At 61.7% G+C, this 922,746-nt stretch carries 784 protein-coding genes, 11 tRNA genes, 3 rRNA genes, 25 pseudogenes and 2 riboswitches (2 of these 825 running past the window's edge); of the genes and pseudogenes, 422 read left to right on the top strand and 401 right to left on the bottom strand.

Features of this window, described 5'->3' with window-relative positions:
* From gmhB to glyQ, 3 genes are all read right to left on the bottom strand, one after another.
* A protein-coding gene (gmhB, locus tag K5Q02_RS04390) for a D-glycero-beta-D-manno-heptose 1,7-bisphosphate 7-phosphatase (RefSeq protein WP_225836753.1) crosses the window boundary here: on the bottom strand, positions 1–444 show its 5' portion. It extends 87 nt beyond the left edge of the window; only the first 444 of its 531 coding nucleotides appear in the window; its start codon is at positions 442–444; the stop codon falls past the left edge of the window.
* Positions 445–519: 75 nt separating this feature from the next.
* On the bottom strand, positions 520–2,574 hold the full coding sequence (gene glyS, locus K5Q02_RS04385; RefSeq protein WP_225836750.1) for a glycine--tRNA ligase subunit beta: 2,055 nt from the start codon (positions 2,572–2,574) through the stop codon (positions 520–522).
* Complete coding sequence (glyQ, locus tag K5Q02_RS04380; protein ID WP_225836748.1) at positions 2,571–3,518, bottom strand: glycine--tRNA ligase subunit alpha; 948 nt, start codon at positions 3,516–3,518, stop codon at positions 2,571–2,573. Before glyQ ends, glyS begins: the two co-directional genes overlap by 4 nt.
* A 356-nt stretch (positions 3,519–3,874) precedes the next feature.
* Here glyQ and K5Q02_RS04375 point away from each other — a divergent pair, with 356 nt between their 5' ends.
* The 8 genes from K5Q02_RS04375 to K5Q02_RS04340 all read left to right on the top strand — a co-directional run bounded on the left by K5Q02_RS04375 (position 3,875) and on the right by K5Q02_RS04340 (position 10,228).
* Positions 3,875–5,503, top strand: coding sequence for a PepSY-associated TM helix domain-containing protein (locus K5Q02_RS04375; protein ID WP_225836746.1), 1,629 nt, complete (start codon positions 3,875–3,877; stop codon positions 5,501–5,503).
* Positions 5,500–5,796, top strand: coding sequence for a DUF3649 domain-containing protein (locus K5Q02_RS04370; RefSeq protein WP_225836744.1), 297 nt, complete (start codon positions 5,500–5,502; stop codon positions 5,794–5,796). The genes K5Q02_RS04375 and K5Q02_RS04370 overlap by 4 nt, the downstream gene beginning before the upstream one ends.
* Complete coding sequence (locus tag K5Q02_RS04365; RefSeq protein WP_225836742.1) at positions 5,793–6,614, top strand: DUF3325 domain-containing protein; 822 nt, start codon at positions 5,793–5,795, stop codon at positions 6,612–6,614. The genes K5Q02_RS04370 and K5Q02_RS04365 overlap by 4 nt, the downstream gene beginning before the upstream one ends.
* A gap of 262 nt (positions 6,615–6,876) precedes the next feature.
* Complete coding sequence (locus K5Q02_RS04360) at positions 6,877–7,440, top strand: DNA-3-methyladenine glycosylase I (RefSeq protein WP_225836741.1); 564 nt, start codon at positions 6,877–6,879, stop codon at positions 7,438–7,440.
* A complete protein-coding gene (locus K5Q02_RS04355; protein ID WP_225836739.1) occupies positions 7,437–8,051 on the top strand; it encodes a pyridoxamine 5'-phosphate oxidase family protein in 615 nt (204 codons plus the stop codon). Before K5Q02_RS04360 ends, K5Q02_RS04355 begins: the two co-directional genes overlap by 4 nt.
* Positions 8,052–8,139: 88 nt before the next feature.
* A complete protein-coding gene (locus K5Q02_RS04350; protein WP_225836737.1) occupies positions 8,140–9,027 on the top strand; it encodes a lysophospholipid acyltransferase in 888 nt (295 codons plus the stop codon).
* Positions 9,028–9,125: 98 nt separating this feature from the next.
* The gene (locus K5Q02_RS04345; RefSeq protein ID WP_225836736.1) at positions 9,126–9,392 is read left to right on the top strand and encodes a PilZ domain-containing protein; all 267 of its coding nucleotides are present in this window, start codon (positions 9,126–9,128) and stop codon (positions 9,390–9,392) included.
* 200 nt (positions 9,393–9,592) lie between these two features.
* Positions 9,593–10,228, top strand: coding sequence for a hypothetical protein (locus tag K5Q02_RS04340; protein ID WP_225836735.1), 636 nt, complete (start codon positions 9,593–9,595; stop codon positions 10,226–10,228).
* A 211-nt stretch (positions 10,229–10,439) separates the two neighbouring features.
* Here the strand turns inward: K5Q02_RS04340 and ehuA are convergent, their stop codons facing one another.
* From ehuA to ehuB, 4 genes are all read right to left on the bottom strand, one after another.
* A complete protein-coding gene (ehuA, locus tag K5Q02_RS04335) occupies positions 10,440–11,219 on the bottom strand; it encodes an ectoine/hydroxyectoine ABC transporter ATP-binding protein EhuA (protein WP_092371912.1) in 780 nt (259 codons plus the stop codon).
* 41 nt (positions 11,220–11,260) lie between these two features.
* Positions 11,261–11,923, bottom strand: a complete 663-nt coding sequence (ehuD, locus tag K5Q02_RS04330; RefSeq protein ID WP_225836733.1) for an ectoine/hydroxyectoine ABC transporter permease subunit EhuD — start codon at positions 11,921–11,923, stop codon at positions 11,261–11,263.
* Entirely contained in the window at positions 11,920–12,579 is a 660-nt protein-coding gene (gene ehuC, locus K5Q02_RS04325; RefSeq protein ID WP_225836732.1) for an ectoine/hydroxyectoine ABC transporter permease subunit EhuC, read from the bottom strand. Before ehuC ends, ehuD begins: the two co-directional genes overlap by 4 nt.
* 78 nt (positions 12,580–12,657) lie before the next feature.
* On the bottom strand, positions 12,658–13,509 hold the full coding sequence (gene ehuB / locus K5Q02_RS04320; protein ID WP_225836730.1) for an ectoine/hydroxyectoine ABC transporter substrate-binding protein EhuB: 852 nt from the start codon (positions 13,507–13,509) through the stop codon (positions 12,658–12,660).
* A gap of 250 nt (positions 13,510–13,759) precedes the next feature.
* On the opposite strand from ehuB, the gene ehuR reads away from it, so the two are divergent.
* The 6 genes and pseudogenes from ehuR to K5Q02_RS04290 all read left to right on the top strand — a co-directional run bounded on the left by ehuR (position 13,760) and on the right by K5Q02_RS04290 (position 20,165).
* A complete protein-coding gene (gene ehuR, locus K5Q02_RS04315; protein WP_225836729.1) occupies positions 13,760–15,157 on the top strand; it encodes a MocR-like ectoine utilization transcription factor EhuR in 1,398 nt (465 codons plus the stop codon).
* 199 nt (positions 15,158–15,356) lie between these two features.
* A pseudogene (gene eutB, locus K5Q02_RS04310) lies at positions 15,357–16,327 on the top strand (hydroxyectoine utilization dehydratase EutB).
* Between the two features lie 9 nt (positions 16,328–16,336).
* On the top strand, positions 16,337–17,314 hold the full coding sequence (eutC, locus tag K5Q02_RS04305) for an ectoine utilization protein EutC (RefSeq protein ID WP_225836727.1): 978 nt from the start codon (positions 16,337–16,339) through the stop codon (positions 17,312–17,314).
* A gap of 28 nt (positions 17,315–17,342) precedes the next feature.
* Entirely contained in the window at positions 17,343–18,533 is a 1,191-nt protein-coding gene (gene doeA, locus K5Q02_RS04300) for an ectoine hydrolase DoeA (RefSeq protein ID WP_225836726.1), read from the top strand.
* A 149-nt stretch (positions 18,534–18,682) separates the two neighbouring features.
* Positions 18,683–19,684 carry a N(2)-acetyl-L-2,4-diaminobutanoate deacetylase DoeB gene (gene doeB, locus K5Q02_RS04295; protein WP_225836723.1) on the top strand — a complete coding sequence of 334 codons (1,002 nt, stop codon included), beginning with the start codon at positions 18,683–18,685 and terminating at the stop codon, positions 19,682–19,684.
* Between the two features lies 1 nt (position 19,685).
* Positions 19,686–20,165, top strand: coding sequence for an Lrp/AsnC family transcriptional regulator (locus K5Q02_RS04290; RefSeq protein ID WP_225836722.1), 480 nt, complete (start codon positions 19,686–19,688; stop codon positions 20,163–20,165).
* Positions 20,166–20,172: 7 nt separating this feature from the next.
* On the opposite strand, the gene choX (K5Q02_RS04285) is transcribed toward K5Q02_RS04290, so the two are convergent.
* Positions 20,173–21,057 carry a choline ABC transporter substrate-binding protein gene (gene choX, locus K5Q02_RS04285; RefSeq protein ID WP_225839570.1) on the bottom strand — a complete coding sequence of 295 codons (885 nt, stop codon included), beginning with the start codon at positions 21,055–21,057 and terminating at the stop codon, positions 20,173–20,175.
* A gap of 357 nt (positions 21,058–21,414) precedes the next feature.
* Between choX (K5Q02_RS04285) and K5Q02_RS04280 the strand changes: the two genes are divergently transcribed.
* The 4 genes from K5Q02_RS04280 to K5Q02_RS04265 all read left to right on the top strand — a co-directional run bounded on the left by K5Q02_RS04280 (position 21,415) and on the right by K5Q02_RS04265 (position 25,921).
* Positions 21,415–21,957 carry a C40 family peptidase gene (locus K5Q02_RS04280; RefSeq protein WP_225836719.1) on the top strand — a complete coding sequence of 181 codons (543 nt, stop codon included), beginning with the start codon at positions 21,415–21,417 and terminating at the stop codon, positions 21,955–21,957.
* A gap of 296 nt (positions 21,958–22,253) precedes the next feature.
* On the top strand, positions 22,254–22,904 hold the full coding sequence (locus K5Q02_RS04275) for a 7-cyano-7-deazaguanine/7-aminomethyl-7-deazaguanine transporter (protein ID WP_225836717.1): 651 nt from the start codon (positions 22,254–22,256) through the stop codon (positions 22,902–22,904).
* Between the two features lie 132 nt (positions 22,905–23,036).
* The gene (locus K5Q02_RS04270; RefSeq protein WP_225836715.1) at positions 23,037–24,500 is read left to right on the top strand and encodes an NAD-dependent succinate-semialdehyde dehydrogenase; all 1,464 of its coding nucleotides are present in this window, start codon (positions 23,037–23,039) and stop codon (positions 24,498–24,500) included.
* 44 nt (positions 24,501–24,544) lie between these two features.
* Positions 24,545–25,921 carry an aspartate aminotransferase family protein gene (locus K5Q02_RS04265; protein ID WP_225836713.1) on the top strand — a complete coding sequence of 459 codons (1,377 nt, stop codon included), beginning with the start codon at positions 24,545–24,547 and terminating at the stop codon, positions 25,919–25,921.
* A gap of 159 nt (positions 25,922–26,080) precedes the next feature.
* Here K5Q02_RS04265 and K5Q02_RS04260 read toward each other — a convergent pair whose 3' ends face one another.
* Positions 26,081–27,373 carry an MFS transporter gene (locus K5Q02_RS04260; RefSeq protein ID WP_225836711.1) on the bottom strand — a complete coding sequence of 431 codons (1,293 nt, stop codon included), beginning with the start codon at positions 27,371–27,373 and terminating at the stop codon, positions 26,081–26,083.
* A 176-nt stretch (positions 27,374–27,549) separates the two neighbouring features.
* Between K5Q02_RS04260 and K5Q02_RS04255 the strand changes: the two genes are divergently transcribed.
* Positions 27,550–28,449, top strand: a complete 900-nt coding sequence (locus K5Q02_RS04255) for a LysR family transcriptional regulator (RefSeq protein WP_225836709.1) — start codon at positions 27,550–27,552, stop codon at positions 28,447–28,449.
* Between the two features lie 103 nt (positions 28,450–28,552).
* Here the strand turns inward: K5Q02_RS04255 and K5Q02_RS04250 are convergent, their stop codons facing one another.
* The 5 genes from K5Q02_RS04250 to def form a co-directional block, all read right to left on the bottom strand.
* On the bottom strand, positions 28,553–28,873 hold the full coding sequence (locus tag K5Q02_RS04250) for a tetratricopeptide repeat protein (RefSeq protein WP_225836708.1): 321 nt from the start codon (positions 28,871–28,873) through the stop codon (positions 28,553–28,555).
* Positions 28,874–28,885: 12 nt separating this feature from the next.
* Positions 28,886–30,259, bottom strand: coding sequence for a Trk system potassium transporter TrkA (trkA, locus tag K5Q02_RS04245; protein ID WP_225836706.1), 1,374 nt, complete (start codon positions 30,257–30,259; stop codon positions 28,886–28,888).
* Positions 30,256–31,572, bottom strand: a complete 1,317-nt coding sequence (rsmB, locus tag K5Q02_RS04240) for a 16S rRNA (cytosine(967)-C(5))-methyltransferase RsmB (RefSeq protein WP_225836704.1) — start codon at positions 31,570–31,572, stop codon at positions 30,256–30,258. Before rsmB ends, trkA begins: the two co-directional genes overlap by 4 nt.
* On the bottom strand, positions 31,569–32,510 hold the full coding sequence (fmt, locus tag K5Q02_RS04235; protein ID WP_225836702.1) for a methionyl-tRNA formyltransferase: 942 nt from the start codon (positions 32,508–32,510) through the stop codon (positions 31,569–31,571). The genes rsmB and fmt overlap by 4 nt, the downstream gene beginning before the upstream one ends.
* Positions 32,511–32,603: 93 nt before the next feature.
* Positions 32,604–33,110, bottom strand: coding sequence for a peptide deformylase (def, locus tag K5Q02_RS04230; protein WP_225836700.1), 507 nt, complete (start codon positions 33,108–33,110; stop codon positions 32,604–32,606).
* 151 nt (positions 33,111–33,261) lie between these two features.
* On the opposite strand from def, the gene K5Q02_RS04225 reads away from it, so the two are divergent.
* From K5Q02_RS04225 to K5Q02_RS04215, 3 genes are all read left to right on the top strand, one after another.
* Positions 33,262–34,287 carry a LysM peptidoglycan-binding domain-containing protein gene (locus K5Q02_RS04225; protein WP_225836698.1) on the top strand — a complete coding sequence of 342 codons (1,026 nt, stop codon included), beginning with the start codon at positions 33,262–33,264 and terminating at the stop codon, positions 34,285–34,287.
* Positions 34,288–34,370: 83 nt separating this feature from the next.
* On the top strand, positions 34,371–35,486 hold the full coding sequence (gene dprA, locus K5Q02_RS04220) for a DNA-processing protein DprA (protein ID WP_225836696.1): 1,116 nt from the start codon (positions 34,371–34,373) through the stop codon (positions 35,484–35,486).
* Positions 35,487–35,522: 36 nt separating this feature from the next.
* Positions 35,523–36,080 (top strand): L-threonylcarbamoyladenylate synthase, encoded by a 558-nt coding sequence (locus K5Q02_RS04215; RefSeq protein WP_225836694.1) that lies wholly within the window; start codon positions 35,523–35,525, stop codon positions 36,078–36,080.
* Positions 36,081–36,309: 229 nt separating this feature from the next.
* Here the strand turns inward: K5Q02_RS04215 and K5Q02_RS04210 are convergent, their stop codons facing one another.
* Complete coding sequence (locus K5Q02_RS04210) at positions 36,310–37,287, bottom strand: NADPH:quinone reductase (RefSeq protein WP_225836692.1); 978 nt, start codon at positions 37,285–37,287, stop codon at positions 36,310–36,312.
* 182 nt (positions 37,288–37,469) lie between these two features.
* On the opposite strand from K5Q02_RS04210, the gene hemF reads away from it, so the two are divergent.
* Positions 37,470–38,393 (top strand): oxygen-dependent coproporphyrinogen oxidase, encoded by a 924-nt coding sequence (hemF, locus tag K5Q02_RS04205; protein WP_225836690.1) that lies wholly within the window; start codon positions 37,470–37,472, stop codon positions 38,391–38,393.
* 58 nt (positions 38,394–38,451) lie between these two features.
* Complete coding sequence (gene aroE, locus K5Q02_RS04200) at positions 38,452–39,273, top strand: shikimate dehydrogenase (protein ID WP_225836688.1); 822 nt, start codon at positions 38,452–38,454, stop codon at positions 39,271–39,273.
* A gap of 230 nt (positions 39,274–39,503) precedes the next feature.
* Here the strand turns inward: aroE and K5Q02_RS04195 are convergent, their stop codons facing one another.
* The 3 genes from K5Q02_RS04195 to K5Q02_RS04185 form a co-directional block, all read right to left on the bottom strand.
* Positions 39,504–41,933, bottom strand: a complete 2,430-nt coding sequence (locus K5Q02_RS04195) for a TonB-dependent siderophore receptor (RefSeq protein ID WP_225836686.1) — start codon at positions 41,931–41,933, stop codon at positions 39,504–39,506.
* A gap of 79 nt (positions 41,934–42,012) precedes the next feature.
* On the bottom strand, positions 42,013–42,981 hold the full coding sequence (locus K5Q02_RS04190) for a FecR domain-containing protein (RefSeq protein ID WP_225836684.1): 969 nt from the start codon (positions 42,979–42,981) through the stop codon (positions 42,013–42,015).
* Positions 42,974–43,510 carry a sigma-70 family RNA polymerase sigma factor gene (locus tag K5Q02_RS04185; protein WP_225836682.1) on the bottom strand — a complete coding sequence of 179 codons (537 nt, stop codon included), beginning with the start codon at positions 43,508–43,510 and terminating at the stop codon, positions 42,974–42,976. Before K5Q02_RS04185 ends, K5Q02_RS04190 begins: the two co-directional genes overlap by 8 nt.
* 255 nt (positions 43,511–43,765) lie before the next feature.
* Here K5Q02_RS04185 and K5Q02_RS04180 point away from each other — a divergent pair.
* Positions 43,766–44,772: pseudogene (locus tag K5Q02_RS04180) on the top strand (Ldh family oxidoreductase).
* On the opposite strand, the gene K5Q02_RS04175 reads toward K5Q02_RS04180, so the two are convergent.
* The 5 genes from K5Q02_RS04175 to cobG all read right to left on the bottom strand — a co-directional run bounded on the left by K5Q02_RS04175 (position 44,765) and on the right by cobG (position 49,980).
* Positions 44,765–45,286: a hypothetical protein gene (locus tag K5Q02_RS04175; RefSeq protein ID WP_225836680.1), complete on the bottom strand. Its 522-nt coding sequence runs from the start codon at positions 45,284–45,286 to the stop codon at positions 44,765–44,767. The pseudogene K5Q02_RS04180 and the gene K5Q02_RS04175 overlap by 8 nt on opposite strands.
* Before the next feature lie 115 nt (positions 45,287–45,401).
* The gene (gene cobJ / locus K5Q02_RS04170) at positions 45,402–47,066 is read right to left on the bottom strand and encodes a precorrin-3B C(17)-methyltransferase (RefSeq protein WP_225836679.1); all 1,665 of its coding nucleotides are present in this window, start codon (positions 47,064–47,066) and stop codon (positions 45,402–45,404) included.
* A gap of 168 nt (positions 47,067–47,234) precedes the next feature.
* Complete coding sequence (locus tag K5Q02_RS04165) at positions 47,235–47,987, bottom strand: precorrin-2 C(20)-methyltransferase (protein ID WP_225839568.1); 753 nt, start codon at positions 47,985–47,987, stop codon at positions 47,235–47,237.
* Between the two features lie 8 nt (positions 47,988–47,995).
* Positions 47,996–48,628 carry a precorrin-8X methylmutase gene (locus K5Q02_RS04160; protein WP_225836677.1) on the bottom strand — a complete coding sequence of 211 codons (633 nt, stop codon included), beginning with the start codon at positions 48,626–48,628 and terminating at the stop codon, positions 47,996–47,998.
* Positions 48,625–49,980 carry a precorrin-3B synthase gene (gene cobG / locus K5Q02_RS04155; RefSeq protein WP_225836667.1) on the bottom strand — a complete coding sequence of 452 codons (1,356 nt, stop codon included), beginning with the start codon at positions 49,978–49,980 and terminating at the stop codon, positions 48,625–48,627. The genes K5Q02_RS04160 and cobG overlap by 4 nt, the downstream gene beginning before the upstream one ends.
* A 96-nt stretch (positions 49,981–50,076) precedes the next feature.
* Positions 50,077–50,414: riboswitch (cobalamin riboswitch) on the bottom strand.
* Positions 50,415–50,686: 272 nt separating this feature from the next.
* On the opposite strand from cobG, the gene cbiE reads away from it, so the two are divergent.
* From cbiE to K5Q02_RS04115, 8 genes are all read left to right on the top strand, one after another.
* Positions 50,687–51,892, top strand: a complete 1,206-nt coding sequence (gene cbiE, locus K5Q02_RS04150) for a precorrin-6y C5,15-methyltransferase (decarboxylating) subunit CbiE (RefSeq protein ID WP_225836665.1) — start codon at positions 50,687–50,689, stop codon at positions 51,890–51,892.
* Complete coding sequence (locus K5Q02_RS04145) at positions 51,889–52,614, top strand: cobalt-precorrin-6A reductase (RefSeq protein WP_225836663.1); 726 nt, start codon at positions 51,889–51,891, stop codon at positions 52,612–52,614. The genes cbiE and K5Q02_RS04145 overlap by 4 nt, the downstream gene beginning before the upstream one ends.
* Positions 52,615–52,653: 39 nt before the next feature.
* Positions 52,654–53,364, top strand: coding sequence for a (2Fe-2S) ferredoxin domain-containing protein (locus K5Q02_RS04140; RefSeq protein WP_225836654.1), 711 nt, complete (start codon positions 52,654–52,656; stop codon positions 53,362–53,364).
* 170 nt (positions 53,365–53,534) lie between these two features.
* Complete coding sequence (locus tag K5Q02_RS04135; protein WP_225836653.1) at positions 53,535–55,283, top strand: sensor histidine kinase; 1,749 nt, start codon at positions 53,535–53,537, stop codon at positions 55,281–55,283.
* Positions 55,284–55,376: 93 nt separating this feature from the next.
* The gene (locus K5Q02_RS04130; RefSeq protein WP_225836651.1) at positions 55,377–56,720 is read left to right on the top strand and encodes a sigma-54-dependent transcriptional regulator; all 1,344 of its coding nucleotides are present in this window, start codon (positions 55,377–55,379) and stop codon (positions 56,718–56,720) included.
* 603 nt (positions 56,721–57,323) lie between these two features.
* Positions 57,324–58,280 carry a TAXI family TRAP transporter solute-binding subunit gene (locus K5Q02_RS04125; RefSeq protein WP_225836648.1) on the top strand — a complete coding sequence of 319 codons (957 nt, stop codon included), beginning with the start codon at positions 57,324–57,326 and terminating at the stop codon, positions 58,278–58,280.
* Positions 58,281–58,398: 118 nt separating this feature from the next.
* Positions 58,399–60,462: a TRAP transporter permease gene (locus tag K5Q02_RS04120; protein WP_225836646.1), complete on the top strand. Its 2,064-nt coding sequence runs from the start codon at positions 58,399–58,401 to the stop codon at positions 60,460–60,462.
* A complete protein-coding gene (locus K5Q02_RS04115) occupies positions 60,459–60,857 on the top strand; it encodes a DUF1850 domain-containing protein (protein ID WP_225836643.1) in 399 nt (132 codons plus the stop codon). The genes K5Q02_RS04120 and K5Q02_RS04115 overlap by 4 nt, the downstream gene beginning before the upstream one ends.
* Before the next feature lie 167 nt (positions 60,858–61,024).
* Here K5Q02_RS04115 and K5Q02_RS04110 read toward each other — a convergent pair whose 3' ends face one another.
* Positions 61,025–61,837, bottom strand: coding sequence for an ion transporter (locus tag K5Q02_RS04110; protein WP_225836641.1), 813 nt, complete (start codon positions 61,835–61,837; stop codon positions 61,025–61,027).
* 153 nt (positions 61,838–61,990) lie between these two features.
* Positions 61,991–62,683: a GntR family transcriptional regulator gene (locus tag K5Q02_RS04105; RefSeq protein ID WP_225836639.1), complete on the bottom strand. Its 693-nt coding sequence runs from the start codon at positions 62,681–62,683 to the stop codon at positions 61,991–61,993.
* A gap of 327 nt (positions 62,684–63,010) precedes the next feature.
* On the opposite strand from K5Q02_RS04105, the gene K5Q02_RS04100 reads away from it, so the two are divergent.
* The 8 genes from K5Q02_RS04100 to K5Q02_RS04065 all read left to right on the top strand — a co-directional run bounded on the left by K5Q02_RS04100 (position 63,011) and on the right by K5Q02_RS04065 (position 70,208).
* Positions 63,011–64,147, top strand: coding sequence for an ABC transporter ATP-binding protein (locus K5Q02_RS04100; protein WP_225836637.1), 1,137 nt, complete (start codon positions 63,011–63,013; stop codon positions 64,145–64,147).
* Positions 64,147–65,481, top strand: coding sequence for an ABC transporter substrate-binding protein (locus K5Q02_RS04095; protein ID WP_225836636.1), 1,335 nt, complete (start codon positions 64,147–64,149; stop codon positions 65,479–65,481). Before K5Q02_RS04100 ends, K5Q02_RS04095 begins: the two co-directional genes overlap by 1 nt.
* Before the next feature lie 101 nt (positions 65,482–65,582).
* Positions 65,583–66,416 (top strand): ABC transporter permease, encoded by an 834-nt coding sequence (locus K5Q02_RS04090; RefSeq protein WP_442963989.1) that lies wholly within the window; start codon positions 65,583–65,585, stop codon positions 66,414–66,416.
* Positions 66,417–66,418: 2 nt separating this feature from the next.
* Positions 66,419–67,237 carry an ABC transporter permease gene (locus K5Q02_RS04085; protein WP_225836632.1) on the top strand — a complete coding sequence of 273 codons (819 nt, stop codon included), beginning with the start codon at positions 66,419–66,421 and terminating at the stop codon, positions 67,235–67,237.
* Positions 67,234–67,935 (top strand): aspartate/glutamate racemase family protein, encoded by a 702-nt coding sequence (locus K5Q02_RS04080; RefSeq protein ID WP_225836631.1) that lies wholly within the window; start codon positions 67,234–67,236, stop codon positions 67,933–67,935. The genes K5Q02_RS04085 and K5Q02_RS04080 overlap by 4 nt, the downstream gene beginning before the upstream one ends.
* A 54-nt stretch (positions 67,936–67,989) precedes the next feature.
* Positions 67,990–68,913 (top strand): allantoinase PuuE, encoded by a 924-nt coding sequence (gene puuE, locus K5Q02_RS04075; RefSeq protein ID WP_042553488.1) that lies wholly within the window; start codon positions 67,990–67,992, stop codon positions 68,911–68,913.
* Positions 68,914–69,089: 176 nt separating this feature from the next.
* Entirely contained in the window at positions 69,090–69,593 is a 504-nt protein-coding gene (locus K5Q02_RS04070) for a GNAT family N-acetyltransferase (RefSeq protein ID WP_225836629.1), read from the top strand.
* A gap of 84 nt (positions 69,594–69,677) precedes the next feature.
* Positions 69,678–70,208, top strand: coding sequence for a DUF3617 domain-containing protein (locus tag K5Q02_RS04065; RefSeq protein ID WP_225836626.1), 531 nt, complete (start codon positions 69,678–69,680; stop codon positions 70,206–70,208).
* Here the strand turns inward: K5Q02_RS04065 and cls are convergent.
* From cls to K5Q02_RS04020, 9 genes are all read right to left on the bottom strand, one after another.
* On the bottom strand, positions 70,205–71,644 hold the full coding sequence (gene cls, locus K5Q02_RS04060; protein WP_225836624.1) for a cardiolipin synthase: 1,440 nt from the start codon (positions 71,642–71,644) through the stop codon (positions 70,205–70,207). The genes K5Q02_RS04065 and cls overlap by 4 nt on opposite strands.
* A gap of 95 nt (positions 71,645–71,739) precedes the next feature.
* Positions 71,740–72,519 (bottom strand): IclR family transcriptional regulator, encoded by a 780-nt coding sequence (locus K5Q02_RS04055; protein ID WP_225836622.1) that lies wholly within the window; start codon positions 72,517–72,519, stop codon positions 71,740–71,742.
* A gap of 131 nt (positions 72,520–72,650) precedes the next feature.
* Positions 72,651–73,262, bottom strand: a complete 612-nt coding sequence (locus K5Q02_RS04050; protein WP_442963988.1) for a sarcosine oxidase subunit gamma — start codon at positions 73,260–73,262, stop codon at positions 72,651–72,653.
* 68 nt (positions 73,263–73,330) lie between these two features.
* Positions 73,331–76,228 (bottom strand): 2Fe-2S iron-sulfur cluster-binding protein, encoded by a 2,898-nt coding sequence (locus K5Q02_RS04045; RefSeq protein WP_225836618.1) that lies wholly within the window; start codon positions 76,226–76,228, stop codon positions 73,331–73,333.
* Positions 76,225–76,521: a sarcosine oxidase subunit delta gene (locus K5Q02_RS04040; protein WP_225836616.1), complete on the bottom strand. Its 297-nt coding sequence runs from the start codon at positions 76,519–76,521 to the stop codon at positions 76,225–76,227. The genes K5Q02_RS04045 and K5Q02_RS04040 overlap by 4 nt, the downstream gene beginning before the upstream one ends.
* A gap of 13 nt (positions 76,522–76,534) precedes the next feature.
* Positions 76,535–77,776, bottom strand: coding sequence for an FAD-dependent oxidoreductase (locus K5Q02_RS04035; RefSeq protein WP_225836614.1), 1,242 nt, complete (start codon positions 77,774–77,776; stop codon positions 76,535–76,537).
* Positions 77,776–78,654, bottom strand: a complete 879-nt coding sequence (gene folD, locus K5Q02_RS04030; protein WP_225836612.1) for a bifunctional methylenetetrahydrofolate dehydrogenase/methenyltetrahydrofolate cyclohydrolase FolD — start codon at positions 78,652–78,654, stop codon at positions 77,776–77,778. The genes K5Q02_RS04035 and folD overlap by 1 nt, the downstream gene beginning before the upstream one ends.
* Entirely contained in the window at positions 78,651–79,517 is an 867-nt protein-coding gene (gene purU / locus K5Q02_RS04025) for a formyltetrahydrofolate deformylase (protein WP_225836610.1), read from the bottom strand. The genes folD and purU (K5Q02_RS04025) overlap by 4 nt, the downstream gene beginning before the upstream one ends.
* A 668-nt stretch (positions 79,518–80,185) precedes the next feature.
* A complete protein-coding gene (locus K5Q02_RS04020) occupies positions 80,186–80,785 on the bottom strand; it encodes a helix-turn-helix domain-containing protein (protein WP_225836608.1) in 600 nt (199 codons plus the stop codon).
* A 245-nt stretch (positions 80,786–81,030) separates the two neighbouring features.
* Here K5Q02_RS04020 and glnT point away from each other — a divergent pair, with 245 nt between their 5' ends.
* The 5 genes from glnT (at position 81,031) to K5Q02_RS03995 (ending at position 85,771) form a co-directional block, all read left to right on the top strand.
* Positions 81,031–82,365, top strand: a complete 1,335-nt coding sequence (gene glnT, locus K5Q02_RS04015; RefSeq protein WP_225839565.1) for a type III glutamate--ammonia ligase — start codon at positions 81,031–81,033, stop codon at positions 82,363–82,365.
* A gap of 72 nt (positions 82,366–82,437) precedes the next feature.
* A complete protein-coding gene (locus K5Q02_RS04010; RefSeq protein ID WP_225836606.1) occupies positions 82,438–83,352 on the top strand; it encodes a class II glutamine amidotransferase in 915 nt (304 codons plus the stop codon).
* Positions 83,349–84,032, top strand: coding sequence for a protein glxC (locus tag K5Q02_RS04005; protein WP_225836604.1), 684 nt, complete (start codon positions 83,349–83,351; stop codon positions 84,030–84,032). The genes K5Q02_RS04010 and K5Q02_RS04005 overlap by 4 nt, the downstream gene beginning before the upstream one ends.
* A gap of 15 nt (positions 84,033–84,047) precedes the next feature.
* Entirely contained in the window at positions 84,048–85,370 is a 1,323-nt protein-coding gene (locus tag K5Q02_RS04000; RefSeq protein ID WP_225836602.1) for an FMN-binding glutamate synthase family protein, read from the top strand.
* A 65-nt stretch (positions 85,371–85,435) separates the two neighbouring features.
* On the top strand, positions 85,436–85,771 hold the full coding sequence (locus tag K5Q02_RS03995; RefSeq protein ID WP_225836600.1) for a DMT family transporter: 336 nt from the start codon (positions 85,436–85,438) through the stop codon (positions 85,769–85,771).
* A 339-nt stretch (positions 85,772–86,110) separates the two neighbouring features.
* Here K5Q02_RS03995 and K5Q02_RS03990 read toward each other — a convergent pair whose 3' ends face one another.
* The 11 genes and pseudogenes from K5Q02_RS03990 to K5Q02_RS03945 form a co-directional block, all read right to left on the bottom strand.
* Entirely contained in the window at positions 86,111–86,290 is a 180-nt protein-coding gene (locus K5Q02_RS03990) for a hypothetical protein (RefSeq protein ID WP_042553459.1), read from the bottom strand.
* A 48-nt stretch (positions 86,291–86,338) separates the two neighbouring features.
* The gene (locus K5Q02_RS03985; RefSeq protein ID WP_225836598.1) at positions 86,339–87,709 is read right to left on the bottom strand and encodes an ammonium transporter; all 1,371 of its coding nucleotides are present in this window, start codon (positions 87,707–87,709) and stop codon (positions 86,339–86,341) included.
* 252 nt (positions 87,710–87,961) lie between these two features.
* Positions 87,962–88,111 (bottom strand): annotated as a pseudogene (locus K5Q02_RS24505) (methyl-accepting chemotaxis protein); the annotation flags it as partial.
* A 114-nt stretch (positions 88,112–88,225) separates the two neighbouring features.
* Positions 88,226–88,462: pseudogene (locus tag K5Q02_RS24500) on the bottom strand (PAS domain-containing protein); the annotation flags it as partial.
* On the bottom strand, positions 88,438–88,698 hold the full coding sequence (locus tag K5Q02_RS03975) for a hypothetical protein (RefSeq protein WP_225836596.1): 261 nt from the start codon (positions 88,696–88,698) through the stop codon (positions 88,438–88,440). The gene K5Q02_RS03975 and the pseudogene K5Q02_RS24500, both read right to left, overlap by 25 nt.
* Before the next feature lie 273 nt (positions 88,699–88,971).
* A complete protein-coding gene (locus K5Q02_RS03970; protein WP_225836594.1) occupies positions 88,972–91,317 on the bottom strand; it encodes a DUF1989 domain-containing protein in 2,346 nt (781 codons plus the stop codon).
* A gap of 9 nt (positions 91,318–91,326) precedes the next feature.
* A complete protein-coding gene (locus tag K5Q02_RS03965) occupies positions 91,327–92,700 on the bottom strand; it encodes an NAD(P)-binding domain-containing protein (protein WP_225836592.1) in 1,374 nt (457 codons plus the stop codon).
* A 79-nt stretch (positions 92,701–92,779) separates the two neighbouring features.
* Positions 92,780–93,910, bottom strand: coding sequence for an aminomethyltransferase family protein (locus tag K5Q02_RS03960; protein ID WP_225836590.1), 1,131 nt, complete (start codon positions 93,908–93,910; stop codon positions 92,780–92,782).
* Between the two features lie 26 nt (positions 93,911–93,936).
* The gene (locus K5Q02_RS03955) at positions 93,937–94,953 is read right to left on the bottom strand and encodes a heme-dependent oxidative N-demethylase family protein (RefSeq protein ID WP_225836588.1); all 1,017 of its coding nucleotides are present in this window, start codon (positions 94,951–94,953) and stop codon (positions 93,937–93,939) included.
* Positions 94,954–94,968: 15 nt separating this feature from the next.
* Positions 94,969–95,895: a PDR/VanB family oxidoreductase gene (locus K5Q02_RS03950; RefSeq protein ID WP_225836586.1), complete on the bottom strand. Its 927-nt coding sequence runs from the start codon at positions 95,893–95,895 to the stop codon at positions 94,969–94,971.
* On the bottom strand, positions 95,892–96,419 hold the full coding sequence (locus K5Q02_RS03945) for a dimethylamine monooxygenase subunit DmmA family protein (RefSeq protein ID WP_225836584.1): 528 nt from the start codon (positions 96,417–96,419) through the stop codon (positions 95,892–95,894). The genes K5Q02_RS03950 and K5Q02_RS03945 overlap by 4 nt, the downstream gene beginning before the upstream one ends.
* A gap of 204 nt (positions 96,420–96,623) precedes the next feature.
* Between K5Q02_RS03945 and K5Q02_RS03940 the strand changes: the two genes are divergently transcribed.
* A complete protein-coding gene (locus tag K5Q02_RS03940; protein WP_225836582.1) occupies positions 96,624–97,247 on the top strand; it encodes a LuxR C-terminal-related transcriptional regulator in 624 nt (207 codons plus the stop codon).
* A gap of 105 nt (positions 97,248–97,352) precedes the next feature.
* On the opposite strand, the gene K5Q02_RS03935 is transcribed toward K5Q02_RS03940, so the two are convergent.
* The 9 genes from K5Q02_RS03935 to ribBA all read right to left on the bottom strand — a co-directional run bounded on the left by K5Q02_RS03935 (position 97,353) and on the right by ribBA (position 107,252).
* Positions 97,353–98,747, bottom strand: a complete 1,395-nt coding sequence (locus K5Q02_RS03935) for a purine-cytosine permease family protein (RefSeq protein ID WP_225836580.1) — start codon at positions 98,745–98,747, stop codon at positions 97,353–97,355.
* A gap of 273 nt (positions 98,748–99,020) precedes the next feature.
* On the bottom strand, positions 99,021–100,064 hold the full coding sequence (locus K5Q02_RS03930; RefSeq protein WP_225836578.1) for an LLM class flavin-dependent oxidoreductase: 1,044 nt from the start codon (positions 100,062–100,064) through the stop codon (positions 99,021–99,023).
* Between the two features lie 150 nt (positions 100,065–100,214).
* Positions 100,215–101,225, bottom strand: coding sequence for an ABC transporter substrate-binding protein (locus K5Q02_RS03925; protein WP_442963959.1), 1,011 nt, complete (start codon positions 101,223–101,225; stop codon positions 100,215–100,217).
* A 229-nt stretch (positions 101,226–101,454) separates the two neighbouring features.
* The gene (locus K5Q02_RS03920) at positions 101,455–101,940 is read right to left on the bottom strand and encodes a flavin reductase family protein (RefSeq protein ID WP_225836576.1); all 486 of its coding nucleotides are present in this window, start codon (positions 101,938–101,940) and stop codon (positions 101,455–101,457) included.
* Positions 101,941–101,986: 46 nt separating this feature from the next.
* Positions 101,987–103,135, bottom strand: coding sequence for an ABC transporter ATP-binding protein (locus K5Q02_RS03915; RefSeq protein WP_225836574.1), 1,149 nt, complete (start codon positions 103,133–103,135; stop codon positions 101,987–101,989).
* A 17-nt stretch (positions 103,136–103,152) separates the two neighbouring features.
* Positions 103,153–103,962 (bottom strand): ABC transporter permease, encoded by an 810-nt coding sequence (locus K5Q02_RS03910; protein WP_225836564.1) that lies wholly within the window; start codon positions 103,960–103,962, stop codon positions 103,153–103,155.
* A gap of 5 nt (positions 103,963–103,967) precedes the next feature.
* The gene (locus K5Q02_RS03905; protein WP_042553444.1) at positions 103,968–104,876 is read right to left on the bottom strand and encodes an ABC transporter permease; all 909 of its coding nucleotides are present in this window, start codon (positions 104,874–104,876) and stop codon (positions 103,968–103,970) included.
* Position 104,877: 1 nt separating this feature from the next.
* Positions 104,878–105,903: an ABC transporter substrate-binding protein gene (locus K5Q02_RS03900; RefSeq protein WP_225836562.1), complete on the bottom strand. Its 1,026-nt coding sequence runs from the start codon at positions 105,901–105,903 to the stop codon at positions 104,878–104,880.
* 242 nt (positions 105,904–106,145) lie between these two features.
* Complete coding sequence (gene ribBA, locus K5Q02_RS03895) at positions 106,146–107,252, bottom strand: bifunctional 3,4-dihydroxy-2-butanone-4-phosphate synthase/GTP cyclohydrolase II (RefSeq protein ID WP_225836560.1); 1,107 nt, start codon at positions 107,250–107,252, stop codon at positions 106,146–106,148.
* 74 nt (positions 107,253–107,326) lie between these two features.
* Between ribBA and K5Q02_RS03890 the strand changes: the two genes are divergently transcribed.
* Entirely contained in the window at positions 107,327–107,620 is a 294-nt protein-coding gene (locus tag K5Q02_RS03890) for a DUF1330 domain-containing protein (protein ID WP_225836558.1), read from the top strand.
* A gap of 106 nt (positions 107,621–107,726) precedes the next feature.
* On the opposite strand, the gene K5Q02_RS03885 is transcribed toward K5Q02_RS03890, so the two are convergent.
* The 9 genes from K5Q02_RS03885 to folE2 all read right to left on the bottom strand — a co-directional run bounded on the left by K5Q02_RS03885 (position 107,727) and on the right by folE2 (position 115,855).
* Positions 107,727–108,290 carry an NUDIX hydrolase gene (locus tag K5Q02_RS03885; protein WP_225836556.1) on the bottom strand — a complete coding sequence of 188 codons (564 nt, stop codon included), beginning with the start codon at positions 108,288–108,290 and terminating at the stop codon, positions 107,727–107,729.
* Between the two features lie 5 nt (positions 108,291–108,295).
* Positions 108,296–109,045 (bottom strand): GntR family transcriptional regulator, encoded by a 750-nt coding sequence (locus K5Q02_RS03880; protein ID WP_225836554.1) that lies wholly within the window; start codon positions 109,043–109,045, stop codon positions 108,296–108,298.
* A 37-nt stretch (positions 109,046–109,082) separates the two neighbouring features.
* Complete coding sequence (locus K5Q02_RS03875) at positions 109,083–109,481, bottom strand: carboxymuconolactone decarboxylase family protein (protein ID WP_225836552.1); 399 nt, start codon at positions 109,479–109,481, stop codon at positions 109,083–109,085.
* Positions 109,482–109,675: 194 nt separating this feature from the next.
* On the bottom strand, positions 109,676–111,127 hold the full coding sequence (locus K5Q02_RS03870; protein ID WP_225836551.1) for an NAD-dependent succinate-semialdehyde dehydrogenase: 1,452 nt from the start codon (positions 111,125–111,127) through the stop codon (positions 109,676–109,678).
* Positions 111,128–111,245: 118 nt separating this feature from the next.
* Positions 111,246–111,731 (bottom strand): flavin reductase family protein, encoded by a 486-nt coding sequence (locus K5Q02_RS03865; protein ID WP_042553432.1) that lies wholly within the window; start codon positions 111,729–111,731, stop codon positions 111,246–111,248.
* 20 nt (positions 111,732–111,751) lie between these two features.
* Positions 111,752–113,233, bottom strand: a complete 1,482-nt coding sequence (locus tag K5Q02_RS03860; RefSeq protein ID WP_225836550.1) for an aldehyde dehydrogenase — start codon at positions 113,231–113,233, stop codon at positions 111,752–111,754.
* Positions 113,230–114,063 carry an alpha/beta fold hydrolase gene (locus tag K5Q02_RS03855; RefSeq protein ID WP_225836548.1) on the bottom strand — a complete coding sequence of 278 codons (834 nt, stop codon included), beginning with the start codon at positions 114,061–114,063 and terminating at the stop codon, positions 113,230–113,232. The genes K5Q02_RS03860 and K5Q02_RS03855 overlap by 4 nt, the downstream gene beginning before the upstream one ends.
* 13 nt (positions 114,064–114,076) lie before the next feature.
* Positions 114,077–114,667 (bottom strand): amino acid synthesis family protein, encoded by a 591-nt coding sequence (locus tag K5Q02_RS03850; protein WP_225836545.1) that lies wholly within the window; start codon positions 114,665–114,667, stop codon positions 114,077–114,079.
* 291 nt (positions 114,668–114,958) lie between these two features.
* Entirely contained in the window at positions 114,959–115,855 is an 897-nt protein-coding gene (gene folE2, locus K5Q02_RS03845; RefSeq protein ID WP_225836543.1) for a GTP cyclohydrolase FolE2, read from the bottom strand.
* A gap of 78 nt (positions 115,856–115,933) precedes the next feature.
* Between folE2 and dksA the strand changes: the two genes are divergently transcribed.
* From dksA to K5Q02_RS03830, 3 genes are read left to right on the top strand one after another with little or no spacing between them, the layout of a single operon-like run.
* Positions 115,934–116,338: an RNA polymerase-binding protein DksA gene (gene dksA / locus K5Q02_RS03840; protein WP_225836541.1), complete on the top strand. Its 405-nt coding sequence runs from the start codon at positions 115,934–115,936 to the stop codon at positions 116,336–116,338.
* Positions 116,339–116,366: 28 nt separating this feature from the next.
* On the top strand, positions 116,367–117,569 hold the full coding sequence (gene zigA, locus K5Q02_RS03835; protein WP_225836540.1) for a zinc metallochaperone GTPase ZigA: 1,203 nt from the start codon (positions 116,367–116,369) through the stop codon (positions 117,567–117,569).
* Complete coding sequence (locus K5Q02_RS03830; RefSeq protein WP_225839560.1) at positions 117,569–118,213, top strand: DUF1826 domain-containing protein; 645 nt, start codon at positions 117,569–117,571, stop codon at positions 118,211–118,213. The genes zigA and K5Q02_RS03830 overlap by 1 nt, the downstream gene beginning before the upstream one ends.
* A 201-nt stretch (positions 118,214–118,414) precedes the next feature.
* On the opposite strand, the gene K5Q02_RS03825 is transcribed toward K5Q02_RS03830, so the two are convergent.
* Positions 118,415–118,768 carry an NADH:ubiquinone oxidoreductase gene (locus K5Q02_RS03825; RefSeq protein ID WP_225836538.1) on the bottom strand — a complete coding sequence of 118 codons (354 nt, stop codon included), beginning with the start codon at positions 118,766–118,768 and terminating at the stop codon, positions 118,415–118,417.
* 99 nt (positions 118,769–118,867) lie between these two features.
* Here K5Q02_RS03825 and K5Q02_RS03820 point away from each other — a divergent pair, with 99 nt between their 5' ends.
* The gene (locus K5Q02_RS03820) at positions 118,868–119,839 is read left to right on the top strand and encodes a CobW family GTP-binding protein (RefSeq protein ID WP_225836536.1); all 972 of its coding nucleotides are present in this window, start codon (positions 118,868–118,870) and stop codon (positions 119,837–119,839) included.
* 8 nt (positions 119,840–119,847) lie between these two features.
* On the opposite strand, the gene K5Q02_RS03815 is transcribed toward K5Q02_RS03820, so the two are convergent.
* The 3 genes from K5Q02_RS03815 to K5Q02_RS03805 form a co-directional block, all read right to left on the bottom strand.
* The gene (locus K5Q02_RS03815; RefSeq protein WP_225836534.1) at positions 119,848–120,276 is read right to left on the bottom strand and encodes a DUF3301 domain-containing protein; all 429 of its coding nucleotides are present in this window, start codon (positions 120,274–120,276) and stop codon (positions 119,848–119,850) included.
* A gap of 330 nt (positions 120,277–120,606) precedes the next feature.
* Positions 120,607–122,301 (bottom strand): YbaL family putative K(+) efflux transporter, encoded by a 1,695-nt coding sequence (gene ybaL, locus K5Q02_RS03810; RefSeq protein ID WP_225836533.1) that lies wholly within the window; start codon positions 122,299–122,301, stop codon positions 120,607–120,609.
* 188 nt (positions 122,302–122,489) lie between these two features.
* Positions 122,490–122,972 carry an acyl-CoA thioesterase gene (locus K5Q02_RS03805; protein WP_225836531.1) on the bottom strand — a complete coding sequence of 161 codons (483 nt, stop codon included), beginning with the start codon at positions 122,970–122,972 and terminating at the stop codon, positions 122,490–122,492.
* Positions 122,973–123,125: 153 nt separating this feature from the next.
* Here K5Q02_RS03805 and K5Q02_RS03800 point away from each other — a divergent pair, with 153 nt between their 5' ends.
* Positions 123,126–123,863, top strand: a complete 738-nt coding sequence (locus K5Q02_RS03800; RefSeq protein ID WP_225836529.1) for a tetratricopeptide repeat protein — start codon at positions 123,126–123,128, stop codon at positions 123,861–123,863.
* 283 nt (positions 123,864–124,146) lie between these two features.
* Positions 124,147–125,910, top strand: coding sequence for a cation:proton antiporter (locus K5Q02_RS03795; protein WP_225836527.1), 1,764 nt, complete (start codon positions 124,147–124,149; stop codon positions 125,908–125,910).
* Between the two features lie 229 nt (positions 125,911–126,139).
* On the opposite strand, the gene K5Q02_RS03790 is transcribed toward K5Q02_RS03795, so the two are convergent.
* The 9 genes from K5Q02_RS03790 to K5Q02_RS03750 form a co-directional block, all read right to left on the bottom strand.
* Positions 126,140–126,547 carry an SMI1/KNR4 family protein gene (locus tag K5Q02_RS03790; RefSeq protein WP_225836525.1) on the bottom strand — a complete coding sequence of 136 codons (408 nt, stop codon included), beginning with the start codon at positions 126,545–126,547 and terminating at the stop codon, positions 126,140–126,142.
* Positions 126,548–126,837: 290 nt separating this feature from the next.
* Entirely contained in the window at positions 126,838–127,695 is an 858-nt protein-coding gene (locus tag K5Q02_RS03785) for a Tim44 domain-containing protein (RefSeq protein WP_225836523.1), read from the bottom strand.
* Between the two features lie 204 nt (positions 127,696–127,899).
* The gene (locus tag K5Q02_RS03780; RefSeq protein ID WP_225836521.1) at positions 127,900–128,997 is read right to left on the bottom strand and encodes a TRAP transporter substrate-binding protein; all 1,098 of its coding nucleotides are present in this window, start codon (positions 128,995–128,997) and stop codon (positions 127,900–127,902) included.
* A 143-nt stretch (positions 128,998–129,140) separates the two neighbouring features.
* The gene (uvrD, locus tag K5Q02_RS03775) at positions 129,141–131,342 is read right to left on the bottom strand and encodes a DNA helicase II (RefSeq protein ID WP_225836519.1); all 2,202 of its coding nucleotides are present in this window, start codon (positions 131,340–131,342) and stop codon (positions 129,141–129,143) included.
* Positions 131,343–131,637: 295 nt separating this feature from the next.
* Positions 131,638–132,453, bottom strand: a complete 816-nt coding sequence (phnE, locus tag K5Q02_RS03770) for a phosphonate ABC transporter, permease protein PhnE (RefSeq protein ID WP_225836517.1) — start codon at positions 132,451–132,453, stop codon at positions 131,638–131,640.
* 11 nt (positions 132,454–132,464) lie between these two features.
* The gene (phnE, locus tag K5Q02_RS03765; protein ID WP_225836515.1) at positions 132,465–133,295 is read right to left on the bottom strand and encodes a phosphonate ABC transporter, permease protein PhnE; all 831 of its coding nucleotides are present in this window, start codon (positions 133,293–133,295) and stop codon (positions 132,465–132,467) included.
* The gene (gene phnC / locus K5Q02_RS03760; RefSeq protein WP_225836514.1) at positions 133,295–134,140 is read right to left on the bottom strand and encodes a phosphonate ABC transporter ATP-binding protein; all 846 of its coding nucleotides are present in this window, start codon (positions 134,138–134,140) and stop codon (positions 133,295–133,297) included. Before phnC ends, phnE (K5Q02_RS03765) begins: the two co-directional genes overlap by 1 nt.
* Positions 134,141–134,172: 32 nt before the next feature.
* A complete protein-coding gene (gene phnD / locus K5Q02_RS03755; protein WP_225836512.1) occupies positions 134,173–135,132 on the bottom strand; it encodes a phosphate/phosphite/phosphonate ABC transporter substrate-binding protein in 960 nt (319 codons plus the stop codon).
* Between the two features lie 62 nt (positions 135,133–135,194).
* The gene (locus tag K5Q02_RS03750) at positions 135,195–135,419 is read right to left on the bottom strand and encodes a hypothetical protein (protein WP_225836506.1); all 225 of its coding nucleotides are present in this window, start codon (positions 135,417–135,419) and stop codon (positions 135,195–135,197) included.
* A 128-nt stretch (positions 135,420–135,547) separates the two neighbouring features.
* On the opposite strand from K5Q02_RS03750, the gene bamE reads away from it, so the two are divergent.
* Positions 135,548–135,922 carry an outer membrane protein assembly factor BamE domain-containing protein gene (gene bamE, locus K5Q02_RS03745; RefSeq protein ID WP_225836505.1) on the top strand — a complete coding sequence of 125 codons (375 nt, stop codon included), beginning with the start codon at positions 135,548–135,550 and terminating at the stop codon, positions 135,920–135,922.
* 89 nt (positions 135,923–136,011) lie between these two features.
* Here bamE and K5Q02_RS03740 read toward each other — a convergent pair whose 3' ends face one another.
* Entirely contained in the window at positions 136,012–136,914 is a 903-nt protein-coding gene (locus tag K5Q02_RS03740) for an alpha/beta hydrolase (protein ID WP_225836504.1), read from the bottom strand.
* Positions 136,915–137,127: 213 nt separating this feature from the next.
* On the opposite strand from K5Q02_RS03740, the gene K5Q02_RS03735 reads away from it, so the two are divergent.
* Positions 137,128–138,378 (top strand): MFS transporter, encoded by a 1,251-nt coding sequence (locus K5Q02_RS03735; protein ID WP_225836503.1) that lies wholly within the window; start codon positions 137,128–137,130, stop codon positions 138,376–138,378.
* 238 nt (positions 138,379–138,616) lie between these two features.
* Here K5Q02_RS03735 and K5Q02_RS03730 read toward each other — a convergent pair whose 3' ends face one another.
* The 3 genes from K5Q02_RS03730 to betC all read right to left on the bottom strand — a co-directional run bounded on the left by K5Q02_RS03730 (position 138,617) and on the right by betC (position 143,108).
* Positions 138,617–140,182, bottom strand: a complete 1,566-nt coding sequence (locus tag K5Q02_RS03730; RefSeq protein WP_225836502.1) for a SulP family inorganic anion transporter — start codon at positions 140,180–140,182, stop codon at positions 138,617–138,619.
* A 387-nt stretch (positions 140,183–140,569) separates the two neighbouring features.
* Positions 140,570–141,499, bottom strand: a complete 930-nt coding sequence (gene choX, locus K5Q02_RS03725) for a choline ABC transporter substrate-binding protein (RefSeq protein ID WP_442963958.1) — start codon at positions 141,497–141,499, stop codon at positions 140,570–140,572.
* A 100-nt stretch (positions 141,500–141,599) separates the two neighbouring features.
* Entirely contained in the window at positions 141,600–143,108 is a 1,509-nt protein-coding gene (betC, locus tag K5Q02_RS03720) for a choline-sulfatase (RefSeq protein WP_225836500.1), read from the bottom strand.
* 112 nt (positions 143,109–143,220) lie between these two features.
* Here betC and K5Q02_RS03715 point away from each other — a divergent pair, with 112 nt between their 5' ends.
* From K5Q02_RS03715 to pbpG, 3 genes are all read left to right on the top strand, one after another.
* Positions 143,221–144,174: a choline sulfate utilization transcriptional regulator gene (locus tag K5Q02_RS03715; protein ID WP_225836498.1), complete on the top strand. Its 954-nt coding sequence runs from the start codon at positions 143,221–143,223 to the stop codon at positions 144,172–144,174.
* Between the two features lie 83 nt (positions 144,175–144,257).
* A complete protein-coding gene (locus tag K5Q02_RS03710; RefSeq protein ID WP_225836496.1) occupies positions 144,258–145,121 on the top strand; it encodes a carboxylate/amino acid/amine transporter in 864 nt (287 codons plus the stop codon).
* A 174-nt stretch (positions 145,122–145,295) separates the two neighbouring features.
* Positions 145,296–146,201, top strand: coding sequence for a D-alanyl-D-alanine endopeptidase (pbpG, locus tag K5Q02_RS03705; RefSeq protein ID WP_225836494.1), 906 nt, complete (start codon positions 145,296–145,298; stop codon positions 146,199–146,201).
* A gap of 5 nt (positions 146,202–146,206) precedes the next feature.
* Here the strand turns inward: pbpG and K5Q02_RS03700 are convergent, their stop codons facing one another.
* A complete protein-coding gene (locus tag K5Q02_RS03700; RefSeq protein ID WP_225836492.1) occupies positions 146,207–147,109 on the bottom strand; it encodes a LysR family transcriptional regulator in 903 nt (300 codons plus the stop codon).
* Positions 147,110–147,326: 217 nt separating this feature from the next.
* On the opposite strand from K5Q02_RS03700, the gene K5Q02_RS03695 reads away from it, so the two are divergent.
* Positions 147,327–147,938: an NAD(P)-dependent oxidoreductase gene (locus K5Q02_RS03695; protein WP_225836490.1), complete on the top strand. Its 612-nt coding sequence runs from the start codon at positions 147,327–147,329 to the stop codon at positions 147,936–147,938.
* A gap of 131 nt (positions 147,939–148,069) precedes the next feature.
* On the opposite strand, the gene K5Q02_RS03690 is transcribed toward K5Q02_RS03695, so the two are convergent.
* Positions 148,070–149,368, bottom strand: coding sequence for an Nramp family divalent metal transporter (locus K5Q02_RS03690; protein ID WP_225836488.1), 1,299 nt, complete (start codon positions 149,366–149,368; stop codon positions 148,070–148,072).
* A gap of 354 nt (positions 149,369–149,722) precedes the next feature.
* Here K5Q02_RS03690 and K5Q02_RS03685 point away from each other — a divergent pair, with 354 nt between their 5' ends.
* A complete protein-coding gene (locus tag K5Q02_RS03685) occupies positions 149,723–150,673 on the top strand; it encodes a 2-hydroxyacid dehydrogenase (RefSeq protein ID WP_225836486.1) in 951 nt (316 codons plus the stop codon).
* Between the two features lie 129 nt (positions 150,674–150,802).
* Here the strand turns inward: K5Q02_RS03685 and K5Q02_RS03680 are convergent, their stop codons facing one another.
* The 3 genes from K5Q02_RS03680 to trpB all read right to left on the bottom strand — a co-directional run bounded on the left by K5Q02_RS03680 (position 150,803) and on the right by trpB (position 153,423).
* The gene (locus tag K5Q02_RS03680) at positions 150,803–151,330 is read right to left on the bottom strand and encodes an REP-associated tyrosine transposase (protein WP_225836484.1); all 528 of its coding nucleotides are present in this window, start codon (positions 151,328–151,330) and stop codon (positions 150,803–150,805) included.
* Between the two features lie 75 nt (positions 151,331–151,405).
* On the bottom strand, positions 151,406–152,215 hold the full coding sequence (gene trpA / locus K5Q02_RS03675) for a tryptophan synthase subunit alpha (protein WP_225836482.1): 810 nt from the start codon (positions 152,213–152,215) through the stop codon (positions 151,406–151,408).
* Positions 152,212–153,423, bottom strand: coding sequence for a tryptophan synthase subunit beta (trpB, locus tag K5Q02_RS03670; protein WP_225836480.1), 1,212 nt, complete (start codon positions 153,421–153,423; stop codon positions 152,212–152,214). Before trpB ends, trpA begins: the two co-directional genes overlap by 4 nt.
* A 361-nt stretch (positions 153,424–153,784) precedes the next feature.
* On the opposite strand from trpB, the gene K5Q02_RS03665 reads away from it, so the two are divergent.
* The 10 genes from K5Q02_RS03665 to K5Q02_RS03620 all read left to right on the top strand — a co-directional run bounded on the left by K5Q02_RS03665 (position 153,785) and on the right by K5Q02_RS03620 (position 161,731).
* Positions 153,785–154,630 carry a transporter substrate-binding domain-containing protein gene (locus K5Q02_RS03665; protein WP_225836478.1) on the top strand — a complete coding sequence of 282 codons (846 nt, stop codon included), beginning with the start codon at positions 153,785–153,787 and terminating at the stop codon, positions 154,628–154,630.
* Positions 154,631–154,640: 10 nt separating this feature from the next.
* A complete protein-coding gene (locus K5Q02_RS03660; protein WP_172138472.1) occupies positions 154,641–155,297 on the top strand; it encodes an amino acid ABC transporter permease in 657 nt (218 codons plus the stop codon).
* Positions 155,298–155,308: 11 nt separating this feature from the next.
* Positions 155,309–155,944, top strand: a complete 636-nt coding sequence (locus K5Q02_RS03655) for an amino acid ABC transporter permease (protein ID WP_225836476.1) — start codon at positions 155,309–155,311, stop codon at positions 155,942–155,944.
* Between the two features lie 4 nt (positions 155,945–155,948).
* Positions 155,949–156,755, top strand: coding sequence for an amino acid ABC transporter ATP-binding protein (locus K5Q02_RS03650; RefSeq protein WP_225836474.1), 807 nt, complete (start codon positions 155,949–155,951; stop codon positions 156,753–156,755).
* A complete protein-coding gene (locus K5Q02_RS03645) occupies positions 156,752–157,984 on the top strand; it encodes a M20 family metallo-hydrolase (protein WP_225836472.1) in 1,233 nt (410 codons plus the stop codon). Before K5Q02_RS03650 ends, K5Q02_RS03645 begins: the two co-directional genes overlap by 4 nt.
* Before the next feature lie 27 nt (positions 157,985–158,011).
* Positions 158,012–158,722 carry a DUF1989 domain-containing protein gene (locus tag K5Q02_RS03640; RefSeq protein ID WP_225836471.1) on the top strand — a complete coding sequence of 237 codons (711 nt, stop codon included), beginning with the start codon at positions 158,012–158,014 and terminating at the stop codon, positions 158,720–158,722.
* 142 nt (positions 158,723–158,864) lie between these two features.
* Positions 158,865–159,473, top strand: a complete 609-nt coding sequence (locus tag K5Q02_RS03635; RefSeq protein WP_225836470.1) for a cupin domain-containing protein — start codon at positions 158,865–158,867, stop codon at positions 159,471–159,473.
* A gap of 97 nt (positions 159,474–159,570) precedes the next feature.
* Positions 159,571–160,239, top strand: a complete 669-nt coding sequence (locus K5Q02_RS03630) for a DUF3592 domain-containing protein (RefSeq protein WP_092368443.1) — start codon at positions 159,571–159,573, stop codon at positions 160,237–160,239.
* Position 160,240: 1 nt separating this feature from the next.
* Positions 160,241–161,134 carry a LysR family transcriptional regulator gene (locus K5Q02_RS03625; protein ID WP_092368446.1) on the top strand — a complete coding sequence of 298 codons (894 nt, stop codon included), beginning with the start codon at positions 160,241–160,243 and terminating at the stop codon, positions 161,132–161,134.
* Between the two features lie 96 nt (positions 161,135–161,230).
* A complete protein-coding gene (locus K5Q02_RS03620; protein ID WP_225836469.1) occupies positions 161,231–161,731 on the top strand; it encodes a DUF3060 domain-containing protein in 501 nt (166 codons plus the stop codon).
* A gap of 44 nt (positions 161,732–161,775) precedes the next feature.
* Here K5Q02_RS03620 and gloA read toward each other — a convergent pair whose 3' ends face one another.
* The 6 genes from gloA to K5Q02_RS03590 form a co-directional block, all read right to left on the bottom strand.
* Positions 161,776–162,303, bottom strand: coding sequence for a lactoylglutathione lyase (gloA, locus tag K5Q02_RS03615; protein ID WP_042555921.1), 528 nt, complete (start codon positions 162,301–162,303; stop codon positions 161,776–161,778).
* A 335-nt stretch (positions 162,304–162,638) separates the two neighbouring features.
* On the bottom strand, positions 162,639–163,097 hold the full coding sequence (locus tag K5Q02_RS03610; RefSeq protein ID WP_225836468.1) for a metallophosphoesterase family protein: 459 nt from the start codon (positions 163,095–163,097) through the stop codon (positions 162,639–162,641).
* A gap of 176 nt (positions 163,098–163,273) precedes the next feature.
* Positions 163,274–165,112, bottom strand: coding sequence for a dihydroxy-acid dehydratase (gene ilvD, locus K5Q02_RS03605; RefSeq protein ID WP_225836467.1), 1,839 nt, complete (start codon positions 165,110–165,112; stop codon positions 163,274–163,276).
* Positions 165,113–165,368: 256 nt separating this feature from the next.
* Positions 165,369–166,544: a ShlB/FhaC/HecB family hemolysin secretion/activation protein gene (locus tag K5Q02_RS03600; protein WP_225836466.1), complete on the bottom strand. Its 1,176-nt coding sequence runs from the start codon at positions 166,542–166,544 to the stop codon at positions 165,369–165,371.
* 240 nt (positions 166,545–166,784) lie between these two features.
* Complete coding sequence (locus K5Q02_RS03595) at positions 166,785–168,437, bottom strand: ShlB/FhaC/HecB family hemolysin secretion/activation protein (protein ID WP_225836464.1); 1,653 nt, start codon at positions 168,435–168,437, stop codon at positions 166,785–166,787.
* Between the two features lie 3 nt (positions 168,438–168,440).
* Positions 168,441–172,616, bottom strand: a complete 4,176-nt coding sequence (locus tag K5Q02_RS03590) for a GLUG motif-containing protein (protein ID WP_225836462.1) — start codon at positions 172,614–172,616, stop codon at positions 168,441–168,443.
* A 301-nt stretch (positions 172,617–172,917) separates the two neighbouring features.
* On the opposite strand from K5Q02_RS03590, the gene K5Q02_RS03585 reads away from it, so the two are divergent.
* Both K5Q02_RS03585 and K5Q02_RS03580 read left to right on the top strand, forming a co-directional pair.
* A complete protein-coding gene (locus tag K5Q02_RS03585; protein WP_225836460.1) occupies positions 172,918–173,601 on the top strand; it encodes a response regulator in 684 nt (227 codons plus the stop codon).
* 104 nt (positions 173,602–173,705) lie between these two features.
* Positions 173,706–175,418: a sensor histidine kinase gene (locus K5Q02_RS03580; RefSeq protein ID WP_225836459.1), complete on the top strand. Its 1,713-nt coding sequence runs from the start codon at positions 173,706–173,708 to the stop codon at positions 175,416–175,418.
* On the opposite strand, the gene K5Q02_RS03575 is transcribed toward K5Q02_RS03580, so the two are convergent.
* The 13 genes and pseudogenes from K5Q02_RS03575 to K5Q02_RS03515 all read right to left on the bottom strand — a co-directional run bounded on the left by K5Q02_RS03575 (position 175,415) and on the right by K5Q02_RS03515 (position 188,006).
* Positions 175,415–176,482, bottom strand: a complete 1,068-nt coding sequence (locus tag K5Q02_RS03575; RefSeq protein WP_225836457.1) for a protein-glutamate methylesterase/protein-glutamine glutaminase — start codon at positions 176,480–176,482, stop codon at positions 175,415–175,417. The genes K5Q02_RS03580 and K5Q02_RS03575 overlap by 4 nt on opposite strands.
* Positions 176,483–176,493: 11 nt before the next feature.
* Entirely contained in the window at positions 176,494–176,994 is a 501-nt protein-coding gene (locus tag K5Q02_RS03570; protein WP_225836455.1) for a chemotaxis protein CheD, read from the bottom strand.
* Positions 176,987–177,808 (bottom strand): CheR family methyltransferase, encoded by an 822-nt coding sequence (locus K5Q02_RS03565; RefSeq protein WP_225836453.1) that lies wholly within the window; start codon positions 177,806–177,808, stop codon positions 176,987–176,989. Before K5Q02_RS03565 ends, K5Q02_RS03570 begins: the two co-directional genes overlap by 8 nt.
* A gap of 1 nt (position 177,809) precedes the next feature.
* A complete protein-coding gene (locus K5Q02_RS03560) occupies positions 177,810–178,337 on the bottom strand; it encodes a chemotaxis protein CheW (protein ID WP_225836451.1) in 528 nt (175 codons plus the stop codon).
* A 3-nt stretch (positions 178,338–178,340) separates the two neighbouring features.
* Positions 178,341–179,999, bottom strand: coding sequence for a methyl-accepting chemotaxis protein (locus K5Q02_RS03555; protein WP_225836446.1), 1,659 nt, complete (start codon positions 179,997–179,999; stop codon positions 178,341–178,343).
* A gap of 38 nt (positions 180,000–180,037) precedes the next feature.
* Positions 180,038–180,550, bottom strand: a complete 513-nt coding sequence (locus tag K5Q02_RS03550) for a chemotaxis protein CheW (RefSeq protein ID WP_225836443.1) — start codon at positions 180,548–180,550, stop codon at positions 180,038–180,040.
* The gene (locus K5Q02_RS03545; RefSeq protein ID WP_225836440.1) at positions 180,547–182,718 is read right to left on the bottom strand and encodes a chemotaxis protein CheA; all 2,172 of its coding nucleotides are present in this window, start codon (positions 182,716–182,718) and stop codon (positions 180,547–180,549) included. Before K5Q02_RS03545 ends, K5Q02_RS03550 begins: the two co-directional genes overlap by 4 nt.
* Positions 182,719–182,723: 5 nt before the next feature.
* Positions 182,724–183,044 (bottom strand): STAS domain-containing protein, encoded by a 321-nt coding sequence (locus K5Q02_RS03540; RefSeq protein WP_225836438.1) that lies wholly within the window; start codon positions 183,042–183,044, stop codon positions 182,724–182,726.
* Positions 183,041–183,409 (bottom strand): response regulator, encoded by a 369-nt coding sequence (locus tag K5Q02_RS03535; protein WP_225836435.1) that lies wholly within the window; start codon positions 183,407–183,409, stop codon positions 183,041–183,043. The genes K5Q02_RS03540 and K5Q02_RS03535 overlap by 4 nt, the downstream gene beginning before the upstream one ends.
* A gap of 9 nt (positions 183,410–183,418) precedes the next feature.
* Positions 183,419–184,033: pseudogene (locus K5Q02_RS24495) on the bottom strand (methyl-accepting chemotaxis protein); the annotation flags it as partial.
* Between the two features lie 728 nt (positions 184,034–184,761).
* Complete coding sequence (locus K5Q02_RS03525) at positions 184,762–185,385, bottom strand: response regulator (protein ID WP_225836431.1); 624 nt, start codon at positions 185,383–185,385, stop codon at positions 184,762–184,764.
* Between the two features lie 2 nt (positions 185,386–185,387).
* Positions 185,388–186,122 carry a sensor histidine kinase gene (locus tag K5Q02_RS03520; protein WP_225836429.1) on the bottom strand — a complete coding sequence of 245 codons (735 nt, stop codon included), beginning with the start codon at positions 186,120–186,122 and terminating at the stop codon, positions 185,388–185,390.
* 687 nt (positions 186,123–186,809) lie between these two features.
* Positions 186,810–188,006, bottom strand: coding sequence for a class I SAM-dependent rRNA methyltransferase (locus tag K5Q02_RS03515; protein WP_225836427.1), 1,197 nt, complete (start codon positions 188,004–188,006; stop codon positions 186,810–186,812).
* Positions 188,007–188,302: 296 nt separating this feature from the next.
* On the opposite strand from K5Q02_RS03515, the gene K5Q02_RS03510 reads away from it, so the two are divergent.
* The 4 genes from K5Q02_RS03510 to K5Q02_RS03495 all read left to right on the top strand — a co-directional run bounded on the left by K5Q02_RS03510 (position 188,303) and on the right by K5Q02_RS03495 (position 192,379).
* Positions 188,303–189,115, top strand: a complete 813-nt coding sequence (locus K5Q02_RS03510; protein ID WP_225839556.1) for an HDOD domain-containing protein — start codon at positions 188,303–188,305, stop codon at positions 189,113–189,115.
* Positions 189,116–189,195: 80 nt separating this feature from the next.
* Positions 189,196–190,008 (top strand): bifunctional DNA-formamidopyrimidine glycosylase/DNA-(apurinic or apyrimidinic site) lyase, encoded by an 813-nt coding sequence (gene mutM, locus K5Q02_RS03505; RefSeq protein ID WP_225836425.1) that lies wholly within the window; start codon positions 189,196–189,198, stop codon positions 190,006–190,008.
* 116 nt (positions 190,009–190,124) lie between these two features.
* The gene (locus K5Q02_RS03500; RefSeq protein ID WP_225836422.1) at positions 190,125–190,466 is read left to right on the top strand and encodes a multidrug transporter; all 342 of its coding nucleotides are present in this window, start codon (positions 190,125–190,127) and stop codon (positions 190,464–190,466) included.
* A 95-nt stretch (positions 190,467–190,561) separates the two neighbouring features.
* Positions 190,562–192,379, top strand: coding sequence for a Na/Pi cotransporter family protein (locus K5Q02_RS03495; protein ID WP_225836421.1), 1,818 nt, complete (start codon positions 190,562–190,564; stop codon positions 192,377–192,379).
* A 12-nt stretch (positions 192,380–192,391) separates the two neighbouring features.
* Here K5Q02_RS03495 and ggt read toward each other — a convergent pair whose 3' ends face one another.
* From ggt to K5Q02_RS03455, 8 genes are all read right to left on the bottom strand, one after another.
* On the bottom strand, positions 192,392–194,083 hold the full coding sequence (gene ggt / locus K5Q02_RS03490) for a gamma-glutamyltransferase (RefSeq protein ID WP_442963957.1): 1,692 nt from the start codon (positions 194,081–194,083) through the stop codon (positions 192,392–192,394).
* A 2-nt stretch (positions 194,084–194,085) separates the two neighbouring features.
* Entirely contained in the window at positions 194,086–194,337 is a 252-nt protein-coding gene (locus K5Q02_RS03485; protein ID WP_042555940.1) for a YfhL family 4Fe-4S dicluster ferredoxin, read from the bottom strand.
* 152 nt (positions 194,338–194,489) lie between these two features.
* Positions 194,490–194,972, bottom strand: coding sequence for a pantetheine-phosphate adenylyltransferase (gene coaD, locus K5Q02_RS03480; RefSeq protein WP_225836420.1), 483 nt, complete (start codon positions 194,970–194,972; stop codon positions 194,490–194,492).
* Between the two features lie 115 nt (positions 194,973–195,087).
* On the bottom strand, positions 195,088–196,518 hold the full coding sequence (locus K5Q02_RS03475) for a coniferyl aldehyde dehydrogenase (RefSeq protein WP_225836419.1): 1,431 nt from the start codon (positions 196,516–196,518) through the stop codon (positions 195,088–195,090).
* Positions 196,519–196,632: 114 nt separating this feature from the next.
* Positions 196,633–197,634 carry a hydrolase gene (locus K5Q02_RS03470; protein WP_225836418.1) on the bottom strand — a complete coding sequence of 334 codons (1,002 nt, stop codon included), beginning with the start codon at positions 197,632–197,634 and terminating at the stop codon, positions 196,633–196,635.
* A 27-nt stretch (positions 197,635–197,661) separates the two neighbouring features.
* Positions 197,662–198,264: a 16S rRNA (guanine(966)-N(2))-methyltransferase RsmD gene (gene rsmD / locus K5Q02_RS03465; RefSeq protein WP_225836417.1), complete on the bottom strand. Its 603-nt coding sequence runs from the start codon at positions 198,262–198,264 to the stop codon at positions 197,662–197,664.
* Complete coding sequence (locus K5Q02_RS03460; RefSeq protein ID WP_225836416.1) at positions 198,264–199,754, bottom strand: M16 family metallopeptidase; 1,491 nt, start codon at positions 199,752–199,754, stop codon at positions 198,264–198,266. Before K5Q02_RS03460 ends, rsmD begins: the two co-directional genes overlap by 1 nt.
* A complete protein-coding gene (locus tag K5Q02_RS03455) occupies positions 199,747–201,102 on the bottom strand; it encodes a M16 family metallopeptidase (RefSeq protein ID WP_225836415.1) in 1,356 nt (451 codons plus the stop codon). Before K5Q02_RS03455 ends, K5Q02_RS03460 begins: the two co-directional genes overlap by 8 nt.
* Positions 201,103–201,369: 267 nt before the next feature.
* Between K5Q02_RS03455 and ftsY the strand changes: the two are divergent.
* From ftsY to rpoH, 4 genes and pseudogenes are all read left to right on the top strand, one after another.
* Positions 201,370–202,800, top strand: a pseudogene (ftsY, locus tag K5Q02_RS03450) (signal recognition particle-docking protein FtsY).
* Positions 202,800–203,471, top strand: a complete 672-nt coding sequence (gene ftsE, locus K5Q02_RS03445) for a cell division ATP-binding protein FtsE (RefSeq protein WP_225836414.1) — start codon at positions 202,800–202,802, stop codon at positions 203,469–203,471. The pseudogene ftsY and the gene ftsE overlap by 1 nt, the downstream one beginning before the upstream one ends.
* Complete coding sequence (gene ftsX, locus K5Q02_RS03440; protein ID WP_225836413.1) at positions 203,468–204,484, top strand: permease-like cell division protein FtsX; 1,017 nt, start codon at positions 203,468–203,470, stop codon at positions 204,482–204,484. The genes ftsE and ftsX overlap by 4 nt, the downstream gene beginning before the upstream one ends.
* Before the next feature lie 132 nt (positions 204,485–204,616).
* On the top strand, positions 204,617–205,471 hold the full coding sequence (gene rpoH / locus K5Q02_RS03435) for an RNA polymerase sigma factor RpoH (protein ID WP_225836411.1): 855 nt from the start codon (positions 204,617–204,619) through the stop codon (positions 205,469–205,471).
* A 370-nt stretch (positions 205,472–205,841) separates the two neighbouring features.
* Here the strand turns inward: rpoH and mtgA are convergent, their stop codons facing one another.
* Complete coding sequence (mtgA, locus tag K5Q02_RS03430) at positions 205,842–206,564, bottom strand: monofunctional biosynthetic peptidoglycan transglycosylase (protein WP_225836409.1); 723 nt, start codon at positions 206,562–206,564, stop codon at positions 205,842–205,844.
* Between the two features lie 149 nt (positions 206,565–206,713).
* On the opposite strand from mtgA, the gene K5Q02_RS03425 reads away from it, so the two are divergent.
* The 4 genes from K5Q02_RS03425 (at position 206,714) to trmB (ending at position 209,030) form a co-directional block, all read left to right on the top strand.
* A complete protein-coding gene (locus K5Q02_RS03425) occupies positions 206,714–207,085 on the top strand; it encodes a DUF423 domain-containing protein (protein WP_225836407.1) in 372 nt (123 codons plus the stop codon).
* Between the two features lie 82 nt (positions 207,086–207,167).
* Positions 207,168–207,368, top strand: coding sequence for a sulfur carrier protein ThiS (gene thiS, locus K5Q02_RS03420; protein WP_225836405.1), 201 nt, complete (start codon positions 207,168–207,170; stop codon positions 207,366–207,368).
* A 45-nt stretch (positions 207,369–207,413) separates the two neighbouring features.
* Positions 207,414–208,208, top strand: a complete 795-nt coding sequence (locus tag K5Q02_RS03415) for a thiazole synthase (protein ID WP_225836404.1) — start codon at positions 207,414–207,416, stop codon at positions 208,206–208,208.
* Positions 208,209–208,358: 150 nt separating this feature from the next.
* Complete coding sequence (trmB, locus tag K5Q02_RS03410; RefSeq protein ID WP_225839553.1) at positions 208,359–209,030, top strand: tRNA (guanosine(46)-N7)-methyltransferase TrmB; 672 nt, start codon at positions 208,359–208,361, stop codon at positions 209,028–209,030.
* A gap of 179 nt (positions 209,031–209,209) precedes the next feature.
* Here the strand turns inward: trmB and K5Q02_RS03405 are convergent, their stop codons facing one another.
* Positions 209,210–210,094: an EamA family transporter gene (locus K5Q02_RS03405; protein ID WP_225836402.1), complete on the bottom strand. Its 885-nt coding sequence runs from the start codon at positions 210,092–210,094 to the stop codon at positions 209,210–209,212.
* A 153-nt stretch (positions 210,095–210,247) separates the two neighbouring features.
* Positions 210,248–211,027 (bottom strand): exodeoxyribonuclease III, encoded by a 780-nt coding sequence (locus K5Q02_RS03400; protein WP_225836400.1) that lies wholly within the window; start codon positions 211,025–211,027, stop codon positions 210,248–210,250.
* A 93-nt stretch (positions 211,028–211,120) separates the two neighbouring features.
* Here K5Q02_RS03400 and pyrE point away from each other — a divergent pair, with 93 nt between their 5' ends.
* Positions 211,121–211,762, top strand: a complete 642-nt coding sequence (pyrE, locus tag K5Q02_RS03395; RefSeq protein ID WP_225836398.1) for an orotate phosphoribosyltransferase — start codon at positions 211,121–211,123, stop codon at positions 211,760–211,762.
* A 28-nt stretch (positions 211,763–211,790) separates the two neighbouring features.
* Positions 211,791–212,384, top strand: a complete 594-nt coding sequence (locus K5Q02_RS03390) for a DUF4124 domain-containing protein (protein ID WP_225836395.1) — start codon at positions 211,791–211,793, stop codon at positions 212,382–212,384.
* Positions 212,385–212,466: 82 nt separating this feature from the next.
* Here the strand turns inward: K5Q02_RS03390 and K5Q02_RS03385 are convergent, their stop codons facing one another.
* Complete coding sequence (locus tag K5Q02_RS03385) at positions 212,467–212,868, bottom strand: acyl-CoA thioesterase (RefSeq protein ID WP_225836393.1); 402 nt, start codon at positions 212,866–212,868, stop codon at positions 212,467–212,469.
* 288 nt (positions 212,869–213,156) lie between these two features.
* Here K5Q02_RS03385 and K5Q02_RS03380 point away from each other — a divergent pair, with 288 nt between their 5' ends.
* The 6 genes from K5Q02_RS03380 to K5Q02_RS03355 all read left to right on the top strand — a co-directional run bounded on the left by K5Q02_RS03380 (position 213,157) and on the right by K5Q02_RS03355 (position 221,061).
* On the top strand, positions 213,157–214,125 hold the full coding sequence (locus K5Q02_RS03380; RefSeq protein ID WP_225836391.1) for a PstS family phosphate ABC transporter substrate-binding protein: 969 nt from the start codon (positions 213,157–213,159) through the stop codon (positions 214,123–214,125).
* A gap of 166 nt (positions 214,126–214,291) precedes the next feature.
* The gene (locus K5Q02_RS03375) at positions 214,292–216,577 is read left to right on the top strand and encodes an ABC transporter permease subunit (protein WP_225836387.1); all 2,286 of its coding nucleotides are present in this window, start codon (positions 214,292–214,294) and stop codon (positions 216,575–216,577) included.
* A 13-nt stretch (positions 216,578–216,590) separates the two neighbouring features.
* A complete protein-coding gene (gene pstA / locus K5Q02_RS03370; protein ID WP_225836379.1) occupies positions 216,591–218,267 on the top strand; it encodes a phosphate ABC transporter permease PstA in 1,677 nt (558 codons plus the stop codon).
* An 87-nt stretch (positions 218,268–218,354) separates the two neighbouring features.
* Positions 218,355–219,188 (top strand): phosphate ABC transporter ATP-binding protein PstB, encoded by an 834-nt coding sequence (gene pstB, locus K5Q02_RS03365; RefSeq protein WP_225836378.1) that lies wholly within the window; start codon positions 218,355–218,357, stop codon positions 219,186–219,188.
* A gap of 102 nt (positions 219,189–219,290) precedes the next feature.
* Positions 219,291–220,019: a phosphate signaling complex protein PhoU gene (phoU, locus tag K5Q02_RS03360; RefSeq protein WP_225836376.1), complete on the top strand. Its 729-nt coding sequence runs from the start codon at positions 219,291–219,293 to the stop codon at positions 220,017–220,019.
* A gap of 142 nt (positions 220,020–220,161) precedes the next feature.
* On the top strand, positions 220,162–221,061 hold the full coding sequence (locus tag K5Q02_RS03355) for a response regulator (RefSeq protein WP_225836374.1): 900 nt from the start codon (positions 220,162–220,164) through the stop codon (positions 221,059–221,061).
* Between the two features lie 80 nt (positions 221,062–221,141).
* Here K5Q02_RS03355 and K5Q02_RS03350 read toward each other — a convergent pair whose 3' ends face one another.
* Positions 221,142–222,560, bottom strand: coding sequence for a DASH family cryptochrome (locus K5Q02_RS03350; protein ID WP_225836372.1), 1,419 nt, complete (start codon positions 222,558–222,560; stop codon positions 221,142–221,144).
* A gap of 171 nt (positions 222,561–222,731) precedes the next feature.
* Here K5Q02_RS03350 and K5Q02_RS03345 point away from each other — a divergent pair, with 171 nt between their 5' ends.
* Both K5Q02_RS03345 and K5Q02_RS03340 read left to right on the top strand, forming a co-directional pair.
* Positions 222,732–223,325: a MarC family protein gene (locus tag K5Q02_RS03345; protein ID WP_225836370.1), complete on the top strand. Its 594-nt coding sequence runs from the start codon at positions 222,732–222,734 to the stop codon at positions 223,323–223,325.
* Entirely contained in the window at positions 223,322–224,104 is a 783-nt protein-coding gene (locus tag K5Q02_RS03340; RefSeq protein ID WP_225836368.1) for an N-acetylmuramoyl-L-alanine amidase, read from the top strand. Before K5Q02_RS03345 ends, K5Q02_RS03340 begins: the two co-directional genes overlap by 4 nt.
* Before the next feature lie 56 nt (positions 224,105–224,160).
* Here K5Q02_RS03340 and K5Q02_RS03335 read toward each other — a convergent pair whose 3' ends face one another.
* Together K5Q02_RS03335 and algB are read right to left on the bottom strand one after the other, a co-directional pair.
* Positions 224,161–225,945: a KinB sensor domain-containing domain gene (locus tag K5Q02_RS03335; protein WP_225836365.1), complete on the bottom strand. Its 1,785-nt coding sequence runs from the start codon at positions 225,943–225,945 to the stop codon at positions 224,161–224,163.
* On the bottom strand, positions 225,942–227,285 hold the full coding sequence (gene algB / locus K5Q02_RS03330) for a sigma-54-dependent response regulator transcription factor AlgB (RefSeq protein WP_225836363.1): 1,344 nt from the start codon (positions 227,283–227,285) through the stop codon (positions 225,942–225,944). Before algB ends, K5Q02_RS03335 begins: the two co-directional genes overlap by 4 nt.
* Positions 227,286–227,512: 227 nt before the next feature.
* On the opposite strand from algB, the gene K5Q02_RS03325 reads away from it, so the two are divergent.
* The 6 genes from K5Q02_RS03325 to K5Q02_RS03300 all read left to right on the top strand — a co-directional run bounded on the left by K5Q02_RS03325 (position 227,513) and on the right by K5Q02_RS03300 (position 231,433).
* The gene (locus K5Q02_RS03325) at positions 227,513–228,364 is read left to right on the top strand and encodes a BON domain-containing protein (protein WP_225836361.1); all 852 of its coding nucleotides are present in this window, start codon (positions 227,513–227,515) and stop codon (positions 228,362–228,364) included.
* A gap of 84 nt (positions 228,365–228,448) precedes the next feature.
* A complete protein-coding gene (locus K5Q02_RS03320; protein ID WP_225836355.1) occupies positions 228,449–228,880 on the top strand; it encodes a PA2169 family four-helix-bundle protein in 432 nt (143 codons plus the stop codon).
* Between the two features lie 217 nt (positions 228,881–229,097).
* Entirely contained in the window at positions 229,098–229,379 is a 282-nt protein-coding gene (locus K5Q02_RS03315) for a hypothetical protein (RefSeq protein WP_225836353.1), read from the top strand.
* A 63-nt stretch (positions 229,380–229,442) separates the two neighbouring features.
* Complete coding sequence (locus K5Q02_RS03310; RefSeq protein ID WP_013789335.1) at positions 229,443–229,607, top strand: DUF1328 domain-containing protein; 165 nt, start codon at positions 229,443–229,445, stop codon at positions 229,605–229,607.
* A 3-nt stretch (positions 229,608–229,610) separates the two neighbouring features.
* Entirely contained in the window at positions 229,611–230,075 is a 465-nt protein-coding gene (locus K5Q02_RS03305; protein WP_225836351.1) for an inhibitor of vertebrate lysozyme family protein, read from the top strand.
* 128 nt (positions 230,076–230,203) lie between these two features.
* Entirely contained in the window at positions 230,204–231,433 is a 1,230-nt protein-coding gene (locus tag K5Q02_RS03300) for a nucleoside recognition domain-containing protein (protein ID WP_225836341.1), read from the top strand.
* Positions 231,434–231,443: 10 nt separating this feature from the next.
* Here K5Q02_RS03300 and K5Q02_RS03295 read toward each other — a convergent pair whose 3' ends face one another.
* The gene (locus K5Q02_RS03295) at positions 231,444–232,613 is read right to left on the bottom strand and encodes a DUF5924 family protein (protein ID WP_230411029.1); all 1,170 of its coding nucleotides are present in this window, start codon (positions 232,611–232,613) and stop codon (positions 231,444–231,446) included.
* A 332-nt stretch (positions 232,614–232,945) separates the two neighbouring features.
* The gene (locus K5Q02_RS03290; RefSeq protein ID WP_225836339.1) at positions 232,946–233,659 is read right to left on the bottom strand and encodes a murein L,D-transpeptidase catalytic domain family protein; all 714 of its coding nucleotides are present in this window, start codon (positions 233,657–233,659) and stop codon (positions 232,946–232,948) included.
* A 152-nt stretch (positions 233,660–233,811) separates the two neighbouring features.
* Between K5Q02_RS03290 and K5Q02_RS03285 the strand changes: the two genes are divergently transcribed.
* Complete coding sequence (locus K5Q02_RS03285; RefSeq protein ID WP_225836337.1) at positions 233,812–235,425, top strand: L,D-transpeptidase family protein; 1,614 nt, start codon at positions 233,812–233,814, stop codon at positions 235,423–235,425.
* Positions 235,426–235,501: 76 nt separating this feature from the next.
* On the opposite strand, the gene K5Q02_RS03280 is transcribed toward K5Q02_RS03285, so the two are convergent.
* On the bottom strand, positions 235,502–236,401 hold the full coding sequence (locus K5Q02_RS03280; protein ID WP_225836335.1) for a LysR family transcriptional regulator: 900 nt from the start codon (positions 236,399–236,401) through the stop codon (positions 235,502–235,504).
* 158 nt (positions 236,402–236,559) lie between these two features.
* Here K5Q02_RS03280 and K5Q02_RS03275 point away from each other — a divergent pair, with 158 nt between their 5' ends.
* Both K5Q02_RS03275 and K5Q02_RS03270 read left to right on the top strand, forming a co-directional pair.
* Positions 236,560–237,741: an acyl-CoA dehydrogenase gene (locus K5Q02_RS03275; protein WP_225836333.1), complete on the top strand. Its 1,182-nt coding sequence runs from the start codon at positions 236,560–236,562 to the stop codon at positions 237,739–237,741.
* Between the two features lie 76 nt (positions 237,742–237,817).
* A complete protein-coding gene (locus K5Q02_RS03270; RefSeq protein WP_225836331.1) occupies positions 237,818–239,041 on the top strand; it encodes a CaiB/BaiF CoA transferase family protein in 1,224 nt (407 codons plus the stop codon).
* Between the two features lie 23 nt (positions 239,042–239,064).
* Here K5Q02_RS03270 and hmpA read toward each other — a convergent pair whose 3' ends face one another.
* Entirely contained in the window at positions 239,065–240,246 is a 1,182-nt protein-coding gene (gene hmpA, locus K5Q02_RS03265) for an NO-inducible flavohemoprotein (protein WP_225836329.1), read from the bottom strand.
* A gap of 155 nt (positions 240,247–240,401) precedes the next feature.
* On the opposite strand from hmpA, the pseudogene norR reads away from it, so the two are divergent.
* From norR to rrf, 6 genes and pseudogenes are all read left to right on the top strand, one after another.
* Positions 240,402–241,963: pseudogene (norR, locus tag K5Q02_RS03260) on the top strand (nitric oxide reductase transcriptional regulator NorR).
* Between the two features lie 623 nt (positions 241,964–242,586).
* Positions 242,587–244,123, top strand: a 16S ribosomal RNA gene (locus K5Q02_RS03255).
* 66 nt (positions 244,124–244,189) lie between these two features.
* Positions 244,190–244,266 (top strand) — tRNA-Ile (locus K5Q02_RS03250).
* Positions 244,267–244,297: 31 nt separating this feature from the next.
* Positions 244,298–244,373 (top strand) — tRNA-Ala (locus tag K5Q02_RS03245).
* A gap of 259 nt (positions 244,374–244,632) precedes the next feature.
* Positions 244,633–247,527 (top strand): 23S ribosomal RNA (locus K5Q02_RS03240).
* Positions 247,528–247,667: 140 nt separating this feature from the next.
* Positions 247,668–247,783 (top strand): 5S ribosomal RNA (rrf, locus tag K5Q02_RS03235).
* Together the 16S, 23S and 5S rRNA genes with 2 tRNA genes alongside form the textbook arrangement of a ribosomal RNA operon.
* Positions 247,784–248,346: 563 nt before the next feature.
* Here rrf and K5Q02_RS03230 read toward each other — a convergent pair.
* From K5Q02_RS03230 to K5Q02_RS03190, 9 genes are all read right to left on the bottom strand, one after another.
* Positions 248,347–249,132: an HpcH/HpaI aldolase family protein gene (locus K5Q02_RS03230; RefSeq protein ID WP_225836327.1), complete on the bottom strand. Its 786-nt coding sequence runs from the start codon at positions 249,130–249,132 to the stop codon at positions 248,347–248,349.
* Between the two features lie 9 nt (positions 249,133–249,141).
* Positions 249,142–249,945: a carbon-nitrogen hydrolase family protein gene (locus K5Q02_RS03225; protein ID WP_225836317.1), complete on the bottom strand. Its 804-nt coding sequence runs from the start codon at positions 249,943–249,945 to the stop codon at positions 249,142–249,144.
* Between the two features lie 73 nt (positions 249,946–250,018).
* Positions 250,019–251,017, bottom strand: coding sequence for a TRAP transporter substrate-binding protein (locus K5Q02_RS03220; protein ID WP_225836315.1), 999 nt, complete (start codon positions 251,015–251,017; stop codon positions 250,019–250,021).
* A 26-nt stretch (positions 251,018–251,043) separates the two neighbouring features.
* Positions 251,044–252,327 carry a TRAP transporter large permease subunit gene (locus K5Q02_RS03215; protein WP_225836313.1) on the bottom strand — a complete coding sequence of 428 codons (1,284 nt, stop codon included), beginning with the start codon at positions 252,325–252,327 and terminating at the stop codon, positions 251,044–251,046.
* Positions 252,327–252,866, bottom strand: a complete 540-nt coding sequence (locus K5Q02_RS03210) for a TRAP transporter small permease (protein WP_225836311.1) — start codon at positions 252,864–252,866, stop codon at positions 252,327–252,329. Before K5Q02_RS03210 ends, K5Q02_RS03215 begins: the two co-directional genes overlap by 1 nt.
* Positions 252,867–253,402: 536 nt before the next feature.
* Positions 253,403–254,683, bottom strand: a complete 1,281-nt coding sequence (locus K5Q02_RS03205) for a TRAP transporter large permease (protein ID WP_225836308.1) — start codon at positions 254,681–254,683, stop codon at positions 253,403–253,405.
* Entirely contained in the window at positions 254,684–255,292 is a 609-nt protein-coding gene (locus K5Q02_RS03200; RefSeq protein WP_225836306.1) for a TRAP transporter small permease subunit, read from the bottom strand.
* Between the two features lie 71 nt (positions 255,293–255,363).
* Positions 255,364–256,419 (bottom strand): TRAP transporter substrate-binding protein, encoded by a 1,056-nt coding sequence (locus K5Q02_RS03195; RefSeq protein WP_225836304.1) that lies wholly within the window; start codon positions 256,417–256,419, stop codon positions 255,364–255,366.
* A 132-nt stretch (positions 256,420–256,551) separates the two neighbouring features.
* Positions 256,552–257,118 carry an RraA family protein gene (locus K5Q02_RS03190; RefSeq protein WP_225836301.1) on the bottom strand — a complete coding sequence of 189 codons (567 nt, stop codon included), beginning with the start codon at positions 257,116–257,118 and terminating at the stop codon, positions 256,552–256,554.
* A 213-nt stretch (positions 257,119–257,331) separates the two neighbouring features.
* On the opposite strand from K5Q02_RS03190, the gene K5Q02_RS03185 reads away from it, so the two are divergent.
* Positions 257,332–258,267 (top strand): LysR family transcriptional regulator, encoded by a 936-nt coding sequence (locus K5Q02_RS03185; protein ID WP_225836298.1) that lies wholly within the window; start codon positions 257,332–257,334, stop codon positions 258,265–258,267.
* Between the two features lie 200 nt (positions 258,268–258,467).
* Here the strand turns inward: K5Q02_RS03185 and K5Q02_RS03180 are convergent, their stop codons facing one another.
* The 3 genes and pseudogenes from K5Q02_RS03180 to K5Q02_RS03170 form a co-directional block, all read right to left on the bottom strand.
* The gene (locus K5Q02_RS03180; protein WP_225836296.1) at positions 258,468–261,791 is read right to left on the bottom strand and encodes a P-loop NTPase fold protein; all 3,324 of its coding nucleotides are present in this window, start codon (positions 261,789–261,791) and stop codon (positions 258,468–258,470) included.
* Positions 261,792–261,914: 123 nt separating this feature from the next.
* A pseudogene (locus K5Q02_RS03175) lies at positions 261,915–262,095 on the bottom strand (transposase domain-containing protein); the annotation flags it as partial.
* Positions 262,096–262,366: 271 nt separating this feature from the next.
* Positions 262,367–262,443 (bottom strand) — tRNA-Arg (locus K5Q02_RS03170).
* A gap of 347 nt (positions 262,444–262,790) precedes the next feature.
* Between K5Q02_RS03170 and gabD the strand changes: the two genes are divergently transcribed.
* The 7 genes from gabD to K5Q02_RS03135 all read left to right on the top strand — a co-directional run bounded on the left by gabD (position 262,791) and on the right by K5Q02_RS03135 (position 273,229).
* A complete protein-coding gene (gene gabD, locus K5Q02_RS03165; protein ID WP_225836295.1) occupies positions 262,791–264,239 on the top strand; it encodes an NADP-dependent succinate-semialdehyde dehydrogenase in 1,449 nt (482 codons plus the stop codon).
* 286 nt (positions 264,240–264,525) lie between these two features.
* Entirely contained in the window at positions 264,526–265,806 is a 1,281-nt protein-coding gene (gene gabT, locus K5Q02_RS03160) for a 4-aminobutyrate--2-oxoglutarate transaminase (protein WP_225836294.1), read from the top strand.
* Positions 265,807–265,934: 128 nt separating this feature from the next.
* Positions 265,935–267,149, top strand: coding sequence for an HDOD domain-containing protein (locus K5Q02_RS03155; protein ID WP_225836292.1), 1,215 nt, complete (start codon positions 265,935–265,937; stop codon positions 267,147–267,149).
* Between the two features lie 193 nt (positions 267,150–267,342).
* Positions 267,343–268,419, top strand: coding sequence for an FAD-dependent oxidoreductase (locus K5Q02_RS03150; RefSeq protein WP_225836290.1), 1,077 nt, complete (start codon positions 267,343–267,345; stop codon positions 268,417–268,419).
* A gap of 188 nt (positions 268,420–268,607) precedes the next feature.
* The gene (locus K5Q02_RS03145) at positions 268,608–270,182 is read left to right on the top strand and encodes a methyl-accepting chemotaxis protein (RefSeq protein WP_442963956.1); all 1,575 of its coding nucleotides are present in this window, start codon (positions 268,608–268,610) and stop codon (positions 270,180–270,182) included.
* A gap of 326 nt (positions 270,183–270,508) precedes the next feature.
* Positions 270,509–271,873: a glutamine synthetase family protein gene (locus K5Q02_RS03140; RefSeq protein ID WP_225836286.1), complete on the top strand. Its 1,365-nt coding sequence runs from the start codon at positions 270,509–270,511 to the stop codon at positions 271,871–271,873.
* Positions 271,874–271,927: 54 nt separating this feature from the next.
* The gene (locus K5Q02_RS03135; protein WP_225836284.1) at positions 271,928–273,229 is read left to right on the top strand and encodes an NAD(P)/FAD-dependent oxidoreductase; all 1,302 of its coding nucleotides are present in this window, start codon (positions 271,928–271,930) and stop codon (positions 273,227–273,229) included.
* A 209-nt stretch (positions 273,230–273,438) separates the two neighbouring features.
* Here K5Q02_RS03135 and K5Q02_RS03130 read toward each other — a convergent pair whose 3' ends face one another.
* Positions 273,439–275,394 carry an alkaline phosphatase family protein gene (locus K5Q02_RS03130; RefSeq protein ID WP_225836282.1) on the bottom strand — a complete coding sequence of 652 codons (1,956 nt, stop codon included), beginning with the start codon at positions 275,392–275,394 and terminating at the stop codon, positions 273,439–273,441.
* 111 nt (positions 275,395–275,505) lie between these two features.
* On the bottom strand, positions 275,506–276,183 hold the full coding sequence (locus K5Q02_RS03125) for a Crp/Fnr family transcriptional regulator (protein ID WP_225836280.1): 678 nt from the start codon (positions 276,181–276,183) through the stop codon (positions 275,506–275,508).
* Between the two features lie 87 nt (positions 276,184–276,270).
* Between K5Q02_RS03125 and K5Q02_RS03120 the strand changes: the two genes are divergently transcribed.
* A complete protein-coding gene (locus K5Q02_RS03120) occupies positions 276,271–276,792 on the top strand; it encodes an Mpo1 family 2-hydroxy fatty acid dioxygenase (RefSeq protein ID WP_225836278.1) in 522 nt (173 codons plus the stop codon).
* A 308-nt stretch (positions 276,793–277,100) separates the two neighbouring features.
* Here the strand turns inward: K5Q02_RS03120 and K5Q02_RS03115 are convergent, their stop codons facing one another.
* From K5Q02_RS03115 to oscA, 6 genes are all read right to left on the bottom strand, one after another.
* A complete protein-coding gene (locus K5Q02_RS03115) occupies positions 277,101–277,859 on the bottom strand; it encodes a sulfite exporter TauE/SafE family protein (RefSeq protein WP_225836275.1) in 759 nt (252 codons plus the stop codon).
* 107 nt (positions 277,860–277,966) lie between these two features.
* Positions 277,967–278,965, bottom strand: coding sequence for a sulfate/molybdate ABC transporter ATP-binding protein (locus tag K5Q02_RS03110; RefSeq protein ID WP_225836272.1), 999 nt, complete (start codon positions 278,963–278,965; stop codon positions 277,967–277,969).
* A gap of 61 nt (positions 278,966–279,026) precedes the next feature.
* Entirely contained in the window at positions 279,027–279,893 is an 867-nt protein-coding gene (gene cysW / locus K5Q02_RS03105; protein ID WP_225836271.1) for a sulfate ABC transporter permease subunit CysW, read from the bottom strand.
* A 10-nt stretch (positions 279,894–279,903) separates the two neighbouring features.
* Entirely contained in the window at positions 279,904–280,716 is an 813-nt protein-coding gene (cysT, locus tag K5Q02_RS03100) for a sulfate ABC transporter permease subunit CysT (RefSeq protein ID WP_225836269.1), read from the bottom strand.
* Positions 280,717–280,796: 80 nt separating this feature from the next.
* Positions 280,797–281,798, bottom strand: a complete 1,002-nt coding sequence (locus K5Q02_RS03095) for a sulfate ABC transporter substrate-binding protein (protein ID WP_225836267.1) — start codon at positions 281,796–281,798, stop codon at positions 280,797–280,799.
* Positions 281,799–281,956: 158 nt separating this feature from the next.
* A complete protein-coding gene (gene oscA / locus K5Q02_RS03090) occupies positions 281,957–282,139 on the bottom strand; it encodes a sulfur starvation response protein OscA (RefSeq protein WP_225836266.1) in 183 nt (60 codons plus the stop codon).
* A 317-nt stretch (positions 282,140–282,456) separates the two neighbouring features.
* On the opposite strand from oscA, the gene K5Q02_RS03085 reads away from it, so the two are divergent.
* Both K5Q02_RS03085 and K5Q02_RS03080 read left to right on the top strand, forming a co-directional pair.
* Positions 282,457–283,038, top strand: a complete 582-nt coding sequence (locus K5Q02_RS03085; protein ID WP_225836264.1) for an alpha/beta hydrolase — start codon at positions 282,457–282,459, stop codon at positions 283,036–283,038.
* Positions 283,039–283,138: 100 nt separating this feature from the next.
* A complete protein-coding gene (locus tag K5Q02_RS03080) occupies positions 283,139–284,089 on the top strand; it encodes a sigma 54-interacting transcriptional regulator (protein WP_225836263.1) in 951 nt (316 codons plus the stop codon).
* Positions 284,090–284,282: 193 nt separating this feature from the next.
* Here K5Q02_RS03080 and modC read toward each other — a convergent pair whose 3' ends face one another.
* The 7 genes from modC to K5Q02_RS03045 all read right to left on the bottom strand — a co-directional run bounded on the left by modC (position 284,283) and on the right by K5Q02_RS03045 (position 291,439).
* Positions 284,283–285,377 (bottom strand): molybdenum ABC transporter ATP-binding protein, encoded by a 1,095-nt coding sequence (modC, locus tag K5Q02_RS03075; RefSeq protein ID WP_225836261.1) that lies wholly within the window; start codon positions 285,375–285,377, stop codon positions 284,283–284,285.
* Positions 285,374–286,057: a molybdate ABC transporter permease subunit gene (modB, locus tag K5Q02_RS03070; protein WP_225836259.1), complete on the bottom strand. Its 684-nt coding sequence runs from the start codon at positions 286,055–286,057 to the stop codon at positions 285,374–285,376. The genes modC and modB overlap by 4 nt, the downstream gene beginning before the upstream one ends.
* 282 nt (positions 286,058–286,339) lie before the next feature.
* Entirely contained in the window at positions 286,340–287,098 is a 759-nt protein-coding gene (gene modA / locus K5Q02_RS03065) for a molybdate ABC transporter substrate-binding protein (protein WP_442963955.1), read from the bottom strand.
* Between the two features lie 197 nt (positions 287,099–287,295).
* Positions 287,296–288,156 (bottom strand): glycine betaine ABC transporter substrate-binding protein, encoded by an 861-nt coding sequence (locus K5Q02_RS03060; RefSeq protein ID WP_225836258.1) that lies wholly within the window; start codon positions 288,154–288,156, stop codon positions 287,296–287,298.
* Positions 288,157–288,371: 215 nt separating this feature from the next.
* Complete coding sequence (locus tag K5Q02_RS03055; protein WP_225836257.1) at positions 288,372–289,316, bottom strand: choline ABC transporter substrate-binding protein; 945 nt, start codon at positions 289,314–289,316, stop codon at positions 288,372–288,374.
* A 43-nt stretch (positions 289,317–289,359) separates the two neighbouring features.
* Positions 289,360–290,241, bottom strand: a complete 882-nt coding sequence (locus K5Q02_RS03050; protein WP_225836256.1) for an ABC transporter permease — start codon at positions 290,239–290,241, stop codon at positions 289,360–289,362.
* Position 290,242: 1 nt separating this feature from the next.
* Positions 290,243–291,439 (bottom strand): quaternary amine ABC transporter ATP-binding protein, encoded by a 1,197-nt coding sequence (locus K5Q02_RS03045; RefSeq protein ID WP_225836255.1) that lies wholly within the window; start codon positions 291,437–291,439, stop codon positions 290,243–290,245.
* 1,217 nt (positions 291,440–292,656) lie between these two features.
* Here K5Q02_RS03045 and K5Q02_RS03040 point away from each other — a divergent pair.
* Positions 292,657–293,757, top strand: coding sequence for a GlxA family transcriptional regulator (locus tag K5Q02_RS03040; protein ID WP_225836253.1), 1,101 nt, complete (start codon positions 292,657–292,659; stop codon positions 293,755–293,757).
* Between the two features lie 73 nt (positions 293,758–293,830).
* Positions 293,831–294,220 (top strand): hypothetical protein, encoded by a 390-nt coding sequence (locus tag K5Q02_RS03035; RefSeq protein WP_225836252.1) that lies wholly within the window; start codon positions 293,831–293,833, stop codon positions 294,218–294,220.
* Positions 294,221–294,232: 12 nt separating this feature from the next.
* Here K5Q02_RS03035 and K5Q02_RS03030 read toward each other — a convergent pair whose 3' ends face one another.
* From K5Q02_RS03030 to K5Q02_RS02995, 8 genes are all read right to left on the bottom strand, one after another.
* Positions 294,233–294,481: a hypothetical protein gene (locus K5Q02_RS03030; protein ID WP_131178302.1), complete on the bottom strand. Its 249-nt coding sequence runs from the start codon at positions 294,479–294,481 to the stop codon at positions 294,233–294,235.
* Positions 294,482–294,520: 39 nt separating this feature from the next.
* Positions 294,521–295,294, bottom strand: a complete 774-nt coding sequence (etfB, locus tag K5Q02_RS03025) for an electron transfer flavoprotein subunit beta (protein WP_225836250.1) — start codon at positions 295,292–295,294, stop codon at positions 294,521–294,523.
* A gap of 90 nt (positions 295,295–295,384) precedes the next feature.
* Positions 295,385–296,614 (bottom strand): electron transfer flavoprotein subunit alpha, encoded by a 1,230-nt coding sequence (gene etfA, locus K5Q02_RS03020; RefSeq protein WP_225836249.1) that lies wholly within the window; start codon positions 296,612–296,614, stop codon positions 295,385–295,387.
* Between the two features lie 123 nt (positions 296,615–296,737).
* A complete protein-coding gene (gene dgcB / locus K5Q02_RS03015; protein ID WP_225836247.1) occupies positions 296,738–298,696 on the bottom strand; it encodes a dimethylglycine demethylation protein DgcB in 1,959 nt (652 codons plus the stop codon).
* Positions 298,697–298,816: 120 nt separating this feature from the next.
* Positions 298,817–300,877 carry a dimethylglycine demethylation protein DgcA gene (dgcA, locus tag K5Q02_RS03010; RefSeq protein ID WP_225836245.1) on the bottom strand — a complete coding sequence of 687 codons (2,061 nt, stop codon included), beginning with the start codon at positions 300,875–300,877 and terminating at the stop codon, positions 298,817–298,819.
* Positions 300,878–300,961: 84 nt separating this feature from the next.
* Positions 300,962–301,492 (bottom strand): DUF5943 domain-containing protein, encoded by a 531-nt coding sequence (locus K5Q02_RS03005; RefSeq protein WP_225836242.1) that lies wholly within the window; start codon positions 301,490–301,492, stop codon positions 300,962–300,964.
* A gap of 168 nt (positions 301,493–301,660) precedes the next feature.
* A complete protein-coding gene (locus K5Q02_RS03000) occupies positions 301,661–302,638 on the bottom strand; it encodes a dipeptidase (RefSeq protein WP_225836240.1) in 978 nt (325 codons plus the stop codon).
* Positions 302,639–303,157: 519 nt separating this feature from the next.
* Entirely contained in the window at positions 303,158–304,120 is a 963-nt protein-coding gene (locus tag K5Q02_RS02995) for a GlxA family transcriptional regulator (RefSeq protein WP_225836238.1), read from the bottom strand.
* Between the two features lie 191 nt (positions 304,121–304,311).
* Here K5Q02_RS02995 and choX (K5Q02_RS02990) point away from each other — a divergent pair, with 191 nt between their 5' ends.
* The 4 genes from choX (K5Q02_RS02990) to K5Q02_RS02975 all read left to right on the top strand — a co-directional run bounded on the left by choX (K5Q02_RS02990) (position 304,312) and on the right by K5Q02_RS02975 (position 307,786).
* Entirely contained in the window at positions 304,312–305,247 is a 936-nt protein-coding gene (gene choX, locus K5Q02_RS02990; protein WP_225836236.1) for a choline ABC transporter substrate-binding protein, read from the top strand.
* 67 nt (positions 305,248–305,314) lie between these two features.
* Positions 305,315–306,202: a 3-keto-5-aminohexanoate cleavage protein gene (locus tag K5Q02_RS02985; RefSeq protein WP_225836233.1), complete on the top strand. Its 888-nt coding sequence runs from the start codon at positions 305,315–305,317 to the stop codon at positions 306,200–306,202.
* A gap of 145 nt (positions 306,203–306,347) precedes the next feature.
* On the top strand, positions 306,348–307,313 hold the full coding sequence (locus K5Q02_RS02980; RefSeq protein ID WP_225836231.1) for an L-carnitine dehydrogenase: 966 nt from the start codon (positions 306,348–306,350) through the stop codon (positions 307,311–307,313).
* 2 nt (positions 307,314–307,315) lie between these two features.
* Positions 307,316–307,786, top strand: a complete 471-nt coding sequence (locus K5Q02_RS02975) for a thioesterase family protein (protein WP_225836228.1) — start codon at positions 307,316–307,318, stop codon at positions 307,784–307,786.
* Positions 307,787–307,980: 194 nt separating this feature from the next.
* Here the strand turns inward: K5Q02_RS02975 and K5Q02_RS02970 are convergent, their stop codons facing one another.
* Both K5Q02_RS02970 and gbcA read right to left on the bottom strand, forming a co-directional pair.
* Positions 307,981–311,997 carry a hypothetical protein gene (locus K5Q02_RS02970; RefSeq protein ID WP_225836217.1) on the bottom strand — a complete coding sequence of 1,339 codons (4,017 nt, stop codon included), beginning with the start codon at positions 311,995–311,997 and terminating at the stop codon, positions 307,981–307,983.
* Positions 311,998–312,322: 325 nt separating this feature from the next.
* The gene (gbcA, locus tag K5Q02_RS02965) at positions 312,323–313,615 is read right to left on the bottom strand and encodes a glycine-betaine demethylase subunit GbcA (protein WP_225836215.1); all 1,293 of its coding nucleotides are present in this window, start codon (positions 313,613–313,615) and stop codon (positions 312,323–312,325) included.
* Between the two features lie 355 nt (positions 313,616–313,970).
* Between gbcA and gbcB the strand changes: the two genes are divergently transcribed.
* The gene (gene gbcB / locus K5Q02_RS02960; protein WP_225836213.1) at positions 313,971–315,071 is read left to right on the top strand and encodes a glycine-betaine demethylase subunit GbcB; all 1,101 of its coding nucleotides are present in this window, start codon (positions 313,971–313,973) and stop codon (positions 315,069–315,071) included.
* A 1,284-nt stretch (positions 315,072–316,355) separates the two neighbouring features.
* Here the strand turns inward: gbcB and K5Q02_RS02955 are convergent.
* The 4 genes and pseudogenes from K5Q02_RS02955 to K5Q02_RS02940 all read right to left on the bottom strand — a co-directional run.
* Positions 316,356–316,469: pseudogene (locus tag K5Q02_RS02955) on the bottom strand (threonine aldolase); the annotation flags it as partial.
* Positions 316,470–317,082: 613 nt separating this feature from the next.
* On the bottom strand, positions 317,083–318,069 hold the full coding sequence (locus K5Q02_RS02950) for a PAAR domain-containing protein (protein ID WP_225839955.1): 987 nt from the start codon (positions 318,067–318,069) through the stop codon (positions 317,083–317,085).
* Between the two features lie 66 nt (positions 318,070–318,135).
* Positions 318,136–318,231: pseudogene (locus tag K5Q02_RS24295) on the bottom strand (PAAR domain-containing protein); the annotation flags it as partial.
* A 278-nt stretch (positions 318,232–318,509) separates the two neighbouring features.
* A complete protein-coding gene (locus K5Q02_RS02940) occupies positions 318,510–319,550 on the bottom strand; it encodes a threonine aldolase family protein (RefSeq protein WP_225836211.1) in 1,041 nt (346 codons plus the stop codon).
* A 190-nt stretch (positions 319,551–319,740) separates the two neighbouring features.
* Here K5Q02_RS02940 and K5Q02_RS02935 point away from each other — a divergent pair, with 190 nt between their 5' ends.
* The 10 genes from K5Q02_RS02935 (at position 319,741) to K5Q02_RS02890 (ending at position 330,731) form a co-directional block, all read left to right on the top strand.
* Positions 319,741–320,040, top strand: coding sequence for a hypothetical protein (locus tag K5Q02_RS02935; protein ID WP_225836209.1), 300 nt, complete (start codon positions 319,741–319,743; stop codon positions 320,038–320,040).
* Positions 320,041–320,147: 107 nt separating this feature from the next.
* Positions 320,148–320,885 (top strand): TraX family protein, encoded by a 738-nt coding sequence (locus tag K5Q02_RS02930; protein WP_225836208.1) that lies wholly within the window; start codon positions 320,148–320,150, stop codon positions 320,883–320,885.
* Between the two features lie 168 nt (positions 320,886–321,053).
* On the top strand, positions 321,054–322,307 hold the full coding sequence (glyA, locus tag K5Q02_RS02925) for a serine hydroxymethyltransferase (protein ID WP_225836206.1): 1,254 nt from the start codon (positions 321,054–321,056) through the stop codon (positions 322,305–322,307).
* A gap of 98 nt (positions 322,308–322,405) precedes the next feature.
* Positions 322,406–323,656 carry a sarcosine oxidase subunit beta family protein gene (locus tag K5Q02_RS02920; RefSeq protein ID WP_042553863.1) on the top strand — a complete coding sequence of 417 codons (1,251 nt, stop codon included), beginning with the start codon at positions 322,406–322,408 and terminating at the stop codon, positions 323,654–323,656.
* 55 nt (positions 323,657–323,711) lie between these two features.
* Positions 323,712–324,038, top strand: coding sequence for a sarcosine oxidase subunit delta (locus K5Q02_RS02915; RefSeq protein ID WP_225836204.1), 327 nt, complete (start codon positions 323,712–323,714; stop codon positions 324,036–324,038).
* A complete protein-coding gene (locus K5Q02_RS02910) occupies positions 324,035–327,052 on the top strand; it encodes a sarcosine oxidase subunit alpha (RefSeq protein WP_225836202.1) in 3,018 nt (1,005 codons plus the stop codon). Before K5Q02_RS02915 ends, K5Q02_RS02910 begins: the two co-directional genes overlap by 4 nt.
* A complete protein-coding gene (locus K5Q02_RS02905; RefSeq protein WP_225836200.1) occupies positions 327,045–327,674 on the top strand; it encodes a sarcosine oxidase subunit gamma in 630 nt (209 codons plus the stop codon). Before K5Q02_RS02910 ends, K5Q02_RS02905 begins: the two co-directional genes overlap by 8 nt.
* Positions 327,675–327,892: 218 nt before the next feature.
* Positions 327,893–328,750, top strand: coding sequence for a formyltetrahydrofolate deformylase (purU, locus tag K5Q02_RS02900; protein ID WP_225836198.1), 858 nt, complete (start codon positions 327,893–327,895; stop codon positions 328,748–328,750).
* 212 nt (positions 328,751–328,962) lie between these two features.
* Positions 328,963–330,162: a formaldehyde dehydrogenase, glutathione-independent gene (gene fdhA / locus K5Q02_RS02895; protein WP_225836188.1), complete on the top strand. Its 1,200-nt coding sequence runs from the start codon at positions 328,963–328,965 to the stop codon at positions 330,160–330,162.
* Between the two features lie 134 nt (positions 330,163–330,296).
* Positions 330,297–330,731 (top strand): VOC family protein, encoded by a 435-nt coding sequence (locus tag K5Q02_RS02890; protein WP_225836186.1) that lies wholly within the window; start codon positions 330,297–330,299, stop codon positions 330,729–330,731.
* 25 nt (positions 330,732–330,756) lie between these two features.
* On the opposite strand, the gene K5Q02_RS02885 is transcribed toward K5Q02_RS02890, so the two are convergent.
* From K5Q02_RS02885 to ubiE, 10 genes are all read right to left on the bottom strand, one after another.
* Positions 330,757–331,650, bottom strand: coding sequence for an acyltransferase (locus tag K5Q02_RS02885; RefSeq protein WP_225836184.1), 894 nt, complete (start codon positions 331,648–331,650; stop codon positions 330,757–330,759).
* Between the two features lie 264 nt (positions 331,651–331,914).
* Complete coding sequence (locus K5Q02_RS02880) at positions 331,915–332,622, bottom strand: 16S rRNA (uracil(1498)-N(3))-methyltransferase (protein ID WP_225836183.1); 708 nt, start codon at positions 332,620–332,622, stop codon at positions 331,915–331,917.
* Positions 332,619–333,410, bottom strand: a complete 792-nt coding sequence (gene tatC / locus K5Q02_RS02875) for a twin-arginine translocase subunit TatC (protein WP_225836181.1) — start codon at positions 333,408–333,410, stop codon at positions 332,619–332,621. The genes K5Q02_RS02880 and tatC overlap by 4 nt, the downstream gene beginning before the upstream one ends.
* Positions 333,407–333,856, bottom strand: a complete 450-nt coding sequence (gene tatB / locus K5Q02_RS02870; RefSeq protein WP_225836179.1) for a Sec-independent protein translocase protein TatB — start codon at positions 333,854–333,856, stop codon at positions 333,407–333,409. The genes tatC and tatB overlap by 4 nt, the downstream gene beginning before the upstream one ends.
* A gap of 9 nt (positions 333,857–333,865) precedes the next feature.
* On the bottom strand, positions 333,866–334,132 hold the full coding sequence (locus K5Q02_RS02865) for a twin-arginine translocase TatA/TatE family subunit (protein ID WP_225836177.1): 267 nt from the start codon (positions 334,130–334,132) through the stop codon (positions 333,866–333,868).
* Between the two features lie 24 nt (positions 334,133–334,156).
* Positions 334,157–334,498, bottom strand: a complete 342-nt coding sequence (locus K5Q02_RS02860; protein ID WP_042553874.1) for a phosphoribosyl-ATP diphosphatase — start codon at positions 334,496–334,498, stop codon at positions 334,157–334,159.
* A complete protein-coding gene (gene hisI / locus K5Q02_RS02855) occupies positions 334,491–334,892 on the bottom strand; it encodes a phosphoribosyl-AMP cyclohydrolase (RefSeq protein WP_225836167.1) in 402 nt (133 codons plus the stop codon). The genes K5Q02_RS02860 and hisI overlap by 8 nt, the downstream gene beginning before the upstream one ends.
* Positions 334,893–334,954: 62 nt before the next feature.
* On the bottom strand, positions 334,955–336,562 hold the full coding sequence (ubiB, locus tag K5Q02_RS02850; protein WP_225836166.1) for a ubiquinone biosynthesis regulatory protein kinase UbiB: 1,608 nt from the start codon (positions 336,560–336,562) through the stop codon (positions 334,955–334,957).
* Positions 336,559–337,176, bottom strand: a complete 618-nt coding sequence (locus K5Q02_RS02845) for a ubiquinone biosynthesis accessory factor UbiJ (RefSeq protein ID WP_225836164.1) — start codon at positions 337,174–337,176, stop codon at positions 336,559–336,561. The genes ubiB and K5Q02_RS02845 overlap by 4 nt, the downstream gene beginning before the upstream one ends.
* Complete coding sequence (gene ubiE / locus K5Q02_RS02840) at positions 337,176–337,946, bottom strand: bifunctional demethylmenaquinone methyltransferase/2-methoxy-6-polyprenyl-1,4-benzoquinol methylase UbiE (protein WP_225836162.1); 771 nt, start codon at positions 337,944–337,946, stop codon at positions 337,176–337,178. Before ubiE ends, K5Q02_RS02845 begins: the two co-directional genes overlap by 1 nt.
* A 243-nt stretch (positions 337,947–338,189) precedes the next feature.
* Between ubiE and K5Q02_RS02835 the strand changes: the two genes are divergently transcribed.
* Positions 338,190–338,468: a polyhydroxyalkanoic acid system family protein gene (locus K5Q02_RS02835; protein ID WP_225836160.1), complete on the top strand. Its 279-nt coding sequence runs from the start codon at positions 338,190–338,192 to the stop codon at positions 338,466–338,468.
* A 70-nt stretch (positions 338,469–338,538) separates the two neighbouring features.
* Here K5Q02_RS02835 and K5Q02_RS02830 read toward each other — a convergent pair whose 3' ends face one another.
* Positions 338,539–339,012 carry a TIGR02444 family protein gene (locus tag K5Q02_RS02830; protein ID WP_225836159.1) on the bottom strand — a complete coding sequence of 158 codons (474 nt, stop codon included), beginning with the start codon at positions 339,010–339,012 and terminating at the stop codon, positions 338,539–338,541.
* Between the two features lie 50 nt (positions 339,013–339,062).
* On the opposite strand from K5Q02_RS02830, the gene K5Q02_RS02825 reads away from it, so the two are divergent.
* The 4 genes from K5Q02_RS02825 to K5Q02_RS02810 all read left to right on the top strand — a co-directional run bounded on the left by K5Q02_RS02825 (position 339,063) and on the right by K5Q02_RS02810 (position 342,823).
* Complete coding sequence (locus K5Q02_RS02825; RefSeq protein WP_225836158.1) at positions 339,063–340,973, top strand: ATP-binding cassette domain-containing protein; 1,911 nt, start codon at positions 339,063–339,065, stop codon at positions 340,971–340,973.
* A gap of 50 nt (positions 340,974–341,023) precedes the next feature.
* Positions 341,024–341,557, top strand: a complete 534-nt coding sequence (locus K5Q02_RS02820) for a mechanosensitive ion channel family protein (RefSeq protein WP_225839547.1) — start codon at positions 341,024–341,026, stop codon at positions 341,555–341,557.
* A 181-nt stretch (positions 341,558–341,738) separates the two neighbouring features.
* A complete protein-coding gene (gene rhtB, locus K5Q02_RS02815) occupies positions 341,739–342,368 on the top strand; it encodes a homoserine/homoserine lactone efflux protein (RefSeq protein ID WP_225836157.1) in 630 nt (209 codons plus the stop codon).
* A gap of 2 nt (positions 342,369–342,370) precedes the next feature.
* A complete protein-coding gene (locus tag K5Q02_RS02810) occupies positions 342,371–342,823 on the top strand; it encodes a YaiI/YqxD family protein (RefSeq protein ID WP_225836156.1) in 453 nt (150 codons plus the stop codon).
* 129 nt (positions 342,824–342,952) lie between these two features.
* Here the strand turns inward: K5Q02_RS02810 and elbB are convergent, their stop codons facing one another.
* Together elbB and K5Q02_RS02800 are read right to left on the bottom strand one after the other, a co-directional pair.
* Positions 342,953–343,612, bottom strand: coding sequence for an isoprenoid biosynthesis glyoxalase ElbB (gene elbB / locus K5Q02_RS02805; RefSeq protein ID WP_225836155.1), 660 nt, complete (start codon positions 343,610–343,612; stop codon positions 342,953–342,955).
* 149 nt (positions 343,613–343,761) lie between these two features.
* Positions 343,762–344,313 (bottom strand): DedA family protein, encoded by a 552-nt coding sequence (locus K5Q02_RS02800; RefSeq protein WP_225836154.1) that lies wholly within the window; start codon positions 344,311–344,313, stop codon positions 343,762–343,764.
* Positions 344,314–344,581: 268 nt separating this feature from the next.
* Here K5Q02_RS02800 and hemB point away from each other — a divergent pair, with 268 nt between their 5' ends.
* Both hemB and ppk1 read left to right on the top strand, forming a co-directional pair.
* The gene (gene hemB / locus K5Q02_RS02795; RefSeq protein ID WP_225836153.1) at positions 344,582–345,595 is read left to right on the top strand and encodes a porphobilinogen synthase; all 1,014 of its coding nucleotides are present in this window, start codon (positions 344,582–344,584) and stop codon (positions 345,593–345,595) included.
* 18 nt (positions 345,596–345,613) lie between these two features.
* The gene (ppk1, locus tag K5Q02_RS02790; RefSeq protein ID WP_225836152.1) at positions 345,614–347,827 is read left to right on the top strand and encodes a polyphosphate kinase 1; all 2,214 of its coding nucleotides are present in this window, start codon (positions 345,614–345,616) and stop codon (positions 347,825–347,827) included.
* Between the two features lie 180 nt (positions 347,828–348,007).
* On the opposite strand, the gene K5Q02_RS02785 is transcribed toward ppk1, so the two are convergent.
* Positions 348,008–349,810 carry an acyl-CoA dehydrogenase gene (locus tag K5Q02_RS02785; protein WP_225836151.1) on the bottom strand — a complete coding sequence of 601 codons (1,803 nt, stop codon included), beginning with the start codon at positions 349,808–349,810 and terminating at the stop codon, positions 348,008–348,010.
* A gap of 172 nt (positions 349,811–349,982) precedes the next feature.
* Between K5Q02_RS02785 and K5Q02_RS02780 the strand changes: the two genes are divergently transcribed.
* Complete coding sequence (locus tag K5Q02_RS02780) at positions 349,983–350,825, top strand: 23S rRNA (adenine(2030)-N(6))-methyltransferase RlmJ (protein WP_225836149.1); 843 nt, start codon at positions 349,983–349,985, stop codon at positions 350,823–350,825.
* Between the two features lie 33 nt (positions 350,826–350,858).
* On the opposite strand, the gene K5Q02_RS02775 is transcribed toward K5Q02_RS02780, so the two are convergent.
* The 6 genes from K5Q02_RS02775 to aceE form a co-directional block, all read right to left on the bottom strand.
* Positions 350,859–351,590, bottom strand: a complete 732-nt coding sequence (locus K5Q02_RS02775) for an alpha/beta fold hydrolase (protein WP_225836147.1) — start codon at positions 351,588–351,590, stop codon at positions 350,859–350,861.
* Between the two features lie 29 nt (positions 351,591–351,619).
* Positions 351,620–352,867 (bottom strand): HD-GYP domain-containing protein, encoded by a 1,248-nt coding sequence (locus K5Q02_RS02770; protein WP_225836145.1) that lies wholly within the window; start codon positions 352,865–352,867, stop codon positions 351,620–351,622.
* 88 nt (positions 352,868–352,955) lie between these two features.
* Complete coding sequence (msrA, locus tag K5Q02_RS02765; RefSeq protein WP_225836144.1) at positions 352,956–353,603, bottom strand: peptide-methionine (S)-S-oxide reductase MsrA; 648 nt, start codon at positions 353,601–353,603, stop codon at positions 352,956–352,958.
* A gap of 70 nt (positions 353,604–353,673) precedes the next feature.
* Positions 353,674–356,367 (bottom strand): EAL domain-containing protein, encoded by a 2,694-nt coding sequence (locus tag K5Q02_RS02760; RefSeq protein WP_225836143.1) that lies wholly within the window; start codon positions 356,365–356,367, stop codon positions 353,674–353,676.
* 332 nt (positions 356,368–356,699) lie between these two features.
* Positions 356,700–358,682: a dihydrolipoyllysine-residue acetyltransferase gene (gene aceF, locus K5Q02_RS02755; protein WP_225836142.1), complete on the bottom strand. Its 1,983-nt coding sequence runs from the start codon at positions 358,680–358,682 to the stop codon at positions 356,700–356,702.
* Positions 358,683–358,693: 11 nt separating this feature from the next.
* Positions 358,694–361,342: a pyruvate dehydrogenase (acetyl-transferring), homodimeric type gene (gene aceE / locus K5Q02_RS02750; protein WP_225836140.1), complete on the bottom strand. Its 2,649-nt coding sequence runs from the start codon at positions 361,340–361,342 to the stop codon at positions 358,694–358,696.
* A gap of 270 nt (positions 361,343–361,612) precedes the next feature.
* On the opposite strand from aceE, the gene glnE reads away from it, so the two are divergent.
* The 15 genes from glnE to K5Q02_RS02675 all read left to right on the top strand — a co-directional run bounded on the left by glnE (position 361,613) and on the right by K5Q02_RS02675 (position 379,752).
* The gene (gene glnE / locus K5Q02_RS02745) at positions 361,613–364,555 is read left to right on the top strand and encodes a bifunctional [glutamate--ammonia ligase]-adenylyl-L-tyrosine phosphorylase/[glutamate--ammonia-ligase] adenylyltransferase (RefSeq protein ID WP_225836138.1); all 2,943 of its coding nucleotides are present in this window, start codon (positions 361,613–361,615) and stop codon (positions 364,553–364,555) included.
* A gap of 49 nt (positions 364,556–364,604) precedes the next feature.
* Positions 364,605–365,636, top strand: a complete 1,032-nt coding sequence (waaF, locus tag K5Q02_RS02740; RefSeq protein ID WP_225836136.1) for a lipopolysaccharide heptosyltransferase II — start codon at positions 364,605–364,607, stop codon at positions 365,634–365,636.
* Between the two features lie 6 nt (positions 365,637–365,642).
* On the top strand, positions 365,643–366,644 hold the full coding sequence (gene waaC / locus K5Q02_RS02735) for a lipopolysaccharide heptosyltransferase I (RefSeq protein ID WP_225836134.1): 1,002 nt from the start codon (positions 365,643–365,645) through the stop codon (positions 366,642–366,644).
* A 20-nt stretch (positions 366,645–366,664) separates the two neighbouring features.
* Positions 366,665–367,786, top strand: a complete 1,122-nt coding sequence (locus K5Q02_RS02730; RefSeq protein ID WP_225839536.1) for a glycosyltransferase family 4 protein — start codon at positions 366,665–366,667, stop codon at positions 367,784–367,786.
* Between the two features lie 16 nt (positions 367,787–367,802).
* The gene (rfaP, locus tag K5Q02_RS02725) at positions 367,803–368,636 is read left to right on the top strand and encodes a lipopolysaccharide core heptose(I) kinase RfaP (protein ID WP_225836132.1); all 834 of its coding nucleotides are present in this window, start codon (positions 367,803–367,805) and stop codon (positions 368,634–368,636) included.
* The gene (locus K5Q02_RS02720) at positions 368,629–369,366 is read left to right on the top strand and encodes a lipopolysaccharide kinase InaA family protein (protein WP_225836130.1); all 738 of its coding nucleotides are present in this window, start codon (positions 368,629–368,631) and stop codon (positions 369,364–369,366) included. Before rfaP ends, K5Q02_RS02720 begins: the two co-directional genes overlap by 8 nt.
* Complete coding sequence (locus tag K5Q02_RS02715) at positions 369,363–370,112, top strand: lipopolysaccharide kinase InaA family protein (protein ID WP_225836127.1); 750 nt, start codon at positions 369,363–369,365, stop codon at positions 370,110–370,112. Before K5Q02_RS02720 ends, K5Q02_RS02715 begins: the two co-directional genes overlap by 4 nt.
* Positions 370,109–371,539, top strand: a complete 1,431-nt coding sequence (locus K5Q02_RS02710; protein ID WP_225836126.1) for a lipopolysaccharide kinase InaA family protein — start codon at positions 370,109–370,111, stop codon at positions 371,537–371,539. Before K5Q02_RS02715 ends, K5Q02_RS02710 begins: the two co-directional genes overlap by 4 nt.
* Before the next feature lie 78 nt (positions 371,540–371,617).
* Positions 371,618–373,387, top strand: coding sequence for a carbamoyltransferase family protein (locus tag K5Q02_RS02705; RefSeq protein WP_225836124.1), 1,770 nt, complete (start codon positions 371,618–371,620; stop codon positions 373,385–373,387).
* Between the two features lie 2 nt (positions 373,388–373,389).
* Positions 373,390–374,472, top strand: coding sequence for a polysaccharide pyruvyl transferase family protein (locus tag K5Q02_RS02700; RefSeq protein WP_225836122.1), 1,083 nt, complete (start codon positions 373,390–373,392; stop codon positions 374,470–374,472).
* Positions 374,473–374,780: 308 nt separating this feature from the next.
* Positions 374,781–375,914: a glycosyltransferase gene (locus K5Q02_RS02695; protein ID WP_225836120.1), complete on the top strand. Its 1,134-nt coding sequence runs from the start codon at positions 374,781–374,783 to the stop codon at positions 375,912–375,914.
* Positions 375,902–376,828 (top strand): glycosyltransferase family 2 protein, encoded by a 927-nt coding sequence (locus K5Q02_RS02690; protein ID WP_225836119.1) that lies wholly within the window; start codon positions 375,902–375,904, stop codon positions 376,826–376,828. The genes K5Q02_RS02695 and K5Q02_RS02690 overlap by 13 nt, the downstream gene beginning before the upstream one ends.
* A gap of 110 nt (positions 376,829–376,938) precedes the next feature.
* A complete protein-coding gene (locus tag K5Q02_RS02685; RefSeq protein ID WP_225836117.1) occupies positions 376,939–378,012 on the top strand; it encodes a CgeB family protein in 1,074 nt (357 codons plus the stop codon).
* 50 nt (positions 378,013–378,062) lie between these two features.
* Positions 378,063–378,863 carry a glycosyltransferase family 2 protein gene (locus K5Q02_RS02680; protein WP_225836115.1) on the top strand — a complete coding sequence of 267 codons (801 nt, stop codon included), beginning with the start codon at positions 378,063–378,065 and terminating at the stop codon, positions 378,861–378,863.
* A 28-nt stretch (positions 378,864–378,891) separates the two neighbouring features.
* A complete protein-coding gene (locus tag K5Q02_RS02675; RefSeq protein WP_225836114.1) occupies positions 378,892–379,752 on the top strand; it encodes a glycosyltransferase in 861 nt (286 codons plus the stop codon).
* Here K5Q02_RS02675 and K5Q02_RS02670 read toward each other — a convergent pair.
* A complete protein-coding gene (locus K5Q02_RS02670) occupies positions 379,733–380,989 on the bottom strand; it encodes a hypothetical protein (RefSeq protein WP_225836112.1) in 1,257 nt (418 codons plus the stop codon). The two genes, K5Q02_RS02675 and K5Q02_RS02670, sit on opposite strands and share 20 nt — an antisense overlap.
* Before the next feature lie 105 nt (positions 380,990–381,094).
* Here K5Q02_RS02670 and K5Q02_RS02665 point away from each other — a divergent pair, with 105 nt between their 5' ends.
* From K5Q02_RS02665 to K5Q02_RS02640, 6 genes and pseudogenes are all read left to right on the top strand, one after another.
* Complete coding sequence (locus K5Q02_RS02665; RefSeq protein ID WP_225836110.1) at positions 381,095–381,838, top strand: lipopolysaccharide kinase InaA family protein; 744 nt, start codon at positions 381,095–381,097, stop codon at positions 381,836–381,838.
* A gap of 141 nt (positions 381,839–381,979) precedes the next feature.
* Positions 381,980–383,806 (top strand): lipid A export permease/ATP-binding protein MsbA, encoded by a 1,827-nt coding sequence (msbA, locus tag K5Q02_RS02660; protein ID WP_225836108.1) that lies wholly within the window; start codon positions 381,980–381,982, stop codon positions 383,804–383,806.
* A 693-nt stretch (positions 383,807–384,499) separates the two neighbouring features.
* Positions 384,500–385,477: a glycosyltransferase family 9 protein gene (locus K5Q02_RS02655; RefSeq protein ID WP_225836105.1), complete on the top strand. Its 978-nt coding sequence runs from the start codon at positions 384,500–384,502 to the stop codon at positions 385,475–385,477.
* Positions 385,474–386,385, top strand: coding sequence for a glycosyltransferase family 2 protein (locus tag K5Q02_RS02650; RefSeq protein WP_225836103.1), 912 nt, complete (start codon positions 385,474–385,476; stop codon positions 386,383–386,385). Before K5Q02_RS02655 ends, K5Q02_RS02650 begins: the two co-directional genes overlap by 4 nt.
* Positions 386,378–387,523 carry a glycosyltransferase gene (locus K5Q02_RS02645; RefSeq protein ID WP_225836101.1) on the top strand — a complete coding sequence of 382 codons (1,146 nt, stop codon included), beginning with the start codon at positions 386,378–386,380 and terminating at the stop codon, positions 387,521–387,523. The genes K5Q02_RS02650 and K5Q02_RS02645 overlap by 8 nt, the downstream gene beginning before the upstream one ends.
* Positions 387,520–388,403: pseudogene (locus tag K5Q02_RS02640) on the top strand (glycosyltransferase). Before K5Q02_RS02645 ends, K5Q02_RS02640 begins: the two are co-directional and overlap by 4 nt.
* 150 nt (positions 388,404–388,553) lie before the next feature.
* Here K5Q02_RS02640 and K5Q02_RS02635 read toward each other — a convergent pair.
* Together K5Q02_RS02635 and K5Q02_RS02630 are read right to left on the bottom strand one after the other, a co-directional pair.
* The gene (locus K5Q02_RS02635) at positions 388,554–389,234 is read right to left on the bottom strand and encodes a polymerase (protein ID WP_225836100.1); all 681 of its coding nucleotides are present in this window, start codon (positions 389,232–389,234) and stop codon (positions 388,554–388,556) included.
* Positions 389,231–390,085 carry an O-antigen ligase family protein gene (locus tag K5Q02_RS02630; RefSeq protein ID WP_225839535.1) on the bottom strand — a complete coding sequence of 285 codons (855 nt, stop codon included), beginning with the start codon at positions 390,083–390,085 and terminating at the stop codon, positions 389,231–389,233. The genes K5Q02_RS02635 and K5Q02_RS02630 overlap by 4 nt, the downstream gene beginning before the upstream one ends.
* A 579-nt stretch (positions 390,086–390,664) precedes the next feature.
* On the opposite strand from K5Q02_RS02630, the gene K5Q02_RS02625 reads away from it, so the two are divergent.
* The 3 genes from K5Q02_RS02625 to hldE all read left to right on the top strand — a co-directional run bounded on the left by K5Q02_RS02625 (position 390,665) and on the right by hldE (position 394,494).
* Positions 390,665–391,561, top strand: a complete 897-nt coding sequence (locus tag K5Q02_RS02625) for a GNAT family N-acetyltransferase (protein ID WP_225836098.1) — start codon at positions 390,665–390,667, stop codon at positions 391,559–391,561.
* Positions 391,562–391,565: 4 nt separating this feature from the next.
* Positions 391,566–392,987, top strand: coding sequence for a PIG-L deacetylase family protein (locus K5Q02_RS02620; protein ID WP_225836096.1), 1,422 nt, complete (start codon positions 391,566–391,568; stop codon positions 392,985–392,987).
* A gap of 85 nt (positions 392,988–393,072) precedes the next feature.
* Complete coding sequence (hldE, locus tag K5Q02_RS02615) at positions 393,073–394,494, top strand: bifunctional D-glycero-beta-D-manno-heptose-7-phosphate kinase/D-glycero-beta-D-manno-heptose 1-phosphate adenylyltransferase HldE (protein WP_225836079.1); 1,422 nt, start codon at positions 393,073–393,075, stop codon at positions 394,492–394,494.
* A 90-nt stretch (positions 394,495–394,584) separates the two neighbouring features.
* Here hldE and K5Q02_RS02610 read toward each other — a convergent pair whose 3' ends face one another.
* From K5Q02_RS02610 to K5Q02_RS02595, 4 genes and pseudogenes are all read right to left on the bottom strand, one after another.
* Entirely contained in the window at positions 394,585–395,550 is a 966-nt protein-coding gene (locus tag K5Q02_RS02610) for a metal ABC transporter ATPase (RefSeq protein WP_225836077.1), read from the bottom strand.
* A 69-nt stretch (positions 395,551–395,619) separates the two neighbouring features.
* On the bottom strand, positions 395,620–396,453 hold the full coding sequence (locus K5Q02_RS02605; RefSeq protein ID WP_442963987.1) for an aldo/keto reductase: 834 nt from the start codon (positions 396,451–396,453) through the stop codon (positions 395,620–395,622).
* Positions 396,453–397,624 (bottom strand): annotated as a pseudogene (locus K5Q02_RS02600) (NAD(P)/FAD-dependent oxidoreductase). The gene K5Q02_RS02605 and the pseudogene K5Q02_RS02600 overlap by 1 nt, the downstream one beginning before the upstream one ends.
* 92 nt (positions 397,625–397,716) lie before the next feature.
* Positions 397,717–398,049 (bottom strand): DMT family transporter, encoded by a 333-nt coding sequence (locus K5Q02_RS02595; RefSeq protein ID WP_042553924.1) that lies wholly within the window; start codon positions 398,047–398,049, stop codon positions 397,717–397,719.
* Between the two features lie 86 nt (positions 398,050–398,135).
* Here K5Q02_RS02595 and K5Q02_RS02590 point away from each other — a divergent pair, with 86 nt between their 5' ends.
* Both K5Q02_RS02590 and waaA read left to right on the top strand, forming a co-directional pair.
* The gene (locus K5Q02_RS02590; RefSeq protein ID WP_225836074.1) at positions 398,136–399,023 is read left to right on the top strand and encodes a LysR family transcriptional regulator; all 888 of its coding nucleotides are present in this window, start codon (positions 398,136–398,138) and stop codon (positions 399,021–399,023) included.
* Between the two features lie 70 nt (positions 399,024–399,093).
* Positions 399,094–400,374 (top strand): lipid IV(A) 3-deoxy-D-manno-octulosonic acid transferase, encoded by a 1,281-nt coding sequence (waaA, locus tag K5Q02_RS02585; protein ID WP_225836073.1) that lies wholly within the window; start codon positions 399,094–399,096, stop codon positions 400,372–400,374.
* Positions 400,375–400,806: 432 nt separating this feature from the next.
* Here waaA and K5Q02_RS02580 read toward each other — a convergent pair whose 3' ends face one another.
* On the bottom strand, positions 400,807–402,240 hold the full coding sequence (locus K5Q02_RS02580) for a TolC family outer membrane protein (protein ID WP_225836071.1): 1,434 nt from the start codon (positions 402,238–402,240) through the stop codon (positions 400,807–400,809).
* A 151-nt stretch (positions 402,241–402,391) separates the two neighbouring features.
* Positions 402,392–402,498: riboswitch (TPP riboswitch) on the top strand.
* Positions 402,499–402,669: 171 nt separating this feature from the next.
* Between K5Q02_RS02580 and thiC the strand changes: the two genes are divergently transcribed.
* Entirely contained in the window at positions 402,670–404,556 is a 1,887-nt protein-coding gene (gene thiC, locus K5Q02_RS02575) for a phosphomethylpyrimidine synthase ThiC (protein WP_225836069.1), read from the top strand.
* A 46-nt stretch (positions 404,557–404,602) separates the two neighbouring features.
* Here thiC and K5Q02_RS02570 read toward each other — a convergent pair whose 3' ends face one another.
* Positions 404,603–405,361: an RsiV family protein gene (locus K5Q02_RS02570; RefSeq protein ID WP_225836067.1), complete on the bottom strand. Its 759-nt coding sequence runs from the start codon at positions 405,359–405,361 to the stop codon at positions 404,603–404,605.
* 170 nt (positions 405,362–405,531) lie between these two features.
* Here K5Q02_RS02570 and K5Q02_RS02565 point away from each other — a divergent pair, with 170 nt between their 5' ends.
* The 9 genes and pseudogenes from K5Q02_RS02565 to K5Q02_RS02525 all read left to right on the top strand — a co-directional run bounded on the left by K5Q02_RS02565 (position 405,532) and on the right by K5Q02_RS02525 (position 414,892).
* Positions 405,532–406,149 (top strand): NUDIX domain-containing protein, encoded by a 618-nt coding sequence (locus K5Q02_RS02565; RefSeq protein ID WP_225836065.1) that lies wholly within the window; start codon positions 405,532–405,534, stop codon positions 406,147–406,149.
* Complete coding sequence (locus K5Q02_RS02560; protein ID WP_225836064.1) at positions 406,140–406,592, top strand: DUF1249 domain-containing protein; 453 nt, start codon at positions 406,140–406,142, stop codon at positions 406,590–406,592. The genes K5Q02_RS02565 and K5Q02_RS02560 overlap by 10 nt, the downstream gene beginning before the upstream one ends.
* Positions 406,593–406,708: 116 nt before the next feature.
* Entirely contained in the window at positions 406,709–407,527 is an 819-nt protein-coding gene (gene cpdA / locus K5Q02_RS02555; protein ID WP_225836062.1) for a 3',5'-cyclic-AMP phosphodiesterase, read from the top strand.
* Positions 407,528–407,620: 93 nt separating this feature from the next.
* On the top strand, positions 407,621–408,202 hold the full coding sequence (locus K5Q02_RS02550; RefSeq protein WP_225836061.1) for a YqiA/YcfP family alpha/beta fold hydrolase: 582 nt from the start codon (positions 407,621–407,623) through the stop codon (positions 408,200–408,202).
* 45 nt (positions 408,203–408,247) lie between these two features.
* Positions 408,248–410,146: a DNA topoisomerase IV subunit B gene (gene parE, locus K5Q02_RS02545; protein ID WP_225836059.1), complete on the top strand. Its 1,899-nt coding sequence runs from the start codon at positions 408,248–408,250 to the stop codon at positions 410,144–410,146.
* A pseudogene (locus K5Q02_RS02540) lies at positions 410,146–411,145 on the top strand (esterase-like activity of phytase family protein). Before parE ends, K5Q02_RS02540 begins: the two are co-directional and overlap by 1 nt.
* Positions 411,142–411,666, top strand: a complete 525-nt coding sequence (locus K5Q02_RS02535; RefSeq protein WP_225836057.1) for a retropepsin-like aspartic protease family protein — start codon at positions 411,142–411,144, stop codon at positions 411,664–411,666. The pseudogene K5Q02_RS02540 and the gene K5Q02_RS02535 overlap by 4 nt, the downstream one beginning before the upstream one ends.
* A 7-nt stretch (positions 411,667–411,673) precedes the next feature.
* Entirely contained in the window at positions 411,674–413,929 is a 2,256-nt protein-coding gene (gene parC / locus K5Q02_RS02530) for a DNA topoisomerase IV subunit A (RefSeq protein WP_225836055.1), read from the top strand.
* Between the two features lie 258 nt (positions 413,930–414,187).
* Positions 414,188–414,892 (top strand): PqiC family protein, encoded by a 705-nt coding sequence (locus tag K5Q02_RS02525; protein WP_225836046.1) that lies wholly within the window; start codon positions 414,188–414,190, stop codon positions 414,890–414,892.
* Positions 414,893–414,902: 10 nt separating this feature from the next.
* Here K5Q02_RS02525 and K5Q02_RS02520 read toward each other — a convergent pair whose 3' ends face one another.
* Positions 414,903–415,835 carry a LysR family transcriptional regulator gene (locus K5Q02_RS02520; protein WP_225836045.1) on the bottom strand — a complete coding sequence of 311 codons (933 nt, stop codon included), beginning with the start codon at positions 415,833–415,835 and terminating at the stop codon, positions 414,903–414,905.
* 144 nt (positions 415,836–415,979) lie between these two features.
* Between K5Q02_RS02520 and K5Q02_RS02515 the strand changes: the two genes are divergently transcribed.
* Both K5Q02_RS02515 and sstT read left to right on the top strand, forming a co-directional pair.
* Complete coding sequence (locus K5Q02_RS02515; RefSeq protein WP_225836042.1) at positions 415,980–417,368, top strand: L-serine ammonia-lyase; 1,389 nt, start codon at positions 415,980–415,982, stop codon at positions 417,366–417,368.
* Between the two features lie 250 nt (positions 417,369–417,618).
* On the top strand, positions 417,619–418,881 hold the full coding sequence (gene sstT, locus K5Q02_RS02510) for a serine/threonine transporter SstT (RefSeq protein ID WP_225836041.1): 1,263 nt from the start codon (positions 417,619–417,621) through the stop codon (positions 418,879–418,881).
* 67 nt (positions 418,882–418,948) lie between these two features.
* Here sstT and K5Q02_RS02505 read toward each other — a convergent pair whose 3' ends face one another.
* Positions 418,949–420,085 carry an NAD(P)/FAD-dependent oxidoreductase gene (locus K5Q02_RS02505; protein ID WP_442964035.1) on the bottom strand — a complete coding sequence of 379 codons (1,137 nt, stop codon included), beginning with the start codon at positions 420,083–420,085 and terminating at the stop codon, positions 418,949–418,951.
* 352 nt (positions 420,086–420,437) lie between these two features.
* On the opposite strand from K5Q02_RS02505, the gene K5Q02_RS02500 reads away from it, so the two are divergent.
* Entirely contained in the window at positions 420,438–421,145 is a 708-nt protein-coding gene (locus tag K5Q02_RS02500; RefSeq protein ID WP_442963954.1) for a substrate-binding periplasmic protein, read from the top strand.
* Between the two features lie 10 nt (positions 421,146–421,155).
* Here K5Q02_RS02500 and K5Q02_RS02495 read toward each other — a convergent pair whose 3' ends face one another.
* The 3 genes from K5Q02_RS02495 to mdtD all read right to left on the bottom strand — a co-directional run bounded on the left by K5Q02_RS02495 (position 421,156) and on the right by mdtD (position 425,300).
* Entirely contained in the window at positions 421,156–422,391 is a 1,236-nt protein-coding gene (locus K5Q02_RS02495) for a diguanylate cyclase domain-containing protein (protein WP_225836034.1), read from the bottom strand.
* Between the two features lie 36 nt (positions 422,392–422,427).
* Positions 422,428–423,807 (bottom strand): ATP-dependent RNA helicase DbpA, encoded by a 1,380-nt coding sequence (gene dbpA, locus K5Q02_RS02490; RefSeq protein ID WP_225836023.1) that lies wholly within the window; start codon positions 423,805–423,807, stop codon positions 422,428–422,430.
* A gap of 77 nt (positions 423,808–423,884) precedes the next feature.
* Positions 423,885–425,300, bottom strand: a complete 1,416-nt coding sequence (gene mdtD / locus K5Q02_RS02485) for a multidrug transporter subunit MdtD (protein ID WP_225839953.1) — start codon at positions 425,298–425,300, stop codon at positions 423,885–423,887.
* A 96-nt stretch (positions 425,301–425,396) separates the two neighbouring features.
* On the opposite strand from mdtD, the gene torT reads away from it, so the two are divergent.
* A complete protein-coding gene (torT, locus tag K5Q02_RS02480; protein ID WP_225836021.1) occupies positions 425,397–426,413 on the top strand; it encodes a TMAO reductase system periplasmic protein TorT in 1,017 nt (338 codons plus the stop codon).
* Here torT and betA read toward each other — a convergent pair.
* From betA to K5Q02_RS02455, 5 genes and pseudogenes are all read right to left on the bottom strand, one after another.
* Positions 426,410–428,119, bottom strand: coding sequence for a choline dehydrogenase (betA, locus tag K5Q02_RS02475; protein ID WP_225836019.1), 1,710 nt, complete (start codon positions 428,117–428,119; stop codon positions 426,410–426,412). The two genes, torT and betA, sit on opposite strands and share 4 nt — an antisense overlap.
* A gap of 119 nt (positions 428,120–428,238) precedes the next feature.
* Positions 428,239–429,711, bottom strand: a complete 1,473-nt coding sequence (betB, locus tag K5Q02_RS02470) for a betaine-aldehyde dehydrogenase (protein WP_225836017.1) — start codon at positions 429,709–429,711, stop codon at positions 428,239–428,241.
* 412 nt (positions 429,712–430,123) lie between these two features.
* On the bottom strand, positions 430,124–430,726 hold the full coding sequence (gene betI / locus K5Q02_RS02465) for a transcriptional regulator BetI (RefSeq protein WP_225836015.1): 603 nt from the start codon (positions 430,724–430,726) through the stop codon (positions 430,124–430,126).
* An 81-nt stretch (positions 430,727–430,807) separates the two neighbouring features.
* Positions 430,808–431,490: pseudogene (locus tag K5Q02_RS02460) on the bottom strand (response regulator).
* Positions 431,483–433,015, bottom strand: coding sequence for a sensor histidine kinase (locus tag K5Q02_RS02455; RefSeq protein WP_225836012.1), 1,533 nt, complete (start codon positions 433,013–433,015; stop codon positions 431,483–431,485). The pseudogene K5Q02_RS02460 and the gene K5Q02_RS02455 overlap by 8 nt, the downstream one beginning before the upstream one ends.
* 167 nt (positions 433,016–433,182) lie before the next feature.
* Here K5Q02_RS02455 and K5Q02_RS02450 point away from each other — a divergent pair, with 167 nt between their 5' ends.
* Positions 433,183–435,057, top strand: a complete 1,875-nt coding sequence (locus tag K5Q02_RS02450; protein ID WP_225836009.1) for a potassium transporter Kup — start codon at positions 433,183–433,185, stop codon at positions 435,055–435,057.
* A 161-nt stretch (positions 435,058–435,218) separates the two neighbouring features.
* Here K5Q02_RS02450 and K5Q02_RS02445 read toward each other — a convergent pair whose 3' ends face one another.
* Positions 435,219–435,851, bottom strand: coding sequence for a class I SAM-dependent methyltransferase (locus K5Q02_RS02445; RefSeq protein WP_225836007.1), 633 nt, complete (start codon positions 435,849–435,851; stop codon positions 435,219–435,221).
* 102 nt (positions 435,852–435,953) lie between these two features.
* Here K5Q02_RS02445 and K5Q02_RS02440 point away from each other — a divergent pair, with 102 nt between their 5' ends.
* The 10 genes from K5Q02_RS02440 to K5Q02_RS02395 all read left to right on the top strand — a co-directional run bounded on the left by K5Q02_RS02440 (position 435,954) and on the right by K5Q02_RS02395 (position 446,376).
* Positions 435,954–438,311 (top strand): DNA polymerase II, encoded by a 2,358-nt coding sequence (locus K5Q02_RS02440; protein ID WP_225836005.1) that lies wholly within the window; start codon positions 435,954–435,956, stop codon positions 438,309–438,311.
* A 250-nt stretch (positions 438,312–438,561) separates the two neighbouring features.
* The gene (locus K5Q02_RS02435; protein WP_225836002.1) at positions 438,562–439,908 is read left to right on the top strand and encodes an OprD family porin; all 1,347 of its coding nucleotides are present in this window, start codon (positions 438,562–438,564) and stop codon (positions 439,906–439,908) included.
* A gap of 313 nt (positions 439,909–440,221) precedes the next feature.
* Positions 440,222–440,773 carry a sugar O-acetyltransferase gene (locus K5Q02_RS02430; RefSeq protein WP_225836000.1) on the top strand — a complete coding sequence of 184 codons (552 nt, stop codon included), beginning with the start codon at positions 440,222–440,224 and terminating at the stop codon, positions 440,771–440,773.
* Positions 440,774–440,934: 161 nt separating this feature from the next.
* The gene (locus tag K5Q02_RS02425; RefSeq protein WP_225835997.1) at positions 440,935–441,573 is read left to right on the top strand and encodes a peroxiredoxin; all 639 of its coding nucleotides are present in this window, start codon (positions 440,935–440,937) and stop codon (positions 441,571–441,573) included.
* A 9-nt stretch (positions 441,574–441,582) separates the two neighbouring features.
* On the top strand, positions 441,583–442,170 hold the full coding sequence (gene ssuE / locus K5Q02_RS02420) for an NADPH-dependent FMN reductase (RefSeq protein WP_225835995.1): 588 nt from the start codon (positions 441,583–441,585) through the stop codon (positions 442,168–442,170).
* Positions 442,171–442,279: 109 nt separating this feature from the next.
* Positions 442,280–443,257 (top strand): sulfonate ABC transporter substrate-binding protein, encoded by a 978-nt coding sequence (locus K5Q02_RS02415; protein WP_225835993.1) that lies wholly within the window; start codon positions 442,280–442,282, stop codon positions 443,255–443,257.
* A gap of 58 nt (positions 443,258–443,315) precedes the next feature.
* Positions 443,316–444,464, top strand: a complete 1,149-nt coding sequence (gene ssuD, locus K5Q02_RS02410) for an FMNH2-dependent alkanesulfonate monooxygenase (RefSeq protein ID WP_225835991.1) — start codon at positions 443,316–443,318, stop codon at positions 444,462–444,464.
* A 53-nt stretch (positions 444,465–444,517) separates the two neighbouring features.
* Complete coding sequence (ssuC, locus tag K5Q02_RS02405; RefSeq protein ID WP_225835989.1) at positions 444,518–445,312, top strand: aliphatic sulfonate ABC transporter permease SsuC; 795 nt, start codon at positions 444,518–444,520, stop codon at positions 445,310–445,312.
* Positions 445,309–446,109 (top strand): aliphatic sulfonates ABC transporter ATP-binding protein, encoded by an 801-nt coding sequence (ssuB, locus tag K5Q02_RS02400; RefSeq protein WP_225835987.1) that lies wholly within the window; start codon positions 445,309–445,311, stop codon positions 446,107–446,109. The genes ssuC and ssuB overlap by 4 nt, the downstream gene beginning before the upstream one ends.
* Before the next feature lie 51 nt (positions 446,110–446,160).
* The gene (locus K5Q02_RS02395) at positions 446,161–446,376 is read left to right on the top strand and encodes a TOBE domain-containing protein (protein WP_013793202.1); all 216 of its coding nucleotides are present in this window, start codon (positions 446,161–446,163) and stop codon (positions 446,374–446,376) included.
* 407 nt (positions 446,377–446,783) lie between these two features.
* On the opposite strand, the gene K5Q02_RS02390 is transcribed toward K5Q02_RS02395, so the two are convergent.
* A complete protein-coding gene (locus tag K5Q02_RS02390) occupies positions 446,784–448,307 on the bottom strand; it encodes an AhpA/YtjB family protein (RefSeq protein ID WP_225835986.1) in 1,524 nt (507 codons plus the stop codon).
* A gap of 179 nt (positions 448,308–448,486) precedes the next feature.
* Here K5Q02_RS02390 and serB point away from each other — a divergent pair, with 179 nt between their 5' ends.
* Entirely contained in the window at positions 448,487–449,701 is a 1,215-nt protein-coding gene (gene serB, locus K5Q02_RS02385) for a phosphoserine phosphatase SerB (protein ID WP_225835984.1), read from the top strand.
* Positions 449,702–449,738: 37 nt separating this feature from the next.
* On the opposite strand, the gene K5Q02_RS02380 is transcribed toward serB, so the two are convergent.
* From K5Q02_RS02380 to K5Q02_RS02360, 5 genes are all read right to left on the bottom strand, one after another.
* Positions 449,739–451,802 (bottom strand): EAL domain-containing protein, encoded by a 2,064-nt coding sequence (locus K5Q02_RS02380; RefSeq protein WP_225835983.1) that lies wholly within the window; start codon positions 451,800–451,802, stop codon positions 449,739–449,741.
* Positions 451,803–451,865: 63 nt separating this feature from the next.
* The gene (locus K5Q02_RS02375) at positions 451,866–453,665 is read right to left on the bottom strand and encodes a molecular chaperone (RefSeq protein WP_225835981.1); all 1,800 of its coding nucleotides are present in this window, start codon (positions 453,663–453,665) and stop codon (positions 451,866–451,868) included.
* Between the two features lie 130 nt (positions 453,666–453,795).
* Complete coding sequence (gene asd, locus K5Q02_RS02370; RefSeq protein WP_225839951.1) at positions 453,796–454,653, bottom strand: archaetidylserine decarboxylase; 858 nt, start codon at positions 454,651–454,653, stop codon at positions 453,796–453,798.
* A gap of 58 nt (positions 454,654–454,711) precedes the next feature.
* Positions 454,712–455,527 carry a rhodanese-like domain-containing protein gene (locus K5Q02_RS02365; protein ID WP_225835979.1) on the bottom strand — a complete coding sequence of 272 codons (816 nt, stop codon included), beginning with the start codon at positions 455,525–455,527 and terminating at the stop codon, positions 454,712–454,714.
* A gap of 68 nt (positions 455,528–455,595) precedes the next feature.
* A complete protein-coding gene (locus K5Q02_RS02360) occupies positions 455,596–457,104 on the bottom strand; it encodes an HDOD domain-containing protein (RefSeq protein ID WP_225835977.1) in 1,509 nt (502 codons plus the stop codon).
* Positions 457,105–457,226: 122 nt separating this feature from the next.
* On the opposite strand from K5Q02_RS02360, the gene motA reads away from it, so the two are divergent.
* Positions 457,227–458,078: a flagellar motor stator protein MotA gene (gene motA / locus K5Q02_RS02355; protein ID WP_225835975.1), complete on the top strand. Its 852-nt coding sequence runs from the start codon at positions 457,227–457,229 to the stop codon at positions 458,076–458,078.
* Between the two features lie 5 nt (positions 458,079–458,083).
* Positions 458,084–459,106: a flagellar motor protein MotB gene (gene motB, locus K5Q02_RS02350; RefSeq protein WP_225835974.1), complete on the top strand. Its 1,023-nt coding sequence runs from the start codon at positions 458,084–458,086 to the stop codon at positions 459,104–459,106.
* 50 nt (positions 459,107–459,156) lie between these two features.
* Here motB and rsgA read toward each other — a convergent pair whose 3' ends face one another.
* A complete protein-coding gene (rsgA, locus tag K5Q02_RS02345) occupies positions 459,157–460,188 on the bottom strand; it encodes a small ribosomal subunit biogenesis GTPase RsgA (RefSeq protein WP_225835972.1) in 1,032 nt (343 codons plus the stop codon).
* A gap of 118 nt (positions 460,189–460,306) precedes the next feature.
* On the opposite strand from rsgA, the gene K5Q02_RS02340 reads away from it, so the two are divergent.
* Both K5Q02_RS02340 and orn read left to right on the top strand, forming a co-directional pair.
* On the top strand, positions 460,307–461,122 hold the full coding sequence (locus K5Q02_RS02340; RefSeq protein ID WP_225835970.1) for a class I SAM-dependent methyltransferase: 816 nt from the start codon (positions 460,307–460,309) through the stop codon (positions 461,120–461,122).
* A 27-nt stretch (positions 461,123–461,149) separates the two neighbouring features.
* Complete coding sequence (gene orn / locus K5Q02_RS02335) at positions 461,150–461,692, top strand: oligoribonuclease (protein WP_225835968.1); 543 nt, start codon at positions 461,150–461,152, stop codon at positions 461,690–461,692.
* Positions 461,693–461,819: 127 nt separating this feature from the next.
* On the opposite strand, the gene queG is transcribed toward orn, so the two are convergent.
* Positions 461,820–462,887, bottom strand: a complete 1,068-nt coding sequence (queG, locus tag K5Q02_RS02330; protein WP_225835966.1) for a tRNA epoxyqueuosine(34) reductase QueG — start codon at positions 462,885–462,887, stop codon at positions 461,820–461,822.
* A 58-nt stretch (positions 462,888–462,945) separates the two neighbouring features.
* Between queG and K5Q02_RS02325 the strand changes: the two genes are divergently transcribed.
* The 13 genes and pseudogenes from K5Q02_RS02325 to K5Q02_RS24485 all read left to right on the top strand — a co-directional run bounded on the left by K5Q02_RS02325 (position 462,946) and on the right by K5Q02_RS24485 (position 478,099).
* On the top strand, positions 462,946–464,445 hold the full coding sequence (locus tag K5Q02_RS02325; protein ID WP_225835964.1) for an NAD(P)H-hydrate dehydratase: 1,500 nt from the start codon (positions 462,946–462,948) through the stop codon (positions 464,443–464,445).
* Positions 464,433–464,900: a tRNA (adenosine(37)-N6)-threonylcarbamoyltransferase complex ATPase subunit type 1 TsaE gene (gene tsaE / locus K5Q02_RS02320; protein WP_225835962.1), complete on the top strand. Its 468-nt coding sequence runs from the start codon at positions 464,433–464,435 to the stop codon at positions 464,898–464,900. The genes K5Q02_RS02325 and tsaE overlap by 13 nt, the downstream gene beginning before the upstream one ends.
* An 8-nt stretch (positions 464,901–464,908) precedes the next feature.
* Positions 464,909–466,336, top strand: a complete 1,428-nt coding sequence (locus K5Q02_RS02315; RefSeq protein ID WP_225839949.1) for an N-acetylmuramoyl-L-alanine amidase — start codon at positions 464,909–464,911, stop codon at positions 466,334–466,336.
* Entirely contained in the window at positions 466,333–468,207 is a 1,875-nt protein-coding gene (gene mutL, locus K5Q02_RS02310) for a DNA mismatch repair endonuclease MutL (protein ID WP_225835953.1), read from the top strand. The genes K5Q02_RS02315 and mutL overlap by 4 nt, the downstream gene beginning before the upstream one ends.
* A gap of 70 nt (positions 468,208–468,277) precedes the next feature.
* Entirely contained in the window at positions 468,278–469,234 is a 957-nt protein-coding gene (gene miaA / locus K5Q02_RS02305) for a tRNA (adenosine(37)-N6)-dimethylallyltransferase MiaA (RefSeq protein WP_225839947.1), read from the top strand.
* A 109-nt stretch (positions 469,235–469,343) separates the two neighbouring features.
* A complete protein-coding gene (gene hfq / locus K5Q02_RS02300) occupies positions 469,344–469,604 on the top strand; it encodes an RNA chaperone Hfq (RefSeq protein ID WP_225835952.1) in 261 nt (86 codons plus the stop codon).
* Between the two features lie 14 nt (positions 469,605–469,618).
* Positions 469,619–470,920 (top strand): ribosome rescue GTPase HflX, encoded by a 1,302-nt coding sequence (gene hflX / locus K5Q02_RS02295; RefSeq protein ID WP_225835950.1) that lies wholly within the window; start codon positions 469,619–469,621, stop codon positions 470,918–470,920.
* Between the two features lie 98 nt (positions 470,921–471,018).
* The gene (hflK, locus tag K5Q02_RS02290) at positions 471,019–472,206 is read left to right on the top strand and encodes an FtsH protease activity modulator HflK (RefSeq protein WP_225835949.1); all 1,188 of its coding nucleotides are present in this window, start codon (positions 471,019–471,021) and stop codon (positions 472,204–472,206) included.
* Positions 472,206–473,075, top strand: a complete 870-nt coding sequence (hflC, locus tag K5Q02_RS02285; RefSeq protein ID WP_225835948.1) for a protease modulator HflC — start codon at positions 472,206–472,208, stop codon at positions 473,073–473,075. Before hflK ends, hflC begins: the two co-directional genes overlap by 1 nt.
* A gap of 346 nt (positions 473,076–473,421) precedes the next feature.
* A pseudogene (locus tag K5Q02_RS02280) lies at positions 473,422–474,605 on the top strand (ATP phosphoribosyltransferase regulatory subunit).
* A gap of 79 nt (positions 474,606–474,684) precedes the next feature.
* Positions 474,685–475,977 carry an adenylosuccinate synthase gene (locus K5Q02_RS02275; RefSeq protein ID WP_225835947.1) on the top strand — a complete coding sequence of 431 codons (1,293 nt, stop codon included), beginning with the start codon at positions 474,685–474,687 and terminating at the stop codon, positions 475,975–475,977.
* Between the two features lie 559 nt (positions 475,978–476,536).
* Positions 476,537–477,193: pseudogene (locus K5Q02_RS24490) on the top strand (methyl-accepting chemotaxis protein); the annotation flags it as partial.
* 21 nt (positions 477,194–477,214) lie between these two features.
* The gene (locus K5Q02_RS24485) at positions 477,215–478,099 is read left to right on the top strand and encodes a methyl-accepting chemotaxis protein (protein ID WP_442964034.1); all 885 of its coding nucleotides are present in this window, start codon (positions 477,215–477,217) and stop codon (positions 478,097–478,099) included.
* A gap of 116 nt (positions 478,100–478,215) precedes the next feature.
* Here the strand turns inward: K5Q02_RS24485 and K5Q02_RS02265 are convergent.
* Together K5Q02_RS02265 and K5Q02_RS02260 are read right to left on the bottom strand one after the other, a co-directional pair.
* Positions 478,216–478,302 (bottom strand) — tRNA-Leu (locus K5Q02_RS02265).
* 83 nt (positions 478,303–478,385) lie between these two features.
* A tRNA-Leu gene (locus K5Q02_RS02260) sits at positions 478,386–478,472 on the bottom strand.
* Between the two features lie 201 nt (positions 478,473–478,673).
* Here K5Q02_RS02260 and rnr point away from each other — a divergent pair.
* From rnr to dnaB, 7 genes are all read left to right on the top strand, one after another.
* A complete protein-coding gene (gene rnr, locus K5Q02_RS02255) occupies positions 478,674–481,163 on the top strand; it encodes a ribonuclease R (protein ID WP_225835944.1) in 2,490 nt (829 codons plus the stop codon).
* Positions 481,160–481,909 (top strand): 23S rRNA (guanosine(2251)-2'-O)-methyltransferase RlmB, encoded by a 750-nt coding sequence (gene rlmB / locus K5Q02_RS02250; RefSeq protein ID WP_225835943.1) that lies wholly within the window; start codon positions 481,160–481,162, stop codon positions 481,907–481,909. Before rnr ends, rlmB begins: the two co-directional genes overlap by 4 nt.
* 185 nt (positions 481,910–482,094) lie before the next feature.
* Positions 482,095–482,517 carry a 30S ribosomal protein S6 gene (gene rpsF, locus K5Q02_RS02245; protein ID WP_225835941.1) on the top strand — a complete coding sequence of 141 codons (423 nt, stop codon included), beginning with the start codon at positions 482,095–482,097 and terminating at the stop codon, positions 482,515–482,517.
* A gap of 28 nt (positions 482,518–482,545) precedes the next feature.
* Positions 482,546–482,776 carry a 30S ribosomal protein S18 gene (rpsR, locus tag K5Q02_RS02240; protein ID WP_225835939.1) on the top strand — a complete coding sequence of 77 codons (231 nt, stop codon included), beginning with the start codon at positions 482,546–482,548 and terminating at the stop codon, positions 482,774–482,776.
* 36 nt (positions 482,777–482,812) lie between these two features.
* Positions 482,813–483,706 carry a hypothetical protein gene (locus K5Q02_RS02235; protein WP_225835937.1) on the top strand — a complete coding sequence of 298 codons (894 nt, stop codon included), beginning with the start codon at positions 482,813–482,815 and terminating at the stop codon, positions 483,704–483,706.
* Between the two features lie 21 nt (positions 483,707–483,727).
* On the top strand, positions 483,728–484,174 hold the full coding sequence (gene rplI, locus K5Q02_RS02230; protein ID WP_225835936.1) for a 50S ribosomal protein L9: 447 nt from the start codon (positions 483,728–483,730) through the stop codon (positions 484,172–484,174).
* Between the two features lie 115 nt (positions 484,175–484,289).
* The gene (gene dnaB / locus K5Q02_RS02225; RefSeq protein WP_225835933.1) at positions 484,290–485,684 is read left to right on the top strand and encodes a replicative DNA helicase; all 1,395 of its coding nucleotides are present in this window, start codon (positions 484,290–484,292) and stop codon (positions 485,682–485,684) included.
* Between the two features lie 3 nt (positions 485,685–485,687).
* On the opposite strand, the gene K5Q02_RS02220 is transcribed toward dnaB, so the two are convergent.
* Entirely contained in the window at positions 485,688–487,508 is a 1,821-nt protein-coding gene (locus K5Q02_RS02220; protein WP_225839945.1) for a diguanylate cyclase, read from the bottom strand.
* Positions 487,509–487,757: 249 nt separating this feature from the next.
* Here K5Q02_RS02220 and K5Q02_RS02215 point away from each other — a divergent pair, with 249 nt between their 5' ends.
* On the top strand, positions 487,758–490,061 hold the full coding sequence (locus tag K5Q02_RS02215; protein ID WP_225835926.1) for a YgiQ family radical SAM protein: 2,304 nt from the start codon (positions 487,758–487,760) through the stop codon (positions 490,059–490,061).
* A 172-nt stretch (positions 490,062–490,233) separates the two neighbouring features.
* On the opposite strand, the gene K5Q02_RS02210 is transcribed toward K5Q02_RS02215, so the two are convergent.
* From K5Q02_RS02210 to K5Q02_RS02190, 5 genes are all read right to left on the bottom strand, one after another.
* On the bottom strand, positions 490,234–490,959 hold the full coding sequence (locus K5Q02_RS02210) for a class I SAM-dependent methyltransferase (RefSeq protein WP_225835924.1): 726 nt from the start codon (positions 490,957–490,959) through the stop codon (positions 490,234–490,236).
* A gap of 71 nt (positions 490,960–491,030) precedes the next feature.
* On the bottom strand, positions 491,031–492,296 hold the full coding sequence (locus K5Q02_RS02205; RefSeq protein ID WP_225835922.1) for an Hsp70 family protein: 1,266 nt from the start codon (positions 492,294–492,296) through the stop codon (positions 491,031–491,033).
* Positions 492,297–492,363: 67 nt separating this feature from the next.
* Positions 492,364–493,317 (bottom strand): lysylphosphatidylglycerol synthase transmembrane domain-containing protein, encoded by a 954-nt coding sequence (locus tag K5Q02_RS02200; RefSeq protein ID WP_225835921.1) that lies wholly within the window; start codon positions 493,315–493,317, stop codon positions 492,364–492,366.
* A 212-nt stretch (positions 493,318–493,529) separates the two neighbouring features.
* Positions 493,530–493,970 (bottom strand): YqaA family protein, encoded by a 441-nt coding sequence (locus K5Q02_RS02195; protein ID WP_225835919.1) that lies wholly within the window; start codon positions 493,968–493,970, stop codon positions 493,530–493,532.
* A 12-nt stretch (positions 493,971–493,982) separates the two neighbouring features.
* The gene (locus K5Q02_RS02190) at positions 493,983–494,711 is read right to left on the bottom strand and encodes a VC0807 family protein (RefSeq protein WP_225839936.1); all 729 of its coding nucleotides are present in this window, start codon (positions 494,709–494,711) and stop codon (positions 493,983–493,985) included.
* A 307-nt stretch (positions 494,712–495,018) separates the two neighbouring features.
* Here K5Q02_RS02190 and K5Q02_RS02185 point away from each other — a divergent pair, with 307 nt between their 5' ends.
* The 3 genes from K5Q02_RS02185 (at position 495,019) to K5Q02_RS02175 (ending at position 497,243) form a co-directional block, all read left to right on the top strand.
* Complete coding sequence (locus tag K5Q02_RS02185; RefSeq protein WP_225835917.1) at positions 495,019–495,774, top strand: substrate-binding periplasmic protein; 756 nt, start codon at positions 495,019–495,021, stop codon at positions 495,772–495,774.
* Between the two features lie 207 nt (positions 495,775–495,981).
* Positions 495,982–496,845 carry an isocitrate lyase/PEP mutase family protein gene (locus tag K5Q02_RS02180; protein WP_225839934.1) on the top strand — a complete coding sequence of 288 codons (864 nt, stop codon included), beginning with the start codon at positions 495,982–495,984 and terminating at the stop codon, positions 496,843–496,845.
* Between the two features lie 131 nt (positions 496,846–496,976).
* On the top strand, positions 496,977–497,243 hold the full coding sequence (locus K5Q02_RS02175; RefSeq protein WP_225835916.1) for a DksA/TraR family C4-type zinc finger protein: 267 nt from the start codon (positions 496,977–496,979) through the stop codon (positions 497,241–497,243).
* Here the strand turns inward: K5Q02_RS02175 and K5Q02_RS02170 are convergent, their stop codons facing one another.
* The 7 genes from K5Q02_RS02170 to K5Q02_RS02140 form a co-directional block, all read right to left on the bottom strand.
* Positions 497,244–497,771, bottom strand: a complete 528-nt coding sequence (locus tag K5Q02_RS02170) for a GNAT family N-acetyltransferase (protein WP_225835915.1) — start codon at positions 497,769–497,771, stop codon at positions 497,244–497,246.
* A complete protein-coding gene (locus K5Q02_RS02165) occupies positions 497,768–498,286 on the bottom strand; it encodes a GNAT family N-acetyltransferase (protein ID WP_225835914.1) in 519 nt (172 codons plus the stop codon). Before K5Q02_RS02165 ends, K5Q02_RS02170 begins: the two co-directional genes overlap by 4 nt.
* 47 nt (positions 498,287–498,333) lie before the next feature.
* Positions 498,334–499,095: an SDR family NAD(P)-dependent oxidoreductase gene (locus K5Q02_RS02160; protein ID WP_225835913.1), complete on the bottom strand. Its 762-nt coding sequence runs from the start codon at positions 499,093–499,095 to the stop codon at positions 498,334–498,336.
* 59 nt (positions 499,096–499,154) lie between these two features.
* A complete protein-coding gene (locus K5Q02_RS02155; RefSeq protein WP_225835911.1) occupies positions 499,155–499,916 on the bottom strand; it encodes an amino acid ABC transporter ATP-binding protein in 762 nt (253 codons plus the stop codon).
* Positions 499,909–500,571, bottom strand: a complete 663-nt coding sequence (locus K5Q02_RS02150) for an amino acid ABC transporter permease (protein WP_225835909.1) — start codon at positions 500,569–500,571, stop codon at positions 499,909–499,911. Before K5Q02_RS02150 ends, K5Q02_RS02155 begins: the two co-directional genes overlap by 8 nt.
* 12 nt (positions 500,572–500,583) lie before the next feature.
* Complete coding sequence (locus K5Q02_RS02145; RefSeq protein WP_225835907.1) at positions 500,584–501,225, bottom strand: amino acid ABC transporter permease; 642 nt, start codon at positions 501,223–501,225, stop codon at positions 500,584–500,586.
* A gap of 94 nt (positions 501,226–501,319) precedes the next feature.
* Complete coding sequence (locus K5Q02_RS02140; RefSeq protein ID WP_225835906.1) at positions 501,320–502,225, bottom strand: transporter substrate-binding domain-containing protein; 906 nt, start codon at positions 502,223–502,225, stop codon at positions 501,320–501,322.
* Positions 502,226–502,416: 191 nt separating this feature from the next.
* Here K5Q02_RS02140 and pdxR point away from each other — a divergent pair, with 191 nt between their 5' ends.
* Positions 502,417–503,904, top strand: a complete 1,488-nt coding sequence (gene pdxR, locus K5Q02_RS02135) for a MocR-like pyridoxine biosynthesis transcription factor PdxR (protein WP_225839933.1) — start codon at positions 502,417–502,419, stop codon at positions 503,902–503,904.
* Positions 503,905–504,084: 180 nt separating this feature from the next.
* On the opposite strand, the gene K5Q02_RS02130 is transcribed toward pdxR, so the two are convergent.
* Complete coding sequence (locus K5Q02_RS02130) at positions 504,085–505,410, bottom strand: aspartate aminotransferase family protein (protein ID WP_225835904.1); 1,326 nt, start codon at positions 505,408–505,410, stop codon at positions 504,085–504,087.
* A 203-nt stretch (positions 505,411–505,613) separates the two neighbouring features.
* On the opposite strand from K5Q02_RS02130, the gene K5Q02_RS02125 reads away from it, so the two are divergent.
* Complete coding sequence (locus K5Q02_RS02125; RefSeq protein ID WP_225835902.1) at positions 505,614–506,396, top strand: aldolase; 783 nt, start codon at positions 505,614–505,616, stop codon at positions 506,394–506,396.
* Positions 506,397–506,569: 173 nt separating this feature from the next.
* Here K5Q02_RS02125 and urtE read toward each other — a convergent pair whose 3' ends face one another.
* From urtE to yrfG, 9 genes are all read right to left on the bottom strand, one after another.
* Positions 506,570–507,268, bottom strand: a complete 699-nt coding sequence (gene urtE / locus K5Q02_RS02120) for an urea ABC transporter ATP-binding subunit UrtE (RefSeq protein ID WP_225835900.1) — start codon at positions 507,266–507,268, stop codon at positions 506,570–506,572.
* Between the two features lie 107 nt (positions 507,269–507,375).
* Positions 507,376–508,215 carry an urea ABC transporter ATP-binding protein UrtD gene (urtD, locus tag K5Q02_RS02115; RefSeq protein ID WP_225835898.1) on the bottom strand — a complete coding sequence of 280 codons (840 nt, stop codon included), beginning with the start codon at positions 508,213–508,215 and terminating at the stop codon, positions 507,376–507,378.
* A complete protein-coding gene (gene urtC, locus K5Q02_RS02110; protein ID WP_225835896.1) occupies positions 508,212–509,300 on the bottom strand; it encodes an urea ABC transporter permease subunit UrtC in 1,089 nt (362 codons plus the stop codon). Before urtC ends, urtD begins: the two co-directional genes overlap by 4 nt.
* 109 nt (positions 509,301–509,409) lie before the next feature.
* On the bottom strand, positions 509,410–510,981 hold the full coding sequence (gene urtB / locus K5Q02_RS02105) for an urea ABC transporter permease subunit UrtB (RefSeq protein ID WP_225835895.1): 1,572 nt from the start codon (positions 510,979–510,981) through the stop codon (positions 509,410–509,412).
* Positions 510,982–511,120: 139 nt separating this feature from the next.
* Positions 511,121–512,386 carry an urea ABC transporter substrate-binding protein gene (urtA, locus tag K5Q02_RS02100; protein WP_225835893.1) on the bottom strand — a complete coding sequence of 422 codons (1,266 nt, stop codon included), beginning with the start codon at positions 512,384–512,386 and terminating at the stop codon, positions 511,121–511,123.
* Between the two features lie 61 nt (positions 512,387–512,447).
* Positions 512,448–513,170 (bottom strand): GntR family transcriptional regulator, encoded by a 723-nt coding sequence (locus K5Q02_RS02095; protein ID WP_225835891.1) that lies wholly within the window; start codon positions 513,168–513,170, stop codon positions 512,448–512,450.
* A gap of 1 nt (position 513,171) precedes the next feature.
* Positions 513,172–516,801 (bottom strand): urea carboxylase, encoded by a 3,630-nt coding sequence (gene uca, locus K5Q02_RS02090; RefSeq protein ID WP_225835889.1) that lies wholly within the window; start codon positions 516,799–516,801, stop codon positions 513,172–513,174.
* Between the two features lie 208 nt (positions 516,802–517,009).
* Positions 517,010–518,815, bottom strand: a complete 1,806-nt coding sequence (gene atzF / locus K5Q02_RS02085) for an allophanate hydrolase (RefSeq protein ID WP_225835887.1) — start codon at positions 518,813–518,815, stop codon at positions 517,010–517,012.
* A 505-nt stretch (positions 518,816–519,320) separates the two neighbouring features.
* A complete protein-coding gene (yrfG, locus tag K5Q02_RS02080; RefSeq protein ID WP_225835884.1) occupies positions 519,321–519,980 on the bottom strand; it encodes a GMP/IMP nucleotidase in 660 nt (219 codons plus the stop codon).
* A 136-nt stretch (positions 519,981–520,116) separates the two neighbouring features.
* On the opposite strand from yrfG, the gene nudE reads away from it, so the two are divergent.
* Positions 520,117–520,683, top strand: coding sequence for an ADP compounds hydrolase NudE (nudE, locus tag K5Q02_RS02075; protein ID WP_225835883.1), 567 nt, complete (start codon positions 520,117–520,119; stop codon positions 520,681–520,683).
* The gene (cysQ, locus tag K5Q02_RS02070) at positions 520,680–521,510 is read left to right on the top strand and encodes a 3'(2'),5'-bisphosphate nucleotidase CysQ (protein ID WP_225835881.1); all 831 of its coding nucleotides are present in this window, start codon (positions 520,680–520,682) and stop codon (positions 521,508–521,510) included. The genes nudE and cysQ overlap by 4 nt, the downstream gene beginning before the upstream one ends.
* Before the next feature lie 255 nt (positions 521,511–521,765).
* Here cysQ and K5Q02_RS02065 read toward each other — a convergent pair whose 3' ends face one another.
* The 13 genes and pseudogenes from K5Q02_RS02065 to K5Q02_RS02005 all read right to left on the bottom strand — a co-directional run bounded on the left by K5Q02_RS02065 (position 521,766) and on the right by K5Q02_RS02005 (position 536,190).
* Positions 521,766–523,667, bottom strand: a complete 1,902-nt coding sequence (locus K5Q02_RS02065; RefSeq protein WP_225835879.1) for a beta-ketoacyl synthase — start codon at positions 523,665–523,667, stop codon at positions 521,766–521,768.
* 277 nt (positions 523,668–523,944) lie between these two features.
* Complete coding sequence (dctM, locus tag K5Q02_RS02060; protein ID WP_225835878.1) at positions 523,945–525,225, bottom strand: C4-dicarboxylate TRAP transporter large permease protein DctM; 1,281 nt, start codon at positions 525,223–525,225, stop codon at positions 523,945–523,947.
* The gene (locus tag K5Q02_RS02055) at positions 525,222–525,854 is read right to left on the bottom strand and encodes a TRAP transporter small permease (protein WP_225835876.1); all 633 of its coding nucleotides are present in this window, start codon (positions 525,852–525,854) and stop codon (positions 525,222–525,224) included. Before K5Q02_RS02055 ends, dctM begins: the two co-directional genes overlap by 4 nt.
* A gap of 301 nt (positions 525,855–526,155) precedes the next feature.
* Positions 526,156–527,151, bottom strand: a complete 996-nt coding sequence (gene dctP, locus K5Q02_RS02050) for a C4-dicarboxylate TRAP substrate-binding protein DctP (protein ID WP_225835874.1) — start codon at positions 527,149–527,151, stop codon at positions 526,156–526,158.
* 328 nt (positions 527,152–527,479) lie between these two features.
* Entirely contained in the window at positions 527,480–528,865 is a 1,386-nt protein-coding gene (locus K5Q02_RS02045; RefSeq protein WP_225835872.1) for a sigma-54-dependent transcriptional regulator, read from the bottom strand.
* Positions 528,862–530,679: a sensor histidine kinase gene (locus tag K5Q02_RS02040; RefSeq protein WP_225835870.1), complete on the bottom strand. Its 1,818-nt coding sequence runs from the start codon at positions 530,677–530,679 to the stop codon at positions 528,862–528,864. Before K5Q02_RS02040 ends, K5Q02_RS02045 begins: the two co-directional genes overlap by 4 nt.
* A 75-nt stretch (positions 530,680–530,754) precedes the next feature.
* A complete protein-coding gene (gene rfbD / locus K5Q02_RS02035) occupies positions 530,755–531,669 on the bottom strand; it encodes a dTDP-4-dehydrorhamnose reductase (RefSeq protein WP_225835868.1) in 915 nt (304 codons plus the stop codon).
* Positions 531,666–532,213 (bottom strand): annotated as a pseudogene (gene rfbC, locus K5Q02_RS02030) (dTDP-4-dehydrorhamnose 3,5-epimerase). Before rfbC ends, rfbD begins: the two are co-directional and overlap by 4 nt.
* The gene (rfbA, locus tag K5Q02_RS02025) at positions 532,213–533,082 is read right to left on the bottom strand and encodes a glucose-1-phosphate thymidylyltransferase RfbA (RefSeq protein WP_225835866.1); all 870 of its coding nucleotides are present in this window, start codon (positions 533,080–533,082) and stop codon (positions 532,213–532,215) included. The pseudogene rfbC and the gene rfbA overlap by 1 nt, the downstream one beginning before the upstream one ends.
* Complete coding sequence (gene rfbB, locus K5Q02_RS02020; protein ID WP_225835864.1) at positions 533,079–534,146, bottom strand: dTDP-glucose 4,6-dehydratase; 1,068 nt, start codon at positions 534,144–534,146, stop codon at positions 533,079–533,081. Before rfbB ends, rfbA begins: the two co-directional genes overlap by 4 nt.
* 63 nt (positions 534,147–534,209) lie before the next feature.
* Positions 534,210–534,773: a hypothetical protein gene (locus K5Q02_RS02015; protein WP_225835862.1), complete on the bottom strand. Its 564-nt coding sequence runs from the start codon at positions 534,771–534,773 to the stop codon at positions 534,210–534,212.
* A 93-nt stretch (positions 534,774–534,866) separates the two neighbouring features.
* Positions 534,867–535,730 (bottom strand): KPN_02809 family neutral zinc metallopeptidase, encoded by an 864-nt coding sequence (ypfJ, locus tag K5Q02_RS02010; protein ID WP_225835861.1) that lies wholly within the window; start codon positions 535,728–535,730, stop codon positions 534,867–534,869.
* A gap of 25 nt (positions 535,731–535,755) precedes the next feature.
* A complete protein-coding gene (locus K5Q02_RS02005) occupies positions 535,756–536,190 on the bottom strand; it encodes a DUF411 domain-containing protein (RefSeq protein ID WP_225835859.1) in 435 nt (144 codons plus the stop codon).
* Positions 536,191–536,342: 152 nt separating this feature from the next.
* Between K5Q02_RS02005 and K5Q02_RS02000 the strand changes: the two genes are divergently transcribed.
* From K5Q02_RS02000 to K5Q02_RS01960, 9 genes are all read left to right on the top strand, one after another.
* Positions 536,343–536,759, top strand: a complete 417-nt coding sequence (locus K5Q02_RS02000) for a DUF4345 domain-containing protein (RefSeq protein ID WP_225835857.1) — start codon at positions 536,343–536,345, stop codon at positions 536,757–536,759.
* The gene (locus tag K5Q02_RS01995) at positions 536,752–537,204 is read left to right on the top strand and encodes a GNAT family N-acetyltransferase (protein ID WP_225835855.1); all 453 of its coding nucleotides are present in this window, start codon (positions 536,752–536,754) and stop codon (positions 537,202–537,204) included. The genes K5Q02_RS02000 and K5Q02_RS01995 overlap by 8 nt, the downstream gene beginning before the upstream one ends.
* A 420-nt stretch (positions 537,205–537,624) precedes the next feature.
* Positions 537,625–537,786 carry a hypothetical protein gene (locus tag K5Q02_RS01990; RefSeq protein ID WP_179539244.1) on the top strand — a complete coding sequence of 54 codons (162 nt, stop codon included), beginning with the start codon at positions 537,625–537,627 and terminating at the stop codon, positions 537,784–537,786.
* 141 nt (positions 537,787–537,927) lie between these two features.
* Positions 537,928–538,881 (top strand): SctD/MshK family protein, encoded by a 954-nt coding sequence (locus K5Q02_RS01985; RefSeq protein ID WP_225835853.1) that lies wholly within the window; start codon positions 537,928–537,930, stop codon positions 538,879–538,881.
* A gap of 1 nt (position 538,882) precedes the next feature.
* Entirely contained in the window at positions 538,883–539,251 is a 369-nt protein-coding gene (locus tag K5Q02_RS01980; RefSeq protein ID WP_225835851.1) for a hypothetical protein, read from the top strand.
* The gene (locus K5Q02_RS01975; RefSeq protein ID WP_225835849.1) at positions 539,248–539,589 is read left to right on the top strand and encodes a type III secretion protein; all 342 of its coding nucleotides are present in this window, start codon (positions 539,248–539,250) and stop codon (positions 539,587–539,589) included. Before K5Q02_RS01980 ends, K5Q02_RS01975 begins: the two co-directional genes overlap by 4 nt.
* Positions 539,586–541,724: a type III secretion system export apparatus subunit SctV gene (sctV, locus tag K5Q02_RS01970; RefSeq protein WP_225835847.1), complete on the top strand. Its 2,139-nt coding sequence runs from the start codon at positions 539,586–539,588 to the stop codon at positions 541,722–541,724. Before K5Q02_RS01975 ends, sctV begins: the two co-directional genes overlap by 4 nt.
* A gap of 17 nt (positions 541,725–541,741) precedes the next feature.
* Positions 541,742–542,998 carry a type II and III secretion system protein family protein gene (locus tag K5Q02_RS01965; RefSeq protein WP_225839932.1) on the top strand — a complete coding sequence of 419 codons (1,257 nt, stop codon included), beginning with the start codon at positions 541,742–541,744 and terminating at the stop codon, positions 542,996–542,998.
* Between the two features lie 14 nt (positions 542,999–543,012).
* A complete protein-coding gene (locus K5Q02_RS01960) occupies positions 543,013–543,408 on the top strand; it encodes a hypothetical protein (protein ID WP_225835845.1) in 396 nt (131 codons plus the stop codon).
* Between the two features lie 26 nt (positions 543,409–543,434).
* Here K5Q02_RS01960 and K5Q02_RS01955 read toward each other — a convergent pair whose 3' ends face one another.
* A complete protein-coding gene (locus tag K5Q02_RS01955; protein WP_442964033.1) occupies positions 543,435–544,235 on the bottom strand; it encodes a tetratricopeptide repeat protein in 801 nt (266 codons plus the stop codon).
* Positions 544,236–544,352: 117 nt separating this feature from the next.
* Between K5Q02_RS01955 and K5Q02_RS01950 the strand changes: the two genes are divergently transcribed.
* The 13 genes from K5Q02_RS01950 (at position 544,353) to K5Q02_RS01890 (ending at position 553,242) form a co-directional block, all read left to right on the top strand.
* Complete coding sequence (locus tag K5Q02_RS01950; RefSeq protein ID WP_225835842.1) at positions 544,353–544,982, top strand: type III secretion protein; 630 nt, start codon at positions 544,353–544,355, stop codon at positions 544,980–544,982.
* Positions 544,983–545,021: 39 nt separating this feature from the next.
* Positions 545,022–545,225: a hypothetical protein gene (locus tag K5Q02_RS01945; RefSeq protein WP_225835840.1), complete on the top strand. Its 204-nt coding sequence runs from the start codon at positions 545,022–545,024 to the stop codon at positions 545,223–545,225.
* 102 nt (positions 545,226–545,327) lie between these two features.
* Positions 545,328–545,648: a hypothetical protein gene (locus K5Q02_RS01940; protein WP_442964032.1), complete on the top strand. Its 321-nt coding sequence runs from the start codon at positions 545,328–545,330 to the stop codon at positions 545,646–545,648.
* Positions 545,649–545,650: 2 nt separating this feature from the next.
* Positions 545,651–546,430, top strand: a complete 780-nt coding sequence (sctJ, locus tag K5Q02_RS01935) for a type III secretion system inner membrane ring lipoprotein SctJ (RefSeq protein WP_225835837.1) — start codon at positions 545,651–545,653, stop codon at positions 546,428–546,430.
* Positions 546,427–547,053 carry a type III secretion protein gene (locus tag K5Q02_RS01930; protein WP_225835835.1) on the top strand — a complete coding sequence of 209 codons (627 nt, stop codon included), beginning with the start codon at positions 546,427–546,429 and terminating at the stop codon, positions 547,051–547,053. The genes sctJ and K5Q02_RS01930 overlap by 4 nt, the downstream gene beginning before the upstream one ends.
* On the top strand, positions 547,050–547,634 hold the full coding sequence (gene sctL / locus K5Q02_RS01925; RefSeq protein WP_225835833.1) for a type III secretion system stator protein SctL: 585 nt from the start codon (positions 547,050–547,052) through the stop codon (positions 547,632–547,634). The genes K5Q02_RS01930 and sctL overlap by 4 nt, the downstream gene beginning before the upstream one ends.
* Positions 547,631–548,953, top strand: a complete 1,323-nt coding sequence (locus K5Q02_RS01920; protein WP_225835831.1) for a FliI/YscN family ATPase — start codon at positions 547,631–547,633, stop codon at positions 548,951–548,953. The genes sctL and K5Q02_RS01920 overlap by 4 nt, the downstream gene beginning before the upstream one ends.
* Positions 548,950–549,429, top strand: coding sequence for a hypothetical protein (locus tag K5Q02_RS01915; protein ID WP_225835829.1), 480 nt, complete (start codon positions 548,950–548,952; stop codon positions 549,427–549,429). Before K5Q02_RS01920 ends, K5Q02_RS01915 begins: the two co-directional genes overlap by 4 nt.
* Positions 549,426–550,436, top strand: coding sequence for a type III secretion system cytoplasmic ring protein SctQ (gene sctQ, locus K5Q02_RS01910; protein ID WP_225835819.1), 1,011 nt, complete (start codon positions 549,426–549,428; stop codon positions 550,434–550,436). The genes K5Q02_RS01915 and sctQ overlap by 4 nt, the downstream gene beginning before the upstream one ends.
* A complete protein-coding gene (sctR, locus tag K5Q02_RS01905; RefSeq protein ID WP_042556778.1) occupies positions 550,433–551,092 on the top strand; it encodes a type III secretion system export apparatus subunit SctR in 660 nt (219 codons plus the stop codon). The genes sctQ and sctR overlap by 4 nt, the downstream gene beginning before the upstream one ends.
* A 3-nt stretch (positions 551,093–551,095) precedes the next feature.
* Positions 551,096–551,365 (top strand): EscS/YscS/HrcS family type III secretion system export apparatus protein, encoded by a 270-nt coding sequence (locus K5Q02_RS01900; RefSeq protein WP_042556779.1) that lies wholly within the window; start codon positions 551,096–551,098, stop codon positions 551,363–551,365.
* A 3-nt stretch (positions 551,366–551,368) separates the two neighbouring features.
* Positions 551,369–552,187, top strand: a complete 819-nt coding sequence (gene sctT / locus K5Q02_RS01895; protein WP_225835817.1) for a type III secretion system export apparatus subunit SctT — start codon at positions 551,369–551,371, stop codon at positions 552,185–552,187.
* Positions 552,187–553,242, top strand: a complete 1,056-nt coding sequence (locus K5Q02_RS01890; RefSeq protein WP_225835815.1) for an EscU/YscU/HrcU family type III secretion system export apparatus switch protein — start codon at positions 552,187–552,189, stop codon at positions 553,240–553,242. Before sctT ends, K5Q02_RS01890 begins: the two co-directional genes overlap by 1 nt.
* Positions 553,243–553,542: 300 nt before the next feature.
* Here the strand turns inward: K5Q02_RS01890 and K5Q02_RS01885 are convergent, their stop codons facing one another.
* Together K5Q02_RS01885 and K5Q02_RS01880 are read right to left on the bottom strand one after the other, a co-directional pair.
* Positions 553,543–554,514, bottom strand: a complete 972-nt coding sequence (locus tag K5Q02_RS01885; protein ID WP_225833059.1) for an IS110 family transposase — start codon at positions 554,512–554,514, stop codon at positions 553,543–553,545.
* Positions 554,515–554,802: 288 nt separating this feature from the next.
* Positions 554,803–556,536, bottom strand: a complete 1,734-nt coding sequence (locus K5Q02_RS01880) for an ATP-binding protein (protein WP_225835813.1) — start codon at positions 556,534–556,536, stop codon at positions 554,803–554,805.
* A gap of 703 nt (positions 556,537–557,239) precedes the next feature.
* On the opposite strand from K5Q02_RS01880, the gene K5Q02_RS01875 reads away from it, so the two are divergent.
* Positions 557,240–560,623 carry a hypothetical protein gene (locus K5Q02_RS01875; RefSeq protein WP_225835811.1) on the top strand — a complete coding sequence of 1,128 codons (3,384 nt, stop codon included), beginning with the start codon at positions 557,240–557,242 and terminating at the stop codon, positions 560,621–560,623.
* A gap of 196 nt (positions 560,624–560,819) precedes the next feature.
* On the opposite strand, the gene trmA is transcribed toward K5Q02_RS01875, so the two are convergent.
* Both trmA and K5Q02_RS01865 read right to left on the bottom strand, forming a co-directional pair.
* Positions 560,820–561,917 carry a tRNA (uridine(54)-C5)-methyltransferase TrmA gene (gene trmA, locus K5Q02_RS01870; RefSeq protein ID WP_225835809.1) on the bottom strand — a complete coding sequence of 366 codons (1,098 nt, stop codon included), beginning with the start codon at positions 561,915–561,917 and terminating at the stop codon, positions 560,820–560,822.
* A 267-nt stretch (positions 561,918–562,184) separates the two neighbouring features.
* The gene (locus tag K5Q02_RS01865) at positions 562,185–563,474 is read right to left on the bottom strand and encodes an NCS2 family permease (RefSeq protein ID WP_225835807.1); all 1,290 of its coding nucleotides are present in this window, start codon (positions 563,472–563,474) and stop codon (positions 562,185–562,187) included.
* A gap of 293 nt (positions 563,475–563,767) precedes the next feature.
* Between K5Q02_RS01865 and K5Q02_RS01860 the strand changes: the two genes are divergently transcribed.
* From K5Q02_RS01860 to K5Q02_RS01850, 3 genes are read left to right on the top strand one after another with little or no spacing between them, the layout of a single operon-like run.
* Complete coding sequence (locus K5Q02_RS01860; protein WP_225835805.1) at positions 563,768–565,459, top strand: molecular chaperone HscC; 1,692 nt, start codon at positions 563,768–563,770, stop codon at positions 565,457–565,459.
* Positions 565,460–565,464: 5 nt separating this feature from the next.
* The gene (locus tag K5Q02_RS01855; protein WP_225835803.1) at positions 565,465–567,000 is read left to right on the top strand and encodes a J domain-containing protein; all 1,536 of its coding nucleotides are present in this window, start codon (positions 565,465–565,467) and stop codon (positions 566,998–567,000) included.
* Positions 566,997–568,706: a J domain-containing protein gene (locus tag K5Q02_RS01850; protein ID WP_225835802.1), complete on the top strand. Its 1,710-nt coding sequence runs from the start codon at positions 566,997–566,999 to the stop codon at positions 568,704–568,706. The genes K5Q02_RS01855 and K5Q02_RS01850 overlap by 4 nt, the downstream gene beginning before the upstream one ends.
* Positions 568,707–568,772: 66 nt before the next feature.
* Here the strand turns inward: K5Q02_RS01850 and K5Q02_RS01845 are convergent, their stop codons facing one another.
* The 6 genes from K5Q02_RS01845 to K5Q02_RS01820 all read right to left on the bottom strand — a co-directional run bounded on the left by K5Q02_RS01845 (position 568,773) and on the right by K5Q02_RS01820 (position 578,203).
* A complete protein-coding gene (locus K5Q02_RS01845; RefSeq protein ID WP_225835801.1) occupies positions 568,773–570,014 on the bottom strand; it encodes an MFS transporter in 1,242 nt (413 codons plus the stop codon).
* A 252-nt stretch (positions 570,015–570,266) separates the two neighbouring features.
* The gene (locus tag K5Q02_RS01840; protein WP_225835800.1) at positions 570,267–570,560 is read right to left on the bottom strand and encodes a hypothetical protein; all 294 of its coding nucleotides are present in this window, start codon (positions 570,558–570,560) and stop codon (positions 570,267–570,269) included.
* Positions 570,561–570,763: 203 nt separating this feature from the next.
* Positions 570,764–572,875, bottom strand: a complete 2,112-nt coding sequence (locus K5Q02_RS01835) for an ATP-binding protein (protein WP_225835799.1) — start codon at positions 572,873–572,875, stop codon at positions 570,764–570,766.
* A 114-nt stretch (positions 572,876–572,989) separates the two neighbouring features.
* The gene (locus K5Q02_RS01830) at positions 572,990–575,380 is read right to left on the bottom strand and encodes a response regulator (RefSeq protein WP_225835797.1); all 2,391 of its coding nucleotides are present in this window, start codon (positions 575,378–575,380) and stop codon (positions 572,990–572,992) included.
* Positions 575,381–575,441: 61 nt separating this feature from the next.
* Complete coding sequence (locus K5Q02_RS01825; protein ID WP_225835795.1) at positions 575,442–575,927, bottom strand: response regulator; 486 nt, start codon at positions 575,925–575,927, stop codon at positions 575,442–575,444.
* Between the two features lie 20 nt (positions 575,928–575,947).
* Positions 575,948–578,203 (bottom strand): ATP-binding protein, encoded by a 2,256-nt coding sequence (locus K5Q02_RS01820; protein WP_225835793.1) that lies wholly within the window; start codon positions 578,201–578,203, stop codon positions 575,948–575,950.
* 329 nt (positions 578,204–578,532) lie between these two features.
* On the opposite strand from K5Q02_RS01820, the gene K5Q02_RS01815 reads away from it, so the two are divergent.
* Positions 578,533–579,468: an SdiA-regulated domain-containing protein gene (locus tag K5Q02_RS01815; protein WP_225835791.1), complete on the top strand. Its 936-nt coding sequence runs from the start codon at positions 578,533–578,535 to the stop codon at positions 579,466–579,468.
* Positions 579,469–579,617: 149 nt separating this feature from the next.
* Here K5Q02_RS01815 and K5Q02_RS01810 read toward each other — a convergent pair whose 3' ends face one another.
* The 5 genes from K5Q02_RS01810 to K5Q02_RS01790 are packed head-to-tail and all read right to left on the bottom strand — an operon-like array spanning position 579,618 to position 582,803.
* On the bottom strand, positions 579,618–580,181 hold the full coding sequence (locus K5Q02_RS01810; RefSeq protein WP_225835789.1) for a DUF4136 domain-containing protein: 564 nt from the start codon (positions 580,179–580,181) through the stop codon (positions 579,618–579,620).
* Positions 580,182–580,214: 33 nt separating this feature from the next.
* Positions 580,215–580,832: a DUF4136 domain-containing protein gene (locus K5Q02_RS01805; RefSeq protein WP_225835788.1), complete on the bottom strand. Its 618-nt coding sequence runs from the start codon at positions 580,830–580,832 to the stop codon at positions 580,215–580,217.
* A gap of 26 nt (positions 580,833–580,858) precedes the next feature.
* The gene (locus K5Q02_RS01800; RefSeq protein WP_225835786.1) at positions 580,859–581,608 is read right to left on the bottom strand and encodes a methyltransferase domain-containing protein; all 750 of its coding nucleotides are present in this window, start codon (positions 581,606–581,608) and stop codon (positions 580,859–580,861) included.
* Entirely contained in the window at positions 581,608–581,910 is a 303-nt protein-coding gene (locus tag K5Q02_RS01795; protein ID WP_225835784.1) for a MazG-like family protein, read from the bottom strand. The genes K5Q02_RS01800 and K5Q02_RS01795 overlap by 1 nt, the downstream gene beginning before the upstream one ends.
* 41 nt (positions 581,911–581,951) lie before the next feature.
* Positions 581,952–582,803 (bottom strand): MaoC family dehydratase, encoded by an 852-nt coding sequence (locus K5Q02_RS01790; protein WP_225835781.1) that lies wholly within the window; start codon positions 582,801–582,803, stop codon positions 581,952–581,954.
* A gap of 255 nt (positions 582,804–583,058) precedes the next feature.
* Here K5Q02_RS01790 and K5Q02_RS01785 point away from each other — a divergent pair.
* A pseudogene (locus tag K5Q02_RS01785) lies at positions 583,059–583,409 on the top strand (helix-turn-helix transcriptional regulator); the annotation flags it as partial.
* On the opposite strand, the gene K5Q02_RS01780 reads toward K5Q02_RS01785, so the two are convergent.
* Complete coding sequence (locus K5Q02_RS01780) at positions 583,410–584,765, bottom strand: 3-oxoacyl-ACP reductase (protein ID WP_225835779.1); 1,356 nt, start codon at positions 584,763–584,765, stop codon at positions 583,410–583,412.
* A gap of 161 nt (positions 584,766–584,926) precedes the next feature.
* On the opposite strand from K5Q02_RS01780, the gene K5Q02_RS01775 reads away from it, so the two are divergent.
* Complete coding sequence (locus tag K5Q02_RS01775) at positions 584,927–586,204, top strand: acetyl-CoA C-acetyltransferase (RefSeq protein WP_225835777.1); 1,278 nt, start codon at positions 584,927–584,929, stop codon at positions 586,202–586,204.
* Between the two features lie 81 nt (positions 586,205–586,285).
* On the opposite strand, the gene ada is transcribed toward K5Q02_RS01775, so the two are convergent.
* Positions 586,286–587,326 carry a bifunctional DNA-binding transcriptional regulator/O6-methylguanine-DNA methyltransferase Ada gene (ada, locus tag K5Q02_RS01770; RefSeq protein WP_225835775.1) on the bottom strand — a complete coding sequence of 347 codons (1,041 nt, stop codon included), beginning with the start codon at positions 587,324–587,326 and terminating at the stop codon, positions 586,286–586,288.
* Between the two features lie 176 nt (positions 587,327–587,502).
* On the opposite strand from ada, the gene K5Q02_RS01765 reads away from it, so the two are divergent.
* The 8 genes from K5Q02_RS01765 to K5Q02_RS01730 all read left to right on the top strand — a co-directional run bounded on the left by K5Q02_RS01765 (position 587,503) and on the right by K5Q02_RS01730 (position 599,392).
* On the top strand, positions 587,503–588,390 hold the full coding sequence (locus K5Q02_RS01765) for a PA4780 family RIO1-like protein kinase (protein ID WP_225835773.1): 888 nt from the start codon (positions 587,503–587,505) through the stop codon (positions 588,388–588,390).
* Between the two features lie 443 nt (positions 588,391–588,833).
* Positions 588,834–591,407 carry a nitrite reductase large subunit NirB gene (gene nirB, locus K5Q02_RS01760; RefSeq protein WP_225835771.1) on the top strand — a complete coding sequence of 858 codons (2,574 nt, stop codon included), beginning with the start codon at positions 588,834–588,836 and terminating at the stop codon, positions 591,405–591,407.
* A complete protein-coding gene (gene nirD / locus K5Q02_RS01755) occupies positions 591,407–591,787 on the top strand; it encodes a nitrite reductase small subunit NirD (RefSeq protein ID WP_225835769.1) in 381 nt (126 codons plus the stop codon). The genes nirB and nirD overlap by 1 nt, the downstream gene beginning before the upstream one ends.
* Before the next feature lie 104 nt (positions 591,788–591,891).
* On the top strand, positions 591,892–592,704 hold the full coding sequence (locus tag K5Q02_RS01750; protein ID WP_225835767.1) for a formate/nitrite transporter family protein: 813 nt from the start codon (positions 591,892–591,894) through the stop codon (positions 592,702–592,704).
* Positions 592,705–592,713: 9 nt separating this feature from the next.
* Complete coding sequence (locus K5Q02_RS01745) at positions 592,714–594,471, top strand: bifunctional protein-serine/threonine kinase/phosphatase (protein WP_225835766.1); 1,758 nt, start codon at positions 592,714–592,716, stop codon at positions 594,469–594,471.
* 234 nt (positions 594,472–594,705) lie between these two features.
* The gene (locus K5Q02_RS01740; protein ID WP_225835765.1) at positions 594,706–595,464 is read left to right on the top strand and encodes a TerC family protein; all 759 of its coding nucleotides are present in this window, start codon (positions 594,706–594,708) and stop codon (positions 595,462–595,464) included.
* Between the two features lie 420 nt (positions 595,465–595,884).
* Positions 595,885–598,359 carry a sensor domain-containing protein gene (locus K5Q02_RS01735; RefSeq protein WP_225835763.1) on the top strand — a complete coding sequence of 825 codons (2,475 nt, stop codon included), beginning with the start codon at positions 595,885–595,887 and terminating at the stop codon, positions 598,357–598,359.
* 274 nt (positions 598,360–598,633) lie between these two features.
* Positions 598,634–599,392, top strand: a complete 759-nt coding sequence (locus K5Q02_RS01730) for a type IV pili methyl-accepting chemotaxis transducer N-terminal domain-containing protein (RefSeq protein WP_225835761.1) — start codon at positions 598,634–598,636, stop codon at positions 599,390–599,392.
* A gap of 47 nt (positions 599,393–599,439) precedes the next feature.
* Here K5Q02_RS01730 and mapR read toward each other — a convergent pair whose 3' ends face one another.
* Positions 599,440–600,849 (bottom strand): GntR family transcriptional regulator MpaR, encoded by a 1,410-nt coding sequence (gene mapR / locus K5Q02_RS01725; protein WP_225835759.1) that lies wholly within the window; start codon positions 600,847–600,849, stop codon positions 599,440–599,442.
* Between the two features lie 282 nt (positions 600,850–601,131).
* Here mapR and K5Q02_RS01720 point away from each other — a divergent pair, with 282 nt between their 5' ends.
* The 3 genes from K5Q02_RS01720 to cyoB are packed head-to-tail and all read left to right on the top strand — an operon-like array spanning position 601,132 to position 605,322.
* A complete protein-coding gene (locus tag K5Q02_RS01720; RefSeq protein ID WP_225835757.1) occupies positions 601,132–602,802 on the top strand; it encodes a nitrite/sulfite reductase in 1,671 nt (556 codons plus the stop codon).
* Positions 602,799–603,314 carry a DUF934 domain-containing protein gene (locus K5Q02_RS01715; RefSeq protein ID WP_225835755.1) on the top strand — a complete coding sequence of 172 codons (516 nt, stop codon included), beginning with the start codon at positions 602,799–602,801 and terminating at the stop codon, positions 603,312–603,314. Before K5Q02_RS01720 ends, K5Q02_RS01715 begins: the two co-directional genes overlap by 4 nt.
* A 52-nt stretch (positions 603,315–603,366) precedes the next feature.
* Complete coding sequence (gene cyoB, locus K5Q02_RS01710) at positions 603,367–605,322, top strand: cytochrome o ubiquinol oxidase subunit I (protein WP_225835753.1); 1,956 nt, start codon at positions 603,367–603,369, stop codon at positions 605,320–605,322.
* Between the two features lie 71 nt (positions 605,323–605,393).
* Here cyoB and K5Q02_RS01705 read toward each other — a convergent pair whose 3' ends face one another.
* The 4 genes from K5Q02_RS01705 to K5Q02_RS01690 are packed head-to-tail and all read right to left on the bottom strand — an operon-like array spanning position 605,394 to position 608,759.
* Positions 605,394–605,678 carry a YciI family protein gene (locus K5Q02_RS01705; protein WP_225835751.1) on the bottom strand — a complete coding sequence of 95 codons (285 nt, stop codon included), beginning with the start codon at positions 605,676–605,678 and terminating at the stop codon, positions 605,394–605,396.
* Between the two features lie 57 nt (positions 605,679–605,735).
* Positions 605,736–607,043, bottom strand: coding sequence for an MFS transporter (locus K5Q02_RS01700; protein ID WP_225835749.1), 1,308 nt, complete (start codon positions 607,041–607,043; stop codon positions 605,736–605,738).
* Between the two features lie 50 nt (positions 607,044–607,093).
* Complete coding sequence (locus K5Q02_RS01695; protein ID WP_225835747.1) at positions 607,094–607,870, bottom strand: SDR family NAD(P)-dependent oxidoreductase; 777 nt, start codon at positions 607,868–607,870, stop codon at positions 607,094–607,096.
* Entirely contained in the window at positions 607,854–608,759 is a 906-nt protein-coding gene (locus tag K5Q02_RS01690) for a sugar phosphate isomerase/epimerase family protein (protein WP_225835746.1), read from the bottom strand. Before K5Q02_RS01690 ends, K5Q02_RS01695 begins: the two co-directional genes overlap by 17 nt.
* Before the next feature lie 126 nt (positions 608,760–608,885).
* Here K5Q02_RS01690 and K5Q02_RS01685 point away from each other — a divergent pair, with 126 nt between their 5' ends.
* From K5Q02_RS01685 to K5Q02_RS01675, 3 genes are all read left to right on the top strand, one after another.
* The gene (locus tag K5Q02_RS01685; protein WP_225835744.1) at positions 608,886–609,794 is read left to right on the top strand and encodes a LysR substrate-binding domain-containing protein; all 909 of its coding nucleotides are present in this window, start codon (positions 608,886–608,888) and stop codon (positions 609,792–609,794) included.
* A 198-nt stretch (positions 609,795–609,992) separates the two neighbouring features.
* Positions 609,993–610,436, top strand: a complete 444-nt coding sequence (locus tag K5Q02_RS01680) for a GNAT family N-acetyltransferase (protein WP_225835742.1) — start codon at positions 609,993–609,995, stop codon at positions 610,434–610,436.
* A 316-nt stretch (positions 610,437–610,752) separates the two neighbouring features.
* Positions 610,753–612,987 carry a TonB-dependent siderophore receptor gene (locus tag K5Q02_RS01675; protein WP_225835740.1) on the top strand — a complete coding sequence of 745 codons (2,235 nt, stop codon included), beginning with the start codon at positions 610,753–610,755 and terminating at the stop codon, positions 612,985–612,987.
* Positions 612,988–613,026: 39 nt separating this feature from the next.
* Here the strand turns inward: K5Q02_RS01675 and K5Q02_RS01670 are convergent, their stop codons facing one another.
* On the bottom strand, positions 613,027–613,512 hold the full coding sequence (locus K5Q02_RS01670) for a hypothetical protein (RefSeq protein WP_225835738.1): 486 nt from the start codon (positions 613,510–613,512) through the stop codon (positions 613,027–613,029).
* Between the two features lie 110 nt (positions 613,513–613,622).
* On the opposite strand from K5Q02_RS01670, the gene K5Q02_RS01665 reads away from it, so the two are divergent.
* Positions 613,623–614,036 (top strand): hypothetical protein, encoded by a 414-nt coding sequence (locus K5Q02_RS01665; protein ID WP_225835736.1) that lies wholly within the window; start codon positions 613,623–613,625, stop codon positions 614,034–614,036.
* Positions 614,037–614,054: 18 nt separating this feature from the next.
* Here the strand turns inward: K5Q02_RS01665 and K5Q02_RS01660 are convergent, their stop codons facing one another.
* Both K5Q02_RS01660 and K5Q02_RS01655 read right to left on the bottom strand, forming a co-directional pair.
* Entirely contained in the window at positions 614,055–614,927 is an 873-nt protein-coding gene (locus tag K5Q02_RS01660; protein ID WP_225835734.1) for a phosphate/phosphite/phosphonate ABC transporter substrate-binding protein, read from the bottom strand.
* A complete protein-coding gene (locus K5Q02_RS01655) occupies positions 614,915–617,230 on the bottom strand; it encodes a putative bifunctional diguanylate cyclase/phosphodiesterase (RefSeq protein ID WP_225835733.1) in 2,316 nt (771 codons plus the stop codon). Before K5Q02_RS01655 ends, K5Q02_RS01660 begins: the two co-directional genes overlap by 13 nt.
* Positions 617,231–617,405: 175 nt before the next feature.
* On the opposite strand from K5Q02_RS01655, the gene K5Q02_RS01650 reads away from it, so the two are divergent.
* Entirely contained in the window at positions 617,406–617,828 is a 423-nt protein-coding gene (locus K5Q02_RS01650; RefSeq protein WP_225835731.1) for an arsenate reductase ArsC, read from the top strand.
* A gap of 92 nt (positions 617,829–617,920) precedes the next feature.
* Here K5Q02_RS01650 and K5Q02_RS01645 read toward each other — a convergent pair whose 3' ends face one another.
* Positions 617,921–618,649 (bottom strand): TetR/AcrR family transcriptional regulator, encoded by a 729-nt coding sequence (locus K5Q02_RS01645; protein WP_228747495.1) that lies wholly within the window; start codon positions 618,647–618,649, stop codon positions 617,921–617,923.
* Here K5Q02_RS01645 and K5Q02_RS01640 point away from each other — a divergent pair.
* The gene (locus K5Q02_RS01640; protein WP_225835729.1) at positions 618,642–619,673 is read left to right on the top strand and encodes an NADP-dependent oxidoreductase; all 1,032 of its coding nucleotides are present in this window, start codon (positions 618,642–618,644) and stop codon (positions 619,671–619,673) included. The genes K5Q02_RS01645 and K5Q02_RS01640 overlap by 8 nt on opposite strands.
* Positions 619,674–619,882: 209 nt before the next feature.
* Here K5Q02_RS01640 and K5Q02_RS01635 read toward each other — a convergent pair whose 3' ends face one another.
* Positions 619,883–620,782: a LysR family transcriptional regulator gene (locus K5Q02_RS01635; protein WP_442963953.1), complete on the bottom strand. Its 900-nt coding sequence runs from the start codon at positions 620,780–620,782 to the stop codon at positions 619,883–619,885.
* 100 nt (positions 620,783–620,882) lie between these two features.
* Between K5Q02_RS01635 and K5Q02_RS01630 the strand changes: the two genes are divergently transcribed.
* The gene (locus K5Q02_RS01630) at positions 620,883–621,713 is read left to right on the top strand and encodes an SDR family oxidoreductase (RefSeq protein WP_225835727.1); all 831 of its coding nucleotides are present in this window, start codon (positions 620,883–620,885) and stop codon (positions 621,711–621,713) included.
* A gap of 116 nt (positions 621,714–621,829) precedes the next feature.
* Here the strand turns inward: K5Q02_RS01630 and K5Q02_RS01625 are convergent, their stop codons facing one another.
* Both K5Q02_RS01625 and K5Q02_RS01620 read right to left on the bottom strand, forming a co-directional pair.
* Positions 621,830–623,170, bottom strand: coding sequence for a sensor histidine kinase (locus tag K5Q02_RS01625; RefSeq protein ID WP_225835725.1), 1,341 nt, complete (start codon positions 623,168–623,170; stop codon positions 621,830–621,832).
* The gene (locus tag K5Q02_RS01620; RefSeq protein WP_230411028.1) at positions 623,167–623,808 is read right to left on the bottom strand and encodes a response regulator; all 642 of its coding nucleotides are present in this window, start codon (positions 623,806–623,808) and stop codon (positions 623,167–623,169) included. The genes K5Q02_RS01625 and K5Q02_RS01620 overlap by 4 nt, the downstream gene beginning before the upstream one ends.
* Before the next feature lie 269 nt (positions 623,809–624,077).
* Between K5Q02_RS01620 and K5Q02_RS01615 the strand changes: the two genes are divergently transcribed.
* The 6 genes and pseudogenes from K5Q02_RS01615 to K5Q02_RS01595 all read left to right on the top strand — a co-directional run bounded on the left by K5Q02_RS01615 (position 624,078) and on the right by K5Q02_RS01595 (position 631,091).
* Positions 624,078–624,689, top strand: coding sequence for an SDR family NAD(P)-dependent oxidoreductase (locus tag K5Q02_RS01615; protein ID WP_225835722.1), 612 nt, complete (start codon positions 624,078–624,080; stop codon positions 624,687–624,689).
* Positions 624,690–624,928: 239 nt separating this feature from the next.
* Positions 624,929–625,732 (top strand): annotated as a pseudogene (locus tag K5Q02_RS24480) (PAS domain-containing protein); the annotation flags it as partial.
* A 9-nt stretch (positions 625,733–625,741) separates the two neighbouring features.
* Positions 625,742–626,130: pseudogene (locus K5Q02_RS24475) on the top strand (methyl-accepting chemotaxis protein); the annotation flags it as partial.
* Between the two features lie 50 nt (positions 626,131–626,180).
* The gene (locus K5Q02_RS24470) at positions 626,181–626,321 is read left to right on the top strand and encodes a hypothetical protein (RefSeq protein ID WP_225835720.1); all 141 of its coding nucleotides are present in this window, start codon (positions 626,181–626,183) and stop codon (positions 626,319–626,321) included.
* Between the two features lie 1,105 nt (positions 626,322–627,426).
* On the top strand, positions 627,427–628,473 hold the full coding sequence (locus K5Q02_RS01600; RefSeq protein ID WP_225835718.1) for a HamA C-terminal domain-containing protein: 1,047 nt from the start codon (positions 627,427–627,429) through the stop codon (positions 628,471–628,473).
* Complete coding sequence (locus K5Q02_RS01595) at positions 628,470–631,091, top strand: DEAD/DEAH box helicase (RefSeq protein WP_225835716.1); 2,622 nt, start codon at positions 628,470–628,472, stop codon at positions 631,089–631,091. The genes K5Q02_RS01600 and K5Q02_RS01595 overlap by 4 nt, the downstream gene beginning before the upstream one ends.
* Before the next feature lie 988 nt (positions 631,092–632,079).
* Here the strand turns inward: K5Q02_RS01595 and K5Q02_RS24465 are convergent.
* The 10 genes and pseudogenes from K5Q02_RS24465 to K5Q02_RS01545 form a co-directional block, all read right to left on the bottom strand.
* On the bottom strand, positions 632,080–632,292 hold the full coding sequence (locus K5Q02_RS24465) for a DUF6216 family protein (protein ID WP_442963952.1): 213 nt from the start codon (positions 632,290–632,292) through the stop codon (positions 632,080–632,082).
* 208 nt (positions 632,293–632,500) lie between these two features.
* Complete coding sequence (locus K5Q02_RS01585) at positions 632,501–632,899, bottom strand: DUF6216 family protein (RefSeq protein WP_225835714.1); 399 nt, start codon at positions 632,897–632,899, stop codon at positions 632,501–632,503.
* Positions 632,900–633,163: 264 nt separating this feature from the next.
* A complete protein-coding gene (locus K5Q02_RS01580) occupies positions 633,164–633,502 on the bottom strand; it encodes a hypothetical protein (protein WP_225835713.1) in 339 nt (112 codons plus the stop codon).
* Positions 633,503–633,692: 190 nt separating this feature from the next.
* Positions 633,693–633,768, bottom strand: a tRNA-Thr gene (locus K5Q02_RS01575).
* A 290-nt stretch (positions 633,769–634,058) separates the two neighbouring features.
* Positions 634,059–635,288 (bottom strand): methyltransferase, encoded by a 1,230-nt coding sequence (locus K5Q02_RS01570; RefSeq protein ID WP_225835711.1) that lies wholly within the window; start codon positions 635,286–635,288, stop codon positions 634,059–634,061.
* A 33-nt stretch (positions 635,289–635,321) separates the two neighbouring features.
* Positions 635,322–636,012, bottom strand: a pseudogene (locus tag K5Q02_RS01565) (ABC transporter permease).
* Positions 636,009–636,704 carry an ABC transporter permease gene (locus tag K5Q02_RS01560; RefSeq protein ID WP_225835709.1) on the bottom strand — a complete coding sequence of 232 codons (696 nt, stop codon included), beginning with the start codon at positions 636,702–636,704 and terminating at the stop codon, positions 636,009–636,011. Before K5Q02_RS01560 ends, K5Q02_RS01565 begins: the two are co-directional and overlap by 4 nt.
* Before the next feature lie 46 nt (positions 636,705–636,750).
* On the bottom strand, positions 636,751–637,503 hold the full coding sequence (locus tag K5Q02_RS01555; RefSeq protein ID WP_225835707.1) for an ABC transporter substrate-binding protein: 753 nt from the start codon (positions 637,501–637,503) through the stop codon (positions 636,751–636,753).
* Positions 637,504–637,521: 18 nt separating this feature from the next.
* Positions 637,522–638,295 carry an ABC transporter ATP-binding protein gene (locus tag K5Q02_RS01550; protein WP_225835705.1) on the bottom strand — a complete coding sequence of 258 codons (774 nt, stop codon included), beginning with the start codon at positions 638,293–638,295 and terminating at the stop codon, positions 637,522–637,524.
* A 337-nt stretch (positions 638,296–638,632) separates the two neighbouring features.
* Positions 638,633–638,953 (bottom strand): response regulator, encoded by a 321-nt coding sequence (locus tag K5Q02_RS01545; RefSeq protein ID WP_230411042.1) that lies wholly within the window; start codon positions 638,951–638,953, stop codon positions 638,633–638,635.
* A 450-nt stretch (positions 638,954–639,403) separates the two neighbouring features.
* On the opposite strand from K5Q02_RS01545, the gene K5Q02_RS01540 reads away from it, so the two are divergent.
* The 5 genes from K5Q02_RS01540 to K5Q02_RS01520 are packed head-to-tail and all read left to right on the top strand — an operon-like array spanning position 639,404 to position 645,918.
* Positions 639,404–642,886: a response regulator gene (locus tag K5Q02_RS01540; protein WP_225835700.1), complete on the top strand. Its 3,483-nt coding sequence runs from the start codon at positions 639,404–639,406 to the stop codon at positions 642,884–642,886.
* A gap of 1 nt (position 642,887) precedes the next feature.
* Positions 642,888–643,706, top strand: a complete 819-nt coding sequence (locus K5Q02_RS01535) for a CheR family methyltransferase (RefSeq protein ID WP_225835699.1) — start codon at positions 642,888–642,890, stop codon at positions 643,704–643,706.
* Positions 643,703–644,290, top strand: coding sequence for a chemotaxis protein CheB (locus K5Q02_RS01530; protein WP_225835697.1), 588 nt, complete (start codon positions 643,703–643,705; stop codon positions 644,288–644,290). Before K5Q02_RS01535 ends, K5Q02_RS01530 begins: the two co-directional genes overlap by 4 nt.
* A complete protein-coding gene (locus K5Q02_RS01525) occupies positions 644,284–645,486 on the top strand; it encodes a hybrid sensor histidine kinase/response regulator (protein ID WP_225835695.1) in 1,203 nt (400 codons plus the stop codon). The genes K5Q02_RS01530 and K5Q02_RS01525 overlap by 7 nt, the downstream gene beginning before the upstream one ends.
* Before the next feature lie 57 nt (positions 645,487–645,543).
* Positions 645,544–645,918 (top strand): response regulator, encoded by a 375-nt coding sequence (locus K5Q02_RS01520; RefSeq protein WP_225835693.1) that lies wholly within the window; start codon positions 645,544–645,546, stop codon positions 645,916–645,918.
* A gap of 206 nt (positions 645,919–646,124) precedes the next feature.
* Here K5Q02_RS01520 and K5Q02_RS01515 read toward each other — a convergent pair whose 3' ends face one another.
* From K5Q02_RS01515 to K5Q02_RS01480, 8 genes are all read right to left on the bottom strand, one after another.
* Positions 646,125–646,310, bottom strand: coding sequence for a hypothetical protein (locus K5Q02_RS01515; RefSeq protein WP_225835691.1), 186 nt, complete (start codon positions 646,308–646,310; stop codon positions 646,125–646,127).
* A 273-nt stretch (positions 646,311–646,583) separates the two neighbouring features.
* Positions 646,584–646,823, bottom strand: a complete 240-nt coding sequence (locus K5Q02_RS01510) for a hypothetical protein (RefSeq protein WP_225835689.1) — start codon at positions 646,821–646,823, stop codon at positions 646,584–646,586.
* A 246-nt stretch (positions 646,824–647,069) separates the two neighbouring features.
* Positions 647,070–647,145, bottom strand: a tRNA-Phe gene (locus tag K5Q02_RS01505).
* Positions 647,146–647,234: 89 nt separating this feature from the next.
* The gene (locus K5Q02_RS01500; RefSeq protein ID WP_225835687.1) at positions 647,235–647,507 is read right to left on the bottom strand and encodes an oxidative damage protection protein; all 273 of its coding nucleotides are present in this window, start codon (positions 647,505–647,507) and stop codon (positions 647,235–647,237) included.
* Complete coding sequence (gene mutY / locus K5Q02_RS01495; protein ID WP_225835686.1) at positions 647,504–648,571, bottom strand: A/G-specific adenine glycosylase; 1,068 nt, start codon at positions 648,569–648,571, stop codon at positions 647,504–647,506. The genes K5Q02_RS01500 and mutY overlap by 4 nt, the downstream gene beginning before the upstream one ends.
* The gene (locus K5Q02_RS01490; RefSeq protein ID WP_225835684.1) at positions 648,568–650,799 is read right to left on the bottom strand and encodes an AsmA family protein; all 2,232 of its coding nucleotides are present in this window, start codon (positions 650,797–650,799) and stop codon (positions 648,568–648,570) included. The genes mutY and K5Q02_RS01490 overlap by 4 nt, the downstream gene beginning before the upstream one ends.
* Positions 650,800–650,866: 67 nt before the next feature.
* Positions 650,867–651,973 (bottom strand): NAD(P)/FAD-dependent oxidoreductase, encoded by a 1,107-nt coding sequence (locus K5Q02_RS01485; protein ID WP_225835681.1) that lies wholly within the window; start codon positions 651,971–651,973, stop codon positions 650,867–650,869.
* A 58-nt stretch (positions 651,974–652,031) separates the two neighbouring features.
* A complete protein-coding gene (locus K5Q02_RS01480) occupies positions 652,032–653,318 on the bottom strand; it encodes a winged helix-turn-helix domain-containing protein (protein WP_225835679.1) in 1,287 nt (428 codons plus the stop codon).
* Positions 653,319–653,607: 289 nt separating this feature from the next.
* Here K5Q02_RS01480 and K5Q02_RS01475 point away from each other — a divergent pair, with 289 nt between their 5' ends.
* The 13 genes from K5Q02_RS01475 (at position 653,608) to K5Q02_RS01415 (ending at position 663,312) form a co-directional block, all read left to right on the top strand.
* A complete protein-coding gene (locus K5Q02_RS01475; RefSeq protein ID WP_225835677.1) occupies positions 653,608–654,444 on the top strand; it encodes a hypothetical protein in 837 nt (278 codons plus the stop codon).
* Positions 654,441–654,977, top strand: coding sequence for a GTP-binding protein (locus tag K5Q02_RS01470; protein ID WP_225835674.1), 537 nt, complete (start codon positions 654,441–654,443; stop codon positions 654,975–654,977). Before K5Q02_RS01475 ends, K5Q02_RS01470 begins: the two co-directional genes overlap by 4 nt.
* Before the next feature lie 2 nt (positions 654,978–654,979).
* Positions 654,980–655,420: a roadblock/LC7 domain-containing protein gene (locus tag K5Q02_RS01465; protein ID WP_225835672.1), complete on the top strand. Its 441-nt coding sequence runs from the start codon at positions 654,980–654,982 to the stop codon at positions 655,418–655,420.
* A gap of 3 nt (positions 655,421–655,423) precedes the next feature.
* Entirely contained in the window at positions 655,424–655,783 is a 360-nt protein-coding gene (locus K5Q02_RS01460; RefSeq protein ID WP_225835670.1) for a hypothetical protein, read from the top strand.
* 250 nt (positions 655,784–656,033) lie between these two features.
* Positions 656,034–657,692, top strand: coding sequence for an OFA family MFS transporter (locus tag K5Q02_RS01455; RefSeq protein WP_225835668.1), 1,659 nt, complete (start codon positions 656,034–656,036; stop codon positions 657,690–657,692).
* A 316-nt stretch (positions 657,693–658,008) separates the two neighbouring features.
* Positions 658,009–658,602, top strand: coding sequence for an imidazoleglycerol-phosphate dehydratase HisB (hisB, locus tag K5Q02_RS01450; protein ID WP_042555462.1), 594 nt, complete (start codon positions 658,009–658,011; stop codon positions 658,600–658,602).
* Entirely contained in the window at positions 658,602–659,240 is a 639-nt protein-coding gene (hisH, locus tag K5Q02_RS01445) for an imidazole glycerol phosphate synthase subunit HisH (RefSeq protein WP_225835665.1), read from the top strand. Before hisB ends, hisH begins: the two co-directional genes overlap by 1 nt.
* The gene (locus K5Q02_RS01440) at positions 659,240–659,494 is read left to right on the top strand and encodes a DUF2164 domain-containing protein (RefSeq protein ID WP_042555460.1); all 255 of its coding nucleotides are present in this window, start codon (positions 659,240–659,242) and stop codon (positions 659,492–659,494) included. The genes hisH and K5Q02_RS01440 overlap by 1 nt, the downstream gene beginning before the upstream one ends.
* A gap of 38 nt (positions 659,495–659,532) precedes the next feature.
* Positions 659,533–660,270 (top strand): 1-(5-phosphoribosyl)-5-[(5-phosphoribosylamino)methylideneamino]imidazole-4-carboxamide isomerase, encoded by a 738-nt coding sequence (gene hisA / locus K5Q02_RS01435; RefSeq protein ID WP_225835664.1) that lies wholly within the window; start codon positions 659,533–659,535, stop codon positions 660,268–660,270.
* A gap of 43 nt (positions 660,271–660,313) precedes the next feature.
* On the top strand, positions 660,314–660,610 hold the full coding sequence (locus tag K5Q02_RS01430; RefSeq protein ID WP_225835663.1) for a chorismate mutase: 297 nt from the start codon (positions 660,314–660,316) through the stop codon (positions 660,608–660,610).
* Between the two features lie 22 nt (positions 660,611–660,632).
* Entirely contained in the window at positions 660,633–661,403 is a 771-nt protein-coding gene (gene hisF, locus K5Q02_RS01425) for an imidazole glycerol phosphate synthase subunit HisF (protein WP_131179645.1), read from the top strand.
* 213 nt (positions 661,404–661,616) lie between these two features.
* Complete coding sequence (locus K5Q02_RS01420) at positions 661,617–662,372, top strand: substrate-binding periplasmic protein (RefSeq protein ID WP_225835661.1); 756 nt, start codon at positions 661,617–661,619, stop codon at positions 662,370–662,372.
* Between the two features lie 187 nt (positions 662,373–662,559).
* Positions 662,560–663,312 (top strand): substrate-binding periplasmic protein, encoded by a 753-nt coding sequence (locus tag K5Q02_RS01415; RefSeq protein ID WP_225835660.1) that lies wholly within the window; start codon positions 662,560–662,562, stop codon positions 663,310–663,312.
* Positions 663,313–663,516: 204 nt separating this feature from the next.
* Here K5Q02_RS01415 and K5Q02_RS01410 read toward each other — a convergent pair whose 3' ends face one another.
* From K5Q02_RS01410 to gpmI, 3 genes and pseudogenes are all read right to left on the bottom strand, one after another.
* Positions 663,517–664,830 (bottom strand): S41 family peptidase, encoded by a 1,314-nt coding sequence (locus K5Q02_RS01410; protein ID WP_225835658.1) that lies wholly within the window; start codon positions 664,828–664,830, stop codon positions 663,517–663,519.
* Between the two features lie 32 nt (positions 664,831–664,862).
* Positions 664,863–666,111 (bottom strand): annotated as a pseudogene (locus K5Q02_RS01405) (murein hydrolase activator EnvC family protein).
* 121 nt (positions 666,112–666,232) lie between these two features.
* Positions 666,233–667,768, bottom strand: a complete 1,536-nt coding sequence (gpmI, locus tag K5Q02_RS01400; RefSeq protein ID WP_225835656.1) for a 2,3-bisphosphoglycerate-independent phosphoglycerate mutase — start codon at positions 667,766–667,768, stop codon at positions 666,233–666,235.
* Between the two features lie 211 nt (positions 667,769–667,979).
* Here gpmI and K5Q02_RS01395 point away from each other — a divergent pair, with 211 nt between their 5' ends.
* From K5Q02_RS01395 to secB, 3 genes are read left to right on the top strand one after another with little or no spacing between them, the layout of a single operon-like run.
* Positions 667,980–668,393 (top strand): rhodanese-like domain-containing protein, encoded by a 414-nt coding sequence (locus tag K5Q02_RS01395; RefSeq protein ID WP_225835654.1) that lies wholly within the window; start codon positions 667,980–667,982, stop codon positions 668,391–668,393.
* Between the two features lies 1 nt (position 668,394).
* The gene (grxC, locus tag K5Q02_RS01390) at positions 668,395–668,649 is read left to right on the top strand and encodes a glutaredoxin 3 (protein WP_225835652.1); all 255 of its coding nucleotides are present in this window, start codon (positions 668,395–668,397) and stop codon (positions 668,647–668,649) included.
* Positions 668,650–668,696: 47 nt separating this feature from the next.
* Positions 668,697–669,164: a protein-export chaperone SecB gene (gene secB, locus K5Q02_RS01385; RefSeq protein ID WP_225835650.1), complete on the top strand. Its 468-nt coding sequence runs from the start codon at positions 668,697–668,699 to the stop codon at positions 669,162–669,164.
* A 93-nt stretch (positions 669,165–669,257) separates the two neighbouring features.
* On the opposite strand, the gene trmL is transcribed toward secB, so the two are convergent.
* Positions 669,258–669,725 (bottom strand): tRNA (uridine(34)/cytosine(34)/5-carboxymethylaminomethyluridine(34)-2'-O)-methyltransferase TrmL, encoded by a 468-nt coding sequence (trmL, locus tag K5Q02_RS01380; protein ID WP_225835649.1) that lies wholly within the window; start codon positions 669,723–669,725, stop codon positions 669,258–669,260.
* Between trmL and K5Q02_RS01375 the strand changes: the two genes are divergently transcribed.
* The gene (locus K5Q02_RS01375; RefSeq protein WP_225835648.1) at positions 669,724–670,164 is read left to right on the top strand and encodes a copper resistance protein CopC; all 441 of its coding nucleotides are present in this window, start codon (positions 669,724–669,726) and stop codon (positions 670,162–670,164) included. The two genes, trmL and K5Q02_RS01375, sit on opposite strands and share 2 nt — an antisense overlap.
* A gap of 607 nt (positions 670,165–670,771) precedes the next feature.
* Here K5Q02_RS01375 and ntrC read toward each other — a convergent pair.
* The 5 genes from ntrC to glnA form a co-directional block, all read right to left on the bottom strand.
* Positions 670,772–672,208, bottom strand: a complete 1,437-nt coding sequence (gene ntrC, locus K5Q02_RS01370; protein WP_225835646.1) for a nitrogen regulation protein NR(I) — start codon at positions 672,206–672,208, stop codon at positions 670,772–670,774.
* Positions 672,205–673,290: a nitrogen regulation protein NR(II) gene (gene glnL / locus K5Q02_RS01365; RefSeq protein WP_442963951.1), complete on the bottom strand. Its 1,086-nt coding sequence runs from the start codon at positions 673,288–673,290 to the stop codon at positions 672,205–672,207. Before glnL ends, ntrC begins: the two co-directional genes overlap by 4 nt.
* A gap of 445 nt (positions 673,291–673,735) precedes the next feature.
* Entirely contained in the window at positions 673,736–674,362 is a 627-nt protein-coding gene (locus K5Q02_RS01360) for a DUF4124 domain-containing protein (protein ID WP_225835645.1), read from the bottom strand.
* A 5-nt stretch (positions 674,363–674,367) separates the two neighbouring features.
* Entirely contained in the window at positions 674,368–674,895 is a 528-nt protein-coding gene (locus K5Q02_RS01355) for a DUF4124 domain-containing protein (protein WP_225835644.1), read from the bottom strand.
* A gap of 171 nt (positions 674,896–675,066) precedes the next feature.
* Complete coding sequence (gene glnA, locus K5Q02_RS01350) at positions 675,067–676,473, bottom strand: glutamate--ammonia ligase (RefSeq protein ID WP_042554276.1); 1,407 nt, start codon at positions 676,471–676,473, stop codon at positions 675,067–675,069.
* A gap of 330 nt (positions 676,474–676,803) precedes the next feature.
* Here glnA and thiI point away from each other — a divergent pair, with 330 nt between their 5' ends.
* The 4 genes from thiI (at position 676,804) to K5Q02_RS01330 (ending at position 685,117) form a co-directional block, all read left to right on the top strand.
* Complete coding sequence (gene thiI / locus K5Q02_RS01345; protein ID WP_225835643.1) at positions 676,804–678,258, top strand: tRNA uracil 4-sulfurtransferase ThiI; 1,455 nt, start codon at positions 676,804–676,806, stop codon at positions 678,256–678,258.
* Between the two features lie 173 nt (positions 678,259–678,431).
* Entirely contained in the window at positions 678,432–680,252 is a 1,821-nt protein-coding gene (typA, locus tag K5Q02_RS01340; protein ID WP_225835642.1) for a translational GTPase TypA, read from the top strand.
* A 264-nt stretch (positions 680,253–680,516) separates the two neighbouring features.
* Positions 680,517–683,750: a DUF2339 domain-containing protein gene (locus K5Q02_RS01335; RefSeq protein ID WP_225835639.1), complete on the top strand. Its 3,234-nt coding sequence runs from the start codon at positions 680,517–680,519 to the stop codon at positions 683,748–683,750.
* A complete protein-coding gene (locus K5Q02_RS01330; protein WP_225835638.1) occupies positions 683,747–685,117 on the top strand; it encodes a DUF3999 domain-containing protein in 1,371 nt (456 codons plus the stop codon). Before K5Q02_RS01335 ends, K5Q02_RS01330 begins: the two co-directional genes overlap by 4 nt.
* A 54-nt stretch (positions 685,118–685,171) precedes the next feature.
* Here the strand turns inward: K5Q02_RS01330 and K5Q02_RS01325 are convergent, their stop codons facing one another.
* The 3 genes from K5Q02_RS01325 to K5Q02_RS01315 form a co-directional block, all read right to left on the bottom strand.
* Entirely contained in the window at positions 685,172–686,230 is a 1,059-nt protein-coding gene (locus K5Q02_RS01325; RefSeq protein ID WP_225835635.1) for a serine hydrolase, read from the bottom strand.
* Between the two features lie 10 nt (positions 686,231–686,240).
* Positions 686,241–687,311, bottom strand: a complete 1,071-nt coding sequence (locus tag K5Q02_RS01320; protein WP_225835633.1) for a serine hydrolase — start codon at positions 687,309–687,311, stop codon at positions 686,241–686,243.
* 97 nt (positions 687,312–687,408) lie between these two features.
* A complete protein-coding gene (locus tag K5Q02_RS01315; RefSeq protein WP_225835631.1) occupies positions 687,409–687,801 on the bottom strand; it encodes a YkgJ family cysteine cluster protein in 393 nt (130 codons plus the stop codon).
* A 361-nt stretch (positions 687,802–688,162) separates the two neighbouring features.
* Between K5Q02_RS01315 and K5Q02_RS01310 the strand changes: the two genes are divergently transcribed.
* Genes K5Q02_RS01310 through K5Q02_RS01290 form a run of 5 tightly spaced genes read left to right on the top strand, consistent with a single transcriptional unit; the run spans position 688,163 to position 692,368 of the window.
* On the top strand, positions 688,163–689,851 hold the full coding sequence (locus K5Q02_RS01310; protein WP_225835629.1) for a histidine kinase N-terminal 7TM domain-containing diguanylate cyclase: 1,689 nt from the start codon (positions 688,163–688,165) through the stop codon (positions 689,849–689,851).
* A gap of 35 nt (positions 689,852–689,886) precedes the next feature.
* Entirely contained in the window at positions 689,887–690,897 is a 1,011-nt protein-coding gene (locus K5Q02_RS01305; RefSeq protein ID WP_225835627.1) for a class 1 fructose-bisphosphatase, read from the top strand.
* Between the two features lie 9 nt (positions 690,898–690,906).
* Positions 690,907–691,506, top strand: a complete 600-nt coding sequence (locus K5Q02_RS01300; RefSeq protein WP_225839913.1) for a DUF924 family protein — start codon at positions 690,907–690,909, stop codon at positions 691,504–691,506.
* A 44-nt stretch (positions 691,507–691,550) separates the two neighbouring features.
* Entirely contained in the window at positions 691,551–691,805 is a 255-nt protein-coding gene (locus K5Q02_RS01295) for a lipoprotein (protein ID WP_042554284.1), read from the top strand.
* Positions 691,805–692,368, top strand: coding sequence for a lipocalin family protein (locus K5Q02_RS01290; RefSeq protein ID WP_225835625.1), 564 nt, complete (start codon positions 691,805–691,807; stop codon positions 692,366–692,368). The genes K5Q02_RS01295 and K5Q02_RS01290 overlap by 1 nt, the downstream gene beginning before the upstream one ends.
* 55 nt (positions 692,369–692,423) lie before the next feature.
* On the opposite strand, the gene K5Q02_RS01285 is transcribed toward K5Q02_RS01290, so the two are convergent.
* Entirely contained in the window at positions 692,424–692,855 is a 432-nt protein-coding gene (locus K5Q02_RS01285; RefSeq protein ID WP_225835623.1) for a hypothetical protein, read from the bottom strand.
* 102 nt (positions 692,856–692,957) lie between these two features.
* Here K5Q02_RS01285 and pip point away from each other — a divergent pair, with 102 nt between their 5' ends.
* The 12 genes from pip (at position 692,958) to K5Q02_RS01225 (ending at position 705,515) form a co-directional block, all read left to right on the top strand.
* On the top strand, positions 692,958–693,929 hold the full coding sequence (pip, locus tag K5Q02_RS01280; RefSeq protein WP_225835621.1) for a prolyl aminopeptidase: 972 nt from the start codon (positions 692,958–692,960) through the stop codon (positions 693,927–693,929).
* A complete protein-coding gene (dtd, locus tag K5Q02_RS01275) occupies positions 693,926–694,363 on the top strand; it encodes a D-aminoacyl-tRNA deacylase (RefSeq protein WP_225835619.1) in 438 nt (145 codons plus the stop codon). Before pip ends, dtd begins: the two co-directional genes overlap by 4 nt.
* Positions 694,364–694,572: 209 nt before the next feature.
* A complete protein-coding gene (locus K5Q02_RS01270) occupies positions 694,573–695,364 on the top strand; it encodes a transporter substrate-binding domain-containing protein (RefSeq protein ID WP_225835610.1) in 792 nt (263 codons plus the stop codon).
* Between the two features lie 84 nt (positions 695,365–695,448).
* Entirely contained in the window at positions 695,449–696,411 is a 963-nt protein-coding gene (locus K5Q02_RS01265; RefSeq protein ID WP_225835608.1) for an amino acid ABC transporter permease, read from the top strand.
* On the top strand, positions 696,404–697,138 hold the full coding sequence (locus tag K5Q02_RS01260) for an amino acid ABC transporter ATP-binding protein (protein ID WP_225835607.1): 735 nt from the start codon (positions 696,404–696,406) through the stop codon (positions 697,136–697,138). Before K5Q02_RS01265 ends, K5Q02_RS01260 begins: the two co-directional genes overlap by 8 nt.
* Positions 697,139–697,552: 414 nt before the next feature.
* Entirely contained in the window at positions 697,553–698,053 is a 501-nt protein-coding gene (rloA2, locus tag K5Q02_RS01255; protein WP_225835605.1) for a retropepsin-like aspartic peptidase RloA2, read from the top strand.
* Positions 698,054–698,159: 106 nt separating this feature from the next.
* The gene (locus K5Q02_RS01250; protein WP_225835603.1) at positions 698,160–700,190 is read left to right on the top strand and encodes a methyl-accepting chemotaxis protein; all 2,031 of its coding nucleotides are present in this window, start codon (positions 698,160–698,162) and stop codon (positions 700,188–700,190) included.
* A gap of 756 nt (positions 700,191–700,946) precedes the next feature.
* Positions 700,947–701,624, top strand: coding sequence for a two-component system response regulator CreB (creB, locus tag K5Q02_RS01245; protein ID WP_225835601.1), 678 nt, complete (start codon positions 700,947–700,949; stop codon positions 701,622–701,624).
* A 31-nt stretch (positions 701,625–701,655) separates the two neighbouring features.
* On the top strand, positions 701,656–703,077 hold the full coding sequence (gene creC, locus K5Q02_RS01240) for a two-component system sensor histidine kinase CreC (RefSeq protein ID WP_225835599.1): 1,422 nt from the start codon (positions 701,656–701,658) through the stop codon (positions 703,075–703,077).
* A 121-nt stretch (positions 703,078–703,198) separates the two neighbouring features.
* Entirely contained in the window at positions 703,199–703,636 is a 438-nt protein-coding gene (locus tag K5Q02_RS01235) for a CBS domain-containing protein (protein WP_225835597.1), read from the top strand.
* A 178-nt stretch (positions 703,637–703,814) separates the two neighbouring features.
* Positions 703,815–705,167: a cell envelope integrity protein CreD gene (gene creD / locus K5Q02_RS01230; RefSeq protein ID WP_225835595.1), complete on the top strand. Its 1,353-nt coding sequence runs from the start codon at positions 703,815–703,817 to the stop codon at positions 705,165–705,167.
* A 45-nt stretch (positions 705,168–705,212) separates the two neighbouring features.
* Positions 705,213–705,515, top strand: coding sequence for a hypothetical protein (locus K5Q02_RS01225; RefSeq protein ID WP_225835594.1), 303 nt, complete (start codon positions 705,213–705,215; stop codon positions 705,513–705,515).
* Positions 705,516–705,807: 292 nt separating this feature from the next.
* Here K5Q02_RS01225 and K5Q02_RS01220 read toward each other — a convergent pair whose 3' ends face one another.
* Positions 705,808–706,515 carry a 3'-5' exonuclease gene (locus K5Q02_RS01220; RefSeq protein WP_225835592.1) on the bottom strand — a complete coding sequence of 236 codons (708 nt, stop codon included), beginning with the start codon at positions 706,513–706,515 and terminating at the stop codon, positions 705,808–705,810.
* Positions 706,512–708,443, bottom strand: coding sequence for a putative nucleotidyltransferase substrate binding domain-containing protein (locus K5Q02_RS01215; RefSeq protein ID WP_225835590.1), 1,932 nt, complete (start codon positions 708,441–708,443; stop codon positions 706,512–706,514). Before K5Q02_RS01215 ends, K5Q02_RS01220 begins: the two co-directional genes overlap by 4 nt.
* Before the next feature lie 244 nt (positions 708,444–708,687).
* On the opposite strand from K5Q02_RS01215, the gene K5Q02_RS01210 reads away from it, so the two are divergent.
* Both K5Q02_RS01210 and K5Q02_RS01205 read left to right on the top strand, forming a co-directional pair.
* The gene (locus K5Q02_RS01210; RefSeq protein ID WP_225835588.1) at positions 708,688–709,728 is read left to right on the top strand and encodes a glycoside hydrolase family 5 protein; all 1,041 of its coding nucleotides are present in this window, start codon (positions 708,688–708,690) and stop codon (positions 709,726–709,728) included.
* Between the two features lie 86 nt (positions 709,729–709,814).
* Positions 709,815–710,858: an acyltransferase family protein gene (locus tag K5Q02_RS01205; protein ID WP_225835587.1), complete on the top strand. Its 1,044-nt coding sequence runs from the start codon at positions 709,815–709,817 to the stop codon at positions 710,856–710,858.
* A 150-nt stretch (positions 710,859–711,008) separates the two neighbouring features.
* On the opposite strand, the gene K5Q02_RS01200 is transcribed toward K5Q02_RS01205, so the two are convergent.
* Entirely contained in the window at positions 711,009–713,186 is a 2,178-nt protein-coding gene (locus K5Q02_RS01200) for a malate synthase G (RefSeq protein WP_225835586.1), read from the bottom strand.
* A gap of 313 nt (positions 713,187–713,499) precedes the next feature.
* On the opposite strand from K5Q02_RS01200, the gene K5Q02_RS01195 reads away from it, so the two are divergent.
* Together K5Q02_RS01195 and K5Q02_RS01190 are read left to right on the top strand one after the other, a co-directional pair.
* Positions 713,500–713,946 (top strand): GNAT family N-acetyltransferase, encoded by a 447-nt coding sequence (locus K5Q02_RS01195; RefSeq protein ID WP_225835585.1) that lies wholly within the window; start codon positions 713,500–713,502, stop codon positions 713,944–713,946.
* A 23-nt stretch (positions 713,947–713,969) separates the two neighbouring features.
* Entirely contained in the window at positions 713,970–714,488 is a 519-nt protein-coding gene (locus K5Q02_RS01190) for a glycine cleavage system protein R (protein ID WP_225835584.1), read from the top strand.
* Between the two features lie 77 nt (positions 714,489–714,565).
* Here K5Q02_RS01190 and K5Q02_RS01185 read toward each other — a convergent pair whose 3' ends face one another.
* The 7 genes from K5Q02_RS01185 to K5Q02_RS01155 all read right to left on the bottom strand — a co-directional run bounded on the left by K5Q02_RS01185 (position 714,566) and on the right by K5Q02_RS01155 (position 724,727).
* Positions 714,566–717,040 carry a TonB-dependent siderophore receptor gene (locus K5Q02_RS01185; RefSeq protein ID WP_442963950.1) on the bottom strand — a complete coding sequence of 825 codons (2,475 nt, stop codon included), beginning with the start codon at positions 717,038–717,040 and terminating at the stop codon, positions 714,566–714,568.
* Between the two features lie 86 nt (positions 717,041–717,126).
* The gene (locus K5Q02_RS01180) at positions 717,127–718,098 is read right to left on the bottom strand and encodes a FecR family protein (protein WP_225835583.1); all 972 of its coding nucleotides are present in this window, start codon (positions 718,096–718,098) and stop codon (positions 717,127–717,129) included.
* Complete coding sequence (locus tag K5Q02_RS01175) at positions 718,095–718,616, bottom strand: RNA polymerase sigma factor (RefSeq protein WP_225835582.1); 522 nt, start codon at positions 718,614–718,616, stop codon at positions 718,095–718,097. The genes K5Q02_RS01180 and K5Q02_RS01175 overlap by 4 nt, the downstream gene beginning before the upstream one ends.
* A 165-nt stretch (positions 718,617–718,781) precedes the next feature.
* A complete protein-coding gene (gene rarD / locus K5Q02_RS01170; protein WP_225835581.1) occupies positions 718,782–719,666 on the bottom strand; it encodes an EamA family transporter RarD in 885 nt (294 codons plus the stop codon).
* 89 nt (positions 719,667–719,755) lie between these two features.
* Complete coding sequence (locus tag K5Q02_RS01165; RefSeq protein ID WP_225835579.1) at positions 719,756–720,730, bottom strand: serine/threonine protein kinase; 975 nt, start codon at positions 720,728–720,730, stop codon at positions 719,756–719,758.
* A 228-nt stretch (positions 720,731–720,958) separates the two neighbouring features.
* A complete protein-coding gene (locus K5Q02_RS24460; RefSeq protein ID WP_442964031.1) occupies positions 720,959–722,002 on the bottom strand; it encodes a methyl-accepting chemotaxis protein in 1,044 nt (347 codons plus the stop codon).
* Positions 722,003–723,113: 1,111 nt separating this feature from the next.
* Positions 723,114–724,727 carry a diguanylate cyclase gene (locus K5Q02_RS01155; RefSeq protein ID WP_225835577.1) on the bottom strand — a complete coding sequence of 538 codons (1,614 nt, stop codon included), beginning with the start codon at positions 724,725–724,727 and terminating at the stop codon, positions 723,114–723,116.
* A 342-nt stretch (positions 724,728–725,069) separates the two neighbouring features.
* Between K5Q02_RS01155 and K5Q02_RS01150 the strand changes: the two genes are divergently transcribed.
* The 8 genes from K5Q02_RS01150 (at position 725,070) to K5Q02_RS01115 (ending at position 731,459) form a co-directional block, all read left to right on the top strand.
* Complete coding sequence (locus K5Q02_RS01150) at positions 725,070–726,137, top strand: DUF2333 family protein (RefSeq protein WP_225835576.1); 1,068 nt, start codon at positions 725,070–725,072, stop codon at positions 726,135–726,137.
* Between the two features lie 3 nt (positions 726,138–726,140).
* Positions 726,141–726,674, top strand: coding sequence for an NUDIX hydrolase (locus K5Q02_RS01145; protein ID WP_442963949.1), 534 nt, complete (start codon positions 726,141–726,143; stop codon positions 726,672–726,674).
* Between the two features lie 139 nt (positions 726,675–726,813).
* Positions 726,814–727,185: a translation initiation factor Sui1 gene (locus K5Q02_RS01140; protein ID WP_225835573.1), complete on the top strand. Its 372-nt coding sequence runs from the start codon at positions 726,814–726,816 to the stop codon at positions 727,183–727,185.
* Between the two features lie 117 nt (positions 727,186–727,302).
* Positions 727,303–729,216 (top strand): arginine decarboxylase, encoded by a 1,914-nt coding sequence (gene speA / locus K5Q02_RS01135; protein ID WP_225835570.1) that lies wholly within the window; start codon positions 727,303–727,305, stop codon positions 729,214–729,216.
* Positions 729,217–729,446: 230 nt separating this feature from the next.
* A complete protein-coding gene (locus tag K5Q02_RS01130; protein WP_225835567.1) occupies positions 729,447–729,866 on the top strand; it encodes a DUF4174 domain-containing protein in 420 nt (139 codons plus the stop codon).
* A 96-nt stretch (positions 729,867–729,962) separates the two neighbouring features.
* Entirely contained in the window at positions 729,963–730,412 is a 450-nt protein-coding gene (locus tag K5Q02_RS01125; RefSeq protein WP_225835564.1) for a GNAT family N-acetyltransferase, read from the top strand.
* A complete protein-coding gene (locus K5Q02_RS01120) occupies positions 730,409–731,023 on the top strand; it encodes an FMN-dependent NADH-azoreductase (RefSeq protein ID WP_225835562.1) in 615 nt (204 codons plus the stop codon). The genes K5Q02_RS01125 and K5Q02_RS01120 overlap by 4 nt, the downstream gene beginning before the upstream one ends.
* A gap of 4 nt (positions 731,024–731,027) precedes the next feature.
* Positions 731,028–731,459, top strand: a complete 432-nt coding sequence (locus K5Q02_RS01115; RefSeq protein WP_225835561.1) for a carboxymuconolactone decarboxylase family protein — start codon at positions 731,028–731,030, stop codon at positions 731,457–731,459.
* A gap of 189 nt (positions 731,460–731,648) precedes the next feature.
* Here the strand turns inward: K5Q02_RS01115 and K5Q02_RS01110 are convergent, their stop codons facing one another.
* On the bottom strand, positions 731,649–732,359 hold the full coding sequence (locus K5Q02_RS01110; RefSeq protein ID WP_225835559.1) for an NUDIX domain-containing protein: 711 nt from the start codon (positions 732,357–732,359) through the stop codon (positions 731,649–731,651).
* Entirely contained in the window at positions 732,356–732,937 is a 582-nt protein-coding gene (locus K5Q02_RS01105; protein WP_225835558.1) for an adenylyltransferase/cytidyltransferase family protein, read from the bottom strand. Before K5Q02_RS01105 ends, K5Q02_RS01110 begins: the two co-directional genes overlap by 4 nt.
* A 99-nt stretch (positions 732,938–733,036) precedes the next feature.
* Here K5Q02_RS01105 and K5Q02_RS01100 point away from each other — a divergent pair, with 99 nt between their 5' ends.
* From K5Q02_RS01100 to nadE, 3 genes are all read left to right on the top strand, one after another.
* Complete coding sequence (locus tag K5Q02_RS01100) at positions 733,037–733,690, top strand: nicotinamidase (protein WP_225835556.1); 654 nt, start codon at positions 733,037–733,039, stop codon at positions 733,688–733,690.
* Positions 733,683–734,888 (top strand): nicotinate phosphoribosyltransferase, encoded by a 1,206-nt coding sequence (gene pncB / locus K5Q02_RS01095; protein WP_225835554.1) that lies wholly within the window; start codon positions 733,683–733,685, stop codon positions 734,886–734,888. The genes K5Q02_RS01100 and pncB overlap by 8 nt, the downstream gene beginning before the upstream one ends.
* 154 nt (positions 734,889–735,042) lie before the next feature.
* Positions 735,043–735,870: an ammonia-dependent NAD(+) synthetase gene (nadE, locus tag K5Q02_RS01090; RefSeq protein WP_225835553.1), complete on the top strand. Its 828-nt coding sequence runs from the start codon at positions 735,043–735,045 to the stop codon at positions 735,868–735,870.
* Positions 735,871–735,999: 129 nt separating this feature from the next.
* Here nadE and K5Q02_RS01085 read toward each other — a convergent pair whose 3' ends face one another.
* Positions 736,000–736,764: a TOBE domain-containing protein gene (locus K5Q02_RS01085; protein ID WP_225835547.1), complete on the bottom strand. Its 765-nt coding sequence runs from the start codon at positions 736,762–736,764 to the stop codon at positions 736,000–736,002.
* Positions 736,765–736,821: 57 nt separating this feature from the next.
* The gene (locus tag K5Q02_RS01080) at positions 736,822–737,559 is read right to left on the bottom strand and encodes a ComF family protein (RefSeq protein WP_225835546.1); all 738 of its coding nucleotides are present in this window, start codon (positions 737,557–737,559) and stop codon (positions 736,822–736,824) included.
* A gap of 83 nt (positions 737,560–737,642) precedes the next feature.
* Between K5Q02_RS01080 and bioB the strand changes: the two genes are divergently transcribed.
* The 10 genes from bioB to K5Q02_RS01030 all read left to right on the top strand — a co-directional run bounded on the left by bioB (position 737,643) and on the right by K5Q02_RS01030 (position 748,575).
* Positions 737,643–738,698: a biotin synthase BioB gene (gene bioB / locus K5Q02_RS01075; protein WP_225835544.1), complete on the top strand. Its 1,056-nt coding sequence runs from the start codon at positions 737,643–737,645 to the stop codon at positions 738,696–738,698.
* Between the two features lie 68 nt (positions 738,699–738,766).
* Entirely contained in the window at positions 738,767–739,945 is a 1,179-nt protein-coding gene (bioF, locus tag K5Q02_RS01070) for an 8-amino-7-oxononanoate synthase (RefSeq protein ID WP_225835542.1), read from the top strand.
* On the top strand, positions 739,938–740,657 hold the full coding sequence (locus tag K5Q02_RS01065) for an alpha/beta fold hydrolase (RefSeq protein ID WP_225835541.1): 720 nt from the start codon (positions 739,938–739,940) through the stop codon (positions 740,655–740,657). The genes bioF and K5Q02_RS01065 overlap by 8 nt, the downstream gene beginning before the upstream one ends.
* Entirely contained in the window at positions 740,641–741,432 is a 792-nt protein-coding gene (gene bioC / locus K5Q02_RS01060; RefSeq protein ID WP_225835539.1) for a malonyl-ACP O-methyltransferase BioC, read from the top strand. Before K5Q02_RS01065 ends, bioC begins: the two co-directional genes overlap by 17 nt.
* The gene (gene bioD / locus K5Q02_RS01055; RefSeq protein ID WP_225835537.1) at positions 741,429–742,112 is read left to right on the top strand and encodes a dethiobiotin synthase; all 684 of its coding nucleotides are present in this window, start codon (positions 741,429–741,431) and stop codon (positions 742,110–742,112) included. The genes bioC and bioD overlap by 4 nt, the downstream gene beginning before the upstream one ends.
* Positions 742,113–742,202: 90 nt before the next feature.
* A complete protein-coding gene (locus K5Q02_RS01050) occupies positions 742,203–742,469 on the top strand; it encodes a hypothetical protein (protein ID WP_225835535.1) in 267 nt (88 codons plus the stop codon).
* Positions 742,470–742,513: 44 nt separating this feature from the next.
* Positions 742,514–743,257 (top strand): putative metalloprotease CJM1_0395 family protein, encoded by a 744-nt coding sequence (locus K5Q02_RS01045; RefSeq protein WP_225835534.1) that lies wholly within the window; start codon positions 742,514–742,516, stop codon positions 743,255–743,257.
* A 159-nt stretch (positions 743,258–743,416) separates the two neighbouring features.
* On the top strand, positions 743,417–745,222 hold the full coding sequence (locus K5Q02_RS01040; protein WP_225835532.1) for a phenylacyl-CoA dehydrogenase: 1,806 nt from the start codon (positions 743,417–743,419) through the stop codon (positions 745,220–745,222).
* Positions 745,223–745,400: 178 nt separating this feature from the next.
* Positions 745,401–746,690, top strand: a complete 1,290-nt coding sequence (locus K5Q02_RS01035; protein WP_225835530.1) for a GGDEF domain-containing protein — start codon at positions 745,401–745,403, stop codon at positions 746,688–746,690.
* Positions 746,691–746,796: 106 nt separating this feature from the next.
* Positions 746,797–748,575: an acyl-CoA dehydrogenase C-terminal domain-containing protein gene (locus K5Q02_RS01030; protein WP_225835528.1), complete on the top strand. Its 1,779-nt coding sequence runs from the start codon at positions 746,797–746,799 to the stop codon at positions 748,573–748,575.
* Between the two features lie 334 nt (positions 748,576–748,909).
* Here K5Q02_RS01030 and K5Q02_RS01025 read toward each other — a convergent pair whose 3' ends face one another.
* The 9 genes from K5Q02_RS01025 to K5Q02_RS00985 form a co-directional block, all read right to left on the bottom strand.
* Positions 748,910–749,299 carry a YkvA family protein gene (locus K5Q02_RS01025; RefSeq protein WP_225835526.1) on the bottom strand — a complete coding sequence of 130 codons (390 nt, stop codon included), beginning with the start codon at positions 749,297–749,299 and terminating at the stop codon, positions 748,910–748,912.
* A complete protein-coding gene (locus tag K5Q02_RS01020; RefSeq protein WP_225839910.1) occupies positions 749,296–750,429 on the bottom strand; it encodes an ABC transporter substrate-binding protein in 1,134 nt (377 codons plus the stop codon). Before K5Q02_RS01020 ends, K5Q02_RS01025 begins: the two co-directional genes overlap by 4 nt.
* A complete protein-coding gene (locus K5Q02_RS01015) occupies positions 750,429–751,202 on the bottom strand; it encodes an ABC transporter ATP-binding protein (RefSeq protein ID WP_225835524.1) in 774 nt (257 codons plus the stop codon). The genes K5Q02_RS01020 and K5Q02_RS01015 overlap by 1 nt, the downstream gene beginning before the upstream one ends.
* The gene (locus tag K5Q02_RS01010) at positions 751,199–752,251 is read right to left on the bottom strand and encodes a FecCD family ABC transporter permease (RefSeq protein WP_225835513.1); all 1,053 of its coding nucleotides are present in this window, start codon (positions 752,249–752,251) and stop codon (positions 751,199–751,201) included. The genes K5Q02_RS01015 and K5Q02_RS01010 overlap by 4 nt, the downstream gene beginning before the upstream one ends.
* A gap of 2 nt (positions 752,252–752,253) precedes the next feature.
* The gene (locus K5Q02_RS01005; RefSeq protein ID WP_225839908.1) at positions 752,254–753,528 is read right to left on the bottom strand and encodes a TonB-dependent siderophore receptor; all 1,275 of its coding nucleotides are present in this window, start codon (positions 753,526–753,528) and stop codon (positions 752,254–752,256) included.
* Complete coding sequence (locus K5Q02_RS01000) at positions 753,459–754,700, bottom strand: TonB-dependent siderophore receptor (protein WP_225835511.1); 1,242 nt, start codon at positions 754,698–754,700, stop codon at positions 753,459–753,461. The genes K5Q02_RS01005 and K5Q02_RS01000 overlap by 70 nt, the downstream gene beginning before the upstream one ends.
* A gap of 115 nt (positions 754,701–754,815) precedes the next feature.
* A complete protein-coding gene (locus K5Q02_RS00995; RefSeq protein WP_225835509.1) occupies positions 754,816–755,772 on the bottom strand; it encodes a FecR family protein in 957 nt (318 codons plus the stop codon).
* Positions 755,765–756,295: a sigma-70 family RNA polymerase sigma factor gene (locus tag K5Q02_RS00990; RefSeq protein WP_225835508.1), complete on the bottom strand. Its 531-nt coding sequence runs from the start codon at positions 756,293–756,295 to the stop codon at positions 755,765–755,767. Before K5Q02_RS00990 ends, K5Q02_RS00995 begins: the two co-directional genes overlap by 8 nt.
* A 123-nt stretch (positions 756,296–756,418) precedes the next feature.
* Positions 756,419–756,979, bottom strand: a complete 561-nt coding sequence (locus K5Q02_RS00985) for an NADPH-dependent FMN reductase (protein WP_225835506.1) — start codon at positions 756,977–756,979, stop codon at positions 756,419–756,421.
* A 212-nt stretch (positions 756,980–757,191) separates the two neighbouring features.
* On the opposite strand from K5Q02_RS00985, the gene K5Q02_RS00980 reads away from it, so the two are divergent.
* The 9 genes from K5Q02_RS00980 (at position 757,192) to K5Q02_RS00940 (ending at position 766,947) form a co-directional block, all read left to right on the top strand.
* Positions 757,192–757,350 carry a YqaE/Pmp3 family membrane protein gene (locus K5Q02_RS00980; RefSeq protein ID WP_042553324.1) on the top strand — a complete coding sequence of 53 codons (159 nt, stop codon included), beginning with the start codon at positions 757,192–757,194 and terminating at the stop codon, positions 757,348–757,350.
* Positions 757,351–757,779: 429 nt separating this feature from the next.
* Positions 757,780–758,934, top strand: coding sequence for a mandelate racemase family protein (locus K5Q02_RS00975; protein ID WP_225835505.1), 1,155 nt, complete (start codon positions 757,780–757,782; stop codon positions 758,932–758,934).
* Positions 758,935–759,003: 69 nt separating this feature from the next.
* On the top strand, positions 759,004–760,617 hold the full coding sequence (locus K5Q02_RS00970) for an ABC transporter substrate-binding protein (protein ID WP_442963948.1): 1,614 nt from the start codon (positions 759,004–759,006) through the stop codon (positions 760,615–760,617).
* 65 nt (positions 760,618–760,682) lie between these two features.
* Complete coding sequence (locus K5Q02_RS00965; RefSeq protein ID WP_225835503.1) at positions 760,683–761,720, top strand: ABC transporter permease; 1,038 nt, start codon at positions 760,683–760,685, stop codon at positions 761,718–761,720.
* Between the two features lie 50 nt (positions 761,721–761,770).
* Entirely contained in the window at positions 761,771–763,381 is a 1,611-nt protein-coding gene (locus K5Q02_RS00960) for an ABC transporter substrate-binding protein (protein ID WP_225835501.1), read from the top strand.
* A gap of 58 nt (positions 763,382–763,439) precedes the next feature.
* A complete protein-coding gene (locus K5Q02_RS00955) occupies positions 763,440–764,354 on the top strand; it encodes an ABC transporter permease (RefSeq protein ID WP_225835499.1) in 915 nt (304 codons plus the stop codon).
* A 9-nt stretch (positions 764,355–764,363) separates the two neighbouring features.
* Positions 764,364–765,203 carry an ABC transporter ATP-binding protein gene (locus K5Q02_RS00950; RefSeq protein ID WP_225835497.1) on the top strand — a complete coding sequence of 280 codons (840 nt, stop codon included), beginning with the start codon at positions 764,364–764,366 and terminating at the stop codon, positions 765,201–765,203.
* A gap of 10 nt (positions 765,204–765,213) precedes the next feature.
* Positions 765,214–765,978 carry an ABC transporter ATP-binding protein gene (locus tag K5Q02_RS00945; RefSeq protein ID WP_042553331.1) on the top strand — a complete coding sequence of 255 codons (765 nt, stop codon included), beginning with the start codon at positions 765,214–765,216 and terminating at the stop codon, positions 765,976–765,978.
* 234 nt (positions 765,979–766,212) lie between these two features.
* Entirely contained in the window at positions 766,213–766,947 is a 735-nt protein-coding gene (locus tag K5Q02_RS00940; RefSeq protein WP_225835495.1) for an oligogalacturonate-specific porin KdgM family protein, read from the top strand.
* A 229-nt stretch (positions 766,948–767,176) separates the two neighbouring features.
* Here the strand turns inward: K5Q02_RS00940 and K5Q02_RS00935 are convergent, their stop codons facing one another.
* The 10 genes from K5Q02_RS00935 to K5Q02_RS24455 all read right to left on the bottom strand — a co-directional run bounded on the left by K5Q02_RS00935 (position 767,177) and on the right by K5Q02_RS24455 (position 779,705).
* Positions 767,177–767,920, bottom strand: coding sequence for a FadR/GntR family transcriptional regulator (locus K5Q02_RS00935; RefSeq protein WP_225835494.1), 744 nt, complete (start codon positions 767,918–767,920; stop codon positions 767,177–767,179).
* A 331-nt stretch (positions 767,921–768,251) separates the two neighbouring features.
* The gene (locus K5Q02_RS24395; protein ID WP_329959551.1) at positions 768,252–769,811 is read right to left on the bottom strand and encodes a pilus assembly protein; all 1,560 of its coding nucleotides are present in this window, start codon (positions 769,809–769,811) and stop codon (positions 768,252–768,254) included.
* A gap of 261 nt (positions 769,812–770,072) precedes the next feature.
* Positions 770,073–772,025, bottom strand: coding sequence for a hypothetical protein (locus tag K5Q02_RS24390; RefSeq protein ID WP_329959550.1), 1,953 nt, complete (start codon positions 772,023–772,025; stop codon positions 770,073–770,075).
* Between the two features lie 299 nt (positions 772,026–772,324).
* Entirely contained in the window at positions 772,325–772,780 is a 456-nt protein-coding gene (locus K5Q02_RS00925) for a type IV pilin protein (RefSeq protein WP_225835492.1), read from the bottom strand.
* Positions 772,777–776,526, bottom strand: a complete 3,750-nt coding sequence (locus K5Q02_RS00920; RefSeq protein WP_225835490.1) for a pilus assembly protein — start codon at positions 776,524–776,526, stop codon at positions 772,777–772,779. The genes K5Q02_RS00925 and K5Q02_RS00920 overlap by 4 nt, the downstream gene beginning before the upstream one ends.
* An 8-nt stretch (positions 776,527–776,534) precedes the next feature.
* On the bottom strand, positions 776,535–777,179 hold the full coding sequence (locus K5Q02_RS00915; protein ID WP_225835488.1) for a pilus assembly PilX family protein: 645 nt from the start codon (positions 777,177–777,179) through the stop codon (positions 776,535–776,537).
* Positions 777,176–778,024 carry a PilW family protein gene (locus tag K5Q02_RS00910; protein ID WP_225835486.1) on the bottom strand — a complete coding sequence of 283 codons (849 nt, stop codon included), beginning with the start codon at positions 778,022–778,024 and terminating at the stop codon, positions 777,176–777,178. Before K5Q02_RS00910 ends, K5Q02_RS00915 begins: the two co-directional genes overlap by 4 nt.
* The gene (gene pilV / locus K5Q02_RS00905; RefSeq protein ID WP_225835484.1) at positions 778,021–778,587 is read right to left on the bottom strand and encodes a type IV pilus modification protein PilV; all 567 of its coding nucleotides are present in this window, start codon (positions 778,585–778,587) and stop codon (positions 778,021–778,023) included. Before pilV ends, K5Q02_RS00910 begins: the two co-directional genes overlap by 4 nt.
* A 14-nt stretch (positions 778,588–778,601) precedes the next feature.
* Positions 778,602–779,111 (bottom strand): GspH/FimT family pseudopilin, encoded by a 510-nt coding sequence (locus tag K5Q02_RS24385; RefSeq protein WP_329959549.1) that lies wholly within the window; start codon positions 779,109–779,111, stop codon positions 778,602–778,604.
* Positions 779,112–779,213: 102 nt separating this feature from the next.
* Positions 779,214–779,705 carry a GspH/FimT family pseudopilin gene (locus tag K5Q02_RS24455; protein ID WP_225835483.1) on the bottom strand — a complete coding sequence of 164 codons (492 nt, stop codon included), beginning with the start codon at positions 779,703–779,705 and terminating at the stop codon, positions 779,214–779,216.
* Between the two features lie 109 nt (positions 779,706–779,814).
* On the opposite strand from K5Q02_RS24455, the gene thiO reads away from it, so the two are divergent.
* Entirely contained in the window at positions 779,815–780,915 is a 1,101-nt protein-coding gene (gene thiO / locus K5Q02_RS00885; protein ID WP_225835481.1) for a glycine oxidase ThiO, read from the top strand.
* Positions 780,916–781,141: 226 nt separating this feature from the next.
* On the opposite strand, the gene K5Q02_RS00880 is transcribed toward thiO, so the two are convergent.
* The 4 genes from K5Q02_RS00880 to K5Q02_RS00865 all read right to left on the bottom strand — a co-directional run bounded on the left by K5Q02_RS00880 (position 781,142) and on the right by K5Q02_RS00865 (position 785,457).
* Positions 781,142–782,482: a sigma-54-dependent transcriptional regulator gene (locus K5Q02_RS00880; RefSeq protein ID WP_225835480.1), complete on the bottom strand. Its 1,341-nt coding sequence runs from the start codon at positions 782,480–782,482 to the stop codon at positions 781,142–781,144.
* Between the two features lie 4 nt (positions 782,483–782,486).
* Positions 782,487–784,079, bottom strand: coding sequence for a two-component system sensor histidine kinase NtrB (locus K5Q02_RS00875; protein ID WP_225835478.1), 1,593 nt, complete (start codon positions 784,077–784,079; stop codon positions 782,487–782,489).
* Positions 784,069–784,311: a PP0621 family protein gene (locus tag K5Q02_RS00870; RefSeq protein ID WP_225835475.1), complete on the bottom strand. Its 243-nt coding sequence runs from the start codon at positions 784,309–784,311 to the stop codon at positions 784,069–784,071. Before K5Q02_RS00870 ends, K5Q02_RS00875 begins: the two co-directional genes overlap by 11 nt.
* Before the next feature lie 144 nt (positions 784,312–784,455).
* On the bottom strand, positions 784,456–785,457 hold the full coding sequence (locus K5Q02_RS00865) for an outer membrane protein assembly factor BamD (RefSeq protein WP_225835473.1): 1,002 nt from the start codon (positions 785,455–785,457) through the stop codon (positions 784,456–784,458).
* Positions 785,458–785,604: 147 nt separating this feature from the next.
* On the opposite strand from K5Q02_RS00865, the gene rluD reads away from it, so the two are divergent.
* The 3 genes from rluD to clpB all read left to right on the top strand — a co-directional run bounded on the left by rluD (position 785,605) and on the right by clpB (position 790,287).
* Positions 785,605–786,579: a 23S rRNA pseudouridine(1911/1915/1917) synthase RluD gene (gene rluD / locus K5Q02_RS00860; RefSeq protein WP_225835472.1), complete on the top strand. Its 975-nt coding sequence runs from the start codon at positions 785,605–785,607 to the stop codon at positions 786,577–786,579.
* A complete protein-coding gene (gene pgeF / locus K5Q02_RS00855; protein ID WP_225835471.1) occupies positions 786,576–787,316 on the top strand; it encodes a peptidoglycan editing factor PgeF in 741 nt (246 codons plus the stop codon). Before rluD ends, pgeF begins: the two co-directional genes overlap by 4 nt.
* Positions 787,317–787,722: 406 nt before the next feature.
* A complete protein-coding gene (clpB, locus tag K5Q02_RS00850) occupies positions 787,723–790,287 on the top strand; it encodes an ATP-dependent chaperone ClpB (RefSeq protein ID WP_225835469.1) in 2,565 nt (854 codons plus the stop codon).
* Between the two features lie 213 nt (positions 790,288–790,500).
* Here the strand turns inward: clpB and K5Q02_RS00845 are convergent.
* The 4 genes and pseudogenes from K5Q02_RS00845 to K5Q02_RS00830 all read right to left on the bottom strand — a co-directional run bounded on the left by K5Q02_RS00845 (position 790,501) and on the right by K5Q02_RS00830 (position 793,952).
* Positions 790,501–791,129, bottom strand: a pseudogene (locus K5Q02_RS00845) (ABC-type transport auxiliary lipoprotein family protein).
* Positions 791,126–792,043, bottom strand: a complete 918-nt coding sequence (locus tag K5Q02_RS00840; RefSeq protein ID WP_225835466.1) for an MlaD family protein — start codon at positions 792,041–792,043, stop codon at positions 791,126–791,128. Before K5Q02_RS00840 ends, K5Q02_RS00845 begins: the two are co-directional and overlap by 4 nt.
* A complete protein-coding gene (locus K5Q02_RS00835) occupies positions 792,043–792,825 on the bottom strand; it encodes an ABC transporter ATP-binding protein (RefSeq protein WP_225835464.1) in 783 nt (260 codons plus the stop codon). The genes K5Q02_RS00840 and K5Q02_RS00835 overlap by 1 nt, the downstream gene beginning before the upstream one ends.
* The gene (locus K5Q02_RS00830) at positions 792,822–793,952 is read right to left on the bottom strand and encodes an MlaE family ABC transporter permease (protein ID WP_225835461.1); all 1,131 of its coding nucleotides are present in this window, start codon (positions 793,950–793,952) and stop codon (positions 792,822–792,824) included. The genes K5Q02_RS00835 and K5Q02_RS00830 overlap by 4 nt, the downstream gene beginning before the upstream one ends.
* A gap of 269 nt (positions 793,953–794,221) precedes the next feature.
* Here K5Q02_RS00830 and K5Q02_RS00825 point away from each other — a divergent pair, with 269 nt between their 5' ends.
* Entirely contained in the window at positions 794,222–794,824 is a 603-nt protein-coding gene (locus K5Q02_RS00825) for a nitroreductase family protein (RefSeq protein ID WP_225835458.1), read from the top strand.
* A gap of 114 nt (positions 794,825–794,938) precedes the next feature.
* Positions 794,939–795,361 carry an HPF/RaiA family ribosome-associated protein gene (locus K5Q02_RS00820; protein WP_225835456.1) on the top strand — a complete coding sequence of 141 codons (423 nt, stop codon included), beginning with the start codon at positions 794,939–794,941 and terminating at the stop codon, positions 795,359–795,361.
* A 121-nt stretch (positions 795,362–795,482) separates the two neighbouring features.
* Here K5Q02_RS00820 and K5Q02_RS00815 read toward each other — a convergent pair whose 3' ends face one another.
* Positions 795,483–795,986 carry a hypothetical protein gene (locus K5Q02_RS00815; protein ID WP_225835455.1) on the bottom strand — a complete coding sequence of 168 codons (504 nt, stop codon included), beginning with the start codon at positions 795,984–795,986 and terminating at the stop codon, positions 795,483–795,485.
* Positions 795,987–796,393: 407 nt separating this feature from the next.
* Between K5Q02_RS00815 and K5Q02_RS00810 the strand changes: the two genes are divergently transcribed.
* Together K5Q02_RS00810 and K5Q02_RS00805 are read left to right on the top strand one after the other, a co-directional pair.
* Positions 796,394–797,557 (top strand): iron-containing alcohol dehydrogenase, encoded by a 1,164-nt coding sequence (locus tag K5Q02_RS00810; RefSeq protein ID WP_225835453.1) that lies wholly within the window; start codon positions 796,394–796,396, stop codon positions 797,555–797,557.
* A gap of 87 nt (positions 797,558–797,644) precedes the next feature.
* A complete protein-coding gene (locus K5Q02_RS00805) occupies positions 797,645–798,079 on the top strand; it encodes an acyl-CoA thioesterase (RefSeq protein ID WP_225835451.1) in 435 nt (144 codons plus the stop codon).
* Positions 798,080–798,119: 40 nt separating this feature from the next.
* On the opposite strand, the gene K5Q02_RS00800 is transcribed toward K5Q02_RS00805, so the two are convergent.
* From K5Q02_RS00800 to K5Q02_RS00775, 6 genes are all read right to left on the bottom strand, one after another.
* Positions 798,120–798,554, bottom strand: a complete 435-nt coding sequence (locus tag K5Q02_RS00800; protein WP_225835449.1) for a glycine zipper domain-containing protein — start codon at positions 798,552–798,554, stop codon at positions 798,120–798,122.
* 204 nt (positions 798,555–798,758) lie between these two features.
* Positions 798,759–799,478 carry a TorF family putative porin gene (locus K5Q02_RS00795; RefSeq protein WP_225835447.1) on the bottom strand — a complete coding sequence of 240 codons (720 nt, stop codon included), beginning with the start codon at positions 799,476–799,478 and terminating at the stop codon, positions 798,759–798,761.
* 357 nt (positions 799,479–799,835) lie between these two features.
* Positions 799,836–802,157 carry an FdhF/YdeP family oxidoreductase gene (locus tag K5Q02_RS00790; protein WP_225835443.1) on the bottom strand — a complete coding sequence of 774 codons (2,322 nt, stop codon included), beginning with the start codon at positions 802,155–802,157 and terminating at the stop codon, positions 799,836–799,838.
* A 2-nt stretch (positions 802,158–802,159) separates the two neighbouring features.
* Positions 802,160–803,005 carry a formate dehydrogenase accessory sulfurtransferase FdhD gene (fdhD, locus tag K5Q02_RS00785; protein WP_225835431.1) on the bottom strand — a complete coding sequence of 282 codons (846 nt, stop codon included), beginning with the start codon at positions 803,003–803,005 and terminating at the stop codon, positions 802,160–802,162.
* 149 nt (positions 803,006–803,154) lie between these two features.
* Entirely contained in the window at positions 803,155–803,499 is a 345-nt protein-coding gene (locus tag K5Q02_RS00780; protein ID WP_225835429.1) for a PilZ domain-containing protein, read from the bottom strand.
* 9 nt (positions 803,500–803,508) lie between these two features.
* Complete coding sequence (locus K5Q02_RS00775) at positions 803,509–805,809, bottom strand: DUF1631 domain-containing protein (protein WP_225835426.1); 2,301 nt, start codon at positions 805,807–805,809, stop codon at positions 803,509–803,511.
* Between the two features lie 209 nt (positions 805,810–806,018).
* Here K5Q02_RS00775 and K5Q02_RS00770 point away from each other — a divergent pair.
* The 3 genes from K5Q02_RS00770 to K5Q02_RS00760 all read left to right on the top strand — a co-directional run bounded on the left by K5Q02_RS00770 (position 806,019) and on the right by K5Q02_RS00760 (position 806,261).
* Positions 806,019–806,093, top strand: a tRNA-Asn gene (locus K5Q02_RS00770).
* Positions 806,094–806,103: 10 nt separating this feature from the next.
* Positions 806,104–806,180: transfer RNA gene (locus K5Q02_RS00765), tRNA-Pro, on the top strand.
* A gap of 5 nt (positions 806,181–806,185) precedes the next feature.
* Positions 806,186–806,261: transfer RNA gene (locus tag K5Q02_RS00760), tRNA-Lys, on the top strand.
* A gap of 125 nt (positions 806,262–806,386) precedes the next feature.
* Here the strand turns inward: K5Q02_RS00760 and K5Q02_RS00755 are convergent.
* The 7 genes from K5Q02_RS00755 to pilB all read right to left on the bottom strand — a co-directional run bounded on the left by K5Q02_RS00755 (position 806,387) and on the right by pilB (position 813,263).
* Positions 806,387–807,685 (bottom strand): NAD(P)/FAD-dependent oxidoreductase, encoded by a 1,299-nt coding sequence (locus tag K5Q02_RS00755; protein WP_225835424.1) that lies wholly within the window; start codon positions 807,683–807,685, stop codon positions 806,387–806,389.
* 254 nt (positions 807,686–807,939) lie between these two features.
* On the bottom strand, positions 807,940–808,446 hold the full coding sequence (locus tag K5Q02_RS00750; RefSeq protein ID WP_225835422.1) for an MOSC domain-containing protein: 507 nt from the start codon (positions 808,444–808,446) through the stop codon (positions 807,940–807,942).
* Between the two features lie 55 nt (positions 808,447–808,501).
* Entirely contained in the window at positions 808,502–808,702 is a 201-nt protein-coding gene (gene yacG, locus K5Q02_RS00745; protein WP_225835420.1) for a DNA gyrase inhibitor YacG, read from the bottom strand.
* Positions 808,699–809,307 (bottom strand): dephospho-CoA kinase, encoded by a 609-nt coding sequence (gene coaE / locus K5Q02_RS00740; RefSeq protein WP_225835418.1) that lies wholly within the window; start codon positions 809,305–809,307, stop codon positions 808,699–808,701. Before coaE ends, yacG begins: the two co-directional genes overlap by 4 nt.
* A gap of 150 nt (positions 809,308–809,457) precedes the next feature.
* The gene (locus K5Q02_RS00735) at positions 809,458–810,330 is read right to left on the bottom strand and encodes a prepilin peptidase (RefSeq protein ID WP_225835417.1); all 873 of its coding nucleotides are present in this window, start codon (positions 810,328–810,330) and stop codon (positions 809,458–809,460) included.
* Positions 810,331–810,333: 3 nt separating this feature from the next.
* On the bottom strand, positions 810,334–811,554 hold the full coding sequence (locus K5Q02_RS00730) for a type II secretion system F family protein (RefSeq protein ID WP_225835416.1): 1,221 nt from the start codon (positions 811,552–811,554) through the stop codon (positions 810,334–810,336).
* Between the two features lie 2 nt (positions 811,555–811,556).
* A complete protein-coding gene (gene pilB, locus K5Q02_RS00725) occupies positions 811,557–813,263 on the bottom strand; it encodes a type IV-A pilus assembly ATPase PilB (RefSeq protein WP_225835414.1) in 1,707 nt (568 codons plus the stop codon).
* A gap of 258 nt (positions 813,264–813,521) precedes the next feature.
* Here pilB and K5Q02_RS00720 point away from each other — a divergent pair, with 258 nt between their 5' ends.
* From K5Q02_RS00720 to tfpZ, 3 genes are all read left to right on the top strand, one after another.
* On the top strand, positions 813,522–813,941 hold the full coding sequence (locus K5Q02_RS00720) for a pilin (RefSeq protein ID WP_225835412.1): 420 nt from the start codon (positions 813,522–813,524) through the stop codon (positions 813,939–813,941).
* A 78-nt stretch (positions 813,942–814,019) separates the two neighbouring features.
* Positions 814,020–815,393, top strand: a complete 1,374-nt coding sequence (locus K5Q02_RS00715; RefSeq protein WP_225835405.1) for an O-antigen ligase family protein — start codon at positions 814,020–814,022, stop codon at positions 815,391–815,393.
* A 487-nt stretch (positions 815,394–815,880) separates the two neighbouring features.
* Positions 815,881–816,615: a TfpX/TfpZ family type IV pilin accessory protein gene (gene tfpZ, locus K5Q02_RS00710; RefSeq protein WP_225835402.1), complete on the top strand. Its 735-nt coding sequence runs from the start codon at positions 815,881–815,883 to the stop codon at positions 816,613–816,615.
* Between the two features lie 361 nt (positions 816,616–816,976).
* Here tfpZ and K5Q02_RS00705 read toward each other — a convergent pair whose 3' ends face one another.
* A complete protein-coding gene (locus tag K5Q02_RS00705) occupies positions 816,977–818,560 on the bottom strand; it encodes a peptide chain release factor 3 (protein ID WP_225835400.1) in 1,584 nt (527 codons plus the stop codon).
* A gap of 153 nt (positions 818,561–818,713) precedes the next feature.
* Here K5Q02_RS00705 and K5Q02_RS00700 point away from each other — a divergent pair, with 153 nt between their 5' ends.
* The 5 genes from K5Q02_RS00700 (at position 818,714) to K5Q02_RS00680 (ending at position 822,226) form a co-directional block, all read left to right on the top strand.
* The gene (locus K5Q02_RS00700) at positions 818,714–819,151 is read left to right on the top strand and encodes a DUF192 domain-containing protein (protein ID WP_225835398.1); all 438 of its coding nucleotides are present in this window, start codon (positions 818,714–818,716) and stop codon (positions 819,149–819,151) included.
* A gap of 139 nt (positions 819,152–819,290) precedes the next feature.
* Positions 819,291–819,908 (top strand): GTP cyclohydrolase II, encoded by a 618-nt coding sequence (ribA, locus tag K5Q02_RS00695; protein WP_225835397.1) that lies wholly within the window; start codon positions 819,291–819,293, stop codon positions 819,906–819,908.
* Positions 819,905–820,321, top strand: a complete 417-nt coding sequence (locus K5Q02_RS00690) for an MFS transporter (protein WP_225835396.1) — start codon at positions 819,905–819,907, stop codon at positions 820,319–820,321. Before ribA ends, K5Q02_RS00690 begins: the two co-directional genes overlap by 4 nt.
* Positions 820,321–821,118, top strand: a complete 798-nt coding sequence (locus tag K5Q02_RS00685) for a helical backbone metal receptor (RefSeq protein ID WP_225835395.1) — start codon at positions 820,321–820,323, stop codon at positions 821,116–821,118. The genes K5Q02_RS00690 and K5Q02_RS00685 overlap by 1 nt, the downstream gene beginning before the upstream one ends.
* A 97-nt stretch (positions 821,119–821,215) precedes the next feature.
* Positions 821,216–822,226 carry an AI-2E family transporter gene (locus K5Q02_RS00680; RefSeq protein ID WP_225835394.1) on the top strand — a complete coding sequence of 337 codons (1,011 nt, stop codon included), beginning with the start codon at positions 821,216–821,218 and terminating at the stop codon, positions 822,224–822,226.
* A 210-nt stretch (positions 822,227–822,436) separates the two neighbouring features.
* Here K5Q02_RS00680 and K5Q02_RS24450 read toward each other — a convergent pair whose 3' ends face one another.
* From K5Q02_RS24450 to K5Q02_RS00660, 4 genes are all read right to left on the bottom strand, one after another.
* On the bottom strand, positions 822,437–823,156 hold the full coding sequence (locus K5Q02_RS24450) for a methyl-accepting chemotaxis protein (protein ID WP_225839902.1): 720 nt from the start codon (positions 823,154–823,156) through the stop codon (positions 822,437–822,439).
* 1,619 nt (positions 823,157–824,775) lie between these two features.
* A complete protein-coding gene (gene dxs, locus K5Q02_RS00670; RefSeq protein WP_225835392.1) occupies positions 824,776–826,662 on the bottom strand; it encodes a 1-deoxy-D-xylulose-5-phosphate synthase in 1,887 nt (628 codons plus the stop codon).
* A 120-nt stretch (positions 826,663–826,782) separates the two neighbouring features.
* A complete protein-coding gene (gene ispA / locus K5Q02_RS00665) occupies positions 826,783–827,670 on the bottom strand; it encodes a (2E,6E)-farnesyl diphosphate synthase (RefSeq protein WP_225835391.1) in 888 nt (295 codons plus the stop codon).
* On the bottom strand, positions 827,667–827,909 hold the full coding sequence (locus tag K5Q02_RS00660) for an exodeoxyribonuclease VII small subunit (RefSeq protein ID WP_225835389.1): 243 nt from the start codon (positions 827,907–827,909) through the stop codon (positions 827,667–827,669). Before K5Q02_RS00660 ends, ispA begins: the two co-directional genes overlap by 4 nt.
* Positions 827,910–828,050: 141 nt before the next feature.
* On the opposite strand from K5Q02_RS00660, the gene K5Q02_RS00655 reads away from it, so the two are divergent.
* The 4 genes from K5Q02_RS00655 (at position 828,051) to K5Q02_RS00640 (ending at position 832,499) form a co-directional block, all read left to right on the top strand.
* Positions 828,051–830,003 (top strand): DNA topoisomerase III, encoded by a 1,953-nt coding sequence (locus tag K5Q02_RS00655; RefSeq protein WP_225835387.1) that lies wholly within the window; start codon positions 828,051–828,053, stop codon positions 830,001–830,003.
* Positions 830,004–830,589: 586 nt separating this feature from the next.
* Positions 830,590–832,002: an amino acid permease gene (locus K5Q02_RS00650; RefSeq protein WP_225835385.1), complete on the top strand. Its 1,413-nt coding sequence runs from the start codon at positions 830,590–830,592 to the stop codon at positions 832,000–832,002.
* Between the two features lie 84 nt (positions 832,003–832,086).
* Positions 832,087–832,299, top strand: a complete 213-nt coding sequence (locus K5Q02_RS00645; RefSeq protein ID WP_225835384.1) for a DUF4177 domain-containing protein — start codon at positions 832,087–832,089, stop codon at positions 832,297–832,299.
* Positions 832,296–832,499, top strand: a complete 204-nt coding sequence (locus K5Q02_RS00640) for a hypothetical protein (protein ID WP_225835383.1) — start codon at positions 832,296–832,298, stop codon at positions 832,497–832,499. The genes K5Q02_RS00645 and K5Q02_RS00640 overlap by 4 nt, the downstream gene beginning before the upstream one ends.
* A 66-nt stretch (positions 832,500–832,565) precedes the next feature.
* Here K5Q02_RS00640 and K5Q02_RS00635 read toward each other — a convergent pair whose 3' ends face one another.
* Positions 832,566–833,618: an ABC transporter substrate-binding protein gene (locus tag K5Q02_RS00635; protein WP_225835382.1), complete on the bottom strand. Its 1,053-nt coding sequence runs from the start codon at positions 833,616–833,618 to the stop codon at positions 832,566–832,568.
* Positions 833,619–833,935: 317 nt separating this feature from the next.
* Here K5Q02_RS00635 and K5Q02_RS00630 point away from each other — a divergent pair, with 317 nt between their 5' ends.
* Entirely contained in the window at positions 833,936–834,859 is a 924-nt protein-coding gene (locus K5Q02_RS00630) for a LysR family transcriptional regulator (protein ID WP_225835381.1), read from the top strand.
* Between the two features lie 343 nt (positions 834,860–835,202).
* Here K5Q02_RS00630 and argE read toward each other — a convergent pair whose 3' ends face one another.
* From argE to K5Q02_RS00600, 6 genes are all read right to left on the bottom strand, one after another.
* Positions 835,203–836,366, bottom strand: a complete 1,164-nt coding sequence (argE, locus tag K5Q02_RS00625; RefSeq protein WP_225835380.1) for an acetylornithine deacetylase — start codon at positions 836,364–836,366, stop codon at positions 835,203–835,205.
* Positions 836,359–837,036, bottom strand: a complete 678-nt coding sequence (locus K5Q02_RS00620; protein WP_225835379.1) for a DUF1028 domain-containing protein — start codon at positions 837,034–837,036, stop codon at positions 836,359–836,361. Before K5Q02_RS00620 ends, argE begins: the two co-directional genes overlap by 8 nt.
* Positions 837,037–837,046: 10 nt before the next feature.
* A complete protein-coding gene (locus K5Q02_RS00615) occupies positions 837,047–837,472 on the bottom strand; it encodes a RidA family protein (protein WP_042554711.1) in 426 nt (141 codons plus the stop codon).
* Positions 837,472–838,773 (bottom strand): flavin-containing monooxygenase, encoded by a 1,302-nt coding sequence (locus K5Q02_RS00610; RefSeq protein WP_225835378.1) that lies wholly within the window; start codon positions 838,771–838,773, stop codon positions 837,472–837,474. Before K5Q02_RS00610 ends, K5Q02_RS00615 begins: the two co-directional genes overlap by 1 nt.
* A gap of 196 nt (positions 838,774–838,969) precedes the next feature.
* The gene (locus tag K5Q02_RS00605) at positions 838,970–840,208 is read right to left on the bottom strand and encodes a sensor domain-containing diguanylate cyclase (RefSeq protein ID WP_225835376.1); all 1,239 of its coding nucleotides are present in this window, start codon (positions 840,206–840,208) and stop codon (positions 838,970–838,972) included.
* A complete protein-coding gene (locus K5Q02_RS00600) occupies positions 840,120–840,506 on the bottom strand; it encodes a hypothetical protein (RefSeq protein ID WP_225835374.1) in 387 nt (128 codons plus the stop codon). The genes K5Q02_RS00605 and K5Q02_RS00600 overlap by 89 nt, the downstream gene beginning before the upstream one ends.
* Positions 840,507–841,165: 659 nt before the next feature.
* Between K5Q02_RS00600 and K5Q02_RS00595 the strand changes: the two genes are divergently transcribed.
* Together K5Q02_RS00595 and K5Q02_RS00590 are read left to right on the top strand one after the other, a co-directional pair.
* A tRNA-Ile gene (locus K5Q02_RS00595) sits at positions 841,166–841,242 on the top strand.
* A gap of 128 nt (positions 841,243–841,370) precedes the next feature.
* A complete protein-coding gene (locus K5Q02_RS00590; protein ID WP_225835372.1) occupies positions 841,371–842,465 on the top strand; it encodes a tyrosine-type recombinase/integrase in 1,095 nt (364 codons plus the stop codon).
* A 75-nt stretch (positions 842,466–842,540) separates the two neighbouring features.
* Here the strand turns inward: K5Q02_RS00590 and K5Q02_RS00585 are convergent, their stop codons facing one another.
* Entirely contained in the window at positions 842,541–843,299 is a 759-nt protein-coding gene (locus K5Q02_RS00585) for a hypothetical protein (protein ID WP_225835370.1), read from the bottom strand.
* Between the two features lie 125 nt (positions 843,300–843,424).
* Between K5Q02_RS00585 and K5Q02_RS00580 the strand changes: the two genes are divergently transcribed.
* The 6 genes from K5Q02_RS00580 (at position 843,425) to K5Q02_RS00555 (ending at position 848,186) form a co-directional block, all read left to right on the top strand.
* Positions 843,425–843,643, top strand: coding sequence for a hypothetical protein (locus K5Q02_RS00580; protein WP_027909889.1), 219 nt, complete (start codon positions 843,425–843,427; stop codon positions 843,641–843,643).
* 5 nt (positions 843,644–843,648) lie between these two features.
* Positions 843,649–844,437 carry a helix-turn-helix domain-containing protein gene (locus tag K5Q02_RS00575; RefSeq protein ID WP_225835368.1) on the top strand — a complete coding sequence of 263 codons (789 nt, stop codon included), beginning with the start codon at positions 843,649–843,651 and terminating at the stop codon, positions 844,435–844,437.
* Between the two features lie 584 nt (positions 844,438–845,021).
* Positions 845,022–845,180, top strand: coding sequence for a hypothetical protein (locus tag K5Q02_RS00570; RefSeq protein ID WP_225835367.1), 159 nt, complete (start codon positions 845,022–845,024; stop codon positions 845,178–845,180).
* A complete protein-coding gene (locus K5Q02_RS00565) occupies positions 845,177–845,464 on the top strand; it encodes a LasR-specific antiactivator QslA (protein ID WP_225835366.1) in 288 nt (95 codons plus the stop codon). The genes K5Q02_RS00570 and K5Q02_RS00565 overlap by 4 nt, the downstream gene beginning before the upstream one ends.
* A gap of 254 nt (positions 845,465–845,718) precedes the next feature.
* On the top strand, positions 845,719–847,374 hold the full coding sequence (locus tag K5Q02_RS00560; RefSeq protein ID WP_225835365.1) for an AAA family ATPase: 1,656 nt from the start codon (positions 845,719–845,721) through the stop codon (positions 847,372–847,374).
* A 2-nt stretch (positions 847,375–847,376) separates the two neighbouring features.
* Positions 847,377–848,186: a hypothetical protein gene (locus K5Q02_RS00555; protein ID WP_225835364.1), complete on the top strand. Its 810-nt coding sequence runs from the start codon at positions 847,377–847,379 to the stop codon at positions 848,184–848,186.
* Positions 848,187–848,940: 754 nt separating this feature from the next.
* On the opposite strand, the gene K5Q02_RS00550 is transcribed toward K5Q02_RS00555, so the two are convergent.
* Entirely contained in the window at positions 848,941–849,447 is a 507-nt protein-coding gene (locus K5Q02_RS00550) for a hypothetical protein (RefSeq protein WP_225835363.1), read from the bottom strand.
* Between the two features lie 303 nt (positions 849,448–849,750).
* Between K5Q02_RS00550 and K5Q02_RS00545 the strand changes: the two genes are divergently transcribed.
* Positions 849,751–850,317 carry a hypothetical protein gene (locus K5Q02_RS00545; protein WP_225835362.1) on the top strand — a complete coding sequence of 189 codons (567 nt, stop codon included), beginning with the start codon at positions 849,751–849,753 and terminating at the stop codon, positions 850,315–850,317.
* Positions 850,311–850,784 carry a Shedu anti-phage system protein SduA domain-containing protein gene (locus tag K5Q02_RS24445; RefSeq protein ID WP_225835361.1) on the top strand — a complete coding sequence of 158 codons (474 nt, stop codon included), beginning with the start codon at positions 850,311–850,313 and terminating at the stop codon, positions 850,782–850,784. The genes K5Q02_RS00545 and K5Q02_RS24445 overlap by 7 nt, the downstream gene beginning before the upstream one ends.
* Before the next feature lie 251 nt (positions 850,785–851,035).
* Here the strand turns inward: K5Q02_RS24445 and K5Q02_RS00535 are convergent, their stop codons facing one another.
* Together K5Q02_RS00535 and K5Q02_RS00530 are read right to left on the bottom strand one after the other, a co-directional pair.
* Positions 851,036–852,733, bottom strand: coding sequence for a hypothetical protein (locus K5Q02_RS00535; protein ID WP_225835360.1), 1,698 nt, complete (start codon positions 852,731–852,733; stop codon positions 851,036–851,038).
* 110 nt (positions 852,734–852,843) lie between these two features.
* The gene (locus K5Q02_RS00530; RefSeq protein ID WP_225835359.1) at positions 852,844–854,817 is read right to left on the bottom strand and encodes a hypothetical protein; all 1,974 of its coding nucleotides are present in this window, start codon (positions 854,815–854,817) and stop codon (positions 852,844–852,846) included.
* A gap of 1,362 nt (positions 854,818–856,179) precedes the next feature.
* Between K5Q02_RS00530 and K5Q02_RS00525 the strand changes: the two genes are divergently transcribed.
* Together K5Q02_RS00525 and K5Q02_RS00520 are read left to right on the top strand one after the other, a co-directional pair.
* On the top strand, positions 856,180–857,394 hold the full coding sequence (locus K5Q02_RS00525; RefSeq protein WP_230124800.1) for a DNA cytosine methyltransferase: 1,215 nt from the start codon (positions 856,180–856,182) through the stop codon (positions 857,392–857,394).
* Entirely contained in the window at positions 857,387–858,199 is an 813-nt protein-coding gene (locus K5Q02_RS00520; RefSeq protein WP_225835356.1) for an endonuclease, read from the top strand. The genes K5Q02_RS00525 and K5Q02_RS00520 overlap by 8 nt, the downstream gene beginning before the upstream one ends.
* Before the next feature lie 314 nt (positions 858,200–858,513).
* Here K5Q02_RS00520 and K5Q02_RS00515 read toward each other — a convergent pair whose 3' ends face one another.
* Positions 858,514–860,505, bottom strand: a complete 1,992-nt coding sequence (locus K5Q02_RS00515) for an AAA family ATPase (RefSeq protein ID WP_225835354.1) — start codon at positions 860,503–860,505, stop codon at positions 858,514–858,516.
* A gap of 178 nt (positions 860,506–860,683) precedes the next feature.
* The gene (locus K5Q02_RS00510; protein WP_225835353.1) at positions 860,684–861,112 is read right to left on the bottom strand and encodes a hypothetical protein; all 429 of its coding nucleotides are present in this window, start codon (positions 861,110–861,112) and stop codon (positions 860,684–860,686) included.
* 681 nt (positions 861,113–861,793) lie between these two features.
* Here K5Q02_RS00510 and K5Q02_RS00505 point away from each other — a divergent pair.
* Positions 861,794–862,429, top strand: a complete 636-nt coding sequence (locus K5Q02_RS00505; protein ID WP_225835350.1) for a LuxR C-terminal-related transcriptional regulator — start codon at positions 861,794–861,796, stop codon at positions 862,427–862,429.
* A 3-nt stretch (positions 862,430–862,432) separates the two neighbouring features.
* Here K5Q02_RS00505 and K5Q02_RS00500 read toward each other — a convergent pair whose 3' ends face one another.
* Positions 862,433–864,064, bottom strand: coding sequence for a hybrid sensor histidine kinase/response regulator (locus tag K5Q02_RS00500; RefSeq protein WP_225835341.1), 1,632 nt, complete (start codon positions 864,062–864,064; stop codon positions 862,433–862,435).
* A 175-nt stretch (positions 864,065–864,239) separates the two neighbouring features.
* Positions 864,240–865,871 (bottom strand): hybrid sensor histidine kinase/response regulator, encoded by a 1,632-nt coding sequence (locus K5Q02_RS00495; protein ID WP_225835339.1) that lies wholly within the window; start codon positions 865,869–865,871, stop codon positions 864,240–864,242.
* A 375-nt stretch (positions 865,872–866,246) separates the two neighbouring features.
* On the opposite strand from K5Q02_RS00495, the gene K5Q02_RS00490 reads away from it, so the two are divergent.
* Positions 866,247–866,459 (top strand): hypothetical protein, encoded by a 213-nt coding sequence (locus K5Q02_RS00490; RefSeq protein ID WP_225835337.1) that lies wholly within the window; start codon positions 866,247–866,249, stop codon positions 866,457–866,459.
* 205 nt (positions 866,460–866,664) lie between these two features.
* Here K5Q02_RS00490 and glyA (K5Q02_RS00485) read toward each other — a convergent pair whose 3' ends face one another.
* Positions 866,665–867,918 (bottom strand): serine hydroxymethyltransferase, encoded by a 1,254-nt coding sequence (gene glyA / locus K5Q02_RS00485; RefSeq protein WP_225835335.1) that lies wholly within the window; start codon positions 867,916–867,918, stop codon positions 866,665–866,667.
* Positions 867,919–868,055: 137 nt separating this feature from the next.
* A pseudogene (locus K5Q02_RS00480) lies at positions 868,056–872,233 on the bottom strand (sensor domain-containing protein).
* Between the two features lie 475 nt (positions 872,234–872,708).
* On the opposite strand from K5Q02_RS00480, the gene ettA reads away from it, so the two are divergent.
* From ettA to K5Q02_RS00460, 4 genes are all read left to right on the top strand, one after another.
* Complete coding sequence (ettA, locus tag K5Q02_RS00475; RefSeq protein ID WP_225835333.1) at positions 872,709–874,373, top strand: energy-dependent translational throttle protein EttA; 1,665 nt, start codon at positions 872,709–872,711, stop codon at positions 874,371–874,373.
* Positions 874,374–874,640: 267 nt separating this feature from the next.
* Positions 874,641–875,975, top strand: a complete 1,335-nt coding sequence (gdhA, locus tag K5Q02_RS00470; RefSeq protein WP_225835331.1) for an NADP-specific glutamate dehydrogenase — start codon at positions 874,641–874,643, stop codon at positions 875,973–875,975.
* Positions 875,976–876,241: 266 nt separating this feature from the next.
* The gene (locus tag K5Q02_RS00465) at positions 876,242–876,706 is read left to right on the top strand and encodes a hypothetical protein (RefSeq protein WP_225835329.1); all 465 of its coding nucleotides are present in this window, start codon (positions 876,242–876,244) and stop codon (positions 876,704–876,706) included.
* A gap of 244 nt (positions 876,707–876,950) precedes the next feature.
* Complete coding sequence (locus tag K5Q02_RS00460; protein ID WP_225835327.1) at positions 876,951–879,473, top strand: PepSY domain-containing protein; 2,523 nt, start codon at positions 876,951–876,953, stop codon at positions 879,471–879,473.
* Here K5Q02_RS00460 and K5Q02_RS00455 read toward each other — a convergent pair.
* The 6 genes from K5Q02_RS00455 to K5Q02_RS00430 all read right to left on the bottom strand — a co-directional run bounded on the left by K5Q02_RS00455 (position 879,470) and on the right by K5Q02_RS00430 (position 886,050).
* Positions 879,470–880,438, bottom strand: a complete 969-nt coding sequence (locus tag K5Q02_RS00455) for a peptide ABC transporter ATP-binding protein (RefSeq protein WP_225835325.1) — start codon at positions 880,436–880,438, stop codon at positions 879,470–879,472. The two genes, K5Q02_RS00460 and K5Q02_RS00455, sit on opposite strands and share 4 nt — an antisense overlap.
* Positions 880,438–881,412: an ABC transporter ATP-binding protein gene (locus K5Q02_RS00450; RefSeq protein ID WP_225835323.1), complete on the bottom strand. Its 975-nt coding sequence runs from the start codon at positions 881,410–881,412 to the stop codon at positions 880,438–880,440. The genes K5Q02_RS00455 and K5Q02_RS00450 overlap by 1 nt, the downstream gene beginning before the upstream one ends.
* A 70-nt stretch (positions 881,413–881,482) precedes the next feature.
* A complete protein-coding gene (locus K5Q02_RS00445) occupies positions 881,483–882,391 on the bottom strand; it encodes an ABC transporter permease subunit (protein WP_225835321.1) in 909 nt (302 codons plus the stop codon).
* 166 nt (positions 882,392–882,557) lie between these two features.
* A complete protein-coding gene (locus tag K5Q02_RS00440; protein ID WP_225835319.1) occupies positions 882,558–883,568 on the bottom strand; it encodes an ABC transporter permease subunit in 1,011 nt (336 codons plus the stop codon).
* A gap of 149 nt (positions 883,569–883,717) precedes the next feature.
* Positions 883,718–885,307 (bottom strand): ABC transporter substrate-binding protein, encoded by a 1,590-nt coding sequence (locus K5Q02_RS00435; RefSeq protein WP_442964030.1) that lies wholly within the window; start codon positions 885,305–885,307, stop codon positions 883,718–883,720.
* Between the two features lie 176 nt (positions 885,308–885,483).
* The gene (locus K5Q02_RS00430; RefSeq protein ID WP_225835301.1) at positions 885,484–886,050 is read right to left on the bottom strand and encodes a cupin domain-containing protein; all 567 of its coding nucleotides are present in this window, start codon (positions 886,048–886,050) and stop codon (positions 885,484–885,486) included.
* Positions 886,051–886,237: 187 nt separating this feature from the next.
* On the opposite strand from K5Q02_RS00430, the gene K5Q02_RS00425 reads away from it, so the two are divergent.
* A complete protein-coding gene (locus K5Q02_RS00425; RefSeq protein ID WP_225835299.1) occupies positions 886,238–887,467 on the top strand; it encodes a M24 family metallopeptidase in 1,230 nt (409 codons plus the stop codon).
* Between the two features lie 276 nt (positions 887,468–887,743).
* Here K5Q02_RS00425 and K5Q02_RS00420 read toward each other — a convergent pair whose 3' ends face one another.
* Complete coding sequence (locus tag K5Q02_RS00420) at positions 887,744–889,342, bottom strand: ABC transporter substrate-binding protein (protein ID WP_225835297.1); 1,599 nt, start codon at positions 889,340–889,342, stop codon at positions 887,744–887,746.
* Between the two features lie 244 nt (positions 889,343–889,586).
* Positions 889,587–890,297 carry an SIMPL domain-containing protein gene (locus tag K5Q02_RS00415; protein ID WP_225835295.1) on the bottom strand — a complete coding sequence of 237 codons (711 nt, stop codon included), beginning with the start codon at positions 890,295–890,297 and terminating at the stop codon, positions 889,587–889,589.
* Between the two features lie 252 nt (positions 890,298–890,549).
* On the opposite strand from K5Q02_RS00415, the gene K5Q02_RS00410 reads away from it, so the two are divergent.
* The 11 genes from K5Q02_RS00410 to K5Q02_RS00360 all read left to right on the top strand — a co-directional run bounded on the left by K5Q02_RS00410 (position 890,550) and on the right by K5Q02_RS00360 (position 906,822).
* Positions 890,550–891,809 (top strand): ATP-binding protein, encoded by a 1,260-nt coding sequence (locus tag K5Q02_RS00410; RefSeq protein ID WP_225835293.1) that lies wholly within the window; start codon positions 890,550–890,552, stop codon positions 891,807–891,809.
* 10 nt (positions 891,810–891,819) lie between these two features.
* Positions 891,820–892,380, top strand: coding sequence for a response regulator transcription factor (locus K5Q02_RS00405; protein WP_225835291.1), 561 nt, complete (start codon positions 891,820–891,822; stop codon positions 892,378–892,380).
* A gap of 122 nt (positions 892,381–892,502) precedes the next feature.
* Positions 892,503–893,444: an AEC family transporter gene (locus tag K5Q02_RS00400; RefSeq protein WP_225835289.1), complete on the top strand. Its 942-nt coding sequence runs from the start codon at positions 892,503–892,505 to the stop codon at positions 893,442–893,444.
* A gap of 606 nt (positions 893,445–894,050) precedes the next feature.
* On the top strand, positions 894,051–894,839 hold the full coding sequence (locus K5Q02_RS00395) for a YfaP family protein (protein ID WP_442964029.1): 789 nt from the start codon (positions 894,051–894,053) through the stop codon (positions 894,837–894,839).
* A gap of 30 nt (positions 894,840–894,869) precedes the next feature.
* On the top strand, positions 894,870–896,513 hold the full coding sequence (locus tag K5Q02_RS00390) for a DUF2138 domain-containing protein (RefSeq protein ID WP_225835287.1): 1,644 nt from the start codon (positions 894,870–894,872) through the stop codon (positions 896,511–896,513).
* Positions 896,514–896,539: 26 nt separating this feature from the next.
* Entirely contained in the window at positions 896,540–897,160 is a 621-nt protein-coding gene (locus K5Q02_RS00385; RefSeq protein ID WP_225839898.1) for a DUF1175 domain-containing protein, read from the top strand.
* On the top strand, positions 897,157–901,683 hold the full coding sequence (locus K5Q02_RS00380; protein WP_225835285.1) for an alpha-2-macroglobulin family protein: 4,527 nt from the start codon (positions 897,157–897,159) through the stop codon (positions 901,681–901,683). The genes K5Q02_RS00385 and K5Q02_RS00380 overlap by 4 nt, the downstream gene beginning before the upstream one ends.
* A gap of 52 nt (positions 901,684–901,735) precedes the next feature.
* Complete coding sequence (locus K5Q02_RS00375) at positions 901,736–903,334, top strand: DUF2300 domain-containing protein (protein WP_225839888.1); 1,599 nt, start codon at positions 901,736–901,738, stop codon at positions 903,332–903,334.
* A 4-nt stretch (positions 903,335–903,338) separates the two neighbouring features.
* Complete coding sequence (locus tag K5Q02_RS00370; protein WP_225835283.1) at positions 903,339–904,136, top strand: YfaP family protein; 798 nt, start codon at positions 903,339–903,341, stop codon at positions 904,134–904,136.
* A 339-nt stretch (positions 904,137–904,475) separates the two neighbouring features.
* Complete coding sequence (locus K5Q02_RS00365) at positions 904,476–905,606, top strand: HPP family protein (RefSeq protein ID WP_225835280.1); 1,131 nt, start codon at positions 904,476–904,478, stop codon at positions 905,604–905,606.
* 355 nt (positions 905,607–905,961) lie between these two features.
* Positions 905,962–906,822, top strand: coding sequence for a LysR family transcriptional regulator (locus tag K5Q02_RS00360; protein ID WP_225835278.1), 861 nt, complete (start codon positions 905,962–905,964; stop codon positions 906,820–906,822).
* Positions 906,823–907,046: 224 nt separating this feature from the next.
* Here K5Q02_RS00360 and K5Q02_RS00355 read toward each other — a convergent pair whose 3' ends face one another.
* The 4 genes from K5Q02_RS00355 to gatC all read right to left on the bottom strand — a co-directional run bounded on the left by K5Q02_RS00355 (position 907,047) and on the right by gatC (position 910,908).
* A complete protein-coding gene (locus K5Q02_RS00355) occupies positions 907,047–907,418 on the bottom strand; it encodes a septal ring lytic transglycosylase RlpA family protein (RefSeq protein ID WP_225835276.1) in 372 nt (123 codons plus the stop codon).
* 274 nt (positions 907,419–907,692) lie between these two features.
* Positions 907,693–909,141: an Asp-tRNA(Asn)/Glu-tRNA(Gln) amidotransferase subunit GatB gene (gene gatB / locus K5Q02_RS00350; protein ID WP_225835274.1), complete on the bottom strand. Its 1,449-nt coding sequence runs from the start codon at positions 909,139–909,141 to the stop codon at positions 907,693–907,695.
* Positions 909,142–909,153: 12 nt separating this feature from the next.
* Entirely contained in the window at positions 909,154–910,605 is a 1,452-nt protein-coding gene (gatA, locus tag K5Q02_RS00345) for an Asp-tRNA(Asn)/Glu-tRNA(Gln) amidotransferase subunit GatA (RefSeq protein ID WP_225835272.1), read from the bottom strand.
* A gap of 15 nt (positions 910,606–910,620) precedes the next feature.
* Positions 910,621–910,908, bottom strand: a complete 288-nt coding sequence (gene gatC / locus K5Q02_RS00340) for an Asp-tRNA(Asn)/Glu-tRNA(Gln) amidotransferase subunit GatC (RefSeq protein WP_225835271.1) — start codon at positions 910,906–910,908, stop codon at positions 910,621–910,623.
* A 354-nt stretch (positions 910,909–911,262) separates the two neighbouring features.
* Here gatC and mreB point away from each other — a divergent pair, with 354 nt between their 5' ends.
* The 8 genes and pseudogenes from mreB (at position 911,263) to tldD (ending at position 922,213) form a co-directional block, all read left to right on the top strand.
* Positions 911,263–912,300 (top strand): rod shape-determining protein MreB, encoded by a 1,038-nt coding sequence (mreB, locus tag K5Q02_RS00335; RefSeq protein WP_225835269.1) that lies wholly within the window; start codon positions 911,263–911,265, stop codon positions 912,298–912,300.
* A gap of 195 nt (positions 912,301–912,495) precedes the next feature.
* Positions 912,496–913,392 (top strand): rod shape-determining protein MreC, encoded by an 897-nt coding sequence (gene mreC / locus K5Q02_RS00330; protein WP_442964028.1) that lies wholly within the window; start codon positions 912,496–912,498, stop codon positions 913,390–913,392.
* Positions 913,389–913,877, top strand: coding sequence for a rod shape-determining protein MreD (mreD, locus tag K5Q02_RS00325; RefSeq protein ID WP_225835267.1), 489 nt, complete (start codon positions 913,389–913,391; stop codon positions 913,875–913,877). The genes mreC and mreD overlap by 4 nt, the downstream gene beginning before the upstream one ends.
* 34 nt (positions 913,878–913,911) lie before the next feature.
* A complete protein-coding gene (locus K5Q02_RS00320; protein WP_225835265.1) occupies positions 913,912–914,493 on the top strand; it encodes a Maf family protein in 582 nt (193 codons plus the stop codon).
* A 96-nt stretch (positions 914,494–914,589) separates the two neighbouring features.
* The gene (rng, locus tag K5Q02_RS00315; RefSeq protein WP_225835264.1) at positions 914,590–916,047 is read left to right on the top strand and encodes a ribonuclease G; all 1,458 of its coding nucleotides are present in this window, start codon (positions 914,590–914,592) and stop codon (positions 916,045–916,047) included.
* A gap of 31 nt (positions 916,048–916,078) precedes the next feature.
* Entirely contained in the window at positions 916,079–919,906 is a 3,828-nt protein-coding gene (locus K5Q02_RS00310) for a YhdP family protein (protein ID WP_225835262.1), read from the top strand.
* Positions 919,907–919,920: 14 nt separating this feature from the next.
* Positions 919,921–920,775: a carbon-nitrogen hydrolase family protein gene (locus tag K5Q02_RS00305; RefSeq protein WP_225835261.1), complete on the top strand. Its 855-nt coding sequence runs from the start codon at positions 919,921–919,923 to the stop codon at positions 920,773–920,775.
* Positions 920,772–922,213 (top strand): annotated as a pseudogene (gene tldD, locus K5Q02_RS00300) (metalloprotease TldD). The gene K5Q02_RS00305 and the pseudogene tldD overlap by 4 nt, the downstream one beginning before the upstream one ends.
* A 44-nt stretch (positions 922,214–922,257) precedes the next feature.
* On the opposite strand, the gene yjgA reads toward tldD, so the two are convergent.
* Positions 922,258–922,746, bottom strand: partial view of a ribosome biogenesis factor YjgA gene (yjgA, locus tag K5Q02_RS00295; RefSeq protein ID WP_225835260.1) — the 3' portion only. It continues 30 nt past the right edge of the window; 489 of the gene's 519 nt are visible here — the last part of the coding sequence; its start codon lies beyond the right edge, outside the window; the stop codon is at positions 922,258–922,260.

Genomic DNA, 922,746 nt, shown 5'->3' with positions numbered 1-922,746 from the left:
CTTGCCGGTTTTCACCAAAACGGGCTGACAGTCGACGGCGTGCGCGGTTTGCAGGTCACTGCCGCTGTCGCCGACGAACCAAACGCCCTGCAGCGATACACCATAGTACTTGGCGATCTGCAGCAGCATGCCGGGTTTCGGTTTGCGGCAATCGCAGCCGTCATCCGGTCCGTGCGGGCATTGCACGATCAGGCCGATTTCACCGCCCTGCTCTGCCACCAGCTCGCGCAGCCGCGTGTGCATGGAATCGAGCACCGCCAGCGGGTAGTAACCGCGGGCGATACCGGATTGGTTGGTGGCCACTGCCACCGTCCAGCCCGCTTTGCTCAGACGGGCGATGGCCTCGATGGAGCCCGCGATCGGGATCCATTCGTCGAGGCTTTTGATATAGGCGTCGGAGTCATGATTGATGACGCCGTCGCGGTCGAGAATGATCAGCTTCATAGCTGCAAGCTCCAAGCCTCAAGCTGCAGACCAAAGCTGCTACTTGCAGCTTGTGGTGTGCAGCTTGTGACTGCTTTAGCCGAGCACGGAGATATCGGCGACGCCCAGGAACAACCCGCGCAGACGCGCCAGTAGCGCGTAGCGGTTGGCACGTACCTTGGGGTCTTCGGCATTCACCAGCACCGCTTCAAAGAAGGCGTCTACCGGTTTGCGCAGCGAGGCCAACTGCGCCAGCGCTTCGCGATACTGCCGCGCCTGGGCCAGCGGTTGCACGGCGTTGTCGGCCTGCTGGATGGCGGCGTTGAGGGTGAACTCGGCCGGCGTATCGAAGTAATGCGCCTCGATGCTCGTGGCGATCAGACCGTCGGCCTTGCCCAGCAGGTTGGACACACGCTTGTTGGCGGCGGCCAGGGCCTCGGCTTCCGGCAGCTGGCGGAAAGCCTGAACGGCCTGTACGCGCTGGTCGAAGTCCAGCGGCGACAGCGGGTTCACCGCACGCACGGCCTGGTACACGGAGACATCCACGCCTTCGTCTTCGTAACGCGCACGCAGGCGATCGAAGATGAAGTCGAGCACCTGTGGCGCCAGACCCTGTGCCTTGATCTTGCCGCCGTACTGACGCACGGCGAAGTCGACGGTGGCACCGAGATCCAGATCCAGGCCTTTCTCGATCAGGATACGCAGCACGCCCAGTGCCGCACGACGCAGGGCGTAGGGATCCTTGCTGCCGGTGGGCAGCATGCCGATACCGAAGATACCGACCAGGGTGTCCAGCTTGTCGGCCAGCGCTACGGCAGCACCAGTCAGCGTGCTCGGCAGTTCAGCACCGGCACCGCGCGGCATGTATTGCTCGTTCAGCGCTTGGGCAACGTCTTCTGGCTCACCGTCGTTCAGGGCGTAGTAGTAACCGGCGATGCCTTGCATTTCCGGGAACTCACCGACCATTTCACTGGCCAGGTCGCACTTGCTCAACAAACCGGCGCGGGCGCTACGCTTGGCGTCACCGCCAATCCGTTCGGCGATGAAGCCGGCGAGGGCCGAGATGCGCTGGGCTTTGTCGTAGACGGTGCCGAGCTGGGCCTGAAAGACCACATTGGCGAGGCGCCCGTTGAAGCTTTCCAGCTTCTGCTTCTTGTCCTGCTTGAAGAAGAACTCGGCGTCGGTCAGACGTGGACGCACCACCTTCTCGTTACCGGAAACGATCTGCGCCGGGTCTTTGCTCTCGACGTTGGCCACGGTGATGAAGCGCGGCAGCAGCTTGCCGTTGGCGTCCAGCAGGCAGAAGTACTTCTGGTTGTCCTGCATGGTGGTGATCAGGGCTTCCTGCGGCACTGCCAGGAAGCGCTCCTCGAAGGAGCACACGAGCGGCACCGGCCATTCGACCAGGGCACTGACTTCCTCGAGCAGGGCGGGCGGCACGATGGCGGTGCCCTGTTGCTCGGCAGCCAGTTGTTCGATGCGCTTGGCGATCAGCGTGCGGCGCTCGGTGGCGTCGGCGATCACGTAGGCGGCGCGCAGCTCCTGGGCGTACATTGCAGGTGCCGAAATGCGCACTTCATGGTTGGCATGGAAGCGGTGCCCGCGCGATACGCGGCCGGCCTTTTGGGCGAGGATTTCGCAATCGATCACCTGATCACCGAACAGCATGATCAGCCACTGGGTCGGACGGACGAACTCGGTTTTGCGGGCACCCCAGCGCATGCGCTTGGGAATCGGCAGCTCGTTCAGCGAGGTTTCCACGATGCCCGGCAGCAGGCTCGCGGCGTTCTGCCCGGCAATGTGCTGGCTGAACTTCAGCTTCGGCCCACTCTGGTCGATCTCGGCCAGCTCCACGCCACACTTCTTGGCGAAGCCCAGGGCGGCCTGGGTCGGGTTACCGTCGGCGTCGAAGGCGGCCTGCAACGGCGGGCCATCGAGGTTGACGGTGCGATCCGGCTGCTGGGTAGCGAGTTGCTCGACCAATACCGCAAGGCGGCGCGGCGCGGCGTAGTAACGCACGCCGCTGTAATTCAGGCCGGCAGTCTTGAGGCCTTTTTCGACACCTGCCAGGAAGGCTTGGCCGAGGGTTTTCAGGGCTTTGGGTGGCAGTTCTTCGGTGCCCAGTTCAACCAGAAAATCGAGTGCACTCATTCTGCTGCCTCCAGCTTGGCCAGTACTTCATCACGCAGATCGGGGGCGGCGAGCGGGAAGCCGAGTTTGCGGCGCGCCTGCAGATAACTCTGGGCTACGGCACGGGCCAGGGTGCGCACGCGCAGGATGTACTGCTGACGTGCGGTCACCGAAATGGCGCGGCGCGCGTCAAGCAAATTGAAGGTATGCGAGGCCTTGAGCACCATCTCGTAGGTCGGTAGCGGCAGTTCCAGCTCGATCAGACGATTGGCTTCGCTCTCGTAGAAATCGAACAACTCGAACAGCTTCTCGACGTTGGCGTGTTCGAAGTTGTAGGTCGACTGCTCCACCTCGTTCTGGTGGAACACGTCGCCGTAGGTGACCTTGCCGAACTGGCCGTCTGCCCACACCAGGTCGTACACCGAATCGACGCCCTGGATGTACATGGCCAGGCGCTCGAGGCCATAGGTGATTTCACCGGTAACCGGGTAGCACTCGATGCCGCCGACTTGCTGGAAGTAGGTGAACTGGGTGACTTCCATGCCGTTGAGCCAGATTTCCCAGCCCAGACCCCAGGCGCCGAGGGTCGGCGATTCCCAGTTGTCTTCGACGAAACGGATATCGTGCACCAGCGGATCGATGCCGATGGCCTTCAGCGAACCCAGGTACAGCTCCTGGAAGTTCTCCGGATTCGGCTTGAGTACTACCTGGAACTGGTAGTAGTGCTGCAGGCGATTGGGGTTTTCACCGTAACGGCCGTCGGTCGGGCGACGCGAAGGCTGCACATAAGCGGCGTTCCAGGTTTCCGGGCCGATGGCACGCAGGAAGGTGGCGGTGTGGAAGGTACCGGCGCCTACTTCCATATCGTAGGGTTGCAATACCACACAGCCTTGCTCGGCCCAGTATTGTTGCAGGGCGAGGATCAAGTCCTGGAAGGTGCGCACGGCAGGCGTTGTCTGGCTCACGAAAAATTCACCTGTTAGGGCTGCGACAGAAAGCCGGGGAGTATACCCGAAGCAAGGCGCAGCCCGCATGCTGCGCCGTCTCTACAGACCAACGCACCACCCCGGCGGTGGCACTCTGCTGGCGAGTGCAGCTAGCTGCACGAAATACCCTGCCAATAATAATCAGTCGCGTTAAAATGCCGGTTTTCCTGCGTTCGTCCGTCTTACTTAGAGATGTGGCGATTTTGCCTACGGGCATCGCAGATGCTCGTGTCGTTTGCAGGGCTGCATCATTTTATCTACGGACAGCACCACGGTGGCAGGCCTGCCTCGCAGGCGGTCTGGCCGTGTTCATGACAATAAGCAGGGTAGTATCGATGAAAGAGGGATTTCGCCAGTCCATGGCCTGGCTGCATACCTGGACGGGGCTGGTGGTTGGCTGGGTGCTGTTTTTCGTGTTCGTGACCGGCACTGCCGGTTACGTGGACGATGAGATCACCCGCTGGATGCAGCCCGAGCGGCCGCTGCAGGTACGCGTCGAGGGCGTGGAGCGCAGCGAAATGCTCGAGCGCGGCCTCAAGCGCCTGGAGCAGGTCGCCAGCAATGCCAAGAGCTGGACTATCACCCTGCCGCATACTTCGCTGCGCCCGCGTGGCGAGCAGGGCCTGGCGATTGCCTGGGAAGACCTGCCCGAGCGTGGTCATGATTTCGGTCGGCGCGGTCGTGAAGAGCTGAACGCCGAGACCGGCCTGCCGCGCCAGGAAGTCGAGCCGCGCGCCACCGGTGGTGGCGACGCCCTGTACGAGATGCACTACATACTGCATTACATGCCCTACAACGTGGGCATCACCATCGTCGGCGTGTGCACCATGCTGATGCTGCTGGCGATTCTCACCGGGGTCATCACCCACAAGAAGATCTTCAAAGACTTCTTCACCTTCCGCCCTGGCAAGGGGCAGCGTTCCTGGTTGGATGCCCACAACGTGATCAGCGTGATGGCGCTGCCGTTCTTCCTGATGATCACCTACAGCGGCCTGATTTTCTTCGTCTTCAACTACATGCCGGCCGGTGCCGCCGCGGTGTATGGCACCGGAAACCTGCAGCAGCGCGCGTTGTTCGATGACCTCTTTGCCCGCGACAAGCGCGAGCATCTGCCCGCCAGCCGGCCACAGGTCTCGCTCGAGGAACTGGTGCAGCGCGCTGAAGCGCAATGGCCCGATCGCGGCGTGTCGAGCCTGACCATCAGCCAGGTGAAGGGCGAGCCAGCGCGTGTCGACGTGCAGCGGATCATCGGCGACTCTGTGAACATCTATGACCCGGTGATGCTGAGCTTTGCTGCTGCCGATGGCCAGTCGACGGTCTATCCGGACAAGACCCACGGCGCCGGCAAGACCCACCGCATGCTGATCGGTTTGCATGAGGGATTGTTCGCCGACTGGTGGTTGCGCTGGCTGTACCTGATCGCCGGCCTGCTCGGCTGCGGGATGATCGGTACCGGGCTGGTGCTGTGGACGGTCAAGCGGCGCAATCAGCACCTCAAGCGCAACGACGCTGCGGCGCTGTTCGACGCTTACGGCCTGCGCCTCGTGGAAGTGCTCAACGCCGGCACCCTGGTGGGGCTTCCGGTGGCGGTGGCCGCCTACTTCTGGGCCAACCGGCTGTTGCCGGTGGGCATGGGTGATCGCGCGGACTGGGAGATGCACTGCCTGTTCCTGACCTGGGGCTGGCTGTTCCTCTATGCCTCGCTGCGACCGCTGAAAAAGGCCTGGCTGGAGATGGCCTGGATGGCGGTGGCGGCCTACGGGCTGATCCCTGTGATCAACGCCCTGACTACCGACCGCCATCTGGGCGTGACCCTCGTCGAGGGTGACTGGGTGCTGGCCGGATTCGATCTGAGCATGTTCGGCCTGGCCGCGCTGTTCGCCTATGGCGCCATGAAGATTCGTCGCCGCTGGCTGAAGGCCGATGCGGCGGCTGCGTTGTCGGGCAAGGAGGCGCTGGCATGAAAGAAGGTTCTATGGCGCGTTATCGTTGGTTGGTCGTCTCGCGAGTGCTGGCTGCGGCGCTGGGTGGCTATGCCCTGACCTCCGCGCTGACCGTGTTGTTGTCGCTGGTCTGGCCGCTGCCGAAAAGCCAGGCCGTGCTGGCCGCCACGATGCTCAGCTTTACCCTGTATGCGGTGGCGGTGATCTGGGTGTTCAGCGTGCGTAGCGTGACCCGTGCCTGGCTGGGCATGCTGATCCCCACCGCGGTGATCGCATTGCTGTGCTGGGTGTTGCAATCGGGAGGTGCGGCATGAGCCTGAATCTCTCCATTCTGCTGGCGAGCCTCGGTGGCTTCATCGCCCTGGCGTTGGCGATGGAAAAACACTGCAAGCATCTGCTGCGCCGCGTGCTGTCACCGCTGTGGATGCAGGTACTGCGCGCCGCAGGCTGGTTGCTTTTGGCTCTGGCATTGGGCCTGAGCCTCAGTCACTGGGGCGTGAGCGTTGGTGCGGCGGCCTGGCTGGGCTGGTTGTCGGTCGCCGGTATCGTGTTGGTTTTCTACCTGCCAAGGTGGCCATGGCAGCCGTCACCGGGCAAGGCCGCGCCACGCCGCGAGAAGAAGCCTAAGGTGGTCGAGAGTCTCGTCGCACAGCCCGTCGAACGCCTGCACTGGATGCGCCGCGGGGCGACCGGCGTGTTGCTGCTGGTGCCCGTGGCGGTGGTCGGCCTGTTGCTCAGTGCTTCGCCGAAACCGCTGCACAGCGATGAAGCCGTGCAGGGTCAGGTCGGCCCTTGGTCGTTCACTCTGGCCGAGGCGCAACGCAAGGCGCCGCACCGTGTGCTGGGCACGCCGTTCAAGGCCTTCGAAGTACGCTTCTGCGAAACCTGCGATGACCAGATCCGCGCGGCCTATCTGAAAATCCGCAAGCCACGTTCACTGCGTGCAGCGGGCCTGGTGTTTTCTGGCAACCGCTGGGATCGCTGGGTGGAAATCCAGATTCCCGCCAAGGCCACACTCAGCGATCAGCTGTGGCTGACCGTGGAAGGCAAGGACGGCAGCGTGCATCACGCGGCGGTGGATATCGACAAGGTATCGCCCGAACTGGCGGCGTTTCTCGAACGCGAATCCTGAGTGACGGATGTGTAGGGGCCTATAGTTCCCACGCTCTGCGTGGGCATTCATCCTGTGGCGCTCCGCGCCACGATTTGCGAGCTCGGATAACGATGTACGGACGCAGAGCGTCCTGCCAATGCATTACCACGCAGAGCGTGGGAACGATCAACTGCTTCCCGGATTTCGCTGCGCTCTACCCAGGCTACAAGAGTCGGCGCTGGCTCACTCGTAATCGATCCCCGGTTATAGTCTGCCCTCGCCCATCGCCGAGCCGACTGCCATGCCTCGCTGTTTCTGGTGTAACGACGACCCGCTCTATCAGGCCTATCACGACAGAGAGTGGGGCGTGCCGTCCCGCGACCCACAGCATTTGTTCGAGATGCTGCTGCTCGAAGGTGCCCAGGCCGGATTGTCATGGATTACCGTGCTGAAGAAGCGCGAGCGCTATCGTCAGGTGTTGTTCGGTTTCGATGCCGAGCGTCTGGCGGCGATGAGCGATGACTACATCGAAACCCTGATGCAGGGCCCCGGCATCATCCGCAATCGTCTCAAGCTGCAGGCTGCGCGCAAGAACGCTCAGGCCTGGCTGCGCCTCGACGATCCGGTGGCGCTGCTCTGGTCGTTTGTCGGCGGCACGCCCAAGGTCAACCATTTCAGCGGGCGCGCAGATGTGCCAGCGGTGACGCCCGAAGCCGAAGCCATGAGCAAGGCGTTAAAGAAGGCCGGTTTCACTTTCGTCGGATCGACCATCTGCTATGCCTTCATGCAGGCCACCGGCATGGTCATGGATCACACCCGCGATTGTGATCGCTACGCAGAATTGCAACAGGAGGCACGCCCTTGAGTACGACCATCGACACTCTGGAACAACTGCAGGCGCTATACGGCGAGGCCCACGAGCGCTCGCTGCGCAAGGAAATCCCCTACCTCAGCGAGCCCTACCAGGCGCTGGTCGCCGCGTCGCCTTTCGTGGTGCTCGGCACCCACGGCCCCGACGGGCTGGATTGCTCGCCGCGGGGCGATGCGCCGGGCTTCGTGCGGGTTGTCGACGAGCGCACCCTGCTGCTGCCGGATCGCCCGGGCAACAACCGCATCGACAGCCTGCGCAATATCATCCACGACCCCCACGTGGCGCTGCTGTTCCTGATTCCCGGGGTCGGCGAGAGCTTTCGGGTCAACGGTCGCGCCACGATCTCTGTAGAACCGGCACTGCTGGAACAGTGCATGGCGCAAGGCAAGCTGCCGCGTAGCGTGCTGCGTATCAGCGTGGACACTTGCTACTTTCAGTGTTCCAAGGCGGTTGTGCGCTCCGGCCTGTGGGAGGCAGAGCGGCATGTTGAACGCTCCAGCCTGCCGTCGGCAGGCGATATCCTCAAGGCGGTCATGGATCCACAATTCGATGTGCAGGCCTATGAACGTGAGTTGCAGGAACGCCTGAAGACCAGGCTTTACTGAACGCCTCCTCGTTTCTGCGCATGTATGTAACAGCCACGCTGGTCCGAGGCGGTTACAATGCGCTCCCTTTTTCTGACGGGAGCAGCTTGTGGAAAAGCTCAAAGGCGCGTTGGTAGTCGGTTCCCTGCGCTTGTTCGCCCTGTTGCCATGGCGTGCGGTGCAGTCGCTCGGCGCGATGATCGGCTGGCTGATGTGGAAACTGCCATCGGGCTCGCGCGACGTGGTGCGCATCAACCTGGCCAAATGCTTCCCTGAATTGACTGCCGCCGAGCACGACAAGCTGGTCGGCCGCAGCCTGATGGACATTGGTCGCACGCTGACCGAAAGCGCCTGCGCCTGGGTCTGGCCGGCGCACAAGTCGCTGGCCCGGGTGCGTGAAGTCGAGGGCCTAGAAGTGCTCGAAGCCGCTCTCGCCTCTGGCAAGGGCGTGGTCGGCATCACCAGCCACCTGGGCAACTGGGAAGTGCTCAACCACTTCTACTGTTCGCAGTGCAAACCGATCATTTTCTACCGCCCACCAAAGCTCAAAGCTGTGGATGATCTGCTCCGCGAGCAGCGCGTGCAGCTGGGCAATCGCGTGGCGCCGTCGACCAAGGAAGGCATCCTTAGCGTCATCAAGGAAGTCCGCAAGGGCGGTTCCGTTGGCATCCCCGCAGACCCTGAGCCGAGCTTGTCGTCCGGGATGTTCGTGCCCTTCTGCGGCACCGTGGCGCTGACCAGCAAGTTCGTGCCGGGCATGCTTGTTGGGCACAAGGCGGTTGGCGTGTTCCTGCATGCGCTGCGTCTGGAGGATGGTTCGGGTTACAAAGTGATCCTTGAAGCCGCGCCGGAAGGTATGTACAGCGAAGACACCTACACCGCCGTGGCGGCGATGAGCGCCGTGGTGGAGAAGTACGTGCGCGCTTACCCCAGCCAGTACATGTGGAGCATGAAACGCTTCAAGAAGCGCCCTGAAGGTGAGGCTCGCTGGTACTGAAAGCCAAGGTGCCTCGCAATGAGGCCCGATGGGCTGGGCGTAAGCAGAAAATTGAGTTATTAACAGGGCAAATCTTTTTGCACGAGGCTGTTCAGGACATGTCCGCCAACCAGCGCCAGTATCCCCGCACACCGATGAAGTGCCGCATCAAGATCTGCCATCCGAGTTTCGGTGAGCTGGTCGCCCAGACTCGCGATCTTTCCGATGGCGGCGTTTACGTCCGGCATGAGGATTTGGCGGTGCTGGAGCTCGGTACGCGGGTGACCGGTCAGGTGCAGGACATGCCCTTCGAAGCACCGATCCTGGAAATGGAAGTGATGCGCGTCGACCCCGATGGCGTGGGGCTGCGCTTCGTCCGCGACTGACTGCTTTGCGCTGCAAGTTCCCTGCGTGCCCACCTCTGCGTGGGCACGCTGCTTTCACGCTTGTTGAATGAGTCGTGGTGTTTTTTTCATCGCTGAGTGCGGGTTTTCTCCGAGTTATCCGTCTTTGTAGATGAACCACCACTTTTCTTGCCCGTCGCTGGCGTCGGGCTTCTTGTTCAATCCCGTGAAAAGGAGTTCCCATGACCCCGTTCCGTGGCCGTCACGCCGCTTCCCTTGCCCTGCTGCTGGGCACTACTTTGGCCCTGCCCGTGGCCCAGGCCGAGTACCTGTGGATCGAGCGTGGCGCGGCCCCGCAAGCCAAGGCTTACCTGAGTGACTTTCAGCCTACCGAACAGCTGAGCCTGGGCAAGCTGCTGGAGCCGAGCATCAAGCAGGCCGATGGCAAGAACGCTGCGCTGCGCGCCAGTGGTGACGCCTACCCGATCGCCGATAGCGGTCAGGGTGATCTGCGCGTCAGTGCCAAGTTGCCGGAAGGCGACAACCTGGTGATCTACGAAGCCAAGGCCGGGCGCAGCGAGACCAAGGCGGTCAATGACCTGGAACTAGTGCCGACCGAGCCCAACGGCAATGCCTTCAAACTGCACTGGAAAGGCACCGTGGTGTCGGCCTCGCAGGTCAACGTCTACACCTCCGAACAGTGGACGCGCACCCTCAAGCCGGATGCCGAAGGCGTTGTGACCCTCGACCCCTCCTTCCCTGCCCGCTACGTGTTGGAAGTGACTGCCCAGGTCAACGGCGCCGCCACCGTCGACGGCAAGCGCTACGACAGCGTGGTGCACGTGGCGACCCTGTCGTTCGAAGTGCCGCGCCAGTAAGGCCTTGCCGAGAACGATTGGCTGGCCCTGGCTCGGATCGTTCCTCACGCCCTGCGTGGGAATGCCTTCTGGGACGCTGCGCTTCCGCTGTTGAGTGCCGCCGGTTAACCAGCAAATTTGGTGGGCTAAAGCCCACCCTACCTAGCGTACGCCCCCGTAGGGTGGGCTTCAGCCCACCAGCTTGGTTCGTCCCCGCCCCGTTGAGAAGGCCTCAGTGCGCCTCGTTCACTGCGCTGAGGAAGCTCTGTGTACGTTCCTGCTGCGGGTTGCCGAACAGTTCGGCCGGGGTGCCCTGTTCATGGATACAGCCCTGGTGGAAGAAGCACACGCGGTCGGCGAACTCGCGGGCAAAGCCCATTTGGTGGGTGACCATCAGCATGGTCAGCTTGTGCTCGCTGCCCAGACGGCGGATGACGTTGAGCACTTCGCCGCATAGCTCGGGATCGAGGGCCGAGGTCACTTCATCGAACAGCATCACCTTGGGGCGCATGGCCAGGGCGCGAGCGATGGCAACGCGCTGCTGTTGGCCGCCGGAAAGCTGCGACGGGTAGTGCTCGAGCTTGGCGCCCAGGCCGACCATGTCGAGCAGCTCCCGAGCGCGCTCGCTGGCTTCGCGCTTGTTCATGCCGAGCACCTGTACCGGCGCTTCGATGACGTTCTGCATGGCATTCATGTGCGGGAACAGGTTGAAACTCTGGAACACCATGCCGATCTTGCCGCGCACCTTGCGCTGATGGCCGGCGCTGGCACGTACCAGCCTGCCGTCGCGGCCAGGCATATGAGTCAGCGGCTGATCATCGACTTCGATCACCCCTTCGTCGATGTCTTCCAGGGTCATCAGGGCCCGCAGCAGCGTGGATTTTCCCGAGCCGCTGGGGCCGATGATGGCGACCTTCTCGCCAGCGGCGACTTCCAGGTTCAGGTGATTGAGTACGGTCAGGTTGCCGTAGCGCTTGGTCACGTCGGTGAAACGTACGATGGGCTGTGACATGGCGGGAATTCCGGCAGCGTTGGGGGAAAGATGCGGGGCGTTCATCGTGGCGCCTCCTCCATACGGTCTTCGAGGCGGCGCACGCACCAGGCGAGGCCGAGGCTGAGCAACAGAAAGAACAGGCCAACCATGGTGATCGGCTCCAGGTAGCGGAAACTCTCCGAACCAATGTTCTTGGCCTGCTGCATGATTTCCACCACGGTAATGGCTGACAGCACCGGGGTGTCCTTGAGCATTGCCACCAGGTAGTTGCCCAGGGCCGGCAGGATCGGTCGCAGCGCCTGGGGCAGGATGATGTTGCGGTAGGCGCTCAGCGGCGACAGATTGAGTGCGGTGACCGCTTCCCACTGCGCCCGCGGCACGGCGTCCAGGCCGGCGCGATAGACCTCGGCGGTGTAGCAGGCGTAATGCAGGGCGATACCGAGAATGCCTGCCTGCAAAGCGGTGAGGTTGAGCCCGTAATTGGGGAATACGTAGAACAGGAAGTACACCTGGATCAGCAGTGGCGTGCTGCGGATGAACTCGATCAGCCCGGTGGCTGGCCAGGATAGCCATACCTTGCGGCTGCGCCGTGCGATGGCCAAGAACAGGCCCAACACGATGGCGATGGCGAAACCACCGAAGGTGATCAGCAGGGTATTGAGCGAGGCCTGCAGCAGTTGCGGCAGGATGCTCCAGGCGAATGCCCAGTCGAAGAAATTCATGACAGGCCTCCGCGCATGCGGCCACGGGCCAGGCGTTTTTCCAGCCGGCGCATGCCCAGGTTGATCGCCTGGGCCATGACGAAGTACATCAGCAGCGCCAGGCCGAAGATTTCCAGGGTCATGAAGGTCGCCTGATCCAGCTGACGAGCACGGAAGGCCAGGTCAGACAGGGTGATCAGCGACACCAGCGAGGTGTTTTTCAGCAGCTCGATGAGCAGGTTGGTGCCCGGAGGAATCGCCGCCAGCAGCGCCTGCGGCAAGATGATTCGGTAGAAGCGCTTGGCGGGCGACATGTTCAGTGCCTGGCACGCCTCGTACTGACCCTTTGCCACGGAGCGAATGGCGCCACGCATCACTTCCGCACCATAGGCGCCGATGTGCAGGCCGAGGCCGACGATGGCCACTGCGTAGGCGCTCATCTCGACGTTGAACGGCGGCATCGGCAGCACGAAGTACAGCCAGAACAGCTGCACCAGCAACGAGGTGCCGCGGAACACTTCGATATAAGCGATGGCCAGCCAGCGTAGTGGGCCGATGGGTGAAAGCCGGCCAAGCGCGGCGATTACCGCCGAGACGACGGCCAGCAGCGAGCCCCAGAAGGTGATCTGTACGGTCACCCAGGCGCCTTGTAGCAACAGTGGGAGGAGATCGCCCATCAATGCAGTCCTATGTGGCGAAGGAAACTCGAAAATGCATTGCCCGTCCGCGCAAGCCGCTCGCGGGCACGCCCGCTCCTACTGGCAGAGCTCGGCAGCGGTCTTGTCGGTGATGTTGGACTTGTCGAAGCCGAACGGTTTGACAGTCGCCAGGTGCTCGTCGGTGCCGATCCACTTCTTCAGCTCGGCGTTGACCGCGTCGCGAAAGGCCTTGTCTTCGGGACGGAAGGCCAGGGCACCGTAGCCGGTGTGGGACGGGTCATCCTTGAAGTCGGCGATGGCTTCCACCGTGTCGCCGCCCTTCTCGGCCAGGTTCTTCATGGTCAGTTGCGTGCCCACGGCAGCGTCGGCGCGACCGGCGCGTACGGCCTGCAATTGTGCAGTGGTGTCCGGTACTTGGAGAATCTGCCCGTCGGTGATACCGGCATCGCGGGCGTAACCGAGGTTCACCGTGCCGGCCATGATCGCCACCTTGGCGCCGCTCTTGGCGATGTCTTCGTAACTGTGCAGGTTTTTCGGGTTGCCGGTCTTGGTCAGCAGGGTGTCGGGCAACTGGTAATGCGGGTCGGTGAACAGCACCTGCTTGCAGCGTTCCGGGGTGATGTACATGCCGGCGGCGATCAGATCGAAGCGGCTGGCGCGTAGGCCGGGGATCAGCGAGCCCCATTCGGTGAGCACCGGGTTGATGGTCTGCACGCCCATCTTCTCGAAGATCTTCTTGACGATTTCCGGTGACTCGCCGGTGACGCTGCCGTCCAGCGCGGTGTAGGCGAACGGCGTTTCGTTGGCGTAGCCGATGCGCACGCTGCTGTTTTCCTTGACCTTCTCCAGGGTGTCTGCGGCCTGTGCGACCGTGGCACCCAGTGCGACGAATACGCCGCAGGCAATGGTGAGGCGACGCACTGTGGAAGGAATAACGCTGCTTATCATGTGATTCTCCTGTTTCTTGTAGTCCGCTCGATGGAGCGGAGCGCTATGTTAGGAGGCAGGTTTTCAAGAGCATCTGGCCGCGTGCGGCCCGGGTGGATTCGCTATTTTTCTGGGCGCGTCGAGCGCCGGTTCCACCCTTGAGCCCGAGCATACAAAAGGCTTTTTGCCTGTGGCATTGCACTAGGACAATTGAATCCCAGGCTGACAGGCGGGATGCTGTACCCAACAGCCTCCAACCCGCGGGAGCAGTATGCACAACTGGAAGCAGGCACTGGGCAGCGCACGCCAGGGTGAGTCCAAGTACAAGACGCTGGTGCAGGCGATCACCGCCGATATCGAACAGGGCAACCTCACCGACGGCCAGCGTCTGCCGCCGCAGCGGCAGGTTTCCGAGGCGTTGGGCATCAGCGTGCAGACGGTAACCAACGCTTACAAGGAACTCGAACGCCAGGGTCGGGTGCGTTGCGAGGTAGGCCGTGGCAGCTTCGTGTCGCGGCGCACCAGCGAGCGGGTGGCCACCTCGATGCTCGATCACAGCGAACAGGCGCTGCTGGATTTTTCCATCGCCCGTATCGTCCACACCGCGGAGCATGATCGCCTGTGGCAGGCCACGTGCGGCGAGCTGGCGACCGAATCGGATCAGCCATGGATTCGCGCCTTCCGCCCCATCGCCGGCTTCGAGAGCCACCGTGACGCCGGGGTGCGCTGGTTGTCCCGGCTCGGCCTGGACGTCACCCGTGACGACCTGCTGCTCACCAACGGCGCGGCCCACGGCATCTTCCTGGCCCTGGCCTCGCTGGCCGGACCGGACGATGTGGTGCTTTGCGAAGGGCTGTCCGATCACGGCGTGATCGGCTCGTCCCAGGTGCTCGGTTTTACCCTCAAAGGCCTGGAGATGGATGAGCATGGCATCGATCCCGAGCACTTCGAAGATATGTGTGGCAACGAGCGCATCACTGCCCTGGTGTGTACGCCGAACCTGAACAACCCCACCAGTTGCCTGATGCCCGATGCACGCCGTCGGGAGATCGCCGAGATCGCGCGTCGCTATGGTGTGTACGTGATCGAGGACGACGTCTACGGCCCGTTGCTAGCCGGTCAGCAGCGAGCGCGGCCGATCAGCCATTACCTGCCCGAGTTGTCGTTCTACTGCACCAGCATGACCAAGTCGGTGCTGGCCGGCTTGCGTATCGGTTACCTGGCGATGCCCAAGCGCTTGGCGCTGCGCACCGAGAGCATCCTGCGGGTCAACAGCTGGATGGCCACGCCGCTGCTTGGCGAGATCGCTGCTCGCTGGATCAATGGCGGGCATGCCGAAGAGATGGTGCAGATGCAGCGCCAACTGTTGGCCAATCGACAGTCGCTGGTCGAGGCCGAGCTGGGCGAGTACCTGCTGCGCAACCATGCCTATTCACTGAATGCCTGGCTTGCGGTGCCAGAGCACTGGGAGCCGGACAGCCTGCTGCGCGAGCTGCGCCGTAAGCATGTGGCTCTGACGCTGCCCGATCCTTTCGTGCCGCCCGGCATGCCACGGCCCCGTGCGGTGCGCCTGTGCGTGGGCGCCGAATGCAGCGAGGCGCAGATGCAAAAGGGCCTGAAAACCATCCGCGAAGTCTTCGAGCAGTACCCGAAGATTCACGATTTCTAGCCCGATAGCGCCCTTGCGTGGGCCGGTTTTCTGATGAACTGGCGCCTTGCCAGGGCCTGCTGGCGTGCTCGTCAGCAGCATGGCAGCCCTGTGGAAAAGTCGAATGCGGCGGTATGAAAAAATATCGTCCTAGTACATTCGGTGGTGCATTTCTCCGCTCGTACACTCGGTCGCAAACACCAAGCGGGGAATGCGCGCCATGCCTTCGATCCACCTAGACGACCTGCTCCAGGCACGCCAGCGTATCGCCGGCCTGGTTCGGCAGACGCCGCTGGAAGCCTCGCCCTCACTGACCCGCCTGCTCGGTGTGCCGGTGTGGCTGAAGCTGGAGTCGCAGCAGGCCACCGGCAGTTTCAAGCTGCGCGGGGCCAGCAATGCCGTGGCGCAGTTGAGTGCCGAGCAGCAGCGTCTGGGCGTGGTCACCGCATCCACCGGCAACCATGGCAGAGCGTTGGCATTCGCGGCGTCGCAACTTGGCGTGAAGGCCACTGTGTGCCTGTCCGAACTGGTGCCGGCGAACAAGGTTCTCGCCATCCGCGAGTTGGGGGCCGAGGTGGTGATCAGCGGGCGCAGCCAGGATGATGCCCAGCTCGAAGCACTGCGCATCGCCCGCGACCAGGGCGCCACGTTCATTCCGCCGTTCGACCACCCCCATGTGATCGCCGGTCAGGGCAGCCTCGGTCTGGAAATCCTCGAACAGTGCCCGGACGTTTGCGACGTACTGGTTCCGCTCTCCGGCGGCGGTCTGTTCGCCGGCGTGGCGCTGGCGATCAAGGCCACTAGTCCAGCCATCCGCACCCACGGCATCAGCATGCGCCTGGGCGCGGCGATGCACGCCAGCCTGCAGGCCGGTCAGCCGATGGAGGTGGAAGAGCTGGCGACCCTGGCGGATTCCCTCGGTGGCGGTATCGGCCTGGATAACCGCTACACCTTTGGCCTGACCCGCGAGCTGTGCGATCAGCTGCATCTGCTCGACGAAGCGGCCATCGCCCGGGGCATCCGCCACGCCTACCGCGAGGAACGGCAGGTGGTGGAAGGTGCCGCTGCGGTGGGCATCGCCGCGCTGCTCGAAGGCCTGATCGAGCCTCGTGGTCGGTGGTCGTGGTGGTCAGCGGTCGCAACATCGATATCGACCAGCACCTGCGCGTGCTCAATGGCGCGCACGCCTGAGGAAGCCCCATGGCCAAGACTCTGATTCTCAACCAGACCGACCTGCGCGACTGCGTCGGCCTCGATGCCGACAGCCTGGCAGTGGTGGAAAACGCCTTTCGCCTGCTGGCCACGGCCGAGGTGGCGATGCCGCCGATCCTGCGGTTGGACATCCCCGAGCACAACGGCGAAGTGGACGTGAAGACCGCCTACCTGCCCGGCGTACCGCGCTTCGCCATCAAGGTCAGTCCGGGTTTCTTCGACAATCCCAGGCTCGGCCTGCCCAGCCTCAATGGTTTGATGATGTTGTTCTCGGCGCACACCGGCCTGGCCGATGCCCTGCTGCTCGATAACGGCTACCTCACTGCGGTACGCACCGCTGCGGCTGGCGCCGTGGCCGCCAAATGGCTGGCCCGCGAGGATGCCCGCGTGGTTGCCATTCTCGGCGCCGGTGAGCAGGCCCGCCTGCAATTGCAGGCGCTGCGCCTGGTGCGGGATGTACGCGAAGTACGCATCTGGGCTCGCGACGCGAGCAAGGCTGCTGCCATGGCCGCCGAGCTGGACGATGCCCGAGCGTTCGACAGTATGGCGGCTGCGCTGGATGGCGCCGATATCGCCATCACCACCACGCCGAGCCGCGAACCGCTGATCCTGCCCGAACACCTGCGCCCTGGCCTGCATATCACCGCCATGGGCTCGGATGCCGAACACAAGAACGAGATCGCGCCTGCCGTGCTGGCGCAGGTCGACGTTTACGTGGCCGACCGTCTTTCCCAGACCCGAGTCCTGGGCGAGCTGCATCACGCCATCGAAGCCGGCCTGCTTGGCCCGCAACAGACATTCGCCGAGCTGGGCCAGGTCATCGCCGGGCAACGGCCCGGCCGCTTGAGTAACGAGCAGATCACCCTGTGCGACCTCACCGGCACCGGCGCCCAGGACACTGCCATCGCCAACCTCGCCTACGAGCGGGCGACCGCAGCTGGCAAGGGCTTCACCTTCGATTCCTGAATCCGTTTCATCCTGGAGGGCAACCGCAATGTCCGAAATCATCGTCAACCTTCCCTTCAGCCGGGAAGAGTACGCCCAGCGTATCGCCAAGACGCGCAGTGCCATGCAGGCCAAAGGCATCGAGCTGCTGATCGTCACCGATCCATCCAATATGGCCTGGCTGACCGGTTATGACGGCTGGTCGTTCTACGTACACCAGTGCGTGTTGCTGGCGCTGGATGGCGAGCCTGTGTGGTTTGGCCGTGGCCAGGATGCCAATGGCGCCAAGCGCACGGTGTTCATGGAGCAGGCGAACATCATCGGTTACCCCGATCACTACGTGCAGTCCACCGAGCGGCACCCGATGGATTATCTGTCCAGGGACGTGATCGCTGCCCGTGGCTGGGACAGGCTCAGCATCGGTGTCGAACTGGACAACTACTACTTCAGCGCTGCGGCCTATGGGTCGCTGCAGCGCAACCTGGGCAATGCGCGTTTCATCGACGCCACCGCGCTGGTCAACTGGCAGCGGGCGATCAAGTCGTCCACCGAAATCGGCTACATGCGCATCGCGGCGAAGATCGTCGAGAAGATGCACGCCGCCATCTTCGAGAAGATCGAGCCGGGCTTGCGCAAGAACGAGTTGGTCGCTGAAATCTACCGCACGGGCATCCTCGGTGCCGACGGGCACGGCGGCGATTACCCGGCCATCGTGCCGCTGCTGCCCACCGGCGCGGATGCCAGCGCCCCGCACCTGACCTGGGATGACTCGCCGATGGTCAGCGGTGCCGGCACCTTTTTCGAGATTGCCGGTTGCTACAAACGCTATCACTGCCCGCTGTCGCGCACCGTTTACCTGGGCAAGCCGCCCCAGTATTTTCTCGAGGGCGAGAAGGCCGTGGTCGAAGGCATCGCGGCTGGCCTGGAGGCCGCCAAACCGGGCAACACCACCGGCGATATCGCCCGCGCGTTTTTCAAGGTGCTGGAGAAGTTCGGCATCCACAAGGACAGCCGCTGCGGCTACCCCATTGGTATCAGTTATCCACCGGACTGGGGCGAGCGCACCATGAGCCTGCGGCCGAGTGACGAGAGCGTGCTGCAGCCAGGGATGACCTTCCACTTCATGCCGGGCCTGTGGCTGGACGACTGGGGGCTGGAGATCACCGAATCGATCCTGATCACCGACCGCGGCGTGGAAACCTTCTGCGACGTGCCGCGCAAGCTGTTCGTGAAGGACTGACTGGCTATACCTCTATCTGGTAGGAGCCGGCTTGCCGGCGATGCTTTCGTAAAGTAGATCGCCGGCAAGCCGGCTCCTGCGGGGCGTTCCTCGGCGGGGCGCCGCGAAGCCTTTCCACAAACCTTTTACCCCGATGTTGGATGCCATTCATGACCCAACTCCGCGACAACCCCATCAGCCCCACCGTCGACTTCGACCGTGACGGCGTGCAGCATGGCTTCCTCAAGCTGCCCTACTCCCGTGATGACTCTGCCTGGGGGGCGGTGATGATTCCGCTTACCGTGGTGAAAAATGGCAGCGGCCCTACGGCACTGTTCTCCGGCGGCAATCACGGCGACGAATACGAAGGCCCGCTGGCCCTGAGCAAGCTGGCGCAGACCCTGCGCGCCGAGGATGTCAGCGGGCGGATCATCATTGTGCCGTTCATGAATACGCCAGCCGTGCACGCCGGTACCCGCACCTCGCCAATCGACAAGGGCAATCTGAACCGCAGCTTTCCCGGCAAGCCCGATGGCACCGTGACGCAGAAGATCGCCGACTACTTTCAGCGCACCCTGCTACCCATGGCCGATGTGGTGCTAGACATCCATTCCGGCGGCAGGACGCTGGACTTCCTGCCTTTCGCTGCCTGCCACGTGCTGGCCGACAAGACCCAGGATGCCTCCTGCGAGGCTGGCATGCGCGCCTTCGCCGCGCCCTACTGCATGCGCATGCTGGAGCTCGATGCGGTGGGCATGTACGACACCGCCGCCGAGGAACAGGGCAAGATTTTCGTCACCACCGAGCTGGGCGGCGGTGGCAGCAGTACGGCCAGGAGCCTGGCCATTGCCGAGCGTGGCGTGCGCAACCTGCTGATCCATTTCGGCCTGCTGGCCGGAGAAATCGAGGCACACGAGTCCGTGATGCTCGATATGCCCGACAGCGATTGCTTCGTCGCCAGCGAAGATGATGGCCTGCTGGAGATGTGCCGCGACCTTGGCGACGCTGTGGAAAAAGGCCAGGTGATTGCCCGGGTACATAGCGCCCGACGTACCGGCGCAGCGGCCATCGAGTACCGCGCCAAGCGCAGCGGCCTGCTCGCAGCCCGGCATTTCCCGGGACTGGTGAAAGGCGGCGACACCCTTGCCGTAATCGCTGACGTGGTCGGCTGATATGCACAAGCTCGATCGCTACGACCTGAAAATCCTGCGCATCCTTTCCGAGGATGGGCGGATCACCAAGTCAGCGCTTGCCGAGGCGATAAACCTTTCGGTGACCCCGGCCTGGGAGCGTGTGCGCAAGCTGGAGGCGGCCGGGCTGGTCAAAGGCTATCGCGCGCAGATCGACTGGGCCGCGCTGTTCAAGACCCAGCAGGTGCTGGTGGAAATCACCCTCGCCCGCCACACCGCCCAGGACATGCGGCGTTTCGAGCAGCGCCTGGGTGAGGCGCCGGAAGTCGCCTTCTGCTACGCCACGGGTGGCGGCGTCGACTACATCGCCATGATCCGTGCCCGCGACATCGATCACTATCAGCGTTTCGTCGATCAGCTATTGCTGGAAGACCTCGGTATCGAGCGCTATTTCACCTACATCGTCACCAAGACCATCAAGCAGGACAACGCTGGCGCGCCTTCCGAGCTTGGCGACGAGTGAGGCGCAATTACAGCTTGGCTTTTACCGCTTGCAGTGCGTCCCCGCCGTCTCGGGTGGTCACGCCGTCGAGCCAGCCATCGAGCACCTCGGGGTTGGCCTTGATCCAGGTCTTGATGGCCGTGGCATTGGCGACCTTGCCGTTCAGCACCTGATCCATGATGGTGTTCTCCATCTCCTGGGTGAACTTCAGGTTGGTCAGCAGTTTGCCGACATTCGGGCATTCGGCCACGTAGCCCTTGCGCGCCAGGGTGTTGACCGAGCCGGTGCTGCCGAAGAATTTCTCGCCGCCCTTGAGGTACTGCATGTCGTACTGGATGTTCATCGGGTGCGGTGTCCAGCCGAGGAACACCACGAACTGGCCGCGCTTCTCGGCCCGACCGACCTGCACCAGCATGGCCTGCTCGCTGGACTCGACCAGCTCCCAGTCGCCAAGGTCGAATTCGTTGTTGGCGATCATCTGGCGGATATAGTCGTTGGCCGGTGAGCCGGAGCCGATGCCGTAGATTTTCTTGCCGAAGCGCGCGGCGAATTTGTTCAGATCCTTGAAGTCCTGCACGCCTTCTTCGTAGGCATAGGTCGGCACGGCCAGGGTGTATTCGGTGCCACCGAGGTTCTCCACCACCTTGTCGACCTGGCCGCTGGTGACGTAGCGCTCGTAGTCGTGCTGACCGGCCGGCATCCAGTTGCCGAGGAATACATCGACCTGCCCCTTCTGCAAACCGGCGAAGATGATCGGCACCGCCAAGGTGCGGGTCTGCGGTTTGTAGCCGAGGCCGTCGAGCAGCAGGCTGGCGATGCCGTTGGTGACCGCGATGTCGCTCCAGCCTGGGTCGGCAAGGCTAACAGTGGCGCATTTGGCGTCTTCCGCCAGGCTGTGGAAGCTGGCACTCATGGCCAGCAGGCTGACAGCGATCACGGTCTTCAGAGGCTTCATCGGCATCGTCCTTTTGCATGGGGAGCCGTAACCCTAGGGCCGTCAGCACGGCAGTGCAAGCCAATTGGCGCTGAAAATCGGCAAGCCTGTATCGATCCTCTGGATTCATTCAGCAGTTGGACAGCAGGCTCCATGCATACTGTTAAACAGCATGACCGCTGGTCGAGGGGCTGGCGAAAAAATTGAACTTGCTGTCGATTTCACTTGTCCGTCCTGCGGGACGAGCGGAGTGCCCCCTCTCTATTTCATCAATGTTACAAGTGGCTGATTCAGGAAAGGATTCACGGCGGCTTGGGTATCTTCAAGGTCATCACGTTGAATAAATTTTTCCTTTCTCTGTTTCTCGGTGGCGCCCTGTGCTGCGCCGCTGTTGGTAATGCCTCCGCCAGTTTTCGTGTTCATCTGCAGGACGGCAGCAGCCGCGTGGTGCCGCCGGCCAAGGTCGAGCACACGCCGGCGCAAAGCGTGGTCAAACGAGCCATGACTGCATTGGGCACGCCCTACCGCTGGGGCGGTACCAGCCTGGAGCGTGGTTTCGACTGCAGCGGCCTGGTCAACTATGCGTTCAAGAAGGTCGACGACCTCGAACTGCCACGTACGTCTCGCGCCCTGTCCCGGGTCGATGGCCCTAAGGTGGCCAAGGGCGATCTGGAGCCTGGTGACCTGCTGTTCTTCCGCATCCGCGGGCGCAGCGTCGATCACGTCGCCATCTACCTGGGCAACGACCGCTTCATCCACGCGCCACGACGCGGCACCAACGTACGTATCGACAAGCTCAGCGACGGCTACTGGAAAAAGCATTTCCAGCTGGCTCGCCGCGTGATGCCGGAAGAAACCCAGCTGGCCAGCAACGGCTGACGGAGCTGGTGGAACGACTGTTGTAAGGTAGAAGCGGCCGGTCGCGATCTCGTGGGAGTGGCTTTAGCCGCGAGCTCTATTGAAGAGCAAAGAGCTCGCGGCTAAAGCCCCTCCTACAAAAAGAAAGCTCTGCTCACCGTCCGCTATCGCCACCAAGCCGCCACCGATGAAGCCGTCTGCCATCCGGCGGGCGGGCTGTCCTGGTGTGGGTGCAGGCGGTACACTGCGCGCCGCTCGTGGCCATGTCGGTCGCGGCAATGGGTTCCCTAACCCCATTTCACGAAAAAGGACATGCCATGACCCTGCTTCCTGCATCGGTCAGCCGCGCCGTATTGGCTGCGCTGATCGCGTTTCACATCCTCATCATCATCGCCAGCAACTACCTGGTGCAGCTGCCGATCACCATTTTCGGCTGGCACACCACCTGGGGCGCATTCAGCTTTCCGTTCATCTTCCTGGCGACCGACCTGACCGTCAGGCTGATCGGCAAGCACGCTGCGCGGGTGGTCATTGCCCGGGTAATGGTGCCGGCATTGGTCGCGTCCTATATCGTCTCGGTGCTCTTCCACGAAGGGGCGTTCGGCGGCGTGGCGGCCCTCGGCGAATTCAATCTGTTCGTGTTCCGCATCGCGCTGGCCAGCTTCCTGGCCTACGTGCTTGGGCAACTGCTCGATATCCAGGTGTTCGACCGCCTGCGCAGGTTGAAGCATTGGTGGGTCGCTCCTGCAGCCTCCAGCGTGTTCGGCCAGGCCATGGATACCCTGGCATTCTTCTCCATCGCCTTCTGGCAGAGCAGCGACCCTTTCATGGCGGCCAACTGGGTGGAGATCGCCGTGGTCGACTACGTGATCAAGCTGGCCGTCAGCCTGATGCTGTTCGTGCCGCTGTATGGCGTGCTGCTTGGCGCTATCGTGAAGCGGCTGCCACAGCGCAGCGTTTCTACCTGACGCGCGGCAAAAACCGGCTGCCTGCCCGGCGTCTTCAGAAAAAACTGCGGTAGCGCCACCCCGGCTTGGGAAAAACCCCAGGCCGCCCTTCTCTAGCATGTCTCCCATGCCCACCGGCCCGGAGACATCGCCATGCCCCTCGACCATCCCCTGCTGTTCAAATCGCTGTGCTACATCGATGGCCACTGGGTACACAGTGACGACGGCTCCAGTGTTGCCGTGCAAAATCCTGCCGACGGCAGCGTGATCGGCCATGTGCCGATGCTCGGCCAGCCCCAGATCGTCGCCGCCGTGGATGCCGCCCAGCGTGCCTTTGGCGCCTGGCGCGAGCAGAGCCTGGAACACCGCGGCGCTTTGTTGCGTCGCTGGGCCGAGCTGATCCTGCTGCATCAGGAAGATCTGGCGCGCATTCTCAGCGAGGAACAGGGCAAACCCCTGGCGGAGGCCCGTGGCGAGATCCGCTATGCCGCCAGCTTCATTCCCTGGTTCGCCGAAGAAGCGCGGCGCCTCTATGGCCAGACCATTCCCAGCCATATTCCCGGCGCTCACCTCGGCACGTTGAAGGAGCCGGTGGGCGTCTGCGCCCTGCTCACCCCGTGGAATTTCCCTAGCGCGATGATTACTCGCAAGGCCGCTGCCGCACTGGCAGCGGGCTGCACCGTGGTGGTCAAGCCGGCCCACGAAACACCCTACTCCGCCTTCGCCCTGGCGCAGTTGGCCGAGGAGGCGGGCTTCCCCGCCGGCGTGTTCAATGTGCTGCTCGGTGAGCCGCAGATGGCCATGGAAACGTTGGTCAGGGACGTTCGCGTGCGCTCGGTGAGCTTCACCGGCTCGACCCGGGTCGGCAAGCTGGTGCTGCAGGCTGCTGCTATGGATGTGAAGAAGGTGGCGCTGGAGCTGGGTGGCAACGCGCCGCTGATCGTCTGTGACGACGCCGATCTCGATCACGCCGTGCAGGTCGCCCTGGATGCCAAGTTCCAGACCTCCGGTCAGGATTGCTGCGCCGCCAACCGTATCCTGGTGCAGCGCCCCGTCTACGAGGCTTTCCTGAAGCGCTTCGCCAAGGCCGTGCGTGGTTTGAGCGTCGGCCCAGGCCTGGAGGATCGTCACGCAATCGGCCCGCTGATGCACCAGGCGGCCGTGGATGTAACGGCCGAACGGGTCGCCGATGCCCTGGAGAAAGGCGCGCGCCTGCTGGTTGGCGGCGAACCCCATGCTCTTGGCGGCTGGTTCTGGCAGCCGACGGTGCTAGCGGATGTCACCGACGCCATGCGCATCTATCGTGAAGAGAACTTTGCGCCCATCGCCGGTGTGCGCGCCTTCGACACGCTGGACGAGGCGGTGGCCATGGCCAATGACACCGAATATGGGCTGGCCGCCTACATCTGTTCCAACCGGCTGGACGTGGTGCAGCCGCTGATCCGCCGGCTGGAGCACGCTATGGTCGCGGTCAACGGCACCAAGTTCACCGGCCACCCGATTCCCTTTGGCGGCATGAAGGCTTCCGGCCTGGGTCGTGAAGGCGGCAGCGACGGCTTCGAAGCCTTCGTCGAGACCAAGTATTTCTGCATCCACCATCAGGGCCAGCGTTACTGACGCCCTGCCCCCGACTACCTACTCTGAATCCGATGGAGATCGCCATGACCGACTACCAGAAGCTGTTCGAACAGGATCGTGCCCATTTCATGCACCCGTCCACCCACGCCCATGACCATGCCAGCGGCGAGCTGCCAGGCAAGATCATCACTGGCGCGTCCGGTGTGCACATCCGCGATCATCAGGGCCGCGAATACCTCGATGCCTTCGCCGGGCTGTACTGCGTGAACATCGGCTACGGCCGTACCGAGGTGGCCGAGGCGATCTACAAGCAGGCCAAGGAGCTGGCCTACTACCACACCTATGTGGGGCACTCGAGCGAGGCGATCATCGAGCTGTCCAGCCGCATCATCGACTGGGCGCCGGCAGGCATGAAGAAGGTCTATTACGGCCTCTCCGGCTCCGATGCCAACGAAACCCAGATCAAACTGGTGCGTTACTACAACAACGTGCTCGGCCGTCCGCTGAAGAAGAAGATCATCTCTCGCCAGCGTGGCTACCACGGCTCGGGAATCATGACCGGCAGCCTTACCGGCCTGGCTGCCTTCCATCAGCATTTCGACCTGCCAGCAGCGGACATCAAGCACGCCGCCTGCCCGCACTTCTACAAGGCGCCGGCAGGCATGGACGAAGCGGCCTTCGTACGCCATTGCGCCGAGGATCTGGAGAAGCTGATTCTTGCCGAAGGTGCGGACACGGTCGCGGCATTCATCGGCGAGCCGGTGATGGGCACCGGCGGCATCATCGTGCCGCCCAAGGGCTACTGGCAGGCGATCCAGGCGGTGCTCGACAAATACGACATCCTGCTGATCGCCGACGAAGTGGTCTGCGCCTTCGGCCGCCTCGGCGACAAGATGGGCAGCCAGCGCTATGGCATGAAGCCTGATTTGATGACCACCGCCAAAGGCCTGACCAGTGCCTATGCGCCGCTTTCAGCAGTGATCGTCGGCGAGAAGGTGTGGAACGTGATCGACAGCGCTTCGACGCGTGACGGCGCCATGGGGCACGGCTGGACTTACTCGGGCCATCCGATCTGTGCCGCCGCAGCCCTGGCCAACCTGGATATCCTCGAACGGGAAAACATCACTGCCAACGCTGCCGATGTCGGCACTTACCTCAACGCGCAACTGCGCCAGACGTTCGAGGGACATCCGCTGGTCGGTGAAGTGCGTGGTGACGGCATGCTCGCCGCGCTGGAGTTCATGGCCGACAAGGACGCCCGCACGCCCTTCGACCCCGTGCTCAAGGTCGGGCCGAAAGTGTCGGCGGCCTGCCTGGAGCGCGGCATGATCGCTCGCGCCATGCCCCACGGCGACATTCTTGGTTTCGCGCCGCCGTTGATCCTCACCAAGGCGCAGGCCGATGAAGTCGTCAGTATCGCCAAAGCGGCGGTGGATGCAGTCGCTAACGACGTGCTTTGAGTCTATCCGTAGGGTGGATCGGGGCGCGTAGCCGACGCTTCATCCATCCACCGCCACGCCCTCTTGGTGGATGAAAAAAGCGTCATCCACCCTACCTGTACGGCCCAAACAAAAACGCCGGCGACCTGTGAAGGTAGCCGGCGTTTTCATTTGTGCGGCTTAGCCCCGCGATTGAATCGCCATCGGCAATGCCTGCAGACGCGACAGATGCAGGGCTACGGCCAGGGAGACCAGCAACAGCGAGCCGATGAACAGGCCCAGGCTGTCCCAGCCGCCAGCCTGCCAGAACACGCCGCCCAGGGTGCCAGCGACGCTGGAGCCCAGGTAATAGCAGAACAGGTACAGCGACGATGCCTGGCCCTTCGCCTGAGTGGCGCGGCGGCCGATCCAGCTGCTCGACACCGAGTGGGCGCCGAAGAAGCCGAAGGTGAACAGCAGCATGCCGACCAGGATTACCGGCAGCACGTCGAACAGCGTCAGCACCAGGCCGGCCAGCATCAGGCCGATCACCGCCCAGAGCACCTTGCGACGGCCCAGCTTGTCAGCCAGGGCGCCGATTTGCGCGGAGCTGTAGATGCCCGACAGGTAAACCACCGAGAGCAGGCCGATGCTGGTCTGGTCGAGTTTGAAGGGTGCTTCGATCAGGCGGTAACCGATGTAGTTGAACATCGTCACGAAGGCGCCCATCAGCAGGAAGCCCTGCAGGAACAGCCACGGCAGGCCGGCGTCGCGGAACTGCAGGGTGTAACCCTGCAGCAGGCTGCGTGGGCGCAGCGAACGGGGGCGGAAGTTGCGCGACTCGGGCAGCAGGCGCCAGAACAGCCCACCGGCCAACAGGCCCAGGCCGCCGAGCGTGCCCAGCACCGCGTGCCAGGACATGAAGTCCACCAGTACGCCGCTGAGCAAGCGGCCGCTCATGCCACCGATGGCGTTACCGCCGATATATACGCCCATGGCCAGGCCCAGATGCAGCGGGTCGATTTCTTCGCTCAGGTAGCTCATGGCCACGGCCGCCAGACCGCTGAGGGCCAGGCCGACCAGAGCGCGCATGACCAGAACGCCTTCCCAGGTCGGCATCAGCGCGCTGCCGACGGTGAACACAGCGGCGGCGAGCAGCGACACGACCATCACCGGCTTGCGCCCGAGCGCATCGGACAGCGGCCCGGTTATCAATAGGCCCACGGCGAGGGTGATGGTGGAAACGGACAGGATCAGGCTGCTTTGCGCGGCGCTGAGATCGAACTGCTGCGCCAACATCGGCATCATCGGCTGCACGCAATAGAGCAGAGCAAAAGTGGCGAAACCACCGGAACACATGGCGAGGATAGTGCGCAGGAAGGCGCGGGTGCCTTTCTGGATATAAACAGGCTCTGCGACAAGGCTGCGGGGAGCAGGCTCTTCAATGTTGGCGGGAACGCACTCGTTGGGTGCGTGTGGAACGGGCTGACTCATTACTACCTCTTGAACACTCATTTTTCCCAGGCGAAACGCTGCCGTATGCGCAGGCGAATGCCGGCATGGCTTGGTTTTTTGTAATTGGGAATGGTCACAAGGATAAATAGGCGAGCAAGTTCTTTCCAATATAATATTCGACACGATCGATATGTTTTACGACCTGTGGAGGATTCATGGAGCTGCGTCATCTGCGTTACTTCGTGGCCGTTGCCGAAGAGCTGCATTTCGGCCGCGCCGCCGAGCTGCTGGGCATTTCCCAGCCACCGCTGAGCCAGCAGATACAGGCGCTGGAACAGGAACTCGGGGTGCGTCTGTTCGAGCGCAGCAACCGCCATGTGGCGCTCACCGACGCCGGGCGACTGTTTCTCGAGGAGACTCGCCAGACCCTGGCCCAGGTCAGCAAGTCGGTGGATGTGGTGCGCCGCGCCGAACAGGGTGAGATCGGCGAGCTGCAGATCGGTTTCACCGCATCGGCGCCGTTCGTGTCGATCATCCCGCGGGCGGTGTTCGCCTTTCGCCAGGCGTTTCCAGCGGTGCATCTCAACCTGCAGGAAATGACCAGCCGCCAGGTCTGCCAGGCACTGCTGGAAAAGAAACTGCAGATTGGCATGATTCGCCCGCTGGAGCTGCCCGCCGAGCTGGACGCGGTGGAGCTGCTCAGCGAGCCGCTGGTGGCGCTGCTGCATGCGGGGCATCCGCTGGCTGGCGAGCAGGATCGCGGCTTGGCCTTGGCGGAGCTGGCTGATGAGCCCTTCGTGTTCTTCCCGCGTAGTTACGGCAGCGGCCTGTACGGCCAGTTGTTCAACCTGGCGCGGCAGGCCGGGTTCAGCCCGCGGATCACCCAGGAGGCACACGAAGCATTGACCATCATCGGGCTGGTGGCCGCAGGCCTTGGTGTGTCCGTGCTGCCGGCCTCGTTCCGACGCATCCGCATCGATGGCGTGGTGTTCCGCACCCTGATCGATGCCGATGCCACCACAGCGGTATGGCTGGTCAAGCGCCGCCAGGAGCGCTCGCCGCTGGCGCAGGCTTTTATCGATCTGCTGACCAGGGAAGTACAGACGCGCAAATAGCTGGGGCTCAATGGCTTTTGGTAGCCCGGGTCGAGCGCAGCGACACCCGGGAAAAGGTACCTGGGTATCGCTGCGCTCAACCCAGGCTACGGGGCGTCGTGATTCAAGCGCTGGCGTTCTTGTCCAGCTTGCGCAGGAATACGCTCATTTCCTTTTCCGCCTGCTTGTCGCCTTTGGCCTGTGCGGCTTGCAGGCCGCTTTGCCAGGCGCTGCGGGCGGCGTCCGGGTTGCCGGCGGCCTGGTGGGCTTTGCCGAGCAGTTTCCACGCGGCCGAATACTGCGGGTCGTGTTCCACGCAGCGCTGCAGGTGCTCGGCGGCCTTCGCGGCCTCGCCGGCATCCAGGTAACCCTTGCCCAGGCCGAAGCGCAGCAGCGAGTTATCCACACCCTTGGCGAGCATCTTTTCCAGTGCGTCGGTGCTCATTGTCGAGGCTCCTTAGAAGAACGTCAGACCGACCTGGAACAGCCGTTCCACGTCGCGAATGTGCTTCTTGTCCATCAGGAACAGGATCACGTGGTCGCCGGATTCGATCACCGTCACGTCATGGGCGATCAGCACTTCTTCGTCGCGGATGATCGCGCCGATGGTGGTGCCCGGTGGCAGCGAGATGTCCTTGATGGCCTTGCCGACCACCTTGCTCGAGCGCGCGTCGCCGTGGGCGATGGCTTCGAGGGCTTCGGCGGCGCCGCGGCGCAGCGAGTGCACGCTTTCGATATCACCACGACGCACGTGGGTCAGCAGGCTGCCGATGGTCGCCAGCTGCGGGCTGATGGCGATGTCGATCTCGCCGCCCTGAATCAGGTCGACGTAGGCCGGGTTGTTGATCAGCGTCATCACCTTGCGCGCACCCAGGCGCTTGGCCAGCAGCGAGGACATGATGTTGGCTTCGTCGTCGTTGGTCAGGGCCAGGAAGATGTCGGCGTCCTTGATGTTCTCTTCCACCAGCAGGTCGCGGTCGGAGGAGCTGCCCTGCAGCACGATGGTGCTTTCCAGGTTCTCCGAGAGGTAGCGGCAGCGCGCCGGGTTCATCTCGATGATCTTCACCTGATAGCGGCTTTCGATGGCTTCGGCCAGGCGTTCGCCGATATGCCCGCCGCCGGCGATCACCACGCGCTTGTATTCGTTCTCGGCGCGGCGCATCTCGCTCATTACCGCACGGATATCGGCCTTGGCGGCGATGAAGAACACTTCGTCGTCGGCTTCGATCACCGTATCGCCCTGGGGCATGATCGCCCGATCGCGACGGAAGATTGCTGCTACACGGGTGTCGACCTTGGGCATGTGCTCGCGGATCTGCTTGAGCTGCTGGCCGACCAGCGGGCCGCCGTAATAGGCCTTCACCCCGACCAACTGCGCCTTGCCGCCAGCGAAGTCGATGACCTGCAGGGCGCCGGGGTATTCGATCAGGCGCTTGATGTAGTTGGTGACGACTTGCTCGGGGCTGATCAGTACGTCGACCGGGATCGCTTCATTGTTGAACAGCGCTTCGCGGGTCAGGTAGGCCGCTTCGCGGACACGGGCAATGCGCGTCGGCGTGTGGAACAGGGTGTAGGCGACCTGGCAGGCGATCATGTTGACTTCATCGCTGTTGGTCACCGCCACCAGCATGTCGGCATCGTCGGCACCGGCCTGGCGCAGCACGGTCGGGAACGAACCCTTGCCCTGCACGGTACGGATGTCGAGGCGGTCGCCAAGGTCGCGCAGACGATCACCGTCGGTATCCACCACGGTGATGTCATTGGCTTCGCTGGCCAGGTGTTCGGCCAGCGTGCCGCCGACCTGGCCGGCGCCGAGGATGATGATCTTCATCGGGTTGCTCCAGCAGCTGCGATCTTGATCAGCTTGGCATAGTAGAAACCGTCGTGGCCGTCCTGCTGGGCGAGCAGTTGCCGGCCGTGGGGCTGCTGCAGGCCGAAGGGGCCGGCAATGTCGAGTTCACGGGCGCCTGGCGTACGTTCGAGGAACGCGCCGATAACTTCGGTATTTTCCGTCGGCAGGGTCGAGCAGGTGGCGTAGAGCAGCATGCCGCCGACTTCCAGGGTGGGCCACAGCGCGTCGAGCAGTTCGCCCTGCAGTTTGGCCAGGGCCGGGATGTCGTCGGGCTGACGGGTCAGTTTGATGTCCGGGTGGCGACGGATCACACCGGTGGCCGAGCAGGGCGCATCGAGCAGGATGCGCTGGAACGGCTTGCCGTCCCACCAGGCAGCCGTATCGCGGCCATCGGCAGCGATCAGCGTGGCATCGAGCTGCAGGCGGTCGAGGTTCTCGCGCACGCGCACCAGGCGCTTGGCTTCCAGATCCACGGCAACCACTTCGGTAAGCGCTGGCTCGGCCTCGAGCAGGTGGCAGGTCTTGCCACCGGGAGCGGCGCAGGCGTCCAGTACGCGTTGGCCGGGCGCCAGTTGCAGCAGCTCGGCGGCCAGTTGTGCGGCTTCGTCCTGCACGCTGACGTGGCCCTCGGCGAAGCCCGGCAGCAGGGTCACGTCACAGGCCTGCAGCAGGCGGATGCCATCGCGGCTGAAGACACAGGGCTCGGCTTCGAAGCCGGCCTGGCGCAGCCGGGCGAGATACTCATCACGGCTGCCGTGGCGACGGTTGACCCGCAGGATTAGCGGCGGATGGGCGTTATTGGCCGCGCAGATCGCCTGCCAGTGTTCGGGCCAGAAGGCCTTGAGCTGTTTTTGCAGCCAGCGCGGATGCGCGGTGTGCAGCACCGGGTCGCGATCCAGTTCTTTGATCAGGCTCTCGCTGTCGCGCTGGGCGTTGCGCAGTACGGCATTGAGCAGACCCTTGGCCGAGGTCTTCTTCAGCTTATCGACGCAGCCGACGGTCTCGCCGATGGCCGCATGGGCGGGAATGCGTGTGTAGAACAGCTGATAGAGGCCGATCAGCAGCAGGGCTTCGAGGTCGCGATCGCCATCCTTGAAGGGTTTGCGCAGTAGCTTGTCGGCGATCAGCGCCAAGCGTGGCTGCCAGCGCGCTGCGCCGAAGGCCAGATCCTGGGCGAGGCCGCGGTCGCGTGCCTCGACCTTGTCGAGCAGCGGCGGCAAGCTGCTGCCCAGCGAGGCCTTGCCTTCGAGTACCGTCGCCAGGGCGCGGGCGGCCGCCAGCCTGGGGTTCATACCAGCACCGTGCCGACGGCGAACTGCTCGCGGCGGCTGTTGTACAGGTCGGCGAAGTTCAGCGCTTTGCCGCCGGGTAATTGCAGGCGAGTGAGCCGCAGGGCGCCGTTACCGCAGGCAACGGTCAGGCCGTCCTTGCTGGCGGCGAGGATTTCACCGGGCTGGCCCTGGCCCTCACCGATGCTACCGGCCAGCACCTTGAGCGGCGCCTCGTTCAGGGTGCTGTGGCAGATCGGCCAGGGGTTGAAGGCGCGGATCAGCCGTTCCAGCTCTTCGGCGGGGCGTGCCCAGTCGAGGCGCGCCTCGTCCTTGTTCAGTTTGTGGGCGTAGTTGGCCAGGGCATCATCCTGCACTTCACCCATCAAGGTGCCACTGGCCAGACCGGCGATGGCTTCAATCACCGCAGGCGGGCCGAGCTCGGCGAGGCGATCATGCAGGCTACCGCCGGTGTCGTCGGCAGTGATCGGCGTACGTACCTTGAGCAGCATCGGCCCGGTATCCAGGCCGGCTTCCATCTGCATCACGGTGACGCCACTTTCTGCATCGCCAGCCTGTACCGCGCGCTGGATCGGCGCGGCGCCGCGCCAGCGGGGCAGCAGGGACGCGTGGCTGTTGATGCAGCCGAAGCGCGGGATATCGAGCACCACCTGCGGCAGGATCAGCCCGTAGGCGACCACCACCAGCAGATCCGGTGCCAGCGCGGCCAGCTCGGCCTGTGCCGCGGCGTCACGCAGGCTCGGCGGTTGCAGCACGGGAATGTCGTGTTCCAGGGCAAGCTGCTTGACCGGGCTGGGCATCAGTTTCTGCCCGCGGCCCGCAGGGCGATCCGGTTGGGTGTACACCGCGAGGATCTGGTGCGGCGTGTCGAGCAGCGCCTTGAGGTGGGCGGCGGCGAATTCCGGGGTGCCGGCGAATACGATACGCAGAGCTTCGGTCATGGTGTCTCGCGGTTGCTGGGAAGCGCTGGCCTGGCCGTGCGTCTCACCTGAAAAAGAAAAGGCTCGCGAAGCAAGCCTTTGGGTTGAATGCAATCAATCTTGCTGGCGATGCAGCTTTTCCAGCTTCTTCTTGATGCGGTCACGCTTGAGCGTAGACAGGTAGTCGACGAACAGCTTGCCGTTGAGGTGATCGCACTCGTGCTGGATGCACACGGCCAGCAGGCCTTCAGCGATCATTTCGAACGGCTTTCCGTCACGATCCAGCGCGTTGATCTTCACTTTCTGCGGGCGGTCGACGTTCTCGTAGAAGCCGGGCACCGAGAGGCAGCCTTCCTGGTACTGGTCCATTTCCTCGGTGAGCGATTCGAATGCCGGGTTGATAAACACCAGCGGTTCGCTCTTGTCTTCGGACAGATCCATGACGACCACGCGCTTGTGCACGTTCACCTGGGTCGCGGCGAGGCCGATACCGGGGGCGTCATACATGGTTTCGAACATGTCGTCGATCAGCTGGCGCAGGGCGTCATCGACCACGTCCACCGGTTTGGCGATGGTACGCAGGCGTGGATCGGGAAATTCGAGGATGTTTAAAATCGCCATATGCGTTTGTGATGCACTTGTGGAATAAATTCAAAATCCGCTGCTAAGATGGCGGCAGCATCGAAAAACGGCTTCACGCCGCGGTTTTACTGGGTTCTGTCGCGGCGCTAGGGCGCTTCACGCGAAGCCACATAATAAAGGGATTCACCGCATGAGGAAATCACTACTCGCCCTGTTGCTGGTCGCTGCTAGCGGCCTGGCGCACGCCGAGGTGCAGCTCAAGGAAGGCCACCCCGACCGTTACACGGTCGTGAAAGGCGATACCCTCTGGGATATTTCCGGCAAGTTTCTGCGTCAGCCCTGGAAATGGCCGGAAATCTGGCACGCCAATCCGCAGGTGGAAAACCCGCACCTGATCTACCCGGGCGACCTGCTGAGTCTGGTTTATATCGACGGTCAGCCGCGTCTGATGCTCGGTCGTGGCGAATCGCGCGGCACCATCAAGCTGTCGCCGAAAGTGCGCAGCACGCCGATGGCTGAAGCCATTCCGACCATTCCGCTGGAGGCGATCAACAGCTTTCTGCTGAAGAACCGTATCGTCGATACCCCGGAAGAGTTTCAGCGCGCACCTTATATCGTCGCCGGCAATGCCGAGCGTGTGGTCAGTGGTGCCGGTGACCGCGTTTACGCGCGCGGTAGCTTCGACCCGGACGCGCCGGTGTACGGCATCTTCCGTCAGGGCAAGACGTACACGGATCCGGATACCAAGGAATTCCTCGGTATCAATGCCGATGACATCGGTGGCGGTGAAATCGTTGCCGAGGAAGAGAACGTCGGTACCCTCAACCTGACCCGTACCACGCAGGAAGTGCGTAACGGCGACCGTCTGTTCGCTACTGAAGAGCGGGCCATCAACTCGTCGTTCATGCCCAGCGAGCCGACCACGGAAATCAAGGGCCTGATCCTCGATGTGCCGCGTGGCGTCAGCCAGATCGGTCAGTTCGACGTGGTCACCCTGAACAAGGGCGCCCGCGACGGCCTGGAGATCGGTAACGTGCTGGCCGTCTACAAGACGGGCGAAACCGTGCGTGACCGGGTTACCGGTGAGTCGGTGAAGATCCCTGACGAGCGAGCCGGTCTGCTGATGGTGTTCCGCACCTACGAGAAGCTCAGCTACGGCATGGTTCTCAATGCCTCGCGGCAGTTGGCAGTGATGGACAAGGTTCGCAACCCGTAACATCAAACCAGCCCCGCTTCTGCGGGGCTTGTGTTTTCTACTCCCGCCGCTTTGGCGGCGCGACCGATCAAGGATGATCAGCCATGTCGCAATTCCCCCGTGCATTGTCTCCCGCCGAACTTGAAGCCCGCCTGCGCCTGCATTGTCTGCCGGAGTTGGGGCCGAAGCGTTTCCACAAACTGCTCAGTGCGTTCGACAGCGCGTCTGCTGCGCTGAGCGCGCCGGCGACTGCCTGGCGCTCGCTTGGATTACCCGTGGCGTGTGCAGAGGCGCGGCGCAGCCCACAGGTGCGCGAGCGGGCGCGGCTGAGTCTGGAGTGGTTGCAGATACCGGGTCAGCAGGTGCTGATGTGGGATGACCCACATTATCCTGCCTTGCTGGGAGAAATCCCCGACGCGCCGCCGTTGCTATTCGTTGCCGGCGACCCGGCGCTGCTGGAGCGCCCGCAACTGGCCATGGTCGGCAGCCGCCGGGCGTCAAAGCCAGGCCTGGATACTGCGCACAGCTTCGCCCGCAGTCTGGCCCGTGGTGGTTTCGTGATCACCAGCGGGCTGGCGCTGGGCATCGATGGCGCAGCGCATCAGGGCGCACTGGATGTCGGCGGGCACACCATCGCCGTGCTCGGTACGGGTTTGCAGTGCCTGTATCCGGCCCGCCACAAGCGTCTGGCTCAGGACATCATCGAGCGGGGCGGGGCACTAGTCTCGGAACTGCCGCTGGATAGTCCACCCCAGGCCAGCAACTTTCCGAGAAGAAATCGGATAATTTCCGGCCTTTCATTGGGCGTGCTGGTGGTCGAAGCCAGCCCGTCGAGCGGCTCGTTGATCACCGCGCGCCTCGCGGCAGAGCAGGGCCGCGAGGTGTATGCGATTCCCGGCTCCATTCATCATCCGGGCGCCAAGGGTTGCCATCAGTTGATTCGTGACGGCGCTACCCTGGTGGAAAGCATCGACCACATTCTCGAAGCTTTACGCGGCTGGCAGGCATCCAGTGCTGAGCATTTGGCGGTTGCCGAGGCTGCCCCGCAGCCGCCAGCCCACCCGCTGCTGGCGTTGCTGCACGCCGCGCCCCACAGCAGTGAAGCATTGGCCCACTCCAGTGGCTGGGCGCTGCCCGAGGTGCTTGCCGCGTTGACCGAGCTGGAGCTGGACGGGCGCGTTGCCTGCGAAGCCGGGCTTTGGGTGGGCTGCAAGGCGTAATACACTGCGCCCCAGTGTTTTCCGGGGGAGATATCCATGATCACCAGTTGGCAGGTTCAGCAGGCAGCGCGTGTGGTTCGTGCCGGGGGCGTTATCGCCTATCCGACCGAAGCGGTCTGGGGGCTTGGCTGCGATCCCTGGGATGAAATGGCGGTGGATCGCCTGCTGGCGCTGAAGGAAAGGCCCGTGCGCAAGGGGCTGATTCTGGTGGCCGACAACATCCGCCAGTTCGACTTCCTGCTCGAGGATCTGCCCGAGCTCTGGCAGGGCCGCCTGGCCAGCACCTGGCCTGGCCCGAATACCTGGCTGGTACCGCATCAGAATCGCCTGCCGGAGTGGATCACCGGTGAGCACGACAGCGTTGCCTTGCGGGTTAGCGATCACCCGCGGGTACGCGAGCTGTGCGCCCTGACCGGGCCATTGGTCTCGACCTCCGCGAACCCCGCCGGCCGCCCGGCTGCGCGCTCGCGGTTGCGGGTTGAGCAATACTTTCCAAGGCAGCTGGACGCGGTGCTGGGCGGTGCCCTGGGCGGGCGCCGCAACCCCAGCGTGATTCGCGATCTGGTGACCGGCGACGTGCGTCGCCCGGCCTGATTAAAAAGCACCCGGGCGCGTTCTCTCTCATGCTCCCGGACGTTGGATTTGGTGGGCTAAAGCCCACCCTACGCCACGCGCACATGCCCTGTAGGGTGGGCCGGGCGGCGATCCGCTTCAGCCCACCGATTGGTCGCATCATTGCTCGCTTGCGGGGACGCAGAGCGCCCCTGAAGCTGAGCGTAGGGAGCGATTCGATGCCACCCCTACAGATCCCATGGCCGGGGTTTCAGGGCAACAGAATGGTCGAGCCGGTGGTCTTGCGGTCACTCAGTAGCGTCTGCGCCGTAGCAGCCTCGCTGAGCGGATAACGCTGGGCAATATCCACGTCGAGTTTGCCCTTGGCGATCATGCCGAACAGCTCATCGGCCATCTTCTGCAGGTGCTTTGGCGTGTCGGCATAGCTGGCCAGGGTTGGGCGGGTGACATACAGCGAACCCTTTTGCGAGAGGATGCCCAGATTGACCCCGGTCACCGCGCCGGACGCATTGCCGAAGCTGACCAGCAGGCCGCGCGGTGCCACGCAGTCGAGCGAGGTTTCCCAGGTGTCCTTACCGACGCCATCATAGACCACCGGGCATTTCTTGCCGTCGGTCAGCTCCAGCACGCGCTGGGCAACGTTTTCATGGCTGTAGTCGATGGTCGCCCAGGCGCCCTGTTGCAGGGCGCGCTCGGCCTTCTTGGCAGAGCTCACGGTGCCGATCAGCTTGACGCCCAGGGCCTTGGCCCACTGGCAGGCGAACGAGCCGACGCCACCTGCGGCAGCGTGGAACAGAATGATGTCGCCGCTCTTCAAATCGGCGGTCTGGCGCAGCAGGTACTGCACGGTCAGGCCCTTGAGCATAACCGCTGCAGCCTGTTCGAAGCTGATGGCGTCGGGCAGCTTGACCAGCTTTTCCGCTGGCAGCACGTGCAGTTCGCTGTAGCCACCCAGTGGCCCGGTGGCGTAGGCCACGCGGTCGCCGACCTGGAAGTCCTTAACCTCGGAGCCGATCGCATCGACGAAACCGGCACCCTCGGTACCCAGGCTGGACGGCAGCGAAGGCGGCGCATACAGACCATTGCGAAAGTAGGTATCGATGAAATTCAGGCCGATGGCCTGGTTGTGCACACGCACCTCGTGGGGGCCAGGGGCGGCGGGCTGGTAGTCGACGTATTCGAGTACCTCGGGGCCACCGTGGCGGCTGAACTGGATGCGTTTGGCCATCGTCTTGCTCCTGCGTGAAGGTGAGTGCAGATAGACCCCGAATCCACCGGGGCGTTGAACGGTTTTTTCTACAGCGGTCGAACGTCGCATCTGTCGTTGACCGGCGTCAACTGCAGAGCGCCGATACCCGGTGATATGCTGGCCGCCGATTTCACCCGACGTACGTGACACAAGGTGCCCCCGTGAGTAACCAGACCGAGGCCGTAAAAGCCTACCTGCTCGACCTGCAAGACCGTATCTGTGCCGCCCTGCAAGCCGAGGATGGCCAGGGCCACTTCATCGAAGACGCCTGGCAGCGTCCGGGCGGTGGCGGCGGGCGTACGCGGGTGATCGGCGACGGCGCGGTGATCGAGAAGGGCGGGGTGAATTTCTCCCACGTGTTCGGCGACAGCCTGCCGCCGTCGGCCAGCGCCCATCGTCCGGAGCTGGCCGGGCGTGGTTTCCAGGCGCTCGGCGTGTCGCTGGTGATCCACCCGCACAATCCCCATGTGCCGACTTCTCACGCCAACGTGCGTTTCTTCAGTGCCGAGAAGGAAGGCGAAGAGCCGGTCTGGTGGTTCGGCGGTGGCTTCGACCTGACCCCCTATTACGGCAACGAAGAGGACTGCGTGCACTGGCACCGGGTCGCCGAGCAGGCTTGTGCGCTTTTCGGCGCCGACGTCTATCCGCGCTACAAGGCCTGGTGCGACCGCTACTTCCATCTCAAGCACCGCGGTGAACCGCGTGGCATCGGTGGGCTGTTTTTCGATGATCTCAACGAGTGGGATTTCGACACCTGCTTCGCTTTCATCCGCGCCATCGGCGACGCCTACATCGAGGCTTACCTGCCCATCGTGCAGCGCCGCAAGGCCATGCCCTTCACCCCGGCGCAGCGTGAGTTCCAGGAGTATCGTCGCGGCCGCTACGTGGAGTTCAACCTGGTCTACGACCGCGGCACCCTGTTCGGTCTGCAGTCGGGTGGACGCACCGAGTCGATCCTCATGTCGCTGCCGCCGCAGGTGCGCTGGGGCTACGACTGGAAAGCCCAGCCGGGCAGCGAGGAAGCACGCCTGACCGAGTATTTCCTGACCGACCGTGATTGGCTGAACGACCAGAACCAGGCTTGAAGGTCGGCGCAAAAAGCTTCAGGCTTGCCGCCTTTGGCTTTTGCGCACGGAAATTTTCATGGATCGCTACGGTGTATTCGGCAACCCCATCGGCCACAGCAAGTCGCCGCTGATCCACCGCCTGTTCGCGGATCAGACCGGCCAGGCGCTGAGCTACGAAACACTGCTGGCGCCGCTGGATGATTTCGCAGGCTATGCCCGGGCCTTTTTCGCTGAGGGCCGTGGCGGCAACGTGACCGTGCCGTTCAAGGAGCAGGCCTACGCCCTCGCCGACAGCCTGACTGAGCGCGCCCGCCGTGCCGGTGCGGTGAATACCCTGAAGAAGCTCGAGGATGGCAGCTTGCTCGGTGACAACACCGACGGTGCCGGCCTGGTGCGTGATCTGACCGTGAATGCCGGCATCGACCTGCGCGGCAAGCGCATCCTGCTGCTCGGCGCCGGTGGTGCAGTGCGCGGCATTCTCGAACCTTTTTTGGCGCAGCAGCCGCAGACCCTGGTGATTGCTAACCGCACGGTGGAAAAGGCCGAGCAACTGGCCCGCCAGTTCGCTGACCTCGGCCCGGTGGTGGCTAGTGGTTTCGACTGGATCGATGCGCCGGTGGATCTAATCATCAACGGCACGTCCGCCAGCCTGTCCGGCGAGCTGCCACCGATCGCCGCCAGCCTGATCCAGCCGGGCCATACCTGCTGCTACGACATGATGTACGGCGCCGGGCCCACCGCCTTCAATCGCTGGGCCACGGAGCAGGGCGCTGCACGTACTCTCGATGGCCTCGGCATGCTGGTCGAGCAGGCCGTGGAAGCCTTCCACCTATGGCGCGGCGTACGTCCGGACAGCGCACCGGTCCTGGCCGAGCTCCGCCGCCAACTGGCTGCGTAGCACCACGCCCCGCCGCCGGTTTTTGCGTCTGGAGCAAGGCAGAAGCGGCCGGTGGATGCAGAGCTTTCTTTTTGTAGGAGGGGCTTTAGCCGCGAGCTCTTCACGCCTAGACAGGCACAATCGCGGCTAAAGCCCCTCCCACAAAAGCAGCAGCGCCCGATGACCGCTTCCGCCGTGATTCAGCCGGTCTGCCTCGTCCTTCCCTGGATCTTCGCTGGCGAGCTGCTTTCTCAGAAGCTATAGCGCGCCGTCAGCTTGAAATTACGCGGGTCGCCGTAGATGTCGTACGGGCTCCAACCGCCGTTGGCCACGCTGCTGTAGTAGGTACGGTCGAACAGGTTGTTGACGTTGACCTGCAGATCCAGCTGTTCGCTGGCCTTGTACCCGGCCACCAGGCCGACCACGGTGTAGGAACCCTGCTGGTTTTTCCAGGCGCTGGCACCGGTGCCACCCGAGGTGCGGATGCGGCTCTGCTGGTAGACATCGCCGCCAATGCGCCAGCGCTGCAGCTCACCGGGCAGGGTGTAGAGGGTCGACAGCTTGAACAGTTGGCGCGGTTTCTTGCGGTCGAAGTCTTCGCCTTCCCGGGCTGCGTTGGCGTCGCTGACGTATTGGGTCTGGGTATAGGTGTAACCGGCGGCGAGCTGCCAGTTGTCGGTCAGGGCACCCTGGATTTCCATGTCGATGCCGCGGCTGCGTACCAGGCCGGAAGCCTCGTAGCAGGCACTGGCGGGGCCTGAGCCGCACCCTTTGAAATCGGTCAGCTCCTGGGCGCGATTCTTCTGGTCGATTTGGAAAACAGCCAGGCTGGCGTTCAGTGCGCCACCAAAGTATTCGCCCTTGAGGCCGACTTCGTAGTTCTCACCCACTATCGGGGCGATCACCTTGCTGTCCAGGCCCTTGCTGTTCTGTGGTTTGAAGATATCGGTGTAGCTGACGTAGGCCGAGTGATTGGCATCCAGGTCGTAGACCAGGCCGGCATAGCGGGTCAGGTTGCGGGTGACCTTGTAGTTACCTTCGCTGTTTTCGCGGTCTTCGAGTTCGTACCAGTCGAGACGGCCGCCGAGAATCAGCGCCAGTGGTTCGCTCAGGCGCAGGCGGGTGCTGGCGTAGACGCTGTCCTGAGTGGTGGTCTCTGGAAGGCCGTAGCTGCCGGTGACGTAGTCCGGCTTGGCATGCGCACCTGGGTGCCACTCGAAGGGGTTGCTGCCCGCGTCGATGAAATCGCTCCAGGCCTTGCCGGAACGATAGTCCAGCTGGCGCTTGCTGACGCCTAGGGTCAGGTCGTGCTCTTGCCCGAGCAGCTGGAAGGGGCCGCTGAGCGCCAGGTCGTAGCCGGTTTCCTTCTGTTCCATGGCTTCCGTCCACAGATAGTGGCGGTCGTATTCCCATACCGAAGAGGCCAGCACGTCGGTGTCGGTTTTCGACTGCATGGCGGCCAGGCGCAGTTTCCAGTCGTTGGCGAAGGCGTGCTCCAGAGTGGCGAAGTAGCCGGTGGTGCGGTTGTCCGAGTACTCCCAGTCATGACCCAGGAAGGTGTCCCGTGGCAGTCCCAGATGACCGCCGCCACGGGCCATGGGCAAGCCGCCCCAGATGTAGTTGGTATGGTTCTTCTGCCGGTAGGCTCCGAGCGTCAGGGTGGTGCTGTCGCTGAGGTCGGCGTCGACCACGCCGTAGAACAGGTCGTGATCGTGTTCGACCGAATCACGGAAGCTTTTGGCGTCTTGCCGGGAGATCACCGTACGGGCGCGCAGGGTGCCGTTTTCATTGAGCGGGCCGCCGACATCCAGGGTGCCGGTGTAATCGTCCCAACTGCCGGCACTGCCGGTGAGCGTGCCCTGGAATTCATGGGTCGGACGCTTGCGCACCAGGTTGATGGCGCCAGCGGGGCTGCCAGAGCCCTGGGCCAGGCCAGTGGCACCGCGGACGATTTCCACCCGGTCATACATGGCCAGGTTGGCTTCGCCGCTGGGCAGGTAGGTCAGGAAGCTGGTGGGAAAACCATCGTACATGATGTTATCGACGTCGAAGCCACGGGCACTGAAACTCGGACGGCCGACGCCGCCGGAGCCGTTGAGGAAGATGCCCGGCGTGCTCTGGATCACGTCACTGATGCTGGTCATGGCCTTGTCGTCCATGCGCTTGCGCGTGACCACGCTGACCGACTGCGGCGTTTCGCGCAGGCTCAGGGGCAGTTTGGTGGCCGTCTGCATGGAGCCAGTGGTGTAGGAGCCGCTGTTCTCGGTGGTCGACGCCAGGCCTTGCCCGGTGATGCTGGTCGCGCCCAGCTCCAGGCTTGCGCCCGCTTCCTGCGGCGTCAGCAGGTACAGGCCGTTACCCTGCGGTGCAGCCTGCAGACCGGTGCCCTGCAGCAGTTGCCGCAGGCCGCCTTCCACGCTGGTGGCGGCGTTCAGGCCCGGGCTGCGTAACCCTTCCACCAGGCCCGGTTCGATGGGCAGGGTGATGCCTGCCTGACTGGCGAAGTCGGAAAGGGCACTGCTGAGGTTACCGGCCGGTACCTGATAGGCACGGCTCTGTTGGGCTGCCTGCTCGGCGGCTTGCAGCGAGGCCGCAGTCAGGCTGCCGCCTGCGATGATCAGACCCAGTGCGGCAGCGTGTACCGCCCGTGCCAGTGGTTGCATGCCCTGCGTCGTCGCCATGTTTCCGTCCCCGCCCTGTGAGAATGATGTGGTTACGGGAGGGACACGCAGCATTCATAAAACACGACAATGATTCTTCTTACGCGCTTGTACGCGCCGTGACGGTCACCCAATAGGCCGTGCGGTACTGGACGCTCACTGGCAATGTCTGGCTCAGGGCGCGGAGAATCTGGTCGGTGTCGCGCAGCTGGAAGGCGCCGGAGATCAGCAGCCCGGCCACCGCCGGATCGCAGCGCAGCAGGCCGGATCGATAACGATCCAGCTCGCTGATGAAGTCATCGAGGCGCATCTTTTCCGCGCGCAGCACGCCACTGAGCCAGTCGAGACGATGCTGTGCCAGTGTCACTGAGGGCTCTGCTGTGTGGGCGTTGACGTAGGTCTGCTGGCCGGCCGCCAGACGCAGCAGGCCGTCATCGCCTCGTGAGAGCCGCGGACGCACTTCGACAGCGCCCTCCAGCGCGGCGAGGTAGGTGCTTTGCGGGTATTGGCGCACCAGAAAGCGGCTGCCGAGCAGGGCGATTTCCGCTTCGGCGGTATCCACGATGAACGGCCGCCTGGCATGCTCGCGCGGCACCTCGACGAGCATCTCACCGGCGATCAGGCGTACGCGCCGCACGCTGTCGTCATAGGCGATATCGACCGCGCTACCGGTGTTCAGGCGAAGCTGGCCGCCGTCCGGCAGGCGCAGGGTGCGCTGCTCACCGGTAGCGGTGCGCTCGTCCGCCTGCCATTCGCGCCACGGCAGGCCGTGGTGTGCGGCGAGGCCGAGCGGGGCGGCGGCGATCAGCAGGGCAAGGGTCTTGAGCACCTGTCGCCGCTCCAGGCTACGCGGGTGCTCCAGTGCCGCTCTTGCGGCGCCTCCGGCAAGCTGCTGGGCGCGACCGCTGAAACGCTCGGCCAGTTGCCAGGCTCGTTCGTGATCGACGCTCCGTGCCCGCCACTCGGCGCAGGCAGCATGCTCGGCGGCGCTGGCGCCACTGTTCTGCAGGCGCACGAACCAGCCGGCCGCCTCACGGGCGACACGCCGGTCGATGGGCGACTCACTCATGCTGGGTGCCCAGGCTGGCGAGCACGATGCACTCCTCGAAGGCTCGTGCCAGATGGCGCTGAACCGAGCGCACGCTGATGCCGAGCCGGCTGGCGATCTCTTCCTGTGTATAACCTTCCAGCTGCGCCATCAGGAACGCTTGTCGGGCCTTGGCTGGCAGCACGGCGAGTACCCGGTCGACCTCGTCGAGGGCTTCGAGCACCAGGGCCTGATGTTCCAGCGATGGCGCCAACTCTTCCGGTATTTCCGCCAGCGCGGCCAGGTAGGCGTGCTCCAGCGAGCGGCGGCGGTAGAGGTTGATGGTCAGACGGTTGGCGATGGTGGCCAGATAGGCCCGTGGCGTCGTGAGGTTCAGCGGCTCGCCAGGCGCACTGCTGAGCAGGCGCACGAAGGTATCCTGGGCCAGATCCGCCGCATCGGCGGCATTGCCCAGGCGCTTGCGCAGCCACCCCTGCAGCCAGCTGTGGTGGTGGCTGTAGAGCTGATCGATGGCCTGATGCTGGTGGGGTGCCGATGAGGTCGAATGCACGGGATAGGATCGGTGGGAATGAGAATTCGTCGCATTCTATCAGTGTAACCCTGGGCTCGTGCAAACAAAGGCGTGGCTGGACTGCCTCCTGGGTATCGCCGCGCTCAACACCAGGCTACGGGCGATGTCAGTGTTGATCGGGCTATGCTGAATTCGTCATGTGCCGGGAGCAAAGGCATCAAGCCAGCGGCTGCTTCAGGTCTCACTGTATAACGTCAATATGGCCCTGCGGTCGCCGCAAACAAGGAGCTGAAGATGATTCGACTGACCCTGGCCGAAGCCGAAGAGCTGGCGCTTTCGATCATGCGCCATAACGGGTTCAGCGAGGCCCAGGCGCGTGCCGTGACCGCCACCGTGCTGGCGGGCGAGCGCGACGGCTGCGCCTCCCATGGTTTGTACCGTGTGCTGGGCTGCGTCAGCTCGCTCAAGGCCGGCAAGGTGGTGGCCGATGCCGAGCCCGAGGTGATCGACCAGGCGCCATCGATCGTCCGCGTGGATGCCCGCGGCGGCTTCTCGCAACTGGCCTTCCAGGCCGGGTTGCCAGTGCTCGAGGAGAAAACCAGGGCCAACGGCATCGCCGCGCTGGCGATCAACCGCTGTGTGCATTTCTCCGCATTGTGGGTGGAGATCGAAGCGCTCACCGAGGCCGGGCTGGTAGCCCTGGCCTGTAACCCCAGCCCCATGCCTGGGTCGCTCCGGCCGGTGGCAGCAAGCCGATCTTCGGCACCAATCCTATCGCCTTTGGCTGGCCGCGCGCCGGCAAGCACCCGTTCATCTTCGATTTCGCCACCAGCGCCATCGCCCGCGGCGATATCGAGCTGCACCGTCGTGCCGGCAAGGCCATCCCGGAGGGCTGGGGCATCGATGCCGACGGCCAGTCGAGCACCGACGCCGAGGCGGTCATGAACGGTGCCATGCTGACCTTTGGCGGGCACAAGGGCTCGGCGCTGGCCGCCATGGTGGAGCTGATCGCCGGGCCGCTGATCGGTGACCTGACCAGCGCCGAGTCCCTGGCCTATGACGCGGGCAGCAAATCATCGCCGTATCACGGCGAGCTGATCATCGCCCTCGATCCACAGCGCTTTCTCGGCGCGGCCGCCGATCAGCACCTGGCAAGGGCCGAGGCGCTGTTCGAGGGCATCGAAGGGCAGGGCGCGCGGCTGCCTTCGCAGCGTCGCTACGATGCCCGCGCCCGCAGCCTTACCGACGGCGTACAGATTCCCCAGGCGCTTTACGACGACCTCAAGGCGCTGCTCAATTGATGCTGTAGCCACGCCCACTCAGGCAGGCACCCAGGGCGCGCCGGTAGTAGTCGGTGGCGCTGGGGGCGGGTGCACTGATGGCGGTAGCCGGATCGAAACCGCTCTGGCTGACTGCCCAGCTGTGACACTCGTAGCGGTCGCGGGCCTGCAAGTCCGCGTTCTGGCCGCGGGCTGGATAGGCGATCACGTTGTAATTGGCCGCAGGGGCCGCCACGGCTACCGGCGGCGCCTCGACCACGATGTATTGCCTGCGGTCGGCGTTCCACATGTAGTAGCTGCCGGCGGCGACGAAGTACAGCGCGCTGCCGATCCACAGCTCACGGGCGTAGTCCGGCAGGCCATGACCATGCCGCGGGCCCGGGCCGCCCCAGCCTGGCCCAGGGCCGCCATGCCCGTGATATCCGCCTGGGCCCCCTGGGCCACTACCCGGCCCGCCGGGGCCAGCCACCGCGTTCAGGGAAAGCGTCGCCAGCAACAGTGCGGCAACGGCGGTACGGGGGAGACTTGCTTTCATCATGGGCTCCAGAGAATCGACAGCCCGACCAGATGGTTGGGCAGGATCGATTATCGGGAGGCCTGTGCAAGGTGACGTCAGGCCGATGTAAAGCTGGTGTAAACCCCGCGCGTTGCTACGGCTGCAGCTGTGGATAACTGCGCGGCGTGTACACCCACTCACCGCCATCGCCTCGGGGGAAGCGGCGGGTCTGGCTGGAGCCGATGATCACCAGGGTGCGCATGTCGACCATCTCTGGCGTCAGTTCACCAAGGCCGAGTACACGCAGGGCTTCGGCGGGGCGGCCGATGTCGCGGCCGAGCACGACCACCGTGTCGGGCGTGCGGTGCTGGCGGACGATTTCCAGGGCGCGGCCGAGCTGCCAGGGGCGGGCTTTGGAGATCGGGTTGTAGAAGGCCATCGCCAGATCCGCTGCGCCAGCATGGTCGAGGCGGGTTTCGATCACTGCCCAGGGCTTGAGGTTGTCCGACAGGGAGATCAGGCAGAAGTCGTGGCCCAGCGGCGCGCCGGCCTTGGCGGCAGTGGCCAGGGCAGCGGAGACACCGGGCAGAATTTCCAGCTCGACGCTGTTCCAGTCGACCGGTGCGCCCGCTTCTTCCAAAGCCTCCAGCACCGCCGCTGCCATGGCGAATACGCCGGGGTCGCCGGAGGAAATCACCACCACGCGGCGGCCACTGGCGGCCAGTTCGAAGGCATGGCGGGCGCGTTGCAGCTCTTCACGGTTGTCGCTGCAGTGGCGCACCTGTTCCGGGCGCAGCGGCTCGGCCATTTTCACGTAGGTTTCGTAGCCGAGCAGGTCTTCGGCTTCGTCCAGCGCGCGGCGTACCGCGGGGGTCATGTGCTCGGCGGCGCCGGGGCCCAGGCCGATCACGCTCAGGCGACCGCGGGGGCGGCCAATGCCTTGCGCCGCTTCAGGCGAGTCGGCCTGCAGCAACTGCAGGTTTTCGCTGTGATGCACCCGAGGTGGCAGTCCATCGTCAGCGCGGACGAAGCGCAGCGGTACGGCGAGGTCGCTGGCGACCTGGGTCAGGCGCTTGTCACCCATCAGCGCCTGGGGGGCTAGCAGGGCGGCCAGGGATTTCGGCGCTAGGCGCGAGTCTTCGAATGCCTGGCGGATGGGCGCGGCAAGGTCATCTGCCTGGTCGACCAGAACGAGCAGCGTGCGTGGATGGATCAGCAGTTCGTCAGCCTGCGCAGGGCGCTGTTCGGTGGTGATCCGCACGGTACGGCCGGCATCCTCGGCCAGTGGCAGGCTGGCTTCGTTCAGCCACGGCGCGGTGCCATCGATGCGCAGGCTTTCGCCGCCGAGCAGGTCGGAGACGAAGCGCTTGCCCTGCTCCAGGTCGGCCAGGGCATAACCGCTCGGCGGGTCGAGCAGGCAGGTGCCGAAGCGCAGTTCGCCACTGGTGGTGATGGCCGCGCTGGTTTCCAGCGTCGCGGCGATCTCCCTGGCCATGCGGTTGACGCCACCCAGGCCGCCAAGTAGCGGCACCACGGCGCTAGCGTCTTCGGCCACGGCCAGCACCGGTGGCTCGGCACCTTTGCTGGCGAGCAGCGGCGCCAGGCTGCGAATGACGATACCAGCGGCGCACAAGGCGATGATCGGCGTGCCGCTGCGGTACAGGTTGCGCAGGGTGTCGCCGAAGTCGTCGTAGGCCTGGTCGGCGTCTACCCGCTCACGCAAGCCATGGATAACGGCCTGTGGATAAAGTGCTTGGATGCGCCGTGCAGTGGCCAGCGCAGAGGTGCCGAGGATGACGATGGCGGGTGAAGAGATCATGGTTTATCCACTGTCAGGAACAGGCAGGCGAGTTCGCTGGAGTCATGTAGGAGCTGGCTTGCCGGCGAAGCGATCCGACCCGCAACACAACTATCGATTTGGCCATCGATATCGCCAGCAAGCTGGCTCCTACGGAAAAGGTGCTTACTGCGAGACAGCTGTTTCGGTTCAACCGCGCCACTTCTCACCGGGCACCACGATCATTGAAAAATACGGCGAGGCCATCGGTTCGACTTCATCCAGCGGCACGATGCGCTGGTTGGCCATGGTCGCCCGTTCCACGTAGTGAGCACGGTCGTGCAAACCAAGGTCCTGCAGCACGCGGCGGACTTTCTCGAAGTTGCGACCCAGCTTCATCACCACGGCGGCTTCGGCATCACGCAGGCGCTCGCGCAGCTCGTCTTCGGGCAGCACGCCGGAGAGCACCGACAAGCTCTGATTGCGGTACACCAGCGGCACGCCGAGCACCGCCGCGCTGCCGAGCATCGAGCACACGCCGGGGATCACCTGGGCCTCGTAGCGCTCGGCCAGGCGGTCATGCAGGTACATGTAGGAGCCGTAGAAAAACGGGTCGCCTTCGCAAATCACCGCCACGTCGCGACCAGCGTCCAGATGCTCGGCGATCTGCACTGCACAGGTGTCGTAGAAGTCGCTGATCACGCCTTCGTAAGTCAGCGGCGGTTCGAGTTTTTCGGTGGTTACCGGATACACCAGTGGCAGGCGCTGCTGGCTGTCGTCCAGGTGGCCTTCGATGATGCCGAAGGCGTTGCCGCCCTGGCCGACATTGGCCTTGGCCTTGGCCACGAAGTAGCCGACCACGGGTGACGACTTGAGCAGGCGCAGGGCCTTCAGGGTGATCAGCTCGGGGTCGCCCGGGCCTACGCCCAGGCCCAGCAGGCGGCCTTTGCCGGGGCGGTCCATACCGTTCATTACTCGACCTCCGTGGCCAGGGCGTTGACCGCGGCGGCGGCCATGGCGCTACCGCCCCGACGGCCCTGGACGATCACGTAGGGCACGCCATGCTCGGCAAAGGTGCTGGCGAGCAGATCCTTGGATTCCGCCGCGCCTACGAAGCCCACCGGGAAGCCGAGAATCAGCGCTGGCTTGGGCGCGCCCGCAGCCAGCATGTCGAGCAGATAGAACAGCGCGGTAGGTGCGTTGCCGATCACCACCACCGAGCCTTCGAGATGCTCGCGCCAGTGCTCCAGCGCCACCGCCGAACGGGTGTTGCCCAGCTTCTTGGCCAGCTCAGGCACGCCGGCATCGTTGAGGGTGCAGAGTACCGGGTTGGCCGCTTGCAGGCGCGCACGGGTCACCCCTTCGGCGACCATGCGCGCATCGCAGAGAATCGCCGCGCCATTGGCCAGGGCCTGGCGACCGGCTGCACCGGCACCCGCGGAAAAGCGCAGATCCTGCACCACATCGACCATGCCGCAAGCGTGGATGACCCGCACCGCGAGCTTCTCGAGATCCGCCGGAATAGCGCTCAGGTCGGCCTCGGCGCGGATGATGGAGAAGGAATGGCGATAGATCTCCTGACCATCGCGGATGTAATCGGTCATCGGGTGAAACTCCAGGTATCGGGAAGCGAGGCCAGCAGCTCGCTGGCTTCGTCGAGTGTCAGGTGGCGGGCCAGTGGCTCGCCGAAATTCGTGCTGTCCGCCTGGCGGGCGAACAGGTCGTAGCGGCCCTCGGCTACCGCCAGCAGGGTCACCGGCGCAGGGTGAGCGGCGGCGCAGGAGCGGCTGCAGCCGCTGAGATGAATACCCGCCAGCCGGCTGCGGGTCTTCAGCATCTCGGCCAGGCGGCGGGCATCGGCCTTGGTATCGGCCAGGCCTTTGGCACAACCGCTCGAGCCGGTACAGGCGATCACCCGTGTCAGCGGCGCATCGGCGTCGACCAACAGGCCGAGCCCCTCCAGCGCCTGGAGGGCTGCCTGTGCATCGGCCTCGGTAACATTGGGCAGCAACACGCTCTGCCAGGGCGTCATGCGCAGGCTGCCATCGCCCAGACGCCTAGCCAGAGCGGCGAGCCCAAGCAGCTGTTCGGCGTCGAGGCGGCCCAATGGAGGGACGCCGCCGACATACACGCGGCCAGGCTGGCGCTGGCCGCCGATACCGATATGGGCCTGGGACTCCGCCGGGCTGCGTCGCCAGTCATCCGCGCCCAGCAGCACGTCACCCAGGCGCTCCTTCAGGCGCTGCAGCAGCTCGGCGGCCGGGTGGCTGACCAGCAGGTGGCGCATGCGTGTCTGCTCGGGCGTGGCCAGTTCAAGAAACAGGTCGAGCAGCGCCAGCAGCAGCTCATCGGCATGGGCCTCGGGCACCACGGCCAGCGCGGGCACATCGCCAGGCGCTTGTGGCGGGCAACCGGCGAGACCGAACGCATAGCCGATGTGGCCCTCCAGCGGCAGGGCGCTGAGCCAGATATCGTGAGGGTGTTCGAGCATGGCCAGGCGTTCGCCGCCATCGAGCAGCAGGGCGAACTTGGCCGACAGCGCGTGCAGGCGCGGAGTGTTCTCCAGGGTCGTCAGCAGGCGTGCGGCCAGTGGCGACACGTCGACCAGCGCCGCCGGGTCGAGGCCAGCCGCAGGGCTGACCATCAGGTTGCGCACATCGTCGGCAGCGGGTGAGCGCGGGCCGAGGCCGGCGGCCAGCAGCTCGCCGATCAATGCGTCTTCACTGCCGGCGTGGATGCCGCGAATCTGCAGGTTGGCGCGGTTGGTGGCTTCGATCACGCCGCCTGCATGGCGTTGTGCGGCCTGGGCTATGCGCTCGGCTCCGGTGGCATCGAGGCGCCCGCAGGCCAGCTTGATCCGGCAGATGCCGCCATCCTTCGCCTGCACGATACGCAGCAACCCCGGACAGGCCGAGGGGCGAACAGCAGGGGATGGAATGCAAAAAGCCTGTTTCAACGGATCACCGGGGTCGGGTCACATGGGCATCCGTTCGAGGATAGGCCAGAGAAGGACGAGCTTCTATCACCGGAACACCCCGCCCGGTGTGGGCACATGCGACTGAATCCGTCGGCAGGTCTCCTGGCTCGCAGGTCATGGCGCGTGACCGGCCTTCCCGGTTTCCCAGTGGCGATTGGCACATGCGCTCGCTGCTACAGTTGCGGGGGCAGCCACGGCTGAAAACCTGCTCAATATCTGCTGCGCGTCGGCCCTGCTGCGTTAGAAAGCGACTCGAAATGCTCATTTACAGTCGTAAACTCCGCTTTCTCGCCCCTTTCTGCCTTGCATGGCTCTAGCTCGCTAGATATTGAACACGTTTTATATCGTGTTCCCTCTTAGGCCCGCGCCTACGTACCACGTAGCCGACGGACACCGACAGAGGCGCTATTATGCCCGCTTTGCCCGCCCGGATGAAAAGCCGCGTCGTCGGATACGAAGCAGAGCGAAGATCACTTTCGTTTTGGCATGAGAATGCAAAGGCTATTTTTGCCCCGTAGACGTAGGGTGAACGACGCTTGCCTACGCGGCCCGATCCGTCCACCGCCCCAGCGTTGCAAAGGTGGACAAGAGCGTTGACTGCGCGTCCCGATCCACCCTACAGAAAGCACGCTGGTGCCTTCATGGCTAATGAGTACGGGTAGTTCTGACAATTGAGGAAAGACGCATGACACCCTGGCTGACCGTCGTGGGCATTGGTGAAGACGGCTATGCAGGCCTCGGCAAGGCGGCGCGGCATGCGTTGCTGGCCGCCGAGCAGGTGTTCGGTAGCGAGCGCCAACTGGCACTGTTGCCGCACTGCATCCGCGCCACGCGCCTGCACTGGCCGAAGCCGTTTTCCCTGGCGCCGGTGCTGGAGCGCCGCGGCACGCCGGTTTGCGTGCTGGCCAGCGGTGACCCGATGTTCTTCGGCGTTGGCGCCAGCCTGGCCCGCGAGCTGCCGAGCGATGAGCTGCATATTCTGCCGGCGCCTTCCTCCTGCTCGCTGGCGGCGGCTCGCCTTGGCTGGCCACTGCAGAGCACAGCCCTGGTCTCGCTGGTCGGCCGCCCGTTGGCAGCGCTCAATGCGCAGGTTCATCCCGGCGTACGCCTGCTGGTGCTGAGCAACGATGGCGAGAGCCCGGCGGCCATTGCCGCATTGCTGCGCGAGCGTGGTTTCGGCCCCAGTCGGTTGAGCGTATTCGAACACCTAGGCGGTGAGCGCGAGCGGCGTATCGATGGCCTGGCTGATGGCTGGTCGCTGGCTCGATCTGCTGATCTGAACCTGGTGGCGATCGACTGCGTGGCCGGTGATGACGCCAGGCGCCTGCCGCTCACGCCGGGCCTGCCGGACGATGCCTATCGCCATGACGGACAACTGACCAAGCGCGATGTGCGCGCCATCACCCTGGCGCGTCTGGCGCCGCTGCCCGGCGAACTGCTGTGGGACGTGGGAGCTGGTTGCGGCTCCATCGGCATCGAATGGCTGCGCGCACATCCCGCTTGCCGGGCCATCGCCATCGAGGCTGACGAAGGCCGTCAGGAGCACATCGCCCACAACCGCGATGCCCTTGGCGTGCCGGGCCTGCAACTGGTGGCCGGGCGGGCACCCGAGGCGCTGGCCGGGCTGGCGGCGCCAGACGCCATCTTCATCGGTGGCGGGGTGACCGCGCCCGGCGTGCTGGAAAGTTGCTGGCGCGCGCTCAAGCCCGGTGGTCGGCTGGTGGCCAACGCCGTGACCCTGCAGAGCGAGGCGGCGTTGATCGCCTTTCGTGGCGACCAGGGCGGCGAGCTGACCCGTATCGAAGTGGCCCAGGCGCGCCCGCTTGGCAGTTTCGACACCTGGCGCGCCGCGTTGCCGATCACCCTGCTGCAGGTCAGCAAGCCGTTATGAGCCGCATCCTGCTACTGGGCGGGATCGGCGAAGCGCTGAACCTCGCCCGACGCCTCGGCCCCGCGCATGTCTACAGCCTGGCCGGGTTGGGCAAGGTGCCGGAAGACCTGGCTTGTCAGGTGCGCGTCGGTGGCTTTGGTGGTGCCGAGGGGCTGGCTGAGTTTATCCACAAGCAGGGCATCGATCTGCTGGTCGACGCCACCCATCCCTATGCCGCGCAGATCAGCTACAACGCCGCCCGCGCCGCGCGACAGGCCGGGATCGCCTGCTGGGCGCTGCGTCGTCCGGGCTGGCAGGCCTCGCCCGAGGATGACTGGCGCGAGGTGTTCGACTGGCCGAGCCTGATCGCCGCACTCGACGACTTTCAGCGCCCGCTGTTCACCCTCGGCCGCGAGCCACTGGAGCATCTGCACGAGATTCCCGCCCACCAGCACTGGACGGTGCGCTGCCTGCAGAGCCAGCCTGCCACGCCCCGTGCCGAAGTGATCGGCGCCCGAGGGCCGTTCAGCCTGGACGATGAGCGCGCGCTGTTCGAACGCCTCGATTGCGATGTGCTGGTGAGCAAGAACAGTGGCAGCGCCGCCACCGAGCACAAGCTGCAGGTCGCCCGTGAGCGTGGCTTGCCGGTGCTGGTGTTGCAGCGACCCTCGTTGTCCGCGGTGGATCGCGAGTTCACCGAACCCGAAGCGCTCTGGCAGGCGTTGCTGACCAATGGTGTCTAGCTCACTGCTAGACTGCCGCCTTTTTCTCGGAGCCTACCCATGACTACCACGCCCTACGCTCAGGTGCTGTTCGCCGGCACGGATCTGCTCGACGGCTCCTTTGCCGAGCTGTTTCGTGCCCGCCTGGTGGAGCTGCGTGGCGAGCCTGCGCTGGCCGAAGTCGTCGATACCGGTGCCGGTTATGACGGCCTCTGGCAGCGCGTGAAGGAGGGCAGCGGCAGGCTGCTGGTGATTGACCTGGAGGCGCAGAGCAGCAGCCAGCATGTCGACTGGCTGCGTAGCGAGCTGGCGAGCCTGACCGATCCTGCACGGGTCTTTGTCACCAGCCTGTTCGGCCAGCTCGATGCCGATGCCGCCGGGGCCGCCTGTGCACTGCTCGAGCGCCTGGAGCTGCATCTGGGCTGCGTCGATGTGCCGGCGCTGCCCGGCAGCCACGCCTGGTCGAAGATTCCCGCTCACCAGTACCGCGTGCTGCTGTGCAACGGCCCGCGCTGCACCCGCCGTGGCGCTCTGCCGCTGTGGAAAATGCTGCGCGAGAAGGTCAAGGCTGCTGGCCGCCTGGAGTGCGAGGGTGGTGTGCATATCACCCGTACCCAGTGCCAGTTCCCCTGCGATCAGGGCCCGACGCTGACGGTTTATCCGCCGGGCCACTGGTATCAGGTGCGCAGCGAGAGAGACGTGGTACGCCTGGTCGACGAGCAACTGGTCGCCGGCCGCGCGGTGCCCGAGCTGATGATGGCGCGGCCGTAGTCCGTAGCCTGGGTTGAGCACAGCGATACCCAGGGTCGGCCGATTACGCCGAGCCTATCGTCCCGGGTTACGCCTACGGCTAACCCAGGCTACAAAAGCCGCAGCATCCTCTACGCGACCCGCGCGCATTTCGGGCTAACATGCCGGCATCATAAAAATTCGAGTCGTGCATGACCGCCCTGTTTCTGCGTTATCGCATCGTCGCCATCGTGCTGTTGGTCATCTTCGGCCTGGCCGTCAGCCTGTGGCTGGCCAGCCGCTATGCCGAGCAGCGGGCCTGGGAGGATCGCAGCAGCGAGGCCCACGGCCAGTTGCAGCTGTATGCGCAATCGATCCAGACCCTGGTCGACCGCTTCCGCTCGGTGCCGCAACTGTTGTCCATGGACGGCGATATTCAGGCACTGCTGCAGGCGCCGGACGACCCGCAGCTGCGTGACAAGCTCAACCGCCGCTTCGAAATGCTCAACGCCGCGGCCGGCGCCAGCGTGCTCTACCTGATCGACCGCCAGGGCCATACCCTGGCAGCCAGCAACTGGAATGAGTGGAGCAGTTTCGTCGGCAGCAACTACGGTTTCCGCCCCTATTTCCAGGACGCCCTGCATCGCACCGCAGGCCGCTATTTCGCGGTCGGGGTGACCACCGGTGTGCCCGGCTACTTCCTCTCCCATGCGGTGTACGACGATAACGGCGCGGTGATCGGCGTACTCGTAGTCAAGCTGGAACTGGAAGAGTTGCAGCGCGAATGGGTCGGCCAACCTGGCGTGCTGCTGGTGGCCGACAGTTACGGCGTGGTGATTCTCAGCAGCCGGCCGGCCTGGCGTTTCCGCGCCCTGGATGAGCTCGACGAACTCGATCACGCCGAGCTGGTGGAGGTGCGCAAGTACGCTGAGCGTCCCCTGGAAGTGCTGTCCACGGAGCCTGGCCCGTATTTCGAAGGCAATGCAGACTGGATGAACATCGACGGCCCGGATGGCCGGCAGAGTTACCTGTGGCAGCGCCAGGAGTTGACCAGCGAAGCCTGGACGCTGCACCTGCTGATCGAGGAAAGCAGCCTGGGCGATACCGCCCGCAGCTATCGTCTGGCCGCGGCTGGCGTGTGGCTGACCCTGGTATTTCTGGTGCTGTTTCTGATTCAGCGGCACAAGAACCAGCGGCTGCAGGCGAGCATCCGCGAGAACCTCGAGCGTGAGGTGACCCTGCGTACCGCCGAGCTGCGAGAAGCCCAGGAGGGCCTGGTACATGCCGCCAAGATGGCGGCACTTGGGCAGATGTCGGCGGCCATGGCCCATGAGATCAACCAGCCGCTGACGGCCATTCAGATGCACCTGGGCAGCCTCGGCCTGCTGCTCGACAACGGCCGCGAGCGCGAGGCGCGCGAGGGCCTGATCCGCATCGATGGTCTGCTGCAACGCATGGCCAGCCTGACCAGCCACCTAAAGACCTTCGCCCGCAAGAGCCCCGCAGGGCTCAACGAGCGCCTGTTGCTCAGCGACGTGCTGGAGCAGGCGCTGTTGCTGCTGGCGCCGCGCCTGCGTAGCGAAGAGGTGGAATTGCGCCGCGAGATCCGCAGCGAGGCGCGGGTCTGTGGTGATGCGATCCGCCTGGAGCAGGTGATCCTCAACCTGCTCAACAATGCCCTGGACGCCATGGTCGACTGCCCGCGACGCATTCTCGGGGTAACCATCGAACTGCATGGGGACAGCTGTGTGCTGGAGGTCAGCGATGTTGGCGGCGGCATTCCCGAGGAGCATCTGGGTAACGTCTTCGAGCCGTTTTTCACCACCAAGCCGGTGGGCGAGGGGTTGGGGCTGGGGCTGGCGATTTCCTATGGCATCGTGCGCGATCTGGGCGGCAGCCTGGAGGCGCGCAACGGCGCCGATGGCGCCATCTTTATCCTGCGCTTGCAGCGCGTGGGGTGAACTGAGCGGGTTTGGCATTTCGTGTAACGACGCCGTGGCTGGCGGGCCGATGACCGGGCGCTACACTGCGCGATCCAAGAATAAGGAGGTGATATGGGTGGTCAGGTAATCGTCGTCGACGATGAGGCAGCGATCCGCGAAGCGGCGCAGCAATGGCTGGAACTGTCCGGGTTCAGCGTGCGCACCTGCGCCACTGCTGCCCAGGCGCTGGCCCTGATCGACGTCGACTTTCCCGGCGTGCTGATCAGCGACGTGCGCATGCCCGGCACCGATGGTCTGCAGCTGCTGGACAAGGTGGTCGCTTGCGACCGCGATCTGCCGGTCATCATGATCACCGGGCACGGTGACGTGCCCATGGCCGTGCAGGCGCTCAAGCAGGGTGCCTATGACTTCATCGAAAAACCCTTCACCCCCGATCGCCTGCTCGACACCGTGCGCCGTGCCCTGGAAAAGCGGCGCCTGGTCTGCGAGAACCGCGCCCTGCGCCAGCAGTTCGCCCTCAAGGACGGCATCGCCGCGCAGCTGCTCGGCGTGTCGCGATCCATGGAGCGTTTACGCCGGCAGATTCTCGACCTGGCCGGCACCTCCGTGAACGTGCTGATCCGCGGTGAGACCGGTTCCGGCAAGGAGCGCGTGGCGCGCTGCCTGCACGATTTCAGCGAGCGTGCCGACAAGCCGTTCGTGGCCCTTAATTGCGCAGCGATTCCCGAGCACCTGTTCGAGAGCGAGCTGTTCGGCCATGAGAGCGGCGCCTTCACCGGCGCCCAGAGCAAGCGCATCGGCCGTATCGAACATGCCGACGGCGGCACGCTGTTCCTCGATGAAGTGGAAAGCCTGCCGCTGGCGCAACAGGTCAAGCTGCTGCGCGTGCTGCAGGAAAAGACCCTGGAACGGCTGGGCTCCAACCGCAGTATCCACGTCGATCTGCGGGTGATCAGTGCCGTTAAGCCGGACTTGCTCGATGAAGTGAAGGCCGGGCGTTTCCGCGAGGATCTGCTCTATCGGCTGAATGTCGCCACCTTGCAGATTCCGGCGCTGCGCGAGCGTCGGGAAGATATCTCGCTGCTCTTCGAACACTTCGCCGAAGAGGCCGCACAGCGTCACGGGCGCACCCTCGAACCACTGACACCCGCCGAGCTTGCCGCCCTGCTCGGCCATGAATGGCCGGGCAACGTGCGCGAGCTGATCAACGCCGCTGAGCGGCATGCTCTGGGCCTGAGCGGCTCAGCTCAGGAGGAAGGCAGCCAGTCCCTCGCCGGGCAGCTGGAAGCCTTCGAGGCGCAGTGCCTGCACAACGCGTTGCTGCGCTGTCGCGGCAGCATCCTGCAGACCATGGAACTGCTGCAGGTACCCCGCCGAACCCTCAACGAAAAGATGCAGCGCCACGGCCTGCAACGCAGCACCTATCGTCCTGCCGGAAGCGGCGACGAGGACTGAGTAGCGTCTGATGGGCCGTTCTCTCTAGTCAGATCGTTCCCACGCTCTGCGTGGGAATGCCGCTTGGACGCTCTGCGTCCGATTCTCAATGCTGCCGGTTGGCTGAAAGCGGGCGCAGAGCGCCCAGGCCTGGGCTACCACGCTGGAGCGTGGGAGCCATCGATGAACCCAGCTTTGTAGGATGGATTAGCGAAGCGTAATCCGTCGTTCACCGCGAACAACGTTGCCGGCTTCATGCGGCGGATTACGCCTTCGGCTAATACGCCCTACCGAATCTGTCGGATCGCTCCCACGCTCTGCGTCCGCTTCTGAGAACCGTCGCTCTATCTGAGCGGAATCTTGCCGGTCGTCTACCGCGAATAAGCGGGGTTCCGCTGGTTTCATTCTCCCCCGAAACCCGCTACCGCTCTGGCCTGCGCATCTTCACCGCTGGCACGGCACCTGCAATGTCTCATGGGCAACCGGCCTCCAGCTCGGTGACCATAAAAAAGACAACAGGTCGTCTGCGGCAGAGTAATTTCCCTCTCTGTTCGCCGCTCTCCGTTCTCTCTGGTCATCGATCCCGAACCGGCTCTCTGACAAGAATAATCACGGAGAAACACCATGCGACTGACCAAGCGCTTCAGCCTCTTCGCCGCCGCTGCGGCCTTCACTGCCAGCACCGCGGTACTCGCCGCACCGACTTTCATCAACGTGCTGACCGGTGGTACCAGCGGTGTTTATTACCCGATTGGTGTGGCCATGTCGCAGCTGTATGGCAACGGCATCGAGGGCGCGAAAACCTCGGTACAGGCGACCAAGGCCTCGGTGGAAAACCTCAACCTGCTGCAATCCGGTCGTGGCGAAATTGCCTTTGCCCTGGGTGACTCGGTCGAGGACGCCTGGAACGGTGTGGAAGACGCTGGCTTCAAGGCGCCGCTGACCCGGATCCGCGCAATCGCCGCCACCTACCCGAACTACATCCAGATCGTTGCCAGCAAGGAATCCGGGATCAAGACCCTGGAAGACCTGAAAGGTAAGCGCATCTCCGTCGGCGCGCCGAAGTCTGGCACCGAGCTTAACGCCCGGGCCATCTTCAAGGCCGCCGGCCTGAGCTACAAGGACATGGGCCGGGTCGAGTTCATGCCGTACGCCGAGTCGGTCGAGCTGATCAAGAACCGCCAGCTGGATGCCACCCTGCAATCGTCCGGTCTGGGCATGGCGGCGATCCGTGACCTTGCGTCGATGGTGCCGATCACCTTTGTGGCGATCCCGGAAGACGTCGTGGCCAAGATCGACAGCCAGGCCTATCAAGCCAAGGTCATTCCGGCCGGCACCTACGACGGCCAGGATCAGGACGTGCCGACCGCCGCCATCGTTAACCTGCTGGTCAGCCACGAGAAGGTCTCCGACGAGGTGGCTTACCAGATGACCAAGCTGCTGTTCGACAACCTTGCCCGTCTGCGCACCGCGCATTCCGCAGCCAATGACATCGCTCTGGAAACCGCTACCGAGGCGCTGCCGATCCCGCTGCACCCGGGTGCCGAGCGCTTCTACAAGGAAGCCGGCGTACTCAAGTAACACGGATGCACGAGGGGCCGGGCCGGGTGTCCGGTTCCCTCTGTCATCGAATCGGCGCTCGGCCATTTCCTGAAAGGCAATGGCCCGCTGTTACTCCAGCTGCATCGAGAGTCTATCCATGAGCGATCATCCAGGTCTGACCGGCAACCCCAGTCAGTGGCCCAAGGCCGTGTTCTACGTCGCGATCCTGTTTTCGGTCTATCAGATCATCGGGGCCGCCTTCCATCCGTTCTCCAGCCAGGTGCTGCGCGCCGGGCATGTCGGCTTTGTTCTGCTGATGGTGTATCTGTGCTTCCCCCTGCGCGGCCAAGGACGCCCGTGGACGCCGCTGGCCTGGGTGCTGGGCCTGGCGGGATTGGGCACGGCGATTTATCAGTGGTACTTCGAGGCGGATCTGATCCAGCGTTCGGGCGACCTCACCACCTTCGACATGGTGGTTGGGGTGACCTTGCTGGTGCTGGTATTCGAGGCGGCGCGACGGGTCATGGGCCTGGCGTTGCCGATCATCTGCGGGTGCTTCCTGGCGTACGGCCTGTTTGGCGAGCACCTGCCCGGTGACCTGGCGCACCGCGGCTATGACTTCGATCAGATCATCAATCAGCTGTCCTTCGGCACTGAAGGTTTCTACGGCACGCCGACCTATGTGTCGGGTACCTATATTTTCCTGTTCATCCTGTTCGGCGCCTTCCTCGAACAGGCGGGGATGATCAGGCTGTTCACCGATTTCGCCATGGGCATGTTCGGTCACAAGACCGGCGGCCCGGCCAAGGTGTCGGTGGTTACCTCGGCCCTGATGGGCACCATCACTGGTTCGGGTGTGGCCAACGTGGTTACCACCGGCCAGTTCACCATCCCGCTGATGAAGCGCTTCGGCTACAAGGGCACCTTCGCCGCAGCGGTGGAGGCCTCGGCCAGCATGGGTAGCCAGATCATGCCGCCGATTATGGGCGCCGTGGCGTTCATCATGGCCGAGACCATCAACGTGCCGTACGTCGAGATTGCCAAGGCGGCGCTGATTCCAGCCCTGCTGTGGTTCGGCTCGATCTTCTGGACCGTGCACCTCGAAGCCCAGCGCCTCAAGCTGGTCGGCCTGCCGAAAGACGAGTGCCCGGATCCGTTCGCGGCGATCAAGGAGCGCTGGTACCTGCTGATCCCGCTGGGTGTGTTGGTGTATCTGTTGTTTGCCGGCTTCACCCCGATGTTCTCCGGCACCGTGGGCCTGGCCCTGACCGCTATCGTCATCCTCGGCACGGCGATCGTCATGCGCGCCAGCAACCTGTGGCTGAAGATCGCCTTCTGGATTGCTCTGGGTCTGGTCAGTTCCGGCTTCCTCAAGTTCGGCATTGGCGTGGTGTTCGGTGTGATCGCGGTGCTGGTCGCTGGCTGCTTCTACGTCAAGGGCGGGCGTGAAACCCTGCGCGCTTGCGTCTGGGCTCTGGCTGAGGGCGCGCGCCATGCGATACCGGTAGCGGTTGCGTGCATCCTGGTGGGCGTGATCATTGGTGTGGTCTCGCTGACTGGCATTGCTACCACCTTCGCGGGTTACATCATGGCCATCGGTGAGGACAACCTGTTCCTGTCGTTGGTACTGACCATGCTCACCTGCCTGATCCTCGGCATGGGCATCCCGACCATTCCCAACTACATCATCACCAGCGCCATCGCCGCGCCGGCGTTGCTGGAGCTGGGTGTGCCGCTGATCGTGTCGCACATGTTCGTCTTCTACTTCGGTTTGATGGCCGACTTGACGCCACCGGTGGCACTGGCCTGCTTCGCAGCCGGTTCGATCGCCAAGGAGAACGGCCTGAAGATCAGCCTGTGGTCGGTGCGCATCGCCGCCTGCGGCTTCGTCGTACCGTTCATGGCAGTGTATGACCCGGCGCTGCTGATGCAGGGTGATGACTGGGGCGCGATCCTCTACATGTTCATCAAGTCGGTATTTGCCGTCGGGCTGTGGGGCATGGCGGTGGTCGGTTACCTCTATGCGCCGCTGCGGGCCTGGGAGCGTCTGCTGGTGTTTGCTGCCGGTGCATCGCTGGTGATTCCGGCCTCGGTGTTCAGCTACGACCTGCTGGGTCTGTATAACGTGACCACCGATGAAATCGGCTTCCTGGTCGCGGCTGCGGTCATTGCCCTGCATGTGCTGCGCGTGCGTCGTCAGCCGGCGCTGGCGGCCGCTTGATCGGACTGTGCATGGGGTTGGCCGGGGTGGTCTGGGCGCAAATGCCCGTCCCGGCCTTTACCCTGGCCTGGGATCACAGCATCGAGAAGATTCGCTGGGAGGAGGATTACCGCGTCAGTGCCGAGGGGTTGTTGCTCGGTGAGGCGCGGGTCAAGGGTTCGGGCGCCGGCATGGAGATTCCTGACGGCGCGGTATTGCGTGGTGGTGCCTGGCACTACCAGCGTCAGTTGCCGCCTCTGCAACCGTTACGCCTCGGGCGTACGCCCGAGGCGGGCGACTATCAACTTTGCGATGCCCAAGGCTGCCAGCCTTTCAGCGAGTGGCTCGGCCCACCGACGGCAAGCCAGCCAGCGGTGGAGCTTTGGAGCTGTGAGGGGGCAGGGGGAAGGCGCTAGCGGACATTCGCGTAACTTGTGGGAGGGGCCGGGCGGCGATCCGCTTTAGCCGCGAGCTCTTTACGCCTAGCTAGGCACAATCGCGGCTAAAGCCCCTCCCACAAAAGCAGCAGCGCCCGATGTCCGCTCCCGCTACGAAACTGTCCCTCTACCCACGGCTTAGATGATCAACGGCTGCGGCGCATCTCTGTCAATTCAGTCCTCAAGGCTCGGAGTTCCTCAAGGATCATCTGTTCGCGCTGCACCCGTGCCTCCGCTTCGGCGTCTGGCCCCTGGGCGTCCTGCATGGCGTTGACGATCACCGCGATGAACAGGTTGAGCATCATGAAGGTGGCGATCAGTACGTAAGGGATGAAGAACACCCAGGCCAGCGGATAGACCTCCATGATCGGTCGCACCGTGCCGCTCGACCAGCTGTCCAGGGTCATCATCTGGAACAGCGAATACAGGCTAGCGGTCAGCGAGCCGAACCACTCGGGGAAGCGCTCGCCGAACAGCTGCGTGGCCATCACCGCCGACACATAAAAGATCAGACTCATCAGCATGATGATGCTGCCCATGCCAGGCAGCGATGCGAGCAGCGCTTGCACGACCTTGCGCATGCTCGGGTTGATCGACACCAGACGCAGCACCCGCAAAACGCGCAAGGCCCGCAATACGCTGAACGGCCCGCTGGCCGGAACCAGGGCGATGCCCACCACGATGCAATCGAACACCGCCCACGGATCACGCAACAGGCCGATGCCACGGGCCGCGAAGCGCAGCGCCAGCTCGATCACGAACACCGCGAGAATGAACATATCCACAGGCAACAGCAGCCAGCCCCACTCGCTGACGATCTCCGCCGAGGTCAGCATGCCGAGGATCGCGGCGTTGATCAGGATCAGCACGGTGATCAGACGCTGCACCGGGGTGCCGTCCATCACCTCGGCCAGTTTCAGGCGCCAGGCGGCGTTCGGGGAGGGTTGGGGGCTATTCATGGGCAAGCGTCAGTCGATGTCCGGTTCGGGCAGGAGGCTGATGATTCTAAGGTTTCAGGCTGGCAGTAATCAGGTGCAAGCGGCATTTCAGCAGGGATTTCGGGTTACGCATTGTTACGGCGGCCCGATCTCACGACCCCGGCAGCTCTCCGATTACCCGGATGACCGCTGGGCAAACACCTTGAACAGATCAACTTCTTCGCTCTCCGGTGGGGCCAGGCGCAAACGCTGTTCGATATTCAGCAGGTGTTCCTCCATGCACAGCGTCGCCTGCTGAATATTACCGTCGAGCAGGGCCGTGGCCAGGGCTTCATGCTCGTTGTGCGAGCACTGGATGCCGCTATGGTTTTCATACAGAGCGATGATCAGCGAGCTGCGGGCGATCAGGCCTTCGAGCATTTCGCCCAGGGTGCTGTTGCCGGCAATACGTGCCAGCAGGCGATGAAAGTCACCTGACAGACGTATGAACTCAGGTTTGGCCGGTTCGTGCCCGAGTGCCAACTCGGCCTTCAGGTGTACTTCGATGGCGCGGCGGTCGGGGGCTTGCATGCGCTTGCAGGCTTCTTCGATCAACGCCTTTTCGATCACCCGGCGGGCGGCGAACACTTCGCGGGCCTGTTGCGGCGTGGGCTCTTCGACAAAGGCGCCACGGTTCATTTCCAAACGCACCAGCTTGAGGTGAGCCAGATCGCGCAGGGCACTGCGGATGTGATTGCGATTGGCCTGGAACACCTCGACCAGATTGAGTTCGGTCAGGCGTGTGCCGGGCGGCAGACGCTGCTCGACGATGGCGTCGTAGATCGCGTTATAGATGCGTTGCACTTCAAGAATGACGTGACTGGCCATGGGCGATGCTCTTTTACAGGGGAAGCCAGGGCGGCTGGCGCTAGGGTGCAGTGTAATTGTTAACAATTCGGTGGCAAAGGGGGGAGCGTTGTACCAACTGGTGCACAGCTTTATCGGGTTGCCCTATTGTTGTGCGATTAGGCGGGAATTATCCCAGTAGCGTCGATGCGCGCAGACGTCTTTAGGCTGATAGAAAAACTATCCGGTTTTCAGCCGGATACACCGGGCAGCAAAATTACGGCACGTTTTATATGCGCTGGAATGAACGCATGGCACAGCGGTTGCTAACACTTGATTTGTAATTGTTAGCAATTTTAGGCGGCAAGCATGTCTGGGAAAGGTCAGGTCGAGCTCGTGGCGGTGCACAAGTCCTACGGTGCGCGGGTGGCGGTCAGTGATATCCATCTGAAGATACCCAGCGGCAGCTACTGCTGCCTGCTCGGCCCCAGCGGCTGCGGCAAGAGCACCACCTTGCGCATGCTGGCCGGGCACGAAGAGGTGAGCGAGGGCGATATCCTTATGGATAACCGCAACGTCACCGAGTTTTCGCCGACCCAGCGCGGCACGGCGATGATGTTTCAGAACTACGCGCTGTTCCCGCACATGAGCTGCCTGGACAACGTCGGCTTCGGCCTGCGCATCGCCGGCATGGCCAAGGCCGAGCGCCACGCCAAGGCCCGCGAGCTGCTGGCGCTGGTGAACATGCAGGACTACGCCGAGAGTTATCCCGAGCAGCTTTCCGGTGGTCAGCAGCAGCGCGTGGCACTGGCCCGTGCACTGATTACCCAGCCGGATGTGGTGCTGCTCGACGAGCCGCTGTCCGCTCTCGACCCGTTCTTGCGGATTCGCATGCGCAAGGAGCTCAAGGCGATCCAGAAGCAATTGGGGCTGACCTTCATTCACGTCACCCACTCCCAGGAGGAAGCCTTCGCCCTGGCCGATCTGGCGGTGGTAATGGACGGTGGCAAGATCCAGCAGGTCGCGCCGCCACGGGAATTGTTCGAGCGGCCGGCCACTCCTTTTGTCGCGCAATTCATCGGCGGCCACAGCCTGATGCGCGGCGAGCTGACTAAGCGCGAGGCTGATCGCGTGGTGCTCAGCGTCGAAGGTGTAGGGCAGGGCAGCCTGAGCCTGGCGCAACTGGGCGACGCCTATGCCGAGGCCACCGTAGGTACGCCGCTGGCGTTCTCGGTGCGCTGCGATCACCTGGACATCCTGCCGCCTGGCAGCGTTCCGCCGGCTGGGCAGTTTGGCCTGCCGGCAAGGGTCTGCGATGTCGAGTTCCAGGGCGCCTTCATCTATGTCGAATGCCAGACCGCCAGCGCTACGCCGCTGATGGTTTACCTGGCCGACCGCCAGTGCCAGGTACCCGAGGTGGGCGCCGAGGTCACCCTGGCCTGGGATGCCACGCACCTCAACCTGTTCTCCCCACAACACGCCAACCCGACCAAGGAGGTTCACTGATGAGCGAGCACGACGACAGCACCCCGCAACTCCCCGCCGAAACCCCGCAGGTGGAATCCGCCAAGGGATTGTCCAGGCGCAGCCTGATCAAGGGGCTGGGAGTGGCCTCGGCAGTGGCCGTGGGCTCCGGCGCGATCACTGGATTTCCGATGATCTGGGCGCAGAACATCAAGAACATCACCTTGCGTCAGTTCGGCACCGGGGTGTCCAACCTCAACGACATCGCCATGAAGGCCAAGGAAGATTTGGGTATCACCCTGCAACTCACCGCGCTGGACTCCGATGCGGTGGCGCAGCGGGCGGTGACTCAGCCACGCTCCTTCGACATTGCCGATATCGAGTACTGGATCGGCAAGAAGGTGTACCCATCCGGCACCATGCAGGCCATGGACACCCGGCGCCTGAAGAATTTCGACAAGATCTCGCCGCTGTTCATCAACGGCAAACTGAACGCCGATTCGGTGATCGCCCAAGGCACGGCGCCGCACACCGTTGGCTTCGTCGAAAGCGCCGATTCGCTGAAGTTCGCCAGTGAGCCGACCCGCTGGATGACGCTGGTGCCGACCATCTACAACGCCGACACCCTGGGCATTCGCCCGGATCTGGTCGGGCGCCCGATCAAGAACTGGCGCGACATCATGGATCCGGCCTTCAAGGGCAAGACCTCGATCCTCAACATCCCGTCCATCGGCATCATGGACGCGGCGATGATCTGCGAATCCATGGGTGAGATCACCTACGGCGACAAGGGCAACATGACCCAGGCCGAGATCGACAAGACCATCGCCATCCTCATGCAGGCGAAGAAAGACGGCCAGTTCCGCGCCTTCTGGAAGAGCTTCGATGAGTCGGTGAACCTGATGGCCTCCGGTGAGGTGGTGATCCAGTCCATGTGGTCACCGGCCGTGGCCGCCGTGCGCAGCCGCGGTGTGGCTTGCACCTACCAGCCGCTGGAAGAGGGCTATCGGGCCTGGGGCGGCGGCATTGGTCTGGCCAAGCACCTCAGCGGTCTGGAGCTGGATGCGGCCTATGAGTACATCGACTGGTACCTGTCGGGCTGGGTCGGTGCCTACCTCAACCGCCAGGGCTACTACAGCGCTGCGCCCGAGACCTCCAAGCAGTACATGAGCGCCGATGAGTGGGGCTTCTGGATGGAGGGCAAGGCCGCCCAGAGCGACATTCTCAGCCCGGACGGCAAGGTCATGGAAAAGGCCGGCGCTGTGCGTGATGGTGGCTCCTATGAGCAGCGCATGGGCAGCGTGGCTTGCTGGAACTCGGTGATGGACGAGAACCGCCACATGATCCGCAAGTGGAACGAATTCATCGTTTCCTGAGCCGGCCGTAGCGGTGGATGACGTTGTTTCATCCACCGCTACGCCTGCGACACCCTACTTTTCCGCAGCCTGGATTCGATATGCGCACCGGACTCGCCAACATCAGCCACCTGCAAGCCCTGCCGCTGGCGCTGACCCTGCTGCTGTTCCTGGTCTTTCCCATCACGGTGATCGTGGTGGTGAGCTTCTGGGACTACGACTCCTACCAGTTGATCCCGGATTTCATCTTCGGCAACTACCAGTACCTGCTGTCATCGCCGACGACCTTGCAGGCCTACCTGAATACCTTCAAGTACGCCCTGGTGACCTGGCTGATCACCCTGACGCTGGGCTTTACCGTGGCCTACTACCTGGCCTTCCACATTCGCAGCAACAAGGTGCAAACCTTGCTGTTTCTGCTGTGCACCATCCCGTTCTTCACCTCCAACATCATCCGCATGATTTCCTGGATACCGCTGTTAGGGCGCAATGGTCTGGTCAACAGCAGCCTGATCGGTGCCGGGCTGATCGACCAGCCGCTGGAGTTTCTGCTGTACAGCGATTTCTCCATCGTTCTGGCCTATGTGCACCTGTACACCCTGTTCATGGTGGTGCCGATCTTCAACACCATGATGCGTATCGACCGCCGCCTGATCGAGGCTGCGCGGGACGCCGGCGCGCAGACCTGGCAGATCCTCCTGCTGGTGATCGTGCCGCTGTGCAAGTCGGGCATCCTCATCGGCAGCATTTTCGTACTGACCCTGGTGATGGGCGACTTCGTCACCGTGCGCATCATGGGCGGCGGCCTGCATGCCTCGGTCGGCGTGCTGATCCACAACGAGATCAGCTTGCTGCAGTACCCGGCGGCTGCGGCCAGTGCCGTGGTGCTGCTGGCCACGGTGCTGCTGATGCTGGTGGTGATGTTCCGCCTGGTGGATATCCGCAAGGAGCTATGACCATGAAATCCACGGCACGGCCGTTGAGCTTTTATTGCCTGAGTCTGTTCTTTGGCCTGTTCGTACTGTTTCTCTACGGGCCGACCCTGACCATCGGCATTCTCTCGTTCCAGGGGCCTGACGGCGGGCTGACCTTTCCCATGAACGGCGTGTCCCTGCATTGGTTTCACAACCTGTTCCAGGCCCAGCAGGTGGGCGATTTCGCTGGCGCCTTCAGCCGCTCGATTCTCCTCGGCATCGCGGTGATGGCCTGCACCCTGGTGTTCTCGGTGCTCGCCGGGTTCGCTTACCGGCGCCCGTTCGCTGGCAGTCAGGCACTGTTCTACCTGACGTTGGCGAGCCTGATCATTCCGTCGATTCTGGTCAGCCTGGGCATTGGCCTGATGTTCGATCGCCTCGGCTGGGAGCCGATCTGGTACAGCTCGGCCTTTGGCGCGCACCTGACCTGGACCCTGCCGTTCGGCCTGCTGATCATGTTCGCCGTGTTCAACCGCTTCAACCGCGCCTACGAAATGGCTGCCCGCGACCTCGGCGCGAGCGCCTGGCAAACGGTACGCCTGATCGTTCTACCGCTGATTGCCCCGAGCCTGTTCGGGGTGGCGCTGTTCGGCTTCACCCTGTCCTACGACGAGTTCGCCCGCACCCTGATGGTCTCCGGCAGCTTCAATAGCCTGCCTCTGGAAATCTTCGGCATGACCACCAACGTCACCACGCCGGTGCTCTATGCGCTGGGCACACTGACCACACTGTTTTCCCTGGCGCTGATTGGTCTGGTGCTGCTGTTGATGAGTTTTAGCCAGCGTATGAGAAAACCCGTATGAAAATTCGCGTGATCAACCCCAATGGCTCGGCGGGTATGGCCCATTTACTGGAGGCAACCTGTCAGGGCATCAAGGCCGCGGATACGCAGTTGAGCGTGATCCATCTGCCCGGCTCGGTGGCGAGTATCGAGGGCGCGGCCGATGGCGTGTACGCGGCCTATCACCTGCTGGGGGCGATGCGCCAAGCTCAGGAAGAAGGCGTGCAAGGCGTTGTGATCGCCTGTTTCGACGACACCGGCCTGGACGCCGCCCGAGAGTTGGCCAGTGGCCCGGTGCTGGGTATCGGCGAAGCGGCCATGCACGCGGCGAGCATGCTGAGCGTGCGCTACTCGATCCTCACCAGCCTGCCGCGCTCGATCCATATCATCGAGCGCAACATGCACAGCTATGGCCTGCAGCGGCGCTGCGCGAATATCCATGCGGCGGATATTCCGGTGCTGGAGCTGGAGCGTGACCCTGCCCATTACCTGCGCCTGCGCGATCTGGGCCGGCAGATTCTGCGCGATGACCGCAGCGAATGCCTAGTGATGGGCTGCGCTGGCATGAGCCAGTGGGCGCAGCGCCTCCAGGAGGATCTTGGCGTGCCGGTGGTCGATGGGGTGCAGGTGGCGCTGAAGTGGGTCGAGGCGCTGGTGCAGTTGCGCCTGGGCAGCAGCAAGAGCCTGAGCTATGCCTGGCCGCGCGAGAAGGTGGTGTAGCGGCTGTGCCGCTGGCACATTTTCTATCACCTCTAAAGCAGCCTAAGGAAGAACATGACTCCACATTATCCCCGCGACCTGCGCGGATACGCAGGCAACCCGCCTCAGGCAAAATGGCCGGGGAATGCGCGAATCGCCGTCCAGTTCGTGCTCAATATCGAGGAGGGCAGTGAAAGTTGTGTGCTGCATGGGGATCCGCAGAGCGAAACGTTTCTTTCCGAGATCGTCGGTGCGCAGAGCTTTGCCGATCGGCATATGAGCATGGAGTCGATGTACGAATACGGCTCCCGTGCCGGTGTGTGGCGCATCCTCGATGAATTCCAACGCCGCCAACTGCCGCTTACCGCCTTTGCCGTCGCCATGGCCCTGGAGCGTTGCCCGGACATCACCCAGGCGTTGGTCGCACGCAACCACGAAATCGCCAGTCACGGCTGGCGTTGGTTGCATTACCAGAACACTCCGGCCGATCTGGAGCGCGAACACCTCGAGCGCGCGGTCGAGCTGATTACCCGCCTTACCGGCGCCGCACCGCTCGGCTGGTATACCGGTAGAGACAGCCCCAACACGCGGCGCCTGGTGGTCGAGCATGGCGGCTTTCTCTACGACAGCGATTATTACGGCGACGACCTGCCGCTATGGAGCACCGTAGAAACTCGCGACGGTACCCGTCAGCCTCACTTGATCGTGCCTTATACGCTCGACGCCAATGACATGCGCTTCTCGAGCCCGGGCGGATTCAACAGTGGTGACCAGTTCTTCGCCTACCTGAGAGATACTTTCGACGTGCTCTACGCCGAGGGCGAAACGGCGCCGAAAATGATGTCGATCGGTCTGCACGCACGGCTGATCGGTCGCCCTGGGCGTTTCCGAGCATTGCAACGCTTCCTCGATCATATCGAAGCCCATGATCGTGTCTGGGTGGCGCGTCGAGTCGACATCGCCCGGCACTGGGTCGAGCATCATCCTTACCAAGCGTAGAAACGCACTGCTTCGCCAGGGCGGTTGGCTGGGTATTTCGAAAGACGCCTGCAGCAGATAGGAATCAGGGTATCGAGAGCTGCCGAGCCTGAGCGGATTGCTGAATCCATCGAAGATCATTAGCCTGCGCTTTTTGCCTGGGCCGGGTGGCCCTGACCAACACGACGGATGACGGCATGAGCGAGCAGGGCGACAACATCACGTATTACCTGGAAATGCACAGCCCCGAGCAGGTGCGTGGCAAGGCGTTGCCGGATGATTTGCAGATCGTCGAATGCCGGATCAAGCAGTTCCAGCTCAACCGCTTTCTCTACCAGTTGGTGGGCGGGCCTTGGGAGTGGACGGACAAGCTGTCCTGGTCGGACGCGCAGTGGCGCGAGCTGGTCGAGACTGACACTCATCGTACTTGGGTGGCCTACCACCAAGGCGCCATCGCCGGTTACTACGAGCTGCAGCGTGACGCCGAGGGCTCGGTGGAAATTCTCTATTTCGGTCTGGCCGAAGCGTTCTTCGGCCAGGGCTTCGGTGGCCCGCTGCTGACCCACGCGCTGCAGTCCGCTTGGGCCTGGTCGGGTACTCGGCGGGTCTGGGTACACACCTGCACCTTCGATCACCCCAGTGCTCTGGCCAACTATCAGGCACGCGGGCTACAGCTGTATCACCAGGAAGTCGAAGGCTGATCAGGCATTTCTGTAGTGACATCCTGAGTGCGCTGCTGTCGGAGATTAGGCGAGCCACGTCGCGGTCACCGAACGGAGTCTTACATGCCGATGCCTAGTTTGAAGTTCCTGCCACTCTGCCTGCTGGCGCTGCCGTTCATGGCGACAGCTCAGCAGCAGATCCAGCCCGGTCTCTGGGAGATCACCTCGAAGAACATGCAGCTGGGCGGCAAGGCCCTGCCGAGCAGCGACGTGATGCTGCAGCAGTTCAAGAACCTGCCCCAGGCGCAGCGCGAGATGATGGAGCGGGCGATGGCCCAGCAGGGTATCCAGTTGGGCGAAAAGGGCGTGCAGTACTGCATCAGCCAGGCGCAGATCGATGCCCAGAACATCCCCTTGCAGGATCCCAACTGCCGCCAGCAGATCACCTCGCGCGACAACGATCGCTGGGTGTTCAATTTCACCTGTCCGCAGGGTCAGGGGCAGGGTGAGGCGCATTTCCTCGACGACAAATCCTTCACCTCCAAGGTCAGCGGCGAATTCGACAGCGGTGCCGGTCGTCAGCAGGGCAGCATGGAGTCGGACGCCCGCTGGGTGTCGGCCGATTGCGGCGCGCTAAAGCCGCGTCAGCCTTAAAGTATTGGCGAGATCAGCCGCGCTACGCGCATGCCCAGTTGTTGAAGGCGATGCACCTCGCGGCGGTCGGCGCCGACCAGTTCGCGGGACTGGCTGAAATCGTTCTCGAGCATGCTTTCGACCTGTCGGGCGAACTCTGCGTCGACCGTCACCAGAGTGATCTCGAAGTTAAGGCGAAAGGAGCGGTTATCCAGGTTGGCGCTGCCCACTACGCCGATATCCTGATCGATCAGCACGACCTTCTGATGAAGGAAACCCGGCAGGTAGCGAAAGATCCTCACCCCGGCGCGCAGCGCTTCCAACGCGAACAGGCTGGACGCTGCATAGACGATGCGGTGATCCGGCCGCGACGGCAGCAGAATACGCACGTCCACGCCGCGCAGCACGGCCAGGCGCAGCGCGGCGAACAGCGCTTCGTCGGGAATGAAGTAGGGGCTGGTCAGCCAGATGCGTTCGCGGGCTGCGTTGAGCATTTCCACGAACAGCAGTGAGCAGGTTTCCTGGGCGTCCGCCGGGCCGCTGGTGATCACCTGGCAGAGCATGCCTTCGTCCGGATAGCGCTCGGGCAGCAGCAGCGGCGGCAGTTTACGTGTGGCCCAGAACCAGTCCTCGGCGAAGGATTCCTGCAGGCAAACCACGGCCGGGCCGTGCACTTCGACGTGGGTGTCACGCCATGGCGAGAGGCTCTGCTTCTCGCCGAGATACTCGTCGCCAACGTTATGGCCGCCCAGGAATCCCCGCTCGCCATCTACCACCACGATCTTGCGGTGGTTACGGAAGTTCAGCTGGAAGCGATTGAACAGGCTGCCGCCGGTGGGAAAGGCGTGCATGTATACACCGCCTTCGCGCAGCCGTTTGATATAGCGCCGCGGCAGGGCATGGCTGCCGACTGCATCAAAGAGAAAGTGCACCTGCACGCCGGCAGCTGCGCGTTCGAGCAATACTTCCTGCAGGCGGCGCCCAAGCTTGTCGTCGTGGACGATGAAGAACTGGATAAGGATCACCTGGCGCGCCTCGGCCAGCGCCTGGAAGATCGCCTCGAAGGTCGCCTTGCCATCGATCAGCAGGCTCACCTGATTGTTTGCCAGGCAGGGCATGCGACCCAGCCGCGGCAAGGCGCGTAGCTTCCCGTAGGCTTCCGACTCACCAGCGGCGATGGCTTCTGCAACCCACGGTCGCCAGTCAAGGGCGGCCATGGCCTGGTGCATCTGTTTGTCCACCTGGCGGCGGGCTTCGATGTAGGCGTAAAAACGGCTACGCCCGAAGACCACGTAGGGCAGTAGCGTCAGGTAGGGCATGAAGAACAGCGACAACGCCCAGGCGATGGCGCCCTGAGCGGTACGTACGGTAAGGATCGCGTGCACGGCAGCTATCGCCCCGAGGCCATGAATCGCCGCGATCAGATAACCGAAGAAATGCTGTATGCCGAATTCCATTGCCGTTCGCTTATTGGCTGCTGTGCCAGCATAGACCACGCTATCGACACGACGTCACCGATAGAAATCAGCGTTTCACGTGAAGCCCGGGTGATTCATGCCGCCCGGTAGCCGGCGCTTCGGGATATCTGGGCCGCGCTGGTCAAAAGGGTTTCACGCAGGGTCTGGCGATTGGCTTCGTCGTCCATCACGGCATCCGGCCCGGACAGGTTGATGGCGGCGACGATATGCCCGCTGTGATCACGTACCGGAGCGGCGATGGCGGTGGAGTAGTCCGAGCGATGCAGGACGAAGCCACGGGCGCGATCCTCGTCGCTCATGCGCAGCAGCTCTGGCAACGTCTTCGGTGCGGGGGCCGGGTAGCCGTCCAGGCGTACGTGTGCGTAGAGCCCCGCCAGAGCGTTTTCATCCAGCTCGCTGAGCAGTACGCGGCCCAGGGCGGTGACGTGGCACGGCAGGCGTGTGCCGATCGGCACGTTGACCGACAGTCGCTGGGCGGCGAAGGCACGGTACAGATAGACCACCTCGGTGTGTTCGCGGATGCCCAGATGGCAGGACATCGAGGTACGGTCGCGAAGGGTGTTGAGGTGCGGCATGGCGATATCCACCAGGTCGCGACTGGCCAGGTAGGCGAAGCCGTCGCACAGCACCTGGGGGCCAAGTTCGTAGTTGTTGGTGCCTAGCTTGTTCAGGTAACCCATGTCGGTGAGGGTGACCAGAATGCGGTAGATGGCCGAGACGCTGACGCCCAGGCGTTCGGCGATGAGGTTGCTGCTCAGGCTGCGCTCGCTGGCATTGAACATCTGCAGGATGCCAAGCCCGCGTTGCAGCGCGGGGACGCGGTAGTCGGTCAGCTCTTCTTTATCGGCGGCCATGGGCGAATCTCTTTCATGGATGGCTCCCGCGTTCCGGCGTGGGAGTATCAGGTGCGTCACAGGGTCAGCAGCGGACGCGGAGCGTCCTTGGCAGGCGTTCCCACGCGGGAGCGTGGGAACGATCATCGGCCTTATTGCAGCGCTTCGATCCCCGCCGGCTTGCCACCGAACTCGTCCATGGCGTCCAGCAAGGCGCCCCACAGGTAGTGGGCGGAGGCGCGGTCGCAGAGAATGTGGAAGATCGGCAGGGCTTCCGTGCCGGCATTGACCACGATGGCATTGAGGCGCGCGATCGAGGTCTGTGCCACCGCGCCGATCGGAAAGGCGTCGGCGCGCAGGTCTACGCCGCAGACCTTGGCCAGCAGTTCCGGCAGGTGCGCACCGGTCAGTGCCAGCCAGGCGTGGCTATCCTGACGGGGCAGCAGATAGCAGGCCTGTTCGCTGTGCGTCCACGCCTGCTCTTCGGCGGCGATACGGGCGCCGCCATCGGTCAGGCTACCAAGCAGGAAGTACTCGGTCTGCGACAGCCGCAGCACCGCCTCGTCACCGTCCTGCACACGCGCCCGGTTGGGCATGTCCGGTAACTGATAGCCCCTGCCTTGCAGGTAGCTGGCGCTGTCGGCGCCACGGAAACCGACCCGTGGCAGGTTGCTCAGGTCGATCAGCGCGCAGCGTTGCAGTTGTTCGGTTTCGTCACCGCTGCCGTGGCGGGCAACGAAGAGCCGTTCACCGATCTGGGTCAGCTCGGCTTGGCCGTACAGGCTGTAGATAGGGCTGCGTTCGGCACAGCCCTGGATATTCAGGCTCATGGTCACAGCTCCTGACGCTTGGTTTGTGGATCGAAGAACGGCAGTTTCACCACGCTGGCCTGCACCACCTCGCCGCCTTCCACGCGAATTGGAATCTGCATGCCCGGCTCGGCCTGATCGGCGCCCGCGTAGGCCATGCCGATGATTGCGCCGACGGTTTCCGAGTACTCGCAGGACGTCACGTTGCCGCTGATATCCGGGCCCTTGAGCACCAGATGGCCTTCCAGCGGTTTGGCACTGCCCCTGGGCAGGGTGAAGCCCACCAGTTTGCGCTTGAGGGGCTGCGCTTCGAGGATCTCGATGGTGCGTTTGCCGACGAAGAACGGCTTCTTGCGGCCGATGGCCCAGCCCATGTCGATCTCCGCAGGGTGGGTCATGCCATCGGTGTCCTGGCTGATGATCACGTGGCCTTTTTCCAGGCGTAGCAGGCGCTGGGTTTCCACGCCGAACGGGCGGATACCCTCGGCCTTGCCGGCCTCCATCAGCGCATCCCAGAGGTGCTCGCCGAAGCGCGCCGGCACGTGGATCTCGTAACCCAGCTCGCCGACGAAACCGACCCGCAGCAGCCGCGCCGGTACCCCGGCAACGCTGCCTTCACGCACGCCGAGATAGGGGAAGCCCTCAGCGCCAAGGTCGACATCGCTGCAGACCTTTTCCAGTACCTGGCGCGACAGCGGCCCGGCCAGGTTGACCGCGGCGAAGGCGGCACTGACGTTGGCGATGTCGACGTTCAGGCGCCACTGCGCATTCCACTTGAGCATGCTGCGGTAGACGCGATCCACGCCGCTGGTGGTTGCCGATACGTAGAAGTGCTGCTCGGCCAGGCGGCAGGCCACCCCGTCATCGATCACCACGCCATCCTCGGCGGTCATCAGCGCGTAGCGGGTACGGCCGACGGCGAGCTTCTTGAAGCCGAAGGTATACATGCGTTCCAGCAGCTCGGCGGCATCCGGCCCGCGGATGTCGAGGCCGCCCAGGGTGGACACGTCGATCAGGCCGACCTTCTCACGCACATGGCGGGCCTCGGCCTGCATGCAGGCTTCACGATCTTCAGCCTTGCCGTAGAACGCCGGGCGCTGCCAGACGCCCGCGGGCATCAACCTTGCGCCGAGCTCGACATGGCGGCGGTGCATGGCGGTCTGGCGATAGGGGTCGAAGCCGCGGCCGGCGATGTGCGCGAGCTTCTCTGCCGAGAAGGGCGGGCGGGCCGTGGTCACGCCGGTTTCGCTGACGCTACGACCGGTGGCATCGGCGACCAGGCGCGCCGTGGGCAGCGCCGAGTGGCGCCCCTGGGACGGTCCCATGCCGACGGTGGAGAAGCGCTTGACCAGTTGCACGTCGCGGTAGCCGTGACGGGTGGCGTTGACGATATCGCGGATCTGCAGGTCTTCGTCGAAGTCGACGAACTCCTTGCCCTGGGGGTGGGCGAAGATCGGCCAGGGGAAGTTGACCCGGCTGTCGTCCTTGTCCGCGCCGTCTACCGGAGCGCCGCCCAGATCGAGGTCGACGAGGGCTTCGCTGGCGGCGCGCTGACCGTCGGCGATTACCCGTTGCAGGTCGTGGCGGCCGTTCACCGAGCCGGCTACGCGGAGAATCTTCGGCAGATTATGGATCGAGAACGCCGCATGTTCGTCGGCGTAACGCAGGCTGCCGCCCGCCTGGCAGAGCAACTGGTAGACCGGCATGTAACCGGCGGACATGCACAGCAGGTCGCAATCGATCCGCGTGCTGGCCTCGGCCACCTTGCCTTGAGCGCTGATACGCCTGACGTCGACAGCGCTGATGTGGCGCGCGTGCTTGTCGGCGAGCGCTTCATACACGGTGTGGCCGGCGTGACAGGGAATGCCCTTGGCCTGCACCGCAGTGACCAGGCCGGGGGTGTCGATACGCTCGCGCATGTCGACCACCGCGGCGACCTCCACACCCGCATCAAACAGGTCGAGGGCGGCCAGGTAGCCGTCATCGTTGCCGGTCAGTACCACCGCGCGTTTGCCCGGTTTCACCGCGTACAGGCGCATCAGGCGCTGGGCGGCGCTGGTCAGCATCACGCCCGGCAGGTCGTTGTTGCGGAAAATCACCGGCTGGTCGAAGGAGCCGCTGGCGATGATGCACTGCCTGGCGCGCACCTTGTACAGGCGGTTGCCCTGGATCACCGGCAGGTAGTTATCGGCGAACCAGGCGTTGCACAGGGCTTGGTCGAGCACGCGGATATTGGCATGGCCCTTCACCGCACTGACCAGTTCTTCACGCAGGCCCATGGCGGCGTTGGCGTCGAGGCCGAAGCGGGCGTAGGTCAGCGAGCCGCCGAGTACCGGGTTCTGTTCGATCAGCAGTACCTTGGCGCCACCGTTGGCCGCGTGCAGGGCGGCGGACAGGCCCGCGGGCCCGGAGCCGATCACTGCCAGGTCGCAGAACAGGTAGGCCTTGTCGTGATAGGTCGGCTCGAACTTGAGGTCGAGCACGCCGAGGCCAGCCTTCTTGCGGATCAGCGGTTCCCAGCGCTTCCACATGCCCTTGGGCTTGTAGAAGGCGCGGTAGTAGAAACCGACCGGCATGAACTTGGAGAACTTGCCGAGAATCGCGTCGCGGTCCTTCTCCAGGCTGCCATTGACGTTCTGTGGGGTGACGCTGATACCGGCAGCGATCGGGTGGTCGTCCGCCAGCACGTTGGGCTCGTCCGGTAGTTGCACCAGGGTATTGGCGTCCTGGCCGGCCATGGTCAGCGGGCCCCGTGGGCGGTGGTACTTGAACGAGCGTGACAGCAGCCAACGACCATCGCCAGCCAGAGCGCTGGCCACGGTGTCGCCGGCAAAGCCCTGGCACGAGCGGCCGTCGAAGCTGAAGGTCAGTGGTCTGTTGCGGTCGATCAACAACCCCATGGGGGCGGGCAGGCGGTTCATTGGGCGGCCTCCGGTGCGGCGAAATCGACACGCTGGTCGAACAGTTCACGAGGGTCGAAGGTACGCAGGATCTCGTCGCTGCCGGTGTGGCGCTCGGCCAGGAACCAGTAGCTCGACGGCGTGTGCATCCACCATTCGGTGACCACACCGAGCAGGTTCTCGCTGTTGAACACGTAGTCGGCCCATTGCGCGACGCTGCAGGTCGTCGGGTTGGGCATGTGCTTGAGTTCGCCGCCGTAGGTGAATTCGCTGATGTTGCGCGGCCCGTTGAGCGGGCAAGTCATGATCTTCATTGGCTGTAACCCGTCAGTGGCTGGCCGCCGTGGCGCCCATTTCGTTGACCTGCTGGAAGCGGCTGAAGCGATCCAGGCCGAACGGCGCGATCAGCTCCGGAACCTTGCCGCCGCTGGCGACCAGCTCGGCCATGGTCTTGCCGCAGATCGGCGTGGCCTTGAAGCCCCAGGTTCCCCAGCCAGCATCGAGGTAGTAGCCGTCGATGGGCGACAGACCCATGATCGGGCTGTAGTCCGGGGTCATGTCGGTGATGCCGCCCCACTGGCGCATCAGCTTGGCGTTGGCCATAAAGGGGAACATCTCGACTGCCGAGGCCAGCAGGCTTTCCTTGAGATCCAGGGTCGAACGGCTGTTGTACAGCGGGTAGGGGTCGGAACCTCCGCCAAAGACAATCTCGCCACGGCTGGTTTGCTGCACGTAGCAATGCAGGGCCGAGGAGCTCACCAGCGGATCGAGGAATGGCTTGAACGGCTGCGTGACCATCGCCTGCAGCGGATAGGTGTGGATAGGCGCCTTGATATTCAGCTTGTTCATCAGCAGCGAGCTGGTACCGGCCACCGCCTGCACCACGCAGCCGCACTGAATGGTGCCGCGGTTGGTCTTCACCGCGCGAATGCGCCCGCCCTCGACGACGAAGTCCTGTACCTCGGTGAGCTGGTGAATTTCCACCCCACGCTTGGCTGCGCCCTTGGCGTAGCCCCAGGCCACGGCGTCGTGGCGCGCGGTGCCGCCGTCGATGTGCCAGAGGCCGGCGAGCACCGGAATATGGCCGGGATCCAGATTCAGGCTCGGCACCAGCTTGCGGATCTGCTGGCGATCGATCATCTCGGTACGCCCGCCGAAGTGCTTGTTCACTTCGGCGCGCTGGCGGAACGCCCGCACGCTGGCGTCGGTGTGGGCCAGCGTGAGCTGGCCACGGCCGGAGTACATGATGTTGAAGTCGAACTCGTTGGAGAGGTTCTCGAACATCCGTACCGATTCGATATAGAACTTCACGCCCTCGCTGGTCAGGTAGTTGGAGCGGATCACCGCGGTGTTGCGTGCGGTGTTGCCACCCCCCAGGTAGCCTTTCTCCAGCACCGCGATGTTGCTGATGCCGTGGTACCGCGACAGGTAATAGGCGGTGGCCAGGCCATGCCCGCCGGCGCCGATGATGACCACGTCGTAGGAGGACTTGAGCTCCTTCGGTGCGGGCAGGTCGACCTCGACGGGATACTCCGACGACAGGCCGTATTTGAGCAGCGAGAAAGGCATCAGCGAGCCTCCTGAATGGCCTGGCCGGTCTGCTGACGGGCGGCGAGGACGGTGTTGTGCATCAACATGGCGATGGTCATGGGGCCGACTCCACCGGGTACCGGGGTGATGGCCGCGGCCACGGGCTGCACGGCAGCGAAATCCACATCCCCGACCAGGCGGCTTCTGCCGTCTTCCTCGATGCGGTTGATGCCGACGTCGATCACCACGGCACCGGGCTTTATCCAGCTGGCGCCGATCATTCTCGGGCGGCCGACGGCGGCGATCACGATGTCCGCCTGGCTGCACAGCTTCTGCGGCTCGATGCTGCGCGAGTGCACCACGCTGACGCTGCAGTTGGCCGCCAGCAGCAGCGCGGCCATTGGCTTGCCGACGATGTTCGAGCGGCCGACCACCACGGCGTGTTTGCCGGAAAGATCGCCCAGGGTGTCACGCAGCAGGCGCATGCAGCCGGCTGGCGTGCAGGGTGTCAGCACCGGTCGGCCCTGGTTGAGGCCGCCAACGTTCTCGCTATGGAAGCCATCGACATCCTTACTGGGGTCAATGGCTTGCAGCACGCGTACTTCGTCGATGTGTGTGGGCAGTGGCAACTGCACCAGGATGCCGTGCACGGCCGGGTCGGCATTCAGCGCGCCGACCACGTCCAGGACCTCGGCGGCACTGGCTTCGGCCGGCAGGCGATATTCGAGCGAGCGAATGCCGACTTCACCGGCGCGCAGCACCTTGTTGCGCACGTAGACGTGGCTGGCAGGATCGTCACCGACCAGCACCACGGCCAGCGCCGGCTCGACGCCCTGAGCGTGCAACTGCTCGACCTCTGCCCGTACGTCGGCGAGTACGCGGGCGGCCGCGGCCTTGCCGTCGATCAACGGGCTCATCGGAAGATCACCGTGCGGTCGCCATTGAGGAACACGCGGTGCTCGATGTGATATTTCACCGCTCGCGACAGCGCCACCGTTTCCGTATCGCGGCCAATGGCGACCAGATCGTCAGGCCTCAGGGCGTGATCCACGCGCTGCACTTCCTGCTCGATGATCGGGCCCTCGTCGAGATCCGAGGTGACGTAGTGGGCGGTGGCGCCGATCAGCTTCACGCCGCGCTCGAACGCCTGGTGGTAAGGCTTGGCACCCTTGAAGCCGGGCAGGAAGGAGTGATGGATGTTGATCGCCCGGCCAGCCAGCTGCTTGCACAGGTTGTTGGAAAGAATCTGCATGTAGCGCGCCAGCACCACCAGGTCGGTGCCGGTTTCATCGACGATCTTCATCAGCTCGGCTTCCTGCCCGGTCTTGGTGTCCTTGGTCACCGGCAGGTAGATGAAGCGGATGCCCTCGCGCTCGGCCATGGGGCGCAGGTCGAGGTGGTTGGAGACGATGGCGGTGATCTCCATGTTCAACTCGCCCTTCTGATGGCGATAGAGCAGGTCCGCCAGGCAATGGTCGAACTTGCTGACCATCAACAGTACGCGCGTGGGCTTGCTGGTGCTGTACAGGCCCCAGGTCATCTCGAAGGCGCTGGCCACCGCGGCAAAGCCTTCCTCGATCTTCGCCAGGTCATCGGTCACGCCGGTGTTGAAACGGAATACCGCGCGCATGAAGAAGGTGCTGCTGACCTCGTCGTCGAATTGCGACATCTCGCTGATGTAGCACTGATGCTCGGCAAGAAAGGACGCCACCGCGGCGACGATGCCCGACGTGGCCGGGCAACTGATCTTGATCACGTACTGATTCTGGGCGTGCTGCATGTCGGATCCTCTGAAGGGTCGGCGGCAGGGAATTCTTCATGGGTAAATGCGTGGTTCGTCTATAAAAATATTTTCTTGTGACGAATCTAATTTTCTTGATGGTGATTTTTATAAGCGAATGTTTTGTTCGTGTCCATGCCTGTGGAGAATTTATTTATCCCCACAGGAATTTATAGGATGTGGTCACGAGGATAATGGCGAGGACGTCATCGCTGTTCCCGGCGCCAGTCCGCAGCCAGGTCGCGGGTTCGTCTCTGAGGCGAGAAAACGGAAGGGGTATGGCGCCATCAGCCAACCAGCTCTGTTCGACCTGGAGGGCGCGCTGGAAGAAGGGCGTTGAGTGCGACGTGCGAAAGCGGCCGGTCGCGATCTCGTGGGAGGGGCCGGGCGGCGATCCGCTTTAGCCGCGAGCTCTTTACGCCTAGCTAGGCAAAATCGAGGCTAAAGCCTCTCCCACAAAAGCCCTGCTCACCGTCCGCTTCCGCCTGATGATGGCTCCCACGCTCCAGCGTGGGAGCCCAATCCAGGGCGCTCTGCGCCCGCAAGGCCTCGACATCGGACGCAAAGCGTCCCTGCAGGCATTCCCACGCGGAGCGTGAGGAACGATCAGATCGAACCCCGCAGCAGATGGCCGCTTGCGCCTTATAGCCGCCGAATGAACTCGGCCTTCACTCCTTGCCGTAGTTCATGATCGACAGCAGGCGGATCGGAACCTGCACCAGCTGTTCCGGGCCGTGGGGGACTTCAGCGTCGAAGGTCAGGCTGTCGCCGGCCTGCATGGCGTAGAGTTGGTTGCCGTGGCGATAGACCAGTTCACCTTCGAGCAGGTGCAGGAACTCGGTACCTGGGTGAGAGAAGGTCGGAAACTCCTCGCTGGCATCGTCCATGCTGACCATATAGGCCTCGAAGCTCTTCTTCGGCCCGCGGGTATGGTTCAGCAGATGGTAGGTGTGACCCTTCTCGGTACCGCGGCGCACCACTTCCAGGCCTTCTTCGGACTTCACCAGCAGTGCACCGCTACCTTGCTGATCGTATTGGCTGAACAGCTTGGACATCGGCATGCCCAGCACATCGCACAGTCGGCTCAGGGTATCGAGGCTGGTGGATACCTGGGCGTTCTCGATCTTGCTGAGCATGCCCTGGCTGATGCCGGCGATGCGCGCGACTTCGGCGATCTTCAGTTCCTGAGCCTGGCGCTGACGGCGAATCTGCATGCCCAGGTATTGCTCTAGTTTCAGGCGGGGTGGGATATCTGTCGGTTTGCTCATGCGAGGCCATTTTCTAATTATGAATAATAAATTCGCACCAGGAATGATCAGGCTGCTTCGCAACGGTGCACGCCGGGCGGTGTGAGATTCCTGCTATGAAAGCATTTTTCCTCTGCGGATAGAAGAAAACCCGCGCGGCAGCTGGCTCGCATGCGTTGTGCTGAAAATTGGCAAGTTGATTGCATTCTTATTGGGAAAGTTAATTTCCTAATCGGAATAATCATCGAGTCGACAGGAGGCACATGATGTTGCCAAGCGAAACCCAGCGGGTCATCGAGAAACACGCGATCAAGTATGTGCTTGCCCAGTTCGTGGATATCCATGGCTCGGCCAAGACCAAGTCGGTGCCGGTGTCGGGCCTCGAAGCGGTGGCGGAAGCTGGGGCAGGGTTCGCTGGCTTCGCCATCTGCGGCATGGGTATGGAGCCCCATGGGCCGGACTTCATGGCCAAAGGCGATCTGTCGACCTTGATTCCCGTGCCGTGGCAGCCGGGTTACGGCCGGGTGGTGTGCATCGGGCACGTCGATGGCGAGCCTTGGCCGTACGACAGCCGTTATGTCTTGCAGCAGCAGGTGGAGCGTCTCAAGGCGCGCGGCTGGACGCTCAATACCGGCCTGGAACCCGAGTTCAACCTGATGCGCCGTGACGCCAACGGCACCCTGCAGCTGGTCGACGCCAGCGATAACCTCGACAAGCCGTGCTACGACTACAAAGGCTTGTCGCGCTCTCGCGAGTTTCTGGAAAAGCTGACGGAAGCGCTGCAGCCGGTCGGCTTCGACATCTATCAGATCGATCACGAAGACGCCAACGGCCAGTTCGAGATCAATTACACCTACAGCGACGCCATGGAGTCGGCTGACCGCTTCACCTTCTTCCGCATGGCGGCCGGCGAAATCGCCAACGATCTGGGCATGATCTGCTCGTTCATGCCCAAGCCGGATCCGAAGCGTGCTGGCAACGGCATGCACTTCCACCTGTCCATCGCCAGTGCCGAGAGCAAGAACCTGTTCTTCGATGCCAGCGACAAGAACGGCATGGGTCTGTCGAAACTCGCGTATCACTTCGCCGCTGGCTTGCTGGCTCACGGGCCGGCGCTTTGCGCCTTCGCCGCGCCGACGGTGAATTCCTACAAACGCCTGGTGGTCGGCAACTCGCTGTCCGGGGCCACCTGGGCTCCGGCCTTCATCGCCTTTGGTGCCAACAATCGCTCGGCGATGGTGCGTGTGCCCTACGGCCGCCTGGAGTTCCGCCTGCCGGACGCCGGCTGCAATCCGTACCTGGTCAGCGCCGCGATCATCGCCGCTGGGCTGGACGGTATCGACCGGCAACTGATGCCCGATCAGATCTGCAACGAAAACCTCTACGCACTGGGCCTCGAAGCGATTGCCGCGAAAGGCATCAAGACCCTGCCGCAGTCGCTCAAGGAAGCCTGCGACGCGCTGGAAGCCGACCCGCTGTTTGCCGAAGTCATGGGCAAGGAGATCGTCGGTGAGTTCATCAAGCTCAAGCGCATGGAGTGGGTGGAATACAGTCGCCACGTCTCCGACTGGGAGATCAAGCGCTACACCGAATTCTTCTGATCCGACCTTCTCTTCAACCGTTTCCGGCGCCCGCCCGTGGGTAGGGCGCCTTCTGCCCAGGAGTTTTTAGCTATGTGTGGAATCGTGGGGCTTTACCTGAAAAATCCGCAGCTGGAATCGCAGCTCGGCAAGCTGTTCGAACCGATGCTCGAGGCCATGACCGACCGCGGCCCGGACAGCGCCGGCTTCGCTATTTATGGCGATGAAGTGGCCGATGGCTGGGTCAAGCTGACCCTGCAGGCGACCAGCGAAGGGTATGACTTCAAGGCACTGGTTGCCGCGCTGCAGGACAAGCTCGGTGCCGAGCTGGACTGGTTCCAGAACGCCAGCGCCATGGTTCTGAAAATCAAGGCCGAAGAGCCCGTGGTACGTGCCGCACTGGTCGAACTGGCGCCGGGCGTGCGCATCATGAGTGCCGGGCAGAGCATCGAAATTCTCAAGGGCATGGGCTTGCCCAGAGAGATTTCCGCGCGCTTCGGCCTGGCCTCGATGAAGGGCAGCCACATCATCGGCCACACCCGCATGGCTACCGAAAGTGCCGTGACCATGGAGGGCAGCCACCCGTTCTCGACCGGTGCCGACCTGTGTCTGGTGCACAACGGCTCGCTGTCCAACCACTTCCGTCTGCGTCAGGAACTGCGCCGCGAAGGTATCCACTTCGAGACCGAGAACGACACCGAGGTCGCTGCCGGTTACCTGGCCTGGCGTCTGCAGCAGGGCGACTCCCTGAAACAGGCGCTGGACAACTCACTGGAGGCCCTCGACGGCTTCTTCACCTTCGCCATCGGCACCCGCAACGGCTTTGCGGTGATCCGCGACCCGATCGCCTGCAAGCCGGCGATCCTCGCCGAGACCGATGACTACGTCGCCATGGCCTCCGAATACCAGGCGCTGTCCAGCCTGCCGGGTATCGACAAGGCCAAGGTCTGGGAGCCCGTTCCCGCCACCCTGTACATCTGGGAACGCAAGAAGGAGCACGCAGCATGAAAACTATCGACCTTTCCAGCGCCAGCGTGCGTGACCTCAATCAGGCGCTGCATGACCAGGTCAAGGCGGTCAGCGATCGCGAGTGGCTGGTAACCCACCCCAACGGCGCCCACAACCTCGCGGTTGGCGTCAACGAAGCCATCTCCATCGATATTCAGGGGCATGCCGGCTACTACTGCGCGGGCATGAACCAGAAGGCCTCGGTCACCGTGCACGGCAACGTCGGCGTGGGCTGCGCCGAGAACATGATGAGCGGCTACGTGCGGGTCAAGGGCAGCGCCTCCCAGGCTGCTGGTGCCACCGCTCATGGCGGCCTGCTGGTGATAGAGGGCGATGCCGGCGCACGGTGCGGCATTTCCATGAAGGGCATCGACATCGTGGTCGGCGGCAGCATTGGCCACATGAGCTGCTTCATGGGCCAGGCCGGGCGCTTGGTCGTATGTGGTGATGCTGGCGATGCGCTGGGCGATTCGTTGTACGAGACCAGGATTTTCGTCAAAGGCAGCGTGGAATCGCTGGGCTCCGACTGCATCGAGAAAGAGATGCGCCCGGAGCATCTGGAAGAGCTGCAGGTGCTGCTCAATCGCGCCGGTTTCAAGGAGAACGCCGCCGATTTCAAACGCTACGGCTCGGCTCGCCAGCTGTACAACTTCAAAGTCGATAACGCCAGCGCGTACTGATTCAGGAGCATCATCATGAGTGACAAACAACCTCCCGTTCTGCGCGAGTCGGCCACCTTCGATCGCCTGACCATCCAGGAAATCCAGCGCGCCGCCGAGACCGGTATCTATGACATCCGCGGTGGTGGCACCAAGCGCAAGCTGCCGCACTTCGACGACCTGCTGCTGCTCGGCGCCAGCGTGTCGCGTTATCCCCTTGAAGGCTACCGCGAGAAATGCGGTACCGACGTCATTCTCGGCAACCGTTTCGCCAAGAAGCCCTTGCACCTGAAGATCCCGGTAACCATCGCCGGCATGAGCTTCGGCGCGCTGTCGGCCAATGCCAAGGAAGCCCTGGGCCGTGGCGCCAGTATCGCCGGTACCAGCACCACCACCGGCGACGGTGGCATGACGCCTGAAGAGCGCGGTCAGTCCCAGCATCTGGTCTATCAGTACCTGCCGTCACGCTACGGCATGAACCCCGACGACCTGCGCAAGGCCGACGCCATCGAGATCGTCCTCGGCCAGGGGGCCAAGCCTGGCGGCGGTGGCATGCTGCTGGGCATGAAAGTCACCGAGCGAGTCGCCGGCATGCGTACCCTGCCGATTGGCGTGGATCAGCGCAGCGCCTGTCGCCACCCGGACTGGACAGGGCCGGACGACCTGGCGATCAAGATCGCTGAACTGCGCGAAATCACCGACTGGGAAAAACCCATCTACGTGAAGATTGGCGCCAGCCGCCCGTATTACGACGTCAAGCTGGCGGTGAAGGCTGGTGCTGACGTGATTGTCCTCGACGGCATGCAGGGGGGCACCGCAGCGACTCAGGAAGTGTTCATCGAGCACGTTGGTATCCCGATTCTGCCGGCCATTCCGCAAGCCGTGCAGGCACTGCAGGAGATGGGCATGCACCGCAAGGTTCAGCTGATCGTCTCCGGCGGCATCCGCAACGGTGCCGACGTGGCCAAGGCCATGGCGCTGGGCGCCGATGCCGTGGCCATCGGGACGGCCGCACTGATCGCCCTGGGTGACAACCACCCGCGTCTGGACGAGGAGCTGAAGAAGATCGGTTCAGCCGCCGGTTTCTACGACGATTGGCAGAATGGTCGCGATCCGGCCGGTATCACCACCCAAGACCCGGAGCTGTCCAAACGCCTCGACCCGGTCGAAGGTGGTCGCCGCTTGGCAAACTACTTGCGTGTACTGGTGCTGGAAGCGCAGACCATGGCCCGTGCCTGCGGCAAGTCGCACCTGCATAATCTCGATCCTGAGGATCTGGTGGCGCTGACCGTGGAATCTGCAGCCATGGCACGGGTACCGCTGGCCGGCACCAACTGGGTGCCTGGGCAGGGTTACTGATCACACCCATCAGCCGGCTTTTCTCAAGCAGAGAAGCCGGCTTTTGTGCACCTGAAGGAGTTCAAATGACTGCATCCTGGGCTTGGATGACACTGCTCGCCGCCGGCATCTGCGAAGTGATGTACGCCTCCGCCATTCCTCGTACGCAGGGCTTCACGCGGCTTTGGCCGAGCCTTTACTGCATCTTCTTCATCGCCCTGAGCATGTACCTGCTGGCGCTTGCGGCCCGCTACTTGCCGATGGGCACCGCCTATGCCGTATGGGTCGGCATCGGTGCGGTCGGCACGGCGATCTACGGCATCGTCTACCTCAACGAACCCGCCACGCTGGCGCGACTCGTTTGCCTGGTGCTGATCATCTGTGGGGTGGCTGGCCTGAAGCTGTTCAGCCCGGTGAGCTGAAGGCAGGCCTGGCTAATCGCAACGGCTGCAGTTTCTGCTGTAAGGCATGCCGTTCCTGGCATGCGTCAGCCTTTGTCTGCGACCAATGATCAGACCTCACACATTCTTCTGATGCACTGTTTCACCCTGTCGGCCACCGAATGCCTGGTTGACGCTGAGGCGCTTGGGCGGCCGCCATAGCCCTGCGGCTGGTCAGGCAGATGCCGTCATCGAGAGGAGGTTCGTTGTGTGAAGGCGATGCGCCGCCAAGCTGCTCGCTGCGGATAACTCGCGAGCGGTGGCTTCGAAAGAGTGGAGGGGCTGGGGGATGACCGGCGGCGGTTGCCGCCGGTCGAAGGGTTATTTCAGCTTGTCGAGTTCTTCATCAGGCAGCGCGTAGCTGTGCTTCTCGTGAATGATCGTCGCGATCAGGGCGTAGAGGCTGACGGCAGCCACCAGAAAACTGATGAAGATCAGGATGGCGGGCTTGTCGGCGAAGGTGAATACAGCGCTGGCACCTTCGTAGGTGGTGATACTCATGGCGATACTCCTTGAGATGAGCCGGCCGCCCTCGCGGCCGGCCAGGGGTCATTTGGCCGGGGCGGCAGTCAGAGGCGGCTGTGCGGAGTTGCCACCCACCGTGGTGCTCTGCCCGTACATGCTGCTCCACTCCGGATAGGCTTGGGCCGGCACTTCGGTCAGGTCGAGGCCACGCTCTTCGGCATGCGCCGGAACGCGCAGGATGCCGGCCTTCTTGAGGGCGTAGGAGATGCCGTAGCCGGGGAAGAAGCCCAGCGCTGCCATCACCAGTGCGCCGCCGAGCTGGCCGAAGAAGCTGATCTCCGGCATGCCGTTAACGTTCGGGTAACCGGCCAGGAAGATGCCGCTGATCAGCAGGCCGGCGAAACCGCCGAAGCCATGCACGGCGAACGCGCCGACGGCATCGTCCAGCTTGAACTTGAGCAGCAGGTTGTTGACCAGCGGTGCCAGGGCCGAAACGCCCATGCCGATCAGGTAGGCCAGCCCGGGGTGGTAGAGATCCAGGCCGGGTGCTACCGAGATGATGCCGACCAGGCCACCGGACATCATCCAGTAGGGTTCGCGGGTGGTCAGGTAGGCGCCGATCAGGCCGCCAGCGAAGCCCATCAGGGTGTTGAAGGAGAAGGCGGAGAGGTTGGTCGGCTGGCCGTAGATATTGATCCACTGAGCGCCCGAGTTGTAGATGATGCAGCCGCCGAGGAAACCGAAGAAGCCGACGATGATCAGCATCAGGCCGACCACACTCATCGGCATGCTATGGCCGACGATGGCATTGGCGCTGCCATCCGGGTTGAAGCGGCCGATGCGTGCACCGAGGTTGATCAGCACGCCGAGGGCGAAGAAGCCGGCGATCATGTGCACCACACCCGCTGCGCCGACGTCATGGTAGCCCCATTTGACGGTCAGCCAGCCTTCCGGGTGCCAGCCCCAGGCCGCTGCCAGCAGCCAGAGAAAGCCGCCGAGCACGATGGTCATGATGATGAATGCGCTCATCCGCGCACGCTCGATGATCGCCCCGGAGAGAATCGAACCCGTGGTGGCGGCGAACAGTGCGAATGCACCCCAGAAAATGCCGGTGGCGTTGTCCTGGATGTTCGGGCCCATGGATTGGCTCCACGGCATGCCGGCCATCAGGGCGTCCATGCGCGGTACCAGGCCATCGGGGAAGGCGTTATAGACCGCCCAGCCGAGCAGGAACACGCTGGGTACGATGAAGCCGAACGCGAGGATGTTCTTCACACCCGCCGCCAGGGCGTTCTTCAGGCGCGAGGCGCCGATCTCATAAGACAGAAAACCTGCGTGGATGCAGATCATCAACGCGGTACACCACCAATAGAACATCTCCATGTTCAGGGTGTTGGTCATTTCGATCAGAGCTTGCAGCTCTTCGAGCGTAGGCGGGGTCTTCTGTTCTTCCATCACTGAATCCTCGAAAGCGGTTTATTGGAATAAGTGGTGCGCAGGCAGGTCGAGTCGAAAGTTTTATTTTTGATAAACAAAGTTTCTTTTTGGGAAAGCAATGAGTGTGCCATCAGTAATGGCTATAACTGGGGTGATCGGTGGCGTTAGCGCCTTTTTCTGCACTTTTTCAGTTCGTTTTCATGGTTTGTTGCCTGAAGTTGGTTCGCCAGAGCGCTCCTTTTGCAACATGCCTTGAATCTGTTGCACCGATTCCTGTGTGCGTCGCGCCAGATTGCGCACTTCATCGGCGACCACGGCGAAGCCGCGGCCCTGATCGCCAGCCCGCGCCGCTTCGATGGCGGCATTCAGTGCTAGCAGATTGGTCTGCTCGGCAATGCTGCGAATCCCCCCGGCGACCTGAGCAATCTGCGTGTAGGTGGCCTGGATGTTGGCCTGTTCGCGCTGGTGCAGTGTGGCGGCGGTCTTCTCGTCGCTGATCTCGCGCACGGCGCCGGTGACATACAGCAGGTGGCCCTGGGCATCGCGCAGGCAGCGGCCGCGTTCTCGGTACCACACCTCGCCACGGCTCTTGTGGCGCATGCGGTATTCGACGGCATAGAAGCCATCACCGCCGGTGTCGACCATCGAGGCATTGAAGGCCTGCATGACCTGTTTCAGGTCATCGGCGTTGACCACCTTGAAATAGCTGTCCCAGCCATCGGGAAATTCCTGGGCGCTGTAGCCGATCAGCTCGCGGAACTGCTCGACCAACGAATCAGGTTCTGCGGATGGTCGGGGTCGCCAGCCACCACGTTCATCGCCCAGCTGCCTTCGGTGAGGGTACGTTTGGTCAGCTCCCAGACCTGGCGTTCTTCGTCCCAATGGGCGCGCTCGGCTTCCAGCTCGTGCAGGCGCCGCTGGCTGTCGTCACGGGCGTGGAGGAGTTCGCCGATCTGCGCCCGGGCCTCGGCGAGGTCCCTCCTTGAGTGCAGCGTACTCGTCTGCACTGCAGGGCGGCGGCGCCTGGCATTCGGCCTGCTGGCGGATGCGCTGCAACTCGTCCCAGTCGCTTTGAAGCCGTTGCAGGCTGCTGAGCAGCCGGGCATCGCGCTGCAGATGAGGCTGTGCGGCGGCCGTGCTGGGCTGGCCGTCGAACAGGCGGTTAAGCCACTGGCTGAGTTCATCGGCCAGGTTTCGGGACGCATTGCTGAACCACATGGGCCACCTCCGTGAGATCGAATGGCCATCACCAAGCAATTCTCTTTCCACAACCGGTTCGGTTATGCCCGTACCCTGCTCTTGTCCGGGTCGTAGGCGACGGTGCTGGCGCCGACCTGGGCGCGAATGCGCTTCTGCTGGCCATCGAGCTTGCCTATCTCGACGGCGGTACCCGGCTCGCAATAGCCAACATCCAGGCGACACAAGGCGATGTTGCGGCCCAGCACCGGTGAGCGCGTGGCACTGGTGATCACGCCGACACTGGCCCGGCCGTTGTAAACGCAGTCGCCGTGGGCCGCGGTTTCATTGCCTTCCAGCTGCAGGCCGACCAGCTTGTGGCGGGGGGCTGCGCTGCGCCTTGATAGGGCATCGCGGCCGATAAAGTCCGCCGCTTTGCTCTTGAGTGGCACACAGAAGCCAATGCCGGCCTCGAACGGATCGGTCTGATCGTCGAATTCGTGGCCGGCGAAAATCAGCCCCGCTTCGATACGCAGCATGTCCAGCGCTTCGAGGCCGAGCGGTACCAGGCCCAGGGGTTCGCCAAGCTGCCACAGGCGTTGCCACACCTGTAGCGCATCGTGCGGATGGCACCAGATTTCGTAGCCCAGCTCGCCGGTATAGCCGGTGCGCGACACCATCACGGGTGGGCCGTTGTAGTCATCCAGACGGCCGACCAGAAAGCGGAACCAGCCCAGCTCTTCCAGCGCTGGCTGGGTGCCGGGCGTCCAGATCATCTGCGCGAGCAGTTGGCGGCTCAGCGGGCCCTGCACGGCGACGTTGTGGATCTGCTCGGAGGCGCTCTTTATCCACACCTTCATGCCCAGCTTTTCGGCCTGCTCGCGCAGCCAGACGCCGGCGTAGTCCTCGCCACCGATCCAGCGAAACGCATCGGCGCCGAGGCGCAGCAGGGTGCCGTCGTCGAGCATGCCGCCGTGCTCGAAGCACATCGCCGAATACACCACCTGGCCGACCGCCAGCTTGCGCACGTCGCGGGTCAGGCAGTGGTCGAGCAATGCTTCGGCGTCGGGGCCGAGCACCTCGAATTTGCGCAGCGCGGAAAGATCCATCACCGCCACGCGTTCGCGGCAGCCGTGGTATTCATCGGTGGCGCCGTAGCCGTCGAAGCGGGTCGGTGTCCAGAAGCCCCGGTAGTCGACGAACTGCCGGGTGAGGGCCGAGGTGCCGGCGTGAAAGCCGCTTTCGCGGGTCAGCACCGGATCGGCATCTGCTGTTTTTCGAGTGGCCATGGCAAGACTGAAACGCTCCTTCTCGGAATACACGCGGATGTGGATATCGGTGGGCTGCCAGCCATTGGCGGGGTCGATGTCGTCCGGGCAGGAACTGCTGGCGCAGACCAGATCGGTCAGCGCCTTGAGCAGGACGTAATCGCCAGGGCGCGACCAGGGTTCGTCCAGCGTCAGGTGCTGGTGCGCGTCGATGGCGGTGTTGTAGAAGAAATTGATCGCCGGCCAGCCGGCGCGCGGGTGTACGCCGTGAGCGGCCATGGCGCGGCTGATGTTGTCGCTGCAGTTGGCGTGCCCGAAGTAGCCGTGCGCCTCGTAGTAGCGCGCCGCACAGGCCAGGGCGAAGGTATCGTGGCGGCCGACGGTATCGCGCACCACCTCCAGCATGGGTTGCATGTTGCGATCGTAGAAGCGGCTGAACAGGCCCGGCCCCGGGTAGGCGTTGCCGTTCAGGGTACGGGTGACGGTGGGGTCGAGGTCGATCTCGCGTCCGGTATCCAGGCCGGCGCGGTCGAAGGCGACGAAATCCGAACACTGGCGCCCGGCCACGTCGATCACCTGGACGAACTGCCCGGCTGCGACGAGGTAGTCGCGCGCGCTGCCGGGGTGGATGGTGAATTCGTCGATCACTTCGCCCAGCGGCGCGGGAAGTGGCGGCACCCAAAGCCTGCGCGGATTGGCGCGGTGCAGCAGCACACGCAGTTCACTGGCGCGCTGCTGGCTGTCCACTCCGCTACGCCCACCAGGGGCGGCTACGATCACGCATAGCGCAGCGTTGGCCAGCAGTTGGCGGCTGAAGCCTGCGGGTGTGGCGGCGGGCCACAGCCGGGCGGCGGCCGGCAGGCGGCGACAGTCCACACCACGACGAGTAAGCCCGTTGGTGACGTGAATCGACTCGCGGCTGCCGTCGTGCAGCAGACGGGCAATGGCATCGGCACCAGCGCTGGCTTGCAGGCCCAGTGCCGCCAGCGCTTCGCGGCCATCCTCGGCGAAGGCCAGCAGCTCGGCAGGCTGATCGCCCTCGAGGTCGATGACCTCCAGGCGATCACCCGCCTCCAGCGCGAACACGGTCAGCCCGCCAGGGGCTACGCGGTGGCGTTCCAGATCGGCGGCGCGGGCGAACAGCGCCGGCTCCAGTGGGCGGCTTGTCACAGGCAGGTTCATGGCGGCGCCTCAGCTGGCGGACTTCAGGCGGTCGGCCGGCGGCGTGTCGCTCAGATAGGTACCCAGCGAGTCGTCCAGTGCCTCCAGCCAGGGGGTGTGATGCGGGGTGGCCAGGGTGCCGGTGATCAGCGAGCGATAGCACTTGTCGCGGTAGCCCATGATGTTGTCGTACTTGTCTTTCTTCCACTGCAGGAAGGTGGCGTTGACCTCGGCGATGTCGAAGCTCGGGTAGTCGGTTGCGGCGATCAGCTGGCGGATGTATTCGCCCTGGAATTCGAACATCTGCTGGGCGGTTTCCAGCGCCTCCTCCTCCTGGCGCCAGGCCAGGTTTTCAGCGTGCATGCGCTCGAGTTCGGGCAGCGCGATGCGCCCGAGAATCACGTCGCGGGCATACCAGGCCTGGGCGTCGAACATGTTGAAGCTGTACCACTGATCCTGCATGCCGAGGTAGATCAGCCGCGGGTTCTGCTCCCAGCACACACCCTTGTAGAGGTTCAGCGGCCACAGGCGATTGCCTGTTTTCAGGCGCAGCGCTTCCGGCAGGAAGGGGAAGTGGTGCTTGTAGCCGGTGCACAGGATGATCGCGTCGATGTGCTTGCAACTGCCGTCGACGAAGAACGCGGTGCTGCCCTGCACGTGGCTGAGCAATGGGCGCTCCTCCCAGTTGGCCGGCCATTTGTAGCCCATCGGTGCGCTGCGGTAGCTGCTGGTGATGGAGCGGGCACCGTACTTGTAGCACTGCGAGCCGATGTCTTCGGCCGAATAGCTGGCGCCGACGATGAGCACGTCCTTGCCCTTGAATTCCAGGGCGTCGCGAAAGTCGTGGGCGTGCAACACGCGCCCGGCGAAGCGCTCGAAACCGGGGAAGTCGGGCACGTTGGGCGTGGAAAAGTGGCCGCTGGCGACCACCACGTAGTTGAAGGTTTCGCTGTAGGTGCGGTCATGCAGGTGATCGTGGGCGGTGACCGTGAACAGCTCGCTGGCGGCGTCGAAGGTGACGTCGCGCACCGCGGTATCGAAACGGATGTAAGGCCGCACGCCGGCTTTCTCGACGCGGCCCTTGATGTAGTCCCAGAGCACCTCACGCGGTGGGTAGGAGCCCATGGGCCGGCCGAAATGCTCGTCGAAGCTGTAGTCGGCGAACTCCAGGCATTCCTTCGGCCCGTTCGACCAGAGATAGCGGTACATGCTGCCGTGCACCGGCTCACCGTGTTCGTCCAGGCCGGTGCGCCAGGTGTAGTTCCACATGCCGCCCCAGTCGGTCTGCTTCTCGAAGCAGACCAGTTCGGGAATGTCCGCACCATCGGCCTGGGCCGATTGGAAGGCTCGCAACTGGGCCAGGCCGCATGGGCCGGCGCCGATGATGGCGACTCGTTGGTTCATGTTCGGTTCTCCGGTTGGCGAGGCGTCGCGATGCTCGGCGCTCCCCTGCAACGCCTGGGAGCGAGCCGGCGCGGGTTTATTAGCCCTTGGCGGTACGTTTCTTCTTTTCGGGATCGTCGAAGGGCAGGGTGTGGGCGATCGCGCTTACCTGCAGGCTGCCGCGCACCTGCAGCGGTACGCCCTGCTCGGCGATATCGGGTTCGACCCGGGCGATGGCCATGGAGCGTCCGCTCAGGCGCGAGTACATGGCGCAGGTGATCAGCCCGACCTGACGCCCTTCGTGCCAGAGGCTGTCGCCACCCTCGGCGGCTTGCTCGCCGTCGAGCAGCACACCGAAGATCCTGAAGCGTTCCTGGCCCTGGCGCCGGTAGTGCTCGGCGGCACCCCGGAAGTCGCGCTTGCCGGGCGACACGGTGAAGTCCAGGCCCAGTTCCCACAGCGTGTCGCCAGCCTTCTGGTCGGCGAAGGGGTACATCTGCGAGTTGTCATAGGGGAAGAACAGCAGGTAGCTCTCCACGCGCAGCCAGTCCAGGGCGGTGAAGGCGCAGGGGATGATGCCGTGGCCCTGGCCTTTTTCCAGGATGCCGTCCCAGATCAGCGGCGCATCGGCGGCCTTGCAGAAGATCTCGTAACCGCGCTCGCCGGTGTAGCCGGTGCGCGAGATCATCACCGGGCGGTCGAACAGCCGGGTCTGCAGGTGATGGAAGTAGGGCAGCTCGCGGATGCCGGGTACGTGCTCGGCGAGAAAGTCCACGGCTGCCGGGCCTTGCAGGGAAAGGTCGTGGAGGTCGTCGTCGAACAGTACCGCGACCTGACGACCCTGTGCCGAACGGATCAGCATCTCGTAGCCGGTGCCAGCGCCGTGCACCACCATGAAGGCGTTGGGGCCGGTGCGATAGACGATGCAGTCGTCGATGAAGGTGCCGTCCTCGTCGAGCAGGCAGGCGTACACCGACTTGCCGGGATAGAGCTTGGCCATGTCGCGGGTGGTGGCGTAGTCGAGCAGGCTTTCGGCGTGGGGGCCGACGTAGTGCACCTTCTTCAGGCCCGAGACGTCCATCAGCCCGGCGCGGGTACGGATCGCTTCATGATGGTCGGCCAGATCGCTGGCATAGGTCCAGGCGGTGCCCATGCCGTTCCAGTCTTCCAGGTTCGAACCAAGCGCCAGGTGGCGTTCGCGCAGGGCGCTGATGCGCCATGAGTTGGCCATGGGAAAATCCTCGTGTAGTGATCGGGTCAGGCTTCGGAGTCGAACTGGCGCAGCCAGTCCACCAGGGTCTGGCGGTAGCGGGTCATGCCCTTGTAGTCGGCGATGGCATCCGGCAGGTCGCGCAGCACGCGGTGCAGGCGGCGCGCCCAGGCCGGGTTGCTGACCAGTTCTTCCATGCTGATCAGGTAGGTGCGAATGCTGAACAGCACGGCGTTGGAGCGCGGCAGGCGGGCCATCAGCTGCAGCTCCACGCGCAGGTGCACCAGGCGGCCGACGTTGTCCGGGGTGACCGAGCCGCGGTCGCTGCCCCATTCGTGAAAGGTCTCCGGCGAGGTGTCCAGGCGCGGGTTGATGGTCAGCGTCCAGTTCAGTCGGCGCACCGGGTGGCCGACCTGAATGTTCAGCAGAAACTTCAGGGCGCGTTCGAAGATGCCCATCTGGTTGGCCATCGGTACGGGCGAGTGCCACTGTTTGAAGCTCATGCCGGCGTCGAAGCGTAGCGACCAGTCGGCCGGGCAGGTGACCATGCCGGCGTCCATGAACAGGTCACCGTCACGCTGGTCGAGCACGGCGAAATCGCCCTGCATCTGCCGGGTGATGTACTCCAGCGGCTCGCACGGCAGGCTGTCGGGGTCGCCGAAGGTGAAGGGCTGATCGATGCCCATGGCCAAGTTCTGCCAGCGCCAGGCGGTGCCGTTGCGCTCAAGCTGGAAGTGCTGCGGGTAGTCAACGGCCAGCTGCTGCATCAGCATTTCCAGCAGATCCCAGGCGGCCTGGGCCATGTGCGGCATCACCAGGCAGCGCTCGGGGTCACGCTCCAGAACGCGGGCGCGCTCGGCCATCTCCGACAGGTAATGTTCGTCCACATCGAAGCAGTGCTCGAACACCGAGCCCGGATCGCGCGATACCGCTGGCTCGATGTTCACCGAGTACATGTAGGCGTCTTCCGGGAACGGAAACGGGAACCGGGCGATAGCGGCCGGGCTGTTTCGGAAGCTGAAGTCGTCCCGGTAGGTTTCTGCCGGTTTGAAGATCAGGGGCATGGCACGTCTCCGGTATCAGATATCCAGCAGGATCGGGCTGCCGCAGCCACGCGAGACGCAGGGCATCAGGCTGGTTGCGCGCTCGGCGGCGGCGAGAAACAGGTCGCGGTGTTCCACGTCGCCTTTCAGATAGGGCGTCTGGCACTGGCCGCAGACGCCGCCGCGACACAGGTTGGGCAGCTCCACACCCGCGCACTCCAGGGCTTCGAGCAGGCTTTGCTCGGCGCCGACCGCCACCTGACGGCCACTGCGCGCCAGTTCCACGAGGAAGGGCACGCCCGGCTCCGGGGTGGCGAAGGCCTCCCAGTGCACCCGCGTCGCTGGCCAGCCGAGGGCCAGGCTTTGTTCGCGCAGGGCATCGAGCAGTGATTGCGGGCCACAGGCATAGACGTGAGTGCCGAGTGGGCGATGGCTTAGCAACTGCGCCAGGTCGAGACGTCGGTTGCTGCTTTCGTAGACATGCAGGCGCTCGCCCAGCCGCTCGCGCAGGGTCTCGACGTAGGCATCGTTGACCCCTGCGCGGTAGGCGTAATGCAGCTCGAAAGCGTCGCCTCGGCACAGCAGTTCGGTGCTGTAGGCAAGGAACGGAGTGATGCCGATACCGGCGGCGATCAGCACGTGCAGGCGCGCCGTGCTGTGTAACGCAAAGAGGTTGGCCGGCGGCGAGATCCGCAACCGATCGCCTGTCTGCAACTGTTCGTGCACGTAGCGCGAGCCGCCGCGTGATTGCGCCTGCTGGCGCACGGCGATCCGGTAGTGGCTGGTGTCGCTCGGGTCGCTGAGCAGCGAGTAGGCGTTGCGCTTGCCGTTCGGCAGGTGCACCTGCACGTGGCTGCCAGCGGAGAACGCCGGCAGCGTGCCACTCAAGGGCTGGAGCGACAGCTCGCGGATCACCGGGGTGATCATCCGGGTCTCACCGACCCGCACCTCGAAGGCGGTCATGGTCGGGCCTGCGCATAGGGCTGGTCGGCATCCGCGCAGACGCCGAGGTAGGCACCCAGGCGCTCGGAGAAATGCCGGCGCACTTCCAGCAGCACTGCGCAGTGGCTGCAGGCTTGCAGATCGGCGGATGTGCCCACCTGCAGGCTGGCGCAATGCACGCAGAACAGCATGCGTCGGCCGCTTTCGCTGCAGTGCAGGGTGATCTCGTCGGCCAGCAGGCCGGCTGCTCGTGCCACACCGCGCAGCGACCAGATGAAGGCTTCGTCGCCGTGCAGCTCGAGGTGCACCCCGATGCGGGCTTCGCTCAACAGCGTGCCCAGTGCCTCGCCCAGCGCGGCTTCGTCGGCGTATTGCGGCAGCGCCAGGTGGCGAAGTTCGCTGGCGTAGACGCGGGCCAGCAATTGCGCCTGTTGTTGCTGACCGGCGTCCTGGGTGACCAGTAGCTGAAAGGTCACCTGCTGGGCAGGGTCGCCGCTGGGGTATCGCGGCACGCTGAAGGGATGCAGCTCGGCTGTGCGGGTCATGGCGATCCTTGTTGCTCTGGATTGAAGCGATCAGGTCATATGTTGGTGCACGGCTGGTGTTTCTCTGTAGGCAAGATAATTTCCTGACACGCTTGCACGCTCAATCCACCTGAGGAGGTATGCCTAAAGGGGTAGTCACCCTGGTCGAGGCATGGAAGTTGCTGTCGGTAGTGGCCCAACACCGCAGAAGACGGGGAGGAGAACATGCGTGCAGCCGGTTTCGCCCCGGCTCCCGTGGCAGCGTCGAATGCGCTGACCGAACGTGAGGAGCAGACCCTGCAGTTGATCGCTGCAGGCAACAGCAACAAGCAGATCGCCCGCGAGCTGGGCATCAGCGACGGCACGGTGAAAATCTACGTGCGCAGCCTGCTGCGCAAATTTCACCTGCATTCGCGTCTGGAACTGGCCAGCTGGGTGCACCGGCATACCGGCAAAGCCTTGGCCGGTACCCAGGCCGCTGTTGGGCCAGGGGGTGTCGCAGGGCTGATAAACGATCTGCCGGTGCTGATCTATCGCGGCGACAATGCCCGCACCTGGTACATGGATTACGTCAGCGAAGGCTGCCTGCAACTGACCGGCTACTCGGCCGAATACCTGACCCGCGATCCCGCTCACAGCTTCGGCTCACTGATCCTCGCCGAGTACGCCGATTACGTCTGGTACTGCGTGCAATGCGCGTTGCTCAAGCACGAGCCGTTTCAGCTGCGTTACCGCATCTGCTGCGCCGATGGGCGAATCAAGGAGGTCTGCGAGACGGGCGTTGGCGTGTATACCGCCAGTGGCGAGGTGCTCGGCGTAGAGGGTGCGATCTTCGAGGTGGCGGGCTGAATTACCGTTGACCCTCAACGAAAGGCCCCCGCACAAGGGCGGGGGCTTTCTCATCAGCTATCTCTTTTCCCGGATCAGCCCAGTAGCCTGGCTTAGCCGCAAGCGTCAGGCCCGCGACAGGGTGGATATCTGCTTGCGCCGGTACACCGTGTCACGGCGCGACAGCAGCAGGTACAGCGGCAGGGTGACGATGATCGCTACCAGCCAGGACAGGTCGGCGCCATCCAGCTTGCTGGCCATCGGCCCGGTGTAGATCGGCGTGACCGCGAATGGCAGTTGCACCAGGATGCCCACTGCATAGGCGCTCACCGCATTGGGATTGAAGCGCCCGTAGATGCCGCCGTTGGCGTCGAACAGTGAAGGGATGTGGTAGCGCTGTTTCTGCACCAGGTAGAAGTCGGCGAGATTGATCACTGCCCAGGGCACCAGCACGATCATCATCGCCAGGATCAGCTGCATGAAGCGTGAGATGAAGTCCGCAGGCGCACTGACCGCAACCACGCAGCAGGCCACCAGCAAAATCGCCGAGAGCGCCACCCGGGCCTGACGGCTGGGCGCCCAGTCGGCGGCGAAGGTCTGTACAGAGGTGATCAGCGCCAACACCGCACCGTACAGGTTAAGGGCGTTGTGGCTGATGATGCTGAGGATGAACAGCACCATGAGTACCGGCCCGAACGCACCGGTGCTCTGCTTGACCGCGTCCATGGTGTCGGTGTCCGCGCTCACCGACAGCGCCACCAGGGTGCCGAACACGAAGCACAGCGAGGTACCGAAAACGGCACCGGTATAGGTGGCGATGAAGGGCTTCCAGATACCCACGTTCTTCGGCAGGTAGCGCGAGTAGTCCGAGGTGTAGGGCGCGAAGGAGATCTGCCAGATGGCGCCCAGCGAGGCCATCGCCAGCCAGCCGGCGAGGTTGAAGCCGCCACGGCTGGCGAAGTCCGCCGGCAGGCCGTTGGCGAACAGCGCGATGAAACCGGCGAGCAGGCCGATGCCCATCACCCAGGTACCAATACGGTTGAGTGTGTGGATGAAGTTGTAGCCCAGGATGCCGATCAGCGTCGCGGCGCAGGCACCGATCAGCACGGCGGCAGGCAGCGGCAGATCCGGTACCACGGTGTGGATCGACTTGCCGGCCAGCACGCAGTTGGAGATGAAGAAACCGATGTACAGGACTGCGGCGATCACCACCACCAGCAAGGCGCCGTAACGGCCGAACTGGCCGCGGCTCTGCAGCATCTGCGGCAGGCCCATTTGCGGGCCTTGGGCCGAAGCCAGGCCGAGCACGATTCCGCCGAGTAGATGACCGACCAGAATGGCGCAGATCGCCCAACCAAGGCTGAGATGGAACACCTGCACGGCCATGGCGCCGGTAACGATGGGCAGCGGCGCGATATTGGTGCTGAACCAGAGGGTGAACAGATCACGGACGCGGCCGTGACGATCGGCATCGGCTACCTGGCCAACGCTGTTGCTTTCGATGAGCTCTTGCTGGGACATGGACTGCTCTCCTGCGCAAATTGGCGACGGCACGCTGCTCCGCGTGAACGGGGCAGAACCGGAGGGGATGCGTGGGTGGTTGCGGCTGAGCGAGTCAGCTGCGCCTGTAGCGGGAGAGCCCGCAGACAGGGGAGAACGGGCAGGGGTAGAGCAGCAGGGCTGTGCGGAACACCATGGGGAAAACCTACTTCTTGTCTTTATTTGGATAGGGTTTACGTATCGCCGCAAGGGCGAGGCCGCTGCCCGGCATGGCCGTGGCAGCGGTTACGGGGCTCAGCGGAAGGCTGGCACCACGTGCTGGATGAACAGCTCCAGGGACTTTTTCTTCTCGGCGTGGGGCAGGCTGTTGTCAGCCCAGAAGCTGAATTCGTCGACGCCCAGCTCCTGGTAGTGGCGAATGCGCGCGATGATTTCCTCGGGCGTGCCGATCATGGTGTTCTTGCGGATGTTCTCCAGCTCGAACTCCGGGCGCTCTTTGAATTTCTCCTCGGGGCTCGGCTCCAGCAGGCCGTCGACCGGGGTGATCTTGTTGCCGAACCAGGCATCGAAGGTGCGGTAGAAGCGCGAGATCGCAGCGGCGCCTATCTTCCAGCCCTCGGGGTCGTCTGCCAGATGCACATGGGTGTGGCGCAGCACCATCAATTGCGGGCGTGGCACGTCCGGGTTGTTGGCCAGGGCGGTGTTGAACTTGTTGTTCAGGTCGACCACTTCCTCGTCGCCTTTCATTAGCGGTGTGACCATCACGTTGCAGCCGTTAGCCACTGCGAAGTTGTGCGAGTCCGGGTCGCGGGCGGCGATCCATATCGGCGGCAGCGGTTGCTGCAGCGGCTTGGGCGACGAGGTGCTGGTGGGGAATTTCCAGATTTCGCCGTCGTGGGCGTAGTCACCTTTCCACAGTGCCTTGACCACCGGCACCATCTCGCGCAGGTACTTGCCGCCATCACTGGCGGGCATGCCGCCGGCCATGCGATCAAATTCGTACTGATAGGCACCGCGGGCCAGACCGACTTCCATGCGACCGTTGCTGATCACGTCGAGCAGGGCGCATTCACCTGCCACGCGGATCGGGTTCCAGAACGGCGCGATAATGGTGCCTGCACCCAGACGGATAGTGCTGGTGCGGGCCGCCAGGTAGGCCAGGATTGGCATCGGGCTTGGTGAAATGGTGTATTCCATGGCGTGGTGCTCGCCAACCCACACGGTGCTGAAACCACCGGCCTCGGCCAGCAGGGTGAGCTCGGTCAACTGATCGAAGAGCTCACGGTGGCCGACTTCCTGGTCGTAGCGTTCCATGTGGACGAACAAAGAAAATTTCATGTCGCTTTCCTCGATTTTTTATAAAGCCCGGTGCGTTTGAGGCGCTGTCGGGACTGGCCGCCGTGCAGGATCACGAGGCTTATGGTTCATGGTATACCATAATATAAAATACTTTGGCGAGGGTCAGGCGACCGGTGTTATCGAAAAGCGTCAGTTACCCGCTGCCTGCCAGGCGCTCCAGCGTTGCGCGATGCGCTCGCCGTTGAGGCTCCAGTATTTGAAATCCAGCGTGATCTGCCCGGTTTTGTGGGCGCCGGGCTGGTTCTCCGCCAGCTTGGGATCCACCAGTGTCGAGGCGCCGAGGTTGACCGGCGCATAACCGGTCAGCGAGGAAAAGTCGGCCTGGGGTTTCGGGCTGGTGGCATGGGCGATGAAGGTGCGCGCTGCCGCAACATTGCGCGAGCCACGGGGTATCACCAGAAAGTCGCCGGCCACCAGGTTCTGCTGCCAGCTCATGCCCACCGGTGCCCCCTGATCGTGCAGCGCATTGACCCGGCCGTTCCAGAACATGCCCAGGCTGGCGGTGCCGGAGGCGAGCAACTGCTGTGATTCGTCACCGCTGCCCCACCAGGCGATATCACCCTTGATGCTGTCGAGCTTCCTGAAGGCGCGATCCAGATCCAGCGGATACAGCTGCGCGGGACTCACCCCATCGGCGAGCAGGGCGATCTCCAGCACACCTGGGCTCGGCCACTTGTAGAGCGCGCGTTTGCCCGGAAAAGTGCGGGTGTCGAACAGCGCCGCCCAATTCTGCGGCGCCTCGCGCAGCGCCTGGGTGTTGTAGCCGAGGATGAAGGAAAAGTAGAACGAGCCGGCGCCGTAGATGGTGACGAAACGCGGGTCGATGGTGCGCTTGGCGATCTGCTTGAAGTCCAATGGCTCGAGCAGCCCTTCACGGCCGGCACGCAGGGCGAAATCCGCCTCCACATCGACCACGTCCCAGGTGACCTGGCCACTCTCCACCATGGCCTTGAAGGCGGCGTAGTCGGTGGGCCCTGCCTGCTCGACACGGATGCCGGTCTGTTGGGTAAAGGGTTCGCTCCAGGCACGGGTCTGCGCTGCCTGGGTGGTGCCACCCCAACTGACGAAGGTGATGCTCTGCTCGGCGTGAGCGGTCGACAACAGCTGAAGCCCCAGCAGCATGGCCAGCAAAGTACGCATGGAAATCCCTCCCGAACGATGAAAACGCCTGGTGATGTACCCGCGCATCTGGACGGACGCGGTATACCGTAATAGCGCTTAGCAAAATGCGCTCCAACCGACCAGACGCGCGTGGCGTGGCTGCGCGTCTGGTCGGTAGAGCGTTGGGCTGGGAACTGCAGTACCACCGGCGCTGGCGGCAGACGTTACCGTCGTATCGGGCGTTACCGGGTAGCTGTTGGGGGACGGCTCACGCCAGGGCGGGCAGGGCGCCCATCTTGCCGCGGCAATAGACCATCGGGGCGACAGCTTCTTCAGGCACGATCAGGTTTTTCACCGCACCAACCAGAATGGCGTGGTCACCACCCTCGTATTCGCGCCACAACTCGCATTCGATGATCGCCGTGGCGCCTTTGAGCAGCGGGTTGCCCAGTGCGCTCAGAGTCCACTCGATACCGGCGGCCTTATCCTTGCCCTTGCGGGCGAACGCGTAGGCCTCTGCGCTCTGCTCGGCGGAGAGCAGGTGGATGGCGAAGCGCTTGCTGCGGATCAGCGCCGGGTAGGAGTCGGAGCTGTAGTTGGGGCAGAACAGCACCAGCGCGGGGTCCAGAGACAGCGAACTGAACGCGCTGGCGGTGAGGCCGGCGATCTGCCCGTCTTCATCCAGCGTGGTGATGATCGTGACGCCGGACGGGTAGGTGCCGAGGACGTTCTTGTAAAGGGTTGGATCGATCATGACAGTTACCTCTTCGGGGGCTTCACCCCCGTTTCTGCAGAATGTCTCAGTGGGCGCCAGCGGCCTTGTTCAGGTCGCTCTCGTTCCAGCTGTCGTACAGGCAGGCATCGCTTGCGGCCCAGCGTACGCGCGCCTGGGCGCCGGGTTGCAAGGGTTGCAGGCCGCTGCCCATGGTCTTGAGGGTCAGGTGGCAGCCACCGGGCGTGACCACGTGGCAGGTCAGGCTCTCGCCAAGGAACACCACTTCGGCGACCTGCACGGGGATCTCGTTCCAGCCGGCTGGCAGTGGCGTCTGCGCCGCGACTTGCTGTGGCAGCACCTGGGCTTTTTCCGGGCGCAGCATCAGCAGCACGTCCTGATCGTTCTTCAGATTGGCGGTCGGGGTGATCGACAGGCTCTGCTGCTCGAACTGCACGGCGGCCTGGCCACTGACCTTCGTCCGCAGGAAGTTGGAGTTGCCGAGGAAGGAGGCGACGAAGGCGTTTGGCGGGTTCTGGTAAAGGTCATAACCGCTGCCCAGACCGACGATCTTGCCGTGGCTGAAGATGGCGATACGCTGTGACAGGCGCATCGCTTCTTCCTGATCGTGGGTCACGTAGACGATGGTGATGCCCAGGCGCCGGTGCAGGTGACGCAACTCGTCCTGTAGGTCTTCACGCAGCTTCTTGTCCAGCGCGCCGAGGGGTTCGTCCATCAGCAGGATGCGCGGTTCGTAGACCAGCGCGCGGGCAATTGCCACGCGTTGCTGCTGGCCGCCGGAAAGCTGCGCCGGACGGCGGTGCGCGAACTCGCCGAGCTGCACCAGCTTGAGCATGGCTTCGACCTGACGCTGCTGTTCGGCGGCACTCAGTTTGCGGATCGCCAGGGGAAAGGCGATGTTCTGGCGTACGTCGAGGTGCGGAAACAGCGAATAGCGCTGGAACACCATGCCGATGTCGCGCTTGTGCGGCGGCACGTTGACCAGGGATTTACCCTCGACCAGGATCTCCCCGGAGCTGGGGCTTTCGAAGCCGGCCAGCATCGACAGCGTGGTGCTCTTGCCCGAGCCGCTGGAGCCGAGGAAGGTTAGGAATTCACCCTCCTGGATATCCAGGGAAATGTTATCCACAGCGGTGAAGTCGCCGTAGTGCTTGTTCAGGTTGCGCAGGCTGACCAGCGTCTGTGGCGCCCGGTTTTCTTGGATGACAGCACTCATGAAATTCTCCTCGGCACTCAGGCTTTGACGTCGGTGCGCCGGCGCACGATGGCGGCGATGACCATGACCAGCAGGGAAAGACCGATCAGCAGCGTCGAGGCGACGGCGATCACGGGGGTGAGATCCTGGCGCAGCGTCGTCCACATCTTCACCGGCAGCGTCTGCAGGCCGGGGCTGGCCATCATCACGCTGAGCACCACTTCGTCCCAGGAAACCAGGAAGGCGAACAGGCCGCCGGCCACCAGGCCCGGACGTATTGCCGGGAAGGTCACCTTGACGATGGCCTGCAGGCGCGTGGCGCCGCAGATCACCGCGGCATCCTCGATGGACTGATCGAACAGCTTCAGCGAGTTGATGATCGAGATGATGGTGAACGGCAGCGCGACGATCACGTGGCTGACCACGAAGGCGAACAGCGTGCCGGTGTAGCCGAGCTTGAGGAACAGCGCGTAGACCGCCACGGCGATGATCACCAGCGGCACGATCATTGGCAGGGTGAACAGCGCGTACAGCAGCTCACGGCCGGGGAAGCGGCCGCGTACCAGCGCGAAGGCGCTGGGCATGCCGATGGCGACCGCGCAAACGGTCGTCAGCATGGCCACCTTGAGGCTGACCAGCGCCGAGTCCATCCACTGCGCGTTGGAGAAGAACTGCCCGTACCACTTGAACGTCCAGCCCGGTGGCGGAAACACCAGCCACTGCGAGGAGCCGAACGACAGCAGCACGATGAACAGAATCGGTAGCAGCAGGAACACGGCGATCAGTGCGGTGACGGTATTGAGGCCGTAGCGTAGGCCGCGGCCCATGGCATTGGGTGACAGCAGCATGGCGTTTACCTCGCAGTGCTGGAAGCCACCGGCGATTCCGGTTGCAGCTTCAGGTAGACGTAGAACAGCACCAGCGTGATGAGGATCAGCAAGGCTGCCGCCGCGCTGGCAATGCCCCAGTTAAGGAACGATTGCACCTGCTGGATGATGAATTCGGGCAGCATCATGTTCTGTGCGCCGCCGAGCAGTGCCGGGGTCACGTAGTAACCCAGGGACATCACGAAGACCATCAGGCCACCGCTGAAAATGCCCGGCCTGCACAACGGCAGGAACACCTTGAAGAAGTTGCGCCACGGGCTGGCGCCGCAGATCGAGCCGGCCTGCAAGACCATCGGATCGATGGCGCTCATGGTCGCCTGCAGTGGCAGCACGATGAACGGAATCATGATGTAGCTCATGCCGATCACCACGCCGGTCAGGTTGTGCACCATCTCCAGCGGCTGATCGATGATGCCCATGGCCATCAGCGTCTTGTTCACCACGCCCGAGGACTGCAGCAGCACCAGCCAGGAGTAGGTGCGTGCCAGCAGGCTGGTCCACATCGACAGCAGGACGATATTCAACAGCCAGCGGCCCCAGCCGCGCGGCATCAGGGTGATCGCCCAGGCCAGGGGGAACCCCAGCAGCAGGCTGATCACGGTCACCAGCCCGGCTACCGCGAAGGTGTTGAACAGCACCTTGGAGTAGGCCGAATTGGCGAACAGTTGTGCATAGTTGCCCAGGCCCGGCTCCGGTTCCAGCACGCCGCGCAGCAGCAGGCCGATCAGCGGCGTCAGGAAGAACAACCCGAGGAACAGCAGGGCCGGCAGCAGGTACGGGGCGCCGCGCCAGCGCGCCGCCCGTTCCGCGTTACCGTCGGCGCTGTCGCGCCGACGGTTTGCTGCACCGACCTCAGGGGTACGGAGCGCGGTCATGTCACTTCACCAGCCATTCGTTCCAGCGGGTGGCGATGTCCGCCCCGTTCTTCGCCCAGTAGGCGTAGTCCAGGGTGATCTGATCGCTCACGTGCGCGGTGGGCAGATTCGGTGCCAGCACCGAGTCCAGACGCTGCACGCTGTCGACGTTGACCGGCGCGTAGGCGGTGAGGTTGGCGAAGTCGGCCTGGCCCTTGGCGCCGCTGGCGTGAGCCAGGAACTTCATGGCCGCGTCCTTGTTCTTGGCGCCCTTGGGGATGACCAGGAAGTCGGCCATGACCAGGTTCTGCTTCCAGCTTGCCGCCACGGGTGCGCCTTCTTCCTGCAAGGCATAGATGCGGCCGTTCCAGAACTGACCGATGCTCGCCTCGCCGGAAGCCAGGAGTTGCTGCGACTGTGCGCCGCCGCCCCACCAGACGATGTTTTTCTTGATGGTGTCGAGTTTCTTGAAGGCGCGATCCAGATCCAGCGGGTACAGCTTGTCGGCGGCAACGCCGTCAGCCAGCAGGGCCAGCTCGATCACGCCCGGGCTCGGCCACTTGTACAGCGCGCGTTTGCCGGGGTAGGTCGCGGTATCGAACAGTGCGCTCCAGTCTTCCGGCTTCTTGTTGCCGAGGCTGCCCTCGTTGTAGCCGAGCACGAAGGAGAAATAGAACGAGCCAACGCCGTGATCGGAGACGAAGCGCGGGTCGATCTTCTCACGCTCGATGACGCCGAAGTCCAGCGGCTCCAGCAGACCTTCGGCGGCGGCGCGCAGTGCGAAGTCGGCTTCCACGTCGACCACGTCCCACTGCACGTTGCCGCTTTCGACCATGGCCTTGAGCTTGCCGTAGTCGGTAGGGCCGTCCTGCACCACGGTGACGCCGCTGCTCTTGCTGAACGGATCTGCCCAGGCGGCCTTTTGCGCGTCCTGGGTGCTACCGCCCCAGCTCACGAAGTTGACGGTTTCGGCAGCGGCCGTGGTGGCGACTGCTGCACTCAGAATGCTCGCGGCGAGCACCGAGGTCACACCTTTGATAAACACCATCTTGCTTGCCCTCTTTGTTGTGTTTTTTCGCAAGCGAGCGTTGTGCCCGCTTAACCGGAGCAGTGGATCCAGGGGATCTGAATGGCGGCCAATATCGGTGCTGTCTTTGTGGTTTTCCCTCGCGGGGCACACGATAAACTGGCTGGCCTTAGGGATATCATATTATGGTATTCCAAACTTTCCGCAAGCGCTTTGCCACACTTCTTGTCTTGCTTGCGTGACCGGTCATCCGTGGTTTTCGATCACTCGAAGGGCACGGTCTCCACGACCTCAAGTTCATAGCCGGCAAGACCCGCGTACTTGAGCGGCGGGCCCAGGTGGCGCAGTTTGCCGACGCCGAGATCCTGCAGAATCTGTGCCCCGGTGCCGACCTCCGAATAGACCCTCGTCTGGCCGCGGTTGAACGGGCGCTGCGGCTGGGTCAGCTGTGGCACGCGCTCGAGCAGCGCCTGGGACGATTCGTGGTTGGCCAGCACCACGACGACGCCCTTGCCGTCGGCGGCGATGCGTTCCAGGGCAGCCCATAGCGTCCAGCTGCGCGGGCCGGTGTATTCGGCGCCTACCAGATCGCGCAGCGGATCGATGGCATGCACGCGCGCCAGGGTCGGCTCGTCATGGCGGATATCGCCCATCACCATGGCCATGTGCACGCCCCCGGCGATACGGTCTTCATAGGTGATCAGGCGGAACTCGCCGTGCACGGTGGGCAGCTCGCGTTCGCCGATGCGGGTAATCGTGTGCTCGGTGCTCAGGCGGTACTGGATGAGGTCGGCGATGGTGCCGATCCTGATGCCGTGGGACTGGGCGAAGGCCTCCAGCTGCGGGCGGCGCGCCATGCTGCCGTCCTCGTTCATGACTTCGACGATCACCGCCGCCGGGGTCAGGCCGGCCAGCCTGGCCAGATCGCAGCCCGCCTCGGTGTGGCCGGCGCGGGTCAGTACACCGCCTTCCTTGGCTCGCAGCGGGAATACATGGCCCGGCTGCACCAGGTCGGCCGCTGTCGCGCCGGGCGCAACGGCGGTGAGTACCGTGTGCGCCCGGTCGGCGGCGGAAATACCGGTGGTGATGCCGCTGGCGGCTTCGATGGAAACGGTGAAGGCGGTGGAAAACACGCTACCGTTACTCGGTACCATCTGCTCCAGGCCTAGACGCTGACAGTGCTCGTCGGTCAGGGTCAGGCAGATAAGCCCACGTGCTTCACGGGCCATGAAGTTGATCGCCTGAGGCGTGCAGAACTGCGCAGCGAGCAGCAGGTCGCCCTCGTTCTCGCGGTCTTCGTCATCGACCAACAGCACCATCTTGCCCTGGCGGAAGTCATCGATGAGTTCACGAATGGGATGGAAGGGCATGGCGGATCTCGTCGGCTGGGTTATTTTAAATTATGGTATACCGTAATACGAAATCAAATTAAAGGAGGTCAATCATGAAGGGTTACTGGATCGCGCACGTGGACGTCACCGACCCCGAGCGCTACGTGGAATACACCAAACGCGCCCCGGCGGCCTTCGCCGCCTTCGGTGGCAAGTTCCTGGCCCGTGGCGGTCGCTCCGAAGCCCAGGAAGGCCGTGCCACACCACAGCGTAGTGTGGTGATCGAATTCCCGTCGTACGACCAGGCTGTCGCCTGCTATCGCTCCGAGGCCTACCAGGAAGCCAGCAGCTACCGGGCCGGCGCAGCGCGCTCGGAAGTGATCATCGTCGAGGGCATGGAGCCCTGAGGGTTCTTGGATCATTGGTGGGCTAAAGCCCACCGTATGAAGTGCGCGGGCTGTAGGGGCTGTAGGGGCTGTAGGGTGGGCTTCAGCCCACCAAATCTGCTGAGTCTCAGCGGATGAAGTGCACCTTGCCGGTGTCGTCGCTGCCCATGTAGATCCCGTAGATGCCCGCTTCGCGTTCGGCGATGTAGCGTTCGAGAATCTGCCGGATGGCTGGGTAGTAGATCTGCTCCCAAGGGATGTCCTCGGGGGCGAAGAAGCGGCGGGCCAGGGTTTCACTGCCGAAGTAGCCGGTGTCGTGCAGCAGCCGGGCGCGGAAGATCAGGTACACCTCGCTGATTGAGGGCACGCTGAATACCGAATACGGGCAGAGGATTTCAGCGACCACGCCGGCTTCCTCGCGCACTTCACGCAGCGCCGCCTCTTCGGTGGTTTCGCCGTTTTCCATGAACCCTGCGGGCAGTGTCCAGGTGCCGATGCGCGGTGCGATGGCGCGTTGGCAGAGCAGATAGCGGCCATCCTGCTCGATGATGCAGCCGGTGATGATCTTCGGGTTTTCGTAATGGATATGCCCACAGCCAGCGCATATCAGCCGCGAATGGTCGTCGCCGGTCGGGCGGCGCCGTTCCAGCGTCGCGCCGCCGCATTGCTGACAGAAGCGCGGGCTGGGCATGTGGGTTAGCGCCCGATACGCGGGTCTTTCAGACCAATGGGGGCGACGATTTCACGCGCCTTGGCACCTTCCTGCTTGGCTTCCAGGTACTCCAGAGCGACCTTGGCCGCCGCACGCACGTGATCGACCGACGCCTGGTGAGCGGCCAGCGGATCGCCACTCTTGATCGCCTCGACCATGCGCTCCATTTCCTGATTGCTGGTGCTGCGCCGATTGGTCTGCGACACCGAGGTGGCGCGCAGATAGCTGATGCGCGCCTGCAACTGACGCAGCTGGGTGGCGGCGATGTCGTTGCCCGAGCCTTCCATCAGCACGTTGTAGAACTCCTGCACCGACTCCAGTACATCCGGCAGCTCGCCCTCTTCAAGAGTTTGGCGGTTGTTTTCCAGGGCGCGTTCCAGAGCACGGATGTCCTTGGCGCGGGCGCGCAGGGTGAACAGCTGGACGATCATGCCTTCCAGCACGCAGCGCAGTTCGTAGAGATCGCAGGCGTCTTCCAGGGTGATGATCGCCACGCGCGGGCCCTTGGCATCGGCGAACTCCACCAGGCCTTCTGACTCCAGATGGCGCAGCGCTTCGCGCACCGAGGTGCGGCTGACCCCCAGCCGATCGCACAGGTCGCGCTCCACCAGGCGGTCGCCGGGCAACAGCTGGAAATTCATGATGGCGCTGCGCAGCTTGTCCAGAACGATCTCCCGCAGGGTCACGGGATTGCGGTTGACCTTGAAGCTATCGTCGATCGGCTGGCGTTTCATGGTTAGGGCTCGAGTTATAGGTATGGGATCACTCAAACTATGCCTCGCCCTGCTGGGCCTCGGCATCCGCTTCGGCGAAAGCCTCACGGGCGATGCGGAAGCTGTCGACTGCGGCAGGCACACCGCAGTAGATGCCGACCTGAAGCAGAATCTCGCGAATCTGCTCGCGGCTGAGGCCGTTGCGCAGGGCGCCGCGAATGTGCAACTTCAGCTCGTGCGGGCGATTGAGCGCGGAAATCATGGCCAAGTTTATCATGCTGCGTTCCTGCATCGATAAGCCTTCACGCCCCCACACATGCCCCCAGCAGTATTCGGTGACCAGCTCCTGCAGCGGGCGGTTGAAGTCGTCGGCATTCTCCACCGAGCGCTTGACGTAATCCTCGCCCAGCACCTGGGTACGGATCTGCAGGCCCTTCTCGTACTTGTCGTTGCTCATGGTCGCTTTCCCGGTTTGATTCGCAGTAAGGCCGCTGTAAGGCAGAAGCAGCCGGTGGATGCAGAGCTTTCTTTGTGTAGGAGGGGCTTTAGCCGCGAGCTCTTTACGCCTAGCTAGGCAAAATCGAGGCTAAAGCCTCTCCCACAAAAGCTCTGCTCACCGGCCGCTTCCGCCACAACCCAGTCGCCTTAACCTCAAAGCCCACCCATCAAGGTGTATTTGATTTCCAGATAGTCGTCGATGCCGTAGTGCGAGCCTTCGCGGCCCAGGCCCGATGCCTTGATGCCGCCGAAAGGCGCCACTTCGGTGGAAATCAGCCCTTCGTTGATGCCGACCATGCCGTACTCCAACCCCTCGCTCATGCGCCAGGCGCGCCCCAGGTCGCGGGTGTAGCAATAGGCGGCCAGGCCGAATTCAGTGTCGTTGGCCATATGTAGCGCTTCGGCTTCGTCGCTGAAACGGAACACCGCGGCCAGCGGGCCGAAGGTTTCCTCGCGGGCGACCTTCATGCCGTTGGTGACCTCGGCCAGTACCGTGGGCTGATAGAAACCGTGGCCCAGCGCGTGACGCTCGCCGCCGCAGATCAGCCTGGCGCCTTTGCCCAGGGCATCAGCGACGTGATCGGCGACTTTATCCACAGCCCGATCGTTGATCAGTGGGCCTTGTTGCGCACCTTCGGTAAAACCATCGGCGACCCTCAGTTCGCGCACACGCTCGGCCAGGCGGGCGACGAAGGCGTCATGGATGCCGTCCTGCACCAGGAAGCGGTTCACGCACACGCAGGTCTGCCCGGCATTGCGAAATTTGGCGATCAGCGCGCCGTCCACCGCCCGCTCCAGATCGGCATCGTCGAAGACGATGAACGGCGCATTGCCGCCCAGTTCCAGGGAGACCTTCTTCAGGGTGCTGGCGCACTGCTGCATCAACAGCTTGCCGATCGGTGTGGAGCCGGTGAACGACAGCTTGCGCACCGTGGCGCTGGCGCACAGCTCGTTGCCGATGGCCACGGCGTCGCCGGTGATCACGTTGAAGATACCGGGCGGGATGCCCGCTTCCTCGGCGAGCACCGCCAGCGCCAGTGCGGAAAACGGCGTTTCCGGCGCCGGCTTGACGATGCACGGGCAGCCAGCGGCCAGCGCCGGGCCGACCTTGCGGGTGATCATCGCCGCCGGGAAATTCCACGGCGTGATCGCCGCAACCACGCCAATCGGCTCCTTGGTCACGACGATGCGTGCATCGGGCTTGTGGCTGGGAATGGTGTCGCCATAGATGCGCTTGGCTTCCTCGGCGAACCACTCGATGAAACTGGCCGCATAGAGGATTTCGCCCCTGGCTTCGGCCAATGGCTTGCCCTGTTCCAAGGTCAGGATCTCGGCCAGCGCGTCAGCGTTTTCCAGCATCAGCGCATGCCAGCGCTTGAGTACCGTACTGCGTTCCTTGGCGGTGCGCGCACGCCAGGCTGGCCAGGCAGCATTGGCGGCGGCGATGGCGCGCTGGGCTTCGCCGCTGCCCATGCCTGGCACCTTGCCGATCTCTTCGCCATTGGCTGGATTGAAGATGGACTGAGAGCTGCCGTCATCGGCAGCCAACCACTGGCCATCGAGGTAGGCGTGCTGACGAAACAGACGCGACGCTTCAGGTGTCATGGCGACTCCGAAATAAAACAGGCCGCGCTCGAGGGTGAGTGAACGCGGCCAAAAAGCTGGCTATTTACGGCGTGTCGGTCTGCAACTGCTACGACCGGCACGCGAAATCGCGGATTTGTCAGGCCAACGCCGGAAGGGCGCCGAGCTTGCCGCGGTGGTAGATCATCGGCACCGGGGCGACTTCAGGCAGGATCAGGTTTTTCACGGCGCCGACCATGATGGCGTGATCACCACCGTCGTACTCGCGCCACAGTTCGCACTCGATGATTGCGGCAGCGTTCTTCAGCAGCGGGTTGCCCTGTTCGCTCAATGTCCACTCGATGCCCGCGGCCTTGTCCTTGCCCTTGCCGGCGAAGGCATAGGCTTCGGCCTGTTGTTCGGCGGACAGCAGGTGAATGGCGAAGCGCTTGCTGTCGCGCAGCACCGGGTAAGAGTCGGAGCCGTAGTTGGGGCAAAACAGCACCAGCGCTGGGTCGATCGACAGCGCGCTGAAGGCGCTGGCAGTGATGCCGACGATGCCGCCATCCGGGCCCAGGGTGGTGACGATGGTCACGCCCGAGGGGAAGGCGGCCATGACGGATTTGTAGAGTCCGGGTTCGATCATTTGTGCTTTCCTCGATGCGCTCAGCGCATCACGAACGGGTCGGGCATCGGTGCTTGCGACAGGTTGATCCACACCGTTTTCAGTTCGGTGTAGGCGAGTACCGAGTCGATGCCGCTTTCACGGCCATAGCCGCTGTTCTTGAAGCCGCCGATCGGCGCCATGGCCGATACGGCACGGTAGGTGTTGACCCAGATGATGCCGGAACGCACGCCCTTGGCCATACGATGAGCGCGGCCCAAGTCGCGTGTCCAGATGCCGGCGGCAAGGCCGAACTGCGAGTCGTTGGCCATGGCCAGCGCTTCGGCTTCATCCTTGAAGCGGATGACCGAAGCCACCGGGCCGAAGACCTCTTCCTGCATGATGGTCATCGAATGGTCGTCGCATTCGAACAGGGTCGGCTCGTAATACCAGCCTTCGCCGTCGACCTGTGGGCGTTTGCCACCCAGGCGCAACGTCGCGCCTTCGGCGACGGCAGTGGCGACCAGACGCTCGACCACGGCCAGTTGCTGTGCGGTGGCCATGGGGCCCATCTCGCTGGCGTCGTCCTGCGGGTTGCCGATGCGGATGCGCTTGGCGCGTTCGACCAGGCGTTCAACGAATTCGTCGTAGATGCTGTCCTGCACCAACAGCCGCGACCCGGCCACGCAACTCTGCCCGGAGGCGGCGTAGATGCCGGCGACCACGCCATTCACGGCGCTGTCGAGATCAGCGTCGGCGAAGATGATGTTCGGCGACTTGCCACCCAACTCCAGCGACAGCTTGGCGAAGTTCTCCGCACTGGCGCGCACCACATGGCGTGCGGTGGCGGCGCCGCCGGTGAAGGCGATCTTGCGTACCAGCGGGTGACTGGTCAGCGCCGCGCCGGTGGTCGGCCCGTAGCCGGTGACCACGTTGACTACGCCGGCTGGGAAACCCGCTTCGAGTGCCAGGCGAGCCAGTTCGAGAATGGTCGCCGAGGCATGCTCCGAGGGCTTGAGCACCATGGTGTTGCCCGCTGCCAGTGCTGGCGCGAGCTTGATGGCCGTCAGGTACAGCGGGCTGTTCCAGGGAATGATCCCGGCCACCACGCCAATTGGCTCGTGGGTGGTGTAGGCGAACATGTCCGGCTTGTCGAGGGGCAGGGTGCCGCCTTCGAGCTTGTCGGCCAGGCCTGCGGTGTAGTGGAAGAACTCCGGCAGATAGCCGACCTGGCCGCGGGTTTCGCGGATCAGCTTGCCGTTGTCACGGCTCTCCAGCTGGGCCAGGGCTTCCTTGTTCTCGGCGATCAGGTCGCCGAGACGACGCAGCAGTTTGCCCCGTGCAGTGGCGCTCAGGTTGCGCCAGACCGGGTTGTCGAACGCTGCCTGAGCGGCCTGCACAGCGCGCTCGACGTCTTCGCCGGCAGCATCCGGAAGCACTGCCCAGGCCTGAGCGCGCGCCGGGTCGAGGCTCTCGAAGGTCTTGCCGGACTGCGCGTCGACCCACTGGCCGTCAATGCACATCTGATAGCGTGCGAGTGTCATGCGACGATCCCCTTTGCGGTGTTCTGCAGCTGGCTGGCTTCTCTGAGGAATTCCATCAGCATCTGGTTGACCAGGCGCGGCGATTCCACCGGCATCATATGCCGTTGTTCGGCCAGCACCACGGCCCTGGCGCCTGGAATGCACTGCGCCAGTTGTTCGGCCATCTGCGGTGTCGAGCCCGGATCGAGCTCACCGGTAGCGATCAGCGTCGGCACGCGGATATCAGCCAGATCGTCGGCGCGATACATGTCCTGAGTGGCGAACAGCGTATAGGTAGTCAGATAGCCCTGGGCATCGTTGCCGGCCAGGGTCTGGCGTATGGCGGCGATCTGTGCCGGGTTGGCAGCCTGGTACTCACGGCTGAACCAGCGCGACAGCGCGGCTTCGGCATTGGCGTCAGGGCCATGTTCGGCGGCCTGGGCCGTGCGCTCGATAACGCCTGCACGCTGTTCCAGGCTGCGGTTGAACACGCTGTTGAGTACCACCAGGGCGGCGATGCGCTGCGGGTAGTGCAGCGCGAAGGCGCGAGCGACTAAACCGCCCATGGAAAAGCCGATCACCGTGGCCTGCTGCTGACCGAGGTGATCGAGCAGTTCGCGCAACTGGTCGGCGTAACCGGCCAGGTCGGTGTCGATTGCCGGTCGCGGGCTATCGCCGTGGCCGAGCATGTCATAGACGATGACCTGGAAATGCTGGGCCAGGCCAACCACCTGGCCGCCCCACATGTCCTTGGTCAGGCCGACACCGTGGATCAACACCACGGGTTGGCCCTGGCCGATCACCCGGTAACTGGTGCCGGCGGGGGTACGTTCAGCGAGATGCCGAATCATGGCCTGCTCCCGATTACTGCGCCTTCTCGGCGGCCAGTTCTTCCAGATCGATGTAACGGTTACCGATGCGCGGGTGCAGGCGACCGCCATTGGCGGCACCCAGTACCACGACGATTTCGTCGGCACGCGGTGCATCTTCGATCTGCATTTCCAGGGTGATGTAGTGCGAGCGCAGGCCTTCATCGTCCTTGTGCATCATCGGAATCTGGATCGAAGTACCCGGGCCACCGCGCTTGTTGGTAAAGCTCAGGTAGCTCTTGGCCTTGACCGCTTCGCGGTAGTGATTGCCGAAGCGCAGGGTGTGGATAACGGCCGAGGCGTGCTCGATTTCACCATCGGCACCGACCACGGCAGCCTTGCCGTAGGCCTCGATCTTATCGGCACCGCCGATGGCGGCGATCAGGCGCGCGACCATCAGTTCACCCAGCTCGGAGCAGTTGGCCTTGATCACTGGCTTGAGGTCTTCGACGAAGCCGTTGCCAACCCACGGGTTCTTGATCACGACGGCCAGACCGACCATGGTGACCGGCTTGTCGGTGGCCTTGCCGCCTTCGATCAGGGTTTCTTCTACATAGCTGACGATCTTGCGAATCTCGAAACTCATGGCAGCTCCTTTGGCTGGTTGGTGTTGAGTATTATGGTATACCAGAATACGCAATATGCAAGCATCTCTGAACGTCAGGCACGGCGCCGCCTTGGCCGTAATCAGGGATGCGCCAATTGGGCAAAAAGGATTGTTTTTAGGCAGAGGAATGACTGAAGCCTAATGGCTCTCAGGCTTTACATGAGAGCCCAGCCTGGGCCGCTCCGCTGTCACTTCACTGAATATGCATTGGGCGCAGAGTGTCCTGCCGAGGCGTTCCCATGCGGAGAATGGGAACGATCCCTGTGTGTCTCAGCGCCAGTTGTGGCTGGCGCAGGCCACTGCATCATGGGCGTGCAGGCTTTCGGCGTGGGTGACCTGGATATGCAAGGCACTGATGTCGGGTGTAGCCAGTAGAGCGCTATGCAGGCGGCGTGCGGCGTCTTCGCAGAACATCAGGTTCTGACCGTTGGCCAGGGCGAAGGCCTGTTCATCGGCGCGTTTCACTGCAGTCTGTACGGCAGTACCGAGGGCAGCTTCCGCGCGCTCGAGCAGGTCGATGAAGGGCAGAGCGGTCGCATCGCTTTGCAAGCGAACGTGAATGTCGGCTTCGCTGCGCTGGCTGTGGGGCGTGGCGACGATACCCGCGCTGCTGCCGAGCCAGGCGTGCATCTCCTCGACATTCGGTTGGCGGTTGGCGAAATCTTCGCTGAAGCGCTGCTGGATAAGCTGCCGCGCCAAGGCTGCCGAGCAAGGGCAGGTCGATGAGTAGCTCAGCTGCAGCCTCAACTCCAAGTGCAGGCCGTCCGGGCCGAGGCGCGAGTGGATTGACAGCGGATAGGCCTTGTAGCCCGACAGCGGGCTGATCAGCGCAGGCCGCTGGATCAGCCAATCGCCGTACAGATCCAGATAGGCGTGCAGCGACAGCCTCTGGTGGCTGTCCAGAAAACGCTTCAGCACCCGCCGTAGCAAGACCGGTGACACGGGCTCCTGCTGCAGTTCGGCGAGGGCCAGGTAGAGGCGCGACATATGAATACCGCGCGTCTGGCCGTCGTCCAGGCTGACGCCGGCATCCACGCGGGCGTTGACGGCCTGCCCGTCGAGCTGCACCGGCAGGGCGATGCCGCGCATGCCCACCCAGTCGAGTGTGGCGGTGAAGTCGGTGCTGCGCTGGGCAGCTATATCGGGCAAGTTGCTTGGCTGGTTCATCGATTCCCCGGTAGGTAGTCTTACAATTTGGCTTTAAATGTTATGTTATAACAATTATAGTCAGCCTGTGAGATTGCCATGACCGTCGACGAACTGCTTGCCCTGCCGCCTCAGGCCTACATGAACGACGCTCAGCAGGATTTCTTCCGGAACCTGCTGGTTCAGCAGCGCCAGGAGTTGCAGGAGCGCATCGACGACGAGTTTGGCGCGCTGCGCGAGCAGGAGCGGCCCGCAGACGAGGCCGACATGGCCAGCCGTGAAGAGCAGCGGCAGTGGCAGCTGCGCCTGCTCGAACGGGAAAAGAAGCTGCTCGACAAGATCGACGAAGCCCTCGAGCGGCTAGCCCATGGCGAGTACGGCTGGTGCCGCGAAACCGGTGAGCCGATTGGCCTGCGTCGTCTGCTGCTGCGGCCCACGGCCAGCCTGTGTATCGAGGCGAAAGAGCGCGAAGAACAGCGCGAACGCCACAAACGCTCCGTGTAATGCCTGAAGCCCTGATGAGGAACCCGAGATGCCCAACCGTCTACCCGTAACCGTGCTGTCCGGCTTTCTTGGCGCCGGCAAGAGCACCCTGCTCAATCATGTGCTGAGAAATCGCGACGGCCTGCGCGTGGCGGTGATCGTCAATGACATGAGCGAAATCAACATCGATGGCAGCGAAGTGCAGCGCGATGTCAGCCTCAACCGCGCCGAAGAGAAGCTGGTGGAGATGAGCAATGGCTGCATCTGCTGCACCCTGCGAGAGGACTTGCTCGAGGAAGTCAGCAAGCTGGCTCGCGACGGACGCTTCGACTACCTGCTGATCGAGTCCACCGGTATCTCCGAGCCACTGCCGGTCGCCGAAACCTTCACCTTTCGTGACGAACAGGGGCAGAGCCTGGCCGATCTGGCGCGTCTCGATACTCTGGTCACGGTGGTCGATGGGGTGAATTTCCTGCCTGACTTCCAGGCTGCCCAGAGCCTGGCCAGCCGTGGCGAGACCCTTGGCGAGGAAGACGAGCGTTCGATCAGTGACCTGCTGATCGAACAGATCGAGTTCGCCGATGTGCTGCTGATCAGCAAGATCGACCTGATCAGCCAGGCCGAGCGCGAGGAGCTGACCGCCATCCTGCAACGCCTCAATACCCGCGCCAGGATCCTGCCGATGAGCATGGGTGCCGTGCCGCTCAAGGCGATTCTCGACACCGGCCTGTTCGACTTCGAACGCGCCGCCGAGTCGCCGGGCTGGCTCAAGGAAATGCGCGGCGAGCACGTGCCGGAAACCGAGGAATACGGCATCGCCTCCAGTGCCTACCGGGCACGTCGGCCGTTTCATCCGCAGCGTTTTTTCGACTTTCTCAACCGTGAGTGGGTCAACGGCCGGCTGCTGCGTTCCAAGGGCTTCTTCTGGTTGGCCAGCAAGTATCAGGAAGCGGGTAGCTGGTCCCAGGCCGGCGGCCTGATGCGCCACGGCCTGGCCGGGCGCTGGTGGCGTTTCGTGCCGAAGAGCCAATGGCCCCAGAATGAAGATGACCTCAAGGGCATCATTCGCCAGTGGGACGCCGCTAGCGGTGATTGCCGCCAGGAGCTGGTGTTCATCGGCCAGAATGTCGACTTCGCACGACTGCACGCTGAGCTGGACGACTGCCTGCTGAGCGATGCCGAGATGGCCACCGGCACTGAGGCCTGGAGCTTGTTGCCGGATCCGTTCGGCCCTTGGGTGGAGGCGGCATGATGCTCGCGTTCAAACACCGAGTAATGCCGCAGCAGGTCAGTGGTGAAGAGATCGACGTGCTCGGTGAGGCGTTGCGTGATGAGGTCAATCTGGCGGTCTGGCAGCGCAGGCTGCCGGAGCATCTTTCGGCATTTGCCAGCACCTTGCTGGCCCAGGGCGAGCCGCTGGCGCAATCGCTGTGCATCGACCTGAGCGACGCCTATGCTGAGCCAGCGTTGCCCGGCCTGCTCTCCGAGTACAGCGACATTCTTGGCCAGGCAGCTTTTCTTGCCGACGTGGCCTGGCTGATCCGCGCTTATGCCTTTCTGCTCGATGCTCGCAGCATCGGTTTGCGCCTGCGCGCGCTGGACGCTGCCATGTGTCCACGTTTTCATGTCGACAAGGTGCCGCTGCGGCTGATCACCAGCTACGCCGGCGTCGGGAGTCAGTGGCTGCGCGAGGGTGCAGTGTCACGTCAGCATCTCGGTGGGCCCCAGGCGCTGCCAGCGGAGAATGCCGTGGTCGAGCAGATAGGCTGCGGTCACGTGGCGCTGCTCAAGGGTGAGCGCTGGATCGGCAACGAAGGCCGTGGCCTGGTGCACCGTTCGCCGGCCTTGCCGGCGGGAGAGCGGCGCTTGTTGCTGACCCTGGACTGGCTGGCCTAAGAACCTGCTCAGGATCTGATGCGTGCCGGCCCTGCTGCGTTCAAACAGGCTCTAGCTCGCTAGACCGTGAACAGGTTTGAGCGCTGCCAATCTGCAGGCAAAAAAATGCTGCGCCTGGGCGCAGCGACATTGCAGCCGGGCCTGACCGACTGCGAAGAGAGGGTGTATTAACGCCGATAGAGATGACGATTGAGTGACGGCTCAGTAGGCCATCCACACGCCTTTGCTTTGCCGTTCGCAGAATGGCTTGAGGTAAGCGGCGTCGTTGGCCACGCCATAATAGTGAACGTCCTGCTGGTAGGGCGTGCCGCCCACCTTGGCGTTGCGGCACACGCCGAACGCGCCGGTGGGGCACTGCTCGACGAAGCTGACGTCGACCTTCTGGCCCTTGAGCTGTGGCTGACAGAAGCCGGTACGGAACAGATTCGGCGGGATGCTGCGGTTCTGCTGGCAAACCTTGACGTCCAGGCGCTCTGCCTGGCTGTGCACCACACAAGCTTCGCCCCAGGCCAGGCTGGACACACTACAGAACGCAAGCAGCAGCAAACGACGCATCGAACCAACTCCGGAAAATGTTGCGAAACTGTAGGGGCTATGGCGAGCTTATCGCAAGCTGCGCTTTTCCCTAAGGCCCTAACGTTGCACCATGGCGTCATGTTGAAACAGATACCCACCCACCTGATCGCCGGCCCGTTGGGCGCCGGCAAGACCAGCCTGATCCGTCAGTTGCTGGCGCAACGGCCTGCGCACGAGCGCTGGGCGGTGCTGATCAATGAGTTCGGGCAGATCGGCCTGGATGCCGCGTTACTGAATCGTGATGAGGACGGCCTGAGCTTCAGTGAGGTAGCCGGTGGCTGCCTGTGCTGCGTCAATGGCGTGCCCTTTCAGGTCGGCCTCGGCCGTCTGCTGCGCAAGGCCAAACCGGATCGTTTGTTTATCGAGCCTTCCGGCCTTGGGCATCCGCTGAATCTGCTGGAACAGCTGAGCCAGGCGCCTTGGGAGGGCGTGCTGGCCGTACAGCCATTGCTGATGGTGCTGGACGCCGCTGCTCTGGCTGCCGACGTGCCACTCGCTGATAGCCAGTGCGATGCTTTGCGCCATGCCGGGCTGCTGGTGCTGAACAAAAGCGAAGGGGTGGATGGCGCCGCGCGCGCTCGCATCGAGGAAAGGCTCCAGCAGGGGGTGTACTGGACGAGCCAGGGCGTATTGCCGTTCAGTCGTCTACCCATGGGCCCCGTGGCTGACGCTCTGGTTGGCAGCCGCTCTTTACCGGATGGCCCGCTACCCCCCGCGATGGTCTGGCACCGTGCCGAGGAGCCGATCTGTCTGATTCAGGATCAGCCCGAGGGCTGGAGCATCGGCTGGAGCATCGGCTGGCGCTGGCACCCCAGCCAGTGTTTCGATCTGCTGCGGGTGCAGCAGTGGCTAACGACACTGCCGTGGCGGCGCGCCAAGCTGGTGCTGCAGACCAACGCTGGCTGGCTGTCAGCCAATGCCCTGGAGGGACAACCTTTGCATTGGCAGAACAGCGAGTGGCGCAAGGATTCGCGGCTGGAACTGATCTTCAGCAGCCCGCAAGACGAGGCCTTGTTGCGCACGGGAATGGCTGCCTGCCGAATGGGTTGAGGGCTGTTTCAGTCCCGCGTGGACGGATGGTCGCGACGCCATTGCTGCAACTCGATCACCTGACCAGACTGCCTGGGTGCGGGTGCGGGTGCGGGTGTCGGAGGCAATACTGCCGGCGGCTCGCGGAACGGATAGGGATCCAGCTCGATACTGCCCAAGTGCGCGCCGAACATGACGATGCGGCCAGCATGGCGCTGCTCGCCAGTGACCGTAAACTCGAAGCCGTAGACCCGGGCAAAGCGTCGGTTGCCGCGGCCATCACGCACGATGCCGAAACGCTGGAAGGCGACGTTGCCGTCGAGCAGTTCGATATCCAGCTTGCCGCAGTGCTGCTTGACCAGCGTCAGCGCACGCTCACGAATGCCGTGGCCATGCCATAGCCAGGCGGCGGCAGCGGCCAGAAGCATAAGGATGAAGAGGTTGCCGAGGGTCAACATGGTGCACGGGCTCGGGACAGTGAGCGCTCAGCTTACCCGATCTACCGTGACAGTTGCCGCCCACGAATCGGCTGATTTATCGCGCTGTGCCCATTGCCTCATTTTCTGGGGCAAGAGGGCTGGAGCGGTCGCCGGCGAGGGCTCCTAAAGTGCGCCGGATTCGTAGGAGCCCGCTTGCGGGCGATGCAATAGCGTTCGTTCTGCAAAATTGCCGCGTGGCTGCCAATCGCCGGCAAGGGCTAGGCGCCCCCTCGGCTCCTACGCGATCGTGTGGATACCAGAGCCCGTGTAGGAGCCCGCTTGCGGGCGATTGGCGATATCGCGGCCGACCTACTGCGCGATCGGCGCCGGTGCCTGCAGCCCCAGGCGCTCGAACATCACCCGGGCGATTTCCCGTTCACCCATCACCACCAGGTCGGCGTTGTGCTCGCGCAGGTAATCGACTTCATCGTCAAAGTGGGCGCGGGCAATGATATCCAACCCGGCATTCGCCTGACGGCCATGCAGAGCGATCTGCCCGGCCTCCAGGCTGTTGGGGATGGCGATCATCAGCCAGCGCGCCTGGGCGACGTTGGCCAGTTCCAGTACATGGGTGCTGGCGGCGTTGCCGAGCACCACGCTGAAGCCTTCTTCACGCAGTTCCTGGGCGCGGGTTCGGTTGTCGTCGATGATCACCAACGGCACGCCTTCGTCACGCAGGCGCTTGCTGATTCGGCTGCCGACACGGCCGTGACCGATGAGAATGGCGTGGCCGACTTCGCTGATCGGGTGCAGGTCGTTGTCTTCGCTGTCCGCGGCGCTGACCTGATCGGCCGGCGTGGTGTGCTCGCGGCGATCCAGCCATGGCTGCAGGCGGTCGATCAGCAGGAACAGCAGCGGGTTGCAGAGGATCGACAGGATCGCGCCGGCCAGCACCAGGTCGCGGCCCGCTTCCGGCACCAGATTCAGGCCGATGCCCAGGCCGATCAGGATGAACGAAAACTCACCGATCTGCGCCAGGCTCACCGAAATGGTCAGCGCGGTGCTCAGCGGTTTGCGGAACGCCAGCACGATCAACATCGCCGCCAGGGATTTACCGAACACGATGACCAGGAAGGTACCCAGCACCAGCAGTGGCTGCTCGAGCAGGATCGACGGATTGAACAGCATGCCCACCGACACGAAGAACAGCACCGCGAAGGCATCACGCAGCGGCAGCGAGTCTTCGGCTGCCTTGTGGCTGTATTCGGACTCGTTGAGGATCATCCCGGCGAAGAAGGCGCCAAGGGCGAAGGACACCCCGAACAGCTGCGCCGAGCCGTAGGCGATGCCCATGGCGATGGCCAGCACGGCCAGGGTGAACAGCTCGCGCGAACCGGTGCCAGCGCTGCGCTCCAGCAACCAGGGAATGACCCGGCGCCCGACCACGACCATCAGCGCGACGAACGCGGTGACCTTGCCTAGGGTGATCAGCAACTGCATGCCGATGCTGCTGGAACCGTCGCCCTGAGGAATGCCGCCGAGCACGCCGGACAGCGCTGGCAACAGTACCAGGGCCAGCACCATCACCAGGTCTTCGACGATCAGCCAGCCCACGGCGATCTTGCCGCGGCGGGTATCGATCAACTGGCGCTCTTCGAGGGCGCGTAGCAGTACCACGGTACTGGCCACCGACAGTGCCAGGCCGAACACCAGGCCGGCGCCCCAACTCCAGCCCATCGCCCAGGACAGGCCCATGCCCATCACCGTGGCCACGGCGATCTGCACCACGGCGCCGGGAATGGCGATGTGTTTGACCGACATCAGGTCTTTCAGGGAGAAGTGCAGGCCCACGCCGAACATCAGCAGGATCACGCCGATCTCGGAGATTTCGTGGGACAGCTCCTTGTCGGCAACGAAGCCGGGAGTGAAGGGGCCGACGATCACGCCAGCGATCAGATAGCCTACCAGTGGCGACAGGCGCAGGCGGTTGGCCAGGCTGCCGAACAGGTAGGCCAGCACGAAGCCGGCGGCGATTGTCGCAATCAGGGGTGTGTGGTGAGGCATGCGTTCTCCCTATGAACAGAAGGGCCTGGCATGCCTGCACTGCAGGGGGATACAGCGCAGAACAGCGTAGCGGCCAAGGTCGGATTGCCCGACCGTAAAGACCGATAGTTTATATTAAAATATTGTTTATAACTAAAAGGTCTTTATACAAAATGTGTCTGCAGTCTGCCTGCGCGCTGTAAGCCGCGTCATGCCTCGCCTTTGAGCGCGCGGTAGCGGTTTTCCAGCTCCTGACGAATCTCGCGGCGCTGTTGGCCCTGTTCGAAACGCCGTTGCTCCTCCGAGGTCTGAGGTTGACGGGGCGGCACTTCGGTGGATTTACCGTTTTCGTCGACTGCCACCATGGTGAAGAAGCAGCTGTTGGTATGGCGCACCGAGCGCTCGCGGATGTTTTCGGTGACTACCTTGATGCCGACTTCCATGGAGGTGCGTCCGGTGTAGTTGACCGAGGCCAGAAAGGTCACCAGCTCGCCGACGTGCACCGGTTCGCGAAATGTCACCTGATCCACTGATAGGGTTACCACGTAGCGACCGGCATAGCGGCTGGCGCAGGCGTAGGCCACTTCGTCGAGATACTTGAGCAGCGTGCCGCCGTGTACATTGCCGGAGAAGTTGGCCATGTCCGGGGTCATCAGAACGGTCATCGTCAGTTGGGCGTTTCCGGGTTCCATAGTGTCTGGCTCATCAGGTTGAGGGGGCGCAATTGTCCGCGATGGGTAAGGCGCTGGCTGGTCGATTGTGTCTATGTACTCGATTGCTGCAACGTATGTAAGGGCATTTCACTCTCAGAGCCATGGCCATTTATTCACCCATGAGGAAGACACATGACGCGCACGCTTCTTTCCTTTGCCCTGTTGCCGCTGTTTGCCGTTGCCGCCCAGGCTGCACCGCAGCCCTGTGACAGCGTCAGCCTGTGCAACGCTGCCGGTACTGCAGCCTATCAGGCGGGCCGTTACGATGAGGCTGCAGGCAACTTCGAGCGCCAGTTGCGGCGTGCCGAGCAGGCTGATGACGCTGCCGCCCGCGAGCTGGCTCTGAACAATCTGGTGGTGACCAATCTGCGTCTCCAGGAGCCGGGCCAGGCAAGGGCCTGGTTGAACCTGGCGCTGCACGACGGTATGCAGGGCACGGCCACCCGCCACAACCTGCGCTCGGTGTCCGCGGCGCTGAACTACCAGGCCCTTGGTGCCAGCTTGGAGGGGCGCTATCTGCGCTACTCCGGAGCGGCAATGTGGAGCAGCCTGTACGTTAGCCGCCAGCCAGACGGTAGCTATCGCGCGTCTTTTGCCCCGTTGCGCGCAGGTGCAAAGATTGAAGAGTACGGCCCGGCTGCTGTCGGTTATCTGCAGGGAGCATTGCAAGGCGAGAAAGCCTATTTCCAACTGACGGCTGCGGATCTGCCCAAGGGCTGTGCTGTCGAGCTGTTTCACGAAGGGCTGGATATCCGTGTGCTGGAAGTCTTCGACCCGCAGTGCCAGCAATACGGCGGCGCCGGTATCAGCGTGGCCGGCGAATACCTGAAGGTCAGCACCGAGTCGCAGGAGCAAGAGCAAGAACGCTGATTGGATTCGCCCATGATAATTGCTCCAGGGTGCCGAGCCAGTGACCTGGAAACGCGACCGAGCGTCTTTTGGCGGTACCTGCGCAACCGCATGCGGCGTGCACTTTGTGGCAAATGTTTCTGAATATTGCCACGTCGCGACGTGTACGGCTCGGATGTTAACCTGCGGTCAAAGTGGCCCAGCAACGGGCCAATAATCCCCATTATCCAGCAGGCTCACGTGAGCCATCGAGCAGCCGCCCGAGCTCGCTTGTGCCTGCCCCAAAACAAGGAGCAGTTTCCTCATGCATGCCATCAGCTTCATCCAGGATCTAGCGGTGATCATGCTGGTGGCCGGCGTGGTCACCGTGCTGTTCCACCGCTTCAAGCAGCCGGTGGTGCTCGGTTACATCCTCGCCGGCTTCCTGATCGGCCCGCACACGCCGCCGTTCGGCCTGATCCACGATGAAGAGACCATCCGCACCCTCGCCGAGCTGGGGGTGATCTTCCTGATGTTCTGCCTGGGGCTGGAATTCAGCCTGCGCAAGCTGTTCAACGTCGGAGCCACGGCCTTTATCGCGGCGTTCCTGGAAATCATCCTGATGATCTGGATCGGTTTCGAGATCGGCCGCTACTTCGGCTGGAGCACAATGGATTCGCTGTTCCTCGGCGCGATCCTGGCGATTTCCTCGACGACTATCATCATCAAGGCGCTCGGCGACCTGAAGATGAAGAACGAGCGCTTCGCACAGCTGATCTTCGGGGTGCTGATCGTTGAGGACATCCTTGGTATCGGCATCATCGCGCTGCTGTCCGGTATCGCCCTGAGCGGTAGCGTGGAAACCGGCGAGGTGTTCGCCACCGTCGGCAAGCTGTCGCTGTTCATGATCGTCGCCCTGGTCATCGGTATCATCCTGGTGCCGCGCATCCTCGCCTATGTAGCCAAGTTCGAAAGCAACGAGATGCTGCTGGTGGCGGTACTGGGCATGTGCTTCGGCTTCTGCCTGCTGGTGGTCAAGCTGGAATACAGCATGGTGCTGGGCGCGTTCCTGATCGGCGCGATCATGGCCGAGTCGCGCCAGTTGGTGCAGATCGAGCGCCTGATCGAGCCAGTGCGCGACATGTTCAGCGCGATCTTCTTCGTCGCCATCGGCCTGCTGCTCGACCCCAACGTGCTGGTCGAATATGCCTGGCCGATCGCGGTGATCACCGTGGCGGTCATCGTCGGTAAAGTGGTTTCGTGCAGCGTGGGCTCGTTCATTGCCGGTAATGATGGTCGTACCTCGCTGCGCGTCGGCATGGGCCTGTCGCAGATCGGCGAGTTCTCTTTCATCATCGCCACCCTGGGCATGACCCTGCAGGTGACCAGCGACTTCCTCTACCCGGTAGCGGTAGCCGTGTCGGTGATCACCACCCTGACCACGCCGTATCTGATCCGCTCGGCCGATCCCTTGGCAGTGAGCCTCGGCAAGGTCATGCCGCAGCGCGTGTCGCGGGTGTTCTCGCTGTATGGCGAGTGGCTGCGCAGCATCCAGCCGCAAGGCCAGGGCGCGATCCTGGCTGGGATGATCCGCAAGATCGTCCTGCAGGTGCTGGTCAACCTGGCGTTCGTGGTGGCGATCTTCCTCGGCATCGCCTTCTTCGCCACGCAGATCGGCGCCTGGCTGGGCCAGTGGCTGGATCAGGAGAACCTGCGCAAGGCGGTAATCTGGGGCGCGGCCCTGATCCTGTCGCTGCCGTGCCTGATCGCGGCGTACCGCAAGATCAAGGCGCTCTCCATGCTGCTCGCCGAGATGGGCGTGCGCCAGGAGAAGGCCGGTCGTCATACCGCGCGGGTGCGCAAGGTGATTTCCGAGGTGATTCCGCTGCTCTCGCTGGTCGGCATCATGGTGCTGCTGACGGCGCTGTCGTCGAGCATCCTGCCGTCCAACGACATGCTACTGCTGGTCGGTGTCGTCGCCGCCGGTGTGGTGGCCGTGTTGTGGCGCTGGTTCATCCGCGTGCACACACGCCTGCAGATCGCCCTGTTCGAAACCCTCGACAAGCCCGAGACACCTGGGCATCACTGAAACGACAAGGGCGCCAATAGGCGCCCTTCTTGTATGTATTGCCGTAGCTTGGTGCGGATCGCTGTGATGCCCGGAATCTCCCCGGGTGTCGCTGCGCTCGACCCAGGCTACGAAAGCGGTTGGTGTGCTTCCTGCAGAGTTATCGAGTTACTCAACCCGTAGCCTGGCGTTGAGCGAAGCGATACCCAGGGCAACATTCCCCGAGCATCGCTGTGCGCTGCCGGAGCGATCATTCCTCCAACCAGACTTCACGTACCCAGTGCCAGACCGAGTCCCAGCTGTCGTCGGTAAGGTCTTCTTCTTCGCCATCCCACAGCAGCACGGTGCCGTCCTGCTCGACGCAGTAGTAGTTGCCATTATCTTCGCAGATCGGCACCAACTCCCGGGATACCCCCAGCGACCAGGCGACCGAGGCCACTTCTGGCAGGTAGGTGTGTGACTGCGGGTCGGTGGCCGTGACCGGCTCCAGGCGGCCGTAGACCACGTCGCTGACCTTGAGCAGGAATTCGCGCAGCTCGAACGGCAGGTTGATGAGGATCTGCTCCTCGATCTCTACCAGCAACTCTTCTTCCGGCAATTCCAGCGGCACCGGTACGGGTTCGTTCAGTTCACGCAGTTGTTCGATGACTTCTTCCACGGGCGGCTCCAGCAGAGGTCGGCGACTCTCATCAGGTTTTTGGAAAGCACAAAACAGACGAGCGCTAAGTCAGCTGCCGTCTGGTTGGTTATTCCTGTAATAGCGCAGCTTTTTACGCTGAATGGAAAATAGTCACAAGTCGCAAAAAGGCAAAATGCCATGTTGGTTGCGATATGGCCATTCCATAGGTCTCGGTGCGAATGACCGGGAGATGCAGCGCAGGTTCCAAAAGCTCAGGGCCGAGAAACACAAAACCCGGGCAAGCCCGGGTTTTGTCATCACGCGTGGGATCAGCCGTTTTGGCGGATACCGGCGACCAACCAAGGCTGGTTGTCGCCCGTCGGGCGCTCGAGACGCCAGCTTTCGCTGAACACTTCGCCCTGGTCGAAGCGCGAGGTCTTCGATACACCGCTGAAGGTCAGGGTGGCGATGGTCTTGTCGGCGTGGTCGTCGACACCGTCCAACTGCACGTCGAGGTTGTCGATGTAGGTGGACTGGAAGCCCTCACCCAGATCGGCACGTTCGCGTTTGAGGAACTCCAGCAGTTGCGGGGTCACGAACTCGGCGATCTTGTCCATCTCGTTCGCGTCCCAGTGCTGCTGCAGGCTCAGGAAGTGCTCGCGACCAGCATTGATGAAGCTCTGCTCGTTGAACCACGCAGGTGCGTTGATCACCGGCTTGATCGCAGCGGCGCTGCTACCACCGAAGATCGACGGCTGAGCCGGCTGCGGCTGGCCATGGGCTTCACGCTGGAAGGGTGCACCACCGGCAGCGGCGACATTCGGCTGCTGCTTCTGGCGACGAGCGGCCAGGAAGCGGAACAGCAGGAAGGCGATCAGGCCGAAGATCAGCATGTCCATGATCTGCAGGCCTTCAAAGCCGTCACCCATGAACATCGAGGCCAGCAGGCCACCGGCGGCCAGGCCAGCCAGCGGGCCGAGCCAGCGCGAAGCACCGCTAGCGGCGGCCGGAGTACGGCCAGGCGCAGCTGCGTTGGCGTTAGGCTGGGATGGAGGTGTGGCCTGACGGGTCTGGTGGCTCGGTGCGGAGCCAAAGGATTTGCCGCCGCCCATACGCTTGGCGTCGGCAGTTAAGCTGAAGGACAGGCCCAGACAAACTACCAGGGCGATACTGAGGAAACGCTGCATTATCGGTTTTCTCTTGGTTATTGAAACACTGACGAGCATCTTGCCCGTGGCCGGTCGGCATGACCAGCAACAGAATGTTTCGAGCTTTTGCCCAACGCAACGGCTGGCGCTGGTTAAGTCGTGCTTTAGGTGGACGTAAAACGGAACCCGAGGGTTCCGTTTTATTAACGGCTGCTGTCGATCCTTATTCGGGTCGACTGGCGCTTAGCGCCAGTTGTACAGCTCTTGCTCGGTCACTGCGCTCATCGGCGTGACTTCATCCTGGAAGGTCTTCATGGATTTCCAGATACGGCCGTTGAGATCGTTCTGGCCAGCGAGTTCTTCCAGAACGGCCTGAGACTCACGCTTCATGGCGTCCAGCACTTCGTCGGGGAAGCGCTTGATCGGTACGCCCTGTTCCTTCAACTGAGCCAGCGACTTGGCGTTGTGGAAGATGTAGTCGTCCATCATATCCAGGGTCGCGGCGCGGGCGGCTTCGACCACGATGGCCTGCAGGTCGGCCGGCAGGCTGTCGAAGGCCTTCTGATTGACCATGGACTCGACCACCGCCTGCGGTTCCTGCCAGCCCGGGAAGTAGTAGTACTTGGCGGCCTTGTGCAGACCGAAGGCCAGGTCGTTGTAGGGGCTGACCCAGTCGGTGGCGTCGATCACGTGGGTTTGCAGGGCGGTGAAGATTTCGCCGCCAGGCAGGTTGACGGTGATTGCGCCGAGTTTGGTCCAGACTTCACCACCCAGGCCCGGCATGCGGATTTTCAGGCCCTTGATGTCGTCCAGGGAATTGATTTCCTTGTTGTACCAGCCACCCATCTGCATGGTGGTGTTACCCGCCGACAGCGGTTTCACGCCATAGGGCGCGTAGGTCTCGTCCCACAGGGCCTGACCGCCGCCCTTGCTCAGCCAGGCGTTCATTTCCAGGGTCGACAGGCCGAACGGTACCGAGGAGAAGAACTGTGCGGCCGGAACCTTGCCCTTCCAGTAGTACGGCGTGCCGTGGCCCATTTCGGCGGTGCCGCGGGACACTGCATCGAACACTTCCAGCGCCGGAACCAGTTCACCTGCGGCGTAGACCTTGACGGTCAGGCGCCCGGCGCTCATCGCGTTGATACGCTCGGCCAGACGCTCGGCGGCGGTGCCCAGGCCTGGATAGTTCTTAGGCCAAGAGGTGACCATCTTCCAATGGAAGGTTTCCGCTTTTGCGGCAGTAGCGCTTTGCTGGGCAGCAGGTGTTTCTTCCTTGCAGCCGGCCAGGCCGATGGCAGCGAGCAGCGCCACAGCGGCGCCGAACAGGTTACGGCGGTTCATCGTGTTCTCCCTTGGGTGTTGAGCAGCGTGCCCAGATTGCTTTTTATTATTGGGCGTCGGCTTTAAGCGCTCGACGCCCGTTGGTTTAAAAAAATCTTATCAGCGCAGCAGGGGCGAGGTGCAGCCAGCTTTGAGCTGGCGCCTCAAAGTGCTTCCAACTTGGCGTAGGCCAGCATCAGCCACTTGGTGCCTTCGCTCTCGAAATTCACCTGTACCCGCGCCTGAGGGCCTGCGCCCTCGAAATTGAGGATGGTGCCTTCACCGAACAGCGAATGCTGCACGCGTTGGCCAAGGTTGAACGGGGTGTCCGGTACCGCGCTGCCGGCGAACAGATTGCTGCCGCTCATGCTGCGGTTGCCACTGCCATAGGGGCGGCTGACGCTATTGGACAGGCGCACTTCCTGCAGCAGGTGTGGCGGTACCTCACGCACGAAGCGCGACACCTTGTTGTAGGTCTCGTTGCCGTACAGGCGGCGGGTTTCCGCGTAACTGATCACCAGGTTGTGCATGGCGCGGGTGACGCCGACGTAGGCCAGGCGACGTTCCTCTTCGAGGCGGCCGGGCTCTTCCAGGCTCATTTTGTGAGGGAACAGACCTTCTTCCATCCCGACCAGGAACACCCGCGGGAACTCCAGGCCTTTGGCGCTGTGCAGGGTCATCAGTTGGATGCTGTCTTCGTTCTCGGCGGCCTGGGTGTCGCCGGCTTCCAGCGAAGCGTGGCCGAGGAAGGCGGCCAGCGGCGTCTGCTCCTCGTCACCTTCTTCACCCTCGTAGGAGTCGAAGGCGCGTGCGGCGGAGACCAGCTCCTCAAGGTTTTCCACTCGTGCCTGGGCCTTCTCGCCCTTCTCGTCGCGGTGATAGGCCAGCAGGCCGGACTGCTCGATGACCAGTTGCGCCATGCTGTGCAGCTGCATGCCTTCGACCTTGAGGGCCAGGGTATCGACCAGTTCGACGAAGGCATTCAAGGCACTGGCGGCGCGCCCACTGACGACCTTGGTACCCACCGCCTCGTGCAGTGCGGCCCACATCGACAATTCGTTGGCCCGGGCGAACTGGCGCAGGGTTTCCACCGTCTTCTCGCCAATGCCGCGGGCCGGTACGTTGATCACCCGCTCCAGTGCCGCGTCGTTGCCGCGCTGGTGGATCAGGCGTAGGTAGGCCATGGCGTTCTTGATTTCAGCGCGTTCGAAGAAGCGCTGACCACCGTAGATGCGGTAGGGAATCTTCTCGCGCAGCAGGGCCTCTTCAAGCACCCGCGACTGGGCGTTGGAGCGATACAGAATGGCGATTTCGCTGCGCTTGAGGCCTTCCTTGCGTAGGGCGTCCTCGATGGTTTCGACCACGTAGCGGGCTTCGTCGTGCTCGTTGAAGGCGGCATACAGGCTGATCAGTTCGCCGTCGCCGACATCGGTGCGCAATTCCTTGCCCAGGCGCCCCTGGTTGTTGGCGATCAGCGCGTTGGCGGCATTGAGGATGTTCGCCGTGGAGCGATAGTTCTGCTCCAGGCGGATGATCTCAGCCCCGGCGAAATCGCTGTCGAATTGCTGGATGTTCTCGATCTTCGCGCCACGCCAGCCGTAGATCGACTGGTCGTCGTCACCCACTACCATGAGGCTTTCGCCGCCCATGGCGAGGATGCGCAGCCAGGCGTACTGCACGGCGTTGGTGTCCTGGAACTCGTCCACCAGAATGTGCCGGAAACGGCGCTGGTAATGTTCCAGCAGGCCCGCATTGTTGCGCCACAGATCCAGGGCGCGCAGCAGCAGTTCGGCGAAATCGATGACCCCGGCGCGGGCACAGGCCGCTTCATAGGCCTCGTAGATGCCGCGCATGGTCGCCAGGAACAGATCACCGCTGGCCTGAATGCCCTGCGGGCGGATGCCTTCGTCCTTCTGCCCGTTGATGAACCACTGCGCTTGCTTGGCCGGCCAGCGTTGCTCATCAAGGCCCAACTCGCGAATCACCCGTTTGACCAGGCGCTGCTGGTCGTCGGAGTCGAGAATCTGGAAATTCTCGGCCAGGTTGGCCTCGCGCCAATGCGCGCGCAGCAAGCGGTGGGCCAGGCCATGGAAGGTACCCACCCACATGCCAGCCGGGCTTTGCCCGAGCACGTCTTCGATGCGATGGCGCATCTCGGCGGCAGCCTTGTTGGTGAAGGTCACCGACAGAATGCTGTGGGGCGAGACGCTCAGCCGCTGAATAAGGAACGCGATGCGGTGCACCAGCACGCGGGTCTTGCCGGAGCCGGCACCGGCCAGCACCAACTGATGGCCAGGCGGTGTGGTAACCGCATGGTGCTGGGCTGGATTGAGGGATGTGAGTCGCTGATCGAGGTCATTTTGCATCGCGGCATTCTAGGGGGGTAGGCACGCCATCACAAGCCATGTTGGCCGGGCGGGACGCGGCTTTCAGCCATTACGTGTCCGCGCATCAAGCAACATTTTCGTATAATCGTTCAGCCGCTTTTTCTGCCGATAGGCGACTCCACGGCCCTCAGGTCGTCGTAGCGATCAGCCGATTTTCGCTACAGGTAGGCCTTTCAATGCCCCTGACCCCAGCGCTGTTTTGGCGCTGCCGTCGAGCAGCAGTGGCGTGCCCAACAGGCTCGTCGAAGAATGCTGGCGCTCTTGGTCTTTAGCCTTATGAAAGCCTTTGACGCAGCCGTGCCGAGGCCCATTCGGAAAAGATCACCGTGGCGAAGATCAGGATGAAGATGATGCTCACCCGATCCCAGGCAAGGTTGTTGATGGCGGCGTCGAGCTGCAGCCCGATGCCGCCTGCGCCCACCAAGCCCAGCACTGTCGACTCGCGGATGTTGATGTCCCAGCGATACAGCGAGGTGCCTACAAAGGCCGGCATTATCTGCGGGACTACGCCGAATTGCAGCACCTGCAAACGCCCCGCCCCGGTTGCGCCAATGGCCTCTACCGGTGAGGTGCTGATTTCCTCGATCGCTTCGTAGAGCAGCTTGCCGACGAACCCAACCGAACGCAGGGCGATGGCGATGATCCCGGCAAGTACGCCGGGACCGAGCATCGCCACTAACAGCATCGCCCAGATCAGCGAGTTGATTGATCGCGACGAGACGATGATCAGCAACGCGGCGCTGCGGATGATCGGCGAGGGTGTGGTGTTGCGGGCGGCGAGAAAGGCCAGTGGAAAGGCCATCAGTACGCCGAGCGCGGTGCCCAGCGTGGCGATGTTGAGCGTATCCCAGAGGGGCTGCAGCAGGGCAGGTGTGTAGTCCCAGCGGGGTGGAACCATGCGCGCCAGCAGGGAGGCGCCCTGGCTACCGGCATCCTGGACGAACTCCCATAGGGTGTTTTCGGAGATGAAACGAGCGCACCAGACAAACAGCAGTGCGCCGGCGAACCAGACAAGCCAGTAGCCCCACTGTTGAGCGGTGGTGCGACGCCGCCATTGCGGTTGTGCCGTTGCGGCATGGATCACGGGCATGACAAAAAGCCTTACTGGAGCCAGCGACGTACGTGCCCGGAGAAATACTCGGAGGCCAGCACGATGGCGATGATGATCAGCAGCACGGCCGCGGCCGTGTTGTATTCGTAGCGATCCATGGCTGTGCCGAGCGTCGCGCCGATACCGCCCGCGCCAACGATGCCGATGATGGCCGACTCGCGAAAGTTGATATCGAGGCGGTACAGCGAGAGGCCGATCAGGCGAGGCATGATCTGTGGCTGCACGGCATGATTCATGACCTGCAACCAGCTGCCGCCCGTTGCACGAATGGCCTCTAAGGGGCGCGCATTGATGTCTTCGATCGCTTCAGCCAGTAGTTTGGCGATGAAGCCAATGGTGGCGAAGGCGAGCGTGGCGACGCCGGCCAGCGGGCCGAAGCCGAACATCACGACAAACAGGATGGCGATGATCACTTCCTGAAAGGTGCGCGAAATCATGATCAGCCCCCTGCAGAACAGGTAGACCGGCAGCGGCGACAGGTTGCGGGCGGCACCGAGGCCGACGGGAATCGACAGGGCGATACCCAGCACCGTGGCCACCAGTGTCATGGCCAGGCTTTCCAGCAGACCTTCAAGAATATCGCCGCCACGACTGGTGAAGTCCGGGTTAGCGAACCCGGACACAAAGGCCGCCCCGCGTGACCAACCTTCGGCAATGCGATTCCAGTCCAGGTTGATGCTGGCCCCGGCGAGCAGTAGATAAAGCAGCAGGCCAGCGACGACCAGGTAGCGCTGACCCCGGCCTGGCAGCAGCGAGGGCGGCTGCCAATACCCGGCACGGGCTCGGGCCAGGCGGTCGCTTGCAGGTACTTCACTGGCCATCAGCTGGCGATCTCTGCCCAGTTCGAGCGCGTTACCCGTGCCGTGGGCGGCTCGGGTAGCCGGTCTTCGTCTTGAGCCACTTCTTCCGTACTGGACTCCCAGTCTTCCTCTCCGTAGATGCGGGTCAGGGTGGGCGCATCGAGTGCGTCAGGCGAGCCGTCGAAGACGATGCGCCCGGCATGCAGCCCGACGATTCTGTCCGAGAAGCGACGCGCCAGATCGACGTCATGGATATTGATGATCGCCGTAAGGCCGCGCTCGTCGCAGAGCTCGCGGATCAGTCGCATGATCTGCCGTGAGGTCTTCGGGTCGAGGCTGGCAGTGGGCTCGTCGATCAGCATCAAGTCGGGGTTCTGCAACAAGGCGCGAGCGATGCCGACCCGTTGTCGCTGGCCACCGGACAATGCATCGGCACGTTTGTCGATTGCCTGGGCCAGGCCGACCCGGTCGAGCAAGCGGAAGGCTTCCTGTACATCGGCCTGGGGGTATCGACGCCAGACGCTGCGCCAAAACCCCACATAGCCCAGCCTTCCCGACAGGACGTTCTCCATCACGGTCAGCCGGTCGACCAGGGCATGATCCTGAAAGATCATGCCCATCCGCCGCCGCGCCTTGCGCAGTGCACCGGCGCGCAGCTTGGTCAACGACAAGCCGTTGAGCAGCACTTCGCCCTCGGTCGGCTCCACCAGGCGGTTGATGCAGCGAATCAGCGTACTCTTGCCCGCGCCGGATGGGCCGATCAGTGCCATGACCTGGCCCTTGGGCAGCACCAGGCGCACATCCGCGAGTGCCTGGTCGCCACTGGTGTAGCGTTTGCCCAAGCCGTTGATCTCGAGAAGGGGCATGCCTGGCATTTCCTTTTTTTCGCCAGTGCTGATCACTTGTCACACTGGTAGCTCACGTCCATGGCTTGGTCGATCTTGCGCACCACTTCCCAGTGCTGCTTAAAGGTAATCGGGATGAACTGCTCGCCATCGGAGCTCTTGAATTCTGCCTGCAGGGCCGAGCCTTCCCATTCAAACGTCTTGAAACCTTCCTGAATCTTCGCGGCCAGTTCTGGCTTGAGGTTGTAGACGTAGCCATAGCCGGTAGTGGGGAAGGTTTGCGAGGTATACAGCACCTTGTACTGATCAGGCTTGACCATGCCACGGGCCTGCATCTGTGCGAGCACCGAGTTGGCGATGGCGGCGGCGTCGTAATCGCGGTTCACCACACCCATGATCGAGTTGTCGTGTTTGCCGGAGAAGGCCGTCTTGAAGTCCTTGTCCGCTTCGAGGTTGAACTCGGACTTGAGCAGGGCCGAAGGCGCCTTGAAGCCGGAGTTCGAGGTGGGAGACGTGAACGCCAGGGTGTGGCCACGCAAGCCTGCCACGTCATCGATACCACTACCGTTGTGGGTGATGATTTCCATCTGGTAGCCGTAATTGCCCTGCTTGTCCGCCATCATGGTGAAGGGGACGAAACCGGCGCAGTTGACTGCCAACGGAACCGAACCAGTATTGAAACCGGCAATGTGCAACCGGCCTGCGCGCATGGCCTCGAGCTGGGCGGCGTTGGATTGAACCGGGAAGAACTTAACCTTCTTGCCTGTCACCTTTTCCATGTGTTGCAGAAACTCGTCCCACACCTTGGCATACACGGCTGGGTCTTCCACAGGTGTGTAAGCGAAGATCAGTGTGGCCGGATCGATCCACTTGCCTTCATCCGTCGGCACATCGGCGACCATATCGCCGTTGCTATCGGTGTAACGGGAGGACAGATCGGCAGCGTGAGCAGCGCCCAGCACCGGCAACAGCAGCGCGTAGAGCAGGCGGGAACAGGTAACGGAGCGCAGCATGGTTTGTATCCTTACAGGCTGGAAAACGACTCCGGCCACCATAATGCGACTTTGTGACGGTTTTACTTCGGCGCAGCAGAGCCTTGCTGCAGCTTGCTAAACGCTTTCGTTGAAGCGTTGCGGGATGTAACGGCGTTGCTGTTATGGGCGATCAGCAGCGGCACCTCGACGGTGATGACCTCGCTCAGCGAACCGAATTTCTGCGACAGCAGCCAGTGCACCGGTAGCGAGGTGTATTCGGCGGCCAGTCGGGGTGTGAAGTGTGGCGGTTGCGATCCAAGGCACATCATAGAAGTCGGGCTATGATTATCATCCCGTGATGAGTGACCGTTCCAAGGTTCTGGGGCTACTCAGCACTCTGTATACACATCAAGCCGCAACGCGGCATGGACTGATCGATTTAAGGATATCCATCATGAGAAAGACAACGCTCATTGCCGCTGCGGCCCTTGCCCTGACAATGCTGGCCGGTTGTGGTGGTCGTACACCACTGGATTACGAAACAGGCACCTACATCACGCCTGAGACGGTTCAACAACTGAAATCCTCCAGCGCCACTCAGGATCAGGTGCTCAAGCAGATCGGTTATCCGAACACCAAGTCCGAGCTGAGCGGCAAGGAAGTCTGGAAGTACGATTACACCCTGATCAGCGCACTGCCAGGCGCACCGAACAAGAACGAGTCGACCGTGTTCGAGTGGAGCAAGGCTGGCAAGCTGCTGGACGCTTACAAAACCAATGGTGGTGCCGGCTCGAACGGTAACCCGCTGTTGAAAGCGGCCGGTATGTAAGCGACATCTGTTGCTGAAACCAAAACGCCCGACATTCTGAATGTCGGGCGTTTTTGCATGTGGCGCAAAATCATCAGCTCAGAAACGGGCTACCCCTTGCTCACGGCCTTCGGCGCGAACAGGGTACGAATCGCTTCCCGGTACTCGCCGCTGCCGGTGCGTAGGCTGTTGTTGTGGTTGCCACCGTCGATCAGCAGCAGGCGTTTGGGTTCGTTGGCGGCCTGATAGAGGCTTTCGCTGAACCGCTGTGGGATATAGCGGTCATTGGTGCCGTGGGCGATCAGCACCGGAACCTTGACGGCGCCGATCTTGCTCAGTGAGTCGAACTTCTGCGACAGCAACCAGTGCACCGGCAGTGATGTGTACTCGGCGGCTACCTCGGTGGCGGCGTCGGCCAGGTTGGTGAAGGTCGATTCGATGATCAGCCCGGCCAGTGGCGGCGTATGGCGATCACGGCCCAGGGATTCGGTGAGGTTGACCGCTACTGCGCCGCCCAACGAGTGGCCGTAGACGAAGCGCTTGGCAGGGTCGGGCTGCAGTTCGGTGAGGCGCTGCCAGGCGATCTCGGCGTCTTCGTAGATGGTGCGTTCGGAGGGCAGTTCGCCGAGGCTCTCGCCGAACCCTCGGTAGTCGATGGCCAGTACCGAGAAACCCATGGCATGCAGCTGCTCGATGCGGAACATCTGGCCGGTCAGGTTCCAGCGCGAGCCGTGCAGGTACAGCAGCGTGGGGGCGTCCGCCTTCTGCGCGGGCCACCACCAGGCGTGAATGTTCTGCTTGTCTCCGAACTGCGGCGCGCTGAGGGTCATTTCCTCGACGCCGGCGGGCAGACCGCTGAACCAACTGGCGGTGCCGGGCTCGATGCGGAATACCAGCTCGCGTTCCTTCTGTTCCAGTTTGGCGCAGCCGACCGGCAGGCCGATGGCCAGGCACAGCAGCAAGCCGAGGCTGAACCAGCGGCGGCGCAGGGTGTGGATAAGTGATGTGGCCATGGATCTCCGCGTTGCTCGAAAACATGACGCCGCGCCCTGCACAGGGGCGGCAGCGTGGCGTTAAAGGGTGATAGGCGAGTAGACAGGAGCGCAGCGGCGATGTTCGTCTGGCGCGCGCTTTTCGGGTATCGAGTTGTTACCGGATCATGACATGGCTGCTGCCGCTTTCAAGCCTGCGCTATGCTGCGCCGCTCACCTGCTGCGGATTCGTCCATGTCGCCCACATCTCCCGATCTGCGCCGCCCGGCGGGTGCCACGTTGGTGCTGCTGGCGTCGTTGTATTGCGCCCAGGGTTTACCGTCCGGGCTGATCGCCCATGCGCTGCCGGTACTGCTGCGTCAGCATGGTGTGGATCTGGCGCTGATCGGCCTGCTCAAGCTGCTGGCGTTGCCCTGGCTGCTCAAGGTGTTGTGGGCGCCCTGGGTGGATCGGCTTTCGTCGCGCCGCCTGGGCCATCACCGTGGCTGGATTCTGCCGCTGCAGAGCGGCGTGCTGCTGATTCTGCTGGCGCTGGCGTTGCTTTCACCCGATGCCTTGTTCGGCGCCCATCTGCCGCTGCTGCTCGGTCTGCTGGTGCTGGTCAACCTGGCAGCGGCGACCCAGGACATCGCCACCGACGGCCTGACCGTGCGCCTGCTGCCGGAGCGCTGGCGCGGGTTGGGCAACAGCCTGCAGGTTGGTGGCTACAAAGTGGGGATGATCATCAGTGGTAGCGGCCTGTTGCTGGTCATCGACCGGGTCGGCTGGAACCTCTCGCTGCTCTGGCTGGCGGGCCTGCTGGCGCTGACGTTGGTGCCGATCTGGCGTTTCGCCGAATCGCGTCACTTGCCGCCGCGGGCGGCCTCCGTCGAACCTGTTGGGCCAGGCCTGCTGCTGCGCCATTATCGTGGGCTGCTGGCGCTGCCGGGCATGGGGTTGTGGCTGGCGGTGGTGCTGACCTTCAAGCTCGGTGACGCCCTGGGTTCGCCGATGATCAAACCGATGCTGGTGGACCAGGGCTGGAGCAACGCCGAGCTGGGGCAATTGACACTGATCAGCAGCCTGGTCGGCATCGGCGGCGCGCTGCTGGGTGGGCTGCTGTATGCGCGTCTGGGCGTGCTGCGCGCCTTGCTGATCTTCGGCGCGCTGCAGGCGCTGAGCCTTGCCACGTTGGCGCTGCTGGTGAGCCGTGGCGGTGATGCAACCCTGGTGTACGCGTTGACGCTGTTCGAGCAGGCGGCCGATGGTTTGTCCACGGTGGCCCTGTTTGCCGCGATGATGCGCCAGTGCCGCGCCGGCCACGAGGGGGCGGATTTCACCCTGCAGGCTTCCACGCAGATTCTGCTCGGCGGCTTCGTCGGCGCAACCAGTGGCGTGCTGGCCAAGGCGCTCGGCTATGACGGTCTGTTCATCTGCGCCGGGGCTCTGGGGCTGGCGGCGCTGGTATTGGTATGGCGTTATTTTCGCTGCTACGGCTGGCGTTAGCAGCGCTTGCCTTCCGTAGCCCGGTGGTGAGCGCGACGATAACCTAGAGGGGCTGAGATCATCTCGATATGCCCCGTAGGAGCCGGCTTGCCGGCGAGCGGCTGGAGATTGATCGCCGGCAAGCCGGCTCCTACAGGATCTTCGGTGCTAGGCGAAAACGGGGTTAGATCAATATCGCTTCCTGGTTATCGCTGCGCTCAACGCCAGACTACGGGGCAGTGATATTGGCGTGTGAGGCTCAATCCTCGAACTGCACGGGGCAGGTGGGGCCTTCGAGTTTCTGGATTTCTTCGATCACGTGGGGGCGGGCGTGGCGCAGAACCAGTTGGCGGTTCTGGGTGTGCAGGCGGCGGGCTTCCAGATGGAGCATTTCCACGCCGGCGTAATCGATGAAGTTGATGTGCCGGGCATCGACGACCACCCGTTCGCCACGGCTGAGTTGCAGCACCTGCTGTACGTAGTGGCAAGCGCCGAAGAAGATCGAGCCTTCCAGGCGCAGCAGTTCGTCGTCACCGTCGCGGGTGTATTTGAAGCGCGGTTGCGAGGTGCGCTTGAGGTAGAAGAACAGCGAGGCCAGCACGCCCGCGTAGATCGCCGTTTGCAGCTCCAGCACCAGGGTGGCCAGCAGGGTCAGCAGCATCACCACGAACTCCGCGCGGCTGACCCGCAGCAACGCGCGTACGCCGGCGACATCCACCAGCCCCCAGCAGATCAGCAGGATCGCCGCGGCCATGCTGGGCAAGGCAATGTGGGCGATCAGCGCGGCGCAGAACAGCGCGAACGCCGCCACCAGCACGGCGGAGAACACCCCGGCCAGTGGTGAAGTGGCGCCGCCTTGCAGGTTCAGCGCCGAGCGGGTGAAGGAGCCGGCCGACATCGAGCCGGAGAACCAGGGGCCGATGAGGTTGGACAGACCCTGGGCGCGCACCTCCTGATTGGCATCCAGCACCTGCTGGGATTTGCTTGCCAGGGAGCGGGCGATGGACAGGCTGGTGACCAGACCGAGCATGCCGCAGGCGATGGCAGCAGGCAGTAGTTGCAGCAGGCTGTTGACCTCGACGTGCAGGCTGGTGAGCGGCGGCAGTTTGCCTTCGAAGGCGTTGACCAGGGTGATGCTGGCGAAGAACCCCGGCAGGGCGGCGACCAGCAGGCTACCCGCGACTACGCCGATCAGCAGCGCTGGCAAGCGTGGCCACAGGCGCCGGCACAGCAGGCTCACCACCAAGGTGAAAACGGCCACCAGCACGGCGTGCCAGTCGGCCTGGCCGAGATGCTGGAAGAGGTTGAGCAGGGTTGCCACGGCAGTACGCTGGCTGTCGACCTGCAGGCCCAGCAGGTTGGGCAACTGACCGAGGGCGATCACCACGGCGGCGCCCAAAGTGAAGCCAAGCACCACCGAGGGCGAGACGAAGTTGACCAGGTTGCCGAAGCGCAGCAGCCCCAGCAGCCACTGGAAAAGTCCGGCGAGAAAGGTCAGCACCAGCACCAGCGCGACGAACTCCTCGCTACCGGGCCGGGCCATCGGGCTGACGCTGGTGAACAGGACGATGGAGATGGCCGCCGTCGGCCCGCCGATCAGGTGCCACGACGAGCCCCACAGGCAGGCGATGATCACCGGCACGATGGCCGCATACAGCCCGTACTCGGCGGGCAACCCGGCGATCAGCGCGTAGGCGATTGATTGCGGCAAAGCCAGAATGGCCCCGCTCAGCCCGACCAGCAGATCCGTACCCAGGGTGCGCCGAGTGACACTCGGCCACCAGAGCAGAAAGGGGAACAGGCTGTAACGGCTGGGTAAGCGCATGCGTTCGCTCAGTGGCGGTTGATCAGGTGGCAAGCAGAGTAACAGAGGCTTTAGTCATGATTTCCCGCACTGTTCGAGTGCATCGCGTGTATGGCCTTGGAAAGGCAGAAGCGGCCGGTGAGCAGAGCTTTTGTGGGAGAGGCTTTAGCCTCGATATTGCCTAGCTAGGCGTAAAGAGCTCGCGGCTAAAGCGGATCGCCGCCCGGCCCCTCCCACCAGATTGATGATGGCTCCCACGCTCCAGCGTGGGAGCCCCATCCAGGGCGCTCTGCGCCCGCCAGGCCTCGACATCGGACGCAGAGCGTCCCTGCAGGCATTCCCACGCGGAGCGTGAGGAACGATCAAATCGAACCCCGCAGCAGATGACCGCTTTCGCTTTTACCTGCCCTACAGCTTGGCCTTCACCGCCGCAATCGCATCGCCGCCATCGCGAGTGGTGACGCCCTGCAGCCAGCCGTCGATCACGTCGGGGTTGGCCTTGAGCCAGTCCTTCACCGCCTGGTCGTTACTGGCCTGTTTGCTCAACACCTTGTCCATGATGGCGTTCTCCATCTCCTGGGTGAATGTCAGGTTGCTCAGCAGTTTGCCCACGTTCGGGCACTGCGTCGCATAGCCCTTGCGGGCCAGGGTGTTGACGCTGCCGCTCTCGCCAAAGTACTTCTCGCCGCCCTTGAGGTACTTCATGTCGTACTGCACGTTCATCGGGTGTGGTGTCCAGCCGAGGAAGGCGACGAACTCATCGCGGCGCACCGCACGGCCGACCTGCACCAGCATGGCCTGCTCGCTGGACTCGACCAGCGTCCAGTCCTTCAGGCCGAATTCGTTGGCGGCGATGATTTCCTTGATCGACTCGTTGGCCGGCGCGCCGGACGCGATGCCGTAGATCTTGCGGCCAAACTTGTCGGCGTGTTTTTCCAGGTCGGCGAAGGTCTTCACCCCGGCGTCGTAGGCGTAGGTCGGCACAGCCAGGGTGTACTCGGTGCCGCTGAGGTTTTCGGCGACCTTGTCGACCTTGCCGTTGGCGACGAACTTGTCGTAGTTGGCCTGCTGAGCGGGCATCCAGTTGCCGAGGAACACGTCGACCTGGCTCTTCTGCAGGCCGGCGAAGATGATCGGCACGCCGAGGGTCTGGGTCTGCACTTTGTAGCCCAGCCCCTCGAGTACCAGGCTGGCGATACCGTTGGTCACGGCGATGTCGCTCCAGCCCGGATCGCCGAGCTTCACCGTGGCACAGCTAGCGTCTTCGGCGTGGGCTTGGGAGGCGAGGGCGGCGGCCATGAACAGGCTGCCGGCGACAGCCGTCTTGAATGTCTTCATGCCTATTTCCTTATGTTGGTTTTTAGAGTGGCAGGCTATGCGACGCAGGCCAGCGTGCCGGGTTCCCGCGGTTTTCCGCTGGGTCACCCGGCGCGCTGCATCACGGTTGGGGGAAACGAGCGCGGCGCTCCAGATCGTCGAGGTCGATATGGTTGCGCATGTATTGTTCGCTGGCGTCGACGATGGGCTGGTGGTCCCAGCTTTTCAGCGCGCCTTTGGTCAGCGCTTCGGCGACCAGACGGCGGCGGCGCTGACTGGCCAGGGTCGCCTGGTGGATGGCGGGAATGTTCCAACGGCCGCGCGCCTCCTCGAGGAAGGCCTCGACCTGCTGGCGATGATCCCACGACTGGGCCAGGTTCTCGCGCTCCTGGGGATCGTTCGCCACGTTGAACAGTAGCAACGGATCCTCTTCGGAGTAGATGAATTTCCACTCGCCGCGGCGAATCATCATTAGCGGGCTGGTGGTGCCTTCGGCCATGTATTCGCCGAGCACTTCATCGTGGCCACCAATGCCTTGCAGGTGCGGCAGCAGTGAGCGGCCGTCGAGCGCCAGGCCTGGCTCGACCTGGCCGCCAGCCAGCTCCACCAGGGTCGGCAGCAGGTCGACGGTGGACACCGACTGGCTGACCCGGTGCGCGGCGAAACGCGCCGGTGCGTGCACCAGCAGCGGTACCCGGGCGGCCATTTCGAACCAGTGCATCTTGTACCAGAGGCCGCGTTCGCCAAGCATGTCGCCGTGATCGCCGGAGAACACGATGATGGTGTCGTCGGCCAGCTTGCAGTCCTTGAGGGTCTTGAGCAGCTTGCCGATGTTGTCGTCGATGTAGCTGCAGGCGCCGAAGTAGGCACGCCGCGCATCGCGGATCTTGTGCTCGGGCAGCGGCTTGTCCCACAGGTCGATGACCTTGAGCAGACGCTGGGAATGAGGATCCTGCTCGGCCTGGTCGATCACCTGGCGGGGCAGGGGAATGTCGTCATCGCTGTAGCGATCCCAGTATTCCTCGGGGATGGTGTACGGGTCGTGTGGATGGGTCATCGACACGGTCAGGCAGAACGGCTGATCCGGCGTCACCCGCACATGGTCGTAGAGGTACTGCTGAGCCTTGAACACCACCTCTTCGTCGAAGTCGAGCTGGTTGGTACGCACGCAGGGACCGGCCTGCAGCACCGAAGACATGTTGTGGTACCAGCTGGCGCGTACCTCGGGCTCATCCCAGTTCACGGCCCAGCCGTAGTCGGCGGGATAGATGTCGCTGGTCAGGCGCTCTTCGTAGCCGTGCAATTGATCGGGGCCACAGAAGTGCATCTTGCCGGACAGCGCCGTGCGGTAACCGAGGCGGCGCAGGTAGTGGGCGTAGGTAGGCACGTCGGCGGGGAAGTCGGCGGCGTTGTCGTAAGCGCCGATCTGGCTGGGCAACTGGCCGCTGACCAGAGTGAAGCGCGACGGCGCGCACAGCGGGCTGTTGCAGTAGGCGGAATCGAACAACACGCCCTCGGCGGCCAGGCGCTGCAGGTTGGGCACCTTGATCGGCGAGGCCGGATCGTGCAGTGGCAACAGTGGCGCGGCCATCTGGTCGGCCATGATGAACAGGATATTCGGGCGTTTCATGGCGGTTGGTGTTCCATATAGTTGTTTTATGCGAGAGTGCTATTTCGATCATCCAGCCTCGCCAGGCATGGGTAAACCCGGATCAAGTACATGACTAGGATAAGCACAGCTTATGCTTAAGGCGCTCGACGGAGTTTCTCTGGACGTACTGCGGGTATTCGAGTCCGCAGCGCGCCACCTGAGCTTCACTGCCGCGGCAGCCGAGCTCGGTAGCAGCCAGCCGGCCATCAGCCAGCAGATCAAGCGCCTTGAGGAACAGTTGGCGACCCGCCTGTTCGACCGCGTGTACCGCGGAATCGTGCTGACCGAAGCGGGCGAAACCCTGCTGGGCCCGGTGCAGGAGGGGTTGGCGGCCCTGGAGGCTGGCCTGGAAGCAGTGGTCGGGCGACAGCAGCACGAGGTGCTGCAGGTGGCCACCGACTTCGCCTTCGCTGCTTATTGGCTGATGCCGCGGCTGCATCGTTTTCATCAGTTGTATCCGGAGGTCGATGTCAGCCTGGTCACCAGCGAGCGCGATATGACCAGCCTGCCTGCGGAGATCGATGTCGCCATCTCCTTCGGTGACGGACGCTTGAAGAACGGCCAGGTACACCTGCTGTTCAAGGAGGAGGTGTTTCCAGTGTGCAGCCCGCATTTGCTCAATGGCCAGAGCGCCTCGGCCAATCAGCTGCTGGCGCGCCTGCCGCTGCTGCACCTGCGCCCGGAGAGCCGCTCGCGCTGGTTCGACTGGAATGGCCTGTTCCGCGCCCTGGGTATCGCCGAAACGCCCAGCCCAGGTAGCCTGCGCTTCGACAACTACACGCTGCTGATCCAGGCGGCCATCGCCGGCCAGGGCGTCGCCATCGGCTGGCGGCATCTGGTCGACGAGCTGTTGGCCCAGGGGCTGCTAAGCCGCATCGACGGGCGCACGGTAACCTCGGAGTTCGGCTATTACGTGGTGCTGCCCGAGCGCAAACGGCGGGTGCGCCTGGTGCACAATTTCGTCGACTGGCTGCGTGACGAAATGCTGCGCGAGACGCTGACACCGCCGCAGGGCCCTATCGATCCCCGGGGAATCGCCATCTGAGCGATGTGCGCAGGCTTCGAGTGCTCTGACGCGCGCCCTCTGGCAGGGTATGATCCGCGCCTGATTTTCCAAGAGCCCGCGCCATGCCTTACCTGCTCGCCGTCACCGTCCTCTGGGCATTTTCCTTCAGCCTGATCGGCGAATACCTGGCGGGCCGGGTGGACAGCGATTTTGCCGTGCTAGCGCGGGTGGCCGTGGCGGCGCTGGTGTTCCTGCCGTTCACTCTCTGGCGCGGCTTGCCGCGGCGCTTGCTGGCGGGTTTCTGGCTGGCCGGGGCGTTGCAGTTCGGGGTGACCTACCTGTGTCTGTACCGCAGTTTCCAGGTGCTGACGGTACCCGAAGTGCTGCTGTTCACCGTGCTCACGCCGATCTACGTGACATTGCTCGATGACGCCTTGGCACGGCGCTTCAATCCCTGGGCGCTGGTCGCTGCACTGGTGGCGGTAGGCGGCGGGGTGGTGATCCGCTTCGAGCGTCTGGAAGGCGAATACCTGATCGGTTTCCTGCTGCTGCAGCTGGCCAACGTCACATTCGCGGCCGGCCAGGTGCTGTGCCGCCAGTTGCTGATGCGCTACCCCACCGAGCAGCCGCTGCATCGCTTCTTCGGCCATTTCTTCCTGGGCGCGATGGTGCTGGTGCTGCCGTCGTTCCTGCTCTTCGGCAACCCGGACAAGCTGCCGCAAACCGCGCTGCAGTGGGGCATCCTGCTGTGGATGGGGCTGTTCGCCACGGCCCTGGGGCTGTTCTGGTGGGTCAAGGGCAGCATCAGGGTGGATGCCGGCACCCTGGCGGTGATGAACGAGCTGCATGTGCCAGCTGGTCTGGTGGTGAACCTGCTGATCTGGAACCGCGATGCGGATATTCCGCGCCTGGCGCTGGGCGGCGCGATCATTCTCGCTTCGCTGTGGCTGAATCGTTTGGGGCGCAGGCGCACTATCGCTGCCTGATCCATTTATCGGAGAATGGGAACCCTGCTTGACGGGTGCTAACATCGCACCTTCAATTGCATACGCAATCAGCTGTTTTTCAAACCCTATTTACCTCTTATAGGGTCATGGATGACGTTCTTTCCACCGGCACGGATCGCCTCTTCAGCCATCTCTTGCCCAGTGAATGCCATCGTGAATATTCGTCGTCCTTTTGCCAGCCTCGCCCTGGCCTGTCTGTTCATCGTTTCCCCGCTGGCCGCCGACGCTGCCGCCCCCGCCAAGCAGGAACTCGCTTCCGGCAGCGCTCTGCTGGTCGACCTCACCACCGACAAGGTGCTGTATTCCAGCAACCCCGACATGGTGGTGCCAATCGCCTCGGTCACCAAGCTGATGACCGCCATGGTCACTCTCGATGCCAAACTGCCGCTCAACGAGCAGCTGCCGGTGATCATCCGCGACGTGCATGACATGCGTGGTGTGTATTCCCGCGTGCGCATCGGCAGCGAAATCAGCCGCCGTGAAATGCTCCTGCTGACCCTCATGTCGTCCGAGAACCGCGCCGCCTCTAGCCTGGCCCATCACTATCCGGGCGGCGTCACCGCTTTCGTCGCTGCCATGAATGCCAAGGCCCGCGCCCTGGGCATGACCCAGACTCGTTACGTCGAGCCGACTGGTCTGTCCGAGCACAACGTTTCCAGCGCCAACGACCTGGTGAAGTTGCTCAAGGCGACGCGTAAGTACCCACTGATCGGCGAGCTCAGCTCGACCGGCGAAAAGACCGTGGCTTTCCGTAAACCCAATTACACCCTGGGTTTCCGCAATACCAACGCACTGACGCGCAAGGCCGGCTGGGATGTGCAACTGACCAAGACCGGTTTCACCAACAGCGCCGGTCATTGCCTGGTGATGCGCACCACCATGGGCGGCAAGCCCGTGGCGTTCGTGGTACTCGACGCCTTTGGCAAGTACACCCACATGGCCGACGCCAACCGCCTGCGCAAGTGGGTGGAAACCGGCAAGGTCACGCCCGTGGCACCTGCTGCTCTGGCCTATAAACAGCAACGCGCCTCGCAGCGCCAGTTGCAGGCTGCGCAGTAAGTCGCCTAGCGCTTCTGCCAGAGCGGGTCGCTGGCCAGACGCTGGGCGATGAAATCCAGCAGGGTACGCAGCGCCGGCAGCATCTGCCGGCGTGATGCATAGATGGCGTGGATACCCAGTGACTGCGGTTGCCAGTCCGGCAGCAGGCGCACCAGGCGACCGTCTTCCAGCATGGCTGCGGTCGCATACAGCGGCTGCATGCAGATGCCCCCATCGTTGAGGGCAGCTTCCAGCAGCACTGCGGTGTCGTTGCTGCTGAGGTTGCCGTCCACCGCCACTTCCTCCTCGCTATCGGCCTGTTCGAAACGCCAGACGCTGCGCCCGAAGTAGCTGTAGGTCAGGCAATTGTGTTGGGCCAGATCCTGCGGTTGCTGCGGCACCCCGGCGCGCGCCAGGTAGCCTGGTGACGCGCACACCACCGAATGGCAGGTGCCCAGGTGGCGCGCCACCTGGTTGGGCTCCAGCTGATTGGTGATGCGCAGCGCCAGGTCGATGCGCTCCTCCACCAGATTCACTGCCTGGCTGTTGACCAGCAGATCGATCGAGGTATTAGGGTAGCGCGCCAGGTAGTCGACCAGCATCGGGCTCAGCCACAGCTGCGCGAAGGACTGGCTGCTGGCGATGCGCAGGTTGCCACTGGGCCCGTCAGTGGCCTTGATGCCGGTGGTGCGCATCATCTCTGCGGTGTGCAGCATCTCCCGGCAGTGCGGCAATAGCTCGTTACCCACCTGCGTCAGGCTCAGCTTGCGCGTGGTGCGGTGCAGCAGGCGTGCGCCGACCCAGCCTTCGAGGGCCGCCAGGTAGCGCGACACCATGGCCCGGGACAGATCCAGATGTTCCGCGGCGGCGGTCTGGCTGCCGCGATCCACCACTTCGACGAAAACGCGGGTTGCCGTGAGTCTGTCCATGATTCGCTCGATTCATGCAACTGAGTTGGGTCGATTATGCGGCTTTTTATGGCTTTTGCAGCGAGTAAGCTCAGTGCTCACTCATCGGCGGCGCTTAACCATGAATCGCTCAGCCCAATTACTCGGCGTTTTATCACTGCTGGCGTTTGCCGCTTTCGCCGCTGCCAGCAGCGAGCCGGCTGCCGATCGCTCATCACCCGTCAAATCGGAGAATTCCATGAAAGTCGTCGTACTTGGTGTCAGTGGGCGTGCAGGTTCGCGTCTGCGTCATGAACTGTTGCAACGTGGTCATCAGGTCACCGGGATCGCCCGTGACGTCAGTGCAGTGCCCGCGCAGGAAGGCCTGACCCTGGCCAGCGCCGATGTGGCCGATGTCGCGCGTCTGGTGCCGTTGCTCAAGGGCCACGATGCGGTCATCAGCTCTACCCGATTCGTGGGCAGCGATGCCGCCAGCCTGATCGAAGCGGTGGAGGCCGCTGGCGTTCCGCGTCTGCTCGTCGTTGGCGGTGCCGGGAGCCTTGAGATTGCACCGGGTGTCGCATTGATCGATACGCCTGAATTCCCTGCGGCTTATAAGGAAGAGGCAGGTGCTGGCCGTGACTTCCTCAACGTGCTGCGTGGCGAGAAAGAGCTGGACTGGGCCTTCCTGTCGCCATCGGCGCTATTCGAGCCAGGTCAGCGCACCGGCAAATTCCGTGTCGGCAAGGACAGCCTGCTGGTCGATGCACAAGGCAACAGCTCGATCTCCATGGAAGACTTCGCCATCGCCCTGGTCGATGAGCTGGAGCAGCCCAAGCACTCGCGTCAGCGCTTCACCGTCGGCTACTGAGGCTTGTCCTGGCTGCAGACTGAATAAAAAAACGCGGCTCAAGCACGTCCACATTCGGCAATAGTGGAGGTGACTTGGCCGCGTTGCAGGGCCTTGGCTTCATTCAAGGCAAGTTGCTAGGGAGTCCTGTATCAGGCCAGCAGTTGCATACCCAGCTGGATGGCAACCCAGACTGCCAGGATGGTGGCAGCGCCGAGCGCGATGTTCTCGAACCAGTTGTTGCAGTACTTGCCGAGCAGCTTCTTCTGGTTGGACATGATCAGCAGGCCCAGGGAGATTACTGGCAGACCGACGATGTTCAAGGCGTTGACCGCAATGGTCAGGGTCACGAAGTCCGGCATGCCCGGCAGCGACCAGACCAGCGGGGTGATCAATATGAACAGCAGGAACCACTTGTGCAGCGGGTCTTTGTGGAACGTGCTGCCATATTTCTCGCGACGCTTGGGCACGATGTGGTGCAGGGCATCGGTGATCAGCATTGGGAACGCAGTGGTCTTGCCGGCTACGCTGGCGAACAGTGTGGCGAATGCGCCGACGAAGAACAGATACCAGCCGGTTGGGCCGAAGAACATCTGCAAGGCCGTGCCCAGATCACCCAGAGTCTCGACCTGCAGGCCGTTCGGACGCAGGATTTCCGCACCCACTACCCAGATCGCCAGGTTGATGATGATGCCGACGAACACGGCGAACAGCAGATCATTGCGCTGGATACGCTTGTGTTCCGGGCCCGTCCAGCCTTTCTCTTTCATCACGTAGGGCAGTACGAAGTTGGCGATGGAGCCGGCTACCGCGCCGATCACCGATACGGCGACGATCAGCGCGCCGTGTACGCCCTCATCCGGCGGAATGCTGAAGCCGATGGTGCCGGCAGCGATGCCGCCCCAATCCGGGCCGGCCATCAGTGCCAGGGCAATGAATGCCAGGGTCATCAGGCACAGCAGGCCCTTCATCACCCCTTCGATCAGCGAGTAGATACTGCGCCCGACCAGCAGCCAGACCGCGATAGCGACGGCAACCGAGCACAGCAGTGGTGCATTCCAGCCGATCAGGGTGGCCAGTGCTTCACCGGCGCCCTTGAGCATGTAGGCGTTGGTCAGGTGGCCCATCAGCAGGGCGTAACCGAACATGAACCAGGCGAAGCCGGGGTGCAGTTGCGCATAACCCCCAAGGATGCTCATCCCCTGGTTATTGCACAGCTGGAAGCGCGCCATGATGTTGACGATGAGGAAGCGTAGGAGGAGGGAGACGGCCAGTACCCACATCATGGCGTAGCCATAGTTGGCACCTGCCACCGAAGAGGTGATCAGGTCGCCGGCACCTAGCCAGGAAAGTACGGCGATGATGCCGGGGCCGAGCATTTTGAGCAGTTTGCCGAGGGTAGAGCCAGAACTGCTTTCAGCAGTCTTGTCGAGGACTTCAGTGCGGGCCATGCGTGGGCCTCCGATTATTTTTGTTGGAATGACACCAGCTGGGTATTACGACATCACACAACTACACCGAGTTCAAGAGTGACCGAAATTTTTAGTATCATCCTATTGGTAGCGCTATCTATTTTTTCTATATTAAAAATCAATAAGTTATGATGAAAATTGATAGATGTTACTGAATGTTTTGTGGCGATGGACGGTCTTCTGGCGTTGCCATATCGCTTGAGTCGTAATACAACTTGATGAAATCAAGCCTTTCGCCTGCCTGACGCCGTTCGAGAAATTTCGCTTCGCCAGGCTGCGCGTATACGCTCCAGAGGCCGATAACGGCGCTCTACACGTTCAGAGGAGAGACCGATGACTGCTTCAAATGCGCGTCCGCAACTACTGATGATCGGGCCGTTGTTACCGAGTCTGGTGGAGAGGATCGCCGAACAGTACGAGATCCACCGCTACTGGGAATTGGCGGATGCCGATGCCTGGGTTCGTGACAATGGCAGCCGTATCGACGGTATCGCCACAAGCGGCGTATTCGGCGCCAAGGCCGAGCTGATCGAGACGCTGCCCAACCTCAAGGCCATCATCAGTTTCGGTGTCGGATATGATTCGATCGCCGTTGAAACGGCGAAGAAAAAAGGGGTAACGGTTACCAACACGCCTGGCGTGCTGGACAATTGCGTGGCCGATACCGCGGTGTCGATTCTGCTCGCGCTGGGCCGCCGAATCAGCGAGGCGGATCGCTTCGTGCGCAACGGCGAGTGGGAGAAGGGGCGCTTTCCGCTCTCCGGCAGCATTGGCGGCAAGGTGTGCGGCATCGTCGGCATGGGCAATATCGGCCGAGCCATCGCCAAGCGGGTTGAAGCGTTCGGCATGACAGTGGCCTATCACAACCGCCGTCGCCGCGATGACGTCGACTATGCGTATCACGAAACCCTGGAAGGCCTGCTCGAAGCGGCCGACTACGCCGTGCTGGTCGTGCCTGGCGGCAGCTCCACCGACAAGCTGATCGGTGCCGAGCAATTACGCGCGCTTGGCCCGCAAGGCTATCTGGTGAATATCGCCCGTGGCACCGTGGTAGACGAGCAGGCCCTGGTCGAAGCGCTGCAGAACGGCACCATCGCCGGTGCCGCTCTCGACGTGTTCGCCGAAGAACCCAAGGTACCTGCAGAGCTGCTGGCGCTGGACAACGTGGTGCTCACCCCGCACATCGGCAGCGGTACCCACGAGACTCGCCAAGCCATGGCCGACCTGTTCTTCGCCAACCTTGAAGGCGTGTTCAAGCACGGCAAGGCGGTTACCGCGGTTTGATCCCTATCAGGGTGGAGTGACCAGGTGGGCTGAAGCGGATCGCTGCCCGGCCCACCTTACGGCTGAGCGCAGGTTTCCTCAGGTAGGGTGGGCTTCAGCCCACCGGTCACCAATGAACCAGTTGCCTTTTCATTCTCCGAATCCCCCGTCGAGCTCAGTCCCGCCAGCCCAATCCGGCGGGTGAACGCCCTGCGTGACATAGCGATGAAAACTAGAATAGGGCCAGTCGCAAACTCGCTCCACCAAGCCGTGCCTGACTGGGTTGTAATGGATGTAATCGACGTGTCGTGCCAAGTCATCGTCATCACGAATTCGATGCTCCCAGAATCGACGTTGCCAGATGCCTTTTTCACGTCTGCGTAATTTGCTGGCGCCCAAGTCATCGGAAGCCGGCAAACTCCGGGAGAAACAACTCTTGATCAGACTCCAGCGTTGCGAGTACGCACTATCGCCATCAGGCAATCTCCAGACTGCATGCAGGTGATCTGGAAGCACACAGATGGCAATGGTCTGGAAGGGCATGCTATGGGCAGCATTACCGTAGGCTTGGCGTAAGACTTCAATGGCATCGGTCAGCAAAGTCGACCGCCGATCCGCCAGGGTCACAGTGAAAAAGTAGGTGCCGCCCGGCATCCATTCGCGGCGATAGTTCGACATGGGCAATCCTTTGCCTGAGGTTTCATGTTGAACTGGTGGGCTGAAGCCCACCCTACACGAGACGAAAACTGATCTTTAGCGGCGTGCGCTGCGCACGCCTTCGGCCAACTGGCTGCACAGGTTGAGAACGCCGTCGATGGCCTGCTGGTCGTTGTCGGCCTTGGCGATCTGGTCGATCAGTGCCGAGCCGACCACCACGCCGTCGGCCAAGCGGGCGATGGTCGCCGCGTGTTCCGGGGTGCGGATGCCGAAGCCGATGCTGATCGGCAGGTCGGTATGGCGGCGCAGGCGGGTGACCGCCTCCTGCACGTGTTCCAGAGTCGCCGAACCCGCACCGGTAACGCCGGCCACGGAGACGTAGTAGACGAAGCCCGAGCTGCCGTTGAGTACGGTGGGCAGGCGCTTGTCGTCGGTGGTCGGGGTAGTCAGGCGGATGAAATCGATACCTGCAGCCTGGGCCGGGTCGCACAGGTCGGCGTTATGCTCCGGCGGCAGGTCGACCACGATCAGGCCGTCGACGCCGGCTTCCTTGGCATCGGCGATGAAGCGCTCCACGCCGTATTTGTGGATCGGGTTGAAGTAACCCATCAGCACCAGCGGCGTAGCCTGTTCGGTCTCGCGGAATTCACGAACCAGTTGCAGGGTCTTGGCCAGGTTCTGCTTGGCTTCCAGGGCGCGGATGTTGGCGAGCTGGATCGCCGGGCCGTCGGCCATCGGATCGGTGAACGGCATGCCCAGTTCGATCACGTCGGCGCCGGCTTTCGGCAAGCCCTTGAGAATCGCCAGGGAAGCGTCGTAGTTCGGGTCGCCGGCGGTAACGAAGGTCACCAGGGCGGCGCGGTTCTGTTGTTTCAGCTCGGCGAAGCGCGTCTGCAGGCGGCTCATATGTGTTCTTCCTGTTCGTCGAAGTGGTGCATGACGGTCTGCATGTCTTTGTCGCCGCGGCCCGAGAGGTTGATCACCATCAGGTGATCCTTGGGCAGCGTTGGCGCGCGCTTGAATACTTCAGCCAGGGCGTGGGACGACTCCAGGGCCGGGATGATGCCCTCCAGGCGGCAGCACTGATGGAAGGCGGCAAGGGCCTCCTTGTCGGTGATCGAGGTGTACTCGACGCGACCGATGTCGAACAACCAGGCGTGCTCCGGGCCGATGCCCGGGTAGTCGAGGCCGGCTGAAATCGAGTGGGCGTCGATGATCTGGCCATCGTCGTCCTGCAGCAGGAAGGTGCGGTTGCCATGCAGCACGCCGGGGACGCCGCCATTCAGGCTGGCGGCGTGCTTGCCGGTTTCCACGCCATGACCGGCCGCTTCGACGCCAATGATCTGTACCGATTTGTCATCGAGGAAGGGGTGGAACAGGCCCATGGCGTTGGAACCACCACCGATGCAGGCGACCAGGCTGTCCGGCAGGCGGCCTTCCTGGGCTTGCAGTTGGTCACGGGTTTCCTTGCCGATGACGGCCTGGAAGTCGCGCACCATCGCCGGGTAAGGGTGTGGGCCGGCCACGGTGCCGATGATGTAGAAGGTGCTGTCGACGTTGGTCACCCAGTCGCGCAGGGCTTCGTTCATCGCATCCTTCAGGGTGCCGGTGCCGGCGGTGACCGGAATCACTTCGGCGCCGAGCAGCTTCATGCGGAAGACGTTGGCCTGCTGGCGATCGATGTCGGTGGTGCCCATGTAGATCACGCACTGCAAGCCGAAGCGTGCAGCCACAGTGGCAGTAGCCACGCCATGCATGCCGGCGCCGGTCTCGGCGATGATGCGCTTTTTGCCCATGCGTTTGGCCAGCAGGATCTGGCCGATGCAGTTGTTGATCTTGTGCGCGCCAGTGTGATTCAGCTCTTCGCGCTTGAGGTAGATCTTCGCGCCGCCGCAGTACTCGGTCAGGCGTTCGGCGTAGTACAGCGGGCTCGGACGGCCAACGTAGTCGCGCTGGAAATAGGCCAGCTCCTTGGCGAACTCGGGATCTTCCTTGGCTTTTTCGTACTCGGCGGCCAGCTCGTGGATCAGCGGCATCAGCGTCTCGGCGACGTACTGACCGCCGAAGCTACCGAACAAGCCGGTGGCGTCTGGGCCGTTGCGTAATGAAGTCATGGGATTCTCCTGTGAATTCGAAGGCTGGCGGCTTACCGCGAGCATCACGGGCGCTGCCCGTGAACGATGTGATGGCAGGCAGACTAACGCTCCGCGAGCATCGGGAAAAGCGAGTAGTTTGATTTTATATGTGAGCAAAACTCACGCGTCATCGTTTTCTGAGTCTATATCCATTGTGTTGCAGGGCGCACTGTCTCGGAACGCACGGGCTGCATTTGCGCGCAAACGGTGCATCAAGGCAGGGCTCAAAGCCTTGAATTGCTCTGTTTTCACGGCCGTGGCGGCTGGCATGCATCATGCTTATGTACTTTTATTCAAGTTACTTGAATAAATATCCATAGCTTCAAGAAGAGGCCTCGCCATGAACCGTCGTGCCGTGAAAAACCTGTCACTCGCTTTGGCCACATTGCTCGTCAGCTCGCTGGCTCAGGCTGACGATCTGCTGCAACGCATCCAGCAGGAAAAACAGATCACCATCGCTACCGAAGCACGCTTCGCGCCGTTCGAGTCGGTAGATAACGGCAAGATAGTGGGCTACGGCGTGGATCTGATGAATTACGTGTTGGCCGACCTGCCGGGCGTCAAGGTCAAGCAGCTGGATCTGCCGTTCCAGGGCATTCTGCCGGGCCTGGATACCGGCAAGTTCGATTTCGTGGTGACCTCGGTGACGGTCAACAAGGCGCGTTTCGAACAGTTCGCATTCACCGTACCGATCGCCGAGTCCACCGTTGCACTGCTCAAGCGTGGCAACGACGATTCGATCAGCAGCCTGAGCGATCTCAACGGCAAGGTGGTCGGCTCGCAGAGCGGATCCGGTCAGTTGCAGATTCTTCAGGCCTATGACCAGAAACTCAAGGATGCTGGCCAGCCAGGCCTCAAGGCCATTCGTCAGTACGTCAGCTTCGACGAGGCGTACGCCGATCTCGCGCTGGGTCGCCTGGATGGCGTTGCCCAGTCACTGTCCAACCTCGGCCCACTGATCAAGTCGCGGCCCGGTGTGTTCAGCACGCTCAGCGACATGCTCGGCCCGCAGACCTACTACGGTTGGGTAGGCCGCAAGGATGCCGACAGCGCCAGCCTGGTCAAACTGTTCAGCGACGGTATTGCCCGCGCCAACCGTGACGGCACCATGAAGACCCTGCAGGAAAAATGGTTCGGCTTCACCATGGATGTGCCGGCCGACGCCATGCCTGAGCCGAGCATCTGAGTCGCTGACCATGGATGACTTCGGCGTTCGCTTCGCACTTTACTGGCCTGCTCTGCTCGACGGCGCGCTCACCACATTGTGGCTGTGCCTGGCCGGGATGCTGCTGGGCTTCGTTCTCGGCGTGCTGATCTATCTGCTGGGCAGCAGTCACAGCCGAGGGTGCGTAGCGTTCGCCAGGGTCTATGTGAGCTTCTTCCGTGGCACGCCGATGCTGGCGCAGTTGCTGTTGCTCTTCTATTTGCCTGCCGGGCTGGGCATGGACGTGCCGGCGCTGGTCGCTGCCGGTCTGGCATTGGCCCTGAATACTGCGGCCTACCAGTCGCAGATCCTGCGCAGCGGTTTCGCTGCCATCCCGGCAGGGCAACTGGAGGCCGCTGCGGTGTTCAGCATCGGTCGCTGGCGCACGCTGGTGCATATCCAGTTGCCGCAAGTGGTACGCCTGACCCTGCCGGCGCTGATTTCCGAGCTGATTGATGTGATCAAGGTGTCGGCGGTGGTCTCGGTGATCTCCATCACCGACCTGATGCGGGTCAGCCAGCAACTGGTTTCGCAGACTTACCGTCCGCTGGAGGTCTATCTGGTCGCCGCACTGTTCTACCTGGCGCTGACCAGCCTGTTGGCGCTGCTTGGGCGCCAGCTTGAGCGTCGCTGGCAGGCGCGCAGCTGATGGAGAACTGGATGAATTACCTTCCCGATTTCGGTCAGGCGCTGCTGGTCACCCTGGGCATCAGTTTTGCCGGCGCGGCGCTGGGCCTGCTTCTGGGCTTTGCCCTCAATGCCCTGCGCCTGGCGGTACCGGGCTTCATTGGCCTTTATCGGTTGTATGTCTGGCTGGTGCGTGGCACGCCGTTCCTCGCGCAACTGCTGCTGATCTATTTCGGTCTGCCGGTGCTTGGCCTGACCCTGGACGCCATCGAGGCGAGCATTCTTGCCCTGTGCCTCTACAGCGCCGCCTATTTTGCCGAGCTGCTGCGCTCGGCCTGGGCCAGTGTGCCGATCGGCCAGCTGGAGGCGGCGCGGGTGCATGGCCTGAACGGCATCCAGACCTTCTGGCACATCCAGGCGCCCCAGGCGCTGGCGTTCGCGCTGCCGTTGCTGGGCAACCAGGTGATCCTGACCATCAAGGAAAGCGCGGTGACATCGATCATCACCGTGCCGGAGCTGACCATGACCGCCGGGCAGATCGTCTCCAACACCTTTTCCTATGTCGTGCCCTACGTGCTGCTGGTGCTCTCGTACTGGCTGCTGACGCTGCTGGTCGGTTTCGCCGCCGCTGCGCTCGGCCGTCGCGCAACGCGCTACCTGCGAGGATGACCCGATGAGCAAGCTTCCCCTTCTTGAACTGCGCGGCGTGGGCAAGTCCTACGGCGCCAATACCGTGTTGCAGGGTTTCGACCTGAGTGTGCGAGCCGGCGAGATCGTCTCGCTGATCGGCCCCTCCGGCTCCGGCAAGACCACTGCCCTGCGCTGCATGAATTTCCTCGAAGCCTATGACCAGGGCGAGGTGTGGATCGATGGCCAGCTGCTCGGCTACAGCGGCCCTGGGCGGCGCCCAGCCGACCAGGACAGCGCCGCCAGCATCGCCGAGGTACGTCGACCGCTGGCCATGGTGTTTCAGCAATTCAATCTGTGGCCGCACATGACTGTGCTGGAGAACGTCATGGCGCCTCTACTATTGGGCAAACGCCTGAACCGAACCGAGGCTCGCGCGCTGGCCGAGGCGGCGCTGCAACGGGTTGGTCTGGCAGCCAAGATGGGCGCTTACCCGGCACGACTGTCCGGTGGGCAGCAACAGCGCGTCGGTATCGCCCGGGCGCTGGCGGTGAAGCCGCGCCTGATGCTGCTCGACGAGCCGACGTCGGCGCTCGATCCGGAACTGGTAGAAGAGGTGCTGCAGGTGATTCGCAGCCTGGCCAACGACGGCATGACCATGGTCATGGTGACCCACGAGATGAGTTTCGCCGCACAGATATCCAGCCAGGTGGTGTTCATGGAAGCCGGACAAATCGTCGAGACCGGTGCGCCGGCGGCGATGTTCCAGGCGCCCGCCACCGACCGCCTGCGACAGTTCCTCAAACCCTGGTTCAACCGCAGCCTGACGCCACGCCAGGAGGTGTGCCAATGAATGCCGAGCGAGTGATGGCGGCGGTGTGTGCCGAGCGTCTGCATGGCCTGCTCGATACCCTGGCCGGGTTTGGCGCGCTACCGGCCGGCGGGATGAATCGCCAGGCGCTTTCTGCAGAGGACTTCGCTGCGCGCGCCTGGCTGATCGGCGAAGCGCAGCGTATCGGTTGCCGCGTGTGGACGGATGCCTGCGCCAACCTGTTCATACGCCGCGACGGCCTGGAGGATCTGCCGCCGGTGATGACCGGCAGCCACATCGATACCCAGCCCAGCGGCGGCCATCTGGATGGCTGTTACGGTGTGATGGCCGGTCTGGAGTGCCTGCTGGCGCTGCACGATCAGGGCCTGCGCACGCGCCGGCCGATCGAGCTGGTGGTGTGGACGAACGAGGAGGGCAGTCGTTTCAGCCCCGGCGCCATGGGCTCCAGCGCCTTCGTCGAACCGACCCGCATGGCTGCCTATCGAGATAGCCTGGATGCTTCGGGCGTCAGTGTCGGTGAGGCGCTGGATGCGCATGGCCGCCGTTTCGTCGGGCTACCGCTGCGCGAAAAGATCGCCGCGCATGCCTTCGTCGAACTGCACATCGAACAGGGGCCGGTGCTGGAGCGCGCGGGTGTGCCGCTCGGCGTGGTCTCCGGCATTCAGGGCGTGCGCTGGTATCAGGTGCGCTGCCGCGGTGCTTCCGCCCATGCCGGCACCACGCCGATGGACATGCGCCAGGACGCGCTGCTGCTGGCTACCGGCTGCCTGCCAGCCATCGACACTCTGGCCGAACGCCTGGCGGGCGCCGACAAACGCCTGACCTTCGGGCGCTGGCACGTGCTGCCCAATTCGATCAATACGGTGGCCGGAGAGGTGACCTTCAGCATCGATTTCCGGCATGCCGACAGTGCCGTGCTGAACGCTTTCGATACGGCGCTGGCCGATTGCCTGCCCGCGCAGGCCGAGCTGCAGATGCTCTTCAGTCATCCACCAGTGGCTTTCGATGCAGCTGTTGTCGATGTGCTCCAGCAGGCAGTCGAGGCCACTGGCGAAGCCTCCCTGAGCCTGCGCTCGGGCGCCTTCCACGACGCCATGTACCTGGCGACGCATTGCCCGACCGGCATGCTGTTCGTGCCAAGCCGCGACGGCATCAGCCACAACCCTCTGGAATACACCGAACCTTCCCAGCTCGAAGCCGGCGCCCGTGCGCTGGCCTGGAGCCTCGTCCAACTGGCTGAACAAGCCTGACCTGTCCTTGCCCAACTAGGAGCGACCATGAGCCATTCGAACCACGCCCACGATTACCCAGCCTGCTGCCAGCCTGACAACGGCGCGTCGCTGGGCCTCAACGCCACCCTCAACGAGCCACTGTCGGCCGACGGCACGCCGGAACTCGGCAAGACCTACACTGTGCCGGCACGCTGCGGCCGTGCCGTGCGCCTTAAGGCGGGTGAGGTCATCAAGATCATCAACACCCACGGCACCCAGGTGTGCGACACCTGGCTGTTCAATGCCGAAGACCTGAGCGAATTCCTCTCCATGGAGCATGCTCGCGCGCACATCGACCGCATCATTCCCAAGGCGGGTGACGAGCTGTTCAGCAACCGCCGCCGTACCATCGGTACCTTGCTGACCGACACTTCACCGGGTGTGCACGACACCCTGATCGCGGCCTGCGATCTGCATCGCTACACCAACCTCGGTGTCGAGGGTTACCACGACAGCTGCGCCGACAACATGCGCCTGGCCCTGCAGGCCATCGGTCTGCGCGCCCGCGAAGTGCCGCAGCCGTTCAACCTGTGGATGAACATCCCGGTCAAGGCGGATTACAGCATCGAGTGGCTGCCTCCCGTTTCCAAGGCGGGCGACTACGTGGAAATCCAGGCAGCCATGGATTGCGTGGTGGTGATGTCGGCTTGCCCACAGGACATCGTGCCGATCAACGACCTGAATCCGGTGGAAGTGCACTTCTCGGTTAGTCTCTGAGGTCGCCCTGCACACAAGAGTGGTTTGGTTGGTGTCAGGGGATTAATTACCCGTGTGCCTTCGGCGATACTGTGCGGCCAGCGGGAGAATTCGCTGCCGCACATGTGCCTTCAATACGGGTTATCCATTCATCGAGAAACGCATGCTCAAAGCTAGCCATACACCGCCGTCGAAAGCCAATCACACCGATGGTCTGCCCAGTCTGGGAGTGCGTCTGCGCCATGCTCGCAAGGTCGCCGGCCTGACCCTCAAGCAGGTGGCTACCGTTGCCGGGTGTTCGGAAAGCCTGATCTCCAAACTGGAAAACGACGCCGCTTCTCCATCACTGGCCATGCTCCACCGTTTGGCAGGCGCCTTGGGCAGCAACGTATCCACTCTGACGTCCGAGGAGTGGGTATCCGATGAGCCGGTGCTGCGCGCGGGTGAGCGCCCGGTCAAGCGCTTCGTCAAGCGTAACAAGGACGGCGACATCGGCCTGGAGCGCATCACCCACCTGCAAAAGGGCGGGCTGCTGCAGGGCAACATTCATATCGTCGCGCCAGGCGTGGCCAGCGATGGCCTGATCGAGCACCCCGGCGAAGAAATGGGCTATGTGCTCGAGGGCAGTATCGAGCTGACCATCGGTGAGCAGTGCTACAGCCTGGCGACGGGAGATGCCTTTCACTTCCCCAGCAACCTGCCCCACGGTTATCGCAACAGCGGCTCTACCGAGGCGCGCATTCTCTGGGTGAATACACCTGTGACGTTCTGATGATCGCTCTGACGTGATTCATTCGACTGGACTGCGCCGTTCGATGCCGGATAATCCTCGCCCTTGATGTGATGTATACGCACAGGTCGGAGGCGGTATGAAAACAGGATGGTTGTGGCTTTTCCCAGGTATCGGTGCGCTTCTGCTGGTGATCGCCATCGGCATTCAAATCGCTCGCATCAGCGCTGAGGCGAGGATGACTCTGATCGAGGGTTCGATCGTCGATCTCGAGGACGGCTGCCCGACGGTATCGTTCATGACCCTGGACGGCACCCTTGGCGAGTATTACAGCAGCACCTGCAGCACGCCGCCGTCCTTCGATATCGGTGAGCGGGTTGCACTCTATTACGACCCGCAAAGCCCTGAGCGGGCGCACATCGACAGCTTCGGCCAGAACTGGCTGGGTAGCCTGATCGTCGGTGGCATCGGCAGCGTATTTCTGGCGATCGGTCTGCTTTTCGTGCTGCCGCCGCTGTTCGCCAAGCGCCGCGCCGCTGAGTTGCGGGTCAGCGGCACAGCGGTGCAGGCCGAAGTGGTGGATGTCGAACTCAATGGCTCACTGAGCATCAACGGCCGCAACCCATACCGCATCGTCGCCCAGTGGCTGAACCCGCAGACCAACAAGCTGCATGTGTTTCGCAGTGAAAACCTGTGGTTCGATCCAGGCCCCTACATCAACGAGTCGCTGGTCACCGTAATGATCGACCCGAGCAACCCCAAGCGCTACAGCATGGACACCCGTTTTCTGCCCGAGTTGGTGGACTGAGATGGCCCAGGAGCTGCCCTCCCTGAATGCCCTGCATGCCTTCGAAGCAGCAGCACGGCTCGGCAGCGTAAGCCGTGCTGCGGTCGAACTGCATGTCACCCACGGCGCGGTGAGCCGGCAGATCCGCACCCTGGAAGAGCAGCTCGGGGTGGCGCTGTTCGTCAAGGACGGGCGCGGACTCAAACTGACCGAAGTCGGCATGCGCTTGCGTGATGTCAGCGGCGAGACGTTCACCCGGCTGCGTCAGGTGTGTGGTGAGATCCGCCAGCGGGAAGTCGACACACCCTTCGTGCTCGGTTGTCCCGGCAGCCTGCTGGCGCGCTGGTTCATTCCGCGACTGGATCGGCTCAACCAGGCCTTGCCCGAGCTGCGGCTGCAACTGTCCACCAGCCAGGGCGAACTGGATCCGCGCAGCCCTCAGGTGGACGCCACCCTGCTTTACGCCGAGCCGCCCTGGCCTGCGGACATGCAGGTCTTCGAGTTGGCGCGCGAATCCATCGGCCCCGTGGTGAGCCCAAGGCATGTGCGGTTTGCCGAATTGCGTGAGGCCGCGCCAGGCGCTTTGCTGCGCGAGGCCCTGCTGCACACCACCTCGCGACCGCAAGCCTGGCCGCAGTGGGCTGCAGCCATGGGGCTGGAACCGACGCAGATGCGTTTGGGCCAGGGCTTCGAGCACCTCTATTACCTGCTCGAAGCGGCGTCAGCGGGGCTTGGCGTGGCCATCGCACCCCTGCAACTGGTGGCCGATGACCTCGCGGCAGGGCGGCTGGCCGCGCCCTGGGGCTTCGTCGAAACCGAAGCGCAGCTGGCGCTTTGGGTGCCGGAGCGGCGCAGCGGCCGGCGCGCCGAGCAGCTCGCTCAATGGTTGAGAACCGAGTTGCAGCAAGCGAATTGAGTGGCTTGCAGGCGAGAACCTTCCCCGCTGTGCGCCGGTCATAGCATCGGCCCCACGGCATGTTCAGGGCCATCATCGACCAAGAGGGATGTACCCATGAACAAGATGCTGACGGCGGCTTGCCTGCTGAGCGCTATGGTGGCGAGTGCGGCTGCTCTGGCCGAGCCGCTGAATATCGAGGGGATCGGCCTGTCGCGCGACGTGTCCTGCAAAGGCCAGGACGTGAACATCACCGGCAATGCCAACGTCATTCACCTGACCGGTGAATGTGGCGCCGTGCTGGTCTACGGTTCCGAGCACAAGGTGACGCTGGAAACGGCCAGGTCGTTGACCGTATCGGGCGCCGAGATCGAGGTCGTTGCCGAGCATGTGAATGCCTTGAGCGTCGACACCAGCAACAACCAGGTTCGTACGGCCGTCATCGCGGGCGAGCAACCGGCAGTGGTCACGGTAGAAGGTGCCGAGCACGAGCTGGATCTGCAGTTCGATGGCGAGGCCAAACTGAGCGTTATCGGGGTCAGTCAGCAGGTGCGCTGGAGCGGCGATGAGCCTGAGGTGCAACTGGGAGGCATCGACAGCAAGGTCGAGCGCAAGTAATCGGGGCGGTCGCCCCGCCGGTCAACAGCGGGGCGGCGCGTTTTCTAGTCCACTTCAGTGAACTGGATGATTTCCACCCAGTAACCGTCCGGGTCTTTGATAAAGGCAATGTTGCTCATACGCCCATCGGTCAGGCGTTTCTGGAAGTCCACGCTCAGGTCTTCGAAACGCTGGCAAGCCGCCTTGATATCCGGCACCGCTACGCACAGGTGGCCGAAACCGCGTGGGTCGCTGTTGCCGCTGTGGTAGGAAAACTCCGGATCCTTCTCGGTGCCGTAGTTGTAGGTCAGCTCTAGCACGCCGGGGATGGACTTGCGCCATTGATGGCGTGCTGCCGGGTCGGCCGGGATCTGCGACTTGTCGGCAATCAGCGCGAGGAAGTACAGGCTGAACTCGGCATCCGGAAAATCCTTCTTCTCGAGCAGGGTGAAGCCCAGCACGCGGGTATAGAAATCCAGAGACTTCTGCAGATCCTTCACGCGGATCATGGTGTGGTTGTAGACGAAATCCGCCGTGGCGACGTCAGGCTTGCCGGTTACGCCGGGCAGGGTGTTGAGTTCATCGAGGGTCATGGGGGCTCCATCAGGCAGTGATTGGGCGTGTCGAAAAGTCTGTATCCATGTAGATGGCTTCGACCGGCGTGTTTTTCAAGGTTGTTGCATCGGCGGGACGTCTTGAAGGCGAAAGCGGATGGTGGGCAGAGCTTTTGTGGGAGAGGCTTTAGCCTCGATTTGCCTAGCTAGGCGTAAAGAGCTCGCGGCTAAAGCCCCTCCCACGAGATTGATGATGGCTCCCATGCTCCAGCGTGGGAGCCATCAATTGGTGGGCTGAAGCCCACCCTACCCAAGATGCGCGGCTGTAGGGTGGGCTTCAGCCCACCAAATCGAACGGCCGCTATCGCCTTGCATCAGACCTCCAGCGTAATCAGTTCGAAGCGCACTGCGTCGCCGTCGATATGCAGCAGGGCCACGCTGATCGGAAGCTTGAAGCGCCGAGGGCCGGCGCTGCCCGGATTCAGGTAGAGCACGCCGTCGCGCTCTTCATGCAGGGGCTTGTGGGAGTGGCCGGCGATCACCACGTCGATGCCCTTAGCCTTGGGGTCGATATCCAGTTGCTTGAGGTCATGCAGCAGATACAGGCTCACCGCGCCGAAGCGCAATGTCAGCCGCTCGGCAATGTCATCGGCCCAGGCGTTGACATCGTTGTTGCCACGCACCACCGACAGCGGCGCAATACGTTCGAGCTCGACGAGTATGTGCGCTCCGCCGATATCACCCGCGTGGATCAGATGATCGACGCCCTGCAGCGCGGCCAACGCCTCGGGGCGCAGCAAGCCGTGGGTGTCGGCGATCAAGCCAATCTTCATGCATCCTCCTGCCTAAACCTGTAGGAGCCAGCTTGCTGGCGATCCGTTCCGTGCAAAAACGTAGCCCGGGTAGAGCGAAGCGACACCCGGGACGCAATAGCGATGCGTCGCTGCCGGGCATCGCCAAAACAGAAAACCCGGCGCAGGGCCGGGTTTTCATGTGTCGCGCTACGGGATCAGCCGTCCAGCATTGCCTTGTCGCGTACCGCGCCCTTGTCGGCGCTGGTGGCGAGCAGGGCGTAGGCCTTCAGTGCGGTGGTCACTTTGCGAGGACGTTTTTCGACCGGTTTCCAGCCTTTCTTGTCCTGTTCGACCCGGCGTGCGGCCAGTTCATCGTCGCTGACCAGCAGGTTGATCGAGCGGTTCGGAATGTCGATCAGCACCTTGTCGCCATCCTGCACCAGGCCGATGGCGCCACCGGCGGCGGCTTCAGGCGAAGCGTGGCCGATGGACAGGCCGGAGGTGCCGCCGGAGAAGCGACCGTCGGTGAGCAGCGCGCAGGCTTTGCCCAGGCCCTTGGATTTCAGGTACGAAGTCGGGTAGAGCATTTCCTGCATGCCCGGGCCGCCTTTCGGGCCCTCGTAGCGAATGATGACGATGTCGCCTTCCTTCACTTCGTCAGCGAGGATGCCGCGTACCGCGCTGTCCTGGCTTTCGAAGATCTTCGCGTTGCCTTCGAACACGTGGATCGACTCGTCCACGCCAGCGGTTTTCACCACGCAGCCGTCGAGGGCGATGTTGCCGTACAGCACAGCCAGGCCGCCTTCTTGCGAGTAGGCGTGTTCGACACTGCGGATGCAGCCGTTCTCGCGGTCGTCATCCAGGGTTTCCCAGCGGGTCGACTGGCTGAAGGCGGTCTGCGTCGGGATACCGGCCGGGCCGGCCTTGAAGAAGTGGTGCACCGCTTCATCGTTGGTCTGGGTGATGTCCCATTTGGCGATGCCTTCAGCCATGGACGTGCTGTGCACGGTCGGCAGGTCGGTATGCAGCAGGCCACCACGGGCCAGCGAACCAAGGATCGAGAAGATCCCGCCAGCGCGGTGCACGTCTTCCATGTGGTACTTCTGGATGTTCGGCGCGACCTTGCACAGCTGCGGCACGTGACGGGACAGGCGGTCGATGTCGCGCAGGTCGAAATCGATCTCGGCTTCCTGGGCGGCGGCCAGCAAGTGCAGGATGGTGTTGGTGGAGCCGCCCATGGCGATGTCCAGGGTCATGGCGTTTTCGAACGCCTTGAAGTTGGCGATATTACGCGGCAGTACCGAGTCGTCGTTGTCGCCGTAGTAGCGTTTGCACAGCTCGACGATGGTACGCCCGGCCTGCAGGAACAGTTGCTCGCGATCGCTGTGGGTGGCCAGGGTCGAGCCGTTGCCCGGCAGTGCCAGGCCCAGGGCTTCCACCAGGCAGTTCATCGAGTTGGCGGTGAACATGCCGGAGCACGAGCCGCAGGTCGGGCAGGCGCTGCGCTCGTACTCGGCGACCTTCTCGTCGGAGGCGCTGGAGTCGGCGGCGATGACCATGGCGTCGACCAAGTCCAGGCCGTGGCTGGCCAGCTTAGTTTTGCCGGCTTCCATCGGACCGCCGGAAACGAAGATCACCGGGATGTTCAGGCGCAGGGCGGCCATCAGCATGCCGGGGGTGATCTTGTCGCAGTTGGAGATGCACACGATGGCGTCAGCGCAGTGGGCGTTGACCATGTATTCCACGGAGTCGGCGATGATCTCGCGGCTCGGCAGCGAATAGAGCATGCCGTCGTGGCCCATGGCGATGCCGTCGTCGACCGCGATGGTGTTGAATTCCTTGGCCACGCCGCCGGCTTTCTCGATCTCGCGGGCGACCAGTTGGCCCAGGTCCTTCAGGTGCACGTGACCGGGCACGAACTGGGTGAAGGAGTTGGCGATGGCGATGATCGGTTTCTTGAAGTCTTCGTCCTTCATCCCGGTGGCGCGCCACAGGGCACGGGCACCGGCCATGTTGCGGCCGTGGGTGGAGGTCTTCGAGCGGTAATCAGGCATGACGGATTCCTGCGGCTAATCAGGTAGGCATTGATAGGTGGGTGAGCGGATCAGCGGCAGATGACCGCGACGCAAGGTGGCATGGCGCACGACGGGATCTCCGTCTGCCTGCCTGGGCTCACAGGCCCGCCGAAGGGTGGGTGGCGGGAAATGCCCTGATTCTACGCCGCCGTAGACGCCAAGGGAAAGGCTGGTAGGCAACGCCCGGTGCGGTTGAGCGCTGTATCGCCCGGCGCGTCTTGGGCGATGTTCTATGTCAAAAGGCATACGCCAACTGTGCCCAGATACGTGGCTGGCGCTCGGTGTCGCTTTGCGCCGGGTGGTCGCCGACCTTCCAGCCGGCCAGTGCGCTAATGCTCCAGTGGTGATCCGACCAGCCTACGCCAAGGCCTGCCGAACTGAGGCGGCGTGGCGCGGTATCGGTGGCCAGGCCTGGGGTATTGACTCGCGCTTCGCCGTGATCGGCGAAGGCGACCAGTTGCCAGCTGTCGCTCAGGGCGTAGCGCAGCTCGGCGCTGGCCAGCCAGCCTCTGTCGCCGTACGCGGCGGTCTGGTGAGTGGAGCGCACGCCGAAGACGCCGCCGATATAGAGCTTTTCCGAGTCGTCCAGATTGTCATCGCTCCACTGACCCTCGGCGCGAAGGTACAGGGCCAGGCGCCCGCCCAGTTGTTGCAGACGTGTCAGATTGGCGCGCAGCACACTGAAGTGGCCGGCATCGGCCTTGCCGACCAGGGAGTAGGGCGAGCCGTCGATATTCAGGCTGCCCTCGCTCCAGCTCAACCCTAGGCTGGTGGTGGCGCCGTTCAGCAAGGAATCATGAGCAGTGGCGGAGAGACTGTAGTTGAGCACGCGCGAGCGTTTCTCACTGTCGATGCCGAGCAGGCCGATCTCGTCCTGTAGACGCTTGTCGTCGTACTGCAGGCGGGCCTTGAGGTTGAACGCCTGGTATTGCAGCAGTGGCTGGATGACGAAGGCACTGGCCGTGCGGGTTTTGCCTTTGGCGGCAAGTATTTCCAGCTCGTCTCCCAGTTCATAGGACAGATCCGAGAAGATTATGCCCAACCGGCTCGACCAGGGGCCGACTGCCAGGTGGTAGGCGCCCCAGTGATAATGGCCTTCCTCGGCCGAACCCATGCTGCGCAGGCTCAGCAGGTCACTCTGGTCGAGCAGGCCATGCAGATTGATGGCGCTGGCGAGCCGGCCTTTGTCGTCATGGCCACCGAAGTTATCCAGCGCCACGGCGCCGCTGAAGAATGGCATCGCGCTCAGGTCGTGCGGCGGTTGGTAGTGGGTGTCGCCCAGCGTCAGGCTGCTGCGTGACGGCAGATCGGCGATTTGCTGAAAGGGCAGCAAATCTGTCGCAGGGGGAGTGGCAAGGCAGGTGAGCGGCAGCACGGACAATGCGGACAACAGGCGGCAAGCCATGCGCATGGAGGAATACCGGAATGATCGTCGGGGGCGAAGCTCAGGATGGAGGAGTGAGCACGCGGTGGCGAGGCAAGATATGGCTTTGTGCTATCTGTGCGCAAGCCCCGCTGAGGTGAATCCGGGCCGCCCTCTGTGCATGGCAGCCCGGATTTACCAGGTTCTCAGAAGAGCTCGCGGCTGAAGCCGCTCCTATGGGGACACTGCTTTGCAGTGTGGGAGGGCTTTAGCCGCGGTGATTATGTTTTAGAAGAACCGCACCAGCTGTACCCATACCCGTGGACTGCGGTCGACGTCGCTCTGCGGGTCATCGTTGCCCAGCTTCCAGGCTGCCACGGCGTTGACCTGCCAGTCGTGCGCGGCCCAGCGTGCGCCTACGCCTGCCGCCGAGAGGCTGCGATGGTTTTCGCCATTGCTCCAGGTGTCCTTGTTCAGGCGTACCTGACCATGGTCGAGGAAGCTGCTCAGTTGCCAGCTATCGGTCAGCGCGTAGCGCAGCTCCAGGTTGGCCAGCCAGCCCTGGTCGCCGGATGCCTCGCCCTGCGGATAGGCGCGCACGCCATAGGCGCCGCCGAGGCTGATCTTCTCCGAGCTGTCCAGGTTGCCGTCGGCCCACTGGCCCTGCAACTGGCCGTACAGGCTGAAACGGTCGGTCAGGCGTTGCAGGCGCACCAGGCTCGGATTGAGCTTGTGGAAGCGGCCCTGGGTGCCGGCTGTCAGGTCATCGATGGCCTGATTCAGCTCGCCGTCGATATTCAGGCTGCCCTGGCTCCAGGCCAGGGCGAAGCTGTTGACGCCACCGCCGAGCAGGTTGTCGCGGCTGTTGCCGTTGAGGGTGGCGATGACCACACGCGAGCGCTTGTCGCTCTTGCTGTCGAACAGATCGATATCGTCCTTCAGACGCTTGTCGTCGAACTGCAGCTGGGCGTACAGGGAGAAGTCGCGGCTGCGCACCAGCGGCTGAATGGCATAAACGCTGGTGATCCGCGCATTGCCGTGGGCGTCGAGGTCGTCGAAGTCTTTGGCCAGTTGGTAATCCATATCCGAGTACGCCACGCCCACCTGGGTGGCCCAAGGGCCAATCGGCAACTGGTAGGCGATACGGCCGTACTGCTGGTCTTCATCCGAGCCCATGGCACGCAGCGACAGGCGATCACCCAGGCCCAGCGGGCTGTTGACGTTGAGCGTGCCGCCCAGGCGGTACTCGCCGGTGAAGCGGTTGCCGTAGTTGTCGGCATCGATGGAACCGGACAGCAGCGGGCCGGGCTGCACGTCCACCAGCAGGTCGGTGGCGCCGACCGAAGCGCCCGGCTTGAGGGTGGATTTCACTTCCACACCCGGCGTGTCGGCCAGCAGCAGCAGGCTGCGTTCCAGCGCTGCGGAACGTACCGCATCGCCCGACTTGAGTTGCGTGATCGGCGCCAGGGCGGCATCGCTGACCCGCGAGCTGTTGTTCAGGCCGACCTCGCCGTAACGGCCTTCCATCACCGCGATCTGCACCACGCCGCCGTCGATCTCCTGGGCTGGCAGGTAGGCCCGCGCCAAGGGGTAGCCACGCTCACGGTAGGCACGGGTGATGCGGTTGGCGCCGGCCTGCAGGTCGCCAAGGGAAACCGTGCGGCCTTGCAGATCGCTGAGTAGAACCAACAGCTCGTCGCTGGTTATGGCGCTGTTGCCCTGCAGGGTGAAACCGTTGACTTGCAGGCTCGGCCCGCTGGTGGTGGCCTCGGTTGCCGGCGCATCAGGCAGGTTCAGCTCCAGGCTCTGCTTGCCCGGCAATTGCAGCGGTTGCTGGTCGATAGTCTGTTGCGACTGGCCGGCGTCCGGCAGGGTGGCGGCCATCACGGACAGCGACAGCAGGGAAAGAGCGCTGCCGATCAAGGGGCGAACGAAACGCATGAATCAGATTCCTTCTGGCAGGCGGATGCCGTGGTTGATGACCTGCAGGTTCAGGTGTTCATCGAGTGGGGTGGTGACCAGCATGTCTGCGCTGATGGCGACAGACTCCTGGATTTGCAGGCTGGATTCGCTTGTCATGGTCTGACCGTTCGAGCTCAGCGCGCCGCTATAGAGTTGGCTGCTGAACGGGATCACGGCTGGCTGTACAACCGATACCTGCCAGATCGTGCTACTGCCACTGGGGCTCAGGCGGGGCTGACCCACTGGGCCGGCATTGGTGTTTACGGCAATGCTCCAGCCCAGATCGTTCTGGAAGAACGACAAGGTTTGCATCTGCGTTGTGGTCTTGGCGGTAACACCGGATGAGTCCCCGGTACCGACGCCTGCGCTCGTGCCGCTGGTTGCGCTGTTCCAGAAACTGTTGGTGATGGCGCTCCGGTTATCTCCGACCAGCGCGCCGGTGGAGGTGCCTGCCATTGTGGTTTTCACGCTGCCGGTTGCATAGGCGTTGCTGATGCGGCCAGTGTTCACTCCGACCAGCCCACCGAGTCCGTTCCACGCAGTCACTGCGCCGGTGGCGTAAGCGTTGGTGATGTCATTGGTGTTGTTTCCGACCAGCCCGCCGGTGTAGTCGATGCCCGCGACGCTACCGGTTGCATAGGCGTTGCTGATGATGCCATCGCTCCGTCCGGCCAGACCGCCGACGTTGCCGCTGCCCGAGACGCTACCGGTTGCATAGGCGTTGCTGATGCTGCCATCGCTCCGTCCGACCAGCCCGCCAGTGAAGGCGGCGCCCCTGACGTTACCGGTGGCATAGGCGTTGCTGATGGCACCCAAGCTGTATCCGACCAGCCCGCCGCCGAATCCGTATCCTCCTGTCGAGCTGCCGGTGGCATGGGCGTTACTGATGTCCTTGGTGCTGTATCCGACCAGCCCACCGATGTAGCGGTCTTTCCCTATCACGTTGCCGGTGGCATAGGCGTTGCTGATGGTGCCCTCGCTGTATCCGATCAGCCCGCCGACGTAGTCGCCTGTTCCTGTTCGTGGTTCTGGTGCTGTTCCTGTCACGTTGCCGGTGGCATAGGCGTTTTGGAGGGTGCTCTTACTGTATCCGGCCAGCCCGCCGAGGTAGCGGCCTGCCCCTGTCACGCTGCCGGTGGCATGGACGTTGTTGAGGGTGGCGGCTACGTTTCTGCCGATCAGCCCGCCGACGTAGTCGCCTGTTGCTGTCACGTTGCCGGTGGCATAGGCGTTGCTGATGCTGCCGTTGTTCAATCCGACCAGCCCGCCGACGCTGGTATCGCCCGCAACATCGCCGGAGGCATAGGCACTGCTGATGCTGCCGTTGTTGATGCCGACCAGCCCGCCGACAGATTCTAAGCCCGTTACACTGACGGTCGCGTAGGCGCTGCTGATGGTGCCGGTGTTGAGACCCACCAGCCCGCCGACATAGCCGCGGCCCTCGACGCTACCGGTGGCATAGGCATTACTGATGGCGCCTTGGTTGAAGCCGACCAGCGCACCGACAAAGTCGTTACCGCCGCTCGTCACGCTGGCATCCAGCAAACCGATATTACGGATAACGCTGCTGCTGTCGGTAAAGCCGAACAGACCCACATAAGGCCCGGACGCATTGATGGTCAGGTCGCTCAGGGTGTGGTTCTGTCCATCGAAGGTGCCAGCGAAGAAATCGGCGGCGCCACCCAACGTATTCCAGCCGGCTCCTCCATTGGCGGTGGCGCTGGCCAGGCTGTAATAGCCTTGGCTGTACTGGTTCAGATCGGCATTCAGGGTGAAATGCCCGCCCAGCGTGGTGGTGTTGAGATTGATGTTATGCAACTGCTGCCAGTTGGTTATTGCCCAGGGGTTGGCCTGGGTGCCGAGGCCTGAGTCGAAATACTGGTAGTCGGTCTTGCGCGTGACGCCTTGCAGCGTAGGCAGGCCGTAGAAGGCGTAACCGTCCGTGCCCGCGCCGGTGGCCGTCATGCGCCAGGTGTTGGCAAAGTCCCAGGTGGCGAAGGTGCTTGCGTCATTCAGTTCGGCCCAGGTTTTGCCAATGCCTTTGCCATTGTCGCCGTTGCTAATGGCGTTGCCATTGGCATCAGTGGTGGCATAGAAACTATTGGTGGTGGCACCGCGGCCTTCGCCCACCAGGCCGCCCAGGTAAGCGTCGCCAGTGACGCTGCCGGTGGCATAGGCGTTGTTGATGCTGCCGCCCCAGTTCAAGTCGTTGGTGCCGGCCAGGCCGCCTACATAGAAACGGCCGCTGACGTTGCCAGTGGCGTAGGCGTTGCTGATGCTGCCGCCCTCGTTGCCGCCCACCAGCCCACCCACGACCCGGCTGGTACCTCCGCCCGTGACGGTGCCGGTGGCGTAGGCCTTGCTGATGCTGCCGGTGTTGTAGCCCACCAGCCCACCGATGTTGTCCCCCCCATTGCCATTGACGTTGCCGGTGCTGAAGGCGTTTGTGATGCTGCCTTGGTTATAGCCCACCAGACCGCCCACGTTGGAATTGCTGCCATCAGCACCCGTGATGCTGCCACCCCCTAGGCCTATATCGCGGATGATGCCGCTGCTGACACCAAACAGACCGATGTAGCTGCTGCCGCTGGCGCTGATGGTCAGGTCGCTGATGGTGTGGCCGAGCCCGGCAAAGGTGCCGGTGAAACTGGAGCCGAACGATGTGCCGACCAGCGCGTGGTCGTAGGTGGTACCGCTGGCATCGAGGTTCTGCGCCAGCGCGTAATGGCCGGACAGGCCGGTGCTGTCGATATCGTCCAGCTGCGCCATGCTGTGGATCAGGGTGTATGCGGTGCCGTTTATGGCCAGGCTGGCGTTGGCGCCGCTGAGGGTGACCGGAGCGGCAACCTGATAATCGCTACCGCCGTAGTTCAGTACCAGCCCGGCCGATGCGCCGGTGGCGGTGATGGCCGAATTGATGTTGATGTTGCGCTCGGCAGTGAGGGTCAGCGTGTTGTTGCTGTTCCAGGTAATGGCGTCGTTGATGTGGATATCACCATCGCCCCCGGCCGTGCCCATGGTGGCGGTCTGGATTTCGAAGTTGTTGTTCTGTACCGCTGTCGACACCGCCGCGCCGGTCATATTGCCGCCGCTGGCCGCCACGGTGAAATCGTTGGGGTCGATCAGCCAGGTACCGGTCTTGCCGCTCTGTGCCTTGGTGGTGACTTTTGCAATGTCAGCCACCTTGACGTGGGCACCGGAGGTTTCGATAAAACCGCCGTTGCCGCCATTGGGTGCGCTGGCATCCAGGGTGCCGGCCACCTGCACGCTGCCGCCGTCAAAGCTGCCAAGCAGAACGATCTTGCCGTCCTTCTCGCCCAAGGTCTGCGCCTCGATCACCCCGGTGTTGTTGACCACGGTCTTGAGCAGCGCCTCACCGGCATTGGCGGTGAGCAGTACCTGGCCGCCGTCGGCCTTGATCAACTGGTGGTTCTCCACCAGCGCATCGAGCACGGCTTCATCGACCTGCACGTTAAGCAGGCCATCGCCGGCGAAGTCGAGGGTTACCGTATTGCCGGCCGCCAGGGCCACGCTGCCCTGGTTGGCGACGATCACGCCGTTGTTGCTCACCGTGCCGCCGAGCAGCGCCACCGCGCCGCCGTCGGCTGCAATGATCTTGCCGTTGTTGATCACGCTGGCATTGCTGCCGTTACCCTTGAACTGGTAGTTGCCGGCTTCGAAGTCGCTATTGCTGATATCCAGCGTCGAGGCGACCAGGCCACCGACGTTGACCTGGGCGCCCTGGCCGAACAGCACGCCGTTGGGGTTGATGATAAATACCCGGCCATTGGCATCGAGCTGGCCCATGATTTTCGAGCCATCGGCGCCGAGCACGCGGTTAAGCGCAATCGAGTCGCTGCCGGGTTGGTTGAAGGTCACCTTGTTTCCGGCAGCGATATCGAAACTCTGCCAGTTGATGGCCAGCTTGTTGCTGGCCTGGTCGATGATCATCTGATTGTTGGATGGTGTGCCAATCTGGCCATTGCCTGAGACCACCTGACCACCTGTCGGCAGGTCGGCAGCGAAGGCCATGACCGGCAGAAGCAGGGCTGCCACGAGTACTGCACCTGCGCCTTTGCCACGTCTACGGGCGTGCTCGTTGGCAACGCTCCAGGTGGCCAGGCTTGGGTTCCAGACGAGGGCATAGGTGCGGTTCATGCGATACTCCTTTAACGATCAAGACCGACCGGTTTGCCGATGCGCTGGGTGGCAAGGGGCGAGCCGGAAATTCAGAGCGCAGGCGCGTGCCGAGCAGCAGCCTGGTAAACAGGTATTGGACGTGAAGGTATTGGCCACTGGCTATCACTGAAACTAGGTAATTTCGGTCAATTTCTTGCGTCACGAATGCAGCGGCTCTGGCAGTTCTAAGCTGGGCTATACCTGATTCTGGTGATAGTCGAATGCCAGCATTGCTGCCAAACTCCGATCCTACGTTTACCCCACCGAGTTCCGTTCGCTGATGTCCACTGCCAGCCATACCCCTGATGATGCTCTGCTGCCGGCGCCGGTGCTGGTGGTCGAGGACGACCCGCTGATGCGCCAGCGGCTGTCGCGGGTGCTCGGCGAGATCGGCTATGCCAGTGATGCGGTGGCCTTCTCGGTGAACCTGGCCGAGGCGCGTACGCATCTCAGCAGCCAGCCCGTGGCCATGGTGCTGGTGGACCTGGGGCTGCCGGATGGCAATGGCATCGAGCTGATCCAGGAGTTGCGCGCACTCGACCCGGCGTTGTGGATTCTGGTGATCTCGGCCTGGAGCACCGAGGAGGCGATTCTCGGTGCGTTGCGCGCCGGGGCGACTGGGTACGTGCTCAAGGAGCGCGATGACCTGGAGGTGAGCCTGTCGATTCGTAGCGTGCTGCGTGGCGGTGCGCCAATCGATCCGTTCATTGCCCGGCGTATTCTGACCTTGTTGCCAGCTGCGCCCCGGTCTAACGAGTTGGCGGAGATTGAAACGCTCAGCGCCCGCGAGAGCGAAATTCTCGAATTGGTTTCCCGTGGGTTGAGCAACCGGGAAATCGCCGAACAGTTGACCATTTCCCGCCATACCGTCGAATGCCATATCAAACGGATTTACCGCAAGCTGGCCGTCTCCTCGCGCACCCGCGCGGTGAGCGAGGCCCGGCAACGCGGCTTGTTGTCCTGACGCTGCTGCTCGTTCTGCTGCCATGGTTTTCCAGCCTGGCGCAGGCGAGTTGCCAGCCGCTTATCAGCAGCGTGATGGCGGCCCCCGAACGGGCTGGTGATGGTGTGCGCCCGCTTGACGGCTGGCAGCCGGTGAGCCTGCCGGATCTATGGCAACGTCACTGGCCCGGCTTTCTCGGGCCGGTGTGGTATCGGCTGGATTGGCAGGCCGACTGCCCTGGCGAGCCGCTGGCATTGAATATCACGCGTATGGTCATGGCCGGCGAGGTGTGGCTCAACGACGATCTGATCTGGCGTGACGAGAGCCTGGTCGAGCCCTTGTCGCGTAGCTGGAACCTGCCACGCTACTGGCTGTTACCAGCCTCCGGCCAGCAGCAAAGCAATACCCTGTGGATTCGCCTGGTCGGCTCGGAGCATGCGGCGCCTGGTCTGGGTGCGGTGCGCCTGGGTATGTCCGAGCAGGTCTGGCCCGAGTACCGCCTGCAGTTGCTGCTGCAGCGCGAACTGATTTTCATCGGCCTGCTGATCTCCCTGGTACTGGGTGTGCTGTTCCTGACGTTCTGGCTGTTCCGCCGTCAGGAGCATGCTTTCGGCTGGGTCGCACTGGCTTCGCTACTGTGGTCGTTCGGCATCCTCAATATGCTGCTGACCTCGTCCTGGCCGTTCGCCAATGGCGAGGTTTGGGATCGCCTCAGCCTGGTGGCGTTGTCACTGTATTGCCCGGCGTTCTGCATGTTCATCTGGTCGCTCGGTAGCATGCGTTTTCCACGCTTAGGGCGTGTGCTCTGGGGCGTGACTATCGTGCTGTGCATGGCCACGCTGCTGGTGCCGAAGGCGCAGATTTCGGTGCTGCAGATGCTCTCTGCCTTTGTCCTCAGGGCTGCCTTGCCGGTGGTCTGCCTGCAACTGCTGTGGCATGCCTGTCGTGCACGTGAGGCCTACCTGATCCTGCTTGGCACGTGCATCTTTGGAGGGACTGTCTTCGAGGTTCTGGCTTTTACTGGTGTTTTGGGTGTTCCAGGAGTCTACGCGCTTCTGTCTGCACCGTTGATGTCGGTGGTGATGTTCCTGATCCTGGCCGCGCGCTTCTCCAGCAGCCTGCAACGCATCGAGCGTTTCAACGACGATCTGCAGGCCAGGGTCGACAGCACGCGCGCAGAGCTGACCCAAACACTACAGCGTGAGCACCAGTTGGAAGCCGACAACATTCGCCTCAACGAACGCCTGCGCCTGACCCACGATCTGCATGACGGTCTGGGCAGCTCGCTGATGCGCTCGATTACCACCATGGAACATGGTTCGGGGCTACGCGGTGAGCAGTTTCTGTCGGTGCTGAAGACCTTGCGCAGCGATCTGCGCGATGTGATTGACGGCTCCTCGGCGGTGCCCAGCTGGCAGTCACCGCAGGAGTGGCTGGCGCCGTTGCGTCGGCGCTTTATCGACCTGTTCGACGACCTTGGCATTGAGTCGCACTGGAGTCTGCCGGCGCAATGGCCGGGAGTATTCACGCCACCACAGTTGCTAGCCCTGACGCGCTTTCTCGAAGAAGCCCTGACCAACGTGCTCAAGCATGCCGGCGCCACCCGGTTGGAAGTGGGCGTACGCGCCGAGGCGGAGCATGGCCTGAGCCTGTGGGTTCGTGACAATGGCCGCGGCTTTGCCGTGGATGATGTGCTTGCTGCGGCCGCTGGCGTCGGCATGAGCAGCATGCGTATGCGCATCGAGCGCATGGGGGGGCAACTACGGATCGAGTCGGCCCCTGGTGAGACGCTGCTGACGGCGACTATCCAGGGCGACCAGGCGACTGCTCAGCACTAACCCCGCAGGATGGCAGTGGGGATCTGTTCCAGCGGTATCTCGCGGCTCACGGCGCCGAGTTTCATGGCCTCTCGGGGCATGCCGTAGACCACGCAACTGGCTTCGTCCTGGCCGAGGGTGAGGGCGCCGGCCTCGTGCATCTCGCGCAGGCCGCGGGCGCCGTCGTCGCCCATGCCGGTCATGATGATGCCCGTGGCGTTGGCGCCTGCAGCGCGGGCCGTTGAGCGGAACAGGACGTCCACCGAAGGCTTGTGACGACTCACCGGCGGGCCGTCGACCACCTCGACCAGATACTGGGCGCCGCTGCGTTTGAGCAGCAGATGGCGGCCACCGGGCGCTATCAGCGCACGGCCGGGCACCACCCGGTCGCCATGCCGTGCTTCCAGTACTTCCAGTTCGCAGAGGCCGTTGAGGCGTTCGGCGAAGGCAGCGGTGAAGCGTTCAGGCATGTGCTGGACGATGACCAGCGCAGGGCACACCCGTGGCAGGCGGGTGAGAATGTACTCCAGTGCCTGGGTGCCGCCGGTGGACGTGCCGATGGCGACGACACGTTCGGTGGTGCGCGCCATGGCGCCCTGGCCCGGCGGCAGAATGACGTCTGCGCTGAGCTTGCTCTGCACGGGCGCAGGCGGCGCGGCCTTGTTCTTTACCAGGCGGCTGACATTGGCGCGTGCCGCCGCCTTGACGGCATTGACCAGGTCATCGCTGGCATTGACGAGAAACTTGCTGAGGCTGGCCTGGGGCTTGGTGACGATACTCACCGCTCCGGCGGAGAGTGCCTGCATGGTGGTAGTCGCACCTTTCTCGGTCAGCGTCGAGCAGATCACCACCGGCGTAGGGCGCTCGGCCATCAGCTTCTTGAGGAAGGTGATGCCGTCCATACGGGGCATTTCCACGTCCAGCACTATGACGTCAGGCCACTCGCGCTGCATCTTGTCGAGGGCAAAAAGTGGGTCGGCGGCGGTGCCGATGACCTGGATCGCCGGGTCGCTGGCCAGCACCGAGGACAGCACCTGGCGTACCACGGCGGAGTCGTCGACGATCATGACTTTTATAGGTTTCATGCGTATCGCTCTCAGGTGTGACCGGATACGGCTGTTGGCGCCGTTTGTTTCAAGGCCAGATGGCCACTCCAGATGTCGAAGATCAGGTTGCGATGACCGACACCTCCCACATGTTCGCCGTGGCAACTGAGTTTCTTCTCGGTGATTAGACGCCTGGCCATGTCAACGTTCTGTAGACCCACATGCCGGCGGTTGCTATTCATGAGCGCGGGAAACATATGCCCGCCCCCGAAGATGCGTGCCTGGTAGTCGGACACTTTCGTACCACTGAGGCCTATGGCTTCGCACAGCAGGTTCATGACCTCATCGCCGTAGCGGCCGTCCGGATGGGCGGTTGGGCGGCCGCGCGTCGGCAACATGAAATGGCACATGCCGCCAAGGCGGGCATGGGGGTGCCAGAGCACCAGTGAAACGCAGGAGCCAAGCAGGGTTCGTACACGGGTGTAGGGGCCGCCGAAATGGTAGTCGCCGGGTTTCAGATAAACCTCGGCGATGGAGGGGGTGTTAGGCATCTGGTTTGCGGTAGATCGAAGGTTTGACGACCTTGAGCGTATCGTTGACGCCGTTCAGGCTCTCCGAGTGACTGATGAAGAAATGTCCGCCCGGGCGCAGGTGCTTGACCAGGCGAGCCACTACCTGGCGCTTGGTGTCAGCGTCGAAGTAGATCATCACGTTGCGCAGGAAAATTACATCGAACAAGCCCAGATCCGGTAGTGCGCTGTTCAGGTTGATCTGCTCGAAGCGGATGCGCTGGCGCAGCGACGGAGCGATCATCATGCGCCCCTGATTATCGTCGACGCCGCGCAGGCAATGCTTTACCAGCAGGTGGCGGGGGATGTTCTGGCTGTCTTCCAGGTCATAAACACCGCTGCGGGCCTGCGCGAGGATACGTTGGCTGATATCCGAGGCAAGAATCTCCCAGGGCCTTTCGCCGAGCCGTTCGGCCAGCAGCAGGGCCAGGGTGTAGGGCTCCTCGCCGCTGGAACAGGCGCCGCTCCATATGCGCAAGGGCCGTCCGCTGGGAATGGTGGCGGGGTTCTGCAGCAGTTCGCGCAGAAAGTCGAAATGCTTGGGCTCGCGAAAGAAATAGGTTTCGTTGGTGGTCAGCAGATCCACGCAGGTCTGCAGTTCCGCCGCGTCTTTGCTTATGCGGTTGAAGTAGTCGCCATAGCTGGCCATGCCAAAGGAGCGCAGGCGCTTGTTCAGGCGGCCGGCCACCAACGGTTTCTTAGCTTCGGAAAGGTGGATGCCGGCAATCTCGTGGATCAGGTGGCGGAACTGGCCAAATTCCCGGTCGGAAAGGGTGGCTTGAGTGGTTTCGCGCATATCAGCCCCGCGCGCCTTCGAGGCCATGCTGCTCGGCCTGGCTGAGCGCCGCATGTTCTTCAGCGGAGATGATCCGGCCGATATCGAGCATGACCACCAGCCGCTCATCGAGTTTGCCCATGCCACGAATGAAGTCGGCGCGGATGCTGCCACCGAAGCTGGGCGCCGGTTCGATCTGCTCGGCGTTCAGCTCGCGAACTTCGTTGACGGCGTCCACCACCATGCCGATCACCTGGGTACCGGTCTGGTTGAATATCTCCAGAATCACGATGCAGGTTCTCGGCCCGATGGCGGTGGCCCGGCCGCCGAAACGCTGACCGAGATCCATCACCGGCACCACGGCGCCGCGCAGGTTGATCACACCAAGAATGCTTGGCGGCATCATCGGCACCGTGGTCAGCCGGCCGTACTCGATAATTTCCCGCACGGCACGGATTTCAACCGCGAACAGCTCCTGAGCCAGGGTAAAGGTCAGGTACTGGCCCGACACCGCGGTAGCGTCGTCGAGCAGTCGGGTTTCGGCGCTCATGGCCTACTCCTGAAAGCGCACATAACCGGCCGGCAGGCCTGTTCCATGGCCCTGCTGGCCTTCGTCGCCGCGCAGTTGGCGAGCGGCATTGTTGCCACGGCTGTTCTGCTGCTTGTTGCGGGGTGGGTTGGCGGTCGTGATGCGCTCGCCACTGCCGCTGAGGCGGAAGAAGTCCATCAGTTGCTGCAGCTGTTCGGCCTGGCCGCTCATTTCTTCGGCAGTGGCGGCGAGTTCCTCGGAAGCCGAGGCGTTCTGCTGAGTCAGCTCGCTGAGCTGGTTCATGGCCGTGCTGATCTGGTTGACGCCGCTGCTCTGCTCGTCGGAGGCGGCAGCGATTTCCTGTACCAGGTCGGAGGTCTTGGCGATGGATGGCACCATCTCATCGAGCAGGGTGCCGGCACGTTCGGCCAGGGCCACGCTGTTCTTGGCGACTTCGCCGATTTCCTGAGCGGCTACCTGGCTGCGCTCGGCCAGCTTGCGTACTTCCGCGGCGACCACCGCGAAGCCTTTGCCGTGCTCACCGGCACGGGCAGCCTCGATGGCAGCGTTGAGGGCGAGCAAGTTGGTCTGGTAGGCGATGTCATCGACGATGCCGATCTTGTCGGCGATGGTCTTCATGGCGCGCACGGTGTCCTTGACCGCCTGGCCACCTTCACCCGCTTCGTTGGCGGCCTTGCTGGCCATGCCATCGGTCACCCGGGCGTTCTCGGTGTTCTGCGAAATGGAGGCGGACATCTGTTCCATCGAGGCACTGGTTTCCTCGACCGAAGCAGCCTGTTCGGAAGCGGCCTGGCTCATGCTCTGGGCGGTCGAGGAAATTTCCTCGGAGGCGCTGGACAGCGAGTCAGCGGAGCCACGGACTTCGGCAATGATCTGCGTGAGCTTCTCGCTCATATTACCCATCGATTTCAGCAACTGGCCGGTCTCGTCGCGAGCGGTGCTGTCCAGTTTCACACGCAGGTCACCTTCGGCCAGCAGGTTGGCGGCTTCCACCGCGCGGCTGAGTGGGCGGGTGATGCTGCGGCTGATCAGCAGACCGAGAACGATACCGATCAGCAGGCCGCCGATGATGACCGCGATCATCATCGTACGGCTCTGCAGATACAGCTCGGTGGTCTTGTCGTTGGCGATCCGGGCGTTGTTTGCCTTGTCTTCCGAGAGTTCGCCGATGATCTCATCGAGCTTGTCACCCTTTTCCCGTACCAGTGCCAGCTGGCGCTGCAGCTCCGGGTTCTCCGCGTACAGCTCCTGTGCTGCTGCGGTTTGCAGGGCCAGGGCCATGTTGCGCTGATACTCGACCCAGATGGTGTCGATTTCCCGGAAGCGTTCGAGGGAGCGCTCGTTGTAGAACAGCTCGCGGGATTCATCGATGTTCTTGCGGGCGGCCTCACTGTAGCGGGCGATATCGGCGAGGATGCGCTCGCGATCCTGCTCGGTTGTCGCCAGCAGGAAGTTGGAACGGGCACGGCCGATGAAGATGATATTGAGGTTGGCTTCCTTGATCTTGGAAAGCCCGACCAATTCCTTCTCGTACATGTTGTCCGCAAGGTCGTTCATGGTGGACGTATTGGCCAGGCCGATCATGCCAACCACGGCGCTGATACTGGCGACCAAGATGAACGCGACGATGAGCCGGGTACCGATCTTGAAATTGCTGAGCATGCTGGAGATCCTTTCGAATGGGAGAGTCGCTAGTGAGATCAAGGCCGTACGGTTCTGCCGACGTCGCTGGTGGTTGAGGTGCCAAGTGTTTCCAGATCGAGTACCTGGTCGAGCGCCAGGAGCGTGACGAAACGGTCGTCCAGACGAACGACACCCGTGATGAATTCGCTGCGCAGATGGCTGCCGAACGCCGGTGCCGGCTGGATCTCGTGCGGGCTGATCTCACGTACTGCGCTGACCGCATCGACCAGCACCCCGAGAGGTTGCGGGCGATCTTCGTCGGGTACGTCGAGGATGATGATGCAGGTGCGTTTGCCGAGCTCGGTACGCTTGCCGTTAAAGCGCGCCAGAAGGTCGATCACCGGCACCACGGCACCGCGCAGGTTGGTTGCGCCGCGTACCGTGGCCGGCATGCGCGGCACCGGGGTGAAGCGGGTGTACTCGAGAATTTCCCGTACGCTCAGGGTGTCGACGGCGTAGTGCTCGCCAGCGAGGATGAAGGTGAGGTACTGGTGCGCGGTTGACTCGTGCCCAAGTGTTGCCATGTTCATGCTTCGAGCCTCGCCCGGCGCGGGGCTTCCGGGGTGCTGGTGAGTTGGGTGAGCAGGCTGGGAATGTCGAGGATCAAGGCCACCGCGCCGTCACCGAGGATGGTGAAACCGCCGAGCCCCGGGCAGCTGGAGAACACCTTGCCCGGTGGCTTGATCACCGTCTGGAATTCACCGAGCAACTGATCGACGACCAGCCCGGCTCGCAGACCTGCCTGTTGCACCACCACCACGCTCTCGCGCCGCGGTGCCGGGCTGTCGTCCTCGAACAGCTCGCGCAGGCGGACAATGGGCAGCATCTGTCCGCGCAGTTCGAGATGGCCACCTTCCGGCAAGGTGTCGGCCTGCAGCTCGATGCATTCCTCCACTAGCTCCAGCGGAATCACGTAGCCAGCCTGGCCGACGCTGACCAGAAAACCGTCGATGATCGCCAGGGTCAGGGGCAGGCGGATACGGATGCGCGTGCCCTGGCCGAGGCTGCTGTCCAGCTCGATGGTGCCGCGCAGGGCGGCGATGTTGCGCTTGACCACGTCCATGCCGACGCCGCGTCCGGACAGGTTGCTGACCTGCTCGGCGGTGGAGAAGCCGGGCTCGAAGATCAGCGCGAAGATTTCCTTCTCGGTCAGCGTCTGGCCTTCGCCGACCAAGCCGCGTTCACGGGCTTTGGCGAGGATGCGCTGTGAGTCGAGGCCGCCACCGTCGTCGCTGACCTCGAGGATGATGCTGCCGGCATCGTGGTAGGCGTTCAGCGAGACGTTGCCCTGGGCGGGTTTGCCCCGTGCCAGGCGCGTGTCGACCGGTTCGATGCCATGATCCATGGCGTTGCGTACCAGGTGCGTCAGCGGGTCGGTGATGCGTTCGACCACGGTCTTGTCGAGCTCGGTTTCCCCGCCGCTGATGGACAGGGCGATGTCCTTGCCGAGCTCGCCGGATACGTCGCGCACCACGCGCTGGAAGCGGTTGAAGGTGCTGCCGATCTGCACCATGCGCAGTGGCAGTGCCGAGTCGCGCACTTCCTCCACTAGGCGTGACAGCAGCTCGGTGGCTTCGAGCATTTCCGGGTGGCCGCAGTTCTGCGCGGTCATCCGTGCGCCGGCGCCAGCGATGATCAGTTCGCCCACCAGGTCGATCAGCCGATCCAGCTTGCCGGCATCGACGCGGATCAGGCTGTTCTCGTTGCTGCGGTTTTCCTTGATCTGCTGTTGCTTGTGCAGCGCAGCGGCGATCACTGGTGGTTGCACCAGGCTTTCTTCCACCAGCACTCGGCCGATCGGGCGCGGCTCGTCACGCTCCTGGCCCTGCACCTGGGTGTGCAGCACGTCCTGCAGTTCGCTGGCGGTCAGGGTGCCGCAGCGCATGAGAATTTCGCCCAGGCGCATGTCTTCCTCGGGCAGGGCGCGGATCAGCTCCAGGTACTCGTCCGACTTGCTGTTGGGCGGCAGGATACGGATCAGGCTGTCTTCACGGACGAACTCGAAGGCGCCGTCGATGGTGGCCTTGTCGGCGTCACTGGCGAAGGCGACCTCGAAACCCAGGTAGCAGGTTTCTGGATCCATCTCGGCGGCTGCGGGGATGCGATCAAGCAGCGGCACGATGCTGATGATGCGCCCAAAGGTATTCAGGTAGCGGAACAGACCCAGCGGATCCATGCCGTTGCGCAGGGTGTCGGGGCCGAAACGCAGGGACAGGTGCCAGTGATCGGCACCAACGCCCGGGCCATGGCCGCGCTCGATACGCGTGGCGGCGGTCAGCACCTGCTCGGTGCCGGGCGCAGGTGGCAGATAATGTGTGAGGCGTTCGGCCAGCTGTTCGTGCAGCGCCTGAGTGTCGGGCTCCATGTTTGCCAGATCGATGCCGTCGTCGACCAGTGCGACCAGGCGCGCCAGGTGATCGCCCACCTGCAGGAAGAGGGCGGTCATCTCCGTGTCGAAGTGCAGCTCGCCGGTGCGTACGCGGTCGAGCACGCTTTCGGCGATATGGGTGAAGGCGACGATCACGTCGAGGCCGAACAGCCCTGCCGAGCCTTTGATGGTATGCGCCGCACGGAAAATGGCATTGATGGTGTCGGCATCGCCCGGGCTATTTTCCAGCTGTAGCAGGGCTTCTTCCATCTGCTGCAACAGCTCCTGGCTTTCGGCGATGAAGATCTGCAGCACTTCGTCCATATCCATGGTGACTACTCGCTCGCCGGCTTGATCAGAATGGGGTCGCCGAAAAAGGTGCCGAGCCCGCTCAGCTCGAAGGCTTCGATCACTGCCGGGCTGTGGTTGGTCAGGCGCAGGTCACAGGCCATGCGAGCCGCTTCCTGCTTGGCCAGAATCAGCAATTGCAGGCCTGCGCAGTCCAGTTCGTCGACGGCGCAGAGATCGAGCTCCACTTCCGTGTCCGGCGCGAGAACCTGCATCAACAGCTCCATGTGTTCGGCCGCGCTGTAGATGGTCAGGCCACCTTCCAGTGGCAGGATGCGGTAGAGGTTCTCGGCCGGCGCGTCGGTCATGGCAGAATCAGCTTGGACACGGCAGTGAGCATCTGCGCTGGCTGAAAGGGCTTGACCACCCAGGCCTTGGCGCCCGCTGCGCGGCCTTCTTCCTTCTTCGCTTCGCCGGCTTCGGTGGTGAGCATGATCACCGGGGTGAACTTGTAGGCGGGCATCTGCTTGACGTTCTTGACGAAGGTGATGCCGTCCATGTTCGGCATGTTCACGTCACTGATGATCAGGTGAACCTTGCGACCGTCCAGTTTTGTGAGGGCGTCCTTGCCGTCACAGCCTTCGATGACCTGATAGCCAGCCCCCCTGAGCGTAATGCTGACGACCTGACGGATGGAGGTGGAGTCGTCGACGATGAGTACGGTTTTGCTCATGGGGGAACCTCAGAAAAACGTGATTTCAGAATCGTTGCGCTTGGTGGAGCTGTCGCCGCGATGCACGTCGTGTTGCTCGGGCATGGTGTAGGTCTGCGCCAGTTCATACAGCCAGCGATCAACGTCCAGGGGCTCTGGGGTCAGGCCCTGGCGGCGTTGGGCGTTGCGCTCATGGAGATGGGCGAGCAGCTTGTCCTGGTCGCCGGCGATATGGCCGAGCATCTGGCTGGTTCGATCCTGGAACTGCAGCGCCACGAGCACTTCGGCGATGTCCTGGGCGACCGCTTCGCTCTGCGCGCGCATCGTTTCGTTGTGATTGACGATGTCGGTGGCGTTCTGGTTGAAGCGGTTGATTACCCCGGCGATCACTTCGCTGGCCTTGTTCAGGGTGGCCGTGTCGGTCTTGGTGTATTCCTGGGAAATGCTCAGGGTCTTGTGGATGGCGTCGTTGACGATCACCACGGTTTCGCCGATGCGCTGTCCGGTGTCACCTGACATCGACGAGAGCTTGCGCACCTCGTCGGCGACCACGGCGAAGCCGCGGCCGCTTTCGCCCGCCCGGGCGGCTTCGATGGCCGCGTTGAGGGCCAGCAGGTTGGTTTGTTTGGCGATGTTGGCGACATCCTGCGCCATGTCCTGCAACTGTTCGGTGAAGGTGGACAGTTGCATCACTTCCCTGAGCAGCGATTCCTTGCTGGCCAGTGCTTCGCGCAGGGCCAGGACGATCATGTCCAGTTCGTACTCACAGGTCGACAGCAGCGCCACCAGGCGTTTGCCTGCCTCGCGTTCGGTGTTGCCGCCCAGGCTGTTCTGGATGCGGGTGGCCAGTTGGGCAAAGCGTTCGCTGAGGGCGCTGATGGATTCTTCGGTGTGGCTGCGGGCCGTCTGGATTTGCTGCGACCAGAGCGGCAGCGTTTGCTCACACAAATGGCCGAGGTTGTCGACTTCGCTTGGCGCGGGCGTTTCGTGAGCTTGGGGGAGTTGTTGCACGGAGGCATTGCCTGGCAACGCCAGAATCGCCACCGCACCCACCACAATCAGGCCGGCCAATGCGGGCAGCGTACCCAGTGTTCCCTGGCCAACCAGTATTACGGCGGCGCTGCCGATGACCAGAATCAGCAAGGGGGCAATCAGGTGATGGATTCGCTCGCGCACTTCTTTGCTCCGCGGTGGGCTGGGATCAGGCTCCACGGAACGGGGATCGGGCGGGGGCTTCCTGCGCAGTGACCAGTCATTCCTTTGGACGCCCGCAGCATGCATTAACCTTCTTTGCTGAAGGCATCAGGGTTTGCTGGTTTATTGGCGCCAAAGTTCTTGCAAAAAGCTAAGGATATTCTTATCTGTTGTCGGATTCAGGAAAGGGTTGAGGCGAACTTGATCAAGTCTGCGTTGCTGGAGAAAGACATTTTCTCCATCAGATTAATCTTATGTGTGCTGACCGTTTTATTGCTGATCATCAACTGCTCCGCAATGTGATTCACGCTCAGGCCTCCGGCAAGTAGCCGCATGATCTGGAACTCTCGGTTGGTGAGGCTGTCGAGCCCGCTACGGGTGGACGGTTTGAGGCTGCTCAACGCGATGGGCTCGATTAGCTCGGGGTCGATGTAGCGGGCGCCAGCGCTTACTTTTCTCACCGCATCAATGAGCACTTCCGGTGATTGGCTCTTGGTCAGGTAACCGCCGGCTCCGCAGCGCAGCACGCGCATGGCGACCTGGGGATCGCTGTGCATGCTCAGCACCAGAATCGGCAGGGCCGGATGATGGTGGTGGACGCGTGTGATCAAGGCTTCGCCGCTCAGGCCGGGCATGCTGATGTCGAGCAGTAGCAGGTTCACCTTGGTGGTGCGCAGGCGTTCCAGGGTTTGCGGTCCATCGGCTGCTTCTGCGGCGATGTGGACGTCGTCGTAAAGCTCGAACAGGCGCTTCAGCCCTTCGCGCATGATCATGTGGTCGTCGGCGATCATCAGATTGATCATGGCTAGAGTCCTTGAGAGCGAGGTTTTACCGGGAATATCGCCTGCACGATGGTTCCCTGGCCGGGGTGGCTGAAGATGATGACTGGCCCGCCGAGGCGCTTGCCGCGCTCGCGCATGCCAGACAGCCCGGTTGAATCCGGCAGGGTATCGCTGAGAGTGAAACCGCAGCCGTCGTCGGAGATCTCCAGTACGTAGTCGTTGTCGCGGCGCTCGAGGCTGACGGCGGCCCAGCCTGCGTTGGCATGCCGCACGATGTTGGTCAGCGATTCCTGCACGATCCGGTACAGATGCGAAGCCTGCTCCGGTTTCAGGTCGATCGGTTTGGCCGGCAGGCTGCAGCGGCAGGGGATGCCAGACAGTCGCTTGAAATCCTCGGTAAGGTTTCGCAGGGTATTTTCCAGATCATGTCGCAGACGCCCGATGGGGCCCCCGAACTGTACGTCGCGTATGGCATTGATGGCACTGTGAGAGATGCTGATCAAGTGCAGGATCTGTTCGCTGAGATCCGGGCGCTCGCGCTTCAGGTGAATGCGCAGCACGCCCAGTCCCTGCTGCAATGCGGTCAGTTGCTGGCCCAGTTCGTCATGCAGTTCACGGGCTATGCGCTTGCGTTCCTGCGCTCTTGCCATGGCATATAGCTTGGCCTGGCGCTTGCGATGTCGGGCCGCATCGGTGTCCTTGTTTTGCTGCGTTCTGCTTTGGCTGCACTGCTGGGAGAGCATCGTTGCGTCGGTCACGTGGGCTCTTCTCTAATTTTTATGACGGGGTACCGCGCCTCAGCCACCGAAACGTATGCTCTGTGGTGGGTCGGTCTCCGGTACGGCAGAGCTGGCAAGAGGTGTCGGAGCGACGCGCCCAGTTATGGCGTGTGCGTTACCTGCTACCAACCCGGCGTGAATCATTCCCAGAGGCGCGTTCGTGTCATGCATCACACCAGACTTGGCCATGCGCGAAAGCAGATATCGCTGTCGCACCCGCCACACGAGTGTGGGCTGGCCTTGTTTGCGCCTGCCAGGTAAGCGTGGGCCGTGCTGTCAGCAGTTTTTGCTGGCACATGGTTGCCCACTGCGATCACTGGCGTGTGCAGGAGGTGGTGCGAGCGCCGTGACGATCAAACGTCGGGCGTTGCGAGAAGAGGAGTAGATCATCTGGCTATGAACTCTGTGCTGCTGAGAACTTAGCATATCGTCCACGCCGCTCGTGATAACAGAGGAAGATGCATCATCACGTAAATCCGGGCGTTTCAGATCTGCCCAGTGCAGACCGCAGTCGAGCGCGAGGGTTCGACGAGCCCCGGCCACCCACTGTTGGCGTAGGCTGTCTTCGACGCAGAAGACAGCCCTGTGCGCAGTGGTTCGCCGCTTAGTGAGGCCAGATTGCACGTGACAACGTGCTCTAACCCGCTACAGCCGGCAGGGCTGCTATCAGCTATTGGGCAGCAGGCGCACGGTCATGCTCTTGATGTAACGGGTTTCGCCGATAGCCGGATGCACCGGGTGATCCGGGCCCTGGCCGCCGCGCTCGAGCAGTTGGATGTTGCGATCCAGATGGCGAGCGCTGGTCAGCAGGATGTTCTGCAGGTTGTCTTCTTCCAGGTGCATCGAGCAGCTGGCGCTGACCAGTATGCCGTCCTTGTTGAGCAGGCGCATGGCTGTTTCGTTGAGGCGGCGGTACGCAGCCTCGCCGTTCTTGATGTCCTTCTTGCGCTTGATGAAGGCGGGTGGGTCGGCGATCACCACGTCGAAACGCTCTTCGGCCGACTTGAGCTCGCGCAGGGCGGCGAACACGTCACCTTCCACGCAGGTCATCTTCTCGGCGAAGCCGTTGAGCGTTGCGTTACGCTCGACACCGTCGAGGGCGAAGGCCGAGGCGTCCACGCAGAACACTTCACTGGCGCCGAACGCCGCAGCCTGCACGCCCCAGCCCCCGATATAGCTGAACAGGTCGAGCACGCGTTTGCCCTGCACATAGGGCGCCAGGCGGGCACGGTTCATGCGGTGGTCGTAGAACCAGCCGGTCTTCTGGCCTTCGATCACCGGCGCTTCGAACTTCACGCCGTTCTCTTCAAGGGCGACCCACTCCGGCACCACGCCGAACGCGGTATCCACGTAGCGCTCGAGGCCTTCGGCATCGCGTGCGGCGGAGTCGTTCTTGAGCAGGATGCCGCTGGGCTTGATCACCTGGATCAGCGCCGCCAGTACGTCATCCTTGTGGCGCTCCATGGTCGCGGAGGCCAGTTGCACTACCAGAATGTCGAAGAAACGGTCGACCACCAGGCCCGGCAGCAGGTCGGAGTCGCCGTACACGAGGCGATAGCAGGGTTTGTCGAACAGCCGCTCGCGCAGGCTCAGGGCCACGTTGATGCGGTGCACCAGCAGGGATTTGTCCAGCACGTGCTTGACGTCACGGGACAGCAGGCGGGCGCAGATCAGGTTGTTCGGGCTGACGGCGACGATGCCCAGTGGCTTGCCGCCGGCGGCTTCGAGGATCGCCTGGTCGCCCGCTTCGAAGGCGTTGAGCGGCGTGACGGCCACATCGATCTCGTTGCTGTAGACCCACAAATGGCCGGCGCGCAGGCGTCGGTCGGCATTGGCTTTCAGGCGCAGGCTGGGCAGGGACATGGTGGGCTCCGTCGTAAAAAACGCGCATTCTAAACGAGCAACCCGATGGGTGCTTGGTGACAGATGAAAAAGCTGGAAGCCGCTGATCTGCTTTGTCCCAGTGCTCGGCCTGTTCTATACCGCTTGGCTTTTTTGTTTAGCCCAGCCGATGGCCGGTAAATTTACTCTGTAACCGTCGGGTAAAAGTCATCTGCCACAGGGTAAACTGTGCACTCCATCACCTTTCATGCCCCGCCGCCCCTATGGAAAAAGAACTCTCCGCCGAGCAGATCCAGACGTTTCTGCAGGGCATCAGCGTGCCGCCGCAACCGCAGATCATGGTTGACCTGCAGTTCGAACAATACATGCCAAGCCCGGATCTCAAGGCCATTGCGCGGCTGATCAGTCAGGATCCGGGGCTCTCCGGGGCCTTGTTGAAAATCGTCAATTCGCCGTATTTCGGCCTGGCCAACCGTATCGGCTCGATCCAGCGGGCGGTCAACCTGCTTGGCAGCCGCTCGGTGATCAACATGGTCAACGCGCTGTCGATCCGTGGCGAGATGAGCGACGACACCATCGTCACCCTCAACCGCTTTTGGGACACCGCCCAGGATGTGGCCATGACCTGCCTGACCCTGGCCAAGCGCATCGGCTACGAGTCCGTGGACGAGGCTTACACCCTGGGCCTGTTCCACAACTGCGGCATTCCGCTGATGCTCAAGCGCTTTCCCGACTACATGACGGTGCTTGAAGAGTCCTACGCCAGCGCCAGTGCCGAGCGACGCATCGTCGACACCGAGAACCGCCTGCTCAACACCAACCACGCGGTGGTCGGCTACTTCACGGCCAAATCGTGGAACCTGCCCCTTCATCTCTGCGAGGCCATTGCCAATCATCACAACGCGCTGGCCATCTTCGCCGATGACAATGGTCGTGATGGGCAGCTGAAGAATCTGCTGGCGATCCTCAAGATGGCCGAGCACATCTGCCGCAGTTATCAGGTGTTGGGCAATCAGAGCGAGGATCACGAGTGGCAGAGCATCGAGCCGCTGATCCTCGATTATGTGGGGCTTTCCAACTACGACTTCGAGAGTCTGCGCGAGAGCATCCGCGACCTCGGCGCCGCCTGATCCGCCCCGCGCCCTACAGTTGACGTCACGACCTGGCAGCGCCTAGGGTGCTGCCTTGCCACTTTGCCGAACTAGCTGCCATGCCTGAATTGCCAGAAGTCGAAACCACTCGCCGTGGTATCGCGCCCCACCTCATCGGTCAGCGCGTCAGCCGAGTGATCGTCCGTGAGCGTCGCCTGCGCTGGCCGATCCCCGAAGATCTCGATGTGCGCCTGTCCGGCCAGCGTATCGAGGCTGTGGAGCGCCGCGCCAAGTATCTGCTGATCAAGGCCGAGGTCGGTACGCTGATCAGCCATCTGGGCATGTCCGGCAGCTTGCGTTTGGTCGAGGCCGGTTCAGCGGCGGCCAAGCACGAGCATGTGGACATAGAGCTGGAATCTGGTCTGGCACTGCGTTACACCGACCCACGGCGTTTCGGCGCGCTGCTGTGGAGTGAGCTACCACTCGAACATGAGCTGCTGGCACGGCTGGGGCCGGAGCCGCTGACCGATCTGTTCGATGGCGAGCGTCTGTATCAGCTGTCCCGCGGCAAGGCCGTGGCGATCAAACCGTTCATCATGGACAACGCCGTGGTGGTCGGTGTGGGCAACATCTATGCGACAGAGGCGCTGTTCGCTGCGGGGATTGATCCACGCCGCGCCGCCGGCACGGTGTCGCGGGTGCGGTACGTGCGCCTCGCCCACGAGATCAAGCGCGTGCTGGCCCACGCCATCGAGCGCGGCGGCACCACCCTGCGCGATTTCGTCGGTGGCGACGGCCAGCCCGGCTACTTCCAGCAAGAGCTGTTCGCTTATGGCCGTGGCGGCCAGTTCTGCAAGGTCTGTGGCAGTACGCTGCGCGAGGTCAAACTGGGTCAGCGGGCCAGCGTCTATTGCCCGAAGTGTCAGCGTTAGCCCGTTCGTTCATATGGAATGACCAGTTGCTCGGCGATTGACGGCCATCACGCTGACAATTGCCAGAGCACTGTTATAGTTAGCGCATCGTCCGTATATCTTCGAAGGATCGTCCCATGAAACTGTTTCGCTCTTGCGCTGCTGTTCTGGCGCTGACTGCAGCCTCGCTGGCGCTGACTGCCAACGCGCAAGAAGCGCAGCAGAACGCCAGTGGAGACCCGCTCTACACCGTCCAGGCTCCGGATGGTTTCGCCATGATCGGTGACCTGCTGATTGCCCGTCCGCTGCTGATCGGTGCCACGGCGATCGGTGCTGTCGCTTTTGTCGTCGCGCTGCCGTTCGCAGCCGCCGGCGGTGGTATCGGTGCTGCCGGTCGGGCGCTGGTGGTTGAACCCGGCAAGGCGGCTTTCGTCCGTTGCCTGGGTTGCACCGGTGATGGCTACAACCAGCGCCAGTAATCGCTGCGTTGCCAGACGGCCCCTTACTCTGCAAGAGTCAGGGGCCGTTTTCGTTTGGACGAAGGCAAAAGGAGATGCCATTGGGCAATAGGTCGATGCTGTTCATTTTGCCGCTGGTGGCACTGGGGCTAGGCCTGTTGTTCTGGTTCAGCGCGCCCTGGACGCAGCTCTGTGCCGGTCTGGCACTGTTCCTGTTCGGCATGCAGTGTCTGGAAGAGGGCCTGCGGCAGCTCGCCGGAAGCAAGCTCGAACAGTTGCTCGGGCGCAGTACGTCGACACCTTTCAGGAGCCTGCTGTTCGGGGTGGGCGGCACCTTCCTGTTGCAGTCCAGCACCCTGGTGTCGCTGCTGACCATCGCCTTTATCAGCACCGGGCTGATTCAACTGGCCGGTGGCATCGCCATCCTGTTTGGTGCCAACCTCGGTGCCACCAGCGGCATCTGGTTGCTGGCTATGGCCGGGCAGAACCTCAGCCTGTCGCCGCTGGCCCTGCCACTGCTGGTTTTCGGCGTGCTGGCGAGTTTTCTGGGGCCGCGCAGCAAGGCTGCCGGGCGTATCGTGCTCGGTATCGCGTTCATCTTTCTTGGTATTGATCAGATCAAGGACGGTTTCGCCAGTTTCGGCGACGGCCTGGATCTGACCGCCTATCAGGTGCAGGGCATCCTTGGCAGCCTGTTGTTCGCGACCATCGGCCTGCTGGTGACGGTGGTGCTGCAGTCCAGCCACGCCACGCTGATGCTGACCCTGGCCGCGCTAGCCGGGGGCCAGCTGGAGCTGAGCCAGAGCCTGGCCATCGCCATTGGTTCGAACATCGGCAGCAGCGTTACCACCGCATTCGTCGGCTCCCTTGGCGGTAACCGCAGCGGCCAGCGCCTGGCGCTGGCACACGTGCTGTTCAACGTAGTGACCGGTGTGCTGGCGTTCGTGCTGCTCGGCCCGCTGGCCTGGCTGGTGCATGCCATCGCCGGGCTCGTCGGCCTGGGCGACAACCCGCTGATCCAGCTGGCCATGTTCCATACCCTGTTCAACGCCATGGGCGTGCTGCTTTTCTGGCCTTGGCAGCGCCAGTTGGCGAAGCGGTTGACGCGCTGGCTGCCGGATCGCCAGGAGCCCAAGGTACTGATCACCGAGTTGGATCCCACCCAGGAGCCGGAACGCACCAAGGCGCGTTACCTGAACGAGCGTGCCCTGGACTCCGCCGATGCGGCGGCTGGTGCAGTGGTGCAGGAACTCGGTCACCTCGGGCGCCTGAGTCTGGAGGTAATCTGCCACGCCCTCTACCTGCCGGTGGATCAGTTGGCCAGGGCTCGCGTCGAACCGGCGTTGTTGCAGGCGCCGCCTGAACGCTTCCACTTCGATGCCGAGGCCCTGTACCAGCGCCATATCAAGGGCGTGTATGGCGATCTGCTGAGTTTCATGGGGCGTCTCGAGCAGCCGCTGGACGAGCAGCACCAACAGTTCTGGATTGCTTGTCAGGTAGCAGCACTGCAACTGGTGGATGCGGTGAAGGATGCCAAGCACCTGCAGAAGAATCTCGGCTATTACCTCGAGGCTGAGCCGTCGGCAGCCCGGGATGCCTACGTGGCGCTGCGCGGGCATCTGCTCACGGCGCTGCACGAGGTTCGTGAGCTGGCACGTTCAACGCTGGACGAAGAACCCTGGCGCGCACACCTGGATGCGCTGGACGCCAAGGCGGCGCGTTTCGATGGCGATTTTCGACAGCGTCTGTTCGCGCAGGTACGCAGCGGCCTGCTCGATGGCCTGCAGACCAGCTCGCTGATGAACGACCTGGGCTATGCCAGCCGGATCATCCAGAGCCTGCGCAACGCCCTGATGATCGGTGCGCAGCAGCCCTTGCTGCGCGAGCTTCGGCAATTGGGCAGTCAGGAGGCGTCGTCCATTGTCACCGAGTGACAGGGGCGCCGGTCAGCGTGGTTGCACGTCGCTGTTGCCAACCCCGCGTGGATCGCTGGCCGCCTCCACCGCCCCGGTGGTCTTGTTCCAGCGCAGCACCTGCTGGTTGCCGTATGTCCGCTCCAGCGCCTTCAGGCTGTAGCCGCGAGCCTGCAGGTCGGCGATCTGCGCGGCGCTGAAAGTCTGCGGTTCGTGTTCGATGACGTCAGGCAGGTACTGGTGGTGATAGCGCGGTACCGCCGGCCAGCGCTCGATGGGCTGGCCATCGAGGTACTCGAGGATCGACAGCAGCACCATACTGGGAATACGGCTGCCGCCTGGCGTGCCGAAACTGGTGAATTCGCTGGGGCTTTCCACGAAGGTTGGGCTCATGCTCGACAGCGGCCGTTTGCCGGCGGCGATGGCATTGGCGTGGCTGCCGGCCAGACCGTAGGCATTGGCGCCAGCCAGATCAGCGGCGAAGTCGTCCATTTCATCGTTGAGCAGCACACCGGTGCCGGGCACGGTGAAGGCGGCGCCGAATGGCAGGTTGATCGACAGGGTGGCGCTTACCGCGTTACCGCTGGCGTCCAGTACGGTGAAGTGGGTGGTGTGGTCGCCTTCCTTCCAGGTACCGGCGGGCGGCAGTTCGCTGCTCGGCGTGGCACGCTGCGGGTCGATGCTGTCGCTCAGGCGTTGCAGGTAGTCCGGGTTGAGCAGGCTGGCGGTAGGGCTGTCGACGAAATCCGGGTCGCCCAGCAGGCCGCGGTCACGGTAGACGCGGCGCAGGGTTTCCACTACCAGATGGCTGCGCTGTACCGGTTCTGCCTCGCGCCAGGGCAGGCGCTGCAGAATCAGCAGGCTCTGGGCCAGGGCCAGGCCGCCGGCCGAGGGTGGCGGTGCGCTGATCAGCTCGCGATTTTCGGCCAGCGGCACGCGAATGGGCTGACGCTGTACGGTTCGGTAGTCGGCCAGGTCTTGCAGCGTCCAGATCCCGCCCGCAGCGCGCACGCCGGCCACCAGCCGCTCGCTCACCGGCCCGGCATAGAAGCCATTGCGGCCTTCGCGCGCAAGCGCCAGCAGGGTGTCGGCCAGCTCCGGCTGGCGCAGCAGCGTGCCCTCTGCGGGCACCGCGCCGTCGCTCAGGAACAGCCGCGCGGTTTCTGCATCATCGCGCATGGCCGCCAGGCGCATCTCGGCACGTTCGCGGTACACGCGGTCGACCGGAAAGCCTTCGCGAGCGAGGCGGATGGCTGGGGCCAGGCTGTCGCGCAACGGCAGGCGACCGTGTCGCTCGGCCAATTCGACCAGCGCCGCAGGCAGCCCGGGAATGGCTGCCGCGAGGGCGCCATCGCGGGACAGCGCCGCCTGCACCTGCCCGTCACGTCGATAGAGGTCGGCATGGGCAGCGCCAGGCGCGCGTTCGCGGGCATCGAGAAAGTCGTAGCGGGCGTCGGCGTTGCGCAGCAGGAAGAAACCGCCGCCGCCGAGCCCTGACCCGTAGGGTTCGACCACAGCAAGGGCGGCACTGACGGCAACGGCGGCGTCAAAGGCGTTGCCGCCCAGCGCCAGGGTTTCCTTGCCAGCTACGGTGGCGGCGGGATGTGCGGTAGCGATGGCACTGCGCCCAGACTGTTCGCCGGCCTGCAGGCCGAGGCTGCAGAGCAGGAGCAGCGCACCGAAAAGCGCCGAGATAGCGTTACGGCTGTGGCCAGAACGGCCCACCCTCAGGCCTTGCCGGTAAGGATCTGGTACTTCTCCATCAACTGCTCCTTGCTCTCGACGTTGTTTTCGTCGAGGGGGATGCAGTCCACGGGGCAGACCTGCTGGCACTGGGGCTCATCGTAATGGCCTACGCATTCGGTACACAGGTTGGGGTCGATCACGTAGATCTCCTCACCCTGGGAGATCGCCGCGTTCGGGCACTCAGGTTCGCAGACGTCGCAGTTGATGCAATCGTCGGTGATGATCAGGGACATGAAAGGCAAGCTCCTGCCGGGCCACTGGCCGCGACACATTCAAACAGGAATGCAGGATTGTGCCGGATTGTCGTCGCCAGCGCACGCTCGGGTGCCGTACGGAGTGACGCCCCTGCGCAGCGTGTGGGATTGTCCGCGCGCTGCTCTCTGGATCACTGTGTCTTGAAGCGTTCGGTCAGGGCTTCGGCCACGGCGGGGTGGACGAATTTGGTGATGTCGCCACCCAGGTTGGCAATTTCCCGCACCAGGGTGGAGGAGATGAACGAGTACTTCTCCGACGGGGTGAGAAACAGGCTTTCCACCTCTGGAGCCAGCTGGCGGTTCATGTTGGCCAGCTGGAATTCGTACTCGAAATCCGAGACCGCGCGCAGGCCACGCAGAAACACGTTGGCACCTTGTTCCTTGGCAAACGAGGCCAGCAGCGTGGAGAAGCCGATGACTTCCACGTTCGGCAGGTGTTTGGTGACTTCCCGAGCCAGCTCCACACGCTGCTCCAGGGGGAACAGGGGGTTCTTCTTCGGGCTGGCAGCCACTGCAATAACCACGGTATCGAACAGGCGCGCCGCGCGCTCGACCAGATCGCCGTGCCCCTTGGTAATGGGGTCGAAGGTGCCTGGGTATAACACTCGATTCATCGTGACGTCCTGGCGGAATGCCGTTGGGGAGTCGGATGGTAGCGCAGCAAGCCAGCGTGGGCCAAGTCGAGGCCCGGTGAGCGGCAGCGGATGTGGGCGTTAATCGCGCCGCAGTTCAGCGGATGAACAGCTTGTAGACCAGCTTCTGCAGCGCCTTGCCATAGGGCGGGTAGATCAGCCTGGCGGGGTTGAAACGCTGCTTGATGAGCACGCCTTTGGCCTTGCTGAAGGTGAGAAAGCCTTCGTGGCCGTGATAGTGGCCCATGCCCGAGGCGCCGACGCCGCCGAATGGCATATCGTCCTGAGCGACGTGCAGCAGGGTGTCGTTCAGGCATACGCCACCGGAGTGACTGTGGTGCAGCACGTGTTGCTGCTCGCGGCGGTCGTAGCCGAAGTAGTACAGGGCCAGCGGCCGTGGGCGCGCGGCGATGTAGGCTAGCGCATCGTCGAGCCGGTCATAGGGCACGATCGGTAGCAGCGGGCCGAAGATTTCGTCCTGCATCACTAGCATGCTGTCGTCGACATTCAACAGCAGGCTATGGGGCATGCGCCGGTCCGCGCACTCGGCGGCCAGAGGAATTACCATCGCGCCCTTGTCCCGGGCGTCGGCCAGATAACCGAGCAGGCGCTGCTGCTGACGCGCGTTGATGATGCTGGTGTAGTCCGGGTTGCCCTCGAGCTGTGGATAGAAACGCTGCACTGCGCTGCGATAGGCATCGACGAAGCCATCCACCCGCTGGCGCGGTATCAGCACGTAGTCGGGGGCTACGCAGGTCTGGCCGGCGTTCAGGGTCTTGCCGAAGGCGATGCGTTCGGCGGCGTGTTCCAGCGGCACGTCGGCGGAGACGATGGCGGGTGATTTGCCGCCCAGTTCCAGGGTAACCGGCGTCAGGTTCTCGGCTGCGGCGCGCATCACGTGGCGGCCGATGCTGGTGGCGCCGGTGAACAGCAGATGATCGAAGGGCAGCTTCGCGAAGGCCATGCCGACATCGGCTTCGCCGAGTACCACGCTGACCAGGTCTTCCGGGAAGATACCCGCCAGCATGTCCTTGAGGCGCTGTGAGGTCTGCGGCGTGGCCTCGCTGAGCTTGAGCATCACCCGATTGCCAGCGGCTAGGGCGCCGACCAGCGGGGCGATGGCGAGAAACAGCGGGTAGTTCCACGGCACGATGATGCCGACCACCCCCAGCGGCTGATAGATCACCCGTGCCGAGGCCGGCATGAAGGGCAGACCGACACGCCGCCGCGAAGGCTTCATCCAGCGGCGCAGGCGTTTGCGTGTATAGCGGATGCCGTGCACGGTGGGCAGCATTTCGGCGAGCAGGGTTTCATCGGCGCTGCGATTGCCGAAGTCCTCGCTGATGCAGCGAATCAGCTCATCCTGATCGCTAAGCAAGCGTGCCTTGAGATTGTCGAGCCAGGCGATACGTTGGTCGGCTGAGGGCATCGGGTTGGCCATGAAGGCCTCGCGCTGGGTCTGAAAGCGCTGTTGCAGCACGGCTATGTCTCGCTCAGCGTGTTGCAGGATGCCTATTTCCGCGACCATTCATGACTCCTTGAAGAATTGAATCGCTACGCGGCGATTGTGGCAGGTGCGTGCGTGGCCAGGCGCGTATCGTCTCGGTTCATCAGTACGGTGTTTCGAGTCGACAGGTTCGCATCACGGTTTCGGTGTGCCTCGTGCGCTGGCCAGCAGCCAGGCGGGGATGCGTCTTTCCAGGTAATAGCCTGGCTGGCGCGCCGTGCCGTCGACGAAGCCGACGTGACCGCCTTTGGCGTGCAGTTCGAAGGTGATGCAGGGTGCCAGCTCATCGGCCTCGGGCAGGCTGTGCGGATACACGAACGGGTCGTCGCTGGACTGGATCAGCAGTGTCGGCGTCTGGATGCGCCCCAGGTAATAGCGGCTCGAGGAACGACGGTAGTAGTCGTCGGCGTTTTCGAAGCCGTGCAGCGGCGCGGTGATGCGGCCGTCGAAATCCCAGAAGGTACGCATGCCGTCCAGCGGGCCGAGTTTTTCCAGGATCGACAGACGGTCTGCCTGGCCCTGGTGGGCGAACAGGCGCTGTTTGTCTTTCACGTAAGCGACCATGGCGCGCATGAAGTGGGCCTGGTACACCCGCGAGAAACCCACGCCGATGCGGTCTGCACACTGATCGAGGCGAAACGGTACCGACACCGCCGCAGCGCCCTGCAGGTCGCTTTCAGCGCCGCTCTCGCCGAGGTACTTGAGCAGTACATTGCCACCCAGCGAATAGCCCACCGCATAGAGCGGCGCCATGGGCCGTTTGGCGCGCAGGTGTCGAATGGTTTCGGCAAGGTCTTCGCTGGCGCCGGAGTGATAGCCGCGCGGCAGCAGGTTGGGCTCGCCCGAGCAGCCACGCCAGTTGAGCGCCACGCTGGCCCATCCCTGGGTTGCCAGCTGTCGCTGGAGGCCGAGTACGTAATGGGAGCTCGATGAGCCGGTCAGGCCATGCAGCACCAGCACCAGAGGTGCGTGGGCGTCGTGAGGGCCGTGCCAGTCAAGGTCGAGGAAGTCACCGTCTTCCAGCCACAGGCGCTCGCGTTGGCGCTGCAGGGTGGGGGCTCGTCGACCCAACGAGCCCCACAAGGTTTGCAGATGAGGGCCAGGTAACCACCAGGCGGGGGAGAAGTCATTGGCCATTACAGCCCTCAAGGGTGTCGTCGCAGGTTATGCGCTTCTCTGCCACAGCGCGTAGTGCACCTGGCCGGCTTTCTGTTCGCGGTGCAGGCGCCAGTTACCGGGCATGCCCAGGCTCGACGGTGGCTGCTCGCTTTCGGTATAGACCCAGGCGTTATTGGCCAGCCAGCCGCGCTGTTCGAGCAGCTCGCAGGCCGGCAGGAGTAGATCCTGGCTGAACGGCGGGTCGAGAAACACCAGATCGAAGGGCGTTGCGGGCTGTGTCTGCAGGTAGGCGATGGCATCGCTCTGCAGTACCTGGCCGTTGTCGCAGCGCAGGGTCGCCAGGTGACCGCGCAGGCTGTTCACCGCCGCCGGGTTGAGATCCAGCGCTAGCGCGCTGCCAGCTCCCCGCGATAGCGCTTCGAGAAACAGCGCACCGCTGCCGGCGAACAGGTCGAGCACCTTGGCCGCTTCGACGTAGGGCGCCAGCCAGTTGAACAGGGTTTCCCGCACGCGGTTGGGTGTTGGGCGCAAGCCATGCGCCATGGGAAAGCCGAACTGCCGGCTGCGCCATTGGCCGGCGATGATGCGCAGTTGCCCGTCGCCACCATGGGCGGCGGGGGGCTTGGCGGAAGTGGGTCGTCTGGCCATCAGTGCTCCGGGACGCCAGTCGGTAATTCGGCGGGTTTGTCAGTGGGTGGTGGCAGCTCTTTCTGCTCGACCTTAGGCCCGGCCGTGACAATCACCAGCGCCTCAGGGTCGAGATGCTTGGCCATGGCGGTTTTCACCTGCTCGACGCTGAGCGCCTGCACCTGAGCCATGAAGTCTTCCAGATAGGTCAATGGCAGGTCGTAGAAACCGATGGCACCGAGCTGGCCGACGATGGCGGCGTTGCTTGCGGTGGACAGCGGAAAGCTGCCGGCCGTCTCGCGCTTGGCGGCGTCCAACTCTTCCTGGGTCGGGCCGTTGGCGATGAAGTCACCCAGCAGATCCTTGACCAGTTGCAGGGTGCCATCGCTGAGCTCGGCACGGGTCTGCAGGTTGATCATGAACGGCCCACGGGCCTGCATGGCACTGAAGCCGGAGTAGACGCCGTAGGTCAGGCCGCGCTTCTCGCGCACCTCGGTCATCAGTCGGGTACCGAAACCACCGCCGCCGAACACCTGATTGCCCAGGTACAGCGCGGCGTAATCCGGATCAAGACGGTCGATACCGAGCTGGGCGATCAGCAGGTGGGTCTGGTTGGACGGAAAGTCGATGTGGCTCAGGCCGGCTTTCGGCTCCTCGGGAGCGACGGTCTTTGCCAGCGCCGGGCCCTGGGGCAGTGCCGCGGAGACTTCCGCAGCCATGGCTTCGGCTTCCTCGCGGGACAGGTCGCCGACTACGGCGATCACCGCGTTGCCAGCGGCATAGGCCTTGGCATGGAACGCTTGCAGCTGTTCGCGGCTGATGCCGGGAACCGAGCTTGGGTTGCCTTCGCTGGGGTGGCCGTACGGATGGTTACCGTAGAGGCGCTCGAACAGCTCAAGGCTGGCCAGTTTGCCCGGGTTCTGCTTCTGGAATTCGAAACCGGCGAGCACCTGGTTCTTGATCCGCGCCAGGGAGTCGGCGGGGAAGGTCGGCTGGCCGATCACTTGCTCGAACAGCTGCAGAGCCGGCTGGCGCTGCTCTGCATCGCTGAGGCTGCGCAGACTGGTCACGGCCATGTCGCGGTAGGCGCCATTGCCGAACTCGGCGCCGAGGCTTTCGAAGCCCGCTGCAATGGCACCGACGTCCTTGCCGGGTACGCCTTCGTTGAGCATGGCGTTGGTCAGCATGGCCAGGCCCTGCACGTCACCATCCTGGCTGCTGCCAGCGGCATAGGTTAGGCGCAGGTCGAACATCGGCAGCTCGCGGGCTTCCACGAACAGCACCTTGGCGCCTTCGGCGGTCTGCCAGCTCTGGATGTCGAGCTTGCGCCGCTCGGGCGCCTTGCCATCCAGCTCAGCCAGAGATTGCAGCTGGGTGTCATCGCTCTTTGGCGCGTCGGCGGTGGCCGGTGCGGCGTCAGGGGCGCGCTGCACGGTGAAGGTCAGGGCCACCAGCAGGGCGATCAGGAACAGCCCCAGCAGGGCGTAGCGCGGGCCGTTACGCTTACTCATCGCGCTTCTCCTCGGGCAGTACATGGGCGACGCTGAGGCGGTCGCGGGTGAAGTAGGTCTTGGCGGCGTTCTGGATATCGGCCGGGGTCACGGCTTCCAATTCGGCCAGTTCCTTGTCGATCAATTGCCAGGACAGGCCAACGGTTTCCAGCTGGCCGATAGCGGTGGCCTGGCTGGTGATCGAGTCGCGGTCGTAGACCAGTTCGGCGATCAGCTGAGCACGCACGCGGGCCAACTCTTCGGCCGACGGCGGGTTCTTCTGCAGATCCTGCAGCTCGCGCCAGATGCCGGCTTCGGTCTGCTCAAGGGTCTTGCCGGTTTGCACGTTGGGCGTGGCTGAGATCATGAACAGACTGTCGCCGCGGGTGTAGCCGTTGTACCAGGCGCCGGCGCCGGAAACCAATTCCTCGCCGCGCTCCAGGCGGGTGGCCAGGCGCGCGCTGTAGCCGCCGTCGAGCAGGGCGCTGATCAGGCGCAGCGCATGCACTTCGCGCGGCGTCTTGGTCGTGGCCAGGCCGGGTACGTTGAAGCCCATCATCAGGCTTGGTAGCTGGGTCTTGAGGTGCAGGGTGATGCGTCGCTCGCCCGGCGCCGGCAGTTCCAGAGGAATCTTGGCAGCGGGTATCTCACGCTTGGGGATCGCGCCGAAGTAGCGCTGCGCGAGGGTCTTCACCGCGTCCGGGGTCACGTCGCCGACCACCACCAGGGTGGCGTTGTTGGGCGCGTACCAGGTCTGGTACCAGTGGCGCAGTTCGTCCACGGTCATGCGATCAAGGTCGGCCATCCAGCCGATGGTCGGGATGCTGTAGCCGCTGGCCGGGTAGGCCATGGCCTTGAAGCGCTCGAAGGCCAGGCCCGATGGTTTGTCGTCGGTGCGCAGGCGGCGCTCTTCCTTGATCACCTCGATCTCGCGGGAGAACTCGTCGGCCGGCAGGCGCAGGCTGGCCAGGCGATCCGCTTCCAGTTCGAAGGCGACGCCCAGGCGATCACTGGCCAGCACTTGGTAGTAAGCGGTGTAGTCGTCGCTGGTGAAGGCGTTCTCTTCGGCGCCCAGGTCGCGCAGCACACGGGAGGCTTCACCCGGGCCGAGCTTGCGGCTGCCCTTGAACATCATGTGTTCCAAGGCGTGGGACAGCCCTGTCTGGCCAGCGGTCTCGTAGCTTGAGCCCACTTTGTACCAGAGCTGGGACACCACCACCGGGGCGCGGTGATCCTCGCGGACGATGACCTTGAGGCCATTGTCGAGGGTGAATTCATGGGTCGGTTGTGGCGCCGCGGCCTGGGCTGCCAGGGGCAAGGCGCAGGCTAGCAGCAGGCCGGCGAGATGGCGGGCAAGTGAATTGGACAAACCTCTCTCCTCGTAGAACCACGTCGAGCGTGGCGATTGCGACGACGGCTGGGCCGCGGTCGTGCAGCAGGTACCGCGTAGCGCCAGTTGGGGTGCTTGGCTTAGCCGTGGCATGTGCGGAGGTGCTAGGATACGCATCCGTTTTACTGGCGACCACGTCTGTGCAGCGATGGTGTGCGAATCCCCTGCACGCCTGCCGCCAAGCACTGCCCTCAGCCCCACCGTGGGAGGGCCATGGCGTTCGCCCCTCTGAGATAGCCGTCCTCCATGTTTGGTTCAAAAGACGACAAGACCCCGGCCCCTGATGCCAGCGCCGAACAGGGCGCAGAGAAAGCCACTGAAAAGCGCGGCCTGTTCGGCTGGCTGCGCAAGAAGCCTGTGGAGCCCGCTCCCGTACAGCCTCAGGCTGAAACCGAGGCGCAGCCTGATGCGCTCGAAGCACCAGAGCCGGTTGCGCTCGAGGCGCCTGAGCAGCCTCAGCCGAGCGAGCCGGCTGTGGTTGAAGTCGCTGCGCCCGAGCCGGTTGCTATTACCGAGCCGGCGCCCGCGCCAGAACCGATCGTGGATCGACCCGCTGCCGACCCGTCACGGCCCCGAGGCGCTGGACGAGCCGGTCGCTGAGCAGCCTGCTGCCGCCCTTGAGCAGCCTGTCGAACTGGCCACCGGTAGTGACGTTCATCACACCGTGCCGGCGACCCCAGCTGCCGTGCTGGCTGCGCCCGTCGAAGTGCCCGCGCCGGTCGTCGAGCAGAACAAACCGTCGGACAACCAGGGTGGCTGGTTTTCCCGGCTGCGCCAGGGCCTGTCGAAAACCAGCGCCAGCCTGGGCGAGGGCATGGCCAGTCTGTTCCTTGGCAAGAAGGCCATCGACGATGATCTGCTTGACGAAATCGAGACCCGTCTGCTCACCGCCGACGTTGGCGTCGAGGCCACCACGGCGATCATCCAGAGCCTGACCCAGAAGGTCGCGCGCAAGCAGTTGACCGACAGTGATGCACTCTACAAATCCCTGCAGGAGGAGCTCGCGGCGCTGCTGCGCCCGGTTGAGCAGCCCTTGCGCATTGATACTGACAAGCAGCCCTTCGTGATCCTGGTGGTGGGCGTGAACGGCGCCGGCAAGACCACCACCATCGGCAAGCTGGCCAAGAAGCTGCAGGGCGAGGGCAAGAAAGTCATGCTCGCTGCTGGCGACACTTTCCGCGCCGCCGCAGTGGAGCAGTTGCAGGTGTGGGGCGAGCGCAACAAGATTTCTGTGATCGCCCAGCACACTGGCGCCGATTCCGCCTCGGTGATCTTCGATGCCGTGCAGGCTGCCAAGGCCCGCGGTATGGATGTGCTGATCGCCGATACCGCCGGGCGCCTGCACACCAAAGACAACCTGATGGAAGAGTTGAAGAAGGTGCGCCGGGTGATCGGCAAACTGGATGACACTGCGCCCCACGAAGTGCTGCTGGTGCTCGATGCCGGTACCGGACAGAACGCGATCAACCAGGCTAAACAATTCAACCAGACAGTGAACTTGACCGGTCTGGCCCTGACCAAGCTGGATGGTACGGCCAAGGGGGGGTGATTTTCGCCCTGGCCAAGCAGTTCGGCCTGCCCATTCGCTATATCGGCGTTGGCGAAGGCATCGACGATCTGCGCACTTTCGAGGCCGAACCCTTCGTTCAGGCGCTTTTCCAGCAACGGGAGCAGTGATGATCCGATTCGAGCAGGTCGGCAAGCGTTACCCCAACGGTCATGTCGGGTTGCATGAGTTGAGTTTCCGCGTCCGTCGCGGCGAGTTTCTGTTCGTCACCGGCCATTCTGGCGCCGGCAAGAGCACGCTGCTGCGTTTACTGCTGGCCATGGAGCGCCCGACGTCGGGCAAGCTGTTGCTTGCCGGTCAGGATCTGTCGCAGATCACCAATGCGCAGATTCCCTTCCTGCGTCGGCAGATCGGCGTGGTGTTCCAGAACCACCAACTGCTGTTCGATCGCAGCGTGTTCGACAACATCGCCCTGCCGCTGCAGATCCTCGGTCTTTCCAAGAGTGATATCGGCCGCCGTGTCGGCGCTGCGCTGGAGCGAGTCTCCCTCAGCGACAAGGCCGAGCTGTACCCAGGCGACCTGTCGACTGGTCAGCAACAGCGCGTTGGCATCGCCCGCGCCATCGTCCATCGTCCGGCCCTGCTGCTGGCCGACGAACCCACCGGTAACCTCGACCCGCGTCTGGCGGCGGAAATCATGGGCGTATTCGAAGACATCAACCGCCTTGGCACCAGCGTGCTGATCGCCAGTCACGACCTGGCCCTGATCGCCCGCATGCGCCATCGCATGCTCACCCTGCAGCGTGGCCGCCTGATCGGCGACGGGGAGGCGGCGGAATGAGTGCCTCCCGCGTACCACCACCGCAGCCCGCCCAGCGAGTCGGCGCGGCACCGAAGAACGCCGAGCCCCAGGGCCCGAACGACGAACCGGATTTCCGTACCCTCGCGCGCGCGTGGGTGGAAAACCACCGTGCCAGCCTGGTCGACAGCCTGCGCCGTCTTGGTAAGCATCCGATCGGCAGCTTCTTCACCTGCCTGGTGATGGCCGTGGCGCTGAGCCTGCCCATGGGCCTGTCGCTGCTGCTTGGCAATGTCGAGCGTCTTGGCGGCACTTGGGAGCGTGCCGCGCAGATTTCGGTGTTCCTCACTATCGACGCCAGCGATAGTCAGGGCCAGGCCCTGCGCGAAGAAATCGCCGGCATGGGCGACGTCGCCGAAGCCGAATGGATCAGCCGCGACAAGGCCTTGGAAGAGTTCCAGCAGCAGTCCGGGTTGGGCGAAGCCCTCAAAGAATTGCCGAACAATCCGTTGCCCGGCGCTGTGCTGGTAACGCCCAAGGAAGTCGACAAAGCCACTCTTGAGGCGTTGCGTTTGCGTTTGGCAGAGCTGCCCAACGTGCAGCAGGCACAGCTGGATTTGGTCTGGGTCGAGCGTTTGAGCGCGATCCTCAAGCTGGGCGACCGTTTCGTTTTTGGCCTCACGGTTTTGCTGATCATGGCGCTGCTGCTGGTGATCGGTAACACCATTCGCCTGCATATCGAGAACCGCCGCACCGAGATCGAAGTGATCAAGCTGGTCGGCGGTACCGACAGCTACGTTCGTCGTCCCTTCCTTTATATGGGCGCGCTGTACGGCCTGGGCGCCGGTGTGCTGTCCTGGCTGGTGCTGGCCTTCGGCTTGAACTGGTTGAACGATGCGGTGGTGCGCCTGTCCGGTTTGTACGGCAGTGACTTCGCCCTGGCCGGTGTGCCATCAGGGGACGGCTTCTCCCTATTGCTGGGAGCGGTGCTGTTGGGGTATATCGGTGCGTGGCTGGCGGTGGCGCGACACCTAAGGGAGCTTGCCCCCCGCTGAGGCTCTAGTTTGACGCCTCGCCAACTTATTGATTTGGTTGATATTGACTATTGATCGGGGAACCAGGATGGGGGCTTCCGGTCATATTGCGCAGTGCTACACTGCGTACGTTATGTGAATCGGAGGATTCAAATGTCCACTTCTTTGCAACCTGTTCATGCTCTGGTTCCAGGCGCAAACCTGGAAGCATACGTGCATGCAGTCAACAGCATTCCGCTGCTGACGCCTGAGCAGGAGCGCGAACTGGCCGGCAATCTCTTCTACAGCCAGGATCTTGAGGCCGCCCGCCAGATGGTGCTGGCTCACCTTCGTTTCGTCGTGCACATCGCGCGCAGTTATTCCGGCTATGGCCTGGCTCAGGCTGACCTGATCCAGGAGGGCAACGTCGGCCTGATGAAGGCGGTCAAGCGCTTCAACCCGGAAATGGGTGTGCGCCTGGTGTCTTTCGCCGTGCACTGGATTCGTGCCGAAATCCACGAGTTCATCCTGCGCAACTGGCGCATCGTCAAGGTCGCGACCACCAAGGCTCAGCGCAAGTTGTTCTTCAACCTGCGCAGCCAGAAGAAGCGTCTGGCCTGGTTGAACAACGATGAAGTCAATGCCGTGGCCGAAAGCCTGGGTGTCGAGGCGCGTGAAGTCCGTGAGATGGAAAGCCGTCTGACCGGCCATGACATGGCCTTCGACCCAGCCGCCGATGCCGACGACGACAGTGCCTTCCATTCGCCAGCTCAGTACTTGGAAGACCATCGCTACGATCCTGCGAGGCAGATGGAAGACGAAGACTGGAGCGACACCTCCAGCGCTAATCTGCACGAGGCTCTCGGGGCGCTCGACGAGCGTAGCCGCGATATCCTTCAGCAGCGCTGGCTGGCTGAAGAAAAGGCCACGCTGCACGAGCTGGCGGCCAAGTACAACGTTTCGGCGGAGCGTATCCGTCAGTTGGAGAAGAACGCGATGAACAAGCTCAAGGGCTCCATCGCCACCTGATTCTGACCCGCTGAAGCCAAAACGCCCCGACATTGTTCGGGGCGTTTTCGTTTGTAGGCCGTTTTGCGGATTGGCGCAAAGTGGCGGTAGCGGACATCACCGAGCTTTGTGGGAGCGCGCCATGCGCGCGAAATCACGGGTATGGCCCGTTTCCACAAAGCTCGGTGATAGCTCCACGCTCTCCGTCCGATCGGGTAGGGTGGGCTTCAGCCCACCATCACAACGCCCACAGCCCGAGGAGCTGAGCCGCATGCGCCACCGTCGGGTTGAATGGCTTTGGTGGGCTAAAGCCCCACCCTACGGTTCATGCCCCTGGGGACTTCAGCCCACCCATTGCTCGCATCGCGCCCGTTATGTATCCCGACCCAGCCTACTTCTCCCACCAGCCTGGCCGAGGTGCCTGTAGCTGGTTCAGGTAGTGGCTGCCGCCGAGTTGGCGCATCTGCCGGCGGATCCAGTTGGCGCGTTGGTTGACGTAGCCGCTGGGGCGGCCCGCATCGAGCTGTCGCGGGTTCGGTAGCACGGCTGCCAGCAGGCTGGCCTGGCGCGCCGAGAGGTAGGACGCGCCGGTGTTGAAATGATGCTGCGCCGCGGCTTCCGCGCCGAATACGCCGTCGGCCCATTCGGCGCTGTTGAGGTAAACCTCGAGGATGCGCTGCTTGGGCCACAGCAGTTCGATCAATCCGGTGAACCACACCTCGAAACCCTTGCGCAGCCAACTGCGGCCTGACCAGAGAAACAGATTCTTCGCCACCTGTTGGCTCAGCGTGCTGGCACCCCGCACCGAGCCACCCTGCTGGTTGTGCGATACCGCGGCCTTGATCGCGTCGACATCGAAGCCCCAGTGCTGGGCGAACTTCTGATCTTCGCTGGCGATGACCGCAATCTTCAGGTCGTCGGGCAACTGCTCCCAGGAACGCCAGCTGCGCTGCAGGTCAATGGGTTTACCGTCGATCCAGGATTCGATCTTGCGCTCGACCATCAGCGCCGTACCTGGTGGCGGAACCCAGCGGAAGGCGAGCACCAGCAGGACGGAACCGGCGATGAACCAGAACAGCAGCTTCAGCAGGACGCGGCGAATGGATCGGAGCATGCGCAGGGAGCCAGGCTTGATTGGCCGATCATTATACGGTTCCCAGCGCCCTTGCGGGCAACGCTGCCGCCGCTGCGGCAATTGCGAGCGCGCTAAGGGACGGTCGAGGGCGTAAACTGCCTCATCCCATGATGATTGGTGAGGACGCTATGGTTCGCCTGTGGTTGCTGTTGTCGGCGTTTGCCGGCTTTTCCGGTGTTGCTCTGGGGGCGTTCGCGGCTCATGGCCTGAAGAGCAGGCTGAGCCCCGAATACCTGGCCGTGTTTCAAACCGGTACCCATTACCAACTGATCCATGCCCTGGCATTGCTCGGCGTGGCGGTTCTCGCCTTGCTGGTGCCGGGCCGCCTGGTGAACCTGGCGGGTAGCTTCTTCGCCGTGGGCATCGTGCTGTTTTCCGGCAGCCTCTATCTGCTCACCCTCAGTGGCGTCAGCAAGCTGGGTATCGTCACTCCGTTCGGCGGCCTGGCTTTTCTGGCCGGTTGGGCGTGCCTGGGGCTGCTCGCCTGGCGCATGGCCTGAGACGAATGGCCGGTCAGTGCCTTGGTCATCGTCGGTGATCGGGCTAGAATGCCGGCCCTTTCTCCTGTTGTGACGTGTCGCCATGCATATCCAGTTGAACGGTGAAGCCCTCGAGTTGCCCGCAGGCGCCAGTGTCGCCGACTTGATCGAGCACCTGCAGCTGGCGGGACGCCGCGTTGCAGTCGAGCGCAACCTCGATATCGTTCCGCGCAGCCAGTACGCCAGCACGGCGTTGGCCGACGGCGATAGCCTCGAAGTGGTACACGCCATCGGCGGCGGTTGAGCCCTGCGCCACGCCCTTACAACTCTTCCGTGCAGAGGAATCCCCATGAGCCACGTTGTCAGCGACAAGCCCTTTACCCTGGCCGGCCGTACCTATCAGTCGCGCCTGCTGGTCGGCACCGGTAAATACAAGGATCTCGACGAGACCCGTGCAGCCATCGAGGCCTCGGGCGCGGAGATCGTTACCGTGGCGGTGCGTCGTACCAACATCGGCCAGAACCCGGGTGAGCCCAACCTGCTCGACGTGATTTCGCCGGATCGCTACACCATCCTGCCGAACACCGCCGGTTGCTACGACGCCGTCGAAGCCGTGCGCACCTGCCGCCTGGCCCGTGAGCTGCTCGATGGCCACAAGCTGGTCAAGCTGGAAGTGTTGGCCGACCAGAAGACCTTGTTCCCCAACGTGATCGAAACCCTCAAGGCCGCCGAAGTGCTGGTCAAGGAAGGGTTCGACGTGATGGTGTACACCAGCGACGACCCGATCATCGCCCGGCAACTGGCGGAAATGGGCTGCATCGCGGTGATGCCGCTGGCCGGCCTGATCGGCACCGGGCTGGGTATCTGCAACCCTTACAACTTGCGCATCATCCTTGAAGAAGCGACCGTGCCGGTGTTGGTGGATGCCGGCGTGGGCACCGCTTCCGACGCGACCATCGCCATGGAGCTTGGCTGCGAGGCGGTGTTGATGAACAGCGCCATCGCCCATGCCCAGCAGCCAGTGCTGATGGCCCAGGCCATGAAATACGCCATCGAGGCCGGCCGCCTGGCCTACCTGGCCGGGCGCATGCCGAAGAAGCTCTACGCCAGCGCGTCGTCGCCCCTCGACGGCATGATCCGCTAGGCCGTGAACAGACGCTAAGTTCAGCCTGCCACGCAGGTGCCGAACGGGGGCAGGCAGTCCCCGTTCGCGGTTTTCTCTTTCCCTTTTCCGTGTCCCGAGTACCCCATGAGCGATATCGAACAAACCCCAGCCGAAGAAACCCCACGGCACATGCGCGCCATCAAGAGCTTTGTGATGCGTGCCGGGCGCATGACCGAAGGCCAGCAGCGTGGCTTCGATCAGGGCCTGCCGAAGTTTGGCCTGGAGTTGAGCGATGGCCTGCAGGACTTCGACGCGGTATTCGGGCGTCAGGCGCCGCGCACTTTCGAGATCGGCTTCGGCATGGGCCACTCCACCCTGGAGATGGCCGCCGCAGCGCCTGAGCAGGACTTCATCTGCGTCGAAGTACACCGGCCAGGCGTTGGTGCGTTGCTCAACGGGGTGATGACCCAGAACCTCAGCAACCTGCGTGTGTACAGCTGCGATGCGCTGGAAGTGCTGCGTCAGTGTGTGGCCGACGCCAGCCTCGATCGCGTGCTGCTGTTCTTCCCTGACCCCTGGCACAAGGCGCGTCATAACAAGCGTCGTATCGTTCAGCCAGCATTCGCCGAACTGGTACGTCAGAAGCTCAAGGTCGGCGGCGTGCTGCACATGGCCACTGACTGGGAACCCTATGCCGAATACATGCTGGAAGTGATGAGTGTTGCCCCAGGCTATCGCAATCAGGCCGCCGATGGCCGCTGCGTAGAGCGTCCGGCTGAACGCCCGGTGACCAAGTTCGAGCGCCGCGGCGAGCGCTTGGGGCACGGTGTGTGGGATCTGAAGTTCGAGCGTATCGACTGATCGAGCGGATAACTGGCATCCGTCAAAGATCGCCGGCAAGCCGGCTCCTACGGAACTCGGATCGCCAGCAAAAATCTTCGTGCGCCGCACTTTGTAGGAGCCGGGGGACGTCTAGTCCTTCGGCGATAGCGGTTGCTGCGCGGATCTGGCATTCAGCTCGCGTCGCTATTATCCCGCCGTCAGGCTGACGCACCGCGCAATTGCTGCAACAGGCGCGCACCAAACACGTTGATCAGCAGCCCCAGCATGACGATGGCGGCGCCGACCCACTGTACGCTGCTTAGCCCTTCGCCCAGCAACAGCCAGGCTGAGCTGAGGCCAACCACCGGCACCAGCAGCGAGAAGGGTGCCACCTGGCTGGCCGGGTAGCGTGATAGCAGGCGGCTCCACAGGCCGTAGCCGAGCAGGGTGGCGACGAACGCCAGGTAGGCGATGACCAGCAGTGAGCTGAGGGAAATGTTGCGCAGCGCCGTTTCGATCTGCGCAGGCCCTTCGAGCATCAGCGACAACGCCAGGAACGGCAGCGGCGGAATCAGGCTGCCCCATACCACCAGGCTGACCAGGTTCACCTTGCCGATGCGCTTGGTGACGATATTGCCCAGCCCCCACATCGCCGCCGCACACAGGGTCAGTACGAAACCGGCCAGGGTGAAGCTACGCCCGCTTTCGCTGCCGATCAGCAGCAGCCCTGCGGCCGCCACGACCAATCCAATCAGGCTGCTGCGGCGCACCGTTTCGCCGATGAACAGCGCGGCGAAACCCAGGGTGAAGAAGGCCTGCGCCTGCAGCACCAGCGAAGCCAGGCCGGCGGGCATGCCGGCGTACATGGCCGAGAACAGAAAGGCGAACTGCCCCAGGGAGATGGTCAGGCCATACGCGAGCAGCCAGCGCAGCGGCATGTCCGGGCGGCGGATGAAGAGAATCGCCGGGAACGCCGCCAGTGCGAAACGCAGGGCGCCGAGCAGCATCGGCGGTACGCCTTCCAGGCCGACCTTGATGATCACGAAGTTGACGCCCCAGGCGACGATCACCACAGCTGCCAGCAGTATGTCCTTGGGTGTCATGGGCGCGGCCTCGTGTGGTGGTATGCGGACGCGCAGGCTAGCGCGGATGGTTCGCGCTGACACGCCACAGTTGGCGGCGTTTTTCCCCATACAGCACAGTACAAATGAAAACGCCCCGAACAGGTCGGGGCGTTTTTGTGTCGGCGACATCGATCAGACGGTGAGCGTCCAGTCGTAGTCGACGATCAGCGGCGCATGCTGAGAGAAGCGCGGCTGACGCGGCAGGCGTGCGGTGCGAACACTGCGGCGCATACCTGGTGTGAGCAATTGGTAGTCGAAGCGATAGCCCAGGTTGAGCATCTCCGCCTGTTCGTTGTCCGGCCACCAACTGAACTGGTCAGCCTCGCGGTTGACCTCGCGCACGGCGTCGACATAACCCATGGTGCCGGTGATCTCGTCCATCCAGGCGCGCTCGGGCGCCATGAAGCCGGGGGATTGCTGGCAGTCGCGCCAGTTCTTCACGTCCAGTTTCTGATGGGCGACATACAGCGAGCCGCAATAGATGTAGTCACGGCGCTTGCGGCGCTGCTTGTCCAGGTACTTGGAGAAATCGTCCATGAACTTGAATTTCTGATTCAGGTTCTCGTCACCGCCCATGCCCGATGGCATTAGCAGTGTGGCAATACTCACTTTGTCGAAATCTGCCTGCAGGTAGCGCCCGTAGCGATCGGCCGTTTCAAAGCCGAGTCCGCTGATTACCGCCTTGGGTTGCAACCGCGAGTAGAGTGCCACGCCACCTTGGCTTGGTACTTCTGCATCGCAGGCATAGAGGAAATAGCCATCCAATTGGAGGGCTTGGTCGTCCAGCTCAAAGGCGGAGGCACGGGTATCCTGCAGGCAGATCACGTCGGCATTCTGTGCTTGCAGCCAACTGAGCAAACCGCGCTCGACTGCAGCATGAATACCATTCACGTTCACACTGATGATCCGCATAAATGGCCCCCAAAAACACGTGCGTGTATGATACCTGAGCTAGACGCCATTTAGTAATTCCAAGCCACATCCAGTGCCGCCTCAGGGTCATTCATGCAAACGTATCAGCGCGATTTCATTCGTTTCGCCATCGAGCGAGGCGTTCTTCGCTTCGGTCAGTTCACCCTCAAGTCGGGACGCGTCAGCCCTTACTTCTTCAATGCCGGGCTTTTCGCCAGTGGCTTGGCGCTGGCTCGCCTCGGGCGCTTCTACGCGGCCGCGGTAGTCGACAGCGGTATCCAGTTCGACGTGCTGTTCGGCCCGGCCTACAAGGGTATTCCGCTGGCTGCCAGTACCGGTGTGGCGCTCGCCGAACATCATGATCTCGACCTGCCCTGGTGCTTCAACCGCAAGGAAGCCAAGGATCATGGCGAAGGCGGCACGCTGGTCGGCGCACCGCTCAATGGTCGCGTGCTGATCATCGATGACGTGATCACCGCCGGTACTGCGATTCGTGAGGTGATGCAGATCATCCAGGCGCAAAACGCTCAGGCTGCCGGCGTACTGATCGCTCTGGATCGCCAGGAGCGCGGTCGTGGGGAGCTTTCGGCGATCCAGGAAGTGGAGCGCGACTTCGCCATTCCGGTGGTGAGCATCGTTTCTCTGCAGCAAGTGCTGGAATATCTGGCCGATGATGCTGAACTGAAACAATACCTACCCGCTGTGGAAGCCTACCGGGCCGAATACGGTATCTGACCCCTGGCAAGCCGAGAGAACGTGCTTCATGTCGAAATCGCCCACCATGCGTCGCGCCCTCTGGCTTGGTCTGCTGCTGCCGCTATGGGCGAGCGCCAGCGAAATGTACCGCTACACCAATGCCCAGGGCATTACGGTGATAGATCGCCAGGGTGTACCCAGCGAGTTCATTGGTAAGGGCTATGAAGTGCTCAACGAGCAGGGTCGTGTCGTGAGGGTGATACCGCCAGCGCCAACGCCTGATGAAATGAAGAAGTTGCTGGCTGACCGCGCACGCGCGAAGTCCGATGTTCAACTGCTGCGCCTGTACAGCAGCCCCGAAGACGTAGACCGTGCACGCGCCCGCAAGCTGGCCGAGTTGGACGGCCTGATTGGCGTGGCCACAGGTAACTTGCAGTCGGCTCGCTTGCAGCAGGCCAACCTGCAAAAGCAGGCGGCGGATCAGGAGCGGGCGGGGCGTCAGGTGCCCGAGCAGTTGCTCGGGCAGATCGCCAGTCAGCGTGACGAGCAGGTTCGCCTGAAGAGGGAAATTGAACGCCATCAGGCGGTACGCAAGCAGGCGGAGAGCGGCTTTGCGTCAGATCGTGCGCGTGTTGGCGAACTGATCGGCCAGGGACGCTAGGCGCTCTCTGATTGAGGGTGTTTTGGTAGCCTGAGGCTAATCGGCGCGCCGTGATCACTACGCCTTTTGACCTGCCCTGCGCTCAGCGGCGCGGTGGTACCGAGCGGGTGCGGCCACTGCCGTCGATGGCGACGAACACGAATACCGCTTCGGTGACCTTGCGCCATTCGCTGGAAAGCGGGTCATCACTCCATACTTCTACCAGCATCTGTATCGAGCTACGGCCGATCTCCAGTGCCTGCGTATAGAAGGACAGCTGTGCGCCAACCGCCACCGGAACCAGGAAGGCCATGCGATCGATGGCCACGGTCGCGACGCGGCCAGCAGCGACCTTGCTCGCCATGGCCGTGCCGGCCAGATCCATCTGCGAGACCAGCCAGCCGCCGAAGATATCGCCGAAACCATTGGTCTCGCGCGGCAGTGCGGTGATCTGCAGGGCCAGATCGCCCTGAGGTATCGGGTCTTCCTGTTCGAAGTCTGTCATCTGTTCACGGCTCGCGGCGCTGTGGTGGCCCTGGAAAGTATACCGACTGGGTGGTCGCCTCGCGACCTTAGCGCGTTGCGCGCGCTCGTGCACTCGGATTTGCATCGCTGATGCTCATCTTGCGCCGTCATCCAACTGTCATATTGATTACATAGAGTGGTCACATCGGCTGACGATACTGAGCCCCGTTCCACCAACACGACCCCAATCGTGAGAAGGCGGCAAATCGGGCGCTACGACCACGGCACGCCGGCCTCTCAATGATTACCACTCTGCTAGGAGCAAGGCATGAAACTGAAGCGTTTGATGGCGGCCATGACATTTGTTGCAGCTGGCGTAGCCACTGCCCATGCGGTTGCCGCTGTCGATCCGGCTCTGCCGACCTATGAGAAGACTTCGGGCGTATCGGGCAACCTGTCCAGCGTCGGTTCCGACTCCCTCGCCAACCTGATGACCCTGTGGGCTGAGAATTACAAGCAGTCCTACCCGAACGTGAACATCCAGATCCAGGCTGCCGGTTCTTCCACCGCACCGCCCGCCCTGACCGAAGGCACCGCTAACCTCGGCCCGATGTCTCGCGCCATGAAAGACAGCGAGATTCAGGCTTTCGAACAGAAGTACGGCTACAAGCCGACTGCCGTTCCGGTCGCCATCGATGCCCTGGCCGTGTTCGTGCACAAAGATAACCCGATCAAGCAGCTGACCATGCAGCAGGTCGACGCCATCTTCTCCAGCACCCGTCTGTGCGGTGAGCCGAAGGAACTGAAAACCTGGGGTGAGCTGGGTCTGAGCGGCGAGTGGGCTACCAAGCCGATCCAGCTGTTCGGTCGTAACTCGGTATCCGGCACTTATGGCTACTTCAAAGAAGAAGCCCTGTGCAAAGGCGACTTCAAGTCGAACGTCAACGAGCAGCCAGGTTCGGCTTCCGTTGTGCAGTCGATCTCCAGCACCGTCAACGCCATCGGTTACTCGGGCATTGGCTACCGCACCGCCAGCGTCCGCGCCGTTCCCCTGGTGAACAAGAAGGGCGAGGTCGAAGAGGCCAACGAGAACAACGCACTGTCGGGCAAGTACCCGCTGGCTCGTTTCTTCTACATCTACGTGAACAAGGCGCCTAACAAGCCGCTGAGCCCGCTGGATGCAGAGTTCCTGAAGCTGATCCTGTCCAAGCAGGGCCAGGACGTCGTAGTCAAGGATGGCTACATCCCGCTGCCTGCCAAGGTAGTCGAGAAGACTCGCAAGGAGCTGGGGCTGTAAGCCTCTAGTAACAAGCAGCAATGAAGCCCGCCTCTCTCCGAGAGGCGGGCTTCGCTACGTCACCGTGCTGTAACTTTTCTGTCACACGAACGCGCTAAATTGGCCCGGCTCGTGAAACGCACAGAAAATACGGCGCGCTCATGGCCGCGCAGAGACGCTCTCCACTATGAATGACTTGGCAAGTGAACCCATGACCGCCTCTCCTAATTCCCTCGGGCTGGACTTCAACACTCCGGCCCTGCAACGCAAGCGCCGCATACGCGCCTTCAAGGATCGCCTGGCACGCTGGTGCGTGTCGATCGGTGGCCTGGCCGTGCTGGGCGCCATCACCCTGATCTTCTTCTACCTCGCCTATGTCGTGCTGCCGATGTTCCAGGGCGCTGACATCGAGAAGCGCGATGCCGTACAGCCGGCCTGGTTGGCCGATGCGGGCACCCCGCTGTTGATGTCCCTGGAAGAACAGAACCAAGTCGGCATGCGCCTGGCGAGCGACGGCAAGATCCAGTTCTTCGATGCCAGGAGCATGGAGGCACTGACCAGCGTCGAACTGCCTCTGCCTGCAGGCAGTGAAGTGGTGTCAGTTGGTGAAGATCAGCCTGGCAGCCACCGCGTTGCCCTCGGCCTCTCCAATGGCCAGGCGCTGGTGTTCGAGCACACCTATCGCATCTCTTACCCGAACGATGTGAAGACCATTACCCCGGCCATCGTCTATCCGTTCGGCGAAGCGCCGCTCGATATCGACCCGCAAGGCCGCCCGCTGGAGCACATGGGCATCAGCGTGAACAGCGGTACGCTGCTGATCGCGGGCTCCGTGGGTAGCGAGCTGCAGGTTCTGAGCCTGAGCCGTGAAGAGAACATGATGACCGGCGAAGTCAGCACCAGCGAGGAGCGCCTGGCGCTGCCGCAGATTTCCGAGCCGATCAAGGAATTGACCATCGACCCACGTCAGCATTGGCTGTTCGTGGTCAACGGTCGCGCCACCGCTGATGTATTCGACCTGCGCCGCAAGGCCCTCAACGGTCGTTACAAACTACTCAACGATGGCAACCGTGAAATCACCTATGCAACCTCGTTGTTGGGCGGCATCTCGCTGCTGACCGGCGACAGCGGCGGCGGCATCCAGCAGTGGTTCATGGTGCGTGACGAAGACGGCAATTCTTCGCTCAAGCCGGTTCGTGAATTCAAGATGGCCGACAGCCCGGTCACTCAGATCATTTCCGAAGAGCGCCGCAAGGGCTTCATCGCCCTGGACGACGCGGGCAATCTGGGCATTTTCCACAGCACTGCGCACCGCACCCTGCTGGTCGAGCCGGTCGCCGAAGGGCATAACATCGCCGCGCTGTCGCCGCGTGCCAACCGCGCCCTGGTCGAAGCCAACGGCAAGATCGAGCGCATCCTGATCGACAACCCGCACCCGGAGATTTCCTGGAGCTCGCTGTGGGGCAAGGTCTGGTACGAGAACTACGACAAGCCGGCCTACGTCTGGCAGTCGACCTCGGCGAACACCGATGCCGAGCCAAAGCTGAGCCTGGCACCGCTGGCATTCGGTACCCTCAAGGCGGCTTTCTACGCCATGTTGCTGGCCGCCCCGCTGGCCATCGCCGCGGCGATCTACACCGCATACTTCATGGCCCCGGCCATGCGCGGCAAGGTCAAACCGGTCATCGAACTGATGGAAGCGCTGCCGACGGTGATCCTCGGCTTCTTCGCCGGCCTGTTCCTCGCACCCTATGTGGAGGGACACCTACCGGGCATCTTCAGCCTGTTGATATTCACGCCGATCGGCATCCTGCTGGCGGGCTTCCTGTGGAGCCGCCTGCCTGAGTCGGTGCGTCTGCGTGTGCCGGATGGCTGGGAGGCGGCGCTGCTGATTCCGGTGATTCTGCTGGTCGGTATCGTTTCGCTGAGCATGAGCGGTTACCTGGAGAACTGGCTGTTCGATGGCAACATGCGCTCCTGGCTGAGCGATGACCTGGGTATTCCGTTCGACCAGCGCAACGCACTGGTCGTCGGTCTGGCCATGGGCTTCGCGGTGATCCCGAACATCTACTCGATCGCCGAAGACGCCGTGTTCAGCGTGCCGAAGAGCCTGACGTTCGGCTCCCTGGCCCTGGGTGCCACACCCTGGCAGACCCTGACCCGCGTGGTGATCCTGACTGCCAGTCCGGGCATCTTCTCGGCGGTGATGATCGGCATGGGCCGCGCCGTCGGCGAGACCATGATCGTGCTGATGGCCACCGGCAACACGCCGATCATGGACATGAACATCTTCGAAGGTCTGCGCACCCTGGCAGCCAACGTGGCGGTGGAAATGCCCGAGTCGGAAGTCGGCGGTACCCATTATCGGGTGCTGTTCCTCTCCGCTCTGGTGCTGCTGTCGTTCACCTTTGTCATGAATACGTTGGCCGAGCTGGTGCGTCAGCGCCTGCGCGTCAAGTACGCTTCGCTCTGAGGACTGCAAGATTATGTCCGTGAAAAAGCACAACATGAAATCCTGGTTCAAGAGCGGTTCGCCCTGGATCTGGATGAACGCCGGTGCGGTATCGATCGCCATCATCATGACCCTGGGTCTGCTGTCCGTGATCGCCACCCGTGGCCTGGCCCACTTCTGGCCGTCCGACATCATCGAGGCCACCTACCAGATCCCTGGTCAGGAAGCCAAGATCATGGCTGGCGAGGTGGTGCAGAAGGAAGAAATTCCACGCGCACGCCTGGCCTCTGCCGGTCTGCCGGTGAACGTCGACGGCGGCGAGTTCATGACTCGCGAGCTGCTCAAGGTTGGTAACCGCGATCTTTACGGCGCCGACTTCTCCTGGGTGGTTGGCGAGTGGCTCGGCGAACAGCGCAAGCCTGAAACCCTGACAGCTTTCGAGCGCCGCGAGTGGGGCAATTTCTACGGCTACCTGATCAACGTCAAGGAAGACGGCAAGCTGATCGCCGAAGGCGATGCCGCCTGGCCGGAGCTGCAGAAGCGCATTGATCGCGTCGACGATCTGCACAGCCAGATCGTGCAACTCGAGAAGCGTGACATCGGTCGCATCAACGCCGGTCTCGAGCGTGTGCGTCTGCAGACTCGCAAGCTCGAGCTCAGTGGTCAGCTGACCGAGACGGCCCAGGCTGACCTCGACGCCGAGCGTGCCCGCTGGGATGCCGAGTACAAGGTGCTGGAAGCCGAGCTCAATGCTCGCCACCAGCAGTTCAATCGCGACAGCATGACCGTGCGTTCCGCCGATGGCCGCGAGCAGGAAATCAGCCTCGGTAAAGTGGTTCGCGCGTTCCGCCCCAACGCCATGTCGAACCTCGACAAATTCAGCTTCTACGGTAGCAAGCTGTGGGAGTTTGTCAGCGACGATCCGCGTGAGGCGAATACCGAGGGCGGCATCTTCCCGGCGATCTTCGGCACCATCATGATGACCTTGATCATGGCCGTCATCGTCACCCCGTTTGGTGTGGTTGCGGCAATCTATCTGCGTGAGTATGCCAAGCAGGGGCCGCTGACCCGAGTCATTCGTATCGCGGTGAACAACCTGGCTGGTGTCCCCGCTATCGTCTACGGTGTGTTCGGTCTGGGCTTCTTCGTCTACGTGCTGGGCGGTTCGATCGACCGGTTGTTCTTCCCGGAATCGGCACCGGCACCGACCTTCGGTACCCCGGGCCTGCTGTGGGCATCGCTGACCCTGGCACTGCTCGCCGTACCGGTGGTGATCGTTGCCACCGAGGAAGGCCTGGCACGGATTCCGCGTGCGCTGCGTGAAGGTTCTCTGGCGCTAGGTGCCACCAAGGTCGAGACGCTGTGGCGCGTGGTACTGCCGATGGCCAGCCCGGCGATGATGACCGGTCTGATCCTCGCTGTCGCACGCGCTGCCGGTGAAGTAGCGCCGCTGATGCTGGTCGGCGTGGTCAAGCTGGCACCCAGCCTGCCGGTCGATGGCAACTACCCTTACCTGCACCTCGATCAGAAGATCATGCACCTGGGCTTCCATATCTATGATGTTGGCTTCCAAAGCCCTAACGTCGAAGCCGCGCGGCCGCTGGTGTACGCCACCGCGCTGCTGCTGGTAATAGTGATTGCGACGCTCAACCTGACGGCCGTTTACATGCGTAACCGTCTACGTGAGAAGTACAAGGCCCTGGATCATTAAGGCGGCTGTAGGCCGCAGCGCGTAGTGTCAGGCGAAAGCCGGCCAGCGCTGCAGCTTGAAGCCTGTAGCCCCCGAAGGAGATTATTTATGCAGCATGAAACCGCTACCCACGGCATCGACATCTCGGCCCTTGGCCGCGACAAGCAGAGCCTGAACCTGGCCAACGAAACCGTGGCCATCGAAGTGCCCGGCCTGAACCTGTTCTATGGCGACAAACAGGCCCTGTACGACGTCAAGATGAATATCCCCAAGCAGCGCGTGACCGCCTTCATCGGCCCGTCCGGTTGCGGCAAGTCGACCCTGCTGCGTACCTTCAACCGGATGAACGATCTGGTCGACGGTTGCCGCGTGGAAGGCGAGATCAACATTGATAGCCGCAATATCTACCGCAAGGGTGAAGACGTTGCCGAGCTGCGCCGCCGCGTCGGCATGGTGTTCCAGAAGCCTAACCCGTTCCCCAAGAGCATCTACGAGAACGTGGTTTACGGCCTGCGCATCCAGGGCATCAACCAGAAGCGCGTCCTCGACGAGGCCGTGGAATGGGGCCTGAAGAGTGCGGCGCTGTGGGATGAGGTCAAGGATCGCCTACATGAATCCGCTCTCGGTCTGTCCGGTGGTCAGCAGCAGCGTCTGGTGATTGCCCGTACCGTGGCCGTGCAGCCGGAAGTGCTGTTGCTCGATGAGCCGTGCTCGGCCCTCGACCCGATCTCCACGCTGAAGGTCGAAGAGCTGATTTACGAACTCAAATCCAAGTACACCATCGTCATCGTCACCCACAACATGCAGCAGGCCGCGCGGGTTTCCGATTACACGGCGTTCATGTACATGGGTAAGCTGATCGAATTCGGCGACACCGATGCACTGTTCACCAACCCGGCCAAGAAGCAGACCGAGGACTACATCACCGGTCGTTACGGCTGACAGCAATGGGCCGCCAGCGTCACGCGGCCATCCTGGGTGAATTCGCAGACAATGACTTGTAGCTTGAAGCTCGGAGCTTGAAGCCTTCGCGGAGCGAAACAGATGATCAACAAAGACAGCCTGACCCATCATATTTCCCAGCAGTTCAACGCCGAGCTGGAGGAGGTGCGCAGCCACCTTCTGGCGATGGGCGGCCTGGTCGAGAAGCAGGTCAACGACGCCGTCACTTCACTGATCGAGGCCGATTCCGGCCTGGCCCAGCAGGTGCGCGAGATCGACGACCAGATCAACCAGATGGAGCGCAACATCGACGAAGAATGCGTGCGCATTCTCGCCCGTCGCCAGCCGGCGGCCTCGGATCTACGCCTGATCATCAGCATCTCCAAGTCGGTGATCGACCTGGAGCGTATCGGTGATGAAGCGACCAAGATCGCCAAGCGCGCGATTCTGCTGACCGAAGAAGGCGAGTCGCCGCGCGGCTACGTTGAAGTTCGCCACATCGGCGATCAGGTACGCAAGATGGTGCAGCAGGCGCTAGATGCCTTCGCCCGCTTCGACGCCGACTTGGCCCTCTCGGTGGCGCAGTACGACAAGACCGTCGACCGCGAATACAAGACCGCGCTGCGCGAACTGGTTACTTACATGATGGAAGACCCGCGTTCGATCTCCCGTGTGCTCAATGTTATCTGGGCCCTGCGTTCGCTGGAGCGTATCGGTGATCACGCGCGCAATATCGCCGAACTGGTGATTTACCTGGTACGCGGTACTGACGTCAAACACATCGGCCTGACTCGCATGCAGGAAGAGGTACAGGGCGGCGCCAAGGAGTGATCCTGGCCGTACTGGTAGCCTGAGAACGCGTGGATGCCCGGTATAGGCTGGCCAGTTCCACGTGCTCCCTCGCATTACGCTTTAGTGTTGGCCTTAGGCCAGTGCTGGCGTCTATGCTAATGACCATTCGAGGGAGTGGTCGATGAGCAAAGTCAGTGTATTGGTGGTGGACGACGCCACCTTTATCCGCGATCTGGTGAAGAAGGGGCTACGTGACCATCTGCCCGGTATCCAGATCGAGGAAGCCGTTAACGGGCGCAAGGCCCAGCAGATGCTGGGCCGTAGTCCGATCGACCTAATCCTCTGCGATTGGGAAATGCCCGAGATGTCTGGTCTCGAGCTGCTGCAATGGTGCCGTGAACAGGAGTCGCTGAAGGGCGTACCGTTCATCATGGTCACCAGCCGTGGCGACAAGGAAAACGTCGTGCAGGCCATTCAGGCCGGTGTCTCGGATTTCATCGGCAAACCGTTCTCCAATGAGCAACTGATTACCAAGGTCAAGAAGGCCCTGCAGCGCAGTGGCAAGCTGGCAGGTCTGACCGCGGCTGCTCCGCCGAAGATGCTCAGCAGCGGGGCTTTCGCTAATGATTCACTGTCAGCGCTGACTGCCGGTAAGGCCGAGGTGGTACGGCCTGCTGGCCCAGCGCAGCCGGCGGCGTTCAGCGCCAGTCCGGCGGTTGCCAAAGCGGCACCGAGTACGCCGATGGGGCGCAGCCAGGGGCAACTGCGTTTGCCTGGTGGCACCATGGCTTGTGTGGTCAAGGCGCTGAGCCTCAAGGAAGCGCTGCTGGTGGTCAAACGCGGTGATCTGATTCCACAAGTGCTGGAAAGCGTGGTGATTGATCTGGAACAGGGCGAGTCGTCGGAAGTGGCGCGGCTCAACGGCTATCTGCACAGTGTCGCCGCCTTCGAGCCGAAGCCTGACAGCGAGTGGTTGCAAGTGGTGTTGCGCTTCGTGGATCGTGATCCACAAAAGCTGGATTACCTGTCACGGCTGATCGCGCGAGGCACCACTCAGAAGCACTTCACCCCAGGCGGCTGAGCCGCTCCAGCACCATCCTCGGTACGCAGGTCAACGCCGACAACCGCCGAGCAGTCCATCAGGTCTGCTCGGTTTTCCCGTCAGGCCACGGCGTGAAGATGCGGCTGCCAGGATTCGGGAATCTGTTCCAGCCTTGGATAGTTGATCGCCTCCAACTGCAGATGCGGTAGCAGGAAAGGCGTGTGGCGCAGGTGTTCGGGCAGGCTGCGCAGCTCCGGTATCCACAGGCTGACGTATTCCCCCTGAGGATCGTAGTGACGAGCCTGCTTGAGGGCGTTGAACATGCGCTTGAGCCGCGGATCGCTGCCGACGCCTGCCAGGTAGGCCCAGTTGCCCCAGTTGCTGGCCGGGTCATAGTCGATCAGATGCTCCTCGAACCAGGCCGCACCATGTCGCCAATCCTGCTCCAGGTCGCTGACCAGGTAGCTGGCTACCACCTGGCGCCCCCGATTGGACATGAAGCCCGTGGCGATCAGCTCGCGCATGTTGGCGTCGACCAGCGGCATGCCGGTACGCCCCTGAGCCCAGTGCTCGAAGCGCTCGTCGATCTGCTGCGGCGCGCGCTCGGTGGCTTTCAAGCCGCCGGCTTCGAACAGCGCCTGGCCATGGCGCTGCAGGGTGCAGCGAAAGAACTCGCGCCACAGCAGTTCCAGCCATAGCCAATAAGTGGATTCGTTGGCTCCATAGAGCGATTCATGGCGGCGCAGCTCAGCTGCTGTGCGGCGCGGCGACAGGCTGCCGTTGGCCAGCCAGGGCGAGAACTTCGACGAGTACTCGCTGCCGATCATGCCATTACGGGTCTCCTTGTAGCGCCTGACCCCCTGGCTGTCCCATAGGTAATCACGCAGCCGGGCCTGGGCCGCTGCCTCGCCACCCGAGAAGGGGAAGGCGCTCGGCGCGATGCTCAGGGCATCGCCAAGGCCGAACTGGGACTGGGTGGGTAGGCCGAACTCCGGCGCGTCGGCGCCATCTGGCAACGGTGGCAGTTGATCCGGCGCTGCTTGCGGCTGGAACACGTACTGGCGCGCATCGATCAGTGCGCGGAACTGGCTGTACACCTGAGGCAACTGCTCTAACGGGCAAGGCAGTTCGGCTTCGCTGAACAGGCTGTTGCTTTGCGCTGTGCGTAGGGGAACGCCACCAAGGTTGTCGCGAACACGAGCGAGCAGAGCGAGTTCCTGAGGGGCGATTTCGTCGAGGGTCAGCACCTGCTGCAGGTCGAACTGCTCGACCACCTGCACGACCACCTCTTCCGGCTTTCCGGTGATGACCAGAAGCTTCGAACCACGCTGGCGCAAGGCGCTATCGAGCGCTGTCAGGCTTTCCAGCAGAAAGCGTGCACGGTGCACGCCGATGCGACGGCTGCCGAACTCGTCGAGTTGCAGCAATGCTGGGTCGAGCACGTACAGAGGCACAAGATGATTGGCGCCGAGGGCTGCCTGCAGCGCGGGATGATCGTCGAGGCGTAAGTCCTGTTTGAACCAGAGCAGCGCACGCATGGAATGTTCCCTCATAGTGGACTCAGTATGGATCGCCAAGAGGTATGACAAGTTCAGCGCCGTCTGGCGCCGACCGGTGGCAGGCGTTGCCCGATAACACGAAGGCGCATTGCTGACTGACGGCGGCTCTCGCAGACACTAGACTGTGCGGCTGTTTTCAGGAGCCCGAACATGGACATCTTCAGCATCGCCGTGCTGCTCTTTCTGGTCACCGATCCGTTTGGCAACATCGCTATCTTCATTGCCGCCTTGAAGAACGTCGCCCCTGAGCGGCGCTTGCGGGTGGCCGCGCGCGAGCTGTTGTTCGCCCTGGGTTTACTGCTGCTGTTCCTTACCTTTGGTGACAAAGTGCTCAGTTCACTGGGCCTGTCGCGGGAGGCAACCGCGATCGCGGGGGGTATCATCCTGTTCGTCATCGCTATGCGCCTGATCTTTCCCAGCCCGCACGGCGTGCTCGGGGATGTTCCGGACGGTGAGCCGATGCTCGTGCCGCTGGCCACGCCAGCAGTGGCCGGGCCATCTGCACTGGCGGTGCTGATGACCTTGCGTAACACCCACGAAGGTGAGCTCTGGGAGCTCTACCTCGCGCTGATCCTGGCCTGGGCCGCGACAGCGTTCATCCTGTTGCAGGCTTCTTTCCTGCAGCGTTTCCTCGGCCCTCGCGGGCTGACCGCAGTGGAGCGGCTGATGGGCATGCTGTTGATCATGCTCAGCGTCGACATGCTGTTGGACAATCTACAAAGCGTATTGCATATCCAGCCATGAAATTCCTAAGTCTTGCCCTGTTCGCCCTCCTGCTCGCTGGCTGTGCCAGCGGGCCTCGCATTGATCACAGCTACACCTCCAGCGGCCAGAGCAGCCGTGTGCAGTACATCGTGCTGCACTACACCTCGGCCGACCTGCCACGATCCCTGGAGCTGCTGACCAAGGAAGAGGTCAGCGCCCACTACCTGATCAACGCTGTGCCGCCGACCATCTACCAACTGGTGGACGAAGACCGTCGTGCCTGGCACGCCGGCGTCAGCGAGTGGCAGGGCCGCACCTGGCTCAACGGCACCACCATTGGCATCGAGCTGATCAATCAGGGTTACTTCGACACGCCCAAGGGGCGTTACTGGCAGCCGTATGCCCAGCAGCAGATCGACGCGCTGATCGTGCTCCTCAAGGACATCATGCAGCGCCACCAGTTACCGCCTGGCAGCATCATCGGCCATAGCGATATCGCACCGCAGCGCAAGGTCGATCCAGGCCCGTTGTTTCCCTGGAAGCAACTGGCCGATGCCGGCCTGATGCCCTGGCCGGATGCCGCTGCAGTGGCGCGCGAGCAGGCCGTTTACACCCTCAGCCTGCCAGACGTCGCCTGGTTCCAGCAGCAATTGGCGGAGCAGGGCTACGTGGTGCCGAATAGTGGCGTACTCGATGAAGAGACCCGCAACGTGATCCGCGCCTTCCAGATGAAGTACCGGCAAACGCTATACAATGGCCAGCCGGATGCGGAAACCGCTGCGCTGTTGCTGGTGCTCAATCGCATGGGCAAGGCTTAACGCCAAGGTGATGAGCAGGGCGCCGTCGCCATGGCGCCCTTGCCTTGATTGACTGCTTACAGCGGCAAGGCCATATGAAAGCGCGCACCTTGGCCAGGCTGAGACTCAGCCCCGATGCGCCCGCCATGCAGTTGGACGATTTCCTTGCACAGCGCCAGGCCGAGCCCTGCGCCGCCTTTCTTGCGCCCGATCTGCACGAAGGGCTCGAACAACCTGGCCTGCTGGCCGTAGGCGATACCCTCACCTTCATCCTCGACACTGATCAGCAGTCGATCATCCTGACGTTGCGCCAATAGGCGGATGTTTCCGGCTTCAGGGCTGTGGCGCAGGGCGTTGTCGATCAGGTGGTCGAGCACGCGGTCGATTTGTGCCCGATCCAGGTGGATGCGCGGCAGCGCATCGCCTGTTTCCAGCGCCAGGCGAACCTGGCGCGTTTGAGCCTTGTCGGCGTGTCGTTTGGCTGCATGCTCGAGCAGATCGGGAATGTCGCAAGGTGCCAGCTCGAGTTTCTGCACGCCGCTCTGGTAGCGCGAGAAATTCAACAGATCCTCGATCAGGTGCACCAGACGTTCCATTTCCTCGTCGACGATGCGCACCAGATCCGCTTCGCGAGACTCTTCTGCGAACTTGCTGCGCTCGCGCAACAGGCCGAATGCCATATGCATGCCGGTGACCGGAGTGCGCAGTTCGTGTGAGGCGCGCAGCACGAACTCGTTTCGGGCTCGCTCGAAGGCGCGCTGCTCGGTGACGTCATGCAGCACCATCACGGCGCCGAGGATATGCCCCTGGCTGTGGCTGACCGGCGTCAGGCTATAGTTGAGCAGACGGGTTTCTCCATTCGCCTCGACCTGCAGATCCGCCAGCCGCTGCTCCAGGCTGTGTCCCTGTAATACGTGTTGCAACTGGTCATCCAGCTCTGGGCGCGCCAGTGCCTGGCTTGGGCTCTGACCGAGCGGTTGGTCATGCCAGCCGAGCTGACGCTGGGCGACTGGATTGAAATGCCCCAGTAATCCATCGCGGCCAAAAATCAGCAGGCCGTCATCGATGCTGTCGAGCACCGCCTGCAGACGATGCTGTTCGGCCATCAGTGCCTCGACGTTGCTGCTCTTGAGCTGGTTCAGGCTTTCCGCCATGAGGCCGAAACGGCGGCTTAGCGCGGACAGTTCGGCAACCGGGGTCACTGGCAGCGTTACCTGGAAATCCCCCCGACCGATCTGGTCGGCGGCACGGGCCAGGGCGTCGATGGGTTGGCCGACCCGGCGGGCGATGGTGTGTGCCGTGATGAATCCGATCACCAGCACCGCCAGCCCGACGAGTCCCAGTAGCCCGGCGATCAACCAGGCGCGTTCGCGGGCTTCGGCTTCCGACTGCTGCACGGCCGTCACATAACTCACCTGCAAGTCGTTGAGGCGGTCACGAACGGTTTCGATGGTCTTGGCGAAATCACCATTGGTGAGCAGCTCATGACGCACCGTCAGCGGGTCTTCGAGCAGGCGGCTGTATTTCTGGTAGGCGCTCTGGATCTGGGCGATTGCCTGGCGGTCACCCTCCGACGCGCTAGTCTTCAAACCGTTTTCGATCCACTCGCGGACGCGCTGGTCGGACTCCTTCAGGCTTTGCACTGTCTGCTGGTCGAAGTCCTCGCCGAGCATCAGAAACAGCTGTTTGCCCAGTTCCTGGCGCAAATCGAGGCTGTCGTTGATGACTTCCAGGTTGTGCGCCAGCGTGCGGTTTTGCGTCTGCGTGAGCTGCAGTACGCTGAAAATGCCGAGCATCAGGCCCAGCAAGGCGACGGTGAGCAGGGCGCTAGTGCTGAGAAATAGCTTGCTGCGAAGCTTCATAGGCCGAGCTGCTTTCGTTTTCGATACAGCGTCGAGGCGTCGATGCCCAACGTTTTGGCTGCCTGGTCGAGGGTATCGCTGTTGGCGAGCACTGCCGAGATGTGAGCCTTTTCCAGCTCTTCAAGGCTGAGGTCTGCCCCTACGCGTGGTGCGCTGTTGGTCGTTGGTGCGCTCATCCCCAAGTGACCGACATCCACCCATTCCCCAGGGCAGATGATGCTGGCGCGCTCGATCACATTGCGCAGTTCACGGATGTTACCGGGCCATTGATAGTCGAGCAGTGCCTTCAGTGCTTCCTCGCTGAAACCGCGTGCTGGGCGGGCGTAATCCTTAACGAAACGGGCGAGGAAGCGGTCTGCCAGGGTAAGGATGTCATCGGCACGTTCGCGCAGTGGCGGTAGGTTCAGGGTGATGACGTTCAGGCGATACAGCAGGTCTTCGCGGAAGTGTCCTTCCTTGACCATTTCGGCGAGGTCGCGGTTGGTCGCCGCGAGGATGCGCACGTCGGCGTGGCGGGTCACCGGGTCGCCCACGCGCTCGTATTCCTTGTCCTGAATGAAGCGCAGCAGCTTGGGCTGCAGGGTCAACGGGAAGTCGCCAATCTCGTCGAGAAACAGGGTGCCGCCGTCGGCCTGGTTGACTCGACCCAGGGTGCTTTCGCTGGCGCCGGTGAAGGCGCCGCGGCTGTGACCGAACAGTTCGCTTTCCATCAGCTCGGCGGTCAGCGACGGGCAGTTTATGGTCACGCAGGATTTCTTCGCGCGGCGGCTCCAGCCGTGGATGGCACGCGCCAGTTCGCCTTTACCGGTGCCGGACTCGCCGAGGATCAGGATATTGGCATCGGTAGCGGCTACCTGCCGTGCGGTTTCCAGAATCGCCATCATCGCCGGGCTGTGCGAGTCGATACCGTCGCTGGGCTTGCGCACCTCGCCTTCCAGGGCTTCCAGGCGTGCGGATAGCTGGCGCACCTCCAACTGCTTGGCCGCGGCCAGGCGCAGTTGATCCGGGCTGCACGGCTTGACCAGGTAGTCGGCGGCGCCGGCCTGCATCGCATCCACGGCGCTGTCGATGGCCGAGTGCGCAGTCACGATCACCACACGCATCCAGGGCGCGAGGATGCGCATCTGCGCGAGCACATCCAGGCCGTTTTCATCCCCCAGGCGTAGGTCGAGGAAGCACATATCAAACACCTGCCTCTGCAGCAGCGACTCGGTTTGCGCCGCGCTGTTGGCAGTGGTGACCTGATAGCCCTCGTCCTCCAGGCAATAGCGGAAGGTACGCAGGATAGCCGCTTCGTCGTCGACCAGCAGGATGCGCCCGCTCTGACCTGTTGCTTCCATTTACGTGCTCCATGGGGTGGATGGCAGAGATTAGTCCAGAAATCTTCGTGCAAGTTGCACGGCCAGTATGACGTGATCTTGCATCGTGCAAGCGGCCAGCTGCCATGACTTGGATTTAACCGGCTGATTTTAGTTGGTTTTTATTTTTTTGGCGGCTGGCATAACGCTTGCGACGTCCTTCTGACCGCATTGCTGCGGCATTTTTGAATTACAGGAGGAGGCGTTACATGCTGTTGAGACAATCCGCACTGGCCATGGCCATCACCGGTCTTATCACCCTGGCACCGCTTGCACAGGCGGCTGAGGAGGGAATTGACCGGCAGTTGAGCGATGCCCGGCAGCAGGGTGCCATCGATACGGCATTCGCTTTGAACCGACACCTGAGTCCTTTCGAGATAGTGGTCTCGGTGGAAGACGGCACCGCCACCCTGAAGGGCGCGGTGGAAAACTCTGCCGAGCGCGAGCTGGCTGCCGAGCTGGCGGGCAGTATCGAAGGCGTCCGTGAGGTGAGCAACGATCTTGAAGTCGACCCAGGCATCGAGGTTGCCGTTGTCGACGAGCAGGCGCGAATCACCACCGACAAGACGTTGGCCCAGCGTTTCGATGACGCCACCCTGGCAGCTACGGTCAAATCCAAGCTGCTATGGAACAGCAACACCGAGGGCCTGGACATTCAGGTGCGTGCCGAAAACGGCGTGGTCAGCCTGAGTGGTAATGCCGGTACGCCGGTGGCCAAGGAGCTGGCCGGTGAACTTGTCACCAATACCGAAGGCGTTCGTGAGGTGCACAACCACCTCAGCATCAACACGGCCGACAGTGCGTCAGCAGAGGCGCAGAATGCCGCCAACGATGCCGCTGCCTCGATCAGCGACACCTGGATCACCAGCAAGGTGAAGTCCAGCTTTCTGTACAGCCGCAACCTCGACAGCTTGAACATCAAGGTCGATACCCGTGAGGGCTTCGTGAGCCTCAGCGGCACCGTGCTGAGCAATGCCGAGAAGCGCCTGGCCGTCGAGACCGCGCGCAATATCCGTGGCGTGCGCGGGGTCGATGCCGACGCCTTGCGCATCGCCAGCTAAAGAGCAGCAAGGAGGTGGCCGCCAGCGGCCACCATTCTATGCAGGGCCGCTGACGGCACTGCCTATAAAGACAGGAATACCGCCATGAGCAACAAGACTGAGCAACTGAACGAACTGATCGCCATCATTCGTGATGGTCAGCGCTTCTATGAGCATGCCCATGATGAGGTCAAGGACGTACGCCTGCAGGCACTGTTCCGTGATATGTCGCAAACCAAGAACCAAGTGATTCAGGCCCTGTCGGTCAAGGTCGCTGCCAACCAGGAAGAGCCGACGCCCAGTGGCACGGTGGTGGGCAAGCTGCGCCAGGCCTATGCCGACGCGCGAGCCACCCTGTCCAGCGATGAAGAAGCCACTTATGTGGCGCAACTGGAAGAGGCGGAAGATCGCATCCTGCATGCTTTCGAGGATGCGCTGGAAAGTGCGGAGCCAGACGTGCGCGCATTGCTGGCCGTGGAAATGCCCAAGGTACGTGCCTGTCATGACCGTATGCGTGATCTGAAGCACGCCATGTAATCCGGTTGGCACAGGGATGTGCCGCCTTTGGCGTCGTGCAGAACGCCCGAGCTTTGTAACGTGATCGTGCAGGATGCCAATGATGGCACTTGGTTTTGTTTTTTAAGATGTTGATTTATAAGAGTTTTATTTTTTATTAGAGCTGGCACGCAGGCTGCAATTCTTAAGTCATGAAAAGAACGCTGAGCCGTTCGGCAACGACCTAAAGGAGCTTCAGATGAACCTTCACCGCGCCCACACCGAGATCCTGATCCTAGCGGTCGCCGCTGTCCTGGTTTTGTTGTTGAGCGTGTCGTTCAAGGCTCATCAGTCGCAAGCCGTCGAACCGCAAGTTTCCAGTCAGATCCATGTGCCAGCCACTGTTCAACCTGCTGCCATCTCTGCTGTTCCGGCCTCCTTTCAGACCGTAAGCCAGACCGCAAGCGCGCAGACCACAGGTGATTGGGTACGTGCCGATTCCGTGGAAGCGCCGGTCAAGCAGACTCGCTGGGTGTTCTGAAACGCCCTTACCGATTCCCAAGTGCTACACCCGTAAGACCTCAAAAAACCAAGGAGAAACGCCATGCTGAGTTGGGCCATTACCTTTCTGATCATCGCCATTGTCGCTGCCGTTCTGGGCTTCGGTGGTATCGCAGGCACTGCCACAGGTATCGCGAAAATCCTTTTCGTGGTGTTCCTGGTCATGTTTATCGTTTCGTTCATCATGGGTCGCCGCCCTCGGGGTTAGGCCATGACGATGAATCGATTCAAGACGCTCGTTGCCGCCCTAATGCTGGGCGGTAGCGCGGCGGCCTTGGCCGCCAACGATGGTGAATTCCGCCTCAACGATCTGCTCGGGAGCAATTCTGACTATCGTGAAGCTTGGAAGGAGCTCATCCAGGACGAGGAGCGTCTGCCCGAATGGGTGATCAATCTCAGCGGCGTTGCCACGCCAATGAAGACGCTGGAAGAAGACGGCGACCAGTACCTGGTCGGGCAGTTGTGCGAAACATCCAATTGTTTCAATCAGCGCCTCTACGTTGCCTTCACCCCGGACAAGGATGATGCGTACGCGCTCTGGGTGCAGTTGCCCGAAGGTTTACCTGAGGACAAGACTCCTAGTGAGCATGCTGATCTGCGTTGGCTCGGTGAGCCGGACGACGGAGTCAAGCAACTGCTACAGGAACAGTTGAAGAAAGACCCCAACTGGTACTGATGCTGACGGCGCCTTCTGGCGCCGTTGCTCTATTTGTCGTTCGACAAAATCTTTCCCCCCATCTCTCCCTTTCCACTTCCCTTGCCTAGCCGCGTTATCATCAGCCGCTATGTTCTAGGGGGTGACTTATGCTCAACGGCTTGTGGCTGAGCTTTTTCGTGGTAGCGGCAGTAGCGGGGCTCAGTCGCTGGCTGCTGGCTGACGACCCGGCAGTATTCGGTGCGATGGTGGAAAGCCTGTTCGCCATGGCCAAACTGTCGGTCGAGGTGATGGTGCTGCTGTTCGGTACCCTGACTCTATGGCTCGGCTTGTTGCGCATCGCCGAGAAGGCCGGCCTTGTGGACGCCTTGGCGCGGGTGCTCGGCCCGCTGTTCGCCCGCCTGATGCCTGAAGTGCCACGTGGCCATCCGGCCCTCGGCCTGATCACAATGAACTTCGCCGCCAACGGCCTGGGTTTGGACAATGCGGCCACGCCCATCGGCCTCAAGGCCATGCGCTCGCTGCAGGAGCTCAACCCCAGTAGCACCACGGCGAGCAACGCGCAGATCCTCTTTCTGGTGCTCAACGCCTCGTCGCTGACGTTGCTGCCCGTGACCATCTTCATGTACCGCGCCCAGCAGGGTGCGCCGGATCCGACACTGGTGTTCCTGCCGATTCTGCTGGCGACCAGCGTTTCCACCCTGGTCGGCCTGTTTTCCGTGGCCATCATGCAGCGTTTGCGTCTGTGGGATCCGGTCGTGCTGGCCTACATGATTCCCGGCGCGCTGCTGCTCGGTGGCTTTATGGCGATGTTGGCCGGCATGTCTGCCACGGCGCTGGCTGCGTTGTCATCGCTGCTCGGTAACCTGACGCTGTTCGGCATCATCATTGCGTTCGTGATAATTGGCGCGCTGCGCAAGGTGCAGGTCTACGAGCAGTTCATCGAAGGCGCCAAGGAAGGCTTCGACGTGGCCAAGAGCCTGCTCCCGTATCTGGTGGCGATGCTCTGTGCGGTGGGCGTGCTACGTGCGTCCGGCGCCCTGGAGCTGGCGCTGGACGGCATCCGCTGGGTCGTCGCCTGGGGCGGCTGGGACACCCGCTTCGTCGACGCGCTGCCGACGGCGATGGTCAAGCCATTCTCCGGCAGCGCGGCGCGGGCCATGCTGATCGAAACCATGCAGACTCAGGGCGTCGACAGCTTCCCTGCACTGGCAGCGGCAGTTATCCAGGGCAGTACGGAGACCACGTTCTACGTGCTGGCCGTTTACTTTGGCGCAGTGGGTATTCAGCGAGCGCGACATGCTGTGGGCTGTGCACTGCTGGCCGAGTTTTCCGGCGTGGTAGCCGCGATTGCCGTGTGCTACTGGTTCTTCGGCTGAGCGACGCTGCTCAGCTGCCCGCCGGGCTTGGGAGCTGATCTGCGTTCTGGGCATCCGGCTCGGCTTGCGGTTCAGCTTCAATGGCAGGTTCAGGTTCCGCTGCTGGGGCGGCCTGCGGCTCAGGCTCGGTTTCTGGCGTGGCAGCGGGCTCTTGCACTCCTGGCGGCGCCTGGTTGGAGCCTGTTGAGGGGCTCGCTGGCGTACCTGCATCGGGCGTTACTTCAAAGCGCAGCACGCCAATCATCTGCCCGGCTTCGGTCAGTACCTGAATTTGCCAGTCACCTTCCACGTTCTGCGGGAAGTTCTTCTTGTGCGTCCAGGCGCGGTAGCCTTTTTCGCGGCCACCGTGGATATCCAGAGCGATGCGTTCCAGCTCGCGACCTTCATGTTCCCAGACGTGGTAGATGCGCTCATCCAGCCCGCGCGGCGCATTGATCGCCGTGTAAGCGTACAAGCCACTGCTGCGCAACTGGCTGACGCTGAGTTCTTGGATGCCTTCGCCGGGCGAGCGATTCTGATTGTCGAATTCAGTGGTGATCGCCACTTCGGTCAGCCACAGCGTGGCCGGCGGCACCCAGGTACGCCCCAGCCAGCCAACGGCGCCGATGGCCAGTGTCAGGCCGATCAACAGCAGGCCGCGCCACCATTTGCGCACGGTAATGATGGTGAACAGGCTCGGGAACGACAGCAGCACGGCGGCTGCCAGCGAAAACTGATAACTCTCGGTGGTGTTGAGCTTGAAGATGATCGGCAGCGCCGTGAGTAACACGGCGAACAGGGCCAGCGTGTGGTACGCGAGAAAGATCCAGCGCCGTGGCGCCAGCCACTTGTAGTACAGCGGGTCGATGATCGAGACCAGTGCGGCAGCCGCCAGCAGCCCGCTGAACAATGCCTGGCTGCTGTTCCAGGTGGTGGTAATAAAGAAGAACGGCAGAACGAAAAACAGGCTTTCTTGGTGGATCATCTGCGTGGCGTAACGCAGCAGCGGCCGTGGTAGCTCGAAGCCGAAGCGGGCGGCGATGCGCTCGCGCAGCATGTTCTCGAGGATCAGCCAGAGCCAGCTGATCAGCATCACCAGTGCCAGCACCTTGGCCAGCCCGGCCTGACGATCGACCAGTACGAAGCTTGCGACCCCGGATAGAAAACCGAATATCGCGATGACGCCGGGATGGCGCTGCATCAGCGCGATGACCCGGAACACGAGGTTTTTACTGGAGGTGATAAGAGACAAGGCGGTTCTGGCAGTGACCAAGAGCGATCTGCAGGATACTGCATTTGCTCATACCTGAGGCCTCCGCCGATCAGCCATGGCAGATGTTCACTGTCCCTGCGCGTAAGCCGACTAAACGCAACAAGGCAATAGAGGCCGCTCCAGGGTGATGGGTGCCCAGGCTAGAGCGAGCTGTGCCCGTTTGGGCTAATCAGCAGCGTTCAACTTCGGGCGTAGCTCGATTCCCGCAAGGAGCTATCTGCGCGCAGAAATGCGAGCACCGCTATCGCCTGTGCAGCGTCTCAACCTTCCTTGGCACTGACGATACTGGCGACAAGCCCCGGCTTGCAGTTGATGAACGCCGACGACTGCAGCCAGCGCTTGTCCGGGTAGTACGAAAACATGAATTGGCCGCCCTTGAGGCTGTCTACCACCATGCGGGCAACTTCCGGGCGTACGGCAGGGCAGCCCTGGCTACGGCCGATACGGCCCTGGGTCTTGATCCAGGCTGGGTTCACGTAATCGGCAGGGTGTATGACGATGGCGCGCTGGCGGGCAAGGTCATTGAAGCCTGGCTCCAGGCCGTCCATGCGCAGCGAGTAGCCGTGCTTGCCGGTGTAACTTTCCTGGGTGCGGAACAGGCCGATGCTGGACTGGTGGCTGCCTTCGGTGTTGGAGAAGCGGGTGGCGAAGTTGTCACCGGATTGCTGGCCGTGGGCGACCAGGTCATGCAACAGCAGGCGCTTTTGGGTCAGGTCGAAGATCCACAGGCGGCGCTCGCTGGAGGGCTTGGAAAAGTCGATGACGGCGAGACGTTGGGCTGGTACGGCACCGTTATTGATGGCGCAACGCATGGCGTCGATGGCATGGTTAAGTACCTTGCGATCCAATGCTGGTGCTTTGGCAGACAGGCTTTCCAGAAGGGGATCGGGAGCCAGAGTGGCGGCCATAAGGGACGGAACGGGCAATGCCAGGCAAAGAAAGGCTAAGCAAATTCGCTGAATCGTGGTCATCATTTCAAGTCTCTGAGTTTCGGCCATCGATATGTCGGGCCTTCGCCAGGCGATGCGGGCACAACAAAGCCCGCGATTCTAGCAGCCGAAATCTTCTGACCCGCGGGCCAATCCGACGGGCTGTCATTCACTCTGTCGTAAATTGGAGCGGCGCTTTGTTTTCTCCCACTTCATCCGCCGCCTGGGCGTTGGTTCTGAGCGCTCCATTGGCACTGGCCGATGTCACGCCACCCAACCCCCTCCAAGAGCAGCTCGCCGAACCCAGCCTGACCTGCGTATCGCCGGCGCTGAGCCTTACTACCAAGGATCGTGAATGGCTGGAGCCCTTTTATCTGCTGCGCGGTTCGCAGTCGGTGTGGAGCGAGCAGAATCTGCCGGGGCTGTTCGCCGAGCTGGACGCGCTAGTGGACGATGGCCTTGATCCCCGCGCCTACCATCTGGAGCCGCTGCGTGAGTTGGCAGCGGTCGAAAGCCCATCGCCACGCCTTTCCGCCTGCGTCGAGGTGCTTGCCACTACAGCTTACCTGCGCGCATTACGCGATCTGGCCTATGGGCGCCTGGAGCAGTCCCAGGTCGAGCCGCTCTGGGAGCCCGAAAGCATGGCCATGGAGCAGAGCCAGGCACCGCTGCTGGCGATCGCCCAGGCGGGGGTGAGCGATCCAGTGCAAGCCTTCGAACAGGCCCGTCCGGATTTCGGCCCTTACCGGGAGCTGCGTCAGCGCTATGCCGATCTGCGTCGTCAAGCCTTGCCGCAATGGCTGGCGATTCCGGGCGGAACCCTGTTGCGTCCTGGCGCGGTGGACGGGCGCGTGCCCTTGCTCGAGCAGCGCCTGCAACTGCACGGCGATCTGTCCCAGGGCGCCCCGGCACTGGTCGCCGAGGAAACCTCGGTGTACTCCACTGCGCTGGTCGAGGCCGTCAAGGCCTTCCAGCGCAACCACTTGCTCAAGCCCGATGGTGTGGTCGGCCCCGGTACGCTGGCCGAGCTGAACCGCTCGGCCAGTGAGCGCATGGATCAGATTCGCATCAATCTGGAGCGGCTGCGCTGGCTGTCCCACGAGATCGAGCCGACCAGCGTACTGATCGACGTGGCCGGCGCCGAAGTGATGTTCTTGCGTGACCATGCGATCGCCTGGCAGGCGCGCACCCAGGTCGGCCGTCCGGCCCGGCCTACGCCGCTGCTGCGCTCGCGGATCACTCACCTGACCTTGAACCCGACCTGGACGATTCCGCCGACCATTCTGCGCGAGGACAAGCTGCCGGAGCTGCGCCGTGATGCCGCGGGCTATCTGGCTGCCAACCATATGCAGGTGATCGATTACGACGGTAATCCGGTGGATCCGCGCGGCGTCGATTGGGAACGCCCCGGCCGCGTGATGATTCGTCAGTCTGCTGGCGCTCACAGCCCATTAGGCAAAGTGGCGATCCGTTTCCCCAATCCCTTCTCGGTGTACCTGCACGACACACCTAGCCAGCGCCTGTTCGACAACCTGCCACGGCTGTTCAGCTCAGGCTGTGTGCGCATCGAGCGGGTAACCGAGCTGGTCGATCAGTTGCTCGCCGAAGCCACCCCAACCGATCGTTCGCGGATCGCCAGGCAGTGGGAAAGTGGTCGCACGCTGCGTGCCGATCTGCCGCGCCCGGTGCCTATCCTGATGGCGTACTGGACAGCCCAGGTCGGCGCCGACGGGCAGGTGCAGTTCCGCCCCGATATCTACGGCCACGACGCTCGCCTGCTCAAGGCGCTGGATGCATCCAACCGGATCTAGGGTGAGTGGCAGGTCGGCAGCAAAGCGAAAGCAGCTGATCGTAGGGCGGGCGCCAGGAGTAACCCGCCCCGTCCTCTCAGCCTACCGTCCGATACTGCTGGGCTTCACTCAACAGCCAATCGCGGAAGGCCTTAAGCGCCGCAGACTCGACTTTGCGCTCCGGCACGGTCAGGTAATAAGCGCGGCCGTTGTCCGGTACCGGGCGGTCGAGGGCGACTACCAGGCTGCCGTCGGCCAGTTCGCGCTGGATCAGAAAGGGTGGAATCAGCGCCACGCCCATCTCGTGGCAGGCTGCCTGGGCGAGCATCGAGAACAGCTCCAGGCGCGGGCCGGTCATGTCGCGGCCGACATTCAGCCCTTGTGCTGCGAACCACTGGCGCCAGGCGTAAGGCCGAGTGCTCTGCTGCAACAGCGGCAGTTCGGCGATCCGCTCGGCGCTCACCGTGCCACCGTCGAGCAGCGCCGGGCTACACACCGGCATCAGGTGTTCGTGCATCAGAAAGTGCGCCGCGGTGCCTGACCAGTCGCCATCGCCGAAGTAGATCGCCGCGTCGAAACCGGTATCGGCGAACAGGAACGGGCGGGTGCGGTTGGTCAGGTGCACGGTGACCTCTGGGTGCAGGCGCTGGAAATCCTTCAGCCGCGGCAGCAACCATTGCGTGGCGAAGGTCGGCACCACGGCCAGCTCCAGACTCATGGCGCCTTGAGCCCCCATCAGCGCCAAGGTTTCGCGCTCCACGGCATCGAGCTGAGCGGCGACCTTTCCGGCGTACGCCGTGCCCGCTTCGGTAAGCACTACTCCGCGTCGCGAGCGGCGGAACAGCTCCACGCCCAGGAACTCTTCCAGCCCGGCGATCTGCCGGCAGACGGCGCCCTGGGTCAGCGCCAGCTCGTCCGCTGCGCGGGTGAAGCTCTGATGGCGTGCCGAGGCCTCGAAGGCGATCAGCGCTGCCGTACTGGGAATCTTGCGGCGCATGTATGCGAACACCTCACTAATTGGTGCTTTTATCAGGTGGTCAGGCTATCTCGGAGTGAGCTAAGCGCACAACTGCGTGCGAATTACTCGTTTGCCGATAGGTCGGTAGCTGCCTAGGCTAAGCCCAACAAGAACTGTTCACGCACGAGGATTCTGCGATGGCCGCCAAGGCAAGCTTCAACTGGATCGACCCGCTGCTGCTCGATCAACAACTCACCGAAGAAGAACGCATGGTGCGCGACAGCGCCGAGCAGTTCGCCGCCGACAAGCTGGCGCCGCGGGTTCTCGAGGCCTTCCGTCATGAGAAGACCGACCCGGCGATTTTCCGTGAGATGGGTGACACCGGTCTGCTCGGCGCGACCATCCCCGAAGCCTATGGCGGCAGTGGCCTCAACTATGTGTGCTACGGCTTGATCGCCCGCGAAGTAGAACGTGTGGATTCCGGCTACCGCTCGATGATGAGCGTGCAGTCGTCGCTGGTGATGGTTCCGATCAACGAGTTCGGCAACGAAGCCACCAAGCAGAAGTACCTGCCCAAGCTGGCTTCCGGTGAGTACATCGGCTGTTTCGGCCTGACCGAACCCAACCACGGCTCCGATCCGGGCGCGATGATCACCCGGGCGAAGAAGGTCGACGGCGGCTACCGCCTGAGCGGCAGCAAGATGTGGATCACCAATTCGCCTATCGCGGATGTTTTTGTGGTCTGGGGCAAGGATGACGCCGGCGAGATCCGCGGTTTCGTGCTGGAAAAGGGCTGGGAAGGGCTGTCGGCCCCGGCGATCCACGGCAAGGTCGGCCTGCGCGCCTCGATCACCGGCGAGATCGTCATGGACAACGTGTTCTGTCCTGAAGAGAACGCCTTCCCGGACGTGCGCGGCCTGCGTGGCCCGTTCACCTGTCTGAACTCTGCTCGCTACGGCATCAGCTGGGGAGCACTGGGCGCCGCCGAGGCGTGCTGGCACACCGCGCGTCAGTACACCCTGGATCGTCAGCAGTTCGGCCGCCCGCTGGCCGCCAACCAGTTGATCCAGAAAAAACTGGCTGACATGCAGACCGAGATCACCCTGGCCCTGCAAGGCTGCCTGCGTCTGGGGCGGATGAAGGATGAAGGCACCGCAGCGGTGGAAATCACCTCGATCATGAAGCGCAACAGCTGCGGCAAGTCGCTGGATATCGCCCGCATGGCCCGCGACATGCTCGGCGGTAACGGCATCAGCGACGAGTTCGGCGTGGCGCGCCATCTGGTCAACCTCGAAGTGGTGAACACCTACGAAGGCACCCATGACGTGCACGCGCTGATTCTTGGCCGCGCGCAGACCGGCATCCAGGCGTTCTTCTGACTGTCGCTCGCTCCCACGCCTGGCGTGGGAGCGTCCCCCGTGACGCCGAGCGTCACGACTGCACGAGGCCTCTGCGATGTCCGGTGCCCTTTCCCATCTCCGTGTGCTCGACCTGTCCCGCGTACTCGCCGGGCCTTGGTGCGGGCAGAACCTCGCCGACCTCGGTGCCGAGGTGATCAAGGTCGAACGCCCCAAGGTCGGCGACGACACTCGCCACTGGGGCCCGCCTTACTTGCGCGACGATGAGGGGCGGGACACCTGCGAGGCCGCCTATTTCCTGTCGGCCAACCGCAACAAGCAATCGCTGACTCTCGACTTCACCCAGGCGGAGGGTCAGCGATTGGTACGCGAGCTGGCGGGCAAGTCGGACATCCTCATCGAGAACTTTAAGGTCGGCGGCCTGGCTGCCTACGGGCTGGACTACGCCAGCTTGAAGGCGATCAACCCACGGCTGATTTACTGCTCCATCACCGGTTTCGGCCAGAGCGGCCCTTATGCCAAACGGGCCGGCTACGACTTCATGATCCAGGGGCTCGGCGGGCTGATGAGCCTCACCGGCCAGCCCGATGGCGGGGAGGGCGGCGGGCCAGTCAAGGTCGGCGTCGCGCTGACCGATATTCTCACCGGGCTCTATGCCACGGTTGCCGTGCTGGCTGCCCTGGCCCATCGGGAAAAGACCGGTGAAGGCCAGCACATCGACATGGCGCTGCTCGACGTGCAGGTCGCCTGCCTGGCCAATCAGGCGATGAATTACCTGACTACCGGCGTGTCACCGAAGCGCCTGGGCAATGCCCACCCGAATATCGTCCCCTATCAGGCGTTCCCGACCGCCGATGGCGACCTGATCCTTACGGTTGGCAATGACAGCCAGTTCCGCAAGTTCTGCGAAGTGGCCGGGCATCCCGAGTGGGGCGTCGATCCGCGTTTCGCCAGCAATGGTCAGCGCGTCGCCCATCGTACTGAGCTGATCCCGCTGATTCGCCAGGTCACGGTATTCCGCACGACGGTCGAATGGGTCGGCCTGCTGGAAGATGCAGGCGTGCCGTGCGGGCCGGTCAACGATCTGGAGCAGGTGTTCGCCGATCCTCAGGTGATCGCCCGCGGCCTGCGTATCGATCTGCCACACCCCTTGGCCGGCAGCACGCCGCAGGTAGCCAGCCCGTTGCGCCTGTCGGCCAGCCCGGTTGAGTATCGCCAGGCACCTCCGCTGCTGGGCGAGCATACCGAGCGTGTGCTCGCCGAGGTACTCGGACTGGATGCCGGCCAGATCGAGGCGCTACGCGCTCAGGGCGTGATCTGACCCGCCACTATTAAGAGAGAGCGTCAGGCATCCAGCTCGGAGGCCGGGCCGAAGAACTCGTAGTGGCACTGCTCTGCCGGTACGCCCAGCTCCCCAAGGTGGCGCTTCACCTGAGCCATGAAGGGTTTCGGGCCGAGGAAGTAGGCATCCAGATCGCGCTCTTCAGGCAGCCAGTCCGCCAGTTGCTCGCGGTTGATCACGCCCTGGCCGTGTGGCTGGTCGCCATCGCGCGGCTCGCTGTAGCAGAACCGATAGCTGATCTGCGGGTAGTCGCGGCTCTGCTCCTCGATCCATTTCTTGAAGGCATGCACACCGCCATGGCGTGCGTAGTGAATGAAGTGGATGGGGCGTCCGTTCTCGCGGGCGGCTTCGACCATCGCCAGTGCCGGCGTGATGCCCACGCCTGCGGTGATCAGCGCCAGAGGCTTGTTCGAATCACGTAACACGAAGTCGCCGGCTGGCGGGAACAGCTCCAGGGTATCGCCTACCTGGATGTGGTCGTGCAGGTAGTTGGAAACCTTGCCGTCGGCCTCGCGCTTGACGCTGATGCGGTACTCACGGCCATTGCCCCGAGCGGACAGCGAGTAGTTGCGGCGCTGCTCCTTGCCATCGATAACCATGCGCAGACCGATGTACTGGCCGGGCTGCTGAATCAGCACGTCACCGCCATCGACGGGCGCCAGATAGAAGGAGGTGATCTCCTCGCTTTCCACGGCTCTGGCCACCACCTTGAAGTCCCGCGAGCCACGCCAGCCGCCCGGCGCCTGCTCGTGCTCAAGGTAGGCGCTTTCCTCGGCACCGATCAGAATGTCTGCCAGTTGCCCGTAAGCGGCAGCCCAGGCAGCGATTACCTCGTCGGTGGCGATCTCTTCGCCGAGCACTTCCCTGATGGCGCGCAGCAGGCAGGTGCCGACGATGGGGTAATGCTCCGGCAGGATCTGCAGGGATACATGTTTATTGACGATACGGCCCACCAGCGGGCCGAGTGCTTCGAGCTGGTCGATATGTCGGGCATACATGAGCACGCCATTGGCCAGGGCACGCTGCTGGTCGCCACTGGCCTGGTGAGCCTGGTTGAACAGCGGGCGAACCTGGGGATATTCGTCCAGCATCATGGCGTAGAAGTGCCGGGTCAGCGCTTCACCGCCGGTTTCCAGTAACGGGACGGTGGCTTTGATGAGGGTGCGTTGTTGGCTGGTCAGCATGGTGATGGTTCCTGTCGCAGGCATGAGAGTTTTCTGCTTTGGTCATTACAGATCCCGTGCCAACTCGCAAAGCCGCTGGATTACTGGGGTTGCGCGTGCTATGAGTCTTTTCGACTCTCGTTGATATGTGTCTATATGACTCTTTTGGTGTCTTTATGACCTCTAGCCCCTTACTCGTCGCTCTGCTGCCATTGGTCGATGACCTGTCTCGCGAGCTGCCCGAGAGTGAGCGCTATCGTCGGCTGCTTGCTGCACTGCGGCAGCTGTTTCCCTGTGATGCCGTGGCGCTGCTCAGGCTCGATGGCGATGTGCTGGTGCCGCTGTCGGTTGAGGGGCTGAGTGCCGACACCATGGGGCGGCGCTTCAAGGTGAGCGAGCATCCGCGTCTGCACGAGTTGCTGCAGCACCGTGGGCCCACTCGTTTTGCCGCGGACTGCGAACTGCCCGATCCTTATGACGGGCTGCTCGAAGGGCAGCATGGCCATCTCGAGGTTCATGATTGCCTGGGCTGTCCGCTCTATATAAAGGAGCAGCTCTGGGGGCTGTTGACCCTGGACTCGCTGCAGTCGAGCAGCTTTGGCCGTGTCGACCTGGGCATGCTGGAGGCTTTCGCAAGCCTCGCAGCCGCGACGGTGGCCGCCAGCGAGCGGATCAGTCTGCTGATGGGGCGTGTGGAAGACGAACAGCGGCGCGCCGAACTCTATAAACAGGCGGCCGACGCCGTGCGTCCTCGGGAGATGATTGGTCAGAGTCCGAGGCACAAGGCGCTGCTTCAGGAGATAGAGCTAGTAGGCGGCAGTGACCTGACCGTCCTCATCAGTGGCGAAACCGGTGTGGGCAAGGAGCTGGTCGCCGAGGCGCTGCATGCAGCGTCCACGCGTGCATCGCGGCCGATGGTCAGCATCAACTGTGCTGCGTTGCCGGACACCCTGGTGGAAAGCGAGCTGTTCGGTCACGTGCGCGGAGCGTTCTCGGGGGCCGTCAGTGAGCGGCGTGGCAAGTTCGAGGTGGCCGATGGCGCCACGTTGTTTCTCGATGAAGTGGGCGAGCTGCCTCTCGCCGTGCAGTCGAAGCTGTTGAGGGTGCTGCAGAGTGGTCAGCTACAACGGGTAGGCTCGACCGCGAGCATCGTGTAGATGTGCGGGTGCTGGCTGCCACCAATCGTGACCTGGCCGAAGAAGTACGTGCCGGGCGCTTTCGCGCCGACCTCTATCATCGCCTTAGCGTGTATCCACTCAAGGTGCCGACGCTACGTGAGCGGGGGCGTGATGTACTGCTGCTTGCCGGCTACTTCCTCGAAGACAACCGGGCGCGGCTGGGGCTGCGCAGCCTGCGTCTTTCGGCCGATGCTCAGAAAACCCTGTTGCAGCATGACTGGCCGGGCAATGTCCGGGAGTTGGAGCACCTGATTGGCCGTGCGGCCATCAAGGCCTTGTCAGCCTGTGGAGAGCGCCCGCAGATCCTCACCATCGATAGCCGTGCGCTGGATCTGCAGCCATCCCTGGCAATGCATATAGAAGAAGAGAACCCCTTGATCGCCAGCAGCGAGTTGCCGTCAGCGGGACTGGGCCTGCGCGATGCGGTAGATGAATACCAACGGCGCCTTATAGAGGCAGCACTGGTTCGCCATACCGGGCGTTGGGCCGAGGTGGCGCGCGAGCTGGATGTAGATCGCGCCAATCTGCAGCGCTTGGCCAGGCGCCTGGGCCTCAAGTAGCTGCCTCTGAAGTGCTGCTTATATAGAGGGAAGGCCGCCAGAGCAGTTTTATTGCAGTTAGATGAAATAAACGGTTGACCTGAGATTCTGGCTGCCTATAATGCGCACCACTTCCGGCGCAGCCTGATCTGAAAACTCCTTGTTAATCAGGAAGTTAGAAGAAAATAAGGGTTGCACGGACGGCGAATTCGAGTAGAATGCGCCGGCATCGACAGGGTGGTTTGAGTGGCTCTGTTGGTGGTTCGATCAGGTTTGATCGAAGGCGGTAAAGAGGGTGTTGACAGCAGGTTGTAACGCTGTAGAATGCGCCTCCCGCTGGAGAGAAGATGATCTGGTTGGGTGCTGCAAGGTGTTGAGAAGAAAGAAAAAATTCTTCAAAAACAACTTGACAGGAAATGAGGCTGCTGTAAGATGCGCGCCTCGGTTGAGACGAAAGACTTAACCAAACGTTCTTTAACAATTGAATCAAGCAATTCGTGTGGGTGCTTGTGAGCTAAGACTGAGGATCGCAAGATTATCAGCATCACAAGTAAACACTCGTAATAGAGAGTTTTTTCTTCTTAATTGAAGAGTTTGCGATTGCTGAGCCAAGTTTAGGGTTTTCTCAAAACCCATGCAGTATTGAACTGAAGAGTTTGATCATGGCTCAGATTGAACGCTGGCGGCAGGCCTAACACATGCAAGTCGAGCGGTTGACGGGAGCTTGCTCCCTGATTCAGCGGCGGACGGGTGAGTAATGCCTAGGAATCTGCCTATTAGTGGGGGACAACGTTTCGAAAGGAACGCTAATACCGCATACGTCCTACGGGAGAAAGCAGGGGACCTTCGGGCCTTGCGCTAATAGATGAGCCTAGGTCGGATTAGCTAGTTGGTGAGGTAAAGGCTCACCAAGGCGACGATCCGTAACTGGTCTGAGAGGATGATCAGTCACACTGGAACTGAGACACGGTCCAGACTCCTACGGGAGGCAGCAGTGGGGAATATTGGACAATGGGCGAAAGCCTGATCCAGCCATGCCGCGTGTGTGAAGAAGGTCTTCGGATTGTAAAGCACTTTAAGTTGGGAGGAAGGGCAGTAAATTAATACTTTGCTGTTTTGACGTTACCGACAGAATAAGCACCGGCTAACTCTGTGCCAGCAGCCGCGGTAATACAGAGGGTGCAAGCGTTAATCGGAATTACTGGGCGTAAAGCGCGCGTAGGTGGTTTGTTAAGTTGGATGTGAAAGCCCCGGGCTCAACCTGGGAACTGCATCCAAAACTGGCAGGCTAGAGTACGGTAGAGGGTGGTGGAATTTCCTGTGTAGCGGTGAAATGCGTAGATATAGGAAGGAACACCAGTGGCGAAGGCGACCACCTGGACTGATACTGACACTGAGGTGCGAAAGCGTGGGGAGCAAACAGGATTAGATACCCTGGTAGTCCACGCCGTAAACGATGTCAACTAGCCGTTGGGTTCCTTGAGGACTTAGTGGCGCAGCTAACGCATTAAGTTGACCGCCTGGGGAGTACGGCCGCAAGGTTAAAACTCAAATGAATTGACGGGGGCCCGCACAAGCGGTGGAGCATGTGGTTTAATTCGAAGCAACGCGAAGAACCTTACCAGGCCTTGACATGCTGAGAACTTTCCAGAGATGGATTGGTGCCTTCGGGAACTCAGACACAGGTGCTGCATGGCTGTCGTCAGCTCGTGTCGTGAGATGTTGGGTTAAGTCCCGTAACGAGCGCAACCCTTGTCCTTAGTTACCAGCACGTAATGGTGGGAACTCTAAGGAGACTGCCGGTGACAAACCGGAGGAAGGTGGGGATGACGTCAAGTCATCATGGCCCTTACGGCCTGGGCTACACACGTGCTACAATGGTCGGTACAAAGGGTTGCCAAGCCGCGAGGTGGAGCTAATCCCATAAAACCGATCGTAGTCCGGATCGCAGTCTGCAACTCGACTGCGTGAAGTCGGAATCGCTAGTAATCGTGAATCAGAATGTCACGGTGAATACGTTCCCGGGCCTTGTACACACCGCCCGTCACACCATGGGAGTGGGTTGCACCAGAAGTAGCTAGTCTAACCTTCGGGGGGACGGTTACCACGGTGTGATTCATGACTGGGGTGAAGTCGTAACAAGGTAGCCGTAGGGGAACCTGCGGCTGGATCACCTCCTTAATCGAAAGATCCCAGCTTATTCATAAGCACCCACACGAATTGCTTGATTCATTGCGAAAGACGATTGGGTCTGTAGCTCAGTTGGTTAGAGCGCACCCCTGATAAGGGTGAGGTCGGCAGTTCGAATCTGCCCAGACCCACCAATTGTTGAGGGTGCAGGCCTTGGAAGTATTTGGGGCCATAGCTCAGCTGGGAGAGCGCCTGCCTTGCACGCAGGAGGTCAGCGGTTCGATCCCGCTTGGCTCCACCACTTACAGCCTCGAGATTGTTGAGAATTAGAGTTCAGAAATGAGCATTCCTGTTTAGGCAGATGAGTGTTGATTTCTGGTCTTTGACCAGTCAGAAAAATCGTTCTTTAAAAATTTGGGTATGTGATAGAAGTGACTGATTAATTACTTTCACTGGTAATTAATTTGGTCAAGGTAAAATTTGCGTTGTTCTCAAGTGCAAATTTTCGGCGAATGTCGTCTTCACGTTATAGACAGTAACCAGATTGCTTGGGGTTATATGGTCAAGTGAAGAAGCGCATACGGTGGATGCCTTGGCAGTCAGAGGCGATGAAAGACGTTGTAGCCTGCGATAAGCTCCGGGGAGTCGGCAAACAGACTTTGATCCGGAGATCTCTGAATGGGGGAACCCACCTAGCATAAGCTGGGTATCATGCACTGAATACATAGGTGCATGAGGCGAACCAGGGGAACTGAAACATCTAAGTACCCTGAGGAAAAGAAATCAACCGAGATTCCCTTAGTAGTGGCGAGCGAACGGGGACTAGCCCTTAAGTTGATTAGAGATTAGTGGAAGGTTCTGGAAAGTTCCGCCGTAGTGGGTGATAGCCCCGTACACGAAAATCTCTTTTCAATGAAATCGAGTAGGACGGAGCACGAGAAACTTTGTCTGAATATGGGGGGAATTCATCCTCCAAGGCTAAATACTACTGACTGACCGATAGTGAACTAGTACCGTGAGGGAAAGGCGAAAAGAACCCCGGAGAGGGGAGTGAAATAGATCCTGAAACCGTATGCGTACAAGCAGTGGGAGCCTACTTTGTTGGGTGACTGCGTACCTTTTGTATAATGGGTCAGCGACTTATATTCAGTGGCGAGCTTAACCGAATAGGGGAGGCGTAGCGAAAGCGAGTCTTAATAGGGCGTTTAGTCGCTGGGTATAGACCCGAAACCGGGCGATCTATCCATGGGCAGGTTGAAGGTTGGGTAACACTAACTGGAGGAATCGAACCGACTACCGTTGAAAAGTTAGCGGATGACCTGTGGATCGGAGTGAAAGGCTAATCAAGCTCGGAGATAGCTGGTTCTCCTCGAAAGCTATTTAGGTAGCGCCTCGTGTATCACTGCTGGGGGTAGAGCACTGTTTCGGCTAGGGGGTCATCCCGACTTACCAAACCGATGCAAACTCCGAATACCAGCAAGTGTCAGCACGGGAGACACACGGCGGGTGCTAACGTCCGTCGTGAAAAGGGAAACAACCCAGACCGTCAGCTAAGGTCCCAAAGTTATGGTTAAGTGGGAAACGATGTGGGAAGGCTTAGACAGCTAGGAGGTTGGCTTAGAAGCAGCCATCCTTTAAAGAAAGCGTAATAGCTCACTAGTCGAGTCGGCCTGCGCGGAAGATGTAACGGGGCTCAAACCATACACCGAAGCTACGGGTTCATCTTAGGATGAGCGGTAGAGGAGCGTTCTGTAAGCCTGTGAAGGTGAGTTGAGAAGCTTGCTGGAGGTATCAGAAGTGCGAATGCTGACATGAGTAACGACAATGGGAGTGAAAAACTCCCACGCCGAAAGACCAAGGTTTCCTGCGCAACGTTAATCGACGCAGGGTGAGTCGGCCCCTAAGGCGAGGCAGAAATGCGTAGTCGATGGGAAACGGGTTAATATTCCCGTACTTCTAATTACTGCGATGGAGGGACGGAGAAGGCTAGGCCAGCACGGCGTTGGTTGTCCGTGTTTAAGGTGGTAGGCTGATTTCTTAGGTAAATCCGGGAGATCAAGGCCGAGAGCTGATGACGAGTTGTCCTTTAGGACGATGAAGTGGTTGATGCCATGCTTCCAGGAAAAGCTTCTAAGCTTCAGGTAATTAGGAACCGTACCCCAAACCGACACAGGTGGTTAGGTAGAGAATACCAAGGCGCTTGAGAGAACTCGGGTGAAGGAACTAGGCAAAATGGCACCGTAACTTCGGGAGAAGGTGCGCCGGTGAGTGTGAAGGGTTTACCCCGTAAGCACATGCCGGTCGAAGATACCAGGCCGCTGCGACTGTTTATTAAAAACACAGCACTCTGCAAACACGAAAGTGGACGTATAGGGTGTGACGCCTGCCCGGTGCCGGAAGGTTAATTGATGGGGTTAGCTAACGCGAAGCTCTTGATCGAAGCCCCGGTAAACGGCGGCCGTAACTATAACGGTCCTAAGGTAGCGAAATTCCTTGTCGGGTAAGTTCCGACCTGCACGAATGGCGTAACGATGGCGGCGCTGTCTCCACCCGAGACTCAGTGAAATTGAAATCGCTGTGAAGATGCAGTGTATCCGCGGCTAGACGGAAAGACCCCGTGAACCTTTACTATAGCTTTGCACTGGACTTTGAGCTTGCTTGTGTAGGATAGGTGGGAGGCTTTGAAGTGGGGACGCTAGTTCTCATGGAGCCAACCTTGAAATACCACCCTGGCAACCTTGAGGTTCTAACTCTGGTCCGTTATCCGGATCGAGGACAGTGTATGGTGGGTAGTTTGACTGGGGCGGTCTCCTCCTAAAGAGTAACGGAGGAGTACGAAGGTGCGCTCAGACCGGTCGGAAATCGGTCGTAGAGTATAAAGGCAAAAGCGCGCTTGACTGCGAGACAGACACGTCGAGCAGGTACGAAAGTAGGTCTTAGTGATCCGGTGGTTCTGTATGGAAGGGCCATCGCTCAACGGATAAAAGGTACTCCGGGGATAACAGGCTGATACCGCCCAAGAGTTCATATCGACGGCGGTGTTTGGCACCTCGATGTCGGCTCATCACATCCTGGGGCTGAAGCCGGTCCCAAGGGTATGGCTGTTCGCCATTTAAAGTGGTACGCGAGCTGGGTTTAGAACGTCGTGAGACAGTTCGGTCCCTATCTGCCGTGGACGTTTGAGATTTGAGAGGGGCTGCTCCTAGTACGAGAGGACCGGAGTGGACGAACCTCTGGTGTTCCGGTTGTCACGCCAGTGGCATTGCCGGGTAGCTATGTTCGGGAAAGATAACCGCTGAAAGCATCTAAGCGGGAAACTTGCCTCAAGATGAGATCTCACTGGAACCTTGAGTTCCCTAAAGGGCCGTCGAAGACTACGACGTTGATAGGCTGGGTGTGTAAGCGTTGTGAGGCGTTGAGCTAACCAGTACTAATTGCCCGTGAGGCTTGACCATATAACACCCAAACAATTTGGCTGTTAGACGGTAGAAGTCGACAGTAATGCCGAAAATTTGTAAAAGAACACGCAATACCAACTGATATCACATACCCAATTCGGGGAAGCGACCTAAACATCGACTCCCCAACCAGATTGCTTGACGACCATAGAGCGTTGGAACCACCTGATCCCATCCCGAACTCAGTAGTGAAACGATGCATCGCCGATGGTAGTGTGGAGTTTCTCCATGTGAGAGTAGGTCATCGTCAAGCTTCTACTAGAAACCCCAGATCTCGACAGAGGTCTGGGGTTTCGCCTTTTGGGCGCAGGAAAAGTGGGGGGAGTGGGGCGGCAACCCTGGCGACGTGATCTAAGGCGCACAGGGCGGGCTACAGACCGCACGTAGGAGCCGGCTTGCCGGCGAGCCTCGGTCAAAGAGCATCGCCGGCAAGCCGGCTCCTACAAAGGGCGGTTATGCGCACGCGAGGCTTTGGGTTTGAAGGCCTTCCCGGGTGTCGCTTCGCTCGACCCAGGCTACGGGGCGGAGCGGGCGAGAGCTGTGGTGGAAGGATGAGGCGTCTTCCACCCTACGATGCCTGAGGTGGCTTCTGTAGCCTGGGTTAGCCGAAGGCGTAACCAGGGGCCGCCTTGAGGTTTAACCTTCCGCCTATGCACAACGAATGTAGCGAACAGGCTGCAGGTCGCACGTAGGAGCCGGCTTGCCGGCGATGCTCTCTAGCCCGCTTCGCCAGCAAACCGGCTGCTACAAAGGCCCGTCCCACAAAAACGACGAAGCCCGCATATAGCGGGCTTCGTTTTTTGGCGCTTTACTCGGTTACTGCAACTGTTCTTTCACCGCAGCGATGCTGCGCCCGGCCTGGTTGAGCCAGGACAGGTCACTGCCCATCAACAGCATGTCGCTGCCCATCTCGAGCAGGCGTTTGGCGGTTTCGCCGTCGGCTGGGAAGCAGGGCACCATGACCTGGATCGAGCGGGCGTGGCACTTCTCGATCAGCAACTCCAGGCGTTGCAGCACTTCAGGGTTGCCCAGCCGATAGTCGACCGGCAATTGGCGCGACAGTGAGTAGTCGGCCGGGCCGAAGTGCACGGCGTCGATACCTTCGACGTCGAGGATCTCGTCGATGTTGTCGAAGAACTCGTAGCTCTCTGCCATCGGCACGATCACGCTGCGATCGTTCTCCGCCTGTGTATAACTGCCCCAATCGAAGTTCGGCCCTGCGTAGTTGGCCGAGCGTACCGAGCTGTCACCGCCACGGCGGCCCATGGGCGGGAACTTGCTGTAGCGGATAATGGTGCGCATCTGCTCGGCATTGTGCACCTGCGGAATGATCACCCCCGAAGCGCCCATTTCCAGCGCCTTGCGGATATCCCACTCAAGGGTGCCACGCACGCGCACCAGGCTATGGATGCCGGAGCACTTGGCCGCCAGGATGAGCTTTTCCATGTCGCGATCGATACTCAGCGAAGTGTGCTCGGCATCGATGAAAACGAAATCCAGACCCCAGTTTCCCGCTACCTCGATGGCCATCGACGACGTGCCGTAGATGTTCATGCCGTAGGTGTGCGAGCGGGCCATCAGCTGTTTGAGTGTATTGGTCATCAGGTCACCTCAGATGCGGTAGGTATCGGGGAGGCGATCGCGGAAAGGATGCACTTCGAACACGCCGGGTTCGCGGATCAGCGACTTGTTGCGGGCTTTCTCCACGTCGATCTCGACAGTGAACACACCATCTTCTGCGCCAGCACGTACCAGCGTCTTGCCGGACGGCTCGATGATGTGGCTCATACCGATGAACTGCATGCCGCCGTCCATATCGTTACGGTTCGGCGCCACGAAGTAGACGATGTTCTCGGCTGCGCGCACGGTGCTGAAGATGTCCGGCAGCATGCGCGCCTGCTCTGGCCAGGCGGCCGGCAGTACGACGATGTCGGCGCCTTCCAGGGCCAGGGTGCGTACCACTTCCGGGAAGCGGATTTCATAACAGATGGCCATGCCGATACGACCGATCTCGGTATCGAAGACCGGTGGCGTCCACTCATCCGGGGTATCGGTGAAGCGGTCACCGATCATGAAGGGCAGGTGACGCTTGCGATGCAGACCCACGATACCTTTAGGGCCAATCAATGCTGCAGTGTTGAAGATGGCGTCCGGGCGGCGCTCGTAGAAGCCGGCGATGATGTAGATACCGGTTTCCGCACTTACGGCCAGCAACGGCGCCAGTGCTTCGATCTCGATAGCGCCACGCTCCAGATCTTCACGGCTGTCGAACGAGCCGCCGGTGAGCAGGCATTCAGGGAAGGCGATCAGACGCGAGCCTTCGAGTGCCGTCTGGCGCGACAGCTCGGCGACTTTCTCGATGGTCTGGGTCGGGTTGCCGGGAACGGGGTGGATCTGCGCGACCGAAATTTTCATGGGTTTCCTCTATGACTGGCAGAACGCGCCCGAGTGATCGGGCGCGCTTGTTCGTGCAGCGACGCTGCGGTACTTAGGGCTGGGCGACGTCCATGGCCTCGTAAACTTTCTTCACGAGCTCGGGGTTGATCTTGGCGGCGTACTTCTCGACGACCGGGCGGATCTTTTCCTGGATGCGGGCGATTTCTTCATCCGGCACTGCGTTGACCGTCATGCCCGACGCTTCCAGTTCGGCGATGGCCTTGCTGTCCGCCTCACGGGAGATCTGCCGCTGCTCGAGGCGCACTTCCATGGCCACCTCGCTGAGCAGCTTCTTCTCGTCGTCGTTGAGCTTGTCCCAGAAGGTTTTGCCGATCAGGACGATCTGCGGGTTGTAGTTGTGATGGGTGAGACTCAGGTACTTCTGCACCTCGTTGAACTTGGACGCGAGGATCAGCGCGGCCGGGTTCTCCTGACCGTCGACCGTGCCGGTCTCCAGCGCTGTGTGCACTTCGGTGAATGGCAGTGGCGTCGGGTTGGCGCCGAGTGCCGACCACACATCGAGGAACAGCGGCGATTGCTGAGCGCGGATCTTCAGGCCGGCGATGTCTTCCAGCTTCGCCACCGGGCGCTTGTTGTTGGTCAGGTTGCGCACCCCCAGCTCCCAGAACGCCAGGCCGACCAGGTTCTGCGGCGGCAGCTGGTCGGTGAGCATCTTGCCGACTTCGCCATCGAGCATGGCGTCGACCTTGGCGGTGTCGGTGTACAGGAACGGGAAGTCGAGGATGCCGAAGTCGGTAACGTGGTTGAGCATCAGCCCGGCGTTCCAGGTCATCATCTCGATCACCCCGCCCTGCAGCGATGACAGTACCTGCACGTCACCGCCCAGCACGCCGTTGGGAAAGGTGCGCACCTTGATCTTGCCGCCACTGCGCTCACTGACTTTCTTGGCGAACAGTTCCATGCCGATGGCCGGCGGAGTGCCCTTCGGGCTGGTGGCGGCGAATTTGATGGTGTGCGAGTTGTACTCGGCGGCGAAGCTCAGGCTGCTGGCCAGCAGCAACGCAGCGAGTGCGGTCAGTTGCTTTTTCATGGTGGAGTCCTTTTTGTTGGCTGTTGTTATTTGGCGAACCATTGCGCGGGGACGGTGACCAGATCGGGGAAGGCCACGAGCAGGAACAGCACGATGACTTCGGCGATCAGGAACGGGAAAGTGCCCTTGAGCAGTGCTTCGTAGCGCATTCGTCCGATACCGCAGACGACGTTGAGCACCGTGCCCACGGGCGGGGTAATCAGGCCGATGGAGCAATTGATCATGAACAGCACGCCGAAATAGATCGGGTCGATGCCCGCCGCCGTCACCACGGGCACCAGGATCGGTGCGAGCAGCAGTACGGTCGGCGTCAGATCCATGACCATGGAGATCACCAGGATCAGCAGCATCAGCACCAGGATCAGCAGTTTCGGGTTGTCCATCACCGGCGCGATCAGGTCGATGATTTGGCCGGGAATGTCGGCGATGGTGATCATCCACGCCGGGATCGATGCCGCCGCGACCAGGAACATCACCGCTGCGGTGGTCTTGCCGGCACGCAGCAACAGCGCGTTGAGATCCTTCAGATTCAACTCGCGGTACACCAGTGCGGAAACCAGCAGCGCATAAACGCTGGCCACGGCGCCCGCTTCGGTCGGCGTCACCACGCCAAAGCGCAAGCCGACGACGATGATCACTGGCAGCATCAGTGCCCAGATGCTGTCGACAAAGGCCTTGGCGCGCTCCTTACCGGATGCTTTCGGGCTCAGCTTCACATCGGTGTCGCGGCGCGATACCAGCCACCAGGCCACGCACAGTGCAACGGCGATCATCAGCCCTGGAGCGATGCCAGCGAGGAACAGCTTGGTGATCGACAGGCCGGAAGCCACGCCCAGCACCACGAAGCCGATGCTCGGCGGGATGATCGAGCCGAGCACCGAGACCGAGGCGATCAGGCCACCGGAGCGGTTCTTGTTGTAGCCGGCGATGACCATCATCGGCAGCAGCAGCGCCGTCAGCGAAGCTGCGTCGGCCAGTGCCGAGCCGGACAGGCTGGACAGCAACACGCCCGCGAAGATGGTCACGTACCCGAGGCCGCCACGCAGGTGACCAACCATGGCGATGGCCAGGTTGATGATGCGTTTGGACAGCCCGCCGCTGTTCATCACCTCACCGGCGATGATGAACAATGGAATGGCCAGCAGGGGGAAGCTGCCGGCGGAGTTGATGATGTTCTGCGCGATGATCTGCCCATCGAACAGCCCCAGCAGCCACATCAGGGCAACGCCACAGAGAATCAGGGCGTAGGCGATGGGGGCGCCGATGAGGATGGCGGCCATCAGCACGCCGACGAAGACGGTGAGGGCCATTACTTCAGTACCCCTGGTTGGGTGGTGGGGGCGACGTGGATGTCGGGTTCGGCGGTCTGCGGCTTGTAGCTGCCCGCGGGTTTTCTCAGGTTGTCGATCATCTGCATGGTGATCAGTGCTGCGCTAAGTACCGAGAACACCAGGCCGGCGCCATAGAAGAGCGCCATGGACACGCCAGTCGATGGGGCGCCGACATGCAGGTTGATCAGCGTTTGCTTCCAGCTGCCCTCCAGGAACAGCCAGGTGACGTAGAGCATCAGCACCTGAGTGAGCAGCAGCAGGTATTTGCCGACGGTTGGCGATACGCGACTGGTCACGATATCGACGCCGATATGGCCGTTCTCATGGAGCATCAGCTGAGCCCCGGCGAACACCAGCCAGACGAATGCCAGCCGCGAGATTTCCTCGCTGAAGAACAGCCCGGAGTTGAAGCCGTAGCGCAGGACGACGTTGAAGAAGATCAACAGGGTGATACACACCAGGCTGGAAACGATCAGCACTTTCAGCGCGGCGAAGTAGATAGTCAGAATGTTTTTCACGGTGCTCTCTCCAGCGAATGGGCAGATGAGCGAAGTAAGGAAGTTGCTGGGTAATTGTTTTCGGCACTCGTGAAAGTTGCCGATACGGCAGCGTTGGCCGTGATGGAATAGGCGGGCATGTATCACCTTTTTGTTATTAGTCGTATGTTGTCATACGCGGTGATTGATTCTTTTCTCATTGCCCTTGAGTGTCAACGGCGCTACCCGAAGAGTCGGATTCAATGTTTTTATTAGGCTGATAAAAACGGCAGACACTGATGTTTATTGCACTTCCATAGCGCGCACGCACCAATAAGTAACGCGATTTAGCGCATTATTGTCTTGCAAATATAAGCAGTTTATAAACTGTCAGGCAGCCGAACGCCGCCGCGGGCTGGGCGGGCTGTGGTGAGTTGGCTGCGGTGGCCGGCAGGGTTTCTGATCGGCGTCGCGAAATAAAAGGGGTAATAGTGCAAATCCTTTTGCGGCGTGTCTTGTCTGCCCGTCGTTTTAATTTACCCAGTTTGTTCCCGCGCGTCGCGCACGTATCAATAACGTCACGCGAATTGTGGAAGCCACAGTGCAAGTTGTGGAAACAGGATCAATAGCGCAATAAGTAACAGCAGCACCAGGCAGAACGGCAGCGCCCCATAGATGACGTCAACGAAGTTGCCTTTGTTGCGAATACTCTGCACCACGAACAGATTCATGCCGAACGGCGGTGTTATCTGCCCCATCTCGCAGAGCACGATAAGGATCACCCCGAACCACAAGGGATCGAAACCCAGCGCCACGATGACCGGCACTACCAACGGCGCGGTGGTAATCAGCATCGCCAGGGTATCCATGAAACAGCCGAGCACGATGTAGAACAGGATGATCGCCAGCAGCGTGGCCATCGGCGACATGTCCAGGTCGGTAACGAAACTGACCAGCGTCGGCGTCAGGCCGATGGCCGACAACACGAAGTTGAGGAAGAACGCCGACAGGGTGATGAAGATGATCATTCCGCTGGTGCGCATGGTGGATTCGAACGCCTGGCCCAGGTTCTGCCAGGTGAAGGTACGGCGCCACAGACCGAGGCCGAACGCTGCCAGCACACCAAGTGCCGCCGACTCGCTGGCGGTGGCGAAACCGCTGTAGATCGCGCCGACCACCAGCACGAAGATCGCCAGCGGCGGCAGCAGGTCGGGGATGCTCGCCAGGCGTTCGGCCCAGGTGGCGTGCTGCCGAGTGCCGCCGAGTTTCGGCCAGATCATGCAGGTGATCACGATCATCGCCACGAACATCACGCAGAGCAGCAGACCGGGGATGGTCGCCGCCAGGTAGAGTTTGGGTACCGAGATGTTGGCGATCAACGCGAACAGGATCATGTTGATCGAGGGTGGAATCAGAATGCCCAGGGTACCGCCCGCCGCGATGGAACCGAGGAACAGCGGCGCCGGGTAGCCTTTGCGCTCCTGCTCGGGCAGGGCGATGGTCGAGATGGTCGCAGCCGTTGCCACGCTCGAGCCGCTGGTGGCGGAGAACAGCGCCGAGGCACCGATGTTCGAGTTCATCAGGCCGCCTGGCAGCCACGACAGCCACTTGTCGGCGGCGCTGTACATGCGTCCGGCTACGCCCGAGCAGACCAGCAGCTCACCCATCAGGATGTACAGCGGAATGGCCACCAGCAGGAATTCGGCGCCGGTGCTCCAGGCGATTTCGCCCATGGCGTTGCTCAGTGGCAGCGCCGAAAACAGCTCGGCCAGCGACATGCCCAGCAAGCCAACGCTGACCGCTGCGGCCACGCTCAGGCCGAGCAGGCCCAGCAGTACGACAAGCGTAAAAACCAACATCTAGCGGCCCTCCCGGGTGATGTCGTGAGGACGGGCGGAGTGCGATTCTTCTTCGATCTCCTCCTCGACGGAGTTGATGCCGATCAGTGCGTTGGCCGCCGCCCAACGTTGCTGACGCAGCTGAATCACGCTGTTGTAGGCCAGCACCAGAATGGTCGTGGCGAAGAACAGGTACCCGGCGAACCACAGTGACTGGGGAATCCACTGCGGCACCTGCAGCGGCGTGGTGGAAATCGAGCGATAGGCGATGGAATCCCACAGCACCCCGCCGACATGGAACAGCAGCGTGCCGACGAACAGTGCCATGCCGGCCAGTGCCAGCAGATCGAGGCCGACCTTGGGCTTGAGCGACAGGCGCGAGTAGATGATGTCCACGCGCAGGTGGGAACGTTTGAGCAGCGCGATGGGGAACGCCCAGGCGCTGACGATGGCCAGTACATAACCGGCGATCTCGTCGGCGCCGCCCATGGAAAAGCCGAACAGGCGGCGCAACAGCAGGTCGATGCTGATCATCAGGGCCGAGCCCATCAGGGCGATGCCGCCCACCCAGGCACTGACCTTGGCGATGCGATTGATGAGCCGCAGGCTCGAAGTATTGGTTTGTTGCATGAGCAGGTTTCTCCGCGAACGGTTGGAGGTCAGCGCGGCAAGCGCTGCATCGGGCGAGGCCTTCGCTGTGCTCAGGGATCTTTCAGGCTGACGCCAATCGCCTTGCCCGCCGTGGCGTTCCACTGCTGCACGCAGTCGGTGCCGCACCGCGTGCCCCAGTCATTGGCGATGCGCAGCACCACGGCGCGCAGCTTGGCGCGCTCCTCGTCGCTGGGCGCATTGGCCTGCATATCGGCAGGGTGATGAATCTGGCAGTCGCCCGCACCGGTGTTGCAGGCCAGCGCATAGCGGTTCTCCCTGGCGGTTTCCGTCCACAGGGCATCCTCCAGCACCTGAGCCTGGGTCTGCAGCAGTTGCTGCACGTGAGGGGAAAGCTGTTGCCAACGCTGCAGACCCATGGCGTAGAAGCCGATCGACCAGTCCACCGGCAGGTCGTAGACATGGCTCGCCACGTCGTACCACTTGGCGGCATTGCCCGAGCCCATGCCGGTTACCGCGCAGTCGATGACGCCGGTCTGCATGGCCGTGACCACCTCGGCGAAGGGCAGCGTAACCGGCGATCCGCCGAGTGCGCCGACCATGTCGGCCATGTTGCGGCCTCGTACGCGAACCTTGCGGCCCTTGAGATCGTCGAGGCTATTCACGACATCGCGGCAGAAGAACACCTGCGCGGTATAGGGCACGGTCGCCAGCAGCTTGACGCCGTGGCGTTCGGCCATGCGTGCCTCCAGCACCGGCTTGTAGGCATTGGCGATCTTGCGCGAAGTGTCGATGTCGGCGGCCATGCCGGGCAGGTCGATGCCCTCGAAGGCCGCATCGTCGCCCGCCACGAAAGCGAACACGCCCATGCCGATCTCGACCGCGCCGGAGCGCAGCACGCGAACCATCTCCGGCCCCTTGAGGCCGCTTTCCGACAGGCCCATCAGGCGTGCGCTGACCTTGCCGCCCGAGCTGGCGGGCAGAGTCTGATTCCAGAACGGGCGCTCGACGGCGCGAAAGGTGTAGTTGTGGCTACCGCCACCGACCACATTGAAATGGATGGACGACGCATCGTCCGCAAGCGCGCTGGCGCCGATCGAGCAGCCCAGCGCAGCCAGGATCACCCTGGGGAGCGAGTACAGTTTCATGGTAGTCCTGTTGTTCTTTTGGGGGAGCTACGGGGCAGAAACCTGATGAAAAGTGCAGCGGGTCAGTATTGGTATTGTCGTGGCGCCTGACCTTGCGCGCAGTGATGCCGGTCTATCGATGGAACTGCCGTATCAGCGTGCTTTGCCGATAGCCGCGTCGATCAGCGGGCGCGACCCCACCACGTCGGGAAACTTCTCGCCCTGAGCCAGGCGCGCCAGGGTGTGCTTCTCGTTTTCCTGGAACTCGATGGCTCGTCTGGCCAGGGCCAGTGCCTGGGCGGGTGGCAGGATGACGATGCCGTTCTCGTCGGCGATCACCGCATCACCCGGCCGAACTACGACGCCACCACATTGCACCGCGGTACAGAATTCGCCTTCCTCGCCTTTCACCCGCGTGGTGATGGCGCTGGCGCCCCAGGACCAGACCGGCACGCCGTGCTGGCGGATCTCACCCAGGTCGGTGACGTAACCGTCGATCACGATCCCGGCGATGCCCGCCTGCTTGGCGGCATAGGCCATGGCGCCGCCCATGGCAGCGGTCACGCTTTCGCCGCAGCGGTCGACCACCAGAAAATCGCCAGGCCTCGCGCAACCCATCGCGTAATGTAAGATCCCGCCGTCGGCGCCGGGCATCTTCACCGTGACAGCGGTGCCTACGGTGCGCAGGTTTTCGAAATGCGCCCGTATTTGTGGGCTCAATATGCCGGTGGTAATGAAATGCCCGATAGTCGCGGGCTCGGCTCGCAAAAGAACGGAAAGTTCTTCTGGATCAATTGCTTCAGGAAGTGCTTCGATAATATACATGCGCTATTTAATTATTCGTTTTGGGCAAGAAAGTTAGCCCGATCCTAGCAAGCATGTTTTTCTGGCGATAATAAAAATCAGCGAACAGAAGAGGGGAAGATTTTTATCATGCGTATTACCCTGATGCAGATCGAGGCCTTCTACTGGACTGCCCGATTGGGCGGTGTACATGCTGCATCACGCCACCTTCACCTCACCCAGCCGGCCATTTCCTCGCGCATTCGGGAGATGGAATCGCTGCTCAGCGTCAAGCTGTTCGACCGCAGCAAGCAGCGCATGACCCTCACCGCCGATGGCCATATCGCCCTGCGCCACGCCGAGCTGGCGCTCAACAACAGCGTGAAACTCGAGCAATTCGCCGCCAAGCAGAAGCAGCATCGCAGGCTGCGCCTGGGCGCCGACGAATGCTCGGCGATGGTCGGCCTGACCGCCGTGATCGCCGAGATCAAGGCGCACTTTCCCGAGATCACCCTGGAAATCACCATCGACGTCGGTGCCGTGCTCAACCGCAAGCTCAACGACCACGAGCTCGACCTGGCGCTGCTCACCAACCCCGCCACCCGCGAGGACGTCACCGACATCTTCATCGGCTGGATGACCTTCCAGTGGGTCGCCGCCCCGCAACTGGGCATCGACGCCGACCCCTTTCTGCCGGAACACGCCGCCGGCCACCCCATCGTCAGCCACTCCGCCCCCTCGACCCTCTACTCGGTAGTCGAGAACTGGCTGAAGGGCGGCAACGCACCCTCGGAAGCCTTTCACTCCAGCAACTCCCTGAGCTTCATGGCCAAACTGGTCTCCGCCGGCCATGCCATCGGCATCCTGCCCGTACCGCTGATCCGCGAAATGCTCGCCCTCAACCTGCTGAAAACCCTGCCCTGCGACCCACCCATCCCCCCGGCCCGCTTCTGCCTCTCCTACATGACGGAAATGCCCGACATGCAGATCGATGCGCTGGTCGCGATTACGCGGGAGACGTTATTGCGGCAGAAGTTTTTGGTGGGGGCGGAGGCGATTGATTCTGAGGAGTTGGCCACCCTCTGAGCGGGTGGCGGCCGGTTGGGACGAGCGGTGGAGATAAGAGATTGTTGTGAGGGACTGGAATTAATAAAGGTGGGGCAGTGACCTGATTAGCATCCGTATAGATGGGGCGCTCAAGGCCCACGTTTGAGGAGTGCCAGCGCATCCGACCTTAACACCTACTCAGCCTATTCCTTGGGAAAGTCACTGTGCGCGGAGTTTTTCTAGTCTGGATCGGCTTGAGTCGTTTTGCGATCAGGCCGCATCAGTTCTTTCAGCAACCCCTTGAAGCCCGTTTTCTTGGCAAAGGCCTGGAAAAGGTTTGGAGCGGTTTTGCTGAGTTTTGCCACAGCGATAGCCATGGCTTTACGAAGCTCTTGTGAGTATCTATACGCCGAGATCTGCCCTGCTCTGTTATCCAGAAACTTCAGCGTAGGCGCTGACTCATCTGGGCTCTCACTCAGGTAGTCCAGGATACCCATGAGCTTGCCAACCTCCATTGTGCTCGATGGCTGCACGTCTACAATTAGGTCGCCAAACGTCTCAAGTATCCAAGCAACCTGGCCACTGATACTGCCCTCGGAATAGATCAGCGTCCTGATGTCCGCCCCCAAGAGGTTTTTCTGACTTTGATCTATGGTGCCGATCACCGTCTGAATGGTGGCCACACTGTTCTTGTCGATATTAAAGGCCGGCGTGCTTGCCTTTTCTCTCAGAATGCCGACGATCGCTTTACGCGCCGAAGACGCCAGCTGGAATCCGTCCTTGGTCTTGAGCATATCGATCAGGACAGCATGGTTAGGACTAGCACTGCGCAGGATATCTGCCCACTCCTGTTCACTGCGTTCTTGAGATCTGTAGTATTCGAGGGCAGTGGATTTAGGCACTAGGTACTGCTGATCGGCACTAAACGTAAGCCTACGAACAAAATCGTTATCCATCGCTTCTACTGAGGCGAACGTGACGAACATGTGCCGCTGCCAGTCATTCAACCAATCAAACAGCTGCTGGGCAGCTACTCCGTAAGGTGCAATGGTGGATGCTATCGTTGCGAAGTGCCCTGAGACATAGGTGTGGCTGAGTCTCCAAATCGCGTCCTCTTTGACTGCCCATGCAAAGATCCTGGCGATTGCTTGCTCAACTTCTTCCTCTTCGAAGCCGGATGTGAGTGGTTCGGATGTGCCCCCAGATCTAAAAAACAATTTGAAGACATCGCTGCTTACGACCGAATCCAGATCTTCGATCTTGACCAGCTCTGAGTATTTCTGCGCGGCCAATAAAATTGCAGCGACAGCTGAATTCTGGCTGGTTGTCCGTCCCGTGAAGGGCTGGGCCACCAAGGTCGTCAAGATCGAGTCGTTTACCTCTCGATGAAGCGCGAAAGCGAAAAGCGCTCCATTGTCTGCCGGGTTACTCATGAAGGCTTTGGTAACCGCCTTCAATTCGACGTCACTAAGCTTACTGATAGCGTCTTGGCCTGACTTTTGACCAGAGTACGCAAACTCCAACAGATACTCGCGCTGCTCCTCTGTCAGAGAGATTATCGGCGCCGGTGTCTCAGGGCCGCTCGCAATGTGTTGCAATATGCTGGCACTACCCTGCTTGCTGAAGACGAAATGCGTGTGCTCGATCACTCTGAGGTCTTCTACTTGAGCGACGACATGAATGAAGTACGCGGCGTTATTTGCCGTCACGCTAGCAATAGTGGCGCCTAGTGCGTCAAGGCAGCGGTCGTACTCGACGAGTTTGTCCAAGTGAGCACTGAGGTCTTCATCCAGTACCGGTTCGTTCGCAGCCTTTCTGACAACAGCATCAAGGTTTTTCTTCAGTCGAGCAAAGCCGTCGGTACGCAGCCCGGCCTGCCTACAGGTCTTCAAGGCGTCGTAGAAAGCAAGGGCATCCTCACCAGGCTCGCCAACAAAGGCTTGCGGCTCGGTATCGATGATCGACGTCACCAGGCTCAGCTGTTGTTCATCCAGCGATTCCGCTGCTAGGTGGATCGTCTGGATAAGATCAGCCTGATACCCGCCGTTGTACAAATATCGTCTAAGGGCATCACGGAATCCAAACACGGTGACCAGCGAGGCGAATCGTTCGCCATTTTGTTCTTGGACTGCGAGGCTCAAAGGCTCATCAATCAGCTCAGCTATCGCGATATCACTGGTGGTGAGGAAGTGAATCTGAAGGAACTGGATCTGCCAGCCGCCTTCAATTTCCGAGCCAACGATCGCTCCCAAGAGCTGCTGAGTCGCCACCACGTCCTTGTCGTCGAGGTGTTCACTCGCGTTTTTATAAGCATCAGAAAATCCACCCGTCCTGATGACTTCCTGTAGAGGATGAGCGTTGTATTTGCACAGCAGCAGGTGTGCAGCTATGGATACGAGATTGATGTCGCCCCCAAGTGTCAGTGACGTCGTAGCGATATCGTTGATGAATCGCTTTTGCAAACGAGGCGTTACAAGCTTGCTCGCCATGGGGCTATGGCGTTGGAGCAGAAGCGCGCATTTCTCAGCAACGTCCCGATCGCCATCCGGGTAGGTGCTTTCCCAAAGCCTGTAGAATCCGTCCTTCCAACCTGCGGTGATGATTGGTGGAGCTCGGAAAACAACGGGGAATTTTTTGGCAATGAAATCTCTGGAGTCGTAGGTACGATCTTGATCGGCACTTAAATATTGGGCCACCTTGTTTGAGCAAAAAGGCACGATAGTCGTTAGGTTGTTTTCGGCTGACGCCCAAGTGAAAATTTCAAGATCGCTCCACACCGAGCGCAGACTGTCCTTAGGCAACCTGTCAAGGTTGTCCAAGATGACAATGTAGTGAGTGTCATTGAAGAGATTTAGATCGGCTTCAAGGATGCGTTTGAGGTCAAGAGGTGTCACCTCTTTCGCGACTTGGATTTTTTCTGTAATGGTATCGTCAGATCCACCTTTAAATAGATGAAAAACACTCCACCGCTGATCGCCGACCTTAGTATCTTTCAGTTGCCACCATGCACATCCCAAGGTAATGAGCGGACTCAGCAGCGAGAGGACGTGAAGCACGTAAATCCATGCGGGCACAGGATCCTTGAGCTTTGTGAGGGCGAACAGCTCTCTGAACGAGCTGGAAGAGAAGAAAAGCGTCACAACCAAAACCAGCGCCCAGGCACTGACCCTGCTGGTGGTGCTCTTGGAGTATGTAAAGTGGCGCCCAAGAGCTTTATCACGGCTATCGCGTAATTCCTTCTTTATCCCTTCGTCTGTGCCTGCGGTTTTTAGGAGCTCATCCGTGAAAAGCTCGATGAAATTACTCTTGATAGAACCTTGATAATTTTGCTCGCAATCGAAAAACCACACCTTGTACTTGGAGTCCAGGCCGCGCAGCTTGAGGTCGAGCATCTTAAGGATTGAGCTTTTGCCCGAGCCGAATTCGCCATCAAGGCCTATGACACGTGAATTTTGGTCGTCGGCAACATAGTTACAGATCGCCGTCGCGACCTTCTCATGGCTTCCGCCGGGGAACACATCCAGCTCGGATGGCTGTTCGCTCTGAAATGTGACACGTGACATTAGAAGTCCCTTTGAGATAGATCACGCTCAAAGATAGCAGAATGCTATCTACTCAGGAGTGAGAGCTACTTGGCCTCCTTAAGGCATTGGGTTTAAGCGCACGGGGAATACGTTTTCCTCAAGTCAGCCCGGCACCCACTGATGCGACAACAGCTGATCGATCTCACCGGCCTCTGCCTCGGGTCAGTACATCCTTTAGGTACATATACGGATAATGCCAATTCAAGCGCGCCGACTGGATCAAACTTATGATCGTCGCCGCTCGTTTACTGCTGCGCAGAGATCCTGCGAAGAACCAGGTCGACGCTACCCAGTGTGATTCAGGGCCGAGAGTGGGAGGGGCGGTGCTCCATTAACTATGCCCCAGCTAGAAAGCCTTCAAAAGCATGGGTGCTGTCTTCACCGCTATGATGGCAGCAAGGCAGGGTTAAGACTTCTAATCCATTTTGCGCCTCTCTGACTCATAGGCAATAAAAAGCCCCGCCTAAGCATACTTAGGCGGGGCTCTATCTGTGTCTAGCTATCATCACTTGGGATGCTGTCAGCTAGCTTTTGACTTAAGTCATTGAATTATTTGGCGCACCAGGCGGGATTCGAACCCACGACCCCTGCCTTCGGAGGGCAGTACTCTATCCAGCTGAGCTACTGGTGCGTTGCGGGGCGCAATCATACGCATGTCGCTGGCGTGCGTCCATGCTGCTGGCGGGGCGCGTTTGGTGGGTGGGGAAGGCGGGCTTGGGCTATAAAGAAGGGCTGTGCGAATGCCGGTGATCGGCTGGGCTGTTAATTTTCTCGAACGGCCTATTGCCCTTTAACCCCGCTGATCTTAGGATCTGTTTGATATTTCAAACGGTGCATGTAGTTACGCTGAACTCTGGGCGTTGCACGCCGTTCGAACGGCCAGGCAGTGGCTAATCTGTCGCTCCACCCTACCTGGGTTCGCTCCCAGCTTCTTTCGTCATCTCCTGGCGCCGTGGTGCCAGGATAGAGGAGACCGCCATGCAACTGAAAGACGCTCAACTGTTCCGCCAACAGGCTTTCGTCAACGGTGCCTGGGCTGATGCCGACAGCGGCCAGACCATCAAGGTGACCAACCCGGCCACGGGTGACGTGATCGGTACCGTGCCGAAGATGGGCGCGGCCGAGACTCGCCGTGCCATCGAAGCGGCCGACAAGGCGCTGCCGGCCTGGCGTGCACTGACCGCCAAGGAGCGTTCCGCCAAGCTGCGTCGCTGGTATGAGCTGATGCTGGAGAACCAGGAAGACCTGGCTCGCCTGATGACCATCGAGCAGGGCAAGCCGCTGGCCGAGGCCAAGGGCGAAATCGCCTACGCGGCGTCCTTCATCGAGTGGTTCGCCGAAGAAGCCAAGCGCATCTATGGCGACACCATCCCGGGGCACCAGGCCGACAAGCGCCTGATCGTCATCAAGCAGCCGATCGGCGTTACCGCGGCCATCACGCCGTGGAACTTCCCGGCCGCGATGATCACCCGCAAGGCCGGCCCTGCGCTGGCCGCTGGTTGCACCATGGTGCTCAAGCCGGCCTCGCAGACGCCGTACTCCGCTCTGGCCCTGGCCGAGCTGGCTACCCGTGCTGGTATCCCGGCTGGCGTGTTCAGCGTGGTGACCGGTAGCGCTGGCGACATCGGCAGCGAGCTGACTGGCAACCCGATCGTGCGCAAGCTGTCGTTCACTGGCTCCACCGAGATCGGTCGCCAGTTGATGGCCGAGTGCGCCCAGGACATCAAGAAGGTTTCGCTGGAGCTGGGTGGCAACGCGCCCTTCATCGTGTTCGACGATGCTGACCTGGACAAGGCCATCGAAGGCGCGATCATCTCCAAGTACCGCAACAACGGTCAGACCTGCGTGTGCGCCAACCGTATCTACGTGCAGGACGGCGTCTACGATGCCTTCGCCGAGAAGCTCAAGGTCGCGGTCGAGAAGCTGAAGATCGGCAACGGTCTGGAAGAGGGCACCACCACCGGCCCGTTGATCGACGAGAAGGCCGTGGCCAAGGTCAAGGAGCACATCGAGGACGCCGTTTCCAAAGGCGCCAAGATCCTCACCGGCGGCAAGACCCACGCCCTCGGCGGTACCTTCTTCGAGCCGACCATTCTGGCCGACGTACCGAAGAACGCGCTGGTCTCCAAGGACGAAACCTTCGGCCCGCTGGCGCCGCTGTTCCGTTTCAAGGACGAAGCCGAAGTGATCGCCATGGCTAACGACACCGAGTTCGGTCTGGCTTCCTACTTCTACGCCCGTGACCTGAGCCGCGTGTTCCGTGTGGCCGAGGCGCTGGAATACGGTATGGTCGGCATCAACACCGGCCTGATCTCCAACGAAGTGGCGCCGTTCGGCGGCATCAAGGCCTCGGGCCTGGGCCGTGAAGGTTCCAAGTACGGCATCGAGGACTACCTGGAAATCAAGTACCTCTGCCTGAGCATCTGATCAGGCAATGTAAAAACTACTGCGCTCGGTCAGGCGGCGTTAAAAACAGGCTCAACTGCTCATTTACAGCTCGTAAACTCCGCGTTTCGCCTGTTTTTGCCTTGTCTGACCGTCGCTCGCTACGTTTTTTACAAAGCCTGATCCGCGCTACTTTTTAGGTAACGCAAACACACGTTTCTCCCTGTATCCCGCAAGGCCCGGCAGTCGATCATCGCATGCTGCCGCGGCTGTACCGGGATGCGTCATCCTTGAACCACACCGACGATGAGCGGTGAATGAGGAAGCCATGAGCAAGACCAACGAATCCCTGCTGCAACGCCGCCAAGCCGCCGTACCGCGTGGCGTCGGCCAGATCCACCCGATCGTCGCCGAGCGTGCTGAAAACGCCACCGTGTGGGACGTCGAAGGCCGTGAGTACATCGACTTCGCCGGCGGTATCGCCGTACTGAACACCGGTCACCTGCACCCGAAGGTGGTCGCCGCCGTTCAGGAACAGCTGACCAAGCTGACCCATACCTGCTTCCAGGTGCTGGCGTACGAGCCCTACATCGAGCTGTGCGAAGAAATCGCCAAGCGCGTACCGGGCGACTTCGCCAAGAAGACCCTGCTGGTCACCTCGGGCTCCGAAGCCGTCGAGAACGCCGTGAAGATCGCCCGTGCCGCTACCGGCCGTGCTGGCGTGATCGCCTTCACCGGCGCCTACCACGGCCGCACCATGATGACCCTGTCGCTGACCGGTAAGGTGGCGCCGTACTCCGCTGGCATGGGCCTGATGCCTGCCGGTGTGTACCGCGCCATTGCGCCGTGCGAGCTGCATGGCGTGAGCGAAGACGAGTCCATCGCCAGCATCGAGCGCATCTTCAAGAACGATGCCCAGCCTCAGGACATCGCCGCGATCATCATCGAGCCGGTGCAGGGCGAAGGTGGTTTCTACGTCAACTCGCCGGCCTTCATGCAGCGTCTGCGCGCCCTGTGCGACCAGCACGGCATTCTGCTGATCGCTGACGAAGTGCAGACCGGCGCTGGCCGTACCGGTACCTTCTTCGCCACCGAGCAACTGGGCGTCGTGCCGGATCTGACCACATTCGCCAAATCCGTCGGCGGCGGCTTCCCGATCTCCGGCGTCAGCGGCAAGGCCGAGATCATGGACACCATCGCCCCCGGTGGCCTGGGCGGCACCTATGCCGGTAGCCCTATCGCCTGCGCCGCGGCCCTGGCCGTGCTGAAGGTGTTCGACGAAGAGAAGCTGCTGGATCGCTCCAACGCCGTGGGCGAGAAGCTCAAGGCCGGCCTGCGCGACATCGCCGCCAAGCACAAGGTGATCGGTGACGTACGTGGCCTGGGTTCGATGATCGCCATCGAGCTGTTCGAAGGCGGCGACCACAGCAAACCGGCTGCCGAGCTGACTGGCAAGATCGTCGCCAAGGCGCGCGACAAGGGCCTGATCCTGCTGTCGTGTGGCACCTACTACAACGTGGTGCGCTTCCTGATGCCGGTCACCATCCCGGACGCTCAGCTGGAAAAAGGCATCGCCATCGTTGCCGAGTGCTTCGACGAACTGGCGTAAGCCACGCCGTGAAAAAGACCCGCTTCGGCGGGTCTTTTTTTGCCTGCGTTTTCCCTGTTGGGCTACGGCAGAGCGCTTGCTGACCTGTCTATACTGAGCCTCTTACACCTATGTGAAGAGGTTTGTAGATGTCTGCAGCGGCCACCGCCCCTGAAGTTCTCATCGCCGATACCGATCCCTGGACGGCCGATCTGCTCGAGCAACTGGTGCTCGACGTGCGCTGCGACGCCGTGGTGATCCGTGTCAGCGATGGCCAGGCGGCCATGGCACGCTGCAAGCGGCGTCTGCCGGAACTGGTGATCGCCGACAGCGAGCTGCCGGGTGTCGATGGCCTGGAGTTGCTGCGCCAGTTGCGCCGCCATCCCCGTACCCCGGCGCTGCCGTTCATTCTCATCAGCGGGCGCCTGGATGCCAACAGCGTGCGCGCCGCCAAGCCGCTGGCGCCCACCGCCTACCTGGCCAAACCCTTCAACGCCGAAGCACTGCGCCAGCGCCTGGCCGGGCTGTTGCTCAGCGAGGGCGAGGAGTTGCTGTGCCCGATTCGGCCGCTGCTGGTGAACCGCCTCGAGGATTACCTGGATGCCATGCGCGAAGAGGGGCAGGGCGCGCCGCTGCTGGCCTCGGTGCGTGACTCGGTCAGCCAGTACCTGAACAGCAGCGAGCCGAGCCTGCGTGAGCTGGAGCAGGTGTTCACCCGTGACCCGCAGATCACCGCCTGCCTGATCGCCGCCGCCAACAGTGCCGCCCACCACAACGGTTCACCTTGCCAGACCCTGGCCCAGGCGCTGCCGCGCCTGGGGGTGGCACGCACCCTGAATCTGGTGCTGGGGCTTTCCGTACAGCGCAACGCGCGGCTCAGCGATCCACGTTTGGCCGAGCAGGGCGTGCGCACCTGGGCCGCCGCCCAGCGCAGTGCCGAGGTCGCTCACTGGCTGGCCTGCGAGCTGTCGCTGGATGCCGAGCTCTGCTACACCGCCGGCCTGTTGCACAACATCGGTGAGCTGGCGCTGCTGCGCTGCATGCAGGATTGGCAGGACGCCGGCGGCAGCCTCAGTGATGAGGAAATCGAACAGGCCATCCGCCTGCGCGCCGCCAGCTTCGGCTCGGCGCTGCGTATCCGCTGGCGCCTGCCCTTCGGGCTGCGCGAGCTGGTGGCGGCCTATTACAGCCTCAACAGCGGGGTGTTCTCCCGCGAGGCGCTGGTGCTCAACCTCGCTGGGCAAGTGGTCGCTCTCGGTGCCTCGCAAAGCCCCAGCGAGCTGCGCGAGGCCCGCTGCGTGCGCCTGCTGCGCCTCGATCTCGGAGTGCTCGAGCGCCTGCCTGCTCAGGCGTCTGTGGCGTGATCTCGGCATAAATCACGCCGCAAAAATGTGTCGAAAGCCTGCCTCAAGCGTCTCTTCTCTTGCTCGAAACGACCTGCTGCCGCCATGCTCGGGGAGCGCGGATCATTCCGCGCGTGTTTCGGTCAAAGCTCGTTCTGCTTTCCGCTGGGCGGCCCGCGCCGCTCTGCTCAGGCTCACAAGGATATCGGTGTAGATGACTGACTACGATCTGTTGCTGGTAGGCGCAGGCCCGGCCCATCTCGGGGTTCTGCGGCGCTGGGCGCTGATCGAGCGGCCGGCGGGTCGCATCGGCCTGGTGGCCAGTGCCGAGCACACCTGGCACGTCGGCATGCTGCCCGGTTTGGTGGCGGGGCGTTATGGCGCCGAAGACTGCCAGATCGAGCTGACTGCGCTGTGCCAGGCCGCCCAGGTCGAGCTGATCGTCGCGCCGGTGATGGCGCTGGATGCCGCTACGCGGCAGCTGAGCCTGGGCGATGGTCGCGTGCTGCAGAGCAACTGGCTGTCGCTGAATACCGGCGACCGCGTCGCCTGTCCGCCCCGCGAGGGCGACGCGATGGAAGTGCTGGCGGTCAAGCCGGTGGACAGCTTCATCGCTGGCTGGCAGGCCTGGCAGCGTGATCCCCAGCCGTTGGCGATTCTCGGTGGCGGCGTGGCGGGCGTGGAAATGGCCCTGGCGCTGGCCGATCAGGTGCCGCAGTTGGCGCTGTTCTGTGGCGAACCGCTGCTGGCCGGCCACTGTGCCGGTTTGCGGATGCGCGCCTGGGGCCATCTGCGCATGCGCCGGGTGCAGGTGCGCGAGCATTGCCCGATCAGCCGCATCGACGGCGATTGCCTGATCAGTGGCGACGCGGCGGTGTGGCGCGGCGGCCGGCTGCTGCTGGCCAGTGGCGCCCAGGCGTTCCCATGGATCGCCGACAGCGGCCTGAGCTGCGATGGCGATGGTTTCGTGCACACCGCGCCGACCCTGCAGAGCCATTCCCACCCGCAGATCTTCGCCGTGGGCGATTGCGCCAACCTGCCTGGCGTGCGCAAGAGCGGCCTGTATTCCATGCGCCAGGTACCGGTGCTTGCCGCCAACCTGAGCGCCGCGCTGCGTGGCGGGCCGCTGCGCGACTTCAAGACCAGCGGCCAGCGCCCGCTGCTGCTGGCCAGTGGCGATGGCGGTGCCTTGTTCGGCTGGCGTCAGTGGAGCGCGGGCGGGCAGTTCTACGGGCGCTGCAAGGACTACTTCGACCGCGCCTTCGTCAAACGCCACAGCCTCAAGCGCTGATCGGCACTCTCCCGGAAGTCGACCCTCTGCTACCAAAGTGCCATAGCCCGGCGCATGATGAGGTGGTCAACTCGGCCGGGCGGCTGCCGCACCTCTACAGATACGCCCCGCGCTGCCGATGAGCTTAAACAAGGCTCGGCCCTTGCCGGCGCGCCCGCTGCGCCCGACATCCCGGCACTATAAAAATAATGAGGTTCGCCATGGGTTCTGGTTTTACGCATGACCGGCTGGCATTGGCCCTGCACGTGCTCGGCCTGCTCGCGTTGCTGGTGGTCTGGCAGCAGGTGCATCTGCCGCCCTATCTTGGCGCCATTGCGCTGCTGTTGCTGGCGCTGTGGCCGTGGTTCGGGCCCTGGCGCAAGGCTGCTGCGCCCGCCGACGCTGCGCCAGCAGCCTCGCTGGATGAGCTGAGCCGTAGCCTGTCGCAACACACCTGTCATAACGCCCTGTCGGCAGCTCAGGTGGCCTTCAGCGTGCAGCAGCTGGCCGGCAAGCTGCAGTCGCAGTTGGCCGCGGTCGAGCAGATCGGCGAAGGTGCCCATGCCGTAACTCGCACCGAGCAGAGCAATGCCGAACTTGCCGGCCAGACACTGGGCGCCGCGCAAACCGTGCGTACCAGCAGTGCCAGCGGCCAGGCCGAGCTGCAGCAGGCGATCAGCCGCATGCAGCAACTGAGTGCACAGACCGCTGCCAGCCGCGAGCTGATCGACGGGCTCAGCGCCCGTACCGAGCAGATCGAGCAGGTCACCCAGGTGATCCAGTCCATCGCCAGCCAGACCAACTTGCTGGCGCTCAATGCCGCCATCGAGGCCGCCCGTGCCGGCGAGCAGGGCCGCGGTTTTGCAGTGGTCGCCGATGAGGTGCGCAGCCTGGCCGGTCGCACCGCCACCGCCACCGGTGAAGTCGGGCAGATGGTCGCCGATATCCGCCAGCAGAGCACTGCGGTTGTCAGCCATATCCAGCGCCAGGCTGATGAGCTGGAAGCGGCCGCCCGGCAGATCGAATTCACTGGCGAGCAATTGCGCGGTATCGCCGACCTGGCGGCCGATGTGGACACACAGGTAGCGCAGATCAGTGCCGGTACGGCGAGCAACCACGAACACTTGGCCGAGCTGCTGGTGGCGGTCGAGCAGTTGCGCGGTGATGTGCGCAGCAGCGAAGACCAGACCCGTCAGTTGGGCAAGGCGGCCGAGCAGTTGGTCGGCCAGGCGGAAACCGTCAGTGAGCGGCTCGCCAGTGTCGGCCTGGACAGTTACCACCAACGCATTTACGACCTCGCGCTGGAAGGCGCTGCGGCGATTGGTCGCCAGTTCGAGGCCGATATTCAGGCCGGACGTATCAGCCTGGCGGATTTGTTCGACCGCCAGTACCAGCCGATCCCCAATAGCTTTCCGGCCAAGTTCAAGACCCGTTTCGACGGCTATGCGGATCAGGTCTTGCCTATCCTTCAAGAGCCGCTGCTCAAGCGCCACGAAGGCCTGGTGTTCGCCATTTCCACCACCCCGGAAGGCTATGTGCCGACCCACAACGAGGCGTTCAACCATCCGCCCACCGGTGATCGCGCCGTCGACACGGTGAAGAGCCGCAGCAAGCGGCTGTTCAACGACCGTACCGGCATCCGCTGCGGCAGCCACAAGCAGCGCGTGCTGCTACAGACTTACATGCGTGACACCGGCGAGCTGATGCACGACCTGTCCGTACCGATCCATGTGCAGGGCAAGCACTGGGGCGGTTTACGGCTGGGTTACAAGCCGGAGCCTTGAAAGGTGATTGTTTAGCATGTGGCTATCTGAAGGTGCAGTAATAACGATTTAACGCGACTATTGCCGCGTGCGAGCCTCGTTGGCATGTCTAGCCCGCTTTGCAGTTCAGCCCCTGTCATCGTTCTGCCTGCCTTGCACTCGCGGGGGCGGGCGCCCGAACCCACGGCGCTGCCACAGACGCTCACCTTCTGGGCGCTCTGGCATTGCCGCCACGCCCGCCCGCCGGATGTTCTTCTCGCTTCGCTATGATGCCGGGCTGCCCATGCAGCCGATAATTCGATCCGGGTCACCCGTGACGGTCGCCCATGGCTATATGAGAAGTCATCATGCAATTCGCTCCGCTGCAGGACGCCGAGGATTTCCTCGCGCAGAACCCCGATATCGAGCTGTTCGAGCTGTTTATCATCGACGGCAATGGTGTGCCGCGCGGCAAGCTGTTGCATCGCGACGAGTTATTGGCCGTATACCGCAGTGGCCGACCACTGCCGAGCACCATTCTTGGTCTGAGTATCAACGGCGATGACGTCGAGGATTCCGGCCTGGTCTGGGAGGTTGGCGACATCGACTGCCGTGCCTATCCCCTCGCTGGCAGCCTGGTGCGCCTGCCCTGGCGGCTGATCCCCACGGCGGCGGTGCAGGTCAGCATGCACCCACAGGAAGGCATGCCGGCCAGCATCGCCGACCCGCGCCATGTGCTGGTGCAGGTGATCGAGCGGCTACAGGCCGAGGGCTTTCACCCGGTGATGGCCTGCGAGCTGGAGTTCTACTTGCTCGATGCCAAACGCGACGCTCACGGCAACCCGCAGCCGGCCCTGGATGCCGATGGTGGGCGGCCGCGCAGTACCCAGGTTTATGGCCTGCGCGAGCTGGAGCAGATCGAACCGTTTCTGGCTGACCTGTATGCCGCGTGTAAGGCTCAGGGCATCCCCGCGCGTACGGCGATTTCCGAGTACGCGCCGGGGCAGGTGGAAATCACCCTGGAGCATGGCGATGCGTTGCAGGCCATGGATCAGGCCGTGCGTTACAAGCGCCTGGTCAAGGGCGTGGCCCACCGGCATGGCATGCAGGCCTGCTTCATGGCCAAGCCGTTCGATCACCTGGCAGGTACCGGCATGCACATGCATGTCAGCCTGAACGACGCCTCGGGCCGCAACCTGTTTGCCAGCGAGGCGCCTGCGGGTACGCCGCTGCTGCGTTACGCGGTTGGCGGCATGCTCGCCAGCCTGCTCGACTCGTTGCTGCTGTTCTGCCCCAACGCCAACTCCTACCGGCGTTTCCAGGCCAACAGCTACGCGCCGCTGGCGCCGACCTGGGGTGTGGATAACCGCACCGTCAGCCTGCGCGTGCCGGGTGGCCCGGCGTTCACGCGGCATATCGAGCACCGCATCTGCGGCGCCGACGCCAACCCTTATCTGGCCGCAGCGGCGATCCTTGCCGGTATCCACCGGGGTATCCGCGAGGAGCTGGATCCCGGCGAGCCTATCGAGGGTAACGGCTATGCCCAGGCCAAGACCCTGCTGCCTACCGACTGGCTGACCTCGCTGTGTGCGCTGCAGACCTCGACCTGGGCACCCGATGCGCTGGGTGCGGAGTTTCTGCGCGTGTACCTGGCGGTCAAGTGCGAGGAGCAGCGGCGCTTTATGGGTGAAGTCGGCGAGCAGGATTGGCGCTGGTACCTGACTCAGGCGTGAGCGTGCACAACATGATTATCGTGGCGCGCTCAGGCGGGCCGCTAAGGAACTGACATGAAAGACACGGCGACGGCAGCCGAGCGCAGCCCATCTTATTACAGCGCGAGCATCGACCAGGACAGCGACTACCCGAGCGTGCAGGGTGAGGTGCGCGTTGATGTGGCAATTATCGGTGGCGGCTTCACCGGCGTGGCCACTGCGGTCGAACTGGCCGAGCGTGGCCTCAAGGTGGCCGTGGTGGAAGCCAACCGCATCGGCTGGGGTGCCAGTGGGCGCAATGGCGGGCAGGTCACCGGCAGCCTGTCCGGCGACACCGCCATGGCCAAGCAGATGCGCAAGCGGCTGGGCGGCGAGGTCGACGACTTCATCTGGAACCTGCGCTGGCGCGGCCATGACATCATCGAGCAACGAGTGCGTCGCTACGGCATCGCCTGCGACCTCAAGCACGGCCACCTGCACGCGGCGATGAAACCCGCCCACCTCAACGAACTGCGTGCCTCCCACGACGAAGCGCTGCGCCGTGGCATGGAGGCCGACGTGACTCTGCTGGATGCCAGTGGCGTACGTGCCCACCTGGCCAGCGACCTGTACCTTGGCGCGCTGAAGAACACCCGCAACTTGCACCTGCATCCGCTGAACCTGTGTCTGGGCGAAGCGCGGGCGGCCCATAGCCTGGGCGCGCTGATTTTCGAGCACTCGCCGGTGCTGGAGATCGTCCACGGCGCCACGCCGACGCTGGTCACGGCCGAGGGGCGGGTGGTCGCCAATCAGGTAATGCTGGCCGGCGACGTGTACCACAAGCTGGAGCCGGAAACGCTCAAGGGCATGATCTTCCCGGCCATGGGCGGCATCGTTACCACCGCGCCGCTGGGCGAACTGGCGGCGCAGATCAATCCTCAGGATCTGGCCGTCTACGACTGCCGCTTCGTGCTCGATTACTACCGCCTGACCGCCGATGGGCGCCTGCTGTTCGGCGGCGGCGCCAACTACTCCGGGCGCGACTCGCGGGACATTGCTGCCGAGTTGCGGCCCGGCATCGAACGTACCTTTCCGAGCCTGAAAGGCGTGCCCATCGAGTTCCAGTGGAGCTGCGCCATGGGCATCGTGGTCAACCGCATCCCGCAGTTGGGCAAGTTGTCGCCCAATGTCTGGTACTGCCAGGGCTATTCCGGCCACGGCATCGCCACCAGCCACGTGATGGGCGAGATCATGGCCGAAGCCATTAGCGGAGAACTGGCACGTTTCGAGACCTTCGCAGGGTGTTCACACATCAAGGTGCCGATGGGCGACGTGTTCGGCAATCCGATGCTGGCGCTGGGCATGTGGTACTACCAACTGCTGGAGAAGCTGCGCTAGACGATCTGGTAAGAGCACGCGTCGTGCGGCGGACGCCGTTTATGCAGGATGGCCGCAATCGCTTCGCCCCGAGGTCGGGGCTCCTACGGGTGTGATGACTCTCCGCGATCTTGTAGGAGCCGCGCCCCCGCGGCGAATGGTGGCCATGACGCGGAGTTGCAGAATGGCCAGCATCGCATCGCCCGCAAGCGGGCTCCTACAGGGGGCACTTATGCGCGCTTGGGTTCTTCGTTTGGCTCTGGGGCTTCGTCGCGGTCGTCGATGAATTCGGTGCGCGGCGAGCCGTTGGCGTTGTGTTGGAACACGCGGCTGGGCTGGCCTTCGGCGTTGAACAGCACCTGACCGAGGCCTGCGGAATTCCACAACCGCTCACCTGCCTTGCTCTGCTTGGGAATGTGCGGGAACACCTGCATGCGGCGGCGCTTGGTCAGCCAGTTGAGGGGCGACCAGGGTGCGTACAGCCAGCGGTTGAGGCGGTCGAAGAGGTTGAGCAGGCGTTCCGGGAATTCGTTCTTCACGCCGCTGCTGGTGATCTGCCAGATGGTCGGCCCTTGGCGGCGATCACGGATCTGTACCTCGTAGAAGAACGAGTAGTGCACGTCTCCGGACAGCACCACGTAATCACCGGGGGTGCGCGAGTGACGGAAGATGTTGAGCATGACTTGGGCGGCGCCGCGGTGCGCCATCCAGTTTTCCGCGTCGACCATCAGCGGGTGCCCGGCCCAGCTGAACACCCGCTGCACCGCTTCGATCAGCTTGACCCCGAACATCGGCGCCGGAGATACGATGATCGCGGCGGGGTGGTCGAGCAGATCCTGCTGAAACTCACTCAGGGCTTCCCAGTCAAGCAGCCCGGAGGGGCGTTTGATGTTGCGCTCACTGCGCCAGCGCCGGGTGCGTGTGTCGAGTACCAGCAGCGCCGGTGTGCTGGGCAGCACGTAGTGCCATTGTTGGAATTTCATCAACTCGTCGATCAGGCGATCCTGAGCCGGGCTGCCAAAACCCAGCTCCCTGGCCTGCTCGCACAATTCACGGGTATTGCTCAGCGGCTCGGCGAAGGCGTCGGGGTTATTGCCCCAGCCCTGGCACAGCAGATAACCGATCAGCGCGTTGCCGATGATGCGCTTGGAGAAGGGATGGCCGTAGGCGGTCTCTTCCCACTGTGCGGAGAGGTTCCAGTCATCGGTGATGTCGTGATCGTCGAAGATCATCAGGTTCGGCAGGTGCGCCAATACTCGGGCAACCGGACCCAGACTGTCGACGAAGCCATCGATGCAGACCTGCTCCTGACGGTAGCGCTCGGCGTCCTCTTCGCTCAGTTCCGGCTGATCGAGGTCGATCAGCGTCCAGGGCGTCGGCGACCAGACCAGCAGGTACATGGCCAGCACTTCGGCCAGCGTCACCAGATGGTTGTCGGCGTTGCTGCTGGTGAAGATGGGCTTTTCGGTACCGCCGAAGAAGCGCTCGCGCAGCGTTTCGTTGGTCTTCAGCGCCGGCAGCAGATCGGCACGATGGTAATAGCTGGCTGGGTGCACGTAGAGGTCGGCGCTGTCTTCGACCACCGCACCCTCGAGTTTCTCGTGGTACAGGCCCAGGCGTTCGATCAGCTTGTGGACGGCGCGCAGCATCGGCCCGGCGACGTCATCGGCGTACACCTGATCACCGCTGTGCATCAGCAGAGCGGGGCGCTCGTGCGGTGCGTGGGCGGTGGCCAGCAGGCGGTCAGCGCAGAGCAGGCCATCCTTGGACGGGTGATGAGGCTTGCGGCAGGAGCCGTGCAGCAGATTGTCGATGCGCGAGCGCAGCACGAAGTTGGGCTGCGTCGCGCCGTCGTACAGCAGGTGCGTGGCCCAGTCGGCGATGCCCTGTTGGTCGTCGACCAGCAGGTCGTAGTCGATCCGTTCGTCCTGGGGCAGCGGGGTGTCGAGGTGCAGGTCGATCAGGTGGATGACCGCGTGCTCGCCGATCACCAGGCGCTGACAAGCATCATCACCCAGCGGGTAATCACGAGCGGCCTGTTCACCCGACGCGAGGCGCAGGGTCAGTTGCAGCGCGCGGCTGCCTACCAGCCACAGCACCAGGCGGCCAGGCTCCAGGCGCCGGAGAATCGGGCCAGCGAGTACGGCAGGCAGGTCGGTGGAGTCTTGAGTTTCTGGCAACGGCATCCGGGATCGCTTCCGGCCAGCACGGGGTCAGCCGGCAGGCCTTTATTTCAAGGAATGAATAGGGACATGGCGCTTAGCCATTGGTTCGGCTGTCACAAAAGCTTCATGTGGTTACTGGGCGGCCTGTCGCAGGCCATCGAGGTCGAGAATCTCGATCTCGCCGTAGGTCAGTCGCACGATGCCGCGGGCCTGCAGATCCTTGAGCACGCCGTTGGCTGTTTGTCTCGAAATGGCCAGCATCGCCGCCAGTTGCTCCTGCGCCAGGTGAATGATGCGCCGAGGCCCCTGCGTTTCGCCATAGTCTTCGGCGATCAGCAGCAGGCGCCTGGCCAGACGCTGCGCAGCGGGCAGCAGGCTCATCTCTTCCAGGGCGATGAACGCCAGGCGTACCTTGTGGGCCATCAGCAGGGCGATGTCACGCCAGTAGGCGGGATTGGCCTCGAGGAGACTCAACAGGCCGGCCTGGGGCACGTGCAGCAGGCTGCTGGCGCCCTCGGCGAAGGCATCGTGAGTGCGTGGTTGGCTGTCGAACAGGGCGATTTCGCCGAACCAGTGCGGCGCTTCCACCAGAATCAGTAGCGCTTCCTTGCCTTGGGCATCCACCGTACCGACGCGCATGGCGCCGGACAGCACGGCATACAGGCCGCTGGGTGAGTCGCCACGGCTAAACAGACGTTGCCCGGCCTCCAGATGCAATTGCCGACCTTGGCTCACCAGCGCCTGCTGCAACGCCTGCGGCAGTGCGGCAAACCATTGGCCTTGAAGCAGAACGGCATGCAGATCGGTCATGGATGTTCCGGTTTGTCGGCTAGCTGACAGTGCTGGCGAGATGGCAGCGCCATTATGCGATGACACGCACCCGTGAGGATAACAACAATGAAAACCCTGGTGGATCACCTCGCCCAGTACGCGGCCTATCACCGCGATCGGCGCAATATCGTCACCCATTTCGTCGGCATTCCGATGATCGTCCTGGCGGTCACCGTACTGCTGTCGCGCCCGGGCGTGGCGGTTTCAGGGCTGTGGCTGTCACCGGCGTTGGCCGTGGCGCTGGTGACGACGCTGTTCTACCTGCGCCTGGACTTTCGCTTCGGTGTGGTGATGGGCGCGTTGCTGGGGCTGTGCGTCTGGTTCAGCGCCGGGCTGGCGATGGGCGGCACGGCACTGTGGCTGAGCGCGGGGTTGGGGTTGTTCGTGGTGGGCTGGATCATCCAGTTCGTCGGCCATTTCTACGAAGGCCGCAAGCCGGCGTTCGTTGACGACGTCATGGGGCTGATGATCGGGCCATTGTTCGTGGTCGCTGAAGCGGCTTTTTTGCTCGGCCTGCGCCAGGAGATTGAGCATGAAGTTGTCCAGCGTGCTGGCCCGACGCTGATTCGCGAGCGTGGGGTGGTTTGACCGGGCTTTTATAAGACGAAAGCGGTCATCTGCTGCGGGGTTCGATCTGATCGTTCCTCACGCTCCGCGTGGGAATGCCTGCAGGGACACTCTGCGTCCGGTGTCGAGGCCTAGCGGGCGCAGAGCGCCCTGGATTGGGCTCCCACGCTGGAGCGTGGGAGCCATCATCAAGCGGACGGTGAGCAGAGCTTTCTTTTTGTAGGAGGGGCTTTAGCCGCGAGCTCTTTACACCTAGCTAAGCAAAATCGAGGCTAAAGCCTCTCCCACAAAAGCTCTGCTCACCGGCTGCTTACGCCACATCTCAGCCGCTAGAAACCACCGCGCAGCGCCAGGTCTGCGCCGAGCAACAGCAGGCCGATAAAGAACCAGCGTTTGAAGCGCTCCGGGCTGATGCGGCGGCGCAGCCATTGGCCGCCGGCCATGCCCAGCAGGGCTGGCAGCAGTGCCAGAGCGGACATACCTAGCACTGCAGGTTGCAGCAGCTCGCCACTGTGGCCGAGGCTCAGGGCCAAGGCAATGGTCGACACGCTGAAGGAAATCCCCAGGGCCTGCACCAGATCGTCTTTTTCCAGGCCAATGGCTTGCAGATAGGGCACCGCCGGAATCACGAACACGCCGGTGACGGCGGTAATCGCTCCGGTAATGGCGCCGATCAACGGGGCGAGCCAGCTTTCATGAGCCGGCGTCACCGTGAAGCGCACCGATGCCAGCCCCAGTACCGCATAGAGGATCAGCGCCAGGCCCAGCCAGCGCGTGGCATTTGGCATGCTCTGGCTCTGCAGATAGAAGCCGATGACCAAGGTGCCGGCCACGATGCCCAGCAGCAGTGGCCATAGGCGGCGCATCATCGGCAGCGGGCTGCGACCATCACAGAGTTGCCAGATGTTGGTGACCATCGACGGGATGATCAGCAGCGCCGCTGCCTGCATCGGCGTCATCACCAGACCCAGCAGGCCGACCGCGATGGTCGGCAGCCCGAGGCCGACCACACCCTTGACCATGCCGGCGAGCAGGAAGGTGAGCAGAATCAGCGGCAGGTAGGTGACGAGACCGTCGAAGGTGAGCATGGGCGAGCGTCCGTTGCAGGTAGGCCCTTATGGTAGGCGAAGGCGCAAACAAAAACGCCCTGGCTGTTTGGCCAGGGCGTTTCGACTTGAAGCTTATCGCGTGCCGCTTATGGCTGAACACCCGTGCTGACCGGCTTGCCGCCCTTGGGTTTGAAGTACAGCGTGGTGCCGCGGCTGAGGTTATCCAGGCTGAGGTGATCCTTGGCCACTTCGGCTTCGATCAGTTCGTCCTGGCCTTCGACCTTCAGAGTGATGCGGGTGATGGCGCCGAGCAGGCGGATGTCACGCACTTCACCAGCCTGATGACCTTCCAGTGCCTCGGTCGACAGGCTCACTTCGTGCGGGCGGAACAGCACGTGGTGATCGTCGCCGACATACAGACGGTTGGCGTCACCGAGGAAGTGGTAGACGAAGTCGCTGGACGGCTTCTCGTATACCTCGGCGGGCGAGCCGATCTGTTCGACCACGCCCTTGTTCATCACCACGATGCGGTCAGCCACTTCCATGGCTTCTTCCTGGTCGTGGGTCACGAACACGCTGGTCAGGTGCACTTCTTCGTGCAGGCGCGCCAGCCAGCGGCGCAGCTCTTTACGCACCTTGGCGTCGAGGGCGCCGAAGGGTTCGTCTAGCAGCAGTACCTTGGGCTCCACCGCCAGGGCGCGGGCCAGGGCGATACGCTGGCGCTGGCCACCGGAAAGCTGTTCCGGGTAGCGGTCGGCCAGCCAGTCGAGCTGCACCAGGTCGAGCAGGTCGTGAACCTTCTTCTTGATCACGTTCTCGTTCGGGCGCTCGCCCTTGGGCTTCATGCGCAGGCCGAAGGCGACGTTGTCGAACACGGTCATGTGGCGGAACAGGGCGTAGTGCTGGAACACGAAGCCGACCTTGCGATCACGCACGTCTTGCTCGGAAACGTCTTCACCGTGGAACACGATGCTGCCGGTGTCCGGGACTTCCAGGCCGGCGATGATGCGCAGCAGGGTGGTCTTGCCGCAGCCGGACGGGCCCAGCAGGGCCACCAGCTCACCGCTGTTGATGTTCAGGTTGATGTCGTTGAGCGCCTTGAACTGGCCAAAGTGCTTGTTGATGCCTTGAACTTGAATACTCATGGGTTACACCTGTCGTTCTGTCTGGCCGGTTCGCGCAAGAGCGCGGCGCCGGCGGAATGATTCAATCGTCCTGATTCGTCTTGAGCTGCCGGCTCAAGCGCGCTTCGCTCCATTGGCGAAGCAGCAACACGACCAGGGCCATGACCAACAACAGGATGGCCACGCTGAACGCGGCGACGATGTTGTATTCGTTGTAGAGAATCTCGATGTGCAGTGGCAGCGTGTTGGTGTAACCGCGGATGTGCCCGGAAACCACCGATACCGCACCAAACTCGCCCATCGCCCGCGCCGTGCAGAGCACCACGCCGTAGACCAGCGCCCATTTTACGTTAGGCAGCGTGACATGCCAGAACATCTGCCAGCCATTGGCGCCGAGCAGGCGTGCGGCTTCCTCTTCGGTAGTGCCCTGTTCTTCCATCAGCGGGATCAGTTCGCGTGCGACGAAGGGGAAGGTCACGAAGATGGTCGCCAGGACGATGCCCGGTACGGCGTAGATGATCTGCAGGTTCTGATCCTGCAGGTACGGCGCCAGCTTGCTCTGCGCGCCGAACAGCAGCACGTAGATCAGACCGGCGACCACCGGCGATACCGAGAACGGCATGTCGATCAGAGTCACCAGCACGCTCTTGCCGCGGAACTCGAACTTGGTCACCGACCAGGCCGCCGCGACACCGAATACCAGGTTCAGCGGTACGGAAATGGCCGTGGCCAGCAGGGTCAGCTTGAGCGCGGAAATGGCGTCCGGCTCGCGGATCGCCTCCCAGAAAAATTCCAGGCCACGGCTCAGACCCTGGGTGACGACGATGTACAGCGGCAGCACGAGAATCACCGCGAACACCGCCCAGGCGATGACGATCAGGGTGATGGCGCCGGGGGGGCGGCGTACCGGGCGCGCAGCCGCGTTCTTGCTAAGGGTTGCAAGGCTCATGACGGGCTCCTCAGATTTGCGGCTGAATGCGGCGCTGCAGCAGGTTGATCAGCAGCAGCAGGACGAACGAGACCACCAGCATCAGCACGCCAATGGCGGTGGCGCTCGGGTAGTCGTACTGATCCAGCTTGGAGACGATCAACAGCGGCAGAATCTCGGTCTTCATCGGAATGTTGCCGGCGATGAACACCACGGAGCCGTACTCACCGACACCACGGGCGAAGGCCAGGGCGAAGCCGGTGATCCAGGCGGGCAGCAGGCTTGGCAGCAGCACGTGCCAGAACACCTGAAGAGGTTTGGCGCCCAGGCAGGAGGCCGCTTCTTCGACTTCCTTGGGGAAATCGGCGAGTACCGGCTGCAGGGTGCGCACCACGAACGGCAGGGTCACGAACACCAGTGCCAGGGTGATGCCCAGCGGCGTGTAGGCGATCTTGAAGGGGAACAGCGAGCCGATCATGCCGTTGGGCGCGTACAGCGCGGTCAGTGCGATACCCGCGACCGCAGTGGGCAGGGCGAACGGCATGTCGACCATGGCATCGATGATGCGTCGGCCGGGAAAGGTGTAGCGCACTAGTACCCAGGCAATGATGGTGCCGAGGATGCCGTTGAGCAGCGCCGCCGCCAGGGCGGTGCCGAAGGAAAGTTTGAGGGAGAACAGCACCTGGCGGTTGGTGATCAGGTTCCACCATTGCTCCAGCGACAGCTGCAGCGAGAACAGGAACATGGCACCCAGCGGAATCAGCACCACCAGCGCGAGATAGGTCAGGGTGTAGCCCAGAGTCAGCCCGAAGCCGGGTATGACCGAGGAGGTTCGACGAGACATGGAGAGTCCTTTTTAATCAGGTCGCAGAGCAAAGCCCGCCAATCCTTCAGGAGTGGCGGGCTTCGTCGATAAGGCGTGGCTTACTGATTGATCTTCTTGAAGATGTCGTCGAACACGCCGCCGTCGTCGAAGTACTTAGGCTGTGCGGAGGCCCAGCCACCGAAGTCCTTGTCGATGGTGACCAGATCCAGATCCTTGAACTGATCCTTGAACTCGGCTGCCACTTCGGCGTTACGCGGACGGTAGAAGTTCTTCGCGGCGATGCGCTGGCCTTCTTCGCTGTACAGGTACTGCAGGTAGGCTTCGGCTGCCTTGCGGGTGCCTTTGCGGTCGACGTTCTTGTCGACGACTGCTACCGGCGGTTCGGCGAGGATGGACAGCGACGGGGTGACGATTTCCAGTTGGTCGCCGCCTTCTTCGGCCAGCGACAGGTAGGCTTCGTTTTCCCAAGCCAGCAGCACGTCGCCCAGGCCACGCTGTACGAAGCTGATGGTCGCGCCGCGGGCACCGGTGTCGAGAACCGGCGCGTGACGGTACAGCTCGGTCACGTATTCCAGGGCTTTTTCGTCGCTGCCGTATTTCTTCTTGGCGTAAGCCCAGGCAGCGAGGAAGTTCCAGCGTGCACCACCGGAGGTTTTCGGGTTCGGGGTGATGATTTCGACGCCATCCTTGACCAGGTCATCCCAATCCTTGATGCCTTTCGGGTTGCCCTTGCGAACCAGGAACACGATGGTCGAGGTGTACGGGGTGCTGTTGTCGGCCAGGCGTTTCTGCCAGTCCTTGTCGATCAGCGGCTGGTTCAGGTTGATCGCGTCGATGTCGCCTGAAAGCGCCAGGGTCACCACGTCGGCCTGCAGGCCGTCGATAACGGCACGCGCCTGTTTGCCCGAGCCACCATGAGACTGCTGGATGGTCAGGGCTTCGTTGCCTTGTTCCTGCCAGTGCTTGTTGAAGGCCTTGTTGAATTCGACGTACAGCTCACGGGTCGGGTCGTAGGACACGTTGAGCAGGGTCTGGGCGGAAACCGGGCCGGCTACTAGGGCGCTGGCGAGTGCAGCGAGTGCGAAACGGCGAATGGACATGGTGGAGCTCCTCGATACTGAATACGGTGTTGGCGTGTTGGGCTTTGTTTTTTCGATGTCAGGTCTCAGCGCGACATTCGTGGGTTACATCGGCAGTAGCGATAGGGGTTCATGGTGAGTCTCATGTGCGGCCCGTCGTCGGGTTGGCGAAACAGCGATCAGGCGTTCTTGCTACCGGATGGCTGCAGGCGGAATTTTTCCTTGCGCTCGATCTGTACTACCTGACCGTTGTGCACGGTGATCTCTACCGAGCCGAACTTCAGGCCGTTCAGGGCGCTTTGGATCTCACGCAGGATGGTGGCGTCATCCTGGCCTTCCAGGTTGCGAAGGGTTGCGGTCATGGCTAAAGGCTCCTTGCCCTCGTTCTCGGTGCGACGGCTGTCGGCTGCGGGGCGTGGAGCGGATACTAGGGAATCTGAAATATTCTTAAAAATACTGTTTAAGAACATTTATATTTCTTCTGGGTATATAGCCGATTTATGGTCATCACAGATCGCTATTTGCTTATGAGGAATAAGCAAATAAGTTCTTATTCTTTTTGGTTTCTGTTTTGCCCTCCTACACTGCACGGCATGCAGAGGTGAATGCACAGGGTGCAGATGCAACTGCACACGATGCACTTACAGCTGCACGACATGCAGATACGGGAGGCGCCGCGATGCGCAGTGAAGCGATTCGATACCTGATAGTGCCGGGCTGGCAGGGCTCGGGCGACGACCATTGGCAGAGCCACTGGCAGCGCAGCCTGCCCAATAGTGCGCGGGTCGAGCAGCTGGACTGGCTGACGCCGCGCCGCGAGGATTGGGTTGCCGCTCTGGAGAGGCAGATCCTCGCCGACCCGAGGCCGGCGATTCTCATCGCCCACAGCCTGGGTTGCGTCACCGTCGCTCACTGGGCGGCGCAGGCGCCAGTGGCATCGCTGCGCCGGGTGCGCGGTGCGCTACTGGTCGCTCCGGCCGATGTACAGCGCCCCAATTGCCCCGAAGCGCTGCGCAATTTCGCGCCGATTCCTCGGCACCTGCTGCCATTCCCCAGCCAACTGGTCGGCTCCGACAACGACTCGGCGGCCAGTGCCGCGCGCGCCATCGAACTGGCCCGCGAATGGGGCAGCGAGACCGCCATCCTCAGCGGCGCCGGGCACATCAACGTGAAATCCGGGCACCAGCGCTGGGAGCAGGGCTTCGCCTATCTGTTCCGGTTGCAGAGCCGCATAGAGCAGCAGATGCGCCGCCGCGCCTGACAACTGCTGCCGCCGCGCCATACAGGGTGCGGCTTGAACGCGCTTTACCAAGCCCATTTTCCATCGGCCGTTCGCGGCCTGCCGTCAAAGAGAGTGATTTATGAGCCTGTCATCGGCTGGCGACCAGTCGCTGCTGATTTTTCCCGATGCGGACAAGAGCCCGCTGAGTATTCGTGCCAAGGCGCTGGTGTTCATCGACCCCCGAACCCGGCAATTGCGCGAAGAAGTCGAACGCCTGGCCGGTCTGCCCGTGCCGATCCTGATCCAGGGCGAAACCGGTACTGGCAAAGAGTTGCTGGCGCGGCACATTCACCGGGCCAGTGAGCGCCCCGGCCTGTTCGTCGCCCTGAGCTGCAGCGGTTTGAGTCTCAACCACGCCGAGGCCGAGTTGTTCGGCTACGTGGCCGGTGCCCATCAGGGTGCGCCGAGCAGCCGCGCCGGCTGGCTGGGCTCCGCCAACGGCGGCACCCTCTATCTGGACGAAATCGCCGACCTGCCGCTGCCCCTGCAGGATCAGTTGCTCAGTGTGCTGGAGACCGGCGAAGCCTGGCGAGTTGGCGCTGCACAGCCGACCCCGCTGGATGTGCGCCTGGTGGCCGCCACCAGCATCGACCTGTGGCAGGCCGTGAAGGCTGGCAAGTTCGACGAGCGCCTGGCCCATTACCTGAGCGATGGCCGCCTCGAGTTGCCGCCGCTGCGCGAGCGGGTTGGCGACGTGCTGCCGCTGGCCGAATACTTCCTGGGTATCTACGCCCAGCGTCTGCGCCTGCCGCTACCAGGCATCAGCCTCGCCGCCCAGGCCGTGCTCGAACGGCACGACTGGCCGGGCAACACCCGTGAGCTGGAGAACGTCGTGCACTTCGCGCTGCTGGTTTGCGGTGCCGACGAGATCGAGGCGCAACACCTCAACTTGCCAGCAGCAGCGCCGTTGAAACGCATCGAACACGCCCTCGAGCAGTTGATCGATGACGGCGACGCCGCCCAACTCGCCGCCCTGCGCGAATTGCTGCGGCGTGCTGAGGCAAGGGCGCCGGTGCTGGCGGCTTCCTGATACGACACTGTGTGAGCGGGTGGTTAAAAGGCGGAAGCAGACGTTCGCGTAACTTGTGGGAGGGGCTTTAGCCGCGAGCTCTTCACGCCTAGACAGGCACAATCGCGGCTAAAGCCCCTCCCACAAAAGCAGCAGCGCGCGATGTCCGCTTGCGCCCCCTCGTAGCCATTTGTATTACTGGGCCCGTTGCGCCTTACGACGCCAACAGCGATACCGATTTGACCTGCGCCCACAGCGGTCGCCCGGCGCGGATATCCAACTGGTCGAAGGAGTAGCGGGTGATGCGCGCAATGATGCGTTGCTCGCCGAGCTGCAGTTCGACCAGGCGGTGCGCTGGATTGGGCAGCTCGAACCAGCGTTCGACCGTCGCCGGCAGCAGGTTGAGCACGCTGCTGTCCCGGGCCTGTTCCAGGCTCAGGCTGACGTCACGGGCCTTGATCTTGATCCGCACCTGACGGCCTGCCGGCAACGGCGCGTGGGCCAGCCGCAGGCAGGCCGTGCTGCCAGGCAGCCTGATATCGAGCAGGTCGTAGTGCGCGTCGTGCCGCTCGACCTGGCCTTCGATCACTGCCTCGGCATCGTCCTCGAAGATGAAGGGCAGGTCGCTGCGGATCAGCGTTTCCTTGAGTGGCCCGCTGGCCGTGACCCTGCCTTCGTCGAGCACCACCAGATGATCGGCGAGACGCGCCACTTCATCCGGCGCGTGGCTGACGTAGAGGATCGGGATATCCAGCTCGTCGTGCAGGCGTTCCAGGTAGGGCAGCACTTCGCCCTTGCGTTTGAGATCCAGCGCCGCCAGTGGCTCGTCCATCAGCAGCAGGCGCGGGCTGGTGAGCAGGGCGCGGGCCATGCCGACGCGCTGGCGCTCACCGCCGGAGAGACGATCCGGCAGCCGCTCCAGCAAATGCTCGATGCCAAGCAGTTCGACCGCCTGCTCCAGAGGTACACGCCGCTCGGCCTTGGCGATGCGCTTGAAACCGAATTGCAGGTTGCGCAACACCGAGAGGTGGGGAAACAGGTTGGCGTCCTGAAATACGTAGCCGACCTGGCGCTGGTGGGCCGGCAGCCAGATGCCGCTGGCGCTGTCCTGCCAGGTCTCGCCATTGATCTGCAGGTAACCGCTGCCCGGTCGTTCCAGGCCGGCGACGCAGCGCAGCAGGGTGGTCTTGCCCGAACCTGAGTGGCCGAACAGGGCGCTGACACCGCGCCCGGGAAGCTGCAGGTCGACGTCCAAGGTGAAGCCGGGATGCGTCAGGCTGAAACGGGCGTGGATGCGGGAATCGCTCATGTCCAGGCCTTCTGGCCGCGGCGGCCGCTGGAGTAGAGCGCCAGCAGCACCAGGAAGGAGAACGCCACCATGCCGCCCGCCAGCCAGTGGGCCTGGGCGTACTCCATGGTTTCCACGTGGTTGTAGATTTGCACCGAAGCCACCTGGGTCTTGCCGGGAATGTTGCCACCGATCATCAGCACCACGCCGAACTCACCGACGGTGTGGGCGAAACCGAGGATCGCCGCAGTGAGAAAGCCCGGCCTGGCCAGTGGCAGCACCACGCTGAAGAACGTGTCCCAGGGGCCTGCGCGCAGTGTCGCGGCTGCTTCCAGAGGCGCACGGCCCATGGCTTCGAAGGCGTTTTGCAACGGCTGCACCACGAACGGCAGGGAATAGAACACCGAGCCAATCAGCAGCCCGGTGAAGGTGAAGGTCAGGGTGCCCAGGCCGAGTGCCTGGGTCAGTTGGCCGAAGAATCCGTTGGGTCCCATGCTGATCAGCAGGTAGAAGCCGATCACCGTCGGCGGCAGCACCAGCGGCAGGGCGACGATGGCGCCGATCGGTCGCTTCAGCCAGGAGTCTGTACGCGACAGCCACCAGGCGATGGGCGTGCCGACCAGCAGCAATAGCACCGTGGTCAGAGTGGCCAGTTCCAGAGTGAGGAGAATGGCGGCAAAGTCGTTGGGCCCCAGGGGCATGCAATGGCCTTTTAGCTGTGGTGGAGGGAAAAAGCGCCGGAGCCGGCTGCTGATCTTCCGACTTGGGCTCCGGCATTTCAAATCGATGGCTGCAAAGTGGCGATAGCGGCCGGTGAGCAGAGCTTTTGTGGGAGAGGCCGGGCGGCGATCCGCTTTAGCCTCGATTTTGCTTAGCTAGGTGTAAAGAGCTCGCGGCTAAAGCCACTCCTACAAAAAGAAAGCTCTGCTCACCGGCCGCTATCGCCTTACTGCATCCGCTCGCAAGGTCGTTAACAGGCCATTTTAGAGCTGGTAACCGTAGGCCTTGATGATTTCGGCGGCTTTAGGCCCTTTCAGGTAATCGACCAGCGCCTTGGCAGCCGGGTTGCTTGCGCCTTTCTTGAGGATGAGCGCGTCCTGGCGGATCGACTCGTACATCGTTTCGGGCACTACCCAGGCCGAACCGCTGGTGATCTGGCCATCCTTGTACACCTGGGAAAGCGCAACGAAGCCCAATTCGGCGTTGCCGGTGGAGACGAACTGCAGCGCCTGGGTGATGTTCTGTCCTTCGACGATCTTGCCCTTCAGGGCCTCGCTAAGGCCCAGTTTGGCCAGTGTCTGGGTTGCGGCCAGGCCGTAGGGCGCAGCCTTCGGATTGGCGATGGACAGGTGCTTGAAGTCGCCTTTCTCGAGCACGGCGCCCTGGTCATCGACGACGCCTGCTTTCGGCGACCACAGCACTAGCTTGCCAATGGCATAGGTGAAGCGCGAACCGTCCACGCTCTGGCCTTCTTTCTCGAGCTTGGCTGGGGTGCTGTCATCGGCGGAGAGAAAGACCTCGAAGGGCGCGCCGTTGCTGATCTGTGCGTAGAACTGTCCGGTGGCCCCGTAGGAGGCCTGCACGCTGTGCCCAGTGTCCTTCTCGAACTCGCTGGCAATCGCCTGCATCGGCGCGGTGAAGTTGGCAGCGACCGCTACCTGCACCTGATCGGCAAGGGCGTTACCCGCCATGGCCAGGCTGGCGCAAAGAACGAAAAGCGGACGAACGAGGCGGTTACGCATGGACGGCTCCTGAGGGTGTGGGCCACCAACGGCGGCCACTTGCGGTAACGCTATATACAAAAATATATGGCGATAGGGAAGTGAAACCGTCAGTTCGCTCATCACAGTGAGCCGATCTCTTTCAGTGCCAGAACGAAAAATGCCAGTCAGATCACCTGACTGGCATTTTCGAGACCACCCTATAGCGGGCTGTCAGATCACTTCAGCCATTCGGCGACGCGATCCGGGTTCTTGGCAATCCACTGCTTGGCCGCTTCTTCCGGCTTCACGCCATCACGAATGGACAGCATCACCGCGCCCACTTCCTCGGCGCTCCACGACAGCTTCTTGAGGAAGGCCGCGGCTTCTGGCGCCTTGGCTTCCAGGCCTGGGTTGGCCACGGTGTCGACGTGCTCGGCTTCGCCGAAGACGTTTTTCGGGTCTTCCAGGAAGCGCAGTTTCCATTGCGCGAACATCCAGTGCGGGATCCAGCCCGTCACCACGATTGGCTTCTGATCTTTCTCAGCGCGGGTCAGGGCGGTGGCCATGCCTGGGCCCGAGCTCGGCATCAGCTTGATGCTCTTGAGGTCGTACTCCTTGATCGCGTCTTCGGCGCGGCGCATCACGCCGGCGCCGGCATCGATACCGGTAATCTTGCCGTCGAAGTCCTTGGCGTATTTCTCCAGGTCAGCGATGGTCTTGGCTTCTACGTAATCCGGCACGATCAGACCGATCTTGGCGCCGTCGTAGTTGGTGCCCAGGACGGTGACCTTGTCCTTGAGCTTCTCGAAATATTCGCCATGGGTGGCTGGCAGCCAAGCGGAGAGGGTGGCATCGAGGTCACCGCGGGCCACGCCCTGCCACATGATGGCGGGTTCGACCGGCTGCAGGGTGACGTCGTAACCGAGTTTGGTCTTGAGAATTTCGCCAGCGACGTGGGTGACGGCGACGCTGTCGTCCCAGCCATTCACGTAGCCGATTTTTAAAGCGGGTTTGTCCGCCGCCATGGCGCTGGACATGCCCATGGCCAGGGCGGCGACGCCGAGGCTCTGCAGGCAGAGGCGTTTAAAGTTATGCATAGGTCTTGCTCCGTCAGTGAGTGGCAGTTCAGTTGGTTTACTGGCTCGTTCTGATTGCGGGCCTTGCGGCACCGGCTGTGCAGAGCAGGGCATGGCCCTGGTGAAACCGGGCGCATGGGAGGCACGCCTCCCAGCGGACGGGCGATGCATCTTGCGTCGCCTGTCTGTACCTGACCCGGCTGCCAGCAGTCGGGTCGCGGTGAGTGCGGACTCGTTTAAAGCCCGACGAATTTCTTCACGGCAGCAACGCCGTCTTTGCCGTCGAAAGTGGTCACGCCTTCCAGCCAGGCGTCGAGCGCCTGCGGGTTAGCCTTGATCCACTCCTTGGCGACGTCGGCCGGGTCTTTCTTCTCCAGCACTTTTTCCATCAGCTGGCTTTCGATATCGACGTTGAATTGCAGGTTGTTGAGCAGCTTGCCGACGTTGGCGCAGCGCTCTTCGTAATCGGGCGGTACCACGGTGTAGACCTTGGCGGCGCCATAATCCGGGCCGAACACGTCATCACCACCGGACAGATAGGTGATGTCCTGCTGAGTGTTCATCGGGTGCGGTGCCCAGCCGAGGAAGACCACTGGCTCCTTCTTGCGAATCGCGCGCTGCACCTGCACCAACATGCCGGCCTCGCTGGACTCGATCATCTTGAAGTCGCCGAGATCGAAGGTGTTGCCCTTGATCATGCCGTCGATCAACAGGTTGCCGTCGTTACCCGGCTCGATGCCGTAGATCTTGCCGCCCAGCTGATCCTTGAACTTGGCGATGTCCTGAAAGCTCTTCAGGCCCGCTTCGGCGGCGTAGGTCGGCACGGCCAGGGTGTACTTGGCGCCTTCGAGGTTGGCCTTGGGCAGTACCTTGACGCTGTTGTCCTTGGTGAACGGCTCGATCACCGAGTCCATCGACGGCGCCCAGTAACCGAGGAACACGTCGATCTGCTTGTTCTTCACGCCGGTGAAGGCGATTGGCACCGAGGCCATGGTCTTGCGCGGCGTGTAGCCGAGGCCTTCGGTCAGCGTCATGGCGACACCAGTGGTAGCAGCGATGTCGGCCCAGCCGATCTCGGCGAAACGCACCTGCTTGCAGCTGGCCGGCTCTTGAGCCCAGGCGCCCTGCATCAACACGCAGGACAGCACACCTACGCCCGCCACCTTGTAAAAGTTGTTCATCCGCGGATCCTTGTAGAGTTGAAAGAACGCTGAGTATGGCCGCTTACTGACGCTGCAGACGAGCGCTCAGCCAGTTGAACCAACCGGCACGGTTCGCCGCGGTTTGCGGGGTGCCGAAGCTCTCGGTGATACGGTCGAGGATGATCGCCAGTAGAACCACGGCCATGCCGCTTTCGAAGCCCAGGCCGATGTCCAGACGCTGGATACTGGCCAGTACGTCGTTACCCAGGCCGCCAGCGCCGACCATCGAGGCAATGATCACCATCGACAGGGCCATCATGATGGTCTGGTTGACGCCCGCCATGATCGACGGCATCGCGTTGGGCAGTTGCACCTTGAACAGCAGTTGGCGACCGTTGCAGCCGAACGACTGGCCGGCCTCGACGATTTCCTTGTTGACCTGGCGAATGCCCAGACTGGTCAGGCGTACCGCCGGCGGCATGGCGAAGATCACCGTGGCGATGATGCCGGGCACGCGTCCGAGGCCGAACAGCATGGCTGCCGGGATCAGGTAGACGAACGCCGGCATGGTCTGCATGAAGTCCAGAATCGGCCGAATGATGGTCGACACGCGCTCGCTCTTGGCCGCCCAGATGCCCAGTGGAATGCCCATCAGCAGGCTGATCAGGGTCGCCGAGAAGGTCAGGCCGAGGGTCACGACGGTCTGTTCCCAGAAGCCGGTCATGACGATCAGTACGAAGGCGATGGCGGTGAACACCGCGAAGCGAAAGCCGATGCGCCACAGGCCGAGGGCCACGAAGATGGCGATCAGCAGCCAGGCCGGGGGCAGCATGAGTACCGCCTCGATACCTTCGGAAAAGCCGCTGACCACGCTGCCGATGCTGTCGAAGGCGCCGCTGTAGTTATCCAGCAGGTGTTGTACCGAGTCATTGACCCAGCTGCCCAGATCCAGTTTCTCGCTCATGTCATTCTCCCTGCAGACGAGTCAAGAGGCGGCCTTTGCTGATGGCGCCGCTGTAATTGCCGTCCTGGTCGACCACCGGGATCGGCCCCTCGTTGTCCACCAGGCGACCGATCACCTGATCCAGTGGCATGTCCTCGGGAACCGGATTGATTTCCTTGAGAACAGCCTGATTCAACGAACAGGATTCACCGCCTTCGACCAGCAGGGCGATCTTCTCCAGGCTGATGGAGCCCTGGAACTTGTTGTCTTCGTCGACGATGAAGGCGTAGTGCTTGTCCTGCTCCTGCAACTCACGGCAAACGGTTTGCGCGTCGGGCGCTTTGCCGTTGTGCACGTAGATCGGCACGCTGTCCGACTTGAGCTGGCCAGCGGTGAGATAGCGGCTGGTGTCGACCGTATCGAAGAAGTTGCGCACGTATTCGTTGGCAGGATTGTCGATAAGTTCCTGCGGCGTGCCGACCTGAATCAGCTTGCCGCCTTCCATGATGCCGATGCGATTGCCGATGCGCATGGCCTCCTCGATATCGTGAGACACGAAGATGATGGTGCGGCGGTCGGTCTTCTGCAGCTCCAGGAGGATGTCCTGCATCTCGCGGCGCTTGAGCGGGTCGAGGGCTGAAAAGGCCTCATCCATGATGATCATCGACGGGTCGACGGCCAGGGCGCGAGCCAGGCCGACACGCTGTTGCATGCCGCCCGAGAGCTCGTGGGGGAATTTGTTGGCGAAGGTATCCAGGCCGACCTGGGTGAGCACCTGCATGGCGCGCTCTTCGCGCTCCTTGCGACCCTTACCGGCCACTTCGAGGCCGAAGGCGGCGTTGTCCAGAACGGTACGCGAGGGCATCAGTGCGAAGGACTGAAAGACCATGCTCATGTCGCGGCGGCGCAGTTCGATCAGTTGATCCTTGGGCAGCTTGGCGACGTTCTGCCCGTCGATGAAGACATCTCCGGCAGTCGGTTCGACCAGCCGATTGATCAGGCGGATCAGGGTCGATTTACCGGAGCCGGAAAGGCCCATCAGGACGAAAATTTCACCTTCCTCGACGCTGAACGAGACGTCGCTGACGCCGATGACGGCGCCTTTCTCGGCGAGAATTCTATCTTTGCTCCAACCCTGCTTTAGCAGGTCGATGGCTTCTTGCGGTTTGTCGCCGAACACCTTGTAGAGGTTCTCGACAACGATTTTTCCAGACTGCATGGGATGGTTCCCCTTCAGTAGACATCCAGAGCAGCTACACGCAGCCTGCCGCACGCCCACCGGGCACGCGTCAGGCAATGTCGACTGTTCTCGCTTGTGGGTATGGACACGGTTCCGAGGTTTGGACAGCGTTCTGCTACATGGCGTTCTGCTGGCACTCGCGCACGCTCCCGGAAACCTGCCAAGGCGGCTTGCAGCCCCCGGCATTCCTGGGTTACGTGTCGAATGAATAATGCGTTGCCGTGCTGCAAACTGCTTTCCAAACCCTCTGGCAGTGTTACGAAGCCCAGTCCTTTGGGAATTCACACCCCATCCGAGGTGTGCGTACATCCGAAATTTCTTGTTGGACTGGCGCCCTGTTGCGGTAGCCAGCACTTATCTGTTCTTCGGTCCGGAGCGGAGGGCTCCGGTCTGCCACTCTGGTCAAGAGCGACAGCGACGAAATCGGCTGACTCAACGATATAGTCTTGCGGTCGCGGCAATTATCGAATTGCGACCCTGACGTGTTGGGCGACGACACCAAGGTCTGTCGCCTAAAAAACCATAACAGATTTTTTCTACCCTTGGCCAAGGCTGAAAGCCTTACGCGGCGCGGTTTCCAGGTTTTTTGTAGGCCTTAGGCTAGGTGAGCCGCGGGCTGTAGCAGAATCAAAAAAAATCGTATGTAAGGCTGTCAGTCGAGGCAAAAAGACGCCGCGAGATTGGTTTTTTTGCACCGTTTTGGTTCTTATGTCCATTGCGGGAGGGTGGGATTTTCACCCAAACCGTCGCCGTTTGCATGGCCCACATAGCCGAATGAGTGGACGACTTTCATGGGCATCATGTGAGCGTTTTTTGCTCAAATCTCCGCCCATCCGCGAGCTTTTGGTGCAGGTTGGCCGTCTACCTGCGTGACCGGTCAGTCATGGCCGCCGTTACTGCCGCCAGGTAACCCTCTCAAAAGTACGGGAACACCCTCTCACAGCAGTGCTACCAAAATGCTCAGGCCCTTGTGGCATGGCACTTTGCGCCCATTTCACGAAGCATCCCAGCATCGCTCTGGATCGCTCTGTCGGGGGCGTTCCAGCCTGGGCGATATTTTTATTGAACGACCGTTCAATGTCGGCATGACCTTTGCGTTGTATAGGCCATCTGCTTGACTGCCTTGTGCCGTGAATACAAGAAAATCAGAGCCTCGCGATGAAGGCTCACAACGTGCTTAGCGTGAGGGTTCACCGATGTCACAGTTCAATCAGGGAGCGCAGCTCCAGAGCCGTGTTCCCCAATCCATCGGGTTTCTCCTGTTGGACAATTTCACCCTGATCTCCCTGGCGTCCGCCGTGGAGCCTCTGCGCATGGCCAACCAGCTTTCCGGCAAGGAGCTGTATCGCTGGCACACCCTGACCCTCAATGGCTTGCCGGTGTGCGCCAGCGACGGTCTGCAGATCACCCCGGATGCCTGCACGGCCAACGCGCCGGCCCTCAGTGCGGTGATCGTCTGTGGTGGTGTGGACATTCAGCGTAGCGTCACCCGGGAACACGTGCAGTGGCTGCAGGCCCAGGCTCGTCAGGGCCGGCAGATGGGCGCGGTGTGTACTGGCAGCTGGGCACTGGCCAAGGCCGGCTTGCTCGACGGCTACGATTGCAGCGTGCATTGGGAGTTTCTCGCCGCGATGCAGGAGGCCTTCCCCCGTGCAGCCATCACTACGCGGCTGTTCTCCATCGACCGCAACCGCAATACCTCGTCCGGTGGCACCGCGCCGATGGACATGATGCTGCACCTGATCGGTCGCGAGCATGGCCGCGAACTGGCGGCGGCGATCTCCGAGATGTTCATCTACGAGCGCATTCGCAACGAGCAGGATCACCAGCGCGTGCCGCTCAAGCACATGCTCGGTACCAATCAGCCGAAACTGCAGGAAATCGTCGCCCTGATGGAGGCCAACCTCGAGGAGCCCATCGACCTCGATCAGCTGGCGCTCTACGTGGATGTTTCGCGTCGTCAGCTGGAGCGTCTGTTCCAGAAGTACCTGCACTGCTCGCCGTCGCGCTATTACCTGAAGCTGCGCCTGATTCGCGCCCGGCAGCTGCTCAAGCAGACCTCGATGTCGATCATCGAAGTCGCCTCGGTGTGCGGCTTCGTCTCCACGCCGCATTTCTCCAAGTGCTACCGCGAGTACTTTGGCATTCCGCCGCGTGACGAGCGCGCGGGCAGCAGCTCGAACGTGATTTCCCTGGTGCCCATCCATGATGACTTGATGCACGAGTCGTCTTCCGCCATGTCCGCGCTCAGTCGTGCTAAGGGTGAGTCAACCTTTGCCAGCGTGCGCATCCTCTGATCCGGATGGCGGTGACGGCTTACGGCCGTTACCGCCAGATGCATCCTGAGCAAAAAATCGCCCGGAGCGATTTTTGACGTCGCTTGCGACGGCCCGAAGGGTGGCTGCCAGGGAGGGTGGGTACAAAAAAACACCAGCTGCTCGAGAGCCGCATGGCATCTGGCTTTCGGCGCTTTCCAAACAGCTTATCCACAGCCACGCACACAGTATTTGTGCGCAAGCTATTGGTGCTGGAGAAACCGTTGCTCGTTCTTTGCGATTATCACGGGAAAGGCCCTGGAAAGGGCTTCTCGGCGATCCCTTCGAAAGAAGCATGGACAAAAAACCGACAAACGCCTGCAGCGCCCGTGATAGCGGGCGGCTGGCAGTTATTCAACAGTTTATCCACAGGCGCATGCACAGTATTTGTGTGCAAATCGTGGTGTTTGCAGAGTACGGCGGGCTGCGCTGCAGCCTGCCCTAATTTTCAGTAGCCCTAGCGGCGTGGCACGAGCGCCGGCAGCAGGGTGCGCGAGATGGCTTCGCGCACGGTCGGCAGCACGGTGGCACTACCGGCGAGTATGTCTTCGACCATGTGGCGCAGGGCCACGGCGCGTTCCGGGCACAGGCCGGTGACCGCGTACTCGCAGGCCTGCTCGGCGCTGGCGCCGCTGGGAATGCTGATGCCCAGGGCTACCAGGCGTTCACGGAGATCTTCCTGGTCGATCAATTCGGCGTGCATCATCGTCCTGTCCTCGTGGAGTGTTTGAAGATCGGCGCCCCGTCAGCGCAGAACGCCTTCGTCCAGCAACAACTTGAAGATAGCCTCTGCGCCCTCCTGTGGCGAGACACCGTTGAGCACCTGACCGCCGCCGCCTGCGGCCTTGGCCGTGGCTGCTTTCATTCGTTCGGCGCCGGTCTTGGCCTTGATCACCTTCAGACGCTTGGGCCGCGGCCGGGCTGGTAGCCACTGAGCATCGGCGTAGAGCGGGTCGTCGATCAGTTCCACCGATTCATTGTCCAGAATGCCGCGACGTGCCGGGCCGAATGCGCTCTGGCGAGCGGCCGGTGCCGCACCGTCGACGCTGGCGACGAAGGGCAGGCGTACCTTGAGCCGGCGGCGTTGCCCGCGGGGTAGCGCCTGCAGTACCTGGGCGCTGCCGCCTTCGATGCTTTCCACTGCCGCCAGGCCAACGATCAGCGGCCAGCCCAGGCGCTCGGCCAGCAGGTAGGGCAGCATGCCCGAGCCTTCGCCGGTTTCCGCCTGGCTACCGGTCAGCACCAGTTGCGCCTTGGCCCGTTGCAGGTGTTCGGCGAGGGCTGGCAGGGCATCGGCCTCGCGAGTCTGTTCGAGCACGGTGAGGCCGGGCAGGCCCATGCCCAGGTAGGCGCGCAGGGTTTCTTCGTGCGGATTGCCGGCATGCACCACATTGAGCTTTTCACCTGCCAGTTTCAGACCCAGTTCCACGGCGCGGGCATCCTGCTCGGCGCGCCGCGGCCGCCCCGATGCCGGATGCGCGCCGATGGAAATCAGGGTCACCACGTTCAGTTCAGCCATGATGCGACTCCGCATGCGACGTGGGTGGGGAAGGCGATGTTTTCTTTCACGAAGGATTCACTGGTGAAGCGGCTGATCCAGGGCTGTGCTCTAAGCAGCATCGCGTTTTGCTCCCTGGCGGTGGGCTTCGACCCGTTCCATCAAGGCCTGGAGGATGGCGGCGGAGTCGCCGATCACCGCCATGTCGGCCCGTTTGATCATGTCGCAGCCGGGGTCGAGGTTGATCGCCACCACTTTGTCGCAGGCGCCGATGCCCTGCAGGTGCTGGATCGCGCCGGAGATGCCGACCGCCATGTACACGCGGGCGGTGACCCAGGTGCCGGTGGCGCCGACCTGGCGGCCGCGAGGCATATGGCCGTCGTCCACTGCCACCCGTGAGGCGCCTTCGGTGGCGCCGAGGGTCGCGGCGGCGCGATGGAACAGGGCCCAGTCCTTCACGCCGTTGCCACCAGAGAGGATGAACTCCGCTTCGGCCATGGGAATCTGTGCCGGGTCGACGGCCACCGAGCCAAGGTCTTCGATGCGTGGCAGGTTGCGCGCGACCTGCGCCGACAGCTCGACCAGTCGCGCTTCATGGCGACTTTCGCTGACCGGTTCGGCGCATTCCGCAGCAGCCAGAATCAGGCGCGGGGCTACCTGGGCGATATCCTCGCGGCCCGCGCCAGCACGGCCGGTACTTTGCCCGTCCTTGACCTGCCAGACGCGCGTCGCCGGGCGCTCGCCCAGACTGGCTGCCATGCGTCGGCCCAGTTCACCGCCGCCGTTGCGGCTGTCCGGCAGCAGCCAGTGACGCGGTGCGAACTGACTTTCCACCGCGCGCAGGGCAAGCACGCGCTGCTCAGGCGAGTAGCCTGCGTACTCTTCGCTGTCGAGGTGTACAAGACGATCCACGCCCGCGGTCTCGAATGTGCTTTCGCGGATTTCGCCAAACACCACGGCAAGCACTGCGCCGCCCTTGCCGGCCAGTTGGTGGGCGAGGCCGAGCAGATCCTTGTCGTGGCTGCTCAGGCGGCCGCCGACCATGTCCGGCACCACGGCGATGATGGATGCCGGTTGCTCGACGACGTGCAGTGGCAGTTGCACCTCCACGCGGGCGCTCTGGCGCTTGTTCGAGCCGCCCTGCTGCGCGCCGCTGCGGTCGATGCGCTTGAGCCCGGCCGGGCCGATGAAACCGGCGGCCGCGGCGTGCGGGTTCTTGCGCACCAGGCCGTTGGGGCCGACCCACTGGATCTGCTGAGTTTGCAGGGCAGCGTGCAGCGGATGCAGACGGTTGCGTGCGATCCATTCGGCGCGCGGGTCACGGCGGATCAGGTCACTCATGGCGGCATCTCCACGGCGCTTTTTGTAGGAGCCGGCTTGCCGGCGATGCGATCTCATTCGTACCGCGGACTGTGGTTACGACCGCCCGCAAGCGGGTTCCTACGCGAGTGGGGTGCTCCATCATCACTGCACCTCCGCCAGTTCGCGTCGCGGCGCCGGTTTGTTTTGCGGCACGTCGTTTTCGATCAGCACCTCGGCCACCAGCTCGGCGATGTCCTTGATCTGCGGTCGTGGTTCGACCACGCCCTCGAGCATCACGGTGCATTGCGGGCAGCCGACGGCCACCAGTTCGGCACCGGTTTCCTTGATGTCTTCCATGCGCATGTCGGGAATCCGCTGCTTGCCGGGGATGTCGGTGATCGGCGCGCCGCCGCCACCGCCACAGCAGCGTGAGCGGAAACCGGAGCGGGCCATTTCCCTGACTTCGATGCCGATGGCCTTGAGTACCGTGCGCGGCGCTTCATATTCGCCGTTATAGCGGCCCAGGTAGCAGGGGTCGTGATAGGTCACGCTGCCGCCCTTGTGTTGACCGAGAGGTAGCAGGTCGCGCTGCATCAACGATTCGATGAACGTGCTGTGGTGCATGACCTGATAATGGCCGCCCAGGGCGCCGTACTCGTTCTTCAGCACGTGAAAGCTGTGCGGGTCGCAGGAGACGATGGTCTTGAACTGGTACTTGGCCAGGGTGGCGATATTGCGGGTGGCCAGTTGCTGGAAAGTCGCCTCGTCGCCGAGACGGCGCGCCACGTCACCGCTGTCACGTTCCTCCAGGCCGAGCACGGCGAAATCCACCCCGGACGCCTTGAGGATCTTCACGAAGGCACGCAGGGTGCGTTGGTTGCGCATGTCGAAGGCGCCATCGCCGACCCAGAACAGCACGTCGGTGCGCTGTTTCTCGCTGAGCAGCGGCAGGTTCAGGTCGGCGGCCCAGTTCAGCCGTCCGCCCGGCGCGAAGCCGCCCGGGTTGTCGGTGGCGATGAGATTTTCCAGCACCTCGGCACCCTTGTTCGGCGTCGAGCCTTTCTCCAAGGTCAGGTGGCGGCGCATGTCGACGATGGCATCGACATGCTCGATCATCATCGGGCACTCCTCCACGCAGGCGCGGCAGGTGGTGCATGACCACAGGGTGTCGGCATCGACCAGCGCCTTGCCCTGCAGCGAGACGATGGGGTGATGCGGGCCGCCGCTGTGCTCACCGAGTGGTTTGCCTGGGTAGGGCGAGCCTGCGAACTTGGCATCGCTGCCACCGGCCAGGCCGATGACCATGTCTTGAATCAGTTTCTTCGGGTTCAGTGGCTGGCCTGCCGCGAAGGCCGGGCACATGGCCTCACACTTGCCGCACTGCACGCAGGCGTCGAAGCCGAGCAACTGGTTCCAGGTAAAGTCGGTGGGCTTTTCCACACCCAGCGGCGCTTTGGGATCGCTCAGGTCGAGTGCCTTGAGGCCGGTGGAGCGACCACCGCCAAAGCGTTCGCTGCGGCGGTGCCAGGCCAGGTGCAGGGCGCCGGCGAAGGCGTGCTTCATCGGCCCGCCCCAGGTCATGCCAAAGAACAGTTCGCACACCCCCCAGGCCACGCCCACGGCCAGGAGTGCCGCAAGCACCCAGCCGCCGAAGTCGGTGGGCAGAATGCCGGCCACCGGCAGCGTGGCGATGAAGAAGCTCGCGGAGAACATCAGCAGGCTTTTCGGCAGGCGCATCCACGGGCCTTTCGACAGCCGCGCCGGCGGATTGCGTCTGCGTTTGGCGACGAACAGGGCGCCAACGAACATGCAGGCCGTCGCGGCCAGCAGGGCGAAGCCGAGGATGCGGTTGTGCAGGCCGAAACCATGCACGACGATCGCCAGCACGGCGGCAAGCACGAAGCCGCCCGCCGTCGCCACGTGGGTTTTCGACATGTACGCGTCACGCTCGACCACGTGGTGCAGATCGACCAGATAGCGCCGCGGCATGTTCAGCAGGCCGCCGAGCCAGTCGACCTGGGCGGGCCGGCCACGGCGCCACATGAAGAAGCGTTTCGCGGCGCCGAGTATGGCCAGGCCGAGGGCGGCGAAGAGCAGGATGGGGAGAAGGGTGCCAAGCATGGTGAAGCTCCCGCAAGGGTCTTGTAGGAGCTGGCTTGCCAGCGATTCGGGCAGCGCGGTGTTGCGTGGCAGCCGCGTTATCGTTCATCGCCGGCAAGCCGGCTCCTACAGGGAGGCTGCTTAAAAATCTTTACAAAGCCGCAGCGCGTCATAGATCGCCGCATGGGTGTTGCGCTGGGCCACGCAGTCGCCGATGCGGAACAGCAGATAACCCTCACCGGCCTGGCTCAGCGCTGGCTGTGGCTGGATGGCGAACAGCGCGTCGATGTCCATCTGGCCCTTGTTGCGCGAGCCTTCCTTCAGCGCGTAGTACAAGCCCTCGTCCGGGCGCACGCCGTTCTCGACGACCACCTGATCGACCACGCGTTCTTCCTTGGCGCCGGTGTATTCGTTCTCCAGCACGGCAATCTTCTTGTCGCCCTCGGCGTAGACCTTCTCCAGCATCATGTCGCCGGTCATGATCACTTCCTTGGGGTACATGCTGCGGTAGTAGGTCGGGAAGCTGGTGCCGCCGATGGCCACGCCCGGCTTGATGTCGTCGGTGACGATCTCGACCTGGGCACCCTTGTCGGCGAGGAAGTCCGCCACCGACATACCGGTGAATTCGCAGATGGTGTCGTACACCAGCACGTTCTTGCCCGGTGCCACCTTGCCGCTGAGGATGTCCCAGCTGCTGACCACCAGGCCTTCGGCCGCGCCCCAGTGCTCGACCTGCTCGAGGAACGGGTGCCCGCCATTGGCGAGAATGACGATGTCGGCCCGCAGGTCGTTGATGGTATCCACGTCGGCCGCGGTACCCAGGCGCAGGTCGATGCCCAGGCGCGCCAGCTCCAGCTGATACCAGCGGGTGATGCCGGCGATCTGGTCGCGCTGCGGGGCCCTGGAGGCCAGGGTGATCTGCCCGCCGAGCTGCTCCTGCTTCTCGAACAGCGTCACGTCGTGGCCACGTTCGGCGCTCACGCGAGCGGCTTCCATCCCGGCCGGGCCGCCACCGACGATCACCACCTTGCGTTTCGGCCCGGTGGATTTCTCGATGATGTGCGGCAGGCCCATGTACTCGCGGCTGGTCGCGGCGTTCTGGATACACAGCACGTCCAGGCCCTGATACTGGCGGTCGATGCAGTAGTTGGCACCGACGCACTGACGGATCTGGTCGATCTGGCCCATCTTGATCTTGGCGATCAGGTGTGGATCGGCGATGTGCGCGCGGGTCATGCCGACCATGTCCACGTAGCCGCCTTCGAGAATGCGCGTGGCCTGGTTCGGGTCCTTGATGTTCTGCGCGTGCAGCACCGGCACGTTGACCACTTCCTTGATGCCGGCCGCCAGGTGCAGGAACGGCTCCGGCGGGTAGCTCATGTTGGGGATGACGTTGGCCAGGGTGTTGTGGGTGTCGCAGCCCGAACCGACCACGCCGAGAAAATCGAGCATGCCGGTTTCGGTGTAGTACTTGGCGATCTGCTTCATGTCGTCGTGGGACAAACCGTCCGGGTGAAACTCGTCGCCGCAGATGCGCATGCCCACGCAGAAATCGTCGCCCACTTCGGCGCGCACGGCCTTGAGCACTTCCATGCCGAACTTCATGCGGCCTTCGAAGCTGCCGCCCCATTCATCGGTGCGTTTGTTGACCCGTGGCGACCAGAACTGGTCGATCATGTGCTGGTGCACGGCGGACAGTTCGACGCCATCCAGGCCGCCTTCCTTGGCCCGGCGTGCGGCCTGGGCGTAGTTGCCGATCACCCGCCAGATTTCCTCTGGCTCGATGGTCTTGCAGGTGGCGCGGTGTACCGGCTCGCGGATGCCGGACGGCGACATCAGGGTCGGCCAGTGGCCGCCATCCCAGCGCGAGCGACGGCCCATGTGGGTAATCTGGATCATGATCTTGGCGCCATGCTTGTGCATGGCGTCGGCCAGGTTCTGAAAGTGCGGGATGATCCGGTCGGTCGCCAGGTTCACCGATGCCCACCAGTGCTGCGGGCTGTCGATGGCCACCACTGAGGAGCCACCGCAGATGGCCAGGCCGATGCCGCCCTTGGCCTTCTCCTCGTAGTACTTCACGTAGCGCTCGGTGGTCATGCCGCCGTCGGTGGCATACACCTCCGCGTGCGCGGTGGAGAGCACGCGGTTACGGATGGTCAGTTTGCCGATCTGGATCGGCTGGAACATTGCTTCGAAGGCCATGACCTTCTCCTCGGCGACTGCACAGCGTTCACGGTTGACGCGGGCAGAGGCACCTTTATTGGGTGGCGCCTCGTGCCCTATTGGTTACAGCGGGCGGGTGATGAACAAGCCATCGTCGTGGCCTTCTTCCGAGCCGCTGTATTGCTGCACGGAGACGGTGCGGATCGAGCTGCCTTTGGCGGCGAGAATCTGATCGATGGCGCCGGAGAACCAGCCGGTGAACATGTAGTCCACCTTGCGGCCGACCTTGCCGTAGACGTACACGAAGGCGGAGTGCTTGAGCTTCACCTCGGCATAGCCGGTTTGCAGATCGAGTTTCTGCGTTTCGAAAAGTCCCCAGCCACGCTGCGACAGGCGTTTCATGTAGTGCTCGAACACCGCTGCGCCTTCGATGCCGTGGCACTCGGCTTCCTTCTCGCACCAGTGCCAGGCGGACTTGTAGCCAGCCTTGTAGAGGATTTCGGCGTATTTGTCGGCGCCGAGCACTTCCTCGATGCCCATGTGGTTGTTGACGAAGAAATGCCGCGGCACGTAAAGCATCGGCAGGGCGTCGGTGGTCCAGACGCCCGTTTCGTCGTCGACCTGGATGGGCATTTCGGGGGCGTGGGTGGCCATGGGTTGAAGCTCCGGAATCAGGTTATTGATCGTTCCCACGCTCCGCGTGGTAACGCTTCACTGGACGCTCTGCGTCCGCTTCTGTGACGCAGAGCGTCACGGGCTGCATTCCCTCGCGGACGGTTCGACGCCTCGACGTGGGAACGATCAGCTTGGTGTGTTTGCCCCTTATTCGCCCCATACGTCTGCGAGGACGCGTACCCAGTTCTCGCCCATGACCTTGCGCACGGTGCGTTCGCTCATGCCGCGCTTGAGGAGGGTTTCGGTGAGGTTGGGGAATTCGCCTACGGTGCGGATGCCCAGCGGGTTGACGATCTTGCCGAAGCTGGTCAGACGGCGGGCGTAGCCCTTGTCGTGGGTCAGGTATTCGAAGAAGTCCTGGCCGTGGCCCTGGGTGAAGTCGGTGCCGATGCCGATGGCGTCTTCGCCGACGATGTTCATCACGTACTCGATGGCCTCGGCGTAGTCGTCGATGGTCGAATCGATGCCCTTGGCCAGGAAGGGCGCGAACATGGTCACGCCAACGAAGCCACCATGGTCGGCGATGAATTTCAGCTCGGCGTCGGACTTGTTGCGCGGGTGTTCTTTCAGGCCGGACGGCAGGCAGTGGGAATAGGTGACCGGCTTCTTGGATTCGAGGATGACTTCCTCGCTGGTCTTGCTGCCGACGTGGGACAAGTCGCACATCACCCCGACGCGGTTCATCTCGGCGACGATCTCGCGGCCGAAGCCGGACAGGCCGCCGTCGCGCTCGTAACAGCCGGTGCCGACCAGGTTCTGGGTGTTGTAGCACATCTGCACGATGCCCACGCCGAGCTGCTTGAAGATCTCCACGTAGCCGATCTGGTCTTCGAACGCATGGGCATTCTGGAAGCCGAACAGAATGCCGGTCTTGCCCAGCTCCTTGGCGCGGCGGATGTCGGCGGTGCTGCGCACCTGCATCACCAGGTCGCTGTTCTCGCGGATCAGTTTCTGGCTGGAGGCGATGGTGTCGATGGTTTCCTGAAAATCCTCCCAGACCGACACCGTGCAGTTGGCCATGGTCAGGCCGCCCTTGCGCATGTCTTCGAACAGTTCGCGGTTCCACTTGGCGATGATCAGACCGTCGATGACGATGCTGTCGGCGTGCAATTCGGCTGGGCTCATCAGGCTGCTCCCCTTGATTGGTGGCACCAGATTCGTTGCTGGCGCTTTGTGGGGAGCATATGCCTCGGCGCCCGATCGACCGGGTGCAAAAACGACTGGGGGATTGCCGAAAGCGTCAAGGCGAGGTCGTGAATGGATAAGCCTCTTTGGGCAGGCCTGTTCCAGGGCAGGGGATGACCGGCATGCAGCTACAAGGAGAAAGCAGCCGTTTGTTAAGTGCTTTTGTGGGAGAGGCTTTAGCCTCGATCTTGCCTAGCTAGGCGTAAAGAGCTCGTGGCTAAAGCGGATCGCCGCCCGGCCCCTCCCACGAGATCGCGACCGGCCGCTGATGATGGCTCCCACGCTCCAGCGTGGGAGCCCAATCCAGGGCGCTCTGCGCCCGCCAGGCCTCGACATCGGACGCAGAGCGTCCCTGCAGGCATTCCCACGCGGAGCGTGAGGAACGATCAGAAGCCCCTCCCGCGAGATCGCGAACGGCTGCTTTCGCCACTTTGCAGCCCGTAGGATGCTTGCGCCTTTTCACGGTCGCAGAGTGGGTGGGGCTGTTTCGTGTCGATCCTGCCGTGGGCTGACGGCGAAGCGGGTGCGGTAGCGGCGGGCGAAGTAGGATGCCGATTCGAAGCCGCAGGCCAGCGCCACTTCCAGCACGCTGAGGTCGCTCTGGCGCAACAGCTGACGTGCCTTGTCGAGCCGCAGGCCGAGGTAGAAGGTGATGGGCGTAGTGTCCAGATGCTGACGGAACAGCCGCTCCAGTTGCCGGGGGGTGATGCCCACCGTGTCGGCCAACTGCCTGGGAGAACGAGGTTCCTCGGTGCAGCGCTCCATCTCGGCGATCACCAGAGCCAGCTTCTTGTCGTGAATGCCATAGCGGCTGCTGACCTGCATGCGCTGGTGATCCAGCCGCGTGCGGATACGGCCGAGCACGAACTGCTCGGATACCTGAATCGACAGCGACTCGCCATGGTCGCGGCCGATCAGCCCGAGCATCAGGTCGAGGCTGCTGGTGCCGCCGGCACTGGTGATGCGCCGGCCATCGATTTCGAACAGCTCCTGGGTCGGCTGCAACTGTGGATAACGTTCCCGAAAGGCATCCAGCGCCTCCCAGTGCAGGGTGAAGCGCTGCCGTGCGTCCAGCAGCCCGGCCTCGGCCAGCACGAAGCTGCCGGTGTCGATGCCGCCCAGCACCCGGCACTCCCGGTCGGCGCGGCGCAAGCGGCTCGCCAGCTGCGGGTTGAAACCTGCCAGCGGATCGAAGCCGGCCACCACGAACAGGCTGGTGTCCGCCAGCTCCTCATCCAGGGCGCCGTCGACGTTGAGCGACATGCCGTTGCTGGCCGGTACGGCCTGGCCATCGTCGCTCAGCAGGCGCCAGCTGTAGTGCGGCGCGTGAAAGCGATTGGCGACCCGCAACGGCTCGATGGCGGACATCAGCCCCATCATCGAAAAGCCGGGCAGCAGGAAGAAACAGAAGTGGTGCGACATGGCGGAGCCCCCGCGTGTGGAATCCGCATCTAACGGCAGGAGCGCTCTCCGATCAAGTCGGTATGGTCTGGATTTGTGTCGATATAGTGCGAATCGCTTGCCGGGTATCTGCGTAAGGTGCATGCATCGGAATCACGCTTTTCCGGTCACGGTACTAAAAACCAGATCAAACCGTTGAGAGGAGCCTATCAATGAAAGCGCTTACCGCATTCGCAGCGTGCTGCACGCTTACCTTGTTGAGTACGCCCTTGCTGGCCGCCGACGAGGAGAGTTGCAAGACCGTTCGCCTTGGCGCCGTCGGCTGGACGGACGTAGTCGCCACCACCGCCGTAGCCAGCGAACTGCTGCAGGGCCTCGGTTATGAAACGACCCAGACCCAGGCGTCGCAGCAGATCATTTTCGCCGGTATCCAGAAGGGCCAGGTCGATGCCTTTCTCGGCTACTGGAAGCCGATCATGGACGACAACATCAAGCCCTTCCTCGACTCCGGCGCGGTGAAGGTGGCCGAGCAGCCCTCGTTGAACGACGCCGTGGCGGTACTCGCCGTGCCCAGTTACGCCGCCGAGCAGGGTCTCAAGACTCTGGCCGACATCCCGCGCTTCAAGAGCCAGCTGGACGGCAAGATCTACGGCATCGAGGCCGGCTCCGGCGCCAATATGGCGATCCAGAAAATGATTGACCAGAACCGCTTCGGTCTCGGTGAATTCAAGCTGGTGGAATCCAGTGAGGCCGGCATGCTCGCCGCCGTGGGCCGCGCCGTACGCAGCGAGAAGCCGGTGGTGTTCTTCGGCTGGAAGCCACACCCGATGAACCTGCAGATGCCGATCACCTACCTGAGCGGCACCGAAGGTGTGTTCGGCCCCAACGATGGCGCCGCCACGGTTTCCACCGTGACCTCGCCGGACTACGCCCAGCGCTGCCCCAACGCCAATCGCCTGCTGACCAGCCTGCGCTTCACCAGCGCGCAGGAGGCCGAGCTGATGCAGCCGATCATGGATCGCCAGGCACCGGACAAAGTGGCGCGTGAGTGGATTGCCGCCAACCCCGAGGCCGTCGCCGGCTGGCTGGAAGGCGTCACCACCCGTGACGGCAAGCCAGCCGCCGAAGCCCTGAACGCCACCCGCTAATCCCATCCCGTGTCGTTACCGTGCTTGCGCGGTGACGGCGTTCGCCCCGAAGAAGAGGAGATCGAACATGAATAATGAAGTCATCATCACCTGCGCGGTCACCGGCGCCGGCGATACCGTTGGCCGCCATCCGGCCATTCCGGTCACCCCGAAGCAGATCGCCGCTGCGGCCATCGAGGCCGCCAAGGCCGGTGCCACCGTCGCCCACTGCCACGTACGTGATCCGCAGACCGGCAAGCCGAGTCGCGACGTGGCGTTGTACCGCGAGCTGGTCGAGCGCATCCGCGAGAGCGACACCGACGTGATCATCAACCTCACTGCCGGCATGGGGGGCGACCTGGAGATCGGCCGGGGCGAACAGCCGCTGGAATTTGGCGCGGGTACTGATCTGGTCGGCCCACTGACCCGTCTGGCCCATATCGAGGAGCTGCTGCCGGAAATCTGCACCCTGGATTGCGGCACCCTGAATTTCGGTGACGGCGATTTCATCTACGTTTCCACCCCGGCGCAGCTGCGCGCTGGCGCCAAACGCATCACCGAGCTGGGGGTGAAGGCCGAGCTGGAAATTTTCGATACCGGTCATCTGTGGTTCGCCAAGCAAATGATCAAGGAAGGCTTGCTGGACGACCCGCTGATCCAGCTGTGCCTGGGGATTCCCTGGGGCGCACCGGCGGACACCACGACCATGAAGGCCATGGTCGACAACCTGCCTCCGGGCCTGACCTGGGCCGGCTTCGGCATCGGCCGCATGCAGATGCCCATGCTCGCCCAGGCCATGCTGCTCGGCGGCAACGTGCGCGTCGGCCTGGAAGACAACATCTGGCTGGACAAGGGCGTGCCGGCCAGCAACGGCTCGCTGGTCGAGCGTGCGACCGAGATCATCGAGCGTCTTGGCGGGCGGGTGCTGAGCCCCGCCGAAGGGCGCGAAAAGATGAACCTCAAGCGTCTCGGCTAACGCGGAACGCCGCCCGGCCCGTCCAACAGGTTTGCGCGGCTCTTGTGGGAGGGGCTTTAGCCGCGACAGCCGTAGCCCGGATGTGATCCGGGAGCATTCCCTAACGCCATTCCCCGGATTGCATCCGGACTACCGGAGTTCAACCATGACCTTCGTCACCGATATCAAGATTTTTGCTGCACTGGGCACCGGCGTGATTGGCGCCGGCTGGGTCGCCCGCGCCCTGGCTCACGGCCTCGACGTGCATGCCTGGGATCCGGCGCCGGGCGCCGAAGCAGCGCTGCGCACACGCATCGCCAACGCCTGGCCGGCCCTGCAGAAGCAGGGGCTGGCGCCAGGTGCTGCGCTGGATCGACTGAGCTTTTTCGATGACCTCGAGGCCTGTGTGGCCGATGCCGATTTCATTCAGGAGAGCGCACCCGAACGCCTCGACCTCAAGCTCGAACTGCACGCCCGCATCAGCGCCGCGGCGCGCCCCGATGTGATCATCGGCTCCAGCACCTCGGGCCTGCTGCCCAGCGAATTCTATGCCCAGGCGCGCTACCCGGAGCGCTGCGTGGTCGGCCATCCGTTCAACCCGGTGTACTTGCTGCCGCTGGTGGAGGTGGTCGGTGGCGAGCGCACCGCACCTGATGCCGTGCAGGCGGCAATCGCCATCTACAGCGCACTGGGCATGCGCCCGCTGCACGTGCGCAAGGAAGTGCCGGGTTTTATCGCCGACCGCCTACTCGAGGCGCTGTGGCGCGAGGCGCTGCACTTGGTCAACGATGGTGTGGCCACCACCGGTGAGATCGACGATGCGATCCGCTTCGGTGCCGGGCTGCGCTGGTCGTTCATGGGCACCTTCATGACCTACACCCTGGCGGGCGGCGACGCCGGTATGCGCCACTTCATGGCCCAGTTCGGGCCGGCGCTGAAGCTGCCCTGGACTTATCTGCAGGCACCGGAGCTGACCGAGGCGCTGATCGACGATGTGGTCGCCGGCACGGGCGAGCAGCAGGGCCAGCGCAGCATCGCCGAGCTGGAGCGTTATCGCGATGACTGCCTGCTGGCGGTACTCGATGCCGTGCGCCAGACCAAGGCGCGCCACGGTTTCACCTTCGAGGAATGAACATGCTGCCTGTTACCTACCGAACTGCGGTGCAGGCCGATTGGGTCGACTACAACGGCCACCTGCGCGATGCCTACTACCTGCTGATCTGCAGCTTCGCCACCGATGGGTTGATGGATTTTGTCGGCCTCGATGCGGCGGGCAGGGCGCGTACGGGGCATACGCTCTACACGCTGGAATGCCACCTCAATTTTCTCGCCGAGGTGAAGCTCGGCGTGGAGGTTCAGGTGCGCAGCCAACTGCTCGGTCATGATCGCAAGCGCCTGCACATCCATCACCTGATCGAGCGCTGCGCTGACGGGCAAACAGTGGCCGAAAGCGAGCAGATGCTGATGAACATCGACACCGCCAGCGGCCGCTCGGCGCCCTTCGATGAGCAGGTCGCCGGGCGCGTCGCCGAACTGGCCGAGTCGCAGCAAGGCATGCCGCGCTCCGCCTATGTCGGCCGGGTGATTGGGTTGCCGGTTAGATAGCGCTGCAAGACAGGCCTCAGCAGGGCGCTTGCGCCCTCGATCGCCCGCAAGCGGGCTCCTACCAAGCCTGCTGGGATTTACCCATGTAGGAGCCGGCTTGCCGGCGAGCATTCGCAAGCTCGACCAACCACCGGGGGTATTACGCTGAGCTACGGTTCGCCCGCTTGCCGATCGAATCGCGCATCAGTCAAGAATCAGCCGCGCATCACCCGCCAGGCCGGTGTGTTTTCGTTGGGGTTGTAGGTCAGTTCGCTCTTGTCGGTTTTTTCCACGCCGATGGCTTTCAACCAGGTTTCCAGGTCGCCGGTGCTGATCTTGCCGTCGCGTTTGTCGTTCTTGGCCAGGTTGTCGAGCTGGTCGAAGAAGCCCTGGTTGTCGAGCAGGAAGCGCGCAGCCTCTTTCTCGGCGTCGCTGCCATCGCCGTTGGCGATCTTCTCCAGGTCCTTCTTGCTGACGATGGCGTCCTTGCCGTTCCAGTCGTCCCAGCGATCACGGATGGTATCGATGACGCCCTGATGCTCGTCGAAGAAGGCGCGGTCGTACTGCTCTTCGTGGGCGCCGACCATTTTCAGCCAGGTATTGAGGTCGTTGGTGCTCACCTTATTATCATGGCCGCCTTTACCCCACTGGGTATCGAGTTGCGCCCAGAACTCACTGTTGTCGAGCAGGAATTGCGCGGCCGCCTTCTCTTCGTCGCTGCCGTCGCCGTTGGCGATCTTTTCCAGGTCCTTCTTGCTGACGATGGCGTCTTTGCCGTTCCAGTCATCCCAGCGCTCGCGGATGGTGTGCATGACCTCGCGATTGTCCTGGTAGAAGTCCCTGTCGAACTTGGCCAGGTGCAGGTCGTCATCCAGACGATTGATGGACGAGCCGCCCTCTTGCGGCGTGTCCTTGAAATTCTCCCATTCATCCTTCTGGTAGTCGTAGATGCTCTGTCCGGCGGGGGCGTCGCGGCCGTCGTATTCGTAAAAGCTGTAGCGCGCGTATTCGAGCTTGTCGCCCCAGTCTTCCTGGGTCATGCCGAGTTCGGCGAGATCCTTGAACCACTGGCCTTCCTTGTCGGTGGCTTTCTGTTTTTTCTCATGGTCGACGAAAATGCCAATGATGCCGGCAATCAGCCCAAGGCCCGCGGTGATCAGGAACAGCGGCCCGGTTGCGCCTGCCAGCGCGCCGATACTGGCGAACAGGCCGACGGTACCGATCACGCCAGCCGTTGTACCCGCTACGCCGCTAATGATCTGCAGCGCACCTGCCGCTTTGCCCATGTCGCTGTTGTTGGCAATGGCGTCCTTGATGGCGTAGCCGCCCATGACGATGTCCGCCACGCTGAGGATGTCCGGGGCCACGCCCAGTACTTTGGTCAGGGTGCCGCCAATCTTCGCCGCCAAGCCGGGTTTTATGGGCGGCACGTCCACCGCGCCGGTCGGGGTCAGCGCGTCGCGAATGGTCGCGCTATCGACGATGTTCGGCGTCGTGGGTGCGTTGCGGATCGAGTCGTTGACCTGCTCGATCGCGTCATCAACGATATCCGCGGCAGGCGGTGTGCGATTTTCCTGCTCGAACATCTCGTTGATGGACTCGCGATCCAACTCGAAATTGCCGGAGAAACCGTCGAATGGGTCGTTGCTCGCTGGCGTACTGCGGCCTGACTGCTGCTGACGTTCATCGAATACCCGGTCGAATGACTCACGACTCGGTGGCGTGATGTTGCGCTCTTCAAAATACTCCACGGCATCTTCGTAAATCGACGAAACGGCATCGTAGTAGGTCGTGCTGCCGGACGAGATCGAGGAGCTAACCGAGCGACTGGCAGCGTTTTCCAGGTGATCGGCAAATTCGCTGATCGAGGCATCATCCGGAACATTGCCCAGCCCGCTCGCGGTGCGCTGTTCGTTGATACTGTCGTTGATGGTCTCCTCGGTGATGTTGAGGTTCTGCTCCTGAGCAATCTCGTTGAGGCTGTTGTAGCGCGAGTAGTCTGCCGGTGGCGTTCCACCGGCGCGGGTAACGATGCTGTCGAGCAGTTGCCGGCTGCCAGCATCATCGAGGGAGCCAATGCCCGAGGCTTCGGCGGAAAGCCTGACTTGGTCAACGGCGTTACCGCCGCCACCACCGTTCAGCGAGCCCAGCTCAATGAGGCTGTTGGCGCGGTTTTCTACCGCATCGGGAATACCGGAGATGCCGCGTTCGCGTAGGAAGCCTTCGATCTTTTTACCGATCGTGCCGTTTTCTTTGCCCCAGATTTCCGGAAGGGTTTTGCTCAGTCCCAGCAATTCGGCAGTGTTGGTCTTGGTGAACAAGTCGAAGATCTTGGTCTTCTCGAACTGCGCCCCACCACTGAGGAAGGTGATGAAGTCCTTGGCGATGGCCAAGCGTTCCAGCGGTTCGTCGGACAGCTGGCCGTTCTTGGCCGAAAGCATGTAGATCGCTCCGCCCAGGGAGCCGAATGCGGAGAGAGTGCCGAGTACACCGTACTGGTTCAGCGTGCCGATGGCCCTGGTGAAATCATCCTTGCTGACTTCCGCCGGAATGTATTTGGTTTGTAGCTGCTGATCGAAATCAGCCTGGGTAATGGTGCCGTTGTTGAGCTGGTTACTGAGCTCGACGAAGTCGGCCATCTTGGTCTTGTCATTGAGCAGCTCGTTGTAGAACTTCTCGATACTGTCCTGTACGCGGCGCGGGATATCGGCGGACTTGAGAATGGTCTTGATCAGGCCGCCCAGATCCTTGTAGGCCATTTCCTTGTATTCGTCGGGAATCGCGCCAGGGTCGCCGACCAGGGTATCGATTTCGACCAGAATGCCGTTCTGCTTGAGCTCGGACTCAGCCTTGCGGGCGCGCTCCGGGTCGAGCAGCTCCAGGCTCGACGCAAGGCGGGCGACTTCCGCTTGGCCCTCGCTGTTCAGGCCCTGTTTCTTCATGTCGGCCAAGTATTTGACGAAGTCCAGGCTGGTCAGGGTGTCGTAAATTTCGTCTGCCAGCTTGGTCTTATCTTCGCCGCTGACCTTCTCGATGGCGCTGTCCAGCTCGGCCTGGAACTCTTTGCCGATCTTGTCCTTCTCGCCGTCGCCGCTGGTGAACATGTCGCTGAGCAGCTTATCCACCGAGTCGCCGTTGAGGATGTCCTGCATGTCCTCGGTACTCAGGGTTTCGCCATCGGTGTCGAACTTTCGCCAAGTGGTATCACCGCCACGTGGATCCTCGATGTAGGGCGTGATGCGGTGGCCGCTTTCCATCGACGCCTTGGCCTCGATGGCCTTGACCAGCTTGTAGATGTCGCTGTCTTTGCCGACCGTGCCGTCGTCGATGAGCTTCTTGTACTTGTCGAGCAGGTTCTTGGTGGCCAACTCGACCACCGTCATCTCTTCCTTGTCGTCCTTGTTGGCTTTCTCGCCGCTGCTCTGACCGAGCAGATCCAGCGTATCGAGATTGGGTAGGTCGTATTTGTCGCGCAGCGCCTGGATCGAGTCGCCGCCTTTGACGTGGTCGCTCCACATCCCCGCAACCCGGTCGTACATCTCCTTGTTTTCGTGCTGGGATACGACGTACTTCTTGCCGTCCTTGGTCTCGAACTGGATGACTCCATTGCCGAATTCATCTGGCCCGCCCCAAAGGGCAATATCATGCTCGGCCACGTAGGTGTCGGCACCCGCCACCTCACGACCATCGGCCGCGCGCTGTTCGAGGGTGTAGCGTGACAGGCCGATCTGCTGCACCGACGCGAACAGCTCGGGGGTCAGCGCCTTGGAGACGCTGACGTTTTCGCCGTCGGCGGTGATGTAGGTGATCACCTCGGCGTCTTCCAAATTGCCCTGCCAATTGAACTGGGTGTAGTCGCCCCAGTCCTGCACCTCGGTATTGCGGTCGGCGATGATGTGTTCTTCCCCCATTGCTGCGACGACCTGAGCCTTCTGCTCGGGGGATTGGTTGAGGGCGTGCAGGTTGACCAGGAATTTGTACAGCTCGGGGTTCACCGAGCGTTCGACCACCACGCCCTGACCGTTCAACTGGTAACGGATCTTGCCGTCCTTCGCCGCTTCGACCTGGGTTTTGTCCACTGGCGGCCACGTCTCATTGTCGGTGGCGATGCGGTCTTCCTTGGGCTTGGGGTTACCCTCGGCCTTCAGGCTCAGACGCATGATGCTGTCGAAACGCAGGCCGTCGCCGCCTGCCTGATCGTTGGGGCCTTTGCTCAGTGGTTTCACGCTCACGGTGGTTTCCTCGCGAAAATGGAAGCGCGTGGCCGGGCTGCTTCGCAGGGAAAGCCGCGTGTGTGCCTATGGCCGGGACTGCCTCGATTGTTTCGCTTACTGGCGTGAAATGCTGTGAAACATTCCGTTCATAAACCGAACGGGCAGGAAGAGGCCCTGGGGGGCATGGGTAGGTTAAAGGCGAAAGCAGCCGGTCGCGATCTCGTGGGAGGGGCTTTAGCCGCGAGCTCTTTGCTCTTCAATAGAGCTCGCGGCTAAAGCCACTCCTACAAAGAAGAAAGCTCTGCATCCACCGTCCGCTTCCGCCTTTTTGCAGCCCTTGTGTTTACTGCGCGTTGACGTCGCGCAGGTAGGGCGCCGGAGCCGCGCCGAGGTTGTTGAGCATGCGGCCGCTGTACCAGTCGATGAAGTTGACCACGCCGAACTCGTAGGTTTTCGAGTAGGGGCCGGGCTGGTAGGCGGTGGAGTTGATGCCGCGCTGGTTCTCTTCGGCCAGGCGGCGATCCTGGTCGTTGGTGGCGTCCCAGACTTCACGCAGGCGAGCAACGTCGTAGTCGACGCCTTCGACGGCATCTTTGTGCACCAGCCATTTGGTGGTGACCATGGTTTCCTGGGCGCTGATCGGCCACACGGTAAAGACGATGATGTGATCGCCCATGCAATGGTTCCACGAGTGCGGCAGGTGAAGGATGCGCATCGAGCCCAGATCAGGGTTCTGGATGCGCCCCATCAGCTTTTTGCTGCCCTGCTTGCCGTCCATGGTCATGGACACGGTGCCTTTGAGCAGCGGCATACGCACGATGCGGTTACGCAGGCCGAAGCCGGCATGCAGGTAGGGGATCTTCTCGGCCTCCCATTTGGCCGCGGATTCGGCGACGTGATCCTTGAATGACTGACTGGCACGCGGGTCGTTGGTGTCATCCCACTCCAGCAAGGTGTTGAGCAGCTCCGGGTGCGAGCCGTTGCAGTGGTAGCACTCGCGGTTGTTCTCCAGCACCAGCTTCCAGTTGGCCTTCTCGTACAGGTTGGTCTGCACCGCCACCTTGGTGTTTTCCATGTCGTATGGCTCCATGTAATGAGCCAGGGTGGCGAGGAATTCGTCGATCGCCGGCGGGTTCTCGGCCAGGGAAATGAAGATGTAGCCGCCAGCGGTTTTGCAGTTCACCGGTTTGAGGCCGAATTGCTTCATGTCGAAGTCGGCACCCATTTCGGTACCAGCGAACAGCAAGCGGCCGTCCAGCTCGTACGTCCACTGATGGTAGGGGCAGACCAGTTTGGCCACCTTGCCCTTGTCACTGGTGCACAGGCGCGAGCCGCGATGCCGGCAGACGTTGTGAAAGGCATGCACGACGCCATCGGCGCCGCGGATGACGAGAACCGGGTTGTTGCCGATCTGCAGGGTCAGGTAATTGCCCTTGCTAGGGATCTCGCAGGTCATGCCGGCGATCAGCCATTCCTTGTGGAAGATCTCCTGCATGTCGAGCTGAAACACGCGCTCGTCGTTGTAGAACGGCTGCGGCAGGGAAAAGGTGCGCTCGCGGTTCTGCAGCATGTCGGCGGCTGCGGCGCGGGCCGGTTCCAGCGGGTCGCCAAGGCTCAGTGTGGAGGTGACGGTCATCGGAGAACTCCTCGTGGCGAGCGCGCTGCGCTGGCCGTGAAAGTGGCTATTGCGGTGGTACGCAAGGTGGCGCATCGCACCCCTGATCGCCTGCCGATTGGCGCTTTGCAGAGAGGTTGCGGCTGGCGCTCTTATCCTGTTCGGCTGGGGGCGAGTGTGGAGCCGGGCGCAACGTGAACCTTATCCATGGGCGACATGGCCGAATCATTTCCCGACTCGGTAGGCCAGTGTCTACGGGGCAGGTCGCCGTTAGCATGCCGATGTCGCTGGCAGGTAAATGAACGACAGGTGCGTTGCGCACAATCGCGGCAGAGACAGGGCCGGTGAGCGGCCTGCGTGCGCGAGAGAAACGACCATGTCGAACGAATTCCTCTATCCCGTTACTACCCAGACCTGGAGCAATGGCCGCCACGTGGTGCGTTGCGTCAAGGTCATCCAGGAAACATGGGATGTGCGCACCTTCTGCTTCATGGCCGATCAACCGGTGCTGTTCTTCTTCAAGCCGGGCCAGTTCGTCACCCTGGAACTGGAGATCGAAGGCCAGCCGGTGATGCGCTCCTACACTATTTCCAGCGCGCCCTCGGTGCCTTACAGCTTCTCCATCACCATCAAGCGGGTGCCGGGCGGCAAGGTGTCCAACTGGCTGCACGACAACCTTTCCGAAGGCCAGGAGCTGGCGGTGCATGGCCCGGTCGGGCTGTTCAATGCCATCGATTTCCCGGCGGACAAGGTGCTGTTTCTCAGTGGCGGGGTTGGCATCACCCCGGTGATGTCGATGGCGCGCTGGTTCTACGACACCAACGCCAACGTCGACATGGTCTTCGTGCACAGCGCGCGCTCACCCAAGGACATCATCTACCACCGTGAGCTGGAGCACATGGCGGCGCGCATCAACAACTTCAATCTGCACGTGATCTGCGAGAAGCATGGCCTTGGTGAGGCCTGGTCGGGCTATCGCGGTTATCTCAACGAGCCCATGTTGCAGCTGATGGCACCGGACTACCTGCAGCGGGAGATCTTCTGCTGCGGGCCGACGCCTTACATGGCGGCGGTCAAGCGGTTGCTCGAGGCCAAGGGCTTCGACATGAGCCGCTACCACGAGGAAGCCTTCGGCCCGGTACCGGCGGACGTGCGCGAGGAGGTCAAGGAACTGGCCGAGCAGGCCGCCGATGCGCCGGACGTGCCAGCCGCCGACCTCAACCAGGTGGCATTCACCAGCACCGGCAAGAGCATTCAGGTCGGCCCGGGCGAGACCGTGCACGCGGCAGCGGCGAAACTCGGGCTGCATATCCCCAAGGCATGCGGGATGGGGATTTGCGGAACCTGCAAGGTGCTGAAGACGGCGGGCGATGTGGACATGGAACACAACGGCGGGATCACCGACGAGGACGTGGCCGAGGGATACATCCTGTCCTGCTGCAGCGTGCCGCGTAACGACGTGAGCATCGATTACTGACCGCTCGAGTCACTGATCAGAAAATAGCCAGCTTTGCCTAGGCCCTGCAGCGCCTGGGCTGTAGGCATTGTCGTACAGCTTATCCACAGCCGGGCACACAGCAATTGTGCGCAAGCTTCGTTGTTGATCATTGCACTATCCTCGGTTGATCACCTGCGATATCAACTGGCAGTCCTCATTTGGCGCGGCGACGCGGGAAGTGATCGAAAATGCACCACTATCCGACAGGCTTCGCAGGCATTGACATTTGAGCATCGCTGGACAGGTTATCCACAGCTGTATGCACAGCTATTGTGGGGAATCTGCGGCCTTGCTCAGGTTTGCAGCGGCCTTGGTGGACTTATCAACCTCATGAAATCGTTCGTTTTTTGATCGCTTGCCTGCAAGCGCCGTGGATACCGGCCTCTAGCGGAGTGGCGACAGGTTATTCACAGTTTGATCCACGGACTTTGGGGGAAAAGGCTTAGTAGGTTTATTCACCTGTACACAGCTCTAATGCCTATCGAGGTTTCTCGACGGCCTTGGCGCTGGGGGTTCGACTGGTGATCAGAAAGTGATCAGTCCGCCCCAAGTGCCATTCCCATTGGCGTGTAGCCTGGTCTGAACACTTTATGCACAGGTAAGCGCACAGCTTCTGTGTGTAGATAACTCTCCAACTTGTTGAAATCGAACGTTTTTCAATCGAATCCCAGCAGCCCTCTGTTGGCGAGGGATGTAGCGGTTTACCTACAGTTTATCCCCGTCATCATCCACGGATTATGGGGACGGCTGTCCACAAGGCGCCAGCAACGCTACCGAGGTGCTGTGGATGAATCGATCACTGGGTTGACTGATCAAATAACAATCAAGTCGCTACGAGGCCCGTGGTATATGGGTTGCAGCTATATATCCACAGCTTGTGAAAGGGGTGCTGCACAGTGAATGTGCGTAACCCGTAAGGCAACTTATTGAAATAGAACGTTTTTTGTACGAATCGCCAGAGGCGCCGAAGTGCCTGCCCTGCAGCCCGTTGCCGACAGCTTATCCACAGCATCGTCCACGTGATCTGGGGATGGTGTCAGTGATTATCCCCAGCCGCCTGAAATGGTCGCTTGTCAGTAGACGCTGTGCCACCAAGGATGTTGTCCCTCGCAAAACTGCAGCGTTGCTGTGCTGATGCCCGCGCACCGGCCAGCCGTGGCTTTTATCCACAGAGTCTGCCAAAGGTTGGAGGTTTGCGAGAAGGGTAGGTGGATCAGGCGAGCGCCGCGATCCACCTTATTTGCTTGTCTTCAGGGCGTGCGCTCAGCCGGCCATGACCTCGCGGATATCCGCTGCCAACTGGCGGACGCGGGCTTCTTCGGTGTCCCAGGAGCACATGAAGCGTGCGCCACCGGCACCGGTTAAGGTGTAGGTGCGCTAGCCGCCGCTCAAATAGCTTCGCGGTCAACGTAGATATCCGGCGCAAGGCCGGGGCGTCGCCCCTTGAGGGATCTTGGGGGAGGCACGAGTTGACCGCAGTTATGGTGTGGGCAAGGGCTTGCAGCGCCACTCATGTGTGCCCTCTATTCGTTCAGTGTCTCTAACAGACCAGTTGCCAGCCTCACCGATCAAACAGAAGCGCTTGTAGAACCACGCTCTTCGATGCTTCTGGTCGCCGGCCTGTAGAAAAACTTCGTAAATGTCTGGCTTGAGCGCTTGAGGTGGCACCTGGTTTTCTAAGGAAACAACAGGTTGGCCATATTCGATGCAGGTGTCCGATCGTAGTCGTAAGGTAGAACTTGTGGCACCGGGTGGTGTACTGGCTTCCCACACTTGAGCCGACGGACGATTGACTTGAACCGCATACAGCACTACATGATTTTCATCGAGGCGAGCCTTGCGGGAAAAGAAACCAGGCACCTCATAGGTTTCGTCGGCACCTATGCATAACGCGCCATTGCGTATCCATGCGCGCGCGTCACCATCGTGGTGTCGAGACATTGCATGCACGTCACATAGAAAGCCGAAGACCAGTACGGAGAGTAGAGCGCTACGGTAGCAATTTGCGGTCATTTGGATTGCTCAGGAAATCGCTAAGGACTCTCTTGTAAATATCTATGCTGGTTACTCGGCGACCGCTGGCGCTCCTCGTGGAGTTACCGGTCGACCAGCAATAGTAATCGGCGATGACATCGCCTTGCTGTTCCATATTGAAATCTTGCAGTTTATCGCCCGGCTTCAGTTCGTACTGATAAGGGTCACCCAGAAGCCCCCAAAGTTTGCCAGGGTGCAGCAGAAGACCATGTAGTTTCACCCAATACCCCAGTTGGTACTGCCATACATGCACCATCTCGTGCATGAACCAATGTCGGTCATGAGGAAGAAGGGAGAAGTCGTCTTTATAGTAGTCGGGGTTGAAATACATCTCGCCATTCGGGGTCATCGCAGTATTGTCTGGCTGTAGCCCGAAAGGTAGGTATTCCTCACTGTGGATCTTGATCTTGGTGTAATCGACCGAGTCTTTGAACAGGCTTTGCGCCATGGCTAGCTCGCCACTGGTCAGCACCCGAAAATTGTCGCTTTTGCTCACTGATAAAGGCGGTACTTTCGCTTCTGCACTTGCTGCGGTTTGCACGCCATGTAGAGGAATTGATAATCCATTCGATTGGGTGGGGGCATGCCGATCGCAGCAGTTCGTAGTGAGTGCCGGTGGCAGCAGGTGCACACTGGCTATGGCCATTTGCGTGAGTGTTCGTATCGTTTGGGTCGTGCCAGATGTATCGGTAATCCCTTTCTGAATCGAACCATCTTCTAGGGTCACCCTATAAGGTAGGCATGAATAGGGTTGGCCATTAGAGGCAGAGAGTTGCAACTGGCAGCTAAAGACTCCAGGCAGGGGGATAGGGGGAGTAAAGGGGGCAGGGACGTGCTGATTACCAACCAGTACATCTCCAGATCCCGTAATAATTGTGCCGCCATGGCTGGTCGAGCTGCCGAGAAAAGCGATGGGTAATCCGTTGACCAGAATAGTGCTCATGCCTTCGGCTACAGTGTCGCCGCAAGTACTTCTATCGCCTACGCGCAAAGCCGGTAGGCCGTTGATCAGAACGTCGGGGGAGCCGGTAACGGTAGGGTTAACGGCGTGTCCCGGGAGTGGACAGGAGTCTTGATCGCTTTGGCGAGCTGCGGGCTTGGACATGTATTTGCTTCCTGCAATAGGATCAGGCAGGCCTGGTTGGCTCCAGTGGCCCGCTTACTTGGTGTCTAGAACGTAGTGAATGTTGCCCAAACTACCGTTCTTATTCCATGACGTGTGTCGTTTTTCACCGAAGCAGGGGCGCAGCGGGCAATCTAGCGTGTGGCTATTTCGGTTTTAAGCTGCTTGCTATGCATCTGTGCAGCGTTATGGAGGGCGATTCGCTTGTCTGGACTGGCAGGGCGCAGTACGCCCTGCCGTGGCCGGCCGGAGCAATGGACTTAGGCGCTCATCACTTCGCGGATATCCGCTGCCAACTGGCGGACGCGGGCTTCTTCGGTGTCCCAGGAACACATGAAACGTGCGCCACCGGCGCCGATGAAGGTGTAGAAGCGCCAGCCACGGTCGGTCAGGGCGGCAATGGCGGGTTCGGACATCTGCAGGAACACGCCGTTGGCTTCCACCGGGAACATCAGGCTGACACCGGGCACGTCTTCCACCAGCCTGGCGAGCAGTTGTGCGCAGTGATTGGCGTGGTTGGCGTAGCGCAGCCAGGCGTCGTTCTGCAGGATGCCGACCCAGGGCGCCGACAGGTAGCGCATCTTCGAGGCCAGTTGCCCGGCCTGCTTGCAGCGGTAGTCGAAGTCTTCGGCCAGCTCGCGGTTGAAGAACAGGATCGCTTCGCCGACTGCCATGCCGTTCTTGGTGCCGCCGAAGCAGAGTACGTCGACACCGGCTTTCCAGGTCAGCTCCGCCGGGCTGCAGCCGAGGAAGGCGCAGGCGTTGGAGAAGCGCGCGCCGTCCATGTGCAGGTGCAGGCCGAGCTCCTCGCAGGTCTGGCTGATCGCCTGGATTTCTGCGGGGCTGTAAACGGTACCGACTTCGGTGGCCTGGGTCAGGGTCACTACGCGGGGTTTGGGGTAGTGGATGTCCTTGCGTTTTAGGGCTATCTCGCGGATCGACGCGGGCGTCAGCTTGCCCTGCTCGGTGTGGGCGGTGAGCAGCTTGGAGCCGTTGGAGAAGAATTCCGGCGCGCCGCATTCGTCGGTCTCGACGTGGGCGGTCTCTGAGCAGATCACGCTGTGGTAGCTCTGGCACAGCGCGGAGAGGGCCAGGGAGTTGGCGGCGGTGCCGTTGAAGGCGAAGAACACGTCGCAGTCGGTTTCGAACAGGCTGCGGAAGTGGTCGGCGGCGCGGGCCGTCCATTCGTCGTCACCGTAGGCGCGCTGGTGGCCTTGATTGGCTTCTGCCATGGCTTCCCAGGCCTCGGGGCAGATGCCCGAGTAGTTGTCGCTGGCGAATTGCTGGGAATTGTCGGGCATTGGAAAATCCTTGTCTGCTGCGCCCCAACCGGGCGTATGCCGCTACTTTAGCCCGCCTTGCCCAGGCTTAGAACTCGCTGGCGCGACATATTGTTCAGGGCAATCATTCTGAACTCACGGCGGTCTGTGGGCTCACAAAGCAGAGAGTCGTAATCAAAGACTCACCGATTCCACGCTACAGGAGCCCACCATGAGCTACCGTCATCTGATCGCACTTCTCGCACCGCTCGCCTTCGCCCTCCCGGCCGTGGCAGCTGAACCCTGGTCCCCTGAAGCCAAGTCGACCTTCGTGCAGGAATGCGTGAAAGGCGCTCAGTCCGGCCACTCTCAGGAACAACTCACTGCGTTCTGCGATTGCGCCGCGACCAAGGTCAGCGAAGAGTTCAGTGAGGCCGAAATGGCCGAGATGAGCAAGCAGGTTCCGCCGGATGCCGCGCTGCAGCAGCGCCTGGTCACGGCCTCGAGCAGCTGCAACGCCAAACTGCAGTAAGCCTCGAACTGGCGGCACAGGGTTCAGCCCTGCGCCGCCTTCTGATTTGCGTCGAGGCAGCCACAGCCTCTACCGTGCAGCCTCATCTCCCAGCGTGACGCGTGCACATGCCTCCAGCACCACTTGCTCAGCCAATGCCTTTCGGCCGTGACGCGGCCCTTGATCTGATCAAATGGCTGGCGCTGCTGACCATGCTGATCGATCACCTGCGCCATGTCTGGCCCTCCCTGTATTTCCTCTACGTACCTGGCCGCCTGGCCTTTCCGCTGTTCTGTCTGGCCATCGCCGCCAACGTCGCACGGCCGAGAGTGGGCGATTCCAGTGCTGTCTCGCTGAGTTATCTCGGCTGGTTGCTACTGTTCTCGCTGCTCTCCGAGTGGCCTTATCGGCTGCTGGTGCCCACGGCGGAATCGCTCAACGTGCTGCCGACCCTGGTGCTCGGCCTGCTCATCGCCAACGCTGTGCAGCGCCCGCAGCCCCAGGCCTGCTGGTTGGGTGGGGCTGCGCTTTTTATCGCTGCGTTCGGCCATGAGTGGCTGATGTTCGGCGCTTTCGGCGCGGTCTTGCCGGCGGCGTTCCTGCTGGCGCTGCGCAAGCCTTATGGCGCTTGGCTGCTGCCGATGTTGTGCTGCCTGGCGGCCAACTATTGGGCGCCTTTCTATCGCGACGCCGCTCGGGGCGACCCGTTCGCCTGGAGCGTGCTCGCCATCTGCCTGTTCGCCCCGCTGCTCGGCCTGCTGCTGTTGCGCACCCGTCCGCCATTCCCGGTACCGCCGGTACGACGCTGGGCCTATCTGTTCTATCCCGGGCACTTTCTCGCGCTGGTCGCACTGCGCTTCATCTGAGTTTGCGGCATGTGCAATTGCGACACTCGGTCATGTCGCAAACGCAATCTCCCGTGGCGTGCATAGGCATCTGGTTCTCGAGGGCGAGTCATACCATCGCTGCAACAAGACTCATATCGAGCAACCGAGCCAGATGCGGCGCCTCCAGGCGCTTCGGGGAGATACGTGATGTTCAGCAAGCAAGATCAGATCCAGGGCTACGATGACGCACTGCTCAGCGCGATGAATGCCGAGGAGCGTCGTCAGGAACATCACATCGAACTGATCGCCTCGGAAAACTACACCAGCAAGCGGGTGATGGAGGCGCAGGGCAGCGGGCTGACCAACAAGTACGCCGAAGGCTATCCGGGCAAGCGCTATTACGGCGGTTGCGAGCATGTGGACAAGGTCGAGGCGCTGGCCATCGAGCGCGCCAAGCAGCTGTTCGGCGCCGACTACGCCAACGTGCAGCCGCACTCCGGTTCTTCCGCCAACTCCGCCGTTTACCTGGCACTGTTGCAGCCCGGCGACACCATTCTCGGCATGAGCCTGGCCCACGGCGGCCACCTGACCCACGGGGCCAAGGTCAGCTCGTCCGGCAAGCTGTACAACGCCGTGCAGTACGGCATCGATACCGACACCGGGCTGATCGACTACGACGAGGTCGAGCGCCTGGCCCTCGAGCACAAGCCGAAGATGGTCGTAGCTGGCTTCTCCGCTTACTCCAAGACCCTGGATTTCCCGCGTTTTCGCGCCATCGCCGACAAGGTCGGCGCCTACCTGTTCGTCGACATGGCCCACGTTGCCGGTCTCGTTGCGGCTGGTCTGTATCCGAACCCGATTCCCCTCGCGGACGTGGTGACCACCACTACCCACAAGACCCTGCGCGGGCCCCGTGGCGGCCTGATCCTCGCCAAGGCCAACGAAGAGATCGAGAAGAAACTCAACGCTGCGGTATTCCCCGGTGCCCAGGGCGGCCCGCTGATGCATGTGATCGCCGGCAAGGCGGTGTGCTTCAAGGAAGCGCTCGAGCCTGGCTTCAAGGATTACCAGGCGCAGGTCATCAAGAACGCCCAGGCCATGGCCGAGGTGTTCATCGAGCGCGGTTTCGATGTGGTCTCCGGTGGCACCGACAACCACCTCTTCCTGCTCTCGCTGATCAAGCAGGGCATCACCGGCAAGGATGCCGACGCAGCCCTCGGTCGCGCCGGCATCACGGTGAACAAGAACGCCGTACCCAACGATCCGCAGTCACCGTTCGTGACTTCCGGCCTGCGTATCGGTACGCCAGCGGTCACCACCCGCGGCTTCAAGGAAGCTCAGTGCCGTGAACTGGCTGGCTGGATAAGCGACATCCTCGAGCACCTCGGCGATGCCGATGTGGAGGCTCAGGTGGCCGGCCTGGCTGCCGGGCTGTGTGCCGATTACCCGGTGTATCGCTAACGCATCGTCGTTGTCGTGGCAGCCGGCTTGGCGGCGATCGGTCTTACCGGTCGCCAGCGAGCCGGCTCCTACGTTGGAACAGAATTCAGGAGTCCCCCATGCAGCGCTATTCCGGCTTCGGCCTGTTCAAGCATTCCTTCAGTCACCACGAAAACTGGCAACGCATGTGGCGCAACCCGACTCCCAAACCGGTGTATGACGTGATCATCGTCGGCGGTGGCGGGCATGGCCTGGCTACCGCCTACTACCTGGCCAAGGAGTTCGGCGTGAAGAACGTCGCCGTGGTCGAGAAGGGCTGGTTGGGCGGTGGCAACACCGCACGTAACACCACCATCGTGCGTTCCAACTACCTGTGGGACGAGTCCGCGCACCTCTACGAGCACGCGATGAAGTTGTGGGAAGGTCTATCGCAAGACCTGAACTACAACGTCATGTTCTCCCAGCGTGGTGTGTTCAACCTCGGTCATACGCTGCAGGACATGCGTGACATCGAGCGCCGCGTCAGCGCCAACCGTCTCAATGGGATCGATGGCGAGGTGGTCGATGCCAAGCAGGTGGCGGAGATGATTCCCTACCTCGATTGCTCGAAGAACACCCGTTACCCGGTGCTCGGTGCCTCTCTGCAGCGCCGTGGTGGCGTTGCCCGTCACGACGCCGTGGCCTGGGGTTTCGCCCGCGCCGCCGACGCCCTGGGCGTCGACCTGATCCAGCAGACGGAAGTCATCGGCTTCCGCAAGCAGGACGGCGCGGTAATCGGCGTGGAAACCAGCAAGGGCTTCATCGGCGCCAAGCGCGTCGGCGTGGTCGCCGCCGGTAACTCCGGTCACCTGGCCAAGCTCGCCGGCTTCCGCCTGCCGCTGGAATCGCACCCGCTGCAGGCGCTGGTCTCCGAGCCGATCAAACCCATCATCGACACGGTGATCATGTCCAACGCCGTACACGGTTACATCAGCCAGTCGGACAAGGGCGACCTGGTCATCGGCGCCGGGATTGACGGCTACAACGGTTACGGCCAGCGCGGTTCCTATCCGACCATAGAACACACCCTGCAGGCCATCGTCGAGATGTTCCCGGTGCTCTCGCGCGTGCGCATGAACCGTCAGTGGGGCGGCATCGTCGACACCACGCCGGACGCCTGCCCGATCATCGCCAAGACCCCGGTGAAGAACCTGTTCTTCAACTGCGGCTGGGGCACCGGTGGCTTCAAGGCCACGCCAGGCTCGGGCAACGTGTTCGCGGCCAGCCTGGCCAAGGGCGAGATGCATCCGCTGGCCAAGGCCTTCTCCATTGAGCGCTTCCACAATGGTGCGCTGATCGACGAGCACGGCGCAGCCGGTGTGGCGCATTGATTTTGGCGCCCTCTCTCGCTGAGAGAGGGACGATGGTTTTCTGGAGGTACCGAACATGTTGCACATCTTCTGCCCTCACTGTGGCGAACTGCGTTCCGAAGAAGAATTCCACGCTGGCGGCCAGGCGCACATTCCCCGCCCGGTGGATCCGAACGCCTGCACCGATGCGCAGTGGGGCGAGTACCTGTTCTTCCGCGACAACCCGCGTGGCATCCACCACGAGCTGTGGATTCACGCAGCAGGCTGCCGTCAGTACTTCAACGTCACCCGCCACACGGTGAGCTACGAGATTCTCGAAACCTACAAGATCGGCGAGCGCCCCAGCGTCACTGAGGCTTCGCTCGCCGAGAAGAAGGCCGTCGACCAAGGAGTAACGGCATGAGCCAGGTCAATCGTCTTTCCCAGGGTGGCCGCATCGATCGCAGCCAGCCGCTGACCTTCAGCTTCAACGGCCAGACCTACCAGGGTTATGCCGGCGACACCCTGGCCGCCGCGCTGCTGGCCAACGGCGTCGACGTGGTCGGCCGCAGCTTCAAGTACTCCCGCCCGCGCGGCATCGTTGCCGCCGGCGCCGAGGAGCCCAATGCCGTGCTGCAGATCGGTTCCGCCGAAGCGGCGCAGATCCCCAACGTGCGGGCAACCCAGCAGGCGCTGTACGCGAACCTGACGGCCACCAGCACCAACGGCTGGCCGAGCGTCAACACCGACCTGATGGGGATTCTCGGCAAGGTCGGCGGCGGCATGATGCCGCCCGGCTTCTACTACAAGACCTTCATGTACCCGCAGAACCTCTGGCTGACGTACGAGAAGTACATCCGCAAGGCCGCCGGTCTCGGTCGCGCGCCGAAAGAAAACGACCCGGATATCTATGACTACCTGAACCAGCACTGCGACGTGCTGGTGGTCGGTGCCGGCCCTGCCGGGCTGGCTGCAGCCCTGGCCGCCGGCCGCAGTGGCGCCCGGGTCATTCTCGCCGATGAACAGGAAGAGCTCGGCGGCAGCCTGCTCTCTACCCGCGAGATGCTCGACGACATGCCAGCTGCCGAGTGGGCCGCCAAGGCCATCGCCGAGCTGCAGGCCATGCCGGAAGTGACCCTGCTGGCGCGTGCCACGGTCAACGGCTACCACGACCACAACTTCCTCACCATCCACCAGCGCCTCACCGACCACCTCGGTGAAGTCGCGGCAATGGGCCAACCGCGCCAGCGCCTGCATCGTGTGCGTGCCGGTCGCGTGGTGCTGGCCACCGGCGCCCACGAGCGCCCGCTGGTGTATGCCAACAACGACGTGCCCGGCAACATGCTGGCCGATGCCGTGTCGACCTACGTGCGCCGCTATGGCGTGGCGCCCGGACAGAAGCTGGTGCTGTCGACCAACAACGATTACGCCTACCGCGTGGTGCTCGACTGGCTCGACGCCGGTCGCCAGGTGGTGGCCGTGGCGGACGCCCGCAGCAACCCGCGCGGCAGCTGGGTCGAGGAAGCGCGGCGACGTGGCGTGCGCGTGCTCACCAGCAGCGGTGTGGTCGAGGCGCGTGGCAGCAAGCGTGTCACCGGTGCGCGCATCTGCGCCATCGACGCTGCCAGGCACAAGGTCACCAGCCCGGGCGAGACTCTCGACTGCGACCTGATCGTCAGCTCCGGCGGCTACAGCCCGGTGGTGCACCTGGCGTCGCACCTTGGCGGTCGTCCGGTCTGGCGTGAAGACATCCTCGCTTTCGTGCCGGGTGACGGTTTCCAGAAGCGTCATTGCGCTGGTGCCGTGAACGGTGTGTTCGGCATGGGCGACAGCCTCGCCGATGGTTTCGAAGCCGGTGCCAAAGCGGCCGCGGAAGTGGGCTTCCAGCCCGTGAGCGGTACGCTGCCGAAAGCCGAGAAGCGCATCGAGGAAGCGTCGATTGCACTGTTCCAGGTGCCGCACGACAAAAACACCGCACGTGCGCCCAAGCAGTTCGTCGATCAGCAGAACGATGTCACCGCCGCCGGTATCGAGCTGGCCACCCGTGAGGGCTTCGAGTCGGTCGAGCACGTCAAACGCTACACCGCGCTGGGCTTCGGTACCGATCAGGGCAAGCTGGGCAACATCAACGGTCTGGCCATTGCCGCCCGTTCGCTGGGCATCAGCATCGCCGAAATGGGCACCACCATGTTCCGCCCGAACTACACCCCGGTGACCTTCGGCGCCATCGCCGGTCGTCATTGCGGCGATCTGTTCGAGCCCAAGCGCTACACAGCCATCCAGAAGTGGCACCTGGAAAATGGCGCCGAGTTCGAGGACGTCGGCCAGTGGAAGCGCCCCTGGTACTTCCCGAAAAAAGATGAAGACCTGCACGCCGCGGTGGCCCGCGAGTGCCTGGCCGTGCGTAATGCGGTGGGCATTCTCGACGCCTCGACCCTGGGCAAGATCGACATTCAGGGCCCGGATGCTCGCGAGTTTCTCAACCGCGTCTACACCAACGCCTGGACCAAGCTGGACGTGGGCAAGGCCCGCTACGGCCTGATGTGCAAGGAAGACGGCATGGTCTTCGACGACGGCGTAACGGCCTGTCTGGCCGACAACCATTTCGTCATGACCACCACCACTGGCGGCGCTGCCCGCGTGATGGAGTGGCTGGAGATCTACCACCAGACCGAATGGCCGGAGCTGAAGGTGTACTTCTCTTCAGTGACCGACCACTGGGCGACCATGACCTTGTCCGGCCCCAACAGCCGCAAGCTGCTGGCCGAAGTTACCGACATCGACCTGGACAAGGACGCCTTCCCGTTCATGACCTGGAAGGAAGGCACTGTCGGCGGCGTGCCGGCGCGGGTCTTCCGAATTTCCTTCACCGGTGAGCTGAGCTACGAAGTCAACGTCCAGGCCAACTATGCCCTGGGCGTGTGGGAGAAGATCATCGCCGCCGGCCAGAAGCACGGCCTGACCCCATACGGCACCGAGACCATGCACGTGCTGCGTGCCGAGAAGGGCTTCATCATCGTCGGTCAGGACACCGATGGCTCGGTCACCCCGGACGACCTGAACATGGGCTGGTGCGTCGGGCGTACCAAGCCGTTCTCCTGGATCGGCTGGCGCGGTATGAATCGCGAAGACACCCTCAAGGAAGGCCGCAAGCAACTGGTCGGCCTCAAGCCGGTGGATCCGAACAAGGTACTGCCAGAAGGCGCGCAACTGGTCTTCGACCCCAAGCAGCAGATTCCGATGACCATGGTTGGTCACGTCACTTCCAGCTACATGAGCGCCGCGATGGGCCATTCCTTCGCCATGGCCCTGGTCAGGGGCGGCCTCAAGCGCATCGGCGAGCGCGTCTTCGCGCCGCTGGTCGATGGCAGCGTGATCGAAGCCGAAATCGTCAGCTCCGTGTTCTATGACCCGAAAGGGGATCGCCAGAATGTCTAACGCCAATCTTTATCAGCAACGCCCTGCCGACATCGCCGGGCAGTCGTCCCTGCACCATGCCGGGTTGCACGAATTGGCCGGCAAGGGCCGCCAGGGCGCTGGCGTCACCCTGCGTGAGAAGAGCCTGCTGGGCCATCTGGTCCTGCGTGGCGACGCCGACGATGCCAATTTTGCTGGCGGTGTACACAAGGCCCTCGGCCTCGAGCTGCCGGGCGCACTGACCTTAGTGGCCAACGGCGATACCTCTCTGCAGTGGCTGGGCCCGGACGAATGGCTGCTGATCGTGCCAGGCGGCAGCGAGTTCGAGGTCGAGCGCACGCTGCGCGAGACGCTGGATGGTCAGCATATTTCGGTGGTCAACGTCAGCGGAGGGCAGACCCTGCTGGAGCTGCGCGGGCCCAAGGTGCGCGAGCTGCTGATGAAGTCCAGCAGCTACGACGTTCACCCGAAAAACTTTCCGGTGGGCAAGGCGGTAGGCACGGTGTTCGCCAAGTCCCAACTGGTGATTCGCCGCACCGGCGAGGAGACCTGGGAGCTGCTGATCCGCCGCAGCTTCTCCGACTACTTCTGGCTGTGGCTGCAGGATGCCAGCGCCGAGTACGGGTTGGCTGTGGAGGCCTGAGACCGCGAGCAGGATAAAAGCAGTGACTAACTGTGGGAGAGGGCGGGGACGCCTAGTCCATGCCCGCGAAAAGTCACGGGCATGGCCCGTTCCCACAGACCGCCGCTCCTGCTTTGCTTTACCACTCCCAAAGGCTGCGTATGGACGCAGCCAATGACGCTCCACATCGTGCACTGCCGGCCGGCGCATGGGAGCGATCACCACAAGGAATCGCTTTCATGAGCCGCACCCCCGATACCTGGATTCTCACCGCCCATTGCCCGAGCCTGCTGGGTACCGTGGATGTGGTTACTCGCTACCTGTTCGAGCAGGGCTGCTACGTCACCGAGCACCACAGTTTCGATGATCGGCTGGCCAGCCGCTTCTTCATCCGCGTCGAATTCCGCGCCCAGGCCGGTTTCGACGAAGCGGCGTTTCTCGCCGGCCTTGATGAGCGCACCGCGCCCTTCGAGATGCGCACAGAACTGACGCCGCCGGGTTACCGCGCCAAGGTGGTGATCATGGTCTCCAAGGCTGATCATTGCCTCAACGACTTACTCTACCGCCAGCGCACCGGCCAGTTGCCGATGGATATCACCGCCATCGTCTCCAATCACCCGGATCTCAAGCCGCTGGCCGACTGGCACGGCATCCCCTATTACCACTTTGCCCTCGACCCCAACGACAAGCCGGCGCAGGAGCGCAGGGTGATGCAGGTGGTCGAGGACACCGGCGCCGAACTGGTGGTGCTCGCCCGCTATATGCAGGTGTTGTCCGCCGAGCTGTGCCGCAAGCTCGATGGCCGGGCGATCAACATCCATCACTCGCTGCTGCCCGGTTTCAAGGGCGCCAAGCCCTATCACCAGGCGTATCAGAAGGGCGTGAAGCTGGTCGGCGCCACCGCGCACTTCATCAACAACGATCTCGACGAGGGGCCGATCATCACCCAGGGGGTGGAAAGCGTCGATCATGCGCACTACCCCGAGGATCTGGTGGCAAAAGGCCGGGATATCGAATGCCTGACCCTGGCTCGTGCCGTCAGTTATTTCCTCGAGCGACGCGTGTTCCTCAACGCCAACCGCACCGTCGTGCTCTGACTGGCACGGGTGCCGCGCACAGAACGCTCGCTGTCGGTTTTGTCCCCATGGCAGCGCCAAGCGCTCGCTAGTCTGCCTAGACCGTTTGCGCCACCAGTCGGCGCGACCACTCGGTAGCCGTCCTGCCCTTACCGGCGGGTGCCGAGACAGACGCTTCAATACTCCATTGCAGGGCCTACGTGCCTTGTATCCACAACAAGAAGGAGATTCATATGTCTGGTAATCGCGGTGTCGTCTATCTCGGCACGGGCAAGGTCGAAGTTCAGAAGATCGATTATCCGAAGATGCAGGATCCGCGTGGTCGCAAGATCGAGCACGGGGTCATCCTCAAGGTGGTTTCCACCAATATCTGCGGCTCCGACCAGCACATGGTGCGCGGTCGCACCACCGCCCAGGTCGGCCTGGTACTGGGCCACGAGATCACTGGTGAGGTGATCGAGAAGGGCAGCGATGTCGAGAACCTGAAGATCGGTGATCTGGTGTCCGTGCCCTTCAACGTCGCCTGCGGCCGCTGCCGCTCCTGCAAGGAACAGCACACCGGCGTCTGCCTGACGGTCAACCCGGCGCGTGCCGGTGGCGCCTATGGCTACGTCGACATGGGCGACTGGACCGGAGGCCAGGCCGAATACGTGCTGGTGCCCTACGCCGACTTCAACCTGCTGAAGCTGCCGGATCGCGACAAGGCGATGGAAAAGATCCGCGACCTGACCTGCCTCTCCGACATTCTGCCGACCGGCTACCACGGCGCCGTCACGGCGGGCGTGGGGCCAGGCAGCACTGTATATGTGGCCGGTGCAGGCCCGGTCGGCCTGGCCGCAGCGGCTTCGGCGCGGCTGCTGGGCGCTGCAGTGGTGATCATCGGTGACGTCAATCCGGTGCGCCTGGCCCATGCCAAGGCGGTTGGCTTCGAGATCGCCGACCTGTCCAAGGACACGCCGCTGCACGAGCAGATCGCCGACCTGCTCGGTGAGCCGGAAGTGGATTGCGCCGTCGACGCGGTGGGCTTCGAGGCCCGCGGTCATGGGCATGCCGGCGCCCAGCACGAAGCGCCTGCCACGGTGCTCAACTCGTTGATGGGCGTGGTGCGGGTGGCCGGCAAGATCGGTATTCCCGGCCTCTACGTCACCGAAGACCCGGGCGCGGTGGACGCGGCAGCGAAGATCGGCAGCCTGAGCATCCGCTTCGGCCTCGGCTGGGCCAAGTCGCACAGCTTCCATACCGGGCAGACACCGGTGATGAAGTACAACCGTGCCCTGATGCAGGCGATCATGTGGGATCGCATCAACATCGCCGAAGTGGTTGGCGTGCAGGTCATCAGCCTGGAGGACGCGCCACGCGGTTACGGTGAGTTCGATGCTGGCGTGCCGAAGAAATTCGTCATCGACCCGCACAAGACATTCAGCGCGGCCTGAACAAGAAACGGAGCCTGAGGGCTCCGTTTTCATGTCAGCGAGCGTTGTCACGCTCACTTGGCCGCTTTGATTGCCGTGCGTGTCAGGCAGGCAATAGTTGCTAACCTGTCAGGCTAAACCTGCAGGAGCAACTCATGAGCTTTGACCGACGGATTTCCCTGATCACCCTTGGCGTGGCAGACGTACAGGCCAGCGCCGCCTTTTATGAACGGCTGGGTTGGACGCGCTCGTCCGCTTCCCAGGAAAAGATCGTGTTCATCAAGCTCAAAGGGCTCGCGCTTGGGCTGTTCTCGCGGGACGAACTGGCCAAGGATGCCAACCTGTCCGAGGCCGGGCCTGTGGGCTTCTCCGGCATCACCCTGGCGCACAATCTGGAAAGCCCCGAAGCCGTAGATGCGGCCATGGCGCTTGCTGTCGCCTCGGGCGGACGGCAGGTCAAAGCGCCTGAAAAGGTGTTTTGGGGCGGTTACTCCGGCTACTTCGCCGACCCGGACGGCCATCTCTGGGAGTTGGCGCACAACCCCTTCGCGCCGCTGGATGAGTCAGGTCATATGATCCTGCCGGACTGATGCACCGGGCCTGGTCGTAGCGGGTTCAGGCCGCGGTCTCCTGCTTCAATTGCTCGATCAACGCATCCTTCTCTTCCCATAAAGCGCTGACCCAGTTCTGCACGTACAGGCGGAATTCGGCATCGTTCTGGTAGTCGCCCTGCCAGAGCGCGGGATCGAGCGCGCGCGTACGAATATCCATGATGATCCGGGGTACCTGCCCGCTGATCAGCTTCCAGAAGCCGGGCGGCGTTTCTTCCGAGTAGACGATGGTGACGTCGAGGATGGCATCCAGCTGTTCGCCCAGCGCCGCCAGCACGAAGGCCACGCCGCCGGCCTTGGGCTTGAGCAGGTAGCGATAGGGCGAGCCCTGCTGCGCCTGTTTGGCCGGGGTGCAGCGCGTACCTTCCAGGTAATTGACCACGGTGACCGGCAGCTCGCGAAACTTCTCGCAGGCGCGGCGGGTGATATCTAGATCCTGGCCCTTGAGGTGCGGATACTTTTCCAGCTTGGCCTTCGAGTAGCGCTTCATGAACGGATAGTCCAGCGCCCAGAAGGCCAGGCCGAGGAAGGGCACCCAGATCAGTTGCTGTTTGAGGAAGAACTTGAAGTAGGGCGTCTTGCGGTTGAACGCCTGCACCAGCGCCGGAATGTCGACCCACGACTGGTGATTGCTGATGACCAGGTACGAGGTGTCCTGATGCAGTTCGCCGCCGCCGCGAATATCCCACCGGGTCGGGGTGAGCGCCGCGAAGATGCGTTTGCAGTTTTCGGCCCAGAACTCGGCGACCCACATCACCTGGCGTGAGCAGGCGGCCTTGAGTGCTTTGCCCGGCAGCACGAACTTGCCGATGGCGATAATCAGCATCGGCCCGATCAGGATCAGAGTGTTGAGCAAGAGCAGGAAAATAACAGTGAGGCCGGTGAGCAGACGGCGCATGGCAGCTCCTTGTGGGCACGAGGTGTTCATCATAGGCAGACAGCAGGCTGGCGCCAAATCGCTCTGCCGGACAAGGCGTTACTGGATGTCCCTTGAGCGGCGATGGCTTTGGTAAGGCAAAAGCAGACGGTAGGGGCAGAGCTTTCTTTTTGTAGGAGTGGCTTTAGCCGCGAGCTCTATTGAAGAGCAAAGAGCTCGCAGCTAAAGCGGATCGCCGCCCGGCCACTCCCACGACCGCGAGCGGCCGCTACCTCAAGTGCCCGCTCAGAACAACCTGGCCAATAGCGCGGTAACAGCCGTCTCTACCCGCAGAATCCGCTCACCCAGCTGCACCGGTTGCAGGCCCGCCTCGGCAAGCTTGTCGACTTCGTAGGGAATCCAACCGCCTTCTGGGCCGATGGCCAGGGTGACCGGCTGTTCGACGGCGCGCGGGCACGCCGGGTAGTTGCCCGGGTGGCCGGTCAGGCCGAGAGTTCCGGACGCTAACTGTGGCAGGCGATCCTCGACGAAGGGCTTGAAGCGCTTCTCGATGATCACCTCGGGCAGCACCGTATCGCGGGCCTGTTCCAGGCCGAGAATCAGCTGCTCGCGAATGGCTGTCGGCTCTAGAAAGGGCGTCTGCCAGAAACTTTTTTCCACCCGGTAGCTGTTGAGCAGGATCAGCCGTGGCACGCCCATGGCGGCGACGCTTTGCAGCACGCGCTTGAGCATCTTCGGTCGCGGCAGGGCGAGCAGCAGGGTGATCGGCAGCTTGGCGGGTGGTGGCTGGCCGAAGCTGACCTGCAGCTCTGCGCTGTTGGCGTCCAGCTGCAGCAACTGACCGCGACCCATGCCGCCGCCGAGGCGGCCGACCCGCAGGGTGTCGCCGTTCTCGGCGCGGTGCACTTCGTGCAGGTGGGTCAGACGGCGCCCATCGAGGCGTACACGATCGGCGGCGATGAAGTCGCCGTCTTCGAGCAGCAGCAGGTTCATGCTTGCGTGCTGGGCGGCTGGTCGGCCGGGGTTTCCTCGTCCTCGTCGGGCTCGCCGCGACGCGTACGGATCATGCTACCGGCAATGATGCCAAGCTCGAACAGCAGCCACATCGGCACGGCCAGCAGGGTCTGCGAGAAGATGTCCGGCGGCGTCAGGATCATGCCGACCACGAAGCAGCCGATGATCACGTAGGGGCGAATCTTGCGCAGGTATTCGACATCGACCACACCGATCCAGATCAGCAGCACCACGGCCACGGGGATCTCGAAGGCCACGCCAAAGGCGAAGAACAGCGTCATCACGAAGTCGAGGTAGCTGGCGATGTCGGTCATCATCGACACGCCTTCGGGCGTCACGCTGGCGAAGAAGTGGAAGATGATCGGAAAGACCAGAAAGTAGGCGAAGGCCATGCCGCTGTAGAACAGGATGATGCTGGAGATCAGCAGCGGGATGGCGATGCGCTTCTCGTGCTTGTACAGGCCCGGCGCGATGAAGCCCCAGACCTGATGCAGGATCACCGGCATGGCCAGGAACACCGCAACGATCATGGTCAGCTTGAACGGGGTGAGGAACGGCGAGGCCACATCGGTGGCGATCATCGTCGCGCCTTCCGGCAGGTACTGACGCAGCGGCGCCGAAACCAGCGTGTAGATCTGCTGCGTGAAGTAGAACAGGCCGGCGAAAAGCAGAAAGATAGCGCCTACGCAGCGCAGCAGGCGCGTACGCAACTCGGCAAGATGAGAAACCAGCGGCATTTCCTGGTCGTTGTCAGAGAGTCGACTCATGGTTGCGGCGTCTTGTCCTGGCTGGCGACGTGCGCCGGGGCTGGAGGTGTTGCAGAAGCTGGAGCAGGCTCAGCCGGAGCTACCGGAGCTACCGGAGCTACCGGAGCTACCGGAGCTACCGGAGCTACCGGAGCTGACTCGGCGACGGACGCCGATTGCTGCGCGGGCGCTGGCACTGCCGCTTGGGGGGCTGGCGGCAGGATGTCGTTCTTGACCGCCTGCATTTCCCGCTCGAGCTCGAGGATATGTTCGTTATGCAACTGGCGACGGATTTCGTCAGCGCCGATTTCTCGCTCGACCTCCGACTTGATCGCATTGAAGCTGCGCTTGATGCGCCCGATCCACAACCCTGCCGTTCGGGCAGCGCCAGGCAGACGCTCGGGGCCGAGCACCAGCAGGGCAATCAACCCGACCAGCAGCAGCTCGCTGAAACTGATACCGAACATGCTCTGGCCTCAGTCTTTACGCAGCGGTTCTTCGACCTTGCTGGCCTGGCCTTCCACAGTGTGCGGCTGGTTCAGCGGCGCCTGCTGCTGATAAGGCTGTTGGGGTTGCTGCGCTTGCGGTTCGGCCGGCTTGGTCTCGTCTTCGTTCATCGCCTTGCGGAAACCCTTGATGGTTTCACCGACGTCGGAGCCGAGGTTCTTGAGTTTCTTGGTGCCAAACACCAGCACGACGACGATAAGGATGACTACCCAGTGTTTCCAATCGAAAATGCCCATGCTGCATTGTCCTCGTCAGAGTCTTTATTGAGTGTCGCTGTCGCTTCGTGCGGCTTTTTCCGCATGCCCGGACAGGCCGAAACGGCGATCCAGTTCATCCAGCACCGCCTGTGGGTGCTGATCCAGCGCGGCCAGCATGACCATGCTGTGGAACCACAGGTCGGCAGTTTCGTAGATCAGATCGCTGCAGTCACCGCTGGTGGCAGCGTCCTTGGCGGCAAGAATGGTTTCCACCGATTCTTCGCCGACCTTCTCCAGGATCTTGTTCAGACCCTTGTGGTACAGGCTGGCCACGTAAGAGCTGTCTGGGGCCGCGCCCTTGCGCGACTCCAGCACCTCGGCCAAGCGCTTGAGGGTATCAGTCATGGCGGTGTTCCGGTGCATATATGGTGTGCGGATCTTTCAAGACGGCATCGACGGTCTTCCACGCGCCATTCTCGAATACCCGGTAGAAGCAACTTTCGCGCCCGGTATGGCAAGCGATGCCGCCGAGCTGTTCAACCTTTAACACGATCACGTCGGCGTCACAGTCCAGACGCAGCTCGTGGAGCTTCTGCACATGACCGGATTCCTCGCCCTTGCGCCACAGCTTGCCACGTGAGCGTGACCAGTAGATGGCGCGCTGCTCGCTGGCAGTCAGGGCCAATGCTTCGCGGTTCATCCAGGCCATCATAAGGATGCGCCCGGTCTGGTGATCTTGGGCGATGGCCGGCACCAGGCCGTCTTCGTTCCAAGTGACTTCATCTAACCAGTTGTTCATTGCTTTTCCGTATTCGAGACGCGGCGTTTCGTTGCAAGTGTGCCAGCCAGGGCGCTAGCTGGCTATCGGCGCACGATCAGGTACAGACCACTGGCGGTCATCAGCCAGGCGGGCCAGGCGATGGCCGGTTCACTCAGGTTGGCCATGCCCAGGGCCAGCACCACGCCGCCGCCGATCAGCGCGGCGCCGATCAGTCGTACCGCCCAGCCGTCACGCTCGCGCCATGGCGGTGGTGGATCTTTAGCGTGGGGCTGAGCCATGCGTTCGAGCAGGCTGCGGGTCATGTTGGCCAGGTGCGGCACTTGCTCGACCTGACTCTGCAGGTTTTGCAGCAGGTTGCGCGGGCTGACGCGTTGGCGCATCCAGCGCTCGAGGAACGGCTGAGCAGTCGTCCACAGATCCAGATCTGGGTACAACTGGCGGCCGAGACCCTCGATGTTGAGCAAGGTCTTCTGCAGCAGCACCAACTGCGGCTGGACTTCCATATTGAAGCGCCGCGCGGTCTGGAACAGGCGCATCAGCAGCAAGCCGAAGGAAATATCCTTGAGCGGGCGCTCGAAGATCGGCTCGCACACGGTGCGGATCGCCGCTTCGAAATCGTTGACCTGGGTTTCCTGTGGCACCCAGCCAGAGTCGATGTGCAACTGCGCCACCTTGCGGTAGTCACGCTTGAAGAAGGCCACCAGGTTGCGTGCCAGGTAATCCTGATCCTCGGGGGTGAGGCTGCCGATGATGCCGCAGTCGATGGCAATGTACTGCGGGTTCCAGGGCGTTCGCGTGCTGACGAAGATGTTGCCCGGGTGCATGTCGGCATGGAAGAAACTGTGGGTGAACACCTGGGTGAAGAAAATCTCCACGCCGCGTTCGGCCAGCAGCTTCATATCGGTGCGCTGGTCGGCCAGGGTGGCCAAGTCGGTGACCTGGATGCCATAGATGCGCTCCATCACCAGTACCTTGGGGCGGCACCAGTCCCAGTACACCTGCGGTACGTAAAGCAGGTCAGAGCCCTCGAAGTTGCGCCGCAACTGGCTGGCGTTGGCCGCCTCGCGCAGCAGGTCGAGTTCGTCGTAGATGGTCTTCTCGTAATCGCTGACCACGTCCACCGGGTGCAGGCGGCGCGCTTCGGCCGAGGCGCGCTCGGCCAGCTTGGCGAGCAGGAACAGCCAGGCCATGTCGGCGCGGATGATCGGCTTGAGGCCTGGGCGCACTACCTTGACCACCACTTCTTCGCCGCTTTTCAGCTGTGCCGCGTGCACCTGGGCGACGGAGGCGGAGGCCAGCGGCTCGGTGTCGAAGCGGGCGAACGCTTGGCTGACCGGCATGCCCAGTTGCTCTTCGATCAGTGCCAGTGATTTGGCCGGGTCGAACGGTGGCACGCGATCCTGCAGGTGAGTCAGCTCGTCAGCGATATCCGGCGGTAGCAGGTCGCGGCGGGTGGACAGCAACTGGCCGAACTTGATGAAAATCGGCCCCAGCTCTTCCAGGGCCAAACGCAGGCGCTGACCGCGATTGAGCGGCGACGCCTTGCGCGGCAGCCAGCGCCAGGGCAGCAGGAAGCGCGGTGCGCGCAGCCAGAAGGGCAGCGGCAGGGCGAACAGCAGGTCATCCAGGCGGTAGCGGATGACCACGTAGAGGATGCGCAACAGACGACGAACGGCAAGCAGCTTCATGCGATTGGCTTATGGCGTAGTACGAGGCGCTCGATGCGCGCGTCGAGACGGTCGAGGGAAAGTTTCAGGTCATCCAACTCGGCAAAGCGTGCCTCGGCCTCACGGTGGCCAACCAGCGTGCGTGATTCTTCGCTGAGGTAATCGGCCAGGCTCAGTTGCAGGCTGTGAATATTGTCTCGCGTCCAGCCGGCGCGGCTGCGCAGGTGGCCAGCGAGCAGCGGCGTGGCGATCGGGCCGAGCCAGCGTGACAGCTCGTATTCCCAGTCCAGCTCGAGATCCTGCAGGATGCCGGCCAGTTCCATCAGCGTGCCACTGTCGCCGTCCAGATCGACCTCAGGCTCATGCAGCACGGCCTGCTTGTCCTTGGCCAGCGCCAGGCGTAGCAGCGCGCTGGCTGGTGCGCGCAGCGTGCAGTCGATCTGGCCAGCCCATTGGCCTGCCAGCCGTAAGCCTTGGCCATCAGCGAGGATAAACAGCGCGAACGCAGGAGTCCGCGACTCGACCGCGATCACCCGGCCATTCAGCCGCGCCAGGCGTGGTAGGGCAGTGCTGTCCAGCGCGAGTACGCGATTGAGACCACGCTCGACGCCCGCGAACAGGGCCTGACTCAGCATCAGGGCTTGATACCGCGGTGCAGAGCGACGATGCCGCCGGTCATGTTGTGGTAAGTCACGCGGTCGAAACCGGCGGCTTCCATCATCGCCTTGAGGGTATCTTGATCCGGGTGCATGCGGATCGACTCGGCCAAGTAGCGATAGCTCTCGGCGTCGTTGGTGACCAGCTTGCCCACCAGCGGCATGAAGTTGAACGAATAGGTGTCGTAGACCTTGGACAGCAGGCTGCTCTTGGGCTTGGAGAATTCCAGCACCAGCAGGCGACCACCAGGCTTGAGCACGCGCAGCATGGAGGCGATGGCGGCATCTTTATGAGTGACGTTACGCAGGCCGAAGGCGATGGTCACGCAGTCGAAATGGTTGTCCGGAAAGGGCAGCTTTTCGGCGTCAGCCTGGACGAATGCGATGTTGCCCGACACGCCGCGGTCGAGCAGGCGGTCACGACCGACCCTGAGCATCGAAGCGTTGATGTCGGCCAGCACCACCTCGCCGGTCTCGCCGACGATGCGCGAGAACTGGCGGGCCAGGTCACCGGTGCCACCAGCGATGTCCAGCACGCGGTTGCCGCTACGTACGCCGGACAGCTCGATGGTGAAACGCTTCCACAGGCGGTGCATGCCGCCGGAGAGCAGGTCGTTCATCAGGTCGTACTTGGCTGCCACCGAGTGGAACACTTCGGCGACCTTGTCCGCCTTCCTGCTTTCTGGAACATCCTGGAAGCCGAAGTGGGTGGTAGGTTCGCTGTCGTCGTTCTTGCGCGGATCGTTCATGTCACCCTTTCCTGAAATCCGAGAGGCTTGGCGCCTATTTAAAAGCCTGCGAGCTAGAACCATGCAAGGCGTAACCGCCAGTGGGGCCATAGGCTGGCCTGCAGCACGGCGATAACAGGCTTTAGTAAGCCGAGTGCCCGCATTCTAAACCTAAAAGCTGGGTACAGGCTGCACGCGTGGTAGTGGGGCACTGGGTGCTTCTTGTATATTCCGCCGCCAGCGTTTTTAGTCAGGAGAGCCGTGATGGCCAGAATTACCGTCGATCGCCCCCACAACCTGGGGGTCGAGGCTGCACGGGGCAAGGCCGAACAACTGGCCGAGCGCTTGGCACGAGAATACGACGTGCGCTACCAGTGGAACGGCGACACCCTGGAGTTCAAACGCAGCGGCGCCGACGGGCGGATTGAGGTCAGCGAAGATCGCGTCCACCTGCAGCTCAACCTTGGCCTGCTGCTCTCGGTGATGAGCGGCAAGATCAAGAGCGAGATCGAAGAAGTCCTCGATAAGGAGCTGCAAGCCTGAACCCCTTCAGGGCTCAGCCACCCTTGTAGGGTGGATCCGCGGGGCGTGGTGATCCTGAGTAGCGCTGCGCTCAACCCAGGCCATTGCTCAGGCTCGCGCCATACAAGTGTTCGCGAGCCGCTGCGGCCGGCGCCGAGGAAGTTGCAGCCAGGGCATCCAGCCAAGCGTGCTGATGGCTGCTTGGCTGCCGGGCTCTGCCTTGAGCCATTGCCTCCAGGCGCATCAGTTGTTCTCTCTCGGCATCCAGCTCCAGCTGTTTGACCCGTTGCCGCAGTTCGGCGAGTGCCGAATCTTGCTGCGCTGGCGTGCGCCAGATCTGACGCAGAGCCCTGAGCGGGGTGACGACATCGTGCTGCCATTGTGTTGCCACTCGTCGCAATTGCGTTTCGAAATCGCCGTCATGGGGCGTGCCGCGGCGATCCATCCACAGGCCGCAGAGCAGCAGGCACACATCTGTACCGGCGTCTTGCTGGGTGAGGCATGCGGCTTCTACGCCAGGTTTGGTGTACAGCGTCGTGGCGAAACTCCACAGGTCAGTAGTCACGGTACGCTCCGAGTAAGCGGCGGGGGACTCTGGTAGAATCCGCCGCCATTATGATCCGACTTCTGAACCTTACCTTACAGCGTGGCCCGCAGCGTCTGCTAGAAGACGCCGAGCTGACCCTGCACTCCGGCCACAAAGCCGGCCTTATCGGTGCCAACGGCGCCGGCAAATCCAGCCTGTTCGCCTTGCTGCGCGGCGAGTTGACCCCGGACGCTGGCGATTGCCTGCTGCCCGGTGACTGGCGCATCGCCCATATGCGCCAGGAGGTCGATACCCTCGAACGCCAGGCCGTGGACTATGTGCTCGACGGCGACCATAACCTGCGGCGCGTGCAGGCTGATTTGGAGATCGCCGAGCAGCGCCAGGACGGCAGTGCCATCGCTCGCCTGCACAGCGAACTGGACAGCGCCGACGGCTACACCGCCGATGCTCGTGCACGCAAGCTGCTGGCTGGCCTGGGCTTCGACAATGCGCAGATGGATCGCCGGGTCGGCGACTTCTCCGGTGGCTGGAGGATGCGCCTTAATCTGGCCCAGGCGCTGATGTGCCCGTCTGACCTGCTGCTGCTCGACGAGCCGACCAACCACCTGGATCTGGATGCGATTCTCTGGCTCGAAGGCTGGCTGCAAAGCTATCCCGGTACCTTGCTGCTGATTTCCCACGACCGGGATTTTCTCGATGCGGTGGTCGACCACGTCGCCCATGTCGAGCAGCGCAAGCTGACACTATACCGTGGCGGTTACAGCGCCTTCGAGCGTACTCGTGCCGAGCGTTTGGCTCAGCAGCAGCAGGCGTACGAGAAGCAGCAAGTGCAGCGTGCGCACATGGAAAAGTACATCGCCCGCTTCAAGGCCCAGGCCACCAAGGCGCGTCAGGCGCAGAGCCGCATCAAGGCGCTGGAACGTATGGAAGAGCTGAGTGCGGCCCACGTCGACTCGCCCTTCGATTTCGTGTTCCGCGAGGCCGACAAGATTTCCACACCGCTGCTCAGCCTTGGCGAAGGCCGCCTGGGATACGCCGACAAGGCGGTGCTGCAGCAGGTCAAGCTGAGCCTGGTGCCGGGCGCCCGCATTGGTCTGCTTGGCCCGAACGGCGCCGGCAAATCGACGCTGATCAAGAACCTGTCTGGCGAGCTGCAGCCATTAAGCGGCAGCCTGACGCGTGGTGAGAACCTGGTGATCGGCTATTTTGCCCAGCACCAGCTCGACTCCCTCGACGACAAGGCCAGCCCGCTGCTGCACCTGCAGCGTATTGCCCCCGGTGAGCGCGAGCAGACGCTGCGCGATTTTCTCGGTGGTTTCGACTTCCGCGGGCCGCGTTGCGATGAGCCAGTGCTGAATTTCTCAGGCGGCGAAAAGGCCCGCCTGGCCCTGGCGCTGATCGCTTGGGGCAAGCCCAACCTGCTGCTGCTCGATGAACCGACCAACCACCTGGATCTGGAAATGCGCCTGGCACTGACCATGGCGCTGCAGGAATTCGCCGGGGCGGTGGTGGTGGTGTCTCACGATCGGCACCTGCTCAAGAGCACCACCGACGAGTTCCTGCTGGTGGCGGATGGCCGCGTGGCGCCGTTCGACGGTGACCTGGAAGATTACGCGCGTTGGCTGGTGGATTATCGTCAGCGCCAGGCCGCTCCAACGGCTGCGCCAGCGGTCAGCACGGGCAACGACAAGCGTGGCCAGCGCCAGGCCGCCGCTGCGCTGCGCCAGCAACTGGCGCCGCACAAGAAGGCGGCGGACAAGCTCGAGGCGGAACTCGGTCAGGTGCAGGGCAAGCTCGCCGCACTGGAAGAGCGCCTTGGCGATAGTGCCATCTACGAGGCCGCGCGCAAGGAAGAGCTGCGCCAGGCGTTGGCCGAACAGGCAGGGCTGAAGAGCCGTGAAGGCGAGCTGGAAGAGCAGTGGCTGGAAGCGTTGGAAACTCTGGAAGTGTTGCAGCAAGAACTGGAGGCAATGGCTTGAATTTCGATTTTACCGATCTGGCCTGGCTAACCGCCTGGAGCCAGCCACTGATGCTCGCTGGGCAGGTCGTGCTGATTCTGGTACTGGCCTGGCTGGCACAGCGGATTCTCACCCGTGGCATTAGCCGCCTGGGCCATCGCTATCCTCAGCTACCGGCAGAGCTGCTGGTGCCGTTGCGCGGCCTCACCCGCTGGCTGATCCTGGGTAGCGCCTTCATGTTGGTGCTGGAGCGCTTAGGCGTTTCGGCCCAGGTACTGTGGGGGGCGTTGACCGGCTTTGCCGCTGTGGCAGCCATCGCTTTCTTCGCCATCTGGAGCGTATTGTCGAACCTGTTCTGCGCGCTGCTGATCTTCGCCCTCGGGCCGTTCCGCATCGGCGACTGTGTCGAAGTGCTGGAAAGCGCCGACAAGCCGGGCGTGCGGGGTCGTGTATTGGACATCAACCTGTTCTATACCACCCTGGAAGACCTGACCGGCGACGCGCCGGGTACCTGGGTGCAGATTCCCAACAGCCTGTTTTTCCAGAAGGCCGTGAGGCGCTGGCGCAACGGTGATGTACCGGCAGCACGCAAGATCGAATCCTGATTAGATAAAGCAGCTTAAAACGTCGGCTAGGCAGGCAGCGCAAGGGCTAGGCGCCCCCACAAAAACGCGCGAGAAAGCGGAGTGTACGAGTAGTACATGAGCATTTTGAGTGCGGTTTTAACGCAGCGATGGCCACGCAGGTAGTTTTAACACCATCAATGAATCTTCTGAGGTCGTCATTATGGCTCTGGAAACCTGGCTCGCGTTCTTCGTCGCCTGTTGGCTGATCAGCCTGTCGCCGGGTGCCGGTGCCATCGCGTCGATGTCGGCCGGTCTGCAATACGGCTTTCTGCGTGGTTACTGGAACGCGCTTGGCCTGCAGCTTGGCCTGGCGCTGCAGATCGCCATCGTCGCTGCTGGCGTCGGTGCCGTGCTGGCGACCTCGGCATTGGCCTTTAGCCTGATCAAGTGGTTCGGCGTTGCCTATCTGGTGTACCTGGGCTGGCGCCAGTGGCGGGCGCTGCCTGCCGACATGACCGTCACTGGCGAACGCCCCATCGGTAGGCCGCTGAGCCTGGTGTTGCGCGGTTTTCTGGTTAATTTCGGCAACCCCAAGGCCATCGTCTTCATGCTTGCGGTGCTGCCACAGTTCATCAATCCTCACGCACCGCTGACCGAGCAGTATCTGATCATCGGCGTGACCATGGTGACTGTCGATCTGATCGTCATGGCTGGCTATACCGGCCTGGCCGTACGCGTTCTGCGCCTGCTGCGCACGCCGCGTCAGCAACGCATCATGAACCGCAGCTTTGGCGCGCTGTTCGTGGGCGCTGCGGCGTTGCTGGCTACCGTGCGTCGCGCACCGGTCTGAGCATGCGCGTATGGATCGATGCCGACGCCTGCCCACGGCTGTCGCGGGATCAGGTGGTCAAGTTCGCCCTCAAGCGTAACTTCGAGGTCGTCATGGTTGCCGGGCAAGCGCAGCCCAAGCCGGCTTTCGCCTGTGTGCGTTTGATCGTCGTGCCGAGCGGCCCGGATGCGGCTGATGATTATCTTGTGGAGCACGCCGTGCCAGGCGAGCTGGTGATCTGCAGCGACGTGCCGCTGGCTGATCGCTTGGTGAAGAAGGGTGTGCTGGCGCTGGATCCGCGCGGCAAGGAGTTCGACGAGCGCAACATGGGCGAGCGTCTGGCGGTACGTAACCTGTTTACCGACCTGCGTGAGCAGGGGCAGGTCAGTGGTGGTCAGGCTGCCTACGGCGACAAGGATCGGCAGGCGTTCGCCAATTCCCTCGATCGTCTGCTGACGCGCCTGTCACGCGGTTGAACGCCTCGTCGACCCGTAGCCTGGGTTGAGCAGCGCGATACCCAGATTGCCATTTCACGGGTATCGCTGCGCTCGACCTAGGCTACGGCAAGCGTTTAAGCCTATCGCCGCTGCGGGCGGCGATAATCTTTACTCGTGTGTCAGTTCCAGCACCCGATCCACCAATTTGTTGATCCCCGACGCGGCCTGCGAGATCGAGTTGGCCAGCATATAGGCCGGCGTGGTCACCAGCTTGCGCTGGGTATCTTCGACAATATCTTCAACGTTGCACTCGACGTGCTCGGCGCCCATTTTGGTCAGTGCTGCTGCGGTGTCGGCGTCATGGCCGATGGTGCAGGTCACGCCAGCGCCAAAGATGCGCGCCGCCAGGGCCGGGGCGATGCAGATCAGCCCGACGGGTTTGGAGGCACTGACGAACGACTGCGCAGCGGCCAGCACGTCGGCCTGCACGGTGCAATCGCCGCCAGCACTGGCGAAGTCGGAAAGATTCTTGGCGGCGCCGAAGCCACCCGGCAGGATCAACGCATCGAAGTCGTCGGCACGCAGTTCGCGCACGTCCTTGATGTTGCCGCGGGCGATGCGTGCGGATTCCACCAGCACGTTACGCGCCGGCTGCATTTCCTCGCCGCTCAGGTGGTTGAGTACGTGTGCCTGATCGATGTTTGGCGCGAAGCACTGCACTTCGGCGCCGCGTTGGTCGAGGCGCAGCAGGGTGATCACGCTTTCGTGGATCTCCGAGCCGTCATAGACGCCACAACCGGAAAGAATCACTGCGACTTTCTTGTTCATCGACCAACTCCTGATGAGGTACGAGCCGAGCCCGGATCTTGCGTCCGGCGGTCTCGCCTGGGGGTAACATGTCTTCTGTTATGACTGATCAGTCAGCCAATTGTTACAGGCTTTTGAACGTTTGTGAGGTCGTCGTCAATTGCAGTGCTTCAGGTGCGGCGCTGTCTACGACGGTACAGCCAGATGCCCAGGCCGATGATCAGCAAACCCGCGAAGACGTACAACTGAACCTGATGCAGCTCACCCAGCAGGCCTTCGAGTGCGCGGCCGAGTTTATAGGCGAGGGTGCCGAGCACGATGGCCCAGATCGCTGCGCCGATGGCATCGAGAATCACGTAACGGCGACGCGGATAGCCGGAGATACCGATGGCCAGTGGCATCACCGTGCGCATGCCGTAGAAGAAGCGGAAGCCCAGCACCCAAAGATCCGGATGACGGCGCAAGTACACCAGTGCCTTGTCGCTGAGCGCTTGCCACTGGGGACGATTATCGAGAATGCGTCGACCGTGACGGCGGCCCAGATGGAACCACAGTTGGTCGCTGGCATAGGTGCCGAGGAAGGCGAAGATTATCACCAGCTCGATCTGCAAGATGCCCCGCAACGCCAGATAAGCCGCCAGTAACAGCGACATTTCACCTTCGAGAAAAGTGCCCAGGGCCAGGGCCGGGTAACCGAAGTGCTGCAGCAAATTTTCCAGCATTGAAGATGACCGTAGAGGAGGGAACGCAAGGCTACGTGGTTCGACAACGTAAAACAGCATTTGTCGAAATACTGTGAAATAACCCCTGGCAGCTTTTGCTTGCAATGCTGGGGTGTTATGCCGATTGCGAACAATTTTGGTGCATCCGATGTGCCTTATCGGCTGCGACGTGCCGTCGCAGTATTCGTTATCGTCGTCATCATTTGGTCATAATGGCGGCTTATAACTGTCACACTTCGCCCGCTTGAGCGGGCCCAGGAGTCTGCACGTGAGCTTTACCCCTGCTAACCGCCTGTTCCCAGCCACCCGCCTGCGCCGCAATCGTCGCGACGAATTTTCCCGGCGTTTGGTGCGCGAGAACGTGCTGAGCACCAACGACCTGATCCTGCCGGTATTCGTGCTCGATGGCGAGAATCAGCGTGAGGCGGTGGCATCCATGCCCGGCGTTGAGCGTCTTTCCATCGACCTGCTGCTGCAGGAAGCGGAGAAGTGGGTGGCTCTGGGTATTCCCGCGCTGGCGCTGTTCCCGGTAACCCCCGCAGAAAAGAAAACCCTCGACGGCAGTGAAGCCTGGAACCCGGACGGCATCGCCCAGCGTGCCACCCGTGCGTTGCGCGCGCGCTTCCCCGAGCTTGGGGTGATCACCGACGTGGCCCTCGACCCGTTCACCACCCATGGTCAGGACGGCATTCTCGACGAAGAAGGCTACGTGCAGAACGACATCACCGTCGATGCGCTGGTCAAACAGGCACTGTCTCACGCGGATGCGGGTGCTCAGGTGGTGGCGCCGTCGGACATGATGGACGGGCGCATCCAGGCGATTCGCGAGGCGCTGGAGCTGGCCGATCACGTCAACGTGCGGATCATGGCCTACTCTGCCAAATACGCCAGCGCCTACTACGGCCCGTTCCGCGATGCGGTGGGCTCCTCGCTGAACCTCGGCAAGGCCAACAAGGCCTCCTACCAGATGGATCCGGCCAACAGTGACGAGGCGTTGCATGAAGTCGCCGCCGACCTCGCCGAAGGCGCTGATATGGTCATGGTCAAGCCGGGCATGCCGTACCTGGATATCGTTTCCCGGGTCAAAAGCGAATTCAAGGTGCCGACCTTTGTCTATCAGGTCAGTGGCGAATATGCGATGCACATGGCTGCCATCCAGAACGGCTGGCTCAGCGAAGCGGTCATTCTCGAGTCGCTGACGGCCTGCAAACGAGCGGGTGCCGATGGCATCCTCACTTATTTCGCCGTGCGTGCGGCCGAACTCATACGACAGGGGCAGTAGCCCCTCCAGGGTAATTCAATGAGCAACGAAGGACTCAGTGAGAACGAACAGCTCGATGTACCGGCAATCAGCCTGCCGGTGATCGACGAAGCGCCGGTGGAAACCATAGTGGAAACGCCAGTAGTCGAAACCACGGCGGTCGCCGTGCCAGTGCCCAGCCTGGATGACAGCAGCCTGTACATCCACCGTGAACTGTCGCAGCTGCAGTTCAACATCCGCGTGCTGGAACAGGCGCTGGACGAGTCCTACCCGTTGCTGGAACGTCTGAAGTTCCTGCTGATCTTCTCCAGCAACCTCGATGAGTTCTTCGAAATCCGTGTTGCCGGGCTGAAGAAGCAGATCAATTTTGCCCGTGAGCAAGCTGGCGCCGATGGCTTGCAGCCGCATCAGGCGCTCTCGCGCATTGCCGAACTGGTACACGAGCAGGTCGGCCGTCAGTACGCCATCCTCAACGATGTGCTGTTTCCGGCGCTGGCCAAGCACGGCATCAACTTCATCCGCCGCCGCTACTGGACGACCAAGCACAAGGCCTGGGTGCGCCGCTATTTCCGCGACGAGATCGCGCCGATCATCACGCCGATTGGTCTCGACCCCACGCACCCGTTCCCGCTGCTGGTCAACAAGAGCTTGAACTTCATCGTCGAACTGGAAGGCGTCGATGCCTTCGGTCGCGACTCTGGTCTGGCTGTAATCCCTGCGCCGCGTCTGCTGCCGCGGATCATCAAGGTACCGGAAGACGTCGGCGGCCAGGGCGCCAACTACGTGTTTCTGTCGTCGATGATCCATGCTCATGCCGATGATCTGTTCCCTGGCATGAAGGTCAAGGGTTGCTACCAGTTCCGCCTGACCCGTAACGCCGATCTGTCGGTGGATACCGAGGACGTCGAAGACCTGGCCCGTGCGCTGCGCGGTGAGCTGTTCAGCCGCCGTTACGGGGATGCGGTGCGTCTGGAGGTGGTCGACAGCTGCCCGAAACACCTTACCGACCAACTGCTCAAGCAGTTCGGCCTGTCGGAGCATGAGCTGTATCAAGTCAACGGCCCGGTCAACCTGACCCGCCTGTTCAGCATCACCGGCCTGGAAAGCCATCAGGATCTGCAGTACCCGCCGTTCACTCCGGTAATCCCCAAGTTACTGCAGAACAGCGAGAACATTTTCAGCGTGGTCAGCAAGCAAGACATCCTGCTGCTGCATCCCTTCGAGTCCTTTACTCCCGTGGTGGATCTGTTGCGCCAGGCGGCGAAAGACCCACACGTATTGGCCATCAAGCAGACGCTCTACCGCTCTGGCGCCAACTCGGAGATCGTCGATGCATTGGTGGAAGCCGCGCGCAACGGCAAGGAAGTTACCGCGGTGATCGAGCTGCGCGCGCGCTTCGACGAGGAGTCCAACCTGGCGCTGGCCAGCCGCCTGCAGGCTGCAGGTGCCGTGGTGATCTACGGTGTGGTCGGCTTCAAGACCCACGCCAAGATGATGCTCATTCTGCGTCGTGAGAACGGCGAGATCGTCCGTTACGCGCACCTGGGTACTGGTAACTACCACGCCGGCAACGCCCGTCTGTACACCGACTACAGCCTGCTCACCGCCGATGTGGCGCTGGGTGAGGATGTGTCCAAAATGTTCAGTCAGCTGATTGGCATGGGCAAGACCCTGCGCATGAAGAAGCTCCTGCATGCGCCCTTTACCCTGAAGAAAACCCTGCTCGACCTGATCGCCAAGGAAACCCACCTGGCCAGTGAAGGCAAGCCGGCGCACATCATCGCCAAGTTCAACTCGCTGACCGATGCGAAGATCATTCGTGCGCTGTACAAGGCCAGCCAAACGGGTGTGAGGATCGATCTGGTAGTGCGCGGTATGTGCTGCCTGCGGCCAGGGGTACCAGGTGTTTCGCACAACATTCAGGTTCGCTCGATCATTGGCCGCTTCCTGGAGCACACGCGGGTGTTCTATTTCCTCAATGGCGGCGAAGAGAAAATCTACCTGTCCAGCGCCGACTGGATGGAGCGCAACCTCGACAAGCGCGTGGAGACCTGCTTCCCGGTCGAGGGTAAAAAACTGATTCTGCGCGTGAAGAAGGAGCTGGAAGCCTACCTGACCGACAACACCCATGCCTGGGTGCTGCAGCCTGACGGGCGCTATCTACGGCTTTCGCCGACCGGTAACCAGAACTCGCGTAGCGCGCAAGCCAGCCTGCTGGAAAAGCTCAGCGCACCGGTGATTATCCCGCGCTGAGTGCGCGACGAAAAAGAAACGGGCCATTGTGCCCGTTTCTCGTTGTGGATAACTCAAGCCGTAGGGTGAGTTAGCGGCGCAATGCCCGATGATTTCAGGCGTGCGCCAGCTCGGCGCGTCGCGTAACCCACCAAGCGGTGTCAGGTGTTGCGCGATGGTGGGGTACTCGCTCGCCGTCGCTCAAAACCACGCCTCGCTCATCGCCAGGCAGGTTTCGTCACGCTGCTCCAGGATATCCAGATCGTGATGGCAGCCCGGTACCTCGCGTAGCAGGAAGTAGCGTGCGGCCTGCAGCTTGCCGCTGTAGAAGTCGGCGTCGGCCGCGTTGCCAGCCAGGCGCCCCTGTTCGGCGTGAACGGCCTGTTCCAGCCAGCGCCAGCCGATCACCAGATGGCCGAACACCTTGAGGTATAGCGCCGAGTCCGCCAGGGCGCCGTTCACGCGGCCCTGCTGCAGGTCGCCGAGCAAACCGAGGGTCACCTGCGACAGGCGCGCCAATAACGTTTCCAGCGGCTGACGTAGGGCGTCCAGTTCAAGGAAGGGCTCGGCGCGCTGGCAGGTATCGATGATCTGCCGGCTCAATACCTTGAGTGCTGCGCCGCCGTGCTGGCCGACCTTGCGCCCCAGCAGGTCGAGGGACTGGATGCCGTGGGTGCCTTCGTGGATCGGGTTGAGGCGGTTGTCACGGTAATACTGTTCCACCGGGTGATCGCGGGTATAACCGTGGCCGCCGAGAATCTGGATCGCCAGGGCATTGGCTTGCAGGCAATACTCGGACGGCCAGGACTTGGCCACCGGAGTCAGCAGGTCGAGCAGTTGCCCGGCCTGCTCACGCTGTTCGGCGTCCTCCAGCGTCTGGCTATCGTCGAACAGGCGAGCGCAGTACAGCCCGAGATCGAAGGCGCCTTCCACGTAGGCCTTCTGGGTCAGCAGCATGCGGCGTACATCGGCGTGCTCGATGATCGCCACCTGAGCGCTTGCCGGGCTCTTGCCGTCGGGCAGGCGCCCCTGCGTGCGCTGGCGTGCATATTCCAGGGAGTACAGATAGCCGGCGTAGCCGAGCATCACCGCGCCCATGCCGACGCCTATACGCGCCTCGTTCATCATCTGGAACATGTAGGACAGGCCTGCATGAGGCTTGCCCACCAGATAGCCGACGCAATTACCGTGATCACCGAAATTCAATGCCGTGGAGGTGGTGCCGCGCCAGCCCATCTTGTGGAACAGGCCTGCCAGGATCACGTCGTTGCGCGGGCCCTGGCTGCCGTCTTCGCCGATCAGGAATTTCGGCACGATGAACAGCGAGATGCCTTTCACCCCGGCAGGAGCGTCGGGCAGGCGGGCCAGCACCAGGTGGATGATGTTCTCGCTCAGGTTATGGTCGCCACCAGAGATGAAGATCTTGTTGCCCTTTAGGCGGTAGCTGCCATCAGCTACGGGCTCGGCACGGGTGCGGATATCGGCGAGGGAGGAGCCAGCATGGGGCTCGGTCAACGCCATGGTGCCGAAGAAGCGGCCTTCGATCATCGGCTGTAGAAAACGACGCTTCTGCAGTTCATCGCCAAAGGCTTCGATCAGGTTAGCGGCCGCCATGGTCAGCAGCGGGTAGGAGGCCGTGGCGATGTTGGCCGCCTGGAAATGCGCGAAACACGCCTGGGACAACAGGTTGGGCAGTTGCATGCCGCCTGCCTCGAAGTTTCTGGTCGCGTTCAGGAAGCCGGCATCGACGAAGGCCTGCAGCGCTGGCTTGACCTCGCCGATCAACTGGGCGGCGCCGTCGACATACTGCGGCTCATGCTCATCGCCCTTGCGGTTGTGCGTGGCGAACAGCTCTTCGGCGATGCTGCGCGCGGTATCCAGCGCCGCCTCGAAAGTTTCCCGGCTGTGCTCGCTGAACCGCTGGCGGCTGGTGAGCGCTTCGGCATTCAGCACTTCATAGAGTTCGAACGCTAGGTTGCGGGCGCTGAGCAAGGTCTCGGGCATGATGGCTCTCCGGTTGAATGAGGCCAGTCTAGGGAGCTGCGCGCGGCCCGCCAGCATCATCGACCGCCGTGATGGCGGGGAACAAGCCGGACACGGCCAGGGCCAATCCGATGCAGGCGCTGCAGCACGCGCGCAGGACGGCTACAATTCGCCTCCTGCTCAGGAGCCGATGATGAATTACCGCCACGCCTTCCATGCCGGCAACCACGCCGATGTCTTGAAACACCTGGTGCTGTGCCGCCTATTCGCCTTGTTGGCGCGTAAGGAGGCCCCCTATGCCTATCTCGATAGCCATGCCGGCGTTGGCCTGTACGACCTGACCGGCGACCAGGCCAGCCGCACCGGTGAGTGGCGCGAGGGGATCGGTCGTCTGTGGGACGCCACGGATGCACCGGAACCGTTACTCGATTATCTGGAAGTGATTCGTGCGATGAACCCCGATGGCGTGCTGCGCCATTATCCGGGCTCGCCCGAGTTGGCGCGTCTGCACACCCGCGAGCAGGATCGCCTGCACCTCAACGAGAAGCACCCGGAAGACGGGCAGTTGCTCAAGGAAAACATGGCCGGTGATCGGCGTGTGGCCGTGCACCTGGGCGAGGGCTGGCATCTGCCCCGTGCCCTGCTGCCGACGCGTGAGAAACGCGCGGTAATGCTGATCGACCCGCCGTTCGAAAAGGCCGATGAACTGGAGCGCTGCGTCACCTCGCTCAACGAGGCGATCGGGCGCATGCGCCAGACCATCGTAGCGATCTGGTACCCGATCAAGGACGAGCGTCAGCTCAAGCGTTTCTACCGCGACATGGAAAAGAGCGCGGCGCCGAAACTGCTGCGTGCCGAACTGTTCGTGCACCCCGCTGACGAGGCTCAGCGCCTGAACGGATCTGGCCTGCTGATCAGTAACCCGCCATGGGGACTGGAAGAGGAATTACGCGAGCTGTTGCCCTGGCTGGCCGAACGCCTGGCACAAAGCAAAGGCAGCTGGCGCCTCGACTGGCTGATCGCTGAGCAGAGCTGACGGCTCTTATCTGTATCGGTCGAAGGCCTGGTTTCAGAGGCTTGTGAGGGCGCTCACGAACTGCTCCGGGTCTTCCAGCATCATCAGGTGCCCACCGGGCAGGCAGGTAACGCTGGCGGCCTTTTCCAGCGCCCACGGTGGGAGGTTCCAACCTTCTTTCGAGCGCTCTCCGGCGATCAGGTGCACGGGTGTCGATCCTTCGAATATTTCCCTGACTGCCTGCAGGTAATCAGCATGGCCGGTTACCTCAACGACCGAGCGTGCGGTGGCCTGGATGGTCGATGCCGGCTGGTTGCCCAGGAGGCTCGATGCGCTTGCACGATGGCTCGCGGTGGTCGCGATCCCGGACTTTGCCAGCCAGCCATCCGGGTTCTCCCTGAATTGCGCCAGCATCGTATCAGCCTCATGGGGCGTCATCCGAGCCACGCTGGCTGACCAGAAGGCATCGGCCAGCGAGAAGTTTCCCTCGACACTGTAAATCGACGCGACCCTTGTCGGATGAGCCGTTGCGAACAGCATGGCGATTGCGCCTCCAACGGAGTGCCCTACCAGGTGCACACGCTCGATGTCTCTCTCCGTGAGCCATCGAGCAAGGTGCGCAACCTGCCCGGGTAGCGTGATGGTGGAGGGATCTACATGCTGCAGGCCGCCGTAACCGAGCAGGTCGGGCATGTGTGCCTGGATGCTCCGTGAGCGAAATAGCGGTGCCAGATCACGCAGGCTGCCAATCAGGCCATGAATGAGAAGATAGGGATACTCGGGCATCTGGGTGCATCCATGGATGACGGGCTGATCTACCTTCGCCGTGGATCGACGTAGTAGCTCAGTTGCTGACGCGGATTCAGGTACTCGCGGGCTTCGGGGGGCAGCTGCGAGGCGCGCACGCTGCTTGCGATGACCACTGAGGCGTCTGCTTCCAGATTGACGATCAGCGCTTCTTCCTTGGGCACCTGAGCATCGTAGATGATCAGCGTCGGCTTCATTGGCAGCGTTGGGTGCATACCCAGCACCAGGGCGTAGCGCTCGTCTTGCAACTGAACCAGGCTGCCCGGCGGGTAGACGCCCATGCAGCGAATAAACGCCTTTAGCGCGACCTCATCGAAACGCACTCGCTGCTGTGGCGAGTACATGCGTGCGAGAGCTTCGTGAGGGCTCAGGGCTGTGCGCGGGTCGAGTGGGTTGCACAGGTTGTCGAAGTGGTTGGTGATGCACACGATGCGGCTCAGGCGGCCGATCGATGCTTCGTGCAACTGCCGTGGATAGCCGCTGCCGTCACAATATTCATGGTGCTCGTGGATGATGCGCAGCACGTCGTCGTCGAGCATCAGCTTCTCGCCCATACGTCGGCCGAACACGGTGTGCATTTCCAGCAACTGTTGCTCGGCGTGGGTCAGGGGTGGTGGTTTGAGCAGTACCTTGCTGGGCACTTCCAGCTTGCCGATGTCATGCAGCAGGGCACCCATGCCGAGCATATGGCTGGCCTCGCTATCCAGGCCCAGCTGACGCCCCAGCATCACCGACAGCACGGTGACGTTCAACGAGTGCACGTAGGCGTCCTCGGCGGCCTTGCCGGTGATGCTGTGCAACGCTACGCCATCTTCGCCAAGCATGGTCTCGACTAACTCGTTGACCAGCGCACCGGCCTGTTTGACCGATTCCTCGGGCTGGTTGCGCAGGCTCTGGTTGAGTGTCTTGACCCGCTGGCTGGCCTGGGTGAAGGCGCGGTCGACCTCGGACAGCCGTTTGCGCAGCACGCTGAGTTGCTTGACCCGCACCTGACGCGCCTGTTCCTGAGGATCGGGCGGGGCTGGTGGTGCCTGTTCGACTACTTTGGTCGGCAATGCCAGGGGCCCGCAGTCACTACGCGCGGGGTCATAGCGCAGACGCTTCAGGCCTAGCGCGCGCAGTTGCTTGAGCTGGCCTTCGTCCTTGATCTTGAAATTACTGAAGGCGAACGAATGTTCCCACCAGCTCAGATCGAGTTGGACATAAAGCCCGACACAAAGCTGGTCGGGCGAAATGTACTGAGTGGTATCCGGCATTCCGTGCTTGATCTGCAAAGTGACTGTTGGCTAAGTCTAGCGCCGTCCTGGGGTTGTAGCATCCCGTCAGATAGGACTATTCCAGCCCTCAGGCGGGTAGGCACACACCGGTTCCTTTCAGGCCGCAATAGCCTTCCGGGTTCTTCGCCAGGTACTGCTGGTGGTAAGCCTCGGCGTAGTAGAAGGTCGGTGCTTCAGCGATCTCCGTGGTGATCTCGCCAAGTCCGGATTTCTCCAACTCGCTCTGGAACTGTGCCTGGCTATGGCGGGCAGCCTCAAGCTGTTGCTCGTCGGTGCAGTAGATGGCCGAGCGGTACTGGCTGCCGATGTCGTTGCCCTGTCGCATGCCCTGGGTTGGGTTGTGGACTTCCCAGAATACTTTGAGCAGCGCTTCATAGCTGGTCTGCTGCGGGTCGAACACCACCAGCACCACTTCGGCATGGCCCGTCAGGCCCGAGCAGGTCTCTTCATACGTCGGATTGGGCGTATGACCGCCGGCATAGCCCACAGCCGTGCTCCACACGCCAGGCTGCTGCCAGAAGCGGCGCTCGGCACCCCAGAAGCATCCCAGGCCGAACACCGCGGTTTGCAGGCCAGCAGGGAATGGGCCCTGCAGCGGGTTGCCATTGACGTAATGGGCTTCGGGCACTGAAATCGGTGTCTCGCGGCCAGGCAAGGCCTGTTCGGCGCTGGGCAGCTCGAGTTTGTGGGCGAGAATTTGCGAGCGTAAGACCATGAATCATGTTCTCCGAGTCGTTGCTGTTGTTTGGGGTAGACCGCAGCGGCCGTTGGCTGTTAGCGACCGTTCAGCGTGTGGGGCGCCGCGGGTAGCGCTTCAGGCTTTCTACCAGATCTCGGCCGGGTATAGGGCGGTCGAACAGGTAGCCCTGGCCGATATCGCAATGCTGACGGCGCAGGAAACCCAGCTGGGCTGCGGTTTCGATACCTTCGGCGACCACCTTGAGCTTGAGGTTGTGCGCCATGGCGATCACCGCCGAGGTGATTTCCATGTCGTCCTGATTCTCCGGGATGTCCTTGATGAAGCTGCGATCGATTTTGATCACGTCGATCGGGAATTTTTTCAGGTAGCTGAGTGACGAGTAACCCGTGCCGAAGTCATCCATGGCCAACGTCAGGCCCAATTGCTTGAGGCGGCTGAGCTGGCTGCGGGTACTTTCGGTAGCTTCCAGCAGGAGGCCTTCGGTGAGCTCCAGCTCGAGCATCTCCGGTGGCAACTGCTCTTCCTCCAGGATGGCGGCAATCGAGCCGACCAGATCCGGATCGCTGAACTGCTTGGGCGACAGGTTGATCGCCACCTGCAGATTACCCAAGCCGACGGCGGTGAGCTGCTTGCTCATGCGGCAGGCCTGACGCACCACCCATTTGCCGATGGGCACGATCAGCCCGGTTTCCTCGGCGACACTGATGAACTGATCCGGGCGGATCATGCCCTTTTCCGGGTGCTGCCAGCGCAGCAGCGCTTCCATCCCGAGCAGTTGCCCGGTCTTCAGGCACAGCTTGGGCTGGTAGTAGACCTCGAGCTCATTCTGCGTCAGGGCGCGGCGCAGGTTGTTTTCCACGAATAATTTGTAGTTGGCCTCGGCATTCAGGACATCGGTGAATACCTGCAACTGATTCTTGCCGTTGGCTTTGGCCTTGTGCAGCGCGAGGCCGGCATGCTTCATCAGTGTCTGCGGATCTTCACCGTGTTCGGGCGAGCAGGCCAGGCCAACGGAGCCGGTGACGTTGATCAACTGGTTATCGACGAACAACGGCTTGTCCAGCGTCGCCAGTACCTGTTGGGCGATGAGCTGGCCGCGCTCACTGTGGCAGTTGTCGAGCAGGATGGCGAATTCGTTGCTGGCGAAGCGCGCCAAAGTACCTTCGCCGCCGAAGCTGTTGCGCAAGCGTTTGGCCAGGCTCACCAACAACTTGTCACCAGTCTGGTGGCCAAGGGTGTCATTGATTCGCTTGAAGTTGTCGATATCGACCAGTAGCAGGCTAATCGGTGAGCTGCTGGTGGTGGTGAAGCGTTTTTCCAAGGCTCGAATAAACGCATAGCGATTGCCCAGGCCGGTCAGGTTGTCGCTGTAAGCCAAGCGTTCGATGCGCTGCTGAGACTGCTTGGTTTCGGTAATGTCTTCGTAAATGCCAATGTAGTGAGTCAGCGTGCCGTCGTCGGCATGTACCTTGGATATCGAGAACTGGCTCCAGTACGGTTCCAGGTTCTTACGCCGACTCTTGAATTCGCCCTGCCAGCTGTTCTGTTCGGCCAGCCCGGAGGTGCTGTCGAATAGCAGTTCGCTTAGGTTCTCCAGGGCGGGTAGCTCCGACAGCTGACGGCCCTGCACTTCGTCGGCGCTGTACTGGGTAATCGCCGTGAAACTCGGGTTTACATACTCCACCATGCCATCGCGATTGAGCAGGATGAAGGCGCTGGCGCTCTGCTCGACGGCGCGCTGGAACAGATACAGAGCGCTGGTGGCGTTACGACGTTCCTGATTGCTCAGCACGTTGGCGTATTGATCGGCCAACTCTCCGGCGAAGGTGACTTCTTCCGCCAGCCAGATCCGCGGCCCACCGGTGTGTTCCAGGCACAGCACGGCAACCAGCTCACCGCCGACCCGGATGCTGGCATCAAGTATCGCGGTGATCGCTTCGGGGCGTAGATAGTCGTCACGCAGCTCACTGGTACGCGGATCGCTCTCGGCGTCATGGGCGTTCAGCGAGCGACTTTCTTTCAATGCACGAAGGTATTTCGGGTAGCGACGACCGTCGATCGGCAAGGGGACTTCGTAATGCTCCTGATCGAGCAGGTATAACGCCACGGGATCGAGCGTGTCGCCATTGATATGCCAGATACCCGCTCTGGCAACGCCGTATATCTCGCAGGCGCTGCGGGTGATCAGTTCGGCGGCTTCACGCGTTGGATCGCTGCTCTGATAGCGCTGACTGGCCAGGCGCACGATGAGTTGCTGCTGCGCGAGAGCGCGCAATTGATGCTGCTGCAGTTCAGCCTGGCTTTGCTGAAATTGCTCTAGCGAGTCCAGCACCTCGGTATGCTCTGGTGGTGCTGGTGTGGGGAGGCTGTGGTTGTCTGCGAAAGTGTCGTCGGTGACCATCAAATAGCCGCGCAACAGGTGTCGTCCCCGTTGCTTGAATGGTTCGCCGAGCTCCATCAGCCTCAACGATCCGTGCGGCGTGTGCAGTGTGTAGTGCACCAGGTAGTGTGTGCTTTCAGACAATTGCTGCTGAATGGCATCGTGCAGCCGGTAGCGTGCTTCCGGTTCCATCAGGCTGGCGTAGGGAGTTTCCACCAGGGTGCAGAGGTCACTGGCGGCGATACCGAGCTGCTTTTCGCAAGATGCATCGATGAACAGCAGCAGCCAGTTCGCTTCGTTCATCCGCTCGAAACGCAGCATGCCGAGCCGAGAAGGCACGGGCAGTTGCGTCACGACCTCGGCCGCTAAACGGCTCGCGGCATCGGGATGGCTTTTCATCGAATGGCTGTATCCATCTGCTGGCGTAGGCAAACGCCGGGCATTTTCACTATAGCGCTAACAAGGGGTGCCGCCGTATCTCCCTGACCGCCGTGAAGCGGTAATGGCGCCTAGGTTGCACCATGGTGTGGCGGCTGACAAGAAATCTAATGGCATTGTGACGTCTTTATTTTAACTGTCTGATTTTTAACAAATAATTATTAAATTTTGATGCCTGTTTGACGCCTTTTCCAGGCGTTCGCTTGTGCTCGCTACTGTAAATGCAGGCAAAAAAAACCCCGCCTGATTGGGCGGGGTCGAGGTTACGAGCGTGGCGCTCGAAAACGTGTCGCTTACAGCAGCATAGTGCGGATGTCGTTCAGCACATCGCCCAGGCGCTTGGTGAAGCGTGCAGCAGCTGCGCCGTTGATCACACGGTGATCGTAGGACAGCGACAGCGGCAGCATCAGCTTGGGCTGGAAGGCCTTGCCATCCCAGACCGGCTGGATGGTTGCCTTGCTGACACCGAGGATCGCCACTTCCGGCGCGTTGACGATCGGTGTGAAGCCGGTGCCGCCAATGTGCCCGAGGCTGGAGATGGTGAAGCAGGCGCCTTGCATGTCGTCAGCCGAAAGCTTCTTGTTGCGCGCTTTCTCTGCCAGTGCAGCGGCTTCAGCAGCCAGCTGCAGCAGGCTCTTCTGATCGACGTTCTTGATTACCGGCACCAGCAGGCCATCCGGGGTATCGACGGCGAAGCCAACGTTCACGTACTTCTTGCGGATGATCGCTTTACCACTTGGCGCCAGCGAACTGTTGAAGTCCGGCAGTTCCTTGAGCAGGTAGGCGCATGCCTTGAGCAGCAGCGGCAGAACGGTCAGCTTCACGCCGGCTTTCTCGGCGACGGCCTTCTGGGCGACGCGGAAGGCTTCCAGCTCGGTGATGTCAGCCGAATCGAACTGAGTCACGTGTGGCACGTTGAGCCAGCTGCGGTGCAGGTTGGCGGCGCCGACCTGCATCAGGCGTGTCATCGGCACTTCTTCGATTTCACCGAACTTGCTGAAATCGACGGTCGGAATCGGCGGAATGCCGGCACCACCGGTTGCACCGGCAGCCGCTGCGGCAGGAGCCGATTTGGCTTTCTGCAGCTCGGCCTTGACGTAAACCTGCACGTCTTCCTTGAGGATGCGACCTTTCGGGCCAGTACCTGGCACGGCGCTCAGCTCGACGCCGAACTCGCGGGCCAGCTGGCGTACGGCCGGGCCAGCGTGCACTTTGCTGCCATCACGGCTTGGCGTGGCTGCCGGAGCGGCCTGCGGTGCGGCCTTGGCAGGTGCCGAGCCCTGAACGTTGGCCGCTTTGGCCTGTTCTGGGGCAGCAGCTGGCGCCTGAGCGGCGGCTGCAGGTTTGGCGGCGGCCTTGCCTTGGACTTTCAGAACCAGGATCAGATCACCGGTCTTGGCCTGATCGCCGACCTTGATGGAAATGCTTTCGATGACGCCAGCCTTGGGGGCAGGGATCTCCATGCTGGCCTTGGCCGATTCCAGCACGATCAGCGACTGTTCGGTTTCGACGCTGTCGCCAACCTTGACCAGTACTTCGATCACGCCAGCAGCGTCTTCGCCAATATCCGGAATACGCACTTCTTCACTGCTTTCACCAGCCGGTTCTTCGGCGGCCGCAGGAGCGGCGGCTTCGGCAGGGGCAGCAGCACTCGGTGCGGCGGCCGGAGCGCTGGCAGCCTGCTTCGGCTGTGCGCCCGCGGCGCCTTTGAGCACCAGGATCAGATCGCCGGTACCCACTTCGTCACCGACCTTGACCGATACGCTCTCCACCACGCCTGCAGCGGGCGATGGAATTTCCATGCTCGCCTTGTCGGATTCGAGGGTGATCAGCGACTGGTCGACTTCGATGGTATCGCCCGGTTTGACCGCTACTTCGATGATGCTGGCCTTGGCGCTGGAACCGATGTCCGGCACTTTGACTTCCTGAGGCTCGGCATTGCCAGCAGGCTCAGCCTGCGGCTCGGCGGCTGGTTGCGCTGCTGCGGCAGGTTCTGCCTGGGCAGGTGCCGGCTCTTGCTCGGCCGGGGCGGCTTCGGCATCGCCTTCCACGTCCAGTTCGAGCAGCTCGTCGCCTTCTTTCAGGTTATCGCCCAGCTTCACTTTCAGGCTCTTGACGACGCCGGCCTTGGGGGCCGGGATCTCCATGCTGGCCTTGTCCGACTCGAGGGTCAGCAGGCTTTGGTCGGCCTCGATGCGGTCGCCAACCTTGACGAACAACTCGATAACTTCACCCTCACCACCGCCGATGTCGGGTACGCGAATCAATTCACTCACAATGCGTCTCCTCAGCAGTCCAGTGGGTTGCGTTTTTCGGGGTCGATACCGAACTTGACGATGGCTTCAGCCACGGCCTTGCGTTCGATCTGACCACGATCGGCCAGCGCTTCGAGCGCAGCCAGAACGACCCAACGGCGATCCACTTCGAAGAAGTCACGCAGTTTGCGGCGGCTGTCGCTGCGGCCGTAACCGTCGGTGCCCAGAACCTTGTATTCCTTGACCGGAACCCACTGACGAACCTGTTCGGCGAACAGCTTCATGTAGTCGGTGCTGGCAATGACCGGGCCCTGACGGCCGCTCAGGCACTGCTCGATATAGCTCTTCTTGGGTTCCTGTTCCGGGTGCAGGCGGTTGCTGCGCTCCACGGCCAGGCCATTGCGACGCAGTTCGTTGAAGCTGGTAACGCTCCACACATCGGCGCCGATGTTGTAGTCGTTGCGCAGGATCTTCGCCGCTTCGCGAACTTCGTTGAGGATGGTGCCGCAGCCCAGCAGTTGCACGTGGTGGGCGGCTTCCTTCTTGTCCTCTTCGAGCAGGTACATGCCTTTGATGATGCCTTCTTCGACACCTTCGGGCATGGCCGGCTGCTGGTAGTTCTCGTTCATCACGGTGATGTAGTAATAAACGTTTTCCTGCAGGGTCATCATCCGGTGCGTGCCTTCGCGCATGATCACCGCCAGCTCGTAAGCGTAGGTAGGGTCATAGCTGCGCACGTTGGGGATGGTGCTGGCGAGGATGTGGCTGTGGCCGTCCTCGTGCTGCAGGCCTTCGCCGTTCAGCGTGGTACGGCCGGAAGTGCCGCCCAGCAGGAAGCCGCGGGTCTGGCCGTCGCCGGCAGCCCAGGCCAGGTCGCCGATACGCTGGAAGCCGAACATCGAATAGAAGATGTAAACCGGCAGCATCGGCGTGTTGTAGTTGCTGTAGGCGGTACCAGCAGCGATGAAGGAGGAGAACGCACCGGCCTCGTTGAGACCTTCCTGGAGGATCTGGCCGTCCTTCTCTTCGCGGTAGTACATCACCTGATCGCGGTCGACCGGCTCGTACAACTGGCCGACAGGCGAGTAGATACCCAGCTGGCGGAACATGCCTTCCATACCGAAAGTACGGGCCTCGTCAGCGAGGATCGGCACGATGCGGCTACCCAGCTCCTTGTCCTTGACCAGCGACGCGAGGATGCGACCGAAGGCCATGGTGGTGGAGATTTCGCGGTCGCCCGAGCCATCCAGAACGGCCTTGAGGGTTTCCAGCGGCGGCGTCGGGATGCTGATGTTGCCGCGGTTACGCTGCGGCAGGTGGCCACCAAGCTTTTCGCGGCACTTGCGCAGGTATTTCATTTCCGCGCTGTCTTCGGCTGGGCGGTAGAACGGCAGTTCTTCCAGCTGCGAGTCGTTCAGCGGGATATCGAAGCGATCGCGGAATTTCTTCAGCGACTCGATATCGACTTTCTTGGTGTTGTGCGCGGTGTTCTTGGCTTCGCCGGCACCGGTGCCATAACCCTTGATGGTCTTGGCCAGGATGACGGTCGGCTGACCCTTGTGGTTGACCGCCTGGTGGTAAGCCGCATAGACCTTGTACGGATCGTGGCCACCGCGGTTGAGGTTGAAGATTTCCTCGTCCGACAGTTTCTCGACACGTTTGAGCAGCTCTGGGTCGTGCCCGAAGAAATGCTTGCGCACGTAGGCGCCGTCTTTGGCCTTGTAGTTCTGGTACTCGCCGTCGATCGCCTGATCCATACGGCGCTGCATGCGGCCGTCTTCGTCCTGAGCGAACAGCGGATCCCACATGCGGCCCCAGATGACCTTGTTGACGTTCCAGTTGGCGCCGCGGAACACGCCTTCGAGCTCCTGGATGATCTTGCTGTTACCGCGAACCGGGCCGTCGAGGCGCTGCAGGTTGCAGTTGATGACGAAGATCAGGTTGTCGAGGTTCTCGCGGCCGGCCAGGGAGATGGCGCCCAGGGTTTCCGGCTCGTCGGTCTCACCGTCACCGATGAAGCACCAGACTTTCTGCTTGCCGGCCGGGATGAGGCCGCGGTTTTCCAGGTACTTCATGAAGCGTGCCTGGTAGATCGCGGTGATTGGGCCCAGGCCCATGGATACGGTCGGGAACTGCCAGAAGTCCGGCATCAGGTGCGGGTGCGGGTACGACGACAGACCGCCACCGTCCACTTCCTGACGGAACTTGAGCATCTGCTCTTCGCTCAGGCGGCCTTCCAGGAAGGCGCGTGCGTAGATGCCCGGAGAGGCGTGGCCCTGATAGTAGATCAGGTCGCCGCCGTGCTCTTCGGTCGGAGCCTGGAAGAAATAGTTGAAGCCGATGTCGTAGAGGGTCGCACTGGAGGCGAAGGTGGAGATGTGACCACCCAGATCCGGATCCTGCATGTTGGCGCGCATGACCATGGCCAGAGCGTTCCAGCGAACGATCGAGCGGATGCGGCGTTCCATGAACAGGTCGCCCGGCATACGCGCTTCGCGGGTTACCGGGATGGTGTTGCGATAGGGTGTGGTAATCGAATAGGGCAACTGTGTGCCGCTACGAGTGGCCAACTCACCCAGACGCGTCATCAGATAGTGGGCACGGTCTTCGCCTTCCTTGTCGAGGACGGATTCCAGTGCGTCCAGCCATTCCTGGGTTTCGATTGGATCGAGGTCTTGCATGGCTTGCTCCAGAGCGGAAAGGCTTCCAGAATCGGAAGCCAGGATGCGTGGCCGGCTTTTTGAGCGGGCACATTAATTCTTGGATATACCGGTTGGGTAGATCCGGCTTTGTGTAGTTTTACTACATTTCGCTGGCGATTTCAGCTCTTCCGAACGATTGAGTCGTACCAAAACTACAATCAAATCAGGCGTGAGCCAGACGCGGCGAGCCTTCGCAGGGGCTTCGTCGGTTTTCCAACAGGTTCCGTAGCCCGCCGAAAAGGATAGACCATGAGCTTGCCCGCGCTGGTTTCTTTGCCCGCCATCCTCCAGCCGCTGGCCCAGCGCGCCGAGCAGTCCCTGACTCAGGCCTTCAGCCAACTGTCTTCCCAGGCGGCTGCCGATTTCGCCACCTGGGCGCCGCTGCGCAAGGAGCATTTGCAGCGAGTGGCGGCCGCCAGTGACTTCGTGACCCAGCAGGGGCTGCGTGACCCGCAGATGCTCCTCGAACTGGCCGATAGCGGTGAGCTGGAGCGCCGGCTGGCGGCTGGCGAGTTGCGTGGGCAGTTGGCCGAGCAACTGAGCGAGTGCGCTGACGAAAACGCCCTGGCGCGCAGTCTGCGGCGCTTTCGCAATCGTCAGCAGGTGCGCATCATCTGGCGGGATGTCAGCCGTCAGGCGGATCTGGTGGAAACCTGTCGCGATCTTTCCGATCTGGCCGACGCCTGCATCGATCTGGCCTATCAATGGCTCTACCCCAGGCATTGCGAGCAGTTCGGCACACCGGTCGGGCGTCGCACTGGCGAGCCGCAGCACATGGTCATCCTCGGCATGGGCAAGCTCGGCGCCTTCGAGCTGAACCTGTCGTCGGATATCGACCTGATCTTCGGCTACCCCGAGGGCGGTGAAACCCAGGGGGTCAAGCGGCCGCTGGATAACCAGGAGTTCTTCATTCGCCTGGGCCAGAAGCTGATCAAGGCGCTGGACGCCATTACCGTCGACGGCTTCGTGTTCCGCACCGACATGCGCCTGCGCCCCTATGGTTCTTCCGGCGCGCTGGTATTCAGCTTCAACGCGCTGGAGCAGTACTACCAGGATCAGGGCCGTGACTGGGAGCGCTACGCGATGATCAAGGCGCGGGTGGTCGGCGGTGATCAGGAGGCCGGTGCGCAATTGCTGGAGATGCTGCGCCCGTTCGTCTATCGGCGTTATCTGGACTTCTCCGCCATCGACGCGCTGCGCACCATGAAGCAGCTGATTCAGCAGGAGGTGCGCCGCAAGGGCATGGCCGAGAACATCAAGCTCGGCTCCGGCGGTATCCGCGAGGTGGAATTCATCGCCCAGGCCTTTCAGCTGATTCACGGCGGTCGTGATCTGAGCCTGCAGCAGCGCTCGCTGCTCAAGGTGCTCGATACCCTCAAGGGGCAAGGCTATCTGCCGTCGCAGGCGGTCGACGAACTGCTCGCCGGTTATGCCTTCCTGCGTTACACCGAACACGCCCTGCAGGCCATCGATGACCGGCAGACGCAGATGCTGCCGGACAACGATGAGGATCGTGCGCGGGTGGCGTTCATGCTCGGTTTCGATGGCTGGGAAGCCTTCCATGAAAAACTGATGTACTGGCGTGGGCGCGTCGACTGGCACTTCCGGCAGGTCATCGCTGACCCGGACGAAGATCAGGACATCGGCGAGGAGCCCATGGTCGGCGCCGCCTGGCTGCCGCTGTGGAACGACGATCAGGATGAGGAAGCCGCCTGCCGGCAACTCGCCGAAGCCGGTTTCACCGATGCCCAGGGCGCCTGGCAGCGTCTGGTGGGATTGCGCAATGGCAATCAGGTGCGGGCCATGCAGCGCATCGGCCGCGAGCGTCTGGATGCCTTCATCCCGCGGCTGCTGGCCGCCACGGTCGAGCAGGAGAGGCCGGATCTGGTGCTGGAGCGCGTGCTGCCGCTGATCGAGGCCGTCGCGCGGCGCTCCGCCTACCTGGTGCTGCTCACGGAAAACCCCAATGCGCTGCTGCGCCTGCTTACGTTGTGTGCGGCGAGCCCGTGGATCGCCGAGCAGATCACCCGGTTTCCACTGCTGCTCGACGAACTGCTCAACGAAGGTCGGCTATTCAGTCCGCCCCAGGCCCCGGAACTGGCTGCCGAGCTGCAGGAGCGGCTGACGCGCATTCCCGAGGAGGATCTGGAGCAGCAGATGGAAGCGCTGCGCCATTTCAAGTTGGCCCACGGCCTGCGCGTGGCCGCATCGGAAATTACCGGGACGTTGCCGCTGATGAAGGTCAGTGATTACCTGACCTGGCTGGCCGAGGCCATCCTTGATCAGGTGCTGGCCCTGGCCTGGCGGCAGATGGTCACTCGGCACGGCACGCCGCAGCGGCCCGACGGTAGCCTGTGTGCGCCGGACTTCATCATCGTCGGCTACGGCAAGGTCGGCGGTATCGAGCTGGGCCACGGCTCCGACCTGGATCTGGTATTCATCCACGATGGCGATTCCCAGGCCGAGACCGATGGCGCCAAACCCATCGACGGCGCGCAGTTCTTCGCCCGCCTGGGGCAGCGCATCATTCACCTGCTGACTGCGCAGACCAACTCCGGCCAGCTCTACGAGGTCGACATGCGCCTGCGTCCCTCCGGCGCAGCGGGCTTGCTGGTCAGCTCGCTGGGTGCTTTCCGGCGTTATCAGGAAGGCGAAGCCTGGACGTGGGAGCATCAGGCGCTGGTGCGCGCCCGGGTGCTGGTTGGTTGCCCGCGGGTAGGTGCGGCTTTTGCCGAGGTGCGTACGGCCGTGTTGGCCCGTGGGCGTGATCAGGCCAGGCTGCAAGCCGAGGTCAGCGAGATGCGCGCGAAGATGCGTGACAATCTCGGCACTCGCGCTACCGCTGCCGGCACGGCGGACAATGCCTTCGACGCAGCGTCGGTGTTCGACCTCAAGCAGGACGCCGGAGGTATCGTCGATATTGAATTTATGGTGCAATACGCGGCTCTGGCGTGGTCGAAGCAGCACCCGGTACTGCTCGAATTCACCGATAACATTCGCATTCTGGAAGGCCTGGATCGGCTCGGTCTGCTCCGCGATGGCGAGGCGACCCTGCTGCAGGATGCTTACAAAACCTATCGCTCTGCAGCCCATCGACAGGCGTTGCAGAAGCAGCCCGGGGTAGTGGGTGGCGACCAGTTCCACGAGCACCGACGCAACGTGATGCGCATCTGGCGTGAACTGGGCCTCTGATGACCGTCACTCGCCACCGTGCCCCCTCAATCATTGCACCGCTGAGCTTATGAATATTCTGATCATCGGCCCTTCGTGGGTAGGCGACATGGTGATGGCGCAGACATTGTTCCAGTGTCTGAAAGTGCGCCATCCCGATTGCGCCATCGACGTGCTGGCGCCGGAGTGGAGCCGCCCGATCCTCGAGCGTATGCCCGAAGTGCGTGAAGCCCTGAGCTTTCCTCTCGGCCATGGCGTGCTGGAGCTGGCTACGCGGCGGCGCATCGGCAAATCCCTGGCCGGCCGCTATGACCAGGCGATTCTGCTGCCCAACTCGCTGAAATCGGCGCTGGTGCCATTCTTCGCGGGTATCCCCGTGCGCACCGGCTGGAAGGGCGAGATGCGCTACGGCCTGCTCAACGACGTGCGCACCCTGGACAAAGCCCGTTACCCGCTGATGATCGAGCGTTTCATGGCGCTGGCCTACGCGCCTGGTGCCGAGCTGCCGCAGCCCTATCCACGGCCTTCGCTGAGCATCGATCCGGCGACCCGTGACGCGGCGCTGGCGAGCTTCGGCCTGACTCTGGATCGGCCGGTTCTGGCCCTGTGTCCGGGCGCCGAGTTCGGTGAGGCCAAGCGCTGGCCGAGCGAGCATTACGCTCGTGTCGCCGAGCACAAGATCCGCGAGGGCTGGCAGGTCTGGCTGTTCGGCTCGAAGAAAGATCACCCGGTCGGCGAAGATATCCGTTCACGGCTGATCCCGGGGCTGCGTGAGGAAGTGGTCAATCTGTCCGGCGAAACCAGCCTGGCCCAGGCCATCGACTTGCTGTCCTGCGCGGCCTCGGTGGTCTCCAACGATTCCGGGCTGATGCACGTGGCGGCAGCGCTCAATCGCCCGTTGGTGGCGGTCTATGGCTCGACTTCGCCTGCATTCACTCCACCTTTGGCCGAACAGGTCGAAATTATTCGTCTCGGTATCGAGTGCAGCCCGTGCTTTGACCGTACCTGCCGTTTTGGCCATTACAACTGCCTGGTACAGCTCGAACCGCGCGTCGCCAACGATGCGCTGGATCGGCTCGTCGCCCGTCCGGTCGAGGTATAGCGGCGGATGCGAGTGCTGTTGATCAAGACTTCGTCGCTGGGCGATGTGATCCATACCCTGCCGGCGCTGACCGACGCGGCCCGAGCCATTCCCGGTATTCGTTTCGACTGGGTAGTGGAGGAGGGCTTCGCCGAGATTCCGGCCTGGCACCCGGCGGTTGCCCAGGTGATTCCGGTGGCCATCCGCCGCTGGCGCAAGCACCCGCTGCAGACCCTGCGTAGCGGTGAGTGGTCGCGCTTCAAGCAACGCTTGCGCGACACCCGTTATGACCTGGTTATCGATGCCCAGGGGCTGCTCAAGAGCGCCTGGCTGACTCGATACGTCAAGGCGCCAGTGGCCGGGCTGGATCGCAATTCCGCCCGCGAGCCGATTGCCACGCGCTTCTATGATCGCCGCTATAGCGTACCCCGTGCCCAGCATGCCCTGGAGCGCACCCGCCAGCTGTTCGGTCAGGCGCTGGGTTACAGCGTGCCCGCCGGTCTGGGCGATTACGGTTTGGATCGCGCCCAGCTTGCAGATCCGTCACCGCGCCCTTATCTGGTATTCCTGCACGGCACCACTTGGGCGAGCAAGCACTGGCCGGAAGCCTACTGGCGCGAGCTGGCCGAACAGGTCAGCGAGCAGGGCTGGTCGGTTCGACTGCCCTGGGGCAACGCGGTAGAAAAGGCGCGAGCCGAGCGTATTGCTGCCGGCATCGAGGGTGCTGCGGTGTTGCCGAAGCTCAACCTGGCCGGCGTCGCCAAGGTGATCGCCGGTGCCCAGGCCTGCGTTGCCGTGGATACCGGTCTCGGCCATCTGGCTGCCGCGCTGGATGTGCCTTGCGTATCGCTGTACGGGCCGACGTTGCCCGGCCGCGTTGGCGCCTACGGCCGTTCGCAGATTCACTTGTGTGCCAGCGGCCCGGATGCTGGCAAGGGCGATCGCGACAAGCCGTGTTTCGATGATTTGCTGCCGCAGCGGGTGTTCACCGAGTTGCACGCGCTGCTGCTGGACATGGGGATAGACTGATGCCACAGAGCGAAGGGCCGATGCGCCTGGCTTTCATCCTCTACAAATACTTTCCTTTCGGCGGTCTGCAGCGCGACTTCATGCGTATCGCACTTGAGTGCCAGGGCCGCGGTCACAGCATCCGCGTGTACACACCGATCTGGGAGGGCGAAGTACCTGAGGGTTTCGAGGTGGTCGTGGTGCCGGTCAAGGCGCTGTTCAATCATCACCGCAACGAAAAGCTCACCGCCTGGGTTCAGGCGGATCTGCGTCAGCGCCCGGTCGATCGCGTGGTCGGTTTCAACAAGATGCCGGGGCTGGATGTGTACTACGCCGCCGACGGCTGTTTCGAAGACAAGGCGCAGACCCTGCGCAACCCGCTGTATCGCCGCTGGGGTCGCTACAAGCATTTCGCCGAATACGAACGTGCGGTGTTCGCGCCCGAATCGAAAACCGAGATCCTGATGATCTCAGAGGTGCAGCAGCCGCTGTTCGTCAAGCATTACGCGACGCCGGCCGAGCGCTTCCATCTGCTGCCGCCGGGGATTTCCCAGGATCGTCGAGCTCCGGCCAATGCTGCCGAGATACGCGCCGAGTTCCGCCGCGAGTTCAAACTGGCCGATGACGATCTGCTGCTGGTGCAGATCGGCTCAGGCTTCAAGACCAAGGGGCTGGATCGCAGCCTCAAGGCGCTGGCCGCGCTGCCGCCCGAGTTGAAGAAACGTACCCGGCTGATCGTCATCGGCCAGGACGATCCCAAGCCCTTCCTGATGCAGATCACTGCGCTCGGGATCGGCGATCAGGTGCAGATCTTCAAGGGGCGCAACGATATACCGCGCTTCTTGCTGGGGGCTGATCTGTTGATTCACCCGGCTTACAACGAAAATACCGGCACTGTGCTGCTGGAGGCGCTGGTGGCAGGATTGCCGGTGCTGGTGACCGATGTCTGTGGCTACGCTCACTACATCAGGGATGCCGATGTTGGTCGCGTGGTGCCTAGTCCATTTGAGCAGGCCACGCTAAACCATACCCTCGCCCAGATGCTGGCAGACGCTGAAGGCCGTGCTGCCTGGCAACGCAATGGCCTGGCATTCGCCGACAGCGCTGATTTGTACAGCATGCCGCAGCGTGCCGCCGATGTGATTCTGGCGCCGCGTCCGTGATGAGGAGTGTCCAGCCATGAAGCTGTTTCTCGAACAGCCATTCGCCACGTTGTGGCAGGGCAAGGATGCCTTCCAGGAAGTCGAGCGCCTGCAAGGCCAGGTCTACCGGGAACTCGAGGCGCGCCGCACGCTGCGTACCGAAGTCGACGGCAAAGGCTACTTCGTGAAGATTCACCGTGGCGTTGGTTGGGGTGAAATCCTCAAGAACCTCGCCACTGCCCGCCTGCCGGTGCTCGGTGCTGGTCAGGAATGGAAAGCGATCCAGCGCCTGACCGACGCGGGTGTACCGACCATGACCGCCGTGGCCTACGGCGAGCGCGGTAGCAACCCGGCGCAACAGCATTCCTTTATCGTCACCGAAGAACTGGCGCCGACCGTCGATCTGGAGCAACTGACGGTCAATTGGCGTGAACAGCCACCACAGCCAGCATTCAAGCGTGCGCTGATTCGCCGTGTGGCTGAAATGACCGGGCGCATGCATGCTGCCGGCGTGAACCATCGCGACTGCTACATCTGTCATTTCATGCTGCACACCGACAAGCCCTTCAGTGCCGATGATTTCCGTTTGTCGGTGATCGATCTGCACCGCGCCCAGTTGCGTCCCGCCGTGCCGCGGCGCTGGCGCGACAAGGATCTGGCCGGCCTGTATTTCTCGGCGTTGAATATCGGCCTGACCCAGCGCGACTTTCTGCGCTTCCTCAAGGGGTATTTCGCTGCAGCCGGAAGTGCACGTTCGCTACGCCAGATTCTGCGCGACGAAGCCGCGCTGCTGGCCTGGCTGCAGCGCAAGGCCGAACGGTTGCTGTCGCGCTACGCACGTAAATACGAAACAGGGGCCAGTCATGAGTGAGTGGCGAGTCACCGCTCTGGCGACGCCAGGGGCTGCCAGAGCGTTTGCTACCCTTGACGCCGTGTTCGCCCTGGAGGGTGAGCCGATTACCCATGATCCGCTCTCGGATGTGATCCGTGTTGAATTCGATGGGCTGCGTTATTACGTCAAGCGCTACCACGGCGCGGGTAAGGGCGCTCGGCGCTTCATCGGCAGGCCGCGGGTCAAGGCCGAGTGGCAGAACCTCAAGCATTTCGCTGCCTGGGGCATTCCCACTGCGCCAATTGCTGCTTACGGTCTGGAGCGCAAAGGCACTTCCTTTGACCGAGGCGCGTTGATCACCCAAGAGTTGGTCAACACCATGGACATGTGGCGTCTCGCCGAAAGCGGCGATGCCCGTTTGCGCGACCGTACCTGGGTGCAAGACGTCAGCTGCCAGTTGGCCAAAGCCACACGCACCTTGCATGACCATCACTTCACGCACAACGATCTGAAGTGGCGCAACCTGCTGGTCGACGAGCACCGCCGCCTGTATTTCATCGACTGCCCGACTGGAGCATTCTGGTGGGGGCCGTTTCTGCGCCGGCGTATCGTCAAGGATCTGGCGTGCCTGGACAAGGTCGCCAAATATCACCTGTCGCGCACGCAGCGGCTACGTTTTTACCTGCAATACCGGCGTCGTGAGCGATTGAACGAGAGTGATAAACATCGTATCGGCCAAATCGTCCGCTATTTCGAGGGAAGAGAATGAAGGACTTCATCGACAGTGAGGATCGCTCGCTGCTCGAACGTCACAACTTGGCCAGCTTCGAGGCGCTGTGGGCGCTCGAGCTGCATGCAGTGGACGAGCCTAACAAGGCGCCCCGTGGAGGCTGGAGTTCGGTGTACCGGCTCGACCTGGATTGTCATGGCTACTACCTAAAACGTCAGAGCAACTACCTGACCCGCAGCCTGGAGCGCCCATTGGGCGAGCCAACGTTAGCGCGTGAATTTCGCAGCATCCGTCGTTACAGCCGCCTTGGCATCCCGGCCATGAGCGCATCGTTCTATGCCGAGCGGCGCATCGCTGGCGAGCGTCGGGCCATTCTGCTGACCCGGGCGTTGGACGGCTGGCAGGATCTCGACAGCTGGTTACCCGGCTGGACGGCACTTGCTGCCGAACAGCGCCTGGCCATCGTCAGCGCCTGTGGTGCACTGGCCCGCCAGGTACATGACAAAGGGCAATTGCATGGCTGTTTCTACCCCAAACATATCTTCCTGCAACCCCGTGGAGAGGGCTTTGCCGCTCAGCTCATCGACCTGGAAAAAACGCGCCCGCTGTTCTTCGGTGAGCGTGATCGAATCAAGGATCTCGAACCGCTGTTGCGCCGCGCCAACCCGTGGAGTGATGAGGATACGGTTGGCTTCCTGACGGCCTATCTGGGCAGTGAACAGCACGTCGATCATTGGTTGCAGCGCCTGACGGCGCGCTTCAAGGACAAGGCTCAGCGCGCATGAAACTGGCCTCTCTGACCGATGCGGGGCGTAGCCCCAAACTGCCGCTGCTGATCGAGGCACCGGCAAGCCAGCCTCTCGAGCTGCACAGCCTGCTGCGTGTGCTGCCAGGCCAACGCTATGTGGGCAGGGCGCAGTGGCAAGGGCGTGCGGTGCTGGCCAAGTTGCTGGTCGGCGGCAAGGCCGAGCGGCATTACGCCCGCGAGCTGCAGGGTGCCCAGTTGCTGGCGGAGCAGGGACTGTGCACGCCGCTGCTGCTCGAGCATGGAGCAATCTCCGGGGAGGGCGGCTGGCTGCTGTTCGAGTTTCTCGAGAACGCTCGCAGCCTGGCTGATGACTGGCAGGCAGTGGCCGATCAGCCTTGGTTGAGCGACCCTCAGCAGCAGGTGCTGGGCGAAGCCCTGGCGGTGATCGCCGAGCTGCACCGCAAGGGACTCTGGCAGGAGGATCTGCATCTGGACAATCTGCTGCGCCAGGATGGTCGCCTGTATCTGATCGATGGCGGTGGCATCCGCGCTGAAACTCCCGGGCAACCGCTGTCGCGGGACAAGGTGCTGGCCAATCTCGGGCTGTTCTTCGCGCAGCTTCCCGGGGCCGTCGACAGTTTTGTCGAAGAGCTGCTGGTGCATTACCTGCTGGTCAATGGCGAGCATGCGCTGCCGCTGGAGGCACTGCTCAAGGCCGTGACCAAGGCGAGGGCAACGCGCATGCAGGGGTACATGGCCAAGATCGAGCGTGAGTGCACGGCCTTTCGGGCCTCCAGCAGCGCCTCGCGCCTGCAGGTGGTGCGACGCGAGGACGACGCACTGCTGGCGCCATTGCTGGCCGATCCAGACGCGGCAATTGCCGCTGGGCAGCCGCTCAAACTGGGCGGCTCGTCTACCGTGGCCCGGGTCGAGCAAGCTGGCCGACAGTTGGTTATCAAACGCTACAACATCAAGAGCTTCGGACACTGGCTAAGGCGTTTCTGGCGGCCCAGTCGTGCCTGGCACAGCTGGTGCGAGGGCAATCGCCTGGATTTTCTCGGTATTGCCACGCCCAAGCCGCTGGCCGTGCTGGAGCGTCGTACCCTGTGGCTGCGCCGTCAGGCTTATCTGATTACCGAACACACGCCGGGTGTGGATATAATTGCCCGTTTCGCGCCCTACCAGGCAGACGAGTTGCCGCCCGAGGCGGATCTGCAGGCGCTTGAGACCTTGTTCGCGGCATTGCTGCGTGAGCGCATCAGCCATGGCGACTTCAAGGGCAACAATATCCTTTGGCAGGCTGGCCGCTGGGCGCTGATTGATCTGGATGCCATGCAGCATCACGGCACCGCCAGCAGTTTCAAGGCCGCCTATGCCCGGGATCGTGCGCGCCTGTTGCGCAACTGGTCGGCAGAAAGCGCCTTGTATCAGGAGCTGGATCGGCGTTTACCGATTATCACCTGAGTCCGCTCCAGGCAGGCTTGGCGAAACCAAACAATCGCGGTTGTCGGCGTCCGGCAAGCGCACTAAGAGGCTTTATCCGTGGCATTGACGATTCTTGGCCTTTCCGGCGCCCTCAGTCATGATCCATCCGCTGCGCTGTACATCGACGGCAAGTTGATCGCGGCTGCCGAAGAAGAGCGCTTCGTGCGCGACAAGCACGCGAAGAACCGCATGCCTTACGAGTCGGCCAAGTTCTGCCTGGAGCAGGCTGGCATCAAGCCGTCGGACGTCGACGTGGTGGCGATTCCATTCGCCCCGATCAGCCTGTTCGGCAAGGAGCGCTGGCACTACGCCAAGCGCTACTGGTACGCGCCGGATCGTGCCCTCGACGCTATCCTCATGGGTAACCGCCGTTACAAGCGCTACCGCAAGAAGATCGTCTGGTGCCTGGAGCAGCTTGGTTTCGACGCCAAGAAGATCAAGATCGAGCCAGTCGAGCATCACCTGGCTCACGCCGCCAGCGCCTATCACTGCTCGGGCTTTACCGAGAAGACCGCCATCCTCGGTATCGATGGCAAGGGCGAGTACGCCACCACCTTCTTCGGTTATGGCGAGAACGGCCGCATCCACAAAATCAAGGAATTCTACGATCCGGATTCCCTTGGCGGCCTGTATGGCGCGATCACCGAATTCCTCGGCTTCGAGATGCTCGACGGCGAATTCAAGGTCATGGGCATGGCGCCCTATGGCGATGCCAGCAAATACGATTTCTCCCGTCTGGCCAAGTTCGAGAACGGCGAGCTGGTGATCAACACCGACTATGCCAACGTCATCGGCCTGCGTCGCTACAAGGAAAAGGGCAAGGGCTTCTACTTCTCGCCCAAGCTGATCGAGTGGCTGGGGCCCAAGCGTGAAGGCGATATCGCCGACGATCCCTACATCCACTATGCCGCCAGCATGCAAGCGCTGTTCGAGAAGCTGGCGCTGGAAATGATGGACTACTACCTGGGCGACATCATCCGCGACACCGGCAAGATCGCATTCGCTGGCGGCTGCGCGCTGAACGTCAAGCTCAACCAGAAGATCATTGCCCGCCCCGAGGTCAAAGAGCTGTTCGTTCAGCCTGCTTCCGGCGACGCCGGCACTTCCGTTGGTGCCGCGGCCTATGTTTCCCACAAGCGCGGCGTGCCGGTCGAGAAGATGGAACACGTCTACCTCGGCCCGGCCTACTCCAACGAAGACGTCATTGCGGCATGCGCACGCCACCCGAACGCGCCGAAATGGCAAAAGATCGACGACATGCCGCAGCGCATCGCCCAGATCATGGTCGACGGCAATCCTGTGGCTTGGTTCCAGGGCCGCATGGAATTCGGCCCGCGCGCCCTCGGTGGTCGTTCGATCATCGGTTGCCCAAGCATCCCTGGTGTAGCCAACCGCATCAACGAACAGATCAAGTTCCGCGAGCGCTGGAGACCCTTCTGCCCATCGATGCTCGACACCGTCGCCGAGCAGATGCTCAAGGTCGACCACCCGAGCCCGTTCATGACCTTCACTTTCGAGGTCAACGATGAATGGAAAGAGCGCGTCAGCGAAGTCGTCCACGAAGACGGCACCTCCCGCGCTCAGGTTCTCAAGCGCGAATACAACCCGCGCTGGTACGACCTGATGCTGGAACTGGAAAAACTCACCGGTAACGGCGTGTCCCTGAATACGTCGCTGAACCGCCGTGGCGAACCGATGATCTGCTCGCCCACCGACGCCCTGAACATGTTCTTCGGCTCGGATCTGCAGTATCTGATCATGGAAGATGTTTTGGTGGTGAAGGACAGTGTCTTGAGCGGTGATGTGGTCAGCGGCGAGGAGTTGTAAGGGTGTCCGTTGCTCAGGTGCGATTGAAGGCGCTGCTGTTCAACGACACCTCCTCTGAAAATCATCACGGCTGCCAGCTGGTGATGAGGCAGATTTTCACATTGGCTGGGCAGGTGGGTATGGATATCCAGCGGTCCTGCCCAATGCACCATGACTGGCAGACAGACATTGATCTGCAGCGCGACATCCGCGCTGCAGATTTGTGCTTGGTCAATGGTGAAGGGACCATGCACGACGACGCCCCGCTGGCGCTGCGCTATGGTGCTCTTGCACGGTATTGCCAAGAGCATGATATTCCCTGCTTCCTGATCAATTCGGTGTGGCAGAACAACGATCAGCTCAACGCCGACGCCCACTGTTTTACCAAGCTGTTCGTGCGCGACACGATGAGCAAGGCCGCTCTGGCCGATGTGGGTGTATCTGCGGAAGTCGTGCCCGACTTGACCTTGTCTTACCAGCACACTGCGTCCAACAGCCTGCGCCACGGCATGCTGGTCAATGGCAGCGTGATCGATGAGCGGCTTCTTGAGGCGTGGCGTACGGTAAAGGACAGGCAAGATCTGCGCTACGTGAGTATTCGTACCCTGGCGCCTTTGCAACTGGGCAAGGGATTCGACTTCTATCTGCGCAAGAACCTGCGCAAGCGTTTGAAGGCGCTCCGGCGTATCGCTGCGAGTTACTTCTATTCCTATCCTGCACACCTGCCGGCTCCTCTGATCGACAGGCTGCGCTGGCGTTATGCAGTGCTGTCGACCCATCGATTTCTCAATCTTCTTGGTCGATCACGGGGTGTGATCACCGGGCGCTTTCACCTGGTGACGCTTTGCCTGGTCACTGGCACGCCATTTTTTGCTCTCCCTTCCAATACCCACAAGATCGAAGCCTTGCTGGCACAAGTCGGCCTGGCCGAGCGTCTTAAACCGTCATACGAGCAGGCTGTCAATGCCGCGGATAGGATCGCTTTCAGCGAGTCTGAGCTGACGAGCATCGGGAGTTTTCTGCAAGAGACTCGGATGCAGGCCGAGGCCATGTTCCGTGAAATGGCTCAGATTGCCAGAGCCGCTAACACCCCTGACCAGCGCTGAGGTCAGGCCTTCGACATTACTCACGGGCTGATGAACTTGTTCGTTTGCGCGGCCGATTCATCGGTGTTGTGAGGTGCACCCTTTATCCAAGCTTTCGAGCTTCATCCGCAGTTCTAAGACGCCTTATCGTTATCCATCGAAAACATTGAACCTGTCGGCCTTGTCAGTTTTCTCAACGACGTCAGTCCAAAAAAGTTTGACCAGGTATTTCGGGCGCCGTGGCCCGGGATCTAGATGCCTGTTTGAGCGCTGACTATCGCACGCCCTGCTTCGCAGTGCGTTTCGTCACCGTGACAGAGCCATAAACGATGAATACTAATAAGACGAGTCAGGCATGGGTGTTACAGATATGCCATGGCTACGACGGGCCTTTTCTAGATTGTGCCCGGCAGTACGGGGTGCTTTTCGCGAATACTCCATACAAGGTAATGACCGTTTACCTGACCGGCGAATACAACGCCGAGGTGGAGCAGGGCTCAGCCTCTGATGAAGTAGTATTTTTAGGTTATTCCAGCAAGGCCCTCAGAGGTCTCAAGCTTGGCGCAGTTCGTGCTATTCGTCGCATTGCTGCAGAGCGTAATTTTGCGCTGTGCATCGCTCATCGCTCTAAGCCGGCTTATGTTGCTCTGCTGGGTACGAAGCTTCCGGTAATTGGCATCCATCACGCGTTCGGAGACTACGAGCGCCGCTCTCGCCAGCTCTTCGCCAATCTGTTTCGTAAGCGCTTGTACTTGTTCGGTGTCTCCGACGCCGTGCGCGATGACCTGCGTGCTTGCCTGCCAGGCTGGCCATCGCAGCGAATTCAGACGCTCTATAACCGTATTGATCTGCAGGCCGTACAGGCCGAGCAACTGTCCCGCTCTGCAGCGCGCGAGGCTCTTGGGCTACCTGAGGGTGCGTGGGTAATCGGCAACGTGGGGCGGCTGCATCCAGATAAGGATCAGACAACGCTCATTCGGGCCTTCGCTGACGCGCTGCCTACGTTGCCGGAGGACAGTCTGTTGGTAATCGTTGGTAAAGGTCGCCTGGAATCCGAACTCAAGGCTTTGGTGGAAACACTGGGCATCAGTCAGCGGGTTCGCTTCCTTGGTCAGGTTCCCCAGGCTCGGCGCTACTTCACCGCTTTCGACGCATTTGCGCTCAGCTCGGATCATGAACCCTTCGGCATGGTTCTGCTTGAGGCAATGGCGGCAGGCCTGCCTGTGGTGTGTAGCGATTGCGGTGGCGGGCGTGAGGTGGTTGGTGAGAAAGGCCAGTTGTTCACCTTTGGAGATTGGCATGCGCTGTCCGAGAGTCTGCAAAAAGTCGCGTCTGTGAACCAGGATGAGCTTTGTCGCCTTCGCGAGGACATGCGTAAACGGCTGGAGAGTCGATTCGTCGACGCTGCCGTAGCACCTCATTTCTTCAATGCATTGTCTGCGTGGCCAGCATGTCGGCTTTGAACGAGGCGATGCGTTCCAGTCGTCCACTGGTCAGCGTCATCGTCCCTTGCTACAACTACGGCGCTTATGTGGGTGATGCGCTACGCAGCATTCTGCAGCAAGACTATGAAGCCATAGAGTTGATCGTCGTCGACGATGGTTCTACCGACGACAGCGCTTTGCGCATCGAGGTGGCTCTCCAGGGCTGGCGAGAGTATCCGAATATTCGCAGGGTCGAGTTCATCCGTCAGAATAATCAGGGTGTCAGCGCTGCCCTCAACAAAGGGCTTGAACTGGCCTATGGCGAGTTCGTGGCGACCTTCGATGCGGACGATGTGATGATTCCTGGGCGTCTAGCCTTGCAGGCCGAGCATCTTCTCGCGCATCCCGAGGTGGGCTGCCTGGGAGGACGTGCCTTGCGAATCGATCAGCAAGGGCAGGCTCTGCCAAAAAAAAACAAGGCTCGCCCGGTGCGGCGTTATGACTTTACCCAAGCGCTAGCCGCTGCACTGGTAGTCGGTGGCAATCTGGTGATGTACCGCCGCGAGGCAATGATCTCTGCAGGTGGATATGATCCGGCGCTACGCGTACAGGATTTTCAGATGACTCTGAAGATCGCCCATGCCGGTTACCTCATTGATGTGCTTCCCGATGCGGTCACGCTGTATCGCAAGCATGGCAATGGCCTGTCGGGGAATTATCTGGCCGAACACCGTTACGGTATGCAGTTGCTGGATCTTTATCGCGAACATCCGGCCTACGAGTCGGGAAAAGCGCGTCTGCTCACCAAAATACTTGGTCCAGCGGTCACGCATGACAAGCGATTCGCCTGGAGCCTGTTTGCCGAAATTCCCTTGCGTCAGTGGGATCGCCAGTTGCTCAAGCGTTTTCGCCATCTTCTGTTCAAGCGTCAGCGTGTTGAGCTGCATAGTTGAGCATCCGCTCCTCAGTGCGTGACTATTGCCCCTGCAGGGTGAAAGAATTCGATATGTCTGGCGCGGTCTTGTAACGCTGCAGCCCATAGCTTTTGGATGGATAACGACTCATGTTGCAGATGCCAACGGCTGATGCGCCGGTTACGAGCAAGCGCAAGTACCTGATTATCGACGGTATAGGTGGTGTGCCACTTGGCCGTGAACTATTCGACGCGTTTCTGCAGGCCGGCAGCCAAGCCGTCCACTGGGATGCGCTGAAGCAGAAGCCCAGACAGTTGTATGGACTGTCTTCGGCGCTCTTCAAGGCACGTAACAAGACGCGAGATCGGGAGGGATTCTCGCACCTGCCACGTCTGCCTTTGGAGCCACTGCGCCGATTGCTGGAGCGGGAAGCACCGACCCACGTACTGGTGGTCGGCTTTCTTTATAAGCACTATGACGTCGCCCAAGTGGCTCAAATGGTGCGCAGCGCAGGTGCCCGCTTCATCCTCTACGATACCGATAGTTGCAATCTCTATTCGAAGCGCCGGGAATTCCTGTATTTCATTGAAGAAGAGCTGCCTCGCTACGACCAGCTATTTTCGTTCTCTGAAACGACCACACGGTTTTTCCATGAAACGCTGGGTCTCGAAGCACTGCACTTGCCGTTTGGGGCAGTGGTGGTTCCCGAACGACAAATAGAGAAGGATCGTGACGTTTTGTTTGTCGGCAGTGCCGATTTGCGCCGGGTTTTCTTGCTGGAGAACATCCGCGAGAATCTGTCCATACGCGGCAATCGCTGGCGCCGCAATAACGCGCTCATGTCTTCGACGCTGCGCCAATGCGTCGATGATCGCCCTGTCTGGGGCGAAGAGCTTCAGACCTTGTTGCAGAGCTCGCGGATAGTACTGAACATCACCCGGTCGGATTTCTATGGTGCCGAGACTGGAGTGAATCTGCGAATCTTCGAGGCGTTAGCGGCGGGCTGTTTTCTGTTGACCGATTACTGCGATGAAATCGCTTCGCTGTTCACTCCGGGCCAAGACATCGAGGTGTTTCGTTCCGGAGCGGAGTTGAAAGACAAGGTCCGCTACTATCTGGCAAATCCGCAGGAGCGCGAGCGCATTGCGCAAAATGGTCGGGCACGTTTTCTCGAACAACATACCTGGGCGAATCGCGTCGGGCGTATTCTTGCCTGTGATTGACCCGTGGCTTTATCAGGCTTGCCCTGTACTTCCTGAGATTATGTTTTCTTATGACTGATTCCGTTGCGGGCTCGCCTGAGTTGCCCGCTTGTTTCGATGTGGTAATTCTCAGCTTCGCCAAGGATGAAGCTTTGCGCCAGGTAACTGAGCATTGTCTGGACTCGCTGGTCGCGTCGGAAGACTCGGCGAAGATTCGTTTCCGTATCTGGGTGCTCGAGTCGAATGCCGGCAGCCCGGTGTATCGGCAGCGTGGCGTTACGACTCTGTATCCCAACACGGTTTTCAACTATCACGCCTATATGAATCTGGGGATCAGAGAAGGTCAGGCCCCCTTCGTCGCCATCTGCAATAACGACCTGTCGTTTCATCCCGGCTGGGCATCCGAGCTGCTAGAGGTGTTCAACGGTGACCCTGGCGTCAGCAGCGCGAGTCCCGCCTGTTCCCTACACCATCCGCGCAATGGCTTTGCCCTTCATAGTGGTGTTTATCCCGGTTATGGCGTGTTGCGCGAAATCTCCGGCTGGTGCTTGGTGTTTCGTCGTTCGATTTTGGATGTCATTGGTGAGCTTGATGAGCGTTTCTACTTCTGGTACGCCGATAACGATTATGCGCTGACTTTGCAATCCCAGGGACTTAGGCACGTTCTTGTCACCTCGTCCGTCGTCGATCACCTCGATAGCCGGACCTTGAGTACGCATACTTCGGCCCGGCAATGGTTGATGACCAAGCGCTCCAAATACACCTTCGAAGAGAAGTGGCACGGCAAGGGCTGGGGTTATCTGACGCGTAAAAAACTCAAGTTGTATCTCAAATTCCCGCTCTACTATTTCGGATTGAAGAAAATCAAATGACAGGCTTTCCTCTCATGCGGAGCATCATTTGATCTCCGTCGTCATCTGCAGCGCCCAGGCGGCCCGTCTGCAGGCAGTTTCCCGCAACATTGCATCGACCATTGGGGTCGAGTACGAACTTATCGCGGTGGACAATAGCGTCGAGGGTCGCGGGCTATGCGAGGTCTACAACGAAGGCGCGTCCCGAGCCAGCCATGAGTTCATTTGCTTCGTTCACGAAGACGTCGAATTTCTTCGCGATGGATGGGGGCAGCGTGCCCTCTCTCATTTCGCGGCCGACGCCGAGCTGGCAATGATCGGCCTTGCGGGAAGTCGTTATAAGGCAAGAGTCCCGTCCGGCTGGAACAGCGGGGACGAAGAGGATCTGTGCATCAATGTGCACCACGGTGCTTCGCGTGACGTCGCGACACTTGCCTTCGCCAAGCCGGATGCTCATGCTGCCGCGAGCTGCGTTCCTGTCGTGGCGCTGGATGGTGTCTGGATGTTCGTCAGGCGCTCGGTCTGGGCGAGTGTTCGTTTCGACGAGCGTTTGAGAGGCTTTCATTTTTACGATGTCGACTTCAGTCTGCGCGTTGCCCAAGTCGGCAAGGTTGCCGTGGCTTTCGACATCGACCTGCTGCACTTTTCCCTGGGCAGCTTTCGTGAGGCCTGGGCGCTTCACGCGCTCGCTTATGCAGCGGATCCGCCCTTCCCGATGCCGTTGCACAATGTCTCTGAGATGAGCAACGTGCAAATCCGCCGCAAAGAAGCGTTGGCGGTGCGCTATTGGCTACGTTTGTTGAGGCGTGCTCAGATGCCGTTATCGATTCGCCTGCGATGGCTCGGAGGCGCGAGGATTCGGCGATATCCATCGCTCTGGCGTTTGGCGTTCAAGTTTCTGCTGCGTTAGAGCTTTGATGGGTAATTTCGCCGTAGCGAAAGAGCGAAGCGCCGAGGATGTAGTCGGCAAGCTTGCGGACATCAACCGGCGATCTAAGCAGGTCGACTATCTCCTCAGCACTTGAGAACGTGGGCAGATCCTGAGCATCAAGATTCAGGCTGGGTGCGCGGTACAGAGCGCACGGAACATCGAACAGCGTCACTTCGAACAGGCTGGTGGTGTTGAAGCCTACGGCCAGGTCATAACGCTGTCCGCATAGCGTGTCTGTCAGAGTCGCACTGTCGTCGAGCGTCGCGCGTGCAGGCAGTGCTGCGATGAGTGCGGCATTGCCTGCAAGCAGTGGGTGCAAGCGGATGGTCAGGTGGTAGCCCTCTGGTAGCCGGGCCAGTTCATTGAGAAGTTTCACGCAGTCCGCTACATAGCGTTTCCCTGGCAGTAGGCAAAGGACATGGGGGCCAGTCGCAGCAGAAGGCTCGTCTGTCATTGGTTGCCGTTGCGGAGGGTTGATGTAGCCAGCAACCTGCATGTCGAAATCGGCTACTTGGTCATGATCACGATGAAATGCATCTATTTCTGCTCGGCAGAACTCACTCCAGACCAGTAGCGTCTGCGCGGTGACATTTTCATAGTTGATGATGTCGATGGGACATTCGTTACGGTAGCGGTGATAGAGGCCATGTTGTAGCGAATAGGTCCTGATATCGCGCTGTCGACAGGCGCTGACAAGAAAGCACTCGGGTATATTCGCGCTGTTGTAGCTTATCAGCGAGGTTATCCGCTCCGTGATTCCATGTTTATCGATGGCTTTCATGTGCTTGATGGTGTAACAGGCCGCGCTGAATATATAGAGCCGTTCCACGAGGGGCTGTTTGCAGGTGAGGACTATCTTCAACGCCGCATACATGGCCGACCAGTCGAGAGATTTGTAGGCATCTTCCTTGATGGCTGGTACGTAGCTGGTGCTGAGCTTCCTGCCGGATGCCAGCTTGCCGCCTATATCCAGGGCCAGGCGCGTCTGGTCTTCCCGGTCGCAGTGCCAGATGTAGGTATCTCCCACCAGTTCGCCGCGACGGCTATAGCGCGGCGTCAAACGGATCAACTTGATGGCCCTGCGTATTTTTTTCAGGGAAGGTCGATTGTCGAAGAACAAGTGGGCCAGTACCGCTGAGGCAGGGTTGCATATACTGCGTCCTGCATAAGTGGCGAGCTTGAGATTTTCTTTCGTTTTAGCGTAGAGGCTGTACATGATTCGACCTGTGGGGCAGCGGTGCGCTGTAATCGAAAAAACTGAAGCGAAAAGCAGGACGTGTTCTTTCTTGCGAGATAAGGATGCTTTGCAAGGAGATGCTGCGTGGGGAAGGTAATAGTTTTTCAGAAGGGCAGTCTTGAGCGCAAACAAATCAACGCATTATTCACGCTTTTCGAGGGGCTGATCGAGTTTGCGCCTGGTCGGGCGGTGGCGAAAATATATCGTGAGAATGATTCGGTCTTCGTCAAACGCTACAGGCGTTCTATGAAGCCTTGGTGGAAGCGGATTCTGCGCAGGGGCTATCGTTCTCCACTACGAAGCGAGGCCATGCTGCTTTCTAGGCTGCAGGTTCTGGATTTTCCCGCACCGAAGCCGCTCATGTATGCAGAGTCTCGTCGCCCGGGGTTTCACGAAAGCTTGCTGCTGACCGGCTTTCTGCCGGGTGTGCCTCTTGCCACCCTCAGCGGAGATGAATTGTTGGTAGGCGCACGTCAGTCCTTGGCGTTGTTAGGGCAACTGCATGCTCATGGCATCGTTCACGGTGACTGCAATCCATACAACTTTCTAGTTTCAGAGCATGCTCATCTACTGGATTTCGAGCGGGCCGGAGATTTTACTCCGTATGGCGCTGTAGAGGATTTCAAAAAGATCATGCACCGGTTGGCTGATCTCGGGCTGGATGAGTCGAGTCTGTCCGAGGTCGCTGGCGCCTACAGTATTGGAGCCGGTGCGCCGGTGTTCGATGTGCAGGCTTCGCTGCTTGAACTGCGTGGTATGGCCTTTGTCCGAAAGCCGACACGTTGGCGCCCACCTCAGGAATTACGCATCGCTCCGCCTGTCCACTGAGTCAGTGGATCGTCGATCTGCTCTCCAGAGGCGGGACATCAATGCTGGCGCTGGACAACTTAGCCCACCTGCTTCCATGTCGATTTGGTTGCAGGTTCCCTGATGGTACAATCCTGCGCTTCGCCCCAGAGCCAGCATCTCATGCCTGATCCAAGCGCTAACCCGTCGTCCATCTCCAGCTTCAAGCTGTACATGCGGCTGTTGAGCTACATGAAGCGTTACTGGTTGATGTTCGGGATCAGTATGGTCGGCTACATCATCTTTGCCTCAACTCAGCCAATGCTGGCAGGCCTGCTCAAGTACTTCGTCGATGGGCTCGCCGCGCCTGAGGCCGGGGCGGTCGAGCTGCCACTGCTGGGTAGCATGCAATTGCTGTACGGCGTACCGCTGGCGTTGCTGCTGATCACCATCTGGCAGGGCCTTGGCTCTTTTCTCGGGGGTTATTACCTGGCTCGGGTTTCCCTCGGCCTGGTTCAGGATCTACGCATCGCGCTGTTCAATAACCTGTTGACCCTGCCCAATCGCTATTTCGACAACCACTCCACGGGCTATCTGATATCCCGTATCACCTACAACGTTGGCTCGGTGACAGGAGCTGCCACTGACGCGCTCAAGGTCATGGTGCGTGAAGGTCTCACGGTAGTATTCCTGTTTGGTTACCTGCTGTGGATGAACTGGAAGCTGACCATGGTCATGGTGGCCATTCTTCCGCTCATTGCCCTGATGGTGAAAAGCGCCAGCAAGAAATTTCGCAGCCAGAGCCGAAAGATTCAGAGCGCCATGGGCGAGCTGACGCACGTATCGTCCGAGACGATCCAGAATTATCGCGTGGTGCGCAGCTTTGGTGGCGAGCGCTATGAGCGCGAACGCTTTCATGAGGCGAGCGAGGACAGCACCCGCAAACAATTGCGAATGACCCGCACCAGTGCGATTTATACGCCCAGCCTGCAGCTCGTGAACTATGCAGCGATGGCGTTTCTGATGTTTCTGGTGCTGTTCCTGCGGGGTGACGCCAGCGTCGGCGACCTGGTGGCCTACATTACCGCGGCGGGGCTACTGCCCAAACCGATTCGTCAGCTGTCTGAGGTCAGCTCGACGATTCAGAAAGGTCTGGCTGGTGCTGAAAGCATCTTCGAGCAACTGGATGAACAACCAGAGCCGGATCAAGGTACCGTGGAGAAGGAGCAGGTAACCGGAGCGCTTGAGGTTCGTCAGCTCAGCTTCACATATCCAGGCACCGAAAAGGCCGTATTACAGGACATCAGTTTCACTGTCGAGCCAGGCCAGATGGTCGCTTTGGTCGGCCGCTCGGGGAGTGGCAAGTCGACATTGGCCAATCTGATCCCGCGTTTTTACCAGCACGGCCAAGGGCAGATTCTGCTCGATGGCACGCCGGTAGAAGAATATCGCGTGGAAAACCTGAGAAAGCATATCGCGCTGGTCACTCAGCAGGTCTCGCTGTTCAACGACACCGTACTAAACAACATCGCCTACGGTGACCTGCGGCGTTTGCCTCGCGAGGACGTCGAGACTGCTGCGCGGGCGGCTTATGCCAGTGAGTTCATCGAGTTGCTTCCGCAGGGCTTCGACACCCGGGTGGGGGAGAACGGAGTCATGCTTTCCGGTGGCCAGCGGCAGCGTCTTGCCATTGCGAGGGCGCTATTGAAAAGCGCCCCCCTGTTGATTCTGGACGAAGCCACTTCTGCCCTCGATACGGAATCGGAACGCTATATCCAGGCTGCTCTGGACAAGGTTATGGAGGGCCGTACGACGCTGGTGATTGCGCATCGGTTGTCCACTATCGAGAAAGCCGATCTGATTCTCGTGATGGATCAGGGCCGTATCGTCGAGCGAGGAACCCATGAGTCACTACTGGCAAGCAATGGCTACTATTCGCGCTTGCATGCAATGGGGCTTGATGACGACGAAAAGGGTGATGCCGAGGTTCTTGGACAGCCAGCGGGCTGAAGTCGGCACGCCGGTAACAACAGCTGATTGTCCAGGCGCCTCCTGGATGATGCTCCGTCGAGTATTGAGTTTGCTGGAAGTGAGTGCAGAGAGGTGGCGCCTTTTTTGGCATCCATCTTTGGGCACTACATTTTTTGATGGCGACTATGCACGTAAGATATGCGTAAGCGTTGCACTGATATCATTGCGCCGGGCTTAGCTCGCAGGCAGTTGTCGATTACGCAATCTGGGGCATCAGGGGCGTTAGCCCTTTTTCTGTCAAATTTCACGCGGAATTCACAATGAGTTATTCACCATTGCCGCCGCTTTTGATGAGCATGGTGATTTCTGCGTACAACAGAGCGTCGATATTGCTTCGTGTTTCCCTGTTCCAATCTGACCAGATTGGGGGCGCCAGTGTTCAACAGATCACTGAGGGTGGTCTCTCGCACGCCTTGCCAAGTGGGAGCAATACATTGCAATTTTCAAGTCCCGAGGCTTTCAGGATGCTTTGCGGGAAAATGGCAGCGCCACTGCACGCAGTTCCAGAACGTTCAGCTCCGGCATGAGCATGTTCTTCTGCGCGTATTTGCGCAGCCCGATCATGGAAGATATTCGGGTTATTTAGGAGTTCTGATGGCTGAGGTTATACAAGGGGCCAGTACTCGCTTAGCCGCATCGCCGGCTGACTGCAGGCTCGCTCTGGTTCCCTCGATGGGTCTAGGCGACGGGTGTATTTATCTGGTTCTGGCTGCCAATCTCGCCAGGGCCGGTTTTAACGTAACGGTGCTGAGCAACCACTTTGGCGCACTTAATGAATGGTTGCCGCTCTTCGACGCGCGCTGCCTGCCCGCTCCTGACGAAACTTTCGCCGTCCTGGACGATTTCGATCTGGTTATTTCCGATTTGGGCAGCATGCTGACGCGCCACGGCGAGGCTGCGAGTGAGCTCGCTCGGCGCTATGTATTCGTCGGTACGTTGCGTGTGGATTCTCGTTTCATCGAGCAACCCGCGACTGAGGCATTGGCTCGGCTGCCCGCGGAAAAGTCGCTTTTACTGGCACCTTTGACCGCAGCCGCCGGTCCGCTTCGTTGCCTGCATGATGACCGTGCCAGCATGGTCGAGCAGGCTGTGGCTTTTTGCCGTTCTCGATTGGGGCTCGCCGATGCCCATGACGATATCGGCATGCGTGTGCCTGTGACGCTCAGGCACCGTCGCCACGCGCAGCGCGTGATGCTTCATCCATTGTCTTACAACGCAAAGAAAAACTGGCCCGCTGAGAAGTACCTGGCGTTGGCCCGGCGACTACGTGCCGCTGGCTATCAGCCGCAGTTCGTCCTATCGCCCAAAGAAAGGGGCGATTATCTGCATCTATTCGAGCCTGAATTCGAAGTGCCTGAATTCTCCGATGCCAAGGCTCTTGCAGGCCACCTTTATGAATCCGGCTATGTGATTGGCAATGACTCTGGGGTTGGGCATCTGGCTTCTGCACTGGGTATTCCCGTTTTGACGCTGTACCGCAAACGCAGCGATGGGTTTTGCTGGCGTCCGGGCTGGGGAAGCGGTCGGGTGGTGCGCCCGGCCTTTTCTTTGAGTTTTCTAAGGGATCACTGGGCTTTTTTCATGAGTGTCAATCGGGTCGCTCGCGGCTTTCAGGCATTGAGTCAACAGGTTGAGGTGGGGCAGCGATGAGTGGTTCTACGGCGATCACCATCGTCATTCCTGCATATAACTACGCTTTTACTCTGGCCAGGACGGTTCGCTCCGTCATGCCTCAACTGGGCGACGATGATGAGCTACTTATCATCGATGATGGCTCTACGGACAACACCCCTGAGGTTGTCGAGGCATTGAAGGCGGAGTTTTCCGGTCGGTTCAGGTCGCTACGCAAGAGCAATGGTGGATTGGCGTCCGTGCGCAATCTCGGGATAGAACTGGCCCGTCACGACTGGCTGATATTCCTGGATGCTGACGACGAGATGGCGCCGGATAGCCTGTCGCTGATCCGAGCCCACCTTGCCCTGAATGATCAAACTCGCATGGTCATCGGTGGACATTGGTCGGTTGATCAGGAAGATCGCCGCCGCCGGCATTCTCCCGAACGTCTTCCTGATACGCCTCTACTGCGCGTTCGTGCTTACCTGCTGGACAAGACACTGAGCATTTCCAATGGCGCCTGTGTCATGCACCGCTCTATTTTTCAAGTGGGGAATTATCCTGAGCGGTTTCGTAACGCTGAAGATATCCCAGTATTTGCGCAAACACTGGCGACCTATCCCGTTTCACTTCTGCCAGAGCCATTGGCGATGATTCACAAGCACAGCGACAGCCTCCGCCATGACTTTGTTTCAAGTCTGGCAGGAGGCGTCGGGCTGGTCGATGAGGTCTTTGGTCGACTGCCAGCGGCGCTGCACGAGCTGCGCGCGCCATTTTATCAGCAGCGTTGCCTGTCATTGTTTCGCAGTGCCTATCTAGCCGGAGATTTTAGGACAGCTAAGCAGTTCTACTGCCAGGCAGTGACGAGTGATTGGCGGGTGCTGCTCAAGCTTTCCTACTCGCGGAAGGCGCTTCGTCTCTGGATGGGCCGACCTTATGGCTAAGGTTCTGAAAGTCCTGCAACTACAGACTCGCTACAATGCTGCGGATACCAATTCCGATTTGGGTGAGCAGATTCTGCAAGGATTGCCACCCGAGCGTTTCGACGTGGTCAACGCTTATCTCGAGGGGCGGCCGACAGAAGATACTCAGCATTGCGGTCGACGTCAGGTCTTCTTCGAGTTCAATGAGAAAGACATGAGTGGCCTGCGCCTCAAGGTGCGTAAGCGACTTCTGGCGTTCTGCCGAGAAGAGGGCTTCGATGTGGTGTTGTTGCACCGCTTCAAGACCGTCAATCTGTTCATGCACCTCAACAAAACGTTACGTATTCCACGCTGCATCGGCGTTTCTCACGGCTTTGGTGAGTACGATCGTTTCTATAGGCGCTGGCAAGCCAAGCGCTTGATCGATGAGAGTTGGCGCTTTATTGGTGTGTCCCCGGCTGTCGCCGATTATCTGATTTCCTTGCGCTGTGGCTTTACCAAGACCAATACGGTCGCGATCACCAATGCGCTGGATATTGATCTTGCTGAGTCGTTGCAGCTATCGCGCGACGAGGCGCGCAAGGCATTGGGATTATCGTCGGCAGCGCTGATCATCGGGGCTATCGGCCGTCTGGTACCGATAAAGGGGCATACTTACCTTATTCGTGCGTTCGCCACGCTCAGTCGCGATTATCCAGCCGCAAGGCTGGCCATTATTGGTGGTGGCCGAGAGGCTGAGAATCTTGCTGCATTGATCGACGAGCTGGGGTTGGCTGAGCGTGTGCACCTGTGCGGTACCCAGCCAGATGCCATGCGTTATGTGAAGGCGTTCGACGTTTTTGTTATGCCTTCATTGCAGGAGGGGCTTGGGCTCGCGCTATTGGAAGGAATGTGCGGTCGTCTACCTGTGCTCGGCTCGGATATTCCGGCGATGCGCCCGTTATTGAAGGGGGCTGGAGGGCGTTTGTTTGCTCCCGGCGACGTCTCGGCATTGGCCGAGCAACTGCGTGCATGCCTTGCCGACAGTGATGCTGTGCGTACCGAGCATGGTGAACACGCCTATCAGTATTTGCGGCGTGAACATGATATTCAGGACTTTCGCGACAAGTACCGCGCCATGCTTGAGGGTGATCAGCCGGTAACAGGGACGTCAATATGACTCACAGCCAAAACACGCTACCGCTAGTTTCAGTACTTATTTCGTCCTACAACCACGCTGACTTCATCGAAGCGAGCATCCGTAGTGTCTATGCGCAGGATTACCCCAACATCGAACTTCTGGTGGTCGATGATGGCTCGCATGACGACAGTGTGGCGGTAATAGGGCGGCTGCAGAAGGAACTCGGGTTCGATTTCCTGGTTCAGGCGAACAAGGGACTTTGCACCACGCTCAACGAGATGATCACTCGTAGCGCGGGCAGCTACATCGCTCCGTTAGGTTCGGATGACGTCATGCTCCCCGAGCGTCTGTCGTTGCAGATTTCATTCATGGAACAGCATCCTGAAGCAGGCATCTGTGCTGGTGGCATCGTGCTGATCGATGGCGAAGGTAAGCCGTTGCCTGACAAGAAGCAGCGCCATCGCCCCGCTCGGCGGCTTGATTTCGATGATTTGTTCATGGATCGCAAGCCTGGTCGCCGGCTCCGACTTTGCTATTTCGTCGTGAGGCGCTCGAGAAGGTCGGTGGTTTCGACCCCTCCATACGCATCGAAGATTATTACGTAGAGCTGCGTATCGCTCATGCTGGATATTTCATCGATATCCTTGAGGAGCCACTTGCCTTGTATCGCGTGCATGGAAGCAATACCTACAAAAACCGCCGCTTGATGATCGAAACGGAGCTGGCGATCTATCAGCGTTTTGCCGATCACCCAGGCTATCAAGCCACTCGCTTGCGCTACCTGAATGCGATGTTTGCCAAAGTAGCCAGCGAGGATAAGGCGCTGGCGGGTGAATTGCTCGCTCAAATTCCATGGCGCTCGCGCAATCTCAAAACGCTCAAGGGCCTCTGGCGCTACTGTTTCAAGCAGGTAGCTTGAGGTTAGAGCCTTGTTGCTCGAGATGGCTGCGGTGGGAGTGCGAGTGTCGTGATGCTAGAGGCCGAACTGTCACAGAAATGAATACCGCTCGTGAGTCCAGCGGTTACTGTTTCGATGTGATTTATCGTGACGCCGGGCCGGAAGTACTACTTATCTCACCGCATTTGACGTTGTGGCTGTGAGCCATTTTTTCAGGTCACGGGCAAAGCGCTCGGCGCTACGAGCACTGACGCTCTTGCCGTAGCCGGCCACCCAGTCCTCACGATGCTGCTCGGTCAGCCACCCGATATCTTCTGGGTATCTCAGGATGTGCTGCAAATTGCGCCGGCGCTTCCAGGGGGCCAACGCATTGCGCTCGAGTTTCATGTCCGACAGGTCGATCAGGCCGAAGCTGTCATCTGGCAGCAGCAGTACATTTCCCAGGTGCAGCGAGCGAAAGTACACGCCGGACTGGTGCAGTTCACCAAGAAAGGTTCCGAAGCGCATCACGTTCCGAGAGCGTGTCGCGGCATCTGACTTGCGCAGGTGATTGCGCAGCGTGTCGCCGGGCAATGGCTGATAGCGTACTGCGCTCAGGCGCCGCTCGCTGATCATCAGCACATCCAAGACTTTCGGTGCGGTGATACCCAGGCCTAACAGGCCGTTTGCATTGTCTGCAAACCGTTGCGCAGGCAGATCCCACAGATCGGAAGACAGCAGTCGCTTGCGTCGGTACAGCTTAAGGAAGTCGCCCTCCTTGAGTTGAGCGACCTTTATGCCCAGGCCGTCCTCTTCAATGGTTCTGGCGTCCTTGAGCAGTCTGTCTAGCTGTGCGGATTCGATACGCTTCATGCTTGCGACTGCCTATGCCGAATGGAAAGAGCGCATAGCAGCGCCAGTGGTATCCAGATCAGGAACCAGCTCTCGTTGGGGCGCGAGAGATAATTGCCGCCTTCGGTCAGCCCGGCGCACAGCCCGTAGACCAATAGTGCCGATGCGATCTGGAAGTGTGGTTGCGCACGAAGCCGCAAGCAGCGTAGAAGTGCGCATGCATACATGACAGCCCACAGGCCAAGGCCGATCAACCCCAGCTCGAGAAGCACGGCGAGCTCTACATTGTGGGGATCATGCAGTGGGTAGCCAATTCCGGGAATGTCGAATATGAATTTGCTCTCATAGCCCGCGCCAAGCCAGAGGTGCTGAGCCGCCTGACGTACCGCATCGCCCCAGAGTTCCGGGCGATATGACATGCCGCGCTGGAGAAGTATCTCCGGACATGCCAGGTATAAGGCGCCTGCCACGGCAAACAAGGCGCCTACCAGAAGCATCGCGCGTTTTCCGTTCACCAGCAGCATCCAGGCGCTGGTCAAGGCCAGGCCCATCAACGGAGTTCTCGAGCCGGTGGCGAGCAGTGCTGCCAGGAGTGGCAGTATCATGAGGATCGGCAACCAGTCATGGCGCTCACTGCGTGATAGCCATGCGGCCACCCAGTAAGTGCATAGAAAACCCAGCACATGGGATGTCAGCAAGGGATTGCGCAAGGCTCCAGTACCGATCAGGCGCTCACCTGGTGCTGCGTGCTGCAGGAACCAAGCGAAATTGATGAGAGCCGCCAGTGCGCCCAAGCCAGCACCGATCCGCAACGTTTTCAAAAGCAGGGCTTCGCTTTTGAGAGCTATCAAGGCGCAACCGGCGAACAGCATGAGCACATAAAGAGGCCGTTTGGCCAGGCTGCCGAAGTCGTCTTCGGCCCGGGTCAGCTCATGCTGATTAGCAACCAGGCGCTCAGAGCCAGGAAACTCAATAGAACAGGCTCACGGATGATGGGCCTGATCTGCCCAGGCATCAGTACAAGGCCGAGTAGGGCCGGGGCTGCGAACAATGCGTAATAAAATTTTGTGTAATGGCTGCCGTCATTTACCCAGAACAAACCGGTGAGCAAAACCAGATAGCCAAAGACGAGCCAGCGGCCAGCGATGAAATCATGTATCTGGGAACGTATGGGACTCGATTGTGAACTCGATAACTGCACTAGGGGGTTCCAGTGTGTCGACAAAAAAGGCGCTATCTTAATGCATCACAGCACTGCTGCGAGTGGATGCTGTGCTAATATTTCCGGCTTTTTTTGCCGCTACACTCGTGTGTGAATATCTTCCTTTTGAAACTATCCAGCTGTCTTCCTCAGGTACAAGTAATAACCTGCTGGCCAACATCTTCGACAGGCTAGTGCACGAATCGTGTGCCGCGCTATTCAATAACACCACTTCGGAGCAGGATGCCTGATGTTCAATCCGTTGCAGCGCTGGCGCGAACGTGGCTGGCGTTCGATCAGCGCTGAGTTGTACCGTCAAACCTGGTTGCGTTTAGGCGGCAGCGTAGCGACCCACCCTGAAGTTGTTGAGCGCCTTTCAGGCCTGGCTAATATTTCTGTGCGCTACCTCGGCTGGCCCCTGGATGGTGAGCTGCAGGCTGCCGTTCCCGTATGGGGGGGGCGTCTGGCCTTGTCACGCGATGTGCTCAAGCGCAACGGGCAGCGTGATCTGTTCGACCTTGGTAATGCTGAGGTGATTCTGCCAATTGCCAAGGGGGCAATGGCGCCTGTGCGGCACCGCATGCGCTACGTTTCAGCTCTGCATCAAGGCAGCATCTCGACGCTGTGCAAGCAGTCCGAAGAACTGGCGATCGCACGCGAGCCTGAGGAATACAGCAAGAAGTTTCGTTACAATCAGCGCCGCGAGTTAAGGATGCTAGAGGACGCTGGCGGGAAAATAGTGCCGGTTTCGCAGTTGTCTGCAGATGAGCTGGCCGCCATCTATACCGAGTTGTTCGAGAGCCGTTGGGGCTTTGGGGTACCCGGTAAAGGGCACCTTGCCGAGGTATTCGGGGCGCTGAGGGACTTTCTGTGGGGAAGCTATCTGCAGCTCGATGGCAAGCCCATTGCTGTTCAGATTCTGTACAGGGTCGAATCGCCAGACTGGATCAGCATCGAATACATCAATGGCGGCGTCGACCCCGCTTCCCGTGATTTCAGCCCGGGCAGTGTACTCAGCTTCATCAACACGCAAACTGCTTGGGAAGAGGCTCGCTCGAAGGGAAAAGCGTTACGTTACTCGTTCGGCCGTGCCGATGTTGAATACAAGGATCGTTGGTGTAATCGCCAATCCGTTTTTCGGGTGTAAGTGAATGGAAGCACGCAAGCAACAGTTGTTACGCCGGCATCGGCGCAACAAGCGCATTCTCATGGTCGTGGCCTTGCCAATGTTAGTGGCCCTGGACTGGTTCGGCTCGTGGGGAACAGCGCCGGTCGTTCTTTTGCTGGCCTGGATCGCTCATGAGGCCTGGTTTTCCGACCATCTGTTTTATTCGCCCAAAGACGACTATCGCTATGATTTCCCGGCCGACAGCCTGAGCAGGTCGGTGCGGATCGGACGCGACGGTAGTGTTTCGCCTGCCAACACCCCATTGCCTGACAGTGCCGAAACTCTGATGCTGGCCGTGCACGTTCGCAGTAGCTGGCTGGGCCGCTGGCTGGATCCGAATGTGCTGATCGGAGAGGGGGCGCATCTTGATCGTCAGGACTTCGAAAGGGGCGTCAACGGTTTGCGGTTCGTCAATCTGTCCGGTTGCTTACCAGCGCTTCGCGATGGTCGACTGAAGTTGCGCGGCCGTTTCTGCAGGCTGTCCAGCGAGGCCACTCTGCATTGTTTCAGCAACTCCGATTACGCCAGTCGTCGAGTGATGGTCATTGCGCCGCATGCCGATGATGCCGAACTGGCTGCATTTGGCCTTTACAGCCGGAGTATCGAAGCCTCTATCGTGACGCTGACTCAGGGTGAGATCGAGGCGAAGTTCTATCGGCGTCTTGGGCTGAGTGATACGGCTGCTGCGCGTCTGAAGGGCCGTCTGCGCAGCTGGAGCAGCCACGCCGTGCCTATGTGGGGGGGCGTGCCTCCCAGCCATTGTGTGCAGTTGGGCTATTACTGTATGCAGCTGACGAAGATGGAGGGCGAGCCCAGCATGCCTTTCGTGTCATTGGAATCGGGTGATTCGGACATCCGTAGCGTGCGGCGCTTTAACCCATTCAAGCTGCCCGGCGACGCAGATGGATCTCCTACTTGGAGCAATCTGGTGGCTGATATGGCTGCTCTGCTGCAGCATTTTCGGCCCGAGGTTGTGGTGTTGCCTCATCCGCAGTTGGATCCACACCCCGACCATATTCAGTCAAGCAGGGTGTTGCATCAGGCCATCGAAATCAGCGGATGGCGACCGGATGTGCAGCTGCTTTACGCCAATCATCTCGCCGATAATGATCGTTGGCCCATGGGCCCTGCCGGCAATGGTATAGCACTGCCGCCCTGTATCGAACCGTTGCCTGCCGACAAGCTGTGGAGCCCGCTGCTCGGTGATCAGGAGCTGGTAGACAAGAGCCAGGCGCTTGCGATGCAGCACGATCTGCAAACGCCGCTACCCTTCAAGAAGCGTTTGCGCCGCTTCATTCAATGGTGCCTGGCGGCGCGCCGCTGGCCTCAGGCAGGTGAAGACGAGTTCTTCCGCAAGGCGGTACGCCGGCACGAACTTTTCTGGGTGCGACCGCTCGATCGCTGAGCCTCACCATCGCAGGCTTGTCGCAGGGTGGCAAAGGGTCAATGTGCTATTCTCCGCGACGATTTTGCATTTCCGGAGTTTCCGCATGAAGTTATCCATGCCCCGTTTCGATCAGGCCCCCGTTCTCGTGGTGGGTGATGTCATGCTTGATCGTTATTGGCACGGCGCTACCTCGCGTATTTCGCCTGAGGCCCCGGTGCCGGTGGTCAAGGTCGAGCAGATCGAGGATCGACCGGGCGGTGCGGCCAACGTTGCGCTGAATATCGCTGCATTGGGCGCGCCTGCGGTGCTGGTGGGTGTCACCGGCGAAGACGAGGCGGCGGAAAGCCTGCGTCAGAGTCTCGAAGCCATTGGCGTGAAAACCTATTTCCAGCGCATCGAGAGTCAGCCGACCATCGTCAAGCTGCGGGTGATGAGTCGTCATCAGCAGTTGCTGCGCATGGATTTCGAGGAGCCCTTCCACACTGATGCCGATGCTTTGGCGCGACAGGTCGAGCAGTTGCTGGATCAGGTCAAGGTGCTGGTGCTGTCCGACTATGGCAAAGGTGCCCTGCAGAACCATCAGGTGCTGATTCAGGCTGCTCGGACGCGTGGTATTCCGGTGTTGGCCGACCCGAAAGGCAAGGACTTCTCCATCTATCGCGGCGCTAGCCTGATTACCCCGAACCTCAGCGAGTTCGAGTTGATCGTCGGCCGTTGTGAGGACGAAGCAGAGCTCGTCAGCCGTGGCGCCCGCTTGATGCGTGAGCTCGATCTGGGCGCGCTGCTGGTGACCCGGGGTGAACATGGCATGACCCTGCTGCGCCCTGACCATGCGCCACTGCACCTGCCAGCGCGCGCCCGCGAGGTGTTCGATGTAACCGGGGCTGGGGATACGGTGATCTCGACACTGGCGGCATCCATTGCTGCGGGTGAGGATTTGCCCCAGGCCGTTGCATTGGCCAACCTCGCTGCCGGGATCGTCGTCGGCAAGCTGGGTACGGCGGCAATCAGTACGCCCGAGCTGCGTCGTGCGGTGCAGCGTGAGGAAGGATCCGAACGCGGCGTGCTGAGCCTGGAACAACTGCTGCTGGCGACTGAAGACGCTCGCGCCCATGGCGAGAAGATCGTGTTCACCAATGGCTGCTTCGACATCCTCCATGCCGGCCATGTGACCTACCTCGAGCAGGCACGCGCCCAGGGCGATCGTCTGGTGGTGGCGATCAATGACGACGCATCGGTCAGCCGCCTCAAGGGGCCAGGCCGGCCGATCAACGCTGTGGATCGCCGCATGGCGGTGCTGGCCGGTCTCGGCGCCGTGGACTGGGTAGTGAGTTTCAGCGAAGACACCCCCGAGCGCCTGCTCAAACAGGTGCAGCCGGATGTGCTGGTCAAGGGCGGTGACTACGGCATTGATCAGGTGGTCGGTGCCGACATCGTGCAGGCCTACGGTGGCGAGGTTCGGGTCCTGGGGTTGGTCGAGAACAGCTCGACTACCGCCATCGTCGAGAAGATTCGCAGTCGCTGAGTACACGAAACCCCGCCATTCGGCGGGGTTTCGCTTTGTATCCTTTATTCCATTGTTGGCCTAAGCGGCGCCTGGCCAACGTGTCTGCTGTCAAACAGCGGCTGCAGTATCCAGGCGTACTCGGGGCGCCTGTACGGTGCCCGCGCGGATAGTGCCTGGGCCGGACTTGTGGGCCTTGGGCATGATGTTTTGCAGCGCCAGCCAGTCCTTCCAGCGAATGCGCTCATCGCGTACCAGCCAGCCATCTTGGGCGGCGAAGCTCTCGGCTAGCCACAAACCACGGGTATTGGCAGGTACCAGTTGGCCCTGGCGCAGGGTCATCAGTTCCGCCGTCGGGCGGCCTTGTTGCAGAGGAATCAGATAGAGATCCGGGCGGGCGTGATCCAGGCGGGCGATCAGCTTGCCGTTCTCCAGGTGCTCGTCAACGTGCAGCAGGCTGGGCTGTTTGGCTTCCTTGGGCAGGTCCAGGCGCAAGTCGTAGACCAACTGCAACGAGGCTGTTGGTACGTGCACGTAGGCGCGCGGGCGCTCCAGCAATGTCAGGTTGCCGCACTGCACGGGGCGCGCCGCACCAGAGAGTGGGCTGAGCCGGAAGTGCACGCCGTCGCGGTACTTGAGGGTGCCCTCGTAAGGTGCTGGCAGCCAGGTGTCGCCAAAGCGGCCGTGGAGCCAGCCTTCGCTGGTCTCCAGCAAGCACTCTTCGGCGACTTCCTGGATGGCCGTCATCAATGGCAAGTTGAGTTCATGGGCCGGTACGTAGCCGGAGATCAACTTGAGCACGACGTCGCCACGGTCGAGACGCCGCTGGCGCACCAGCACCCAGTACTCGCGGCCTTGCCAGTTCAGGGTCAGGCGTACCGAGACGCCAAGGTTGGCCAATTCCACCGCGAAGCGCTGACTATCATTCAGTTCGACTGGCTTGCGGCGTTCGAGCATTTCGCTGAAGTTCAGTGGTCTGCCCAGGCTCTGATAGATGATGCCGTCGGGCGAGGCCTCGACGAACAGGGGCAGCGTCTTGAAGGTGGCAGGGTCTTTTCGGGAAATGATGCGCGGCATGTCGGCTCCTTCTTGCGTCGGGGTCGGCCGCATAAGCGGCGTCAAGGGTGTGTCAGGCACACCCGTTCATCACTCTCCTGATCCTTTGTTACCGCTATTAGTGCCCACAATTACATCAGCGGCCATGGCGACGTTGTGCGCCAGGTGCAGCGGACTGATGGTGCCGACGATGGCGCTACCGACGCCGGGGTGCGCGAAGATCAGTTCGAAGCTTGCCCGAACCGGATCGACACCGCTTTCCAGGCAAACGTGCCCGCTGGCCAGGGCTTTCTTGATCAGGATGCCTTTGGCGTGACTCGCAGCATAGTCCAATACCGGGCGCTCATGCTGCTCACTGAGGTTGTAGGTCACCATCGCGCAGTCGCCGCGTTCGAGGGCCAGAAGGCCGCCCTCGACGGTTTTTCCGGAGAAGCCGAAGCCGCGGATAAGTCCGGCCTGCTTGAGTTCGGCAAGGGTGTCGTAGACGGCTTCGTCGCGCAGAATGGACAAGTCATCGCCGTTGGAATGCACCAGCACCAGGTCGATGTAGTCCGTTTCCAGACGTTTCAGGCTGCGTTCCACCGAGCGGCGGGTATGGGCGCTGGAAAAGTCGAAATGCGACAGGCCGTTGTCGAATTCTTCGCCGACCTTGCTGACGATCACCCAGTCCTGGCGCTGGCCTCGCAGCAGCGGGCCGAGGCGCTGTTCGCTGATGCCGTAGGCGGGCGCCGTATCGAGCAGATTGATGCCCAGCTCCCGGGCGAGTCCAAGTAGCTGGAGCGCCTGCTGATCATCGGGAATGGTGAAACCGTTGGGGTATTTGACCCCCTGATCGCGGCCGAGCTTGACCGTGCCCAGGCCTAGAGGGGAAACGATCAGGCCGGTCGAGCCTAGCGGGCGGTGCAGACCGTGCAGATTACGAATCAAAACGAGGTCTCCCAGGCGGTGCGGCCGATGGCTGGACGCGGCAGCTCGGGCAGCGAGGGATGAATGGCAGGGCGGATGCCATCGCGTTCGAGATTGGCCAGCACGCGGTCGAGAAATCCGGTGCCAGGGCCAGTTTGGTTGGCCAGCCGACCAGCAGCGCACCCTGGTCGCTGAGAAAAGCGTTGTCCGGACGCGCCAGACCGCTTTGTGCCGGCTCGGCACGTTCTACCCGCAGGGTGGCCCACTGGGCTGCCGACAAGTCGACCCAGGGCAGCAACTGCGTGAGCTCTTTGCGCGCCGCCTCGATCTGCGCCGCTTCGTCGCGTGCTACGCCATCGGCTTCGGCGAGGTCACCGCCGAGGTACCAGACCCATTCGCCATCGGCGCTTGGATGGCTGGTAACGGTGATCCGCGGCTTGGGGCCGCCGCCCAGGCAATGGGCGTACAGCGGTTTCAAGGTTGGGCCCTTGACCATCACCATGTGCAGGGGGCGCAGTTGCTGGCTCGGCTGCGCGACGTGCAGGCTGGCCAACAGCTCGGCATTGCCGCCACCGGCGCTGAGCACGATGCGTTGGGCGCGAATCTCGCGGCCGTCGACGCATAGGCCAACCAGTTGCCCGTTCTCTTGCAGCGGTTGGATATCGTCGGCGGCGAGCAGGCTGTCACCGGCGAGATCGGCCAGGCGTGTGATCAGGCTAGGCACGTCTACCACCAGTTCTGCCAGGCGATAGACCTTGCCCTTGAATTTCGGATGCTGCAGCGCAGGCGGCAACTGCTCGCCCTTGACCTGATCGACACGGCCGCGCACGGCCTTGCTGGCGAAGAAGCTGGTGAGGTTGCCCGCCAGGGTGCCGGGCGACCACAGGTAATGAGCATCGGAAAGTAGACGCACGCCCGACAGATCGAGTTCACCGCTGCCATCGAGTGCTTCGCGCCAGCGCCGCGGCATGTCGGCGATGGCTTCGGAGGCGCCGCTCAGGGCGCCATGCAGGGCATATTTAGCGCCGCCGTGGATGATCCCCTGGGACTTGACGCTCTGACCGCCCCCCAGGCTTTCCCGCTCCAGCAGCAGCGTGGCGTAGCCCTTGGCACGCAGGCGCGCATTCAGCCATAAGCCGGCGACACCGCCGCCAACGATCAGGACGTCTGTGCTCAGAGTGTGGGACATGCGGGCGCCTCTCGGGAAAACAGATGCGCAGTATAACCTTGGTGAGAGTGGCAAGCTTCAAGCGGCAAACCGTTGGAGAGCTCGCGGCTACCTCAGTGCCCGGTGACGCGGGAGAACAGTTGGATCACCACGACACCACTGACGATCAGGCCCATGCCCAGTACCGCGGGCAAGTCCGGTTTCTGGTCATAGACGAACATCGCCGCGATGCTGACCAGCACGATACCCAGGCCGGCCCATATGGCGTAGGCGATGCCTACCGGAATGGTGCGTACCACCAGAATCAGCATCCAGAACGCAATGCTGTAGCCCGCAATCACCAGCAGTAGCGGAAGCGGTTTGTTGAAGCCATCGACGGCCTTCATGGACGTGGTCGCAACCACCTCGGCAGCGATGGCCAGAGCGAGATAGAGATAACCATTCATCGGCAGCACTCCTATTAACATAGGACTGATTTTACGGATTCACTCTGTTAGGTAAACTCATTACCTATCTTGATTGGAGATAGGTTGTGCGCTGGACTCTTGAGCAACTTGAAGTGTTCGTAGCCGTTGCCGACGGCAACTCGTTTTCTGCCGTGGCGCGGCGTTTCGGTCGTGTGCAATCGGCCGTCAGCAACGCAGTGGCGGCGCTGGAGGATGATCTGGGCGTACGCCTGTTCGAACGCAGCAGCGGTCGTCAGCCGCGCCTGACCGAAGCCGGCCAGGCGTTGCTCGAAGAGGCGCGCGAGTTGCTGCGACAGTCCGAGCGGCTGGAGGGGCGAGCCCTTGGGCTGTCGCGAGGCGAGGAAGTGTGTCTGCGCCTGGCGCAGGATGAGGCGCTGCCGATGCCGCCGATACTCGACAGCCTGGAGGCCCTGGCCCAGGCGTTCCCGCGGGTCGAGGTGCAGATGACCAGCGGCGGCCAAGGCGTGGTGGCGCGTCAGTTGCTCGAACGGCGTGCCGACCTCGGCCTGCTGTTTCACCATGACGGCATGCCTGCCGAGCTGGAGCGTCGCCGCTTGGGCATGGTGGATATGGTCATGGTCTGCGGGGCCGCTCATCCGCTTGCGCAGCGACGCTCCGTCGACCGTCGTGAGTTGGCCCAGCACCGGCAGTTGTTGATAACTCTGCAGGATAGTCACTATCCCGGCAACGAGCGGATCAGCCCGACCGCCTGGCGTACCGACAGCTTTTACGTGATGGCCGAGCTGCTGATGCGTAACCTGGGTTGGGCGTGCCTGCCACGGCACGTGGCACAGTACCCGACCTATCAAGGGCATCTGATCGAGCTGAGCAGTGACTGGATCGCGCCGCCGTTGCCGGTGGAACTGGTGTTTCGCCGTGATGAAACGTTGGGCCCGGCCGCGCAGTGGCTGGTGCGCTATCTCGGTGATCGGCTGCGCTTACTGGAGCCTTGATGCGTGCGCTGGTGCTCGGCGTTCTGTGCCGGCTTGTGCTGCAACGCGGGCATCCCTAAGCTTCGCCGCCATGAACCGATATCTTTATAGCCTGCTGTTCCATCTCTGCCTGCCGTTGATCGGTCTACGCCTGGTCTGGCGGGCCTGGCGTGCGCCAGCCTATACCAAGCGTGTTGGCGAACGATTCGCCTTCCTGCCAGCCCTGCGCCCCGACGGCATCTGGGTTCACGCGGTATCGGTCGGCGAGAGCATCGCGGCGGCGCCGCTGGTGCGCGAGCTGCTGGCACGCTACCCGGATCTGCCGATCACCCTGACCTGCATGACGCCGACCGGCTCCGAACGCATTCGCGCGCTGTTTCCCGAGGCGCAGTTCGCCGGTCGCGTTCAGCACTGCTATCTGCCCTATGACCTGCCCTGGGCGGCGTCGCGCTTTCTCGAACGCGTGCGTCCGCGTCTGGCGGTGATCATGGAAACCGAGTTGTGGCCCAACTACATCCACCAGTGTGCCCGCCGAGGTATTCCGGTGGCGCTGGCCAATGGACGTTTGTCCGCACGCTCGGCCAAAGGCTACGGGCGCTTCGCCAAGCTGACGGCACCGATGCTCGCCGAGTTGAGCCTGCTCGCGGTGCAGAGCCAGATCGAGGCGGAGCGTTTTATCGCCCTTGGTGCTCGACCCGCCGCCGTTGAAGTAACCGGCTCGATCAAGTTCGACCAGCAGGTGGATAGCGCGGTGTCTGCGCGCGCCACGGCGCTGCGTGAGCAGTGGCATGCTCAGCAGCGGCCGGTGTGGATCGCTGCCAGCACCCGTGAAGGGGAAGATGCGCTGGTGATCCAGGCGCACCGGCAACTGCTCGCCAGCCAGCCGGATGCCTTGCTGATTCTGGTGCCGCGTCATCTGGAGCGTTTCGACACTGCCGCCGCGCAGTTGCGTGAGGCAGGCCTGACCTTCGTGCGGCGCTCTTCAGGCGATGGCGTTGGCCCTGATGTGCAGGTGCTGCTCGGCGACAGCATGGGCGAATTGATGTTTCTGTATGGCCTGGCCGATGTCGCCTTCGTCGGCGGCAGCCTGGTAGAGACGGGCGGCCATAACCCGCTGGAACCTATCGCGCTGGGGCTGCCGGTGATCATGGGGCCGCATCGCTTCAATTTTCAGGAGATCACCGCACAGTTGCTCGAGCGCGGCGCGCTCTGCGAGGTGGTTGATGCCAAGGCGCTCGGCGCCCAGGTCGCGTTGCTGTTGCGCGAGCCTGAACGTGCGGCGGCCATGCGCGAAGCCGGCCTGGCAGTGCTCAAGGCCAATCAGGGCGCCTTGCAGCGTTTGCTGGATGGGTTGGGAAGGCTGATCACTTAGCGGCTGCTTGAATCGTCGAAATAACGCGGAGCGCCGCCGAGGTCGCGCATCTGCAAAGCTCCGAACCGCATGTTCTGAACAGTCAGCCACCATCGGCGTTGAATGGCTTTGGTGGGCTAAAGCGCCACCCTACGGTTTATGCCCCTGGGGAGCAGATACCGTCTGCATGGCTCCCCGATGATCAGTCGGGAACTATCGCCTCTCGTAAGACAGTAGTCGCGATACAAGGGTGGGCTTCAGCCCTATTTCCTCAGACTCTGCGTGGGAATGCCTTCAGAGGCGCTTTGCGGCTGATGTCGAAAGCCGCTGGCTAGCCCGAGCGCTCCCACGCTGGAGCGTGGGAGCCATCAAAAATTGGTGGGCTGAAGCGGATCGCCGCCCGGCCCACCCTACGTCGCGCTGGGCAGGGTGGCGCAACCCCAATTGGTCTGCTTACTCGTCGCCTTGCAGCCGTGCTTCGGCGGCCTTGGCCAGATCTGAAGGAAGAAAGTCGCGATCCGGGTTGTAGTCCGGCTTCAGGTAACGGCCCAAGGCCTCCAGATCGGCCGGGCTGAGGGTGCCGGCAGCTTGTTTCAGGCGCAGGTTGTTGAGGATGTAGTCGTAGCGTGCGTCGTTGTAGTTGCGCACCGCGCCGTACAGTTGGCGCTGGGCGTCCAGGACGTCGACGATGTTGCGTGTGCCCACCTGATAACCGATTTCCGTGGCCTCCAGTGCGCTCTGGTTGGAGATGATCGACTGGCGGCGCGCCTGTACGGTTTCCACGTCGGTATTCACCGCGCGATACAGGTTGCGGGTGTTCTGTACCACCTCACGGCGCAGACCTTCACGTTGCTGCTCCGACTGGCTGAGGCGCTGGTAGGCCTCACGGGCCTGGGAGCTGGTCAGGCCACCGCTGTACAGCGGGATGTTCAGTTCCAGGCCGATGCTGCGCTGCGACACGTCGCTGCCGTAGTTCTGCCCGGTGTAGTTGGGGTTGCTCAGGCCCAGTGCGTCGTTGTCGCCGCGCTCGTAGCGGGCCACGGCATCCAGAGTTGGCGCATGTCCGGCCTTGCGCTGGCGCAGGGTTTCCTCGGCGGCATTGACGGCAAAGTTACTGGCCTGCAGGTTGAGGTTCTGCGCGGCTGCCGTATTGACCCAAGCGGTGGCATCGTTGGGCATCGGGGTGAGAATCGGCAGGCTGTGCTGGATACCTTCGATGCTGCGGTATTCGCGGTTGGTCAGGGTGATCAGGGCCTGGAAGGCATCGTCGACCTGACGCTGAGCAATGATACGGTTGGCCCGTGCGGTGTCGAAACCGGCCTGAGCCTGCAGCACGTCGGTCTTGTCCGAAAGGCCGACGTCGAAGCGCTCGTTGGCCTGGTCGAGCTGGCGATTGAAGGCGGCTTCTTCGGCTTTGGTCGAGGCCAGGTTGTCCTGCGCGCGCAATACCGAGAAATAAGCTTCGGCGCTCTGCAGGATCAGGTTCTGTTCGCTGGCGGAATATTCCAGAGCGGCTTGCTCGCTGACTGCCTCGGCTGCCTGCAGTTGGTACCAGCGGTCAGCGCGAAACAGTGGCTGGCTGAGGTTGGCCTGGTACACCGTACCGCTGCGCGACTGGGTGGCAGAAGGCTGTTGCAGGGCTGTGCGGGTGTCGGTCGTCCGTGCGCCGGCGCTGAGGTTCGGCAGCAGGCCGGCGCGGGCCTGCGGTACGCCTTCGCGGCGGGCCTCGAAGTCGGCACGGGCGGCGGCCAGATCGGCATTGTTGGCGGCGGCTTCCTGATACACCGACATCAGGTCGGTGCGCACCGATAGCGGGGCCGGATCTGCCCAGGCCGTGGCGGTTGAAGTGGCGGTCACGGCAACGGCCAGGGAGAGTCTGCGCAGCATGTCAGCGAATCCTAGAATGGGCAGTAGTCGGCGAGACTAAGCCCGGCCATCGGGGTGGTCAAGGCGCGCGGTGGTGGACAGGCAGGCGTCACTATCCGACCTGCGGGTCTTGTCGGCGTTGCTGCGGTTGGCAGGTGCCAGTAGACTGGCCGAGTTCTTGTCGGGGTGCCTCGAATCGGAGGCTGAGATCGGATAGTTCCGGATCCCGTTGAACCTGATCAGGTTAAGGCCTGCGTAGGGAACAAGAGGTATCCACTCCTGCAGTCTGCATTATGGATACCCCCGCACCGCGTTCGTGGTGCGCCCGCGCCCTGGCTGTTCGATCATGCCGGCGCTCTCACGAATCCTGCATGCTCAAACAGCCACGGCGTGGTGTTGCTTCATCGCGTCTATCAGGTTCGCTCCGACATTCAGCCGAGGAGCCAGCCGATGAGCAGCAAACAACAACAGCAAAATCTCAGTGAGTCCGCCCAGGTCGACCAGCAGTCGATCCAGCCCTTTCCCCGTTCGCAGAAAATCTACGTCCAGGGCTCGAGCCCGGACATTCGCGTGCCGATGCGCGAAATCAGTCTGGACGTGACACCGACAGACTTCGGTGGCGAGATCAACGCGCCGGTCACCGTCTACGACACCTCCGGCCCTTATACCGACCCGAGCGTGACCATCGACGTGCGTAAGGGCCTGGCCGACGTGCGCAGCGCCTGGATCGAGGATCGTGGCGATACCGAACGCCTCGAGGGCCTGTCCTCGGAGTTCGGCCAGCGCCGTCTGGCCGATGCCGAGCTGACCAAGATGCGCTTCGCCCATGTGCGCAACCCGCGCCGCGCCAAGCCCGGCAAGAACGTCAGCCAGATGCACTACGCGCGGCAGGGCATCATCACGCCGGAAATGGAATACATCGCCATCCGCGAGAACATGAAGCTCGCCGAGCACCGCGCTGCTGGCCTGCTCAAGGAGCAGCATGCCGGCAACAGTTTCGGCGCCAGCATTCCCAAGGAAATCACCGCCGAGTTCGTCCGTGACGAAGTGGCCCGCGGCCGCGCCATCATCCCCGCGAACATCAACCACACCGAGCTTGAGCCGATGATCATCGGCCGCAACTTCCTGGTGAAGATCAACGGCAACATCGGCAACTCGGCGCTGGGTTCGAGCATCGAGGAAGAGGTCGCCAAGCTGACCTGGGGCATTCGCTGGGGCTCGGACACGGTGATGGACCTGTCCACCGGCAAGCACATCCATGAAACCCGCGAGTGGATCATCCGCAACTCGCCGGTGCCGATCGGTACCGTGCCGATCTACCAGGCACTGGAGAAGGTCAACGGCGTGGCCGAAGACCTGACCTGGGAGCTGTTCCGCGACACCCTGATCGAACAGGCCGAGCAGGGCGTCGACTACTTCACCGTTCATGCCGGCGTGCTGCTGCGCTATGTGCCGCTGACCGCCAAGCGGGTCACCGGCATTGTCTCGCGCGGTGGTTCGATCATGGCCAAATGGTGCCTGGCGCACCATAAAGAGAACTTCCTATACACCCACTTCGAAGACATCTGCGAAATCATGAAGGCCTATGACGTCAGCTTCTCGCTGGGCGACGGCCTGCGTCCTGGCTCCATCGCCGACGCCAATGACGCCGCGCAGTTCGGTGAACTGGAAACCCTCGGCGAGCTGACCAAGATCGCCTGGAAGCACGACGTGCAGTGCATGATCGAAGGCCCCGGCCACGTGCCGATGCAGCTGATCAAGGAGAACATGGACAAGCAGCTGGAGTGCTGCGACGAGGCGCCGTTCTACACCCTCGGCCCGCTGACCACCGACATCGCGCCGGGCTACGATCACATCACCAGCGGCATCGGTGCGGCGATGATCGGCTGGTTCGGTTGCGCCATGCTCTGCTACGTCACGCCCAAGGAACACCTTGGCCTGCCCAACAAGGATGATGTGAAGACCGGCATCATCACCTACAAGATCGCGGCCCATGCTGCCGATCTCGCAAAAGGTCATCCGGGCGCGCAGATCCGTGACAACGCGCTGAGCAAGGCGCGCTTCGAATTCCGTTGGGAAGACCAGTTCAACCTTGGTCTCGACCCGGATACCGCGCGCAGCTACCACGACGAAACCCTGCCCAAGGATTCGGCCAAGGTCGCTCACTTCTGCTCCATGTGCGGGCCGAAGTTCTGCTCGATGAAAATCACTCAGGAAGTGCGCGAGTACGCCAAGGTCAATGGCCTGTCCGACGAGAGCAAGGCGGTCGAGGCCGGCTTCAAGGAGCAGGCCGAGCGCTTCAAGGAAGAGGGGTCGGTAATCTACCGGCAGGTGTGACACTCAACCGGGAGATCGGCAAGGTTGCCGATCTCCCGGCACTCTCTCAGCGTGCCGCGGCGCCGGGCATGTAGGCCGGGCGTAGGATGCTTTGCAACTGGCTGTAGGGGATCTTTATCTCGGGGTGGCCGTCTGAGTAGGGCGCCAGGCGGGCGACATCGTACTTGAGCATCACCGCGTCAGGATTGAGGGCGATGTTTGGCGTGCGCTCGAAGGGCCAAGTCTGAAGGTATTCAGCATCGTTGCCATGACCTTGGGTGATCAACCACGCCTGGTGGGCGCGTTGGGCGACTTGCCAGAACGCCGCTTCCTCGCCGGGAACGATGAAATCCTGTGGGCTCAGCACCGTGTTCAGCTCACGGTCATAGTTCAGGTAGGTGCGCCCCGGCACGCCATGGGCGCCGCCAATGAAGTGGTAGCTCGACAGTTCGATCACCACCAAGCGGTCATGTTGGCTGAGTACCTTGGCTTGCAGATAGCTGACCCAGCCAGGTTTGCCATTGGCGAGAAACTCACGCTCATGATCGGCCAGTGATTGTGGCCGGGCACCAGTCGCGGCACCCACCAGGCCAAGCAGGGTCGACTCGATTCGTGCATTGAGCTCGGGCTTATCGGTCAGACGCTGCAGTTCGATATTGACCAGCGGGCAGTCCTGGGCGGCGCAACCTGGCGCTTTGTGTTCCCAGCGCTCGTTGCTGGTCGCCAGCGCTGGCGGTGTAGCGGGTTTGGACAGGCTCTGGCAGGCACCGAGCAAAAGGGCGAGGCTGAGGATGGCGCCGAGGCGAGCAATGGTGGATGTTTTCATGCAGGAAAAGCCGTTGGCGGAGGACGGGGGTTCGACTGCCCGAAAGCAGTGGAGTTCGCGATTATTCGCCAATGCGAGCAGATCGGCCAGGGTTTCGATGCGTCGCTTGCGGGAGAGCCTTAACAGCCCCTAGGATGCATTCCATGTGCAGGCAAACGAGAGAAAAGCAGATGACCGAAACCTTCACCCCCGGCCCGGACGCGGTGGAAATCATCGAGCGTGAGGAGTGTTTCCGCGGCTTCTACCGCCTGGATCGCTTTCATCTGCGCTACCAGCAGTTTTCCGGCGAAATGGGGCCCGTACTGCGCCGTGAACTGTTCATCCGTCACGATGCCGTGTGCGTGCTGCCCTACGATGCGGTGACTGACAGCGTGGTGCTGATCGAGCAGTTCCGTGTCGGCGCCATGCATAAAGCGGCCAACCCCTGGTTGGTCGAGCTGGTAGCCGGGCTGATCGACAAGAACGAAGAGCCCGATGAGGTCGCGCTGCGCGAAGCCGAGGAAGAGGCCGGGCTGACGCTGACGTCGCTGTGGCCGATAACCCGCTACTTCCCGTCGCCGGGCGGCTCCGACGAATTCGTGCACCTGTTCCTCGGCCGCTGTGACAGCGCTGGCGTAGGCGGCATACACGGGCTCGAAGAAGAGGGCGAGGACATTCGCGTGCAGGTCTGGCCGTTCGAGGATGCCTTGCAGGCGGTCAGGGATGGGCAGATCAACAATGCGGCGAGCATCATCGCCTTGCAGTGGCTGGCGCTTAATCGCGCCGAGGTAAGGGGCCTATGGGGGTAAATCTGCTGCGTGAGCGCTATCGGGTCGATCTGATCGAACTGCAGGCGGCTTGCGAGGCCAATTATGCGCGGCTGATGCGGCTGCTGCCCGGCATGCGTGATGCGCAGGGCGCTCGACGTGTGGCGCTCAGTCAGGGTGAGCGGCAGCTTGGCGTGCTGGCGCTGGAAGTGGTGGAGACCTGTCCGTACACCTCCACCGTGCAGGTGCGCCAGGAACACAGCCTGCCCTGGCTGCCGGTGCCGCAGTTGGAAGTGCGTGTCTATCACGACGCACGCATGGCCGAAGTGACGGGGGCCCAGAGCGCGCGACGCTTTCGCGGCATCTATCCCTATCCCAACCCTGCTATGCACCAGCCGGACGAGAAAACCCAGCTCAATGTTTTTCTCGGTGAGTGGCTAAGCCATTGCCTGGCGTGCGGGCACGAGGTCGAGCCACAGGTTTGAGTGCGCGTGTCTGCACAAGAATGCTTCGGGTTTCTGTGAACTAGTCCCTATTAGCGGGTTTACCTAGCCCGTATCCCGATTCCATAATTTGCGTCTGCTTTCCAAGGAGAAGCACTTTGTCGAGTGCGGCCGTGTCTACCCCTGTTGATTCTTCGGTATTGCTGGTGCAGCTTACCGATAGCCATCTGTTTGCCGATACGGAAGGCAAGCTGCTGGGCATGGATACCGCCGACAGCCTGCGTCAAGTCATCGACCTAGTGCTCGAGGAGCAGTCGGTCATCGATATGATCCTGGCGACGGGCGATCTGTCCCAGGATGGCAGCCTGGCTTCCTATGCACGCTTTCTCGAAATGAGCGCGGCGCTGAATGCTTCGGCGCGCTGGATTCCCGGTAACCATGACGACATCCCGGCGATGCAGGCGGCCTGTGTGGGCCGTGATCTGTTAGAGCCCGTGGTGGATCTCGGCAACTGGCGGTTGATCATGCTCGATTCGTCGATCCCGGGGGCGGTGCCCGGTTACCTTCAGGAGTCGCAGCTGATGCTGCTCGAGCGGGCACTGAGCGAGGCGCCGGATCGTCATCACCTGATCTGCCTGCATCATCATCCGGTGGATATCGGTTGTCAGTGGATGGCGCCGATCGGCCTGCGTAATCCTGATGCGCTGTTCGCCGTGCTGGATCGTTTTCCGCAGGCGCGGGCGGTTCTTTGGGGGCACGTGCATCAGACCATCGATGAGATGCGCGGCAAGGTGCGTTTGCTGGCCTCGCCGTCCACCTGCGTACAGTTCACGCCCGGCAGTGAGGATTTTCAGGTCGACAGCACGGCTCCCGGCTACCGCTGGCTGCGTCTGCACGATGATGGCCGCCTAGAAACCGCGGTGTCACGGGTCAGCGGTATCGTTTTTGAGCCTGACTACAGTGTTCGCGGCTACTAGGGTCTGTTCTCGCGGCAACGCGGCTTGTGCTGAAACGTCATCAGACCCTAGCAATGCTTGCGGCTTGTAGGGCGGCGCTAGTAGCCTCCCGTCATGACTACGAGCATTCTTTATATCCATGGGCTCAACAGCTCGCCGGCCTCCACCAAGGCCAGCCAGTTGACCGCAGCCATGACCGCCATGGGGCTGCAAGCGCAACTGCGCGTTCCAGCCCTGCATCATCACCCACGCCAGGCCATCGCCGAGCTCGAGGCGCTGATTGCCGAGCTCGGTTCCCCTGTGCTGGTCGGCAGCTCCCTGGGCGGCTACTATGCGACCCACCTGGCCGAACGGCATGGCCTCAAGGCGCTGTTGATCAATCCGGCGGTGTGCCCGCACCGGTTGTTCGACGGCTACCTCGATCCGCAACGTAATCATTACAGTGGCGAAACCTGGGAGCTGACTGCCGATCACGTGACGGCACTGGCGGAGCTCGAAACACCGCCGCCCACTGATCCGGCCCGTTATCAGGTGTGGCTGCAGACCGCCGATGAAACCCTCGATTACCGGCACGCCCAGGCGTACTACCGGCATTGCGCGCTGCGCATCGAGGCCGGCGGTGATCATGGTTTCCAGGGCTTCGCCGAGCGCTTGCCCATGTTGTTCGCCTTCGCCGGCATCGCGCCCGTGTCCTGACCGGCCGCGTCCGAACCCCGATTAATCAGAGCATTTCAGAGACCTATGGCCCAGCAAAACGCCTACAACGCAGATGCCATCGAAGTCCTTTCCGGCCTTGACCCGGTGCGCAAGCGGCCGGGGATGTACACCGACACCAGCCGCCCCAACCACCTGGCCCAAGAAGTCATCGACAACAGCGTCGACGAAGCCCTGGCGGGCCATGCCAAATCCATCCAGGTGATCCTCCACGAGGACAACTCCCTGGAAGTGAGCGACGACGGTCGTGGTATGCCGGTGGACATTCACCCGGAAGAGGGCGTGCCAGGGGTCGAGCTGATCCTCACCAAGCTGCACGCTGGCGGCAAGTTCTCCAACAAGAACTACCAGTTCTCCGGTGGTTTGCACGGGGTCGGGATCTCGGTGGTCAACGCCTTGTCGACCCGTGTCGAAGTTCGCGTCAAGCGTGACGGCAACGAATATTCCATGGCCTTCGCTGACGGCTTCAAGGCCAGCGACCTGGCTGTGATTGGCACGGTCGGCAAGCGCAACACCGGCACCACTGTGCACTTCTGGCCGGACGCCAAGTATTTCGATGCGCACAAGTTCTCGGTCAGCCGTCTCAAGCACGTGCTCAAGGCCAAGGCCGTGTTGTGCCCCGGCCTGGCGGTGAGCTTCCACGACAAAGCCAGTGGCGAGCTGGTCGAGTGGCTGTACGAGGATGGCCTGCGCTCCTACCTGGTGGATGCGGTCAGCGAGTTCGAACGCCTGCCCAACGAGCCCTTCTGCGGCAGCCTGGCCGGTAACAAGGAGGCGGTGGATTGGGCGCTCTTGTGGCTGCCGGAAGGCGGCGACTCGGTGCAGGAGAGCTACGTCAACCTGATTCCAACCGCCCAGGGCGGTACCCACGTCAACGGCCTGCGCCAAGGGCTGCTGGACGCCATGCGTGAATTCTGCGAGTTCCGCAGCCTGCTGCCGCGTGGGGTCAAGCTGGCTCCTGAAGATATCTGGGAGCGCATCGCCTTCGTCCTCTCGATGAAGATGCAGGACGCCCAGTTCTCCGGGCAGACCAAAGAGCGGCTGTCGTCCCGCGAAGCGGCCGCGTTCGTTTCAGGCGTGGTCAAGGACGCGTTCAGCCTATGGCTCAACGCCCACCCGGAGTTTGGTCAGCAGTTGGCCGAACTGGTTATCAGCAACGCCAGCCGCCGCCTCAAGGCCGGCAAGAAGGTCGAACGCAAGAGAATTACCCAAGGCCCGGCATTGCCTGGCAAATTGGCCGATTGCGCAGGGCAGAACCCGATGCGCTGCGAGCTGTTTCTGGTCGAAGGTGATTCCGCTGGTGGCTCTGCCAAGCAGGCGCGTGACAAGGAATTCCAAGCGATCCTGCCGCTGCGCGGGAAAATCCTCAATACTTGGGAAGTGGACGGCGGTGAGGTGCTGGCCAGCCAGGAAGTGCATAACATCGCCGTGGCGGTCGGCCTCGATCCCGGCTCCAGCGATTTGAGCCAGTTGCGTTACGGCAAGATCTGCATCCTCGCCGACGCCGACTCCGATGGCTTACACATCGCCACACTGCTCTGCGCGCTATTCGTGCAGCATTTCCGCCCGTTGGTAGACGCGGGCCATGTGTACGTGGCGATGCCGCCGCTGTACCGCATCGACCTCGGCAAGGAAATCTACTACGCCCTGGACGAGCCCGAGCGTGACGGCATTCTCGACCGCCTGGTCGCCGAGAAGAAGCGCGGCAAGCCGCAGGTCACCCGCTTCAAGGGCCTGGGTGAGATGAACCCGCCGCAGTTGCGCGAAACCACCATGGATCCCAATACCCGGCGCCTGGTGCAGCTCACCCTCGAAGACTTCGAAGGGACTCGCGAGATGATGGACATGCTGCTGGCTAAAAAACGTGCCGGCGACCGTAAGTCCTGGCTGGAGTCCAAGGGCAACCTGGCCGAGGTTCTGCTCTGATGCGGCGACTGCTCGGCGCCGTGCTGTTTTCAATTATGACGCCGGCTCTGATGCCGGTGCTGGCCGATACCTCGCCACTCGAAGAACTCAAGTTGCTCAGCGAACACCCGGTCGCCGGGATGGACGCTGGCAATCTGTCTGGCCTGGCCTGGTGCGGTGACGCGTTGTGGGCGGTGTCCGACCGTGAGGATGATCGTCTCTACCGACTCGATTCTTCCGCGCGCATCTGGCAGGCCGAGGCAGAGCGCTTCGTCGCGCCGCCAGCGCCGGTAATGCCGCTGCCTTGGGGCTTGCGCATGCGCGCCTGGGCAGCCGGTCTGGTACGCGGCGGTCATCTGGATTTCGAAGGCATTGCCTGCGACGCCAAGGGCAATCGCTACCTGGTCAGTGAAAGCCGCGCTGCGGTGTTACAAGTGCCGCCAGCCGCCGATGCGCAGTGGCTAGCCCTTCCCGAAGGCTTGGTGCGCCAAGCGCGGGCCAGCGGCATGCTGCTGCATTTCAACTCGCTGTTCGAAGGGATCGCCGTTGACCCCTCCGGTGAGCGCCTTTGGCTGGCAGCGGAAAAGCAGCGCCGCGGCCTGCTGGTGGTGCATCACCGTCGTGCCATCTGGCGTTGCGAAGGTGGCTGCGTACTGCTTAGCGGAGGGCGGCCAAGAGGCTTCGCCCGAGGCGTTGGGCGGCGCGCTGGCCCCCGTGGATTTCTCCGGCTTGGCGTTTCACAGCGAAAAGCTTTTTACCCTGGAGCGCCAGGCTCATCGTATCTGCCGCCGTGATCCGGCGACCGGCGATACCGAGCGTTGCTGGTCGTTCGCCGCCGAAGCACTCACTGAAGAGCGTCGTTATCCCATGAGTTACGGCGTGGCCGAGGCGCTGGCGGTCGACGCCGAAGGTGCCTGGATCGGTGTCGACAATGGTGGCCACGGCCGTTCGGACGGCGAGAGTCGTCCGGTGGTCTGGCGCTTCGCGGCGCCTACCGGTGGTTGGGGTGCGACGCGGTGAGCGAGCAGACCTCCGGCCGTCGTGCCGGCCGGGTGATGTTGGTGCTGGCCTGGGGGGCGGGGCTGCTACTGGCCACGCATTTCTTCGGCAAATGGGAAGACGACAAGAGCCACCCCAACCGTCAGCCGCAGTCGGTACACGGCAGCGACTACGTCGAGGTGCGCCTGGCCAGCAGTCGTGGTGGGCACTATCTGGTCGATGGGCAGATCAACGGCGATCCGGTGACCTTTCTGCTCGATACCGGCGCCACTCAGGTGGCGATCCCCAGTCAGGTCGCCCGCAGCCTGGGCCTGCAGTCGGGCGCACCCGTGCAGATCAGCACTGCCAATGGTCGCGCCACGGCGCATCGCACGCGTCTGGAGCGTTTGCAGCTTGGCGATATCGTGCTGCATGACGTCTCCGCGCTTATCGCACCGGGCATGGATGGCGATGAAATCCTGCTGGGCATGAGCGCCTTGAAACAACTTGAATTCAGTCAGCGCGACGGCACCTTGATGCTGCGCCAATCCACTTTGCAATGAGGCACGCATGAGCGAAACCCTCGATCTGAGCCTGGACGGTGTCGAACGCCGCTCCCTTGCCGACTTTACCGAGCAGGCTTATCTCAACTACTCGATGTACGTGATCATGGATCGCGCGCTGCCGCACATCGGCGACGGCCTCAAGCCCGTGCAGCGTCGTATCGTCTACGCCATGAGCGAGCTGGGCCTGGATGCCGATTCCAAGCACAAGAAGTCGGCGCGTACCGTCGGTGACGTGCTCGGCAAGTTCCACCCGCACGGCGACTCGGCCTGTTATGAAGCCATGGTGCTGATGGCGCAGCCGTTCAGCTACCGCTACACGCTGGTAGACGGCCAGGGCAACTGGGGCGCGCCGGACGATCCCAAGTCCTTCGCCGCCATGCGTTACACCGAGGCACGCCTGTCCCGCTATTCCGAAGTACTGCTGACCGAGCTCGGCCAGGGCACGGTGGATTGGGTGCCGAACTTCGATGGCACCCTGAACGAACCGGCGACGCTGCCGGCACGTCTGCCCAACCTGCTGCTCAACGGCACCACCGGGATCGCCGTGGGCATGGCCACCGATGTGCCGCCGCACAACCTGCGTGAGGTAGCGGCCGCTTGCGTACGCCTGCTCGACGAGCCCACCGCAACGGTGGAGCAGCTCTGCGAGCACGTGCTCGGCCCGGATTACCCGACCGAGGCGGAGATCATCACCCCGCGTGCCGACCTGCTGAAAATCTACCAAACCGGTCGCGGTTCGGTACGTATGCGCGCCGTGTACAGCGTCGAAGACGGCGACATTGTGGTCACCTCGCTGCCGCATCAGGTGTCCGGCGCCAAGGTGCTGGAACAGATCGCTGCGATGATGCAGGCCAAACCGTCAAAGGCGCCGCAGATCGCTGACCTGCGCGATGAGTCGGACCACGAGAATCCCTGCCGCATCGTGATCATCCCGGCCAGCAGCCGCGTCGATCACCACGCATTGATGCAGCATCTGTTCGCCAGCACCGATCTGGAGTCCAGCTACCGGGTCAACGCCAACGTCATCGGTCTCGACGGTAAACCGCAGGTCAAGGATCTGCGCACTCTGCTGGTCGAGTGGCTGCGCTACCGCGTTGGCACCGTGCGCCGCCGCCTGCAGTTCCGCCTGGATAAGGTCGAGCATCGTATGCATCTGCTGGAGGGCCGCTTGATCGCCTTCCTCAACCTCGATGAAGTGATTCACATCATTCGCACCGAGGATCAGCCCAAGCCGGTGCTGATGGAGCGCTTCGGCCTCACCGAGATACAGGCCGAGTACATTCTCGAAACCCGCCTGCGCCAACTCGCTCGCCTGGAAGAAATGCAGATCCGCGGTGAGCAGGATGCGTTGGCCAAGGAACGCGACAAGCTGCTGGCGCTGCTGGGCAGTGAAGCCAAGCTGAAGAAGCTGGTGCGCAAGGAAATCATCGAGGACGCCGAGAAGTACGGTGATGACCGCCGTTCGCCGATCGTCGAGCGTGCCGAGGCCAAAGCGCTGTCCGAACACGACTTGCTGCCGAACGAAAAGATCACCGTGGTGCTCTCGGAAAAAGGCTGGGTGCGCTCGGCCAAGGGTCACGAAATCGACGCCACCGGCCTCTCCTACAAGGCTGGTGACGGCTTCCAGACCGCCGCGCCGGGGCGTTCCAACCAGTATGCAGTGTTCATCGACTCCACCGGGCGTAGCTATTCGCTTGCCGCTCACACTCTGCCATCGGCTCGTGGCCAGGGCGAGCCGCTGACCGGTCGTCTGACGCCGCCACCGGGTGCCAGCTTCGAATGCGTGCTGCTGCCCGAGGATGAGGCGCTGTACGTGATCGCTTCGGATGCCGGCTACGGCTTCGTGGTCAAGGGTGAAGACCTGCAGGCCAAGAACAAGGCCGGCAAGGCCCTGCTCAGCCTGCCCAATGGCGCGCGGGTAGTGGCGCCAAGGCCGCTCACCAGTCGCGAGGAGGACTGGCTGGCCGCCGTGACCACCGAGGGTCGTCTGCTGCTGTTCAAGGTCGCCGACCTGCCGCAACTGAGCAAAGGCAAAGGCAACAAGATCATCGGTATCCCCGGTGAGCGCGTCGCCAGTCGCGAGGAGTACCTGACGGGCCTTGCTGTGCTTCCACAAGGCGCCACCCTTGTTTTGCAGGCTGGCAAGCGTACCCTGTCTCTAAAGGCTGACGACCTTGAACACTACAAGGGCGAACGTGGCCGACGCGGCAACAAATTGCCGCGTGGATTCCAGCGCGTCGATGGCTTACTGGTCGAGTAGGGGGCTACTGGCAAGTGGCCTCCTACTGGAGTTGCAGGCCGGTTTGACGGATGATACAGCCCCTTGTGGGCCTACCTGACGGTGGGCCCTATGCCATCTTTTCGGGTCAAAGCGCTCGGTGGCAGGCGCATTGCATATGGACAGGGATTATTTGACACCTCGCCGGCGTTTGCCGACGCGGTGATTTACCTATTTTTTGTTTTTGACCCTTTACCTGTAGCCATGGTCGCTGGCGACACTGCCAGCTGGAAGACATTGATGATTGTTAAGCGGCTTCCTCTTACGCTTCTTCTGGCCGGTCTGCTGACGCTGACCGGTTGTTCGCATTTCATGCCCGTCTCGCTTTACCAGCTCGACGGTGGCAGCAGTGCCGCCAAAACCGCTGACAAGGATGGCATGAGTGTATTGCTGGGCCCTATTACCGTTGCCGATTACTTGCAGCGTGAAGCGTTGCTGCAGCGCCAGGACGACGGCAGCCTGAGCGCGGCTGGGAATGCTCGCTGGGCTGGCAGCCTGGCCACCGATCTGGATCGTCAGGTGTTGCGCCAGCTGTCGGGCCGGATCAATAGCCAGCGCCTGGTACTTGCTTCGGACAACCCGGGCTTTAAGGCTCAGGTTCAGGTGCTGCTGTCTGTAACCCGCCTGGACTCCGGCCCGCGTCAGCCTGCGATACTTGAGGCGCAGTGGCGGCTGGTCGGTCGGGAAGGGCAATTGCTCGATACCCGTTTGGTGCACCTCGAAGAGAAGCACCAGGGCGCGGTAGCCGATCAGGTACGCGCGCAGAGCGCGGTGGTGCAGCAACTGGTCGAGCAATTGGCGAGCGCGGTGAAAAACCACGGTAATACGCCAATCGCTACCGAGGAGCCGCGCAAGAAGGCGCCGACCCCGGCGGCGCGGCAGGAGCCACCGAAAATGCCGGTGGCCGAGCCTATCCGCATCGACGCGGAAGTGTTCCGCTTCTGATCCTGGCGAATCAGGCTTTGTCTTTCAGTTCGACTCTCTGATAGCCCTCTAGCACCCCCGCTGTCCGTATCGCCTCGTCGAGGAATACGGTCACGGCGGGGTGTTTGCGCTCGCCCTTGCGGTAGGCGAGGAATATCTTGCGTTGAATGGCCGGTGCCAGGCGCACAGCGGTGACGTTTTCGAGCGGGCGCACCAGGCGCAGTCCTGAGACCACCGAAATCGAATTGCCGGACGCGACCATCGCCGCGACCATTTCGAACCCGGCGCAGTGCGCGTTGATACGCGGTGCAAAACCGGAGCGGCGGCACAGGTTGCCGATGAATTCGCCGAACGAGCTGTTGGTGGAGTCCAGCGCCCAGGCCTCGTCCTGCAGGTCGGCGATGGTCAGGGTGCTGCGCGATGCCAGCGCGTGGCTCGTCGGTAGCAGCACGTGCAGGCGATCTTCGGTCAGTGGGATCAGCTCGTAGTGTTCCTGGCGCGACTTGGCCGCGCCGGCCAGGTCGTCGATCACTGCCACATCGATCTGCCAGGCGCTCAGGGCGCTGAGACTTTCCTGCGGCTCCAGATCCGCCACCACCACGTCCAAACGCGGATAGGCCTGGCGCAGGTTGCGCACGATGGGCGCGACCAGCGCTACCGCGATCGAAGGAAATGCGGCCACGCGCAGTTCCCCGGCAATTTCGCTGCGCATCTGCGCCAGCTCCGAACGGGCCTCGTCGAGGATCACCAGAATCCGCTCGACGTGCGCCACCAGCCGGCTACCTGCCGGGGTCAGCACCACGCCGCGGCCACGGCGCTCGATCAATGCCACATCGGCCTCGCGCTCCAGTTGCGTGATCTGCTGGGAAACAGCCGAGGGTGTCAGGTGCAGAAACTCGGCGGTGGCTGCCATGGTGCCGCAGCGGGCCAGCTCGCGAAGGGTGCGTAAACGGATCAGATCCATGGGGGAAATTCTTTAGGTAAAATTTTCTAATCAATGGGGTAAGAATAAATCAGTATACATAATGAAAGTGGGGTCTTAGATTTTTCCCATCGGCGGGTGCATGACCGGGCACCTGTCTTCACCTCATAAAAGAAAAATACCGCCATGGCCGTTAGCGTATTCGATCTGTTCAAGGTGGGCATTGGCCCATCGAGCTCGCACACCGTCGGGCCGATGCGTGCCGCGGCCCTGTTCACTCATGCCCTGGAGAACCAGGGGCACATGCCCAACGTCGTGCGGGTGGTAGCAGAGCTCTATGGCTCGCTGGGCGCTACCGGCAAAGGCCATGGCAGTGACAAGGCGGTACTCCTCGGCTTGAGCGGCTATGAGCCGGATACTGTCGATGTCGAGCAGATTGCCGGCTATATCGAGGCCATTCGCAGTGAGAAGCGCATCACGCTGCCGGGCGGCCATTCGGTCGCCTTCAACGAAAAGACTGACCTGAAAATGATTCGCAAGGCCCTGCCAATGCATGCCAACGGCCTGCGTTTCGCTGCGTTCGATGCGGCAGGGCTGCAAATGCACGAGGCCACCTACTATTCGGTAGGCGGTGGTTTCGTGGTCAGCGAGGCCGTCCTCGCCGATGGCTCCAAGCACAAGGTCATCGCCCCGGATGCCACTGCTCTGCCACTCCCGTTTCTTAGCGGCGCCGACCTGCTGCGCCTGACCCGCGAGCACGGCATCGGTATCGCCGAGGTGATGCGCCGCAACGAGCGCCACTGGCGCACCGACGAAGAGATCGACAGCGGTCTGCTGTCGATCTGGCGCGTCATGCAAGCCTGCGTGGAGCGCGGCTGTCGCACCGAGGGCATCCTGCCGGGTGGCTTCAAGGTGCGCCGCCGCGCTGCCATCCTGGCGCGCAAGCTGGGCGGCTTCCAGCGCAGCTATACGGAAGACCCACTACGCATGCTCGACTGGGTCAACCTCTGGGCGCTGGCGGTGAACGAAGAAAATGCCGCTGGTGGCCGGGTTGTCACCGCACCCACCAACGGCGCGGCGGGCATCATCCCCGCGGTGTTGCATTACTACGCCAACGCCATTTCCGGCGCCAGCGAGCGCGGCATCATCGACTTCCTGCTGACCGCCGGCGCGATCGGCATCCTGTACAAGGAAAACGCCTCGATCAGCGGCGCCGAAGTGGGCTGCCAGGGGGAGGTCGGTGTGGCCTGCTCGATGGCCGCCGGCGCGCTGTGCGCGGTGCTGGGTGGCACGCCGGAGCAGGTCGAGAACGCCGCCGAAATCGGCATGGAACACCATCTGGGCCTGACCTGCGACCCGGTTGGCGGCCTGGTGCAGATTCCCTGCATCGAGCGCAACGCTATTGCCTCGGTGAAAGCCATCAATGCCGCGCGTATGGCGCTGTACGGCGACGGTTCGCACCATGTGAGCCTGGACAAGGTCATCAAGACCATGCGCGAAACCGGCGCCGACATGCTGACCAAATACAAGGAAACCGCTCGCGGCGGCCTTGCCGTGAACATCGTCGAGTGTTGATGCGCTCGTCTGCTCGATCCACGGGATGTGCGGCCTGACGGGCCGTCATCCTGTTTCCACCGTCCCACAACAATAACAAGCGAGACCTACCTGCATGACCATCCCAACCATCTAATTGGCGCTGATCCCGTTTCCCTCCCTTATAATCGCGTGATGTCTTGGGGTGACCTGCCCGGTTGGCGTGGCTCGTGCCCCTTCTGACCTGTCCTCCAATGCCATCAAGCCTAGAATTCTGGACAGCGTCTACTACATGAATACTCTTAAACGCATTGCCTCCGCCTATTCCAATACCAGCCTGGTGCTACGCATTTTCATCGGCCTGGTACTGGGCATTCTGCTCGCTTACTTCTCGCCGGCCACCGCACTCAAAGTCGGCCTGCTCGGTGAACTGTTCATCCTCGCCCTCAAGGCGGTTGCGCCGATACTCGTGCTGGTGCTGGTGATTTCTTCCCTGGCGGCCCATCAGAGTGGCCAACCCACGCACATTCGTCCGGTACTGATGATGTACCTGATCAGCACCTTCAGTGCCGCAGCCCTGGCGGTGTGCGCCAGCTTCCTGTTTCCCACCATGCTATCGCTGGACATCAGCTCGGCCGAGGGCAACCCGCCCGGCAGCATCATTGATGTCTTGCACAACCTGCTGACCAGTATCTTCGTCGGCCCGGTGCAGGCGCTGAATACCTCCAACTACATCGCCATCCTCGCCTGGGCCGTGGCGCTGGGCATCTTTCTGCGGCACGCCGCGCCCGGCACGCGCACCATGCTGCATGACGTTTCCAATGCCTTCACCCAGGTGGTGCGCTTCGTCATCAATCAGGCGCCGATCGGTATCTTCGGTCTGGTCGCCAGCACCCTGGCCGACTCCGGCTTCGAGGCGCTGTACGGCTATGCGCGCCTGCTGATGGTGATGGTCGGCTGCATGCTGGTCGTGACCCTGGTGATCAACCCGCTGCTCGCCTACATCAAGATGCGTCGCAACCCCTATCCGTTGCTGTTCACCGTCTTGCGCGAGAGCGCGGTAACGGCCTTCTTCACCCGCAGCTCGGCGGCCAACATTCCGGTCAACCTGCGTCTGTGCGAGAAGCTCAAGCTGGACAAGGACACCTACTCGATCACCATCCCGCTGGGCGCCACCATCAACATGGCCGGTGCGGCGATCACCATTTCCGTGATGGCCCTGGCGACCACCCACACCCTGGGCATCAACGTCGATCTGCCGACGGCGCTGCTGCTCTGCGTGGTGTCGTCCCTGGCAGCCGCGGGCGTTTCCGGGGTGGCTGGCGGCTCGCTGCTGCTGATTCCGATGGCCACCAGCCTGTTCGGCATCGACACCGAAATCGCCATGCAGGTGGTGGCCATCGGCTTCGTCATCGGCGTGGTGCAGGATTCCTTCGAGACGGCTCTGAACTCGCACACCGATGTGGTCTTCACGGCGGCGGTCTCTTACGCCGGTGAGGAGCGCGGTGCTGCCGACCAGGCCACCCGCATCGATACCCAGGCGTCTCGTAGCTGATGACCCCGGACTGAAAAAAAACGCGCCTTCTGGCGCGTTTTTTTATGGGCGAAGCCTGGCTCGGTGATTACACATACTGTGCAGCGGCATAACCCGAAGCCCAGGCCCACTGGAAGTTGAAACCGCCCAGATGGCCGGTGACATCCAGCACTTCACCGACGAAATACAGTCCTGGTGATTTCAGCGACTCCATCGTCTTCGACGACACTTCCTTGGTGTCGATACCGCCAAGCGTGACCTCGGCGGTGCGGTAACCCTCGGTGCCGGCGGGCACCAGCTGCCAGTCCGCCAGGCGCTCGGCGATGGCCTTGAGCTCGGCGGGGGTGTACTGCTTCATCGGCTTGGAGGCGAACCAGTGTTCGGCCAGCAGGCCGGCCATCTTCTTGGTGAAGAGTTCGCCCAGCAGGGTCTTCAGTTCGCTGTTTGGCCGCTCGCGTTGCTGTTCCAGCAGCCACTCCGGCAAATCGATGTGCGGCAGCAGGTCGATACTGATGCTGTCGCCCGGTTGCCAGTAAGACGATATCTGCAGGATTGCCGGGCCGCTGAGGCCGCGATGGGTGAACAGGATATTCTCCACGAAGCTCTGGCCGTTGCAGCTGACTCGGCAGTCTTCCACCGAGGTGCCGGACAGCTCCGTGCATAGGGTTTTCAGTTGTGGATCGGTCAGCGTGAACGGCACCAGGCCGGCGCGCGTCGGCAGCAGGGTGTGACCGAACTGGCGGGCGATCTGGTAGCCGAAGCCGGTGGCGCCGAGAGTCGGAATCGACAGGCCGCCGGTGGCAATCACCAGGGATTCACAGTTCACCGGGCCCAGGCTGGTGGTCAGACGGTAGCCGTTTTCGCCACGCTCGATGGTGCTTGCCGAGGTATCCAGACGCAGGTCGACGCCCGCCTGCTCGCACTCGTCCAGCAGCATGCCGAGGATGTCGCTGGACTTGTGGTCGCAGAACAGTTGGCCGAGTTTCTTCTCGTGGTAGGGCACGCCGTGCTTGGCCACCAGGGCGATGAAATCCCACTGGGTGAAGCGCGCCAGGGCGGACTTGCAGAAGTGCGGGTTGTGCGACAGGAAGTTGCCCGGCTCACAGTACAGGTTGGTGAAGTTGCAGCGCCCGCCGCCCGACATGAGGATCTTCTTGCCGGCCTTGTTGGCATGGTCGAGCAGCAGCACGCTGCGGCCACGCGCGGCGGCGCTCATGGCGCACATCAGCCCGGCGGCACCGGCACCGATGATGACAACCTGGGGTGAAAGCACGGCAATGTCCTCGCATACGCTAGGCGCCAGGCATTGCTGCGGGCTGACGCGAAACGGTGCAGTTTACCTGAAGGTGTGATTCAGCTGTGGGCGCTGGCGAGTGCGCTGCGCTGGTGGAGTTTTTTACGAACTGGTCATTGCTCCGGCTGGTCTAGCGTTTATGCTCAGATGTAAAAATAAGCTGGCCATTAGCCATTTTTCGGTGGCTGCTATTGTGATTACTCTGCCTGCTTCGCCCTGGTGGCATGTCCCCTTTTCGCTTTCCCGAGGCCAACGACTATTGAAGAGCTGGCGAGCGTACTTCTTGTCTCTGCTGTTGCTGCCCTGCGGTGCTGGTGCGGAGCACCTACGTCTAGTCGCTGATACCTGGCCGCCGTTCACCGACCAGCGGCTACCCGGCAATGGTGTTGCGACGGAGCTGGTGACGACCGCATTGAGCCGTGCTGGCTATACCAGCGAGTACCGTGAGGTGCCTTGGGAACGTGCCATCCAGGGGCTGCAGAGAGCTGACTACGATGTGCTGGTGAACGCTTGGCACAGTGACGAACGTGCCGAATTCGGCCATTTCTCCGAACCCTATCTGATCAATCGCATTCGCGTGGTGCAGCGTAAGGGCGATGACATCATCTTCACGCAACTGGCCGACCTGTACCCATACCGAATCGCTGTGCTGCGTGGCTATGCCTATTCCAAGGCATTCAATGCCGACAAGAACCTGCACAGAGTCGGTGTCAGCAGTTTTGAGAGTGCCGCGTACATGCTGCAGCGCGGCCGGGTGAGCCTGGCCCTGGAGGATGAGTACGTCGCTCGGTTTCAGTTCAGTCACCAGCTCAAGGGCATTGCCGATCAACTGGAGTTCTTGCCAATGCCCTTGAGTGAAAACGGCCTGCACATTCTCATCCGCCTCACCCATGGCAACCACGCCGAAATCGCCAGGCGCTTCGACGCCGCGATTGCGGCCATGCGCGCTGATGGCAGCTATGCGGCGATCATGCAGCGCCACGGCTTGTGAACCGCGAACGTCACTGCCAGAGCGTGCGTGCGCGACCTTGCCGCTTGGCCTGATAAAGCTGCTGGTCGGCGAGGTGCAGGAGGCTTTCCAGGTCATCCGGTGCGCCGTGGTAGACGCCCGCACTGAATGACAGTGGCGGCGCACCGATGGCGTACTTGAGCTGCCCGCATTGCTCACGCAGGCGGTCGAGGGCAAGACTCAACTGTTCGGCGTTCTGCTGGCTGACCATGGCGAACTCTTCACCACCCAGACGGCCGAGCAAGGTATCCGGAAACGCCGCACTCAAGGCCCGGGTAAAGGCGATCAACGCGGCATCTCCACTGGCATGACCATGCTCGTCGTTGATCTGCTTGAAGAAGTCCATGTCGAGCATCGCCACGCTCAGATCGTGACCACTGCGCTGGGCCTGCTGGAACTGCTGGATGCCCTGTTCGTAGAACGCCCGTCGATTGTTCAGTCCGGTCAGGGCATCGAACTGCGCGGCCTGCTTGAGCGCGCGCATCATATCGCGGCGTTCCAGGGTGGAGATCACCCGGCAGTTCAGCTCTTCCGGGCAGAACGGTTTGCGCAGGAAGTCGTCAGCGCCATGCTTGATGAACATGGCGCTGAGCGAGCCCTTGGTGTCGGCGGACAGGCCGAGGATGATCAGGTCGTGGCGTTTCATCTTCTGGCGCAGCAGCTTGACCAGCTCGAAGCCGCTGATGCCAGGCATGCTGTGATCGACCACCAGCAGGTCGATATCCGGTTGTTCCTTGAGGATGCGCAGGGCTTCGTCGCCGTCGCGGGCGTCGATGATCTGGTAGCGATGGGGCGCCAGCACGTGACGGATGAAGTGCCGCGTGGCCTCGGAGTCCTCGGCGACGAGAATCTTCACCTGGCTGTTGCTTTCCAGCCGGTGCAGCAGGCGGAAGGCGTACTCATAAGAGTGCTGGCTTTCCTTTAGCACGTAATCGACCACGCCTTTGAGCAGCAGGTCGTCGCGACGCTTTTCGTTGTACGAGCCGCTGAGCACGATGCACGGCAGGGCGTAGCGCATGACCAGATCGACGCTTTCGCCATCCGGCGCATCCGGCAGATGCAGGTCGACGATGGCGGCGAAGAACAGCTCCGCCGAGGTTTCCAGCATGACCTCGGCTTCAGCCAGAGAGGCGCAGAATACGGGTTGCAGATCCGTTTCCTGGCGAAACAGGTGTTCGAGGATTTTCAATACCAGCGGGCTGTCTTCAATGACCAGAATATTGCGCACGGAACCCCCTGTGGCGGATCTGCAGTTTCCTTGAGTCTACAACGTGCGCACGCGCAATGAGCGGCCTTTGATCTTGCCTTCGCTGAGGCACTTGAGTGCTTGCACGGCTAGGCTGCGCTCAACGGCTACATAGGCCTGGAAGTCGAAAATAGCGATCTTGCCGACCTGCGCGCCAGGGATGCCGCCCTCGCCAGTGAGCGCACCGAGAATATCGCCGGGGCGCAGTTTGTCTTTGCGCCCAGCGCTGATGCACAGCGTCATCATGAGCGGCTGCAGCGGCGCCCCTCCTTGGTGTTTCAGGCTGCTCAGCGGGTGCCAGTTGAGTGGCGACTTTTGCAGGGTTTCGATGGCTTGGGCACGATGACCTTCGGCCGGGGCAACCAGGCTCATGGCCAGGCCTTTCTCGCCTGCACGACCGGTGCGGCCAACGCGGTGAATGTGAATTTCCGAGTCGCGCGCCAATTCGACGTTGATCACCATGTCCAGAGCGTCGATGTCCAGGCCACGCGCCGCCACATCGGTGGCGACCAGTACCGATAGGCTGCGGTTGGCAAACGTCGCCAACACTTGATCGCGGTCGCGTTGTTCGAGGTCACCGTGCAGGGCAGCGGCCGAGATGCCTTTGGCGGTGAGGTGGTCGACTACTTCCTGGCATTGTTGCTTGGTGAAGCAGAAGGCCACGCAGGATGTCGGACGGTAGCTGTTGAGCAGCTTGACCACGGCATCCATGCGCTCTTCAGGAGTGATCTCATAGAAGCGCTGTTCGATCTGGCTGTCGTCGTGCAGGGCTTCGACCTTGACCTGCTGCGGGTTGCGCATGAAGGTCGCAGACAACTGCTTGATGCCCGCCGGGTAAGTGGCCGAGAACAGCAACGTCTGGCGGCGCTCCGGGGTCTGCCCGATGATCTCGGCGATGCTGTCGTAGAAGCCCATGTCGAGCATGCGATCAGCTTCGTCGAGCACCAGGGTATTGAGGCCGTCGAGTTTCAGCGTGCCTTTGGCCAGGTGCTGCTGCACACGACCGGGTGTGCCGACGATGATCTGCGCGCCGTGCTCCAGGGAGCCGATCTGCGGGCCGAAGGGCACGCCACCGCAGAGGGTGAGGATCTTGATGTTGTCTTCGCCCCGCGCCAGGCGGCGCAGTTCCTTGGCGACCTGATCGGCTAGCTCGCGGGTTGGGCACAGCACCAGTGCCTGGCAGCCGAAGTAGCGCGGGTTGAGCGGTGCCAGCAGGCCGATACCAAAGGCGGCGGTCTTGCCACTGCCGGTCTTGGCCTGGGCGATCAGATCCATGCCCTTGAGCATGACGGGCAGGCTCTGGGCCTGGATCGGCGTCATCTGCGCGTAACCGAGGGACTCGAGGTTCGCCAGCATGGCGGGCGACAGGGCAAGCGAGGAAAAAGCGGTGGCGGTCACGGTACAGAGCCTAGGGGGAGCGTTTAGAGGCGCCTAGTGTAGCAGGCGCCGTGCCCAGTTCCGTGGCGATCGCTGCGTTACTCGTCGACGTCCACCTCCACCCGCCGGGCGCTGCGCCCGTCTTCCGGCGACAGCTGCAGGAAGATTCCCGCCGCCAGTATCGACAGCAGGCCGACGCACAGGTACGTGGCCTGGAAGGCGCCTAGTACGCCATCCGCAGCACCCTGGCTATCCAGATTGAAGCCGCCAAGCAGTGCCGCGGCGGCGGCGATGCCCATACTCATCGACAGCTGCACCACCACGGACAACAGGCCGTTGCCGCTGCTGGCCTCGCTGTCTCGCAGGTCGATCAGGGTCACGGTGTTCATGGCAGTGAACTGCAGGGAGTTGATGGCGCCGATCAGGGTCAGCTGAATGGCCAACTGCACATGGGAGGTCTGCCCGTCGACCAGGGCCATGCTGGCGATCAGCAGACCGAGCAGCACGGTGTTGCTGGTCAGGATGCGGCGGTAGCCGAGGCGGTCGATCAACGGCTTGGCCAGCGGCTTCATGGCCATGGCGGCCAGGGCCAGGGGAATCATGCTCATGCCTGCCTGGGCCGGTGAATAACCCATGCCCAATTGCAGCAGCAGCGGTGTAAGGAAAGGCAGGGCGCCACTGCCCAGGCGCGCGAAGATATTGCCGAGAATGCCCACCGCGAAGCTGCGGGTCTGGAACAGGCTGGGCGGAAACAGCGCGTTGGGCGTGCGCCCGGCGCGTAGCCAATAGGCCGCCAGGCAGGCCAGGCCGGCCAGCAACAGCAGCATCACCCGCACATGGGGCAAGTGCAGCTCACCGAGGCCTTCGAGTGCCATGGTGATCAGCAGCATGGCCGCGCCGAAGAGCAGGAAACCGGCCAGATCGAAGCGCGTGCGTTCGGGGCCGCGCAAGTCCGGCATGAAACGAAAGGCGGCCCAGCAGCCAAGGGCGCCGACCGGCAGATTGATCAGGAAGATCCAGTGCCAGCTGGTGTACTCCACCAGCCAGCCGCCCAGCGTTGGGCCGATCAACGGCCCCAGCAGGCCGGGCAGGGTGATGAAGCTCATGATCCGCACCAATTCGGTACGCGGGTAGGCGCGCAGCACCACCAGGCGACCCACCGGCATCATCAACGCGCCGCCGAGGCCCTGGATGATGCGCGCGATCACCAGCATGTTCAGCGACTGTGAGACCGCGCACAGCAGCGAGCCGAGGCTGAACAGCAGGATGGCGCCAAAGAAGATATGCCGTGTACCGAAGCGATCCGCCAGCCAGCCGGAGGCGGGAATCAGCAGCGCCACGGTGAGCATGTAGGCGATGACCACCGACTGCATGCGCAGCGGGTCTTCGGAAAGATCGGCGGCCATGCTCGGCAGAGCGGTATTGAGGATGGTGCCGTCCAGCGTCTGCATGAAGAACGCGATGGCGACGATCCAGGGGAGCAGGCGGGCAGTGCGGGCATCGAGCAGGGTCATGGTGGTCTCACTACGGGGTGTCATACTCTATCCATGCCGGTCATCCAGGTACGGGTGCTAGGATGAACCGTGGCCAGTGTACTAGGGAGGGGTCATATGCGCTGTCTGTTGTTGCTCGCTCTGCTCTGGTCGGGCCTTTCGGCGGCTGCGTGGTTTTCTCAGCCCGTTGTCGTCGATGGTCAGTTGCAGGTCTATCAGCCGGCGAGCGCAGCCAGTGAGCCCTGGCGCATTTGCGTGCTGATCCCGAATGCCAAGGATCGTTACTGGTGGGGCGTGGCCTGGGGGTTGCAGCAGGAAGCTCAGCGTCTGGGAGTACGGCTTGGCATCTACGAGGCGGGTGGCTACGACCATCCCGAGGTTCAGGTCAGGCAGTTCGACCATTGTGTCAATAAAGGCGCCGATGGCTTCTTGATCGCCGGCATCAATCCTTCCGACCTGTGTTCGCGTATCGCGGTTCAGCAAAGCGCCGGGCGCCCGGTGATCGACATGGTCAATGGCCTGGGATGTGAAACGCTGAGCTCACGCTCGCGAGTCGACTTCGCCGATATGGCCAGCGCGACCTTGGCCTACCTGATCAAGCTCAGTAACGGTCGACCAATACGTGTCGGCTGGCTGCCGGGGCCTGCCGACGCCGGCTGGATAAAGGACGCCGAGCGGGGCCTTAACGAAGCCCTGCAAGGTACGGTGATCACCCTGGTGCACGGAGGCTACGGCCCGTTGGACCGCAGCCGCCAGGCGAAACTGGTGCGTGAACTGTTCAAGACAGAACCGCCGCTTGACTACCTGATCGGTAATGCCGAGGCGGCGTTGTTCGCGACCGAGCTGGCGTATAGCAGTGGTTCGTCGACCCAGATCCTGTCGGTCTACGCGACGGATCGCGTGCTGCAGCAAATCCGCAGCGGTCGGGTGCTGGCAGCACCGACTGACTCGCCGGTGATCCAGGCACGTATTGCGCTGGATCTCGCCGTGCGTGGCCTGCAAGGCGAAAGGCTTCCCAGGCTGATCAGCCCGCAGATCGAAGTCCTCGATGCTGCCGCGCTGGAGCGTTTCGACCTGCAACGGCTGGCGCCGCCTGCAAGGTACCGGATGACCAGCCAGGAACTGCCGAACTAGCCGGCCGAGCGCATCTCTTCGACTGCGCGCCGCGGGGTACCACGTACCGGCTTGCCATTGGCGGTGTAGTAGGGCGCAGTGCTGCGCGGCAGGGCCTGATCGCCGCGAATACGGTCGGCGATTTTCTCGGCGATCATGATGGTGGTGGCGTTGAGGTTGCCGGTGATGATCTCCGGCATGATCGACGCGTCCACCACGCGCAGCCCCTGCACGCCATGCACGCGGCCCTGGCCATCGACTACCGCCATGGCGTCTTCGCCCATCTTGCACGAGCAGGACGGATGGAAGGCCGTTTCTGCGTGTTCGCGGATGAAGGCGTCCAGTTCGGCATCACTCTGCACATGGGCGCCGGGGCTCAGTTCGCGGCCGCGATAAGCATCGAGAGCGGGCTGGTTGATGATCTCGCGAGTCAGGCGAATGCCGTCGCGGAACTCCTGCCAGTCCTGCTCATGGGACATGTAGTTGAACAAGATGCTCGGGTGCTGGCGTGGATCCTTCGACTTGACCTGCACGCGGCCGCGACTTGGTGAGCGCATCGAGCCTACGTGGGCCTGGAAGCCATGCTCCTTCACCGCATTACTGCCGTTGTAATTGATCGCCACCGGCAGGAAGTGGTACTGAAGGTTCGGCCACTCGAACTCTTCCCGCGAGCGAATGAAACCACCCGCTTCGAACTGATTGCTGGCGCCGATACCGTCGCCGGCCAGCAACCACTTGGCGCCGATACCCGGCTGATTGAGCATCTTCAGGGCCGGGTACAGCGACACCGGCTGGGTGCAGGCGTACTGCACGTACACCTCCAGGTGATCCTGCAGGTTGGCGCCCACGCCGGGCAGATCGTGCACCACATCGATATCCAGGCTGCGCAGCAGCTCACCAGGGCCGACGCCGGAGCGCTGCAGGATTTGCGGCGATGCGATGGCTCCTGCGCAAAGCAGTACTTCGCGGCGTGCCGTGGCGATGATCGGCGTATTGCCGTTGCCCTGCAGGTAGGCAACGCCGTTGGCGCGCTTGCCGTCGAACAGGATGCGGTCGGTGGTCGCGTGGGTTGCGATGGTCAGGTTGGTGCGCTCGCGGGCCTGATCCAGATAGCCACGTGCCGTGCTGGCGCGACGGCCTTCCGGGGTCACGGTGCGATCCATCGGGCCGAAGCCTTCCTGCTGGTAACCGTTGAGGTCATCGGTACGCGGGTAGCCAGCCTGCACACCGGCCTCGACCATGGCGTGGAACAGTGGGTTGTTGTCGGCCTTGGGCGTGGTCACGCTGACCGGGCCGCTGTCGCCGTGATAATCGTTGGCACCGATGTCGCGGGTTTCCGCCTTGCGGAAATACGGCAGGCAGTCCAGATAACTCCAGTCTTCGAGACCGGGCTGCTTGGCCCAGTTATCGAAGTCCATGGCGTTGCCGCGGATGTAGCACATGCCGTTGATCAGCGATGAACCACCCAGGCCCTTGCCGCGCCCGCATTCCATACGGCGGTTGTCCATGTACGGCTCGGGATCGGTTTCGTAGGCCCAGTTATAGCGGCGGCCCTGTAGGGGAAAGGCCAGGGCGGCAGGCATCTGGGTGCGGAAGTCGAGGCGATAATCCGGGCCGCCGGCTTCCAGCAGCAGCACGCTGACGCTGGCGTCTTCGGTCAGGCGGGTCGCCAGTACGTTACCGGCCGAGCCGGCGCCGATGAGGATGTAATCGAATTCTTGGGACATGGTGGCCTCCTGGTAGGTGGCTGAGCCTTGGGCCAAGCGGATCGCAGGCCCGTGTCCGGCTCATGCAACAGGTTTGCAGCGCTGCCGGGACGCCGGTTGGCGCCGCCTGGCAAACGCAGTCAGAACACTGAGGCGTAATCGCCCAGCTCGACCTGCACGGATTTGATTCGGGTGTAATGGGCCAGCGTGGTCAGGCCGTTCTCGCGGCCGACGCCGGATTGCTTGTAGCCGCCCACCGGCATTTCGGCAGCTGATTCGCCCCAGGTGTTGATCCAGCAGATGCCTGCTTCCAGCTTGTGGATAACCCGGTGCGCACGATTCAGGTCGCGGGTGACGATGCCGGCGGCCAGGCCGTAGTCGGTATCGTTGGCGCGGCGGATGACTTCCTCTTCGCTGTCGTAGATGAGGATGCTCATCACCGGGCCGAAGATTTCCTCGCGCACGATGGTCATGTCGTCACGGCAATCGGTGAACACCGTGGGTGCCACGTAGGCGCCATTGGCATATTCACCCGTGGTCACCCGCTCGCCGCCGATCAGCAGGCGGGCGCCTTGCTGGCGGCCTGACTCGATGTAGCCGAGCACGCGCTCCATGTGGGCGAAGCTGACCAGCGGGCCGAAGTTGGTGTTGTCATCCTGCGGGCTACCCAGGCGGATGCGCTTGACCCGCTCCAGTACCTTGCTCTCGAAGCGTGCCTGCAGCGCGCGGGGTACGAACACCCGGGTGCCGTTGGTGCACACCTGGCCGGAACTGTAGAAGTTGGCCATCAGCGCGATGTCGGCGGCGCGATCCAGATCCGCATCTTCGAAAATGATCAGTGGCGACTTGCCGCCCAGCTCCATGGTCACTTCCTTGAGCGACGAGCTGGAGGCACTGGCCATGACCTTCTTGCCGGTGACCGTGCCGCCGGTGAAGGAAATCTTCTCGATGCGCGGGTGTTCGGTGAGCCACTGACCCACTTCGCTGCCGCTGCCGGTCAGCACGTTGAACACGCCATCGGGCAGACCAGCCTCGCTGTAGATTTCCGCCAGCTTGAGGGTGGTCAGCGAAGTGACTTCGCTGGGCTTGAATATCATCGCGTTGCCAGCGGCCAGGGCCGGAGCGGATTTCCACAGGGCGATCTGGATCGGGTAGTTCCACGCACCGATACCGGCGACCACGCCCAGCGGCTCGCGGCGGGTATAGACGAAGCTGGTGTCGCGCAGCGGGATTTGTTCACCCTCGATGGCTGGGATCAGGCCGGCGTAATATTCGAGCACATCGGCACCGGTAACGATATCGACGTAGCGGGTTTCACTCAGCGGTTTACCGGTGTCGAGGGTTTCCAGCTCGGCCAGCTCATCGTTGCGCTCACGGAGGATGTCGACGGCACGACGCAGGATGCGTGAACGCTGCATGGCGGTCATCGCCGCCCAGACTTTCTGGCCCTGCTCGGCACTGACGACGGCACGTTCGACGTCGTCCTGGCTGGCGCGCGCGATGTTGGCCAGCACCTCGCCATTGGCCGGGTTGATGCTTTGCAACGTGGCGCCGCTGCTTGAGTCGACGTACTGGCCGCCTATGTAGAGCTTCTGGTCTTCGAATCGAGCCATGGGGCGTTCTCCTGATCGGGCCAGGCGCTGTTCGTGCCCTGGCGGATGGATCGGCGTGAACGAGATGAAAAGACATGTCAGCCGATTTGGTTAAAAAACAGCCTACTTTATTTTTATTGATCGATCAATCAATAAAAATCCTGCGGGCGACGAGAAACCAGCCGAATACGACGAGTCGGCGCTTTTTCAGGAGGGATCATTCGCTGCATCTCTGATGCGCAGGCCGAAGACTATGCCTGCTATCGAGGGCCGCCGTAGGAGCCGGCTTGCCGGCGATAGCAGTGGCAAGATTGACGCATGGGTTGCGGCTGCAACCGTTTCGCTGGCAAGCCAGCTTCTACCAGGAAGGTGCCTGTCTGCGGTAACGGCTGGGTGGTCAATGGCTACCGCGTAGGAGCCCGCTTGCGGGCGATCAGCTGGGGCTGGCGTCGGCCTTGGCCAATTGCAGGTCTAGGTAGTCATAGGCGATCTGCGCCGCCTGGCGGGTATCGAAGCCTTCCCCGGACAGCGCGCCGCGCAGCCACAGGCCGTCGATCAGTGCGGCCATGCCACGGGCTGCGGCGCGGGCCTGAGGTTGCGGCAGCACGCGGCGGAACTGGCCGCACAGGTTGGAGTACAGGCGCTGGTCGTTGACCCGCTGCAGGCGCCGCAGGGAAGGTTGATGCATGCTGCTGGCCCAGAACGCCAGCCAGGTCTTCATCGCCGGGCCGCTGACCTGCGTCTCGTCGAAGTTGCCGTCGATGATCGCGCGCAGGCGCGCCTGTGGGGTGTCTTCGCGCAGCAGCCGATAGCGCGCGTGGACGGCTTCGCTGAGCGCCTGCATCAGGTGACGCATGGTCGCTTCCAGCAAACCGTTCTTGTCCTGGAAGTAGTGGCTGATGATGCCGTTCGACACACCTGCCAGGCGTGCGATGTAGGCAATGCTGGCATCGCTCATGCCAACCTGGTCGACGGCTTCGAGGGTTGCCGCAATAAGCTGCGAGCGGCGGATCGGTTGCATTCCGACCTTGGGCATCGGTGTCTCCGGCGGGGGCTGTGCGCCGAGTCTAACAGAGCCCATCGGGTTGGCGCCGTGGGCAACAGGCGCGGCAGACGATCAGGCGATCAGCCGGTAGCCGACTCCCGCCTCGGTGACGATCAACTGCGGCGCTGCCGAATCGTCCCCGAGCTTCTGCCGCAAATGGGCGATGACGATGCGCAAGTAGTGGCTGTGCTCGATGTGGGTCAGACCCAGATATCGCGCAACAGTTGCTGCTGGGTGACCACCATGCCCGGATGCCGGGCCAGGGTTTCGAGCACGGCGTATTCCTTGCGGGTCAGGCTGATTTCCTGCTCGGCCAGGGTAACCCGGCGAAACGCGAAGTCGACCCGCAGCCCGCCGCTGACCAGCGCCGCCGCGGGCTTTTCGCTGGCGGGGCGGGTGCGCAGCAGGGCGCGCACACGGGCGAGGAATTCCTGCACGCCGAAAGGCTTGCTGACGTAATCGTTGGCACCGCTATCCAGGGCCTGCACCTTGTCCTTTTCTCCGGCTCGTACCGAGAGCACCAGCACCGGTACGCTCGACCATTCGCGCAGCCGCGTCAGCACTTCCTGGCCGTCCATGTCGGGCAGGCCGAGGTCGAGTACCACGAGATCTGGTTGTTCCAGCGCCGCCAGACGCAGGGCGGCTTCCCCGCAGTCGGCCTCCAGTACCTGGTAGCCATGGGCCTGCAGGCCGATACGCAGGAATTTGCGAATCGCCGCCTCGTCGTCGACCAGCAGAATGCGTGCTTCAGTCATGGTTGCTGCCCTCATCGGGCCGTTGCAGTGGAAGTTGCAGAATCATGGTCGTGCCCTTGCCCGGCGTTGAATCAACCCTCGCGGTGCCCCCGTGGGCGTTGAGCATGCCCAGGCAGATCGCCAGGCCCAGGCCGGTGCCCTGGCCGCCGCGATCGCCACGGGCGGCGGTGTAGAACAGGTCGAATATGTGCGCCTGCTCGTCAGCTGGAATGCCTGGGCCCTGATCGCTGATGGTGAAGTACAGGTGTTCGCCGTCATGGCTGGCTTTGATGTCGATAGTCCCGTTCAGCGGTGAGAAGCGTGCCGCGTTATCCAGCACGTTGACCAGTGCCTGCTCGATCAATGCGCCCTGCACCCGTAGCAACGGCATGTCGGTGGGCACTTCGAGTCGCACGTGCAGGCTTTGCAACACCGGCTGCAGGCGCTGCACGGCGGCGGCGAGCAGGTCGCCTGCGGCCACCCAGTCGCATTCCAGGTGCAGGCCGCCGTGGCCGAGACGGGTCATGTCCAGCAGGTTCTGGATATAGCGATCCAGGCGCGAGGCTTCGCTAGCCGTGCTTTGCAGCAGGTCGTCGCGGGTTGCCTTGTCCAGGCTGTCGATGAACAGCTGCAGGGTTTCGATATTGCCGCGCATGGCGGTCAGCGGCGTGCGCAGATCATGGGACACCGAGGCGAGCAGGGCGCTGCGCAACCGCTCGGTTTCATGCTGCAGGCGCGTGTGCCCCAGGGTTTCGACAAGCTGCACGCGAGCCAGGGCGTGGGCCAGCAGCGGCAGCAGTACGCCGATCAACTGGCGTTGCTCGCCTGCCGGAGGGTCGCCCTGCACGGTGCGCATGCCCAGCAGCGCCAGGGGCTGGTCGCCGTCCATCAACGGCCACCACCACCAGTGCGGATGAGTCAGGCTGTGGCTGTCGTAACCGCGCGGGTGGCGGTTATGCCAGGCATGTTCGGCGCTGATGCGCTCCAGCTCACTGAGTTGCAATGGGCTGCCATCGGCCTGCTGCCACTGGTCTTGCGCGTCGCGGCTGAGCAGGCATAAGCGCTCGGCCGGCAAGTCCAGCTGGCTGTGCATGGCAGCGAGCAGGTCGCGCTGATCCTGGGCGCTGGACAGTCGTTCGGCGAAGGTCAGCAGGCTTTCGGTCTGCCGCTGGGCCACTTGCAGGTCACGAAACTGCTGGCGCTGGCGGGCGGCCAGGTTGCCGGTCAGCAAGGCGATCAACAGGAAGAACATCAGCGTGAGCACGTCCTGTTCACGGTGCACGACCACCGACCAGGTGGGCGGCAGAAAGAAAAAACCGTAAGCGGCGAATGACAGCAGCGCGCACAGCAACGCCGGGCCGACGCTGCTGCGGACCGCCACCAGGAGCACCACGGCGAGGAACACCAGGGAGATATTCGGCAGATCCAGCCAGCGTGAAACGGCCAAGGCCAGCAGCGAGCCCGACAAGGCCGCGAGGATGGCCAGCAGGTAATCGCTCGGTGGCGCGAGCGGTCGGCTGGTGAGGCGGTCGGCTGCGGAGGGCATGGTGGTTTTCCGGTGCATGGCGTGGACAGATCATGGCGCCGTGCAAGGTTGGCGTAAAGAAGCGTGGCGCCGCGTAAAAATGCCGTAAAAGTCAGCGGTGCAAGGCTGATCAGCGCGCAAACGCGGCGTATACCTGGGGCATCGTCATTCAAGGGATACCTCACAACGTGAGCACCACCACTCGCACCTCACCCATCGCGCTGCTGATCGGCGCCGTCGGTATCGTCTATGGCGATATCGGCACCAGCCCGCTGTACGCGCTCAAGGAAATTTTCTCACCGCACTACGGCGTCGGCCTGTCTCAGGCCAGCGTGCTGGGCATCCTGTCGCTGATCTTCTGGTCGCTGACGCTGGTGGTCACGGTCAAATACGTGATGTTCATCCTGCGCGCCGACAACGGCGGCGAGGGCGGCATTATGGCCCTTACCGCCTTGGCCCAGCGCGCGGCGGCCAGCTACCCGCGGCTGCGCACGGTACTGATCATGCTCGGCCTGTTCGGCGCCGCGCTGTTTTACGGCGACAGCATGCTCACGCCAGCTGTTTCGGTGCTCTCCGCTGTGGAAGGTGTCGGCCTGGTGGTCGACGGTATCGACCACTGGGTGGTGCCCGTGGCGCTGCTGATTCTGGTGCCGCTGTTCCTGTTGCAGCGCCACGGTACGGCGCGCATCGGCTATCTGTTCGGGCCGGTAATGGTGATCTGGTTCGTGGTGCTCGGTGCGCTGGGCGTGCATGGCATCGTGCAGCGGCCGGAAGTGCTGCTGGCGCTTAACCCCTATTGGGCGCTGGAGTTCTTTATCGTCAATCCGCTGCTCGGGGTGACGGTGATGGGCGCGGTGGTGCTGACCATCACGGGCGCCGAAGCGCTGTACGCGGGCCTCGGCCACTTCGGTCGCCGACCCATCGTGCATGCCTGGCTGTTCCTGGCCTTCCCCGGCTTGATCCTCAACTATTTTGGCCAGGGCGCAGTGCTGCTCAGCGACCCCGATGCAGTGCGCAACCCCTTCTATCTGCTGGCGCCGTCCTGGGCGCTGATCCCGTTGATCGGCCTGTCGACCCTGGCCACCATCATCGCTTCCCAGGCAGTGATCACCGGCGCCTTCTCGGTCACTCGCCAGGCGATCCAGCTCGGCTACGTGCCGCGCATGCAGATCCTGCACACCTCCAGCGCCGAGCAGGGGCAGATCTACATCCCGCTGATCAACGGCTTCCTGCTGATCGGCGTGGTGTTGCTGGTGATCGGCTTCCAGTCGTCCAGCGGCCTGGCCGGCGCTTATGGGGTGGCGGTGACGGGCACCATGCTGTGCACCACGTTGCTGGTGTCGGCAGTGATCCTGCTGCTGTGGCGCTGGCCGAAGATGCTGGCCGTGCCGCTGTTGGCTGTTTTTCTGCTGGTCGACGGGGTGTTCTTCGCCGCCAACGTGCCGAAAATCCTCGGCGGCGGTGCGGTGCCGATGATCGTCGGCATCCTGCTGTTCGGCCTGATGACCACCTGGAAACGTGGCCGCCAACTGGTGCTCGAACGCCTCGACGAACATGCGCTGGTGCTGCGCGATTTCATCGCCAGCATTGCCCTGCAGCCGCCCCATCGAGTCGCCGGCACGGCTGTGTTCCTGACCAGCCGGGTGGATGTGGTGCCCCACGCGCTGTTGCACAACCTGCTGCACAACCAGGTGCTGCACGAGCGGGTGATGCTGCTCACCGTGCTCTACGAGGATCGCCCGCGGGTGCCGTTGGCCGAGCGCTTCGAACTCGATGCCTATGACCAGGGTTTCTACCGTGTGCGCCTGCGCTTCGGCTTCCTCGAGGCGCCGGACATTCCCCAGGCATTGGCGCAGCTGAGCGAGAAGGGGCTGGATTGTCCGCCAATGCGCACGACCTACTTCCTCAGCCGGGAGACGGTGATTCCTTCCGAGCGAATCGGCATGGCGATGTGGCGCGAGCGGCTGTTCGCCGTGTTGCAGAAGAACGCCGGCAGCTCCCTGGGCTTCTTCCGCCTGCCGGTGAATCGGGTGATCGAGCTGGGTACGCAGGTGGAAATTTAGACTGTGAAGTGGCGGAAGCGGACGGTGAGCAGAGCTTTTGTGGGAGAGGCTTTAGCCTCGATTTTGCCTAGCTAGGCGTAAAGAGCTCGCGGCTAAAGCCACTCCTACAAAAAGAAAGCTCTGCATCCACCGTCCGCTTCTGCCTTATAGCAGTCACCGAGTCAGGCATCGCAGCGGCGCCATACGCTCGCCAGCCAGGGTTGTTGCTCGCGTGGCAGGCCAGCTGGGCGGTAGTAATGTTCCAGCTCGTCGAAGCCGGCGCCCGTGAGCAGTTGGCGCCAGCTTTCCAGGTCATACCAGGCGCCGTAGCGCTCGCCACTCCAGCCTTCCTGGTTGTCGCCTCTGGGGTTGGAGCTGAACAGTACGCCGCCTGGCTTCAGGCTGGCACGAAGTTCCCTGAGCACCCGTGGCAGCTCCTGGCTCGGAATATGGAACAGCACGGCGTTGGCGAAGATACCGTCGAAGCGTTCTGCCGGCAGATCCAGGGCGAGAAAGTCTTGCTGCCAGGCCTCGCAGCCACTGTCGGCGCGGGCCATGGCGACGAACTGCGGGCAGCCGTCGAGCCCGACCGGGCGATGACCGAGAGCCGCAAAGGTGCGCAGGTCACGACCAGGGCCACAACCGAAGTCGAGAATGCTCAGGGGCGCGGCTGTGTCGATGTGGCGCAGCAGCGCTTCGATGTTCTGGCTGACGTCATGGTCGCGGGTGCCCTCGCGGAAGCCTTCGGCGCTGGCCTGGTAGTGAGCCAGCGTGCGGCTGGTGATCTGTTGCAACTGATCGGGGTCGAGGGGCATGACGGGCCTCCGCAGAACGTGGGTGCCTATTTAACCGCATTGCGCGCGGGCCGTGACGATGCGCGATAACATCGCACCCTGAACAGGATTTGAGGTGACAGGGTGGATCTACAGCAGGGCTTCGTCCTGACCCGGCACTGGCGCGACACGCCGGCTGGTACCCAGGTGGAATTCTGGCTGTCGACCGACAGCGGCCCGCGTCTCGTCCGCCTGCCGCCGCAAACGTCGGTGGCCTTCATTCCCGTCGAGCAGCGCGCGCGTGCCGAGGCCTTGTTGGCCAAGGAGGCGGATTTCGAACTGCGCCCGTTGCAGTTGCGCGACTTCCATCAGCGGCCGGTGCTCGGCGTGTATTGCCGCCAGCAGCGCCCGTTGATTCAGCTCGAACAGACCCTGCGGCAGGCCGGTGTGGATGTCTACGAGGCCGATATTCGCCCGCCTGAGCGTTACCTGATGGAGCGCTTCATCACCGCTCCCGTGCTGTTCGGCGGTACGCCAACGCAGGAGGGCGTACTGATCGATGCGCAGTTGAAGCCGGCGCCGGACTATCGTCCGCAGCTCAAGCTGGTTTCCCTGGATATCGAAACCACCGCCCGCGGCGAGCTGTACTCCATCGCCCTGGAAGGCTGTGGCCAGCGCCAGGTGTATATGCTCGGGCCGCCGAATGGTGACGCCGACGTCGACTTCGATCTCGCTTATCTGGATAGCCGCGCCGAGTTGCTGGAGGCGCTCAATGCTTGGCTGGAGCGCTTCGATCCGGACGCCATCATCGGCTGGAACGTGGTGCAGTTCGACCTGCGCGTGCTGCACGAGCATGCCCAGCGTCTGCATGTGCCGCTGCGCCTTGGCCGCGGCGGCGAAGTGCTGAACTGGCGCGAGCATGGTTCCAAGCAGCATTTCTTCGCCAGCGCGCCGGGCCGGCTGATCATCGATGGCATCGAAGCCTTGCGTTCGGCCACCTGGAGTTTTCAGTCCTTCAGCCTGGAAAGCGTCGCCCAGCAACTGCTAGGCGAGGGCAAGGCGATCGACAACCCCTACCAGCGTATGGACGAGATCAACCGCATGTTCGCCGAGGACAAGCCGGCCCTGGCCCGCTACAACCTCAAGGACTGCGAGCTGGTGACGCGCATCTTCGCCAAGACCGAACTGCTCACCTTCCTCCTCGAACGGGCCACGGTCACCGGCCTGCCGGTGGATCGCAGCGGTGGTTCGGTCGCCGCGTTCAGCCACCTGTATATGCCGCTGATGCATCGACAAGGTTTCGTGGCACCCAACCAAGGCGAGCGTCCGCCGGAAGCCAGCCCGGGCGGCTTCGTCATGGATTCGCGGCCGGGGCTTTACGAGTCGGTGCTGGTGCTGGATTACAAGAGCCTGTATCCGTCGCTGATCCGTACCTTTCTGATCGACCCGGTGGGGCTGGTCGAGGGGCTGCGGCAAACCGAAGATGAACATTCGGTGCCCGGTTTTCGCGGTGCGCGCTTTTCGCGTACTCGGCATTGTCTGCCGGCCATCGTCGAGCGCGTGTGGCAAGGCCGGGAAGCCGCGAAGCGGGCAGGCAACGCGCCTCTCTCCCAGGCACTGAAGATCATCATGAACGCCTTCTATGGTGTGCTGGGTTCCAGCGGTTGCCGTTTCTTCGATACGCGCCTGGCATCGTCCATTACCCTGCGCGGCCATGAAGTGATGCGCCGTACGCGCGAGCTGATCGAGGCCGAAGGGCACGCGGTGATCTACGGCGACACCGACTCCACCTTCGTTTGGTTGCGCAGCGCCCATTCCGAGAGCGACGCCGAACAGATCGGCCGCGGCCTGGTGCAGCGGGTCAACGCCTGGTGGCGCGAGCATCTGCAGACCGAGTTCGGCTTGCAGAGTGCCCTGGAGCTGCAGTTCGAAACCCACTTCAGCCGCTTTCTGATGCCGACCATTCGCGGTATGGAGGAGGGCAGCAAGAAGCGCTATGCCGGGCTGATCCGCCAGGCCGATGGCCGCGAGGAGATGGTCTACAAAGGCCTGGAGACGGTGCGCAGCGACTGGTCGCCGTTGGCCCGGCAGTTTCAGCAGGAGCTGTATCTGCGCATCTTCAAGCGTCAGCCCTATCAGGATTACGTGCGTGACTACGTGCAAAGCACCCTGGATGGCGAGTTCGACGAGCGACTGGTGTACCGCAAGCGTCTACGCCGAAGGCTTGATGACTATCAGCGCAACGTACCGCCGCACGTGCGGGCTGCCCGCCTGGCCGATGCCCACAACGATGAGCAGGGACGCCCTCGCCAATACCAGAGCGGTGGCTGGATCAGTTACGTGATGAGCGTGGCTGGCCCTGAGCCCCTTGAGCTACGCCGCGCTCCCATTGATTACGGCCATTACCTGAGCAAGCAGTTGCAGCCGGTGGCCGACGCCATCCTGCCATTCGTGGATGACGACTTCACGGCGCTGATCGGTGGTCAGCTCGAGCTGTTCTGAGACGCGTACCGGAACTTTCGCAACTTTTTGCAAACATTCTTCTTTCGCCACGTGACCCGCGCTTGAGCCATGCGTCGAACAGACGCGGGCCGCAATCAGGCTGAAGTGCATATTCGAAAAAGTAATTTGTTAGTAATTATTGATTCTTTTTTGTTTTATCCGCCTTGGCTTAGCCTTGCACCTGCCAATAAGTAGCGCCTACGAGTCTGGCCCGAGCCAGCTTACGACCCATGCCCCTGGAGCATCACCCATGAATAAATCCACCCTGGCCCTGGCTGTCACGATCGCCACGCTGGCGCAGCAGGCCAACGCTGCTGGCTTTATCGAAGACAGCACCGCCAAACTCGATCTGCGCAATTTCTATTACGACCTGAATACCAAGAACACCGCTGACAACACTGGCGAAGCGAATGAGTGGGGCCAGGGTTTCATCTTCAATTACCAGTCTGGCTTTACTCAAGGCACCGTTGGCGTTGGCGTCGACGTGATCGGCCTGTATGGCCTGCGTCTGGATTCGGGTGGCAAGAACACCAAAGCTGGTCGTGATCGCACCCCAGGTGCCCTGTTCCCGCTGGAAAGCGACGGCAGCGCAGCTAACGATTACAGCAAGGCTGGCGCCACCGCCAAGTTCCGCCTCTCGAAAACCGAACTGCGCGTAGGCACCCTGCAGCCGAAGCTGCCGGTCGTGACCTTCAACGATGGTCGTCTGCTGCCGCAACTGTTCAACGGTGGCCAGGTCATCTCCAACGAGATCGACGGCTTGACCCTGACTGCCGGTCAGCTGGAACACACCAAGACCCGTTCCTCTACCGATGACGTTGGCTTGCGTATTGGTGGCGCGGCTCGCCCGACAGGCACCCCCGTTGGTACCCCGATTGCCGACACCAACAAGTTCTACTTCGCCGGTGGTGACTACAAGATCACCAAGGATCTGACCGCTCAGTACTACTACGGCAACCTGGACGATTTCTACAAGCAACACTTCCTGGGTCTGGTGCATAACCTGGCTCTGCCGGCCGGTAACCTGAAGAGCGACCTGCGTTATTTCAACAGTGGCTCCGATGGCAAGAACGGCAGCCTGGCGGGTCGTAACGAAGGCTACCGAAGCAGCGGCTACTGGGCAGCGGGCGACACCAAGAGCGGTGAAGTCGACAACCAAACCTGGAGCGCCCTGTTCACCTACAGCCTGAGCGGCCACGCCCTGAGCGCTGGCTATCAGCAGGTTTCCGGTGATAGCGCCTTCCCGTTCCTCAATCAGGGTGACGGCTCCAGCTCCTACCTGATCACCGACCGTCAGATCGGCAAGTTCGCCAGTGCCGGCGAGCGCACCTGGCTGGCCGAGTATGGCTATGACTTCGGTACCGTTGGCGTGCCAGGCCTGAAAGCTGTTGTCACTTACCTGAAAGGCGACAATATCGATGCAGCCGATGGCGATCGCAAAGAGTGGGAGCGCGACTTCCGTCTGGATTACGCCGTTCAGCAGGGTTCGCTCAAAGGCCTGGGCTTCTCCTGGCGTAATGCCTCGCTGCGTGGCAACAACGCCACCGACGCCGACGAGAACCGCCTGATCGTCAGCTACAGCCTGCCGCTTCTGTAAGGTTTTTCGGGCGGGGCGAAGCATTGCTTCCCTCGCCTTTTTTATTCGAGCCTGCCTGCCTCCATCTCCGGTTGCGGGTGCTCAGCGCGACGGCGGTTCGCCGCTCCTATCGCGTGCTTCCATTCCTCGTGGTGGAATCTTGCCGGGCATCTGCCCGGTTTTTTTTGCCTGCTTTTTGCCACGCCTCTATCCCGGCAATTCTCCGCCGTTGATGTGCCGCGAATTGATTTGCAAAGACCGCCTTGTCCGATCGCCGGAACCCATGCCTGTCCCGGGCGTTCTTTACTGAACATTCGTGAAGGGGCAACGCGCCATGACACTCAGTGAAAAACACAAAATGCTCATCGGTGAGCTCTATCTGGCCAGCGATCCTGAACTGCAAGCCGAAAGCGCTGCCACCATTGCCTGGCTGGCGCGCTACAACGGCAACTTGGGCCTATCGCCGGCCGAGCGCACCCAGGTGCTGGCCGAGCGCCTGGCGAGCATTGGCAGGGGCGTGGTGGTGCGTTCGCCGTTTCACTGCGATTACGGTTTCAATCTCACGCTGGGCGATGAGGTGTTCATCAACTTCAACTGCGTGATCCTCGACGTAGTGGCCGTGAGCATCGGCGACAAGACCCAGATCGGCCCCGGCGTGCAGATACTCACCGCGGATCATCCGCGTGCTCCCGCCGAGCGCGAGTCCGGTCTGGAGTTCGGCCGGCCTGTGAGCATTGGTCGCAACGTCTGGATTGGCGCTGGGGCGCTGATCCTTCCGGGAGTGACTGTCGGTGACGACGCGCTGATCGGTGCCGGCAGTGTGGTCACGCGCGATGTACCTGCCGGAGCGAAGGTCGCAGGTAACCCGGCGCGTGTGCTCGGATAGGGCCATCTCGCTGGACAGGCCCACCGTTGACGAGGCGCCGACACGTCTGGCGGCGCGTTTGTTTATTTGGTTATAAATAAATCATTATTTATTCTTTTTAATATTCTGTGTTCCTGAGCATAGTGAGCGCCACGCAACGACTCACTTGAGGAGCACACAGCATGAGCATCCGCCTTGGCGACATCGCCCCTGACTTCGAACAGGACTCCAGCGAAGGCCGTATCCGCTTCCACGAGTGGCTGGGTAGCCAGTGGGGCATCCTGTTTTCCCACCCGGCGGACTTCACGCCGGTGTGCACCACCGAGCTGGGCTTCACCGCCAAGCTGAAAGACGAATTCGCCAAGCGCAACCTCAAGGCCATCGCCCTGTCCGTGCACCCGGTGGACTCCCATGTGAAGTGGATCGACGACATCAACGAGACCCAGAACACCGCGGTCAACTTCCCGATCCTGGCCGATGCCGACCGCAAGGTTTCCGAGCTCTACGACCTCATTCACCCGAATGCCAACGACACCCTGACCGTGCGTTCGCTGTTCGTCATCGACCCGAACAAGAAGGTTCGCCTGACCATCACCTACCCGGCGAGCACTGGGCGCAACTTCAACGAAATCCTCCGCGTGGTCGACTCGCTGCAACTCACCGACAGCCACAAGGTGGCCACTCCGGCCAATTGGCAGGACGGTGACGATGTGGTGATCGTGCCGTCGCTGAAAGACGAAGACGAAATCAAGCAGCGCTTCCCCAAAGGCTATCGCGCCGTGAAGCCCTACCTGCGTCTCACCCCACAGCCGAATAAATAAGGACGTCCCATGTTGGTGGTTTTGCTGGGCGGCAGCCCAAGCCAGAAGTCGCGCTCCAACGTGCTGCTCGACAAGGCGCGACAGTGGCTGCAGTCCCATGGCGTTGAGGTAGTGAGTTACCAGGTGCGCGACTTCGAGGCCGAGGATCTGCTCTTCGCTCGTTTCGACAGCCCGCGGATTCAGGGTTTGCAGGCCCACGTGGCCGCTGCTGACGGGCTGATCGTAGCGACGCCGGTGTACAAGGCCTCGTTTTCCGGGGCGCTGAAAACCCTGCTCGACGTGCTGCCCGAGCGCGCCCTGCATCACAAGGTGGTACTGCCTATCGCCACGGGTGGCAGCAGCGCCCACATGCTGGCGGTGGATTATGCCCTGAAGCCTGTGCTGTCGGCGCTCAAGGCGCAGGAGGTGCTGCACGGGGTTTTCGCCGACGACAGCCAGATCGCCTACACCGACACCGGTGGGGATCTGGTGCCAATTCTGGAACAGCGTCTGGATGACGCCTTGCAACACCTGATTCAGGCGCTCAACCGCCGGCCACAGCCGATCGAGCCGGGGCTGTTGAATGAACGTCTGATCAGTGGGCGCTGGAGCGCCTGAACCAAGGATTCACACACATTTCCATGGGTGAGCGTTCACCCATCAACCACCTTACTAGCCCGACAACGAGGCGGCAGGTGGCCAAACACTCAATGCAGAGGAGAGCGTCATGCGCACTATCACTTTGCGTCGGAGTCTGGTCGCCTTGTTTGCCGCGGCCATTTCCTTCGGCGCCATCACCCAGGCCCAGGCCGAGACCTTGCGGATCGGTTATCAGAAGTACGGCACCCTGGTGTTGCTCAAGGCCAATGGCTCGCTGGAGAAGCGTCTGGCCGCCAAGGGCATCGACGTCAAATGGACCGAATTTCCCGGCGGGCCGCAGTTGCTCGAAGGTTTGAACGTCGGCTCGGTGGACTTCGGCACCACCGGCGAGACACCGCCGGTGTTCGCACAGGCCGCCGGTGCCGATCTTCTGTACGTCGCTTACGAACCGCCAGCGCCGACCAGCGAAGCGATCCTGGTGCCCAAGGATTCGCCGCTCAAGTCGGTGGCTGAGCTGAAAGGCAAGAAGGTCGCCCTCAACAAGGGCTCCAACGTGCACTACCTGCTGGTGCGTGCCCTTGAAGAGGCCGGTCTGAAATACAGCGACATCCAGCCGGTATACCTGCCGCCCGCCGATGCCCGCGCCGCGTTCGAGCGTGGCAGTGTCGATGCCTGGGTGATCTGGGATCCCTTCCAGGCCGCCGCCGAACAGCAGTTGCAAGCGCGCACGCTGGTCGATGGTCAGGGCCTGGTGAGCAACCATCAGTTCTACCTCGCGACCCGTCCCTATGCCGAGAAGCACCCGGAGGTGATCGAGGCCCTGGTCGAGGAAATCCGCAACATCGGCGAGTGGGTCAAGGCCCATAACGACGAAGCCACTGCACAGGTCGCGCCGTTGCTCGGCCTGTCGGCTGACATCACTCGCCTGGCTGTGCAGCGGCAGAGCTATGGCGCCCAGTTGATAAGCCCGCAGGTGGTCGAGGCACAGCAGAAGATCGCCGACACCTTCACCGATCTGAAGCTGATCCCCAAGAAATTGAGCATCAAGGACGTGATCTGGACTCCTCCGGCATCCCTCGCGGCTGCTCAGAAAACCCAGCAGTAAGGCATTCAGCTGCGTGGCCACGGGCCGCGCAGCGACCCCATCCCAAGGAGACCACTCCATGAGTCTGAACATTTTCTGGTTTCTGCCGACCCACGGTGACGGCCATTATCTCGGTACCTCGCAAGGGGCCCGTGCCGTTGATCACGGCTATCTGCAGCAAATCGCCCAGGCTGCCGACCGCCTCGGCTTTGGTGGCGTACTGATTCCCACCGGCCGCTCCTGCGAGGATTCCTGGCTGGTCGCCGCGTCGCTGATCCCGGTGACCCAGCGCCTGAAGTTCCTCGTCGCCCTGCGTCCGGGCATCATTTCTCCGACCGTGGCCGCGCGCCAGGCGGCCACGCTGGATCGTCTGTCCGGCGGCCGCGCGCTGTTCAACCTGGTCACCGGCGGTGATCCGGACGAACTGGCTGGCGACGGTCTGAACCTGTCACACGCCGAGCGTTATGAAGCGTCCGTCGAGTTCACCCGCATCTGGCGGCGAGTGCTGGAAGGCGAGGTCGTCGATTACGACGGCAAACACATCCAGGTGAAGGGCGCCAAGCTGCTTTATCCGCCGGTTCAGCAACCGCGTCCGCCGCTGTACTTCGGTGGCTCGTCCGAAGCTGCGCAGGATCTCGCCGCCGAACAGGTCGAGCTGTACCTGACCTGGGGCGAGCCTCCGGCTGCAGTGGCCGAGAAGATCGCCGCGGTGCGTGAGAAGGCCGCGGCCCAGGGGCGCGAAGTACGCTTCGGCATTCGCCTGCACGTGATCGTCCGGGAAACCAACGAAGAGGCCTGGAAGGCCGCTGACAAGCTGATCGCTCATGTTGACGACGACACCATCGCTCGCGCCCAGGCCTCCCTGGCGCGCTTCGACTCGGTCGGTCAGCAACGCATGGCCGCCCTGCACGGTGGCAGCAAGGACAACCTGGAAGTGTCACCCAACCTCTGGGCCGGCGTCGGCCTGGTGCGCGGTGGTGCCGGTACGGCGCTGGTCGGCGATGGCCCGACGGTCGCCGAGCGGGTCAAGGAGTACGCCGCTCTGGGTATCGATACCTTCATCTTCTCCGGTTATCCACACCTCGAAGAGTCTTATCGGGTCGCCGAACTGCTGTTCCCACACTTGGATGTGAACCGCCCTGCGCTGCCGGAAGGCGCGAACTATGTCAGCCCGTTCGGTGAAATGGTCGCCAACGACATTCTGCCCAAAGCGGCGTCGGCCAGTTGAAACACGCCGGGCCTGGATGCCCGGCTATTTCGTGATGATTGTTGAGGTATGAAATGAGCAACACGTCTTTCCATAACCTGGCTCTGCGCCTGGCGCCCTGGGCTCTGCCCGTGGCGCTGCTGGTCGCCTGGCAAGGCTCGGTGGCCCTGGGGTTGCTGTCCACGCGCATTCTGCCGGCGCCCAGCGCGGTGTTCGAGGCGGGCTGGCAGCTGCTTTCCAGTGGCGAGATCTGGACCCACCTGGCGATCAGCGGCTGGCGTGCAGGGGTTGGTTTCGCCATTGGCGGCGGCATCGGCCTGGCGCTGGGTTTCATCACCGGCCTGTCGAAATGGGGCGAGCGCCTGATCGATAGCTCGGTGCAGATGATCCGTAACGTGCCGCACCTGGCGCTGATTCCGCTGGTGATCCTGTGGTTCGGCATCGATGAGAGCGCGAAGATTTTTCTGGTCGCCCTTGGCACGCTGTTCCCGATTTACCTGAACACTTACCACGGCATCCGCAACGTCGACCCGGCGCTGGTGGAAATGGCACGCAGCTATGGCCTGTCCGGTTTCGCCCTGTTCCGTCAGGTGATCCTGCCCGGCGCGCTGCCGTCGATTCTGGTCGGCGTGCGTTTCGCCCTCGGTCTGATGTGGCTGACCTTGATCGTTGCCGAAACTATTTCCGCCAGCAGCGGCATTGGTTATCTGGCGATGAACGCCCGTGAATTCCTGCAGACCGACGTGGTGGTGCTGGCGATCCTGCTGTACGCAGTGCTCGGTAAGCTGGCCGACCTGGCAGCCCGTGGACTGGAACGTGCCTGGCTGCGCTGGCATCCGGCCTATCAAACCAAGGCAGGTGCCAAATGACCGCTTTGCATAGCCTCAATCGAGGCACGCCGCTGACCATTCGCGGTATTCAGAAGTCCTTTGGCGAGCGCCAGGTACTCAAAGATATTGATTTGCGCATTCCTTCGGGCCAGTTCGTTGCTGTGGTCGGGCGTAGTGGTTGCGGCAAGAGCACCCTGCTGCGTCTGCTAGCCGGCCTCGACCAGCCTACTGGCGGTGAGCTGCTGGCCGGTAACGGCACATTGGCGGCGACTCGTGACGATACCCGCCTGATGTTTCAGGAGGCGCGTCTGCTGCCCTGGAAACGCGTGATCGACAACGTCGGACTCGGCCTTACCGGTGACTGGCGGCCCAAGGCCCAGCAGGTGCTGGAAGCGGTTGGTCTGGGCGAGCGCGCCAACGAGTGGCCGGCGGCACTGTCCGGTGGCCAGAAGCAGCGCGTGGCCCTGGCCCGCGCACTGATTCATGAACCGCGCCTGTTGCTGCTCGATGAGCCGCTGGGCGCACTGGATGCCCTGACCCGTATCGAAATGCAGCAATTGATCGAGGGCCTCTGGCAGAAGCACGGTTTTACCGTACTGCTGGTTACCCACGACGTCAGCGAAGCCGTCGCGACCGCTGACCGGGTCATTCTCATCGAAGACGGCCAGGTTGGTCTGGATCTGGACGTGAACCTGCCACGCCCCCGCAACAAGGGCTCGGCACGCCTCGCTTCGCTGGAGGCCGAAGTACTCAACCGCGTTCTGCAACTGCCCGAGCTGCCACCGCAGCCCGATCCCGTTTCACCGCTCCCGACGCAACTGCGCTGGGCGCTCTAACCCTGACTTCATGCCCCATTCGGGGCTACTTGTTACCCTAGGAGACTCACCATGACCATTAAAGCCATCAACGTACGTAACCAGTTCAAAGGCACCATCAAGGAAATCGTCGAAGGCGACGTACTGTCGGAAATCGACGTACAGACCGCAGCCGGCATCGTTACCTCGGTGATCACCACCCGTTCCGTGCGCGAGCTGGAACTGGGCGTGGGCAGCGAAGTGATCGCATTCGTTAAGTCCACAGAGGTGTCCATCGCCAAGCTCTGATCGCTTAGCGTGGGAAAACGGCCGGCCTTGCGCCGGCCTTTTCGTGGGTGCTGCGTAATGCCTGAGAGGCTGCTACAAGGCGAAAGCGGTCTGCTGCGGGGTTCGATCTGATCGTTCCTCACGCTCCGCGTGGGAATGCCTGCAGGGACGCTCTGCGTCCGATGTCGAGGCCTGGCGGGCGCAGAGCGCCCTGGATTGGGCTCCCACGCTGGAGCGTGGGAGCCATCATCAATCTCGTGGGAGGGGCCGGGCGGCGATCCGCTTTAGCCGCGAGCTCTTTACGCCTAGCTGGGCAAAATCGCGGCTAAAGCCTCTCCCACAAAAGCTCTGCTCACCGGCCGCTTTCGCCCCCTTGCGGTCGAACATGATGCGTCTGCAGGTGACACGCAGCAGATTTGAGCAGGTTCCTAGCGCTCTTCGCGCAACCTGGCCATCTGCCGCTCGAGCAGTGCCGGATACGGATCGAGCAGGCGCTCGACGCAGCTGGCGCCCTCGGGGCTGGCGATGGCGCGGATGCGGGCGCGCTGGCGCAGCGTGGCATCTTCACCGACGCGGCGTTCGACCAGCAGCAGGTTGCGGCTGTGCTGAGACAAGGCCAGGGCATCCTGTGCGGTTTCGCTGAGCAGCAGGTCGCCTTGACTGAGGCCCTGCAGGTCTTCGCCGAGGGTCAGGCCGAGTTGCAGGTGCAAGGTGATGCCACTGTCGGCAACCTCGATCTGCAGGGCATGGCCCAGTGCGCGCAGCAGTTCACCGCAGCAGATGGCGTGGGTCAGGTAGTCGTCCCCGCTGTCCTGATGATGGAACAGCATCAGGCTGCTGCCATCGTTAAGGGTGTACAGCTGCGCCTTGTACAGCGTCGCGGCCTTGTCCAGGCAGTTACGATAGCTTTCCAGCAGCTCCATCAGGCGCGTGCGCGGCAAGCGCCGCAGTTGTTCCTGGGCGCCTAGCTGGACGGCCAGTACGGCACTTTTCTGTGGCGCAGCAGGTGCCGCCGGGGCGAGATGAGCAGGGGTTTCGTCGCTGTCATAGAGATCGGCGAAGGCGTCATCGTCGATGTCATCGCTACGTCGGCGGCTCGGCGGATCGTAGTCGTCGACGTCGAAGCGGGTATCACGCAGATCGCGGACTTCGAACTCGGGCTCGTCGTCGTGATCGGCATCCGCGTCATGCTGGAACTGCTCGTCCAGATCATCGAGGTCGTCGAATTCCGGTTCTGGCTCCGGTTGCGGTTCTGGTTTTTCAGGCGCCAGGCGAGCTTGCAGCTGGCGCGCCAGGTCGCCGATCTCGTCCTGGCGATTGGCGCCCGGAGCGTAGTCATCAGGGTCACGCAGCCAGACGCGCATCTGCATCAGTGGTGTGGAGATTTGCCGGCCGAGGCGCAGGCTCAGCGACAACGTCAGGGCCAGCAGGATAAGGCTGAGAATACCCATGCTCTGCAGGCTGATGGTCATCGGCTGCTCGAACTGCTGCATGTCCAGGCTGATGCGCAGCTGCCCGGCCATGACCTCCTGAAAGGTGATGGGTGTTGAGTACAAACCCTCGGTTTCGCCGAGCATGCTCTTGCTTGGGCGTGTGCCGGCCTCCGCGAGAATGCGGTTGTCGACGCTGTAGATGGCTGCATGGGCCACCAACGGATTCTTCACCAGGTTGTTGAGCAGCACGTTGAGGCTGAGGATGTCGTTGGACACCAGCAGTTCGGTCGCCGAGGCCGCCGTCTGCGTGATCAGGCTGCTGCCCAGTGCTTCGGCCTGCTGCTGCATGGCCTGCTTGAACTGCATGCCGATCACCCAGGCATAGATCACCAGCGCCATGGCCACCAGCAGCAAGCTGTGACTGACGATGCGCAATGCCAGCGGCACGCGACGTTGGCGCAGTGCACGGAAAAGCAGAAGGAAGAAGTTGTCGGGTTTTACGGGGGCGGGCCGGTTCACAGAGCTCGGCTCTCGTTGACTGGAGTGGCGCGCAGTATAACGAGCGACCCGCACAGGGCAAAGCGCCGAGCGTGTTCGGGACGCATTGAAAGTGGTTAGAATGTGTCCTTTTTCACCGGCCCTGCTGCACATCGCCGTTCGGCAGGCCGTTCATAGTCCTGCGAGCCCCGGAGTACGCCTTGCGCGAAATCGTCCTGATCAACATTACCGGCGAAGATCGCCCCGGCCTCACGGCTGCCATTACCGGTGTATTGGCCCAAGGTGGCGTGAATATCCTCGACATCGGCCAGGCGGTTATCCACGACACCCTGTCGTTCGGCATCCTGGTAGAGATTCCCGACACCGAGCGCGCGTCCTCGGTGCTCAAGGACATCCTCTTCACGGCCTACAAGCTCGACCAGCAGGTGCGTTTCACGCCGGTCTCGGAAGACGACTACCAGAACTGGGTCGCCGGCCAGGGCAAGGCACGCCACAGCGTAACGCTGCTGACCCGCAAGGTCACGGCCGAGCAGTTGCAGCGCGTCAGCGCGATCACTGCCAGGTACGGGCTGAATATCGACCATATCGACCGACTGTCCGGGCGCATGCCGCTGGACATGCCGGTGGAGCAGGGCAAGGGTTGCATCGAGTTCTCGGTACGCGGCGAGCCGAGTGATCCGGCCGCTCTGCGCGCTGAATTCCTCAGCGTTGCGCAGGAGTTGAACGTCGATATCGCCTTCCAGGCCGATTCACTGTTCCGTCGCAACCGCCGCCTGGCCGTGTTCGACATGGACTCTACCTTGATCGAGGCGGAAGTGATCGACGAGTTGGCCAAGGCCGCCGGCGTTGGTGAGCAGGTATCGGAAATCACCGAGCGGGCCATGCGTGGCGAGCTGGATTTCCGCGCCAGCTTCAAGGAGCGCCTGGCGTTGCTCAAGGGGCTTGATGTTGGCGTGCTGGACGAAATCGGCGCGTCGCTGCGACTGACCGAAGGCGCCGAGAACCTGTTCGCCGAGCTCAAGCGTCTGGGCTACAAGACCGCCATTCTGTCCGGCGGCTTCACCTATTTCGCCAAGCAGTTGCAGGCCAAGCTGGGTATCGACTATGTGTTTGCCAACGAGCTGGAAGTGGTCGACGGCAAGGTCACGGGTGTCGCCATCGAGCCTATCGTCGATGCGCAGCGCAAAGCCGACTTGCTCCGCGAGCTGGCGCACAAGGAAGGTTTGCGTCTGGAGCAGACCATCGCAGTCGGCGATGGCGCCAACGACCTGCCGATGCTGGCTATCGCTGGGCTGGGGGTGGCATTCCGTGCCAAGCCGCTGGTCAAGCAGTCTGCCAAACAGGCGATTTCTACCCTGGGCCTGGATGGCCTGCTTTACCTGTTGGGGTTCCGCGACCGCGACGGTCAGGCCTGATACAGTTGCAACGGGGCAGTCGATCTGCCCCGTTGGCTCAATCGTCTGACGAGAAGTTGTAGTTCATCGACTGACTCGGGCCCTGCAGGTAGTACCCCTGAATATAGTTCGTGCCGGCCTGCCACAGGGTCGCCAGTATGCTCGCCGACTCCACGAATGGCACGATGGTCAGCTTGGCCTGGCTGTGCAGGCTCGCCAGCATGACTTTCAAGGCTTCCTGGTTGGCCGGGTCGGTCAGATCCTTGGAGAAGGAGCCGTCGACCTTGACGAAGTCGACGGGCAGATGCCTGAGCGTGTTGAACGGGTTCAGCGCACAGCCGAACTGGCTCAGGGCGATATGGCAGTGCAGGTCCTTGAGGCCCTGAGCCAGCGCTTTTACCTGTTTCAGGTAGGCGATGGCGTCGGGTTCGCTGAACTGGAACACCAGTGCATCGGAAGGCAGGCGCGCGGCTTTCAGAGCAACGCTGAGCCAGGGCAGCAGTGTCTGATCCTGCAGGCTGGCACTGGATAGATGGACGAATAGCCGTGTCGCGTGACCTTTGGAGCGGTGATCGGCGAGCAGTTTGATCGAGCTGAGAATCACCCAGCGATCGATCTTCTCACCCATTCCAGCTTCCCTGGCCACAGCGAGGAATTCCCCAGGCGGAACTTCCTGCCCCGACGGGCTTAGCAGACGCAGCAGCACTTCATAGTGTTCGTGTTCATCACCACGCAGGCTGATGACCGGCTGGAACAACAGGCGGAAGCTGTTTTTCTCCAGCGCCTGCTGCACCATGGCCACGACGCTGCCGCGGCTGGCTGCGGCTGCCAGCTCCTCGGCAGGGTCGAACAGCTTGAGAGTGCCGGGCTCGTCGAGTTCATCGGCGCAGCGCTGGGCGCGGTCGATGACTTCGCCGGCCTTGGGCGTCGTTTCGTTGAGGCCAGCGACGCCGATCGACAGGGTGGTCTGCGCAGTTCGCCCGTTGATGTCGAACAGATGCGCTTCGGTTTTTTTCAGCAGGCCTTCGAGTTGTGGGCGTTGCTGCTGCGGCGACATGCCTGTCTGCAGAACGGCAAATACATCATCACCGAAGCGCGCCAGGTGTGCATCCTGTGGAAAGTACGCGCGCAGCAGGTTGGCCAAGTCGGTCAGTAGTAGGTCGATGGCGCCGAGGCCCATTTCAGCAAGCAGCGCGGCATAGCGGTCGACGCGGATGTAGGCCAGGCTGGCCGGTTGTTCGTCATTGACGGCGCGGTGCGCTGCGGCATCCATCAATTCGATGAAGTGAGCGCGGTTATACAGGCCGGTAACCAGATCCTGGCTGCTGATTTCTCGCAGTTTCTCTTCCAGCTCGGCATTGCCAGTTTCGGCGCGAATCACCATCTGGATGCAGGGTTCGCCATCGTACGCCGCTGGAGACAGGGTGATACGTGCCGAGAAGGTGCTCTCGTCGGTGCGTACGCCTGCACAGGCCAGTTCGTTGTTGTCCTGGTGCTGGTGATTCTTCAGGAAGTCCTTGAAGGCACCCTGGTCGGCGCTGCCGATCAGGTCGATCATCGGCAGGCCTTCCAGTTCTTCGGCGTCGTCGAAGCCGAACAGTTCGAGGTAGGCGCGGTTGGCATAGATATGCATGCCGTCGTGCACATAGGCGATGGCATCGACCGAGCTGTCGAGCAGCAGTTGGCAGCGCTTCTCCGCTTCGCGCAGGGCGACCTCTGCGGCGCGGCGCGCGCGACGTTCTTCGAGGTTTACCAGTTCGCGGCGAGCGACCAGTACCAGGCGCTCATCTTCGCCCTGGGGCAGTGCATCCTGGGCACCGAGCATAAGTGCTTCGGTGACGCTGTCGGGCTCGTTGTCGGCCAGCAGCAGAATGACTGGAATGTCCTTGCCCGCACGACGAATGGACGCGAGCGCTTCATGCGGTTCCAGGCATTCACTGAGCGGCGCGCAGATCAGCAGATCCCAGTTGCTCTTGAGGGCTTCAAGCAGGTCTTCGCTGGAGCTCAGGCGGTGCACGCGGGTGGCATTGCCAGCATTGCGGAACAGGCTGACGAGACGCTCGGCCTCGTTCTGCGAGTCTTCGAGAATCAGCAGGCGGATGGTTTTCTTTTCGATGGCCATTAGCGAGGTCGAATCTGCGATAAAACAGCAGAAAAAGGCGGTAAATAAAGGGTTTCCGGCAATCTACAGCGACTTCCAGAGTGAGTCAAAGTCTTCCTCCCCGGCCGGCCGGTGGGTTCCGGAGGCTGTGACAGAGGTCGCGTGATCCGCGCTTTTTTGCTCGAGGTCGTGGTATTCGAACTGGCTGAAACTACCCGTGCTGGTCTGCTTCTGGCTCAGCACCGCACGGCGTTCCTTGCCGTTGATATTGATCAGCACTTTACTGCCTTCCTGGAAGGGCAGTCGCGGGGTGATCAGTGTCGCCGGACGGGAAATGGCAGAGATTTCGGGCAGTAACAGGGCGCGTAGGTACTGGCTGTTCTGTTCGGCCTTGCGAACCAACTGCAGGCCGCAGGGTTGCGCGTGTGGGGCAACCAGTTCGATGCCCATCTGTGTGCCGCCGCCGCGCACCTGACGAATCCAGCGCACAACCGCCACGCTCCAGCCCTGTTGCGGGTTGTCACGGATGCCCAGCAGTTCACCGGCCTGCAGTTGGTTGGGAACTTCCTTGGGCCAGGACAGGCAGTAACCGCCCGGGCTATGGTTGACGATCGACAGGGTGTAGTTGGGGTAGCTTTCGCTGGCCGCCCCCGCTTGTTCCTGCTCGCCGGCAGGCTTGGGGTATTCGATTTCTTCGAACGGTAAGCCGTGCTCCCAATCGCTGTTTCGCTGGGCATCGTGCGCGCCGGCCCAGATATCGGGCTCACCACTGAGTGGTTTGAACGAAGCGATGGTGTCTCTCTGTTGCTTGAGTATCTCGCTGAACACCCGGCCATTGGCCAAGTAGTAGTTCAGTGCGCTCATGCCTATGCACAGGGTCATGCTGCCCGTGCCCTGGGTGCGCTGGAAGGTGCGTTCGGAAATGTCACCCCAGGCAGCGGCGGCGTGTTGCAGCATGTCGGTGGTGAAACCGTCCGGCACTTGCAAGCGGGACTGGGCTCGTTCCTCGGGCTGCAGTTGCAGATGATCCTTGATGGTGTCGACCAGTGGCGTCGGGTCGATACCCAGCGCGCCGAGCAACTCGCTCGGCTGGAACAGCGAGGTATAGCGCGGCGGATCGTCCAGTTGCGGCGCCACGGCGAAGATGCTCGATGGGTGACCGCCTGCTTGCAGGTTAACCAGCGCACTCCAAGGCTCCAGCGCCTCGGCTAGGCGGGCAATGGCGCTTTGGCGCATCTGGTTGCAGCGTGAGCAGCCAATCAGCAGGGCGACGACGTAGCCTTGCTCAGTACTCAGTCCTTGGGTGTGTCTGGCCAGAGGATCGCGGATCACCACCTTATGAAGGTCTTGTTGGCGAGCGATCAGGTAGAGCTGGTGCAGCTCCAGCCACAATCCCTCGGGCACTGGGCAATACAGTTGGCTGGTACGAATCAGTGGGCCGTTGAGGCTGTGGACAGCGCGTTGCAGTGCGGTGCCGAGCAGTTGGTTACGCTCACGGTTCGGCTGCGAAACCAGCTGCGAAATAATCAGCTTGTAACCGATCGCCAGGTGGTTCTGCAGGGCCTGGCACAGGTTGGCCACTTTGCGCGGGCGTTCGTCGAGGACGATAGCCTGGTTGAGGAAGTGGCGTTCCAGATGCACGCAGACGAAATACACCTCGGGGCGCAAGAGCTCCAGCAACTGCAGGCGGTTATCCGAGGGCGTCAGCAGCTGATTGAGCTCAATCAGCGCTTGATACAACTGACGTGCGGTTTCACCAATGTTGGCCTTGGGCAGGCCGGCAATCCAGCGTTTCAGGTCGCGTGGCGTGGCATCGCAGAAAGTCAGGCCCTGCTTGGTCGGCGTCGGGACGCGGAGCAAAAGGTGGGGGCTCTGTTTATCCATCTAACTTCTGTACTCCAGCGCCAGCTTGCGAGCGAATCGTTCGGTAATCGTGAGGCGACTCTAGCAGCATCTTGCCAGCGTCGCAGCCTTTGCGGCGACGCAGATGAAGGCTGCAAGTCACGCTCGTAGCTCATTGGCCCAGCAATTGGCCCATACGCACCGGACTATTGGCACCCAGTTCCTCGGCCCACTTCACCTGCTCGGGGCCGAACAGCACGATGGCGGTGGAGCCAAGCTTGAAGCGGCCCAGCTCCGCGCCTTTCTCGAGGCTGATCGGTGCCCGAGCGGCCTCGTCGTAGCTCACGGTCTTCAGTTCCCGCTTGGGCGGCGTGATCAGGCCGGCCCAGACGGTTTCGATGGACGCGACGATCATTGCGCCAACCAGTACCACGGCCATGGGGCCGCGCTCGGTGTCGAACAGGCAAACCACGCGTTCATTGCGGGCGAACAGCTCGGGAACGTTTTCGGCGGTGGTCTGGTTCACCGAGAACAGGCGGCCAGGCACGTAGATCATTTCCTTGAGGGTGCCGGCCAGCGGCATATGCACGCGGTGGTAGTCCTTGGGAGACAGATAGACGGTAGCGAAGTCGCCACCCATGAAGGGCGCGGCGCGCTCGCTGTCACCGCCCAGCAGCTCGGTCACGCTGTAGCTGTGGCCCTTGGCCTGGAATACGCGACCATGCTCGATGCGGCCAAGCTGGCTGACGGCACCGTCGGCGGGGCAGAGTACCGCGCCAGGCAGGTTGTCCAGCGGGCGGGCGCCTTCTTTCAGGGCGCGGGTGAAGAATGCGTTGAAGTGTTCGAATGCAGTCGGATCCTCGACCTGCGCCTCACTCATGTCGACCTGATACTGCTTGGCGAACCAGGTGATCAGGCGGTTCTTGAACCAGGGCGCTCGGCATTCGGCTGCACAGCCGATCAGGCGCGACAGCAGGTGATGCGGAGTCAGGTACTGGCTGAGGATAAACAGGCGTTCTTTCATCTTTATTCCTTGGCAGCCCGGCATCTCTTGCCGGGCGAATTACAAGTGGACAGTCAAGTCGCACTCACTGTTCGACAGGTGTATCGGAAAGATTGCCCCATTCGCTCCACGAGCCGGCATAGGCCTTGACCCGTGGATAGCCCAGGGCCTTGGCCACCAGATAGGTGAAACCGGAGCGGCGATGGCTCTGGCAGTGGGTGATGATTTCCTTGTCGGCGCTCAGGCCCAACTGGTTCAACTGCTGGCCGATATCCTCGCGGATGCGCAGGCCGCGAGCGGGATCCATGCCGGCCGTCCACTCGAAGTGGATGGCGCCGGGGATATGACCACCCCTGGCTGCCTGCACCTTCTCGCCGCGGTACTCCTCCAGCGAACGGGCATCCCAGATGGCCAGGTCGTCGGCGCCCAGGCGCGACTTCAGGTAATCGAGACTGGCCGTCGGCTCGTCACTCAGCGACAGCTGCACCGGTGTGCTTTTCGGCTCGGGAATATTCTGATCAAGCGGGCGCTGCTCAGCCTCCCAGGCGGTCAGGCCACCGTTGAGGAAGTGATAGCGTTGGTGGCCGATTACATCCAGCAGCCAGATGAAGCGCCCAGCCCAGCCGCCGCCTTCATCGTCGTACACCACATAGGTGGCGTCCGGATGATGGCCAAGCTCGCTGAACAACTGCTCCAGTGCCGCCTGCTGAGGTAGCAGGCCAGGTGCCGGCGGTCTGCCCAGTTGAGTGCGTTTAGTGTCGACGGAACGGGCGCCAGGGATGTGCCCAGCTTCATAACGAGCGCGGCTGCTCAGGTCGACCAGAATCAGGCTCGGTTCTTCCAGGCGCGTAGCGAGGTGCGCGGGCTCGATGACCAGCGGCAGTTCGTCGAAGGCAGTCATGCGGGCCTCGTTGGCAGAAATGAGTACGGGATTGTAGCGCAGCCAGGGCCGGGGAAAAGAGCCGCGGTTCAGCGCTTACGTTTGCTGAACGTGTCCAGGGCACGCTCTATGCATTGCGCGGTCTTGGTGAAGGCTTGCAGAGCGGTATCGCTGATCGGTTTCCCGTGCAGGTCGGCGAACAGAACCATCACCACTCGATCATTGCTGGCCAGTGATCGAATCAACAGATATTCACTGGGTAGCAGGGCTTTCAGGTTGCCTGGGAGTAGGGCGGAAAACTGAGCGATATTGGCCGGTGTCAGGTACAGCTGCGCGGGCGCCTGCAGCAGGCGACGCAGTACCTGGCTTTGCGCCGGATCAAGAGTCAGACCGCTGGCGCTGGCATCGACGCCTACATGTTGCTGCACCTGCAAGCGGCTGTGGCTGCGGTCAGCGAGCAACATGATCTGGCGTGATAGTCCGGTCGCTTGCAGCGCCTGACGAGCGCAACGGGTGAGCTGTTCCACGTTGCTGAATGCCGTCGGCTGGGTGAGCAGTTGGGTGCACAGTTGGCGCCAGTCGGTCACTTGTGGTGTCGGTGGTTTGTTCTCCCGCAAGTGCCGTGTATTCCAGGGCCACAACAGCGCCTCGGCAGGATGCCAGAGGCCTGTGGTTTCAACCTGTCGCGCACTTTGCGCTGCATTCTGGTGAATATGCTGGTGCAGCTCCGGCAGCGGCATCTGCAAGTACAGGCTATTGAGTGTTTGCCAGCGCCGGGTGTGACTACCGTTCCAGGCGTTGTGCGCTGAGACGGCCAATGCGTTAGCCAGCAAGATGCTGTTGGCCGGCTGCATGAGCCAGCGTTGCAGGGGTGGATCGCTGTCCAGCTCCTGTTGTTGCCTTAACGGGTTGTCGTGCTGGCGGGCCAGGTGCAGTGCTTTGGCGAGTAGGCGCCGGTCGTTAATCAGCAACTGATAACCCTGAATGATCCAGGCCGGCAGGCGCCAGTGCTCAGCCAGTGCCAGGCACAATTCAACGAGGGAAATACCCAGCAGGTCGCGTTCGACCCGTGCAGGTGGCTCGCCTTTGATCAGTACCCGTTGCTCCCAGGCTTCGAACAACTGCGGATAAGCCGCCAACAATGTCCACACTGGGGAGAGGAACAGCAAGCTGCCCCAGTGGACTTCCTGCCACAAGCGGGCGAGGCGGGCGGCGAACAGGCCATTGGCTTGCTGCGTGGCGTGCTGGCTGATCAGTTGGATTTGCCGCAGCGGCTGGGGAATATCGACAACAGCCTTGGCCGGTATGCGCATCAGCAGTTCTTCGGCGCGTTTGAGGCCCAGGCGATTGAGGGCGGTTTCCAGACTTTCTGCCGCTTCACCCATGCTGCTGCTCTTGCGATTGGCTTCGCGCATCACGCAGAGCACCAGCGCCGGGCTGTCCTGCATCAGGTCGGCGATCTCGCGCAGCGAGCGGCGGCTATCACCCAGCGCGCGGCGTACCTGCTGGTGATGCTGAGTCGGGATAGGCAGTACTTGGCCATCCAACTGCTTGAGCCAGGCATCGAGGGTGCGGGGTAGCGGCGTGCTTGCGACCATGGGGATATGCCAAAATGGCTTTTTTTAGACTTAACTGACTATAGTCTCGCCCATCTCTTCCGATAAGTAGAAGGGGTGTTTCGCGCGTCCCCCCTTTCTTTTCACTTTTTTAAGTTTCCTCTATGGCCAAAATCATCGGCATCATCGTTGTCTTCGCCTGCGTCTTCGGCGGTTTCGTCGCATCTGGCGGCAAACTCATGGCGCTGGTGCATCCTTTTGAGGTGCTGATCATCGGCGGCGCCGCGCTGGGGGCGTTCCTGCAGGCCAATCCAGGCAGTATGTTCATGATCGTCTTCAAGAAATCATTGAAGATGTTCAAGTCGAAGTTCACTCACGACTACTACCTGGAAGTGCTGCGCCTGCTCTACGAGATTCTCAACAAGGCGCGCCGTGAAGGAATGATGGCCATCGAGGCCGATCTCGAAGACCCTGCAGCCAGCCCGATCTTCAGCAAGTACCCGGCGGTGTTGGGTGATGAGCGCATGGTCGCTTTCATCTGCGATTACCTGCGCATCATGTCGTCCGGCAACATGGCGCCCCACGAGTTGGAAGGCCTGTTCGATATGGAACTGGTCGGGCTCAAGGAAGAACTCGACCATCCCGCCCATGCCGTGGCGAAGATCGCCGACGGTATGCCGGCGATGGGTATCGTCGCGGCGGTATTGGGTATCGTGATCACCATGTCGATTCTTGCCGAGGCGGATAACGCGCAGATTGGTGAGAAGGTTGGTACGGCGCTGGTCGGTACCTTTCTCGGGATTCTCGCCTCCTATGGCTTTTTCGGCCCACTGGCTGCCGCGCTCGAGCATGATGCCAAGGAAGAACTGAACGTCTACGAAGCCATCAAGGCGGGTCTGGTCGCCTCAGCTTCCGGGATGCCGCCGTCGCTGGCGGTGGAGTTCTCGCGCAAGACCCTCTACCCGGCGCACCGCCCAAGCTTCAGCGAGCTTGAACAGGCAATGCGCGGGAACTAAGCACCATGGAAAACAACCAGCCGATTATCGTCAAGCGGGTCAAGAAGGTCGCAGGGGGCCACCATGGTGGTGCCTGGAAGATCGCCTTCGCCGACTTCGCCACGGCGATGATGGCCTTCTTCATGGTGATGTGGCTGATGTCCTCGGCCACGCCCGAGCAGAAGAAACTGATCTCCGGCTACTTCAAGGATCCCATCGGCTTCTCCGAAAGTGCCAGCCCCTACGTGATCGACCTCGGCGGCTCACCGACCCCGTCGCCGGATCGCACCCTCAACGATCAGCCGCAGGAATCGCCGGGTGAGCAGGCGGACGTCGACCCCAAGGATCCGGCCGAGCTGGATGCCGAGCAGGCCGAGGCCAAAGCCGAAGAGGTGGAGCGAGAGCGTCTGGAGCTGCTGCTGCAGGAACTGCAGAACAAGGTCGAGCAGGATCCGCAGTTGCAGCGTTTCAAGGATCAGATTCTGTTCGAAATCACCCAGGACGGTCTGCGCATTCAGATCGTCGATGCCGAGAACCGGCCGATGTTCGCCTTGGGCAGCGCCCAGTTGCAGCCCTATTTCGAGGACATCCTGTTCGCGCTGACCGACACCATCAAGGCAGTGCCGAACAAGATCAGCGTCAGCGGCCATACCGATGCCAAGCCTTTCGCCGGCGCTGGCGGCTTCGGCAATTGGGAGTTGTCGGCCAACCGCGCCAACGCCGCGCGTCGAGTGCTGACCGCTGCAGGTTACGACGATGCCCAGGTGGCGCGAGTGGTCGGTTATGCATCTTCGGCGCTATTCGACCGCGACGACCCCTTCAATCCGGTCAACCGCCGCATCGATATCGTGGTGCTGACCAAGAAGGCTCAGCGCACGATCGAAGGCGAGCAGGGCGGCGGCGAGCTGGCGCCCGATCCGGCGCCGGAAGCACCAGCAGGCGGCGCGACTGGTGCGCCAGCCGCTGAGCCGTTATCCAATGATCAGATGCGCGAGCGGCTGAATATCTTCGAGGACGGCACGCTGCAGATGGATCAGCCCGCTGAGTGATCCCAGGGGCTCGGTGAGTTCGAGCGCCTTTGAGGCGCTCCTGCTTGCACTCAGTATTCCGACTCCGGCAGGCTGGCCAGAATATGCCGGTAGCTGTTCATCCGTTGCGGTTGAATGCGACCGTCTTCCAGTGCCTTGAGCAGCGCGCAGCCGGGCTCGCGGTCATGCTTGCAGTCGCGGAAGCGGCAATGGCCGAGCAACTCGGCGAACTCGATGAAGCCCGCCTCCACGTCATCACGGCTGACATGCACCAGACCGAATTCCCGGATACCCGGTGAGTCGATCAACTGGCCGCCACCAGGAAAATGGAACAGCCGCGCCGTTGTGGTGGTGTGCGTGCCCTTGCCGGTCAGCTCGGACAGTGGGCCGACTCGGGTATCGACGCCCGGCAGCAGGCTGTTGACCAGCGACGACTTGCCCACACCGGACTGGCCGACGAATACGCTGATATTGCCATCGAGCTGCTGCTTGAGCTGCTCCATGCCATCACCCTCCAGGGCCGACACTTCCAGCAGCGGGTAGCCTAACTGGCGGTACACGCCGAGCAGTGCGTTCAGCGCTGTTTCGTTCTGCGCATCGATCAGATCCGCCTTGTTGAGTAGCAGCAGTGGGCGGATGCCTGCATGTTCTGCCGCAACCAGGTAACGGTCGATCAGGTTGGCGTGAGGTTCGGGCAGCGGCGCGAAGACGATGACGATCAGGTCGACGTTGGCCGCTACCGGCTTCAACTGGCCACGGGTATCCGGGCGGCACAGCTCGGTGTCGCGTGGCAGCTGGGCGACGATCACGCCAATGCCCTGATTGCCGGGGCGCCACACCACGCGGTCGCCGGTAACCAGGGTCGGCAGGTTAGCGCGCAGGTGGCAGCGGAATATCTGGCCCGACAGCTCGCCGTCCGTGGCCTCGACTTCCACCTGCACACCGAAGTGAGCGATCACCAGGCCGGTCTGTTCCGGGCCCAGGTCGCCGCCTTCCAGAGTTTCCACCACGCGGGATTCGCGTTTGGCCGCACGTGCGGCACGTTCACCCTGGATTTTTTCGATGCGCCAGTTTTGCCGGCGGTTGAGTTGGCGTTTGGCCATGGGGCTTCCGAGTTTGTGATGCGCTGAAAATGGAGGCGAGTCTAGCATGCCCGCAGAGGCGGCAATTTACCGATGCTGGCGCTAGACTGGTCATCCGTCTTCAGTGAGCCCTATCGGCATGGCTGCTTCTTATCGCGTGCTGCATCGCCTGGGTGAGCGTTATCCGGCGTTGCTGGCTCTGTTGATCCAGCTCTCTGTCACCCTCTGTATGGGGTTGGCGATTGTCGCGGTTGCTCATCTGTCTAGCTGGCGGCCCGGCCCATTGGCAGCAGGCCTGTTGCATGGCTTGCTCACTGCCAGCCTGGCTCGATGGTTCGGGCTGTCGCGCTGGTGGTGGTGGCTGAACCTGGTATTCGTGCCGGCTCTGCTGCTGGCCAGTGGCGCACCGTTGCCGTCCTGGCTGTTCCTGCTCGGTTTCCTGCTGCTGTTGCTGCTCAACTGGAACAGTTTCGGTGAGCGCGTGCCGCTGTACCTCACAGGTGCCGGTAGCCGACGCGAGCTGGCGCGGTTGCTGGAGGAGCGCGGCGAGCGCTTCGCGTTCGTCGATCTCGGCTGTGGCCCGGCGGGCACCCTGTTATGGCTGGCGCGGCGTTTTCCTCAGGCCCAGTTCACTGGCGTGGAGACCGCGCCGCTTTCCTGTGCCATCGCCTGGCTGCGCAGCATCGGTCAGCGCAATTGCCGGATTCGTTACCAGAACCTCTGGCGCAGCGACCTTGCCGCCATCGATGTTGCTTACTGCTTCCTATCCCCAGCGCCCATGCTGGCGCTCTGGGACAAAGCCCGGCTCGAACTGCCAGCAGGTGCCTGGCTGATCAGCAATACCTTCGAGATTCCTGGTGTGGCGCCGCAGCGGGTGGTGGCGTTGAAGGATTGGCGTGATTCGCGCCTGCTGCTCTGGGAGATCGACGGCGCGCACGGCGCGACGATTAGCTAGAATGGCGGCACTACAGAGGAGCGCAGCATGCAGAATCCACAGAACCTGATCTGGATCGACCTGGAGATGACCGGTCTCGACCCCGAGACGGACGTCATCATCGAAATGGCCACGATCGTCACCGATACCGAACTCAATGTGCTGGCCGAAGGCCCGGTGATCGCCGTGCACCAGAGCGATGAGCGCCTGGCCGCCATGGACGAGTGGAACACGCGCACTCACGGCGAAAGCGGCCTCACCCAGCGGGTGCGCGAGAGCCGTATCAGCCAGGCCGAGGCGGAAGCGCAGACCATCGCCTTTCTGGAGAAGTGGGTGCCGAAGGGCAAGTCGCCGATCTGCGGCAACAGCATCGGCCAGGATCGCCGTTTCCTCTATAAGTACATGCCCGCCCTGGAGGCTTACTTCCACTATCGCTATCTGGATGTCTCGACCCTGAAGATCCTCGCCGAGCGCTGGGCGCCTGGGGTCAAGGATGGCTTCGTGAAAACCGGTACGCATCAGGCGCTGGACGACATTCGTGAGTCGATCGCCGAGCTCAAGTACTACCGCCAGCACTTGCTCAAGGTCTGAGGGCTGCAGCCACAAGCTTCCAGTAAAAGGCCGTAGCCTGGGTTAGCCGAAGGCGTAACCCGTGGCTCTTGGGTTATGTAACGTCCTGGGTATCGCTGCGCTCAACCCAGGCTATGGGATAGCGCTGCTAGGCGCGCTTTGCATGTTGTTCCAGCGCCCACTGCACGTGCTCGCGCACCAGCTCCGACGGATACTCGCGGCGGGCCTCCAGCGCCTCCAGCACCGGGATGCTCGACGGTGCGTTGCCCAGGCCGACGGCCAGGTTGCGCAGCCAGCGCTCGTAACCGGCGCGGCGCAGCGGTGAGCCCTCGGTACGGCTGAGAAATTCCTCCTCGCTCCAGCGAAACAGCTCGGCCAGTTCGGCGTTGTCCAGGCTGTGTCGTGGCTGGAAGTCACCCTGCTCGGTGGCTTTGGCGAAGCGGTTCCAGGGGCAGACCATCTGGCAGTCGTCGCAGCCGAACACGCGGTTGCCGATGGGTGCGCGCAGCTCCTCGGGTATCGGGCCTTTCAGCTCGATGGTCAGGTAGGAGATGCAGCGCCGCGCATCGAGCACATAGGGGCCAACGAAGGCGGCTGTGGGGCAAACGTCCAGGCAGGCGCTGCAGCGGCCGCAGTGTTCGCTGCCGTGGGGCGCGTCCTCGGGCAGGGGGATGTCGACGAACAGTTCGCCGAGAAAGAAGTAGCTGCCGGCCTTGCGGTTGAGCACCAGGGTGTTCTTGCCGATCCAGCCCAGGCCCGACTGCTCGGCAATGGCCTTTTCCAGCACCGGCGCACTGTCGACGAAAGCGCGATAGCCGAATGGCCCGATGGCCTGCTGAATGCGCTCGGCCAGTTGTTGCAGGCGTTTGCGGATCAGTTTGTGGTAGTCGCGGCCCAGGGCATAACGCGAAACGTAGGCCTTTTCCGGCTCTAGCAGGCGTTGCGCCATCTGCGTGTCGCCGGGCAGGTAGTCCATGCGCAGCGAGACCACCCGCAGGGTGCCGGGCACCAGTTCGTCCGGATGTGAACGTTTGCGGCCATGTGCGGCCATATAGTCCATCTCGCCCTGGTAGCCGGCATCCAGCCAGCGCTGCAGGTGCGCCTCGTGTTCGCCCAGCTCCAGGCCGCTGATGCCAACCTGCTGGAAGCCCAGTTCGCGCCCCCAGTCCTTTATGGACTGGGCGAGGCTGGTGAGGTCGGGGGTGGCGTCAGTCATGCTGGGCGGGAATCTGGGATAGTCGACGTATAATTCTGCCAGACATCGGAGCACAGGCATGCGGCATTCATCAGACGATCTTCCTATCGCACTCTACAGTGCCGCCCAGGTGCGGGCGCTGGACGCTGCGCTGATCGCTGCCGGCACGCCAGGATTGGTGCTCATGCAGCGCGCTGCACACGCCATCTGGCGGGCCCTGCGCCGCAGTTGGCCGGATGCCGGTGCGGTCACTGTCGTAGCTGGGCACGGTAATAATGCCGGCGATGGTTATCTGCTGGCAGCATTGGCACTGCGTGGTGGGTGGCAGGTTCGTGTGCTGGCAGTGGCAGAGCCGCAGCGCCTGCAGGGTGACGCAGCCCTGGCGCGCGATGAAGCCGTGGCCGCCGGAGTCGAGGTGATTGCATGGGAGTCAGGGCACGAAGCGCAGGGTGTGCTGGTCGATGCGCTGCTCGGCACCGGCCTGGCAGGTGCGGTGCGCGAGCCCTACGCTGCGGCCATCGAGTGGATGAATCACAGTGGTCACCCGGTGCTGGCGGTGGATATCCCCTCGGGTCTCTGCGCCGATACTGGCCAGGTGCTGGGTGTAGCGGTCGCCGCCCAGCTCACCGTGACCCTGATCGGTCTGAAGGTCGGCCTGTTTCTGGGCCAGGCGCTCGATCATGTCGGCCGTCTGCTGTTCGACGACCTGCAGGCCGACGCGCAGATTGTCGCGAATCAGCCGTGGGCGGCGCAGCGTCTGGCCGGCGATGTTCTGCCGCACCTTCCCGCACGGCCACCAACCGCTCACAAGGGCCAGCTGGGTCATGTGCTGGTGGTCGGCGGTGATCACGGCACCGGTGGCGCCGCGTTGCTGTCGGCGCAGAGTGCCCTGCGCAGCGGTGCCGGTATGGTCTCCCTGGCGACCCGCGGCGAGCATCTCGGTGCTGCGCAGGCTCGACTGCCGGAAGTGATGAGTCTGGCGGTCGCCTCGGCCAACCAGTTGCACGGGCTTGGCGGCAAAATCACCGTGTGGGTGGTCGGGCCAGGTCTCGGCCAGAATGCCTGGGCTCGCAGCTTGATTTCGGCTGCAGCCGCGTCACCAGCTGCTCAGGTATGGGACGCCGATGCGCTCAATCTGCTCGCCGCAGGTGCCGTGAGCATTGCCCCTGGTAGCGTGATTACCCCGCACCCTGGCGAAGCGGCCCGCCTGCTCGGGATCTCGAACCAGGCGTTGCAGGCCGATCGACCCGCCGCAGCCAGGGCTCTGGCCCAGCGCTATCAAGTGGTCTGCGTATTGAAAGGCGCCGGCACGCTGATCGCCGACCCAGCGGGGCACCTGCTGGTCTGCGACAGTGGCGACCCGGTGATGGCTGGTGCCGGCCTGGGGGATGTGCTGGCCGGGCTGATCGGCGCGCTGATCGCTCAGGGTTGCACGCCATGGCAGGCCGCAAGCCTGGGCGTCTGGCTGCATGCTGGGGCGGGTGAGTACCTGGCAGGAAAAGGAAATGGTCTGGCGGCGAGCGATCTGTGCGACGCTATCCGCCATTTGTTACAGGAGCGAGCCGCTTGTCGGAAATAGAACTGTTCGCCGCCGATGAGGACGCCATGCTGGCGCTCGGCGCGCGTATCGCCAATATCACCGAAGGGCGTGGGGTCATTTACCTCGAAGGCGACCTCGGCGCGGGCAAGACCACGCTCTCGCGCGGCATGCTGCAAGGCCTGGGGCACAAGGGCGCGGTCAAGAGCCCGACCTTCACGCTGGTCGAACCATACGAAATCGGCTCGATCCGTGCTTTCCATTTCGACCTGTATCGGCTTGTCGATCCGGAGGAATTGGAGTTCCTGGGTATTCGCGATTACTTCGAAGGCGATGCCCTGTGCCTGATCGAGTGGCCGCAACGCGGCGTTGGCGTTTTGCCAAAGGCTGACATGGACATTACCATTACCCCGCGAGCGGGTGGCCGGTCGCTGCTACTTCGCAGCCATGGTGCGAAGGGTGATAGCTGGTGTGCCGCGTTGGCTGCCAGAGCATGAACAAGAAAGTGGGGGCGGGTATGCGCATAGGCGCGCGATTGATCGCGGTCGGGCTGATGTTGGCGGTCATGGCTGCCGACGTGTGGGCCGCGTCGGATGTGCGCAGCGTTCGCCTCTGGCGTGCGCCGGACAACACGCGCCTGGTTTTCGACCTTTCCGGGCCGGTGCAGCACAGTGTGTTTACCCTGACGGCGCCGGATCGCATCGTTATCGATATCAGTGGCGCCAAGCTGGTGACTCCGCTGGACAATCTCGCGCTGAGCAACACGCCCATTACCGCCGTGCGCTCGGCGCAGCGCACTGCCGATGACCTTCGGGTGGTCATCGACCTCTCATCCCAGGTCACTCCGAAGAGTTTCACCCTGGCGCCGAATCAGCAATACGGGAACCGCTTGGTCGTCGATCTGTTCGATCAGCCGTCTGATGCTGCCCCGAACCTGCCCTCGACGACTACCGCCAGTGCGCCCGTGCCGGTCACGCCGACCCAGGCGCCGCCCAAGCTGGTGCCTGTGCCCGGTGGCAAGCGCGATATCGTGATCGCCATCGATGCTGGCCATGGCGGCGAAGATCCGGGTGCTCTGGGCCCGACCAAGGGCCAGTTCGAGAAAAACGTGACCCTGGCCATCGCCAAGGAGCTGCAGCGTCAGATCAATGCCGAGAAAGGCTTCCGTGGCGAGTTGGTACGTACTGGCGACTATTTCATCCCGCTGCGTAAACGCACCGAGATCGCCCGCAAGAAGGGCGCCGACCTGTTCGTTTCCATTCACGCGGATGCCGCACCTCGCGCTGCAGCTTTCGGCGCGTCGGTGTATGCCTTGTCGGATCGCGGCGCTACTTCGGAAACCGCGCGTTGGCTGGCCGATTCGGAAAATCAGTCTGACCTGATCGGTGGTGCCGGCAACGTCAGCCTCGAGGACAAGGATCGGATGCTGGCCAGTGTGCTACTCGATCTGTCGATGACGGCCTCGCTGTCGTCCAGCTTGAACGTCGGGCAGAAGGTCTTGGGGCAAATGGGGCAGATCACCCCGCTGCACAAGCGGCGAGTTGAGCAGGCGGGCTTCATGGTGCTGAAGTCTCCGGACATCCCCTCGATCCTGGTGGAGACCGGATTCATCTCCAACCCGAACGAAGCACGCAAACTATTTACGGCCTCGCATCAGCGCACGCTGTCGCGCTCAATCGTTACGGGCGCCAAGCAGTTCTTCGAGCAAAATCCGCCGCCTGGTACCTACATCGCCTGGCTGCGTGACAACGGCAAGATCGCCCAGGGGCCGCGCGAACATGTGGTTACTTCCGGCGAGAGCCTGGCGTTGATCGCTCAGCGTTACCAGATCAGCCTGTCCACGCTGCGCAGCGCGAACTCGCTGAAAAGCGACGTGATCAAGGTCGGCCAGACGTTACAGATCCCCGCTACTTCACTGGCTGCCCAGCCATGAGTGAAGCGATGCGCATCCAGCTGCTGAGCCCGCGGCTGGCGAACCAGATCGCCGCCGGTGAGGTGGTCGAACGCCCTGCCTCGGTGATCAAGGAGCTGCTGGAGAACAGCCTGGACTCTGGTGCCAGGCGGATCGAAGTAGATGTCGAACAGGGTGGCGTCAAGCTGCTGCGGGTGCGTGATGACGGTCGCGGCATCGCCGCCGATGACCTGCCTTTGGCCCTGGCTCGTCACGCCACCAGCAAGATTCGCGAGTTGGAGGATCTTGAGCAGGTCATGAGCATGGGCTTTCGCGGTGAGGCCCTGGCATCGATCAGCTCGGTCGCACGGTTGACCCTCACCTCGCGCACAGCCGATGCCGATCAGGCCTGGCAGGTGGAGACCGAAGGCCGCGACATGCAGCCGCGCGTTCAGCCCGCCGCGCACCCGGTCGGCACCTCGGTGGAAGTGCGTGACCTGTTCTTCAACACCCCGGCGCGCCGCAAATTCCTGAAGGCCGAGAAGACCGAGTTCGATCACTTGCAGGAAGTGATCAAGCGGCTGGCGCTGGCCCGTTTCGACGTGGCCTTTCACCTGCGCCACAACGGCAAAAACATTCTCTCGCTGCACGAAGCCAACGACGACGCCAGTCGCGCCCGGCGTGTGGCTGCGGTCTGCAGCTCTGGCTTTCTGGAGCAGGCGCTGCCCATCGACATCGAACGCAACGGCCTGCACCTGTGGGGTTGGGTCGGCTTGCCGACGTTCTCTCGTAGTCAGGCGGATCTGCAGTACTTCTATGTCAACGGTCGCATGGTGCGCGACAAGCTGGTCGCCCATGCAGTGCGTCAGGCATACCGCGACGTGCTGTTCAACGGTCGTCACCCGACCTTCGTGCTGTTTCTGGAGATCGATCCGACAGCGGTGGATGTGAACGTGCATCCGACCAAGCACGAAGTACGCTTCCGTGAGGGGCGCACGGTGCATGACTTCCTCTACGGCACCCTGCATCGGGCGCTTGGCGAAGTGCGGCCTGAGGATCAGTTGGCCACACCGGCCGCCGTCGAAACCATGCTGCGCCCTACCGGTCAGGCGGCTGGCGAGTTCGGCCCGCAGGGTGAGATGGGTCTGGCTGCCAGCGTGCTGGAGCGGCCTGCGGAGTCCGTCTGGCGTTCGCCGGGCGCCGGCTATCAGGGGCAGCGCAGCGAGTCGTCGCTACCTGCGGCGGAAGCTCAAGGTGTGTATCGGGAGTTCTTTGCGCCGATGCCGGCAGGCAGTGCGCCTGTCTCATTGCCGGAAGCACAGGGCGATATTCCGCCGCTGGGCTATGCCATCGCTCAGCTCAAGGGTATCTACATTCTTGCCGAAAGCGCTCATGGCCTGGTGGTCGTGGATATGCACGCCGCCCATGAACGCATCATGTACGAGCGTCTCAAGGTAGCGATGGCTAGCGAGGGGCTGCGCGGCCAGCCATTGCTGGTGCCGGAATCCATCGCGGTGAGCCAGCGCGAGGCGGATTGTGCCGAAGAGCATGGCCAGTGGTTCCAGAAACTGGGCTTCGAGCTGCAGCGCCTGGGCCCGGAAACCCTGGCGATCCGGCAGATCCCGGCGCTGCTCAAGCAAGCCGAGGCGACACGTCTGGTCAGTGATGTGCTTTCCGATCTGCTCGAATACGGTACCAGCGATCGTATCCAGGCTCACCTCAACGAACTGCTGGGCACCATGGCCTGTCATGGCGCGGTGCGCGCCAATCGCCGTCTCACCCTGCCGGAGATGAATGGCTTGTTGCGCGACATGGAGCAGACCGAGCGCAGTGGTCAATGCAACCACGGCCGGCCGACCTGGACGCAGATGAGCATGGATCAGCTGGACAAATTGTTCATGCGCGGCCAGTAACCCGCGCGCCGCGCTTGCGAGCGGCAATCCATGCCCTGAAAATGCGCCGCCGTTCATTCGAGTCTTGCCGATGTCCTTCCTTCCACCTGCGATCTTCTTGATGGGCCCGACCGCTGCCGGCAAGACCGATCTGGCCTTGGCATTGGCTCAGGTTTTGCCCTGCGAGCTGGTCAGCGTGGACTCCGCGCTGGTCTATCGAGGGATGGATATCGGCACGGCCAAGCCGGACAAGGCCACTCTTGAGGCGTTTCCTCATCACTTGGTCGACATCCGCGACCCCGCTGACGCTTATTCGGCAGCTGAATTTCGCTGCGATGCGCTGGCTGTCATGGCCGAGATCACCGCGCGCGGGCGTATTCCGCTGCTGGTGGGCGGCACCATGCTCTACTTCAAAGCCTTGTTTGATGGCCTGGCCGATATGCCAGCAGCCAATGCCGAGGTACGGGGCGAGCTCGATGCGCGTGGGCAGCGCGAAGGTTGGGGTGCGTTACATGAGGCGTTGCGAGCTGTGGATCCGCAGTCAGCGGCGCGTATTCACCCTAACGACCCTCAGCGATTGGTGCGTGCCCTGGAAGTCTTCCAGGTCAGCGGCATGACCATGACCGAGTTGCGTCGGCGGCAGAATGAAGCCAGCTCAGGAGAGGCGCGTTTCCCCTATACTGTGGCGCAACTGGCCATCGCGCCCGCCCAACGGCAGATGCTTCACGAGCGCATCGCACAACGATTTGATCTGATGCTGGAACAGGGCTTTGTTGCTGAGGTCGAACGCCTGCATCAACGTGGAGACCTGCACGCTGAGCTGCCGTCGATAAGGGCGGTGGGCTACCGGCAAGTATGGGAACATCTGGAGGGCCGCCTGAGTGCGCCGCTGATGCGTGAACAGGGTGTCATTGCCACCCGCCAATTGGCTAAACGGCAGTTCACGTGGTTGCGTAGCTGGGAGAATTTGCACTGGCTTGATAGTCTCGATTGCGACAATCTGCCACGTGCCTTGAAATACTTGGCGACGGTCTCCATATTGAGCTGAGACCTTGCCGCGGGCCGTCTATCCTTGAGGGTGGCGTGCCAAAGCTGTTCGTTGCTTAATCAAATGTTCAAAACCTATTTAATTATTGATCCATTAAGGAGTGCGGCACATGTCAAAAGGGCATTCGCTACAAGACCCTTACCTCAACACCCTGCGTAAGGAACGCGTCCCGGTTTCTATCTATCTGGTCAATGGCATCAAGCTGCAGGGGCAGATTGAGTCTTTCGATCAGTTCGTCATCCTGCTGAAGAACACCGTCAGCCAGATGGTTTACAAGCACGCTATCTCCACTGTGGTGCCGAGCCGTCCGGTTCGTCTGCCAAGTGTTTCCGATACTGATCAGGCTGAGTCCGAGCCAGGCAACGCTTAATCCAGGGGGCTGCATTGTTCTTCGAGCGCCATGAAGGGGGTGAACGGGCCATCCTGGTTCATCTGGATAGCCAAAACACCGAGGCGAGCGAGGATCCCCAGGAGTTTCAAGAGCTGGCACTTTCCGCTGGTGCCGATGCAGTGGCTTTTTTCAGTGTGCCGAATAGTCGGCCCACTGCGAAGTTCCTCATTGGCAGCGGCAAGGTGGAAGAGCTGCGTGATCAGGTAAAGGCACACGAGGCCGACCTGGTCATCTTCAATCATGTCCTTACGCCCAGTCAGGAGCGTAACCTCGAGCGTGTTTTCGAGTGTCGCGTGCTTGATCGTACCGGACTGATTCTCGATATTTTCGCCCAGCGCGCACGTACTCACGAAGGTAAGTTGCAGGTCGAGCTGGCTCAGCTCGACCACATGAGTACGCGTCTGGTACGTGGCTGGACTCACCTTGAGCGGCAGAAAGGTGGTATCGGTCTGCGTGGTGCAGGTGAAACCCAGCTTGAAACTGATCGACGCCTGCTGCGCGTGCGCATTCGCCAGATCAAGCAGAAGCTGGAGAAGGTGCGTAGTCAGCGCGAGCAGGCACGTCGTGGGCGCAAGCGCGCCGATATCCCCTCCGTTTCTCTGGTCGGTTATACCAACGCCGGCAAGTCCACGTTGTTCAACGCGCTGACCGAGTCGGATGTTTACGCCGCTGATCAACTGTTCGCCACCCTCGATCCGACTCTGCGTCGTTTGCAGCTCGACGATCTTGGGCCGGTGGTGCTGGCTGATACCGTGGGTTTCATTCGTCACCTGCCACATAAACTGGTCGAAGCCTTCCGGGCCACGCTTGAGGAGTCGAGCAACTCGGATCTGCTGCTGCACGTGATTGATGCTCACGAGCCTGAGCGTACCGCGCAGATCGAACAGGTGTTGGCGGTGCTGGGGGAAATCGGTGCCCAGAACCTGCCGGTGCTCGAGGTTTACAACAAGCTCGATCTACTGGAAGGTGTCGAGCCGCAGATTCAGCGTAATGCGGATGGTCGACCTGAGCGCGTCTGGTTGTCAGCCCGTGACGGTCGCGGTCTATCGCTGCTCAAGCAGGCTGTAGCTGAGCTGCTGAGTGATGATCTGTTCGTGGCTACCTTGCAACTGCCTCAGCAACTGGCGCGCCTGCGGGCGCAGTTCTTCGAGCTCGGAGTGGTGCAGCAGGAATCCTATGCCGATGATGGTAGCAGTCTCTTGCAGGTGCGCATTCCGCGAGTCGAATTGAACCGATTGGTCAGCCGCGAAGGTCTGCAGCCGCTAGAATTCATCGAGCAACACACTTTGCAATAAAGCCTGCGGCGGTGATTTTGCCGCTGGAAGCGGGCATTCTGTAGCATTGGCGGGCGCGCCGTCTGGCGCGTCTTTGCTTTATTAGTATGGAGAGCGCTATGGCTTGGAATGAGCCGGGTGGCAATTCGAACAATCAGGATCCCTGGGGTGGCGGCGGTCGTCGTGGTAACGGCGGCGGTGGCGGCGGTGACCGCAAGGGACCACCGGATCTTGACGAAGCCTTCCGCAAGCTGCAGGACAAACTCAATGGTTTGTTCGGTGGCGGCAAGAAACGCGGCAGTGACAACAATGGTTCCAGAGGCAAGGGTGGCGGTTTCGGCCTGCTGTTCGTTGCGCTGGCCGTCGTGGGCGCCTTTTGGCTGTACAACGCTATCTATGTGGTCGATGAGCAGGAACAGGCCGTCGTGCTGCGTTTCGGTAAATACCACGAGACGGTTGGCCCGGGTCTGAACATCTATTTCCCGCCGATCGATCGCAAGTTCCAGGAAAACGTCACCCGTGAGCGTGCCTACAGCAAGCAAGGGCAGATGCTGACCGAAGACGAAAACATCATCGAAGTGCCGCTGACTGTGCAGTACAAGATCAGCAATCTGCAGGACTTCGTACTGAACGTCGACATGCCGGAAACCAGCCTGCAGCACGCGACCGACAGTGCCGTGCGCCACGTGGTGGGTTCCACCGAGATGGATCAGGTGCTGACCGAAGGCCGTGAGCAAATGGCCGGTGACGTGCGTGAGCGTCTGCAGCGTTTCCTCGATACTTACCGCACCGGTATCACCGTGACTCAGGTGAACCTGCAGAGCGCCGCGGCGCCGCGTGAAGTGCAGGAAGCCTTCGATGACGTGATTCGTGCCCGTGAAGACGAGCAGCGTGAGAAAAATCAGGCTGAAACCTACGCCAATGGCGTGGTGCCGGAAGCTCGCGGTCAAGCGCAGCGTTTGATCGAGGATGCCAGTGGTTACCGTGATGAGGTGGTCTCGCGCGCTCAGGGTGAGGCGGATCGTTTCACTGCGCTGGTCGCTGAGTACCGCAAGGCTCCAGAGGTAACTCGTGAGCGTCTGTACCTGGACACCATGCAGCAGATGATGAGTAACACCAGTAAGGTGATGGTGACTGGCGACAAGGGGCAGAACAACCTGCTTTACCTGCCGCTGGACAAGATGATCGACAGTCGTGGTGGCAGCAGCACGTCCAATAGCGTCTCCGGCGCGGGTGCGGCAGATCTTGGCGCGCGCGTAGGTAACAATGTAGGGCCGAGCGACCCACGTACAAGGGAGGGCCGTTGATGAGCAATAAATCACTGGTGACCCTGATCGTAGGGGTTGTGCTGGCGCTGATCGCCTGGAGCAGCTTCTACATCGTGGCGCAAACCGAGCGTGCGGTGCTGTTGCAGTTCGGTCGTATTGTCGAGCCGGATGTGCAGCCTGGTCTGCACGTCAAAATTCCTTACGTCAACCAGGTACGCAAGTTCGATGCTCGTCTGCTGACGCTCGATACCGTCAATTCGCGCTTCCTGACACTTGAGAAGAAAGCGTTGATGGTCGATGCCTACGCCAAGTGGCGTGTGCTGGATGCCGAGCGTTACTACACCGCAACATCGGGTATGAAGCAGATCGCGGATGAGCGTCTGTCGCGTCGTCTCGAAGCATCGCTGCGTGACCAGTTCGGTAAGCGCACCCTGCATGAGTCGGTATCTGGCGAGCGTGATGCGTTGATGGCTGACGTGACTGCATCGCTCAATCGTGCGGCGCAGCGTGAGCTGGGTATCGAGGTGGTGGACGTTCGCGTCAAGGCCATCGACCTGCCCAAGGAAGTCAACCGCAGCGTATTCGATCGTATGAGTTCGGAGCGTGAGCGTGAGGCTCGCGAGCATCGCGCCAAGGGTAAGGAACTGGCTGAAGGTATTCGCGCCGACGCTGATCGTCAGCAGCGTGTACTGCTCGCTGAAGCCTATCGGCAGGCCGAGGAGCTGCGTGGTGAGGGTGATGCCCAAGCCGCTGCTATCTACTCCAAAGCCTACGGTCAGGATCAGGAGTTCTATTCCTTCTACCGCAGTATGAACGCCTATCGTGAGAGCTTCTCCGACAAGCGTGATGTGCTGGTGTTGGATCCGAGCAGCGAATTCTTCCGTTACCTGGAAAAATCGCGGCCCTGAAAAGGCGGCCACAGACGGCAAGCAGCAGGCGACGGTATGGCGGGTGACCGCTTGTAGCCTGAAGCTTGTGGCCTGTGGCCTCAGCCGTGGTATGATGCGGCAGCCGGGAAAATCCCGGCTTTTTTACGCCTGTGGGAATCATGCGGCACGAACTGAGCGTTACGTTCTGTCTTTCAAGGCTTTTGACCTTGCCCCTTTCCGCGCCGCTGGCGTGGGGGCTTCGTGCAATCAATTCACTGATCGTCTCGATGCCCGTTCCTGGAGCTGACCGGCCTGTTGCCGCGTTCGGCCTTCCATCCGCTTCACTGAAGGCTTGTGCCGCCCGAATCAAGAGGGAAATGGCGAAATGGCGACCGTAGACCGCTGGCTGCTGCCAGATGGGATCGAAGAAGTATTGCCTCCGGAAGCGGCGCGCATCGAAGTTGCGCGTCGTCAGGTGTTGGATCTGTTCCAGCGCTGGGGCTATGAATTCGTGGTAACCCCTCATATCGAGTACCTGGAGTCGCTGTTGACCGGCGCCGGGCAGGATCTGGATCTGCGCACCTTCAAGGTGACCGATCCGTTGTCCGGCCGGCAGATGGGCTTTCGCGCCGACATCACGCCGCAAGTGGCACGCATCGATGCGCATACGCTGCGTCGCGAGGGCCCGAGCAGGCTCTGCTATGCCGGTAGCGTGCTGCATGCGCAGCCGCGTGCGCTGACTACTTCGCGCAGTCCGATCCAGCTTGGCGCCGAGTTGTATGGCGATGCCAGCCCGGCCAGCGACGTCGAAGTGATCAGCCTGCTGGTCGATACCCTGGAGTTGGCCGAGGTGCCGGATGTGCACATGGATCTTGGTCATGTCGGTATCTACCGCGGTCTGGCGCGTGCCGCCGAGCTGTCCGGGGAGGTCGAGCAACAGCTGTTCGACGCCTTGCAGCGCAAGGCCATGGACGAGATCGATGCCCTGACCGACTCGCTCCCGGACGCACTGCGGCGCATGTTGCGTGCGCTCGGCGAGTTGTGTGGCGGGCGTGATGTGCTGGATCTGGCTCAGGCCTGTCTGGTCGAGGCGCCGGATGACGTGCACGCTGCGCTGGATGATTTGCTGGCCATCGCCGATGCGCTGGAGTTGCGTTATCCGGAGCTGCCGCTGTACTTCGACCTGGGCGAGCTGCGTGGTTATCACTACCACACGGGTGTGGTGTTCGCCGCGTTCGTGCCGGCCGTTGGCCAGGCGATCGCTCAGGGCGGCCGTTATGACGACATTGGCGCTGACTTCGGTCGCGCTCGCCCGGCCACCGGCTTCTCCACCGACCTGAAGACGCTGGTAAGTCTGGGCAATATGCCGCTCGGCGAAGAGCCCGCTGGCATCTGGTCCCGGACAGCCATGACGTTTACCTGTGGCAGGCGGTTCGTCGTCTGCGCGCCGAGGGTGAGCGTGTGGTACAGGCATTGCCGGGTCAGGAGCTGAGCGAGGCCGAGCAGGCCCGCTGTGATCGCCAACTGTTATTGCGTGACGGTCGCTGGCAAGTGCTGGCACTGGACTGAGCGACCGCTGTGGTCGTCTATTCTGAATTACTTTCGCCGGCCGTGACCGGCTCAAGCTTGCGCGAAGAGGACAAGTGTTATGGGTAAGAATGTCGTCGTCCTGGGCACCCAGTGGGGTGATGAGGGCAAAGGCAAGATCGTCGATCTGCTGACCGAGCATGCGGCCGCCGTAGTGCGTTATCAGGGTGGCCACAATGCGGGTCACACCCTGGTGATCGATGGTGAAAAGACCGTATTGCACCTGATTCCGTCGGGCGTGCTGCGCGAAGGCGTGCAGTGCCTGATCGGCAATGGCGTGGTGGTTGCCCCCGATGCTCTGCTGCGTGAGATCAACAAGCTGGAAGAGAAGGGCGTCCCGGTACGCGAGCGCCTGCGTATCAGCCCGTCTTGCCCGTTGATCCTGTCCTATCACGTCGCCCTGGATCAGGCGCGCGAGAAGGCCCGCGGCGAGTTGAAGATCGGTACTACTGGTCGCGGTATCGGCCCGGCCTACGAAGACAAGGTCGCACGTCGCGGTTTGCGCATCGGTGATTTGTTCCACCGCGAGCGTTTTGCCGCCAAGCTGGGCGAGTTGCTGGACTACCACAACTTCCAGCTGGTGAATTACTACAAAGAGCCGGCTATCGATTTCCAGACCACTCTGGATCAGTGTATGGAATACGCCGAGCTGCTCAAGCCGATGATGCTCGACGTCACTGCCGAGCTGCACAATCTGCGTCGTGCTGGCAAAGACATCATGTTCGAGGGCGCCCAAGGCTCCCTGCTGGATATCGACCACGGTACCTATCCGTACGTGACCAGCTCCAACACCACTGCTGGCGGTATCGCCACTGGTTCGGGTGTGGGTGCGATGTTCCTGGACTACATCCTCGGCATCACCAAGGCTTACACCACGCGTGTGGGTTCTGGCCCGTTCCCGACTGAGTTGTTCGACGATGTGGGTGCGTTCCTGGCCAAGCGTGGCCACGAGTTCGGTGCGACCACCGGCCGTGCACGTCGTTGCGGCTGGTTCGACGCGGTTATCCTGCGTCGTGCTATCGATGTGAACAGCATCTCGGGTCTTTGCCTGACCAAGCTGGACGTGCTCGATGGGCTGGAAACCATCAACATCTGCGTTGGCTACAAGAACCAGGGTGGTGCGGTGATCGACGCTCCGACCGACGCTGACAGCTACATCGGTCTGGAGCCGGTGTACGAAGAGATGCCGGGCTGGAGCGAGTCGACCCTGGGTGCCAAAACCCTGGAAGAGCTGCCGGCTAACGCTCGTGCCTACATCAAGCGTGTGGAAGAGTTGGTTGGCGCGCCAATCGACATCATCTCCACCGGGCCGGATCGCAACGAGACCATCGTGCTGCGCCATCCTTTCGCCTGAGTGTCGGCGGCTCCCCTCGGAGTCGTGAGCACGTCATGAAAACGGGTCGCCTTTGTGCGGCCCGTTTTCATTTTGCTGGCACTTATACTCGGGTTGATGTGGCGATGTGCTGTCATTCGGCACGCGCCTTGCTTTGTCATTATCCTACCTTGAAGTTGCCGCTGCTCTGGCGGTCGGAGGATTTCCCGTGGTTGCTGTTCTGTCGCTATTTCGCAGTCGTCTATTGCTGCCGGTGTTCATTGCGCTGGGTATCGCGCTGTTCGTTCAGGTGCTGCTGGTATTGGCGTTGACCCGTAGTACGGTAGACCGCCTGGTGACTGATCTGGAGCGGCAGCTGGGCAGCGATGCCGGGCGCCTTTCCAGTGAGCTGGAACAGGCTAATCAGGAGGTCTCTGCGAGTCTGGGCGGGCTCTCGGTGCGTACTCGGGAGAGTCTTTCTGCGGGGCTTTCGAGTCGGCTGGGTGACGAGCGTGTGCAAATACGTGCCAGTCTGGAGAAAAGCCTGAAGGATTCCGCCAATGATCTGGCGCAATTGCTCGCTGCTGTGGCGCCGCGAGCCATGTGGGATTCCGATGTGCCGGCGCTGTCCGAGTTCGCGCGGCGTGCGCAGCGTAACCCCAATGTGCTTTTCGTCATCTACGACGATGCCGAGGGTAACCATTTGACCCGTTACCTCAACCGCCAGAACGAGCAGGTCAAGGCCATGCTCGAGAAAGGGGCGGGTGAGCGCGCGTTGGATAAGGTCATCGACGCTGCCAAGAGCGATCCTACCGTGTACTTCGTCGAAGCCGGTATCAGTCCCAACGGGGTGGAGATTGGCAAAGTGCTGATGGGCGTGTCCACGTCCGCCATCGATGCCGAGCTGGCTGCTATCGATTCACGCTTCGAGGCGTTGCTGGCCAGCGGCGGTCAGTTGGTTGCCGATAGCCTTGCCGGTGCTTCCACCGATAGCGCCGCTGCATTGTCGGCGCGCCTGGCTGCGGCGCAGCAGGCGGCGCAAGGGATGTCGGCCAATACCAGTGCGGCAGTCGATGCGGCGGCCTCGAATTTGCGTTGGCGCATCGGGCTGGGGCTGGCTGTGGTCGGTCTGGGGGTGCTGCTGGCTCTGGCCATCGTGCTCGGTCGCCGCGTGGTGGTGCGTTTGCGTACCTTGATCGCCGCGCTCGACGACCTGGCGGCGGGCGAGGGTGACCTGACCCGGCGTATCGAGATCGACAGTCGTGACGAAGTCGGTGAAATGGCGTCGGCGGTCAATCGTTTCGTCGCCAAATTGCAGCCCATCGTGCGCGAGGCTGGCGAGGTGGCCGTGCGTACCGGTCAGGAAATCAGTGCGTTGACGGCGCGTAGCGCTGCGGCAGAGTCCGCAGCGAAAAGGCAGCGGGATGAGGTGGCGGCCAGCCTGCAGGCGCTGGCGGCGATGGCCGACGAAGCGCAAGCCGAGAGTCGCGCCATGCAGGAAGCTTTGCAGAGGGTCGAGGCGATTCGTCAGGCAACCCAGGAAAATGCCACCATCGCCAAGCGGGTCGGGGGTTCCATTGAGGAGCTGGTTCAGCGCGTTGATGCTGGCTCGGCGGTAATCGAGCGGCTGGCCAAGCAGAGCGAGCAGATTGAGGTGGTGCTGACGGTTATCCGCTCTATCGCCGAGCAAACCAACTTGCTCGCCCTGAATGCCGCGATCGAGGCGGCGCGTGCGGGGGAGAGTGGTCGCGGTTTCGCTGTAGTGGCTGACGAGGTGCGGGCGTTGGCCAGCAAGACTCAGCAGTCGACCGGCGATATCCAGTCGCATATCGTTGCCTTGCAGCAGGGCGCTCGCGAGGCGGTTAGTGCGATTGCCCAGGCCGGTCAGCAGGCTGATCAGGGGCTGGCGGCGCTGCGCGAAAGTGCGCGTATTCAGCAGGCTGTGCAGTGTTCCGTGGAGGACGTGCATGGCGCGATCAATACGGCGACCCAGGCGGCGGCTCACCAGGCCGAAGGCGCCGATGCGGTGCGCGGGCGAGTCGAGGTGATTCATTCCGAGGCTCAGCGTGCGGCCGAGGCGGTGGCCGCGACGGCCAATAGCGGTCGCGTGCTCGATGGTCTGGCAGGACAGTTGAAGGCCAGCCTCGGGCAGTTCAAGGTTTAAGCTGGCGTCGCTGTTGAAACGGGCCTGGCGATTGTCGGGCCTCTTCGTTATTGCCTGCAGCAAGCATTTTTCTGCAGGCAATAAAAAACCGAGCCATTGGCTCGGTTTTTTGAATTTGGTGCCCAGGAGAAGACTCGAACTTCCACGACCTTGCGGTCACTGATACCTGAAACCAGCGCGTCTACCAATTCCGCCACCTGGGCACTGCAGTAATGTTCACCGTTGCCGGTACGGATCATTACGTCCGTTATTTGCAAAGTAGGTTATCAAGCTACTTCACGAAATTTGGTGCCCAGGAGAAGACTCGAACTTCCACGACCTTGCGGTCACTGATACCTGAAACCAGCGCGTCTACCAATTCCGCCACCTGGGCACTGAAACGGATGATTGCTCATCTATTCCGTGTTACAACGTCTCCTCGACGCTGTGGGCGCGAACTATACGGTCGTGCTTTTACCTTGTAAACCCCTGTCAGCGAAAAATTAATCGTGTCGAAAGCTGACCCGAAGGGCGCTTTCGCGCTTCAATAGACACATGGCAAAACCGATTCTATAGATAAGGTGAACAGGTTCTAATGGCCGATTGGCAATCCCTCGATCCCGAGGCCGCTCGTGAAGCGGAAAAGTATGACAACCCCATCCCTAGCCGCGAGCTGATTCTTCAGCACTTGGCTGAGCGCGGCTCCCCCGCCAACCGTGAGGAGCTGCTCGACGAGTTAGGGCTGGCCAGCGAAGAGCAGGCCGAGGCGCTGCGTCGCCGGCTGCGCGCCATGGAGCGCGACGGTCAGTTAATTTATACGCGCCGCGGCACATATGCGCCCGTGGATAAGCTCGACCTGATCCTCGGTCGTGTCAGCGGCCACCGTGACGGCTTCGGCTTTCTGGTGCCCGATGATGCCAGCGATGATCTGTTTCTTAGCCCGGCACAGATGCGCATGGTATTCGATGGTGACCGCGCACTGGCCCGGGTTTCCGGCCTCGACCGCCGTGGTCGTCGCGAAGGCGCGATTGTCGAAGTGATCTCCCGTGGTCACGAGACCATCGTTGGCCGTTATTACGAAGAGAGCGGTATCGGCTTCGTGATCCCCGACAACCCGAAGATCCAGCAAGAAGTGCTGGTGACGGCGGGCCGTAATGGTGGCGCCAAGCAGGGGCAGTTTGTCGAAGTAACGATCACCCACTGGCCAACACCGCGCTTTCAGCCCCAGGGCGACGTGACCGAAGTGGTCGGCAACTACATGGCGCCGGGCATGGAGATCGACGTGGCGTTGCGCAGCTACGACATTCCTCATGTCTGGCCCGAAGCTGTGGTCAAGGAAGCGCGCAAGCTCAAGCCGGAAGTCGAAGAGAAGGACAAGGAAAATCGTGTCGACATGCGGCACATCCCCTTCGTCACCATCGATGGTGAAGATGCGCGCGACTTCGACGATGCGGTGTACTGCGAAAAGAACGGCGGCAACTGGCGGCTGTTCTCGGGCGGCTGGAAGCTTTACGTCGCTATCGCCGACGTCTCGCATTATGTGAAGGTCGGCTCGGCGCTGGATGCTGAGGCTCAGGTGCGTGGCAACTCGGTGTACTTCCCGGAGCGGGTCATCCCGATGCTGCCGGAAGAGTTGTCCAACGGCCTGTGCTCGCTGAATCCGCAAGTCGACCGTCTGGCCATGGTCTGCGAGATCACCATCTCCAAGACCGGCAAGATGACTGACTATCAGTTCTACGAGGCGGTTATTCACTCCCACGCGCGCCTGACCTACAACAAGGTCAGCGCCATGCTCGAGCAGCCGAAGAGCAGCGAAGGCAAAGCGCTACGCAACGAATATAAAGAAGTGCTGCCGCACCTCAATCAGTTGTATTCGCTGTATCAGGTGCTGCTGGCGGCGCGTCATGAGCGTGGTGCGATTGATTTCGAAACCCAGGAAACTCGCATCATTTTTGGCGCCGGACGCAAGATCGCGGAGATTCGTCCGACTCAGCGTAACGATGCTCACAAGCTGATCGAGGAGTGCATGCTGGCGGCCAACGTGGCCACTGCAGCGTTCATGCAGAAGCACGGCATTCCTGCGTTGTACCGCGTGCACGACGGCCCGCCGCCGGAGCGCCTGGAAAAACTCAAGGGGTTCCTCACCGAGCTGGGCCTTTCTCTGCACCGTGGCAAGTCCAAGGACGGCCCGTCGCCCAAGGACTATCAGGCACTGCTGGAGAGCGTCCGTGGGCGTCCGGATTATCAACTGATCCAGACCGTGATGCTGCGCTCGCTGAGTCAGGCGGTGTACAGCGCCGACAATCAGGGTCACTTCGGCCTGAATTACGACGCTTACGCGCACTTCACTTCGCCGATTCGTCGTTATCCGGATCTGCTGATTCATCGTGCTATTCGCAGCGTGATCCGCTCCAAGCAGGACACGCCTCACGTTCAGCGTGCCGGCGCGGTCAGCATGCCCAAGGCGCGTATCTATCCGTATGACGAGCCGATCCTTGAGCAGCTTGGCGAGCAGTGCTCGATGTCCGAGCGGCGTGCCGACGAGGCCACGCGTGACGTGGTCAACTGGCTCAAGTGCGAGTTCATGAAGGATCGCGTTGGGGAAACCTTCCCCGGTGTGATTACCGCAGTGACTGGCTTCGGTCTGTTCGTCGAGCTCAAAGATATCTACGTCGAAGGCCTGGTGCATGTCACCGCGCTGCCGGGCGACTACTACCACTTCGATCCTGTGCATCATCGCCTCGCCGGTGAGCGCAGTGGCCGCAGTTTCCGACTTGGCGACAGCGTTTCGGTGAAGGTCATGCGCGTCGATCTAGACGAGCGCAAGATCGATTTCGAGATGGCCCAGGGTGTTGATGAAGCGCCGGCAACTCGCAAGCGTAGTGCCTCTGGTCGAGACAGCCGTGGCAGCAAGAGTTCGCGAACTGGTTCTACCAGCAACACGGACGTGCAGAAAAGCCGTGATGTGAAGAAGGCGCTGCTGGCCGATTCCAAATCGGATAAGGGCGCCAGCAAGGCATCGGACAAGGGCGGTAAGCCGAGTCGGCATCGCAAGGGGCCATCGAAGAGCAAGGCCAAGTCATGAGTCAGTTGGAAAAGATCTACGGTTTGCATGCCGTGGAAGCGTTGTTGCGCCATCACCCTAAGCGTGTGAAGCAGATCTGGCTGGCCGATGGCCGTAGCGATCCTCGTGTTCAGCCTCTGCTCGAGCTGGCAGGTCAGGCGCGCGTCGCCGTCGGCCAGTGCGAGCGTCGCGAAATGGATGCTTGGGTCGAGGGCGTGCATCAAGGTGTGGTCGCTGAAGTCAGCCCCAGCCAGGTGTGGGGTGAGGCGATGCTCGAGGAGTTGCTCGACCGTTGCGAAGGCCCACCTCTGCTGCTGGTGCTCGATGGTGTGACCGACCCGCACAACCTCGGTGCCTGCCTGCGTACCGCCGATGCGGCTGGTGCGCTGGCGGTGATCGTGCCCAAGGACAAGTCCGCAACGCTGACGCCGGTAGTGCGCAAGGTGGCCTGTGGCGCTGCCGAAGTCATCCCGCTGGTTGCAGTGACCAACCTCGCACGCAGTCTCGAAAAGCTCCAGCAGCGCGGTCTGTGGATCGTCGGTACCGCGGGTGAAGCCGAGCAGGAGTTGTTCCAGCAGGATATGACCGGCCCGACGGTGCTGATCATGGGCGCCGAGGGCAAGGGGATGCGTCGCCTGACCCGTGAACACTGTGATTATCTGGTGAAGCTGCCCATGGCTGGCAGCGTCAGCAGCCTCAATGTGTCGGTCGCCACCGGTATCTGTTTGTTCGAAGCGCTGCGCCAGCGGCGTTCGCTCAAGAGCTGAAGCTTCCGGCCCGCTGTTCAAAATATCACCAGTTCACCTTGCGTGCGGTGGGGGGCTTCTCTAGAATGTCGCCCCTTGCCGTAGGGTCGGTGCGTTCGCGCCTTACCGTTTCAGCAAGTCAACAGTGTTATTCACTCCTTGTCTGATCGCATTTCGCGGCAGGCTACAACCCGTAAGGAGCATTCATGCGTCATTACGAAATCATCTTTCTGGTTCACCCGGATCAGAGCGAGCAAGTCGGCGGCATGGTCGAGCGTTACACCAAGCTGATCGAAGAAGACGGCGGCCAAATCCACCGTCTGGAAGATTGGGGCCGTCGTCAACTGGCCTACGCCATCAACAACGTTCACAAGGCTCACTACGTGATGCTGAACGTTGAGTGCAGCGGCAAGGCCCTGGCCGAGCTGGAAGACAACTTCCGCTACAACGATGCCGTGATCCGTAACCTTGTCATCCGTCGTGAAGAAGCCGTTATCGGTCAATCCGAGATGCTCAAGGCCGAAGAAAACCGCAGTGAGCGCCGTGAGCGTCGTGAGCGTCCTGAAAATGCCGAGTCCAATGACGGCGATGACAGTGACAACAACGACAGCGACAACGCTGACGAGTAATCCACGGATCTTTTGAGGAGCCAATCCCATGGCACGTTTCTTCCGTCGTCGTAAATTCTGCCGTTTCACCGCTGAAGACGTGAAAGAGATCGATTTCAAAGATCTCAACACTCTGAAAGCCTACATCTCGGAAACCGGCAAAATCGTTCCTAGCCGTATCACCGGTACTAAGGCTCGTTATCAGCGTCAGCTGGCTACCGCTATCAAGCGCGCCCGCTTCCTGGCCCTGCTGCCCTACACCGACGGTCACGGCCGATAAGATCGGACGATCGACAAGTAGTAAGGGATAAATCGCATGCGCGCCTTGGCAGAATTCATTATGCGCGGCCGTATGCAGGCCACTTTTGTAGTGGTCGCTTCTGCGGCATTGCCGCTGCTGTTCTGGTTGAGTGCCGCTGCAGGATGCCTAGTGCTTCTGCGGCGTGGTCTGGGTGATGCCGTTGGCATCCTCGTCTGGGCGTTACTGCCGGCCATTGGTTGGTGGTACTTCGGCGAGCCGCGCACCTTGTTGGTGTTGCTGGGCGCGCTGGGGCTGGCGTGCGTATTGCGCGCCAGTCACTCCTGGAGACGGGTGCTGTTGTTTAGCGTCGCACTGGGCCTGGTGTATGGACTGGTATTGGGGGCAACGTTTCGCGCGCCCATCGAAGCCATGGCGCAGGAGCTGATCAAGCTGCTGCCGCAAATGTTCGATGGCGTTCACCAGCAAATGTCGGTGGATGATCAGGCGCGCCTCCAAAGTCTTATTGCACCGGTGTTGACCGGATTGCTGGCAGCTTTGCTGCAGGTGGTCAGCTTGCTAAGCCTGATGCTTGGGCGGTTTTGGCAAGCGGCGTTGTACAACCCTGGAGGTTTCGGTTCCGAGTTTCGTGAACTGAGATTTCCGCCGATGCTGGCGATGTTACTGCTGGTCGGCATGCTGCTCGGGCCCAATCTGGGTGTCGAAATGGCGATGCTGACGCCGTTGTGCAGTGTTCCGCTGGCATTTGCGGGTATCGCCTTGTTGCATGGGCTGGTAGCCAAGGGTCGACTGTCCAAGTTTTGGCTGGTCGGGCTGTACATCACGCTGCTGCTATTCATGCAGCTGATCGTTCCCTTGCTGGTGGTGTTAGCCATCGTCGATAGTCTGTTTGATTTTCGTGATCGTCTGGCGGACAAGCCTGGTTCGGGCTCTGCCAACGGTGAAGGTTAAAAGTTAAGAGGTAACACCCAAATGGAAGTCATCCTGCTGGAAAAAGTCGCCAACCTGGGCAACCTGGGCGATAAAGTGAACGTTAAAGCCGGTTACGGCCGTAACTTCCTGCTGCCGCAAGGCAAAGCTACTGCTGCCACCGAAGCCAACGTTGCTACTTTCGAAGCACGTCGCGCTGAGCTGGAAAAAGCGGCTGCCGACAAGAAAGCCTCGGCTGAAACTCGCGCTGCTCAGCTGGCCGAGCTGGAAGTCACCATCACCGCTACCGCGGGCGATGAAGGCAAGCTGTTCGGTTCCATCGGTACTCACGACATCGCTGACGCACTGACCGCCTCCGGCGTTGAAGTGGCCAAAGCTGAAGTTCGTCTGCCGAATGGCACCATTCGCCAAGTTGGCGAATACGACGTAGCCGTGCACCTGCACAGCGATGTCGAAGCAACCGTTAAGGTTGTCGTAGTAGCTGCTTAATCGCGCTGCTCAGCGGGCTTGCACTCAGGTGCGATCCCGCTAACATCGGGCACGGCATTGCGAAAGCGATGCCGTGCCTTTTGTTTTTCAACGCACGCATATTTTCCAGGCTCCCATGAACGACATCAGCATCACTGAACAGTACGACCTGCAAACCTCTGCCCTGAAAGTGCCGCCGCACTCGATCGAGGCCGAGCAGTCGGTGCTCGGAGGCTTGATGCTCGATAACAACGCATGGGAGCGAGTGCTCGATCAGGTGTCCGATGGCGATTTCTATCGCCACGATCATCGCCTGGTGTTTCGCGCCATCCACAAACTGGCTGAGCGCAATCAACCCTTCGACGTGGTGACCCTGTCCGAACAGTTGGACAAGGAAGGGCAGCTGCCTCAGGTCGGCGGCATGGCCTACCTGGGTGAGCTGGCGAAGAACACGCCGTCGGTGGCCAACATCAAGGCCTACGCGCAGATCATTCGCGAGCGCGCCACGCTGCGCAAGCTCATCGGCATCAGCAATGAAATTGCCGACAGTGCCTATGCGCCCGAGGGCCGTACCGGCGAGGAAATCCTCGACGAGGCCGAGCGGCTGATCTTTCAGATTGCCGAGGCGCGGCCAAAGACCGGTGGCCCGGTGGGTATCAATGACATTCTGGTCAGGGCCATCGACCGGATCGACGAGCTGTTCAACAACGGCGATGCGATCACTGGCCTGTCCACCGGCTTCTCCGACCTGGACGATCTGACCAGCGGCCTGCAGCCAGCGGATCTGATCATCGTCGCCGGACGTCCGTCGATGGGTAAGACCACGTTCGCCATGAACCTGGTGGAAAACGCGCTGATGCGCAGCGACAAGTCGATTCTGGTGTATTCCCTGGAGATGCCATCGGAATCCATCGTGATTCGTATGCTGGCGTCCCTAGGCCGCATCGACCAGACCAAGGTGCGTGCTGGTCGCCTGGATGATGACGATTGGCCGCGGCTGACCTCGGCGGTCAACCTGCTCAATGACCGCAAGCTGTTCATCGACGATACCGCCGGTATTTCGCCGTCGGAGATGCGCGCGCGCTCCCGCCGCTTGGCGCGCGAGCACGGCGAGATTGGCCTGATCATGGTCGACTACCTGCAGCTGATGCAGATTCCCGGCTCCAGCGGCGATAGCCGGGTGAACGAGATTTCCGAGATCTCGCGCTCGCTCAAGGCGCTGGCCAAGGAATTCAACTGCCCGGTTATCGCGCTCTCCCAGCTCAACCGGGGTCTGGAGCAGCGGCCGAACAAGCGACCGATCAACTCCGACTTGCGCGAATCCGGTGCGATCGAGCAGGACGCCGACATCATCATGTTCGTGTACCGCGACGAGGTTTATCACCCCGAAACCGAGTACAAGGGCGTGGCCGAGATCATCATCGGCAAGCAGCGTAACGGCCCGCTGGGTACGGCGCGGCTGGCGTTCCTGGGTAAATACTCGCGTTTCGAAAACCTGGCGCCGGGCAGTTACCAGTTCGACGACGAATAAGCTTCACTGCGCGTCATTGCTGCCGTATACGGCGGTGCCTGAGCGCCCGGCTGCCTTGGCCTGATAGAGCGCCTGATCCGCGGCCTTGTAGAGGCTGGCGAACTGCTCGGCGTGTTGCGGGTAGAACGCCACGCCGATGCTGATGCTCACCGCCAGTGCCTGATCGCCATAGCTCACAGGCCTGGCCAACTCCGCGAGCAGGCGCTCGGCGACATCATGTGCATGGTCTTGCGCATCCGCTCCGCCTATCAGTACCGCGAATTCGTCGCCGCCTAGGCGTGCCACCGTGTCGCCCGCTCGCACATGTTCGCGTATGCGCTTGCCAATGTGCTGCAGCATCAGGTCACCGGCGTCGTGCCCGTAGCGGTCATTGATTGGTTTGAAATGGTCGAGATCGATCAGCAGCAGCGCCAGCGTTTCACCTGACTGCTGAGCTCTCTGTAGCGCACGCTCGCACTGTTCGACCAGGTGGCGGCGGTTCGGCAGCTCGGTGAGTGGGTCGTGGAACGCGGCGTGGCGTAGCTCCTGCTCTCGTTGTGACAGCTGCAGATTGGTCGCCTTAAGTTCCGCAGTGCGGTGTTCCACGGCCAGTTGCAGCTCGTCGGCGCTGGCCTGCACCTGTGCCAGGCGTGCACTTTTTTCTTGGCTGGCCTGCAGCAGTGCTTCGGAGCGCTGGTTCTTCAGCAACTGGATGCGGTAGGCCAGGGCGAAGGAGAACAGGATCGACTCGGCAGCCACCGCGATGGGAAATACGTAGGTGCTCCAGGCGGCAGGCTGAATCACTCCAGTGGCGCGTAGCAGCAGCAGGACGACGCTGGCCAGGATCATGCCGTAGCCGCAGAAGTACAGGCAGGCCGGAAAGTAGCCCTGGCGCCAGCGCATGAGGGAGGCCCAGAGTGCTGCGGGGATGGCCGTGAACGACAGCAGCACGAAGACCCAGGCGCCCACGGCGCGGTGGCCGAAACCATCGGCCATGACGGCAACCACGTACAGCACGCAGCTTATGGTCAGCAGGTGATGGGCCCAGGGCACATGGCGGCGAGTTTGCAGCAGCGTCTGGGTAAAGCGGCAGGCGCCAAAGCCCCATAGCGCTGGCAGGCTGATGCGATCGAGCCAGAAGGGTACCGCGGCGTTTGGCCATAGGTGCTGGAAGCCGTGCCCGGTCATGCCGAGGATCATCAGCAGAGCGCCCGTCGTGGTGACCACGTACCAGAAGTACGCCGAGTCGCGCAGGGCGAAGAAGATGAACAGGTTGTACAGCAGCAGGGCGGTGATCACCCCGTAAATGATGCCGAACCAGAGGTTCTCGTCGGCGCTTAGGGTGCTCAGGTCATCGAGTTGCCAGACCTTCAGCGGAAAGGAATTACCGGCGGGGTCGAAGCTGCGCAGGTAAAAGGTCAGTGGCTGCTCGTCCAGGGCCGGCAGTTGGAAGAGCATGCGCCGGTGAGCATGGTCACGGCCTTCGTCAAAGCTCACCACTTCTCCGGACTGACGCAGATGCCAGCCTTGTTCGCCGTCGGGCAGGAACAGTTGCAGATCGAGCAGGCTGACGGCAGCGACTTCCAGCCACCAGGGGCCAGGCGCCGCCTGGCTCGCCTGGAGGGTGACCTTCACCCACCAGGGGTTGGGGCTCTGGCCGACGCTTGCCTTACCCTTGGCGGCAACGAAGCGCTGCTGCACGGTCGGATCCGCCATATCCTCGATACTCAGGCGGGCGCCGGGATCTTCGAGTAGTTCGATGTGCGGATTGAGTGCCAGGCCGCTGCTGCCGGCATCGAGAGTGATGATGTCAGCCCGAGCGCTCAGGCTCAGGCCTGAGAGCATCAATAGCGAGATCAGGAATATGGCTAGCCGCTGCAAGCGGAGGCTCCTTGGTGGCCTGTGCACGACCGTTGTTGTTCTGCCCTGAGAGTATACCGAGGCGACACATTTTTGATGACTGTCCGCACTCATATTGCATGCCATCGGATAGACCGCCAAGCGACGTTTTACCCCAGCGCTACAGTCGGGTTTGGTCAAAATTTGTGCTATATTCCGCGACCGCGATTTTCCATCTCAACACCGGTCACCGTCATGCAAACAGCCAAGCCGTTATTTGACTATCCCAAGTACTGGGCCGAATGTTTCGGCCCTGCGCCATTCCTGCCGATGAGCAGGGAGGAGATGGATCAGCTTGGCTGGGATTCCTGCGACATCATCATCGTCACCGGTGATGCCTATGTCGATCATCCCTCGTTCGGTATGGCGATCATTGGCCGGCTGCTGGAGTCTCAGGGCTTTCGCGTCGGGATCATCGCTCAGCCCAACTGGCAGTCCAAAGACGACTTCATGAAGCTCGGCGAGCCGAATCTGTTCTTCGGCGTCGCGGCCGGCAACATGGACTCGATGATCAACCGCTACACCGCGGACAAGAAGATCCGTTCCGACGACGCCTATACACCTGGCGGCATGGCTGGAAAACGCCCTGATCGCGCCAGCCTGGTCTACAGCCAGCGCTGCAAGGAAGCCTACAAGCACGTGCCTATCGTGCTCGGCGGCATCGAGGCCTCGCTGCGCCGCATCGCCCACTACGACTATTGGCAGGATCGCGTGCGCAACTCGATCCTGATCGATGCCAGCGCCGACATTTTGCTCTACGGCAACGCCGAGCGCGCCATCGTCGAGGTCGCTCAGCGTCTCTCCTACGGCCACAAGATCGAAGACATCACCGATGTGCGCGGCACGGCGTTCATTCGCCGCGACACGCCGAAAGATTGGTACGAGGTCGATTCCACGCGCATCGACCGTCCGGGCAAGGTCGACAAGATCATCAACCCGTACGTGAATACCCAGGACACCCAGGCCTGCGCCATCGAGCAGGAAAAGGGCGCGGTCGAAGACCCGAACGAAGCCAAGGTCGTGCAGATCCTGGCGAGCCCGCGCATGACTCGCGACAAGACGGTGATCCGCCTGCCGTCCATGGAGAAAGTGCGTAACGATTCGGTGCTCTATGCTCACGCCAACCGCGTGCTGCACCTGGAAACCAATCCGGGTAACGCCCGTGCTTTGGTGCAGAAACACGGTGATGTCGACGTGTGGTTCAACCCACCACCCATTCCGATGACCACCGAGGAAATGGACTACGTGTTCGGCATGCCCTATGCGCGCGTTCCGCACCCGGCGTACGGCAATGAGAAGATTCCGGCCTACGACATGATTCGCTTCTCGGTGAACATCATGCGCGGCTGCTTCGGCGGCTGTACCTTCTGCTCGATCACCGAGCACGAAGGCCGCATCATCCAGAACCGTTCGGAAGAGTCGATCATTCGTGAGATCGAAGAGATTCGCGACAAAGTGCCGGGCTTTACCGGGGTGATCTCCGACCTTGGCGGTCCAACTGCGAACATGTACCGCATCGCTTGCAAGAGCCCGGAAATCGAATCCGCGTGCCGCAAGCCGTCCTGTGTGTTCCCCGGTATCTGCCCGAACCTGAACACCGACCACTCGTCGCTGATCCAGTTGTATCGCAGCGCCCGTGCGTTGCCGGGCGTTAAGAAGATTCTCATCGCTTCCGGTCTGCGCTACGACCTGGCGGTCGAATCGCCGGAGTACGTGAAAGAGCTGGTGACCCACCACGTTGGGGGTTACCTGAAGATTGCCCCGGAACACACCGAGGAAGGTCCGCTCAACCAGATGATGAAACCGGGCATTGGCAGCTATGACAAGTTCAAGCGCATGTTCGAGAAGTACACCAAGGAAGCGGGCAAGGAGCAGTACCTGATTCCGTACTTCATCGCCGCCCACCCCGGCACCACCGATGAAGATATGATGAACCTGGCCCTGTGGCTCAAGGGCAACGGCTTCCGCGCCGACCAGGTGCAAGCGTTCTATCCGTCGCCGATGGCGACTGCCACGGCCATGTATCACTCGGGCAAGAACCCGCTGCGCAAGGTCACTTACAAGAGTGACGGCGTGACCATCGTCAAGAGCGAGGAGCAGCGCCGTCTGCATAAGGCCTTCCTGCGCTACCACGACCCGAAAGGCTGGCCGATGCTGCGTGAAGCACTGACCCGCATGGGCCGGGCCGACCTGATCGGGCCGGGCAAGGAGCAGTTGATTCCGCTGCACCAGCCGGCAACTGACAGCTACCAGAGCGCCCGTCGCAAAAATTCGACGCCGGCCGGCAGTCATAAGGTCGCCAAGCAAACCACCACCAAGATTCTTACCCAGCATACCGGCCTGCCGCCGCGTGGCAGTGACGGCAGTAACCCGTGGGATAAGCGTGAGCAGGCCAAAGCAGCTGCTCAGGCGAGGAACCAGCAGGCTGCGCGTGAGCGCTCCGATGCCGCCAAGGGCAAAGGCAAGAAGCCGGCGAAGAAGCCTGCAGTGCCGCGTTAAACGAGTGGCTTAAAGGCGCAAGCGGCCGGTCGCGATCTCGTGGGAGGGGCCGGGCGGCGATCCGCTTTAGCCGCGAGCTCTTTACGCCTAGCTAGGCAAAATCGAGGCTAAAGCCTCTCCCACAAAAGCTCTGCTCACCGTCTGCTCTCGCCTTTTTTGCGGTCGCGCAGGCTCAGTCGACGCTGAAGCGGCAGGTCAGATAACGGTTGCTGGCGCCGTAACGCAAAATTGAGAAAAGCCGCTTGAACAGGTACAGCGGGTGGCTGCGGTAGTACGCCAGTACGGCGTTGCCGACGCCTTCCGAGCGGTGCTGGCGGGCGGCTTTCTTGGGCTTCTTGAACAACCCGGAAAACTCCCAGCGCTGGATCTGTTCGAAACGTTCCTGAGGTTTCAGGCCGTGGCGGCGGAACAGTGCGAAGAAGCTGCGCGGGCTGAAATCGTGGAGGTGATGGGGGTTGCCATCCAGGGTCGGTGTGGTCGGCACCGAGGCGATGATGCGCCCGCCCTTGGCCAGCAGGCTGGCGTAGTTGTTCACCAGGCGAACCGGGTCGGGCAGGTGCTCGATGGTTTCCAGGCTGACGATGCTGTCGAAACCCTCGCTGTCGGCGAAGGTTTCCGCGTTCGCACAGACGTAGCGCAGGTTGGCTTTCTGGTAGTTCGCCTGGGCGTAGGCGATCGCTTCGGGATCGATATCGATGCCGGTGATCTGCTTGTCCGGGTGCTGCTCGGCCAGCAACGCACTGCCGTAGCCGCAGCCGCAGGCCATATCGAGCACGCGCTGGCCATGCAGCGAGCGGCTGGCGAACTCGTAACGCTGCATGTGCAGGTCAAGAGTCGCTTGGTCGGCCGCCAGCCTTTCGTCCATTTTCAGCGGGTAGATGCGTTCTAGGGTGTGCATGGTGGCCGTCCATGGAGTGAGATCGCGAGAATATAAAGTAGTCGCGATCCCTTGTCCCTATCCGTTCGGCGTCAGCCGTAGCGCTTCTTCGCTTCGATGGCCAGCCCGCTGCCAATACTGCCGAAGGTATTGCCTTCCACGTGGCGGGCATTGGGCAGCAGTTCGGCCACGCTCTGACGCAATGCCGGTACACCGCTGGAGCCGCCCGTGAAGAACACCGTATCGACCTGCTCGAGGCCTACGCCGGCATCGGCGAGCAGCCCGGTCACACTGCCGCGGATGCGTTCGAGCAGTGGGGCGATGCTGTCTTCGAACAGTTCCCGAGTCAGTTCGGCGATCAGGCCTGCTTCGATCCGTTGCAGGTCGATGGAATGCCGAAGCTGTTCGGTCAGGGCGATCTTGCTGTCTTCCACCTGCATCGCCAGCCAATGGCCGGCGCGTTGCTCGGTCAGCTTGAACAGGCGATCGATGCCGGTCGGGTCGACGATGTCGTAACGCATGCTCTGCAGCGCCCGCTGCGACGCGGCCGCGTAGACCATGTTGATGGTGTGCCAGGTGGCCAGATTGAGGTGCATGCTGGTCGGCATCGGCGCGTCGCTCTTCATCCGGCTGCCGTAGCCGAATAGCGGCATCACGCCCTGCAGGCTGAGCAGCTTGTCGAAGTCGGTACCGCCGATATGCACACCGCCGGTGGCCAGGATGTCATCGTGACGCTCGGCCTGCTGACGGCGCTCTGGCGCCAGGCGCACCAGGGAGAAGTCCGAGGTGCCGCCGCCGATATCGACGATCAGCACCAGCTCTTCACGCTCGATGGTCGACTCGTAATCGAAGGCCGCGGCGATCGGTTCGTACTGGAAGGACACGTCCTTGAAGCCCAGCTTCTGCGCTACGGCGATCAGGGTGTTCTCGGCTTCCTGGTCGGCCAGCGGGTCGTCATCCACGAAGAATACCGGGCGGCCCAGTACCACGGCGTCGAACGGGCGCTCGGCAACCGCTTCGGCACGTTTCTTCAGCTCGCCGATGAAGAAACCGAGCAGATCCTTGAAGGGCAGGGCGCTGCCCATGACCGCAGTCTCGCTCTTCAGCAGCTTGGAGCCGAGCAGGCTCTTCAGCGAGCGCATCAGGCGGCCTTCGTAGCCTTCCAGGTACTCGTGCAGAGCCATGCGGCCATAGGCCGGGCGGCGCTCTTCGAGATTGAAGAACACCACCGAAGGCAGAGTGATCTTGCCGTCTTCCAGCGGGATCAGCGTTTCGCCGTCCGGGCGCAGCCAGCCAACGGTGGAGTTGGAGGTGCCGAAGTCGATACCGCAGGCGCGGGCAGGGGTGGAAAAGGACATTGACGCGCGGCTCCTGAAAAACGGCCGCGCATTCTAGGCGAAATGAAGCCGCTGTGCTGCCGCTTCGTCAGGGCAATGGGGGATTTTGTGCTTCAGTACGTTTGAGGCGCCATTGGCCCCATTCGAAGCCCAGCACCACGATCAGCGACAGGGCGAAGGGCAGCAGCAGGTAGAAGGCGCGGAACACGATCAACGCGGCCAGCACGTCGGAGGCGGGAATCTCCGGCAGTGCCGCGAGAAAGCTGACTTCCAGTACACCCAGACCGCCCGGCGCATGGGACAGCAGGGCGAGAGAGAAGGACGCGAGGAATACACCGAGCACGACCGGGTAGCCTGGGTTGTAGGCCTCCGGCAGCGCGAAGTAGATGATCGCCGCGGCGCAGGCCAGCTCCAGCGGGCCTGCCAGCAACTGGCGGCCAACGATGCGCAGGCGTGGGTATTCGACACGCAGCTTGCCAAAATTCCAGGGCTTGAACTGCAGCCACGAGCCCAGCACATACAGGCCAACCAACAGCAGCAGCAAGGAGCCGATGGCAATGGAGACCAGCGGCGTAACGTCCAGTACGCGGTGGATCAGATCGGGCTGCAGCACCAGTACACAGCCACTGGCGAACAGCGTGCCGAGGGCGAAGGTGAAAGAGCAGAAGACGATCAGGATGCCGATCTCATGGGGCGTCAGGCCCTTGGTGCGGTAGGCGCGATAACGAACCACTGCGCCGGAGAACACCGAGGCGCCGATGTTGTGGGCCAGGGCGTAGGTAGTGAAGGAGCACAGGGTGATGAAGCGCCAGGAAATCTTCTTGCCCAGGTGGGCGATGGCGATGCGGTCGTACCAGGCCAGGGCGCAATAGGCGCCAAAGGTCGCCGCGCCGGCAAGCAGCCAGTTGAGGTGCGGAATGGCCTTGAGGCTTTCAGCGATCTCGTCGAGGGAGATGTTGCGTACTTCGCGGTAGAGCAAGAAGCAGGACGCCACCACGGCACACAACCCGATCAGCGTCCAGATCAGGTCACTGCGTTTCATCGTGGGCTTGGTACCTTGCAACTGCGATCCCCTGTTTCACGTCTCTACGGACAGTTGGCTCTGCATTCGATGAGCTGTCACAGCCATCGTTCATTTCTTATCCCTGGGCGCATGTCCTTCAGGGTTGACGCTGTACAGGGTGCGCAGTATCACGGAGGCGGGCCGGTTGCTCAACTGGCACCGCTTTGCAGGCCGTTACCGAGTGTGTCCTTTCAACTGCTCAAACCCAGTGTCAGTGCGGCCACCACAGCATAACGTGCTGTTTTGGCGAGGGTCACGATAAGCACGAAACGCCACAACGGTTCACGCATGATACCCGCCACCAGGGTCAGCGGGTCGCCGACTACCGGTAGCCAGCTGAACAGCAGCGACCAGCGTCCATAGCGCCCGAACCAAACCTGCGCCTGCTGCAGGCGTTGGTCGCTGACCGGGAACCAGCGGCGCCCGCGAAAACGTTCGAGATAACGGCCGAGCCACCAATTGACCAGCGAGCCGAGCACATTGCCCGCGCTGGCCGCCAGGAGAAGTGCCCACACGGGCTGAGCGGCGCCGAGCAGCAGCGCTACCAGCAGCGCCTCGGACTGCAGCGGGAGCAGCGTCGCCGCACTGAATGCGGCGGCGAACAGCCCCAGATAAGCGTAGATGTCCAGCAAGGCGAGGCGTCGTCAGGACTTCTTGTCCGGCTCGGCATTGGCCATGATCTCTTCCAGCTTGAGGCCGGTGAGACCATTAATGGTGCGCCACAGGTAGTAGAAGATGGCCATCAGCATGATCATCGATGGAATGGCGATCATCGGGTAGCTGAGCAGCGTCATGCGCCCCAGCTCGTCGTTGAAGGCTTCGCTGCCGGCTGGGCTGGTGACGATCCACTTGGCCAGCACGTAGTTCATTGCCGACGAGAAGAAGAACGTACCGCTGAGCCAGTAGGTGGCAAGCATCAGGCGCGATTCGAAGCGCTCGGTATGGCCACCCTGTTCCAGGCGATCATGAATCTTGTCGACGTTGAGCACCGTCTTGTTGAACAGCAGCGTGCGGATCAACGGGTAACGGGTGCGCGTCGACACCAGCACGGCGATGCCGATCAGACCGGGAATTGCCGCTTCCTTTATCGCCAGCCACTGGTTGTCCAGGTGCAGCAGGCCGATGCCGCCGGTCAGCACTACGCTGACCAGGCCGAGCAGGGCCACGAAATTGAATTTGCGGTACTTGAGCAGCTCGAAAGCGCCCCAGCCCAGCGGGAAGGCGAGGGCCAGCACCAGCGCGCCGTCCGGGCCCAGGCGCGCTTCACCGCTGAGTTTCATGAGGATCAGCGAAGGGATCAGAATGCTGATCAGCAGATCGATGAATGGGCGAGGTTTATGTGTAGCTGGGGGCGTCTGAGTGGTGTCGGTCATGTCATTCGGTGTGGGTGGACGAGCACCGATGATCGCCTGCCTGACGCTCATGCGCCAGCCCGATTGTCGGCACAATCACCACAAAGTCCTTCGCCCCCGTCCTGCTGAGCAATGTCCGGTGGGCAACAATATGCCCGCTGATAGAGGCGCCGGCTTGTAGGGGCATAAGCACAGCGCTAGCTGAAATTGAGCAGGCACTGCGGTAAAGTCGACGCTTATTGCCGTCAGGTTTGCGTCGACAGACCACTGGTGCCTGCTTCTTGGTACCCGGCTGACTGATTTCTTGAAGTACCTATGGGGATGGCCAATGGGCCTGTTACGTCGCTACGGGGTGCTGTTTCTCGCTTTGCTGTTCTGTGCGCAGGCGGCCGCCGGGCTGCGCATCCTTACCGAGCCCGGCCCGCCGACGGCCTTCATGAAGGACGGCGAGTTGCAGGGCTTTGGCGTGGACGTAGTGCGCGAGTTGATAACCCGTACCGGGTCGCAAGCACAGATCGAAATGATGCCCTGGACGCGTGCCTACACCATCGCCCAGCGTGAGCCGGGCGTGGCACTGTTCGCCATGATGCGTACGCCCGACCGGGAGAAGCGCTTTCAATGGGCTGGCCCGATTCTGCATGGCAAGGTGCGCTTTTATTCGCTGAAGTCTAGCGGCTTGAAGGTGGACAGCCTCCAGGATGTCGCGGCCAGCGGGCCGCTAGCGGTGCCCAAGCAGTGGTACAGCTACGAGGTGCTGAAGGATCAGGGTCTGCAGAACCTCTACGGCGTACCAACGCCCGAAACCATGGTCACCATGTTTCGTCATGGTCGGGTCAGCCTGATCATGCTGGAGGATATCCTGCTGCGCGACATGCTTGCTCCAGCAGGGCTGACGCCTGCGGACGTAGAGCCGCAGATGGTGTTTATGGAGTCGTCGTATTACATCGCCTTCTCCCTGGACACCGACCAGGCGGTCGTCGCTGCCTGGCAGAGTGAATTGGCGGAAATGCGCCGTGACGGCAGCTTTTCGGCGATTTTCCGCCAGTGGTTGCCCGATGTAGAGCTGCCTGAGGCTCTCCGCTGAGTTGGCGGGATAATTGCTGCTGGGTGTCAGGATGCGCCGATGGCCGGTGGCATGAGACACCTACGGATGGCGAGCAGGCAGCCCACGCAGTGGCCACCGTGCATTCGTACCGGTAGCGGCATACACGAGAATTCGCTCAAAGCGGCCAGGAAAAGGCCGCTGGGCACCCGATTCATCTGACGTTTTGGACAATGCCTTATGTCGAACATGCAACGTGCTTCCCATCATGAGTTGCGGCGCGCCTTTCGTGCGCTGCTGGCTTCGGACTCCTGTTACCACACCGCATCGGTCTTCGACCCGATGTCCGCCCGGATCGCTGGTGACCTTGGCTTCGAGGTCGGTATCCTCGGTGGTTCGGTGGCCTCTCTGCAGGTGCTTGCCGCGCCTGATTTCGCGCTGATCACCCTCAGTGAGTTCGTCGAGCAGGCCACCCGTATCGGTCGTGTTTCCAACTTGCCGGTGATCGCCGATGCCGACCACGGCTACGGCAATGCCCTGAACGTTATGCGCACCGTGGTCGAGCTGGAACGTGCCGGTATCTCTGCGCTGACCATCGAAGACACCCTGCTGCCCGCGCAATTCAACCGCAAGTCGACGGATCTGATCAGCGTCGCCGAAGGCGTCGGCAAGGTGCGTGCAGCCCTCGAGGCGCGTGTCGACTCGGCGCTGGCGATCATCGCCCGTACCAACGCTGGCGTGCTCAGTGTCGATGAAGTGATCAAACGCACCGTTGCCTACCAGAAGGCGGGCGCCGATGGCATCTGCATGGTGGGTGTCGAAGACTTCGACCACCTGGAAAAGATCGCCGAACACCTCAGCGTACCGCTGATGCTGGTGACCTACGGCAACCCCAAGCTGCGTGACAACGCGCGCCTGGCCAAGCTGGGCGTGCGCATCGTAGTTAACGGCCATGCTGCCTATTTCGCTGCGATCAAGGCCACCTACGATTGCCTGCGTGAGCAGCGTAGTGCGGTCGGTATCGACCTCAGCGCTTCCGAGCTGTCGCACAAGTACACCCAGCCCGAAGACTACGTGGCCTGGGCCGACGAGTTCATGAACGTCAAGGAATAACACCCGCTTCACCCGCCACGCCGGACAGCGGCCGCGCAACGCGAGCCGATTAGTCCGCCGTCGGCTGCTGCTTGCCAATCCCGCCCGAGTGCTCCTATCTTCCAGCCAGCACCACCCATTGGGAGAGCGATATGGCCACCGGTTGGGCGCAAGACGGCGCCGTGCAGGAACAGATCGACAGCACCATCGAAGACGCCGTGCAACGCGCACGCAGTCAAATGCCCAAGGGCGAAAGCCTCAGCCACTGCGAAGAATGCGATGCGCCGATTCCCGAAGCGCGACGCAAGGCCGTTCCCGGCGTGCGGCTGTGCGTGAATTGCCAGGCGCAAGAAGACAGCGAACAGGCCAAGGCCGGCGGCTTCAATCGCCGTGGTAGCAAGGACAGCCAGCTGCGTTAGTCAGACTGGGAACAACGTCTTGTAATAGATGGCGTTGGCGCGGTACTGGCCGTCTGGCCCGCAGGCATAGTCCGGCAGGCCGCCGATACAGGTGTAGCCAAGGCTGTGATAGAGGTTTTCGGCGTCACTGCCGGCTTCGGTATCCAGGTAGAGCAGACCACGCTGCAAGGCCTTCGCGTGTGCTTCGAGGTGCTGCATCAGCAGGCGGGCGATGCCCCGGCGTCGGGCACTGCTCAGTACCAGCAGCTTCTGCACCTCACCACGATTGAGCCCGTTGGGCTTCAGGCACAGGCTGAGCTGCACCGAACCCAGTAGCTGCCCCTCGTCCTCGGCGACCCAAATCGCCAACGTACCGCTGTTCAGGTTGTGGCGAACCTCGCTGAAGTAACGGCCCGCCTCCGCTGTGTCGATACCGGCAAGAAAGCCTACCGACGCACCGTTGGCCACGGCATCGAGCAGCAGCGCAATCAAACCTGGCCGATGAGCGTCGAAGTCGGCTTCGTCGAGCTGGCGGATCTGCAGGGTCATGGCGTGCTCCGCTGTGGCGTCAGGACCAGTTGCATGAAGGTCAGATCCAGCCAGCGGCCGAATTTGCAGCCGACCTGCGGCATCTGTCCGGTGATGGCGAAGCCCAGGCGCTCGTGCAGGCGCACCGAGGCAGCATTGCCGCTTTCGATGGCCGCGACCATCACATGTTTACCGCCCTTGCGCGCCCGCTCGATCAGCGCCTGCATCAGCAGCGGGCCGAGGCCCTGGCCGCGCGTGTCATTGCGCACGTACACGGAGTGCTCGACCGTATTGCAAAAACCTTCGAATGGCCGCCAGTCGCCGAACGAGGCGTAACCCAGGACGTCCTGCGCCTCGTTGACCGCCACCAGGATCGGGTATCCCTGCGTGGCTCGGGCCTCGAACCAAGCCTGGCGGTTGGCCAGATCCACGGGGCGTTCGTTCCAGATTGCCGTGGTGTTGAGCACGGCGTCGTTGTAGATGGCGAGGATTGCAGGCAGGTCGCCAGCAACGGCATCACGGATAACAGCAGGCATGGTGCGTCTCTTATCGAGTGGGGCCAGCCGGCTGGCCCCGGATCAGGTTACTTGTCGCGGTCGACCGCGAACGGGCCCCAGGCCTGACGGCTGGGCATGATTTCCAGGCGGTTGATGTTGATATGGTCGGGCAGGGTGGCGACGTAGAAAATCTGCTCGGCGATGTCTTCCGCGCTTAACGGCGTGGTGGTGCTGTACAGCGCGTCGGAGGCGGCCTGGTTGCCCTTGGTGCGGACCAGAGTGAACTCGGTTTCTGCCATGCCCGGGGCGATGTCGGTCACGCGTACGCCGGTGGACACCAGGTCGCAGCGCAGGTTGAAGCTGAACTGTTTGACGAACGCCTTGCTGGCGCCATACACGTGGCCGCCTGGGTACGGCCACTCGCCGGCCACCGAGCCGATGTTGACGATGCTGGCACCCTTGCCGGTTTCCAGCAGTTTGGGCAGCACGGCGTGGGTGACGTTGACCAGGCCGGTGATGTTGGTGTCGATCATGGTGTGCCAGTCTTGCAGGGCCACCTTCTGTGCAGCCTCCGGCGCCAGGGCCAGGCCGGCGTTGTTGATCAGCGCGCGGATCTTGTCGAACGGCGCAGGCAGGCCGTCGACCAGCGCCTGTACGGCGGTGGCGTCACGCACGTCGAGGGTGGCGATATGTACCGGTACCTTGCCTTCCAGCTCGGCCTTGAGCTCGTCCAGGCGTTCCTGGCGACGGCCACTGAGTACCAGCGCCCAACCCGCTTCGGCGAAACGGCGGGCGGTGGCGCGGCCAAAGCCGGAGGTTGCACCAGTGATGAAAACTACCTTGGTCATGTTCTGCCTCTTGTCAGGGTGTCAGTAACAGCCGGCGCTTGCATGCGCCGGCCTCGTCGTCAGGCGGAGAGCTCGAGGAACTTGCGTACCCGCTCGGTCTCCGGGTTGCTGAAGAACTTTTCCGGGGTGGATTTTTCGATGATCTTACCTTTTTCCAGGAACACCACCTGATCCGATACCGCTCGGGCGAATTCCATTTCGTGGGTGACCACGATCATGGTGTAGCCCTCTGCGGAGAGGTTCTTCATCACCGTCAGCACTTCGCCGACGCGTTCGGGGTCGAGTGCCGAGGTAGGCTCGTCGAACAGGATCACCTCCGGGCTCATGGCCAATACGCGGGCAATCGCCACACGCTGCTTCTGGCCGCCGGAGAGGGTGTAAGGATAACTGTCACGCTTGTCGCCCATGCCGACTTTTTCCAGCAATTCTATGGCGATCGCGTGGGCTTGTTCCTTGGCCATGCCCTTGACCTGCACCGGCGCCTCCATGACGTTCTGCAGCACGCTGAGATGGGGCCACAGGTTGAAGCCCTGGAACACCATGCCGGTCTTGGCGCGGATGGCCGCCAGCTCGCGGTTGGTCATCTTGCGCCCGGCTTCTTCATTGATCCCGATGCGTTGCCCGGCGATGTAGATGCTGCCGCGATCCGGCTCTTCCAGCCAGTTGATGCAGCGCAGCATGGTCGACTTGCCCGAGCCGGAAGAGCCCAGCACGCTGACCACTTCGCCTTTGTTCACGGTCAGTTCGATGTCGCGCAGCACCTCGATGTCGGAGAAGCTCTTGGACAGGTTTTGAATGCGTACCGCCGGGATGTCAGCCATGTTCGAATCCTCGTTTCGCTCCGAAACGCGCCGCCCATTTGAGCGCCAGTTCCAGGCAGATGCTGATGAGCCAGTACAGAACGATCACCACCACGAAGGCTTCGGTGGGAATGAAGTAGGTGGCCTGTACCGAGTTGGCGGCGGCGGTCAGTTCCTGCACGGTGATGATGGTCAGGAAGGCGGTGTCCTTGAGGGCGATGATCAACTGGTTACCCAGCAACGGTCGGGTCTTGATCACCAGTTGCGGCAGGATGATGCGCATGAACAACCTGAAGGGCGTGAAACCATGGGCCTTGGCTGCCTCGACATAGCCCGCCGGCAGAACCAGGCGGCTGCCGCGCAGGATCTCGGTGAAGTAGGCGCCGTGGTAGACGATCAGGGCGAGTAGCCCGGCCGTCCAGGCGTCCAGGCGCAACCCCAGGCGCGGCAGGCCGTAGTACAGCAGGTAGGCAAGGATCAGGAACGGCAACATGCGCATGCCGTTGACCAGCCAGCGCACCACGATCGACAGCGGCGTGCGTTCTTCCAGGCTGTAAAGCATCGCGCAGCCGAGCACGAAGGCGCAGACGATGGACAGTGCGAACAGCGCCAGGGTGTTGAGGAATCCGTTGAAGAAGGCTTCGCGGGCGTCCCAGATAATGCTCCATTCGGTCATGCTGAAATGTCCTTACATGGCCAGTCGGTTGGCTTTCTTCTCGGCAATCGCCTGTAGCTTGAGCAGCACGCCGATGATCAGCATGTACAGCAGCGCGGCAGCGAGAATCGGCGGCAGCGGGTCGTAGGTGACGGCCGCGATACGGTTGGTCACTCGCGTCAGGTCGACGATGCCGATGATGGCGATCGCTGGGCTGCCCTTGATCAGGAAGGACATTTCGTTGACCAGGCCGGGCAGGCTGCTGGTGAGCATCTGCGGCAGCATGATGCGACGGAAGAACACGCCCTGGGTCATGCCGCAGGCCAGGGCTGCTTCCTTCTGATCACGGGAGAAACTGATGAATGCCGAACGCCAGATTTCCGCGTTGAAGGCGGTGGTGTTGAGCGTCAGGGCGAGGATGGCGGCGGTGTTGCGGTCGAGGTTGATGCCGAACATCGGCGCCGAGAGAAAGATGAACAGCACCAGGGTCACCAGCGGCGTGGCGCGTGCCAGGCTGGTGTAGAGAATCAGGAACTGTTCCAGAAAGGGGATGCGCGCCATGCGCAACAGGGTGATGCCGAGCCCGCAGAACACACCGATGGCAATGGCGATGCCGGATATCCACAGGGTCGTCCAGGCGCCCTCCAGCAGCAGTAGCCAGGCTTGTCCGTTCATGGCAGCTCCTTAGGGACGAAATGAGTGAGGCGAGCGAGTCAGGCGCGGCTGGTAAATCCCCGCACCTGTTCGCTGTCTGCCGTGATGCGTCGGGTTACTTCATGCCTGCCAGGGTATGGAACTGATCGACTTCGGTGATGGGCTCCTTGGGCATCGTCGGGAAGGCCTCGCCGAACCATTTGGTCTGCAGCTCGGCCAGGCGGCCGTTGTCGCGGATCTGATCCATGAAGCCGGTGATCAGCTTCAGCAGCACAGGGCTCTTCTTCGGCACCGGCCAGGCGGCGAAGCCGTCACCGGATACGGCGATGCCCTTGGCGAAGGTATCGCCGCGGGTCTTGACCAGGTCGTTGACCGAGATCAGCGCGTTGATCACGTAGTCCAGGCGGCCGTTGGCGAGATCGGCATAGGCTTCCGGGTAGGACTGATACTCGACCACGTCGCCGATTTCGCAGCCGGCATCGGCCATCATCTTCTTCAGTTCCGGCAGACGGGCGAGCAGTGCGCTGCCGGCCTGCAGGCCAGCGGTCTTGCCACACAGGCTGGCGATGTCGCTGAGGCTGTCATCGCCGGCACGCTTGACGTAGAAGTGCTGGGCCGAGGCGAAAGGCGGGGCGAAGTTGAACACGCGCAGGCGGTCGTCGGTGACCAGTGCGCCGGTGAAGGCCATGTCGTACTGCCCGGAAGACACCGAGGCGAGTAGGCCCGTCCACGGCAGGATTTCCTGCTTCACGTCGAAGCCTTTTTCCTTGGCGTAGGCTTTGAGGTCTTCGAGCAGCTCCTTGTGGAAACCCTCGGGCTTGCCGTCGACGATGTAGTTGAACGGCGCGTAGTCGTCCTCGGTGGCGACGCTCAGATAACCGCGTTTTTCGACGTCGGCCAGATCGGCGTGAGCGCTGGTGGCACCGGCCAGCAGACAGCCGGCCAAACCTGCGAGTGCCAGTTTGCGCAACTGGGCGAATCCGTTCATGGGCGTTGCGGTAGCGATGCCTGCATGGGTCATGGTCAGAGCTCCAGGGGTCGACAGATCGATTGGCTTGCGATGGGCGTGCCAGGTGGCTGTTTTTCACCATAGAGAGCGCAAAGCGTCGGGCAATAGGTGCAGTTCGGCGCATTCGCCTGGCCAGCCTGGAGCGCGGGCCATGGCTCACTAATTGCTTTGTGGTGGGTACAGCACGTGGAGCGGCAGTGACCATGATCGACCACTTCTACCACCTGAATTTCGACCAGCAGCGTGGGCTGCAGGAGCAACTGCGCGAGTCGCTGGTGTCCGCCATTCTTGCCGGCGGTTTTCCCCAGGACGAGCCCTTGCCGTCCTGCCGGCGCCTGTCCCAGCAGCTGTCGGTGTCCCGCAATACCGTGGCGCTGGTCTACGAGAGCCTGCTCGACAATGGCTACCTGGTCAGCCGTCCGCGCAGCGGCTATTACCTGCACCCGGATTACTGCGGTAGCCAACGTGAAGGCGCCCTGGCGCGCCTGGCGCCGGCCCATAGCGACGCCAATCCTCAGGCCGTTGGTGCACCAGGATGGAGCGGCAGGTTCAAGATCCAGCCGAGTATGAGGCACGGCGTGCTGCGCCCCAGTAACTGGCAGCGTTTCACTTATCCCTTCATCTACGGCCAGCCGATTGCCGACCTGTTTCCCCTGGAGCGCTGGCGCGAGGTGTCACGCAACAGCATGCGCAACGAACGCAACCCGGAGTGGCTGCGCGACAGCCATGACCAGGACGACGCCATGCTGATCGAGCAGTTGCGTACCCGGGTGTTGCCCAAGCGCGGCATCTGGGCCGGCGCCGATGAAATCCTCATCACCCTCGGGTCGCAAAATGCCCTGTATCTGCTGGCCACCCTGCTGATGAGCAAGGGCACCCGTGTGGCGCTGGAGAACCCAGGGTTCGGTGATGCCTGGAACGTGTTCGACCTGCAGGGCGCGGATATCCATCTGCAGGATGTCGACGAGCAGGGCATGCGCGTCGACGAGCGCCTCAACAGCTGTGAATACCTCTATGTCACGCCCGGGCATCAGGTGCCCACCGGGGTGAGCATGAGTGCAGCGCGGCGCAGCCAATTGCTGCAACAGATCCGTCAGCACGACCAGATCCTCATCGAGGACGACTACGACGCCGAACTGAATCTCGACAGCCATCCCCAGCCAGCCCTAAAGGCCAGCGACAGCAGTGGTCGGGTGGTGTACATGAGCAGCCTGTCCAAAGCCTTTTCACCGGGATTGCGGCTGGGTTACCTGGTCGCCGACGCGGAACTGGTCGAGGAGCTGCGGGCCTTGCGCCGCTTGATGTACCGCCACCCGCCACTGAACAATCAGCGCATGCTCGCTCAGTTCCTCGCCCAAGGGCATTACGATGCGCACCTGCGGCGTTTTCGCGAGGAGCACGGTCGCCGTCGTGAAGCGCTGCATGGCGCGCTGGATAGCGTTCTGGAGGGTTGTCGACATGTGAGCAGTGCTGGCGCTGGCGCCTTCTGGCTCAGTGCACCAGCCGGCATCGACAGCCAGCGGCTGGCCTGGGCGGCGGCTCAACAGAGTGTGCTGATCGAGCCGGGGGCGCAGTTTTTCTTCAACGAAGATCCGCCGCAGCGCTACTTCCGCATGGGCTTTCACGCCATCGACGTGCCGCTGATCGAACCGGGTATCCGTCTTCTCAATGAGGTGCTGCAGGGGCAGTGATGCCGCTGCAATCTGTGATAACCCACGATCTGCACCGCCACGGATATCGCTCGGTGGGTTACGCGGCGCTCCATCACCGTGTCGACTGAGCGTACAGAGCCCAGCGCCGCTAACCCACCCTACAGGATGTGTTCCCGGCGCCGGTAACCTGCGCCGCCCGGCTCATCCGGTTCGCGTCTGTCACAGGTACCTGGCGCTGAACTCGCCGATCACCTCGTCGAAGATCGCCAGCGCCTGCTGCACCTGGGCCGCGTTGACCATGCACGGCGGCACCACGTGAATGCGGTTCTCCACCACGAAGGCCAGCAACCCACGCTCCAGCAGCGCGGCTTTCATCTGCGCCATGATCGGCGCGGCCAGTGGCGTTTTCTTCAGCGGGTCGGCGACGAACTCCAGCGCCTGGAACAGGCCGATGCCGCGCGCTTCCCCGATCAACGGGTATTTGCCAGCGAGCGCCTTGAGGCCCGGGTCAAGCAGTTCCTGGCCGATCTGCCGGGCATTGTCGACCATGCCTTCCTCGGCCATGGTGTCGAGGGTGGCGACGATGGCCGCCATGGCCAGCGGGTGACCGGAGTAGGTCAGGCCACCGGGGAAGAAGTGGCTGTCGAAGTACTCGGCGATGGGCTGGGCAATCATCACCCCACCGGCCGGTACATAGCCGGAATTGACGCCCTTGGCGAAGGTGATCAGATCCGGCACCACGTCGAAATTGTCCAGTGCCAGCCAACTGCCGGTGCGGCCGAAGCCGGCCATCACTTCGTCGAGAATCACCAGAATGCCGAACTCGTCGGCCAGGGCGCGTACTCCCTGCATGTAGCCTTTCGGTGGCACCAGGATGCCGGCGGTGCCGGGAATGGTTTCCAGCAGAATCGCGGCGATCGAGGCCGGCCCTTCGCATTCGATTACCCGGCGCAGGTGCTGCAGCGCGCGGGTACATTCCTCTTCCTCGCTGGTGGCATTGAATTCGCTGCGGTACAGGTACGGGTTGAAGAAATGCACATGGCCACGGGCGAATTCATTGGGCACCCGGCGCGGATCGCCGGTGGCGACGATCGCCGAGCCGGTGCTGCCGTGGTAGGAGCGGTAGGCCGAGAGAATCTTGTCGCGGCCCGTATAGGTACGCGCCATGCGCATGGCGTTTTCGTTGGCGTCGGCACCGGCATTGGTGAAGAACACCTTGCTGAAGTTGGCCGGCGCGTGGGACAGAATGCGTTTGGCCGCCTCGCCACGCATCAGGTTGGCGGTGGCCGGGGCGATGGTCACCAACTGGTCGGCCTGGGCCTTGATCGCGGCAATCACCTTGGGGTGCTGGTGGCCGATATTGGTGTTGACCAACTGGCTGCTGAAGTCCAGGTACTCGCGGCCGTCGTAGTCCCACAGCGTGCAACCAGCGCCCCCGGCGATCACCAGCGGGTTTAGCGCGCCCTGGGTCGACCAGGAATGGAAAACGTACTGGCGATCCAGTGCATGGACATAGTCGTTGCTGATCTGCGTTGGGCTGCTCATGGCGACCTCGTGACGTGAAGAGCGCCTGCTGAGTTGCTGGCGACAGGCTCACCATAGAAATAAAGACGCGGCCCGCCGTAGGGCCAGATGCCTGGAGTCGACGGGTCAGCTATCTGGCCCGTCGACTGTCTCTATCTGTCCCTGGCGCGATGGGGGCAGCTTGCTAGGGTGCAGTCATCTGCACACTTGGAGGATCAGTACCCATGGCACATGCATTCGAGGTCAACGCCACGCCACTCGATCCGCGCCTGGTCGACAGCCCGGCGATCCGTCAGGCGCGTATCGACCTGGCTGCCTGCTTTCGCATGGCCGCTCGACTCGGTATGGGCGAGGGGATCTGCAATCACTTTTCCTTTGTGGTGCCTGGCCACGACGACCTGTTTCTGGTCAATCCCTATGGGCTGGCGTTCGCCGAGGTGACCGCCTCGTCGCTGTTGATCTGCGATTTCCATGGCCGTGTGGTGGCTGGTGAGGGCACGCCGGAAGCCACCGCGTTCTTCATCCACGCGCAGTTGCATCGTCTGCATCCGCGCGCCAAGGCGGCGTTCCACACCCATATGCCCAACGCCACGGCGCTGTGCATGCTCGAAGGCGATCCGTTCATCTGGGCGGGGCAGACGGCCTTGAAGTTCTATGACCGCATGCGCGTGGACGAGCGTTACAACGGCCTGGCACTGAGTAACGCCGAGGGCGAACGCATCGCCGGTGCCGTGGGTGAGGCGGATGTCGTGATGCTCAAGAACCATGGCCCGCTGGTGCTCGGTGGCTCCATCGCCGAAGCCTGGGACGACCTCTACTACCTGGAACGTGCCGCCGAAGTACAGCTCAAGGCCATGGCCAGCGGCCGGCCCCTGAAAGCCGTGCCCCATGAGCTGGCGCGCAAGGCCTGCCGGATCATGCTCGAAGGCAATGCCGAGAGTGCACGGCTGCACCTGGAAAGCGTGAAGCGCCAGATCGCCCGGCAGGAGCCGGATTTCGCCGAGTGAATCCGCCGGTAGAAGCGGTCGGTGTATGCAGAGCTTTCTTTTTGTAGGAGGGGCTTTAGCCGCGAGCTCTATTGAAGAGCAAAGAGCTCGCGGCTAAAGCGGATCGCCGCCCGGCCCCTCCCACGAGATCGCGACCGGCAGCTTCCGCCACTACGCCGCCATGACGGCGCAGGCTAGATCGCCACCAACCCGCGCACGCCATCCTTCTCCATGGTTTCGCCACGGCCCTGCTGGACGATTTCGCCGCGGCTCATCACCAGGTACTGATCGGCCAGTTCGGCGGCGAAGTCGTAGAACTGCTCGACCAGCAGGATGGCCATGTCGCCACGGGCGGCGAGCTTCTTGATCACCACGCCAATTTCCTTGATCACCGAAGGCTGGATGCCTTCCGTGGGTTCGTCGAGGATCAGCAAACGTGGCTGGCTGGCCAGGGCGCGGCCGATGGCAAGCTGTTGCTGCTGGCCGCCGGACAGGTCGCCGCCGCGGCGGTGTTTCATTTCCAGCAGCACCGGGAACAGCTCGTAGATGAAGGCCGGAACCTCCTTTGCCTGGCTGCCGGGAAAGCGCGACAGCCCCATCAGCAGGTTTTCCTCGACCGTCAGGCGGCCGAAGATTTCGCGGCCCTGTGGCACGTAGGCGATGCCGGCGTGCACCCGCTGGTGCGGCTTGAAGCCGGTGATCGGCTTGCCTTCCCAACTGACCTGGCCCTGCTTGGCCGGCAGCAGGCCCATCAGGCATTTGAGCAGGGTGGTCTTGCCCACGCCGTTGCGGCCGAGCAGGCAGGTGACTTCCCCCACCTTGGCCTCGAACGACAGGCCACGCAGGATATGGCTGCCGCCGTAGTACTGGTGTAGTTGTTGGACTTGCAGCATGTCGATGCCCTTTTTCATTTTGTGGGAGGGGCTGGGCGGTGATCGCTTTAGCCGCAACGCTTTTGATCTTTGAGAGCTCGGGGCTAAAGCCCCTCCCACGGTTGGCGTTAGCGGCCCAGATAAACCTCGATCACCCGTTCGTTGGCCTGCACGGCGTCCAGCGAGCCTTCGGCGAGCACGCGGCCCTGGTGCAGCACGGTGACGTGGTCGGCGATGGTGCCGACGAAGCCCATGTCGTGCTCGACCACCATCAGCGAATGCTTGCGTGCCAGGGACTTGAACAGCTCGGCGGTGAATTCGGTTTCCGCGTCGGTCATGCCGGCTACTGGCTCATCGAGCAGCAGCAACTGCGGGTCCTGCACCAGCAACATGCCGATCTCGAGGAACTGCTTCTGGCCGTGAGACAGCAAGCCTGCCGGGCGCTGGCGCGAGGCGTCGAGACGGATGGTGGCGAGTACCTCGTCGATGCGGTCGCGCTGCTCGCCGTTGAGCCGGGCGCGCAGGCTGGCCCACACGGACTTGTCGGTCTTCTGCGCCAGTTCGAGGTTTTCGAACACGCTCAGCGCTTCGAATACCGTTGGCTTCTGGAACTTGCGACCGATCCCGGCCTGGGCGATCTGCACTTCGCTCATCTGGGTCAGGTCGAAGGTCTCGCCGAAGTAGGCGACGCCGCTGTTGGGCCGGGTCTTGCCGGTGATCACGTCCATCAGGGTGGTCTTGCCGGCGCCGTTGGGACCGATGATGCAGCGCAGCTCGCCGACGCCGATGTACAGCGTCAGGTCGGTCAGTGCCTTGAAGCCGTCGAAGGAAACGTTGATGTCCTCCAGCGTCAGGATGGTGCCATGGCGCGTGTTCAGGCCACTGCCCGCACTCTGACCCAGGCCGATGGCATCACGGCCGCTGCCGGCCGGGTCGATCATCATCTCGGGAATCGGTGCAGCTCTCATGACTTGTCCCCTCGCTTGATAAGACCGATTACGCCCTTGGGCAGAAACAGGGTGACCACGATGAACAGCGCGCCGAGGGCGAACAGCCAATACTCGGGGAAGGCCACGGTGAACCAGCTCTTCATGCCATTGACCAGACCGGCACCGAGCAGCGGGCCGATCAGCGTGCCGCGCCCGCCGAGCGCCACCCACACGGCGGCTTCGATGGATTGGGTCGGGGCCATTTCGCTAGGGTTGATGATGCCGACCTGAGGCACGTACAGCGCACCGGCCAGGCCGCAGAGCACGGCGCTCAGCACCCAGATGAACAGCTTGTAGCCGCGCGGATCGTAGCCGCAGAACATCAGCCGGTTCTCGGCGTCGCGCAGGGCGGTCAGCACCCGGCCGAACTTGCTGCGCGCCAGGCGCCAGCCCAGGTACAGGCTGCTGACCAGCAACACGACGGTTAGAAAGAACAGCGTGGCGCGCGTGTTCGCGGCGGTGATCTCGAAGCCGAGGATGCTGCGGAAGTTGGTGAAGCCGTTGTTGCCGCCGAAGCCGGTCTCGTTGCGGAAGAACAGCAGCATGCCGGCGAAGGTCAGTGCCTGGGTCATGATCGAGAAATACACGCCCTTGATCCGCGAACGAAAGGCGAAGAAACCGAACACCAAGGCCAGCAATCCAGGCGCCAGCACCACCAGGCACATGGCCCAGAGGAAGTTGTCGGTGCCGTACCAATACCAGGGCAGCTCGGTCCAGGCGAGGAAGCTCATGAACGCCGGCAGGCCGTCGCCAGCGGCTTCGCGCATCAGGTACATGCCCATGGCATAGCCGCCGAGGGCGAAGAACAGGCCATGACCGAGGGACAGCAGGCCGGCGTAGCCCCAGACCAGATCGAGCGCCAGGGCGACGACGCAGTAGCAGAGGATCTTGCCGACCAGGGTCAACGTGTAAGCCGACACGTGCAGCGCATGATCACCGGGCAGCAGGTGCAGCAGCGGCATGGCGAGCAGCACGACGAGCACCAGCAGGCCGATGAAGAGAGAGACCTGCGGGCCGAGTCTTGCACTGGCTCGAGCCAGCAACGTTTGGTTGGCTGCGTTCATCGGTGAACCCCCTGTAAGCCGACCTGTGGGAGCGCGCCATGCGCGCGAACGATGGTGGGGATACAGTCGCTGGCATGGCCAGCTCCCACGGTGCAGAAGGTCATGGTGCTCAATCGATCACCCTCCCTTTCAAGGCGAACAAGCCTTGCGGACGTTTCTGAATGAACAGAATGATCAGCGCGAGGATGAGGATCTTGCCGAGCACGGCGCCGATCTGTGGTTCCAGGATCTTGTTGGCGATGCCCAGGCCGAAGGCCGCCATGACGCTACCGGCCAGTTGGCCGACGCCGCCGAGTACCACCACCAGGAAGGAATCGATGATGTAGCTCTGGCCAAGATCCGGGCCGACGTTGCCGATCTGGCTGAGGGCCACGCCGCCAAGGCCGGCGATACCCGAGCCGAGCCCGAAGGCCATCATGTCGACACGGCCGGTAGGCACGCCGCAGCAGGCGGCCATGTTGCGGTTCTGGGTGACGGCGCGCACGTTGAGCCCCAGGCGGGTCTTGTTCAGCAGCAACCAGGTCAGCACCACCACGGCCAGGGCGAAGCCGATGATCACGATGCGGTTGTACGGCAGCACCAGGTTGGGCAGCACCTGGATGCCGCCGGACAGCCAGTAGGGGTTGGCCACCTCGACGTTCTGCGCACCGAACAGCACGCGCACCAGTTGGATCAGGATCAGACTGATGCCCCAGGTGGCGAGCAGGGTTTCCAGTGGCCGGCCGTAGAGGTGACGAATCACCGTGCGCTCCAGCGCCATGCCGATGACGGCGGTCACGCAGAAGGCCACCGGCAGTGCCACCAGTGGGTACAGCGCCAGGGCCTCGGGGGCGTAGCGCTGGAACAGGATCTGCACCATGTAGGTGGAATAGGCGCCGAGCATCAGCATCTCGCCGTGGGCCATGTTGATCACCCCGAGCAGGCCGAAGGTGATGGCCAGGCCAAGAGCGGCGAGCAACAGGATCGATCCCAGGCTCATGCCGCTGAACGCCTGGCCGAGCAGCTCGCCGATCAGCAGCTTGCGCTTGACCTGAGCCAGGCTGGTTTCCGCAGCGGTGCGCACTCCTGCGTCGCTTTCCACGCCGGGCTCCAGCAGATTTTCCAGGCGGGTACGCGCCAGCGGCTCGCCGGTTTCACCGAGCAGGCGCACGGCAGCGAGGCGCACCGCAGGGTTGGCGTCGACCAGTTGCAGGTTGGCAAGAGCCAGGGTCAGGGCATCGCGAACGATATCGTCGTCTTCCTTCTCCAGGGTCTGGGCGAGCAGCGGCAGTTGCGCCGGCTGGGCGCTCTTTTGTAGCTGCACTGCAGCACTCAGGCGCTGTGCCGGTTCTTCGGCAAGCAGCTGATGGCTGGCCTGGGCGTTGGCGATCAGGCCACGCAGGCGGTTGTTCAGGCGCAATTTGCGCGGGTTATCCACAGGGGAAGCTTCACCTTCGGCAGCCTGGTAGCCGTCGTCGGTTTCGATGAACGCGGTCTTTTCGCTATCCGCAGCTACACGGCCCTGTTGCAGGGCGTCGAGCAGCGGTTGGCGCGCCAGGTCGGGCATGGCGGCCCAACTTTCCAGCAACTTTGCCTGCTGTGCCGGGCTGGCGGCGACGAAGTCGTCGGCCTCGCCCGCCTGAGCGGCGAACGGCAGCAGGAGCAGCAGGCTGAGAAATAGTCGGACAAAGGCGTAAGGCATGGGGATGTCCTAGATGGCAATTTGTAGGAGCCGGGGGGCGCCCAGCTCTTGTCGGCGATTGATCGTCAGGGCACTACGCGCTTCAAGATTGATCGCCGGCAAGCCGGCTCCTACAGGAGGAGCCGGGCGAGCCCGTGGATCAGTTCGACTTCACCGGGGTGTCGCCTTTCTTGTCGTTGCCTTCGATGTACGGGCTCCAGGGCTGGGCGCGAACCGGGCCGTCGGTTTCCCAGACGACTGAGAACTGACCGTCGTCCTGGACTTCGCCGATCATCACCGGCTTGTGCAGGTGGTGATTCTTCTCGTCCATCTTCAGGGTGAAACCGCTCGGTGCGGCGAACTCCTGGCCGGCCATGGCGGCACGCACCTTGTCGACGTCGGTGGTACCGGCTTTCTCGACGGCCTGGGCCCACATGTGGATGCCCACGTAGGTGGCTTCCATCGGGTCGTTGGTGACCACGGTGTCGGCGTTCGGCAGCTTCTTGGCCTTGGCGTAGGCTTTCCAGTCGGCGACGAATTTCTCGTTGACCGGGTTCTCCACGGACTGGAAGTAGTTCCAGGCGGCCAGGTGACCGACCAGCGGCTTGGTGTCGATACCGCGCAGCTCTTCTTCGCCTACCGAGAAGGCCACCACCGGCACGTCGGTGGCTTCGATGCCCTGGTTGGCCAGTTCCTTGTAGAACGGCACGTTGGAGTCGCCGTTGACGGTGGAGACCACCGCGGTCTTGCCGCCGGCGGAGAACTTCTTGATGTTGGCGACGATGGTTTGGTAATCGCTGTGGCCGAACGGCGTGTAGACCTCTTCGATGTCCTTGTCCTGAACGCCCTTGCTGTGCAGGAAGGCGCGCAGAATCTTGTTGGTGGTGCGCGGGTAGACGTAGTCGGTGCCGAGCAGGAAGAAACGCTTGGCAGCGCCGCCGTCTTCGCTGAGCAGGTATTCCACCGCCGGGATCGCCTGCTGGTTCGGCGCGGCGCCGGTGTAGAACACGTTCGGCGACATTTCTTCGCCTTCGTACTGCACGGGGTAGAACAACAGGCCGTTGAGTTCTTCGTAGACCGGCAGTACCGATTTACGCGACACCGACGTCCAGCAGCCGAAGGTCACCGCGACCTTGTCCTGGGTCAGCAACTGACGGCCACGCTCGGCGAACAGCGGCCAGTTGGAGGCCGGGTCGACCACCACCGCTTCGAGCTGCTTGCCGAGTACACCGCCCTTGGCGTTGATCTCGTCGATGGTCATCAGCGCCATGTCTTTGAGCGATGTTTCCGAAATGGCCATGGTGCCGGACAGCGAGTGCAGGACGCCGACCTTGATGGTCTCGGCGGCGTGGATGCTCCAGCTCAGGCCCATGGCGACGATGGATGCGGAAAGGGTGAAGGCCTTGATCAGGCTGCGACGTTGCATAGGACGATCTCCATTGACTGACGAGTTTTATGTTGTTGGCAGTGGATCAAGGGACACCACATCAGCCCTGCGCCTGTACGGCCCGCTCGCGGGCGTTGTGCAGCATGTGCAGGGTGATCTTGCGCACTTCCGCCTTGCTGACCTCTATGTGGGTCTTCAGCAACAGCTGTGCTTCTTCGCAACGACGCGACAGGATCGCGCCGAGGATGCGTGCGTGCTCTTCGTAGGTGGCTTCCACCCGAGGCGTTTTGGTGAAGTCCAGACGACGGACGATACGAATCTTTTCGCTGATTTCGCGGTGCAGGCGAGCCATCTCGCGGTTGCCGGTGGCCTCCACCAACTGGCAGTGGAAGCTTTCGTCGAGCAGCGACACTTCGCGGCCTTCTGGTGGGCGTTGCTCGGGCGGTGCCGTCCAGATGAGGCGCAGTTTTTCCAATTGCTCAGGCGTTTCACTCGCCGGGCGATCGCACAGGCGCCGAACCGCCGCCAGTTCGAGCACGATGCGCACGTCGTAGAGCTCCTCGAAATGGTGGAAGTCGAACGGCTTGACCTGCCAGCCGCTACGGAAATACACCTCCAGATAACCCTCGCGCTCCAGGCGATAGAGCGCCTGGCGCACTGGTGTGCGGCTGGCGGCCATGCGCTCGGCCACTTCACCTTCGCTGAAACGGTCGCCCGGCAGCAGGCGGAACTCGGAAATGTCGTCCTTGAGCTGCCCGTAGATACGCTCGGCGAGGTTCTCCGGGCGTTCCTTGCCGCGCTTGATCGGGTCGACCAGTTGCATGTCAGGCCGCCTCGCTCGGGTCGAGGATCAGCAGCACGTCGCCCGGGGTGACCGCCTTGCCCGGCTGGCAGCGCACGGCCTTGACCGTTCCCGCTACTGGCGCGAGCACGGCCAGCTCCATCTTCATCGCCTCGACCACCAGCAACGGCGTTCCGGCTTCGACGTACTGGCCCGGCTCGACCAGCACCTTCCAGACGCTGCCGCACATGTCGGCGCTGACGGCCTGACCATCGACGGCTTCGTCCTCCTCGCTGCTGGCAACTGGCGCGGCGTGGCTGTCGGCGTCGTCGTCGTCGCGCCACAGCTGCACTTCGGCGTCGAAGGCTTGCTTTTGCAGCTGCTGGAAGCTGGCGATGCTGCTGGCGTTGTCCGCCAGGAAGCGCTGGTATTCGGCGAAATCGAAGGTGCTCTGCTCGATCTTTATTTGCGCGCGGCCTTCACGGAAGGCGTCGCGGAATTCGTCGAGCTCGGCTTCGCTGACCGGGTAGAAACGCACCTGATCGAAGAAGTGCAGCAGCCACGGCTGGCCGCCCTCGAACTGGGCGTTCTTCACGAACTTGTTCCAGATCGGCAAGGTACGGCCGACCAGCTGGTAGCCGCCGGGCGAATCCATACCGTAGATGCACATGTACATGCCGCCGATACCCACGGTGCCTTCGGCGGTGTAGGTGCGTGCCGGGTTGTACTTGGAGCTGAGCAGGCGGTGGCGCGGGTCGAGTGGCACGGCACAGGGCGCGTCGAGGTAGACGTCGCCGAGGCCGAGGATCAGGTAGCTGGCCGCGAAGAGGATGTCGCGCACTTGCTCGCGGGTGGCCAGGCCATTGGCGCGCTGGATGAAATCGACATTATTTGGCAGCCACGGCGCCTGGCTGCGCACGGTCTCGCTGTAGCGGGTGACGGCAGCGAGGGTGGCGCTGTCTTCGAAGGCCATCGGCAGGTGGACGATGCGGGTCGGCACCTTGAGATTCGCCACGTCGCCCAGCTCGCGCTCGAGGCGCAGCAGGTGATCGAGCAGCGCCTGCTGATGCAGTACGCGGCTGTCGTAACGCAGCTGCAGCGAACGCACACCCGGCGCCAGCTCTTCCAGACCGGTGAGCGGAGTCGCCTTGAGCGCCTCCATCAGCAGGTGCACGCGCAGACGCAGCGCCAGGTCGAGCACGTTGTCGCCGTATTCGAGCAGGATGTAGGCATCGCCAGCCTGGCGGTAGACCGCGCGCGGGCGGCTGCCATCGGCCGGCAGCTCAGCCAGCACGGTGGCCGACACGGTGTCGCCTGGCTGCAGGCTGGGCGCCGGCAACTCTACGGCATTGACCGCGCTTAGGCTTTGCAGGCTACCCAATTGCGCCTGTTCCAGTGCTTGAGCTTGCTCGAAGCTGATGGGATGAAAGCGCAGGGTGTCGCCTGGCTTGACCTGGCCGACCTTCCACAGCTCGGCCTTGGCGATGGTTACCGGGCAGACGAAACCGCCCAGGCTCGGGCCGTCCTTGGTAAGGATCACCGGGAAGTCGCCGGTGAAGTTGATGGCGCCGATGGCGTATTCGCAGTCATGCACGTTGGACGGATGCAGGCCGGCTTCGCCGCCGTCGGCGCGTGTCCAGCTTGGCTTCGGCCCGCTCAGGCGCACGCCCAGGCGGTTGGAGTTGTAGTGCACCTGCCAGTCGGCGGCGAAGAACTGCTCGATCGCCTCGGCAGTGAAGAAATCCGGTGCGCCGTGGGGGCCATAGAGCACACCGATGTTCCAGGTCGCGCCGTACTCGGGAACCAGGCTGGCATCCAGCGCCTGGGGCTCGCTGACCGGCGCCGGCGTGGTGCAGGCGGGCAAATCCTGGGAGATGGCCAGCATGTCGGCGGTGCGCAGGGTACGCCCGGCATGGCCGCCGAACTGGCCGAGGGCGAAGGTCGAGCGGCTGCCCAGGTACACGGGCACATCGAAGCCGCCACGCACTGCCAGATAGGTGCGGCAGCCGCTGGTTGCGCGGCCGAGTTTGAGCACCTGGCCGGCCTTGATGGCGATTGGCGCCCAGTAGGGCACGCTTTCACCGTCCAGCTCGGCAGGGCAGTCAGCACCGGCGAGGGCGACTAGCGCATCGCTGTGGAAGCGCAGGCTCGGGCCCTGCAGGGTGAATTCCAGCCCGGCGGCGCTCTCGTGGTTACCGACGATGCGGTTGGCCAGACGGAAGGCGTAATCATCCATCGGCCCGGACGGCGGCACGCCGATGTCCCAGTAGCCGAGACGACCGGGGAAATCCTGCACGCTGCTGTAAGTGCCGGGTTCCAGCACTTCGACCACCTGCGCCGCGTAGCTGAAGGTGTCGAGCAGGCGAGTCCAGATCTGCGCGTCGTGAAAGCGTGGCTCGGCAACCACCTGACGCAAGTAATCGAGGTTGCTGGCGATACCGTGCAGGCGGGTTTCGCCCAGCGCTTTGCTCAGCTTGGCGATGGCCTCTTCACGCGTGGCGGCGTGGACGATCAGCTTGGCGATCATCGGGTCGTAGAAGGCCGAGACTTCGCTGCCGGTACTGACCCAGCCGTCGACACGGACGTCGTCCGGGAAGTGCACGTCGGTCAGCACGCCCGGGCTGGGCTGGAAGTTCTTCAGCGGGTCTTCGGCGTAGATGCGCACTTCGATGGCGGCGCCCTGCGGGGCGCGGCTCAGGGCGACCCAGTCCAGCTCGTCGCCTGCGGCCACGCGCAGCATGCACTCGATGAGATCCAGGCCGGTGACCATCTCGGTCACCGGGTGCTCGACCTGCAGGCGGGTGTTCACTTCGAGAAAGTAGAAGTCGTCGCGAGCGGCGTCGTAGATGAACTCCACGGTGCCGGCACTGCGGTAGCTCACCGACTCGCCCAACTCGACAGCAGCGGCATGCAGGCGCTCGCGGGTGGCTTGTGGCAGGTTCGGTGCAGGGGTTTCCTCGACCACCTTCTGGTTGCGCCGTTGCAGCGAGCAATCGCGTTCACCCAGGGCTGCCACGCGGCCTTTGCCATCACCGAATATCTGCACTTCGACATGGCGTGCCTGGTCGACGAAGCGTTCGAGAAATACCCCCGAATCACTGAAGAACTGCTCGCCCATGCGTTTGACACCGTCATAGGCGCTGGCCAGGGCCACGGCGTCGGCGCAGCGGGTCAGGCCGATACCGCCACCGCCAGCAGTGGTCTTGAGCATCACCGGGTAGCCGATGCCCTCGGCGGCAGCCAGGGCCTCTTCAAGGCTTTGCAGCAGGCCGGTGCCGGGCGCCATCGGCACCTGCGCTTCGGCGGCCAGCTCGCGAGCCCGGTGCTTGAGGCCGAACTCGCGGATCTGCGTCGGCGTCGGGCCAACGAAGGCGATGCCCGCGTTTTCGCAGGCCTCGGCGAATTCGGCGCTCTCCGAGAGGAAGCCATAACCGGGATAGATCGCCTGGGCGCCGGTCTCCTTCGCGGCGGCGAGAATCTTGTCGATACGCAGGTAGCTGTCGGCGGCCTTGTCGCCGCCCAGGGCTACGGCCACGTCTGCATCACGTACATGCTGGGCGTTGCGGTCGGCGTCGGAGTACACCGCCACGCTCTTCACGCCGAGATGCTTGAGGGTGCGGATGGCGCGGACGGCGATCTCGCCACGGTTGGCGATCAAGACTGTTTCAAACATGGCGGTTCTCCGTGGCGAGATCGCCATGACGGGCTACGCCCGTCCTGCAATTTGACTTCGTCGCTGCGCTGCTGCGCAGCTGGTCACTACGGTTGGCGATCAGTACGGTCTGGAACATGTTCGTGTCCTCAACGTAGGGTGGAAAACCGCGAAGCGTTTTCCACCAGCTGTTCGTTGGTGGATGGCTTCGGCCATCCACCCTACGGTTTCAGTTCTTGGCTGCTTGCTGGCTGGCAATAAAGGCGCGCCAGCCACCGAAACTGGTGATGTCTCGTGCATCACTCAGCGCCCAGGGCTCGCAGATGAAACCCTTCACGCTGCGCCCGTCCGCCAGGGTCAGGTTGCCGATACCCAGCGGTGCGGGGATTTCGGCGACGAATTCGCCGAAGCGCGCCAGAGGGATGTCCCACAGCTCGACGATGATCGACGTACCATCGCTGCTACGCGCCAGGCCCGGTTTGGGCGGCACGGTGCCGGCCAGGGCGTAGAGGCGATAGTCCGGCGAGGTCAGGGTCTGCTCGACCAGCACCGCGTTGCGGGTGGTCAGCTGGAAATTCAGCGGCATGCCGGTCAGGTGCGCGCCCACCACGGCGACTCGCACGCTGCCGGCCGGCACCGCTGTGGACAGCGTTTGTGGCGGCAGCGCGCGACCGGTGGCGCCGAGCGGCAGCTCCAGGCTGGCCTGCCAGCGTTTGCCGAAGGCCGCCAGGGCCAGGTCGTGCCAGGCGGGGGCGAGCAGGGTTATGCCCGCGGGCAGGCCGTCGTCGCGCAGGCCGGCGGGTACGGCCAGGGCAGAGAGGTCGGCGAGGTTGGTGAAGTTGGTGTAGGTGCCGAACTGGCTGTTGAACAGCACCGGCTCCTGACGCATTTCGTCGAGGCTGCGAATGGTCGGCGAAGTCGGCACTACCAGCGCGTCGAAACCTGCCAGCGCGTCGTTGATCTTGCGGCTCAGCTCGGCACGCAGGTACTCGGCCTTGTAGGCGTCGCAGGCGCTGTATTGGTGGCCGCTGTCGACGATACCGCGTACCACCGGGTCGAGATGCTCCGGCGCCACGCCCTCCACGGCGACGGTGCGCTCGGCGACCCAGGGGCCGTAATACAGCTGTTCGGCGAGCTCACGGAAGGGGCTGAAGTCGATGGGTTGCAGGGTGACGCCCAGGGCGCGCAGTTTCTCCAGCGCCTGCTCGAACACGGTCTGGGTCTGGGTATCGCCAAAGAACTCCAGGCTGTCGGGCACGGCAAAGGTCGGTGCGGACTTCATGCCGACCGGTGCGCTGTTGGGGTTGCTGCGCGAGTAGCCGTCGTCGGCGTCGTAACCGCCAGCGAGGCGCGCGACGGTTTCGGCGTCGCCGACCGTGAGGGCGAACACCGAGATGCAATCCACCGTACGGCAAGCCGGTACCAGGCCGGTGTTCGGTAGCCAGCCCTTGGTCGGCTTGAGCCCGACGATATTGTTGAAGCCCGCTGGCACACGGCCCGAGCCGGCCGTATCGGTACCCAGGGAGAACGGCACCAGGCCGCGCGCGACCACGCTGGCCGAGCCGGAGCTGGAGCCACCGCTGACGTACTGCGGATTGAAGCTGTTGGCGACCGCGCCGTGGGGCGAGCGGGTGCCGACCAGACCGGTCGCGAACTGATCGAGATTGGTCTTGCCGATCAAGATGGCCCCGGCGGCGCGCAGGCGCTCGACCACCGTGGCATCAGCCTCGGCCTGGTAGGCGAATTCGGGGCAGGCAGCAGTGGTCTGCCAGCCGGCTGCGTTGATGTTGTCCTTGATGGCGAACGGCACGCCGTACAGCGGCAGCTTGTCCTGCTGGCCTTCGGCCTTGTCGAGCAGGGCCTGCAGATTACTCAACTGGGCGTCGAGCTGGGTCGTGCTGGCCAGGCAGATCCAGGCGTTGTCGTCACGGCTCAGTTGCGCGAGCAGGGTGTGCAGCAGCTCGGCTGGTTGCGCGGCATCGCGGTAAGCCTGTTGCCAGTCGGCGAGGGTAAAAGCGAAGGAGGCGTTGGACATACTCTGAGATTCCATCTTGTATCCAAGTTGGAATTGCTAGAGCAAGAGCGATGCCAGTTTTTAACTAGATGATTTTTATGAGTTTTATTTTATTAGGAGGTTTTTTAGGACTATTCCTGCACCGTAGCGGAGCCGCGCTGAAGCCTTTTGGTGCGCAGACGACCGGCGTGGTGTGAGATGGGATAAGGGCAGGCGTCAGGCGAAAGCGGTCATCTGCTGCGGGGTTCGATCTGATCGTTCCTCACGCTCCGCGTGGGAATGCCTGCAGGGACGCTCTGCGTCCGATGTCGAGGCCTGGCGAGCGCAGAGCGCCCTGGATTGGGCTCCCACGCTGGAGCGTGGGAGCCATCATCAAGGCAGAAGCGGACGTTCGCGTAACTTGTAGGAGGGGCTTTAGCCACGAGCTTTTAATCAAGGCAAACAAAGAGCTCGCGGCTAAAGCCGCTCCCACAAAAGCAGCAGCGCTCTATGTCCGCTCCCGCCACTCACCAGCCGCTCTTGCTACCTACAGCCCGCTCAACAGCGCCCGATAATCCCGCACGGCCTCGAACTCTTCGGTGTCCTTCACGCCCTTGCGGCTATCCGGCTCATAGACCGCCAGCAGGTGCTTCACGCCGAAGCGTTGGGCGCTGCGCAGGATCGGTACGTTATCGTCGATGAACAGGCTGCGCGCCGGGTCGAACGACAGGTCTTGCTGCAGCGCGAACCAGAACTGCGCGTCTTCCTTGGGGAAGCCGTAGTCGTGAGAACTGATCAGGCGGTCGAAGTAGGGCGCCAGTTCGATGCGCTCCAGCTTCAGGGACAGCGAGTCGCGGTGGGCGTTGGTGATCATCACCACCTGCTTGCCGGCCTGGCGGATGGCGGCGAGGAATGTGTCGGCGTCCGGGCGCAGGGCGATTAGGTCGGCGACCTCGCGCTTGAGGTCACGGATCGACAGGTTCAGCTCGCGGCTCCAGAAGTCCGTGCAATACCAGTTCAGTTGGCCAGCGTGCTTCGTAAACAGCGGCTGCAGTTCAGCATCGGCCAGGGCACGGCTGACGCCGTGGTGCTCGGCGTAGCGCTGTGGCAGGTGCTCGAGCCAGAAGTGGTTATCGAAGTGCAGGTCGAGCAGAGTGCCGTCCATGTCCAGCAATACGGTGTCGATTTCGGGCCAGGGCAGGTTCATGGCAAGGCGGCTCTCTGAGATGGAAATGCGGTGGACGGGGCCTGCTAGTCGTCAAATGCGCGCTTTTAGAGCGCAGACAATCCAGGCAGGCGCGGTATGATAACCGTTCCGGTCAGCCCAGCAGCAGGACTCACCCATGCGTCAGAAGCCCACCGTCATCGCCCGAGAAATCGTCGCTAGCAGCCGCCTGTTTCGTGTCGAGGAAATCCAGTTGCGCTTCAGCAACGGTGCCGAGCGCACCTACGAACGGCTGGTCGGGCGCGGCACTGGGCATGGTGCGGTGATGATCGTGGCCATGGTGGATGACGAGCACGTTCTGCTGGTCGAAGAATATTGCGGCGGTACTGGCGAATACGAGATCTCCCTGCCCAAGGGGCTGATCGAGCCGGACGAGGATGTACTCGATGCCGCCAATCGCGAATTGCAGGAAGAGGCCGGCTTCGGCGCCCGCAAGCTGGAACATCTGACCGAGCTGAGCCTGTCTCCCGGTTATATGAGCCAGAAGATCCAGGTGGTACTGGCCCGTGATCTGTATCCTCAAACACTGCCCGGCGATGAGCCGGAGCCACTGCGTGTGGATAAAGTCAGCCTGCGTGAGCTGTCCGCCCTGATCCAGCATCCGCAGTTCAGCGAAGGCCGAGCTCTGGCCGCTCTGTATCTGGTGCGCGATCTGCTGGAGCAGCGTGGGGAACTGAGCCGATGAGCCATCCGTTACTGCCTGCGGTACTGGAACTGGTGCAGCAGGCGGGCGTCGTGATTCTGCCGTTCTGGCGCCAGGGTGTTCAGGTGATCGAAAAAGCCGATGCCTCGCCGGTGACCGCCGCTGATCTGGCGGCCCATCGTGTGCTGGCCGACGGCCTGCAGGCGCTCGACGCGAACATTCCCGTGTTGTCCGAGGAAGACGCCGATATTGCCCTGAGCCAACGGGCGGGCTGGGATCGCTGGTGGTTGGTCGACCCGCTCGACGGTACCAAGGAATTTATCGCCGACAGCGAAGAATTTACCGTCAACGTGGCGCTTATCGAACGTGGGCAGGTGGTGTTCGGCGTGGTCGGTATTCCCGCCTCGGGCGTCATTTATTACGGCGGCAGCGGCCTGGGCGCCTGGCGCGCTGAACCGGGTGGCGAACCGCAGGCGATTACCGTACGTGAAACCCCCGAGAGCGGTTTGAGTGTGGTGGCCAGTCGGCGTCATGGCAGCGCCGAGCAGGAGCAGTTGCTGGCCGCTCTGGTTGCGCGCTTTGGCGATATTGAACGAATCAGTGTCGGCAGTTCGCTGAAGTTCTGTCAGCTCGCCGAAGGCAGTGCAGACTTCTATCCGCGCTTGGCGCCGACTTCGCAGTGGGACACCGCTGCTGCCCAGGGCGTACTCGAGGGCGCTGGCGGTGTGGTGCTGACCCTGCAGGGCGAGCCGCTGCGCTACGAGGCGCGGGAGTCGCTGCTCAACCCTTTCTTTCTGGCCTTGCCGGCTGATGTCGAGTGGCGCGAAGTGCTGGTGGAAGAAGCCAAGCGGCTAACGCCAGTTAATTAGCGCCTCCCCGGTCACCGCTATTTGCCAAACATTGTAGGCGCCGCGCCCCCGCGGCGAATCGTCTGGCCAGCACGGAAATCGCGGTATGGCCACAATCGTTCGCGCCGAGGTCGACGCTCCTACGGGGTTGTGGCGATGCGCTTTCTGTAGGAGCCGCGACCTCGCGGCGAATCGTATGGGCAACGCGAAAATCGCGGTATGGCCGCAATCGTTCGTGCCGAGGGCGACGCTCCTAGATGGACAGTGGCTTACACCTCAGTCGAGCATGTCGCGGTAGCGGTCATCCTGCTTGAACACCAGCGGCTGGGCGAAGCCCGGTACCTTGATCTGCTCGCTGCCGATATCGATCTGCGTGTCGTCGATCAGGTCGTTGCCGAAGTTGTAGATGATATCCAGCTGACCTTTCAGTGCCTGCTCGTCGTAGGCCCGCGCCGTCGCGCGGGTTTGCTCGCGACGCTGCTGGTAGGCGCTGAAGGCTGCCTCGCCGTGGCGCTTGCGCAGCATGCGCTCGACCACGTGGGGGGCGAGCACCACGGCGCTGGCATTGTTGCCGCCAAAACCCTTGGAGTTGATGAAGCACACGTCCATGCGCTGGTCGTGGCGATCCACGTTGCTGATGCTCAGGTGCTGCTGGTGCACGTCCGCAGCCACTTCATCGATGGTTTTGATGCCAGGAATGATGCCGTACTTGAAGGTACCCAGCGCGGAGATCACCTGGTCGCCACTGGCGGTTGCCAGGGAGTGGCCGACGAACGCTTTCACTGCCGCTACTGGCCAGCTGTCGATGGCGAAAGCCGCCGCTACGCGATCCAGCAGTTCGGATTCGGTGACCCGGTTGGCTGGCGTGCTGGAGCCGTGGGCATGCACGAAGCTGCGCTGGCGCACGGCATCGACACCCAGCAGTTGCACAGCGCTGGCCACGGCCTTGGCGACGGTCAGGTAGTTGCCTGGGCCCGGCGCAGAAATGGATTTCTTGAAGCCATCGGCGTTGATGAACACGTCGGTGGCGGCGCCGTGGATGTCGGCACCCAGTTGCAGGGCTAGCTCGTCGTCCATCAGCACGATGAACTGGCAGGCTTCCGACAGGGTGAAACCGCAGTTGTCGCCGAACGGGCGGCTGGCACGGCGGAAGTCGACGTCATCTTTCCCTTCGATCAGGCGCAGGCCGTCTTCGGTAGCCAGTGCGCCCATGGCGCCATAGCCCTCGATGCACTCGGCGTTGATCGGCGCCTCGCTGTTGCCAACGATCACTACTCGCGCCTTGCCGGCATTGATTTGCTCGATGCCTTTCTGCAGGTTGTAGAGGAACGTGGCGCAGGCGCCGGTGACGCTGCCGGTGGTGCCGACGCTGCCCAGCACGTAAGCGTTGATGAAGTCCGCAGGCATGGTGTTCAGGCCCAGGGCCAACTGCTTGGAGCTGACGCGGTGGCCCTTGAGGCGCGACTGCATCAGACCGCCGAAGCCGTTCTCGTCGAGCTGGCTCATGATGCTGCCGGCGAATACTGCGATCTCGTCCGGCGCAACCTGGTCGACGATGGTCTGCCACGGCACACCAGTGGCGCGCAGGGCGTCGGTAACGCCAACCACGGCCATCTGCAGGCCACGCGGGTGGAAGCGCGAGTTGTACAGTTCGCCTGGCTCGAAGCCGGTCGGCAGCTGCCCCGCGGACTTCACCGGCAGGGCGCGGTAACTGTCGACCTTGAATTCACAGCTGTCATGCAGGGTGACGCGCACGTCGTTGCCTTCGAGTTCTTCGACCGACCAGTTGGCTGGCAGCGGCTCGGGCAATTGCTTGCGGGTGCTGACGAAGGTCAGGCTGCCGCCTTCGCCGTTCAGGGCGATGCTCTTGTGCCAGTGGGCAGCGTCGGGGTCGAGGTGCTGTTTCTCGATACGGCGCACCAGGGTGGAAGCCAGCACCTGCTCGCCATAGCGACGCTCGATCTCCACGCCGGACAACGGCTCGCCGTCCAGGCTCTGGTAGTCGCCGTCGACCACGCGTACCAGCTTGGTCATAACGGCCAGACCGATGAGGGTTTCGCGGCGTGCCTGTTCGTCCAGCGATTCGATCACCATGCGGCGGAAACCGTGGTGGAAGGAGCTGCGGCCGGCGGCATTGTAGCCACCGAAACCGACGATCACAGGCAAACGAGACTTCACGCGGACACTCCTTCAACTAATTAGATCAGCACGCGCCATTATCGAGCGGATGCCGGGTCAGCGGATCGAGGCGAGGCGCGCGTCTCTGGCGAGAGGCGCCATGATGGAAATTCAGGTGCCTATGCTGACGCGATCCATGACCCACGAGTCACGACTTGATACAAGGTTACCCGTTATCGGTTGCGGCGGCACGACTCGCATGCGATCCGCCTGAAACAAAAAAGCCCGGCACTGAGGCCGGGCGTAATGGGGGCGAACCCCCATAAAGTGGAACGTCTTACATGCCCAGGAAGTTCGGCAAGCCCAGCGAAATGAACGGCACGTAGGTGACCAGGATCAGGAACGCCAGCATCACCAGCAGCCACGGCGATACCGCGCGTACCACGCGGGTCAGCGGCATGCCGGTGACCGCCGAGGTGACGAACAGGTTGAGGCCTGTAGGCGGCGTGATCAGGCCGATCTCCATGTTCACCACCATGATGATGCCCAGGTGGATCGGATCGATGCCCAGCTGCATGGCGATCGGGAACAGGATCGGCGCCAGGATCAGGATGATCGCCGACGGCTCCATGAAGGTACCGGCAACCAGCAGCACGATGTTCACCACGATCAGGAACTCGATCGGGCTGAAGCCCTGATCGACGACCCAGGCGGTGATCGACTGCGGGATCTGCTCGGTGGTCAGCACGTGGGCGAACAGCATGGCGTTGGCGATGATGAACATCAGCACCACGCTCAGCTTGCCGGCCTCGACGAACACCTTGGGGCACTCGCGAACGGTCATGTCCTTGTAGATGAAGATCGCCACGAACGCCGCATACACCGCAGCCACCGCAGCGGCTTCGGTCGGCGTGAACATACCCGAGTAGATGCCACCGAGGATGATCACGATCAGCGCCAGACCCCAGCCGGCCTTGCGCCCGGCGGTGAGGATCTCGGCCATCGACGCGCGCGGCAGCGACGGCATGTTCTTCACCCGGGCGATGATGTAGATGGTGATCATCAGGAACACGCCCAGCAGCAGGCCCGGCACCACACCGGCCATGAACAGCTTGCCCACCGAGGTCTCGGTCGCCGTGGCGTAGACCACCATGACGATCGACGGCGGAATCAGGATGCCCAGGGTACCGGCGTTACAGACGATACCGGCAGCGAACTCCTTCTTGTAGCCCGAGCGCACCATGCCGGCGATGACGATCGAACCGACCGCCGCTACCGTGGCCGGCGACGAGCCGCTCAGCGCAGCGAACAGCATGCACGCCAGAATCGCGGCGATGGCCAGGCCACCCTTGATGTGACCGACGCAGGCGTTGGCGAAATCGATCAGCCGACGGGCCACGCCGCCGCTGGTCATGAACGCACCCGACAGCAGGAAGAATGGAATCGCCAGCAGCGTGTAGTGCTCGCTGGTCTCGAACAGCTTGATCGCCAGCGAACGCACCGAGTCGTTGCTGAAGAACAGGATGGTCATGGCCCCGGACAGCCCCAGGGAAATCGCCACCGGAATGCCGATGAACATCAGCGCGAACAGGGCGACGAACAGAAATGCGATGGTCATCGTTTAGCCTCCGTCTCTTCGGCGAGTTTGATGGCGTCTTCGACTTCGCCGTGACCACCAAAACCAATCTGCTTGTCCTGAATCACCCGCACCAACACCTGGGCGAAACGCAGGAACATGAGAGAGAAGCCAATCGGCACGATCATCACGATGTGCCACTGCTGAACGCCGAAGCGATCCAGATCCTCGGCACCGGTGCCGATGTTGAACAGCACCGCGACCCACTGCTCGCTGGAGTAGGCCATCAGCGCGCAGTACGCCAGGCAGATGACCAGCGCAAGAATCGCCACGGCCTTCTGCAGAGCGGGTTTGAACAGGCGCACTAGCAGGTCGACGCCGATGTGCGCACCGATGCGCACGCCCCAGGCCAGGCCGACGAAGATCAGCCAACCGAACATGGCCTTGGTCAGGGCCACGCTCCAGGTCATTTCCTGGGCGACATAAAGGATGCCGTCGCCGATGCTGAACATCGCATCGTTGGCGAACGGCAGGGAATCGCCGAGGGCGTAGAAAAGCCCGTAGAGGTTGTTGAACACCACGTACGAGAAGGTGACCAGGGTCATGCCTGCAAGCAGGAACGCCACCATCATCTCTTCGGCTTTGTTCCAGACACGAGCGACAGCGTGCATGGGTTATCTCCGTGTATAAGAGCGGTCGCGAAGCGACGTAAGAGACAGCGACACCTGGGGCTCGGCAGCGGCGCTGCAGCCATCAGGTGTCAGTGTCGGTAAAGCGGGCAGCGACCCCGCTGAGAGCCTGTTCACGATCTGCTGCGCGTCGGCCCTACTGCGTTAAAAACAGGCTCGGAATGCTCATTTACAACTCGTAAACTCCGCTTCCTCGCCTGTTTTTGCCTTGTATGGCTCTAGCTCGCGAGATCGTGAACAGGCTCTGAGCCGCCGCCGCCGGGTGGGCTATTACAGCCCGGCCTCAGTTGGCCTGGTTGGAAGCTTCGGCAGCCTTGATCAGATCAGCACCGATCTCGCCTTCGAACTTCTTCCACACCGGACGCATGGCTTCGCGCCACTCTTCACGCTGCTCAGGAGTCAGGGTAACGATTTCAGTGGTGCCGGCATCGATGATGCGCTGCTTGTCGTTCTGGTTCAGCGCTTCGGCCTGCTTGTTCACCTCAACGGTGACCTCGGCCAGGATCGCGGTCAGCTCGGTACGGATGTCTTCCGGCAGGCCGTCCCAGAACTTGGTGTTGGTGATCACCATGTAGTCCAGTACGCCGTGGTCGGACTCGGTGATGAACTTCTGCACTTCGTGCATCTTCTGGCTGTAGATGTTCGAGTAGGGGTTCTCGGCACCGTTTACAACGCCAGTCTGCAAGCCTTGGTACACCTCGGCGAAGCTCATTTTGCGCGGCGCAGCGCGCAGGGCCTTGAACTGTTCGTCGAGTACGGCGGAAGCCTGTACGCGGAATTTCAGGCCACGGGCATCTTTCGGCTCGACCAGTTTCTTGTTGGCCGACAGCTGCTTCATGCCGTTGTGCCAGTAGCCCAGGCCGGTGATGCCTTTGCTTTCCATGCTGGTCAGCAGGGATTTGCCTTCAGGGCTTTGCTGGAAGCGATCCACCGCGCTGATGTCGTTGAACAGGAACGGCAGGTCGAAAATCTGGATCTGCTTGGTGTAATGCTCGAACTTGGCCAGGGACGGGGCGATGATCTGTACGTCGCCGAGCAGCAGCGCTTCCATTTCCTTGCCGTCACCGAACAGCGAGGAGTTCGGGTAGACCTGCACGGTCACCTTGCCGTCCATACGCTCGTCAACGAGCTTCTTGAACAGCAGCGCGCCTTGGCCTTTCGGGGTGTGCTCGGCAACCACGTGGGCGAACTTGATGGAGATCGGATCGGCAGCCTGGGCCATACCGGCGATGCTCAGCGACAGGGCGCAAGCCAGTGCCTTGGCAGTGAATTTGAACATGCGATGCTTCCTCTTGTTGTTGGATATCGTGCTGGGCGCCGAGGCGCTGAAACGAGCGAACAAGAGCAAGTCGAGGATTGCCGCTTGAGCGGCAGGATCGGTTGGCAGCGATTGGGCCTGGACTTGTACTTGTTTTTCGCTAGTTAGCACTAGAGCAAGCGCTGTGCCAGCATGCGACGAAAAGGCGCAGGACAGCTTTGCGTCATGCGCAAAGCCACGTATGGCAAGGCCTGCTCGATTTCAGGCGGAAGCTCTTTGAACCTGGATGCTGGCGGTGATACGAGATGAGTGGCTGAGGATAAGGTTTGGTCGGCAAGAATCCGCTTATTTAGTCGGCGTCCTCTGGCGAGCTTCCGCCAGCATCAGCGAAATTGAGGCCATGCTTGCGCAATTTGTCGTGCAGGGTCTTGCGCGGTACGCCGAGAGCTTCGGCCAGGCTGCGCAATGAACCGTGATTGCGGGTCAGTTCGGCAGCAATCAACGCGCGCTCGAAGGCCTCTACCTGTTCGCTGAGGCTGCCTGCTAATGGCGCGCTATGCAGCTGGCTGTTGATCGACAGCTCCAGGCCGAGATCCAGCCCCAGGGCGAAGCGCTCGCCGGCATTTTGCAGCTCGCGTACGTTGCCCGGCCAGGGATGGCGCAGCAGCATGGCCCTCTGGCCAGGCTGCAACTCGTGCTGTGTGAGGCCGTGGCGGGTACTGGCGTTGTTGGCGAAGTGCTGGAACAGCACCAGAATGTCTTCGCCGCGTTCGCGCAGCGGTGGAATACGCAGTGGCGCGACGTTCAGCCGGTAATAGAGGTCGGCACGGAAACGGCCCTGGTCGGCGGCGGTGCGCAGGTCTTCCTTGGTCGCGGCAATCACGCGGATATCCAGAGGGATCAGTTGGTTGCCGCCAAGGCGCTCGACGACGCGCTCCTGCAGTAGGCGCAGCAACTTGACCTGTACGTCCAGGCTCATGCTCTCGATCTCGTCGAGGAACAGGGTGCCACCATTGGCGAATTCGAATTTGCCGATACGGCGCTTCTGTGCACCCGTGAAGGCGCCAGGCTCGTGGCCGAACAACTCACTTTCCACCACAGACTCGGCCAGGGCGCCAGCGTTGATCGCCACGAAAGGGCCGTCGCGCCGGTTCGACAGGTCATGCAGGGCGCGCGCTACCACTTCCTTGCCAGCACCGGTTTCGCCGAGGATCAGTACATCGGTGCTGATACTGGCGAGGGAGCCGATCTGCTCGCGCAGTCGCAGGATGGCGGGTGAGTGGCCGATCAGGCGGCCTGATAGCTGTTGCCGGTCGGCCAGGGCCAGACGCAGGCTGCGGTTGTCCAGTACCAGGCGGCGCAGAGCCAGGGCGCGGCGTACGCTTTCCAGCAGGTCTTCGCTGGCGAAGGGCTTCTCCAGGAAGTCGTAGGCACCGGCACGCATGGCTTGCACGGCCAGGGGTACGTCGCCATGGCCGGTGATCAGCAGCACCGGCAGCTCGGGATCCTGCTCGTGCAATTGCTGCAGCAACTGCAGGCCGTCGACGCCGGGCATGCGGATATCGCTGACCACCACGCCGGGCCAGTCGCGGTCGATACGCTCGGCGAGGCCTTTGGCATCGGCCAGGGTGGTGACCTTGAGCCCTGCCAGGTCGAGGGTCTGGCTGAGGGCCTGGCGCAGGTGCGGGTCGTCGTCGATCAGCAGAACCTGGGTGCGGGCGTCGATGGTGGTCATACGGCGAAGTCCTCGGGCGGCTGGATGTTCACGCCATTTTCGGCGGTGTGCAGGCGCAGGATCAGGTGAGCGCCCCCTTTGGGATGGTTGCTAAACAGCAACTCGCCACCCAGGGCGCGCATCAGGGTGTCGCAGATCGCCAGGCCAAGGCCGAGGCCCTGGGCACTGGTCTTGGTGGTGAAGAAGGGTTCCCGGGCGTGGGCCAGAGCGGTCTCGGAAAAGCCTGGGCCATTGTCGCGCAGGTGCAGCTCGACCAGGTTGTCGTGCAGCTCAGTGCTGATCCAGATGCGCCGCGGCTGCGCCCGTTCGCCAAGGGCGTCGAGGGCATTGGCCAGCAGGTTGCTGAGCACCTGGCGCAGGCGAGTTTCGCCGGCCTGTACCCAGAGCGTGGCATCGGGAAGGTCGCGGATCAGCTCCACGTCCATGGCGCGCCGGCGCTTGGCCAGCAGCGCCAGAGCATCGTCGATGGCCGGTTGCAGGGCCACGCTTTCCGGGGCATGGCGGTCGCGACGGGCGAAGGCGCGCAGGTGAGCGATGATCGAGGCCATGCGCTCGGTGAGCTGACTGATCAGCTTCAGATTGCCGCGAGCATCTTCGGTGCGCTGGTGATCGAGCAGCACGCCGGCGTTTTCCGCATAGCTGCGGATGGCTGCCAGTGGCTGATTGAGCTCATGGCTGATGCTGGCGCTCATGGTGCCCAGGGCCGTCAGCTTGCTGGCCTGCACCAGTTCGTCCTGGGCCTGTACCAGCTCCTGTTGGGCCTGCTCGCGCTCCAGTACCTCCTGTTTCAGGCGGCTGTTGAGGCGCTCCAGATCCTGGGTACGCTCCTGCACACGCTGCTCCAGTTCCTGACGAGCGCGGGTGCTGAGGGCGATGCGGTCGAGGTAGTGACGGCGCCGCTGCATCATCAGGCCAAGGAGCAGAATCAGCACCAGCAGGGCACCGCCGCCGATGGCCACCACGGTGCGTACCGAGCGGTCGAGCACCACGCGGGGGGCGAGAATGCTGACGCTCCAGCCGGTCTCGTCGAGCACCCGGCTTTGGGTCAGCCAGACATCGGCATCGAGGTGCAGGGGCGGCGGGGACTGGGTCGGATACGGCTGGATGGCGGCTATAGAGGCGCGCTCGGCCTTGTCCAGCGGGCGACTGGCGTGAAACCGCCAGTCCGGTCGCGAGGTGAGGATCACTACGCCATTGCCGTCGGTCACCAGCAGTTGCTCCGGGGTATTGCCCCACAGGCTCTCGGTGTGGTCGAGGTCGACCTTGATCACCATCACGCCAATCTTCTGGTTGCCATCGTAAACGGCGGAGGCGAAGTAGTAGCCACGCTTGCCAGAGGTGGTGCCAAGACCGAAGAAGCGCCCCAAGCGGCCGGCCAGGGCTTCCTGGAAGTAGGGCCGGAAGGCGAAGTTGCCGCGCACGAAGGTGTCCTGCTGATCCCAGTTGGAGGCGGCCAGGGTTTCCCCGGCGGGGTTCATCAGGTAGATCACGTCGGCACCGGTCTGCTGGCGCACCCGCTTGAGCAATTGGTTGGCAGCAGCCTGAGCGGCCTCGTCTCCTGGCGTCGCCAGTACGGTACGCAGGCCCGGCAGGTCGCCAAGAATCGGTGGCAGCACTTCGTAACGGCGTAAGGTGCCCAGCAGGTTGGCCACGTACAGGTCGAGGGTCTGGCGATTCTGCTCGGTCAGCTCGGTGCGGTAGTAGCGCTCGGCAATGTACTGCAGCGGCCACAGCAGCGGTGCCAGCAGCAGCGCCAGCAGGGCCAGGCTGCGCCAGCGTGGGCGTTTGGGCATGGTGGTGGGAATCGTGTTCATGAAATAGGCGCCAGAGAGACCTGCGCATTATGCACGCAAGTAGTCGTCACTGGCGCTCAGACGATCGGTTGCTGCTTAGCGAGGGTTACCCAGACACTCCAGCAATCCGTCTTGCCATTTCGGCAGGCGCACGCCCCAGTCGCGCTCCAGGCGAGTGCCGTCCAGCCGCGAATTGAGTGGGCGCTGCGCAGGTGTCGGGTAGTCGCTGGTGGTAATCGGCGTCAGGTGTGCGACGGATTTGCCTTGGGCCCGCAACTGCGCGGCGATGGCTTCGGCGAAGCCGAACCAGGAGGTCTCGCCGCGAGCGGTGAAGTGGTAGAGGCCCCAGGCTTCGGTTCGCTCAGTTTGCCAGCGCTCAATCAACTGCTGCGTGGCGGCGGCGATACTACCGGCCCAGGTCGGCGCACCGATCTGGTCGGCCACCACGCTGAGCTGCTCGCGCTCCTGCAGCAGGCGCTGCATGGTCAGCAGGAAGTTGCGCCCGTGCAGGGAATACACCCAGCTGGTACGCAGGATCAGGTGCTTGCCGCCGACTGCGGCGATGGCTTGCTCGCCGGCCAGCTTGCTGCGCCCATACACACCGAGCGGATTGGGCGTGTCCTCCTCGTGATAGGCGGCGGGGTTGCTGCCGTCGAACACGTAATCGGTGGAATAGTGGATCAGCGGCACGTCGAGGTCGGCCGCTTCCTCGGCGAGCACGCCGGGGGCGGTGGCATTGATCGCGAAGGCGGCGTCCGGCTCGCTTTCTGCCGCATCCACCGCCGTGTGCGCGGCGGCATTGACGATCAGTTCTGGGCGCAGATGGCGCACGGCCTCACGAATGCGCCCGGTATCGGCAAGGTCCAGTTGTTCGCGGCCCAGCACGATCAGCTCGTGCTCAGAAACTACCTGCGTTGCCGCTGCTTCGCCTACGTTTCTCAAAGGATTGTTGAGCAGCAATTGCAGCTCGCGGCTGACCTGGCCGTGCTGGCCGAGCAGAAGGATCTTCATGGAAACAGCTCGGCCTCGTCGAAGCGCAGACCCTGCTGATCCTTCGCCGAGAGTTTCGGGTCGCCTTGCAGCTGCCAGTCGATGGCCAGCTTGGGATCGTCCCAGCGGATGCAGCGCTCGTGGGCCGGCGCGTAGTAATCGGTGGTCTTGTAGAGGAATTCGGCGAACTCGCTGAGCACCAGAAAGCCATGGGCGAAGCCTTTCGGTACCCACATCTGCCGCTTGTTGTCGGCGGACAGGTGGGCACCGACCCACTGGCCGAAGGTCGGCGACTGGCGGCGCAGGTGCACACGGCGACGTCATACACCTCGCCTGCGCTGACGCGAACCAGCTTGCCCTGGGCCTGTTGCACCTGATAGTGCAGGCCGCGCAACACACCGCGCTGCGAGCGGGAATGGTTGTCCTGCACGAAGGTGGGGTTCAGGCCGGTCGCTTCGGTGAAGGCCTGGGCATTGAAACTCTCGAAGAAGAACCCCCGCTCATCCCCGAATATCTTCGGTTGCAGAATGAGTACATCGGGGATTTCGGTTTGGATGACTTGCATCAATTGTCCTCAGCCAGACCGAACAGGTACTGGCCATAGCCGGTTTTGCCGAACGCCTTGGCCTGCAGCAGCAAGCGGTCGCGGTCGATCCACTCCTGCCCATAGGCGATTTCCTCCAGGCAGGCGACTTTCAGACCCTGGCGATGTTCGATGGTTTGCACGTACTGCGACGCTTCCAACAAGCTGTCGTGGGTGCCAGTGTCGAGCCAGGCGAAGCCACGGCCGAGGCGTTCCACGCGCAGATCACCACGTTGCAGGTAGGCATTATTGACGTCGGTGATCTCCAGTTCGCCACGCGGCGACGGTTTGACCGCCTTGGCGATCTCGATCACATCGTTGTCGTAGAAATACAGCCCGGTCACCGCGTATTGAGAGCGCGGCTGGGCCGGTTTTTCTTCGATGGAAATGGCCTGGCCCTGAGCATCGAACTCGACCACGCCAAAGCGCTCGGGATCGCGAACCCAGTAACCGAACACCGTGGCGCCCTTGTCCGCGGCTGCGGCACGCAGCAGTTTTTCGGTGAAGTGCTGACCATGGAAGATATTGTCGCCGAGGATCAGGCACACCGAGTCGTCACCGATGAACTGCTCGCCAATGATGAAGGCGCGCGCCAGGCCGTCTGGCTCAGGCTGTTCGGCGTAGCTCAGTTGCAGGCCGAACTGGCTGCCGTCGCCAAGCATCTTCTGGAATTGCGGCAGGTCGTGGGGCGTGGAAATGATCAGGATCTCGCGGATGCCAGCCAGCATCAGCACCGACAGCGGGTAGTAGATCATCGGCTTGTCGTAGATCGGCAGCAGCTGCTTGGACACGCCCAGGGTGATCGGGTGCAGGCGGGTGCCGGAGCCTCCGGCGAGAATGATGCCTTTCACTGTGCTTGCTCCTTGGGGGCGCCGAGCCGTTCACGTTGATAGCTGCCGTCCTGTACGCGGCGGCACCAGTCGAGGTTGTCGAGGTACCAGCGCACGGTCTTGCGCAGGCCGCTGGGGAAGGTCTCTTCCGGCGTCCAGCCCAGTTCGCGCTCGATCTTGCTGGCGTCGATGGCGTAGCGCAGGTCATGGCCGGGGCGGTCGGTGACGAAGGTGATCTGTTCGCGGTAAGAGCCCGCCGCACGCGGTTGCAGCTCGTCGAGCAGGTCGCAGATGGCATGCACCACGTCGAGGTTCTTCTGCTCATTGTGGCCGCCGATGTTGTAGGTCTCGCCAACCGCGCCGCGAGTGACCACCTGCAGCAGGGCGCGGGCGTGATCCTCGACGAACAGCCAGTCGCGTACCTGCTGGCCGTTGCCATACACCGGCAGCGCCTTGCCATCCAGGGCATTGAGGATCACCAGCGGGATCAGCTTCTCCGGGAAGTGATACGGGCCGTAGTTGTTCGAGCAGTTGGTCAGCAGCACCGGCAGGCCATAGGTGCGCTGCCAGGCGCGTACCAGGTGATCGGAGGCGGCCTTGCTGGCCGAGTAGGGCGAGCTGGGTGCGTAGGGCGTCTGCTCGGTGAACAGGTCGTCGACGCCGTGCAGGTCGCCGTACACCTCGTCGGTGGAAATGTGGTGGAAGCGGAATGCCTGACGACGCTGTTCGTCCAGGCCCAGCCAGTAAGCGCGGGTGGCCTCGAGCAGCGCATAGGTGCCGACGATGTTGGTCTGGATGAACGCTGCCGGGCCGTCGATGGAACGGTCGACGTGGGACTCGGCAGCCAGGTGCATGATGGCGTCCGGCTGGAAGCGTTGCAGGGCATCGGCCACCGCGGCCTGATCACCGATGTCGGCCTGCAGGAAGCTGTAGCGCGGGTCGCTCTCGACCTGCTGCAAGGATTCCAGGTTGCCGGCGTAGGTCAGCTTGTCGAGGTTGAGCACTTCATGATCGGTATCGTTGATCAGATGACGAATCAGCGCGGAGCCGATGAAGCCCGCGCCGCCGGTGACGAGAATACGCATTGAAGATAGCCCGACGGTAAAAGTGTGAAGTATGCCTGCCCATCGGGTTTTGCGTACAGCCGGTCAGCCCTGGCCGATCTGCGGTGCAGTGATCGTGTCGCGCTCCAGCAGGGTTTCGAAATGATCCAGATCGAGCAGGAAAGAAGACTTGGCGTTGCCTTGGGTGTCGTGCATGCGGTGCGCGTAGAAGTGCTCTGGCGCGGACGCTTCGATCAGCTTGGCGAGCTGTGCAAAGGGCAGTCGATAGATGCCGGCCAGGTAATCGACACGGCCGAAGCGCGATTCGGTTTGCGTCCAATCGACCCAGTAATAGATGTCGATCTGTGGATAAAGCCGCGAATAGCGCTCGTAGTCCTTACGGTTGAATGTGACCGTGCGCCGTGGGTTCAGACCATAGCGGGCGCTGACGAAGAACGGCGTGTTCTGCACCTTTAGATCGGCCAGCCGACCCTCTACCAGTAGATCCGGGGCGTAGGGGTTGTGCGATTTTTCCGGGTTTTCCATCGCGGTTAGCCGCAGGTGGCGGCTACACAGCTCGACGAAGCTGCGCTCCAGATGCAGGCCGTGGTGGCACCACCAGCCTTTGTCTTCGGTGTTGTGGATGACGCGGTCGTTGCGGATAGGCATCGGTACATTCCTTGTCCGTGGAGTGGGGCGGTTGCCGATCCTGGCAACCGTGAAGGGCATGCGAGTAACCCACATGCCCTTCAGTCTAGACGCTCACAGCTGCGTGCTGGAAAAGGTGTCGCAGGCACTGACCTGGCCGCCTTCGAAACCGGTGGTGAACCAGCGCACGCGTTGTGCCGAGGTGCCGTGGGTGAAGGAGTCCGGTACCACCTGGCCGCGGCTTTTTTGTTGCAGGCGGTCGTCGCCGATGGCGTTGGCGGCGTTCAGGGCCTCTTCCAGATCGCCGGGCTCAAGCCAGTCCAGTCGACGCTGCGCGTGGTGTGCCCAGATTCCGGCCAGGCAGTCGGCCTGAAGTTCCTGGCGAACCAGCAGACCGTTGGCACCCTCCAGGCTCTCACCGCGCTGGCGCGCCGCATTGACCTTGGCGGAGACGCCCAGCAGGGTCTGCACGTGATGGCCGACCTCATGGGCGATCACGTAGGCCTGTGCGAAGTCGCCCGCTGCGCCGTAGCGCTGCTCCAGATCGCGGAAGAAACTCAGATCCAGATAGACCTGCTTGTCGCCTGGGCAATAGAAGGGGCCAACTGCCGAACTGGCGAAACCGCAGGCCGAGTTCACGCCGCCATCGAACAGCACCAGGGTAGGATCCTGGTATTGGCGATTGGCGGACAGGAAGATCTCGCGCCAGGTATCTTCGGTATCCCCGAGCACTGCCCGCACGAACTCCGACTGCTCGTCATTGGCGGCGGGATTATCCGTCTGACTGCTGGAGTAACCTCCCGATTGGCCCGCCAATTGACCCAATATCTGCAGCGGATCCTGGCCCATCAGTAGGCCGACCACCACGACAATGGCGATACCGCCCAGGCCCAGGCCGCGGCCACCACCGAAGCGCGACCCTCCGCCGCCGCGGGCATCCACCACGTTGTCACTGCGTCGTGCTCGTTTCCAGCGCATGGTGATGTCCTTTTAATGGGGCGATTCAGTTGCCCGGATAGCTACTGACCACGCTTTCGTCGCCTTGTGCGTCCAGGCCGATGACCTGATAGGCATCGCGAATATTGCCGCGTTCCATGCCCGGCGAGCCGGTGGGCATTCCAGGGGCGGCGATGCCGAGCAGATCAGGGCGCTCACGCAGTTTGAGGATGTCGGCCGCCGGGACATGGCCCTCGACGAATTTGCCGTCGATCACGCCGGTGTGGCATGAGCCCAGGTGCTCGGGCACGCCCAAGCGCTGCTTGACCGCGTGCATATCGGTTTCGACATGATCGTTGACTTGGAAACCGTTGGCCTGCAGGTGGCTGATCCAGCCTTTGCAGCAGCCGCAGTTGGCATCGCGGTGCACGTCGATGGTGGGCGGCTCGGCGGCCTGAACGATGCTGGCGAACAAGCCGGCGAGCAGAAGCAATGGGCGCATGCTGGAAATCCTCCATGGTGTTTCGCGAGCATAGCGCCGGGACGCAGTGTTTACCTCATTTGGATGGTTTGCTGCGGCCCGCTACGCCAACGCCTTCCAGCCGCCGCATTGAGTGGCCTATGCTCACTGCCTGTGATTAGAGGAGTTCTGCCATGTTGTTTGCCCGTGTTTTTCTCGCTGTGCAGATCCTGGTGCTCGCCGGCTTTGGCGTGGCTTATTTCCTGCGCCCGCAAGAGATGGGCGCAATCAGCGGCATGTTGCTGATGGAGGCGTCGGCGGTGACAGATGTAAGGGCCTATTACGGCGCCTTGCAGGTCGGTGTGGCGGTCTTTCTTGCGCTGGGTTTGTGGCTGCGCGAGCTGACCCGCCCGGCGTTGACGCTGCTGCTGGTGCTTTACGTCAGCCTGGCACTGGGGCGCATTGTCGGTATGTGGCTTGATGGCGGCGCGCAGCAGACCTTCAACCTTTGGGCAACGTTGTTCGAAGTGGTATCCGCCGGTCTTGCCGGGTGGGCGTTGCAGTGCTTGCGTGAACGTCGCCAGCCACAGGTGCGAGCAGCTGATGAATGAACTGCATATACGGGCAGCCTGCGCTGCGGATGCCGACGCGATCAGTGAGGTTATCGTCCAGGCTTTGCGGCAAAGCAATGCGCTGGACTATCCACCATCGGTGATCGAGCGCGTAGCGTGCAATTTTACGCCAGCTGCGATTGTGCAGCTGCTTGCGATCCGTTTAGTGCTGGTAGCTGAGATCGAGAACGCTATCGTCGGCACCGCCAGTCTGGATGGTGAGGTGGTAAGAACGGTTTTCGTAGCGCCTGCTGTGCAAGGGCGCGGTATTGGCCGGGCGTTGATGTGTGCGATCGAGCAGGCTGCGCTGCAGGCAGGCGTGCGACGGTTATCTGTTCCCTCCTCGCTGACGGCCCAGGCGTTTTATGTTGCGCAAGGCTATACCCTGGTTCGCGAGGTTGTGGACAATGATGAGCGCACGCTGGTGATGGCGCGTGACCTTTGATCAACCACTTTATTTCAGGCAATAAAAAACCCGCCGAAGCGGGCTTTTACTGACCAATGCCAACATCCTGTCGGCTGCCATCCTGGCTATGGTCACGTCATCCATGACCCCGAGCACGTCCTGTGCTGCGGGAATGTGGTTAGATTACGGTGTCATCGATCTGTCGGCGAGAGCGAACCCGCGCGTTGTCGTGTAAGCCTTTCGCTATAGCTGCGCTGGAGCATCGACCGGTTCACGGGCGCTCGCCCTGTTAAACACCTCCCTACAAGCTTTAACAACCTTTAACAACACCGCTCTGCCATCCCTCCCTAGGCTTCGAGTCGTTGCAGGAAAGCCCGCTCATCGAGGTGGTTTTCCTGAAACCGGTTATCACCGCTGGTGGTGCCGCCAATTACCCTTAGATTCGTTCGGAGATATCCCATGGCTGAGACTCCTGCAGTAAACAGTGGCAACTCAGACGCCGCCATCGACAAGATGTCCGCAGTGTTCGATATGGCGATCGAGAAATCCGCCAAGATCACCGAAATCACCACGGCCAAGAAAGCCGAGCTCGACGCGACCAAGCAGCGTCCGCAGAACTGACCCGGGCTGCAGGCGGCGCTCGGCGTCGCCTGCAACCTGCGTCTGCGCCGTTATCGGCACCTTTTCCATCGAGTGCATGGTCTGGCCGTTCTGGCTGGATATGTCGTTCGATAGCGCGATCCCCGAGCCCTGGTGAGTCCTATGACTGCGATAGCCTCTAGTTCCGTCCTGCCGAACAGCGGCGACCTGCCCCGTCTGGATGTGACCGCAGGCGTTCACCGTGGTGTTTCCCTGCCACTGGATGAAGCGGTGTACAGCATCGGCAGTGGCGCTGCGGCGAATCTGATGCTGCGTGACGCCGGGGTTGCGGAGCGTCACCTGACCCTGCGTTTCAGTGCCCGCCACGTCGGCGTCGAAGCCACTGGCGGCGACGTGCGGGTAATCCGCGCCGGTCGTGAAACCACAATCGCGCGCGGGCACGGCTACCGCGGCCGACTGCCAGTAGATATCCGCATCGGCGAAGCGACCCTGCGCCTCGCCATGCCCCAGCGCGGTGGCCCGGCTGCCAACCCCGTGTGGTACGGCAAGGCGCAATGGGCAATCGCCGCGCTGTTCATGTTCATTTGTGCGGGCGCGCTAGCGATGCTGCGCGACACCCCGATATACGCCTCTGAGCCCGAGTCGCTGCAGCGCCTGACTATTGCCGAGGAGCAGCCGGCAGAGGCGCCCAAGGCAGCGTCACTGCAACTGGCCCGCGCCGACCTGGCCAGCCAGGCCAAGGCCGCCGGGCTGAACAATCTCAAACTTGACGCCAGTGCCGGTCAGGTACGCGTCAGTGGCACTGTGGAGCCAGGACAGAAGCAGGACTGGCTGGCCCTGCAGCAGTACTTCGATGGCCGTTACGGGCGCCAGTACGTACTGCGCGGCGATGTCAGCGTGCGCGAAAACGCCGTCCGCCCACGGGTCAATTTCCAGGCCGTGTGGTTCGGCGACAACCCCTACGTGATCAATGCATCGGGTGCGCGCCTGTATCCCGGTGCACCGTTGGAAGGTGGCTGGAAGCTCGAACGTATCGAGGACGGTCAGGTGGTGCTGGCGCTTGGCGATGAGCGCTTCGCTCTCACACTCGGGCCTTCGCCAGTGCCTGAGGGCTAGCATGAAGATCGATTCACGCGCCCCACTGGCCCATGTCGATTCGGCTTCGCAGGTTAGTAACCGAGCCGATCTGCTACCCACATCGATAAAGCCTTCACCTGCTCCTCGTGAGCCTAGCCTGCCGCGCACGCCGCCGCTGCCGTCGGTGCAGGATGACCTGCAGGCGCTGGAGCTGGCTGCTGGTGTGGAGCCTGGGCTGTTCGCTGGCTCGCGACCCGCGGAAATTCTCGAGGACATTCTCGAACGTATCCTGCCGACGCTGCCGCTCGACGGCGAAACCAGAACGCTGGCCATGGCCCTCGTCCGCGAAGAGCTCGACACCCGTCAGGCTCTGGATCGGCAGCGGGTCGAAACCGAGACGGGGGAATGATGCCGCGCGACGATCATGATGCCGCCAAGCTGTTGCAAGGCCTGGGCGATCTCTATCTGCGGGTTGGTCAGGGGCAGCGCGCGCTGGTGCTGTTGCTGCTGGCCGTGCAACTAAACCCGGACGACCGCGTGCTGCTGGCCCGCCTGGCCGCTGCCTTCACTGCCATCGGCGATGGCGAGCGGGCGTTGCGTACCCTGGATCGCCTGCATGCGCTGCAGGGCGAATCGGCCGCCTGGCTGCTGCTGCGCAGCCGTGCCCTGTGGAGCACCGGCCAGCACGCCGAGGCCCGCACCTGTTTCGCCCGCTACCGGCAACTGCGCCAGGAGCGTGAAGCATGATGGCGCGCCTCAGTGCTCTGGCGAGCATGGCCGCGCAGCGCACCGAGGTGGTGGTCATCGCCTTTATGATGATGGCCATCGTGATGATGATCATCCCGCTGCCGACCTATCTGGTCGATACCCTGATCGGTATCAGCATCGCGTTGAGCATTCTGGTGCTGGTGGTGGCCTTCTACATCAGAAAACCATTGGAATTGTCGGCACTGCCGGCGCTGATTCTGCTCAGTACCCTGTTCCGTCTGGCCCTGTCGATCAGCACCACACGGCTGATTCTGTTGCACGCCGATGCCGGGCATATCATCGAAGCCTTCGGCAAGTTCGTGATTGCCGGCGAGGTGGTGGTGGGGCTGGTGATCTTCCTGATCATCACCGTGGCGCAGTTCGTGGTGATCACCAAGGGTGCCGAACGGGTTGCCGAGGTGGCCGCACGCTTCAGCCTGGATGCCATGCCCGGCAAGCAGATGAGCATCGACAACGACTTGCGTAACGGCGATATCGATGCCAACGAGGCCCGTCGTCGGCGCTCCGATCTGCAACGCGAGAGCCAGCTGTTCGGCGCCATGGACGGCTCGATGAAGTTCGTCAAAGGCGATGCCATTGCCGGCCTGATCATCCTTTTTGTCAACCTGATCGGCGGATTGCTGATTGGCATGCTGTCACGCGGTATGTCGTTCGCCGACGCGGGCCATACCTACTCGCTGCTCACTGTTGGTGATGGCCTGATCTCGCAAATTCCCGCGCTGTTGATCGCTGTCGCGGCCGGTACCGTGGTCACCCGGGTCAACAACGAGGCTGAGCAGGTCGACCTGGGTACCGAGATCATCCGCCAGATGGGCAATAGCCAGCGTGCGCTGACGATCACGGCATTGATTCTGCTCGCGGTAGCTTTTATTCCCGGTTTTCCAGCTGCGGTGTTTCTCGGTTTGTCAGCGGTGCTCGGCCTGTGCGCCTGGATGCTGCGGCGGCGTCAGAATCGTGAGCTGGAAGCCGACATGACGCTGCCCGAGGTGGTCGAGGAAACCAGCGAGGTCGAGCCCGAAAGCGAAGCGCAAGCGTCGTCCGCAGCGGCTGACTCACGTGTGCTCGTGTCCCTCGGCCCGGCGCTGGCCGAGGCTGTACCTCTGCAGCCCTTCAAGCAGCGCCTCGAGGTGCTCTGTCACGATTTACACAACGAGCTGGGCATCGAATTTCCGATGCCGTCGGTGCTGGTCGACATGGCCGCTCCGGCGGGCAGCTACCGTGTCGAACTGGAAGGCGTGCCGGTGGATCAGGGCGAATTGAACCCTGCCCAGGTACTGCTGCGCGACGACCCGGTGCACCTGCAACTGCTCGACATCCAGGGCGAGGAGCGCGCATCACCGCTGAGCAGCCGCCCAGGTCTGTGGATTGCCGGTGAACACCAGGCCGATCTGAGTGATGCCGGCATCGTCTATTTGCGGCCTGACGAAATTCTCCGTGACCTGATGGCGCGCACCCTGCGCCGTTACGCCGGGGACTTTCTTGGTATCCAGGAAACCCGCCAGTTGCTCGCCCATCTCGAGGAGAGCCACGGCGAGCTGGTCAAGGAAGCCCTGCGTGCCGTGCCCTTGCAGCGTATCGCCGATGCGCTGCGTCGGCTGGTCGCCGAAGGTGTATCGATCCGCAACCGCCGTGCGCTGCTCGAAGCGATGGTCGAGTGGGGTGGTCGCGAAGGTGACGTCGGGCGTTTCAGCGACCACCTGCGCAGCGCGCTGGCTCGTCAGATCAGCCATCAGCACGCCGATGAAAAACGGGTGATCGCCGCTTTTGTGCTGGGCTCGGCCCTTGAGGCTCAGCTGCTCGAGGCGGCGCGTCAGCAAGACACCGGCCGCGGTGAAATCCGCGCTCGGGAAGCTACCCGCGGCCTGCTCAAGGCGCTGCGTCAGCAGTGCGCGCAACTCCCCGAACAGATCAAACCGACCCTGGTGGTACACCCCGAGTTACGCCGTCGGATCTTGCGCCTGTGCATTCGTGACGAACTGGAGATGGCCGTGCTGTCCTTTACCGAACTGGCTCCGGAATACAGCCTGCAGGCGATCAAGGTGATCGGCACGCCGGCCACCACGCGGGCGGAAAGAAATGAACCCGCACCTGCTGCTCTGGCAGGTGCGACATGATGCGTGGGCTGTTGCTGATGCTCTGCTGCATGCCGTTGCTGGCCGTGGCGCAGGCGCCGCTGGGCGGCAGCATCGATCTGGCGACGGGGGAGGGGCGCATCATGCGTTTCGCCGAGCCGGTGGACGCGGTGATGGTCGCCGAACCGGGCGTCGCCGACCTGCAGGTGGTGTCACCTGGCGTCATCTACCTGTTCGGCAAGCGTGCCGGGCACACCACGCTGGTAGCGCTGGGCAGCGACGAGCGGGAGATCGCCTCGCTGCAGATCAACGTCGGCAGTAATGGCCGGCCGATCAGCAGCGCGCTGCGCAGCAGCCATCCGCAGAGCCGCACCGAAGTGAAGGGCGTGGGCAACCGCCTGGCGGCCCGCGGCCAGGTCAGCAGCGTCGGCGAGGCGCTGGATCTCAATGCCATGCTCGACCCTACCGGGCAGGAGTGGCAGGGCGCGGTGAACACCGCGACCTATCCGGGATCGGCGCAGGTCAACATTCGCGTGCGCTTCGCCGAAGTGTCCCGCGAGGAACTGCTGCGCTACGGCGTGAGTTGGAATGCGTTATTCAACAACGGCACCTTTTCCTTCGGCCTGCTCACCGGCGGCAACCTGGCTGCGGAAGCGGCGAGCGGCGCTTCCAATTTGATCAGTGCCGGTCTGGACAGCGGCAACTTCAATATCGACACCGTGCTCGAGGCGCTGCAGAGCAATGGTGTGCTGGAGATTCTCGCCGAACCCAACATCACCGCCATGACCGGTGAAACGGCGAGCTTCCTGGCGGGCGGCGAAGTGCCGGTGCCGGTGCCGGTGAACAGCGATCTGGTTGGCGTCGAATACAAATCCTACGGCGTGTCGCTGCTGTTCAGCCCGACACTGCTGCCCAATAACCGCATCGGTTTGCAGGTGCGTCCGGAAGTCAGCAGCCTGATGGGCGGCAGCACCCTGGAGGTGTCCGGGTTCCGCGTGCCGTCGTTCCGCGTGCGCCGCGCTGATACCCGTGTCGAGGTGGGCAGCGGGCAGACCTTCGCCATCGCCGGCCTGTTCCAGCGAGAGAATTCCCAGGATCTGGAGAAAGTCCCACTGCTCGGTGACATGCCGATCCTCGGCAACCTGTTCCGCTCCAAGCGTTTCCAGCAGAACGAAACCGAGCTGGTGATCCTGATCACGCCCTATCTGGTCGAACCGGTGCAGACCCAGGCCATGCTCACGCCACTCGACCGCACCGTCGGTGCGCGTGCCGATGCACCGGCGCGCAGCAGTTCTTTCGGGTTCCACGTGCAATGAACGGGAGTACCGCGATGACGCGTCTGAGCGTGTTGTCCATCTGCCTGCTGCTGGGCGCCTGCCAGACCGAGCTGCAGGCGCCGAGCTATTCCCACGGCTACCAGACCATCGTCGACGGTAGCGGCCAGACCTTGCTGGTGCCGGATGCCTGCCGTCGCGTCAGCGATGAGGGCCAGCCGGTCGACGAGCGTGAGCTATTGCCACTACCGCCCGGCTGCGCCAACAACGCCAATCTGCTGCAGATGGTCGAGCGCCGTGGTGACCTGCTGCGCGGCCGGCAGACCGGCCCGACGCTGGCCGCGCCGGTGGGGCGGGCGGCGCAGTCGTATCTTGAGGGCTACGAAACCGATGAGAAGCGCCGCCGCCGGCAGGAGCAGGCGGCGCAGAGCGATACCGGAGGCGGCCAATGAGCCTCGCCATCACACGGCAGAAGCCTCTATTTGCCGGCGCTCAGGCCCAGGGCACGCGCCCGTTCGGCAGGGTCGGTGATGGCGGCGATGCGCCGGGCTTCGGCGATCAGCACCTGGCGCTCAGCCGCGCTGGTGTCGTCGAGTTGCACGCTGGCCGGTTTGCCGCTCTTGCCAGCCAGCACCTGGATCAGCAGTGCATTGCGCTGGTGGCGCAGTTGCGCGGTGGGCGCGCGGTCGATGCCGTCGATCTCGCGCAGCGCATTGGCATTGTCGCCATTGAGGGCATAGGACAGCGCCAGGTTGCTGCGCGCATCGAGATCGCCGGGAGCCAGCTTGCGCGCGGTGGCGAAGGCACGTTGCATGGCGGCGATATTGCCCAGCTGCGCTTCGGCGGCGCCCAGGCGGGCGAAGGCCTGGGCGTCGGTGGGCAGCTGTTCGGCAGCGCTGGCAAGCAGCGGCTGGGCGCGTTCCGGGTAACCCAGGCGCAACTGTGCAGTGCCCAGGCCGAGCAAGCCGAGAGGGTTGTCCGGCTCCAGCGCGACGGCTTTCTGGTAGGCCTCTTCCGCGCCGCGGGTATTACCGCTGTCCAGCCGCGCGCGGCCCAGTCGCTGCCAGGCCTCGAAACCGGCGCCGGGCTGTTCGGCGGCGCGCTGATACAGAGTCGCGGCGGTACCGCGGTCACCGCGTGCCTCGACATCGTTGGCCAGTTTCATCAGGCGTTGGTAGGCGTCATCGCCCGCTGGCGCGGACGCATTGCTGGGCGCGTTGCTGCTGCAGGCGCCCAGCAGGGCGAAGCTGGCGAGCAGCAGGATGTGGCGGGGGGAAATCGACGGCAAAGGCGCTGCTCCTGGGTTGATCCGGCACGTGCTGGGCATTCTATAGAGCCATCTTCGGCGGGGTATGTGAAGCGGCTGCGAAATCTTGTGATTGTTGCCGGCCGGCGGTTGTTTCATCGCCCTGCCTGCGCCGATAGTGGTTTCGTCAGGCGTGGTCTGGCGCTGTCCCTGCTGTTGCTGGCGGGCAGTGCGGGGCTGGCACGCGCCGAGGCGACGCCGCAGTGGTACGAACAGCCCTATGCCTACGTGGTGATCAATCAGGATCTGCGCAGTGCGCTGGAAGCCTTCGGGCGCAACCTCGGTCTGCCTATGGCGATTTCCAACCGGGTCAAGGGGCGGGCGCAGAGCAATCTGCGGGCTTCCAGCGCAGGCGAGTTTCTCGACGCGCTGTGTGGCAACAGCGGCCTGACCTGGTTTTTCGACGGCAACATGCTGCACGTGAACAGTGAGGAAGAGATCGAGATTCGCCAGTTCGAACCCAGCGGTTTCCAACTCGACGAGCTGCAGGCCTCCCTGGACGAGCTGGGAGTAGCAGGCAAGCACCTGTCCCTGCGCAGCAGTTTTCACGGCGACGGCATGCTGATTTCCGGGCCGCCGCCCTACATGGCGCTGGTTCAGCAACGTATCGATCAACTGCAGAGCCCGGTGGTGGCAGAGCCCGAAGTGGTTCGCGAGCGGGGTGTGCGGGTGTTTCGCGGTAGTGCCGGCATCCAGGTGGTCAAGGGTGCGGACGAATAGCAGGTAGCTTTTCAATATTCAGGTGAAAGGAGAGATCCCATGGCAGTCAGTTCGGTAGATGGCAACAGCACGGTAGAGAACACCCCTGAGGCCGAGTTCGACCAGGCGCTCGAGAACGCACAGGCCGGGGACGACCTCACCGACGACATGATCACTCAGGCGATCATCCTCGGCGGCCAGTTCATCGTCATGCCGCGGGCCCAGGAGATCCTCAAGGAAGCCACCGCGGACGACGAAGAATAACCACGGGGATCGGCCATGACAGTCAGCGCAGCAGTTGCCACGGCGGCCCCTTCGGCCGCCGGCCAGGATGTCGCCCAGGTCTCGCAGAACCTGTTCGAGCACATGGCCAGCCAGGCCAAGGGTATGCCTCAGGGCGCCAGTCCGAACCAGATCGGTGAGAACCTGATGGAACGACTCAACGGTTTCATCGACCGCTCGCGGGGGTTCTCCGACGCAGCCGCGGTGGAGCGCACGCCCTACGTCAGCAGCTCGCCGGTGGACAAGGGCGCTGGTGTCGAGCCGGGTAAGGTCAACGAACAGCAGATCGATCGCCTGGTCGGCTCCCTCAGCCGGGTCTTCGATTACTCCATCGAAACCCAGATGGTGGTGCGTGGCGCCACGCAGATTTCCGGTTCTGCCAACACCCTGCTAAGGGGCCAGTGACCATGCGCGGGCATCCTTTTCGGCTGGTCGCGCTGTTGATGCTGACGCTGCTGCTGCAGGCCTGTGACGGCATGGTGCTGTACAGCAACCTGGGCGAGCGTGAAGCCAACAGCATGGTCGCTGCATTGCTGCGTGAGGGCATCGCCGCCCAGCGCCAGGTGCAGGAGGATGGCCGCATCACCGTCAGCGTGCCCCAGGAGCGGCTTTCCGACGCCGTGGCGCTGCTCGACGAAGCCGGCCTGCCGCAACAGCAGTTTTCCAACATGGGCGAGGTGTTCAAGAACAACGGGCTGGTGTCCTCGCCGGTGCAGGAGCGGGCGCAGATGGTTTATGCCCTCAGCGAGGAGTTGTCGCACACCGTGTCGCAGATCGATGGCGTGCTGTCGGCACGGGTGCACGTGGTATTGCCGGACAACGACCTGCTCAAACGGGTGATTTCGCCTTCGTCGGCATCGGTGCTGATCCGCTATGAGCCGGATACCGATGTCGACCAGTTGATTCCGCAGATCAAGACCCTGGTCGCCAACAGCATTTCCGGGCTGAACTACGACGGCGTCTCGGTCACCGCGATCAAGGCGGCGATGCGCAATCTGCGTGACGATGCCCGGCCGCCGCTGAGCTCCTTCCTGGGTATCTGGATGCTCGATGAAAGCGTGTCGCGGGCACGCACCCTGTTCTTTACAGGGCTGCTCCTGTTGCTCGGCATGGCCGGGGCATTCGCCTGGTACCTGTGGCGCGAACGCCAGGGGCAGGGCACCTACGTACTGAGGGAAAGCGAATGAGCCAGGCATTGCGCGACGCCTGGCGTGCGCTGCTGGCCCAACCGATGCAATTCGTCGCCGAAGACTGTCTGGAGGCCGCATTGCTCGGCGCGGTGCCCCGTGAACGAGTGATCGATCTGGCCAGGCAGCCGCGGTTCGCGGGGCGCATCGGCGGCTTGCTCGCTTCTTACTACGGGCTTGAACCGCTGGCGAGCGTCGGCCAGATCGCCGATGACGACCTGCCGGTGGTGCTTCTGCCCCAACAGCATTTCGCCCGTCTCGCTGTGACCTGCGGCGCCTGCCAGCACGCCGCCTCCCTGGCTCGGGAGATTCGCGGGCCGCTGGTGCAGAGGTTGCGCGCGCAGCTTGGTGACGAGGTCTACGATCTGGCCGTGAACTGGCGCGAGCCGCCAGTCGGCAAGCAGGCGATCATCGCGGGCGATGCGCTGCTCGCCGCCATCGACCAGGATGGACAGCGCTGCGTGGATGCCTGGCTGGGCGCACAGCCGGCCCCGTTGCAGGCCTGGCTGCGCCTGCGCTTCGATCTGGCTGCGCCGCTGTCGACAGGCAGCGCCGATGACATCCAACGGGTACGCCAGGTGGCCAGTGCCCTCACCGCTCAAGAAGAGCGGGGCGCGGTATGAGTACCCTGCCAGGCAAACCGGGCCAGCGCATCCTGCGTGGCGAGCAGGCCGCGCAATGGATCGACGGCTACGCCTTTCTGCAGGCCGCTCGCGAAGAAGCCGAAAGAACCTACGACGACTTGCAGCGCCTGCGTGATCAGGCACGAGACGAGGGCCTGGCGGACGGGCGTGCCGAAGGGCAACGCGAGGCCGCGGAGCTGCTGGCACGCACGGCGCTGCAGGTGGATGACTACCTGGCCGGCCTGGAAGCGCAGATGACCGATCTGGCCCTGGGCATCGCCCGCCAGGTGATCGGTGAGCTGGATGACGGCACGCGCCTGGCACTGTGCACGCGCCGGGCATTGTCGGCGTTCCGCGAGGGGCAGCGGCTGCGCCTGCAGGTTCGTCCCGATCAGCTCGACGCGGTACGTGGACAGTTGGCCGATCTCGGCGAACGCCTGCAGGTGGAAGCGGATGATGGTCTCTCCACCGGCCATGCCCGTCTGAGCAGCCCCCAGGCCAGCGTCGAGCTGGATCTGCATACCCAACTGCAGGGTTTGCGCCAGGCGCTGTTGCCCGGCGTGCTGGAGGGCGGCGCATGAATGCGCCCCTGAACGACCTGTTGCCGACCCTCAGCGCCCGCCTGGACGATGCGCAACCGCGGCCGTTGCGCGGGCGCATCCGCAGTATCCGCGGCACCCTGATCCAGGCCAGCGTACCGGACGTTGGCATTGGCGAACTGTGCCGTCTCAGCGATCCAGCCAGTGGCCGCGTGCTGACTGCCGAGGTGGTGGGGTTCGACGGCGATGAGGCGATTCTGTCCCCGGTCGGTTCTCTCGAGGGGCTGTCGACACGCACGGAGATCGTCGCCACGGGCGAGAACCAGAGCGTTCTGGTGGGCGACGCGCTGCTTGGCCGGGTGATCGGGCCGCTGGGCGACTGCCTCGATGGCGGCCCGCCGGCCAGTGGCCTGCAGCGCTATCCGTTACAGGCCGAGCCGCCTGCGCCGTTTTCCCGGCAATTGATCGAACAGCCGATGCCGCTCGGTATCCGTGCCATCGACGGTCTGCTCACAGTGGCTCGCGGTCAGCGCATGGGGATCTTCGGCGAGCCCGGCGTGGGCAAGTCGTCGCTGCTGGCGAGCATCGTGCGGCGCAGCGAGGCCCAGGTGATCGTCATCGGCCTGATCGGCGAGCGCGGGCGTGAGGTGCGCGAGCTGCTCGACGTCCACCTGGGTGCCGAAGCCCGTGCACGCACCGTCGCGGTGGTCGCTACCTCGGATCGCCCGGCCACCGAGCGGGTCAAGGCCGCACTGGTGGCCACCGCCCACGCCGAGTATCACCGTGATCAGGGCCGCCATGTGCTGTTGCTGCTCGACAGCCTGACCCGCTTCGCCCGTGCCCAGCGCGAGATCGGCCTGGCCATCGGCGAACCGCCGACCCGCCGTGGCTATCCACCGTCACTGTTTTCCGCCCTGCCACGCCTGCTGGAGCGCTCCGGGCCCGCGGCCACGGGCAGCATCACGGCGCTGTATACGGTACTCACCGAAGGTGATGCGTCCCTCGACCCGGTGGCCGAGGAAGTGCGCTCGATCCTCGACGGCCATCTGGTGCTCAGCGCCGAGCTGGCCCAGCGCAACCATTTTCCGGCCATCGACGTGCTGCAGAGCCGTAGCCGTTTGATGGATCGTGTGGTCGAGCCCGAGCAGCGGCAATTGGCCGCTCACCTGCGTGCACTGATGGCGCGGCATGCCGATATCGAACTGTTGGTGCGCACGGGCGACTACGTGCCCGGCAGCGATCCTCTGGCCGACGAGGCCATCGCCCGGCAGGCTGCCATCGAACAGTTCCTGCGCCAGGATGCCGCCGAACCTAGCAGCCTCGACGACACGCTGCGCGCGCTGCGCAAGGTACTGGCATGAGCAGCGCCCACGCCGTGCAGCAATTGGACGATCTGCGTCGCCTGCGCGAGCGTCGTGCCGAGGCGCAACTGACCAGCTGGCGCGTGCGTTGCCAGGAGGCGGCCCAGCGGCTGGCTGCAGCGCAAGCCGAGGTTCGCGAGGCGCTGGCGTTGCTCGAACAGGAAGCCGGGCAGCTGCAGACCCTGCTCAGCGAAGGCGCACTGCCGGTTGGGCAGTACCGCAACGCCCTGGATCTTCTCGACGCCCTTGAGGCGCAGCGCGGGCATCTGGCGGAGCAGGCCAGCGAGGCATCTCGGTATCTGGCCGAAGTGCAGGCCAGCCGTGATCAGGCTCACCAGCTCTGGTTGCGTCGTCAGCTGCAATGCGAGGCGCTGGAGCCCTTGCTGCAACGCCATTACCGCGCTCAGCAGCGGGCCGCCGAGGCCGTCGAGGAAAGCCTGGCCGAAGACCGTCCCCATGGAGCCACACGTCGATGAATTGCCATCAATCGTCGCTGCCCGCGCCCTTGCTACCGTTGCTGCCGCAGCTCGATGTCGCCCGGCAGGCGCTGCACAATCGTCTGTTGCGGCTCCGCCAGCCCTGGCAGGGGCAAGTGGCCGGCGAGCGGCTCGAGGTCAGCGTCAGCGGCCAGCCGTCAGCAATGGACGCGGCCATTGTGCTGCCTGCGCGGCTCGGAGCGGCGACGCTGCAACTGCATCTGGATGCGCCCCTGCTCGCACACCTGCTGGCCCCCCTCGATCTGCAACGTGATGTTCACAGCTTGCCGCAGCCCCTGCAGAGCGTGCTGCTCGAACAGGCGCTGTTGCCCTGGATTGCACCTCTGGAACAGGAACTGGGCGAGGCGCTGACACTGGATGCCGAGCCGCAGCCCTGGGATTTCATGCTGAGCCTGCAACTGAGTATCGCGGGTGCGCGGCTCGGCGTTCTTGGCCTCGGCCTCAGCGCCGCTGTCGGCGAAGCGGTGGCCAGTTTGCTGGAGCGCCACCTGCAGCCGGCGCGCCATGCTCTGCCCGCGTTGCAACTGGGCCTGGCGCTGCAGCGCGGCTGGCAGACCCTGAGCCTGGCCGAATTGCGCAGCCTGCAGCCGGGCGATGTGCTGATGCTCGATTGTCCGGCTGGTGCCGATGGTCTGCTGGTGCTCGCCAATGGCCACCGACAGGCCCGTTTCAAACGCCAGCAGTCCGGCCTGGAACTGCTCGAAGCCTTGCAACCGATCAACCCGAATACGGAGAACGCCATGGGGCAAGACGCCGATGATGCGCAACTGGACGATGTGCCGCTGACGGTGATCTGTCAGATCGGCAGCCTGGAGCTACCGCTGGGGCAGCTGCGCGAACTGGGCGAGGGCAGTGTACTGGCCCTGCCGCACGGCGATGCTCAGCGGGTCGAGCTGATGGTCAATGGGCGCTGCGTAGGGCGCGGCGAGCTGGTCGCCATCGGTGAGGGGCTCGGTGTGCGCCTGACCCGGTTCGCCAGCCTATGACGGATTACCAACCGAATCTGCTGGAAATCATTCTGGTCGTCACCACGATCGGTCTGATTCCCCTGGCGGTGGTGACCCTGACCGGCTTTCTGAAAATCTCCGTGGTGCTGTTCCTGATTCGTAACGCCCTGGGCGTGCAGCAGACGCCGCCGAACCTGGTGCTCTACGGTATCGCCCTGATCCTCGCCGTGTACGTGACCACGCCGCTGATCGGCGAAATGTACCGCGAGGTGGAGGGGCGCTCGATCAGCCTGCAGAACGCCGAGGAGTTGCGCGAGTTGGGTGACGCCCTGCACGCGCCCTTGCAGACGCACCTGTCACGCTTCGCCAACCCGTCCGAACGGGCTTTCTTCGTGCAGGCCACGGAGACCGTATGGTCAGAGGAGGCTCGCGCCGATCTGCGCGACGACGATCTGGTGGTGCTGATTCCGGCGTTCGTCAGCTCCGAGCTGACCCGCGCCTTCGAAATCGGCTTTCTGCTCTACATCCCGTTTCTGGTGATCGACCTGCTGGTGGCCAACGTGCTGATGGCCATGGGCATGATGATGGTGTCGCCGACACTGATCTCGATCCCCCTGAAGATTTTTCTATTCGTCGCCGTCAGCGGCTGGTCACGGCTGATGCACGGCCTGATCCTCAGTTACGGAGGAGGGTGAAGCATGGGCCAGGATGTATTTCTCTCGTTGATGAAGCAGGCGCTGATGACCGTGCTGCTGCTTAGCGCACCCGCGCTGGGCGTGGCCATCCTCATCGGCCTGGGGGTCGGCCTGCTGCAGGCGCTGACGCAGATCCAGGATCAGACCCTGCCGCAGGCGGTGAAGCTGGTGGCGGTACTGCTGGTGCTGGTGCTGATCGGCCCGTTGCTGGCGACCCAGGTGGCGGCGCTGGCGAGCCACGTGCTGGACAATTTCCCCGCCTGGACACGCTAGGGCATGGATGCCGACATCGGCCTGGGCATCGCCGAGATCGCCTACCCGGTGATCTCGGCGGCGGCCTTGGCGGTATGTCGGGCGCTGGGCTTGGTGTTCATCACCCCGGCATTCAACCGCCTGGGGCTGACCGGGATGATCCGCAGTTGCGTGGCGGTGGCGATCTCCGCGCCGATGTTCCTGCCGGCCTTCTCCGCGCTCACCGCACTGGAGGATTACGGCAGCTTCTTTCTCGCCGGTCTGATGGTCAAAGAGTTCCTTATCGGGGTGACCGTTGGGCTGCTGTTCGGCATTCCGTTCTGGGCCGCCGAAGTGGCCGGCGAGCTGGTCGATCTGCAGCGTGGTTCGACCATGGCGCAACTGGTCGACCCGTCTGGTGCCGGCGAGTCCGGGGTCACCGCGACCCTGCTCAGCGTGATGCTGATTACCCTGTTCTTCATGTCCGGCGGCTTCATTCTGATGGTCGATGGCTTCTATCACAGCTACCAGCTATGGCCTGTCACCGCGTTCACCCCGGTGATCGCCAGCTCGGCGCTGGAGGCGGTGCTGGCCATTCTCGACCAGGTGATGCGCATCGGCGTGCTGATGGTGGCGCCGCTGATCATCGCCCTGCTGGTGGCCGACATGATGCTCGCCTACCTGTCGCGCATGGCGCCGCAGATGAATATCTTCGACCTCTCGCTGTCGGTAAAGAACCTGATCTTCACCTTTCTGATGGTGCTCTACTGCGGCTTCCTGATCCCGCTGATGCTCGAACAACTGGCCGAATTCCGCGGCACTGTCGAGGTGCTCAAAACCCTGTCCGGCGCTGGTGAGCCCTAGTGGCGGGCAACAGCGGCAGCGAGGAAAAATCCCAGCCGGCCTCCGACAAGAAGCTGCGCGAGGCCCGCCAGAAGGGCCAGGTCTCGAAGAGCCAGGACATGGTCTCGGCGGTGGTGTTGCTCGGCTGCACGGTGTGCATCGCCTTTATCGCCGGCATTGCCGAGTCGCGGGTGCGCGGCTTGCTTGACCTGGCCGCGACCATCTACGTCGAACCCTTTGCCACGGTTTGGCCGCGCCTGTTGGAGAGTGCTCAACAGGTAGTGCTACGCACCGCCCTGCCGATCCTCGGGGTAACCGTGGTGTGCGTGATTCTTACCAATATCGTCACGATGCGCGGCATGCTTTTCTCCGGTGAATCAATAAAACCAGACATTGCCCGGATCAATCCGGTCGAGGGTGCCAAGCGCATCTTCTCGATGCGCAACGTCATCGAGTTTCTCAAAAGCCTGTTCAAGGTGCTGGTGCTGTCGATCGCCTTCTACGTGGTCGGGCGCATTGCCCTGCAGGCGCTGATGGAGTCGTCGCGCTGTGGCGCCGGGTGCATCGAGTCGGTGTTCTTCCTGCTGCTCAAGCCGCTGGTGGCCACGGTCATCGTCACCTACCTGGTGATCGGCATCGTCGACGTTCTACTGCAGCGCTGGCTGTTCCAGCGTGAAATGCGCATGACCCGCAGCGAACAGAAACGCGAGCGCAAGGACATGGACGGTGATCCGCTTATCAAGCGCGAACGTCAGCGCCAGCGCCGCGAAATGCAGGCCCTGAGCAGCCGCAAGGTCGGCATCGCCCACGCCACGCTGATGATCGGCAGCGAGGATGGCTGGCTGGTGGGCGTGCGCTACGTACGTGGCGAAACGCCGGTGCCGGTGTTGGTATGCATCGCCGCGGCGCAGGACGCGAAAGCCTTGCTGGCTCAATCGGTTAGCCTGGGCGTACCACGCAGCACCGATGCCAAGCTGGCTGCCGAGATCGCCAAGCGTGCGGTGAAAGGCGAACCGATCCCCGCCAATACCTTCCAGCCGGTGGCCGATGCGCTGGTCGCGGCGCGGCTGATCTGAAGGCCAGGCGTGACGTTGCAGCCGGATTCGTTGTGGGTCTGTAGATCAGATGGTTCCCGACGCTCCGCGTGGGAACCATCGATACTCGCCCTGGTGCTGGTGGGCTGAAGCCCACCCTACGGGTGGCTGGTTGTAGATACCGTCTCGCCTATTACCTCGCAAGCGCTAATTCGGCATCAAAAGGCATCCCCGATGTCAGGCCGTAGGGTGGACAACACTCTTTTTGTCCACCGTTGCATTCGGGTTGGTGGGCTGAGGCCCATCCTACGCAGGGGCTGGTTGTAGATACCGTCTTGCCCGCTACCTAGCAAGTGCCAATTCAACATCAAAAGGCACTCCCGATTTCAGTACGCCGTAGGCGATGCACAGCAACTTGCGCATCGCCGCACACACGATCTGTTTTCCGGTTTTGCCTTTGTCTCTCATGCGCTCAGCCATTGCCCGTATCGCGACGTTATGCGTTATGGACACCACGCCGGGCATGTACAGTCCCGCCCGCAAGGTGGCAGAGCCGGTGCGAGATATCCGCGTTTGGCCTTTGAATTTCCCAGACTCTTGAAGCCTGGGATTGAGCCCCGCATAGGCCGTCACAGCACGGCTGCCGTCGAACCTGTCCAAATCGCCCAGTTCGGCCAGCAGCAGCGCTGCCGTCTTGTCCCCCACGCCGTCGATACTCATCAACAGGTTCCGTTTGCCCCTGAGGTCATCGTTGTCGTCGAAGTGTTTCTTGATCGCCTCGAGCGTCTCGTCGATCTGCTGGCGGGTGTGCTCAAGCACCGATCTGATTGACTCCACTACCCGCGCATCGCTCGTGACATCCAGGCGGTTCTGCTCCATCTGTTCGAGCTCCTGAAGATCCTTCAAGCGACGTACCAGGGCCTTGAGGCGGCGAAGTGACGGTGGATCAGGTTTCCAGATACGTAGCTCGTCCTGATGCTTATCGCCGTAGCTGGCAATCAGCTTCGCATCGACCTTGTCGGTCTTCACCCGCTGTAACTGGCTGCGCGCGTAGTAGGCAATCTGCGCAGGATTGAGCACGCAGACGCGGTAGTTTCTCTCGTAAAGCCACTCGGCTAGCGCCTCGTGATAAATACCGGTCGCTTCCATCACGATCCAGGCCTGCGGATCGGCGTGCTTGAGCAGCCACTGCTGCAGGGCCTCGAACCCTGCCGGGTCATTGGCGAGCTTGGCCTTGGTGCGGTGCTTGCCGTTTGCCTGCACCGTGGCAATGTCGAATGAGTGTTTAGCGATGTCGATTCCGACTACAGACATGGTCCTCTCCTCTTTCTGTCTGATCGTCACTGCATCCGTCCAACCTTGCTGATGCGAGCTCGAGGCTCTGGATACCGTTCGGACTTATCAGGGTGAGTGTGGAGCCATGCAGCGCAATCTACGAAACAGGCTCAAGGCCTTAGGGTGGGCTCGACTTGCATGACTCCCCCGATGATCAGTCGGGGACTATCGCCTCTTGTGAGGCGGTAGTCGAGATACAAGGGTGGGCTTCAGCCCACCAACTGATCCCCTCGCCAGCCGTCCCTAACGCTTATAGAGCGCCGCTGCTCAACCAGCCTTACGCCGTTCTGACTGCTGATTCTTAGGCTGCTCCACCCGAGGCCGCGACGAGCGATCCCGATAGGGGCCAAGGCCTAGTGCTGCCAGGGTCAGCTCCAGGCCCAGAGACTGGTTGCCCTCGGTAGAGCAGGCCCAGGTCAGTGCCGAGCGGATGGTGTCGCTCTCCGCGCCGTAGAGGTTTTTCCACGCTTCGGGCACCACGATATCGAGCTGGCTTGCCGCCTTTTTCACCACCGCCAGTGCATAGGCCGCATGGCGCGCGACGATGCGTTGGGTCGTGCCGGTCTGGTCGAGTTTTTCCAGGGCATAGAGACGCTCGGTCTTGGGCATCTGGTAGAGCTTCAGGGCTTCGTCGCGGTGCGCGATCAGCAGGGATTTATCCACCAGGCTTTCGATCAACGGCAGCGGGTCGCCGGCCAGTTGTTCGTCGCCCTCGACAATGGCGCGCACTGCATTGAGGGTGAAGGTGCCGTTGAAGATCGCCACCAGGCGCAGCATTGCCTGCTCGGCAGGTGCCAGCGTCTGGAACGACCAGTCCAGCGTGGCGCGTAGCGAGCGATGGCGTGGCGGCGCGGTACGGCGGCCTTCCATTTGCAGCCGGAATTCGCCGTCCAGCAGTTCGGCCAACTGCGCCAGACCGAACGCGCTGGCGCGGGTCGCGGCGATTTCGATATCCAGCGGAATGCCGTCGAGCTTGCGGCAGATACTGATCACGTCTGCCACGTTGCCGTCGTTGAGAACGAAGGCGGTATCGCTGGCCTGCACCCGTTCGACGAACAGTTCGATGGCCGGGTAGGCCAGCGCTTGCTCGCCATTCGGGTGTTCACAGGCCGTCGGTAGCTGCAGTGGCAGCAGGCGCTCGACCTGTTCGCCCGCGGTGCGCAGCGGCTCACGGCTGGTGGTGAGAATGGCGCAGTCGGGCGTCCACTTGAGTAGGGTTTCCACCACCAGGGCGGTGCCATCCAGAGCCTGTTCGCAGTTATCCAGAATCAGCAATTGACGACGTTGCTGCAGGTGCTGCACCACGTCACGCAGGGGATCGTTGCCAGGCTGCAGGCCCAATGCTTCGGCTAGGGCGTGGGGGATTCGGCTATCATCGTCGATCTCGCTGAGGTCGACGAAACAGGTGCCATGGGGCATCTCGCCGGCCAACTGGTTGCCCAGTGCCAAGGCCACGGTGCTCTTGCCGATACCGCCGGGGCCGACCAGGGAGATCAGGCGAGTCTGCAGCAATTGTTCGCTCAAACGCTGCAGCACCGCATTGCGGCCCAATGGCCGGGTGATCAGACTGGGCAGCGACTGCAGGCGCTCTGTCACAGCAGGCTCGCTGGAGGCCTCGTAAGGCTCGGTACGGGCCACGAAGCGATAGCCGCGGCCGGGAACGGTGACGATGTATTCGAAGCCACTTTCATCCTCACCGAGCACCCGACGCAGCGCGACGATCTGCGCGCGCAGGTTGCACTCTTCGACGATGACCTTGGGCCATGCACAGGCGATCAGTTCGGATTTTTCCAGCAGCTCTCCGGAGCGTGAAGCCATCGCGATGAGCAGATCCAGCGCGCGGCTACCCAGGCTGACGGGCTCGCCGTTCTTCAGTAGCAGATGCTGGCGTGGGTAGAGGATGAAGGCTCCGAATCGCAAGGCGCCTTCGCTGCTGAATGGTGCATGGTCAAAAGGCGTCTCGGTCGGCGTGGTGGTGGTGCCGAGAGTGATCGAATACATGCCTATAGTCCCTCGAGGATTATGGTTGTTGTACGCACTGGCGACGGTTGCGCGTGAGCGCAGCAGGTCATACTCGGGTTCGGCTCGTGCGGCGGCCCGATGAAATGGGTGCTGACGAAACGTGCCAGTACGGCAGTTTGAATAGGCAAGAAGAAATCCCCCCAAACGTCGTTTGTTTTTGTATATCACCGCAGCGCTACAACGCGGTGTCGATCAGAGGCAGGGGTACACATCGCAATTAGCGTGCCGCGCCGCGGCGTGACTGGATAGTCGCTAACTGATTGATTGTGAATGGCCGGTACGGTTCACCCACGAGTGTGCGTTCGGTAACTCGGATAACGGCCGAAAGCGCGTTCGGAAATCCGTTCGCGGTGAGGTCGGTCGAACATGAATGAGCTGGCATGTCGCGGTACTCCTGACAGTCCGTTCAGCGCCGCCCCTGAATCCTGTTAAGGGCCATGTGCTGCTGTGAAAAGCTGCGAAATCCGTTGCGATCAGGTTGTTACATCAATGTGACGATTGCTTGAATGAGGGAGCAGCAGGTCGTGCTTTTTGCGTGCACTGTTCTCGTTTCCGCGAATCGACAAGTCGCCACGCGCAGGCCTGCGCCGTTCAACAAGTGCCATAGGCACTCTCTTTCGCACAAGGATTGCTGTCCATTTTTGCGACCTTGTCCACTTATCGAGCCGGAGCGCAGACCCCGATGAGCACCATCGATACAACACGACCAGAACGCGTGACCGGGCAGACCGGCGATAGCGATTTCGATGACAAGCTGCGTGAGGCGCAAAACAAGGGCGGGCAGCTCGATAAAGAAGGCATCGAAGCCTACAAGGAGCACCGCGGTCCTTACCTGGACGGCAAGCCGCCGCTGGCCGAGAGCAATCATCAGTGGAAGGAGGAAGACATCACCAACGTCGAGAGCGAATGGCTGTCCTCCAGCGGCCATCGCCTGATGCTATGGGACGACCTGCTACTGGTGACCATGAAAAATGGCGATCAGGTACTGGTGCACGCCGGCGTTAATCCGCGCCTGCATCAGGTCGCCAAGGAGAAGATGGACGCGGGCGACGTCAAGGGTGCACCGGCCTGGACGGAGAAGGATCTGTCCGACGAGCAGAAGCTCTGGCTCGGTCAGCGTGAGGCGGGCGGGTTCGAGGTGGTCACGTCGCCGGGCGACATTCCCGAACTGGGTGACCTGCGCTTCATCGAGGAAGGCTATCTCGACCAGAGTGCGGCGGTGTACCACCCGTTCAATGGCTTCCAACTGACCATTGACCGTGATGAGGGGGTGTACGGCGAGGATGGCACAGCACTATTCACCACGGCGGATGGTAAGAAATATGCGGTTTCCGAGGAGCTGTCGCCAGAGGCTTACAAGAAGGTCAAGGAACTTGCCGAGACCCGCGACAATATCGAGAAAAAGCTCGATGACGGTGGCTACAAGGTCATGAGTGCCCGCGATGATATTCCCGTGGTCACTGACGACACCAAGGTTGAGACATTGGCGCCCGGCGTCATCGCCGTGGAGACACCGCGACGCGGCAAGTTCATCGTCATCGATAGCCTAACCCCCGAGCACTTCGCCAATCTGGAGGGTACTCAGGTAGAGAAGCAGCAAGGCGCCGTGGATAAGGCCTTCGAGGATCGCGACCTGCCGCCAGCCAAGGAAACTGACCTGATGCTGGCCGAAACCAGCGAGAAAAAGGACGGCAAACCCAAGACCGTTGGCGAGCTGTATTACGAGAAACTCAAGGAGGAATACAAAGACAAGCCCGACGATTCCAAGGAAGCCAAGTACCTGCGCCTGCTCGAAGCCCGCGCCATGCTCAACGGCGGCTTCCAGTTCCTGCCCTATACGACCACCGACGGGGGCGTCTGGAATAGCACCTCTACCAGCTATGGCAAGGATCCCAAGGAGATGAGCCCGGCGGAAATGCGCGCACTGGTCGATGAGGGCAAGCTGGGTGAGGAGTTACTGGCGCTGATGACCGATGAGGATATCGCCGCCGACAATGACCGTCTGCTCAAGGAGGCTATCGACAAAGTCGCGGACAAGGACGGCTTCAAGGAAAAATTGGCCGATACCTTGCGCGACCCCGAGTACAAGAAGGCCATGGGAGCCCTGGAGAAGGACAACCCGGAAGGCGCAGCGGCGCGCTATTCCTCGGACATGCAGTCGCTGAGCCTTCTCGATCCCGAGCTGGCGGCGCAGATCGATACCGAGTTCAAGTTTGGCATTCCCATCGAACAGCTCAACGAGCTGTACAAGGATGGTGTCGAGGGCGTCGGCGAAGAGAACGTCGACAAAGCCACCACCGACATGGTCTCCACGCTGCTGACTACCTTAATGACTTCGGTGTTGGGCACCAAGCGCGGCACCGATGTCTACAACTACTTTTTTGGTGGTGGCAAGGAAAGCGGTCAGCCCAAGCCAGAACTCAGTACCGAGGAACAGAAGGTCGTCACGGCGGCGCAGGATTCTCGCGAGCCACTGACGCAACTCCTCAAGGACAAGGCCAAGGCGAGTATCAACGATCCATCGGGTCAGTCCGGCAAGGTCACCGCCGAGGATATCGAAAAGGCCGTAGCGAAAGTCCCCCTGGCCGAGCGTGACGGTGTGGCCGGCGTGCTCGGCAAACTCGGCAAGACCGGGGTGCTGAGCTCCAGCGCCGGACTGATCTCGATGGTCGCCGGCATCTATAAGCTGGCCGATGGCGGGCTGAATTTCGGCGAGACACCGGCCGAGCGCATCGAGGCGGCGAAGAACTTCGTCACCACCATCAGCATGATCTCGCCAATGGCCACCATGGTCACCGGTGCGTACGAAGAGCTGTTCCGCAAGCCGGGCGTAGCCGATTCTCTCGGGCTCGGCAAAAGCCTCAAGGAAACCGTCTGGGACAAACATTTCAAACCCAAGGAGGCATCGGGAACCGAGTCCATCGAGCTGAAGGAAATACAGAAAAAGCTCGATCAACTGCCGGAAATCGACTTTGGTAAAGCGTTCACGGCTGAAAGTTTCTGGAAGGACTTCGATACGCATACGCGCGATTCGCGCCCATCCGTCGAAGACCTGATCGAGCACTTGCCTCCAGAGCAGCAGGAGGCGGTGAAAAAGAATGTCACCAGCGTCGGTGGCAACGACCCCGACGTGAAGAAGCTTCCGGAGGCTGACCGTCTACGTTGGGTAGGTGGAGCACTGTCGACTATTGGTGGTATCGCCGATGTAGCCGGTGGGGTACTCGACCTGGTGCTCGGCGGCATGGGCATCGACAAGCTGCGCAAGGAGGGCGGAACGCCCGAGGAATTCGCGGCCAAGAGCCTGCAGTTGGTTGGCGGCACAGCCGGCCTGGTTATGGGTGGCGCTGGCTTGGCCGCTGCAATTGGCGTTGGTTCGGCGGCCGTTGCCGGGGTGGTTGCCGCTGCCGCCGGTGGAGTCGGTGCCGTGCTTGGCTTTATTGGCGCCATCATCGGAGGTGTGGTCGCGCTGAAGAAAAGCCAGGAAACGGTCGAGAAGGTGCGCGATTACTTCCGCGAACTGGATAAGGACGGTGTGCTCGAAAAGGAGTGGGGTGACAAGCTCAATTACCTGGTGCACATGAGCTACGAGTACAACTATTACGAGGGCAAATACGAGGATCGTTTCGACGCTTGGTACCCCGAGGATATTCCGGTGTGGGAGGCCCAGCCCGAGCATTACAAGGAGTTCACCGAGAATGTCGAGAAGAACGGAAAAATTGGTGACGACTGGTTTCGCGACAGCATGCCGGATCTGGTCACCTACAACGGCAAGTTCGACGCCGAGTTCTACCGCGAGAACAAGGACAAGATCGACCGCATCGTCGACAACTGGGAGCAGTGGCAGGGCAGCGACGATATCGTCAGCGACAAGGACTTCAACAAACTGCTCAAGGGCGACGACCGCTTCGACAACTCCAAGGAAGACATCGAGGCCGTGCAGTTCCTGATGGATAACAAGGAGTTCTTCGAATTCCTCGACACCATCCGCTTCCACCCCAACAACGTCAAAGCCGATGGCAAGATCAGCCGCAAGGACGTCGATAAGTGGCTGGAACAGGTGAGCTGATAAAGCGCTCACGGCCCGCACGCTGTGGCATACGGGCCATTGAGAGTGGCTGTTTAAAGGCGGAAGCGGACATAGAGCGCTGCTGCTTTTGTGGGAGCGGCTTTAGCCGCGAGCTCTTTGTTAGCCTTGATAAAAAGCTCGCGGCTAAAGCCCCTCCTACAAAAAGAAAGCTCTGCATCCACCGTCCGCTTCCGCCTTAATCGCGACGAACCAGCAGCACGCCTGATTCCATGTGGTGGGTATAGGGGAATTGGTCGAATAGGGCGCAGCGTTCGATGCGGTGGGTGTCGTGCAACTGGGCGATGTTCTGCGCCAGGGTCTCCGGGTTGCAGGAGATATACAGAATGCGCTCGAAGCGGCGGGTCAGCTCGCAGGTGTCGCTATCCATGCCGGCACGGGGCGGGTCGACGAACACGCTGCCGAAGTTGTAGCTCTTCAGGTCGATATCGGCCAGGCGACGGAACGGGCGAACCTCGTTGAGTGCTTCGGTCAATTCCTCGGCGGACAGGCGCACCAGGGTGACGTTGTCGATCTCGTTGTCGGCCAGGTTGGCCTGCGCCGCATTGACCGAGGTCTTGCTGATCTCGGTGGCCAGCACCTTGCGCACGCGGGTGGCCAGCGGCAGGGTGAAGTTGCCGTTGCCGCAGTACAGCTCCAGCAGATCGTCTTCTCGGTCGCCGAGTACGTCGTAGGCCCAACCGAGCATCTTCTGGCACACCTCGCCATTGGGCTGGGTGAAGGCACCCTCCGGCTGGCGATAGCGGAAGGTACGCCCAGCCACTTCCAGGCGCTCCTCGACATAAGGACGGCCGACGACAATACGCTTGCCCCGCGAGCGCCCGACTACGCTCACGCCCAGCTCTTCGGCCAGCACCTTGGCAGCGGCTTCCCAAGCGTCATCCAGCGGGCGGTGGTAGCACAGGGTAATCAGCGCATCGCCGTTCAGGGTGGTGAGGAACTCCACCTGGAACAGCTTGAAGCCCAGCGTGTTGCTCGCCTGCCAGGCGGCCTTGAGGCGCGGCATCAGCTCATTGATGCGCAGGCTGGCGATGGGGAAGTCTTCGAAGAAGATCGGGCTGTGCTTGTCGCCGGCTTCGAACATCGCGTAATGACGATTCTCGCTGCCGGCTTCGCGCCACAGGCGGAATTCGGTACGCAGGCGGTAGTACTCGCGTGGCGACTCGAACACTTCGGGCTCCGGGGCGGCGAACGGCGCCAACAGCTCCACCAGGCGGGCCTTCTTCTCGGCGAGTTGGGCGTCGTAGGTGGCGGGGTCGAATGCGGGACGGCTCATCGGTCACTCGTGCGGCAGGAAAACGGGGCGCCATTGTAGCGATTCCGCTGCCGGAGTGCCGTCACCGTCGATCATCTGTGCTGCGGGACGCGGAGCGTCCGGGGAGGCGTTCCCACGCAGAGCGTGGGAAAAGTACAGCAATCTAGAAGGCTAGCGAGCTAGAGCCATGCAAGGCAAAAACAGGCGAGGAAGCGGAGTGTACTTTTGTACATGAGCATTCCGAGCCTGTTTTTAACGCCGCAGGGCCGACGCGCAGCAGCCTTCTACTTAGAACAACGCCAGCTTGATCACGCAGAAGATAGCCAGCGCAATCAACATCCCGTTCAGCTCACGGAAACGTCCGGCCAGCGTCTTGGCGGCGACCCAGGTAATGAAACCGAAGGCGATACCGGTGGCGATCGAGTAGGTCAGTGGCATCGCCAGGGCGGTGACCACCACGGGGGCGGCCACGGTGATGTCGCTCCACTCGATCTCGGCCATGCCGGAAGCCATCAGCACGGCGACGAACAGCAGCGCCGGCGCCGTGGCGAAGGCTGGCACGCTACCGGCCAGCGGGGCGAAGAACAGCGCGAACAGGAACAGCACGGCGACCACGATGGCGGTCAGCCCGGTACGCCCGCCAGCGCTGACGCCAGCCGCCGACTCGATGTAGCTGGTGGTGGTCGAGGTGCCCAGCAGCGAGCCGCCCAGGGCTGCGGTGCTGTCGGCGATCAGGGCGCGGCCCATCTTCGGCAAGTGACCGTCCTTGCGCATCAGCCCGGCTTTCTTGGCCACGGCGATCAGGGTACCGGAGTTGTCGAACAGGTCGACGAACAGGAAGGCGAAAATCACGCTGATCAGACCGACGTCCAGCGCGCCGGCGATATCCAGCTGCATGAAGGTCGGTGCTAGGGAGGGCGGCATCGACACTAGGCCGCCGAACTCGCTGACCCCGAGCAGAATGCTCAGCCCGGTGACCACCAGAATGCTGATCAGCACCGCGCCGGTGATGCGCAGCGCCTCCATGCCGATGATCAGAAAGAAGCCGAGAATCGCCAGCAGCGCCGCGGGCGAGCCCAGGTCGCCGAGGCCGACCATGGTCGCCGGGTTGGCGGCGACGATGCCAGCGTTCTGCAGGGCGATCAGTGCCAGGAACAGGCCGATACCGGCGGCGATGGCCGAGCGCAGCTCAAGCGGAATGCTGTTGATGATCCACTCGCGGATCTTGAAGATCGACAGCAGAAAGAACAGGCACGCCGACAGGAACACCGCACCCAGCGCGACCTGCCAGGTGTGGCCCATGCCCAGCACCACGGTATAGGTGAAGAAGGCGTTGAGGCCCATGCCCGGCGCCAGGGCGATTGGGTAGTTGGCGATCAGGCCCATCACTGCGGAACCGAAGGCGGCCGCCAGGCAGGTGGCGACGAATACCGCGCCCTTGTCCATGCCCGTCTCGCCGAGGATGCTCGGGTTCACAAACAGGATGTAGGCCATGGTCAGGAAGGTGGTGACCCCAGCGAGTATTTCGGTGCGCACATTGGTGTTGTGCGCGTTGAGTTGGAACAGTCTTTCCAGCATGCGGGGGCTCCCGGGGCGGCGAACGGGCGTTGACAGAGGCAGAGGGCAAACAAAAGCACATCACGTGCCATCAAGGCCGGTATCCGTAGGTGGAGGCAGGCCCTGGCGTGTTGTCGATCCGCGAAAGCGCGGCATCATAGCAGCTCGCCGCTTGCCCCTGCAGCGAGTGTCGGCGGCTTCGCAAAGTCGAAGGAACGGGCTTTACCGCGGCCGGCCAGAGCGCTCTAATATCGCGCCTGGCCGGAGCGTACTGCTCCAGGGCCCCGGCTATGCACAGGGAGGCTGCGGCCAAGATGATCATCGGAATAGACCTCGGTACCACCAACAGCCTGGTTTCCGTCTGGGATGGCGAAGCCGCCCGGCTGGTGCCCAACGCCCTCGGCCGCCTGCTCACGCCCAGCGTGGTCGGCCTGGATAACGAAGGGCAACTGGTGGTAGGTGATATCGCCCGTGAGCGACTGCAGACCCACCCGCACCTCAGCGCGGCGCTCTTCAAGCGCAACATGGGCAGCGCCCAGAGCACGCGGCTGGGGTCGCGCAGCTTTCGCCCCGAAGAGCTTTCCGCGCTGGTACTGCGCAGCCTCAAGGAGGATGTAGAGCGCGCCTATGGCCAGCCGGTCAGCGAGGCTGTGATCAGCGTGCCGGCGTATTTCAGCGACGCTCAGCGCAAGGCCACGCGCATCGCTGGCGAGCTGGCCGGGCTGAAAGTCGAGAAACTGATCAACGAGCCAACCGCTGCGGCCCTGGCCTACGGCCTGCACCAGAAGGGCGAGGCGACCTTTCTGGTCTTCGACCTGGGCGGCGGCACCTTCGACGTGTCGGTACTCGAGCTGTTCGACGGCATTATGGAGGTGCGCGCCAGTGCCGGGGACAACTTCCTCGGTGGCGAGGACTTCGATGATGTTCTGGTCGCCCACTTCCTCAGTGCCATGAATGGCCAGGGCCTGCCCGATCACCAGCAGCCAGCGATTCATCAGCGCCTGCGCCGCGAGGCCCAGCGCGTGCGTCACGCCCTTGGGCAACAGCCCGAGGCCGTGTTCCAGCTGCGCGAGGATGGCCGCGAATGGACGCTGCCGCTGAGCCAGGACAAGCTGCTGAGCATCTGCGAACCATTGCTCGAACGCCTGCGGGCGCCCATTGAACGCGCCCTGCGTGATGCACGCATCAAGGTCGCCGACCTCGACGAAGTGCTGCTGGTCGGCGGCACCACGCGCATGCCGCTGGTGCGCAAGCTGGTGGCCAGCCTGTTCGGGCGCTTTCCGGCCATGCACCTGAACCCCGATGAAGTGATCGCCCAGGGGGCGGCCATCCAGGCGGCGCTGAAGGCTCGCGATGCCACGCTTGAGGAAGTGGTGCTGACCGACGTCTGCCCCTACAGCCTCGGCGTGGAAATCTCCAAGCAGGTCGGCTCGCAACATCAGGCCGGGCACTACCTGCCGATCATCGAGCGCAACTGCGTGGTGCCCGTCAGCCGGGTGCAGAGCGTGCAGACTCTGCAGGATGGGCAGAAGAGTGTCAGCGTGCGCATCTTTCAGGGCGAGAGCCGGCTGGTGGCCAACAACATCTTTCTCGGTGAGCTGGACGTTGCCGTGCCGCCGCGCCCTGCTGGCGAAGTCTCGCTGGATATCCGCTTCACCTACGACATCAACGGCCTGCTCGAAGCCCTGGTGGACACGCCGCTGACCGGCGAGAGCCACCGCCTGGTGATCGAGAACAACCCGGGCGTGCTCAGCCCGGAGGAGATCGCCGAGCGCTTCGCCGCGCTGGAGGCACTCAAGGTTCATCCGCGCGACCAGCAGGTCAACAGCGCGTTGATGGCACGTATGGAGCGCTTGTATCAGGAGTGCCTGGGCGACTTGCGCGAACATGTCGGGCAGCTGGCTGCACACTTCGCCAGCATCCTCGAGCGCCAGGACGAGCGGGAAATTCGCGAGGCGCGTGGTGAAGTAGCCGCACGCCTGGATGCCATCGAACAAGGGTATTGATTGGTATGAATCCATGGAAGCTGCTTGGCCTGGACGCCGACGCCGATACCCGCAGCATCAAGCGTCGCTATGCGCAATTGCTCAAACAGCACCGCCCGGACGAGGACGCCGAAGCCTTCCAGCGCCTGCGTGAAGCCTACGAGCAGGCGCTGGAGCATGCCGCCGCCCAGGATCGACTGCGGGATGCCGGCGCCGAGCAGTGGCAAGCACCTGTCGAGACTGCATCGCCCGTGGTGCAGCAAGAATCGCCGGCTGTGGCCGCTGCCGAACAGTCGCAGCAGTTGCGCATCGAGCAACTGCTGCAGGCCAGCGCGTCACTGGATGCCGCCTTGCAGCAGGCCCGTGAGCAGGGACTGGAGGCCGATCTGCAGCGTCATCTGCTGACGCGCTGCACCAATCTGGACGAAGAGGGGTTGAACATCCTGCGCTGGGGCATGCAGCGCTTGCATTGGCTGTCGCCGTGGCAGGCCGATTACCTGCCCTCGGCCCATCTCGACGCATTGGCCGCGCGCCTGCTGACTCTGGAGCTGGAAAGCCTGCAGCGCCAGTTGCAGGCCGGCGAGGAACGCGCCGTACTGGACGCGGCCGCCGCGCTGCTGGCCAGCGACTGGCTGCAAGCCTTCGACCGCCGCCGGCAATTGCACGACGGTATGGTCTGGATGCTCGAAGTCACCGAACACTGGTCGGCTGCGCTGTTCGAACGCCTTTGCCGGCTGTTCGGCTGGAACGAGGACAGCGGTGAGCTGCCGTGCTCCGTCGACCGCTGGAACTGGTTGTGCTGGCGCTGCGAGCGCCAGGCGGCGGGGCAGCGGCTGCTGCGCCAGCTAGAACTGGATTGGCCGTTGCGCGCTGAAGAACGGGCAGCGTGGCTGCTTCTCAAGCCCATGCAAGAGCAAGAGGCACGGATATTGGCCGATCATTTCGACGACGAGGACTGGCAGGCCTGCCAGGGGTTGGACGAGCTGCTTACCGAGCGTTATCCCGAGCTGGCGGAGCTGCCTGGCCTGCAGGTCGATGAAGATTGGCGGCGCTGGCAGCCGCGCCAATGGACGGTGCCGGCCACGGTCTACGCCTGGCTCCTGCTGCTCGCCGCCATGCTTGCAACCTCACTGCAGGAGGCGCAGCTCTCGGTATACCTGGAGCTGTCGGGCGGCTATCTCGGCCTGGCATTCAAGGATCTGCTCATCAGCGCCGTGGTGGTTGCCTGGATGGTGATGCTCGCGCGCGGCTGGGGCCGGCTGGCACGTTACCTGACGCGCCTCGACGTACCGCTTAGCCGACTGCTGCTGCCGGCTGCCTGGCGTGACCGTGGCGCCGGCATGCTGGTGCTGCGCCACGGCACGCCGGCCGCATTTTTCGCGATGATCGTCGCCGCCTTTGCGCCAAGTCTGATTTCCGGCTGGGCCACATTCGGCGCTGCCTTGCTGCTGGAAGTGCTATTCCTCGGCCTGGTCGGCAGCCGCCGCTCGCCCTGGCTGCGCTGGTCGATGTGGCGCAACGGCGCTTTTAAGGTCGACTACAGCAAGAAGGCCGAGTGGTGAGCCCCTGGGAGCTGCTCGGCCTGGACGCCGAGGCCGATACCCGCACCATCAAACGCCGTTACGCGCAGCTGCTCAAGCAAACACGGCCTGACGAAGACCCCGAGGCCTTCCAGCGGCTGCGCGAGGCGTATGAGTGGGCGTTGGATTGGGCGCAGCGTTTTCAGAACGTAGAAGCACCTGCTGCGGTCGACGAGCCTTTTACGCCAATGCCGATCAACGATGCACAGCAACTGACCGCACCGTTGACGGAAATCCAGCAACGACAGATCGACGAGCAGGCGTGGGTCGTCAATCTGCTGGACAGCTGCGCTTCGCTTGACGAGGCACTGCTCCAGGCACGTGAGGCCGGGCAGGAAAAGGCATTCGAATTGGAATTGCTGCGCCGGTCTCAGCTGTCCGGCGACCAGGCGGTTGAAACAGTGCACTGGGCCATGGCGCATCTGCATTGGCTGACGCCCTGGCAGGCTGATTATCTGCCGATGCCGGCGATGAACTTCCTGGCCGAGCGGCTGCTGAATGCCGAACTGTGGAAATGGCATTCGCAACTGGCAGATGGGCAGGAACATCTAGTTCTCGAGTCCATTAGGCAGTTGGCGAAGCAGCCCTGGGTACAGCCATTCGATCGCAGCAGTTATCTGCAGGAAGGCTTGCTGGACTTGCTTGAAGGCAAGGTTGGCTGGTCACTGAGCTTTTTCGATGAAATTTGCCGGCTGTTCGACTGGGACGAGGCACGTGGCCAACTGCCCTGTGACGACGAGCGGTGGGACGAGCTTTGTTTACGCCGCGACGCCATGGCGCTGCGCGCCGAGTTGCGCAAGTCGCTGAACGAAGAGCAGCCGGCCTCACCGTCGTCGCGTACAGTCTGGTTTTTGCTCAAACCGATGCCCAAAGGCGAGCGCCGCAAGTTGGTGGACGGCTTCGATGATGCCGACTGGCAAGCCTGCGAGGCGCTGGCCTGGCGCGTGGAGCATCATGACGATCTGCTGAACGACTTGGGTTTGGCTTGTCTGCCTCAGTGGCGTGACTGGCATCCGGGCAATGGTTGGGTGCAGCTGTATCCGTTGTTCTGGTTGGGCCTGTGCCTGATGATGTTCGTGCTGAGCGGCGCATCAGAACGCTCGAAGGGCCTGGCCGTATCGGTGGCTGCGGTGGCAGCTCTAGGCACAGCGTTGTTGTTCGTATTCCGGTTGCTTATCAAACTCTGGAACAGGCTGGCCAGGTGGTGCGTGGTTTTCGACGTGGGCATCAGTCTGCGGTTGATACCGCCGCGCTGGTTGCGCGGTGGCAGTGGCCTGCTGTTGTTGAGGCATATCGTGCCCAGTGCGGGGTTCGCCGCCCTGACCGCTTATTGGGCGGGTGACCCCACTGCGTCCACAGCGCTGGCGCTGACGACGTTTATCCTGTGCGTGCAGTTCGTCGATGTTGCCTCGCGGGGTGGCGCCCCGGCAGCGTGGCTGATTCGCGGCTGGCGGTTATTGGCATCGCTAGACAAGCTGATTCTGGGCTGGGGGATCTGTGCTGCCATCATGTTGCCGTTGTTCATGATGTCATCGTTGACTCTCAGTTCCAGCCCTGAAGAACAGCAGCCACAGCCCAAACCGCCAGTTGAAAGTTACACAGAGTGCCAACGACCCACCGATATGAATCGTGCGGAGTGTGCCCGTGCTATGAAAAGGGCTCTTGAAGCTCAGCGCCTCGTGGATTAGGTGCACTTGGAAAGGTATTGATGCCAGAGAAGACACCTAGGCCTGTGAGAAGCGTTCCAGCTTTCGCTAGGACGCTTTCTCATCCCCCACCAACGGATCATGAATCCGATCCCGGCTCGACAGCGCCGGGAACAGCTTGATCCACAACAGGCTGATGCCGATGGCGCCGACGCCGCCCATCAGCACGGCGGGTACGGTGCCGAACCAGGCGGCGCTGACGCCGGCGCGGAAGTCGCCGAGCTGGTTGGAGGCGCCGATGAACAGGCTGTTCACCGCGCCAACCCGGCCGCGCATCTCGTCAGGCGTCTGCAACTGCACGAACGCGCCGCGGATCACCATGCTGACCATATCTGCCGCGCCGAGCAGCACCAGGGTCGCCAGGCTGAACCACAGCGAGGTGGACAGCCCGAAGCCGATGGTCGCTACCCCGAAAATCGCCACCGAACCGAGAATCACCGGGCCGACCCGCCGCTCGATGGGATGGCGCGCCAGGTAGATCGACATCAGCAGCGCGCCCACCGCTGGCGCCGAGCGCAGCAGGCCGAGGCCCCAGGGGCCGGTGAGCAGGATGTCCTTGGCGAACACCGGCAGCAGCGCGGTGGCACCGCCGAGTAGCACGGCGAACATGTCCATCGATATGGCGCCGAACACTTCCGGTCGGCTGCGGATGAAGCAGAAACCGGCCAGCAGCGATTCCACCGAGATCTTCTGTTTCAGCGGCTTCTGCTGCGACGGTAGGCTGAGCATCATGCCCATGGCGATCATGTACAGCACCAACGCAGGGCCATAGACCCAGGCCGGCGCCACCGCGTAGAGCACGCCGCCGAGGGCGGGGGAAACGATGGTGGCGGTCTGCATCGCCGAGCTGGATGCCGCGACTGCGGCGGGGAACAGGCCGGGCGGCACGATGTTCGGCAGCAGCGCCTGGGTGGTGGGCATCTCGAAGGCCCGTGCCGTGCCCATCATGAAGGCGATGACGAAGATCATCTCGCGGGTCAGGCTGCTCGTGCTGCTGCCGATCAGCAGGGTGATGGCGACGGCAGCTTGGCCGCATTGGCACAGCGCGGCCACCTTGCGGCGGTCGAAGCGGTCGGCGACGTGGCCGGTCAGCAGGATGAAGAGGATCTTCGGCAGGAATTCCACCAGGCCGACCAGGCCCAGGTCGAGCACGTTGCCGGTGAGGCTGTACATCTGCCAGCCGATGGCCACGGTGAGCATCTGGAAGCCGCTGGCGGTGAAAACCCGCGCCAGCCAGAAGCGAATGAAGGGCGTGTGGTGACGCAGCAGCAACTGACCATGAACGGACATTGGAATACTTAGGCGACTAACGACGGCCGGTCAGACTAGCACGTCCTCTGTAACATTTGGATGCAAGAAGCCGCCAGCCCATAGCTCATAAGCCCTGAAGGAAACACGGCGTGCCTCGGCAGCGGCTCACCATCCTCCGAGCTAGAGCCTCACAAGGCCTCGGCGGCCCCACAAGAAAATAAGTAAGAAAGCTGGCTGGGCACCCAGTTTTTTACGCTTAGGGCTAGCGCGCAGCAGATGTTGAAGAGCTTCTTAGCGAATCAGACCACTGAGCAGCCACAGACCAAGAAGCAGCCAGATCAACCCGCCGATCACCGAGCCACGCATGAACGAACGCACCGCGCTGTAGAGCAGGATCAGGCCGATCAGCAGTACGGCGATGCTGAGTAGCGAGGGTGTGACGCCCAACGCACCGGCCATGCCATCGATAAAACCGGCAACAGCGCCGCCCAGCAGGTTGAACACGCCGCTCAGGGCATCGACGATAAAGCGGATGAACGAGCCGAATGCCTCACCGAGGGACTCGAAAAAACCTTCTACGCGCATAGAGACATTCCTGGGAAACAGAAAAAACAGTCAGAAAATGGCCGGGAGCGGTTTTTGACGTCGCTTGCGACGGCCCGCAGGGTGGCCGCCAGGGATGGTGGGCCACAAAATCGAAGTACTGTCCTATTGGGCTGTCAGGCGCTGGTGGAGTTCCACGATTTTGTGCCGGGCGTGCCGCTCGGCTTGGCGCAGGTGACGCGAGGTCAGTCGCTGAGCATTGCCTTGATCTTGCCCGCCAGCGCCTCGAACGAGAACGGCTTGGCGATCATCTCCATGCCGCTGCCCAGGTAGCCGTTGCGCACCTGCGCGCCTTCGGCGTAACCCGTGGCGAACAGCACCCTGAGATCCGGCTGGCGTTGTCGCGCGGCATCGGCGAGCTGGCGCCCGCTCATGCCCGGCAGGCCAACATCGGTGAGCAACAGATCGAGCGCCGGGTGTTGCTCCAGTAGACCCAGGGCGCTCTGCGCGTCGCCTGCCTGGAGCAACTGGTAGCCGAGATCTTCCAGCACTTCGACGATCAGCATGCGTACCACGGTGTCGTCTTCCACCACCAGAATTCGCTCGCCGGTTCCGTGTAGCGCTTGCGGTGGTGCAACCTGGATCGGCACCGCCGGCTCGATGTGCAGGCGCGGCAGGTAAAGGTTCAGGGTGGTGCCATGGCCGACCTGGCTTTCCAGGTGCAGATAGCCGCCGGTTTGCTTGACGAAGCCGTAGACCATCGACAGGCCAAGACCTGTGCCCTGGCCGATGGGTTTGGTGGTGAAGAAGGGCTCGAAGGCATGGCGAATCACCTCCTGAGACATGCCGCTACCGGTATCACTGACCGAGAGCCGCAGGTAATCGCCAGCAGGCACCTGGTAGCTCTGTGCGGTGGCCTCGTCGAGTTGCGTGTTGTGCGTTTCGATGCGCAACGTGCCGCCGTCTGGCATCGCATCACGGGCGTTGATGGCCAGGTTGATCAGCGCATTTTCCAGTTGGTGGCCATCGCTGCGGGTCAGCCACAGATCATTGGCGAGGTGAATCTCCAGGCTGATCTGCTCGCCCAGGGTGCGGGCCAGCAGCTCCTCGATGACGTGTACCAGGGTATTTATCTCGACAGGGCGCATGTCCAGCGACTGACGTCGGGCGAAGGCCAGCAGGCGATGGGTCAGGGATGCCCCTCGGTTGGCCGAGGCGATGGCTGCTTCGATGAACTTCACCAAGCCTGGATTTTCGCTGGCCGGCAGCTTGCGCTGGATCAGTTCCAGGCTGCCGAGTATGCCGGCCAGGAGGTTGTTGAAGTCATGGGCGATGCCGCCAGTGAGTTGGCCGATGGCTTCCATCTTCTGCGCTTGGCGTAATTGCTCCTCGGCCTGAATGCGCTGCAGCACGGCTTCGCCGACCCGCTCTTCGAGGGTCTGGGTCAGTTGGCGCAGGGCCAGCTCGGTCTGCTTGTGCTCTTCGATATCGATCAGCACGCCCGGAAAGCGCAGGGGTGTGCCGTCTGCCGCCAGTTCGCAGCGGCCGTTGGCCTCGATCCAGCGGTAGCTGCCGTCCGTTTGAATAATGCGGTACTCAGTGCGGTAGGCGCCGCCGGTCTGCATGGTCTGTTCGATCAGCGCCTTAACCTGTTCGCGGTCTTGCGGATGGATGGCTGGCGTGAGGTGGTCGAGCTTCATGCCGTTGCCAGCTTCCAACGGATCGACGGAGAAGGCGCGGGCGAAACGCTCATCGCCAGTGACGCTGTCGTTGGGGATGTCCCACACCCAGGTGCCGAGCACCGCACCGGCATTCAGCGCCAGTTCGATGCGCTCATTGGCCGCGCGCAATTCGGCTTCGGCCTGGGCGCGCTGCTGTGTGGCGACCATCTGGTTGGTGGTTTCCACGACGATACACATCATGCCGTGGGAGTGCCCTTGGGCATCGAGCAGCGGATTGAAGTACAGGTTCATCCAGGCGTCGTCTTGCAGGCCTGGGCGGCGCAGGGGCAGATGCAGGTTTTCCTGGGCAATCGACTTGCCGGCCATGCCCATGGCGATCACATGGCGATTCCACTCGGCGATTTCCGGCCAGGCCTCTTCTGCTGGCAGGCCGAAGATTTCCGGGTGGCGCATGCCGGCGAAGGTGGCGTAAGCATCGTTGTAGATCAGTACGCCGCGCGCGCCACAGAGCAGCACGATGGGCGTGGGGGACGAGAGGATCAAGCGCGTGGTGCTGATCAGTACATCTGGCCATTGGCTGATCGGGCCAAGCGATGTGGCGGCCCAGTCGAAGCGACGAATGATGTCGACGGTATCACCGGACTGGCCGGCAAACAGGCAGGTTTCTGAAGGCATGATCTAGGTCGCGGGCAATTATCGGGAGAGGCTAGCGTAACGGCGGCGCACTTGCATAGGCGCTGATCGGCCATGACCGATGACACGGTGTGTCCTCGGTCATGGCGTCTGGATTCAGCTAGGTTTGTTGCCGGCAAAGGCGTACTGCAGCTTTTCCGCCAGCTCTTCGCTGCGATAAGGCTTCTGCACGATAAAGGCTTCATCGGCGTCCAGCCCGCCCAGTTCGGCGTAACCGGTCACGAACACCACTGGCAGCTCCGGGTAGCGCTGACGCGCGATTTGGGCCAGCTCGGCACCGTTCATACCGGGCATGGCGAAATCGGCGAGCAGCAGGTCAATGTCGTCGTCGAGTTTGCTCAAGGCTGCGGCGCCGCTGTCGGCTTCGCGCACTTGGTAACCGAGGGCATCCAGCGTCAACGCGGTGACTTCGCGCACCTGTGGATCATCATCGACCAGCAGAATGGTGCGTTGTGCACCATGCTCTGCGACCGGCAGCGGCTGGCTGGAGATTTCGTCGGTGGCCGGCGTGACGTTGCGCAGGCCCGGCAGATACACCTTGACCGTAGTGCCGACGCCGATTTCCGTGAGGATGCGTGCGCCACCACCGGACTGCTTGGCGAAACCGAATACCTGGGCCAGGCCGAGCCCCGAGCCCTTGCCAATTTCCTTGGTGGTGAAAAAAGGCTCGAAGGCCTTGGCCAGTACAGCATCGCTCATACCGCTGCCGGAATCCTGTACCGACAACACCACGTAATCGCCGGGCTCTGGGTCTTCCGGGCGACGTGGGGTGTGGGTGATCACCTCGTTACTGGTGCTCAGTCGCAGGGCGCCGCCCACGACCATGGCGTCGCGAGCGTTGATCGCCAGGTTGAGGATGATCAGTTCGATCTGCGTCGGGTCGACCCGCGCGTGCCACAGGCCGGGCTCGGTCGTTGTTTCGATCAGTACGCTGCCGCCCAGGGTGCTCTTCAGCAGTTCCAGCATGCCGAGCACGGTTTCGCCCAGGTTGACCGCTTCCGGTACCAGGCGCTGGCGCCGCGAGAAGGCCAGCAACTGGCCGGTGAGCTTGGCGCCCCGCTCGCCGGCATCGGTGATGTTCTGCAGGCGACTGCGGGCTTTGTCCAGGTTGCCCTTTTCCAGATCGCGGATCAGGAAGCTGGTACTGGTCAGCACCACCGTCAGCAGGTTGTTGAAGTCGTGGGCCACGCCCGCAGTGAGCTGGCCGACCGCTTCGAGGCGCTGCATTTGCTGCAGGGTCGCCTCGACGCGTTCGCGTTCGGCGATCTGTTCGCGCAACTGGTGGTTGGTGGCGGCGAGCTCATCGACCACGGCTCGCTCGTGGGTAATGTCGCGCACCGCGGCGTAGAGCAGGTCGTCGTCGCGCACCAGAATCCAGGACAGCCAGTGGTAGTCACCATTGGCATGGCGCACGCGGTTGACGAAGCGTACGGAGACGTTATCCGAGGTTACTTGCTCGATCTGTTGCAGGGTGTCGGTGAGATCTTCGGGATGCACCAACTCCCAGAGCGGCCCCTGGATCAGTTCCTGACGCGACCAGCCGAGGGTCTGTTCCCATGCCGGGTTGAGCGCGCTGGGGTGCATGTCGAAACGCAGTACGGCGAGCAGGTCGCGGGACAGTTCCCAGTTGCGGTCACGCTCGCGGGTGCGTTTTTCGACGCGCTCACCGAGCATGTCGTTGAGGCGCAGCAGGGCTTCGTTGGCTTGCTTCTGTTCGGTGATGTCGTGCAGCACACCGAGGAAACGCGTGCAGGTGCCCTGATCGAAAAAGGCCTGGCCACGGGCGGAAATCCAGCGTTCGCTGCCATTGCTCAACGGCAGGCGGAATTCAGCCTGGAACTCGTTGCCGGTGTCTTTGGACAACGCTTCGGCGACTTGCTTGCGCAATTGCAGACGATCATCGGGATGGCAGCGTTCGTAGAACATCGCCATGCCGACGTCAGCATCGGCATCCAGCTCATAGAGCGCCCTGCAGCGCTCGTCCCAGATCATGCTGTCGGTCGCGGGTACGTAATCCCACATGCCCATGCGTGCTGCGCCAATGGCCATTCGAGCGCGTGCTTCGACGGCTTGCAGCGTGTCTTCGACACGCCGGCGTTCCTGGCGCTCATTGACCTCGGCCATGGCCCGGTCGACGGCCTTGGGCAGGAAGGGCAGGTTCTGCTTGAGGACGTAATCGACAGCGCCCAGGCGCATCATCTCTACGGCGTGTTCTTCACCGAACATGCCGGACAGGAAGATGAAGGGCGTTCGCGGTGCCAGCCGGCGTGCAACTTCCAGCGCTTGGGCACCTGAGGAGCCGGGTAATAGATAGTCCGAAAGGATCAGATCGAAGCTGCCTTTCTGCAGTGCGAGTTCGGCCGCTTGATGGTCATAGACCAAGGTGCTGTCGACGACCAGCCCATTGCGTTCCAGTGTCAGCAGGGCCAGTTCCGCATCACGCGGACTGTCTTCGATAAACAGCAGTTTCAGAGGCTCGAGCGGCATGGAAAGGTCATCAGTTACTGTCTGGATTAGGCCTGCGCTTCAAGCGAAACCGTGTTGGTCTTCAATCGCTGCCAGATTCCGGATCGGTCTCTGCGTTGCGTCGGTGCAGGCGCAGCGAACCAGGAGGCGGCTCGTTGAGTACTGCCCAAAAAATACCAAGATCGGAGATAGCGGAGACGAATGCCTTGAATTCGACCGGCTTGACCACGTAAGCGTTCACGTTCAATTCGTAAGCTCGCTGCAGATCCGGGCCTTCACGCGATGAGGTGAGCATGACAATCGGGATGCTGCGCAATTCAGGCGATTCGCGAACGGTCTCCAGCACTTGCAGACCATCGACCTTGGGCAGCTTGAGGTCGAGCATCATGATCGCCGGATTGCCGGGCAGGCGGTCGGCGTAGTCGCCACGGCGAAACAGGTAATCCAGCGCTTCTGCGCCGTCTCGCATGATGATTACGTCATTGGCTAGCTGACTACGCTCCAGGGCGATCAGGGTCAGTTCCAGATCGTGGGGGTTGTCTTCGACCAGCAGAATCGGTTTTAGCATTCAAGTCCTCTTCCCGTCATCTAAGCAGCGGGGTGGTTACGTTTGGGTAGGGCGAAATAAAAGGTAGCCCCTTGATCGACAGTTCCCTCTGCCCAGACCCGGCCATCGTGTCGCTCGATTATACGTCGCACGCTGGCCAAGCCTATGCCGGTACCTTCGAATTCTTCCATGCGGTGCAGGCGCTGGAAAACCCCGAACAATTTGTCGACGTACTCCATGTTGAAGCCGACCCCGTTGTCGCGCACGAACACCACGACCTCGTCGTCGTCCTCATGGGCGCCGATGACGATCACCGCCTGCTCGCGATCTCGGCTGTATTTGATGGCATTGGCCAGCAGATTGCGCAGCGCCAAGTGGAGAAAGACCGCGTCGGCAATCACGGCTGGCAGTGGCTGTACGTGCCATTCCAGGTTGCGCCCTTCGTAGTCGGGCTTCATCTCTTCACGAATCGAGTCGACCAGAGCCTGCAGGTTGACGTCGGAGAAGCGCAATGCAGAGCGGCCCATCTGCGAGAAGCTCAGCAGGTTATCCACTAAGGTGCCGGCGAAGCGTGCCGACTCGCTGATGTGCTCGAGAAAGCGCACGCCGCGTTCTGACAGTTTGGGGCCTTCGAAGTCACCGAGTAGCTCGGCGTAGCCCGCGATATGCCGCAGTGGTGCGCGCAGGTCGTGGGACACGCTGTAGGAGAACGCTTCCAGCTCTTTGTTGGATTTCTTCAGGTCGCTGGCCAACTGGGCCATTTCCTCGGCCTTGCGCAGTACGATGCCGAGTACCGCGTTGCGCAGCTCCAGGGCGCTTTCCGGCTCCTGTGGATGCCAGGGCGTGGAAAAGCCGCTTATATCTTCCTGCCAGCGCGCAAAACTGTTGCGCGGGTTGAGCGCGCCGCTGGCGCTGATGGATTTCTCAGGCTTCCCCGCCCAGTTGACGATGCGCGTCTGTTCCGGCTTGAACCAGATCAGGTAATGGGAGTGCAGCTCGGAAATGGCCACTGCCAGCACGCCGCCGACATGTTTGGCGAGCCCCGGCAGCTCCGGAATATCGCGACTGACGTTGTCGGTCTGGAATATCTCTTCACCGTTGCGGGCACCCAGCCACTGCACCAGTGCGTTGACTTGATCGCGGGGCGGCGTTTGCCCAAGCAGGTCGCAACGTGATGAGGAAATGATCGCTGCACCGCTGGCCTGAACGAAGTTCAGGAAGGTATCGGGCAGCGATAGCAAGCCTTCACTGACGCTGTCGCGGTCGGCCATGGCCGAGAGCATCTGCACGATGTACTGGCGCAATTGCAGCAGGTGCTGGGTGCGTGCCTGGGCGATCTTCGCTTCGATCTGCAGCGACAACATGCGACCTAACAGCTCGCAGGCCGTTCTGGTCTGGAAGCCGACCGGGCGCGCATGTGCGTGGTGGCAGGAAATCAGCCCCCAGAGCTGCCCTTCGACCACGATGGAGATCGACATCGAAGCGATGGTCTGCATGTTGCGCATGTACTGCAGGTGCACCGGCGACACGCTGCGCAGGGCCGCATAGCTGAGATCCAGCGGCTTGCCGGTCTGCGGGTTGAGCGACGGGCGCAGGGCGGAAGGCTGGTAGTTGGCGTCTTCGATCACGCGGATGCGATTGCCCACGTACAGGGCGCGCGCTTGGGGCGGGATATCCGCAGCGGGAAAGCTCAGGCCCAGGTAGCTGGGGTAATCAGGATCGATGCGTTCGGCAAGCACCAGGCCATTGCCCTCGGTATCGAAGCTATAAGCCTTGACCCGGCCGAACCCGGTGATGCGTTTCACTTCGTCCACTGACAGGCGGCACAACTCATCGACGCTGTCGGCGTCCTGCAGATGGCCGATGAACGTGCGCACCATCGGGTAGAGGTTGTTGTAAGCCGCGACCACATTGCTGGTCGGCTCGAATTCGGCAATCAGCACGCCGTCGTAGCAGTGCACCATCATGGCGATCAGTTGGCCGCTGCGGCTGCCTTCGCGGAAGCGCACATCGCCGATGTGAAACGGTGTGGTTTCATCGTGGGACAACTGCGCCAGGCGCTCGGTCAGCGAGTCGCTGTCTTCAAGCAGCCTGTTCAGGTGTTGGCCCAGCAGTTGATCCGGGTCGAGGCCCAGCCACTCGGCGACGTTCTCGCTCACCTGCAGCACCGTGAGCGCCTGCTTGTCGAACACCACCATGAATCCCTGAGGCTGAATGCTGCCGGGAATATGGATGGGTTCTTTGGCGCAGTTGGCGATCGCGCTGCTCAATGAGGTGATGGTTTCGCTGGTCGCCAAGCGTTTCTCCTTCGGTTCCCGGCCGATCTGCATGAACGGTCTCGAGGGCGGATGCCTTGGTGCGGTGGGAGGAGGGCCGCTACAGCCTAGGACAACGGCGCGTGGGGATTTTCTCCGTGAATCTGTTCTGTCTGCGCAGGCAGTCTGCACGGTCTCGAATGCCGGGTAAACCGTAGCGCGGCGTAATCAATGCGTAAGGCCATCACACCCTGACTGCCGGGTGTCTAGGAACTTAGCCGCGCCGTACACCTCTCATGATGCGGTCTGCCGTACCGACAGATTGCAACATTCCTTGGGCACACTGCCCGCATTTGAACACGAGAATCGCCATGATATCTGCTGCCAAGCGGGCTTTTTCCCGGCTGCCCGTCCTGCGCCCATGGGCGTGGCTGCTGTTGCTGATCCTGCTCGTTGCTGGTTATCAGATGCGGGCTCTGCACCTGGACGACCGTCTTTATTACTGGCTGACGACCCCGGCGGTCTCGGAATGGGCACCGAACAGCCTGCTTTCCCACAAGTACAAGGTTCAGATCGATGCCAAAGTAGTCAGCGGCGTAAGCGATAACCTTTCGGCCTTGAGCTACGACGACCAACGCGACCAGTTGTGGGCGGTGCTCAATAATCCCGAAGAGCTGCTGGCCATGAGCAAGGACGGTGAGGTGCTGGCGCGCTATCCACTGAGCGGCTTCAGCGACGTGGAGGGTGTGACCTACCTGGGCGACGGCATGCTGCTGCTCGCCGAAGAGCGCGCGCATGCGCTGGTGGTGGTGCCGGTTCCGGAACGCTCCGGGGCCTTGTTCCGTGAGGACTACCGCTCTCTGACCCTGGGCATCCAGCGTGACGGCAACCAGGGCTTCGAAGGCGTTGGCTACGACCGGGCGCGGGATCGCCTGTTCGTGGTCAAGGAGCATTCGCCCATGAAGCTCTACGAAATCCGCGGTTTCAAAGGCAGCGTGAACGGTAATTTCGGCCTGGAAATCATCGACCACGACGACTGGATTCGCGATTCGGTGTTCGCATCCGACCTGTCATCGGTGCACTTCGACGAGCACACCGGCAACCTGGCGCTGCTCAGTGACGAGTCCAAACGGATCATGGAACTGGACGGCGAGACCGGCGAGCTGATCGGTTTCCGCACCCTAGACAGCGACTTCGCCGGCCTCGGCAAGTCGGTGCCTCAGGGCGAAGGCATGACCTTCGACGATGAAGGCAATCTGTATATCGTCAGCGAACCCAATCTGTTCTATCGCTTCGGCCGTGGTTAGCAGCCGCCGCGCCGAGCATTTGTAGGAGCGCCGCCCCCAGTGCGACCCGACGGCAGCTTCATCGCCATATCGGGGCCGCCCGCACCCTTCGCCCCGGGGGCGGGGCTCCTACAATGAAATATCCTTGCCGCTCCCACTGCCTTGGCGCCCTAGCGCGGTGGATACTGGCTCAGCACCCGCCCCACGGTTTCACGGATTACCGTCTCGCGCTGCGCGGGATTACCCTCGTCGTTGCGCATGATGCGTTCGTCACTGCCGCGCCAGATCAGCTTGCCGTCCTTGCCATCGAATAGGTCGATCTGCACGGTGGCGACCTTGTAATCGACCGTGCGGGTTTCGTTGTAGGCCGGGCCGCCCCAGTAATTACCCCAGTAGCCGCCGAAACCGCCACCAAAGCCGGTGCTGACCTGCTGCTGGCGCTGGTCGACGATCAACCACACCTGTACGCGCAGATCCCCCGCGGCACCAGCCGCTGCAGGGCGCAGGCCGCGCTGGTCGAGCTGATCGCCCACTGCGCCGCGCAGACGCTGCTCGGTCAGGTCGCTGCGAATCCGTGGATCATCGGGCTTGTACTGCACGGCCGGTTCCTGCCAGCTCCAGCTGCGGTAGCCGGCGAAGTCGCGGCTGGCATCGAAGTCACGGTTGATCTGCTGGCTTTGGCAGGCGCCGAGCAGCAACAGGACGGGGATCAGTAGCAAAGGCAGGCGGCGCATAAGAGTTCTCCTGAATCAGTCAGACATCGAGGGTCATGCCGGCGGATATTCGCCCAGTGCGTCGCTTACCGCCTTGCGCAGGGCCTCGGCGCGTTCCGCCTGGCTGCCGCTGCTGCGCATTTCTGCCTGGCCGCTCCACACCTGTTCTCCGCTGCGGCCGTCAAAGAAGTCGATACGCACCACCACGACCTCTTCTTCATAGTTGCGAGTCAGCGGAACGCGGGCGCCCACGCCAACACCGTTGCCGTAATAACCGCGGTTGCCGTAGCTGCCATAGCCACCTCCATAGTAGGGATCGTAGCTGTCAGCGACCTGACGTACGCGGCGTTCCAGGCGCGTATCGGTGCGCACCTTGAGGTCGGCAGCGGCATTGCCCTGGGTGGGGCGTAAGCCCCGTTGATCGAGGGCATTGTTGAGGGCGTCCTGCACCAGATCCGCACTGGCCCAGGCGCTGCCCGCCGGGCGCTGCTGCCAGGCCCAGCTGCGATAGGCCGCGTAGTCGCGCGGCGCGGCGGGGTAGGCGCTACGGTCGAAATGGTTGGCCGCACCGGGCGGGGCCGGCGGTATTGGTACGGAATCCGTGGTGTACGGGTTCTGGCTCTGGCAGGCCGCCAGGGCAGTGGTGAGCAGCAACAGCGCGATGCGTTTCATGACGGTTCTCCTGGCAGAGCAGGCGTTCAGCGTGGCCGGCAAATCCAGTGCAGGTAACGTCCGAGTCCGGCGAATGCCGGGTGACGGCGGTGTGCCAATTCCATTTCCAGCAAGTCGGCGAGCTCGGCCTTGGCCTGGAATTCCCGAGGCATGTAATCATGGAAGACGCGTACGCCGCTCTCCTGTTCGACCTGCCAGTGAGCGGCAAGTTGCGACTTCAATTCGCGCGGATCGAGGGGGCGTTGCGGTGTCAGGCTCTGCTTTTCGCCGGCGAATTCTTCCTTGCGTAACTTGCGCAGGTGGCCCTTGAGCAGGTTGCGGTAGATCAGCGCGTCCTTGTTGTAGAAGGCCAGCGACAGCCAGCCATCGGTTGCGGTCAGGCCATGCAGCGCCGGCAGGATGGCGGCCGGCTCGGCCAGCCATTCGAGCACGGCGTGGCAGATGATCAGGTCGAAGGGCGCTTCGAAACGGCCTGGCAATTCCTGCCACGGCGCGTGAATGAAGGTTGCCTCGACACCCGCTTCGGCGAAGCGCTCGCGGGCGCCGGCCAGCATCGGTTCGGCAGGCTCGGCGAGGGTGACCTGATGGCCGCACTGCGCCAGCCACAGGGCCATATGGCCAAGCCCGGCGCCGACATCGAGCACCCGCAGTGGGCGCGCGGGCAGTGCCTCGGTGAGGTCGGCCTGCAACACGGCGAGGCGGATCGCGCCCTTGGCGCCGCCGTAGATCTTCTCGGCGAAGCGGGTCGCCAGTTCGTCGAAGTGCCGGTCGCTCATCAGCTGAACCGCCGTTCGCTGTCGGCGAGTTTGGCGCGCACCACCTGTTCCATATCCAGCCCCAACTCGCTGCACAGCAGAAGCAGATAAAGCACCACGTCTCCGACTTCCTGCCCGGCATGCTCGAGCTTGTCAGCCGGCAGGCTGCGTGACTGATCCTCACTGAGCCACTGGAATATCTCCACCAGCTCGGCCATTTCCACGCTGGCAGCCATGGCCAGGTTTTTCGGGGCGTGGAATTGGCGCCAGTCGTTGCGATCACGAATGGTGTGCAGGCGAGCGGTGAGTTCGGCGATGTTCATGCGGTGACCCTAGGCGGTAGCCGCGCATTCTTTCACGACGCCTATATGACCTGCCAGTAGCCGACCATATGCGACACATCCTCTTTGCCGAGCAAATCGAACTGGCCCTCTGCCGCGGGCAGGCTGGCGCGCATGCGCACGCTGCTCGGCAGCCGCACCGGCTTCTGGAAGCGCACTTCGACGCTGTAGCCCGAGGCGGGCAGGTGCGCCTGCAGCGCCGCCAGGGCTCGTGCCTTGTTCCACAGGCCATGGGCGATGGCGCGCGGGAAGCCAAAGGGCTTGGCGGTCAGTGCCGAAAGGTGGATGGGGTTGTAGTCGCCGGAGATCCGCGCATAACGTCGGCCGATATTGGCGGGTGCCTGCCATTGGGCCAGATCGTCCAGCGGTAGGCGGGTCGATTCGCTGCGGGCAATCGCCGGGCCGTCCAGCTTCATGCCTCGGCAGAGCAGGCGGCTATCACCTTCCCACAGCAGACCGAGTTGATCCTCGAGGCGGGTGATGACGCTGAACACTGCGCCCTTCTCATGAGGCACCAGGTTGCTGGCTTCCACGCTCAACGTGAAGGGGCCGAGCCCTGCGAGTTGGCGAATCACCCGGATACGATTTTCCAAGTGCACCAGGCCGAGCAACGGAAAGGGAAAGTCGGGCTCGGTGAGCAGTTTCATCTGCAGGGGGAAGGCCAGCACATGGGGATAGGTGGCTGGCAGCCGGGCATCGTCAGTAAAACCGCACAGCTCGCGGTAACGGGCGAGGTGGTTGGCATCAACGCTGAGCGAGCAACGTAGCCCTCGGTGCGGCAGCACCTTGCCGGTAATACCGCGACGCATCGCCGCGCGCAGGAGCAAGCCGGGCAGGGCCGGTGGTGTGTGCAAATCGAGCCATTCGGTTGCCATCGTGCGCTCCGGTGCAAAATGAGTTTCAGCGTACTCTCGCCGAGATTTAGGACAGTAGCCAGCCTGTATTGGTGCCCTCTGTCCGCGGGCTGAGCATGGATCGGCAAAGCCGCCTACGCTTGTTGTCATCCAGCCAGGCAAGGAAGACGCCAGCATGCATGACATTACCCTCCGGGCCGCACCCTGATGCGCTCGATCACGGACGCGCCGCAACTCTCGTACCTGCTCAACCCACTGGTACGACGCTCGCCTGGCGAGGCGCGCCTGGATCTGGTGCGCCAGGTGCGTGAGCTGATCGATCAGCTACTCACCGAAGGTGCCACCTTGGAGCAGGTCGCCGCTCGCCTGCAGATGCCTGCCCGACGTTTGCGCGAGCAGTTATCGCAGGCTGACGTGCGCTTTAACGACATGGTCAACGACTGCCGCTGCAGCCTGGCCCGACGTCTGTTGCTGGAGACCGACGAGCGCATCGAGCTGATCGCCGAACGCACCGGGTTTTCCGAGCCAAGTACCTTCTACCGCGCGTTCAAGCGTTGGGTCGGTGAGACGCCGGTGGAGTTTCGCCGCCACGGCCGGCTGCAGGCAGCCGAGCGCGGCGCATCCTGATCAGGCCCCCAGCAGGCTCTGCCCGCACACCCTCAGCACCTGGCCGCTGACGGCGCCGGAACCAGGCTGGGCGAACCAGGCCACGGCTTCGGCGACATCCTGGGGCAGGCCGCCCTGATTCATGGCATTCATGCGTCGCCCGGCTTCACGGATGGTGAAGGGAATGGCGGCAGTCATGCTGGTTTCGATAAAGCCTGGTGCCACAGCGTTGATGCTGATGCCGCGCTCGGCCAGCGTCGGCGCCCAGCTTTGAGCCAGGCCGATCAGCCCGGCCTTGCTGGTTGCATAGTTGGTTTGCCCGACATTACCGGCGATGCCGCTCAGCGATGCGATCAGCACCACCCGTCCGTTATCGCGCAAGGCACCGGCCTGCAGCAGGGCCTCGGTGAGCCGCTGTGGTGCGCGCAGGTTGACGTCGATCACCGACTCCCAGAGCCCTTCACTCATCTTCGCCAGGGTCTTGTCACGGGTGATGCCGGCGTTGTGCACGACGATATCCACACCTTGCGGCAGGGCCTCGACCAGTTTGCTGGGCGCGTCGTCGGCACAGATATCCAGCGCCAGGCTGCGACCGCCGAGGCGTGAAGCCAGTGCATCAAGAGCATCCTTGGCCTGAGGCACATCCAGTAACAGTACTTCGGCACCGTCACGGGCCAGGGTTTCGGCGATGGCAGCGCCGATACCGCGGCTGGCGCCGGTTACCAGTGCGGTCTTGCCAGCCAGTGGGCGTGTCCAGTCGCTGACCTGCTGCGCACAGGGCTGCAGGCGCAGCACCTGGGCCGAGACATAGGCGCTCTTGGGCGAAAGCAGAAAGCGCAGTGCGCCTTCCAGCTGATTTTCCGCGCCCTGATCGACGTGCAGCAGTTGCACGGTGCCGCCACGGCGGATTTCCTTGGCCAGGGAGCGGGTGAAGCCCTCCAGGGCACGCTGCACGCTGGAGGCCTGGGGATCGTCGAGCGTCTGCGGGGCGCGGCCGAGCACCACGACGTGCGGGCAACGACCCAGGTTCTTCAATGCGGGCTGGAAGAACTGACGCAGGGCATCGAGCTCATCGAAGCGGCTCAGACCGCTGGCATCGAACACCAACCCCTTGAGCTTGGGGCCGTGCTCGGCGATCCAGCGCGGCAGGCCGTACTGGTCATCGAGAGCCGCGAAGGTTTCGTCGGTCAGGCGGCTGGCAAAGGCTGCCACCGCAGTGCCCAGGTCGCCGTTGCCACCGATCAGCAACGCGCCCTCCAGAGGCCTGTTACGGCCCGCCACCCAGCGTTCCAGAGGCAGCGGAGCGGGCAGCCCGAGCGCGCCGACCAGGCGGCGTCCGGTAGGCGTATTGGCGAAGTTGAGGTAGCGATCAGACATGGAACAGACTCCAGGGCAGAAACTCAAAGAGGTTGACCACTGTACGCCATCACTCGTTTCATGCATCGACAGGGGCCGGCTGACCGGCCAATTCAGCGGTGATCAGCCACGCTAAAGTGCCGCACAATATTACCTGCAAGACTACCCGCAAGGAGTCGTACATGAGCCTGCCGCGCCGGGTCGCCATCGTTGGTGGCAACCGTATTCCCTTCGCCCGCTCCAACACTGCCTACGCCACGGCCAGCAACCAGGCCATGCTCACCAGCGCGCTGGAAGGATTGATCGAGCGCTACAACCTGCACGGCGAGCGCCTCGGCGAGGTGGTCGCAGGGGCGGTGCTCAAGCATTCGCGGGACTTCAACCTGACCCGCGAGTGCGTGCTCGGTTCGCGCCTGGCCCCCGAGACCCCCGCCTACGATCTGCAGCAGGCCTGCGGCACCGGGCTGGAGGCCGCGCTGCTGGTGGCCAACAAAATCGCCCTGGGGCAGATCGAGTGCGGTATCGCCGGTGGCGTGGACACCACCTCGGATGCGCCGATCGGCGTCAACGAAGGTCTGCGCAAGATCCTGTTACAAGCCAATCGCAGCAAGAGCACCGGCGACAAGATCAAGGCGCTGCTGCAGATACGTCCGCGACACCTGGCACCCTCGCTGCCACGCAATGGTGAGCCGCGTACCGGCTTGTCCATGGGTCAGCATTGCGAGCTGATGGCGCAGCACTGGGCCATTCCCCGCGACGAGCAGGATCAGTTGGCCGTGGAGAGCCACCGCAAGCTCGCTGCCGCCTACGCCGAAGGCTGGCAGGACGATCTGCTCACCCCATTTCTCGGGCTGACCCGCGATCAGAATCTGCGCCCCGATATCGACCTGGCCAAGTTGGCTACCCTCAAGCCGGTGTTCGAGCGTGGCCAGCGCGGCACCCTGACTGCCGCCAATTCGACGCCGCTGACCGATGGTGCGTCGCTGGTGCTGTTGGCCAGCGAAGAGTGGGCCAAGGCCCGTGGCCTGCCGATTCTTGCCTACTGGCGTGATGGCGAGGCAGCGGCGGTGGATTTCGTCAAAGGCAACGAGGGGCTGCTGATGGCGCCGGTGTACGCGGTGCCGCGCTTGCTGGCGCGCAACGGCCTGACCCTGCAGGATTTCGACTACTACGAAATCCACGAAGCCTTCGCCGCCCAGGTGCTGTGCACGCTCAAGGCCTGGGAGGACGCCGAGTATTGCCGCACCAAGCTGGGCTTGGAGCAGCCACTGGGCAGCATTGACCGCGCGAAGCTCAACATCAAGGGCAGCTCCCTGGCTGCCGGCCACCCTTTTGCCGCAACCGGCGGGCGTATCGTCGCCAACCTGGCCAAGCTGCTGTCGGTGGCAGGCGAAGGTCGCGGCCTGATCTCCATCTGTGCCGCAGGCGGCCAGGGCGTTACCGCGATTCTGGAGCGCTGATTCATCCCTCGTGCGCACCCTGGGCGCGCTGTCCTGGGTATCGCTGCGCTCAACGCCAGGCTACGGGGATAGCCTGCTCGATCAATCTTCGCGGCTGAGCGCCTCGGCTTCGGCCTTGAGCAAGGCTGACTTGCGTGCCACGCCCCAGCGGTAGCCGCCGAGGCTGCCATCGGCTGAGGTAACGCGGTGACAGGGCACCAGCAAACCCAATGGATTGCTGGAGCAGGCTCGGGCAATGGCCCGTGGGTGGCTGCCGAGGCTGGCGGCCAGTTGGCCGTAGCTGCGCGTCTGCCCCGTGGGAATGGCTCGCAAGGCCTGCCATACCAACTGCTGAAAGGCGGTGCCGCGTAGATCCAGTGGCAGGCGGGCGGCGCGTGCCGGTTCCTCGATCTGCCTCAGCACCTCGTGTAGCCAATCCTGCAGCGCCTCGTCATCACGTTGCAGCGTTGCGGCGGGGAAACGCTGGCGCAGCTCCGCCTCGACTACGTCCTCCGACTCGCCGAACAATAGGGCACAGAGCCCCTTGTCGCTGCTCGCCAGCAGCAGATAGCCGAGTGGGCTGGGCGCCACGGCCATGCGCAGCCGTTCCCCGGCGGCACCTTTGCGACGGCTGGCTGCGCTGACGCCATCGGCTCGTTCGTAGAGCGCTCGGGTACTGGAGTAACCACTGTTCAGCGCAGCATCGAGCAGCGAATCCGCCTGGGGCAGTTCGAGTTCCAGGCGCTCACGTTGGCGGGCGCTGACCCAGGCCTTGGGCGTCATCCCGGTGCGGGCCTTGAAGGCTCTGGTCAGGTGTGACGGGGATAGCCCGATGCGCGCAGCAAGCTCGACAAGTGTTGGCGGTTTGTCGGCCTCATCGAGCAGGCGACAGGCCGCGGCCACCAGTGCATCGAGTTGCTCGGCCGGGCTGCTGCCCTGTGGCGTGCAGCGTTTGCAGGGTCGATAGCCCGCTGCCTCGGCTTGCGCAGGTGTGGCATGGAAGCTGACATTCTCACGACGCGGCCGGCGTGCCGGGCAACTGGGTCGGCAGTAAATACCGGTCGAGCGCACGGCGAAGACGAATTGACCGTCCTGCGTCGCATCGCGCTCGCACACAGCCCGCCAGTGGCGTTCTTGCGGCATGTTCACCTCCTGTAACAGTGCCGCGATTGTCCGCAGTCGCCGTGTTCCACGCCAGTGCCAATCACGCTTTCAAACTTTGCGGCTGCTGCACATTTTCTGCAGAGGCTGGGCGCTGCCTCAGGATTGCCGTATAAAAGGGCCGCATAGACCACTGAGGAGGACCCTGATAAAAGCTGATGAAGACGCCAAAACGCATTGAGCCCCTGGTCGAAGACGGCCTGGTGGACGAGGTGATACGCCCTTTGATGAGCGGTAAGGAAGCAGCGGTCTATGTGGTGCGTTGCGGTACCGAACTGCGCTGCGCCAAGGTCTACAAAGAGGCCAACAAGCGTGGTTTCCGCCAGGCCGCCGAGTATCAGGAAGGGCGCAAGGTACGCAACAGCCGTGATGCAAGGGCTATGGCCAAAGGCTCCAAGTATGGTCGCAAGGGACAGGAAGACGCCTGGCAGAACGCCGAGGTGGCGGCCCTGTTTCGCCTGGCCAGCGCCGGCGTCCGGGTGCCCAAGCCCTATGACTTTCTCGAAGGTGTGCTGCTCATGGAGCTGGTCGGTGACGGCGAGGGTGGCGTAGCGCCGCGCCTCAACGACGTCGACCTGCACCCCGAAGACGCCCGCGAATTCCACGCGTTCATGATCGACGAAATCGTCAAGATGCTCTGCGCCGGCCTGGTGCATGGCGACTTGTCCGAGTTCAACGTGCTGCTCGGCCCGGAAGGCCCGGTGATCATCGATCTGCCCCAGGCGGTGGATGCGGCGGGTAACAACCACGCCTTCAAGATGCTCGAACGTGACGTCGGCAACATGGCCGCCTATTTCGGCCAGTTCGCACCGGAGCTCAAGTTCACCAAGTACGCCAAGGAAATGTGGGCGCTCTACGAAGACGGCAAGCTGACGCCCGATAGTGTGTTGACCGGTGAATTCGATGACCCCGAGGACGACGCTGACGTCGACGCTGTGCTGCGCGAGATCAAGGCCGCTCTGGCCGATGAAGCGCGTCGCCAGGCCGTGCTCAACGCCGAGGATGAGCCCAAGGACAGCGAGCCGCCTCCGCCCTGGGAGCGCTGAGTGTGGCCGGAGTTTAGTGGAGGTGGGCTAAAGCCCACCCTACCGCTGAAGCGGATCGCCGCTCGGCCCGCCCTGCTGTGTGATCGTGCCCTGAAACGGTGAGTTAAAGGGTGTGATGCTCTATTTTGGTTCGCTGTGTCAGTGTCTGTTTTAACTGTCTGCTGTCTTCATCCCTGTCTGAATTCCCCGCCATTGCTGAGCTGCAGCGTTTCTCGAAACGTTGGCATGCAACCTGCTATTCACTCCCTGTGACCTGCCTGACCGTGCAGGCACCCTGGCCGCTTCGGCTGCCAGCGGTGATGAGCCTGGGCAATGTGGCCCGCCATCCCCCAAAACTACATAACTGAATCCAAGGCAAAGACGCCTGAAGCTGACAACAGCTCCAGGCGTCTTTTTTTTGCGTTGCAGAAAACCGTGATACCGCAGCAGACAGAGGGCAGGCTATGAATTCCATCGTCACATCGATCAAGCGCGAGAACCTGATCGTCATCGGCAACGGCATGGTCGGCCACCACTGTGTGGAGCAGTTGATCGCCAGCGGTGCCCTGCATCGCTATCAGGTGCACGTGTATGGCGAAGAACGCCAGCGCGCCTACGACCGTGTGCACCTGTCCGAGTACTTCTCCGGCAAGGATGCCGAAGCCCTGGCCCTGGGCGAGCCTGATCTGTACGCCCGCAACGGCGTACACCTGCACCTCGGCGAGCAGGTGCTGGAAATCGACCGCGAGAACCGCGAAGTCGTCACCACCAAGGGCCGTCGCGGCTACGACCGTTTGGTGCTGGCCACCGGTTCCTATCCGTTCGTACCGCCGATTCCGGGCGCCGAGGGCAATTCGCGCCTGGTCTACCGCACCCTGGACGACCTCGACGGTATCCGCGCTGCCGCGACCAAAGCCCGCCGTGGTGTGGTGGTCGGCGGTGGCCTGCTCGGTCTGGAGGCGGCCAACGCGCTGAAGTCACTTGGTCTGGAAGCCCACGTGGTGGAGTTCGCACCGCGCCTGATGCCGGTACAGCTGGATAACGACGGTGGCGACGCACTGCGGGCGCGCATCGAGGCCCTTGGTGTGGGTGTGCATCTGTCGCGCGCCACCCAGGAGATCGTCATCGGTGAGGAATATGCCTACCGCATGAAATTCAGCGATGGCGCTGATGGTAAATGTGAGTATCTTGAGACCGACCTGATCGTGTTTTCCGCCGGTATTCGTCCGCAGGACGCCCTCGGCCGTGCCGCTGGCCTCGACATCGCGACCCGCGGTGGCGTGGTGGTCGACAACGACTGCCGCACCAGCGACCCGGCGATCTTTGCCATCGGCGAATGCGCGTCCTGGAATGGCATGGTCTTCGGTCTGGTCGCGCCGGGCTATTCGATGGCCCGCAATGTCGCCGCTCAGCTGGCTGGCGAGCCGCACGAACTGTTTACCGGCGCCGACATGTCGACCAAGCTCAAGCTGCTTGGCGTCGACGTCGGCTCCATCGGCGATGCCCACGCCGCCACACCGGGTGCCAAGAGCTATCGCTACATCGACGAAGCCAATGCCAGCTACCGCCGTCTGGTGGTCTCGCCGGATGGTCAGCACGTCATCGGCGCCGTGCTGGTCGGCGACAACAGCTATTACGACACCCTGCTGCAGTACGCCCAGAACGGCATCAAGCTGCCGGCCGATCCGTCCAGCCTGATTCTGCCGCTGTCCGACGGCGCGCCGACCCTGGGCGCCGATGCGCTGCCGGATACCGCGACCATCTGCTCCTGCCACAACGTCAGCAAGGGCGCGGTGTGCTGCCAGGTCGACGCCGGCATCACCGACCTCGGCGAGCTGAAGGCCATCACCAAGGCCGGCAGCGGTTGCGGTGGTTGCAGCGCCTTGCTCAAACAGGTCTTCGAGCATGAGCTGAGCGCCCGCGGCGTAGCGGTGGACAAGAGCCTCTGCGAGCACTTCGCCCATACCCGTCAGGAGCTGTACGCCATCGTCCGGGTGGAAGGTGTGCTCAGTTTCGAAGAACTGCTGGCCAAGCATGGCCGCGGCCACACCGGCTGCGATATCTGCAAGCCAGCGGTCGGCTCGATCCTCGCGTCGTGCTGGAACCAGCCGATCACCGACCCGTCGCTGATCCCGCTGCAGGACACCAACGACACCTTCATGGCCAACATGCAGAAGAACGGCACCTACTCGGTGGTGCCGCGTATTCCCGGTGGCGAGATCACCCCGGACGGGCTGATCGCCATCGGCGCCGTGGCGAAGAAATACGACCTCTACACCAAGATCACCGGCGGTCAGCGTATCGACCTGTTCGGCGCTCAGTTGCACGAACTGCCGGAAATCTGGAGCGAGCTGATCGCCGCCGGCTTCGAGACCGGGCATGCCTATGGCAAGTCGCTGCGTACCGTGAAGTCCTGCGTGGGCAGCACCTGGTGCCGCTACGGCGTGCAGGACAGCGTTGGCATGGCACTGCGCCTGGAGGATCGCTACAAGGGCCTGCGCTCGCCGCACAAGATCAAGTTCGCGGTCAGCGGCTGTACCCGTGAGTGTGCCGAAGCGCAGAGCAAGGACATCGGCGTGATCGCCACCGACAAGGGCTGGAACCTCTATGTGTGCGGCAACGGCGGCATGCGCCCGCGGCATGCCGAGCTGTTCGCCACCGACCTGGATGACGAAGCGCTGATCCGCACCATCGACCGCGTGCTGATGTTCTACGTGCGCACCGCCGACAAGCTGCAGCGCACCTCGGTATGGCGCGAGTCGCTGGAAGGCGGCCTGGATTACCTCAAGGCGGTGATCCTCGACGACAGCCTGGGCCTGGGCAATGAGCTGGAAGCGCAGATGCAACTGGTGGTCGACCGCTACGAGTGCGAATGGGCCGGTGCCCTCAAGGATCCGGAGAAGCTCAAGCGCTTCCGCACCTTCGTCAACGACAAGCGCGGCGATCCGGACATCCATTTCGTCAAGGAACGCGGCCAGCGCCGCCCCATGACCGCCAGTGAACTCCACCTGATTCCCGTTACCGAGGAGGTGCTCTGATGAGCCAGTCCAATGCCGTGCGCGCCCAATCGCTTCCCGCCACCGAGTGGCAACCGCTGTGCAGCAGCCAGGATCTGGTCGCCAATTCGGGCGTGGTGGCCTGGCTCGAGGGTGCGCAGATCGCCCTGTTCCATCTGCCCCACAGCGAGGCTGGCGAGCAACTGTTCGCGGTGGAAAACCGCGACCCGAAATCCGGCGCCAACGTCATCGGCCGCGGCCTGATCGGCCAGATCAAGGGGGATCTGGTGATCGCCTCGCCGCTCTACAAACAGCATTTCCGCCTGGCTGACGGCACTTGCCTCGAGTACCCGGAGCAGCGCCTGCGCGTTTGGCCGGTGCGGCTCAATGGCGACACCGTGGAAATCGGCCTGGCGAGCTGAACGCTCGACGACTTACCGCGAAGGCCGGAGAAGAACGCCAAGCAGGCGCCCCGGCCCATTCGCCCCCTCACTCCCGTTTGCATACCTGAAAAGAGAGCATCTCCATGTCCTACCTGGTTCCTGCCGAATTCGTCACAAAGATGGTGGATGCCGGCGAGTCGAAGATCTTCATGTCGACCCGCGATACCCTGATCCGCGCCTTCATGGCCGGTGCGATTCTGGCCCTGGCGGCGGTGTTCGCCATCACTATCACTGTCCAGACGGGTTCGCCGCTGCTTGGCGCAGCGTTCTTCCCGGTCGGTTTCATCATGCTGTACCTGATGGGCTTCGACCTGCTTACCGGGGTATTCGTCCTCGCTCCGCTGGCACTGCTCGACAAGCGTCCGGGGGTCACCGTCGGTGGCGTGCTGCGCAACTGGGGGCTGGTGTTCACCGGCAACTTCGCCGGGGCACTGACGGTCGCCGTGATGATGGCTTTCGTCTTCACCTATGGCTTCTCGACCAGCGCGGGTGAGATCGGCGAGAAGATTTCGCACATCGGCGAGTCGCGCACTCTGGGCTACGCCGAGTTCGGCACGGCCGGCTGGCTGACCATTTTCCTGCGCGGCATGCTGTGCAACTGGATGGTGTCCATGGGTGTGGTCGGCGCGATGATCTCCACCACCGTCAGCGGCAAGACCATCGCCATGTGGATGCCGGTCATGCTGTTCTTCTACATGGGCTTCGAACACTCGGTGGTGAACATGTTTCTGTTCCCCTTCGGGATGATCATGGGCGGCGATTTCTCGGTGATGGACTACATGATCTGGAACGAAATTCCCACCGCACTGGGCAACCTGGTTGGCGGCCTGGCCTTCACCGGCCTGACCCTCTACACCACTCACGTGAAAACCGCGCCCAAGCGTAACTACAACTGAGTACCGTCAATGGCCGCTGCTGCTGAAAACCTCTGGACGGGCAGGAAGAGCCACCTGCAGGTCAGCATCGGCCAGTGCTCGGACAAGGGCCGCAAGGCACGCAATCAGGACTTTCATGGCCTCTGCGTGCCCCATGAGCCGCAACTGAGCAGCAAGGGCATCGCCATCGCCCTGGCTGACGGCATCAGCAGCAGCGACGTCAGCCACATCGCCAGTGAAACGGCGGTGGCGGCGTTCCTCTCCGACTATTTCAGTACCAGCGAAGCCTGGTCCGTGAAGACCTCGGTCACCCGTGTACTCAGCGCCACCAATGCCTGGCTGCACGCCCAGACGCGACGCGGCCAGCATCGCTACGACATGGATCGCGGCTACGTATGCACCTTCAGCGCCTTGGTGCTGAAGTCGACCACCGCGCACCTGTTCCACGTCGGCGACACACGCATTTACCGCCTGCGCGACGGCTCCCTAGAGCCGCTGACCCGCGATCACCGCGTCTGGGTGGGCCAGGAAAAGAGCTACCTGAGCCGTGCCCTGGGCATCCAGCCGCAGTTGGAGATCGACTACCAAGCGCTGGCGATCGAGAGCGGCGACCTGTTCCTGCTGGCCACAGACGGCGTCTACGAATTCGTCGATTCGCGGTTCATGATTGATTGCGTCGCCGAACACGCCGACGACCTGCAACTCGCCGCCCGGCGTATCGTCGACCAGGCGCTGGCCAATGGCAGCGACGACAACCTGACTCTGCAACTGGTACGCGTCGACAGCCTGCCGCGCGCTGAGGCCGACGAGTTGCAGCACAAGCTCGGCGAGCTGCCGTGCCCGCCGATTCTGGAAGCGCGCATGCTCTTCGACGGCTACCGTATCGTTCGCCCGCTGCACGCCAGCGCGCGCAGCCACGTGTACCTGGCCACCGACGAAGACAGCGGCGCCACCGTGGTGATCAAGACGCCTTCGCTGGATCTGCAGCATGATGCCGGCTACCTAGAGCGCTTTCTCATGGAGGAGTGGATCGCCCGGCGCGTCGACAGCCCCCACGTACTCAAAGCCTGTGCGCCGACCCGCAAGCGCAACTTCCTGTACGGCGTCAGCGAATTCATCGAAGGCCAGACCCTGGCCCAGTGGATGATCGATCACCCGCGCCCGGATCTGGAGACCGTACGCAGCATCGTCGAGCAGGTCGCCCGTGGCCTGCGTGCCTTCCACCGCCTGGAAATGCTCCATCAGGATCTGCGCCCCGCCAACCTGATGATCGATGCCACCGGTACGGTGAAAATCATCGATTTCGGCGCCACCCGCGTGGCGGGCCTGCAGGAGATCGACAGCCGCCAGGCGGACGACCCGATACTCGGCACCGCGCAGTACAGTGCCCCGGAATACTGGCTCGGCGAGCCGGGCACGGTGCGCTCGGACGTGTTCTCCCTGGCGGTAATCGCCTACCAGATGCTCACTGGCCGGCTGCCTTACGGAGCGGGCATGGCACGGGCACGAACCCGCACGGCCCAGGCGCGGCTGCGCTACACGCCGCTCGGCCAGCCAGAACGCGAGCTGCCGCTGTGGCTCGATGATGTGCTGCGCAAGGCCTGCCATCCGGATCCGCTGAAGCGCTATGACGACCCTGACGAATTTGCCCATGCCTTGCGCCACCCGGGTCAGGCACTGCTGCGCCGTGGTCGGGTACCGTTACTGGAGCGCAACCCGCTGTTGTTCTGGCAAGTCAGTTGTCTGCTCCTGGCGTTGACGGTGGTGGTATTGCTGGCGCGCCAGTAGCTGAACGGGAGGCTGTACTGAGCGATGTTTCCGACGGTCGTCACTACAGCCCTTGGCCTTGCCTGGCCGCTGCGCATCCGCCATGCCGTGAAGCCGTGGAGACCCCGCCAGCGCACGCTTTCGGGGCGCTGATGGTGAGGTAACTTAATGAAATAATTTGTCGCAAATTGTCATATTTGTTCTTCTGGCAACAGGACAGAATGCGCCTTCTGTTCAGCCATAAAGTGCGTGATCGTGGACTATCTCCTGCAACTAGCTAGCGACCCAACTGCCTGGGTCGCCCTTGCCACTCTGGTGGTAATGGAAGTGGTACTCGGCATCGACAACCTGATCTTCATTTCCATCCTCACCAACAAGCTGCCCGAGCATCAGCGTGACAAAGCGCGGCGCCTGGGTATTGGTGCGGCGCTTGTGCTGCGTCTGGGCCTGCTCGGCACCGTGGCGTGGATCGTCCAATTGGTGGAGCCGGTGATCGAGCTGTTCGGCCAGGCGTTCTCCTGGAAGGACATCATCCTCATCGCCGGTGGTCTGTTCCTGCTCTGGAAGGCGACCAAGGAAATCCATCACTCCATGGACCCGGAGCCAGAAGGCGACATGTTCGTCGGCCGGGCCGCCAGCCTGGGTTTCGGCGCTGCCATCGTGCAGATCCTGCTGCTCGACCTGGTGTTCTCGGTCGATAGCATCATCACCGCCGTGGGCATGACGCCGCACGTGCCGATCATGGTCATCGCCGTGGTTGCCGCCGTCACCGTGATGCTGGTCGCAGCCAACCCGCTGGCGCGCTTCATCGCCAACAATCCGACCGTGGTGATGTTGGCCCTGGGGTTCCTCATCATGATCGGCATGACGCTGATCGCCGAAGGCTTCGGTGCCCATGTGCCGAAGGGCTACATCTACGCGGCGATGGCTTTCTCCGCCATCATCGAGGGGCTCAACATGTTGTCTCGCAGGAGTCGTCGCAAGGCGGCTGCCGAGGCCAACAAGGCGCCTTGAACCGGCACACCTCCCCCTGCCATGGCAGGGGGGTGGCTGAATGCTTCACCTCCCCGCTACTTCCCTTCTCGGCAAAGACTGACCGTTCAGTCATATTTTGCTGGCAGAGTGCCATCTTGCGCGGCAAAATCCCCCCACGACCAGTGAGTGGACGAGGCTGCATGTCCGTTCGAGCCAGGTAAAACAGTCGGCTCATACCCCATCCGCTCCTGCCGATACAGTTAATTGTCATTACCTGAACCGGGAAATGCCAAGGCGAATTCGCCTGTCAGCGAATCATCCATCGCTACCCTGTGGCGGCTTTCGAACAAGCCAGAGTGATGGTTCTTTCGTTGCTCGAACGACTTTTCGCGCACGCTCCATCTGGCTGAGAGAACGCCGTGGATCGCGCCTTTTCAGGATTTCCCCAGGACGGCTGCCATGCTCCTCACAAACCCCAACGCCGACGTGATGTATCGCCTGCTGGTGCAGAGCGTGGTGGACTACGCCATCTACATGCTCAGCCCCGAGGGGGTAGTGACCAACTGGAACGCTGGTGCCCAGCGTGCCAAGGGTTACCTGGCAGCGGAGATCGTCGGTCAGCATTTCTCGGTGTTCTACAGCGAGCAGGAGCGCGCCGCTGGCGTGCCGGAACGCGGCCTGCGGCAGGCTCGTGATACCGGACGCTTCGAGGCTCAGGGCTGGCGCCTGCGCAAGGACGGTAGCGAATTCTGGGCGCATGTGATTATCGATGCGGTACGTGATGACGATGGCCAGCTGATCGGTTTCGCCAAGATCACCCGTGATTGCACTGAACAGCGCCAGTTACAGATCGAGCAGCGCGAGCAGGAGCGACGTTTTCGCCTGCTGGTGCAGGGCGTCACCGATTACGCCATCTACATGCTCGACCCTCAGGGCCATGTGGAGAACTGGAACGCCGGTGCCGAGCGTGCCAAGGGTTATAAGGCCGAGGAGATCGTTGGCCAGCACTTCTCGGTGTTCTATACCCCGGAAGACCGCGCCGCCGGTTTGCCCAGCCGTGGCCTGGAAACGGCCCGTCGTGAAGGGCGTTTCGAAGCCGAGGGCGTGCGCGTACGTAAGGACGGCTCACCGTTCTGGACCAGCGTGGTGATCGATGCCATCTACGATGACGACCGCCAACTGATCGGCTTCGCCAAGATTACTCGCGATATTACCGAGCGCCGACAGAACGAACTGGAACTGCTCAAGGCCAAGGAACTGGCGGAAAATTACAGCGAGGAAATGGCGTCGTTGTCGCGCTTCCTCGACTCGGTGATTTCCAATATCCCGGCCAGCGTCATCGTCCAGGACACCACTAGCCGGCAGATCCTGCTGGCCAACCCACAGGCAGAGAAGCTGTTTGGCTGCAGCACCAAGGACATGCTCGGGCGCCGTGCCGACGAGTGTCTGGCACCTGCCATCGTCGACTATATCGAGCAACAGACGGAGCACTGCATTCGGATCGATGCCCTTCATCTTTCCGAAGATTGCCTGGATACGCAGATGGGCCAGCGCATGCTGCGCACTCGCGTGCTGCTCAGCAGTAGCATCGAGTACCAGACCAGCTACGTGCTACTGATTGCCGAGGATGTCACCGACGAGCTCGCCGCCCATGCGCAGATCCATCACATGGCCCATCACGATGCCCTGACCGGGCTGCCCAACCGCACACTGTTCGGTGAGCGTCTCGATGAGGCACTGCGTGATGGCGAGGAAAAAGGGCTGCTGACCGCGGTTCTTTGCCTGGATCTGGATAACTTCAAGAACATCAACGATGCCCTTGGCCATGCCTTTGGCGATCGCCTGCTGCGTTCCCTGGGCCAGCGCCTCAAGGGCGTGTTGCGCGAGCGTGACACCCTGGCGCGGCTCGGTGGCGATGAGTTCGCCGTGGTGCTTAACGGCCTGGAGAACGCCGAAGATGCGCAGCGCACCGCCAAGCGGCTGATCGCGGCCGTGGCGCCGGTGTTTCTGATCGACGGCCACAGCTTCTCGGTCGGCGTGAGTATCGGCATTGCCCTCTCGCCAGATGATCAGCAGCAGGCCGACCAACTGATGCGCTACGCCGACCTGGCGCTCTATGAGGCCAAGCGCAATGGGCGCAACCGTTACGAATGCTTCCACGCCGAATTGGACGTTGCAGCGCGGCGCCGCCGCACCATGGAGATGGATCTGCGCACCGCGCTTCACCTCGGCCAGTTGCAGCTCTATTACCAGCCGATCGTCGATAATGGCACTAACCAGATCTCCGGTTACGAAGCCCTGATGCGCTGGCAGCACCCGAGCAATGGTCTGATCATGCCGCTGGACTTCATTCCCATCGCCGAAGAAACCGGGTTGATCCACGACGTGGGCGCCCGCGCGCTCAATCTCGCGTGCCAGGAGGCCGCGAGCTGGCCAGGTAGGCAGACGGTGGCGGTCAACCTGTCGCCTGTGCAGTTCAAGAACAGCGACCTCGTCAAGGTCGTCCGCCTGGCACTCTCCGACTCAGGGCTGGAGCCCGAGCGCCTGGAGCTGGAGATAACCGAATCAGTGTTGCTGGAAAACAGCGAAGGCAACATCGACACCCTCAAGGCGCTCAAGGCACTTGGCGTAAACATCGCGCTCGACGACTTCGGTACCGGCTATTCTTCATTGGGCTACCTGCGATCCTTCTCCTTCGACCGGATCAAGATCGACAAGTCCTTCGTTCAGGATATGGGCGAAAGTCGTGAGGCATTGTCGATCGTGCGTGCAATCACTGGTATGAGTAGCAGCCTGCTGATCAAAACCACTGCCGAAGGCGTGGAAACTGATGCGCAGTTCGAGCAGCTCAAGGCGGAAGGTTGCTCGCACTTCCAGGGCTACCTGTTCGGCCGGCCGCAGCCGGCTGGTGAGCGTATCGAGGTGCTGGAGTAGGCCAGTAGGGGGCGGCCAGTGTGACGGGCGTCACCAATCTCCATGTTCGCCCGCCGGATGGTGATGTATCGCGTATCAGCGACACGTCAACGACGGGCGTATGGATTAGAATTCAAAAATCGCTGGCGTCGGAATCTTGGCAACCTTTGCTGCCTCCGCGCTCCAGTATTCACTCAGGTCAACCAGTGCCGCTTGCTCCGCTCTCTCGCGCGGTATTTGCATCGCTGGGTCGACCCTTAGAGCGCATGAGGATACCGAGTTGATTAAACGTTGCATGGGAACGCTCCTGTTAGGCCTCAGCCTGATCAGCTTCGCCAGCTGGGCTGAAATGAAGCCGTTGGAAGCGATGAACATGGCGGGTCTGCAGCGCAGTCTCGGCCAGATCATGGCCAAGGATTACCTGATGATCGGCTCCGACGTGAAGGTCGATGACGCCACCAAACAGCTCAACACCAGCATCGCGCTGTTCGAGGATCATCACGCCCAGCTCAAGGCTCACCCCACCAACGACGAAGTCCGCGCTGCGCTGGGCCAGGTCGAGGTGATCTGGACGGCCTACCGCGCCATGATCACCGCCACGCCGGACAAGGCCCAAGCACCGGCCATGCTGGCCAAGGCCGAGGAACTGGTGAAGCAGTGCCAGCACGTCACCGACCTGTTCGAGAAGCACAACGGTGACGCCGCCTCGCACGCGATCAACCGCAGTGGCTGGAACCGCGTGCTCACCCAGCGTACCGCGATGTTCTACATGGCCCGCGCCTGGGGTGTGCAGGCGCCCAATCTGGATGCCAACTTCGACGCCTCGGTGAAGGAATTCGACAGCATCATGAAGGAGCTGCAGGCCAACGGCGCGCCGAATGAGGCTATCGCCGCCGCGCTGCGCAAGACCGACGCGCGCTGGCAGTTCGCGACCAAGGCCTTCGCCTCCAAGGACTTCGTGCCGACCATCGTTGCCGTGAATGCCGAGTCGATGTTCCGCCAACTGAACGAAATGACCCGCCTCTACGCCGGCCTGCAGGGCGACCAGCTCTGATCCTGCGGTGCTCATCCCGCCCGGGATGAGCACCCGCTCGTGCACCCTCAGAACGAATCGATGATCCGCCCCAGCGTCGCCATGGCCTGCTCGCTCTGCGTGCTCCACGGGTGGCCGTGGTTGAGCCGTGCGCAATGGCCGAAACCTCGGGTTGCCGAGAAGATCGGCCCCGGCGCCAGGCTGATGCCCTGAGCCAGCGCCAGGCGGAACAGCTGCAGCGCATCGACCCGCTCGGCGAATTCGAACCAGAGAAAATAGCCACCGCTTGGCCGGGTCACCCGTGTGTCTGCCGGAAAGTGCCGCGCGGCCGAGGCCAGCATCGACGCCTGCTGGGTTTCCAGTTGATGGCGCAGCTTGCGCAGGTGGCGGTCGTAGCCGCCGTGCTGCAGGTAGTCGGCGAGGGCCGCCTGGGCGGGCACCGAGGGTGAGATGGTGGTCATCAGCTTGAGTCGGGCGATGCGCTGGGCGTAGCGGCCACCGGCGACCCAGCCGACCCGATAACCCGGCGCCAGGCACTTGGAAAACGAGCCGCAGTGCATCACCAGGCCTTCGCGGTCAAAGCTCTTTACCGGCTTGGGCGGTTGGGTGCCGTAGTACAGCTCGGCGTATACATCGTCTTCGATCAGCGGCACCTGATGGCGTTGCAGCAGGTCGTAGAGGCCGCGTTTCTTGTCGTCGCTCATGCTCGCACCGAGCGGGTTCTGCAGGCTGCTCATGAACCAGCAGGCTTTGATCGGCAAGTGCTCCAGGCTGCTCGCCAGGCTGTCCAGATCGATGCCTTCGCGCGGGTGCACGGGGATTTCCACCGCCTTGAGCTTGAGCCGTTCCAGCACCTGCAGGGTGGCGTAGAACGCCGGGCTTTCGATGGCCACCAGGTCGCCCGGTTCGGTCACCGACTGCAGGCACAGGTTGAGCGCCTCCATGGCGCCGGTGGTGATCACCAGTTCTTCCAGCGGCAGCCGCACGCCGCTGACCATGTAGCGCAGGGCGATCTGCCGGCGCAGATCCGGGTTGCCCTCGGTCATGTCAGCGATCACCGCGTGGCTGGGCATGTCGCGCACGCTCTGCGCCATGGAGCGGGCCAGGCGCGCCAGCGGGAACAGATCCGGGCTGGGGAAGGCCGAGCCGAAAGGTACGGTGTGCGGGTCCTTCAGCGAACCCAGCACCGAGAACACCAGTTCGCTGACATCGACATCGGTGGTCTGCGCCGTGCCCGCGCGTACTTCCGGCTCGTGCAGCGGGCGCTGGGCGTGCTCGCGGACGAAGTAGCCGGAGCGCGCACGAGCGTGGATCAGCCCGCGGTCTTCGAGCAGGTAATAGGCCTGAAACACGGTCGAGGGGCTTACCCCGTAAGTGCGGCTGGCGTGGCGCACCGAGGGCACCTTTTCGCCAGGCGCGAGCACGCCGGTGCGGATCAGCCCGGCTATTTCATCGGCGAATTTCTCGTAGCGTTTCATGCTGTCCTGGCCTGGCGGTTAGGAGGAGGGAGTCGCCGCTGCTCGGTGTGGCGTGGGCACCGATGATGGCCGCCTGACGACTTTGGTAACAGATTCAGCACTATCGATAAAGTACGGATCAGATCGAGAAGCGCTCTGCCATATGGGGATTTTAAGCCAGGGACAGTAGCAGTTTCTGCTTCTGATATGGTTTTTTCAGTTTTATCTGCGTCTGTTTCGAAATGCTCCCCTTGTCCATAGTGCTGGCCTGTATGCCGTGTGTGGCGGCAATGAGGTCCTTGCATGTATCACTACGACGAGTACGACCACGCACTGGTGCGCGAGCGCGTTGCGCAGTTCCGCGATCAGGTGCAGCGGCGCATCAGCGGCGAGCTCAGCGAAGAGGAGTTCCTGCCGCTGCGCCTGCAGAACGGTCTGTACATGCAGAAGCACGCTTACATGCTGCGCGTGGCGATTCCCTACGGCACCCTGTCGGCGCGGCAACTGCGCAGCCTGGCGACCATCGCGCGGGATTACGACCGCGACTATGGGCACTTCACCACGCGGCAGAACATCCAGTTCAATTGGATCGAGCTAGAGCAGGTGCCGGACATTCTCGAGCGCCTCGCCGAGGTCGAGATGCACGCCATCCAGACTTCGGGCAACTGCGTGCGCAACATCACCACCGAAGCCTTCGCCGGGGTGGCGGCCGACGAGTTGCTCGACCCGCGCCCGCTGGCCGAGATCCTCCGTCAGTGGTCGACGGTCAACCCGGAATTTCTGTTCCTGCCGCGCAAGTTCAAGATCGCCCTGTGTGCGGCCGAACAGGATCGCGCCGCAGTACCCATGCACGACGTCGGCCTGTACCTGTATCGCGATGCCGCTGGTGAGCTGCTGGCGCGGGTGATGGTCGGCGGCGGCCTGGGGCGCACGCCGATCCTCAGCCAGGTGATTCGCGACGGCCTGCCGTGGCGGCATCTGCTGTCCTACGTCGAGGCGATCCTGCGCGTGTACAACCGCCATGGTCGGCGCGACAACAAGTACAAGGCGCGCATCAAGATTCTGGTCAAGGCGCTGGGCATCGAAGCCTTCGCCAGGGAAGTCGAAGCCGAATGGCAGCACATCAAGGACGGCCCTGCCGAGCTGACCGACGCCGAGTACCAGCGCGTCGCCGCGGCCTTCGCGCCGCCAGCCTATGCTGCGCTGCCCCATGCCGACCTGGACTTCGGCACCGCCCTGGCCGCTGATGCCGCCTTCGCCCGCTGGGTGTCGCGTAACGTGCAGCCCCACAAGGTGCCGGGCTACGCCAGCGTGGTGCTGTCCACCAAACCGGGTGCCAGCCTGCCACCAGGCGACGTGACCTCCGGGCAGATGGACGCCGTTGCCGAGCTGGCCGAGCGCTATGGGTTCGGCGAAATCCGCGTGGCCCACGAACAGAACCTGGTGCTGCCCGACGTGCGCAAGGCCGACCTGCACGCGCTCTGGCAGCGTGCCGTGAGCATTGGCCTGGGCAGCGCCAATATCGGCTTGCTCACCGATGTGATCGCGTGCCCCGGTGGTGACTACTGCGCCCTGGCCAACGCCAAGTCGATTCCCATCGCACAGGCTATCCAGCAGCGTTTCGAGGATGCAGAAGCACTGCACGCCCTTGGCGACATCAGCCTGAACATCTCCGGCTGCATGAATGCCTGCGGCCATCACCACATTGGCAATATCGGCATCCTTGGCGTCGATAAGAACGGCAGCGAGTGGTACCAGGTGACCATCGGCGGCGCCCAGGGCAAGGCCAGCGCGCTGGGCAAGGTGATCGGCCCGTCGTTCAGCGCCGCTGAAGTGCCGGACGTGATCGAGCGCCTGGTCGAGACCTTCGATGAGCAGCGCGAAGGCGACGAGCGCTTCATCGACACCGTGCAGCGTGTCGGCATCGAGCCGTTCAAGGCGCGGGTCTACCGCAAGGCGGGGGAGCCGGCATGAACAACCTGATCACCCTGCGCGATGGTGCGGCACAGGTCGTCACCGACGATCCCTGGATGCTTCTGCGCGAAGACGATGGGCCCGCAGAAAGCCCGCTGATCCTGCCCTTCGCGCGTTGGCGCGAACGGCAGAACGAGGCTGTGCTGCAGGGCACCGAGGCCAGCCGCGACGGCCTGTGCCTGAGCCCCGACGACGATCCCGTCGAGCTGCAGACCTGGCTCGCCGTGCTGCCGCTGATCGCCATCGACTTCCCCAGTTTTCGCGACGGCCGTGGCTACAGCCAGGCCTACCTGCTGCGCACCCGCCTGAGCTGGCGTGGCGAGCTGCGTGCGGTTGGTGACGTACTGCGTGACCAGCTCAGCCATATGCGCCAGTGCGGCTTCGACAGCTTCGCCGTACGTGAAGACAAATCCGTGCACGACGCCCTCAAGGGCCTAGCCGGCATGAGCGTGCAGTACGGCCGCTCGGCCATCGAGCCAAGGCCGCTGTTTCGTCGTCGTTCATCCACCTGATTCCCACTGACCCAAGGAGCCCGTGCGCCGCCAGCCGGCGCCGATTCGACACATGCTCGGAAAACTGACCCTCGACGCGATACCCCTGCACGAGCCCATCCTCGTCGTCACCATGATCGCCGTGGCGCTCGGCGGCCTGGGCCTGTTCGCTGCGCTGACCTACTTCAGGAAGTGGGGCTGGCTGTGGCGCGAATGGCTGACCTCGGTCGACCACAAGAAGATCGGCGTGATGTACATCCTCGTCGCCCTGATCATGCTGCTACGCGGCTTCGCCGACGCCATCATGATGCGCACCCAGCTGGCCGTGGCCACCGGTGGTGACGGCGGCTACCTGCCGCCCCATCACTACGATCAGATCTTCACCGCCCACGGCGTGATCATGATCTTCTTCGTCGCCACACCGCTGGTGGTCGGCCTGATGAACATCGTCACACCGCTGCAGATCGGCGCCCGTGACGTCGCCTATCCGCTGCTCAATTCCCTGAGTTTCTGGCTGTTCGTCGGCGGCGTGCTGCTGACCAATATCTCGTTGTTCGTCGGTGAATTCGCCATGACCGGCTGGGTGGCCTATCCGCCACTCTCGGGCATCGAGTACAGCCCTGGCGTCGGGGTCGATTACTACATCTGGAGCCTGCAGCTCTCCGGCCTGGGCACGCTGCTCACCGGGGTCAACTTCCTGGTCACCATCCTCAAGATGCGTGCCCCGGGCATGACCCTGTTCAAGATGCCGATCTTCACCTGGACGATCTTCTGCACCAGCGTGATCATCGTCGCCGCCTTCCCGATCCTCACCGCCGCCCTGGCGATGCTGACCCTGGACCGCTATCTGGACTTCCACCTGTTCACCAGCACCGGCGGTGGCAGCCCGATGATGTACGTGAACCTGGTCTGGGCCTGGGGCCACCCGGAGGTGTACATCCTCATCCTGCCGGCCTTCGGGGTGTTTTCCGAAGTGACTGCGGTGTTCGCCCGCAAGCGCCTGTTCGGGTATGCCTCGATGGTCTGGGCGACCATCGCCATCACCTTCCTGTCGTTCGTGGTCTGGCTGCACCACTTCTTCACCATGGGCTCGGGGGCCAGCGTCAACGCATTCTTCGGCATCGCCACGATGATCATCGCCATCCCGACCGGGGTGAAGATCTTCACCTGGCTGTTCACCATGTACCGGGGCCGCCTGGAATTCACCACGCCGATCCTGTGGACCCTGGGCTTCATCGTCACCTTCTCCATCGGCGGCATGACCGGCGTGCTGCTGGCGGTGCCGGGGGCCGACTTCCTACTGCACAACAGCCTGTTCCTGGTCGCCCACTTCCATAACGTGATCATTGGCGGTGCAGTGTTCGGCTACATGGCCGGCATCACCTTCTGGTTCCCGAAAGTGTTCGGCTTCAGGCTCCACGAGGGCTGGGGCAAGGCATCGTTCTGGTTCTGGCTAACCGGCTTCTACCTGGCCTTCATGCCGCTCTACATTCTGGGCTTCATGGGCATGACCCGGCGCCTCAACAGCACCACCAACCCGGAATGGGAGCCCTACCTGAACGTGGCCGTGATTGGCGCTGTGCTGATCGGCCTGGGTATCGCCTGCACGCTGATCCAGTTCGCCGTGTCGATCATCAAGCGCAAGGAACTGGCCGACCACACCGGCGACCCCTGGAATGCCCGTACCCTGGAATGGTCGACCTCGTCGCCACCGCCGTTCTACAACTTCGCGGTCACCCCGCGTGGCGACCGCATCGACGAATTCCACGAGATGAAACGCGACGGACTCAAGCCCGCGCCGACCTCCTTCCGGCCCATCCACATGCCGCGCAACACCGGCATCGGCCTGATCGCCGCAGCGTTCATGACCCTGATGTGCTTCGCCCTGATCTGGCACATCTGGTGGCTGGTGGGCGTGACCTTCGTCGCCAGCATCGCCTGCTTCATCGTGCGCAGCTACGACGAAGACACCGACTACTACGTGCAACCCGACGAGATCGCGCGGATCGAGGCGGCCGGGCGGGGCTGACGATTAGATGTTGAACGCGAAAACCCCTTGTCGAGAGACAAGGGGTTTTCTGTTTTGCGGGGTAGTTGTTGTCAGCTCAGATTGAGCATCCGGATCTCGCGGATTTCGATGTGTTCCCATACGCGCTCCAGCACGTACGGCTCATCGTCCAGCCAGCGTTGCAGATCGCTGCGTTGCTCGAAGCCCAGGTGAACGTTCGAGCCAATCATCTTGCCCTCTTCGTTCAGCAATACCCCACCACCCAGCACCTTGCCTTCCCCGGCCAGAGCCTTCAGGCGAGCGAGGTGGCGTTCACGGCAGGCAAGTCGGCGCTCGAGGGCATCTGGGTAATCGTGAGCGATCAGTGCAAACGGCATGTTGGTTCCTTTCGATGATGGGTGACGCTGCACACCGTGCAGCGTCCGGATTGAGGGTCAACCGTGTGCGGCCAGAGGTCTGCTCGCCTGTTGCGGGGCTGCCTCAGCTGCGGGGCGTGACACCATGCCGGCGATGGCCGCAATCAGTGCCAGGCCACCGATGAAGTAGGCCACCGGCAGCCAGTCGGAGCCACCACCCAGGAGTGCATAGCACAGGCTCGGCGAGAAACCGGCGACGATGAAGCTGAGCTGAGTTGCCAGGCCTACACCGGTGTAACGCACCCGAATGCTGAACATCTCGGCGTAGAACGATGGCCACAGGGCGTTCGGTGCGCTGTAGATGATGCCTTTGAGCACTACGGTCGCGAAGATGATCAGGGCAATGTTGCCGGTGGTGATCGACCAGAGGAACAGGAACACACCAACGCAGCAGGCCAGGGAGCCGATCACGAAAATGCGCTTCTTGCCGATGTGATCAGCCAGCAGCCCGAATAATGGCTGACAGATCAGCGCCACTACCTGGCTGGCGGCAATTGCGGTGAGCATCGAGGAGCGGTCGACGCCCTGATTGTTCACGCCCCACGACAGTCCGAAGATCATCACCAGTGACGACACCGAGCAGATCAACGCGCAGCAGAACACCACAATGAACGCACGCCACTCCTTGCTGAACATTTCCACGACTGGCGCCTGTGCAACGTCGGCCTTCTTGGCGGCGAACTCCGGGCTTTCATCCACGCCGGCGCGGATGATCAGGGTCACGATGACCATCAGGGCGCTGAGCAGGAACGGAATGCGCCAGCCCCACGACAGCAGTTGTTCTTCGTTGAGCATCGACAGCGGGATGAACACCGAGGTCGCCAGGATCGAACCCATCGACGCTCCGTTGATCAACCAACTCGTGTAAAACGCCTTTTTCGTTCCGGGTGCATGTTCCATGGTCAGCAGGCTGGCGCCGACCTGTTCGCCGCCGGCTGACAGGCCTTGCAGCAGGCGGCAGGCGACCAGCAAACCGGGTGCCCAGGCACCGATGGTGGCGTAGGTCGGCAGCAGGCCGATGATGGTGGTGGCGAGGCCCATCAGCAGCAAGGTCATCATCAACACCTTCTTGCGACCGATGCGGTCGCCCAGGTGCCCGAACAGCAATGCACCGACAGGCCGGGCAATGTAGCCGACCCCGAAGGTGGCCAGCGCGGCGAGTGTGCCCGCCATGGGGTCGCTGGACGGAAAGAACAGCGTGCTGAACACCAGCGCCGCTGCCGAGCCGTAGATGAAGAAATCGTAGTACTCGACGACGCTGCCGAGGAAGCTGCCAAAGGCAGCCTTGCGCGCCATGCGCCGGTCTTTAACGGGGTGGGTATTCATGGGGCAACCTTTATTGTCTTTGTGATGGTTGAAGAGCGGGGGCGTGGTCGTCAGCCGCTACCGAAGGGCGCTAACTGACTGCCGCCGCACACGTGGATCACCTCTGCGGTGATGAACGCGGCGTCGGCGGAGGCCAGGAAGGCCGTGGTGTTGGCGATGTCTTCCGGCGTTGTCAGGCGTTTCAGTGGCGTGCTGTTGATAGAGCCTTGGGCCATCCGCTCGAAGCTCTCGGCATCACGCCCGTCCAAGGTGAAAGCCGAGGGCAGCAGGCCAGGAGCGATGGCGTTGACCGTGACCTGATAAGGCGCCAGTTCACGGGCCATGGAGCGCGTCAGGCCAACCAGCCCGGCCTTGCAGGCGACGTAGGCGGGCGGGCCACCCGCGACCCAGCAGCGCGACACCATGTTGATCACCCGACCACTGCCCTGGGCCTGCCAGTAAGGCGCTACCTTCTGGCACAGCAGTGCCGGGCCGCGCAGATTCACGGCCATCATGTGATCCCACTTGGCGGGATCGAAGTCGAACAGCGAACCGCGGTGGTTGACTGCCGCGTTGTTCACCACCACGTCGATGCGTGCGAATGCGGCGCCAGCCTGCTCGACCATGGCATCGATGGAATTCTTGTCGCCCATGTCGGCATGCAAGGCGATGGCGCGTTGATCCGCCTGGCAGTCCATGCTGTCCACCAGCGTCTGGGCGGCCGGCAGGTCAAGGTCGACGGCGATGACATGCATGCCGTCGCGGCACAGGCGCATGCAGATGGCGCGACCCAGCTCGCCAGCTGCGCCGGTGACCAGCGCGACGGGGCGTTTAATGGCAGTGTTCATTGGCAGTGTGCCTCGTGGCGGAGTGCAGATCAGGTTCGGAGTCGAGCCCCAGGTAGTGGCGAACCAAGTCACGATTACGGGATAGCTTCTGCAGGTCGCCGTAGGTCGTGGAGAAGTCCTCGATCGATATCCAGTCGGCGAAGCCGCTTGCGCCGAGGGTTTTCAACATGGCGGCCAACGGTAGTACGCCTTCGTCCGGCGGGCACCAGTCCCACTGCCAGCCCAGACCAGGGCCAAGCGGGCTGTAGGACACGTTCTTGACTTGCACGTGGGCGAGGTGCGGGCCCATCAGATCGAGGGACAGCTGCACGTCTTCCCGGCCTTCGATGGCGAGGTTGCCGATGTCGTAGATGATGCCAAGGCTGCTGGCTGGGTAATGCTCAGCCACGCGCATGGCCAGGGAAGGGCTCGAGCAGATGGTGCGCTGATGAACTTCCAGTACCAGTTGCACGCCTTGCGCCTCGGCACGCGGCAGGATCTGGTCGAGGAACCTGCGCATGCGCCCATAGGCTTCGGCGTAGCGCTCGCTGCCATAGTTCGGAGCCCAGAGCCTCAGCCGCGCCTGGCCGGCGAGGGCTGCCAGGTCGATCAGGCGGCTGGCCTGCTCCAAGTCGCCCACCGTAAGGTACGGGCTGAGGCCGATGATCTGCAGCCCAAGCGCCTGGCAATGACGCTGGATGCGTATGACGGCGGCTTCAGTGGGAGCGATGGTGCAGCGATTGTTCTGGCGGGCGTCCCAGGGATGGGCCGGGTCGAGATGACCGACATCGGCGACTCGCCATTCGACGCCCTGATAGCCCAGGCGGGCGAGTTCATCTGCCAGGTCCTCAGGGCTGAGGCTGGGCAGCGATGCACTGGAGGCCCCGAGGCGTGGAGTGGGCTGCATCATGAGTGAGTCCTGATTATCGTTATTGGAAACCTGTGGATGATGCTAAGTCATGCTTCAGGTTGATTAAATTGATAAAAAATCCCGTTGAAATTAACCTGTAGGTCAACCATCTGCTGGCCAACTACCGTGAGCCAATCCACCATCAGCCTTCGTCACTTGCGGGTCTTCTTGGCTGTCGTCAGCTCGGGCAGCCTCGCCACCGCCGCAAAACTTCTGCATATCACGCTCTCCGCCGTCTCCAAGAGCCTCAAGGAGCTGGAGCAGGAACTAGGTGTGCAATTGGTTATTCGCGGCCGCAAGGGCATGCAACTGACTCAGGCCGGAGAAACCTTCCACAAGCATGCGGCGCAAACGCTGGCGAGCTTTAGCCAGGCGATGGACCAGGCCCAGCGCTCTGCCGAAGCGCCCGAGCTGCTGCGTATCGGTGCATTGCCGACAGCGGCCGGTTACATGCTCGCACCGGTGATCGCGCAAATGCGCGAGCGCTACCCTCAGGTGCGGGTTCAGGTGCTGTCCGGTGTTTACGAATACCTGGTGGGTAAGCTGCGCACCCACGACATCGACCTGATCGTTGGTCGCCTGATCGGCAGGGACATGCTCGGCGTGGTGTTCGAGGCGCTCTACGAAGAAGACCTGCTCATGGTGGTGCGCAAGGATCACCCGCTCGCCGGGCGCGAGCACCTGCTGCTCGATGATTTGCGGCCCTACGTGTTACTCGCATCACCGCAAGGCACGCTGGTACGTACCAGCGTGGACAACTTCCTGCTGTCCGAGGATGCAGGCGAGGGCTTCCAGATTTTCGAATCGCTCAGCGAAACCTTCTCGCGCGTCTACGTGCAGGACTACGACGCCGTGTGGTTCGTGCAGCGCGGCGTGGTCGATCTGGATTTACGCCTCGGTATCGTCAGCCCACTGCCGTTCGCCAGCCCGCTGTTACGCGCGCCGGTTGGCCTGACCACGCCTACCGATCGCCCGCTCTCGGGCGCGGCGCAGCATTTCGCCCAACTGCTTCGTGGCTGGCGAGCTATTGAGTGAACGAGTGAGGTTGGTTAGCTGATTGCACGGCGCGTCCTTGCACCGAGCCCGATCACAAGCTGTACCTGGCGTTCGGCACCGAGCTTGGGCCTGTGCTCAGGTGTGGAAGCTGGCGTCTACTTCAGGCCGCTTCGAATCTGGAATCCCCTGGGCCGTGCGCTCTATCATGACCTCCCGCACATCACCCCGGAGGTTCGGATGGCGCTCACTCTCCGACCAGGCTGCATCACCGATCTTCCTCTGGTTTACCGGGGAGAGCAGTCCTACATTCAGACTTGGGAGCCTGCCCATGAAGATGCCTGGCGGCTGCAGATGGAGCGGCATCTCACCAGTTGGGTGGAGAACATCGACCGCCTCACGGTCGCCGAGGTGGACGGCATGTTCGCCGGCTATTCGCTGTGGATGCCCGAGCAGGATCAAGCCAAGCTCTGCACGATCAGTGTCAGCGAGGCTTACCGGCGAAACGGTATTGGCCGGGCACTGCTTGAGGCGTATATGGCTTCGGCAGCGGCACAGGGTTTCACCCGGTTAGGTCTGCATGTGCGCCCAGACAACCCTGCGGTCATCCTCTACGAGCGCGCAGGCTTCGTCCATGTCGGTGCCAACGCTCAGGGCTACCTTCACTATCAGCGGTCGCGTTGATTTAGCCTCGATTTGTTCAAGGTGGAGAGGCCCTTTCTTGAGCAGAAATCGAGAGTTGATACGCAAGAATGGCAATGCATCGCCTTTGCGATGAATTGCTATTTACAAATATAACTCATTTACATAGTCTCGCGCGGATTTTGCCGATGTCATCCCGACCTCGGTTCATGCCCAGCGTGAGCTTGATCGTTCCGGTACGGATAGCAGACCGGATGCGGTGATGCCTGCCCAGACAAAACCTTGTCTGCCAGCGAATCCCGCACATGTTTCAAGGAAGAGAGCGGTGATGCCCGAAGCGCTGTTGTCGGAGCCTCTCATGTCCCATAACAAAACTTCTCGTCAGCAGGATGCCGGTGCCAGCGCTTCGTGCATGAATGTCTGCTCCCTGGCGCTGGCCGTACGCCTGGTGGTTGCCGGTGTGCTATTCGGTGCTCCCGTTGCTTATGCTCAGCAGGCCGAGCAGAGCGCTCCGGTGGAGCTCGACGCAACCGCTATCACCGAAACCGTCAGCCGTGATGACGCAGCCGTGACCGAAGGCACCCAGTCCTACACCACGCGCTCGGCACGCACCGCTACGCCGCTTAACATGTCGCTGCGTGAAACGCCGCAGTCGGTGAGTGTGGTTACCCGTCAGCGTATGGAAGATCAGGACATGCGCACTATCAACGACGTGGTCAACAACACTGTCGGCGTGTCCATGAACCGTTATGAGTCTGACCGTGGCCAGATCAACGCCCGGGGCTTCCAGCTCAACTCCCTGATGATCGACGGCGTCTCCACCATCTGGGAACAGCCCTGGAGCTCGGGTGAGATCTTCAGCAGCCTGGCCATGTATGATCGGGTTGAAGTGGTACGTGGCGCCAACGGCTTGATGACCGGTGCGGGCGATCCCTCCGCTTCGCTGAACATGGTGCGCAAGCGCGCCAGCAGTCGTGAACTGACGGGCTCTGTCGAAGCCAGTGCAGGTAGCTGGGATACCTACGGCACCATGGGCGATATCTCCATGGCACTGAACGAGGCGGGCACCGTACGTGCGCGCCTGGTGGGGGAGGTGGAGGACGGCAACAGCTGGATGGACATGAAGGGCAACAAGCGTCAGACCTTCTACGGCACTATGGATATCGACCTGACGCCCGATACCACCCTGTGGTTCGGCCTCAGCCAGCAGGACAACAAAGCCAAGTCGCCAACCTGGGGTGCGCTGCCGATCTGGTACTCCGATGGTGGGCGTACCGACTGGAGTCGTTCCAAGTCCATTTCGGCCGACTGGAGCAAGTGGGACACCGGCACTGACACATACTTTGCCAACCTCGAGCACACCTTTGCCAATGACTGGCATGCCAAGGTTGGTTACAGCTACAGCGAGCGTAATGCCGACTCCTATCTGCTGTATCCGAATGGATTCCCGAACCGTACTACCGGTGAGCTGGAGGGCGCGTTCGCCGCTTACTCTGGTGGCGCCTACAAGGTGAAGACCACCCAGTACGATTATTTCGCGCAGCTCGATGGCCAGTTTCAGGCTTTTGGACGTAGCCATGATCTGGCGTTCGGTTACAACCGCAGCAGGCAGAAATTCGATGCTGATACCCGCGGCTACATCGGCCTCGGCACAGATTTTGACTTCAACAGCGATTTCGGCCACTCGATCCCTGAGCCGGCCTGGGGCGGCCTGACCGACAGCGACTCCAGCAAGACGACGCAGGACGGTGTTTTTGCGGCTACACGCCTGAACGTTGCTGATGACCTGAAAGTCATCCTTGGGGCTCGAAACAGCAATTACGAGAAGGATCAGTTGGGCTCCAAATTGGAGGCCAAGAATGAGCTGACGCCCTATGCAGGCGTTATTTACGATCTGACCGAGAATCTCTCGGCATACGCCAGCTACACAGAGATTTTTCTGCCGCAATCGCAGCGCGACAGTGATCGGAAACAGCTAGCTCCGATCATCGGTGAGAGCTACGAAACCGGTCTGAAGGCCGAGTTCCTCGACGGTCGTCTGAATGCCTCTGCTGCTATCTTCAAGATTAAGCAGGACAACCTGGCACAAAGCACCGGCTTATACATTCCCAACGTCACGCCTAACGAGTTCGCTTACGAGGGAACGGATGTCACCAGCGAAGGCTTCGAGCTTGAAGTCTCCGGCGAAGTGGCTGAGGGCTGGAACGCAACCGTAGGCTATACCCAGTTCAAAGTTAGAGACGCCGATGGTAAAGCGGCCAACACCATTTACCCGACCAAGCTGTTGCGTACATTCACCACCTACCGCCTGCCGGGTGTGTTTAACAAGCTGACTATTGGTGGTGGCGTGAACTGGCAGGACTCCATCTATACCTATGCGCCCAACCCTCAGGGCAACTCCGAGAAAATCACCCAGGACGCCTATGCTCTGGTCAATGTGATGGCGCGTTACGACATCACTGACAACCTGTCGGCGCAGCTCAATGCCGACAACCTGACCGACGAGAAGTACTTCGACGTTTTCGATTCCTTCGGTGCTCTGACCTACGGCGCCCCACGCAGTCTGACCGCATCGGCCAAGTATCGCTTCTGATGCAGCCCTAGCCCTGCGGCCCACTTGGCCGCAGGGCTTTTACTTCTGCTTCAACACCAGCGTCGTCCCAGGCCCCGGCACCTGGATCTCGGTCGCGCTGATCACCTCGATGGGTTCGCCGGTTCCGGGAAACAGCACGGCGTCGCCTTGCACCTTGCCGAAGGTCATCACCGAGCCCACGAAGTCATAAGCCGCTGAGCCCTTGAACTCGTAATTTTTGATATGAGCCTTCTTGGTGATGACCTGGTTGTCGCCAAAATCGAAGCTGATGGTCATCGGGTAGCCGTCCTGTTCGGCCTTGCCGGTGTACAGCCCCTGCGGTAGTTGCTCGGGCGTCGGCTTGGCCTTGTAGGTGTCGACGATGTCCATCTTCGCCTGGCTCACTGTTGGCGGTTGGCTGCGAAACGCGTCCATCGATTTTTTGTGCTCGTAGGGCACGTAGAGGGTGACGTAAGCACCCCAGCCAATGAGCGCGATGACCATCAGGCTGAACACATGGCCGGATCCGCGCTGTAACGTCTTCATCGTATTTTCCCCAGGTTGCTGACACGCTGCCCGCTGCATGGCGAGGCTTACTATCGTTTCGAGCCGATGGGCTAGGATATCAAGCGGTTTCACTCGCTGCAGGAGTCAGCATGACGTCGTCCCCTTATCAGTCACCGGGTACGGATCCCTACATTGAGCCAGCCGGCTACCTGAAGGGCGGCAAGCCGCTCTGGAAAGCATTCTGGTTGGTACATTTCCTTGGGCTTGTGCTCGTCTATGTGGTTCTTCGTTTCGGTGTGCTGGAGCACTTCGCCGTACCGATCCTTGAGCTGGTGCAACGCTGGGACGCGCAGTTTTTGGGCAGGGCAGGTTGGTACGTGTTTGCGCTCATCGCGCTGCCGCCGCTGTTGATATATGCCTGCTTCAGCCTGGTGGTGGTCTGGCGTTGTGGCCGCAATACCCGCTGGTTCGCCTGGACGATACTGGCGCGCACGGTGGTTGTGTTGACTGCCCTGTTTCTGGCCTGGGCGGTTGCGATGTGCGTCTGGAGGATTGTTTCCTGATCACAGGCGCTGCCGTGATCAGGGCGCGGGCGCCATCTGCATCATGCGTATCAGCGGTGCGTATTCGGCGTGGCTGACGGGGGTTATCCCTGATGCATCCTGGGAGGCGAGGAAGGTCGCCAGGCCATCCAGCTGGGTGAGCATGGCGGTGCGGATGAGGGCCTTGAGCGCTGGGCACAGGTTCGCACTGAAGACGTAAGGGTCGTAGTAGATGTCATCCGAACGCCACAGTACGTTGAAGGTGTCGCGCTGGATTTTTCCGCTGTTCAGGTAGTCATCGGCGCGCACGCTGGCGACGAAAGCGGCATCGACCCTGCCGTCCAGCAGCGCGTCCAGGGATTTGTCATGGGAGCCGGTGTAGACCACCGAGCCAAAGAACGTCGATAGCGGCACGCCTTGCTGCGCCGAGAACTCGGCATTGGGCACCACGCTGCCGGAGGTGCTGGCCGGATCGCTCAGGGCCACCCGTTTGCCGCGCAGTTCTGGCAGGTCTGTGGCGGTTTCACGACGTGTCAGCAGCAATGCCTGGTAGTGGTGGCCGGCGGGGGTGAAGTAGCCGGTTTTTATGGTCAGGCTGGCGAAGGGTTCGATGCGTGGATCGCGCTGGTGGGCCAGTACGTAGGAAGCCGGGCCGAGCCAGGCGATGTCCACACCACCCGAAACGATGGCGTCGACCACGCTTTCGTAGGACGACGCCGCAACGATCTCTACTGGCATGGCCACCACGTCGCTCAGGCGATCGAGCAGTGGCTGATGCTCCTTCATCAGCACTTCCATGCTCTTTTTGGGGATCACCCCGATGCGCAGGCTTTGCTGCGAACAGTTGGCCTGGGCATGAGTGGTCAGCGCTAACGCCAGCAGCAGGCCGACCATGTACTTTATTGTTCGCATGGGGGCTCCGCAGCGTTGATGAAAGGGGCGTATTCGCGCAGTTGTGCCGCCGTCATCGGGCGGCTGAAATGGTATCCCTGAGCGAGATCACAGCCAGCCAGGCGCAGGCATACCAGTTGCTCGCGGGTTTCCACGCCCTCGGCCACGACCTCCAGCCCAAGGCGTTTGGCGAGGATGATGGTGGACGTGACGATGGGGCTGTCGTCATGGCTATTGGAGAGCTGGGCGATCATCGTTCGGTCGATCTTCAATCGGTTGAGCGGCAACGACTGCAAGTGCGAGAAGCCGGCGTAGCCCTGTCCGAAATCGTCGAGGCTGATGCTCAGGCCGGCATCGCGCAGTCGACTGAGGTTCTCGATGGCCTGGCCTTCCTGATCCAGCACCGCAGTTTCAGTGATTTCCAGTTCCAGGCTGCCCTGCGGGATGCCGTAGCGCTGCAGCTCGCCCAGCAGGCGCTCGCTGAAATCTGCCTGGCGCAATTGCAGCGGCGAGACGTTGACCGCCAGCCACGCTTGCACCCCTAACGCTTGCCAACGAGCCAGTTCTTCATAGGCCAGGCGCAGCACCTCCCAGCCCAGGGCGACGATGAAACCGCTGCGTTCGGCCAGGGTGATGAAACGGTCCGGGTAGAGCAGGCCGAACTCCGGATGCTGCCAGCGCACCAATGCTTCGTAGCCTTCCACGCGCATTGAGTCGAGGCGAATCTGCGGTTGGTAGTGAAGGACGAACTGACGCTCCTTCAGCGCCAGGCCAAAGGCCTGTTCCAGCGAGAACTCCTCGATATCGACCTTGTTCAATGAGGGATCGAAGAAGCGGTACTGGCCGCGCCCAGCTTGTTTGGCGGAGTACATCGCGGCGTCGGCACAGCGGATCAGCTCGTCCACGACCTGGCCGTCACGGGGGCAGATGCTCACGCCAATGCTGGGGCTGGTGTTCAGCTCGTGTTCGTCCAGCGAGTAGGTTTCCGAGAGCTTCTTCACCAGGGTTCGTACCCAGGCGCCGATCTGCTCCTCGCTACGCTCGCCGGCCAGCAGGACGACGAACTCGTCGCCGCCAAACCGTGCGGCCTCGTCGCCCGGCTCGAGGGCGCGACTGATACGGCCTGCCACCGCCTGTAACAGCAGGTCGCCGACTTTGTGGCCCAAGGAATCGTTGATCGACTTGAAGCGATCCATGTCGATGAACAACGTTGCCATCAACTGACGTTTGCCGCGCTGTTCGGTGAGCGCCCGAGCCGCCACTTCCATGAACTGGCGACGGTTGTGCAGGCCGCTGAGGTGATCCGTGGCCGCGGCGTGGCTGCTATGTCGGTGCTCTTCCTCAAGGCGGTTGATCAGTTGCTGGTTGATCTGCTGGGCGTGCTCCAAGGCGATAAACGCCTCCTGACGCTTGCCCAGCACGCGCCAGGTCCAGAGCAGCCCGGTGAGGATCAGCAGTGTCATGCTCACGTTCAGCCAGAACTGGCGATCATAGGTGAGCCGCGATGGGGCGAGGATTTCCTCCTTGCGCTGGCTCATCGTTACCGTGAAGCCGCGTTGCGGTACGCGTCGGTAAAGGCTCTGGTATTCACCGTCAGCACTGAACTGGCGGTGCCGCCCCGATAGCTCGTCGCTGTCTGGCAAGTCAGGGGTCAGCGCTGCACCGTCCACCACCACGCCACTGCTGCTGATGCGCAGGCGCTCCCGTCCGGCGCTGTCTAGCAGGCGCATCAGGCCGCTGCCGCCGAGGTCGATGTTCTGCAGCAGCACGGCCAGATAACCGATATCCAGCTGCACCAGCAGAATACCCTCGAGTGAGCGTGTCGTCGGATCGGTAAGAGGCAGTAGGAAGGGCAAGCGCCAAGTAAGCTGCGATTCGCTTTTCAAGAGAGGCAAAAGCGGTTTGAAGCCATGGCGAGCGATATGCGCGTTCAGGAGCGTCAACCATTCTTCCGGCAGTTGCGGTGGCTCGTCGGTGTGGCTGGAAGAAAGCGCTCGACCCCTGCTGTCGTAGAGGCTCATGCGCTTGAGCACCGGGTCTTCGGCGAGCATGCGCACCAGGTTCCAATGGCTCTGTCTCTGGTCACGTAGATCGATCTGCGCGACTCGGCCAATGGCCTGAGCGCGATCCACCAGTTGGCTGAGATTTTCCGCAGCCATGGTCGACAGGTTCAGGTGTTCGGCGGCCTTGGCGGCGAGCGCTTCTTGCTGTGAGGTGTCTTTCTGCTGCAGATACAGGCCCCACAGAAAGGCGAGGGTGATGGCGCATAAGGCCAGGAGCATTAGCTGCAAGAAGCTCAGGGATGACACAAAACGACGGATCACCACTGTTCATCCCACTCAATCAGTGGTGGCAAATTAATACTATCTGATGACGTTTTCGTGACATATGGATAGGTCTCGGCTCACGAGCGGTCTACTGGGCTCGAGAGCATGCCAGGCATGGTCGTTTTCGATGCCTGTCGGTCGAATCACTGATGTGAGCACGGGAGGATGGAAAATGAGCGAAAAATTACGGGTCTTGTTCGTCTGCGTGGCCAACGATGCACGCTCGCCCATGGCCGAAGCGTTGTTACGTCACCTGGAGAGCGAGCACTTCGAGGCGCACAGTGCCGGCACCCAACCGGGGCAGCTCGATCCACGGGTCATCACGACGCTGGAGCACGCAGGTGTAAGCTCCGAAGGGCTGCGCAGCAAGTCGATAGACGAGTTTGCCGGGCAGCACTTCGACTACCTGATCGACCTGTGCGACAAATCCTCGGACGAGCCGCTGTTGTTGCCATCGTCCAAGGAAGCGCTGGTGTGGAATTTCGCCGATCCCACAGCTGACGAGCACGACGACGCCTTTCGCCACACCTTTCAGGAAATCAGCGAGCGCGTGCGCATGTTTACCCTGTTGAAGAACAAGGTCGTCAACGCCTAGCTGACGTGTTGGGTGTGGCAGGGGAGGCGCAGCCAGGGCTGCGCCTTTGGTGCGGGGGCTGCGACATGTGCCGCTTGCCCGTCATGACAGGCTCAGCGCCGCAAGCCGGATAGCAGCTCACGAAAGCTGGCGATCGCGTCTGCCGACGCCTGCTGTGGATCGTCCGCACCGGCAATCCACAGTGACGCATTCAGTGCTGCGCCGTTGACGAGGTAGGCGGTCGCCCGCGCATCCACCGGCTTGATGACGTTCTGCTCGATCAACGCCTCAATGCTCTGCATGGTGCTTATCAGGCACGCGCTGTGGCTGGCCGCCCGCGCCGGTTCGCCAAGAACGGCCGGGCCATCGAGCAGCACGATGCGTCGAATTTCCGGCTCGAGCGCCAGCCTGATCCACTCGACACTCTCCTCGACGAAGCCTTCCCAAGGCGAGCTCGCCTGCTCCACGACCGCTCGCAGCCGCGCAGATGATTCTTCGTCGATCTGGGCGATGACGGCTTCCAGCAGGCCTTTCTTGCCACCGAAATGGTGGTACAGCGCGCCGCGCGTCAGTTCGACATCGGCAGTCAGATCTTCCATGGCCGTATCGGCGTAGCCCTTCTCGGCAAAGGCCTTGCGCCCGGCAGCGATCAGCTTGCTGCGGGTTGCCGCGATCATATCCGCACGTTTTTGCCGCGCCATTGCGCTCTCCTTATCGATCGGTGCATTGACATGCAGTGTGTATGTTAATACATTAATTGCATACATTGTGTATGTGAGTGTGGCGACAAGCCGCTCAATCGGTAACGTGATCAACCCTGAGCAGGAGAACGAAATGAACATGGCATCGAATCAGCAGGTCGTGCTGGCCGCGCGTCCAGATGGAGATTTGCAACTAACGGACTTGCGTCTGGAGGATGTGGCAGTGCCAATTCCAGGGGAGGGCGAGCTGCTGCTGGAAACCATTTACTTGTCGATCGATCCCTACATGCGCTGGTGGATGAGGGCCGAGAAATCTTATAACGACCCTATCGAGATCGATCAGGTCATCGTCGGGGCGACGGTATCGCGTGTCAGGGAGTCCCGGCATCCCGACTGGCAGGCGGGTGATTGGGTGCTGGCCTTCTCCGGCTGGAAACGCTTTGCCCTCTCGGATGGAAGCGACCTGCGTCGCCTCGATCCGAACCTGGCACCGCCTTCCACCGCCCTGGGTGTGCTCGGCATGACCGGTTTCACGGCTTATGCGGGGCTGCGCAACATCGGCAAACCGAAACCCGGCGAGACCGTGGTGGTCGCCGCGGCGAGCGGGGCGGTCGGCTCCATGGTCGGACAAATCGCCCGCTTGCGTGGCGCCCGGGCAGTTGGCATTACCACCGGAGCGCACAAGCTCTCCTACACGAAGGACGAACTGCATTTCGATGCGGTGGTTGATTACAACGCGCCGGACTTCGCCGAACAATTGGCGAAAGCCTGCCCGGATGGCATCGATGTGTACTTCGAGAGCGTCGGTGGAAAGATTTGGGATGCAGTACTGCCGCTGCTGAATACTTACGCCCGCGTGCCTGTCTGCGGCGTTATCTCCCAGTACGAGAAGCCCTCCGGTGCACAGGAAGTCACCGATCGCCTGCCCAACACCATGGCTCAGATCATGGGCAAGAGCCTGACTCTGCGTGGTTTCATCCAGACGGAATACGCCGAAGAGCAAATGGCCGATTTTCTTCAGGAGGCGGGGCAGTGGGTTGCTGACGGCAAATTGAGCTATCGCGAGCAGGTTACCCATGGTCTGCACACGGCACCGCAAGCCTTGATCGACCAGCTCAAGGGCCGCAATTTCGGCAAGACGATCGTTCAGGTCGGCGAACCGTAAGCTGGCGCAACGGCTGTCGATGCGCAAAGCCGCCTGCATCGGTAAGTGGCCTGGTGGTCGATTGCAGAGCCGTATACAACTCAATGGGCGCCGTCATCGGCGTCTTTCTGACGCTAGGGGTCGGGTGGGTTCCGATCCGGCCAGAGTCTTCACGCCGCATGCGTAAGGGGTGGATAGAAGGAGAACCCGGATCCTATTCCACGGCTGCCTTACGACTCTCGCAGTATCTCTATGAACGCGCGCAGGCCTGCTGGCACGTGGCGGTTGTTGGGGTAGTAGAGAAACAGGCCGGGGATCGGCGGGCACCAGTCTTCCAGCACGCAGGTCAGCCTGCCGTCATCCAGGTAGGCTCGTGCGAAAGGCTCCGGCACGTAAGCGATACCCAGGCCGTCGGCTGCGGCCTCGACCATCAGCTGACTGTTGTCCAGGGTCAGAACGCCAGGCACATCGACTGCCACATCCCGGCCCTGCCTGTGGAATTCCCAGCGATACAGTTTGCCGCTGGGCAGACGCTGGCGGATGCATTGGTGCTGGCCAAGGTCATCCGGCGTTTGCGGCGCGGGCCGGGCGCGCAGGTAATCGGGCGAGGCCACGGCGAGAAAGCGCAGGTCGCTGCCTACAGGAATCGCGACCATATCCAGCGGCACCGCTTCCCTTAACCTGATCCCGGCATCGAAGCCCTGTTCGACGATATCGACGAGGCGCCCTTCGGCCACGAGGTCGAGTTCGACGCCGTCATGCCGGGCGAGAAATTCCGGCACCACGGTTTGCAGCAACAATCTGATCGCACCTTCGCTGCCATTGATGCGCAGCTTGCCGAGGATTCGTCCCTGTGGCCCGGCGACATCTTCGAGCGCCGCCTCCAGATCACTCAACAGCGGGGCCAGACGCAGGAGCAGACGCTCGCCACTCTCGGTCAGCGAAACACTGCGCGTGGTGCGGTGCAGCAGGCGAGTGCCCAGCCGCTGCTCGAGGCTGCGTACCGTATGGCTCAGCGAGGAACGGGTGACGCCCAGTAGATCCGCTGCACGGCGGAAGCTGCGGTGTTCGGCCACCGCCTGGAAAGCGCGCAGATCAGTGAGGGTTGGTTTGCTAATTGGTGATTTCATTTCACCTCTTCATGCTATTTGGTGGTTATTCACACAATAATAATAGTGCCATAGCCTGAGCCTTCTTATTAGCCACTCGCTTTGCTTCAGGAGGTTTCTCATGGCCAAGACATGGCTCATCACAGGTACATCGACCGGCCTCGGCCGCCTGCTCACCGAACGTCTGCTGGCGCGTGGCGACCGTGTGCTCGCCACATTGCGCCGACCGGGAGCGCTGGATGATCTGCTGGCGCTGCACGCCGATCGTCTGCAGGTGCTGACGCTCGACGTGACCGATACTGCGGCGATAAGGGCAGTGGTCGCCGAGGCGTTCGAGTCCGCTGGACGCATTGATGTTGTGGTCAGCAACGCCGGTTATGGGCTGTTCGGGGCGGCGGAAGAAGCCAGCGACGAACAGGTCGAGCGGCAGATTGCGACCAATATGCTCGGCTCGATCCAGCTTATCCGCGCGGTGCTGCCGCATTTGCGCGGGCAGGGCGGCGGCCGTGTCGTCCAGGTATCGTCGGAGGGTGGCCAGATCACTTACCCGAGCTTCAGCCTGTACCACGCCACCAAATGGGGGATCGAAGGCTTCGTCGAGTCTGTGGCCAAGGAGGTCGCGCCCTTTGGCATCGACTTCATCATCGCCGAGCCGGGGCCCACCGCCACCAACTTCGCGCAGGGGCTGGATCGCACCGAGATCATGGCCTGCTACGAGCAGACCCCGGCAGGCGACGTTCGCCGCGCCCTGGCGTCAGGCGACTTCGTCATCAAGGGCGACGCACTCAGAACCGTCGATGCCATGATCATGGCCGCAGACCTGCCTTCCCCGCCACTGCGCCTGGCGCTGGGCAGTACCGCCTATGCCTCTATCAGCCGGGGTCTGCAGGAAAGACTGGATGAGCTCGAAAGCACGAGAGACGTCGCGCTCTCGGCGGACGTTGCCTCCTGAATCGGAGCCAGGCAATTCATCGGTCTTGCTTGCGCAGGCGGCTTGAATCAGATGACACCACCAACCGAATCCATTCGAAGCTGCCAGCCGTCAGGAGACGGCCGGCGAATATCACCCTATGACGACACCACCGGCAGATACACCGTGAAAACGGCACCTCCCGCAGCGGCGTCTGTCACGGTGATACGGCCCCTGTGAGCGCGCACGATTTCCTCTACCAGATGCAGCCCGAGGCCATGGCCGGGTTTGTCGGTCTTGCCCCGGTAGAAGGGGTGGAAGATATGCTCGCGGTCTTCGCTGGCTACGCCTTTGCCCTGGTCGGTGACAGCCACGGTGCCGCGTGGCGTTACAGTGATGCTGATGGTGCCGGTGGCTTCGCCATGCACGAGGGCGTTCTGTACCAGGTTGGTTATCACACGGCTCAGTGCACTCGCCTGGCCAAGTACCCAAACGGGCTGGTCGGGCGCATTGAGTACCAGGTCATCACAACGGGACAGGGCCACGGGGGCGATGTCGGAAACGATGTCGCGGGCTAGTGCGACGAGATCGACGCGGACGAATTCGACCTGTGGGGACTGCAACCGCTGCAAATCCAGCAACTGTTCGGCGACGGTGGCCAGACGGCTCAGGTCGATGAGCAGAACCGGCTTCAGTGGGTGCGACGGCATACCGTCGATGCGTGCCATGAGCACGGCGATGGGCATGCGTAACTCATGGGCGGCGTCGCGCAGAAATCGGTCACGGGCGTGGTAGGCCTTGCTCAGCCGCTCCATGGCGGCATTGAAGGCGCTGACCAGCGGGCGGATCTCCCGGGGCACGGAGTCTTCCGTCAGGTGAGCATCCGGGGTGGATATATCGAGGGCGGAGGCCTCTTTGGTCACCCTCCGCACACCTCGGGTCGCGTGCAGCACGACGATGGGCGTCGCGAGCAGCGTGAACAGGATCAGCGGCGTCAGAAAGTAGGGGCTGAGCAAGCCGGTGGCGAGAAAGATCAGGTTCATGAAGTTCGAGGTCGCCACTCCGCCAACCATGATATGAACCTGCTGCCCTTGTATCGGCTTGACCTCGATGCGCATCGTCAGTTTGTGCTGCTCTGGCAGAGCACGCATTTGCGAGACACCCAGCAAGGGCAGGCTCTGTTCCAGGGCCTGATACTCGGATGGGACGCTGCCCAGTTGCTGGCGATGGCCATTGGCATCGCGGATGGTGACCCAGAGATCCGGGTTGGCGGCCTGCAAGTCACGCAGCTCAGCGGTGGGCTCGAACGACAGGCCCTGTGGTTGTACCGAAATGGCCCCTACCAGGGTGTCGATGACCGAGTCGTTCATGAAGGTGAATCGGTCGTCGATGATGTAGTACAGCGTGCCCGCAATCGAGGTCATCAGAACCACCACCTGCATGAGGCACAGCGACCAGAGCAGGCGGCCGATCAGTGAGGGGCTGTGCAGTACTTTCATTGGCCTTCCTTGAGCAGATAGCCGACGCCACGAATCACCGCGATCTCGACCCCTGCGTCGGCTTCCTTCAGTGCGCGACGCAGCTTCGAGACATGGGCATCGAGCGCGTTCGACTGGATTTCGTCGGCCAGGCCGTAGACCGCTTCATGAAGGTTTTCTCGCAGCACGGTTCGCCCTTGGCGATAGATCAGGGCCTCCAGAATCAGCAGCTGGCGCCGGGGTAGATGAAGCGGCAGGCCATCGACGATGGCCTCACTGGCGGTGAAGTCGAAAGACAGCGCGCCAAGGGTGGCGGTAGGCAGAATGACTGTTGCCGGGCGCCGAGCGATGGCCCTTATGCGGGCCAGGAGTTCGTCGGCGGCAACGGGTTTGACCACGTAATCGTCCGCCCCACCATTCAGGCCATCGACCCGTTCTGCGATTTCCCCGCGGGCGGTCAGCAGCACGATCGGCAGGGCGGGCGACAGGCGCCGGGCGGTGGTAATGAAGTCGAGACCATCGCCATCGGGCAGGCCGCGATCGAGGAGCAACAGATCGTGCACATGCAGGCGCAAGGTCATCGCCGCTGCGGCGAGCGAATGAACCATGTCCACGATCAAGCCATGGCGCCCCAACGCTGCCTGCAGGGCCTGGGCCATAGGTAAGTCATCTTCGACCAGAAGGATTCGCAAAGCCGCTTCACCGCACCGTTTCACCGAGGCGCCATAGTAGCGGAGCGCAAAAGTTTGCGACGCAATGTTCAGGCAATGTTCGGCGGTGACTATGCCAGGACAACTGCTCCCAGGGATCGGGGCTTCATGCGTCGCAGCGGCTTTCTCTGCCTAGCCGGTGCACAGATCCTGCCGGGACATGTGCTACCTGCAGATCTGTGCCAGCAGAGCACCGCAACTGTTAGGTAGGGCTGATCATGAGTCGGACTCTTGTGGTATTCGGTGCGCAGAACAGCGCAGGTGCATTGGCCGCTCGCCAGTACGGCAATGACGGCTACGACGTGGTGCTGGTGGCCGATGACGCGCAGTGCGTGCGCGCACTGACGACCGTGCTGGAAAGCGAAGGCATCTCGACACGAACCTTCACCGGCGACGTCTCCAGCCCCGAGCACGCCAAGGCGATGATCAGATCCATCCGCAGCACGGTCGGCCCTATCGATGCGGTGTACTACGGCCTCGATCCGCTCAATACAGCTGACTACGCCGCCGCATTGAACCCGGACAGCGCCACCGAAACATGCGCGCTTACCTACCTGAGCATGACTGCCGTGGTGGACGAAGTGCTGCCAGAAATGCGCTCGCGCAAGTCGGGCGCCATCCTGGTCGAGCGCAACGACACTGAAGTGGCCACACCGCCGAACCCTGGCGATAAAGACCCAGCGACCGCGGCGTGCAGCTATCTGCAAGGCCTTCGGCAGGAGCTGGCCTGCGAGGGTGTACATATCGGCATGCTCAGCATTGGCTCGCTACTCTGTCGGCATAATGCCGGTTTCACGCAGCAGAGCAGTGGCCTTCTCGCCAAGCCATGATCATGTAGCCTTGCAGGGGGCGAATCAGAAGATCCCCACATAGGCCTCACCTCCAAGGGGTGGTCGCCCGCCAGGCACGTTAAAACCGCGATAGCGACTGATGCTTCTTGCCCTTGCCAGGACGCCAACCCTGCATAGTTGCCTGCAGCGACAATCCAGCCTTACTCGCTGAGTGCTTATTGCAAGCGCAACCCTGTGCCTGGCCGCTGGCGTGCGAGCGATCCGTGCTCAAGAAGGCCATGTTCGGCAATACTCACTTTTCAAGATTCTCGTCCTCGGGCCGATGCAGTGATACCTACTCTGGAGTCCTTGTCGTGTTCAACTCTCGCCTCAAACAAATCAACAGTGAGCTGGAAGCTCGCTTAGCGATGCAGGAGGAGGTAAGGGAGAACCTCGAAAAGGAAATGATCATCATCCAGCTCAGCGCGGATGGCCGCATCGAGCGTGTCAACGAGCTGTTCCAGAACGAACTCGGCTACCGGGCCGGGGAAGTCGAGGGGCAGTACCTGACCCAGCTATCGCCGTCGGAACTGGCCCGTGACCCGCACCAGTTGCGCGCGCTCTCCGCGATCAAGGAGCGTCGCCATTTCAACGGTGCCTTGCGCTTGCTGGGCAAGGATGGCCAGCACGTATGGCTGCGTTCTGTGGTCATTCCCATGAGCGATCATTTGAGTGGCACAAAGCAGGTGGTCATCCACTCCAGCAACCTGACGCGCACCATCGAGGCGTCGCTGGAGAACGAGAGCCTGGTCAAGGCGCTGCTGCGCTCGACGGCGGTAATCGAATTCAGCCTGGACGGTACGGTCATCACCGCCAACGATTCCTTCCTGCGCGGCATGGGCTACAACCTCGCGCAGGTTGTGGGCAAGCACCACCGCATGTTCTGCACCGCCGAGGAGAGTGCCTCGGAGGGCTATCGTCAGTTCTGGGAGCGCTTGCGCCGCGGTGAATTCGTCGTCGCGCGCTTCCGCCGCATCGACAGCAGCGGTCGAGACGTCTGGCTGGAAGCCTCCTACAACCCCATCACCGATATTCACGGCAAGCTCTACAAGGTGGTGAAGTTCGCCACCGTGATCACCGAGCAGGTGAACCTGGAAAAAGCCGTCGCCCAGGCCGCCAACCTGGCCTACAGCACATCGCTGCAGACGGACACCAGCGCCAGCAAGGGCCGTGAGGTCATCCGTAATACGGTCGAAGTGCTGCATCGCCTGGCCAGCTCGATGGAGAACGCCACCCAGGGTATTCAGGCGCTGGATCAGCAGGGCCAGATGATCGAAGCCATCGTCAAAGCCATCAGCGGCATCGCCGACCAGACCAACCTGCTAGCGCTCAATGCCGCGATAGAAGCTGCACGTGCGGGTGAGCAAGGCCGTGGTTTCGCCGTGGTGGCAGATGAAGTCCGTCAGCTCGCTTCAAGGGCCCTCGAAAGCCACCCAGGAAATTGTCGGCGTGGTGCAACAGAACCAGGAGCTCGCCTCCAATGCTGTCGACGTGATCAACCGCAGCCGCGAGCTGGCCGATGAAGCACTGACCCTGGCCAACGACTCCGACACCGTGATCCAGGATATCCAGAAGGACGCCGAGTGCGTCGTCGCCGCCGTGAGCCAGTTCTCCAGCCAGGTCTCGAACTGACGCAAAGCGCTCGGTGAGGGCCTGCGGGTGACTCATCGAGCGCTTCTGATCGAGCCCGCCAAGCTTGGCAATACCCGACCCAGCCTTGAGTCGTTCGCTCTAGTGGACTTCTCGTGGGCGCTGCATAAGCAACTGCCAGAAACGACAAGGCCACGCATTTTTGCGGGGCCTTGTGTCGTATGGTGCGGCACCAAGAGCTAAAATTTATTTTATCTGTCTGATTTTAATGAAGTTTTCATGGTTGTTTATATCGTCTTATCCCTTCAAATATCCTTTATCCTGGCACTGATCGAATGCGTTCTGTTTAGCTATGCCTGAGCGTATTGGATTGCTTTACTAGGGTGTGGTGTAGACATGCTGACTCACTTCGTCAGATACGCTCAAAACACGATTTAGAGATTATTAATGGAAGAAGAAATCATCTTGGTACATGACGGCGTCGTTTATGCCGCGTCCTACACAGACTTAGGCGACGAAATACTGGTGCTGCTTCCAGACGGAACTCAGCGCACCACGATTCTACGAGGCCTCACTCCTGAGTCAGCTGCGATGACCCACCTGCGTGGCTATGTTAGCTCTCTGAACGTGGGGCCTAAGTGACGTTGATGATTAGTATGTTACGGCTGCGGCCCTGCGGGTTGTGCGAGAAATCTCGCCAGGCGTCGTTGGAGGACTTGGCAAGGGAAAACGCGGACGGCCAGTCCATTCCCCCACCTAGTGGATAGCTGCCTAGCCTGGCGAGATTTCTCGCAACAACGCGGCTCGGGTTGAAACGGCAACAGACCTAGAGCCGGTTGGTCACGGCAATCGCCTTGTTTCGAATACAGGCTTTTCCTGAGTGGACAGGAAGGTTCACTGGCAATCGTTCTCCACCATACCGCTCTGGAGAAATCCACCACGCTTACCAAGTCCCATCGACCACTTCTATCCATGCAGTGGCCCACTGATCGAGCGAAGCACGTCATGAATGCTTACCGAGTAGCTCGACGGGCGTCGTAAGGATAGTGGCAAATTGACTCTTTTCGAGTCATGATCAGACCTGTGTTTGTGCAAGCGCGTCAAACAGTGCCAGCCTATGCCTTAGGCAAAACCAAGGATCGGATCAGTGTCGTCACCTGCAGATAGTCCGCCGTCGCTCAGTAGTGTTATCCAGAAACTCTTGGATAAATCACCATTGGATCGTTTTGTTAAGTGTGTCGTGGATTTAACGAGCGTTCCTCCCTATAAGGCTCCACGGGTCGCACTTCTGCATGTACGATTCAAGGAAGATATTCCCAGTATAAGAGCTTTTTCCGACTTCCTTGGAAATCAAGCGGCGAATTATGCACTGAGTCGTCGACGCCGAGATGCATACCAAGCTCAGATGGCATCAGCGCAAAACGGCGATGTGTCAGCTGCGCAAGAACTCAGCCGGGCTGTTAGAAAGGCATTCATTGAGTTTCGACAGGCTAACCCATCTAGAGCCAGCGAGGTGGGTGAAGTACTCGCATACTGCGTCGCCGTACACCACCTTCAGGCCTCTCAACTAATTGCCAAGATGGCCTTGAAAACCTCCAATAACATGCCTGTTTATGGCCTCGATGGTATTCACGCATCCGTAGTCAACGGTGAGCTGAATGTTTTCTTTCTTGAGTCCAAGCTCGCAGGTACCGCCGCCAGTGGTACTGCTGACTATGCAGACTCCGTTTCTGGCTTTCTCAAAGATGACGGGCAATATGAGCATGAGTACGGGCTGGTAACCAGCTTAGGAAATCTTGATGTACTGGATCCAGCTGATAAAGATCTGATGCTAAATTATCTGGACGTATTTGGTAATCCCAATGCTCCCAAGCGTGAGCGATCTGTCGGGGTAGTCTGTTATTCAGAGGTCAAGCATTTTGCGAACAAGCTTGAAGTCGATGACGGCCCGTTATCCAAGCATGAGGATTATTTCGGGGAACTGTATAAAGGAGACTTAAACAGACATTTTACTAACCTCGATAACCAGCTAGGTGTTAAGGGAGTCGATCCAAATAAATGCATGGTTTATTTGGTGGCTGTACCTGATGTCGATGAGCTAAGAGAAATGTTTTACGAGTCGATAGGGATAGCGAGTTTGGATTCTGATGTCCCTCTAACTTCGCCCTCAGCAATTAAGGGTGGAAAAATATGAGTACTTTTGCAGCAGAACTCTCGTCGAGGTTTGCAACGAATGAGAAGTTTAAGTTTGCACTAAGCCATCTCCAAGCTTGTGGTGCGGCCAGTGTACTACCTGACTCAATTATACAACCCCATGGATTGCCTGATAATGACGCAATCGGAAAAATGCTTTATTGCGCATCAGTATTTGCACAATCTGGGGTTGAGTCGCATATCAGCTTGGCTCAAACGATAGCTTTTAATGCCATGTTAATATCGCAGGAACCGGGGGTGCTTGAACGGTGTGCGGCGATACTGACTGAAATTGGGAATTTTCCTAGTTTAATTTATGCTGAGGAGCGGTTCTCTACGAAGCCCTCAACCTTATTAGGAATGATCCAGAGGAATGTTGTCGAGCAGCTAAATACAGTTGAAGTAGCAGGGGCGGCCATTGCACTAACCGATTATCAGCGGAAGGTGTGGGGCTCTCTCCAGAGTGGGAAGTCTTTAGCTATTTCTGCACCTACCTCCGCTGGAAAGTCATTCTTGGTAATTGAGCATCTTTGTAGAGATGCCTTGACGCTTCCATCTTACGTGTTCGTCTACATTGCGCCTACGCGCGCCCTATTGTCTGAAGTTCAACTGAAAGTAAAAGAGCGGCTTTCAAGCGATTTGGCTATTCGTGTTACAGATATTCCTACTTTTGAGAACTTGCCGCGGCAAGTCTTCGTGCTTACCCAGGAGCGGTTCAAAGCCCTTCTTTCGATAACCTCATCCCCAATAAAACTTGTAGTCGTAGACGAGGCCCAAAATTTATCAGATGGGGCCCGAGGGATGATACTGCAGGATTGCATTGAACAGTGCTACTCCCGTGATCAGAAAACGCATGTGGTTCTGCTCGCACCCGGGGCTCAAGGTTTTGAAACTGCATTAGATAGTTTGGGGATATCTGGAGTTTCAGAAGTCAGCACCTCTGTGTCCCCCGTCCTGCAAAACCGTATCGTGGTATCAAAAACACCAGCTCTAAATCAGCTAGACTTTAAGTTACTCAACTCTCATGGAGGCTCTCATATAGGAAGTATGCCGTGCAGCGTTGGCCTTGACTTGGTTGAAAGCAGGCTCGCTGCTGTAGCACTAGAGTTGGGGCGCGGCGGTGGATCTTTGATATATGCAAAAACGCCTACTGAGGCCGCAACTATTGCCGGTTCAATTGCCATAGGTTTAGATCATGTTGACAATAATGAACTCGCCACCTTTATCAAGGAACATATACACCCCGAGTATCACTTAATAGGAATGGTTAAAAAAGGGGTGGCATTCCATTATGGGCAGATGCCATCCCTGCTGCGTGAAGCCATTGAGTCCGCGTTTCGTGCCGGCACGATCAAATTCCTTGTGTGCACTACAACCCTGTTTCAGGGTATCAATCTTCCAGCTCGAAATGTATTTATAAGTACGCCTGCCAGAGGGCGCGGTCATAGCGTGATGCTGGATCCAGCTCTGCTTTGGAATTTTGCCGGTAGAGCCGGGCGCATGGCCAAAGATATCGTCGGGAACGTATTCCTCATCGATTATGATGATTGGAGTGCTCAGCCAATGGACATTTTTTATAAGTTTACTATCAAGTCTGCGCTTTCTGAGTTTGTAACTGAAAACTACAAGGATGTTGTTACAGTGCTAAGTAAAGGGAAGCTTGAATCCAAACCTAGAGATGAGTATTCCCGTAATGCAGTTGCTTCAGCCGGTATTCTTGTTAGTAAATCTCGACAAGGAATAGTTAAGGAATATCTTGATAGGATCGCGCCGGACTTAAATTACTTTGAGTTGCAGGATCTTCAAAATGCAGCTGATGAAGCTTCTAACGACCTCAAGCTACCCCAGCACGTTATAGAAGGGAACTGGACATTAGATTTGTTCGCTCTGGATAGGTTGATGGCTCACCTCATCAAGCGGCTGAAGGATGGCACTATCGACGAAGTGGTACCTAAAAATCCAGCGGATTTAGGTAAGAAAGCCTTTGCTCATTACAAGGAAATATTCAATATACTTTTCAGGTATATAAAAGGGTTTGATAAAAATTTCGGTGGCTACGTAGCCCGTATTGCAGTTAAGTGGATGGAGGGAAAGCCCTATCCAGTAATTTTAAAGTATGAGGTGATAAGCGAAAGACGTCGGATTAACAAGAAACGTAACCTAGAGAAGCTTAATTTTAATACCATTCCAGGCTACAAGGCTAAGGTTATCGCAGATGCTAATCCGAGTAAGGTCATCAAGAGCGCGTTTGAAACCATTGAAGACGTCATTCGGTTTCAGCTTGTGCAGATGGGTAAGGCCTATACTGATATATTGATCCATGTATTTAATGATAATGGCCTGACTCACAGGGTTCCCGAAATTTTTGACTTCGCGCTGGCTCTGGAACTGGGCATCAGCACGAATACAGGGCGCGCATTTCTGGAGTTGGGACTCTCTCGCATTGCTGCTTCTGAGCTTCAAAGAATCATCCCTGATAGCAATCTTGATGTGGCAGCCGCAAGAGAAAAGCTTTTAAAGTTTGACTCGTCACCCTTCAAACTTAGCCCTGTAATTTTGGCAGAAATCGATAAAGTTATTTTTACCTTGAGAACTATTGATACCTTGGCTTCTAGTTAATTTTAGATGAAGAGTAGGAGCTCTTGGTAGCAGAAAATTCCTCGTTTGTGGGAGGAAATAGCAATAGAAAAAGGGGGCAGATTTATTTAATGGCACATCAACCAGCGCCGAAAAATAAATCGATCCCCTTTTCTGTGATTCAGGTACGGTAATTACGGTATATGATTGTCTTTAGTTTTGAATGTTTTATTTATTTATGTTGGACTACTTTTAATTTGATTTCATTTGTTCTTGCCTGCTCCGGGGTTGCCCTGATGGTTGTTTCGCTCGCCCTAGATTTATTTGGTGGGAAGGGTGGTGGGCTTTACTTTAGAGGTGTCAAGTTTTGTATTCCTGGGGCTCTAGTTCAGTTTAGTCAATGGTTGAATATCAATGCGGGTTATTTTCCGTCTCTGTAGATATATGGCACTTGGCTAGTTATGAGTCTTTGATGTTTTCAGGTCAGTGTGGAGAGTGGTGGTTTTGGTTATTTAGCCTTTATCGTTGTTTGGCGTAATTTTTAAAAGTTTCAGTCGGGGGCGTTAATCCCTGCTTCTTCTTCTTTTTGTTGTAGGTAACTTAGAGGAGGGGGCAGATTTATTTAATGGCACATCAACCAGCGCCGAAAAATAAATCTGTCCCCTTTTCTGCAGCTTGCCATACTGCTTGCACCTGCCGAAATGAAGTGTATGGGCAAAAGAATCCTATACCCCCCTTTCAGCACCAGATTTCTCTCCAAAGAGGAGGTGGGCGCAACTAATTCAATGACCATCAATATGGCTGGACGCTGGATCGTAGGATGTGAGCGCGTTGATTATATTTATGAGAAACGCGAAATTCCACTTCGGGGTAGCTAAATGCTACATCCTCACCGGCATGTCCGCTTCCCAATCACAAGCGGACATTTTTTCTGACGCTGCGAGAAGGTTGATTTAACTGTTCCTGAGACGGTTTATCTCGATGATCCAGATTAGCGCATATCCATTCGAACGAGAGCTTAGTCTTTTACTTAGAAAGGAAGCTGTTCTTGAAGTGGTTGATGAGCTAGAGCTCGCTCAAAGAGCGCATTTGCCTGTTTAGCAATCACCAGTGCCCGTACAGACACAAACGCTAAAAAACTGAAAATAGCCCAAAACATACCCCCAAAGATTTTCTGAGTCAGCATAGATGACTGTAGATGCTTCGCATTTTCTTCTTTAGTGAGGATGTCACAAATGACCATTTCGTCATGGGGATCTAACTTAATTTTCTCAATCTTCCCGTCAATGCAGTCCTCCTCCTTTTATTTGCCAGCCGTAGCCATTCCAATCTGTGACCATGGAGGTAGAAGCCCAGATTACAGTGTCTGTTTTCTTTATGGTCAAGAGCGCGGCAGGCAGAAAAGATAAAATAAAAATTATCGTTGCCCCGATGAGAAATGACATAGTAGTTCAGTGGCTGAGCCTATAGCCGAGTAGACATGGCTTATCAAATGAAATGAGGCTCGGATTAAAAAACCTCCTGACCCTAACAACTTCTTCTAACCCGATCCCACGCTCATGAAGCCAAACCAATGCCTCTGTGATCTTCCTTTGGCTTGGGAATCTAATGCCCGTGCTGTAATTGAATTTCTCATGATCGCTTAATTGGCTATATTCATTTTGAAGCATCGTGTTCTGATAGTCTTTCTTTCCACCAAGTAATCGCCAGAGACGATCGTGAATAAATCCTGCGGATCCAGCTCGGGCTCGGACATATAGAAAGGCAAATATCGATATTGTTATCGGGATAATGAAGGCGATGACATCTTTGATTTGAGATGCTGCGGAGAGAAATTCTTCGGTATTCATGCCAATTCCTATGTGATATTGATTGGGGGAAAAAGGGGACAGATTTATTTAATGGCACATCAACCAGCGCCGAAAAATAAATCTGTCCCTTTTCTGCCGTCCCCTTTTCTGCCTCAGAAGGACGCAGAGTGCGTCGTCGCTGCCGTAAGCCAGTTCTCCAGCCAGGTCTCGAGCTGACGCAAAGCGCTCGGTGTGGGCCTGCGGCTCTCATCGAGTGGCCGATTTAAAACATCAAGCCTCGCTTGGCCTGAACCTCGCCTTGAGTCATTCGAGGCGAGGGGGTACGCCTGTTTTTCTGCCGCACTTCAAAAGCCAAAAAAGTGTGAGCGCCGTCGGCCAGAACAGCGTGTTGATGATGTCGTGAATGCTGGCCTGCCAGCGCCAGTATCCGAGGCTTTCTATATCGTCTCGCCTGTCCACCCACTCGCCAGCACAGGCGATGATGAGAACACCCAGCCAGGCAATGTATGGCCTGAGTCGTCGTGTGAAGGCGATCAGCGCCAAATACACCGCCATGCCCACATAAATATGCAGTGCGTCCTTCGACAGCCCGGTTGCCGAGACGATAGCGAGCTTGATGCTTTGTGCGGTTGAGATGTCCACTTGATGTCCCTTGCAGGCAGGCGCCAGGTTTCGTTTTCACCCGGTAACCTTAGTCCTGATCAGCAACTGCGCTCATGCTTGAGTCATTGGCAAGTGTGGTGAGGGTTGCTTCGTGGGCATCTTGTGGGTGCTGCATAAGCAACCGCCAGAAACGACAAGGCCCCGCATTTCTGCGAGGCCTTGTGTTGTATGGTGCCGGCACCAGGAGTCGAACCCGGGACCTACTGATTACAAGTCAGTTGCTCTACCAGCTGAGCTATACCGGCATTTGAGGGTCGCCATTATATCCATTCGTTTGCATGAGTAAAGACGCTTGCGGCAGGTTTTTGCTGCTCTTTTTTTGGCGCCCTGGCGCGGCTTATGCACAAATGCGGGGCGGGTAGATCGTTTTGGCGATCTCTTACGCAGCGTTAAACCGATTTTACAAGAGATTGTTTTATATAGATTTTTCTTATGGTCAAAAAATGATCAGCTTTGATTGAGGCTTGTACAAGGTGGCTTGGCGGCTGTTGCTCAGAATTTGTGAACAGAGTTATCCACAGATTGTGTGCGCAACTCAGGCGCGTTCGGCGAGCAGTAGCAGGTTGCGTGGCGTGAGGTGCGTGGGGCAAAACTGGCCGAGGCGTACGGCATAGCCCTGTTCCTGCAGATACAGCGCGCGGTCGAGTACCAGCCAGAGTTCCAGTGGGCGACGGAACAGGCCGCGCAGCAATTCCAGATTGCGCACTTCGGCCAGGCGCTGCCAGCCGGCTGCTTCGAGAGCCTGCCAATCGCGCTCTTCGGGCGGTGGCAGCCCCTTCAGTTCGGCCAGGTCGCGGCAGTAAGCAGCGAAGCCTTTCTTCAGCCAGGCGGGGGGCAGTGAAGGGGTGGGCAGGTAGTCGTCCACGCCGCGCAATTCGCGCTGCAGCAGGTCGAAGGCCAGACGCCAGGCCATGGACTGATCGCGCTGCTGGCGCACACGGTTGCCGGCGGTGACGGTTTCGCTCATGGGCAGGGCCAAGTCGTCCAGCGACAGGTCGAGTGTCGATTCCTGCGCCGCTGTGGATAACGCCTGGTAGCTGCTCGCAGCGGTGCGGTTGTAGCAGCACGGAGCGATCGCCAATTGCTGGCAGCCTGCCGCGCTGGCCAGGTGCATCAGGCGCACGTGCAGGTCGCCACAGGCATGCAGGGCGACGGGGCTGTGCGTGGCGAGGACTCGTTCGCTGGCAGTGCTGGCGAGCACATCCTGTTCGATGTGCTGTGCAGTTATCCCCAGGCGCTGGCTAAGGTCGCTGCCGCTGACGACCAGGGCGGGATCGTACTCCAGGCAGGTCAACGCCTGGCCGCCATGAGCGAGCACGCGGCCCAGGTGGCCTTTGCCCGCGCACCAATCCAACCAATGCTGCGGCGGGCGATTGAATTGCAGGCTGTCGCTGAAGGCGCGTACCTGCTGCCACTTGCGGCCTGGTACATCTACCGAGAAGCGTGACGGCAGCTCGTGAGGCGCACGCTGGGGCAGGTCGCCAATTTCATTCAGCCATGCCGCCTCGGCGGCCAGCTCGGGAAAGGGCGCAGGAGCGGCCTGCAATGCGGTCGGCTGATTATGGGCTGCTTCGGCCTGTTCAAGCGTGCGACTGCGCAGCCAGTTGCCGAGCTCGGCGTGTCGGTTCTCCCAAGGCAATAGCCGATGGGTGAAGGGGCGTGGTTTCCATAGCGCCTGGTGCGCGCAGAGAAATGCGTCCAGCGCCTGGAAGCGCTGGAGCAGAGCATCGCCACCGAGTGGCTGGAGAGATTGGGATTCGCTCATGATGAAGGGTGGCGGGGCGTGAGCCCCGTCACTTCAGCGGCCCTGGCAGGCGTCGACGCGCAGCCAGCGTTCCAGCAGTTTGAAGACGTTGATCAGCACGAAGGTGATCACCAGATAGAACACGGCGGCGGTGAAGAAGAACTCCATGTTCACATAGGTCGCGCGCGTTTAGCGTGCGTGCCATGCCCGTCAAATCCAGCAGGGTTACGGTACTGGCCAGTGCACTGGCTTTGAGCATCAGGATGACTTCGTTGCTGTAGGCCGGCAGGCCGATGCGTGCAGCGCGTGGCAGGATGATATGCAGCATCGACTGCGCACGTGACATGCCAAGAGCCCTTGCCGCTTCGATCTCGCCCGGTGGCACGGCCTGGATAGCGCCGCGCAGGATCTCGGCGATATAAGCGGTGGTGTGCAAGGTCATGGTGATCACCGCGCACCAGTATGGGTCGCGCAGGTAAGGCCACAGCGGACCCCGGCGCACGGATTCGAACTGCGCCAGGCCGTAATAGATGAGGAACAGTTGCACCAGCATCGGTGTGCCACGGAAGAAGAAGATGTAACCGTAGGGCACGGCGCGCACGTACCACAGGCGCGAGGCGCGGGCGATGCCCATGGGCAGCGCAAGGATAAGACCAGCGATGACTGCCACAGCGAGCAGCTCGAGGGTCAGCAGCGCACCTTCAGCCATTTTCGGCAGGTGTTTGAGGATCAATTCCCAATTCATTGCGTGCTCCTTACGAAGCCGCGCGAGACTCTCTTCTCTAGAAGGTGCAGGCCGATCATGGAGATGATGGTCAGGCTCAGGTAGATGATGGCGGCTACCAGGTAGAAGGTCATGGCTTCCTTGGTTGCGGTGACGGCGATCTGCGACTGACGCATGATTTCAGTTAGGCCGATGACCGAAACCAGCGCAGTGTCCTTCATCAAGATCATGAACAGGTTGCCCAGCCCTGGCATCGCTATACGCCACATTTGCGGCATGGTCACACGCCATAGAATGCGGGTCTTGGACAGCCCCAGCGCCTGGCCGGCTTCGCTATGGCCCTTGGGGATCGCCAGAAGAGCGCCGCGAAACACTTCGGTGGAATATGCACCGAAGCACAGGCCAAGCGCGATAACGCCTGCGGCGAAGGGGCTCAGCTCCAGGCTGCCGACGCCCAGGCTTTCGCCCAGCTCGCGCAGTACGTTCACGGTGCTGAAGTAGATGAGCATCACCCACAGCAGTTCGGGAACGCCGCGCACGATGGTCGAGTAGGTGCCGCCAAGCCATTGCAGGGGCTTGTACGGAGAAGTCTTGGCTAAGGCGCCAAGCAGGCCAAGCACCAAACCGAGGCACAGTGCGCTGAGCGCGAGCTGGACGGTCATCAGGGTGCCGGCTGCCAGGGCTGGGCCGAATCCGGAAAGATCGAAATTCATGGAAACTCAAGCGCCCGCGCCGCCATTGGCGACGCGGGCAGGCTGCTTAGTAGATGCTGAAGGGGAAGTACTTGTCGTTGATCTTCTTGTAGGTGCCGTCGGCAACCACTTCTGCCAGCGCCTTGTTCAGGCGCTCGCGCAGGGCATCACCCTTGCGCACGGCAATACCGATCTTGTCGTTGTCGAATACCGGGTCGCCCTTGAACTCGAAGCTCTTGCCGGCATCGCTCTTCAGCCATTCCCAGTTCACGAAGGTATCAGCCAGCACGCCATCAACGCGGCCGGAGGCCAGGTCGAGATAGGCATTTTCCTGGGTGTCGTAGAGTTTCACGTCAACCACTCCGTCCAGGTTGTCTTCCAGCCAAGTACCGGCGATGGTCGCGCGCTGGGCACCGATCACCTTGCCTTTCAGGCTGGCTTTATCGCTCTTGAAGTCGCTGCTCTTCGGGGCGATGAACTGCAGTTTGTTGGTGTAGTACGGGTCGGTGAAATCGACCGCTTGCTGACGCTCTTCGGTGATCGACATGGAGGCGACCAGGAAGTCGAACTTCTTGGCGTTCAGGGCCGGGATGATGCCGTCCCAGTCGGAGGTGACCACTTCGCACTCGGCCTTCATCTTGGCGCACAGGGCCTGGGCGATTTCCACGTCGAAGCCGCCGACCTGGCCGCTGGCGTCGATGAGGTTGAAGGGCGGGTAGGCGCCTTCGGTACCGATCTTCAGTTTGTCGGCAGCGACGGCACTGGTGCCGAAAGCCAGAGTGGCGGCAGCTGCCAGCAGAATCTTTTTATAGCTATGCATGCGTGATTGCTCCGTGTTTTAACGATTGCTGGACATGAATTGTTTGCAGCGCGCCGATACGGGGTTGTCGAACACCTGTTGCGGCGCCCCCTGTTCCTCCACCAAGCCCTGATGCAGGAAAACCACTTCACTGGAAACCTGGCGGGCGAAGTTCATCTCGTGGGTCACCAACAGCATGGTGCGACCTTCGTCGGCGAGCGCGCGGATCACATTAAGCACTTCTTGTACCATTTCTGGGTCGAGTGCCGAAGTCGGTTCGTCGAACAGGATCACCTTCGGCTGCATGGCCAGGGTGCGAGCGATGGCCGCGCGTTGCTGCTGGCCGCCGGAAAGCTGGTTGGGGTAGGCGTGGCGCTTGTCGGCGATGCCGACCTTGGCCAGTAGCGCTTCGGCGATTTCGGTGGCTTCGGCCTTGCTCTTGCCGAGCACGCGGCGTGGCGCCTCGATGATGTTGTCCAGCACGGTCATGTGCGGCCACAGGTTGAAGTTCTGGAACACGAAGCCGATTTCGCTGCGCAGGCGATTGATCTGCCGGCTGTCAGCGGCGACCAGTTCGCCATTCTTCTGGGGTTTCAGCTTGAGCTCTTCGCCGGCCACGATGATCTGGCCCTGATGGGGATTTTCCAGCAGGTTGATGCAGCGCAGGAAGGTCGACTTGCCCGAGCCCGAAGAGCCAAGGATGGAAATCACGTCGCCATCGCGGGCCGTCAGGGAAATGCCCTTGAGCACGTCGAGGTCGCCATAGCGTTTGTGCAGATTGCGGATTTCCAGGGCGGGCGCGGCCTCAGCCATCGAGCAGTCCTCTCTTAATTCTTGTGCGGATAAGATCCGTGTGCGGCAGGGCTGTGGGCAGCAAACCTAGCATAGGCACCGGGGGGCGCCAAGGGTACTGCTGGCCCGCTGCCGCTACGGTCACGGGGGTGTCGCATCAGTGCAGTCTCTTGTCGCCCCGCCGCAAAAAACGACCGGGAGTCGTTCTGAGGTCGTGAATGACGGTGGCCGACAGGGCGTGCGGGCCGTAAAAACGGGGAGATGCAGACTACGTTTTCAAAAAGACGCGAACCCTACTCATATCCGCTTCGCAATTCCAGTGCCAAAAGGCGCTTTGGCCGATCTGGGGCCTGGGCTGTCAGTTGCCGAGCATGTCCTGCACCTTGTCGCGCAGGGCATCGAGAGAAAAAGGTTTACCGATGATGTCGGTACGGGTGGCCGGCTCGTTTTTGTCGATTTCGACGCTTTCCGCATAGCCGCTGGCGAACAGCACTTTAAGATTCGGGCGCAGTTGGCGTGCCGCGACGGCAAGCTCTTGGCCGTTCATACCAGGCAGGCCGATGTCGGTCATCAGCAGGTCGATGTGCTCATCGCTGCGCAGTATCTCCAGAGCCCGCTGCGCCTCGGCGGCTTCGCTCACGTGGTAGTCGAGTTCTTCGAGCACTTCCACGGTGAGCATGCGCACCACATCGGAGTCTTCCACCAACAGGATGCGCTGGCCGGTAGGCGATGTGTTGGGAGCTAGGTCTGACACGGCGTTACCTCGATAAAGGGTGGTGAAACTGCGTATCGAGGTGCGGGGCGGTTGGCCCGGTGTTCGATCGCGTTTCGACGCCGCGGGGGACGGCAGGCCGCCTAGCATGGCACGAATCAGGTGCCTGATCTGCACCGAGAAAGTGCCGCTGGGCTGAAAATTACCCTATGAACATCAGGGCCTTGGTGGGTGGCGGGGTATTTGCCCCGTCTCGGCTAAAAATAAGTCGAACCCTGAACCAAGGGGCACTATCCAATCGCGCGGTGCCACCGAGCGCGGACTGTTGGATAAAGTTCAGCCAGCGCATTAACATCGGCCGTTTACCGAATAACCATGCAGTTGCATGCATTTTCCAATCGTCGCCAGGGATTTCCGATGACCAACACCTCCTCTATCGATGAGAGCAGCTTCAAGCGCATTCTCAGGCGCAACGTTGCCTTGCCGCTTGGCGTCGGGGTGGTCAGCGCGATCTTCTTCGTGGTGCTGATTGGCTACCTGCTCAATGTACTTGGCTGGGTGCAGCACACCGACCGGGTGCTCAACAACGCCAATGAAGGCTTGAAGCTGTCTATTGACCAGGAGACGGGTTTCCGCGGTTATCTGTTGTCTGGCGATGTGCGTTTCCTGCAGCCGTTTGAAGTCGCCAAGCCCCGAATCAAAGCGGAGATGGAAATTCTCTCCGAGCTGGTCGCCGACAACCCGGTGCAGGTCGACCGCCTGCGCGCAATCGCCGCTTTGCAGGACGAGTGGAATAATTTCGCGCAGACGGCGATCACCGCCAAGCGCGAGGGCGGCAATTTCATCGATCCGGTGCGCGACGGTCGTGGCAAGCAACTGACCGACGCCATCCGCGCCGAATACGCAGATTTCGTCGCCCACGAGCAACGCCTGCGCAAGGAGCGCAACGACTCGGCCAGCAGCACGGCGACCGTTACCATCGGCCTGTTTCTGCTCTTCACGCTGTTGTTCAGCGGCTCGCTGGCGCTGTTCGGGCGTCGCGAACTGCTGAGCCTGACCAACACCTATGGCGCCATCCTCAAAAAGCAGGATGAGCACAACGAGCGCTTGCAGGCCCAGGCCTGGCTGCGCAACGGCCAGACCGAAATGTCTGAACGGCTGATCGGCCAGCAGGCGTTGCCGGTGCTGGGCCGCAACATGCTGGAGTTTCTGGCCAGTCATCTGGATGCCGCGGTTGGTGCTCTTTATGTGCGCGAGGAGCACGGCGGTTTGCGCCGTGTCGCGTCCTACGGGTTTTCCCGCGAGCAGGAGAATGCCGAGCAGTCGTTCTACAGCGCCGAAGGCCTGGTTGGGCAAGTGGCGCAAAGCCGCCGCCTGTTGACCCTCGATCAATTGCCCGCCGACTACCTCAAGGTTAGTTCCGGGCTGGGCAGCGGCGCGCCGCTGACCGTGGCGTTGTTGCCTACCGACAATGATGGTGAAGTCAACGGGGTGATCGAGTTGGGCTTCCTGCGCCCGCTGACCGAGCGCGACGGTGAGTTCCTCAGGCAGATCGCCTCCAGCGTTGGTGCTTCGGTCGAGGCTGCCCGCTATCGTCATCGCCTGCAGGAGATCCTTGCCGAAACCCAGCAGCTCAACGAAGAGCTGCAGGTACAGCAGGAAGAACTGAAAACCGCCAACGAGGAACTGGAAGAACAGTCCCGGGCGCTCAAGGAGTCCCAGGCGCATCTGGAAACTCAACAGGCGGAGCTGGAACAGACCAACGAGCAGTTGTCCTCGCAGCGTGACGCCCTAGATGACCGCAACAGCGCCCTGCGCGTTGCTCAGCAGCAGCTGGAAGAGCGCGCCGAAGAGCTGCAGCGCGCCAGCCGTTACAAGTCCGAATTCCTCGCCAACATGTCCCACGAGCTGCGCACGCCGTTGAACAGCTCGCTGATCCTGGCCAAGCTGTTGTCCGATAATCCCAAGGGCAATCTCGACGCCGAGCAGGTCAAGTTCGCGGATTCGATCTATTCGGCCGGTAACGATCTGCTCAACCTGATCAACGACATTCTCGATATCTCCAAGGTCGAAGCTGGCAAGCTCGACCTGCGCCCCGAGAACGCCAATGTGGTGCGCCTCGCGCAAAGCCTGGAGAGCACTTTCCAGCCGTTGGCCGGGGAGAAGCAGCTGGCCTTCAGCGTGCAAGTCGCCGACGACGTGCCGCGCTCGTTGTACACGGATCGGCTGCGTGTCGAGCAGATCCTCAAGAATCTGCTTTCCAATGCCGTCAAGTTCACCGAGCAGGGCTCGGTCAGCCTGAGTGTCAGCCGGGTCGACGAGGGCGTGGCCTTCGCCGTGCGCGACAGCGGTATTGGGATTCGCGGCGATCAGCAAGACTATATTTTCGAGGCTTTCCGCCAGGCCGATGGCACCACCAACCGACGCTTCGGCGGTACCGGTCTGGGCCTGTCGATTTCCCGCGATCTGGCCGTGCTGCTGGGCGGCTCGATCAGCGTTTCCAGCGTGCCGGGCGAGGGCAGCGAATTCACTCTGGTGCTGCCACAGAGCTATTTGCCTCTGGAGGCCGACACCGACGACTTGCCAGCCGCGCCGGCGGCCTTCGCGCGAAGCCATGTGCCGCGTGCGGTCGAGCCGGTGAAGCCTGTGAGTGACGCGGTAGTGACAAGCGCCGTGCCGACCTTCCCGGACGATCGCGGCATGTCGGTACTTGGTGGCCGCAGCGTGCTGGTGATCGAAGACGAACCACAGTTCGCTCATATCCTCTACGACCTGGCCCATGAGCTGGATTACCGCTGCCTGGTTGCCCATTGCGCCGAAGATGGCCTCAACCTGGCAACCACCCATCACCCTGACGCCATCCTGCTGGACATGCGCCTGCCGGACGTTTCCGGTCTGTCGGTGCTGCAACGCCTCAAGGAGAACCCGGGTACCCGGCACATTCCGGTGCACGTGATTTCCGTCGAGGATATGGCCGAAGCCGCGCTGCACATGGGCGCTGTGGGGTATGCACAGAAGCCGGCTACGCGCGACCAGCTCAAGGGCGTATTCAGCAAGCTGGAAGCACGCCTGACGCAGAAGATGAAGCGCGTGCTGGTGGTCGAAGACGACAAATTGCAACGCGACAGCATTGCCCGACTGATCGGCGACGACGATATCGAAATCGTCGCCGTCGAGTTTGGTGAGCAGGCGCTGGAGCAACTGCGCCATCACATCTTCGATTGCATGATCATCGACCTAAAACTGCCGGACATGCAGGGTGATGAGCTGTTGGCGCGCATGGGCAGCGAGAACATCCGCAGCTTCCCGCCAGTGATCGTCTACACAGGGCGTAACCTGACCCGCGCCGAAGAAGCCGAGCTGCTCAAGTACTCGCGCTCGATCATCATCAAGGGCGCGCGCTCGCCTGAGCGGCTGCTCGACGAGGTCACCCTGTTCCTGCACATGGTCGAGTCGGAGCTGTCCAGCGAGCGGCAGAGCATGCTCAAGACTGCGCGCAGCCGCGACAAGGTGTTCGAGGGCCGGCGCATCCTGTTGGTCGATGATGACGTGCGCAATATCTTCGCCCTCACCAGCGCTCTCGAGCAAAAGGGCGCCCAGGTCGAGGTGGCGCGCAATGGTCTCGAAGCCATTGAAAAGCTGGATGCGGTGGGCGATATCGATCTGGTACTGATGGATGTGATGATGCCGGTGATGGATGGCTACGAAGCCACTCGGCGTATCCGCGAGAATCCGCGCTGGCGCAAACTGCCGATCATCTCGGTGACCGCCAAAGCGATGAAGGACGACCAGGATCTGTGCATGAAGGCTGGCGCCAATGATTATCTGGCCAAGCCCATCGACCTGGATCGCCTGTTCTCGCTGATCCGTGTCTGGCTGCCGAAGCTGGAGCGCATCTGACATGTCCGACCGTACGCAGGATATCGAGCTGCGTCTGCTGATCGAGGCGATCTACCTGCAGTACAGCTACGACTTTCGCGACTACTCCGGCTCGTCGCTGAAGCGCCGCATGGTTCACGCCATGCGCCAGTTCGACTGCTCAAGCATCTCGGCCTTGCAGGCGCGAATCATCCATGACCCTGCGGCTTTCATGCAGCTGCTGCAATTTCTCACCATCCCGGTCAGCGAGATGTTTCGCGACCCGTCCTACTTTCTGGCCTTGCGCCAGGAAGTGGTGCCGTTCTTGCGTACCTATCCGTCGCTCAAACTGTGGGTGGCGGGTTGCAGCACCGGCGAGGAGGTGTATTCCCTGGCCATTTTGCTGCACGAGGAAGGGCTGCTGGAACGCTCGATCATCTACGCCACGGACATCAATCCGTACTCGCTGGAAAAGGCCAAGAAGGGCATTTTCGCCATCGACAACATGCGCCTGTACAGCGAGAACTATCAGCGCTCTGGCGGCAAGGGCTCGCTCTCCGATTACTACACGGCGGCCTACGATGGCGCGCTGTTCGAGCGTTTTCTGTGTGCCAATGTAACGTTCGCCGACCATAGCCTGGCCACTGACAGTGTGTTCTCGGAGACTCAGTTCATCTCCTGCCGCAATGTGCTGATCTATTTTAATAAGGCCCTGCAGGATCGCGCTTTCGGGCTGTTTCACGAGTCTCTCGGCCACCGTGGGTTTCTTGGCCTGGGCAGCAAGGAGAGCCTGGACTTCTCGGCGTATGCCGGGCGCTTCGAGGCGTTGAATAAGCAAGAACGGGTGTTTCGCAAGCTATGAGCGCGAATCTGCGTGAACTGGAGGCGGTGGTCGTCGGTGCCTCGGCAGGTGGTGTCGAGGCGCTGTTGATGCTGTTCGAGGGGCTGCCTGCCGACTACGGTTTGCCGTTGGTGGTGGTGCTACACCTACCTGACAACCGTGAAAGCTTGCTGCCTGATCTATTTGCTCGGCGCCTGGCGCTGCGGGTGAAAGAGGCGCAAGACAAAGAGCTGTTGCAGCCTGGAACGCTGTACTTCTCGGCGCCCGGTTACCATCTGTGCGTTGAGGCGGATCGACGTTTTTCCTACAGCCGCGATGAACCACTGCACTATTCGCGGCCGTCGATCGATTATCTCTTCGAGTCGGCCGCCGATACCTATGGCGCCAACGTGATGGGCATACTGCTGACCGGTGCCAACCAGGATGGCGCTGCTGGCCTGAATACAATAAAACAGCGGGGCGGTGTGACCGTGGTGCAGGATCCACTGGAGGCGCAGGTTCCGACCATGCCCGAAGCGGCGCTGGCACTGCATCGTCCTGATTACATTCTTTCTCTGCGGGGGATTCTCGCATTGCTAGCCGAACTGGACTCACGCGCATGTTGAGTAGCACCGGATGCAAACTACTGATCGTCGATGACCTGCCGGAAAACCTGCTGGCACTGGATGCGCTGATTCGCCGCGATGATCGGGAAGTATTCCAGGCGCAATGCGCCGACGATGCGCTGGTGCTGTTGCTCGAGCACGAGTTTGCCCTGGCCATTCTTGATGTACAGATGCCAGGCATGAACGGCTTCGAGCTGGCCGAGCTGATGCGTGGCACGGAAAAGACCAAGCACATTCCCATCGTCTTCGTCAGCGCTGCCGGGCGTGAAATGAACTACGCGTTCAAAGGCTACGAGAGCGGCGCCGTCGACTTTCTCTACAAGCCGCTGGATATCCAGGCGGTGCAGAGCAAGGTGGCGGTGTTCGTCGACCTCTATCGCCAGCGCAAGGTCATGGCGCAGCAACTCGACGCGCTGGAGCGCTCGCGCAAGGAGCAGGACGCGCTGCTCGCCGAGCTGCGCTCTACTCAGGGTGAACTGCAGCATGCGGTGCGCATGCGTGATGACTTCATGTCCATCGTCTCCCACGAGCTGCGCACACCGCTCAACGGTCTGATCCTCGATACGCAGCTGCGCAAGATGCACCTCGCCAAAGGCAACATGACTGCCTTCAGCGAAGACAAACTCGGCGCCATGTTCGACCGCGATGAGCGGCAGATCCATAGCCTGATCCGTCTGATCGAAGACATGCTCGATGTGTCGCGCATTCGCACTGGCAAGCTGTCGATTCGCCCGGTGGAGTTCGACCTGGCGCAAACCGTGCGTAACGTGGCCGAGAACTTCGCCCAGCAGATGGCCGTGGCTGGCTGCGACCTGCAGCTCGACAGCGATGAAGTGCTACGCGGCAGCTGGGATCAGTTCAGGGTCGAGCAGGTGATCAGCAACCTGCTCAGCAATGCCCTGCGTTACGGCTCGGGTCGCCCCATCGAAGTGCGTGCGCGCTCCGACGAGGGCGGCGTGCTGGTCGAGGTGCGCGACCACGGTATTGGTATCTCCCTGGAAAACCAACGGCGCATCTTCCAGCAGTTCGAGCGTGCAGTGAGCAGTGAGTCGGTGGCGGGCTTGGGCCTGGGACTATTCATCTCCGACCAGATCGTCAAGGCGCATGGCGGGCGTATCGAGGTGCAGAGCAGTCTGGGGCAGGGCTCGCTATTCAGCGTGTGGTTGCCGCAGGCCAAGCGCGCAGATATAGGTTGAACTCACTCCGCCGGCAAGGTCGAAGCGAAGGAGTAAAAGAGAGCCAGGAGCAGGGCAATGAACCAACCCACACGAACCGTACTGATCGTCGAAGACGATGCGCTCCTGCTCATGCTGCTGGCTGAATACCTGCAGGGCGAGGGCTATAGCGTGCTGAAAGCCGATTGCGCCACCGACGCCTTCGCCATCCTCGCCACCAAGCCGCACCTCGATCTGCTGATCACTGACTTCCGCCTGCCTGGCGGCGTTTCTGGTGTGCGTATCGCTGAACCGGCCTTGCTGCTGCGTCCGGAACTCAAGGTGATCTTCATTAGCGGCCACCCCGCCGAAGTCCGCGAAACCGGCAGCGCACTGCTCGACTCCGCGCCGCTGCTAAGCAAACCCTTCACGCTGGAAACCCTGAGCACACAGATCGCCCATCTGCTTGATTGAGGGGCGAGGCGTCCCCGCCCGCTCCCACAAACCCATCTCAGGTCGGCCTGATAGCCCGTAGGATGGGTGAAGGCGCTACCCGATCTGATGTCCTGTGCACATCTTCGCGCGCCGCGACCCATCAAGCATTCCAACGAATGCCCGCACCCTTCCCTATATAAATCCAACCCCGGGTATCGCTTCGCTCAATTCGGGCTACGTGTCGTTCAGCGCTTTTCCGGAGCAGGCTTCCCAGGTTCCTTGATCGGCCGCTGCGGGCTGAAGGGGCTATCCGGGTCGTCGACGATGGAGCCGGGGTCTTCGTTACCCGGATCGTTGATCGGCTCTTCATGAGGGTCGGCTGGGGGGAGCTTCGGATCGTTGGCGGCATTCAGGGCGATATTGAGGTGCATGGCTGGCTCCGGCTGCGTTCAGGCTCGGCACATAAGGCGCGAGGTCTGTGCATTTGGAGGAGGCGGGGCTGTGGCGTGTTCAGGCTGTCGGCTGGACGGTAGTTCCCTCATCGCGGCGAACCTATGCGCTGTGATCCAGAAGCAATACCTCAGCGGGCTGCGTAACCAGGATCAGATCAAAGCGCTTCGCGCCCAGGCTCGCGACCAGAAGTAAGTCGCTTTGCAGCAAAAAGCCCGGAATTATCCGGGCTTTTCTGGGCTATCGATCAGCCGTCACTCCGTCTTCGCGCTGCCTTCTTCCCGATCCGTCAGTGCGTCCTGATCAGAGCCTGGGTTGCCAGGGGGAGGAGTCCAGTCGACACGCTCCTTCTTGGCTTCTGCATCATCAGCGCCTTGCTTCGGCTCTGACTCGGTATCATCGAGCCCGGAGTCATGGCCCTGCCCAGCGTCGATATTTTTGCGGGATGGCCCTTGATAGGGGGCTTCGGGCCCATTGTTGTCTTCAACTGTCATGGCAGGTCTCCGGTGGCAGCGCAGAAAATCCGCGCCTATAAATCTGGAAACCCACCGAGCAGCGAAGTGCCAAGCCTTCGACGGGCGGCAATGGCAAGCCAGCTCTCTATTGCCAGCGGCAGTCCCGGCCGCCTGAACCGAAAACCAGAGATGAAGCCGTCCCAATCACAGACAACAAAAAGCCCGCACGAGGCGGGCTTTTTGTTTGCTTTCAGTTTGGCTTTGACACCACCTGAAAACGAAAGGTGGTGCCCAGGGACGGAATCGAACCGCCGACACGGGGATTTTCAATCCCCTGCTCTACCGACTGAGCTACCTGGGCAACGGGGCGTATTAGACGGTTTTCACCTTTTGCTGTCAAACTTTTTTTGGAAAATATTTAAATATTCCGGGTGGTTACGTTCTCAGGCCTCATTCGCTAGGGGGAACGTAGCCTTCCGCTTGTGCGTAGTCTTCACCAGAGAGGAACTTGTCCATCTCGGTTTGCAGGAATTTGCGATCTTCGCCATTCATCATGTTCAGGCGCCGTTCGTTGATCAGCAGGGTTTGGTGCTTTTGCCACTCATCCCAGGCCTGCTTGGAGACGTTTTGATAGATGTCTTCGCCTTTGGCGCCAGGGTAGGGCGCGCGATCCAGGCCGGGTAGTTGTTGTTTGTGCTTGCGGCACAGTACGGTGCGGGTCATGCCATTTCTCCTGTATTCAGTGCGTCGGCCGCGCGTTTGAGCAATTTCTTCACCGGGGCGGCGAGCCCCAGGCGCGGCGGGGTGGCGAGGTTATACCAGAGCCAGTCGGCCTCGGCCACGTAACCGGGAACGCCGTCGACTTCGATCAGCCAGGGTTCGATGGCCAACTGGAAGTGGCTGAAGGTGTGGGTCAGGCCGTCGAGCTGGCGGCGTTCACCCAGGCGCAACTGGTGCTGATCGGCGAGTGGTGCCAGGGCCTCGAGGTCTTCGAGCTCCGGGAGGCTCCACAAGCCGCCCCAGAGGCCGGTCGAAGGGCGCCGGTAGAGCAGGATGGCGCCATCGCGGCTGGCCAGGATCGGCATCAACGTGCGTTTCTGCGGCAACTCCTTGCGCGGCTTGGCAATCGGGTAGCGAATCTCCAGGCCGAGCATGTGCGCTTCGCAGCCGCTCTGCACCGGGCAGAGCAGGCAGGTGGGCTTGCTGCGTGTGCACAGCGTGGCACCCAGATCCATCATCGCTTGGGTGTAATGATTGACGCGCTCCTCGGGCAGGAAGCGTTCGGCCACGGCCCACAGCTGCTTGGCTACCTTGGGCTCGCCCGGATAGCCTTCCTGGGCCACGTAGCGGGCCAGCACGCGTTTTACGTTGCCGTCGAGAATCGGCGCCCGCAGGCCCATGCTCAGGCTGGCGATGGCGCCGGCCGTAGAGCGGCCGATGCCGGGCAGCTCGACAAGCGTTTCGACATCGCGGGGGAATTCGCCGCCGTGCTCGCGCATGACGATCTGTGCGGTCTTCTGCAGGTTGCGGGCGCGGGTGTAGTAACCCAGGCCGGTGCACAGGTGCAGCACTTCGTCTTCGGGCGCTTCGGCCAGGTCGCGCACGGTGGGCAGTGCGCTCATGAAACGGTCGAAGTAGCCGAGTACGGTGCTGACCTGGGTCTGCTGCAGCATGATTTCCGAGACCCACACGCGGTAGGGCGTGATGCCCTGCTGCCAGGGCAAGTCCTTGCGTCCGTGCGTGTCGTACCAACGCAGTACCGCGTTGGAGAATTGCTCGGGTGTCATCGGTTGAACAGGCCCTTGAGTGCGTCTTTCAATTCAGGGCTGACCTTGTCGCCAAGCTTCTCTTCGAGTTTCTCGTTGATGCGATCACCGGCCAGTTTGGCGGCGACCTTACCCAGGCCTTCCTGATCCAGGCGGCAAGCCTTGGCGCCGAGTTCCAGCGGGCCTCGGCAGTGCAGTGGCCAGGCGACACCCACATAGCGGCGATTGACCTCGCAGGCCGGGTCGGGCATTTCGCGTTGGTCGCCTTCGATGGTGATGCCGGCGCGGTAATCCAGGCCCAGTACGCGCATGTCGAGGTCGCCTTCGCCTGTAACGCTGAGGCCGGGTATGCGCGCTTGCAAATCCGGGTTGCTTGCTACGCCATTGCGGATGTTGAGGCTGCCCTGCAAGCGCTCGAATGGCGTGTCTTTACTGCGCGGATCGCTGCTCAGCGTTTTGCGGTTGAGGGTGGCGATGCCGCGGCACAGTTGCTGTTCGAGGTTGGCGTCGACCAGTACGCCGTCTTTGAGCAGGAAGCTGGCGGTGCCGTTGAGCGCGTCGATCCAGGCTTTTTGGCTGTTGCCACTGGTGGTCAGGTCGCTTTTCAGATCGAGCAGCCCCTTGAGCGGCGAGGGGCGCTGTTCATCCTTGAGGAATGGCTCGACCGGAATGCCGTTCAGTTGCGTATGCAGGCTGAGCACCGGCACGGCCGGGCGCACGTCGGCATCGGCCTTGAGGGTGAAGTTGCCGTTGCCGAGATTGCCACGCAGTTCTTCCAGATTCAGTGCGCCACCTTGGCTGCGAGCCTTGAGGCTGAGCTTGTCGAACGACTGTTTTTGGAATGTCAGTTGGTCGAGATTCAGCGTGGCTTGCAGGTCGAGTTTGCGCAGCGTGGGGATCGGCAGCACTTCGCTGGAGCTCCAGGCCTGCTGGGTCGGCGAATTGGGCACCGGCGTACTGCCGGCCTGCCCGGCGTTGGCGACGGTTTCACGCACTTCGGCCTTGCGCGCGCTGTCGCTGTCCTTCTTGTCCTTGCTAGCCGGTGGCAGGTAGCGGTCGAGGTTCAGCTTGTCGCCCTTGAGCTGCACGCGCAGCGCCTGCTTGGCGAAATCGGCGATGGCTATTTTGCCGGTAAAGGTGCTTTCGTCGAGCTTGAGGGTCAGCTCATCCAGCGACAGGCTGCTTGGCGTGCCACCGAGCTGGGTCACCAGTTCGAACTGCGACAGGGTCTTCTCGTCGCTCATCGGTGGCAGTTTCTGGCCGAGGCTGGTGAGGAATTCGCGCAGGTTGACCGGTGCGATGGACAGGCCGCCGGAGAGTTTCGGCGCGCTTTCCAAGTCACGGACTTTTAGCTCGCCCAGTGCGCGCAGTTGGTTGGCCGAGAGTTTCAGGCCATTCCACTCGGCAACCTGCGCCGCCAGATCGACCAGTAGTTGGCCCTGGGCGGCGTAGGTCAGGGTCTGGCCGTTGAACGGCTCGCCGGAGGCTTCACCGGACAGGCGCGCGTCTTCGAGCTGGTAGCGCTTGAGCGCACGGTCAAAGCGCAGCTCGCCTTGTAGCTCGGTGCGCGCGCGCATCACTGGCTGGTTACTGCCGAAGAAGGCACTGAGTTTGATCGGCACGCCAGCGCCTTCGCGAATCGCGCCGGTGGTGAGCTGGATGCTTTCGGCGCTGAATTGCTGGCCCTTCTGGGCGTCGCGGTAATCCACGCGGGCGCCATTGACGATCAGGCTGTCGATGTCGAGCTTGATCGGCTGAGCGTTACTTCCCTGTGCGGGCTCGGATTCTGGTTGCTGCGGGTCATTGGCAGCGGTCTGCTGAGTCTGGGTTTCGCCCGGCTTGTCTGCTGGGCGGCCAACGTCTTCCCAGTTGCCGTGGCCATTTTCGTCGCGCTGCAGGTCGAGGTTGAGGCCGTCGACGCGGATATCGCTCATCTGTACTTCTTTGTGCAGCAGCGGTAGCACACGCACTGACAGACCGAGCAGGCGCAGGTTGGCGAATGGTTTGTCCGGCGTGCTGGCGCTGGCCAGGGTGGCGTCGGTCAGCTCCAGGCCCAGCCAGGGGAACAGGCTCCAGCCGATATCGCCGTTGAGGGTCAATTCGAGGTTGGCCTTGTCCCGCGCCAGTTGGCGGATTTCATCCTTGTAATCGTTGGGATCGAATAGATGAGTCAGGGCAAAGCCCAATGCCACGATGATCAGCAGCAGTCCGAGGAAGAACAGACCCAGGATTTTGCCGAGCGCTTTCATGGACGAGTCCTTTGCAGTGACGAGAAATTTGAAGCCGCGAGTATAACGCGCGACGGCCTGGCTAGGGCTAAAGCCTGTGGGCGATGCGTTCGGCGATGGCCAGGCTGGCAGTCAGACCAGGCGATTCGATACCAAACAGATTCACCAGCCCTGGTAGACCATGATCTGCCGGCATTTGCAGCATGAAATCTTCCGCCGTAGTGCCAGGCCCGCTCAGTTTTGGTCGTATTCCGGCGTAGCCGGGCACCAGGCGCGTGCTGTCTAGCATCGGAAAGTAGCGGCTGATAGCGCTGGCGAAGGCGTCGCGCAAGGTTTCGTCGACGCGGTAATCGATGCTGCTTATATAGCGCGTATCGGGGCCGAAGCGCAGTTGGCCTGCCAGATCCAGGGTAGCGTGCACGCCAAGACCGCTGGTGTTGGCCTCCGGCATTGGGTAGACCAAATGGCTGAACGGCGATTTGCCGTTGTAGTTGAAGTAGTTGCCCTGACACATGTGCAGCGGCGGAATTTGTTGTGGCGCCAAGCCTTGAGTGCACAACGCTAATTGCTGGGCGAACAGGCCGGCAGCATTGATCACGCGCTGGGCTTTCAGGCTGAACGGCTCGCCAGCGCTGGTGCCGCTGGCGATCCAGCCATCACCGTCATGGGTGAGGCTGTCGACGCGGGTCTGCAATACCAGTTCGGCACCTTGGCGTTCGGCGCAGGCGAGTAGCGATTGCAGATAGGCGTGGCTGTCGATGATGCCGGTATTGGGTGAGAGCAGGGCGGCAACGGCCCGCACTGCGGGCTCCAGGACGCTGAGGCGAGCACTGTCGATGTCCTGCAGCTCGTCCACGCCACTGGCCAGGGCATTGTTGGCCAGGGCATCGAGCTTGCCGCGCTCCTGATCGCTCACTGCCACCAGTAGTTTGCCCAGACGTCGGTAGGGCACCTGCCATTGCTTGCACCAGGCATACAGGCGCTCGCGGCCTTCCAGGCACAGTTCGGCTTTCAGTGAGCCCGGCGGGTAGTAGATACCGGCGTGGATGACTTCCGAATTGCGGCTGGAGGTGTGGCTACCTACCAGCGCTTCCTGTTCGATGATCAGCATGCTGCGTCCCGGCTCTGCCAGGCGCGCGGCGCAGGCGAGACCAAGCACGCCGGCGCCGATTATCAGAGTGTCGATGCTGTCCATGGCTACCGTCCGGTCGGATGAGGTGCTGAGCGTAGCGAGCTGCCGTGAAGTTGAAGCGTCACGGCAGCCTGGCGAAAACACGTTGTTGCAATGCCGGGTATTCGGCCATGCGATGCAGGCCCGAAAGGGTGGGTGTGCGCAGAAGGAGCGGTAGAAAGCCGCAGTTCGCATGGGCCGCTTGCTGTACCACGAACATGGCTTCTTCAGGCTCATTGAGCAACAGGTAAGTTGAGGCCAGCAATGCCTGCAGGCTGCTGTCCACTGTTGCATGGCGTTCGATCAACTGGCGCGCTTCGTCATCGGCACCACAGCTTGCCAGCACAAAGGACAGGGAGGCGGTGGTGAACGTCCAGGTTTGTTCGTCTGGCGTGATCTTGCGTACTTGCTCCACCAGACCCGCATGCGGTGACTGAATGGCATCGCGGCTCAGGCGCCAGATGGCGGCCTTGGGGTTTTCCGGATGATCGCGATGGGCTTTGTCCACCCATTGGCTGAACTGCGGCTGATCGTTGGCAATCAAGCTGGCATGGGCTAGCAACAGGGTGATCTGCAGGGAGTACGGTGCCAGCGCCTGAGCACGTTCGAGCACTTGCATGGCAGGTTCTATTTCACCGCAGGCGATCAGGTGCCAGCCGTGGTGAAAGTGGCCTTTTGCATTCTCGGGACTGTTCTCTACGGCTAGCAGGTGCAGGGGGCGTGCCTCGTCGAATCGCCAGGCACAGTCGAGCAGGTGCGCTTTCAGGGTATCGATACCTGTCAGATCGGGCGACTCGCGGCCGACTTCGTCAAGCAATTCGATAGCCCGATCCAGTTCCTCCGGCGACAGATCGCGGCCACCCGCGACCATGTCCGCCAGGCACTGAGCATGGGCGACCTTGGCTTCCTGCAGGCTTGGGGCGTTTAGCATCACTTCACGGATCAGCCCGTCGGCCTTGGCCAGCGAAGCCTCGCTGCCGAGCTGCATGCGCTGGCGGGCGTAATCGAGGGTTTCCAGCAGGGCGACGTTGGTGCCTGTCTGCTGCTTGGCGCTCGAAGGCTGCGCCTCAATGATCAGTTGATAGCCGCGGCCGTAGACGGAGCGTATGCCCAGCCCCGCTATCGGGGTCAGCAGGCGCCGCAGGTTAGCCACCGCTCTGGCCAACCCCTCGTCGGTCATGCCGCCACGCCAGAGATGCAGGTCGAAGTCCTGCTTGGAAACCTGTGCCGGCCAATTGCGCAGCAGCAGGCGCAGTACGCCGCATTCCTTGGGTGGCAGTTGCAATGGCGTGCCATGTAGGCAGACATCGCCATTCATGGCGACCGTCAGTCCGGTTTTCTCAGGCGTGCGTGTTGGGGCAATAGACATCGATACGGCTCAAGTTGTCAGGCGGCTGGGGGGCGCTCCGCAGTGGTGGGTAATATTTAGCGCACTATTGATTGGCGAGCAGAGAACTTGGTTCCAAATTGCCATCGTCATGTTTTGATCAAGGTTGTTGTGTGATGGCCATTTAGCATCCTCCTTTTGGGCTGTCTTTCTGTTCGCTACGTCATTGGGTTTAGCGCGGGTCATCGGCCTTCACCACCTTCTCAGAAAAATCTCCATGCCTGCTGCACTGCGAATTGCCTGTAAAGGGCTGACATCTCACGAGCAGGGATTGCTTACTCAACAACTCAAAATGCTCAAGGGGCGTACGGCGCAGCCTTGGGTCTACGTGGGCGAAAGCGATCAAGCGGAGTTGCTGATCGTGCGCAGCCGTGATGAGCATGACGAGCGTGCACAGGTGCATCAGCGCGTTGGCGCCCAGCTGGAACCCGCGCGCTCCATCGAGTGGCCGTTGCGGCTCTTCGGCCTTCTTGAATTGCTGGTCGAATACGAAAAACAGCCGCAGTTGGGCGAGGCAGCTGTCGTCGAGCTCTGCGAGCAATTGGCAGGTTTGTCCGCCGAGAGTCTCTACCGCATTAGCGACACTCTGATCATCGTGCCCAGGGATGACTTGGTGTTGACTCGGCACGCTGACTTCGATGCGGCCCTGCAGTGCCTGGCTGCGGCTGGCGCCGACCTAAAGCCAGAGGTGCTTGTTCCGCTTGGCGAGCTCTCGCAATTTCCACAGCGATTTTCCTTCAAGAGCCTGCTCTGGTCATTGGCGCTGGTGCGTGGTGAGCGGGTTGGCGGCGATTTGCGCGCTACCGATGCGACCTTCCGACTGGGTGCCTGGCCACTGTTGAGCGAATGGCAGAGTTCGCCGCCCTTGTTGCGCCTGGCGGCTCTGTATACCAGGCAGTTCGCGAGCATCGAGCGCGGCGTGGCGTTCTCGGGCGCAAGCAGAGAGCAGGTGCAGGCTTTTCTGTTCGCCTGCAAATGTTGCGGCATTGGCCTCGAAGCCCAGGTTGAGCGGCAGGCTGTTCCCGTAGCCGCTCCCGCTGAAAAAACATTATTGCAACGCCTGCGCCTGCGTCTCGGGTTGGGCTACGGGAAATCGAGGCAGGCATGAAGATCCTTTTTATCGGCCCCATGGGCTCGGGTAAGACGACTGCTATCAACGCTGTCAGCGATATCGTCACGGTTTCCACCGAGGCCGAGAACAATGACCTGGAGGTCAATGCCAAGGCGACCACTACCGTGGCCATGGACTACGGCGAAATTCACCTGAGCGATGGCGAAACCGTCGCCCTGTACGGCATTCCCGGGCAGGCGCGCTTCGATTTCATGTGGACGATCCTGGCCGAAGGTGCGATGGGCGCGGTGTTGCTGCTCGATCACGGTGACGAGAATGCCTGCGGCCAACTGGCCATCTACCTGGATGCCTTCACCGAGCTGGCCGAGCGCGGCGCGCTGGTCATCGGTATCGGCCACACGCGTCTGTCCGCGGCCGAAGTGCTAGGCCCTTACCAGCAGTTATTGCTCCAGCGCGGCCTGGCACTGCCGCTGTTTCTCACCGACGTACGTGAGCGCAGCAATGTGCTGCTGCTCATCGAGTCACTGATCGCCAATGCCGAAGTCAATCAACTGATGGAGAACCTCTGACCATGTCTCAGGATACGCCCACGCTGCGCAGCCTCTGCCTGCAGCATCTTCAGGAACTGAAGGAAGGCACGGAGCACCTGGTGATGGCGGCGGTGTCTTCTGCCGATGGTTTCCCCATCGCGCTACTCGGCGCCGAGCCGCAGTTGGGGCGCAAGGCGACTGCCATGGCGGCAGCGCTGGATGGCCTGAGCAAATCGATCGCCAAGGAGTTCGCTCTGGGCGGCCTGGAGGGCACGGTACTGGAGTGCGATTCGGGCCTAGTGCTCTGTCGGCAGGTGCACACGCCCAAGCGCAACCTGGTTCTGCTCATGGTCATGAGCAAGGACGTGACATACGGACACGCCCTCTGGGCAATCAAGAACGCGGCCAGAGCCATGGCCACTTCACTGCAGGCGTCCATCGAAGTTGGCGTCGCAGCTTCACTCACCAGCATCAAGGAATAACCTGTGGCCAGCATTACTGAAAATCTCAACCAGTTGCTCGAAATCGATGGCGCACTCGCTGCTGCCGTTGTGGACTACTCCAGCGGCATGCTGCTGGGCTCGGTCGGGCAGGGAATCGACCTGGATATCGCCGCCGGTGGCAACACCGAAGTGGTACGCGCCAAGCTGAAGACCATGAAGATGTTGGGCCTCAATGAAAACATCGAGGACATCCTGATCACCCTGGGTACCCAGTACCACCTGATCCGCCCGCTGGCCAGCACTCAGGAGCTGTTCATGTACTACGTATTGGATCGTTCCAAGGCGAATCTGGCACTGGCGCGTCGCAAGCTTCAGGCCGTCGAAGGTCAGATCGCCATCTGATTTCCGATCAGTCGACAGCTCTAGGGAGCTGTCGACTGTCGGGAAGCCTGAGAAAGGCGTCTCAGACGTGGAAAAGTGCTGTTTTGGTGGCTGCACAAGCGCTATGGCTATGTGACACAATGCCGCGGGAACTCTAGCAATCTGCTAGCTGCGAATGACTCGCTGAAATATATTTGCTGTGTAGTGAGGCCTCTATTCCGGGCCTCACAAGTAATCGTCTGTTTGCCAACCTAAATCAGAGAAGAAAAAAATGACTGATGCCATCGTGCAAAACGGTGCTTCAGCGACCCCTGCGTTCCTTTCCAAGGCGCGCATCATCGCTAAGCCCGGTTTCAACCGCTGGCTGGTTCCGCCAGCTGCCCTCGCCATCCACCTGTGCATCGGCATGGCCTACGGTTTTTCCGTATTCTGGCTGCCGCTGTCGAAAGCCATCGGTATCGATACTGCCGTCGCCTGTGCGCCGGATATCGGTTTCTTCGAGCAGATCTTCGCCAGCAACTGCGATTGGCAGATCTCCATGCTCGGTTGGATCTACACCCTGTTCTTCGTTTTCCTGGGTTGTGCGGCTGCCGTGTGGGGCGGCTGGCTGGAACACGCTGGCCCGCGTAAGGCTGGCCTGGTTTCGGCAGTATGCTGGTGTGGCGGTCTGCTGATCTCCGCGTTCGGCATCTATACGCACCAGATCTGGTTGATGTGGGTGGGTTCCGGCGTGATCGGTGGTATCGGTCTGGGCCTGGGCTACATCTCCCCGGTATCGACCCTGATCAAGTGGTTCCCGGACAAGCGCGGCATGGCGACCGGTATGGCCATCATGGGCTTCGGTGGCGGTGCGATGGTCGGTGCACCTCTGGCTGCAGCGCTGATGGGCCACTTCTCCAGCGAAACTGACGTCGGTGTATGGCAGAGCTTCGTGGTGATGGCGGTGATCTACTTCGTCTTCATGGTTGGTGGTGCTCTGTCCTACCGCGTTCCGCCGACTGGCTGGAAGCCGGCTGGCTGGGTTGCTCCGGCAGCCAAGGCCAACAACGCCATGATCACCAAGGGCCACGTACACGTGAACACCGCGTGGAAAACCCCGCAATTCTGGCTGGTCTGGGCTGTTCTGTGCCTGAACGTATCCGCTGGTATCGGCATCATCGGCATGGCTTCGCCCATGCTGCAGGAAGTCTTCGGCGGCAAGCTGATCGGCGTGAACGTGCCTTTCAGTGAGCTGAGCAAAGAGCAGCTGATGCAGATCGCGGCAATCGCTGCCGGCTTCACTGGCCTGCTGAGCCTGTTCAACATCGGTGGCCGTTTCTTCTGGGCATCGTTCTCCGACCTGATTGGCCGTAAAGCGACCTACTTCGTGTTCTTCGCGCTGGGTTTCACCCTGTACGCGCTGGTTCCGTGGACCGGTCACCTGGGCAGCATCGCGCTGTTCGTGTTCGCCTTCTGCCTGATCCTGTCCATGTACGGCGGTGGTTTTGCAACCGTTCCGGCCTACCTGGCGGATCTGTTCGGTACTCAGATGGTTGGCGCCATCCACGGTCGTCTGCTGACCGCTTGGGCCTTCGCTGGCGTGCTGGGTCCAGTACTGGTGAACTACCTGCGTGAGTATCAACTGAGCATCGGCGTCGAGCGCGCTGCTGCCTATGACATCACCCTGTACATTCTCGCCGGCCTGCTGGTTGTGGGCTTCGTCTGCAACCTGCTGGTTCGCCCGGTGGATGCCAAGTACTTCATGACCGAAGAAGAGCTGGCTGCTGAGCGTGCCCATGGCGAGAAGTCCGCGCCGAGTGCCGCAGAGCTGGAGTGGGCTGCCGATCCGTCGAGCAAGCCGCTGGTGATCGCTGCCTGGCTGGCCGTAGGTCTGCCGCTGGCGTGGGGTGTGTGGGTAACCCTGCAGAAGACCGTCGTTCTGTTCCAATAAGCACGATCTGCTGCGCGTCGGCCCTGCGGCGTTGAAAACAGGCTCGGAATGCTCATTTACAGCTCGTAAATTCCGCTTCCTCGCCTGTTTTCGTGGGGCCGCCTAGGCCTTGCAGGGCTCTAGCTCGCGAGATCGTGAGCTGTTTACAGAAATCCCGCTGGCGCCCCGTGCGCCAGCGGGATTTTTTATGTCTGGTGCTTTTTGGCCGCCGGGCCTCGAGCGTTTTTCGTCCATTTTTGCCGTGTGGCTTTATAGGTTCGCTGCTTATCAGCCTATAATGGCGGCCCTTTCGCCCAACGATTTTGTGGAGCAGGTGATGGCCGAACGTACGGCATCCGTCGAGCGCAATACCCTGGAGACCCAGATCAAGGTCTCGATCAATCTGGATGGTACCGGTAAGTCCAAGTTCGATACCGGTGTGCCGTTTTTCGAGCACATGCTTGACCAGATCGCCCGCCATGGCTTGATCGACCTCGACATCTTCTGCAAGGGTGACCTTGAGATCGACGATCACCACACCGTCGAAGACGTCGGTATCACCCTCGGCCAGGCCTTCGCCAAAGCCGTCGGCGACAAGAAGGGCATGACCCGTTACGGGCATTCCTACGTGCCGCTGGATGAAGCGCTGTCGCGCGTGGTCATCGATTTTTCCGGTCGCCCGGGCCTGCAGATGCACGTGCCGTTCACCCGTGCCGTGGTCGGTGGCTTCGATGTCGACCTGTTCCAGGAATTCTTCCAGGGCTTCGTCAACCATGCCCAGGTCAGCCTGCACATCGACAACCTGCGTGGCGTGAATACCCACCACCAGATCGAAACCGTGTTCAAGGCCTTCGGGCGCGCGCTGCGCATGGCCGTGGAACTTGACCCGCGCATGGCCGGGCAAATGCCATCGACCAAGGGCGTGCTCTGATGCAGACGGTTGCAGTCATCGACTATGGCATGGGCAACCTGCACTCGGTGGCCAAGGCCCTGGAGCACGTCGGTGCTGGCCGGGTATTGGTGACCAGCGACGCGCAAGTGATTCGTGAAGCTGACCGCGTGGTGTTCCCCGGTGTTGGTGCGATCCGCGACTGCATGGCCGAGATCCGCCGCCTGGGCTTCGATGAGCTGGTGCGTGAAGTCAGCCAGGATCGCCCGTTCCTGGGCATCTGCGTAGGCATGCAGGCGTTGCTCGAGCGCAGCGAAGAGAACGATGGCGTCGACTGCATCGGCCTGTTCCCCGGTCAGGTGCGTTTCTTCGGCAAGAACATGGTTGAAGACGGCGAGCCGCTCAAGGTTCCGCATATGGGCTGGAACGAAGTGAGCCAGGCGGTCAATCACCCGCTGTGGCACAGCATTCCGGATCTGGCGCGCTTCTACTTCGTGCACAGCTATTACATCGAAGCCGGCAAGGCGCAGCAGGTCGTTGGCCGTGGGCATTACGGCAAGGATTTCGCTGCTGCCCTGGCCGATGGTTCGCGCTTCGCCGTGCAGTTCCACCCCGAGAAGAGCCACACCCACGGCCTGCAACTGCTGCAGAACTTCGCCGCCTGGGATGGTCGCTGGTAATGGCCAGGCTCAAGAGCCCGATCCTCACGCTCACGCCCGAGCAGGAAAGCGATGCGGTGCACAAGTTGCAGCGCTTCCTGGCTGACCGCTACGAGCTGGAGCTGGGTTCCTTCGAGGTGCTGGAGCTGCTCGAACTGTTTGGCCGCGAAGTGGCGCCGCATTACTACAACCGGGCGGTCAACGACGCGCACGGCCTGCTGCGCGAGCGCTTCGAAAGTCTCGAAGTCGACCTGTGGGCGCTCGAGAAAGATTGATTCCAGCCAACGCTGATTGAACTGAACAAGGTGTGCAGATGCTGATTATCCCCGCTATCGACCTCAAGGACGGCGCCTGTGTGCGTCTGCGTCAGGGCCGTATGGAAGACTCCACGGTGTTCTCCGATGATCCGGTGAGCATGGCTGCCAAGTGGGTCGAGGGCGGTTGCCGCCGTCTGCATCTGGTCGACCTCAACGGCGCGTTCGAAGGCAAGCCGGTCAACGGCGACGTGGTCACTGCCATCGCCAAGCGCTACCCCAACCTGCCGATCCAGATCGGCGGTGGTATCCGCTCGCTGGAAACCATCGAGCATTACGTCAAGGCCGGCGTCAGCTACGTGATCATCGGCACCAAGGCGGTAAAAGATCCGCAGTTCGTGACCGATGCGTGCAAGGCCTTCCCGGGCAAGGTCATCGTTGGCCTGGACGCCAAGGACGGTTTCGTCGCCACCGACGGCTGGGCTGAAGTCAGCACCGTACAGGCTACCGATCTGGCTCGTCGCTTCGAGGCCGATGGCGTCTCGGCGATCGTCTACACCGACATCGCCAAGGACGGCATGATGCAAGGCTGCAACGTCGAGGCCACCGCGGCCCTGGCTGCCGCCAGCCGTATTCCGGTGATCGCCTCGGGCGGCATCCACAACCTGGGTGATATCGAGAAGCTGCTGCTGGCCCGTTCGCCAGGCATCATCGGCGCCATCACCGGCCGCGCTATCTACGAAGGCACCCTGGATGTCGCCGAGGCTCAGGCCTTCTGCGACTCCTTCAAGGCTTGACGTTACCTCAGGCGACAGCCTGGCTCGGTACAAGGAACTTGCAATGATCGAATGCCATTCAATCGATGAAGTGCGTACGCAGATCGATGCCCTTGATCGGCAGATCGTCCAGTTGCTGGCTGAGCGCGGTGGCTATGTTCGTCAGGCCGCTCAGTTCAAAGCTGACAGCGATGCCGTGCGTGCGCCGCAGCGGGTCGAAGAGGTGGTGGCCAAGGTCAGAGAGCTGGCGCGTGACTCGGGGGCCTCTCCCGAGGTTATCGAGCACGTCTACCGGGCCATGATCGCTGCTTTCATCGAGACCGAATTGACCGAGCACGCCGGCTTGAATCCATCCGCCTGACGTCGTATTCCGGAGAAACACCATGGCATTGGCCAAACGCATCATCCCCTGCCTCGACGTGGACAACGGCCGTGTGGTCAAGGGCGTCAAGTTCGAGAATATTCGCGATGCCGGCGACCCGGTGGAGATCGCCCGTCGTTATGACGAGCAGGGTGCCGACGAGATTACCTTTCTCGATATCACCGCCAGCGTCGATGGCCGTGACACCACGCTGCACACCGTCGAGCGCATGGCCAGCCAGGTGTTCATCCCGCTGACCGTGGGCGGCGGCGTGCGTACCGTGATGGACATTCGTAACCTGCTCAATGCCGGTGCCGACAAGGTCTCGATCAACACCGCCGCGGTATTCACGCCCGAGTTCGTTGGCGAGGCTGCCTCGCGCTTTGGCTCGCAGTGCATCGTTGTCGCCATCGATGCCAAGAAGGTCTCCGGCCCGGGCGAAACGCCACGCTGGGAAATCTTCACCCACGGTGGTCGCAAGCCCACTGGCCTCGATGCGGTGGCCTGGGCACAGAAGATGGAAGGCCTGGGCGCTGGCGAGATCCTCCTGACCAGCATGGATCAGGACGGCGTGAAGAGTGGTTACGACCTGGGCGTGACCCGTGCCATCAGCGAAGCCGTGGGCATTCCGGTGATCGCTTCCGGCGGCGTCGGTAACCTGCAGCACCTGGCCGATGGCATCATCGAAGGCAAGGCTGCTGCGGTATTGGCAGCGAGCATCTTCCACTTCGGTGAATACACCGTGCCCGAAGCCAAGGCCTACATGGCCAGCCGCGGTATCGTGATGCGTTGAGCGCCTCATGCGCCAGCTGGATGTGTCATGCGTCCAGTTTGGTGCATTTGCGCTTTTGGATGCCCGCTAATGGCGCTAAGCTAGCACCCGTGTGACAGGGATTGGTCGAGCCAGGGCGTCTAGCCCGGTATTTCCGATTGAATCGTCTGGTCGCTCCGGGCGTGACCTTTCTGGCCGCCCGTCAACGCTTTGAATTGACAGGTAGTCGAGTACATGTGGAAACGTCTGTGGTTGGCAGCGGCGGGTGCCCTGCTTTTGATGACATCGGCAGCACGCGCCGAAATCGACCCGAACTACAACGTGGTGTTGCTGACGGAAAACTTCCCGCCGTACAACATGGCGATCAATGGCAAGAACTTTGCGCAGGAAGACAATATCGACGGTATCGCCGCCGATGTGGTGCGCGAGATGTTCAAACGTGCTGGCGTGTCCTACACCCTCACCCTGCGGTTTCCCTGGGATCGCATCTATAAACTTGCACTGGAAAAACCCGGCTACGGCGTGTTCGTGACCGCGCGCTTGCCTGAGCGCGAGGACTTGTTCAAATGGGTTGGCCCCATCGGCCCGGACGACTGGATAATGTTGGCGCGCAGCGACAGCACGCTGGTGGTCAACAACCTGCAGCAGGCCAAGCAATACCGTATTGGCGCCTACAAGGGTGATGCCATCGCCGAGCACCTCGAGAAAGAGGGGCTGCAGCCGGTCACTTCGTTGCGCGATCAGGAAAATGCCAAAAAGCTCGAGAATGGTCAGATCGACCTGTGGGCTACCGGTGATCCTGCTGGTCGTTATCTGGCGCGCCAGGAAGGTATCAGCGGCCTGAAAACCGTGCTGCGTTTCAACAGTGCGCAACTCTATCTGGCCCTTAACAAGGAAGTGCCGCACGAGGTGGTACAGAAGCTGCAGTCGGAATTGGACAAGATGCGCGCTGAGGGTTACGTCGACAAAATCCTCAACAGTTATCTTTAGGCATGAAGGTCATTTAGCTGCACATCGCGAGCGCTACAGAGGGGGCGCTCGCGTGGTCAAGATCTGGCGTTCATGCTGCATGCAGCGTGCCTTTGGCACGCGGTAGTCATTGCCATGGAAGGTGGTGGTGCGGGGATTCGGCAGGAAGCCGCCAATCATAATCATAACCACGCGGCGGGGACGACTGATGTTGAACACTTTGAAAGCGCTTGTGCTATTGCTCACGTTCGCGGCATTTGCCGCCAGGGCCGAGCTGCCACCTGACTACAAGATGGTGTTGCTGACCGAGAATTTCCCGCCGTTCAACATGGCGGTCGACGACAAGAACTTTGCCCGTGACGATGGCATTGACGGCATCAGCGCCGAAATCGTTCGTGCGATGTTCAAACGTGCCGGCATTGAGTACACCCTGACCTTGCGCTTCCCCTGGGATCGCCTCTACAAGCTGACCCTCGACAAACCCAACTACGGCTTGTTCTCCACAACCTTCACGCCTGAGCGCCAGCCGCTGTTCAAGTGGGTCGGCCCGCTGGCCAAGACCGGCTGGGTATTGCTTGCCGCGCCTGGCAATAACCTGACCGTCAACAGCTTGAAGGAGGCCAGTCAGTACACCATTGGCGCCTACAAGAACGATGCCGTGAGTCAACACCTGGAAAGCCAGGGCCTGGCTCCGGTCAACGCCTTGCGTGACCAGGAGAACGTGAAAAAGCTCACCAGTGGCAAGATCGATCTGTGGGCCACCACCGACCCGGTCGGCCGCTATCTGGCCAAGCAGGAAGGCGTCAGCGGCCTGAATACCGTGCTGCGTTTCAACGAAGCCGAGCTATACCTGGCGCTGAACAAGGACACCCCGGACGAAGTCGTGCAGCGTTTGCAGAAAGCGCTCGACGAACTGCGCAACGAAGGCTTTATCGACGAGATGACCAACAGCTACTTGTAAGGCTGTGGTCTAGAAAGCCCGGTACAGCAGTGCGCTGTGCCGGGCTTTTTTGCAGCACACGATGTATGTAGGCAGTCGTTCAGTGGCAGGCGCTGTGTACGTCGATCGTCTGAGCCGCTTGGCGCTTCGGCCGGCCATCGTCGGCCAACAACAAAAAGCCCCATTGCAGTTGCCTGCAATGGGGCTTTTTGTTGCGTCTTAGGCTTAGTCGGCGCGGGTGACGTTCAAGCCCTTGAGCAGGTTCAGCGCCTGGCTCAGTTGGTAGTCGTCATCTTGCGGGCGAGCCGGCTTGCCGGCACTGCCCTGGCTTGGCCGGTCGGCGCCGCCATTACCGTTGCCCAGGTGGCCCTGCAGATCGGCTTCTTTGAGGCTCGGGTCGTCGCTTTCGCGGGTCAGCTTGGCGCGTGCTACTTCGACGTCCGGGACGATACCTTGGGCCTGAATGGAGCGGCCGTTGGGGGTAAAGTACAGCGCTGTGGTGATCTTCAGCGCGCGGTCGTTGTTCAGTGGCAACACGGTCTGCACCGAGCCCTTGCCGAAGCTGTCGGTACCCATCACCACGCCGCGCTTGTGATCCTGCAGGGCGCCGGCGACGATTTCCGAGGCCGAGGCACTGCCACCGTTGATCAGCACCACCAGCGGAACGCCTTCGCTGGCGTCGAGCGGGTCGGCGGAGAAGCGTAGCTCCGAGTTAGCGATACGGCCTTTGGTGTAGACGATCAGGCCCTTCTTGAGGAAGTGATCCGCTACCTCGACAGCAGACTGCAGCACGCCGCCTGGGTTGTTGCGCAGATCGAGTACCAGGCCGCTGAGTTTCTTGCCATTCTCCTTGCGCAGTTTGTTCAGCGCTTTGCCCACTTCCTCGCCAGTGTTGACCTGGAACTGAGTGACGCGGATGTAACCATAGCCCGGGTCGATCATCTGGCTACGCACGCTGGTGACCTTGATCACCGCGCGGGTCAGCTCCACGTCGAACGGCTTGCCACCTTCACGCACCAGAGTCAGGAGAATCTTGCTGCCGGCCTTGCCGCGCATCTTCTCCACGGCTTCCATCATCGACAGGCCCTTGGTCGGCTGACCATTGATCTTGATGATCAGGTCACCGGGGTGGATGCCGGCTTTGGAGGCTGGGGTGTCGTCGATCGGCGAGACCACTTTGATGAAGCCGTCTTCGGTGCCGACCTCGATGCCTAAACCGCCGAACTCGCCGCTGGTGCTTTCCTGCAGTTCAGCGAAGGCTTTGGGATCGAGGTATGCCGAATGCGGGTCGAGGTTGCTGAGCATGCCTTTGATGGCATTCTCCAGCAGTTCCTTGTCGGTGACGGGCTCCACGTAGGCAGCTTTGATGCGATCCATCACCTCGGCGAAGGTGCGCAGCTCGTCGAGCGGCAGCGGCGCTACGTTTTCGTCGGCGGTCGGCGCAGGGCTGATCGGCGCCTGGTCGGCATGCAGCACAGGTGCGCCAACGAGCAGGGCAATCGCCAGGGCCAGGGAGGTGAGGCGAGACAGTTGCGGCATTCGAACTAACTCCTACGACAATGAGATGGCGCTTATCCTTGCGCCCGACACCATTGGGCCGGATCGCTGGCGCGGCCCTGCTGGCGAATCGCGAAATACAGGGCCGGCGTATCCTGCCCGCCGCTGGTACCAACGGTGGCGATGGGGTCGCCGGCCTTGACGATATCTCCGGCGTCCTTGAGCAGGCTCTGGTTATGCCCGTAGAGGGTCAGGTAACCGTTGCCATGGTCGAGGATGACCAGAAGCCCGGATCCGCGCAACCAATCTGCGAAGACCACCCGACCACCATGCACAGCGCGTACCTGACTACCGGCGGCGGCGCCGATCAGTACGCCGTCCCACTTAGTCCGAGCGTCTTCGCCGCGAGGGGTTCCATATCTCGCCACCAGACGACCGTTCACCGGCCACGGCAGCTTGCCCCTGGCATTGGCGAAAGGGCCGCCATAGCTGGCGCCGGAGCTGACCAGCGGGCCATCTGCGGGTGCCTTGGCGGCAGCGGCAGGTGCTGCGGGCTTTTCACGAGCAGCGGTGAGCGCGCGTTGGCGTTCCTGCTCGGCCTCGCGGGCCTGGCGGGCGAGGGTTTCCTCGATGGTTTTGAGTACCCGGCCGAGCTCGGCCTGTTCCTGCTCGCGGGCCTTGAGGCGCTCACCGCGGGCGGCGTAATCCTTGTTCAGCTTGGCCAGGGCGAGCTGACGCTCCTTGCGCACGGCTGCCAGCTCGTTGCTGCGCGTATCTAGCTGCGTTTTCTGTTCCTGTAACTGAGCCTGGTGGTGGCCGATGTCTTTCTCGACGTTGGCTAGCTGGCGCAGCGTTTCGTTGAAGGCCGTCAGTTGTTCCATGCGGGCTTCAGCCAGGTAATCGTAGTAGGTCAGGGTGCGGGAGAATTTCTCCGGGTTCTGCTGGTTGAGCAGCAGCTTGATGTACTCCTGGCGGCCACCCTGATAGGCGGCTCGAGCCTGAATACCGATCAGTCGTTGCTGTTCAATACGCGCGTCCTGGAGTTTTTTTCTCCTGATCGAGACGCTTGAGTTCCTCTTCGCTCTCCTGCAGCTCATCGCGCAGGCTCTTGACCTGGTTTTCCAGATCGCCCATTTCGGTTTCGGTGGACTTGAGCTGCTTCTGCACGCCGGATTTTTCCTGCTGCAGCTGCTCGAGCAGTTTCTTCAACTCACCGACGTCGGCGCGTGCGGCGTCCAGCTGCTTTTGCGTGTCAGCTTTCTGGTCGGCGAAAGCTGGCACCAGCAGGCTGGTCAGGAAGATAAGGATGAGGGCACGAAACATGGGGCAGGCGGTACCTGGCGGGGAACGGGCCTAGTATGCCCGTGGTGCGGGTTAAAAAGAACGCCCCGGATCGCGGATTGCGACCCAAGGCGCGGCGCTGTCGACCGATGGCCGATGTCGGTCAGTTGAAGGTGACGATGCTGGTGCCGGTCATTTCCTCTGGAATCGGCATGCCCATCAGCGTCAGCAGGGTTGGCGCCACGTCGGCCAACACACCGCCTTCGCGGATGCTGACGTCGCGCTTGCCGACATAGATGAACGGCACCGGCTCGCAGGTGTGGGCGGTGTGCGCCTGGCCAGTGCACTCGTCCTGCATCTGCTCGACGTTGCCGTGGTCAGCGGTGACAAGTGCTTCGCCGCCGACCTTGTCGAGGGCTTCGACGATGCGCCCGACGCAAGTATCCAGGCACTCGACGGCGGCCACGGCGGCTTCGAACACGCCAGTGTGGCCAACCATGTCACCGTTGGCGTAATTGACCACGATCACGTCGTAACGCTGGTTCTCGATGGCATCGACGATCTTGTCGGTGACTTCGGGAGCATTCATCTGTGGCTGCAGATCGTAAGTAGCAACGTTGGGCGACGGGATGAGGATGCGTTCTTCGCCGGCGAAGGGCTCTTCACGGCCACCGGAGAAGAAGAAGGTCACGTGGGCGTACTTCTCGGTCTCGGCGATGCGCAGTTGAGTCTTACCGTTGTTGGCCAGGTACTCGCCTAGCACGTTGACCAGCGGGGCCGGCTTGTAAGCGCTCGGCGTGTCGATGCTCGCCGCATACTGCGTGAGCATTATGAACCCGGCGGTCTGCGGCACGCGGGCGCGTTCGAAGGCATCGAAGCCCGGCTCGACGAAGGCGCGGGTCAGTTCGCGGGCGCGGTCGGCACGGAAGTTCATGAACACCACGGCGTCGCCGTCTTCGACGCTGACCGCGTCGCCGATGCTGGTGGCCTTGACGAACTCGTCGCTCTCGCCACGGGCGTAGGCGGCTTCCAGGCCGGCCACGGCGGTGTCGGCGCTGAACTGGCTCTGCCCGGCGGCGATCAGGTTGTAGGCCTGGGCGACGCGATCCCAGCGATTGTCGCGATCCATGGCGAAGTAGCGGCCGATCAACGAGGCAATGCGACCCTTGCCGAGTTTGGCGAAAGTGGCGTCGAGCAGTTCGATGGAGCCCTGGGCGCTTTTCGGCGCGGTGTCGCGGCCGTCGAGGAAAGCGTGCAGGTAAATCTTCTCGGCGCCGCGGCGGGCTGCCAGTTCTGCCATCGCCACCAGGTGATCCTGATGGCTATGCACGCCGCCGTCCGACAGCAGGCCAAGGATGTGCACGGCTTTGCCGGCGCCAACGGCCTTGTCCACCGCGCCGGTGATAGCCGGGTTCTCGAAGAACTCGCCATCGCGTATCGCTTTGGTCACGCGAGTGAAGTCCTGATACACCACACGGCCGGCACCCAGGTTCATGTGGCCGACCTCGGAGTTGCCCATCTGCCCGTCCGGCAGGCCAACGTCCATACCGCTGCCGGAAATCAGCCCGTGGGGCTGGGTGGCACGCAGGCGGTCGTAGACCGGCGTGTTGGCGGCGAAGATTGCGTTGTGCTCGGGTGTGTCGCTGTGGCCGAAGCCGTCGAGAATGACCAGAACCAAGGGTTTGGGCGTTGCGCTCATACTGGGCTCGCTCTGCTTGAGGACCAAAAGATTGCCGGAAGCGATTTTACGTCGCCCGCGACGATCCGGAGGATGTTCGCCAGATGGCGATACACCAAAAAAGATCAGACATTCTACGGCCAAGGAAAGATCCCGTCACCGCCGTACGGCCTTTGGTGGACCTACGGGCCTGTGTATACTGGCCGGCATTTTACAGCCCCGGAAACGCGTGATGCTTGCCAACCTGATTGAATTCGCCACGACCCACTTCATCCTCAGCGGTCTGTTCGTGATCATCCTCTCGCTGCTGATCTTCACTGAGCTGCAAAAGGGTGGTCAGAGCCTGAGCAGCCGCGAAGTCACCGCGCTGATCAATCGCGACGAAGGCGTGGTGATCGACATCCGCAACAAGAAGGACTTCGCCAGCGGCCATATCGTTGGCGCCCTGAACATCCCCAACGACAAGCTGACTTCGCGCATCTCTGAGCTCGAAAAGCACAAGGCCAAGACCCTGATCATCGTCGATGCCCTGGGCCAGCAAGCTGGCACCGCCGCACGCGAACTGAAAAAGGCCGGCTTCACTGCGGCGCGTCTGGGTGGCGGCATCGCTACCTGGCGCAGCGACAACCTGCCTGTGGTGAAGTGAGATGGCCAAGGTCGTCGTCTACTCCAGTGATTGGTGCCCGTACTGCATTCGCGCCAAGCAGCTGTTGACCAACAAAAGCGTGGCGTTCGACGAGATCCGCGTCGACGGCAAACCGGATCTGCGGGCAGAAATGACTCGCAAGGCCGGTCGCACTTCGGTGCCGCAGATATGGATCGGTGAGACCCATGTGGGTGGTTGCGACGACCTGTATGCCCTGGAACGGGCAGGCAAGCTCGATGCACTGCTCCGTGCCTGATAGACCCAGAACCTTTCTTTAAGTCCATACAGCAGAAGGCTTTGCCCATGACCGAACAAGTTACCGGTGCCGCCCAAGGCGAGCAGAATCCCCAGTTCTCCCTGCAGCGCATTTACGTGCGTGACCTGTCTTTCGAAGCGCCGAAGAGCCCTGAGATCTTCCGTCAGGAGTGGACCCCGAGCGTCGCGATGGATCTCAACACCCGTCAGAAAGCTCTGGAAGGCGACTTCCACGAAGTGGTGCTGACCCTCTCGGTGACCGTGAAGAACGGTGAAGAAACCGCGTTCATCGCCGAAGTGCAGCAGGCGGGTATCTTCCTGATCAAGGGGCTGGATGCCGGCTCCATGAGCCACACGCTGGGCGCGTTCTGCCCGAACATTCTGTTCCCATACGCGCGCGAAACCCTGGACAGCCTTGTGGTACGCGGTTCGTTCCCAGCGCTGATGCTGGCTCCGGTGAACTTCGATGCTCTGTATGCTCAAGAGCTGCAGCGTCAGCAAGAAGCTGCCAACTGAGTTATCGGCTGCTGCAGAAAAAACGCCCTTCGGGGCGTTTTTTTATGGGGCCAGGCTACAAAGCTGCGTATCAAGCTTTGAGGTTCTCTATTTTTAATCGTTGCCCATGCTGAAACCGTGCTGCCGCCATGCTTCATAGACGGCCACCGCTACCGTATTGGACAGGTTGAGGCTGCGACAACCCTCGCGCATCGGCAGGCGCACACGCTGCTCTTCTGGCAGGGCGTCACGGATATCCGCGGGCAGGCCGCGGCTTTCTGGGCCGAACAGGAAAGCGTCGCCCGGCTGATAGGCGACTTCGTGGAAAGGCTGCGAGCCCTTGGTGGTGAAGGCGAATACCCGTGGTTGGCCGAGGCTTTCCAGGCAAGCTTCCAGGCTGGCGTAGCGCTGCAGCGTGGCGTATTCGTGGTAATCCAGCCCAGCGCGGCGCAGGCGCTTGTCATCCAGGTCGAAGCCGAGCGGCTCGATCAGGTGCAGGTGACAGCCACTGTTGGCACAGAGCCTGATAATGTTGCCGGTGTTGGGCGGGATTTCCGGTTGAAAAAGGATTACATGAAACATGCACGGCTCCGAGCCAGAAGACGGTGCGCATTCTACGCCTGATAAGTCGTCAAGACCGCGTCCGTGGCTTCGGGTCATCTGCTCGCTGGCTATCTTCGGCTTTTTGATCGGGTTAATGATCGGCCGCCTATTTCATCCCGACGCGATGCACCTGAAAGCCGTAGATGCCGCACCTGATCAACTGGTGCTGTGGTTCAACGTTGAGCCACAGGTGCAGGTCAGCGACTTTCAGGGCGCGTTCGTGCTGCGTTTTGAGGGGTTGGGACGTGAGCAGCAGGGCCAGTTGCAGGTCGCTGGGCGAGCCGCCAATTGGCGCGTGATGCGTGATGGACGAGAGCTTGAGGTTCGTATCCTGGCGGCTCGCCCATTGCGGGCTGAATTGAATGCCGAGGAAGTCGATGGTCGCTGGCGCCTGACGATTCGTCTGGCGCTGCGGTAGTCAAGAAAAGAGGGAGCACTCAGCCTGCCTGTACCAAGGCTCCCGAAGAAAAGGGGGATTCTCTGATCTGCCTGTACCAGAGTCCCCGAAGAAAGAAGGGAGTTCTCGGCCTGCCTGTACCGAGGCTCCCAAAGAAAGAGGGGAATCCCCGGCCTGCCTGTACCAAGGTCCCGAAACTGGGTTATCTGTACCATTGCAGATGGCGTGCCAGTTTTTGTTTTTCTCTAGATGCCCCGTAGTTACTGGCCTCTGGCCCACATGGCGGACTTTTACCGCGCGCTGTGCATGAGGCTGAATGTTCCGCTCGGGTGCACAGGCACGCTTTCTGTGCGCTGAACGCGTGCATTTTCATGGCTAGCCTGCGGCTGCCGTATCACCGCTGCGCTATTGATCACAGGCGTGTCGTGATCGTGGGCAACGCCCCTGCGGTGGCAGAAATCTCACCTAGCCCGTGGTTGAGCACCGCGACGCCCAGGCGAGGGTGCTCTGGGTTTCCGCAGGCTGCGGTGTTGCAGGCTCAATAGCGCCGTGGTCATAACGAACGACACACCATAAAAAAACGCCGCGCCCTGATCGGGGCGCGGCGCTCTGTCGTCACGGCCGTGGCTTAATTGTCGTCGCTGTCGTCCTCTTCGGAGCTGTCGACGTTCATGCCCAGTTCCTTGATCTTGCGGGTCAGGGTATTGCGACCCCAACCAAGCAGGATGGCTGCATCGCGACGCCGCCCTGCGGTGTGCTTGAGAGCCGTCTCGATCATGATTCGTTCGAATGCCGGTACGGCACTGTCGAGCAGGTTCGACTGGCCACGGCCCAGGGCCTGATCAGCCCACTGGCGCAGTGCCTGTTCCCAGTTGCTGACCGGTGCGTTGTCCTGAGGCTGGACGAGCAGCTCCGGCGGCAAGTCGTCGACATGCACTTCGCGCCCCGAAGCCATCACCGTGATCCAGCGGCAGGTGTTCTCCAGCTGTCGCACGTTGCCCGGCCAGGGCAGCTGTTGCAGGTAATCCTCGGTTTCGCTCTTTAGCAGCTTGGGCTCGACCGCCAGTTCGGTGGCTGCGCGGCTGAGAAAGTGCCGGGCCAGCGTTGGGATATCTTCGCGACGATCCGATAGGCGTGGGATATGGATGCGGATGACGTTGAGGCGGTGGAACAGGTCTTCACGAAACTTGCCGGCGGTTACCAGGCTTTCCAGGTTCTGGTGGGTGGCGGCAATGATGCGTACGTCCACTTTTACCGGCGTGTGCCCGCCAACCCGGTAGAACTCACCATCGGCCAGTACGCGTAGCAGGCGGGTCTGGGTATCGGCCGGCATGTCGCCGATCTCGTCGAGAAACAGGGTGCCGCCGTCGGCCTGCTCGAAGCGCCCGCGGCGCTGGTTGGCTGCGCCGGTAAAGGCGCCTTTTTCATGGCCGAACAGCTCGGACTCCATCAAGTCCTTGGGAATCGCTGCCATGTTCAAGGCAATGAATGGCGACGCGGCACGCGGACTGTGGCGATGCAAAGCATGGGCGACCAGCTCCTTGCCGGTGCCGGACTCACCATTGATCAGTACGGTGATATTGGAATGCGAGAGTCGGCCTATCGCGCGGAACACCTCCTGCATCGCTGGCGCTTCGCCGATGATTTCCGGGGTGCGCGCCTGTACTACCGGCACATGCAGGCCTTGCTGTTCCTGGGCGTGCTGGTTGGCACGCTTGACCAGCGATACCGCCTCGTCGACGTCGAAAGGCTTGGGCAGGTACTCGAAAGCGCCGCCCTGGTAGGAGGCGACGGCGCTGTCCAGATCGGAATGGGCTGTCATGATGATCACGGGCAGCCGCGGATGCATCTCACGGATTCTGGCCAGCAGTTCCAGGCCGCTGGAGCCGGGCATGCGAATGTCGGAGATGATCACATCCGGCTGCTGACGGCTGAGGCGGCCGAGCACGCCGTCGGCGCTGTCGAAGCTCTGGGTGGTCATGCCTTCCTGTTGCAGGGCTTTTTCCAGTACCCAGCGGATGGAGCGGTCGTCGTCAACGATCCATACGGTTTCACTGCGGCTCATGTCGGAGTTGCTCCTTGTTCCAGCGGCAGAAAGATCGAGAACACGGTATTGCCAGGATGGCTCTCGCATTCGATCAGGCCTTGATGCTGACTGATGATGTTCTGGGTGATCGCCAGGCCCAGGCCAGTGCCGTCGGCACGCCCGCTGACCATGGGATAAAAGATGGTTTCCAGTAGCTCTGTCGCGATGCCAGGGCCGTTGTCGATGATCTCGATCTTGGTCACCAGGCGATGGCGGATGTAGCCAATCGTGAATTGCCGCAAGGTACGCGTGCGCAGGGTGATGCGTCCGGGACGCAGATCCGGCTTGGAGCCGATCGCTTGCATGGCGTTGCGCACGATATTGAGCACGGCCTGAATCATCTGTTCACGGTCGATGACCAGATCTGGAATGCTCGGGTCGTAGTCGCGCACCAGCACGATGCTGCCCTGGCTTTCGGCCTCGACCAGACTGGCGACGCGCTCCAGCACTTCGTGCACGTTGGTGACCGCCAGGGAGGGCAGCTTGTTGGAGCCGAGCATGCGATCGACCAGGTTACGCAGGCGATCCGACTCTTCGATGATGACGTTGGTGTAATCCTTGAGGCTTTCTTCCGGCAGCTCGCGGGCCAGCAACTGGGCCGCGCCGCGAATGCCGCCAAGCGGATTCTTGATCTCGTGGGCCAGGCCGCGTACCAGCAGTTTGGTGGTCTCCTGCTTGGAGAGCTGGGCCTCTTCCTTGGTGATGCGTAGCAGGCGATCACGCGGATGCACTTCGAGCAGCAACATGGTTTCGCCGCGGCTGAGCACTGGCGTGACGGCGTAGTCGACGGTCAGGCTCTGCCCGGTCTGGGTGGTCAGCAGCGCCTCGCGCTTGTTGAATGGGTGCGCTTCGGCGACCGCCTGGCGCAGAGCGCCCAGGGCCTCACGGGTTTCGGTGAACAGCTCGCTGATGAACTGGCCATGGCTGCGTTGACCGCTGACGGCCAGAAGCATTTCCGCAGCAGGGTTCATGTATTCCAGGCGCAGGTCGGCATTGAGCAGCAACGTGGCTGTGGTCAGATTGTCGAGCAGCAGGCGATGCAGGGCTTCATTGATTATCATCGGGCAAGCTCCAAGGGCTTGGCCTCAGCGCATCCGCCAACAGGGGATGTCTGGACAAGGCGATGGCCGTTGTCTGGCAACGTGGCGCAGCTTGGCGTGTCTCGTTGCGGGTGTGGGCCAGCCAAAAGTCGTTCCTCGTGCGGTTTGCAGCAGAAGGGCCGGTTGGGTATGGCGGGCGAGGCGCACCTCGGGCCATCCGGCAGTGCGAGAGAAAATGCAAGAAGCAAACCAAAGCCCCCTAAAGACGCGCGCAAAGGCGCAATGGGCCGGATTTGGCAACTTTTCGGCGCAACGATGAAAATCGTTGTGTGCCAATTTGGGACGAGTATAGAAATCGGTGCGTCGCAGTGCACTTTTTTGGTGCTAACTGCTTTGTAACGAGGCGCGTGCGTGGCGAGTGAGTTTTGGCGCTGCCCAACTGCAGCGCTTTGTTCAGGCGGGAGAATTACAGGAAGGGGAGGATGCTGATGATGCCCTTGTCTTCTTCCTTGGGCTTGTCCTTGAGCGGGCATTCCGGGCGTACGCCGTAATCGTCCTTTTCACAGGGGCGAACCTTGCGCTTCTGGGCCAGAGAAACACGCTTCATGTGGAAGGGCTGGCTGGGCGTGCGCTCGACGATGATGCCGCCCTCGGTGATGATTTCTACGGCAATCTGGTGGGTGCCACGGTCGACGTCTTCCAGCGGGAACACCGGGCTGCGCCCGGCGCTTCCGGCTGGCTGGCCGTCCAGCAGCAGGCGGTAGCTGTGTCCTGGATGCAGGGCTGGTTCACTGTTGACGGTGACGATCAGGTTGCCAGCGTTGTCGTTGATGGTCGCATCCGGTTGCGGAATGGTGATTCTCAGCAGTTCATAGCTGAGTACTGGCAGCGGCGGCGTAGCAGGTGTGGTCGGCGCAACGCTACGCGCTTGCGGTGGCTCGATACGGTTGGAGGGCGCCATCTGCACTTGCTGGGCATTGCCGTCTCGCGGTTTGTCGGTGAACACACGGTTACCCTCGGCATCCACATAGGTGTAAACCTGGGCGAAGCCGGGCAGGGCGATCAGCAGAAGACCGAAAAGCAGGGCGCGCATGTTGATCACTTACCTCGGGCCGGGCTGTTGGTGCTGACGCGTTGCACCGTGAAGGTGCGTGTTTCGCTCTGCTGGACGATCTGCTCGCCCTGCATGACGGCAACGGCCAGGCTGTGTTCGCCGCGATCAATTTCGTTCAGTTGCAGGCGTGGCACGTTGCTACGCGGGCCGTAGGGTTTCCCATCCAGTATCAGCTGCAGGCTATGGCCTGGGCCCAGGCGTGGCTCGATGGTAACGCCGACCGAGAAGGTGCCGTTGTTGGCGCGCATCGCTTCATCGTTGGGCAGGTCGCGTAACGCCAGCATCTGATAAGGGTTTTGCGGCATCTCGCTCAGTCTGGGCGTGGTGGGCTGCGCAGGCGCCGCTGTCGGCCCCGTGGTATTGATCGGCTTCAGCTCGATACTCTCGGCCTTGGTGCCCTCGGGAGGCTGATTGGTGAACACCGTGTTGCCGTTGGCATCGGTGTACTTGTAGATCTGTGCGCTGACCGGCAGGGCCAGTATCAGCAACAGGCAAGCGAGCGTACGGCGCATTGGGCCGGTCTCCGATCTGGATGATGTGAGTAGCCTTGCACTGCGGCGACGTGCTGGCAAGCATGCTGCTTCGAGGATTTGCACTTGCCCATGAAATGGAGGGCATAAAAAAACCTCCCCGGCAAAACCGGAGAGGTTTTTCGTCACGCTGCTAGGCGCAGCGAGGCTGGCTTAGACGCTGTAGTACAGGTCGTATTCCAGCGGGTGCACGAAGGTGCGCACTTTGATTTCTTCTTCCGATTTCAGCTCGATGTAGGCATCGATGAAGTCGTCGGAGAACACGCCGCCCTTGGTCAGGAACGCACGGCCCTTGTCCAGCTCTTCCAGGGCTTCTTTCAGGCTGCCGCAAACCTGCGGGATCAGCTTGCCTTCTTCCGGCGGCAGGTCGTACAGGTTCTTGTCCGCAGCGTCGCCAGGGTGGATCTTGTTCTGGATGCCGTCCAGGCCGGCCATCAGCAGAGCTGCGAAGGCCAGGTAGGGGTTGGCAGCCGGATCCGGGAAGCGAGCTTCGATGCGGCGGGCTTTCGGGCTGGAAACGTACGGGATACGGATCGAGGCGGAACGGTTACGAGCCGAGTAGGCCAGCATGACCGGCGCTTCGAAGCCTGGAACCAGACGCTTGTAGGAGTTGGTCGACGGGTTGGTGAAGCCGTTCAGGGCCTTACCGTGTTTGATGATGCCGCCGATGAAGTACAGAGCGGTTTCGGACAGACCGGCATAGCCTTCACCCGCGAAGGTGTTCTTGCCGTCTTTGGAAACCGAGATGTGTACGTGCATGCCCGAGCCGTTGTCGCCATACAGCGGCTTCGGCATGAAGGTAGCGGTTTTGCCGTAGGCATCGGCCACGTTGTGCACGCAGTACTTCAGGGTCTGAGTTTCGTCAGCCTTGGCTACCAGGGTGTTGAACTTCACGCCGATTTCGTTCTGACCGGCAGTCGCCACTTCGTGGTGGTGAACTTCGATGACCAGGCCCATTTCTTCCATGGCATTACACATGGCAGTACGGATTTCGTGGTCGTGGTCGCACGGCGGAACTGGGAAGTAACCACCTTTAACGGCTGGGCGGTGGCCCTTGTTGCCGCCTTCGATGTCGGCGTCGGTGTTCCAGGAGCCTTGTTCGGAGTAGATCTTGAACATGGACCCAGAGATGTCGGACTTGAACTTCACTTCGTCGAAGATGAAGAACTCTGGCTCCGGGCCAACGAATACGGTGTCACCGATACCGGTGGTCTTCAGGTATTCCTCGGCGCGACGAGCGATGGAGCGCGGGTCACGATCGTAGCCTTGCATGGTGCTCGGCTCGATGATGTCGCAGACCAGGATAAGGGTCGGCTCTTCGGTGAACGGATCGAGAACGGCAGTGCTGTCGTCTGGCAGCAGGATCATGTCGGAGGCTTCGATGCCTTTCCAGCCATGAATGGAGGAACCGTCGAACATCTTGCCGACTTCGAAGAATTCGTCGTCCAGGGCATCACGGGCCGGCATGGTCACGTGGTGCTGCTTGCCCTTGGTGTCGGTGAAGCGCAGGTCAACCCACTTCACGTCGTGTTCTTTGATTAGTTGAACAGCCTTAGACATGTTGTCCTCCAGGTGGATAGGGTCTTCTATTAACCCTTCTTTGAGTTCGTGACGCCGGGCAAGATGGTCTGCCAGGACACCCTGCCTCACAAGGGAGCAATTTGCATGCCAGTGCCCCGTGATGGGCTTATGCCCTGAAAACCAGCGCTGGCGCGGGTATCCTTGCATCGACGGAGTGTGAGAAGGCTCCTTATTGGTGCGATAAAATAAGATGGCGCACTTCTTTGGTGCGAGCCAGGAATGTTTTAGGATTTTTGATCAAAGCTTGAGCAATTTCCGCTATAATCCGCGCCCCTGTTTTTCAGGCACTGGTGCCCGACATTTGCTCCCATGAAATTGATCGTCAAAGTCTTTCCGGAAATCACCATCAAGAGCCCGCCGGTTCGTAAGAACTTCATCCGGCAGTTGGCCAAGAACATCCGTGCAGTCACGCGTGATCTCGATCCGCAACTGCAGGTGACCGGTGTCTGGGACAATCTGGAAGTGAAGACCGAGGTCACCGAGGCCAAGCTTCTGCACGAGCTCGTGGAGCGCCTGAGCTGCGTGCCGGGCATCGTGCATTTTCTGCAGATCGACGAATACCCGCTGGGCGACTTCGACGATATCGTCGAAAAGTGCAAGCTTCATTACGGTGACCTGTTGCCGGGCAAGATCTTTTCGGTGCGCTGCAAGCGCGGTGGCCGGCATTCTTTCTCCTCTATCGATGTCGAGCGTCATGTCGGCAGCCAGTTGCGCCAGCAATGCGGCGCTGCGGGTATCGATCTGAAGAAGCCCGAGGTCGAGGTGCGCATCGAGATCCGCGATCAGCGCCTGTTCGTCATTCATCATCAGCATCCGGGCATGGGCGGTTATCCGCTGGGCTCGCTGGAGCAGACTCTGGTGCTGATGTCCGGTGGTTTCGACTCCACCGTCGCCGCCTACCAGATCATGCGTCGCGGCCTGATGACCCATTTCTGTTTCTTCAATCTCGGTGGTCGTGCCCACGAACTGGGTGTGATGGAAGTCGCCCATTATCTGTGGCAGAAGTACGGTCGCTCGCAGCGCGTGCTGTTTATCAGCGTGCCGTTCGAGGAAGTGCTCGGCGAGATTCTCGGCAAGGTCGACAACAGCTACATGGGTGTGACCCTCAAGCGTATGATGCTGCGCGTCGCCAGCCGACTGGCCGACCGCCTGCAGATCGATGCGCTGGTCACCGGTGAAGCGATCAGCCAGGTATCCAGCCAGACCCTGCCAAACCTCTCGGTGATCGATTCGGTTACTGACAAGCTGGTGCTGCGTCCCCTGATCGCCAGCCACAAGCAGGACATCATCGACACCGCCGAGGCCATCGGTACTGCCGAGTTCGCCCGGCACATGCCTGAGTACTGCGGCGTGATCTCGGTGAACCCGACCACCAAGGCAAAGCCGCATCGCGTCGTCCATGAAGAGCAACAGTTCGACATGGCGGTGCTTGAGCGCGCGCTGGAGCGGGCACGCCTGCTGCCGATAGATCGGGTGATCGAAGAGCTGGGCCAGGATATTCAGGTCGAGGAGCTGGCCGAGGCACTGCCCAGCCATGTGGTCATCGATATTCGTCATCCCGATCTGGTCGAGGATGAGCCGCTGCAACTGCCTGGCGTCGACGTGCAGGCCATGCCGTTCTATGCACTGAACAACCGTTTCAAGGAGCTGGATGCGAGCCGCCAGTACCTCCTTTACTGCGACAAGGGCGTGATGAGCCGCTTGCATGCTCATCACCTGCTGAGCGAGGGACATGCCAATGTGCGCGTTTATCGTCCGGCATAAAACGCCTGGGCTGAATGGCGGCAGTATCCGCCACCGACCTCCCGACCCGATTCGCGGCGGCATTGTCGCCACACATTGTTAACGTTCTGCCTTTATCCTTAATCCCGATTTTTCGCGTTGGGCCGCTGAATGCAACTGCTGGGTAGCCCGACCCAACCTACGAGACCACTACTGTGATCGAGAATCTACGCAACATCGCCATCATTGCCCACGTTGACCATGGCAAAACCACCCTGGTCGACAAGCTCCTGCGTCAGTCCGGCACCCTGGAGCGCAACGAGCTCAACGACGAGCGCGTGATGGACAGCAACGACCAGGAAAAAGAGCGTGGCATTACCATTCTCGCGAAGAACACCGCGATCAACTGGAACGGCTACCACATCAACATCGTCGACACCCCCGGCCACGCCGACTTCGGCGGTGAAGTAGAACGCGTGATGTCGATGGTCGACTCCGTACTGCTGCTGGTCGATGCTCAAGACGGCCCGATGCCGCAAACCCGCTTCGTGACCAAGAAGGCTTTCGAAGCTGGCCTGCGTCCGATCGTGGTCATCAACAAGGTCGACCGCCCAGGCGCGCGTCCAGACTGGGTTCTGGATCAGATCTTCGACCTGTTCGACAACCTCGGTGCCACCGAAGAACAGCTGGACTTCAAAGTCGTCTACGCCTCGGCCCTGAACGGCATCGCCGGTCTCGACCACACCGAGATGGCTGAAGACATGGCCCCGCTGTACCAGTCGATCGTCGACAACGTACCTGCGCCAAAAGTTGACCGTGACGGCCCGTTCCAGATGCAAATCTCGGCACTGGACTACAACAGCTTCCTCGGCATCATCGGTGTAGGCCGTATCGCCCGTGGCCGCGTCAAGCCGAACACTCCGGTAGTCGCCATCGACGCCGACGGCAAACGCCGCAATGGTCGTATCCTCAAGCTGATGGGTCACCACGGCCTGCACCGCGTTGACGTCGAAGAAGCCTCTGCCGGTGACATCGTGTGCATCAGCGGTATGGATCAGCTGTTCATCTCCGACACCCTGTGCGACATCAACAATGTCGAAGCGATGAAGCCGCTGACCGTCGACGAGCCGACCGTTTCCATGACCTTCCAGGTCAACGATTCGCCGTTCTGCGGTAAAGAAGGCAAGTTCGTCACCAGCCGTAACATCAAGGAGCGTCTGGACAAGGAGCTGCTGTACAACGTTGCTCTGCGCGTTGAAGAAGGCGACTCGGCTGACAAGTTCAAGGTCTCTGGCCGTGGTGAGCTGCACCTGTCGGTACTGATCGAAAACATGCGTCGCGAAGGTTTCGAAATGGGCGTTGGTCGTCCGGAAGTGATCATTCGCGAAGTGGGCGGCGTCAAGCAGGAGCCGTTCGAGAACGTCACCATCGACATCCCTGAAGAAGCTCAGGGCAAGGTCATGGAAGAGATGGGCCTGCGTAAGGGTGACCTAAGCAACATGGTGCCGGATGGCAAGGGCCGTGTACGCCTGGAATACAACATCCCGGCGCGTGGTCTGATCGGTTTCCGTAACCAGTTCCTGACCCTGACCAACGGTGCTGGCATCCTGACCTCGATCTTCGACCGTTACGACGTGATGAAGTCGGGCCACATGTCTGGCCGTCAGAACGGCGTACTGGTGTCGATCGATACCGGCAAGGCACTGACCTACTCCCTGGAAACCCTGCAGGCGCGCGGCAAGCTGTTCGTCGAGCACGGCCAGGAAATCTACAACGGTCAGATCGTCGGCCTGAACAGCCGCGACAACGACCTGGGCGTCAACCCAACCAAAGGCAAGAAGCTCGACAACATGCGTGCTTCGGGTAAAGACGAAACCATCGCCCTGGTTCCGCCGGTTCGCTTCACCCTGGAACAGGCTCTGGAATTCATCCAGGACGACGAGCTGTGCGAAGTGACCCCTAAGTCGATCCGTCTTCGCAAGAAGATCCTCGACGAAGGCGAGCGTACCCGCGCTGCCAAGAAAGCCAAGAACTGATCCAGTTCTAGCTGACTAGAAAGCCCCCGCCGGCGCGAGCCTGCGGGGGCTTTTCTTTGTCTGCCATTCGGGCCGAAACACGGTCTTCCGCCTGCGGCGGGAGATCAGAAGTGACGGCCAGCCATTTCGTCGTTTGGGCCAAGACGCCAACCGTTGATTGCAATTGTGAGCGGCTCCAGTACCAATCCGTCTGGAGCTCATATACTGCAGCCTCGGTCAGCCCGTGGGTCGGCATGGATCGTTTCTCATCAAGGATTTGAGTGCATGCAATGGATTTTCATGCTGATAGGGCTGGTGCTTGGGGCGCTGGTGCTCGGCGCGACAACGGGAGAGACGATGGCGGGGGCGGCGCTGGGCGCCGTGCTCGGTCTGGCAGCGGGGCAGGCGTTTACGCTGCATGCGTTGCGGCTTCAGAATGAGGCGCTGCGCAAATCCCTGGCGGATCTGATTGCCCGCTTCAACCATGGTACTGGCGACCTGCACGAGCGTCTGGTGCGCCTGGAGCAGGAGGCTGCGCAGCCGCGCACCGATACGGCGCCTGAACAGGCGGAAGTGCCGCCGATTCAGGCCCCAGTGGAGTCTGCCGCAGCGGCGCCTGTCGAGCGTGAGTGGGAGCTTGAGTTGGTGCTGCCTGCCGTCACGCCGCCAGCACAGCCGAGCCACAAGCCAGCCGTAGAGCTACCTGCCGCGCCGCCCGTAGCGGCTGCCGCACGCGTCATCGAGCTGCCAGCACCGACCTGGATCGACCGTGGCGTCGCTGCGGCGCGAACCTGGCTGCTCGGCGGCAACACCGTCTTGCGTGTGGGCCTGGTGCTGCTGTTCCTGGGCCTGGCCTTCCTGCTGCGTTACGCCTCCGAGCGTGTGGTGGTCGCCATCGAGTTGCGCTACGCCGGTGTGGCGCTGGCGGCGATCGCTCTGCTGGCGCTGGGCTGGTGGCTGCGTCAGCGGCGGCCTGCCTATGCCTTGCTGATGCAGGGCGGCGGTATCGCCGTGTTGTACCTGACGGTATTCGCGGCCATGCGTCTGCATCCTCTGCTTTCCCCGCAAGTGGCGATGGGGCTGCTGGTGGTGGTGACCCTCTGCTCGGCCGTGCTGGCCATCCTGCAGGACGCTCGTGGTCTGGCTGCCGCGGCGGCGCTTGGCGGTTTCGCCGCACCGATCCTGGCCTCCAGTGGTGGCGGCAGTCACGTCGCCCTGTTCAGCTATTTTGCCTTGCTCAACGCCGGGATCTTCGCCATTGCCTGGTTCAAGGCCTGGCGCGAGCTCAATCTGATCGGTTTCGTCGGCACCTTCGGTATCGGCCTGGCCTGGGGCCTGCGCTCCTACACCACGGATCTGTGGCCCAGCACTCAGGCCTTCCTGCTGCTGTTCTTCCTGATGTACGTAGCCATCGGCCTGTTGTTCGCCCGACGGCGTCTGCTCGAAGCACCGAGTGAACCGGAAAACGATTCCCGTGAGGCCCTGCTCAAGTGGTCGGCGCGTCAGGCCGGTTACGTCGACGGCAGCGTGCTGTTCGGCACACCACTGGTGGGCTTCGGTCTGCAATACGCGGTGGTTCAGCACCTGCCGTTCGGCCCTGCATTCAGCGCTCTGGCCATGGGCATGCTGTACATGCTGCTGGCCCGGCTACTGGTTGCGCGTGCGCCAGGGCGCGCTGTGCTGCTGATGGAAACCTGTTTGGCGTTGGGTGTGATCTTCGCCACCCTGGCCATTCCTTTGGGCCTGGATGCGCGCTGGACGTCCGCCGCCTGGGCGGTCGAAGGCGCTGGCCTGTACTGGCTGGCGTTGCGTCAGCAACGGCTGTTCGCGCGTCTGTTCGCCCTGCTGCTGCAGGTGGGCGCGGCAGTGGCATATCTGTGGGGCGTGCGCTCTGGCGATGAAACCTTGCTCGAGGGTTCGGCACTCGGCGCACTGATGCTCGGTGCGGCACTGCTTTTCAGTTTTATGCAGCTGCGTGGTGCGGGAGCCCAGGTGGCGGATCGCGAGCGTCGCCTGCAACCCATGTTGGCTTATGGCGGCCTGGCATTCCTCTACCTGATGGCTCCACTGAGCTTCGGCCCCTACGGCACCGCTGCCGCCTGGGCCGTGGCGGGGGTGGCGACGCTACTTGCCGGGTTGTATCTGGGCGCGCGCAGTGTGCTGATCAGCGCCTTCGTCGTGCAGGTACTGGGTGGGGTGATCTACCTGATCTTCAGCGATGGCCTCGATCAGGCCATGGTCGCTGAGACCCTGCGACCGCTGGCCCATCTGACGTTCTGGGCGCCGACGCTGCTGGCGTTGGCGGGCCTGCTCTGCGCCTGGCGCCTGTACCTTGCCGGGCGCGTGGCCCGCTCCGATCTGCTGCCGCTGGATCTGCAGGAGCTGTCGCATGTGGCGTTGTTCTGGTGCGCGGCCTGGTGGCTGTTGGCGGCGCTGAGCGAAATTTCGCGCTTCGTGCCGGCCGAACTGCAGGGGCATGCATTCCTACTGGTTGCCGTGGTCAGCCTGGCTGCCACCACCCTGTTCGCCCTGCGTCAGCGCTGGCCGGCATTGGCGGTGTTCAGCCTGGCGCTGGTGCCGTTGGGGTTCGGCACCGTGCTGCTCAGCTGGCACCTGGGCTATCAGCCATTGGCAGCGCTCGGCTGGCTTGCCTGGCCAGCGCTGTTCGCCGTGCATTTCCTGATGCTGCGCCGCGTTCAGGGGCTGGCGCCGGAGGCGTTGATCCGTATCGGTCACGTGCTCGGTTGCTGGCTGCTGCTGGGCGTACTGGCGCTGGAGCTGCGCTTCCTGTTCTTCGCCTTGGCCGAGCGCTACAACGCCTGGCGCTGGCTGGGCTGGGTACTGGTGCCATGTGCCTTCCTGATGCTGATGAGCCTGCGTCGCACACTGCCCTGGCCCGTGGCGGCCTATCCGCGGGAGTACCGCAGTTACGCGGCTTTACCGGTGGCCGTCCTTCTGCTGGTCTGGTTCTGGCTGGTCAACCTGCTCAGTGACGGTTCTGCCGAACCGCTGCCTTACGTGCCGCTGATCAACCCGCTGGAGCTGGGCATGCTGTTTGTGCTCTTCGCCGTGCAGCGCTGGGCCCGAGACGGATTGTCCGCGCTGGCTATCGAGCCAAGGCAGATGCAACTGGCAGCACAGGCGGTGATCGGTGTTTCGTTGTTCGCGCTGTTGACCATGATGGTCTGTCGCACCGCATTCCATTGGGGGCAGGTGCCGTTTCAGGTGGATGCCTTGATCGATTCGCGTCTGGTGCAGGCCGGCCTATCCATCGTCTGGACACTGATTGCCCTGAGCCTGACCATCGCCGGGCACCTGCGCGCTCGCCGTGATCTATGGATGGCCGGCGCGGTGCTGATCGGCGTGGTGGTCGTGAAGCTGTTCTTCGTCGATCTGGGCAACAGCGGCAGCCTGGAACGGATCATCTCCTTCATTGGCGTCGGCGTACTGTTGTTGGTGGTGGGCTATTTCGCCCCGCTGCCGCCCCGCCAACCGCGTGAAACGGAGGTGTCGACATGAGCCTGCGTATCGCAGCTGCGCTGGTCACGCTGGGCGTGAGCCTGGCTGCAGTGGCAGCCGAGGTCATTGAAAGTCCGGGCGATTATGCTGTGACCGTGCCACTTACCCTGAGTGGAGAGGGGCCCTGGTATCGGGTGCAATTGCCGATGGAGGCTCATCTCGCCGCCAGGTATGCCGACTTTCGCGACCTGCGCGTATTCAACGGTGAAGGCGAACGCTTGGCTTACAGCCTGATTCCCGGTGCAGAACGCTTCGCCGAGAGCCAGCAGCGTGCCGATTTACGCCTGTTTCCGTTGCGTGGCCCGGCGGGGCGCCGCGATGCTGTGCCGACATTGCGCGTGCAACGTGGTGATGACGGCTCGATCATCGAGCTCAACGCTGGCGCCGAGGCCTCTGCCACTGCCGATGTATTGCGAGGCTGGCTACTGGATGCCAGTACCGCCGACTTTCCACTGCAGCGCCTGCACCTGCAGTGGAGTGCCGAAAGCGAGGGTTTCCAGCGCTTCAGCATCGAGGCCAGCGATGATCTGGATCGCTGGCGGCCACTGGGCGAGGGGCAGATCGCCCAGTTGAGTTTCAATGGCGAACGTATCGACAAGAGCGAAGTGGAATTGCCGCCCACCCGGGCGCGCTACCTGCGTCTGCTCTGGCTGGCGCCGGAGCAGGCGGTGAGCCTCAGCGCTGCCAGCGTCAGCGGCACCCGCAGTCGCGCCGAACCCGCCGCGCTGATCTGGTCCGCGGTGCTGAAAGGGCAGGCGGGTGAGCAGGGCGTTACCTGGGCATTGCCGCTGGCCTTGCCCCTCGAGCGTTTGCGTATCGAGGTCGAACAGGCCAACAGCCTGGCGCCGGTGTTACTGCAGGGGCGTGGAGACAGCACTGCGCCGTGGACGCCCCTGGCGAGCTCGGTGCTCTACCGTTTGCCCGTCGATGGTCACGAGGTAGTTCAGGATCAGGTCGAGCTGCCGCAATTGCCGGTCAGTCAGTTGCGCTTGCACGTCGACAGCCGCGGTGGCGGTCTGGGGCAGGGCGAGCCGCGTCTGAGCGTGGCCATGCGTGCGACCGAGCTGCTGTTTCTGGCGCGCGGCAATCCACCCTATCAGTTGGCTCTTGGCCGGGCGGATGTCCAGGCTGGCAGCCTGCCGGTCACCATCCTGGTACCCGGCTTCACCCCGCAGCGCCTGGAGAGCATGGGCCAGGCCGCCATCAGCGGCAGGATCCCGCAAGTCGAGGTGGCGGCCGTGGTCGTCCCTGCGAAGCCTGGGGTCGACTGGAAGCGCATCGGCTTGTGGGCTGTGTTGCTGGTGGGTGTCGGTGTGCTGGTGCTGATGGCGCTCAGCCTATTGCGCGCGTCTACAAAGCACTCCTGAGAGGGGATATCAGGGGCGCAGGGGATCGCTTTCGCATGATTGGGAGCGAGCTGATCATGCCCTGCTTGCTGCGTCGTTCAGCAGCAGCTCCTGAATGGCCTCTCCGACCTGCTCGAACAGCTTGCCGGCCTCTTCGTTCTCATCGAGATCCTCGGCGCAGGCGACGATGACCAGGGCGTTTTCATCCTGCGGGTTGGCGATACCCATGTGGCAAGCGCGGTGCTGCTGGGTGCCGGTTTTCTGGATGAAGGGCAGATCCTTGTCCAGTCCGGCCTCCAGGCGATAAGCATCGTAGCTACCCAGCCCCATGATGTCGTGCAGCAATGCCGAGCTGTCGTTGCTCAGCAGATCGCCTGTCGCCAGTTTGCTCAGCAACTGACCGTATGCAACCAGGCTGGCGCTGTTCAGGCCGCTGTCGTAGTAGCGGGCGTAGGCTTCATCGAGGTCGCTGATCTCGAGCTGATCGGTTTTCAGGTCGAGCACATTGGCCACTGCCTCGACACGTTGGGGGCCGAGCGGGGCTGCGGCGATTTCGACGATCTGGCGGTTTTCCAGCGAGCGGGCGTCCGGATGCAGCTGTCCGTACAGTTCGTGGCGCACCCGCAGCAGCGTGGTGATCTGGCCGAAATCGCCTCCTGCCGCGTCGTTGATGCGACGGTTGAGTGCGTCCTCGCCGACCACCCGAATCAGCATGTCTGCGGCGGTGTTATCGCTCTCCTGGAGCATTTCGCGGAGCAGCTCGCGCACGCTGTAGCGGGCGCCCGCATCCTCCCAGACCAGGCCGCCGGAGCCATCCACGCGGTCGGTTTCCTCCAGGGTTATCTGCTGATCGAGCTGCAGCTTGCCGTCATCGACTTCCTGCAGCACGGCGATGGCGATCGCCGCCTTGGTTGCCGAGGCCAGGTACCACGGGCGATCCGCGTTGTAGCTTATCGCGCTGCCGTCGGCGGGGCGTAGCAGGTAGACGCCGAGCTGCCCGGGGGAGGCCTCATCGAGTTCGCCAAGGCGCTGCTGCAGTGCGTCGAATCGTTCGTCATGTTGAGGGGCGGCCCAGAGCCACAGGGAAACGGCCGCACAACCGAGCAGAGCAGTACCAGCCAGCCATACCTTCACGTGGATATCCTCAATCGAGTGCGTCACGTTGCAGCACGCCGGACTCGGTCAGTGCTTCGCCAACCTGGCGCAGGCTGCGTTCGGCCTTGGCCAGGGACGGTTCGCCCTGCACGCAGGCGACGATCAACACCGGTTCGGCCGAGCCGCGAGCGGGCGTCTCGATCAGCCCCGCATCGCAGATGCGCTCGCGCTGGGTGCCGGTCTTGTGGGCGAAACGGGCATCGTCTGGCAGGCCGGCGATGATGCGCTTGCTGCCGGTTTTCACCCGACCCATGACGCCAAGCAGGTATGCCGTTTGTTCGGCACCCAATGCCTGGCCGTCGGCCAATCGCTCGAGCAACTCGCCATAGGCGCTGAGCCGCGCGGCATTGAGGTTGCTGCGGTAGTAGTTGGCGTAGGCGGTATTCAGGCTGATCGGCGCCAGTTCCTTGCGTGGTAAGCCGAGCAGCGATGCGAGCCTGTCCAGCCGCTCACCATCCTTGCGGGCCTGGCGCAGGCGCAGCAGGTCACGCCCGCCAAGGTGCTCCGCCGAAGGGTGCAGCTCGCGGTAGATATGCCGGCGCACATCGCCCAGCGTGGTGATGGGCTCGAAGCCTTCGGACACCAGTTCGCCGACCAGTGTGTTCACCGCATCCAGGCCAGCCAGGCGAATCAGGCGGTCGGTGGCGGTGTTGTCGCTGTAGATGATCATCTGCTCGAGCAGAAAGCTTACGCTCAGGCGTTCGCCCGGCCCGTGCTGGTTGGTGCTGCCAGCACCATCGACGAAGTCATCGGCGGCGAGTGTCAGGCGGCTGTCGAGGTTCCAGTCGCCACGCTCCACGCCCCTCAAAACGGCAATGGCCACCGGCACCTTTATGCCGGAGGCCATGTACCAGAGTTCTTCGGCGTGCAGCGTGACGGCCAGGTTGCTGTGCAGATCCTTCACATAAACGCCGAGTTCGCCGTCCTGTTTGGCGGCCACTACCTGCAAACGCTCCAGCAGCGGCTCTTGCCAGCCCGGCCGCTCGCTGTCAGCCGATGCAGTGCCGGTCAGCAGGGCAAGGGCGATGAGCGCGGGGTATATGAGTGGGCGGTGGTGCATGCGAATCCTCCGGGTGGCGGTGCGAGCCGGGTGTGGAGGATTCGAGGCGCTAGCGCGCCGGGGTGTTCAAGCAGGCGGGTAACCGGAAGTTGCAGACCTACTTCGGTCGCCAGGCGCAGTAGCCCGGGCGTGGGCCAATTTTAGGGTGATTGCGGCAGGTATCCGGGCGGCGTTCGTAGATGGTGCACAGCCGGCTCTTGCGATCCAGGTAGTAGCAGTCGTTGTTGCTCATGCGCGTCAGGGTGAAGATCCCGGTCTTCTGGCTGAAGCGCTCGACCAGGCCGTCTTTCTGCAGGCGCTTGGCGATGTTCTTCGGCGGATCGCCGCGCTCGAATTCGTCGACCACGCCAATGCGGATCAGGTCTGCGATGCGTACCTCGACCGGCAGCTGACAGCAGCTGGAAATGCAGCTGTGGCACATGTCGGCGTTATAGCGCGCCCAGGTATCGAGGCGGTCTATTTCCGCAGCGGCGATCAGATTGCTTTTCATCTCGGGAGGTTTCGCGTGGTTGGCGGCGCGCGATAATAACGATGTTGGCGAATTTGTGAACAGGCTTCCGCCGGTTGGTTCGTGCGCGCACGCATTTTCAGCCCGGTTAGCCGATAAAAACCTGCTGGAAATCAGGTGAATTGCAGTATCTTAGCGCCCACATTCCGTCATGCCGATCTGCCACCTCAACGGTTTGCGGCTGGTGTGGACTGTACGACGCCAGGCAGCGTGCCCTGGCCTCTACCCCGAGTCGTGTTGCAATGGATATTTCTTCCATGTTTGCCCCCGTTTCGCGTTGCCCAGGCGCAAGCCGCCCACGTCGACTCGTCGCAGGCTGTCGCGTGGCGGTCGGAGTCTGGTGATGAACGCCTGCATCAAGTCCGCCTGGCAATTCGATACCGCTGTCCTGTTGACCGCTGTGGTATGCATCGGCGCTTTGCTGTTGGCGCGCTGGGTCATCCATCAGCGTGATTTTCCAGGCCGCGATACGTTCATCCTGATGCACCTGGCGAGCATGTGGTGGATGGCCATGGCTGGCCTCGAGGTTGCGGCGGTGGCGCCCGACTGCAAACTGTTCTGGGGCACCATGTCCTGGCCAGGGATCGTCTCCGTACCGACATTCTGGTCGGTGTTTCTCTGGCAGTACGTCAGCAGCGTGCGCAAACCTCTGCCCAGGCGTTCGGTACTTGGGCTGATCGTCGTGCCGGTGCTGATCTGGTTGGTGGTGCTGAGCAACCCGTGGCATGGCCTGTTCTATGGCGCTGAAACCGGGCCGATATCTGCCGAGCCGGGGGCGCCGATTCGTTATCAGCATGGTCCGCTGTTCTACGCCACGGCGGTGTACGTCTACCTGTTCATGAGCTTCAGCCTTGGCGTGGTGCTGCGCGCGGCCCTTACCAGTCACGGTGTGCACCGGCGCCACTACCTGGCGTTCGTGCTGGTTACTGCGTTGCCCTGGTCGGCCAATATCGCCTACGTAGGCTTCGGCGTGGTGGTGTTCGGCGTCGACCCAACGCCATTCAGTTTCGTCTTCACCCTGGTCGCGTTCTCCTGGCTGATTCTTGGTGTGCGCCTGTTCGACCTGCTTCCCGTTGCTCGGCACCTGCTGCTCGACGCGCTGATTGACCCGGTGCTGGTCATCGATACGCAGGGGCGGGTGATCGAGGCCAATCAGGCAGCACTCAAGTTCGGCGGGCTCGATCCTGACTGGCAAGGCCGCAAGCTGGAGGCGTGGCCGGTGTTTGGCCGGGAGCTGCAGGCGCTGTTGCTGGAAACCAGTACGCAGCAGGAGCAATTGCTGGTATTGCCTGAAGCGCAGCTCTACTTCGAGGTGCGTGTACGCGCCATCGAGCGCCTGACTCGCCAGGGCACCTTGATATTGGGGCAGATGCTCTACCTGCGTGACGTTACCCAGCGTCAACTCAGCAAATTGAAGCTGGCCGAGGCGCTGGCGCTTAGCGAGGAGCGCCTGCGCACCATCACCAGCCTGCACGAGCAGTTGCGTGAACAGGCGCTCTGCGACCCGTTGACCGGTCTCTACAACCGGCGCTACCTGGACGAGCTGTTCGGCCGTGAACTGGCCCGAGTCAGGCGTGAAAATGCACCGTTGTCGCTGGCGCTGATCGATCTGGATCACTTCAAGCAGCTCAACGACGAGCACGGTCATCTCGACGGCGACGATGTGCTCAAAAGCGTGGCTCAGCATCTGCTGGTGAACTTGCGCAGTTCCGATACGGTCTTTCGTATCGGCGGCGAAGAGTTCCTGTTGATTCTCCCCGGTGCCGATGCCATCGAAGCGAGTAAGCGGCTCGAGGACATCTGCCAGGGGCTGGCACAAAAACAGATCGAGACCCGCAGTGGTGTGCGTCATATAACCCTCTCGGCCGGCCTTGCGCTGTGGCCCGATCAGGGGTTGGTGCTTGATGAATTGCTACGGGCGGCTGATGCCGCCCTGTACGAAGCCAAACGTGGCGGGCGTAACCGAGTCAGCAGCCTGTTGCCACGCGCTACGGCGCTGGTCGCTGAAGCGCCTGTTTCTGGAAAGGGTTAAACTCCTTCCGATTACCTTCCTTCCCGGAGTCCTTCATGTCCCGCGTTACCCTGAGTCGTTACCTCATCGAGCAGACCCGTAGTCAAAATACCCCGGCCGATCTGCGCTTCCTGATCGAAGTAGTGGCGCGTGCATGCAAGGAAATCAGCCATTCGGTATCCAAGGGTGCCCTTGGCGGCGTACTGGGCAGCATGGGCACCGAGAACGTACAGGGCGAAGTGCAGAAGAAGCTCGACGTGATTTCCAACGACATTCTGCTCGAAGCCAACGAGTGGGGCGGTCACTTGGCCGGCATGGCCTCCGAGGAAATGGACAACGCCTACCAGATCCCCGGCAAATACCCGAAAGGTGCCTACCTGCTGGTATTCGACCCACTGGATGGCTCGTCGAACATCGACGTCAACGTGTCGGTCGGTACCATTTTCTCGGTGCTGCGTTGCCCGAATGAATACCTGAGCCAGAACGAAAGCCTAGACGAGAAGGCCTTCCACCAGCCAGGTACCCAGCAGGTCGCCGCCGGCTACGCGATCTATGGCCCGCAGACCATGTTGATCCTGACCCTGGGCGACGGCGTCAAGGGCTTCACCCTGGATCGCGAGCTGGGCAGTTTCGTGCTGACCCACGACAACATTCGCGTTCCGGAAACCACTGCCGAGTTCGCCATCAACATGTCCAACCAGCGCCACTGGGAAGCCCCGGTGCAGCGTTACGTGGACGAGCTGCTGGCCGGCAAGGAAGGCCCGCTGAACAAGAACTACAACATGCGCTGGATCGCCTCGATGGTTGCCGACGTTCACCGCATCCTGACCCGTGGCGGCCTGTTCATGTATCCGCGTGATGCCCGTGAGCCGGAAAAGCCCGGCAAGCTGCGCCTGATGTACGAAGCCAACCCGATGTCCTTCATCATCGAACAGGCCGGCGGCGCCTCAACCGACGGCGTGCAACGCATCCTCGATATCCAGCCGACCTCCCTGCACCAGCGTGTGCCGGTCTTCCTGGGTTCCAAGGAAGAAGTCGAGCGCGTGACCGGCTACCACAAGGGCTGATCGATGCAGATGCAGCCCTGGCAGCCGTTGCTGGACTGGTGGTTCGGTTCCTCCAGTTCAGCGGTGGAAAGCGCCGCAACGCGAAATGCGCTGTGGTTCGGCAAGCGCGACGAGCAGGATGCCGAGGCGCGTGAGCGCTTTGGTGTACTGGTCGAACAGGCGCTCGCTGGCGGGTTGCAGGAGTGGTCGGCCGACCCTCGCGGTTGGCTGGCCAAGGTGCTGCTGCTCGACCAACTGCCACGCATGATCTATCGCGACACGCCCCTGGCTTTTGCTGGTGACGCGCTGGCGCAGCCGCTGGTCGAGGAAGGCGTCACTCTGGGCTGGGATCGTCAGTTACCGGCGATCCAGCGGGTATTCATCTACCTGGTTTTCGAACACGCCGAGAGCGTCCCTCAGCAACTGCGTGCCATGCAGTTGTTCGGCGAGCTGAGCGAGTCTGCAGCAGACGCCGAGCGCGAGCTGTTCGCCGGCTTTCTCGACTACGCTGAACGGCATCTGCGCATCATCGAGCGCTTCGGGCGCTTCCCCCATCGCAACGAAACCCTCGGGCGCAGCAGTACCGACGTGGAGTTGCGCTTTCTGCTGGAACCGGGCTCGAGCTTCTGACGTCGAACCGGCATGTGACAACTGGACTACTGGAGTTACCCCTCATGCGCTTGCGTTCTCTCGTGCTGCTGGCGACCTGTGTCGTTCTGGCGGCCTGCGGCAAGGTCAATCAGGACAATTACGCCAAACTCTACTCGGGCATGACCAAGGCTGAGGTCGAAGACTTGCTCGGTACCGCCACGGAATGTTCCGGCGCGCTGGGCATGTCCAGCTGTACCTGGGGCGATCAGGTGAGCTTCATCAGCGTTCAGTACGCCGGTGACAAGGTAATGATGTTCTCTGCCAAAGGGTTGAAGTGATGAACAAACTTGCGATGGGCTGCCTGGCGCTGGGCGCCATATTGTTGGTCGGCTGTGCCAATTCGGGCACTGGCGTGGCGCCACCGAAGACCGTCGAGTCGGTCGACCTCGAGCGCTATCAGGGTACCTGGTACGAGGTGGCGCGCCTGCCGATGTTCTTCCAGCGCAATTGCGTGGAGTCCGAAGCGCGTTACGGTCTGCAGGACGATGGCAGTGTCTCGGTGACCAACCGTTGCCGCAATGCCGATGGCGAGTGGCAGCAGGTCGAAGGTCGCGCCGTACCTCAGGTCGAGGGCAAGACCGACAAGCTCTGGGTCACCTTCGACAACTGGTTCAGCCGCCTGCTGCCGGGCGTGAGCAAGGGCGAGTACTGGGTGCTCGACCTGGATGACGAGTACCAGACCGCGCTGGTCGGCCACCCGAACCGCAAGTACCTGTGGTTGCTCTCGCGCACCCCGAAAATCTCCAATGAAGTTCGCGACGAACTCCTCTCGGTGGCACGCGCCCAGGGGTACGACACCGACGAGCTGATCTGGCGCGAAGGTGCCAAGCCAGCAGAATGATAGTGCTCTCGGGTTCTACTAAACCTCGTAGAACCCTACGGGACGGCTTTCTACCTTACTCCCACTCCAGCCTTGCCAGCTTCCATTCGCCGTCGTCCTGCCACCATTCGAGCTTCACGCTGAAATGCCGTGCGCTGTCGGGGATCAGGCCCTCGGCGCCGGTCAGCGCCACTTGCGCGTCGGTGTAGCCTTTGTCGCGGTAAGTCGTATCAATACGACTGTTCTTGCTCAGCGCGAGTACCTTGACGTTGTTGTGGCGCAGGAACAGCAGGGTCATGGTGCGTTTCGCCCAGTCCCGATCATTGACCTGCTGGGCGAGAAACTCGCCGTGCAGTTGATCGAGCACGGCAGCGGTCTTCTTCGCCTCCAAGTTGTCCTGCAACTGCTGTACGGCTGCTTCGAGCGAAGCCTGTGGGTCATCGTCTGTGCGGCACCCTGCCAGTAGCAGGGCGAACAGCAGGGACAGGGCAAATTTCCGCATCGGCATGCTGAATTCCTTTTTCATGGTTATGATGCCCGGACGAGCGCAACAGCCCGTTCGACGTGCGGGCGGCCCGAGCCTACCTCAAATCTTCCTCAGGAGCGCACCATGCAGACGCTGTACCCGGAGATCAAACCGTACGCCCGTCACGAGTTGGCGGTAGACGCCCCGCACGTTCTCTATGTCGATGAGAGCGGCTCGGCGGATGGTCTGCCGGTGCTGTTCGTGCATGGGGGCCCTGGCGCTGGTTGCGATGCGGCGAGTCGCTGCTACTTCGACCCCAACCTGTATCGCATCGTCACCTTCGATCAACGCGGCTGTGGCCGCTCCACGCCCCACGCCAGCCTGGAGAAGAACACCACCTGGGATCTGGTGGCCGACATGGAGCGTATCCGTGAGCACCTGGGCATCGACAAGTGGGTGCTGTTCGGTGGTTCCTGGGGCTCGACCCTGTCGCTGGCGTATGCCCAGACCCATCCGGATCGCGTGCATGCGTTGATTCTGCGCGGCATCTTCCTGTGCCGTCCGCAAGAATTCAAATGGTTCTACCAGGAGGGCGCCAGCCGGCTGTTCCCCGATTACTGGCAGGATTATCTGGCGCCGATTCCCGCCGAAGAGCAGGGCGACCTTATGCAGGCGTTCTACAAACGCCTGACCGGCGCCGACCAGATCGCGCAGATGCATGCGGCCAAGGCTTGGTCGTGCTGGGAAGGGCGCACCGCCACGCTGCGGCCCAACCCTCAGGTGGTCGACCGTTTCGCCGAAAGCCTGCGCGCGCTGTCGATTGCCCGTATCGAGTGCCACTACTTCGTCAACGATGCCTTCCTCGAGCCTGATCAGCTGCTACGTGACATGCCGAAGATCGCCCACCTGCCGGGCATCATCGTGCATGGCCGCTATGACGTGATCTGCCCGCTGGACAACGCCTGGGCGCTGCATCAGGCGTGGCCCAACAGCGAGCTGCAGATCATCCGCGAGGCGGGCCACGCGGCTGCCGAGCCGGGCATCGCCGATGCGCTGGTGCGCGCCGCCGACGAGATCGCTCATCGCCTGCTCGACCTAGCACCGGACGAAGCATGAAGGCACTGCTGCAGCGAGTCGCCAGCGCTCGTGTCGAGGTCGCCGGAGAAACCGTCGGCGCCATTGACCAAGGCCTGTTGGTGCTGGTCGGTGTCGAGCCGCAGGACATCGAGGCCAGCTGCGCCAAGCTGCTGCACAAGCTGCTCAATTACCGGGTGTTCAGTGACGAGGCGGGCAAGATGAACCTGTCGCTCAAGGATGTCGGTGGTGGTCTGTTGTTGGTTTCCCAGTTCACCCTGGCTGCTGACACCCGCAGCGGCCTGCGCCCCGGCTTCTCCACCGCCGCACCGCCCGCCCAGGGTGAGGCGCTGTTCGATCATCTGCTCGAACAGGCCCGCGCGCAGCATCCACAGGTTGCCAGCGGGCGTTTCGGCGCAGACATGCAGGTGCACCTGATCAACGACGGCCCGGTAACCTTCCTGCTGGAAACCTGAAGTCTCTGCTACTGCCTGGCCTGCTTCTTGCCTTCTCGTTCGCCGCTGGCTGGCACAGTTTGTCGCTGATCAGGCGTTGATATCTCGCTATCGGCGTCGATCACGGTTAGCATGCCGCGCCGCCTTTCCGCCCATGGCTTGTCGCCTGCACCAGTACGGTGCGTGACGCTATTCGGGCGCTCATGACTGTCTGCCCCTCAGGAGCAAGAATGAAAAAGCTTGTCGCCTCACTGTTGTTATCCATCTGCGCCTTCACCGGCCTCGCTCAGGCTGGTGTCATCGACGACGCGGTCAAGCGCGGTACCCTGCGCGTGGGCATGGATCCGACTTACATGCCCTTCGAAATGACCAACAAGCGTGGCGAGATCATCGGCTTTGAAGTCGACCTGCTCAAAGCCATGACCAAGGCCATGGGCGTCAAGCTGGAGCTGGTGTCCACCTCCTATGACGGCATCATCCCGGCACTGCTGACCGACAAGTTCGACATGATCGGTTCGGGCATGACCCTGACCCAGGAGCGCAACCTGCGCATCAACTTCTCCGAGCCCTTCATCGTGGTCGGCCAGACCCTGCTGATCCGCAAGGAGCTGGCAGACAAGGTCAAGAGCTACAAAGACCTGAATAGCGCCGATTACCGCATCACCTCGAAGATCGGTACCACCGGTGAGATGGTCGCCAAGAAGCTGATCGCCCAAGCCAAGTACAGCGGCTTCGACAACGAGCAGGAAGCGGTGATGGACGTGGTCAACGGCAAGGCCGATGCCTTCATCTACGACGCGCCGTACAACGTGGTGGCGGTGAACAAGGCCGGCGCCGGCAAGCTGGTGTTTCTCGACGAGCCCTTCACCTTCGAGCCGCTGGCTTTTGGTCTGAAGAAGGGTGACTACGACAGCATCAACTGGATCAACAATTGGCTGCACCAGATCCGCGAAGACGGCACCTACGATCGCATTCATGCCAAGTGGTTCAAGAGCACCAACTGGCTCAAAGACATGGAGTAAAGCCTCCGGCTTTACTTCGCTACACCCGGCGCGCGGCTAGTCCGCGCGCTGTCATGTTTGCAACTCAATGGGTAGACACTCACCGTGGCTAAACAGAAGAAAGCCCAGTGGCCCTGGCACCTACTGACCGGTCTGATCCTGGTCGTGGGCGCCTTGCTGATCTGGTATTCCACCTCGCTGATTTCCTATGAGTGGCGCTGGAATCGCGTTCCCCAGTACTTCGCCTATCACGCTGAAGAGGCGCAGCGGGCGGCTGACTACAGCCGTGTCGAGAGCGTCAGCCGGCAGGGTGACGATGCATTGGTCACGCTGCTTGGCGAAAGCGGTGAGCAGCAGCAACTGAGCGTGGCAAGCGACAGCCTGCAGTTCAGTGAAGGTGACGATGTCGCCGAGGGCGATGTTATCGGCGTCAATCGTCACTGGGCCGCCGGGCCGCTGCTCTGGGGTCTCTGGACGACCCTGTGGATATCCGTGGCGGCGGGTGTATTCGGCCTGTTGATCGGGATGATCACCGGCCTGTGCCGGCTTTCGGCCAATCCGACGCTGCGTCATCTATCGACGGTCTACGTCGAGCTGGTACGCGGCACGCCGCTGCTGGTGCAGATTTTCATCTTCTATTTCTTCATCGGCACGGTGCTCGATCTGTCCCGCGAGTTCGCCGGGGTAGCGGCGCTGGCGCTGTTCACCGGCGCCTACGTGGGCGAGATCGTTCGCGCTGGCGTGCAGTCCATCGTCCGTGGTCAGGACGAGGCAGCCCGCTCGCTCGGGCTAAGTGCGGCGCAGTCGATGCGCCACGTGATTTTGCCGCAAGCCTTCAAGCGTGTACTGCCACCACTGGCCGGGCAGTTCATCAGCCTGGTCAAGGACACCTCGCTGGTCTCGGTGATCGCCATCACCGAATTGACCAAGAGCGGCCGCGAAGCCATTACCACCTCGTTCTCCACGTTCGAGATCTGGTTCTGTGTGGCCGCACTCTATCTGGTGATCAACCTGCCGTTGTCGCAGATCGCCAACCGCCTGGAACGGAGGCTCGCGCAAAGTGATTGAAGTTCGTGATCTGATCAAGGTATTCGACGCCCGAGGCCAGCAGGTTCGCGCCGTCGACGGTGTGACCACCCAGGTGGCGCGTGGTGAAGTGCTGGTGGTGATCGGCCCGTCTGGTTCCGGCAAGTCGACCTTCCTGCGCTGCCTCAACGGTCTGGAAGAGCTGGATGACGGTTCGGTGAGCATCGACGGCCTCGACCTGGCCAACCCGAAAACCGACATCAACGCCTACCGCCGCGAAGTCGGCATGGTGTTCCAGCACTTCAACCTGTTCCCGCACATGACTGTGCTGGAAAACCTCTGCCTGGCGCAGAAAGTGGTACGCAAGCGCGGCAAGGCCGAGCGCGAAGCCAAGGCCCGTGCGCTGCTGGACAAGGTCGGCATCGGTCAGAAAGCTGGCGAATTTCCGTCGCGGCTGTCCGGCGGCCAGCAGCAACGTGTGGCCATCGCCCGGGCCCTGTGCATGGACCCCAAGGTGATGCTGTTCGACGAGCCGACCTCGGCCCTCGACCCGGAAATGGTCGGTGAGGTGCTCGATGTGATGAGGCAGCTGGCCGTCGAAGGCATGACCATGGTCTGCGTTACCCACGAAATGGGCTTCGCCCGTGAAGTGGCAGATCGCGTGTTGTTCTTCGACCACGGCAAATTGCTGGAAGACGCACCGCCTGCAGAGTTCTTCGCGCAACCGAAGGATCCACGTGCACAGGCGTTTCTGCGTCAGGTGCTGTAGCGCGACGGCCAGGGTCGCTTTAAGGCAGAAGCGGTCACCTGCTGCGGGGTTCGATCTGATCGTTCCTCACGCTCCGCGTGGGAATGCCTGCAGGGACACTCTGCGTCCGATGTCGAGGCCTGGCGGGCGCAGAGCGCCCTGGATTGGGCTCCCACGCTGGAGCGTGGGAGCCATCATCAATCTCGTGGGAGGGGCCGGGCGGCGATCCGCTTTAGCCGCGAGCTCTTCATGCCTAGACAGGCACAATCGCGGCTAAAGCCCCTCCCACAAAAGCAGCAGCGCCTGATGGCCGCTTCCGCCTTGTTGCGGCCCCTCAGGCGCCGCTTCGAATAAATATTGCCAGGGTAGGTTTTTAGAACCATCCGCTCCTGCCTCAGTCCCAATGCTCTCTATTCAGCATAAGGACTTTCAGGCGTGAAAACCGTTCTAGCCCTGCTGGCAGCTGTCGTTACTCTGCCGGCAATGGCCAATCAACCGACCCTGTACGGGCGCTACGAATACATCCAGCTGCCGCAGATCGGCCAGACCCTCAAGGCCAAGATGGACACGGGGGCGATGACCGCCTCGCTGTCGGCCCGCGATATTGAACAATTCCAGCGTGACGGTGAGGACTGGGTGCGCTTTCGCCTGGCCATCGACGACGCTGACGACCAGTTCTACGAGAAGCCCCTAGCCCGCGTGACCGAAATCAAGAACCGTACGGAGGAGGGCAGTTCCGATGCGCCTTCCTACTCCGCGCGGCCGGTCGTCGATATGGATATCTGCCTGGGTGAGGAGAAGCGCACCATCGAGGTCAACCTCACGGATCGCAGCCACTTCGACTATCCGTTGCTGATCGGCGCGAGTGCCATTCGCACGCTGGATGCCGCCATTGATCCGGCCAATCGCTATACCGCCGAGCGGCCCAAGTGTTGAATCACTAGTCCGCACTTCCATTATTGGTTATCCGGTGTGATTCTTGCCTCGAAATGGCACATTGCCACAGCGTTGTGTGTCTGTGGCACCTGTTTCGAGGTGGGTTATGTGGGGATTGCTCAAACCGGGTGTACGCGTGCTGGAACGCGTCAGTTTTGCCCGCAAGTTCCAGTTGCTGTTCGTGCTGTTCGTGATTCCCCTGGGCTATGCCCTGTGGGTGATACTGAGCAGCAACCTGGAGCGTATCGACGTCCTGAATCGCGAGTTTGACGGCATGCAGGGTGTTCAAGCCCTTGGTGTGGTTGAGCAAGAACTACTCGAACAGCGCTTCTTGTTGGCCCGTTGGAAGGGTAACGACAAGGCTGCCGAAGGCCTGCTGCGTGAACGCAGCAGCAAGCTCGGCGAGGCTCTGGCTGCGGCTTCCGAGCAACTGAAGCTGACTCCTCTGGGTGACGAAACCGAGCGCCAACTGGACGCCTTGCAGGCGTCGCTGGCTGAGCTGGATCTGGCCGTGCTGGGTAAAATGGCACTGCTCGATGCGCTGGAGCGTTACCAGAACACGCTCTCGCGGCTGGTGGTGCTACGTGAGCTGGTCGCCACCGACAGCGGCCTGATACTCGATCCCTATCTTGATACCTACCTGATGATGGAGCAGTTGACGCTGACGTTGCCGCGTCTGGCCGAAAACCTTGGCAGTTTCGCCAGCCAGGGGTATGGCTCGCTGGTTGCCCAGCATTTCACCCTGCAAAACCGTGTGGTCGTACGTGACCTGCGCCGCTCGTTGGAGCAATCAGGCGCACAGATGGCCAAGGCGCGCACCGCTTTGGAGCGTACCTCCGCAAAAGCGATGGTTCGTTTGCAACAGCCCTTCGCGCAAGCCGAACAGGGCCTGCAGAGTTTCCTCGGCGAGATCGACCGTGACATGTTCGAAGCCAGCCCCATGGTGCTGCAGCCTGCACAGTTCGTGCAGCAGGTGCAGACCCTGCAGGAGCAGTTGCTGGCGCTGCGGCAGGCGGTGTTCGAGCAGTTCAACGCCAGCCTTGGCGATTACCAGGATCAGGCTCGGCAGGACATGCTGCAAACCGTGCTGATCTTCGCAGCGCTGACCATCCTGGCGCTGTATCTGCTGCTGTGCCTCAACGCCTCCATCCGCCGTAGCACCACCGGCATCATCCAGGCCACTGAAGGCTTGCGCGACGGTGATCTGCGGGTGCGCATGCAAGTGCATGGCGCCGACGACCTGGCGGCGATCTCGACGGCGCTGAACAGTGCGGTCGCCCAGTTGCGCGATTCGATGCAGGGCGTCGGCCGCGAAGGTCAGCAGCTCGATCAGACGGTTCAGGGCCTCGGCAACCAGGCCAGTAGCTCCTTGGCCGCGGTCGAGCAGCAGCAGGCGCAGATGAGCCAGATCGCCACGGCGGCTACGCAAATGGCGGCTACCGCCCAGAGTGTCGCGCAGAGCTGCGAGCAGGCCGCCCAGGAAGCCGGTCAGACTCGTGAAATCGCCAACCAGAGCAACCAGCGCAGTGCCCGGACCAGCGCCAGCATGCGTGAACTCAGCAGTCGCTTGGCCGGCAGCGCGACAACCCTGCAGCAACTGCGCAAGCAGACCGAGCAGATCACCCGAGTGGTCGACGTGATCAAGGGCATCGCCGAACAGACCAACCTGCTGGCGCTCAACGCGGCCATCGAGGCCGCGCGCGCGGGTGAGCAGGGGCGTGGCTTTGCCGTGGTCGCCGATGAAGTGCGCTCACTGTCGCAACGTACCCAGAACTCCACTGCGGAAATCGCCAAGACGGTGGGCGATCTGCACAAGGTGGTCGGCCAGTCGGTCACCGAAATAGAGCAAGCCATGCACCAGGCCGAGGGGGATGTGGGCAACGTACTGGCGATGAGCGCGGATCTCGATGGCATCGTCGAATCTGTGCAACGAGTCAGTGATCGCCTGGCGCAGATCGCCACCGCTGCCGAGCAGCAGGCCGCTACTGCGGATGAGGTCAGCCACAATATCCAGCAGGTCGACCACGCAGCCACTTCGCTGCTCGACGGCGCACGCATGGTCAGTAACGCCAGCGAGCAACTGCGCCGTGGCAGCGAAAGCCTGGCGCAGAACACCGGGCGTTTCCGGGTGGACTGATCGCGCCACGGCTGCACTGCTCAGAAAGTGAGCGCTTCTCTGCAGGCCATGGGCGACATGGCCTGCAGCGACTATTCCCATGGTTGTCCACAGGTTCGTCCACGATAACTGTGTATAGCGAATAACCCTGTGATACTGCGTTTAGGCACCTACCTGATCAGGTAAAGTCAAGCAAATACAGCGGCTTGTAAGGCTTCATGCATATCTGTTCGAAAATTGAACAGCGCGCTGGAGGCCGCGCCCGACATGCCTCGCCGCTGCTCATCCCAAGGTTATCAACAGATTACTCCACTACAACTGTGCATAGCTGTGTGCGTGGTTTGATGTCCGTTGCTTGGGTTAACTGCTAAATTCCAGATTTCCAACTATTTTCATGGGCTTAGTTGTTCTGTTCATAAAATGTACGACGCCTTGCAGGCCACGTATCACGTGGTGCGGCGCTGTTCATACAAGGATTATCCACAGCTTCGTCCACGTAAATTGTGCACTGATAGATGATGCCGAAAATGCATTTGTCTGTTGACTAAAATTCTTTGTTTACAATGGTTTGGCAGAAGCCTGTTTGTGGGTAAGTATTTGGTCAAATAATGATCGCTTGGCCGTGGCGCCCAGTATCCGAGGGCTGTAGCGCTTCATGCCAAGCTTATCCACAGATTGATCCACGTCTTTTGTGCATAGCCGTTGGAGGTGCTGACTATTGACGAGGACGGTGGGCTCACGCAGGCTCCGCAACCCAAGTGCTGCAAGGATGCCATCATGGCGACCATCCTGATCGTCGAAGATGAAGCCGCGATTGCCGATACGCTGGTGTATGCCCTGCAAGCCGAGGGTTTCGCTACCCGTTGGTCGACCCTGGCCGGTGAAGCGTTGACGCTGTTGGAACGTGAAGCCTTCGATCTGGTGATTCTCGATGTCGGGCTACCGGATATCAGCGGTTTCGAAGCCTGCAAACGTCTACGGCGCTTTTCCGAGGTGCCGGTGATGTTTCTCACTGCGCGCAACGATGAGATCGACCGCGTGGTGGGCCTGGAAATCGGCGCCGACGATTACGTGGTAAAACCCTTCAGCCCCCGCGAAGTGGCTGCTCGGGTCAAAGCTATTCTCAAGCGCGTCAGCCCTCGCGAGGTTGCCAGCAGAGCCGTCGATGGGCCGTTCCGACTCGACAGCGAGCGGGTGCGCATCGACTATCACGGTCATACCCTGAGTCTGACCCGTTTGGAGTTCCAGCTGCTGCAATGCCTGCTGGGGCAACCGGAGCGCGTGTTCAGCCGCGAGCAGCTCCTCGATGCCCTGGGCGTCGCGGCGGATGCCGGTTACGAACGCAATATCGACAGCCACATCAAGAGTCTGCGTGCCAAGCTGCGGCAGATCGCGCCCCAGGCCGAGCCGATCCAGACGCACCGTGGCCTGGGCTACAGCCTGAAGCTGGAGTAGGCCTGATGCTCACCTCTCAGGAGTTTCGCTGATGCCGCTCGGGGTCCGTATCTTCCTGGTGTATTTCCTGTTCGTCGGTTTGTCCGGCTGGTTCGTGCTGAGCACGGTGATGGACGAAATCCGCCCTGGCGTGCGCCAGTCCACCGAGGAAACCCTGGTCGATACCGCGCACCTGCTGGCGGAGATCCTTCGCGAGGACGTCAAGTCAGGTCACCTGACCCAGGGGCGACTGCCCGGGCTGCTCAAGGCCTACGGGCTGCGTCAGCCCCAGGCGCAGATCTGGGGCGTGCCGAAGAATCAGGTCAACCATCGTATCTATGTCACCGACGATCAGGGCGTCGTGCTGCTTGACTCCAGCGGCCTGGCGGTGGGCCAGGACTACTCGCGCTGGAACGACGTCTATCTGACGTTGCAGGGGCGCTACGGTGTGCGCTCGACCCGTGAAGATCCCAGCGACCCGGACTCTTCGGTGATGTATGTGGCGGCGCCGATCATTGACGACGGGCGCATTCTCGGCGTGGTGTCGGTGGCCAAGCCGAATCGTACGCTGCAGCCTTACATCGAGCGGTCGCAACGGCGGCTTGGCTGGCTGGGAGCGGGGCTGATCGGTCTGGGCTTGCTGATCGGCGGGCTGCTCAGTTGGTGGCTCAGCGGCTCGCTGCGTCGCCTGACCCGTTATGCCCAGGCGGTCAGCGAGGGGCAGAGAGCAGAGTTGCCCTCGGTGCGCGGCGGTGAGCTCGGACAGTTGGCCCAGGCGGTGGAGCGCATGCGCACCGAGCTGGAGGGCAAGGCCTATGTCGAGCGCTACGTGCACACCCTGACCCATGAATTGAAAAGCCCTCTGGCAGCGATCCGTGGCGCAGCCGAGCTGCTGGAAACCGATATGCCCGAAGCCCAGCGCCAGCGTTTCGTGGCCAATATCGCGGAGGAGGGCGAGCGTTTGCAGAACCTCGTCGAGCGCCTGCTGCATCTGGCTCAGGTCGAGCAGCGTCAGGGGCTGGAGGAGCGCGTGGCGGTGCCGCTTCAGCCGCTTATCGACAGTCTCGTGCAGGCGCAGGTGGCGCGAATCGAGCGTAACGCTTTGCATGTGGATAACCTTGTGACGCCCAACCATACGGTGCCGGGCGAGCGGTTTCTGTTGCGTCAGGCGCTGGCCAATCTGCTCGACAATGCCCTGGACTTCACCCCTGCGGGCGGGCTGATCCGCTTCTCGGCCGAAAGCGACGATAACCACCTGCTTGTGCGTCTGTTCAATCAGGGGCCGGCGATACCGGACTACGCACTGCCGCGCCTGACCGAACGCTTTTACTCCCTGGCGCGGCCAGCTACCGGGCGCAAGAGCACCGGTCTGGGGCTCAATTTCGTGCAGGAAGTGGCCGACCTGCACGGCGCGACGCTGAGCATCGCCAATGTCGCCGATGGCGTGGAAGTGAGTCTGCGCTTCGCCTACTGAGCCTGCTGCCACGACGCCGACCATGCAGGCAGCGACGCGCACACGATCCACTTCGCACAGATGCCTGCGCTTTGGCTATTCTGAAGCGGATCGCCAATCGACCGGGACAGGAAGAACGCGCATGAAAAAGACCGTGGCCGAAGTACTGAAGAGCAAGCCGATTTCCAACGTATACAGTGTCGCTCCTGACAGCAGCGTTTTCGCTGCGGTGAAGCTGATGGCCGAAAAGGGTATCGGCGCCCTCGTGGTACTCGAAGGCGAGCGCCTGGCTGGCATCGTCAGCGAGCGCGACTATGTGCGCAAGGTGGCCGTGCAGGAGCGTTCGCCGGCCAACCTCAAGGTCAGTGACATCATGACCAGCAAGGTGATCACCGTGACCAGCGCAGAAGACAGCCGACGCTGCATGGAGCTGATGACCAGCGGCCGCCTGCGTCACCTGCCGGTTGTGGACGACGGCCAACTGATCGGCCTGCTGTCGATTGGTGACCTGGTGAAGGACATCATCAGCGCCCAGGAAGACCTGATTCAGCACCTGGAGCAGTACATCCGCGGTGAGTGAGTCTCGCCATCGCCAGCGGCCGGTGAGCACCGGGATTTCTCGAAAACGGGCTTCCCGCCAGAACACTTAGGCGTCTGGCGGCTCGCACAATTGCCACACAATCTCCATCTCTACTCCACGCTGCCTCCATGGGGCGTGGCCAGACTGCGTGCATCCCAACTGCACGGAGCGCTGTGCCATGAACCGAAGCCTGATGTTGAAACTGGGCACCATTGCCCTGCTGATTCTGCTGTTGATGATTCCCCTGTTGCTGATCGATGGCCTGGTCAATGAGCGCCAGAGCCTGCGTAACGACGTGCTGCGCGATATCGCCCGTAGCTCCAGTTACGCCCAGCAGATCACCGGGCCGATTCTGGTGGTGCCCTATCGCAAGAAAGTGCTGACCTGGAAAACCCGCAAGGACAGCGAAGAGCGTTATCAGGAAGAATCGATCGAACAGGGCCGCCTGTACTTCCTGCCGGAGCGTTTCAGCCTCGATGGTGACGTGCGCACCGAGCTGCGTTATCGCGGTATCTATCAGGCGCGCCTGTATCACAGCGATAGCAAGGTAAGCGGCGAGTTTCGGGTGCCGGCCAACTACGGTGTCAGCGACGTCGAGGCGTTCCGTTTCGGCGATCCTTTCGTGGCCGTCGGCATCAGCGATGTGCGCGGCATCGGCAATGATCTCAAGCTGCAGCTCAACGGAGCCAGCCTGAGCTTCGAGCCGGGCAGCGGCGACGAAAGCTTCGGCAGCGGCGTACACGTACCGCTACCCACGCGTGACAGCCGTGACGAGCAGGCCTACACCTTCGCCTTCGACCTGAAACTGCAGGGCACCGAGCAATTGAGCATCACCCCGGTCGGCCGCGAAAGTCAGGTAACCCTGCGTTCGGACTGGCCGCACCCGAGCTTCGTCGGTGAGTTCCTGCCGAGCCAGCGCGAAGTGACCGAGCAGGGCTTCACCGCCAAATGGCAGACCAGTTTCTTCGCCACCGACATGCAGGATGCCTTGAGTAGCTGCGTTAGCGGCTCCTGCTCGGCCATGCAGAACCGCGCGTTCGGAGTGAGCTTCATCGAGCCGGTAGACCAGTACCTCAAGGCCGACCGGGCCATCAAGTACGCGCTGCTGTTCGTCACCCTGACCTTCGCCGTGTTCTTCCTCTTCGAGGTACTCAAGCGCCTGGCCGTGCACCCGGTGCAGTACGCCCTGGTGGGCCTGTCGCTGGCGCTGTTCTACCTGCTGTTGCTGTCGCTGTCCGAGCATTTGGGGTTCGCCATCGCTTATGGGTTGTCCGCTCTGGGCTGCGTGGCGCTGAACACCTTCTATGTCAGCAGCGTGTTGCGTAGCTGGTCGCGAGGTGCTGCCTTCGGCGTGTTGCTGGCGGCCTTGTACGGGCTGCTCTACGGCCTGCTCGGCGCCGAAGACTACGCCCTGCTGATGGGCTCGCTGCTGGTGTTCGGCGTACTGGGCTGCGTGATGGTGCTGACCCGCAAGCTGGACTGGTACGGCGTAGGCCGCCCGGCCACCAGCGAAACTCAGCCAACCCCCTGATCAACTTGCTGGGGTGTGCGGTTCGCACGCCCCCTGGAGACCGCCATGCGCCTGTTACTTCAATTCTCCGCCTGCTTCGCCCTTGGCCTGTGTATCGCCGGTGTGCTGCTGATCGCCATGATGTTCGTCGGCCGCTTCGATTGGATCGAGCTGCTGATGCTCAGCGGCTGGCCCTTCGCTCAGCTTGGTCTGCAGCTGTTGCCCGAGCCGTTCTGGAACACGCTGACCGGCGTGACCGATGCGGCGGCGAACAGCTCTGTGCAGTCGTTTCTGCAACTGTGCGTGGCGATGATGCAGATCGCCCTGCTGTTCGGGCTGGGTTTCTTCCGCCTGTGGTACCGGCGATGAGCGGGCGTGTCGGGTTGCGCGAGGAGCGCAACGCTGGGCGGCAACTGGCGCGCTGCATCGCCCAGTTGTTTCCCGCACCTTGGCCGATAAGCATCGATGGCCGGCGGTCGCCCAAGCCGCTTGGGCGCACGCCGTCATAGGCACAGATCATTGGGGCGCTGGAATGCCAGCCGCTGGGAGTACGACGTGCAAGCGGCAGGTGAGACGCCATCCTGGGTATCGCTGCTTTCGATCACAGGCTACCAGCCTGGGCTCCGTCGCCTGGGGCGAGCGAAGCGATGCCCGGGAGCGATTACAACGACGGCGCCTGCTGCCGCCTACGCCAGCCGGCGAGGCGTTGTTCCAGGGCCTTGAGGCTGTCGATCTGCTGTTTACGAGCCCGGCTGAACAGGATCAGCGCGAGTTCGGCGGTTACCAGGGCATCGGCGCTGGCGTGGTGGCGTTGCTGCACCTGCAGGCCGAAATGTTTCGTCCAGTCGTCCAGGCCGCCGTTGCGGATTTCTGCCTGGGGGCAGAGCAGAGGGGCCAGTTCGGCGACGTCGAAGAAGGGATGACGCAGGCGCAGGTTCAGGGTCTCTTTCAGGGCGCGGGCGAGCATGCGTTGGTCGAAACCGGCGTGAAAGGCCAGCAGCGGGCTGTCGCCAAGAAACTCCATGAATGCCAGCAGCGCTTCACCCGGCTCGATGCCGGCGGCAATGGCGCTGGGCGCCAGGCCGTGGATCAGCACGCTGGCGCTGACTCGATGATCGTCGCGGTGCAGGGTGCATTCGAATTGCTGGCCAAGCTGGATGGCGCCGTTGTCGATGACGATGGCACCGATCGACAGCACCTGGTCGCGCTTCATGTCCAGCCCGCTGGTTTCCAGATCGAGCACCACCAGGCGTTGCTGCGCCAGCGGTGTTTCATCCACTACGGCGGGAGCGGGCAGTGCATCGCGGCGGCGTTGCTGTTCAGGAGGCAGGGTCGAATGGCGGCGGGTCAGCCAGGTGAGTGCATTCATAACTGGTAGCGTAGCGTCAGGCTGCTTTGCAGGCGCTGGGCCTGACGAAAGGATTCACGAAGGATGCGCCGATCCAGATGATTGAGGCTGTCCGGGTCGAGGCGGTTGGAATACGGCTGGGACTGGCGAGCCTGCAACTGGTGCTGTTGCAGGCGCGTCTGCTGGATGAAGTGATAAGCCTCTTCGTAGGCCGCGCCATCCAGCGGATCGATGATTTCTCGGTCGATCAGTTCGCGCAGGCGCTGCTGGGTATTGCAGGCCTTGATGCCATGGGCCAGGGCCAGCAGGCGGGCGCCGTCGACGAAGGGCGTCAGTCCCTGGGACTTGAGATCCAGGGTGTCCTTCTCGGCGCCGCGACGGGCCACCACGAAATCCCGAAAGCGCCCAACGGGCGGCCGCTGGCGCAGGGCGTTCTCGGCCATCATGCGCTGGAACAGGCGGTTGTCGGCGATCTGCCCGAGCAACTCGTCGCGTAGTTTTTCGCAGCCGCTGGCATCGCCCCATACGGTGCGCAGGTCGAAGTAGATGGTCGAGGCCAGCAGGTTCTCCGGCGAGGCTTCACGCACGAAACCGGCAAAGCGTCGCGACCATTCCTGGCGCGACAGGCACAGTTGCGGGTTGCCGGCCATGATGTCGCCCTTGCACAGGCTGAATCCGCATTGCGCCAGGCGTTGATTGATCTCCATGGCCAGGGGCAGCAGGCGACCGCGGATCGCTGCGGCTTCTGCACCGTCTGCGGCCTCGAAGAGAATGCCGTTGTCCTGGTCGGTGTGCAGGGTTTGCTCGCGACGCCCCTCGCTGCCGAAACACAGCCAGGTGAACGCAATGCCGGGGTCGCCCAGGTCTTCGAGGGTCAGCTCGATCACCCGGCACACGGTGTGGTCATTGAGCAGGGTGACGATATGGGTGATCTGGCTGGCGCTGGCGCCGTGGGCAAGCATGCGGTCGACCAGTTGGCGGATGTCTTCACGCAGTGCGGCGAGGGTTTCCACCCGGCCGGCGTGGCGAATGGTGCGGGCCAGGTGCACCAGATCGACGCGCTGCAGGGAAAACAGGTCGCGTTCGGAAACCACGCCGCAGAGCTTGCCCTGTTCGACCAGGCAGACGTGGGCGATATGACGCTCGGTCATGGCGATGGCGGCATCGAAGGCGCTGGCACTCGGCGGCAGGTGGAACGGCGACTGGGTCATCAGGCTGTCGATAGGCAACTCCAGCGAACTGCCGTCCGCCACCGCACGACGCAGGTCACGCAGGGTGAAAATGCCCTGTGGGCGCAGGCCGGGATCGACGATGACGATGCTGCCGACCTGCTGTTCGTGCATCAGCCGCACGGCATCACGCAAGGGCATGTCCGGTGCACAGGCGATCGGTTGGCGCATGGCCAGCTCGCCCAGGCGGGTATCCAGCGAATACTGCGAGCCGAGGGTTTCCACCGCGCGCATCTGCACCTGCTGGTTGACCTGATCGAGCAGGCTGCTGACGCCGCGCAGGGCGAAATCGCGCAAGGGTGTGGACTGCGCGAACAGACGGGCGAAGGCGGCCTTGTCGAGCAGCAGGCAGAAGGTGTCTTCGGCGGCCAGGTGAGCGGTGCGCGTGGCCCGTTCACCGATCAGCGCGGCCATGGGAAAGCACTCGCCGCTGGTGATCTCGAAGGTGGTTTCCGTGCCGCGCCGCGCCGAGTGCGGGCGCTGGCCATGCACGCGACCCTGCTTGACGATGTAGAGGTGCTGCACCGGGCCATCGTCCGGGTGGATGATGGTGTCGCCCTCGCCATAGAAACGCAGTTGGCAGTGTTCGACCAGATAGGCGAGGTGGGCGGTATCCATCTGGTTGAACGGTGGAAACTTCTGCAAAAACTCCATGGTGCCGTGGATGTTCTGCTGCACCGCGGTCTTGCCGGCCAGGGCGAAGTCGTCCGCTGGTTTCATCGCTCGCTTATCCTTTTGTTCTTGTAGCGACATGGTGGCGGCCTGGGCCGCGAATCGACATAGGACGTAAGTCTAGGATGCCCTGTTGGTGCCCTGCGCTTTATCGATTGTCACGAGATTACACCGGCCGGTCTTGAACCTCTGCGGTCATTTGGCGTCCTGTTTTGTCTGGGACGCATTTTGTCTGAGACGCATTTTTAATCCGGAGCGCTTCGTTCCATTCCGGAGACAGAGGAGAGGCACCATGAGCAGCAACCTTCTTGGCCGAGCCTTGGCCCTTGGGCTCGGCGTCATGCTGACATGCAGCGCCAGCGCGCAGCAGAAGCCCATCGAGCTGATCGGCATCAACGTGGCGGGCGCGGCATTCGCCAGTTCGCACATTCCCGGCAAGCACGGCACCAATTTCTTCTTCCCGCCGCCCGGCTACTACACCAAGTGGCAGCAGAAAGGCATCAGCTGGGTGCGCTTCTCCATCCAGTGGGAGCGCCTGCAGCCCAAGGCCAATGGCAAGTTCGATGAAAGCTACGCCAAGCTGATCGACAAGACCCTGACCGAAGCCCACCAGAGCGGCATCGAGGTGATGCTCGACGTGCACAACTACGGGCGTTACTACGGCAAAGTGATCGGCACTGACGATGTGCCCATCTCCGCTTATCAGAATCTAATGGAGCGCATTGCCGAGCGCTGGGGCGATAACCCTGCGGTGTATTCCTACGACCTGATGAACGAGCCCTACGGCGCGGCCAACAAGTTCTGGCCGGAGGTGGCCCAGGCCGGCATCGACGGGGTGCGCAAGCACGATTCGAAGAATGCGGTGTACGTCGAGGGCGCCCAGTATTCGTCGGCGACTCAGTGGCCGAAACTCAACGATGCGCTGCTGGATCTGAAAGACCCGGCGAACAACATCGTCTATTCCGCACACATGTACATCGACCCTGACAGCAGTGGCAGCTACAAGCAGGCCCTGGCGCCCAATCTTGACCCGCAGATTGGCGTCAAGCGTATCGAACCGTTCGTCAACTGGCTGATCAAGCACAACAAGAAGGGCCATATCGGCGAGTTCGGTGTGCCGGCCGACGATGAGAGCGGCCTGAAGGCGCTGGATCAGACCCTTGCCTATCTGCAGAAGCACTGCATCCCGTTCACCTACTGGGCGGCTGGCCCTTCGTGGGGCAAGCACAAACTCTCGATCGAGCCGATCAAGGGTGTCGACCGGCCGCAATGGGCAGTCTTGCAGAAGTACCTGGGTGGCGGTAACTGCACCAGCATCGGCCCGGGAACCTGAGGCTCGCGTTGGTGCTCTGATGAGCGGGGCGACACGCTTGCTGTCGCCACCGTCCCCTCGCTGTACCTCATCTCAAGGATGCACACATGACAAACCGCAATCTGTGGGTGGATTACGCCAAGGCAATCGGCATTCTGCTGGTGGTCTATGGCCATGTGGTGCGCGGCCTGCTCAACGGTGGAATCATCACCGAGAACGTGGCCTTCCATGAGCTGGTGGACAGCATCATCTACACCTTTCACATGCCGCTGTTCTTCTTCCTCTCCGGGTTGTTCTTCTGGCATTCGCTGAACAATCGCGGCAGTGGCGGGCTGTTCTGCAACAAGATCGATACCATTTTCTATCCCTTCGTATTGTGGTCGCTGCTGCAGGGCAGTATCGAGGTGGTACTGGCGCGCTACACCAATGGTGGCGTGGGGATGGGCGAAGTGCTGGCGCTGCTGTGGTCGCCGCGAGCGCAGTTCTGGTTCCTGTATGCGCTGTTCGCCGCCTTCTGCCTGGCGATCCTGCTCTATCGCCGTTTTTCCACGCGGGCGTTCCTGCCGCTGCTGGTGCTCAGCGCGCTGTTCTACCTGCTGCAACAGTGGACGCCACGTGTCGCTGCTCTGGTGTTCCTGGCGCAGAATTTCGTGTTCTTCGCCCTTGGCGTCTGGTTCAACCAGATCCGTGATGGCATCGAGGCGCGTGCTTCGGCATTCACGCTGGGCAGCGGCCTGGCTTTCGTCGTGGCGCAGTATCTGTTCCACGGCCCACTGGGGCTGACCTACGCGGATCGCGGTGCGGCATCGCTGGTGGTGGCGTTCATCGGCATTCTGTTCACCGTCAGCCTGTGCATGGTGCTGGCGCGTCGCCCGCTGGGCTGGGTGCTGACCCTGGGCGCGCTGTCGATGCCGATATTCCTCATGCACATCCTCGCCGGCAGTGGCATGCGGGTGATCCTGAGCAAGTTTCTGGGCATCAACGACGACACCCTGCATATCGTCGCCGGCTGCCTGGCTGGCGTAGTGCTGCCGATCATCGCGGCGAAGATTCTCCAGGCGCTGGGCATCAACTGGCTGTACGAAGCGCCTAAACGTTTCTCCGCCTATCGCTGGCAGCAGCGTCGGGTTGCGGTGCAGCCGGCTGGGTGAAGACTTGGGTATCGCTGTGCTCAACCGCAGGCTACGGAGCGATTTTGTAGCCCGGCGTCGAGCGAAGCGACACCCGGGTTAGTGACGACGCGAGCCTTGCTGGACGCAAAAAAAAACCGCCTTTCGGCGGTTTTCTTTTTGCGTGGGCGCTTAGCGTGCCTGACTGGCTTTCAGCTCGCGGCGGCGGCGGTGCAGTACGGGCTCGGTATAACCGTTAGGTTGTTTTGTGCCTTCCAGCACCAGTTCCAGAGCAGCCTGGAAGGCGATGTTGCCGTCGAAATCCGGCGCCATTGGGCGGTACAGCGGATCGCCTGCGTTCTGCCGGTCGACCACCGGGGCCATGCGCTTGAGGCTTTCCAGCACCTGCTGCTCACTGACCACGCCATGGCGCAGCCAGTTGGCCAGCAACTGGCTGGAGATACGCAGGGTGGCGCGGTCTTCCATCAGGCCTACGTCGTTGATGTCTGGTACCTTGGAGCAACCGACGCCCTGATCGATCCAGCGCACCACGTAACCGAGAATGCCCTGGGCGTTGTTGTCCAGCTCGTTGCGGATTTCCTCGGCACTCCAGTCGGTGCTTGGCGCCAGCGGAATGCTGAGGATTTCGTCCAGCGACGCTGGTGTACGCTTGGCCAGTTCGGCCTGGCGAGCGAACACGTCGACCTTGTGGTAGTGCAAGGCGTGCAGGGTGGCAGCGGTCGGCGAGGGCACCCAGGCGGTATTGGCGCCGGCCAGCGGGTGGCCGATCTTCTGTTCGAGCATGGCCGCCATCAAGTCGGGCATGGCCCACATGCCCTTGCCGATCTGCGCACGGCCCTGCAGGCCGGTGGCCAGGCCAACGTCGACGTTGTTATTTTCGTAAGCGCCGATCCACTTCTCGCTCTTCATGGCGGCCTTGCGCACCACGGCGCCGGCTTCCATGGAGGTGTGGATCTCGTCGCCAGTGCGGTCGAGGAAACCCGTATTGATGAACACCACGCGTTCACTGGCTGCGGCGATGCAGGCCTTGAGGTTAACGGTGGTGCGGCGCTCCTCGTCCATGATGCCGACTTTCAGGGTGTTGCGCGGCAGGCCCAGCACCTGTTCGACACGACCGAACAGCTCGCTGGTGAACGCCACTTCCTCGGGGCCATGCATTTTCGGTTTGACGATGTACACCGAGCCGGTGCGGGTATTGGCGCGGCTGCTGTTGCCGTTGAGGTTGTGCAGCGCGGCCAGGCTGGTGCAGAGCGCATCGAGAATGCCTTCCGGCAGCTCGTTGCCGCTGGCGTCGAGTACCGCCGGGTTGGTCATCAGGTGGCCGACGTTGCGCACGAACAGCAGGCTGCGCCCGTGCAGGGGCAGCTCGCCGCCATCCGGGCGGGTATAGACGCGATCCGGGTTCATGGTGCGGGTGAAGGTGCTGCCGCCCTTGCTGACCTCCTCGCTCAGGTCGCCCTTCATCAGGCCCAGCCAGTTGCGGTAGACCAGGGTCTTGTCGTCGGCATCGACGGCGGCTACCGAGTCTTCGCAGTCCATGATGGTGGTCAGTGCGGACTCCATCAGCAGGTCTTTCACGCCGGCGGCATCGGTGCTGCCGATCGGGCTGCTGGCGTCGATCTGAATTTCGAAGTGCAGACCGTTGTGCTTGAGCAGAATGGCGATTGGCGCGCTGGCCTCGCCTTGGAAGCCGACCAGTTGGCTGGCATCGCGCAGCCCGCTGATATCACCATTGTTGAGGGTGACCAGCAGCTTGTCGCCTTCGATGCGATAGCCCGTGGTATCGACGTGGGAGCCGGTCGCCAGCGGCGCGCTTTCATCGAGAAAGGCGCGGGCGAAGGCGATGACCTTGTCGCCGCGTACCTTGTTATAGCCTTTGCTCTTTTCGGCGCCGGCCTCGAAGCTGATCGCGTCGGTGCCGTAGAGCGCGTCGTACAGCGAACCCCAGCGTGCGTTGGAGGCGTTCAGCGCGAAGCGCGCGTTCATCACCGGCACGACCAACTGCGGGCCTGCCATGCGGGCGATTTCGTCATCGACGTTTTCGGTGCTGGCCTGCACCTGATCGGGCTGCTGCTGCAGGTAGCCGATCTGCTGCAGAAATGCCTTGTAGGCCACCGCGTCGTGTGGCTTGCCGGACTGCTCACGGTGCCAGCCATCGATCTGCGCCTGCAACTGATCGCGCTTGTCGAGCAGGGCACGGTTTTTCGGTGCCAGGTCACGGAACACCGCATCGGCGCCGGCCCAGAATGCCTCGGTGGTGACGCCGCTGCCGGGAATGGCTTCGTCATTGATGAAATCGAACAGCACCTTGGCGACCTGCAGGCCACCGACTTGAATACGCTCAGTCATCTCTCGCCTCTCTGCTTCGCTTAGCCACTGTAACGGCGGGGGAACCCTCGGTGCTGCGCAGACATATCGCTATCGGGGCCGTTGTAGACGGCTGCCCTTTGTCGATGCGGCATGTCTGGAGATGCTTCGTGAGCGGGGTTTTCCACAACCAGCAGGACTGGGGTTGGATTATGTAGTGGGTTTTTTCAGATACTACATGAACGAGTCGGGAAAAACAGTCCAGAAATGGTCGTCGCTACCTTGGTCGTACTCAAGGCTGCAGGCCGAGATGGCGAGACGGCCTATACTGCAGACCACCTGCGAGGAGTCGATCATGCCGATACGTGTTGCCGCCACTGCCGATCTTGATGACCTGGCGCCGCTGTTTGCGGCCTATCTGCATTTTTATGCCGTGGCCAAGAGCGCTGCACAGGTGCGAGATTTCCTGGCGGCGCGTCTCGAACGGGGCGACTCGACGATCTTTATCGCCCGTGATGAACAAGGGGTTGCTCAGGGCTTCGTGCAGCTCTACCCGCTGTACGCCTCACTGGCTTTGCGCCCAAGTCTGTTGCTGAGCGATCTGTACGTCGCCGATCGCGCGCGGCGCCAGGGCATTGGCGAACAGATGCTCGACGCTGCCCGGCAGCATGCACTGAACACCGGCGCCTGCGGGTTGCAGTTGGAAACGGCAAGAACCAACCTGACGGCGCAGTCCCTCTACGAACGCCTCGGTTATGTCCGGGATGCGGTTTACCTTACTTACTGGCTCGACCTGAGCTGAGCACCAACGACGAGGACGTGAGCATGGATCATCTGATACTGACCGTTATCGCCCAGGATCAACCCGGCCTGGTCGAGCGTGTCGCACAGTGCGTGGCGAAGCATGGTGGCAACTGGCTGGAAAGCCGCATGTCGCGTATGGCAGGACAGTTCGCGGGAATCCTGCGGGTGGACGTTCCAGCCGCATCACACGGCGCGCTTATGGAGGCCTTGGGCGAGCTGAGCGCCCAGGGTATTCGTGTTCAGCTTGCGTCGGCTGGCGCCGAGCCAGACTGCACCTGGAAATCGATCCATCTCGATCTATTGGGCAATGACCGCCCGGGTATCGTGCGCGATATCACGCAGCTGCTGGCGGCCAACGGCGTCAACCTGGAAAGCCTGGTCACCGACGTGACGCCCGCGCCCATGAGCGGCGAGCCACTGTTCCACGCGCAGGCGACCCTGGCAGTACCGGAAGGCCTGCCGCTGAGTACGCTGCAGACCTCGCTGGAAACCCTGGCGGACGATTTGATGGTGGAGTTGAAGTTGCGGATGGAGGACTAGTCTTGCGTCACCAATGAGGGTGATCGAAACGACAAGGCCGCCCAATGGGGCGGCCTTGTCTTTACAGGGCTAGCGGATCACCATTTGTAGTCGACGCTGGCGACCACGCTACGCGGGTCGCCGTAGTAGCAGTAGAAACCATCGCAGGTCGACAGGTATTCCTTGTCGAACAGGTTCTTGGCATTCAGGGCAACGCTGGCGCCTTCCAGGGTATTGTTGAATCGGCCCAGGTCGTAACGCAGTGCAGCATCGTAGACGGTATAGGAGCGGGTGTGGCCGTCCGAGACGTCGCGTACGAAGCCCATGCTGCCGACGGCAATGTTGTTGGTTTCGCCGATGTAGCGTGCGCCGAAACCAACACCAAATCCGGCTAATGTGCCGTCATTCCAGGTGTAGTCGGCCCATATCGATGCCTGGTTTTCAGGCGTCAGGGGCAGCGCCCTGTTCTTGTCCCGCGGGTCGCCGACTTTGGTCATCTTGCTGTTTGCGTAGGTATAGGCGGCCGTGATCTTTAGGTTGTCATTGACGTTACCCACTGCCTCCAGCTCCAGGCCACGCACCTGCACTTCCCGAACCGGTTCGGTGGCACCGGCTGTGCTGGTCGTGATGATGTTCTGCCGCTTCAGGTCATAGGCCGCCGCTGTAAACAGCATTTCACTGCCTGGCGGTTGATATTTGATGCCCAGCTCATACTGCTTGCCCGTACTGGGCCGGAAGGTACGACCGCCACTGCCTCCTGCCTCTGCCTGGAATGATTCGGCGTAAGACACATAAGGGGTGAAGCCGGAGTCGAATACGTAACTCAGCGCGGCATTGCCACTGAAGGCGCTATCGCGGCGACTGTCTTCGGCATTGCCTGCGTTGTAGAACGTGGTGTCGCTGCTGAGCCAATCCTGACGACCGCCCAATGTCAGGCGCCAGTTGTCGAGGGCGATCTGATCCTGGAGATACAGACCCGTGCTGTGGCGTTTCTGGTTGTAGTCCTGAAACGCGCTGTAGGAAACGTTGCTGAAATCCTGGCCGTAGATCGGTGTGATGATGTTGCTCTGCGGTACGTTGATACCAATGATGTTGAAGTTGGCGTCGTACAGATATGCCCCGCCGAATAACCACTGGTAGTTGGTATTCACGCGTTGGTAGTCCAAGCCCATTAGTAGGGTGTGCTTCAGCGCACCAGTATCGAAGTCGGCCTGCAGGTTGGTGTCTACCGCAAACTGGCTGACATCCTCGTTGACTACGTTGGCACCACGATCCAGGGTGCCGTCATCAGCGACCGAGAAAGCATTGCCACCCGCCGTAATGCTCTGAAACTCCAGATCGCTCTTGGTATAACGCAAGTTCTGACGGAACTGCCACATATCGTTGATGCGATGCTCGAAGGCGTAGCCCAGCGCGTAATAGTCCTTGTCATAGAACTCCCAGTCCGGATCGCCGAGATTCTTGTGGTAGTCCACCTTGCCAGCCGGTGTGGCTAGCTTGGTGCCTTGCAGCGGCAGGAACTGGCTGGTGGTGCCGGTATCGTCACGGTTGAACTGGCTGAGGAAGGTCAGCTTGGTGTCGTCGGCTATGTTCCAGGTCAAGCTGGGCGCGATGTTGAAACGTTGATCGTCGATATGCTCGATCGCCGTACCGCTGTCGCGCAGTACACCACCGATACGGTAAAGGAAGCGCCCCTCGTCATCGAGGCGGCCGGTGCTGTCGAAGCTGATCTGCTTGTGCTGGAAGGTGCCGACTTGCAGCTGTATCTCGTTGCTGCTGACATTCTCCGGGCGCCGACTGACCATATCCAGCAGACCGCCCGGAGGTGTTTGGCCGTAAACCGAGGAGGCCGGGCCGCGAAGCAGGGCGACGCGCTCCAGGTTCCAGGTTTCCAGCTTGGGCATCACGTAGGTGCCCTTGGGCAGCGGCAGGCCGTCGAGCATCTGGATTGGCTCGAAGCCACGAATCTTCATCCATTCAGTGCGGCTGTCACTGCCATAGCTGCTGGCGATCACGCCGGGCATGTAACGCACGGCATCATCCAGATTCTGAACCTTGCGATCCTGCATCTGCTCACGTGTCGCCACGGAGATGGAGCGCGGTGCTTCGAGAATCGACGTATCGGTCTTGGTACCCGCCGCCGTGCGGGTTGCCAGATAGCCCGTGGTTGGGCCCCAGGCACTTTCCACGCCGCTGCCGGCGCTGATGGTGGTCTCAGGCAATGCCACCGCGGCATTGTCCGCCACGGGCTGCACGCTGTAAGTGCCTCCCGTACCGGGTACCAGCATCAGGCCCGTGCCGGAAAGTGCCTGACGCAGGGCGCCAGCCGTGTCGAATTGGCCTTGTACTGGTTGCGCGCTCTTGCCGGCGGTCAGGCCTGGGTCGATGCTCAGCACCACACCGGCCTGGCCGGCGATTTGATTAAGGGAGCTGGCCAGCGGTGCAGCGGGCAGCTGGTAGGTGCGCACGCTTGAGTCAGTCGACTGGGCCAGACTGAGGGCGGGCAGGCTGACCAGCGCCATGGCGGCGACCAGCATGCTCGGACGGAACGGGGTACGGCTGAACATCTGCATCGCAGGTGGCTCCTACAGGGAAATGAGTCTCGATTTCCTATTGCCGAAGCAGATGCAGAAAGTGATAGGGCCAGCGCGAACTATTTTTACTGCGGCGTTTGCGGCTGTGGCACGACCTTTATCCACCAATTGGTATAGCGCTCCACGCTTACCGGCAGGCTGGCGGGTAGCGCGGCAAGTGCCAGATCCAGGTTACGCAGCGGAAAACTGCCGCTGATGCGTAGATCGGCGATGCTGTCGTCGACCCCCAGATGGCCGTTCTGATAGTCGCCGAGGCGCTCCAGCAGGTCGGCCAGGCGCACGTTTTCCACCACCAGCATGCCGTGCATCCAGGCGTCTGCGGCGGCCGGCGCCGGCTGACTGACACCCAGAGCGTCGCTGCTCATCAGCACTTGCTGACCCTCCGGGATCACCCGCTCGTCGTTGGTGTGCCGTGGATGTGCAGCCACTGCGGACTGCAGCACGATCAGCTGGGTGCCCTGATCTTCCTCGCGCACCAGGAAGCGGGTGCCCAGGGCGCGCAGGGTGCCGTGCCTGGTATCGACCAGGAACGGGCGCGGATCGCCGTGAGCAGTTTCCACGAGAATCTCGCCGCTGCGCAGGAACAGCCTGCGCTCTTCGGGATTGAAATCGATATCTACGGCACTGCGACTGTTGAGGCGCAACCGACTGTGATCTGCCAGTTGCAGTTCGCGCTGTTCGCCAGCAGCGGTCACTTCATCAGCCAGCCAGTCGCTTAGCGGGCGCTGCTGGTTGAGCAGGCCAAGGCCAAGCACGCCGGCCAGCAATACACCGAGCAGGCCGCTCACGTTGCGCCGCTGGCTGCCAGCTGGGCGACGCAACAGGGCCTTGCGCGCTGCGGGTGCCGCCGCTACAGCGAGTTGCTGATCCAGGCCGGTCAGTTGTTTCCAGGCGCGCACATGTTCGGGGTCACTGGCCAGCCAGCGCTGGAATTCGACTTTCTCCCGCTCGCTGGTCATGCCCGAGTCGAGGCAGAGCTGCCAGTGGATGGCGGCTTCCAGTACCCGATTACTGACCGGCGCAGAGGCGGCGATCATGCCGTCGGTTCTCCGTACAGGGCGATGTAGCACTGCCGCGCCGCCTGGGCGAGATACTGGCGCACGCGCGGAACCGATACGCCGAGACGCTCGGCGATCTCGGCGTGACCGAGGCCGTCCAGGCGGTTGTAGAGGAAAGCACTGCGCGCCTTGAGCGACAGCGTGCCGAGCAGACGATCAATTTCGTGCAGGGCTTCGAGCACCAGCGCCTGTTCTTCCGGGCTGGCGTGCACCGCTTCAGGGGTATGACTCAGCTCTTCCAGGTAGGCGCGTTCAACTGCGTTGCGGCGGAAGTGGTCGATCAGCAGCCCGCGGGCAATGGTGCCGAGCAGAGCGCGGGGTTCGCGCAACTGTTGCAGATCCGGCTTGCCGAGCACACGGACGAAGGTGTCCTGGCTGAGGTCTTCGGCTCGCTGTGGGCAGCTCAGGCTTTTACGCAGCCAGCCGAGTAGCCAGTCGCGATGATCGCGATAGAGCTGGCCCGTCAGTTGCTGATGCGTGGATTCCCCGACCGACACAAGTAGCTCCGCGAATAAGGAGAAATAAAGCAATAACTATTCGCATATGATTGCAGGATGCAACTACGCCCTGCAATCGCTTGTGGTCGGTTTTGTGTGTAAAGGATCGTTTTCGACATGCGGCAAGAACCTGCAGGTGCAGATTCTTGCCCTCGACAGTGCTGGCTAGCGCTTGCGCAGAGTCAGCCAGGCATCGACGCTATACACCGCCAGGCCTGCCCAGATGAACACGAAGGCGACGATCTTGACCGGGTCGAGGTGCTCGTCGAAAACGAACACGGCCAGCAGCAGCACCAGGGTCGGCGCCACGTACTGCAGAAAGCCCAGGGTGGTGTAGGGCAGGTGGCGCGCGGCCGCGTTGAAGCACACCAGGGGAATCAGCGTGACGGGGCCGGCCGCCATCAGCCACAAGGCCTCGGTGGTCGTCCAGAATGCCGGCTGGTTGCTCATCGCTGCAGGGTGCAGAAGAATCCAGCCAATGGCCAGCGGCAACAGTAGCCAGGTTTCCACCACCAGCCCCGGTAGCGCAGCGACGGGTGCTTTCTTGCGGATCAGGCCGTAGGCGGCGAAGCTCAGCGCCAACGCCAGCGACACCCAGGGCAGGCTGCCGACTTGCCACAGCTGTTGAGCGACGCCAGCTGCTGCCAGCGCGACGGCTACCCATTGCAGACGACGCAAGCGCTCACCGAGGATCAACATGCCGAGCAGCACGTTGACCAGCGGGTTGATGTAGTAGCCCAGGCTGGCTTCGAGCATACGTCCGTTATTCACCGCCCAGACATAGACCAACCAGTTGCCGGCGATCAGCGAGCCGCTGATGGCCAGCACGGCGAAGCGTTTGGGGTGGTCGATCAACTCGCGCAGCCAGCCCGGGTGCTTCCATACCAGCAACAACAGTGCGCCGAACACGGCAGACCAGAGCGCCCGGTGAACGATGATCTCGAGCGGTGGAACAGCCTGGATTGCCTTGAAATAGAGCGGGAAGAGGCCCCAGATGACGTAGGCACAAAGGCCCAGGATGTAGCCGCGGCGCAGGTCTGCGGTGGCCATGTAAGTCCTTGATAAGGCGGTGGAGGGTTGCACCATTCTAGTGCTTGAGTTGTCCGTGTGTTCAGCTTTTTATAGCTGGCGCAGGCGGCTCAAAACAATTTCAACGGCTCTTCGTTCAAGGCGGCGATCTGTTCGCGCAGCATCAGGATCTGCTCACCCCAGTACCGCTCGCTGCCAAACCAGGGGAAGCTCTGCGGAAAGGCCGGATCGTCCCAGCGGCGCGCCAGCCAGGCGCTGTAGTGCATCAGCCGCAGGGAGCGGAAGCCTTCGATCAGGGGCAACTCGCGCGGGTTGAAGTCGTGGAACTCCTGATAGCCGTCGACCAGCTCGGCGATCTGGCCAAGCCGCTCGTGGCGTTCGCCGGCGAGCATCATCCACAGATCCTGAATTGCCGGGCCCATGCGGCAGTCATCCAGGTCGACCATATGGAAGGTCTCGTCACGGCACAGCAGGTTGCCTGGGTGGCAGTCACCATGCAGGCGGATGGCTTTTACCGGATTTTCCGCGAACAGCTGATCCAGACGCTTGAGCAGATCACGGGCGACCGACTCGTAGGCCGGCAGCAGGCTGCGCGGTACGAAGTTGCCCTCCAGCAAGGTCGCCAGGGAAGCATGGCCGAAGTTGTCCACACGCAGGGATTCGCGATGGGCGAACGGGCGCAGGGAGCCGACTGCATGCAGGCGCCCGAGCAGTTGCCCGAGTCGATAGAGCTGATCCAGGTTGCCGGGCTCCGGCGCACGACCACCACGACGCGGGAACAGCGAGAAGCGGAAGCCGGCGTGTTCGAACAGGGTTTCGCCATCGCGCTGCAGCGGCGCCACCACGGGCACATCGCATTCGGCCAGCTCGGCAGTGAAGGTATGTTCCTCGCGGATCGCCTCATCGCTCCAGCGCTGAGGCCGGTAGAACTTGGCGATCAGCGGGGTTTCCCCTTCGATGCCTACTTGATAGACGCGGTTCTCGTAGCTGTTCAGCGCCAGCACACGGGCGTCGCTGAGATAGCCGAGGCTTTCGACGGCATCCAGAACCAGGTCGGGGGTGAGGGCGGCGAAAGGATGAGACATGGGCAGCTCCGTCGGTTGGCCGCAGAGTGTAACGCCTGGGGCCATTCGGCACGGTCACTATTCGTGTTGGGTACCTTTGAGGTGCCGTTTTTGGGGCTGACTGGGTGATGAGTTCGGCGACTGCATTTTCTTAACGGACTTGGTTGCCCTGGGTATCGCCGCGCTAGCCAGGCTTTGGGGCGCCAGGTGCCAAGTAGGTAAAATTGAGCCCATCAGGGCTCAATTGTTCTACACGCGAAATGCCTGCACTGCCTGGTTCAGTTGGCCACTCAGCGCCTGCAGCTCGCCGCTTTGGGCACGCCCTTGGCTGATGCGCAGCAGGTTGTCGCTGCCCAGTTGATGGATGCGTTCGCTGTGGTCGCGGATTTCGCTTACTGCGCCGCCCTGATAAGCGGTGGCGTCGGCGATGCGCCCGGCCATGCTGGTGATGGTGCGGATTGCACTGACGATTTCATCCAGAGCACCATCTGCCGTCCGCGCCTGGTTGGCAGTCGCTTCGGCGTGTTCGACCTGGCTGCGCATGGCCACCAGCGACCCATTCGCCGCTTTTTGAAGGCGCCCGATCACATCCTGAATCTGCGTGGTGGCTGCGCTGGTACGCAATGACAGCGTGCGTACTTCGTCCGCCACTACGGCAAAACCGCGACCAGCCTCGCCGGCTCGGGCTGCTTCGATGGCGGCGTTGAGGGCGAGCAGATTGGTCTGCTCGGCGATGCTGTGGATAACCGTCAGCACGCTGCCGATAGTGCCCGTTTCCTCCGCTAGGCGCTCAATGGATTGGGCGTTGCCCTGCACTTCCTCAACCAGAGCATGCAAGCCTGTCAGGCTGTTGCCGATCACCTGCTGACCCTGCGCTAACGCTCTGTCGGCGTCGCGGCTGGCGGTAGCGGTCTGGCTGGCGTCGTCTGCGACCTGAAGGATGGTCGCTTCCAGTTCACCGAGTGCGTCGCGAATCTGCGCGGTATCGCTGGCCTGGCGTTCGGCGCCGTCGTGCAGACCGCCGCTGAGATCGGCCAGCGTGCGGCTGGAAGCCGACACCTGGCCGGCGTGCTGGTGGATGGTACCGACCAGATCGACCAGGTAGGCGCGCAGGCGATTCAGCGACTCCTCGATATCACGCAGCTCGCGGGTGTTGGTGGCCAGGTGAATCTCGCGGCTGAAGTCGCCAGCGGCCCATGCCGAGAGTGCCGGCACCAGGCGCTCAAGCAGACGGCTGAGGCGGCGCTGCAGGGTATCGATGATCAGCGCGATAAGCAGGATCAGCGCCACCATGGCGCCGAGGATCAGGCGCACTTCACCCTGGATACGACCATGCTCGGCACGCACTTGCGGCTCCAGCGTAGTGAACGACTGTTGCACCGCATCCAGGCTCGCGCGGGTGGCCGCAGCCAACTGGCCGCGCTGCTCAATCAGCGTTCGGGTACGCGTCAGCTCGCCCGGGTAGCGGCCGAGCAGGCTGTTGAGCTCACGTTTGAGGGCGATACCGCGATCTTCCGCCTCGCTCTCCTGGCTGTCGCTGTCCAGCCCCATCAGCGAGGCGAAGGCGTTACCGCCTGATGCCGCTTCATCGGTGACGCCGAGCAGCGCCAGGTTATCGATGGTTTTCGCCAGCTCCTGCAGCGAATGCACTTCACGCTCCACGTCCGCTGCCAGTTCGCTGCGCCCGCTACTGACCAGCTTGTCGCGTGCCAGTGCCAAACGGGCGAGGTGTTGGGACGCCTCGAACAAGGGGCGGCCATAGGCTTGCGCCGCCTCGCCCTGACCTTCATCGGCATACTTGGCGATTTGTGATAACGCGCCGGCTATTTCCCGCTCGGCCTGGATCAGTAGCCCTTGGGGATCACCGGACAGTTTGCCGGCTGCGAGCAGTTCATCAGCCGTGAAGGTTTTCAGGTCATTCAGGCTGTTACCGAGATCGCCTGCGAGGTTGGCAGGCAGTTGGGCGATGTTTTGCTGTAACGCATCGACGCCCTGCAGGGCGGCGCTGTGGCGCAAGGCGTCGCCGCTTTCCAGGTAGCCTAGGATGTTGCCTGCGGCCTCACGTTGGAATTGCTGGGAAAGGCTCAGGTACTGCTCCATCAGTACATAAGGGCGCTCCAGTGCCCGCTGTGACCACCATAGCGTGCAGGCTAAGGCGATACCGACACCGACCAGCAGCAGGGTGTTGAGATTGGTAAGAGATTTAAGGCGCATGGGACTCGACCGACGACTGAACGGTGATGGCACTGCGCCATGCAGTGCGGCGGTGTCGGTAAGTTATTGCACCTTCATGACAGGGGTGTGACGCCGTGCGCTGTGTCACATAGGGGCGTCATCCAAGCGACCGGCGGCTGTGGTGGTTCTGAGCGCGTACTCGTGTCAAACAGTCGCGCTAGAGTTCAGCTCAGTCGTACACCTCGACGCGGTTACGGCCGCCATTCTTGGCGCGGTACAGCGCCTCATCGGCGCGCTGTGACAGGTTCTTGCTATCCAGATCGTCACGTAGTTCGGCGATACCGCAGCTGAATGTACAACTGAGATCCTGAGGATGCGCGGGGTAATGGATTTCGGCGAAACGCTTGCGCACTTCATCGATCACCTTGGCGGCGGTGCGTGCGTCGGTATTGGGCATCACCACGGCGAACTCTTCACCGCCATAGCGGCCGATGCAGTCGCTCTTGCGTAGCCGCTGCTTGAGGAACAGCGCCAGGCTCTTGATCACCCTGTCGCCCATGGGGTGGCCGTAGTTGTCGTTGACCTTCTTGAAAAAGTCGATATCGATCATGGCGAAGCTCAGCGGCTGCAAGTCGCGCTGGGCACGGAAGCGCTCATCTTCGAGCAACTGCAGCGTATGGGTGTGATTGAACAGACCGGTGAGGCTGTCACGCACCATGCGCGCCCTGAGGTTGCGAGCACGATCGGCACGGTTGCGCACGGTGGCGATCAGGTGCCGCGGCTTGATCGGTTTGGTGAGGAAGTCGTCGCCACCTTCGCTCATGGCGTCGAGTTGCTTGTCGAGATCGTCTTCGGCAGACAGATAAATGATCGGCACGCTGACATAGCGATCGTTGTGGCGGATCACCTTGGCCAGCTCGGTGCCGCTGCAGGCCGGCATGTACATGTCGAGGATGATCAGATCCGGCTGGAAATCGGCCAGTTCGGCCATGGCCTGAATTGGCTCGGTGAGGGTACGGGTGACGATGCCGGCACTGTTGAGCACTCGCTCGGTGTGGGTAGCCTGGGCACGGGAATCATCGATGATCAACACGCGGTACGGTTCGTACTGGGCGACGTGGGTGAGCACTTCGATGCGTTCCAGCAGGCTGGAGGCGTCCAGTGTGCCGCTGAAGAATTCGCGGCCGCCAACGCGTACAGCAGCCAGGCGGGTTGGGGTATCGGTATCTTCATGGCTGTAGAACAGCAGCGGAATCTTCTCTTGCAGTCCTTCCTGTACATCCTGCGCCAGGAGCAGGCCGTTGCCGCTGCCGGCGAAGTCGATTTCCATCAGGATGGCCGCTGGGTGGCGTTCGAGCATGGCGGCGCGGAAGGCATTGGCAGTGTCCAGCGGCTTGGCGCTCATGCCGAAGAACTCCAGCTGTTGAGCCAGGCGTTCGGCGCGTTCCAGGTGCTGCAAGGCCAGGTAAACCGGTTTGCGCAGCGGCGGCAAAGTGGTCTGTTCGAAGCGGTCGCCATGGCGCAGGCCTGTGCGCGAAAGGCGCTGCATCAATTGGTTGAGCTCGCTGATCACCTCACTGTTGAGTCGCCCGCGGTTGGCATCCACAGCGCTCAGGCAGGCGACGATGCGTTGCGCCAACTGGCGGTGCTCGGCCTGCTCGAAGCGCTCGGCATAGCGCTGCAGCAGTTGTGCCGCTTCATGCAGCTCCTGCATACCCGCATCGTTCCATTCGGCGTGCTGCAGGCGCTGCCAGACTTCCAGAACCTGGCGAGCCTGGTGGATGACGCGCTGGGCGAAGTGCTGCTTGAGCCGGTCGCGGCTGGGATCTTCGTGCTCGGTCATGGGCCTTTAATCTGCATGGGGCGGCGAATCGCTACCGAGTGATGGCGCCATGCTATCACTGGGTGATTATTTTGCCATTCCTTTGGCATTAATGCTGTGAATCGCCCCGCACGCGAGGACATATGCGCTCGGCAGCTTTATGCCGATCGATTGACATGTTGATGGTTCCTGGCGCGTTGTCACGTCGTGAACAGGTTGTGACGCTGCGCAGCGCAACAGCCTTCCCTTATAGTGAACAGCGTAGGCTTGCTCGTGAGCTCGTTGGGTCGCAAGTATTAGCGCAACCCTCCTTTCGGCCTGTGGTCGAAGCTCTGATATGTTGCAGATCAAAGGATAATCGCCATGCTTGATTGGAAGAACCGCACCTCGGGTACGCACAGTGCCAACGATGGCGCTACCGCTGGATCACGCCGTCGCGTCGGCGGCCGGCTTGGTGGCCTGGTCATCGGTTTGCTGGGTGCCTACCTGCTTATAGCGCTGATCGTCGGCTGGTATTGGAGCCAGGAACCGGACATGTTCCCGGTGCAGCAACGTGTGCAGGCTGCAGCCGAAAGCAGTCAGCGCCAGGTGGTCGACGGTTATACCTCGGTGGAAACGCTCAAGCAGGTCGCCGAGACCCTGCTCGACAAGCCGGGCGGTTTCCTGTCCAACGACCTGGCTCCGCCGGGCCTGTGGCTCGACAACATGCCGAGCTGGGAATACGGCGTGCTGGTGCAGGTGCGTGACTTCTCCCGTGCGCTGCGCAAGGACTTCGCGCGTTCCCAGTCGCAGTCCACCGAAGATGGCGACCTGGCCCGCGCCGAGCCGCGCTTCAACTTCGATCACCGTAGCTGGGCGCTGCCTGCTGCCGAATCGGAATACCGTGACGGCATCAACTCTCTGGATCGCTACCTGGCTCGTCTGTCCGAGCCGGGGCAGGGTGGCGCGCGTTTCTACACCCGTGCCGATAACCTGAACAACTGGTTCGGCGATGTCGCCACCCGTCTCGGCTCGCTGTCACAGCGGCTGTCGGCCAGCGTTGGCCAGGTGCGCCTGAACACCGAAATCACCGAGACCACTCAATTGGCGGAAGGTCAGGTGCCCGAGGTGACTGAGCGCACCTACGAAACGCCATGGCTGCAGATCGACAACGTGTTCTACGAGGCACGGGGTCAGGCCTGGGCGCTGTCGCACCTGCTGCGTGCCATCGAGGTAGATTTTGCCGACGTGCTGGCGAAGAAGAACGCGACCGTCAGCGTTCGGCAGATCATCCGCGAGCTGGAGGCGGCCCAAGCCACGCTGTGGAGCCCGATGGTGCTCAATGGCAGTGGCTACGGCATCCTCGCCAACCACTCGCTGGTGATGGCCAACTACATCTCGCGTGCCAACGCCGCGGTGATCGATCTGCGCCAACTGCTCTCCCAAGGTTGATTGGTGGCTATCGCCGAAGCCGAGGTGGCGCATCGCGCCGCCTCGGATGCCGAGCTGATCGCCTGGGTCGACGAGCAGGATCAGCTGCTGGGCGCGCTCCCTCGCGCCGAACTGCGCAATCGCGGCCTGATCGGCCGCGGCACCTTTATCCTGCTGTTCAATTCGGTCGGTGAGCTCTGCGTGCATCGACGTACCCTGAGCAAGGCGGTGTATCCCGGTTATTGGGATGTGGCGGCTGGCGGCATGGTCGCGTCCGGCGAGAGTTATGAGCAGTCGGCCGAGCGCGAGCTGGCAGAAGAGCTGGGTATCCGTGATGCGGTGCTGCGTGATGAAGGGCGATTCTTCTTCGAGCAGCCGGACAATCGCTTGTGGTGCGCCGTGTTCTCGGCGGTATCCGATGCGCCCTTGGTACTGCAGCCTGAGGAGGTGCTGGAGGCCCGTTTCGTCACGGTGCAGGCCGCATTGCTCGATACGCAGAGCAAACCTTACTGCCCCGACTCGTTGCAAGCCTTGCAGCACTATCTGGCCAATCGATAGACGCGTGATCAGGGCGGCTCGCGCGACTGATTGAGCGCGGGTCGCCAATCCATCAGCCTGTGGCGCATTTCGGTTCTTAGCACGGGGCGGCTTTGTCGTTACACTGCGCCGCTTCGCCAATCCACTGAGGAAAAATGCGGTGGCCAATAAAACCTCTTCGTTCGCTGGGCTCGGTGGCCTGGTCTATTCCACTGACGCCGGCCGGCATTGTCCGGATTGTGGGCAGCCAGTGGATGCCTGCACCTGCTCGCGTACGGCGATCCCGGAAGGCGATGGTATTGCCCGGGTACGCCGCGAGACCAAAGGCCGTGGCGGCAAGACGGTGACCACCATCAGCGGCGTGCCGCTGGCCGAAGAGCCGCTCAAGGAGCTGGCGTCGGTGCTGAAGAAGCGTTGCGGCTGCGGTGGCTCCCTGAAAGATGGGGTGATCGAGATTCAGGGCGACCACGTGGAATTACTGCTCGCCGAACTGCTCAAGCGTGGCTTCAAGGCGAAGAAGTCCGGCGGCTAACTTTCTAAACTTACCGAATGCTCGGCCAGTCCACTGCCGAGCATTCGTCATTTTCAGGCTTTATGCTCGCTCGACTCTTTCGACAGCATCAGCCCATTTGCAACAAGGGAGACCTCAATGGCCGCACGACGTACACGCAAGGACGATGGGAGCCAATGGACGGTGGCCGACAGCCGCAGCGTCTATGGCATTCGCCATTGGGGCGCGGGTTATTTCTCGATCAATGAGGCCGGCCGTGTCGAGGTTCGCCCCAACGGGCCGGGCAGCACGCCCATCGACCTCCACGAGCAGGTCGAAGAGTTGCGCCAGAGCGGTCTGTCGCTGCCATTGCTGGTGCGTTTTCCGGACATCCTGCAGGATCGTGTGCGTAAGCTGACCGGCGCCTTCGACGCCAGCATCGCGCGTTTGGAATACAACAACCGCTACACCGCGCTGTACCCGATCAAGGTCAACCAGCAGGAAGCGGTGGTGGAAAACATCATCGCGACGCAGAACGTCTCTATCGGCCTTGAAGCCGGTTCCAAGCCAGAACTGCTGGCGGTACTGGCGTTGGCACCGAAGGGCGGCACCATCGTCTGCAACGGTTACAAAGATCGCGAGTTCATCCGCCTGGCGCTGATCGGGCAGAAGCTCGGCCACAACGTATTCATCGTTATCGAGAAGGAATCGGAAGTCGCCCTGGTGATCGAGGAGGCCGCTGAACTCAAGGTAGCGCCGCAGATCGGTCTGCGTGTGCGTCTATCGTCCCTGGCATCCTCGAAGTGGGCTGATACCGGCGGTGAGAAGTCCAAGTTCGGCCTGTCTGCAGCGCAGCTGCTGTCGGTGGTCGAGCGCTTCCGCCAGGCTGGCCTGGATCAGGGCATCCGCCTGCTGCACTTCCATATGGGCTCGCAGATCGCCAACATCGCCGACTACCGCAAGGGCTTCCGTGAAGCCATCCGTTATTACGGCGAGCTGCGCGCGCTCGGCCTGCCGGTCGATCATATCGATGTCGGCGGCGGCCTGGGTGTGGACTACGACGGTACCCACTCGCGCAACGCCAGCTCCATCAACTACGACATGGAAGACTACGCCGATGCGGTAGTCGACATGCTCAAAGAGTTCTGCGATCGCCAGGAAATCCCCCATCCGCACATCTTCTCCGAGAGCGGCCGGGCAATGACTGCGCATCACGCGGTGCTGCTGGTGCAGGTGACCGATGTCGAGCGCCACAACGACGAGGTGCCGGAAATCGACCGCAGCGTCGAGCAGCCGGAAGTGCTGCAGGTGCTGATCGACCTGCTCGGTGACAGCGATCCGGAAATGGTCGCCGAAAGCTACTGGCGCGCCACTCACTACGTCAGCGAAGTGGCTGCGCAATATTCTGCCGGCAAGCTCGACCTGCCGCAGAAGGCCCTCGCCGAGCAGTGCTACTTCTCCATCTGCCGCCGTCTGTACAACCAGTTGAAGGCGCGTCAGCGTTCGCACCGCCAGGTGCTCGACGAGCTCAACGACAAGCTCGCCGACAAGTACATCTGCAACTTCTCGGTATTCCAGAGCCTGCCGGACACCTGGGCAATCGGCCAGATTCTGCCGATCCTGCCGCTCAATCGCCTGGACGAAGAGCCGTTGCGCCGCGCCGTGCTGCAGGATCTGACCTGCGACTCGGATGGCAAGATCAACCAGTACGTGGACGAGCAGTCCATCGAAACCAGCCTGCCGGTGCATGAACTGCGCGATGGTGAGGATTACGTGCTGGGTATCTTTCTGGTCGGTGCGTATCAGGAAATTCTCGGCGACATGCATAACCTGTTCGGTGACACCGATTCGGTGAACATCTACCAGAACCAGGACGGCAGCGTTTACCACGCCGGCATCGAAACCCACGACACCATCGAGGACATGCTGCGCTACGTGCACCTGTCGCCCGAGGAGCTGATGACTCACTATCGCGACAAGGTCGCTAGCGCCAAGATTACCGTGCGCGAGCGTACCCAGTACCTCGACGCCTTGCGTCTGGGCCTGACGCGTTCTTCGTACCTGTCGTACTGAGAACCGGTGATTGGTCAGGACTCGCTTGCGAGTGATGACTGTTCTGCAGGCCGGCTTGATGGCGACTAAATCGCCGGCAAGCCGGCTCCTACGGGATCGGATAGGTTGCGAAATTGTAGGCGCTCGCTTGCGAGCGATGCGATGGCAGCCGTTCTGCGGAGGTGGCCTTGTGGTCACCAATCCAGCCGTCTGCCGCTTGTATTCCGATCACCTGTAAAGGAGGCGTCGCGATGAAAGCCATTCTGGCTGCACTGCTCTCGGCACTCGCCATCACTGGCCACGCTGCAGACAACCCGCTACAAGCCGAACTCTGGAAAACCCGCCCGTTGATCCTTCTCGCCGACGATGCCAGCGATCCGTTGCTCGTTCGGGTGCGTGAAGCCTTGGCGCAACCCGCCAACCGCGAAGCCTTCGTCGAGCGCGACATGGTGCTCTACACCGTGGTTGGCAAACAGGGCCAGCGTAACGATCAGCCCCTGGATGCCATCGCCACCAAACGCCTGTTGTTGGCGCTGGATGCAGGTAGCGAGCGGCCGCAGATCATTCTGGTCGGCAAGGACGGCGGCAAGAAGATCCAGGAAGGCGCCGATGCGGACTTGCAGAAAATCTTCGCCACCATCGACCGGATGCCCATGCGCCAGGGCGAATGATCCGCTGATGGATCAATGATTTTTACCGGTCTTGGCTCTATGGGTAGGGCCAAGCTGTCTTTAAGGTAGCGTCCATCTGATGCAGAGGACGCCAGCATGTCTCGACCTGTCACCCTTCGTACCGTGCAAGGCAAGGCCGAGTGCCTGGCCTGCTTTTCTGTCATGCGCGAGCTTCGGCCGCACCTGAACGACGCCAATGCATTCGCGCGTCAGGTGCAGCGTCAAGCTGGCCAAGGGTATCGCCTGCTTGCCGCGTGGCGAGGCGATCGGGTCGTTGCGCTGGCCGGCTATCGGCTGCAGGAAAACACCCTCTACGGACGTTTCGTCTATATCGATGACCTGATTGCGCTGCCCGACGAGCAGCGTGGTGGGCTCGGCCAGTTGCTGATCGATGCGGTGCGGGCGCACGCCATCAGTACGGGCCATGCCTACCTGGTTCTGGACACCGCGCTGGGCAATGCCCTGGCCCAGCGATTCTATTACCGCCAGGGCCTCCTGGCGCGTGGCATGCACTTCGTTCAACCGCTGTCAGAGGAGGCCGCATGAAACGTATTCTGTTGCTCGAGTGCAGTCCGCATCGGCAAGAGGCCAGCGGCAGCCAGATGGCGCGGCAACTGATAGCGCGGCGCTGGCCAAGTGCCGAGGTGATCGAGCGCGATCTGGCTGGTGAGCCGCTGCCACCGGTCAGTGCCGAATACGCATCGGCGCTGACCGGCTCCGCACCTTTCGATGATCCTGCCTTCGCCTGCTCCGAAGTGTTGATTGCCGAGCTGGAGGCCAGCGACTGCCTGATCATCGTCACCCCGATGCACAACTTCAACGTGCCCGCCGCGCTCAAGCTGTGGATCGATTACGTGCTGAGAATCCACCGCAGTTTCACCACCTCGGCGCAGGGCAAAGTCGGTTTGCTGCAGGATCGGCCCACTCTGGTGCTGGTGAGTGCCGGCGGCTTCTATCACGGTGAGCAGGCGCGTCAGTCGGATTTTCTCAGTGCCTACCTGCGTCATGTGCTGAGCACCCTGGGTATCACTCAGGTCGAGTTCGTCCACCAGCAGGGCATGGCCCTGGGCGCCGAGTCGGTGCAGGCAGCCCTGAATGCGGTGCTGCCACAGTTGGAAAAAACAACAAATTTCTTCTCTAGCCCTCCACGGAGATAACGCCATGACCACCTTGCGCCTGCCCTACAGCCAGCTCTCACCCGACGCCTACAAAGGCCTGCTGGCCACCAAGAACGCCCTGGCTGCCAGCAGCCTGGGCCTGCCACTGATCGAGCTGGTGTACCTGCGCATTTCGCAGATCAACGGCTGCGCCTTCTGCCTGGAAATGCATGCCAAGGCTTTGCGTCAGGGTGGCACCACGCAGGTCAAACTGGACAGCCTGGCCGGCTGGCGCATCAGCGCGCACTTCAGTGATGCCGAGCGGGCGGCGTTGGCCTGGGCCGAGTCGCTGACCGACATCGCGCAGACTCACGCGCCGGATGAGGTCTTCGAGCCGCTCAAGGCGCATTTCGACGATACGCAGATAAGCGACCTGACCTTTGCCATCTCGCTGATGAACGCCTTCAATCGGCTGGCGATTGGCATGCGGCAGTAGCCCGCAGACGCTAAAAAATTAAAGCGGACATCCCTCGTGGGAGCGGCTTTAGCCGCGAGCTCTTTACGCCTAGACAGGCACAATCGCGGCTAAAGCCGCTCCCACAAAATCAGCAGAGCCCGATGTCCGCTTACGCTACTCTGCTGCCCTTCATAATCAGCAGCATTCGAGTCGCTCCGAGCGGCGAGATCAAATACCTGTGCGCTCCGCCAGCAGGCTGCGGTCGAACACGAACACGCCGTTGGCCTGCTCGGTCAGCTCCCAGAGCTGCTGGGGGCGGCCCATTTTCGGGAAGTTCTTTTCCCCGGTGTCGCGAATCCAGCCGGCTTCCTTCATGCGCTCCAGACGTTTGCGCAGCGAGGTGTTGTTGATCGTCGTGCCCAGGCAGGCCTGGGCTGCATTCAGGGCGTCGAGCACGGTGAAGCGTGGCGGGGCGAGGTACAGGGGCAGGCTGGTGTACACCGATTTGCCCGCCAGGCGCTCCAGGCTGAGGCGCACCAGATCCCCGTGGTCGAAGGGCAGGGCGATGCGCCCGTCCAGCACCTCTTCCAGCGGCACGAAACGCAGGCCGTCATCGGCCGTTTCGGTGTCCGGGGCCAGCAGCGCCAGGTAGTAGGTGCTCATCGACCAGCCCCGTGGATCACGGTTGGCGCTGCCCTCGGTGCCGACCTGTTCCAGGTGCCGAGGCACAACCTGGGCCTTGTCACGCAGTACGCGGTGGGCAGCGGCCTCCAGGTTCGCATCCTGAGTGCTGCCGTTGACGATCACCCCTGGCAGCGCCCATTGCCCGAGGAAGGGCTCCCGCTCGCGGCGGTGCAACAAAAGGTGCAGCTGCCGGCTCTCGGCATCCATGCGCAAGGCGATCAGGTCGACACTCGCCAGTACTTCCGCAGAACTCACATCGCCCTCCTGTAAATCGTCATGTCGGCCTGGATTTCCGGCAGCTGCCAGGCCTCAGGGATCGTTTGCCCGGCAGCGATCATCGCGCGAATCGCGCTGCTGTGCACGGTCATCTCCACATTCGCCACCAGCAGGCCGAACCGCTCGCGCAATTCCGCTGCCCGGTAAAAGGTGGTCAGGCGAGTGAGGTTGTCCTCGCCGATCACCAGTGCCAGGCGATGCGCTGGCAACTGATGCTGCCGGGCGATGTGGTTCATCAGGTCGTAGCTGTAGATCACGTTGCCATCAGCACCCAGCTGGCGCTCCACGGTAGAGCACACCACGCGTTCGCCGAAGCGTTCCGCCAGACGTTCGACCCAGGTACAACGCAGCTCGAAGGCCGCCATGCGCTTGGCATCGGCGTGCCGGTAGCTGGGCACCACCACCACTCGATCCGCTACGTCCAGCGCGCGTTGGATGACGCTGGCGTGGCCGGCGTGGGGCGGATCGAAGGCGCCACCGTATATGGCCATGGCGAAGTGTTGCGGTGTTGGCTGGGCACTGGCCGCGGCAAAGGTCTGGAGTGATGACGACAGCATCGCGAATCTCCTCGTGAGCAGGTGTTGACAGATATAATACACCTGGTGGAATATGTTTCCACCCCGCAGCGATGCGGCTCCACCAGTAGGAGGTGTCAGATGAAGATCGCCACGTTCGATGTCGATGCACAAAAGGGCTTCACCAACCTGTGCCCCGATGAACTGCCTGTGGCCGGCGGCCATGAGATCGCCGCGCCGCTCAACGACATGGCGCGTCGTGGCACCCTGCGTTTGGGCAGCAAAGACGCCCATGCCCCCAACGCCATCTGGGTGGTGGAGCGTCATGAGCAGATGCTGCAGCCCCTGAGCCATGCCAATGCCGACCTGACTTGGGTCAGCCACTGCGTACCGGGTACGCCTGGCTTCGAGCTGTTGGACGGACTGCCTGCACCGATCGACTACGACTTTTTCGTCTGGAAGGGCGTCGAGCCCGATCTACACCCCTACGGCGCCTGCTTCCACGACCTGGCCGGCAAGCGCAGTACGGGCGTCATCGAATACCTGAAGGTCGCCGGTGTGGATGCACTGGTGGTCGGCGGCCTAGCCCTGGATTTCTGCGTGCAGAACACCGCATTGCAATTGCGCAGCGCCGGCTTCCAGGTGTTGCTGTATCTTCCGGCCTGCCGGGCCATTTCCGAAGCCGGCGCAACGCAAGCCATCGACCAGATGCGCGCGCAGGGCATCATCATCTGCGCCGACAGCGGAGCGCTCGACAACGAGTTGGCCCGCCTCGAGGAGAGTGACCATGAGTGAGAGCGTATTCGCCCCCAGCATCATCCAGAACCTGCTGGACACCGACTTCTACAAGCTGACCATGATGCAGGCGGTGCTGCACAACTACCCCAACGCCGAAGTGGAGTGGGAGTTCCGTTGCCGCAGCAACGAGGATCTGACGCCGTATCTGGCGGAGATCCGCTACCAGATCGAGCAACTGGTCAACACCTCGATCACCCCGGATCAACTGGCCTACCTGGAGAAGATCCCCTTCATCAAGGCCGACTTCATCCGCTTCCTCAGCCTGTTCCGTTTCAACATGCGCTACGTGCACGTCGGTACTGACGCAGCCGGCCAGTTGGCGATCCGGGTGCGCGGGCCCTGGCTGCACGTGATCCTCTATGAGATCCCGCTGCTGGCCATCGTCTCGGAAGTGCGCAACCGCTACCGTTACCGCGAAGTGGTGATCGAGCAGGTTCGCGAGCGGCTCTACGAGAAGCTCGACTGGCTCAAGGGAGAAGCCTCGGCCGCTGAGCTGGCAGATTTCCAGCTTGCGGATTTTGGCACGCGTCGGCGCTTTTCCTACCGGGTGCAGGAAGAGGTGGTACACATCCTCAAGCGCGATTTCCCGGGCCGCTTCGTGGGTACCAGCAACGTGCACCTGGCCCGTGAATTCGACCTCAAGCCGATCGGCACCATGGCCCACGAATGGTTCATGGCGCACCAGCAACTGGGCCCGCGGTTGATCGACAGCCAGAAGGTGGCGCTGGAGTGCTGGGTCAAGGAATACCGCGGCCTGCTCGGCATCGCCCTGACCGACACCATCGGCATGTCCAGCTTTCTCGAGGACTTCGATCTGTACTTCGCCAAGCTGTTCGATGGCTTGCGTCACGACTCCGGTGACCCTTTGCAGTGGGCCGAAAAGGCCATCGCGCACTATGAGAAACTCGGCATCGACCCGCAGGGCAAGACGCTGATCTTCTCCGACGGTCTGACCATGCCCAAGGCTCTGGAACTGTATCGCGCGCTGCATGATCGCATTAACGTCAGCTTCGGCATCGGTACCAACCTGACCTGCGACATTCAGGGTGTCGAACCGATGAACATCGTCATCAAGATGATCGACTGCAACGGCCAGCCGGTGGCGAAGATCTCCGATACACCCGGCAAGACCCAGTGCCGCGACCCGAACTTCGTGACCTATCTGAAGCATGTTTTTCGCCTCGAAGCGAACTAATAACCTATTCAGGATCAGCTGCGCGTCGGCCCGGCGGCGTCAAAAACAGGTTCGGAATGCTCATGTACAAAAGTACACTCCGCTTCCTCACCTCTTTTTTCCTAGCCGGGCTCTAGCTCGCAAGATCCAGAACACGTTCTAAGGGAGAGACACCATGAGCAACCGACAAGCCGAAATCGCCACCGCCCTGGGCGTCATCGCCCCGTTCTCCTCGCCGGCCGATGTGGACGCCGAGATCGCCGGGCGTATCGCGTTCATCAAGGCCACTCTGGCCGCCTCGCACACCAAGGTGCTGGTGCTGGGAATCAGCGGCGGCGTCGATTCTTCTACCGCCGGGCGCCTGGCACAGCTCACCGTTGAGCAGTTGCGCAGCGAAACGCAGGATCAGAGCTACCGTTTCGTCGCCATCCGCCTGCCGCACAACGTCCAGCACGACGAGGCCGATGCCCAGACCGCGCTTGCCTTCATCGCCGCGGACGAAGTGCTGACCATAGACATCGCTCCGGCAGTGGCAGGGCTGGCCGGGCAGATCCCCGAACTGGGCGTGCTGGCCTCGTCGCGCCGTGACTTCGTGCTCGGCAATACCAAGGCGCGGATGCGCATGCTGGCTCAATACACCGTGGCCAACGCGCGCAATGGCCTGGTCATCGGCACCGACCATGCGGCGGAAGCGGTGATGGGCTTCTTCACCAAGTTCGGTGACGGCGCCTGCGACCTGGCGCCATTGAGCGGTCTGGTCAAAGGCCAGGTGCGGCAGATCGCTGAACGCCTCGGCGCTCCGGCAGCGGTCTTCTCGAAGGTGCCGACAGCGGATCTGGAAGACGAACGCCCCGGCATTCCGGATGAGCAGGTGCACGGCGTCAGCTACGAAGACATCGATGCCTTCCTGCAGGGCAAGCCCGTCAACGAGTCGGCCTATCAGGCCATCGTGCAGACCTACGACAAGACCCAGCACAAACGCGAGCTACCGCTGGTGCCTTGAGGATCCTGCCGTAGAAAAGCCCGCTGCCTGCGGGCTTTTTTATATGCGCTTGTAGGTAGATGGGCTTCACCCAACTACCAAGGCGACCTGTTTCGGCTCGATGGCTTTAGCCCGGCCATTGCAGGTGCTCTAAATTTGCGTGCCCAACAACACATGGCCGGCGGCGAACTGCGCCCGCACCGGGCTCCCTATTAGCAAATGCTGACTGGCGAGCTGCTCCGCATAGGCCTGGGCGCACAGCGTTTGCCCATTGGGTAGGGCAATGCGCACTTCGCAGGGGCCGTCGACCTCGAGCAGAATCTGCTCGATAGTCCCCTGTAACTCGTTGAGATTCGGATCGGCCTCCTGGCTTGGCGCACTGAGCTGCAGCCAGCCGGCCTTGATCAACACCATCAAGGGAGCATGGGGCTCTAGCTGCAAATGCTGGGTGCTGCTGCGGGTGATCTGTGCCTGGATCGACGAGCCTCCGGGCAGCTCGATGTCGATCAGATCGTTACCGCCTTGCGGCTGGATCGTTCTTACCCGACCGCTGAGCTGGTTGCGCGCGCTGGTACGCAGCATCAGGCGGCCGAGCACCTGCAGGTCGGTGTCGTCTTCGGCGGCCTGCAGCACTTCGGCTTGAATGGCCTGCAGGCGCTGGTGCAACTGCAGCAGGCGTTCACCGGCCGGCGTCAGCCTTGCGCCGCCACCGCCTTTGCCGCCCACGCTACGGGCTACCAGTGGCTGATCGGCCAGGTTGTTCAGCTCGTCGATGGCATCCCAGGCTGCCTTGTAGCTCATACCCGCCGCCTTGGCCGCGCGGGTGATCGAGCCCTGCTCGGCAATCTGTTCGAGCAAGGCGATGCGTTGCGGGCGGCGGGTCACGTGCTGGGCGAGCAGAGAGAGGGTGGTCATGGGCAGGGCAGTGCTAATCACGAGGGTTGGCCACTGTGCGTGACGCTCCAGCCCTCGTCAATGATCACCCGGCGCAGGTGTACGCGCCAGGCAGTAGACATCCACGCGCGCCGCGCCGGCGCGGATCAGCAGGCGGGCAAGCTGCTGCGTCGTGGCACCCGTGGTCAGCACGTCATCGATCAGCGCCACGTGCTGTGCGTTCACCTGCGCTTTGGGCAGCACCGCAAAGGCACCGCGCAGATTACGGCGACGGGCTGCTGCATCGAGTTTCTGCTGAGCCGGGGTGTCGCCAATACGCTGTAGCCAGTCGCTGTGCTGGGGAATCTGTAGCGTCTGACCGACCACCTGGGCCAGCATCTGTGCCTGGTTGAAACCGCGCTGGCGCTGCCGTTTGGGCGATAGCGGTACGGGTAGCAATACGTCGGGCCTGGGCAGCCCTTCGCTGAAGGCATGCGCCAGATGGCGAGCGAGCAGGTCGCCGAGCAGCCGGCCCATGGGCCAGCGAGCCTGATGCTTGAAGCGATTGATCAGCGCATCCACAGGAAAGCCATAACGCCACGGCGCTTCGACACGGCTGAATGCAGGTGGGCGTTTCAGGCAGCCGCCGCAGGTAAGGCCGTCGACGGCAAGGGGCAGGGCGCAGACCTGGCAGTGTGGGCCGAGCCACGGGAGCTCGGCATCGCATTCCGTGCACAGTGGCAGGGCGGCGTCGACAGGATCGTCACACAGTGAACAGGTTTGTTTTATTTTTAACCAGTTGTAAACCTTTATAAATGTCGATGGTTGACAGTGCATGACGCTTCCTTAACTATGCCGCACATCCGTGTTGGGTCTGCTTACGACTGTAGCAGGCCGCCTGTAGATAAGGACTTGCCCCCATGAGCGCTAGTACCGCCGCCACTCTGCGTCACGATTGGAGCCTGAAGGAAGTTCGGGCGCTGTTCGAGCAACCGTTCAATGACCTGCTGTTCCATGCCCAGACCGTGCACCGTGCGCATTTCGATGCCAACCGTGTGCAGGTCTCCACGCTGCTGTCGATCAAGACCGGGGCCTGTCCTGAAGACTGCAAGTACTGTCCGCAGTCCGGCCACTACAACACCGGCCTGGACAAGCAGAAACTGATGGAAGTGCAGAAGGTGCTGGAAGCGGCTGCCGAGGCCAAGGCCATCGGTTCGACCCGGTTCTGCATGGGCGCGGCCTGGAAGCATCCGTCCGCCAAGGACATGCCCTACGTGCTGAAAATGGTCGAAGGCGTGAAGGCCCTGGGCCTGGAAACCTGCATGACCCTGGGCAAGCTCGACAAGGAGCAGACCGCCGCCCTGGCTGAGGCGGGCCTCGACTACTACAACCACAACCTGGATACCTCGCCGGAGTTCTACGGCAGCATCATCACCACCCGCACCTACTCCGAGCGCCTGCAGACGCTGGCTTATGTGCGCGACGCCGGCATGAAAATCTGCTCCGGCGGCATCCTCGGCATGGGCGAGTCGCTGGATGACCGCGCCGGCCTGCTGATCCAGCTGGCCAACCTGCCGGAGCACCCGGAGTCGGTTCCGATCAACATGCTGGTCAAGGTCGAGGGCACGCCGCTGGCCAACGAGGAAGATGTCGATCCCTTCGACTTCATCCGCATGTTGGCGGTGGCGCGCATCATGATGCCGAAATCCCATGTGCGCCTGTCCGCCGGGCGTGAGGCGATGAACGAGCAGATGCAGGCCCTGGCGTTCTTCGCCGGCGCCAACTCGATTTTCTACGGCGAAAAACTGCTGACCACCGCCAACCCCCAGGCCGACAAGGACATGCAGCTGTTCGCACGCCTGGGCATTCAGCCCGAAGCGCGCGAGGAGCACGCCGACGAGGTGCACCAGGCCGCCATCGAGCAGGCGCTGGTTGAGCAGCGCGACTCGCGGCTGTTCTACGACGCCGCAGTCTGATAGTTGCCGCAGGTCTCGGGCCGGCAAAGACGTTGCCTGCCCGACGCCTGCCGCCCGGAGCTTTTCTGATGCCTTTCGATCTTGCCGCTCGCCTGGCCGAGCGTCGTGCCGCCGATCTCTATCGCCAGCGCCCCCTGCTGGGCAGCCCGCAAGGGCCGCTGGTGGAGGTGGACGGTCGCCAGTTGCTGGCGTTCTGTTCCAACGATTATCTCGGCCTGGCCAACCATCCGCTGGTGGTCGAGGCCTGGCGGGCTGGCGCCCAACGTTGGGGCGTTGGCGGCGGCGCCTCGCATCTGGTGATCGGCCACAGCACGCCGCACCATGAACTGGAAGAGGCCCTGGCCGATTTCACCGGGCGACCCCGTGCATTGCTGTTTTCCACCGGCTACATGGCCAACCTGGGCGCCGTCACGGCGCTGGTCGGCAAGGGTGACACGGTGCTCGAAGACCGCCTCAACCATGCCTCGTTGCTGGATGCGGGCCTGCTCAGCGGCGCGCGTTTCTCGCGCTACCTGCATAACGACCGCGGCAGCCTCGCCACGCGCCTGGACAAGGCCGAGGGCAATACCCTGGTGGTTTGCGACGGCGTCTTCAGCATGGACGGCGATATCGCGGATCTGCCTGCACTGTGCGCCGAGGCACGCAGCAAGGATGCCTGGCTGATGGTCGATGATGCCCATGGCTTCGGCACCCTGGGCGCAACGGGCGGTGGTGTGGTCGAGCATTTCGGCCTTGGTATGAACGACGTTCCGGTGCTGGTCGGCACCCTTGGCAAGGCGTTCGGCACTGCTGGCGCCTTCGTCGCCGGCAGTGACGATCTGATCGATACGCTGGTGCAGTTCGCCCGGCCGTACATCTACACCACCAGCCAGCCACCAGCGTTGGCTTGTGCCACCCTGAAGAGTCTCGAACTGCTGCGCCGCGAGCACTGGCGACGTGAGCACCTGGCCGCGCTGATCCGTCGATTTCGCGAAGGGGCGGGGAGCATCGGCCTGCAACTGATGGATAGCGACACGCCGATTCAGCCGATCCTGATCGGCGACAGTGGCCGCGCCGTCGCTTTGTCTCAGGCGCTGCGCGAGTGCGGCATTCTGGTCACCGCGATTCGCCCGCCCACCGTGCCAGCAGGCGGCGCTCGGTTGCGAGTCACCCTGTCTGCCAGCCATGAGCTCACCCAGGTCGATCGCCTGCTGGAGGCACTCGCCGATTGTTGGGCGCAGATGCCGGGAGAGCGCGGTGATGGCTGAAAGACTGATTCTGCTACCCGGCTGGGGGCTTGGCAGTGCGCCATTGCAGCCGCTTGTCGATGCACTCGGCTCGCAGTTGCAGGTCGATATCGAACCGCTACCACCGTTTGAACATGGGCAGCTGGAACTTTGGGTCGACCACCTGGACGAGTGCCTGCCTCGGGGTGCCTGGCTGGGTGGCTGGTCACTGGGCGGCATGCTCGCCAGCCTGTTGGCAGCACGGCGGGCAGGGGATTGTCCTGGTCTGCTGACGCTGGCCAGCAATGCCTCCTTCATTGCCCGCGAGGGTTGGCCGGCAGCGATGGGGACAGCTACCTTCGAGGCGTTTCACGAGTCGTATCGCCAGAACCCGAGCGCAACCCTCAAGCGCTTCGCCATGCTCTGCTGCCAGGGTGCTGCCGATGCGAGGGGACTTTCCCGCACATTGCTGGCGCAAGCTGGCGGCGTCGACTCGCTGGCCGGGCTCGATCTGCTTGCTACCCTCGATACCCGAGTCGCACTGCTGCAGTTCCAGGGGCCGCAACTTCACCTGTTCGCCACTGCCGATGCGTTGGTACCGGCGGCTGCCGCTGCTGCTGTTCAGGCATTGCAGCCTGCTGCCCGGGTGCTCAGTGTCGAGGGCGCGAGCCATGGGTTCGCTGTGGAGCAGGCCGAGCACGTAGCGGCCATGCTGCTCGGTTTCATGGAGGCGCAAGGTGAACGAGCTGCCTGACAAGCGCCGGGTGGCGGCGTCCTTTTCCAGAGCCGCTGGCAGTTATGACAGCGTCGCCGAATTGCAGCGCGATGTGGGTCGCCGGTTGTTGTGGCGGCTGCCATTGTCCACACAGCCGGGGCGATGGCTCGACCTTGGTTGTGGTACTGGCCACTTCAGCCGGGCGCTGGGCGAATGGTTCCCCCTCGCACAAGGTATCTCTCTGGACATCGCCGAAGGCATGCTGCAGCACGCCCGGCAGCAGGGCGGCGCGCAGTGTTACGTGGCCGGAGACGCCGAGCAGTTGCCACTACGCGATCAGAGTTGTGATCTGATTTTCTCGAGCCTGGCCTTGCAGTGGTGCGCCGACTTCCAGGCTGTGCTCAGCGAGGCACGCAGGGTATTGCGACCGGGCGGTGTGCTGGCGTTCAGCAGCCTGTGCATTGGTACCTTGCAGGAGCTGCGTGACAGCTGGCAGGTCGTGGACGGCTTCGTGCACGTCAACCGCTTCCGTCGCGTCGAAGACTATCAGGCGCTATGCGCTGCCAGCGGTATGCAGGTGGAGGCGTTGCAGATCCAGGCGCACCGCCTCCACTACCCGGATCTGCGCAGCCTCACCTACGGTCTCAAGGCATTGGGCGCACACAATCTCAACGATGGCCGCCCAGCCGGGCTGACCGGGCGCGCACGCTTGCGCGCGCTCGACGAGGCTTACGAACAGCTGCGTCAGCCCGAGGGGCTGCCCTGCACCTATCAGGTCATCTATGGCGTACTGCAAAAGGAGCAGCGCTCATGAGTGCAGCCTATTTCGTCACGGGCACCGATACCGAAATCGGCAAGACCACCATTGCAGCGGGCCTGCTGCACGCGGCTCGCCGCGCCGGGCTGTCGACGGCTGCGGCCAAGCCGGTAGCCTCTGGCTGCCTGCTTACCGCAGAGGGGCTGCGCAACGACGATGCTTTGGCACTGCTTGCCCAATGCAGCCTGCCGCTGCGCTATGACGAGGTGAACCCCAATGCCTTCGCTCCGGCAATCGCGCCGCATCTGGCGGCGCGCGACGAAGGGGTGCTGCTCGAGGTGCCGGCTTTGAACGCCGCGGTTCGGGTGATTCTGGGCAAAGGTGCGGACTTCACTCTGGTCGAAGGTGCTGGTGGCTGGCGCGTACCACTGACCGGCGCGGCCAACCTGTCGGATTTGGCTCGCGCACTGGAGCTTCCGGTGATTCTAGTGGTGGGCGTGCGCCTGGGTTGCATCAACCATGCGGTGCTGACCGCCGAGGCGATCCTCGCGGACGGCCTGCCGCTCGCGGGCTGGGTAGCCAATATCGTCGACCCCCATGCCGCGCGACTGCAGGACAACCTCGATACCCTGAGCGAGCGCCTTCCAGGGCCCTGTATTGGCCAGGTGCCGCACCTGCAACCGGCCTCGCCAGAGCAGGTGGCGAATTACCTCGATTTATCGCGAATGATGCTATAAAGCCAGCTCATGCATTATTTTTGGCTGTACATTTTTTAAGCGGCTTCTGCTTAAATACACGCCATGTAGTTGCTGCAGCAGGAGACGTCCATGCAGATTTCATCCACCAGTGCCTTTACCTCTGGTATCAACACCATTCAGTCCGGGCAGCGCCGCGTCGAACAGGCAGCCGGCGAGATCGCCAGTGCTCCAGTGACTGCCGAGCGTGCCCAGGCCAACGAGCCGTCCGCCGCCCGTGCCGATATTGCCGACAACATGGTCGAGATGCGCGTCGGTCAATATGAAGCCCAGGCTGGTGCTCGTGTCGTGCAGACTGCGGACAAGGTGCTCGGCACCTTGATCGACGTCACCGCCTAATCGCAGCGCCTTTTTAGGCGCTCGACTCCAGGAGGGAGAACGACATGCAAGTTGCTGGTTTTTCCTCCTCTTACTATCCCTCCCTGCCGTTATCGGCTGCCGCCCCTCGCCCTGTCGAATCCGCCAGTTCTCCTGAATTGGCCCGCGCCGCTTTCGCGCCCGTGGCACCTGGTGCTGAGCCTGAATCATCCAACGCTGCAACGGCGCAGGAAGAACAGGACAAACCAGAAGAGCCATCGGCCAGCGCAAATCCAGGCGAGCCTCGTACCCCCCAGGAAGAGCAGGAGTTGCAGCTCGTCATCTCCGAGCTGGCCAACCGTGATCGTGAAGTGCGCACCCACGAGCAGGCACACGCTGCAGTGGGCGGTGTGCATGCCGGGGCGCCCACCTACACTTACACCCGCGGGCCGGACGGCAAGCGCTACGCCTCCGGTGGCGAGGTAAGCATCGACGTTGGTGCGGTCGCCAATGATCCGCAGGCCACGCTGAGCAAGATGCAGATCGTGATACGGGCTGCATTGGCGCCAGCGGAGCCTTCGGCTCAGGATCGCAGCGTGGCCAGTCAGGCCCAGGCGCAAATGGCCGTGGCTCGCGCCGAACTCGCTGCCATGCAGCGTGGTGAGGTGGAAGAGTCGAAGGCGCCTGCCGACGAAGAGGCTAAGGAAAGCGACGACCCGTCAGTCACGGCGGACGATCCAGCAAAGCCGCCAGCGCCAGCTGGCATCAGCCTTTATGCCGCATCAGCGGCTGATCAAACGCCATCCGGGTTGCTCGATCTTCGCGCTTGAGTCAGCAGAAGCGGCCTTGACAGTGATTGGGCGTAAACGTATGTTTCAAACATGTGTTTGAGTTGCTGCATTGGCAGCCGACTCCATATATGACCATCCTGCAAACGACCGCCCATCGGTCATCCCAAACATAAGAGACCACCCGCAGAGGTACCCGCTATGCCTGAATACAAGGCCCCCTTGCGTGATATCCGTTTCGTTCGTGACGAACTGCTCGGCTATGAAGCGCACTACCAGAGCCTGCCCGGCTGCCAGGACGCTACGCCAGACATGGTCGATGCCATCCTCGAGGAAGGCGCCAAGTTCTGCGAGCAGGTGCTCTCTCCACTGAACCGCGTGGGCGATACCGAAGGCTGCACCTGGAGCGAATCCGGTGTGAAAACGCCCACCGGTTTCAAGGAAGCCTACAAGCAGTTCGTCGAAGGCGGCTGGCCGAGCCTGGCCCATGATGTCGACCACGGCGGCCAGGGCCTGCCGGAGTCGCTGGGCCTGGCTGTCAGCGAAATGGTCGGTACCGCCAACTGGTCGTGGGGCATGTACCCGGGCCTGTCCCATGGCGCGATGAACACCATCTCCGCTCACGGCACGCCCGAGCAGCAACACACTTACCTGACCAAGCTGGTCTCCGGCGAGTGGACGGGCACCATGTGCCTGACCGAAGCCCACTGCGGCACCGACCTGGGCATGTTGCGCACCCGTGCCGAACCTCAGGCGGACGGCTCCTACAAAATCTCCGGCACCAAGATCTTCATCTCGGCCGGTGAGCACGACATGGCCGATAACATCGTGCACATCGTGCTGGCTCGCCTGCCAGATGCACCGGCTGGTACCAAGGGTATCTCCCTGTTCATCGTGCCGAAGTTTTTGCCCAGCGCCGAAGGCGGCGTCGGTGAGCGCAACGCAGTGAACTGTGGCTCCCTCGAGCACAAGATGGGCATTCACGGTAACGCCACCTGCGTGATGAACTTCGACGCGGCCACCGGCTTCCTGATCGGCCCGCCGAACAAGGGCCTGAACTGCATGTTCACCTTCATGAACACCGCCCGCCTGGGCACTGCTCTGCAAGGCCTGGCGCATGCCGAACTGGGCTTCCAGGGTGGCATCAAGTACGCCCGTGATCGCCTGCAGATGCGCTCGTTGACTGGCCCGAAAGCGCCGGAAAAAGCCGCCGATCCGATCATCGTGCACCCTGATGTTCGCCGCATGCTGCTGACCATGAAAGCCTTCGCCGAGGGCAACCGGGCGATGGTCTACTTCACCGCCAAGCAGGTGGACATCCTCAAGTACGCCCAGGATGAAGAGCAGAAGAAAGCTGCAGATGGCCTGATGGCTTTCCTGACGCCGATCGCCAAGGCGTTCATGACCGAGGTCGGCTTCGAGTCCGCGTCCCACGGCATGCAGATCTACGGTGGTCACGGCTTCATCAGCGAGTGGGGCATGGAGCAGAACCTGCGCGACTGCCGCATCTCGATGATGTACGAAGGCACCACCGGCGTTCAGGCCCTCGACCTGCTCGGCCGTAAGGTGCTGATGACCCAGGGCGAAGCGCTCAAAGGCTTCACCAAGATCGTCCACAAGTTCTGCCAGGCCAACGAAGGTAACGAAGCGGTCAAGGCATTCGTCGAGCCGCTGGCCAAACTGAACAAGGAGTGGGGCGAGCTGACCATGAAGATCGGCATGGCCGCCATGAAGGATCGCGAGGAAGTCGGTGCCGCCTCGGTGGATTACCTGATGTACTCCGGTTACGTCTGCCTGGCTTACTTCTGGGCTGACATGGCGCGCGTGGCTGCCGAGAAGATCGCCTCGGGCGAGGGTGACCAGGCTTTCTACAAGGCCAAGCTGCAGACCGCGCAGTTCTACTACGCGCGCATCCTGCCGCGTACCCGCACTCACGTTGCGACCATGCTCTCCGGCGCAAGCAGCCTAATGGACATGAACGAGGAAGACTTCGCTCTGGGCTACTGATACTCCTTGCGTTGAAAGAACCGCGGCCCATTGGGTCGCGGTTTTTTTATGGCTGCTATTTTCCACACCGTCCTTGATTGCTGCAGTTGCCTTTCGCAGTTATGTGCGCAGATGCCGTGCGTTAGTTGCTGAATACAGGCAAAATGCCAGTCCCTCACGATCGATAGTGGAGTCGCTCTTGTCGCGCCTAGCCGCCCTGCGCTTGGGACACTTTCTACCGGCTTTGTTATTGCTTGGCGGTGGATTGCTGGCTGCGACTCTGCCGACGTTGACCGACTTCTTCACGTCCCTCTTCAATGTGCTGCCTACCCTGTTGCTGCTTCTTGGTGGCACCTTCTGCGTGGTCTATGGCCGGCAACGCGAGCTGTTCCTGCTGCTGGTGCTTTATCTGGGCTACTTCGTGCTCGACGAACAGGCCGATCATTACCGCGATTTTGGTCAGGTACGCGATGATGCGGCACTGGTCTTTCACCTCAGCAGCCTGCTGTTGCCGCTGCTCTACGGGTTGTTCGCACTGTGGCGCGAGCGCACCCACCTGATCCAAGATCTGATCGCCCGCGTTGCGGTACTGCTGGCGGTTTGCGCCGTGGCTGCAGCGCTCGCGCGGCGTTATCCACAGGCGCTCGAACAGTGGTTGTCGGTGATCCGCTGGCCCGCGCTGCATGCCGAATGGATGAGCCTGGTGCAGTTGGCCTATCCGCTGTTCCTGCTGGTGATCGTCGCGCTGCTGGTGCAGTACCTGCGCACGCCGCGCCCGGTACACGCGGTGCAGTGCGTCGGGGTGATCGCCCTGTTGTGGATGCTGCCCAATACCTTTATTCAGCCCCATGCACTGCAGGTGATGTCCAGCGTGGTGATGTTGATGATCGTCGTCGGCGTGGCGCACGAGGCCTACCAGATGGCCTTCCGAGACGAGCTCACCGGGTTGCCGGGGCGTCGGGCGCTTAACGAGCGGCTGCAGCGGTTGGGGCGCAGTTACGTGCTCGCCATGGCAGATGTCGACCACTTCAAGAAATTCAACGATACCCACGGTCACGATGTCGGCGATCAGGTGCTGCGTGTGGTCGCCAGCCAACTGAGCAAGGTCGGCGGTGGCGGCAAGGTCTACCGCTACGGTGGTGAGGAATTCACCCTGGTGTTTCCCGGCAAGACCATCGAGCAGTGCCTGCCGCATCTGGAGGCCATACGTGAGGCCGTCGAGCGCTATCAAATTCAGTTACGTGATGGTCAGCAGCGCCCGAGTGATGACCAGTTGGGGCGTCAGCGCCGCCGGGGTTCTGCAGCTACTCATGTGTCAGTGACGGTGAGTATCGGCGTAGCCCAGCGCGGTGATGAACAGCGCAGTGTGGAAGAGGTGCTCAAGGCTGCCGACAAGGCCCTTTACGGCGCCAAGAGCGCGGGGCGTAATTGCGTAAGCAGCCAGGTGCAGCGGCGCGGAGCCGTCAAGCTGAAGGCTGGTCGCGCCTGATTGTCTGCGTGATCGATCAGTGGCTGACCGGTCACGACACGACCCTATGTGTCTGAAAAATTGTTGGGCTAGACTCGGGGTCTGAACGTGCTACCGAGGATTTCCCATGGCCGATTACAAAGCTCCCCTGCGTGACATGCGCTTCGTGCTCAACGAGGTTTTACAGGTTTCAACACTGTGGGCGCAGCTGCCGGCCCTGGCCGATGTGGTCGATGAAGAGACCGCCAATGCGATCCTCGAGGAAGCCGGCAAGATCACCGCAGGCATGATCGCGCCATTGAATCGGGCGAGCGATGAAGAAGGCTGTTCCTGGGCCGATGGTGTGGTTACTACGCCAGCCGGATTCATCGAGGCCTACAAGGCGTATGCCGAGGGCGGCTGGGTCGGTGTCGGTGGTGATCCGCAGTTCGGCGGCATGGGCATGCCCAAGGTGATCTCTGCCCAGGTCGAGGAAATGGTCAACTCGTCGAGTCTGTCGTTCGGCCTGTATCCGATGCTGACCGCGGGCGCCTGTCTGTCGATCAACGCGCATGCCAGTGAAGAGCTGAAGCAGGCTTACCTGCCGAACATGTATGCCGGCGTCTGGGCCGGTTCCATGTGCCTGACCGAGCCGCATGCGGGTACCGATCTGGGCATCATCCGCACCAAGGCCGAGCCTCAGGCCGACGGCAGCTACAAGGTCAGCGGCACCAAGATCTTCATCACCGGTGGCGAGCACGATTTGACCGAAAACATCATTCACCTGGTGCTGGCCAAGCTGCCCGACGCACCGGCTGGGCCCAAGGGCATTTCGCTGTTTCTGGTGCCCAAGTTCATGGTCAATGCCGATGGCTCGCTGGGTGAGCGCAACGCGCTGTCCTGTGGCTCGATCGAGCACAAGATGGGCATCAAGGCGTCGAGCACCTGCGTGATGAATTTCGATGGTGCCACTGGTTACATCATCGACGCACCGAACCGCGGCCTGGCCGCCATGTTCACCATGATGAATTACGAGCGCCTGGGTGTCGGCATCCAGGGCCTGTCGACCGGTGAGCGTTCCTACCAGAGCGCCATCGAGTACGCTCGCGAGCGTATCCAGAGCCGTGCGCCAACTGGTGCCGTGGCCAAGGACAAAGTGGCCGACCCGATCATCGTTCATCCCGACGTGCGCCGTATGTTGCTGACCATGAAGGCGCTCAACGAGGGCGGGCGCGCCTTCTCCAGCTACGTCGCTATGCAGCTCGATACCGCCAAGTTCAGTGAAGAGCCGACCACCCGCAAGCGTGCCGAAGACCTGGTGGCGCTGCTGACCCCGGTGGCCAAGGCGTTCCTCACCGATCTCGGACTGGAAACCACCCTTCACGGCCAGCAGGTTTTCGGTGGGCACGGTTACGTACGTGAGTGGGGCCAGGAGCAACTGGTTCGTGACTGCCGCATCACGCAGATCTACGAAGGCACCAATGGTATCCAGGCGCTGGATCTGGTCGGCCGTAAGGTGGTTGGCAGTGGTGGCGCCTTCTCCCAGCATTTCACCGATGAGATTCGTGCCTTCGCCAGCGCCGCGGATGCACCACCTGCCGAGTTCAGTGAGCCGCTGCTGGCTGCGGTCGCCATCCTGGAAGCACAGACTACGGCACTGCTCGAGCGCGCACGGAGCAATCCCAACGAGATCGGCGCGGCCTCGGTGGAGTACCTGCATCTGTTCGGTTACACCGCCTACGCCTACATGTGGGCAATGATGGCCAAGGCGGCGCTGGGCAAGGAAGGGCAGGAGGATTTCTACGCCAGCAAGCTGGGCACCGCACGTTTCTATTTCGCTCGCCTGCTGCCACGCATCCATTCCCTGAGCGCGTCGGTGAGCGCTGGCAGTGAAAGCCTGTACCTGCTCGATGCCGAACAGTTCTGACAAGCTGTAGGCCTCGGATTTACTGGAGTGCCGCGTGTAGGTGATTGCTTACGCGCGGTTCTGCTTTTAGCCACTATTGGCACTCAGAGGCGGAGCGTAATCTTCACTCCAAGGACTTAGCGCAGGAAGCGCACTGAAACAGACAGGGATACGTGGGACGCGGCCAGGATGCTGCGCTGATCAAGGATGTCAGAATTGAGTCTGTAAAAACCCCGCCTCGGCGGGGTTTTCTTTTTGGTGGCGGATAAACGCTGTCGCCCAAGTGACAAGCTTGACGGTGCCTGCACATCTCCTCTCGAGTACTGCCAGCTCGTCTGCTCAAGCGGGGCTGTCGTCATGCCTGCAGCCAGCGCCAGATCAGCACAGCGAGCAGCGCCCAGACCAACACGATGATTGCCGCCGCCACCCAGCGGCCACGCCCGCCGATGCGCGTATCGGCCAGGCGTTCGGCTTGCGGGCGGCAACGCTGGATCAGTTCGGCAGGTGTCAGGCGCACGGCCAGAGCGATGCCCAAGGGCAATAGCAGCAAGTCATCGAGCAGGCCGAGTACCGGAATGAAGTCCGGGATCAGATCCACCGGGCTGACGGCATAAAGCACCACGGCGATGCCCACCAGTTTGGCTGGCCAGGGCATGTCCGGCTGACGGCAGCAGAGCCAAAGCAGGATGATTTGACGTTTGAGTGCCTTGGCCCAGGCGCGCAGTGTGCTCAGCAGTTTTTTCATGGAGTCGCTTCATCGATGCCGCAATGGCGGGCGGAGAATACCAGTGGTGCGTCGGGCAGTCCGGTGAAACGGGTGATCCAGGCGCGATAGCTGGCGTCCGGATCGAGATCGGCGAAGGCTTGCGGCCACAGCATGCCCGCCAGGTATTCGACGCCAATGACGTTGAACATGCTGTTGTAGAACTGATGGTAAAGGCCGTGCACGCAGTGGTTCGGGGCCTGGCGAATGCGTTCGAAGCCCGGGCGCTGCAACAGCCGTTGAAGATGTTGCTGCACGGCGCCTGCGTCGGCGTGATAGCCGAACGGCAGGGCGCCCACGCCGTCGCGCAGGCGTTGGGTGCCCGTCATCACGTAATGATCCGGTTTGCTGCGAATGAGCATTTCCAGGGCGACGTCGCCGGAGTCGCCAAGCAGCAATTGTGAGCCGAGATTGGTCGCGCCGAGCGCGTTGACCAGCGCTCCCCAGCCCTTATCGCCTTGGGTGTGGCAACAGGCGCCGCTGCCGGCCTGGCCCGCCCGGGCTTCGATGAATACCCGCGGTTTCGGTAGTTCGCGGCTGCGCCGCTGCAGCTCGTACAGTTTGCCTTGATAAGCGTCGACGTAGGCTTGTGCGCGGGCCTGACGATCCAGTACGTCGCCAAGCAGCAATAGGCTGCGTGGCACGTTGCGCAGCGGCTCGTCCTGGCTGTCGACGTAGATCAGCGGGATACCCAGGCGTTCGAGCAGGCTTCCAAGCACGCTGCTTTCCACGGCCGGCCTGGCCTCCAGGCGCACCACCAGCAAGTCAGGGTGAAGGCGAATGACCCGCTCGATATCCACGTCTCCAGCGGAGGAGAAGCCCAGTGTCGGTATCTGGGCAGCGGCCGGCCAGCGGTTTACCAGCAACTGCCAGAGGCTGGGGTCGGAGCCGCGAAGGTTGTTGTTGAAGGCCACCACACGGGCCAGTGGATCTTCACGTTCGAGAATGGCCAGGGCCAACAGGTCGTTGCTGTCCTGCAGCAGGATGCGTTGCGGCGGTGCCTCGATACGTACCTCGCGGCCGGCCAGATCGATCACGGTGCGTGGATAGCCATCGGCCTGGGCGGCGGTAGTTGCCAGCAGCAGGATCATCGCCAGCGCAGCACGAAGCATCACAGCGAAGCATCCACGGCAATCTGCAGGTGCCCACGGCTGCAGGTTTCGACCCGCGCATCGACCTTGTAGACATCCGCCAGCAGCGCCGGCGTCAGCGTCTGTTTCGGGCTGCCGCTGGCTTGCACCCGACCGTTGGCGAGCACCACCAGGCGATCTGCCCAGCGAGCGGCGAGGGCGAGGTCGTGCAGCACCACGACGACAATGCGGCCTTGGTCGGCGAGGCTGCGCACGGTGCCCATTACCCGGTTCTGATGATGCAGATCCAGGGCGCTGGTGGGTTCGTCGAGCAGCAGCAGCGATGGATCGCGAATCATCGCCTGGGCCAGGCTCACTAATTGCCGCTGACCACCGGACAACTGCTCGAGCGGGCGCATGGCCAGGTGCACGATGCCAAGATGCTCCAGAACGCCATGGGCTCGCTTTACAGCGTCAGGGGTGTGTCCCGTCTGGCCGGCATGCAGGGCGCCGAGCAGGGTTTCCAGCACGCTCATGGCGATGCCGTCGGGCAGTTGCTGGGGCATGAAGCCCAACTGCCGCGCGCGTTCGCGGCGCGAGCAGCGCAGCAGGTCGAGTTCACCAAGATGAAGGCTGCCGGTCGTGGGCAAAAGGCCCGCCAGGCTACGCAGCAGTGTGGACTTGCCGGCACCGTTGGGGCCGACCAGTGCCACCAGCGTGCCCGGCTCGATGGCGGGCAGGTTGATGCCATGGAGAATCTGCGTGCCACGGCAGTGCACCTGCAGCCCGGCAATCGTCAGGGCTGGCGCAGTCATGGGCGCCGCCCCTGGCGCAGCAGCAGCGTCATGAACAGCGGCACGCCGATCAGGGCGGTAACGATGCCCACCGGCAGGATGACGCCAGGAATCACCAGTTTGCTGGCGATCGAGGCGAGGGACATCACCAGCGCACCGACCAGGGCGCTGACCGGCAGGAAGAAGCGGTGATCCTCGCCGATCAGCAGGCGTGCGATATGCGGGCCGACCAAGCCGATGAAACCGATGGTGCCGACGAAGGCTACCGCCGTGGCGGCCAGCAGGCTGATGCGCAGCAGCGAGCCGAAGCGCAGTCGGCCGACATCGATACCGAGAGTCAGCGCGCGTTCTTCGCCAAGACGCAAAGCAGTCATCGGCCAGGCGGCGCGCAGGCTGAAGGGAATGGTCAGTAGCACCACCAGCGCCAGGGTCTGCACGGCAGGCCAGCTGGAACGGGTCAGGCTGCCAAGGCTCCAGAACACCAGTTGCTGCAAGGCATCGGGTGAGGCGATGTATTGCAACAGGGCGACCAGCGCGTTGTAGCAGAACACCAGGGCGATGCCGAACAGCAGCAGGGTCTGCACGCCGCCGGCCAAGCGCGCGACGCCCTGCAACAGGAGCACCGAGGCGAAGGCGAAGAAGAAGGCGTTCAGGGTCACCAGGGCGCTGTCCGGTACACCGGGAATGCCCAGGTTGAGGACGATGGCCAGTGCCGCACCCAGCGAAGCGGCGGAAGACAGGCCGAGCGTGAAGGGGTCAGCCAGGGGGTTACCCAGCACCGTCTGCATCTCCGCACCGGCCAGCGACAGCGCCACGCCGACCAGCACCGCCATCAGCGCGAAGGGCAGGCGCAGCTCGCGGACGATCACCAACGTATCGATATCCACCGTCTGGGGTGTGAACAGCGCGCCCAGCACTTCACCTGGCGAAAACAGCGTGGAGCCGATGGCGATATCCAGCACCAGGCTGATGAACACCGCCACCAGCAGTGCCGCGCAGATCAGCAGACGCTTGTGCAGCACCCGCCCGTATGCCGCGGCCAGCTCCTGGGCCGTGAAAGAGTCGTGCATGGTTAGAATTTCGCGCTGATGGTGGCCAGCAGCGAGGCCGGTTCGCCGTAGTAGTTGCCATCGGTGGAGGCGACGGTTTCCAGGTACTCGCGATCAGTGAGATTGCGTCCGTTGAGCGAGACGCGAACCTTTTCGCTGAGGTCGTAGAACAGGCTGGCGTCGAAGCGGGTGTAGCCGGAGACGTCGTAGCTGTTCTCCAGATTGCCCTCGCGGGCGCCAACGGCGATCACCCCGGCACCGAAGCCCAAGCCTTTCAGGCTGCCGGATTGCAGTTGGTAGCTGCTCCACAGCGAACCGCTCAGGGTCGGTACGCCCTGCAGTTTGTTGCCTTCACGCACCGGTGAGTCAGCGGTGGGCGTGTGCTTGGTCAGCTCGGCGTTGAGCACGCTGGCGTTGGCGATGATGTGCCAGCCGTCCAGCGGTTCGCCGACGATATCCAGCTCGACGCCGCGCACGCGCTGCTCGCCAGTCTGGATGGAGCGATCCTCATTTTCCGGGTCGGTACTGGCGACGTTTTCGCGGGTCAGCTGGAACGCTGCCAGCGTGGCGCTCAGGCGCTGTGGAATCAGCTCGACCTTGGCACCGACTTCGAACTGCTTGCCTTCCTCTGGATCCAGCGGCCGACCGGAGCGGTCGATATCGCCCTGAGGGACGAACGAGGTGCTGTAGCTGGCATAGAGCGACAGTTGATCGTTGGGCTGGTAGACAAGGCCGATGCGCGGGGAGACATTTTCGGGATCGAGGCTGGTAGGAACCTCGCTGTAGTCGTTTTCGATGGTCAGGTTTTTCTGCCGGGTACTGTCGTAGCGTGCCCCGACCAGCAGTTTCCACTGGCTGCTCAGATCGATCTGATCCTGCAGGTACAGGCTCTGGGTTTCCAGCTCGTACTCCGAGCCGCCGCCGTAGCTGAACGTACCGGGTACCGCGCCGTAGACCGGCTGGTAGATATCGATGTCAGCCAATTCGGCGCGGTCGCTGCCTGCATGGCGGTCGCCTTCGAGGTATTCGAAGCCGACCAGGGCCGTATGCTGCAGGCCGCCAGTGGCGAAGCGGGCGATGGCCTCGAACTGCATGTCCAGGGTGCGTACGGCTTCCTTGCCGTCGGTGGCGCGGCGGCGCAGGGTGCGACCGTCGGCGCGCATATCGCGTAGGTCGACGACGTAACGCTGTTTGTCCGACTCGTCCCAGCGGGTCGCCTGACGCAGGGTCAGCCAGTCATTGACGTCATGCTCGACACGCCACCAGGCAGCGACCTTTTTGGCGTCGTCGTGGACCAGGGCTCGTGCAGGAAGCGCTCCGGCTTCATGCTGATGCGGCCGTCTTGCGGGATCACGCCGCGGTCGAACTGGCTGGTCTGGTTGGTGTATTCCAGGCCGCCATCGACCCGCGTGTATTCGGACGGCTCCCAGCGCAACGTGGGGGAAATGTAGGTGTGGCGGTTGTCGCGAAAGGTATCGCGGAAGCTGCTTTCGGTCTGCCCGGCAATGGCGATCCGCCCGGCCAGGGTTTTCGCTTCGTCCAGCGGGCCGCTGGCGTTGACCTCCAGGCGATAGAAGTCTTCGCTGCCGGCCTGGGCCTTGATCCGGGTCTCCGGCGTGAAGGTCGGTTTGCGGGTCACCAGGTTGATCAGTCCGCCGGGGTCGCCCTGGCCGTAAAGTACCGAGGCCGGGCCCTTGAGCACTTCCACGCGCTCGACGTTGACCAGATCGCTGATTACTTCAGGGCGCGATACCAGCGGGTTCATCAGCATGCCGTCGACCGCGTAGGTACGAGAGTGGAAACCACGCACCACGAAGCTCTCGGTGGAGCCACCGTGGGAGTTGCCGCGCTGCACGCTGCTGACGTTGACCAGGGCGTCAGCCAACTGGTTGAGCTGCTGATCCTCAAGAACCTGGCGTGGCACCACCTGAATGGACTGTGGAATGTCGCGCAGGGCGCTGTCGGTCTTGCTGCCAGTGGCGCTGCGGGTGGCGCGGTAACCGCTGACCGGACCATCGGCATACTCGATCTCACCGGCGGCGCTGATGGTCGATGGCGCCAGGGCGAGTGAGCCGCTGTTGTCCTGCGCGAACAGCAACAGCGTGCGCTCCGGGGTCAGCGTCCAGCCCAGGCCGGAGCCTTGTAGGAGCAGGGTGAGTGCCTGTCGCTCGCTGTAGTTGCCCTGCACCGCGGGAGCGCTCAGGCCTTCGGCAAGGCGCGCGTCGAAACTGACCTGGATGCCGCGCTGGCTGCCGAAAGCGCTGAGTGCCGAGGCCAGTGGTTGGCTGGTGATGGAGAAGGTGTGGGGTTGTTGATCTTCGCTGCTGCCTGACGCCTGCACCGTGCTCTGTGCCATGGCCAGAGGTGAGCCGAGTAGCAGGCCGGGGGCGGCGAAGCAGCCGATGCCGAGACGCAAGACGAGTCGGGGAGAAAAGCGCAAACGCGGCACCAGCATGCTGTCGTCCTTCATACATATCGTTAACGTTTGAGAGGGATTCTCAAATTTACGATTGTAAAGACGACACCCTCGGCGAATTTTTTCATCGACGAGGGATTTTTTTATGATTGCCTGCCGCGCGGCGCGATCAAGGCGTTCCCAGCACCCGAATCCAGGGTGTCATGCGCCGGCTGGGTACCGATAGCGATTGAGCCAAAGCGCCGAGGGCGCGATCCGGGTCGCGCATGTCGTAGATGCCACTGAGACGGCGCTGCGCCAGAGCCGGGTCGGCGAGCACGATCCAGCCCGGGGTATAGCGGCGCATCTGTTCGAGGATTTCGCCAACGCTGGCGTTCTCCACGAACAACTGGCCGTGCCGCCAGGCGGCCACGCGCTCACTGTCGAGACGCAGATGCTGCAGGGTGCCGCTGAGCCGGTTCTGACGCAGGGCTTCGCCGGGGCGCAGGTCATCCTCGCTGCTGGCGCCATCGAGCTGGCTGCTTACGCGCACCAAGCCGCGTTGTACGGCAACCTCCAGATAACGTTCGCCCAGGTCGACTTCGAACGCGGTGCCGAGTACCCGCACTTCGCTGCTGCCGGCCTGAACCACGAAGGGCCGGTCGACATCACGCTGCACATCGAAGAACGCCTGGCCGGCCAGTAGCTGCAGGTCACGGCGCTCGCTACGGTAATCGCTGCGCAGGGCACTGCGCGGGCCAAGCGTGACCTGTGAGCCGTCGGCCAGGGTCACTGTGCGAGTTTCCCCTGCGGCGGTGATGTAGTCCGCCTGCCAGTGCAAGGCGGCCTGGGGGTATGTGAGGATCGCCAGCGCCGCGATACCGGCCGCTAGTGCTGCGGGCAGCCAGCGGCGTTTGCGTCGCGTCTGCAGGGCGCTGGCAGGGCGAGCGCTTTGCGTCGGGGTTTCGCGCAGTTGAGCGATGCCACCCCATACCCGTTCGATCTGTTGCCAAGCATGGCGATGCTCCGGGCTCTGCGTCAGCCAGCGCTCGAAATCCGTTCGTGCGTCTGGCGTTTCGCTGAGGCGCAGGTGCCAGTCGGCGGCCTGTTCGAGCAGGTCATCCGTGTTGCCCGGGGAGTCAGTCACGCTGCTGTTCCCGCGCGTCATCACCGGGCAAGGCGCGGGCCAGGCGTACCAGTGCATCGCGCACCAGACGATGAGCCGTGGCCAGTGATACGCCCAGCTGTTCGGCGATCTGCGCCAGGGTTTTGCCGCCCAGACGATGCATCTCCAGAGCGCGACGGCTTTGCTCCGGCAGATCCGCCAGAGCACTGGACAGCTGCTCCAGTTCGTCGCTGTGCAGGCACGCTTCTTCAGGGCTGGCGGCCAAGGTCGGCAGCAGCCAGTCAGGTGGCATGGCGTGGCGCCGCTGTTCGCGAGCCTCGCTCAGGCGCATGTCGAGGGCAAGGTTGCGCACGATGCGATAGAGGTAGGCGACGGGTTGTTCGATGGCTTGCAGTTCGGGGCGCTGCAGGGGATGCAGGCGCAGATAGGCTTCCTGAACGACATCCTCGGCACGATCCCGATCCTGGGTGATCTGCGCCGCATAGTTGACCAGTGCCCTGCGGCAGGACAGGAAGATATCCAGCTTCTCGGCCGAATCGTTCATGGTTGCGCCTCGTCGTACTGCAGACGCAAATCGTCTGGCCCGGCAAAGGCGGTACTCTAGACCTAATTGAGAGTCTTTTACAATTGGAAGGGGGCCGGCAGTCGGGCCCCCTGTCGGCAGGGCTCAGCCTTTGGCGGTCTTCTCGACCCAGGCGGCATAGGTGTCGATGAATGTCTGCAGGAACGGCTTGATGCCGTCGCTCAGCTTGCCGCTTTCATCGAAGAAATTACCGGCGCCGCCCAGGTAGGCTTCCGGCTGTTGCAGCAGCGGCATGTCGAGAAACACCAGCGCCTGGCGCAGTTGGTGGTTGGCGCCGAAACCGCCGACGGCACCCGGCGAGGCGCTGACCACGCCAGCTGGCTTGCCGCTGAATACGCTCTGGCCGTAGGGGCGCGAGCCCACGTCAACGGCATTCTTGAGAGGGGCGGGGATCGAGCGGTTGTATTCCGGAGTGATGAACAGCACGGCGTCTGCCGCTTTCACTTGGGCGCGAAAGCTGCTGTAGGCAGCCGGTGCCGGATCGACGTCGATGTCTTCGTTGTATAGCGGAAGATCACCTATTTCGACGATTTTCAAGCTCAGGTTCTGCGGTGCCAGATCGGCCAGCGCCAGGGCGAGTTTGCGATTGATAGATGCCTTGCGCAGGCTGCCGACCAATACGGCCACGTTATAGGTCTTGCTCATGAGGATTCCCTTGATTAGGAGTGGAAGGGGGTGTTGGCAAGTCAGAACACTATAGCTGCCTCTTGGTTGCTACGTGATACCTGCTCAAGGAGGCGCGGCAGGGCATTGCACGGGATTGATGGCAATGTGATTTTCCTTGAACCGGATGCCGATGGCGCCAGTCGATTGTGGGGTATCGCCCAGCCGGGCCAACTTCTAATAGGACGTACACCATGGATCTGATCCGCATTCTGATCGCCATTCTTCTTCCGCCTCTCGGCGTTTTCCTGCAGGTCGGCTTCGGCGGTGCCTTCTGGCTGAACATCCTGCTGACGCTGTGCGGCTATTTCCCGGGTATCATTCACGCGGTGTATATCATCGCCAAACGCTGATTCCAGGCTGCACCAGAAACCGCGCTCTGCGCGGTTTTTTTGTGCCTGCGATTCCCAGCATGTGAGTCCTTGCTGTACGACAACATGTCTAGGTTGTCCTTTTTCGGCGGACTTCCTCAGCTTTGCTTTTTCGATGGAAAGCCCGCTTTTACAAAAAAATGTTGGCAGGCAGGCGTTGCAGGATACTTGCCAGTAGCCGCTTTTTATTCAGGGTTATAGGTAATTAAATTATTGAATTTATTGTATTTTATATTTTTTATATCAATGGGGCTCTGTTTCCGTGATGGCCATTTCGCATGATTGTGAGCGGTAATTTTCTTCTTTACAGGTTCTTGACAGCGTTTGGGATTGGCGCAATTATCGGCTCATTCGCTGTATGACAACATACATCGGGCCACTCAAATAATCACAAGATCCAAGGCGCGTTCAATGAAGATCACTCAGGTCAATGTCGAGGTTTTCACCTATCCCACTCGCCGCAGCGTCGACGCTGCCGGTCATGCCCACCCAGGCGAAGAATCCCTGGCCAAAATGGCGTTGCTGCGCATCGCCACTGAAGACGGCACCGAAGGTTATGCCTTCGGCGCTCCCGAACTGATTCGTCCGCACATCATCGACAGCTTCGTGCGCAAGGTGCTGATCGGGCAGAACGTCATGGATCGCGAGAAGATCTGGCAAGACCTCGCCCACTGGCAGCGCGGCAGCGCCAGTCAGTTGACCGACCGCGCGCTGGCGCTCGTCGAGCAGGCGTTGTGGGATTGGGCAGGGCGCAAGTTCAAGCAGCCGGTTCACAAGCTGATTGGCGGCTATCGCGACAAGGTGCTGGCCTACGGTTCGACCATGTGCGGCGATGACCTGCCGGGCGGTCTGTCTACGCCGGAAGAGTACGGCCGCTTTGCCGAGCAACTGGTCGCCCGCGGCTACAAGGCGATCAAGCTGCATACCTGGATGCCGCCGATCTCCTTCGCGCCGGACCCGAAGATGGACGTGCGTGCCTGCGCTGCGGTGCGCGAAGCGGTCGGCCCGGATATCGCCCTGATGCTCGACGGCTATCACTGGTACAGCCGCACCGACGCCCTGTACATCGGTCGCGAGCTGGAGAAACTCAACTTCGCCTGGTTCGAAGAACCGATGATGGAAGAGTCTGCCGAGTCCTATGCCTGGCTGGCGGCCAATCTCGACATCCCGGTGCTCGGCCCGGAATCCCTCGGTGGCAAGTACATGAGCCGTGCCAGTTGGGTCGGGCAGGGCGCCTGTGACATCCTGCGCGCCGGCGTGGCCGGGGTCGGTGGTATTGCGCCGTGCCTGAAGGTTGCGCACCTGGCCGAATCCTATGGCATGCATTGCGAGATTCACGGCAACGGCGCCGCCAACCTGGCAGTGGTCGGCGCGATCAAGAACTGTGACTGGTACGAGCGCGGCCTGCTGCACCCGTTCCTCAACTACGACGACGTGCCTGCCTATCTGAACAGCATCGTCGACCCGATGGACAGCGAGGGCTACGTGCACCTGCCGGATCGTCCGGGCCTGGGCGAGGACATCAACTTCGCCTACATCGAGACGAACACCGTCAACCGGTACTGATGCACCGGCGCGCAGCCGTACGCGGCTGCGCTGTTTCTGAGAGTCGAATAACTATAAGAAGGCTATCTCATGATCAAACCAATTCCGCATCTGGTAGCGGGCCTGCTGGCCGCTACCCTGGCTCTGGGCTCCGTGACCACGGTGCAGGCCAAAACCCCTGCCGATCAGCTCATCGTCGGTATGAGCATGATCAACCTGCTGTCCCTCGATCCGGCTGCCGCTACTGGCCTGGACGTGTCCGAAGTCAACGCCAACCTGTACGACATGCTGCTGGTGCAGGACGCCGCCGCACCGGACAACCTGGTACCGGCCCTGGCCGAGCGCTGGGAAATCAGCGATGACCACAAGACGCTGACCTTCCACCTGCGCAGCGGCGTCAAGTTCCACTCCGGCAACGAGTTGACCGCCCAGGACGTGATCTGGTCGCTGCAGCGTGTGCTCAAGCTCAACCTGGCGCTGGCGTCGACCTGGAAGGCCTACGGCTTCACTGCCGATAACGTCGAGCAGCAGATCCGCGCCCCCGATGACCACACCGTAGTGGTCGAGCTGGCTCGCCCAACCGATCCGATGCTGGTGCTCAATACCCTGGCCACCTCGCCCAGTGCGTTCATCCTCGACAAGAAAGAGGTGCTCAAGCACGACAAGAATGGCGACATGGGCGGTGCCTGGCTGACTACCAATGCGGCGGGCAGTGGGCCGTTCGTGCTCAACGCCTGGCGCGCCAACGACGTGATTCTGATGACCCGCTTCGAGGAATACTGGGGTGGCCCGGCCAAGCTCAAGCGCGTGGTGATGCGCAACATGACCGAGTCGCAGTCGCTGCGCCTGATGGTCGAGCGGGGTGACCTGGATATCGCCCGCGGCATGTCCGCACCGGACATCACGGCCCTGAGCAGCTCGGACAAGGTCAAGACCCAGACCGTGCAGCGCGGCACTCTCTACTACGTGGCGCTGAGCACCAAGCAGCCGATGTTCGCCGACGCCCGCGTGCGCAAGGCGGTGCGCTCGCTGATCGATTATCAGGGCATCAACGATGTGGTGATGCCGCATTACGGCACCATCAACCAGCGCCCGATGCCGCTCGGCCTGCCCGCGCGTCTGGATGATCCTGGCTATCGCCTGAACGTCGAGGAAGCCAAGAAACTGCTGGCCGAAGCCGGCTACCCGGACGGTTTCCAGACCACTATCCGTGTACTTGCGGAACCACCGTTCATCAACATCGCCTCCAGCGTGCAATCGACCCTGGCCCAGGCCGGCATCAAGGCGCGCATCGTCACCGGCACCGGCACTCAGGTGTACGGCTCCATGCGTGAGCGCACCTTCGACATCATCGTCGGCCGCGGCGGTGGCGGCGCTGAACGTCACCCGCATTCCAGCCTGCGTACCCTGGTTTACAACCCGGACAACCGTGACGAAGCCAAGCTGAGCAACTTCCAGGGCTGGCGTACCTCGTTCTACAGCCCCGAGCTCAATGCGCTGATCGAAAAGGCCGAGGTAGAGCCGGACAAGCAGACCCAAATGGATCTGTACCACCAGTTTCAAAACCTCTACGACGAGCAGGTCGGCGCCATCATGCCGATCTCGCAGATGACCGACACGGTGGTGATCTACCACGACGTCGTCGGCTACATCGGTCACAGCGCGGCGACCACGCGCTACAAGGATGTGCACAAGGATCGTTGAGCCGCCGGGCGGCGTAGCGTCGCCCCTGCTTAGACGAACGAGCTGCGATCAATCGGGAGCCTGTTATGTTTGCTTCAACTGCGTCTTTCTTCGGCACGCGGATGGGCGGTACTTCACGCCGTTTCGGTGCGGTGCTGATGACCTTGCTGGGCTTGCTGGCGATGACTTTCTTCATCGGCCGCGTGATGCCACTCGATCCTGTGCTGGCGGTGGTCGGCCCGGATGCCGACAGTTCCACCTACGACCAGGTTTATCAGGCCATGGGCCTGGATCGGCCGCTGCTGGTGCAGTTCGGCTACTACCTGCGCGACCTGGCCCAGGGCAATTTCGGTAATGCGCTGCTCACCGGTCACCCGGTCATCGAGGACATCGCCCGGGTGTTCCCGGCGACCATCGAGCTGGCCACGCTGGCGATCATCTTCGGTGTGGTGCTCGGCCTGCCGCTGGGCGTCTTCGCGGCGGCCAACCAGGGCCGTGTCGGTGATCACCTGGCACGTGTGGTGACCCTGTTCGGCTACTCCACGCCGATCTTCTGGCTGGGCATGATGGGGCTGCTGGTGTTCTACGCCTGGCTCGGCTGGGCGGGCGGCGCCGGGCGCATCGACTTGGCCTACGACGGCATGGTGCCCTCGGTGACCGGCATGCTGCTGATCGACAGCGCCCTTGCCGGCGACTGGGATGCCTTCTCCAGTGCCCTCAAGCACATCCTCCTGCCGGCACTGATCCTGGGCCTCAACTCGGTGGCCTACATCAGCCGGATGACCCGCAGCTTTATGCTCGAGCAGCTTTCCCAGGAGTACATCCTCACCGCTCGGGTCAAGGGCCTGTCGCGGCGCAAGGTGATCTGGGGCCATGCGTTCCGCAACATCCTCGTGCAACTGCTCACCGTGGTGGCGCTGGCCTATGGCTCGTTGCTCGAAGGTGCGGTGCTGATCGAGACGGTGTTCGCCTGGCCTGGTTTCGGCCAGTACCTGACCAGCAGCCTGCTGCTCGGTGACATGAACGCGGTGATGGGCTGCGTGCTGGTGATCGGCTTCATCTTCGTCGGTCTCAATCTGCTCAGCGATGCGCTGTACAAGGTGTTCGACCCGCGCACCCGCTGACCCGACCCAATCGATTGCAGCCCTTCAATAATTACAATAGGGACATCCGCATGAAATCGTTTCGCTCCACGCTGCTTTGCGGCGTGCTCGGTGCGCTGCTGTGTACCGCTCCGCTGCTGACCGCCCAGGCCAAGACTCCGGACGATCAACTGATCGTCGGCATGAGCATGGCCAATCTGTTCTCCATCGACCCGGCCAACGCGCCTGGGCTCGATGCCTCGGGCATCAACGCCAACCTGTACGACACCCTGGTGTTGCGCAAGGACGGCAGCCCCGATGCGCACATCCCGCAATTGGCCGAGCGCTGGGACGTCAGCGAAGACGGTCGCCGGCTGACCTTTCACCTGCGCGATGACGTGCGCTTCCATTCCGGCAATGCGCTGACCGCCGAAGACGTCGCCTGGTCGCTGTATCGGGTGCTGAAACTCAACTTCGGCCTGGCCACCACCTGGAAGGCCTACGGCTACACCCTGGACAACATTGGGCAACTGATCCGCGCCGAGAACGATTCGACGCTGGTCATCGAGCTGCCTCAGCCGACCGACCCGCTGCTGGTGATCGACACCCTGGCCACTTCGCCAAGCGCCGTGGTGCTGGATCGCAAGACCGTGCTCGAACATGAAAAGGACGGCGATCTGGGCGCTGCCTGGCTGGTCACCAACGAAGCGGGCAGCGGCCCGTTCACCCTCAGTTCCTGGCGTGCCAACGACACCCTGGTGATGACCGCGTTCGCCGATTACTGGGGCGGCGCCACTAAGCTCAAACGCGTACTGATCCGCCATATCACTGAATCGCAATCGCTGCGCCTGATGCTCGAGCGCGGTGACCTGGACATGGGCTACGGCATGGCCGCCTCCGACGTCCAGGCGCTGGCCGCCAAGGGCAACATGCAGATCCAGACGCTGCAGCGCGGCACCATGTACTACGTCGCCATGAGCATGAAGCAGGCGCCGTTCGACGACATCCGTGTGCGCAAGGCCGTGCGTTCGCTGATCGACTATCAGGGCCTGGACAAGGTGGTCATGCCTTATTACGGCAAGCTCAACCAGCAGCCCATGCAACTGGGGCTGACGGCGCGCCTGCCAGACCCTGGCTACACGCTGGACGTCGACGCCGCCAAGGCGCTGCTCGCCGAGGCCGGCCACCCGCAGGGGTTCAAGACCACCATCCGCACCCTGGCCGAGCCGCCCTTCGTCAACATCGCCTCGAACCTGCAGTCGACCCTGGCCCAGGCCGGCATCCAGGCGAGCATCGTCACCGGTACCGGTAATCAGGTGTACGGCGCCATGCGTGCGCGCAACTTCGAGATCATCGTGGCCCGCGGCGCCGAGCGTTATCCGCATCCGTACTTCAGCCTGCGCACCTTCGTTTACAACCCGGACAACCGTGATGACGCCGGTATCGCCAACTTCCAGGGCTGGCGCGCGGCGTTCCAGGACGACGAGCTCAACAGCCTGATCGACAAACTCGGCGTGGAGCGCGACGCCGCCGCCAAGCTGAGCATGTATCACCGCGTGCAGCAGCGTTACGACGAGCTGGTGGGGCCGATCATGATGATTTCGCAGATGACCGATCCGGTGGTCAGCGCGGCTGACGTCAAAGGATTCCAGGGTGCCGACGCCGAGGCGACGCGTTACCTGGGTGTGTACAAGCAGCGTTGAGTGATCGGGCGCGGCAGCGCGCCCGGCATCGACCCGAACCGAGTTCCGGAGGCATACGATGATTGCCAACATCTCTTCATCTTCATCCATCAAGCGCACGGGCGAGCAGACACCCGTCTCGGCGTTCCAGGCGTTCTGCCACAGCAGCGTGCGGGTGATGCAGCACCTGCTGCGCAACCCCATGACGCTTATGGGTTCCAGCGTGGTCATGCTGTTGATCCTGGTGGCCGCCTTCGCGCCGTGGATCGCCACCCACGACCCGATCGTGCAGAACCTCAGCAACGCCCTCAAGGCGCCGAGCGCGGCACACTGGTTCGGCACCGACGAGTACGGCCGCGACGTGTTCAGCCGGCTGGTCTACGGCTCGCGCATCACCCTGTACATCATCGGTCTGGTGACCATCATCGTCGGCCCCATCGGCTTGCTGGTCGGCACCATTTCCGGCTACTTCGGTGGCTTCGTCGATGCGCTGTTCATGCGCATCACCGACATCTTCATCTCGTTCCCCAGCCTGGTGCTGGCGCTGGCCTTCATCGCTGCACTGGGCCCAGGCCTGGAACATGCGGTCATCGCCATCGCGCTGACTTCCTGGCCGCCCATCGCGCGCCTGGCCCGGGCGGAAACCCTGTCGCTGCGCAACGCCGATTTCGTGGTCGCGGTACAGCTGCAGGGCGCCTCGTCGTCACGCATCATCTTTCGCCACATCATGCCGATGTGCATGTCGTCGGTGATCATCCGCCTGACCATGAACATGGCCAGCATCATTCTCACCGCCGCCGCGCTGGGCTTCCTCGGTCTCGGTGCCCAGGCGCCGCTGCCAGAGTGGGGCGCGATGATTTCCACCGGGCGCCGCTACATGCTCGAGTGCTGGTGGCTGGTAGCTGTTCCGGGGGCGACCATCATGTTGGTCAGCCTGGCGTTCAATCTGTTGGGGGACGGTCTGCGCGACGTTCTCGATCCGCGCAGCGAATAAGGAGGCCTCATGTCCGCTATCAAACTGGAAGTAAACGACCTCTGCGTACGCTTCACCAGCGGCCGCAAGGAGGTCGACGCGATCCGCAACGTGTCCTTCAGCCTGGGCCGCGAAAAGCTGGCCATCGTCGGTGAGTCCGGCTCTGGCAAGTCCACCGTGGGGCGCAGCCTGCTGCGCCTGCATCCGGCCAGCGCGCGTATCACCGCGAAGACCATGACGCTTGGCGAGGTCGACCTGCTCGGCGCCAGCGAAAAACAGATTCAGGCCATTCGCGGCAAGCGCATCTCGATGATCATGCAAGACCCCAAGTACTCGTTGAACCCGGTGGTGCGCGTCGGCGAACAGATCGCCGAAGCCTACCTGGCGCATCACCGCGCCAGCCGTGCCGACGCCCGCGAGCGGGTGCTGGACATGCTCGACAAGGTGCATATCCGTGATCCCAAACGGGTCTACGGCCTCTACCCGCACGAAGTCTCCGGCGGCATGGCGCAGCGCATCATGATCGCCATGATGGTGATCACCGACCCGGAAATCATCGTCGCCGACGAGCCCACCTCGGCGCTCGACGTCTCGGTGCGCCGCCAGGTGCTCAGCGTGCTCGATGAACTGGTCGGGCAGCGTGATCTGGGCCTGATCCTGATCAGCCACGATCTCAACATGGTGCGCAGTTTCTGCGACCGGGTGCTGGTGATGTACGCCGGCCGCGTGGTCGAGGCACTCGACGCCGCCGACCTGGACAACGCCAAGCATCCCTACACCCAGGGCCTGCTGGCCGCTTTGCCGAACATCGACCGACCTCGTCCGCGCCTGCCCAATCTGCAGCGCGATCCCCTCTGGCTGACCCATTGAGTACGCACCCATGGCCATGATCGAAGTGGATTCACTCAATCTCAGTTTCGGCGTCAGTGCGGCGCGCAATCAGGTGCTCTACGACGTCGCCCTGCGCGTCGAAGAGGGCGAATCGTTTGGCCTGGTCGGCGAGTCCGGCTCGGGCAAGACCACGGTGCTGCGTTGCCTGGCCGGTCAGTACCGGCATTGGGAAGGGCATCTGAGCGTTGCTGGCCGTGGCCTGCGCCACAAGCTGGATCTGGCGCACTTTCGCCAGGTGCAGATGGTCTTTCAGGATCCCTACGGCTCGCTGCACCCGCGTCACACCATCGACTCGGCGTTGAGCGAACCGCTCAGCGTGCACGGCATCGGTGATCGCGGGGATCGGGTTACCTCGATCCTCAACAAGGTCGGCCTCAACGACAGCTTCCGCTATCGCTACCCCCACCAGTTGTCCGGTGGCCAGCGTCAGCGGGTGGCCATCGCCAGGGCGCTGATCCTCGAACCGCGCGTGCTACTGCTCGACGAACCGACCTCGGCCCTCGACGTGTCGGTGCAGGCGGAGATCCTTAACCTGCTCTCCGATCTGCGCGAGCAGGAGGGGCTGACCTACCTGCTGGTGACCCATGACCTGGGTGTGGTCGCCCACCTCTGTGACCGGGTTGCCGTGATGCAGCACGGGCGCATCGTGGAAACCCTCGACACCGGCCTGCTGGCGCAGAACCGTGCCGAGCACGCCTACACCCAACTGCTGGTCGATGCCAGCCGTGACATCGGTGCCGTTGCACCGCCTTGATGGCGTAACCCGCAAGCCTCAGGTGTCTGCCGGCACCTGACGCTCTGCACCGCGCAATAGCGCGAGCTCCCCTGCCAATTTTCTGAAACGGGCTTCCAGGCCCGCGGCACGGACTCGCCTGCGCGATGGCAAACACAGCAATTCGAACATGCGGACAAAGCGCTGCAGGGCGGCGCTTTGCCTGAAAACCGGGCAACACAAACTCAACCCATAGAAAACAACAAGAAGATCATCATGAATAAAAAAACTCTCACTCTGCGTCTACTCGTTTGCCTGCTGTCCACTGCCGCTGCGGGCAGTGCTTTGGCCGATAGTGCCTCGATCAACTATCGCCACCAGTTTCTCGACGATGACCGTATGCACTCCGACCGGGTCAAACTCTCTTACCGCATGGACAACGGCCTGGGTTTCGAAGGCGAGCTGAAGTACCGCACCGCCGGCGATCGCAAGGACGTCGCCTTCGATAACACGGTGTCGAGCGGCCACGAGCTGACCACCAGCTACCAGTACAAATACAGCGCGGTGTCGACCTGGCAGCCTGCGATCCAGCTGGACAGCAACGAGAACGGCACGACCTACAAGTTCGGCCTCAAGTACACCCGCAAGCTCAATGATCAGTTCTATGTCGCCGCCCGCTACCGCTTCGATGCGCTGAAGCTCAATCGTGACCGGATCGACGAAGACGTTCCGGATCGTGGCTCCGACAATCGCAACACGCAACGCTATGAGGGCTGGCTCGGCTACACCCCGGCCGGCAAACTGTCCTACGAGTACCAGTACATCTACTTCGATACCGACTACATCCGCTACGACAACAAGAAGAGCGACTACGAGCAGAATCTGATCGTCAAATACAAGCTGGACAAAGCCTGGGCACCCTTCATCGAAATCGGTGACATACGCGTCAGCCCTACCGAGGACGACCGCCAGATGCGTTTCCGGGTTGGCGTGCAGTACAACTTCATGTAAATGAAAAACGCGCCTAGGTGCGAATAACGGACGCCCGAGGGCTCTGCATCTTGAGATGAAGAGTCCGGAGGCGTCCGTTGCGTTTTGCCTGCGATGAGCTGGGCGTATAGCCGCCAGTGTAGGAGCCCGCTTGCGGGCGAGGCGATGTTGGCCGCGCCCTGCTATCGAGGTTGCCGGTTTATTCGCCGTCAGAGGCAGGCCGCACGTTTTGTGCAGCAGTCGCGGCGAATCAGCCTCGACGCTGAGCCTTGAGTAGGCGCTCGCGACTGTTGATCAGATGCAGTTGCATGGCGGCACGGGCGCAGTCGACATCGCCACGGGCGATGGACTCGTAGATCATCTCGTGCTCGATGCTCAGGTTATCCTTGTACGCCTCGCCGTCCTCGTGTGCCTTGTAGGCCGAGTTGAACTTGTTGCGCGGAATCTGCTTGGCACCGAGGTGCTTCATGATGTCGAGCAGGTGAGAGTTCTGCGCGGCCTTGGCGATCTTGATGTGAAACTGAAAGTCCGCGCTGATCGGCAGGCCAGCCGGCAATTGCACAGCGCCCTGCTGCAGGGCATCGAGTGCGATACGGATCTCCAGGAGTGACTCTGGCGTGCGTCGTTGCGCAGCCAAACCTACCGCGGCCACCTCCAAACTCATGCGCAGTTCCAGCAGTTCCAGTACATCCTGGGCCGTACTGATCGTCGCAGGCCCAAGCTGCAGCTCCGGCGCTGCCGGCATATCGCAAACGAAGGTACCGACACCCCGTCGAGTCTCCACCAGGCCCGCCACCTGCAGGCGTGACAGCGCATCACGCACCACCGTCCGGCTGACCCCTTCGGCCCTCATGATATCCAGCTCGGCCGGCAGCTTCTCGCCACGCTTGAGCGTACCGTCACGCATGTGCTGGGAAATCTTTGCCACCAGGTCTTCAGCCAGGCGGCTGCGCTGCTTGCGCGGTGGAAGCGTCCAAATCGGGTTGTCCTGCATCATCGATCCGTTGTTGTTTCGTTATCGGCATACGACCCCAGTACTGGCAATTTGGTCGCATCGAATGACAAGCGGAGATAGTAGCAGTAGCGGGGAAGTGTAGTCCGCAAGGCGCCGCATTTTGCGCAATACGGCCATGATATTCAGGACGCCTTGCCATATGAACAGCGTGATGCTGGTTCATGTGCTCTCAGATGGACGCTGCCGATTGCCCATGCTCGCAAGTCTGATCCATTGATAGGGTGATGGGAGTCACTCTTATCCTATCGAGCAGATAAGCGACCTACTCGATAGGGATGCCGGTCTCGCTTCAGAGGTTTCCGAAAACGTCTCACTCTCGTTCTTCCACGCGGCGCCAGCTCTGTCGACCGATACTCGAAGGATCCGGGTAGACGGTGACGCAATCTTGCCCGGTACAGTATTGGTAGGTGTTGTCCGGATTCTGAGCAAGGGTGCCCCCCCCTTCCCCATCATGACGAATAGCTGATACGACAGAAGTGCCGAGATTGCTTGCAGTCGTGGTGTAGTCGAACGCTCGCTGGGAGGTTCTACCCCCCGTAAACGGATTGATGGCATAGGTCCAACTGCTGGCACCGTCACCGCATGGGTCGCTGTTCGGCGTCAGGGACTGAAAAAAGATTGTGCGACCGAGCTGCGACATGTTCTCTACCACCATCTCGCCATCGCTCTGTATCAGATTCAGGTACCAGCCGTTTTGTGCGGGTAGTGTCGAGCCACCGGAGGTCGTTGCTTGCCAGCGCACGTTATTATTACTGATGACTCGAGCCTGACGGGTTGAGTCATCGCTAGAAGTCGCTGTCACCGTGTTAGTTATGGTCTGTTGCTGCAGGCTGCTGCGGTTGATCGAAGGGTTGTTCGCTACTTCGCCCAGTGTCTGCTTGTCCCAGATGCCATAAACTGTCTGGGGCATGCTCTTGTCGCCATCCTTGTCGTCGCTATCGAAGAAGCGGCCGGTGCCGAATACCACCATATAACCGATACCGGTTGGGTGAGCGACCAGGCTTGGCGCCGAGGTGATCGGCTGGCGTTGCGTGCCGGCATTGTCCGCACTCGCCTTGAACAATGGGTTGCCGCCGAAGCCGACCTTGAATTCGCTGGCTGCTGCAGCTGCGTCATCAGTGGTTGTGAAGGGTGTTGTGCTGTTGCGGTTGCTGCGCAGCAGATCGAAGCGCCACATGTTGCCCTGCAGGTCGCCAGCATAGGCGTAGTCGGCTACACCATCCGCGTTGTAGTCAGCCAGCTTGGGCGTAGAAAGGCCATTGGCTATGCCATTGGTGCCCTGTACCTCCAGGCGGCTGAGCACTGTCCCCTGCATGGCGTCGAGAACGAACAGGGCTGCCTTGCCGTTGGTGTTGCCCGCACTTTCATAGCCGTTGCCGAAAACCACCCCCCATTTGCCATTGTGCAGGCGAGCAATGGTCGGTTGGGAAAAGCTGTAGCCCATTTTCACGGCGCTGGCGGCTGTGATGCTGTTCTCGTCGAACTGCCAGAGCAATTTTTCACTGCCCGGTGTGGTGACGTCCAGCGCGAAGATGGATTTGCCTCCGCCCTTCAGCGTGCCGACCAAAATGGTTCGCCATTGTCTGGTGGCGCTGTCGTATACGTCAGCGACCACTGGCGAGCCGTCTACATAGAATTCGTGGGAGTAGTTGGAGCCGGTCAACTTGTTCAGTTTCGAGAATACCGAGGAGGGAATGAAGGCGAACTCCTCGACGCCCGTCAGAGCATTGAAGCCATGCAGCATGCCTGCGTTGCCGCCTACGTAGATACGGGGTGTGCGACTGGCAATGCTGGCCTTGAAGGTGGTGTAGGCCGTATTGCTTTCCAAGCGATTGGAGAATTGCTCCAGATAGCGAGCGCCCGAGACCACGGCTGGGCTGGAGGAATAGAAGTCGCCAAGCAGGCCGCTACGGCGCCGGAACGTGGTGCCTTCTCCCGTTCGGTTACCACGCAGGTAGTCGACTCGCGAGGCGGACAGAGTATCCGTTAGGCCGTTTTCCGGGTTTCTTGTCAGATAGGCGAGCAGGGTACTGCCTGAATACAGGCTGAGTGCCGCATTGGCGGCATTGAAATCCTGAAGGCCGCTCGTGTTGATCGAAGTTGGACTGGCGATTTTTATCCGGCGTTGGGATCAGGCCGGTACCTTGGTTTTCGCGCTCCAGACTTCGACGGTATCGATGGTATTGGTCACCGAATTCCAACGTTTCTCGAAGCGTTTTACATCGCCTGACCAGTTGTCATCGCTGGCGTAGGAGGTTTGATAAGACACGGTTTGTGTGGTGCTTTCATCCGAACTGACCTGACCCGAGTTGATGGCGGGGCGCGCTGCGCTGGATTTTCGGTCGGCAATGCGCGAAAGAATATCCGCAAAGGCCTGAACCATGGCTTCAGGGCTGTCCACGCTGAAGAATTCGCCCCGTGAATTGATCGCGGCATGCCACAGATCGTAGACGTTGGCGTCCGTTGCGTTGGCAGCTGCTGCTGGCCAGGCCGTACCCGCTGCAAGCGCGGCATATCCGCTGCCGGCAAATGTACTTCCTCCCCAGGGAATGTTGCTCTGCGTCAGTGATTGGGTCAGCCCCAGGCCCATGGTGAAGTTGGTCATATGTTGCCAGGTCGCCGGATCGTTACGCGGATCCCAGTAGTCGATGGTGGTATCACCCGCCTTGTAGGGGATGTAGGCCGTGATGTCATTGCTCAGGTTGGGGTTCAAGTCGCTTGCCCAATAATGCATGGCCAGGTCAGCCAGCGTGTTGGCGGTACTGTCGTAGTAGGGCGCACGCTGAATGAATGCCCTGCCATCGGGGAGCGTGAAGGTCGCTGCATCATGGCGGAAGTTGCTGGGCGCACTGGCCGCTTCGTTCCACTGCCCATCGGTCATCATGATGTGATAGCTGGCGCGACAGGCGTAAGTGTTCTGGGTGGTGTTGGTGCTGGCGGCGTTGGGAAATGCCTGCCAAGGGGTGGTCGTTCTGTAGAACTCCCCCGCCCGTTTCATCGCTGCCGGAAGGTAGGTGCTTTGATCGAAGGCGATGTTTTGCAGCCAGGCGTATAGCTGACCCTTGTGTGCCGGCGTATATGCCTTGAAGGCGTTGTTTCTGCAGTAGGTGGTATCGCTGCCGTCGAACGTGGTGCAGCGGCCCAGACCCTGCCAGCTCAGTCGCACGGATGGCGAGAGATTGTAGAACGCCAGAGCTGCTGCAGAGATGGTCGAAAGTGCCCGATTACGATAGAAGGAGTACCAGTTCGCGAAGTTCGCCTGCTCACCGCTACCGACGAATCGCAAGGTATAACAACTGTCGTTGCCGGCGTTGCAATTGTTGGCTCTGCTCGAATCGTAGATGTAGTAGTAGGCGGGAACCGCTCGCCTGACCAGCGTTGCTGTGTAACCGGTGGCCGTTCTACTGCAATCGGCTGTGAGCCCGGAAAAAACACCGGGATAGCTGGCCACTGCCGTACAGCCGAGTACGCCGATCAGGATCGGCGTAATGGTGAATTGGATGCCACCGGGCGATGTCGCCTGGGTGGCGAACAGCGTGCCAAGGCCGACCGTGGCGGAGAAGTCGGCGCTCGGGTTGTCGGCCAGCCTGGAGACTGTGCCTGTCGGCTGAGCGTAGTTGCTGACGTCGCCATAGTTGTAGCTGGCACTTCCAGGAACTGTGGTAATGGGGACGTCCCAGGCGACTCGGTAGCCCGCACCACTCAGATTGGTCGAACCTACGGTCGTTCTGAAGCCGTTATGCCAAGCCTGGGTGAACGTCGTCGCTAATTGCTGTTCATTGCCGGCTGCATCAAAGACTACTGGTGCATCGTAAGTCGCAGCAGGATTGTAGTAGATCGGGTTGTAGGCACTGGATTTGGCGCGACGAGTTGCAGAGTCCGTGCTGAGTCCGTCCGGTGCGAACCCCCAGCGCATGCTTCCTGAGTCATCCAGCGTCAGCAGCATATTAGGGGGAACGCCTACCGTCAGGCTCAACGGGCTTTGCGAAACGGCTGCGTAGCTTTCTGCGGCGCTCAGCAAGGAAATACCGAAAAAGGCATGGAAGAGCGTTTTAACGCTAAAGATGGCAGGCAGGCGTTTCATCCGCGGCTCTCCATTGCTCGACTTCGTCAGGTGTAGGCTCACCTGTGCTACAGATAGTTCTGCTTAATCCAGAACCTCCCGTCGGTTGTAACGTTATGCTGATCGTTGGGAGGTGTCGTGCCGGCTGACCGTTCAATTTCTTTAACTATAGACAGTGATCTCCGTCACGTTTGGCTCGAGAGTGTTTCCCTTGCCGCATGTTTCCGGGTTGTTCACGCCGCGCTGTAAATGCGGAGATAGAATTTGCGAGCAAAAAAAACCGCGCTAGGCGCGGTTTCTTGGTTTGTGTCGCGGAGTCGTCAACGCCAGCAATCGCTTACGCTTGCTCCTGAGGCGGTAGCTCCTCGGACACCGTTTGCGGTCAAGGTCAGGTTGCCACACTTGGTATCGCTGAACTGCTGGGTGGCAGTCACTGTATAGCCACCATCACCAGTGGCCTTGCTCACCGAGAATACATATTTCCCAGTGGCCGACTTGTTGCTTGTAAGATTCATGCCCAATTTACCGATATCAGCAGCAGCAGTAACGTAAGCGTTGTTCTGATTGAAATAGCGCTCTTGTCGGGCTGCCGCATCACTCAGTAACGCTTGGCCTTCGGTACGATTGCCCCGTTTCACGTACTCGGTATAGCTTGGATAGGCAATGGCAGCCAAGATGCCGATGATTGCCACTACGACCATCATTTCTATCAGGGTGAAACCGGCTTGTCCTATACGGCGAGCCGATAACCCTGCACTACTCGTAGCGCGGTTCATTCCTTTTCCTCCGTACGGCGCCAGGCTTGACGACCTATGCTGGTTGGGTCTGGATAGATGTTGATACATGACTGGCCAGTGCAGTACTGATAAGTATTGTTCGAGTCCTGCGATACGGTACCACCACCCTCACCATCCTGGCGTACGGCAGAAACCAACTGGGTGCCCACGTCCGTGGTTGGAGTGTAATCGAATGCCTTTTGTGTAGTCCTGCCGCCGGTGAAGGGATTGATTGCGTAGGTCCAATTGGCTGCGCCGTCTCCGCAAGGATCATCGTTGGGCAGCAACGACTGGAAGAATATGGTACGGCCCAGCTGCGACATATTCTCCACGACCATTTCGCCGTCCGCCTGCACCAGGTTTAGGTACCAGCCATTCTGGGCCGGAAGTGTTCCACCCTGGCCGTTCTGCGTTGCCTGCCAGCGAACAGTGTTATTGCTCAGGATGCGCCCCTGGAGACTGCGGCCATCAGCGCTGACCGTGGTGGTATTGGTAATGGTCTGTGCCTGCAGGGTCGAGCGAGAAATATTGGGGTTGCTGGCAATCTCGCCCAGCGTCTCCTTGTCCCAGATGCCATAGACGCTCTGCGACATGCTCTTGTCGCCTTCCTTGTCTCCCGTGTCATAGAAGCGGCCTGTACCGAAGACAACCAGATAGCCTACTCCGGTAGGGTGCGCCACCAGGCTTGGTGCGGATGTGATTGTCTGACGCTGATTACCCGCGTTGTCTGCACTGGCTTTGAACAATGGATTGCCGCTGAATCCAACTCTGAAGTTGCTGGCTGGGACGTTATTGGTCACTTTGAAGGGTGCTGTCACGTCCCGGGTCGTGCGAAGCAGGTCAAAACGCCACATATTGCCTTGCAGGTCGCCAGCGTAAGCATAGTCTGCAGTGCCGTCACCGTTATAGTCTCCGAGTTTTGGGGTCGATAGGCCGTTGGCTACGCCACCGGTACCCTGAACCTCCAGGCTTCTTACTAGCGAACCATCCATGGCATCGACGATAAACAATGCAGCCTTGCCGCTGCTATTGCCGGCGCTTTCGTAGCCATTGCCGAATACCACAGCCCATTTACCGGTATGCAGACGTGCAATGGTCGGTTGAGAAAAGCTGTAGCCCATTTTCACCGCGTTGGTGCCCGTGATGCTGTTGTCGTCGAACTGCCACAACAACTTTTCCTGGCCCGGCGTGGTGACGTCCAGGGCGAATATCGATTTGCCACCAGCTTTCAAGGTGCCGACCAGAATGGTACGCCACTCGGTTCCTGTGTACACGTCCGCCACCACGGGCGAGCCTTCCACATAGAACTCGTGGCCATAGTTGGTGCCGGTCAGCTTGTTGAGCTTCGGAAACACTGCGGATGGAATGAAAGCGAACTCTTCCACACCGGTAAGTGCGTTGAAACCATGCAACATACCGGCGTTGCCACCTACATAGACACGTGGAGTACGAGTAGCAATGGCGTTCTTGAAGTCCGTATAAGCAGTATTGCCTTCGAGTCGGTTGGTGAACTGCTCGAGATATCTTGGTGTATTCAGAACAACCGCCGGGGTCGAAGAGTAGAAATCACCGAGTACGCCACTGCGTCGGCGATAGGTACTGCCTTCGCCGGTGCGGTCGCCACTGAGGTAGTCGATGCGGGCTCCAGCCTTGGTATCGACGGCGTTGGCGTTTTCCGGATCCCTGTTGAGGTAGGTGGCCAGGGTAGTGCCGGAATAGCTGGTCAAACCGGCGTTGGCAAGGTTGAAAGCTGCAAGGCCGGAGTTATCAGTGCCTGCAATCTTGATACGACGAGCTGCAGGTGCCGGCACGTTCGCTTTGGCACTCCAAACTTCCGTCGTCTCGATCGTACTCGTTGCAGGATTGAATTTTTTCTCAAAGCGTTTTACATCGCCAGACCAGTTGTCATCACTGGCGTAGGAGGTCTGATAAGAGACCGTCTTCACCGTGGAGTTGCCATTTTCTTCTGAGCTGACTTGCCCAGAGTTGATCGCGGGGCGCGCAGCTGTGGATTTGCGATCAGCGATACGAGAGAGAATGTCGGCAAATGCCTGCACCATCGCCTCTGGGCTATCTACGCTGAAGAAGTCGCCGCGTGAGTTGATGGCCGCGTGCCACAGGTCATATACGTTATTCGCCGAGCCTGTACTTGCTTGAGGCCATTGAGCAGTCCCCGCTTTCAGCGCCTCATAGCCTGCACCGGTATGGGTGCTGCCTTCCCATGGGATCGCGCTGTTGGATAGTGATTGAGTCAGACCAAGGCCCATCATGAAGTTGGTCATGTGCTGCCAGGTGGCCGGGTCGTTGCGCGGATCCCAGTAATCTGTCGCGGTAGTACCACTTTTGAACGGTATGTAGGCCGGTACCTTGTTCGCGAGATTGGGATTCAGATCGGTCGCCCAGTAATGCATCGCCAGGTCGGCGAGGGTGCCGTTGAAGTTGTCCTTGAAAGGGGGTTGTCCTGTGTATCTCTGCCCGTCGGGCAAAGCAAAAGTGTTCGAGTCGGTGAGATAGTCCGATGGGTTCTGGGAGAGGTTGCCGCTCCACATTCCATCAGTCATCAGGATGTGGTAGCTGGCCCGGCAGGCGTAGGTGTTTGCCGTTGTATTGCCAGTGCCGCCCGGATTCTTTTGCCACGGCGTTGCCGTTTTGAAGAATTCTCCTGCGCGGTACATTGCATCCGGCAGTGGTGTACCACCGTTGAAACTGAGCCCTTGCATCCAAGTGTACAGTTCGCCCTTGTGTTGCGGGGAAAATGCCTGGAAGGCATTGCTGCCGCAGTTCCTGCCTCTGCCATCAAATGATTGGCAGCCGCTCAGGCTTTGCCAGCTCAAGCGAACCGAAGGCGACAGGTCATAGAAAGCCAGAGCCGCAGCGCTGATGGTGGCCAGGGCGCGGTTGCGGTAAAACGAAAACCAGTTGGCGAAGTTGGTTCGCTCTGTTTCACCGACAAAGCGAATGGAGTAACAGCTTTCATTGGCTAACGTACAGTTGTTGGCGCCAGTAGGGTTATACACATAGTAGTAAGCAGGTACTCCCTGTTCTTCAAGGGACGCTTTGTACTCGTTGTTATTAGTTCGCGTGCAGTTTGCATCATAAACCGCGGGCCAGGATGGGTGGCTTGCCGTCGCCGTGCAGCCACTGTTGTTGTTGCTGTTGCTACGCGTAATAGTGAAGGTAATATCGCTGGCAGCGATACGCTGCACTGCAGGGGTGTTACGCCCCGACGACGTGATCGTCGCGGTCGCAGTGAAGTCCGCCTCGGCATTTTTGGAGAGTCTGTTATCGGTATTGCTATACCCGTATGCAGTCGGATGCCCAGTGGTAGTGTTATAGGCCCAGTTTACTTTGTAGTCGGTGGATAGATTTACAGTGCCCCGCGCGCTGCTGTAGCCATTTACCCGTGCACTGGTAAAGCTTGATGGCAGTTGAGTTTCGCTACCGTCAGTCTCGAAAACTATAGGGGCAGCATAGGTTGCTTGGGGGTTGTAATAGATTGGGTTGAACGCACTGGATTTACTGCGACGTGCCGGCCCAGTTCCGTTGATCGAATCTGGCGAAAAGGCCCACGTCATACTACCCGAGTTATCCAGAGTTAGTAGCATGTTGGGTGGTACACCAACAGTTAGACTCAGCGGAGTCTGCGAGACTGCAGCATAACTGGTTGCGCCATGTAGCAACGTAATGCCGAATAGGGCGCAAGAGAGCGACTTGACATAAAAGGCGTGTTTTGAATATTTCATCATGCCGGCTCTCAATTGTTCAGCCCCAGATAGATATTGGCGTGAGTCGACTGCAGGTAAACCTGATCGTCCGCCTTTGCATTGTTGAGGTAGTAGTAGGTGCCTTGCCCTTCGGCAACCATGCCGTACTCCGCATTGACTGCGTTGTTGCCGACTGTCACCGCTCGTGTGCTGTTCCAGAGAGTCGTCAGGTTCGAGCTTGTTTCCCGGTTACCAGCTACGGTTGCGTTGGACGCATCCGTTCCCCGATAGGGCATCCACAGCAGGCCGCCAGCCGATTCACTCTTTAGGAATTGTGCGTTAGCCGTACTGGGGGCCTCCACGAATGCCAGGAGATTTTCATCTTTTACGGCAAGCAGGCAGGGCTTGTTAATGCCATTGCTCTTCAGAGTATTACTCAGCGCGCAGTTGGTAGCTTTGCCCTCAAGCTTGTCGGCCAGGTTGGCTGGGCCGTAATAGCGGAATTCGGCTTCACGCAGAGCTGCGTCTGCTGCGTTTTGCTGTTGAGTATCGTGGGCTCTGTTTGCAGTGATACGGCTTTCCAGGGTGGTGCCGCGCATGCTGCCCACGGCCATTAGGGTCAGTACAAGTAACATGACCAAGGCTATAACGAGGACTGCCCCGTTTTGCGAGTGGCGATCAGAAAGTTGAGTCATGGCATAAGATTCCTGACGGTCTGGGTACTTCCAACAACTTGATAAATACGCTTGCTGTCACCGCTCTGTATGCGTGTTTTAGTGTCGGCAGGGGCCGACGCTAGCCAGTCCGTGAGAATTTTGGAGTCGTCGCTATCGCGTTGACCTGTACGGCTGGCCAGCAGCAGGGAATAACGCACGCTGCGGATGCCTCCAGAGCTGGTTGTCCAGGCGCTTTGCGTCACGTAAGACGTGACTTCTTTCGACAGTACATCGGTGCTACCAACGCCGAAGTCCACGCGCATATCGGCGATGCCTGTGAGCTGTTCGGTAAATTGAGGTGTGGTGGCGTTCAAGCTCTTGCAGAGAAGCTTACCGTTCTGCAGCTCGGTAGATGCTCCCGGTTCGTACTTGAAGGCCAGTACGATGAGGTCGCTCGCTGTGAGGTTAGGCGGAAAGGCTTGCGTGAAAGTGGTACTGCTGGCCACACCCTGGCAATCGAGATCACCACTTACCTGCGGCTGATAGCGTATGCAGAAACCGGTACCTTGAGATGCATCCAGGCTGGTGACAGATGCGCCGGCACTGAAGGCCATGCACCCCCCCGATGCTGCGCGTTCCGGAAAGGACGTTTCCAGCAGGCTCGATGGCGTGCGGCGATAGCCTGCTTTACCCAGATACTGGTCGAGCAGCAATGCTGCGAATCGACCACTGTCCAGATTGCCGCTTTGGCTCTGCTGGAACAGGTAATGGCGCTGGTTATCGATATAGACCTGAGTAATGCCCAGAATCAGGAAGCTGCTGATCGCGAGCGCAATCAGCAGTTCGATCATTGACAGACCACATTGGCGCTTCATGTCGCTCATGGCTGCACTCGCACGGTGTAGGTACAGATGGTGGAAGAGTTATCGGTGTCCGCCGCGTCCAGGCACGTGCCTTCGCGAACCTGCCAGGCAAGGCGGATTTCGACCATAGAGCCTTGGCTGTTGCAATTGCCTGCGCTACTGCTGCGGCAAATGTATGAGTCACTGGTGAATACGGTCGAGCCTCCCGGCAGGAGCGCTTTGGCTTTGCTGGCCCAGCAGTCACGTTGTTCCTTCGCTGTTTTGGCAATCACGGTAGCGCTTGCGACACAATCTCCAGGGCTGGAGAAGTCTCCTGCCTTTGCTTTGTAGAAAATCGAGCTGGACTTGAGTCCGCTGTTCATTGGGAACTGCGGTGCGGCGTTGCTGAAGGTCTCGCCCGGATTGGCTCGGATTATCTCGACCAGTTCGGTGACCAGATCTACCGCCACGTTACGCTGCACGGAGTCTTGCGAGTACTGAACGCTACGGCCTTGCAGTGCGACCATGCCCAGCACGCCCACAGTAGTCAGTAGCAGTGCCACCAGCACCTCGATCAGACTGAATCCCTGATTGTGCGTCTTCATTGCCATTTTCCCCTTCACTGGCAGTTGCTCATATCGCTGCTGGCTCCGTTTTTGCCTCGTGGCCAGCTCTGGATGCTGCCGCTAGCTTTAACATCTATGGTGAAGCCGTTGGCTGAATCGGTACCCTGACAGGTAATTAGGCTCGCCTCTGTACCCGTGCCGTTGTACCTGAACACCACTTCGCTGACTGAGGTGCTTACCGTGCTGCCGGAGGGGATATCCAGCTGGCGCAATGCCTCGGCGCCATCGGTACAGGTTTTCTTCACTGTCCATAGGCCGGTTCCCTTGCAGGCTTTTATGAATGTTCTTTGCTCAACTGCCGTGGTGCGGGCGTATTGCAGTAGTGCAAGCAGTTCGCTGTTCAGCGACTGCGTACGGTTTTTATTGATGAACTGGGTAAAGTTCGGAATCGCGATAGCGGCAAATATCCCGACCAGAACGATGACGATCATCAGCTCAATCAGGGTGAAGCCGCGCTGCGCGCGCAGGCAGTTTGAAGATTGGCTGTCCGAGAATCTTGGCATGGTTGTCCAGTCTGAATACACGAGGGCAAGCGAATCCTGACGGCTATGCTGGCGCCTGTCTTCTGACGGGGGATGATCGGTTCTGATGCGCGGATGACTGGTCTAACAGCATGTGGAGTTGTGACTGGTGACCACTTTCAAGCGGCCTTGGCGATTGAGAACTAGTTGGTGGTGAGGGCCATTAGTATTGCAGATGGAAAAAGTACCGTTGCTGGCCCAGCTAGTGCCGTTGGCATGAAAACGGATGCTGTCGCTACTAAACCCTACCCAACACAGTCTTTTAGTCGGCGCGGGTTGCTGGAGAACGATCTCTGGCTCTGGGCCAGTAGTGGTGATCAACCAGTAGCTACCCCAGTCGGCATCGCAGCTTTTTCCGTCGCTGGATCCACACAGCTGGTGGGGCCTCCCGAGGGTAATCGCGCGGGCTCGTGTTTGTTGGATATGACTCGCCAGTAGATCGCTGGAAGATTGCAAGTGTAGGTTCTCTTGGAATCGAGCGAGTGCCGGAACGGATAGGCTGACGAGAATCGTCACTAGCGCGATAGCTACAAGCAACTCGACGAGATTGAACGCCTTCTGTTGATCTCTATTCATTGCCCAATTCCCTTTGCGCGTATGATTGGCGGCCTTCCTGGCCTGCCTTTTCTGTTTAGACCCTGAGGTGTCGCTGTCAAGGTTTGCCGTTCATGCGATGGGGTGAGTTGTGCATTCGGATGTGATCGTTATCGGGGGCGGGGTCATTGGGCTATTGTCGGCGTATCAGTTGGCGGCGGAGGGCAAGCGGGTCACGCTGCTCGATCGCGGTCCTGCTGGTGGCGAGGCCTCTTGGGCGGGGGGCGGGATCGTGTCGCCGCTGTATCCCTGGCGTTACAGCAGCGCGGTGACGGCGCTGGCCCATTGGTCTCAGGATTATTATCCGGGGCTTGGTGAGCGACTGTTGTCGCAAACAGGCTTGGATCCTGAGGTGCATGTCACTGGGCTGTACTGGCTGGATCTGGACGATCAGACCGACGCTTTGGCCTGGGCGCAGCGTGCGGGAAGACTGTTGCACGAAGTACCCGTCGAGTCTGCCTATGCGGCGGTGCCGCAGCTGGGGGCAGGGTTCGAGCGGGCGATCTATATGCCTGGCGTAGCCAATGTGCGTAATCCGCGGCTGGTCAAGGCGTTACGCGCGGCGCTGCTGGGGATGCCCATGGTTACCGTGCTCGAGCACAGGCCGGTCGAGGGGTTCATGAGTGAGGGCACTCGAGTCGTCGGTGTGCGCATGGGCCATGAAGAACTGTTGGCCGATCAGGTCGTGGTGGCGGCCGGGGCCTGGAGTGGGGAAATACTGCAGAGCCTGGGGTTGGCGCTGCCGGTGGAGCCGGTCAAGGGGCAGATGATCCTGTTCAAGTGCACCGAGGATTTTCTGCCCAGCATGGTGCTGGCCCGAGGGCGCTACGCGATCCCCCGTCGCGACGGTCATATTCTGGTGGGCAGCACGCTGGAGCATGTCGGCTTCGACAAAACACCTACCGAAGATGCCCTGGCCAGTCTGCGTGCCTCGGCCGAAGCGTTGCTGCCGGCGCTGAAGGATGCCGAGGTGGTGGGGCACTGGGCGGGATTGCGGCCTGGGTCGCCTGAGGGCATTCCCTTTATTGGCGAGGTGCCCGGCCGCGAAGGGCTGTGGCTGAATTGCGGGCATTACCGCAATGGCTTGGTGTTGGCGCCGGCGTCCTGCCAGTTATTGGTGGATCTGATGCTGGGGCGTGAGCCGATTATCAATCCGGCGCCTTACTCGCCTGCGATGCGATTACAGCTTTGAAACCTGTTTTAGATCTGCTGCGTTTCATATACGACCGCAAAGGTGCAAGGAGCCGCTCGTAGGATGGCGTTGAGCGAAGCGATACCCATCGACATGAGCGCCGCAGCCCTATGATGGGTATCGTCGCTGGGCTCCTCAACGCCATCCTACAAAATCGGTCGTTTTGGCCTTGTGGTTTCCCCTGCGTGCACCGATCCAACCTGCGGCTTGCGCAAATTGTGGTTGATCAGTCGATCCCCAGCTTCTTCAGACGATAGCGCATCGAACGAAAGCTCAGGCCCAGGCGCTGGGCTGCGGCGGTGCGATTCCAGCGGGTTTCTTCGAGGGCCTGCATGATCAGTTTGCGCTCGACGTCTTCCAGGTAGTCTTCGATGTTGTCGATCTGCGCCAGGCTGGCATCGCCGTTTTCGCCTGCCGGTGCGGCGTCGGCCAGGCGCAGGTCGTTGGCGCAGATCACGTCGCCTTCACACAGGGTGTAGGCGCGCTCGAGCATGTTTTCCAGTTCGCGCACGTTACCGGGAAAGCGGTAGCTCTTGAGCTTGTCGAGGGCTGGCCCATCGAGCTTTACGGGTGGCAGGCCGATGCCTTCGTTCAGGCGTTTGAGCATCACATCGGCCAGCAGTGGAATGTCCTCGCGACGTTCGCGCAGTGGCGGCACGCGCAGTTCGATGACGTTGAGGCGGTAGTACAGATCCTGACGGAAGCGCCCGGCAGCGACTTCGGCGGCCAGATCCTTGTGGGTGGCGCAGAGGATGCGGGTGTCGACCACGACCTCCTGCTGGCCACCAACGCTGCGGACGGCTTTCTCCTGGATCGCGCGCAGCAGCTTGACCTGCATGGTCAGTGGTAGGTCGGCCACTTCGTCGAGGAACAGGCTGCCACCGTTGGCGGCCTGAAACAGGCCCTGCTTGTCTTCGATGGCGCCAGTGAAGCTGCCTTTCTTGTGACCGAAGAACTCGCTTTCCATGAGCTCTGAAGGGATGGCGCCACAGTTGACCGGTACGAAGGCGCGTTCGCGGCGTGGCCCTTGTTCGTGAATCAAGCGGGCCACCAGCTCCTTGCCGCTGCCGGACTCGCCGCTGATATACACCGGTGCCTGGCTGCGTGCCAGTTTCTGGATCTGCGCCCGCAGGGTGCGCATGGGCGGTGATTCGCCGAGCAGCCTGCTTGCGCCTGGTTGTGCGTCTTCATCGTCACCTTCACGCAGGCGCAGGGCGGTGGTCACCAGTTCGCGCAGGCGGCCTAGATCGACAGGTTTGGTGAGAAAGTCAAAAGCACCAGCCTTGAGAGCGTTGATCGCGGTATCCAGGCTGCCGAAGGCAGTGATCATGGCCACTGGTGTTTGCGGATAACGCTGCTGGATATGCAGCACGATATCCAGGCCGGTTCCGTCGGGTAGGCGCATGTCGGTGAGGCACAGATCGAAGGGCTCCTTGGCCAGCCATTCGCGCGCCTCTTTGACGTTACGGGCGCTGCGCGTATCAAGTTTCATGCGCCCGAGGGTGATCTCCAGCAACTCGCGGATATCGGGTTCGTCGTCGACGATCAGGGCTCTCTGGCGGTTCATCGGTTCAGCTCATCTTTCGCGGATGCGCGAAGGTAATGCGGAAACAGGCTCCGTTGCCTTCGCGTGATTGGTAGTGAAGGTGAGCCTGATTGCTTTCGCAAAGCTCGCGGGAAATATACAGGCCTAGACCGGTGCCTTTGTTTTCCGTGGTGTAGAAAGGCTCGAAGATGTGATGCAGTTGGTCTGGCGGCACGCCCGGGCCGTCATCTAGCACCTCGAGCACCGGCAGATCACTGTGCGGGTCGCGGAACAGTTTCAGCCACACCTGGCCCTTGGGATTGTGCTGGGCGCTATAACGCAGGCCGTTCTGTACCAGATTGGTGATCACCTGGGTTAACTGGTTGGGATCCATGCGGGTCTGGATGCTGCTGCCTTCGATAGCCAGGTGGAGGATTTTCGAGGCCGGCGCCGTGCTGCGAAACTCGGCGGCGAAGCGATGTAGCCAGTATTTGAGATCCAGCAGTTGTGGCTCTGCCTGACGCCGTCGGGAGAGCTGCAGAACGTTCTCGATGATCAGATTCATGCGCCGGGAGTGATCCTGGATGATCTGCGCCAGGCGCAGATCCGGCCCATGCAGGTCTTCGGATTCCTGCAGCAGTTGTGCGGCGTGGCTGATGGCGCCCAGCGGGTTACGAATCTCGTGGGCGATGCCTGCGGTCAGCCGGCCCAGAGCCACCAGTTTGAGCTGCTGAGCTTGCTGGGCGATCTGTGAAATATCGTCGAGCAGGATCAGTGTGTGGCGCTGCCCGCCTCGTTGCAAGGCGATGAAGCTGGGCTGCAGGGTTGGGCCGTCGGCGCGCGCCTGCAAGCTGGCTGGGCGTAGGCTGGTGTTTTCCAGCCAGTACTGCAGGCGTTTGACCAACTCGGTGCAGTGCGGGTCGAGAATCTTGCCGGCCAGGTGTTCTCGCCCGAGCAGGCTCAGGGCTGCCTGGTTGGCCAGCAGCACGCGGTGCTGTTCGTCGACCACTAGGATGCCGGTGCGCATTCGTTGCAGGATCAGGTTGTTCAGGGCTTCCAGGTCCGCCACATCTGCTGCACGTTGCTCAGCGAGGTTCTCGCTGACTTGCAGGCGCCGGGTCACACCTTGTACGAACAGCGCTGCAGTGAAGCACAGAGCGCCCAGTGCGCCAGCCTGCACGTACTGGCTGCTGGCCTGCGGATGGCCGAGGCTGAGATAGAAGGTCAGGTAGATCAGGCCTATCGCCGCGCTTGCCGCGATCAATATGCCGATTCGCCCGCGCAGGAGGATATTGGCGATCGCCACTGCAACGATCAGCAGGTTGCCAATACCACTTGGTGTTCCGCCGCCGGCATAGAACAGGGCGGACAGCAGGATCACGTCGGCCAGGGCTACGCCAAACACTTGAACCAGACTGCGCGGGTTATGAGCGATCAGTGCGACAAAAATGTTGAGGATTAGATACAGCCAGCTAGCGCCCCGGAAGAGCGGCACGTGCGCCAGCTCGAGCAGTTCTGCATCCAGGTCTGCGGAGACAAGCAGAACCAGCAAAACGCCGATCAGCAGCCGGTAGAGGTGATACAGCCTGAAAATACGCCGTCCCTGAAGGCCGCTTAGCGCGAGAGCTCTAGTGGGCACCGGGTTTCGGGCCTTGTTCGAGGTGTGCCTGGCTGCAGTACCAGCGCTGCGCCAGTTGTATGGCGTGCTGCTGCGGCGTGTGCACGCCGCAGTGGGCGCAGCGCACCATCGGTGCCGTGGTTTCCGCTGGCGGGGGTGCCTGGCGTCGACGTGTTGCACCAAAGAAGCGGCGCCACACCCAGATGGCGGCGAAAATGATGGCAATCCAGATCAGCAGGCGGAACAGGCCCATGGTGCTCTCTTCGTGTCGAGTGATGTGCCAGTTTAGCTAAGGACGGGGTGGGCGGACAGTTGCCATTATCAGCGTTTTGCTAGGCTGAAATGCACGATGCCAGTCGGGTGACTGGCATCGTAGGCAAACGCACTGCGGATATGATCAGTCGAACAGGCCGAACGTCATGTAGCTGAACCAGGAGCGCTTGCTGCCTTGCGGCTCTTCGCTTTGCTCGGTCTGGTTTTCCGGTTTCAGCTCGGCAGGGATCTGATCCGAGGCTTCTTCGTACTGACGAATCACGTCCTGGCTCGCCTGGGTCTGGCTAGGCGGAGGGGGCACGTCGCTTTCGATCAGGCCCAGAGTGGCCTTGGCCAGCCAGGAGCGATTGTCGGCATCTTCTTCGCGTGGCACGAATTGACCGTCGACCAGGCTTGAGTGATCCGGATAGTTGAGCTTGAGCGTTTCCAGGCTGGTAGCGGCCAGGTCGTCCAGAGTCAGGCGCTGATAGGCCTCGACCATGACTGCCAGGCCATCGCCGACGGAAGGGGTTTCCTGAAAGTTTTCCACCACGTAGCGGCCACGGTTGGCAGCGGCGACGTAGGCTTCACGGCTCAGATAATAGTGGGCCACATGAATTTCGTAGGCTGCCAGCAGGTTGCGCAGGTAGATCATGCGCTGCTTGGCATCCGGCGCGTAGCGGCTATTCGGGTAGCGGCTGGTGAGCTGGGCGAACTCGTTGTAGGAGTCGCGGGCGGCACCCGGGTCACGCTTGGTCATGTCCAGTGGCAGGAAGCGCGCCAGCAGGCCACGATCCTGGTCGAACGAGGCCAGACCCTTTAGGTAGTAGGCATAGTCGACATTCGGATGCTGTGGGTGCAAGCGAATGAAGCGCTCAGCAGAGGAGCGTGCAGCTTCCGGCTCGGCGTTCTTGTAGTTCGCGTAGATCAGCTCGAGCTGCGACTGTTCGGCATAGCGACCGAACGGGTAGCGGGACTCCAGGGCCTTGAGTTTGGTGACGGCGCTGGTGTAACTGCCGTTGTCCAAATCTTGCTGAGCCTGCTGATAAAGTTCTGCCTCGCTGAGGTTTTCATCCAGGACTTCCTTGGACGAACAGGCGGCGGTGAGTGCGAGGATGGCGATCAGCAGCAGGTGTTTCACTTGCATGGCGGCTTGCGTCCCTGGGACGGCGGCTGTCTTGGGCAGGGCCGTCCTGTTATGATGAGCGCCCCCGGTACCCCTGGGGCAAAGACGCCGTATTTAACCACAAGCGTGTAGCTGAAACCAAAGGCTATGCCCCCTCCGTTGCCGAGCATGTCATCTATTAATAAGCAGGCTATTCAGTTATCCGCCGAGGTGCCCTACGATCTGGGCGGTCAACGCCTCGACCAAGTCGCCGCCCAGCTGTTCGCCGAGCACTCGCGCTCGCGCCTGTCCGGCTGGATCAAGGAGGGCAATCTGACCGTCGATGGTCAGGTGCTACGCCCCCGTGACATCGTTCACGGCGGTTCCGTGTTGGCCCTTTCAGCCGAGCAGGAGGCCCAGGGTGAATGGGTCGCCCAGGACATTGCGCTCAATATCGTCTACGAGGATGAGCAGATTCTGGTGATCGACAAGCCCGCCGGGCTGGTCGTGCATCCGGCTGTCGGTCACGCCGATGGCACTTTGCTCAATGCGTTGCTGCACCACGTGCCGGATATCATCAACGTGCCACGGGCTGGCATCGTGCATCGCCTGGACAAGGACACCACCGGTCTTATGGTGGTGGCCAAGACCATCGAGGCACAGACCCGGCTGGTCGATCAATTGCAGAAACGCACGGTCAGCCGCATCTACGAATGCATCGTGATTGGCGTGATCACCTCGGGTGGCAAGATCAGCGCGCCCATCGGCCGTAGTTCCTCGCAACGCCAGCGTATGGCCGTTACCGATGGCGGCAAGCCAGCTGTCAGCCATTACCGCGTGCTCGAGCGTTTCCGTTCGCATACCCACAGCCGGGTCAAGCTAGAAACGGGGCGCACTCACCAGATTCGTGTGCATATGAGCCACGTCGGCTACCCGTTGGTTGGCGATCCGGTGTATGGCGGGCGGTTCCGTATTCCGCCAGCGGCCAGTCAGACCATGGTGCAAAGCCTCAAGGAGTTTCCGCGCCAGGCTCTGCACGCCCGTTTCCTTGAGCTGGATCATCCGCTTACCGGTGAGCGGATGAAGTGGCAATCGCCGTTGCCCGATGATTTCGTCTGGTTGCTGACGCTGCTGCGTCAGGATCGCGAGGCGTTTATTGGATGAGTGACAAGGCCCATGACTGGCTAACGCCGCATTGGCCCGCTCCCGAGTGGGTGCGCGCCTGCGTGACCACGCGCGCGGGTGGCGTGAGTGCGGCTCCCTACGACAGCTTCAACCTCGCCGCGCATGTCGAGGATGATCCGCAGGCTGTGGTCAAGAATCGTCAGCGGCTGCTGAGCCAGTTGGGGTGCCGCCCGGCCTGGTTGCAGCAGGTGCACGGCATCGCTGTCGCTCACGCTGATCCGGAAAGCGTCGAGGAAGCCGATGCCAGTTGGACGGCTACGACGGGCGTCGCCTGTACGGTGATGACCGCAGACTGCCTGCCTGCATTGTTCTGCGATCGCGCCGGCACTCGTGTGGCGGCCGCTCATGCTGGCTGGCGTGGGTTGGCCGGTGGTGTGCTGGAGGCCACGCTTGATGCCTTGGCCGTCGAGCCTGAGGAGACATTGGTGTGGCTAGGCCCCGCCATTGGCCCACAGGCATTCGAGGTCGGCGCCGAAGTGCGTGAGGCCTTCGTCAGCGGGCATCCCCAGGCGGCCGGTGCCTTTTTGCCGAGCGAGAATGTCGGGCGCTTCATGGCGGATATCTACCAATTGGCGCGCATCCGTCTGGCTGCTCGCGGTATCAATGCCGTGTATGGCGGTGGGTTCTGCACCGTCAATGATTCACGCTTCTATTCCTACCGTCGCGCCGCCCAGACCGGCCGCTTCGCCTCGCTGATCTGGTTGGCAGATCGCTAAGATTTCCGTAGAAGCCTGTTAGCGATTTTTCGACGAGACTCCGCGTGCAATGGCAGTAAAGTGGCGAAAGCGGACGTTTGCGTAACTTGTGGGAGGGGCTTTAGCCGCGAGCTCTTTGCGCCTAGCTAGGCAAAATCGAGGCTAAAGCCTCTCCCACAAAAGCTCTGCTCACCGGCCGCTTTCGCCTTTTACCGTCGATCCATAGGGGTACGGTTCCTATTTGCCAAGTGCACAGATCGTGAATAGGTTCTGAGGTCTGCCCAGTCTTTTGGCGCGTCCCTGACCACTATCAACACCCGCCTGCTTGAAACGCGCACAATCGGCCTCATCTATTCTCCATCTCGGCAGGTTATTGGGTTAGGCGCATGCACCGCGCTGGCCTGCCCTATAAAGGAAGGATGACGCTATGCGAATCGACCGTTTGACCAGCAAGTTACAACTTGCCCTTTCCGATGCCCAGTCGCTGGCCGTCGGCCATGACCATTCCGCCATCGAGCCACTGCACCTGATGCAGGCGCTGCTCGACCAGCAGGGCGGTACCATTCGCCCGCTGCTGATGCAGGTGGGCTTCGATGTGAACAGCTTGCGCGAGGCCTTGAGCAAAGAGCTCGATCACCTGGCCAAGATCCAGAACCCTACTGGCGATGTGAGCCTGTCTCAGGATCTGGCACGTCTGCTCAACCAGGCCGACCGCCTGTCGCAGCAGAAAGGGGATCAGTTCATCTCCAGCGAACTGGTGCTGCTCGCCGCCATGGATGGCAACACCAAGCTGGGCAAGCTGTTGCTCGGTCAGGGCGTTAGCCGCAAAGCTCTGGAAAACGCGGTCAACAACCTGCGTGGCGGCGATGCGGTGAACGACCCCAATATCGAAGAGTCCCGTCAGGCGCTGGACAAATACACCGTCGACCTGACCAAACGCGCCGAAGAGGGCAAGCTCGACCCGGTGATTGGCCGTGACGATGAAATCCGCCGGACCATTCAGGTGCTGCAGCGGCGTACCAAGAACAACCCGGTGCTGATCGGTGAGCCCGGTGTGGGCAAGACGGCCATTGCCGAAGGTCTGGCCCAGCGCATCGTCAACGGTGAAGTACCGGACGGGCTCAAGGACAAGCGCCTGCTGTCATTGGATATGGGCTCGCTGATTGCTGGCGCCAAGTTCCGTGGCGAGTTCGAGGAGCGCCTCAAGGCGGTGCTCAACGAACTGTCCAAGCAGGAAGGCCGCATCATTCTGTTTATCGACGAGCTGCACACCATGGTCGGCGCCGGCAAGGCCGAGGGCGCCATGGACGCTGGCAACATGCTTAAACCGTCGCTGGCGCGTGGCGAGCTGCACTGCGTGGGGGCCACCACCCTGAACGAGTACCGCCAGTTCATCGAGAAGGATGCCGCGCTGGAGCGTCGTTTCCAGAAGGTGTTGGTCGACGAGCCGAGCGAGGAAGACACCATCGCCATCCTGCGCGGCCTCAAGGAGCGTTACGAGGTGCACCACAAGGTGGCGATCACCGACGGCGCGATTATCGCCGCGGCCAAGCTCAGCCATCGCTACATCACCGATCGTCAGTTGCCGGACAAGGCCATCGACCTGATCGACGAAGCGGCCAGCCGCATCCGCATGGAAATCGACTCCAAGCCGGAAGTGCTCGACCGCCTGGATCGTCGTCTGATCCAGCTCAAGGTGGAAGCCCAGGCGTTGCGCAAGGAAGAGGACGAGGCCGCCAAAAAGCGCTTTGCCAAGTTGCAAGACGATATCGCCAAGCTGGAGAAGGAGTATTCCGACCTCGATGAAATCTGGAAGTCGGAGAAAGCCGAAGTTCAGGGCTCAGCGCAGATCCAGCAGAAAATCGAACAGTCGCGCACCGAGCTCGAGGCGGCACGCCGCAAGGGCGATTTGAACCGCATGGCCGAGCTGCAGTATGGGGTGATTCCCGATCTGGAGCGCAGCCTGCAAATGGTCGACCAGCACGGCAAGACTGAAAACCAGTTGCTGCGCAGCAAGGTGACCGAGGAGGAGATTGCCGAGGTGGTCTCCAAGTGGACAGGCATCCCGGTGTCGAAGATGCTCGAAGGTGAGCGCGACAAGCTGCTGAAAATGGAGGGGCTGCTGCACCAGCGCGTTATCGGTCAGGACGAGGCGGTGGTTGCCGTGGCCAATGCGGTGCGTCGTTCACGCGCTGGCCTGTCTGACCCGAATCGCCCAAGCGGCTCGTTTCTGTTCCTCGGCCCGACCGGCGTCGGCAAGACCGAGCTGTGCAAAGCGCTGGCCGAATTCCTCTTCGATACCGAGGAGGCACTGGTGCGTATCGACATGTCCGAGTTCATGGAGAAGCATTCCGTGGCTCGCCTGATCGGTGCGCCACCTGGCTATGTCGGCTATGAGGAGGGCGGTTACCTGACCGAGGCGGTGCGCCGCAAACCTTACTCGGTGGTGCTCCTGGATGAGGTCGAGAAGGCTCACCCGGATGTCTTCAACGTGTTGCTGCAGGTGCTCGAAGATGGCCGCCTGACCGATAGCCACGGCCGCACCGTGGACTTCAAGAACACGGTGATCGTGATGACGTCCAACCTGGGGTCGGCGCAGATTCAGGAGTTGGTCGGCGACCGTGAGGCGCAGCGCGCAGCGGTGATGGATGCGGTGGGCAACCATTTCCGTCCGGAGTTCGTTAACCGTATCGACGAAGTGGTGGTGTTCGAGCCACTGGCCCGTGAGCAGATCGCCGGTATCGCACGTATTCAGCTCAGCCGCCTGCTGGAGCGTCTGGCCGAGCGTGAGCTGAGTCTGGAACTGTCCGATGAGGCCATGGATAAGCTGGTCGCCGTGGGGTATGACCCGGTATACGGCGCCCGTCCTTTGAAGCGTGCAATCCAGCGTTGGATCGAAAACCCGCTGGCGCAGATGATTCTGGCGGGCAAGTTCAATCCGGGTAGCACCGTGATCGGCAAGGTGGAAGGCGAGGAAATCGTCTTCGCCTGACGTCTGCGGTAGCGGCAAAAAACGGCCGGTGTGAGCGATCACACCGGCCGTTTTGTTATGACGTCACGTAGCCCGCGGGCGAGCGAAGCGATACCCGGGGAATTCGCAGGCTCTCTAAACACGACAAGCCTGATAACACGCTCCCGCTCGAGGGCGATTGTGCGTGTTGTACTTCCCGGGTATCGCTGCGCTCAACGCCAGGCTACGGGGCAGTCAGGGCTTACTGGCGTTCGGCGCGTTGCGCTGGCCTTGCTCAATTACCCAGTCGATCAACTGGCGCGAGAGCTGGTCGTTGGCGGTACCGAACGTCTTCACGACCGACTCCACGGCGACATCGCTTGCGATCTGGCGCACTTCGAAGCGACGGCTGGCGAGGATGCGCTGGTTGCCTCCCTGCACCAGTCGGGCGTCTAGCAGAATGTGCACCTCCGGCCGGCCATTGCGGTATTCGGTCTGGAACGCACGCAAATCACTGCTCAGTTCGAGGTCGGCCTGCAGGCGGCCTTCGTCGCTGCTGACGGCGCCGACGCGGCCATCATCGAGAAAGGCGCCGATCAGCCGATCACGAAACAGGGCGGGGGCACGGTCGCTCCAGCGTGCGCCTTGATAAGCGCTGATCAGATCGCCCTCGGGCAATACGGCAATACGTGGGCTGTCGAGCAACTGGCTGCTTTGCGGGCGGTTGACCCGCAGGACCAGTCCTGCTGAGGCGCATCCGAGGCGCGTACCGGCAAGTTACTGGGCAGCAGGTAAACGTTCAGCGCTTCCCCCGAGGGAAGAATCGAGCAGGCGCTGAGCAGACCGGTCAGCAGCAGGGCACCAACGGTGGCGAATGCTTTCATGGTTGGAACTCCTTGATGCTGTCGCTGCGCAGCAGGTAGCCGGCGGGGTCTTCTTCCAGTCGTCGCGAGAACGAGCGCAGCGAGCCGAGGGTGTCACGCAGTTCGTTGATGGCCGGGCCCAGCTCGCCAATGCCCTGCATACCGCCGTCCAGGGCGGCGCGGTTGTCCTGCAGCAGTTGTTCGATGTTGCTGCTGGTGCGCTCCAGCGAGGTCACCAGACGTTCTGCACTGTCCAGGGTGTTCTGAGCCGGGCCGGTAAACAGCTGGTTGGCGTTTTTCATCAGGGCAGCCGCTTCGCGCCCCGCGGTGCTCATCTGGGTCAGCGCTTCACGCAACTCGTCGCGTTGCTCGGAGACGCTGGCGGTTATCTGCTCGAGGTTGCGCAGGGTCTTGGCGATATTTTGCGTGTTCTCACGGGAGAACATGGCATTGGCGCGATCCAGCAGGCGAGTGACACTCACCATCAGGTCTTCGCCGTTGGCCATCAGCCGTGACAGTGGCGAGCGGTCGGCGATGATCACCGGCGTATCACCATTGCTGGCTTTTAACGTTGGGCTTTCGGGTGAGCCGCCGTGCAACTGGATCACCGCGCCGCCAGTGATGTTGGTGATGGTCAGGCGCGCGCGGGTGTCTTCTTTGATGGGTGTGGAGCTGGTGATGCGGATGTTCGCATGCACCTTGCGCGGATCCTGTGGGTCGAGCGTCAGGCTGGTCACGTCGCCGACGCGGATGCCGCTGTACTGCACGGCGCTACCCTGAGATAAGCCGCTGACCGCTTCGGCAAAGACCACTTCGTAATAGTTGAACTGCTTGTCCGCACTGGATTTACCCAGCCACAGGGCGAACAGCAGGATGGCGCTTACGATCGCCACCGTGAACATCCCGATCAGTACGTGATGGGCGCGCGGTTCCATTAAAAGCTCCTAGGCACAGCGGCCTGCTCGGCTGCGCGTCCGCGCGGCCCGTGAAAATAGTCGTGAATCCATGGGTCATCGGTAGCGGCCACCACTTCAAGGGTATCAGCCACCAGCACGCGTTTCTGCGACAGCACTGCAACCCGGTCGCACAAGGTGTAAAGGGTATCCAGATCGTGAGTGACCAGGAAAACGCTGAGGCCCAAGGCATCGCGCAGGGTACGGATCAACTGGTCGAAAGCCGCGGCGCCAATCGGGTCGAGGCCGGCCGTCGGCTCATCGAGAAACAGGATGTCCGGCTCCAGTGCCAGGGCGCGGGCCAACGCGGCGCGCTTGATCATGCCGCCGGACAGCTCGGTGGGATACTTGTCACCCGCATGGCTGGGCAGGCCGACCAGCGCCACCTTGGATTCGGCCAGGCGCTCGGCATGAGTGCGGTTGAGCCCGGCGTGTTCGATCAGCGGCAGAGCGATGTTTTCCAGTACGGTGAGCGAGGAAAACAGGGCGCCGCGCTGGTAGAGCACGCCGAAGCGACGTTCCAGTTCGGAGCGACGTTGCGCCGATAGCATCAGCAGATCCTCGCCGAATACCCGCACCGTGCCGGCGTTGGGCTGGCGCAGGCCGACGATGGTGCGCAGCAGCACGGATTTTCCGGTGCCCGAGCCGCCCACTACGCCGAGCACTTCGCCGCGGTACAGATCCAGGTTCAGGTGTTGATGCACCACTTGCGGGCCGAACTGATTGGTCAGGTCGCGTACCTGAATGATCGCGTCGTCACTCACCAGCCCATCTCCATCAAAAATAGCGCGGCCAGGGCGTCTACCACGATTACCACGAAGATCGATTGCACCACGCTGGACGTGGTGCGCTCACCCACTGACTGTGCGCTGCCCGTGACCTTGAAGCCTTCCAGGCAGCCGATCACGGCAATCAGAAAGGCGAAGATCGGCGCCTTGAGCATGCCCACCAGAAAGTGGTTGATCGGGATATTTTCCTGCAGCACGTTGATGAACATCGTCGGCGAGATATCCAGCGTCAGCATGCACACCATGGCGCCGCCGACCATGCCGCACAGCATGGCGATAAAGGTCAGCAGCGGCAGGGCGATGAGCATGGCGAACACCCGCGGCAGCACCAGCAGCTCCATGGGATTGAGGCCCAGAGTACGGATCGCGTCGATTTCCTCGTTGGCCTTCATCGAGCCGATCTGCGCGGTGAAGGCGCTCGCCGTGCGGCCGGCCATGAGAATGGCGGTGAGCAGCACACCGAATTCGCGCAGGAACGAGAATGCCACGAGGTCGACCGTGTAGATGGTGGCGCCGAAGTCGGTCAGGATGGTCGCGCCGAGGAACGCCACGACGGCACCCACCAGAAACGTCAGCAGGGCGACGATAGGTACCGCATTGAGGCCGATCTGTTCCAGATGCGAAGCCAGGGACGTCAGCCGCCAGCGGCGTGGGTTGAACAGAATCAGCAGCATGGTGCTGAGCGTGAGGCCAACGAACCCCAGCAGCCCGACGGCCTTGTGCCAAACACCCTCCACTACTTCGCCGATATGGCCGAAAAACTCGCGGTGGGTCGAGCGGGTAGGGTGCTCAGGTGCTTGCTGATCCTGCTGCATGGCCGTGGCTACGGTGTGTAGCAAGGCGCGGCGCTCTTTGCTGAGCGTCGCCGCGGGAAGTATCCGGATCAGGCGTTCGGCACCGAACAACTCGACCAGCAAGCTGGCGCCGGCTGTATCCAGGGTGTCCAGTTCGTTGATGTCTGCATGCAGATCATCCGCCAGGTTGCGCCTGATTGCGTCTACCTGAACGACCAGCGCGCCGTAATGGGCGAGCGTCCAGTCTCCCCCCACCTTCAGTGTGGCAGCGTCAGTAGTGGGAGCCGAAATGTAAGGCGTGTGGGTCATGGTCGACAGCTTAACGCTCGAACGTTCGTATGGAACAGCCGTAATAGAGCCTCAGGGATATCTTGTAAACCTTTGCCGTAATAGTAGGGCTCAGCGCGTGTGCAAGGTAGACGTTGGCCGTAGGTTATGGGTAATCGACTGGCTAAGCCGAGTGGGGTTCGAATAAATCGTTGCAGGCGATGAATTGCATCGCAAAAGCCCAGTGGCTTTGTCTCGGCTGCTTACCTAGCATGGCGGAGAATTTTCCATCACCGTTTCCGGAGTTATCCATGCATATCGACGAAGCCATCCGCAGCCGCCGCGCCATCAAGGGTTACGACGCAGGGTTCACCCTCAGCAACGATGAGAAGAGCGAGCTGTTGCAACTGGCTCTGCTCGCCCCATCGGCTTTCAACCTGCAGCATGTACGCCTGGTCGAGGTCAGTGATCCGGCGCTGCGCCAGCAGATCCGTGAAGCGGGCTGGGGACAGGCGCAGATGACCGATGCGTCGATGCTGGTGGTGATCTGCGCGCAGGTCGATAGCTGGGAAAAGAATGTCAGCCGCGTGTGGGAAGGCGCGCCGGTGGAGGTGCAGCAGTACATGGCGGGTGCCATCGACACCTATTACCGCGACAAGCCCCAGGTGCAGCGCGATGAAACCATGCGCAGCTGTGGCCTGATGGCGCAGACGCTGATGCTGGCCGCACGCGGCAAGGGCCTGGATTCCTGCCCCATGGACGGCTTCGATTTCGATGCCGTGGGCAAGCTGATCAACCTGCCGGACAACCACGTGATCGGCCTGATGGTCGCGGTCGGCAAGAAGGCCATCGACGCCAAACCGCGGATCGGCAAGCTGCCGTTCGATGAAGTGGTTATCCGCGATCGCTTCTGATCATCCTTTCACTGTTTGCCCTTGCTGCGTATCTTGGCGTTAGGGCAAACAGCAGGAACCTAGTTCTGATCTGTTGCCTCCAAGCTTGTAGACCCGTCAAAAGCGAGGAATCACATGCAAGTTCAAGTGAACAGCAACCATATCGAAGGCAGTGCGCGTCTCCAGGAATGGGTGGGCGCATCGGTGGCGGATCGGCTGGAGCGTTACGAGGAGTTTCTGTCGCGTGTCGAAGTGCACATCAGTGACGAGAACGGCAGCAAGAGCGGCGCCGATGACAAGCGCTGCCAGATCGAAGCGCGGCCCAAGGGCCATCAGCCGCTTTCGGTCACCCATAAGGCTGAATCGCTGGATCAGGCTGTAGAAGGCGCCGCCGAGAAAATGCGCCATGCGCTGGAGCATCTGGTCGGCAAGCTGGAAAGCAAAGCGGTCGGTACCGGGCATCTCGAGCAGGAACTGGACGCCGGCGAAGCGGAGAACTCCGATGCGCTGTTGCAGGAAGAGTTTCTGGAGCGTCAGGAGGCGCTCGGCAAGGAGTGATCCTTCGATGCGCTTACTCCCTTGAGTAAGCGCATGATCCTCAAAGCTCTATCCCGCATATAAAAAACAGGCCCTTTGTGGCGTCGCTTGGTGTGACGCTACACAGGGCCTGTTTCGTTTATCAGGCAACCAGGCTACGACCGATAAAGTCTGGTGACTCGGTCTGCCGGTAAGTCGAGATGGCTTGCTCGGCTAATCGCGGGCTGACCTGATAACCGTTGCTGGCCGCTGGAACAGTTTCCAGCTGCGTCCGCTGCCTTGCCAGACTCTCGGCCGATAGCGGGTTGAGCGCTTCCTGACGCTGTTCCTGCAGAGCCTCAAGGCGCTGTTCACGTAGCTGCTCGTTGAGCGCTTGCACTGCGTCTTGACGTTCCTGGCGTAATTGCAGGGCGCGTTCTTGCTGTTGATCCTGCTGGGCAATGCGCTCGTCACGCGCCTCACGCAGTTGCTCCTGACGATCCTGTTCAAGACGCTGGCGTTCCAGCAAGCGCTCCTGAGCATCGTCCAGCCGCTGAGTGGCAGGTGCCACTCGCTCCAGTTGATTGGTTTGCAGACCATTACCAACGTTGCCGACTGGGCGATAGCTGTACTGCCCGATATTCATGCCGTCGATAGAAAGGGGCATGAGTCACCTCCATCTTCTTCGTGTCGATGTTTCCAGTCTAAGCCCGGAGAAACGTCTTCCTTAGGCGGATGTGTCATAACTCCAAGAACCGGATGGACTAGCACTTTTTCGGCAGCAGAATGTCGCCCAGCGGCGTCGATATATGTCGATGAGCGCCAAAGGCGCATAGTTACTGGGCTGTGGCAATCCAGCCAAAATGCAAAGGCAAGATGCTTGAAAGACAGCGTGCGGCCACCTGGCCTGTGAGCCAGCATGAAGTAGTCGACGAGCGGCAGCGAAGGCTGGCTCCACGAGGCAGATGATGTTTCCCGACCTACTATGAGTACATGGGCCTTGCCAGGGTGACAGCACAAGGAGCATGGCCTTCACGCGCACATTCGCGCGCATCACAAGAAGAGGAAAGCGTCATGCAGCCATTCAGTTTTGCTACAGCCGCCCATCTCATCTGCGAACCGGGAGCCGTGCAACGGCTCGCTCCCTTGTGTCGAGCATGGGGAGCGCGCTCGGTGGTGCTGATCACCGATGCCGGTGTAGCGCGGCTCGATTTTTTCGAAGAGGTACGGGCAGCTTTCGCAGGCATTGATTTGGCGCTGCACGTATTCGACGGTGTGACGGCCGGTGCCCCGGAGAGCGTGGTAAGCAGTGCGGCGCAATTCGCCAAGAACGTACAGGCGAGTCTGATCGTCGGTTTCGGTGGTGGCAGCTCGCTGGATGTGGCCAAGCTGGTTGCCTTGTTGGCGCACCCGGATTGCCGGCAGTCGCTAAGTGATTTGTATGGTGTCGACAAGGCCGTTGGGCAGCGGTTGCCGTTGATCCAGGTGCCGACTACTGCAGGTAGCGGCTCCGAAGTTACGCCCATCGCGGTGGTTACCACGGCCCATTCAACACGTATTGCGGTGGTGTCGGCTCGTCTGCTGCCAGATCTGGCGCTGCTCGATGCCGATCTCACTCTGCAATTGCCTGCACCCGTAACCGCAGCCTGCGGCATGCTGGCGATGGGGCATGCGGTGGAGGCCTATACCGGCGCGCGGCGCAAGAATCCGCTGTCCGACATGCTCGCTCGCGAGGCCCTGCGCCTGCTCGGTGCCAATCTCGACGAAGCGGTGCATAACGGCGGCAATCTCGAGGCACGGCAGGCCATGCTGCTGGGTTCCTGCCTTGCCGGGCAAGCATATGCCAACGCGCCGCTGGCAGCCGTGCACGCCCTGGCCTATCCCCTTGGCGGCCATTGCCAAGTACCGCATGGCGTAAGTACGGCGGTACTGCTGCCCCATGTGCTGGGCTTCAATGCGTCCGTCGCAGCGCCGCTCTACGAGGAACTGGCGCCGCTGCTGCTGGGGGAGCGGCTTCGTTCAGGCGATGCCACGGATCACACCGAGCAGTTCATCATCGAACTGGCCGACCTCAGCGAGCGCAGTGGCCTGCCTGCGCGTCTGCGCGATATAGGCGTTGACCAGTCTCTGCTGCCGCGCTTGGCGACCGATGCCATGCTGCACGAGCGTCTGCTGGCCAATAATCCCCGGGAGATGACCCAGGCCCATGCGCTGGCGATCTATCAGGTCGCTTACTAACCGAGCTGCGCGGCTCTCGCTGTAGGTTGTCAGCGTCGATGAGGGCCGGCACCATGCCGGCTTCTCCCTTATCCGAGGCGTCGTCCCATGCAGCAGCCACAGCACCTGCGCGAGCACTATCGCCACTTCCAGCCGATCACTACGCGCTGGCATGACAACGACCTGTACGGGCACGTCAATAACGTCACCTATTACAGCTATTTCGACAGCGCGGTGAACACCTACCTGATCGAGGTGGGTGGGCTGGATATTCATCGCGGTGAAATCGTCGGGTTCGTGGTGAGTTCGAGCTGCGACTACTTCGCGTCGATTGCCTTTCCCGAGCGCATCGAGATCGGCTTGCGAGTCGGCAATCTGGGCAACAGTTCGGTGCAGTACGAGCTGGCGGTATTCAAGGAAGGGGAAGAGCAGGCCTGCGCCGCTGGGCGCTTCGTGCATGTGTTCGTCGACAGGTCGAGCAACCGGCCGGCTGCGATACCTGAAACATTGCGGTTGGCGATGGAGGCGTTGAAGGTCTCTTGAACGACCAAGGGCGCTGAAGGCGCCCTTGGTTGTATATGGATTAACGGTGACGGTGTTTGTGATGGCGTTTGTGGTGCTTCTTGCCATGACGATGGCCGTTATCGCGGTAGCGGGATTCGTTGCGGTTGCTGTCGGCCATCTCGTTGGCCAGAGCACCACCGGCTGCGCCGCCCAGGCCTGCGCCAATGGTCGATGCGGTGCCGCCACCGAACTGGTTGCCCAGCACGGAGCCCGCGGAGGCGCCCAGGCCGCCGCCCAATGCGGCTTCGGTCTTGTTGCGTGAGCTGATGGCGCCACCGGCAGCACCGCCGAGGCCGGCGCCGATCGCGGCACCTGTGCTGCCGCCCAGATGCTGGCCGACGATATTGCCGAGCGCGCCACCCACACCGCTGCCAATGGCGGATTTGGTGGTATCGGCGTTGGCCAGGGGAGAAACCAGTGCACTGAAAGCGAGTGCGGTAAGGAATGTACGCATCGCGCAACCCTCGAAAAATACCCTTGCGGGCGTAGTCATGGCAGTGCCATGGATCATGCGGTCGCCCGTACTGTGCCGGTGACACAAGCTTAGAGCCTGATCTGCAAGGAAATTCCCGAGATGGGGATTAAAGATACATGGGTGAATGTATCAAGATGTGTGTGATGCGGGGCTCGCCCAGCGTGGCCGCGGGTGGGCGGCTGTTTAGAACAGTGAGCGCGATGCTTTGATTAGGAACCAGCCCTCACACTCGGTGTTGTGGCCTGAATAGGCCGAGCATGCATCACCGCTCAAGCTGGAATCCGAGTAGGAAAAATCGAAGTCGATTCCTTTCCAGGGCCGCGACAGGCTCAGCGACCAGTCGTTGAAGGAGCTGACCTGCCCACCACCGGAAATATTTTTGGGGTTGTCGAGCAGGTGATTGCCGTAGCGCACGACGACGGCCATGCCCAGCAGGCTGACACGGCCCAGGTCGGCCAGCACCGTACTGTTGAAGCGGCTGGGGTCATTGCTGAAGGAGAAACCGAAGCGGCGCGCGTCATACGTCAGGCCTGCGTAAACGTCCTGACTGTCGAGGTAGGTGTAGCCCGGATGGCTGTAGCGAATCGTGCCGACTTCGTAGCCGAGCGAATCGACGAAATGCTGTCGATAGCCGACATAGCTATTGAGCTCCATGCGACTACCCGGACTGATCCCCAGGTTGGGCGACCATTGACCGAGGTACCAGCCGCTCGGGTGGCTCAGGTCGAGGCCGCCGTGGAAGGTACCGCCACTCTCTGGCTTGACCAGCCCCTGAGCCATGCTGCGGCTTGGCGTGGTGCCCAGATTGAGCTCGTAGTCACCCAGTTCCCGCTCCAGGATCGCCGCCTGGGCTTGAATGCTCAGCAGAGCCGCCCCTAGCAGGACGGCAGATGGAAAACGCATGGAATTCCTCCCGTTGCAGGCGAATGACGTCAGCTGCAGAGCTGCTCAATGGCGCGGCTCGGCGGATCATTCGCACGGTGTTGCTCGTCTGGCAGAAACCCGAAGGGCCACATCGTGGCTTGGGCAAGAAACGCTATGCGCTTCGGTTGAGCGCTTGGTCTGGCACGTTAACTGACGAAAGTAACGGCAAAGGGACATCAGTTGGCATTTTTACCGATGTGTTTGGCAGATTCCGACGAAATGCAGCAACTTCGGCCGCTATCCGGTGCCACGCCACGCCGAAGGGGATGCTTCGGCTGAGTATCGCCTCCATCTCACCCAGGTCGAGATGCTTGGGCGAGATGGAGGCGTTACCGATTACAGGATGCGCGCAGTCTGCCCGGCAGTGTGCAGGCGAATGGCAACGAACTTGGATGTCGGCGTGTGGCTGCCCAGACCGACGCTTTCCAGCGGCACCAGTGGGTTGGCCTCGGGGTAATAGGCTGCCGCTTGGCCGGCTGGAATGTCGAATGCCAGCAGGGTAAAGCCAACCACTTTGCGCTCGATACCGTCGTCCCACAGCGAAGTGATGTCGACTTTCTGCCCGTGCTTGTAGCCAAGTCGCGTAAGGTCGGCCTCGTTGACGAACAGCACGTCACGCTGACCACGAACGCCGCGGTAGCGGTCGTCCAGGCCGTAGATGGTGGTGTTGTACTGGTCGTGGGAGCGCATGGTCTGCAGGATCAGATCCGGCGTTTGACCACTGTTACGCACCTGCACAGGCAGCAGATCGGCGAGCAAGGTGTTGGACTTGAAGTTGGCCTTGCCGGTGGTGGTTTTCCACTGACGGGCGCCAGCCGAGTTGCCCAGGTAGAAACCACCTGGGTGCTGCACGCGCTGGTTAAAATCCTGGAAGCCGGGAATGGTGTCGGCGATCAGCTCTCGGATCTGGTCGTAGTCGGCGATCATGGCGTCCCAGTCGACCGGGTGGTTACCCAGTGTGGCTTTGGCAATGCCGGCGACGATCGAGGGTTCCGAACGCATTTGTCGGGACAGCGGCTCCAACTGGCCGTTGGACGCGTGGATCATGCTGAACGAGTCTTCTACGGTTATCGCCTGCGGGCCGGTGGCCTGATGATCGATATCGGTACGGCCCAGGCACGGCAGGATCAGCGCATCGGTGCCGGTGGTCAGGTGGCTGCGGTTGAGCTTGGTGCTGATCTGTACGGTCAACTCGCAGTTCTGCAGCGCTTTATGGGTGCGCGGGCTGTCCGGCGTAGCCTGGGCGAAGTTGCCACCCAGGGCGATGAACACCTTGGCCTGGCCATCGACCATGGCGTTGATCGCTTCGACGGTGTTGTGGCCGTTTTCGCGGGGCACCTTGAACTGGAAGCGCTTCTCGATGTTGTCGAGCAGCACCACTGGCGGGCGATCATTGATGCCCATGGTGCGGTCACCCTGCACGTTACTGTGGCCACGTACCGGGCACAGGCCAGCGCCAGGGCGGCCAAGGTTGCCACGTAGCAACTGCAGGTTGACGATTTCCTGGATGGTAGCCACCGAGTGCAGGTGCTGGGTGATGCCCATTGCCCAGCACATGATGACCTTCTCGGCGCGACGATACATCAGCGCAGCCTGCTCGATGTCTTCGAGGGTCAGGCCTGACTGCTCAACCAGCGACTCCCAGGATGTCTCATCCAGCGCCGCCAGGTAGGCGTCGACACCATCGGTGTGTTCGGCGATGAAGGCATGGTCGAATACCGGTTTGTCACCCTTGGCGACCGCTTCGCGCTCCCATTGCAGCAGGAACTTGGCGATGCCGCGCAGCGCCGCCATATCGCCACCCAGTGCCGGGCGGAAGAACGCGGTGTTGAGTGGTTCGGAACCGTTGGTGAGCATTTCCAGAGCGTGTTGTGGATGCTGAAAGCGCTCCAGGCCACGCTCCTTCAGTGGGTTGAAAGCAACGACCTGGGCGCCACGCTTGACCGCCTCACGCAGCGGCTCGAGCATGCGGGGATGGTTGGTGCCTGGGTTCTGGCCAAGGACGAAGATCGCATCGGCGTGCTCGAAGTCGGCAAAGGTCACGCTGCCTTTGCCGATGCCAACGCTCTGGGTCAGTGCGACACCGCTGGCCTCGTGGCACATGTTCGAGCAGTCGGGGAAGTTGTTGGTACCGAATGCCCGCACGAACAGCTGATACAGGAACGCCGCCTCGTTGCTGGCCCGGCCCGAGGTGTAGAACTCGGCCTGGTTGGGGCTTTCGAGGTTTTTCAGGTGTTTGGCGATCAGGCTGAAGGCATCGTCCCAGGAGGTGGGCACGTAGCGATCGGTGGCGGCGTCGTAGCGCATCGGCTCGGTCAGGCGGCCCTGATACTCGAGCCAGTAGTCGCTTTGCTCGCGCAGCTGGCTGACGGTGTACTTGGCGAAGAACTTCGCGTCGACACGACGTTTGGTGGCTTCCCAGTTAACCGCCTTGGCGCCGTTCTCACAGAACTTGATGTGTCCGTCTTCCGGGGAATCGCCCCAGGCGCAGCCGGGGCAGTCGAAACCACCGTTCTGGTTGGTCTTGAGCAGCGCGCGCAGGTTCTTGAACGGCTGTTTACTGTCCAGCCAGAACTGGGTGACGCTGATCAGCGCACCCCAACCGGCGGCAGCGCCTTTATAGGGTTTGTAACGCGGGTTAACGGGTTGCAGGCTCATGGTTATTCTTCTCTGGCAGGCGGCGCGGGGCTGTAGACCCGGGGCGCGCTGTGGTGGGGCAGATGGATCAGGTTGAGGTTGTGCCGGCGCGCCCATTGCACGGTAAGGGCGGTCGGGGCCGAAAGGCTGACCAGGTTGCCGATGCCGGCTCTGACCGCCTTGTGAATAAGCTCCAGGCTGCAGCGGCTAGTCACCACCGCGAAGCCCTGGCGTACATCCTGGCGCTCGCGCAGCAGTGCGCCGATCAGCTTGTCCAGCGCGTTGTGCCGGCCGATGTCTTCCCGGCAGGCGCGTATCTCGCCACTGCCATCGACATACAGCGCGGCATGCAGGGCGCCGCTACGACGGGCCAGATCCTGCACGGCGGCGATCCGCTCGCGTAGGTTAACCAGGTGCGCCGCCTCGGGCAGTTCAGCCTGGGTCAGCGTGGCCAGTTGCGGCAGCGCCTGATCGAGCGCTTCCACGCCGCACAGGCCGCAGCCACTGGTGCCGGCCAGTTGCCGACGTTGTTGTTTCATCGCCCAGAAGGCGCGACTGCTGATCTCGACGTCGGCATTGATCGCCGCGCCGAGGTGGCGCAAGCGGATGTCATAAATATCGTCGATGGAGTCAACCACTGCGCTTGTCACGCTGAAGCCGGTAATGAAGTCTTCCACGGCCGTAGGCGAAACCATCATCACCGCATGGCTGATGCCGTTATAGCTGATGGCCAACGCGCTTTCCTGCGCCAGAACGGCAGAATCAGTGGCTTGTGGGTTACCAAGCTGCGCAAAGGCATAGCCTTCCGGCTGCGGTGCAGCGGGCTCGTTGGAATCAGGAACGGTAGAACTCTCGGCTAACCGGGGCACGGCAAGCTCCCCTGCGACGGATTGACACAGAGAAGCCTAGGCGCTTGCTCCGGCGGCGTCTAATCGCTGTTACCGATATGCTGATCGACGCGATCTATCGGCTTGCTCGCCCAGGCTCTGCAATAAGGGTTTTGGTGTGGACTAACGCGTCAGACTGATGCCTGGAAATGCTGCAGCAGCGCATTCAGCGCTTTCGTGTTGGTCTGATCGATATCAATGATGCGATAGCCTGCCCAGCATTGCTGGCCCGGCTCGCCCATACGGCTCCACAGGCAATCTCCGATAAAGTGCAACTCGCCAACACCGTTCAGTGGTATTGAGCAAACCAGTTGGCACTCCACCAGCGTATCCGCAGGCTGAGGTACCGTGCAGCAAAGCATAAGGCCGTCGCTGGATATATCAGCGACGCGTCCGAGGTAGCGACCGCTGTGTTGCTCGAATACTTCGAGCAGCGAGGTGGTTTGGTAGCGGCTGTGTTGGCGACGATCATCCATACGCGGTTCTCATTGAGTACGGCCGGTGAGCTGTTGCAGAACACGGTAAACGGCGGTTAGCGCGCGATCGACCATCGGCGCTGCCCGATCCGGCTTACTGAAGCGGGCTGTGCCCTGTTCCATTTCCTGGGCCAACTGGCTGACCGATTTGACCGCAGCACGCTGACCGTTCGGGTCAACGAACATGTAGTTGTGGGTTGTCGGGCTGTACCAGGACAACTTCAGCGTCTGACGTTCATCGCCTTTGATGAATTCGAACCACGTCCCGAACTCGACCTTCTCAAGCTCGCGCACCAGGCGCAGGCCATTCTTTGAAAGTGCAGTATCGGCCAGGGATGGGTCGAGCAATGCAGCCTCATCTCCCAGCATGGCACCCAGCTGGCTGGGGCTGGGCGGCAATGTCATGCCTGAGGCGAGTTCGGGTTGCCCCGCCTGAACGGCATGCTGACAGGCAACCAGATCCTGGAGTAGACGGCGGATGTCGTCTTCGTGGTAGCCGCCCAGCAGCATCAGACCTTTACGCAGTTCTTCGAGCATCTCTATACGCAGGTGCTGCAGTCGATCGCGTTGCATGGCGTCGAGCGGTGTTCCGCTCCAGGCCAGCTGTTCGGCTGCTTCGCTGGCGCGCTGCCATTCGTTACTGGATGGCCCATGACGCAACTGGATGAAAACCAGTACGTCAATCCAGGTGCGCTCCAGGAAGTGCCTGATGATCGGCGGTGGTGAGCGTTTGGCCAGGCTCTGGGCTATGACCTGGGCAGAGCGATGTCGGGCGCCAAGCAGCTTGTCGCGGCCTTTGGCCGTTTCTACCGTCCGCCGTTCCTGGAGGTCTACACGCTGCTTGAGGGTGCCAGTGAGCTCGTTGAATTCCTTGAGCAGCTCGTCGAACAGGCGCAGGTCGCCGGCAAAGTGTTGAATCACTTGTTTCACGACCCAGTGCACCTTGGCCAACAGGCCATGGGCTTCATCCGGTGCACCATAAAGAACGCCGGCTTTCGCCATGGCATTGATCAGCTGGCGCGCGGGATGGTGTTGTTGGGTGAACAGGGCTTTATCCAGCAGCGCCACTTTCAGGTAGGGCGTATGCAGGTGAGAGAGGGCTATTTTGTAGGGCTGCGGCAGATTGTCGTCATCGAGGATAAAGTCGAACAGCATGCCTACCAGATCGATGACATCGGTTTCCCTGTTGCCCAGGCGATGCTGCTGGGGTTCTTCGCTATGGCTGGCCAGTTGCCGCTGCAGATCCGCCTTCAGCCCTGCAACCTGCTGCGGTTGCTCCAGCCGCTGTGCTAGCTCGATAGCGGACGTTTGCTGCATGCGGTTCAGGGCCGCCAGCAGATCGGCTGCATCATAAGTCCGTCTTGCGCCTTCGGGCGCGAAGCTGGCCATGCTTGGCGTACCGCTTGGAGGGCTGATAGCGCTCTGTTGCTTGCGGTATTCGGCGAGCAGGGCACCCAGACCTTCGACCAGTTGCTCCATATTGGCTGGCGGGGCGGCATCAAGATCGAGCAGTGGGGGCTCGTTATGAGGTTCACTCGTCGGGGTGTTGGCGGCGTGTGGCGCCATCCCCGTCTGCGCAGGTGAGGGCGGCTCTGGGGTACGTGTTGAGGTGTATTTGAGATTGGGCAGCACGCCGGCATTTATCAGGCGCTGGTTAAGCGCGTCATAGAGCTTGTCCAGCTCGTGCATGAGCTGTTTATCGAAGAGGCTGTACAGCACCAGTTTGATTCTCAGGGGCAGTCCACAGGGGCCAAGGGCCGTGAGGAATGCCTGGGCTATCGTTTTGGGTGCGAGCGGATTGCTGCCTTCCGGCAGCGGTTGGCCGTTATTGAGAAGTGCAAGGCGCTGCTCTAGAGCGAACAGTGCCTGAGCGCAGCGGGCCTGAACCCGGCTGGCCATATTGGTCACCTGGAGGATTTCTTCGTAGTCCTCGTTTTGCACCAGCGCCAGATCCTCGGCGTGTATATCGGTAGGTGATACAGCACTAGCAACCAGCTTGCCGTCGAGAAAGTCGGCGATGCTTTGGGAGATGCTCAGGTGATAGTGGCGTTCAATCTGCGGGCGCAATGTGCGGATGCTGCGCATGCTTTCGAAGAACAGTGCCTGAACCTGATTGTTCTCCGCTTTCTCTGCGCATTGGAAGAGGGTGTCGTCGACCAGGGCGAAGGTGCGCGCCAGGTTGTCCGCCAGATGATTGAGTACCAGCTTGCGACAGCTTTGCGCCAGCTCACTGAAGCGTGGCTGAATGCCTCGGCTTGCCAGTGTGCGCGAACCATTTTGGGGTGGCGGCGGCGTGCCTTGAGTGGTCATCGGTATTCCTGGGTGAGACCTCACTGCGGCGCTTCAAACAGTGCAGGTATTCGGTGAAGGTATAGCAAATGGCCATTCTTTCGCAAAGCATTGTCATAAAAGCAATTTAGGGGGTTGACAGCTGCTCGCGGAACCGTAAAATGGCGCGCCTCAGCTACGGCGACTGGCGAAAGCCAAACGCTAATAGCAGAGACTGAAAGAAGCATAGTTCCGCGATAGCTCAGTCGGTAGAGCAAATGACTGTTAATCATTGGGTCCTGGTTCGAGTCCAGGTCGCGGAGCCAATCTTTCCTTCGGGGTGTAGCGCAGTCCGGTAGCGCGCCTGCTTTGGGAGCAGGATGTCAGGAGTTCGAATCCCCTCACCCCGACCATTTTTGGGTCGTTAGCTCAGTTGGTAGAGCAGTTGGCTTTTAACCAATTGGTCGTAGGTTCGAATCCCACACGACCCACCATTTCAAGCTCTGCTTGAGTAAAAAACCCGCCTAGTGCGGGTTTTTTGCTTTCCGGGCTATGCAGATAACATTTCTGAAGCCATCTATTAGGGGGCGCCGAGTTCTCACCCGGCGCCCCTTTTAGATTAATGCAGCTTTAGTCGCGGATCGGTACTGCGCCCGATACGGTCGCTAAGCATCAGCAGCAGGGTGCGGAAGGGGCCATAAAGCGCCATCTGGTGCATGCGATACAGCGATATGTAAAACATGCGAGCAAGCCAGCCTTCCAGCTTCACGCTGCCCATCAGGTTGCCCATCAGATTGCCAACGGCGCTAAAGCTCGACAGCGAGATCAGCGAGCCGTAGTCCTTGTAGGTGTAGGTGGGCAGCGGCTGGTTCTGCAGGCGTAGGGTGAGTGATTTGACCAGTAGCGAAGCTTGCTGGTGAGCCGCCTGCGCACGCGGCGGTACATTGCGCTCGCTGCCATCACCCATCGGGCAGGCGGCGCAGTCGCCGAAGGCGAAGATGTTCTCATCGCGGGTGGTTTGCAGGGTCGGCGTGACAACGAGCTGATTGATCCGATTGTTTTCCAGGCCGTCGAGATCCTTGAGAAAGGCCGGCGCGCGGATGCCTGCGGCCCAGACTTTGAGGCTTGCTGGAATCTGCTCGCCGCTGGCGGTGAGCAAGCCATCGGCAGTGACTTCTTTCACCGCTGCGTTGGTCATCACGGTTACGCCGAGCTTCTGCAAGGTGCGGTGAACGGGGGCGCTGATGCGTTCCGGCAGTGCCGGCAGTACGCGCGGGCCCGCTTCGATCAGGGTGATGCGCATGTTCTCGGGGCGAATGCGATCCAGTCCATAGGCTGCCAACTGATGGGCGGCGTGGTGCAGTTCGGCTGCCAGTTCCACGCCGGTGGCGCCGGCACCGACGATGGCGACGCTGATCTGATCGTTGTCGCCGTTGCCGGCATGGGCGCGCAGGTAGTGGCTGAGCATCTTGCGGTGGAAGCGCTCGGCCTGTTCGCGGGTGTCGAGGAAGATGCAGTGGTTGGCCGCCCCTTCGGTGCCGAAGTCATTGGTGGTACTGCCTACCGCGATCACCAGGGAGTCGTAAGCGAGTTCGCGTGCGGGTACCAGTTCGCGGTTGTCCTCATCCAGCGTTGCGGCAAGCTGGATGGTTTTGCGTTCGCGATCCAGTCCACTCATGCGGCCGATCTGGAACTCGAAGTGGTTCCATTTCGCCTGAGCAACATAGTTGAGCTCGTTCTCCGTGGAGTTCAGCGAGCCGGCGGCTACCTCATGCAGCAGCGGTTTCCAGATGTGCGTCAGGTTGGCGTCGGCAAGGGTGATATGGGCTTTACCGCGCTTGCCCAGGGTTCTTCCCAGGCGCGTAGCGAGTTCCAGGCCGCCGGCTCCGCCGCCAACGATTACGATTCGATGGGTCATCGATACTTCTCACAAGGCTAAAAAAACGGTGTTGAGTCCGGGCGAGCAAGGCTCAAAGCGCCAGGCGACTCAGGAGTGTGGCTCGGCCGGCCGGGTAAAGCTGACGCACGGTACGATGCTGAGAGCCACTCAGGTATTCATCGACTCGACGTTGATCGCCAAGGTTCAATCGGCCGGGCATGCACGCCTCGCATAATGCGCTCAGTCTAGCAGGGCGCCACTGAGCGCGGATCGCGATATAAGGCTGGTTGCCGCTATTCGAATTGTTCCAGAGGCTCGACCTCAAGCGAGTCGCTCAGGCGGATAATCCCGCCGTGCAGTACACGTGCGGTGATGCCGCCATGGCCGCGCACGGCCTGGAAAGTCCCGAGGCCCAGGCGCTCCTCCAGGCGTGCACAGGGTTGGCACCAGCCGGTGGTTTCCAGAATTGCCTGGCCAATACGAAAGCGCCGACCCTTGAGGCTGAACAGGTTGATACCGCTGATGGCGATATTGCGCCTGAGATCCTCTGGCCTTATCGCTTGCTGGGGATCGCGGCCCAGCAGTGCGCTGACAACGGCCAGGTGCTCCCACTGAATCAGCGTGACCTGTCGTGCATTGCGCGGTCCTGGGCGAGCGTGATCGCCGGTCAGCCCTGCTTCGCGGCGTGCTTCCACGGCCTCGAGTGCGAGCATCTCACCACGCGATTGCGGGCGCACGCCGATCCAGCGCACTTCTCCGCGTTGCGGCACGGCGGCGATCAGGGCTTGCAGTGGGCTCATTGAGGCTCCGTTACGTGTGCCGTTCTGTCAGGTGAGCCGGTGAGCGGTAATTCAATCAATGCTGGCGTGGCGGCAGGTCATCGGAAAAAAGATCATCTTCCAGCTCATTTCCGGGAATGGCATGTTCTTCCGAAGCCCAGGCGCCAAGATCGATCAGTTTGCAGCGCTCGGAGCAAAAGGGTCGGCTCGGGCTTTGCGGGCCCCATTCCACTGGGGCGGCGCAGGTCGGACAGGCGACGAGGGTAGGGGTGCTCATGGTTGGCCTCCATTCAAGGTCAGATAAAAGGCATGCAGGCGTTCGACTTCGCTTCTTATCCACGCCATGTCACGGTCGTTGCTCAGTACGTCATTGGCGTGGCGCAGGCGTTCCTCGCGTGTCGCCTGAACGGCCAGAATGGCCTGCACCTGTTCAGCCGACAACTGATCGCGGCGCATGGTGCGCTCGATCTGCAGTTGCTTGGGCACATCGACCACCAGCACGCGCTGTGTCAGCTTGTATTGGCCGGACTCGATCAGCAGCGGCGACACCAGGATCGCATAGGGCAATTTGGCGGTACTCAGGAATAGTGCCACCTCCTGAGCGATCAGCGGGTGCAGTAGATTTTCCAGCCAGCGGCGCTGTGCGGGATCTGCAAAAACTCGCTCGCGTAGTGCCGAGCGATTCAGCTGGCCGTCCGCTTGCAAAACCTGCTCGCCAAAATGTTCGGCAATGGCCGCTAAGGCCGGTCGGCCAGGCTCCACGACCCAGCGTGCTGCCTGGTCTGAGTCGATCAGATCAACGCCCAGTGCGACGAAATGCTCGGCAACGGCGCTCTTGCCACTGCCGATACCGCCGGTAAGGCCGAGCGTCCAGGGTTTCATGGTGTACGCGTGCCCATGCAATCAATAGGGGCGGCATTATAAAGGAGTGAGGGGGCTGTGGTGAAAGCCTTGGCTCTGCAAGGCCATATCCAGCAGAGCCCTAAGCGTCATCGACCAGTAGGCGCCAGCGTACCGGCCGTGACCTTTTCGCTAATTGAACCCTGCAAACTGCAAATAGCCATCGGTGATCTGCTTGCCCCAGAGCAGCGCGATAAACCCTGCAATGGCCAGGTAAGGGCCGAAGGGAATAGGCGTGCTGGTATTCGCATCGCGCATGCACAGCAGTATTACACCCAGCACTGCGCCGACCACCGAAGACAGTAAAATAGTCAGCGGCAAAATCTGCCAGCCACCCCAGGCGCCGAGCATGGCCAGCAACTTGAAATCGCCGTAACCCATGCCTTCCTTGCCGGTAACCAGCTTGAATAGCCAAAACACCGACCACAAGCTCAGGTAGCCAGCTACTGCGCCCCACAGGGCATCTTCAAGGCTGGTGAACAGACCAAAGTGGTTGACGATCAAGCCCAGCCACAGCAGTGGCAGCACCAAGGCGTCGGGTAAGAGCTGATGATCCGCATCGATCAGGCTCATGGCCAGCAACCCCCAGGCCAGTAGCAGCATGCCGCCTGCTTGCCAGCTAAAGCCAAAATGCCAGGCGCTGTAAGCCGATAGCAGTCCGCAGCTTAGCTCGACCAGTGGGTAGCGCAGGCTGATTTTCGCCTTGCAGCCCGAGCACTTGCCACGCAGAAAGAGATAGCTGATAACCGGGATATTCTCCCAGGGGCGAATTTCGTGCTTGCAGTGTGGGCAACTGGAGTGGGGGAGTACCAGATTGTAGGTTTCGCCCTCCGGCTCCGCCGGCAGCTCCAGTACTTCACGCGCTTGCGTGCGCCAGTCACGGTGCATCATTTTGGGCAGACGGTGGATAACGACGTTGAGAAAACTGCCGACCAGCAAGCCGACAGCTAGCGAGCAGAAAACAAAGGCTGGCGTATTGCCGGCCAGGAAGTCGATTACGGGCATGGATTAAACAACGCCACCCAATTGGAAAATTGGTAGGTACATAGCGATGATGAGGCCGCCAACCAGGACGCCCAGAACCGACATGATTAGCGGCTCCATAAGTGCCGTAAGGCCATCCACCGCATTATCCACTTCCGCCTCGTAGTAACTGGCCACCTTGTCGAGCATGCTGTCGAGAGCGCCAGATTCCTCGCCAATTGCCGTCATTTGCACGGCCATGGCCGGAAACGCGTTAGTCGAGCGCATCGAAAAATTCAGCTGCATTCCGCTGGTGACATCCTGTTTAATCTTGTTGACGGCGTTTCGAAATACAACGTTACCCGTGGCGCCTGCTACCGAATCTAAGGCCTCTACCAGAGGTACACCGGCTGCGAAGGTGGTAGAGAGTGTTCTCGCATACCGTGCGACTGCAGCCTTGTAAACGATATTGCCTACGATGGGCGCCTTCAGTACGGTGCGATCTAGTGCATCTCGAAATTTCTCCGAGCGTTGTTTGGCCTGCATGAATGCGTACCCAGCAGCTACAAAAATTATCAGGACGATGAACCACCACTGCTGTAGTGCCTCAGATATACCGATAACAAACAGTGTGAAGGCCGGTAGCTCAGCTCCAAAGCCTGCAAAAACTTCCTGGAATTGAGGCACCACTTTAATCAGCAAGATACAGGTGACAATTACTGCAACCACAACCACTGCGATTGGATAGTTCATTGCCTTTTTGATTTTTGCCTTGAGTGCTTCTGTCTTTTCCTTGTACGTGGCGACCCGATCAAGCAATGTTTCCAGTGCACCGGACTGTTCACCTGCCTCGACGAGATTGCAGAACAGGTCGTCGAAATATTCCGGTTTTGTCCGCAGTGCTGCGGCGAAGCTATTACCCGCAGCAACATGTTGCTTCAGCTCATCTACCAGCTTACGCATGCTGGGTTTTTCAACCCCATCGGCGATAATGTCGAACGACTGAAGCAGCGGTACGCCGGCCTTCATCATGGTGGCCATCTGTCTTGCGAACAGAGCAATATCCAGCGGTTTGACCTTCTTACCGCTACCGCTAAGGCTGATGCCCTTCTTACGCACTTTGGTTGGGTTGATGCCTTGCTTGCGCAATTGCGCCTTGACCAAGGCAGGGTTTTGCCCGTTGAGTTCGCCTTTGATGCTGCTGCCCCTACGATCCTTACCTTCCCAGATAAAGGTGCTGGTCTTGGGCGCTTTTGCTGCTGCCATGGTTAATCCTTGGTCACGCGGTTGACTTCCTCAAGGCTGGTAACGCCTTGCATGGCCTTCAGCAGCGCTGAAGTACGCAGGTCGTTGAAGCCGTCTTTTCGCATCTGTATGGAAATATCGATGGAGTTGCCTTCCTCCATGATAATCCTCTGCAGGCTCGGCGTGTTTTTAACCACTTCATAAATACCGACACGACCTTTGTAACCGTTCTTGCAATTTTCACAGCCAACCGGGCCGTAAATTTTGAAGGTTCCAAGCTTGTCCTGGGGGAAACCTTCCTCCAGCAAAGCCTCGTCAGGAATCGGTATTTCTTTCTTGCAGCTATTGCAGAGCTTACGCGCCAAGCGCTGGGCAATGATCAGGTTTACCGAGGTGGCGATGTTGAAGGAGGGCACGCCCATATTGCGCAAACGGGTCAGGGTTTCCGCTGCGCTGTTGGTGTGCAGGGTCGACATCACCATATGGCCGGTCTGTGCGGCCTTGATAGCAATGGAGGCCGTGTCCAAGTCGCGAATCTCGCCGACCATGATGATGTCAGGGTCTTGGCGCAGGAACGCACGCAGTGCCTGAGTGAAGTCCATGCCCTGCTTGGGGTTGACGTTGACCTGATTGATCCCTTCCAGGTTGATCTCCACCGGATCTTCCGCCGTGGAAATATTCACGTCCGGGGTATTGAGGATGTTGAGGCCAGTGTAGAGAGAGACCGTTTTGCCAGACCCTGTTGGGCCCGTTACCAGAATCATTCCCTGTGGTTGCTTGAGTGCAGCCATATATAGGTCTTTCTGGCTTTCCTCGTAGCCCAGGGCATCGATCCCCATTTGCGCGCTGGAGGAATCGAGAATCCGCATCACGATCTTCTCGCCCCACAGGGTGGGCAGAGTGTTGACGCGGAAATCGATGGACTTGCTTTTGGATATTTTCATCTTTATACGGCCGTCCTGCGGCTTGCGCCGTTCGGAGATGTCCAGGCCAGCCATAACCTTCAAACGTGCAGATATACGCGGTGCCAACTGAATCGGCGGGCGTGCCGTCTCATGCAGAATGCCGTCGGTACGAAAACGCACGCGGTAAGCTTTTTCATAGGGTTCGAAGTGGAGATCGGATGAGCCGCCTTTGATCGCATCGAGCAGCATTTTATTGACGAAGCGCACCACTGGCGCATCATCAGCATCCTGGCCGCTGCCATCGTTGATCTTCTTGTCATCTTCGACCGACTCGGTCTCTAGGCCATCGAGATCTACATCGCCCAGATCGTCCAAGCCGCTATGGGCGGTATCGAAGAACTTATCGATGGCATCGCCCAGCTTGTCATCCTCGACCAGCAGCGCTTCCGTGGAAAGGCCAGTACTGAACTGAATGTCCGTGACGGCTTGATGATTTGACGGGTCTGATATACCTACGAACAACTTGTTGCCACGCCGCCAAAGGGGCAATGTTCGATGCTGGCGGACAAGCTTTTCGCTGACTAGATCCTTGGGCTGACTTTCCTTGTCCAGTGCGCTGAGGTCGAAATAAGCTACGCCAAACTGATCTGCGGCTAGCTCCGCGAGCGCGCGACTCTTTACCAGTTTGTTCTGTGCAAGGTAGGTGACCAGCGACAGTTTATTGCGCTTGGCCTGCGCTTGCGCCTGCTGAGCGGCCTTCTCGTCCAACAGCTCAGCCAGTACCACCTGCTTGGCCAGGCCGGAAAGTGGAATGTTCTCGCTCATGGGCACCTCACGTCTTTGAATGGGTGCGTTATAGCGCAGATGCCGTGGGCTGCCAAACGGCCGGCAGCAATATGACGAAAAATGTCACAAGCTGCGCAACAGCGCTAGAGGGCTCGGGCTTTTAATGTGCTCTAGATCCGCGCTTCTTTTGATTCCTTTAGTTATGCTCCCCACAACGTTAGGTTTCGGGAAAGTTGGCATGGCTTCTGCTTTCTGTTTGGCAGGCTTGTCTGCCTGACCTTAACACTGGAGATACACATGAAAGCTCAAATGCAAAAAGGTTTTACCCTGATCGAACTGATGATCGTTGTTGCGATCATCGGCATCCTGGCTGCTGTTGCAATCCCTGCCTACCAAGATTATACCGTTCGCTCGAACGCAGCTGCTGCTCTGGCCGAAGTTACTCCTGGTAAAGTAGGCTTTGAGCAAGCTATCAATGAAGGTAAGACGCCGTCGTTGACCTCCACCGATCAAGGTTACATTGGTATTTCCTCCTCTACCTCGTACTGCGATGTTACTCTGACTACAACTGCTCCGTTTGCGATTACTTGCGCCACTAAAGGTGGTAATGCTACCAACTTTAATACAAAGAACATTGTTCTGACTCGTACCGCAAATGGTGTGTGGGGCTGTACCAGTACTTTGGATGTCAAGTACAAACCAGGCAAGTGCTCTTGATCTAGTTTGTTGCTGAGGCCTCTTTAAGAAAGAGGTTTAGAGAGCGGCTTATGTCGCTCTTTTTTTTGGGTGGTTAATGTGTTTAAAGATTTTTTTGCTCCTCTTTTAGTACTCGTATCAATTTGCTTTTTCTCTAGCACGGCTGTGGTTTATTGGTTTTTTTCTAATAGCTGGCTTGAGCAACAGCGTATTTTCCAATTGCTGTTGCTTCTGGTTGTGTTATCAGTATTTTTGGTTCTTGGTCGGGCGCGCCTAGACGAAAAGCTTTGCGTGCCTTGGATGCTCGTTTTTATGCTCGGTGCTGTTTCATCAATTTTCGCGCAATATCCAATCTATGGGTTTTATGAATGGTCTAAAGCGGTTGGGTTGTTTTTCTTGGTTTTGACGGGAGGAACTTTTTTTTCTGAGAAAAGATGGCTGGTGGCGGTGCTGTTTGTTGCGAGCATTCTGTGCTTTTTACTGGCGTACCAATTTATATTATTTTACCTGATGGCGTTTGTTAGTGGCGAGCTCGATCTGAATCCCTATGTCTTGTATCCAGGGTTTGATAATCCTAGGTTTTATTCTCAAGTTGTAATTATTCTGTTGCCGTTACTTGTGTGCTTGGCTGCTTTATGCGCTGAGAAAGGTCGGCGTTCAGTTGCTTGTTTTATTTTTTTTGTCTGCATAGTTCAATGGTCGCTTCTGATCGCCTTGGCAGGGCGTGGTTCTTGGCTTGCTGTGGCTCTCGCAAACTTAATAGTTCTATTGTTCTTTAATCGTTTCCGGAAGTTTTTATTACTAAACTTGTATGCGGTGATTGGAGGCTTTCTTTTATATCTGTTAATGTTTTTTTTGATTCCATGGTCTCTAGGACTTACGCATGATTTCCCCTCTGGCTTGCGAGGTGGATTGTCCGCCCGTGATGTACTCTGGTCAAAAGCGCTAGAGATGACCTTCGCAAACCCATGGCTGGGTGTAGGCCCTATGCATTTTTCTGCGGAGTGGAACCATATTGCGGCTCACCCACATCAAATGGTGCTGCAGTGGGCGGCCGAGTGGGGCATTCCGGCAGCTTCTATCGCCATAACGTTGATTGCTGCTGGAATGTGGCGGGGATTTCAGCATATTCGAACATCAAGCAGGGCTCATGAGTTCGATGTGGCCGTGTGGGTCTCATTGTGTTCCGCTCTGGTACTCGCTCAGGTTGATGGTGTATTCGTTATGCCTTTTACCGAAGGGTGGCTCGCAGTTGTAGCGGGTGTAGCTTTGTCCCGCTGGAGCAAGAGTCAAGCGCCTTTCGGTGCACATATCGTTATGCTAAAGGTGCTTGCTCTGCCTGCCTTGCTTGTGATTGTTTTTCTGTTGATTGTGGATGTTCCCCATATTTACGAGAAACAAGTTCGATTTTGGGAGATTGAAAAGATTGGTAGTCCGCCAAGGTTCTGGGATCAAGGATGGATTCCCATGTAGCCAATTCAAGTAATGTTCTATTTTTTAAAGCTTTGAGGGTAGGTGCTTTGAGGAATATTGTAATTCGTGATTTTAGCTTGGTTGAGGTAATGACGGTTGTGACCCATCTCTCTGCCTTGTTATGAGAGTTATTTGCTTGGTTCACAAATAAAAAAGGCGCATGGCGAACTATTTTTTATCGAGAGAGGGGGGGCACAAGGTCGCGCCGCTATGAGTAATCCTGAGCTCGGTTATATGCCATCTAGTGTGGTCGTTTCCAGTACTATATGGCAAGGATTTAGCCAGATAGTACTGTTGTGTTTGGTGTTGTAATGGGCGCAGAAGCCAGTCGTTCGCTACTAATGGGGTAAAGACTTCAGAAGTTCGCGAGGTCGGAGGGTGGTGGCGATGCGATGGCGATTCCGATGTGGGGTGGAAAAATAGCTATCGTCCCAAAGGATGTTAATTCACTTCTCATGCATTGTTGATTTTTTTGAGGTTATTTTTCGTGCAGGATCGAATTAGGGCGTTTCTTGTTCATTTTTTCTTGTCAACCATTATTGTGTCGATAGCGATTTTTTTTGTTTGTTATTTATGGTATCCCGCTCCGCTGGGGAGAGCCATTGGTGTGTGGGATGTTTTACTTTTAATAGCGGTTGTAGATATCGTTCTGGGGCCGGTTCTCACATTTGTGGTGTTTGATAAGAGTAAAAGTAGCCTGTTTTGGGATTTGTCTTTTATAGCGTTGCTGCAGCTGTCTGCATTGTTTTATGGCGTTTGGACATGTTTTGAGGGGCGCCCGGCTTGGATCGTTTTTGACGAGAAAAGGTTTGAGTTGGTACGCGCATTAGACCTTGATCATCGCGGTCTTGATGAGGCGTTGCCTCGCTACCAAAAACCGAGTTCCTGGGGCGTGCAATGGGTAGCAGCTATAGAGCCTGCAGAGGTTAGTAAGAGAAACGAGATATTGTGGGAGTCTGCGTTAATTGGAGTTGAGCTTTCCATGCGCCCGGAATTTTATCAAGAGTTGAGTGCCGCAGAGCTTACTATCTCTTCGGCTATGAGAGGTCTTGAAGAGTTGAAGCTATTCAATAAACCTGGTGATGTCGCGATTGCTCTTAGAAAATGGCCAAAAGCGCAGGCATGGTTACCTTTGAAGGCAAATAAACACTCAATGACTGTACTGCTAGATGACCATAGTAAGCCACTGGGGGTAGTTGATCTAAAGCCTTGGGACGAGTGACAGCTTTTTAGTTGCACTATCTCCGTATGGCGTGTGACCTTGAAATGCGTTAGTCGTATTATCGCGATATGACGGGGGCGTAGGATGGATTAGCCGAAGGCGTAATCCGTCGGCTACCGCGAACCTGCTGCCCCCCTCCCCGACTTGTGCGGGGCTGCTTGGAGTTTGTTTTGTGCCGGGTTCTGGCGGCGGATAACGTCTTTGGCTAATACGCCCTACGATCTGAATCGTAGTCTAGTGTTGAGCGGTGTGATCCCTAGAGGCAAGTGCAGAGAATCCGCCAGACATGCCGTCTAACGCGCAAAAGAACCGGCTCTAAGTGGGCCGGTTCTTTTATATCCCGACTTCACGTATGCACCAATCAATGATGCTCGCGTGTCGCGCGGAATTTCACGTCGGGCCAGCGTTCTTCCATCAGGCTCAGGTTGACGCGGGTGGGCGCCAGGTAGGTGAGGTGGCCGCCGCCGTCGAGAGCGAGGTTTTCTACGGCCTTGTTGGAAAATTCTTCCAGCTTCTTCTTGTCGCTGCATTCGATCCAGCGGGCTGACCAGACGGTGATCGGCTCGTAGCCGCACTCGACCTTGTATTCCTCTTTCAGGCGGCTGGCGACCACGTCGAACTGCAGCACACCGACGGCGCCGAGGATAATGTCGTTGCTGCGTTCGGGGAAGAACACCTGGGTCGCGCCTTCTTCGGCGAGCTGCTGCAGGCCTTGGCGCAGTTGCTTGGACTTGAGTGGATCCTTCAGACGTACGCGGCGGAATAGTTCCGGAGCGAAGTGCGGAATACCGGTGAAGCCCAAGGTTTCGCCTTCGCTGAAGGTATCGCCGATCTGGATGGTGCCGTGGTTGTGCAGGCCGATGATGTCGCCGGCCCAGGCTTCTTCGAGCATTTCACGCTCGGAGGAGAAGAAGGTCAGGGCGTCGCCGATGCGCACGTCCTTGCCGGTGCGCACGTGGCGCATCTTCATGCCTTTCTCGTACTTGCCCGAGCAGATGCGCATGAAGGCGATACGGTCGCGGTGCTTGGGATCCATGTTCGCCTGGATCTTGAACACGAAGCCGGTGAATTTCTCTTCAACTGGCTGCACGGTGCGCTCGTTAGCGACGCGGGCCAACGGGCGCGGTGCCCAATCGACTACGGCATCGAGCACATGGTCGACCCCGAAATTGCCCAGCGCGGTGCCGAAGAACACCGGGGTCAACTGACCATTAAGAAATTCTTCCTGATTGAATGTGTGGCAGGCGCCCTGTACCAGCTCCAGTTGCTCGACGAAGCGCTCGTACTCATCGCCCAGGTGGGCACGGGCTTCGTCGGAGTCGAGTTTCTCGATGATCTTGGTCGCGGTGCGCTCGTGGCCATGGCCCGGCGTATAGACGATGATGTAGTCATCGGCGAGGTGGTAAACGCCTTTGAAGTCGCGGTAGCAACCGATCGGCCAGGTGATCGGCGCGGCCTTGATCTTGAGAACCGCCTCGATCTCGTCGAGCAGCTCGATAGGGTCGCGGATATCGCGGTCCAGCTTGTTGATGAAGCTGACGATTGGCGTGTCGCGTAGCCGGCAGACGTCCATCAGGGCGATGGTGCGTGGCTCGACACCTTTACCGCCGTCGAGCACCATCAGCGCCGAGTCCACCGCGGTCAGGGTGCGGTAGGTATCTTCCGAGAAGTCTTCGTGGCCGGGGGTGTCGAGCAGGTTGACCATGTGCTCGCGATAGGGGAACTGCATCACCGAGGTGGTGATGGAAATCCCGCGCTGCTTCTCCATCTCCATCCAGTCGGAGGTCGCGTGGCGGTCGGACTTACGCGACTTGACCGTACCTGCAACGGCGATTGCCTGCCCCATCAGCAGCAGCTTCTCGGTGATGGTGGTTTTACCGGCGTCGGGGTGCGAAATGATGGCGAAAGTACGGCGCTTGGCGACTTCGGCGGCCTGAATGGTCATGGATACGTGCCTGCTTGAAAGCGTTGGCGGGCCGAGTAAGCCCGTAAAAAGGCGCGATTATAGCGGTAATGCAACGGCACTGGGGGCATCTGCAGTGCCGCAAACGGACGCTTGTCGGTAGGATCACCTCTTTATTCAGGTTCGAGGTCACTCATGGTACGCCGGGTTCTGCGCAGCATCATGATTGGCGCCTTGGGGCTCACGTGTTCTGTCGCCCAGGCGAGCCTGCCCGAGTGTCACATCCGTTTCCCCAATGGCATGAGCTTGGCTTTGCCGCTTGCAGCGACAACGGAAGCGCGCACGGTGGGGCTGTCTGCCCGTGACGACATCGGCAGCGGCATGCTCTTCGCCTGGCCGGAGGAGGGGATGCGCGAGCTGTGGATGAAAGACACCCGTGTGCCGCTTTCGGCGGCCTTCATCGATGCCCGCGGCGTGGTACGCAGAGTGGTCAATATGCAGCCCTATAGCCTGCAACGGCATGGCTCGAAGGAGCCGGTGCGCTACATCATCGAAGTGGGCAAAGGCGGCTTCGGCGAACTTGGTGTGGTGGTGGGGAGCCGCGTCGGGATCGATTGCCCACAGGGTGGGTAAGACGTTAAACAGCTGAAAAGACGGCGCACATATTTGGCTGATCCTTTTGATCGGTAATTCGGCTGACAGTCCCGTAGGCGCTGCTGTTACACTATCACCCCTCGCAAATTCGCATCCTTTCCGATACCAGGAGCATCCGGTGCCTGTCGTGTTCGTCGCCGCCTCCCAACTGCCGACCCCGTTCGGCGTGTTCACCATGCATGGCTTTCTCGAAGAGGCCACTGGCAAGGAGCATGTCGCTCTGACCTTCGGCGATGTGGCCGACGGCGAGCCGGTGCTGGGGCGCTTGCATTCCGAGTGCCTGACCGGCGATGCGTTGTTCAGCCTGCGCTGTGATTGCGGCTTCCAGCTGGAAGGTGCGCTGCGCGCCATCTCCGAAGAGGGGCGCGGCGTATTGCTCTACCTGCGCCAGGAAGGCCGCGGTATCGGGCTGCTCAACAAGATCCGTGCGTACGAGCTGCAGGACGCTGGCGCCGATACCGTCGAAGCCAACGAGCGCCTGGGCTTCGGCGCGGACATGCGCGACTACGCGATCTGCCTGCCGATGCTGCAGCATTTGGGCATCTCTTCGCTCAAGCTGATGACCAACAACCCGCGCAAGGTCAAGGCGCTGGGCGACATGGGCATTCCAGTGGCCAATCGCGTGCCGCTGCAACTGGGCCAGAACCCGCACAACAGCAAGTACCTGGCCACCAAGGCCGGTAAGCTCGGGCACATGCTCGGCAAGCTGCACCAGGGTGAGGTCGAGCGGCCTTGACCCGTGCCGCGGTCAAGCGCCGGTTGGCCCTGCTCTGGTGGCGGCAACTGGCACTGACCCTGGCTCCGCTTCTGCTGATCAATTTTGCGTTTGGGGCTGGCCGCCAACCTGGTGTGCTGGCTATGCCGCTGTTCGTCGCGGGATTGGCCTCGCTGTTCGTCAGCCTGCCGCTGTTCGGCGGCTACAAGCGCGCCCTGTTCGCCACCGCCAAGGCGCTGGACTCGGCTGACGAGCCCGCCGCCTGGCTGACCCTGGCCGAGCGCCGCCGCGCTGCCTTTCTGGGCGCTGGGCTACCGGCCTGGATCGCCGCCCTCGCGGTTTTTGCAGGGCTGGAAGCCGTGCCACTGGTGTTGCTGGCTCTGGCCAGTGTTGTGCTGCTCTACCTCTATCGAATTCCCCGGCAGCTGGGCTGATGCTGCGCTTTTTACTTGCGCTGTTGATGATGCAGATGGCGCCGCTGTCGGCTGCCGAGCGTGTGGTCAGTCTGGCGCCATCGCTGAGTGAAATCGTCCTCGAACTGGATTCCGCCGATCTGCTGGTCGGCGTGCTCGATGGTGGCGAGCGCCCGGCGGCGTTGGCTCATCTGCCTTCCGTAGGGCGCTATGGCCAACTCGAAATGGAAACCCTGCTGGCCCTGCAACCCGATCTGCTGCTGTTGTGGCCGGGCAGTGTCAGCGCCGCGCAGCGCGAGCAACTGAAAGCCTTTGGTATTCCCATGTTGGTGCTCGAGCCCCACTCGCTGGATGAGCTGGCTCGGCAGTTCGTGGAGATCGGCGAACGTCTTGGCCGGGCGGAGCAGGGGCAGCGCCTGTATCAGCGCTTCGTTGCCGGGCTTGCCGAGTTGCGTGAGCGCTACCGCCGTGAGCGCCCCGTGCCCGTGTTCTATCAGGTGTGGGATGCGCCGCTGTATACCCTTGGTGGTGGGCAGGTCATCAGCGACGCGCTGCAGGCCTGCGGTGCGCGCAACGTGTTTGCCGATCTGCACCTGCCGGCCCCGCAGGTGAGCGTCGAAGCCGTGCTACAGCGCGATCCGGCGGTGATCATCGCCGGCGACCGCAGGCAGCTGCAGGCCTGGCAGCGATGGCCGCAGCTTTCAGCCGTGCAGCGCGAGCAGTTGCTGGTATTGCCGGACAAGGGCCTGGAGCGCCCCAGTTTCCAAATGCTCGACGCCACAGCCAGGCTCTGCGAGCTGCTGGCCCCCACTCGGTGATGGCCGTCACAACGCCGCTGTCACCGGCAAGCGATGACGCTGGTAAAGCGTGCTGGCAACTGGCAGATTGTCTGCCTTCCTGGTTGTTGCAGATGTTATGAAAGCCCCTGTCTCCCCTTGGTTTTCCCCCGCCAGCGCAGTGATCGTTGGCGCCGCGCTACTGTTGGTCTTCCCGCTGAAACTGCTGCCGAGCCTGCTGGCCGGTTTGCTGGTGTTCGAGCTGGTCAACCGTCTGGCGCGTCCCATGCAGCGGCTATTCGCCGGGCAGCTCGGGCGTTTGCTGGCGGTTGGCCTGCTCAGCGTGCTGGTGATTGCCGTGCTCGGGTTGGTGTTCGCCGGTGGTTTTTCGCTGGTGATGCACGAGCTGAATAACCCCGGGCGGTTGATGGGCAAGTTGCTTGGCGTGATCGACCGCGCCCGCGAGCAGTTGCCGGAAGCGCTGGTGGCTTATCTGCCAGCCAACGTCGACGATATCCGTATCGCACTGCACGACTGGTTGCGCGGGCACATCAGTGAGCTGCAACTGCTCGGCAAGGGCGCGGTGCACATGTTCGTCACCATACTGATCGGCATGATTCTCGGCGCGGTGATCGGCCTGCAGAACGTCCCTGAACCGAGCCAGCTCAAGCCGTTGGCCGGTGCGTTGCTGATTCGTGTCGGACATTTTGTCGATGCCTTTCGCAACGTGGTGTTCGCGCAGATCAAGATATCCCTGCTCAATACCACCTTCACCGCGATTTTCCTGATGGGTGTGCTACCGCTATTCGGTGTGCACCTGCCGCTGACCAAGACGCTGATCCTCATCACCTTCGTGGCCGGCTTGTTGCCGGTGGTCGGCAACCTGATCTCCAATGCGGCGATCTTCGTGGTCGGCCTGTCGCTGTCGATCTGGGTAGCACTGGGGGCGCTGGCCTACCTGATCGTTATCCACAAGGTTGAATACTTCCTCAACGCCCGTATCGTCGGCGGCCAGATCAAGGCGCGCGCCTGGGAGCTGCTGCTGGTCATGCTGGTGTTCGAAGCCGCGTTCGGCATTGCCGGCCTGGTCGCCGCGCCGGTTTACTACGCCTACCTGAAGAGCGAGCTAAAGGCTCAAGAGTGGGTCTGACTCGTGCTCGATGATGTGCCGGGCTCTACATTCGTAGCCCGTGGTTGAGCGCAGCGATACTCGAGAGAAGGTAACCTGGGTATCGCTTCGCGCAACCCAGGCTACGAGTCTTTGACTTTCGAAAGCGACCTCTCTGTAGGAGCCCGCTTGCGGGCGAACCCGCGATCCGCAGCCTGACTCAAGCGTGCCGTTTCCTACGAGCCTGCCGCGCTAGTGCGCAACGGCGTTGAACTTGAACGCAGCGGCCTGACCGAAGACTGGCGCGCCGGGTGATGCGCTGTTGCCGCCGAGGCTTTCCTGGCGGCTGAGTCTGCTGGCGGTTTTGTGCAAGTCGAGCACCAGTTGCGCCAGTGACTGTGCTGCCTGCAGCGTTTCATCGGCGCTCTGGCTACTGCGCTCGGCGGCCCCGGTTATTGCCTGAGCCTGCCCGTTGACGGCCTGCACCTGACTCAGTTGCGACTTCATGGCCTGGCTGATCTGGTCGAGTCGCCCCTGCATGCCTGCCACTTCCTGCTGAATGCGCTCGAGTGCATCGGTGGCTTCGCTCGAGCGGGTCACGCTGCGTTGCGCGGCTTCCTGGCAGCTCTGCATGGCGGTCTGAGTATCGAGTGTCTGCTGGCGCACGCTGCCGAGGGTCGTGGCGATCTCTTCGGTGGCCTGGGCGGTTCGCCTGGCCAGGTTGCGCACTTCGTCGGCAACCACCGCGAAACCGCGCCCGCTGTCGCCTGCCCGAGCAGCCTCGATGGCGGCGTTGAGGGCAAGCAGGTTGGTCTGCTCGGCAATGCTGCGGATCGCTTCGGTGATGTGCTGGATTTCCTCGGTCTTTTGGCTCAGGGCTTCGAGTGCCTGGCTCGATTGCTCGATGCGGCTGGCCAGTTGCGCGACATCTTCGGCGTTCTGCTGCACGGCCGCGCCACCTTTCTGGGTCATGGCCAGGGCCTGGCGCGAGGCGCTTTCGCTGTCGACGATATGCTGGGTGGCTTCGCCGATGCTGTGGTTGACGTCGAGCATCGCGCGCGCCGTGGACACCGCCGCCGCCTGGCCCTGGGCCGCGCACAGGCTGGCGTTGGCTGACGTTCGGGTCAGCCCCGTAGACGTCTGCTGCAGGGCGCTGCCGGCAGTGACGATACCTTGCATGGTGTGATCCATCTTATCGACGAAACTGTTCACCCAGCCGGCCAGGGCGCCTGCCTCGTCACTGGAAAAACGCTCCAGTGCCAGTCGGTTACTCAGCGGCGCGCCACACTCAGCGGTATCCAGGAAGAAGTCCGAGAGCGACTGCAGCGTGCGGGTGCGGCGGCGCAGGCTGAAGGCCCAAAAACCGAACAGCAGTACGCCGGCTGCGGCGAAGGTCAGTGATGCGGCATGCTCTGGCAGATGCTGTTCCAGCAGCCATTGCAGGCCGCCCAGCAGGAACAGGCCGCCGAGCAACTGGCTGGACAGCGAATAGCTCAGGCTGCGCTGGCGGTAGACCTCTTCCAGATCGCCCTCGCACATCATGCCCCAGGTATCCGGTGAGCCGGGCAGACGCAGAGTCAGGCCGGCGCCGATCACCGGCACATGGCGGTAATCGGGATAGCCCGGGTAAAGCACGAACAGGTTGCTGCCATGGCGAATGGTTTCACGCACGCCAGGATGCAATTCGCCGCTCGCCGGCGCGGTGAAACGTAACTCGAATTCGGTGTGCTTCTGCACCCGGACGGTGCCGAAAGGCGTTTTCACGCCCTGTTTGAGGTTCTCGCCGCCGGTGAAGGCGCCATCCTCGAAGCGTGAGCGTGACAGGGCGGTTCCCGGGCTTATTTTCGGGTCATGGGCGCTTTGCACCATGAACAGGTAGTTGTCGCCGGAGTCGCGGTAGACGTGCCCAGCCTCGCGCTGAATCAGGTCGCTCATCACATCGTTGGGGATACGTGCGCACAGGCAACCGACCACTTGCCCGCCGTGGCTGAGTGGCTGGTGAAACAGCAGCGTGACGGCATCGTGGAACTTAGACGTGGTCGGCCCCAGTTGCTGGGTCAGCTCATCGATATAGGGGCCAAGCAGAAACTGCCCACTGAGGCCAGCCGCCAGAGCCGCGCCATCGTGGCGCTGGCCCTGGCGTGGCGCATGGGTCGAAGCGAGTATGCGTCCGGCGGTGTCGACCACGAACAGTTCGGACACTTCGGGCATATGCGCCAACGCCCGCTGCAGTACGGCATCCGGCAAGGCCGGCCACGCTGGGGTGAGTGCAGCACTCAGCAGTTCGAGCTCCTGCCAGTGCTGGCGTGCCCAGTTGGTGAGCAGGTCGACGCGGGTCAGCGCCAGGCCGGAGAAGGTCTTTTCGACCCGTTCGGCCTGACCGGCATTGAGCAACCAGGACCAGCGCATGGCCAGCTTGCCTGCCTTGCCGAACCAGGGCAGCCAGCGGCGCTCGCGGCCCTTGAAATCCATCTTGTGGCTACGCAACTGCATACGAGCTCCCGGCCGCTATCGGCGGTCCATACATGCTCAATCCCAACTGGAGATTACTGCAATATATGGGCCGACGATATATGCCGGTCGGGGGAGTATCAGCGTGCCAGTTTTGCTCGTATGGCCGCTTCGATCCCGGCTTCGTCCAGGCCACACTCGGCGAGCATCTGCTCGGGCCGGGCGTGCTCCACATAACTGTCGGGAAGGCCCAGGTGCAGCATCGGCGTCAGGGCGCCGCTCTGGGCGAGGAATTCGCTGACTGCGCTGCCTGCGCCGCCCATCACGCTGTTTTCCTCGATGGTGACCAGTAGCTCGTGGCTGGCGGCCAGTTCGCTGATCAGCGTTTCGTCCAGCGGTTTGACGAAGCGCATGTCGACCACCGTGGCGTTCAGCGTTTCGCCGACGCGTAGGGCTTCGGCCAGTTGCACGCCAAACACTAGCAGGGCGACGCCGCTGCCCTGGCGGCGGATCACGCCTTTGCCGATTGGCAGGGCGTTCAGCGCGCGGTCGATCGGCGCGTTCGGGCCGCTGCCGCGTGGGTAGCGCACTGCCGCCGGGCCGGCGAACTGGTAGCCGGTGGTGAGCATGTGGTGCAGTTCGTTCTCGTCACTCGGCGTCATGATCAGCATGCCGGGAATGCAGCGCAGGTAGGAGAGGTCGAAGCTGCCCGCGTGAGTGGGGCCGTCTTCGCCAACCAGGCCGGCGCGGTCGATGGCGAACAGCACATCAAGGTGCTGCACCGCGACATCGTGGATCAGTTGATCGTAGGCGCGCTGCAGGAACGTCGAGTAAATCGCCACCACCGGCTTGGCGCCTTCGCAGGCCATGCCGGCAGCGAGGGTCACCGCGTGTTGCTCGGCGATGGCCACGTCGAAGTAGCGATCCGCAAAGCGCTCGCTGAATGTCACCAGGTCGGAGCCTTCCTTCATGGCCGGGGTGATCGCCATCAGGCGCTCGTCGCTGGCGGCCATGTCGCACAGCCACTGACCGAACACGCTGGAGTACTTCGGCCCGGACGGTTTTTTCGCCTTGGCGGGCGCGTTGATCGGCTCCAGCTTGGTGATCGCGTGGTAGACAATTGGGTCGACCTCGGCAGGGGCGAAACCCTTGCCCTTCTTGGTCACTACGTGGAGGAATTGCAGGCCCTCCAGGTCGCGCATGTTGCGCAAGGTGGCCAGCAGGGTCGGCAGGTCATGGCCGTCGATGGGGCCGATGTAGTTCCAGCCCAGCTCTTCGAACAGCGTGCCGGAGACCAGCATGCCCTTGGCGTGCTCTTCGGTCTTGCGGGCGATTTCCCAGGCACCGGGCAGCTTGGACAGCACTTTCTTGCTGCCCTCACGTACGTTGGCATAGGTGCGGCTGGAGAGGATCTTGGCCAGGTAGTTGGACAGGCCGCCGACATTCTTGGAGATCGACATATCGTTGTCGTTGAGCACGACGAGCATGTTGGCTTTAACGTCTGCCGCGTGGTTGAGCGCTTCGAACGCCATACCCGCGGTCAGCGCGCCGTCACCGATCACCGCCACCGATTTACGTTTGCTGCCTTGGCGCTGGGCGGCGATGGCCATGCCCAGTGCGGCGCTGATCGAGGTACTGGAGTGACCGACGCCAAAGGTGTCGTACTCGCTTTCCGAGCGGCGCGGAAAGGCGGCGATGCCGTCCTTCTGGCGCAGGCTGCTCATGCGCTCGCGGCGGCCAGTGAGGATCTTGTGCGGATAAGCCTGATGGCCGACGTCCCACACCAAGCGGTCATCGGGGGTATCGAAGACGTAGTGCAGGGCGACGGTCAGCTCGATCACCCCGAGGCCGGCGCCGAAGTGCCCGCCGGTCTGGCCGACCGTGTAGAGCAGGTACTGGCGCAATTCGTCCGCCAGGGTCTCCAGCTCGGCCTCGCCAAGGCGGCGCAATTCATCCGGCGTGTTGGCGCGGTCGAGCAGCGGCGTCAGCGGGCGTTCGCGGGGAATCTCGTGGAAAGTCGTCGGCATCAGGCGAGTCGTTATAAGAATTCAAAGAATGGGGCAGTTTACCTGATGCGATGATCCGTGCCCAAGGTAGGTATGGGTCATCGCAGCGGTCGTGCCAGATGAGACAGCGAGGGCGTGGTTTCAGTTGCGCCTTTCTACGATGTAACGGGCCAGCTCGCGCAGGGGCTCGGCGGCATTATTGAACGGGCGCAGGGCATGCAGGGCCTGATCACGCAGTTCGAAGGCGTAACGCTTCGCCGCATCCAGGCCAAGCAGGGCCGGGTAGGTGGGCTTGTCGTTCGCTTGGTCTTTGCCCTGAGTCTTGCCCAGCGTGGCGGTATCGCTTTCCACGTCGAGGATGTCGTCTTGCACCTGAAAGGCCAGGCCGACGGCGCGAGCATAGGTGCTCAGCGCCGCCAGGGTGCGCTCGTCGGCGCGGCCGCTGGCCAGGGCGCCGAGGCGCACACTGGCTTCGATCAGCGCGCCGGTCTTGTGGCGATGCATCACTTCCAGAGCCGGCTGCTGCAGTTGTTGGCCAACCGAGCCGAGATCGATGGCCTGGCCGCCGACCATGCCGGCGGGGCCTGCTGCTTCGGCCAGTGCACTGAACATGCTCAGGCGAATTTCCGCGCTGTGCGGATTGCGCGTTTCGCTGGCCAGCACCGCAAAGGCCAAGCTCTGCAGGCCGTCGCCCGCAAGAATCGCCGTGGCCTCGTCGAAGGCCTTGTGCGTGGTCGGCTGGCCGCGACGCAGGTCATCGTCGTCCATGGCCGGCAGGTCGTCATGCACCAGGGAATAGGCGTGGATCAGCTCCACCGCGCAGGCCGCGCCGTCGGCCTGCTGCGCCGTGCCACCGAGGGCTTCGCAAGCGGCGTAGGCGAGCAGCGGGCGAATGCGTTTGCCGCCGTTGAACACGCTATAGCGCATGGCGGCATACAGGCGTTCGAGTTCGACACGCGGCGCCGCGAACAGCGGCTCCAGAGCTGCGTCGACCTGCTTCTGGCAGCGAGCCTGGTAGTTGGCGATCATAACGGCTCGTCCGTTTCGAACGGTGCCGCCTGCAGTTCACCATCGCGCTCGAGCAGAATCTGTACTTTCTGCTCGGCCTGAGTCAGCGAGGCCTGGCAATCACGGGTCAGGCTGATGCCTTGCTCGAAGGCGCTCAGCGACTCCTCCAGCGAAAGTTCGCCGTTTTCCAGGCGTTCGACGATGGTTTGCAGGTCGGTCAGGGATTGCTCGAAATCGAGCGCGGCTTTCTTACGGGCCATGGCGGGAATTCTCAGGCGGGGTTCGCGGTTCGGCGGGACACTAGCAGAGCCCCGGTTCGCGGGCAATCGACTACGGCGTAGCGTGGCTGTATCGATATACAGTATCGTGTCGGCTGTTAGCCACTTTTGTAGCCGTGCCCCATGCGTCTGTTTCTCTGCGAAAAGCCCTCTCAAGCCAAGGATATCGCCAGTGTGCTCGGTGCCACTCGGCGCGGCGACGGCTGCTGGCTGGGCAACGGGGTGACGGTGACCTGGTGCATCGGCCACCTCCTGGAAACCGCGCCGCCGGATGCCTACGACGCGCGCTACAAACGTTGGGTACTGGACGATCTGCCCATCGTGCCGCAGCAGTGGAAGATGCGCGTCAAACCCAAGACTGCCGCGCAGTTCAAGGCGGTCAAGCGGCTGCTCGGTGAGGCCGATGAACTGGTGATCGCCACCGATGCGGACCGTGAGGGCGAGATGATTGCCCGCGAGTTGCTCGACCATTGCCGCTACCGCGGATCGATCCAGCGCCTGTGGTTGTCGGCCCTGGACGATACGTCGATTCGCAAGGCGCTGGCTGCGCTCAAGCCCGGCGCCAGTACCTACAACCTTTATCAGTCGGCACTTGGTCGCTCGCGGGCCGACTGGTTGATCGGCATGAACATGAGCCGCCTGTTCACCCTGCTGGGGCGCAAGTCCGGGTATCAGGGCGTGCTGCCGGTCGGCCGCGTGCAAACGCCGACCTTGCGGCTGGTGGTGGATCGCGACCGCAGCATCGCCGCCTTCGTGCCCGTGCCGTTCTGGGCGATCGATGTGGGGCTCGACGGCAACGGCACGCCCTTTACCGCCCAGTGGCGTGCCCCTGAAGCGCAGTGCGACGAGCAGGGGCGCTGCCTGAAGCAGGAGGTCGCGCAGCGCGCCGCTGCAGATATCCAGGGCGCCGAGCAGGCGCTGTTGCAGCAACTGAAGACCGAGCGCATGCGCGAGGCGCCGCCTCTGCTCTTCGACCTCGGCACGCTGCAGCAGGTCTGCTCGAAGAAGCTCGGCCTCGGCGCCCAGGAAACCCTGGATATCGCCCAGAAGCTCTATGAGACCGACAAGCTGATCACCTACCCACGCAGCGACTGCGGCTATCTGCCGCTGAGCCAGCACGCCGAGGCGCCAGCCATTCTGGCCGCCCTGGGGCAGGCTGATCCGGGCCTGCGCGAGGTACTGGCGCATACCCAGGCACAGCGCCGCTCACGGGCCTGGAACGACGCCAAGGTCAGTGCGCACCACGGCATCATTCCTACCTTGGCCGCGGGTGGGCTGGCACGCTTGAGCGGCCGCCCGCGAGCCGTCTACGAGCTGATTCGCGCCCGCTACCTGGCGCAGTTTCTGCCCAACCATGAATATGATCGTACCCAGGCCGACTTCGACTGTGCCGGGCACAGCTTGCGTGCGGTCGGTAAGCAGATCGTCGAGCCCGGCTGGAAGCGGGCGCTGCCCGAAGCCCTGGCGCCAGCCAAGGGGCGTGAAGCTCCGGCGCCTCAGGCTTTGCCGAGCCTGCGCGAAGGGCAGCAGTGCGTGGTGCGGGAGGTTTCGCTGAAGGATCAGCATACTCAGCCGCCCAAGCCGTTCACCGAGGGCGACCTGATCCAGGCCATGAAGAACGTGGCACGGCTGGTCGAAGACCCACGGCTCAAACAGAAGCTCAAGGACACCACCGGCATCGGCACCGAAGCCACCCGCGCCGGCATCATCCAAGGGCTGCTCGACCGCGGCTACCTGATCAAGCAGGGCAAGACCCTGGCCGCCACCTCGGCGGCGTTCGGCCTCATCGACGCGGTGCCGCGGGCCATCGCCGACCCCGGCACCACGGCCATCTGGGAGCAGGCGCTGGACATGGTGCAGAGCGGCGAGATGCCGCTGGAAGAGTTCGTCGCCAAGCAGTCGACCTGGATGGGCAAGCAGATCGAGCGCTGCCTCGGCCTGCAACTGAATATCAGCGGCCCGCCTCCCAGCAAAGGCCGTGGTGCTCCCTGGAAGGGCAAGCGCAAGGCCGCCTCGCGTAAAGGTGCACCCGCCAAGCGGGCCGGCACTGGCGCCACAAAGGCCAAGCCGAAGTAGGCCGGTTGCTGGCTGCCCGGCGAGGGCGGTACTGGAGTAGAGCGTCCCCTGAGGTACTCCCAACGATCTGAAAGATGCCGCCCATCCGGTCTTTACGCGGGCGGAGTATTCCCAAAAGCAGATTTTCCGTTACCATCCGGCGCGTTGAATTTAATGAACAGGTTTCATTCGCCTGCTCGACGCCTGGACATACCCTTCCATTCGTCGATTTTTCTGAGGGTAATCCCTCTAGAACGGTGCATTTAGCCCTATCGATAGTTTGGGTTCGGCTCTCCTCGGGCTGGGCTGGTTGTGGAGTAAAACGAACATTCAAGCCGGTGGGCCGGGTTTTCTTCTGGCTACACCGCTGCAGTAATGGCTCAGAACGTCACGCGAGTGAGGCTGGGTCGTCCTCTGATTCAACCGGATGGATTTCGGCAAGGATTGTTGCCCGAGACCGGCCTACGCCGGATCCGGAAACGCTGATAGGGAACGCGATCACGACAACGCCTGCGTGTGGCAGGCCCGTTGCCGCGTTTCGTGCATCTGGAGCAGAGACGACCTGGCCTCAACGGTTTCCAGCAAAATCAATAAGAGGTAGTCCTTTATGGATGCGGTATCAGCCGACAAGGCAAAGCAGGAGCACGAGAGCAAGCTCAGTGCATCATTGAAGCCCCGGCACCTCACCATGATGTCGATCGCCGGTGTCATCGGCGGCGCGCTGTTCGTCGGCTCCGGCAGCGTGATCCACAGCGCTGGCCCAGCTGCCGTACTGGCCTACCTGGCCGGTGGCATTCTGGTGGTGCTGATCATGCGTATGCTCGGTGAAATGGCGACCTCCTCGCCGGACACCGGCTCCTTTTCCACCTACGCCGAGCGCGCCATCGGCCGCTGGGCCGGCTTCACCATCGGCTGGCTGTACTGGTGGTTCTGGGTCATTCTCATGGCCTGGGAGGCCTACGTAGCGGGCACCATCCTCAATGGCTGGTTCCCAGAAGTCAGCGTCAACGTCTTCGTACTGGCCACCACGCTGTTGCTGATCAGCATCAACTTCTTCAACGTCAAACACTACGGGGAGTTCGAGTTCTGGTTCGCGCTGATCAAGGTGGTGGCGATCATCTGCTTCCTGGTGGTCTGCAGCATGGCCGTGCTCAGCCTGTGGCCGACCGGTGAAGTGCGCGGCTTCAGCAACCTGACCGCCCAAGGCTTCATGCCCAACGGTATCCAGGCTGTAGTAGTGGCCATACTCGGGGTGATGTTCGCTTTTCTTGGCGCGGAGATCGTTACCATCGCCGCCTCGGAAGCCAAGGATCCGTCGACGCAGATCGTCAAGGCGACCAACTCGGTGGTCTGGCGCGTATGCCTGTTCTACATCGGCTCGATCTTCCTGATCGTCTGCCTGGTGCCATGGAACGACCCGCTGATGGCTCAGTCCGGCTATGGCTCCTACCGCCGTACCCTGGAGCTGCTGGGCATCCCGTATGCCGAGCTGCTGATGAACTTCGTGGTGCTGACCTCGGTGAGCAGCTGCATGATCTCGGCGCACTACACCGCCTCGCGCATGCTGTTCTCGCTGTCCACCCGTGGTGATGCACCGCGATTCCTGAAAATCACCCGCTCGGGGACTGGCGTGCCGGTGTTCGCGATCATCGCCTCCTGCTCGGTGGCCATCTTCGTGGCGCTGATCAACTTCAGCGAAACCCTGCGCCCGAAAGACGTGCTCGACACGTTGATGAACACCACCGGCATGATCGCCCTGCTGGTCTACCTGGTGATCGCCTTCTCGCAACTGAAGATGCGCCGCAAGCTGGAAACAGAAGGCAAGGACATCCGCCTGAAAATGTGGCTGTTCCCCTGGCTGACCTACCTGGTCATCGTGTTCATCGTCGGCTGCCTGGTGACCATGGCATTCGTAGAGGAATACCAGGTGTTGGTCATCTCCACTGGCGCGGCAGCGGCCGTCGTCGTGGCATTGGGTGTCATGGTTCACATGCGCGCTGCAAAGAAAATCGCACGCTGATCAGTTCGGTATGATTGGCAAAGGGGCGCACTCGCAAAGAGGCGCCCCTTTTTAATATCAATCGTTCATAGGCAAAGGAAGCAGATGAAAGAGTACAAGGTCGCTATCTATCAGGAAGGCATGCTGGGGTCGTTGTTGCTCGGCGCTGCCAAGGTCAATCCGCTGCGTTTTACCGAATTCCTCAACCGCAATGCTCGTGAAGGCTGGCGCGTGGTCACCATGGAAAAGGACATTCGCCGCATGTTGCTGCTGTGGCGCCGAGAGGCGTACGTGGTGGTGATGGAAAAGGACGTATGAAATTCGCCGGTGTCGGTGCGCTGCTGATTTTCGTCGGCTGGTCGTTGCTGGCTATCGTGCAGCTGTGGGCGGACGTGTTGGCTGCTGAACACTTCCTCAAGGTGACCATCACGGCGGGGATTCTGCTGCTGGTGCTTATCGCGGTACGTGGGTACAGCTCGGAGCGCAAGCTGAAGGATGACGGCTTTCTTGATGGCTGAGCAGTGACATGCCATGAATGAAAACGCGGGCCAAGGCCCGCGTTTTTCGTTTCTGCAATTAGCCGCTCAGCGCGCCGCCCAGCCATTGAAGCGCTCTTCGAGCTCTTCGCCGTGGTCGATCCAGAACTCGGCGTTCACCAGTTGGGCGCCGGCCATGTTGGCTTCGGCGGTTGGCAGCTGCGCCTGCACATCGGCGGGCAGTTGCGGCAGGGTCTGCTTGTGTACCGGGCCATACGGAATCTGGCTGGAGAACACCTTCTGGGTGTCCGCCTGGCTGGCGAACTTGATGAAACGCTCGGCCAGTGCCTTGTTCGGGCTGCCTTTGACGATGGCCCAGTGTTCCGGGTCGTACAGGCTGCCGTTCCAGGAAATCTTCAGGTTGGCGCCTTCCTTTTGGGCTACGCCGATGCGGCCGTTGTAGGCGGCGGACATGGCCACGTCACCGGCCAGCAGCCATTGCGGCGGCTGGGCACCCGCTTCCCACCACTGGATGGAGGATTTGATGGCGTCCAGCTTCTTGAAGGCGCGGTCGACGCCTTCGGGCGTGCTCAGCACCTTGTAGAGTTCGTCGCGGCTTACGCCATCGGCCAGCAAGGCCGCTTCCAGGGTGTACTTGGCGCTTTTACGCAGGCCGCGCTTGCCTGGGAATTTCTGCAGATCCCAGAAGTCGGCCCAGGAGGCCGGCGCGGTTTTCAGTTTGTCGCCGTTGTAGGCCATCACCATCGACCAAACATAGGTGGCCACGCCGCACTCACTGACGGTGCCCGGAATGTACTGGCTGGTGTCGCCGAGAATGGCCGGATCCAGGCGCTCGAACAGGCCCTCTTCACAGCCGCGTTGTAGCTCCGGGCTTTCCAGTTCGACCACGTCCCAGGTCACCTGGCCGACGTCGACCATAGCTTTGACCTTGGACAGTTCGCCGTTGTACTCGCCAGCGATTACCTGACCGGCACCGCTCTGCTCGAAGGGTTTGAAGTAGGCGGCGGTCTGCGCGACCTTGGTGGCGCCACCGAAGGAAATTACCGTCAGGCTGGATTCGGCCTGTGCCGAGGCGCTGGCCCCGGCCAGGATGGACAGGCCGATGGCGGCCCGGATGCATGGACGCAAGTGCTTGAACATGGAAACTCCCTCGCTTTTTTACGTTGTAGGTCTGAGGCAGTAATGGCCGAATCGGCGAACCTGCGCGTCGTGTCACGCGTCAGGGAATCTCTGTTGTTATGGGCGTCCGCTCGGTTGGGGAGCGTGAACGGCAATCCGCTCAGGTCGTCGTGGCGACCCGTGGGTTGTTCGAGTGAGGGCCATGGTGCGTCAGTCTGGCGAGAAGGAAAATTAGTAAAAATATGCTCGAGACATACGAAAAAACTTTGCAAGCGGCGGCCCCGTAACAGCGCATTACTGGAGTAAGGTGCAGGGAGTAATGGCGTTGAGATCGACACGTGGCTTCCTACACACTCCGGCAACTCAAGTACTTCGTCACTACGGTGGAAGCCGGCAGCGTGGCCGAGGCCTCGCGGCAGCTGTACATCGCCCAGCCGTCCATCTCTACGGCAATCAAAGGCCTTGAAGAAAGCTTCGGCGTGCAGCTGTTCATCCGCCACCACGCCCAGGGTGTATCGCTGACGCCCAGCGGCGCGCGCTTCTACGAGAAGGCCCAGCAACTGCTGCGCATGGCTCGCGAATTCGAGCAGAACGCCCTGGCCGACAACGACATCGTCGCCGGGCAGATCGATATCGGCTGCTTCGAGACCGTGGCGCCGCTCTACCTGCCACAGCTGATCGCTGGCTTTCGCGAGCGCTATCCGGGGGTGGACATCCGCATCCGCGATGGCGAGCAGCAGGAACTGGTGCAGGGCCTGACCGCCGGCTCCTTCGACCTGGCCTTTCTCTATGAACACGACCTCGATGGCACCATCGACACCGAGCCGTTGATGCCGCCGCAGAAGCCCTATGTGCTGTTGCCCGAGCACCACCGTTTCGCCAGCCAGGCCCAGGTATCGCTACGCGATCTGTGCCTGGAGCCGATGATCCTGCTCGACGTGCAACCGAGCCGCACCTATTTCGTCAGCCTGTTCCACGAGCTGGGGCTGACCCCCAATATCGTCTTCAGCTCACCTTCGATCGAGATGGTGCGCGGCATGGTGGGCCAGGGCTTCGGCTTCTCGCTGCTGGTCACCAAGCCGCACTCGGAATGCACCTACGACGGCAAGCGTGTGGTCACCGTTGACATCACCGAACCCGTCGCCACCTCCGGCCTGGTGGCGGCACGCCTCAAGCGTGGCCAGCTCACCAAACCGGCGCAACTGTTCGTCGACTTCTGCCGGGAGCGGTTGAGCCAGCTTAGCGAGAGTGCCGGGCTGTAGAGCCGAGTAAACGCGGATATTGGCTATCGCCACTGTGGGAGCAGGCCAATCGTGGTTGATGCACGGTGCACGGTGCACGGGTGACGCGTCGTCCGACCTGCGATTTTCTCGTAGGGTGGCGCTTTAGCCCACCGTTGCGGGGGTGGGTTCGCGCTGACTTGCGGGGTTTTGGTGGGCTGAAGCCCACCCTACGCCATTGTGGGAGCGCGCCATGCCCGCGATTTCGCGCGCATGGCGCGCTCCCACATAAAGAGGGCCAATCGTGGTTGGTGCACTGTGGACGGGTAAGGCGTCGTCCACCCTACGCTACGCTCTCTTCTGTGGCGCACCGAACAACCGGGAATCACACCGGCTCGCGCAGGTAATCCACCAGCCTCGAAAGCATCGCATCACACCCCTGCAATTGCTCCACGCTGACGAACTCGTCGGGCTTGTGGCCCTGATCCATGCTGCCAGGGCCGCAGACCACGGTGGGGATGCCGGCGCCGTCGAACAGGCCGCCTTCGGTACCGAAGGCCACGGTGCCGAAATCACTCGAGCCGCAGATCCTCGTCAGCAGGCGCGCGGCCTCGCTGTCGGGCGGTGTGGCGAGGCCGGGGTAGGCGCTCAGCGCGTGCAGGCGGATATCGCTAGCAGTGCTCACCGCCTGCATCTTCGGCAGCAGTTGCTGGGCGGCGTAGCTTTGCAATTCATCCGCCACGCTCCGTGCGTCGAAGCCCGGCAACGCGCGCACCTCGAAATCGAACTCGCATTCTGCCGGCACGATGTTCAGTGCGCGGCCACCCTTGATCAGGCCGGTCTGCACGGTGGAGAAGGGCGGGTCGAAGCGCGCATCGTGGTGCTCGGGCTGGGCCAGGCGCGCGCCGATGTCTCCCAGGTGGCCGATCAGCCGCGCCGCGTACTCAATGGCATTCACGCCGTAGGGCGCATACGCCGAATGGCAGGCGGCGCCGTGCACTTCACAGCGCATCGCCAGCTTGCCCTTGTGGCCGAGCACGGGCTTGAGTTCGGTGGGTTCGCCGATCAGGCACAGGGTCGGTTTGTGCGGGCGCCTTTCCAACTCGGCAAGCATGGAGCGCACGCCGAGGCAGCCGACTTCCTCGTCATAGGAAAACGCCAGGTGCACCGGCACCTGCAGCGGGCGTTGCAGAAAACCTGGCACCGCCGCCAGCACGCAGGCGATGAAGCCTTTCATGTCCGCCGCACCACGGCCGTACAGACGCCCGTTCCGCTCCGTCAGTTGGAACGGGTCGAAGGTCCAGGTCTGGCCATCCACCGGCACCACGTCGGTGTGGCCGGACAGCACCACGCCGCCGCGATCCAGCGGGCCGATGGTGGCGAACAGATTGGCCTTGGTGCCTTCGGCGTTGTGGAACAGCTCGCTGTCGACGCCGAAGCCCGCCAGGTAATCGCGGATGAATTCGATCAACTGCAGATTGGAATCACGGCTGACCGTGGCAAAGCCGATCAGCCGCTCGAGCAGGGCGCGGCTGCTGGGCTCATTCATCGCCCGGCACTCCGTAGCTTGGCGCGGCGGTCGGGTCGAGGGCGCGGGTCAGGTAATCCTGCATCTGCGGTCGGTAGGCCTGCCACAAACCATCCAACTGGCCGATGGGGTCTTCGTCGGCCCAGTCGACCCGCAGGTCGATGATCGGCCAGACCAGGTCGCCCACCACCTTGAGCGCAGCCGAATGCACCGGGCCGGCTTCGCCGCCGGCGGCCATCGCCCCATGCATGGCCGCGAGCAGGCGATCAGCCAGTTGCCCGCTGGCGTTTTCGAATGCCTCGACCATGGCCTGGATCACTGCTTCGCCCGACAGCAGATTGCCCGCCGCCACGCACTGCTCACCGGCCACTGCGTTGTACAGCCCCAGCGCTTCCTTGCCGCTGAACAGCGCGGTGCGGCCGTGGCTGTCGATCACCGTCACCTGGCGATACTGGCTCCAGCCATTGGCGCTCAGCGCGCGCTGCAGGGCGTCGTCCGGTGCCAGCGCTTGCTGCTCCAGCAGGTCGAGAATCTGCGGGCCGAGGGCGGGTAGGGTGACGTTCTGGGTGGCCACCGCCCCCACGCCGGCGCGCAACCAGGGGCAACGTGCGCCCACGGCGATGCTCGACGAACTGATAGCGATGCCCAGTTGACCGGTTTCCGGGCAGCGCCCGACGATGGAAAAGGTCATGCCTGCCTCCTTATTTGGCTTGCCAGTCGTCCGGGATCACGGCGATCACGTCGATTTCCATCAGCCACTGCGGCTGGCCAAGGGCCGAAACCACTAGGCCGGTGGAAATAGGGAACACGCCCTTCAGCCACTTACCGACTTCCTTGTACACCGGTTCGCGGTAGCGTGGGTCGATCAGGTAAGTGGTGGTCTTGACGATGTGCGAGAGGTCGCTGCCGGCTTCTTCCAGCAGTTGCTTGAGGTTTTTCATGGCCTGTTCGGTCTGCGCCTGCGGGTCGCCGAGGCCGACCAGGTTGCCGTCGAAGTCGGTGCCCACCTGGCCGCGCACGTACACCGTGTTGCCAGCGCGCACGGCCTGGCAGAGGTCATTGTCCAGGGACTGGTTGGGGTAGGTGTCCTTAGTGTTGAACATGCGGATGCGGGTATGAGTGGGCATCATTTGACTCCCTGCAGGCGGGTGATGGGGGCGTCTGCCTGGCGCTGCTCGGCATCGCGATAGGCGGTGTACTTGCGTTGCGTGGCGATGTGGTCGGCGACGTGCTTGGCGTCGTGCCACACGCCCCAGATGAACGACGAGCCCCGGCGCGACAGCCACGGCAGGCCGAGGAAATAGATGCCCGGCTCGCGAGACACGCCGCGCTGATGCTGCGGCTTGCCGTTGGCGTCGAAGGTATCGGCCTCCAGCCAGGTGAAGTCGGTGGCGAAGCCGGTCGCCCAGATGATCGACGTCACGCCGGCCTCGATCAGATCCAGCTCGCGCAGTGGCTCGGTCATGCACGCCGGGTCGGCGGGGATGCGCCGCGCTTCGGGCTCTTCGGGCAGATCCAGGCCATTGCGGGCGATGTAGGCATCCGCGGCATCGAGCAGCGCCAGGTAGTTTTCGTCGCCACGGCGGACGTTGTCGACCAGGTCGTCGGCAAACTGCACTACGCCGTTATCGAACGAGCGGGTCAGGCCAACCAGCGTCATGCCCTCATGGGCCAGGCGGCGGAAGTCGATGGTCTTGCCGCCACCGGCGCCGCTGACGGCGATGGTCACGTGCTCGCGGCCGGCCTTCGGGGTTTCCTGATCCCACTCGCCGAGCACGCCCAGCCACCAGCAGAAATCACGGTCGCGATAGCTGCGCGGCGGCCGATCATGGGCACCGACCGACAGGTACACCTGGCGGCCTGCCTGCATCAGCTCATCGGCGATCTGCGTGCCTGAGGAGCCCGCGCCAATCACCAGCACCGCACCGGCTGGCAATTGCTGCGGGTTGCGGTATTCGGCGGAGTGGATCTGCGTCAGGCGCTCATCCTTTGGCGCGATGGCGGGGATCACCGGGCGCTGGAACGGCCCGGTGGCGGCGACCACACGGTTGGCCTCGATCACGCCCTCCGAGGTTTCGACGGTGAAGCCGGGGCGATTGGCATTGCGGCGTACTTTCTTCACTTCTACGCCGGTGCGAATCGGCGCGTTGAAGGTGCGCGCATAGGCTTCGAAGTAGGCGGCTACCTGCTCCTTGGCGGGAAAGGCGTCATCGTCGATGTCGAATTCCAGACCGGGAAAGCGGTCGTGCCAGGCCGGCCCGTTGGCCACCAGCGAATCCCAGCGCATGGTGCGCCAGCGTTCGGCGATACGGTCGCGTTCCAGCACCAGGTGCGGCACGCCCAGCTTGGTCAGGTGCTCGCTCATCGCCACACCGGCCTGGCCTGCGCCAACCACCAGGGTGTCTATTTCGATTTTCTCGACAGTCATCTCTATGTCCCTCTGAAGGAGGCCGTGCGCCTTTCGGCCAAGGCTGGCCTTGGGGCACTTCGCGCAAGCCGCTCGTGCATTGAGGCCATTGTGTTCAGAGGCAGGGGATAGCGAAATTAGCGTTTTTGTAGTCGTTGACCAGCAAAAAGCTGGGCACCGCCGCGGGAGCCATGGGAATGGCTCTTCGGCGAATGCATCAGGCGGGGTTCTGGCCGAGCATCACGCGGTTGCGGCCGGCACCTTTGGCGGCGTACAGGGCGACATCCGCAGCGGCGACCAGCGCCGCAGGCGTCGGCATATCCCGCCCTGGCACGCAGGAGGCGACGCCGATGCTCAAAGTCAGGTTGGCATAGGGCGAGCCCTCGTTGGCTATCGCCAGGGCCTCGACATCCGCGCGAATCCGCTCGGCCACAGCCAAGGCTGACGCGCTTTCTGCACCGGGGAGAATCAACGCCATTTCCTCACCGCCATAGCGTGCGGTGGTATCGGCACTGCGCTTGGCGTGGCGCTTGAGTACCGCGGCCACCTGCTTGAGCGCTTCGTCGCCAGCCGGGTGGCCGTACTGATCGTTGAAGCGTTTGAAGTAGTCCACATCGACCAGCACGAAAGACAGCGGCTGCCCCTGGGTCGCCGCAGAACTGAAGGCCGCCTGCAGCGCTTCATCCAGTCGGCGACGTGTGGCCAGGCCCGTGAGGGCATCTTCGCCGGCGATGATCTCCAGCGCGTGATTGGCTTCTGCCAGGTCACGGTGCATACCCTTCAGGCTGGCTTCCATCTCGCCCTGGCGCCCGAGCGCACGCCAGATCAAACAGGCCATCGACACGAACAGCAACAGCACGATGCCGCTCAAGCCCCAAGTCTGCTGTGCACGGTGTCGCCAGGCCTGCAGCGCCTGTTCTTCGGACACCGCCGCGGCCACCACGATCGGGTATTCGGCGCTGGAGTCGAAGCCATAGATACGCCTCACGCCATCGAGCATCGCCGTCAGCACCATGTTGCCGCGTGTCACGCCATCGTCGTTGATCATGCGCAGCACTGGGCTTTTCGATACGTTGACCGCATAGCTCTCGGTGGACAACTGCGACCTGGCGAGGATGGTGCCATCGCGCTTGACCAGACCGATGACGCCCTCGGTACCCAGGTCGATGGTCTGGTAGAAGTCGACGAAGCGCTCGATCAGCAGCGTTGCCAGCACCACGCCACGGAACTCGCCGTTGGCATCGTTGAGGCGCAGCGACAGTGAAATCACCCATTCGCCGGTCATGCGGCTCTGAATGGGCGCGCCGATGAACAGACCGTAGTTCCTGTTCTCGCGATGCAGGGCGAAGTAATCCCGGTCGGCAGCGCTATAGGTCGTATTGGGGTCGGGAATCGTGGTGATCAGCGCCCGACCATCCGGGCCGACCACGGTGAACCCTTGAACATCGCGCAGCACCCCCAGTTGGGCCCGTGATACCTCCAGGACCCTCTTGCAGGTTTTCAGGGCCATAACCGGCAATCTTCAGCTTGCGTTCGATGCCGATCAGCACCGTATGCGCATCGCGGATCGTCGACTCGGCCTGCCTGGTCAGTGCCGTCGACAAATTCTGCATATCGTCGACATTATTCCTCAGCGCCTCGCGCTTATCCCACTCCACCTGCAGATAGGTGAGCAGCAGAAACGCCATGCTCACAACGCCAGTCATGATCGCGACCAGGCGCCTGAGGTGACCGATTTTGGATGTCTGACTCATCAAATTTGCAGACCTGGCTGAGGCGGTGTTGAGCGTGTATCGGCTTGCGCCATTGGCAGCGTAAGGGCGCTGGATGAATACGCTAGCTTGCCAATGATAGAGAGCGGTAACGGGATTATGAACGATCAGGCTGCTTCGTGGCGCCTTCTGCGGGGCGCAACCTTTCGGCTCATGGATCAAATCAGCACACGGATCAAACGCGCTCGAGCCACCGTGGTGTGGACACTATGTGGACGTAATTGCGCAGTAGAAACGGATTTATTGACCGTGTAAAAACACGAAAGCCTCGCAGTGCGAGGCTTGTGTAGCGGGCACTACGACTGTCGCTAGGCCGTGGCACGATGGCGGCTGTGCCAAGGAAATCTCCCAGGCATCAGAAGGTGTCATTCATGGCATTACTAGTCTGTGAGCCGATTAGCCACCCTATTCGGCTCAATTAGTGAGCCGAATAATGAATCTATTCGACTCAAAAAGTGACCCTCAGGCTGCGCTTAGACGCATCGTATTTCTTCAGGGCGCGCGGAGCACGCTCCTGTAGTCGTCTCGGTATTTTTCTCGGGATTGGAGACGCTGCACAGTGTCATGGCGATGTTTCCAGGCACGCAGCGCATCGGATTGGCGCTCGGCTAGGTGCATCGGTATAATCCGCCGGCCTCTGAGGGCCTATAGCTCAGTTGGTTAGAGCAGAGGACTCATAATCCTTTGGTCCACGGTTCGAGTCCGTGTGGGCCCACCACCTTCAAAGCCGCGCATTGCGCGGCTTTATGCTTTCTAGGGTAGTGACCTCACAATTGGCTCCATGGCCAAAAGGTACAAAATCGGTACAGTACTGGTAAGCCAGTCTGCCTTTGGAGTCCTTTTCATATGGCAACAATCGTCAAAACCCCTTCCGGCACATGGAAAGCCGTAGTCCGCAAAACGGGCTGGCCGACCAACGCAAAAACCTTCCGCACCAAGCGCGACGCCGAAGACTGGGCACGCCGCACCGAAGACGAAATGGTGCGTGGCGTGTACATCCAGCGCAGCGGCTCCGAGCGCATGACGCTGGAAAAAGCGCTAGAGCGCTACCTCTCTGAGGTGACCCCCAGCAAGAAGCCCACCACTCGAAAAGCCGAAGCTACCAAGGCAAAGCAACTGATCCAGCACTTGGGCAAGTATTCCCTGGCCGCTCTGTCAGCCGAAGTCATTGCCAAATACCGCGATACAAGGCTCGGCACACTCAGCAAGCGCGGCCTCCCTACCAGCAACAATACCGTGCGGCTTGAGCTGGCACTGCTGAGCCATCTTTTCACGGTAGCTATCCAAGAATGGGGACTGGGCCTGACCTTCAACCCGGTGCTGAATATCCGCAAGCCGAGCCCTGGAGACGGCCGAGACCGCAGGCTATCCGCAGACGAAGAAAAGCGCTTGCTCGCTGCAGTGAACAGTCACAGCAATCCCATGCTGGGATGGATCGTCCAAATCGCCCTGGAAACGGGCATGCGATCGTCGGAGATAACGGGCCTACATTGCCATCAGGTAGACCTGAAAAAGCGCGTGGTGCGCCTTGCAGACACGAAAAACGACAGCGCCCGCACCGTCCCTTTGACCAAGCTAGCCACCGAGACATTCAAGGCCGCCTTGGCTAACCCTGTTCGCCCCAAAGACTGCAACCTAGTGTTCTTCGGTGAGCCAGGGAAGGACGAGAAACGTCGCCCTTATGCCTTCACCAAAACCTGGGGACTGCTGAAGAAAAAACTCGGAATGCCCGACCTTCGCTTCCACGATCTACGTCATGAAGCGGTCAGCCGGCTGGTCGAGGGTGGCCTATCCGATCAGGAGGTTTCGGCCATCAGCGGGCATAAGTCGATGCAGATGCTCAAGCGCTACACGCACCTGCGCGCTGAAGACCTAGTGGGCAAGCTGGACAAGCTGGAGAGGAAAACGACTAGGCGCAGTAAGCTACAGGCTGACAGCTGATCCACAGCCATGCAGCGCTAAACGTATTTCACCGATCACTGAGGGCTTTAACTGACCCAGCTTCGGTCACTGCCCTCAGGCATCTTCGCTGTCTGGTTTGTAGAAAAGATCCCAGCTGCTCTGGTGTGTAACGCGAGGATCTTGTCCGTGTACAGGGTCTGACTTTAGGCCGAGAGATTTCCTCTCTTCCAGATGGCGCTCCCACGGACGATCAGTGCCTAGCACCCTGCCAAGGTGCTCAGCACGAGATTCCTCTCGGCGCTCCCACGCGCTGACGAACTCCTGGTACTCATCGCTGTCCGCCAACTGATAAGCAACGTCAACCAGATCGCTACCTACCCAGTGCGCTAAAGGCAGCGTCCTTTCCACTGCAGCGAGACGCGCATCGTCGCTCTCCAGATCGATCTCACCCTCTTCATACAGACGCTTTGCAAGAGCAATGGATTTACTGAAATACGTATCGGCGCCAGGTTGCTCCGCATGGAGAAACTCAGGGAATGTCAGCGCTGTTAATGGCGCCACATGACCATTGGCTGCATCGGTCACGCCCGTGACCAGCCAAAACGCATATTTCGGCCATAAGTGAGCTATCGACTCGATCATGGCGGAGGTCGGTTTCTGCTTGCGCGAGAACGCACTGCGCCATCTCGCGGACGGAATGCCTGTGAGCTGAGACAGCTTTTCCCAGAAGCCACGACCGGCGTAAGGCGGCTGACTCCATAGGCTGAGCAGCGCCGAAAACGGCCCTTCGTGCCCCTTCAGGCTCTCTAGGTCAGCCGGAGACATTTGCTCCTTCAGGATCAAAATGACGCGGTCTTCAATCGTGCTTGACATCTTAAGCCTTCGATCATAAAAAGTACCCAATGTCCAAAATATGAACATTAGGTGTTTTTTAAGGACTCTTACGCCTTTTTGCGTAATGAGCGAAGTGTATCGCAAGCCATACAAGGAGTCGCAAGATGACAGTCGAAGAAACCCTGCTGAACCGTTACGGCGGCTCACCACTGCTTTCCCTCGAACAGTTGGCGGAGGTACTGCACCGTAGCAAGGATGGATTGAGGATTTCCTTAAGCAGCGATAACGAAATGTCTGCGAAGCTGCGTTCGTGCAAGGTCAAAATCGGCAGACGGATCTACTTCAAAACCTCTGCAATCGCTCGCGTAATCGAAGAAGCCTGATCGCTATGAGCATCAAAGCCATGAACTGGGCATGGGAGCAACCGCTCCCGCCTGTTCCGAAGCTAGTTCTCATGGCGCTTGCTGATAACGCAGATGATCACGGCTACTGCTGGCCGAAGATGAAGACGATTGCAGCAAAGTGCAGCACTTCGGAGCGCACGGTTCAACGCACCATCAAAACCTTGCTAGCTGCGGGGCTGCTGAAGAAGGACGCTCGATTCAACGGCAGTGGCCGGCAGGTTTCTAACGGCTACACACTCGCGCTGACCTACCCCGACAAATTGTCACCCTCAACCAAATGCAGCGAGGGGGAGGGTGACACCCGTGTCGCCCCCGGGGTGACACAGCTATGTCGGGGGGAGGGTGACAAAGCTATGTCACCCCTAGAACCACCATATGAACCTTCATATGAATCATCAGTAGGGCGCACGGCAAAATTCACTCGGTTGAGTGCTCTGGAGAGTCAGCAGATAGCCCTACTGATCGGCTCAGTTCCGGCTGATCAACAGCAAGCGATTACAAACCAACTGGTAACCGCACTGGACAAGGGGGCCATCCTTAAGTCCCCTTCTCGCTGGTTGAAAGCCGTCATTCGACGGACAGGGCGCCACATGTATTCCCAATATGCGCAAGAACTGTCGGAAGAGGGCTATGTGGAACGTCTGATCAAAGGCGGGATATCGCCCGAGGATGCTCAGCGTATAGCCCAGAAGACCTTTAGCCGCGCCATCAGGACGTCTGAGCATACAAGGTTGCGTCCCCTAACCCTTCAAACTTCCCAAGGCTGCGGCTAAACCAGCTGCACGACACCCGCTGTCTGCATTCGCCATCTGTGCCGATTGAAGTCCGTGAAAGCGCCTGAGGTCGCAATTAGCACAGATCTGTAAGTTCCATACGCCACAGTATGTTGCCCCGCTAAAACCCACGGGCTAGACTGCCCCCGTCGTGGTAAATCCCACGACCGGGTGTGACAACCTGAATCGTTCGAGGCGCGGTAGCGCCATAGCTTAAACGACCAATACGTCATGTATTCGGTCGTTTAACTTCTATGGCGGGCCGTGTAGGGCAGGCTTTTGCCTGGCCGGTTCCCTCGGACGCCGGTTTGTCACCCCTGCACGGTCCGCCACCCATCCCCGCGTGACAACGGCGGGTGACGGCTCCTTAAACTGTCTGAGGAGCATAAGGAAAATGCATTACCCCCTTTTTACCCAAGAGCTCCGCCTTGGGCTTTCGGTCTTCCTGTTCGCCTCCAATCTGGAGGTGCGCCATGGCTGAGCTCGAACCCTGTGTAATACCTTTTCCGCTGCGGCCCAGTCCGCTGCATGAATCTGAACGCTCACCGCTACCCTCTGAAGCCGCTGCTGAGACGCGAGCAGTCATGCTTAGCCATCTGCTTGATCAACTGGCTGAGCCTGAGGGTATGCCACTTGATCACATGCGTGTGCGTATCGCGGCCTACTCTGCGCTGGATCTGCTCGATGAGATGGTGGTGCTGTATCGCCGCGCACTCTCCGAAGTCCGAGGAGGTGCCGTATGAGCAAGGGTGTCGTGGTGTATCTGCCCTCTCACGATGACCAACCCGGTGCGGAGATCACTTGGGCGGCAGATTGCAGGGAGTCATTCAACAGGGGCGTAAAACTGGCTCAATCCTGGCTCGACAGCCCATGCGGCGGATGGCTCTGGGCCGTGATGATCGCCGAGCGTGATTTGCTGCCGCGAGCCATCGACAGGCGTGCCTTCGAGGTGGGCTTCCTGAGCCGTGTCCATCAGCGAATATGTTCTTATAGGAATAGAGATCACTCTGGGCTATCTCTTTCATAAATATGTTAAAGCAGACCTTGGTGAGCCGGCCTGCCCGGCTCTTGCGAACCATAACTTGGCGATAAACTACAAGGGCGCCGCTCTGCATGGGGCTAGGCAGAAAGTGCCCATATTTTGTGAGTAATCCATGAACACTCCCATTTTTCTGGCTGCTCACCTCTCAGACCATTTCCTACATCAAGTGTAGTCAATGGCTGCAAAATGCTATTATTGAGGCGGCCAAATATTTTGTATGGCAAGACAAGGAGTAGGGAATGGCATGGACAATCAAACTTGATGGATCCTGCGAAGGCTTCGGCGACAGGATAGATATAAGCTATACAAAGCCTTACTGGAATGACTTCGGTTATAACTACCACGCCTCAGCAAGCTTTAATTACAGAGGCGAGAAAATTTTTCTCAGCCTATTCTTGTTGCCACTGAATACTAAAGATCAAAAATTATATAGCTATCTTTCATATGCGCCTGAAGGTGAGTTGATATTTTTTGTAAGTTTGTTGGCCAGTCCGTATCAATACAAAAATCTAGGGGGTAAGCTGCCTCCCGAAGCCTTGTCGTATTTGCTTAACGCTTTGCACGAAGTGTCTCATGATCGTTATTTGGGGGTTAATGCTTACGAACATGTAATACAAACCGAGCCTTTCCGGCTTGGAGTACTCCGCTATGAAGATGCCTACCTGTCATTGATAAACGGGTACGCTGGGACCTATGTCCAACCCCCACTTGGAGACGCTAAGGTAGCTTTTAGCTTTTCAACGTTACTTCCAGGTACGGCTAACTTTGTAAGTTTAGATATAAACTACCGGAATCATAAGTATTTTGATGATAGGGTGCACTGTCTCATAGGGGTGAACGGCACCGGCAAAACAAATCTGCTAGCACGATTAGCCATTGAGGCAGCTTCAGTTTCGAGTAGCGCACAAAGCGGCCCACCGACCATACTCTACTCAGAGAATAGAGTGGTAGTGCCGCGCGAAGACTCCACATTGAGTGTCAAAAGTGGTTTCAGGTTTAATCGTGTCGTCTCCTATTTCTCTGATCCTTCTTCTTCTTTACCGCGCTTCAGTAGTGCTGGAAGCTTTGAGTACCACGCATTTAATACTACCGCGAAGAAAGAAGGTAAAGAGTTTCACCAGAACCTCTCTTATTTGCTAGTAACATTGCTAAGAGTCAAGGATGGAGAGCTTGCGTGGGAAAAAAGTGCAATTTTTAATGACGCACTATCCAGAATTATGCCAATGCACTCGCTCGCCATTCCAGTAACTGGATTTTGCCCTGACTACTGTTGTGTGAAAGATAATGATGGCAATAGTTGGGTCTTCATTAACCAGATGTCTGGTGAGCAACGTTCGCTGGACATTTTAGGCACCATTGATACGAGTCGCGAGCCTAGTTTTTTAAACACCGATTCGATGCGAGTAATCGACTTAAGCAGTGGGCAACGTAGTATGTTTCACTTTGCACTTCATTTTCTCACTCTTGCAGGCGAGGGCACATTGCTGTTAATTGATGAGCCCGAAACTTACCTACACCCGAACCTTGTAAGTGATTACATGATGCTCTTATATAGGATTCTGGAACGCACTTCGTCAGTGGCGATTATTGCCACGCACTCTGCTTACGTTGTTCGTGAAGTTCCAAATCATTGTGTGCATATTCTGGAGCGAAAAGAATTAGGCGCCTCAATAAGCCGCCCATATCTACAGACCTTAGGCGCTAACGTAGCTGAAATTTCTCTAGCAGTATTTGGGGACAGTACTGTTGATGCCTACCATCGAAAAATCAGTGAGACAATCGCCAGAACGAACATGCCTTTTGAGCAAGTCGTGAGATCGTATGGAGATATTTGCAATATCGATATGCTTATGGAAATCAAGGACAGAATATCAAACCCTGCGGAATATGATTGACAATGCGGCCCTTCAGTCATGCTCATACTGTCGATGATCTAAAAACTCTCCTCTTGCTAACTACAGGATATAATTTTCTGCATGGAACTTACGACACCATAGAGAAAGCGTATAAGAACTTTTTAATTAATTCTGGCTCTCCCCAATTAGTCGCTGTGGGATTGTCCAGCGACCAAAAAGATTGTTTGCATGCTGCATATGAAGGTGGAGCTAAAAAGTATGGGCTCAATTGGATTCCTAAGTTGCGAGATCTGCCAATTGGGTCTTGTCCCATGTGCGGGAACTTAACTCTTGGGACAGTGGAGCATTATCTTCCCAAAACACCTTTCCCCGAATTTTCTGTTTTCAGTTGGAATCTTGTACCGTCTTGCAGTTCCTGCAACCAGAAGCGCGGCAGTAAACATGTTAACGGGATAAGTCAAAAATTATTGCATCCCATCTTTGATAGTGTGCTTTTGCACAAGCTGCGACTTGTAACGCGCTTTAATACATCAGATGCAGTCACTCAGTTCAAGCTTGGGTACAACGAGTCTGAATTCGATATAGCTGAGCAGTGTCGTATCTCAGCGCACATTAAAATGTGCATTGATCAGCGTGCATTTAAGCTTGCAACAAAAGTCCAGCTTAGTATGACGGCGGCGCGAGTTGCTAATAAGGATGAATGCCTTTGGAGGACGGTGATTCAGGATGAGCTTTCCATAATGGAAGCGGCGAACTTAACATACGGCTGGGGGGCGTCATGCCTAAGAGGGCTTCTTGAAACTAATCATATGCCGTTGAATATGATTTTAACTCCGAAAATTTTAGAATAATAAAGGCAGGTCGATAGAGATATTTTTTCTAGCAAATATTTTTTCTTGAGCCATAGCAGGGCAATGTTTTATTGAAAATATTAATCTTCACTACCTGTTTGTCGTGCTGGTTTTTGTCGCACAGTATAACCACACATACAGGGAGTCGCTGATTCTGCGTCCCTATTTATGTTGATGGTAGCTCTGACCTACGCCCGCTCCCAGCAACGGCATAGCCCGCCACTTCAGTTATATAGTTACTCTATCCATCAGTTCAGAATCACAGGAGAGGTGGAGTGCAAGATAAAAGGTGGCGGCACTTCGTTGGCCTGAAAAGCAGTCTGCACGGGGGGGAGACGGCACTCAATGCATGCATAGGCGTGCCGTGCACCGCGCAAACGCCCAGAGGCGATGGCTTTGGCGCGTGCCTAGCACTCCTGATTTCGATTGGCTTGGAACAGGCACCGATGGCCGGACGTACAGCCGTAAACGATGTTGATACAGAGTTATGCCTGGAAGCTTGTAGCCCTTAAGCCACAGATGAGCTCGGGATTAGCCATTTCGTAGCCCAAAGGATACATCTTCCTGCAGTACGTTTTATCGATTACCAAAGGCTGCAAATGCCCTCTTTCAACAATGTTTCTGAAACGCTGGAAAAGGCGCTGGAGCTGAATCAAAAGCCCTGGTCAGGCGTGCGCCTCAAGCCAACCATCTTGGGTTGAGCATTAGACAGTGAGCAGAATAGGCTCGGGCACGCCTATGAGCATGTTGGCCCTTATCGGTTGTCCCCTGCCAGCTTCATCACCCGGTAGTCCTGCACCAACACTAGCCGCTCCATCACCTCGAAATCAGGATGGTCGCCGATGTGCATGCGCATTAGGTCGAAAGCATTCATCGACAGGGCGATCGCGTATTTGCTTTTCTCTGCTTGAGCTAGGTGGGGGATATTGAGCGTTATCGCGTCAAAAAGAGCTTGTGCAGCCTCGCGCTCCATGCTCTCGACATGCTCATCATTTGGTGGAGGGGAGTCGAGCGTTGTTCGGATCATTCCCATGGCCAGATCATTCAATTCTCGGATCTGGAGCCTGGTCGACTCGGCGAAAGGCATTGCCTCGTTATGCGCCAGATCAGTCAAGCCACACAACCGGCTGACCTGCGCATGGATGTCATTCTTCTCAGTCAAGTCACTTTTGTCCTTGATCAGGTACTCAAGCTGACCGAGTTCTTCAGTGATGGCCGCGATGATGGATGCTTCCCAATCTGAAGACTTAGGGGGGATCATGATGTACCTCCAGATGTGTGGGCGGGAGATAATACCCTCTGCGGGGGCCTCCGTTGACTCAAAACGTCTTGCTTGGCCCCTAGCTGGTGCCGATTTCAATAGGCCGCGTTCTTCCAAAAACAGACGTTGAAGAGCATATATGAATGCAGATCGAATAAATAATTGATGCAGAGTATAGAGAGATAATCAAGAGTCCCTATCAGATGCCTTTTTTCAATCTTTTTTTACTGCGCTAATATCTGTCCTCGCGGGGTGATAACGAGGGGTGCAGGCATTGTTATACAAAAAACTCAGGAAGTTTATATGGAAATCAGCGACGAGAGATTGCAAGAAATTATCGAGTCTCTAGAACTCGCAAGGGATATGCGCAAGGCTAGACCTGCTGACGCAGACAAAATAGCAATTGCATTGAGCCATAAATTAAGTCATGACGATTTTGGGTGTGATCCTAAAGCATGCGCTGAATTTCTTCTAGAAAAGGTAACACTTGCGCGGAATGAAAGGCTTTCAGAGGTTTTGGGTACTGAAAGATCGCGTCAAAATTTCATAAATAAAATTGAAACCACTCCAGGCTTCAAGTTCTTTATTGATATCTCGACTAGAGCTATTAAAGAGCTTGAGTTCTTGCTCGAATATATTGAGGATGATAAGCCTGATGAGTTTGCAGTAGAGTTCGCATCATTCACATTGTCTGCAATTGATTTGGCTAACGCCGTCCTGATCAACGGAGATGTACTTCCCCTTATCCAGCGAGGAGTTTACGCATCTGACATTGCATCAGCACTAGAAACATGGAGATCTAAGAGAGCCATCGAAGGTGCTAATGAAAGTTTTTGGCATGCCGAACTTGCGTCTAGAAGGGGGTGTTAGAAAGGCTTTTGGGAGGACACGCTCTATTACTGCAGGATGAGTTTCACGTCGGAACTACAAACTCAAGTGGCAAGGGTAGCAAAAGAGCTGACTTCGCCTTCATTAATAAAGCGAACAATATAAGCCTCATTGAAATTAAGTCGCCCGATACGAAATTATTAGGCGCCAGATATAGGGATACATTTCCTCTATCTAAAGATATCTCTGGCGGCATATCCCAGGCCCTTATACAACGTAGCGAACTGATGATGAATTTCTATCAGAAACGAGCTGACAGCGAAGTCCCATTTGAGGTATTTGCCCCTCGGTGTTATTTGATCGCCGGCGATTTGAGCAGTATCGCTTCCGACAAGAGTAAGCTTAGAGCATTTGAAGTCCAGAGGCAGGCTGTATCATCCCATGTGACTATCATGACTTTTGATGAGCTTTACGCCCAATTCTCATCTTTCAATCAGCTCGACTTTTAACTTGAAACGCGTAGTGCATAAAGTTCCGTTCCAGCCATAAATTTAAGGTTAGGTATTTCTTCGTCTTCTAAAGCAATGAAATCGCCACGTCATTCACAATGAATTTCCTGATTTTTATAGATATTCATCGACCGCTTCTGGCCGGTTTCTGCCTGTCGTCGACCGGCAGGGGTCGGCCAGAAGCGGAAGGTCAAGAGTGTTTGGTATCTATGGCTTGGGCATCTAACGAAACCTAGGCGACCACGGAGCTGTTAAAAGCTCTCTTTCCTGAGATTGGCTTCTATATCTTCACGTTTCCCATGGCGCTCGTAGCCTTTAGCAATTTCCTCCAACATTGTTGCCACAACGGGATGAGAGTGTTGAATTCGCTTCGCCTGATCACGGAAGTACATGGCCAACGTCCGTTCTTGATCCCCCCCGTCCCAAGGTAGTCGGCTGGTGACTCCACGCTTATTCGATGTGCCAATGCAGAATCCGCTCCTCATTTCTTCTAGTTCTGGATTATCGAGTAGCTCTCTTACGGGAGTAAAAGGCCAAGTGCCATCTTCATCTGCTGGGGCATGAGCAAGTATTTGTCCCAGAGTTTGATCGCACATGGTGGGTCGATCAGCACAGTTGCACAAATCACGTGTTTCTTCGATGAACTTTCGAAAAACATCTCCATTAATACTTCCGTCCGGTTGAGTACCTGGTAGGCGCTTGCAAGAGTGCAAAATGCTCCATGCACGTTCTGCAGAGGCCTTATATACTTCATTCGGCTCCTCTCTGTTCCCATGCTCTGGTTTAAAAATCAAACAAATTAACTCCTTGAAAAGTTCGGGCTCTGACATAATTCCTTCGTACAAGGCATTGGCCTTGACTTCGCTCCCATATCGAAGAAGCGGAAATAGCCAAAATTCAAGATGTATCAGTGCCATCTTGTCGATTTCACCTGAATCCTCCAGCCGGCCTAACATTTTCTCTAGGTGCCAAGACTCGAGTTTTAAACCCTCTTCCACCTCTCCATGTAGTAGCTGCTGAAGAGCTGAGAATAGTTGGGTAGGGTCGGTTTTTTCGAGTGAGTATTGGCAGTATTGAAGCGCGCTCATTGGCCGTTTAGCCACCAAGAGACGCTCCAATACAAACTCCAGATCCGTGTCGTTGCCTCGGTGATAAAGTCGCACAGCCTGCCAATAGGCTGCAGAAACGTCCGGGCCACATGCCTCGACTAGCTGCCAGGTCTCCTGATTTGGTGTCGCCAAAGTCAAGAACCGGGCTAACTTTTCAGGCCTCCATCCATCCTGTTTACTTAGTCCAATTACCGCTTGAAGAAGCTCACCCGAAGCCGGGGCAGGGAGTGTCTGAAGAAAGCCTGCGATACATAGCCCCATGGGCGTTCCAGTAGAGAAAAATTCGCCCTTCGTTGTAATCCATTCTGGCCAGAAAATATCGTCCCACACAACCCGGGCCAATATGGCCCCGACAGTGCTGGGCTCAGCGCACACCTCGACTAGGTTCTCTATGCCGACCATGCATTGAGCCTGATAAATTTCGGTTAATGCCGAAGCTCGCTTTTGAGTTATGGCATTACCGCGCTCGCAAGAGTCGTCGTCATGATCGCGGCTAGGTAACTCCAGCCAATGGGTGTCGAAAAGCCAGCGATGGCGAGCGACCAAGCCCTGTGGGGCAAGTAGCTCGTAGCATGCTTCTGCGGGTGACAACCATTCATTCAACTCGTTAGCTGGTGCGTCGTCGTAGTTACGATGCCAATGAATAATCTGTCGAAGCGCAAGTCGAATAATTTCCCGATCTTCATCTTTCGCTGTTGGCAGGGTGAAGGGCTCAATCAGCGCCAGCACCCTGGGTAGCTCCTCTTTATCTCTAAGTGTGGTTTTTTGCAGCAATGAGACGATTCGAGGAGCGTTGCATTCACTCAGTTGAAGTAGCCTTCCCTTGGCGAAATCCAACATTTCATGCATTTCATCGTAGGTAACGCCACGGCCAGCCCCAGCATCATCATCACGCCACTTTGGTCGGTGTGCAGGGAAGGCCGTTTGTTGGCCGACTTCTGCAACCGCTCTCAATACACGAAAAGCGGCTTTAGGGTCCGATCAATCAGCAATTTGAGCACTTCGATACGCTCCGGCAAGCTAGCCGCGGTCTGCGGCAGCCAAGAGCGAAAAAGGCCGACCAAGCTTCTACTAGGTTTATTGCCCCAGTTCCCTTTCATGGGTACATGGCTCAACTGGGCCAGGATTAGAACCACTGAGGCCAAGCGCCGTGGAGCCCAGCCGAGGACCTCCAATGCCCAAAGCAAGCCGGAGTGCCAGCAGCGTCCGCCAAACCCAGAATCACTCGTTTCGGTAATAAGCCTTGTCACTGGCGCATCTGGCATCCGCAAACTGTTCTGTATGGCACGGAGAAACTCATCTGGGGCGGCCTCTGCAAGGGTGGGTAAATAGGAGGCCAACGAAAGCCAGCGCTGACCATCGGCTTTATTGAGCAGCTCATGAATCAACCCTGATACGCGCTCTTCTATGTTTAGTGTTTGGAGCCCCATTTGTTCTGAGCCGCGCACAGCAAGTTTCACGAGTGAGTCGCAGACCGACTCAAACAGTAGTCCCGAGTGGGAATGAACCTTGCCGTGGACTTGTGCCATCCACCGCTCTTCCTCCGGTAATTCCAGCTGAGGATCAGGTGTTGAGAGCATTTCTCGTGCAATGGAGAAAAAACGATCCAGTTGGCCGCTGGTGATTCGGTCTCCACATTGGTCAAGCAGCTCCAGCGGCGATTTAGCTTTCCATACCGCACCGATATTCAGCACTGGGGCATCGTCAAGTCGGGCGAGTTGGCGTAAATCGCGCTCGATTTCTTCATAAGGTCGGGCAGCTAGCTTCTCGACGACTTGTCGATCTGCAGCTGTGTCTGAATACCAAGCTCCAAGCAGGCAAAACAGGGGCAGGCTGGATGATTGTGGGGTAAGCAACCAATTGGGCTGCTGGATAGCAGGGTTTATGGCTCTTTGCCGGCGAAGTACGGTCCAGGAGCGTCCGGTACTTAGGGCATAACGTTTGGCATCGGATTCCTCCATGCCGATAGTGATGAGGGCTTTCTCGAACTCGTAAATATTCGGTCGTTCCAAGACCAGTTCATCGCCTTCCGGTTTCCCGCCCAGATCACCCGTTGCGAGAGGCACGATCACTCGTAGATTTTCGCGCAGTACAGGATTAAGGGCTGTTTCAGTCCTTGCCGCGATAGCAATCCGCAGTTGCGGATTCGCTTCCACATAACGCCAACCCTGAGGCTCGGTCACGACCATGGCATGGTTTTGCATATCACGGGAGGCCATTACCACTGCCACTGTAAAAGCGGCTGCTTCTTCCACGCTGTCAGCACGTATCACCAGTGGATGAATCGAGCCCGGCGAAGTGTTGGTCTCCTGGATTTTTTTACCCAGAACGTCAAACACTTGAGTGCGGTTCATGGATAGTGCTTCGGGAGTGATGGGAGGGCGACATTGTTGTGCCCACGAGTCCCAGTAGCTTGATAGGCTCACGACACCCCAGCCACTCAATCCCAGCTCTTCGGCAAACTGCAAAGCCACTCCCGGGCTTTGTTCCAGCCACTGCTCTAGATCGTCTGCATCATAGGCCCGAACACTGGCCCATTCGCCTTTGCTGCATTGCTCCGCCACCCAGTCGAGTTTTTTTGTCCAGCGCCGAGGAGTGACAAAGACAAAGGTGCACGCCAAGCGTTCTTTTTCGCTTATTTGCTCTGTCCGCTTTTGGTAGTCGCCGTTAGCTTTGCCGAGCACATTTTGATCGCAGCCAATTTCCCAGCGGGATGCTCCTGAGGGCACCCAAGCGTTACCCCTCTCACGGAAAAGAGCACCATCCCAGCCTGGTACATAGGTGGAGTCACCCGCAGGGAATGAAAGTTGGAGAGTTGTTTCGGGGTCGAAGCAAAGCCGTCTCACCCAGCGTGGCAGATCAGTTTGCGCTTCCTTAGCTTGAGTACTGGCCCAGTTGACGATATGGGAGGCTGTAATTCGCATATTTCACCTCAGAAAAATGGAGCTCCGTCATCCCAGCCGACTCATGATTGGGGGAAGGCTAATTGATGGCTTATTTATGGAATAAAAGCACTGTAAAAGCCAAGACGTCGCCAGGAAAAGCGATCCTCGGCTACGGTGAGCCGAGATGGGGAGGTACGATGCGGATAGAGCTCGGATCATGAGGCACGCGTTACAGGCTTTCACCGCTGATCGGCCCCGCGGAAAAGCATTGTCTTGGCTGGAGTCCGATGAATGTATCTGGCCGCTTCTGGCCGGCAGCGGTCATCGGCAAGAAGCAATTTGGAACTACGAGTTAGTGAACGGCTATCTGGGCGTGGGCAAAGCTAAATGTTGGCATGGTGCAGATAGGTGTCGGGCGTGCAATGGCTGTCGGAGGTGCGAATCAGTGTCGGTTAGGCATGCGAATTGATGTCGGAGCCAATGCGAATACACATGTCTGCCCGAATACTGCCTACAGGCTCAATCGCTGTGCGCTCCTAGTCATTTAACCCACAGATCACAGAGCTGCATGAATCCTGGTGAAATGAGCTGGGCGGCGAGTACAACTTTAAGTAAAGGAACTGGATTTTCTTCCCTCGATTTCGCGAAGAAGTGCTGATACGCCTGATGGAGCCGGATCAACACCCCTGACCAAAGCTGCTCCTCAAGCTAAAAAACCTGGTTTGGGGATTAGGCAATGAGCCGAATAGGCTCGCTAATCGGCTCAAAAATGAGCCAACCCATGAATGCCCTTCTGGGTTTAGCTGTAGCGCGACTGGCCACACCTACCCCTTGAAAGCCGAACCGCCTGCCCGCTGCCGCGCCCCCGCATCCCGCCCAGGGGCCCTTGCTTACCATGCTCGGCGCTGTCGGTCGCGATGCAGAGACGCGGAGCAGCGAGACCCCGTTCAACGCGAAAGGCCAAAAGCTGACATGTCGTGGAACACGTTGCGTACGTATGTCGTCGCCTACGACATGAAGCCTGACCTGAGATACCTGAATACGCCCTCTCATCGCCATTGCAGGCTTTCACAATATGGACGCTTGGTGTTCACGCTGGTTGCCGGTATCGTCCGCAGATCGAAAATTGCGAGATTCATTAGCCCATCCGTTGGGGCTAAAATGCCCTCATCATGCCGGATCAGCCTGCTTGTCAGGCGAGCGACCACAATGGGCACGCTTAGTATCGATATGCTAGGGCACGCAGGCTGCTCGGTACACCAATTTATGCTGCGGCTCCTCCATCAAGGGGCGAGCCGTGAGGCACCGAAAATTAGTGAAATAGGTTAAATGAGTTCATCCAGATCGAGTTACGCACGTCCTATTGGCATTGACCTCTTTGCCGGCGCAGGAGGGCTGTCCTTGGGGTTCGAGCAGGCCGGCTTCGATATAGCAGCTGCAGTCGAGATCGATCCGATTCACTGCGCCACCCACGAGTACAACTTCCCTCGCTGCAGGACCATTTGTGCAAGTGTCACTGACATATCAGGCGATGAAATTCGGCGTTTAGCAGGTCTCGGTGACCGTACCATCGATGTGGTATTCGGTGGTGCTCCTTGTCAAGGCTTCTCCATGATTGGAAAGCGTGCGCTGGATGACCCAAGAAATCAGTTAGTTTTTCACTACGTTCGTATCGTTGCGGAGCTGCAGCCGACGTACTGCGTTTTCGAAAACGTTAAAGGGCTCACCCTCGGGAAACATGCCGAATTTTTGAATGAGTTAATCGAAGCGCTTGGTGAGGCTGGTTACGACGTGGCGCTGCCTTACAAAGTCCTCAACGCAGCTGACTATGGCGTCCCACAAGATCGTAAGCGTCTGTTCCTTCTGGGGACTCGCAGAGGGCATGCACCAGCAGCCTATCCGGCCCCGCTATCGGAAAGGGTAACGGTTGGCGAGGCTATCGGTGACCTGCCCGATGCAAACAGTTTTGACGAATTGATACGTAGCGATGCGGTGCGAACCAATTGGTATACCGAAGCAAGGTATGCCCGCAGACTTCGTGGACTAGACCCGGATCCGAAAGATTTCAGCTATGTGCGTGAATTTGATCAAGATCTTTTGACATCGAGCCTTCGTACGGAGCATTCGGCTCTATCTCAAGAACGCTTCTTGGCAACCGAACAAGGAAAGACGGAGCCGATCAGTCGCTTTCGGAAACTACCTACCGACGGCCTCTGCAACACGCTCAGAGCTGGTACCGATAGTGCCAGAGGAGCGTTTACCTCTCCGCGACCCATCCACCCTGATCTTCCTCGGGTAATTACTGTCAGAGAGGCTGCTCGGCTCCACTCTTTCCCGGATTGGTTTCGATTCCATACCACTAAGTGGCATGGCTTTCGGCAAATCGGCAACAGCGTTCCGCCCCTCTTAGGGCGCGCCATCGCGAGCTCTATTATTGAAGCACTCGGACGAAAGCCAAAGGCGCCTAAGGAGAAGCTCAGCCTAGATGACACTGCATTGCTAGGGTTCGACATGGGCACCGCTGCCAGATACTTTGACGTCCCGCGAGATACGATCGCTCAGCGCACGCGTAAATCCGATTTAAACGAGCCGCTCATGGATGAGTCCTATGCCTGATAAAACACCAACCAAAAAGCAGAATCGCTATGCTGCGATTATCGAGAGCATATTCTTTTCTCATTACCAAGCAGGCTTAACAGAATTTCAGTTTGCACGAACGGAAATCGTTTCTGTTGCGAAGCAACTTGATATTGAGCTTCCCAAGAACCTGGGAGATTTGATCTACTCGTTTCGCTATCGGTATGAGTTACCCCAGAGCATCCTTTCCACTGCCTCTGAAGGGGCCGAGTGGATTATTGAAGGCTCCGGCCAAGCGCTGTACCGTTTTAAACTCACAAAGTTGAGCCGCATCCTCCCACGTGAGGATCTCATAACCATCAAGATTCCAGACTCGACGCCAGAGATTATTTCTGCATATGCGCTAAGCGATGAGCAAGCACTGCTGGCTAAACTGCGTTATAACAGACTGATAGATATTTTTTTAGGGATAACGGCGTACTCATTACAGAACCACTTACGTACAAACCTTAAGTCAGTTGGCCAAATCGAAATTGATGAAATGTATGTCGGTGTTGATCGGCACGGGCGTCAGTTCGTCGTCCCAGTTCAAGCCAAAGGCGGCTCTGACAAACATGGTGTTGTACAGACTAATCAAGACATTGCGTATTGCAGAGAGAAATTCCCTGATTTGGTATGCCGGGCAATCTCAGCGCAATTTATGAGTAATGATCGGATTGCGATGTTTGAGCTTACCTTGCAGAATGGAGAAGTACGTGTGGTAGAGGAAAAACACTACCGCTTAGTTCCTTCCGTAGATATTAGCGGGGAGGACCTACAGTCATATAATTCCCGGGTTAGCTAGCCCTCGTAGGCAAAACAGTACGAATAGCGGTGAACATGCAGCAGAACGTTGGTATATCCCTGATCTCTAAATGGCCGCACGATTGTGTGGCCTCAGCTTTGTTACGGCTCCGGTCTTGCCTAATCCAAGACGGCTACAGCATATACCCTCAACTGCGGCACGCTAACGACCTTTGATTTCTTGAGCCCTCAGCAGGAGGAGTGACAGAGCATTAAGTACATCGTTATGTCTGTGTGAGGTAATGGATTCGAGTGCTAGGGTGGATCAGAATCAGAGTACTCGACATGATTCTGACCCATGCTCAACTCACGATACTAGCTGGCTCTCGATCCAAACTCGGTTATCCATTTTTGCAAGGCCACTGCGTCGGCCTCAAAGACATCGAGCTCTAGAGTGCTGCTGGACTTCTCATCTGACTGGGCGTGTTCAAATACTGAGTAACGCGTCATCAGGTCATCAATGAATACGCAGTCTTCGTGTGATACTTTGGCGACCTTGTGCAACTTGCCTTGTGTATTGATCGCACGTCTGAACCGACCTACAACATCCGCTAATAGAATGTGCTCAATCGTTTTTTCGACAATGACCCTGAAGTCACTGCATGCGCTTTTGCCGAGCGTCTCGTAATCGTCGACCTCAGCCCTTTCCTGGTGTTTTTTCAAGCGCGTAATAGTGTTGTCGATCAATCCACGAACCGCGCTTTCCGGTTTTAGGTCTCGAGCGCTGGCAGTGGCGACAATGCCAGCCACTTTGTCCATTCTCCTAAGCGAAGTCAGTGTTGGCTTCACGGATGGCATTGCTGGCATCTTGCTCCACTTCTCGGTAACCGCGTCGACTAATGCCACTAAAGAAAGACGGTGAGTAAAAATTATGACCTGTCGTGTTGTGGATAAAGACACCAATCGCTCGACGACTTTCTCCTCAAAATCTTGGTCAAGCGACGAAATCGGATCATCAAAAATGAATGGGGCCAGTTGGTTAGACCCAGTGGTGTCTGCTAGAAATGCAGCCAGTGCCGCGATTCTAGTTTCACCCTCACTCAAAATGTAGTCTAGGCCATGTGCACCATGTGCACCTACTAGGTTTAACCCGAAGGTGATCTTCCCCTTACCACCCGATTTACTCTGAGGGGCGATGGGCATGCGGTGGCCGCCCAAAAGCTTCAGTTCATCCAGAAATCGAGTCTGATAACCAGCGTCCAGCTCGGTTTTCGCCAGCTCATTCTTCTTCGTCGTTAGGGCGTTAGTAGCAGCTGAGCGTGACGCTTTATCCATTGCAGCAACGGCGATCAATCTTGCCCTTTCAGCGCTGATTGAGGCTTTGTTCTGAGAAAGCCATTGCTTGGCTTGGAGTTGCTGTACTCGGCACTGCATTGTCTGACGATGCTCATCCTTCAACAAGGCCGACAGGTTCACCTCTTCTTCGATTAGGTTTGCAGACTTAGTTTTCGCCGCTTCGTTTATTCTCGACCAGTCGAAAGATTGCAAGGTGCCTAAAGGGCTGCCCAATGCCATTTGATCAAACCGTGTTTTCAACAGACCAAGCCAGGTGATCCCGTCGGCCTCTTCAAAACCTAGAGTGGACATCTGGACAATCCAGTCAGCTTGTCCGGGGAGAGCTGGCAGCCTTTTTTGGCGATCAGCAAAGCTTTTCTCAGCCGCCTTGGCGGTGGTTTCGAGGCCATCGGTTACAAATTTCTCGAATCCTGTCAGACGAGCTTTCGCGTCCTCGCTGAGGTTTTGGTGGCAAAGTACGCAACGTGAGCCAGCCGAGACGTTAGGGAATGCCGTTTCCACGTAAGCTGTACTGCTGGAGTAAGCTCGTGCTTGCTCCCACATTTTCTGCCAGGTTCCGGAGCCCACCCCCTCAAGTTCTGCTTGTCCAAAAATGGCTACCGCGGCTTCATCGCAGGTTCTCCTCGCTTTAACGGCCGAATCTTTGAGAGTTTCCAGTTCACCCGCCGTCGCATCGTTCATTCCCACCTGAAGCGTCGACATCGCTGTCTCAATACTTTTTAGCGCAGTTTTTTCTTTATTGATGGTCAAAAGGCGACCCGCAATGTCTTTCTCTGCAAGCAAGGATTCGTTCTCTATACGCTCCCTATCAAGCTGGTCGGTGTACAGACATTCATTATCGATGCTTGCGGGAGTAGTCGTGCCTTTCAGGCCTTGAAGCCATTTCGCTTCAGTGGTGTGATTCAGTATCTCCGGAATGGCGGGTAGCACTTTACTGAGTAATGCTTTTTCTCCGGCAAGCTCCGCGCTCACGGCGTCAGCTGTGGTGATCAGAGCCGATACAAATTTCATCCGGCTGGGCTCATAGCACGCCTCAGTTCGACCCATGTACTGCTGAGCTGCCTTGCTATCGAACACCTGGGCATGTCTTAGCGCTTTGTGAGGCCCGCTGGGAATGTCCCAATGGACATCGGCTGGATTCCCGTCAATTGAAATCTTGAAATGCGCACGGCACGGCGTAGGTGTCGGATCAAAAACATTGCTGTGTATGTCGTCCTTGAACCCGTGATCCGCAGATCTGTTTTATCAGTCGTGCAAATCCGCTTTTACCGGTTCCATTCTGTCCGTAGATTACCGACAGATTACTTTTGCCGAATGGGAGGTTGGCGCCGGCTTTTATCGCGTTCAACCCATGCACATCAAGGATTTCGTCAATCCGAAGCAGGGGCCTTCTGGCTGCCTGTGACAGCGTGCCAGGAGTTACGGTCAGAAATCCTGGATCAGCTTGATTATTCGCCTCAAGCTTGCAAAGTCTAGCGAGCGTTTTGATCTCCACCTGGTTCAACTGCCGCTTCGAATCAATCAGCATTCGAGCTGCTGTCTGCAGCCATTTGGGGCGACCGTTTAGCCAAGCCTCAAAATCATCAGTTACTACCGGTTCTATCTCAATCGTCGACATGGTGCGCTATCTCACGAGGGAATCCTTGAGCGTAGGTGGCAGATGGCCTTTTGCTATGTCTCCAGTAATTATGTGATTGCGAAATGTGACTTTGGGGGGCTACTTGGCTGATGGTGTGGGTCGGCTCAGATCTTATTCACCTGGTGCCGATCCTAGTCCCTCCAAAATCTCCCAAGCCAAATACTGCAAAGCTTTGTGATCCTAGAGTGTGGGGAATTAGTGCGGTGTCTGGACAACCAATGGCTGACGCTGACGCTGACGATTAGTTAGTACATAAATCAGTACACTGGCGGTACAGTGTCCAGCTTTTACAAATTTCTAAAGATTTCACTTAAGCCCAGTAACGACGCTGCTTTCAGCTTGTTTTACTTGCACTAAGCTACTCACGGTTTTACTGGCCTTGAGGCGTTTCTAGGTCACTCATAATCCTTTGGTCCACGGTTCGAGTCCGTGTGGGCCCACCATCTTCAAAGCCGCGCACTGCGCGGCTTTTTCATGTCTGCAATTCCAGGCCGAGTCCGCCACGTAGGTCAGGATCTTTCAAACCGCTTGAAGGTCTATGTCGTTTGATCGGCGTCTGCACCTGATCGATGAGTCGGCCCTATGGGCCCAGACTGAGAACCAGGTGCTAGCGCCCCCATGGATATGACCTTAGTCTGAGCCCATGATGAAAACGTCCTTATGATTGAACAACTCCAGCAAGACCGCATTATCGTGGCCGATGATCATCCGGTTTTCCGCGAAGGCCTGAGCCGCATCGCGCAGCGCGTCTTTCCCCATGCCTGCATTCTCGAGGCAGGTGACATGGACGAGGTGCTCGCCCTGGCCAGTGCCGGTGCGGCGCCCAGCTTGTTCATGCTCGATTTGCTGTTTCCGGGGCAATCACCGCAGGCCATTGGCGGGTTGCGCCAGCGATTTCAGCGCAGCTCCATCGTGATCGTGTCGATGGTCGACAACCGCGAGCTGATCGACGAGGTGATGGTGGCTGGTGCCGATGGCTTTATCGGCAAGGCGACGCCGCCCGACGAAATTGCTGCCGGGCTGCTGGCGGTGCGTGCGGGGGATTTCGTCCTCAGCCTGGGCCCGGCCGGGGTGCCGGCCTTTACCGAGGGCAGGCAACTGCTCGAGCAACTGACGCCGCGCCAGCAGGACGTGTTGCGGTTACTGGTTCGCGGCCTGTCGAACAAGGAAATCGCCCGCGAGCTGGACATCTCTCCCTTTACCGTGCGTATTCATGTCTCTTCGCTGCTGCGCACGCTTGATGTCAGCAGCCGTGCAGCTGCAGCCGCCAAGGCGGCGCAGGCTGGGTTGCGCTAACCGTCAGGCTGCTTGCGATCCGAGTTTGAGCGCCACCAGCAGCGAGCGCAGCTCGGCGGGCTGCACGGGCTTGGACAGGATTGGAATGTTCTCGTCGCCCAATTGCTCTTGAACACGGCGCACGTCGTGGCCGGTCATGATGATGGCGGGTACGTTGCGGCCGCTGAGTGCGCGCACATGGTTGATGCAGTCGGCCCCATGCGCTTCGAGGCCGAGGTCGAAGTCGGTGACTACCAGATCGAAGTCCGTCGAGACGTTGGGTAGCGAGGTGAAGCTGGCGACGTCACAGCCCCACTTCGTCAGCAGGGTGGCGGTGGCCAGTAGCACGTTCTGATCATCCTCGATAAGGCATACCCGCAAGCCATCCAGCATGCGCGGCGCCAGGGTATTGCTCTGTGCCGGGGCGGGGCGTTCGACCGGTGCCGCTACCGGCTGCAGGCCGTCGATGGCTGCGAGTGTGCCCCGGCCCTCAACGGAGCGAATGCGAACGCGCAGATCCATCAGCGTGCCTAGTCGCCTGACGATGGTCAGCCCCAGCCCCATTCCGTCGACATCGGTGTCGCGCGCCTGGCGCACGCGGTAGAACTCTTCGAAGATATTGTCGAGATGCGCTTCGGCGATACCGCGGCCCTTGTCGTACAGCTCGATGGACAGGCCCGTGCCTTTGCGTCGGCAGCCGATCAGCACGGGTTTCCCCGGGGCGTACTTCAAGGCGTTGGAGAGCAGGTTCTGCAGCATGGTGGTCAGCAGCCCGTGATCGGCGCGTACGTAAACAGGCGGGCAGTGCAGGCGAATATCCACTCCGGCCCAGCGGGCTGCCTCGGTGTTCTGCTGGATCAGTTGCTGCAGCAGAGTGTGCAGCGGCAGGGTTTCCATCTGCGGATCCACCTTGCCGCTGTCCAGCGAATACATGTCGAGAATCGAGCGGAACAGGCGGGCAACGCTGTTCAGCGATTTGTCGATGTTCTCCACCAGGCGCTTCTGCTCGCTGTCCAGGCTGCTGTCGCGCAGGCAGGCGGTGAACAGGCTGATGGAGTGAATGGGCTGACGCAGATCGTGACTGGCCTGCGCCAGGAACTGCGACTTGGCCAGGTTGGCGGCCTGCTCGGCTTCGGTTGCCAGGCGCGAGCGCTTGAGCAGAGTGTGTATGTAAGCCGGCACCATCAGGGTGGTGAGCAGCAGGGTGATGATCAGATAAGGTTGCGACTGCCAGTAGGCCGAAGTGCTAGCGATGATTAGCAGCGAGAGTGTCGCCATGATGGTCGCCAGCAGCAGGTAGCCCGATCTGTAACGCAACCCATAGCCGACGGTTATCCAGAGTAGCGCTGCATAGATCGGCAGCATGAGCGCGCCACCCGTGGCAATGGCCAGCGTGATGGCGCAGTAGTCGATGAGCATGGTCAGCACTCGTCGCACCGGTCGGTTGCCGGGGCGGCGGCAGATATCGAACCAGAGCGTCAGGGCGGCGACACAGAACACCGCTTCAAGCGGGAAGATCTTCCAGGCCAGCGCTTCCCCGATTATGGATTGCTGGAAAAGCACCAGTGTGTAGCCAATGGCGATAGGCGTGATGATCAAGCGCACCGCCGCCTGGGCACGCTCTGTATCGTATGTGGGGGAGGCGGTCGCGAACATGGGAATTCTCTAGAAGCCATGTGGTTCTGGTATCCGTACACCATAGTCCGCGGGCATTTACAGGCGCAATACAGCAGTAAACGCGCAAAGTACCTTTCGCACCCCCGTACTCGCTGGGCGTCGGTGCCCGCGCAGTTGCCGCCGCCAGGCGGCGCAGGCTGGGTTGCACTAAGCGTCAGGCTGCTTGCGATCCGAGTTTCAGTGCCACCAGCAGCGAACGTAGCTCGGCGGGCTGCACGGGCTTGGACAGGATCGGAATGTCCTCGTCGCCCAATTGCTCTTGAACACGGCGAACGTCGTGGCCGGTCATGATGATGGCAGGTACGTTGCGGCCGCTGAGTGCGCGCACATGGTTGATGCAGTCGGCTCCGGAGGCTTCCCGGCCGAGGTCGAAGTCGGTGACCACCAGATCGAAGTCCGTCGACACGTCGGGTAGCGAGGTGAAGGTGGCGACGTCACAGCCCCACTTCGTCAGCAGGGTGGCGGTGGCCAGTAGTACGTTTTGGTCATCCTCGATGAGGCATACCCGCAAGCCATCCAGCATACGCGGTGCCTGGTTGCTGCTCTGTGCCGTGGTGATGCGTTCGACCGGTGCCGCTACCGACTGCAGGCCGTCGATGGCTGCGAGTGTGCCCCGGCCCTCCACGGAACGAATGCGAATGCGCAGACCCATCAGCGTGCCTAGCCGCCTGACGATGGTCAGCCCCAGACCCATTCCGTCGACATCAGTGTCGCGCGCCTGGCGCACGCGGTAGAACTCTTCGAATATGTTGTCGAGATGCGCTTCGGCGATACCGCGGCCTTTGTCGTACAGCTCGATGGACAGGCCCGGGCCTTTGCGCCGGCAGCCGATCAGCACGGGTTGCCCAGGGGCGTACTTCAAGGCGTTGGAGAGCAGGTTCTGCAGCATGGTGGTGAGCAGGGCGTGATCGGCGCGTACGTAAACAGGCGGGCAGTGCAGGCGCATATCCACTCCGGCCCAGCGGGCTGCCTCGGTGTTCTGCTGGATCAGGTGGTGCAGGAGCTTGTGCAGTGGCAGAGCCTCTATCTGCGGAACGACCTTGCCGCTGTCTAGCGAATACATGTCGAGAATCGAGCGGAACAGGCGTGAGACGCTGTGCAGCGATTTGTCGATGTTCTCCACCAGGCGCTGTTGTTCGGTGCCCAAGCGGCTGTCGCGCAAACATGCGGTAAACAGGCTGATGGAGTGAATGGGCTGGCGCAGGTCGTGGCTGGCCTGTGCCAGAAACTGCGACTTGGCCAGGTTGGCGGCCTGCTCGGCCTCAGCGGCGCGGCGCGAGCGCTTGAGCAGGGTGTGTATGTAGGCTGGCACCATCAGGGTGGTGAGCAGCAGAGTGAAGATCAGATAAGGCTGCGACTGCCAGTAGGCCGAAGTGCTCGCGATGATTAGCAGCGAGAGCGTGGCCATGATGGTCGCCAGCAGCAGGTAGCCCGACTGGTAACGCAGGCCGTAGCCGACGGTCACCCAGAGCAGGACGGCATAGATCGGCAGCATGGCCGCGCCACCTGCAGTAATGACCAGCGTGATGGTGGTGTAGTCGATGAGCATGGTCAGCACTCGCCGCACCGGACGGTTGCCGGGGCGGCGGCGGATGTCGAGCCAGAGCGCCAGGCCTGCGGCAAAAAACATCGCCTCAAACAGGACTATTTGCCAGGCCACTATGGCCTCGACCATGGACAGCAGGTAGAGCATCAGTGTGTAGCCAATGGCGATTGGCGAGATGATCAGACGCACCACCGCCTGAGCACGCTCGGCGTCGTACGCGCGGGGCGCGGTCACGGACATGTAAATTTCCTACGAGCTAGTTGATTCGGACACTCGCACACCATAGGCCGCCGGCCTTTGCAGGCGCAAGGCAGCAGTAAACGCACAACGTGCCTCTAGCACACCCGTACTATTTCGCCGCGACCATCCCCTTCTTAAAATCGCGGGCATCGCTTCGGCAATGGGTCGAAGGCAGGTCGTCGAGGAAGAATCTCACATGAGCATCAAAGGAACGCTTGGGGCTCTGCTCATTGCCCCGATGCTGGCTACCCTTGCCGGGTGCCTGCCGCAGAATACGCAAAGCCAGGGCTTGCTGAATAACACGCAGGCGGCCAATGCCAGCGGCCCTGCACGCCGAGCACGTCCGATAACCTGATCTCCACTGGCCGCAGCCTGTTGAGCATTGCCAACTCCGTGCTGGAAACCCAGCAGAGCTTCCAGGGCGACTCGACCACCTACGCTTCGCGCGTGCAGGCGGCGGAGAAGGCCCAGAAGGTCAACCAGGGCAACGACGTGCTCAACAACGTCGAAAGCATGACCGCCGGCCTCGGTGCCAGCGCTCCGTGCACTGCCACCGCTACTGCCGCACCGGCCGCTGCATCGCGTTGATCACGCCTGGGGCATGAGTGCCCGGCCAGCCTGTTCGGGAAACCGAGCTGGTTTGCTACCGAAAAAGCCGCGCACTGCGCGGCTTTTTCGTGTGTGGCGTTTACTTTCGGCGGTGAGGTGGCAGGCCATCCTGGGGGCCATGATTGTTCACCAGGCATGAAAAAGCCCGGCATCGGCCGGGCTTTTTCGTTTGCAGCGCTGCCGCTTACTTGCCGTAAACCGGCAGTTTGGCGCAGATGGCTTTGACCTTCTCGCGAACGGCGTCGATCACCGCTTCGTTGTTCAGGTCGGCCAGGATGTCGCAGATCCAGCCCGCCAGTTCCTTACACTCGGCTTCCTTGAAGCCGCGAGTGGTGACTGCCGGGGTGCCGAAGCGCAGGCCGGAGGTCACGAACGGGGAGCGTGGGTCGTTCGGCACCGAGTTCTTGTTGACGGTGATGAAGGCTTTGCCCAGTGCGGCGTCGGCGTCCTTACCGGAGATTTCCTGCTTGATCAGCGAGAGCAGGAACAGGTGGTTTTCGGTGCCGCCGGAGACGACGTCGAAGCCACGCTCGATGAACACGCCGGCCATGGCCTGGGCGTTCTTCACGACCTGCTGCTGGTAGGTCTTGAACTCAGGCTGCAGCGCTTCTTTGAAGCAGATCGCCTTGGCAGCGATGACGTGCTCCAGCGGGCCGCCTTGGGCGCCCGGGAAGACGGCGGAGTTGAGCTTCTTCTCGATCTCGGCGTTGGCCTTGGCGAGGATCAGGCCGCCGCGCGGGCCGCGCAGGGTCTTGTGGGTGGTGGTGGTCACCACGTCGGCGAACGGTACCGGGTTCGGGTACACGCCAGCAGCGACCAGGCCTGCGACATGCGCCATATCAACAAAGAGCAAGGCGCCTACTTTGTCGGCGATGGCGCGGAAGCGCGGGAAGTCGAGAATCTGCGAGTAGGCGGAGAAGCCGGCGACGATCATCTTCGGCTTGTGCTCGACAGCCAGGCGCTCGACTTCGTCGTAGTCGATCAGGCCGTTGCCGTCGATGCCGTACTGAATGGCGTTGTACAGCTTGCCGGAGGAGGAAACGCTGGCGCCGTGGGTCAGGTGACCGCCGTGGGCCAGGCTCATGCCAAGGATGGTGTCACCGGCGCTCAGCAGGGCCAGGTAAACAGCGGCGTTGGCTTGCGAGCCTGCGTGTGGCTGCACGTTGGCGTAATCGGCGCCGAACAGCTCTTTAGCGCGGTCGATGGCCAGTTGCTCAACGATATCCACGTACTCGCAGCCACCGTAGTAGCGCTTGCCCGGGTAGCCTTCGGCGTACTTGTTGGTCAGCACCGAGCCCTGGGCTTCCATGACTGCCGGGCTGGTGTAGTTTTCCGAGGCGATCAGCTCGATGTGCTCTTCCTGGCGCAGAGCTTCTTGCTGCATGGCTTCGAAGAGCTCGGCGTCGTACTTGGCAATGGTCAAATCACGGCTGAACATGGCAATCCCCTGAAAGTCAGCTGGGCGGATGAAATAGGGTGCGGATTCTAACGCATCCGAGCTGGCCAGGCATATGAAGCGTGATCATGGCCAGGATAAGCGGCGCTCACGTCCTGCTCGCGCCGCTTGCGGCGACGTTATTCGAGTGTGAACGGGTGCTGGCCGCCGAACTGCGCCTCGAATTGCTGGGCGGGTATCGGCCGGCCAAGCAGGTAGCCCTGCACTTCGTCGCACGCGTGGTTGCGCAGGAAGTCGAGCTGCTCCTGGGTTTCCACGCCCTCGGCGATCACCGTCATGTTCAGGCTGTGGGCCATGGCGATGATGGCGCGGGCAATCTGCCCGTCCTGTTCGCCCTGGGGCAGGCCGTCGACGAAGCTGCGGTCGATTTTCAGCACGTCGATGGGGAACTGCTTGAGGTAGTTGAGCGACGAGTAGCCGGTGCCGAAGTCGTCGATGGCGATGCACAGGCCGAGGTTCTTCAGGTCGTTCAGGGTCTGCATGGCTGCTGCCACGTCCTGCATGAGGATGCTTTCGGTCAGTTCCAGCTCCAGGCAGGCGGCGGGGATGTCGCTCTGGCTGAGGATGCGTTCGATGCGCTGGTGCAGGTCGCCATCGCTGAACTGACGGGCGGACAGGTTCACCGAAACCCTCGGCACATGGATGTTGTTTTGGTGCCAGGTGCTCAGTTGGCGACAGGCTTCGGCCAGCACCCATTCACCGACTTGCACCACCAGGCCGAGCTCTTCGAGTACCGGTATGAACGCGTTAGGGGCGACCAGGCCGCGCGTAGGGTGCTGCCAGCGCAGCAGCGCCTCGACGCCGGTCAGCTGCTTGCCGTCGCCGGAGAACTGCGGTTGGTAGTGCAACAGGAATTCGCCCTGTTCCAGCGCGTGGCGCAGGTCGCCTTCCAGTTCCAGGCGCTCCAGGGCGCTGGCGTTCATGTCTGCCTGATAGAACTGGAAGTTGTTCTTGCCGCGTTCCTTGGCGTGGTACATCGCCGTGTCGGCGTTCTTCATCAGCTGGCTCAGTTCGTGGCCGTCCTGCGGGCTGAGGGCGATGCCGATACTGGCGGTGACGAAGAATTCGCGGCCTTCCAGCACGAAGGCGCGGGCCAGGCTGGCGAGGATCTGTTCGGCGACGTGGATGGCACGGTGCAGAGCGCCCTCGCGGCTGCCATTGGATTGCAGCAGCAGGGTGAATTCGTCACCGCCCATGCGTGCCACGGTGTCGTCTTCGCCCACGCAGGCGGCCAGGCGGATGGCGACGTCCTTGAGCATGCGGTCGCCGGCGGCGTGGCCGAGGGAGTCGTTGATCGGTTTGAAGCGGTCGAGGTCGAGGAACATCAGCACCACCCACTCGCGATGCCGCTCGGCATGCTGCAGGGCGGTGTGCAGGCGATCCTGGAACAGGGTGCGGTTGGGCAGTTGGGTCAGGGCGTCGTAATAGGCCAGGCGGTGGATGCGCTGTTCGCTGGCCTTGCGCTCGCTGATGTCGCTGAAGAAACACACGTAGCTGACCAAGTCGCCTTCTTCGTCATGTACCGCGGTGATGCCGACCCAGGCTGGGAAGTTCTCGCCGTTGCGGCGTCTCAGCCAGATCTCGCCCTCCCAGGTGCCGCGCAAGTGAAGCTGGGACAGCACGTAGTTCAGGTGATTATTTTTCTGGTTGTCGGCGGTGAGCATGCCAGGCAACTGGTCGAGCACTTGCTCGGAGCTGTAACCGCTGACCAGGCTGAAGGCGTTGTTGACCTGAACGATGTAGCCCGCCGGGTCGGTGACCAGAATCGCTGCCGTGGAGTGCTCGAATACCGTGGCAGCCATGCGCAGGTCTTTCTCGGCGCGGCGCTGCTGGCCAATGTCGCGGCCCACACCGAGCAGGCCCTCGAAGCGCCCGTTGTCGTCCCACATGGGTACCAGGCGCAGTTCCACCGGGATTTTGCGGCCATCGGCGCGCAGGCAATCGAAGACGCACAGTTGTGGCGTCAGGTTCTGTCGCAGTTCGTGCATCTGCTGTGGCACACCCATGGCGCCGCGGATGCGGGCGAGCAGGGCGTAGACGCCACTGAGTTGCTGCGGGTTGGTGGCCAGGCCCTCGAAACCATGCTTCTGCACCCACGGCACCGAGTAACCGAGCACCGTTTGTACCGAGGGGCTGATGTAGTTGAGGTTGAGCTGGCTATCGGTGGAGAAAATCACGTCGCTGATGCTTTCGGCCAGCATGCGGTAACGCTGTTCGTTGTCACGTAGCGATTCGTTGCGGGCGATCTGCTCGGTGATGTCCTTGGCCACCCCGATCAGGCGGCCGACCCAGCCATTGCTGTCTCGCGAGAGCGCCTGTTCGGTGATGCTGAGCCAGCGCCAGGAGCCATCCTGGTGCCGCGCGCGGAACTGCGACTCGAGCAGTACGCCGTCGCTCAGTACGGTTTGCAGGTTGCGAACGCGCCCGTACAAATCGCTGTCGTCAGGGTGGATGATGCGTTTCCAGAAACTATCGCCCTGGGCCTTCACGAAGGCGGCGTCGTAACCCAGTTTGCTGCCGATATCGTGATTGCTGAACAGCAGGGTGCGCGACGGGATGTCGTTGACGTAGAGGGTGTCCGGCACCGCCCGTACGACTTCGACCAGAAGCGCTCGCGCTCGACCAGCGACAACTCCATGCGCTTGCGGCTGGTGATGTCGCTGATGCTCAGGGCCACGGCGTGCAGGTCTTGCGCACTTTCGGGCAGGCGCATCACCAGCCACAGATGGCGGACGCTACCGTGGACGCCTTCGATGTGGCTTTCCAGTTCGAGATGGCCGCCGCCGTCTAGCAGGGCGGCGCTGAGCTGGGCACGGAAACCGGCCGGGTTCACATCGCCACGATTGATCAGTTGCTCCCAGGCCTGTTCGGGCGTGTTCACGCCAAGCAGGCGCAGGGCAACCTGATTGGTTTCTGTAATGCGCATGTGCTTGAGCAGTTCGCCATGGCGCTGCGGATGACGCTGCAGCCAGGGCTGCAACTGGGCACCGCTGCTCAGCCCTTCTTCGTGCAGAAAGTGGTACAGCCCGGCGAGGTCGAGCACGCAGAGGGCGGTGCCGGTGCCGTCGAAGATATCCTGATAACGTCGTCGGGCTTCCTGCAGTACGCGGGTGGCCTGCTGCTCTTCGGTGACGTCACGCAGTACCCAGACAAAACCCAGGTGGCGAGCTTCGTCGCCCAGATCGCTGCGGGTAATGTTGAACAGACGGATGTCACCGTCCTGGCGAATTTCTACCAGATCCGGCCCAAGGTCACTGTGGAAGGCTGTTGCGTGCAGCAGCAACGGATCGAGGCGCGGCAGTAGTTCCAGCAGGTGCCATTCACCGGCGTGCCGGTTGGTCAGGCCGAAGAGTGCCTCGGCCTGCGGGTTGAGGTAGGTCAGGCGGCCGTTGCTGTCGGTCACCAATACCCGTTCCTCGATAACGCCCAGGGCACTAGCGGCCTGGTGCAGGGAGCGCCGCGACGCCGCGTTGAGCGCGTGCAGATGGCTTTGCTCACGTACCAGGCGGTAGAGGGCGAACAGGGTAAGCAGGGCGCAGAGGCTGAACAGTAGGAACTTGCCGGCGATTTCCGGCAGCACCTGGGCCTGCAGCTTTCGCTCGTTGAGCATGGCGCGAAGCTGCCAGTCGGAGCCGGGCAGGTCTTGCAGGAGAATGGTCTGCGCCTGGTTGGCTGCCGTGACCAGCGGGTAGCTGCCCTCTTGCAGGTTTTCGCTGCGCGAGTCGGTGATCGCCCGCCCGCTGATGGCGTCCTCCAGCAACCAGGGAAAATCGTTCTGTCGGCTATGCAGTAGCCAGCTTTTCAGGGCATTGGCGTTCAGGCGCAGCGCCCAGTAGCCACTCTCATTGGAGGCCTGCAGCAGAAGATAGATGCGCCCGTCGCCCTGCGGATAGAATGCGTAATGGTAGGCGTGGTCGGCGCTGCGCCCGATCAACTCGGCAAGCAATTGATGATCGCTGCTGTGCGGCGCGCTGTCATACATCGCGCGCCCGGCGTTATCCAGGTGGGCGATACTTTGCAGGGATGGAAATACCACGCGCAGGTTGTTCAGATAAGCAGCATGCGCCGAGCCAGCAGTAGCTTCGGGCTTGTGTGTGGCATTGAGCACGGCCCGTCCGGCGTTGGCCATGGAGCTCATGCTCAGGCTCAATTGTTTGGCCAATTGCTCGCTCACGGCCAGGCTGAGCGCGCGCTGGTTATCTTTCAGTTGCTTGAACTCGAGCTGCAACTGCCATAACAGCAACACCAGAACCCCCAGCACCAGTACCACCAGAGCGCCCTTGAATGAGCGGCGCATGGGCACAATCTGTGGGTCGCGGTAGGGGCGCTTGGTGTTGGGCGCTGACACGTGATGAAGTCCTGCAACAGCGGGATAAATAAGGCCGGTGATGCTACTGAAAAGCTTAGTTAAGCAGGACGTCCGCTTCCCAAGGGCGGCTAGCATGCCACAACTGTGGCGAAGTGCCAGCGTGACCGACGAGCGCCCTGCGTTTGCCGGCTCTTTCTAGTCGCCGCGAGATCGCCGAAAATAGTGCAGCGTTGGTTCGCTACAGTCTTGCGAGGCTTTCTCCTCTTTATTAGTGCTAGCGGGCGCCCTTCGGGCCGCGTGCAACCGTGGTCGAGTGCCATGAGCTAGTCTTGCCGTTCCAGTGGGCGGGCTGTCGGAATCAGCGTGATCGGTTCGCCCGGCGCGACATTTCTCCGTTTGCGTGACGCATCGTCTTCGCATAGGGTGCGCGCCATCGTTGCCATTTATGAGTGAGGTCTGAATTTTGGCTCAATACGTCTACACCATGCATCGGCTGAGCAAGGTTGTGCCGCCGAAGCGCGAGATCCTCAAGAACATTTCCCTGTCGTTCTTCCCGGGCGCCAAGATCGGCGTGCTCGGCCTGAACGGTTCGGGTAAATCGACCCTGCTGAAAATCATGGCTGGCGTCGACACCGAGTTCGACGGCGAAGCCCGTCCGATGCCCGAACTGAATGTCGGCTACCTGCCTCAGGAGCCGCAGCTCGACCCTAGCAAGACCGTGCGTGAAGTGGTCGAAGAGGCCGTGAGCGGCATCAAGGATGCCCAGGCGCGTCTAGATGAGGTTTACGCTGCCTACGCCGAGCCGGATGCCGACTTCGACAAACTGGCCGCCGAGCAGGCCAAGCTGGAAGCCATCCTGCAGGCCAGCGATGGTCACAATCTGGAGCGCCAGCTGGAAGTTGCTGCCGACGCCCTGCGTCTGCCGGCCTGGGACGCCAAGGTCGAGCACCTGTCGGGTGGTGAGAAGCGCCGCGTAGCGCTGTGCCGTCTGCTGCTGTCGGCCCCTGACATGCTGCTGCTGGACGAACCAACCAACCACTTGGACGCCGACTCGGTGGCCTGGCTGGAGCGTTTCCTTCACGATTTCCCAGGTACTGTGGTAGCCATCACCCACGACCGTTACTTCCTCGACAACGTCGCCGGCTGGATTCTCGAACTCGACCGCGGCGCGGGCATCCCGTACGAAGGCAACTACTCCGGCTGGCTGGAGGCGAAATCGTCCCGTCTGGCGCAGGAGTCCAAGCAGCAGTCGGCCCATGAAAAGGCCATGAAGGAAGAGTTGGAGTGGGTGCGCAAAGGCGCCAAGGCCCGCCAGTCCAAGTCCAAGGCTCGTCTGCAGCGTTTCGAGGAAATGCAGTCCCAGGAATTCCAGAAACGCGCCGAGACCAACGAGATCTACATCCCGGCCGGTCCGCGCCTGGGTGACAAGGTCATCGAGTTCAAGAACGTCACCAAGGGCTATGGCGACCGCGTACTGGTCGAAGACCTGTCGTTCAGCGTACCCAAGGGCGCCATCGTTGGCGTTATCGGCGGTAACGGTGCCGGTAAGTCGACCCTGTTCCGCATGCTGATGGGCAAGGAAGCGCCGGATTCTGGCAGCATCGAGATCGGCGACACCGTGCAACTGGCCTGTGTGGATCAGAGCCGCGACGACCTGGACGGCAGCAAGTCGGTCTGGGAAGCGGTTTCCGATGGTCTGGATCAGATCAAGATCGGCAACTACGAGGTGCCGTCCCGTGGTTACGTCGGCCGCTTCAACTTCAAGGGTGCCGACCAGCAGAAGTTCGTCAAGGATCTCTCCGGTGGTGAGCGTGGCCGCTTGCACCTGGCGCTGACCCTGAAGGAGGGCGCTAACGTTCTGCTGCTCGACGAACCGTCCAACGACCTCGACGTGGAAACCCTGCGCTCGCTGGAAGATGCGTTGCTGGACTTCCCTGGCGCCGCCATTGTGATCTCTCACGATCGCTGGTTCCTGGATCGCGTGGCGACTCACATCCTCTCCTACGAGGACGACGGCGTACTGTTCTTCGAAGGCAACTACACCGAGTACGAGGCTGACCGTAAGAAACGTCTCGGCGACGCCGCCGCCCAGCCGCACCGGGTACGCCACAAGAAACTGGCGCAGTAAGCGATGTAAACGAAAAACGGGGCCGAATGGCCCCGTTTTTCATTGCGCTCATCAGCGCCTGGCTCTTATCTCTCTGAGTATTTTGGTGCGCTGTTTGTTTTATTTTGGTGCGTTAATTTCGCGCCTATCAGTCATATTTGAACGGTATTTTACGTTTAAGCACCAAAAACTTTCATAAAAGCGTCATTTCGCCCTTTTTTAGGGCGATAAGTTCTTGCTAGAGTCGCGCCACTTTATTTATCGGCGCAGGGACGCCAGGAGCTTTTCATGACGCTTTCCGTAGACCGCTTTCTCGACCGCCTGAAGCAGCGCGACCCTGATCAGCCGGAATTCCACCAGGCGGTGGAAGAAGTGCTGCGCAGCCTGTGGCCATTCCTCGAGGCCAATCCTCATTACCTACAGGCAGGGATCGTCGAGCGTATCGTCGAACCCGAGCGGGCTGTGTTGTTTCGTGTGCCGTGGGTCGATGATGCGGGCAAGGTGCAGGTCAACCGCGGCTTTCGCATTCAGATGAACAGCGCTATCGGCCCTTATAAAGGCGGCCTGCGTTTTCACCCCTCGGTAAACCTCAGCGTGCTCAAGTTCCTGGCCTTCGAGCAGACGCTGAAGAACTCTCTGACTTCGCTGCCCATGGGCGGCGGCAAGGGCGGCGCGGACTTCGACCCCAAGGGCAAGAGCGATGCCGAAGTGATGCGCTTCTGCCAGTCGTTCATGAGCGAGCTGTACCGCCATATAGGTGCGGATCTCGACGTGCCGGCCGGTGATATCGGCGTTGGTGGCCGCGAGATCGGCTACATGTTCGGTCAGTACAAGCGTCTGGCTAACGAGTTTTCTTCGGTGCTGACCGGCAAGGGCCTCGCCTATGGCGGCAGCCTGATTCGCCCGGAAGCCACCGGCTACGGCTGCGTGTATTTCGCCGAGGAAATGCTCAAGACCCGTGGCCGCAGCTTCGACGGCCAGCGCGTGGCGATCTCCGGCTCCGGCAACGTGGCGCAGTACGCTGCGCGCAAGGTCATGGATCTGGGTGGCCAGGTCATTTCCTTCTCCGATTCGGAAGGCACACTTTACGCCGAAGGTGGCTTCAGCGAGCAGCAGTGGCAGGACGTGATGGAGCTGAAGAACCGTAAGCGCGGTCGCCTCAGTGCCTTGCAAAGCAGCGATCTGCGCTTCCTGGCTGGTCAGCGGCCGTGGAGTCTGGCGTGCGATATCGCCCTGCCATGCGCGACCCAGAACGAGCTGAATCTGGACGACGCCCGCACGCTGCTGGGCAATGGCTGCGTTTGCGTCGCCGAAGGCGCCAACATGCCGACCACCCTGGACGCCGTGGATCTGTTTATCGAGCACGGTACCCTGTTCGCGCCCGGCAAGGCATCCAATGCTGGTGGTGTTGCAGTCAGCGGCCTGGAAATGTCGCAGAACGCCATGCGCCTGCATTGGAGCGAGGGCGAAGTGGACGAGAAGCTGCACGGCATCATGCAGTCCATCCACGCTGCCTGCGTGCGCCACGGCGAGGAGAACGGCACCATCAATTACGTGAAAGGCGCCAATATCGCCGGTTTCGTCAAAGTGGCGGATGCCATGTTGGCCCAGGGCGTGGTTTAAACGCTGCATGCGCAGCAGGGCAATCCTGCTGCGCTATCTCACCCCCTCGTCAGGCAGGGCCATTGCCCTGATCGATCTGGCAGCCAAAACATCTTCTATTGGGTCCAGCACAACGGCCGTTCCGTTATGGGTTCTGACTCGCAAAAAACACTCAACCATCTCCACTGTCACGACTCTTACACACAAGAGGATGAAAATGCCTCCCCGTTGCGGCAGCAGGATGTCGTCGCGGGTCAGAACAAAACTGGATTAACGAGAGTCGTGTAATGAAATCGATCCCTGGAATGCTCGAAGGCGCAATGGCCGTCCGCTTCTATCAAAGTGTGAATGGCCCTTTCCCCATCGAAGTCGGCGCCGCCGTGCCTGGCTCCAGCATGTCCGCCATCGTCAAACCGACTGTCGAGTTGGCAATGCTCGACCCCATGAGTGAAGAGGAGCTTGGGCTGTCGCTTCTGGAAGCCGAAGCCACCGGGTTGCTGCCAGAAAAGGTCTGTGACCAGCTCAATGCTTTTCTCGGAGGGCGCCGCGTTAGATGCACCAGCGCGGCGGAGGTCGAGGCCATCAACCATCTGTTCCGCGCCTGCGCCATCGAGCCGGAGTTTGATCTGGCGACTTTGGACGCTGCCGCGATGTACCTGCCCAAGGCACTGCCGGTGGATCAGTACCCGGAAACCATCGCCCGGGATCTGTTCATACTCGCCAAACCGTTCGAGGCGCGTCGGCTTCGCTAAGCAGTGGCTCGGGTCTTTACATAGGTAAAGATGCGAATATCTGTTGCATGATAATCACTATCGAATAGACTCCCGCCCAAATGGCCCGCTTGATTCGGCGCCATACCAGTCGGCTGATCAGCCCCGCCCATGCTTCGCGCTGGCGGGGTTTTGTGTGTTCTGGGAATGAGTTCGCTCCCTGACCGCGTCCTCGGCAGCCCACTGACTTCCTCCACTGCGGCGCGTGTTTTCAGAGTCGATTCCGGTGTTCAAGAAAATCCTCTTCCAGTTGCACTGGTTTTTTGGCATCACTGCCGGCCTGGTGCTGGCCCTGATGGGCGTGACCGGTGCGCTGTACAGCTTTCAGGAAGAGATCCTGCTGGCGATCAACCCGCAGATGGTGGTAACGGCGCAGCCGGGATCGGTACTCGAACCCGGCGAGATGATCGAGCGTTTGCAGGCCCAGGGCATCAGCGTGTCCGGCCTTTACGTGGATACCGAGGGCGGCCAGCCAGCGCGGGTTTTCCTGACACCGCCGCCGGGCGAGCGACGCGGCGGTGTGCGTTTCGTCGACCCCTACACGGCCGAATCACTAGGCGAGCCGCGGGGCATGGCGTTTTTCGGTCTGATGCTGCAGCTGCATCGCTTCCTCGCCATGGGCCAGACGGGCCGGCAGATCACCGGCGCCTGTACCATCGCTCTGGTGTTCTTTTGCCTGTCCGGGCTTTATCTGCGTTGGCCGCGACGGGTGTTCAGCTGGCGCGCCTGGCTGACGTTCGACTGGGCCAAGAAGGGCCGTGCCTTCAATTGGGATCTGCACGCAGTGGTCGGCACCTGGTGCCTGCCGCTTTATCTGTGTGCGGCGCTGACGGGCCTGTATTGGTCATACGACTGGTACCGCAGCGGCCTGGAAACCCTGCTCAGCGATACGCCGCGTGAGGCAGGCGAGGGGCGTGGACGACGCGGCCCGCCACCCGATGGCCAGCCAATGCCTGAGGTGAACTACGCGAACCTCTGGCAAGGCATTCAGCGAACGGCGGGCGACAAGCTCGGCGTTTACAGCCTGCAGCTGCCCAATGCGCTCGGCCAGCCGGCGCGGGTGTTCTTCATGCTGCGCGACGCCGAGCACACTCGCGCCTTCAATCAGATGCAGCTCGACCCACTGACCGGCGAAGCCAAACAGGTCGAGCGCTACGCCGACAAGTCGTTCAAGGCGCAACTGCTGGCCAGCGTCTACGCCCTGCACACTGGTGAGTACTTCGGCATGATCGGGCGGGTGTTGATGATGGTCGCCAGCCTGCTGATGCCCTTGTTCTTCATTACCGGCTGGTTGCTGTATCTGGACAGGCGGCGCAAGAAGCGTGCGGCGCTGGCGGCGCGCCACGCGCTGGCTGGCGGCGAAGGGGGTGAATCCTGGCTGGTGGGATTCGCCAGCCAGAGTGGCTTCGCCGAGCAACTAGCCTGGCAGACCGCCGGGCAATTGCAGGCCGCCGGCATGACGGTGGAGGTGCAGCCGCTGGCGCGCATCGATACCGCCAGGCTGAGCGTCACGCCTCGTGCACTGCTGGTTGTCAGCACCTTTGGTGATGGTGAGGCGCCGGACAGCGCGCGCGGCGTCGAAAGACAATGGCTGGCAGCGACGTTGGATTTACCGCACCTGCGCTACGCGGTACTGGCCCTCGGTGATCGGCAGTACAGCCAGTTCTGCGGCTTCGCCCGGCGCCTCGACGACTGGTTGAGCAGTCGCGGCGCTCAGCGCCTCGGCGAGCGTATCGAGGTCGACGGCGATGACGAGCAGGCGCTGCTCGGCTGGCAGCGGCAGTTGGCCGACCTGACCGGGGTGCAGCCGCTACCCGTGCAACAGGTGCCCTTCGATGGCTGGACGCTGCACGAGCGTACCTGCCTCAACCCCCTCGGCCAGGGCCAGAGCACCTGGCTGATCGGCTTGCAGCCTCCGCCCGGAGCCTTGTGGGAGGCTGGCGATATCCTGGAGATTCTGCCGCGCAATGGCGAAGCCCAGGTCAGTCGCTGGCTGCACGAGCATGGCTTGCAGGCACTCGAGTCCGTGGTCATCGAGCCGTTGGGCCACACGCTCGGCGAGGCACTGAGCGCCCGCCAGTTACCGTACAGCGCCAGCCATCTGGTTGGTCTGCATGCCCAGGCGCTGCTCGATGCGCTGGTGCCGCTGCCGAGCCGTGAGTACTCCATCGCGTCCTTGCCCGAGGACGGCAAGTTGGAGCTGATCGTGCGCCAGCAACACTTGGCTAATGGGCAGTTGGGCGCGGGCTCCGGCTGGTTGACCGAGCACCTGCCGGTTGGCACACAGCTGCTGGCGCGGGTGCGGCGCAACAGTGGTTTTCATGCGCCGGTGGATGATCGGCCGGTGATCCTGATCGGCAACGGCACGGGCTTGGCCGGTCTGCGCAGCCTGCTCAAAACACGCATCGCTGCCGGTCATACGCGCAACTGGCTGCTGTTCGGCGAGCGCAGTGTCGAGCACGATTTCTACTGCCGTGACGAGTTGCAGGGCTGGGTGAGTGGCGGCCAAGTGCAGCGTCTTGATCTGGCTTTCTCCCGCGATCAGGCGCAGCGCATTTACGTGCAGGATCGCCTGCGCGAGGCTGCCGACGAACTGCGTAGCTGGGTGCAGGCCGGCGCCGCTGTGTACGTATGCGGAAGCTTGCAAGGGATGGCGGGTGGCGTGGATGTGGTGTTGCGCGAGGTGCTGGGTGATGAGGCTGTCGACGCCCTTGTCGAGCAAGGGCGCTACAGGCGGGACGTTTATTAAGCCAACTGCTCGGCGTGGTGGCACGCCACTTCGCGGCCATCGAGCGGACGCAGCAGCGGCAGCTCTTCCTGGCAGCGCTCGGTGGCATAAGGGCAGCGCTTGTGGAAGGCGCAGCCCGATGGCGGGTTCAGCGGGTTGGGCAGCTCGCCGACGATCTTGATCTTCGGCTTGGCCGGATCCGGGTGGATGGTCGGTGTGGCCGACAGCAGGGCCTTGGTGTACGGATGCAGCGGGCGTTCGTAAATGCGTTCGCTGGGGCCGATTTCCGCTGGGCGGCCGAGGTACATGACCAGCACATCGTCCGCTACGTGGCGCACCACCGAGAGGTTGTGGGAGATGAACACGTAACCGGTCTTGAACTCTTCCTGCAGATCCATGAACAGGTTGAGCACCTGGGCCTGGATCGACACGTCCAGCGCCGAGGTCGGCTCATCGGCCACCAGCACCTTGGGGGTGAGCATCATGGCGCGGGCCAGGGCGATGCGCTGGCGTTGGCCGCCGGAGAACATGTGCGGGTAGCGCTGGTAATGCTCGGGGCGCAGGCCCACCTGGCTCATCATCGCCTGAACCTTCTCGCGTCGTTCAGTGCGCGACAGGCTGGTGTTGATCACCAGCGGTTCGGCCAGTTGATCACCGATCTTCTGCCGCGGATTGAGCGAGGCGTAGGGGTTCTGGAAGACCATCTGCACATCGCGGCGCAATTGCTTACGGGTCTGTGCGCTGGCGCCATTCACCTCATTGCCGGCGATCTGCAGCGAGCCCGAGGAGGGCTCTTCGATCAGCGTCAGAGCGCGCGCCAGGGTGGATTTGCCGCAGCCGGATTCGCCGACCACGGCCAGGGTCTTGCCTGCCTCCAGCTGGAAAGACACGCCGTTGAGCGCCTGTACTGTGGCGTTGGGTTTGAACAGCCCCTGGGATACGGAGTAGTGGCGCGTCAATTGGCGTGCGGTAAGGACGGTCGTCATCACGCCACCTCGGCATTCAGATTGAGCGGGAAATGGCAGCGCACTGCGCCACGCTCGTGGGGTTCCAGTGCCGGGCGACGTTCATGGCAGCTCGGCTGTACGTAGGGGCAGCGTGGCGAGAGTAGGCAACCTTTGGGCCGGTCATAGCGCCCGGGCACGATGCCGGGCAGGGTCGACAGGCGCGTGGCGCCCAGGCTGTGTTCGGGAATCGCCTTGATCAGCGCTTCGGTGTACGGATGGGTCGGCGCATCGAACAGCGTCGGCACCTGGCCCAGCTCCACGGCCTGGCCTGCGTACATCACGCAGACCCGGTTGGCGGTTTCGGCGACCACGGCCAGGTCGTGGGTGATCAGTACCAGGCCCATGTTCTGCTCGCGCTGCAAATCGAGCAGCAGCTCCATGATCTGCGCTTGAATAGTTACGTCGAGGGCGGTGGTGGGTTCATCGGCAATCAGTAGTTTGGGCTCGGCGGCAATCGCCATGGCAATTGCCACACGCTGGCTCATGCCTCCGGACAGCTGATGCGGATACGCCTCGAGGCGGCTGGCCGCACCCGGAATCTCTACCCGTTCGAGCAGTCGCAGGGCACGCTGGCGAGCTGCTTTGCCCTTGAGACCGAGGTGCTGGCGCAGCACTTCCTCGATCTGGAAGCCGACGGTGAAGCTGGGGTTTAGCGCCGTCATCGGATCCTGGAAGATCATCGACAGATCCTTGCCAACGATATGACGTCGCTGCCGACCCTTGAGGGTGAGCATGTCGGTGCCGTCGAATACCAGGCGATCCGCGCGGACGATACCCGGCGCGTCGATCAGGCCCATCAGCGCCATCATGGTCACCGATTTGCCAGAGCCGGACTCGCCGACGATAGCCAGCACTTCTCCCTTGTCGACGTTCAGGTCGAGACCATCGACCACTGGCACGGCGTTGGCGTCGCCAAAGCGCACGCTCAGGTTGCTGATTTCCAGCAGGCTCATCGGGCGGCCTCCGTCTGTGGGCTAGGCGCCTGGTGGCTAGTAATGCGGAGGTTATTCATGATTGGCCTCCTCAGATGGCGTTCTTGAGTTTCGGATCCAGCGCATCGCGCAGACCGTCGCCCATCAGATTGATTGCCAGCACGCTGAGCAGAATCGCCAGCCCCGGCAGCGTCACGACCCACCAGGCACGCTCGATATAGTCGCGGGCCGACGCCAGCATGGTGCCCCACTCGGGGGTTGGCGGTTGTACGCCCAGGCCGAGGAAGCCCAGAGCCGCTGCGTCGAGGATCGCCGAGGAGAAGCTCAGGGTTGCCTGCACGATCAGCGGTGCCATGCAGTTGGGCAATACGGTGATGAACATCAGGCGTGGCAGGCTGGCACCGGCCAGGCGTGCGGCGGTGACGTAGTCGCGGTTCAGTTCGCCCATCACCGCGGCGCGGGTCAAGCGGACGTAAGACGGCAGCGAGACGATGGCGATGGCGATCACCGTGTTGATCAGCCCCGGGCCGAGGATGGCGACGATGGCCACGGCCAGCAGCAACGACGGCAGGGCCAGCATGATGTCCATCAGGCGCATGATCGACGGGCCCATCAGGCGCGGGAAGAAGCCCGCCACCAAGCCCAGTAGTAAACCGGGAATCAGCGAGATGATCACTGAGGCGAGGCCGATCAGCATCGACAGGCGAGCACCGTGGATCAGCCGCGAAAGCAGGTCGCGGCCCACTTCATCGGTACCCAGCAGGAACTGCCATTGTCCGCCTTCGAGCCATACTGGCGGCGTCAGCAGGGCATCGCGAAATTGTTCGCTGGGCGAGTAGGGCGCGATCCATGGGGCAAACAAGGCGCAGAACACAATCAACACCATGAAGCCGAGACCGGCCACGGCGCCCTTGTTATGGCTGAAGGCGCTCCAGAATTCCTTCATCGGTGACGGGTAGAGCAGGCTCTGGTCGAGAGGCGTGGTGGTGGTCGAGGTCATGGGCGCGCCTCATGGGTATTTAATTTTAGCGTAGCCCGGGTCGAGCGAAGCGACACCCGGGACAGGGCACCCAGGGTATCGCTGTGCTCAACCGAGGCTACGGATGCAGGGGTGCTGGCAGGAAATTCCCAGCAAGCCAAAGGCAGGGACATGGAAAGCTCCTTAATTAGCGCTGGTGGCGGATGCGTGGGTTGGCCAATCCATAGAGGATGTCCACCACGAAGTTGACCAGGATCACCAAGCAGGCGATCAACAGGATGCCGTTCTGCACCACCGGGTAGTCGCGTGCGCCGATCGATTCGATCAACCATTTGCCAATGCCCGGCCAAGAGAAGATGGTTTCGGTCAGCACGGCACCGGCCAGCAATGTGCCGACCTGTAAGCCAAACACCGTCAGCACCGGAATCAGCGCGTTGCGCAGGCCGTGGATGAATACCACACGGGTGGGCGACAGGCCCTTGGCGCGTGCAGTGCGCACATAGTCTTCGCGCAGCACTTCGAGCATTGCCGAGCGGGTCATGCGGGCAATCACCGCCAGTGGGATGGTACCCAACGCGATGGCTGGCAAAATCAAGTGGCGCAGGGCATCGACGAACGCGCCGTCTTCATCGGAAAGCAGGGTATCGATGAGCATGAAGCCGGTTACCGGCGGTATGTCGTAGAGCAAGTCGATGCGCCCGGACACCGGTGTCCAGCCCAGCCATACCGAGAAGAACATGATCAGCAGCAGGCCCCACCAGAAAATCGGCATCGAATAGCCAGTGAGCGAAATGCCCATCACGCCGTGATCGAACAGCGAACCGCGTTTGAGCGCGGCGACCACTCCGGCGATCAGCCCTAAGGTGCCGGCGAACAGCAGCGCCGCCAGGGTCAGTTCCAGGGTGGCGGGAAACAGGGTGGTGAATTCGTCCCAGACCGGCGTGCGAGTACGCAGCGATTCTCCCAGGTCACCCCGCGCCAGTTGGCTGATGTAGTCGATGTACTGAGCGTACAGCGGCTTGTTCAGGCCCAGGCGCTCCATGGCTTCAGCGTGCATCTGCGGATCGACCCGGCGTTCGCCCATCATCACTTCCACGGGGTCACCGGGAATCATGCGAATGAGGGCGAAGGTCAGCAGGGTGACGCCGAAAAAGGTGGGAATCAGCAGGCCCAGGCGGCGCGCAATGAAACTCAGCATGGGGGTGGGTAACTCCTAATCAGGACGGCATCGAGCAGCAGGGAATTCTGCGATTCCTTCGCTTACTTGCAGGTTAGCTGTTCGACCACGACGTGCCCCGGGTGTTTTACCCGGGGCACGTCGTTCTGGGACGGTTGCGCGACAGGCTATCAGTCGTTGCTCACGCCGATGAAACTGTTGCGACCGAAAGGGCTGATCTGGAAGCCTTTGACGCTGGTGCGCATCGGTTGGTAGACCGTGGAGTGGGCAATCGGGGTGATCGGCACTTCACGCTTGAGAACTACTTGTGCCTGACGATACAGCTCGCTGCGCTGCTCCTGATCGGTGACGCGCTTGGCGGCTACCACCAGCTTGTCGTACTCGGCATCGCACCACTTGGAGAAGTTGTTGCCGTCTACCGAGGCGCAGCCGTACAGGGTGCCGAGCCAGTTGTCAGGGTCACCGTTGTCACCGGTCCAGCCGATCAGCATGGCGTCGTGCTCGCCGGCATGGGCGCGCTTGATGTACTCGCCCCACTCATAGCTGACGATACGAGCCTTGATGCCGACCTTGGCCCAGTCGCTCTGCAGCATCTCGGCCATCAGACGGGCATTGGGGTTGTACGGGCGTTGAACGGGCATGGCCCACAGGGTGATCTCGGTGCCTTCTTTCACGCCGGCAGCCTTGAGCAGTTCCTTGGCTTTTTCCGGGTTGTAGGCGGCGTCCTTGATCGATTCGTCATACGACCACTGGGTCGGCGGCATGCCGTTCACGGCAAGCTGGCCGGCGCCCTGGTACACGGCATCGATGATCGCTGACTTGTTCACCGCCATGTCCAGCGCCTGACGCACTTCAAGCTTGTCGAATGGCGCGCGGGTGACGTTGTAGGCGATGTAGCCGACGTTGTAGCCAGGCTCGGTCGGTACGTTGAGGTTCTTGTCCGCCTGCAAGGCCTTGAGGTCGGCCGGGCGGGGATTGAGGGTCACGTGGCACTCACCGGCGCGCAGCTTCTGCGCACGTACTGAGGCATCGGTGTTGATCGAGAAGATCAGGTTGTCGATCTTCACCAGCTCGGGCGCCCAGTATTGCTTGTTGCCCTTGAAGCGGATCACCGCGTCTTTCTGGTAGCGGCTGAACACGAACGGGCCAGTGCCGATAGGCTGCTGGTTGATGTCAGCGGCCTTGCCGGCCTTGAGCAACTGGTCGGCATACTCGGCCGAATGCACGGCGGCGAAGCTCATCGCCAGGTTCTGCACGAAGGCGGCGTCCACGGCGTTGAGGGTGAAGACCACGGTCTTGTCGTCGGTCTTCTCGACCTTGGCGATGTTTTTGTCCAGGCCCATGTCGGTGAAGTACGGGAACTCACTCGGGTACGCCTTGCGGAACGGATGGTTGCGATCGAGCATGCGCTGGAAGGTGAACAGCACGTCGTCGGCATTGAAGTCGCGGGTCGGTGTGAAGTAGTCGGTGGTGTGGAACTTGACCCCTTCGCGCAGATGGAAGGTGTAAGTCAGGCCGTCTTCGCTGATGTCCCACGAGCTGGCCAGAGACGGTTGCGCCTTGGTGCCGCCGCGCTCGAATTCCGCCAGGCGGTTGAAGATGGTTTCCGAAGCCGCATCGAAGTCGGTACCGGTGGTGTACTGGCCAGGGTCGAAACCGCCCGGGCTGCCTTCGGAGCAATACACCAGGTTACTGGCCTGGGCGAACGAAGCACTGGTGAGCAGTCCTGCGGTGAGCAGAGCCTTACACAGGGGAGACATGCGCATGCGAACCTCTTTTTCTTTTTGTTCGCGCCTGGGTTCAGCGCGAGCTCGGAATGCGGTGAAGGCGGATAGCCCACCGGGTCGAACTCGAAATTAAGTCATGCTGAAATTTCGGTCAACAAAAATTAAGCAGCACTAACATTGCGCATAATTGCCCTGAATTGGGGCGAAATTCACTCGTTGGCAGGGCGGTCGTCGAAAAGCGCCATGGTGGTCATGGTCAGTACTTCGGCAGGAGCATCTGCAGCATTGGCCAGGCGGTGCAGTTTGCCCGCGTCGAAATGCACCGAGTCGCCCGGCCCGAGGGGATAGTCGCGCCCCTCGATGGTGTAGACGATCTGCCCGGTAAGCACGTAGGAGAACTCCACGCCCTCGTGGGCGATCAGCTCCGACTGGTAGCCCACCGGGATGTTCATCTTCACCGCGTTGATCGAGTTGCCGGGAAACGAGCTGGACAGGCGTTCGTAGGCCAGCAGCTGGCCGCCCACGGTATAGCGAACCCGCTCGTTGACGTGGGAATCCGGCTGCGCCTGGGCAGGCTGATCGAACAGGACGTTGAGCGGCACTTCGAGGGATTTGGCGATGCTCGCCAGGGATGACAGCGACACGCCGGTGAGGTTGCGCTCTGCCTGGGACAGGAAGCTGGCGGTCAGGCCGGCATCTGCCGCCACCTGGTTGAGGGTCTTGCCGGCGGCCCGCCGGTAACGGCGCAAGCGTTCGCCAATGCGATCTGCGGTCATGAAAGGGGCTCGCTGTTCGGATCGTCGCAGTATACCCATGAGCTGCAGGGACTTCAGCTTGAGCGGCAGATCCTTTTTAAGTCTGACTGAAAAATACTTTGACCAAAATTTAAGCTGCACTTAAATTCTGCCGTAGCGAACGACCTGTCGACGATGCCCGTTGCAGGCCCAAGAAGAGGATGCGCAGATGACACTGGGAGTGGGCGGCAGCACGCCAGAGCAGGCGTTGGCACGTTTGCAGGACATGACGACCGGCAGCGTGCCGATCAGTGATGCGGAATACCAGGCACGCATCGCGCGGGCTCAGGTACTGATGCGTGAGCAGGGTATTTCCGCTCTGTTCCTCTCGGCAGGTAGCAATCTGCAGTACTTCACTGGCGTTAAGTGGAACCCCAGTGAACGAATGGTTGGGGCGATTTTGCCGGCGGATGGCGTGCTGGAGTATCTGGCTCCCACATTCGAGGAAGGCACCGTGCTCGACTTTCAGGTCGTGCCGGGCGTCATCAATACCTGGGAAGAGCATGAAAGCCCTTATGCGCTCCTGCTGAGGTGCCTACGGCGCTTGGGCGTAGCGCCCAATGATGGTGCGCCACCTCAGGTAGGTCTTTGTTCTTCTTTGCCTTTTTTCATGTTTGAAGGCATTCGCCAACTGACCAACGGTTACCGTTTCGTCGATGCTGGGCGTATCACCACGGCCTGTCGGCAGCATAAATCAGCGGCGGAAATCGCTCTGATGCAACGTGCCAAGGACATGACCCTGGAAGTGCACAAGGCCGCCGCGAGCATTCTTCGCGAAGGTATCAGCACGACCGAGGTAACCGAGTTCATTCGCCAGGCCCACCGCAAGGTCGGCGCGCCGGGCTCGATCTTCTGCATCGTGCTGTTCGGGCCGGCCAGTGCCTTTCCGCACGGGGTCAAGCACGCGCAGCACCTCAAGGACGGTGACATGGTGTTGATCGACACCGGCTGCCAGGTGCACAGCTACCTGTCGGACATCACCCGCAGCTACGTGTTCGGTACCCCCAGCGCGCGTCAGCGCGAGTTCTGGGACAAGGAGAAGGCTGCTCAGCAGGCCGCGTTCGAAGCCGCCGTAATCGGTGCGTCGTGTGCTTCCGTGGACGCCGCCGCGCGGCGTAGCCTGGAAGCTGCCGGGCTTGGCCCAGGCTACAAATTGCCAGGCTTGTCGCACCGTACCGGCCACGGTATCGGTCTGGACATTCACGAGGGGCCCTATCTGGTCGGCGGCGATGACACGCCGCTGGCCGAAGGCATGTGTTTCAGCAACGAGCCGATGATCTGCGTGCCCGGCGAGTTCGGCATTCGCCTGGAAGATCACTTCTACATGACCGCCAACGGCCCACGCTGGTTTACCCAGCCGAGCCATTCGGTGGACGACCCGTTCGGGTTGAACGCCTGACCGTCCTTAGAACCGATCTTTTTAGGCGACGTAAAGAGACTGCTATAGGCAGGAGCGGACGGTCGCGATCTCGTGGGAGGGCTTTAGCCGCGAGCTCTTTGCCCTTCAATAGAGCTCGCGGCTAAAGCCACTCCTACAAAAAGAAAGCTCTGCTCACCGTCCGCTATCGCCACCTTGCAGGCAAAGCGCTGAAGTCGATCCTGAAGATGGTGAGCAGGGTCTTAGAAACGAAAACGCCCGGCCAATTGGCCGGGCGTTTTCATTCAGGCAGATGCGTTACTCGATGCTCACGCCGTAGAAGGAGTTGATCCCGAACGGGCTGATTTTGAAGTCCTTAACCCGAATGCTCATCGGCTGATACACCGTGGAGTGGGCGATAGGCGTGTTCTGCACGTCGGCCTTGAGCAGATGCTGGGCCTGTTTGTAGAGCACGGTACGCTCTTCACGATCGTTGATCGCCTTGGCCTTTTTCAGCAGCCCGTCGAACTCCTTGTTGCACAGGCGGCTGTAGTTGTTGCCGCCGATGGCATCACAGCCGTACAGCACGCTCAGCCAGTTGTCGGGGTCACCGTTGTCACCGGTCCAACCGATCAGCAGCGCGTCGTGTTCGCCGGCCTTGGCGCGTTTGTTGTACTCGCCCCATTCGTAGCTGACGATGCGCGCCTTGATGCCGATCTTGGCCCAGTCGGCCTGGAGCATCTCGGCCATCAGTTTGGCGTTGGGGTTGTACGGGCGCTGCACGGGCATGGCCCACAGGGTGATCTCGGTGCCTTCCTTCACGCCCGCAGCCTTGAGCAATTCCTTGGCCTTTTCCGGGTTGTAGGGGGTGTCCTTGATGGTGTCGTCATAGGACCACTGGGTCGGCGGCATGCCATTCACGGCAATCTGCCCGGCGCCCTGGTACACGGCATTGATGATCGCCTGCTTGTTGACTGCCATGTCCATGGCCTGGCGCACTTCCAGCTTGTCGAACGGCTTGTGCTCGGTGTTGTAAGCCAGGTAGCCGACGTTGAAACCGGCCTGCTCGGGCATCTGCAGTTTCGGATCCTTTTTCAGGGCCTCGAGGTCGGCTGGGCGCGGGAATACGCTGACGTGGCACTCGCCGGCACGCAGTTTCTGCATGCGCACCGACGGGTCGGTGTTGATGGCGAAGATCAGGTTGTCGATCTTCACGTCCTCGGGCAGCCAGTACTCGGTGTTGCCCTTGTAACGAATCTGCGAGTCTTTCTGGTAGCGGTTGAACACGAATGGGCCAGTGCCGATGGGCTTCTGGTTGATGTCGGAGGCTTTGCCAGCCTTGAGCAACTGCGCAGCGTATTCGGCCGAGTGAATCGAGGCGAAACTCATCGCCATGTTCTGAATGAAGGCCGCATCGACGGTGTTCAGGGTGAAACGCACCGTGTGCTCGTCGACTTTCTCGAGCTTGGCGATGTTCTTGTCCATGCCCATGTCGGTGAAGTAGGGGAACTCGGTGGGGTAAGCCTTGCGGAACGGATCATCCTTGCTGAGCATGCGGTTGAAGGTGAACAACACGTCGTCGGCGTTGAATTCACGACTCGGCTTGAAGTAGTCGGTGGTGTGGAATTTCACCCCTTCGCGCAGGTGGAAGGTATAGGTGAGGCCGTCATCACTGATGTCCCACTTCTCTGCCAACCCGGGTACGACGGCAGTGCCGCCGCGCTCGAACTGCGAAAGGCGGTTGAAGATGGTTTCCGCACCGGCATCGAAGTCGGTACCCGTGGTATAGAGCCCAGGATCGAAGCCGGCTGGGCTGCCCTCCGAGCAGTACACCAGGGTGCTGGCAGCCATGGCGAACGGTGCACTGGCGATCAGCCCCGCGGCTACAAAAGCCTGAATAACGGCATTCTTACGCATGCTTACCTCATGTCTATTATGGTTTTGGTGAGGGGTCTTCAAGAGCAACAGATGCATTCTCCAAACCGTGGAGATGCGTCCGTTAACACTAGACCTTGTTCAGGTCTATGCACGGGATATGCCGAATATGGGGAGGGAAAATAATTCTGCGGAGAATAGGTGACACGACGGTGAGTAATGGCCGTATTTCGGCGGTGATGCCGCGCAGGCGCCGCTGTCGAGTGACAGCGGCGCCTGCTCCGTTTCAGGGCATCTGAATTTCAATCACGCCGTCAGCGCTAAGGGTTACCTGGCTGGTACCGGCTTCGACTTCCGGGGTCACGCTGTCGCTGGAGAACGATGCGGCCTTCATGGCTTCCATGCGCATCGGTGGGCGCACGAAGCCGCCACTGTTGAGGCCCAGGCTGACCAGCTTGTAGCTCTTGCCGCCCAAGGCTTCGGTGGTCAACTGCGCGCGCTCCTTGAAGGCGGCGACGGCGTCCTTGATCAGTGCGTCTTCTTCTTTCTTACGCGTGGCATCAGCGATGCTGAAGCTCATGCCGCCCATTTTAAGGGTCTTGAGCATGTCGCCGGTCAACTTGGAGAGTGCGGTGAAGTCGGCGCTTTCCAGGCGGATTTCGGCACGCTCGCGCCAGGCACTGATTTCCTCACCCTTTTCGCTGTAGACCGGGTAGCTGTTGCGGCTGCCCTGGGAAACGCTGACGCCTTTTACACCACGAGCCTGGGTCAGCCCGGCATTGAGGGTACGGGTGATCTCCGCGGCGAGGGCGGCAGGATCCTTGTGCTGGGCTTCGGTGTACAGGGTGACCTGCATCAGGTCGTGGGCCACTTCATGGCTGACCTGAGTGCTCAGCGAGACTTGGTTGTAGCGTGGCTCGTCGGCCTGGGCGGTGACGCTGAACAGGCCGGCAGTGGTGATGGCCAGGGCGGTGGCGAGGCGGGACATTGGCTGCATGGCGGTTCCTTATCGGTGACGTGTACGGCCGATCGGCCGTGTTCATGAGGGTAGACGAGGCGACTTGGCGATTCGGGTTAAGCCCAGTCGAAAAAATATCTGCCCCTCTCTGACCGCTATTTCCGGCAGGTGACTTTTTTATCAGGTGCCTGAGCCGGCAATCATCGTACGACTGCGGCGCGTTGCCGCATCAGACCGTTGGCGGGCTTGGTTATACTCGCCAGGCTCGTCAACGAGCATAGAGGAGTATCGATGCTCGCCCCCGTACAACTGCTGTCCGCCAGTCGCCAGAACCTGTGGCGTTTGACCCTGATCCGTTTCCTCGTGCTGGCTGCACAGGCCGGTTCGGTTGGTCTTGCCTACAAGTCCGAGTTGCTGCCGCTGCCCTGGCTGCAGTTGAGCATCACCCTTGGTGCCTCGCTGGTGCTGTGCTTGCTCACTGCGTTGCGACTGCGTGGCCCCTGGCCGGTGACCGAGGCCGAGTACGCAATCCATCTGGGCTTCGACCTGATCATTCACAGCGTGCTGCTCTATTATTCGGGCGGCTCGGCCAATCCTTTCGTCTCCTATTATCTGGTGCCGCTGACCATCGCCGCAGCGACGCTGCCGTGGCTGTTCACCATGATCCTCGGCGGCATGGCGCTGGCCTCCTACACCTTGCTGCTGATGTGGTCGCACCCGCTGCAACTGCCGGTCGGGCCGCGGGAAAGCCTGCTGGTCTACGGCATGTGGCTGAGCTTCGCCCTGGCGGCGGGGCTGATTACCTTCTTCGTCGCCAAGATGGCCGAAGAACTGCGCCAGCAGGAAAAACTGCGCGCCGAACGCCGCGAGGAGGGCATGCGCGATCAGCAACTGCTGGCCGTGGCCACCCAGGCCGCCGGCGCCGCTCACGAACTGGGTACGCCCTTGTCGACCATGAGCGTGCTGATCAAGGAATTGCGCCGCGAGCACCAGAATCCGCTGCTGCAGGAAGACCTGGCACTGCTTCAGGAGCAGGTCAAACTGTGCAAGGAAACCCTCCAGCAACTGGTGCGCGCCGCCGAAGCGGATCGCCGCCAGGCCGTGGTAGAAATGTCCTCGGTGGACTGGCTGGAAACTACCCTTAATCGCTGGCACCTGATGCGGCCCGAGGCCAGCTATCGTTATGAGTGCCTGGGTGTCGGCAAACCGCCGCAATTGATGCCCCCGGCGGATCTGACCCAGGCGCTGCTCAACCTGCTTAACAACGCAGCCGATGCCTGCCCGGAAAATCTGCAGATCTGCCTGGACTGGGATCATCAGTGGGTACGGCTTGCCATACGTGACTACGGTGCGGGTGTGCCCTTGGCCATTGCCGAGCAATTGGGCCGGCCGTTCTTCACCACCAAAGGCAAGGGCAAGGGGTTCGGCCTCGGGCTGTTCCTCAGTCAGGCCAGCGTAACGCGCGCCGGCGGCACGGTGAAGCTGTATAACCATGAAGAAGGCGGCACGCTCACCGAGCTCAAGCTGCCGCGAGCCTATGCCAGGGTCTAAGGAGTGATGTATGAGTGACGAAGCGCTGCTGGAAAGCGAAGAACTACCCCATCTGCTGCTGGTCGATGATGACCCCACCTTTACCCGTGTGATGGCGCGTGCCATGAGCAGCCGCGGTCTGCGTGTATCGACCGCCGCCTCTGCCGAGGAAGGCCTGGCGCTCGCCGCCCAGGATTTGCCGGATTACGCGGTGCTCGACCTGAAGATGGAAGGCGACTCCGGCTTGGTGTTGCTGCCCAAACTGCTCGAGCTGGATGCCGAAATGCGTGTGGTGATCCTCACTGGCTATTCGAGCATCGCCACTGCTGTGGAGGCCATCAAGCGCGGTGCCTGCAACTACCTGTGCAAACCCGCTGACGCCGACGACGTGCTCGCTGCACTGCTGACACAGCATGCCGACCTCGACACCCTGGTGCCGGAAAACCCCATGTCGGTGGATCGCCTGCAGTGGGAGCACATCCAGCGTGTGCTGGCTGAGCACGAAGGCAACATCTCGGCGACTGCCCGTGCCCTGGGCATGCATCGTCGTACCCTGCAGCGCAAACTGCAGAAGCGCCCGGTTCGCCGCTAAGCGGCAGTGCCAGCGCCGGGTGCGGTGACTGAAGCTTTGCTATCATTAGCACGCTATCAACGTGTCTGACCCTCAGGCACGTTGTCGTTTTCAGTCGCTACTTTCCTGCTTCCGGGGCTCCCATGCTCGCCGTGCTTCAGCAAACCCTCGGCATTACCGCCCCGGTCTTTTCCATGCTGTTTCTCGGCGTGCTGCTCAAGCGGCTGCGCTGGATCGACGATGCCTTCATCAATACCGCATCTTCTCTGGTGTTTCGCGGCACCATGCCGACCCTGCTGTTTCTCAGCATCATCAGCGCGGATCTCAACGCGGCGCTGCAGCCTGCGCTGATTGGCTACTTCGTGTTCGCCACCCTGGTGGCTTTCGTCATCGCCTGGGGCTGGGCGATCTGGCGTTGCCCGATGGCCGATCGCGGTATCTATACTCAGGGCGCCTTTCGCGGTAACAACGGCATCGTCGGCCTGGCCCTGGCCACCAGCATGTACGGCGACTACGGGCTGTCGGTGGGAGCGGTGCTCGGTGGTGTGGTGATCCTCTGCTACAACGTGCTGTCGGCCATCGTCCTGGCGATCTACAGCCCGAACATGAAGTCCGACCCCTGGGCACTGTGCAAGAGCATCTTCACCAACCCCCTGATCATCGGCGTACTCGCGGCCATCCCGTTCGCCTATTGGCAGATCCCGCTGCCGCACTGGATGATGGTGTCCGGTGAATACTTCGCGCAGATGACCCTGCCGCTGGCGCTGATCTGTATCGGCGGCACCCTGTCGCTGACCTCGCTGCGTGAAAGCAGTGGCGTGGCGATCGGTTCGAGCATGATGAAGATGGTCTGGCTGCCGCTGTTCTCGACGTTGGGAGCCTGGGCGTTCGGCTTCCGCGGCGCCGACCTGGCGATCCTCTTCCTGTACTTCGCCAGCCCCACGGCAGCTGCCAGCTTCGTCATGGCACGGGCGGTCAACGGCAACTACCAACTGGCGGCCGCGATCATCGTCATCACCACCCTGGCGGCGGTGATCACCACTAACGTCGGGTTGCTGCTGTTGCAGTGGGCGGGGTGGATCTAGCCCATCAATGCGGGCGCAGATAGCCGAAGAGGGCAGTTTTAAGGCGGAAGCGGACGGTGGATGCAGAGCTTTCTTTTTGTAGGAGTGGCTTTAGCCGCGAGCTCTATTGAAGAGCAAAGAGCTCGCGGCTAAAGCGGATCGCCGCCCGGCCCCTCCCACGAGATTGATGATGGCTCCCACGCTCCAGCGTGGGAGCCCAATCCAGGGCGCTCTGCGCCCGCCAGGCCTCGACATCGGACGCAGAGCGTCCCTGCAGGCATTCCCACGCGGAGCGTGAGGAACGATCAGATCGAACCCCGCAGCAGATGACCGCTTCCGCCACTCATTGGTCGCTCACCACTGTGATCCAGTACCGATTCGCACGTGCCACGATTGTTAGTTGCGGGGTAACTGGTTAGCATCCTCGGCTGGCATGTAACCTCATGTGACGGCGCCTCGGCGGCAGCTGATCACTCATGAAGTCACGGTGTCGCCTACTATGAGCCCAGGATGTGAAGTGCGGATGCCAGGCTGTTAAGCCTGAGCCAGCACAAGGAGTGCAGTGCAGTGGTTCGTCCATTTTCGCGACGAGGGTCGTTTCGGCTTGCTCGGGCCCATGCCTGGTTGGTGCGTCGCGTGGTGCTCCTGTGCGTTGTCCTGACGCCTCCCCTGACCCTGGCCGACCCCTCCGTATCCCTGCAAGGCCCCAGCGGCGGCTGGCGTTATCACGGCCTAAATGAGGGCGATGGTGAAGCACGCGTCGCTTACCCGACGCCGCCCATCGACCGTGGCGCCCAGCGTGGCCGCAGCATGATCGAGGGCACTCTGCAGAACATCGGCCAGTTGCGCCCGCCCCATCGGCTGGTGGTCAATGGCAACCCACTGCCGCTGTACACCGACGAGCAGGGCCGTTTCGCCCGGCCTTATGCCTTCGGCGCCGGCTCCAACAGCGTCGAGCTGGTGGCAGGCGAGGGGCAGTCGCTCAAGCGCATTCAATTCTATGAAGCCAACAACCTGCGCACGCCAGCGCGCATGCGCATCGTGCTGGGTTGGGACGATCCCAAGGCCGAACTCGACCTGCACGTGGTCACCCCGGATGGTCAGCACGCCTTCTGGAGTCGGCCGGTGCTGACCAATGGCGGCGGCCTGGATGTCGACAGCGTCGATGGCCCCGGCCCGGAAATGTTCACCATGACCGCGCCGCTGCAGGGCACCTATCTGATCTACGTGAATTATTGGGGCAACCTGGGCAGCGGTGGTTACAACTTCGAGGCTGGCAGCAACCAGAACGAGATCATCACCGCGCAGATCAACCTGATCTTCAACGAGAACACCGTCAACGAAAAGCGCGAGACCTTTCTGGTGCCGCTACGCGCCATTGGCGAGCTGCTTTTCGTCAAATCTTTCAATTATTGAACCCGATGCTCGGATGAACTGGGACTTTTTATGAACCGGATGATCACCGCCCACTTGCAGCGCGTCTCTACACTGGCGCTGGCTGTGCTGCTTGCCGCCTGCGGCCAGGATTCCCGCGAGCTGGGTGAACGCAGTGCCCTAGGCCTGAATCTGCAGCACCCCGATGCGCTGATCGAGAGTGCCTCGCTCAGCCGTCTGCCCAAGGATCTGCTGGCGGTGCCGCTGCTGCGCGACACCCTTACCGAAGACTTCGTCTTCTACTACGAGCACAACGCTGACCGCCTCGGGCTGGTCGGCAGCCTGCGGCGGATCATCTACGAGCGCGACCTGAAGCTGCGTGACAACCTGCTCGACGAACTGCTCGACCAGCCCGCCGACGTCGCTCTGTGGAAAGGCGCCGATGGCAAGCTCAAGCATTTCCTGATGGTCATGCAGCGCGGCGGTCTGGCCAAGGTGCTGGAGCCGTTGGCCCATATCGCGCTGGACGATAGCCAGCTGAAGCAGGCTGGCGAGCTGCGCGTCGATGGCAGCAGCGTGCCCCTGTATCGTCTCAACTATCTGGGCGACCGTGCGCTGCTGCTGGCCAGCCATGGCGACAAACTGTTGGTGCTGTCTTCTCCTGGCATGCTGTTCGGCGAGGACGACAAGCTCGGCCGCGAAGCCGTGGAGTCGGTGGAGTCGTTGCTCGACGGCGACAATCCTTTTCCCAAGCGCTTCGGCCTCAAGGCCCGTGAGCAGGAGCAGCAGCGCATTTCCCTCAGCGGCGAGTATGTCGCCCTCGGCTACCAGCGCTTCTTCCCGGCCTTCGCCGGTCTGCGTTTCGAAAAAGGCGAGAGCGGCTGGAGCAGCTTCCTGGCCCTGAACGAAGTCGATGACCAGCCGCGCCTGGATTTCACGCCGATCTGGAAAGCCATGCCGATGGGCGCCAGCGCCTGTGTGGCGGTTCCCGTGGCGCCGGGCAGTGCCGAGAAGCTGTTGACCCGTGTCGGTGCCAGCAAGGAGGTCAGCGACGATCTCGAAAAGCGCCTGGGCAGCACCGCCGGTCTGTGCTGGTACGCCGACTCGCGACTGCATTCGCCGCTGCTGGTCACCCACCTCGACGAAGCCGTCACGCCCGAGCTCGATCAGGCCATCGGCGGGCTGTTCGACGGCATGATTGGCGCGTTCGAACCAAATGCCGAGAACGGCCGCTTCCCGGTGGAAAGCCAGAGCATCGCCGACGGCCATATCTGGCACCGCCAGGTGGGCTCCAACTTCGGTCAGTACCCGGCCGAAGACAGCAACACCCCCGATGCCCTGGCGTCCCGCGCATTCTTCAACGTCAGCCTGGCGCGCCAGGGCCAGACGCTGCTGTTCTCCCTGGATGACACACTGGTGATCAAGGCCCTCGACACCCTGAACAAGCGCTTCCCCCCACTTGCCGAAGTGCTGCCTGCTGACGGTCTGGTGCCGGGTTATCTGGCACCCGAAGGCCTGGCGCGCCTGCTCGAACAAGAAACCCTGGACAGCCTGCCGGCCAACTACGAGCCGGTATTCCGTAACGCCGCCGACACCCATCTGCTGCCCAAGCTGCGTGCGCTGGGCGGTTACGGCCAATTCGCGCTGACGCTGCCGAAAGACACCGAAGCCGATGACGATTGGAAATGGGTGCCCCTGGAATGGCGCTCCCTTTGAAACCCATTCTTGTCGGCCTCTTCGCCATGTTCATGGCGTTGAGCCTCTGCGCCCGCGCCGAGCCAACGCCCGACTCGGCGCCCGGCCTGAACCCCGAACAGTCGCAGATCTTCCGCGCCTGGTTCGTACGTATCGCCCAGGAACAGCTGCGCCAGGGGCCAAGCCCGCGCTGGCACCAGCAGGACTGCGTTGGCCTGGTGCGTTTCGCTGCCAACGAAGCGCTCAAGGTGCATGACGCCAAGTGGCTGCACGCCAATGGCCTGTCCAATCGCTACCTGCCGCCAGAGCTGGAACTGGACGACGCCCAGCGGCGTCTGGCGCAGAACTGGCAGCAGGGCGGCGGCAAGCAAGGGCCGTACGTTAATGCGATCAAGATGATCCAGTTCAACAGCCAGTTGGTCGGCCGCGATCTGAACCAGGCACGCCCCGGCGACCTGATGTTCTTCGATCAGGGCGATGATCAGCACCTGATGATCTGGATGGGCCGCGACATCGTTTACCACACCGGCACCACCACTCCCACGGATAACGGCATGCGTGCCGTCAGCCTGCAACAACTCATGACATGGAAGGACACCCGATGGATACCCGACGACGCCAACCCCAACTTTATCGGCATCTATCGGCTGAATTTCCTCGCACGATGAACCGCCTGCTGGCTGTCGCGCTGCTGGCCCTGTTGCCCCTGGCCGCTCAGGCGGAAGACGAGGTGCCGGCGAGCAACTACACGCCGCTCTCCGGCGAATCGTTCTTCCTGCTCGCCGACTCGAGCTTCGCTGCCGACGAAGTGGCCACCGTGCGCCTCGAGGCGCCAGGTCGCGACTACCGCCGCTATCGCATGGAAGGCTACGGCGGCGTGGACATGCGCCTGTACCGCATCGAGCAGCCGCTGGAGTTCCTCAAGCGCCAGAAGAACCTGCACCGCGTGGTCGCCGAGGGCCAGTTCAAGGGCGAGGGGCTGTCCAATACCCTGTCGTACCTGTGGGACAACTGGTACCGCAAGTCACGCCGGGTGATGCAGCGTGCCTTCTCCTACGAGTCGCGCAAGCAGGTCACCGAGGAAGCGCCCGAACTGAAGATGGGCAGCGCCATCGCCGCGCCCACCGAGTTCACCCCGCAGGTGCAGTTTGCGCCGATGAAGGGGCTGCCGCTGGTGGCCGAGTTCCGCTATCCGCTGTGGGAAGCCAAACCGATCGAGCCGCCTGCAGGCGTCGACCTGTCCGGCTCGTCGAGCAACTTCGTCAGTGTCGCGCCGGGTAACGTCTACGTGCCGCTGGGCAAGCTGGAGCCGGGCCTGTACCTGGCCGAGGCGATCATCGGCAAGTACCGCGCCACTACCGTGGTGTTCGTTTCCAACACCGTGGCGGTCAGCAAGATCGCCGGTGGTGAGCTGCTGGTGTGGACGGCTGACAAGCACCAGGGCACGCCAGTGGCTGATGCCAAGCTGCTGTGGAGTGATGGCCTGGGCGTGATGACCAGTGGCAAGACCGACGCACAAGGCCTGCTGCGCCTCGGCCACGCCAGCCCGGAGCGCTCCTACGTGATCGGCGAGGACGCCCAGGGCGGTGTGTTCGTCTCCGAAAACTTCTACTACGACAGCGAAATCTACGACACCAAGCTGTACGCCTTCACCGACCGCCCCCTGTATCGCCCTGGCGACTGGGTCGAGGTGAAGATCGTTGGTCGTGAGTTCAAGAACGCCCGCGAGTCGGTGGCCGCCAACACTGCGCCGATCAGTCTCAGCGTGCTGGATGCCAACGGCACCGTGCTGCAGACCCAGAAGGTCGACTTCGACGGTGCCAGTGGTGGTCAGGGGCGCTTCCAGCTGCCGGACAACGCCGTCGCTGGCGGCTACGAGCTGCGCTTCGCCTATCGCGCCCAGCTTTACAGCAGCGCCTTCCGGGTTGCCGAGTACATCAAGCCGCACTTCGAAGTGTCGCTGAATCTGGACAAGCAGGACTTGCGCACCGGCGAGCCGGTCAAGGGTGCCCTGGTGCTTCTCTACCCGGATGGCAAACCGGTGGTGGATGCCAAGGTGCAGTTGAGCCTGCGCGCCCAGCAACTGTCGATGGTCGACAACGAACTGCAGTACCTCGGTCAGTTCCCGGTCGAGCTAGCCAGCAGCGAAGTGAGCACCGATAGCCAGGGCCGCGCCGTGCTCGACCTGCCGGCCGCCGACAAACCCAGCCGCTACCTGCTCAGCGTGTTCGCCAGCGACGGCGCCGCCTACCGGGTCAAGACCAGCAAGGAAATCCTCATCGAGCGCGGCGCCGCCCGCTATCGCCTGAGCGCGCCGCAGCGCTTCAGCGCCGCCGGTCAGGCGGTGAACTTCGCGTATCAGAGCGAAGGCGCCAGTGAACGCAAACCGGCCCGTTACGAGTGGGTGCGCCTGGAAGACCAGAGCACCGGCAACGGCGAGCTGGCGGCGGATGCCAAGGGCTTTGAGCTGAGCTTCGAACGCCCTGGCACCTACAGCATCACCCTCAAGGACAGCAGCGGGCTGATCCTCGGCGCCACTGGCCATTCGGTGAGCGGCGAAGGCGTCAAATCGGTCGCCGGCACTATCGAGATCGTGCTCGATAAGGCCGAGTACCAGGCCGGTGACGAAGCCCTGGCCCTGATCACCTTTCCAGAACCGGTCAGCGACGCGCTGCTGACCCTGGAACGTGACAAGGTCGAAGCCACCGCACTGCTCTCCAAGGGCGGCGACTGGCTCAAACTCGAGCGCCTGTCCGATACCCAGTACCGTGCGCGAATTCCTGTCGGCAATGATTTCTCGCCGAATATCACCTTCTCCGCGCTGTACACCCGCGGTGGTGACTACAGCTTCCAGAACGCCGGCATCAAGGTCGCCACGCCGCAGATCGACATCGCCATCAAGACCGACAAGGAAGTGGTACAGCCAGGTGAACTGGTCACCGTCGAGCTGAGCACTCTGTTCGAAGGCAAGCCGGTGCCGACGCGTCTGACGGTCAGCGTTGTGGACGAGATGATCTACGCCCTGCAGCCGGAAATCGCCCCGGGCATCGATCAGTTCTTCTATCACCCACGGCGCAACAACGTGCGCACCAGTGCCAGCTTGTCGTTCATCAGCTATGACCTGGCCCTGCCGGGTACGCCAAGTGCACCGGGCCGCGCCAACCGCAGCGAGCGGGGCGTCAAGGTACTGGAGCGGCCGCGCCGCGAAGAGGTCGACACCGCTTCCTGGCAGCCGGATCTGGTTACCGATGCAGACGGCAAGGCACGCTTCAGCTTCCGCATGCCCGACTCGCTGACCCGCTGGCGCATCACCGCCCGGGCGGTGAGCGCGGACGGGCAGGTCGGCCAGAAGCGTCAGTTCGTGCGCTCGGAGAAGCCGCTGTACCTGAAGTGGAGCGGGCCGAGTCGCTTCCGTGTCGGCGACAAACCGGCACTGGGTCTGTTCGCCTTCAACCAGGGCGAGAGCGCCAAGGCCGAACTGCTGATTCGTCACGGCGAGCAAGAGCAGCGCCGTGAAGTAGTTCTGGCCAAGGGCATCAACTACCTGCCGGTCGAAGAAGCGGTGATCGCTACTGGCGATTTCAGCGCCGAGTTGCGCCAGGACGACAAATTGGCCGATGCGCTGTCAGTGAATCTGCGCACGGTCGCAGCGGGCTGGCAGCAGGTGCGCAGCACGCGCCTTTCGGCTTTCCCAGGCAGCACGGCGCTGCAATTGCCTGCCGATGCCAGCCAGGTGCAGGTACGCCTGGACGACAGCGGCGCCGGCCTGTTCGGTGCGGCGCTGGATGACCTGCTCGCCTATCCCTATGGCGGTGTCGAGCAGACCGCCAGCCGTCTGCTGCCGCTGAGCCTGGCTTACCCGACCCTGGCGGCGGGCGAGCCGCGGATCAAGGATCGCCTGCGTCTGGTCATGCAGAACAGCCGCCTGCGCCTGGTGCAGATGGCAGGGCCCGAAGCGACCTTCACCTGGTGGGGCGGCGATGCCGATGGCGACGCCTTCCTGACCGCCTACGCTTATTTCGCCGACTGGCACGCCAGCCGTGCGTTGGCGATCCCGTTGCCGCCCGAGCACTGGCAGCGTCTGCTGGAACTGTATGCCAAACGCGCTCAGGACACGCCGTTGCTGCAACGCGCGCTGATCATCGCGTTCTCCCGTGATATGGGCTTGCCGGTGAAAACCCTGCTTGAGGGGCTGGTGTATGACCTGGCTGCGGCAGGCGAGGGCGAGGAAGTGGTGCTCGGCGAGGGTGACAGCCTGGTGATGGCTGCACCGGATTCCGCCCTCGGTCTGGCGATTGCCCGTGAGCTGGGCGTCAAGCTGGCGCAGCGCGCTGGCGTGCCGGTAGCGGATGAGCTGCTCGCGCAGATGGATGCTGTTCGTGGGCGTCTCGCTGAGAGCCAGTCACCCTTCGTCGACGCCGTCGGTCTGTATCTGGATGGCCCGGATCGCCAGCGGGCTCAGCGTCTGCTCGGTGAGCTGGCGCCTGCCCAGGCTAGCCTGGAGCGCGCTTTGGCGCTGACCTGGCTGCAGCCGTCGCTGGATCTGCGTAGCACGCAACCCGCGTTGGTGCTGGAAGGCGACTGGCGGGCCGTGGAAGGCACGACTGGCGAAACCTACTGGCAGTGGAACGGCGCTCAGCCGCCCCAGGCGTTGGTGCTGGCCGGTGATCTGGATCAGCCGAGCGAGGTGCGCATCGATTACCAGAGCGCACAGGCAGTGCCGAGTGCTGTGCCAGTGACCATCAAACGCCGCCTGCTGGAGTTGGTCGAGAGCGATGAAGCCTTCGTGTTCAGCGCCCATGAAGTAGACAAGGACGATATCTCCAGCTCCAGTCTGTATCTTGACGAGATCACCCTGAGCAGCGAATCGGAACAGACCCTGCGCTACGGCATGCTGGAGGTGCCGCTGCCACCGGGCGCCGATGTCGAACGCACCACCTGGGGCATCCAGGTAAGCGGCCTGGGCGGCGATGAAGCCTCGGCGCTGGAGAAGGCGCGCAACGAGCCGGGCGAGCTGAGCTATGCCGTACCGGTGGACAGCCTGCAGGGCGAGCTGGTGTTGCGCCATCTGGTGCGCTTCTCGCAGAAGGGCGAGTTCGTGCTGCCGCCAGCCCGGTATGTGCGCTTGTACGCGCCGGGCCAGCAGGCGCTGGAAGCCGAGCCAACCCTGCAGAAGGTCACCGTTGAGTAAGCGTTCTATCCTCGCTTCGCTGGCATTGCTGGCCGCCGTTGGTGGTGCGGCAATGGCCAGTGAGGCGCCGCTGTCGCTGGCCTGGCAAACGGCCGATGGCAGCGAACTGCTGCGCCTCGACGGGCAACGGTTGATCAGTCGAGAGCCGCTGCCCGCTACGCTGCAGGCGCCGCTGGGCAGTCTGTGGAAACTGTTCGTGTATGCCTATCTGGTGGACACCAAGCAAACTGACAACGGCTATCAGTGCCGCGGTCAGAGCAAGGAAGAGGTCTACTGCTGCAACCCGGGCGAGAGCATCGACCGCGATCAGGCACTGGTGAAATCCTGTGGCCTGTACTTCGAACAGGACAATCTGCAACTGGCCGAGGGCGACTGGTCGCGTTACTGGCAGGCCCGCCAGGCTCCGGCCTGGATCGCCGAACGCCAGCGACTGGCTCCCGAAACCCGCGTGCCGGTTCAGCAACTGCTCGCTCAACTCGCGCAACTGCCGGCTCAGGCGGATGCGCGCAAGGTCTTGCTGGACGTGATCCTCAGCAGCGCTGACGGTGCTGCCATCAGCGCCCTGGGCAGCCGGCTGCGGGTAAAAACCTGGAGCTGGCTGGCCGATGGTGATCCCCTCGCGCGCCAGGGTGGTTTCGCCGGCTGGCTGACCGATGGTACACCGGTCTGGGCGGGTGGCTCGGGCACCAGCATGATGGTACTCAAGCGCTACGCCGAGCCGCTCGGCCAGGTGCTGCCCACGCCCTGGCCGAGCGAAGCCGGAAGTTGTGTCGAGGTGCGTCTGTTCGCCCGCTATCCGCTGCGCCAGCTCAGGCGCGAGGGCGGTGACGCGGTGGTAGAGCCGGGTGCGCTCAATGGTCGCTACGAGGTGGAATTCGCCAACGGCAATCGCCTGCCCATCGAAAGCCATGGCGAGCTGTTTCTCGAACGCACGGGCGAGGGACTGCAGCTGACCGCTCACCTGGATCGCGAAGACTATGTCGCCCGCGTGCTGGATCGCGAGGCCTCGGCGCAGCCCGCCGAAGCCGCCAAGGCATTGGCCATCGCTGCCCGTACTTACCTGCTGCAGAGCGCCGGGCGGCGCGGCGAGTGTCTGCGTATCGATGACAGCAGCGCCAGTCAGCGGGTGGCGCCGCGCCCGGCCAGTCAGGGCGCACGGGATATCGCGGCGTGGACGGCCGATCTGGTGCTGGCCGGCGCGCCGGTGACCTATCACACTTCTCAGCCCGGCCCTGATCGCCTGGCCTGGACGCAGGCCGTCGAGCAGGCTGGTAGCGGCCTGGGTTATGACGCCATCCTGGCTCGCGCCTTCCCGCGTGCCACTCTGAGCCGCTGGGACAAGCCGGTAGCCGCTTGCCAACCGCTTGCCGCCGCCGAGCAGTGGCTGCGCAAGCAGCGCCGCGACTGGCGCCCGCGTCTGGATCGCGAGCCCGGTTACGAGGAAATCCAGCAGTTCACCGTATGCCAGCTGGCGTCCGGTCGGCCCTATGTGGATCGCGAGCGGCAACGCATCTTCGTGCGCGGCTTTTTCTCGCTGCAAGACCGCCTCGACCTGACCCACGAATACTTGCACCTGGCGTTCGTCGCTCACCCCAATGGACAGGACGAGGCCTATGTCGAAGGCCTCGCCCGCACCCTGTTACTGGAATGACACCATGGCCCTGATCAATCCCCGTTTCGCTCTCTGCCTGACCCTGCTGCCGCTGTGCGCGCTGGCCGAGGTGCAGCTCGATACTCCACGCAGCGGCTGGCGCGTCGGCGGTGGCGACGGCGCGCAGTTCATGCAGCAGGTCAACTACCCGGCATCAAGCGTCAACAGCGCCGCCAATCAGGCCGACACCGCCCGCATCAAAGGCGCGATCAGCGCGCTGGAGAAGGACGGCAAGGCCCCCGGCCGGCTGGTGGTCAATGGTGTCAGCATGCCGCTGAAGATCGCCGAAGATGGCAGCTTCGATCGGCCCTTCGTGTTCTCCGAGGGCAGCAACAACGTCGAGGTGCGCAGCCCGGATGGCGGGCAGCGTCGCCGCGTACAGTTCTACAACAACGGCAGCGGCGAAACCCCGGCGCGCTTGCGCGTGGTGCTGTCATGGGACAGCGACAACACCGACCTCGACCTGCATCTGGTGACCCCCGACGGCGGCCACGTCTGGTACGGCGAGCGCTCCCTGGCCAACGGTGCTGCCCTGGATGTCGACGTGACCACCGGCTACGGCCCGGAAATGATCGCCACGCCAACACCGCTCAAGGGCCAGTACCTGGTCTACGTGAACTACTACGGCGGCGGTTACAGCTACGACGAAAATGGCGAGAGCAGCGCCCAGCAGATTCTCACCACCGGGCAGATCACCGTGATCAGCGAAGAAGGCACGGTCAACGAAAAACAGCAGAGCTTCCTCGTACCGATGCGTACGCCGGGTGAGCTGACCCTGGTGAAAAGCTTCAGCTATCCGTAAGCGGCTGCTATCCAAACGTAGCCTGGGTTGAGCATAGCGATACCCAGGGCACCCTCTCCCGGGTATCGCTGCGCTCAACCCAGGCTACAAGGCATCGCTTCGTCCTCTCCATGGTTTGATATCAAAAAAACCTTATCCATACTTCATTATTATTCGTTTGATGAAGCTTTCCTTGGCCGTCACACTCCGTTGCGTCGCCTGCATCAGTTTCTCTGCTGAAGCAGGCAAGGTTGCAAACAGACGATTACATCATCCAGGGATGGATACTCCTGCTAACCGCCAGTAGCGGTTCTCGGCGAGCCTTTCGTATGAAAGGCTCGATCTTTTCGACGATACCCGATGAAATCCTCAGCGCATTTCCCCCAGTGGCTGTCTGCCTTACTGCCTGATTCCCTGCATACCCGACCTGGTGAATGGAGCCGTGCCGCATTCGGTGCTGCGGCGGGTTTTCTGTTCAGTACCTGGGTGTGCAGCCATCTGTTCGGTCTGCACATGACCGTGCATTTTTCCGGCCCGCTGGCGGCTTCGGCCGTGCTGTTGTTCGCTGTCTCTTCCGGTGCGCTGGCGCAGCCCTGGTCGATCCTCGGCAGCTATCTGTGCGCCTCGGTGGTTGCTCTGACGGTCACCCACTTCATCGATCACAGCCTGGCTGGCGCCGCGCTGGCGTTGGGCCTGAGCCTGTTGCTGATGTGCCCGTTGCGTTGCCTGCATCCGCCAGCCGGTGCCATCGCCTTCTGCATGGTGTTCGCCACGCCAGCGCCCGGAGAGCCATTCTGGCAGCCGGCGCTGGTGGCGATGACCGCCGGCCTCGGCCTGCTGGCCTGCGCGCTGCTCTACAACAACCTGACGCGTGTGCCTTATCCTCGCCCGCATCCGGGAGCGGCGGCGCATCACACCCGCGATCCACTGCCCAGTGAGCGCGCAGGCTTCAATGCTGATGACCTGGATCACGCGCTGGACGAGTTGGGCTCGTTCGTCGATATCACCCGCGAAGACCTCGAGCTGATCGTACGCAGCACCGAGAAACACGCGCTGCGCCGCAGCATGGGCGATATTCGTGCCGGGCAGATGATGTCCCGCGATCTGGTCTACGCCACGCCGGAAACGGCCATCGCCAAAGGCCTGTACCTGCTCACTCATCACGGCCTCAAAGCCTTGCCGATTCTCGACAAGAACAAGCAGCTGGTCGGTATCGTCAGCCTGGTGGATCTGGTCGGCGCCATACGTGCCAACAGCTTCAATGTGCGCGCAATGCTCGGCCTGCAGAAGAAGCAAGTGCTCGGCGAGCTGATGACCTCGCCCGTGCAGTCGGTCGATGTCGATGCCCACGTTGTCGACCTGATCGCATTGCTCTCAGACGATGGCCTGCATTGCCTGCCTGTACTGGATGACGGGTCTTTGGTGGGGATGATCACCCAGACCGACCTGGTGGCGGCGCTGCATCGCGATCTGCTCAGACACCTAGACTAGGGCCTGTTAACACTACCGCACGACCGCGCCGGAGCCCGTATTGCCGCGAGGCAAGGCACGAGCCGCGAAGTTTAGCGGGCTAAATGAGTCGGCGAGAAACGCTGTATCGCGGCAATACGGGCCCGGCCCTGTGGGTTGCGCGAAAAATTTCGCCATGCGTCGTTGGAGGACTTGGTAAGGGAGCAACCATTCCCTGCGTCCTCCGCCTAGCTTGGCGAGATTTTGCGCAGCAACGCGGCTTGCGCGGTAGCGTTAACAGGCCCTAAGACATCGAATGATTCGCCTTGCCCCCTTACACTGCATGCCGAATCAGGCTTGAGGAGTCGTCAGCGCCAACCGCGCTGGCTCAGCGAAGATGGATATCGACCTTACCCGCACCTTTCTGGAAATCGTCCGCAGCGGCAGCTTCATTGCCGCTGCCGAACGCTTGCATGTCACCCAGACAGCAATCACCGCGCGCATCCAGAAGCTCGAAAGTCACCTCGGCAGCACGCTGTTCGTGCGTAACCGCGCGGGCGCGCGACTGACGGCCGACGGTGAGGCATTCGTCACCTATGCCAACCAGATCCAGCAGACCTGGGAGGCCGCGCAGCGTGATCTACCGTTGCCGGATGGTTATCACAACGTCATCCATATCGGCGGCGAGGTCAGCCTGTGCAACCCGCTGATGCTGCGCTGGGTGAGCGCGATTCGCGAGAATATCGACGGTTACGCGGTGCGCGCGCAGATTGCCGAAGGTGCGAGTCTGTTGCGGCAGGTAGAGTTGGGCGTGTTGGATGCGGCATTGGTCTATCAGCCCACGTACTGGGCGGGTATGCAGGTCGAGCAGGTGCTCGAAGAGAAGCTGATTCTGGTGAAGGCGTCGAACCCGGAGCCCTACGTCTACATCGACTGGGGTGACAGCTTCCGCGCGCAACACGACCGTGCCTTGCCGGACAAGGCACGTGCGCCGGTAACGTTCAATCTCGGCCCGCTGGCGTTGCAGTACATTTTGGAACACGGTGGATCCGGCTACTTCCGTACCCGGGTGGTGCAAAGCTATCTGGATAGGAAGGTGCTCGAGCGGGTGAGTAAAGCGCCAGAGTTCAGTTATCCGACTTACCTGGTCTACTCCCGGGAGCGCGATTCGGCTGCTCTGCAGCAGAGCTTCGCCCTGCTGCGCGAGATCGTCGCCCAGGATACCGACTGGTCGCAGCGCTGGGATCCGGCGCTCTAGGGTCTGTTCACGATCTTTCGGTTCGAATTCAGCGCTTTGCCTGCAAAAAGGCGATAGCGGCCAGCCGCGTAACTCGTAGGAGGGGCTTTAGCCGCGAGCTCTTTGCACCCCCAAAAAGCTCGGGGCTAAAGCCCCTCCTACAAAATATACTCTGCTCACCGCCCGCTTCTGCCTTGTGGCAGTCTCTTTATGCCACCTAAAAGATCGTGAACCTACCCTTCGTCTTACTTCAGGCTTTCCACCCGCACCGGCACCACGCCGGAACGAATCATGTCCAGTGACTCTGCCGCCTTGCGCGACACATCGATGATGCGCCCGCGAGCGAAGGGGCCGCGGTCGTTGATGCGCAGCACGACGCTGCGGTTGTTGTTGAGGTTGGTGACCTTCACCCGGGTGCCAAAGGGCAGGGTGCGATGGGCGGCGGTGAGGTCGTTCTGGTCGAAGCGCTCGCCACTGGCAGTCTTGTTGCCGTGGTGCGCCTTGCCGTAATACGAGGCCTTGCCGTCAGCGCGGTAGTCACCGGGTGCGCCACCTCCAAAGCTGCTGCAGCCGGCGAGCAGGCTGAACAGCACCAGCAGAACCGATAATCGACGCATTACTTCTCTCTCTTCGAACCTGTTCATGATCAGTTGCGAGCCGGTTGTAGATGTTTTGATGGCGCCCTGCTTTGTAGGATGGCGTTGAGCGAAGCGATACCCATCAATGCGCCGGTAAAAAGCCTGATGGGTCTCGCCATCTCGTTCCTCGCCCCTACACGCGGCGACTTCTCCTGCAGGTGCCCGGCCTCGGCGAGCGCTTCCTGGCAGTGGCTCGTGAGTGGCCTTCTGCCGGACACAAAAACGCCGGGAAACCCCGGCGTTTTCAAATCGCTCAGCCTTCGAGCTTTTTCTTCAGCAGTTCGTTCACTTGCCCTGGGTTGGCCTTGCCCTTGGAGGCTTTCATGGCCTGGCCGACGAAGAAACCGAACATCTTGCCGCGTTTGGCTTCGTCGCTGGCGCGGTACTGTTCGACCTGCTCGGCGTTGGCGGCCAGCATGTCGTCGAGTATCGATTCGATGGCGCCGGAGTCGGTGACCTGCTTGAGGCCCTTCTTCTCGATCACCTCATCAGCCGTTGCGCCTTCACCGGCAGCCAGGGCTTCGAAGACCATCTTGGCGATCTTGCCGCTGATGGTGTTGTCCTTGATGCGCAGGATCATGCCGCCCAGTTGCTCGGCGGAAACCGGCGACTGATCGATCTCCAGGTTGTCCTTGTTGAGCAGGCTGGACAGCTCGCCCATCACCCAGTTGGCTGCCAGCTTGGCATCGCCACAGGTTTTCTCGACCACTTCGAAGTAGTCGGCCAGCTCACGGCTCGCGCTCAATACGCTGGCGTCGTAAGTGGACAGCGCGTACTGGCTTTCGAAGCGCTCGCGCTTCTGCGGCGGCAGCTCGGGCAGCTTGCTGCGCAGGTCATCGAGGAAGCTCTGCTCAATCACCACCGGCAGCAGGTCAGGGCAGGGGAAGTAACGGTAGTCGTTGGCTTCTTCCTTGCTGCGCATGGAGCGCGTCTGATCCTTGTTCGGGTCGTACAGGCGGGTTTCCTGCACCACCTTGCCGCCGTCTTCGATGAGCTCGATCTGGCGCTGCACTTCATGGTTGATGGCTTTTTCGATGAAGCGGAACGAGTTGACGTTCTTGATCTCGGCGCGGGTGCCGAACTCGGCCTGGCCTTTCGGGCGTACCGACACGTTGCAGTCGCAACGCAGCGAACCTTCGGCCATGTTGCCGTCGCAGATGCCGAGGTAGCGCACCAGGGCGTGGATCGCCTTGACGTAGGCCACTGCTTCTTTGGCGGAACGGATGTCCGGCTCGGAAACGATCTCCAGCAGCGGCGTGCCAGCGCGGTTCAGGTCGATGCCGCTCATGCCCTGGAAGTCTTCGTGCAGGCTCTTGCCGGCATCTTCTTCCAGGTGTGCACGGGTGATGCCGATGCGCCTGACGGTGCCGTCTTCCAGGGTGATGTCGAGGAAGCCCTTGCCGACGATGGGGTGATCCATCTGGCTGGTCTGGTAGCCCTTCGGCAGATCCGGGTAGAAGTAGTTCTTGCGCGCGAAGACGTTGCGCTCGGCGATCTCGGCGTCGATGGCCAGGCCGAACTGGCAGGCCATGCGCACCGCCTCAGCGTTCAGCACCGGCAAGGTGCCCGGCATACCGAGGTCGACCAGGCTGGCCTGGGTGTTGGGCTCGGCGCCGAAGGTGGTGGCACTGGCCGAGAAAATCTTCGATTGAGTGCTGAGCTGAGCGTGAATCTCGAGCCCGATGACGGTTTCCCATTGCATGCTATTGGTTCCTCAGAATCCGCTCGGTGCTTGTTTGTGCCAGTCGCTAACCTGCTGGTACTGATGTGCGACGTTCAGCAGGCGGCCTTCCTGGAAGTAGTTGCCAAGCAACTGCACGCCGACCGGCAGGCCGTCGACGAAGCCTGCTGGCATCGACAGACCCGGGATGCCGGCGAGGTTGGCGGTGATGGTGTAGATGTCTTCGAGATAGGCCGACACCGGATCCGCGTTCTTCTCGCCCAGCTTCCAGGCCAGGTTCGGTGTGGTTGGGCCTAGGATCACGTCGACTTCCTTGAAGGCGGCGACGAAGTCGTTCTTGATCAGGCGGCGGATCTTCTGCGCCTTGAGGTAGTAGGCATCGTAGTAGCCTGCGGACAGCGCATAGGCGCCGACCATGATGCGGCGTTTGACCTCGGCGCCGAAGCCTTCTTCACGAGAGCGCTTGTACAGATCCTGGAGATCCTTGGGGTTCTCGCAGCGATAGCCGAAACGCACGCCGTCGAAACGCGACAGGTTGGAGCTGGCTTCAGCCGGGGCGATCACGTAGTAGGCCGGGATCGCGTGTTGCAGGTTCGGCAGGCTGATGTCCTTGACGCTGGCGCCAAGCTTTTTCAGCTCCTCGACCACAGCCAGGATCTTCTCGCCGATGCGCGCGTCGAGGCCAGCGCCGAAGTATTCCTTCGGCAAGCCGATGCGCAGGCCGCTCAGGGGCTGGGCCAGGGCAGCCAGGTAGTCATCCACCGGCTGATCGACGCTGGTCGAATCTTTTGGGTCGAAACCGGCGATGGCACCCAGTAACAGGGCGCAGTCTTCGGCATTGCGGGCCAGTGGGCCGCCCTGGTCGAGGCTGGAGGCGTAGGCGATCATGCCCCAGCGCGACACGCGACCGTAGGTCGGCTTGATACCGGTGAGGTTGGTCAGCGCGGCCGGCTGGCGGATCGAGCCGCCGGTGTCGGTGCCAGTGGCTGCCGGCAGCAGGCGGGCAGCGACTGCAGCGGCCGAACCGCCCGAGGAGCCGCCAGGCACGCGGGTCAGATCCCAGGGGTTCTTGACCGGGCCGTAGTGGCTGGATTCGTTGGCCGAGCCCATGGCGAATTCGTCCATGTTCAGCTTGCCCAGGGTCACGGTGCCGGCCGTGGCGAGCTTCTCGACCACGGTGGCGTCATAAGGGGCCTTGAAGCCGGTGAGAATCTTCGAGCCGCAGCTGGTCAGCACGCCCTTGGTGCAGAACAGATCTTTGTGGGCGATCGGCGCGCCGAGCAATGCACTGTTCTCGCCTGCTGCGCGGCGGGCATCGGCGGCCTTGGCCTGTTCCAGTGCAAGGTCTGTGGTGACGGTGATGAAGCTGTTGAGCTGCGGGTCGAGCTGCTCGATGCGAGTCAGCAGGTTCTGCGTGAGCTCGGTGGATGAGAATTGCTTGTCGGCGAGGGCGCGGGCGATCTCGGCCAGGGTCAACTGATGCATGGCGGGGCGCCTTCCTTACTCGATGACTTTGGGAACCAGATACAGGCCGCTTTCCACGGCTGGGGCGATGGCTTGATAAGCTTCGCGGTGGTTCACTTCGGTAACTGCGTCGGCGCGTAGGCGCTGAGTGGTCTCCAACGGGTGCGCCAACGGCTCGATGCCGTCGGTGTCGACCGCCTGCATGCTGTCGATCAGGCCAAGGATGCTGTTGAGCGTTGCAGTGGTATGTGGCAGTTCGCCTTCACTCAAGCCCAGTCGGGCCAAGTGTGCGATCTTTTCCACTTCGGAGCGTTCAAGCGCCATCGGGTTCTCCCTATAAAGGCAGCCGCTACAGGGCTACCAGTGAAAATATGAGCGGTTGCCATGCACGGGGGGCAGGGAACGGATGCGTCTGGCCGGCGGTCAAAGGCGGCGATGTGCGGCTTGAGCAGGTGCTGCTAGTGCGTGACAGCTTTTCACTACTGCCATCGCAACTGGCGAAGATGTCGCAAAGCCGCGGAAAACAGGCAATCTAACATATTGGTGCCTTGCTCAAAATCCCTGCCGTTGTTAGAGTTTGCCGCACTTTTTACCTGCGTGTTTTCACGCGCGAGCTTTTTGCCTGCGTGTTTTCTTGCGCTGTATCTTTACCCACGCGTTGCCTAGGGCCCTTATCCCATGTTCAAAAAACTGCGTGGCATGTTTTCCAGCGATCTCTCGATTGACCTGGGCACTGCCAATACCCTTATTTATGTTCGCGAGCGCGGCATCGTCCTGAACGAGCCGTCGGTCGTCGCCATCCGTACCCATGGCAATCAGAAAAGTGTTGTAGCCGTTGGCACCGACGCCAAGCGCATGCTCGGTCGTACGCCGGGCAATATCGCCGCCATCCGCCCGATGAAAGACGGCGTGATCGCCGACTTCAGCGTCTGCGAGAAGATGCTGCAGTACTTCATCAACAAGGTTCACGAAAACAGCTTCCTGCAGCCTTCGCCGCGTGTGCTGATCTGCGTGCCGTGCAAGTCGACCCAGGTCGAGCGCCGTGCTATCCGTGAATCCGCGCTGGGCGCTGGTGCTCGCGAAGTGTTCCTGATCGAAGAGCCGATGGCGGCTGCCATCGGTGCCGGCCTGCCGGTCGAAGAAGCTCGTGGTTCGATGGTCGTCGATATCGGCGGTGGTACCACTGAAATCGCGCTTATCTCCCTGAATGGTGTGGTTTACGCCGAATCCGTTCGGGTGGGTGGCGACCGTTTCGACGAAGCCATCATCACTTACGTGCGTCGTAACTACGGCAGCCTGATCGGTGAGTCCACCGCCGAGCGCATCAAGCAGGAAATCGGTACCGCCTACCCAGGTGGCGAGCTGCGCGAAGTCGATGTACGTGGCCGCAATCTGGCTGAAGGCGTTCCACGCGCTTTCACCCTGAACTCCAATGAAGTGCTGGAAGCGCTGCAAGAGTCGCTGGCTACCATCGTGCAAGCGGTCAAAAGTGCGTTGGAGCAATCGCCTCCAGAGCTGGCCTCGGATATCGCCGAGCGTGGTCTGGTGCTGACCGGTGGTGGCGCTCTGCTACGCGACCTGGACAAGCTGCTGTCCCAGGAAACCGGCCTGCCGGTAATCGTCGCCGAAGACCCGCTGACTTGCGTTGCCCGTGGTGGCGGCAAGGCGCTGGAAATGATGGATCGCCACACCATGGATCTGTTGTCCACCGAATAAGCCGCCCGCCATACGCTGCAGCAGCCTCGAAGCCGCCTGCAGCTTCGAGGTAAGGGTCATTGACGCAGCAACGCGGCTTACGCTGAAGCGTCAATGATCCTAGCTGCGAGGTAATCCCTATAAAGCCGCTATTCGCCAAAGGTCCTTTCGCTCGGTATACGCCTGCTGGTGTTCGCCGTGCTGTCGGCTGCGCTGATGGTCGTCGATGCTCGCTTGACTGTGCTGCAATCGGTACGCAGCCAGCTCGGCCTGATCGTCGAACCGGTATACTGGCTGGGCCGTTTCCCCGTCACCTTGTGGGAAAGCGCGACTCAGGAGCTCAGCTCGCGCAATGAGCTGACGGCCGAGAACGAGAAACTCAAGGCCGAGCAACTGATGATGCAGCGTCGCCTGCAGAAGTTGGCGGCGCTGACCGAACAGAACGTGCGCCTGCGTGAGCTGCTCAACTCGTCTGCCTTGGTCGATGACGAAGTGCTGGCCACCGAACTGATCGGCATCGACCCCAATCCCTTTACTCACCGTATTCTCATCGACAAGGGCGAGAAGGACGGTGTGGTGCTTGGTCAACCGGTGCTCGACGCCCGCGGCCTGATGGGCCAGGTAGTCGAAGTCATGCCTTACACTTCGCGTGTGCTGTTGCTCACCGATACCACCCACAGCATTCCGGTACAGGTCAATCGCAACGGCTTGCGGGCTATTGCCACGGGTACCGGTAATCCGGAGCGTCTGGAGCTGCGTCACGTGGCTGACACCGCGGATATCAAGGAAGGCGATCTATTGGTCAGCTCCGGCCTGGGTCAGCGCTTCCCGGCTGGCTATCCAGTGGCTACGGTGACCGAAGTGGTGCACGACTCCGGTCAGCCCTTTGCCATCGTGCGCGCCGTACCGACCGCCAACCTCAATCGCACCCGTTACATGCTGCTGGTGTTCACCGACCCGCGGACGCCGGAACAGCGCGCGGCCGAGTCAGCCGAAGCCCAGGAAGAGGTCGACCGCAAGACGCTCGATGGCGAGATGCCGTCCGAGGCCATCACGCCGCCTGCCGATGAGCCAGGCCCGGCACCAGCCAATGGTGAGGAGGCCAGTCAATGATTGCCGCTCGTTCGAACAATCTCTGGGTGATCTGGGCCAGCATGGGCCTGGCGCTGCTGCTCAGCGTTTCCACGCTGCCACGCTTCATGGAAATCGGCCGTCCGCTGTGGCTGGCACTGTTTCTCACCTATTGGGTATTGGCAGTGCCTCATCGCGTGGGAATGACCAGCGCCTGGTGCGTCGGTCTCTTGGCTGATGTGCTCAATGGCACCTTGTTGGGACAGAACGCGCTGATTCTCACCCTGATCACTTTTCTGGTGCTGAGCCTCCATCAGCGTTTACGCATGTTTCCCATGTGGCAGCAGAGCATGGTGCTGCTGGTGGTGTTCGGCGTGGCGCAACTGGTGCAGTTATGGCTCAACGCGCTGACTGGTAGCCGCCCACCGACGCTGACGTTCGTACTGCCAGCACTTGTCAGTGCCTTGCTCTGGCCGTGGGTTTGTACGCTGTTACGTGCCGTGCACCGGCGTCTGGGTGTCAACTGAAACGCGCTGCGGCGCCTGACTGCGAGACGTCTGCATGGCAACGCTTTACCTGGCCTCCGCTTCACCGCGGCGCAGCGAATTGCTGAAACAGATCGGCGTCCCCTTTCTCACACGGATTGTCCCCATCGACGAAACGCCGCAAGCCGACGAGGCGCCGGAGGCTTATGTCGAGCGTCTGGCGCTGGCCAAAGCTGTAGCGGTGCTCGACAGCCTGACAGAGTGTGATGGCGCCGTGGTGCTGGGCTCAGATACTGCGGTGGTGCTCGATGGGCGCATCCTCGGCAAGCCCATCGACCGCGCCGACGCGGTGGCTACGCTGACCGCCTTGTCAGGCCGTGAGCATCAGGTACTGACCGCTGTCGCGCTGATCAGCAATGAGCGTAGCGGTGCCCGTGTGGTGACCAGCACGGTGCGTTTCAAGCCGCTCAGTCAGGCACAGATCGAAGCTTATTGGGAGACCGGTGAGCCGCATGACAAGGCCGGCAGTTATGGTATTCAGGGTTTGGCTGCGGTTTTCGTCAGCCAGATGCAGGGCAGTTATTCGGCGGTGGTCGGCCTGCCGTTGTGCGAGACTGCGGAGCTGCTCGCGGAATTCGCGATTCCGTGCTGGCAATGACTGCCAGCGCATAACCCAGAGGTTGCAGGCCGCGATGTGCCGGGCTCATTTGAGCCTACCGCTGCTTTCAGCTTCATCTCAAACAGAGATGGGCGCATGAGTGAAGAAATTCTGATCAACATCACGCCGATGGAATCGCGCGTGGCGGTGGTGGAAAACGGTGTCCTGCAGGAGGTGCACGTCGAGCGTACCCAGCGCCGTGGCATCGTCGGCAACATCTACAAAGGCAAAGTGGTGCGTGTGCTGCCCGGCATGCAGGCGGCTTTCGTCGACATCGGCCTGGATCGCGCGGCGTTCATTCATGCCTCGGAGATTTCCAGCCGTGAAGGCAGCGCCGTGGAAACCATTAGTGCCCTGGTGCACGAAGGCCAGAGCCTGGTTGTGCAGGTCACCAAGGATCCGATCGGCAGCAAGGGCGCCCGACTGACCACTCAGCTGTCGATTCCCTCGCGCTACTTGGTGTACATGCCGCGCACCAGCCATGTCGGCATTTCCCTGAAGATAGAAGATGAAGCCGAGCGTGAACGCCTCAAGCAGGTCGTGTCCGATTGTGTCGCTATCGAAGGCATCGAAGAGGCTGGCGGTTTTATCCTGCGTACGGCCGCCGATGGCGCGCGCGCTGATGAAATCCTCGCGGACATCCGTTACCTGCGTCGCCTGTGGATGCAGATCAGCGAGCAGATGAAGAGTGCGCCGACCCCCTCGGTTATCTACGAAGATCTCAGCCTGGCCCTGCGTACTCTGCGCGACCTGGTCGGGCCGCGTAGCGAGAAGATTCGCGTCGACTCTCGGGAAACCTTTCAGAAGATCACTCAGTTCGTTGCCGAACTGATGCCGGAAGTCTCTGACCGCTTGGAGCATTACCCAGGCGAGCGACCGATTTTCGACCTGCACGGCATTGAGGACGAGATCCAGAAAGCGCTGGAGCGCAAGGTGCCGCTCAAGTCCGGTGGTTACCTGATCATCGACCCGGCCGAGGCGATGAGCACCATTGACGTGAATACCGGCGCGTTCGTCGGCCATCGCACGCTCGAAGAAACCATCTTCAAGACCAACCTCGAGGCGGCCACCGCCATCGCCCGGCAACTGCGCCTGCGCAACCTGGGCGGGATCATCATCATCGACTTCATCGACATGGAAGACGAAGAGCATCAGCGCCAGGTGTTACGTGCCCTGGAGAAACAGCTGGAGCGTGATCACGCCAAGACCAACATCATCGGCATCACCGAACTCGGCCTGGTGCAGATGACCCGCAAGCGCACGCGCGAGAGCCTCGAACAGGTGCTCTGCGAGCCGTGCAGCCACTGCCAGGGCCGCGGCAAGCTGAAGACTGCGGAAACCACCTGTTACGAGATCTTCCGCGAGATCCTTCGTGAGGCCCGCGCCTATCAGCCCCTGGGCTACCGTGTGCTGGCCAATCAGAAGGTGGTCGATCGCCTGCTCGACGAAGAGTCGGGCAACGTCGCCGACCTCGAAGCATTCATTGGACGAACCATCAAGTTCCAGGTCGAAACCATGTACTCCCAGGAACAATACGATGTGGTGCTGCTATAACGAGGCCCGGCTGGGCCGGGGCGTGAACTGAATGGAGCGGCTGGGGCTGGCGTTCGCCGCACTGCTGCGTTGGAGTCTGGGGCTGTGTGCCCTGGGGTTGGTGCTGGCCGCCTTTTACGTGAGCCTTGGTCGTCAGTTGGTGCCGCTGGTCGCCGAGTACCAAGAAGAGGCGCAAGCCCGTGCCACCGAGGCGCTGGGCATGCCAGTCAGTATTGGCGCCCTGGAAGGTCACTGGAGCGGTTTCTCGCCGTTGCTGACGGTGCGCGATCTTCGCCTTGGCGAGGGTGACCAGGGCCTGACCCTTCAACATGTGCGGGTGGTGCCCGACCTGCTTAGCAGTCTGATGGCCTGGCAGCCGCGTATCGCCGAGCTGCAACTTGACGGCCTGAGCCTGACGCTGCGCCAGGACGAGCAGGGCGCATGGCGCGTGGAAGGCCTGCCGCAGCGGCAGAATCAGCCACCGCTGGATATCGCCAAGGTGCTGCGCCAGTCGCAGATGGTCAGCCGCATCGCGCTGTTCGATAGCCAGGTGAGCGTTCAGGCTCAGGATCTGCAACCCTTCGGCCTTACGGCCATCAACCTGAGCCTGAGCAATGGCAGCTCTCGCCAGCGTCTGGATGCCCGCGTGCAACTGCCGGATGGTCAGCCACTCGCGCTGCAGGTGCGTACGCGTATGCAGGCCGAGCACTGGCAGGATATGCGCGCCGAGTTCTACCTCAGCGCACCGCAGAGCGACTGGGCTACCTGGCTGCCGCCAGCCCTGACCCGCGACTGGCACCTCGACCACCTGCAACTGGGCGGCGAGGCATGGGGGCTGTGGGACAAACGCAATTTGCAGCGCGCTGTTACCCGCCTGCATGCCCCGCAGTTCGAGGGACGTTACGGCGAGCGTAAGGCCGTGGCGCTGAATGACCTGTCCCTGAATGCTTATTTCGAGCGCAAGGACGGCAACTTCGATCTGTTGCTCGACGACTTCGCCTTCAGCCGTGGCGACAACCGCTGGGGCGAGGCGCGTATTGCCCTCGGCCATCAGGCGGCCAGTGGCGAGCAGTCCCAGCGCTGGAGTCTGAGCGCCGATCGCCTCGACGTCGGCCCTCTGGTGCCTTTGGTGGAAGGCCTGGCGCCGATGCCGGAAACTGCCCTTGATCTGCTGCAGACGCTCAAGCCCCATGGCGCGTTGCGCAACCTCAATGCCAGCTTCCGCCCCGAGTTCGAGGGGCCGGAGCGCCTGCAGTTTTCAGCCAATCTGGAGCGCGTCGGCTTCTCCGCCTGGCACGCCTCGCCTGCCGTCGAGAACGGCAGCGGCAGCATCACTGGCGATCTGGGCCAGGGCGAGCTGAAGGTCGACAGCGAAGACTTCTCCCTGCATCTCACCACCTTGTTCCCCAAAGCCTGGAAGTATCAGCAAGCCAAAGGCCGACTGACCTGGACGCTCAATGACGAAGGTTTCACCCTGCGTGCCCCGTACCTGCAGGTGCAGGGTGAAGAGGGCAAGATCGCCGGTGATTTCCTGATCCGCATGCTCAAGGATCCCGAGCGTGAGGACTACATGGATCTGCGTGTCGGCATGCGTGACGGCGATGCGCGGTTCACCGAGAAGTACCTGCCGACGCCGGTGCTCAGCCCGGCGCTGGACGAGTGGCTGAAAACCGCGATTCGCGGTGGCAAGGTGGAAGAAGGTTATTTCCAGTATCAGGGTTCGATCAACCGCAACCCGGATCCTGCCGTGCGCAGCATCAGCCTGTTCTTCGCGGTGCAGGATGCCGAGCTGGCCTTCCAGCCCGGTTGGCCGGCGCTGCACGATGCCCGTGGTGAGGTGCTAATCGAGGACAGTGGCGTTCGAGTGCGCGTCTCCGAAGGACGTATCCTCGACAGCCAGGTGCGTGAGGCCTATGCCGACATCGCCCATGTCGATGCTGGAGAAACCCCGCACCTCAAGCTCAAGGGCAAGTTGCAGAGCAGTGTCGGCGACGGCTTGAAGATCCTTCAGGAAACGCCCCTCGGGGTTGCCGATACCTTCGCCGGCTGGAAAGGCGCGGGCGCCCTGAGTGGTGCGCTGGATCTGGATATCCCGCTGCACAAGGGCGAACAGGCCAACGTGATCGTCGACTTCAGTGCCAACAAGGCCTCGCTGAGCATCAGCAAGCCGGCGCTGGAGCTGAGCGACGTGACCGGAGACTTTCGTTTCGACACCAGCAAGGGCCTTAGCGCGCCCTCGATCAGCGCCCGTGCGCTGGGCCATGCGGTGACCGGCAAGGCTATTGCCGATGGCCGGCCAGGCCAGGCGCGCAGCCGCATCGAAGCCAACGGGATCATTCCGCTGGCCAACCTCACTGGCTGGCTGGGAGTGACACAGCCGTTGCCTGCCCAGGGGAATGTGCCGTATCGCCTGCGCCTGAGCCTCGAGGGGACGGACAGTCAACTGCGAGTCGATTCCAATCTCAAGGGCCTGAGTATCAGCCTGCCGGCTCCGTTCGGCAAAACCGCCAGCGAGGAACGTTACGCCGACTGGCGCATGAATTTCGGTGGGCGCGAGCAGCGTTACTGGCTCGATTACGCCAACGTTGCCAGCTTCACCCTGGCGGCGCCGCCCGGGCAGTTCAACCAGAGCCGCGGCGAGCTGCGCCTGGGCGATGGGCCGGCGATCCTGCCGACTACTCGTGGCGTGCGCGTTCGCGGTCGGGTATCGGAAGTGAACCTGGCGGCCTGGCAGGACGTTATCAAACCTTACGAGCAAACTTCTCGTCAGGATGCCCAGCAACTGTTTACCGATGCCGAGCTGCGCATTGGACGTTTCGAGGGGCTCGGCCAGAAGCTCGATGATCTCGACGTTGGCTTGCGGCCCATCGATGGCGGCTGGTCGCTGAGTCTGGACAGTACGCTGGCCAAGGGCCGTGTCGACCTCTTCGAGGCGAGTGGCAAGCCCATCGTCGCCAATCTGGAATATGTGCGCCTGCCGGCCGCCAAGCCGAAAACCGCTGATGCGCCGGAGCCTGAAGGGCCTGATCCACTGGCCGATTTCGACCCGCGACAGATTCCGGCGCTGGATTTGCGCGTTGCCCATGTATTCCAGGGTGACGACGACATGGGCGCCTGGTCGCTGAAGGCACGTCCGGATGCTCAGGGCGTGCAGTTCAGCGATCTGGATATCAACCTCAAGGGGCTGCACCTTGGCGGCGCAATCGGCTGGCAAGGTGTGCCGGGGCAGACGCGCAGCTGGTACAAGGGCCGCATGCAGGGCGAAAAGTTGTCCGAAGTGCTGAAGGCCTGGGGCTATGCGCCCTCGGCGACCAGCGAGAGCTTCCGCCTGGACGCCGATGGGCATTGGCCTGGTTCGCCGGCCTGGTTCAACCTCAAGCGTTATTCGGGCAGCCTCGACGCGTCGCTGCGTAAGGGCCAGTTCGTCGACGTACAGGGCTCTGCATCGGCGCTGCGGGTTTTCGGCCTGCTCAATTTCAACTCCATCGGCCGCCGTCTGCGCCTGGATTTCTCCGATCTGCTCGGCAAGGGCCTGAGTTATGACCGGGTGAAAGGTAATCTGAATGCAACGGATGGCGTGTTCGTCACTCAGGAGCCGATCACCATGACCGGCCCGTCGAGCAATCTGGAACTGAACGGCACCCTGAACATGATCGACCAGGGCATCGATGCCAAGTTGCTGGTGACCCTGCCAGTTACCAACAACCTGCCGCTGGCGGCGCTGATCGTCGGCGCGCCGGCCATCGGTGGTGCGCTGTTCCTCGCTGACAAACTGCTGGGTGATCGCGTGGCGCGTTTCGCCAGTGTGCAGTACGACGTCAAGGGCACCCTGCACGATCCACAACTGACCTTCGACAAACCGTTCGAGAAACCCAACTGACCCTGGAGGCCAGCATGTCTTTCGCCGTGATCCAGATGGTCAGCCAGGACGATATCGCCGCCAACCTGCTGCAGGCTCGCCGCCTGCTCGAGGAGGCGGCCGCCGGCGGCGCGCGCCTGGCGGTGCTGCCGGAGAACTTCTCGGCCCTCGGGCGGCGCGATGCCGCCGATTTGGGACGGTTGGAAGCCAGTGGTCAGGGCCCGGTGCTGCCCTGGTTGAAACGCACCGCTCGTGACCTCAACTTATGGATAGTGGCCGGCACTCTGCCGCTGCCGCCGGCCAGTCAGCCGAATGGCAAGCCAAGAGCCTGCTCGCTGCTGCTCGACGATCAGGGTGAGACCGTCGCCCGCTACGACAAGCTGCACCTGTTCGACGTAGATGTCAGCGACAGCCGTGGCAGCTATCGCGAGTCGGACGACTACGCCCACGGCGAGCAGGTGGTGGTCGCCGATACACCCGTTGGGCGTCTGGGTTTGACCGTATGCTACGACCTGCGCTTTCCTGAACTCTATGGCGCGCTGCGTGAAGCAGGTGCCGAGCTGATCAGTGCGCCCTCGGCGTTCACCCGGGTCACCGGTGCGGCCCACTGGGACGTACTGATCCGTGCCCGTGCCATCGAAACCCAGTGCTACCTGCTGGCGGCAGCTCAGGGTGGCGTTCACCCAGGCGGTCGTGAGACCTATGGCCACACGGCCATCATCGACCCCTGGGGGCGCAAACTGGCGGAACAGGCGGATGGCGAGGCCTGGTTGCTGGCCGAGCGTGATGCGCGCGAACAAGCGGCTATCCGCGAGCGCATGCCGGTAGTGCGACACAAACGATTTTTCGCTGCGGCGCAGCCGCGGCAGCCTGATGTGGAGACGTTATGAGCGACATGTTGTTGACCGTCAGCAAGCAGATGCTGAGCCCCGGCGGTCTGACCCTGGAGCATCTGCCGGGCATTCTCGGCGAACTGGCCGGCCCCGGCATCGATGCCGCCGACCTGTACTTCCAGACCCAGGTGTCCGAAACCTGGGTGCTGGAAGATGGCATCGTCAAGGAAGGCAGTTTCAACCTCGATCAGGGCGTCGGCGTGCGCGCCCAGTCCGGTGAGAAGACCGGCTTTGCTTACAGCAATGCGATTACTCCCGAGGCCTTGAGCCAAGCGGCCCGCGCCGCCCGTTCGATCGCCCGTGCCGGGCAGCAGGGCCGCGTGCAGGCTTTTGCTGCGACCCAAGTGACGCCGCTGTATGCGCCGGAGAACCCGCTGGATGTGATCGACCGCGCGCAAAAGGTCGAGCTGCTCAAGCGTATCGATGTGGCAACTCGGGCGCTGGACCCGCGTATCAAACAGGTGACGGTCAGCCTCGCCGGTGTCTGGGATCGCATTCTGGTTGCCGCGACTGACGGCAGTCTGGGCGCCGATATTCGTCCGCTGGTGCGTTTCAACGTCAGCGTGATCGTCGAGCAGAACGGTCGTCGCGAGCGTGGTGGCCATGGCGGCGGCGGGCGAACGGACTACAGCTATTTCCTCAATGAAGACCGCGCCATGGGCTATGCCCGTGAAGCACTGCGTCAGGCCCTGGTCAACCTCGAGGCGGTTGCCGCACCGGCTGGCACCATGCCCGTGGTCATGGGCGCGGGCTGGTCGGCGTGCTGCTGCACGAGGCGGTCGGCCACGGTCTGGAGGGTGACTTCAACCGCAAGGGCAGCTCCAACTACAGCGGCAAGATCGGCCAGCAAGTGGCTTCCAAACTGTGCACCATCGTCGATGACGGCACCCTGGCCGAGCGCCGCGGCTCGCTGAGCATGGACGATGAAGGCACTCCTACCCAGTGCACCACGTTGATCGAGAACGGCGTGCTCAAGGGCTACATGCAGGACAAGCTCAATGCTCGGCTGATGGGTGTGGCGCGTACCGGTAATGGCCGTCGCGAGTCTTACGCACACCTGCCGATGCCGCGCATGACCAATACCTACATGCTGGCTGGCGAGAGCGACCCCGAGGAGATCATCCGTTCGGTGAAGAAGGGCATCTACTGCGCCAACCTGGGCGGCGGTCAGGTCGACATCACCAGCGGCAAGTTCGTGTTCTCCACCAGCGAGGCGTACCTGATCGAGGACGGCAAGATCACCGCGCCGGTCAAGGGTGCGACCCTGATTGGCAATGGCCCGGAAGCGATGAGCAAGGTGTCGATGGTCGGCAACGACTTGGCGCTCGACAGTGGCGTCGGTACTTGCGGCAAAGATGGCCAGTCGGTACCGGTTGGCGTGGGCCAGCCGACGCTGAAGATCGATGCGATCACTGTCGGTGGCACGGGCGCTTGAGAATACTGGCCGGGGTGAGCCCCGGCCATGCGAAGGGGCGAAACCTAGCGCAGTCCGCGCTGGGTTTCGTCGAGATCGCGGATGTACTTGAAGATTTTGCGTGACGAGGCGGGAGCCTTTTCCTGAGCCGCTTCATGCTGGGCATGGCGGATCAGCGCGCGCAGGTGTTGGCGGTCTGCGTCTGGGTACTCGGCGACGAACTTTTCGAGCACTTCGTCGTTACCGACGATCAGACGATCACGCCAGCGCTCGAGGTTGTGGAAACGCTCGTTGTACTGGCGCGTGGAGGCGTCGAGTTGGTCGAGGAGCGTCAGGATCGCTTCGATGTCCTGATCGCGCATCAGCTTGCCGATGAACTGCATGTGGCGTTTTTTCGCTGCATTGGCGGTGTGCTTGGGTGATTCTTCCAAGGCACGGCGCAGGCCATCAGTCAGCGGTAGCTTGTTCTGCAGATCAGGCTTGAGGCCGGCCAGGCGCTGGCCCAGCTCCTGCAACGCGTGGAACTCACGCTTGACCTGGGTTTTGCTCTTCTC

Source organism: Pseudomonas sp. MM211, assembly GCF_020386635.1.
GTDB lineage: Bacteria > Pseudomonadota > Gammaproteobacteria > Pseudomonadales > Pseudomonadaceae > Aquipseudomonas.
The sequence above is the reverse complement of the archived record's forward strand: the minus strand, read 5'-3'. Positions and strand labels throughout refer to the sequence as shown.

Coding starts and splice junctions, on each gene's coding strand:
- glyS (WP_225836750.1), bottom strand. CDS start 2,574: ATGAGTGCACTCGATTTTCTGGTTGAACTGGGCACCGAAGAACTGCCA.
- K5Q02_RS04375 (WP_225836746.1), top strand. CDS start 3,875: ATGAAAGAGGGATTTCGCCAGTCCATGGCCTGGCTGCATACCTGGACG.
- K5Q02_RS04370 (WP_225836744.1), top strand. CDS start 5,500: ATGAAAGAAGGTTCTATGGCGCGTTATCGTTGGTTGGTCGTCTCGCGA.
- K5Q02_RS04365 (WP_225836742.1), top strand. CDS start 5,793: ATGAGCCTGAATCTCTCCATTCTGCTGGCGAGCCTCGGTGGCTTCATC.
- K5Q02_RS04360 (WP_225836741.1), top strand. CDS start 6,877: ATGCCTCGCTGTTTCTGGTGTAACGACGACCCGCTCTATCAGGCCTAT.
- K5Q02_RS04345 (WP_225836736.1), top strand. CDS start 9,126: ATGTCCGCCAACCAGCGCCAGTATCCCCGCACACCGATGAAGTGCCGC.
- K5Q02_RS04340 (WP_225836735.1), top strand. CDS start 9,593: ATGACCCCGTTCCGTGGCCGTCACGCCGCTTCCCTTGCCCTGCTGCTG.
- ehuA (WP_092371912.1), bottom strand. CDS start 11,219: ATGTCACAGCCCATCGTACGTTTCACCGACGTGACCAAGCGCTACGGC.
- ehuD (WP_225836733.1), bottom strand. CDS start 11,923: ATGAATTTCTTCGACTGGGCATTCGCCTGGAGCATCCTGCCGCAACTG.
- ehuC (WP_225836732.1), bottom strand. CDS start 12,579: ATGGGCGATCTCCTCCCACTGTTGCTACAAGGCGCCTGGGTGACCGTA.
- ehuB (WP_225836730.1), bottom strand. CDS start 13,509: ATGATAAGCAGCGTTATTCCTTCCACAGTGCGTCGCCTCACCATTGCC.
- ehuR (WP_225836729.1), top strand. CDS start 13,760: ATGCACAACTGGAAGCAGGCACTGGGCAGCGCACGCCAGGGTGAGTCC.
- eutC (WP_225836727.1), top strand. CDS start 16,337: ATGGCCAAGACTCTGATTCTCAACCAGACCGACCTGCGCGACTGCGTC.
- doeA (WP_225836726.1), top strand. CDS start 17,343: ATGTCCGAAATCATCGTCAACCTTCCCTTCAGCCGGGAAGAGTACGCC.
- doeB (WP_225836723.1), top strand. CDS start 18,683: ATGACCCAACTCCGCGACAACCCCATCAGCCCCACCGTCGACTTCGAC.
- K5Q02_RS04290 (WP_225836722.1), top strand. CDS start 19,686: ATGCACAAGCTCGATCGCTACGACCTGAAAATCCTGCGCATCCTTTCC.
- choX (WP_225839570.1), bottom strand. CDS start 21,057: ATGAGTGCCAGCTTCCACAGCCTGGCGGAAGACGCCAAATGCGCCACT.
- K5Q02_RS04275 (WP_225836717.1), top strand. CDS start 22,254: ATGACCCTGCTTCCTGCATCGGTCAGCCGCGCCGTATTGGCTGCGCTG.
- K5Q02_RS04270 (WP_225836715.1), top strand. CDS start 23,037: ATGCCCCTCGACCATCCCCTGCTGTTCAAATCGCTGTGCTACATCGAT.
- K5Q02_RS04265 (WP_225836713.1), top strand. CDS start 24,545: ATGACCGACTACCAGAAGCTGTTCGAACAGGATCGTGCCCATTTCATG.
- K5Q02_RS04260 (WP_225836711.1), bottom strand. CDS start 27,373: ATGAGTCAGCCCGTTCCACACGCACCCAACGAGTGCGTTCCCGCCAAC.
- K5Q02_RS04255 (WP_225836709.1), top strand. CDS start 27,550: ATGGAGCTGCGTCATCTGCGTTACTTCGTGGCCGTTGCCGAAGAGCTG.
- K5Q02_RS04250 (WP_225836708.1), bottom strand. CDS start 28,873: ATGAGCACCGACGCACTGGAAAAGATGCTCGCCAAGGGTGTGGATAAC.
- trkA (WP_225836706.1), bottom strand. CDS start 30,259: ATGAAGATCATCATCCTCGGCGCCGGCCAGGTCGGCGGCACGCTGGCC.
- rsmB (WP_225836704.1), bottom strand. CDS start 31,572: ATGAACCCCAGGCTGGCGGCCGCCCGCGCCCTGGCGACGGTACTCGAA.
- fmt (WP_225836702.1), bottom strand. CDS start 32,510: ATGACCGAAGCTCTGCGTATCGTATTCGCCGGCACCCCGGAATTCGCC.
- def (WP_225836700.1), bottom strand. CDS start 33,110: ATGGCGATTTTAAACATCCTCGAATTTCCCGATCCACGCCTGCGTACC.
- K5Q02_RS04225 (WP_225836698.1), top strand. CDS start 33,262: ATGAGGAAATCACTACTCGCCCTGTTGCTGGTCGCTGCTAGCGGCCTG.
- dprA (WP_225836696.1), top strand. CDS start 34,371: ATGTCGCAATTCCCCCGTGCATTGTCTCCCGCCGAACTTGAAGCCCGC.
- K5Q02_RS04215 (WP_225836694.1), top strand. CDS start 35,523: ATGATCACCAGTTGGCAGGTTCAGCAGGCAGCGCGTGTGGTTCGTGCC.
- K5Q02_RS04210 (WP_225836692.1), bottom strand. CDS start 37,287: ATGGCCAAACGCATCCAGTTCAGCCGCCACGGTGGCCCCGAGGTACTC.
- aroE (WP_225836688.1), top strand. CDS start 38,452: ATGGATCGCTACGGTGTATTCGGCAACCCCATCGGCCACAGCAAGTCG.
- K5Q02_RS04195 (WP_225836686.1), bottom strand. CDS start 41,933: ATGGCGACGACGCAGGGCATGCAACCACTGGCACGGGCGGTACACGCT.
- K5Q02_RS04190 (WP_225836684.1), bottom strand. CDS start 42,981: ATGAGTGAGTCGCCCATCGACCGGCGTGTCGCCCGTGAGGCGGCCGGC.
- K5Q02_RS04175 (WP_225836680.1), bottom strand. CDS start 45,286: ATGAAAGCAAGTCTCCCCCGTACCGCCGTTGCCGCACTGTTGCTGGCG.
- cobJ (WP_225836679.1), bottom strand. CDS start 47,066: ATGATCTCTTCACCCGCCATCGTCATCCTCGGCACCTCTGCGCTGGCC.
- K5Q02_RS04165 (WP_225839568.1), bottom strand. CDS start 47,987: ATGGACCGCCCCGGCAAAGGCCGCCTGCTGGGCCTGGGCGTAGGCCCG.
- K5Q02_RS04160 (WP_225836677.1), bottom strand. CDS start 48,628: ATGACCGATTACATCCGCGATGGTCAGGAGATCTATCGCCATTCCTTC.
- cbiE (WP_225836665.1), top strand. CDS start 50,687: ATGACACCCTGGCTGACCGTCGTGGGCATTGGTGAAGACGGCTATGCA.
- K5Q02_RS04145 (WP_225836663.1), top strand. CDS start 51,889: ATGAGCCGCATCCTGCTACTGGGCGGGATCGGCGAAGCGCTGAACCTC.
- K5Q02_RS04140 (WP_225836654.1), top strand. CDS start 52,654: ATGACTACCACGCCCTACGCTCAGGTGCTGTTCGCCGGCACGGATCTG.
- K5Q02_RS04135 (WP_225836653.1), top strand. CDS start 53,535: ATGACCGCCCTGTTTCTGCGTTATCGCATCGTCGCCATCGTGCTGTTG.
- K5Q02_RS04130 (WP_225836651.1), top strand. CDS start 55,377: ATGGGTGGTCAGGTAATCGTCGTCGACGATGAGGCAGCGATCCGCGAA.
- K5Q02_RS04125 (WP_225836648.1), top strand. CDS start 57,324: ATGCGACTGACCAAGCGCTTCAGCCTCTTCGCCGCCGCTGCGGCCTTC.
- K5Q02_RS04120 (WP_225836646.1), top strand. CDS start 58,399: ATGAGCGATCATCCAGGTCTGACCGGCAACCCCAGTCAGTGGCCCAAG.
- K5Q02_RS04110 (WP_225836641.1), bottom strand. CDS start 61,837: ATGAATAGCCCCCAACCCTCCCCGAACGCCGCCTGGCGCCTGAAACTG.
- K5Q02_RS04105 (WP_225836639.1), bottom strand. CDS start 62,683: ATGGCCAGTCACGTCATTCTTGAAGTGCAACGCATCTATAACGCGATC.
- K5Q02_RS04100 (WP_225836637.1), top strand. CDS start 63,011: ATGTCTGGGAAAGGTCAGGTCGAGCTCGTGGCGGTGCACAAGTCCTAC.
- K5Q02_RS04095 (WP_225836636.1), top strand. CDS start 64,147: ATGAGCGAGCACGACGACAGCACCCCGCAACTCCCCGCCGAAACCCCG.
- K5Q02_RS04085 (WP_225836632.1), top strand. CDS start 66,419: ATGAAATCCACGGCACGGCCGTTGAGCTTTTATTGCCTGAGTCTGTTC.
- K5Q02_RS04080 (WP_225836631.1), top strand. CDS start 67,234: ATGAAAATTCGCGTGATCAACCCCAATGGCTCGGCGGGTATGGCCCAT.
- puuE (WP_042553488.1), top strand. CDS start 67,990: ATGACTCCACATTATCCCCGCGACCTGCGCGGATACGCAGGCAACCCG.
- K5Q02_RS04070 (WP_225836629.1), top strand. CDS start 69,090: ATGAGCGAGCAGGGCGACAACATCACGTATTACCTGGAAATGCACAGC.
- K5Q02_RS04065 (WP_225836626.1), top strand. CDS start 69,678: ATGCCGATGCCTAGTTTGAAGTTCCTGCCACTCTGCCTGCTGGCGCTG.
- cls (WP_225836624.1), bottom strand. CDS start 71,644: ATGGAATTCGGCATACAGCATTTCTTCGGTTATCTGATCGCGGCGATT.
- K5Q02_RS04055 (WP_225836622.1), bottom strand. CDS start 72,519: ATGGCCGCCGATAAAGAAGAGCTGACCGACTACCGCGTCCCCGCGCTG.
- K5Q02_RS04045 (WP_225836618.1), bottom strand. CDS start 76,228: ATGAACCGCCTGCCCGCCCCCATGGGGTTGTTGATCGACCGCAACAGA.
- K5Q02_RS04040 (WP_225836616.1), bottom strand. CDS start 76,521: ATGAAGATCATGACTTGCCCGCTCAACGGGCCGCGCAACATCAGCGAA.
- K5Q02_RS04035 (WP_225836614.1), bottom strand. CDS start 77,776: ATGCCTTTCTCGCTGCTCAAATACGGCCTGTCGTCGGAGTATCCCGTC.
- folD (WP_225836612.1), bottom strand. CDS start 78,654: ATGAGCCCGTTGATCGACGGCAAGGCCGCGGCCGCCCGCGTACTCGCC.
- purU (WP_225836610.1), bottom strand. CDS start 79,517: ATGCAGCACGCCCAGAATCAGTACGTGATCAAGATCAGTTGCCCGGCC.
- K5Q02_RS04020 (WP_225836608.1), bottom strand. CDS start 80,785: ATGAGCAAACCGACAGATATCCCACCCCGCCTGAAACTAGAGCAATAC.
- glnT (WP_225839565.1), top strand. CDS start 81,031: ATGTTGCCAAGCGAAACCCAGCGGGTCATCGAGAAACACGCGATCAAG.
- K5Q02_RS04010 (WP_225836606.1), top strand. CDS start 82,438: ATGTGTGGAATCGTGGGGCTTTACCTGAAAAATCCGCAGCTGGAATCG.
- K5Q02_RS04005 (WP_225836604.1), top strand. CDS start 83,349: ATGAAAACTATCGACCTTTCCAGCGCCAGCGTGCGTGACCTCAATCAG.
- K5Q02_RS04000 (WP_225836602.1), top strand. CDS start 84,048: ATGAGTGACAAACAACCTCCCGTTCTGCGCGAGTCGGCCACCTTCGAT.
- K5Q02_RS03995 (WP_225836600.1), top strand. CDS start 85,436: ATGACTGCATCCTGGGCTTGGATGACACTGCTCGCCGCCGGCATCTGC.
- K5Q02_RS03990 (WP_042553459.1), bottom strand. CDS start 86,290: ATGAGTATCACCACCTACGAAGGTGCCAGCGCTGTATTCACCTTCGCC.
- K5Q02_RS03985 (WP_225836598.1), bottom strand. CDS start 87,709: ATGGAAGAACAGAAGACCCCGCCTACGCTCGAAGAGCTGCAAGCTCTG.
- K5Q02_RS03970 (WP_225836594.1), bottom strand. CDS start 91,317: ATGAACCTGCCTGTGACAAGCCGCCCACTGGAGCCGGCGCTGTTCGCC.
- K5Q02_RS03965 (WP_225836592.1), bottom strand. CDS start 92,700: ATGAACCAACGAGTCGCCATCATCGGCGCCGGCCCATGCGGCCTGGCC.
- K5Q02_RS03960 (WP_225836590.1), bottom strand. CDS start 93,910: ATGGCCAACTCATGGCGCATCAGCGCCCTGCGCGAACGCCACCTGGCG.
- K5Q02_RS03955 (WP_225836588.1), bottom strand. CDS start 94,953: ATGCCCCTGATCTTCAAACCGGCAGAAACCTACCGGGACGACTTCAGC.
- K5Q02_RS03950 (WP_225836586.1), bottom strand. CDS start 95,895: ATGACCGCCTTCGAGGTGCGGGTCGGTGAGACCCGGATGATCACCCCG.
- K5Q02_RS03945 (WP_225836584.1), bottom strand. CDS start 96,419: ATGACCCGCACAGCCGAGCTGCATCCCTTCAGCGTGCCGCGATACCCC.
- K5Q02_RS03940 (WP_225836582.1), top strand. CDS start 96,624: ATGCGTGCAGCCGGTTTCGCCCCGGCTCCCGTGGCAGCGTCGAATGCG.
- K5Q02_RS03935 (WP_225836580.1), bottom strand. CDS start 98,747: ATGTCCCAGCAAGAGCTCATCGAAAGCAACAGCGTTGGCCAGGTAGCC.
- K5Q02_RS03930 (WP_225836578.1), bottom strand. CDS start 100,064: ATGAAATTTTCTTTGTTCGTCCACATGGAACGCTACGACCAGGAAGTC.
- K5Q02_RS03925 (WP_442963959.1), bottom strand. CDS start 101,225: ATGCGTACTTTGCTGGCCATGCTGCTGGGGCTTCAGCTGTTGTCGACC.
- K5Q02_RS03920 (WP_225836576.1), bottom strand. CDS start 101,940: ATGATCGATCCAACCCTTTACAAGAACGTCCTCGGCACCTACCCGTCC.
- K5Q02_RS03915 (WP_225836574.1), bottom strand. CDS start 103,135: ATGAGTGCTGTCATCCAAGAAAACCGGGCGCCACAGACGCTGGTCAGC.
- K5Q02_RS03910 (WP_225836564.1), bottom strand. CDS start 103,962: ATGCTGCTGTCACCCAATGCCATGGGCCGCGGCCTACGCTACGGCCTC.
- K5Q02_RS03905 (WP_042553444.1), bottom strand. CDS start 104,876: ATGACCGCGCTCCGTACCCCTGAGGTCGGTGCAGCAAACCGTCGGCGC.
- K5Q02_RS03900 (WP_225836562.1), bottom strand. CDS start 105,903: ATGGTGTTTATCAAAGGTGTGACCTCGGTGCTCGCCGCGAGCATTCTG.
- ribBA (WP_225836560.1), bottom strand. CDS start 107,252: ATGCCCTTCCATCCCATTCGTGAACTCATCGATGACTTCCGCCAGGGC.
- K5Q02_RS03890 (WP_225836558.1), top strand. CDS start 107,327: ATGAAGGGTTACTGGATCGCGCACGTGGACGTCACCGACCCCGAGCGC.
- K5Q02_RS03885 (WP_225836556.1), bottom strand. CDS start 108,290: ATGCCCAGCCCGCGCTTCTGTCAGCAATGCGGCGGCGCGACGCTGGAA.
- K5Q02_RS03880 (WP_225836554.1), bottom strand. CDS start 109,045: ATGAAACGCCAGCCGATCGACGATAGCTTCAAGGTCAACCGCAATCCC.
- K5Q02_RS03875 (WP_225836552.1), bottom strand. CDS start 109,481: ATGAGCAACGACAAGTACGAGAAGGGCCTGCAGATCCGTACCCAGGTG.
- K5Q02_RS03870 (WP_225836551.1), bottom strand. CDS start 111,127: ATGACACCTGAAGCGTCGCGTCTGTTTCGTCAGCACGCCTACCTCGAT.
- K5Q02_RS03865 (WP_042553432.1), bottom strand. CDS start 111,731: ATGATCGAACCCGGACTCTACAAATCCGTCATGGCCGCCTTCCCCTCG.
- K5Q02_RS03860 (WP_225836550.1), bottom strand. CDS start 113,233: ATGACACTCGCACGCTATCAGATGTGCATTGACGGCCAGTGGGTCGAC.
- K5Q02_RS03855 (WP_225836548.1), bottom strand. CDS start 114,063: ATGATTCGGCATCTCGCTGAACGTACCCCCGCCGGCACCAGTTACCGG.
- K5Q02_RS03850 (WP_225836545.1), bottom strand. CDS start 114,667: ATGAGTTTCGAGATTCGCAAGATCGTCAGCTATGTAGAAGAAACCCTG.
- folE2 (WP_225836543.1), bottom strand. CDS start 115,855: ATGAACCAGCCAAGCAACTTGCCCGATATAGCTGCCCAGCGCAGCACC.
- dksA (WP_225836541.1), top strand. CDS start 115,934: ATGACCGTCGACGAACTGCTTGCCCTGCCGCCTCAGGCCTACATGAAC.
- zigA (WP_225836540.1), top strand. CDS start 116,367: ATGCCCAACCGTCTACCCGTAACCGTGCTGTCCGGCTTTCTTGGCGCC.
- K5Q02_RS03830 (WP_225839560.1), top strand. CDS start 117,569: ATGCTCGCGTTCAAACACCGAGTAATGCCGCAGCAGGTCAGTGGTGAA.
- K5Q02_RS03825 (WP_225836538.1), bottom strand. CDS start 118,768: ATGCGTCGTTTGCTGCTGCTTGCGTTCTGTAGTGTGTCCAGCCTGGCC.
- K5Q02_RS03820 (WP_225836536.1), top strand. CDS start 118,868: ATGTTGAAACAGATACCCACCCACCTGATCGCCGGCCCGTTGGGCGCC.
- K5Q02_RS03815 (WP_225836534.1), bottom strand. CDS start 120,276: ATGTTGACCCTCGGCAACCTCTTCATCCTTATGCTTCTGGCCGCTGCC.
- ybaL (WP_225836533.1), bottom strand. CDS start 122,301: ATGCCTCACCACACACCCCTGATTGCGACAATCGCCGCCGGCTTCGTG.
- K5Q02_RS03805 (WP_225836531.1), bottom strand. CDS start 122,972: ATGGAACCCGGAAACGCCCAACTGACGATGACCGTTCTGATGACCCCG.
- K5Q02_RS03800 (WP_225836529.1), top strand. CDS start 123,126: ATGACGCGCACGCTTCTTTCCTTTGCCCTGTTGCCGCTGTTTGCCGTT.
- K5Q02_RS03795 (WP_225836527.1), top strand. CDS start 124,147: ATGCATGCCATCAGCTTCATCCAGGATCTAGCGGTGATCATGCTGGTG.
- K5Q02_RS03785 (WP_225836523.1), bottom strand. CDS start 127,695: ATGCAGCGTTTCCTCAGTATCGCCCTGGTAGTTTGTCTGGGCCTGTCC.
- K5Q02_RS03780 (WP_225836521.1), bottom strand. CDS start 128,997: ATGAACCGCCGTAACCTGTTCGGCGCCGCTGTGGCGCTGCTCGCTGCC.
- uvrD (WP_225836519.1), bottom strand. CDS start 131,342: ATGCAAAATGACCTCGATCAGCGACTCACATCCCTCAATCCAGCCCAG.
- phnE (WP_225836517.1), bottom strand. CDS start 132,453: ATGCCCGTGATCCATGCCGCAACGGCACAACCGCAATGGCGGCGTCGC.
- phnE (WP_225836515.1), bottom strand. CDS start 133,295: ATGGCCAGTGAAGTACCTGCAAGCGACCGCCTGGCCCGAGCCCGTGCC.
- phnC (WP_225836514.1), bottom strand. CDS start 134,140: ATGCCCCTTCTCGAGATCAACGGCTTGGGCAAACGCTACACCAGTGGC.
- phnD (WP_225836512.1), bottom strand. CDS start 135,132: ATGCTGCGCTCCGTTACCTGTTCCCGCCTGCTCTACGCGCTGCTGTTG.
- K5Q02_RS03750 (WP_225836506.1), bottom strand. CDS start 135,419: ATGTGCCTTGGATCGCAACCGCCACACTTCACACCCCGACTGGCCGCC.
- bamE (WP_225836505.1), top strand. CDS start 135,548: ATGAGAAAGACAACGCTCATTGCCGCTGCGGCCCTTGCCCTGACAATG.
- K5Q02_RS03740 (WP_225836504.1), bottom strand. CDS start 136,914: ATGGCCACATCACTTATCCACACCCTGCGCCGCCGCTGGTTCAGCCTC.
- K5Q02_RS03735 (WP_225836503.1), top strand. CDS start 137,128: ATGTCGCCCACATCTCCCGATCTGCGCCGCCCGGCGGGTGCCACGTTG.
- K5Q02_RS03730 (WP_225836502.1), bottom strand. CDS start 140,182: ATGCGCTTACCCAGCCGTTACAGCCTGTTCCCCTTTCTGCTCTGGTGG.
- choX (WP_442963958.1), bottom strand. CDS start 141,499: ATGAAGACATTCAAGACGGCTGTCGCCGGCAGCCTGTTCATGGCCGCC.
- betC (WP_225836500.1), bottom strand. CDS start 143,108: ATGAAACGCCCGAATATCCTGTTCATCATGGCCGACCAGATGGCCGCG.
- K5Q02_RS03715 (WP_225836498.1), top strand. CDS start 143,221: ATGCTTAAGGCGCTCGACGGAGTTTCTCTGGACGTACTGCGGGTATTC.
- K5Q02_RS03710 (WP_225836496.1), top strand. CDS start 144,258: ATGCCTTACCTGCTCGCCGTCACCGTCCTCTGGGCATTTTCCTTCAGC.
- K5Q02_RS03700 (WP_225836492.1), bottom strand. CDS start 147,109: ATGGACAGACTCACGGCAACCCGCGTTTTCGTCGAAGTGGTGGATCGC.
- K5Q02_RS03695 (WP_225836490.1), top strand. CDS start 147,327: ATGAAAGTCGTCGTACTTGGTGTCAGTGGGCGTGCAGGTTCGCGTCTG.
- K5Q02_RS03690 (WP_225836488.1), bottom strand. CDS start 149,368: ATGGCCCGCACTGAAGTCCTCGACAAGACTGCTGAAAGCAGTTCTGGC.
- K5Q02_RS03685 (WP_225836486.1), top strand. CDS start 149,723: ATGACTGCTTCAAATGCGCGTCCGCAACTACTGATGATCGGGCCGTTG.
- K5Q02_RS03680 (WP_225836484.1), bottom strand. CDS start 151,330: ATGTCGAACTATCGCCGCGAATGGATGCCGGGCGGCACCTACTTTTTC.
- trpA (WP_225836482.1), bottom strand. CDS start 152,215: ATGAGCCGCCTGCAGACGCGCTTCGCCGAGCTGAAACAACAGAACCGC.
- trpB (WP_225836480.1), bottom strand. CDS start 153,423: ATGACTTCATTACGCAACGGCCCAGACGCCACCGGCTTGTTCGGTAGC.
- K5Q02_RS03665 (WP_225836478.1), top strand. CDS start 153,785: ATGAACCGTCGTGCCGTGAAAAACCTGTCACTCGCTTTGGCCACATTG.
- K5Q02_RS03660 (WP_172138472.1), top strand. CDS start 154,641: ATGGATGACTTCGGCGTTCGCTTCGCACTTTACTGGCCTGCTCTGCTC.
- K5Q02_RS03655 (WP_225836476.1), top strand. CDS start 155,309: ATGAATTACCTTCCCGATTTCGGTCAGGCGCTGCTGGTCACCCTGGGC.
- K5Q02_RS03650 (WP_225836474.1), top strand. CDS start 155,949: ATGAGCAAGCTTCCCCTTCTTGAACTGCGCGGCGTGGGCAAGTCCTAC.
- K5Q02_RS03645 (WP_225836472.1), top strand. CDS start 156,752: ATGAATGCCGAGCGAGTGATGGCGGCGGTGTGTGCCGAGCGTCTGCAT.
- K5Q02_RS03640 (WP_225836471.1), top strand. CDS start 158,012: ATGAGCCATTCGAACCACGCCCACGATTACCCAGCCTGCTGCCAGCCT.
- K5Q02_RS03635 (WP_225836470.1), top strand. CDS start 158,865: ATGCTCAAAGCTAGCCATACACCGCCGTCGAAAGCCAATCACACCGAT.
- K5Q02_RS03630 (WP_092368443.1), top strand. CDS start 159,571: ATGAAAACAGGATGGTTGTGGCTTTTCCCAGGTATCGGTGCGCTTCTG.
- K5Q02_RS03625 (WP_092368446.1), top strand. CDS start 160,241: ATGGCCCAGGAGCTGCCCTCCCTGAATGCCCTGCATGCCTTCGAAGCA.
- K5Q02_RS03620 (WP_225836469.1), top strand. CDS start 161,231: ATGAACAAGATGCTGACGGCGGCTTGCCTGCTGAGCGCTATGGTGGCG.
- gloA (WP_042555921.1), bottom strand. CDS start 162,303: ATGACCCTCGATGAACTCAACACCCTGCCCGGCGTAACCGGCAAGCCT.
- K5Q02_RS03610 (WP_225836468.1), bottom strand. CDS start 163,097: ATGAAGATTGGCTTGATCGCCGACACCCACGGCTTGCTGCGCCCCGAG.
- ilvD (WP_225836467.1), bottom strand. CDS start 165,112: ATGCCTGATTACCGCTCGAAGACCTCCACCCACGGCCGCAACATGGCC.
- K5Q02_RS03600 (WP_225836466.1), bottom strand. CDS start 166,544: ATGCGCATGGCTTGCCGCCTGTTGTCCGCATTGTCCGTGCTGCCGCTC.
- K5Q02_RS03595 (WP_225836464.1), bottom strand. CDS start 168,437: ATGCGTTTCGTTCGCCCCTTGATCGGCAGCGCTCTTTCCCTGCTGTCG.
- K5Q02_RS03590 (WP_225836462.1), bottom strand. CDS start 172,616: ATGAACCGCACCTATGCCCTCGTCTGGAACCCAAGCCTGGCCACCTGG.
- K5Q02_RS03585 (WP_225836460.1), top strand. CDS start 172,918: ATGTCCACTGCCAGCCATACCCCTGATGATGCTCTGCTGCCGGCGCCG.
- K5Q02_RS03575 (WP_225836457.1), bottom strand. CDS start 176,482: ATGAAACCTATAAAAGTCATGATCGTCGACGACTCCGCCGTGGTACGC.
- K5Q02_RS03570 (WP_225836455.1), bottom strand. CDS start 176,994: ATGCCTAACACCCCCTCCATCGCCGAGGTTTATCTGAAACCCGGCGAC.
- K5Q02_RS03565 (WP_225836453.1), bottom strand. CDS start 177,808: ATGCGCGAAACCACTCAAGCCACCCTTTCCGACCGGGAATTTGGCCAG.
- K5Q02_RS03560 (WP_225836451.1), bottom strand. CDS start 178,337: ATGAGCGCCGAAACCCGACTGCTCGACGACGCTACCGCGGTGTCGGGC.
- K5Q02_RS03555 (WP_225836446.1), bottom strand. CDS start 179,999: ATGCTCAGCAATTTCAAGATCGGTACCCGGCTCATCGTCGCGTTCATC.
- K5Q02_RS03550 (WP_225836443.1), bottom strand. CDS start 180,550: ATGAACATGGCAACACTTGGGCACGAGTCAACCGCGCACCAGTACCTC.
- K5Q02_RS03545 (WP_225836440.1), bottom strand. CDS start 182,718: ATGGATATGGACGAAGTGCTGCAGATCTTCATCGCCGAAAGCCAGGAG.
- K5Q02_RS03540 (WP_225836438.1), bottom strand. CDS start 183,044: ATGACCGACGCGCCGGCCGAGAACCTCTACCGCATCCTGCCACTGGAA.
- K5Q02_RS03535 (WP_225836435.1), bottom strand. CDS start 183,409: ATGAGCAAAACCGTACTCATCGTCGACGACTCCACCTCCATCCGTCAG.
- K5Q02_RS03525 (WP_225836431.1), bottom strand. CDS start 185,385: ATGATCAATCTGATGATCGCCGACGACCACATGATCATGCGCGAAGGG.
- K5Q02_RS03515 (WP_225836427.1), bottom strand. CDS start 188,006: ATGTCCCTGCCCAGCCTGCGCCTGAAAGCCAATGCCGACCGACGCCTG.
- mutM (WP_225836425.1), top strand. CDS start 189,196: ATGCCTGAATTGCCAGAAGTCGAAACCACTCGCCGTGGTATCGCGCCC.
- K5Q02_RS03500 (WP_225836422.1), top strand. CDS start 190,125: ATGAAACTGTTTCGCTCTTGCGCTGCTGTTCTGGCGCTGACTGCAGCC.
- K5Q02_RS03495 (WP_225836421.1), top strand. CDS start 190,562: ATGCTGTTCATTTTGCCGCTGGTGGCACTGGGGCTAGGCCTGTTGTTC.
- K5Q02_RS03485 (WP_042555940.1), bottom strand. CDS start 194,337: ATGTCCCTGATCATCACCGACGATTGCATCAACTGCGACGTCTGCGAA.
- coaD (WP_225836420.1), bottom strand. CDS start 194,972: ATGAATCGAGTGTTATACCCAGGCACCTTCGACCCCATTACCAAGGGG.
- K5Q02_RS03475 (WP_225836419.1), bottom strand. CDS start 196,518: ATGGTCGCGGAAATAGGCATCCTGCAACACGCTGAGCGAGACATAGCC.
- K5Q02_RS03470 (WP_225836418.1), bottom strand. CDS start 197,634: ATGGCCAATGACTTCTCCCCCGCCTGGTGGTTACCTGGCCCTCATCTG.
- rsmD (WP_225836417.1), bottom strand. CDS start 198,264: ATGGCCAGACGACCCACTTCCGCCAAGCCCCCCGCCGCCCATGGTGGC.
- K5Q02_RS03460 (WP_225836416.1), bottom strand. CDS start 199,754: ATGAGTAAGCGTAACGGCCCGCGCTACGCCCTGCTGGGGCTGTTCCTG.
- ftsE (WP_225836414.1), top strand. CDS start 202,800: ATGATCCGATTCGAGCAGGTCGGCAAGCGTTACCCCAACGGTCATGTC.
- ftsX (WP_225836413.1), top strand. CDS start 203,468: ATGAGTGCCTCCCGCGTACCACCACCGCAGCCCGCCCAGCGAGTCGGC.
- rpoH (WP_225836411.1), top strand. CDS start 204,617: ATGTCCACTTCTTTGCAACCTGTTCATGCTCTGGTTCCAGGCGCAAAC.
- mtgA (WP_225836409.1), bottom strand. CDS start 206,564: ATGCTCCGATCCATTCGCCGCGTCCTGCTGAAGCTGCTGTTCTGGTTC.
- K5Q02_RS03425 (WP_225836407.1), top strand. CDS start 206,714: ATGGTTCGCCTGTGGTTGCTGTTGTCGGCGTTTGCCGGCTTTTCCGGT.
- thiS (WP_225836405.1), top strand. CDS start 207,168: ATGCATATCCAGTTGAACGGTGAAGCCCTCGAGTTGCCCGCAGGCGCC.
- K5Q02_RS03415 (WP_225836404.1), top strand. CDS start 207,414: ATGAGCCACGTTGTCAGCGACAAGCCCTTTACCCTGGCCGGCCGTACC.
- trmB (WP_225839553.1), top strand. CDS start 208,359: ATGCGCGCCATCAAGAGCTTTGTGATGCGTGCCGGGCGCATGACCGAA.
- K5Q02_RS03405 (WP_225836402.1), bottom strand. CDS start 210,094: ATGACACCCAAGGACATACTGCTGGCAGCTGTGGTGATCGTCGCCTGG.
- K5Q02_RS03400 (WP_225836400.1), bottom strand. CDS start 211,027: ATGCGGATCATCAGTGTGAACGTGAATGGTATTCATGCTGCAGTCGAG.
- pyrE (WP_225836398.1), top strand. CDS start 211,121: ATGCAAACGTATCAGCGCGATTTCATTCGTTTCGCCATCGAGCGAGGC.
- K5Q02_RS03390 (WP_225836395.1), top strand. CDS start 211,791: ATGTCGAAATCGCCCACCATGCGTCGCGCCCTCTGGCTTGGTCTGCTG.
- K5Q02_RS03385 (WP_225836393.1), bottom strand. CDS start 212,868: ATGACAGACTTCGAACAGGAAGACCCGATACCTCAGGGCGATCTGGCC.
- K5Q02_RS03380 (WP_225836391.1), top strand. CDS start 213,157: ATGAAACTGAAGCGTTTGATGGCGGCCATGACATTTGTTGCAGCTGGC.
- K5Q02_RS03375 (WP_225836387.1), top strand. CDS start 214,292: ATGAATGACTTGGCAAGTGAACCCATGACCGCCTCTCCTAATTCCCTC.
- pstA (WP_225836379.1), top strand. CDS start 216,591: ATGTCCGTGAAAAAGCACAACATGAAATCCTGGTTCAAGAGCGGTTCG.
- pstB (WP_225836378.1), top strand. CDS start 218,355: ATGCAGCATGAAACCGCTACCCACGGCATCGACATCTCGGCCCTTGGC.
- phoU (WP_225836376.1), top strand. CDS start 219,291: ATGATCAACAAAGACAGCCTGACCCATCATATTTCCCAGCAGTTCAAC.
- K5Q02_RS03355 (WP_225836374.1), top strand. CDS start 220,162: ATGAGCAAAGTCAGTGTATTGGTGGTGGACGACGCCACCTTTATCCGC.
- K5Q02_RS03350 (WP_225836372.1), bottom strand. CDS start 222,560: ATGCGTGCGCTGCTCTGGTTCAAACAGGACTTACGCCTCGACGATCAT.
- K5Q02_RS03345 (WP_225836370.1), top strand. CDS start 222,732: ATGGACATCTTCAGCATCGCCGTGCTGCTCTTTCTGGTCACCGATCCG.
- K5Q02_RS03340 (WP_225836368.1), top strand. CDS start 223,322: ATGAAATTCCTAAGTCTTGCCCTGTTCGCCCTCCTGCTCGCTGGCTGT.
- K5Q02_RS03335 (WP_225836365.1), bottom strand. CDS start 225,945: ATGAAGCTTCGCAGCAAGCTATTTCTCAGCACTAGCGCCCTGCTCACC.
- algB (WP_225836363.1), bottom strand. CDS start 227,285: ATGGAAGCAACAGGTCAGAGCGGGCGCATCCTGCTGGTCGACGACGAA.
- K5Q02_RS03325 (WP_225836361.1), top strand. CDS start 227,513: ATGCTGTTGAGACAATCCGCACTGGCCATGGCCATCACCGGTCTTATC.
- K5Q02_RS03320 (WP_225836355.1), top strand. CDS start 228,449: ATGAGCAACAAGACTGAGCAACTGAACGAACTGATCGCCATCATTCGT.
- K5Q02_RS03315 (WP_225836353.1), top strand. CDS start 229,098: ATGAACCTTCACCGCGCCCACACCGAGATCCTGATCCTAGCGGTCGCC.
- K5Q02_RS03310 (WP_013789335.1), top strand. CDS start 229,443: ATGCTGAGTTGGGCCATTACCTTTCTGATCATCGCCATTGTCGCTGCC.
- K5Q02_RS03305 (WP_225836351.1), top strand. CDS start 229,611: ATGACGATGAATCGATTCAAGACGCTCGTTGCCGCCCTAATGCTGGGC.
- K5Q02_RS03300 (WP_225836341.1), top strand. CDS start 230,204: ATGCTCAACGGCTTGTGGCTGAGCTTTTTCGTGGTAGCGGCAGTAGCG.
- K5Q02_RS03295 (WP_230411029.1), bottom strand. CDS start 232,613: ATGCAGCGCCATCCCGGCGTCATCGCGATATTCGGTTTTCTATCCGGG.
- K5Q02_RS03290 (WP_225836339.1), bottom strand. CDS start 233,659: ATGATGACCACGATTCAGCGAATTTGCTTAGCCTTTCTTTGCCTGGCA.
- K5Q02_RS03280 (WP_225836335.1), bottom strand. CDS start 236,401: ATGCGCCGCAAGATTCCCAGTACGGCAGCGCTGATCGCCTTCGAGGCC.
- K5Q02_RS03275 (WP_225836333.1), top strand. CDS start 236,560: ATGGCCGCCAAGGCAAGCTTCAACTGGATCGACCCGCTGCTGCTCGAT.
- K5Q02_RS03270 (WP_225836331.1), top strand. CDS start 237,818: ATGTCCGGTGCCCTTTCCCATCTCCGTGTGCTCGACCTGTCCCGCGTA.
- hmpA (WP_225836329.1), bottom strand. CDS start 240,246: ATGCTGACCAGCCAACAACGCACCCTCATCAAAGCCACCGTCCCGTTA.
- K5Q02_RS03230 (WP_225836327.1), bottom strand. CDS start 249,132: ATGACCAATACACTCAAACAGCTGATGGCCCGCTCGCACACCTACGGC.
- K5Q02_RS03225 (WP_225836317.1), bottom strand. CDS start 249,945: ATGAAAATTTCGGTCGCGCAGATCCACCCCGTTCCCGGCAACCCGACC.
- K5Q02_RS03220 (WP_225836315.1), bottom strand. CDS start 251,017: ATGAAAAAGCAACTGACCGCACTCGCTGCGTTGCTGCTGGCCAGCAGC.
- K5Q02_RS03215 (WP_225836313.1), bottom strand. CDS start 252,327: ATGGCCCTCACCGTCTTCGTCGGCGTGCTGATGGCCGCCATCCTCATC.
- K5Q02_RS03205 (WP_225836308.1), bottom strand. CDS start 254,683: ATGTTGGTTTTTACGCTTGTCGTACTGCTGGGCCTGCTCGGCCTGAGC.
- K5Q02_RS03200 (WP_225836306.1), bottom strand. CDS start 255,292: ATGCAACAAACCAATACTTCGAGCCTGCGGCTCATCAATCGCATCGCC.
- K5Q02_RS03195 (WP_225836304.1), bottom strand. CDS start 256,419: ATGAAACTGTACTCGCTCCCCAGGGTGATCCTGGCTGCGCTGGGCTGC.
- K5Q02_RS03185 (WP_225836298.1), top strand. CDS start 257,332: ATGCGTATTACCCTGATGCAGATCGAGGCCTTCTACTGGACTGCCCGA.
- K5Q02_RS03180 (WP_225836296.1), bottom strand. CDS start 261,791: ATGTCACGTGTCACATTTCAGAGCGAACAGCCATCCGAGCTGGATGTG.
- gabD (WP_225836295.1), top strand. CDS start 262,791: ATGCAACTGAAAGACGCTCAACTGTTCCGCCAACAGGCTTTCGTCAAC.
- gabT (WP_225836294.1), top strand. CDS start 264,526: ATGAGCAAGACCAACGAATCCCTGCTGCAACGCCGCCAAGCCGCCGTA.
- K5Q02_RS03155 (WP_225836292.1), top strand. CDS start 265,935: ATGTCTGCAGCGGCCACCGCCCCTGAAGTTCTCATCGCCGATACCGAT.
- K5Q02_RS03150 (WP_225836290.1), top strand. CDS start 267,343: ATGACTGACTACGATCTGTTGCTGGTAGGCGCAGGCCCGGCCCATCTC.
- K5Q02_RS03145 (WP_442963956.1), top strand. CDS start 268,608: ATGAGGTTCGCCATGGGTTCTGGTTTTACGCATGACCGGCTGGCATTG.
- K5Q02_RS03140 (WP_225836286.1), top strand. CDS start 270,509: ATGCAATTCGCTCCGCTGCAGGACGCCGAGGATTTCCTCGCGCAGAAC.
- K5Q02_RS03135 (WP_225836284.1), top strand. CDS start 271,928: ATGAAAGACACGGCGACGGCAGCCGAGCGCAGCCCATCTTATTACAGC.
- K5Q02_RS03130 (WP_225836282.1), bottom strand. CDS start 275,394: ATGCCGTTGCCAGAAACTCAAGACTCCACCGACCTGCCTGCCGTACTC.
- K5Q02_RS03125 (WP_225836280.1), bottom strand. CDS start 276,183: ATGACCGATCTGCATGCCGTTCTGCTTCAAGGCCAATGGTTTGCCGCA.
- K5Q02_RS03120 (WP_225836278.1), top strand. CDS start 276,271: ATGAAAACCCTGGTGGATCACCTCGCCCAGTACGCGGCCTATCACCGC.
- K5Q02_RS03115 (WP_225836275.1), bottom strand. CDS start 277,859: ATGCTCACCTTCGACGGTCTCGTCACCTACCTGCCGCTGATTCTGCTC.
- K5Q02_RS03110 (WP_225836272.1), bottom strand. CDS start 278,965: ATGAGTATTCAAGTTCAAGGCATCAACAAGCACTTTGGCCAGTTCAAG.
- cysW (WP_225836271.1), bottom strand. CDS start 279,893: ATGAGCCTTGCAACCCTTAGCAAGAACGCGGCTGCGCGCCCGGTACGC.
- cysT (WP_225836269.1), bottom strand. CDS start 280,716: ATGTCTCGTCGAACCTCCTCGGTCATACCCGGCTTCGGGCTGACTCTG.
- K5Q02_RS03095 (WP_225836267.1), bottom strand. CDS start 281,798: ATGTCCATTCGCCGTTTCGCACTCGCTGCACTCGCCAGCGCCCTAGTA.
- oscA (WP_225836266.1), bottom strand. CDS start 282,139: ATGACCGCAACCCTTCGCAACCTGGAAGGCCAGGATGACGCCACCATC.
- K5Q02_RS03085 (WP_225836264.1), top strand. CDS start 282,457: ATGCGCAGTGAAGCGATTCGATACCTGATAGTGCCGGGCTGGCAGGGC.
- K5Q02_RS03080 (WP_225836263.1), top strand. CDS start 283,139: ATGAGCCTGTCATCGGCTGGCGACCAGTCGCTGCTGATTTTTCCCGAT.
- modC (WP_225836261.1), bottom strand. CDS start 285,377: ATGAGCGATTCCCGCATCCACGCCCGTTTCAGCCTGACGCATCCCGGC.
- modB (WP_225836259.1), bottom strand. CDS start 286,057: ATGCCCCTGGGGCCCAACGACTTTGCCGCCATTCTCCTCACTCTGGAA.
- modA (WP_442963955.1), bottom strand. CDS start 287,098: ATGCGTAACCGCCTCGTTCGTCCGCTTTTCGTTCTTTGCGCCAGCCTG.
- K5Q02_RS03060 (WP_225836258.1), bottom strand. CDS start 288,156: ATGCATAACTTTAAACGCCTCTGCCTGCAGAGCCTCGGCGTCGCCGCC.
- K5Q02_RS03055 (WP_225836257.1), bottom strand. CDS start 289,316: ATGAACAACTTTTACAAGGTGGCGGGCGTAGGTGTGCTGTCCTGCGTG.
- K5Q02_RS03050 (WP_225836256.1), bottom strand. CDS start 290,241: ATGAGCGAGAAACTGGATCTGGGCAGCTGGGTCAATGACTCGGTACAA.
- K5Q02_RS03045 (WP_225836255.1), bottom strand. CDS start 291,439: ATGCAGTCTGGAAAAATCGTTGTCGAGAACCTCTACAAGGTGTTCGGC.
- K5Q02_RS03040 (WP_225836253.1), top strand. CDS start 292,657: ATGTCACAGTTCAATCAGGGAGCGCAGCTCCAGAGCCGTGTTCCCCAA.
- K5Q02_RS03030 (WP_131178302.1), bottom strand. CDS start 294,481: ATGATGCACGCCGAATTGATCGACCAGGAAGATCTCCGTGAACGCCTG.
- etfB (WP_225836250.1), bottom strand. CDS start 295,294: ATGGCTGAACTGAACGTGGTGACCCTGATTTCCATCGGCGCGCATCCG.
- etfA (WP_225836249.1), bottom strand. CDS start 296,614: ATGAGTGACCTGATCCGCCGTGACCCGCGCGCCGAATGGATCGCACGC.
- dgcB (WP_225836247.1), bottom strand. CDS start 298,696: ATGCTTGGCACCCTTCTCCCCATCCTGCTCTTCGCCGCCCTCGGCCTG.
- dgcA (WP_225836245.1), bottom strand. CDS start 300,877: ATGGCCTTCGAAGCAATGTTCCAGCCGATCCAGATCGGCAAACTGACC.
- K5Q02_RS03005 (WP_225836242.1), bottom strand. CDS start 301,492: ATGGCCACCCACGCCCCCGAAATGCCCATCCAGGTCGACGACGAAACG.
- K5Q02_RS03000 (WP_225836240.1), bottom strand. CDS start 302,638: ATGAGCCCAGCCGAATTGCACGCCGACAGCATCGTCATCGACGGTCTG.
- K5Q02_RS02995 (WP_225836238.1), bottom strand. CDS start 304,120: ATGTCGCACCACTTCTGTTTCTTCCTGCTGCCCGGCTTTTCGATGATG.
- choX (WP_225836236.1), top strand. CDS start 304,312: ATGAAAGCGCTTACCGCATTCGCAGCGTGCTGCACGCTTACCTTGTTG.
- K5Q02_RS02985 (WP_225836233.1), top strand. CDS start 305,315: ATGAATAATGAAGTCATCATCACCTGCGCGGTCACCGGCGCCGGCGAT.
- K5Q02_RS02980 (WP_225836231.1), top strand. CDS start 306,348: ATGACCTTCGTCACCGATATCAAGATTTTTGCTGCACTGGGCACCGGC.
- K5Q02_RS02975 (WP_225836228.1), top strand. CDS start 307,316: ATGCTGCCTGTTACCTACCGAACTGCGGTGCAGGCCGATTGGGTCGAC.
- gbcA (WP_225836215.1), bottom strand. CDS start 313,615: ATGACCGTCACCTCCACACTGAGCCTTGGCGACCCGCTGGAACCGGCC.
- gbcB (WP_225836213.1), top strand. CDS start 313,971: ATGTCGAACGAATTCCTCTATCCCGTTACTACCCAGACCTGGAGCAAT.
- K5Q02_RS02950 (WP_225839955.1), bottom strand. CDS start 318,069: ATGAGCACTATTCTGGTCAACGGATTACCCATCGCTTTTCTCGGCAGC.
- K5Q02_RS02940 (WP_225836211.1), bottom strand. CDS start 319,550: ATGCCCGACAATTCCCAGCAATTCGCCAGCGACAACTACTCGGGCATC.
- K5Q02_RS02935 (WP_225836209.1), top strand. CDS start 319,741: ATGAGCTACCGTCATCTGATCGCACTTCTCGCACCGCTCGCCTTCGCC.
- K5Q02_RS02930 (WP_225836208.1), top strand. CDS start 320,148: ATGCCTCCAGCACCACTTGCTCAGCCAATGCCTTTCGGCCGTGACGCG.
- glyA (WP_225836206.1), top strand. CDS start 321,054: ATGTTCAGCAAGCAAGATCAGATCCAGGGCTACGATGACGCACTGCTC.
- K5Q02_RS02920 (WP_042553863.1), top strand. CDS start 322,406: ATGCAGCGCTATTCCGGCTTCGGCCTGTTCAAGCATTCCTTCAGTCAC.
- K5Q02_RS02915 (WP_225836204.1), top strand. CDS start 323,712: ATGTTGCACATCTTCTGCCCTCACTGTGGCGAACTGCGTTCCGAAGAA.
- K5Q02_RS02910 (WP_225836202.1), top strand. CDS start 324,035: ATGAGCCAGGTCAATCGTCTTTCCCAGGGTGGCCGCATCGATCGCAGC.
- K5Q02_RS02905 (WP_225836200.1), top strand. CDS start 327,045: ATGTCTAACGCCAATCTTTATCAGCAACGCCCTGCCGACATCGCCGGG.
- purU (WP_225836198.1), top strand. CDS start 327,893: ATGAGCCGCACCCCCGATACCTGGATTCTCACCGCCCATTGCCCGAGC.
- fdhA (WP_225836188.1), top strand. CDS start 328,963: ATGTCTGGTAATCGCGGTGTCGTCTATCTCGGCACGGGCAAGGTCGAA.
- K5Q02_RS02890 (WP_225836186.1), top strand. CDS start 330,297: ATGAGCTTTGACCGACGGATTTCCCTGATCACCCTTGGCGTGGCAGAC.
- K5Q02_RS02885 (WP_225836184.1), bottom strand. CDS start 331,650: ATGCGCCGTCTGCTCACCGGCCTCACTGTTATTTTCCTGCTCTTGCTC.
- K5Q02_RS02880 (WP_225836183.1), bottom strand. CDS start 332,622: ATGAACCTGCTGCTGCTCGAAGACGGCGACTTCATCGCCGCCGATCGT.
- tatC (WP_225836181.1), bottom strand. CDS start 333,410: ATGAGTCGACTCTCTGACAACGACCAGGAAATGCCGCTGGTTTCTCAT.
- tatB (WP_225836179.1), bottom strand. CDS start 333,856: ATGTTCGGTATCAGTTTCAGCGAGCTGCTGCTGGTCGGGTTGATTGCC.
- K5Q02_RS02865 (WP_225836177.1), bottom strand. CDS start 334,132: ATGGGCATTTTCGATTGGAAACACTGGGTAGTCATCCTTATCGTCGTC.
- K5Q02_RS02860 (WP_042553874.1), bottom strand. CDS start 334,498: ATGACTGATACCCTCAAGCGCTTGGCCGAGGTGCTGGAGTCGCGCAAG.
- hisI (WP_225836167.1), bottom strand. CDS start 334,892: ATGAACAACTGGTTAGATGAAGTCACTTGGAACGAAGACGGCCTGGTG.
- ubiB (WP_225836166.1), bottom strand. CDS start 336,562: ATGAAGCTGCTTGCCGTTCGTCGTCTGTTGCGCATCCTCTACGTGGTC.
- K5Q02_RS02845 (WP_225836164.1), bottom strand. CDS start 337,176: ATGCTGAGTCAGGCCCTGTTCGCGGGCGTCGAGCGTGGTCTCAATCGC.
- ubiE (WP_225836162.1), bottom strand. CDS start 337,946: ATGAACGATCCGCGCAAGAACGACGACAGCGAACCTACCACCCACTTC.
- K5Q02_RS02835 (WP_225836160.1), top strand. CDS start 338,190: ATGGCCAGAATTACCGTCGATCGCCCCCACAACCTGGGGGTCGAGGCT.
- K5Q02_RS02825 (WP_225836158.1), top strand. CDS start 339,063: ATGATCCGACTTCTGAACCTTACCTTACAGCGTGGCCCGCAGCGTCTG.
- K5Q02_RS02820 (WP_225839547.1), top strand. CDS start 341,024: ATGCTCGCTGGGCAGGTCGTGCTGATTCTGGTACTGGCCTGGCTGGCA.
- rhtB (WP_225836157.1), top strand. CDS start 341,739: ATGGCTCTGGAAACCTGGCTCGCGTTCTTCGTCGCCTGTTGGCTGATC.
- K5Q02_RS02810 (WP_225836156.1), top strand. CDS start 342,371: ATGCGCGTATGGATCGATGCCGACGCCTGCCCACGGCTGTCGCGGGAT.
- elbB (WP_225836155.1), bottom strand. CDS start 343,612: ATGAACAAGAAAGTCGCAGTGATTCTTTCCGGTTGTGGCGTCTATGAC.
- K5Q02_RS02800 (WP_225836154.1), bottom strand. CDS start 344,313: ATGCTGGAAAATTTGCTGCAGCACTTCGGTTACCCGGCCCTGGCCCTG.
- ppk1 (WP_225836152.1), top strand. CDS start 345,614: ATGAGCAACGAAGGACTCAGTGAGAACGAACAGCTCGATGTACCGGCA.
- K5Q02_RS02785 (WP_225836151.1), bottom strand. CDS start 349,810: ATGCCCGAGACCTTGCTCAGCGCCCGCAACCTAGCGTTCGAACTCTAT.
- K5Q02_RS02780 (WP_225836149.1), top strand. CDS start 349,983: ATGAATTACCGCCACGCCTTCCATGCCGGCAACCACGCCGATGTCTTG.
- K5Q02_RS02775 (WP_225836147.1), bottom strand. CDS start 351,590: ATGCCCGAGTATCCCTATCTTCTCATTCATGGCCTGATTGGCAGCCTG.
- K5Q02_RS02770 (WP_225836145.1), bottom strand. CDS start 352,867: ATGCCGGATACCACTCAGTACATTTCGCCCGACCAGCTTTGTGTCGGG.
- msrA (WP_225836144.1), bottom strand. CDS start 353,603: ATGGTCTTACGCTCGCAAATTCTCGCCCACAAACTCGAGCTGCCCAGC.
- K5Q02_RS02760 (WP_225836143.1), bottom strand. CDS start 356,367: ATGAAAAGCCATCCCGATGCCGCGAGCCGTTTAGCGGCCGAGGTCGTG.
- aceE (WP_225836140.1), bottom strand. CDS start 361,342: ATGCAAGACCTCGATCCAATCGAAACCCAGGAATGGCTGGACGCACTG.
- glnE (WP_225836138.1), top strand. CDS start 361,613: ATGAGCTTGCCCGCGCTGGTTTCTTTGCCCGCCATCCTCCAGCCGCTG.
- waaF (WP_225836136.1), top strand. CDS start 364,605: ATGAATATTCTGATCATCGGCCCTTCGTGGGTAGGCGACATGGTGATG.
- waaC (WP_225836134.1), top strand. CDS start 365,643: ATGCGAGTGCTGTTGATCAAGACTTCGTCGCTGGGCGATGTGATCCAT.
- K5Q02_RS02730 (WP_225839536.1), top strand. CDS start 366,665: ATGCGCCTGGCTTTCATCCTCTACAAATACTTTCCTTTCGGCGGTCTG.
- rfaP (WP_225836132.1), top strand. CDS start 367,803: ATGAAGCTGTTTCTCGAACAGCCATTCGCCACGTTGTGGCAGGGCAAG.
- K5Q02_RS02720 (WP_225836130.1), top strand. CDS start 368,629: ATGAGTGAGTGGCGAGTCACCGCTCTGGCGACGCCAGGGGCTGCCAGA.
- K5Q02_RS02715 (WP_225836127.1), top strand. CDS start 369,363: ATGAAGGACTTCATCGACAGTGAGGATCGCTCGCTGCTCGAACGTCAC.
- K5Q02_RS02710 (WP_225836126.1), top strand. CDS start 370,109: ATGAAACTGGCCTCTCTGACCGATGCGGGGCGTAGCCCCAAACTGCCG.
- K5Q02_RS02695 (WP_225836120.1), top strand. CDS start 374,781: ATGAATACTAATAAGACGAGTCAGGCATGGGTGTTACAGATATGCCAT.
- K5Q02_RS02690 (WP_225836119.1), top strand. CDS start 375,902: ATGTCGGCTTTGAACGAGGCGATGCGTTCCAGTCGTCCACTGGTCAGC.
- K5Q02_RS02685 (WP_225836117.1), top strand. CDS start 376,939: ATGTTGCAGATGCCAACGGCTGATGCGCCGGTTACGAGCAAGCGCAAG.
- K5Q02_RS02680 (WP_225836115.1), top strand. CDS start 378,063: ATGACTGATTCCGTTGCGGGCTCGCCTGAGTTGCCCGCTTGTTTCGAT.
- K5Q02_RS02670 (WP_225836112.1), bottom strand. CDS start 380,989: ATGTACAGCCTCTACGCTAAAACGAAAGAAAATCTCAAGCTCGCCACT.
- msbA (WP_225836108.1), top strand. CDS start 381,980: ATGCCTGATCCAAGCGCTAACCCGTCGTCCATCTCCAGCTTCAAGCTG.
- K5Q02_RS02655 (WP_225836105.1), top strand. CDS start 384,500: ATGGGTCTAGGCGACGGGTGTATTTATCTGGTTCTGGCTGCCAATCTC.
- K5Q02_RS02650 (WP_225836103.1), top strand. CDS start 385,474: ATGAGTGGTTCTACGGCGATCACCATCGTCATTCCTGCATATAACTAC.
- K5Q02_RS02645 (WP_225836101.1), top strand. CDS start 386,378: ATGGCTAAGGTTCTGAAAGTCCTGCAACTACAGACTCGCTACAATGCT.
- K5Q02_RS02635 (WP_225836100.1), bottom strand. CDS start 389,234: ATGAAGCGTATCGAATCCGCACAGCTAGACAGACTGCTCAAGGACGCC.
- K5Q02_RS02630 (WP_225839535.1), bottom strand. CDS start 390,085: ATGCTGTTCGCCGGTTGCGCCTTGATAGCTCTCAAAAGCGAAGCCCTG.
- K5Q02_RS02625 (WP_225836098.1), top strand. CDS start 390,665: ATGTTCAATCCGTTGCAGCGCTGGCGCGAACGTGGCTGGCGTTCGATC.
- K5Q02_RS02620 (WP_225836096.1), top strand. CDS start 391,566: ATGGAAGCACGCAAGCAACAGTTGTTACGCCGGCATCGGCGCAACAAG.
- hldE (WP_225836079.1), top strand. CDS start 393,073: ATGAAGTTATCCATGCCCCGTTTCGATCAGGCCCCCGTTCTCGTGGTG.
- K5Q02_RS02610 (WP_225836077.1), bottom strand. CDS start 395,550: ATGCCGCGCATCATTTCCCGAAAAGACCCTGCCACCTTCAAGACGCTG.
- K5Q02_RS02595 (WP_042553924.1), bottom strand. CDS start 398,049: ATGAATGGTTATCTCTATCTCGCTCTGGCCATCGCTGCCGAGGTGGTT.
- waaA (WP_225836073.1), top strand. CDS start 399,094: ATGAACCGATATCTTTATAGCCTGCTGTTCCATCTCTGCCTGCCGTTG.
- K5Q02_RS02580 (WP_225836071.1), bottom strand. CDS start 402,240: ATGCTGCGCAGACTCTCCCTGGCCGTTGCCGTGACCGCCACTTCAACC.
- thiC (WP_225836069.1), top strand. CDS start 402,670: ATGAGCAGCAAACAACAACAGCAAAATCTCAGTGAGTCCGCCCAGGTC.
- K5Q02_RS02570 (WP_225836067.1), bottom strand. CDS start 405,361: ATGAAAACATCCACCATTGCTCGCCTCGGCGCCATCCTCAGCCTCGCC.
- K5Q02_RS02565 (WP_225836065.1), top strand. CDS start 405,532: ATGACCGAAACCTTCACCCCCGGCCCGGACGCGGTGGAAATCATCGAG.
- K5Q02_RS02560 (WP_225836064.1), top strand. CDS start 406,140: ATGGGGGTAAATCTGCTGCGTGAGCGCTATCGGGTCGATCTGATCGAA.
- K5Q02_RS02550 (WP_225836061.1), top strand. CDS start 407,621: ATGACTACGAGCATTCTTTATATCCATGGGCTCAACAGCTCGCCGGCC.
- parE (WP_225836059.1), top strand. CDS start 408,248: ATGGCCCAGCAAAACGCCTACAACGCAGATGCCATCGAAGTCCTTTCC.
- parC (WP_225836055.1), top strand. CDS start 411,674: ATGAGCGAAACCCTCGATCTGAGCCTGGACGGTGTCGAACGCCGCTCC.
- K5Q02_RS02525 (WP_225836046.1), top strand. CDS start 414,188: ATGATTGTTAAGCGGCTTCCTCTTACGCTTCTTCTGGCCGGTCTGCTG.
- K5Q02_RS02520 (WP_225836045.1), bottom strand. CDS start 415,835: ATGGATCTGATCCGTTTACGCACCCTTCGCGAGCTGGCCCGCTGCGGC.
- K5Q02_RS02515 (WP_225836042.1), top strand. CDS start 415,980: ATGGCCGTTAGCGTATTCGATCTGTTCAAGGTGGGCATTGGCCCATCG.
- sstT (WP_225836041.1), top strand. CDS start 417,619: ATGAATACTCTTAAACGCATTGCCTCCGCCTATTCCAATACCAGCCTG.
- K5Q02_RS02505 (WP_442964035.1), bottom strand. CDS start 420,085: ATGTGCGCCATGAGCGCCGCCGCGCGTGGCCGCAGCGTGCTGCTGCTC.
- mdtD (WP_225839953.1), bottom strand. CDS start 425,300: ATGACCCTGCTCGATGCCCGCACTGCCCGCCTGCTCCCCTGGATCGTC.
- torT (WP_225836021.1), top strand. CDS start 425,397: ATGCGCTGTCTGTTGTTGCTCGCTCTGCTCTGGTCGGGCCTTTCGGCG.
- betA (WP_225836019.1), bottom strand. CDS start 428,119: ATGTCCCAAGAATTCGATTACATCCTCATCGGCGCCGGCTCGGCCGGT.
- betB (WP_225836017.1), bottom strand. CDS start 429,711: ATGGCTCGATTCGAAGACCAGAAGCTCTACATAGGCGGCCAGTACGTC.
- betI (WP_225836015.1), bottom strand. CDS start 430,726: ATGCCCAAGGTCGGAATGCAACCGATCCGCCGCTCGCAGCTTATTGCG.
- K5Q02_RS02455 (WP_225836012.1), bottom strand. CDS start 433,015: ATGCCCTCCGCAGCCGACCGCCTCACCAGCCGACCGCTCGCGCCACCG.
- K5Q02_RS02445 (WP_225836007.1), bottom strand. CDS start 435,851: ATGCCCCTCGACCCCGATCAGTTGCAACAGATCACCAGCCGCACGCTG.
- K5Q02_RS02435 (WP_225836002.1), top strand. CDS start 438,562: ATGAATAAATCCACCCTGGCCCTGGCTGTCACGATCGCCACGCTGGCG.
- K5Q02_RS02430 (WP_225836000.1), top strand. CDS start 440,222: ATGACACTCAGTGAAAAACACAAAATGCTCATCGGTGAGCTCTATCTG.
- K5Q02_RS02425 (WP_225835997.1), top strand. CDS start 440,935: ATGAGCATCCGCCTTGGCGACATCGCCCCTGACTTCGAACAGGACTCC.
- ssuE (WP_225835995.1), top strand. CDS start 441,583: ATGTTGGTGGTTTTGCTGGGCGGCAGCCCAAGCCAGAAGTCGCGCTCC.
- K5Q02_RS02415 (WP_225835993.1), top strand. CDS start 442,280: ATGCGCACTATCACTTTGCGTCGGAGTCTGGTCGCCTTGTTTGCCGCG.
- ssuD (WP_225835991.1), top strand. CDS start 443,316: ATGAGTCTGAACATTTTCTGGTTTCTGCCGACCCACGGTGACGGCCAT.
- ssuC (WP_225835989.1), top strand. CDS start 444,518: ATGAGCAACACGTCTTTCCATAACCTGGCTCTGCGCCTGGCGCCCTGG.
- ssuB (WP_225835987.1), top strand. CDS start 445,309: ATGACCGCTTTGCATAGCCTCAATCGAGGCACGCCGCTGACCATTCGC.
- K5Q02_RS02395 (WP_013793202.1), top strand. CDS start 446,161: ATGACCATTAAAGCCATCAACGTACGTAACCAGTTCAAAGGCACCATC.
- K5Q02_RS02380 (WP_225835983.1), bottom strand. CDS start 451,802: ATGGCCATCGAAAAGAAAACCATCCGCCTGCTGATTCTCGAAGACTCG.
- K5Q02_RS02375 (WP_225835981.1), bottom strand. CDS start 453,665: ATGGATAAACAGAGCCCCCACCTTTTGCTCCGCGTCCCGACGCCGACC.
- K5Q02_RS02365 (WP_225835979.1), bottom strand. CDS start 455,527: ATGACTGCCTTCGACGAACTGCCGCTGGTCATCGAGCCCGCGCACCTC.
- K5Q02_RS02360 (WP_225835977.1), bottom strand. CDS start 457,104: ATGGTCGCAAGCACGCCGCTACCCCGCACCCTCGATGCCTGGCTCAAG.
- motA (WP_225835975.1), top strand. CDS start 457,227: ATGGCCAAAATCATCGGCATCATCGTTGTCTTCGCCTGCGTCTTCGGC.
- motB (WP_225835974.1), top strand. CDS start 458,084: ATGGAAAACAACCAGCCGATTATCGTCAAGCGGGTCAAGAAGGTCGCA.
- rsgA (WP_225835972.1), bottom strand. CDS start 460,188: ATGGCCAAACGCCAACTCAACCGCCGGCAAAACTGGCGCATCGAAAAA.
- K5Q02_RS02340 (WP_225835970.1), top strand. CDS start 460,307: ATGGCTGCTTCTTATCGCGTGCTGCATCGCCTGGGTGAGCGTTATCCG.
- orn (WP_225835968.1), top strand. CDS start 461,150: ATGCAGAATCCACAGAACCTGATCTGGATCGACCTGGAGATGACCGGT.
- queG (WP_225835966.1), bottom strand. CDS start 462,887: ATGACTGACGCCACCCCCGACCTCACCAGCCTCGCCCAGTCCATAAAG.
- K5Q02_RS02325 (WP_225835964.1), top strand. CDS start 462,946: ATGCGGCATTCATCAGACGATCTTCCTATCGCACTCTACAGTGCCGCC.
- mutL (WP_225835953.1), top strand. CDS start 466,333: ATGAGTGAAGCGATGCGCATCCAGCTGCTGAGCCCGCGGCTGGCGAAC.
- miaA (WP_225839947.1), top strand. CDS start 468,278: ATGTCCTTCCTTCCACCTGCGATCTTCTTGATGGGCCCGACCGCTGCC.
- hfq (WP_225835952.1), top strand. CDS start 469,344: ATGTCAAAAGGGCATTCGCTACAAGACCCTTACCTCAACACCCTGCGT.
- hflK (WP_225835949.1), top strand. CDS start 471,019: ATGGCTTGGAATGAGCCGGGTGGCAATTCGAACAATCAGGATCCCTGG.
- hflC (WP_225835948.1), top strand. CDS start 472,206: ATGAGCAATAAATCACTGGTGACCCTGATCGTAGGGGTTGTGCTGGCG.
- K5Q02_RS02275 (WP_225835947.1), top strand. CDS start 474,685: ATGGGTAAGAATGTCGTCGTCCTGGGCACCCAGTGGGGTGATGAGGGC.
- K5Q02_RS24485 (WP_442964034.1), top strand. CDS start 477,215: ATGGCGTCGGCGGTCAATCGTTTCGTCGCCAAATTGCAGCCCATCGTG.
- rnr (WP_225835944.1), top strand. CDS start 478,674: ATGGCCGATTGGCAATCCCTCGATCCCGAGGCCGCTCGTGAAGCGGAA.
- rlmB (WP_225835943.1), top strand. CDS start 481,160: ATGAGTCAGTTGGAAAAGATCTACGGTTTGCATGCCGTGGAAGCGTTG.
- rpsF (WP_225835941.1), top strand. CDS start 482,095: ATGCGTCATTACGAAATCATCTTTCTGGTTCACCCGGATCAGAGCGAG.
- rpsR (WP_225835939.1), top strand. CDS start 482,546: ATGGCACGTTTCTTCCGTCGTCGTAAATTCTGCCGTTTCACCGCTGAA.
- K5Q02_RS02235 (WP_225835937.1), top strand. CDS start 482,813: ATGCGCGCCTTGGCAGAATTCATTATGCGCGGCCGTATGCAGGCCACT.
- rplI (WP_225835936.1), top strand. CDS start 483,728: ATGGAAGTCATCCTGCTGGAAAAAGTCGCCAACCTGGGCAACCTGGGC.
- dnaB (WP_225835933.1), top strand. CDS start 484,290: ATGAACGACATCAGCATCACTGAACAGTACGACCTGCAAACCTCTGCC.
- K5Q02_RS02220 (WP_225839945.1), bottom strand. CDS start 487,508: ATGCTCTCAGGCCTGAGCCTGAGCGCTCGGGCTGACATCATCACTCTC.
- K5Q02_RS02215 (WP_225835926.1), top strand. CDS start 487,758: ATGCAAACAGCCAAGCCGTTATTTGACTATCCCAAGTACTGGGCCGAA.
- K5Q02_RS02210 (WP_225835924.1), bottom strand. CDS start 490,959: ATGCACACCCTAGAACGCATCTACCCGCTGAAAATGGACGAAAGGCTG.
- K5Q02_RS02205 (WP_225835922.1), bottom strand. CDS start 492,296: ATGTCCTTTTCCACCCCTGCCCGCGCCTGCGGTATCGACTTCGGCACC.
- K5Q02_RS02200 (WP_225835921.1), bottom strand. CDS start 493,317: ATGAAACGCAGTGACCTGATCTGGACGCTGATCGGGTTGTGTGCCGTG.
- K5Q02_RS02190 (WP_225839936.1), bottom strand. CDS start 494,711: ATGACCGACACCACTCAGACGCCCCCAGCTACACATAAACCTCGCCCA.
- K5Q02_RS02185 (WP_225835917.1), top strand. CDS start 495,019: ATGGGCCTGTTACGTCGCTACGGGGTGCTGTTTCTCGCTTTGCTGTTC.
- K5Q02_RS02180 (WP_225839934.1), top strand. CDS start 495,982: ATGCAACGTGCTTCCCATCATGAGTTGCGGCGCGCCTTTCGTGCGCTG.
- K5Q02_RS02175 (WP_225835916.1), top strand. CDS start 496,977: ATGGCCACCGGTTGGGCGCAAGACGGCGCCGTGCAGGAACAGATCGAC.
- K5Q02_RS02170 (WP_225835915.1), bottom strand. CDS start 497,771: ATGACCCTGCAGATCCGCCAGCTCGACGAAGCCGACTTCGACGCTCAT.
- K5Q02_RS02165 (WP_225835914.1), bottom strand. CDS start 498,286: ATGCCTGCTGTTATCCGTGATGCCGTTGCTGGCGACCTGCCTGCAATC.
- K5Q02_RS02160 (WP_225835913.1), bottom strand. CDS start 499,095: ATGACCAAGGTAGTTTTCATCACTGGTGCAACCTCCGGCTTTGGCCGC.
- K5Q02_RS02155 (WP_225835911.1), bottom strand. CDS start 499,916: ATGGCTGACATCCCGGCGGTACGCATTCAAAACCTGTCCAAGAGCTTC.
- K5Q02_RS02150 (WP_225835909.1), bottom strand. CDS start 500,571: ATGACCGAATGGAGCATTATCTGGGACGCCCGCGAAGCCTTCTTCAAC.
- K5Q02_RS02145 (WP_225835907.1), bottom strand. CDS start 501,225: ATGAACGGACAAGCCTGGCTACTGCTGCTGGAGGGCGCCTGGACGACC.
- K5Q02_RS02140 (WP_225835906.1), bottom strand. CDS start 502,225: ATGACCCATGCAGGCATCGCTACCGCAACGCCCATGAACGGATTCGCC.
- pdxR (WP_225839933.1), top strand. CDS start 502,417: ATGATCGACCACTTCTACCACCTGAATTTCGACCAGCAGCGTGGGCTG.
- K5Q02_RS02130 (WP_225835904.1), bottom strand. CDS start 505,410: ATGAGCAGCCCAACGCAGATCAGCAACGACTATGTCCATGCACTGGAT.
- K5Q02_RS02125 (WP_225835902.1), top strand. CDS start 505,614: ATGGCACATGCATTCGAGGTCAACGCCACGCCACTCGATCCGCGCCTG.
- urtE (WP_225835900.1), bottom strand. CDS start 507,268: ATGCTGCAAGTCCAACAACTACACCAGTACTACGGCGGCAGCCATATC.
- urtD (WP_225835898.1), bottom strand. CDS start 508,215: ATGAGAGCTGCACCGATTCCCGAGATGATGATCGACCCGGCCGGCAGC.
- urtC (WP_225835896.1), bottom strand. CDS start 509,300: ATGAACGCAGCCAACCAAACGTTGCTGGCTCGAGCCAGTGCAAGACTC.
- urtB (WP_225835895.1), bottom strand. CDS start 510,981: ATGCCTTACGCCTTTGTCCGACTATTTCTCAGCCTGCTGCTCCTGCTG.
- urtA (WP_225835893.1), bottom strand. CDS start 512,386: ATGCAACGTCGCAGCCTGATCAAGGCCTTCACCCTTTCCGCATCCATC.
- K5Q02_RS02095 (WP_225835891.1), bottom strand. CDS start 513,170: ATGCAACTGGTCGACCCGATCAAGCGCGGCAAGGAACGCCCGGAGAAC.
- uca (WP_225835889.1), bottom strand. CDS start 516,801: ATGTTTGAAACAGTCTTGATCGCCAACCGTGGCGAGATCGCCGTCCGC.
- atzF (WP_225835887.1), bottom strand. CDS start 518,815: ATGTCCAACGCCTCCTTCGCTTTTACCCTCGCCGACTGGCAACAGGCT.
- yrfG (WP_225835884.1), bottom strand. CDS start 519,980: ATGAACCTGCCCTGGCCCGAAATCGACACCGTATTGCTGGACATGGAC.
- nudE (WP_225835883.1), top strand. CDS start 520,117: ATGCGTCAGAAGCCCACCGTCATCGCCCGAGAAATCGTCGCTAGCAGC.
- cysQ (WP_225835881.1), top strand. CDS start 520,680: ATGAGCCATCCGTTACTGCCTGCGGTACTGGAACTGGTGCAGCAGGCG.
- dctM (WP_225835878.1), bottom strand. CDS start 525,225: ATGACCATCGCATTTCTGTTCGTCGCCCTGTTCGCGCTGATGTTCATC.
- K5Q02_RS02055 (WP_225835876.1), bottom strand. CDS start 525,854: ATGCACGCTGTCGCTCGTGTCTGGAACAAAGCCGAAGAGATGATGGTG.
- dctP (WP_225835874.1), bottom strand. CDS start 527,151: ATGTTCAAATTCACTGCCAAGGCACTGGCTTGCGCCCTGTCGCTGAGC.
- K5Q02_RS02045 (WP_225835872.1), bottom strand. CDS start 528,865: ATGACCACCATCGACGCCCGCACCCAGGTTCTGCTGATCGACGACGAC.
- K5Q02_RS02040 (WP_225835870.1), bottom strand. CDS start 530,679: ATGAACACGATTCCCACCACCATGCCCAAACGCCCACGCTGGCGCAGC.
- rfbD (WP_225835868.1), bottom strand. CDS start 531,669: ATGAAGATCCTTCTGCTCGGCCAGCACGGCCAGGTCAGCCGCGAGCTG.
- rfbB (WP_225835864.1), bottom strand. CDS start 534,146: ATGCGTATTCTCGTCACCGGCGGCGCGGGCTTCATCGGCTCCGCGCTG.
- K5Q02_RS02015 (WP_225835862.1), bottom strand. CDS start 534,773: ATGCCTATCCGCAACGACCGCGTCATCCACAACACCGAAGACAAAGGC.
- ypfJ (WP_225835861.1), bottom strand. CDS start 535,730: ATGCGCTGGAAACGAGCACGACGCAGTGACAACGTGGTGGATGCCCGC.
- K5Q02_RS02005 (WP_225835859.1), bottom strand. CDS start 536,190: ATGCGCCCATTGCTTCTGCTCGCCGGCTTGTTCGCCAGCATCGTTCAG.
- K5Q02_RS02000 (WP_225835857.1), top strand. CDS start 536,343: ATGTTGTTTGCCCGTGTTTTTCTCGCTGTGCAGATCCTGGTGCTCGCC.
- K5Q02_RS01995 (WP_225835855.1), top strand. CDS start 536,752: ATGAATGAACTGCATATACGGGCAGCCTGCGCTGCGGATGCCGACGCG.
- K5Q02_RS01990 (WP_179539244.1), top strand. CDS start 537,625: ATGGCTGAGACTCCTGCAGTAAACAGTGGCAACTCAGACGCCGCCATC.
- K5Q02_RS01985 (WP_225835853.1), top strand. CDS start 537,928: ATGACTGCGATAGCCTCTAGTTCCGTCCTGCCGAACAGCGGCGACCTG.
- K5Q02_RS01980 (WP_225835851.1), top strand. CDS start 538,883: ATGAAGATCGATTCACGCGCCCCACTGGCCCATGTCGATTCGGCTTCG.
- K5Q02_RS01975 (WP_225835849.1), top strand. CDS start 539,248: ATGATGCCGCGCGACGATCATGATGCCGCCAAGCTGTTGCAAGGCCTG.
- sctV (WP_225835847.1), top strand. CDS start 539,586: ATGATGGCGCGCCTCAGTGCTCTGGCGAGCATGGCCGCGCAGCGCACC.
- K5Q02_RS01965 (WP_225839932.1), top strand. CDS start 541,742: ATGCTCTGCTGCATGCCGTTGCTGGCCGTGGCGCAGGCGCCGCTGGGC.
- K5Q02_RS01960 (WP_225835845.1), top strand. CDS start 543,013: ATGACGCGTCTGAGCGTGTTGTCCATCTGCCTGCTGCTGGGCGCCTGC.
- K5Q02_RS01945 (WP_225835840.1), top strand. CDS start 545,022: ATGGCAGTCAGTTCGGTAGATGGCAACAGCACGGTAGAGAACACCCCT.
- K5Q02_RS01940 (WP_442964032.1), top strand. CDS start 545,328: ATGGCCAGCCAGGCCAAGGGTATGCCTCAGGGCGCCAGTCCGAACCAG.
- sctJ (WP_225835837.1), top strand. CDS start 545,651: ATGCGCGGGCATCCTTTTCGGCTGGTCGCGCTGTTGATGCTGACGCTG.
- K5Q02_RS01930 (WP_225835835.1), top strand. CDS start 546,427: ATGAGCCAGGCATTGCGCGACGCCTGGCGTGCGCTGCTGGCCCAACCG.
- sctL (WP_225835833.1), top strand. CDS start 547,050: ATGAGTACCCTGCCAGGCAAACCGGGCCAGCGCATCCTGCGTGGCGAG.
- K5Q02_RS01920 (WP_225835831.1), top strand. CDS start 547,631: ATGAATGCGCCCCTGAACGACCTGTTGCCGACCCTCAGCGCCCGCCTG.
- K5Q02_RS01915 (WP_225835829.1), top strand. CDS start 548,950: ATGAGCAGCGCCCACGCCGTGCAGCAATTGGACGATCTGCGTCGCCTG.
- sctQ (WP_225835819.1), top strand. CDS start 549,426: ATGAATTGCCATCAATCGTCGCTGCCCGCGCCCTTGCTACCGTTGCTG.
- sctR (WP_042556778.1), top strand. CDS start 550,433: ATGACGGATTACCAACCGAATCTGCTGGAAATCATTCTGGTCGTCACC.
- K5Q02_RS01900 (WP_042556779.1), top strand. CDS start 551,096: ATGGGCCAGGATGTATTTCTCTCGTTGATGAAGCAGGCGCTGATGACC.
- sctT (WP_225835817.1), top strand. CDS start 551,369: ATGGATGCCGACATCGGCCTGGGCATCGCCGAGATCGCCTACCCGGTG.
- K5Q02_RS01885 (WP_225833059.1), bottom strand. CDS start 554,514: ATGTCTGTAGTCGGAATCGACATCGCTAAACACTCATTCGACATTGCC.
- K5Q02_RS01880 (WP_225835813.1), bottom strand. CDS start 556,536: ATGTATTCGATCACTCTCGGCACCACCACCACGCCGACCGAGACGCCT.
- K5Q02_RS01875 (WP_225835811.1), top strand. CDS start 557,240: ATGAGCACCATCGATACAACACGACCAGAACGCGTGACCGGGCAGACC.
- trmA (WP_225835809.1), bottom strand. CDS start 561,917: ATGAGCCGTCCCGCATTCGACCCCGCCACCTACGACGCCCAACTCGCC.
- K5Q02_RS01865 (WP_225835807.1), bottom strand. CDS start 563,474: ATGCTGGAAAGACTGTTCCAACTCAACGCGCACAACACCAATGTGCGC.
- K5Q02_RS01860 (WP_225835805.1), top strand. CDS start 563,768: ATGATCATCGGAATAGACCTCGGTACCACCAACAGCCTGGTTTCCGTC.
- K5Q02_RS01855 (WP_225835803.1), top strand. CDS start 565,465: ATGAATCCATGGAAGCTGCTTGGCCTGGACGCCGACGCCGATACCCGC.
- K5Q02_RS01845 (WP_225835801.1), bottom strand. CDS start 570,014: ATGTCCGTTCATGGTCAGTTGCTGCTGCGTCACCACACGCCCTTCATT.
- K5Q02_RS01840 (WP_225835800.1), bottom strand. CDS start 570,560: ATGCGCGTAGAAGGTTTTTTCGAGTCCCTCGGTGAGGCATTCGGCTCG.
- K5Q02_RS01835 (WP_225835799.1), bottom strand. CDS start 572,875: ATGCCTTCAGAAACCTGCCTGTTTGCCGGCCAGTCCGGTGATACCGTC.
- K5Q02_RS01830 (WP_225835797.1), bottom strand. CDS start 575,380: ATGCCGCTCGAGCCTCTGAAACTGCTGTTTATCGAAGACAGTCCGCGT.
- K5Q02_RS01825 (WP_225835795.1), bottom strand. CDS start 575,927: ATGCTAAAACCGATTCTGCTGGTCGAAGACAACCCCCACGATCTGGAA.
- K5Q02_RS01815 (WP_225835791.1), top strand. CDS start 578,533: ATGATATCTGCTGCCAAGCGGGCTTTTTCCCGGCTGCCCGTCCTGCGC.
- K5Q02_RS01810 (WP_225835789.1), bottom strand. CDS start 580,181: ATGCGCCGCCTGCCTTTGCTACTGATCCCCGTCCTGTTGCTGCTCGGC.
- K5Q02_RS01805 (WP_225835788.1), bottom strand. CDS start 580,832: ATGAAACGCATCGCGCTGTTGCTGCTCACCACTGCCCTGGCGGCCTGC.
- K5Q02_RS01800 (WP_225835786.1), bottom strand. CDS start 581,608: ATGAGCGACCGGCACTTCGACGAACTGGCGACCCGCTTCGCCGAGAAG.
- K5Q02_RS01795 (WP_225835784.1), bottom strand. CDS start 581,910: ATGAACATCGCCGAACTCACCGCTCGCCTGCACACCATTCGTGATCGC.
- K5Q02_RS01790 (WP_225835781.1), bottom strand. CDS start 582,803: ATGGCAACCGAATGGCTCGATTTGCACACACCACCGGCCCTGCCCGGC.
- K5Q02_RS01780 (WP_225835779.1), bottom strand. CDS start 584,765: ATGTCTGATCGCTACCTCAACTTCGCCAATACGCCTACCGGACGCCGC.
- K5Q02_RS01775 (WP_225835777.1), top strand. CDS start 584,927: ATGAGCCTGCCGCGCCGGGTCGCCATCGTTGGTGGCAACCGTATTCCC.
- ada (WP_225835775.1), bottom strand. CDS start 587,326: ATGCCGCAAGAACGCCACTGGCGGGCTGTGTGCGAGCGCGATGCGACG.
- K5Q02_RS01765 (WP_225835773.1), top strand. CDS start 587,503: ATGAAGACGCCAAAACGCATTGAGCCCCTGGTCGAAGACGGCCTGGTG.
- nirB (WP_225835771.1), top strand. CDS start 588,834: ATGAATTCCATCGTCACATCGATCAAGCGCGAGAACCTGATCGTCATC.
- nirD (WP_225835769.1), top strand. CDS start 591,407: ATGAGCCAGTCCAATGCCGTGCGCGCCCAATCGCTTCCCGCCACCGAG.
- K5Q02_RS01750 (WP_225835767.1), top strand. CDS start 591,892: ATGTCCTACCTGGTTCCTGCCGAATTCGTCACAAAGATGGTGGATGCC.
- K5Q02_RS01745 (WP_225835766.1), top strand. CDS start 592,714: ATGGCCGCTGCTGCTGAAAACCTCTGGACGGGCAGGAAGAGCCACCTG.
- K5Q02_RS01735 (WP_225835763.1), top strand. CDS start 595,885: ATGCTCCTCACAAACCCCAACGCCGACGTGATGTATCGCCTGCTGGTG.
- K5Q02_RS01730 (WP_225835761.1), top strand. CDS start 598,634: ATGGGAACGCTCCTGTTAGGCCTCAGCCTGATCAGCTTCGCCAGCTGG.
- mapR (WP_225835759.1), bottom strand. CDS start 600,849: ATGAAACGCTACGAGAAATTCGCCGATGAAATAGCCGGGCTGATCCGC.
- K5Q02_RS01720 (WP_225835757.1), top strand. CDS start 601,132: ATGTATCACTACGACGAGTACGACCACGCACTGGTGCGCGAGCGCGTT.
- K5Q02_RS01715 (WP_225835755.1), top strand. CDS start 602,799: ATGAACAACCTGATCACCCTGCGCGATGGTGCGGCACAGGTCGTCACC.
- cyoB (WP_225835753.1), top strand. CDS start 603,367: ATGCTCGGAAAACTGACCCTCGACGCGATACCCCTGCACGAGCCCATC.
- K5Q02_RS01705 (WP_225835751.1), bottom strand. CDS start 605,678: ATGCCGTTTGCACTGATCGCTCACGATTACCCAGATGCCCTCGAGCGC.
- K5Q02_RS01700 (WP_225835749.1), bottom strand. CDS start 607,043: ATGAATACCCACCCCGTTAAAGACCGGCGCATGGCGCGCAAGGCTGCC.
- K5Q02_RS01695 (WP_225835747.1), bottom strand. CDS start 607,870: ATGAACACTGCCATTAAACGCCCCGTCGCGCTGGTCACCGGCGCAGCT.
- K5Q02_RS01690 (WP_225835746.1), bottom strand. CDS start 608,759: ATGATGCAGCCCACTCCACGCCTCGGGGCCTCCAGTGCATCGCTGCCC.
- K5Q02_RS01680 (WP_225835742.1), top strand. CDS start 609,993: ATGGCGCTCACTCTCCGACCAGGCTGCATCACCGATCTTCCTCTGGTT.
- K5Q02_RS01675 (WP_225835740.1), top strand. CDS start 610,753: ATGTCCCATAACAAAACTTCTCGTCAGCAGGATGCCGGTGCCAGCGCT.
- K5Q02_RS01670 (WP_225835738.1), bottom strand. CDS start 613,512: ATGAAGACGTTACAGCGCGGATCCGGCCATGTGTTCAGCCTGATGGTC.
- K5Q02_RS01665 (WP_225835736.1), top strand. CDS start 613,623: ATGACGTCGTCCCCTTATCAGTCACCGGGTACGGATCCCTACATTGAG.
- K5Q02_RS01660 (WP_225835734.1), bottom strand. CDS start 614,927: ATGCGAACAATAAAGTACATGGTCGGCCTGCTGCTGGCGTTAGCGCTG.
- K5Q02_RS01650 (WP_225835731.1), top strand. CDS start 617,406: ATGAGCGAAAAATTACGGGTCTTGTTCGTCTGCGTGGCCAACGATGCA.
- K5Q02_RS01640 (WP_225835729.1), top strand. CDS start 618,642: ATGAACATGGCATCGAATCAGCAGGTCGTGCTGGCCGCGCGTCCAGAT.
- K5Q02_RS01645 (WP_228747495.1), bottom strand. CDS start 618,649: ATGTTCATTTCGTTCTCCTGCTCAGGGTTGATCACGTTACCGATTGAG.
- K5Q02_RS01635 (WP_442963953.1), bottom strand. CDS start 620,782: ATGAAATCACCAATTAGCAAACCAACCCTCACTGATCTGCGCGCTTTC.
- K5Q02_RS01630 (WP_225835727.1), top strand. CDS start 620,883: ATGGCCAAGACATGGCTCATCACAGGTACATCGACCGGCCTCGGCCGC.
- K5Q02_RS01625 (WP_225835725.1), bottom strand. CDS start 623,170: ATGAAAGTACTGCACAGCCCCTCACTGATCGGCCGCCTGCTCTGGTCG.
- K5Q02_RS01620 (WP_230411028.1), bottom strand. CDS start 623,808: ATGGCCCAGGCCCTGCAGGCAGCGTTGGGGCGCCATGGCTTGATCGTG.
- K5Q02_RS01615 (WP_225835722.1), top strand. CDS start 624,078: ATGAGTCGGACTCTTGTGGTATTCGGTGCGCAGAACAGCGCAGGTGCA.
- K5Q02_RS01595 (WP_225835716.1), top strand. CDS start 628,470: ATGAGTACTTTTGCAGCAGAACTCTCGTCGAGGTTTGCAACGAATGAG.
- K5Q02_RS24465 (WP_442963952.1), bottom strand. CDS start 632,292: ATGGTCATTTGTGACATCCTCACTAAAGAAGAAAATGCGAAGCATCTA.
- K5Q02_RS01585 (WP_225835714.1), bottom strand. CDS start 632,899: ATGAATACCGAAGAATTTCTCTCCGCAGCATCTCAAATCAAAGATGTC.
- K5Q02_RS01570 (WP_225835711.1), bottom strand. CDS start 635,288: ATGAGCGAATCCCAATCTCTCCAGCCACTCGGTGGCGATGCTCTGCTC.
- K5Q02_RS01560 (WP_225835709.1), bottom strand. CDS start 636,704: ATGAATTTCGATCTTTCCGGATTCGGCCCAGCCCTGGCAGCCGGCACC.
- K5Q02_RS01555 (WP_225835707.1), bottom strand. CDS start 637,503: ATGCATAGCTATAAAAAGATTCTGCTGGCAGCTGCCGCCACTCTGGCT.
- K5Q02_RS01550 (WP_225835705.1), bottom strand. CDS start 638,295: ATGGCTGAGGCCGCGCCCGCCCTGGAAATCCGCAATCTGCACAAACGC.
- K5Q02_RS01545 (WP_230411042.1), bottom strand. CDS start 638,953: ATGCTCACCGTGGAAGTGCTCGAAGAACTCGACTACCACGTGAGCGAA.
- K5Q02_RS01540 (WP_225835700.1), top strand. CDS start 639,404: ATGACCAACACCTCCTCTATCGATGAGAGCAGCTTCAAGCGCATTCTC.
- K5Q02_RS01535 (WP_225835699.1), top strand. CDS start 642,888: ATGTCCGACCGTACGCAGGATATCGAGCTGCGTCTGCTGATCGAGGCG.
- K5Q02_RS01530 (WP_225835697.1), top strand. CDS start 643,703: ATGAGCGCGAATCTGCGTGAACTGGAGGCGGTGGTCGTCGGTGCCTCG.
- K5Q02_RS01525 (WP_225835695.1), top strand. CDS start 644,284: ATGTTGAGTAGCACCGGATGCAAACTACTGATCGTCGATGACCTGCCG.
- K5Q02_RS01520 (WP_225835693.1), top strand. CDS start 645,544: ATGAACCAACCCACACGAACCGTACTGATCGTCGAAGACGATGCGCTC.
- K5Q02_RS01515 (WP_225835691.1), bottom strand. CDS start 646,310: ATGCACCTCAATATCGCCCTGAATGCCGCCAACGATCCGAAGCTCCCC.
- K5Q02_RS01510 (WP_225835689.1), bottom strand. CDS start 646,823: ATGACAGTTGAAGACAACAATGGGCCCGAAGCCCCCTATCAAGGGCCA.
- K5Q02_RS01500 (WP_225835687.1), bottom strand. CDS start 647,507: ATGACCCGCACCGTACTGTGCCGCAAGCACAAACAACAACTACCCGGC.
- mutY (WP_225835686.1), bottom strand. CDS start 648,571: ATGACACCCGAGCAATTCTCCAACGCGGTACTGCGTTGGTACGACACG.
- K5Q02_RS01490 (WP_225835684.1), bottom strand. CDS start 650,799: ATGAAAGCGCTCGGCAAAATCCTGGGTCTGTTCTTCCTCGGACTGCTG.
- K5Q02_RS01485 (WP_225835681.1), bottom strand. CDS start 651,973: ATGGACAGCATCGACACTCTGATAATCGGCGCCGGCGTGCTTGGTCTC.
- K5Q02_RS01480 (WP_225835679.1), bottom strand. CDS start 653,318: ATGTCTATTGCCCCAACACGCACGCCTGAGAAAACCGGACTGACGGTC.
- K5Q02_RS01470 (WP_225835674.1), top strand. CDS start 654,441: ATGAAGATCCTTTTTATCGGCCCCATGGGCTCGGGTAAGACGACTGCT.
- K5Q02_RS01465 (WP_225835672.1), top strand. CDS start 654,980: ATGTCTCAGGATACGCCCACGCTGCGCAGCCTCTGCCTGCAGCATCTT.
- K5Q02_RS01455 (WP_225835668.1), top strand. CDS start 656,034: ATGACTGATGCCATCGTGCAAAACGGTGCTTCAGCGACCCCTGCGTTC.
- hisB (WP_042555462.1), top strand. CDS start 658,009: ATGGCCGAACGTACGGCATCCGTCGAGCGCAATACCCTGGAGACCCAG.
- hisH (WP_225835665.1), top strand. CDS start 658,602: ATGCAGACGGTTGCAGTCATCGACTATGGCATGGGCAACCTGCACTCG.
- K5Q02_RS01440 (WP_042555460.1), top strand. CDS start 659,240: ATGGCCAGGCTCAAGAGCCCGATCCTCACGCTCACGCCCGAGCAGGAA.
- hisA (WP_225835664.1), top strand. CDS start 659,533: ATGCTGATTATCCCCGCTATCGACCTCAAGGACGGCGCCTGTGTGCGT.
- K5Q02_RS01430 (WP_225835663.1), top strand. CDS start 660,314: ATGATCGAATGCCATTCAATCGATGAAGTGCGTACGCAGATCGATGCC.
- hisF (WP_131179645.1), top strand. CDS start 660,633: ATGGCATTGGCCAAACGCATCATCCCCTGCCTCGACGTGGACAACGGC.
- K5Q02_RS01420 (WP_225835661.1), top strand. CDS start 661,617: ATGTGGAAACGTCTGTGGTTGGCAGCGGCGGGTGCCCTGCTTTTGATG.
- K5Q02_RS01415 (WP_225835660.1), top strand. CDS start 662,560: ATGTTGAACACTTTGAAAGCGCTTGTGCTATTGCTCACGTTCGCGGCA.
- K5Q02_RS01410 (WP_225835658.1), bottom strand. CDS start 664,830: ATGCCGCAACTGTCTCGCCTCACCTCCCTGGCCCTGGCGATTGCCCTG.
- gpmI (WP_225835656.1), bottom strand. CDS start 667,768: ATGAGCGCAACGCCCAAACCCTTGGTTCTGGTCATTCTCGACGGCTTC.
- K5Q02_RS01395 (WP_225835654.1), top strand. CDS start 667,980: ATGCTTGCCAACCTGATTGAATTCGCCACGACCCACTTCATCCTCAGC.
- grxC (WP_225835652.1), top strand. CDS start 668,395: ATGGCCAAGGTCGTCGTCTACTCCAGTGATTGGTGCCCGTACTGCATT.
- secB (WP_225835650.1), top strand. CDS start 668,697: ATGACCGAACAAGTTACCGGTGCCGCCCAAGGCGAGCAGAATCCCCAG.
- K5Q02_RS01375 (WP_225835648.1), top strand. CDS start 669,724: ATGCACGGCTCCGAGCCAGAAGACGGTGCGCATTCTACGCCTGATAAG.
- trmL (WP_225835649.1), bottom strand. CDS start 669,725: ATGTTTCATGTAATCCTTTTTCAACCGGAAATCCCGCCCAACACCGGC.
- ntrC (WP_225835646.1), bottom strand. CDS start 672,208: ATGAGCCGCAGTGAAACCGTATGGATCGTTGACGACGACCGCTCCATC.
- glnL (WP_442963951.1), bottom strand. CDS start 673,290: ATGATAATCAATGAAGCCCTGCATCGCCTGCTGCTCGACAATCTGACC.
- K5Q02_RS01360 (WP_225835645.1), bottom strand. CDS start 674,362: ATGCGCGCCCTGCTTTTCGGTCTTCTGCTGATCGCCCTGCCCGGCTTC.
- K5Q02_RS01355 (WP_225835644.1), bottom strand. CDS start 674,895: ATGCGCCGTACGCTCGCTTGCCTGTTGCTGATACTGGCCCTGCCGGTC.
- glnA (WP_042554276.1), bottom strand. CDS start 676,473: ATGTCTAAGGCTGTTCAACTAATCAAAGAACACGACGTGAAGTGGGTT.
- thiI (WP_225835643.1), top strand. CDS start 676,804: ATGAAATTGATCGTCAAAGTCTTTCCGGAAATCACCATCAAGAGCCCG.
- K5Q02_RS01335 (WP_225835639.1), top strand. CDS start 680,517: ATGCAATGGATTTTCATGCTGATAGGGCTGGTGCTTGGGGCGCTGGTG.
- K5Q02_RS01330 (WP_225835638.1), top strand. CDS start 683,747: ATGAGCCTGCGTATCGCAGCTGCGCTGGTCACGCTGGGCGTGAGCCTG.
- K5Q02_RS01320 (WP_225835633.1), bottom strand. CDS start 687,311: ATGCACCACCGCCCACTCATATACCCCGCGCTCATCGCCCTTGCCCTG.
- K5Q02_RS01315 (WP_225835631.1), bottom strand. CDS start 687,801: ATGAAAAGCAATCTGATCGCCGCTGCGGAAATAGACCGCCTCGATACC.
- K5Q02_RS01310 (WP_225835629.1), top strand. CDS start 688,163: ATGAACGCCTGCATCAAGTCCGCCTGGCAATTCGATACCGCTGTCCTG.
- K5Q02_RS01305 (WP_225835627.1), top strand. CDS start 689,887: ATGTCCCGCGTTACCCTGAGTCGTTACCTCATCGAGCAGACCCGTAGT.
- K5Q02_RS01300 (WP_225839913.1), top strand. CDS start 690,907: ATGCAGCCCTGGCAGCCGTTGCTGGACTGGTGGTTCGGTTCCTCCAGT.
- K5Q02_RS01295 (WP_042554284.1), top strand. CDS start 691,551: ATGCGCTTGCGTTCTCTCGTGCTGCTGGCGACCTGTGTCGTTCTGGCG.
- K5Q02_RS01290 (WP_225835625.1), top strand. CDS start 691,805: ATGAACAAACTTGCGATGGGCTGCCTGGCGCTGGGCGCCATATTGTTG.
- K5Q02_RS01285 (WP_225835623.1), bottom strand. CDS start 692,855: ATGCCGATGCGGAAATTTGCCCTGTCCCTGCTGTTCGCCCTGCTACTG.
- pip (WP_225835621.1), top strand. CDS start 692,958: ATGCAGACGCTGTACCCGGAGATCAAACCGTACGCCCGTCACGAGTTG.
- dtd (WP_225835619.1), top strand. CDS start 693,926: ATGAAGGCACTGCTGCAGCGAGTCGCCAGCGCTCGTGTCGAGGTCGCC.
- K5Q02_RS01270 (WP_225835610.1), top strand. CDS start 694,573: ATGAAAAAGCTTGTCGCCTCACTGTTGTTATCCATCTGCGCCTTCACC.
- K5Q02_RS01250 (WP_225835603.1), top strand. CDS start 698,160: ATGTGGGGATTGCTCAAACCGGGTGTACGCGTGCTGGAACGCGTCAGT.
- creB (WP_225835601.1), top strand. CDS start 700,947: ATGGCGACCATCCTGATCGTCGAAGATGAAGCCGCGATTGCCGATACG.
- creC (WP_225835599.1), top strand. CDS start 701,656: ATGCCGCTCGGGGTCCGTATCTTCCTGGTGTATTTCCTGTTCGTCGGT.
- K5Q02_RS01235 (WP_225835597.1), top strand. CDS start 703,199: ATGAAAAAGACCGTGGCCGAAGTACTGAAGAGCAAGCCGATTTCCAAC.
- creD (WP_225835595.1), top strand. CDS start 703,815: ATGAACCGAAGCCTGATGTTGAAACTGGGCACCATTGCCCTGCTGATT.
- K5Q02_RS01225 (WP_225835594.1), top strand. CDS start 705,213: ATGCGCCTGTTACTTCAATTCTCCGCCTGCTTCGCCCTTGGCCTGTGT.
- K5Q02_RS01220 (WP_225835592.1), bottom strand. CDS start 706,515: ATGAATGCACTCACCTGGCTGACCCGCCGCCATTCGACCCTGCCTCCT.
- K5Q02_RS01215 (WP_225835590.1), bottom strand. CDS start 708,443: ATGAAACCAGCGGACGACTTCGCCCTGGCCGGCAAGACCGCGGTGCAG.
- K5Q02_RS01210 (WP_225835588.1), top strand. CDS start 708,688: ATGAGCAGCAACCTTCTTGGCCGAGCCTTGGCCCTTGGGCTCGGCGTC.
- K5Q02_RS01205 (WP_225835587.1), top strand. CDS start 709,815: ATGACAAACCGCAATCTGTGGGTGGATTACGCCAAGGCAATCGGCATT.
- K5Q02_RS01200 (WP_225835586.1), bottom strand. CDS start 713,186: ATGACTGAGCGTATTCAAGTCGGTGGCCTGCAGGTCGCCAAGGTGCTG.
- K5Q02_RS01195 (WP_225835585.1), top strand. CDS start 713,500: ATGCCGATACGTGTTGCCGCCACTGCCGATCTTGATGACCTGGCGCCG.
- K5Q02_RS01190 (WP_225835584.1), top strand. CDS start 713,970: ATGGATCATCTGATACTGACCGTTATCGCCCAGGATCAACCCGGCCTG.
- K5Q02_RS01185 (WP_442963950.1), bottom strand. CDS start 717,040: ATGCAGATGTTCAGCCGTACCCCGTTCCGTCCGAGCATGCTGGTCGCC.
- K5Q02_RS01180 (WP_225835583.1), bottom strand. CDS start 718,098: ATGATCGCCGCCTCTGCGCCGGTCAGTAATCGGGTACTGGAAGCCGCC.
- rarD (WP_225835581.1), bottom strand. CDS start 719,666: ATGGCCACCGCAGACCTGCGCCGCGGCTACATCCTGGGCCTTTGTGCC.
- K5Q02_RS01165 (WP_225835579.1), bottom strand. CDS start 720,730: ATGTCTCATCCTTTCGCCGCCCTCACCCCCGACCTGGTTCTGGATGCC.
- K5Q02_RS24460 (WP_442964031.1), bottom strand. CDS start 722,002: ATGGTGGCGCTGATCCTGCTTATCGCGCTGATCATCGATACCCTGCAG.
- K5Q02_RS01155 (WP_225835577.1), bottom strand. CDS start 724,727: ATGACCGAGCACGAAGATCCCAGCCGCGACCGGCTCAAGCAGCACTTC.
- K5Q02_RS01150 (WP_225835576.1), top strand. CDS start 725,070: ATGCTTGATTGGAAGAACCGCACCTCGGGTACGCACAGTGCCAACGAT.
- speA (WP_225835570.1), top strand. CDS start 727,303: ATGGCCGCACGACGTACACGCAAGGACGATGGGAGCCAATGGACGGTG.
- K5Q02_RS01130 (WP_225835567.1), top strand. CDS start 729,447: ATGAAAGCCATTCTGGCTGCACTGCTCTCGGCACTCGCCATCACTGGC.
- K5Q02_RS01125 (WP_225835564.1), top strand. CDS start 729,963: ATGTCTCGACCTGTCACCCTTCGTACCGTGCAAGGCAAGGCCGAGTGC.
- K5Q02_RS01120 (WP_225835562.1), top strand. CDS start 730,409: ATGAAACGTATTCTGTTGCTCGAGTGCAGTCCGCATCGGCAAGAGGCC.
- K5Q02_RS01115 (WP_225835561.1), top strand. CDS start 731,028: ATGACCACCTTGCGCCTGCCCTACAGCCAGCTCTCACCCGACGCCTAC.
- K5Q02_RS01105 (WP_225835558.1), bottom strand. CDS start 732,937: ATGCTGTCGTCATCACTCCAGACCTTTGCCGCGGCCAGTGCCCAGCCA.
- K5Q02_RS01100 (WP_225835556.1), top strand. CDS start 733,037: ATGAAGATCGCCACGTTCGATGTCGATGCACAAAAGGGCTTCACCAAC.
- pncB (WP_225835554.1), top strand. CDS start 733,683: ATGAGTGAGAGCGTATTCGCCCCCAGCATCATCCAGAACCTGCTGGAC.
- nadE (WP_225835553.1), top strand. CDS start 735,043: ATGAGCAACCGACAAGCCGAAATCGCCACCGCCCTGGGCGTCATCGCC.
- K5Q02_RS01085 (WP_225835547.1), bottom strand. CDS start 736,764: ATGACCACCCTCTCTCTGCTCGCCCAGCACGTGACCCGCCGCCCGCAA.
- K5Q02_RS01080 (WP_225835546.1), bottom strand. CDS start 737,559: ATGCACTGTCAACCATCGACATTTATAAAGGTTTACAACTGGTTAAAA.
- bioB (WP_225835544.1), top strand. CDS start 737,643: ATGAGCGCTAGTACCGCCGCCACTCTGCGTCACGATTGGAGCCTGAAG.
- bioF (WP_225835542.1), top strand. CDS start 738,767: ATGCCTTTCGATCTTGCCGCTCGCCTGGCCGAGCGTCGTGCCGCCGAT.
- K5Q02_RS01065 (WP_225835541.1), top strand. CDS start 739,938: ATGGCTGAAAGACTGATTCTGCTACCCGGCTGGGGGCTTGGCAGTGCG.
- bioD (WP_225835537.1), top strand. CDS start 741,429: ATGAGTGCAGCCTATTTCGTCACGGGCACCGATACCGAAATCGGCAAG.
- K5Q02_RS01050 (WP_225835535.1), top strand. CDS start 742,203: ATGCAGATTTCATCCACCAGTGCCTTTACCTCTGGTATCAACACCATT.
- K5Q02_RS01045 (WP_225835534.1), top strand. CDS start 742,514: ATGCAAGTTGCTGGTTTTTCCTCCTCTTACTATCCCTCCCTGCCGTTA.
- K5Q02_RS01040 (WP_225835532.1), top strand. CDS start 743,417: ATGCCTGAATACAAGGCCCCCTTGCGTGATATCCGTTTCGTTCGTGAC.
- K5Q02_RS01030 (WP_225835528.1), top strand. CDS start 746,797: ATGGCCGATTACAAAGCTCCCCTGCGTGACATGCGCTTCGTGCTCAAC.
- K5Q02_RS01025 (WP_225835526.1), bottom strand. CDS start 749,299: ATGAAAAAACTGCTGAGCACACTGCGCGCCTGGGCCAAGGCACTCAAA.
- K5Q02_RS01020 (WP_225839910.1), bottom strand. CDS start 750,429: ATGCTTCGTGCTGCGCTGGCGATGATCCTGCTGCTGGCAACTACCGCC.
- K5Q02_RS01015 (WP_225835524.1), bottom strand. CDS start 751,202: ATGACTGCGCCAGCCCTGACGATTGCCGGGCTGCAGGTGCACTGCCGT.
- K5Q02_RS01010 (WP_225835513.1), bottom strand. CDS start 752,251: ATGCACGACTCTTTCACGGCCCAGGAGCTGGCCGCGGCATACGGGCGG.
- K5Q02_RS01000 (WP_225835511.1), bottom strand. CDS start 754,700: ATGAAGGACGACAGCATGCTGGTGCCGCGTTTGCGCTTTTCTCCCCGA.
- K5Q02_RS00990 (WP_225835508.1), bottom strand. CDS start 756,295: ATGAACGATTCGGCCGAGAAGCTGGATATCTTCCTGTCCTGCCGCAGG.
- K5Q02_RS00985 (WP_225835506.1), bottom strand. CDS start 756,979: ATGAGCAAGACCTATAACGTGGCCGTATTGGTCGGCAGCCTGCGCAAG.
- K5Q02_RS00980 (WP_042553324.1), top strand. CDS start 757,192: ATGGATCTGATCCGCATTCTGATCGCCATTCTTCTTCCGCCTCTCGGC.
- K5Q02_RS00975 (WP_225835505.1), top strand. CDS start 757,780: ATGAAGATCACTCAGGTCAATGTCGAGGTTTTCACCTATCCCACTCGC.
- K5Q02_RS00970 (WP_442963948.1), top strand. CDS start 759,004: ATGATCAAACCAATTCCGCATCTGGTAGCGGGCCTGCTGGCCGCTACC.
- K5Q02_RS00965 (WP_225835503.1), top strand. CDS start 760,683: ATGTTTGCTTCAACTGCGTCTTTCTTCGGCACGCGGATGGGCGGTACT.
- K5Q02_RS00960 (WP_225835501.1), top strand. CDS start 761,771: ATGAAATCGTTTCGCTCCACGCTGCTTTGCGGCGTGCTCGGTGCGCTG.
- K5Q02_RS00955 (WP_225835499.1), top strand. CDS start 763,440: ATGATTGCCAACATCTCTTCATCTTCATCCATCAAGCGCACGGGCGAG.
- K5Q02_RS00950 (WP_225835497.1), top strand. CDS start 764,364: ATGTCCGCTATCAAACTGGAAGTAAACGACCTCTGCGTACGCTTCACC.
- K5Q02_RS00945 (WP_042553331.1), top strand. CDS start 765,214: ATGGCCATGATCGAAGTGGATTCACTCAATCTCAGTTTCGGCGTCAGT.
- K5Q02_RS00940 (WP_225835495.1), top strand. CDS start 766,213: ATGAATAAAAAAACTCTCACTCTGCGTCTACTCGTTTGCCTGCTGTCC.
- K5Q02_RS00935 (WP_225835494.1), bottom strand. CDS start 767,920: ATGCAGGACAACCCGATTTGGACGCTTCCACCGCGCAAGCAGCGCAGC.
- K5Q02_RS24390 (WP_329959550.1), bottom strand. CDS start 772,025: ATGAAACGCCTGCCTGCCATCTTTAGCGTTAAAACGCTCTTCCATGCC.
- K5Q02_RS00925 (WP_225835492.1), bottom strand. CDS start 772,780: ATGAACCGCGCTACGAGTAGTGCAGGGTTATCGGCTCGCCGTATAGGA.
- K5Q02_RS00920 (WP_225835490.1), bottom strand. CDS start 776,526: ATGATGAAATATTCAAAACACGCCTTTTATGTCAAGTCGCTCTCTTGC.
- K5Q02_RS00915 (WP_225835488.1), bottom strand. CDS start 777,179: ATGACTCAACTTTCTGATCGCCACTCGCAAAACGGGGCAGTCCTCGTT.
- K5Q02_RS00910 (WP_225835486.1), bottom strand. CDS start 778,024: ATGAGCGACATGAAGCGCCAATGTGGTCTGTCAATGATCGAACTGCTG.
- pilV (WP_225835484.1), bottom strand. CDS start 778,587: ATGAAGACGCACAATCAGGGATTCAGTCTGATCGAGGTGCTGGTGGCA.
- K5Q02_RS24385 (WP_329959549.1), bottom strand. CDS start 779,111: ATGCCAAGATTCTCGGACAGCCAATCTTCAAACTGCCTGCGCGCGCAG.
- K5Q02_RS24455 (WP_225835483.1), bottom strand. CDS start 779,705: ATGAATAGAGATCAACAGAAGGCGTTCAATCTCGTCGAGTTGCTTGTA.
- K5Q02_RS00880 (WP_225835480.1), bottom strand. CDS start 782,482: ATGAACCGCCAGAGAGCCCTGATCGTCGACGACGAACCCGATATCCGC.
- K5Q02_RS00870 (WP_225835475.1), bottom strand. CDS start 784,311: ATGGGCCTGTTCCGCCTGCTGATCTGGATTGCCATCATTTTCGCCGCC.
- K5Q02_RS00865 (WP_225835473.1), bottom strand. CDS start 785,457: ATGCAAGTGAAACACCTGCTGCTGATCGCCATCCTCGCACTCACCGCC.
- rluD (WP_225835472.1), top strand. CDS start 785,605: ATGTCATCTATTAATAAGCAGGCTATTCAGTTATCCGCCGAGGTGCCC.
- pgeF (WP_225835471.1), top strand. CDS start 786,576: ATGAGTGACAAGGCCCATGACTGGCTAACGCCGCATTGGCCCGCTCCC.
- clpB (WP_225835469.1), top strand. CDS start 787,723: ATGCGAATCGACCGTTTGACCAGCAAGTTACAACTTGCCCTTTCCGAT.
- K5Q02_RS00840 (WP_225835466.1), bottom strand. CDS start 792,043: ATGGAACCGCGCGCCCATCACGTACTGATCGGGATGTTCACGGTGGCG.
- K5Q02_RS00830 (WP_225835461.1), bottom strand. CDS start 793,952: ATGACCCACACGCCTTACATTTCGGCTCCCACTACTGACGCTGCCACA.
- K5Q02_RS00825 (WP_225835458.1), top strand. CDS start 794,222: ATGCATATCGACGAAGCCATCCGCAGCCGCCGCGCCATCAAGGGTTAC.
- K5Q02_RS00820 (WP_225835456.1), top strand. CDS start 794,939: ATGCAAGTTCAAGTGAACAGCAACCATATCGAAGGCAGTGCGCGTCTC.
- K5Q02_RS00815 (WP_225835455.1), bottom strand. CDS start 795,986: ATGCCCCTTTCTATCGACGGCATGAATATCGGGCAGTACAGCTATCGC.
- K5Q02_RS00810 (WP_225835453.1), top strand. CDS start 796,394: ATGCAGCCATTCAGTTTTGCTACAGCCGCCCATCTCATCTGCGAACCG.
- K5Q02_RS00805 (WP_225835451.1), top strand. CDS start 797,645: ATGCAGCAGCCACAGCACCTGCGCGAGCACTATCGCCACTTCCAGCCG.
- K5Q02_RS00800 (WP_225835449.1), bottom strand. CDS start 798,554: ATGCGTACATTCCTTACCGCACTCGCTTTCAGTGCACTGGTTTCTCCC.
- K5Q02_RS00795 (WP_225835447.1), bottom strand. CDS start 799,478: ATGCGTTTTCCATCTGCCGTCCTGCTAGGGGCGGCTCTGCTGAGCATT.
- K5Q02_RS00790 (WP_225835443.1), bottom strand. CDS start 802,157: ATGAGCCTGCAACCCGTTAACCCGCGTTACAAACCCTATAAAGGCGCT.
- K5Q02_RS00780 (WP_225835429.1), bottom strand. CDS start 803,499: ATGGATGATCGTCGCCAACACAGCCGCTACCAAACCACCTCGCTGCTC.
- K5Q02_RS00775 (WP_225835426.1), bottom strand. CDS start 805,809: ATGACCACTCAAGGCACGCCGCCGCCACCCCAAAATGGTTCGCGCACA.
- K5Q02_RS00755 (WP_225835424.1), bottom strand. CDS start 807,685: ATGACCCATCGAATCGTAATCGTTGGCGGCGGAGCCGGCGGCCTGGAA.
- K5Q02_RS00750 (WP_225835422.1), bottom strand. CDS start 808,446: ATGAGCCCACTGCAAGCCCTGATCGCCGCCGTGCCGCAACGCGGAGAA.
- yacG (WP_225835420.1), bottom strand. CDS start 808,702: ATGAGCACCCCTACCCTCGTCGCCTGTCCGACCTGCGCCGCCCCAGTG.
- coaE (WP_225835418.1), bottom strand. CDS start 809,307: ATGAAACCCTGGACGCTCGGCCTTACCGGCGGTATCGGCAGTGGCAAG.
- K5Q02_RS00735 (WP_225835417.1), bottom strand. CDS start 810,330: ATGCCCGTAATCGACTTCCTGGCCGGCAATACGCCAGCCTTTGTTTTC.
- K5Q02_RS00730 (WP_225835416.1), bottom strand. CDS start 811,554: ATGGCAGCAGCAAAAGCGCCCAAGACCAGCACCTTTATCTGGGAAGGT.
- pilB (WP_225835414.1), bottom strand. CDS start 813,263: ATGAGCGAGAACATTCCACTTTCCGGCCTGGCCAAGCAGGTGGTACTG.
- K5Q02_RS00720 (WP_225835412.1), top strand. CDS start 813,522: ATGAAAGCTCAAATGCAAAAAGGTTTTACCCTGATCGAACTGATGATC.
- K5Q02_RS00705 (WP_225835400.1), bottom strand. CDS start 818,560: ATGACCATTCAGGCCGCCGAAGTCGCCAAGCGCCGTACTTTCGCCATC.
- K5Q02_RS00700 (WP_225835398.1), top strand. CDS start 818,714: ATGGTACGCCGGGTTCTGCGCAGCATCATGATTGGCGCCTTGGGGCTC.
- K5Q02_RS00685 (WP_225835395.1), top strand. CDS start 820,321: ATGCTGCGCTTTTTACTTGCGCTGTTGATGATGCAGATGGCGCCGCTG.
- K5Q02_RS00680 (WP_225835394.1), top strand. CDS start 821,216: ATGAAAGCCCCTGTCTCCCCTTGGTTTTCCCCCGCCAGCGCAGTGATC.
- K5Q02_RS24450 (WP_225839902.1), bottom strand. CDS start 823,156: ATGACCCAGAAAGGTGGCGCGGCCGTGCAGCAGAACGCCGAAGATGTC.
- dxs (WP_225835392.1), bottom strand. CDS start 826,662: ATGCCGACGACTTTCCACGAGATTCCCCGCGAACGCCCGCTGACGCCG.
- ispA (WP_225835391.1), bottom strand. CDS start 827,670: ATGATCGCCAACTACCAGGCTCGCTGCCAGAAGCAGGTCGACGCAGCT.
- K5Q02_RS00660 (WP_225835389.1), bottom strand. CDS start 827,909: ATGGCCCGTAAGAAAGCCGCGCTCGATTTCGAGCAATCCCTGACCGAC.
- K5Q02_RS00655 (WP_225835387.1), top strand. CDS start 828,051: ATGCGTCTGTTTCTCTGCGAAAAGCCCTCTCAAGCCAAGGATATCGCC.
- K5Q02_RS00650 (WP_225835385.1), top strand. CDS start 830,590: ATGGATGCGGTATCAGCCGACAAGGCAAAGCAGGAGCACGAGAGCAAG.
- K5Q02_RS00645 (WP_225835384.1), top strand. CDS start 832,087: ATGAAAGAGTACAAGGTCGCTATCTATCAGGAAGGCATGCTGGGGTCG.
- K5Q02_RS00640 (WP_225835383.1), top strand. CDS start 832,296: ATGAAATTCGCCGGTGTCGGTGCGCTGCTGATTTTCGTCGGCTGGTCG.
- K5Q02_RS00635 (WP_225835382.1), bottom strand. CDS start 833,618: ATGTTCAAGCACTTGCGTCCATGCATCCGGGCCGCCATCGGCCTGTCC.
- argE (WP_225835380.1), bottom strand. CDS start 836,366: ATGAATGAGCCCAGCAGCCGCGCCCTGCTCGAGCGGCTGATCGGCTTT.
- K5Q02_RS00620 (WP_225835379.1), bottom strand. CDS start 837,036: ATGACCTTTTCCATCGTCGGGCGCTGCCCGGAAACCGGTCAACTGGGC.
- K5Q02_RS00615 (WP_042554711.1), bottom strand. CDS start 837,472: ATGCCCACTCATACCCGCATCCGCATGTTCAACACTAAGGACACCTAC.
- K5Q02_RS00610 (WP_225835378.1), bottom strand. CDS start 838,773: ATGACTGTCGAGAAAATCGAAATAGACACCCTGGTGGTTGGCGCAGGC.
- K5Q02_RS00600 (WP_225835374.1), bottom strand. CDS start 840,506: ATGAGTCAGACATCCAAAATCGGTCACCTCAGGCGCCTGGTCGCGATC.
- K5Q02_RS00590 (WP_225835372.1), top strand. CDS start 841,371: ATGGCAACAATCGTCAAAACCCCTTCCGGCACATGGAAAGCCGTAGTC.
- K5Q02_RS00585 (WP_225835370.1), bottom strand. CDS start 843,299: ATGTCAAGCACGATTGAAGACCGCGTCATTTTGATCCTGAAGGAGCAA.
- K5Q02_RS00580 (WP_027909889.1), top strand. CDS start 843,425: ATGACAGTCGAAGAAACCCTGCTGAACCGTTACGGCGGCTCACCACTG.
- K5Q02_RS00575 (WP_225835368.1), top strand. CDS start 843,649: ATGAGCATCAAAGCCATGAACTGGGCATGGGAGCAACCGCTCCCGCCT.
- K5Q02_RS00570 (WP_225835367.1), top strand. CDS start 845,022: ATGCTTAGCCATCTGCTTGATCAACTGGCTGAGCCTGAGGGTATGCCA.
- K5Q02_RS00565 (WP_225835366.1), top strand. CDS start 845,177: ATGAGCAAGGGTGTCGTGGTGTATCTGCCCTCTCACGATGACCAACCC.
- K5Q02_RS00560 (WP_225835365.1), top strand. CDS start 845,719: ATGGCATGGACAATCAAACTTGATGGATCCTGCGAAGGCTTCGGCGAC.
- K5Q02_RS00555 (WP_225835364.1), top strand. CDS start 847,377: ATGCGGCCCTTCAGTCATGCTCATACTGTCGATGATCTAAAAACTCTC.
- K5Q02_RS00550 (WP_225835363.1), bottom strand. CDS start 849,447: ATGATCCCCCCTAAGTCTTCAGATTGGGAAGCATCCATCATCGCGGCC.
- K5Q02_RS00545 (WP_225835362.1), top strand. CDS start 849,751: ATGGAAATCAGCGACGAGAGATTGCAAGAAATTATCGAGTCTCTAGAA.
- K5Q02_RS00535 (WP_225835360.1), bottom strand. CDS start 852,733: ATGTTGGATTTCGCCAAGGGAAGGCTACTTCAACTGAGTGAATGCAAC.
- K5Q02_RS00530 (WP_225835359.1), bottom strand. CDS start 854,817: ATGCGAATTACAGCCTCCCATATCGTCAACTGGGCCAGTACTCAAGCT.
- K5Q02_RS00520 (WP_225835356.1), top strand. CDS start 857,387: ATGCCTGATAAAACACCAACCAAAAAGCAGAATCGCTATGCTGCGATT.
- K5Q02_RS00515 (WP_225835354.1), bottom strand. CDS start 860,505: ATGAAATTTGTATCGGCTCTGATCACCACAGCTGACGCCGTGAGCGCG.
- K5Q02_RS00510 (WP_225835353.1), bottom strand. CDS start 861,112: ATGTCGACGATTGAGATAGAACCGGTAGTAACTGATGATTTTGAGGCT.
- K5Q02_RS00505 (WP_225835350.1), top strand. CDS start 861,794: ATGATTGAACAACTCCAGCAAGACCGCATTATCGTGGCCGATGATCAT.
- K5Q02_RS00500 (WP_225835341.1), bottom strand. CDS start 864,064: ATGTTCGCGACCGCCTCCCCCACATACGATACAGAGCGTGCCCAGGCG.
- K5Q02_RS00495 (WP_225835339.1), bottom strand. CDS start 865,871: ATGTCCGTGACCGCGCCCCGCGCGTACGACGCCGAGCGTGCTCAGGCG.
- glyA (WP_225835335.1), bottom strand. CDS start 867,918: ATGTTCAGCCGTGATTTGACCATTGCCAAGTACGACGCCGAGCTCTTC.
- gdhA (WP_225835331.1), top strand. CDS start 874,641: ATGACGCTTTCCGTAGACCGCTTTCTCGACCGCCTGAAGCAGCGCGAC.
- K5Q02_RS00465 (WP_225835329.1), top strand. CDS start 876,242: ATGAAATCGATCCCTGGAATGCTCGAAGGCGCAATGGCCGTCCGCTTC.
- K5Q02_RS00455 (WP_225835325.1), bottom strand. CDS start 880,438: ATGACGACCGTCCTTACCGCACGCCAATTGACGCGCCACTACTCCGTA.
- K5Q02_RS00450 (WP_225835323.1), bottom strand. CDS start 881,412: ATGAGCCTGCTGGAAATCAGCAACCTGAGCGTGCGCTTTGGCGACGCC.
- K5Q02_RS00445 (WP_225835321.1), bottom strand. CDS start 882,391: ATGACCTCGACCACCACCACGCCTCTCGACCAGAGCCTGCTCTACCCG.
- K5Q02_RS00440 (WP_225835319.1), bottom strand. CDS start 883,568: ATGCTGAGTTTCATTGCGCGCCGCCTGGGCCTGCTGATTCCCACCTTT.
- K5Q02_RS00435 (WP_442964030.1), bottom strand. CDS start 885,307: ATGTCTCCCCTGTGTAAGGCTCTGCTCACCGCAGGACTGCTCACCAGT.
- K5Q02_RS00430 (WP_225835301.1), bottom strand. CDS start 886,050: ATGACCGCAGATCGCATTGGCGAACGCTTGCGCCGTTACCGGCGGGCC.
- K5Q02_RS00425 (WP_225835299.1), top strand. CDS start 886,238: ATGACACTGGGAGTGGGCGGCAGCACGCCAGAGCAGGCGTTGGCACGT.
- K5Q02_RS00420 (WP_225835297.1), bottom strand. CDS start 889,342: ATGCGTAAGAATGCCGTTATTCAGGCTTTTGTAGCCGCGGGGCTGATC.
- K5Q02_RS00415 (WP_225835295.1), bottom strand. CDS start 890,297: ATGCAGCCAATGTCCCGCCTCGCCACCGCCCTGGCCATCACCACTGCC.
- K5Q02_RS00410 (WP_225835293.1), top strand. CDS start 890,550: ATGCTCGCCCCCGTACAACTGCTGTCCGCCAGTCGCCAGAACCTGTGG.
- K5Q02_RS00405 (WP_225835291.1), top strand. CDS start 891,820: ATGAGTGACGAAGCGCTGCTGGAAAGCGAAGAACTACCCCATCTGCTG.
- K5Q02_RS00400 (WP_225835289.1), top strand. CDS start 892,503: ATGCTCGCCGTGCTTCAGCAAACCCTCGGCATTACCGCCCCGGTCTTT.
- K5Q02_RS00390 (WP_225835287.1), top strand. CDS start 894,870: ATGAACCGGATGATCACCGCCCACTTGCAGCGCGTCTCTACACTGGCG.
- K5Q02_RS00385 (WP_225839898.1), top strand. CDS start 896,540: ATGTTCATGGCGTTGAGCCTCTGCGCCCGCGCCGAGCCAACGCCCGAC.
- K5Q02_RS00380 (WP_225835285.1), top strand. CDS start 897,157: ATGAACCGCCTGCTGGCTGTCGCGCTGCTGGCCCTGTTGCCCCTGGCC.
- K5Q02_RS00375 (WP_225839888.1), top strand. CDS start 901,736: ATGGCCAGTGAGGCGCCGCTGTCGCTGGCCTGGCAAACGGCCGATGGC.
- K5Q02_RS00370 (WP_225835283.1), top strand. CDS start 903,339: ATGGCCCTGATCAATCCCCGTTTCGCTCTCTGCCTGACCCTGCTGCCG.
- K5Q02_RS00365 (WP_225835280.1), top strand. CDS start 904,476: ATGAAATCCTCAGCGCATTTCCCCCAGTGGCTGTCTGCCTTACTGCCT.
- K5Q02_RS00360 (WP_225835278.1), top strand. CDS start 905,962: ATGGATATCGACCTTACCCGCACCTTTCTGGAAATCGTCCGCAGCGGC.
- K5Q02_RS00355 (WP_225835276.1), bottom strand. CDS start 907,418: ATGCGTCGATTATCGGTTCTGCTGGTGCTGTTCAGCCTGCTCGCCGGC.
- gatB (WP_225835274.1), bottom strand. CDS start 909,141: ATGCAATGGGAAACCGTCATCGGGCTCGAGATTCACGCTCAGCTCAGC.
- gatA (WP_225835272.1), bottom strand. CDS start 910,605: ATGCATCAGTTGACCCTGGCCGAGATCGCCCGCGCCCTCGCCGACAAG.
- gatC (WP_225835271.1), bottom strand. CDS start 910,908: ATGGCGCTTGAACGCTCCGAAGTGGAAAAGATCGCACACTTGGCCCGA.
- mreB (WP_225835269.1), top strand. CDS start 911,263: ATGTTCAAAAAACTGCGTGGCATGTTTTCCAGCGATCTCTCGATTGAC.
- mreC (WP_442964028.1), top strand. CDS start 912,496: ATGGTCGTCGATGCTCGCTTGACTGTGCTGCAATCGGTACGCAGCCAG.
- mreD (WP_225835267.1), top strand. CDS start 913,389: ATGATTGCCGCTCGTTCGAACAATCTCTGGGTGATCTGGGCCAGCATG.
- K5Q02_RS00320 (WP_225835265.1), top strand. CDS start 913,912: ATGGCAACGCTTTACCTGGCCTCCGCTTCACCGCGGCGCAGCGAATTG.
- rng (WP_225835264.1), top strand. CDS start 914,590: ATGAGTGAAGAAATTCTGATCAACATCACGCCGATGGAATCGCGCGTG.
- K5Q02_RS00310 (WP_225835262.1), top strand. CDS start 916,079: ATGGAGCGGCTGGGGCTGGCGTTCGCCGCACTGCTGCGTTGGAGTCTG.
- K5Q02_RS00305 (WP_225835261.1), top strand. CDS start 919,921: ATGTCTTTCGCCGTGATCCAGATGGTCAGCCAGGACGATATCGCCGCC.